This window comes from Galactobacillus timonensis (assembly GCF_900240265.1).
GTDB classification, from domain to species: Bacteria; Bacillota_I; Bacilli_A; order Erysipelotrichales; family Erysipelotrichaceae; genus Bulleidia; species Bulleidia timonensis.
In genome coordinates, this window is the sequence record NZ_LT964739.1 from 357,367 (window position 1) to 1,280,112 (window position 922,746).

The following is a 922,746-nucleotide window of genomic DNA, read 5'->3' on the forward strand; positions in this document are numbered from 1 at the left end:
CACATCCTCATAGGGCACTTTATGATCCAGCAGATCATAAAAATAATGATAAACCCCATCCATATTCTTGCCGATCACGCCATACAGACCACTGTCCCTCCCCGTATAGCCAAGCGACCGCAGAACCTTCAGATTTCCCTCCATATAGGCACGCTCACTATCAAAGAGAATGCCATCCATGTCAAACAAAACCGCCCTGATCATATGTCCCATTATTCTACCATGCCCCCGCCAGAGAATTCGCAGACCCAAACGAAAAGACGGAGCATCGTCACCCCGTCTTCCCACATAATTCTCTTTTTCTGACTGCTTACTCTGCGGCCGCCGTCGTACCGGCAATCCGTCCACAGGTACTGTAAAGACCAAGCGAACCACCCAACATATAGTTCTCGTTATAGAAGTAGCGGTTGCTCATTTCGCCAGCCGCATACAGGCCCTTGATTGGTGAACCATCCACCTTCAAAACGTGCTGCTGATCATCCGTCTTAACACCACCCGTAGACCCAAAGGTTGTCGGAACATATTCCAGCGCATAATACGGTCCCGTTTCCAGCGGGCTCAGGTATTCTGCCGCTTTGCCGAAATCCGTATCTTCGCCTGCCTTGCACAGGTCGTTGTAATGCAGAATCGTATCCGAAAGCACAGTTTTATCAACGCCGATCGCTGCCGCAAGATCCTCAACCGTCTCACCGCTCTTCACCGCATCCAGATCTGCACCGGCCTCAAGAATCGCCGCCGCATCCGCATCCTTCGAATCAAAGACAAAGTAGAAAGGCCCATTGCCGTTCTGAATCATATCCGAAGCCAGCGCATCCATATACGGAACCGTCGGAACCTCAGCCGCAAACCGCTTACCGCTGCCATCCACAAGCAGCGCCTTTGAAACATCGACACCCGCAAGATCACGATCCTTCTCCAGTGCCGACGGTTCTACCTGCGTCGCCCACAGGGAACCAAAGCCCGTGCCATCCTCGAAGAAGTCCGCACCGACTTTCTCTGCCATACGGAAGCCATCACCGGTAGCCGTCGCTGCCGCACCGGAAACCGTCTTAACTGCCGCAAGCTTCGGCGCATACTTTGCAAGCAGCTCAGGATCATTCGCATAGCCGCCGGTTGCCAGAATCACCGCCTTGGCAGAATAGGTAATCACCGCATCCTTTGTTTCCGCAACAGCTCCTGTCACCGCTCCATCTTCCGATGTCGTCAGTTCCGTCGCCTTCGTATTCAGTTCCACCTTGACGCCGGCAGTGTCCAAAGCGTCCGCAAGATCGCTCACTAAGCCAGGTCCATTATCAACATCGTGCGCACAAACATAGGTACCGCCATCAAAAGCAGTAAAGGGAGCCTCATCCCAGCGCACGCCTTTTTCCGCCAGCCAGTCAATCGTCTCACCTGTTTTGGAAAGAACCAGGTCCAGTCTGTCCCAATCCGGATATCCCGAATCAGCGCCGCTGTAAGACATATGATCCTTCCATGCCTTTTCCATCGACGCCAGCGACTGATCCGCACCACTGTCCTTATAAAGCTCGGAATCGACGCAAATCAAATAGCCGCCCGCGACTTTCACTGTACCGCCAAGATCGCCTGCCGCTTCCAGCAGCGTAACATCCGCTCCAGCGTCTTTCGCCGCAAGTGCCGCACTCATACCGGCCATACCGCCGCCGATGACAAGCACATCCGTCGCTTCCGACTTCTCCTCTTTGGCAGCCGTCGTTTTTTCCGCAGCCGCCGTCGGCACCGTGCCGCCAGCCTGAACGATACAGTCATTGACAGCCGCAATAATAGCATTGCTCGTTAATGTCGCACCCGAAATAACATCCACCTGCGTACTCTGAGCATCCACAATCTCCTGCGGAATCTGATCAAACGCCGGCTTTGCAATGGCTTCGGTCTCACTGTTATCTCCGATGGTGACACTCTTAATGGCATCGTCTGTAAACTCGACCGTCACCTGCACATCTCCGTTTTTACCGGCACCTGTTCCTGTATAGCTGCCAGCCTTATACAGCGGCGTCCCGGTCGAATTCTGCGAGCTGCCGCAGCCTGCTAAAGCAAGCATTGCCGCAAGGCCCAATGAGAAATACCTCTTCTTCATATAGTTTCCCTCCAATATTTACTATTTTAGTGAATTGCTTAACAACTTGAAGGACACAACACCGCCCATCTGTCTATTGCCGTAGGATAGCCATCGTGAACAAAGCGAAAAAAGCCCACAGATCAAAATGACCTGTGAGCATTTTGTAAAGAATAAGAATACTAATATTTCAGAGCCGATTACTCAGCCTTGCCATCGGAACCGTAAGCCTTGATCAGTTCCTCTGCCTTGGCAACAACTGCTTCGCAGCCCGGCTTCAGAAGCTTACGAGGATCGTAGCCCTTGCCCTCGTGATCCTTGCCTTCTTCGATATACTTGCGCGTAGCAGCAGCGAATACCAGCTGCAGTTCCGTGTTGATGTTAACCTTGGAAACACCAAGTGTAACAGCCTTATGAACCTGCTCGTAAGGAATGCCCGAGCCACCGTGCAGAACCAGCGGTTTGCCGTTGACAGCCTTGTTGATCTCATCCAGACGATCAAAGTTCAGACCAGCCCAGTTAGCCGGATAGATACCATGAATGTTACCGATACCGGCAGCCAGGAAGTCAACGCCAAGATCCGAAACCATCTTGCACTCAGCCGGATCAGCCAGCTCGCCCTGCGACGTAACACCGTCTTCGGTGCCGCCGATGCCGCCGACTTCGCACTCTACCGAGATTCCCTTGGAATGAGCCAGCGCAATGATTTCCTTCGACTTAGCGATGTTCTCCTCGATCGGATAATGAGAACCATCGAACATAACGGAAGTAAAACCAACCTCGATGCACTTCTTGGCGCCCTCATAGGTACCATGATCCAGATGCAGCGCAACCGGAACCGTAATGCCCATCGAATCGTACAGATCACGTACCATGTCAGCGACAACCTTGAAGCCGCCCATGTACTTGCCCGCACCTTCCGAGCACTGAATAATGACCGGAGACTTCATTTCCTGCGCAGCCGTCAGAATGCACTTTGTCCATTCCAGGTTGTTCGTATTGAAGGCCGGAATCGCATAATGGCCCTCATGAGCCTTGTTGATCATTTCCGTAGCAGATACTAATGCCATATTTAGAAACATCTCCTTTTCTTACGCTATTTTAGCATCTCTTCAATTCATGTGATACCATCAACGACCAAAAAGACGGCACACCGAAGCACACCGCCCTCTCAATCCTATTAATAAGATTCCTCGTCACTCGCAAGATCGACTGCTTCAGCCTCATCCGAATCCTCGGCATCATCATCCGAGTCATCCAGATCCTCATCCGCCGCATGAAGCTCCTCAAACTTACGACGGCTCCGCAAATCCCATTTATTGCCCTTAAGAGCCGCAAACCGGCTATCCATCATAAGTTCACTGTAAAACTGCCGCTTCTTACGCGCCAGCTGCTCCGGCGGAATGTCCATAGCCTTAGCGACATCATCCCAGAGCTTCGTAAACTCAATCTCTCTCTTGCGTTTTTCCATGCAGCTGTAGGCCGCATCTGTCATTGAAATCTTCGTGCTCATACGATTCTAGAACCTGTCTCCTAATCACTCAATGTTGAGATATATGTATATACCTCATTACTCGAAGAACTTTATCAACCTGCATGCAGAATGTCAAGGCACAAAAAGACACATATTTTGTACCCATTAATGGAACTCAATCTCAAACCGCAGACTGCTCACAGTTTCTTCACCCTCCACCATGGCATAGGATATTTTCCATACAGATTCTGAAACATCCCGTTCCAACAGACGCGCCTTCAACCCCATCACACCGTAGGCGGAACGTACCACCGCCGCACCATCCCTGTCCGCATAGAGATGCACCTTACTGTGCGTCTCACCATCATGTTCCAGAACGATCCGGTTCTCTTCCACCGCAATCGAAGACGTGCCATCCTCCATCACATAGGTAAGAACACCATCCACCAGCTCGCCCACCAGAGAAGGATAATATTCCTCCTCATTGAGCAGACGATCCGTACGCTTCAGACCAAACCGGACCTTCACTCGCCAAGCTCCTTCGGAAAATAGATCCGATCATCATAATGCTGCGGACCATGCACCAGCGAATAGACGATGTTGCTCGCATCTCCAAGCTCCAGAATCTCACCCGTATGCATACGGACCCAGATCGCATTGCCCTTGCTGCCCGCATAAGGCACATAAGGACTCTGACGCACATCATCCCGGCACAGATAGTATTTCGGATCCAGCCCCGCCTTCTTCAGCTGCGCACGCCGCCGGCGAAGATTGGCATCGCTGACCTCCTCATACTCAAAGAGATCACGATCCACCAAACGCCTTGCAAGATCCGCCGTCACCGCATCCTTCGACTTCGTCAACAGCTCAAAGGCATAGGTACACGCATCCTCATCCAGCGCATAGTACTCGCCAAGGCTCAGCTTCCCGTCCCGGATCAGACGATCCATCTCCGGAATCGAAGACGAAAGCCTGCCCGCCCTCGCCTCACTGCGCAAACGTGCAAACAGCCGGTGCATGATATTTTCATAGCTCCTTGCCGTCGGATGATAGTACACCTGCCAGTACATGTGGTAGCGGGCCATAATGTAGTTCTCAACGGCATAGATGCCGCTCTCCTTGACGACCAGCTTCCCGTCAGAGACCCGCAGCACACGCAGAATCCGCTCCAGATCAAATTCACCGTATGCCGTACCCGTAAAGTATGCATCCCTGCGCAGATAGTCCATTCGGTCCGCGTCCAGCTGACCCGACACCAGCTGCGGAAGCAGCGGATTGGCCGACTTATGACGGATCACATCCGCAACCTCGTGCGACAGTCCTTTGGCCGCCGATTCCAGAATCCCGCTGATTTCAGGATCCTCTTCAATGATCCGGCATGTCCACATCTCATGCGACTGCTTCAGAACGCCTTCAAACGCATGCGAATACGGCCCGTGACCAATATCATGGAGCAGCCCCGCCAGCATCACTGTCACCTTCTCACGCTCATTGAGCGCATTGGCAATGTCCGGCACCTCCGAAACCATGCGCCGCACAATCTCATACACCCCCAGCGAATGGCCGAATCTCGTGTGGTCCGCCGTATGGTAGACCATATAGGCGCCACCCAGCTGCCGGATTCTGCGCAGCCGCTGAAACCACCGGCTGTTGATACAGTCCCACACCACCTTGTAATCCACATGGATATAGCTGTGGACCGGATCCCGCAGCACCTTCTCTTCCGGCGTCTTCTCAAACATGTGCTTCCTCCAGTAGAACGACTGCCTGCGCCATCACGCCTTCACCACGACCCACAAAGCCCATGCCTTCCCCGCGTGTCGCCTTGATCGAAACCTGCGATATATCACACTCCAGCACCCGTGCAAAGTTCTCACGCATCGCCTGGATATGGGGAGCCATCTTCGGCTTCTCGATCAGAACGAGACAGTCAATATTGCCTACCCGGTAGCCCCTCTCCTTCATCATCCGCACCACTTCACCAAGAATGAGCAGCGAATTGACGCCTTCCCACTTCGGATCCGTGTCCGGAAACCAGTGGCCAAGATCACCTAACGCCAGCGCCCCCAGAATCGCCTCCGCCGCCGCATGCGTCAGAGCATCCGCATCACTGTGACCAATCAGCCCCTTTTCATACGGAATCTCCACACCGCCAAGAATCAGTTTCCTGCCTTCCCCAAGACGATGAATATCTGTCGACTGTCCGATCCTCATTCCAGAACCTCCTTCTCTATCTACCATTCGTAATGTATTATTGATTTTTAAGCCGCTTCCGTTCAACAGCGTTGATTCTTTCAAAATAATTCCACAAAGCAATAACTCATTGCGACTAAGCCGCAAATCGTAACACGTTTGAAAATCAAAGTTTATATACCACCATTATCTGCGAAATCACAGCAATATTAGCCGCTTAGCCAGTTTTTCACTTCGCTTCTATTAATTGAATGAACTCCCTCTTTGGCTTCTAACAGTTTCTGAACACTGCCCATTCTGCTATAAGGCAATTATATTTGTGCACCACATGATTTGTAAGATTCTACAGTTCCCTATGAATCGTTTACTCATATACTTTATATTGTGTCATTTGAAAAGACCTAAAAGCTTATAATAAAGCCATGACAGACATTCAGATGCCGCTTCCCGAAGAAGTTCTCACCGCCATCCATATTCTCAACAACGCCCATCAGGAGGCGTACGTTGTCGGCGGAGCCGTACGTAACTTTCTGCTGAACCGTCCCGTCCATGACTATGACATCACCACCAGCGCCAAACCCGAAACAACAATGGCACTATTCAAGGACTATCCCTTACTTCTCTCAGGTCTCAAGCACGGAACCGTAAGCGTCATCTTCGGCAAAGGCAAGGTGCTGGAAATCACCACCTACCGCACCGAATCCGCATACAAAGATCACCGCCACCCGGATCACGTCACCTTCACCAGCAGTCTGAAAGACGACTGTGCCCGCCGCGACTTCACGATCAACGCCCTGTGCTATCATCCGCAGCTCGGCCTCATGGACTTCTTCCATGGCCTCGATGATCTCAACAACCGCATCATCCGCACCGTCAACGATCCTACCGAGCGCTTTACAGAAGATGCCCTTCGCATCCTGCGTGCCGTTCGCTTCGCTGCCCAACTGGGTTTTACGATCGAAGAAAACACCGCCAGGAGCCTGCAGGAAACAGGCTACCTTCTGGACTACATCTCCTTTGAACGCATTCATGATGAACTGCAGGCGATCTGCAGCAGTCCGCACACTGCGGATATACTGCTGCAGTATCAAAGCATCTTTAAGATCATTCTTCCGGAAATTCAAGGTCTTGACGAACAGGAATGGAATCGGCGCTGTGCTGCGGTGAACCGCTGCCGGCAGATAAGTAATGTGGTTCTGGCTGTCATTCTCGGCTCCAAGGACAATGCAGATCAGGCAATGCGCCGCCTGAAATATTCCAACGACGACTGCCGCGAAGTAAAGTACATGCTTGCATATAAAGATGTGCCGTTAGAAACGGACAGTGATCTGCGCCATCTTTTGTGCTGGCTGCCGATTCCGGTGCATACGTATTTTGTCTACCGGAAAGCAATGGATCCCGATCTGAATACCGAAGCAGCGGAAGCACGCTGCCGGAAGATGATCAATGCCAATGTCTGTGTCTCGATCCGTCAGCTTGCCATCAATGGCAGCGATCTTGCGGAAATGGGTATTCCTGGCCGGATGCGGGGAACCATCCTTTATGACACACTGGAGCAGGTGTTAAACGAAACGCTGCCCAACGATCGTAAAGCTCTGCTTTCCTATGTTCAGTCGAAAACCCGCTGATACGCATAGCGATCGGTACCGTCCTGAATCTGAATGATGCCGCAGTATGTAAATCCTTCATGTTCCAGCGCATGCCGCATCCGCATGTTTTTTTCATGCGTATCGATGCGCAGATTATGGAAACCGTCACGGCGAATCTTTTCTACGCTCCAGGAAACCATCGCATGAAACAGATGCTGACCACGAAGTGACGTACGCACCGCACTGCGATGAATGACGGCGTAGGGCTCTTCATTGAGCCACCTGCCCGTAATCTTTCCATAATACGGATCCGCCTCCTCCTTCATGCAGAAGGTGCCGACGATGCGATCCTCTTCAACGACGACATGGGAATTTCCTCCAGCGATATCATCCTGTATCTGTTCCCTGCCCGGATAGCCGTTGATCCATTGCGGAATCCCTTCCCGATGCATCTCACACTGCGCATCGTGAATCACTTCCATAATCCCATCCAGATCACAAAGCTGTGCTTTACGTATTTCCATAGATTCCGCTTCCTTCATCTTACTCCGGTCTACTTTAGCAGGAACCACTGCGCATGGTACAGAAAAGAAACATAAAATCCCCGACCATTGCCGGGGATCCAATCATGATTAATCCACATTTTATTCTTGTTCAAGCGCCTTCTTCAGATCCTCCATACTTTCATATCCCACTGTGTTTGAATCACGGGATAGGCGCCTTGCCTCTTCGATAGCGTCCATCACTTCCTGCCGATAGGTGGCGGTATCCGTGTTCATATTGCAAGTAATATTTGCGTTACTCTTCTTCGTTTCAGACATACGCAAATCTCCCGATAATCATTTCATCGCATCAATTTCCGGATCCCAGTCAAACTGCGTTCCATCAGAGCTCACCAGGTATCCCTGGATCTTCCACGCAGGAATTAAAAAGCCCGTTTCCGGAATAAAAGCATAGTCCCTAGTTACACTCTTGACAACTGCTTTCCCAGGCCAGTGTCCCACCCCGACATCCTTTGCCACGGAAAGACTATTGGCGGACGAAATACAAGGCACACGATCAACACGCCTGCACCAAATCCGATGATCATCAATCTCCGTAACACTTCCATCCAGCATAAGTGTAACTTCAACTGCTCCGTTCACAATGATATCATCGCTGCTCTCTGTGCTCTCAAACACCAGATGAACATCCTCGTCCCCATAGGCACCACTGTCATCTTCAGCAAATGAAACTGTTGAATCGTCAATGCCAAAACGGCGCAGACCATCCCAGGCACGCTCTAACAGCTGCTGCTGTGTTAAAGTTTCGCTGACGCCTGCATGCCTTCCATACCTGACCGTCCACGTATGATAGGGATAGAGAAAGATACAGGCACCATCACTTCCATTTAACTGTGCAACGGCTTCTTCTCCATCATCACCTGTCCATATTCCCTGTATGCCGCTGTCTTTTTGAAGCTGTTTCTTCAATGTTTCAATATCTGTTTTCTCTTCATACTGGTAAACATTCCTGACTTCCTCATGATCGTCAGTATTGCACTGCACATCGATTGATGCGGGTATAAGGTGCCCATAATAGAGATTGCCATACTTCCTTGCACCATTCACCAGCTGAACACCAACAAAAAGAAGTACCGTCAAGCAGAGGACAAACACCGAAACCGCAATATTGCCGTTGGAAGATCTACGATTCCTGTCCCGGCCCAGCAACATCAAAAGCGCAAAGCCACACATACCGCCAACCGTATTGGCAATTACATCATCAATATCCGTTCCCCGAAAACTGATCAGCTGCAACAGCTCCGTCGCAAGACTCAGAACGAAGGACAATGAAATCATCTTTCTCCAGCTTCTGAACTTTGGAAACACAAGGGGGAACAAAATTCCTAAAGGAACAAACATCACAATATTCAACAAAAACTGCCACACTCCTGCCGCATTTGTTAAACCATAGCGACAGGCAATATAAAACATGCGCAGAGGCCGAAGATTATAGCGTTCCCCCATTCCGTTACCAAATGGCATCATCTGCGTCACATAGATGAACATCACAAACCAGCCTGTCAAAAGATACTCAACGATCATCTGACGTTTCGTAAGCTTTGAGAATCCGCCTTTTCTGAATCTGCATACTAACGCATAGATTCCTGCAGCCACCAAAGCCGCCAAAGGCAAAATAGGCAGAATTTTCAATATATCCCGCATCTTTGTCGCTCCCATCCACCGTACTCTTCCATCAGTACTACGAATCAAACCGACGATCGGATCCTGAAAATATAAGAAAAGGACCGCCTCCCTCTCGGGAAACGATCCTCTTTGTCTGCATTCCAGAAGAAACGAAGAAACGGATTACTTAGCCTTCTTCTTGGCAGCCGTCTTCTTAGCAGCCGGCTTCTTCGCAGCAGCCTTCTTGGCAGCCGGCTTCTTTGCAGCAGCCGGTTCATCCTGCGACAGAGCCTTGACGTTGTAGAACGCCTTCTTGCCACGATACTGAGCAACCGGGCCAAGCTCCTCTTCAATCCGCATCAGCTGATTGTACTTAGCGATACGGTCCGTACGGGACATAGAACCTGTCTTGATCTGACCAGCGTTGACGCCGACAACCAGATCCGCAATCGTCGTATCCTCGGACTCACCCGAACGATGCGAAACAACAGCAGTCCAGCCCGCTTCCTTAGCCATCTCAATAGCATCCAGAGTCTCGGTCAGTGTACCGATCTGGTTCAGCTTGATCAGAACTGCGTTAGCAGCCTTGAGCTCAATACCCTTCTTGATGAACGTCGTGTTCGTAACGAACAGGTCATCACCAACGAGCTGAATCTTGTCACCAAGACGCTCACGGAGCTTCTGCCAGCCTTCCCAGTCATTCTCAGCAAGACCGTCTTCCAGAGAGATCAGCGGATACTTCTCCGTCCACTTCTCATACATATCGATCATCTCTTCGGAAGTCTTCTCGCCTTCGCCGGAACGCTTCAGAACATAGACACCCTTCTTCTCATCATAGAATTCGGAAGAAGCCGGATCCATTGCGAAGCAGATATCCGTACCAAGCTTATAGCCAGCAGCTTCAACAGCCTCTGTCATCAGCTCCAGCGGACCTTCGTTGCCAAGCGTCTCCAGCGGGCCCTTGCCGTTCGGCAGAGAGGACGGAGCGTAGCCGCCTTCATCACCGACAGCCGTATTGTATCCATACTTCTTCAGAACCGTCTTCAGAGCGTGGAATACTTCCGCACCCATACGAACAGCCTCATGGATATTCTTAGCGCCAACCGGCATGATCATATATTCCTGGCAGTCAGCAGCCGAATCCGCATGCTTGCCGCCGTTGAGGACGTTCATCATCGGAACCGGCAGAACCTTTGCATTCGCACCGCCGATATACTTGTACAGCGGCTCTCCATAGTAGTCAGCAGCTGCACGTGCGCATGCCAGCGAAACAGCCAGCGTCGCATTCGCGCCCAGGTTGGACTTGAACGGCGTACCATCGAGGTCCAGCATAACCTTATCAATTGCGGACTGCTCCGTAACATCCATACCGATGATCTTCGGCGCAATCTTCTCATTGACATTGGCAACAGCAGTCAGAACGCCCTTGCCGCCGTAACGGGACTTGTCACCATCACGAAGCTCAAGAGCCTCGCGCTCACCAGTGGACGCACCGGACGGAACAATTGCACGACCGAATGCACCGGACTCCGTAGTTACTTCGCACTCAACCGTCGGGTTGCCGCGAGAATCGAGAACTTCACGAGCATAAACACTTACAATATAAGGCATCTAGATTTCTCCTCCTATTTCTGCCTGTACTGCCATTACTTTGTTGCGTCAACGAGCGCCTTGAAGGAATCAACCTTCAGCGAAGCGCCGCCGATCAGAGCACCGTCAATATCCGGGCATGCCATGTATTCCGCAATGTTGTTCGGCTTCACGGATCCACCATACTGAATGCGGACAGCCTCAGCCGTCGCCTCATCATACAGAGCCTTCACCGTGTCACGAACCAGCTTGCAGCAGGACTCAGCCGTATTGACATCTGCCGACTTGCCCGTACCGATCGCCCAGATCGGCTCATAGGCAATGACCATCTTTGCAACTTCCTCTGCCGTCAGCCCGGCAAGCGACTCTTCGAGCTCCTTCTTCAGAACCTCGGCAGTCTTGCCGGCATCATACTCGGCTTCCGTCTCACCAACGCACAGAATCGGCGTAATGTCTGCCGCAAACAGACGCTTAGCCTTCGCAGCGCAATGAGCCGAAGTCTCAGCATAGTATGTACGGCGCTCGGAATGACCGATGATGCAGTACGTAATGCCGACTTCCTTAAGCATCGGAACAGAAACTTCACCGGTGTAGGCACCGGAATCGATCTCGTTGCAGTTTTCCGCAGCGACCTTGACCGCACCTGCCTCAGCGACAGCAACGCCCAGATCTACATACGGAGCAGCGATACCGTAATCCGCCTTCTCCTTGCCAGTGACATAACCCTTGATGCCCTCGAAGAACTCCTTCGCCTCCGACGGCGTCTTGTTCATCTTCCAGTTACCGAAAATTACAGGCTTACGCGACATGGATTACTTCTCCTTGATGACTGCAATGCCCGGCAGTTCCTTGCCTTCCATGTATTCCAGGGAAGCGCCGCCGCCAGTGGAAATGTGGGAGAACTTATCCGCAAAGCCCAGGTTCTTCGCAGCCGAAGCCGAATCGCCGCCGCCGATAATTGTTGTCGCACCATCGAGGTTAGCGAGCGTCTCGCAGATTGCTTCGGTTCCCTTTGCATATTCCGGCTTCTCGAACACGCCCATCGGACCATTCCAGAATACGGTCTTGGCACCTTCGAGTTCCTTTTGGAACAGCTTCACAGTCTCCGGACCAATGTCCAGACCCTGATAGCCGTCATCGACTTCACCGGCCTTGACAACCTTCACATCCGTTGCATTGTCGAATGCGTTTGCTTCAACAGTATCAACCGGCAGGAACAGCTTGCCCTTGCCCTTTTCCAGGAACTCACGGGCCAGATCTTCCTTGTCAGCCTCAAGCAGAGAATCGCCGATCTTGCCGCCGACCGCAGCCGAGAATGTATAGGACATACCGCCGCCGATCAGAACCTTGTCGGCAATCTTCAGAAGGTTTTCAATGACGCCGATCTTGTCGCTGACCTTCGCACCGCCGAGAATCGCAACAAACGGACGCTGCGGATCATTCAGAGCCTTGCCCAGAACATTGACTTCCTTCTCAACGAGGAATCCAAGAGCCGAAGGCAGATAGGTCGGAATGCCGACCGTCGAAGCGTGTGCACGGTGTACAGAACCGAATGCATCTTCGACGAACAGATCGCCCAGAGAAGCCCAGTACTTGCCAAGCTCCGGATCGTTCTTCGTTTCGCCCTTCTCATAACGCGTATTCTGCATCAGAACGATGGAACCGTCCTTCTGCTCCTTTACTGCCTCTTCCAGTTCCGGACCGCGGGTCGCATTCACAAACTTGACCGGCGCACTCTGCAGCTCCGCAAGGCGGGTCGCAACGATGCTCATATCGTTCTTCGCCTTGTCCTCTTCCGTCTTGATCTTTCCAAGATGCGACAGAAGCAGAACCTTTGCACCATGCTCCGTCAGATAGTTGATGGTCGGCAGCGCTGCACGGATACGATTGTCGTCCGTAATCTTGCCGTCCTTGTGCGGAACGTTGAAGTCAACACGAACAATTACGTGTTTTCCCTTGACGTCCAGATCCTTGACAGTAACCTTTGCCATAGTCTAGTTATCCTCCTCTTATGTAAGTTACCGTGAGAATTATAGCATGCCATTTTTTCCTTTCTTAGTTTTCACCGAAACTTGACTTACATTTCACAAATCGTATTTTCTGCATAGCCAAGCCACATATTGCCATTATCAATCCGATCTCCAGTATGCTATAATCACTTAGGTTCCTAACTATCTGTAGAAAAACAAACCGTTTTATTGTCAACCACAGGAGAACTTATGGCCGATTCCACGATCCGATCCATCCAGATGCTGTCCCACGCAATGACCCGCCGCTCCATGACGACGGCCCCAAAAAACGTCTATTCCTCCGCCGAAGGAAGAGTACTGGCATACCTGTTCGAACACTATCGCCAGGAGATCTATCAGAAAGACATCGAAGCCGAATTCAACATCCGCCCCGCCACCGCAAGCGGACTTCTAAACAACATGGAGCACAAAGGCCTCATCACCCGCACCAAATCACGTCACGACGCCCGCCGCAAAGCGATCCACCTCTCCGACGGCGCCTCCCATTACCGTCCCACTGTCGCCAATGAAGAAAAAACGATGGAGCGCACCCTGACCAAAGGCATCTCTGACCAGGAACTCTCCATCTTCAATAACATTGTACGAAAAATGATCTCAAACCTCTCAGACCAGTGACCGCACCATCTCCCTGAACATTCCGCGGTACGCGGCCTGATCCAGCTTCATCGCAATTCTGCTGTTGAATGAATCCGTCTTTTCCGGATCGATGTGACACATCCCGTTGGTCTTCAGATCCGAAAACTCAATCTGGGTATATGCATCTTCCCACGATATGATTTCCGACACCAGCATCGCAGCCGCCGCAATCGGATCATGCAGAGCCTCGCCTGCCCGAAACACAATCAGATCCCTCATCACCGACGCAATCAGGGAATCACTGTGCCCCGACATCACGTCAAACTCCGCCGGCGTAATGATACAGTCCCGCGTCACATTGAGACCGACCATATCAATCGGAATCCCGCTTTCAAACACAATCCGCGACGCCAGCGCATCATGGCCCATGTTGGCTTCTGTATACGGACCGATATTGCCACGGTCCGTCGTACCGCCCATCATCACAATGCGCGACACATGAGCCTTCAGATCCGGATACTTGCAAAGCGCAACCGCAACATTGGTCAAAGGACCAACCGTCACTAACACAATCGACCCAGCTTCCTTCGCCTGCGTATAGATGAAATCCCAGGCTCTCTCCTTCACCAGTCCATGGTTCGAAACCGGAAGATCCACATTTCCCATCCCATTTGCACCATGGAACTTCGCAACTGGCGCACCAAAGGGACGCGTCAAATACTGATCCATTCCCCGTGCCACCGGAATATCACCACAGCCCAGTAACGACAGCACATTCAGCGCATTCTGCGCCGTTACTGCCGTTGTATTGTTGCCGCCTTCCGCAGTTACGCCGACGAAGTGAATCCGATTTCGGTTCGAACATAACATCGCAATCGCAAAGAAATCATCCACGCCGGGATCCGTATCCAGAATCACTGAAACCATATTCCCGTACTCCTGATCATACATGTTTCAAGACAAACTTTTTTCCACGCCCGATCCTGTCCAGCTGAACAATGTAATCCTGCTGCACATGGCCAATTACATTAACTTTTGGATCCGCGGGAAGATCCTTGCGCATCAGCTGCACCTCTCCGCAATAGCGAAGATACTTCTCATTGTCCATCGTAATGGAACCGCGCACACGTTTTCTAACATCAGGGTCCGGTGCTTCTTTCCTGCCCGAAACTCCGGCATAGGTTCTGGATTCTTCCGCTCTGACCAGCCACGAAGGCGAATCAATACGGCACGTAAACACGCGATCATAATAATCCTCATACCCACTGTTCAATTGACACGGAACTTCAATTATGTCTTCCATCGCAAAGGTACGCATCCGTTCCACTTCCGCTTCACTGACCCCCGGATCACCAACAAATACCGTATCAATCCCAAACCGGTCCAAAAGATCAATATAGCCCACCGAAGGAGGAAGATTACGATGCGCCTCCAGCGTCGGTAATCCCTCATACAAAGGTCCGCGCCGGATCAAATCCCCCGGAACAAAGGCGGCCGTCTGCAGCCCCAGCGCCTTGAGAGCCGCTGTCGACTCCTTCAGATATTCTTCATCCAGTCCCGTTTCCGGACGCGGATAAAAATTATGCATCGCCACCACCGGATATTCCGCACGGGCAAGAATGATCCGCGCCTCATCCGCCTGTAACGTGGACGCATTCACGATGACCGGCATCGCTCCGGCGGCTTCCGCAATCTCTTGTGCAGAAAAGCCGAAATCAATGCGCACACCATACAGATGCAGCTTCTCTTTCAACTGCAGAACAGAAGAGGTATGAAAGCGGCCCGGCGTATCTTTTTCAATATCCGCAACGATCTTCATGCCGGCATCATTCAGCCGCCGACAAAGCTCCACCATCTCCTGTTCATAGGTATCCGAATATTCTTCACGAATATGCAGAGACAGAAAAACAGGCGCACCGCCTGCAGAACATTCTGCAGACGGTATGCGCCCATTCCTGTATTCCGCAAGATAAACAGAATAGCCAGGAAGATTATGCATTCGCTACTTCCTCATCTTTTACCATGAGGTTGGTAATGACATAGCCCATGACATAGGAGATCACAAGACCAACGCCATAGCAGAGAACCGAATTCACAGCCCCGTGCGGACCAGCGGTCATAACAAACAGAGCCAGCAGTCCCGAAGGTCCCCATGTCGTAGCCGCAACTTCCGTTGCCATCGCAAAGGCACCACCGAAGCCTGCGCCAAGACCAGCAGTAATAAACGGCTTGCCCATCGGAAGCGTAACGCCATAGATCAACGGCTCACCAACACCAAGGAAGCCCGCCGGAAGAGCACCGCGAATAATATTGCGCATACGCTCGTTGCCAACCTTCTTTGCTTTTCTTGCAATGGCAATCGCGGCACCAACCTGTCCTGCACCAGCCATTGCCAGCGCCGGATACAGCATAACGTAGCCAAACTGCTCAAGCTGAACCGAGTACAGCGCAACCAGACCATGGTGCATACCCATCGCAACCATCGGCAGGAACAGAGCCGCACTGACATAGCCCGAAATGACGCGGACAACGATGTTATCACTCATGCAGAGAACCTGAACAATCCAGCACAGACCGCTCGAAATCAGACCGCAGACCGGCATCACAACGAAGATGTACGGAATCAGTGTAATGATCAGCGTCAGAATCGGCGTAAACACGATATCGAGCGAATCCGGCATCTTCCGACGAATTGCCTTCTCAATCTTCACCATGAAGTAAACGCCGATGACCGCCGCCAGAACGCCGCCGCGTCCGCTGCGCAGAATGGAATCCAGCGGAACATCCGCATTGAACCAGCCGATTGCCTGTGAAATCACATTGATGCCATCAAGACCGGTGATCATACCAAGCATACCGCCAAGGATCGGCGTACCACCGAAGCGCTCCGCAGCACGATAGCCTGCCCATGCCGTCAGATATGCAAGGAATGCAGAATTGATCAGACCCAGCAGGTTAACGAGAACATTCAGGAACGTATTATCCGCAAATCCCGGTACCAGCTGCTTGATGAGCGTCGCAATACCTGCACACAAACCAGCAGCGATAACACCCGGAATCAGCGGAACAAAGATCTCACCGAACACCTTCAGAAGATCGCGTACCTTATTCGGCTTCTGTCCCGCCTTGACATTCGACTTGTTCGTCTTCCAGTCATTGTTGGTGCTGACGGCATCGGCCGCGTTGCTCGGGATTCCCATATCATGGCAGATATCTGCACATTTGCGGCACTTGCCCGGTCCCACAACAACTTCAATGTACCCGGGGCGATCATGGACGATGCCCAGAACTCCTTCGATTGCCTTCAGTCCCGCTTCATCGATTTTGGCATCATCACTCACCTGTACCCGAAGACGGGTCTGACAGTTGGTAGCCGAGCGTACATTGTCCTTTCCACCCAGCTTTTCGAGCATTTGTTTCACAAGTTCTTCATTGGTCATACAACATTTCCCCTTTCCTATTATTGATGAAGAATTGCTTTTCTAACATGTCCGTCTGCCTGCGCAAGGCGCTGCTCCGCCTCTTCTTTGGTGCAGTCTGCCAGAATCATCGTGATCGCCGTCTTGCACCGGCCGCCGGCTGAGGCAATGGTCCGCTTCGCCGTTTCGCGATCGACCCCCGTCGCCTGCATCACAATGTTTTCCGCGCGCACCTGCAGCTTCTCGTTGGAGAGCACCACATCCACCATCAGGTTTCCATAGGACTTTCCAATCTGAACCATGGCCGCAGTCGAAATCATGTTCAGAATCATTTTTTCCGCCGTGCCGGCCTTCAGACGCGTTGAGCCTGTCAACACCTCCGGTCCCACAACGACATCGATTGCACAGTCGGAAGCTTTTCCGATCGCCGATCCTTCGTTGCATGTAATGGCCGCTGTCCGGCAGCCGATCGACTTTGCATATTCAATTCCGCCGATCACATAAGGCGTACGACCGCTTGCCGCAAGGCCGATCACAAGATCATTCTGAGCCAGGTTATGATCCTTCAGATCCTGTGCACCAAGCTCCCTGTTATCTTCCGCACCTTCGACCGCTTTCATGATGGCCGATGGTCCCCCGGCAATCAGACCAACAACCGTATCGGCAGAAACACCGAACGTCGGCGGGCACTCGGACGCATCCAGAACACCGAGTCTGCCGCTGGTTCCGGCTCCCATATAGAAGATACGGCCGCCCTGGGACAGTGATTCGGCACCCCATTGAGCCACCTTTGCGATTTCCGGAAGATGCGGCCGGATCGCAGCCGGAATTCCGGCATCTTCCCGGTTCATTTCCGTAACGATCTGCAGCGTCGTCATTTCATCCAGATTCATTGTGTCCGGATTCCGCTGCTCCGTCGTCATTTTTTCCAGGTTTAAAGCCAAAAGGATCTCCCCTTTCTTTTGATTATGATTCTGTGTCTCAAAGCTTTGATGCTTTCAATATAATGCAAACAAACATTATTTCAATAATGCATGTTTCGTTTGACACATTATTTCACATTTTGCATAATTTTCTCAGGAGTTGTACAAATTTATGAAAAATGTCCTTATCCTTCTGCGCGAAAATCTGCCGCAGATGAACACCGCCGAACGCGCAGCAGGCGACTATATTCTGAGCCACCCGCACGAGGCCGCCTCCCTGAGCATCCATGCGCTTGCGGACGAATCATTCACATCGGTGTCAGCCGTTGTCCGCATGTGCAAGAGCCTTGGCTTTCATGGCTATAAAGACTTCCGCAAAAGTCTGACTGTTGAACTTGCGCTCCAGGATGAGCACATGGTCCTTTCGCAGGATGAGATCCGCAAAGGCGATTCCACCGAAGAAATCATCCGCAAAATCACCTGGCAGAATATGCAGTCCCTGCAGGAGACGCAGCGCATCATGGACCCGGCCGTACTTCACAATTGCGCCGAACAGATGCAGAAAGCGGACCGCGTACTCCTGTTTGGCATGGGCGCCTCCTTTGTCATCGCCAGAGATGCCTATCTCAAGCTGCTTCGCATTAACAAGCCGTGCGTCATCAGTGAAGACTGGCATCTGCAGCTGGTTACGGCCCGCAGCAGCACGCCGAAGGACCTGGCCATCATCATCTCCTATTCCGGTCACACAACGGAAATGATCACCTGCGCCAAAGCGCTGCGCCAGAATAAGACGCCGATCCTTGCCATCACCCGTCCCGTCAAGTCAGAGATCAGCGACCTCGCTGATCTGAAGCTCTATACAACATCGAGCGAATCTCTCTTCCGCTCCGCCGCAATGGCAAGCCGGATCTCTTCACTGAATATCATCGATATTCTCTACACCGCTTACGCCAACATGGACTACGACCACAGTCTGCGCCAGCTGCGTAAAACCCATATTGAAAAAAACTCCTGACTGATCACGGTATTTTGGACAGCTCTGCCTGGATCGTAAGATGCGAAAAGACGCCGGCTCTATGACACGGCGTCTCTTGTTGTCTCTCTATTTTCTTAACGCAAGACCATCATGGAAAGCCCTGCCAACCACTTCACCAACCCGACGGTACACACCGGCATACTCATCGAAACAGATCAGTTCCATCTTTCCAAGATCCACTTTTCCATCCGTGAGAATACTTTCATCAGCGAAGACATGAACGATCTCGCCCACCAGGATCCCGTCCTCGAAGCTCTTTACCCGGCACTCCAGCGTCAGCGGATATTCCTCAATCACCGGCGCATTGACATATGCACTCTTATGCACATGGACACCGGCTTTTTCGATCTTGTTTACGTTCCTTCCGCTTTCGACACCGAAGTAATCCGAGATCACAAGCGTCTTCACCGTCGCAAAGGCAACCGTAAAGGCACCCGTCTTCATGAAGTTGTCCGTCGTCTTGTGCGCACCAAGCGAAATACTCAGTTCTGCCGTATCACTCTGCATGCACCAGGCCGCGTTCATGGCATTGGGAACACCATTTTCATCATACGTCCCAAGGATGGCAACCGTCTGTGGCGCAACAAAACCCTGGCTTCCTTTGAACTCCATCGCCTGCCTCATTCATCCGGCCAGCTGCACAGCTGATAGTACAGCGCCTCATAGCTGCCGGCGCTCTTCTCCCAGCTGACATCCGTGGTCATTGCCGATTTGACCAAACCTTTCCAGCCCGGACGATTGTCATAGTACTGGCTCACTGCCCAGCGCAGCGTATAGGCCATATCATCGGCATTGGCCGCATAGAAGCTGAAGCCGTTGCCTTCACCCGTATACTGGTTGAACGGCTGCACTGTATCCTTCAGACCGCCTGTCTCACGAACCAGCGGCAAAGCACCGTAATGCATCGCGATCAGCTGACCGATTCCGCACGGCTCATAGAGCGACGGCATCAGGAACAGGTCGCAGCCCGCATAGATCTGATGCGCCAGATCCTCGTTATAGCCGCAGTAGTAAACGGCCTTGCCCTTGTAGGTCGCTTCCATCCACTTGAACGCATCTTCCGCAGCCTTCTCGCCAGTGCCCAGAACGACAAACTGAACATCCATGCCCAGGATCTCCGCCAGCTTGTCCGTAATCAGATAGATCCCCTTCTGGTTCGTCAGACGCGAAACCAGTCCGATCATGCACACATCGTTGGTTTCCTTGAGCCCCAGCATCTGCTGCAGCGCAAGCTTGTTGGCCTTCTTGCCCGATACCCACGTACGAAGATCATAGTTCTTGGCAAGACGCGGATCCTTCTTCGGATTCCAGGTATTGGTATCGATGCCGTTGACAATACCGACAAGATCATCGCGGCGGTAACGCAAAATGCTGTCCATACGCTCGCCGAAGCTCGCCGTCAGAATCTCCTGCGCATAAGTCGGAGAAACAGTCGTCACCTTATCGGCATAGACGATGCCGGCCTTCATGAACGAAATGCCGGAATCGAACTTGATCGAACCATTGTCGAAATAGTAGTAATCCAGTCCCAGGCAGCTCGGCAACATATCAACTCCGAAATTTCCCTGGAATGCCAGATTGTGAATCGTAAAGATATGGCGAATGTTCTGATACCGCTGATCATCCGCATAGCACGCATGGCAAAGCAGCGGAATCATGCCGCACTGCCAGTCATTGGACTGAATGATGTTGGGCCACCAGTCAATGAAATAGATCATGTCCAGAACCGCACGCTGGAAGAACGCAAACCGCTCCCCGTCATCGTCATAGCCATAGAAGCCGTCACGCTCAAAGTAGCCCTGATGCTCAATGAAGTAGTAAACAACGCCATCGACCGTCGCCGTATAGTAGGTCGCCGGCTGATCGATCCAGCCCGAATGTACCTGAATCGTACCCAGACGCGTCAGCTCATCATAGTGCTTCTCAATGACACTCTTATACAGAGGCAGAACGACACGCACATCGTGGCCCCGTTTTGCCAGAGTTTTCGGAAGGGAGCCGATGACGTCCGCAAGGCCGCCGGTTTTGCAGAAGGGAAGCCCCTCCGAAGCCGCAAATAGAATGGATCTGCCCATAGCTATATCTCCTGTCGAATTGAATCAGATACGGTCCCGACGCCCGACATACACAGGCTTCTCATCGGTACCTTCCAGCTTTTTGATATGGTGAACCATCGCATACTTATCAACGATCACATGATCCAGCTTCACATTATCGTCGATGAACGAATGCGGAAGAATGATACTGTCAGTAACGACAGCGCCCTTGCCGACATGCACATCACGGCTGATGATCGAACCCGTCACCGTACCATCGATCTCCGCACCGTTTGCGATAAATGAATTGGAAACCGAACTGTCAGGCGAAAAACGCGTCGGACATGAGTCGTGCGTCTTCGTATACACCGGCCATCCTTTGCGGAACAGCTGCTGAGCCGTCTTGAGATCACGCAGCTCCATCGAAATACGATAGTACTCCGACAGCGAATTGATGCAGCCGACGAAGCCGCGGACACCGTAGCCCTTCATGTCAAGATCCTTCACCTTGTCATGCAGAATGTCCTTGAACCAGTACAGAGACGAAACTTCTGCCGCCTCCTTGACCAGCGAAATGAACAGATCCTTGCGCATCACATAAGCTTCCATCGAAATGGTCTCATTCTTGCGCGAGCCACGGTTCTTGCCGAACGCCGTGATGCTGTGCGTCTTATCCATTTCCAGCGTATCGCAGCCCAGGAACGCCCGCTTACCGTCATTAGTCGACGTATAAAGAATGGTCACATCCGCTTTGGATTCAACATGCTGCTTCAGCACATCATTGAAATCAATGGAATAAACAAAGTAGCTCGGCGCAATAACGACATAGGGATTTGGATCCAGCTCAATGTACTGCATATTGAGCAGATAGTTCGCCACATCATGGTTGTATACCTCCGACGAGAACGACTTCTCGCCATACAGAATCCGTAACATGCCGCGCTTCGAGTTGATGTTGTAATGACTGCCGTCACCGAGATGCTCAAACAGATTCCGCGGCTTCTCTTTGCAGTAGACCTGCACCGAGTCAATGCCGGAATTCGTCATATTGCTCAGGATGAAGTCGATGATCCGGTAACGTCCCATGAACGAAATTGCCGGTACCGGACGATAATCGCCGAGACCTTCAATCGTAGCTGTATTATCTTCAAAAGTAACGATTCCAAGTGCCTGCATATCCGTCTCCCTTACGCCTCCCTGTCACATGCGACCAGTTCGATGTGTTCGCTGTTCTTTGAGCCGACGGAGGAACCTGCCTTGACGACAACGTCATCCGCAACGATGCAGCGCGTAACCGTCGCATTGTCCTCAATGATTGCGTCCGGCATAATGACAGAATCAATGACCTTCGCGCCCTTGCCGATCCGGCAGTTGGTACCGATCACCGAATTCTCCACCGAACCCTCAATGACAGCACCCTGCGTAATGTAGCAGTTGCTCACCTTCGCATCCGGACCGATGTATTGCGGAAGGGCGTTCACATCCTCCGTATAGATGCGCCAGTTCTTGTCCGAAAGATCCAGATCACTGTCCTCCTTGATCAGATCCATGTTGGCTTCCCAGAGCGAATCAATCGTTCCGACATCCATCCAGTACCCCTTGAACTGGAAGGCCGCCAGACGGCGCTTATCATTCAGATATGCCGGAATGATATCCTTGCCGAAGTCATGATGACTCTCCGGATTCTTCATATCCGCAATCAGATACTTCCGCAGCAGCTTATAGGTGAAAATATAGACACCCATCGACGCAAGATTGCTCTTGGGATGTTCCGGCTTCTCCTCAAACTCCGTAATCATCCCGTTGGCATCCGTATTCATGATGCCGAAACGGCTCGCCTCACGCAGCGGAACCGGACGAACCGCAATCGTCAGATCCGCCTGCTTCTCCAGATGGAACTGCAGCATCTTCTCGTAGTTCATCTTGTAGATGTGATCGCCCGAAAGAATCAGCACATAATCCGGATTCATCGAATCCAGAAAATCAATGTTCTGACTGATCGCATCCGCCGTACCCCGGTATTCCTCCAGGCCGACTTCACTTCTCTCACGAGGCGTAAGCACGTAAACACCGCCATCATTCGTGTCAAGACCCCAGGAATGATCGCGGGCTACATAGGAGTTCAGAAGAACCGATTCATATTGTGTTAATACGCCAACACTTTTGATATTGGAATTGGCGCAGTTGCTGAGTGGAAAGTCAATGATCCGGTAACGACCGCCGAAGTGGACTGCCGGCTTAGCGATTTTCTTCGTCAGGTCGTGCAGACGAGAACCGCGGCCGCCCGCAAGGATCATAGCTACCATGTTATTCATAACAAGTCACTCTCCCCGGGTTGATTATCCCCTGATGTAAGATCATTATAACTTGAAAAGATAGGGCGAAACACAAAAAACACCGCCCATGCCCGTATATACATGCATACATCACGGCAGATCCGGAATCTGCCAGTCCATCGGTTCCTTCCCGTGCGTGCTCAGAAACTCATTTGTCCTCATAAAATGACCGCACCCGAAGAAGCCGTGATACGCACTCAGAGGTGAAGGATGGGCCGCCTCCAGCACCAGATGGCGCGAACGATCAATCATCCCCGCCTTATTGCGCGCATTGCGCCCCCACAGAAGAAACACGACCGGATCCTCTTTCTCATTGATCTTCATGATCGCATGATCCGTAAACGTCTCCCAGCCGTGTCCCGCATGCGAATTGGCTCTGCCCTCTTCCACGGTCATCACGGTGTTGAGCAGAAAGCATCCCTGCTTCGCCCACGGCATCAGATAGCCGTTGTTGGGCATCCGGCAGCCAAGCTCATTGTGCAGCTCCGTAAAGATATTGACCAGCGAAGGGGGAAGCGGGGTCCCGGGCAGCACGGAAAAGCACATCCCGTGGGCCTGATGAGGCTCATGATAAGGATCCTGACCCAGAATCACCACCTTGATATCCTTGTATTCACATGCCTCAAACGCCGAAAACACCTTTGCCTTCGGCGGATAGACAACCTTTGTCGCATACTGCTCATGCACAAAGGCCGAAAGCTCTCTGAAGTAGGGCTGCTGCCACTCCTGCTGCAGCCAGGGCCACCAGTCATTATGAACCATCAAGATTTCCTCCCGCCTATCGTAGTTGTACCGGAATCCTTTTTCTCTATCTGGCTTGGAAGATCCTCGCCATCGAGCCATGCCGCAATGTCAGCCGCCACAGTACTCATCGACCCGTCCTCATCCGTAAACGAATCATAGGAAGCCATCTCCGTATACCGCTTCGTCCCCTGATCCCACGCATCATAGATTGCTTCATCATCGCTCAGCACCAGCCGCCGATAGCTTCCCGATACCAATAATGAAGAACTCAGCAGCGAATTCCACTCGTTCCAATAGGACAGAGGATACTCCCCAACCAGAGCCTTCAGATCCGGTTCTTCCGCTTCCAGAGCCGCACGCGCCTCCAAAACCGTATCCTCATCCAGCCCGTAATAGGAGCCGAACAACGAAAGACCATCGTCCGCGTAGGGTACATCCATGAGCACCAGTCCCTTGGTCATCTCATAATGCTCATTCATCTCACCAAAGCCAAGTCCCCCGCTGACACCGCAGCCAACATAGAAGATATTCGTCGCATCCACCGCGTACTGATCCAGATGATGTATCGTCCAGGCAAGATCCTGATTCATCAGAAGATCCAGCGACCATCCGTCTTCTTCCGTCAATAACGGATCCTCATAGCTGCGCATATCATAGCGGATGGTCGCTACACCGGCCGACGCCAGCGCATGTGCCAGCTGCCGCCGGAAGGCAGGATCACTGCCCGACGCATCCATCCCGTCACTGAGGCCTGCGGGCATCAATATGCCAATATAGGGATAATCATGATTCTTCGGCAGGGTCAGAATCCCGTTAACCGCCGGATCACGGCCAGCCTTCACCGCCACTTCCGTATAATCATCCGTCTCTTCCACTTCAGGCACTGCCGGCAGTTTTTCAAAGTACAGCGACAGCACTTCACGATTCTCGTCCATGCGCACCCGCAGACGCACCTGCGTATCACCGGCACCGACCGTCGCAAAGCCCGTAATCAGATCGCCATCCATCCGTGCACAGTCATCAATGACCCGGTCTCCGTTCACGCCGTCAGACGCAGAGAGAAACGCATCCTGAAGCTGCGAAGGCGAATGGTTCTGCCAAGAGGATGACGCAAAGAAAGCACTGATCGCATCCCAGTCATTCTGCACGACATAGCGCGCAAGAGTCTCTGCCCGGGCAGCGACCGAGTGAAAATCCGTCACTACCGGTACGGGCGAAGAAGCAGGTGTCGCAGACGCGGATGTAGATGATGAAGCAGACGAATAATCACTTCCGCACCCCGACAGCAGCACCGCCGCCATCACAACAGAAGAAACAACTTTTTTTAAACGCAGTCCCATAAACACCAGTATACGCTAAAACCCGCAGGGCAATCCCCCGCGGGCATAATTAACAATGATTTCAAAGCGGCCGGCGCTCAATCACCGAACGGATCATCCCGATGATACGAACGCTGCGCAATGAACGCCAGAATCGCGATCGCAACAGCCACACCGATCAGAATATCAACGCCATACCGTTCCAGGAAGGAACTGCCGCCGGACGTACTGCTGTTACTGTTACCGCCATCAGCGGCACCTGCGGTGCTGGTGCCTGTGCTGCCTTTAATGTAGTTTTCCACATCCTTATCAAGCTGCTCGAATGTACGTGCACCGCCTGTTAACAGCACCGTATTGAACTCAACCGCATCGTAGGAAGAGCCAAGCGCATCCTCCGCCTCCTGCTGGTAGGTAAGGAACTTTGCCATCCCGTAGCCGTAGGGCAGAATGACTCCCGGCTGCGACACGACGAAGTCATAGAGCGACTGCGCCGAGTCACTGTTCAGCCCCAGCTGATCCAGCCAATCCGCAAGGTCTTCAACCGTATAGCCAAGACCGTTCACCGCCAGATCCGCCGCCGCATCCATCGTATAGCCAAGTGTCGTATTGATCTTCTGCATCTCGGCGACGTTGGCACTCAGAGAACTGTGCGCGAACTGGTTGACTTCCGCATACATCGCCCAGCCCTCGGTATAACCGATCTCGCTGATCGCCGCATGAATCGGATTCGGATTCGTGTTGAGGAACCACGTCGTCTGATACAGATGCCCCGGGAAGCCCTCATGCGCCAGCGTCCCGTACAGCTCATTGGTATCACTGATATTGCTTCCGTTGATCTTGATCACATTGTCGGTCGGATCATCGATCGGCGGATTCACATAGTAGGCCATGATCGAATCATTGGCCACACTCGGATCCAGATACGAAGCCGTATAGGTCACATCCGGACCGGCCGGATAATCCTGCAGATTGTTCTGAAGCTGATTGAGAATATCCTCCGGCGAAGTCACATCCACCGTCTCGGAATCAAACTCATCGTAGATATTGGGATCCTTGCGATAGAGATTGATCATCTCTGTCACCTGATCACTGATAAAGCTGTTCAGGAAATCAAACTGCTCCTGCACCGAAAGCGACGTCGAAGACTTTGACCGCGCCAGTGCCTCGTAGTATTCCTTGCCCCCGTTGGAATAATTGCAAAGTCCGCCCTCATAGTTCGCCGATCCCCGCAGCTTCTCCAGTTCTTCGCCCGCTTTCGCATAGGCCGGAATATAGGAATTCAGCACCAGATCACGGTTCTTCGCCTTGTAGTCCGCACGCTGCTCATCCGTAAGGAAATCGGCCGCATCCATCGCCTCATCGAAGATCACGATCAGCTGATTATCATCCGTCTTCTCCGTAAACTTCGAAATGTCGCTTTCCGTATCATCCAGCTGCGAATCACTCAGAAAGAACCCCTGGGCCGCCTGCTGCTTTGTCAGTTCCAGCGCCTGATCAATGTAATCCGGAACCGTTGCCAGAACCGCCAGATAATCATCCACATCCTCCTGCCGGTAGAACACGAACTCCGTAAAGTTCGTAAGCAGATTGTTGATGATGCCGCTGGACGAATTGAACAGAGAATCCAGCATCGGATAGCTGTTGAGATCAATGGTCTCCTGCAGCGAAGCCTTGTAGGTATCGTAGTCCGTCTTCTGCCTGTCACTGAGAGAATCGTAGTCAAAAGCCTTGAGCTTCTTCAGTGACTCCTCGGCGGACTGCTTCGCATCATCGTAGCTTTCTTTGCTTGCATCCCCGATCGTGAGATCCGGCTTCTCGATGCCATAGGATTCATAGTCCTTCACCGCAAAGTGCATGGACATATAATCCGATTCCATCGCCTCTACGAATTCCTGCGTCAGGAAATCATCAAAGTCCGCATTGTCCGCATTCTCTTCGCCATACACCGGCACAAGGCCACCCAGGCCAATGGCCCCGGCCATCAGGAACGCCGCAGATTTATACAGCAGTTTCTTCATCTTTTCTCTCCAACGGTTTCTTCAGCACCAGCACCGAACACATCGGCACCGTCACATCATTATACAGGTTTTCCCCCGATTCCCCGTTTTCATCCAGCAGGAACGCCATCGGCGCATCCAGATGATACGAATGCGCATTCCAGTCACCGTTGACGATCACCAGCACCTCGGCGGCACCGATTTCCTCATCCGGAACATCGATCTGATAGAAGACAACCGCACTGTCCGGGTTGCGGAACTGCACATGTTTCGCAATTTCCTCCGCCGTCCGCAGCCGGAACCCCTTGTAGCTTTTCCTGAGCGTAATGCACTTGCGCATATAGGCAATCAGCTCCCGGTCATAGAACGCACGGTCCCAGTTCATCTGATTCACCTTGTCACCGGCATTGTAGGAATTCGTATTGTCCATCTTCGTATCCGCAAACTCAAAGCCCGCATGGATAAACGGAACACCCTGCGCCGCACAGGTCACAGCCATCATCATCTTCATCCGCCGGATCCGCTGTTCCCGCGGCTCATCCCTGCAGCAGAAGTGCATCTTATCCCAGATCGTCGCATTGTCATGCGTCTCCATCGCATTGATGCTCTGATCCGGATTATCAAACCGCTGAAAGTAGGGCGCCGGCTGCGTATGAGCTGCCAGCACCGAGCACATATCGAAGCCCTGCGCCGTATTGCCCGTCAGAAAGCCGCGCTCATACTTGCGATCATCCGCCGCCGAGCCCCGGCTCACATCACGGAACGTATCATTGAAATGACCGATCGTCGGCATCTGACGCTGGTTGTAGATCTTCGCCTTATCCTGCTGCGGAAGCGCCGTCGGCAGATCCCACCCCTCGCCATAGATCATCGCATCCGGTTTGATCGCCCGGCACGCCTTTGCGAGCATGTTCATGGTTTCAACATCGAGAATGCCCATCAGATCAAACCGATACCCGTCCACATGATACAGCTTCATCCATGTCGTCAGAATATAGGTCAGATAGTTGCGCATCATCGGCCGCCGCGACTCCAGATCATTGCCGCACCCTGAACCGTTGCTCAGCCACCGGTTGTCCGAATAGCGGAAGAAATAATATGGACACGTCTTCTGCAGCGCACTGGCATAGGCATCGTAGAGATGATTCAGCACCACATCCACATTCACCTTGATGCCCCGCGCATGGAACGCCGTCACCATCTTCCGGAACTCAATCATCCGCGCATACGGATCCTCCGGTTGACAGGAATACGAACCCTCCAGCGTCAGAAGATTGTCCGGATCATAGCCCCAGTTATAGGAACGGTCCGGATGCAGCTCATCAACCGTCGCAAAATCACTGACCGGCTGCACCTGCACATGCGTCACGCCAAGGTTCTTGATATGGCTGAAACCCGTTGGAATGCCCTTCCACGTCGTACCGTCTTCCGTCAAAGCCATATACGTCCCGTGAACCGACGTCCCCGTTTCCAGAGAGCTCGTCATATCACGGATGTTGCACTCATAGACAATCGCGTCCACCATCGACTCCAGCCGCGGCAGAAGATAAAGATCCTTCACCTGCTCCAGAACCCGGGGATCAATGACTGCCGAACGCTTGCCGTTGGCCGTCGAACTCAACGCATAGGGATCAACCGTCGACACAACGGTCCCATCCCGCTCCAGCACATAGACATAGGTCGAATGCGAAAGATCACCTTCCGCATTGGCCCGCCACACACCCTGAATGCCCCGCTTCATCGGATACACCTTCAGATCACCCGAAGCCGAGCGCACATGGACCGCCGCCTCAACAGCCGTCGGCGCCCAGAGCACAAACTGCGTATGTTCAGGCGAATACTGGGGACCCAGCGGCCCATCATAGTCAAACTGCCGGTCAAACTCTTTGGTCTGCGTAATGAAGCGCATCTGCAGCGGCGTATGCACACCATGGTCCCCCCACAGCGTATACGAATGCCCAAACTCAAAATCCGCCGGAATCGTCAGCTGGTAATGCGTCTCACTGTCGTGCTGCTCAACGCCCGCAATCAGACATTCCATCGCCTTTCCACGCTCATCCAGCAGATAAAAATTATTCATTACACCGCCGTTATACGAACGGCTGACCGTCGCCGTCACCAGTCCATAATCATCGAGATACGCCTGCAGAACCCCCATCGTCGCCCTCCTACGTGTTTGCTACATTATACGCAAACATCCTTATTTTGCATCAAACAGCAGCCACACCGCCGCAAACCTGCCAAGCCGGATCGTAATCCGGTTCTTTTTCCCCGTTGAGAAAGCGCCGTCATTGACCATACCGCTGCCACCCCAGACCACCGCATCCGAGTTCAGAATTTCCTTTCCCCTGCCCGCAAACGGAAGATAGAGGTCATACACAGGAAATGACTGCGTCCCCGCATTCAGGGCGCATACAAGCCATTGTTTTCCAGCGTGGCGGGCAAATACGAACACCGCCGCATGCACATCCACCCACGTAAAGGAGGAAGAATCATATTCATTCTGATACAGAACCGGAACACTTCTTGCAAGCATGTTCAGATTCTGAAAATAATGATGCAGCGCATCATGGAGCGGATAGGAAAGAAGATTCCAGTCCAGCTGCCGCTTCTCATCGAATTCACGGAAGCTGCCGAGTTCATTGCCCATGAAGTTCAGCTTCTTGCCCGGATGCGCAAACATGTACGCATATAACAGACGCACCTGCGCAAACTTGTCCTCATAGCTGCCGTACATCCGGTCCAGAATCGTCTTCTTGCCATGCACATTTTCATCATGGCTCAACGGCAGAAGGAAGTGCTCTGAACTGAAGTAATTCATCGAAAACGTCAGAATCCCTTCCTGCGAAATGCGATACTGCGGCGCCATCGAAAAATACCGCAGCGTATCATTCATCCAGCCAAGATCCCACTTATAATCAAAGCCAAGACCACCATCCGCAGTCTTCTTCGTCACTCCGGGATAGGTCGTTGAATCTTCCGCTATTTTCATCACCGAGGGAAACTCTTCCGCAAGCGCACTATTGACCTGCTGAACCCATTCAATCGCTGCCGTATTCACGCCCCGCCGGCTGTCACCGTTCCAGTACACAAGGTTGCTGACGGCATCGAAGCGGATCCCGTCCATATGATAGGTACGGCACCAGAACAGTGCCGCCGATAACAGGAACGAACGCACCTCGCCCCTTGCAAAGTTGAAATTCAGCGTTCCCCAGGGGCTGTTGGCATCCTCATAGCGGCTGTACTCATACAGCGCCTGTCCGTCAAACGACGCCAGACCGTAGCTGTCGCGCGCAAAGTGGGCCGGCACAAAGTCAAGAATCACACCGATGCCGCGCTGATGACAGGCATCAATGAACTCGCAGAACTCATAGGGATTGCCATAGCGCGACGTAACCGAATAGTAGCCCGTCGTCTGATAGCCCCACGAGCCATCGTAAGGATACTCGGTCACAGGCATCAGCTCAATATGCGTAAAGCCCATGGAACTGACATACGGCAGAAGCTCATCCTTCAGCCGCGTATAGGTATAGGGATGGTCCTGGGGATCATGGCGCCAGCCGCCCGCATGTACCTCATAAATCGACACCGGCGCATCTTCATTATTGTTCCTCTTCAGCATCCAGCTCTGATCGTGCCACGCATAGTCGTGCAGATTGTAGACCTTGGACGCATTGGCAGGCGGCGTCTCACTGTAGAAGGCATAGGGATCCGCCTTGTCCATCGCCCATCCCCGATTGCTCAGAATGTGGTACTTATAGCTGTCCCATTCCTGAACGCCAGGCACAAAGAGAGAGAACACCTCCGGATCCTGTGTCCGCTCCATGACATATTCCCCATCATTCCAGTCATTGAAACTGCCGAATACCGTTACCTGCCGCGCATGCGGCGCAAAGACAGTGAAGCGAACCCCCTGCGAACCCTCATAGGAAAAATGAGCGCCGAAGAGATCCGACGCCTTCCGGCAGGTACCTTCATGAAACTCGCGCAGAAGTCTCTCATAGTTCCCGCCGCTCATAACAGCACTCCCAGCACGATCAGAAACTGACCGATGAGATAGGTTTCCATGATACCGTGTCCACTGTCACCGCCCCATTCCTCCAAGCCGATCAAGGAATCGGAATAAACAAAGAGGAGGCTCCCGATCCAGCTCAAAACCGATCCGCCCCCGCGCATCGCCATGCATGCAGCGACGCTCATCAGACACAGCACACCGCCATAGCCAAGGCAGACATTGCGAATGACGGGCAGCGGAAAACGAATCCGGTTCAAAACAGACCACCCATAGGCAGCCATCATGAACATGACCAGAACGACCACATCATCAAACACCAGCCCCTGCTGAACAAACAGAAGAATCCGCAGCACATGGCCGATGCCGAAGCTGATCACCCCCGCTAACAGCGCCCGGTGCCTGCGGCTCATCAGAAACACATCGCCAGCCCAGTCAAACGCCAGGGCTGCCGCCAGCAGCCATTGAACCGAGGAAGCCGAAGACAGATAGAAAACAATCAGCGCAGGCATCAGAAAAGGCTTCAGGCAGCGGCTGCCGCCGGACTTTTCCGACTGTATCGAATCATATACACCAAAGAGAATAAAACAAAGAAGCGAGAACAGGCGCACCATAGAGTCTCCAATCAAGAAAGAGAAGAGCAGAGAAATAAAAATCGGAGAACACCCGCGGGCATTCTCCGAATGATCAGTTACTGTAGTTCAGGCAATGACCTTCTGGGCGCGAAGAACTTCTTCAATCGTCTTGACTGCGATATCTTCATCGTCACCGTCGCATGTCACAGTAATCTCGGACTGCGTCGGAATGCCAAGCGACATAACACCCATAATGGACTTCATGTTTACGGTGCGGCCTTTATAGGACACCTTGACTTCACTCTTGAACTTGCTGGCTGCGTTTACTGCGACCGTTGCAGGACGAGCGTGCAGTCCAACCGGATCTACAACAGTTACGGAAATCTGCTTCATATCAAATTCTCCTCCTCAAGCACTAATAGGATTTTATCGCATCCATTTTCCCATTACAAGCGGTTACATCCCTTCATTTATTCACATCCCGGTTCTTTTCACTGATTGTCATGTGTTGTTTTCAAAAGCTCACTTGTGATAGGGCTCATGGGCAAGAATCCGGTGCGCCCGGTAAATCTGCTCCAGTACCAGGATCCGGCAAAGAGTATGCGGAAATGTATTGACCGACAGCTTCCAACGATAGTCTGCCCGATGGATCAGATCAGGACTGACGCCCAGCGAACCGCCGATCACAAAATCAATCCGGCTGCAGCCATGCGCATGCAGATCGGAAAGCATTCCGCTGAAGGCAATGGAATCCATCTCTTTTCCCGCAAGATCCAGCAGAATCACATACTCCTGCGGTTTAATCTGCCTCAGCAGCCGTTCCCCTTCAATCTTCTTTACCTGCTGGTTCTCGGCATCGGAGTTGGTCTGCGGCGCCGGCTCATCGTCGACTTCCACCATTTCGATCTTTTCATAGGGCATGATGCGTTTCATATACTCGGCAATGCCTTCACGCATCCACTTTTCCTTCAGCCTGCCGCAGGAAATAATCCGAATCATTGCAGCGTAACGCTCACTTCCACAACATCCTGACCACGCTGTACATTAAAGGTCACCATCTGCATCGGCACACAGGTATACAGGAAACGGCGAAGATCCTCGATATCCGAAAAGCTCGCATCCCCGCTGCTGAGAATCACATCGCCCGTACGCATTCCTGCTTCTTCCGCCGGCGACTGGGCTGCCACACTGGATACCATCACACCTTCCAACAGATCCAGCGCCACATTCAGTGAACTCTTCTCATAGGTTTCAAGATTCGCCACATTCTCAACAGCCGCCCCAAGATAGCCGCGTGTCACTGTTCCGTTGTTTTCCAGCTGCTCAAGAACATCCTGAAGCTCATTGACACCGACCGCTGATACGCTGGCCCCGTAGGTTCCGCTGATCATGCCGACCAGCTCGCCGGAAAGATTCACCAGCGCACCGCCCTGCATTGCCGTCTGATAGTCCATGTCCGTTTCCAGCATCTCGATCATGCCATAGCGTCCGTTGGACGAATGAACCTGCTGACCGGGCTGACCGCTGACACCGAAGCTGATCGGAAAACTGTTTGTCGCCGAGCTTGTAGCGCCAAGCGCAATGACGTATTCCCCCGCCTTGACCAGGGAAGAATCACCAAAGCTCAGCACCGGGCACTCAACCCCGGGTACCATGGTCACGACAGCCGCATCGCTGATCGAATCGTAGCCGACCACCGTCCCCTCGACGAGGGCACCACTGGCCAGACGCACCTCAATATCAGTCCCGTTGGTCACCAGACCGCTGCTGGTCAGCACATAGTACGTATCACCATCCTGCTTGTAGATGATACCGCTGCCGCTCTCCGTACCGTCGATGATCATTCGCACCATCGACCTGCGCACCGAAGCAGCTGCCGTCGTAATGTCCGACACATAGCCGTTGACCGTATGCGTCACGACTTCATTGGCCCCCGGGGTCGCATTCGGCATCGACGTCTCAACCGAAGACTGCTGACGCAGCGAATGAAGCTCAGTGCTCAGAATCACATTCCATACCAGCAGACCACACAACACTGCCCAGATCAACTTTTTCATCGCTGCCTCCCCGTATCATTTCGAACTGTCCCGCCGCCGCTAGCTGCAGGTGCGGATTCAGCGAATCCTTCACCTGCTGCAGCGCCTGTGCTGCCGCGGACAGTGCTTTCTGCCGCGTATTGGCTTCCTGGGAAATATGCGCCAGAACAATCTGTTTCGTCCGCGGCGTAACGATTTCCTGCAGCAAGGAAGCGCAGTCTTCGTTGCAAAGATGCCCGTCATCGCCCGCAATCCGTGCCTTCAGATAAGCCGGCCGGCTCGTGTGCATGAGCATCTCAACGTCGTGGTTGCTCTCAAGGATGATGTAATCCGCACCCTTGAGCAGCGGCACATAGCTGTACTTCACATAGCCTGTATCCGTAATGTAAACCAGCTTCTCCTGCCAGCTTTGAAAGATGTAGCCGACCGTATGCGGCGCATCATGGCTCAGCTCCACCGGCGTCACCGTCAGATGCCCGATCGTCAGCGGCTTCTCCGGCTCAATATGCTGCGTAGGAACTTTGAGATCGACTGGCGAATAGATCAGATGATCCGCAAACATGCCGACCTGCGCCACATGATCGGAATGATCATGCGTAATCAGCACCGCATCAATCTCTGATGGATCAAAGCCCAGCTGCTCAAAGCACTGGTTCAGATAGCGCTTCGTCGATCCGCAGTCCACCAGAATGCAGGTATGCTCATCCCGTAGAAGAAACGAATTGCCTTTTGAACCGGAGCACAATAGTGCAAATTTCATCATATCGTCGCGTCACAGTCGAGGAACTCGCAGGGATCATGAAGTTCCCGGTTCCCGTTCTCATCTTTCTGGAATATGAAGAAGTGTACATGCGGACCCGTCGCCCGGCCCGTCATACCGATCTGACCGATCACATCACCCTTATCAACAATCGTGCCGACGGCCAGGGGACTGGGCACATACATGTGACCGTAATACGAATACCAGCCGTCGTTGTGATTGATGATCACATAGTTGCCCGAAATCGGATCATAGCTGTTTTCCTCGATGACACCGCGGTCCGCCGCATAGATCGGACCGTAGCGATCGTAGAAGTTCTGAATATCATCCGCCTCATGGTTTGCGTAGCATCCCCAGGCGCAGCTGATATGTACATTGTCCACCGGCCACCGCCAGATGCCCGTACCATAGCCGGGAATCTCTAATGTACCAACCGTAATGATTTCATCCACCGGCTGCAGCGTCTCAACCGAACTGATCTTTTCACCGGAAATCAGGACGCCGTTGATCCACCGTTCCGAATACACGGTATTCTGCGAACCGTTGACGCCCGCCTGCTTCACAAACGACTCGCCCTCACGCACCGTATCATCTTCCTGGTAAATCGTGCTTGGATAGATCGTCTCCTGACGCATCGACTCCTGCGTCACCACGACATCGATCGGCGACGTAAAGTACGTAACGCACAGTACTTCGCCCTCATTGAGCACCTGGTTCACATTGGAAATCTTGTCCCGGTTCAGATTCATGACCTGTGTCGCCGAAAGACCGTTGTTCTTGGAGCCGACACCGGCAACTGTATCGTAGCGCTCCACCGTATAGTATTCCCGATCCTGATTGTCCCCATACTCCAGATAATCCAGAATCTCTTCCTTCGTCGTCTTGATATCCGAAGGACTTGCATAGTCATCGCGCGTCGTAATCGTCTGCGAAATCGAAATGCCCGTCGCCCGCGAACCATAGGCTGTCAGCTCCCCGGTACTTTGTCCCGCACTCAGAGCCGCAAGATCACTCTGCGAAATGAACATCGAAAGAAAATCCTGCATCGCCTGCTGGTAAAGATCCGCATTGGCTACCGCAATCTCCGCATACACACCGGAATCATCCGAAAAATCAACGACCGTCGCCGCCAGAGAAAACAGCTCATTGTCATGAAGATAGGAGAAGATGTCATCATCCACATTCTGATAGACAAAGTAGCTCTGCTCCTCTTCCACGTACACATCCTTGCCAAGTGCCACCGAAGAATCCGGAAATGTCTCGGCATAGTCATCGGCATACACCTGCTTCAGATAGGCATTCAGCCGGTTCTGCGAACTCAGCACACCGATCAGCTGACCAGCGTTGTAGATCTTCTGAACCGTATGCGGCTCACTGTCAATCCTGAGAATACTCTGGCTCACCGCCGACGTCTCACTGTCACGGCCGCTGTATACGGCAACGGAACGGTTCATTAACGCCGGCAGCCCCATCACAATAAACAGCGCCCCCAGAAACGAAGCAACCAGTACCAGAAACTTCTTCATCAGCGCTGCTCCTGACTGTATTCAATGTTCATCAGCGCATTCGTCGACGCCTCGAACATCAGATTGAACTTGCCCGTTGCACCGTTACGATGCTTGGCAATGTTGATTTCCAACGGCTCCGATCCGTTCTTATCCGCCTCATCCTTGGCCGCCGGATTGTAGTAGCTGTCACGATACAGCATCAGAACAATATCCGCATCCTGCTCAATGGCACCGGATTCACGCAGATCCGACAGCATCGGCCGCTTATTCTCACGCTGCTCAACGGCACGGGACAGCTGCGAAAGCGCAATGACCGGAACATTCAGTTCACGCGCCAAAGCCTTCAATGCACGCGAAATATCGGACACCTCCTGCTGACGCGACACATCGTTGGTCGCCCGCGATCCGGTGATCAGCTGAATATAGTCGATCAGCACAAGCGAAAGACCCTCCTGCTGCTGCAGACGCCGGCACTTTGAAAAGATCTGCGGCACCTTCGAACCCGGCGTATCATCAATAAAAATCTTCGAACGCTTCAGTTGCTGCGCCGCATCCGAAACCCGCTGCCAATCATCGTCCTTACCAAGATCGCCCGTCTTCAGCTTGTCGCCGGCTACCCGTGACTTTGCCGACAGAAGACGCATGCCCAGCTGATCCGCACTCATTTCCAGCGAAAAGATCGCAACCGCCTTCTGCGGCGCATAGGCTGCCGCATTCAGCGCAAAGTTCAGCATCACCGCCGTCTTTCCCATCGAAGGACGCGCCGCCAGAATATCGAGATCCCCGTTCTGCAGACCGTGTGTCATCTTGTCAAACTCACGGAAACCGGTCTTCAGACCCGTTACCACCGAATGGTTTTCACTGCGCAGCTTGATCTGTTCCAGAACGTTGTTCATGATCTCCGGCGCCGTCTTGAACTCACTGGTCCGCCGGTTGCGCGACACATCAAGAACCGCCTTCTCCGCCGCATCGAGGTAGGCATCAATATCCGGCTGCCCCTCTTCCAGACCCTTGCGCGCAATCTCCTCCGTCGCCGCAATCATCTTGCGGATCAGAGCCTTATCCTGAATCTGATGCACATACTCCCGCGTATTGCTCGAAGTTACGGACGCATCAGTCAGCTGCGTCAGATAGGCAAGGCCCCCAACACGGTCCAGCTCCCCCTGATCCTTCAAACGCGTCGCCGCCGACGTCAGATCAATGATCGTACCATCCTGATACAGCGAAAGAAGCGCATGAAAAATACGCCGGTTCGCCTCGACGAAAAAATCATCCTCATTCAGCCCCATTTCAATCGCCGTCTTGGCCGCATTGTCATAGAGCATCATCGTCCCAAGAAGACTCGCCTCAGCTTCTACAGCCGAAGGCAGCGCATGCACCGCCATTGCCTCAGCCCTCAGATCCGACAATATGAACGTTGACCGTACCGATCACACCCTTATACAGCTCCACGCGTACCCTGGATGTCCCCAGGCCGCTGATCGAATAGTTATCGATAAACTTCCGCTTATCCAGATGAATATCGTACTTATCACGCAGCTGTTCAACGATCGCCTTCGTCGAAACCGAACCGAACACGCGGCCGTTCTTCGAATTCACCTTGAACTCCAGCGTAATCGTCTCCAGACGCTTGGCAAGCTCCTGGGCCTTCTGCTTCTCAGCGGCATCTTCCGCCGCCTCCTCTTCCTTCTGCTTCGCCAGAATCTCCATCGAATGCTCCGTTGCCGGCACTGCCAGCCCGCGGGCAATCAGAAAGTTGCGGCCAAAGCCGTCCGCAACCTCCACCACTTCACCTCTCTTACCGACTTTCTTTACGTCCGTCTTCAGAATCACCTTCATCGCTCTGATCCTCCTTAAAATATGTATCAATCGTCTTCAACAGCTCCGCCTGCAGATCATCAATCGAACACTTGTCCCGCTGCAGAGCCGCCATCGTCATATGACCGCCGCCGTGCATCTTTTCCATGATCACCTGCACATTCACCTTACCGTTGGAACGTGCACTGACCGCCGTCTCATTGTCATTGTCATTTGCCAGCACAAAGGCCGCATCCACATTCTGAATCTCCATGATTGAATCCGCCACCTGCGACATCATCGACCTGCTCAACACCATATCCTTCACCGGACACAGCACAATGTTATTCGCATAGCGTTGACTCATCGAAATTGCCCGTGCCTTGATCGAGAACTCCTCATACGAATCCTTCAGCCAGTCATCCACCAGCTGCGGATCCGCACCTGCCTGACGCAGCTGGGCCGCCGCCTCATAGGTACGAGCACCGGTACGGTTATGGAACCGTCCCGTATCAATCGTCATACCCGCCAGCATCACGTTGGCATCCAGCTCACTCAACTCAATCTGATTCGAAATGTACGGCAGCAGCTCCACAATCAGCTCACTGGCCGACGAAGCACCCGCCTCAATATAGACCAGCACTGGCTTCACACCCATCTCCGTCGAACGGCGGTGATGATCAATCACAACCACCTGCTTCGCCTCTTCCAGAAGTTTCGAACCGTTCGACTGCTTGCTATTGTGATGATCCACCATCACCGTCAGCGTCTTGTCACCCAGCTGATTGATCGCCTCATTCTCTGTCACAAAGTGCACTTCCTGATCCAGCTGGGCAAGATGCGCCTGCACAACACTGTTGAGTTTCTCCTCAATGCCGCCGGTCTTGGCAATCAATACCACCGGCTTATGAAGTGCCGCCGCAACGCGTGCCACACCAAGAGCCGAACCCATACAGTCAAAGTCCATATTGCGATGACCGCAGATCACAACGTTGCTCGAACGCGAAATCAGCTCCCTCAGCGTATGCGCCATGACCCGCACACGGACACGGCTGCGCTTCTCGGTCGCCTCTGTACTGCCGCCGAAGTAGACAACATCTTCCCCGGCCTTCTGAACGACCACCTGATCGCCGCCGCGTGCCTGGGCCAGATCCATCAGCTTGTTGACCGTATCATCCATCTGCTCAAAGGTCATGGTTCCGCGCGCAAACGCCATCGAAAGCGTAATCGCCGCATCCTGTTTCTGCGCCGCCTTGCGCACCGTATTGAGAATCGAGAAATGATCCGCCGCAAGATCCGAAAAGATCTTCTCATCCAACAGAAGAAAATAGGAATCATTCGAAACCCGCTTCACCAGAATTCCATGATCCTTGCAGTACTGCGTAAACGGAGAACGGACCGCCAGCGAAATCGCCGCCACCGTATTGTCCTCCTCAAACTGCGTCGCCTCATCAAAGTTGTCCAGCGACGCCATGCCGATGACTGTACGGCCTTCTTCCAGTTCCGTCTGCGTCCGGCTCAGCTCCGTCACATCTTTGAAGAAAAGAACCGGCTCATCTTCCTTGCGCGTAATCTCATACAGCCGATCATCCAGCTGCACACTGACCTGATCCACCGTCCCGTTGATCAGCGGCTCCGCTTCCGGCAGCCACGAAAGGACACGCGTACCGATCCGGTTGATGCCCCGCTTCTCAAACAGTTCACTCATCCAGGTGATGACATGGGCCTCGTCATACATGACCATGCCTGTTTCCGCAAACAGGAACGCATCCGAAGCCGCCGAGCCGACCACTTCACTGATGCCACGCTGCGCCTCATCATTCATCGTATCGAAGCGGTCCATTGCCCAGAACAGGAACACCGCCTCAATGATCAGAATGATCGTAGCCGAGAAGATGCCCTTGTCCAGTCCCACGCGGAACAGAAACAGAAGCGCCGCCTCCACCACCAGAAGAATGATGACCATCCGTTTCATGTCACTGATTTTTTTCTGCATGCGAATTGCCTCCGTTGGCAAGAATCTGATCGTGCAGGCTTGCACTAATGTAGAGGAACCCGAGCACCATCGCCACATAGCTCAGACTGAGCGCCACGATGAATGCCAGAATCCCGTAAAGTACGCGACGCTTCGCATTGCCCCGCAGAGCAAGCATCCCCGCCACCGCAATCATACCGAAGAAGATCAAATAGAAATAACCGATCAGCCCGTATGCCTGCAGCACCGATAACAGCGTCGCATTTACGATTGTATGCGTATTGGTCCAGATATAGATTACAAAACCCGCCAGCGCCGCATAGCCTGTCCACTTTGGCGGATAGTACAGCAGCAGAGGCTGGGCCGCCTCCACAGGGAAACGCAGCCGCTTCAACATCAGCCGGCTCAGAACATGGGTCACATAGCCCTCCAGAACGCCGGAAAGAATTGCCGTCACAATGATCAGCTCCCGGATCATGCTCGAAAGATCCACATTCGACGGCATCGTTAATCCGCTCTGCTCAAATGCCTGGTTCATCATGTTCGTCATTTCCGCCGTCTGCTTCGTCAGATCATACCCGAGCATCGCCGAAATAATGACCGTATCGATCAGATTGACGATGACACCGATGACCATCGCCTCAATGACCAGCTGGTTCTGCGGACGCTTATTGTAAATGCCGCACCCGTACGCCATACCAAGAAATCCTTCCGCAGCCACATAGAAGATGTACTGCGGCGTCGTCACCACAAAGGCCACCAGGATCAGTGCCGCATACACCGCCCAGCTTCCCTTCCAGCCGTATTTGGCTCCATAGAACACCATCGGCAGCGGCATGATGAACATCAGATAGTATGTCAGCGTATTTGCCAGAGCACGGTCCAGCAGGAGGAAGACCGCCGTAATGGCAATCATCATCGCCCCGTCTGTCAGTCTGCGCACATTTTTGTTCACTAAAAAACCTCCGTTCCCGGTTTGGACTATTATAGCATCCGGTATGTTAAACTGTTGACAGCCAGGAGGCTGTAATGAAGATCCTATACGAGAATGACGCCGAAGCCTGCTCCTTTCCCTATCATTTTGAAATCGAACAGGACGAGACGACCGGTCAATCCATTTGCGTATGCATCAGCTACGTCTATAAAAATCTGAACATCGATGACAACAGCAGAGACTCCGTCAACGAAGAACTCGGAAACATCCCAACCATCAAAGGCAGCCACTACGAACTCGACAGCAACATGATTGTCTACTGCACCGAACGCAGCGTGCGCGAACACGGTGACGGCGTCGACAACGAAGTTGATACCCGCCGTTCCTTCATCGAAGACTACCTTGAAACAGCCGATGCGGTCCGCGCCATCGCCAGGCGCTATGGCGGAAAGACCTGCAAAACCGAATTCATCATCGACGACTGAACCACGAAAAAACTGCCTCGCGGCGAGGTTGCTGACAAAGTAGGGGTTGAAAACTTAATCACTGATGAAAATCCTGGCCAGTATCAGAACCGGCCAGGATTTTTCTGCCTTTCGGAAGAGTAAGTGAGAAAAAGAGAGGATTATTCCTTATCTGGTGCCCCCTTAACGCTTGTTTCCAGTGTTTTTATCCTCTTCAGGTTCACAAGAAAAATCGATACTGCTGCCTGTATCGTCATTCCGTTCATTCCGCACGCATGGGCATTTCCATAATCGAGGGTCTGCTTCAGTTCCGCATTTTTAGCCTCGATCTTGTATCGCTCAGCATATAGTTCTCTGAATTCATCTGACTTCATGTAATCCATCTGAGCAATATGCGTATCTGATTTGATCTTTACCGAGTAGGTTTTTGACTTCGCGCCTTCCTTGTAACAGCCGTTTCGCAAAGGACAGTTTCTGCATTTCTCTACATCGAAGAAATAGGTAACTACTTTTGTATCAGAACCATTCGCTGCTTTCTCCTGACCGCCTTTGCTTTTTCTGACTGCCATATGTCCTGCCGGGCATACATACATCCCGGCATCCTTGTTGAACTCAAACTCTTTCTCCCGGCTTCCATGTAGAACATTCTCACTCAGCTTTGATGCCAGCTTGATTCCTTTTTCTGAGGTGTATTCAATATTGTCTTTCTCGGAATATGCACCATCACCAATCAGAGCGTCCACGGTTACTCCTGCGTCTTCTGCTTTCTCAATCAGATCTGCAGCCTGCTTGCCGTCATGTTTCTCTCCGGTTGTCACTGCCGCACTCACAATGACTCTGTCCGTGGTCATGGCAATATGCGTCTTATACCCGAAGAAGGAAGTGTCTGCAGTTTTGTGCCCCACTTTCGCATCCGGATCTCTGGAGAATTCAAACTGTTCACTCGTGTCTTCCACTCCTTCTTTCAGGTAATTGAGACGTTCCTGGATATCCGGTATCTTCTGAAGCCGTTCATCTGAAGCGATCAGATCCAGCAATTCCTTGCAGTATTCGATTTCATCCTCCAGAAGACCGCTGCTTTCCCGCTTCTTCGGCATTCTGCCCTTCATGGTTTCATCCGCTGCATATACAGACTTTCTCAGTTCCTTTGCCCGCCTGATCAGTTCCTCACGCGGAGAAATATGCTGGTAGAGTGCATTGGTATGAGTGGAATCGACGATGATCTTTTCATGATCATGAATGACTCCTTTCTTCTTCCCGATTTCAACAGTCTTGCCAATCAGCACATCCAGCAGGTCGGTATCCTTGAGTCTGGTTCTGCGGAATTTGGTAAGCAGGCTCGGATCAATGAATTCAGTTTCCTCAGGCCTATAGCCCAGAAAGTATTTCATTTCCATATCATACCGGACTCTTTCAATCAGATCACGATCACTGAGCTTGCGTGCGGTCTTAAGAAGCAGATATTTGAACAGCAGTACCGGATCAGCTGCAGTTCTGCCCATACAGTCGCTGTAGTTCTTCTGAACTTCTTTTGCAACAAAAGAGAAGTCAATCGTTTCGTTCATCTGACGCCAGAAGTTATCTCTAGGGATCAGAATATCGTAGAGCCCGTTATAAGAGCCAAGATCCAACTGGGGCATATCAATCATTCTTAGCATAAAGACACCTCCGGAGTATAGTTATATTATACGCCATGCATGCATGCGTTTCAATCAAAACATGAAGAAAAAGCGCATAATCGACGCATTTCTGCAGATTACGCGCTTATCATTGTGAATCATAAATCCACACTCGGGTCATTCAGAGGTTAAATGTTAAAGCAAAATCGGTTATTCGATAACCGTACTTTTTCAGCAGTCTCCCTCGCGGCAGCTTTTCTTTTGATCTGATTCCTTAGTCAGCGACGTAAGGCAGAAGAGCCATCTGACGGGCACGCTTGATTGCGACCGCCAGCTTGCGCTGATACTTGGAGCTCGTACCCGTAACACGGCGCGGAAGAATCTTGCCGTTGGCGGAAATGAACTTCTTCAGCAGCTCAACATCCTTGTAATCGATGTACTTGATGTTATTCTTCGTGAAATAGCAGACCTTGCGTCCACCCATTCTCTGCTTCTTGAATGGCATTTCATTATCTCCTTTCAATTAGAAGGGCAGGTCATCACTGGAAATGTCCAGATCAGGACCCGTATCAAAATCCTCAGAGTTCGACGGCGAATTAGCCGAAGACGAAGCCACGCTCTCATAGCTTGGAGCCGGCGACGAATAGCTGCCGGTATTGCCATAGCTCTGATCCGCAGAACGATTCTGCGACGCGCTGCGGCTCTCCAGAAGCTGCACATTGTCTGCCACAACATCCGTAGTGTAGACTTTCTGCCCGCTCTGATTCGTATAGCTGCCCGTCTGAATGGAGCCCTCGACACCGATCAATGTACCCTTTCTCCCATAGGAGCCAAGGAAATCGGCACGCTGCCTCCAGGCAATGCAGCTGATGAAGTCAGCGGTCGGCTGCTGACCATTGCCCCCGTTTCCGTTATCGCGGCTGCTGGAAACACGGCGATCAACGGCAACGGTAAAACGAGCCATCGAGATTCCGCTTGCTGTCTTGCGAACCTCAACGTCGCGCGTCAGGCGCCCAACCAGAACAACACTGTTCAGGCTGCCTGCCATACTTACTTAGCCTCCGGAACCGGAGCATCATCCGTATTCACGATCATATGGCGAACAATGCTGCCATTGATGCGCATCAGACGGTCAAGTTCCTTTTCCGTATCTGCGTTCGACTCAAAGTCAACTACAACGTAGTAGCCCTTGGTCATATCGTCAATTTCATACGCAAAATCACGCATACCCCATTCATTGGTGCCGGTGACCTTGCCGCCGTTGCTGGTGATAATGTTAGCCATATCCGCAATCAGCTGCTTGCGCTTGTCCTCATCGACATTCGCATTGACGATGTACATTACTTCGTACTTGCTCATTTTGTACACCTCCTTCTGGTCTAAAGCGGGCATTTCTGCCAAGGAGAGAAAATCCTCCAGCGGGATTTCCACTCGCCGAACTATCTTAACAAATTCAAAGATGCCTGTAAACTGCTATTTTTCAGGCTTTTCCGCCAGCGGAACCCAGATTTCACTGTAATACTTTGACATATCTTCCACCGGCTCCGTATACATCTCCAGCGAATATCCCGGAATAATCGGATGATCCCCGTTATGCGCAGGAACCCACTCCTGCCACACTTTCGTATTCACCTTCTGCAGCGCATCCGGCAATGCCCCGTGCGCAGGAAACACAGCCCACCTGCCGCCCGGAATCTCTACCGCCTCCATATCAGCTTCCAGCTTCATCCAGGGCAGATACACGTCTCCAATCACATAATGCATACCCGTTTCGCCCATCTGACAAAGTCCGAACATTCCCTTTAACGCCAGCGGATTGCGGCGCTTGTTGAACGTATCCCAGAAGACAGGAATCTCTTCATAGCAGCGCTCATAGGGAACATCCATTCCGTAGCCGACAATGGTAAATGCCTTCTTCTCATCGAAATACTGTTCCATCACCATACCTCTCAGCGGTACATCCGGCTGCCATGGCTGCTCGAATAGCGATTCTCCCTGGCCGCAGCTTCCTTTTCCCTGGAGCGGCTGCGCCACCATAACATCCCGAGAAACGCCGTCAGAAGCCCCATCAGCAGCACCAGCAGCCAGTTCAGCGACACATACAGTGACCCGCCCGCAACCGTCTCAACCAGAATATTGCGCTTCTGCGCAAAGACATACATCTGCCGCTCACCGATCAATACCAGCACCAGCGACGCAAGGCTTAAAAGAAAACAATAGAACAACGGATCCGACTTTTTCATGATTGTGGGAACTCCTGCTGAACTCAGCCTAGCATTTGTATGATTTCTTCACAATACCCGCCACCGATTCTTCACCGAATTTTAATAAAAGACGGGTGATTGCTCACCCGCCTCAGTCTGCCGTCGCCGCAATGATCCGACGATAAATATCCTTCAGTTCCGCGACCTGCTCATCGTTCATCTGCGCATCTTCGCTGTCCAGCGAAAAGCTGTCAACGAGTGACAGATGATGGCCGACAATTTCACCGTTCTTTACGCCAATGACTTCCGGAATCTGGAACGCCGGCTTGCCGTCCTCGTCCTTTTCCAGAATCGGCGAAATGTAGCCCAGCAGCTCCTGATACACTTCCTGACTCTTTGTCGCATCGACCGAGCCGTCTGCCGCTGTTGCCAAAGGCTGTGACGCATCGATGTAATAGATTGTTACACCGGTTTCCTGCGCAACTTCATCCAGCACCGGCACAGCACGCTGGCACCAGGGACAGTTGGTGCGGCCATAGTACAGAATGCCGCTGCCCTTTTCCGTAAACATCCGGATCGACTCCTGGAATGTCGTCTCCACAAAGGGCGGATCCGTATCATACAGCCACTGGTACCCGGTCATATCCGCTTCACTCGTCACAAGATCAACGGAATTGGTAATCGTATATTCCGGCGCACTGCTCGCCTCAGCCGTCGCCGACGCATCAATGTTCAGATTCGGCTTGCATGCCGCCAGCGTCAGCGACATCACGCCCGCCAGGATCAGTTTCACTTTTCTCATTTCTGAACCACCTTCCGTGACTGATAGCCGCTTTCCACTTCTTCTCTCCCTCCGAAGTCATGTGAAAGTGCCGCCGCACGCGCCGCTGCGCAGCCATAGCGGAAGCTGTCCAGCGCATCCATCGAACGCAGCCAGTCCATCAGGAAGCCTGCCTGCATCGCGTCCCCAGCGCCAACCGTAATCACAGCCTTCTCACCATCATCCAGGACATCGCACACATACGTGCCCTGATCACACACCATCCATGCCCGCCGACTGTCATCGCCAAGCACCAGTACATGCTGGGCACCCGCTTCATGCAGAGCCTGTGCCGCCTGTTCAATGGCCGCATCATCACCATTACGCTGGCCAAGATCACGCACCCGCCGCTTCACCATAAACGGCCGGCGTGCCAGTGTCTTTTCAATGATTTCAATATTGGTATCGAGACAGATCTTCGCCCCGCATTCTTCCCCTGCCGCAAGCATCTGATCAACCGTATCAAACAAATATTCCTGACAATGTCCAGCAAGCACAAAGTAGTCGCCATCGTTGAGACGTTCCACCTTTTCCTTCAGTTTCTTCATGTCAGAATCCGTGATCGCCGGACCATCGACATTCAGCTCCGTCTCTTCCTTATTGTCCGCAACCTTCACATTGATCCGCGTCTGCTGCGGAATGTAGGTAAAGCTCGGCTCAATGTAGGGATACTGCTGCAGCAGCTGCACATAGAAATCACGCACAAAGCCGCCAAGGAATCCCGTAGCCCGCGAAGGAATCTGCAGATTGTTCAGAACAACCGACACATTGATGCCCTTGCCGGCCGGACGAAAGTACTGCATCGCAGCACGGTTCATCGCCCCGTTCTTTACCCGCTTGTCAAACTCAAGAAAATAATCCAGCGACGGATTCATCGTACATGTCACGATCATAACGAATCCTCCACAGTCCGCTGCGCAATCCTCCGGACCAGCTTCGAAGCCGTTTCCAGCTCCTCCACGACACAGTATTCATAGCGCCCGTGGAAATTGTTTCCGCCCGCGCCCAGGTTCGGACACGGAAGACCCTGATAACTCAGCGTCGCACCGTCCGTACCGCCGCGGATCGGCTCCTTGTACGGATCCAGGCCAAGATCGTTCATCGCCTCCCAGGCAATCCTGGAAACCTGGGGATGCTGATCAAGAATCTCCTTCATGTTTCTGTACTGCTTCGCAAAGGTAATTTCACAGGTACCTTCACCATAGAAGGCATTGATCCACTCCGCATCCTTCGCCATCAGATCCATCATTTTCTGCAGCTTACCGGCATCGTGATCACGCAGAATGTAGCTCAGCTGCGCATGCTCCACATCACCGCTCATCGAGCGCAGCGAAATGAAGCCCTCTTTGCCTTCTGTATGCTCTGGCGTAAGTGCCTCCGGCAGAAGGCTCTGGAACTTTGCCGCCGCCGCTGCCGCATTGATCAGCTTGTTCTTCGCATCGCCCGGATGAATCGCAAAGCCCGTGAACTTCACATCCGCACTGCCCGCATTGAAGTTTTCATCCGAGAAACCGCGCACCGAATCACCATCCACCGTATAGGCAAAGGCAGCACCGAACTCCTTCAGATCAAACAGATCCGCACCCTCGCCGATTTCCTCATCCGGCGTAAAGGCAACCGCAATCCGCCCGTGCTCCGCCTCCGGATGATCCTTCCAGTACTCCAGCGCATCCATGATCGCCGCAATACCGGCCTTATCATCCGCACCCAGCAGGGTCGTACCATCCGTCACAATCAGCGTCTTCCCCTTCAGATCCCGCATATAAGGAAACGAATCCATCTTCATCACGACGCCATTGCCAAGGTCAATATCCTTACCGTCAAAGTTCTCAATGATCCGTGGCTTCACATCTTTGCCCGAATAATCCGGCGCCGTATCCATATGGGCAATGAAGCCCACCGTCGGAACATCCTTCACAACATTGCTATCCAGATGCCCGTACACATAGCAGTGCTCATCCACGTGCGCATCCGCGATGCCAAGCGCCTTCAGCTCCTCAACAAGTATCTTTGCCAGATCAAATTCCCGCATCGAACTCGGATGTGTATGAGACTCCGGATCCGAAGTCGTCCACACCTTGCAATATCTGATCAAACGTTCCGCAACCGTCATTGGAATATCTCCTTCCTTACAGTTCTACCATCTTCATTGCGAAGAAGCGGCACTCGAACCACGTATCACCGGGCGAACACATGTAGATACCGGCCCTCGCACCAGCGAGATCAAAGGCCGTGTGCACCCTGCGCAGATCGCGCCACACATCTCCGTTGAAGCTATATTGTACACGAAGATTCCGATCCCCGTATAACACCCGCATCCAGACGCTGCTCACTTCCCCGGCAATCTCGCGGCTCGAACGGTCATCGTTGCCAAGCGCATGGATCTGACACGTCAGATCCGCCGCACCTTCGGTCTTCTCAATGCCCGCCTTGAACCAGAACTCATCCGACTGCCGGATCAGGATTCCGCACTCATTCCCAATCCCGCGAAACTGATACTGCAGATTGACGGAAAACGTAAAAAGCCGCATCTGCGGTCCCAGCAGCCCCAGCGCACCATTGGCAGATCCGCCGAGCCCGTCAAAAACCGTATGCGGCTCACTTTCCATGATCAAACCATCTTTTTCAGGCAGATAATAGGCCGGCTTGCGTACCCAGCTCATTTCTCTGTAACAGACAGTCCGTCTCATTCTTCAATATTAATACATTTCGATGTGAACGATGCGCCCCGTCTTCTTCAGATCCTCGCACATCTCACGAATCAGCGAAATCTTCGCATTCAGCGAGATCGGCGAATAGTTGATCGCATTATGTGCCGGATTATCGCTCGTACCGACCAGGAACCGGATCCAGCGCGACGTCAGAAGCGTCTTTGCCAGCAGCGCCGCCCCGTCCGTCTCCTTCGTCAGAAGGAAGAACTCCATATACGACGCATCACCGGCCGCCCGCGCAATATAGCGCGCCGCCTTCTGCAGCGTCAGCACACCTTCCGTCACCAGATCCACACCCTCAATGTAGCCTTTCGGGGGCACATGGGCATCCAGATTCATCAGATCCACCGGATCCGTTTTCACTTCCGTATGAAGCTGACGCGCCACGATCTCGGAAGTCGTCCCTCCGCAGCAGATCTTCTTTCCCGTCGCCGCCATGAGACGATTGACCACCAGCACATCTTCTTCCCTGTTTAAGGGCGGACCGACCATGACCCGTGTCTCGAGCGCCGCCTCCACATTGATGCAGGCAACCGTACTGTCATCCTGCGGCTTCCCTTCATAGAGATAGTTGACATTTGCCAGCAGAATGCGGCTGATCTCGGCCGGCGGATCAGTCGGGCGCACATGTTCCTCAAGGAACTTTTCCACATCCTTCTGATCCCAGCCGAAGTTGAGCATCATGCCGACGCCCGCATGCAGAACGCCATCCGAAAAGGCAACGAACCGGTCCCCTTCCACCGCATCCAGCGCCGAAAGAAATACCCGCCGCCCCTGAATGTCACGCTCCAGACGATCGGGATGAAACACCCGCCCATCATGCATACATATAACCGCCGGATTGTCGAACTCCGCAATGAAGGCACGCCCATCATAGTAGATCTGCAGAATCGTAAACGTACTGTAGGCAATGCCCCGCTCCCTGCACACGGGCAGCGTCTTGATGATCGTATCCACCGACTCCGTCAGTGACATCCCCTGAACGATCATCTCTGCAATGATGGTCGACGTCAGCGTCGAAAGAATGTTGGCCTTGACGCCTGAACCAAGACCGTCCGCCAGCACCAGCACAACGCAGTCATCACCGCGGCGCACCTGTACACGGTCTCCGCACAGTTCCTCACCCGTCTTGTTCAGTGAGCGCCAGTAGGTATCCACAAACAGCTGATTCCCGTTCATGAGCCCTTCTTGTCAATCGCTTCCTTGAGCTGTGTCAGAGCGACCTTGGAATGTGCCGTCGTCTCTCCCAGCAGCGAAGCGATCTCCTGTACCGTACGCATCTGTTCCTCAATGACCGAATCCGTAATCTTCAGCGTCCTCTCCCGCATTGCCTGCAGCTGACGCGCCTGATTTTCTTCACCGGTACGGTCCATGAGAATAATGACCGTATAGGACGGATCCTCCAGCTTCACGATCGCATGATCGATGACCTTCCTGTACTGCGGATATTCGACCCGCATGTTTTCCGTCTGGCCGGGCTTGGTCATTGAAACGAGCCTCAGCAGCGCATCATCCGGCAGAATGGCCGCCACCGGCATCCCGGTCGGATTCACCATGCCGAGATTTAACATCTCACGTCCCGAAGGATTCATCTCCTGCACCATCCCGTCCTTGTCGAGAACGATGATGCCGTTGGGCGTATTGTCAATGATCACACTGGAAAGGGAACGGGCCTGCTCCAGCGCCATCGGCAGACAGATTGCCGGGTCCGCCCGTCCTTCGAGCACCGCAATCGCCTTCAGCCGGCAGGTCGCATAGCCGCATGCGCCGCAATCATGAATCCGGTCCGGCGACGTTTTTCCTTCCGCAATGAGCTCCGCCTGAATCTCGTCCTCACTGAACGAAGGATGCCACACATATTCCGGCTTCCATTCAGCCGAAACATCCACATCCGCCCTGGCAGGCTGAATCTTCCTGGCAATATCGACATTCTTGCGGATCCTTGCCTGGCCCAGCCATTCATTATGTTTCAGATGCTGCAGAAGCGGACCGCCGAAGCACGAACCGGCACACGCATTCACTTCCACGAAGTACCCCTTCAGACTGCCTTCCTTCATCGCATCCAGCAGCTTCTTCACATTTTCCGTACCGTCCACGTTGACGTAGTTGTACTTCGTATTCTGCGGCAGTGTGGAAAGAATGCCGCCCGGCGTCGGATACAGACGCGCAATCGCATTGGTAAATGAATGCCACGTCTCCTCTTCCTGCGGCAGATGGGAAGACGCAATCCAGTCAATCAGTTCCTCCATTCCGATACACGCATCAACCGCACCCGCAAAGCGCGCATCCTGAATCTCCTTGTACTTGGCGATGCAGGGGCTCAAAAACACCACCTTCGCCTGTGGATGCGCCTTCTTGAGGGCACGTCCGTGCACGATCAAAGGCGAAGCGACAGGCGCCATATATTTCGTCAGCTCCCCGTACTCTTTCTCAATCAGTGTATTGATCGCCGGGCAGCAGGTTGTAATGATATTTTCCATTGTTCCCTGCTCGGCGAGCTGCGCAAAGGCCTGAGAAACCATTGCCGCCCCGACCGCTGTTTCCTCGACATAGGAAAAACCGCGTCCGCGCAGCAGATCTTCAAGCGCATCAAGGTTCGGCCAGATCGCCGCAAAGCTCGGTGCCAGCGACAGGATCACTTCCTGTTTCTCATCGAGCCAGCGCTTCACCTGATCAAGCTGGGAAATAACAGCCTTGGCATCATGGGGACATACGGCATAGCACCGTCCGCACAGAATGCACTCCTCTTCCAGAATTTCCGGCTGATGGTGCACATACGTCATCGCATTGGTCGGACAGGCCCTGACACAGCGCATGCAGTTATGGCACGATGCCTCCTGGAGCCGGATCCAATGAGAGTACGTCATACCATCAGTTCCTGAACTTTAGCTTCTACAAGTGAACGCGCATTTTCCAGCGTCACGCCATCGAGCAGTTCGCCATTGATCCGTACGCCCAGCCCCATGCCGGCCTGACATGCCTTCATGCAGAAGGCACCTTTCAGGGAAACCCTGTCTTCCCAATGATGGTCCGCAACCATCTCCTTCATGATTTCAACGATCCGGCTGCTGCCCTTCACATAGCAGGCACTGCCGATACAGATTTCTACATTGATCATGGCTTACTCCTTAGGATTGTTCCCTGTCTTGGAAACCGTAATGTCATAGGAATGGAACGAATAGTGATCCAGAGATTCTTCGATGGTCGTATCCTTGTTCGCAAGATTTTCCTTTGCCATACGACCCTGTGCCACTGCCGCATCCACGATGCATGCCGGTCCGCCAACGCAGCCGCCTTCGCAGCACATGCCTTCCAGGATGTCGCCCTGGAACTTGCCGAACTTCATCAGCGTCAGCTGCGTCTTGCATACCTTGCCGCCATTGGCTGCCACAACCTTGTAAGGCGTCGTATCACCATGTTCCTTGGCCGCCTGCAGGACCGCTGCCGCAACGCCGCCGGAATGCGAGAAGTTGCGTCCGTAGTTGGAAGGAATATCTTCAAAGTCCCCGTGAACATCGGACGGATGAATGTGCTTTGCCACCAGCATCGCCGCCAGCTCCTCAAAGGTCAGAACATAGTCGACCGGCGTCACCTCTTCCATGCCTTCCTGTTTCTTGGCCAGGCACGGTCCAATGAAGACGATGCCGTGATCCGGATGATCCTTCTTCAGCTTGTATGCCAGAGCCGCCATCGGCGACATCGTCGTCGACGTATTCTTCTGATATACCTCCGGGAAATGCATCTTGACCATATTGACGAAGCCCGGGCAGCACGACGTCGTAATCGGCGTACCCGCATCATGGTGCTCCTTCAATTCCTCATACTCATGGTCCGCTACCGCATCCGCACCTGCCGCAACCTCATAGCACTTCTCAAAGCCGAGCATCTCGATGGAGTGAATGATCTGCGGCAGCGACGCATTGTCAAACTGTCCCTGAATCGAGGGCGCCACGATCGCGTAGCACGGCGTATGCATATGCAGCAGCTGGGCCACCGGCACAACCCACGAAATATCCTCAATTGCGCCAAACGGGCACGCTGCCTCACAGGCGCCGCAGTTGATGCACTTTTTCTCATCGATCTGAGCAAGGTGATGCGAATCCCACGAAATCGCATTCACCGGGCAGTGCGCATAGCACGGCCGCTCCGTCATGACAATGGCATTGTACGGGCAGGCCTTGACGCAGGCACCGCACTCCTTGCACTTGGAATAGTCGATCTCACTGCGCTGCAGACCGATATGCATCGCATCAAAATGGCACGCCGCCACGCAGCTCTTCGCCATACAGTTGCGGCAGTTATCCGTCACCCGGATTTTGTAGATCGTGCAGCCGTCGCATGCCGCATCAATGACCTGAACGATCTGACGCGGATTGTACGGAGCCGTATCGCTTGCCATCTTTCCGCCCGCCAGTCTTACGCGCTGACGAAGAATTTCCCTCTCCTTGTATACGCAGCACCGTACACGCGGCGAATCCAGCGATACCAGATCATGCGCATACGCATTGATCTTCGCCTCATCAATCTTTCCCTCTTCAAATGCCTGCTTCGCATAGGCGACCAGAACGTCGAACTTGAACATTCTGGCCGTATTTGTAAACATGTTAGCCATCCGTCTTATCTCCCCTTCGAATACAACCCCGTCTCAATTCTGCTTCAGATCACGGAAGCGATGCTCATACTGAATCCCGTAATCCACATGATCCAGCGCCTCGGGCGCAATATTCTTTACGATCATCCGCGCAAACTCAATCGTCGCCCCCATACCGCGGCCCGTAATGACATTGCCATCCTGCACCGCAAGTTCCATCTGATAGCTGCCGCCGTAGCTTTCATCATCAAAGCCCGGGAAGCACGTATACTTCCGCCCCTTGAGCAGTCCCAGATGACCGAGAATCGACGGCGCCGCACAGATCGCGCACATCAGTTTTCTGCTTTCTACCTGCTTCGTTACCGCATCCTTCACCGCATCATTGGCTTCAAGGTTCTGGGTCCCAAGCTTTCCTCCCGGAAGAATCAGCACATCATACGACGACAGATCCGTATCCTTCAGAAGCTTCTCTGCCATCAGCTTCACGCCATGAGACGTAAGCACCTCAAGGCTCTCACCCTCTGCGACAAGATCGACAGAAACCTTCGCCCGACGCAGAATATCAATCGTAATCATGGCCTCGCAGTCTTCAAACCCCGCAGCCAGAACAATTGCACAGCGCATATTCAAACCCTCCGCTTGTTAAAATTATAGCATTTTGCATCTGTCGCTTCATCATAAAAGGAACCCGCATCTCTACTGCAGGTTCCTTTGACTCAACGTCTGCTTGCAATTCCGGGATTTTGTGTCCGCGCGTACACAGCTCAGCTGCAGCACCATATCCGAAATCGACTTATTGGAGATAAATTGTACATCCATACTGATCTATGAGAATACTTGTCCGGCACCATACCGTCCTCATTTCTTCTCATCACATTCTCTGCAGCTATGCAGTGTCTGGACCACCATGGTCCCATCAGCAGACGTACTGCTCCATTTTTTATGCAGGCTCGCCAGCAGATTTTAATTCAGGCGGCGCTGCCTCCTCGAATACCCGGTCTACGCATATTTCTATGGCCTCCCAGAGGGTAACGGTGATGCTGTGACCTTTCTCTTTTGATACCCTCTTCTTACACCCTTTTTATAATCGATAATCCGATAATTGTAACCCCTTACATTCAAGTTTTTTTATGCTATATTGATTAAGTTGGGAAAGGTACGGGCTCCGGGCAATAATGCACGGAGCCTTTATTCTGTGTCATTCGCAAGATTCAGAGATCTATGCAGGATATCCTCCTTCACATGTTTCAGACACGCCTTGCATACCGGAATCAGAAAGAGCGCCCCAAGCGTCCATGCTGCCTGATCCGCCCAGCAGATTGCCCGCAACCATGTTTTAATGCAAAGAACACTGAATACTGCCACAGTGCCAAGGATGCTTCGCAACCCATTCGCAATATCAAACATCTAATATTGATCGATATATATTGTTCGCTTTTTGACGATCGTTTATATTTTGGCCATAAAGAGGAGGTATATCATGAAGGTGACAGCCACAGAGTTTAAAACGAATATGGGCAAATATCTTGATTTGGTTTCCCAGACCGATATCTATATCACAATGAACGGCAAAGTAATCGCAACGCTGACATAGCCGAACCATGATCGTGCTGCACTCCTTGACAGCCTTGCAGGCAGTCTTCCGGAAGATTCTGCAGCAGATGAAACCTCCCTTAAAGAAGAAAGGTTATCAAAACAATGATTGTGATGGTCGACACAAATATCTCCATCAACATTTTCAGGCGGGGAAAGCCGCCTTTTCTTTTGGCAGGACGAAAATTGTGCCTGTGAAGAAGCCTAAAAAAAGAAGCCCGATTTCTCAGGCCTCTTCCTCTTCCTTGGCAAGCTTGCCAAGCGCACGCGCATGACGACGGCGGTCAATCTCCGTCAGATACCGCTTGCGCACACGGATGTCCGTCGGCGTAATCTCAACCAGCTCATCATCATTGATGAACTCGATCGCAGACTCGAGCGTCAGAATACGGGGCGGAACCAACTTCATCGCCTCATCTGCACCCGTGGAGCGGATGGACGTCATATGCTTGTTCTTGATGGGGTTGACACCCATATCCATATTCTTTGCCGAAACACCAATGATCATTCCCTCATAAACCGGCGTCTGCGGACCGATGAACAGCTGACCACGCTCCTGAATATTCCAGAGCGCATACGTCATGGCCGTACCCGTTTCCGTCGAAATCAGAGCACCGTTCTCACGCTGCGGAATATCCCCCTTCCACGGTTCATAATCCGCCAGACGCTGCACAATCGTACCCTCACCATGCGTCAGGTTAATGAACTGCGAACGATAGCCGATCAGGCCGCGCGTCGGAACCATGTACGTAATCTTCGTATAGGAACCTTCATTTTCCATATCTGTCAGAAGACCCTTGCGAAGGTTCAGCGACGAAATGACAGCGCCCGAATAGTTATCCGGAACATCGATCACAACCTCTTCGACCGGCTCACAGGTAACGCCGTCAATCTTACGCAGAATGACCTGCGGCTTCGAAACGGCGACCTCATAGCCCTCGCGGCGCATCTGCTCCAGAAGAATCGTCAGATGCAGCTCACCGCGGCCCGATACCTTGAACGTATCCGTCGAATCCGTCTCTTCAACACGCAGACCGACGTTGACTTCCAGTTCCTTCTGCAGACGTTCACGGATATTGCGCGACGTCACATATTTGCCGCTCTGTCCCGCAAACGGAGAATCGTTCACCATGAAGTTCATGGACAGCGTCGGCTCTTCGACCTTGATCATCGGCAGCGGATCAGGCTGACCGACCGGGCACAGCGTATCACCGATCGAGATGTCCGGAATACCCGAAATCATGCAGATTTCGCCGCACTGAATCTCCGGCACATCAATCCGCGACAGGCCCTTATATACAAAGATCTGATTCGTCCGTCCTTTTCCGGTCTTTCCTTCGGCATTGCATACTTCATAGTCCGTTGCCGCCTTCAGCGTACCCTTATAGATACGTCCAATGCCCAGACGACCAATATAGTCATCATAGGCAAGGGCGCATACCTGCATCTGTACCGGCTCATCACGCAGATCCGGATAAGCCTGCGTATGGGCAAGAATCGTCTCAAACAGCGGCACAATGTCATTGTTCGTATCCTTGTTCCAGTCATAGCGAACAATGCCCTCACGGGCGACGCCATAAAGAATCGGGAAATCCAGCTGATCATCCGTCGCATTCAGGTCCAGGAACAGATCATAGACCTCATCAACGACCTGGTCCGCCCGCTGATCCGGCTTATCCATCTTATTAATAAGAAGAATCGGACGCAGACCGATCTCCAGCGACTTCTGCAGAACGAAACGCGTCTGCGGCATCGGTCCCTCAGCGGAATCGACCAGCAGAATTACCGTATCAACCGTACGGATAATGCGTTCCACTTCCGAAGAGAAGTCCGCATGCCCCGGCGTATCAACGATATTGATCTTATAGTCCTTATACTGTACCGAGCAGTTCTTGGAATAGATCGTGATGCCTCTTTCACGCTCGAGTGCATTGGAATCCATGATGCAGTCCACAACCTTCTCGTTATCCTTAAAGACATGCGACTGCTTCAGAAATGCGTTAACAAGCGTCGACTTTCCGGCGTCTACGTGCGCAATCACAGCGATATTAATGACCTTCTGATAATCCATCATCCACCTCACTCGAAACGTTGTTAATTATAAATATCCTGATGCCAATTGACAACCGCGCCGCACATAAACAAGACGCCCCGAACACCATTCATCAGGGCGCCACATTTTCATTCACCGCTTCCGGTTACACCGGTCTGGGGACTGAGCTTCCTGCTCGAAACCGGCGGAGCACTCTCCAGAACACATGCTTGCGCAGCTTCATTCCAAACATAGCCGTCCCCATAGCCATCGTCCTGGCATGTGCGGCCAGCCTCCTTCGCCGCCAGCGCAAACACCGTCAGCGTACCAAGCGACTCACTCTCAATCTCATAGTTGGTAGCCAACGCACTGCCATAGTCAATGACATAGGTATTGTCCGACGATCCTGCCGATGTCTGGGAGCCGGTCATCACCAGACGCAGACCATCACTTTCCACCGCTCCGCTCAGACTGCCGCCAGCTGTCAGCGCCGTACCGTCATAGTCCTTTGATGCGCTGTATGTCACTACGCTCAGCTTTCTCGGAACGATCTTATACTCCTCGGAGACGGTCCCGGAATAGTTGCCGCCATCCACAGCCGTCACCGTCACCTGAATTACGGAGCCGGCATTCACAAAGTCACCCGACACAACCGAATAACTCAACGTATAATCCGTACCTTTCACAGGTACAGGTGCAGACGGATCCGCGCCGTTTTCAAATGACAAAGCCCTTACCAGGAAAGATATTCCGCCCAAAGATGAAGCCGCCCGTTTGGCGGAAGAAGCGTACTGTGACGTACCAACGTCATATGCAACGTTCGGTATCAGTTTCTGTTCCTGCCCGTTATAGACCGTATCTGCCACTGGTTCGACCGCCAGAGAAGCAGGCACAATCCGCAGCGTCCCGCTCACCGTCGTAATATTACTGAAGTTGCTCGTCACATCCTCACCATTGCGCAGAATCTTCACTGAAGACACTGTATGATTGCCTTCCGCATAATCCGTAACATTCGTCACCGAACCTGCCAGTTCGGCCTCTGTCGAAAATCCCTCCGGAAGACCCGACACCGAATACAGGCCCGACGTCAGCGGCTTACCATCATAGATCTTCACCTGTGACGCAGCCGTAACAACAATCGGCGACGTATTCTGTGTCACGCTCAATGTTCCCTCAATCGGAACAACACTGTAGTTGGACAGTTTGAAACCTGCCGGATATTTCTCCTTCAGCGTCGAAAGATCCGGGATCGTATTGGGCGAATCTCCGACCTCCGTCTGCGAGCCGCTTGCATAAATATCAAAGCTCTCACCCGGCGCAAATCCATCACCACCGACCGTTACCGTCGAATCCGCAAGAGGAGTTCCATCATATTCCTTTGTGTCACTGGCTGAAGTCAGAATCAACAACCGCGGATACACATTCAGCTCGCCATCGATTACCAGCGGATCCTCGAAGTTTTTTGTCACATCCTGCTTTGCCGCATCCAGCAGCTTATAGGATGTCACCATGACATAGGCCGATCCTGCATCCGTAATCGACTGCGCATCATCCGAAGAAACCGAGGATCCATGAAGCGTCAGCTTAGCCGTCGCCGAATATCCGTCAAATCCACTCGGAACAATCACGGAGTATGTCGCCGTCAGCGGCTCACCGTCATAATCCTTATAAGGAGAATCAGCGATGATCACGAATGTATTGGAAGCCTTCGTAATCTTCAAAGTACCCTCCTTTTTGTAGATCTCATAGTTATCCGCTTTAAAACTCTCCGCTGTTTTATAGCTGATCGCGTTGACCACACCGTTTTCATCGGTAACATTCGTAGCAGCTCCTGTAGCTGCGATTTCACTAACCTCACCGTCCACGAAACCATAGCCTTCTATCGTTACCGTCGGTGCTGTCAGCTCCTTGCCGTTATATTCCCGGGTTACACTCTGCGAAATCAAACCTACCGGGCGCTTTGTCACAGTCAGCGTCCCGTCATTGGTCTTAATATTTGTAAACTCTGTTGTTACTTCATTTCCGTTGCTGTCTTTGATGATGTACGAATCAACCGTATTCTTGACGCTTCCAACATCGGTAATACTGCCGGATGTCATAACGGAAATTGTAAAACCGGAAGGCAGACCCGCAACGTCCGCGCCGCTTTCCGTCAATGCTTTCCCATCATAAATCTTCGTCGCACTGCCGGCTGTAATGACAATTTCACCCCTGTTGGCAAGGACCGTCAACGTTCCCTGTTCCATCTCAATCGTATAATTATCAGGTTTGAATCCCTCTGCCGTCGTATATGTGATCGTATTGATTACGCTGCCAGACGTTGTAATCGTTCCCGTCGCCGTAATATTACTGACTTCACCCGCCGCAAAGCCATCGCCGCTCACCGTCACATCCGGCGCCGTCAACGCCTTACCGTCATACACTTTGCTCGCACTCTGGGATGTTAGTTTTACGCTGCGCTTCAGAATAGTCAACGTCCCATTTTTCAGCGTCACGCCTGAAAACTGATCCGTTACATCCTCGTTATTGTTGTTGGTATTGAAGATCTGATAGCCGGTGATTGTGTTAAAGGCCACTCCGACACTGGTTATCGAGCCGGCAGTTTCTGCCTCTACTTGAAAGCCATCCGGAAGATTGGACACCGTATACTGGTTCGACGTTAACGCCGTACCATCGTAAATCTTGCTGGCATTGTCAGCCTGAATCGTGATCACAGTCGTATTCGGAGTAACTGCCAGTATTCCCTCATTCATCTCGATTTCATAGTTGTCCGCAATAAAACCGGAATTAGGCATATAGGTGATCGTATTCGTAACTCTGCCGACTTTGGTAATGGTGCCGCTTGCCTTAATATCACTGACTTCACCCGGCACAAAGCCATCGCCTCCAACCGTCACACCCGATGATGTCAAAGGTGTACCGTCATAAGCTTTTTCAGCTCCCTGTGACGTCAGCGTTACGGAGCGCTTTGTAACCGTCAGCACACCCGGCACTGTTATGACATTTGAAAAATATTTCGTCACATCAGTACCGGCACTGTCCTTGATCGTATAGGAAGTGATGTTATTGGCAACGTAGCCCACATTAGTGATCGTACCGTCCGTTGTAGCGGAAACGGTCATTCCATCCGGCAGACCTTTGCTTGTTGTAATGGCAGTCGAAGTCAATGCTGTTCCGTCATAGACCTTCCCGGCGTCCTTCACCGTCAACGTGATTTCGGATGTATTTGACGTTATCGTCAGTTTTCCTGGCTTCATTGAAATCGAATAGTTATTTTCATTAAAACGATCCTTTGTCGTATAGCTGATCGAATTGTCGGCACTGCCTACTTTCGTAATCGAGCCCGTCGCCTTAACGCTGCTGACTTCACCATCCACGAAACCATCACCGCCGACCGTCACCTGATCATTCGTCAGCGCAGTTCCGTCATACTCTTTCGTATCGCCGGCTGATTCAAGGGTTACCTGACGCTTTTTGATAGTGAGAGTGCCCGGCGCAACGCTGATATGAAACCCAGTCGTAACATCCCTCCCCTGAGAGGTATTAACCTTGATTGCACCGTCAGGTGTGGAAACTGTATTGGTGTAGGTTCCGACCTTTGTGCCTTGAGCCATTTCATTGGTTACATTGCTCAAACCGGTAACCTGATACGTCGTACCATTGAGGGTCACATTTATTGAATTTGTACCTGCCTCGACCTCGGTTCCGTTCACGGTAAATCCAGAAAGACTGTGTTCCTTTCCATCATAAGTAACCGTATCATCCTTACCCTGAATCAGTATTGTCTGTGACTCAATCGGGACCGACACACTGGCGCTGCCGGTCTGTGCCACAGAAGTAGTAAATTTGGCGTCAGGGAAAGAATAGGAATACGTCAATCCGGAATAGATATTAAAGTTCACCGCCTGCTTCGCACAGTCTTCTGCAGTCACCGTATAGGAAAAGCTTCCGGTCCATGTACCACTTCCCGTCTTCGCAAGGCTCGAAATCTCAATCGACGTCCCATCGATCTCTGCATAGGTTGCACCACTGGTCAAAGAAACCGTGATCCCCTTCGTCTTCGTCTCAGTAGGCGTGATCGTTGCTGTAACAGTGATGGTGTCTCCCGGTAGAACCTTTTCCTTATCGCTCTTTGCCGAGACACTGATGCCGACCGGCTCCGTATCAACCTTGAACTCAATTCCAGCATTATTGTCAGCGGCACGGTAATAGCCGAACACGATCTGATATCCTTCTGCATTTGCCCGCTGAATCAGGTTTTTGAATCCCGCATAATTTGCAATGGAGCCATAGCCGCTGAAGTTTCCATTCAAACCTTCAATCGGATAGAAGTTGTTCAGCGAATTACTGGAGTTGAGACCCGTAATCAGATACCCGTCCTCCGCCTTGGCAAACACCAGCAGGTTACCCCGCACATTGTTGCCGCTGCGGAAACTCTTCAAAGTTACCGTTTCACCGCTGGTGATCGGCGTCAGAGGAACCAGATCCGCATTGCTCGTATCATCATAGACATTATTGCCGTTATAACCCTGGTTCCATGCCGCAATGGCCACCTGCGCATGGTCAAAGGTACCCTTTACCGTCGTATCATAGCCGCTGCTGATGGAGCCAACAACATAGTTTGAAAACGACGAAGCCGCAAACTCCGCTCCGGTATCATCAACTTTTGCGTCGGTGACTTCACTGACCTTCCCCGAATCATCCTGATGCAGCAGATAGAACTCATCACCATCTACCGTCGCATTGGAAGGAAACGAAATTGTCACGTGGACCGCATCCGTCTTAACCGGCTCCACTTCCGCGTTATCTGCATCATAGAACGTGATATTGACGCCTGTCGCATCCACGGTGCCGGCCCCAAGAACCTGCTGCGCAATCGCCATCGCATCCGCACTCTTAAGGTCACTCACCTTCATCGTCACATCCTGTGCAAAGGCGCCTGCATCGGCGACAGCCGTAACCTGAATATGTGACGCCGTTTCCGCGGTATAGGTCTGTGAGGCGGTTGTGACTTCTGTTTCCTCCGGCTCCGCATTTAAAGCAGCCGCATCATCCGCGGTCGCATTTGTGTCAGCAGAATCCGTCTGCGTCCCATCGGTATTTTCTACATCTCCCGACGCAGGTTCCTGATCGGATCCGGTTGTATCCGTTGTCCCGGTTTCCGTTGTTGCGCCGTCTGTCGTTCCGGTTGTTTCTGTGTCTGCGGCGTCTGTACCAGTATCTGTACCGTTATCGGAAGAATCCGTGGATGTTCCCGTATCGGCAGTATCTGTCGACTCCGTCGGCCCGGTCGTTTCCACGGTCGTCGTACCGCTTCCAGTATCTTCTGCATAAACCGCTGTATATGGGCTGACCAGATTCATCAGCAACAACGTTGATAATAACAATCCATTCAATCTCTTCATCGCCTGCCTCCTTCCCAAAAACCGAAGAATAATAAACGATCGCATCAGATACTAGGATCAATATTTGTCAATGTCAAATAAACAGATTTGTTAATTTTGTGTCATATATCTTTTATTAGATATTTGATGCAAAAATACATGTAACAAGTGGATTTAAGCTATATTGCATAATTCATTCCCCGCTTTTGCCAGATCCGTAGGAAAGCTTTCCACGCAAAAACCGGCTCCCGCGTTCAGCCAGAGCCGGCACAGCACCATTTCAGTAACTGTCTCATTTATTTCCTGCGCCGCGATTTTCGAACCAGCACAAGCAACATCACCGCAACACCCGCAAGCAGCGCAAGCGCACCGCCCTTTTCCTGCAGCAGCGTACGTACACTGCCGGCAAACGTCTTCGTCACCGTCGTATCCAGATACAGGTCACTCTCAGCATACAGACGATCATAGGCATAGATCTGCACCTTACCGATGACGGTACCTTCGCTCACCGGCGCATCGATAACTTCAGGCACATCCACATAAACATGCAGACTGGAATCTGATGGAAGAATGCCCGCAACCGTCTCTGCCGCCACCGCCTCAACCTGCGTCATATCGCCATTGCGCACCCGGAGAGATACCACCGGGTTTCCTGCAACGACCGGCTCCTCATACGCGTAATGCGCACCGTAATAGTTATAGATCGTGGCCGCATCCTCAATCGCCGCCGGATAATAATACGGCTCCTTGTAGGCATGGGCATTGATCAGCAGAAGGTGCAGACTGCCCGCATCACAAAGACTCGCCAGACAGTGACGCGCCTCAATCGTATAGCCGCCCTTGCCGCCGATAAAACCCGGGATCGAAAAATGCGTATCCCATGCCGGATCATATTCATCGAGATAGAACAGCACATAATTATCCATCGACAGCCCGTCAGGATACGTCTTCACCGGCGTCGACACATATTTCCGCGTATGGATCACTTCCATGAACGTTTCATTCTGCATACAGTACTTCAGCAGCTTCGCAAGATCCCGGCACGTCGAATAGTGGTTATCATCATGCAGGCCCGTCGTATTAACGAAGTGGGTATCAAGCATCCCAAGCTCCTGCGCCTTCTGATTCATCAGATCAACAAACGCCTCTTCACTGCCGCTGACATAGAGCGCCAGCGCCCGGCAGCAGTCCGCTCCACTCGGCAATAAGACACCATAAATCAGATCCAGCGCCGTCGGCGTATCACCATACCAGTAGCCTGCCCGATTGGCGCTTGCCTCAATCAACCCCGCCAGCGTCGTCCGCGTAATCTCAATCGTCACATTTTCCGGATCCGGAATGTTCTCGAGCGCAACAATCGCTGTCATCATCTTAGTGAGACTCGCCGGAAACATCCGCTGAATACTGCCCTCATCCAGCAGGACACTGCCCGTATCCAGATCCTCAAGATAGTAATATTCACTGCTCAGCGTCAATGTTTCTTCCGGCGCATACGTGGAAGGATCATCAACCACCGTCGCCGTCTGCGGCTTACCACAGCCCGCCAAAAGCAGCGATCCGCTCAGCACTGCTATAAAGAAACACTGCCCCATGTTCCTATACATCGTCATAGTCAAAGTATACAGGAACAGTCAAAAAAAGAAGCACGATCCGGCGGACACTGTGCCCAACAAATCGTGTTTCATCCCAAAAAAACACCTCCAGTTTCCAAGAAAATCGCCAAGGTTGTTTTGCCGGGTTTCGTAAACGATGCCGCCTGCGCCAGCACAAGCATGCTTATCCTGACGAATTCTTTAGAAAAAAACGGTTCCAGCAACCAGAAAGGCATACTATGACATCTGCGCATAGCGTCAGTCATAACATTGACACAGCATATCTACGCATTTTCCTTTGACGAACGAAACACAGCCTGTATATAATAATCAGGCACGCGGCAGTGGTGGAACGGTAGACACGCACGCTTGAGGGGCGTGTGGAGAGATCCGTGCGGGTTCAAATCCCGCTTGCCGCACCATAACAGATCAAAACCGCATTTCAACAGAAGTGCGGTTTTCTTGTCATCTGGTCGATATCGCGAGATTGTCAAAGCACAGAAGGCGACAGAAAGAAAGGCATTGCTATAATGATTAGCGCAACGAAAGTGAGGCAGATATGACAAAAGTAAACGTCATCTCAGGTTTTCTCGGAGCAGGGAAAACAACATTGATTCAGAAACTTCTCAAAGACGTATTCAAAAATGAAAAGGTTGTCCTCGTCGAAAATGAATTCGGCGAAATCGGCATCGACGGAGGATTCCTCAAAGATGCCGGCATCATCGTCAACGAAGTCAACGGCGGCTGCATCTGCTGCACGCTGCAGGGCGACTTCCAGACTGCACTTGCAAAGGTACGTGACACCTACCATCCCGATCACATTCTGATCGAGCCGTCCGGCGTCGGCAAACTGTCCGACATCCTCGGTATCGTCAAGTCGGTTGACGGCCTTGAGCTTGACAGCTACAGCACCGTCGTTGATGCCAAGCGCTGCAAGACCTATCACAAGAACTTCAAGGAGTTCTTCGACGATCAGATTGCGACCGCTTCCTGCGTCATCCTCTCCCGTACTCAGATGGTCGACGAAGCAAAGATCCAGGAAGATCTCGATATTATCCGCGAACTCAACCCGGATGCGCGTATCATCACGACGCCATGGGACGAGCTGACCGGCGCCGCCATCTTCGAAGCCATGACGGGCTCCTCCGACGGCTTCCCGGCAGGCATTGAAGCCATCGAGCCTGATGATGACGACGATGAGGATGATCACGAACATGAGCACGAGCATCACCATGATCATGACCATGAGGAACATGAACACCATCATCACCACGATGACGATGCCGAAGCAAAGGCAAATGAAGGCCTGAGCGAAGGCAACCGTATCCATCTCGGCGCCGACGAAGATGAACACGAGCATCATCACCACCATCACCATGACGGTCTGGATGCGGATGATGTCTTTGACTCCATCGGCATCGAAACCATCAACAAATATTCAAAAGAAGAAATTGAAGCTGCCCTCAAGCAGCTGCCCGACAACATTGTCCGCGCCAAGGGCATCGTACCGTCCAAAGACGGCGGCTGGCTCTTCTTCGACTATGTTCCGGGCGATACCGATATCCGTGAAGGAAGCGCCGCCTACACCGGCCTCATCACTGTCATCGGCGAACATGTCGATGTCGAGCAGATGAAGAACCTCTTCGGAGTCCATTGATGCCGACACCTGTCTACGTCTTTACCGGCTTTCTTGATTCCGGAAAAACAACGCTGATCCGCGACACTCTCAATGATCCTCAGTTCATGGAAGGTGCGGGACGCACGCTGATCCTGCGCTTCGAAGAAGGTGACACTGAATTCGATGAAGAATTTCTCACGTCGCACAACGCATTTCTTGAAACGTATGACGACGTTAACGTTCTGACAGCTGAAAAGTGCCGCGAACTCGACACCATTTATCACCCGTTTCAGGTCTTCATCGAATGGAACGGAAGCGAGCCGCTGACGGAAACCGTCCTCAAAGACATGCCCGACTTCTGGCCCCTCGTCGAAATACTGACGACGGTCGACGGAAGCACCTTCGCCTCCTACATCCAGAACATGCGCTCCATGATGTTTGAGCAGCTGCGCTACAGCGACGTCATCATCGTCAACCGCTGCACGCCCGACATGTCCGGCACCATGTTCCGCGGCAACATCAAGGCCATCAATAAACGTGCCCAGATCTTCTATGAAGGAAACTTTGGAGAGCCTTGCGAATTCAAGGGAGGAACTCTCCCCTTCGATTTCAACGCCCCCGTCATCGACATTCAGGACGATGACTACGGCCTCTGGTACATGGATGTCATGGATGATCCCGAAAAATACGAAGGCAAAGAAGTCATCCTCCGCGGCGCCTATGCCGAAGATATTCCCGGCTATCATCAGTCCTTCGTCCTCGGGCGGCGGGCTATGGTGTGCTGCCAGGCAGACACCAGCCTCTGCGGCATTACGGTTACCGGCGTCAAGATCAATGAAATGAAAAAGGACGACTGGTACAAGGTCAAAGGAAAGCTGAAAACCGTCGACCTCGAAGGCGGTGGAAAAACTGTCGTCCTCTACGCTGATGCTGTTCAGTACTACACTGCCCCGCAGGATCCATACGTTTATTTCAGTTAAGGAAAACGCAGCCGTTCCGCTGCGTTTTTTTATTTCCGTTTCAGATGATAGATATGTACACCTATCGTTCCAAGGCTGCCGTTATGGAATGTTTCTTCCGCGTCATAACCTTCATTCTTCAGCTCTTCCATCTCTTTTTTTGCCCGGATCCGATCCCCAGATCAGCCAGTAACCATCGTTCCCCATCCATCTGTTCCAAAGTAAAACCACGGGTTAATCTTATCACTGCCTCCAATCCTCCTGCACGCCTAACTGCTTAGCATTCAGGCAGATAGACGCAAGCACATCAAGCACCATTACAGACGTCGCTTCCGGTAAGCACCGCGAGACACCCTCGACAACTATCATCATTTTCGGTCCACCACAATATAAAAGCAGCGAGAATTATTTCTCACTGCAGTATACCCAAAACCATATCTCCCCGCTCGCTATCGTCACGTCAGAGAACCATCTGACGCATCGAAACGAAGGGAGGTTCAAACTCATTGTGTCACCTGAGCCGTTTTCAACAAAGCTGCCTCACAGCCGCAGGGTTCAACTTCATAAAACGTAATGAACCACAATGTAGATTACAACGCCAGTAATGAAGCCAAGAATACCAACAATCTTCAATTTCTTATCTGACTTCATCGGCAGTACTCCGGTTTCCATCCATACATCGGATATCCCATACAGACAGTTTCTTTCGGGATCGTGACTATCGAACTATACGGTTTATTCAACACAGACTGAATAGCTGCCGCTGCCCATTCTGCACCTGATTGTACGGTCGCCGCGATTACAATCCCGTCAACAACCGTTGATGTAATATATCCAACCAGTATTTTTCCAATGTAAATCGCAATTGTAGCAGTAACAGATCTGGCTTCGATCGGGGTTACAGACAAACGAACATAATTTCCATTTTCATCAATGCCGTACGTAATATACTGACCGGCATAGGGAGATTCAGGACCCAACTCATAGTTCATCTGCTCCTCAGTTACAACCTGAGGAACATCAAGCGTATCCTCCGCATGAACTATTCCATTAGGAAGGGTAAGCATTAGGGAAAATGCCATAACTGAAGATAGTATTTTTCTTAACATTAGTCTCCATCCTTTTTCATTAATTATTCAATTATCATAAGCTTTTCCTCCTCTTCGAGATCGCGGAGCAGAGCGGTTTTGTACAATTATTCAACCATACTTTCCTCACTGCTTCAATTTTTACAATTCTAAAAATTTCTTTAGGAAAGACACCGCAAGACCCACATCAGAACAGTAATCAACGATCCTGCGCAGCATCCCACTGTTCCCCTGAAAAATCACGATTGACAACCATAACCATGACGATTAATATCAAAAACAGAACGACGTTGATGAAGAAAGTCCTGCCGCAAACAGTGCAGAGAGAGTCCTACAAAGGTGGAAACGGACGATATGCGCAGCAGGGAAGTCACTTCAGAGTCTGCAGGCGAACGGAAACAAGTAACCTGTTACGCATGGCAGCGTTAAAGGCCTATGGCTTGTCGGAGCCGGAAGAGTGGCATGAAAATATTCATGCAAATTGAGTGGTACCGCGGTGTATATCCATCGTCTCAATGCAGTCTGAGACGATGGTTTTCTTTTCTCAGACTGAATATCCGATCAGAGAAAAGAAAGGACATCGATTATGAAACACAGACTTACCACACAGGACATTCTCCTCGTCGGCATCACCCTCTTTTCCATGTTCTTCGGATCCGGAAATCTCATATTTCCACCCTGGCTCGGCTTCCAGGCCGGAACCGCAACCGGAAAAGGTCTCGCCGGAATGGCGATCACTGCCGTCATCTTCCCGGTTCTTGGCATCATTGCCATCGCCCAATCCAAAGACCTGCGTACCCTTTCCTCAAAAGCTGGAACGACCTTTTCCACCATCTTTACCATTCTGATTTTCCTTGCTCTGGGGCCTGGGCTGGCCATTCCAAGAAATGCCGCAGTCTCCTTTGAAATGGCTATCGTCCCCTTTATGGATACGATACCCATGTGGGTACGTATCGCTTACTCCATCCTTTTCTTTGCCATAGCATTACGCATGTCGCTTCATCCAGACAGCCTCACGGATACACTTGGAAAGATTCTCGGACCGCTGCTTTTGGCAATGATTGCAATTCTTCTCATCGGCTGCTTCCACAATTACAGCGGAACCTATGCCGCTCCCCAGGCCGACTATGCCACTACTCCCATCACCCAAGGTTTCCTGGAAGGCTACAACACCATGGATACACTGGCCGCTCTCAACTTTGGTAACATCGTTGTCCTCAACCTGAAGAAGCGCAACATCAGCGAACAAAACGATCTGATTCGTGGAGCCTGCACAGCAGGTCTTATTGCCGGCTTCCTGCTGTTTATGATCTATGCAGCGATGGCAAATCTAGGCGCCCTGAGCGGATCCATCTTTCCCAATGCCACCAACGGCGCCAACGTATTAACCAATATTACATCTGCTCTTTTTGGCACCACCGGCATCCTTATCCTGGGTATCATTTATATTCTTGCATGCTTAACAACCTGCATCGGTCTGTTGTGCAGCTGTGCCGAATTCTTTGCCGAAATTTCCAGAATTTCCTATCGAACCTGGGTCATCCTCTTTACTGTCGCCAGCCTCGTCATGAGTATCTCTGGCCTCGATCAGATTCTAAAAGTAAGTGTACCGATTCTTGTTGCACTGTACCCCATTGCCATTGTCCTCGTCATCCTCGGACTGTTCAAAGATCGTTTGGCTTCATTTCCAAAAGTCTTCCCATGGGCCATTGGCACCACGACCATCGTCTCCATTGTTCTCGGTCTGCAGGCCGCCGGCATCGCCATTCCCTTCCTCACGAATCTTCTGACTTCCATCCCTCCTTCCGCTGATCTTTGCTGGATCATTCCCGCCCTCATCGGAACTCTGATTGGTTTCCTGCACTCGTTTCTGCTGAAAGACTAAAAATAATGGCTTTGATTTTGGCATTTCACCACTGCAATGTTCTAACTTTGCACGAATCCGCTGTTAACGAATCTGCGCAAACGCTTTATAAAATCTGGTGCTTTGCAAATACATGGCGAGAAACAGCTCCCCCAACCCCTAAAAACAGCAGTGCTGATGGAATTGCCCACACCGCATACAGCATACCATTGCCCATTTTCTCCACTGACAAAAGCGAAACAGCCTGGGCTTGATACAAGGGTAACAGCGCAATCAATCGGAACAATGGATTTTCTTCTGTGACCGGAAGAAAAACCGGGAAAAGAAATATTGCCTCAGATAACGCCAAAGCCTCAATCTGATTTTTACTAATTGCAGATATCAGCAGGGTAATTCCTGTTACGCTGAGAGCACAGGTAAACCCCAGCAGTATTTGATATCTTAGCAACGACCCGCAGGTGATATTAAAAGGAATGAGCCCCTCTATGTAATCGCCCGGAGCGAACAGAATACTGCAATCCAGTCCCTCCGTCCCGTAAAATGCAAGAGCAATAATCAGGTTAACAGCCGCAGCCAGTGCGGTAGTACTAATTGCGGTGAGAATGGCCGCAACAACCTTTGCACTCGCGCATTTAGTTTTTCCGTACCTGCTTGTCAGAATGATATTGTCAACGCCTTCATATTCGCCGGAGAAAACCGGTGCAAGCATGATGATTATCACTAGAGCAAGCGCAATAAAAACCCGCGCCATGTTTTTACTTGTTGAAAGCCAACCGTCTACATAGCCAATTTTGATTGTTTCATTGCCAAACACATCCGAAACACTTAATCCATTCCAATTACCGTCTTTATCAGAGAATCTGGAAAAGACCGCCGACTGTACAGCGTTTTGATACAGGTACATTGCATTGAGCCCGTGCAGATCATGCGTTGGCGCAAACTCATTCATCATTCTCTGTACTTTTTCATCGGTCAGTACTCCCTCGTATTTCGCGGCAATTTCCTTGTCGATTTCTACCGCCGTTCCCCCTGAACCTTCCCTTATACCGTCAAAGGCATATTTGTTTTGATAGGTCGAAAAAGAAATCAAGACAGAAAACAAAAGTAATCCCATCAGAGCAATCAAAGATAAGCGCTTTGAAAACATTTTCCGCAGTTCAAAAAGAATCAGTTTTTTCACTTTTCACACCCTCCGAAATAGAACAGATACAAATCTTCCAGCCTGGGCTGCACGCTTATCACATTTTCTATAGGCGGACGACTTCCAATAATCCGTAAAACCGTTTGGTTTCCACTGATGTTACGCAGATTGCTTGTATTGTAGGCAGCCGCATATTTTTCCGCATAGACAGTCGGAACTGTACATTCCCATACTTGACCGTCGATTTGTGAAGTAATCGCATGCGGATTTCCAAATTGAATAATTCGCCCGGATTTCATCATAATGATTTCCTCGGCGATAAACTCAACATCAGAAACAATATGCGTAGACAGGATCACAATGCGGTTTTGGGAAAAGGCGCTGATCAAATTGCGGAAACGGACGCGCTCTTTTGGGTCGAGCCCCGCCGTCGGTTCATCTAATATCAAAATCCGGGGATCATTGAGCATGGCTTGCGCAATACCTAAACGCTGCTTCATCCCCCCTGAAAAAGACTTTATTTTTTGCTTTCCTTCATTTGACAGGTCCACTGCTTCTAACAGCTCTTTCGACTTCTTTCGCGCCGCTATCTCGTCCAATCCTTTTAGGGCAGAAACATAGAGGAGGAAATCAAATGCCGAAAAATCCGGGTAATATGCGAAGTGCTGAGGTAAGTAGCCCAATAGAGTACGATAGTGTTCACCCAGCCCAACTATGTTTTTTCCGTTTAGCAAGATTTTCCCGGAAGTAGGATTTTGAATATTGCAGAGTAGACGCATAAGCGTTGTCTTCCCTGCTCCATTTGCCCCCAGAAGCCCGTAGACCCCATTTGTTAAGGTGATATTCAAATCGTCCACGGCGGTTTTCAAGCCGAACTTTTTTGTCAGTCTGATTGTTTCCAGTTCCATAAAAATACCCTCCATTTGTTTCACGGAGAGTATAAAGGGGAGATATCTACTTTTTATCTACAAGGCGAGTGATTTGAAATAAGCAGATACACTCGCTCCATCAGCGGTATTCCGAATGCGCAAATAGCCATTATGACGTTCACAAAGCAGTTTGCAAATATATAATCCAAGTCCAAAATGCTCAGAATGATTGCATTCCCGCGTGAAATACGGGTTTGCCGCTTTTTGCAGACTGTCTTGATCAAAGCCTTTACCATCGTCCGATACCGAAATCAGCAGCCCGTCATTATGAACAGCAAAGGATATTGTCACCAAAGTCCGAGCATACCGCACAGCGTTTGAAATCAGGTTATTGAAAACCCGTGAGATAAATGCACTGTCAAGAGACAGTTGTAAAACAGGAATGTTATTTTGTAGAACAAGTTCTTTTTCGCTTTTCTTACAAACGATTTTTGCACTGTCACACAAAGAAGATACCAGCTGCTGCAAGTTAATCAACCTGTACTCTGGCTGCGTATCTTCCATACGACTCAGGCTGCTCATGCTGCTTACATAGTTTTCCATACGGGAGATATGTTTCCCCATTGTGACGGCAGTATCCCTGGTTTGGGGATTTTCACTCGCCTGCAGTATTTCGCTGCAGCCTTTCAGCACCGTCAGAGGAGTACGCAATTCATGAGCAAAAACCGCGTTGAGTGCTTTTCGTTCCTCCGCCTGACGCCACATTGTAGAAAAATTATTGGCAAGGGTTGCCCGCATCAGTTCAAAAGACGTGCATAGCTGCCCCAGCTCATCTTTGCTGTCATAGTCTATCGAAAAGTTCAGGTCACTGTTCGATATTTTTTCTGAAGCCACCCGCAATTCAGCAAGCGGTTTTTTCAGCTTATTTCTATAAAATAACAGCGCAGAAGCAATCATACAAAGCGCAGAAAAGATCGGTGTAAAAAACTCTGGAAAAATCTCCAGTAAAGCAATGGTACGCTCGTCCGCTTTAGACATCCGGACAGGTTCTGTTCCAATGTAAGTTCCCTCGCCCAGCTGCTCTCCCTGTTCATTCGTCAAATAATACTTTTCACCGGACGCAGGATAAGATGATCTGATTTTTTCAGCAGCACCTTCACAAACTATAGAAACAACTGCAGAAAAAGCAACTGCGAGCACAGCAAATGTGATCACATAGAGAATAAGGCTTTTTCGAAGAGATAAGTCCTTCCTGTGGCTGTCTATTTTACCCATTTGTAACCGCACCCCCAAACCGTTTCAATATATACGTGGTCCGTATATGCAGCAATTGCCGACCGTATTCTGCGGATATGCTCAGCTACAACACTGCTGTCGCCCTCGCTGTCATAACCCCATACGCACTCATAAATCCGCTCTTTATCAAAGATCTGTCCCGGGTTTTGTGAGAGCAGTTCCAAAATATCAAACTCCTTCTTCGCAAGACTGATACGCTTATCGCCAAAGAACAGGCAGCATTCCGAATAGTCAATCGTCAGATCTCCGGAAAACCTGACTTGCGTTTCAAAATTATGTCGGGCTTCCCGCCGCAAATGAGCACGCACCCGAGCTTCCAGCTCAACAAGTGAAAAGGGCTTCAAAATGTAATCATCACCGCCCGCAGCAAAACCTTTCACCTTATCTGCATCCTCAATTCGAGCAGTCAGAAACAGGATCGGACAGGAAACATAATCGCGAATACGCTTGCAAACTTCCAACCCGTCCATTTCAGGCATATTGATATCAAGCAAAATAATATCCGGATTATGTTCCACTTGCTTTAGTGCGTCCGCGCCATTATAGGCGGGCAGGACAAAAAATCCCTTACCCTCAAAAAAACTTCCGAGCATAGAAACAATATCGCATTCATCGTCAGCGATTAATATTTTCGCCGCCATTTTACCTGCCTCCTGACACACAAGTGTAATGCTTAATTTTCAATTATTTATCAATTTTCCAACAGTCTGTTTACAAGCAAAAAAAGGAAGCACTCAATGAGCACTTCCACCATCCTGAATCACAAGAAAATCTTCCATCGAATTACTCATCAGATCCATAATCCGCGTCCGCATCTCATGCACACTGTCCGGTGTCTCTCTTTGAAACACAAACTCATGCAGATTATAGGAAAGGGCCGCCGCATAATATCCCGATAAATAACGGTTAGAGTACTTATCCAGATGCCCCGCCCGGCGGTACTTTTTAAAGTACGCTTCCAGCAAAAGCGCCAGATTATCATGAACCATGCCTTCAAAGCTGTTCTGACCCGTCACATTGTACGCAGCCCGATAAAAATCACGGTTCTCTGCCACCGTCTTCAGAATACTGTCAACGATCTGAGCCATCTGTTCCTGCGAAACATTGGTGATGTAGCTTTCGCATACATCCGCATAAACGATCGCATTCAGGCAATCATATTTATCCTCAAAATAATTGTAAAAGGTAGCTCGGATGACACCAGTCTGATCACAGATCTGCTTGATCGTAATCTTTTCAAACACATTTTTCCGCATCAGATCACGCAGATTTTCACAAAGAAAGCTGCGCATCATCCCCTTGTGATTTTCCATTCGCCCTCACTTCAAGAACACGTATACGACCTGCAGATACAGAGCCAGACAAACCATCAGGGCACCGCCGCTCATACCGACGACTCTGGTATAAGCACTTCCCCGCGTATAACCGATATACAATGCAACCACTATTGTAACAAACGAAACCACAAATGCCAGGCACACTCCTGTTACGAAGGAAATGCCGAACAGCGAAAAGGCAACCGCAAGGAACAGAAGATCAATGCTCGAAAACAAAGCCAGATGGAAACACTGACGCAGATCAAAGTCCTTATCCAGCCGCTCCTCCTGCCGCGTATAGTGCCACGCATGCATCATCAGATACATGCCGATCGCCAGCAGAATCAGACAGCCAAGTTCCACCCGGAACTTCTGCCCCATATCTCCTACAAACAGAAGCGAAAAACCATAGCCGAGCGCCACTGCCGCCGCACCTGTGCAGGCAAAGATCAGCGCATACAGAAGGCCCCGCCGCACTGTAAGATTGCGCACCGTAGCCCCTTTGTTCATCATCAGCACGAACCCGTCCAATGACAGGCCGATAAAGAACAGCAATACCTGAAACGTCCTCATGTTATCTCCCAAAACATTAAACATTGTAGAAGAAGCCTTCGATAACATGCCTATACAAATCCCACAGAATGTTGATTTTTACTCGTAGCGAAGCGCATCAATCGGGTTCATCTTCGCCGCCTTGTTGGCTGGATACCACCCGAAGAACACACCGATCCCCGTCGAGAACAAGGTCGATAACAGAATCGCGCCCGCATCCGGCGTCACCGCAAATCCAAGCATACCTGCACCGATCGCACCAAGAATCGTACCCAGAATGATTCCGATCAATCCGCCGATCAAACAGATAATGACCGCCTCCGTAATAAACTGCATACGAATTTCACTGCTGGTCGCACCCAGTGCTTTGCGTGTACCGATTTCCCGCGTACGCTCCGTGATGCTTACGAGCATAATATTCATCACGCCCACACCGCCAACAAGCAAAGAAATTGCCGCAATTGCCGAAATTGCAAGCGTCACCTGCGACATAATCTTCGTCATCTCCGTCAACATATCTTCCAGCGACGAGGCCTGCACCGTATAGGTATCGTTGGTCGCATAGTAGCTTGCAAAAAACTGCTGACCTTGGCTCATGAACGACTTGGTATCCACGCCGCCCGCCGCCTGCACAACAATGCTCGCATAGCCCTTCTTGTCACCACTCCAGCGCTTCAAAGAGGTAACCGGCACATAAAGCGTCGTCGTCACATCGCTCGTATCACTGTTTGTCGTCATATTCTCATAGGAATAGATGCCGACAATGTACATCTCACGTGTATAGCCCGAAATCTCTACATCGATCGTCTTACCGATCACATCTTCACTGCCGAACAGATTCTTCGCAAACACATCCGAAACAACACACACAGCCCGCTTCTTATCCAGATCCTGCGCATTAATGAAGCGGCCCGTATACATCTTTACCGATTCCATCGTTCCATAATCCGGATTTACGCCATAGATCATGACATCCGTCTTGTTTCCGTGGTCTTTGATCGTCGCCGTACCACCGTTTGCCGTTAGCTCAATACCCGCAATTGAATCCGAAAACTCCGTTTGAAATGCAGCGATCATATCATCTGAAATCAGGTCCGACTCCTGCATATCATCCCGCAGAAACATACGACCACTATCATCATAGACAGCCTCACCAGGATCCTGCTGCTGAGTGCCATCCCCTTCGCTTTTCTGACTCACCGAAAAGGTAATATTCGTAATTCCAAAGGAACTGAGCGAATCCGAAATCGATCCCTGCAGCGACGTACCGATCGTCATAATCGCAATTACACTGGCAATGCCAATGATAATGCCAAGCATCGTTAAAAAGCTGCGCATCTTGGCCGACTTCAAAGAGGCCAGTGCCATCGAAATATTATCGAACAGAGTCATCAGCACCGTCCCCTTTCTTTTCCCCAATAATGCGTCCATCCGCAATCTGTATGATCCGCTCACTTTCTTCCGCAAGACGCATATTGTGCGTAATCAGTACGATCGTCACGCCCTGCTTCTGATGAAGCTCATGAAACAGATCCATCACTTCCCGCGACGTTGCCGAATCCAGAGCTCCCGTCGGCTCATCCGCCAGCAGAATCGAAGGATTGTTGGCCATGGCCCGTGCAATCGCGACCCGCTGCTTCTGACCGCCCGAAAGCTCATTGGGCATATGCCTCATACGGTCTTCCATACCTACCAGCTTCAACAATTCCATCGCCCGCTGGGTACGCGCCTTGCTGTCCATTCCCGCATACAGCATCGGCAGCTCCACATTCTTTAACGCATTCATACGCCCGATCAGGTTGTAGGTCTGAAACACAAAACCGATCTCCTGGTTGCGGATGTGCGAAGCCTCCTTGTCCTTCACATGGATCATGTCCGTGCCATTGAGGACATAGCTTCCGCTCGTCGGCTGATCAAGCGCACCAATAATATTCATCAGCGTCGACTTGCCCGAACCCGATTCGCCAACGATCGAAACAAATTCACCCTTATAAATATCAAGGTCCATTCCATGCAGAATTTCAAGCTCATTGGGCTGACCAATATAGTAGGTCTTGACGATCCTGCGCATCGTGATGACGGCTTCTGCCTGACTCATTGTCCATCACCCTGCTGTCCTTCATCCCTACTGGGCGGCTCTCCTCCCTGCGGGCCGCCGTTGTCATTCATGGAAAAGGACATTCCGGAAGAATTCTCTGCCGCCGCCGTTTCTGTAACTTCTGCCTGGGACGCATCGGCACTGGCCCTGATGACGGTACCTTCCCCGATGCCATTTCCCGAAACCACAATGTAATAGTCCGAAGAATCGCCCGTTGTCACAGTTGCAGGTGAAAAGGTCCCGTCACTTTGCTGCACATAAACGACCTGGTTGCCCGCATCATCCGTTCCCACCGCATCAATCGGAACCAGAAGAACATCATTTTCTTCCGAAATGAGAATCGAAACCTTCGCATCCATACCGATCAAAAGCTGATCCGTCTCATCATCCAGAGCACAGACAACTTCATATCCCTTTCCCGTCGAAACCGGAGACTTGGAAATGACCGTTGCCGCAAACGTCGCCCCTTCTACAACGTCACTTGTCACCTCTGCCTTCATGCCCACGGCAATCTTCATAATGTCATACTGATCAATCATCACCGAAACCTGCAGATGATTAATATCAGAAATAACGGCAACCGTCCCATTGGTAATCCGCGCCCCGACCGTCGCATCCAGCTCCGTAATTGTTCCAGACGCCGTCGCCTTAATTGTGCAGTCAGCCAGCTGCTTCTGCAGATCACTGAGCGTATCATTATCAATCCCATTTGCCAGCGCATCATTGTAATCATCCAGCGCATCGAAATAAGCGCCATTGGCACTGGCAAACTGATGCGCCCAGCTCTTGTATATGTCGCTGTCCTGATCGACACTGTCATCCGGCTTCTGCCCCCAGACGTAGTTCTTTTCATCGAGCTTGTTCTGCACATCCTTGGCCATCTGCTCCAGCTTGTCACTGTTGGCCTTATTCTGCTTCGCGATGCTGTCCATGATGTCTGTCGTATCGAGCGTCGCAATCACATCACCTTCCTGCACCGTATCACCGACTTCGACATTGACTGAAGCGACCGTATTGGTCGACGATGTTGAAACGGTCGTCGTGGACTGTGATTCAACCGTTCCATTCGCAGTCACGGTATTTTTAAAACTCGACTTTTGAATGGTATACGTCCGCACCACGGTCTCCGGCGCAGCCGCCGCCTTTGATTGACCAGCACGATAAAAGGAATACAGAAGCACAACTGCCGCCGCAACCACAATCCAAATCCAGCGCTTCTTTTTTTTCGGGGTATTGAAAGCCATCATAGTTCTCCTAAAATCATTTATCAATTCTACCCGAAAAAACAAGCAGCGCAATGAATCACATGCATCCTTTCGCAGCATTTCCATGTAAAAGAAAAGCCAGCATCCGGAACACCGGACACTGGCAATAACTTCAATCAACGATTAATTCGCGGTAATCAACGAAGCCTTTGCATTGGCATAGGAACTTTCAACAGCCCCAACAATATCACCATGCCCATCCTGCAGCGACATCGTTGCACCACTCAGTGCATCTATCTGCGCCTTCTGTTCATCATTCAGCTTTTCCGCCTTGGCGACATCCTGTTCCTTATCACTTTTGCCATTGAGCGGCCGCCCATTTACATCCGAGAACAGAGCCGCAAAGTTTCCTTTCAGCTCATCTGCCGTCTGGCCAATAAACCAGTCTTCATAGGCATCCATTTCCTGAGTCCACGTGCCGGAATTCATTTTGTAGCTGCTGCCAGGCGGGTGCTTCGTCCTGAACCCGGAAAGATGCACCGTCCAGTTGTCTTCCGTTTCTTCAAGTGTCCCTTCCACACTTCCATCGCCATCCGCATCCAGGTTATAGGTCTGCCCTGGCCACATGCCAAGATAATTATCATCCTTACCATCATGATTCGGCTTGACACTCCCACGGCTAAAGCCTGTGGGATTCTTGCTTCGCTGAGAACTGCGGCATCAAGCCGTCTTACACTCTCTCCGCAAGCGTTACTTCCCGTGTGCCCCACGGTACGAATACTTATTTCAGACTACAGAAACTGCAGTCTGCGGTTCGTTGAGAATTCGAATCCCTTCGGCAAGAATATTCCGCGCAGCGTTCTGATCACGATCATGCACGGCTCCGCACTGCGGACAGTTCCATTTCCGCACTTTCAGATCTTTCACAGCCGGGTTCTTGTATCTGCACTCATGGCAGATCTGTGAACTTGGATAGAACGTATCGACTTTGATCAGAAAGCCGTTACGTTCTTTTACTTTGTATTCCAGCATCTGGAAGAACGCACTCCAGCTCACATCACTGATTGCCTTTGCCAGCTTGTGGTTTCTGACCATTCCGCGGATATTCAGATGCTCGGCATAGATGATTTGGTTTTCATCAGCCAATGCCGTGCTCTGCTTCTGCAGAAAGTCGGTTCTGGTGTTGACAATACGTTCATGGATCTTTGCGACCTTGATCCGCTGCTTCTGATAATTCATGCAACTATTTAACTGGCGACCAGCTTTCCGAGCTGACTCATACATTCTCGAAAGCTTCCTCTGTTCCCGGGCAAGCTTCTTGCTTAGCTTTGCAAGAATGCGTGGATTCTCGACAATGCGGCCTTGGGAATCTGTGTAGAACTCGGCAAGCCCTACGTCAATGGCAATCTCTCCGCCGGCGGATGTCTTCGGAACTGCAATTTCATCCACGCAGAAAGAAACTTCATATTTGCCCGTCGCGGTCCGCGAAATTGCTGCATTCTTGATTACGCCATGCGGAACCCTTGAAATGCGGGCCCGGACAACGCCAAGCTTCGGAAGTTTTACATGGTGCTTATCAATAATCTGAATGCAGTTTTTCTGATTGCGTGTGCGATATGCAGACTTATACGCATGCTTCTTTGTCTTGAACTTCGGATACTTTGCCCGTCCGGCAAAGAAATTCTGAAACGCTTCATCCAGATCTTTCAGCGCAGTCTGCAGTGCCATACTGTCAGCCTGCTTCAGCCACGGATATTCAGGGTCCTGCTTCAGATCCGTCAATAGTGAGCACATCATCACATACGAAAGATGGATGCCTTCTGTCTGATACGCATACTCGTTCAGATCCAGAAACCGATTGTATACAAAACGAGCAGAATCCAGCGTTTCCTGAATCTGCTTCTTCTGTGTTTCGTTTGGTTCTAATCTGAACTTGTAGCCTTTCATCTCAGCACTCCTTACTTATATGATACGAAGCAGAAAACGTACATGTGCTGTGCAGAGTCCGGCGTCTCATCCTCACCCGTCAGGACAAGATCCGTGATCTTTCCACTCTCATCGACGGTTACTTTTGCTGTAATCGTTCCGCCAAAGCCATCGGCAGTGCCCCAATGAAGGCGACTTGCGGGCCCCAATGCCCGACATCCATATTCGGATTATAAAGGAGCCTACTACTGTCCGTCTACAGTCATGCGTACAAACGAAAAGCAGGACCACGCATTGCAGCCCTGCCAAATAGAATAATCAGCTTTTACTCCAATTCAAACGCACCAGTGTACAGCTGATAGTACTGCCCCTTTGCCGCCAGCAGTTCCTCATGCGTCCCACGCTCAATAATGCGGCCATGATCCAGAACAATGATCACATTCGAATTCTTGACCGTCGACAAACGATGGGCAATGACGAACACCGTACGTCCCTGCATCAGATGATCCATGCCGGTCTGCACGATCTGCTCCGTACGCGTATCGATGGAGCTGGTCGCCTCATCCAGAATCATGACCGGCGGATCCGCAACAGCAGCACGCGCAATCGCAAGCAGCTGACACTGCCCCTGGGACAGGCTGGAACCATCTCCCTTGAGCATCGTATTGTACCCGTCCGGAAGATGGCGGATGAACGAATCAGCGCCGGCCAGCTTCGCCGCCGCAATGCACTCACCATCCGTCGCATCAAGACGCCCATAGCGAATATTTTCCATGACTGTTCCCGTAAAGAGAACCGTATCCTGCAGAACCATTCCCAGGGAACGTCTCAGGTCCGGCTTTTTGATCTTGTTAATATTGATGCCATCGTAGCGGATCTTACCATCCGCAATATCGTAGAAACGATTCAGCAGATTCGTAATCGTCGTCTTGCCCGCACCGGTTGCGCCAACAAAGGCGACCTTCTGTCCCGGCTTTGCGTACAGCGTAACATCATGCAGTATCTGCTTGTCTGGATTATAGGAGAAGTCAACGTCCACCAGCCGCACATCACCTTTCAATGGAACATATTCCACTTCACCGGTATCCTTGTGCGGATGTTTCCAGGCCCAAAGCTCCGTCTGCTCCTTCGTTTCTTCCAGCTTCCCGTGCTTCTCGGTCACATTGACCAGGGTAACGTAGCCCTCATCTTCTTCCGGCTTCTCATCCAGCAGCTGAAAGATGCGCTGAGCACCGGCAAGTCCCATGACAACCGAGTTAATCTGCGGCGAAACCTGCTGAATCGCGCCCGAAAACTGACGGCACATTCCAAGAAACGGAACAACGACAGCGATCGAAAATGGCAGACCGGAAACAGACACATTCAGCACACCCTTTTCAATGAAAATGCCACCCGCAACCGCAACCAGAACGTACACAATATAGTTCACGTTATTAAGCACCGGCATCAGCGTATTGGAATAGCGGTTGGCAATATTCGCCGCCTCATACAGGCGGTTATTTGCCGCATCGAATTCCGTCTGCGCTTCCTTCTGGTGGTTGAAAACTTTAATGACCTTCTGGCCGTTGATCATTTCTTCAATGACGCCTTCCGTCTCACCGACTGCTTTCTGCTGGGCCATGAAGAAGCGTGCCGATTTTCCGCCAAGTACCTTTGTCAGATACACCGTAACAACGGCACCCCCCACAATGACCAGCGTCATCCAGATACTGTAGTAGATCATGATGCAGAAGATAGCGACAATCGTAATTCCCGAGATGAGCAGCTGCGGGAAGGACTGCGAAATCATCTGCCGCATCGCATCGACATCGTTGGTATAGTACGACATCACATCGCCGCGCTTATGCGTATCAAAGTAACGGATCGGCAGGCTCTCCATGTGTGCAAACATCTGGTCGCGCATCTTGTCTAGAGCACCCTGTGTAAAGATCGCCATCAGCTGATTGTAGGTAAAGCTGGAAATAAGGGAAATGACATAAAAACCAGCCAGGATCAGTACATAATGCATAATATGCGGCTTCGCCTGTTCCCAGGTCATCTGTGTTTCCCAGGTTTCCTGAATCACAGCAACCACTTTCTGCTGAAACACTGCCGGAACCGCTGAAATTACCGCCGTCAAAACAATCAGGCACAAAATCAGCGGCATCATCTTCGGATAATACCCCCAAAGCATCTTCAGCAGACGCCGGGTTGTTCCGGCCTTTGGATTGAACACACGCTTCTGATTTTTTTCACTCATGCGATCACCTCCGCCGGCTTTTCCTCATAGCCCTGCTTATTCTGCGAATAGTACACTTCCTGATAAATCTTATTCGTCCTGAGAAGCTCTTCGCTCGTGCCGATCGCATCAATCTTTCCGTTGTTCATGACAATGATGCGGTCCGCGTCCTCTACAGAAGCCGTCCGCTGCGCAATAATAATCTTCGTTGTTTCCGGAATATATTCCCGCATGGATTTCCGAATGATCGCATCCGTCTTCGTGTCAACCGCCGACGTACTATCATCAAGGATCAAAATCTTCGGCTTCTTCAATAAGGCACGGGCAATGCAAAGGCGCTGCTTCTGACCGCCCGAAACATTGGTACCCCCCTGCTCAATCCAGGTATCGTAGCCCTTGGGCATCTGGTCAATAAACTCATCTGCACATGCCAGATGGCAGACATGTTTCACTTCTTCGAGCGAGGCATGTTCATCGCCCCAGCGAATGTTATCCGCAATCGTACCTGAGAAAAGCACATTCTTCTGCAGCACCATTGCGACCGCATCACGCAGCACCGTCAGATCATAGTTGCGTACATCTTCCTTGCCAACGCGCACCGTCCCTTCCGTCACATCATAAAGGCGCGGTATCAGCTGTACCAGCGAGCTCTTGGCCGAACCCGTTCCGCCGATGATGCCAATCGTCTCGCCGGACCGGATATGCAGATCGATATCATCCAGCACCGGCCGCTCCGAAACTGCGCTGTAGCGGAAGGACACATGATCAAAATCAATGGAGCCATTGGGAACTTCCATTACCGCATCCGGCTTCGAAACGATCGTACTCTCTTCGCGCAGCACCTCGCAGATACGCTGCGAACTCTCTTCCGAAAACGTAACCATAACGAAGATCATCGAGATCATCATCAACGAAACAAGGATCTGGAAACTGTAAGTCAACAGCGTTGAAAACTGACCGATGTCAAGTGCCTGTCCCCCCGTCGTAATAATTTCAAACGAACCGAAGGACAGCAGAAACAGCATCATCCCATAGATGCATATCTGCATCAAAGGGCTGTTGAAGGCCAGAATCCGCTCTGCCTTCGTAAAGGTATCCTTAATATCCTTCGACGCATGCTGGAACTTCTGGTTCTCATAGTCCTCACGGACATAGCTCTTAACGACCCGGATCCCCTTGATATTCTCTTCCACCGAATTGTTGAGCGCATCAAATTTCGGAAAGCCAACCCGGAAATACTTCATTGCCTTCTTCGCAATGATATACAGTCCAATACCGAGAACCGGAATAATCACCAGGAACGCCAGAGCGATTTTTCCACCCATGTAATACGCCATTGCAAATGAAAAAACCAGGTTCAGCGGCGCCCGGAAAGCGGTGCGTATAATCATCATAAAGGCCATCTGCACATTCTGAATATCTGTGGTCAGGCGGGTGACCAGAGAGGCATTGGAAAAGTGATCAATATTGCCAAACGAAAAACCCTGCACCTTTTCAAAAACATCGTGGCGCAGATTGCGGGCAAATCCCGTCGAAGCGCTGGCGCAGAAAATACCGGCGAGGTATCCAAACAGCAGCGACACCAGCGACATGGCGATCAGAATCCAGGCATAATGAAGGATCCTGTCAACCCCCGCCCCATCGCGGATCTCATTGATCAAAAGCGCTATCGTATACGGGATCAAAGCTTCCATCACAACTTCGCCAATTACCATTACCGGCGTCAGGATGGTATCACGCTTAAATTCACGGATAGACTGCATCAGCAGTCGGATTCGTTCGATCATCCTTTTTCTCCCTTCCTTATTAATTGAGTGGTTATTATTTACCGCTGTTTCATTCCTGAGTCAAGCATTGACAAATCCACGTTTTTGATAGCAGTCAGCCTGCATCCCACCATATAAAACACCCCTGCCTTTGCGTTTGGCAGGAGTGTGATCATTCGATGAACGATTATTCTGGCAGACGGCTCAGAGGAATATCCAGCGCATCCTGATATCCCGGCTGAGCAGCCACAATGGCAGGAATCATATTTACATTCGGCGAAGCAGAGGTAAGGAACGGATCATTGTGGTCAATAATACCATCAATATCCACCCGTACATGCGGCTCGCCAAATATCTCAATCGCCTTGTCCAACTTGTAATCATTCAGGATTTCATTCGATCCCTTATGGTTGAAATGGAAGCCGACTACTTCCTGTCCCTTGTAGTACGTTGCCATCACAAAGTGATGCGTACCAATGGTCCCGGGCAGAATGTGCGCATTCGGTGTTGTGACTTCTTGATCGGCAGGGATCTGCGTCACATCGCACCGGTATTCATCGTATGGCAATCCCAGACGCTCCGTGATCTCAATCGTCGTCGGACCATAATAGGTAAAGAACAGACTCTTCAGAAAAGCAAACTGGGCCGCTGGAATATCTTTCACCGTTTTTCCATAGCACAGGAAGTTTACCCATGGCGCCGTATTTGCTGAATCATCCTGGCCCCCGTAAACGATCAGTTTGTTGATTTTCCGCGTCAGCAGACCGAAAACAGTCGGCAGATAGGGTGTAAAGAAGCCCGGGAAAATACCCTGCTGCGTAAAGGTGACGCCGTTAGCTTTGGCAGCCGCGTCGATTTTCTTAAAATAATCCGGCTGGTTCTTTTCCGAGAAATAGATATTCACGGTCGTCGTAACGTTTTTCTGATGATTCAGAAGATCAACGATATCATTTACATTCGCGCTGCATGTTTCAAAATCCGGAAGCTTGCCTTTATCCCACATGGAAGCCGCATAGTACAGGCAGATATCCGCATCCGTATTGAGTACCTGTTCACGATCATTGCTGACAATGACGCCCGCCGGGGAAAAGCCGCATACTTCACCAGCATCCCTGCCCACTTTCTTTGGGTCCACATCATAGGCCGCTACAAGCTTCAGTGACTTCTTTTCATTGATAATCTGAAGAGCTGAGCGGCCAACGCTGCCCAGACCCCAGATGATGACTTTATATTCTTTTTTCAATTCGATCATAACCCTTTTCCTCCTTAGCGCGGCATGTATCCCATCGGGATATCCAGCGCATTCTTGTAGCCGCCTTCCGCATCAACGATCGACGGAATCAGATTAATCGAAGGTGCAGCCGATGTCAGGAACGGATCCTCATCCGGAATAATGTTTTCCAGACGAACCGTCACATCCGGTTCACCTTTGATCTCAATATATTTATCCAGCGGAAGCTCCTTCAGAATATTCGCACTTGCCTTGTGAATGAAATGGAATCCTGTCACTTCCTTCCCATCCTTCTTTGTACACATCGTAAATTTATGCGCACCAATCGTTCCAGGCAGCACATGAGCATAAGGGGTCGTTACTTCTTCCTGGGAAAGAATCGTCTCCTCTTCACAGGAGTACGTATCCCATTCCAGCCCCGCACGTTCCGCCATCTCGATCACGGTTGGGCCGTAGTACGTAAAGATGATGTTCTTTACAACCGCAAGCCGCTGGGCAGAGATGTCCTCCGGTTTTTTTCCATATCCAAACACAGCGATCCATGGTGCAGAATTCACCGAATCATCCTCACCGCCGTAAACAATTGCTGTATCGATCTTGCGCGAAAACATCGCTGTAATGGATGAAAAATAAGGTGTGAATAGTCCCGGGAAAATACCCTGCTGCGTATAGGTGGTCCCATGCGCCTTTCCGGCTTCATCAATTCTTTTAAAGTACTCCGGCGCATTCTTCTCTGAGAAGAACACCGGCAAAGTGGAGCTGACATTCTTCCCATGTTCCAGGAACATGACAATGTCATCCACATTCCCCGTCACCGAGGTTGGAGATGGCAGTTTGCCCTCATCCCACTTGGTCGATGGATAATAGAGAACAATATCAGCCTCCGTGTTCAAAAGCTTCTCCACATCGTCTGTAACATTGACGCCCGCATGGCCAAGGCCGTATATTTCACCGGCATCCTTTCCAACCTTGTTTGGATCAACATCATAGACGCCAACCAGCTGCAGCGATTTTCGTGCATTAATAATCTGCAGGGCCGAGCGTCCTACCTGACCAAATCCCCAGATAATAATTTTATAATTGTCCTTCATGGAATACCTCCTGTCTTGTGAATAACTTAGCATTGCCGGCATAGAAAAAGATGGAACGATTGTCCGTTTTCGTTCCATCAGTTTTCTTTCTGCAGGATTCGTTTTCTTATTTCTTCATTCAGCCTTACACGGTAGGACGCATTGATCATCTTCATAATTTCCTGCGCCGCCTGTCGGGAAGTGATGTCACCGTATTTGGTGCCGCGGCACCACTCCTCAATAATCTGCGATCCGCCAGCGCAGAAGTAGGCAATATGAAGATCTTCGACCTCATCGAGCGGCCGTCCCCAGCCGGCTTCAACGATTTCCTTTCCCATCTTATATGTATATCGATAGATAAAGCTGCGGAAAGAATTGTACCCGCTGGTCTGAAACATCGCATACTGCTCCGGATTATCGCGTGCCGACTGCAGCAGTATCGCAAAAAGATCCTCCAGCGAATCCACTTTTGCATCAGTCAAGGCCTGATCATAGATCATTTGAAAGTAGGCATCCATCAGGTCCGCCTTATCGCGGAAATACCGGTAGAAGGTTGTCTTGCCTACGTGTGCCTTACGAATGATCTCGGCTACGGATATTTCTTCATAACTTTTTTTCTTCAACAAATTGACAAACGCTTCAATCACTGCATTTCGAATCGGATTTTCCATACATGTATATTAGTCCGTGCGCCGGCCGTCTGAACAATTTCCGTCACCTGTCGTCCCTCTGTTCACCGCCACACTTTTTTGACTATATTAAAAGAAACAGGAGGTATCGCATGATTCATACAATTACATTGAACCCTGCTGTTGACTACTTCATGTCCATGGCAGACGGGATCAAACCCGGCGAACTCAATGCCGCCGAAGAAACACATATGGAAGCCGGCGGAAAAGGCATCAACTGCTCCATCGTTCTCAATAATATGGGTGTCGCTAGCCAGATGCACGCCCTGCTGGGCGGAGTGACCGGAGCCTACATCCTAGACCAGATTTCAGCCTATCCGCATATTCATAATTGCAGCGTCATAATCACCGGTGCCAGCCGCATCAATGTCAAAATCACCGGCAAAGAAGAATACATTCTCAACGCACCCGGACCGGAAGTAACCAAAGAAGAACTCGACAGCTTCCTCAAAACGTTCTCCGGACTCCAGGAAGACGACTATGTCATCCTCTCCGGAAAGGCGCCGCTGGGAACGCCTACCACCTTCCTCTATGATATTGCGGACATCGTCAACGATGCCGGCGCAAAGCTGATCCTTGATACCCGCGACATGCGCCTCGAGGACCTGACCTATTGTCATCCATGGCTCATCAAGCCGAACCTCGAGGAACTTGGCGACCTGCTTCACTGCCAGGCGGATCTGAACAATGCCATGGATCTGACCGCGGCCGCAATTGCCAAAGGCGCCCAGAATGTTCTTCTCACGATGGGTTCCGAAGGCTGCGTCTTCGCCGGAGGTCTGGGGCATGCCGTCGCCAAGTCTCCTCAGATCAAGGTCAAGAACACGACCGGTGCCGGCGATACGTCGCTGGCCGCCTTTGTCGGAACCTGGAGCGCGAGCCACCGACTCGAAGATGCGCTGCGCTGGTCGATGGCAGCCGGTACCGCAGCCGCGGCCGAAGGATCCCTTCCATCAATAGATGCGATCCAGTCCTATCTCAGCAGTATCCGCATCGAAGAAGCGCATTGACTTCGTTGCCAAACCGCATCAAATGCCGCTACACTTGAACATGTGCAGCGGCATTTCTGGCTCTGCACAGGAAAACGAGAACAAAGATAAGAAAAGAATAGAAGAGAAAGGAAAAAATTCCCATGAATATCCGCAGCACAAAAGTTGTCATCATTGGGGCCGGCAACGTCGGCGCCACCTGTGCCTATACCATCATCAACGAAGGTCTCTGCGATGAGCTGTGCCTCATTGACATGAACAAGGAGAAAGCCGTCGGCGAAGCAATGGATCTGACCCATGCCGTCCATTTCATGAACCGCAACATGAAAGTATCCGCTTCCGACTACTCTGCATGCAAAGATGCGGATGTCATCATTATCACCGCATCGGCTCCGATGGATACCTCCAACGACCGCCTCACCTGGCTCACTCCCAGCAAGAAGGTGATGAAGTCCATCGTCTCCTCCGTCATGGAGACAGGCTTCAACGGAACCTTCCTCGTCGTTTCCAATCCGGTTGATCTGATGGCCTATTATGTCTGGAAGCTCTCCGGCCTTCCGCGCAGCCAGGTCATCGGCTCCGGCACAACGCTTGATACGGCACGTCTGTGCTGTGAGGTTGGCAATCTATTCAATCTCGACTCCAGAAATGTGTCCGCCTATGTCATGGGTGAACACGGCGACTCGGAAATGGTCGCCTGGAGCACCGCAACCATCGGCGGCAAGCAGCTGACGGATGTCATGAACGACAACCGTTCCAGAGCCGGCAAAATTGATCTTGAACAGCTGCGCGTCATGACCACAAAGGCAGGCTGGGAAATCTTCAACCGCAAGCACAACACAACCTACGGCATCGCCGCGAGCACCTGTGCCATTCTGAAGTCGATCCTGCTCAACGAGAACCGCATTTATCCGGTATCTGTATGTCTCAACGGCCAGTACGGCCTCAAGGACATCTTCCTCTCCGTGCCGACCATTCTCGATCGTACCGGTGCCAAGGAAATCGTCGAAATCCGTCTCAACGAAGAAGAAGAGGCAGCCCTGCGTCACAGTGCCGACGTCGTCGGTTCCTACTACGATCTTCTGCAGGACTAATACCGGAACAGTGAACAGTTAACCTTTAAACTTTAACCTTCACAAAAAGGCGGATCCATCCCGAATCCGCCTTTTTGTGTCCTGGTCTTTTCTTCAGTCGGAATCTTTATCAAGATCCGACTTTTCAAACGGAATAACCGTTCCGTCCGGAAGCCTAAATTCCAGCGTGCATCGGCACAGGTCTGCCACCTTAATCAGATCCGCCGCCGTAAACGTATCACGGCTGAACTTTCCGCTGGTCGCCTGCTTACTGACGCCTAAATATTCAGCAAAATCCTGTTGCTTGCGGCTGCTGAGCGTTAAAACAGCGCGCACCTTCTTTGATACTGACATGAATTCCTTCCCTCTCCGCAAGTGAAAAAATATTATATTTGTTTTATATCACATGTCGATATGAAAAGTTTCCACAAAATAGTATATTTATTATATTTTCGTAATTTTCGCTCACAATAACCCGCCCGTTCACCGAACCGGAAAACTCTCAAGGAACGTAATCATCTGATCCAGATGTCCCGTAAACAGCAGAACCAGAATAATAATCGTCAGAAAAATGAACCATGCACGCGCAAATGCACGGACATTGACATTCCGCGGCACAAACGAGAAAAACAGCAGAAGCAGCGCATGCAGAAGAGGTCCGCTGATCGACAGCACCGTCTTCCAGATACCGCTGACAGCACCGCTGTAGAACTTCACCAGAAGCGCACCAATGACATACGGCAGAAAGCTTAATAACAGAAGATAAATCAGATAGCCCCACATGGAAATCGGACGATAGCGGCGCGGAAGATCCTTGATTTCCTTCTGGCGCTGCTCCTTTTCCGAAAGCTCCTGCGGCTGCGAAGAGATCTCTGCCTCCTGCGGCTCCTCTGGCGTCGTTGGCGGCACTGGCGCAGACTCACTCACCGGCGCCACATGAACCGTCACCTCTTTCGTCTCCACCGGCTCCGGGTCCTTGTGCAGCGCCATGATGGAAATACCATCATTTTCTTCCTTCACACCGGTATCCGAAGAAGCATCTTCCACAGCTTCCGGCACACGTTCCAGCTTCGCACCGCAGTTTGCACAATACAGTGCCGTCTCTTTATTTTCAAATCCACATTGCGGACATTTCATACAAAAAACCTGCCTTCAAGGTCTATGATAGTCCCTGCCTCAGTCAATTCCAATCGGTGCCGTAACTCCATCGGTAATTTTCAACAGATCATCCGGCGCCACTTCCACCTGCAGACCAACCCGGCCGCCCGAAACCAGCACCGTATCAAACAGCACAATCGTCTCATCATAGACCGTAACGAACTTCTTCTTCATTCCAATCGGCGAACAGCCGCCATGAATATATCCGGTCGTCTTCAGCAGTTCCTTCTGCGGAATCATTTCCACCGCCTTCACACCGACGGCACGTGCACACGCCTTCAGATCCAGATATTCCTCAGCCGGCACAACAAAGACATAGTGATTATGATCACTGCCCTGGGTCACCAGCGTCTTGAACACCTGTTCCGGATCTTCGCCGCACTTTTTCGCCACCGATACAGCATCAATGGCCCCGTCCTCTACCGGGTATGTATGAACCTGATACATGATGCCGGCAGTATCCAGCATCCGCATCGCATTGGTTTTATCTTCCTTCTTTGCCATAGAATCCTCTCACTCCGACAACAGTATACGATCATTATCGAGAGCGGTTGCGGATTCTTTAAACCTCTTCTGCAGATCCTCAATCGTCAGATGCGCCTTTTCTTCGCCCTTGACATCCAGTACGATCTTCCCCTGCCGCATCATCAGAATGCGGTTGCCGGTATCAATCGCCTGGTGCATGTTGTGGGTCACCATGAGACAGGTCGTATGCTGGGAAGCGACAATCTGCTTCGTCAGGTTCATGATCTTTTCGGCCGCCGCTGGATCAAGTGCCGCCGTATGTTCATCGAGCAGTAACAGCTTCGGCGGAACGATTGTCGCCATCAGAAGGGTCAGCGCCTGCCGCTGCCCGCCGGAGAGTGTACCAACCGGCGTATGCATACGGTCTTCCAGCCCCATGTTCAGAGCCGCCAGCTTTTCCTGAAACAGCTTTTCGTCCCTCTTTGTGATCCGTGAAAAGGCATGGGACTCACCTGCACGCAGGTAAGCCATCGCGAGATTCTCTTCAATCGTCATATGCGGAGCCGTTCCGCGCAAAGGGTCCTGGAACATCTGGCCCATGTACCTGGCACGCTTGTATTCAGGGACGAAGGTAATGTTCTGTCCATCGAGAATGATCCGCCCCGAATCAATCAGAAAGCGGCCCGCAATCGCATTGAACAATGTACTCTTGCCGGCCCCGTTATCGCCGACGATCGTAATGAAATCCCCGTCTTCCGCCGTCAGGGACAGATCATCGAGCGCCGTCCTTGCATTGAGCGTTCCGGGATTGAATGTCTTGGAAATATGTTCCAGCTTAAGCATCGTCACGCATCTCCTTCCGGATTCTCTGATGAAGCGCGGCCTTGCGCCGGATTTCCGGTGCCGCTATGGCAATGGCCACGATGATCGCCGTCATCAGTCTCAGACCCTCGATCGGAACGATGCGCGTCCGCAGCACAATCGCATAGATCATGCGGTAGACGACATTTCCCACAAAGCAGCCGATGATGCCGCGGGTAAGGCTCTTCTTTCCCTGCACCAGCACTTCGCCGATGATCAGCGTAGCCAGCGCAATCGTCACGATACCCGTACCGGCATTAATGTCACTGGAGCGCTGATACTGACCGATCAGGGCGCCGGAGAGCGCCGTAAAACCGTTGGCCATCATCAGTCCGATCGTGATCATAAACGCCGGATTGATTGAGGAAGCCGATACCATGGCGCTGTTATCGCCTGTCGCCCTTAAGGAAAGACCGAGCCGCGTCGACAGGAACCAGCGCACAAACACCATGCACACAACAAGCACAATCCCCGACAGTAACAGCGAAGAGAAATCGCCGCCAACCGTAAACAGGGTAAAGATCGTATCCGTCTTGAGCAGCGACAGATTGTTTCTCCAGCCCATGGCCATCAGGTTCACCGTGTAAAGGCCGGTATTGGTAACGATACCGGCCAGAATGGAAGGAACCGCTAGACGCGTCTGCAGAAAGGCTGTCACAAAGCCAACGGCCCAGCCCGAAATCAGGGCCAGAACAATGCCGAGCCACGGATGGCCCAGGGATGCGGCATGAACCGATACCGCCATCCCCAGAATGAAGCATCCATCGGTGCTGAGATCAGCGATATCCAGGATGCGATAGCTGATAAACAGGGCAAGTGCCGTCAGCGCATAGATACTGCCGAGCTGCAGAGCCGTTTCAAGAATTCCTGCCATGTGAGAACTTTACTCCTCTGTCGTTGTTACTTCGCTGAGTGTGCCGAGGGAATCGAAGATCGATCCATCGAGTCCAAGCGCCGCAGCCGTCTCACTGTTAACCGTAATGATTCCGCCTGGCATCACTTCATAGGTGCCTGCGTAGCCGGTCGATTCAATACCGCCGGTCAATGCCTTATAGGCAAGATCCGCCGTCTCTGTACCAAGATCCGTATAGTTGACACCGCAGGTAGCGAAGGCACCGTTGCGAACGAAGGAATCGGCACCTGTATAGTGAGGGATGCCCGCATCCGCAAACATCGGCGCAATCGCAAGTTCCGCAGCCATGATCACATTGTCCGTCGGCGTAAATACGGCATCGACACCATCCGAAATCAGTGTTGAAGCAGCCGTGATGACTTCGTCATTGGTATTCGCCGTCGCTTCGACATATTCAATGCCCTTGGCATCGAGATATTCCTTTGCCTGTTCAATCGGCTTAGCCGAGTTGGCTTCCGACTGGGAATACAGAAGGCCGATCTTCTTCGCATCCGGATTCGCCATGAAGATCATATCCATGATCTGTTCCGTATTGAGAGCGTCGGATGTCCCGGTCACATAGTCAAGGCCGGTCAGATCTGCGCTTTCCGGATCCGAGATTGCCGCAAACACAACCGGCGTCTGGGTATCCTGAGCCGCAACGGTCATTGTCTGGGCCGCCAGGGTTGCGATCGGAATGATGACATCGACATCATCCGCAATCACCTGGGAACCGATTTGCTGCAGGGTTGTCGCATCGTTCTGTCCCGAGTAAACTTCGCCATAATCAATCGTTACGCCGTTTTCAGCCGCGAGACGGTCAAGTTCCGCCGTAATGGCATTGGCGATTTCATCGAGTGACGCGTGATCGAGCTGCTTGACGATCGCCACCTTGTAGGAGGCTCCGGAAGAAGCTGCTGCAGCCGCAGTAGAAGAAGCCGAAGATGAAGAGGAAGAAGCGGTGGCAGCGGACGAAGATCCGCACGCCGCAAGAGAGAGAGTCAAAGCTGCTGCCGCAATACGATTGATCATAGATTTGTTAGACATAACCATTCTCCTTTGCAAGGCGGCAGATGTCAGAAGAGCTGCCCGACTCCTCTGAAATAAAAACGGCTTTCATCCCTCATAGGGACAAAAGCCGGTAAACTTCTGCGATACCACCCTGATTGACATGCCTTCTTGGGACATGTCCGCTCGCTTCGCGCACCATCATGCGTGTCCGACTGATAACAGGCCGGATCCCCGTCCGCCGTACTTGGATCACTCCGTTCAGGCAGCCCTGCTGAAGTCCATTCACGAATGTCTGCCGGCTCCCTTCGCACCACCCGGGAACTCTCTTGCGGCAAGCCGCATACGCTACTCGTCTTCGTCGTTGGTTTCTGTATGGCCTAATGTTAATCCGGTTTTGACATGGCGTCAACCATCCATTTTCTGAAAATGTTTTCATTACTGGCAGATTCGTACATTGTCAGCTTCCGATCCGCAATTTAAAATAGAACGGTACGAAAGAGGAACTATGCAATGAACGGTAAACAGCTCGATGTCATCCGGCTGGCCGACGATGCGATGAGTGTCGTCATCCTCGACCAGACGAAACTTCCAAATCATGAAGAATATCTCACCCTGAGCGAAGAGAAGCCGATGTGGGATGCGATCAAGCTTCTGCAGGTGCGCGGAGCTCCTGCGATCGGCGTCTTCGCCGGCTATGCGATGGCGGTCCTCGCCAAGCAAGAGACAGACCTGTCCTATGAAGCCTTCAAGGAAGCCTTCGACAGGCAGGCCGATTATCTCAACACCTCCCGTCCGACGGCAGTCAACCTGTCCTGGGCACTGAAGCGGATGAAAAAGTTTGTCGAAGATCATCCGGAAGATCCGAAGACGCTGGCCGACAGACTGGTGCAGGAAGCGAAGACCATTGACGAAGAAAATCTCGCCATGAACCGGAAGATTGCGGAATACGGCGTCACCCTTCTCCATGACGGTGACGGCATCCTTACCCACTGCAACGCCGGATATCTTGCCTGCCTGGGTTACGGTACGGCGACAGCGCCGATGTACATGGCACAGGAAAAGGGCATGCACATTCATGTCTATTCCGATGAGACACGTCCCCTTCTTCAGGGCGCCCGTCTCACGTCGTTTGAGCTATACAAAGCCGGTGTCCCGGTGACAAGCATCTGTGACAACATGGCAAGCCTCGTCATGAAGCAGGGCAAAGTTCAGTGCGTCATGGTCGGCTGCGACCGCATCGCGGCAAACGGCGATTTTGCCAACAAGATCGGAACAAGCGGCGTCGCCATTCTTGCAAAGTACTACGGCATCCCCTTCTATACCCTCGGTCCTTCGAGCACGATCGACTTCAATACGCCGACCGGTGCCGACATTCATATTGAGATGCGTGATCCGGAAGAAATCGGATCGATGTGGTACAAGGAGCCGATGATCCTGAAGGAGATCGACAAGTTCAATCCCTCCTTTGACGTAACGGATCACAGCCTGCTGTCCGGCATCGTGACGGAGCGCGGCATCGTCTATCCGCCGTTTGATGTGAATCTGAAGAAACTGTTCAACAGGTAACTGAAACTATAGAAAGAGGAAAAAGGAAATGACACCAAAAGAAAGTATCTCCGCTTCCATCGTCGTCAAGAATGAACTGAGCAAGGTTGTCCTGATGCCGGGTGATCCGCTGCGCGCAAAGGCGCTGGCTGACCGCTATCTGACTGACGTCGTGTGCTTCAACGACACCCGGAACATGCTGGGCTTCACCGGCACCTACAAGGGCAAGCGGATCTCGACCATGGGCCATGGCATGGGCATTCCTTCCATCGGCATCTATACGCATGAGCTGTTTACACAGTTCGGCGTCGAATGCGTCATTCGCATCGGCTCTGCCGGCGGCCTGGACATGGATGTGGATCCGATGGATGTCGTCATTGCGGAAGCAGCTTCGAGCAATTCCAACTATGGCAACGCCTATGGCGTACCGGGACAGCTGGCTGCCTGCGCCGACTATGACATGCTTGAAACAGCTGTCGAAGCCGCAAAGAAAAACGGTGTCAAGTACAAGGTCGGCAAGGTTTATTCATCAGACTTCTTCTACTATCCGCAGCCGGGCCTGAACGAAAAGCTGCGTGACTATGGCCATCTGTGCGTCGAAATGGAGACGGCGGGCCTGTATTGGGAAGCGGCTGTCAACCATAAGAAGGCGCTCTCGATTCTCTCCATTTCCGATCACCTCTTTAAACCGGAGGCACTGACCGCCGAGCAGCGCCAGAACGGTTTTACGGATATGATGGAAATCGCTCTGGAAACGGCGTGGAAATTTGCGGAATAAGATCCGTCAAAGGATACGTAAACAGGCACCAAAAAACAAAAAACGCGAAGGCTTTGGCACATTCACCAGAGCCTTCTTTTTTATCTTTATTAAATACCGGCTTTATGAATCCGCCGCGATGCTTACCGTTGAAAATACTCCTTCAGCCGGAACAGCTCATACAACGGCAAGGAATAGATATGTGTCCCGCTGGCAATATTTTCACCAACATTTTTTTGAGGGAAACAGAGTAAACACCAGGTGCTTTAGCCCTGGGCAGCTCACCAGTAATGGTTTACGGTTCGTTTCCATTTTCCAACGCAGCAGGTGTTGCATTATTCGCATGAATAATGCAATTATTTCTGCATTTTTCATAGGAAAAACGCAAATACTCCCAGGACGGCCTGCACCTTCATGTGTTTAACTGTCAAAAAACCAGCCTATTCTTTCATGAATCATCTTTCTTTTCTCCAAATTAAGGTGTTCTTAAGCTTTCCCAAAAGTTCCGTTAATAATCCCATGGTATTCTTTGGCAGAGAACGGAGAAAACGATGATGGTAACAAAGCGTCATTTTATAGAGACCGATTTACAGCAGAGGTACGGTGCATGAGCCGCTGTGCATTCCAAAGCATGATGCGCTGGCTGTCTCTGGCAGGACTGGCAGTATGTGTTGGAATTGCCATCTGGGGCTTTCGCTGTGGTGTCTTTACGTCACAGCAGGCGCTTGCGGCAATCGTTGCGAGAAACGCCATAGTCAGTGCGCTGTTATTCATTCTTCTTCAGATTGTTCAGGTTGTGATTCCCATTCTTCCCGGTGGTGTCAGCTGTCTTGCGGGGGTGATTCTCTTTGGGGCATTCAAAGGGTTTCTGTACAACTATATCGGCATCTGCATCGGCTCGATGCTTGCCTTTGCACTATCGAAAAGCTATGGCCGGCCTTTGTTACAGATGCTCTTCAGCCAGAAACTGTTAGATAAGTATGACGGCTGGACAACGGAGGCTTTGCGTTATGAACGTTTGTTTGCGCTGGCCATCTTTTCCCCAGTAGCTCCGGACGATTTCCTGTGTTATCTTGCGGGAACGACGACGATGTCATGGAGAAGCTTCACGACCATTATTCTGTTAGGCAAACCATTTGCCATTGCAATGTACAGTCTGCTGCTGAACAGTGCCTGGAAACATCTGCTGGTGCTGGCACGGTAGGAGGCACTATGTCGGTCTTTCTTTATCAGGGTGGTTTTCGTATTGTTCAAAAAAGCGGTGTCGGTCAGGCGATTGTGCATCAGAAACAGGCGCTGGAAGCGGCCCATATCCCTGTTACAACTCAGTTTTCAGCGGATACGCAGGTTATTCATATCAATACTGTCTTCCCCGACTCACTGTTAAAGGCGTTATGGGCCAAGCGCCATGGCATAAAAATCGTGTATTATGCCCATTCAACGATGGAGGATTTTCGTAACTCTTTTGCCTGCTCCAATGTTCTGGCACCCTTCTTCCGCCGGTGGCTGCTGCTGTGTTATGGACAGGGTGATGTCATTCTGACGCCTACGGAGTATTCAAAGCAGCTGCTATTAAGCTATGGTCTTCATAAGCCTGTCTACAGTATCTCCAATGGTGTTGCTGCGGATTACTTCCGCTTCCAAAAGCAGCGGCGCACCGCATTTCGCCAGGCATATCATCTTGGGGCAGAGGCGCCGGTAGTTATCTCCGTCGGCCATATGATTGAGCGCAAAGGGATCCTTGACTATATAGACCTCGCCAGGCGAATGCCGGATGTCACGTTCTTCTGGTTTGGATATACGAAGCCATGGCTTCTTCCAAAGAAAGTGAGGCATGCGATCCATTCGGTACCTGCCAATCTGATCTTTGCCGGCTATGTGAATCAGAATCAGCTTCTGGATGCGTATTGTGGAGCAGATGTATTCGCCTTCCTTAGCAAAGAGGAAACGGAAGGCATCGTTGTGCTGGAGGCGTTAGCTGCCGGTACCCCAACCGTTGTAAGGGATATCGCAGTCTATGATGGCTGGCTCAAGGATCACGAATCGGTTTATAAAGCCAATGATCTCGACAGCTTCGAAAGCACCATTCGTCAGATGCTAAATGGTACGCTGCCATCCTTAACCGGCAAAGGCAGAGCAGTAGCTCTGGAACGAAGCTTCCCAAAGATCGGTCAGCAGTTGGTAAGCATCTATGCGGCCGAAGGAATTGTGAACGAAACGATAACTCAATCCCACTATTCACTGAAAAGAGCTGCCCGGGCACTATCCTGAGCAGCTCCCTTTTTATTCTGTTGTTTGTGATATCAGGAATGCTTCGAGCCAAAGCGGGCGAGCAATGCGGCGGTCGCATCCTCCATCGTCACCTGTTTCTTCTGTGGCTTGCGGTTATTCCGGTTATTGCCGCGGTTGTTCTTACCGTTTTTACGGTAGTTTTCGCGCTGCTTCGCCCAGGCGGCGTCACGGGCATCAAGCTTGTCCTTCGGCAGGAGCGACAGGGCAATCCGCTGCTTCGCCTCATCGATTTCCAGCACATAGACATGCACAATATCACCGACGCTGACAACTTCACTCGGATCCGAGATACGGTTCATGGACATATGCGACACATGAACCAGGCCATCCTCATGCAGACCAATATCGACGAAGGCTCCGAAGGCCGTAACGTTGCGTACCGTACCATCCAGTTCATCGCCAACATGCAGATCCGAAAGCTCCAGAACATTGGACTTCAGAATCGGAGCCTTGAACTGATCACGATAGTCGCGCAGCGGCTGACGGATCGCATCCTCAATATCCTTCAGCGTATAGGGATCGATGCCGAGATCCTTTACCTTGTCGTCCGGGAAGAGGGCATCCGCCTCTCCGAGCTTTGTAATGTTGCATGCCTGCATCACTTCTCGTGCAGCCTTATAGGACTCCGGATGAATCGACGTCTCGTCCAGAGGCTCATCGCCGTCAATGATGCGCAGGAAACCGGCGCACTGCGTAAATGCCTTCGGCCCGAGCTTCTTCACATCCAGAAGCTGCTTACGGTTCGTGAAGCGGCCGTTGCTGTTGCGGTAGTTGACAATTTCCTTGGCAATACCGGTATTCAGGCCGGAAATATGCGACAAAAGATCCACCGAAGCCGTATTCAGATCTGCACCGACCCGGTTGACAACCTTCATGACCGCCTCATCCAGACGCTCACTCAGCGCCTTCTGCGGCAGATCGTGCTGATACTGGCCGACGCCGATCGACTTCGGATCGATCTTGATCAGCTCCGGAAGCGGGTCCAGAAGACGACGTGCAATGGAAACGGCACTGCGCTCCTCAATCGCAAGATCCGGGAACTCTTCCCGTGCCTCCTCCTGTGCCGACCATACGGAAGCGCCTGCCTCCGAGACAATCGCATACGTTGTATTCAGATGATTTTCCTGAATCAGCTCTGCACAGAAGCGCTCGCTTTCGCGGCTCGCCGTCCCGTTGCCGATGGCGATGGTCTGTACATGCCACTTATTGATGAGGGTCAGTACCTTGCGCTTGGACGCCTCGATGGCAGATGCATCAACCTTGCTCGAATTTTTGAACGGATAGATCTTATCCGCCTGCAGAAGCTTTCCGGTCGCATCGATGACTGCAAGCTTGCACCCGTTGTAGTAACCCGGATCAAAGCCAAGAACGACCCGGCCCTTCAGTGCCGGCTGCGAAAGCAGCTGTTCCAGATTCTTGGCAAAGATCTCGATCGACTTGTTATGAGCGCGCTCCGAAAGATCGGAGCGAACCTCATTTTCAATCGAAGGCATCAATAGACGCTCCATACCATCCTTGATTGCTGTCTCCAATTCCTTCTGGCATACAGAAGTGCCTTCCTTTGTATAGGTACGGATCGCTTCCTTTTCCATGCCTTCCAGATCATAGGTAAAGGAAACTGTAATAACCTTCTCTTTTTCGGCACGGTCAATCGCCATCACACGATGATCCGCAATCTGCGAAACACGCTCACTGCGGTCATAGTACATCTCATAGATCTTCTTCTCGTCGACCGCATCCTTCTTCAGCTTCGTCACGATGACGCCGTTCTTCACAATCGCATCCTTGAACGCCCAGCGCAGCTTCGCATTGTCACTCACATTCTCAGCGATAATATCCTGAGCTCCCTGCAACGCAGCGGCTGCGTCCGGCACATTTTCACCAACGTACTTCGCAGCTTCTACAAGAACATCACCTTCCGCGGGAAGCGCCAGCATCCAGTCAGCCAGCGGCTGTAAGCCATTCTTGATCGCGACGGCGGCCCGTGTCTTTTTCTTCTGCTTATAAGGCTTGTAAAGATCTTCAACCTGAGAAAGCTTCGTGCAGGCGCTGATGGCATTCTTGATCTCATCGGTCAGCTTTCCCTGCTGGGCGATCAGATCCAGGACAGCCGCCTTACGATCTGCCAGATTCACTTCATATTGATACTGCTTCTGGATGGCGAGGATCTGTTCCTCATCCAGATTCTTTGTCTGTTCCTTGCGGTAGCGGGCGATAAACGGCACAGTATTGCCCTCCTCCAGCATGCTTAATACAGACCTGACCTGATCCGGGGAAATCTTCAGATCTTTGGCCAGCGCCTGAATAATCTCTTCATTCATGTCCATACCTCCTGTGAAGCTGCCGCTCTATTCTATCACAGACGACAGGATGTTCCTTTTCCGCTCCAAACGCGCCAAAAATGAAAATTTCCATGAACAGAGGGCCATTTATCCGCTATAATTTGTGGCGTACGGAGGAAACATGGCAAAGATCGTTGTTCGTGAAAACGAATCTCTCGACGATGCACTGCGCCGGTTCAAGCGTGCTGTCTCCAGAGACGGTACACTCGCTGAGTGCAAGAAGAGAGAGTTCTATGTAAAGCCGGGTGTTAAAAAGAGACTCAAGTCCGAAGAGGCTCGCAAGAATGCCCGCATGCGTAACAAGAAGAGACGCTAAGAAAAACGGAGGCGAAAGCCTCCTTTTCTATTGTGCCTTACCATTTCCCGTCTTCATGACCAGCATGCATCCAATCATCGCAAACTCTAACATTTTTTATGAGTTTTATTTCATTTCCGTAACAGGACAACACACTGTCTGAAAACGGCAAAGGCCATGCCTTATGCATGGCCCTTAACCGATATAGAGGGAATGAATTTAGTTGGCTGAATCGCTTCCAACCTCGGATGTCTTAATCACAAACTTCACACTGTCATTCGAGTTTCCGCTTCCCGTAAAGCTTGTATAGTCTGCGCCTGCATCCACGATGGCATCGAGACGATCAATGACACTGGGCAGATCGTTTCCAAATACATCCGCCAGCTTCTGAATGCCTTCGCTGTCAAACTTCTGCATACCATCGAGAAGATCCTGCGCACCATTATCCAGCTCACCAGCACCATCACGCAGCTTCAGAATACCGTCATAGAGCTCATTGGTACCATTGGAAAGCGTCGTACCGCCAGCAATCATCTTCTGATAATCCGCATTGTTCAAAATGCTTTCCAGAGCCTTGACAGCACCAGCTTCACCAGCCGCCTGACCATAATCCGCAAGGAACTGCTTAATCAAATCCGTCAGCTGATTCACCTGATCCAGCGAGAAGGAAACTGAAGCCGTCGAAACTACATAATCACTTGCACTGCCAATAAATGCTGTATCCGTTGTTTCAACAGAACCCGCTGCCGGAGCCTGGGACGCTGCTGCTGCCGCCGCATCAGCCTGAGCGGCCGCATAGCCCTGATTATAAGCATCGTCCTTCGCACTGTTTGCACTATCCAGCTGTGTCTGCAGATCCGCATTCTTCGCATTCGCATCAGCCAGCTGTTTCTGAACATCAGCATTCTTTGCATTGGCATCGTCCAGCTGTTTCTGCACATCTGCGTTCTTCGCATTGGCATCATCCAGCTGCGTCTGAAGTTCCGTATTCTTCTTATTGGCTTCCTCAAGCTGACTCTGTGTATCCGCAAGCTGCTTCTTCAGCTCCTCAACCTCTGCGGAAGCATCCGTATTTTCCGATGCCTGTGTCGTATCTGCTGCAGCTGCATCGCTTGTCACCTGCGCATCCTGCTTTGTTTCGGAGGCAGCGTTATCGTTCTGTGCATCCTGTGCTGGCGCAGCAGAATCTTCTGTCGCAGCAGAATCTTCTGCCGCAGCAGTTTCTTCCCCTTCCGCTGCTTCGTTGTTATCCTGTACCGTTGGTTCTTCCGGTGCAGATTCGACCGTGGCGCTTTCTTCCGGAACCTCTTCCATGACTGCGAAGCTGTTTAAGCTCAGGCCGCGGTGATGTTTCAGGATCCACTTAGCCCAGTTACTCAGCTCACCGTTCTTGATAAACCCTACCTTTTCAAGAGTATCAAGCATCTTCAGCATCGCCTGCGCATTCTCGCTGTTATAGGTGCCACCCTTCATGATCCCGGCCTTGTTCATCAGCTGCTTTGCCGAATCTTCAAGATCACCATTGACAATAATTCCGGAATTTAGCATACTCTGCAAAGATTCCGACAACTGACCATCCGAAGTCAGAACACCCTGTGCCTCCAACTGCGAAGCAAGCTCAGCTTCCTTCTCAAGTTTTGCAAGCCCGTCCTTGTTAATGGCCAGCGCATCATTTCCCGCATCATCTTTCTTTGCTGTGATCAGGCCGACAGCCTCTGCCATCTGAAGCATATTCATCAGATTAGGATCCTGTGCCAGCGAAATCAACTGCTTCTTCTGCAGCAGCTGCGCATACGTCGGATTTAATGTCAGCGCACCATCCTGATCGTTCACCAGAACCTTCTGATCCTTCATGGCCGTGATCATCGCATCCATCTTCTGAATTCTCGCCGCCGCATCCTTAACAAGCTTTCCATTTTCATCCAGAAGACCCGCATCCTGCATCAGCTTCTGCGTCGCAGCCGCATAACCGCTCACGATCTGTGCCGCATTGTCCTTTACCGTACCATCCGCATTCAAAAGGCCAGCCGCCTGCAGCGCACCCGAGCCGTTCAACGTCTGCAGCAGAGTAATTAACTGTGTCGTACGCTGATCCGCATCCGCCGTCAGGTTTCCATTGGCATCCATGATACCCGCTACCTGCAGAAGACCCGAATTCATCAGTTTATCCGCCATATTTGCCAGCATCTTCAGCTGCGCCATCGTCTGTTGATTCACTCTTCCATCCGCATTCAGAATGCCCATCGAATTCAGCATCTTCACAATCGCATCCTTGTCCGCTTCCGCCTTCGCCGAATCCTTTGCAAACGAAGCTTTCGTCGACTGCAGATTGCTGCGAAGACTTGCATCAAACGTATTCAGGCCGCCTGCCAGCTCACCAGCACCATCCTTCAGCTTGCCGCCGCCGCTTGCCAGATCATTGGTTCCGGTCCGCAGCTTCGCCGTACCATCCTTCAGCTGCTGCGCGCCGTCCACGAGCTGCTGCGACGCATCGGTCAGCTCATTGATGCTGTCCGTGATGCTGGAAGTATCAATCTTGCCATCCTTCGCATCCTTGAGCTGCGAAATCACATCCGTGCTGGCAACCGTCAACGTCATGCCAAGCGAAAAGTCTGTCGCATCCGCCTCAATCTCCACATACTCCGGAATATTGTAGTCACCAACATTGTCCTTAAAGGAAGCGGAGTCCATATTCAGACTCTCCTTCAGACCGGGGAAAGCCATACCAACAACGATATTCGACTTGCCTTCCGACAGCACACGGCCATTGGTAACCGTAATGTTCTTGAAATTATCAACCGGCAGAACAACACCCGAAACCATCGCAAACGGAACCTTGATCTCCTCATTCTTACCGTTGATGGTCACGTTCTTTGTCGCATTGTTCTCGTAGTCAAAGCGGATCGTCACATGGCCGCTCTTGCCTGCCAGATCATCGGCCGATATATCCTTGCCGTCCAGCTGATAGCTCAGCTTCACGCTCACCGGCGCCTGCTTCGACGTCGTACCCTGATAGTAGATATCGTCGCCATCTGCCTGCCACGTCAGCTTATTGCCGGACTGCGTATAGGTCTCATCGCCCTCAACATTCGTAATATCACTGAGATCCGACGTATCTGTCAGCGTCTGAGAACCGTCCGGGTTCTTCAGCCAGTTGCTCACAAGCGTCTTCTCAGGATTACCGCTGGCATCGGTAAAGACATAGACTGTCTCCTCCTTGCCCGCATCCGACGAAGAATCATCACTCTCTTCCGCACGCACCGTCATGCCAGATGCGACCGGCAGAATTGCCGCCATGCTGAAGGCCAGCAGCTTCTTGACCACATGTCTTTCTTTCTTCATATCCATTCACCTCTTATTTCTCTGAGGCTTATGCCTCTGTCTCAACTTTCTTCGTGGACTTTGTCGTCTTCATGATCAGCTTGTCCAGCATCATCAACATGCTCGGCAGAACAAAGATGACACATCCCATCGATATGACAGCGCCCCGCGCCATCAGTACACACAGCGAACTGATCACATCAATGTCCGAATACATACCGACACCGAACGTTGCCGCAAAGAAGCTGATTGCCGAAACAACAATCGACTTCGCACTCCGCTGTACTGCATCTTCAACCGCCGCCTTCTTATCCATGCCGGCGCCCCGGTTGCGCAGATACCGCGTCGTCTCCAGAATCGCGTAGTCAACCGTCGATCCCAGCTGAATCGTACCGATGACGATGCCAGCAATAAACGGCACCGCCCGGTTCATATAGAACGGAATCGCCATGTTCACTGTAATGCCCAGGTAGATGACCAGGATCAGAATGAACGGCAGCGACGCACTCTTGAACACCAGTGCAATGATCACAAAGATGATGCCGATCGACCACATGGACACGGCATTGAAGTCATGCGATGTCACATCGATCAGATCCTTCGTTGCCGGCGCCTCACCGATCAGCAGCGACCCGGAATCATATTTCTTCGCAATCGACTTCAGCGAATCGACCTGCGCATTCACCTCATCACTGGCAACCGCATACTTCGAACCAATCAGAATCAGCTGCCAATTATCATTCTTCAGATTCTTCGTCAGTTTCGTAGGAAGAAGATCATCCGGAACCATGCCGCCCTTGATCGTATCCAGACCAAGGACCCACTTCACACCGTCCACATCCTTCATCTCACGCGCCATTTCCTGAACCTTCGCCTCGGAAAGATCAGCGTTCACCATCAGGATGTGCGTCGAATTCATATCGAACTCATCCTTCAGCTTCGTATTAGCCACAACACCCGGCAGATCCTTCGGCAGCGTCGCCCCAAGATCGTAGTACTGCGGAATATGCGTATATCCATAAAGACCCGGAATCAGAAGGCACACAGCCACCACCAGATACTTGTACGCATTCTTCGTCACATGATGACCGATTCCGTTGAAGTCCGGAAGAATCGCCTTATGATGCGTCTTCCGCAAAGGCTTATCAAACACAAGAATCATCGAAGGAAGAACCGTCACACAGGCAAGGACACCGAACAGAACACCTTTACTCATGACCAGGCCCAGATCCATGCCGAGCGTAAAGCTCATGAAACACAACGCAATGAAGCCCGCAATCGTCGTTATCGAAGATCCGATGATCGATGACAGCGTCTCACTGATTGCATTGGCCATCGCCTCATTACGCTCTTCCTTCAGAGTCAGATGATCCTCATAGCTGTGCCACAGGAAGATGCTGTAATCCATCGTCACGCCCAGCTGCAGCACCGCCGCCAGCGCCTTCGTAATGTACGAAATCTTGCCCAGAAACAGGTTGGTACCCAGGTTGTACATAATCGGAATACCGATCGAAGCCAGAAAGATGAACGGCACCAGCCACGAATCCATACAGAGACTCAGCGCAATCGCCGACAGCAGCACAGCCATCGCAACATAGATCGGCGCCTCACGGTTCGAAAGATCCTCTGTATCTACAAGCACCGCACTCATTCCCGAAAGATAGCACTGTTCACTACCTATGGCCCGGATCCTGCGTACGGCCGCCACCGTACCATCTTCAGAGGTTCCTTCATCAAACAGAATCAGCAGCACCGTACTGTCGCCGCTGTTGAATGCCTTGTACACCTGATCCGGCAGCAGCTCCACCGGCACATCAATGCTGGCAACATCATCCCACCAGATCACCGACTTCACATGATCCACGTCCGCAATCTTATCTTTCAGCTTAACGACATCCTTCGCGTCCATCCCCTGCACGATATACATGGAGAAGGCACCCGTCCCAAACTCATCTTTCAGAATATCCTGCCCCTGCATCGTCTCAATATCCTTCGGCAGATACGTGAGCATATCGTAGTTGACCTTCGTATGCGCATAGCCGATCGTTGCCGGTATCAACAGCAGCAGAGACGCTATCAGGATGGGTATGTGCAGCTTCACTACCCATTTGCCAAATTTTTTCGACATCAAACTCCCTCCAATGAAAATTGACCACTAGTCATTTTTCATACGTGTATATATTTATATGTTTTTCGACTGATGGTCAATTATTTTTTCTAGACAAAAAGCGCTTACAGTGGGCTACAGTATACAAAAGGGACAAAGTGTTGTTTATGGGCAAAGCAGAAGAAAACAAGCGGCAGAAAAAAGACGCCCTCATGCACGGCGCCTTCGATCTGTTCACAACAAAGGGAATAGCCAACACCTCCATCGCCGAAATAGCCGAAAAGGCAGGCGTCGGAAAAGGCACCTTTTATTCCTACTTCAAAGACAAAGGGGATATCCATGACCGCCTCGTCGTGCGCATCTCGTCTGAAGTCTTCGCCAAAGCCAAGACAGCCCTGGACCAGACCAGTCTCGACACACTTGAAGATCAGGTTCTCTTCATTGCCGATAACATCATCGACCAGCTGAAGAACGACCGCCTCACGACCCGCTTCATCTCAAAGAACCTTTCCTGGGGCGTCTTCCAGACCTTCATGAGCACGACTGCCGACACAGCCTCCGTCGACTTCAACCGCATCTTTCAGGATGCATTCAACCGCTCCCCCGTTAAATACAAGGACCCCTTCCTGCTCATCTATATGATCATTGAACTGGTCAACGGAACCTGCTACAGCGCCATCCTGTATCAGAAGCCCAAGCCCGTCGACGAACTGAAGCCCGACCTCTACGAAGCGATCCGTGCCATCATGCGCGTCAACGAAGTACATTCCGCCTGATTTCGTTTTTCTTTCATCCAAGAGTCCGCAAGAATGCGCTATTCTGAAGACATGAAAAAAATAGTTCTGTTCTATATCGAAGACTGCCCCTACTGCCTGTCTGCCCGCAAAGCGATCACCGAACTCAAGACAGAGTATCCACCTTATTCGAAGCTGCTGATTCAGCGCATCGATGAAACGGTGCACCCGGAAATTGCGGACCAGTATGACTACTACCACGTCCCGACTTTTTTCGTCGACGACAAAAAGATCTACGAATGCACGCCTTCAGACTCCTATAAGACAATCAAGGAGAACGTCAAAAAGGTACTGGATGCCGCACTATGAAGATGATCCATTCCGCCTCGGACATGGAAGAGATCATCCACGATTACGGCTTCCTCCCTTTTTTCGCCAATGCCATTAGCGGCTGGTCGATCGAAGATCATACGCCGCCTGAACTGTGGTTTGCGGCCGACAGGGACGGACCATGGGAATGGAAGGGACCAGTGACGGCCGATGCGACCATTGCCTATGGCAAATTCTTCAACAACCGTGCCGGCTTCATCTCAAAGGAATGGATCCCCGACTTTGCCAACTACCGCCGCGACGGCTACGACTATGACAGCCGCGTCGACGAAGGCATCGCCGACACCCAGGAAAACATTCTGATCAGCACGCTAACCAGAACCAATGCGATCAAGTCGAAGGAACTGAGGGCCCTGACCGGTCTCAACTCGAAACAGGGCGGCGCCAGGTTCGACAAACACATCACGAAGCTTCAGATGCTTGCCTACGTCACTACCGCCGGTTTTACCTATGAAACAACAAAGGCCGGCGTCCCCTATGGCTGGGGCATCGCCCTCTACGCCCTGATGGAACAGGTATTCCCCCGCAGCTTCGTCCGCAGCGCCTATAAACGCAAACCGGAAAAAAGCGAGGAACGCATCATGGAATATCTGATGCAGAAGCTTGGGCCGCAGTATGAAAAGGATATTCGAACATTGATCGAGAGGCGCTGAACCATTCGCGCCTTTTTTCTTGCGGTATACTTGGGAAAGAAAGAGGAATTTCATGCTTGATTTATGTCTGCTTGGCTGCGGCGGAACCCGCCCCATACCCGGCCGCTGGCTGACATCCCTGTATATTCAATACAACGGTCACGGTATTTTAATTGACTGCGGCGAAGGCACGCAGATTGCCATGGCCTCGGCCGGCATCTCCCCCCACAGCATTGATCTGATTCTGCTCACGCACTTTCACGGGGACCACATTCTTGGTCTGCCCGGCCTTTTGATGTCCATGGGCATGTCCGGACGCACCGCACCCGTTACCATTGCCGGCCCCAAAGGTCTGCAGCAGGTTGTAAGCAGCCTCTGCGTTACTGCCGGCTTTCCGTTTCAGCTCAACGGCATTGAATTGAGCGGTGCCCATGCGTCGTTCGACTTTGAAAAAGATTCGCCGCTGCACATTCATGCCTTCGAAGTCCACCACAGCGTTACCTGTTACGGTTATTCTCTGGTGCTGGATCGTGCCGGCCGCTTTGATCCCGTCAAAGCCGCTGCCCTGAACATTCCCAAAAAACTGTGGAATCTGCTTCAAAAGGGAAACACCGTAACCACAGACACCGCCGCCTTCACCCCGGATCAGGTAATGGGAAAGCCAAGAAAGGGAATCAAAGTCACCTACTGCACCGATACAACGGTCTGTGACTCCATTGTGCCAGCCGCAAAGGATTCGGATCTTTTCATATGCGAAGGAATGTATGCGGATCCCGCCCGTGCAGAAGCTGCCGAAGTGAAAAAGCATATGGTTTTCACGCAGGCAGCGCAGCTGGCAAAAGAAGCCGAAGTGAAAAAACTCTGGCTCACCCACTTCAGTCCGGCAGAAACTCATCCGGAAGAAGGAATCGATACCGCCAGAGCAGTCTTTCCAAACACCGAGCTTGGTGAAAACGGTAAGAAGATTACTCTGAACTTTCAGGATGATCCACACCAGCCCTGATCAGCATTCATATTTAGAATTTTCCTGAAAATAGTCGGATAATCAATTTAAATAGATTTAAATAACATTAAATAAGAATTGATATTTTAAATAAAATTAAATATAATTATGCCATGACCAAAGCAATAGAAAATCCTTTTGTTCTTGGATTCGGAAAGAAACCACAGGAGTACATTGATCGTACTGAGCAGGAAAATACCATCATTCATACATTTGCAATGCAGAATCCATCGGCACAGACATTCATGGTTGCCGGGATCCGCGGCTCCGGGAAAACAGTTCTTCTTTCCGAGCTTTCGCAGCATTACGCGGCAGACAGGAACTGGATCGTCCTGAACCTTGCCTCTGATATGGACATTCTGTCCGCATCCGTTGCCGAATTGCAAAGCCAGCCGGAATTGCGGCGCATTCATCTGAATTTTGGCGTTACGGTTGCAGGCGTCAGCATTTCCAACCGATCCAATGAAGCACTAACAGACAACGGAGTACTGTTGAAACAAATGATCCTGGAGCTGAAAAAGAAAGGGAAAAAAATTATTTTTCTCATCGATGAAATCATAAGCAACCCGTTCGTCCAAAACTTCTGCTCAATCTTTCAAATTCTGGTCCGCGAAAATATGCCCGTCTATCTTGTAATGGCCGGCCTGTATGAGAACATCATGAATCTTCAGAACAAAAAGACACTTACCTTTCTCTATCGGGCCCCGAAAATACTTCTGGAACCTCTCAGCCTGGGGGCAATCGCAAACAGATACTCTTCCGTTCTTCAGATCCCCATCGAAGAAGCCGTCGCCATGGCCAAAGAAACAAAAGGATACCCGTTTGCTTTTCAGATCCTTGGATACCTCTGTTATCAGCAAAAAGAAAACTACCAGAAGCTTCTGGACGAATACGATCAATATCTCGCTGAATATGCCTATGAAAAAATCTGGTCAGAGCTTTCAGAAATGGACCGTACCGTTATCCGCGTCATCGCCTCAGGAAAGACAGCAATCAAAGACATCCGGGAAAGCCTTGGTATTTCTCCCCAGATGTTGAATGTGTATCGAATGCGGCTGATACGACAGGGCATCGCCGATGGCAGCCACCGGGGCGAATTAACAATTACCCTGCCGCGTTTTGAAAAATTTATCGAGCTTTACGGTGTCTGATATTTACTGCTTCTGTTCCAGCATCCGGTTCATACTGCCGGAATGAAAGCCTTCCAGATCCAGCGTCACATAAACAAAGCCCGCCGCCTTCAGCGTCTCAACAACCTGCCGGCGCAGCGTTTCATCTTCAAAACGTGACAGATCCTTAGGAAGCACTTCGATACGGGCAAGTGAACCATGAACACGCACCCGCACCTGACGGAAGCCATGATTCAGCATAAATGTTTCCGCCGCCTCAACCCGTTTCAGCTTCTCTTCCGTGATTTCTTCGTCATACGAAATACGCGAAGCCAGGCAGGCAAAAGAAGGCTTATCCCAGGTAGGAAGATTCAGCTGCTTCGAAAGATCACGGATATCCTGCTTCGTCATCCCTGCTTCTTTTAGCGGACTGCGAATGCCAAGCTCCTTCAATGCGACAAGTCCTGGCCGATAGTCGCCCAGATCATCCAGGTTCGTGCCTTCCATAACGCAGGCAAGCCCATCCGCTTCCGCCTGCTTTTTTAATTCCGTAAACAGCGCATGCTTGCAAAGATAACAGCGGTTCGAAGGATTCTGCGCAACCCCGGGCTGACCAAGAACATCAAATGTCAGTTTCTTCTGAACAATCCCTTCCTCTTTGCAGAAAGCAGCCGCCTCACTGTTTTCCCACGAAGGGAAAAACACCGATCCGGCAGTATAGGCAATCACCTGATCCCCAAGGACCGCATGTGCCTCCTTCAGCAGATACGTCGAATCTACGCCGCCGGAAAAGGCAATCGCCGCACTGCCCGCTTCCCGCAGAATACGATGCAGATCTTCTCTTTTTTCTTCTAAGGTTTTCACTTACGATCCATCTCTTTCTTGACTTCCCAAAGCGTCTGACCGGTCTTTTTGGCGATGGCGGCGAGGTCATCATATTCAGCCTTGATACGGTCTGTACCATAGCCGGTCGACTTTTTTACACGCACCGTTCCATCCCCCACCGCAACTGTTTCCATTTCACGTTTCAATACCGCCCGGTTCATCCTCTGATAGCGCACACCAAGCGTTGTCGTATAGCGGAACAAACACCTCAGCATGGCTTCTTGATCCTGCGGTGCACACAGCACTGTTAACAACACTGCCGGCCGGTTCTTCTTCATCTGAATCGAAGATGTAAAGACATCCTTCGCACCGGCTTCAAACAGCCGTTCAACCGCAAAGCCGATTTCCTCTCCAGTCATATCATCCAGATTCGTTTCCAGTCGCTCAATCTCTTCCGGTATGTCTTTTTCTACGGTTTCACCCACGAAGGCCCGAACACAATTGGACGCTTCAAAGTCTTTTTCGCCCATACCATAGCCAGTACGTTCCACCGTCATGACTGGCCGCACCCCAAAACTGGTGCCAAACGTTTTAAGAAGTGCGGCTCCGGTTGGCGTACACAGTTCGCCACGGAAACGCTCCTTGGCATAGGAAGGAATTCCACGCAGCAGATATTCCGTTGCCGGCGCTGGTACCGGAACGAGGCCATGCATACAGCGAACCTCACCATATCCCGTATTGACCGGTGAAACGACAACCTGCTGCGCACCAATCGTATCCATCAGAACACAGACCGCAGTGATATCCATGATCGCATCTTTCATGCCAACTTCATGAAAGTGAACCTCACTGACCGGCATCTGATGGGCATGGCTTTCCGCTTCAGCGATCTCTCGATAAACATTCAGAATTTTGTCTGTAACTTCCTGTGGAAGCGGGAAGGATTCGATGGTTTGCTGAATGGATGCCATGGAAGCGTGATGATGGTGATGATGTTCCGCTTCCAGCGGATGCTCAGAATGATCACATGATTCATCGAGGCTCTTTTCCTCTTCCTTGTTGACGATGACGCGGAAATGCTTTCCGGCTATTCCGCATTTGGTGCTGTTTTCCAGTGTTACATGCACACCTTCCAGGCCGAGGTGATTGAGCTTGTCGATCACTTCGTTCTGCTTTGTTTCGTCCAAAAGGTCCAGCAGCGCACCTGCAAGCATATCGCCGGCAGCGCCCATATTGCATTCCAGATACAGTATCTTCATTTTCTGTTCTCCCTGTCATATTTGGGATGATTGATCATGCTTGCCTGATAAGCAGCGCCGAACCCATTGTCAATATTCACGACACTGACGCCGCTGGCGCATGAATTCAACATGGATAGCAGCGCCGAAACGCCATGAAAGGAAGCGCCATAACCAACGCTGGTCGGAACCGCAATGACCGGGCAGTCCACCAGACCTCCGACCACACTTGCCAAGGCTCCTTCCATGCCGGCAATCGCAATGACCACATTGGCGGACATCAGTACATCGAGGCTGCTTAACAGACGATGCAGACCGGCAACACCGACGTCGTACAGCCGGATTGTTTCATTGCCAAAGGCCTGTGCTGTTAGTACGGCCTCTTCGGCCACATTCTGATCGCTGGTTCCTCCCGTCGCAACGACAATCGTCCCCAGACCATCCGGTACAGGGACTTCCCCGAAAACAGCGGCCTGTGCCGTTTCGTTGTAATGAATCGCAAATGGGGGCTGATGGGATTCGATCTCCTGTTCCTTTTCTTTGTTCATGCGGGTTACAAGAATTGTCTTCTGGCCGCTGTTCCATGCGGCAAGCGCAATCGCTTCAATCTGCAGTGCCGTTTTACCGGCGCCATAGATTACTTCTGCCAGCCCCTGACGAAGTGCGCGATGCGTATCCAGCCTGGCAAAGCCAAGATCTTTATAGGGCGCTTCCTTGAGCTTCAGCAGAACGTCCTCTTCCTTCAGCTGCCCCTGTTTATACTGCTGCAGCAGCTGACGCAGTTCCTTCTGATCCATTCCAGTTCTCCTTAAGGCCATCATAAATGATGGTATGTTTCTCATTCAGTTCCAAAATCCGGTCCGGAATACTGTGCAAGAGCGTCTCATCGTGGCTTGATAACAGCAGCGTTCTGCCGGCCTGTTTCCATTGCTTTAAAAATGACAGCATCCATTGCCGCGACCTTCGGTCCAGTCCGTTCAGCGGCTCATCCAGAATCAGAACGATTGGATTCATTGCCAGAATACTGGCAAGTGCAGTCTTCTTCTGTTCTCCGCCGCTGAGATGATAGGGTGCCCGTTCTGCAAGATCCTGAAGATCCAGCATCGCCATGACATCGTCCGTGCGCTGATTCACTTCCATCGCAGAAAGTCCCAGCTGACGCGGTCCAAAGGATATTTCCTCCCTGACGCTGGCACAGAACAGCTGCACCTCCGGATTCTGGAAGACATAGCCGATGGCCGAATGAAGCGTTTTTGATGTCTGTGGATTTTTCATTGCGGCGGCATTGATTTCTTTGCCCTGAAAATACCAGCTGCCCTGCTGAGGGAATAGCAGACTGTTCAGCAGTTTCAATAACGTTGTTTTTCCACTGCCATTGTCACCGGCGATGCCGATACATTCGCCCTTTTGAATCGAAAAGGAAACATCGCACAGAGCCGGCACATCGCCATAGCTGTAGGAAACGTGTTCAAGCTGTATTAGTTCTTCGCTCATCCTTACCTCATTGAATATAGAAACAGAAGCACAAATGCACCAAGCACCGCGAGAAGTGCGATATCCCAGGCGTTTCTGCGGCTTCTTTGTTCCGTATGTATGGTTCCATCATACAGCCGGCATTCCATCGCATCTGCCGTTTGATGACCATATTCCGCCGCCTTCAGAAACAGGGTTCCGGCAATCCCGGAAAAGCTGCGCCGGTGATCTTCGCTTTTACCGATGCTGCGAAGGCGCAGTGCCGTTAACATTTCTTCAGCTTTGCGGCCAAGAATTGCTATATAGCGCAGTGTCAGATCCAGAATAAAGACAACAATCGAAGGAATATGGATGCGGTTCAAAGAAGCGGTCAGCCGGTTCCATGGGGAAGTCACGGACACATACGTTAACATCGCCACGGACAGAAACACTTTCACCGATATGGTGATAAACGTCATGGATCCGGAAAGGAAATAAGCCGGAACCAGAATCAGAAATGACAGCATAGCCGCTCCGGCAGCGCTGCGCATCACTTCCTGCAGCACTTCCAGCCGCTGCATGCTCAGAAACAAAAGAAACACTGCCGCTATGCACAAAGTAAATCCAAACGCCGGCGACAGTGCCATCATGAGTATCATCGAAAATGCCGCCAGCAGTTTGACGCCGGCATGGGCCTTTTCCGAATCAGCGCGTTTATTTAAATCGATCCGTTCAAACAGCCGGACAAACGCAAGAAGCGAACGCGTAATAAAACCATCCTGTCCCTTTCCAGGGACAGGACATGGTTCCTCTTCCATCCATGACGGAAGTAAGCTGCTCATCTGGAGTAGACTGGTCCTTTCTTAGCGCCACCCATCAGGCGGAACACAATGATTAACAGGGAAACACCTATCACGGCGCTGACAATATAGCCAAGAACATCCGGCATGCCGCTCACCGTATAATCAGGGAAAAGTGTACTTAATTCAAATCCGCCCGCCATTCCTGCAGGTGTATAGCCCAGAGCGCTTCCGGCGCTGGCATCCATGGCGATTTCATCCGCACCCCATTCGCCCCAGGCAGTTCCATCCGCAAGTAATCCCAGCGGCACCAGAACAACCAGGGCCGTCAATAGAAGGTACAGCGGCTTCCTTTCGCCTGTGTCTTTGGAAGTATTCAGGACCATGGAAGGTGACGTGCGCAGGATAAAGGCAAGTACACCAGCCGTAAAGATGACCTCGGCAAGGCCGAAAATTGTCAGATGACCGATCATCATGGCCGGAATCGAAATCGAAAGACCATAGGGGCAGTACAGTGCCTGACCAGCCGCATCATGGAATAGTGCCGGCTGAATGCCAAACTCAACGGCGGCACAGAAGGCTGCCGCATTAATTCCGGCAAACGACCCGAGCCCTGCCGCAAGTAATCTTCGCTTCGTACTGACTTCACCTTTGGTCAGTGCCTTGTAAATGGCATAGCCAAGGAATGGCAGTACAAATGCCATATTGAAGCAGTTTGCCCCAAAGGAAAGAATACCGCCATCCCCAAAGAGCAGTGCCTGCAGTAACAGTGCTACAGAAACAGCGATACACGCCGCTTCCGGTCCCAGCAGAATAGCAATCAGTGTACCTCCAACCGCATGACCCGTCGTTCCGCCGGGAAGTGGGACATTAAACATCATCGCAACGAAGGAAAAAGCGGCGCCGACGCCAATCATGGAAATTTTCTCTTTCGGAAGCTCATTTTTTACTTTGCGGATGGAATGAGCCCATACCGGAATCATCGCCGCAGTCATCACGGCGCACGTTGACGGACTCAGATAATTTTCTGGAATATGCATGATCGTTTCCCCTTTCCAATCTACAAAAAAGCATGCCCATTCGCTGTGCATACCTTCGTGATATACAAATCCACGGCTTCAGCCGTTTCTGTTTCTCCCTGATTGTTTCATCCTGTCTGCAGCCCGAGCCCTGCTTCAGCAGCGCCATCCTCCGGCATCTTCAGATACCGGTTCCGCAGTTTCTTCGAATGCTAATATTTTAACATTTCAAAATGGATCCGAGGCGGTTTTTCTTCCGTTTGCTTGCGATTTTACACTTCAGCGTAACATCCCCGGTCGGAGTGCTGCGCTCACCAAGAATCAGAAAAATCCGATCCCTCACCAGATTGCCAGGAAATGTACTTTGAATCAGGCAGCGCTTATCATCCCGTTTGATATATTCAACTACATTCAGCTACATTTTCTGCACTTGCGCGAATACGTTAGAAATACACCTGCAGTAATCTAACATTCTGATTCCAAAGTGCTAAGAAGTTCATCCATCGAGTCACAGAAGCGAATCATTTCCATGCTCTCCACAGGGAAGAAACCTTCCCGGGCCATATGCTGGTACTGCCTGCGCAGCGAATCATAAAAACCATCAGGGTTATAGATGAGCACATCACCTTTGAAAGTGCCAAGTTTCTTCGCAGATACTGCTTCCGCAAGCTCTTCCAGCGTCCCCGGACCGCCAGGCAGAGTGACCAGGACATCCGCTTTTCCAATGAGCAGTTTCTTTCGCTCATCCATATTTTCAACAACAATCTGCTCATCCAGACCATCATTGTTTGCTACACCGCGGTCCACCAGAAACTGCGGCATAATGCCAATCACATACGCTCCGGCTTCTTTCGCTGCTGAAGAAAGAATTCCCATGGTCCCAACGCTGGCGCCCCCATAGATCAGCGTATGATGATGCTCACCGATCCATGTACCAATCCTCTCAGCATCCGATGCATACTGTTTCTTTGATCCAAATGTCGAGCCAAGAAATACCGTGATGTTCATATCATTTCTCCTAAAAGAAAACTGCAGACATTCGCCGCAGTTAGAGATCTATTCCTTCGCCGATGATACATCGGCGCCTGTGTCTTTTGTTTTTCCCGTCTGACGGCTGCTGATCCAGGAAAGAAATTTGGCGCGATTTTTCGCAACCAGATAAATCAATATCACCTGCAGACCAAACACCGCAACGACAGCCGCAACATTCTTACGGATCAGATAATGTCCCGCGATGCAGTTGAGAAGAATCTGAACAATGCTTCCCGCCGCAACAGCCACTGTAAACGGCTTCAGTGCAATATTGATCTGCGAAGCAAAGTAAGGAATGAAACCGTTAGGGATGCCCGGAATCATATATGCCAATCCCAGCACAAACGCCGGTGAATAGTTATTGATTTTATCAACAAGTGAATTTTTCCGGTTGGTCATTTCCATCAGATCCTTGATAACTCCCGAGAACCTGCGGGCAACCGAAAACACCAGCACATTGCCAAAGATAAAGCCAAGATACGTCATCGCAAAGGCCTTCCACCAGCCATAAATCACGCCGGCAACGACCTGGACCGCAATCCCCGGAATAAAGATACTGATAACCTGCAGAGCGGACATCATAAATACGGAAAACAAACCCGATAGTTCACCTTCCGCATTCAGATAGGCACTGATTTCATTCTCGTCATTATCCTTCAGCAGCGTGAACAGCGTCGAAAGACGCGGCCCAAAAATCTTAACGATGATTAAAACCATCAACGTCACGACGCCGATGAGCAGAAGGATCGCCAGCAGTTTCTCTGCTTTTTTATTCCGTTTTGTTTCCTTTACCGACATAACCTGCTAATTTTCCCTATTATTATGGGAAATGTCAACTTATTTTCGCCGCACGCTTTTGACGGGAAGACCAGCATTTTTCGAAAGATAACGATGCACTTCCTTCATCTGATCCTCGTTGAAGTCAATATAGGCAGGCGCCGCCCCCTTGCTGAATTCAACGCGATGCCCCTCATCATCCACCTTAATGGACTTCAGCTTCTGATACGGATACAGCTTACCGATCATTACAATCCCATCCGGTGAAAGACCCGAGTTCAATCCCCAGTACAGAACTCCCATAATAACCAGCAAAGCTGTCTGAATCACCCGGAAAACGCCTGAATAATTAAAGAGCCCGATCGCCGCAATGCCCCAGAAAATACACGGAATCACCCAGCGCGGTCCAAGTTTCGTAGCCACTTCGATGCGTTTAGAATCTCTGCGCATCTTAAACAGCGTCGCCATCACGATCGCATCCAATACATAAAAAAGCAGATCATTCCAGTTCATAGTATTTACCTGGGAATATTCTAGCAAAGAAACTGCCGCACTTTTCCGTTTCTTCCATAAAACCGCGAGTCTTAACGCTCTTCCTTTACTTTGTCTGCCCAGACTATTTCCCAGGAAATCATTGAGCAGACGCATCATCGCTCCCAGGACATATAAACGCCCGGTCATCTGAAACCAGGCTGGAACCGGAAGCGTCCCTCCCCAATAATACCCAATATGGTCCAGTGTCATCAGCACTCGTGCCAGCACCATTTCCTCTATCAACAACAAAAAAGCCATCCGGGATAATGAGCCTGGACAGCCATTGTTCCTGGAAAGTCACACAGATCAGCGCATAGATTCCGCAAGAATCTGTTCCTTTAACATCACGATCTTTTGTCGAATCTCTTCCATCACCCGCAGATATGCGGCATCGTCTTTTCCCGTAGGATCTTCCAATCCCCAGTCAAACCGCTGCTGGCAGGGCAGCGAAGGACACTGCACGCCGCACCCCATCGTCACCACAATATCGACGCTGCCAATTTCTGCCAGGGGTTTTGTATACTGGCCTTCTTTGATCATATCGATGCCATAGTGCTCCTTCATGAGTCTGGCCGCGGCTGGATCAATCGCTTCTTTGATATTCGTTCCTGCGGAACAGCTTTCCAGCACATCTGCAGCCAAATGTCTTCCCATAGCTTCTGCAATCTGACTTCGGCACGCATTGTGCGTACAAATGAAACCAATCTTCAGTCTGGTCATACACGCATGTTCACCCGGGGAACCAGTTTTTCGTATGTTTCGCGATCTTCACCAGCGTCAACATCACCGGCACCTCTGTTAGTACACCAACCGTCGTTGCCAAAGCTGCAGGGCTTGTTGTCCCAAACAACGCTACTGCAACCGCGACCGCAAGCTCAAAGAAATTCGATGCCCCGATCATTCCTGCCGGAGCCGCGATATCAAACGGAAGCCGGACCAGCTTTGCCATTCCATAAGCCAGAAAGAAAATCAAAAACGTCTGAACAATCAGCGGTACCGCAATCAAAACAATATGCAGCGGATTGGCAAGGATCACCTGCGCCTGTGACGCAAAGATCAGCACCAGCGTCAGCAGAAGTCCAACCGTCGTCGCCCGATCGAAACGGTGCACAAACACCCTGTCCAGATACTCCTTTCCTTTGCGCCGCGTTACGATCACTCTGGTTAAAACACCTGCCGCCAGCGGAATCACAACAAACAGAAACACACTGACAAACAATGTCCCATACGGCACCGAAACATTCGACACTCCCAGAAGGAACTTCACAATCGGAACGAACGCTGCCAGAATAATCAGATCATTCGTCGCCACCTGCACCACCGTATAGGCAGGGTTTCCATCTACCAGCGTACTCCAGACAAATACCATTGCCGTGCATGGCGCCGCCCCAAGCAGCACCGCCCCGGCCAGATACTGTCTGGCAAGATCCGGTGAAATCCAGCGCCCAAACACAACAAACAAAAACAAGTACGCCAGCACGTACATTGAAAACGGTTTGATCAGCCAGTTCACGATCCAGGTCACAAACAATCCCTTCGGGTTCTTTCCAACTTCCCGCACACTCTGAAAATCAACCTTAACCATCATCGGATAGATCATGATCCAGATTAAAATGGCAATCGGAATCGAAATACCATCCACTTCCATCTGCCCAAGCAATTCTGGTACAGCAGGAATAAAATGACCGATCAGAATTCCAGTCCCCATGCAAAGCAATACCCACACCGACAAATAGCGCTGAAAACAGCTGATACCCCCTTGTTGTTTCTGCATAAAATCACTCCCCACACCGGCAGTCCTCTGCCCTCTTGCGGCAGCCATCGCCGCAGTTCAAATGCTCGATATAGTTACGAAACTCCATTAAAGTCTCGCAATCCAGTGAATAGAACGTATTCTTCCACTCTTTGCGGCAATGAACCAGGCCGCATTCCGCCAGAATCTTCATATGATGCGACAGCGTCGGCTGCGTAATCCGAAAATGTTCCAGCAGCCTGCATCCGCACAGCTCACCATTCATCAAAAGTTCCACAATCTGAATCCGGTGCAGATCTCCGAGCGCCCGGCAGATCTCAGCCGCCCGCATCGCATCCATCGTTTCTTTCTGGTCACAGTCCATATCACATAGACGCCTTTCTATGTGATATCTTATTCATCGCATAGACATTCGTCAATGTGACAGTGCAAAAAAAGAAACTGCACAGGGCAGCTCCTTAATGTACCGGATAATGCTGGGTCGATCCGTCTTTCTTGATCTGCAGAATGTCCACAAGCTCAAAGCCCGCATCCTCCAGAACCTTCTGCATCTTCTCAACGGAAACTTCACCGGTCGCCTTGATGACACATTCGACGCCACGCTCTTCATTATGATAGACCGCAATGCCTTCCAGGTTCGCATCCTCATCCGCAAACAGCTTGCAGATCTTGGCAAACTCACCCGGGCGATCCTCAACTTTAATTACGAAGCGGGTCCCTTGAATCGTATAGCCCATCAGATCGACAAAGGCCTTGAAGATATCCTTCTCCGTAATGATGCCGATCACCTTATTGTCTTGATCGACAACAGGAAGCGCCGCGATCTCGTTATTCTCCATCCGCAGCGCCGCCTCTTCCAGAAACTCATCCGGTCCGATCGACACCACATCCCGGATCATGATGTCGGACACCTTTGTGCGATTCAGAAGATAGTTCAGCTCATAGATTGAAAGCGACGTGTTGCGGGCACCGGACGACTCTTCCACAAGCCCGCCCGTAACCAGGCCAATCAGCTTTCCGTCCCCGTCCACAACCGGCAGACGATGGAACTTTCCCTGTCCCATGATTTCGGTTGCCTTTGACAGCGAAACGTCCCCCGTAACAGTCACCGGGTTCTTCGTCATGTGATCCTTAATATACATACATTATCCTCCCAGATATGCCTTCTGCACACGCGGATCCGACGCCAGCTGAGCGCCTGTACCCTCCAGCGTGATTTTTCCTGTTTCCAGAACATAGGCACGGTCCGCAATCGACAATGCCATGCGCGCATTCTGCTCCACCAGAAGCACCGTAACACCCTTCTCCTTATTGATCGTCTCAATAATGTGGAAGATTTCCTTTACAAGCAGCGGTGACAATCCCATCGACGGCTCATCGAGCAGAAGAATTTTCGGCGCCGACATCAGCGCACGCCCCATCGCCAGCATCTGCTGCTCACCGCCCGAAAGCGTACCAGCCGCCTGCGTGTAACGCTCCTTCAGACGCGGAAAGAGATCAAAGACCATTTCCTCATCCTTCTGGATGCCGTCCGCATCCTTACGATGAAAAGCACCGAGCAGAAGGTTTTCATGAACCGTCTGCTCCGCAAAGACGCGTCTGCCTTCCGGAACCTGCGCCAGACCAAGAGAAATAATCTTATCGGGCGCAATCTTTACCAGATCCTTATCATCCAGCTCAATGGAGCCCGAAGCCGGTTTCAAAAGCCCCGAAATTGCATGCATCGTCGTCGTTTTACCGGCGCCATTGGCACCGATCAGCGTAACGATCTCACCATCATCGACATGGAAGGAGATGCCCTTCACGGCTTCGATCATGCCGTAGCGAACAACCAGATTCTCTACCTTCAGCATTTCTCTCTCCCTTCCTTAATCGCCGAGATACGCCTTGATGACGTCCGGATTATTCTGAATATCCGCCGGCGTCCCCTGTGCCAGACGCATTCCAAAGTTCAGCACCGTAATCTTCTCGCAGATGCCCATCACGAGTTTCATATCATGCTCAATGAGCAGAATCGAAATATGGAAATGGTCCCGCACCTCACGGATCATTGCCATCAGCTCTTCCGTCTCCTGCGGATTCATGCCAGCCGCCGGCTCATCCAGCAGAAGAAGCTTAGGCTGCGTCGCCATGGCGCGGGCAATCTCAAGACGCCGCTGCATCCCATAAGGCAGGTTGCCCGCTTCACGGTCCGCCGCCTCATCAAGGTCAAAGATCTCCAGCAGCTCCATTGCCCTTTCATCGAGCAGACGTTCTTCGTTGCGGAATTTTCCGGTACGGAACACGGAATCCAGCATCGAATAGGAAATATGATTGTGCATCCCCGACTTAACATTATCCAGAACCGACATGTTCGAAAACAAACGAATATTCTGGAACGTACGGGCGATCCCGGCCTTGGACACATCAACCGGCGTCATATCTTTCGTATCCACACCGTTCAATAAAATCGTACCACGCGAAGGCTGATAAACCTTCGTCAACATATTGAAGACCGTCGTCTTCCCGGCGCCATTAGGGCCAATGAGACCGTCAATTTCATTGGGATAAATCGTCATATCCAGATTGTTGACAGCTGTCAGACCGCCGAAATCAATACCGAGATTCGTAACCTCAAGAACCGGCTGAACCACTTCATTCGACATGTTCCGCCTCCTTTCTGGACCGAGGCTTCAATGCACGCAGCTTCTCTTTCATCTTCGGATTATTCGAAACGATCATAATCACAATCAGCACAATCGCATAAATAAGCATACGATACGTGGACAGGAAACGCAGCGCCTCCGGCAGCACCACCAGTAACGTTGTCGCAATGATCGTACCGGTCATATTGCCAAGGCCGCCCAGCACCACATAAACCAGAATCAGAATCGAAAGGTTGAAGTCAAACTTGCTCGCGGCAAACGAAGAATAATTCAATGCATACAATGCGCCAGCCGCACCGGCCAGAGCTGCTGAAACAACGAAGGCAAGCGTCTTCGTCCTGGCAACCGGAATGCCGATCGTCTCGGCCGCAATACGATTGTCACGGCACGCTTCAATCGCGCGCCCGCTCTTACTGTAAATAAGGTTGTAGATAACAAGAAGCGCAATCACAATCAACAGAAAGCCAGCCGTAAAGTTGGATACCGTCTTGACACCGGTCGCTCCCATCGGTCCGCTGACGAGCATCTTGCCGCCATCGCCCAGTTGAACCGAATTCGTAATGAAGGAAAAATGAAGGCCGCTGCCATCCACACCGAGATACATATTGTTCAGCAGCGAGACAATGATCTGGTTGAAGGCCAGGGTCACAATCGCCAGATAGTCACCTTCCAGCTTTAATACCGGCACCGAAATCAGCCAGCCAAAGACACCTGCCGCCAGCGTACCCACAAGCATCGAAACAATGAGCACCACGATGCCATTCGCAGATCCGCCAAGGTTCATCATTCCCGAAACTATAACCGCCGTAAAAGCTCCAATCGACATGAAGCCGGCCTGTCCAAGGTTCAGCTCACCAGAGATACCAACATTCATGTTCAATCCCAGCGCCGCAACAATATAGCAGCACACCGGCACCAGCAGGCTCGAATACTTTCGGCCCAGAACACCGGAAGCCGAAAGAATCATCAACACCACATACAGCACGATCACCAGCGCAAAGGAAGCGGTACGATTGCCCTTCTTCCCGGAGAAAAGACCCTTCAAATTGAATTTCATCGTCGCTTCCTCCTTATACCTTGATCCGCTTCTTCTTGCCAAGCAGCCCGTTCGGCTTCAGAAGCAGAATCACAATCAGCACCGCAAAAACGATCGCATCGGAAAGCTGCTGCGAAATATAGGCCTTCGACAGATTTTCAATCACACCCAGCATCAGTCCGCCGACAAAGGCACCCGGAATCGATCCGATCCCGCCAAGGACCGCTGCCGTAAACGCCTTAATGCCAGGCATCGAGCCCATCGTCGGCGAAATAGAAGGATACGTCGACGCCAGCAGCACCGCCGCCACGCCGGCAAGGGCTGAGCCGATCGCAAATGTCAGGGAAATGATGTGATCGGTATTGATCCCCATCAATGTCGCTGCCCCGCGATCCTCGGCAACGGCACGCATCGCCCGCCCCGTCTTGGTGCGGTTAATAAACAGTGTCAGTACAAGCATAATCGCGACGCATACGCAGATCGTGATGAGGCTGACCCAGGTAATGGATACGCCGCCAAGATTCAGCCCGCCTTCTTTGATGAAATTGGCAGGAAAGAATTTGGAATCGGCGCCCCAAAGGATCTGCGCCGCGTTTTCAAGAAAATAAGAAACGCCGATGGCCGTAATCAAAACGGCAAGGCTCGGTGCCTGCCGCAGCGGCCGGTACGCAAGATATTCAATGACAACGCCCAGCACCATGCACAGCACGATCGCCAGAAACGTTGAAATGCCGGCGGATTGTGAAAATGACGTCGCCGCAAAGAATGCGACATAGGCGCCAACCATGATGATGTCACCATGCGCAAAGTTAAGCATTCGGGCAATGCCGTAAACCATGGAATACCCCAACGCAATGAGAGCGTACACGCTTCCCAGACTGAGCCCGCTGATCAGATATGTCAGAAAGGTCATTGTGCTCCTCCTTCCCCTTTCATGCACCAAACGTATTGTAATGCAGAAGAAGGGCCTTCAGCGAAAGTGCTGAAAAGCCCTTCTGTAAAACACTGGAAATCGCTGTACTTACTCTGCGCTTACGTAAGTGCCGTTCTGGATCACAATTGCACGCGGTCCCTTGGACACTTCACCATTTTCGTTCCATGTAATATCGCCAGTACCGGTGATGCCCTGGAACTTCATCGTTGTAAACTGCTTAACAAGAGCGTCGCAGATTGTCGCATTGTCATCATCCGCCGTTACGCCGGAAGCTTCCAGTGCCTGAGCAATCGCATAGACTGCATCATATGCGTCGGCCGCAAACTGGTTCGGAACATCACCAAACTTGTCTTCGTAAGCCTTGACAAATGCCTGCGTCTTTTCGTCCGTGGAATCTGCAGAGAACGGTGTAAGCATGTACAGACCTTCTGCCAGAGATGTATCGAAGTTCTCCTGCGTCAGGATACCATCCATACCATCGCATCCGAAGAATGTCGGCGTATAGCCTGCGGTCTTAGCAGCCTGCAGAATCAGAGAAGCCGGCTGATAGTAAATCGGAAGGAAAACGATGTCGGCGCCAGCGGCCTGTGCCTGCTGTACCTGAACCGAGAAGTCGGGCGCATCCTTTGTGAAGGTTCCCGTATAGACTACATCCAGTCCATCCTTGGCAGCCTGATCAACGAATGTGTTGTAAATGCCGGTGGAATAGTTATCGTCATTACGATAAATGACCGCAACCTTACTGCCGAGATCCGGATGCTCACTCAGATAGTCAGCGGAAGCGACTCCCTGGTTAGGATCGGTGAAGCACATCTGGAACACATTGCCATACGCTGTGCCTGAATCATCAAAGATCACAGCGGTCGAGGAGCCGGACGGTGTAATCGCAAATGTCTGATCCTCTTTATAAAGCGGCGAAACAGCCTGGCCGGCACCGGAAGTTGTCGTAGCCAGCGACACCTGCATGCCCCAGTCTGCCAGCGTGTTGTACGCATTTACAGCCGCCTCAGAATCTGCCTGATCGTCTTCAAACTTGAAATCAAACTGGACAGGACCGCCCTTGGCGTTGATCTCATCAACGGCAATCTGGGCAGCGTTCATAACCGCTGTACCATAAACAGCCGCATTTCCGGAAATCGGGCCGGAACCGCCAAGCTTAAACTTCTTTACTTCCGAAGTGGTAGACGCTGCTGCGTTATCGGATCCTGCTGTTGAAGCCGGGGTTGTCGAGCTTCCGGAACCGCATGCCGCCAGTGCCATGCACATAGCGACAGCCATACCCCCTTTAAATACGTTCTTCATGTTTTCCCTCCTGCTGGTTTTTAGTGAAGATATGCCTATTATACGGTGCCCGCTTTTTGTTTCAACCCGTTTTTTCAAAGTTCCATGAAAGTTTTTTGTAACTAAAGCATTTTCTTTCATTTGTTACATTCAGCCGAGCAGTGAAAGACCGATTGCAATCATCCAGACATAGGCCAGCGTCTTTGGCATCATCAAGGCACCAATCGCCGGATGTTTCTTGGCAAAAAGTGTCACTGGCAGATAGCAGCCGAAGCTGATCGCAATCGCAATGGCCATATGAACGCCATACGCGGTACCGGCAGACAGCTCCAAAGCAATCATCGCAACCCCGACAATCGCAAACGGAATATTCCGGTACAGGGACCAGCGCAGATTCCCCTCATGGTGAAACCAGTTGTTCTGCGGAAAGAAGCAGAGCACGATACGCGCGATACCAAATCCAAATACAACCACAGCAAAAACAGGCGAAGGCCAGCCATACAGCATTCCATAGATCGCATACAGCAGAAAATAAAACACCGTCATAGTCACCGATGATACGGCAAGTCCAAGTCCAAGCTTCCACTCAGTACGTTCATTTTCGCCCTTCAAATAACGTTCCACGCGGGGGACGAGATGAAATGCGTCGCCCGCCCCTAGCAGCAGGGCCAGAATCCCGTACAGGATCAACACTGGCCTGCCCTGCGCTTTAGCAAAAAAGATAATCCCGGCAATCAAATCAAAGGCAAGATATGTAATGTCAAATACCGGTTCGATGATGTTCATTGGTGATTTTTTATTCATAGGTTTTCCCCTTTCCTCCCCAAGCATGCAAATAAAAAGAACCGCCTGGGATGTGAGTGCGGTTCTCTTAAGAAAAAATACGTCTGCACACGATCCGATGTGCTCCATCATCATAACCCAGCGGGCAGATAAAACACAATGAAATCGAAGTGAAAAAAACATTCCTAATTATTAAATCAGTGAGGCAAACATTTGGACAGCGCGTTCCAGCAGATGATCATTGAAATCATACGCCTCGGAGTGGAGGACGGGCCACGTTTCGCCATTTCCGAGATAGAACATCGCGCCGGGGCACTGGTGAAGATAGCTGCCAAAGTCTTCGGAGGCGCGCCAAAGTTCCGGCATAGGAATCGTTGAATAGCCATTCTGCTTTGCGGCAGAAATGACCCGGTTCAGACAGGTTTCATCGTTTCTGGTCTCCGGAAAGAGATCAGAGATGGAAACAGACAGCTTCAGATGCTGTGCGGACGCTAGCTTCTGTGCTTCGCTGCAGAGAGCCTCTTTCAGCCGGTTCATCTCCGCTTCAGCTTCCGCCCGCAGAGTGACAGAGAGCGAGCCGCTTCCGGCCGAGATGCCGAAGTTTCTGCTGCCGGCTTCGATCTGTACGACGGTAGCGAGCAGAAGTCCTTTGCTTTGATCGCGGCATGCTTCTTTCAGAAACAATACGAGGCGTGCAATTGTTTCGGAGGGATTGATTCCCTGTTCAGGATCTGATGCATGGCTCTTCTTTCCGGCAAACGACAGCGTAAGCCCCATCGATGCCGGCTGGGTCAGGCCATGGCGATATACAACAGCTCCTTCCGGATAACCGCCGAGATTATGAAACGCATAGATTTCACGGATCCCCTTTTCCTTCAGAAGGGAGGCGCACATTTCTCCGCCCGTTCCAATTTCTTCCGCGGGCTGGAAAATAAGATACACATCGCGGCAAAGAGGCTTTCCAGTCAGTGCCATCGACAGTCCCGCCAGCGCAGCGCTGTGACCGTCATGGCCGCATTTATGGCTGACGCCAGGCACCGTCGAGGCATAAGGAAGATCCATCGTTTCCGCAATCGGCAGAGCATCCATATCTGCCCTGAAAGCGATCGGAGCCGCCTGCGGATGTTCCGTATGACGGCAGGCATAGAACCAGCCAGGGCAGGGAACCACTTCAAAGTCCGAGTGCTGCTGAACAAAATCCATCAACACCCTGCGTGTACGTTCTTCTTTTCCAGAAAGTTCCGGATGTGCATGCATGTCATGCCGCAAGGCAATCACCTGCGCAAGTTCTTCATCGTTCATATATACCTCAGGAAGCAGTTGTCTCTAAGCTCCCAGTGTCTGCCAAAATTATCGGATATAAGAACTGATTGTCAACACCGTCATTCGCATGCATGCAGCAGGTTAACAGTCCCCTGCAAGCATAAAAACCAGGTCCGCCATTTGATGCACAGACCTGGTATAAGAAATCAAATCCTCAGTTGTTATTTCCCCCGCCAGCACCGGTTGCAGGAATGAATTTCTGTGCCGATGTGATCGGGAAGAAGATACTGCCGTTTGATGTTTTTGAATGTGTGGATGCTGTTGCAGAAGGGGTTGCAGAAGGAGCTGCAGCAGCCTTCCAGCCTGCATAAAGTGTTAACGTAGTCTCTGTGCCGAAATAATCGTCCACTATTTCCTTATCTAATTGATCTCCAAACAATGTGAACTCCCGTGTACATTCAGGATCCAAGTACCATCCGGAGAATATTACTCCCTCATAATTTGCCATATTAGAAAGGTCCGGCTGTGGTATTGGGTTTCCAAACTGCACTGGCATATCGTCTGGAGCGCCACCAGCCTTATGATAATTAATGTCGAACTTAAAAAGATAAGTTTTAGCATCCCAATGGGCATAGAGTGTCGTGTCTCCCTTGCAAACGGTATCAGCTGTCGCTGGAATACCATCGCTTGCGGCTGAAGTAAACCAGCCGGTGAAGTTATGACCTGTAAATGTTGGCACCGGAAGCTCGCCATATGTATTATGGACCATAACAGACTTGCGCTTGCTCTCATCCGGCAGTGTACCACCATTTGAGTCAAAGGTGATGATAGCATCTCTTTGTGCATACCATGTACCCTTCAAGACGCTACTTGTCAGGCCGAGATGGCCAAGCCCGACAGCATCATAAGACTGAGATGCCATTTCGGAGTCACGTCCCCACTTACCATTGGATTTCACACCGGAAACGGTTGTTGAAGGGGTGGGAAATATGTTTTCTGCATCAAAAGAAGTATATTTAAAATTCGAGCCAAAGGTAATGGATTTCAGACCGCTGCAGTTCTCGAACATCCAACCCATCCACTGTGCTTTGGTATTCCAGTTTGAAACATCAATCGTAGTGAGACTCTTGCATCCTTTGAACATTTCAAACATGTCAGTTACATTGCTGGTATTCCATTTTGAAACGTCCAAAGAAGTGAGACTTTCGCAGGAGATGAACATTTGATTCATGTTTGTTACATTGCTGGTATTCCATTTTGTAACGTCCAAAGAAGTGAGGCTTTTGCAGGCGTCGAACATTAGTTTCATGTTTGTTACATTGCTGGTATTCCAGTTTGAAACGTCCAAAGAAGTGAGGCTTTCGCAGTGGTAGAACATACAATACATGTCAGTTACATTGCTGGTCTTCCAGTTTGAAACGTCCAAAGAAGTGAGACTTTCGCAGTAAGAGAACATATCGGACATACTTGTTACCTTGCTTGTATCAAAGTCCTTGGTATCAATGTTCTTGATAGCCTTCATACGATAAAACAACTGATCACTATTTGCATTCAGCATTATCTTATCCGCTTTCGAGTACCAGTAAACTGTTCCGGTTGAACTGTCAAACCATGCAACAATAGAGCCGTTCTGCGATGCGGAAATATCCGCCGTCGTAACGCCAGAAGCAGGTGCCGAAGAACGGGTAAAGGCTTGAATGCTGGTATCATAGCGCCATAAGTCATGAGGATTTGCGTCACTGTTGCCTGCCAGCTTCATGATGGCTACATTGAACGCAATTCCTTGTTCCAATGTCGCCGTGGAAGTTGCAGGTGCTTTAAATACCGGCGCGGAAGAAAGGGAAGCGGATGAATCTGCTGTCGCTTCCGGAGTTGGTTCAGCACTCGCTTCTGGTATTGCTGCCGCTTTGGGAGCAATTGTTTTCTCAGTATCAGCGGAAGATGTTGTTGCTGGCACATCCGTTGTCGCTGTTGGAGTTGCAGACGGATCTGCGGAAGCTTCTGCTGTGGCACCTGGGCTGGCAGGTGTGTCCTTGCTTGTTTCGTCTGTTGTCACTTTACTTTGGTCACTCTGCTGTTCAGTTGGTTCTGCTGTAGGAAGAATTACTGTACCCCCCCCCCCGATGATTCACCGGTATCTTCCGCATGAATCGGACTGGTGCTCAGAGTAAGGATCATTGCAACAGAAAAAAGACTGCAGATCAATTTCTTCATACCCTCTCCTCAATGACTTGATATAATCTTCAATATATTATCGGCCAGAACACATAAATATCAACACATTTCTTATATATGTTCCAATTTGTGTCTGCATGCATGAAAAAATGCAGGCGCTTTTTATGCCTGCACTGTTTCGTGTGATGATTCTCGTATCCTTATGATTCAACCAGCTCCGAATATCCCATCAGATACCGGTCCACCTCCTGTGCACACTGACGGCCCTCTGTAATCGCCCACACAACAAGGGATGAGCCCCGGTGCATATCACCTGCCGTGAATATTCCACGTTCACTGGCAGCGTAATGATCAAGCTCCGTCTCGATGCGGCCGCGGTTTGTGACACTGACGCCGAACGCGTCACTCACATAGCTCTCGCAGCCTGTGAATCCTGCCGCAATCAGAAGAAGCTCACACGGAAGAACCTCTTCACTGCCTTCTTCCTCGACCATCTTCCCATCCTTGAAACGGACTCTGACGGTCTCGATCTCGGCGATATTTCCCTTCGCATCCGTATGCACTTCCTTGACCGTCGTCGAATAGACACGCGGATCCTTCCCAAACACATGGATCGCTTCCTGGTGCCCATAGTCAACCTTCAGCACCTTCGGCCACTCGGGCCACGGATTGTTTTCTGCCCGCTCCTTCGGCGGCTGCGGCATCATCTCCAGCGCCGTCACGGACGCACAGCCATGACGGATACAGGTGCCGATACAGTCATTGCCCGTATCGCCGCCGCCCACAACGACGACATTCTTTCCTTTCGCCGAGATGTAGCCGCCGGCCTCCTCCAGATCCTTTATGCCATGTCCCTTTGCCTTTGCAAGCGCACGCGTCGTCGAGCCAAGAAAATCGACCGCATAATAGACGCCGCCGATCTTCTGCGGATCCACGCCCGGCAGCGTCCTTGCTCTTCTTGCTCCGCAGGCCAGCACGATCGCATCATATTCCTTCTTCAACAGTTCCGGGGTCACATCACCGTCTTTGCCAATGTTCGTATTGCACCGGAAGACAACGCCCTCCGCCTCCATCAGCTTCTGCCGCCGGTCAATCACACGCTTATCCAGCTTCATGTTTGGAATCCCAAAGCGTAACAATCCGCCAACCGCCTCATCGCGCTCAAACACCGTCACCTGATGTCCCCGGTGATTTAACGTATCCGCCACCGCAAGACCACTGGGACCGCTGCCGATCACAGCCACCCTTCTTCCTGATCGCACCCTTGGAACACGCGGCTTCACCGTACCGTTGACGAATGCCGTCTCAATCAGAAACAGCTCATTATCGTGAATTGTTACCGGATCCGAATCCTCCCCGTTGATGCACGCCTTCTCGCACAGCGCCGGACAAACTCTGCCCGTAAACTCCGGAAAATTACTCGTCTTCGCCAGCCGCGCATAACCATGATCAAAGTGGCCGCGATAGATCTGATCATTCCACTCCGGAACCAGGTTGTGCAGCGGACAGCCCGTCACCATCCCGTTCAGCACCATTGCCGACTGACAGAACGGAACCCCGCAGTTCATACACCGCGCACCCTGCTTCTGACGCTCCACCACATTCAGCGGGCGATGAAACTCCTCATAGTTGCAGATCCGTTCCTCGATCGGAACATCAGCGTTATCCATGCGCACGTATTCCAGAAAACCCGTCGCCTTGCCCATATCCATCGTCCTCCTTACGCCTTCGTCACTTCCCGGAACGCTTCCAGAACCGCATTGTCATGCGAAATGCCCTGTTCCTCGAAGCGGCTGATCGCCACCAGCATCCGCTGGTAGTCATGCGGAACGATCTTCTTGAAGTGCGGCAGATAGCTGTCGAAATCCTTCAAAACCTTATTGGCAAGCATGGAACCCGTCGCCGCCGCATAATTCTCCAGGATCTCCTTCAGCTCCGCAATATCGTACTTCTCCTTCACCTCTTCAAGATCCGCCATATCCTTATTCATCCGCAGATACAGCGTATGGTCCAGATCCAGCACATAGGCAATGCCACCCGACATGCCGGCCGCAAAGTTCTTGCCCGTCGGCCCCAGAATCACCGCCCGGCCGCCGGTCATATACTCCAGCCCATGGTCGCCGCATCCTTCCGCAACCGCAACCGCACCGGAATTTCTTACACAGAACCGCTCCCCGGCCACACCGCACACATAGGCCGTACCGCTGGTGGCACCATAGAGCGCAACGTTGCCGATGATGATGTTCTGATCCGCCGCAAACTTCGCCTCCTTCGGCGGCACAACAATCAACCGCCCACCGGACAGCCCCTTGCCGAAGCCATCATTGGCATCCCCGGTCAGCTTCAGCGTCAGACCTTTCGGAATGAAGGCACCGAACGACTGACCGCCGCCGCCCTCGCATTCCACCGTAAATGTATTGTCAGGAAGACTATTGCCAAAGCGACGCGTAATCTCCGACCCCAGAATCGTACCGAACGCACGGTCCGTCGAACTGACGGAAAGCGAAACCTTTGCCGGCTTCACCTTCTCCTTCTTCGCATTCAACTGCTTCTCAAACGCCGGCAGAAGCACCGACTCATCCAGCGTCTTCTCCAGATGGAAGTCATACACATGCGCCGCATCAAAATGCGAATGTTCCGCATGCGCATATTGCGTATTCAAAATCTGTGACAGATCCACCTTCTTTGCCCTTGCCGGCAGATCGCTGCGCATCTTCAGACAGTCGGTTCTTCCGATCATCTCCTCCACCGTACGGAAGCCGAGCTGCGCCATGATTTCCCGCAGTTCTCGCGCCGTAAACATCATGAAGTTGATCACATCCTCCGGCCGGCCGCGGAACCGCTTGCGCAGCGTCTCATCCTGCGTCGCAATGCCCGCCGGACACGTATCCTTCGAGCAAACGCGCATCATCATACAGCCAAGACATACCAGCGCCGCCGTACCGAAACCGTACTCATCCGCACCAAGCAATGCGGCCACCGCCACATCACGGCCCGTCATCAGCTTGCCATCCGTCTCCAGACATACACGCTGCCGCAGACCGTTGGCGATCAGACTCTGGTGCGCCTCCGCAATGCCCAGCTCCCATGGCATGCCCGCATGATGAATGGACGAGCCCGGTGCCGCCCCCGTACCGCCATCGTAACCCGAGATCAGAATCACCTGCGCACCCGCCTTGGCGACACCGCTGGCAATCGTACCGACACCAGCCTCCGAAACGAGCTTCACATTGATCCGCGCATCGCGGTTCGCATTTTTCAAATCATAGATCAGCTGCGCCAGATCCTCGATCGAATAAATATCATGATGCGGCGGCGGTGAAATCAAAGACACGCCCGGCGTCGAATAACGCGTAGCCGCAACCCATGGATACACTTTCTTTCCCGGCAGATTGCCGCCCTCACCGGGCTTGGCCCCCTGCGCCATCTTGATCTGAATCTCACTGGCACTGTTTAAATACGCCGACGTCACCCCGAAGCGGCCCGAAGCCACCTGCTTGATCGCCGAATTGCGCTCCGTACCATAGCGGGCCGGATCCTCGCCGCCTTCACCTGTATCCGACTTTCCGCCAATGCGATTCATGGCAATGGCAAGCGTCTCATGCGCTTCCCTGGAAAGGGCGCCGAACGACATTGCCGCAACCTTGAAGCGCCGCACGATCGATTCTTCGCTCTCCACTTCTTCCAGAGGAACCGGATCCTGCTGAGGATTGAACTCCATCAGGGACCTCAGCGTAAACTGACGCTTCGGATCCTCAACCTGATCCGCATACGCACGGTACAGCGCGTAGTCATTGCGGCGCACCGCCTGCTGCAGCGTCACAATCGTCTGCGGCCTGTAAAGGTGGTCTTCCTTGTCACGCCCGCTGCGAAGTTCATGGAAACCAACACTGTCCAGCGTCGTATCCACATCGAGACCCAGCGGATCAAAGGCATGATCATGGCGGCTCGACACATCGGCTTCGATTTCGCTGATCCCGATGCCGCCAACGCGGCTGACCGTTCCCGTAAAGTAATGATCAATCAGTTCCTGACTCAGGCCGATCGCCTCGAAGATATGCGCCGACTGGTAGGACTGCAGCGTCGAAATGCCCATCTTCGAGGCCGTCTTTACGACGCCGCTGAGCAGGGCTCTGTCATAGTCTTCGACAGCGGTATGCGGATCCTTGTCCAACAGGCCAAGATCAATCAGCTCCTCGATGCACTCATGGGCAAGATAGGGATTGATGGCACGGGCACCGAAGCCAAGCAGCGCCGCCGCCTGATGCACGTCCCGCGGCTCACCGGACTCAAGGATCAGTGAAACCGCCGTACGCTTCCGGGTACGCACCAGATGCTGCTCAACGGAAGAAACCGCCAGCAACGAAGGAATCGGCACATGGTTCTCATCCACCCCGCGATCCGAAAGAATGATGATGTTCTTGCCGGCCGCCGCAGCCCGGTCCACTGAAATGTTGAGCTGCTCCAGCGCCCTGGCCAGCGACGTATTCTTGTAATACAGCAGCGAAATAACTTCACTGTGGAAGCCCGGCTGATCCAGGTTCTTGATCTTGAGAATGTCGACGCCGCTCAAAATCGGGTTGTTTACCTCGAGCACCGTGCAGTTGTCGCCCTTTTCCTGCAGAAGGTCACCATCGGAGCCGATGTATACCGTCGTATCGGTCACGATCTTCTCACGCAGCGAATCGATCGGCGGATTGGTAACCTGCGCAAACTGCTGCTTGAAATAGTTAAAGAGACTCTGTGAATGCCGCGACTCCACCGCCAGCGGCACATCGTGTCCCATCGACATCGTCGGTTCACTGCCGCTTTCAGCCATCGGCAGAATCTCATCCATCACATCTTCATAGGAATAGCCGAATACCTTGTACAGCTTGTCCCGTACCGGCTGGCTGTGGGACTCTACCTTCCGGTTGGGAATCTTCAGCTGCTCCAGATGCAGCAGGGACCGGTCCAGCCACTCACCATAGGGCTGCCGGTGCGCATACGCCTGCTTGCATTCGGCATCGGAAATGATCCGCTTCTTCTGCGTATCGGCCAGCAGAATGCGGCCCGGCTCCAGCCGCGCCTTCTTCACGATATGCTGCGGCGGAATGTCGAGGACTCCTACCTCCGACGCAAGAATCAGACGATTATCATCCGTAATGTAGTAGCGGCTCGGGCGCAGGCCGTTGCGGTCCAGCGTCGCCCCGACCACATCGCCATCGGAAAACAGGACGGCTGCCGGCCCGTCCCACGGTTCCATCATCGTTGCATAGTAATGGTAGAAATCTTTGCGGTCCTGAGACATGAAGCGGTTGTGCTTCCACGGCTCCGGAATGAGTACCATCATCGCCAGCGCCAGATCCATGCCGTTCATGTACAGAAATTCCAGCGTATTGTCAAGAATCGCCGAATCGGATCCGCTGCGGCTGATGACCGGGAAAATCTTGTCGATGTCCTTCTCCATCAGCGGCGACGTCATCGTCTCTTCACGGGCAAGCATACGGTCAATATTGCCGCGGATCGTGTTGATCTCACCGTTATGGGCGATCATCCGGTACGGATGCGCACGCTGCCAGGACGGTGTCGTGTTGGTGGAGAAACGCGAATGAACGATTGCGATCGCCGTCTCATAGTCCGGATCCTGCAGATCGTCATAGAAGCGCCGCAGCTGATTCACCAGGAACATGCCTTTATACACAACCGTCCGCGAAGACAGGGAACAGATATAGGTATCATCCGACGACTGTTCAAATTCTCGCCGCACCACATAAAGACGCCGGTCAAAGTCGATGCCCCGTGCCACATTGGCCGGGCGCTCAATGAAACACTGCATAATGTACGGCATGCAGACGCGGGCAGGTTCGCCAAGAATTTCCGGATGCACCGGAACATTTCGCCAGCCAAGAAATTTCAGCCCGTTCTTCTGCGTAATGACTTCGAGCATCCGCATCGCAAAACGCCGCTTAAGGCTGTCCTGCGGCAGGAAAAACATGCCGATGCCGTAATCACGCGGCCCGCCGACCGTAATGCCGGCTTCCGACGCCGCTTTGCTGAAGAATTTATGTCCGATCTGCAGCAGGATGCCGACACCGTCACCGACCTTGCTCGTCGCATCCTTGCCTGCCCGGTGCTCAAGTTTCTCGACGATGTGCAGCGCATCATCCAGTACGCCATAGTCCGGATGTCCGTCAATATTTACAATCGTCCCGATTCCGCAGGAATCCTTCTCATTCTGAAGTCCCGCATACAGACTTCGGTAATCGGTTTCTTTTCTGTTCCCCATGTGCTGTCCTCCTGCCGAATAATGTAAAGATGTTTTTCATTCTAGCATCCGGCGACCGGATTTCTGCGGCAGTGCATCTATTGTTTCAAAGAAGATGTAAATATTTCTGAAATAACACACCGTACTTGTTTCATATCCTTATAAAAATAGGCCGGATGAGTGTCGCTCATCGGGCCTTCCTGATCTTTTCTAAATCCCGTCACTTTTCTACCGCATACCGCAGCCAGACACCTTCATCTTCATACCGTATGACGGACAGCAGTTTCCCGTTTGTATCGGTCACAATGTCGTAGCCTTCGGATACGCATTTTCTGGAGAAACCTTCCCGGCAGCGAATCTCCGGATGGGTGGGTGTAAATTTCCTGGGCTCTGCCATCTCCAACTGTGCCGTTACGCGTCCGCTCAGTGTCGTTGGTACGTTCAGTTCTTCCATCAGAGAATAATATTCATTGGCGCCATGGATCTGTCCCATCATGGCGCAATCGATACGTCCGTCGATGGACATCATCATGTGGCATATGATATATGGTTTTTTCATCGTCATTGTTTTTCCTCCTTTATCAATTTCAGTTTATCCAATCAGGTCACAGCGAAAAAATGCCTGAAACAAATATCCTCCGATACAGAAAGAGAATATCAGTTTCAGGCATAAAAAATGGCGCCTCAAACAGGGCTCGAACCTGTGACCTAGCGGTTAACAGCCGCTCGCTCTGCCGACTGAGCTATTGAGGCGTGCTCAAATAATATACCATCGTCCCCGTGGACGGTCAACGCGGATTTTGAAATTTTAAGCCCTACGCGTGACGATTTTTCAGTTCATAAATGAAAATGGAAGAAAATCATTCCCGCCAATGAACGTCGAACATCCACCCGGCGCCCATTTTCGGATCATGAATATTCCTTCCTGTAAAATATTGTTTCTTCTCAGAAGATACAGGACAACAGCGTCAGGATCGCCAGTCCGCCCTGCATCAGAATGATCTTCGGATTGCTTGTGACACTTCCATAAGCAGCGACCGCAACGATATATGCCATCAGGCACACAACGGCAGCCTTGCTGGAAAAAGCAAAAACCGCAAGCAGAATCAACACCGAAAGCAGCCCATTGTACACACCCTGATTCTTGAACAGAACGTTGACACTCTTCTGACTGAGCTCTTCTTTCGTCATGCCAAATACCTTTGATGTCTTTTCGGAAGTCGTCGCCACCGTCTCAAGATAAAAAATATAGAGAAACTCAATCGCCACCAGTACAGAAATAATCTTCGTTACGATATTCATATCATTCCCCCTACCGCCATGCTATGTAAAGCAATTGAGATTATATGCCCCAGCATAAAGCATTGGAAGCAATGTGACCTTGCGAAGCAAAAGGAATAAACCAGTTCCCTCTATGAAACCATGCTTTTTATATCAGATAATATCTTATGTTAAGATATAAATAATATGTTTAGATAAGGAAGCAAGTATGAATACAATGGAAAACACTATAGCAAACCTGCTGCACGTTCCGGTCCGCGAACAGCAATTCAACAAGGAATTAATTCCGCTAGCTTTCACGGGCATTTATGACATCAGGTCTTTTATGGTTGAAGATCAAATAATTTTTTTGGTTCACCCCAGGGAACACGTTCCTCTTCCGGATATAAAAAAGCATATGGCAAAGCTTCGAACTATCCTTGGAAAAAACTGCATTTTATACGGCGACGGTTATACACAGTATGGTATTTCCAGGCTGATTGAGATGGGGGTGCCCTTTATTTTCGGGGATAATAATATTTACCTTCCAAACCTTGGAATCCGTATTCATGCAAAGAGCGATACCCGCCTTCCGAACATCGAAAAATTTTCTCCATTCACCCAGAAGCTGATTCTAACGGCTTTGTACCAACAGTGGACCAATATCTCAGGTAAGGAAATATCTGAGCAAATGAAGGCTTCACGCATGACTGTCAACAGAGCTCTGATTGAGCTGGAAGCATTGAATCTGCCGCTGACGGAAATCCGCGGAAAATCCAGATATTTCCGAAACAGATTCAGCAGTGCCGGGCTACTGGAAACATGCAAAGCGTATTTTATCAATCCGGTCAAAAAAACATATCGCATGATGGCAATACCGAAATCAGTCCATGTAAAAAGCAGCACCTCAGCTCTGGCTGAATATTCCATGCTCAACGACGGCCCGATTCCAGTCTATGCTGTAACTCAGGAACAATACCGAAATCTGGAGATTCAGGACAAGGATATCGCACGGCGCGAAGATACCCCATCCTGCCTGCTCCAGATCCATAAATATCTGATCGCAAATAACGGTGTTATCGATCCAATCAGTGCAGTTCTTTCCATACCGGATGAGGAGCGGGACGATGCGAGAGTAGAGCAGGCAATCAATATAATCCAGGAGGAGGTTATGAATGGTATACGGATTGGAAAAGTTTAGAGAGTACTTTTCAAAGTATTCTGACCAGTATGTGCTGATCGGCGGAGCTGCCTGTGATTTGATTATGGAAAACTATGCAAGGCCTTTTCGCGCAACCAGAGACCTTGATCTGGTCCTGCTTGTCGAAGCATTAACACCTGACTTCGGGCAGACATTCTGGCAGTTTATTGAAGACGGGAAATATCGCAATAAAAGTATCAGCTCACAAAATCCACATCTTTTCCGGTTTGATAAACCGGAAATTTCCGGATATCCGTATATGCTGGAACTGTTCTCGAGGAGCGCTTTTGATCTGCGCATGCCTGATTCCAGTCTAACGCCGCTGCATTTTGATGATAGCATCTCCAGTTTATCTGCCATCCTGCTCAATGATGCATATTACGCGATGTTGATGAACGGCAGAGTAGAGATTGATGGAGTACGCATCCTGGCACCTGCGTATCTCATCCCATTTAAAGCAAAGGCCTGGCTGGATTTGACCAGTCACAAGCGAAGCGGATTCCACGTCGACGAAAAAGATATCAAAAAGCACAAAAATGATATAGTACGGCTTTCATCTGTTCTAAGCGGAAATGATACAGTTCAAATCCCAAGAGAGGTAATGGAAGACATGTCTGATTTTATTCGGGAATATGAACAGGCACCAGCAGACCTTAAGTCTCTAAAGATTCATGGAATCACAAATCAGCAGATTATCGACAGGTTGAAGAAAATCTATTGTCAATTCCCCGATCCGCCGCTGCAGCAATAATCAAGTCGAGCATCGTCCTTCCCTCATATACCAGGCACAACCGCCCGTTACCGCATGGAGCCGCAGGATACGGACACTGAATTCAACAATAGAGCAAACAAAAAGCCAGGAAACCGGGCAGATTCTTCCGCCTAATATTCCTGGCTCTATCTTTTTGAAACTCAGTCAACCTTCTGCAGATCGTTGTAACCGATGTCGGTCGGCGTCTCACGGCCAAACAGCATCGTCATGACGGATGCAACCTGCGTCTGATCGTTCATCGAAGAAATGCGGCCTTCCATTCCGGAGAACGGGCCCGTAAGAATACGGACCGTATCGCCAACCTTGAAATCCACATCCACCTTCTTGTCGCTCTGACCCATCCGGCGAAGAATCGAATCCATCTCAACCGGCGAAACAGGGAACGGCTTCGCACCGCCGCCTGACGAACCGATAAATCCCGTTACACCCGGCGTATTACGAACAACATACCATGCCTCATCGGTCATCTTCATTTCCACGAAGATATATCCCGGGAACATGTTGCGCATGGTCTCAACCTTCTTGCCGTCCTTCTTGATCTCGATGTCCGGCTCCTCGGCTACGACAATACGGAACAGACTGTCCTGAATACCCATCGACGCAACACGCTTCTCAAGGTTCTCCTTCACACGATTCTCATGACCGGCGTAGGTATTGACAACATACCAGCGCTTCTCATGTTCATCATCGATCGCCTTGCGGACCGCCGGATTTTTTTCAAAAAAGCTATCTTCTGCCATAATCAAGCTCCAATACCAATAAACTTAAGAACGTAGGTCACAAGGAAATCACACAGCACGAAGAACAGCGCAAAGAATGCCGTAAAAATCACAACCTCGCCAAATCTTCCAAACAGATCTTCCTTCTTCGGCCAGCGAATACGCTTGGCTTCCTTCTTGATACCGCTCCAGCTGAATGTCTTATCCATAGTGCCGTCTCCTTATTTCGTTTCTTTATGCAGCGTCTTCTTCCCGCACTTCGGGCAGAACTTCATCAATTCCAGACGCTTCGTACTGGTTTTTCGACGCGTCGTCGTATAGTTGTTCGACAGACAAACCGTACACGTCAATATTACCTTTTTCGAATCAGCCATAATTAAAAAACCTCGAAACGCGCTATTACTCTAGCATTCGCATCGAGGACGGTCAACCGCAAATTAGCTTCGCCCGCTGAATTCATGATGACACTGCGGACAGGTAATTGAAACACTTCCATGTCCCCGCGGCACCCGAACGATCTGTGCACACTTCGGACACAGAAAGTATCTGTACTTCCGATCCGTCACATTCTTCCACAGGATCTTCGTCCCGCGCACTACAACACGCTGCGCCTTCGTATACTTCTGATTCTCGATCGAACGCTTTACGATGTTCTTTGAGAAAAACCGGAACAGTTCATACACGAGAAGCGCATCCGTCACCAGCACAAGATAGGGCAAACTGACAGCCGCCCCGACAACCTCCACGACCAGCGAAGAACCCACCAGAAACAGACCGTACCGGTCCGTACCATAGCGCCCCTGCATCCAGCCGCTCATCCGCTGCACAAGTTTGTTCATCCTCTGCCTTCTTTCTTCCAGAGCACAAAATCCTGTGGCTTCTTCGGCAGACATAGAAGATCCCACTTCCCGTCCGTCCACGTAAATTCGAAGATACTGCCATTGGGAATCGGAAAGCCGCCGCCCTGGGCCCTGCGCAGCTCATCAATCGAAATACCGAACAGCTCCGCAATCAGATGCTCACCATAGCTCCCGTGGGAAACCGTCAGCACCGTCTCGCCGCTGTAGGCTTCTGCCGCAATACCATCGTAGGCACGATGAATCCGCTTCGCGATCCGCTCCCAGTTTTCTCCCCCAAGATCCGAAAAATCATAGTTATTCTTCACGTGGCTCGCAACCGTTTCGGCTACCTTCGGATCCAAAAGACACTGTCCCTCCAGCTCGCCGAAGTCAAATTCCTCAAGATCCTTTAACTCCACCAGCTGCACATTGTGACGCTCCACGATGATCTCTGCCGTCTGACGTGCGCGGCCGGCTGGCGAACAGTAGGCTCTGGTAAACGGAACATCTCTTAATGCCAGCGACGCCTTTTTCGCATCTTCGATCCCCTCTGCAAGCAGAGGTGAATCACAGCGCCCCTGCAGACGGCGCAGCGTATTGAATCGCGTCGTCCCATGGCGGACAAAGTAGAAGGTCACCTTCTTCATAATAGACGCAGCGCTTCCCGCAGCGAATGCACCGTGCGATAGCCGCTGTCACCCTTATCCTTATGCCTGTCCAGCAGAATGCAGTTCATACCCACGGAAGAAGCACCTTCCATGTCTCTGGTCGAATCGCCGATCATGATGCCGTCATTGCCTTCGACTGCTGCCGTTGCCAGTGCCTTTTCAAACAGCTCCCTGCGCGGCTTGTAGGCACGTACACTGTCTGCCGAAATGACGGCATTGGCGTGCAGGCCGTTGCGGCGCAGACAGATCTTCACATACTCCTCGCTGTTATTGGTGATGATATAGATCGGATTCGTGCACTGCTCAAAGAAGTAGCGCACATCCGAGTACAGCGGCGCATACATCCAGAAGCTGACGTTCAGCCGCTGCATCTGCAGCAGATCTTCCTTCAGTCCCTTTTCGCGCACCGCCTTCTCCAGAATCCGCATGCACAGTTCCTCTTCCGGAACAAAGTTCTCCTGATAAGCGTGCTCCTCCATCACGCCCAGCTCACTGAACCACCAGCGAACTGCCTCCTGCTGCGACGCAAAGCTCGCTCCCTTTGTGAAGCGCTCCATCATCTCTTCAATGTCCGGTCCGCTCGTCTGAAGAATCGTCCCCGTATAATCCAGAAATACTGCCTTTGCCATTACCTGTCCAACTCCTTCTCCTCAGCGGTTTTCTTCCTCGATTCCTTACCCTCAGCCGCCTTTTTCGTCTTGTCCTTCTTCGGAAGCTCCGGCTCCGTCTGAACCGCCCTGAGCATCTGCTTGAGATTGCTGTTGATCTCATGTACCGAAAACATCACATCCCTGCGGTGCTCCTCATCAAACCCCTTGAAACATATGTTTTCAAAGTCCTTCAGCGCAAAGCCGAGCTGCTTCAGCACAGGCTCCGCCTCAGGCGTCAAAGACACCGGAATGTTCTTGCCAAGATAGTCCACCTTGGCCAGCCCCTTCAGTGCCAGTTTCTCCACCGAAGCGACACAGCCCGTCGTCCCCTGATGCGTAAAGTCCGCAATTTCGCCCAGCGCCATCGCCTTTCCATGGAACATCAGCGCATTGAGCACCTTCACATCGTCGACCGCCAGTCCGCTCACCGTCGCAACGGTCCGCAACTGCTGATCGTAAACCTCATCCATGTAGTACATCATGGTCGCCATATTATCGACCAGCGACGTATTCACAACATCCACATCCTTCTCTTTGCCTACGCGCGTCCTTCCCTTGCCATTGGCAAGATCATCCGTCGCAAAGGCAAACATGAAGCGCACATGGTTCAAACGCTCCCCGATCGTATTGTCCACATCGTATAGATTTTGATAAAAGCTGTCGTAATACTCGACGATCCGCTCCTTCATCTGCCGCACCGTCTTCATATCACCGGCCGCGCTGGCAACGAGAGACCCTTCATTTTTCACATAGTAATAGACCGGCACCGGCGTCGCCGCAATCCGCTGACAGTGCAGCAGATACTCGAGATTGAACACCGTATCCTCACACCAGTTCAGCTGCTCATCCATGACCAGCTTCTGTTTCCGGATGATCGAGCGCCGGTACAGCTTGTTCCAAAGAACTCCATAGTAGAAATCCGCCGGCTTGTTCATCAGATACGACGCATATTCCTTCTGCGTCATCACATCCGTCGAATCAATGTCATATTTCACCGACAGATAGGTGCCAACCACCCGGTAGAAGGCGGCAACCACCAGATCCGCATCGTGTTCCTCAGCGACACGTACCAGCGTTTTCGTCGAATCAACCGGCAGATAGTCGTCCGAATCCACAAACTGCAGAAAATCACCCTTTGCCAGCGAAATACCATGGTTGCGCGCATTTGATACGCCGCCATTGGTCTGATGAACCGGATGTACGCGTCTGTCCTTTGCCGCATAGGCATCCAGGATGGATCCGCTGCCGTCCCTGGAACCATCGTCAACCGCAATCAGCTCAAAGTCCGAAAACTCCTGTGCAAGAATACTGTCGATACAGCGTTTCAGCCCCTTCTCCGCATTATATACAGGCATGATGATGCTTACTTTCGGCATTGCGGCCCCCCTTATCCTTTACAATGATACTATTATAGCGGAATCTTGAGCACAGCTTGGAGAGGTGAAAATCGTGAATCTCTTTGATATTATCGGGCCTGTCATGGTCGGCCCGTCCAGTTCCCATACCGCCGGAGCCTGCCGCATCGGCGAAGCCGCCCGCCGCCTCATGGCCGAACCCGTCGCTGAAGCCGGTCTGTATTTTCATGGCAGCTTTGCGACCACCGGCCGCGGACACGGCACCGACAGGGCACTGGTTGCCGGCCTGTTAGGCATGGACGTCGACGATCAGCGGATCCCCGATGCCTTCGACTACGCGAAGAAGGCAGGCATGAACGTAACCATCGGAACGATTGATCTGGGTCCGGATGCCCACCCCAACTCCGTACTGCTCAAGCTCACCGGGACATCGGGCCATCATCTTGAAATCATCGCCTGCTCCACGGGCGGCGGCCAAGTGGAAATCCGTGACATCGATGGCCTCAAGGCCCACTTCTCCTGCAACCATCCAACCCTCATCGTCCAAAACAACGACACGCCCGGCATCGTCGCCTTCGTCACCGGCCTGCTGTATGAGCGCCGCATCAACATTGCGACCATTCAGCTCGACCGTGACAGCCGCGGAGGCCATGCCGTAACGGTACTGGAACTGGACCAGGAAGTGCCGAAGGATATTCTTGACCGTCTCAACAATGAGCCGGCCATCGTCAAAGTCACCTACTATAGTCTGGAAGGAAATCAGTAACTATGTATACCTCATTTGCCACATTGCTCGAACAGTCGAAAACGACAGACAAACCCCTCTGGCAGCTGATCCAGGAAGAAGACTGCGGCGAAGAAGCCATTACCAAAGAGGCATCCTTCGTAAAGATGCGCGAAATGTATCGTGCCATGAAACGCTCCAGAGACAGCTACAACCCGAAGCAGATGTCTGCCTCAGGCCTGGTCGGTGATGAGGCCGCAAAGCTTCATGCCTATCACCAGAAGCACTCCCTGGTCGATGACTTCGTGGGCGAAGTCATGGAAAATGCCCTCAAGGTCGCTGCCTCAAACGCGTGCATGCACGTCATCGTCGCCGCCCCGACAGCCGGTGCCTGCGGCGTACTTCCTGCCGTACTGCTGGCAGCCCAGGATCATTTCAACTTCAATGAAGAAGACATGGTCAAGGCCCTCTACGTTGCCGGTGGTATCGGGGGCATCATTGCCAAGAGAGCATCCATCTCCGGCGCCGCTGGCGGCTGCCAGGCCGAAATCGGCTCGGCAAGCGCCATGGCTGCGGGAGCCTTAGTCTTCCTGCATGAAGGAACCAATGACATGATCGCAGATGCCTCTGCGATCGCATTGAAGGGACTGCTGGGACTTGTCTGTGATCCGGTCTGCGGCCTGGTCGAAGTGCCGTGCGTCAAGCGCAACGTCATCGGCGCCGTCAACGCTGTTACAAGTGCCGATATGGCGCTGGCCGGCATCACCTCCCGTATTCCTGCGGATCAGGTATTTGATGCGATGGGTATCATCGGCAGCCGCATGCCGATGGAAGTAAGGGAAACGGCACTGGGCGGACTTGCTGCAACCCCGGAGGCACATAAGATTGCCGAACGTCTGAAACAGCAGGAAACGAAAAAATAGAGAAAGAGAAAAAGAAACCGCAGGATTACACGGAAGAACGTTCCATGCAATTCTGCGGTTTTCACATGCTCTATTCTGCTCAGTCCTCTTTCATTGCGCAGAAAGCCTTCGCAATCTGAGAGGCAACCTTGGCATTGTTGTAAACCAGGTGGATGTTGGAGTTCAGCGAATCGCCGCCCGTAATGGAAGCGACCTTGGCGAGCAGGAACGGTGTGCACTCCTTGCCCTTAATGCCCTTCTCATCCATTTCCTTGATGGCTTCGTCAATGGCATTGTTGATGACCTTGTCATCCATGGCGAATTCCTGCGGGATCGGATTCGTCACTAGCATGCCGCCCTTCATGCCCAGATCATGCTGAACAAGGAAGGCCTTGGCGCACTCTTCCGGAGTGTCCAGTTCATAGTCAACCTTGAGTCCCGAGTGACGCGTATAGAATGCCGGCAGCTCCTTGGTGCCATAGCCGATGACCGGAACACCGTGCGTCTCCAGATACTCCATCGTCAGGCCGAGATCGAGAATTGCCTTTGCACCTGCGCAGACAACCATGACCGGCGTATTTGCCAGCTCTTCCAGGTCGGCGGAAATATCAAACGTCTGCTGCGCACCGCGGTGAACGCCGCCAATGCCGCCGGTTGCGAAGAACTTGATGCCTGCCATATGGGCAATCATCATCGTCGTCGTAACGGTTGTTGCACCATCCTGGCCCTCTGCACAGAGAACAGCGAGGTCGCGGCGGCTTGCCTTGGCAATTGCCGTACCCTTCTTGCCGAAATATTCAATCTCTTCCGGCGTCAGACCTGCCTTCAGACGGCCGCCGATAATGGCGATCGTAGCCGGAACGGCACCGTTTTCACGAATGATCTTTTCAACATTGAGCGCCGTCTCAACATTCTGCGGATACGGCATACCATGCGAAATGATCGTCGACTCCAGAGCCACGACCGGCTTACCGGCCTTCACGGCCTCTGCAACTTCAGGATTTACATCAAGATACTTGTTCAGCATAGGTTCTCCTCCTTATATAGTTACTGCTGACTCTCTAACAGTTTCTGCTTCATCGCTTCAACGGACAGCTCCGGATTGATCGTCTCCTCGCCTTCAACAGCGATCGCCGCTGCCGCGCTGGCAAATGCCGAAGCGTCCGCGAGGTTCGTCCCTTCCAGATACGCCCAGCCAAGCGCCGCCATGAATGCATCGCCGGCACCGGTCGCATTTTTGATATGGGCCCTGCAGCAGGGAACCAAAATCGCTTCCTTCTGATCCGCCGCATACACGCCTTCGCTTCCCAGCGAGATGAAGACGCGGTGCAGACCCGTATCCAGTAACGCCTTCGCCGCCTTTTTCAGATCGCGCCTGTTATGGATTTCGATGCCGCTGAGATGCTCCGCCTCCATCCGGTTGGGCTTCAGCGTATTCAGCTTCCCGAGCACCGGCTTCAGCTTGTCTGCCTTCACCGTCGACACCGGGTCCGCAAAGATCGGCGCCGTCACATGATCCGCAATGTAGGCAATCGTATCCGCAGGCAGATTCGTATCAATGATCACCACCTGCGCATTGTTCAGCAGCGTCAGATTCTGAGAAATGTAGCGCGGCGTAATCTCTTCGCAGATCGCCATATCATTGACGGCCAGCGCCATATCACCATCCGGCCCGCCCATAAAGAGATAGGTCGAGGTGCGGCCGCCCTTTACCTTGCGTGCATGGGAGATGTCAATGCCCAGATTAGCGCAGCTCGACTCAATGAGACGCGCATAATCATCGTCACCGAATGCCGTCAACATACGTACATCAACACCCAGCAGCGTCATATTATGGGCAATGTTTCTGCCAACGCCGCCAAGGCTCGTCGTCACCGTTCCCGGATTGGAATCCTTCGGAATCAAGGGAGCCGCCGAACGCCCGCCGATATCGATGTTCACACCGCCGACAACGGCCACATAGGTACCCGAGCGAAGAACATATCCCTTGCCGGCGATATATCCCTTCTTCATCAGATTGGAAATATGGACGGCTGCAGAGCTGCGGCTGATTCCCATCTTCTGCGCAAGTTCCTCCTGCGAAATCATCGGATTTTCTTCAATCAGCTGCAGAATCTGACGCTCTCTCTGTGTCATAGTTTCTCCTAAACTTTTGCTTAGCTGTAAGCGTTTGCTTAGAACAGTATAGATGCAATTCCACCGCTGTCAATACTCAGATCACGCCAATATGCCTGAACGCATTCCAGATCCCGTCATCCAGAATATCCGTCGTCACAAAATCAGCCTTTTCCTTCACATGTTCGAACGCGTTGCCCATTGCGATCCCCGTTCCGCAGGCCTCAATCATCGGAATATCGTTCTCACTGTCACCGATCGCGCAGGCATCGTTCCAGTCTGCGCCATAGAAGTCGAGTACTCTGCGGATGCCCGTCGCCTTCGTTATTTCCTTATAGTTCAGTTCGCAGCCCGTTCCGCTCTCACTTTTCAACGTGACCAGCAGCGAATACTTCGGATCGACCTTTGCCCGGATCGGCTCCATGTCGTCAATGATTTTGGTCGTAAAGCCGCAGATCTTGTAGATCTTTTCCTGCGGATCCATGTACCCTGCCGGGTACATGCCGTTGTCCATCATCTGCTGAACCATGACGGAACGCGGCTGCTTCCCCGCCGAAAAGTAAGGAAGAAGAAACTCGTACGCCTCCTCATTGACGTAGGCACCTGCCTGCCCCTCCAGAGACCATCCGAAGCCGTTTTCTTCCAGGAAGTGTTCAATCGCAAGTACATCCTCAGGATCCAGCGGCCGATCATAGATCCGCTTATGTTCCGCATACACCATCGCACCCGCGCCAAACACGAAGCCGTCCAGCGGATCATTCAGATATTTGCTGCACTCGGCCAGGGAACGTCCCGTGCAGAGAAACACCTTCGACCCGTTGGCCCGTGCCAGATCAATTGCCTTTCTTGCCGAAGCCGGAACTCCGGCAATCTGAGAACTGTAGAGCGTCCCATCCACATCCAGAAAGATATATTTCTTCTCCATCTTCATCACCATCCATCTTCCATTATGCAATTTTCGCCATCATTCTAGCGGCTCTATGTAAAATTCTTTCCTGAATCTCCATTATTTCTGCAGAATTCCAGATTGAAATACGCTGGCAGTACAAATAGAGGTTTTAACAGTTACCGACAAAGTTCTGTTCTCCAGAATATCTTTATTATTGATAAAAAGTTAACAATCGTCCAAATCTTGTTCACTTCCGGCGATTGCCTGAGTCATGAATGCATACTTATAATTTGCTCACAAGTAGCAAAGGAAAATCGAGTAATGAGGATAGGCTTCTGGGAACTGATCGTTATTTTAATTGTCGCCCTGCTCGTGATCGGGCCGGACAAACTGCCGGAAACGATGCGTGAACTGGGCAAAGGACTGCGGGCCATGCAGAATGCTGCAGGCAAGCTCAGCGACAGCATCTCTCTGGATGATGATGACGTTCAGCCGAAAAAGGAAACGATGGCAAAGAAAGACACCTGGATCTGCCCGAAATGCGGTGAAAGAAATACGGGACATTTCTGTGCCAACTGCGGAACCGCTAAGCCTGTTGCTGATGTGAAGGAGGAATCGCTATGAGAATCGGTGCACCTGAACTGTTAATTATTCTGCTTATTGTGTTGGTCCTTTTTGGTCCGCAGCAGCTTCCTAAGCTGTCGAAGATGTTTGGTAAGAGCGTCAAGAACTTCAAGGAAGGCATGAAGGAAGAGGACCAGGAGGAAGCTGAAAGCGTCAAGGTTGAAGCTGCAGCCGCAAAGAAAGCTGAAGCGGTCAATTCGGAAAACAAGGCTTGAACAATGTCTGACCTGTCATCTTCCGAAAATGGCACAATGACCCTTCGCGGCCACCTCAGAGAGCTTCGGAAGCGGATCATCATCTGTGCCATTGCTTTTATTGCTGGCTTTCTGATCTGTTTTTCGTTTGCCCGCCAGATCATCACAGTACTCACCGACATGGGTACAGGGTACGGCTACCACTTCATCTACCTGGCTCCTCAGGAGCTGCTGATGGTCTACTTCAATGTTGCAATGCTGGGTGGACTGATTATTGCGCTGCCGGTGATTGCTTCTGAGATCTACCAGTTTGCAAAACCCGGTCTTTCCAGCCAGGAGACGCGTTCCTTTTTTTGGTCTCTTGTGTTCGGTGCCATCTGCTTTGTGATCGGCATTCTCTTTGCCTACAAGATCTCTTTGCCCTTCATGCTGTATTTCCTGATTTCATTTGGTGCCGACGGAGTGATACACGCTTCCATCAGTATTCAGGAATATCTGAGTTTCGTCCTTACCGTTTTTATTATCTTCGGCTGTGTTTTTGAAATGCCGGTGATATCTGTTCTTCTCGCCCGCCTGGGGATCCTGAAACCAGAATGGATGCTTAAAGGAAGAAAAGTGGCTATTGTGATCATCTTCGTGGTCGCCGCCATTATTACCCCGCCGGATGTAGCGAGTCAGATCCTTGTCGCGGTGCCAATGATTGCCCTTTACGAGATCAGCATTGCACTGGTCCGCATGTTCTATCAAAAGCATGCTGCTGAAAAATCCGATGCCGCGGAAAGCGAATAAGCAGCTGCCCAATAATTCATTCGTGAGAGGAGAAGAAAAATAACATGGATGAGAAAATGATTTCCCGCAGAGACTTCCTGAAGGGACTGGGAGCCGGTGTCATCAGCGTTGCGGCTGTCGGAACCCTTGCAGGCTGCTCCACCGCTAATGCCAATGCGGCCGCTTCCGCAACCCCGGAATCCACTTCAGAAGCGGCGGCTCCTGCCGCCCCAACGCATCCCTTTGCCTGGCATGAGCTCGACAAAGACAAGGTTCAGGAGATCGGCTTCGATGGCTTCTACAACCTGAACGGCTGTGCCCGCGGAACATTCAATGCGATCGTCGGTCAGATGGCAGATCTGTATGGCTATCCATACAACCAGATCCCGACGCAGATGTTCTCGAATGGCCACGCTGGCTACACCACAGGTTCCCTGTGCGGATGCCTTGGTGGAGCATGTGCCGCGATCGGTCTCTTTGTTGATCCAAAAGATCAGGATGCGATCGTTAAGGAACTTGAGGACTGGTACAGCAACACAGAGTTCCCGATTTATCAGCCGAAGATGGAACTTATCACGACCGTTTCCCACAGCGTAAACTGCTCCGATTCCGTTGGAACCTGGATGGCTGCGGCTGGTGTCACGGACCGCAGCGATGAAAGACGCCAGGCACGCTGTGCAGGTCTCGTCGCCGATGTTGCAAAGAAGACAGTGTCTCTTCTGAATGTTTACTTCGGTCTCGAAGAGCCGGAAGCTACAGCCGCTCCTACCGAAGAAGCACTGGCAGATAACGAATATGTAGCGAGCGCCCAGGGCATGGATGGTGATGTCAAGGTTAAGGTCACCATGGATAATGGCGCAATCTCCAATGTCGAAGTTCTCGAACAGAATGAAACCGCCGGCATCGGCACCAAGGCTGTTGACGAACTTCCGTCCAAGTTTGTAGGCATGTCCACTGCCGAAGAAATCGACTCTGTTGATGCGGTCTCCGGTGCAACGATCACCAGCAACGCCATCAAGGAAGCTGTCAAGAGCTGCCTCCTGCAGGTGAAATAACGCATTCGTTTCATTTTCTTGATCCGGGTTCGTCCCGGATTTTTCTTCTGCAATCAGCCAGATCCTGATGCATAAAGCTCAGCGTTTATAAAATTTCTCTCCGATTCTCAATTTTTTCTGCAGAACCTTCAGAGCAATCTAAAATATAGGCAGAAAACAAGCAGAAGGGGAAAATCATATGCTCAGAATCGGAATGCTGACGAGCGGAGGCGACTGCCAGGCGCTCAATGCCGCGATGCGCGGTATCTTCAAGGGAATTACCCGGAACACAACAGAGCCTGTCGAATTCTACGGTTTCGAAGACGGCTACAAGGGACTGATGAATTCCCGCTTCCGCCTTCTGACCGAAGATGATTTTGCCAACATCCTCACCGTCGGCGGAACCATTCTCGGAACATCACGCGTCCCGTTCAAGACCATTCATGATCCGCTGCCGGACGGCCGCGACAAGGTCGCCAGCATGAAGCAGACCTACTACAAGCTGCAGCTCGACTGTCTCGTTGTCCTTGGCGGCAACGGTTCCGTCAAGACGGCGAACCTCCTTTCACAGGAAGGTCTCAACATCATCACGTTGCCGAAAACAATCGACAATGATCTGTGGGGAACGGATATGACCTTCGGCTTCCAGTCGGCGGTCGATATCGCTACCCGCTGCATCGATGAAATCCATACCACCGCATCCGCCCACGGCCGCGTCTTCATCGTCGAAGTGATGGGCCATAAGGTGGGCTGGCTGACGCTCAATGCCGGTATCGCCGGCGGCGCCGATATCATTCTTCTTCCTGAGATTCCGTATGATCTGAACAATATCGTCAACGTCATCGAAAACCGTGACCGCAACGGCAAGCGCTTCACGATCATTGCGGCGGCGGAAGGCGCCATCTCCAAGAGCGACGCCAAACTGAGCAAAAAGGACTATCAGAAGAAACTCGAAAAATATACGTTCCCGTCCGTTTCCTATGAGCTTGCGGATCAGATTACAAAAAAGACGGGCCGCGAAGTCCGGGTCACGGTCCCGGGTCATATTCAGCGCGGCGGCGCCCCGGTAGCCTATGACCGCGTCTTCGCTTCCCGGATCGGTGCCGAAGGCGCCAAGTTCATTCTCAAGAAGAAATTCGGCGTCATGGTCGGATATAAGAACCGCGAAATCATAACTGTCCCGCTCGATCAGGTTGCCGGAAGACTGAAGACGCTCGACCCCAACGCAGACATCATCAAGGAAGCCAAATTTATCGGAATCTCCTTCGGTGACGATTAAACATCGAGTAGGAGGCGGTGATTAACCGCCGTCCTCTCACACCACCGTACGTGCCGTTCGGCATACGGCGGTTTCAGTACTTAGAACACAAGTTGCAGTTGAACTGCAGAATATTTAGGATGAACAGACTCGAAGTATCNTTCCGCAACCGCTGCCTCTATGTGCTCAGGAAGAGCTCCCGGCCATTGTTGAACCCTGTCATTCCGCCAAAGAAGGTTAAGCAATGACAACAAACGGATTAACATACGACCAGGTGTGGATCACGGCAGAAGGAGCCCGTTTGTATGGCAAAGAAGCAGAACTATATCTGCAGCCCCGCATCCGTTCCCTGAACCGAATGTGCCGCTCAGCGCAGCGATTAATGCGCGGCATTGAAAGTGAGCTGAAGCAGCACGACCATACGAACAACAGGATCCTGTATGCCTTGAGTACAGACGAGATGCTTGCCCACATCGCCATCTGTTGCGAGATGTTTCTGGACGAATACGAAGAACTGCTGGAGACGCAGCCTTAACGGGCCCGTCTCCTTTTCGTTTCCATAAGAAAAACCGCCTGTTTTACCAGACGGCTTCATGGCGGATAAACCTTTTTGGGGTGCCCCGAGACCCCAGGTTATTTCACTTCGATTTCGAGGCCTCCCCAGAAAAATTTAGATCGCCTAAATTTCTTGATTCGCTCAGGAAGGTTTGATCTCCTTGATCGAATCAGGCATCTGCGTATTTTCAAACAGCTTCACGATCCAGGCCTCATTAACGACTGGAAACGACGCATTATCAACACGGTACAGATCACGGTCCGCATCAAACTCCTCCTGCAGACCGGCAAACGGAATCATGAATCCCATGCCCCTGCCTTCGGTAAAACGGACATTGACCTTTACAACATCGTCTGTCTTACTCTGGTATTCGACGGAGGTGATTTCTTCCACCTTCGCCTTTTTCTGCTCAATCACGTCAATGAAGCTGTCATACTTCGCCAGCTCCGCAAGGCGGTCATCGATACCGTCTTCCAGCTGCTGAATCTTCTCCGTAAACTCGCGTACCGTCGGACAGCGGCGCAGAATATAGTGCTTCGCATTGAGCTGGCTGCCAAGGTCAAGCATTTCCTTCGGCGGCTGCTCTTCGGACACATAGATCACGAATTTCCTCTCCCTGTCCACATACAGCAGCGGATTCATCAGAAGAAACTCTTTCTGACAGTGCGGACACGTATGATGGAAAATATCTCCCGAAATGCTCCGTTCACGAAGATCCGGATCCTTTGACGCCTCCACGACGTCATACACTTCAACCGGGAATTCCTTTCCGCAATACGGACATGTATAGGAAATGGTATGTGATGTACTCATTCCAGCACTCCTCTCAGCTGCCGGTGCGCTTCCGAAAAGCCGAACCCGGCCGCATTCCCCTCTTTGACAAGGGCATCTTTCTTTTTCTCATCCTCTTCCGAAAGGTGGTTGCTATGGAAGACCGTCAACAGACGCGTCATTTCACCGATCTCATATGGCAGCGTATACAGCAGCTCACCGATCGCATAACCGCCGCTCTTAGGCTCTTCCAGAAGCCGCCCGAGCAGAAACGGGCCCTCAAAGGATTCTGCCTGCATCGAATATTCGCAGATTCCCTTTTCTTCATTGATTCCCACAACAAGGATATCGGGGCAGAAATCATCCCGAAGATCATCGATCACCGTCTCCTGACGCGTCAGCCGCACGCCTTCCGGCGTATCCCTCTCCTGTGTCTCGATGAACACTTCATTTTTTATCTGCATCTGGTGACTTGGACGGATGCGGCGCGCATTGAGCGAACGCAGATGGCCCGGCGTAAACACTCCGAGCATCTCTTCCCTGTCCAGCCCCTTTGTACAATGATTCCAGGAATCCCCGATGGAGAGCACATTAAAAAGAAGAATCCCTTCCCGGCTGATGAACGAGGAACACAGCATATAGCAATCATCCTCACTCACATCGATCGATGGTTTCAGTTTTTCCGTAAAGGCATCTGCTTCCAGTACAACGTACTGATGAAAGTATTCCCGAAATCCCATTTCTTTCAGCAGAATCATCGCTAGACCCCATCCCTAGACTAGCACGTTTATGCATGTTTATTCAAACATGCACGCAAAAACATGCTTTCAATCAGGCGGCACGGTATCTATTGTCTCAAAAGAGGGATCACGTCTCTCAGATCCGTCACAATTGCGTCCGCAAAGCTTTGATCCGCAATCCCGTCCGGGTCCCGCAGCGCCGTCACGAATGTGCCCGAAGCTTTCGCCCCTTCGATGCCGGTCCGCGAATCTTCAATAACCATCGCCTGCGAAGGCAGACAGCCCGCATCCTCAATGCCAAGCGTATAGATATATGGATCCGGCTTGGGATGACCCGTCTCAAGACCACTGTAAATGGAACGAAAATACTTCGAAATCCCCAGCGTATTCAACGCATCAACAATCCGGTCACTCCCCGAATTGGTTGCCACACTCATCGGAATATGATGATCCCTGCAGAAGGAAAGAAGTTCTTCCAGATGCGGCGTCGCCAGCGCCTTCCAATCCGGATTTATTTTCGCAGGACGATACTTCACGATCTCATCGCGGTTTTTCCGGTATGCCTCCTGATCCGAGAAACAGCGGTCCATAGCCGCCGGCCGCGTCATATAGTTTGCGCCCATCAATGCCGCAAGATCCGCCTTTGTACACCGGATCCCCATCTGTTCCAGCGCCTGCGCCTGCTGACGCATATACCACGCCTCCGTCTGTACAATGACACCGTCAAAGTCAAATAGCAGCACCTTATACATCACCGCGTCCCCCCCTCATCGTTCAATTTTCGAGAATATTCTAACAGTAGATTGTCAAAAGTATAAAAGTGCCGCTTCCGGGTACTCTTTTTTACTTTTCTGCATTTTTAGTACCGTGAAGTTCAGATGCTGACTTTACCAAGAAACAGATCAATTGCATTGATATGATGCACGCCTTCCCGCTGGTCTCTGTATTTATCAAGGGAAATGATGTAGCGCGGATATCCATCGCGGATGAGCCGGAAAGGACGATACTCCCGTTCCTGAATTTTCTCGTCCGCCTCTCTGCTGCCGCCATGCAGGGAATAAGTCACCTGAATATACGCATAATTCTGTTCCTGATCGCGACAGATAAAGTCACATTCAAGATTCCCGACTTTGCCGAAACTGACCTGGTAATTATTGCTTACAAGATACAAATAGACCAAATTTTCCAGAGTCGGCCCATAATTCATCTGATTATCGGTATTCATAGAAAAGTAGAGCGACATGTCCGCAAGATAATATTTCTGATCCCTGCGTATCGCCTTCCTGCTCTTTAAGTCAAACCGATTACATTCATAAATTATCTTGGCCTTTTTCAAATCTTCGATATATCTGCGGACCGTCGATGCCTTTGTCCTCATCCCCTCTTTTTCCAGAGAACTCAGCAAATTTCCAAGTGAAACAGGTGACCCATAATTATTAATGAGATACGTCTGCACTCGTTCATAAACCGCAAGATTGGAAATGCGTCTCCTGGTCTTTACGTCTTTCTCGAATATTTCTGAGACGATGCCACGCGTGTAAGTACGCCTTGCATTTAAATCAGGAAACTCAAGGGACTTTGGAAAGCCGCCGTTCAGCACATACTCATTGAATTCCTGATCCATATCACCGCTCACATTGAGATTAAAAAATTTCTTCATTTCCAAAAACTCATGAAAATCCAGCGGAAATGTCTCAAAGGTCAAATATCTTCCCGTAAGTTTTGTCGTGATTTCATCGCTAAGAAGATAAGAGTTCGATCCTGTAAGGAAGATAGAGAATCCATCCTCTGCATATGCCTGCACAACACTTTCAAACCCCTCCACATTCTGGACCTCATCAATAAAGAGGTAAAATAATCCCCCGCCAGAAATCATTGACTCAATCCGCGCTTCCAACTGCTCAGGTTTCTTAATTTCCTTGAATCCACGTTTATCCAACGGAATATAGATGATATGTGCCGAATCCACACCGTTAGAGAGCAGTTCGTTTATTATCGCCTTCATAATGCAGGATTTCCCGCACCGGCGGATGCCGGTAATTACCTTGATAATATCCGAGCTGTAAAAAGGACGAAGTCTGGATAAGTATTTTTCCCTTGGATATATGTTCGTATACATGTTCCGTGCCCGTTTCTCTTTCATGACTATACTTCAAAACTGCTGTTTCCGGGTACTCATTTTTACTTTTTTGCATTTTTAGTACCCTGAATAGGCAAATAGCTATAAGACAAAGTCCAGCAAACGGACCGCAAAATGAAAAAGCCCCCCGAAAGGGAGCGAACATCAGAAGGAGAAAATGATTCCAATCACAGCCGCAATCACAATCAGAACGATCGGATGAATGTCCGGCTTCCATTTGTAAAACGCAAAGAGAGCCGCAAACAGAATGATTCCCTTCCAACGGAACAGATCCGCAACACTACCACTCACCTTGAACGCATCCACATTAAAGAGAGCCATCAGATAAATACTGATCACAGCCGATAGAATAAAGCCAACCACCGCCGGCCGCAGACCATTGAAGATCCCCTTCACAACTTTTGAATTCTGGAACTGAACCAGAATCCTCGCAATGATGCAGATGACAATAATGGACGGCGCAACCAGAGAAAGCGTAGCCGCAACACCACCCCAAACACCAAACATATGGTTACCGACATAGGTAGCCATATTGATGCCGATCGGACCCGGCGTCGACTCCGAAACCGCAATCATCGTCGTCAGATCGCTGAGCGAAAACCAACCGTATTTTGCCGAAATCTCTTCCAGGAACGGAACCGTCGCAAGACCACCGCCAACAGCGAACAGACCCGTCTTGAAGAATTCCCAGCACATCAGAAGAAAAGTATTCATGCCTTTTCTCCCTTCTTATTCCCCGTCACATACAGAACATAGCCGACCGCCCCTGCGACAATCACCAGAAGCACCGTCGAAATATTTGTAAAGTATGCAAGAATAAACGCCGCCGCAAAAATCACAAATGCCGGCGCATCCTTGACGCCCTTCTTATACATCTTGGAAATTGCAAAATACATCAGTACACAGACAGCGACCTGAATCCCCGCCAGCGCATGCTGAACGACCGCAAGCGAAGAAAAGTTCGAGATCAGCTTTGCAATCACGCTGATAATAATTAACGAAGGCGAAACAACCCCCAGTGTAGCAACGATGCCGCCCAGAACTCCTCGCATCTTATAGCCGACAAACGTCGCCGTATTTACCGCGATAATACCCGGCGTACACTGACCGATTGCATAATAATCCATGATTTCATCTTCCGTCGCCCAGTGATACTTATCGATCACTTCCTTCTGAATCATCGGCAGCATCGCATATCCGCCGCCAAACGTAAACAGTCCCATCCGGAACCAAGCACTGAATAACTGCCAGTAAATCACACCACTTCCCCATTTCTAATTAAGTTTTTTCCGCACAACATAGAGCAGGTCCTTAGAAGCATGCAATATTCGAATCCGTCCGCGACTCTGTACCGCCCACCAGCGTCCCATTGGCAAGACGCACAATCATCTGCCCCCTGCCGAAGGAAACACCATCCGTCGCAATCTGAATTTCATGTCCACGCCGCACCAGGTCCTGCGCAATCGCATTATTAAACGACGGCTCCAGCATCACCTGCTTTCCTCGAATCCATTGCCAGCGCGGCGCATCCAGCGCCATCTGCGGATTCAGATTGAAGTCCACAAAGTTGCTTACAACCTGCAGATGACCCTGCGGCTGCATATATCCGCCCATCACGCCAAAGGGGCCGACGGCCTTGCCGTCCTTCATGAGAAATCCCGGAATAATCGTATGATAGCTGCGCTTATGCGGAGCCAGCGCATTGGCATCCTGCGGATTCAAAGAAAAATCAGCACCCCGGTTCTGCAGCGAAACGCCATAGCCTTCCAGAACAATGCCCGAACCAAATCCCATATAGTTCGACTGAATGTAGGAAACCATATTGCCTTCCCCGTCCGCCGTACAAAGATACACCGTACCGCTCTTCGGAGGCTGTACAAAGGAAGGAAGATTCGCCTTCGCATTGATTTCCTTCGCCCGCATCGCTCCGTACTCCGGCTTCAGAAAGCAGGAATAATCAACGGTCATATCTTTCGGGTCCGTCACATAGTGCATCGTATCCGCAAAGGCCAGTTTCATCGCCTCAATCTGCTTATGAACCGTATCCGTACTTTCCATTGCCTGCAGAGAAAAGTTATTAAGAATATTCAGCGCCATCAGTGCCGCAATCCCCTGCCCGTTGGGAGGGATCTCGCACACCTCATAACCCCGGTAGTTCACCCGGATCGGTTCAACCCATTGTGAAGAATAATCCACAAGATCTTCTTTGCGGATATAGCCGCCATCCCTGCGGCTTTGCGCATCGAGTTGATCCGCAATCTCACCCTTATAGAAGGCGTCCGCATCCGTTTCCGCAATCAGACGCAGCGTCCGAGCATGATTCGGCAGACGCACAATCTCACCAAAGTGATACGACTCACCATCTTTCGTAAACGTTCGGAACCACTCATTAAAGACCGGATTCCCATCAAAGCGCTCATGAAAAATACGCGTTGAACGCTCCCACATTCTTGAAAGCATCGGCCCAAGAGGATATCCTTCCTCGGCATAGCGGATGGCCGGCGCCAGATCCTGAGCCAGCGTCAGCTTCCCAAAGCGCTGCACAAGCGTCGGCCACGCCTTCACCGCACCCGGCACCATCACTGGCGTCCAGCCGTACTTCGGCATCCCTTCCGGATTGTTTTTCTTCACTTCTTCCAGCGAAATATGCTTCGGCGAATAACCGCTCGAATTGAGACCATACAGATGATCTTTAACCCATACCAGCGCAAACGAATCCGAGCCAAGACCATTTGCCGTCGGCTCCACAACGGTCAACGCAGCCGCTGTCGCAACCGCCGCATCAATGGCATTGCCGCCATTCCGCATCACTTCCAGTCCCGCTGCCGCCGCCAGGTTCGAGCCCGTCGCAACCATTCCGTTTGCGGCAGTTACACAATACCGGTTGCCCGCATAGGGCTGATATAACGGATCAAACATCAATCCTCCTCCTTATCAAACAGATGGCATGCCACAAAGTGCCCGGGTTTCACTTCACGGGACACAGGTTTTTCCTTTGCACAGATCTCCATACATTTTTTGCACCGGGTATGGAACGGACATCCCGAAGGCGGATCAATCGGACTCGGCACCTCTCCCTGCAGAACATCCTCATCGCTTGTCTTACGGTCCGGATCCAGATGCGGAACCGCATCCAGAAGCGATTGCGTATACGGATGCAGCGGCTCATGAAACAGATCCGAGCACGGAGACAGCTCACACACATTTCCCAGATACATGACAAGTACCCGGTCACAGAAATGCTTCACTACACCAAGATCATGTGTAATAAACAGATAGGTCAGATTCTTTTCCTTCTGCAACTGCTCCAGCAATTGCAGAATCTGCGCCTGCACCGACACATCCAAAGCCGATACCGCCTCATCCAGAACAACCAGGCTCGGATCCAGCGCAATGGCCCGGGCAATGCCGGCCCGCTGCTTCATTCCGCCCGACAATGAATTCGGATACGAATAATAATGTTCCGGCTTCAGATCCACTTCCGTCAACAGCTTAATCGTACTCTGCTTTCGCGTCTCTGCCGACATCTTTGTGTGCAGACGGAACGGCTCTTCCACCGCACTTCCGATCGTCTGCCGCGGATCGAGGCTGGCCGCCGGATCCTGGAACACCATCTGCAGATCCGGGCGCAGACTGCGCAGTTCCTTCTTTGTCAGCTTGCTCAGGTTGATGCCAGTCTCATAGTTACGGTCAAGTTTCTCCTGATAGGCTTTATTCTGTGTCCGTTCCGTCAATGGAAGAATATCTCTGCCGCGATATTGATCAAAGGCCTGCTGATGGTACTGTTCTTCCTTTTGTATATGCGCCCTTGCTTCCGCCTGCAGCGCATTCATCTGCTGAAGCAGCTCCTCGTCTTTTTGAACAATGGCGCCGCGGTCCAGCTTCGCAACATGTTCCTTCTTTTTTTTCAGATCCTGAAGACGTGCCTCCTGGGCCTCTGTACGTCCATCCATCGCCTCCAAAACCCGGATACGCTCATCGGCATGGTCAATATCATCGATATCCGCAAGGTTACGGTCATACACAATCTTCAGCTGCTGATACTTCTGAAGATATGCATGGGCCTGTTTCACTTCATCTTCAGCCTTCGTAAACAGATCCACTACCGCATCAAGATCCTTGCAAAGGATCAACGAACCGACCGTGCGCGACCCTTCTCTCAGCTGCCGGCTCGCTTCCTTCTTCAGCTCTTTGGATTCAAATTCCAGCCGGGCGATTTCCTTCTGAAGCTTGTCATAGGCTTTTGCGTCCCTGGCATTTCCTTCCGCATCATAGCCCTGTGCCTTCTCTTTCAGCTCCTTGATCTTTGCATCAGTGCCAAGGCTCTTCTGATAATATTCGCCCGCTTTTTCCTGCTGCTTCTTCAGGTTATTAATGTACTTCTGTATATATTCCGGGTTCAGCTCCTGAATCGATTTCCCATAATACACGCATGACCCTGACGTCGGCTCATACAACTGCAGAATTGTTTTGCCAAGTGTCGATTTGCCGCAGCCGCTTTCGCCGACAATGCCGAACTTCTCACCCTCATAAACGACAAAGGAAACATCTTCCACTGCCTTCAGCTTCTTACCACCGCTGACCGGAAAGTACTTTTTGAGTTTCCTTAATTCCAGTATTTTCTTCGGCTCGCTCATACACTCTCCTTTGTTACCAGATGGCAGGCCACAAAATGACCGGGCTCCACTTCAACCATCTGCGGATTCTCCTTCGTGCACAGATCACATCCCTTCGCATGCGAACAGCGCGGGTTAAAGCGACAGCCCGGAATCACATCCTGCAGATTCGGGAACTGCCCCGGAATCGGCTTCGGTTCAAACTCATCTTTATCTATGTTGGGGACCGCATCCAGGAGCCCGATCGTATACGGGTGCAGCGGATGCTCAATGATCTGCTTCACAGATCCTTCCTCAACTTTTCTACCTGCATACAGCACAACGACACGGTCTGCTATCTCGGATACGACACCAAGATCGTGCGTAATAAACAGAATGCCCGCATTCATATCCTTCTTCAGATCATTCAGCAGCGTAAGCACCTGTTTCTGGATGGTCACATCCAGTGCTGTTGTAGGTTCATCGGCAATTAATAAGTCCGGCTGCGCCGAGAGCACCATCGCAATCAAAACTCTCTGGCGCAGACCTCCGGACAGCTGGAACGGATACTGTTTCATCCGGTCCGGCGCATTTGCGATACCAACGGTCTGCAGATATTTCACAGCAGCTTCATCGGCCTGTTTCTTGTTCATGCCGCGATGGTTCATCAGATTTTCACGCATCTGATATCCAATCGTCAGCAACGGGTTCAATGCCGTCATCGGCTCCTGGAAAATCATGCCCATCTTCTTGCCGCGGTACTTTCGGATTTCATTATCCGAAAGCCCAACAAGATTCTGCCCATCCAGTAAAATCTTCCCGGATGTGATCCTGCCGTTTTTTGGCAGAAGGCCCATGATGCACAGGGTTGTAACTGATTTTCCGCAGCCGGATTCACCAACAATGCAAACAGTTTCATTACGGTGAACGGTAAAGGAAATATCATGCAGCACCTCATACTCTTTCTTATCGATACGGAAAACTGCATGCAGCTTCTCTACTTCAAGCACCTTCTCCTGTTCCATGACGGTAAACCCCCTTCTTAATCAGATGAAATCAAAATGAAATTAAGCTAATGTGATGTCCTTGACATAGAACAAACCATCCATGCCAAACGGAACCTTTCCAAACTTATTGGAGTTGTAGCAGTACAGCGTATTCTGAACATAAATCGGCGTCACAACCGCATCGCCCTGAATCATCTTCACGGCTTCCAGCATATATTCCTGACGCTCGGCAAGATCGGTCGTTTCCGCACTGTTTTCAACAGCCGTATCAAATTCGGCGTTGTTGTACTTGACGCGGGTGCCATTGGTTGTGGAGAAGTTAGGATCCAGCATCTGCTGACCATCACCGGTCACATTGGACCATGTCAGGAAAATCATATCGGCCGCCTTGTCTTCCTTGGCATCGGAAAGGAATGTAGCCCATTCTTCCGAAACAACGTTCAGCGTAATGCCAACATCCGCCAGTTGTGCCTGGATATAAGCTGCCAACGTCTGCTGCGCTTCACGCGTCGACGTCAACATGGTGACCGTCTGTCCGCTCCAGCCGTTGGCATCAATCGTCGCCTTGGCAGCTTCCTTGTCATAGGCAATGTAGGAATCATCCATCGCCGACGTATAACCAACCAGAGAAGGCGCAACAATGGAACGGACCGTGGAGGCCGCACCATTCATGACACTGTTGACATAGGAATCAAAGTCAATTGCCTGCAGCAAAGCAGTACGGAACTCCTTATTTGCCATCAGCGGGTTGACCGACGTATCGGCATTGGACCGTAATGCAAGATAGCCCGTAGCACTGCTTGGCTGATTGACCAGCGTATAACCGGAAATCTGTTCTGCGGCGCTGACGGAATCAATCGCGACGGTCGGATAAAGGTCAGCTTCCCCGGTCTGCAGACGTGCAATCGCGGTTGCCTCATCGCCAACGACACTGTAATGAATATTCTTTACGGACGGTGCACCACCCCAGTAACCGTCATACGCCGTCAGATCATAGGAAGATCCGGAAACGGAGCTGACATACTGGTAAGGTCCGGTACCAGCGCCCGTCGGATCTACAAGAAGATCCTTCGACTGATCCAGAGTCGGATTGACAATTGCGCCATTGGTATGTGCCAGCTTTGCCACGAGAACGCCATCGTCATAAGCAAGATGCAGAACGATATGTGTATCATCCTGAATTTCATAGCTTTCAATCGAAGAGACAATGGAAGGACGCTGAGAGCCATAATCCGCATTCTTCAGGCAATCAATCATGTACCCGACGGCATCGGCTGTAAACGGTGTCCCATCCTGGAATGTGACGCCTTCACGCAGCGGAATCGTTACCGTCAAACGGTCTTCGGAATATTCCGGCATATCTGCTGCCAGCAGCGGTTCATAGGATGTGCCATCGTACGAGCGGCGATACAGCGTTTCAAAGATCTGCCCCGTCACAAATGTGGATGCAGCGTCGTTTGTCTTCAACGGGTGCATGCCAACGGGTGCCGTTGTCAATTCGATGTTAATGGTGTCGGTGGATGATGCGGCTGCGACTGCTGTAGCGCCCGCATCACTGCCTTGTGTGGCAGTTGCTGTTGAGGAACCAGCGGACCCGCAGCCAGCCAGGCCGACCGCAAGAACCAGAGCCGCAACAGACGAAAGTTTTCTGATGCTCATTTTTCTTCCTCCTTTTGTATTGAACCTGCCTTTTAAGGCAGGGGAATACCTGTTTAATCTTTCAGGTTTGGATCCAGAATGTCTCGCAGCTTATCGCCAAGAATGTTGAAACATACAACGGTAATTACGATGGCAATGCCCGGAATCACAATCAGATACGGTGCCTGATACATCTGCGTTTTGGCCGAGGAAATCATCGACCCCCACTCAGGATTCGGTACCGGAACGCCAACCCCAAGATAGGACAGCGTCGCAATCGACAGGATCGCGCCGGCAATCCGCATCGTCGAGATGACAATGATGGTCGACAGTGTATTCGGCAGAATATGGCGGAACAAGATGACAGGATCACTGGCGCCAAGCGACTGTATGGCCGCAATATAGTCTTCCTGCTTGATCTGGAGTACGCGGCCGCGTACCATGCGTGCAAAGCTCGGAATGGACCAGATGGAAATTGCGATTGTCGCATTGCGGACACTGACTCCGAGCATGGCAACAATCAGCAGTGCCAGCAGAATTCCCGGAAACGTAAACAGCACATCCATAAAGCGCATGATGATGTTGTCCAGTTTCTTGTAATACCCTGCCAGTAAACCGAAAAAGGTGCCAAATACCAGGCCGACGGCGGTTGCGGTAAAGCCAACGCGCAATGAGATTCTTCCGCCATACAGCAGGCGGGCCCAGATATCACGGCCAAGTTCATCGGTCCCAAGCCAGTGATCCGGTGAATACTTGGGATTGGAGGATGCCCAGAATCCCGGCACCAGACGGTTCACGATGTCCTGCGCATTCGGATCATTCTTTGCAAATACAGGTGCGAAGATAACAAGAATCAGCTCAAGCAGCAGAATAAAGAAGCACACCGCTGCAAGTTTGTTATGAAACAGCTTTTTGAAGGCTTTGCGGATCTGACCATCTTTTTTCATTCGCATCCCCTCCTTCATTCATACTTGATACGCGGATCGACAACGACATAGAGAAGGTCCACGATCAGATTAACGACGACAAACATGAAGGCAATCACAAGAACTGTCGACTGAACCACAACATAGTTGCGCTGTGAAATTGCATTCATCAGATAGGTTCCGATACCGTTGATAGCGAACACCTGTTCCGTCACAATGGCTCCACCCAGCAGGCCGCCGAAGCTGGTTCCCATCTGTGTCAATAGCGGAATCAGAGCATTGCGCAGGGCATGTACCCAAGTAATCTTGCGCTGGCTCAGGCCTTTTGATTTAGCGGTACGAATGTAGTCAGAGCCAAGCACATCGAGCATGCTGGAACGTCCGATCCGAACAAAAGATGCCATAACCTGCAGTGAGAGACTGAGACCAGGCAGAAACACCTGCCGTAACCCGATCGCTGTCCAGAAGGGATGGTCCATACCGCCGGTTGGAAACCAGCCAAGTTTGACGCAGAAACCGATAATCAACAGGGTGCCGAGCCAGAAGCTTGGTGTACTGATGCCGATCAAAGATAACGTTGTGAGCAGGTTATCGATCCAGGTATCTTTATGCAGAGCAGAGATAATTCCCAGCGGGATACCAACGATGCACGCCAGCAACATGCTGAAGACGGCAAGATTCAGCGTATTGGGAAGCCGGACTGCCAGCTCATCGACAATCGGCTGCCGCGTTAAGTAGGAGGTACCCAGATTTCCATGAAGAAGATTCCAAAGGTATCTTCCATACTGAACAAGGAACGGCTGATTGAGCCCGAGATAGCTGCGCATCGCCTCAACTTCTGCTGTTGTTGCGGAGGGACCGGCCGCAAGTTCTGCCGGATCTCCTGGCGCAATGTACAGGCTGGCAAAGACGATAAATGTCATTCCCAGTAAAAGAATGACCATTATCAGTAAACGATTTCGAATATACTTTCCCATCCCGTTCCCCCTTCGTTCAAGAAATGCACTGGGTTTATGATAATTCTTTCATGGGAACTTTCAAACAGTATTTTCATTAAATATTCACATTTTGAAATGGCAATCATCATTTCTTTCATTTTTTCATTCGTCAGCATTAAAAAGGTGCCCACGGTTGGGCACCTTAGAAAGCAGAATAATCGTATCGATTATTGTTCTTCTAATTCTCAGTTGCGGCGGCGATTGCCGAACACCGAGAGAATACGCAGGAAGAGGTTAATGAAGTCAAGGTACAGCTCAAAGGCGCCATAGATGGCAAGGTTGGCACCGGTCTGTCCATAGCCGCCGTTGGTCTGATAATACAAGCTCATAATTCTCTGCATGTCCCATGCTGTAATGCCGCAGAATAACAGAATGCCAACATACGACAGCAGCAGCGAATTACCGATGGCCGGAATAAACATGCCAAGGATGCTGACAAGAATCAGGGCAACCAGACCGCCCATCATGATTCCCGAAAAACGGCTCAGATCCACATTTGTAAAGCGCCCGATAATGGCGCAGCTGAAGAATACAACCGCTGTAAACAGGAAGGAAATCGCAATCGTTGAAGCATCATAGGCATAGAACAGTGTCGAGAAGGTCAGCCCCGTTACAACGGCATAGCCATAGAACAATCCGGTCGCCGTATTAGTTGACATGGTTGTCAAGCGGCTGCTGAGGTAGATGACAATGCCAAATTCAACCGCAATTGCCAGCATATACAGCATGCTCAGGATGCCAGGGCTGCTCATGGCCATGCGGCCAATCAGATTCGACGCATACAGGCCATATGCCGAAGCAGCTGTAATCAAAAGCGCAATACCCATTTTCGTAAAGACGCCAACAATGTAATCCTTTAATCCCGCCTGCTCATTGACGTAGACAGTTTGATCTCTGTTGAATTCACTCATATCAGGAATATCTCCTTTCCCGGATTCCTCCGGTAACTATCAGTATATCGACGGCGGCGGCCGGTTCAAGAACCGTACACAGCCGATCTCTATACATTTGGCCAATAATGTCCGGATTTCACAAAGCGATCACAATGACCACAATCAGTGCACCAATCAATGCCAGCAGATACCATGGCCGGATCAATTCTGCCGCATGTTTCTCCAACAGTGAAGCGCCGCAGGCGGAACAGAAGCGATCCTCTGCGCGATTAACGGTTCCACAGCTCGGACATACTCTCTGCACAGCCGGTGCCTCCGGTTCGGCCAGCCAGCGATCAATGGTCCTGGCCGTCTCTTCTTTTTCAATACCGTCATACTTCAGAAATAACGGTTTTTGCGAACCTTTGATCTGAAGAACCAGTTTCTTATGGGAAACGGGAGCCGCATCATTTTCCTGATATGCCATGGCCTGCGCAATCTCATCGCGGTGCCAAAGCTGCACCTTCCCGTTTCTTCGATAAACAAGCCAATGAGGTGAACAAAAGAACGAACCGCTGGAATCAACCGGCTCAAATGTCTCCTCATTGATCGATCCATGCGGATTCTGCATCTGCTTAAGGCGAATCCGATCCCGCAGCGCATTTGCCTGATGGCGGCCGATCAGCTCAAACACAATCAGCACAGCCAGAAAAAGCAGCGTCGCCCTTCGTAAATAAACGGGAAACAGAAAGATACGCCGAATGCCCGGCAGCGCCTGGCACAGCACATACAACGCCGCAAGAGCCGCAATCTGCAGACCGATCAGGCGGCATTCCACCAGGGGAATCCGCATCAGACGAATCATATTCGTTTTCTTCCTACGCATTGACTTCATCCTGTTTCTCCTTCCATCGGTCGATCTCTTCCAGTGTCTGCCGCAGGTCCTCTTCCGACAGCGGATTGAACCAGTGCACCGGCATCTGATGGCGCAGCCACGTATACTGCTTCTTGGCATAGTGGCGGCTGTCCATCTGAATCTTCGCCTCCACCTCGTCCAGCGTCATCTGTCCTTCATAATAACCCCGAAACTCCTGATAGCCGATGCCGCGCATCGCCGGCATCGAAAAGTCGACACCCCCGGCAAGAAGACGGTCCACTTCCTCTTTCAGTCCCGCCTCAAACATCGCATGGACCCGCGCATTGATCCGCGCATACAGAAGTTCACGCTCCATCGTACAGCCGACAATCATCGCGTCATAGATCATGCGGTGATCCTGTGACGCGACAAGATCGCTCTGTCTCTGCCCCGTGCGCTTCTGAATCGTCAATGACCTAAGGATCCGCCGCCGGTTATGGGGATGAATGATCTGTGCCTGCACCGGATCACTTTCCCGCAACATCTCATACAGCTCCTCGGTCGTTTTTTCCTCCAGCTGCGGATCGGCGGGTGGAAGATCATCCGTCCCCTCCGAAGAAAAATCATAGTCATAGAGACAGGCCTTCAGATAGAGGCCGGTTCCTCCGACAATGATCGGAAGATGCGACCGCGACGAAACGTCATCGATCGCCGCCCGCGCCTGTTTCTGAAAGTCATAGACGCTGTAGGGTTCATCGGGACTCAGAAAGGAAAGCAGATGATGCTCCACTCCCTGCATCTCAGCTTTCTGGATCTTTCCTGAACCGATATCGAAGCCGCGATACACCTGAATGCTGTCGCCGCTGATGATCTCACCGTCAAAGCGCCTGGCGCATTCGATGCCGAAGCCACTTTTGCCCGACGCCGTCGGCCCTGCAATGACCAGCACCTTTTTCACGATCCAAACTCCCGCGCCACATCACGCGCATCGAGAATAACCAGCACCGGTCTGCCCGCCGGATCGTTCCACGGATTGCGGCATTCGTTCAGCCCGCGAAGAAGCTCCTTCATCTCATCCATTGAAAGCTTCTTCCCGTTGTTCATCGCACCGCCATACGCAAGACGCCGGGCCAGCGAGTCACGCGCATCTGTGACCGAAAGTTTCTCATCCTGAAACGCATCGATCAGATCCGTACCGATCTGATTGATATTCATATCCTTCATCCATACCGGAACCTGACGGATCCGCAGCGTATCATGCCCGAACGCCTCAAACACGATGCCCATCGGCGCACTGAAATGATTCAGATCCTCCAGCCGCTGCACCATCGCATCCCCACACTGCACCGTCGCAGGAACCAGCAGCTCCATCATCGCCCCCGGAAGCGAGAGACGCTGACACGCCTGTTCATACAGAATGCGCGCCTGTGCACGCCGCGGATCAATCAGCGCAATGCCCTTTTCACAGGTACCGATCAGCCACCTGTCCCGCAGCTGACCAAGCAGCACAATATCGGGAAGAAGACTGCGTTCCTCCTCAGGTTCGGAAGGAGCAGCAGGAGTCTCTGTGTTCGATCCATCAGGAACAGCCGGATGTTCCATCCCGCTGTAGGTGTTTAAGGGTTGTGGTGCCGGTTCGTGTACAGGGCCAGCTTCCAACGTCTCCACACTTTTCTCACCCTGAACATCTACGGATGGTTCCTCAGGAACCGTCCGTTCCTGATTCTCCTCCACTGTCGTACCGCTCAGATCCATGGAAGTCTGTGCATAGTAGGACGGCATCTTTGCCGTACGCTGCGTATGAGCTGCCTTCTCAAGATGATTGTTCTCCAGCGTCGCACGGATGCTGTCCTGCAGCAGATACTCGAGCTGATTCTCCTTTGACAGCCGTACTTCCCACTTGCTTGGATGAACGTTCACATCAACCAGATGCGGATCCATCTCCACATCCAGCACCGCCATCGGGTATCGATCCGCAGGGAGATACCCGCCATAGCCTTCCTGGACGGCGGAGTAAAGACGGAACGTATGGACCATGCGGCCGTTCAGGAATATCTGCATGAAATTCCGGGACGCTCTTGTAACAGTCGGCTTAATGATATAGCCGCTGATGGTGTAGTCATAATCCGAAGCCTTGAGCTCCAGTGAATTTTCCGCCGGCTCTCTGCCCCAGCACTGAAACAGTACTTCCTGCAGATTGCCATCGCCGCTTGTACGGAACGTCTCACGTCCATCGCTCTGCATCACAAAGGAAATATCCGGATGTCCCATCGCAAAGCGCATGACAAGATCCTGAATCAATGATGTTTCGTAGGCCGCGCTGCGCAGATGCTTGAGACGCGCAGGCGTCCGGTAGAACAGACCTTCGACGCTGATCTCGGTCCCCTGATCGCAGGGGTACGGCTCCGCCTTGACCAGCTTTCCATATTCAATGACTGTCCTGGTACAGTCATTGCCATCGCTCGTGACAAGTGTCACCCTGGAAACCGAAGCGATCGAAGGCAGCGCCTCCCCGCGGAAGCCCATCGTATGAATGTTCCAGAGATCATTCTGCGAATGGATCTTGCTCGTAGCGTGGCGGCCGAAGCACGCCGTCGCATCCGAGGCATCCATTCCGCATCCGTTATCGCGGACCGTCAGCTTCTCGCAGCCGCCCTTGACAGCCGAAATGACAATCTGCGTACTGCCCGCATCGATCGCATTTTCAATGAGTTCCTTGGCAACGCCGCGCGGCCGCTCCACGACCTCGCCCGCAGCGATCATATTTGCCGTCTGTGCATCAAGCTGATGAATCCGTCCCATACCCGCGATTATACACCGGCCCGCTCTGCTAAAATGACGGTATGCGTCTGAAAGAAGAATATCGAACCGAAACCTCAATTGAAAAATCGCGTTTCATCGCCTGCCTTTCGCCCTGCAAAGACGAAGAGGAAGCGCGCCAGTATATCGCATCCATCCGCAGAGAATTTCCCGACGCCACCCATGTATGTTCCGCCTACCGCATCGGCCCCCTGGCCCACTCCAGCGACAATGGCGAACCGGCCGGAACCGCGGGACGTCCCATGCTCGAACGCCTCATCCACGCCGATCTCGATCAGGTATGCGCCTGCGTCGTACGGTACTTCGGCGGAATCAAGCTCGGTACCGGCGGACTGGTACGCGCCTATGGCGGCATCGTTCAAAAAGCCATTGGCGAAGCACCCATGGCCAGCGAACAAACCGTCGCCCTCTACACCGTTTCCTATCCCTATGAACTTTCCGGCAGCTTCGCCGCCTGGCTGCGTACAAACAGCGAGATTCTCGATACCGATTACAGCGACACGGTCAATGTCCTTGTGTCCGTTACCGATCCCGCCTTTGTAAATAACGCCCAGGCCGCCTCCAAAGGAAAAGCGCAGGTAACTTTCCTGCGCAATGAAACACGTCTCATCTCCATCCATTAATTTTTACTTACGGACAAACATCACATCGAGATCCACCAGCGTCGAGATTCCATCAATCGTACCGGTGTGAGAATACTGCCAGCAGGAATAGGCATACGCAAACCGCGGAAACTCCACATCATACGCAGCCAGCCAGAAATCCGCCTCATCCTGCAGAACAGCCATCGAAATATCCTGCTGAAGCCAGCTCTGCGAACCGTAGATTGTCACCTGGCAGCCATGCCGGCGCATCGCCTGCACAAACGCCGCCGCCAGCATCGTCTTCTGCCCACGGCTCAGCGTATTGATCCGATCACTTTCATCCGCCTGTTCCATGTCAAATACAACCGGGTACGAAAGATCATAGTCCTTGATCAGATCGTACAGATACTCCGCCTCCGCAATGACTTCCGGCACCGTAATGCCATGCGAAACCCAATAAACCCCAACCGGAATCCCGGCATCCACCGCCCCGGCCATATTCTTCGCAAAATAATCATCCGTATGCAGAAGACCTTCCGAATACCCACGGTACCCGGCACGAATATAGGCAAACTGCACACCGGCCGCCGCCACCTTCTGCCAGTCCACATCCTTCTGCACATAGGAAACATCAATGCCCTTCAAAGACGTATAGGCATCATCCTCATACGACCAGAGAACATCGCTCTTGTCAAAGCCGCTTTGATCATAGCTGTTCTTATAGACGGGGTCCGGCGTCGTGGCAGCGGTCTCTTCTGTACCGGTATCCGTACGCCGCGAATTCACCGCCTCCCCGATCACGACTAACGCAAGCACCACGAAAAACAGCACCTGCAAAAGATTCATCCATTTGATATGACGCCGCCGGCGCCTTCTTCGTTTTGCCATCAAGAGGGATTATAGCTGAGATCCTTCATCACCGCCTTACGAATCAGACGCCGCGCCTTCTGCACACAATAGTCGTACCTCTTCTTTTCCATGCCGAGCTTCTCTGCTCCCTGCGCATAGGTCAGATCATCCTGCATGCAGAAAAAGACATCGCGCTCCTGTGTGCTCAGACCGGAAATTTCATCCATCGCCTTTCGCAGCGCATCATCAAAGCGAACCCGAAAGTGCGGCTCACTAAGACGGTCTGTCTGCGGCAGATAATCGTAATAGCTCTCCTCCTCATTGACATACCATGCATCAATCGAACAGGTCAGCTTCTCATTGCGGATGTCAGCCGTCTCGCGGCGGAAGAATCTGAGCATCGAATTGCGCGTCACAACATGCATATAGCCCGCATAGCTGCCCCGCAGCTCCGAATACAGATCCACCGTCTGCACCTGCAGAATCATCGCCTCCTGCAGAAGATCGTCAAAGCTCGAATAAAACCGGCGGAAAATTCCCAGCAGCTGCCGAAGCGTCATCTTCAAGTGCGGACGCGACTGCTCCACCAGAATGTTCAGCGCCTCCTCATCCCTCATCCGGATCATGTACAGCAGCTCATACGCATTTCCCATCTCCACAAAAAAATCCCCCTCATCACTTGAGAGGGAAGCGGGCCGCATCAATCCCGTACATCAGGATTCCCGCACTCACCGACGCATTCAAGGACGAAATCCTTCCCCGCATCGGCAGCGACACCACATAGTCACATTGCTCACGGACCAGACGCGAAATCCCTTTGCCTTCGTTTCCGATGACGAGCACCGTATCAAAGTCATAGGACAGCGAACGATAATCCTGACCGTCCATGTCCGCCCCAACGATCCAGTAACCCTTCTTCTTCAGATCCTGCAGCGTCCGGGTCAGATTGGTCACAGCCGCACACTTCACCGTATCGATCGCCCCCGCCGATACCTTCGCAACGGTCGGCGTCAGACCGGCGTTATGCGTCTTCTTGAAGATCACGCCATCCGCCGCAACCGCATCCGCCGTCCTGAGTACCGCTCCCAGATTGTGCGGATCCTCCAGCTCATCCAGCGCAACCAGGAATCCATACTGCCCGTGTTTCTCAGCGACCAGGTCATCCACCGGCCATGTCCTGTAGGGCTGAATCTCAGCCGCCATCCCCTGATGGTGCTCACTGCCCGTCATCCGCGTCAGCCGCTTTCGATCCACGTACTCCAGAGGAACATTTGCCTTCCTCGCAAGTGTCTCAATCTCCGGATCCTGCACCGCCAGACAGATGCGCAGCGGCCGATGCCCGTCCTCACTCAGAATCTGACGCAGCACCTGCTTCCCATAAACCCATTGTGTCATTTCTTCTCCTTATGCAGCGCAACCGCCCTGTCCAGAATCTCTGTGATTCTGGCTCCATCGCCATTCAGTTCCAGCATCCCGACAATCGCCTCGAAGCCCGTCGCCTTCCGGTACGTCTGCACCGTCGTACTGTGCGGAACACTGCCCGAATGCGCATTGCGGGCCCGATGAAACACGGCCTCTTCCACATCCGTAAACCAGCTTTCCTCATGGAGCACATCGTACAGCTTTGCCTGTGCAACGGCACTGACATAGGATACTGTTTCATCCATCAGCACCTTGCCGTTAACGACGCCCGAACGCACCAGATACTCACGTACCGCCAAAGACCAGACCGCATCCCCGACATAGGCCAGCGTACGGCCATTGAGCTGGCTCAGATCGCTCATGAAAGCAGACCCTTTTCCGCCAGCGCCTTTCGGCACTCGTCCGCCGCCGCAAAATCCTTGTTCGCACGGGCCTCGTTCCAGCGGGCATACAGTGCACGGTCCTCGTCGCTGACTTCCGGCTTTTCCACAACGATTCCCAGAATATTCAACATTTTCTCAATCGCATTGCGTGTCAATGCGGCCTGATTCCAGTCCGGCTCCCTCACCCGTAACATCTGGTTCAGCTTCTTCGCCTGTTCGAAGATCACCGTATAGGCATTCGGCGTATTGAGATCATCGTCCAGCTGATCCAGGAACGAACGATACGCCGCCTCATCCCAGGCACACCCCAGTGTTACGCCGTTCAATGCGGCCTTGACATCGATGGAGCGCATCGGATTCATCACCTTGTCCAGCTCCTTGCGCGCCGTCTCCACCGTCTCATCGGAGAAGTTGAGCTCCTTGCGGTAATGGACCGAACTCATCAGCCACCGCGTCAGATTGGTACCGAGCCTGTCAACCACATCCTGTGCCCACAGCGTATTGCCCAGGGACTTCGACATCTTCTGCCCGTTGATGTTGATCATCGCATTATGAATCCAGTAGTTGGCCAGCGAATTGTGATGCGTGCATTCCTGCTGCGCCGCCTCGTTCTCATGGTGCGGGAAGCGCAGATCCATACCACCGCCATGGATATCAATGAGCGGTCCCAGATTCTTATTGATCATGACCACGCATTCGGTGTGCCAGCCCGGGCGTCCCTTGCCCCACGGGCTGTCCCACTGAATGCCCTTAGTTGTTTTCTTCCACAGCGCAAAGTCATACGGATTGCGCTTGCCTTCGTTGACGTCAATGCGTGCACCGGCCTCAAGTTCATTGAGACGCTGGTGCGAAATCTCGCCGTACTTGTGATCCGCATCGACAGAGAAGTACACGTCGCCGTTTGTCGATACATAGGCAGCCCCATCATTGACCAGTTCCTGAATGAAGGCAATGATGTCGTCCATCGTCTCCGTTACCCGCGGCGTAATATCGGGCAGCTCCGTATTCAGACTGCGGCGCACCTTCTGATAGGCGTCGATGTAGCGCTGGGCAATGACAGCCTCCGTCGTACCTTCTTCGATCGCCTTATTGATGATCTTGTCATCGACATCCGTGAAGTTTGAAACATAGGTGACGGTATAGCCTTCCGCCTCCAGCAGCCGCTTCAGCACATCGAACACGACCATCGGCCGCGCATTGCCGATATGGGCATAGTTGTAAACCGTCGGGCCGCAGACATACATATCCACATGTCCCTCGTGAATCGGCTTGAACTCCTCGATCTGCAGCGTCTTCGTATTGTAAATGCGAATCATACATTCCTCCCACAAAATAAAAAGCGGCGCATCCGAAAAGACGCTGCCGCGCGGTTCCACTTTTCTCTACTTCTCTCAGGCGATAACGCAGCCGGCGTCTCCGGTTAAGAGCCCCATGGCGGATGCACGCAGCCTCCCGCAGACAGCGCCTTTCACCATTTGCGCCTCGCTGATGTCCGCTTGAATGAAACTGTTCCTTCCGCTTCTTCAGGTTTGATTCAAGTATAGCACGATGCCTATCTGTTCTGATGACTGCCTGCCTGCGATTGATCGCTCTCATTCGCTGAGGCATCCGGCTTTTTCTCAGCATCCTTGTTTGCTGACTCTGCCTTCACGTCTTCATCACTCTTGTTCACTGCGGGATTATCGACCTTCAGCTGACGCTCCTGCAGCCAGTTCTTCTGACGCTTCATCGAAAAATATCCCGACAGAGAAATGATGCCGGCACCGAGCACATCGACGATGATGTCCTTCATCGTATCCGCCAGTGCCGCCTGACCGACCAGAGGCACACCCGCCTCCGTACGCCACTTCTGCATATTCATGCCCAGCAGCGAGTCACCCGTAAATTCATAGATTTCCCAGATGGCACCGGCCGCCACCGCAAAGCAGAAGGCAAACAGCGCCAGAAAGCCCGGAGACAGTGATACCGGCACCTGATCGCTGCGGTTCAGAATCGATACGATAGAGTACGCCAGCGTCGCCAGCATACCCGCAGAGAAGAAATGCAGCACCGTATCCCAGCCGACAAACCGGTAATAGTACGACCTCACCTCGCCCAGGAAGATGGCACAGTAAAGGAAAATCACAAACGGAATCATCATATGCGAAGGAATGTGGACATGAAACTTCTTCTCCACTCTTCCCGGAATCGTAATCACGATACAGCCAAGTATCGATTCCACATACATCAGCACGTAGTAGCTCTTCGGATGCACCTCCGGATGAGCGACCGCCATCTCATTGGAAACCTCGGAAGGCGCCGTGATGATCAGTACCGTTAGAATAACGACCGAAGCCCACAGCGTCAGATTTACAAAGTTGAACAGAAAGCGCTCCAGCTTCGGGTGACGATCCTCAAATGTCTTGATATCGTCATTCAGATCCTTGTCCCTGCGATTCATCTCTTTCCCTCTTTCCAAAGATAATAATAACAAATATCTTTACTTTCCACCCTCCTGCAAAACGGGAGTTTGACAGTTAAAAAGTGTGAATGAAATTACTTAATGTTTATTAACAAGCCGCATTAAAAACAATATTGAGAAAAGTTCATGTTTTAGCTAACCACAGATTGTGGAGATCGCGATGGAGGTGTTTGACTAAAGGCACTGATCACTGTTTCAGGTTTCACACCAGATTTCACTAGGAAATCTATTGCGGATTCTATTGTTAATTCTTTTGGCTTCTTGGGCTTGGGGTTCATCAACTCATCGTAGTCGGAAGGCTTAAATGATTCTCCGGTAAGAATCATATTGTAGATGCAGATTAACATCATGCGGGCAATGGCAATGATTGCTTTTTTGTGTCCTCTACGCTTCTTGATTCTGTTGTACTTGATTCCGAAATAGCTCTTTGGATTTTTGATGGCAGCGAGTGCACATTGTACAAGTAAAGGCTTAAGGTACTGACCTGCCTTGGTGATACGCGTTGACTTCTTCTTTCCTGCAGATTCATTATTGCAGGGAACCAGACCTGCCCATGAACAGAGCTGACGGGCATTTTTCCAGATTGTCATGTCCACACCGATTTCTGATACGATAAGGATAGCAGAGAGGAAACTGATTCCAGCCATCTCTGTGATATGCAGGAACTGGCTGAAGAAAGGTGCTGCTCGTTTGACTAACTCCAAGACACAGGCACTGATGTGTTGGTCCAGTTCCTCTTTGTGTTTTTGGATCTCAACCATCTTGAATCTTGAATCAGAGTTAATCCTGCAGCCATGGATGGCAGCGAGAAGCTGGTCTTTCTTCCTGCAACTCTTGTGGACCAGCTTCATTAGGTCTCCATCCGTAAGTATTTCGGGATCATCTGCCGCCAGAACGGCATCCATAACTTTTCTGGCGGATTTCCCATTAATATTCGAAAAGATTGATCCAATACCTATGTTTGAAACAGTAAGACAGTTCTGATAACGGTTGGATTCTGAGGAGTTCATTCCGGTAAGCTTGTGATAGTATCTGCTGATTTCACGCAGTTCACGAATCTCTTTTGGCGGAATAAAAGAACCTCTGATAAGGTCATGCTTGTAAAGGTCACAAATCCATTTGGAATCCTTTTTGTCAGTCTTCTTACCTTTAATTGCCTTGGTGTACTTCGGATGAGCAAGGCAAATTGTAAAGTGGCGCTCTTCAAGGATGTTGTGAATTGGTATCCAATATTTACCGGTGGATTCCATACAGACATCTACGCAATGATGATAAGAAAGCCAGTCACAGAGGCGATACAGATCGGAGTTCAGGGTGCTGAAGGTTTCCTGGAAGTACTCGGTTACCATTGTCTGCTTGTCAGTGATTCCAACTGTAGCGACAATGATATTCTTGTGTACATCCATACCGCAGCAGATAAAGCGAACAATCTTCAAAGCCATAAAAAGGACCTCTCTTTCTAAGAGATCAGGCTCTGAATACTGTCCAGCCCTTAAATCTTATAGTTACTGATTTTAATGATAAGTGTACAGACTCTATGGTCTACTCATTTGTGCTTGTAAGGACAGCGTCAACTGATAAAAATGCAGCTTCAGTTTATCTACTAAACCTCTCGTGCTCTAAACAGAGCCTTGTCTCTATCGTCAGAATAGCAGACAAAGTAGAGAGTTCAAATTCATAAAACATTTGTGACGGCGAAAAGCGCCGTTATGGGGAAAAAAATGATCAATTTCAATTCAGCGCTTAATGGCGCTGTTTTTTTGACTTTTTTGGTGTCAAATTTTGTGTTTTTATTTATCGTTACACATCGTTTTATGATATAATTGTTTAGGAGCTATCTATGAGAGTTGCTGTGCTGAATGCCAATACCCCTTCCGAAACCGTTTATATCCAGAAGGATTTCTACCTCGGCGATGTCCGCGGCAGAAAAACGAATACTAATTCCAACNGAGACTGCTGAAAAAGTACGGTTATCGAATAACCGATTTTGCTTTAACATTTAACCTCTGAATGACCCGAGTGTGGATTTATGATTCACAATGATAAGCGCGTAATCTGCAGAAATGCGTCGATTATGCGCTTTTTCTTCATGTTTTGATTGAAACGCATGCATGCATGGCGTATAATATAACTATACTCCGGAGGTGTCTTTATGCTAAGAATGATTGATATGCCCCAGTTGGATCTTGGCTCTTATAACGGGCTCTACGATATTCTGATCCCTAGAGATAACTTCTGGCGTCAGATGAACGAAACGATTGACTTCTCTTTTGTTGCAAAAGAAGTTCAGAAGAACTACAGCGACTGTATGGGCAGAACTGCAGCTGATCCGGTACTGCTGTTCAAATATCTGCTTCTTAAGACCGCACGCAAGCTCAGTGATCGTGATCTGATTGAAAGAGTCCGGTATGATATGGAAATGAAATACTTTCTGGGCTATAGGCCTGAGGAAACTGAATTCATTGATCCGAGCCTGCTTACCAAATTCCGCAGAACCAGACTCAAGGATACCGACCTGCTGGATGTGCTGATTGGCAAGACTGTTGAAATCGGGAAGAAGAAAGGAGTCATTCATGATCATGAAAAGATCATCGTCGATTCCACTCATACCAATGCACTCTACCAGCATATTTCTCCGCGTGAGGAACTGATCAGGCGGGCAAAGGAACTGAGAAAGTCTGTATATGCAGCGGATGAAACCATGAAGGGCAGAATGCCGAAGAAGCGGGAAAGCAGCGGTCTTCTGGAGGATGAAATCGAATACTGCAAGGAATTGCTGGATCTGATCGCTTCAGATGAACGGCTTCAGAAGATACCGGATATCCAGGAACGTCTCAATTACCTGAAAGAAGGAGTGGAAGACACGAGTGAACAGTTTGAATTCTCCAGAGATCCGGATGCGAAAGTGGGGCACAAAACTGCAGACACTTCCTTCTTCGGGTATAAGACGCATATTGCCATGACCACGGACAGAGTCATTGTGAGTGCGGCAGTGACAACCGGAGAGAAACATGACGGCAAGCAGGCTGCAGATCTGATTGAGAAAGCAGAAGACGCAGGAGTAACCGTGGACGCTCTGATTGGTGATGGTGCATATTCCGAGAAAGACAATATTGAATACACCTCAGAAAAAGGAATCAAGCTGGCATCAAAGCTGAGTGAGAATGTTCTACATGGAAGCCGGGAGAAAGAGTTTGAGTTCAACAAGGATGCCGGGATGTATGTATGCCCGGCAGGACATATGGCAGTCAGAAAAAGCAAAGGCGGTCAGGAGAAAGCAGCGAATGGTTCTGATACAAAAGTAGTTACCTATTTCTTCGATGTAGAGAAATGCAGAAACTGTCCTTTGCGAAACGGCTGTTACAAGGAAGGCGCGAAGTCAAAAACCTACTCGGTAAAGATCAAATCAGATACGCATATTGCTCAGATGGATTACATGAAGTCAGATGAATTCAGAGAACTATATGCTGAGCGATACAAGATCGAGGCTAAAAATGCGGAACTGAAGCAGACCCTCGATTATGGAAATGCCCATGCGTGCGGAATGAACGGAATGACGATACAGGCAGCAGTATCGATTTTTCTTGTGAACCTGAAGAGGATAAAAACACTGGAAACAAGCGTTAAGGGGGCACCAGATAAGGAATAATCCTCTCTTTTTCTCACTTACTCTTCCGAAAGGCAGAAAAATCCTGGCCGGTTCTGATACTGGCCAGGATTTTCATCAGTGATTAAGTTTTCAACCCCTACTTTGTCAGCAACCTCGTTTTAATGCGCTCTGATTATAATTTCCCGCTTATAATTTTGTAGTTAAGTTTCAGGGATAAGAAAAGACGTCAACCATATGTTCTTAGGTTGACGCCATTGGCCCCCTCACGGAGGCCTTTCTTCTATGCATGAATGATCTGAAAACTGCAGTGTATAAAACAGGGTTCCGTTTTCCAGAACCCTGTTTCCTTAGACTTATCGCAATTGCGCAGCAGTTGCGTCCTGATCCTTTTCTTCCTTATCTTTGTCTTTATCTTCCGGAAGATAAACGGAATAGATACTGTCACCGATCCTGATCCAGCTGTCAAAATCCACCATCCAGATCAGATCATCACTGCTCAAAATACCGTTGACGATCAGACGCTTCAACTCCTCATCGGTATAGGGCCCGTACTTCGCCCCGTCTTCCTTCTGGTAGTACCAGATTTTTTCCTGTCCTGCAGTGTCAAGATTTTCCATCATGCTAGTTCTCCAGTCTCATCCATTCGTGCCGGTATTGTCTGTCGTATTCTGATCCGTGGAAGTCTTTGCCGGATTGACATAGGAATAGTTCGTCATTGTCGATACTGAGCTTGTATAACCCGTCGCACTCGCCGTAACCGTAATTGTATAGGTATCATCCGTAAGACCGTCGTCGGAACTCGTGAAGGTAGCTGAAGTATCCGTCACATTCTTTGAGATCGTTGTACCGGAGCTCTTGGTCAGCGTCACCGTATAGCCCGCCGCATTCGTTACGGAACCCCAGCTGATCGTCAATGCACCCGTTGAACCATCAATCGACGTTCTGATGCTCGTAGCCGCCAGCGTAGGTGTCGGGGTTGGTGTAGGCGTTGCTGTAGGCGTAGGCGTCGGAGCGGTGTAGCTGATCGTACCGCTGGCATCATCGGAACGCGAATAGCGCGTCTGACCGGCTGCCGGCAGCGCCGCAACCGTCACCGTATAGCTGCCGTTTGAAGCATTGGACAGATCTACAGTCACCGAATTTGCCGTAACCGTCGAATCATAGTTGATACCGGAGACCTTCACCTCATAACTGCCCGCATTGGCCACCGCATTCCATGTCAGCGTCAGCTTCGTACCGGAACTGTCAAGCGACCCCTTGATATTACCCGGCGTCGAAAGCTTGATCGTATTCGCCGCATAGGTATAGGTCACTTCCGTCGCCTTCGAAGCCTCATACGTATCCTTGTTCGAATACGCCGTAATCGTAACCGTATAGGACGTACCGTCCGTCAGCTTATCCGACGAAACCGACGCACTGGCCTTCTGCGTACGAACCGTCGTCACCGGCGACGTATTCACGCTCAGCTCATAGTAGTCCGCATTGGCCACCGAATCCCAGGTAATGCTCAGGTTGGCTGCCGTCGTCGAGAACTTCACGTTCGTCACCGAAGCCAGCTGCGTCGAAGCAGTCGCCGAAGCCGAAGGAGAAGCACTCGCCCCCGCTTCACCATACACGTGATAGCTGTTATCACCCGCACCGTAGATGGTACCCGACGCATCGACCGCAATCAGCGTCGAACCATTGGCCGCAATGTACCGGATATTCGACCACGTATCAGCCGCCTTCGCAAAATCCTCGTCCGAAGACGCGATCGATACCTTGCCGCTGTCAAGGCCCGCCGCAAACGTATCACCGACTGCAACTGCATCCATGCCCGTCCAGGTTGCCGTATTCGAAGAACCCGAAGAGCCAAGCGCATAGCACGTCACATTGCCGCTGTTATTGACCAGAGCCACCTGACGATCACTCAGCGCCACCGACGCAATACCGGTCTGTTTCCACCATTGCGTCGAACCGGACACAGAACCGACCACCTCCAGAGAACCATCCGACTTCAGGCCCACCGTAACCTCATTTCCCGCATAGACCTTCTGAATATCCGTCCAATCATCCACCGCGCATGCCGTCGTAGAGCCCGTGCACACAACGGTGCCGTCTGACTTCAGACCGACACTGTGACCCTCACCTGCCGCAACCATGACAATGTCCTTCCACTTGGTAACTTTGCCCGCATCACCGTTCGCCGAGCTCAGCACCGTACCATCACTGTTCAGCACCAGCGCAAAGTTGCTGTAGGCACTGACCTGCACCGCATCGGATGTATCGATGGACGGAGCCGAATCGCCGCTCATCACAACATCGCCCTTGCCGCGCACATACATCGCAAAGCCATTGCCCAGCGCCAGACGGTTATCACTGCTCAGATCCACCGCCGTCTTCGATCTGCCGCCGCTGACCAGTATCACAATCAGAGCGACCACTGCCACCGCAGCTGCCGCAATGCCAATAATCACCGGCTTCTTCAGATGAAGCTTCTTCTTTTTGTTTGAGGACGGCTTCGCCTTTTCCACCTTCTTCGGCTTCGGCTGTTCTTCTTCATCGTCTTCCGGTGCCTCCTCTTCGTCCGCACCGTCGACGATCTCACTCATCTTCGTCTGGGCAAACGAAGCGCTGTCCATCACCTTCGTATCACCGAGATTCTCCGGCGCCTCGACATTCTTTGTCGCACCCGAGGCATCATTCTCATCCTGCGTTGCAGCCTCAACGCCGTCTTCCACAAAGCCATCGATCGGAAGAATCGTATTCTCAAAACCCTGATCACCAACATCGCCCGTCGTATTGTAGGGAACGCCGCCGACCTTGTTCATAAAGGGAATCTCAATACTGTCACCCATCGTATCCGCCTTGGGAAGCCCCAGCGAACGCGTATTGTCCACCAGCGTCTGCAGCGGAATATGATACAGCTCCGCCAGCTGCTTCAGCTGCCCGATGGGAGCGATCGCATTTCCATTTTCCCAGTTCAGATAGACGCCGAGGTCCACCTGAAGCTTCTCAGCAATATCAGCCTGCGCATAGCCATAGTGCTTACGCAGTTCCGTTAACTTTTCCGGCAACAGATTGGCCATATCTTTTTCTCCATTAACACCCATATTTTAGGGTTCTTTGCCCGTTCTAGCAACCTTCATTCCAGCCTTCCAGCGCCGCGTATCCAAAGATATGTTAAGAAAAAGATGCACAGCACCCGCCGCACATCTTTTCACTCATCAATCACTCACCATCAATACTGCGGATCGACTGCCTACGCTTGGTCTCGATGCCCATCCGGATCATCGTCGACGCCGCACCGAACGATATGGAGAAGCCAGCCCTGCTTTCGACAACGCGGATCGCTCCCGCCGCCCTGAGCTTGTTTACATCAATCTTCTGCGGCTCATAGAGACCGATCACCAGCCGGCTGAACGACGAATGAATCAGCTTAATGTTATTGATGCCGCCGACCGCCTCGATCGTCGCATTCACCATGCGCTCCTGGCCGCCCGTATGGAAGATATCAACCGCCATATGCCGGAAATACAGCTGCGTCATCGCATAGTAGACCACAAAATAGATCACACCGACAATCAACAGCCGCATCGACGGCTCACGCAGCGAAGACGACTGGAAATACGTAATGTACTCCAGCAGCGTCCCGGGCAATGCCGTCATCGTCAGGTTCGTTGAACACTGAAAGCCAAGGTAGATCTTCATCGCCGAAAGAACGCCGAACAGAATCGCTGTCATCCCCAGGTGCATCAGATAGAGCAGCGGCGCCAGAAACAGCAGCCCCAGCTCCAGCGGCAGTAACGTACCCGTAAACAGAGAAATCAGAATCATCAGAACGATCAGAGCACGGTGACGCCTGCGCTCCAGACGGTCCGTCTGAATCTGTCCTGCCGCCAACAACATGCCGGGTACCGCAAACAGATTCAGAACATAGTACGGCGTAATGAATCTGCCCGTCATACCGGAGATACTGTTGGCCTTCACCTGCGCCGTCCAGATATTGACATCACCCGCGATGCTGGTGCCGCCCATCGAAATCCATGAGCCGCCATTGGAACCGTACCAGAACGGACTGCGGATCAATGTCCCCAGATTCAACGTCGAAAGGAAACGATCCAGAACACCGTAAATGCCCAGGTTCACCGGATTCGCCGTATCCGACGCAATAAACGAGATGCACAAATTCAGACCGGCCAGCACATATGGCCATGCCTCCACCAGCAGCAGCGAAAGCAGCCCGCACCAGAAGATTGTCGTAATCACGCACCACACGTCACGGTCAATGAAACCGAAGAGACTGTACTCCGAATGGCCGCGGCTCCTCGAATAGCGCCACAGCGTCACAAAGCCCGTAATCAGGGCACCGATCAAACCCGTCTGCAGCGGATAATGCACCAAAGACGCCAGCGTCAGCGCATTTACCGTCGACATCGACAGCCCCAGAATCGAAGAATACGCCGAAGATGACAGCGTCGAAGGTGCCGCATACATCGTCACAACCAGAAACGTCACATAGCCGGCCAATGCCGAGAACACAGTCGCCGCACTGCCGCCCTTGCGCGCCACCAGCCTTAACATGAAGAAGAGCGGAAAATTAACAACCAGAAAGGAGCCCGTCCGCGTACATACGCCCGCAAACATCACCACAAAATCGCCGTTCACGCTGAACAGCGTCGCAAACACCGAATTGGTCAGAATGTTTCCGATCCCAAGCAGAAAGAAACCCAGAATCAGAATCCGGATCGGATACAGAAATATTTCAAACAGCGAATGCCAGTTTCGCATCGCCCGCCCCTTTCCTAACTAAAATCAGTGTCCCTATTGTACCATGCCGGCACCGTTAAAACAGCGAGTGAAGACGATCCAGATAGGATACGTTCATGCCCCGCAGCACCTTGATACCCCGATCACTGTAATAGATCCTGACGCTGTGCTCCTGTTCCAGATGCAGCACACGCGTATCCGCCCCGAGCAATGCACCGGAAAGATCCGGCGAACGCAGCGTAATTACGGAATCCGCCTTCAGAATCAACGGTGCCCCCAGAGAACGATAGCGGCTATGATGAATGCCCGCGATCTCCACCATTTCCATCACATTGAGACCATCCTGAACAACGGCACCGCCCAGGGAACGGGAATAGGCCGTCGAGCCAAGCTGTGTCGCCACCAGAATTCCGGTACCGCGGAAGCGCTCAAAGAAACTGCCGTCAATATCAATATCCAGTTCCTGCGTACGGACTGCATTTTCAATGCGCACCTCGTTGACGGCACAGAATTTCCGCGTCTCCGTCTCGGCAACCAGCAGCGGAAATTCCTCCACCGTACCGCGCCGGTTCAGAAAATGATCGATCCAGATGTCAAAATCCGCCGCCGTATAGTCGGAATAGAATCCGAGCGTCCCCGTATGAATCCCGTAGAACACCGCCGTATCCCGCTGCTTCTTGTACTGATGGACTGCGCGCAGAAAGGTACCGTCGCCGCCGATGACAAAGATCGTTGCCGGCGTGTTTTCATTCAATACGTAGCCTTCCTGATTCAGGCGGCTTTTCAGTTTTACTTCAATTGAGTGCGACAGATCGTCCGGCCGCACAACACAGGCAAATGTCTTTTCCATAGCTTCAGTATACCTGCAGCGTATTCTCCCGGTAATGTTTTCGCTTCCACACTTCCTTCCTTTTACACAAGAAAGGGAGACAGCAGATTGCCATCTCCCCTCACTTGTTTGTGTGTGTCTTTTTCTACGGGTTTTATTCAATCTTGGTACCCGGTTCAAGTCCGTTGACTTCGACGACAGCGGTCTCATTGTTGTTGCGGCCGGCCAGAATCATACCCTGGCTCTTTTCGCCGCGGATTTCGGCCGGCTTCAGGTTCGCTACGACGACCACGAGCTTGCCAATCATCTGGCCCGGCGTATAGCTGTCTGCGATGCCCGATACAATCTGACGCACATCACCATTGCCAAGATCGATATCTTCAATCAGAAGCTTCTCGGCATTCGGATGGCGGCGGCAGCTGAGAACCTTACCTACGCGCAGATCCAGTTTGCCAACATCGTTGATCGTAATCTCATGAGCCTTGGCATCGGCAGCCCTGCGCTCTTCAGCGACCTTCTTCTCGTTGGCCTCAACCTTTTCCATGACTTCCTTTTCGTTGAGTCTTGCGAAGAGGATCTCCGGCTTCGCGGTCACGTGGATGCCTGTCTCCAGCGCACCGAACGTATGAATGCTGTCATAGCTGCGCTGCTGCGTACCGATCTGATCCAGGATCTTTCCACTGGTTACCGGCATGTACGGCTCCAGGAGAATGGCCGCGATGCGGATCGTCTCCAGAAGATTGTAGAGCACTGTAGCCAGACGGCTGATCTGATCCGGATCCTTGGCGAGAGACCATGGCATCGTTTCATCGATGTACTTGTTGGCGCGATCGAGAAGCCGGAAGATATCCGATACGGCGTCCGCAACATGGAGCGTATCCATATGGGCATTAACGGCCGCAATCGTATCGGCGCATGCCTTGACCAGTTCATCGTCCAGCGGCGCCGAAGCCTTCGGATTGGCGACAACGCCGTTGAAGTACTTGTTCTGCATTGAAACTGTACGGTTGACGAGGTTGCCGAGATTGTTGGCCAGCGCACTGTTGATGCGATCGATCATCAGCGGATAGGTGATATGGCCATCCTGATCAAACGGCATCTCATGAATCATCAGATAACGCACCGCATCCTGACCGAAAAGCTTTACAAGATCATCGGTATAGATGACGTTGCCCTTGGACTTGGACATCTTGTCGTTGCCTGTGAGCAGCCACGGGTGACCGAATACCTGCTTGGGCAGCGGCTCTCCCAGTGCCATCAGCATGATCGGCCAGTAAATCGTATGGAAGCGGATGATGTCCTTGCCGATGAGGTGCAGATCCGCGGGCCAGTACTTCTTGTACAGCGGATCGCTGTTTCCGTCGACATCGTAGCCAAGACCCGTAATATAGTTGCTCAGAGCATCGATCCACACGTAGACGACATGGGTCGGATCGAAGTCAACCGGAATGCCCCACTTGAACGAGGTACGGGAAACGCACAGATCCTGCAGGCCCGGCTTCAGGAAGTTGTTGAGCATTTCATTGCGGCGGCTCTCCGGCTGAATGAATTCCGGATGATCCTCAATGTACTGGATCAGACGCGGCGCATACTTGCTCATGCGGAAGAAATACGCCTCCTCCTGCATCGGCTTCAGTTCACTGCCGCAGACTGGGCACTTTCCATCCGGCCCGATCTGGCTCGGTGTATAGAATGCTTCGCACTCCTGACAGTACATGCCATCGTAGTGTCCCTTGTAGATATCGCCCTGGTCATAGAGCTTCTTGAAGATCTTCTGTACCTGCCGCTCATGGTAGGGATCCGTCGTGCGGATGAACTTGTCATAGGAGATATTGACGCAGTCAAACTGTCCCTTGATTTCTGCAGATACCTTGTCAACGAATTCCTTCGGTGTCAGGCCGGCGGCCTTTGCCTTCTCCTCGACCTTCTGACCATGTTCATCCGTGCCGGTCTGGAAGCGGACATCGTAGCCGCGCTGACGCATGCTGCGGGCGATTGCATCCGCCAGCACAATCTCATAAACGTTACCGATATGCGGCTTGCCTGCCGCATAGGCGATTGCAGTTGTAATGTAATACGGTTTCTTTTCTGTCATAGGTATCCTCCTTAAAATAAAAACGTCCCGAATGAAAGGACGTTCTCCACGCGGTACCACCTTTGTCTTGCCCCTTGCAGGGCCGCTCATTGTACACATAACGCGTGCGAACGGGCTGCACTGTTGGCACAGCCGGCTCCCGGTCCATGTTCCTTTCATCTGCCTGCACAGGTTTTCACCATCCCTGCTCACTCTTCCAGGACCCTGAAAGTACTCTTCCGTTCACTGCCTTTACACCGAGTAATTATAGACGAATGACCGTGGTTTGAAAAGATAATGAACTGCGTACAGTCTGGCCGTTTTCAACATCCTGCAGCAAAACGAAAAAACACTTCTGTCACAAAGACACCTCATGAGGGCAAAACAGAAACCCGGAACCTTCTTTGCCGACATATTGACCTGGATCACGGCCGGCTGCGCATCGCATCCGAAAACGAAGAAGAGAAACAAGAATGGGGATGTTGAAAAACCTTGACCTCAAGGTTTAGGCAGCATCTCCTGTTTGGAATCACATGCAGAATCGCATCATTTTCATCTAATAGCGCAGCACCTTCTCGAGCGGTTTTCCTTTTGCCAGCTCATCAATCAGTTTATCCAGCTGCCGCATTCTGCGGGTTACTGGATCCTGAATCTCTTCCACCCGGGTGCCGCAGATTATTCCCGTGATGGATTCTGCCGCGGGATTGTAAGCAGGGGCATTCTGAAGAAAATCACCATAGCGCATATCCAGGTTGATCTGCGTCATATCCCAGCCCGTGAGCCAGAAGATGACCCGGTCCACGTCCTGGCGGGAGTGTCCTTTGCGAATTGCCTTGGCGACCAATAACGGATAAATCTTTGAAAGTTTCATATCCATAGCGTTCATTCCTGCCATAGATTCCTCCCCGATTAATTCAAATACCCCGAATTGCCGGCCGCAGCACCGGGGAAATAGCAGACCAATGTCCGGCCCCGATGTCAACGGCCTGCAACCGGAATTTGCAGCAAACAGATTGCGTATGAATAGACCCCCGACGCTCCAGAAGCTCGTTCAACCGCTTCCCCGGCATCCTGCTTGAATCACAATGCAACAAACACATCACTGCCCTGATGGCAAATCGGGCATTCCGCAGGCGGTGCAATGGCAAGAACCACTTCCTGGCACACGGTGCATCTCCAGGCAATGACCTGGGCAAAGTGGCTGCTGTCCTGATGACAGATCGGGCACTCGGCAGGAACCTCATCTGCCTCAATCATGTAATGACATACATCGCACTGCCAGATCTTATGGCCTGTGCCGTTCTTCAGCAGCGTAACCTGATCCGTGATATCCACAAAGACATCTTTCCCCTGATGACAGAACGGGCACTCGGCAGGCGGCTCCACACCGATATACACATCGCCGCAGACACTGCACTTCCATACCCTGACTTTCTCAAATACTTCCGGACGGAAATGGGCAATCACTTCGCCTGTTTTCCCGGATGGCTCCTCGTCGCTTTTCGTTTCCTGCGTTTGACTCAGATCGCGATACGTCTGGTACTTTCCAGCATCGCTTCCCAGCAATGCGCTGCGGTCCGTATACATCGTATGGAGCATCTTCTCGGCCAGATCGCTCAGAGGCTTCCCATAGAATTCTTTGTAAAGCTCCACAATCTCCGGATTTTCATGACTCGAGCGTCTTGCCTTTTCCATGGACGCATCCCGCTGATACAGACCGTTAATCCGCTTCTCAAGCAGCGCATTGCCTTTTTCCTGCGTTCCCTTCGGCTGACCGCCGCCGCCGATACAGCCGCCCGGGCACGTCATCACTTCGACAAACGCATAGTTTTTCGGTTCCTTTTTCTGCCGGTCGAGGAATTTACGGACATTTGCCGTTCCATAGATGACTGCCACATTAATATCTTTCCCGTTGATGTTCACTGCCGCATCACGGAACCCGTCCATTCCCCGGACCGGTTTCAGGTCATACAGCTTTTCCGGCGCAGGTTCATTCGTAAGATAGGTATATGCCGTGCGCAGTGCTGCCTCCATGACTCCGCCAGTATTGCCAAAGATCACTCCGGCACCGGAAGCCTGTGACATCAGCGGATCATAAGAACTGTCGCTCAGGGAACGGAAATCGATATTCTCTTCCCTTGCCCATTCTGCCAGTTCCCGCGTCGTGATGACATAATCCATATCCCGCATCCCATCGATGCCAAGATATCTGCCGGCCGCTTTCATCTCTTCCCGGCGGATTTCAAACTTCTTTGCCGTGCACGGCGTTACGGCAACATTGACAATCGACCGGGGATCAATGCCCATCTTCTTTGCAAAGTACGTCTTAATGGTCGGTCCCTGCATACCGATCGGGCTCTTGGCTGAAGAAATATGCGGAAGAAGTTCAGGATAATAGATTTCGGCAAACTTCACCCAGGCCGGGCAGCAGGACGTAAATTGTGGCAGCGGCTTCGACGCATCCGGATGCTGAAGACGCTCCACCAGCTCACTGGCCTCTTCAACAATGGTAAGATCCGCCGCAAAGTTCGTATCAAGAACATAGTCCGCACCGAGTCTGCGAAGCAGCGCAACCATTTTACCTTCCACAAAGCTGCCGTCGGCCATGCCGAATTCTTCGCCAAGCGAAACCCGCACCGATGGTGAAGTACTGAAAATGACAACCTTCGAAGGATCCTTGATCGCTGCCTTCACAAATCCGGCCTCCGGAATCTCCTGAATCGATCCGGTCGGGCATACATTTGCACACTGTCCGCAATGAATACATACGGCGGTGTCACCTGTCTTTTCCAGATCGTAATACCCCAGAACCGAGATATAATCACGGCACACGTCACGACAGTTTCCGCACTTGATGCATTTGTCTTCAATGCGTTCAATCGAAGGATTTCCCGGCTCAATCGGAACGCGAATCTCAGGCGATAAATGCTTACTCATACAACCACTCCTCTCAAGATCAAAGGCCCTGAACCAGCCTGTAAATCTGTTCCCATTATCGAAATACCATTCCCCAGATGCAAGAGCTTATACAGAAAAATTGACCTGCTGCGCATTTCTTCGTAACTGTCCACTGTCATGACGCCGGTCACTTCATCAAATGGTTCCAAAAAGACTACGGATTGACTACGCTGCGCCATGCCTGTTTCCAATCCCCCTTCAGGCACCTAGGAAAAATGATAGAAATCCGATCGTTGAGCCGTTTTCAGGCACAGGCATGCCAGATTGACACGGAAGTGTTTTTTCAATCTTTTCCCTTGTAAATTGATTCTGTCCACTTTATACTTGTGGATGTATTCAAGAACTAACAGATTTCATGCCGGAATCGGATCAGTTCGATGAAGCATGAAATTTTTGTTAAGCAGCTTGGTACATAGAATAGGAGATCCATTGGGATGGCTACAGGAAAGGTTAAATGGTTTAACGCAGAGAAAGGATACGGATTCATCACAACTGATGAAGGCAAGGATGTATTCGTTCATTATTCTGCAATTCAGGGCGAAGGCTTCAAGACCCTCGATGAAGGACAGGAAGTAGAGTTCGACATCACGGAGTCTGATCGCGGCCCTCAGGCAGCAAACGTTGTTAAGAAGTAATCAACTCCAAATAACGCAAGCCAGGGGATGTGCACATGCACATCCCCTTTTTCTATGTTCTGTAATTCGTCTTTGTTTTTTATCTTGTTTTTTTAGCCTTCCGCGTTGATCTGCGGATCATCGCGGCCTGTGTCATTTGTTTCAATTTCGCTCTGCACCAGAACCTGGCAGGGGACATCCCGCCAGATTTTCTCTGCCTCTTCGCCATAACCGGCGCAGATATCATCAGCGAACAGAAGATACTGCAGCAGTTCCTTCGTAGGTCCTCGCCGTGACAGCTCCGCCTGCTCCTGCACCGCCGCAAGAAATAAGGGCTGGCGGACATAAAGATGTGTCAGTTTCGCGGCCAGTACCATCTGATGCGCGCGCAGTGCCATCTTGTTCTGAAAGACTTTATCAAGGATGTCTTCCTGTGCTTTGATCCTTGCCTCAAGCCTCTTACGGCGATCATCCGTTTCAGCGGTCATGCCGGTACCGGTCGAAAGGCCCTCCACCTGACGCATGGCACTCGCCCTCTTCTCTTCAATGGACTGACGGTAATTGATACGTACCCGCCCACAGTGTTCCAGATCGGCTTTTACCCTGTCCAAGTGCTGCCGTGCCTTTTCCGCTTCACTGCGTGCATGTTCATATTCCACCTGACGACCATCGAAGGCGACGGATAACGCTGACACTTCACGACGCATCGCACGCAGCGCTTCGGGATGAAACAGCAGCTGGGGATTTCGCATCCTGGTCTGCGCCTCGCGCAGATTCTTGTCCGCCTCTTCCCTGGCCCACTTGGTGCGTGCAGCTTCTTTGTCGAGATCCATGATCTGGCGCTCGAGATTTGCCTGATCACTCAGCAGACGATTGTAGCGACGCTCATTGTCCACTTCTGCCGACTGCAGATCCGCAATCTGTTTCTCCAGATTCTCGTGCCTTCTGGAGCTTTCGGCATTTTCCTGATGGAGCCAGGCATTCTGTGCTTCCAGACTGCGCAGTGAGCGCTTCGCCATCTCCAGATTCTTGTCCGCCGCCTGCTGCCGCTCCTCTTCCAGCGCATAGAGCTTCTGAAGGTGCTGATAGGCCGCAACGCTCTCATTCAGTTCCTCCTGCGTCGATGGCCGGCATGATAAAAGATTCTGCACCGCCGCGGCAATCTGATTCACAGAGCCGACATATGTGCATCTGCCGCCAATCTCCCTTTCAAACTGTTCCAGATCCTCTTTGGCAGGAAACAGACACAGAACCCCGAGCGAATGTTTCAGAAGATCATCCGGTGCACAGATAAATTCCCCCTTGGCAAGATAAGCCGAAATAACATCATTCTTTAATTTTTCACTGACAGCTGACATTCTTTCCCCATTTTACAAGGACCCTGAGATAAAATCGACACTATGAATAAAATTCAAACCGCGTTCAAAGCAGCCCTTCCGCATACACTGCCCATCTTAACGGGCTACCTCTTCATCAGTATCGCCTATGGAATCTATATGAATGCCGCAGGTCTGCCAGGCTGGTATGCCATTGTCACATCCATCTGCATTTACGGCGGAAGTCTCGAATACCTCGTTGTCTGGTTCCTGAAATCTTCCTGGTCACCGGTGACCGTTCTTCTGACCGCCCTCATGGTGCAGGCACGTCACCTGTTTTACGGCATCTCCATGCTGCAGAAGTACAACGGAACCGGCAAAAAGAAGTGGTACCTCATCTATGCCATGTCTGACGAAACGTTTGCTATGAATTACAGCGCTGTCATTCCGGACAATGTCGATCGCGGCTGGTTCTACTTTTGGGTCACCTTTCTTGATCAGATGTACTGGGTCATCGGCTGTGCGATCGGCGGCCTTGCCGGCTCCCTTCTGACACTTAACACCAAGGGCATCGACTTTGTCATGAATGCTATGTTCCTGGTGATTGCCCTTAATAGTATTGAAAAGGTGCCGGCCCGCATCCCGGCTTTGCTGGGGCTGGGCTGCTCGCTTCTTGCCCTGGCACTGTTTGGGCCCAACCGTTTTCTGATACCGGCCATGATTCTGATTCTCATCGCTCTCATGATTTACCGGCCATTTGAACAAAGGAGCCAGCAATGACAAGTCAGCAGATACTTACGATACTCATGTGTGCCATCGGCACGATGGCGATGCGCTTTCTGCCCTTCCTGATTTTCCGCGAAGGAACGAAGGTGCCGCCGCTGATTGATTATCTTGGCCGCGTTCTGGCGCCGGCCGTCTTTATGATGCTTGTCGTCTACTGTTTCCGTAACACACCGGCAACTACAACCAGCTATGGCATCGCTGAAATTGCGGCGACGCTTGCGCTGATTCTGGTCCATCTCTGGAAGCACAATACACTGATCTCGATCGCCGTCGGCACTCTGCTGTACATGTTCCTGGTGCAGGTCGTCTTCTGAGTATTCCTTAAGGCTTCAGTCATTATTCACATACAGTTCAATCTCCTCCCTTATACTGTGGCTACATATTCCAGATGGATATGCGAAAGGAATGAACTATGAGAAAACTGACAACCGCACTTCTGACAGCCCTGTTGTGTATAACACTGAGCGCATGCACAGCGACCGCCGAAAACGCTGCAGTTTCCAGCACATCAACGCAAAGCACCAGCAGCGCATCAGCCACTGCACCGCAAGAAAGCACTGTAACCACAACGACAGCACCGTCCGGCAGCGCTCTTGACACATCGAGCATCTTTTCGGACCGTGACCTGCAGCAGAGCGTCGACACAACGACAGCCACAACGATTACGGTTCAGGACAACAATACGGTCAACATCGACGCGGAGGGGACCTATATTCTGACCGGAACCGCATCTAACGCAACCATACTGATCAACGCCGCCGATACGGACAAGGTGCAGCTTGTTCTCGACAATTTAAACGTCACGAACAACGGTACGCCGGTCATTGAGATTCTCTCCGGCGACAAAGTATTCATCAACCTGGCCGCAGGCTCAACGAATACGCTGAAAGTTACCGGCGACTTTGCGGATGACGACGAGGAATACGACGCCGTCATCTTCTCCAAGAGCGATCTTACGATCAACGGCAGCGGGACACTGAACATTGAATCTTCCGAAAACGGTATTTCCGGCCACGATGATCTGACGCTGACGGGCGGAGCCTATAACATTACCGCCGAAGAAGACGCGATCGAAGGCCACGACTCCATCGCCGTATATGATGGCACCTATACGATCAATGCCGGCAAAGACGCCTTCCATTCCGAAGACGACGATGACGACACAGTCGGATATCTGTACGTCTGCGGCGGAACGTTTGACATCACCGCCGGTGATGACAGCCTGCAGGCGACGACCATTGCCCAGTTTGACGGCGGAACGTTTACGATCAACGCCAACGAAGGCATCGAAGCCACTTCGCTCCAGTTCAATGACGGAATCTTCACTATTACAGCCAGTGACGACGGCATCAACGCCTCTGACAAGTCCAGGGCTTATGATATTGTGATCGAAATCAATGGCGGCACCTTTAACATCACGATGGGCAGCGGCGACACCGACGCCATCGACTCGAACGGATCACTGACCATTAACGGCGGAACCCTGAATATCACCGCCCAGTCTGCTTTCGACTATGAGACGACTGGCGTCATCAATGGCGGAGACATCACCGTTAACGGAGAAACTGTCACAACGATGACCAATTCCATGGGCGGCGGCATGGGAAAGGGCGGCGGACGAATGAACCCGCCCGCCGACCGTGATACAGATACAGATTCATCCGCAACAACAGACCGGGGAACGCCACCCCAGACATCAGAAAACCAGGATATCGATGCCAGCTCCTCGGCCACAACACAAAATTTCTGATTCTATACGGAACGGCAGACACAGGTCTGCTGTTTTCTTTTTTTTGCATGCATGTTTTGTACCGGGTTCAGCGAATTGTTTGTCACATTCACCCTGTCAATTGCACCTGAAACGAGATTACCGGATGCCTATGAGAAACAGCATTATGAAACAAACATGTTATCATCAGCGCATGGAAAACAAGCGTAAATACGCAATGCTCATTTTCATGGCCGTCATTGGAGCTTTCAGCATCCTGGGTGTGGTAATAGCGAATACGCAAAGCAGATCCTACTCATTCTTAGGTTATCTGTTAGGTTCTTTTTTTGGCTACTAGATAGCCGACGATCTTACCATGCACATCTGCAGTATAGATCCGGTCACCTTCAATAGCCGTACATACCTTCGGCCGGTATCCGAATCCGCGGGGACTGTCTGCGGCCTGGCTTCATTTCAGTTCTTCATTCATAAAAACGGTCCCTGCATCCAGAGGCCGTTTTTCGTACATTATTGTATTAGTGTTACTTGGTCTGCTCGTCCTGCTTCGTCACATCATTGGCAAGATCGTAGGAAACCAGCTTCTCGTTGAGCTGCTTCTCGATACGGTTGAGCTCTGCCTCGGCATTTGCACGCTTCTGGCGGCCTTCCTTCTGAATGGTCATCACTTCGTCGAGTGTCTTGATCAGCTCCTCATTGGTATGCTGGAGCGTTTCCAGATCGACAATGCCGCGCTCCGATTCCTTCGCCGTATCCACCGTTGCCTGATGCAGCGTCTCGGCATTCTTCTTCAGCAGCTCGTTGGTCATATTGGTGACTTCGCGCTGCGCTTCCATCGCTTCCTTCGAATGGCTGATACCAAGCGCCAGAACAATCTGGTTCTTCCACAGCGGAATCGTATTCACCAGCGTCGACTGGATCTTCTCCGTCATCAGCTGATCATTGTTCTGGATCAGGCGGATCTGCGGCGCCATCTGGATTGAAATCTGCCGCGTCAGTTCAAGATCGTACAGCTTCTTCTCAAAGCGGTCGCATGCCTGCGCCAGATCGTTGGCTGCCTGGGCATCTTCCGGCAGGCCGCTCTTTTTGGCTTTTTCCGTCAGTTCGGGCAGCTGCGTCGCACGCACTTCAGCGAGCTTCTTCTTGCCCGCAAGAATGTACATCGAAAGTTCCTTGGTATTGGTCGCATTCTTCGCATACAGCTGATCCAGCAACTGAATATCCTTCAGAAGAACAACCTGCTGCTGTTCGAGCATTTTGGCAATCTTATCGACATTGGTCGATGCCTTGTCATAGCGGATCTTGTAGTTTTCAACCTTGTCACCCTGCTTCTTGAACCAGCCCAGGATACCCTTCTTTTCCTGGGTATCCTTGTCATAGTCCTTCAGCTCCGTGACGAGGTTCGTCAACATGTCGCCGATCTCGCCGAGATCCTTCGTCGACACATTATTGAGCGCCGTATCCGAGAAGTCAGACACCTTCTTCTGGGCCGCACTGCCGTATTCCAGAACGGTCCCGGAATTGGTGATGTCGATCTTCTTAGCAAAGTCGTTGACTACCTTGCGCTCTTCCGGCGAAAGATGCGCATCATCCATCTGCTGCTCAAGCGTCTTTCCCTGCGCCGGCTGCTCTTCTTCCTTTACTTCCGGCTGCTTTTCCGCTTCCGCCTGTGCCTCTTCCTGCGGATTCAGCGTCAGCGTAATCTTCTGTTCCTGTGCCTGATTTTCACTCATGACCGTCTTTCCTTCCTAAATTTCTTTTTCTTCACTGAAAGTATACACCGCGCCCGTATTAAAGAACCAACTCCTTGCGGCCATCATCCAGAGCACGCTTCGGGCCGACGATGACATTGGACGCATGCTTGACGCCTTCTTCCAGCAGCGGCTTCAGTGCCAGCAGACTCTGTTTCGTCGTTGCGAGCATCGCGGCCCTGTTTGTGGCACGCTTTTCATCCGTCACATCCGCAAACCAGAGACTGTCGCCCGCACTCAGCTTCGAATAATCATCCAGCAGAGGGCTCGCCGATGAAATCGCACCGATGATGCTGTCGCTCAGATCGTCGCCAAGCTCATCGATCGAATCGAACATTGCCTTCACCTTTTCTAAGGACAGTAACGGAGTCGGGTCACGGAAGCTGTAAATGCTCACCATCCCGTTGCCGCGTACACCGCAGCCCGTCCCATAGGCGCCGCCCTTGACACGGATCTCCGTCCAAAGATAGCCATAGGAAACGATATGGCTCAATACACGCAGCGCACCCTTCTGTTCATCACTCAGATCATCCAGCGCAAAGGAAGTCGCCGAATAGGAAACCTGCGAAGGAATCACGATGCCGACGCAATCATCCTCAAACAGCGGATAGTGGACAACACTCCGATGGAAGTCTTCCTTCCCCAGTGCCCCGATCATCTTGCGCACACTGTCTTCCGCATAGTCCGGCGCATAGGATGCGTACATCCGGCTGCCGGAGAACAGAACCTGCTGGAATGTTTCAAAGAGACCGATCACATCATCGATCTTTTCATCGTAGTTCTTCAGAAGATCACTGATCCAGAGCGCCGAATCATAGCCGCTGAATGCCTCTCTTGCGGCACTTTCAGCGCTGAAGTGTCCTGCCGCCCTGAGCATCGCTTCGCTGGTTCCGGAATTGATGAGCATCTGCCGGCGCAGCTCAAGACCCTGCTCCAGCAGCGGTCGCAGCGTTTGCTTCGTAAATACCGTTTCCTGAAGAATCTCAAGAATCAGATCAACCGCCTCATCCCGCTTATCCTTGAGTACGGCGCAGCTGATGCCAAGCACCGGCAGAGCCGCATCACGGCGTCCATCCGGCGCAAACGCGTCGCAGCGGAAACTCAGAAGGCCGATCTTTGCCTTCACTTCTCTCTGCAGTTCCAGAAGCGTATGTTTCTTTGTCGCAAGATGACTCAGCGTCCCGGCAAAGAAACCGACCGCCGCCAGCTGATCCCTGCGGATGCCGGCCAGTGAGAAGTAGAAATTCATATAGGCAATGCCGCCAGAAATTGAAGAATCATAGCGCACAGGAACTCCATCGATCTCGCTGCGCACACCCTCCATCGGCTGCGGCTTCTTCTCCACATCAGAAAGCTTCAGATGCGGAAGCGTCGCCTTCGCTTCCGGAGTATCTGCACTCTTCTGCCATGCGTCCAGTGTATTGTTCAGCGCAATCTGACGCTCCACTTCATCCCTGCCCCAGGACGCAAACTTCGCCTTCAAACGTTCCGCTTCTTCCGCAGCGGTACGTTTGCCCTTGTCTTTTTCTCCCTCGGCAATGACGACCTTGGCATTGACGCGTTTCTCGATGGTTTCCTTCAACAGCTGCTCAAAGTATCCTTCTTCCACGTCCTTTCGCAGTTCGTCATAAAGATAGCCGGCATTCAGGTACATCGCCGGATCGCCGCCATACAACCAGCTGTTGTAGGAAACCGCCGCCAGCGATACGCCATACGGTTCCTGTTTCATACGGTACATGAATTCCTGATGGTTCAGGGACGCCTGCAGCTGAGCATGGTCGAGGCCATGTTCCGCAAGATTCCCCAGCGTGCCGTAGACTGCATCGAGGATTTCATCCTTCTTATCAGCGTCCGTATTGCGGACAAGGAAGGTCAGAACGAACTGTTCGATGCCGTCGAGCAGGCTGACTTCGACATCCTGTCCCAAACCCTTTTCAAGAATCGCCTTCTTGAGCGGCGCATCGTTGGAGCCGGCAAGCAGTGAGGTCAGAATGTTCCAGGCAATGTCTTCCTTCACATCACTGTAATCCGACAGCAGCGTGCTGATGGAAACAACGGTCTTGCCGGCGGGATCTTCTTCATCGCCGATCTCGTAGCCGATCGTATGTTCCTCATACGGCGTCTCCTTCTGCATCGGAATATCAAAGCTGACCTCCTGCTTCGTATAGTCGCGAAGATAGGAGTCGATCTCTTCCAGTGCTGCATCAATGTCGAGATCACCATCCAGGAAGATGCGGGCGTTGCTTGGATGATAGAAGGTGGAATGCGCCTTCTTGAACTGTTCATAGCTGAGATCCGGAATATGAACCGGATCACCTCCGGACACATACTGATAGCAGTTGTCTCCAAACAGCATCCGCGCCGTTTCATTGGAGATCAGTTCATCGACCGAGGCAAAGGCACCCTTCATCTCATTGAAGACGACGCCTTTATAGGTAGGAATCTCGTCTTCCTTATGAATTTCATAGTGCCAGCCTTCCTGATAGAAGATGTTGGGGTTGGTATAGATTGCGGGATGGAAAACCGCATCCAGATACACGTCCATCAGGTTGAGGAAATCCTTCGGATTCCTTGAAGAAACCGGATAGATCGTCTTGTCGGGATAGGTCATCGCATTGAGAAACGTCTGCATCGATCCGTTGAGCAGATCCACGAACGGTTCGCGCACCGGATATTTCCTTGAGCCGTTGAGTACGCTGTGTTCGCAGATATGGAATACGCCCGTATCATTTTCGGGAATGGTCTTGAAGCCGATGCAGAAAGTCTTGTTTTCATCGGCGCGTTTCATCCAGACCAGCTGTGCACCGGTCTTTACATGTTCAAATTCGTAGAGATCGCCCTGCTGGTCTTCAATATGACGCACTGCATTCAGTTGAAAACCGCTTTTGATTTCATGAAGATTCATAATATGGAAGCCTCCAGTACCTGCTAGAAGTCTATCATGAGTACAATATTCTTAGGAGTTTAAAACAATTATGCTGAGAATTGAAGTTCATACGTCACTCACAAGTCCCGAGGATCCCGTTGCCCATGCCGTCCGCATGGCACGGATCAAACCGGGCGATTATATTTCCGGATCCATCTACCGCCGCTCTCTCGATGCGCGGCCCGACCGTGCCGCCTGCTGGGTGGATCTGGTCGATCTCAAGGTCAATAACGAGGAACACTATCTTCACAAAGTGAAGAATGCCCGTCACGCCGACGAGTTCCATTACACGCTTCCAGACAATGGTGATGCGCCTCTAAAGCAGCGGCCGATCGTTGTCGGCTTCGGGCCTGCAGGCATGGCGGCCGGTCTTGCCCTGGCGGCGAAGGGATTGCGCCCCATCATCCTTGAGAGGGGCAGACAGATCAAAGAACGTCAGAAGGATGTCAGCACCTACTGGCACGGTGGAAACATCAACACGGAGTCAAACGTCCAGTATGGCGAAGGAGGAGCCGGCGCCTTTTCAGATGGCAAGCTGACAACGAGAGTCAAGGATCCGAGGGTTCATCTGATTCTTGATGAACTTGTAAAGGCAGGTGCGGATCCCACCATCGTCTGGACCAACCATCCACATGTTGGTACAGACGCCCTAGTTATGATCGATGAGAATATCCGGCACCGGATCGAGGAACTCGGCGGTGAGGTACGGTTCGATGCGCGCATGGATGACCTTCTCATCGATCATGGAAAGGTAACAGGCATACGTCTGCAAACCGGTGAAGAGATACCTTCGTCTGTTGTCATCCTGGCGCTGGGCCACAGTGCGCGTGACACGATGCGGATGTTAGCGACAAAGAAGGATCTGACGCTGGAGGCGAAGAATTTTGCGGTCGGTGTACGCGTGGAGCATCTGCAGTCGTTCATTGATCATCAGCAGTATCGCAACATTCCTGCAGGCGTAAAGATGCCGGCGGCGGAATATCATCTTTCGCATACATCTTCCATCGGCAAGGGCGTCTATTCCTTCTGCATGTGTCCGGGAGGCTTCGTGGTTGATGGTGCGTCGATGGCGGATTCCGTCGTGACCAACGGCATGTCCTATGCGGCCCGTGACGGTCAACTGGCCAACAGCGCAATTGTTGTGCAGGTGGATTCTTCCGATTTCGGGGACGGTCTGTTTGCGGGCATGGAGTTTCAGGAGAATCTTGAAACGATGGCATGGAAGCTTGGCGGCGGAAAGGCTCCGGCGCAGAAAATTGAGTCCTATCTGAAACATGATGTGGAGCCTCTTTCTTCCATTTCGCCGACATTTCCGCGCGGCGTTGAGGAGGCGGATCTGCATGCGCTGTTCAATGATCGCATCAATCAGTCGCTGGAAGAATTCTTCCACTATACAGAAGGCATCTGGCCCGGCTTCACGACAGGTGGGGCAACGATGACGGGTGTTGAGACACGTACCTCGTCGCCGATCCGGATTGTCAGAAACTTTACGACGCTGGAATCGACGGTGGAAGGCATGTGGCCGGCCGGAGAAGGTGCAGGCTTTGCCGGAGGCATCGTTTCGAGTGCCATTGACGGTCTCAAGTGTGCGGAAGAAGTCATTCGCCGTTACCATTACAGCGAGGAATTATGATGAAGCGGAAGATTCTGATCGTCCTCGGTATCCTTCTGTTTTTCTGGTGTTTTCTGCCGGTTTTTGCCGGCATTTTCAATATCGGTTCGCTTACGGGGATGGTGGTCGGTGCGCTGCTTGTGCTTTACGGAGCGGCGCCGCAGCTGTTCACGTCTCTACCATGGCAATTACAGACTGTTATAAAGTTGATCGTTCTTGTCATTGCGGCGCTGACCGTTTCAATTACTGCGGTGATGGTCTCTGCCATCCTTCAGCCGGCGGCAGAGGCAGATACGGTCATCGTTCTTGGCTGTAAGGTTGATCGTAACGGTCCAAGCAGAATGCTGCGTGAACGGCTCGATGCGGCATATGACTATCTTCAGGAAAATACGAATGCCATCGTCATCGTAACAGGAGGTCAGGGAAGTGATGAACCGGAACCCGAAGGCACCGCGATGCAGAAGTATCTCGTAAAAAAAGGCATAGACGCCGGCCGCATCTACGTCGAAGACAAGTCGGAAAGTACGCGGGAAAACCTCATCAATGCCGAATCCATCATGCAGGAAAACAGGCTCTCTGCACCGGTATTGATCGTCACAAACGAATTCCATGTGCTGCGTGCACGAATGATCGCAAATTCACTCAGCATCGAAGCTTCCACTCTTCCTGCTCCGACAGATTTATTCTTCTTCGGTGCCTACTATATCCGTGAACTGTACGGAGTCCTGTACCAGATTGTTTTCTAAAAACAGATAATGAAGGCTGTTTAGAAATGGGACATGAATGAATCCGGTTGTCAAGTACCGGTTTTTCCTTTTAACTATGATTTTCCGTACTATTATTAAAAACTCTCAGACTTCAAATCACAGATACAGCCCGAAAATCTTTTCCCGAATCGAACGAGCTGGAAAAGAAGAGAGGAAAACACGCTTTGCCGGATAAAGGGCAAAGACAATCCGAGCAAGCAGCGATACACAAGCGAAGAATTACAGAAAGAAATCCAGGGAGGACAATGTATGGGATTATTTGGTGGCAGCAAGACATGCTGTGAATGCGGGAAAAAAGCAGGGCTTCTCTCGAGAGTATCCCTGAAGGACGGCGGATATCTCTGCGACGACTGCAGAAGCAAGCTGAGCGATCAGCTTGACTCCGATGCCTTTAAGGCGATGACAAAGGAAGACTATGAACGGAACATTGAAGTCGCAAAGGAGAATGACCGGAAGTACCGGGAAGAGTTCCGTGAAACGTTCGCAGTATACCTGAGAGACAACAAGTGTTTTAGTGCAGATGAGACGCACGGCTGGTGGGTCAACCCGAAATATGAGAGACCGGTTCTTCTTCAGTTTGACCAGATCCAGCGCTGGAACGTCGATCTGAGAACAGAGTACGACTTTGACGATGATAAAGACGATTCACTTCTCGGTGAGATTATGAAGGATGCCATGCAGGCAAGGTACTACGAGTCCCTGCGGCAGAACCATCCGGAGCTCCCCGTCTGTCCTCCCAATTGCAAAATCATGGGCATGGATCTTCATATTTATGTGAATCACCCGATGATTCACGATGTTGTGATCGACTGCTTCGACATCGGCTTATTCACGATGGAAGAGGATGATATGCAGAGTGCCTACGGCACCGTGATCCAAATCATTGAATTCCTCCAAAAGGTGAAAGACGGGGCACAGGCGTCCGCATCCGGAACAGAATCGGACATCGCCGCACAGCTTCGCAAGTATAAGCAGCTCCTTGATGAGGGTGTCATCACGCAACAGGAGTTTAAAGCGAAGAAAAAACAGGTTCTCGGACTCTAAGATCTGCGTCTGTACCAGATAAATAGCTTTTTAATCTATAAATCCCTTTTTGCACAGTGTTGGTAAATCTGCGTCTAGAACCGCTTAGTCATGCGGTTCTACGGAATAGTAATCTCGATATCTTAGCGTTTCTGGGATATATAGTGAGCTCACCAGCAGTACTTTGACTTTTTCCAGCGGCTCTGCAGGCGGATTCATCAGAAATGCAAACAGATCCAGATATCCCTGCAGTTCATCGCGTTCAAACCCGGAATGTGATCTCAGGAAAGCTTTCAGCAGAGCACATGCGTGGTTCACTTCTCTGAGAGGATTGTCCTTATCATCCAGTCTGATCAGATCTCGTGAATTATATTTCTTTTCGGTAAGGTTCAGATCCGATACCAGAATTGAATGTGAACGCTCACTGTCATGGATCAGTATGGAGCCTTCCTGAATATGCTGGCTGAAGGCATTCCAGGTACTCTCTTTCGTAGGCTTTCCTTGATGGTTTTCGTAGATTGCAATTGTCTGCGTGCCATCAGTTCCAATTGCGATACACATCTTGTTTCTGGATATGCCTCTGTATTGTTTGCCGTCAATCAGCTGCCTGTGCTTTTTTCCCAGATCCCAGTATGTTTCATCGATCTGAACATTTCCGAACAGCACAATGTTCTCCTGATAGTTATCTAAGATTTTGAACAGCTTCGCATCCCAATATTTCGTTGTTGTGAAGGAATTACGGCCATTCTTTGAGGCAAGACTCATACTTTCATAACCGATAATTCTCAGGAGCTGCTCAACCCATTCTGTGTACGGTATTTTATGATCTTCAAAAATGGTCCCGGTTGTGATGGTGAATGTCCTTCCGCAATCTTTGCAGAGATACCTGTTTACGCCATTTGAAGTATGACCGTACTTGATGAAGTTTTCTGATCCGCAATGTCTGCATTGAAAGACCTGAAATGCATTCAGAAACTCTGCTTCTCCGGATTCTATCAGGCTTTGATGCCTGCGATCAAAGACTTCCACATACTGATCCTTAATGAACTGCTCGTACGGCGAAAGACTCTCCTTATAATCCCAGGGCGTACGGCGCCTGGAAGAGGTAAGCGATTGATTATACATTTGTGGTAGACCTCAATACTTAAGTAAGCAGTCATGAGGAGGCCTACCACAGCTAACTCAGAACCACTTACCAAAGCGTTTTAGCTTTCTAGCCCCGTCGGGCTATCCAAATTATAGATTCTTCACCAACACTGTGCAAAAGCGGATTATAATCTATTAATCCGTGAACCTTCCAGCTCACGGATTTTTTTCGTCTTTCATCGGCACTGGGCGTTCTTCACGTATACGTCCGCAACCGCAGGAATCAGATTGCAGTAATGTGTCCCCTGTGCAAAAATCACGGCGTCGTGATCTGAAGATGAATGCCGTCCTGCTTATTCGACCTTTGCACCGCTAATAATATGTTCGACCAGATCATCCAGTGACATTCCTTTCTTTTTGGATCTCAAAATATACGCCGGATGGTAGGTCCAGTAAACCGGTACTGACAGTTTCGTCAGTGACTCATCAATCCGGACACAATAGCCTTCTGCATTTGCCGTCGGCCTGATCGCAGCCAATTGCTTTTTCTCAATCCTCAATGCAATGCTGAGAGATTTGGTGTAGTTAGGGCCAACCAGAAAAACAATTACGTCAGGCTTTACAATTTCTATTTCCTTTTGTACCAGCGTCTTCTCATCCTTCCGTACGGGCGAATTGAAAATAACTTCATCATCGCCTGTTAATGGTATTGTCTTCCTGCTTTCAGGTTCAAACCGATGGAATTTATCCAGATTTGACCAAGCCGGATGCCAGCCCTGTTGAACTATTTTTCGAAAGAGAGACCAAAAAGGAGACTTATTCAATTTTTCGCGAGGCAAGTCCTGAGAGTCCTGGCCTGCCGAAATCATTCTCGTCTGATCGATCTGAGACATGGCATAACAAATCACCCAGTCCTGTATCCTCTCGAGAGAATTATCATTATCGAAATAAAAATTTCTCGCCTCCTGGCCGAACAGCAGAATGCGTCTGCCTACCGCTTCCGCATAATATTCGCTAATGCCCGGCACAAACACATCCGAATACAGTCCTTCTGTCGATTTCAGACGTTTCTGAACTGAGTCCGAGTTCAGCCAGTCCCGCGTCACGTTTCTCAACTGTTCATTTACTTGATCCCGATTCATTTTCAGCCCTCTTTTCTTCAATATATGCCTGTTGAATCCCGTCGATGAATTCAAGGAATTCGTTCTTTATTCTCTCCGGTTCTTCGATGACAATATTGCGCCCATATCCGGCAAGCCATTGATAGAAGCCTTCGGACGCAACTGCTTTCACATGGACCTTGAAGCTTCCGTCCGGCTGATTGATCATCACAATGTTCTTTCCGAACTTCCTCTGAATATTTCTTCGGACCCATTTGGAACAGTGCAACGCCAGAGCCTCGGGCACACCGTTGTACATATGCACCGATTCCTTCAGATATTTGTTGATGCTGAAGGAAGAGCCCTGGTCCTTGAATTCACTGATTTCGCTGACCGGTCGGACCGGAAGTTCCGTTTCCGTAATGTTCTCCATCAGATCGAGTTTAAAATGCGTCGCATGATCATGTTCCGACGGATTTGCGATGAGGTAATACTCATTCTCATAGAGCGGAAGATAATACGGACTTGCCGTATAGACCTTTCCGCCGCGATATGGTTCTTTCTTACCGTCCGGGCCGACAACCGTGTATTGAAAGGAAATCTGATGCCGGTCCATGATTGCATGGAGGACAGTGTCAAACTTGATCTTGTTCGCCGCATCTTCCGATTTCAAGGAAGAGTCAATATAAGTGGTGGACGAAATCAGATTTCTTCCATTTTCTGTAGCCGCTGAAGCCAGCTTCTGAATCAGCTTTTCCGAATCTTTTTCCGTCAACCACGCCGCCGAAGCAACCGCATCCGCAAGGATCTTGAGCTCATAATCTTCAAAGATCTGATCGGTCATATAGAACCCATCATTATGGTTCTCACATTTTTCGATGCTGAAGCCCGCTTCGCTGATAGTCTGAAGATCCCGGGCAACCGACTTCCGCTCCGCATGAATCCCCTTTGCCTGAAGATGTTGAATGATCTGCGAGATATTCAATGGATGATCCGCATCCGTATGCTGCATGATTTCCAGAGTATAGAGTAATTTCAGCTTATTATTTTCTGCCATCTCATTAAGCTCTTTATCAATGTCACTGTATCGTAGAGCTGCTTACGCAATCAATTATTGAACCCAAAGAAGGATTTTTCATCAGTCGAACTTTCAGACTTCCTTCTGCACTCCTGAATCTGATCATCCAGAACAATTCCTTCCTGCAGAAGCATATTCGCCAATGCATCTACAAACCGCTGATGTTTGATCAGAAGATACGACGCAATCCTCTCTGCGATGACCGCAAGTACCCGAATGTTGATATTGTTGTTCTCCTGATCCAGGCCGTTTTCATTTCCGCCCAAATCGAACCAGATACCGTCTTCACTGATTTCTTCAAGAAAATGATATACCTCTTCCAGTTGAACAACCGGTTCATTTTTCACGATTCCAAATTTCATGATATCAATCATTCTGGCCGCGGCATTTGCGATGATATCCCGCTCATAGATTGCTTCTTTTCCCGCAGAATATTCTCCATCCTCTCTCCGCTTGAGGATTGTACTGGCGGTTGTGCCACTGCTCATATAGATCGCCGCCACATCAACCGTACCCGGGGCCATCACTTCCAGTACGACTGTCTTCGCTGCCGTTTCATATGCTTCCTGCGGAAGGGACCTTTTTTCATTCTGCCTGTTGATTTCTTCCAGGCTGCAGCCTTGTCTGTCCTTAATAATACTTAGCCGCGCTAAGAAGAAGTCGAATGCAGTGATGCACGGGTGATTGTTGCTCGCAGCTTCCAGAACAGCCTGTTTCATAATGTTCTTAACTATTAACGGCGTTGTTTCCGGTGACGACAGAATCTTTGCAATCTTTTGCGGCGCAAGTTCCGTATTCATATTCCCGGCATTAAGGATCGGCTCGACGATCTCACGAATATCTTCCTGATCAATAGCTTCAAGATCCAGCGCAATATCAATTTTCCCAGGCCGGATCAGAGTCTCATAGTAATCGTATCGATCAGCAGTAAACACAATAAATACATTTTTACCTTCGATGGCATCCATGCATTCTTTCAGCTTGATTTCCAGGTGGGTTGATATTGTCGAATATTGATCCAGGTCATCCAGAAAAATGATCGAAGGTGTCTGATTTTCGGCCGCCGCAAAAACATCTGTGATCTGTCGATAGTTTGTTGTTAGCGGACTGATGTGATGAATCTGAAATGACGGCCGCCCCGATGCACGAATCAGGCAGTTTGCCAGTGTCGTTTTTCCGGCACCGTTTTTTCCAAACAGAATGATTCCGGAAGGATCACGGCTCCCCAGTGCCTTGAACTTTGGATTGCCCCGGAGAATTTCCGCAATCCGCATCAGGAAGCCGCGAACATAGCGGTACCCCTTCACCGATTCAAATGCCTCGATGACTTCCGGATCAAACTCTTCACAGTTTTCATCTCTCGTCATATGGATATCCTCTTATGGAAAACGGTCTGCTCAGATTGCGCACGCTTTTGTCGGCACTCCTGAATCTGTTCTTCCAGCAGAAATTCATTCTGTAAGAGTTCTTCGGCCAGCAGGTCGACAAATGATTCATTCTTCTTTAACAGGGATAAGGATGTTCTCTCTGCTTCTTTGATCAGGAGCCAGTACCAGTAATTCTTTAAACGTTCATTGGCATTTTCCACCGGAAAGAATCGTTCCGCATGGTCAAAGAAACCTTCCTGATCCATGTCCTCCAGCACAGAATTGACCGACTCATTCTCTGAAAAGGGTGCCGGCTCACTCCTTCCGAACTTCATCAGACTGATCATTCTTGGCGAAGCGTCGATGATGGAAAATTTCCTGTCTTCCTCAATCCTTTGTTCCAAAAATGATTTCTTGCATTGATCCGGAACAGATCCCCAGCGGATTCCCCTGGCACCATGGAACCAGAAGACCCCTGCGATATGGGTACTTCCCGGGAAATACAGTTCCCAGAGGGCCGTTTTGGCAGCGATCTCATACGCTTTCTTTTGCATGCATGTTCTGTTGATATCCCTTTGTTCCTGATGAAATGCATACACCGGCGCTTCTTCATCGGCAGAAAGAAGAGCGTGGTAATAATTCGATACATGAATGGATGAATAGCCTGACTGAACCGCCTCATCCGCAGCTTCCTGAACAAAATTGCGAAGCCTTGCAGGCTCAAGCGCCAGCGGCCAGCCGAACAGTTTCAGAATTTCCTCCGGCGCAAGATCGGAAGATATGTTCAGCTCCTTCAGGGAAGACCGCAGAAAATCTACGGTGCATTTTTGATCCATCTCCAGACAATCAATGTAGATTTGTAAATCGATTCGTTCGCGGCTTACCAGTTTGGGATCGTAGGCATACGTCGGGTTACAGGCCACAAGTACAAAAACGTGTTTCCCGTGAACCGAATCAATGCAGTTCATTAACTCTTTCTTTATCTTTTCCGCAGTTGACTCATCCTGAAAGACATATGTTTCCAGATCAGCCAGATAGACAATGGAAGGCGCATGAGCCAGGGCCTCTTCAAATACAGAATGAATGATTGTGTCCCAGTTTCGATCCGGCCGGTCGATGCATATGCGATAGGCCTTCCTTCCGCTTGCCTGAATCAGACACTTTGCCAGCAGCGTTTTTCCCATGGCATCGTATCCATAAAGAAGGAGACCGGAAGGTTCGTGATCTCCGCTTTCATCAACATTCGGCGGATCTTTCAGTATTTTTGCGATGGTCATCAGCCGTTTCTTTAAGTCAGAGAATCCCCATACAGGTTTAAAGGCCTTCATGATTTTGTCATCGAAGGATGGATTACTTTCTGCATTTTCCATCGCCTGTTATCTCCTTTCGGAATTAACAATAAAGCCTATGCTGTACCAAAAATGGGACAGCATAGGCATTCGGAAATAAAAAAAGATCTGCCGAAGCAGATCTCATGCATCAGTAAATCGGACGGTCCGTCCTTGCTTCGCGCTTAATCAAACGATAGATGACGAAGTACATGATCACAACGAAGATCAGGAACACACCTGTACCCATGTTGGAGTTCATTGAAGCCGTCGTATCATAGAAGGCATGCATCGCTACGGCAAGAAGGTATCCCAGCAGCATATTTGCAGTCTTACCTACGCCATCGCCACGGCTGTCGCAGAACTTTGCCCGTGCATACATGATGCCCATGATGACCGAGAATCCAAAGTGTGCCGGAATTGCGAAGATTGCCCGCGAGAAGGCAACACTCAGGCCATAGTTGAACACATAGAGAATGTTCTCAAACGCCGCAAAGCCAAGGGACACAAAGACCGAATACATCATCCCGTCGTAGGTATAGTTGAAGTTCAGGTTGTTCCAGGTACGCTTCTTGAGGAAGTAAAGCTTGCACCCTTCTTCAGTCAAACCTACAAACAGCATCTGTACGATGAGCAGCGTCATCTTATCCTGAATGTGGAAAGCCGGAATAATCAGGCCGTCCTCAATCCATTCCAGAACCATCGCCACCAGCGCCGCATAAACACCGCTCAGCGCCAGTCGCCATAACAGTGCGGCCGGCTCCCTGTCCTGAGGCAGATCATTCACGTAGACATAACGCATCAGGAAGATGGCAGGAATCACTGCCGCACCGACGTAGATCGCAATTTCCATCAATGACAGGCTAAGCAAACCATAGAACAGCATATTCAGTTCCTCTTTTCATGTACCAGATCATAGAGAAGATTCCGAGCAACGCCTGTCCGCGACGCGACTGCTTTCACGGCCGCATTCTTCGACAGTCCTTTTGCCGTCTCCTCATTAACCATGGCGATCAATACACCTTCATCCAGCTCCGGCTGAACCTGCTCAGCTCCCGCAATGACGACGACCATTTCTCCCTTGCGATCAGGAATCACTTCCAGAACTTCCGATATCGTACCACGCAGAAATTCCTCATGCACCTTGGTCAGTTCACGCGCAACACAGCACTTGCGATCACCGAACACGACCAGCGCATCCCGCAGCATCTTCTCAATCCGGTGCGGCGCCTCGTAGTACACCATCGTCATCGGAAGTGACGCATATTCCTTCATCTTCTCGACCCGCGCATGTTCGCTGGGCGGCAGAAAACCGATAAAGACAAACGGCTGGACCACCAGTCCCGAAGCGACTAAGGCATCCACGCCGGCATTGGGACCGCTGACCGGAATCACATTGAATCCGGCGTCGATGATGGCGGGCACAAGTGTCTGCCCCGGATCATTGATCAGGGGATAGCCCGCATCCGAGATCAGGGCAACATTTTTACCCTCTTCCAGCAGCGCCAGAATCCCCTTCGTACTCGGTTCTTCGTTGAACTTCTGATACGAGATCAGGCGCTTGGAAATATCAAAGCGCTTCAGCAGAACACCCGACGTACGCGTATCTTCACAGGCAATGACATCGACACTCTTCAGCACATCGACAGCCCGCGGCGTGAATTCATCCATATTGCCGATCGGCGTAGCCACCAGATACAGCGACGCCTTTCCGTTTTCAAAACTGCGCTGGTCGTTCATATTACTCCGACGTTTCTTCCTTGTGTCTGCTCTTGAAGCTGCGCACTTCTACATTTGCGCCCTGCGGACGATTGATTCTCCGGTTGTTGTTATTGTTGGAACTGCGGCGGTTACCACCACGGGTTCCTTCCGCCCTGTTATTATTTCTTGGCGCATCCGCCTTCCGCGGCTGCTTCCTGGCAGCGGCGGCCTTAGCCGGAGCAGCCTTGCGTGCACCTCCATCCGGTGTACGCTCCGGGCTTTTCTCCTGCTTTCTGCTTTCATCGCTGGTGGAGAAGTTCGTGCTGATCGGTCCGGAAGACATGTTGTTCTTATGGACGCCGGGGATCGTCGTTGCCGGCCGGGAGCGTCCGGGCCCCTTGCGGGCAACGGTGACGCCCTTGCGGACAATCGCCTTTTCGCGCAGATCCTCGAGCGTCACCTCCTGGAACGTTTCACTGTTTTCCAGACGTGCCGAATCATTCATGACATTCATGGAGGATACACGGTACATGGCGCCGTCATATTCGACATGGGCGCCGATCTTGGGCAGCCCCTCGGTCAGCTCCTTGTACGTATCATTTTCATATTTCAGGCAGCACATCAGCTTGCCGCACATACCGGAGAGTTTCTCCGTATTGAGAGCGAGCAGCTGCGTCTTCGCCATATTGATGGAGATGACATCCATATGGGTCTTAAACCTTGAGCAGCAGCACTCCATGCCGCACATGCCGATGCCGCCAACCATACGGGCCTTATCACGGTCACCGATCTGACGAAGTTCGATGCGGCACTGAAGACGAGCATTCAGACGATGCAGCAGCTCACGGAAATCGACGCGCTGATCCGCCTTGTACAGGAACAATATGTGCTGACGGTCGAGCATATATTCCGCCGACATCAGGTGCATGTTCAGTCCGAGATTCTTGATCTCATTCTCGCACACATGGAAAGCTTCCCTGGAATACTGCTTGTTTTCCTCGTACATCGTACGGTCACGGCTGGTGGCGATGCGCTTGATCGGCTTCATCGGCACATGGCTGTGGAAGAAATCCGTCTTCTTCGCGTCATCCGTTGCCTGCGCCAGTTCCAGACCCTTCTGCGTCTCAACGACGACCCAGTCGCCCTTGTGACACGCATCGTCATAGGCGCCGAACGAATAGCTGCGGTTCGAGCTTTCAAAGCGCACCGGAATCATATAGGGATAGGGAGAAACGGGCTTGTCTTCCGGTTTGGCTTCCGTATCCTTTACTTCCATTTCATCTGTATCATTCACTTTGATTGTTTCACTCATAAAATTTCAGGCGAGGAAACCCACGGATTCATTCGTGGGAGGAATCGCCTTTCTCCTTTCCAGCAACGCCCCTGCGTTGCAATGCTGAACTGAAAACTTTCTGAAGCTCAGCGATCCACCGCTCACTTTGGCACCGTCAAGTGTGCGAATATCCATCTGCCCAGATGTCCTGCGCCCGAATATGAAATACGTGTTTCTGGCGTACTTCACGGAGTCAAACAGCCGGCACCCTTTCACCACATGAGGGGCCTGATTGCGTTTGCGGATACCGCCTTTCAGGATCTTGTTTTTGTGAATCTGGCGGTTATGCCTCCGCACAGCTTTGGCAAAATACCAGACATCATCCGGCACGGCGGTGAAGTGCTTGCTGATGACGATGGCATCGTTGATGTGAGACTTTTCGATGCGATACAGATCACGGTACAGCTTCGTGATATAGCCGTATGTTCCATTCACCGGGATGCCTGGTTCTGCGCGCAGACGCTCCAGCATCGTTTTGCGCATAATGCCCATGAATGCCGCATCGCGCAGAGACTTTGTGCCGCGTTTAGCTTTACGAGCATGAAGCGTTTTTGTGCCGGCATGAATCGCTTTGTGGCAGTCTTCACACAGCGTGATCAGATTGCCGGGCGCATTGCCGCCGGTTTTGCGGCTTTCCAGATGATGCACATGGAACTTCACACCATCACCGTGCTTCCCGCAGCACTGACAGGTGTAGTTATCACGTTTCAAAACATACTGACGAACGTTATAACTGTCGTACATCTCGCCAAGCTGATAATCAGTGCCGACCGGAAGGGGCCTGCCTTCTTCCACCGCCTTCATGCGCTGTGTGTCAAACTCTGCAGTCTCTACATGAACTTCCGTAATCGGAAGAATCTGCTGTACGTGTTTGATCGCAGTGATGTGCTCCTGGATCTTTACCTCAACAGACGGTGCCAGCCAGCCTTTGCGCTTGGCATGCACACGATTGTCGAAACGCACTTTGCGGTAACGCGTCTTACGATTCCGGCGGGATCTTCTATTCTGCCGCCTAACAGACATCAGATTTACGACGTCATTGCGAGGCGTCAGTTCTTCTGCAAACAGCACCTCTTTTTCAGTTGTGGCGGCAATGCCGATATGCTTACTTCCGGCATCAACGCCAAGTGATACAGGCTGCTTATATCCCGAACTTCCATACAGAAGCCGGATCGTGAAAGGCATCTGCTTCGCAACAACTGCTTTCTGCTGTTTCAGCAGCAGCCTTGCTTTTTTCGGATTACACGGCATCAGCGGATTGCCGTGTTTGTTAAGCACAAAGACTTTCATAATGCCGTCCTTTCATTAAGTGCCAGATCAATGACGGAGAACAGATCTCCGTCCGGCATCTGGCTGCCGTAGTGAAGCAGAATGCCGGTCTGCTTCGATGCCTTCGCCAATGTTGTCAGTGCTTTTTACACCTGCCGCACCGCTCCTTTCCCTCAGAGCTTTTAACGACAGGTCCAAGAGCCGCAGATTAGGCATTACGTCCACGGGTTTGATGACAGAGACAACGTAGTACTGTTAGCGCACATGGCTTGTGCAACAGTACTCAGGCTATTCAGTTAGTGCTTGCGCACTACGGCATGAGGCGATGGGATCTTTTACAATCCCACGTGCTTCAACCGTGGGTTACTGAAGCTTTACTTACCTTCAGGCGATAGAACGCCTGATCCAGCAGAAGATTCAGATCATTGTTTGCGTTGACTCTGTCCCTTTCTTCGCTGGCAATCTTCAATACATTGATCCAGTCTTCACGACTGTTCTTCCCGATGGCAAGGGCATACCACGCCGGCATCTGCATACCGCTGGAGTCCGCTGCCTTCAAAGCGGTGCGCGCCGTCACCATCAACATCTCGAAGAAAAACCGCAGAAGACGCACATTCTGGTCCTTGGCCTGATCCGCGCTGATGCCCTCATCCTTCTTGGCACCGGCCTTGAGGCGATAGCGCACCTCATAGTCACATGCCAGCAGGTCACGGTCACCCTTTACGTTGAGCCACTGCTTGAGCATCGCCTTCGCATTCTGGTACGCAGGCGAAGCAGCCAGTTCCACCATATCGCTGATCGATACCTTCATATGGGCCAGCAGCCAAGCATCTTCCTGATCCAATCCCTGTTTCTGACCCTCCTCATAGAGGAAAATCTCCGGAAGCGGACGGAACGGAACCAGAACGCACCGCGAACGAATCGTCGGCAGCACGCGTTCCACATTGTCCGCCGTCAGAAATGCATACACACCCTCCGCCGGCTCCTCCAGAAACTTGAGCAGCGAATTCTGCGCACCGAGTGACGAATTCTCGCACCTCAGCATGAGCCAGATGCGGGCACCGTTTCCCGATGACGCAGTGCGGCTGAAGCGGCTCTGTACATCGTCGACATCTTCCTTGGCCAGGGCCTTTTTGCCATAACCGTCCAGCACGATGAGCGAGGCGCTGGCCCTGTTCGCCACCTGGCGAACAAGTGCCTCTTCCTCATCCGACAGGGACGATTCGTCAACCAGGCCTTTTGGATCTCTTGTAACCAGCGTCTCGGCACATAACATTGCCATTTCCGTCTTCAGGGCGTTGGTGGGACCATAGAAGAGATAGCCGTGCGAGACTGCACCTTTGGCAAAGGAACGCTCCAGCAGGGCAAATGCCTCCGGCTGCGCCTTCTGCAGAAGGGTCCGCATCTCGATACGCCGACGCTTCCGATCTGCCTCCTCTGCTTCATAGGAGTTGGCGGCAGCGATTTCTTCCTGTTCCTTTTTTGTAAGCTTAACGGCAGCCATCCAGAATATCCTTTACAGCCCGGTAGGCGTCTTCAATCACAGTGTCAACGTCCCGGCTGGCGTCGATGATGATCATCCGGTCCGCATACATACGGATCACTTTCTGATAACCGTCATAGACAGCCTTATGAAATGACAGCGCCTCCTGATCAAGACGATCAAGCGACGTGCGGTTCTTCTGAATGCGCGCAATGCCAAGCTCTGCCGGCACATTGAGGAAGATCGTTTTATCGGGCATATGGTTCTCGATGGCAAACTGGTTGATGGCATAGACAGCTTCGATGCCAAGCCCTCTGCCGCATCCCTGATAGGCAAGCGAACTGTCAACGAAACGGTCACTGATCACGCTGATGCCTTTGTAGAGATCCGGAAGAACAACATCCACCAGATGCTGGCGGCGGCTGGCCGCATACAGCAATGCCTCGGTGCGTGCATCCTCCGCCGTATTGGCCGGATCCAGAATGATATTGCGGATCTGTTCCGCAATGACACTTCCGCCGGGCTCACGTGTATAGCGAACCGCATAGCCTTCGCTCTCAAGACGTTTCGTGACAGCGGTGGAAACTGTCGTTTTCCCGCTTCCGTCCGGTCCTTCGAAGGTGATGAATTTTCCTTTTGCCATGCGCTTATTGTAGCACGAGACACCCCTCATCTTCGCAGGTATGCAAAGATGCACGCCGCCATGGGCACATTGCTGTAAATGCAGAGTCACTCACCCTATAATGCTGAAACAGAAATCAGGGAGAGAATACGATGCTTGCATTGATCAAACCGGAACGCGACGAACTGGACTACCGCGCCAAGCTGCTGACGAGGCCACATAATTTTGACTTCGGTGAAGAGCCGCAGACGTTTTCGGAAGAGGACTGGGACAGCTTCACAAAAACCTGGCTCTCTGACGATGCGAAACACATCTACCGCTACGGCTATTGCGAAGAGTGCGGCTTCTCTATCGGTGCAGCCAGCCTTTGTTCAACATCTTCCGATGCCTATCAGCTGCGGATTCTGATTGATTACAACATGCGCAAATGCGGATTTGGAGCTTCGCTGCTGGATCAGATGCTGGAACTGGCAAAGAAAAACGGCGCCTCCCGAGTGTATCTCACTCTGACGCCGGAAAATCCTTATTTACCGTTCTTTACAAAGCGCGGCTTTGAGCACGAGGCAGCCGATACCTACTGCCGCATTCTTTGAGCTCAACCGCTGCCCTCAGTGTCGGTTGAAGAAAAGGTGCAGAACCTTATCCCCGGTTCTGCACCTTTGTCGTATTCGTAGTTTCATTATCGGCGTAATCGCCGCCTTCCTGATGGAAGTATTCCTCGAAGGTTTCCGAAGGATCCGTCTCATAGATCTTCGTCGCATAGTCAACCCCGACATAGCGGAAGTGCCATGGCTCATAGGAATAGCCCGTAATGTCGTCCTTCCCCTGAGGATAGCGGAGAATGAAGCCATAGAGATGGGCATTCTTTGCCAGCCACTTTCCGGCGTCCGTATCCTCAAACGCCTGCTCAAAGTTATAGCCGTCAAAACTGCCATCACCCTCAACAAAGTCACAGGCAAGACCCGTCTGATGATCCGAATAGCCCGGACGCGAACTGATCGCATCCGCACGCTCCTTCCCGTACATATTCACATACTGCGAATACAGAGACTGCTGATAGGACTCCGAACGATAGGCACTCGAAACCTTCAGCTCCACACCATCCTCTTTCGCATCTGCGGCCATCTGCGTCAGAGCCTGGCTCGCCTCGCTGCGCATCGTTACGTCGGAGTTCGTCGTCGGTATCATCACCGCCACAAGATCATCCGGCTCATACCCCTCCGGAAGCTTGTGTTTCTTGTTTGCCAGTATCAGAAGAGAATCCGGATCCGTAAAGAGTGATGGATCAACGGTCGGCTCCGGCGTCACTGCCGGTGCAGCTGCCGCCGTCGGCGAAGCCGACGCCATAGTCTTTTCGGCGCGCTGAACACTGGCTTTGTGCACAGCGAAGCCGATGATGGCAATGGCAACCGCCGCCGCACAGACAACCGTCACCAGTCTCTTTTTGTTTATCCGTCTCTTCTTCATAAATACTTAGTTATTTTCAGGGAAAAGCTTCGTCTTCGCCAGCATCCGTACCAGGATCAGTCCCAGAATCACCGCCACCACTTCGCCGACCGCGACCCAGGCACCATTGATCAGTATGCTCGCAAACACATGGTCCGATACCGGGAACAAAACCCCGAGCTCCGTCCCGACAAGCACAAAGTTCCAGATCACCGGCATCGCCATGGATAATACCGGAACCCCTTTGATTTTCCTGTCTCTGAACTTCCAGGTAAAGTACGCCGCGCCAAGCGTTGCCAGCGTACCGACAACCGCATCGATCGCTCCTGTCGGATTGACGCCCGTCATGGCGCCGAGCAGATTCGTCAGAAAGCATCCAAGCGTCACGCCCCAGATCGAAGGCTCATAAATCAACGGCAGCATCGTGAGGGCTTCCGCGATGCGCACCTGCATCATGCCGAACGAGATCGGCGCAAGCGCAAGCGACACCGCCGTGTACACTGCCGCAATCATGGCAATGTACGCCATTTGTTTCGTTTTCATTTTCAAACATCTCCTTATTTTAGCTTTACGTCAGGTAGCCGCTACTGACGACGGGAAACGAACCCGCATCGCCTATTATAAGAAGGTTTGCCTTATTCCTCAATCTGAATCTGACAGCTGCGCATCGTCGTCAGCGCCGCTTCGTGCGACTCTGGCGTAACACCTGCACAGCACTTCGGATCCAGTGAAATGTTCACTTCCGGAAGATATGCCTTAATCAATAACGCATTTGAAATCACGCAGATGTCCGTACAGAGACCCACGATCTCAACCTCGATCGGACTTGCCGCATTCAGCTTCTTCAGATACTCCGCCAGTTTCACGGAACCAAAGGTCGGTTTATCGAAGATCACGCAGCCAGACAGAAGTTCATCGATGCCCGGATACAACTGCCAGCCATCCGTTCCCTCAATGCAGTGCTCCACCGGCAAGTGTCTACCCTCATAGGTTTTAAGATAGTTTTCCGGATGCGTGTCACGCGTCGCAACCACATTCTCCGGCTCATAGGTGCGGATTTTCTCCTTCACCGCCTCAACAATGCTCTGCGCCTCCTTTGTGCCAAGAGACCCGTCGATGAAATCCCTCTGCATATCGACGACAACCAGAATCTTACGCATCTTCCATTTCCTCCATCATGCGAAGCGTAATCTTTGCACAGTGCTTTGCCGCAATTGCCTCAAACTGATCGTACTGCATGATATCCGAACCATCAGCCTTGTCCGAAATCGCCCGCAGGATCACAAACGGCACATGGTTCAGCCAGCTCGCCTGCGCAATTGCCGTCCCCTCCATCTCGCAGCAGTCTGCCGCAAATGTATCACGGATCCACTTCTTCTTTTCCGGATCGCGGATGAACTGGTCCCCCGAAACAACACGACCCTCTTTCGCATTTACTTCAGGCGCCACGTTCCTCACCGCCTGAAGCGCCAGCCTCCGCAGCCGCTCATCGGCTTTGATCGGAAACACATCATGTCCCATCTGCGGCACTTCGCCCGGCGCATAGCCGAATACCGTCGCATCCACATCGTGATAGATCGCATCTCTCGATACAAGGACATCCAGAATGTTGAGATCATTGTTCAGCGAACCGGCGACACCCGTATTGATCACCTGATCCACACCGAAGCAGTCCACCAGAATCTGTACACAGATTCCCGCATTCACCTTGCCGATGCCGCTGCGCACCACGACGGCCTCACTCTTTCCGATCGTCCCCTCGTAGAACGTCATCTGCGCAATCGTCAATTCATTTGTCACGTGCATCGCATCCTTGAGCACATCCATCTCAACCTGCATCGCACCGATAATACCTGTCTTCATTTGCCTTCCCCTGTATGGGCATCAAACCACGCTGTCATCTCTGTTAAGCGCCGCAGGCGATGCTTCGGCAGACCAGAGCGCGACAACTCATGGTTCTCCCCATGGAACAATACCATCTTCGTCTCGACGCCCTGATAAGCCAGCGCCTGCATCATGGCCATCCCCTGCTCCAGAGGGCAGCGATGATCCTGATCACTGTGAATAAACAGAGTCGGCGTCGTTGCGCCTTCCACATACTTCAAAGGCGAATGATCCCATTGCTTCGCATAGTCAAACGGTGAATCTGCACCGCACTGATCACTGTCAAACCACGGCCCGATATCCGCAATGAACGTCATCGCCACCCAGTTTGAGATCGAACGCTGCGAAGCCGCACAGCAGAAACGGTCCGTATGCGTAATGACCCAGTTCGTCATAAAGCCGCCATAGCTGCCGCCCGTAATGCATACCCGATCCGGGTCAATCGAAGGATAGGCCGCTAAGGAAGCATCGACAAAGTCCATCAGATTCTTATAGTCCACATCCCCGTATTTGCCGCGAATATCCGCAAACGCGTCGCCGCGCCCATCGGAACCGCGGATATTGGTAAATAGAACAATGTAACCTTTGGCTGCCCAAACCTGCATCTCATGAAAGAATGTCTCGCCATAGACGCAGCGTGGTCCTCCATGCACATCCAGAATGGCCGCATACTTTTTCTGCGGATCATAATTCTCCGGCAGCAGCGCCCAGCCATGAAGCTGATCCGCACCGGAGACGTAATCGATCCGCTGCGGTTTTGCCACGTAGCAATCACGCATCACATCATCGCAGAAGCTGGAAACTTTCCTTAGTTCACCATTTTTCCGGTTCAGTGAATAAACTTCGGCCGGCGCCTTCCAATCCTGGTAAATGACAACGATTTCCTCTTCATTGATCGCAAAGCTGCCCAGCGTCCCGGCGCGCTCCCACAGCTTTTCACAATGGAACGACGCATCAAAGGCATACAGCACCGTATGATCCTCTTCTGTTGCGAATGTGTAGAAATGATCCTTAAAAACATCCTGACAACTGGAAATGTCCAGCGTATCTCCAATCACCGAATTATTGAGCGATACCGAAGGAACATATTTCTCCACAAGCATATCCTTCGTCACCAGATAGATATTGGCTGTCTGGTTGACGCCATACGTCTTGAGGTCCGAGGCCTGCGCATACAGCTGATGATTCAAAACAAACAGCGAAGCAAACTGATAATCACTCCTGCCATAGATCGTTTCGATCGTATCCGAATCTTGTTTCCAGCGGTAAACCTGGTTCATGAGCGGCTGACTGCCATCCCATTTCGTTCCAGCAAAGTAGATAGTATCTCCATCCACGCTCATGTCCGCAACATCAAAAAGCGGCTCCGTAATTCGCTTCAGCTTCAGTGGATCCAGTTCCATCAGAAATAAAGCCTGCCGCTTCTTATTGGTAAAGTGACGGCCGTTGATCCAGTAAGGGATCTCATCGAGCACCTCGTAGTCCTCTTCCCCCTTCACTGCTTCGATGTATTCTTTTTGTTCACGTTCAGTTTCCCGATAAAAATCAGGGTGCCCTGCATCAATGGTCGCGGTCACCGCCCATTTCCCGCAGGCCAGCTTCTTCATCTGCGAAACTAACAACGGCAGCTGCCCCACAAGGATCGCCTCCCCACCATGAATATCAATGACATATACATCGGTATAGCCGGGCTTTGTATCGCTGGAAGAGCGGCGCAGATACAGATGACAGTCATCATTCCATGCAAGTATGCCCGAGGAGAGGCCGGCGGTCAGCTGACGCACCTCTCCATTTTCATAAAGCCAGATATCCGTCTGATACTGGTTTTTGTCCAGCTGGCTGCGCGTCACTTCAAAGGCGGCAACCGTCCGGGACGGGTTCCAGGTCAGATTGCCGGGCACCGCATATTTCGTAACGTCTTCAATCGTAATCGCTCTCATCGTTTTTCTCCCATATATTCGCGAACCAGGAAAGCCATCACCATTGTTTTGGCGTCGGTGACTTTTCCTTCTTTAATCTCTTCAATCAGATCATCGATTTTCATCTTTGATACATTGAGCTGCTCATCCGGATCCAAATGCTGGCCAAGGAACTCTCCTTTTTCAGCATAGTACATGTCAATGACTTCTTCGTCATAGGCAGGCGTCGGTACCATCTGGCCAAGATAATGCCACTCCTTGCCTGCAAAACCGGTTTCTTCAACGATCTCGCGCTGCGCCGTTTGGAATGGTTCTTCACCAATCTCTTTCTTTCCGGCCGGGAATTCGAGCATCGGCTTACGCTGCGCATAGCGCCATTGCGTCACAAGAAAGAACGTATCATCCGTATCGTGCAGCGCAATCGCAACGCCGCCGCGATGTTCCACCACCTCACGCAAAACAATCGAGCCATCCGGCATCTGTGCCTCATCTTTACGTATCTGAAAGACAGCACCTTCATAGATGCGCTGGGAACGTATTGTTTTCTGTTCCAGATCTTCTTTTTTCATAACCCTCACCCAATGTCCTAATCTTAGCGCATATACTTGTATTATGAAAAACGTCTATTTTGCCGGCAGTATCCGCGGCGGCCGCGAAGATGCGGCACTGTATCACGAAATCATCTGTCACATCAATAAGACGGATCATGTTCTGACGGAACAGGTCGGTAACATGAACCGATCTACCAGAGAACAGGGCCGCAAAAAGGATGCCCTCATCTATGCTCAGGATACGGCATGGATTCAGGCCTGCGACATCGTCATCGCCGAGTGTACACACCCGTCTCTCGGTGTCGGCTATGAGATGGCATACGCCGAAAAATACAATAAGCCCGTCTTTATCTTCTATCGCAGCGCAGAAACACAGTTATCCGCCATGTTAACAGGGGATCCTTACTTCCACATAGCATCCTATTCATCCAAAGAAGAGCTGCTGCAGATGATCGATGAAGTATTACAAAAACCCTGCAGCGCATGAGGCTGCAGGCAGTAATCATTGTTCCAGATAATAATCCCTGATTTGGGAAACATCATGATCGCTGAGGCTGTACTCCTGACGAACATAGTTGTCGAGACTTCCGCAGCGTTTTTTCATTTCGGCAAGAACAGCTTCGCCGATCTCAGGCCGCACACCCTTCTGCATCAACAAAAGCTGCCTGGCCTCGGGATGGGATTCGATGCGCTGCGCCTCCTGTTCCATGCATGCGGAAATGCGGCGCTGAAAATAGACGTTGCTTAACAAATAATCTTTAAGGATCACTTCCTCAGTAACGCCCAGCAGCGCTTCTACAACCATCGCCGCGACGCCAGTGCGATCCTTTCCGGTTGCACAATGAAACACCAGCGGAACATTTCGTTCTTTGATCGCATTGACCAGAACATGGAAGGCTTCATTATGAAACGGCATCGCTACATAATAGCCTTCCAGCCGGTGCAGCTGATCGATGCCTTCTTTTCCGATCCGGTGCATGCCAGCAGGGGAAAAATCAATCTGTTCCCCGCCCGTGCTAACGACGCCAGAGTGTCTCAGCATCGTTATGTTTTCAAATTCCGGATCTGGTTTGGCAGCTTCTTCCTCCGCTGTTCTTAGATCCAGGATGCAGCGGATATTGAGGCTGCGAAAAAAGGCCTTCTCCTCATCATTCATCAGATAAAGGCCGCCGGATCTGTAGATCAGACCTTCCCGGATCTGGCGGCCGTCCGCTGTACGGATACCGCCAAGGTCACGGAAATTGATTTCATCATGCATCGCGGAAATGTTCATTTTTTCAAGGCCTGCTGCGTCAGATAATTGACGGCTGAAAGAGCAGCGATGTTTCCCTGTCCCGCCGACTTAATGTACTGATAAGGAAGTCCGGCGATGTCACCCGCCGCAAACAGTCCCGGCAGCGACGTGCTCATATCAATATTGACCTTCACGTGCGGCCCAACCGTTTCCAGTCCCGGAACAAGCTGGCCTGGCGCAATGGCTTCGCGCAGAATGAAAACGCCGTCCACCGTGTGGACCCCGGCATTGGTCTTTAAGCCGGTCACCTTCATTTCACCAAGAATTTCCTGCGGCATCTCGCGTACCACCTCATAGCCGCCTTGAGATACTTCATCTTTGTAGAGCGGGAAGTACAGTACCTTTGCGGCATAGTCGCACAGGAACTTTGCTTCGTCTTCTTCCTTCGGGCTGCCACCGATCACTGCAACCGTCTTTCCTTTATAGAAAGCGCCATCGCAGGTTGCGCAATAGCTGACGCCGCGGCCAAGATATTTTTCTTCGCCCGGATATGGCTTGCCATTGACGACACCCGTCGCAAGGATGACGCTGGAAGCTTCATAAGAATTCTTTGCGCCCTGCAGCACAAAGGAAGAGCCCATGCTGTAGACAGCCGTAATCTGATCTTCCGTAATGGAGACGCCCATGGAAGCCGCATGATCCAGGAAGCGCTTTGCCATTTCAGAGCCAGGAATTTCCGGCAGGCCAAGGTAGTTCAGCACCGTATGTGCCTTCTCAACCTTTACGCTTGAATTCTTGGATCCAATCAGGATGATGTTCTTTTTTCGTATGGTAGCGGTAATTGCCGCTTCAAGGCCCGCAGGCCCCGTTCCAATAATCGCAATATCGTAAGTCATAATTAACCTCCGTTTTGATAAAGAATACTATACGGATCCGGATTTTCCGTCATGAATGCTCAAAAAAAATCAAGGGTTGATTCATTCCTTAAGATTGTATAAAATTTAGGCTATCGATGAAAAAATTACTTGAAAAAATTCTGGCCGCTTTCATGGCCATGATCCTTGTATTCGGCGGGACCATTGGTTTTAAATCTATTGTTTCTGCTGAAGGGAACAACCCATATTCCGGCGGCTGGTCCAACTGTACATGGTCCGCATGGGCACTGGTCTATGAGTCAACCGGTACGGAACTGCCTCGCTGGGGCAATGCAACCAACTGGGCTTACAACGCTGCTTCCCAGGGCTGGTACGTATCTGCGATTCCGGCTGCCAATACGGTTGTTGTATGGGTTGGCCATGTCGGTTACGTTACCGCCGTATCGGAAGACGGTCAGTCCGTCTACATTCGTGAAGGCGGCATGAATGGCGGCTACAGCGAAGGATGGTATCCTGCTTACGGTCCCCGTTATGGTCAGACTTTGATTGGTTATATCTATGTGGGAGGTACTGAGCCATCCACTTACTATCGTCCGGAAGATCTTGCCAGCGGCTCTTACAGCTCCGCAGAAAATCAGCGTCTCGTTGAACAGGCGCGGATGATTCAGGAAGAGGAGCAGTCCGTTGTCCGTATCGAAGATGTTTCCGGTACAGATACCGTAAAGTCTGAGGTAGAGGAAGCGCAGAAGGAAATCGCGAAAGAGGACGCAGCTTCCGCAACCATTATCCCGATCAAGTAACAGGCAGAGTAAATCGCTCCGCCTGTTTTTTTTGTCATTTTGATACAGCCTGATAAAGCGCATTGCAGCCAAGCACAATATCATCCCATGCATCCTGGAAATTGCGCGTATACCAGGGATCCGCTACGCTGCGGTCCAGCCCAGCATAGGAAAGCAGAAGATGAATCTTATGATCCGGATCGTTCCACTTCGCACGCATCATTTCTATATTTTCTTCATCCATGCCGATGAGAAGATCATAGTCGCAGTAATCCTTGGCCTGTATCATGCGTGCGCCTTTGGCATGAACCCCAAGCTCATTGTCTTTCGTTCCGATCCCGTGAATCATCAGCTGGTCCAACGCCGGTGGATAGATCGGATTCCCGCGTCCCGCAGGTATCTCCTCCCGCGTCGTAGCACGAGATTCAATCACAAACCGGTCCGCATCACCGTTTCTATTCACAAGATCCTTCATGTAGAATTCTGCCATCGGGGAGCGGCAGATATTGCCATGGCATACAAACAGTATTTTCATCATCACGTATTTAACCTCATCAATAATAACGAATTGGGAACTTTCGATTTCGCCGTCTAAGTAATAAGTGTGGAGAGAAATCTCTACATCGGTCACTATACGGTGGCGGCTGTCCTTCCGGTGTGCAGTATAAGGCATCAGGGAGGTGAGAACATTGTACCGGGCCTCCCTTATTGAATTTCCGGTAAGGAGGTATCCAATGACAATTGAGGAAATGGGGCTGATTGTTTCACTGATTGGAATCGTTCTCTCTGCGTTCAGCCTTGGTTAACGGGTTGGACGTGGTTCAAAAAAATGACCGCCTAGCACTTGAAAGTTAGCGGTCATTTTTGCTAACCGGAAAGGGCAGCGGTCATTGGTGACCCTTTTCCAGTTTCAGTATAAAAGATATAAAGATAATTTCAATTGACGCTTAGATCAATTTGTTCCAATAGCTCACAGGACCTTTTTGGGAACTTTCGATTTCTCCGTCTAAGTAATTAGTGTGGAGAGAAATCTCTGCATCGGTCACTATACGGTGGCGGCTGTCCTTCCGGTGTGCAGTATAAGGCATCAGGGAGGTGAGAACATTGTACCGGGCCTCCCTTATTGAATTTCCGGTAAGGAGGTATCCAATGACAATTGAGGAAATGGGTCTGATTGTTTCACTGATTGGAATCGTTCTCTCTGCGTTCAGCCTTGGTTAACGGGTTGGACGTGGTTCAAAAAAATGACCGCCTAGCACTTGAAAGTTAGCGGTCATTTTTGCTAACCGGAAAGGGAAGCCGTCACTGGTGACCCTTTTTCCATCTTCAGTATAAGGGATACGTGGATAAATTCAATAGTATAGAATCGCTATTTTCCGGCCGCCGGAATGGAGTAGACACGGTTTCCTTTCCTTGCCGGTGCAGCCATCTTTTCACCCTCCGAGTATCCGACAATGACATTATCAATGCCAATATAGGTATCCGGATCGATGCCAGCACGCTTCAGAATACTCTTTCCTTCTTCTGTCTCAAACTGCTCTTTACCACGATGAATCCAGCAGGAGCCAAGACCCAGAGATTCTGCCTCATTCAGCATATTTGTAATAACGGCGCACCCATCATAAAGACCGGTTGGATTATCTCTCCTTGCCAGCACGCACAGCACTGCCGGAGCCCCATAGAATGCATCGTTTCCTGTCCCCATAATCGTCCCGTTGATGTGTCCAAGCTGACGCACCGTTGCCTGATCCGTAATCTTCAGGATGATGACAGCCTGGCGGTTCATCCCCGTCGGCGCATATAGTCCCGCTTCAACGATCCGATCCAGCAGATCTTCCGCCACCACCTGTGACGTATATTTCCGGACGGAACGGCGGCTTTTCAACACCCTCAAAATATCGTTTTCATTTGTCATGATCAGTTTCTCACTTTCTTTTTATTTCTGCGGCTTCACTACTCTGGCAACTTACCATCCCCATTATAGTCTTCAAACAAATCTGTCAAAACGAAACCGGCTTCCAACTGCCCATCGATCTGTTTCTCTGCATATGTGAAAACTGCATGCCGCTCTCGCTCATTTCCAGTCGTTTTCTTTGATCCGGGTTCTTTAACGAATCAAAGGCAGACGATGGATGCCAGGATCATAGTTTCCCAGGAAAAGACTGCCTTTACAAAGAATACAAAAACATTCCCGGAAGATCAGCTTCACTTCCCTGACCCAGCAGTTTGAAACAGGATGGAAACCAGCGGTCAATGGTCTCAGCATTCGTATCCTGATCATTCATCACTTTGAAAGAAACTGCTTCACCGTTTCTCCCTCCTCATATCCATGACAATACAGGTTATCAATCGCTGCATGATCCTTCTTCAGTGTCTGCATGCCTTCGATGGAGCTGGGAGCGACAATCAGTACCCTTCCCTCCTTCTCCAGCTGCATCGCCTTATCGAGCGCCGTATTATAGCGCTCGCTCTTTTCATGCATACCTTCCGCGGCCTTCGGATAGCCTTTGCGACGGAGCCACTTTTCACTGAGACGGTAGGCTGTGGACTGAGTAATATGTTCCTTCGGCTTCGTCAAAATCAGAATCACCTTGTCGCAGCCATCCGCAAGTGCCTTATCCAGCGGAATCGGATCCGCAAGACTGCCATCCACATAGGGAACACCATCAATGACAAACGGTTTCGACGCAATGGGTACGCAGCTGGACGCCTTCAGAGCATCATAATGATCCGCTGCCATCCCGTCATCGAGCGTAAAGTACTTCGGCGCGCCGGTAACGGCATTGCAGGCGACAATATAAAACTCTTTGTTTTCCGCTTTTGCCCTGGCAAAGTCCAGTGGATATTCACCGTTGGAATTTGACAGTGTCCCATAAATATAATCCAGATCCAGATAGCTTCTTCCATGAAGGATATTGGAAAAACTCATGTACTCTTTGCGGAAGGCAAAATCAGTATAAAACTGGCGGCAGCGTCCTTTCTGATGCGCAAAGTAAGTAACGAGATTTGCGCTTCCTGCCGATACGCCGATGCCATAATCCACCATGATTCCATCATCCAGGCACCGGTCCATGACGCCGCAGCCAAAGGCCCCGCGCATTCCGCCGCCAACATCGATCATTCCAATCTTCATCGTGTTCCCCCATCATCCTGTTTGTAATCGTGACCTGATCTTTATATCCCTTTTTTATTCTTTTGTTTGGCAACAATTTGTTGATTTTGAAGCTTTGTGCTTCTCGTAACTATTTCCAGTTCGAGGCACCGCCCTTTGTCATATTGTACGAATGCGTCGCATGATAAAGGTGAATCAGTTTTTTCTCCATCGTATTCAGCTCTTTGCGTTTGCAGGGAACGATGCGTACATAGGCATACATGCCATATTTCAGATCCCCATACACCTTCCCATTGCCGCGGCCGGCGAAATGGTTATACACCCGCTGATACACGGTCAGCGACTGGCCGACATAGACATTGTCATAATGCAGCAGATCATCGAAATCATTAAGCGGATCACGGTATGTCGCAATGACGTAACAACCCGGACCGTCATGGTACTTATAACCTTTATGTTTTCTGGCGTCGATAATCCAGTGGGAAAGAAACTCCTGACTGCTCTCCCATTTTCCATCCGCATTCATCGTTCGAATCAAAATGATGATGCCGCAAAGAAAGAAGACAACGGCGCCGGCCAGCACCATGATCCGTACCGCCAGCGGCACCGTTACACCAAATTTCAGTACCAAAAACACAACTGCCAGCACACCTGCAATTGAAAACAGAAATCTGACTGCTTTTCGTGAACTTCCTTCATGAAGATGATGCGGATCCGCATTTAAAACCGGCCGACTGTCCCAGCGAACCAGATTGCCGTCCTTATCAAACTCAATCGTATAGATGACGCCGCAGCGTTCCTCATCCTTCGCCTCAAAAGTCATGCCATGATTGTAGCAGGATGCTGAGGCTGCCACAGGTTTCAAAAAAAGGAACTGTCTCATCAACAGTCCCCTTTTGCAGGAGTATCCTGCGTCTTGCTTACTTAATGATCGATTCGAGCCACTGCTCAGGCACATCATCGAATCCCAGCAGCTTTGCCACCGTAGCGGCAACATTGGCGAGACCAAAGTCACCATCCTTGATCTCAACACCTTCCGGTCCATTGTAGATGGCAAACGGAACCCGGGCCAGCGAATGCGACGTCTTCGGGTTGCCCTTGCCATCCAGCATCTCATCCGAGTTGCCATGATCCGCCATCACCATCAGCGTATAGTCTGCTTTCTGGCAGGCATCCATCAAACGGCGCAGATTCAGGTCAACGCTTTCGACACCGATAATCGTTGCCTCATAGTTGCCCGTGTGGCCGACCATATCACCGTTCGGATAGTTGCAGCGCAGGAACTGATACTTTCCGCTCTCGATTGCAGAGATCATCTTCTCCGTAACTTCCGTCGCCTTCATCCACGGCTTCTGATCAAAGGGAATAATATCCGACGGAACCTCTTCCCAGTCCTCAAGCTCCTCCGAAAACTTTTCGGAACGGTTGCCGTTCCAGAAGTACGTCATATGACCGAACTTCTGCGTCTCCGAGCAGGCATAGCTCTTAACGCCCTTCTTAACCAGATACTCCGACAGCGTATGCTCAATATGCGGCGGCTCCACGAGGAAGTTTGCCGGCAGCTTCAGATCGCCGTCATACTGCAGCATGCCGCAGTAGAAGACCTTCGGCTTCTTCGGCATCGGGAACTTGTCAAAGCCCTTGTCCATATAATCGAAGGCCTTGGAAATCTCAACTGCACGGTCACCGCGGAAGTTGAAGAGGATGACAGAATCACCATCATCAATCGTACCGACCGGCTTACCGTCCTTGGCAATCACGAAGCCCGGCAGATACTGATCCGTATAGCCGCCTTCCTTACGCAGCGTCTCAATCGCCTCACGAGCAGAACCAAACTGACGACCGTCACCCATCACATGGATGTGCCAGCCCTTCTCTACCATTGACCAGTCAGCTTCATAGCGGTCCATGGTGATGACCATACGTCCGCCTCCCGAAGCGATGCATGCGTGGAACGCATCATCGTTGAGGCCCTTGATCGTGTCCTCAAGCTGATCGACATACTGAAGTGCACTCGTCTCCGGAACATCACGGCCATCGAGCAGCGCGTGGACACGGACTTCATGAATGCCTTCCTTCTTGGCTTCACCCATCATCGCAATCAGATGCGAAATGTTGGAATGAACGTTGCCATCCGACAGAAGACCCAGGAAATGCAGCTTCCCGTCGTGTTCCTTGGCATAGGCAACCGCCTTCTTCCACGCATCCGACTGATAAATCGCTCCGGACGCGATTGACTCATTCACGAGCTTTGCGCCCTGGGCATAGATCTGGCCGCAGCCAAGGGCATTGTGACCAACTTCCGAGTTACCCATATCCTTATCGCTCGGCAGACCTACCGCTGTGCCGCTTGCCTTGATTGTGGTATGCGGCCACTTCGTCATCAGTTCATCGATCTGCGGCTTATAGGAATGCATCACGGCGTTGCCATGATCCACATCCGTCCAGCCGACACCATCCATTACTACCAGTACTACAGGTTTTGACATGTTTGTTCTCCTCTTCAATTCGAACCTTTCCTACTATAGCATTCTCATGTGAAAAACGGCACAGGCAGCCGCAAATTCGCTCCTCATTTCCCGTTTCCACAGCCATCTCCTAAACGCGCTAGAATGGGACATATGCCGGGTTTAGGTACGATTGTAAATATGGCCGCCATCGTCCTGGGAGGTATCCTGGGGCGCCTGTGCGGTAAGCTTCTTTCGAAAAAGAGTCAGGAAGGCATCATGGGGACCTGCGGTGTCATGACGTTCTTCCTTGGCGTCGGCGGCGCATTGGCCCAGATGCTCAAGATCGACAGCGGCGTCCTTTCGACGCAGGGCTCCATGATGATGATCTTTTCCCTACTGATTGGAACCGTCGTAGGAGAGCTGCTTGATATTGAGGGAAAACTCGTTTCCTTTGGCGTATGGCTTCGCAACAGGACGGGCAACGCCAACAATTCCGGATTCGTCACCGCCTTCGTGACAGCTTCTCTGACCGTATGTATCGGGGCCATGGCAATTATCGGATCGATCGAGGATGGAATCTATGGCAACCATACCATCCTCTTTACCAAGGCCATTCTTGACTTCATCATCATCTTTGCCATGGCGGCAGCGCTTGGATCCGGTGCCATCTTCTCCGCCATTCCGGTCGGAATTCTGCAGGGAACCGTTACGATTCTCGCATCGATTGCGGCGCCTTTAATGACCGATGCCGCAATGGCCAATCTTTCCTATGTGGGCAATATTCTGATTGCCTGCGTCGGCGTCAATCTTCTGTTTCCCAATAAGATCTCGGTCGCAAATATGCTGCCGAGTCTGATCGTCGCAATCGTCTGGGCTTTTCTTCCCTTCTGAACCATTCTTCAATTTTCTTTTCACCCAGGAAATCTATTGTTCGCAAAATATTGGATTGCTAAAATATCCGTGAAAGAGCAGGCAGCTTCATTCATCATTACAGATCCAGTCAATGAACAGCCTGCTTTCCGTGAGGGGAAAAGAATATGATAGACAATCGCTTTTCAAAAGCCGCAGTTTCCGGCCTCTTTGCCATCGCTCTAGCCCTGTCCGGCTGCTCCACTGGCGACAAATCGTCTGGCGGCGTCTCCGGCACATTTACCGGCACTGCTGTGGGCATGGGTGGAAACTCCAACCCTGTCACCGTCACACTCACTCTGACGGACAGCGTCATCACCGATGTCAAGGCTGAAGGCCCGGGTGAAACCGAAGGCATCGGCTCCAAGGCCATCGATGCCCTGCCGCAGGAAATGATCGATTCCAACAGCGTCAATGTCGACACGGTATCCGGGGCAACGATCACTTCCAAGGCCATCATCGAAGCCGCGACCGCAGCTCTGAAGGAAGCGGGTTTGGAGCCTTCCGACCTGCAGGCAAAGGAAACATCATCCACCGCAGCCGCAGCGGAAGACGTTACCAAGGATACAGACATCGTCATCATCGGTGCCGGCGGCGCAGGAATGACAGCTGCGATCACCGCATCCGATGCCGGTAAGAGCGTCATCATCCTGGAAAGTCAGCCGATGGCAGGCGGAAACACCGTACGTTCCACCGGCGGACTGAACGCTGCCGGAACGCCAGAGCAGAAGAAGATGGAATTCAACGAAGCGGCTGGCGTCGAGAAGACACTTGAGACCGCTAAGAACGACTGGGCAGACAACGAAACCATCACGGCCCTGGCCGCTACCGTCCAGCAGCAGTGGGATGACTGGCAGGCCGGGGATCAGTCCGAATACTTCGATACCCCGGAGCTGATGGCCCTGGATACGATGATCGGCGGACACGGCATCAATAATCCCGATCTCGTCAAGACACTGACAGATAACAGCGCAGGCGCCATTGAATGGCTCCACGAACACGGCGCAGATCTGACCCTGGTCGGTGCGGCTGGAGGAGCGAGTGTCAAACGCATCCATTCACCGCAGGATGCCGATGGAAAGAAGCTGGCCGTCGGCGCCTACATCGTTCCGATTCTTGAGAAGAACGTCGAAGATCGCGGCATCGAAATCATGTACAGCACAACCGCGAAGAAGATACTGACAGATGACACAGGCGCCGCCATCGGCGTAGAAGCCGAAGGCGCCGAAGGAAATACTGTGACAATCAACGCAAAGGCAGTCATCGATGCGGCAGGAGGATTCGGTGCCAACATGGACATGGTCACCAAATACAAGCCTGAGCTTGCCGGCTTCTGCACAACCAACGCCGCCGGAGCACAGGGACAGGGCATCGTCATGGCCCAGGACATCGGTGCCGATACCGTTGACATGGATCAGATCCAGATCCATCCGACCGTACATCTTGACGACGATGGAAACGCACATCTGATTACCGAAGGACTCAGAGGCGACGGCGCCATCCTGGTCAATCAGGAAGGCAAGCGCTTCTATGACGAAGTGAGCACCCGTGACAAGGTATCCGCAGCCGAAATCGAACAGACCGATTCCAGCGCATGGCTCATCATCGATCAGAAGATGGTAGATGCGTCCGCTGTCATTCAGGGCTATATCGATGCCGGCTACACCTTCACAGGCAATACGCCGGAAGAACTGGCAAAGCAGATCGGCATCGACCCAACAGCCTTAGCTGATACACTGACAACCTGGAACGGATATGTCGCAGCCGGATCGGATCCTGACTTTGGCAGAACCAGCTTCGCCGAACCGCTCGACACCACTCCCTACTATGCCATCAAGGTAACCCCGGGCATCCACCACACCATGGGCGGCCTGCGCATCAACACAAGCGCCGAAGTACTGAACACCGATGGAAACGCCATCCCCGGCCTCTTCGCAGCAGGCGAAGTAACCGGCGGCGTCCATGGCGGCAACCGTCTTGGCGGAACAGCAGTCACTGACATCATCGTCTTCGGACAGATTGCCGGTAACAGTGCCGTCAGTTACATCAAGTAACAGACACAGTCACAACAGGATCATCAAAGGCCTGACAGCACATTCGCTGCCAGGCCATTATTTTTCAGGCCGGATTTGCACACGGGTGCTATCGCCCCCCTGATTTTGCCTTCTTTCCGGCAAACAATGTTCTGTATCTAAGCGTTTCAGGCGTTTCAAAACCTAGATTTAACAGAAGGTCGATCTTTTCGTAGATATCATTTGGTGCGTTGATGACGCTGGCTGTAATGGGTTATGACGTCATTCCGAATAAAGTCGTCGGAAGAAGTGCGGACAGGCAACAAATCCCAGGGCGTTTTACGCCGGGATTTGAATCGATTCGGCTTTGAGTTCATTGGGGTGGTGGCCCTAGACTTAGGCAGACAGCAGTGCAGGGCCACCACGCACCAAGTACACAGCTGCCTGCCTGAGCATACTTTCTAAGTTCCTGTCGGAACTGCCATAATCGTATGCCAATTAGCACCCGTGTGCAAATCCGGCCTTTTATTTTTACGTTGCCCATATATGTCAGTTACAAGAATGAATTCAAGCACATGAAAACCGGAATCGTAATCAATCCCGGTTTATCACGTTGTTATTAATCGAATCTGAAGAAAACATCTTGCTTAATTTTCTGCACTGGTCTTTGGAACAGTTTTTACAGAAACAGCTGGAGATACAGTAGCTGGAGCTGCTGTTGAAGTCGTTACAGGTGTAGAAGAAGCTGTTGCTGTAGGAGATGCTGTGGGAACTGCCGAAGGTATTGGTGTAGCAGTGGGCATTGGTGTAGGATCAGGAATTTTCGTATTGGTAAGTGTTTCCCCATCTTTCACTTCCTGAACATCACTGGAATAGCCTGCAATTTCTTTTTCCAGAACGCTATAGACAGCTTCGTTCCCATTCAGTGCCTTTGGAAGACCAGAATAGGTAACTGTATAAGTATTATCCCCGTTATCTGTTATTTCAGGATCGTAGTTAGTCAGTTCATTTCCACTTTCCTTCAGAGTCAGATAACCTGCATACGTCGAAACATCCGGGCGGGTGCCACTCGCGTTATTCGAATCTTCCCACTTCTTTGTGAATGAAATGCTTGTTGTCTCGCTTTCTTTCCTGATCGTTGTAGAGATATTCATCGTCTCTTTTTGGATCTTCAAACCGACCATGTTCTGATAATTACTAGTTGATGGTTTATATACGCGAAGGTCTCCATCAACCCAGGGAACATCAGAAGAAACCGATATTTCAACTGCCTCATCCGGCTCGCTTTCGCTGACCAAAGTAAATGTTTCTCCTGATTTAACTTCAGTTACACCGTTGGTTGTGTGAATATTTCCCGGAAGGTTTAAAGTAAACCACGTACTTATTCCAGTGGCCGTGAATGTTATTGGACTGGAAACCCATGTCTTGTCTTCCTTTTGGGTAAACACAGCATTCTGTGTTAAACCGAGCGCAGAAGCAGCAGGCGCGCTTGTTAAAACACTCTTGGTCGAAGCGTCAGCTTCCTTCAGCAATTCTTTTCCCAATCCAACCGCTGAAATACTTTTGGTGCCAGATATTCCGGCACTGTCCATCATCGACCATACAGCATAGCTTGTACTCCAGTAAGGTTTCATCGTTTCCGTTAACAGGGCAGTGGGCGTTGATGAATATCCTGGAGCATACACATAACTTGAAGCTGCAGAATAAAAAGGAAGTCTCTCAATATCAGCCGCGGTCATCCCCGATTTGGTAGTCCCCTTCAGGTTAATAACTGCAGTCACAAAAGCACCCAGGTCGGTCAATTCATCTTGATTTGGATAATTGTCCGCTTCATAAGTAAATTTTTTCTATTATGAAATCAGGAAGAATCCAGTCCTGATTGAGCTGTCATGAGCATATGAATCTACAATGGTAAGGTCAGGATTACCTGGATGTATTCCTGGCCTTTCCTGCGTATAGGCATATACCGGAAAGGTCTGGGTAAAAGTAAGGACGCCGCTTTTTTTAAGCTATCGAACGATAAGCCAGTAACAAAAAACGTCCTGCTTCCCTTTTGTGATATAGCCAGCTTAATCAAAATGTGCAGCCGGAAGTATTCAGGCATGCCGTATCTAATCCAGAAAAATCAGCTGTCGCAAAGGTTCAGGGAAGCTTTACCGCAGACATTTATGCCAGAGGAGGCTCTTTTATGGACGGACCAATTATCACGGTAGATGTCTCAAAAGGCAACTGCCACTATCAGCCGTGGCTGACAGCAGGCCATTCCCTGCGGAAGCCGAAAGTGCTGAACGATACGAAAGATGGCTTTGAAGCATTGTCTGAAACCATTGAGATGGTGAAGGAGAAGAGCGAAGCTGATACAGTCCCGGTAGTATTCGAGGCGACCGGCATCTACCATCGCTGTCTCCAGAAGTATCTTGATGATATAGGAAATCCTTACATTGTCGTTCCGCCACTGCTGTCTGCAGCTTATCGGAAGACGAACCTTCATGGCAATAAGACAGACAATGCGGATTGTGCCCATATCGCCAAAGTGTATTACCAGGAAGAACATCTCCAGTGCCACCAGAATGAATCGGATACATATGCACGTCTGCGGGCAAAGAATCGCATGTATGAGAGCGAATTGAAGATCCTGCGTCAGCGGAAATGCACGTTCCGGGCAATGCTGGATGTGATCTATCCGCGCATGGATAAGTGCTTCAAAGGGCATGCAAGCCTTTACGATTCGGTTCCGATGGAGGTGCTGAAGAAATATCCGCATCCATCATTACTTCTCAGGCACAGGGAGGAAACCATTGTGAAAGCGATCCGGAAGCCCGCAGGTCATAAGAAAGGCTTCACTGAAAATATCGTTCACAAGATGTATCAGTGTGCAGAGGAATGTTATTCCGGCGTGGATGCGGACAGTGTGGAAGTACAGCAGTTTCCTCAGATGATCAATGAACTCATGGAGCAGATGGAGCTCTGCAATACATACCTTGAGGAACTGATCGAAGATGCCAGTAAGCTTCCTTCCTTTGCGATTCTGCTCAGTATTCCTGGAATTGGCAGGAACATCGCGGCACGGATCATCGCGGAAATCGGCGATGTCACACGTTTCAGAAATGCACGGGGCATCGTAGCATATGCAGGACTGAATCCGAAGATCAATCAGTCAGGTGAGAAGGATGGAACCCACCTGGCTATATCCAAGAAAGGGAACAGACATCTGAGGTGTCTTCTTTATCTGGCAGTCACGTGCAACTACAGACTGAAAAAGGGAGATTCTATTTATCAGTTCAACCAAAAGAAAAGGCAGCAGGCTGCATCTCCATTAAAGCCCAAAGCTGCCAATATCGCTGCGGCGGATAAACTATTGGTAGTAATTTATTCGCTTATGAAGAACGGCTCAACTTTCCGTTCCTGAGCAGATTATAGAACAAATTTTCAAAACCGGGGAGCCTGTCTCCTCTTTTCGTGGTGCCCGATCAGAAAAATTCTGAAGCTTATGAATTTATCGAAGAAATCTCCAAAAAAGGCTTGATTTAAGTTATCAAATTTTTGTTCCAATGGTATCGGGAAAATCTGTACGCAGCGGATCATCATCCGATAAACTCAAAAGCTTGTTAAAATCATCATCCGTAATTGGCGTTGGGTTTTTTTCGGAAAACGCCCCAAAGCCATTGCTGTTATAACCCGCATAAATCACTCGCTTCAGCTGATCCGCAAGATTATCAATGTCTGCTTGCTGTGTTAATCCATTTGCAAGGCAGAAGTCCTGAAAGCTGATCTCCTGGTATGGCTCCGCCGAATCCGGCCACTTTAGGCCATTCTACAGACAATACAGGTAAATCGTGGTTTCACCTTCTGTAACTACATAAGATGATCCATCATATTCTATTGTCTTGTCCGGTCCATCTGCTTTAACAGGCTGTGCAGATAAAACCATGAATAGTGCCGTTGTTACAGTCAATATTTGTCTTAACCAGTGCTTCATTAAAGATACCTTTCCATCAATTTAATCCAAAGTATATCGAATTATTATTTACTTTGTCATCAGAAACACTTGCATTTTTGCGTATAGTTATTATATTTATTCACTTTTTTGTATTCGATATTTTACTTTTTGAACAGAAAAAGCAGTTTCTGCAGAGAGTTATTTCTCCATTGCAGAAACCGCTTTTTTATTATCGCTGATACCTGCTGCGGGAATCGTGAAGGTTCAGGCCTTTACAGGTTCCGGCTGTTTCTTAGCTTTGCGCTTCTGATCAAACTTTACAACCTGGGCAGTGAACCACGGCGTCAGGAAGGCAGTCACAATGATGGCTGCCGCAATCTGTGCCGTCGCTGTCGGAGCGATGGCTGCGTACCGTGGATCCGCATCTGCCAGCGCATTCGGATTTGCGATGTTGGCACCGGCACAGCTCGAGATCGCGGCCGCGGCAGTTCCTTCATGGAAGATCAGCTCCTCCACAAGGACTGTCACAATACCGATCACAATCGTCGTAATTACACCCAGCAGAATTCCTGAGAGGCCGCCTGCCAGAAGCTGCTACAGCGACATGCCGCAGCCAAGAGCGAAGCCAACCATGATGATGATTGGCGTTGTACCCTGCGAAAGTACCGGCTTCAGACCAGGGAATAATGCCACAATCACAATACCCAGAACTAACGGAAGGAATGAACCGATCAATGCGCCAGCCGAAATCGACGCAAGACCAGCCGAGCTCAGCGCAATCATCGTCACAATCGGTCCCACCGAAAGATCCGTGATCGCAACAGCACCCTTATCAGAATCATCGCCCATCGTCGCCACAATGCCGCTGTACAGCGCATTGTTTGCCGCACCGGCTGCACCGATGATGGCCAGCGACGAAAGTCCAAAGATATTGTCATTGAACAGGAACGCCGCCGCATAGCCCAGCAGCACTGCCAGCACGATCTTGGTCAGAATGATGACCGTACCCTTTGCCACAGCTCTGCCAGTTGAACGGATGTTCATCGACGCTCCAATGAAGAACAGGAACACACCAACTAACGGCGCCGTACCGTTCTTCGTCATTGCGGCCCAGAAGCTGCCGATTTCAAGGAACTGCGGCACAAACGAATTCAGCAGAACGCCGATCACCATCGGAACAACGATAGTGTCGCCCGGAAACCTTTTATAGTGAAACTTATGCATAACGACGATCAATCCAGAACGATACCGCCGTCGCAGTCACCGATCTCACCGTTGACAAAGCTCGCCGCATCACTTGCGAAGAACAGAATCATCTGTGCCGGCTCACTCGGATCTGCAGCACGTCCCAGCGGAATCATCGAGATGATCCGCTTCTGCATCTCTTCCGTCAAAGCAGAAGTCATCGGCGTCTTCGTCAGAGACGGGCAGACAGCGTTGCACGAAATATGATATTTGCCGCCTTCCTTTGCAATTGCCTTCGTCAGACCAATGACGCCAGCCTTCGAAGCAGCGTACGCACTCGTACCCATCAGACCGCCGCCGATCTTGCCCGCAACCGACGCAACGTTCACGATACGGCCGCCGCCATGTTCCATAAAGTAAGGATAGATAGCGGAGCACATCGTAAACACACCGGTCAGATTGATGCGGATTACCTTCTCCCATTCCGCATCCGTCACATCCTGGAACTGCGGACGGGAAATGATACCGGCAACGTTGATCTCAACATCCACCTTCGGATGATCCTTCAGAACCTGTACCATTACCGCACGGATATTCTGCGGATTGCCGCAGTCAATCTTATAGGCATCCGCATTGCCAAGCTGCTCCGCAGCCTTCTTTGCCTTCTCTTCATTGAGATTCAGAATCACCGCATGGCCGCCGCCTTCAACGACACCCTTGGCAACCTGATAGCCAATACCCTGTGCAGCACCTGTGATCACAACTGTCTTACCTTCAAAATCCCACTTCATAGTTCTTCTCCTTTGTGCATATATGACAAATATATGCGAACCTTTCACAAGCTTATTCACGCCTTTATTTTCCGGCTGTTCATGAGTTCTTTTCGGTTACACCAATCATGTTACTGAACTTATGAAGATTTTCACTATTATCGTTTCCTAATTTTTATGGGATGATTTGTGCATCATGAACAATGAAGATTATCAGCTGGTTGAAGTACTTCTGACGGACAAGGACATCGACCATAACACTGAAACCTGCGCCGCCTATCTTGGCTGTCCCATTGTGGTCATCGCACCATCCCTGGCCATCGTTTCCTGGTCAAGGAATCTCGAGTTACCCGATCCGATCTGGATCAACGCCGTCAAGCGCGGGTACATCACCATCGAATTCGGTGCCACTCTCAGCCACTGGCTCAACGATCCCAGTCACCCAAACCAGATGACCATCGACGAAATCCCGCCCTACCGCCGCCGCTTCTACCGTCTCGTCTTCCATGATCGTCTTGTCGGCTATCTCAATCTCGGCGAAAACCGCACTTCCTTTGAAGATATTCCTGAAGAAAAGAACCGCATCGTACGCCGCTTCTTTGAGCGCATCCTATCGGAGCGTTCCTATTCCTCACAGTCATCTACCACGACTGCCGAAGATATCGTCACAGGTCTGCTCAATGAGCAGTTCGTTGACCGCCTTCACTTCCTTGAAATGGTATCCGGCACCGGTCTCGATAACGTTGCCGCAAAGCAGTGCCTGAGCATCACTTCATCTGAAATCCAAAGCTACAACGCCGGCGAAGATACGTTCCGCGACGAGCTGCACAGTCTCTTTCCTTCCTGCATCACTGCCATTGCCCAGGACCATCTCCTCGTCCTGTTATTCCCGGATCAGGGCATGCCGGTTTCCAAAGTCACCGCGTGGCTCAGAAAGCACAGGGCAGCCGCTGGCCTCTCTGCCCCTTTCCACGACCTCTATCAGCTTCGACAGTATGATCATCAGGCATCCTTTGCCCGCATCCATGGCAGCGAAGAAGGACCATTGAAGACGTATCGAAGCTGCCAGCACCTCGACCTCCTCTATTCCCTGTCCAAAGAAGACATCGCCCCTTATATCAGTGAAGAGAGCCGCCGCCTCCATGTCCAGCGCAACACCATCGCCTACCGCCTCGATCACATCCGTACCACCCGCCTTGACCTCGACGACCCCTGGCTACAGCAGGAGTATTGCATCTCGTGCGAACTTCTGCAGATCGAAAGCGAAAAACAAAGCTGATTTTCATAAACCATCGCTATACTGAATAGGAACGTATCAAAGGAGAAACGCTATGTCAGAACAGATCGATCAGAGACATCTCAAAGAAATTCTCCAGATTATAGAGACCACCGAAAACCCGGAGCAGCTCCGCGACAAACTCGACGACTACCATGAATATGATATCGGTGCCGTACTGCCGCAGCTGACGAAGGAACAGCGCATCAAGCTTGTGCGCTCCCTCGATCTGCCCCGGCTCGCTGATATCTTTGAATATCTTGAAACCGAGGACGCCGAAGACTACCTCGAAGAACTGCCTGACGACCTGGCGGCACGCATCCTTTCCGCAATGGAAGTGGATGATGCCGTCGACTTTCTGAAGAACACCGTCAGCGAAAAGAAAGAGTCATGGCTCTCGCACATGAACATCGATGTCCGCGAAAACCTGACCAAACTCGCGGCATACGAAGAAGATACGATCGCATCCCGTATGACGACCAACTTCATCACCGTCCATACCGGATCCACCGTACCCGAAGCCATGAAACAGGTCGTAGCCCAGGCCGCGACCCACGACAACATCTCAACTATTTACGCCGTCAATGAAAAAGGCATCTTTGCCGGCGCCTTCTCATTGAAGGATCTGATCATCGCCCGCAAGGATACACCTTTGTCTGACATCATCGTCACCGCCTATCCTTCGGTCTATGCGACGGAAAAGATCTCTGATGTCCTCTCGTTGATTGAAAACTATTCCGAGGAATCGATCCCTGTCCTCTCCCGCGACAACAAAATTCTCGGCGTCGTCACCGCAAGCGACGTCGTCGAAGTCGTCGATGACGAAATGGGTGATGATTACGCAAAACTCGGCGGTCTCGGTGAAGAAGAAGATCTCAACGAACCGGTCAAGGAAAGCGTACGCAAACGTCTCCCGTGGCTCATCCTGCTGTTGTTCCTGGGGATGGTCGTGTCCTCGGTTGTCTCAGCTTATGAAACCGTCGTCGCACGGCTCACCATCATCATGGCCTTCCAGTCCATGATCCTCGACATGTCCGGCAACGTCGGCACCCAGTCGCTTGCCGTCACGATCCGTGTCCTCATGGATGAAAACCTCCAGTCCAGCGCCAAAGGAAAGCTGCTGCGCAAAGAGATGGAAACCGGCCTCATCAACGGCCTCATCCTCGGCGTCATCGCCTTCTTCGGCGCCGGCATCTATATTGTTCTGGCCAAGCACTATACCTTTGCCCAGGCCTTCCTGGTATCCGGCTGTATCGGTGCCAGCCTCATCCTCGCCATGTTCATATCGAGCATGGTAGGAACCGTCGTCCCGATGTTCTTTAAGAAGATCGGCGTCGACCCGGCGGTCGCCTCCGGGCCGCTCATCACAACCATCACCGACCTTGTCGGTGTCGTCAGCTATTATTCCCTCGCCTGGATTATGCTGGACCGCTTCACATCCATGTGAAGCTCTCAGCGATTATAAATTTTTGAAACCGCATTGCGGTGCAGCCCGATGAAAATGACGGCCGCACCCGCACATGCCAGCATATACAGCAGGATCACCAGCCGCGAACCGACCGTCTGTGACAATGCGCCGCCGCTCACTTCACCAATCAGTGCGCCGGCCGTATTAAGCATATTGAAGGCGCCGTTGAAGCGGCCCTTTTTTTCGTCCGGAACATAGGCCTGCGTCCCCGATACCCGGATCGTATAACTCGTAATGCCAAGTACACCGCTCACAAAGCACAGCACCGCCATCACCGGCACCGGGCAGAACAGATACAGACCCTCAATCAGATTCGTGGCCACATACACAAACAGCGCAATTTCATACTTCTTCTGCCGCCTCATCGTATGGCGGTAGTGATAGTTGCCGCCCAGCGCCCGTCCCAGAAGTGCCATACCCCAGACGACCATATATACATATTCCCCATTGGCATACGTCTCACGGAAATACGGCAGCGTCAGCGCCGTCGAACAGCCGCCGACAATTGAGGAAGCCGCAAAGTAGAGCGTCACATACCACAGCCCTCTTTCAGAATGCAGATACTGCATCCCCTCTTTCATATCTTTTATGACCTGCCGCGCCGCCTTTGTCTCGCTGCGCGTATTGCGCTGACGCGCAATGTATTTCTCATCGGCGCCAATCCGAGTCTCCATGCTCGCGGCAAGAAAGAAGCTGATCGCATCAATCACAAACACCGGCGCAATGCCCCATCGATTGTAGACAAACGCCGCCACCGGGACCATAACCGCACTGATCGTTTCCAGAATGGCCGCAATCGAATAGGCACGCTGATAGTTTTCTTCCGCCACCAGTAACGGATAAAAGCTGTCATAGGCAACAGCATAGATGCTCGAAATCGAGCCGATCAAAAATAGATAAATACCAAGAAGCAGCGGCGAAAAATGATTTGTTGCCACCAGCAGGGCCGCCAGCCCATAGAGACCCGCCGAAAGAAAATCAAGCATATAGATGGCACGCTTGCGCGAAAAGCGATCCAGAATCGCTCCCGAAATCAGGGGCATCACAATCTGGGGCACCGTGTAGATCGCCAGACAGATGGAATAGAGAAAGGTCGACCCCGTATAGTCCAGCACCATGAGACTGGCCGCAAAGCCCGTCAGCGCATTGCCAAACATCGAAATAACGGTGCCTACCGTTATGATCGCAAAATCGTGTGTCCACAGTTTCTTCGCTTCCATTAATCCATTATAGCGGCGCAGAATGTATGATTCCCAAGTCCTCTTCCACCTATTTTTCATTTTCAGAAAACTGTTTCGGCATTCTCTGAAACGAAACCCCCGATCATAGCAGGCACAACAAAAAATGGAGCCATTATCATATTTCACATTGTTTTCACATTTCAGATACACATATAATGAGCTTGCGTTTTCGAAAACGCTGGAGGAAAAATGAACTTTAAAAAGCTCTCAGTATCACTGCTCGCAATGGCAATGCTGGCAGGCTGCGGATCTTCTTCCGCATCTGCGACCGCTTCTGCAGCATCCGCAACAGACGGTTCCGCTTCCAAGGGTTCCATCGATGTTCTGAAGATGCAGTTTGTTCCGTCCCGTGACGCAGAAACCATTCTGCAGGGCACATCCAAGCTCCCGGAGCTGCTGAAGGAACAGATGGCCAAGCGCGGATATGACATCGGCGATATTGAAATCACTGTCGGTGCCGGATCTGACTACAACGTTACCGGCGAAGCTCTGGCTTCCGGTTCCGTTGACGTCGCATGGCTGCCTGCTTCGACCTATGCAAACTATTCCGATGATACGACGCTTGCCCTGACGGCTACCCGTGATGCTCTGAGCAATGACTCCGAGGATCCGAAGACCTGGAACGGCGAAGCCAACGCTACGACGCGTGTCGCCGGCCAGCCGGTTACCTACTACCGCGGCCTGATGTATGCAGGACCGTCCGAGAACGGACGCAAGATTGCTGCCAAGGTCGAGGCCGGTGAGGAAATCACCTGGGACGATCTCAACTCCTGCAGCTGGGCAGTCGCTTCCACAACGTCTTCCTCGGGCTATATCTTCCCGACACTGTGGCTCATGAAGAACTACGACGGCAAGACCCTGGCAGATCTTGCTCACACAACACAGCTCTCCTATCCGCAGGCATTCGCTCAGGCAGCTGCTGAGACGATCGATATCGTCCTCTGCTACGCTGACGGTCGTATGGACTATGAAGATGACTGGACCCGTCCGACAACCGAAACCGATGATTCCGGCAACCAAGGCTTCGGACGCTCCGCTTCCATCTATGATGAGATGTCCGTCTTCGCTGTTACGGATCCGATCTACAACGATACCGTCTGCCTGACCAAGAATCCGGCTGCCGGCCACGAAGTAGTCGCTACGGATGACTTCCTGTCCGCATTCCAGGATGCCATGATCGAGATCGCAGGCACCGATGAAGGCAAGGAGATCATCTCCGTCTACAGCCACACCGGCTATCTCAAGGGCGATCCTGCCAACTACGAAGATCTCAAGACGGGTCTTGAGACTGTCGCAGCAGCCAACGAGTAATTCGCATCACACAATAAATCAAACCATCGAGGCGGGTTGAACTTCAGCCCGCCTTCTTCATAGATTAAAATGGATCACAGCAGGAGATAGAACATGATTGAGTTTAAAGACGTATCCAAAACATATCCCAACGGAACCAAGGGTCTTCAGCACGTTAACCTCAAGATTGATCAGGGCGAGTTCGTTGCCATCATCGGCCTCTCCGGTGCCGGCAAATCGACACTGATCCGTACCATCAACCGTATGATTGATATTACGGACGGCCAGCTGATCGTTGACGGGACCGACGTCATGACCCTCAAGGGGAAGGATCTGCGCCGCTTCCGCCGCCACATCGGCATGATCTTCCAGTCCTTCAACCTGATCACCCGTTCCACCGTCATTAACAACGTTCTTACTTCCTATGTCCCGGACATGCCCTGGTATAAGGTGCTCTTCGGCATCTATTCCAAGGAACAGAAGATGAAGGCACTCGAAAACCTCGACAAGGTCCAGATCCTCGACAAGGCATATTCCCGCTGCGACGAACTGTCCGGCGGCCAGATGCAGCGTGTAGCGCTGGCCCGTACATTGACGCAGAATCCTTCGATCATCCTGGCCGATGAGCCGGTCGCATCGCTGGATCCGATCATGGCCGACGTCGTCATGAGCGACTTTGCCCGCATTAACAAGGATATGAATATCTCGATCCTGCTCAACATCCATCACGTCGATCTCGCCCTCAAGTATGCGACACGCGTCATCGGCATCCGTGCCGGCCACGTCGTCTATGACGGCCCCACCAGCAACGTAACAAAGGAAGTGCTCGACGAAGTCTACAACGGCAAGGAAGTCCCCAAGTCCACGGACCCTAATACGGCAGAGGTACACTGATGTCCGAAGTCGACGTTCGCAAAGCCCCTCTGTTTGACCGCATCTTCAAGCCGCAGCTCGTTACGCTGCCCAACGGTCATACGGTCAACCGGCCCCGCTCCCGCGGACCGCTGATCGCTGTCGTCCTGATCATTGTCGTCGCCGTATGTCTGAAGGTGACCGGCTTCAACTGGTCCACCCTCACATCGCGAATCTCCAAGATGGGCGAAATTCTTGCCCAGATCTTCCGCCCCGACTTCAACTATGCACACTCCGTCTGGCAGCCTCTGATCGATACGATTCAGATGTCGCTGCTCGGCACCTTTGTCGGATGCCTGCTGGCTCTGCCCCTTGCGATTATCGCTTCCAGCAACATCGTCCATAACAGAGTCGTTCTCTCGATTGTGCGTCTGTTCCTAGCGATTGTTCGCTCCGTTCCGACCCTGGTCATCGCCAATATCTGTGCATTAATCTTCGGCCTTGGTACCTTTGCCGGCTTCCTTGCGATTACGATCTTTACCATCGGCGTCGTCTCCAAGATGCTCTACGAGTCGATCGAGACGATTGACATGAAGCCGTATGAGGCGATGACAAGCTTCGGCGCCAGCACGATGGCAGCCTTCTGGGCAGCATGCATGCCCCAGATCCTGCCGACGTATCTTTCGCACTGCCTGTACTGCTTCGAGATGAATGTACGTGCCGCATCGATTCTTGGCTACGTCGGCGCCGGCGGTCTTGGCATCCTGATTTCGGAACGTGTCGGCTGGCGTGACTACAGCGGACTCGGCATGGTCCTGCTGGCACTGTTTGTTCTCGTCGTTGCGATTGACTTCTTCTCTGACTGGCTGCGTTCCAAGCTTTCCTGAGGTGACTCCATGAGTGAAAAGAAACTGACAGTTGAAGAAATGTATGAGGCACAGCCCCATCATCTTGTCCGCAACATTATCATCTTCGCCATTGTTCTGATCCTTGTAATCTGGAGCCGCAGCGGCATCGACTTCAACGGCGTGTCGCAGGGCGTCAAGATTGCACAGGGCACGATCTACGGTCTGGTGCATCCGGACTGGAAACAGTTCACCGACATGACGGAAACCGGTATTCTCTACCTGATGTTCCAGACGATCGCCATTGCCATTCTCGGCACACTGTTCGGCGGCATCCTTGCGATTCCGGTTTCCTTCCTGGCATCGAACAACATCGTTCCGCGTCCCGTCGCCGTCATCTTCCGTGTCCTGATTCTTCTGATCCGTACCATCCCGTCCCTTGTGTGGGCTCTGATGTGGATCCGTGTTACGGGACCGGGTGCCTTCTGCGGCGTCGTTACGCAGTCCATCTGCTCGATCGGCATGATTTCAAAGATGTACATCACCGCCATTGAAGATCTTGATACGGGCATCCTCGATGCCCTGGACGCAGCCGGCTGCTCCACGTTCCAGAAGATCCGCTGCGGCGTCCTGCCCCAGCTGTCCGCATCGTTCATTTCGACAGTGATCTACCGCTTCGATATCAACCTGAAGGATGCGACAATCCTGGGCCTCATCGGTGCCGGCGGCATCGGTTCCGCCCTTGTCATTGCGATCAATGCGATGCGCTGGACGCAGGTCGGTGCCTATTTGCTGGCACTGATCATTGCGGTCATCATCATCGAATACTTCTCGACCAAGATCCGCATGCGCCTGGCGGGCGGCCGTCAGTAAGCGGACGATAAGCAGCCGCTCTTGCACCAGTACATCAATACCAAAGAATCTCCAAACCCGGCCGGATGAAAAAATTCATCCGGCCGGGTTTCTTTCCTTCACTTGTTGTGAAGTTGCAGTGAAGTGGAATGAAGTTTTGAGTGAAGTGCAGTGAAGTTTTACTTCATTTACTTCACTGCTTCCTTATAATGGAACCAGAAGGGAGGCCGGCAATATGCAGATAGAAGAGCTTATTCCGGGCGTAAACCTCGAAACGAGGCAGACGGAATTTAAAGGAATCCTAAAAGAAGGCGTCAATAAAGGCGGGACACCGGAAGAGATCAGCTGGCTCAAAACAATTGCGGCTTTTGCCAACACGGATGGCGGCGATCTGTATGTCGGAGTCGAGGATCGGTCCCACAAAATTGTTGCGCTGGATCATACAGAGGCTGACAAAACAGTCCGCATGGTTCATCGGCAGATCCGCGAAAAAATCGAGCCAACAATCTCCTATTCCATGGAATCGATTCCTGTTCCCGAAACTTCACCGATCCGGTATATTCTGAAAATTTCCGTTTCTGCAAGCGAGGACCTGCCTGTGATTCTGCACAGTAAAGGTTTTCTCGGCATCTATGTGCGCAATTTCGGTCGGACTGAATCGGCTTCCCCCGAGCAGATCCGCGACCTTGTGCTTATGAGCGAGCATATCCCCTATGATCAGCCGTTTACAGAACTGACTTATCAGCCGCAGGATTTTTCCGTATTTCACCAGTTGCTAAAATCTGCGGGAATCAAAGTGACGGAGAAGGCTTTGATCTCAATCGGCTTCATGAATGAGAAACGCCGTCTTTCCAAAGGTGCACTGCTGTTTCAGGATTCCTGCCGGACTCCGGAAACCAGAATGGTGATGACTCTCTGGAAGGGGCTGGACAAGGGGAGTGATATCGTTCTGGCCCAGAAGGAATTTATCGGAAACCTCCTTACCGGAATCCAGGAAGGCATCGACTTTGTTATGGATCATTCAGCAAACGGATTTATCAAGCGCCCAGATACGCGTCAGAGTTATTTCGCCTACCCGCAGCGTTCCGTCATGGAAGGAATTGTAAACGCGGTGGGGCACCGCAACTATTTCATCCAGGGCAGTCAGATTGAAATCAACATTTTTCAGGATCGGCTTGAAATTACTTCACCCGGTTCTCTGCTGGGAGTGCGGCGGCTGAACAGGGAAACAGATATTGCATCAATTATCCCCCGACGGCGCAATGAAGTAATCTGCTCGATCCTGGAACTGTGCCGTCTTATGGAAGAAAAAGGCAGCGGCTTCGACAAGATTGAATCGGATTATCAAAATGCGGACGATGCACATAAGCCGTATGTTTCCTGTGACGCTTCCTCATTCACTCTCTGTCTGCCGGATCTGACGGTAACGTCAGCTATGGAAGCGACGAAAAATCAGGAATATGCCGATGTATATACTGCCGGCTTGACAACCGGAAAATATGATCTGAAGATTCTTGGCTACTGCTATTACAAAGAACGTTCAGTACGTGAGATAGCCGATTATATCGGTCTGAAGCCTTCCACTTACTTCAGAAAAAATACGATCCAGCGGCTTGTGGACGGGCATTATCTGACGGAATCGATGAGCAGCAGAACATCGTTCTACCGTGCAAACCATGCAAATGTTCTGCTCAATCACCTCGATGCTTGACATGGTCATTCGTAAATAGCTTCATCTATTGATTCCGTTTCTGGGTATAATAAAAACCGCTTAAAGGGAGATGTTCTATGAAAAACCGGATCCGCATTTTAGCTACCAGCGACGTGCATGGCCATATCACTCCGTATCTCTATACGAATGGTCAGGAATATGACGGCGGCTTTGCCAAGCTCAGCACACTGATCCAGCAGCTGCGTGATGAGAATACGCTGCTCATTGATAATGGTGACAGTATTGAAGGCAGTGCCCTGACCCGCTACCATGCGGTGGCGCATGAGCGAATGGTTTCGCCCGTGACGGCTGTCATGAACGCCATGGGCTATGACTATATCAACCTGGGCAACCATGACTTCAGCCTCGGTCAGCGTGCCCTTGCCATTCATCTCAAGGCCCTTAAGGCTCCCTGCATCACCAGCAATATCACGTTCCACGATGCGCCGCTCGGTCCGACCTATGTGATCCGTGACTTCGACGGCGTCAAGGTTGCGCTGATCGGTGTCAGTATCACCGACACAAGGCACACAGAGCCGGCCTCAAACATCGAAGGCTACAGTTTCCTTGATACGATCGAAACAGTGCAGAATGCCGTCGATGCCGTTCGCCATCTCGAAAATCCCGCCTATGTCATCGTCGTCTATCACGGCAGCTTTGAAATCAATCCGAAGACCGATTCCCGCTCCGGCTGTATGCAGGGCGACAACTGTGCCTATGCCATGCTGCAGCAGGTACGGGGCATCGATGTCCTGATTGCCGGCCACAGCCATCAGCATCTGCTCGGCACCTATAACAATACGGTATATGCCGAGACGGAAGCCGACGGCAGAGAACTCATCTGCATTGATCTGGCAACGGATTCCCATACCATTGAACCCGTCATCTACCGGGCCGATGGCGAAGCGGATGAAGCGATCATGAAGCTGATCGCACGCGAAGAAGCGGATTGTCAGGCGTGGCTCGATGAGCCCCTGGCCAAAACAAACATGGATCTTCGCATCGCCAATGAAAATGAAGCCAGACTCAAGGGCACTCCTTCCATTACCCTCTTCAATCATATTGCCATGGAAGAAACCGGAGCCATGCTCGCAGCCTGCTCACTATTCAAGGGCGCAACAGGCTTTGGCGCCTCAATTACACGCAGAGCCCTGTTTACCAACTATCCCTACATCAACCGTCTTGTCGTCAAGAAGCTGTCCGGCGTACAGCTGAAGGAATTCCTCGAAGAGGATGCGTCCTACTGGAGCGCCAACGCCGCAGCTCAGATTGTTGCCGGCGAAGATCCGGCTCATCCGGAAAACTACGACCTTGTCAGCGGCATCGACTACCGCATCAACGTTGCCAATCCAATCGGCGAACGTGTCGAAGAGATCCTGTACCAGGGTAACCCGATCACGGAGGACAGCACCTTTACCCTCTGTGTCAATTCGTACCATGCGGCAGGAGGCGGTGGCTTCCATGTACTGAAGCAGTGTGAGACGCTGAAGACGATCGACAGCAGCTTTACGGATCTTGCCGAGGCCTGGTTCAAGAACCACCCGGTCATTGAATTTGATCCGGAATTCAATATCCACGTTGTCAATGAGTGAGGTAACAAGCATGTCCAAAGTATTTCAGACCATTCTTCTGCAGGCGCTGCCGGCAAGCGGAAAGTCGGAAGTGCGCAACTTCCTGGCCAACGTCGAACCCAAACGTCTGGAAGAGGAGTTTCATATCGGCGCCAATCTGCAGCTGGATGATTATCCCTATGTCAACTTCATGCGTGAAATCGACACGGCTCTGGAAGCGGTCCATCAGCCCCGCATCTTCTATCCAAGCAACGACAAGCCGTTGATCGACGGCCGCGACTGGGCGACGTTCATCAATCTGCTGAATGAGGATTATCACAATCTCCATAACCGGGTTCATGTAAGCCCGGACAGCTATGCGCTGTATCTGTTTGACCGGATGGACAAGGCGGCGATGGGTGCGGGACTCGATGCCCGGATTGCCGGATTACCGGATGATGTAAGAGACGCTATCGCAAAGAAATTAGAGGCGCCGGCAAAGAAGATCATCACAGACCTTGAGGCACAGTATCCAGACAGCTTTGACAACAAGACGCTGATCATTGAATGTTCGCGGGGCGGAAAAGACGGCAGCACGATGCCGCTATCCGGTACGATGGGCTATCAGTTTTCGCTTCCGTATCTTGCCAATGATCTGCTGGAACATGCGGTCATTCTCTATATTCTTGTGACGCCTGAGCAAAGCCGCGCCAAGAACTTTGCCCGTTCCGAAGGCAATACGGATCAGTCGAGCAATCTGTTCCATGGTGTGCCGCTGGATGTGATGCTCGGCGATTACGGCTGCGACGATATGATGTGGCTGATTGACCACAGTGAAGTCAAAGGTACAGTCACAGTCAACGCACATGGCAAAACCTATCATCTGCCGGTCGGTGTGTTTGATAACCGCATCGACGCAACCAGCTTCTTGCGCCGTGATAAAGCGACGTGGACAAGCGAAGAGATTGCGACGGTCACCAACGGCATCCGCCAGGCGACGGATGCAATGTGGGAAAACCGCAATCGGTAATATTCCAAACCTTCTGTACTGCTTCACCACAAGTCAGCAAAAATCCATTCTTATCAACATCAGCCTGGTCGCACTGCGGTCAGGCTTTTATGTACTTCGCACATGAGCGAAAATCGGCGCTTTTGAAATGTGTGGGGTTAGAGTCAAACCGGAGCGATAAATCTCTGGGGTAACTGGCGCCCCATAATCATGAACTCAGCGCCCGAGTCATCTGAAGTAAGACATGACCTTACAACTGGTTTGAACAGCTGTGAGGCCAAGTTTTTATTTCGCCGTTTTTGTGACATTCGAGTGTATCGGGTTCAATGAGTAGGTCGCATCCTTGTCCAGAACGTACATGAGGCGGTTGCGGAATCTGTCCCAGTTGTGATAGCCGTTCGCATTCTTCTTGATGCACTTACAGATTGAGTTTCGGTTTTCAATGATCGCATTGGTCATCCGCTTATGATAGGCATTGGGTTTGCCGGTCTTGGAATCGACCTTGTAGATGTAGCCGTAGGTAGTAAGAGAATTGATGATTTCGGTCCGCCATTTGGTCAGTGTGCTGGCGAAGTGACGCATTTCCGGTACCTGAGACTTCCTGAACTCCGTAATCAGTTCGTTCAGTTTCTGCTCCCTATCGTTGGGCGTGGCGGTCTCATAGTAGTCGTATACTTTTTCTTTCAGATTCCATGACTCCATCAGCTCAGGGCTTATTTTCAGGAGCTTCTCGCGGAGATCATAGTAGTTAATCGGAAATTTGAAATGATTGTTATATCTTCTCTGTCCGTTTGGATCGAACAGCTTCTTACCATCTTTTGTGCTGCTGTCGGAATGCCTGTAGAGAATCCAGTTGAACTTCTTGAGAAGATAGTATTCATCGGAACCTTTTGTGGTTCCTTTCATGGCACGGATTCGAACACTGTCGGTCTGGCGTCCCAGTTCCTGGCAGAGATGGAATCTGTCCACGATACCGATACTGTTCGGGAAACACTTCTTCATGACCGTTCGATAGGTATCGTACATATCGAAGGAACAGGCTTTGACTTTCTTCCGCTCTTCCAGCGGGATCTTCATAAAGTAGCTGAGCAGCCGATCTTCCCGTCTGGAGTTCAGGAAATCAATGGGCGTCTGTCTCTGGAAATCCATAAGAACACAGACGAATTTCTCGCTGTAGTTGCGGAAGGCATAGACTTCATCAAAGCTGATCATCTCCGGCAGAGGTTTCCTGGGAAGACTGACGTGATCATCAAACAGATAGGCAGCTGTGGCAGGAGAGAGATGATACCTGCGCGCAACGGAAGAGAATGTCTCGTTATAGTTCTTCAGATCCGTGAGCACTCTCTGAACCGTGAATGCGGAGATACTCATACTGCCAAAGGAGAATGGATTCTTCTCTGCATAGGTTCGATGACATACCGGACAGACATATCGTCTGGCCCGGTAAAGCAGCGTACATTTACGATCAGAAAGAACACTGTGCGTAATCTTCTTCCAGTAATAATCTTTGATCCTTGGAGTTTTACAGCCGCATTCCGGGCAGGGCTCATAGTGCGGAACGAGCCGGACTGAGATCTGTGCATTTCCATTCAAGTTCTGATACTGGAAGTCCTCCACATCACTGTCTTCCAGGCCGAAGAGCTCCATGATGTCCTCTTTATTCGTGTTAAGAGACATACCGATGACCTCTGATTCTGCAGGGAATCGATTGAATACCGTATACCATGCATGAATTCCTTTCCGGAAAGCCGAATCAAAATGATGAACGAAGGGCTTTTCTTCAAAATGATGAGGTGAAACGTTCCTTCGTTCGGTATTGATCGGCTTTCATCCCTTCTGCCCTCAGAATAGGAACGCAGAGGCTTCTTTGATATTCCTGCTGTGAGAAAAAGAGGTCATGTGAAAACGAGCTGGCAGCGCAGCTTTCTGTTCTGCAGGAACTGCCTGCCAAGCAGGGTAATACAATTCGTGGTTATATCCGTATTGAGGTAAATGCGCCTGGTATTGAGAATACTCTGCCAGTACCGGTTGAACTTCCAGCGGATCAGCCGTACAGCGTCATAGTCAAAGGAATTACCGCTTTCTTCAACGGTAAAGGAACGATCCCCGCATGAAGTAAGAACAGCGGTAAAATCGTCCGCGGTGCGGCTGCTGTAGGGGATCATGAAAGACAGCAGAACTGCATCTGCAGACGAGCCTTTCCGGTAAACACGCTTAATGATCAGTGGCACAGTATGATCAAGAATGGTAAATCTTCTGCTGTACTTTGCGTAATACAGATAGCCATTATTCACAATCAGTTCGGAAACCGACTGATCATAAAAGACCTGAACAGCTCTTGTAATGATTTCCTGTGTGGAAGAATCGTTTGAGGAATGAATCAGGCGATTCTTAACAAACTCCACGAGCTTGTGCAAATGACAATGAATCATGATCATCAGACAGGTCTATAATGGAGTCGCTGGCATGTGCTGGACTGCGAAGGGTTTGGGGATGCCAGCTTTTATTATTGCCAGGAGCTCAACATTCCTCCTTTACCTGAAGGATAGTCTTTTTCATCCAATTCGAACAATACCTGTACAAAAAAAGCAAACCCCAGAGTCTTAAACTTTCACAGACATACATAAAAGATGGCAACCCCATCACCTTGAAATGCAGGTCACCATCCCCTCAAATTTTTAAATATCCCGAAAATCACACAGTACCCAGCATCCCTGAATTACCAGATAAAGTATGGCCATGGAATCCTTCTTCCCTGTGGGTACTGACAGATGTCCCTCCCGTAGTTAAACTGTTCCTGCAGAATCTGTTTTTCTGCAGGAAAATCCATCCCTTTCCCAGTTAAATATCTGCAGATTTCCGCTCAAGCTCAGCAGATTCAGAAGGAGGCCGTACATATGCCAGATGTATTATCAGTAAGTTCTGCTGAGTTACAGAACAACTTCGGCAGGTACTTAAGTATCGTAATGGAAGGAACGCAGATCATTATTACAAAGAATGGAAAACAGGTTGCGCGTCTCATCCCTGAAGATGCGGCTGTTTCTTACCTGACTGATTCTCTCACAGGGGTCTTAAAGGGCAATTTTAATCCGGATGAAGCAAAGGATAAAGAATTGAGAGAAAAGTATGAAGTTGCTGATTGATGCAACTATCCTGCTGGACGTTTTGCAGGCGAGGGAGCCTCATATGAAGAACTCGTCTCTTATCTGGAAACTGTGTGAAACAGGTGAAGTAGATGGATATGTTTCTGCGCTTACTCTCGCCAATCTTGTTTATGTGATGCGAAAAGAACTGGATCCTAAAGACATCCATAATGTTTTAAAAAACTACAATTGGTTTTTCATATTGCTGCGTTGTCTGAAGCTGATCTCCAACTTTCATCTGCGATGGAGTGGAAAGACTTTGAGGATGCAATACAGTGTGCAACCGCAGAGAGGATCAATGCAGATTTTATTATTACCCATAACGTTAAAGATTTTCTACAGAGCAGGAAAGCGTTAGCGTTTACCCCGGCCGAGTTTCTAGAGCGATATTATTAACCGAAACTGAAAGATGCTGGCTGCATTGATCCTCTCATCCCCCGTTTTATACATTCCCGCTTGATCAGCGGACCGCAACATCAAAAGAGGCATTATCACAATGCCTCTCCATTTTATTTTTGGCGCACCGAAGTATTATTCGTGATTCTCTTTTGCTGCCGTGGACGGAATAATTTTCCCAAAGATGCAGGTTGCGACTGCATTTCTTACAGGCTCACTGCTGTCAGCCGGGATGTAGGTATTGGTAATCGTTGTTCCCTGAACAGATGTAGTGTACCCGCTGACGGCTGTTTCTGAGGCTGTATAGATGTACGCATTGCCATCCGCATCCCTGACCGGAAGATCCTGATACGTGTAGCTCCAGCCCTGATCTGCACTCAGAACAACGGGATCCTTAAAGGCATTTCCGTTACACAGCAGCTGAACTGTAATCTGATTCGGCCTTGTGCCGTTACTGTTGTTCTGGTCATTCCAGATCTTGTTGATGGTGATGTCTCTTGTTTCCAGAATATTGATAAATGAATACTGCTTAATATTGCTTACATATCCCGGCACAGTATCCTCTGTAACCGAGTAGCTGAACGGGTTACCTTTCTTATCACAAACAGGCAGTGACGTGAATGTATTTATCCAACTGTTTTCTTCCGACAGTGTCTTAACTTCGGAACCGCGTACTTCTTTCTTTTTGCCTTCTCCATCCGACTGATACAGATGAACCGTGATACTGTCGGGGCGGAGTCCGTACCTGTTCTCCTGGTCTTCCCAGATCTTATTGACGGTAACATCTTCTGTCTGAAGCGTGTTTTTGATGATTGCGGATGTTTCGTTTTTGTCCTGAATGCTGGAACTATATCCAGGGACAGAATTTTCCTTCACAGAATAGGTAATCGGATTTCCGAATTCATCCTTATCCTTAAGCACCGGCCACGAATGCTCCCATTTGTTTTCTTCTGGCAGTGCCACATCATCAACAATCACGGGATCTTTATCTTTCACCGTAGCAACCAGTTGAACCTGTACAGAGTCTGGGCGCGTCTGATCCCTCCATTCTTCATCACCAGCCCAAATCTGAGAAACTGAAAATGATGTATGGGAATAATCAATCTCGAAGTTGACTGTATAATTCTCTGTCACCTCGAAGGAAATTGAATTACCTGAATCCAGCTTTTCTTCACTTATTGCTAATGCCGCTGTCCCTGCCCCGGCAGCTGATCCATTGACTTTTGTAACAACCGAATAATTGTCAACTGCATAGCCCGATTCCGTAAGATGAAGCACCGTTCCATAAGGAATATCCTTTATCTCCCAGGTATACTCCTTGCCATTCAAGGTTAATTGTTCGGGAACATCTTGAATCGCAGGTTTTTTCGCTATTGCTATCTTATACGCATCCGGCAGTTTATCGATACCAGAAAAAGAAGTGTTTACCGTCACTGTATATTTCTTTATCTCCCATTGCGCCTGAAGGACGGTATCCTGCAGTCCCATTATGAAGGATGAACTCTTGACCGGTGAATCGTTTCCTTCAGTCGCACTGGCCAGGCGCAGCACTTTTCGACCAGCGGCTGACGACGCAAACTTTGAGCCATAACCTCCGGACACTATTTTCCACCCAAGGAATTCATAACCAGTACGTGTCGGAGTAGCTAGCCTAGCAGTGTCGAGAGGATTCATTGTAGAAGATATCGTCGTACTTTCAGGATAATTTCCGCCATTAGGATCAATGCGTAAAGTAAATTTGGTTTCTGACTTTTGATCAATATCGATATCTCTGCCAGTGTACGTTCCGTTATTAAACGACTTACCGGTCAGCGTTGCGGTATTCGTGACTGTACCAGGTATTATTTTTTTATTATCAACCGCAGTAGTCGAAAAGCTATACGTCAGCCAATCACCGGGCTTTGTTACACCTCCTTCCCCGAAGGTTATCTGGACTTCATTTCCGGACACTTGCCAGTTTGATTTGTCGATCGTATTCCCGTTCAATGTTGCCTGAATGGAACTCGGATCAATCACATAGTTTTTGTTAACATCAATCGTAACTTTTCCTTCCCGGATCGTCGTATTCGACTCTTCACCGCTCTCCGGCTTCAGATTTCTGGCCTTACCGGTAACCTGAATTGTCCTCCCGCCATTATTGTCATTCTTTGTGTTTTGGATGGTAACATCGCCGGCAGAAACATCAACATCTACTGCAATGCCGAGCATGTTTGTAACAAGCCAGCATGGTCGCGGATTAAAACGAAGCGCCACCTCAGAAGCATTATGATCCAGGGTAATGTTATGAATATTTGTGGATCCATCGATATCCAAAAGTTCCACGTCACTGCCGACCAGCTGACGGTCCTGATAAGTGGCCGGAGACGAATAGTTCACTTCCTGGGCAATCGGTACCGTATTCCTTGTTTTCAGCATATTCAACGGGGAGGTTGCGGTACGGTTGCCATTAACCGCCACGACATCCTGAAACTTCTCATCACTGCCGTCCGATGAAATCTGCACTTTTCCACAATCATGTACATCGCTGTTCGAGATGTTATACAGAAACTGTCCCGTCACCGGCTTTGACGTATCCTGAAGCGTACGAATACCATCACCCGATACTGAAATCGTCGACCATTCATTTGCGGTATTCACCACTTTTCCAAATGTCAGCTTAACCAGCCGATTGTGGAGATTCTCATTTTTCTCTACAACAACAATCTTCCAGTCAGCAGACGCATCGCTGCTATTGCGGAACGGAACATTGCAGCAGTAGTACCATCCATATCCATACTTCTTCACGTAGTCCGTAATATCAACGTAGCCAAAGGAATTATTATTGAACCCCGAAGTAAAATACTCCGTCATCGAAAATTCCTGAACGGATTCCGGCTGCACGCTTCCGCCGGTTTCATTTCCTCCATACACAAGCGTCACAGGATACTGGGCAACAGGGTATCCATTTACTTTTTCGTTGCCCCAGTTGTATTCAATGGTCAGATAAGCCTTTTCGATTTTTTCCGGTTTCAGTCCACTGACATTTTCCAGCTTTGAGCCACCGGAGTTTTTCCAGCCCTCATTGTAACAATGAGCGTCTTCAATCTCTTTCAGATTTGGCAGATGTGAAAAACCAGTGCTGATCCGTTGTCCATGCGGATCCCCATCCTCCGAAAAGCCATTGGAAGTACCGCAGTAGTTGAGCTGATACTTTCCGACTGCTTTATAGACTTCTTTCATTCCTTTGTTGTCGATAATTGCCGGTGCCGGGTTTGTTATTTCGGGGAGTAAACGAAACTGGGTATGGCAATAGAGATGTATTACAATAGAAAAGCCAAATATAAGAACATTTGAGCTGCCACTCGGCCTTATGTTTGGCGACATTCCTCGTCGGATGGCAGCTCAAATGTGATGAGGNTCGGGGAGTAAACGAAACTGGGTATGGCAATAGAGATGTATTACAATAGAAAAGCCAAATATAAGAACATTTGAGCTGCCACTCGGCCTTATGTTTGGCGACATTCCTCGTCGGATGGCAGCTCAAATGTGATGAGGAATGTCGTATGCCGTCAAAAGCAGATCTTTTTGACTTTGTGTCGTCATTAAGCAGCGACGAGTTTCGTTATCTCCGGGATGTCGTTACATATAGGGTCAACCAGGAGAAGTATGGGTTTTCCACATTGGACGAAGCTGCCGAGTTCTATGGCAGACCTGCGCGATGCCCTGAATGTGGAAGTACTCACTGCATATCAATAGGGGCTTCTACTAGTGGAAATAAGCGATTTCAGTGTAAGAATGGTGGTCATAAGTTCAGCTATCTTTCGGGAACAGTATTCTATTCTGCCAAGAGAAAATTTGATGTATGGGAAAGATATATCAATTGTATGATTTACTGCCCAACGGAAATACTAGCCGAACATGTATGCGATATTTCACATCCTACTGCACATTTATGGAGGCATAAGATCTTTGCGACGGTTGATGGATACCAGGACCATCTGATTTTGTCAGATCGTATCTGGATTGATGAAACATATCTGAATGATGGCAGAATCATGCATGAATTCGGGGAGAAGAGGAAGAGAGGGCTTTCAAAAGACCAGATATGCATCATTGTGGCAGTTGATATCTACAAGAATGTGATAGCTATTGAATGCGGCAATGGCGCTCCGACAGCTCAGAGAGTAGAGGATGCGCTTATCAAACATATAAAATCAGGTTCAACGATTGTTCATGACGGGAATGCAGCTCATAATCAGTTAATTGCAAAAGCTGATTGTATTAGCGAAGTCTATATAGCAGACACTGACAATCCTGAGTATATAAAGCATATGCAGTTAGTTAATAACTTGTGCGGGTGGCTTCAGAGGTATCTATATAAAGTGATGGGAATGAAGATGGATAACCTTCAATCTTATTTAAATTGGTTCGTATATTTGTTTCGGATCAAGAGAGACGATGAAAAGTATCCTAAGGTTGAACGAGTCATACGCCATTTGCTGCTGACGGATACTTATTATGTTCGCCCGTACTGATTCAACTGCACCCAGTTTCGTTTACTCCCCGATTGTTATTTGTTTCATAGACGGCATCTGTGCCGGCGCATGTCTTACAGCAAACACAAGAAGCGGAGAAAACGAATCCACAGAAAAAGCAGCTTCCGTCGCATGATCATCCAGACTGACATCATCAATAACCTGGGGCTGCCCATCTTCCGGGACATGGACAACCTGAAGAGTAACATTCGGATCAGTATCTCCATTTTCATCCGCTTCCGATGTCAGGACTCCATCCTTTGTATTCATTGTGATATGAACCGGGTGACCGTCCGCAGGTTCTACCTCAGTCTTTATTCCCTGACCATCATAATTAAAGAAAGAAACATCCACCGCGACCGGTTCTATCGAATCATCAATCTGTTCCGTACCATTCTCAGCTTCAAGGGCATTTTCCAAAGCTTCCCTGCCTATTTCAACGACATCAGGATCCTCGATATCTTTTACTTCCATCCAGGTTCCATCAGGGAATGTGCTGTCTTCAAAAGCCGCCGAAATCCGGATACCCTTCGCAGTAGTCTGTGTATAAGCGATTTTTGCAAAGTTTGCGGTATACGTGGCGTCACCACGGATTGAGCCGGCATCCGGGAGGAAAACCGGCTCCTGCGAAACAACCGTGTCATCGATCGTCCAGTCCACAAAGTAATAACCATCATCCGCCTTAGCGGCAGAACCCTGCAGAGCAGGTGCTTCCCCGTTCTCAGACAATTCAACAGTTTCTTCATCCAGGGATACAGAGCCTCCTTCACCGGCTTTATACGTAATCGTTACCGTTGCGCTACCGTTTTCTTCCGGCTCCTGGGCAGCAGTATCTTCCGGCGGATTATTCTGAGTCTCATCTGCAGGTGCAGAAGAAGCTGTCCCATCAGGCGACGGTGCACTCGTTTCCTCAGCTTCCGCAGGATTTATTCCCCCAAAGAAAACTGTAGCCGTGAGAAGATATGCAAAGATTCTGGATCCATTTCCCCGTGTTTGTTTCATAAGCCCTCCTCTACGCATCATATTCATTATCAGGCAGCCTTGAAGAAGTTCCTCCGTTCTTCAAATGCAGACTCAGAATATGAGATATTTGCAATCGCCACTATAGCACATTAGGTTTGGAGGTTATTGTGCATTCATTGTAGAAATCAGCAATAAATAATATCCTAATACCAACGATATTATTAACTGGAAAGGAATACGATGAAGCAAATCTATCTGATGCGTCATGGTGAGACGCTCTTCAACAAAATGGATATCAATCAGGGACAGTGTGATTCTCCTCTTACCGAGGCCGGCATTGCACAGGCAATCGCTGCCCGTGACTGGTTCCAGTCCAATGGGATTACGTTTCAGGCCGTCTACTGCTCACCGCTGTTACGGGCATGTGATACGGCGGAATTAGTTACTGATCTTCCGTTGCGGCGCGATAAGGGGCTCAAGGAAATATTTCTCGGCTTCCGCGAAGCTTCAAGCAACGCTGAAAATCCTCATTTTCCCTATGGCGACTATTTTGTGCCGTATGGAGGCGAGGATCTGAACGAATTTTATAATCGCATCACTTCGACCATTACACGTATCGCAAATGTTGATGAAGAAGGACCGGTTCTGATTGTTTCTCATGGCACGGCAATGCGCTGCTTCCTGCAAACGATCGATCCCCAGCATCGTGATCCGGGCGTACCGGGCAACTGTGCCATTGCCGATCTCCACTATGAAAACGGCCGGTTCCATCTGCAGCAGATCATAGAACCGGCCAGTTAATATCAATTGCTTTCGCTTACTCCGCTGCTTTCTTTAAGGCATGCAGCAGAAGCAGCAGCCCGACAGCCACCAGAATGTGACCGATGCCGGCGATACCTGAAATGGCCGCAGAAGCCGCACTCGACAGTGCCATGCCCTTTACTTCGGTGATGCCGCGCACAAGCATCATAATGACTGTCAGCGGCAGGCCGATGTTGTAGACAGCCATAAAGCTGCGGAACGACTTCTGTCCTTCCAGATTCAGGCTCCTTGAAAACAGGGCAACCAGCAGATACACAATCATCCCGAGCATAAACAGATGGGCATGTACCTTGCCAAGCATCGTTACGCCTTCATATCCGTTCCACTTCGTAAATTCACGGTAGAATACGCCGCCGATCATGGCCGCAACCGCATATCCCTCTGCAATATTTAAATACTTCTTCATAGGTTTTCTTTCCCGCCTCCTGCTCACACCATAGCATTGCCCGAACGGGAGTCAATCAGCATGCCTCAGGAAAATGAACCTATGATAGTGTGGTATGAGTTTAAGAATAGCTATTGACAATATGTCGTTTTCAACATATTCTACCGATGTAGAGAGTAAATCAAAATGTATGAGGTTGAGTTTTATGGCACAGAAAACGGAAGATCACCGGCAGCAGAATTCATAGATGGCTTACAGCCAAAGATGAAGGCTAAGGTCCTGAGGACAATCGACTTACTTGAACAATATGGTCCATCTCTGAGAGAACCATACTCAAAATCTCTTAATGGCGGGATCTTCGAGCTTCGCATAAAGCTGGGGTCTGATATTTCCAGAGTTCTGTACTTCTTCTTTATTGAGAAAAAGGTTGTGCTCACAAATGGATTCATTAAGAAAACACAAAAAACTCCGTCCGAAGTGATAGAAACGGCAAAGAAATACAAAATTGATTATGAAAGGAGAAACGGAAAATGAGCAGCTATCGTGCATACAAAAGCAAAGTTCTTAGCGATCCAACCGTCAAAGCTGAATACGATGCGCTTCAACCGGAATACGATATCATCAGTGCAATGATTGAGGCGCGAAATAGTGAAGGCCTGACACAGAAGGAACTGTCACAGCGTACAGGCATCACGCAGGCAGATATCAGTCGCATCGAGAATGGCACAAGAAACCCTTCCCTGGAAATGCTCAAGCGGCTTGCAAAGGGCCTTGGCATGAGACTTAAGGTTGAGTTTGTCCCCGAAAGTAAGGTAAAGGTTGTGCAACATTGAAAAACCCGCAGCTATCGGCCACGGGTTTTTTTCGTTTTGCAGAACGTGCATTTGCAAATGCGGCGAACAGGCGACGGCGGAAATTCTGTCACACCCGCTTTTGATTACCGCGGATTCTTCAGCGCACCAACAATATCATGCGCATGATACGGCTCCTCAAGATATGCTGCATCCTCATCGCTCAGTTCAACATCCAGTGCCGCCACCGCATCATCGAAGTGATGCGCCTTAGTTGCGCCGACAATCGGCGCGCTGACCCCGCGCTTCCAGAGCCATGCAAGAGCGATCTGGGACATCGACACACCATACTTCTTCGCCACCTCATCGACGCGGTTGACAATCAAAAGGTCATTGTCCTTTTCCTTATCATACTTGGCCCGCAGCGTACGATCGGTCTCGCTGCGCTTCGAATCCGTTGTCCATCCGGCATGCGCCAGATGACCGCCGGCGAGTGGCGAATACGGAATCAAAGAAACGCCATACTGCTTCGCAACCGGAATCAGTTCCCGCTCATCTTCCCGGTACAGCAGATTGTAATGATTCTGCAGAGTGGAGAACTTCGTCCATCTGTGTTCCTCGGCCGTAAGCTGCAGATTATGAAACTGATAGCCGTACATCGCCGAAGCACCGATGGCACGCACCTTTCCCTGTTTCACCAGATCATTGAGCGCCTCCATCGTCTCTTCCATTGGCGTATCGTAATCAAAGCGGTGAATCTGGTACAGATCCACATAGTCCGTGCCAAGCCGCTTCAACGTACCATCGATTTCCCGGTGAATCGCTTCGGAAGAAAGATGACCGTCATTGAAGTACACCTTCGAGGCAATCACGACCTTATCTCTGGGGATGCCAAGATTACGCAGCGACTGCCCCAGATACTCTTCGCTCGTACCGAACGAGTAACTGTTCGCTGTATCAAAAAAGTTAATGCCCAGATCCAGTGCATGTTCCACAACCTTCTGCGTCTGCGGCTGCTCGAGCGTCCAAAGATGAAATTCTTCCGACGGATGGCCAAACGACATACAGCCGACGCAGATACGCGACACCTGAATGCCGGTGTTTCCCAGTTCTGTGTATTTCATTTTCATCGTCTCCTGTTTGTTTTACTGGTGCTTCTATCTTTATTGTAATCGTGCCCCGGTTCCTGTCATCTGCTAGGATAATGGCGATGACTAATACATGCCAAAACACTTCCTGTCCCTTTTATAAAAGCCATACGCTTTGCACATCTCAGATCGGCATCTTTGCCGACCTGCCGCTGCAGGCGCAGGAGAAACTCATATCCCATGCGGTCATGAGCACCCACCCAAAGGATCAGATCCTGATTCGGGAGGGGCAGCCCATCGACTCGATCATGATCATTCGGCGCGGCCGCATAAAGATCCGCCGCATCGAAGCCAGCGGCCAGGAGCACGTCCTCGACATCCTGCATGACGGTCAGGCCATCTGGCACGATATGTTCCTGGACAATCCGGTCTATCATTACTCCGTCGTCTGTCTGACCGATGTCGATCTTTGCGAAATAAGGAGAGAAGAGTTTCTCGCCCTCCTTAAGCAGCAACCGGAGACGGCCATGCGTCTGATTCAGATCCTCAGCAGCGAACTTGCCGAAGCCAAGGAAAAGATTGTACTTCTTTCAATCCGCGATCCAAAAGTACGTCTCGCCGGTTTTCTTCTGGATCGTGATACCCGCTGCATCGGTCCCTATATTCACATGCGTCTCGATGATATCGCCGCTTCGATCGGCCTTCGTCCTGAGACTGTTTCCCGCAGCCTTTCGAAGCTGGAAAAGGAAGGCATCATCAACCGCCTCGGTCAGGGGAAGCTTCAGGTCAAAGACCGCGCAGCTCTGCAGAAGCTTCTCGACGATAACGAAAAATAAAGAAAATACGCACTATTTGATTTCAATCAAGGAATGTTCTATCTGCTGATGATAGCCTCTCTTCTAGAAAGACAAATCCACAGCGGTTTTCTTTCGGAGGCAACACAAATGATTCAAGGAAGAATACACTCAACCGAAAGCTTCGGATCCGCCGACGGCCCCGGCGTCCGATTCCTCATATTCCTCAGCGGATGTAATCTGCGCTGCCGCTATTGCCACAACCCCGATACCTGGGCACGCCAAAGCAATGACCTGCGCACCGCCGACGAACTGCTCGATCAGGCGGAGCGCTACCGTCCCTATTGGGGAAAGGAAGGCGGAATCACGGTCAGCGGAGGCGAGCCGTTACTGCAGATCGACTTCCTGATCGATCTTTTCCGCAAAGCGAAGCAGCGCAATATCTCAACCTGCATCGATACGGCCGGCCAGCCCTTCACAAGAGAAGAGCCCTTCTTCTCCAGGTTTCAGGAGCTGATGCAGTATACCGACCTCCTGTTACTGGATATCAAGCACATTGATCCCTACCAGCACCGGCTTCTGACCGGAAAGTCGAACGAAAACATTCTCGACATGTTCCACTATCTCGATGAAATCAATAAGCCGGTCTGGGTACGCCATGTTCTGGTCCCCGGGATTACAGACGACGACACCTGGCTCTTTCAGACACGTGCCTTCCTGGCATCGCTCCATAACATAGAGCGCATCGACGTCCTTCCCTACCATACGCTCGGGCTCCACAAATATAAGGCGCTCGGCATCCCCTATACACTCGAAGGCGTCGATCCACCAACAAAAGAACGCATCGAACACGCAAAGAAGATACTCAGCGGAGAACTCACTTCGCCCATGATTCATACAGAACAAACAGAAAGAAGGCTGCACATATGAACACACAGAACGCATGGAGATCATTCAAAGGAACACACTGGCAGAACGACGTCAACGTCCGCGACTTTATCCAAAACAACTACACACCCTATGATGGCGACGAATCCTTTCTGAAAGGACCGACCGAGCGCACCAACAAACTCTGGGCAAAGGTACAGGAACTCCAGAAAGAGGAACGCGCCAAAGGCGGCGTCCTCGACTGCGAAACGGAAGTTGTTTCCGGACTCACCGCCTACGGACCCGGCTATATTGATCCGTCCCTCAAGGATCTGGAACAGGTCGTCGGCCTCCAGACAGACAAACCTCTGAAGCGCGCCTTCATGCCCTATGGCGGCATCAAGATGGCGGAAGAAGCCGCCGAAACCTACGGCTACCACGTCAATGACAAGTTCCACAAGATCTTTACCGAATATCACAAGACGCACAACCAGGCTGTGTTCGACGCTTATACGCCCGAAATGAAGGCAGCCCGCCACAGCCACATCATCACCGGCCTTCCCGACACCTACGGCCGCGGAAGAATTGTCGGCGACTACCGCCGCGTAGCCCTCTATGGCATCAACTATCTGATCAAAGAGAAGAAAAATGATCTTGTCAACTGCGGCGACGGCACCATGACCGACGACATCATCCGCCAGCGCGAAGAGATTGCGGAACAGATCCGTGCCCTTGAAGGCATGAAAAAGATGGCCGAAATCTACGGCTTCGACATCTCCAAGCCTGCCAATAACGCAAAGGAAGCGGTACAGTGGCTCTACTTCGGCTATCTGGCAGCGATCAAGACCCAGAACGGCGCCGCCATGTCCGTCGGACGCATCTCCACCTTCCTCGACATCTATCTGCAGCGCGACCTGCAGGAAGGTACGCTGACCGAGGAAGAGGCGCAGGAGCTGATTGATCATCTCGTTCTCAAGTTCCGTATGGTCAAGTTTGCCCGCATCCCCAGCTACAATGCACTCTTCTCTGGCGACCCGGTTTGGGCAACCCTGGAAGTTGCCGGCCTGGGCATGGACGGCCGCTCCATGGTCACAAAGAACGATTTCCGTTTCCTGCACACGCTGGAAAACATGGGACCGGCACCGGAGCCGAACCTCACCGTTCTTTACAGCTCCCGTCTGCCGAAAGCGTTCCGCGACTATGCGGCCCGCATCTCGATCCGCACATCGTCCATCCAGTATGAAAACGACGACGTAATGCGCCCGATCTGGGGCGACGACTACAGCATCTGCTGCTGCGTCAGCGCCACAGAAACCGGCAAAGAGATGCAGTTCTTCGGTGCCCGTGCCAACCTTGCCAAGGCCCTGCTCTATGCCATCAACGGTGGCAAAGACGAGAAGTTCCTCGACAAGAACGGCAACCACATGCAGGTAGGACCCGAATATGCACCGATCACCTCTGACTATCTTGATTACAACGAAGTGATGCATAAATACGATCAGATGCTCGACTGGCTTGCCGGCCTCTATGTCAACATCCTGAATCTGATTCAGTACATGCATGATAAGTACTACTATGAAGCAGCCGAAATGGCGCTGATTGATACCGATGTGCGCCGCACCTTCGCCACAGGCATCGCCGGCTTCTCCCACGTTGTCGACTCTCTCTCAGCGATCCGCTACGCAAAGGTACGTGTCATCCGTGATGACAGCGGACTGGCTACCGACTTCCAGGTCGAAGGCGACTTCCCCCGTTATGGAAATGATGATCCGCGTGCCGATGATATTGCCGTATGGCTGCTGAAGACCTTCATCACCAAGATCAAGAAGCACCACACATACCGCAACTCTGAAGCTACAACATCGATCCTCACCATCACGAGCAACGTCGTCTATGGCAAGGCTACGGGTGCACTGCCCGATGGAAGAAAGGCATATGAACCTTTCTCCCCGGGTGCCAATCCTGCCTATGGCGCCGAGAAGAACGGCCTGCTCGCATCGCTCAACAGCGTCGCCAAGCTTCCGTATGAATATGCCCTCGACGGCATCTCCAATACGCAGACGATCAGCCCTTCGGCACTTGGCAACGATGAAGATCAGCGTACCAGCAACCTCGTCAACGTTCTGGACGGTTACTTCGATCAGGGAGCCCACCATCTCAACGTCAACGTCTTCGGCATCGATAAGCTCAAGGATGCGATGGAACATCCTGAGAAGCCCGAATACGCCAACTTCACCATCCGCGTCTCCGGCTATGCCGTCAAGTTCATCGATCTCACCAGAGAACAGCAGCTCGACGTCATCGCAAGAAATGCGCATATGAATCTGTAAGTCGAACAAAAACGGAAACAGCTGCAGCGGAATTGTTCTGTTGCAGCTTTTTCATGCAAAAATAAAAGCCAAAGAAAAACGGTGCATCTTTGCAGAGACACCGTTTCTTTTGGTTTGATCGATTGTTTTTATTGCTTTCTTTGTTTACTCAGAAGGCCATCTTCTCCGCCGACCATTTGGCGAACTCTTCGTCCGTAGCCAGCACAGAGTGCGTCTTCGTCACCGCATGAATCGTACCCTTGCTGTAATCGACGCCTTCCTTGTCCTTATCGTAGGTCAGGGCTGTACGCGCCTTCTCTACGATTGGATTGGGATGGGGAATTGCCGACAGAAGGCTCTTTGTATAGGGATGAATCGGATTGGCAAAGATCTCATCCGTCGTCCCTGTTTCTACAATGTACCCCAAGTGCATAACGCCGATCCGGTCACTGATGTACTTGACCATCGCCAGATCATGGGCAATGAAGAGATACGTAATGCCCATCTCCTCCTGCAGATCGCGCATCAGGTTGACAACCTGTGCCTGAATCGACATGTCCAGCGCCGAGATCGCTTCATCCGCAATCACCAGCTTCGGGTTCATAACCAGCGCACGCGCAATGCCGATCCGCTGCCGCTGACCGCCGGAGAACTGCGACGGATAACGTGTCGCCTGTTCCCTGGAAAGTCCGACCTTGTCAAGAATGGCAAGAACCTTCTCGTTCAGATCTTCTCTGTTCTTGTAAAGATGATGAATCTCAAGACCCTCGGCAATGATCTCACTCACCTTTTTGCGCGGATTCAGCGAAGCCATCGGATCCTGGAAGATCATCTGCATATTGGTGCGCAGATATTCCTCATCCGCCTTCGACATCTTTCCACTGATGTCGCGGCCATCGAAGATTACTTTACCGGCCGTCGGCTGGTAAAGACGGATAATTGCACGTCCCGTCGTCGACTTTCCGGAACCGGACTCACCCACAAGGCCATACGTCTCGCCCTTCCAAATATCGAAACTGATGCCGTCGACGGCCTTGGTTGTATAGGTACGGGTAATGCGGAAGTGCTGCTTCAGATTCTCCACATGCAGCAAAGGCTGCGCACTATAATCAATTTCACTCATCGAGATGCGCCTCCTTCCTCATCTTCTTCAAGCGCTCAATCAGCTGCTCCGGCGGATCGACCTTCGGCGCCCGCGGATCGCACAGCCACGAAGCGACACGATGCTGGCCGCCAACATTGAACAGCGGCGGTTCCGCCTCATAGTCAATCTTCAGCGCATAAGGATTGCGCGGCGCAAACGCATCACCAACAATCGGCTCCAGCAGATTGGGCGGCGTCCCCGGGATCGCAAACAGACGCTTCGAATTCGTATCCGTATCCGGCATCGACGCCAACAGCCCCCACGTATACGGATGGCGCGGATCATAGAACACCTCGTTCACCAGACCCTTCTCAATGATACGGCCCGCATACATGACATCCACATAGTCCGCAACCTTCGCCACAACGCCAAGATCATGCGTAATATAGATGATCGACATTCCCTTCTTTTCCTGCAGGCTCTTGATCAGCTCCAGGATCTTTGCCTGAATCGTCACGTCGAGCGCCGTCGTCGGCTCATCACAGATCAGCACATCCGGATCACAGGCCAGCGCAATCGCAATGACAACACGCTGCCGCATACCGCCGGAAAGCTGATGCGGATATTCCGCAAATCGTTTCTGCGGGTTTTCGATGCCAACCTCTGAAATCAGTTCAATGGCCCGTTGCTTTGCCTCATCCCGGCTCAGATGATTATGAACAATCATCGGCTCCATAATCTGTTTCCCGATCGTCATCGTCGGATCCAGCGACGTCATCGGATCCTGGAACACCATCGCAATATGCTGACCATTGAAGCGCTCACGAATCTGACGCTGCGACAGCTTCGTCATATCCACCGTTTCACGTTCACCTTTTTCATTGGTAAACGTATAGTCGATACGGCCGCTTTCAATATGACCGTTGCTCGCAAGGATACCCATAATGGCTTTCACCGTAACAGACTTGCCCGATCCCGACTCACCAACAATCGCAATCGTCTCACCCTTGTACAGATCCATGCGCACACCGCGGATCGCATTCACCTTACCGCCCGCCGTATCAAACGAGATATTGAGGTCCCGGATACTCAGGACACGGTCTTCCTTTTTTCTTTTCTCACTCATATCCGGCCTCCTTAACGATGCTGCTGGTTGGGATCAAAGGCATCCCGCAGGCCATCCGCAAACAGGTTGAAGCTCAAAACGAGCAGCGTCAGCACAACGATCGGACATGCAATCATGTACGGATAAACCGTAAACGACTTGTAGCCCTCCGAAATCAGAGAGCCCAGCGAAGCCATCGGCGCCGGAATACCCAGACCAATGAAGCTCAGAAACGCCTCCGTAAAGATCGCATTCGGAATCGAGAACATCGACATAACGATAACCTGACCGAAGATATTCGGAAGAATCGACTTGAAGATGATCGCAAAATCCTTCGCACCCAGTGTCTTCGACGCCAGAATGAATTCACTCTCCTTCAGCTTCAGCACCTCGGCACGCGCAATCCGCGACATACCGATCCATCCCGTAATCATTAACGCAAAGATAATGGACCAGATACCGTTAGGCATCACCAGCTGCAGAAGCGTCACAACGACCAGCGTCGGAATACCATTGAGAATCTCCGCAATCCGCTGCATCACCATGTCAACCTTGCCGCCGAAGTAACCGGAAATCAAACCATAGGACAGACCGATCACAACATCGATCAGCACCGCACTCAGCGCAATAATCAGCGAAATACGGGTACCTTCCCACACACGCGTAAACAGGTCACGCCCCTGCGTATCCGTACCGAACCAGAAGTAGAGATCCTGGAACCCCTTCTCCACATACAGATCGCGCCCGTTCCACTTGCCGCCGAAGCCAAGCCACGAAAGCCCCTTGATCCGCGGCGGAAGATCCTGCCACTGAATCTGGATATCGTCAAAGGAATGACCCGAAATCATCGGCCCAATGATCGCCATCACAATGATGATCGTAATGATGATCATGCCCGCAACGGCGCCCTTGTTCTTTTTGAAGTTTGCCCACACATCGGCCAGATACGAGGTCGACGCATAGGTCTTATCCATCAGGCGCTCATTCTTCTGAACAAAGACGAAGTCACTTTCGTCATAGTCGTTCTCAATAATGGGAACGTGCTTCTCAAAGTCTTTCGAGATTTCACTCATCTTAAGCACCTTCCTTTGCGACACGGATCCGCGGATCAATGACACCGTACAGAATGTCAACCACCAGCATCACCGCAATATACATTGCCGAATACACAAAGGCACAGGCAATGACGACGTTATAGTCATTGTTCTGGATCGCATTCACCATTAACATGCCGATGCCCGGAATGCCGAACACCTTTTCCACAACCATGGAACCCGTCAGAAGATTGACCAGCAGCGGCCCCATAATGGTGACGATCGGAATCATGGTATTGCGCAGCGCATGGTGCATAATCACAATCCGCTGCGGCATACCCTTCGCCTGCACCAGCTGGATGTAGTCCGAATTCAGAACATCAATCATTTCCGAACGCGTAAAGCGCGAAATGTTTGCAATCGGAAACATGCTCAGCGAAATGACCGGCAGAATCAAAGAAGCCGCCTGCCGGTTCGCATTGTACAGAATCGGCGTCCACTGCAGCTTAAAGCCAATGAAATAGGCCAACAGCAGCGCAAACACATACGAAGGCACCGAAACACCGAGGATCGCAAGCACCGAACATAAGGTGTCGAGAAAACCGTTATGATGCAGTGCCGCCGCAATCCCAAGGAGGATTCCCAGAATCGACCCGATGAGCATCGCCAGCGCACCGATCTTGATCGACAGCAGCAGCGGCGAAGCAACAAGTACCGAAACACTCTGGTTCTTGTTCAGGACATAGGATACGCCCAGATCGCCCTTGAGCATGTTCTTGAGATAAAGACCGAAGCGAACCATGAACGGCTGATCAAGTCCGTACTTCGCATAAAGAAGTGCCCGCTGCGTTTCTGTCAGTTTTTCATCATTGAACGGAGACCCAGGCATCTTGTCCAGCATCAAAAACAGGACAAAGATAATGACGATCAGCGTCGCCAGCGCAATGAGGATCCGTTTCAGAATATATTTGGACATTGTTCTTCCTTTCTAAAAATGCCACATAAAGACGGTCTTTCGGCCGCCTTTATGTGTTAGAGGAGATAACTGTCAGAGTTATTGTTTAAGCTGCCTTCTTGATATGACGATAGGAGTCGACGGATGCGCTGTGGAACTCGATGCCCGTAACCTTCGGGTTGATCATCATAGCGCCGCCGTTCTGGTATACAGGGATCACGCCCGGATCATCCTGAACAATGATCTTCTCCGCATCCAGATAATCCTGCCAACGCTTCGCAGAATCTGTCGCATCCTCACCGGAACCAGCAGCCTTCACGAGCGCATCATAATCCGCATTGCTGTAGGAGCCGGAGTTGTTCGCCGTATTATCGGTTGTAAACAGATCGAAGTAAGTCTCCGGATCCGCATAGTCCGGACCCCAGCGGGTCAGCGCAACATTGTAATCCTTGTCATTCATCAGCTGCAGGCGTGTCTTCTTCGGCTTCGAGTTCAGTGTCACATCCATGCCGATTGCCTTCAGATTGGACTGAATATACTCTGCAACAGCCTTCGAAGCTTCGGAATCTTCATACAGCAGTTCGAACGAAACAGTATCCGTACCAAGCTCTTCCAGAGCCTTGGCATAGTATTCCTTTGCCTGATCCAGGTTGTACTCCGTCAGCTTGCCGTTTTCTTCGCGGAAGTCTTCTCCGCTCGGGCCCGTCGCAAGATCCTTCGGAATCAGTCCATCGGCACCGATCGAACCGTCCTTCAGAACATTTGTGGCGATCGTATCACGGTCAATTGCCAGGCTCATAGCCTTGCGCAGGTTGACATTTGCGAACTGCGAATTCTCCGGATGAACCGAAGTGTTGAAGTCAATCGAGAGGTACCACAGATAGCCGGTCATACGGTTCGTGAAGCCTTCCGTACCGGAGTACTGGTCAACCTGATCACCCTGCAGCTTCACAACGTCGAGGTTGCCGCTCTGGTAGTCAAGCATCGCAGACTGCGTATCCTGCAGATAACGGAACACAATCTTGTCCACATAATCCGTCATCTGATCAGCCTTGAAGTAGTCTGGGTTCTTCTCAAACGTATATTCCGATCCCTGCTGATAGCCGGTCATCGTATACGGTCCGCAATACAGCAGGTTGTCCGGAGACAGTGCAAACTGATCACCCTGAGACTCATAGAACTTCTGGTTCAGCGGGAAGAAGGACGGGAACGCAAGCAGCGACAGGAAGAAGTCGCACGGAAGCGTCAGCGTAACCTCGAGCGTCTTGTCGTCGACGGCCTTCACGCCCAGTTCGGACGGATCCGCTTCGCCAGCATTGACGGCTGCCGCATTAGCGATATGAACCGTATCAAGAATGAATGCATATTCGGAAGCAGTATCCGGATTATCGAGACGCTGCCATGCGTAGACGAAGTCGCTCGCCGTAACAGGATCGCCATTGGACCACTTCGCATCCGCAAGATGGAACGTATAAACCAGACCATCATCACTGACATCCCAGCTCTCCGCCAGTTCCGGAAGCGGGCTGCCGTCAGCCGCAAGTTCCGTAAGTCCGGACATGACAAGCGACTGCATGATGAAGGAGTTTCCATCGGTAGCGATTTCATAGTCCATTGTGTTCAGGTCCGCATCGATTGCGACTGTCACAGTCGACGCATCACCGGATGCCGAGCCGCCGGATGCAGCACCGTCGGTTGACGTAGCGCCGGAAGTAGAACCGCCGCCTCCGCATCCTGCCAGCATCGCAGCTGCCAGTGCGAGTGCCAGTGGCTTTTTTAGATCGGTTAGATCTGCCATTATTTATTCCCCCTTTCATTTGGAATAGAAAAAGTATAAGAGCCAATAAAAATATTTACAATAATAATTTTCACAAACATTACACTTTTTCACCACTATTTTTTCAGATATTATGAAACTTCTTACATTAGCTTTTCTTCATATTTCCTGGAGTATTTGTCAGAAATCAGCTTGTTTTTCGTCCAATTTCTAACTTTCTCTTAACTTTTCTGGAATTTTCCGATTTATTCACAGCGATTTTGTTTCATTGACGAGTTGATCAAAACTTGCCTTCCATATGAAAACCCCGGTCAGATTTACTCTGGCCGGGGCCTGATGTTTCAATTAGCTTTCGTGATGTAAGAATTACTTCACGTTAGCGAAGTACTTGATGGTACGAACCATCTGCGAAGTGTAGGAGTTCTCGTTGTCATACCAGGAAACAACCTGAACTTCTGCAGTGTTGTCGTCAATCTTCAGAACCATCGTCTGCGTAGCATCGAAGATGGAACCATGTGTCTCATCGATGATATCGGAAGAAACAATGTCCTCTTCGTTGTAAGCGAACGAATCAGATTCTGCAGCCTTCATCGCAGCGTTGATCTTGTCAGCCGTGATGTCCTGTCCCTTAACAACCGCGAACAGAAGCGTCGTGGATCCTGTAGGAGTCGGAACACGCTGAGCAGCACCGATCAGCTTACCATCGAGTTCCGGAAGAACCAGACCGATTGCCTTAGCAGCACCGGAGGAAGCCGGAACAATGTTGCAAGCCGCAGCACGGGAACGACGCAGGTTACCCTTTCTCTGCGGACCATCGAGGATCATCTGATCACCCGTGTATGCATGAACCGTGCACATAATGCCGGCCTGAATCGGATATGTATCATTCAGAACCTTAGCCATCGGAGCCAAGCAGTTCGTCGTGCAGGAAGCAGCGGAGATAATCTTGTCTTCCGGAGTCAGCGTCTTCTCGTTAACGCTGTAAACAATTGTCTTCAGATCCTTGCCGGCCGGAGCGGAAATAACAACCTTCTTGGCGCCGGCATTGATGTGAGCCATCGACTTCTCCTTGGAAGTATAGAAGCCTGTGCACTCGAGAACAACGTCAACATCCAGAGCTCCCCAAGGGCAGTTGTTAGCGTCCTTCTCCTTGTAAATCTTGATTTCCTTGCCGTCAACGGAAATTGTTCCCTTCTCGTCATCAGCGGAAATCGCATGATCCCACTTGCCATGAGTCGTATCGTGCTTGAGCAGATAAGCCAGCATCGAAGGCGTCGTCAGATCGTTGATCGCAACAACCTCATAGCCCTCGGAGACAAACATCTGCCGGAATGCGAGACGACCAATACGACCGAATCCGTTAATCGCAACTCTTACATCTGTCATGAAATTTATGACCTCCTCTATGTTGCACGATAATTATATCTCAGACCCACGCTTCGTCAATCGCCCAAAGCTTCACAAAATGCGCATTCTGCCGCATCATTGCCAATTTTCCAATGACGCGGCCGGCGCCTGCTGCTGCATAGCGGGGAAGGTGAAAAGACCATTGCATCCACAGCACCCTCCTTAAGAAAACATGCCGGGAAGATCGCTCTTCCGGGCATGCCTGATCCCTGTTCAATACCGCTCATTGAAGTTCAGTGGACGACTGCTGAGCTCAAACGCCTCTTTTGCCGACGAAACCTGTGCCCTAAACAGCCTTGAAAACAACTCCGGCTGATTGAGACGCACAACCGCCGAATCATAGGACATCCGTTGCGCCGAAGGGAAGAGGCGGCTCATGTTTTCCGCACTGCTCACATCGAGAATGACGCGCTGGCGCATCGTCAAGGCAGTATTGACCAGCTTCCAGATTGCCAGCGAATCCGTATAGACAAGCTCATCGATCCAACCGTCACGGCCCCGCATCGAAATTACCGCATAGCCATGAAGCTGGTTGTCTTCGCCATAGTAGCCGACAAGCCTGCCCCCGACCGCATTGACCTCCCGCTGCAGATTCTCAAAGTAGCGAAGGGTGCGCGCCTTGAAACCGTTAAAGCGGCGAATATAGGTACTGTATACCTTCAGAAGATCGCCTGCCGGCACATCATAGACAATGCCGTCCCGCGACAGCTCGCGGCAGTCCGGCCGCTGCAGAAGATAGCGCTGCCGCGTATAGACAGGCTCAAATCCCCATTGCGCATAGTTATCCACCGTATCGATGCCGTTGGGAACGATCAGGGTCACAAGCTCCTGATGACTGCAGGCATCAACGACCGTATCCATCAGCCGGTGCATCCGCCCATGGCCCCGGCAGTCAGGAACCGTACAGGCACCCGAAATGACACTTGCCTGCAGAATTCTGCCATTGAACAGAAGCGAATGACGGATCCGGAACACTTCCGCCGCAATCATTCCGTTTTCCACATCGACATAGGCATCCTGCGGACGAATGACATTGTCAAAAAACACATCCGCCCAGGCCCGGCTGCGGTTCGTCCAGCAGCGCTCATAGACCTCCTTCAGATCCTGCGTACGGAAATCAACGGCCAGCTGGATCATGTTCCGTGTCCTTTTCTTCTTCGCTCACTTTTTTCGTAAAGCTGGCATCGATGACGTTGATGCTTTCAGGCTCCGAGTCTGACAGTTCTTTCTTCTCTTCGTTGAGGACCTTTCTGCCAAGCTGCTCCGCCTGCGACACATCATGACGCGTACGCATAAAGCCGGCAAAGGCAATGACAACCGCAATTGTCGCCACCGGCGTATATTTTCTTGCCCCGATATAGAAAATGATGATGATCGCCACCGCCAGGGCAAATGCGATGAGGATTTTCTTCTTACTGCTGTTCATTGTGTTCCACCTGCCTTATCTTTTCCGCAAGCTCATGAATCCTGACGAAGCGGTGCTTCAGACCCGACTTGCTCACAGGGGAACCGGTCTTTTGAAGGAACAGTTCCGCCAGCTCATTGAGCGTCGCCTCCGGATTTTCCCTGCGCAGCTCCATCACTTCCTTGAGCTTCGGGTCCATACTGCGCATATCCATATGCTCTTCCAGCAGCTGAATGTCTTCCAGCTGCCGGCCCGCCGCCTGCATGCTTTTGACTTCATTTGCCACATCCACGTTATTGAGACGCTGAATGTTGTTGCTCATGTCGCGCGAGATGCGTTCATTCTCGAATGCCATCAGCTGCTGGTCCGCACCGATGACGCGCAGAAAGTCGCCGATCTTCTCCGCCGCCTTCACATAGACGATGCTGTGGCCGCGCCGCTCAATCTGCTTCGAAGGAATGTAGAAGCGCTCCAGCAGTTCCATCAGAAATGACGCATGTGCCGGGTTTGCCGCCTTGATCTCAAGATGGTAGGAACTTGTCGAAGGCGAATTGACCGAGCCGTCCGCCATAAACGCCCCCCGCAGATAGCAGCGTGCACAGTTGTCCTTGGCCACGATCGTCTTCAGCGGCCTGTCCAGAAGGCCTCTGGCACTGTAAATGCCGAGATCCTTGAGAATATCCGTCACCGGCCCGTAGACCCTGAGAATATAGACAAGATTCTTGTGCAGATTCATCTTGCGCCGCACCATCGGCTCGATGCGCACCTCCGCAAACCTCTCCCTTAGCAGCCGGTACACGCACCGCGAAACAGGCGCATTCTCCGTCTGCACCAGCAGTGTCATGCCCTCATGCGTAATCGAAAGCGAAGAAGTAAGCTGAATCAGAGCCGAAAGCTCCGCCCGCGCCTCATCGCCCTCCGCCTTGAGCAGAGAAGTTTCAAGTTTTACGTCCTGGGTAAATGACATCAGATCTCCTGCAGAAGGTCCCGCACCGCCGCCTCAATCCGCTGTGGATCATGGCGGATCAGATCATTGTCAAACGTCAGCAGATGCTTGGGATAAATAGCGTAATCATGCGACGCATCACGCACCATGACCGGCGTACTGTCCTGTGCCGCATAGCGTTCCACTGCCGATTGCGGCAGTGGATCATCCGCCACCACGACGCCATCGACACATGCGCCATGATCGATCAAAGCCCGGACATGATCTTCAACACTGTAGCCGTCGGTTTCCCCGGGCTGCGTCATGGCGTTGCAGAAATAAATGCGTCGTGCCCGTGTCTTTTGAATGGCATCACAGATATCGGGGATGATCACGTTTGGAAGAATGGATGTATAAACGGAACCGATGCCGTAGATGATCAGATCCGCATCCAGAATCGCTTCCACAGCCTCCGGTGTCGCCTTGACGTCGCAGTCATAGAACACCTTCTTGATATGGTTGTTCATGTTGGGAATGTTGGCTTCACCGCGTACGATAACGCCGTCATCCATGCGTGCATAAAGTTCAATGACCTGGGTCGTAGCCGGAATGATGCGGCCCTTGACGTTGAGGACGGCGCCGATCTTCTGAACGGCTTCAAAGAAGCTGCCGCACTGCTTCGTCATGGCGGTCAGAATCAGGTTGCCAAGGTTGTGTCCCTGCACATCCTGTTCCGTCCCGTCCGGATCTTCGAAGCGGAAGTTCATCAGGTCGCTCATCATCGACTCTTCCGCAGCCAGAGCAGTCATGACGTTGCGGATATCGCCCATGGCGGGGATATGAAACTGCCGCCGCAGACGGCCCGTCGATCCGCCGTCATCCGCGACGGTGACGATGGCTGTGATGTCGATGTTGTCAATATTCTTGATGCCGCGGCAGATGGTGCTCTGCCCATGGCCGCCGCCGATCACGACTACCTTCTTATTCATGCGTCAGCCACTCCTTCTCGTCACGGTGCGACTTGTATACGTGATATGTGGTCTTGTAGTGGTCATACAGGAAGTTGGTAATGGCCACGGAACGATGCTGACCGCCCGTACATCCGATGGCAACCGTAAAGTGATTCTTGCCTTCCTTTACATACTGGGCAAAGGAATAGTCAAGAAACGACAGAAGACGCTTCAGAAACTCCTGCGTCTCAGGTTTGTCCATGACGTAGTGATAGACGTTGTCATCGTTGCCGGAAAAGATGCGCAGCTTCGGCTCCCAGTACGGATTCGGCAGGAAACGGACATCGATCATCAGATCCGCATCCATCGGCACACCGTACTTGTATCCGAAGGAGACGAAGCTGATCGAAAACGAAGGCGCCGCATCCTTCGAAAAGTACTGCTCAATCATCTGCTTAATATCATGCGCAGATGTAAACGACGTATCAATGGTAACGAAGGAGGAGTTGTTGGTCTGCGACAGCATCTGCCGCTCCACTGCGATCGCCTCTTCCAGCGTATTTGCCGTATTGCTCAGAAGCAGCGGATGAATGCGCCGCGTCTGCTTGTAGCGGTGAATCAGGACGCTGTCTGCCGCATCCAGGAACATGACCCTGACTTCAATGCCCTGCCCCTTCAACGTCCGCAGGAAGACCGGAAAGTCCGCCGCACTCGTCGAAAGCGCAATATAGCTGTAGCGCGGATCGGTACTGGTCTCGATCATATCAACCAGCAGCGACAGCAGCTGAATCGGAAAATTCTCGATGACGTGGTATCCCATGTCTTCAAGAATACTCATCGCCGTCGACTTGCCGGCGCCGCTCATTCCACTGACAAGAACTACATGTTTCGTTTTTTCCATAGATCGGCCTCCGGATCATTTTAGCATGCACAGGCCGCAGAAAAACCAGGTCCCCGTTTAACAACGAAGACCCGGTTAATAATTCATGGGATTCCGTTACGATCCGCTCCCTCAGGCGTCTTCCTTCTCTTCGGCCTCATCCATCTTCAGATCAAAGTCAGAGAGACGCAGCTCATCGAGCTTCTGACCCGGATCCTTCATGACGCGTTCCGCCTGATGGAGAATCGCCTCCTCAATCGTATTTCTTGCGAAGCGCCCGTTGCCTGCTTCTTCGGCACGGGTACTCTGCACTTCCGTAAAGTAATCCAGCAGCGGCTTGCGCGCATCGTCAGCGATGACGTAGCCCTTGCCTTTGGCCTGCAGATCAGCAATCTGCAGCAATTCTTCGCCGGTATAGTCCGGGAAGTCGATCTGATTCGGGAAGCGTGACTTCAGACCGCTGTTAGCGTCAAGGAACTCCTTCATCTCCCGCTTATAGCCGGCAAGGATCACGATCAGATCGCCGCGATAGTCTTCCATTGCCTTCACGATTGTATCAATCGCTTCCAGGCCGAAGCTGTCGTTACTGCCGCGGTAGAGGGAATACGCCTCATCAATGAACAGGACGCCGCCCAGCGCCGACTTGATGACGCTCATCGTTAACGGTGCCGTCTGACCGACGTATTGCGCCACCAGGTCCGCCCGCGTCACTTCCACAAGCTGACCCTGACTCAGGGCTCCGATCGCCTTCATATACCGTGCCAGAAGACGTGCAATCGTCGTCTTTCCTGTACCCGGATTTCCGGTAAAGATCATGTGCCGCGACACTTCCGCAGCTTTCAGACCCTGGGCCCTGCGCAGCTGATTGAGAGCGATATGCGACTGCAGCGAGTGAATATAATCTTTGATCGGCTTCAGGCCGACGATTTCATCCAGTTCCGCATTCACCGCATCGATTTCCTCCTGCGACGTACGTGAACGAAGCAGCGAAACCTTCTGATCCCCAAACTGTGCACACGGCTTATCATCCACAAGCCTGACCGGCACCGGTTTGCTCAGGTCAACATCGTTATGGAGAACATATTCTGAAAGAACAACATAGAAGTCATTGAACAGCGAATTGATCGCATCCGCACCCGCCGACTTATCGTAGTTCTTCACGATCCAATCGCTAACCGCATCATCCAACCGGATATCGAGCTTCAGCTGCCCCTGCACACGTTCCATGAAGTTCTGCCGCTGCGCAGAAACATAGGCCGCCGCCGAAGAAGCATCAAACGCATCGAGCTTCACCGTATCAAGGACGTGATAGAGAAAATCGGCTCCGAAGGCATCCTGCACCGCCGACGTACCCTTCGACGTCAGAAACACAAGATAGAAGCCTTCCGCCGAAAAATGATCCACCGCATCCTTCACAAGACCCGTCTGATTTTCAACGAGTACGCCCTTGTTCAGAACATAGCGCTTTGACAGCGTCATCGTACCCTTGCATACGAGGTCATTGATCATCCGCAGAAACGGTGCAAAGCCGCTTTCGAAGTTTTCGAAGGTAATAATTCTGCCCTCTCCGGAAAGCGCCTGATACAGATCCTGAAGGAAGATGCCTTCCTGCGCCGCCGAAGAATACTGACTCAGATCCAGCGTATATACCTCGTCACTGCCGAGCAGCTGATGTGCGTTCATGCGCTGTGCCATCGTCTTGACGCTGACGTGGCGTCCGGATCCGTTGGGACCCGTGACGAGAATGACATTCTTTGCCTGACCCTTGCCCGTCCCCATGACATAGGGGCGCCGGAACGCAGCACACAGCGAATGGACCGCATCTTTCTGACCGATGATGCGTTCGTTCATTTCCTTTTCAATCTGCTGAAAAGCCTCAGCGTCATTGATCTCTTCTGTCTGCGGCTTTTCTTCCGTATCCTTTTCCGACAGTCCGTAATCTTCACGGATCTCTTCCTGCATACGTTCCATGTCCTGGCTGCTGAGACCGTTTTCTTTGGACATCTGTTCCAGATCTTTCTGCTGGCTGTTCAGGATCTTTTTGAGCTCATGAAAGGCATTGTCCGCCGACCTGAGCATACCGTTAGTTACGGAAGAAGACATTTCGCCGCCATCCTTCTTTGCGCTGCCGTCGTCGAGACTGGTCACGGTTGTGTCGCTGCCGCTCAATGTGCGGCGCTTGCCCATGACTTCGCGGTAGAGCCGCTGCTTTTCGTCATCGAGATCACTCATACAGACTCCTGTGACTTTTCTTCATTGTTCTGCTGCTTTTTTAGCATCGCAGCGATATCGTTTTCATCCGACATGCCGTCTCTTCTGAGCATGGCATCGAGGGTATTCATATCTGCCGCAAGATTGCTCGAGTCATATTCCGACATAGAAGGAATCAGACGTTCCCGCATCGCCGCATTGATGTGATTGATCGTCTTCTTGAGATTTTCCTCATTCTCTTTGTAGTTGGGATCCGTAGCCACATTCTGCATCTTCGTATACTGCCTGAGAATCTGAATCAGATACGGAAGATAGGTCTCATAAAGCTTTGTCAGCTTATCACTGCTCTTGGGAAACTTCTCTTCCAGTTCCCCAAGCTGCTTCAAAAGCGCCGACGTCTCATACAGAGAATTACTGATCGCCTCATCCGGAATATCATTGTTCAGTTCATTGATCGTTTCCCTGAATTTTTCTGCGCGTGAATGCGGCACATCCTTCGCCGCGTTCTGTGCGGCGCCCGTGTCTTTTGAGTGGACGCTGGTATCCGTGTCATCCGCAAACCGCTCGCCTGACTTTACAAACTCCGCATCCACGACCGGGCCGCTTGTATTAGTATTTGTTGAAGCGAAATCCATGCTGTAGGCAGCACTGCCCTCCGAAGCGTTTTTGGCAAGATCCAGCAGCGCATCGAACATGCAGTTGTAAAGATCGCCGTTGGCGGCACGGAAATTTTCCATGTTGGCATAGCGCTTTCTTCCCATGCTTACCTGCAGCTGTTCCATCGAGCGATAGTTGTCATTCGGATTTGTCAGAAGAATATGCGTACCGTTGACGACCAGTTCCACTGTCCGCGTCGTCCGATAGCGTTTCATAAGATAGACGTTGACACGTGCCTTCTTATCTGCAGAATGCAGGGTATCGCCGCTGGTGTAGCGTGTACGGGAGCGGCCGGAAAAGCGTGTACCGCGGTGCGTTTCGCTTTTGGCGGAGGAAGAATTCCGGATCAGTGCAATGACTGCCCAAAGGCCGAGAACGATGGCGAGCAGCGGCAGAAAACCCTCAATGATGCTGGGAAAAAATATTAATAGGAAGATAATCCAAAACCAGCTGCCGTTGTTTGATCTTCTGCCCATAATTACCTCTTCGTTGTGAATTATATCATAGGCTTTTTTCAGAAAAACAACAGGGTGAGGGGGGATCGATCAACGTTCTCTGAAATTACCCTAAACATTTTAGAAACGGCCGCCCGTGTTCTTCAGTCCCACCGGCGCAGTGGAAACAGAAAAGAAAAAACAAAACCCGGGAAAAGACTGTTGAAAGCAGTCGTTTCAGTTCTGCTCAACGTAGATCGTGTTGTTTTCCGTAGTCGACCGTTACAGTTGTGGCGGACTCGGAAGGATTCGGCCCTGTTACCTTGTCACGCTTCTGGGTCGCTTCGGCGACAGCCTGCGAATATGCGGAGCCGCTCGCTCCCAGCGCCGCATCCCGTTCCCTTGCGGCCAGCGCCTGACTCATCAGCTCGAGGCCGCCTTGCTGGAAGCGTAGAATCCGCTTGCCACGGAAGCTTCGCACCCTGCAATGAAAGAAACGTTGATGATCGCTCCGCTCTTCTTTGCACGCATGACGGCAAGCACCTTTTGAATCAGCGCAATGGGGCCGAAGAGACTGGTGCTGTACATCTACGATAACATCCACGGTATGAAAGCGGCCATGCATGCATCAAAGGTCTTCAGCATCGAAGCCGCATCTTTCAGATCCATCGGCAGAAATAAGCGAAGGAAGAGCGAAAGAAAAGAACAGACTCCTCTTTTGGAATCTGTTCCTTCATCACGCCTGTTGAACATGGATCTCTTATCTCTGCCGCGGCAGATGCCACATTTCAGAAAGGCTCAGAAATTCGATGCGGTCCGCATTGGCCTTGGCCTGACGGCGCTGCTCCTGCAGATTTCCATCGAAGCGTTCGCGGCGGATATCGCGGTTCATCATATAAAGAACATACGCCAGTTTCTTCATATAGAACCATAACACGATGTACTCCCGGATCAGCGGCTCCCGATCATCGGTGACGGCCAGCGACGCGGCAGCGGTTTCCTTCAGCTGTTTCGAGGAGGCAATCATTTCTTCCAGCAGCCGATCATAATTGCTGTAGCGCTGACCGTCCACCTGCCGCTGCAGACGTCCCGCCTTCTCAGTCGCAAACTGCTGCCAGACGGAGACGATCTGATCCGCATCCTTCGCCTCCATGACGACAATCTGGTTTCTGTAGGGATACAGCAGCGCACCCTGCTCCGTCAAACAGTAATAGAGACCGCGCGCCGTAATATAGCTGTAATCGTTGGCCGGAACCAGAATCAAAGCCCTGTCATCTTCGAACAGAAGATACGGCACACGGATCGGCCGCCCCTCGAGCTTGAAAATATCCTTATAGTGAATGATCCGGTTGGAGATGGCACCCTTCTGAACATCCGTCCCTTTGCCCGCAATCAGATATACATCCGGTGACACGGCAAGTATCTGTTGAAACGCGGAATCAATTTCCGCCTCCGGCGCACCGGAATAATCTTTTAAAGGACCCTTGTACTCACAAGTCTCTGCTCCTTCAATGATATCCTGTATTGTCATAGCGCTGCTTTCCTTCCCGTATTTTAACCGGGAATGCTTGGTTCATAAAATTATATCATTTATCTTATTATTGACTGGCATAAATTTACGACATTCTGCTGCTATATAATTTATCCATGAAAACGATCATCTGTTCCAGCTACATTCAGCCTGCTTTGTATCATCAGCTTGCCAACGGCTCCGGCGGCGTCAGCGACGTCCGTCTGATTCCGCTGGGCGCACTGTTTCCCCATGCCGAAGAAGGCGACGCAAATGCCCTGCTATTGAAGGCACGCCGTCTGCTTCTCGAGCATCAGTCGCAGTTTCCGATCTATCGCGACATGTTCTCCTATCCTGCCTTTGTCGAGGAACTGTTGACATTTGCCCGTTCGATCTGCCTCTATCAGATTGATCCCGCTGAACTGCCGGGGGATTCGGCAAGCGAAGCCGAACTTCGCACCATGCTCGCATTACTGGTGACGCTTGATCTCAGGGAGAAGGAAGTCGGCAAACAAAGAGAGGAAACCTATCAGGAAATCCGCTCCATCCCCGATCTTTCCATCCATACAACGTTTGAATCCTCGATCTTCGACTACCGCTTTGAGAAACAGCTGATCATTGACGGCATCCCTGCCACAACCGTACGGCAGAGTGAACCGGCCACTGTCAGCCTGCGCGAAGCGGATCTTCCCCGCGAAGAACTGGAGGCGATCGTTCAGGATATCTGCCTCCACAATAAGCCGGCCAACATCATTCTTGTCAGCTACAGTGCCCAGTATCCTGTCCTGCGCCAGATCCTCTCCCGCTATCAGGTACCCTATACCAGTTTCAAGGAACCGGAAACGATCCATGTCCCGCGGATCTACGGCTCTTTGGCTGAGCTTGCCCTGAAGAAGGATCTGACAAGCTTTCTTTATGCCCTGAAATCCGATGCCTTCCCGCAGCGCTGCCCTCTGGATCTGCAGACCTGGCTCGCCAGCTCCATGTCAGAGCTTTCCTGCCCCGAGCCTGTACTTTCCGATCGCTTCCATGATGCCAAAGCCGAAGAATTTTACGGCACACGGGCCAAAGACTATTTCGCCTCCATTCAGGATTCACTTGACCTGCTGTTGAACACAACTTCCCCAAAGGAGGCGTTGAGCGCCGCGTATCAGATCATCTGCCAGCATCCCATCATTCAAAACGCGGCAGATAGGGCGGCCGCCTTCGCTTTGTACAACACACTGCGCGAAGCCGGGCCGATGGCGGAAGACGAATCGTCTGCCCTCTTTCTCATCCACGCCATCGAACGCACCGGCGCACAATCATCCCACCGCCAGGGCAGCTTCGTAACCGTCACTGATCTTTCGCATCCTGTTGATGCGCAGGCACGCACCTACGTTGCCGGCTGCGCGGGATCTTCCTATCCGGGCTTTGAAGGCATGAAGGGTCTTTTCGATGAGGCGTATATTTCCAAGGTGTCCGGCTATCCGACGCTGAAGGAACGCCATGACGCCTACATCGACCAGCTCGACTGGATCAGACACAGCGCCAGCGAAGAACTGATCTGGTCCTATGCCTCGGAAGACTACGAAGGCCGCGAAGTGCAGCTCGCCTATGACGTTGAATCCATGTTTGAACGCGGCAGCGCAAAGAAGTGGAACGTTCTGCGTCTGGAACCGGTCAAAGAGCCGGAGCATCATCTGAGCAGCGAACTGATGCACAGTCTCATTCTGCGGGACGGTAAAATCTGCGGCTCCGTTTCCAGCATCGAGCGCTGGTTCAACTGCCCCTATTCCTGGTTCCTCGCCTACGGCATCCGCCTTGGCCAGAAGGAGCGCACTGCTCTTGACCCCCGCTCCATCGGCACAATCGCCCACGCCGTACTGGAGCAGAGCGTCCAAACGTACGGCAAACAGTATGCCGCCCTTGGCAAAGCCTCCATCCGCACCTGGATGGAACCGTTCTTCGATACCCTCAAGGCCATGTACCCGAATAGAAGCGGCATGATCTCTCTCACCATGGACCGGCTGACCCTGGCTCTGGAACAGGCGTTTCTGTTTCTGGAAGCCTATGAGCGCCACACATCGTTCCAGCCCGCATTTACGGAGCGTCACTTTGAAGAGGAGATCGTCGACGGTGTGAAGCTGAGGGGTATCTTTGATCGCATCGACACCAAGCCTCAAGGAGCCGAAGGCGAGGGATTAGTCCGCATCATCGACTACAAGAGCTCGATCAAGACACTGAGTGAAAACCAGTTCAAGGCCGGCCTGCAGCTGCAGCTGCCGACGTATCTTGTCGCCGTCGATGATGCGGGGTACGGCAGGCCTACCGCCACCTGGTACATGTCTCTCAAGAGCGCTCCCTTTACCATTCCGGCAGGTACCGTATCGCGCAATGTCTATACCGAAGTCATTCCGGACGAGGAATGGCTGAAGGCACAGTTCATCAAAAACCGCCGCCTCACGGGCTGGAACTGCGATGAAACCCACATCGTGGAACAGGACGATGACGGCTCGTTCATCAAGTCTCTCACCAAAGGACATGACTATTCCGCGCTGCGGGACGATACGCTTTCCCTTTATTCGCTGTTTAGGGATGAGGTGCTGAAGGGAACGATCGATCTGAAGCCGATCGCAACCTCTTCTACGTCCAGTGCCTGCACCTATTGTCTGTTCCGCAGCATCTGCCGCTTCCATGGCGCCATGGGTAAACCGGTGCCTCTTGTCGGCAATGATTCGAACAATGAAGAAACGGAGGAAGACGCATGAGCACACGCTTCGATAACGAACAGAAGGAAGCCATCAATGCGACCGGCACCAGCGTCCTGGTCAGCGCTTCCGCCGGTGCCGGCAAGACAGGTGTTCTTGTGGCACGTCTCATCAAGCGGTGTCTGGACGATAGGATTCCGATCAGCCGCATCCTTGCGATCACCTTTACCGAAGCCGCCGCTTCCGAGATGAAGAAGCGCCTCGCCGCCGGTCTCCATGATCGTGCCGCATCCGGCACTACGCAGGACGAGCTGAACTGGATCAATGACCAGCTCATCGCCCTCGATACAGCCAAGATCACAACGATCGACAGCTACTGCCTCTCGATCATTCAGAAATACTGCAACGTCATCGGCCTCGATCCGGCAACGGGTGAACACATTCTTTCCGGCGGCCAGGTGGAAGCCTACAAAAAGCAGGCCTTCGAAGATGCCGTCAACGCATATGAGAAGGACCATCACGATCTGTTGCTCGCGGTTCTTGAAACGATCTCCCCGCGTCCCGAAGACTACGACACCCTCTACGACGCCCTGGAGGAAATCGTCAGCCACGCTTCTGCCAGCGACGATGAAGCCGCCTGGTATGGCAAGGCCAAAGAAGCCGTAAAACCGGTCCGTACCTTCCGCCAACTTCCGGAAGGCATCAAAAAAGAGTATCTCGCCTCTTTTGATCTGCGCCTGCATACGATTGAAGATGCTCTGGTACAGATGAAGGAGCGCACCGCCGACAACAAAAAGCTTAAGACGGAACTGATTGATGCCAAGCTCGCCTGCACACGCAACTGCGAAGCACTGCTGGAAGAGAGCAGCTGGGAGCCGTTCCGTCAGGGACTGATTGCCCTGGCCGAACAGAAGACACCGCCCCTGACCAAGGACGAGGTCTACACCGCCATCCGCAAGAACATGGATGCGGCCCTCAAAGCCTGTGTCCAGGATGCCTACAGCGAAGATGTTCTGGTCCAGGATGCCAACGAAGTCGGCCCCCTCATCGCCGGTCTGATCGATCTGGCGCAGCTCTATGAAGAACGCTTCCAGCAGCTCAAGCGCCGGGATGCGTGCATGGATTTCAGGGACATGGAACACTATGCCCTCGCTATCCTGAGAGCCAATAACGGCGAAACGGCAGCCGCCATCCGCGACACTCTCGATGAAATCATGGTCGATGAGTTCCAGGACACCAGCGTCCTGCAGAACACGATCATCGAAGCCATCGCCAGACCGGACAATGTCTTCCGCGTCGGCGATGTGAAGCAGTCCATCTACCGCTTCCGCCAGGCAAAGCCCGATCTGATGCGCTCCCTGATGAAGGATCCGGCCAACCGGTGCATCACTCTGCGTCACAACTACCGTTCCATGGCTTCGATCATCGAATTTACCAACCGCCTCTTTGTACGGGCCATGAATGTGCCCGGCCTCAAGGACAGCTATGGTGCCCTTGACACCGTCACACCCAACAGCGACCGTCAGAAGGAAGATCCGGTTCCTGTCGAATTCATCAACGTCACTGATGATCCGGAAGATGAACTGACTTCCAAACAGCTCAAGAGCACCTGGATCGCCTCGCGCATCCTCGAAGAAAAGCAGAACGATCCTTCCCTGAAGTTCTCCGACTTCTGTATCCTGACGCGGGGACACGCCGACAAGACGTATCTTCGCTCCGCCTTCGATGCGGCATCGATTCCCTATGACATTGATGCCCGGGAAGGCTTCTTCCAGTCCCGCATGGTACTGACGGTGACGGCGTTCTGCCGCGCCCTGAGCAATCCCTCCGACGCCATCGCCCTGACTTCGGTTCTTACGTCTTCGTTCTATTCCTTTACGGATGAAGAGCTTGCAAGAATGGTCATTGACGGCGGCAGTCTTGTGGAAGGCCTCAAAATGGATCATCCCGAAGTCATCGAAGAGCTCAACGAATTGCGTACCATCGCCGCCCGGGAAGGCATCGACCGCTTTCTCAGCGAGCTGGCACGTAGACATGATTTCCTCGAACGTCAGAGCCGCCAGGAACAGGCAAACTTCGACGCCCTCTTTGACAAAGTCATTGCCGGCGGCTTTACAACTCTGGCCGATCTTGTGGAGTACATGAATTCCTCCGAAAACGAATCAAGCTCCCAGGCCATCTCCAAGGGCCGCGACGCCGACGTCGTAACGGTTACGACCATTCATCACTCCAAGGGACTGCAGTACAAGTTTGTATTCCTTTGGTCCACTTCACGCAACAGCTACCGCGACCGTTCGCAGCCGCTGATCGTGGATGATGAACTGTATGCCGGCATCAACCGGCTCGATACCAGATGGAGCGCACGCCGCCCCTCGGTCTACTTCACCGCCATCGCCAACAAGGGCAACCGCGAAGATCTCGAAGAATTTACGCGTCTTCTCTATGTCGCGATTACCCGTGCCGAAAAGCGTCTCATCATCGTCGATGCCGGTGTCAAAAAGCCGGATGCTTCGAGACCGGTTACGCTTTCGTTACTCAATCAGCGCGGCGGCATGTCCGCTCTTATCCTTTCATGCATGATTGACAACGACATGCTCCGGTATGAAGAGATCGCCCCCGCCGACATTACCAACCGCGATTTCAAGCCCGAAGTCTATGCAGAGACACTGCCCCGCTATCAGGGAGAGGCCATCGAAGAAACGATCGACGGCACACCAAGCGGCCTGGAATACACCGTTCTGCCGACGCTTGATCTTGCGAAGGAATACCATACAGGCACAAACTATGGAACCCTGCTTCATGAATCGGTGGAAAAGCTGCCCAACCGCATGTGGACTGAAGACGATCTCAAAGATCTTGAAATCCCTGAAGCCGGAAAGAAGGCGATTCTTGCCTTCGGCAACAGTGACCTCTACCGGCAGGCTCTGCAGATGGAGATCCACAAGGAGTTCCCGTTCTACTATGAAGAAGGAAACCGCACGATGCACGGTTCCATGGACTTTGTCGCCATCGGTGAAGACCATATTCTGCTGATTGACTTCAAGACGGATGCCAAGACTCCCGAAGCGATCCGCAAAGCCTACAGCGGCCAGCTCAACGCCTACCGCCACGCCCTGGAAGTTCTCTTCCACAGGCAGGTGGATGCCTATGCCTGGTCGTTTCATAACAACTGTTCCGTTATGATCGATCCCGAGCAGTGATGAAAACAGCCTCCTGAAACCGGGAGGCATTTTTTTAGAGAAGGCGGGCAATGATATTCAGAATCTGACCCGTCAGTTTTTCCAGATCGACACAGTCCACCAGGTTCGGATATATTTCCTTCAGATCCCCATACGTATCCCCATCATCCGAATCGTCGAGTGCGACGGCAATGATATCTGTGCCGCGCCGCGTAATCTTGCGGACCGCGTTGGCTGTATCCTTGGTTGAAACCGGATCATAATAGTCATCATAGCCATGCGAAGGAAGACCGTCCGACAGTACGATAATGAGCTTCCTCTCCGCCTGGGACTTCTGGATCAGATACCTCTCCGCCCAGAACAGGGCAAGCGCATCGCGGTTTTCCTCGTCGGCGGATATGTGCATCAAATTGTACTTTTCCTCAGGCCGCCCGTGGAAGTCGACGAGCACATTCGCCTCGATCGCCGCCTCATCATGCGGCGCACGATGCTCGACAATCGCATGTTCAATGCCGGTACGGCTCAGCACCTCATGAAGAATGACGCTGGACTTCATCGCTGACTCGATCCGCTCGCCATACATCGATCCCGATCCATCCACCAAGAGAAGCACCGCCATGTCCGGCACATCGATGCCTTCCACATTGCGATACCAGTAATGCCTGTGCGGATCGCCCAGACGGCTGGACGTAATTCCGTTTCCGAAGGCATAATTTTCTTCGCGCTCCGTTACCCGCGCCTTCAAAATCTGAACCAGACGCGACGCATAGGAACGGATATTGAGCTGATAGCGGTCAAAGATGTTCTGATACGCCCTGCGCATATCGAAATCGATCTTCGGATGTTTCTCTTTGATCTGAATGTTTTTATGGATGACGGCGCAGTCATATTCCGTACCCTTACGGACGAATACCTGATCCGGCCGCCCGACGATCTTCATTCCGTTTATATCGGCCGCAAACTGCTCTACCGCCTGATGCAGCTGGGCAAGGTTCTTCTCCCGATCATCCGGATCAAAGAGACGGCGGCTGACAGCCTGTTCCTTTCCCGTGCGTGAAGAGGAGAGCAGACTACCGGAAGAAGTGCTGTGCGTCTTTGTACCCCCGAGCATCCGTTCCGTTTCCCTGCCAATTGCAGTAACTGCCTTTTTCTCTTTCTCATCCGCAAGATCCGGAATCAGAGGCTCAATGACCGTAAACACCTGACCCGTATAGTCGTAGCGCAATGAAGGAGAAGGAGCCATCGATCCCTTCAGAAACAGCGGCTTTGTCGCTTCGACATAGGACGCAATCTCTGCCCCGGGATCCCCCTGATCCAGCATCGGATACAGCAGAAAGCCCACCATATAGTCCAGGTAAGATATCAATGTACTGATCTTTTTACCTGTTTCATCATCGCTGTCTTCCTTCATTTTGGAAAAGTTTCGCTGCATCGTACCTTCATCTTCATGGGAAAGAAACAGCCGCGAAACACGTCCGAACTCAAGGTAGAAGGCCGTATTGTCATAGACCGAACTGCCGACAGCTTCAATGTAGGCATCCTCGATAATATTACCGATGGATGCCATGACCTTCCGGCGGATTCTGGTATTGCACCGGGGGTCTCTTACAGCCGCAGACGGTATTTCGGTGTACAGAAGATGCAGACATTCATGAATGGTCTGTGCCCGCGTAATGATGCGCAGCGCATTCCACGTATCCGCAAGGATATATCCCGGCCAGCCAAGATATTCCGACGTCTTCTTCAGAGCCTGCGTATCGTAGTAAAGATTAGCCGCCGCCGGGTCCACCACGATGTTTCGTCCATCGGTAAAAGCCTGGTTCTCATTAATGAAAAAGAGACGAACCAGTTCATCTTCCGCAAATGTCTGAGCAAAGTTCTCCTCCAGACTCCGGTTGTAGTCGCACTGAAACTCCTTCAGTATTTTCGCCGCATCACAAGCGTTCATCCCGATCACTCTGTTCTTTCATTTTTTCTTCGATTTCCTTGATCATCGCTTCCGCCATCCCTGCGCGCATCTGACAAAAGCCAGGATGATCTCCCGTTTCCGATGCGGAAAGGTAATACTTCTCTGCCTGCGCAAAGTATTCCTTAGCGCGCTCGAGATCCTTTCCACAGCCGATTCCGTGCCTCAGCTCCACGCCAAGGCGGTAACAGGCATCAGCGTACATGAGCGGTTGAGTAACGGGATTCGTACAGCCTTCCACAATCTGAAGAAGATCAAAGGACGCCTCTGGATCATGATGAACAAAATTTGACCACCGGAACATATCGCTGCAGGAAATATAGCCGTCGATGTTTCCTAGAAGTGCCGCCTTAGAAAACCATAGATAGGCCTGTTCATGGTCCACCGGGATTTTCCTTTCTCCGGTCAGAAACCAGCTGCCAAGATAGTCTGCCGCTACCGGATCCCCTTCCTGCGCCGCCAGGCGTAGCAGCTGCACTGCTTTCGGATAATTTTTAGGGACACCGTTTCCATACCAGTACAGAAGGCCGCAATCCACCATTGCCCGATGATTTCCGGCCTGAATCGCCGTCTGATAATACCGCAGACCGCGTTCAACCAGCTCCGGTTCCACCTCTTCTGAACGGTCCGTAAAGAAGATGTAATCCGCAACCTGAACCATGGCCGGGATATCACCATCCTCTGCTTTATGAATCAGCGCTGGCGAGAAATTCTCATCCTCCGCCATCGCCGGCGCTGCCTGTATTCCCTTTTCCTCTAGGTCCCTGAGCCGCTGACGCACCGCCGTTTCAACAATATCGTCACGCACTTCTTTGACCATATCCAGCGCATACCTGTACAGGGCTAAGGCAGTCCTCGGATCTTCCGCAACATAAAGGCCGTCGCGGTAGAAATCACCGACACGGTACATCGCATGCGGATCCACCAGAATCGCAGCCTTGGAATAGTAGACATACGCGCCGCGCAGGTCCACGGCGCATCCCTCTCTTCCCTCCGCGAGCATGTCGGCATATTCAATCATCGCCTCTACATCATCATGATCCGCAGCCTGCTGAAGCAGTTCCATGGCTTTGTTGAAATCGCGGTGAATAAACCATCCATACCTGTAGAGACTGGAAAGAACCTCCATCGCCCAGGTGCTGCCTTTCATGACATCGAGCTGCAGATTCTTGACTGCTAAATAATGACTTTCCTGCCGTGCATGCCGATCACCGTTTCGAAGAAGGCAGATGATTTGAGCCAGATCCGGATCTTCTTCCGCACTGTCATCCTGCTCTGACAACAGATTCAGAAACTTCAGCCACGCCTGATCTTCGGCTGTGGTTTCAAGCATCGGCTTTCATCTCCCGAATTACTTCATCCAGTTCCGCTTCAGCACGGGAAAGGACGTTATCCGTGAAACGGTCTCCGTTTTCCCGACGCTGCTTGAACCCATCGACCGCCTTAGCGAGATACACGCGTGCATCTGCGAGGTTCTTTGGCGTCCCCGTCCCATAATGGAAACATGTCCCAAGGCGCCTGCACACATCGGGCCAGCCGTAGAGCGGCCGATCCTCTTCATCGAGAATCTGCATACAACTGCGGTAGAGGAGAAAGCCCGTGACCTGATCCTTCGGCACATAGAGGCCCTTCATAAAGAAGTCGCCGACTTTATACCAGGCCACATCATCCCCGAGCATAGCCGCCTTCGTAAAGTACATGTACGACTTTGCATAATCTACCGGCAGAGAGCCTCTGCCGTAGTAGTACATGTAGCCCATGTTGGAGATGGCCGGAACATTGCCCGCATCGGCAGCCTTCTTATAGCAGTAGACAGCTTTGTCAAAATCCTGATCCACATAAAGACCGTTGTAGTACACGGCACCAAGGTCCACCATCGCATCAGAATTCCCTGCCGCGGATGCCTTTTTCAGATAGTCGAGTCCACGCTGGAACCATTGAGGATCCATATCCGGATCGTAGGCTTCAAAAAACAGAAAATGTCCCAGTTCTGCCATGGCACCTATATCGCCGCTATCTGCTTTTCTCATTGTTTCCTTCAGACTGTTTGTATCGTCCGTCATGGTATTTCCCCTTCCTCAATCCCATTTATAAAGCATCAGGATGCCGCGAATTGTATCTTCCAGATTTCTGTCACACTTGGCAATCGGAATCAGCGTATCTTCCGCCGCCCTGATATAGCCGTCATACGTGGCGAGCCGTGCCCAGTTTTCCAGATTACGCGGCGAAATGACGACATCGAGTTCTTCCTTTTCAATCTTCTTCTTGAGCTTGTGGTAGACGCTGATCATCTTGTTTACAACAGGTTCACATTCCGGTACCCGCGTCACGAGCATCCGGTGGATCGCTTCATCACTCAGCTCTGCCACCTCGATGATGCCGTTGAAACGGTTGTAGAGCGCCTGGTTCAGTTCCTTCGTGCCGAAGTAGCCGGCGTTCATCGTCGCAAAAAAGCGGAAGTTGCGATGGCGTCGAACCGTTTCACCATTATCCAGGCGCACAAAACCATTGTCATCGAGCAGAGAATTGAGAAAGGCAAGATGCTGGGGCTTCGCGAAGTTGATCTCCTCAAAGACAACGGCTCCGCCTTCGCGGATCGCCTTCGTCACATAGCTTTCCCTGAAGATGATGCGATCATCCTGCGGAATATATTTGCCCAGAACGAATTCATCCAGATTCTCGGTACAGTTGATCGTATCCACGATCGGCAGACCGATCGTCTGACATATCAGCTTGCATGAGATCGTCTTGCCCGTACCGGCCGGCCCGTGCAGCAGCACTGCGAGCATGTCGCCGGAAGCGACGGCGCTGCAGACGCTGGCAAGATTGCCAGGAAGAACGAACTCACTGCCAAGATGCGGGATCAGACTCTTCTGTTCCTCAGAGAAGGCATCGGACGGGAAGGTGATGATCCTTGTCCGATCTTCCTCCTTCTTTGCCTCATTCCGATTCTGACGGATGACTGCCGTGCCGGCGACATAGGAATGGAGACCTTCGGTATCGAAGTCGGCCAGATCCATACAGGCAATTTCATACTGCTCATTCTTATGGTTCTGGTAGAAGTCTTCATGGATATTGACAAAGGTATCGGCCTCCGGATTTTCGGCAAAATTATCCATCAGTGAACGGAAGTCGGTGTTGGTCTCCATTTCCGCCGCCAGCAGTACCATGAACATCGGCAGCATTTTGTACTGCTCATCCAAATGGGTAATATCGCCTTCGATCCAGCGGCCGTTGATGTCATAGGCAGCGACCGTCACATTATGATCCTTGAACTGGGCCCGGTAGAAGGCAACGGAATGATCAATCACATCATTGTCGTGATAGTCCTGCGGAACAAGGAACTGCAGGCGGAAGAGACTTCTGTTTTCGTCATACCAGTAATCTCCAAAGGGATTTCCCACGGCCGCCGCCTGCATCATTGATGTAAAGAGAATGACAGATTCACCGATCGGCTGGCACAGCGATGTCGTACCCTTAAACGACTGGTTGTTGGGATGAACGTAATACTGCGTCGCATCCGAAAGATGATGAAATCCGAAGCCCCTGTATATTTCCTTCGAATTACTGCGGACACAATGATACGATGCCTTGAACAAAGAGACGGGTTCCGTCGCACTTCTGTTCATGATGATTTCTCCACTTCCTTTTCCACTATTCTAGCGCAGGCGGCGCATAAAAAAGGCACCTGTCCTGCGGCAGGCGCCTGAATAAATAACGAATGATACGGATGAATTACTTGACGGGCGACTCATCCGGTGTCGGATCATCATAGCGGTCATAGACACGGGATACGGATGTGTGATTCTGAATCGCATCGATCGTCTCCGCCAGAACATCGGCCATCGAGAGCACCGTCACCTTCGTCGTCAGCTTCTTCTTTTCTTCTGACAGCGGGATCGTATCGGTGATCGCAATCTCCTTGATCGGCGACGCCTCAATCTTCTGCAGCGCATCACGCGAGAAGACACCGTGCGTAATACCGACATAGATATCCTTCGCGCCGAAGTCCTTCAAAATACGTGAAGCTGCGCAAAGCGAACCGGCCGTATCACAGATATCATCCACGATGATACAGTTCTTGCCCTTCACATCACCGATGACGCTGTTGGCTTCCACTTCATTCGGACGCGGACGGCGCTTATCAATGATCGCAATCGGCGCATTGTGCATGATCGTAGCCATGCGGCGTGCACGGACAACTCCACCATGATCCGGCGAAACGACAACGAGATCGTCCAGCGGAATCTTCTTGTCCAGCATATAACGGCTCAGAATGGGAACTGCCGTCAGATCATCGATCGGAATATCGAAGTAGCCCTGAATCTGTGCCGCATGCAGATCGACCGTCACAACGCGGTCCGCACCCGCAATCTGCAGAAGATTCGCAACCAGCTTCGCCGTAATCGGCTGATGCGCATCCGCCTTACGATCCTGACGCGCATATCCGTAGTATGGCATGATGACGTTGATTTCACCGGCACTTGCACGCTTCAGCGCATCGATGCAGACAAGGACTTCCATCAGATGCTCGGTCACAGGCGGGCATGTACTCTGAATAATGAAGACCGAACGGCCACGCACCGTCTCCTGCGGCGTAACCATGATTTCGCCGTCTGCGAAGTGTTCTACCTTGATGCGGCCCAGCGTCAGACCCAGTTTCTTGGCAATGCTTGCCGCAAGATCCGTAGAGCTGGTGAGAGCGAAGAGGACTGTTTCCTTAACCATTTGACTTACCCCCGAGTTTTTGTGCAAAGGTCGTGTTATCTTCAATGTTGGTATCAACGATCGTTGAACCGCCTAGAATTGTAACATGATTTCCTATATAGGTGCTCCCGTAGATTTCAGTGCAGGGATGAATTACAACATCATGTCCAAATGTCACATACGGACCAATGTAGGTCGTATCCGGATCGATCATCGTTACGCCTGCCTTCATCCATTTTTCATTGATTCTGTGCTGCAGCCATTTGGAGGCACGGGCCAGTTCCACGTTGTCATTGACCCCTTCCACCTCTTCGCGGTTGCCTGCCGTTACGGCCTTCACCTTCCAGCCGTGTTCGCGGAAGATCGCGACAAGGTCCGTAATGTAATATTCCTTCTGGGCATTGTCATTGCGCAGCTCCTTTAATCCTGCGAAGAGCTTCTCGTTGTTAAAGGCATAGATGCCGGTATTGATCTCATTGATCTTCTTTTCTTCCGGCGTCGCATCCTTTGCTTCGACGATCCGTTCCACTTCTCCGTTGGCTCCGCGCACAATGCGCCCGTAGCTGCCCGCATCGTCCAGCTTCACTGTCAGCACGGACATATCCGCATCCGCAATCGACTCAAAGAGCCTTTGCAGCGTTTCCGGCTGAATCGTCGGCGCATCGCCGTTGATCACAAGAGTCACTCCGCGTTCCTCCGCCAGCTGGCGTGCCTGCATGACGGCATGCCCTGTTCCAAGCTGCGGCTCCTGCAGGGCAAATTCACACTGTCCCGCCAGCGCCTTTTCCACTTCCTCGTGCCGGTAGCCCGTGACCGTCACAATCCGGTCTGCTCCGGCTTCACGAAGCGAATGAACAATGAGCTCCGCCATCGGAACTCCGAGAATCTGATGCAGCACCTTCGGGGTATCGGACTTCATCCGCGTCCCCTTGCCGGCCGCCATAACAATCGCATTCTTCATATCCTGTTTTTCACCATCCGTAAGACAACAACCATTATAGAAGGTTCTCATTCCATCGCCACCCAAAGCATACTACTGTCAATTTTCCATTTCCTTTTTCTATAATCACATTGTAAGGAGACTATTATGCTCAATCCAGGTACCGAAGCACCCGATTTCACCCTCAACGACCAGAACGGAACACCGCGTTCCCTCCACGAATTCCGCGGAAAGAAAGTCGTTCTCTACTTCTATCCCAAGGATATGACATCCGGCTGCACCAAGCAGGCATGCGGCTTTGCCGAACTGTATCCCCACTTTCAGGAAAAGGATGCCGTCGTCATCGGCGTCAGTAAAGATTCTGTCGCCTCGCACCGCAAGTTTACGGACAAGTACGGACTTCCGTTCATTCTGCTGGCGGATCCCGACACCACTGTTCTGCAGCAGTACGGCGTCTGGCAGGAAAAACAAATGTACGGACGCAGCTATATGGGCGTCGTACGTACGACCTATCTTATTGATGAAAACGGCGTCATTGTAAAGGTGATGGCAAAGGTCAATGCCTCGAGCAATCCGGCCGACATGCTCGCATTGCTATGAAGGTGATCATTTCCCCCGCCAAGAAGATGAAGATCGAGGAAGACATCGAATGGAAAACCGTCCCTGTCTTCCTTTCTGATGCCCAAAAGCTCCAGAACACAATCAACGACCTCTCCAGCAGTGAAAAGAAAGCGATGTGGAACTGCAGCGACGCCATTGCCAAAGACAGTGAGCGGATCTTTGCGCACATGGATCTGAATGCAGGTCAAACACCAGCCTTATTTTCCTATAACGGCATCCAGTATCAGAACATGGCGCCGGAAGCCTTTACTACGGATGAACTGGACTGGCTCCAGGATCATCTGCGCATTCTCTCGGGATTCTATGGGGTACTGAAGCCGTTCGATGGCATCGTACCCTACCGCCTCGAGATGCAGGCAAAGCTGAACATTGACGGACACACCAGTCTCTACCACTTCTGGGGAAGAAAACTGTACCAGGAAGTGATGGACGACAGCCACGTCCTGATCAATCTTGCCTCGAAGGAGTACAGCGACGCCATCACACCATACATTGATCAGACAAATGGCGATCGCCTCATCAACATCATCTTCGGCGTCCAACATGATCAAAAAATTACGATGCCGAGTGTCTATGCCAAAATGGCAAGGGGAAGATTTGTCCGCTGGATGGCAGAGAATCAGATTGAAGATATCAGCGACTTTGCTAAGTTCAATGACGGTTATACCTTCAGCCCGGACCACTCAGATGAAATGACACTCGTATTTCTGCAGTAGCCGGAACCGGTACGCTGCAATTAATGGTTACAAGAAAGTGCACATTCCGCACTACCGCACGAAAGGCGGAAAGTATCTGCTGGTGTTGTCAACGAATGCGATCAACATCAGAAACGGCAATCTGATCGTTCCGATGAGTCGTACGTTTTCAAAGCAGCATCCGGATCTGGATTCCATACGCATTCCGGTACCTGAAAGAATTTCAGGCAGGCACATCGCTGAAGTACGCATCGTGCCCGTTCTGAACGGCAAGGCACTGAAGATTCAGTACTGCTACGAGCAGGAAGAGGAGCCGCAGAATCTGAATGCGGACAATGTATTAGCCATTGATGTCGGTCTCGATAATCTTGCGTCATGTGTAACAACCACGGGGACGTCCTTCATCGTTGACGGACGTAAGCTCAAATCAATGAACCAGTGGTACAACAAGCAGATTGCACACTACGCATCGATCAAAGACCATCAGAACATCAAAGGCTTTACAGCCCGTATGAGCCGCATCACAGACAAGCGTAACCGGCAGGTGACAGACTACATGCACAAGGCTGCACGCCATGTCGTTGATTATTGAATGCACACTTTTCGGCGCGCCTTTCCTTCAAAATTACACACTTTTTGTTACGAGTTTTAGACCATTAATTCCATTTTTCTGCACGAGTTTTTTGTGTATCATGAGGGTGCTGAAAAAGTGCGGTTATCGAATAGCCGATTATACATCACCCATTAACCTATGAGCTGCTTGGACACGGATATCCAATCCAAAATGATAAGCGCGTAATCTGAATCAATGCGATGATTATGCGCTTTTTCTTCACATTTTGGTTGAAAAACATGCATGCATGGTATACAATGTGTCTATACTCCGGAGGTGTCTTTATGTTAAGAATGATTGATTTGCCCCAGTTGGATCTTGGCTCTTATAACGGGCTCTACGATATTCTGATCCCTGGAGATAACTTCTGGCGTCAGATGAACGAAACGATTGACTTCTCTTTTGTTGCTAAAGAAGTTCAGAAGAACTACAGCGACTGTATGGGCAGAACTGCAGCTGATCCGGTACTGCTGTTCAAATATCTGCTTCTTAAGACCGCACGTAAGCTCAGTGATCGTGATCTGATTGAAAGAGTCCGATATGACATGGAAATGAAATACTTTCTGGGCTACAGGCCTGAGGAAACTGAATTCATTGATCCGAGCCTGCTTACCAAATTCCGCAGAACCAGACTCAAGGATACCGATCTGCTGGATGTGCTGATTGGCAAGACTGTTGAAATCGGGAAGAAGAAAGGAGTCATTCATGATCATGAAAAGATCATCGTCGATTCCACTCATACCAATGCACTATACCAGCATATTTCTCCGCGTGAGGAACTGATCAGGCGGGCAAAGGAACTGAGAAAGTCTGTATATGCAGCGGATGAAACCATGAAGGACAGAATGCCGAAGAAGCGGGAAAGCAGCGGTCTTCTGGAGGATGAAATCGAATACTGCAAGGAACTGCTGGATCTGATCGCTTCAGATGAGCGGCTTCAGAAGATACCGGATATCCAGGAACGTCTCAATTACCTGAAAGAAGGAGTTGAAGACACGAGAGAACAGCTGGAATTCTCCAGAGATCCGGATGCGAAAGTGGGACACAAGACTGCAGACACTTCCTTCTTCGGGTATAAGACGCATATTGCCATGACCACGGACAGAGTCATTGTGAGTGCAGCAGTGACAACCGGAGAGAAACATGACGGCAAGCAGGCGGCAGATCTGATTGAGAAAGCAGAAGACGCAGGAGTAACCGTAGACGCTCTGATTGGTGATGGCGCATATTCCGAGAAAGACAATATTGAATACACCTCAGAAAAAGGAATTAAGCTGGCATCAAAGCTGAGTGAGAATGTTCTGCATGGAAGCCGGGAGAAAAAGTTTGAGTTCAACAAGGATGCCGGGATGTATGTATGCCCGGCAGGACATATGGCAGTCAGAAAAAGCAAAGGCGGTCAGGAGAAAGCAGCGAATGGTTCTGATACAAAAGTAGTTACCTATTTCTTCGATGTAGAGAAATGCAGAAACTGTCCTTTGCGAAACGGCTGTTACAAGGAAGGTGCGAAGTCTAAAACCTACTCGGTAAAGATCAAATCAGATACGCATATTGCTCAGATGGATTACATGAAATCAGATGAATTCAGAGAACTATATGCTGAGCGATACAAGATCGAGGCTAAGAATGCGGAACTGAAGCAGACCCTCGATTATGGAAATGCCCATGCGTGTGGAATGAGCGGAATGACGATACAGGCAGCAGTATCGATTTTTTTTGTGAACCTGAAGAGGATAAAAACACTGGAAACCAGCGTTAAGGGAGCACCAGATAAGGAATAATCCTTTATGATCCTCACGATATTCCACTGAAAAAAAGAAAATCCTGGCCAGTATCAGAACCGGTCAGGATTCTCATCCAAAATTTTGTTTACAATCCCTACTTTGTCAGCAGACTCGTGTATCATCACACTTTTTGTAACGAGTTTTGCAAAAGAAAAGCCATACCCGCATAAATCATCAGGCACAGCTTCAGTAATCACGAACACGAAACATCTATATTTCTATACCGCTGATCGTGCCAAGATCCGCGTCATACGCGTAAAATAGCCGCGCTGGCGCATCGTATCACAGGCATCGTTCAACAGCCGGCGCGATTGCGTAATACCAAACACCGTTGAGCCGGAGCCTGACATCAGTACGCCATCAAAGCCAAAGTCCGTCAGTTCCTGCTTCACCTTTTTGATTTCCGGCACAAGGTCCATCGACACATCTTCCAGCGAATTGGCTAGACGCCTAACAACGCCAGCATAATCCCCCTCGATCAGCGCCTGCCGCATCCCGTCCACATCCGGATGCACCGGTGTCTCCAGCTCATCAAACTTCTGAAAGGCAAGAGCCGTCGAAACACCGCGCTTCGGCTTCACCAGCAGCACATGGAAGTCAGGGTGGCAGACAAACGGCTCAATCACCTCGCCCGTTCCTTCCACCAGTGCCGGCTGATTCAGTACGCAGAACGGTACGTCAGAGCCTACCGACCGTGCCGCTTTCACCATATCGTTACGTGTCATATGAAGATGTTCCATCCGGTTGAGCATGCGGATGGCGGCCGCTGCGTCGGCGCTTCCGCCTGCGAGGCCGGCCTGTGTCGGTATGTGCTTCTCTAATACACAGGCATATTCCGAATCAAAATGATACATGTCCCGCAATACGCTGATCGCCTTGATCACCGTATTTTTTTCATCCACCGGAAGATAGGAGCGGTTTAAGCGCAGGCTCGTCTCTTCGGCACGTGTCATCTCCAGTACATCATAGAAATCAATCGGTACCATGATCATCCTGAGATCGTGATAACCGTCCTTCCGCCCCTTGACAACATCCAGACAGAGATTGATTTTCGCATACGCACGCTCTTTCATAACGACTCCCGATAGATCTTCATCAGATCATCCACCGACAGCTCCTGCGCCCGGTGCGAAGGTTCGATGCCCGCCCGCCGCAACACATCCGACGCCCTCTGTGCATCATCAAAGTACGTACGCAGATTGTTGTAGATCGTCTTGCGCCGCTGCTGGAACGATGCCCGCACCAGCGCAAAGAAGTCAGCCGTGTTCACAGACGGATCCAGATTGTCACGCCGCGCAAACTGAAGAATAATCGAATCCACCGCTGGCGAAGGATTGAAGCTCCTTCCCGGTACCGTAAACAGCTTCCGGATCGAATAGAGATACTGTCCCTCGACGGAGAGTGCACTGTACTCTGCGCTGCCCGGTGCCGCCGCAAAACGGTCACCGACTTCTTTCTGTACCATCACCGTAATCCAGGGAATATCCCCTTCTTCAAAGATCTTGAACAGTACCGGTGTCGTTATATAGTACGGCAGGTTGGCACATACGCTGATGGAACCGTAGGCTTCCTTCAGCGCCTTAGTCTTTTCATGCAGATCAGCTTCCAGGAAGTCCTGCAGAATGACTTCGACATTGTCATAAGCGCTGAGTGTATCCTTCAGCACCTCGACCATATCTTCATCCACTTCATAACAGGTCACGTGCTTTGAGACGCGGGCAAGAGCCTCCGTCAATGCGCCCAGCCCAGGCCCGATCTCGATGACAGCACCTTCGCTGTGTGATTGTTCTGCGCAGCGTGTCACAATGACCGGATCCACAAGAAAATTCTGGCCGAAGCCTTTCTTCGCCCTGAGATCATACTTTTCCAGGATTTCCTTCGTCCTTGAGGGGACGGCGATCATTTTGCGTTCTTCCACTGTACTATCGTCTCTTTCAGCTGTTCTTTCGTGATGCCAAGACAGCGCAGGCGATGCGCCATGGTCCTGGCATTTCCGTTTCCTATATGATACACGGATCCGACATATTCCCGTAAAGCCGCGGCATCTTTTGCGCCGGTAAAGCCCATGAGATAGAGATCTGTCATCGTCAGATCGCCCGATGGATCTTCGTCGATGACAACGAGGTTGCCAAGTGCCTGATCCAGTGCCTCCTTCGAGGCATGTTCGACGCCGACCTTCTTGTCGGTACGGGCATCTTTCTTTTCTACAAAGGCATTGAGACAGCCGGGTACCGTCTGATTGATGCGGCTGCGGATCCGGTTGCCGGGTGAATCGGGGTCAGTGAACACAATGACGCCGCGCACCTTCTGAACTTTGGCAATGAACTTCAGCGTCGCGTCATCAAGAGAGCTGCCGCCCGTCTCAATCGTGTCGCAGTCATAGTATTTTTTGAGGGTATCGGTGTCGTGATGTCCTTCCACAACGATCACCTGCTTGATGCGCTGCTTCATTTTCCCTCCAGAAAGCGGGTCCAGTTGACATCGATCTGTGCCGCCATCTCTTCCACCGTAATACCGCGGCACTTTGCAAGCACATCCACAATATACGGAATGTTGGACGGATCATTGCGCGTTCCCCGTACCGGTTCCGGCGCCATATAGGGACAGTCCGTCTCCGAAAGCAGATAGTTCACATCAATATCTGCGGCCACTTCCTTTGCGTGACGGCTGTTTTTGAACGTTACCGCTCCGCCCAGGGCGATGTAATAGCCCTGCTTCACAAATTCCCGTGCCATCTCCTTCGTGCCCGAGTAGCAGTGAATAAGGCCATGGACCTTGTGTTCCCGGAGGATGTCAAAGGTATCCTGAATCGCATCGCGGCTGTGCACCAGAATGGGCTTGTTCAGCTTCTTTGCCGTCTCGATCTGACGGATAAAGAGCTGCCGCTGCTTTTCCTGAATGACGGGATCCTTTTCCCAGTGATAGTCGATACCGATCTCGCCGACCGCAGTGATCATCGGATCACCCGCCATCGCTTCAAACCGTTCATAGTCATCTTCGGTGTATGTGCCGGCTTCGTCGGGAAAAATGGCAGTCGCAATCCGGAAGTCGATTCCCTTTCCTTCCTGACTTTGTACAAACGCCTTCGCGCGGCGCGCTTCCTCTTCCTTGAGGGTAATGATCATGATGCGGTCGACGCGGTGCGCCTTAGTCTTTTCCAGTACCGTATCCAGATCATTTTGAAACTCTTCTCCCATGAGGTGGGCATGGGAATCTACATAATGAATGTTTTCCATCGTCATTTTCCAAGGCAGAAGCGGGAGAAGATCTCATCCATGAGCTGTTCCTTTCCGCCTTCGCCGGTAATCTCCTTCAGTGCTTCCCAGGCATTCTGCAGATCCACCGTTACAAGATCGGGGCTGGCGCCGTCCTTCAGTTCCTGTTCGGCGCTGCGCATCGCATCCGCCGCCTGACGGGCAAGGCCGATCTGACGCTCATTATTGAGTGTATCGGACTTTGCGGAAAGGATGCCGTTGTGATAAAGGCGCTCAATCTCGTCAATCAGGGGCTGAATGTCCTTGTTCAGTGCGCTGATCGACAAGGTGCCGGGCAGATCCTTCTCGTCTTTCTTGTTGTAGACAACGATATGGGTGCGGTCTTTGACGGCGTCAAGAATCTTCTGATCCTCTGCCGTAATGCCGGCCGTCGCATCGAGGACGACAATCGCAAGATCCGCCTTCTTTAAAGCGTCGAGAGACTTTTCGATGCCGATCTGTTCCACTTTGTCGCGGGCTTCACGGATACCGGCCGTATCAATCAGATTCAACGTCAGGGAACCGAGGCGTACCGAACCTTCCACAAGGTCACGGGTCGTTCCGGCAATATCGGTGACGATCGCCTTATCCTCTTCCAGCAGAGCATTGAGGAGTGATGACTTGCCGACGTTGGGACGGCCGAGGATAACGGTATTAATGCCGTTGCGCACGAAGACAGCCTGGTCCGCAGTCCTGATCAGATCGGCGCACTGCCGGATCCATGCCTGCACCTCCGGCAGCAGCGTCTCATTAACAAGCGTCGGGACATCGTCATATTCCGGATAGTCGATGTTTACTTCGATCTGGGCCACGATCTGGGTCAGCTGATCCAATAACGGCTCCAGAATATGTTTCACCGACCCCTTCACTGCATGCATGGCGCTGGCTGCGTTCACCTCATCTTTGGAACGGATCAGGTCATTGACGCCTTCCGCCTGCGAAAGGTCCATCTTCCCATTGAGGAAGGCACGTTCCGTAAATTCGCCGCGGCGTGCCATCCGGATCCCGGTTCCTAACACAAGTGAAAGGATGCGGCGCGTAATATAGACGCCGCCATGGCAGCTGATTTCGACACTGTCCTCGCCCGTATAACTATTCGGAGCACGATACACCGCAAACAGAACATCATCAACCGCCTCACCGGCATCGTTAACGGTCCCGTAGTGAAGCGTATATCCCTCTGCCTCCGTAAGGTCAACACTGGCGATTTTATTAATATCAGCGATCGCATCCGGACCGCTGACGCGGATCACGGAGATTGCCGCATCCATCGGCGCCGTCGCAATGGCCGCAATGGTATCTGTCATATCACTTTCCGCTCTCGATATGGTCAATCTTGCCGTCGCCTTCCGGAATGATTTCCGTAATCTGCAGCGACGGATTGCGTGTCAGAAGGAACTGCGCAAAGCGCCCAGCCTGTTCCTTGGAGCTGCAGACGTCGCTCACGGAGCCTTCCGGGATCTGGAAGGTGAGCTTGAATTTTCCCTTCTTCAGCTTTTCGCCGCGAACGCCGATCAGATCTGTATAGGAAAACTCCACCAGAGAACGGTCATACACCATCATCCTGTCCTTCAGAAGAAACGCCTGGCCGATGACGACCGCATTATCGTATGCGTTCCAGTCTTCAATCTTCTTCAGCTGATTGCCGACCGTATTGCGCTCATAAATATATTTGATCAGAAAGACAACCATGACCGCCGCAAAGCCAAGCGCCAGATAGCGGAACACTTCGATTCCCGAATTAATAAACACCATCATGCATATAAAGGACAGCACAATCAGAACCGGAAGAATCACGGTATATTTCAATGTCACAAACGATCTTAAATAAAGTTTTGTCATTCGAATATCAACTCCTGCAAGCATTGTACACGGGGAATGAAAGGATTTGCAGAGAACACAACCAGGCAGATAAAAGATAAAATCCGAGCAGCTTTTTTCTTTCCAGTCAGACTTTCCCCCGCATTCGCGAGAAGCACATAGAAAAAAAAAGAACTACTGCCAACCACAAGGGAACTTAATCCTGGCATGGGACAGTTGTTCTTTCATCCCTAATATAGCCAGGCAAAATGTGAATGCAAGAGACAAGTGCTCATAGACTCAGGCTCAGCATCGCATATTCGGGTACTAGCAGAAAATCCATTGTTGGAAACCACCCTCTTTTTTATCTGTGACTTTCGGAGAGATCCTGCTAGTATCTGATCATGAGGCACAGATTTCTTCTTCCTACACCATTGTTCTGGATGATTGTTGCGGGAATGATAATGATCATTTCACTGTTTGCCGGTACCCGTTCCATTGATCCGGCAATCTATGCCCGTTACAAGCGTCGTCTTCCTTATAAATCCATTCCGATCTGCGGCACCAGTGAACTGAAAACCTACATGGATTACCGCACCATTACCGATCCGACATCGACCCAGTACGGCTATATCCGCCAGCACATGCATATCGACCGGGGAACCGGATTACTTTACGACGGCGACGGCTTCATCGGCGTCGCTCTTGGCTACAGCTTTGGGAGCATTGGATCCCGTTACTACTTCGTCCTCGACAGCGGCATTACTCTCCCCGTTGTCAAGATCGAAGAAAAAGATCCGAAGGATGCGTCCAACGGATGTACCGTGGACATCAACGGATCTGTACTTGAATTTGTGATTGATGCTGATCGTGCCGACGACTATTTCGGCACCGCAACCAACGGCCTCGTTCTGCAGGGAAACTTTAATAATGACCCCAGGTTTGCAGGAGCGATCTCTGAGATTGACCGCGTACTTGATAACTAACAAAACAGGCCTCCTGCGGCAGTATGCTGTACCAATCGTACTGCTGCAGAGCCAATCTCTTACTACCAGGAGCGGTGGTACCCGTTGGCCAGCAGAAGCTGACAGATGAAACGGGCAGAGCCGCTGCAGCGGACAGGAACACGGACGCTGCGGTCCTTCTGGTTGACCAAAGCGATACCGGCGATGTCCGCCAGCACCTCAAGAGAAGAGCCGTCCGGCATCTCTGGCGCCCCGTAACACTGCTGAAACAGGTAGCGGATCACCGAAGGCGAAACATGGGACTGCGGAAAGCCGGCGTATGTACCGGCCACCATGCGCCCATCCGGAAGAACCAGCGCAACATCAGAAAGCGTTAGTGTGAAGGCGAGCCCGCAGCCGTGAGACCACTTCTCAAGAGCGGAAGAAGAAAACGTAAGCGACTTGTTTTTTGCCATAAGAAAAACCTCCCTGCCGTCTGTCGGGTACAATGACCCCGCGGCTTCAGGAGGTTTGATATTCGTATTGCAGAAAGATAGTAACATCACTTCTGCTCAGACACAAGATCCGGATCTCTACTTTTTGGAATAATCCTGAATGTTGGCAGTGCCAGCAACCTTGAGGCGTGTCAGTGCCTTTTCCAGCGCAGCCTGCGCACGCTTCATATCGATGTTGGGATCATTGGAAGACAGCCGCTTCTCCGCTCTTTCTTTTGCCCGGATCGCGCGCTCCACATCGATCTCATCTTTGCCTTCAATGGCATCCGTCAGAATCTCAGCCACATTATCCTTGAAGTAGAACAATGCGCCGGCGATCGCATAGCTTCTGCGCTGTCCGTCTTCGACAGTTGTCATTTCGCCGATCTTCAGCATCGTCACTAATGGCATGTGTTCCGGTAGAATGCCCTGTATCCCATCCGTCGTCGGAATGTTCAGAATACTCGCATCCATTTCCCGATACACACCATGCGGCGTAACAACCCGGCAATGGATCAGATTCATTTCAGCTGCTCAGCTTTCTTGACGACGTCTTCAATCGTGCCAACCGACAGGAAGGCCTGCTCCGGCAGATCATCGTACTTACCGGCAAGAATTTCACGGAACGAGCGAACCGTATCCTTCACCGGAACATAGACACCCTTCATGCCCGTAAACTGTTCCGCAACCGAGAAGGGCTGCGAAAGGAAGTTACGAATCCGGCGCGCACGCGCAACCGTCTTACGATCCTCTTCGCCAAGCTCATCCATACCAAGAATCGCAATGATATCCTGCAATTCCTTATAGCGCTGCAGAATTTCCTGTACCTGACGGGCCGTCTCATAGTGCTCCTCGCCAACGACCAGCGGATCCAGGGCGCGGGAACTCGATCCCAGCGGATCCACCGCCGGATAAATGCCAAGCGCCGCAATTGAACGATCCAGAACCAGACGCGCATCAAGATGCGAGAATGTCGTCGCCGGAGCCGGGTCCGTCAAGTCATCGGCCGGCACATAGATGCACTGAACCGAAGTAATGGAACCCTTATCCGTCGAAGTAATGCGTTCCTGCAGCTGGCCCATTTCCGTCGCCAGCGTCGGCTGATAACCGACGGCACTCGGCATACGGCCAAGCAGAGCCGAAACCTCAGAACCAGCCTGCGTAAAGCGGAAAATATTATCGATGAACAAAAGCACATCCTGATGTTCCTCATCACGGAAATACTCCGCCATCGTCAATGCCGAAAGCGCAACGCGCATACGTGCACCCGGCGACTCATTCATCTGACCATAGAGAAGAACTGTATTAGGAAGAACTCCCGAATTCTTCATCTCATAGTACATATCGTTGCCTTCACGGGTACGTTCACCGACACCGGCAACGACCGAGCGGCCATCATGCTCAATGGCGATGTTATGAATCAGCTCCTGCTCAAGCACCGTCTTACCGACGCCGGCGCCGCCGAACAGACCGATCTTGCCGCCCTTCGTATAAGGGCACAGAAGATCAATGACCTTGATACCCGTCTCCAAGATTTCGGAAGAACTGCGCTGCTCCGCAAAGCTCGGCGCCTCCCGGTGAATCGGCCGCTTCTGCGTCGCCTTCACATCGCCCAGACCATCAATCGGCTCACCCAGGACATTGAACATCCGTCCCAGGACTTCATTACCGACCGGAACCTCGATCGGCGCACCCGTATCGATACATTCCATACCGCGCACCAGACCATCGGTCGAACTCATCGCAATGCACCGGACAATATCGTCGCCGATATGCTGCGCAACCTCGGCAACCATCTTCCCGTCCGGCTTCACAATGTCAATCTCATTGAGAATCGTAGGCAGATGATCCGGATGGAAGCGGATATCTACCACAGGTCCAATGACCTGAACAATCTTTCCTGTATTTGTCATATGCACTTCCCTCTTTCTTTATACGGCATTTGAACCGTTGACCACTTCCGTAATTTCCTGCGTAATCGCTGCCTGCCGCGCCTTGTTGTACTCCAGCAGCAGCTCTTCACTGAGATTGTCGGCATTGTCGCTTGCCGTCTTCATGGCAACTCTGCGCGAACCCTGTTCCGCCGTCGTCGCCTCCATCCATTCGGCATAGGCAACATTTTGAATCATCATCGGAATCAGCTGATCCAGAATCGTCACCGGATCCGGCTCAAACAAAGTCAGAATCTTTGGCCCGCTCTGTTCATCTTCTTCCACCTTCAGCTTCGTCGTATCCGTTGGCAGAAGCACATCGATCGCCGGCGCAAACGTCATCGTATTAATGAAGCGCGTATAAAGAACCTGAACCTTTCCGGCCTCATTCTGTTCATAGAGATGCGTACCTTGTTCCACCCATCCCTTCAGCTCCATCAGCGTCAGCTTATCCGATGAGATTGGTTTCTCATTCAGAATATGAAACCCGTTCTCCTGAAACTGATGATACATCGACGTACCAATCAGAACGATCGGATCCGCCGGATTCAGATTTGCCAGCGCAAACTTCAGAACGTTCGCATTGTAAGCTCCGCAAAGCCCCAGGTCACTGGTAAATACGATGGTCATCGCCATTGTGCTTGTCTTAGGCTTCAGATACATCTCATCCAGATCCGGACTGTCCGCCGCGATCGAAGCTACGGTTGACTGAAGCCGCTGCGCATATTCACGATTCTGTTCCATCCGGTTACGCTGCTTGAAGAGCTTCGCATTGGCGATCATTTCCATCGCCTTTGTGATCTTGCGCGTACTTTTTACGGAACGGATGCGTGAACGCAGAGCCTGCTTCGACTGCGCCATATTACTCCGCCGCTCCCTGCATCAGCGTATAGGAATCGACGGCCTCCTTCATGCCGGCGTCAATCTTCTCCTTCAATTCTTTGGAGAGGACGCCTTTCTCCTCAATCTCCGACTTCACTTCCGGATACTTCGTCGCAAACAGGGTATGGAGCTTCTTCTCAAAGGAAGCCACATCCTCCACCTTGACCGCATCCAGATAACCGTACTTCGCCGCATACAGCGAAAGCACCTGATCCGCCATCGAAAGCGGACGATACTGCGGCTGCTTCAACAGAGCCGTCAACCGCGCACCATGCTCAATAATCTTGCGTGTCGACGCATCAAGATCCGATCCAAACTGCGCAAAGCTCAGCATCTCGTTGTACTGCGCAAGATCCAGCTTCAGTGACGAAGATACCTCTTTCATCGCCTTCGTCTGAGCCGCAGAACCAACACGGGAAACCGAAAGACCCGAATCAACCGCCGGCCGCTGACCGGACGCAAACAGATCCGCCTGCAGGAAGATCTGACCATCCGTAATCGAAATCACGTTCGTTGGAATATAAGCAGAAATATCACCGGCCTGCGTCTCAATGATCGGCAGCGCCGTCAACGAACCGCCGCCAAGCTCATCACTCAGCTTCGCAGCCCGTTCCAGAAGACGGCTGTGCAGATAGAATACATCGCCCGGATATGCTTCACGTCCAGGCGGACGCTTCAGCAGCAGCGACATCGTACGGTACGCAACCGCATGTTTCGAAAGATCGTCGTAGATGATCAGAACATCCTTGCCCTGTTCCATCCACTCTTCGCCGATCGCACACCCCGCATAGGGCGCAATGTACTGCAACGGCGCCGACTCGGATGCACTGGCATCAACGATCGTCGTATATTTCATCGCGTCCGCTTCTTCCAGACGCGCCGCAAGACGTGCCACCGTCGACTCTTTCTGGCCAATGGCAACGTAAATGCAGTATACGTTCTTACCCTTCTGGTTGATGATCGTATCAACGGCGATTGCCGTCTTACCCGTCTCACGGTCACCGATGATCAGCTCACGCTGACCCTTGCCGATCGGGATCATCGAGTCAATGACCTTCAGACCCGTCATCAGCGGCTGATAAACGGAACGGCGCGCCATGACACCCGGCGCAACACGCTCAATCGGACGCGTCTTCTGGGTCTTAATATCACCCTTGTCATCAATCGGCTGACCAAGCGCATTCACGACGCGGCCAAGCAGCGCATCCCCGACCGGAACCTCAACGATTCTTCCCGTGCGGCGGACTTCATCGCCCTCTTTGATCTGCGTATCGCTGCCAAGCAGAACAGCGCCAATGTGATCTTCCTCAAGGTTCATGACCATTCCCATGACACCATGCGGGAACATCAGCAGCTCCGAAGACATCGCCTGATCAATCCCCTGAACCATCGCAATGCCATCTCCGACACTGATGACATAGCCAACATCATCCGAATGAATCTTCTGATCGTAATTTTTTATCTGCTCCTTGATGAGGGAGCTGATCTCTTCCGGACGGATCTGTTTCATGCCTGTCCTCCCTTCAGCAATGCGTCACGCATCGCATCGATGCGCGCCTTCATCGTTACATCGGTCACTTTGCCGTCTATGATCACCTTGATGCCGGCAATAACCGATGGATCAATCCTGTTGCTTAAAACCACGTTTCTGCCATACTGCTTTTCCAGTGCTGCCCGGATCCGTTCCATATCCTGATCCGACAGCTTCCGTGCACTGACAACCTGGCCCCGCATAATACCGAGATGCTCATCAGCAAGCGCAATATACGCCTCCAGAATCTCGCGCAGATACCAGATCCGGTTCTTGTCAATCAGCAGCTCCAGCAGATGCAGAACATCCACATCCACAGCTTCGCCAAGCGACTTCTTCAGAACCTCTTTCTTCTCGTCATCGGTAACCTGCACCGCCTCCAGAAACGTAAGCAGCTGCGGCGTCTCATCAATGACCTTAAGAAGCTCTTCGGCCTGTTCCTTTTTGGATTCCACCGTATCGTTGTCACGGGCCACTAAAAACAAGCCCTGCCCGTACCGGTTCGCCAGTTCACTCGGCATGGCTGTCTGCTTCCTTCACAAATGCGTCGACGGCCTGGCGGTCCATTTCTGCCCCGCTCTGCTGACCGATCAGTTTGCCGGCCGCAGCCAGTGCGACATCGACCATTTCTTTCTGCATGCCCTTATACATGGCGGCACGCTCTGCTTCAATCTGTTCATGGGCACGCTGCTTTTCGCCTGCCGCTTCCTTCTTAGCCTGGGCTAGGATCGCTGCCCGCTCATTGTTTGCCTCACTGACAGCCGCCGAAACAATTTCTTTGGCACGTCCACTGGCCTCATTGAGCTGACCCATAGCCTTTTCGCGGTCCGCAAAAGCATCCTGCTTCGCTTTCTCGCTGTCCGAAAGGTCAGCCTGCATCTTGGCGGTGCGGGCATCCATCCAGTTTTTCACGGACTTCCATAAAAATTTCTTCGCGAGAAGAAACAGAACAGCTGTGCTGCAGAGCTGAACCACCATCGTCAGCGGATTCGGAATCAGCTGACCAATGATGTCTACATCCAGCATCGCTTACTCCCCAATCAATAAACGAAGATCAAAAGAATCGCAACCAGCAGACCATAAATAGCGCAGGTCTCCGAAAGAGCGATACCAAGAATCATCGTCGAACGAATCTTGCTTTCAGCTTCCGGATTCTTTCCAATTGCGTCACAGGCATGCGCCGCAACCTCACCTTCACCGCGTCCAGTCATAAAACCTGTCATGACCGCGATGCCGGCACCGATGGCAACCAATCCCTTTCCAATGCTTACCTCATCCATACTTTTTCCTCCTGCAGGTCCTATGCCTGAACTGTCTTAACTTCCGTCGGAATATCATTTCCGATCAGAACAACGGTTAACGTAACAAATACGAGCGTCTGAACGAAGCCCGAGAACAAATCAAAATACGCATGCAGCAGCGGCGCAAGAACCGGCCCCATAAAGTTGAATACCTCAACCGACGAATGCGCAATTGCCGAAGCAATCTTATTGGAAAGCAGCTGCGTACCAATGTACACCAGCTGCATCATGATGCCGCCGCACATAATATTGCCAAACAAACGCAGCGACATCGAAACCATCGTCGAAAATTTACCGATAATGTTCATCGGCAGCATCGGCGCAATCGGCTCAATGAACGCATGGAAATAAGCCTTCACACCGCCATACTTAAATTCAACAATCTGAATCAGCAGCCACGTAATAAATGCCAGCAGCAGCGTCACCGAAAGATTCGCTGTCGGCGAAGCCAGTCCGAAGAGCGAAATAATATTTGCCGAAAAAATATAGGTCCACAAAACACAAATATACGGCGTAATCGCATCCCCGTTCCGCTTCCCCATATTGTCGATGCATGTACGGTTCACTGCCTTGACGCCCATAATGACCATCGCAGCTAAACCGCGCGGCTCCTGCAGCGGATCCAGCTTATCTATTTTCTTTGAAACAGCGACGATCCCGATTCCAAGCAGAATCGTCAAGAGAATAATGACATACACATCACTCTGAACGGTCATGATCCTCCTCTTTCTTTCCTACCGTTTCACTCAGCACTATAGCTAGTTTAACGGAAATCAGCCCGAGTGCACACCCAAAAATGTTGATATAGCGCGGAAATAATGCGCCTGGAATCATTGCCAGCGCCATCAGCAGATAGTTGACCATAAAATGGCCCCCGCCGCCTACCGGAACCCGCGTATCCAGTACATCCGACCAGAACGTCTCATTGCGCCAGAACAGAAGCCAGCTCACTGCCGCACCGATCACATAACCAACCGCAAACTGCCACCGAAACAGCAGCGACACCGCAACAATCACAACACCCAGAACTGCCCAGATCTTACGATAACGTTCACTCATGGCTCACGATACTAATTGTGCAGAAAACAAAGAGTTGTTGCAACCGACAGTTTACTATTTCTGTCATCAGCTGCGAGGCATCTTCACTTTCTCCTTTTCCCATCTTCTCTGCAATCAACCCCTTCCCGGTGAGATACATCTTCCGTGTTTCCTGATCCCTTTCAATATTTAACTTGAACTCTGTTCTCGCTAATGCCATAAATTTGCGTTTCCGGAAGTTATCCGCCCTTGTCATATTCCAATCTTGCCCGTGAGAGCTCGATTGGAAGGACGGAGAACACTTCCATTTTTATTGCCAAAATATTCATCTCATTAGCTATCATTAAGCACCTATTGAACTAACAGTCCTTCAAACGGAAAGCATGTTTCCCGTTTTTTCTGCATTGCAAATCATACAGTTTAAAGCGCATTAAAATTATGATTCAAATTGAAAATCATTGCACTGAACATACATACAAACCGCCTAATATGAATCTATAGATCAATAAGCCGAGGGCACAATGACAGTCAAATATCTCTTTGCGTCGCACGGTACATTTGCCGATGGTACCGTGAGTTTTCTTAGCATCATGATGGGCAAAAACGAAAATATATATTCGATCTGCTGCTACCTGGATGATCGAAGCGCCGAACTTCAAATTGAAACTGAAATGAAGGCGATCGGCGACTTTGATCAGCTCATTGTCTTTTGTGACATGCATGGAAGCAGTGTTGAACAAAGTGTATTCCGACTCCTCCACGACGATCCGCGCATCCTTATTATTTCGGGATATAACATCCCGCTTGCGCTTAATATCATCGCCCAGGAGAAAGTTTTATCAAAGGTGGAAATCCGGAACATGATTCAGGAAGCACAGTCCGGAATGATGCTTCTTGAAGCACCGAAGATTCCATCACCAGAAGAGGAGGGGATTTTTTAGAAAGGAGGACCCATGATTAAACTACTGCGTATTGATGAACGCCTCATTCACGGCCAGGTAGCCAATCAGTGGGCACGACAACTTGCAGTTGATGCAATTGTCGTTGCCAACGATGAAGCTGCCGCCAACGAACTGATCCGCATGTCACTGCACATGGCAGCTCCTGATGGAATGAAGGTTGCTGTCAAAAGCGTACACGGAGCCATCGAACAGCTGAATGATCCAAGGGCAGCAGGAATGCAGATCTTTGTCGTTGTCAATTGTCCTAAGGATGCGCTGGAAATTGCCAAAAATGTAAAAGGAATTCCTTACATCAATGTCGGCAATTTTGGACGTGTAAACAAAGAAACAATGCACAGGCAGCGGTATGCTGATTCCCTTTATGCCAATGAAGAGGAGGTCAGACAGCTCCGCGAACTGATCGCAACCGGAATTGATTGCGAATACCGCATGCTCACAACTGATAAAAAGACAGAACTCGCCGATATCATCGGCAAATAATTTGAAACCAGAAAGGAAATTTCATTATGTCAATTCTTCAGGCAGCAATCGCACTAACCATAATGAACTATCTCATCTCCGTACTGGACAACATGATGGCATGGGACGCCACATGGAGACCGCTGTTTGTCGGATGGCTGACCGGTCTCGTCCTTGGAGACATGAAAACAGGCTTAATCATGGGCGCCCAGCTCGAAGCCATTTATATGGGCATCTCGGCAATCGGAGGCGTTATCCCATCAGACCCGGAATCCGGCACACTTATTCCGGTTGCCGCCGTAATTCTTACGAAAACTGATATGAGCGCCGCGATCGCACTAGCTATTCCTGTTGGAACGCTGATTCAGTACTGCAACACGCTGATGTCTCCGATTCAGCTCGCTTTCCTCGGCTTATACGATAAGTACGCCGCCGAAAACGACCAGCGTCACTACACAATCCTCCACTATCTCTATTGCTTCGTTATCACACCACTTCCTCGTACGCTTGTCATCTTCCTTGCTCTTTGGCTTGGCGTAGGAAATCTGGGCGCCATTAACGACCTCATGCCCCTCTGGCTGATCAACGGCCTTGATGTCGCCAGCGGCATGCTTGTTGCCATCGGATTTGGCATCCTCACCTCCATGGTCTGGTCCAAGAAACTTGGAATCTTCTTCTTTGTCGGTTTCGTTCTCGCCGAGATGATGCATCTGCAAACGATTGGAATTGCAATCATCGCACTTGCCATTGCAATGTCCATCTTCCTCATCGAGCAAAGTCTCAATAAGGTAAACCAAAAAATTGATGAAGCACCAGCAGCCACGCCCGGGACGTCCGGTTCTTCTCAGGAGGATAGTTTATTCTAATGGCCAACACTAAGACGAAAAAAGAATTAACCCCAACCGAAAAGAAAAACCTTAAGCACATCTTCTGGTGCTCGGGCCAGATGTGGGGCGACTTCACCATGGTTCGCATGGAAGGTAATACCTATGCCTACTGCATGTTACCGGTCCTTAATGAAGTTTATGGCAACAATAAGGAACTTCTAACAGAAGCATTTGTCCGCAACACTGAATTCTTCAATACACATGCCGCCGCTTCCGGTCTTGTCTTTGGTCTCTCATATGCACTCGAGAGGGAACGTGCCCAGGATCCGGAAAAAGTAACTGGCGAAATGATCACTAACATCAAGACATCACTCATGGGACCTCTGGCTGCCATTGGCGACTCCATCTTCTTTAACTGCATCCGCGTTCTTGCAGCCGGAATCGGAATTTCACTCGCTTCCCAGGGCAATCCCTTAGGTGTCTTCCTCTTCGTTGCCATTTACGGCGGTATCTTCCTCGGCGTGAAGTGGTATCTTCTCCACCTTGGCTATTCTGTTGGTACAGACGTAATCACGCGTGCGTTTAAATCCGGTGTCATTGAATCGCTGTCCGACGCCGCATGCGCCATGGGCCTGATCATGGTTGGCTCTCTGGTATCGAGCATGGTTTCCATTTCCAGCCCCGCAGTCATCCCAATGGGAGCTGGCACAGAAATGGTTCTTCAGGATATCTTTGATGGAATTATCCCTGGATTCTTAAAACTCGTCCTTCTCTTCTTTATCGTTTTCCTGATCCGCAAAAAGTGGAAGCCGATCTGGATTATCTTCCTGATCCTTGGCATCGGCATTCTTGGATCTGTTACGGGAATCCTGTAATCATGAAAGCACTTCATTCTTCCCGCATCTATTTTGAAGATGGGGTACGCGCCGGATTTCTTCTCATTGAGAATGATAAGATCGCAGGTTATTGCGGCGAAGGATCAAATCCTGACAATATCGAAGATTATGGTGATCTGCGCATTATTCCCGGCATTTTTGATACCCATAATCATGGCACCTATGGATATGGAAACTCTGACCTAGCCAAAACAGGCGACACTGACCTGATTAAAGATGATCTGCGGCATTATCTGCATGCGCTCACCTATGAGGGTGTAACCAATATTTTCCCAACCGAAACGGATACGCTGAAGCAGGTCGCAGAGGTGGCAGAAGAAGGATATCCAGATGGAGCATTCATTCAAGGCATCCATTCCGAAGGACCCTACCTGAACCGCGTCGGCGAAGGAGGCCGGCCAGAACCTCATCCGGATATCAGGATGGAAGATGTTTACCGCTACTGGGACGATTCCAAAGGAAGGCTGAAGCTCTTTGCCATGTCGCCCGAAATACCAGGTTCTTACGAAGCAGCACAGTTTCTTATTTCAAAAGGTGTAACAATCGCCTTTGCTCACTCCAATGCAAAGTCCGCCGAAGCACGTGAAGCGGTAGACCATGGCTGGCGCGTTTCAACGCATACAGCCAATGTGATGCAGGGGATTCATCACCGGGATATTGGCGGCCTTGGGGTTATGTTAATGGATGACAGAATTCAAAATGAAGTTATCTGTGACGGCCTTCATGTATGCATGGACTTTATTGATATGATGTTCCGCATCAAGGACCCTTCCCGCTTCATGATGATCTCAGATTCTGTAGCATTAGCAGGTATTGCACCTGGGCGCTATGAAATCGGCTGGGTAACGCCTTTGAATGTTTCAAAAGAAGGATTCGTTCGTGACGATGACGGCCGCCTGCTTGGCAGTTCTAAATCTGTTCTCTTTGGAATTGGAAATCTAGTCAACCAGCTCCATCTACCTCTGGAGCAGGTGCTGCGTCTTTCTTCTCTAAACGCTGCCCAGTATTATGGCTGCGCAGACACAACAGGTTCCATAGCAATTGGTAAATATGCTGACTTGGCTGTCATTTCCGATGACTACCAGGCGCAGGCAACCTATGTGCATGGGCGTAAAGTTTTTGATCGAAAAACTGAAACCCCTGTCTTCAATATGCACATGTTTGATGAGCTGCCGAAATGATCGAGTCAGGGGCCTTTATGGCCCCTTTCTTCAAGAGCATTCTTTTGAAAATGAATATAGTAATTATAGAAATCAATGCCTTTTCCACTCAGAATGATCTCATCTGTATCTATAATTGACGTAAGATTACGAGTCACTTTCTCCGCCGTCTTCAAACGAATCATGCTGCCATCGATGCAAATGCAGTGGATGAAAATGCGTTCGATACGCATCCCATCCACTTCCGCAGGATGACGTAATACAAGAAGGCGTGAAAATGTATTTTCCTGGCCTTTTACAAAGACCAGCAGATTCAGAGTCTCATTTGAAATGAAGCTTGGTTCTAACTGAATCTTTGAAATCTGTTCTTTTACACTGTCGCTGCCTGTCTGACTCTGAAGCCATGCAACCAACTGTTCCTGTGACTGATAAAGAAATCCATGAATGTAATCCTCCTGGTATAGAGGGCCAAATGCACGCTCATATTTCCGGGAAGGAACCGCAATGGTTTCATAGAAATTCGCAACATCTTCATTGGTAAAGAAGTAGCTGACCTTAAGCACCTTCTGCCCATGTGAAACAGATACAGGAAGCTCATCTTCAAAATAAAGAATGGCATGATACGCAGATAAGTCCCCTTTCACAGCCTGTGCATAGGTAAGAACATCGATCGATTCAATGATATTGCTGTAGCGGTCCAAAACACGGTGTTTTAAAGATTCACCGGTAATACGGGAATAAGGTGTCAGAATCGCAATGTGAATTTTCTTCTGCAGATTTCTCGTGCTTCTTATCCAGGCATAGGTCATAAAGGCAAAGTCCATCTCCACTTTTTCACCCATCGGACAGGAAGTCATTGCATTGATAGCCTGACTGCATAAAGCTCCAATCGTTGCACTGAGCGGTGTCTGATACACATCCTGGATCAGGCCGCTGTCAGTTCCATACTCAGTGATAGAAAACAAAGAACGGAAAGCACATTGCAAAAAAAGCGATCGAAAGTACGCCTTAAATCCTCCCGTATTTTTAAAGGACAGGATACCTGCGTTCGCCAAGCCATTGATCACTCCCTGCTCCAGTCGTAGCGCTTCGGATTTAATTGTGGCAGGAAGATGAGGATCTTCCGCAAATCCGCGATAGTCTACTGCCGAAGCAAGATATATTCTTGCCAGCAGGTAATCCTCTTGTCTCAGGACGTCAGCCACAATGCTTTGACCAAGGCATTTCCGCAGCTCATCATCAGCCAGGGGCATATCTGACATTGTATGAAGCAGTTGAAACTCGGCTGACGTAAACGAAAGAACGTGGCTTTGTTTCTGGCGAATGCAACTGATCCAAAGAAGGATGCCAAGTTTACTAAGGGCAGCTTTCGAAAGTGGAAGCTGCGTATCTTTTAAAAAGCTGATAAGTCTCTGTTCAAGATTATGATATTCATGGTCATCCAACAGTGTTTTAGCTTCTCTGGACGAAGAGATTGCGTCCATAAAACAATAGCGTATCTGCCGTTCATCGCCATGCATGCACATGCCGTAATGAGGTTTTCGAACGAGCGTAATTCGATATCGCTGCAGGATTATCTTTGCTTCATGGATACGTTGAGAGGCTGTTCTGCGACTGCAATGCAAATACTCAGCAATATCCTCTACCCGGTATGGTTCACTATTGGTCAGAAGATAGCACAAAACCTCCGAAGAATTTGCCTGCAAGGAGCGTGGATGATGAATGGTAGTATCGGTACATAAGTATTGATGCTGTAAATGTAATAAAACCGTTTCAGAGCATATGAGATGATAGCCATGGCTGCGGACCATAACAATAGCCGCATCAAACGCACGCAAGCGGTCATTCAAAGTCTGGATGTCATTAGAGACCGTACGAAAACTTACATGAAATAAAGAGCTCATGTACCGGTTAGTAAAATACCGGTCCGGGCTGTTCAAAAATTCATTCAGAAGTGCTAATTGTCTGCTTTCAAGCTCCATAATGACAAAATTATAGAATTCCACCAAAAAGTAAACAAGGAGACGTATGATGCAAACTTTTCTTTCCAAAGAGGTATATGAACAACTGATATCTGTCTATGGATCACCGCTCTACGTATACGACGAAACAATCCTACGGCAGCGCTGTCGTGAGATAAGACAACTGTGCAAAGACCCCGGCTTTCATCCCCAGTACTCGGTTAAGGCAAATGCCAATATCGAGCTCTTGAAGATTATTCGCAGCGAAGGCATTCATGCTGATGCCATGTCAATGGGTGAAGTCGTTCAGGAAGAGGCCGCCGGTTATACAAAAGATGAAATTGTTGTATGCTCCAACAACATGACGCCGCCCGAAATGAAATTTGCCGCTGAACATGCAAGAATTACAATCCTTGATTCTCTGGACCAGCTGGAGCAGTACCTGAAGACAACGGGCGTAAAACAAGCCGGTATCCGCGTGAATCCCGGCATCGGCGATGGACACTGCACAAAAGTAATCACCGGAGGCAATACAAAATTCGGGATTCCCCTCGCAGATATACCAAAGGCGCAGAAAATTGCGCATGATTTTAACGCATCCATTACGATCGCCCACATGCATGTCGGCTCACAGTATCTGGACCCTTCCAACTTCCTGCAGGCTGCGGAAGTACTGCTGCGGGTGGTTGAGCAGTGGCTGCCAGAGGTCACGGAAGTCGATTTTGGTGGAGGATTCGGAGTTCCGTATCACGACGAGAAACGGTTAGACATCAATGACATTGGAAAAGACCTCGACGATCTCATCATGGACTTTCAGAGGAGAACCGGACGAAAGCTGTCTTTCATCGTAGAGCCCGGACGGTATCTTGTAGCAGAGTGTGGAGAGCTGATCGGCACTGTCACCAGTATCAAGCAGAATAGCGGCACATTATACGCAGGTACAGATCTTGGCTTCAATATCATGATGCGTCATGTCCTTTATGGCTCAACACACCACATTGTTACTACCAGCAGCTCTGACCAAACCGCGGAGTATACCGTTGTTGGAAACATCTGTGAGACCGGCGACATCCTAGCTGAGCACATCAAGCTGCCAACTTTAAAACCCGGTGATCAAGTAATAGTCCTTACAACCGGAGCATATGGCTTCAGTATGGCTTCCCAGTACAATGGCCGTCTCAGACCGGCTGAAGTACTGCATCAGGAAGATGGAAGCTTTCGCCTAATTCGTCAGCGTGACACATTTGATTCATTAATTCATCAACTGCCAAGCCTACTATAAAATTATCAGGTATAGGAGAAGGCTCATGGACAAACAGACACAGAAAAGATACAGCCTCCTGGCAGGGTTGGTCGCAGGTGCAGCTGCCGACGGATATCTGCGCGCAGTCAGCGGAAACGAAGGTAACCTCCTGGTACATTCCGTCGTCTTTCTTGTGGCGGCGGCTGTAGTTTACGCCATCGCCAACCTGATCATCCGCACACATAACAAGATCAACTAAAAAAGATGCGTCCAGATAACGGAGCGCATCTTTTCTTTCCTGTTCAGTCAATCACACGATAAACCTTCTCAATCAGCGCAATGTTCAAAACCGCAAACACCAGCAGATAGAAGGGCATAATCCAGATTCCCGTCTTTTCCTGCAGAAGCCCGAATACCAGCGGCATAAACGTACTGCCGACATAGGCACTCGCCATCTGCAGACTGATGGCGGCCGCACTGTATCTCTTCCCAAAGTTTGCCGGCGCCATATGCTGAATCGCCGGATAAACCGGCCCCATCCCTGTACCAATGATCACAAAGCCAACGGCTGCCGGAACATAACTTTTGAACGGCAGAAGCACAATTCCGATACCAATCAACTCCACTGTAATTCCGATCCGGATCAGCCGCCGGTCACCCATCCGGTTCGAAACCAGACCCGACAACAGCCTCCCCAGCATCAGGCCACCGAAGATCAGGGAGCCGAACGACGCAATCGTCCCCTGCGACAATCCCTCTTTTACACCGGCAAAGTAGCTCGGCGTCCACAGAAAGCAGGTCGCCTCCCCTGCACAATACGCAAAAAACGAAGCCATCGTCAAAGCGACGCCCGGCCGCCGGATTGTTTCCCGGATCCCGCTTCCCTTCACCGCTTCCTCTTCCTCTTTCGCGTCATGATTCTTCCATAGCGGCAGCGAACAAACGCACACAAACAGAATGATCATCTGCAGATACGCCGTCCACCGGTAGCCCTCATTCCATCCCGCCTGCCGCAGCGCCAGAGCCATAATATTCGGACTGATCATCGCCCCAACACCATAGAAACAATGCAGAAAATTCATCACCGACGAAGGATAGTGCATCGCCACATACGAATTCACCGACGCATCAATCGCACCCGCACCAAGACCATACGGAACAACAAACAGAAATAACATCCCGTACGAACCGGAAAAGGAAAAGCCAAGCAGACCCACAATCGTCAACCCGATCGAACCAATCACGATCCACTGCGTACGAAAGCGCCGCATCAGCTTCGGACACGCCAGCGCCGAAAGAATCGTCATAAACGAAATAGACATCGACACATAGCCCGCATACGAAGACGGCACCCCGAATGCCGCCTGCATCGACGGCCAGCCCGACCCAAGCAGCGAATCCGGCAGGCCAAGACTCACAAATATCAGGAAAATTACAGCCAACAATAATGAATACATCCCATTCCCCAATTCCTATCGCTAATGTATCACTTCAGAAGCCCGTATTTACGATACTTCTCCATCATCATTTTATAAAACAGACGGTTGCCGAAATACTGCCGGTAAGTCGCTGTCTTCTCTTTGCCGCCCGCTTTCAGCTGCTCCATCACTGTCTGTTCCGCTTCTGCCTGTTTCTCAAGATCCGCCAACATCGTTTCAAACGCTTGCAGTCTCTCCTTTGGATCGGTAATCATTCTTCCAGCTCCATTTTCTTTTCGCTCAGAAAGTTTTCTACGCAGTCTTCAAAGCTGTATCCGCTCCGCTGTGCCAGTACCGCGAGCCACCAGACGCATTCACCGATCTTTGCTGGCAGCTGATCATGGCGAACCAGGGACGCTGGCCCAGCGATGCGCAGGATCAGCTGCCGGCAAAGATGATGAGACTATGCTGCGAAAACGGATTTCCTGTTCATTACTGCGGATACCGGAACGTTATTATCAATTGCCGCATAAGTATTCACCGGCACCTCACTTTCTGGATTCCGCGATTTCTGCATTGATCTTATCAAGAGTCATAGCAGATAAGCCATTTCTTCAGCTATCCGGCTGGCACGCCTCAAGAAATGAAACACTTAAACATCTACTGGACAGAAATGCGGAAATCCGCATTTTTGTAACATTGACGATTAATCATCACCGAAAAATATCCATCAAAAAAAAACGTCCGCCCCGGCAGTTGCCGAATAACGAACGTCTCTTTTCCTGATCGGATCAGGCCTGGGCTTCCGGCTTGGAAGCCTTGATCACTTTCATGCGCGAAAATTCTTCGCGCTCCTTTTCTTCCAGCTGATCCGAGATTTCACGGATCTCAGCCTCGTATCTTGGAATGACAATGTTCTTTAATGCATTGGCGCGCTTCTGCGTCTTCGAGATCGCATCCGCTAGCCGGTAAACACTGCTGTCCACCTCCGCCAGCACCATCGTCAGCTCCTTTACCTTCTGAAACTGAATGTATGCTTCATCGATGCGGGAATTGGTCGACTCAAGACCGTACGGAATTGTCACCTCATCCGGCTTCTGCCAGATCACATGCGGAACCTCAACACCCATCACTGAGCGATAGGTCACCTGAATGCCCGTCTCGATCGAAATCTCATCGAGAACGCTGCCCAGCTGACCCGTATACAGATTCGCCTGCTCCAGCAGATAATAGCCAAGCCGGTAGGCATCAGCGATCTGATCACGGACCAGCTTCACCTGATCCGCCTGCTTCATCATTTCACTGATCAGAATGTTCCGCTTGCGGTCCATCAGCTCATAGCCGCTCTGCGAAAGCTTCAGCGCCCTCTTCAAACGGATCAGATTTCCTTTGGTAGCCGCAATCTGCGTACTCATTTACGCTCTCCCTGCAGAACAAGCTGAATCGTTTCCTCCGCATGTTCCGGATGATAGTACTCCTTGATCAGCTGCGGATCCAGACGATCCAGAGCCGCCTCCGGCAGCGTCGAAAGTAACGCCCACCCAAGGTTCAGCGTCTCCTGCATCGAACGGTTCGTATGGAAGCCCTGACCGACAAAGATCTGCTCAAAGCGCCGACCGAACTTCATGTACTGCTGATCCATCTCAGACAGCTCATCCTCACCGATAACCGATGCCAGCGAACGCGCATCCTGCACCTTTGCATAGCAGGCGAACAGCTGGTTGGCAACATCCTGATGATCCTTGCGCGTATAGCCTTCACCGATACCGTCCTTCATCAGACGCGAAAGAGAGGACAGCACACCGATCGGAGGCTCAATCCCGTTCATGAAAAGATCACGATCCAGAACAATCTGGCCTTCCGTAATATAGCCCGTCAGGTCCGGAACCGGATGCGTAATATCATCATTCGGCATCGTCAGAATCGGCAGCTGCGTAACCGAACCCTTGCCGCCCTTCACAATACCGGCCCGCTCATACAGCGAAGCCAGATCCGAATACAGATAGCCCGGAAACCCTTTACGGGAAGGAATCTCACCATTGGACGAAGAGAACTCACGCACCGCTTCGCAGTACGCCGTCATATCCGTCAGAATCACAAGCACGTTCATGCCGCATTCATAGGCAAGATATTCAGCAGCCGTCAATGCGCAGCGCGGCGTCAGAATACGCTCAACGATCGGATCATCCGAAAGGTTGACATACATTGCAACCTTCTCCATGACGCCGGTTTCCTCAAAAGAGCGCCGGAACATGTCCGCAACATCGTTCTTCACGCCCATCGTACCGAAGACGATGCAGAAATTTCCCGCATCTTCACCGGTCAGCTTTGCCTGACGCACAATCTGCACCGCCAGCTGATCATGTGGCAGACCGGATCCCGAAAAGATCGGCAGCTTCTGTCCACGGATCAGCGTATTCAGACCATCGATCGCAGAGATGCCCGTCTGAATGTAGTTGCGCGGATATTCTCTCGATACCGGGTTGAGCGGACGCCCGTTGACATCCGCAAACTTGCTTGCATAGACAGGGCCCATACCGTCGATCGGCTCCCCGATGCCGTTGAATGTACGGCCCAGGATTTCCTTCGACAGCCCCAGTTCCATCGGATGACCAAGCAGCCGCGTCTTGGTATTGGTCAAAGAGAGTCCGTCCGTACCCTGGAACACCTGGATCACGGCCTTCTCACCTTCAATCATCGTGACTCTTCCGGTCCTGACGGACCCGTCTTCCAGAGTCAGCTCAACCATTTCCTCATTGGAAACACCTGTCACATGATCCAGGGCGACGAGTGAGCCCTCGATCCGATCGAGTCCAAGATATTTCAAGCTCATTTCAGGTCCTCCCTTTCTTACAGAATCGAACTCAGTGCCTCATCGATCTTCGCATCATACGAATCGAGAAGCGCAATATTGTTATTCGGAACATCGTATTTCATTTTGATGACTGTCTCAAAGATGCCGGTCTTGACAATCAGAGACACCGGAATCTTCTTCGCAACCTTGTCCTGGCACGCTCTTCTGAGATACGAAATCACCTTGAGCATCTTGTACTGTTTCGCCAGAGGAACCGACGCATCATCCGGATGGAACGCATTCTGCTGCAGGTAGCCGACACGTACAACCCGCGCGATCTCAAGCGTCAGCTTCTGATCCTCCGGAAGCACGTCGGAGCCGATCAGCTTCACGACTTCCATCAGCGTATCTTCCTCATGCAGAATTTCGCGCATCTCCGCCCTTAGACTCATAAAGTCACGCGCCACGTTCTGTCCATAGTAGTGGGCAAGATCATCCGCATAGTCCGAGGAGCTTTCATTCCAGTTGACGGCCGGATAATGACGCGCATAGGCAAGCGACTTGTCCAGCGCCCAGAAGCACCGCACAAAACGCCGCGTATTCTGCGTCACCGGCTCCGAGAAGTCACCGCCCTGCGGCGATACGGCACCGATCAGAGTGACACTGCCCTTCGTCCCGGACAGTGTGTCTACATAGCCCGCACGCTCATAGAACTGTGCGATACGGGAAGGCAGATAGGCCGGGAAGCCTTCTTCTGCCGGCATCTCTTCCAGACGTCCCGAGATTTCACGCAGGGCTTCAGCCCAGCGGGAAGTAGAGTCCGCCATCAGCGCAACATGGTAGCCCATGTCACGATAGTATTCAGCAATCGTTACGCCGGTATAGATGGATGCTTCACGGGCAGCCACCGGCATGTTGGATGTATTGGCAATCAGCACCGTACGATCCAGGAGGGAGTTGCCCGTCTTAGGATCCTTCAGGTCACTGAACTCTTCGAGAACCTGCGTCATCTCGTTGCCGCGCTCACCGCAGCCGACGTAGATGATGATGTCCGCATCACAGAACTTTGCGATCGAATGCTGCAGCATTGTCTTGCCGGCTCCGAATCCGCCAGGAATCGCAGCCGAACCGCCCTTGGCAATCGGGAACATCGTATCCAGAACACGCTGCCCCGTAATTAACGGAATCGAAAGCGGCTCCCGCGCCCTGATCGGACGGGGCACACGGACCGGCCACTTCTGAGCAAGCGTCACCGGAATCTCTTCCCCGGTCTCCTCGTTTCTGACCTTCAGAAGAACATCCGTAACCGTATAAGCGCCATCAGGCACCGCAGAAACAACCGTCCCGCTGACACGGACCGGAATCATGGAACGATGCTCAATGACCGGTGTCTCTCTGCAGGTGGCAAAGATTTCGCCGCCGCTGACCTTGTCTCCGGCCTTCAGCAGAATGTGAACATCCCGCTTCTTCTCTTCATCCAGCGAAGGTACCGACTTTCCTTCGGAAATGAAGGCACCCTGCTGCTCATGAATCTTTTCCAGCGGCCGCTCAATACCGTCATAGATATTCCTGAGCATGCCCGGTCCAAGCGTCGCATTGAGCAGGGAACCAGTGCCTGTAACGGCTTCGCCCGGCATCAGTCCTGTCGTCGACTCATAGACCTGAATCGTCGTAACCTGATCATTGATCCGGATCACTTCGCCAAGCAGCTGCTTCGTACCGACATATACCATTTCCCGCATCGAGAAGGAAGTGGTGTTACGGACCGTTACAACCGGTCCGTTGATGGAGTAGATGACATCGCTCATGCCTGTTCCTCGCTTTCTTCCAGGTTGAATCCGGAATGTTCGCGGAACCACTGCTGCGCATCCGCAAGACGGTCCTTGAGCATGCATGTGTATTCCATGCGGGCATGCTTGTCAACATACTGGAAGCCGCCGATCGGCATATATTCCGTCTTCATCGAATTGGTAAGACCCTCTTCCTTCAGAATCTTCTTCATCAGCATCTCATCCTGTACACGGACAATAAAATATCCGGACGGTGTCGTCTTCAGCTTCCTCACGTTGGTGCGAAGATATTCTTCGTAGGCGGGCGTCGTCGTGAACTTCTTCAGATCGCTGCGCACCTCATCAAACAATTCGGAAACCAGCTGCTGACGCAGCTCGAGAAGCTGCTTTTTCGTATTCAACCTGTCTGTCGAGCTTTTGGTCGCCGCATACTGCCTCAGATCCTGCAGCTCCCCTTCCAGATATGTCTCATTCTCTTTTTCAAGACCCTTCCGGAAGAACTCGATCTGGTCTTCCTGCATAGCTCTGGTCTCTTCATTGACACGTTCCTCGACCAGATCGGCGTTGGCACGTACATCTGCCTTGATGGCCTCCAGGATTTTCTTCTCTTCTTCTTCCATGAATAACTCTCCTACAACTTGATACCAATCGCGGCACTGATACTGCGGTTGATCGCTTCACCGATGCCGCCGTTGCCGTCGCGGTCCGGAATCTCTACAATCAGCGGCTTTGCGAGATTCATCTTGTAATCCGATACCACATCGCTGCATAAGGAGATCACTCCGGTCGTCATCAGAATCATCGCAATGTCCTGGTCCTGAATCAGCTCATTGAGCCGCTTCAAAACCGCATCCCGACTCGAAATGACTTCTCCCTCGAAACCGGCAAGCCGCATGCCGGTCACGGTATCTGCACTGTCACTGATGACGTAAGCCTTCATAAATCAGAGGTTGTTCAGAATCAGAATGGAAATCAGCAGACCGTAAATGGCAATACCTTCACCAAGAGCGACGAAGATGATCGCCTTACCAAAGTTGTCCGGATTCTCGGAAATGGCACCCAGCGCAGCCGGAGCAGCCTTCGCTACTGCCCATGCCGCACCAAGCGAAGAAGCTGCGACCGCAAGAGCAGCGGCCAGGAAGCCCATGGACTTGGAAGTATCAACTACAGCACCGTCTTCAGCGAAGACCGTGAACTGATGAAGCTGGAAAATCATCATGACAGCGAAGACGCCGGCAAAGATGGAAATCTGAGCAATCATCTTGGTCCTGGCATTCTTGGCGGAAACCTTGCCACTGAAGATCAGGGCAATCGGTCCAACAATCAGTACAACAGCAATAAGCGGCAGAATCATTTCTTTTAATGTAAGCATACGTTTTCTCCTTTTATCTTCCGGTCATTCCGGTATGTTTTTTTTTCTACTGTTCAGTCAGCCTGCAGAGCCTTGAAGCGGACACCGCCGCCGGTATAGTAGCGGCTGAACATTTCATAGTATTCCAGACGAAGCGTCTGAATTCCAACGATCAGTCCCTCGAGAATCATGACGAACGCGTTGCCGATGATCAGCACTACCGGTCCCGCGCCGCCGGTCATCTTCACCAGGGTCATTACCACGAGCATCATGCCGGCATGCGACAGAACAAAGCCGCCGACACGCAGGTACGACATCGAGTTGGTCACAAACGACAGCAGAATCTCGATCATCTCGAAGATTGACTGCGTCACATAACCGCCCCATCCTTCCTTCGGTTTCACAGTTCTGTGCTCCACCGCATTGGAGAACGGTTCCTTCATAATGAAGCACAGCACCGGCAGCACGAAGCAGATGGCGATGTAGAGCGGATTCTTCGCAATGTTCACGCCAACGAGCTTATCGTAAACGACCGCAAACATGATCGAACCGTAGAACACCAGTCCCGCGACACCGTTCTGCGAAAACAGAACTTCGCCGTATTTCTTTTTCTTCATGTTGTTGGTGATGTTGATGAGCTGCGTGATCATGATCAGCACAGCGCCGATCGCAATCGCACCGATCAGCAGGAACATCGTATTCGAGTTCGCCATGACATCAAACAGCTTTTCCCGCACATGGAACAGCTTCTGATGGATCGGATTCAGCGCATCCTCATAGCCGAACAGAGAACCGAACAGGAATCCGAAGACCGTCGAAGTAATGCCGACGCGGCCGATGATGCCGAACAGCTTGCCCTTCTTTTCGAAGGCGAAGCCGATGGCCATCAATACCAGACCCTGACCCATATCGCCGAACATGATGCCAAACAGCAGACAGTACGTCAGCGCCATGAAGAAGGTCGGATCAAAGTCACCATACTGCGGCAGCGAATACATCTCAACAAACAGCTCAAACGGTCTTGCGAACCAGTTGTTCTTCAATACCGTAGGACACTTGCACTGCGGCATTTCCGACGGCTCCTTGAAACGGAAGTCGACCGGAAGATCCACAAACACGTTCTTGAAGGCATCCGCCTCATCCGCCTGAATGAATCCGGAGAGGATCATCTTTTCATCCAGTACCGCCACATCCGGGTACATGGAGCAGATCTCATCCTCACGGTTGCAATAGGCATAGACATCGTTGATCCTGTCCCGGTAGTCTTCCATCAGACGATGCACATCCACCGACGGAATATCAATCGGCTCAAAGTACAGCTCCTGGAAGATCTTCTTTACCTTCTGCGCATAGGAATCGGAAGTTACGTACACCATCCAGATATACTGGTCCGTCGCATGGCAGCGGTGATGAACGAAGTACTCCTGGCCGTACATGGACAGCTTCTGGAAGCTGTCGACCGGCAGACGGCCGAAGCCGAAGTTCAGATAGCGGCAGGCGTGAATCCGCTCGAAGCCGCATTTGCTCAGTTCCTTGAGAGCCGCCTCATCATCCGGTGTCAGCAGCACTTCGTTTGAATCCGTCGTGATGCCGAACTTTTCAGTGATCTCGCTGATGAAGGCTTCAATCTCTTCCTTTGTATAGGTCTTTGAAGGGGTGCCCTTTTCTTTCAGGTCGCAGCCGATCGAATGCGCAAGATTGCGGATTGTCTGCCGGTAGCCGGAATAGGGATTGTCCTCGTTGAGCAGCTTGCCGCCATTGTCTTCCGTCACGATTTCTGACGCGCTGACCGGATGAAGAAGGCCGCAGCTTCTTGCCCTCAGCAGCATCTCATCGAGATGTTCCCGGTCCGTGCAGGCACTGACGAATTTCATAGGTACAATTGCCATTGTGCCGTACTCCTTTCCTAATAAACCAGCATCGGTTTCATATGATCGGCGCCGATGCCGTATGACACGCCTTCAATGATGTTCACCACATTCTGGATTTCAATCCGCGACAATAACAGATAGCTCAGCAGAACCAGCTTTGGCTCCGTGCTGTTTTCCAGAAAGTGATAATTCATGTGATAGCGGATCATGCCGGTATAGTGTTCGATGCTGGAAAACTTCACATTTTTCACATACCGGTGGTATTTCTTCTGCATTTTTTCAATGACCTGGTCAGCCGTGCTCGAACTGATCAGATCTTCCATTTCCCGATCATTGAACAGATAGGTCGTATGCGTAATCATCGGCCGAATCTGGTCCGGAGCCGCCCGGAAGTACTTCTTCAGACGGTAGATCATGGCAATGTTATCCAGTTCGACCCGTGCCTTGACGATCGCCATCATATCGATGCCCGCACGCCCATAACCGGAAACCACGTCCATGACCGTTTCGTAGTAGTTCTGCATCAGCTCATGTTCGAGGCCGATGTAGTTGATCTGGGAAAAATCTTTCGTCTCGTACTTCCGCACAATCCTCTCGTACCGGGTCCCCTTGAGAACCTTGATCAGATCATCGAAGTTTGTCACTTCGGGAAGTTTCTTTACATCGAAACAAAGGTAATGACTGATATAAATCGGCATGTCCGCAATCATCGCACTGCGCGCCTCCGCATCCTTCTGGGTGAACCAGCGGATACTGCTGAGAATCAGATCGATTTCTTCCGTCTCAACTGCGGCATAGATGAACTTTCCGTAATCACCCTCACTGTATCGCAGCAGTTTCTGCAGCCGGCGGTAGACATCCATCCGTATCAGGGCTTCCAGCTGTCCCGTATGGACCGCTTTCTCATTGACGCCCGAAAGTATTTCGGAAAAGACGGGACCGCGCTTGAGAGCAGCCGCAACTTCCGGCACACTCTTTTTCTGCATGAGAGCGTTATAATCCGCTTCCTTCATGCGTGCTCCGAACATTGCCCTGGCCTTGACGGCCATTGCCATATCTGAGCTCATTCATCCTCCCCTGACAAAATCCGGTCCACCAGTTCCTTTCTCCACTTTTCCTTGTTTTCCGCAAAGGAAGAGCGAAGCTTTTCCGATTCCCGGTCGAAGTAGGCCTTGCTGGCGGCTTCATCCTTCTGGATCTTTTCGTCCAGTTCCTTCCGAGTCGCTTCCACCTGCGCATTGACCGCAGCCCGGGATTCTTCCGTCAGCCGCTTCTTCTCCGCCTCGATTTCCTGCTTCATACGGAAACGCTTCTCATGAAGTTCGTCGATACGCTTTCGTGTTTCTTCATCATCACTGATCAGATCCTGGATAGCTTCAATTTCCATAAGTTCATACCTGTGCTTTTTTATCAAGCGTACACATTATAGGCGTTTTGGGCATCACTGTGGGATCAAATCAGGCAAACACGCTGAATACTTCCACAAAGCACCGGTTTCATTGTCTTTGCCGCATATCAAACGATCCCTGAACCCTGTGCAGGATTAAAAGCTGAGGTCAAGGATCTTTACAGCAGCCTGGAAATATCTGTGACCAAAGCCATCCATTTCCCCGGAAAATGAAAAGCCGCCCGTATTTCACAGAGCGGCTGGTGTATTGCTTTGTTTTTTCTGCCGGCTTACTCAGCACTTTACTCGTATTGCTGAGCCCGGGCTGTTTCATAGTTCAGCCAGCAAGCGTTGAACCATGAATACACTACAATTATTTTTGATGGTTTATTCGCACATTGTGAACGTATTGTATTCGTATGTTTCGCATTTGATGTACAATTCTGTTAGGAGATGACCAACATGTCTAAAACAGCTAACATTAATGTTCGAATTGATCCTGAATTTAAGACAGAAGTCGAGGATCTTTACAGCAGCTTTGGAATGTCTGTTACCGAAGCTATCAATATCTTTCTTCATATGTCCGTTATGGAAGGCGGCCTTCCTTTCGAAGTCCGCCAGCCAAGATTCAATGCGGAGACGGAATCCGCAATGAAAGAAGCCCGTGCCATCGCAAACGGCACCATCTCAGCAAAGAAATACTCCTCTGCCAAAGAAATGATCAATGATATCCTGGCGGAGGACTAAGCAAATGCTTAATCTCGTCGTAACGAATCAATTTAAGAGAGATCTGAAACGCATACGAAAACAAGGAAAAGATCTGAGCATGCTGCAGAATATACTGCAGATGCTGGTAGAAGAGAAAGATCTTGATGCCAAATACTGTGACCATGCATTAACAGGTAATTACATCGGCTTCCGTGAATGTCATATACAGCCTGACTGGCTTCTTATTTACATGATTAATCACCAGGAGCTCATACTTACCGCTTCCAGGACCGGAAGCCACTCCGATCTGTTTTAATTCTATTATTCCGGATCCGAAATCACCTTAGCAGCCGTATTTGGCACCTCATCTTTCAAGGATCGTGACTTGAGACAATCACAATTCCGGATCGATGGGGTGCTTCTTTCTATAAGATGCACCAGCCCTCCTCCCGCATCACGGGAGGTTTTATGTTTCGTACCTCATCGGTGCTTAACAGCGCTCTTACGCATAATGAAAAGCCGCCCGTATTTCAGAGCGGCTTGTGCATTGTCTTGTTTTATCTGACGGCTTACTCAGCACTTTCTTCCAGCATGTTGAGTGCCTCAAGGATACGGTTCAGATCATCGGTATCGTTGTAGGCAATCGAGATTGCTTTCTTCGAAACCTTCACTTCCGTCCCGAGCTTGCGGCTCATGCGCAGCTCAATATCCCTCACCAGAGGATCTTTCTCCTCTTCTTTTTTCTTCGGCTTCGGCTGGCTGTCCTGACCGTTGAGCGTCTTTACATACTGCTCCACTTCCCGCACGCTCATATGATGCGCCGCAATATACTCCGCCGCATCCAGCATCTGATCCTCATCCTTCAGCGACAGCAGCGGACGCACATGCCCCATGGTCAGCTTCTTGTTGGTGACCATTTCCTGAACCGGCTGGGGCAGCTTCAGCAGCCGCAGCATATTTGCGCAGTACTCACGGCTCTTGCCAACCCGCTCCGCCAGCTTCTCCTGCGTATAGCCAAGCCGCTGAATCAGCGACTCATAGGCGGCCGCCTCTTCAATCGGATTCAGGTCCTCACGCTGCACGTTTTCCAGAATGGAGATTTCCATCATCTCCTCATCCGTAAACTCAACGCTGATGCACGGCACCTTCTCCAGACCCGCGATCTTCGCCGCCCGCAGTCTGCGCTCACCGGCAATCAGCTCATAGCCCTGAACACTCTTGCGAACAAGCAGCGGCGTAAAAATACCATGAAGACGAATGGAATCTGCCAGCTCGTTCAAAGCCTTCGGATCAAATTCCTTCCGCGGCTGGTAGGGGTTGGGCCGGATTTCCTTCACCGGAAGTTCCACTTCCTTGCGACCGGGTACCTCCGTCGAATTGTTCTGAATATCATCCAGAAACTGTTCCACATTGGAGCCGAAGATACTGTCAAGGCCGCGGCCGAGACCGGTTTTCTTTTCTTTTGCCATCAATTGCCTCCCTTTTCGTTCTGCGTCAACACTTCTTTGACCAGTGCCGCATACGCCTTGGCACCTTCGGAGCGTGTATCGTATTCAAAAATGCTCTGGCCGCGGGAAGGCGCCTCGGAAAGACGGACATTCCGCGGAATAATGCAACGATATACCTTTTCCTTAAAGTACTTGCGCACTTCCTGCTGCACTTCGACCGACAGCTTCGTACGCACATCGAACATCGTCAACAGAACCCCCTCGATATTCAACTGCGGATTCCAGAGCTTCTGCACCAGACGGATCGTTGAAAGCAGCTGGGTCAGACCTTCCAGCGCAAAGTACTCACACTGCACCGGAATCATGACCGAATCCGCCGCCGTCAGTGCATTCGTATTGAGAAGCCCCAGCGAAGGCGGACAGTCAATGATGATGAAATCATACTGATCCCTGACGGCATCCAGCTTCTGCTTCAGAAGATGTTCACGGCCAACCTGATAATCCGAAGAAACCATCTCCACATCCGCCCCCGAAAGATCAATCGTCGCCGGCAGAACATCCAGCGGCGGCATATCGAGTGTCACTTTATCATTCTGTACCGAATCATCCCCCATCAGCACCTGGTACACCGTATGCTGCGGCGAATAGCCGCGTGCACCGGTGGCTCCGATGCCGTTGGACGCATTGCCCTGCGGATCGAAATCAACCAGCAGGACGTGCTTTCCGGCATAGGCCAGGCCGGCAGACAGATTGATGCTCGTAGTCGTTTTTCCAACGCCGCCCTTCTGGTTGGCAACAGCGATGATCTTGCCCATAGTCTTTTCCCCTCTTATTGTTTTGGAAAGCGGATCACGACCGTCACCTGGTCCGGAGCGTCTTCGGTTTCCATTGTGGGATTCATTCCCATCTTCTGAATCATCTTTACACACTGCGCAATTGAATTGATGCCGATCTGAATATTGCGCGCAAAGCCCTTCGTCTTCTGACGCTTATGCGTCTTCGGCGGCTGTGCTTCTCTGCTAATCATCTGGTCCACATACGCCTCGGTTTCCCGAACCGTATAGCCACATTTAACGACTTCTTCATAGGCCTTCTTCTGCTCGTTTTCCGGCAGCTTCAGCAGTGCACGGGCATGGCGCTCCGTAACCTTCTGTTCCCTGATACCATCCTGCACTTCTTCAGGAAGTGACAGAAGACGGATCTTGTTGGCAACCGAGGACTGGGAGCGGCCGATCTGAGCCGCCAGCTGTTCCTGACTCAGATGAGCCTGACGCATGATCTGCACATAGGCCTGCGCCTCTTCAACGGCGCTGAGATTTTCTCTCTGAATGTTTTCAACCAGTGCCATCTGCGCAGCTTCCGCCTCATCGGGCGACAGGATGTAGCACGGCATCTTTTCCATGCCCAGTGCCCTGCATGCCCGATAGCGCCGCTCACCGGCAATGATCTCATACCTCCCGTCGACCTGACGCACTGTAATCGGCGTAATCAGACCGTTGGCGCGGATGGATTCTTTCAGTTCCTCCAGCGAATCTTCGTCAAAGTTCTGCCGCGGCTGATAAGGAGAAGGAACGATCCTGTCCAAAGGAAGCTCCATAACCTTTCCTACCAGTGTTTTTTCCAGCAGTGATGTAAAGCGTGCCATGGTCTCCTCCTTTCCCCTTTCATCCGTTTCCGTTGTGTCTTTTACAATGGCTTTTTCTTGATCTGTCCATAATTGCGAGGATACTGCGCCGGCGTATGCGACACTTTCATAGCCGAAATGTTGTTGCGTATTTCGCCACCCGGCAGCGCTGCGGCGTGAATCTCTGCCGCATTCAGTCCCAGTACCTTGAAGGCATGTTCCGCAGCTTTTACTTCTTCGCTTCCCTGCGGACCCTTCATCGCCAGGAACATTCCTCCAACTCTGATGAAGGGGGCGCACAGTTCACTCAATACCGGAAGGCCGGCGACAGCTCTTGCGACAGCGACATCGAATGTTTCCCGCTCCGTTTTCACCACGTCTTCCGCTCTTCCCTGAATCACCGTAACGTTGTTCAGCTTCAGCTCACTGACCAGCTGCTGCAGATAGCGCACGCGCTTGCCGATCGGCTCCAGCAGCGTCACTCTGAGATCCGGCCGTGCGATCGCAAATACGACACCCGGAAAGCCGGCGCCGCTGCCTACATCGATCACCGAAGCGTTTTGTCCAATCAGCGCGATCGGCAGTAAACAGTCCAGAAAGTGCTTCTCATAGATATCATCCCGCGTCCTGAGAGCCGTGAGATTGATCTTTTCATTCCATTCCAGTAACAGTTCACAATCCCTTTCGAGCTGTACAAGCATCTGTTCGCTCAGGGGGACGGGACTGTACTCTGCAAGTTCCTTGATTTCCATAGCACCACAATTCTACATCAGTCTAGGAGGCCAGCGTCACGCTTTTAATGTGGACAATTTCGTTATCCACATTTTCCTTGATTTCATCGGATGGAACAAACAGTGTTCCGTAGTTGTAGAAAGCCGCTCCGACACAGTTCTGTGACAGTGCATACTGCACCTGACGGCCCAGAATGTCGCTGTTATCGACCCATTCGCTGCTCGCATCGCCAGCCCCGGCATCCACACTGCCAACCTTATAGGCCGCCAGCCCCGCCGACAGGCGGATTCCGCTGTCGCCGACGATGTTCTTCCACTCCTGCAGCGTTGATTCAAACGGCTTTACCGGATGATTGAAGCCCCAGTATATCTGGGGAATCAGCTCATCGACCGTCCTGTCCGCCACCCAGTCTTCCGGCCAGGCATACATCAGCTGATGGTTGTTATCGATATTTCCGGAAGGAGAGATCGAATACATCAGCGAAGGACCGTGTTTCTTGATCGTGTCGTAGATCTGCTTCACAAGGGCATTGACGTTGTTTCGGCGGAAGTCATCGAGCGTCAGACTGCTGTTTTCCCTGAGGCTGAGGGAATAGGCATAGGCATCAAACTTCTTCTCCACACCCGAGGGATAGAAATAGTCATCCATATGGATCCCGTCCACATCGTAGCTGTTGAGAATTTCATCGATGACCGAGCAGATCAGATTGCGGCAGTCTTCATAGGCCGGATTTAGATAGTAAAGATCACCGACCTGACGTATGCGTTCATTGTTTTCACTGATCCACTGCCGTATGGTCGAATCTTCCGGAAGACTGTCCACCTGATCAACAGGAATCGAACGCATCGGGTTGATCCAGGCATCGATATACATGCCCCGGGCATGCGCCTTCTTTACAAAGACGGCAAGCGGATCATAGTCACAGTTTCCCAGATACGAAGACTTCGGATAGATCGAACTGTTATAGAACGCATCCGTATACGCCACCGCATGCACGAACACACGGTTCACACCGATACTCTGCATGTTGTCGAGTGCCGTATCAACGACACTGTTGAACGTTTCTAGGCTGATATCCTTGCAGTCGCGCTCATAGTCGAGATAGGACCACCACATGCCGTACTCCGGCGCGGCTGCCCTTAGTTCTGCTGGCGATGCGGAGGGTGATGAGGTTTCCTTTGGCATCGCTGTACTTCCGCAGCCAGCCAGCAGGCAGCCCACGGACAAGGAGACGGCAAGAAGCTGTTTCATGAATTTTGATTTATTGATTGCCTTCATCGGCGGCTTCCCCGGTAATGAATTCCGCATGCGGAAGGGTCTCGATCCACTTGCAGAAAATGCGCCATTCGGGCAGACGATGATCCTTCCGCTGGCGGTAGATCGTCTTCAGCTGACGGTAGTTTGTCGTCATGCGTGCAGTAAGCCGGAAGCCGGCCGGATTGGAATACAGAATCTCGAGATACTTCTGCTCGAGCTGCGGACGCAAAGATGCGTCCGTCTTTGCCTGTTCCTGCAGGTCGTTGTAGGCCTTTACCTTTTCCTTCATGATCGCGATGATTCTTTGATCGGTGTAGGAAATATATGCCTGATCCAGATCGAATTTCGTGATCCTGTGCATCGTCGACTGACTTGAAACAAAGTCGAGGAAGTGATAGCGCTCCGCCTCGACCCATACCTTATTGGAAAATGTCACATCAAACTGAACAATGACACCGTTCAGAAAATTATCATGACCGCTGCCGATGGGTGAGCGGGCAAGCTTCTCCATTGTCGGCGTAATCTCTGTCGTTACCTGCGAAGGGTCGACAGCAAAGGAAAATTTCGCCCCCTGCACAGCCTCCTCCAGGCCGTAGACACGTACATTTGAAACAATATCCTGCCAATTCATGCGGTAGTCCTTCCCTTTCCCTGTTTCAGTGCAACTGCCAGCACCATCAGATCCGCCGGATTGACGCCGGAGATGCGTGACGCCTGTCCCATCGTCTCGGGACGATATTTCATCAGCTTCTGCCGGCCTTCGATCGAAAGATTTTCCACCTCGTCATAGTTGAAGTCCAAGCCGAGCTTCTGATCCTCCATCGCCTCCAGCTTCTTCGCCTCGCGACGTGCCTTGTCAATATAGCCGGCGTACTTGATCTCGATTTCCGCTTCATCAGCGATCCTGGCATCGGCTTCGATGCCAGCCGCGTTTAACAGCTTCACACATGAAATATTCGGGCGCCGGATCAGATCACTGGCATGCACACCCTTGTGCGGATGATCGCTGTAGCCTGCTTCATCGAGATATTCTGAAATCTTTGGATCGTCGAGTTCCAGCGTCGTCGCATCCAGCTTCTCTTCCAGATCATGAAGAGCCGCCATCTTCTTTTCATAGGCTTCATAGCGCTGATCATTGATCAGCCCGACTTCCCGGCCCACATCGATCAGACGCTGCTCGGCATTGTCATGCCTCAGAAGAAGACGGAACTCGGCCCGACTCGTCAATAGACGATACGGTTCCAGCGTCCCCTTGGTCGTCAGATCATCGAGCAGAACGCCGATATACGCCTGATCGCGGCGCAGGATGACGGGCGGCTTTCCTTCCAGCTTGCGGGCCGCATTGATGCCGGCGATGATACCCTGTCCCGCCGCCTCTTCATAGCCCGAAGTGCCGTTGACCTGACCGGCCGTAAACAGATTGCGAATGATCTTCGACTCTTCCGTTATCTGCATCTGGATCGGATCGATCGCATCATATTCAATTGCGTAGGCATACTTCTTGATGATGCAGTGCTCAAAGCCCGGCAGCGTATGCGTCATCCTCTCCTGCACATCGCGGGGAAGCGACGTGGAAAAGCCCTGCACATAGGTCGTATCCATGCGCAGTGACTCCGGCTCCAGGAACAGCAGATGCCTCGGCTTATCCTTGAAGCGCACCAGCTTGTCTTCAATGCTCGGACAGTAACGCGGACCGACACCCTTCACAACACCGGAATACATCGATGACCTGTTCAGATTGGAAAGAATGATTTCATGCGTCTCAGGTGTTGTCCAGGTCTGATAGCACGGTACCTGCTCAGCAAAGGGACGAATTTCTTTTGTCGTCTCACTGAAGGCAATGAAGGCATCGGTCCCTTCTTCCTTCACCGTCTTTGAAAAGTCGATCGACGCCGTCAGAACACGCGGCGGTGTCCCCGTTTTCAGACGCATCGTCGCAATGCCGTTATCACGCAGCGACTGCGAAAGTTCGTTGGTTGTCTTTTCACGGTCCGGGCCGCCCGGCGTCACTTCCGCACTGATCATGTTGAGACCGGCCATATAGGTACCGGTCGTAAGAATCACCGCATCCGCCGTAATTACCGAACCATCCGCCAGCGTAATGCCCGTAACGGTCTGATTGGTCACGTTGATCCGCGTCACCATCGCGGCCAGCACCGTCAGATTCTCCTGGTGCGTCACGACGTACTGCATCATTTCCTTATAGGCAAGCTTGTCCGACTGTACCCTTAGAGCCCGTACACCCGGTCCCTTGGCGCTGTTGAGCATCTTGAACTGCAGCGCCGTACGGTCCGCTGTGATCGGCATCTGTCCGCCCAGCGCATCGATTTCTCTCACAACAATGCCCTTGGCCGGTCCACCAACGCTCGGGTTGCACGGCATCTTGCCGATATTTTCCATACTCAGCGTCACCAGCATCGTCTTATGACCCATGCGCGCCGCCGCAAGCGCAGCTTCTATGCCTGCATGGCCGCCGCCGATGACGATAATTTCAAATTCACTCATAACTGCTTCAGCTCTTTGATCCAGGTTTCCACTTCCGGATCCTTCTGTTCTGTAACTACTTCAATCTGTACATGTTCCATGACGATGCCTTCCCGCTTCAGTTCCATCCGGTATGAAAGAAATCGGCCCATCAGCTGCTGGAACAGCGCATTCCTGGAACGGGCGCTGTAGACAAAGGGCAGCGCAATCGTCAACGTATCATTCCTGTATGTGTAGGCATCGGAACTGCCGGAGATCATCCGCAGCTCACTGTGCGCCTCTGTATATGCACGCATGATATGATCCGCCCTGGCGGCGGCGCTCTTCGACTGCATCATCGGCGCAACTCTGGCGGCGATTTCCGCCATCTGATAATCGAGCATATCTTCGCCGAACTGTGCCTCGCACTGCTCATTCAGAGAAGCGCTCCAGAAATCGTTGACACCGATCTCTTCCGCAAGCTTCAGAATGCGTACCGTGGCACCGGGGTTCCCCTGATCGATATAGGTAAAGCTTTCCAGGCTGTTCGACAGCCGGATGCCCGCATCTCTTGGATCTATGGGCGAGCGGAAGAAGATCGCACCGTCCAGATAGAGACAGCTCATCTTTGCCGGCACCCGGTGGTCACGTGCCGAACTTTCAATGGCACGCTTCATCTGTTCGATATTGTCGTAGCCGTTCTTCGTCTCGTAGCGTTCCCACATCTTCTTCAGCGTCAGAACGCTGGCGGAGCGGAAATGGGCATAGCCGACGAAGGAGCGCTTGCGGCTCTGGGGCGTACGGGCATAGAAAAACAGAAGATCTCCCGGCTTAAAATCCGTGAACTCCGTCTTCGGCGAAAGGCGCCAGAAGTTCATTTCACGGTTGCCGCAGAGGCGGTGGTACTCCATCATCTGTTCATCTGTTACGTACGCTATTGAACTCATACTCTACCTTAGAAAATTCCGTAGCTGGATCCATCCGGATTGATTCCCATATGAACCGCCGCCGGATCTTTCGGAAGTCCCGGCATCGTCAGCACACTTCCGGTATACACCACAACAAAGCCTGCGCCCGCCGAAACCGACAGTGAACGCACATGAATCGTCACATGTTGAGGACGGCCTTTGAGCTTGGGATCATCGCTCAGCGACAGCGGCGTCTTCGCCATGCATACGGGAAGACTGTCATAGCCCATGTCCGCAAACTGCTTCAGCTGTTTTTCGGCCTCTGGCGCATATTCAACGGCTTCCGCACCATAGATGGTTTTTGCGATGGCTTCGATCTTTTCCTTCAGTGTCGCTTCGAGCGGATACAGACAGTGGAAATCATTCGGCTCATCGCACAGTTCCACAACCTTTCTGGCAAGGTCGATGGTTCCCTTTCCGCCCTTTGCCCAGCCTTCACTGATCTCTGCGCTGCAGCCCTGATCTTCGCACCACTTCTTCAGGGCATTCAGTTCCGCTTCCGTATCACTCGAGAAGCGGTTAATGCAGATGGTAAAGGGAACGCCACAGGATTTGATCGACTCCATGTGCTTGGCAAGGTTCGCCGTCCCCTTCAGCATCGCTTCCACGTTTTCTTCATCGAGATGATCCAGTTCCACGCCGCCATGCAGCTTCAGTGCACGTACCGTCGCAACAATGACAACCGCATCCGGATGGATGCCGGCCGTGCGGCACTTGATGTCCATGAACTTCTCAGCACCCAGATCAGCCCCGAAGCCGGCTTCCGTAACGACATAGTCCGCAAGTTTCAGCGCCATCGTTGTCGCAATGATCGAGTTGCACCCGTGGGCGATGTTGGCAAACGGACCGCCATGCACGAATACAGGCGTATGTTCCAGAGTCTGCACAAGATTGGGCTTCAGTGCATCCTTCATGACGACAGCAGCGGCACCATCCACCTTCAGATCCCTGACCGTCACCGGCTTACCATCGTAAGTGTAGGCAACGATGCAGCGGCCGATGCGCTCTTGGAAATCATGCAGATCGCGGGACAGGCATAGAATCGCCATCACTTCCGTCGCAACGGTGATGACAAAGTGATCTTTGCGCTCGATGCCATTGGTCTTTTTGTCCTGGGCAATGGTAATGGAACGCAGCGTCCGGTCATTCATGTCCATGCACCGGGGCCAGACAACACGGGCCGGATCAATGTTCAGAGGATTGCCCTGATAGATGCTGTTATCAAGGACAGCTGCAATCAGATTGTTCGCCGTCGTAATTGCATGCATGTCACCGGTGAAATGGAGGTTGATCGATTCCATCGGCACAACCTGCGCATAGCCGCCGCCCGCAGCTCCGCCCTTGAGACCGAACACCGGTCCAAGTGACGGCTCTCTGAGGCATGCCATCGCCTTTTTGCCGATCTGCTGCAAACCATCGGCCAGACCGATCGTCGTCGTCGACTTTCCTTCGCCTGCTGGTGTCGGGTTGATGGCTGTGACAAGAATCAGCCTGCCATTGGGGTGCGTGTCAATCTCGGAATGAATCGCCGGGAGGATCTTTGCCTTATCGTTTCCATACGGTTCTACATATTCACGCCTGATGCCTGCTTTTTCAGCAATCGTATAGATGTCATCAAGCTTCGCTGCCTGAGCGATTTTTAGGTCATTGTTCATGGTTCATCCTCCTGCGTATCTATATCTGCTTCTAATTCGTTGTCTGTTCAGCCGATGCGGCGCCGGTCACTGAGGGCGTGAGACAGCGTCAGCTCGTCGGCGTAGTCGAGAGCACCGCCTGCCGGCAGGCCATGGGCGATCCGCGTCACCAGAAGAGAAGGGAACGATTCATGGATCTTTTTGCTCAGATACATCGCCGTCGTTTCCCCGTCCATCGTCGCATCCGTTGCAAGGATTACTTCTTCCGCCTCAGGCAGACGTTCCATCAGCGACGGAATGTTGAGGTCATCGGGAAGGGTGCCTTTGGATGCAGAGATCAGACCGTTGAGCACATGGTATACGCCATGGTACTGTCCCGTCTTTTCCATGACGAGAACATCTTTCGGCGACTGTACGACAAAAATCTGTTTGTGGTTGCGGGATGCATCTTTGCATATGGAGCATTCCTCATCTTCGCTGAAATTGCCGCAGATCCGGCAGTACTTCAGCTTTTCCTTCACATTGACCAGTGCCCTGGCAAAGGTGCGGACATCTTCTTCGTTTTCTGCTGCGATGGTCAAAGCGTAGCGCTCCGCCGTCTTTTCACCGACGCCCGGCAGTGTGCGGAAGGCTTCAATCAGCTGCTGAAGACTTTCAGGATACATCTCAGAAACCCGGTACCGAAATACCACCGGTTACGGCGCCCATTTTCTGAGCGCGGTCATCGGCAGCCTTCTTCACAGCGTCGTTGACGGAAATCAGAATCAGATCCTGCAGCATCTCCTGGTTGTCCTTCTCCAGAAGATCGGGATCAATCTCGACGGACTGTACCTCGTTTTTGCCGTTGATCACGACCTTGACGCCGTTATTGGATCCTTCATACTGCGTTGCGTCGAGCTCTTCTTCAATCTTCTTGAGCTGTTTCTGCATCGCATTTGCCTGCTTCATCAATGCCTTCATGTCCATAGTTCCATCTCTCCTTATTTATGTTCATCATCAATGACTTCGATATTTTCCGCACCGAAGCCATCGACCAGTTTTTCAAATACATCTTCTTCCTTGGAAGCTTCCGATTCTTTCTGCCAGCGGCTGACCTTGATCTTCTCAGGAAGATCCTTCTGACGCATCCGTGCTACAAATGCCGCGGTCGCTGCCTTGAATGCTTCGCCTGTCACAGCGTACGGCATCTTGTCGATGCCATGATCCTTCAGGAAGAAGTAGAAGCCCTTGTTGAACTTCTCCTCCATCACTGCATGCGCCACCGGTGCCGACTTGCATACCAGCAGAATGACATCGGGTCCGGAAGCACCAATCTCCGTCTGTATCAGCATGGACTTGTACTGATCCATACTTCCTTCATCAAGAATGGCAGATACTTTCTTCTGATCTTCCCCCTTGCATGACTTGTTCGCTGCAGCCATGATTTCAAGAATCTCATTCTGATCACATTCGTGAATGTGTACCGGTTCCATTTCCTGTACAGGTTCACTGTCACTCACTGTCTGATCATTTCCTGCAGGTTCCCTTTGCTCGGGCTGCGGCGTTAGCACTTCCGGTTCCGGTACAGCCTGTGCCGTCTTTTCGATCGTCGGATTCTCTTCCTTCTCTACCTTCTTCTGCTCCGTCATAGACGGTGCAGAAGCCCGTGTCTTTTCAACGCTTCTTTGTTCCGGTTCCTGCAACAGCTGCATCATCTCAAGACATGCCACTTCCAGACAGTCTCTTACCGAATAGGTATAGCGATACCTGTCCTCTGCTTCGGAAAGGACGCGGATCATGGCAAGCAGCTGATCCTTGCGGCAGTACTGCAGCAGTTTCTGACACTGCTCCATCGATGCGCTCTGCAGAAGTTTTTCGTCATCGGTGGAGGATGCGACAATCGCATCCTTGAGAATTACGATCAGATCATGGGTCAGACGCCTGAGATCATTGCCGTGCTGCTCAGCATTCTTCAGACGGTTCAAGATCGCCGCTGTATCATGCGTGCATATTGCCGTGAGCAGGTTCATCTTTTCGTCCATCGACGCAAGTCCGAAGATTTCGTTGATGGAAGCAGATGTGATGTGCTGCCCCGCATAGGCATATGCCTGATCAAGAATCGAAAGGGAGTCGCGCATTCCGCCATCAGCAAGTTCCGCAATTTCCTCAGCAGCGTCCGGATCAAGCTGGAAACCTTCCTTACTGCTGATATCCAGGAGATGTTCCTTGATCTGCTCCGTATCAATGCGCGTAAAGTCAAAGCGCTGGCATCTTGAAATAATCGTCGGCAGAAGCTTCTGCGGATCCGTCGTCGCCAGAATGAAGATAACGTGGGCGGGTGGTTCCTCCAGTGTCTTCAGCAAAGCCGATGCAGCACTGGATGAGAGCTGGTGAACCTCATCGATGATATAAATCTTGTACTTGCCAAGCATCGGAGCCAGCTGGGCACGGTCAATCAGATCACGGATATCATCGACATGCGTCTCATTGGCCGCGTTGATTTCAATGATATCGGGATGGGTACCGGCGATCGCCTCCCTGCAGTTTTCGCATTCTCCGCAGGGTGCCTTATCCGGATGTTCACAGTTGATTGCACGGGCAAGAAGCCGGGCCATTGTCGTCTTCCCGGTTCCCCGCGGACCGCAGAAAAGATAGGCATGGCCAACAGTTCCTGTACGTATCGCATTCTGAATGCTGCGGACAACGTACTGCTGACCGATGACCTCATCAAAGGTCTGTGAACGGTATTTTTGATACAAGGCTGGTCGTCCCATGGCTACAATTCTCCGATTGCATCCATTATATATCAAAACGGCCGCTCCCCCGCCCGCAGTGGGCAAAGTGTACGGCCGTTTACCTGTTTGTTCCGGTTTGTTTTCGTGGACGATTTCTGCGCTCAGCAAAGAATGTAGAAAGTATCTCAGAACATTCTTTCTGCAGAATTCCGGACCAGATCGTCTTCGGATAGCTGCCGATGTGTTTCAGCTGTTTCACCTGAACCAGCGTCTCAGTGCATCCGCCCTTTGGATCAGCGGTTCCATAGTACAGGTTGCGGATCCGGCTCAGTCCAATAACACCTGTGCACATCATGCACGGCTCCAGTGTCACATACAGATCGCAGTCATCCAGACTCCAGGTTCCAAGTACCTTCGAAGCTTCTTCAATTGCAAGCATCTCGGCATGGGCATTTGCCTGCTGGTAATGTTCCCGCATATTGTGGGCACGGGCAACGATCTCATTGTCGCGCACGATCACGGCGCCGACCGGTACCTCATCGATCTCTGCCGCCTTCTGTGCCTCTTTCAGAGCTTCCTGCATAAAATATTCGTCACTGTGCATGCCCTGATTTTTTCATAAAAAAACGGCACACGCAAGCAGAGGTTTGTATGGCTGCTTCCTTCCGGACCTGACCAAGTTCTATACATGCTTGCTGTACCGTGTTTATTATATGGGAATTTACTGTTTAGAGCAAATTTTAACTCTGAATTGTTTCACGTGAAACAATCAGAACATGTTCTTCTTCTTATCCTTCGGAACAAGGACCTTCTGGCCGCCCATGTACGGCTGCAGCGGCTCAGGAATCTTGACGGAGCCGTCTCTCTGCAGGTTGTTCTCGAAAAATGCAATCAGCATACGAGGCGGGGCGACAACGGTGTTGTTCAGTGTATGAGCGAAGTAATTGCCCTTCTCACCCTTGATGCGGATGCCAAGACGGCGTGCCTGTGCATCACCGAGGTTAGAGCAGCTGCCGACTTCGAAATACTTCTTCTGACGCGGAGACCAAGCCTCAACGTCGCAGGACTTCACCTTCAGATCTGCAAGGTCGCCCGAGCAGCACTCAATCGTACGCACCGGGATATCGAGAGAACGGAAGAACTTGACTGAAATATTCCAGAGACGGTCATACCACATGGCAGAATCCTCCGGCTCACAGACGACAACCATCTCCTGCTTCTCAAACTGATGGACACGATACAGGCCGCGCTCCTCAATGCCATGGGCGCCGACTTCCTTGCGGAAGCAGGGGCTGTAGGATGTCAAAGTATACGGAAGGTTCTCCTTCTTCAGTGTCTCGCCGATGAAGCGGCCGACCATCGAGTGCTCAGACGTACCGATCAGATACAGATCCTCGCCTTCGATCTTGTACATCATGTTCTGCATTTCCGTGAAGGACATGACACCGTTGACAACGTTGCCATGAATCATGAACGGCGGAACGAAATAGGTGAAGCCTTCATTGATCATGAAGTCACGGGCATAGCTCAGAATGGAAGAATGAAGGCGGGCAACATCTCCCATCAGGTAGTAGAAGCCGTTGCCTGTCGTCTCACGTGCACTGTCCAGATCCAGACCATCGAGAGACTCCATGATATCCGTGTGATACGGGATCTCAAAATCCGGAACAACCGGCTCACCGAATTTCTGCAGCTCAACATTCTCACTGTCGTCCTTGCCAATGGGAACAGACGGATCAATGATCTGCGGGATTACGAGCATCCGCTTGCGGATCTCCTCCTGCATATTGTTTTCTTCAACTTCAAGAGTTTCGAGTTCCTTGTCTACGTCCTTAACGCGCTGTTTGCACGATTCCGCATCTTCCTTCTTGCCCTCGCGCATCAGTGCGCCGATCTGCTTGGATACACGGTTGCGCTCTGCACGCAAATCATCGCCGTGCTGTTTGGCGGCGCGGTACTTTTCATCCAGGTCGCGCACCTCATCGACCAGCGGAAGTTTTTCGTCCTGGAACTTCTTCTTGATATTTTCTTTGACGAAGTCCGGATTCTCACGAATAAGCTTAATGTCAATCATCTTTCTTCTCCTTTATAGAAATAAAAAACATCGTCTCCATTGCTAGGGACGATGTGATCGCGGTGCCACCCTGATTGAAATTGTTTCACGTGAAACAATTTCCTCTCGACACGGATAACGGGCGCTGCCGGAAATGACTGGTTTCTCTCGGGAATGGATTTCTCTGTCCTCTGCAATGGTTCGCATCAACCACCATTTTTCTGCGCCAGAACGTACAGATACTAAGTTCCTTCAACGATTTACGAACACATTCTGTCATCGTAAACATGGTTTGTCAAGAAACTGTCCAGGGTATAAAATTGTGGAACCATGAAACGATTTCTAGCGTTTTTCCTCACATGTACGATGCTCGCTGCCTGCGGCACAAAACAAAGCACGCAGCAGAATACGAACAGTTCTACTAACGATTATAACGGTCCCGAAGTATCCGCCGACACCCGTACCGATGAAGAAAAGGAACTGGCGATGATCCAGGATGCCGTCTCTACCTACAATGATAATAAGGTCAGCGAGACCTCGGACTATTACGGAGTTACGATTCCGGATCTTCCGCTGGAAGTGGATTCCCTTCCCCAGGTCAATTCGCTGAGTGATCTGACAATTCTGGATACAGACCCGATGATGACCAATTCAGTACTGACGGCAGAGATGCCGATCGATTCCGCCTACACCATCATCTTTACGATTTACCATGCGACCGGTGAATCGTTCTGGCTGAATGGAACCGTGGAATTTCAGCAGAATCTCGATGCAGTCACAGTTGATGATCCGCAGTACGCAGATATACGTAATACATTGTCTTCTCTTCTTTCGCAGCAGAAAACCATTCTGAACTGGTTCTACGGGCTGAACGTAACCGTCGGCGATACACCGGTCGAAGGTACGGAATACTATCCGGTTGTTTCGGTGGAAGGTCTTTCTTCTCCTTCCATCGCCGCAATGAAGGAAGCGGCGGAAAAAATATTTACCGCCGACTATCTGAATGCATCATTCTATCCGTCCGCATTTGACGGAGAGGAACCGATGTATCAGGAGATCAACGGACAGCTTTGCAAGCGTGAATCCGATATGACAAGCATGCTGGATGGCGAAAGCTACGCAACGGATTATATTGCGACTGTTTCCAACCAGGATGATCGCATTCTGATTGATATTCATACCACAATTCTTGACCAGGTACAGCCCACAATACGCCGTATCGTTCTCTTGAATACTGACAGCGGCATCCGCCTTTCGGCCGCCTACGAATGATGCCCGCATGCATATTCATGCATGAGAATGCATGAATAGATGAAGAATGTAGATGAAATGTACAACATTCTTGTTGAAAAATCTGGTTTCACATGCTTGAAATGTGAGATTTATGTGTTAGTATCCGCTTTGGAGGAGCCACCCGGGAAAGGAGCCAGAAAATGGCAAAGAAATCCGAAGAGGTTTACAAGAAGAAGCTTGACTACAACAACAATTACAATCGTCTGAATTACCGCTCCTTCTCCATCCGCTACAACGTCACCTCAGAAAAGAGAATCATCAGTTGGCTCGAAAAGAAACCCAGTCTGAAGGTTTATCTGACTGAGCTGATTGCGGAAGATATGGAGAAGCACGGCCGCTCTGCTGCCAAGACTCCGGCAAAGAAAAAGGAAAAAGCGGAAGAGCCGTCAAAAAAAACTGCAGGAAAGAAGACTGCAGCCAAGCACAAATAAACAATTAAAATTCATTCGCTTCCTACGCTGCAGCAGCCAGTGGCCCTGCTGCAGCTTTTTTAATGCGAATGAGGAGGAATAAAATGTATTCGTAATATCTTCTATACTTTACGGGAGTATTGTTTCATCAGGAGAAGGAAACGTGGAACTGTCGCAGCTTATTACATACGCAAAAGACAAATATCAGATCAAGCCACAGTACAGGTTGAAGGACTTTCCCGGCTTTCCCGTTCTCTGTCATCCGGGGACAAAAAAAGATATCGCCTTTCTGATGCAGCAGTATGACAGCGAAACCGGAGAGTTCATTGAATGCTGCGATCTCAAGTGCAGTCCGAACGATAACATACCGCGAAATGTGTCGTGGATTTCCCGCCCCTTCCACAAGAAAGGCCCCAACTGGATCGGCATATCCTTCACCCAAGACACGGACGCTGATGCCGTATTCCATCTTTTTGATCAGGCCGTTCAGATGGAAAATCAGTCCGGCTGTACCATTGTTCTGGATGAAATATCAAATGCAGCAGACAAAAGTTATCATGATACGCCGCTGCCGTTTTCCGACAGTTCCTACCGTCCCGCAAAAGAAGTCATGCCGGACAGACTTCGCAGATTGATCCGGATGTTTTCCTACTTCCGCCATTCTCCTAACATACGTGCAAAGGAATTCTATGAACAGGCAAAGTTCATGGAAAACTACACGGATGACGTACCATGGACGGGCAGCTTCTTCACCTATTTTCCTACCTATCAGGATCTGACAACCACGCAGCTGCGCGGATATTTTTCCTGGCGCACCAGAGTAAGAAACGGTGAGTATACGCCGATCTCTTCTTCTGCAGCCCATATTTATATTTACGAACTGCTCAACGGCATCGGAACCAGCTCTGCGGAAGATGCGCTGCAGAAGATGAAGGATTTTGAGTCCGGCTTTATTGACTCCGGCATCGGCGACGAAAACCTACGTCCCGGCCTGGATGAATGGATGGTGAGCTTTGCCATTCTGCACGCTCTTCCCTCAGATCTGATCAAGGATCACATTGATAAAAAAATGATGCAGAAAGATGAAGCCCTTGCCGCACTGCGCAGCCCCGCGGAATCGAGAGATGAACAGATCTTCTCTGCATTGTGTTTGCTCGCTCCAGGGGCACTGTCCAACTCAGCCGTCGTATCCATGGACAGAACCCGCGCCGTCCACCTCTTCAGTGAAGCATGGCGTTCCGCGTCACATTACATCCATAATGGTATGGATCTTTTTACGCTGTGCTTTGGAAAGCCGATTGAGTGGCGGTGGCTGCCCCTCAATAACACAGTCTATTATCGTCCGGATTCATATCCTGACGCTGACTATATCCTGGATCCAGTCCGTTCCTATTATTGCCGTCACAACGTATGGAAAACCAGGTCTTACGATTCTCTGTATTTTGACAAAGATTTATTCAATGGCTTTCTTCATGAAACAGACCGCCTGCTGCGAAAATATCTGAAGACCGGAAGAAAACTGAAACAGCGAACGAGCGAAGAATGGGCAGATCCTTATGTCAACGCCGTCATTGAAGCAGACAGAAAAGCGGTTCTTGAAGCATCACGTCCAAAGATCAGCATCGACCTTTCCGAACTGGACCAGATCCGCAGCGACTCTCTGATTACGCGTAACAGCCTGCTTACCGAAGAGGATCTGCAGGAATTGAATGAAACACAGGTGGAAACAGTTCCAGAACCGGAAACGAAAAATACAGATGAAGCACAGAATACTGCGGCTGTACCATTAAATGCAGTCGAAGCCAAAATCCTGCGAAAGCTGTTACGTTACGAAGATCCTTCATCGCTGATACGGAAGAATCACCTCACTCCTGCTCTGACTGCAGACAAGATCAATGAAGCCATGTTTGATGAAATCGGTGATACCATTCTTGCCTGCGAAGATGATCAGTTATCCATCGTTGAAGATTACCGGGAGGATCTTGCCCGACTGCTTGGAGGCACACAATGAACAACAATAAGAAAGTACCGAAACGCATTTCACAGACCGTTCTGAATTCACTGAAAGGCGGCGTCGTTCCGCGCATCGGTCTGCCGTATATTACCGTCGGCCGTAAAAATGAGATCGCAGCACTGCTTCATGATGTCGACATTATTTCGGAAGGCGGCGCATCGTTCCGTTTCATCGTTGGACGCTATGGAAGCGGAAAGAGTTTCCTGCTGCAGACGATCCGCAACTATGCCATGGACCGCGGCTTTGTCGTCGCTGACGGGGATCTTTCGCCAGAGCGCCGCCTGCAGGGTACGCGCGGCCAGGGGCTTGCGACCTACCGTGAACTGATCTCCAACCTCTCAACAAAAACAAAGCCAGAAGGAGGTGCACTGACACTCCTGCTTGATCGCTGGATCAGCAGTGTACAGAATGAAGCCGTACAGGAAACCGGACTGCTGCCAGGTGATCCTGCCCTGACCACCGCAACGGACAGGAAGATCTACGCCGTCACGTCTTCACTCAGCGAGCTGGTGCACGGCTTTGAATTTGCCCGCCTGCTTTCCACCTACTACCATGCGACCATGGAAGGCGACGATGCCCTCAAGGCAAAGGTTGTCCGCTGGTTCCGTGGCGAATACAGTCTCAAAAGTGAAGCCAGGCAGGAACTCGGCGTCAATATCATCATTACCGACGAAGACTGGTACGACTATCTGAAGATCTTCGCATCCTTCTTCCGCATGGCCGGATATGCAGGCATGTTAATCATGATTGATGAACTCGTCAACATCTACAAGATTCCCAATGCCATCACCCGCCAGTACAACTATGAAAAGATCCTTACCATGTATAACGACACGCTGCAGGGCAAAGCACATTATCTCGGCATCCTCATGGGCGCAACTCCACAGGCCCTCGAAGACAGGCGCCGCGGCATCTACAGCTACGAAGCATTGCGTTCAAGACTTGCCGAAGGCCGCTTCTCAAGGCCGGGTGCACGCGATCTGCTCGCCCCTGTCATCCGTCTGGAGCCGCTAACGGCGGAAGAGATGCTCGTCCTGTGTGAAAAGCTGGCAGACATGCACGCAGGTCTTTACAGCTATGAACGGAAGATCACAACGGATGATCTCGCCGGCTTCATCAAGATTGAATACGGACGCATCGGTGCCGATCAGAACATCACGCCCCGCGAAGTGATCCGCGACTTCATTGAGCTTCTTGACCTTCTGTATCAAAATCCTGACATGACCCTCGCACAGCTGCTGCAGTCGGATGAATTTACCTACACAAAATCTGAAGCAGTTTCTGATGAGGCGGATCAGGGTTATACGGAGTTCACAGTATGAACGTATTTGATCGTTATGCCCCGTTTATTCAGGACTACATCTACCGCTCAGGGTGGAAGAGTCTTCGTGCCGTGCAGAATGCGGCAGGCGAAGCCATCTTCAATACCGATGACAATGTTCTGCTTACTGCTTCAACTGCCTCCGGAAAGACGGAAGCCGCTTTCTTTCCGATCCTGACTCTGCTGGATGAAAATCCCTCAAGTACCGTCGGCGTCCTTTATATCGCTCCCTTGAAGGCATTGATTAATGATCAGTTCGGCCGTCTCAATGAGCTTTGCATGGATGAAGGGATTGCCGTCACACGCTGGCACGGGGATGCCTCTCAGACACAGAAGCGCAGACTGCTGAAAAAGCCTTCCGGCATTCTTCAGATCACGCCCGAATCATTGGAATCACTTCTCATCAACAAGCATATGGAGATTCCGTCCCTGTTTGGCGATCTTCGCTTCATTGTGATTGACGAGATCCATTCCCTGCTGCGCGGTGACAGAGGTCTGCAGACGTTCTGTCTCATTGAACGTCTCTGCCGGATTGCGGGCTGTGATCCGCGAAGAATCGGCCTTTCCGCAACCATCGGAAATCCGGAAGATGCCGGCAGATTTCTGTCGGCCGGCAGTCAAAGAAAAACGATCATTCCAAAGTTTGAAGGCGGAAAGGAAGTATGGCGGCTTTCCATGGAACACTTCTATAACAGTGCACCGCAGGCCGATGAAGGAAAGACACTATCACAGAAGACGCCGCCGATGGAAGAAGTCAGCGACCCGGCACCGAAAAATGCCGATCCCGGCATTGGCTATATCTTTGAACACACCATGGGAAGAAAATGTCTCATCTTCACCAATTCCCGCGAAGAGTGTGAATCCGTCTGTCAGAGTCTTCGCCAGTACTGTGAAGCCAATCATGAACCGGACCGCTTCCTGATCCACCATGGCAACCTTTCCGCATCCTATCGGGAAAGCGCCGAAGAAGAGATGAAGGATGATGACTCACAGATGAGTGTCTGCGCCACGGCGACACTGGAGCTTGGCATTGATATCGGAAAGCTCGAGCGTGCCTTTCAGATTGATGCGCCGTTTACTGTCTCCGGCTTTCTGCAGCGGATGGGACGGACCGGAAGACGCGGACAGCCTTCCGAAATGTGGTTCGTCATGCGCGAAGATCATATGGAGGCCCGCGCCCTGTTGCCTGCAAGCATACCATGGTATCTCATCCAGGGCATCGCGCTGGTGCAGCTGTATATAGAAGAGCGCTTCGTGGAGCCGCCGCGCATGGATCGTCTCCCCTACAGTCTTCTCTACCATCAGACGATGAGTACTCTGGCTTCCCAGGGCGAGATGACGCCTGCCGAGCTTGCGTCACGGGTACTGACGCTGAGCTGTTTCAGTAAGATTACGCAGGATGATTACCGGCTGCTGTTAAGGCATCTAATTGAGATCGACCATATCAACCGCACGGAAAACGGTGGACTGATTGTCGGTCTGGCCGGTGAGCGGGTTGTAAACAATTACAAATTCTACGCCGTGTTTCAGCAAAACGTAGAATATACGGTCCGCTCCGGTTCCGAGCAGCTTGGCACCATTGTCAAACCCGCCCCTGTCGGGGACAAAATTGCGATTGCCGGCCGCGTGTGGGTCGTGGAGGAAGTTGATCATAAGCGCCGTGAAGTGTACTGTACGCTTGTCAAGGGCAATATTCCAGCATACTTCGGTGATGTGGCCGGCGATATTCATACACGCATTCTGGAACGCATGTATGGCGTACTGAGCGAAGATAAGGAATATCCCTACCTGATGCCCCATGCCGTCTGCCGACTGGCGGATGCGCGGGAAACATTTAGAAAATCACTGATGTCCCAGCGTCCCCTGGTACCGCTTGGCGGAAAGATGTGGGTACTGTTCCCGTGGCTTGGCAGCTATGCCTTCCTGGCACTGGAACGGTTTCTGAAGCTGCGCTGCGGCGAGAGGCTTGGTCTCAAGGGGCTGCAGTCGTCTCGTCCCTACTATATGCAGTTCACCATGCAGGTAAGTGAAGCAGAGTTCTATCAGATCGTCTGTGAAGAGGCTGCGAAGGACTTTGATGCACTTGAACTTGTCTATCCAAACGAAGTTCCGGTATTTGAGAAGTACGATGAATATGTTCCTGAAGAACTCGTGCGCAAAGGCTTTGCCCATGGCGTACTGGATATGAACGGTATGAAGAAGCGTGTTCTTTCCTGGAAGAAGTATACAGAATGAAAAATAAGAATTGATAACTGTAAAGAAGGCACTGCAGGATTCATGATCCGACAGTGCCTTTCCTGTTATGGAGATTTCTATTCTGTAATGAAGAATCAGTTGTTTTCTTCGGTGCTGATGGAATCATCTTTCCCTGTTTCCGGAGCAGACGGCGTCGCATCCTGCTCTGCCGATTCATCCTCTGGTTCCGGCTCCACAACAGCGACAGCGGAAACCTTGCGGTCATCTTCGACACGGATCAGGCGGACACCCTGTGTATTGCGGCTCATGGAACGTAGCGGATCCATGGAGATACGGATGATGATGCCATCATTGGACATGATCATCAGGTCTTCGCCACCGTTGACGATGCGCATGCACACGAGGCTGCCGGTCTTGTCGGTCACATTCATGGCCTTGACGCCCTTGCTGCCGCGGTGCGTGAGACGGAACTCGCTGAGCTTGGTCAACTTGCCGTAGCCCTTTTCAGAGACGGTCAGAACGTTTTCGCCTTCTTCGCTCGTTGCCATGCCGATGACCTCTCCGCCATCAATGTTCATGGCCTTTACACCCATCGAAGAACGTCCGGATGCGCGGACATCATTTTCATCGAAGAGAACGGCCTTGCCATTGGAGCAGCCGACGAGAATCTTCGCATGTCCATTGGTCGCTCTGACGAAGGAAAGCTCATCGCCTTCGCGCAGCGTCATCGCAATCTTGCCCTTGCGGTTGATATTTTCAAACTCCGAGATCTCGACACGCTTGATCATGCCAAGCTTCGATACAATCGCAAGTCCCCTTGCCTCATCATTTTCAGAATATGGAACGATGGCACGTACCTTTTCATCCTTGGCCAGGGAAAGCAGGTTGACAACCGGAATACCCTTCGATGTACGTGAATACTCCGGAACGTTGTAGCCCTTGAGACGATAGACCCGGCCCGTGTTTGTAAAGAACAGCACATGGTCATGCGTCGACATCGAGATGAACTGATTGATGACATCGTCCTCATTCAGCGTCATACCCTTGATGCCGCGGCCGCCGCGGTTCTGTACCTTGTAGGAATTGGAAGGAATCCGCTTGATATAGCCGTTCTGAGAAAGCGTAATGATGACATTCTCAACCGGAATCAGATCTTCATCATCCACGTCGCTGACCGCATCGAGAATCTCTGTCTTACGCGGATCATCATACTTGTCACGGATCACACTCAGCTCATCCTTAAGAATCTGATCGATCCGTGCCTCATGGGCAAGAATATCCTGCAGGTCAGCAATTTTAATCAATAGATCCTGATACTCTGTTTCGATCTTTTCTCGTTCCAAACCGGTCAGGCGGCGGAACTGCATATCAAGAATGGCCTTCGCCTGAATCTCATCCAAACCGAAGCCGTTCATCAAACGCGGCATAGCCTCATTGGCATCCTTCGAATCACGGATCGTATGAATGATCGCATCCAGATTGTCGACCGCAATCCGCAGACCTTCCAGAATATGGGCACGATCCTGTGCCTTCTTCAGATCAAATGCCGTTCTGCGACGGATCACTTCCTTCTGGAAACGGATATATTCCGTCAGGATATCCTTCAGACTGCACTGCTTCGGAGCACCATTGACAAGTACAACATTATTGACCGCAAACGTAGCCTGCAGCGGCGTCAGACGATACAGCTGATTCAGAAGAACTTCCGGCTGCACGTCCTTGCGCAGTTCCATGACAACACGGACACCGTCCATGTTCGATTCGTCGCGCAGATCTGTAATTCCTTCAATTACCTTGTCACGGGCAAGATCTGCAATCCGCGATACCATCGCGGCCTTGTTTACCTGATAGGGGATTTCATCGACAATGATGCGCTGCTTGCCGTTCGACATACTTTCAATATGCGTCCTGGCACGCATGACAATGGATCCGCGCCCCGTTTCAAAGGCCGAACGGATACCGCTGCGGCCAAGAATAAAGCCGCCGGTCGGAAAGTCCGGTCCCTTGATATACTGCATCAGCTCCGTCACAGAAATATCCGGATTCGCCATCACCTGCATAATGGCATCAATGACTTCGCCGAGATTGTGCGGCGCAACATTGGTCGCCATACCGACGGCGATACCCTGACCGCCATTGACCAGCAGATTCGGAAAGCGGGAAGGAAGAACAGTAGGCTCCTTTTCTTCGCCATCGTAGTTATCCTGCATGTCGACGGTATCCTTGTCCAGATCTCTGAGCATCTCGACGGCGATCTTGGACATACGTGCTTCCGTATAACGCATCGCGGCTGCACCATCTCCGTCCATGTCACCGAAGTTGCCATGGCCATCAACCAGTACCTTGCGCATGTTCCAGTTCTGGGCCATGTAAACAAGGGCGCCATAGATGGAACTGTCACCGTGAGGATGATATTTTCCCATCGTGTCGCCGACGATACGTGCACACTTCTTATAAGGCTTGTCAGGTCCGTTATTCATCTCGTTCATGGAGAAGAGAATACGGCGCTGTACAGGCTTCAGACCATCACGAACATCCGGCAGAGCACGCGCAACAATGACCGACATCGAATAATCAAGGAAGTCACGGCGGATTTCCTTGGACAGCTCGGTTTCCGTAATATTTCCCGGATCGAACTGTGACTCATCCCAATCTACAAAATCTTCGTTGTTTGCCATGTACACTCCTTAAATATCCAGTGAAGCGAAATTCGCATTCTCAATAATGAAGTTGCGGCGCGGTTCCACCTCTTCTCCCATTAACATGCTGAAATTGAGGTCCGCCTGCTCCGCATCATCAATCGTGACACGAATCAGGGTGCGGTTCTTCGGATCCATGGTTGTTTCCCAAAGCTGCTCCGGGTTCATTTCACCAAGTCCCTTGTAACGCTGAATGGCAAGATTCGCACCCATCTCGCTCTTGGCCACTTCCAGCTGATGATCCGTATAGGCATAGCGAACCGCCTGACCCTTTTGTACCTTGTACAGAGGCGGCTGAGCGATATAGACATGCCCCGTCTCAATGATCGGCTTCATGTAGCGGTAGAAGAACGTCAGCAGCAGCGTACGGATATGGGCACCATCAACATCGGCATCGGTCATGATGACGATCTTGTTGTAGCGCAGCTTGTCCGGGTTGCATTCATCCATGATGCCGCAGCCGAATGCCGTGATCATGGAGCGAATTTCGTTGTTTTCAAAGGCACGGGACTGACGCGCCTTCTCGACATTGAGAATCTTTCCTCGCAAAGGCAGAATTGCCTGGTAATGGGAATCTCTTCCCTGCTTCGCCGAGCCTCCTGCGGAGTCACCCTCGACGATATAGATTTCGCAGATGCTCGCATCCTTGCTCGAGCAATCCGCCAGCTTTCCCGGCAGAGAACTGATTTCAAGAGCGCTCTTGCGCCGCGTGGATTCGCGTGCCTTCTTGGCCGCAATCCGCGCCTGCGAAGCAATCATGACCTTTTCAATAATGGCCTTGGCCTGATCCGGATTTTCCATCAGGAAACGCTCCAGCTGCGTACCGAAGATATCGGAAACGATCTTGCGTACCTCGCTGTTGCCAAGCTTCGTCTTCGTCTGTCCCTCGTACTGCGGATCCGGATGCTTGACGGAGATGACTGCTGTCAAACCTTCCTTGCAGTCGTCGGTTGAAAGATTTTCGTCCTTTTCCTTGAGGAAGTTATTGGCCCGTGCATATTTGTTGATGACGCGGTTCAGAGCCAGATTGAAACCTTCCAGATGCGTTCCGCCATCACCGGTATTGATGTTGTTGCAGAAGGTATAAATGCTCGGCTGATAGCCTGTATTGTACTGGCACGCGACCTCAACCTGAATATGAGTCAGCTTCTCATAGCCTTCCGAATAAATGACATCCGGATGAACAACCGTCGCATTCTTGTTCAGGTATTCAACGTATTCACGTACGCCGCCTTCAAAGAGGAAGGAGACGTTTCGCTTATCTTCTTCTTCCTGACGAAGATCCGTAAGACTGAGGCGGATACCCTTGTTCAGAAAAGCCAGCTGACGCAGACGGTCACGCAGCGTCACATAGTCATAAACCGTCGTTTCGGTGAAGATTTCCGGATCAGCCTTGAACTTTACCGTTGACCCGTGTCTGTCAGGGTCACAGGTGCCAATCACCTTCAGCGGGGCGACGGCATGTCCGCCGTTTTCGAAGCGGACAAAGTAAACGGATCCCTGATGATAGACATAGACCTCCAGCCATTGACTGAGGGCGTTAACGACAGAGGCGCCGACACCGTGCAGACCGCCCGATACCTTATAGGCACCGCCGCCGAACTTGCCGCCGGCATGAAGAACGGTAAAGATGGTTTCGATCGTACTCTTGCCTGTCTTTGAATTGGTTCCGGTCGGCATGCCGCGGCCGTCATCTTCGACCGTGATAACGTTATCCTTATCAACCGTCACATGAACCTCGGAAGCGTAGCCGGCCATTGCTTCATCGATGCCGTTGTCGACGATCTCCCAGACAAGATGGTGCAGACCCTTGGAAGACGTCGTGCCGATGTACATGCCCGGCCGCTTGCGGACGGCTTCCAGTCCGTCGAGGACCTGAATGTCGTCGTCGCTGTACTCGGCCTTGGCTTTGGTATTCAGCTCCTTGCCCAGAATCTCATCGACCTGGTCGTCTTTCAGTTCGTTGTTTTCTTTGATTTCTTCTTTTTCACTCATCCTGCGCCTCCTGACATTTCCTTCACTGTTCCATGTTCGACATGGAACAGCTTCGGGTGATTCTCATTCATAAACGGCGGCAACGCTGTCGTCGTGATTACGCTCTGACACGATGCGGAAATCATGTTCATCAGTTTCCGCTGATGCGTACTGTCGAGTTCTGACAGAACATCGTCCAGTAGAAGTACTGCCTTTTCTGTAGATGCGGCCTCGATGTAGCGAAGAATGCTCATCTTGAATGCGAGCATCATCATCCGCTTCTGTCCCTGGCTGGCGGCTTCGATGACATTGACTCCATTCAGCTCGAAGACAAGATCTTCGCGATGGATGCCGAAGGAAGTAGCCTTGAGGAAGATATCCTTCTGCCGGCTGCTCTGATGCATCTGCTGCAGAGAATTTCTGTCCGTTTTTTCGCTGCAGCACAGATACCTGACACTGGCCTGATCGTTGTCGCCGCTGAGTTCCTGATAGAGGGATGCGATAATGGCATTGATCAAATCAATGAATGCCCTGCGAAAGGATATGATCTGTTCTTCTTCCGCTGCCATCTGTTCATCCAGTACGTCGAGATACTGTGAATCAGGGGTCATTGCCTTCAGGGCCGCGTTGCGGTCCTTCAGAAGGGAATGAAAGCGGTTCAGGCAATGGACATAGGAAGCCTGGATCTTGCCGATCTCCTGGTCCATGATCCGCCGCCTCTCCCGCGGTGCGTCAGCGAAAATGCTGAGATCGTCCGGCGCAAAGAGTACGACATTGAGCTGACCGATGAAGTCGCTGCTGCGCTTCAGAACCTGACGATTTAAAAAAAGCGTCTTGCCACGGCTGTGAATCACGGCCCGCAGAGTCTTGTCGCAGCCATCCTGAACCGTACACTCCAGATCCGCATATTCCTGTCCCCTACGGATCAGCAGACGGTCATCATTGACGCGATGCGACTTGGACAATGACAGATAGACAAGACTTTCGAGCAGGTTTGTTTTGCCCTGGGCATTCTGTCCCAGAAACACATTCATTCCCGGCGATAGAATCAGATCCACATCCTCATAGCTGCGAAAGTTTCGAATGTGCAGACGGGATACCTTCATTCGACGGTGTACGTTCTCCCATGAACTTCGACCTGATCGCCGGGATGAAGTTTCCTTCCACGGCGGGTTTCGACGGTGCCGTTGACTTTGACTTCTTCACTGTTGATCAGAAGCTTGGCTTCACCGCCGGTGGACACGACGTCGCAGAGCTTTAAAAAGGAATCAAGCTTAATGTATTCGCCGCGTATTTTTTTCATCGTTTTCAACCCTCGTTTCAGCCCGTTTTCAGGCATTGAAATTATAGCACAAAAAGTGCATAAAATCCGCTTTATAATCGCGTTTTTGAGCATTTTTGAAAGAAATTTTCAAAAGTAAAAAACAGATCAGAAATGACATCATTTTTTCATCAGAGAACGGTCCTTTTTCATGCGTAAAAGAACAGAAATCATCATGAATAAAACAAGACAATAAAACCGGCATTCATGCAAGAATGCCGGCATACTTCATATACTGCTGACAGTGAAAGATCAGTTATACGTACGAACCGGAAGAACGAGCTGGAGAAGCTTCTGATCATCTTCATCGTTCTTGAGAATGAACGGCTTCATTTCACTGGTGAAGAGAACTGTGACATTTTCATTGTTCAGGGAACGAACAGCGTCGCTCAGATAGTTTGCGGAGCAGCTGATATCCAGCGGATCGCCTTCATAGGACACGACGCCCTGCAGGTTCTCGTGGCTTTCGCCGATCTCCTGGCTGCGCGATGTGACGACAATGTCATCGGCAGAATTAATCTGCATACGGATGATCGTCATGTTGTCGGTCTTGATGAAGCCCGGGCGTGCCGTTGCCATTAACAGAGCTGAACGGTTGACTACCAGCTTGCGCGAGAATGAGGAAGGAATGAGACGCTCAATGTCCGGGAAGGCACCTTCCAGAAGATTGGACTGCAGTGTCACTCCGTTCTGTACAAAGACAATCTTGCGGGCCGATACCGAAATGGAAATATCTCCGTCGGCGAAAATCGACTTGACCTGACCAATCGTCTTGGAAGGAATCGTAATGTTGAACGGTTCCACTTCTGCCGAAAGTACATAGCGCGCCAGGCGGAAGGAATCGGTTGCCGTAAACGTGATCCTGCCGTTTTCCGACTTCAGGTTGATTCCCATCAGAACCGGCCTTGTTTCCTTATTTGCGGCAGCGAATGACGTCTTGGCTGCGGCGTCATTGAATTCAGATGCTTTGATCGTAAACGGCGTCGTATCGGCGTTGAAATCGATGGCCGGATAATCCGACGGATTGAAGCCGTTGATCTTGAAGTCAACGTTGTTTCCGGTGAACTGGGTCAGAGTTCCGTCGATGTTCTGGACCTGAACCTCGTCGCTGTCCAGGTTCTTTACCATGTCGAGGATGTAGTTATGGTCGACGACGATCGTTCCCGGTTCTTCAACGAAGAAGAGCTGATTGTCCTTATCGTTCTTGATGACGGAACGGATCGAGATATCGTTGTCGGATCCGGTCAGAACGATCATGTCCTGGTTTGCTTCGATTTCGATACCGCTCATGGTCGGAATCGGAGAACTGGATGCGACGGCTCCGTTAACGGTCTGAAGAGCTTTATAGAAGACGTCCTTGTTGATGCGGAAATTGAGATCACTCATGTTTGTTAGCCTCCTGCGTACGCGCACTGTGTATATATTCTTTTTAAGAAAACTATTGTTATTAGGGCTGTGGAAAATGTGGAAAACTTTCTGACGCCCTGTGAACATCCGTTATTCTACCATTTCAGGCATGTGGCTTAATTGTGAAGAGCCGGGGATAATCACTGACCCAGACTGGCCTCAATCTCGCTGATTGCCTTGTTGAAGTTCTTGTCGCTCTTGATCTGTTTCTCAACCTTGGTGCAGGCGGAGATGATCGTGCTGTGGTCGCGGCCCCCAAACTCTTCGCCAATCTTGATGTAGGGCAGATCCAGCAGCTTGCGGCACAGATAGATGCTGATGTGGCGGGCATTGGCAATGTTCTTGGTACGTGTCTTGCCCGTGATCTGCTGCTTGGTGAGACCGTAATAGTCGGCGACGGCCTTGATAATCTTGCTGGGGCTGAGGCCGGTCTTATCGGATACGACAGCCTGATTTTTAAGCGCATTGACGACGGTTTCGAACTTGATCGGACCATTATCCTTCTGAAAGACAATGGCATAGAAGAGGACACGGTTCCATGCCCCTTCCAGATCACGTACGTTGCCGGAGAAATTCGAGGCAATATAGGCAAGTCCCTCTTCATCGACGCCGTTGACATCGTTGCCGGAGTTCTGAATCTTCATACGAAGAATGGCGAGACTCGTTTCAAATTCCGGCGAATCGATACCGACCGAAAGGCCGCTGGAGAAACGGGAAATGAGACGGTCCTCCAGTCCCTTGATTTCCTTCGGCTGACGATCCGAGGCGAGACATACCTGCTTGCGGTTATTGACCAGTTCGTTATAGATGGAGAAGAATACTTCGTGGCTCTTTTCCTTTCCGGCAAGGAACTGAATATCATCGACCAGCAGAAGATCCATGCTCGACATGTACTGTTTGAAGGCTTCGATATTGCCGTTCTGAATGGCCTTCACGACCCGTTCCACGAACTTCAGGGACTCGATGTAGTAAATTTTTTTGTCCGGATAGTTCTTCTTGACGTAGTTTCCGATCGCCATCAGAAGATGGGTTTTGCCCAATCCGGAGTTGCCGTAGATAAAGAGAGGATTGAAATATCTGCCCGGATTATAGGCACAGGCAAGTGCCGCCGCCTGCGACTCGCGGTTGCAGTCGCCGACGACAAAGTTATCGAACGTACGGTCTGCCTGAATCGGCATCGAGGAAAATTCGGAGTCATCCATTTCCGCAATGGGTGTATTCTCCATGGCATTATGGAGAACAAGTTCACTCTTCTGCAGTACTTCAAGCTTAATGGGCTTTTCCAGATTTAAAAGGTCCGCGATCTGCAAAGCGAGCATCTCTTCGGACTGGGTGATGATCTGTTTGCTCATAATGTCTGGAACGAGAACGATACCTTTTTCATCGTTCAGTTCAATCAGCTGTGACTGGGAGTAGAACGTCTGATAGATATTCTGATCCAGCTTCCCATTCGCTGTTAAATAATCCAGTGTCCGGCGCCAGACATCTGCCAGGTACTGGTCTTTTTTCGTAGTCATAAAATCCTCGATTCAAAAGCGTGTGCAGAACTATTTTAGGACCGGAGAATTTTGTATTCCACAACAAAATTGTGGCAAAAAAAGTTTTCCACAATGGAAATTGTAAAAAACGCATAAAAACACATATATTTTGTGGTTTTCCACACTTTCCACAAAATTATTTGTGGATAAAATTGTGCATAAATTTATACACACGTGGAAAATTAACAAAAATGTGGATATTTTACGCAGATATGAAAATTTACCACGTTTTATCAACATCAAAAAACCGCATAACAAAGCCATTATCACGACAATCAACACTTTTCCACAATTGTGGAAAAACACTTTATCAAATCTGTGAAAAACAGGTGGAAAATCCACAACCAGACCACCAAACAAACCAAGGAAAAGCTTAATAATGTGGAAAAAATCCCCGGAAATCACATTCCGGGGATAACAATCATTGAATTACTGTTTCTTTGTCGTTTTCCGCGTAACTCTGCGCTTCTGCGGCTTGATCTTCGCTTTACGGTAGGCTTCCTGATAGAAGTATTCCTGACTGTTGACGGGCGGATCATTGTTTGTGATCCGGGAATAGCTTCCGTCCCAATTCAGGTTCCATGCCTGACAGTTGTCTTTCCACATCGTCTGGAACATCTTGATCAACCGTCTCTTGATCACCGGATCATAGACCGGTGCACCGACTTCGACCCGGTGCATCATGTTGCGGGTCATCCAGTCAGCGGAGGCAATATAGATCCGCTGCCTCTGCCTTAGACCAAAGATATAGATGCGCGAATGCTCTAGAAAACGTCCAACGATGGAATGAACATGAATATTGGCGGTTTCATTCGGTATGCCCGGCTTCAAGCAGCAGATGCCGCGTACAACCATATCAATTTCGACGCCTGCCTTCGATGCCTTGACGAGTTCATCAATCAGTTCCTTATCCGTCAAAGAGTTGATCTTGATGCCAATGTAGGCTTTGCGGCCTTTCTTTGCATAGGCGATCTCGTCTTCAATCATCTGAATAATCGGTTCATGCATGCACGCAGGTGCGACAAGCATGTGTTTCGCATCTAAGATGATATGTCCCATTGACAGGGCTTGGAAGATCTGGGCAGCTTCGAGACCGATATCCTTATCTGCCGTAAACAGAGCGAGATCCGTATACAGACGTGCCGTAATCTCGTTGTAGTTGCCGGTACCGATCTGCGTATAGTATTCGACGCCGGACTTGCTGCGGCGCGTCACGAGACACAGCTTCGAATGTACCTTATAGCCATCGAAGCCATAGATGACCTGTGCCCCGGCTTCTTCCAGCCGCCGCGACCATTCGATGTTGTTTTCCTCATCAAAGCGTGCCTTCAGTTCAACCAGAACCGTGACACTCTTGCCGTTTTCTGCCGCCTCAATCAGCGATTCGACAACCTTGCTGTGGCGAGCAACGCGGTAAAGCGTCATTTTGATCGACAGCACATCGCGATCATTCGCCGCTTCCTGCAGAAAATCCAGGAACGGCTTCATGCTTTCAAACGGATAGGAAAGCAGCTTATCCGATTCCTTGATCTGCGGAATCAGAGGGCGGCTCATGTCAAACATCGCCGACTGCTGCGGAAAGCGTTTCTCATAGAACAGATCCGTATGGTCACGAAGAATGTCCGAGAACTGCCGCAAAAACGAAATATCCAGCGGCGTCGGATCATAGAACACACACTTCAGCTTCATGCCGGAATACTGGCACAATGTCTTGACGATATTATCATCAAGCTGACGCGTCAGCTCGATGCGCACAGGCTCCAGCCGCTTGCGCTTGCGGATCATGTCCTCCATGAAGTCACGATAATCAACTTCTTCGTCATACATGGAGTCCGGATCGATATCCGCGCTGCGCGTCAGTCGAATGAGTGACTTGGAAACAATACTCTCCTTGAATACTTTGGGAAGAAAATGAAGAATCAGTTCCTCCGACAACATGTAGGTATTGGCAGTGCCCGGTACCTTGATCAGGCGCGGAATGATGCCGGTAGCGCAGGGAATGATGCCCATGCGCGTATGTTTGTTCTTGGTACGGAGAATGGCAACAGCGTAGATTTCCTTGTTTCTGAGGAAGGGGAACGGTTGACGCCGCGTAACGATTGTAGGTGACAGAAGCGGCGCAATTTCCTGATCAAACAGCAGTTCGAGCTGACTTCCTTCTTCTTTCTTTAACTTCTGAAAATTAACAATCGATATGCCGTAGCTGCCAAGCTCCTTCAGCAGTTCATTGTAGATGGCACCGTTTTCTTCCGAGAGACGCAATACTTCCTTCGTGATGGCTGCAATCTGTTCGGCGGCGGTCATGCCGGATTTATTGTCCTTGATGTGCGGTTCAATGCGGTCCTGATCCATCAGAGATCCGACCCGGACCATGAAGAATTCATCCAGATTGCTCTGATAGATCGCTGAAAAATTCAGACGCTCACACAGCGGAACATCACTGCGCCCGGCTTCCAGCAAGACCCGTTCATTGAATTTCAGCCATGAAAGTTCACGGTTTAAATAGTAATCCATATCGTTTGCACCTATCCTAAATATATTAAACAAGCTCTTTACCAACAATTGTAAAAAAAGCGTAAAGCCGCAAATGCGGGTAAAAATAAGTAACTGCGTTTACTATGCCTTAGAAAAAGAGTATCCTGAAGAATAACAGGAGTAAATATCATGAAACAATCATTTGGGACCATTAAAGGGGCACCGGTCACCCTTTATGAACTGGAAAATGAATTTCTGGTTCTCAAAGTCATGAATTACGGAGCGACAGTCGTATCCATTATCGATAAAGCGACCGGTATCGATATCGTTAAAGGCTATGATTCCGCCGAAGAATACTACAAGGGCACGGCCCATCTCGGCGCCTTCGTCGGCCGTACAGCAAACCGTACACGCAACGCGCAGTTCAAACTGAACGGGAGCACGTATCATATCACGGCCAATGAACACGGTGTAACCAACCTCCATGGCGGCGAAGGCTTCGATAAGAAGATGTACAGCGTCGAAGAAGGAGAAAACAGCGTACGATTCACCCGCATCTCACCGGATGGTGAAGAAGGCTATCCAGGCAATATGCATGTGGCCGTTACCTATACATTGAATGGCCGCACGATTGAGATGAAGGCGGAAGCTGTCAGTGACGAAGATACGCTCTTTGCGATCACGAACCACAACTACTACAACCTGGATGGCAGCGATTCGATTCTGGATCATACGCTCAAGATCAATGCCGGAACCTATTCACCCAATGATGATCTGAGCATTTCTCTGGATACATGTCTGCCGGTGGCGGGTACGCCTTTTGATTTCCGGACAGGAAAGAAGCTTGGCACCGATATCAACGCAGACGTGGAACAGATTCAGAAGTTCCGCGGTTACGACCATCACTTTGAGATTGAAGGAACAGGGATGCGCACCTTTGCCGAGTTAACGGGAAAGAAGCTGAAGCTTACGGTTGCCTCGGATCTGCCGGGCATGCACATGTATACAGCCAACTTCCTCGATATCATCGGCAAGAATGGCATTGAGAGCGGTCCGCATAGCGCCGTATGCATCGAGCCGGAATATTATCCCAATGCGATCAATTATCCCGGCATTGAACCGAAGCCGGTTCTTGAAGCCGGAATGCATGGGGAATCGAACATTACATGGACCATTGAAGAACTCTGAGGCGGAAGATCATTCCGCCTTTTCTTTTCCGGTTATGGAGAGGGAGATGAAATAAAAAGGACTGCCGCAGCAGTCCGGTGAATCATTGTTATTCCGCTTCGTCTGCCGTATCTTCCGGTTCCTCAGAATTCTGATCCGGAACATACTTGATGACAACGTGACGATCTGCGCCCTGACCTTCCGATTCGGTCGAAATGTTATGCCACTTGTTCAGAGCTCTGTGGATTGCCTTGCGCTCATCATTCGGCATCGGATCCAGCGCCGCATCTACATGGGAGCGCTGCACCTGCTTCGCCGTACGGCGAGCCATCGACGCAAGCTTGTGATACCGGTCTTCCTTGTAGTAGTTGACGTCGATCAGAACATCAATACGGGCATGGAAGTGGGAATTCACAGCGGCACGCACAACAGCGTTGAACGCATCCAGCGTCTTGCCCTGGCGGCCGATCAGAACCGCATTGTTATCGGCACCGAGATTGACAATATACTGACCGTCCTTCACTTCGATGGCCGCATCCGCATCCAGTTCAATGCCCTCAAAGAAATTTCCCAGATAATCAAACAGGAAATCCTTCACATCACTCTCGCTGTAGTTTCTTCTGGAAGAAGGTGTTTCCTCTTCTTCCGGTTCGATCACGGCTTCTTCTTCGATTTCTTCTTCAACTTCCGGAACATCCGCTTCAATCGTTACCGAAGCACCAAGGCCAAGGACACCTTTCTTTTCTTCAACGACGGTATAGGTGATGGTTTCCTTGTCGCAGCCCAGTTCCTGTGCCGCAAGCTCCAGTGCCTCATCCAGAGACTTAGCTGTAAATGAACTCATTTTCCTTCAGCCTCCTTTGCATTGCGAGAATCAATGACCTTCTGCACAATCAGCGTCTTAACGATCGTAACAGCAGAATAGATTGCCCAGTACACGGACATGGCTGCCGGCCACATCAGACCGAAGACAAGGATCAGCGCGAACATATACCACTGCATGATCTTGGTCTGCGTATTGGCTGTAGGCTCCTGCGGCTTGCGGTGATGCTTCGCAGCTTCCGCTTCCGCCTTCTTCTTGTTGATCCACATCGGCAGATTCATGGACAGATACTGCAGAACTGCCATGATCACGAAGAGGAAGATATATCCCCAGCGTCCGCTCGACTTGATGCCGGCCAAGATCGTCGTATCCAGCGACATCGAACCGACCGTTGCCGTACGTACGGAAGAGGCACGCTGTACCGCCTGATACATGGCAATGATGATCGGGAACTGAATGAACTGAACGACCATCGTTCCCATCGGGTTCACTTTGTATTTGCTGTAGAGATTCTGCATCTCCTGCGCCATCCGCATGCGGCTCGCATCATCGTCGCGTCCCTCATACTTGCGCTGAATCTTCTCCAGCTCCGGCTGCAGCATCTGCATCTTCTGCATACCGATCTGGGACGGAAGCGTAATGACAAGGAGAACTGCATTGACAAGAATCGTCGTAAGAGAGATTGCCGCAATAACACCCGTCTTCGTGGCAAGGTTGTTGATCAGCCAGGCAAGCGGCCAGACAAACAGAGCAGAGAACCAGTTCTCATCGCTCATAATCTGCGAGAACGTAGTTGATTCGGTAATCTGTTTGATCGCTCCGCTTTCATCGGTAGGTACACGGCATCCCGACAGCATCACGGCGCATACAAGCACCACGCTGACGAGGAGTAATTTCTTCATCCAAGGCTTATGGTTCATCATCTGGCTCCAATCGGTCATATCGACAACATTTTAGCTTTATACAGTAGTTTTTCCAAGCTGTTTTTATTGGCGGCATAGTCCAGGTCCTTATACCCGAAACGAAGGATAATGACTCCGTCCATCGGGCAGCTGGAAAAGTCGACCAGATCCTGGCACATCATCCGCACCTGGCGCTTATACAGGTTGCGGTCCACAGCGTGTCCGATCTTCTTCGGCAGAGAGATGCCGATGCGGGCCTCATCCTCTTTCTTCGACGTCGTATACAGCACAAAAGACGGGCAGACATATTTCTGACCCTTGTGGATGATTGTCTGAAATTCCTGTGCCTTGCGTACTCTGTTTTTCTTCTTCATACATTCAACAAAAGTAATGCTATAAAAAAAGCCGCCGACCGGCGGTTTTCCTTAAGCAGAGAGAACAGCTCTTCCCTTTGCTCTGCGTCTAGCTAAGACCTTGCGTCCGCCGGCTGTAGCCATACGTGCTCTGAAGCCGTGGGTCGCCTTGTTTTTTCTCTTAGACGGCTGGTATGTTCTTTTTGCGTTACGCTTCATTCATGCCACCTCCATTTTTATAGAACAATCGCGCATTAATGATATACGCCGCATAAGTAAAAGTCAAACCGCATTTTTCAACCTTACAAGTGACCGGCGAGAAAGCCCAAGTACTTCAGCTTTGGGATGAAAGCCGGCCATACCAACGGATGTACTGTTTCTGCTTCATATCTTATAATTGGAAGCGTAGAGATGCGGGGATTTAAGTTCAGATTAGAGCCAAATGAAACACAGAAGAAGCAGATTCAGGAAACACTTGATTCTGCTCGTTTTGTGTATAATCGGTTTCTGGATCTGAACGAGTATGCGTATCAGACTGAAGGCGTACATCTTTCGTATGCGATGATGTGCTCACTCTTGACGGATCTGAAGCAGGACCCGGAATGTCCGTGGCTGAAGCAGGCCGATAGTATGGCACTGCAGACAGCGCTGAAAGACTTGGATGAAGCGTTTCAGAATTTCTTTGCCGGCCGAGCAAAGTATCCGAAGTTCAAGAAAAAGAAGCGCGCTTATAAGTCTGCATATCATACACGCAATCAGAATGGCAGTATTCAGATCATCGACAAGCGTCATGTAAAACTCCCGAAGCTCGGCGTTGTCCGTGCCCGCATTTCGAGGTTTCCGCATGGAGTGATTAAGAATGCGTCGATCTCACTGACAGCAGCGGGTAAATACGAAGTCTCCTTCTGCGTAGATGAAATTGCAGTCCCGAAGAAATCCGCCGGCGGAGAGATCGCCATTGATATAGGGCTTGCAGAGTTTTATACCGACTCGAAAGGCCGTACGGTTGAGAATCCACACATTCTTGCAAAGTTCAGTAAAAAGCTTGCCAAAGAACAGCGCAGGCTTTCCCGCATGTATGAAGCAGCGAAGAAAGCGGGAAAGAAGCTGAGTGACTGCAAAAACTATCAGAAGCAGCGGATCAAAGTTGCGAAGATCCATGAACGCATTGCCAACACCAGAAACGACTTTCTGCAGAAGCAGAGCACAGCATTAGCTGATGAAAACCAAATCATCTATGCCGAGCATTTGAACATCTGCGGAATGGTCAAAAATCACAAGCTGGCAAAGGCAATTTCGGATGCGGGCTGGAGTGCGTTCTTTCAGATGCTGGAATACAAAGTGACAGAACGTAACGGCTTTTTGATCAAAGTCGATACGTTCTATCCAAGCTCGCAGAGCTGTCATACGTGCGGGTATAAGAACCCGGCAGTGAAAGATCTGAACGTGCGGAAATGGATCTGTCCACAGTGCGGAACAGCACATGATCGGGATCAGAATGCCGCACGAAATATCCTTGCCGAAGGGATCAGAATCTTCAATGAACCGCAGACTGCGATTTCTGTAGTCTGAAACATATCTGTACCGTGGGGCACACGGGAAGTAACGCTTGCAAAGAGAGCGTAAGACGACACAATGCCGTAGTTCTCAGCGAAGCAAGAATCCCACAGGCTTTAGTCGTGGGAGTGTCAAAATACATCGATATAATACTAGAGATATCGAAAGGAGGCATACCGATGCAGGGTGGATTCATGAGTTTTGTACTGCTGGTCGTATTGGTTTATATGATTTTCCGTACCGCTACACTGGGAATGCGGACAAAGAAAAATCAGGACATGATCAAGATTCTCAACCAGATGGATGAGCCGGAAGAGTTTTATAAAGAGGCTGATGCCTATATTGAGGCAAACAAGGATCCTGAATTTACCCAGAAAGTAGCCGTCCTGCGTCTGTTTGCGGATGCGGCCTATGACCACGACGATCTGTTTCTGAAACATCTTGAGGAACTGGACCTCAATCAGCTTCTCGACATTGGCAAAAAAAAGAAGGACGGCTTCTCGCAGAATGAGGATTCCTTCTTCTATCTCTATCTTGCCATCCCGAACATTCTTGAATCCAAAGGAAAGACAGGCCTCGACGCAAAACTTGTCGAAAAGATGGATGCCTACAAAGAGCGGCTTTCCAGAACCATGCTGGTGGCGATGAACAACTCGCTGCATGCTTACTATAACAAGGAAGGCGACCTTGGCCTTGCCTTCGATCAGTCTGTACTGGATGGCGATTATGCCCAGTACACCTACAGCAAGCAGCTGGTAGGTCTGTACAAGCAAATGATTGAAGCCAAGTACACTCGGCTGGCACGTGACCGCGGCGATACGGAAGCCGCCGCCACCTACGTCGACGATCTGAAGCACTTTTCTTCGTCCCGTCTTGGCAAGCGTTGGCTGAGTGAATTCCATCTCGACGATCTCATTGAAGTTGATGAGACGAAGGATGACGCTGACGAAGCCGCAACAGATGCCGCAGAAGAAACTGCCGATGAAGCAGCGACCGAAGAAACGAACGATGAAACCACTGCTGCCGCAGAAACAAAAACCGCTGACGACACAGATATTAATAAGGATACGGAACAGGATAACAAATGAAACTGATTGCAGGACTGGGAAATCCGGGGAAGGAATACGCCAAGACCCGCCACAATAGCGGCTGGATCGCCATCGACAGACTGGCAGAGACACTGAACGTCTCTATTTCGACAGAGAACTGGAATGCCCTTGTCACGAAGACTACGGTCCATGGGGAACAGGTCATTCTGATGAAGCCGCTGACCTACATGAATGAAAGCGGGATCGCCGTTCAGCAGGCGGTCCATTTCTACCACATTGATCCAAAGGACATTCTGATTCTTCATGACGACATGGACCTGCCCGTAGGTACGGTACGCATCCGTGAAAAAGGAAGCTCGGGCGGCCAGAAAGGGATGCAGTCCATCATTGATGCCCTCTCCACCAACGCCATACCCCGCGTACGCATTGGTGTCGGCCACAGTAAGGCCGGCGAACATGATCTCGTACCGAACTGGGTATTGTCCGGCGTACCGAAGGAATTGCAGAGCGAATATGATGCGGCCATTGCCGATGCCGCCAAAGCCGCAGAACTATGGGTTTATGAGCCGCTCGATAAAGTCATGAACCAGTGCAACCGCAAACCGAAACAGGAGAAGTAAACCAAAGGCATGGAAGATAAGAAAACAATGCCGCCGGTACTGCGCCGGATCCTGAAAAACAACGCAGCCGTCGACCAGCTCAACCACAACAAAGGACCTCTTCCCATGGTCTCCTACATGGAAGAAGCGATGGTCCTTGCGGAAAGCTGGATCGAACATCCCCGCAGTATCCTCGTAGTCAAGGAAAATCTCTATCACGCGCAGCGTCTCTACGAAAGACTAGCCACCCTCCTGCCGGAGAGTGCCTGCGCGCTTTTCAGCGCGGATGAATCTCTCCGGGTGGAGGCCATAGCTGTTTCTCCGGAGATGAGGGCCAATCAGATTGAGACACTCAGCAGCCTGCTGGAGAAACCGGATCAGATTGTTGTCACTTCACCAAGCGGGTTTCTGCGGCTGCTGTCGACGCCGGAAACCTTCCGTGATGCGTGCATCCATCTGAAGGCCGGTGATACCTGCGACATGGAAGAGCTGAAACGGAAACTGCGAGCCGGCGGTTATTTTCAGGCTTCGCACATCGATCAGCCGCTGAGCTTTGCCAGCCGTGGCGGCATTGTGGATGTTTATTCCATCAACTATGAAAATCCGGTCCGTATCGAATTCTTTGGTGATGAAATCGACTCTATCCGCTACTTCAGCGCCGATACGCAGAGTACCATTGCCCCTTTGCAGGAAGTACGGATTGTTCCGGCTTCTTCCTTTCTTCTGAGTGATGCCCAGGTCAAAGAGATTCTCACCAGAGCACGGGCAATGCTCGAAGATAAAAAGGAAGTAATCCATTCCGGATCGATTGAAAATGACCTCGAAATGATTGAGGAAGGAATGCGGGATCAGAGACTGTACCCCTATTCCGCCTTCCTGTCTTCGCCAGCCGGCATCTGGGACTATCTGGATCATCCCCAGATCGTGTACAGCGATGTTTCGCGCATCGAAACCAACGCCAAGCATCTGCTTGATGAGTCGGTCGCCTACATTCAGGAAATGGTCGAGGAAGAAAAGCTGCTGCCGAAGTTTTCCGTATGGCATGAACTGTCCCGGGCAGCGCAGGGATGTTCCTCGATTGAAGAAGATCCTTACGCGGAAAACACCTCGAATCTTGAACCGGTTCATCTGCCCAATGAGCCGCTTAGCGTCAAGCTGCGCATCCTTCTCAACGGCAGCACCGTCGTCTTCGCCCTCAATGAAAAAGAGGAAAACCGGCTCAGGGACCAGTGCAAAGAAGATGAAATCATCCTCTATGAAACCGACGGCACAAAGGATCTCGTCGAAGGCAGCTTCAACATCCTCCACGATCCGCTGGCCGAAGGCATCCATGACCCGGTTCATGACATTACGATTGTTACGAGTGAGGAGCTGTTTGAGATTCATCATCACTCGGGACGCTATGAGCGCAAGTTCCGCAGCGCCGAAGTCATTCACAGTTTTGAAGACCTCGAACCCGGTGATTATGTCGTCCATTCCCAGTACGGCGTCGGCCAGTATATGGGAATTGTTACCCGGGAAATACAGGGTACCAAGCGCGACTTCCTCCATATCATCTACCGCGGCAACGGGGAGCTGTATGTTCCACTGGAACAGTTCCGCCTCGTCCGTAAATTCGTATCCAGCGCCGGCGTCGTTCCGCGTCTCAACAAGCTCGGTACCAACGAGTGGGAAAAGACGAAGAAGCGCCTCGAAGAAAATGTCAACCAGGTCGCGGACCGTCTCGTCAATCTTTACGCCGTTCGTACGGAACATATCGGTCACGCGTTCCAGAAGGATTCGCCGCTCCAGGAACAGTTTGAAAACAACTTTGAATATGAACTGACGCCGGACCAGGCCGCTGCCGTCGCCGATGTAAAGGCAGACATGGAATCCAACAAGCCGATGGACCGCCTCGTCTGCGGCGATGTCGGTTTTGGAAAGACAGAGGTCGCAATCCGTGCCGCCTTCAAGGCCGTTGCGGAAAACAAGCAGGTCGCCGTCCTCTGCCCGACAACGATTCTTGCGGAGCAACATGTAAAAACCTTTTCCAAACGCTTTGAAGGTTTTCCGTTTACGATTCGGGCCCTCGACCGTTATGTGCCGGAAGAAAAGGTAAAGGAAACACTCAGAGGACTCAAAGACGGAACGGTTGACATTATTATCGGTACGCATCGTCTGCTTTCCAAAGACGTCCAGTTCCATGACCTAGGTCTTCTGGTCGTCGATGAGGAGCAGCGCTTCGGCGTAATGCAGAAGGAAAAGATCAAGGAAATCAAGGAGGGCGTCGACGTCCTCACCCTTTCTGCGACTCCGATTCCACGTACTCTGCAGATGTCTCTTGTCGGCATCCGCTCCATGTCCCAGCTCGAGACACCTCCCAACAACCGCTACAATGTACAGACCTATGTCGTTGAAAAGAATCAGTCACTGATCGTGGATGCGATTGAAAAGGAACTGGCACGCGACGGACAGGTGTTCTATCTCTATAACAATATCGATAACATTACAGCCGTTGCCCGCAATCTGCAGGTCGCAATTCCCGATGCCAGGATCGGCGTCGCCCATGGTCGCATGGACCGGGAAACAATCGAAGATGTCATGATGCAGTTTACGCGCCACGAAATCAATGTCCTCGTATGTACGACGATCATTGAAAACGGCATCGATATCCCGAATGCCAATACGATCATCATCGACAATGCCCAGAACTTCGGACTCGCCCAGATGTATCAGATCAAGGGCAGAGTCGGAAGAAGTGACCGCATCGCCTACGCCTACCTCATGACTCCGCCCCGTCGCCAGCTCAATGAAACAGCCGAAAAGCGTCTGCAGGCCGTAAAGGAATTTGCCCAGCTGGGAAGCGGCTACCGCATCGCGATGCGCGACCTGACGATCCGCGGCGCTGGCGATCTGCTTGGTGAAAATCAGTCCGGATTTATCGACACCGTAGGCATCGACATGTACATCGAAATGCTGGAGCAGGCCATCCAGAGACGTCAGGGCAAACAACCTGAAAAGCAGGAAACGATCCGCCACGCCATGACCTCAACGACAAGCTATATTCCGAAGGAATTTGCGCCGGATGACTACGATAAGATTTCGATGTACCAGAATATTGATGCGCTGCACTCGGTTCAGGAGCTGGAATCTTATAAGAAAGAAGTCACCGATCAGTACGGCCACCTGCCCAAAGAAGTCAATGAACTCTTCGAGAAACGGCGCCTCGACATTCTCGTCAACGATCCTGACGTCGAAAGCTACCGCGAAATTCAGGGCCATGGCCGCATAACGTTCAGCACCCTGTTTTCACAGAAGGTGGACGGCGTCAAGCTGTTCAAGATTATGACAGGCATATCGAAGGATCTGAATCTTCGCTATACGGGGGGACGGATTCTGATCGATCTGCCCAAGACAGACGACGCCATCACCCTGGCCTGCAATGTCATTCAGCAGTCGAAGAAAGCATACAAGGAGAAAACCGATGCGGATTGATAAGTATCTCAAAGTGTCGCGGATCATGAAGCGGCGCACCATATCAAGAGAGCTGGCCAAAAACCAGCGTGTCGAAATCAATGGAAGGCCAGTCAAGCCGAGTCACGAAGTCAACGTCGGCGACACGGTAGCCGTCACCTTTGGCCGTCGTAAGCTGACGGTCGTCGTAAAGTCACTGGACGAGGTGAAGAAGAAAGCCGATGCCGGCACAATGTATGAAGTGGTGTCGGAAGAACTGTTGCCTGAGACAGACGAAGACAGTGATATCTGAAAAAAAGCGGAACTGAGGGCTGCTGTATGCAGTTGTCAGATCCGCTTTTTCTGTCTGTAATGATTGGATTACTTAGCCCCGGAACGATCCGCAAGTACATGTTTGTACCGCAGTTGCGTATAGATGAACAGCGCCAGAACATAGATGCCGCAGGCAATCGCCGCCGGAACCGTAAGATCCGATAGATTGACGTAGGAAGTTCCGATCATCAGAATGCCGATCACAATCAGTAATGCATGGAGTGTCCCCTTCTTCATATAGAAGGCAGACTTTTTATATTCTTCTGGCAGAACATCCGGCAGTTTCCAGCATGCCAGCAGCACCATGAACTCCGTCAACATATCAGTTCCTACACCCATGTTTGAGATCAGCGTCAGGTCCATGCCCGTAACAATCGGAAGTGCACCCATCACAAAGAACACACCAAGGATAATGACCGGAACACCATTCTTGTTTTCCTTTGCCCAGCTCTCCGGCAGCCAGCCTTCCCTCGCCGCTGCTTCAAGGCCTCTTGTGACCCAGGAAAGTGTACCGTTCAATGTCGTAAGCAGAGCGAACATTGCGCCGCCGAACACGAAGAAGATGTAGAGCCACGTCGGAAAGATTTCCTGTGCCACCTGGGTCAGATTTTCATAGGCAACCGTCTCAATCGGCAGAACACCGGACGCCACAATGCCGATGAACGCATAGAATACGGCAACAAGCGACGTGGACGCAAAGATCGCCTTTGGAATAGTCGATGCAGGATTCTCAATATCATCGCCGTTTTCCGCGATGAACTTCGCACCGCCGCAGGCAAAGGACAGTAATGCCACACCGGTCAAAAAGCTCTTGGGACCATTGGGCATAATGTTTGCCGTCGACATCTTCAGCGTCGACCAGTCAACCTTCGGAAGACCGAAGACAATGAACAGCAGCAGGCTCAGCAAGAGACACCCAACCATGAGCTTCTGAACACGGGCCGTACTCTTGAGACCGACCATGTTTACAAGCGTACACAGAATCAGTGCCGCCATCGCAACCGCCGCCTCATTGAAGCCCTGGAAGATGGAACAGAAATAGCTTGCAAAGCCCTTGGCAAATGTCGCAATCAATACCTGACTCAGAACGAACATGCCGATGTACATGAAGCTCGCCTTATCGCCCAGTAGCCGCTTCACATAGGTATAGCCCGCTCCCGAAGCCGGAATGGTTGAAGTCAGAATGATGAACGGAATACAGGTCGTAATCGCCAGCAGAGCACCGAGAATATAGGCAAGCGGCGTACCGTGGCCGGTAAGACCGATGACGATGCCCGTCAGGACCATGACGCCGGATCCGATGATCTGTCCGATCGCCATGCCCATGCAGTCGCTGAAGTTCAGTTTCGCATGTTGAGATTGATTTTTCGTACTCATGATGATTCCCCTTTTCTGATTTGAAGATTCCACGGCGGTCAGCGGTCACCGCGGCGTTGTCAGTTTCTATCTTCGCACCATTCGCCAATGCTGTCTTTTGACATGCCTGTCTACATCATCGGCGCAAAGATCCGTATCACCAGATAGAAGAAGGTGCGTAAGAAACCGGACTGAAGATCTTCTTCCGTCATCGGATGACTTACTTTCTGAGCTTCCAGGAAGTCGTCGCGGATGGAGGCAATCTGACGGCTCTTAAACAGCGCTGTTCCATTTTCAAAATGAAGATAGAGTGAGCGGTAGTCGAGATTGATCGTGCCGACGGTCGCTACTTCGTCGTCGCTGACGAATACTTTGGCATGATCGAAGCCCGGCGTATATTCATAGATTTTGACGCCGCCGTTCAGCAGATTCGGATAGTAGCTGCGCGTAATGCGCCAGATGATCTTTTTATCCGGTATGCCCGGCGTCAGGATACGTACGTCGACGCCGCGCTGGGCCGCGAGAATCAAAGCATTCATCATATCCGTGTCAATGATCAGGTATGGCGTAAAAATATAGCAGTAGTTTTTCGCATGGTTCAGGATATTGAGATACACATCCTGACCGGTCAATTGTGTATCAAGCGGAGTCTCGCCATAAGGCACAATATAACCGTCTGCTTCGCCGGCAACTGCGTGGCGCTTCCAGCGCAGATAGTCGCTGTCTTCATGGGTGCAGGCGTTCCAGTTGGTCAGAAACAGAACACTGTAGCTCCAGACCGCTTCGCCTGTGATGCGGATGACATTGTCTTTCCAGTGGCCGTGAATCTTTTTGATGTTGATATATTCGTCGGCCAGGTTGATGCCGCCAGAGTAGGCGACTTTACCGTCGATGACCATGATTTTCCGGTGGTCGCGATGGTTCATGATGCCGTTGATAAAGGGATGGATCCGGTTGAAGGCGACGGCATCGATTCCTTCACTTTTCAGGGATTTCCAATAGTTTCCGGGCAGCGTATTTAAGGAGCCCATATCGTCATAAAGGACACGGACAACGACACCGTCAGCTGCCTTGTCTTTGAGGATGGCATGGATCGCGTCCCACATTGTACCCGGTTCAATAATGAAATATTCGAGGAAGATGAACTCCTTTGCCTGCCGCAGATCATCGAGCATCGCTTTCCAGCCAAGTTCACCAAGCCCATAGTATTGAAAGCCCGTATTAGGATAAACCGCAAAGCCGGCACTCTAATGGAGATAGCGGTACTGACCGGAAAGATCTGTATCCTTCAACGCGGCTTCATAGACAACGGGATCCTGTTTGAAATAAGTCTTTGCCGCATCTGTTTCCTTATGAATATCCTTGTAGATCTTTGAGTCGAAGCGGTCCATTACTTCGAGAAAGAGCCAGATCAAGATACCGCCGACCGGAGCTACCAGGATGACGACGATCCACATCATGTCGGAAGAAAGATGACGCGAATAGCTGATGATCAGTAACACAACGATGAGGCTGAAGATACGCAGCACGGCTTCGATATTCGTAAGCCATGCGGCTGGAACATATTTGATCAGACCATAGAGAAACGCAGCTTCCAGCAGAATGAGAATGATAAGAATGAACATCCGGCTGAATAACACATGAAGGATTTTTTTCATAACGGCTCCTGCAAATATTGTACGCGCCAAGTGCAGCCGCCGCCTGATAGAAAAAAATATTTTGGACGCAAGCGGTTACAAATTTGCAACGAAGTTAGTTACAGCTAAAATAGGCTGCGGACCCGAAAACCGGGAGCTGGGAGGCAGTCTATGGCAGAAAAATTCAAGAACTTCTGGGAACGCTATTTCGAGCGCTGCTATCAGAAAGCGCTGGAACATTTGAAGAACGGTGACGATTACGAGGCAATCCTCTGAGCGTCACCGTTTTTTCTAGATACAGCTCCTGCTCCCCTGCTTCTTTGTATACTGCCGCAACCAGACTGAGCATTTTGAAATCCCATTTGTTTTCTCTTCATAATCTGTAATTGAATCTCTGCATCCCTGAGCCTGCACCAGATTCCCTTATTTTATATAGGAAAATAAGGGAAACGCAATCTAGGTAAGGGAATGACTAAAATGCAGCCAATATCAATAAAAAGGCACAGGGAAGTGTACCCTGCGCCTAAGGAAAACAGATGCTGAATAAGATGTTTGACAGTTTCTTATGCCCAAACGAGCCACAGGAAGATATAGCCCGAGAGAACGGCAACCAGCGTAAACGGAATACCGATCCGCATAAAGTCACGCGTCTTTACTTCGTAACCTTCCTTGTTCAGGATACCGATGCCGGCAATGTTGGCACTGGCACCGACCGGCGTAATATTTCCGCCAAGCGTAGCTCCGATCAGCAGACCAAAATAGAACAGATACGGCTCCACGCCCATCAGCGTCGAAATCTCCGTCACCACCGGCAGCATCGTTGCGACATACGGAATGTTATCGATGAATGCCGACAGGATCACGGACACAAACACGATCATCGTATACATGCCGAACTGGGAAGTTCCGCCGATCTTTACAAACAGATTCGCAATCTCTTTGATGACGCCGGCTTCCGTAATGCCGCCGATCACAATGAAGAGACCAAACAGCAGAAGCAGCGTCTGATAATCAATGGAGTGAAGAACATCTTTCACAACCTGCGTGTTCTTTGTGCGGATCCATTCATAAATGACACCGACGATGGCATAGATGATGCAGATATAGCCATTGGTCAGTTCCGGCTTGTTTTCGAAGAATGAGGCGATGATCAGAGTGACTACGACACCGATCATCAGCACGGACGGAACATAGTCCGTAACGACCGTCTTCACTTCGGAATCAACCTTCTCACTGTCTTTGCGGAACAGGAAGAGAAGCACCGGAATTGTCATCAGGGCACCAAGCTCGACCGCAAAGGCAATGCCCGGCTTCCCGTGGAACCAGAAGAAGTCCGTGAAGCTCATATCTGCATAACTTCCCAGAAGAATGGAAGTCGTATCGCCGACCAGCGTCGCCGCACCCTGCAGGTTGCTTGATACAGCAATCGAAATAATGACCGGCACCGGATTAATATCCAACTGCCGCGCCACCGCAAGACCGACCGGCGCAACCATCAGAACCGTCGCAACATTATCGACAAAGGCGGAAATGACGCCGGCAAACAGCGACAGCGCAACGACGGCCCACTTCACATTCGGAACAATCCGCAATAGCCCCTCCGCCATCCTGGAAGGCATCCGGCTCTCGATGAACAGTTCTACGACACCCATCGTCCCCGCCAGCATCAATAGAACGTTCCAGTTCACGTATGACACGATTGTATTGGCCGGAAGAAGGCCCGTGACGACGAAGACTCCTGCCGTTACAAGCGCCACGATCCAGCGCTTTTCACTTTTTACCCGCAGCAGGAAGACATACATGATGATGAACAATACCAGTGCTACATACATTCGATTCATTCAAACCACTCCCGTATTTTTATGCAGTACCAAGAAAGTATAAAGGGACTCAGAATCAAATTCACAGAAAAATCCGCCCCCAGGACCTCAATATTGACAGAAAAGGATAATTGTTCCGGGAAGAGTCACCTACGCGGAATCATGCGCTGCACAAAATCTGAATGAAATTGCCGTAAACCCTTGACCCTGTACGGAATACAGGGTTTAGAGTATTTAAGCATTGATTGTGAAATCACATACAAATCAATGATGGAGGAAAAAAATGAAGGGAAAGAAGTTTACGGCAGCTTCTGTCAGTGCTTTCGTTGCGGCAGCGGCTGTCCTCAGCGGATGCGCTTCGTCGTCCAGCACGGCTTCCGGTAAGACGGGTACTTACCATGGAGAGGCACAGGGCTTCGGCGGCATCGTATCTGCTGACGTCACATTCGACAATGGCAAGATTACGGATGTTGTACTCACCGGGGACAAGGAAACACCAACGATCGGCGGTGCGGCTTTGGATGAGCTGAAGAAACAGGTACTGGATGCGGGCAGCGCAGAGATCGATGGCGTATCCGGTGCGACGCACACATCGGATGCAGTGAAAGAGGCGGTGCAGCAGGCGATTGATGCGACGGAAGAAGGCACCTCTTCGACGGGTAATACAGCAGTAACCTTTACCGCAGGCACCTATACCGGTACAGCAACCGGCTATAACGGACCGGTCGAGCTGGATGTCACATTCAGCGACAGCGGCATCGACGATATTCAGGTCAAGACAAGCTCCGAGACGGCACATGTCGGTGACGTTGCCTATGACATCATGTTTGCGGATGCCAAGGAAGCAGTCGGCTCGGGCATTGATTCCGTATCCGGCGCAACATTTACGTCCCGCGCCATCAAGGATGCGCTCGATGATGCGGCGCAGCAGGCAGGCGTTTCCGATCTGTCCGCATTCCAGAAGAATACGGTTGTTCATTCGGCAGGTGATCCGATCGACGAGACCTATGACGTTGTTGTCATCGGTGCCGGCGGCGCAGGTATGGCTGCGGCAGCACAGGCCGTACAGAACGGTGACTCTGTTGTCGTTGTAGAAGAAAATGCGGAAATCGGCGGAAATACGCTGGTATCCGGCGGTCAGTTCCAGTCCGTTATGAAGTACCTCGTCTGGGATGAGAATGATCCGGAGGCTACGGAAGCTGTCTGGGACTACAATGGCCAGACCTATACGAAGCTGAAGGCGACGCAGGGTCAGCTTGGCGTTCTGAAGACTATTCTCAACTGGTCCGAGAAGCCGTTTGATCCGACGTATTTCGATACGCATGACTATGTGGCAGGCGATATTGAGACACTGTCGCAGGCAGGCGTGCACCAGGAATACCTGCCGACGCTGCAAGCACTGAAGAAGGAGATCCAGGCGTATATCGACTATGCGCAGCCGAAGCTTGATGCCGGCGCGTCGGAGTCGGATCTGACGCTGTTCTCCACCGTCAATCTTCATATCTTCCAGACATATTACGGCGGTCTGCGCCGGTCGGCCGATGGCAAGGACTGGATCTATGGTGACTATGATCTTGTTTCACAGTTTATCGAAGACGGTCAGGGGCTGAAGGAGTGGCTCGAGGACCAGGGTTCCCTGTTTGCGGATGACAAGCAGCTGACGCTGATCGGGGCCCTCTGGTATCGTGAAAACATGAACCTTGGCTGCGATATTAATAAGGATGGCGAAAAGGAAGCGACCGGCAACTGGGGCACTTATTTCCTGCCGCTGCGCACGACGGTTGAAAGCGTCGATGGCAACGAGATCATGACCCGCACCAAGGCAGAGAACCTGATCATTGATAACGGTAAGGTTACGGGTGTTACGGGTACGCAGTATGATGGTACGCCGGTTACGCTGCACGCCAACAAGGGTGTGGTTCTTGCGACAGGCGGCTATGCGGCCAATATCCAGATGGTCATTGATAACAATGAATACTGGGATTCGCAGTATCTCACCTCCGGAATCAAGACGACGAACCGTTCCTCGCTGCAGGGCGACGGCATTGTGATGGGTGAAGCTGCCGGTGCCGCGACGACGGGCATGGGCTTCCCGCAGATGATGCCGATCTCCTGGATCGACAATGGCAACCTTGCTTTCGGCGGCGGCCAGTATGCGGTCTACATCAATCCGACAACGGGCAAGCGTTTCGTCGATGAGTCCGCGGAACGTGATGTTCTCTCGCTCGGAGAATTCGCTAACGGCATCGACTACAACGGTACGAAGGGTGTGTTCCTGGAGTTCACCAATGCCAATACGGCAATCGGTATCCCGTATCCGTATGACAAGTATGAAAACGGTCAGGTCACCGAGATTTCGCACGACGATGTCGAAAACCGTGTCTACTACGTTTCCAATGCAGAAGACATTCAGAAGGTTCTGGACCAGTATGGCATGACGGCAAAGCCGGAAGATATCTATGACACGATCCGTCAGTATGATGAAGCCTATCTGGCGGATGGTACGCCGTCCGACGGCATCAAGAAGAGCGCATGGAACGCAACGATCGGAACGGTCGATTCCAACGGTGATTATAAGCTGGAAGGCGAACTGCTCCGTATCCGTGTCATGGCTCCTTCGACGCACCACACGATGGGCGGCCTGGTTGTTGATACGAAGCGTCACGTAATGACGACGGACGGCGCATCGATCGACGGCCTCTATGCGGCAGGCGAAGTTACCGGCGGCATTCATGCTGGCAACCGTCTCGGCGGCAACGCAATCGTCGAAGTGCTGGTATCCGGACGTACCGCTGCCAACGCCATTGACGAAGACAACAAGTAATTAACGGAAAGAGAACCGTAAAAGGGCGGGCTGAGTGATCTGGCGATCTAAATTTTTCTGGGGAGGCCTCGAAATCGAAGTGAAATAACCTGGGGTCTCGGGGCACCCCAAAAAGGTTTATCCGCCATGAAGCCGTCTGGTAAAACAGGCGGTTTTTCTTATGGAAACGAAAAGGAGACGGGCCCGTTAAGGCTGCGTCTCCAGCAGTTCTTCGTATTCGTCCAGAAACATCTCGCAACAGATGGCGATGTGGGCAAGCATCTCGTCTGTACTCAAGGCATACAGGATCCTGTTGTTCGTATGGTCGTGCTGCTTCAGATCACTTTCAATGCCGCGCATTAATCGCTGCGCTGAGCGGCACATTCGGTTCAGGGAACGGATGCGGGGCTGCAGATATAGTTCTGCTTCTTTGCCATACAAACGGGCTCCTTCTGCCGTGATCCACACCTGGTCGTATGTTAATCCGTTTGTTGTCATTGCTTAACCTTCTTTGGCGGAATGACAGGGTTCAACAATGGCCGGGAGCTCTTCCTGAGCACATAGAGGCAGCGGTTGCGGAACCTGTCCCAGTTGGTATATCCGTTGGCTGCTTTCTTGATCGTCTTGATGATTGAGTTCCGGTTCTCCATCAATCCGTTATTCAGTTTTATGTCGGACACTACCACCTGGCCTGTGTCCTTATCGACTGTATGACGCTGCTTTACGACAATGAATGAGTTGATGATCTCCTCTCTCCAGCTGATCAGGGTGCGGGAGAACTCTTTCATTTCCGGAATACCACTGGCTGCGAAGGACTGAATCAGTTTGTTCAGCTCCTGGGGAGCAGTATCGTAAGTGCAGTTGTCATAGAAGTCCACAACGTCATCCTTGAGGTCCCATGCCTTTTTCAAATCGGGATGAACGGCTTCGATCATGGCTTTAATTTCGTAATAATTGAGGAACCGGTTCAGCTTGCGGTTCATTTTCCTTGGATGGCCGGGATCGAACAGCTTTTTACCATCTTTGTCTCTGGCGTCCAGCCGCTTGAATATCATCCAGTTGAATGTCTTCAGCAGATAATACTCGTTGGTTTGTGTTTTTGTGCCTTCAATATATTTTGGAGTCTGCTTCATTACTCTGATCCGGACGCTGTCAGCCTTTCTGGAGAGCTCCTGGCTGACATGATAATGGTCAACGGAATGATAGGCCTTAGGGAACAGCTGACGTATGATGGCGCGGTATTCACTATACATGTCCGTGGCAATCATTTTGACGCGCTTTCGCTCTTCCACTGGGATTTTGAGAAAGTAGCTGAGCAGATAATCTTTTCTTCTGCTTGGCAGGATATCCACCGGCTCCTGTGACTCAAAGTCGAGAATAACGAACACATATTTTGAGTTCTCTCCCGGATGATAAAATGCGTAGTTCTCATCCCAGCACATCAATGTGGGCAGAGGTCTTCGCGCCTCCTTTACGTGGGCATCGAAGACGGAGGCAGCGGTTGTGGGAGAGATGTGATACCGCTTAGCGACGGAAGCGAAGGTCTCGGTCTGAATCTTCAAATCGTTCAGAATGTTTTCAACCGTGAGGGCGGAGATGTGCTGCTTCCTGAAACAGAATGGATTGTTCTCATAGTACGTTCGATGACAGACAGGACAGATGTACCTGCGGGCATGATAGAAGATGGTGCACTCACGATCAGTAAAGACGCCGTGGCTTATCTTCTTGTCAATGTAGTCCTTAACCCTTGGCAGGGTACAGCCGCAATCGGGACAAGGCGGATGATCCGGCCGCAGTAAAACATGGACAGACGCACTGCCATTGTCATTATGGAAGATGACATTCTCCACACTGCCTGTATCGAGGTTAAAGAATTCAAGAATGGCCTGTTTATCAGATTGTTCGGACATAGATCTTCTCCTTTGAGCCCAGCATAGGGGAAGATCAGGAAAGGCCCAAGTCAAAGTCATTTGGCCTATTCAGGCAGAGATTGATTCCGGCCACCCAGCCACTGGAAGAATCATATTCTGGAGCCCGGCGGACATCACGCCGGAATAGAACACGAAGCTGTTGAAGCAGCGAATCAGGCGGATCAACCAGCTTCAGGAAAATCCGGAGCTGCACAATGAGCTTATCGAGCCATTTGTTCCAACGGTAAACGGAAGAATCGGAAGGAAGCGAATAACGATCAAGATCCAGATCATTGTCCAGAGCCGATTCGATGGTCTGCACCGAGTAGTGCTTGTAAGGGACAAGGAAATCAGGGAGGACACGGTGATGTCGTCCGTTGGAAGAGACGACGACAGGGATCCAGATCCAGTAAGAACCTTCTGGCGTTTTAACGCATCTTCTGGCTGTTCCACAGTGATTCATTGACAGGCCTGTTTCAGGATCCAAAACAGGATCGCTGCATTCCATCAAAAATCGCCCGGATGATTAGGATGTTTAACAATTTTGTATTGTGAATGTGTTACACTAACCATGGTTTTGGTTGTGGGTTCAGAGGTTGCTGGGAAGCTTGACTCTGAACCTTTTCCTTTCTGTTGATGTCTTACCGCATAATAATCGGCAAATACGAAAAAGAGAAGGCCTGAGTGCCTCCCCATGTAAGTTTGGAGCTGTTTTTCTTCTCCCGGATAGTCAACCCCAGGATTTCTTAGAGGCACCCCGAGACCCCATCTATTTTTAGATAGTCAGTGATCTCAGTCCGCCTTTTCACAGGCTGATAAAGCGTGTATATATAGAAAAGAAACGAAAGGTTGAGGAGGCAGCCCACATGAAAACGATTGAATACTATATGAGTCTTCCTTATCCATTGGAAATGATTCCGGATCCAGCGGAAGGCGGATATGTTGCCCGCTATCCGGATCTTCCGGGTTGTATCACAGTAGGCGAAACGCTGGAATCTGCCGCAAAGAATGCAGGCGACGCAAAGAAAGCGTGGCTGGAAGCGGCGCTGGCTGATGGAGTGGATATTGCTGAACCTTCATCGCTCTCTCGCTGAGCATTCTAAGCAGAAAGGTGTCAGTATGAACCAGTATTGTGTATATCTGTTATCGAAGAATGATGAACAGGAAATGAACTGCTATTCGCATTGCAAAGCGGAAGACAGTCTGCGGCAGCGATAGATAAATATTGGAAAAGGATAAGACAAATATTATAAGGATATATGGGAAAGGGTGCCCTGAATATTCGGCACCCTTTCTTTTATGCTGATCTCGCCCGTTTTTAATGCGTCTGTGAGGCTCTTTCCGCTTTTTCTGTGCGCGGATGGATTTCGATGCATGCACGAATACGGAAGTGATACAGGGGCTTACCGTCTCTGACTTCGACTCTTGCAATATAGCCGGTCGTGTCGGAGAGAAACGTAAGATGGTGGTCTTTGGCATACTGCATCATCGGCGCTATCTGCATCAGATTCATGTGTTCAAGATCCGTGACGGCAATCATCATGGAAAGATGCTTTCCGTTGGGGATGATGGCCGCATCCTTAGTGACGGGGATGTTTCTTTCTTCCAGCATGAAACGGTAGGTGCCGATGCCGGCCTTGATCGGAATAATCCTGTCTTCAATGGGACCGTTGAGGATTTCCCTGGAAATACAGATGACCGCCGTCTGTGACAGATAGAAGTCGGAAGATGGCTGAAGCTGCGCAACGTCGGAAAGATCATAGTAGTCAATTTTGTCATCGACGGATTCCATGACGCTTACCTTCTGCTGGAAGGCAACGGTGGATTCTTCTATATGGCTCTTTTCAAATTCAAGAAAGCGGAGGCGGTTGTTCAGACTCTTGATCTGAAGCTGAATGTCCCGGATTTCTTCATCAAGGACGTCATAGATCTGGGACACATCGGTCTCTTCATAAATTTTCTGAATCTTGTAGAGCGGAATCTCATACTCCCGCATCTTGCGGATATAGGTGAGCTCAATGAGACAGGCAACGGTGTAGTCATAATAGCCGTTGTCTTTCTGTACGGGATGGATCAGACCCTTGAGACGGTAGGAACGGATCGTTTCCGGGTTGATGCCTGTGAGCATAGACAGTTCATGTATCTGCATCGGAATTCTCCTGCCTAAAGTTTAATCCAATCTTTATCTCTGTGGGCTATTGACAAATGGCAGTACAGATAATACAGTTAAATCAGATAGTACAGATAGGACAGATGATTGAAAGGAGGACGCATGTTCTTATTGAATATCCAGAGCAAGGTCCCGATCTTTGAACAGATTGAGACACAGATGATGCGGTTCATTGAGACCGGTGTCCTGGCACCGGGCGATCGGCTTCCATCGGTCCGGCAGCTGGCCAAGGACAACGGAATCAATCCCAATACCGTTGCCAAAGCCTATGCCCGGCTGGAACAGGACGGCTACGTACACAACGTTCCAAAGAAAGGGGTCTACGTTGCCGAGGTGATTCATCCACAGACGATCGATGAGAGGATCGTGACAGTAATGAGGCAGTGGCGCGATGAAGGGGTCGCAAAAGAGATGGTTCTGGCATGTGCCGATGCCGCCTATGAGGAGAAGAACGATGCTGAAAATTGAAAATGTATATAAAAACTTCGGCTCCACGGAAGTGTTGAAGGGGCTGAATCTGGCGGTTGAGGAAGGCTCCATCTTCGGCCTGGTCGGTGTCAACGGGGCCGGAAAAAGTACGCTGCTGCGGCTGATCGCGGGCGTCTACGGGACGGATCAGGGGACCATTACCTTTGCGGACCATGATACGTTCAGGGACCCGGATATTCGCCGGTACATCGCCTTTGTCAGCGATGAGCCGTACTATCCCATCGGTTCCACGATCGGGTCGATGAAGAACTTTTATGCGTCGCTGTATGACTTTGATGATGCGGCCTTTAAGAAGTACTGCGGCATCTTTGAACTGAATCCTTCGATGCGGATGCTCAACCTTTCCAAAGGCATGAAGCGCAGGGCCGCATTGTTATTTGCGCTGAGCATCCATCCGAAGCTGCTGTTACTGGATGAGGCCTACGACGGCCTGGAGCCGATTGCGCGGCTGCACTTCAAGCAGGTGCTCGCGGACCTCGTGGAAGATGAGAAACTGACCGTGATCATTTCGTCACACAACCTGCGGGAGCTGGAAGATATCTGTGACAGCTACGGCATCCTGGAGGACGGCGTCATGTTAACGTACGGAGATCTGATCGCTTCCCGCGAAAATATCAACAAGTATCAGGCGGCCTTTACCCACAATATGACGGCGGACGCATTCAAGGATCTGGATGTGCTGCATCTTGAAATTGAGGGCCGCGTCGTCAAGGCAGTGATCCGCGGTCCGCAGGAAGAAGTCGAGGCCAGGATCCAGGAAATGAAGCCGGCACTCATCGATGTTCTGCCGGTAAGCTTCGAAGAGCTGTTCATCTATGAGGTGGAAACGAAGGGAGGATGCCATGAATAAGCAGTATTTTAGGTTTCTGATGCGGTATCACCGGGTACCGATCATCTTCTTCTTTGTCTTCTATATGATCATTGCGCTGTCAACGTTTATGACGGGATCGTCTTCCTATGAATCGGTATATGCAGGTGCTTCGACGCTGTCTAGTACCATCGAGACGTGCATGGTCATGAGCGTTCTGCTGTCGTTCGGTGTCCCGATTTATCTCTTCTCATGGATGCACACGAAGAAGAGCTGCGACGTCTATGGCGCCCTTCCCTATACACGCAAAGAAGAATTGATTACTTCGCTTGTGTCGGCGTTTCTGGTGTGCTTTGGCTTCTTTGTTCTGGGGACGATCATTCCGGCGGGTGTCGGCCTTGTGCACGGGCAGATGTATTTGTCAGGCTACCTTCTGACGCTGGTGATGATGGCATTGGGCAGCGCGGCGCTGTTACTGTTTAATGCGGGTCTGTACCTGATTGCGAACAATGCGCTGGACGGCGTCGTGATGCTCGGGGCCTACCATGTTCTGCCGTTTATGTTGATGGTGACGTGGGGCAATGTGTTTTCGAGCCTTGTTGCCGGCATCAACAGTCCGAATATGACGATGATCAGCTGGCTGTCGCCGGTATATTCGGCAGGCAGTCTGGTGACGGATGCCTTCTCGATGGCGCTGACGTCGAATATGAATATGCAGATGTATCCGGATCTGCTGGGACGCTCCTTATTCCTTGCCGGCTTCCTGGTGCTTTCCATCTTCCTGTTGAAGGCGAATTTCCTTGATCGCCGTCTGGAGCGTGCGGAGCAGCTGTCTGATCAGACGCTGGCCTATCCGCTGGTGATCCGGATCTATACGGCGCTGTGCCTATTGATTCTGGCTGCGGGCGCGATCCGTGGCAGTGTCGAGTTCCTGATGTTTATCCTGATCTTTGCGGCGTTTATGGTGTCGCAGTTTGTATACCGCCGCACGATCCGGCCCAACTGGAAGATGATTGTGCAGTTTCTGATTCTGCTGGCAGCTGCGTTTGTGATTGCCGGTATCGGCTGGTGGACCAGAGGATTCGGACTGTCAGAGCGTCCGGTGGATTATGCCCATGCACAATCCATTACCTATCGGGCCAGCAATGATGACAATGACACCAGCGTCGACCTGCAAATGGACCTGAAGGTGGACGACAGTGATACGCAGGCGATTGCGATGCTCGAACAGCTGCGGCAGAAGAGTATCGATGACTATTACAGCCACAGCGGTGAACCGGAAGAAATGTATCAGGATAACAGCCCTTACAGCTACGGCATCCTTTCCTTTGAAATAAACGGCGTCTACTATATCTATGATATCAAGGCGGCAGATGAATTATCGATCGATGATCTGCGCATGATGAAGAAGTACGGGACGCAGTCGATTTATCAGTATTCCTATTCCTCCGGAAACACCATTCAACTGACGCTGGATCAGTACAGTGACCTCTTCGGGAAGTAATATGAGCATTCGACTCAATGCGCAGGATCGTATCGTCTACGCAGACGGTGTTGCGACGCATCTGACGAAACATGAGTGCGGCATATTGTCAGTGCTGATGGCGCATCCGGACTGTGTCGTTTCAAGTGAGCAGATCTACCGTGAGGCATGGGATCAGGAACCTTATGCATGCCGGGGGACAATCTATGTCCATGTGCATCATCTGCGTACAAAGATAGAGCAGGACCCGGATTGCCCCAGACACATTCTTAGGGCATGGGGCCAGGGCTATGTGTATCATCCCTGATTCATCTATCCTTTATATATATAGAAAAGGCGCTCGCTGAGGAGCGCCTTTTCAGTAGTTTTCGGCGTGCGTGTGGGCGTAGATGTATTTGTTGAGACGTACCGTTCCCCAGGGACTGTAAATGCCCAAAGTCACGATCGTAAGCAGATAGACGATGAGGTATTGAACCAGGATGCCGGTAGCGGTGCCATCGTAATAGAGGCGGTCATTGCAGACGACTTCGTGGCTCGTTTCCCATTTCAGAATCATCGTATGGACCCATGGGTATGCCAGGCCGCACGTTACTGTCAGTAACAGGGTGGCGATAAAGGCGTAGCCGAAGTATTGGAAGCTGTCCCCATCAAAGAGGGAGATATCGCTGTATTCGCTGTAATCATCGGCGTAGAAGGTGTGTTTCATTTCCCACTTTTTCATTGCCACATGCATGAAGAAGCCGTAGATGCCGAAGGTAACGATGCATAGCAACGACCACAGCAGATAGTATCCGAAAAGAGAGCCGCCGGTACCGTCGAAGTCGAGGCGGCGTCCGCTGATGACGGTATGTGTCTTTCTCCACTTCATGATTTTGCAGATCATCCACGGTGTCGCAAGATTCAGAGTAACAACGGCGACGAGAATGGTGATCACTGTGTACCCAAAGAGAGTTGCCCCATCACCATCAAAGTAGGAGTCGTAGGGGTCGGTGTCATTAACCTGGGCAGCTTTGGGATGCGCTGCTCTGTAGTTGTCATAGATCTGCTTGTAGGCGGAAAAGTCAGCCGCCGGATCGGAGGGGCTTTCGATACCTTTCTTCTGTAACAGCAGGCGGGAAAGAAGATCGAGACCGTAGACGGTACAGAGAATGGGGGAAAGAACAGAGAAGGATGTGCTCCAATGGAAAATGACCCCAATCAGCGAAAGAAGACTAATGACAGAAAAGGCGGCGGAGAGCCATGCGCTGCGGGTCTGCTTTTCAGGATTGCAGCGGATCGTATGAAACATTGCCACGGTGCCAAGAACCGTAAAGATGAGGAAGATGATCTGATCAATGTGCAGGATCATCATCCTGAACCGGTAGCTATCAATCCAGGAATGGATGATCAGTCCCTGAACAATCAGCAGAAAGAAAGGAAAGAAGAGACTGACAGCCGCAAACAGTTCGATATTTTTCGGTGTCAGCCAGCTGCGCCAGCCGTTATTCTGGTCATTATTGGCGGCATCATTCTGGTGATCGACAGGTGTGCCGCAGTTGGGGCAGTACTTGCTTCCTTCGGGAATTTGGGTTCCGCAGTTTTTGCAATACATGAGTTATTCTCCTTTTGCATTTACCATTGCTCAAGCTTACCGGCGTGACGTACCGCCATATAGGCATCGAGCCATTGCTGCGTGGCAGGTGCATAGATCGTGTCCGGCTCATTGTGGCGGGCAACATAGACGGTGAGGTTTCCTTCCTCGTCCGGTGTGACGAAGGAAAAATTCTGGATCGTGGTTGAGGCACCGATATTACCGTGCATATCCATGGCGATGACGCTGAGGTCGTCGGTGGTGCCGCGGATTTTTTTCATGCGATGGTCGAGGTCGTGGACGGCTTCGTCACATGCCTGCTGGGGTGTGCGGCCATTTTTCATAAGAGAGACGATGGCGAAGCTGAGGCAGCCTTTCATGATCTCTTCCCCTACACCGGTAGCGGCAGCGGCGCCGATCGTGGCATCGGCATAGAAACCGCAGCCCGGCATCGGAGAGTCACCGACACGGCCCGGTGTCTTAAGGAAGAGGCCGCTGGTCGATGTGCCGACGACGATGTTGTTGTCATCATCGAGGGCGATGACGCAGACGGTGTCGTGACCTTTATAGACCTGGGGCGTGGATTGTTTTTCAAGCATGTTCTGCCAGAGCTTCATGGACTGGGGATCATGGAGGTTGACTCTCTCAAAGCCATGGGCCGATGCCCAGCGCTCTGCATCTGTTCCTGCGAGGCAGTTATTGAGATGAAGCTTTGAGAGGGCGCGGGAAATGGAAATGGGATGGGCAAAGTCCTGAATACTGCCAACGGAACCGATGGAAAGCGTCGCCCCGTCCATAAAGCCGGAATCCAGAGATACGCTGCCATCCCGTGCAGGTAACCCTGCCAGCCCCACGGATCGGTACAGTGGATTTCCTTCGACGTCACGGATCGCAGTTTCAACGGCATCAGCCGCGCAGCCGTGATTATTCAAAAGCTGCTGTGCTTTTGCGGCGCCTTCCAGAGACATGCGCCAGGTAGACAGGATGCGTGCCATATTCTCTCCTCTTTTTGTTTCCTATTCTAGCATTGATGATTCGAAGCTGCCGATGCAGAAAGCAGGAGCCATGGACCTGTCTCTCATCGTCTTCAGGAGGAATGATGCAGCTGTAAAAATATGCTTCTGCATGTGAAAAATTGTCACCATTTTACGATTTGAATGCGTGCGTGAGGTGTAGGAAGAATCATCGTGAAGCGAATAATTCGGCTATAAACAATGATTACGATAGTTGAGCTGGTCAAATTTAGAGAAGGACGCTATGGAAAACATGCCAGGAAAACCAGGAATTCAGTATCTGAAATGATTGCAACGGTTTTCGCGTCAGGCAGCTTCCCCAGGTGTGCGCCAGCTATGCAGGATACATGTCTCATTCTTCAACCATTGCCTGGACGTTGGCAGTTAGTCTTTGTTTATTCGTGAAATGAGTGACATTTAAACGTGAAATGTTCACCGAGTATAATGTGGTATCTACTATAATCTAGTTGACAAAGCCCATATTTATTGGTGCTTTTACGTCCACTCATCATTTTTTCATCAATAGCCTTGATTCAAAGGGAGGGAAAGGTTATGAAAAAGCATCATCGATCTATTCTTGATACGGCTTTTTGTTCTATTCTATCGGCCGCTATGTTTTTCTCGCTGGGTGTTACTTCTATGGCGGAGGAAGGAAATGCGGAAGAGCAGCCGGGCACAGAAGTAACGGAAACGGTAGAGGCACCTTTGCCGGAGCCGGAACCCCGTCTTTCGAAAATAGCACCATGAGTCTTTAGGTCAGAAAAAATCCCTAATCGCAGGATCCGGCTTCATTGTCGGATTTTTTTGATGCCGAAAAATCTTTTAACTTTTCTACATTACCGTTCTACATATGGTGCTATGGTGTTATAATATAGCTGCGCTTAGGAGGACCTGTTTATGGCTTACTTTCTTAAGAAAACCTTGAACAAGAAAGGTACCTATCTCCAGATCTATTCCAGTTTTTATGATCCTGTGCGGGGGCATACTGCTCACAGATCTTACAAGGCAATCGGATATGTCGATGAGCTTAAAAAGAATGGTATTGATGATCCGATCGCCTATTATTCGAAGGAAGTTGATGATTTAAACAGGGAGCGGAAAAAACAGCGTGATCTTGAAAAGACGGCCCAGATATCTGACACTATTCCCACACGCTATCTTGGGTACTTCCCAGTCAAAAGCGTCAACAGTGAGCTGAATGTCGCTGATGATATCCGGCTTCTTCAGGCTCCATACAATCTCCATTTTGACGCCGCAAATCTGTTGTTTTCTCTTGTGTATGCGCGCATAGTTTCGCCCTGTTCAAAACATAAAACTTACTTTAACGTATTACCATGCATGTACGATACTGCCGACTGCTCTCTGGACCAGCTTTACAACGGCGTTGATTTCTTTGGGAAGGAGTATCAGAAGATCATCGAGATTTATACTGCCGCTGTCCGTCAAAAGTATTCCTATGATGTTTCTCACGTCTATTTTGACTGTACAAATTTCTACTTTGAGATTGACCGTGAAAATGATCTGTGCCTGAAAGGGCCAAGCAAAGAAAACAAAACAGATCCGATTGTTGGAATGGGCCTTCTGCTGGATGCGAACAGGATTCCTGTCGGGATGGAGATTTTTCCCGGCAATGAAAGTGAGAAACCGGTTATCCGTTCTGTGGTTAACGAGCTGAAGACAAGACACAATATTGCCGGGCGTACAATCCGCATCGCTGACAAAGGGCTTAACTGCTCTGCCAACATTATTGATGAGATTGCGAATAATGACGGATATATCTTTTCAAAAAGCGTCAAACAGCTGCCGGAAACAGAAAAGACCTGGGTGCTTCTCGAGAAAGGCTGGGATGAAGTTCGGGACAAGAGGGGAAATCTTCTTTACAAATCCAAATCCTGTATCGATGAATTTTCTTACACAATCACGGATGCCAAGGGAAGAAAGAGGATCGTCAAACTGACAGAGAAGCGCGTTGCGACTTACAATCCAGGCCTTGCCGAGAAACAAACGCACGAGATCAACCGGCTGGTTGAAAAAGCCAAATACATGCGTGCAAGCGAAGCCAAAAAAAGTGAATATGGGGAAAGCTCCAAATATGTCATTTTTAAATCCACAGACAGCGAAGGAAATCTGACAAGTGGCAAGATACAAACAGAACTGAATACAGCCGCAATCGAGAAGGACAAAAAGCTGGCTGGGTACAATCTCCTGGTAACCTCAGAAGTGAAAATGAAGGATCAGGAGATTTACGAGGCGTATCACAATCTCTGGAGAATCGAAGAATCATTTCGGATCATGAAGTCAGAGTTGGATGCCAGACCTGTATTCCTCCAAAAAGCAGACAGGATCAAGGGACACTTTCTCATCTGTTATCTCGCCATCCTTCTGATGCGTATACTGCAGTTTAAGATTCTGGACAATGCGTACAGTTCACAGGACATCATGAATTTCATGAAATCATTTCAGGTTATTAAAATATCCGAGCATACGTATTTCAACAACACAAGATCCAGCGACTTCATCTGTGCACTCAGAGACATTACGTCACTGCCGCTGACAAACTGTTATCTAAAAAAGAGTGATGTTACAGCGATCCTGAACTACAAATTTCCTTCACCAATTAAGAAGAACTAAAAAAGCTGTCACCGGTCAGAGATGACTTATCTGTGACAGCAATTTTTTAACAACAATTATATGCGTGCATGAATATAGCACCATTTTTCTACCCTGTCAGCCAAAAGACAGGTTCTATCGGCCGCTATGTTTTTCTCGCTGGGTGTTACTTCTATGGCGGAGGAAGGAAATGCGGAAGAGCAGCCGGGCACAGAAGTAACGGAAACGGTAGAGGCACCTTTGCCGGAGCCGGAACCTGCGCCGGAAGTCACGGAAGAAGAAGCCACACCTGCAGAAGAAGCAGCACCGCAGGAAACAGTTGCGGCACCGGTAGAAAGCACGGAGCCGGAAGCACCGGCACCAACCGAAAGTAAAGAACCGGAAGGAACAGCTGCACCGGTGCCAACCGTAGAAGCAGAAGCACCGGCACAACCTGAAGAAACCGCAGTCCCGGAACCAACACCGGAAGTGAGCCCGGAGACTACGCCGGAATCGACCCCGGAGGTGACACCGGAGGCTGAAGCTACAGCGGAACCGACACCTGAAGCAGAGGAAGAGGAAACGGTTATCTACATGCCTGCAGGCACGTTCTCCGGTTCCACGAGCCAGATGACAGTCACCGTCGCGTATGATGATCACACGTTCCCCATCGGAACAACGATGCGGGTTACCGATGTCTCGAAGCACGAGGCTATCGCAGCCGCGGAACAGAGCACGGAAGGTGATGAAGAAGTCATCGACGCCGTAGCTGTGGATATCACATTCCTGAACGCAAATAACGAAGAGATACAGCCAGAGGGAGCGGTATCCGTTTCAATGGTTCCGTACACACCACTGGAAACAACAGAGACAAGTACAACCGAAGTCATCCATAAAGATGACAGCGGTAATACACAGGTCATTGACGCAGCCGCATCGGCACAGAATGCAACGTTTGATGCGGACAGCTTCTCGATCTATGTCATTTCAATTACGGATGGAAAACAGGTTCCTGCTATCGCCACTTATATATTTCACGGCGCAGATAATCAAAAAGTAATTTCCACGCAGAAGGTAAAAAATGGAGAGACTGTTTATGCGCCGAGCACGCCGGAGAAATCTGGTTACAAGTTCCTTGGCTGGTCCAAAAAGCCGGGCGTTTCTTCCCTTCAGGAAGGAGATCCAGGCTCGTTCTCGGAATTTAAGCCTTCGGTCACTGATACCACTGAGGTAAAGCTGTATCCAGTATTCCAGCAGGTTTACTATGTGTTCTTCCTGGATGGCCAGGGAAGAGTAAGCACCACGAAGGAAGGCGCAAGTGGAGATAAAATTTCAGTTGCTGATGTTACGATTCCGCTGGATTCTACGCATTCGGTCACTGGCTGGTACACGGAAGCTAAGCTGACCAACAAAGTCGAGTCTGTTACACTTTCTGATCATAACGTCACGCTATATCCAAACGTAGAAGAGGGGCATTATCTGTACTTCGCATCAGGAGAAGGTGCAAGTTATGTTGAGCCGGAGTTTGTTGCGGCAAATGAAGGAACGTCTGCACCAGCAGAACCAACCAGACCTGGATATACATTTAAATACTGGTCAACAAGTGAAGAAGGACCTGAATATAAATTCGGCAGAACTATATCCGAAAATATCACGCTCCATGCAGTATGGAATGCAAATAACCATACCAAATATACGGTGATCTATTGGTGGGAAAACGCCAACGATAATAATTATTCCTACCATGAAAGCAGCTTTGATTATGGTGTTTCAGGGAAAACAGTAAGGATTAACGATGTTTTAAAATCCTATGAAGGTTTTGAACTGAATAAAGAGAAGACAAACCAATCTGATGTAACCATTTCTGGTGATGGCTCTACAATCATCAATATCTACTACTCACGAAAGACATATGAAGTTACATTTTTCAAGTACACAAAACATGTGTCGGGTCTTTTTGGGCATATTGTATGGTATGAGTGGAATGAAATGGAAGATTTGCGCATTTCCGCCAAATACGGAGCAAATATTTCCGACCGTTGGCCAACCTCCACTTCTAAAATCTGGGGCACCCAAAAGGGAGACAATGGTCAGGGGGAAGAACCATATCAAAGCGGTATTTCCACAATGCCCCTGAACGGCGCTGCGTTCTACTATGTCAGCCGGGATGGCGAATATACGATGAACCTGAATTACTATTTGAAAGGCCTGGATGGAAAGTATTATTTGCACCACACGGATAGCTTTAAATCCAATGATGACGGGTGGAGTACAACAGCGGAAGATCATTATGATATTGAGGGCTTTACTTATACAAATAATGTAGAAGATGGAACTAAGTTCCAACAGTCTTCAAGAAATGTTTACGAGATCTCCTTCAAATATGAAAGAAATGAGTACTCTATTAAATTTGTAAACGGAGACTCAACAACATCAGTAACGTTCAAATATGGAGCGGATATCAGTAAAGTTGATTTAAAAACTGCTCCTAAGCACCCTGTGGGAATACCTTCTGATTATTTATTTGCGGGATGGTTTGATAATGAGCTTGGAGTAGGAGATCAGATAACATCTCTTTCGGGCACTATGCCTGCAAACAACATTACGCTATATGCAAAGTGGGTTGCTCCAACATATGATGGGACTATTCATTTGACGATCGAGGATAATGGAAAAACAATTCCATTTAATGTTGCCTATGGGCAGACTATCGATGAAAATGATATGCCGCAGATTGTTGATCATAATGGCAAACTGATCCAGGCAGGCGATGCTAATAAGGGAACTGTCACTGTACCCCAAGGATATACATGGGCTGGCTGGGCGACAAAGACCGGAGATGGTAGCTTTGTTCTCTTTAACTTCAACACAAAAGTTCATGGGAATATTACGTTCTATCCGTACTATATCAACGGGGAGAAATACACGGTTACGTATGAGCTGGGCAAAGGCACTGGAACGGCTCCGACTGACAGCAAGCTCTATGCAGAGAACTCGTATGCGGACATTCAGCTGGCAACGGGAGTTAAACCTCCAACAGGCAAGACGTTCCTTTACTGGAACGATGGTACTAACAATTTCTATCCGGGAGACAAGGTAAAGATCACAAAAAATCTTGAACTGATCGCTGTCTATGGAGATACATCAGCATTAACATCGATTACGTATCATTCCAACTATCCGGAAGGGTCCCAACTGGATGAAAAGACCACAACAGTTGATAAACAGGCGAATAACACAGCGATTAAGCTGGAAAAGGCAGGCTTTGCAGCTCCGACTGGGTACTATTTCTCATACTGGAAAGATGGCTCTGGAAAGCGATATGATGTTGGAACAAATATCGGTATCGACAATACATCTGACAATAATCTCTATGCGGTTTGGAAACAGAAGAAAGAGATCACATTAACGGCAAATTCCGAAACAATTACTTATGACGGAACTGAACATACTACTTCCGGCGTCAAGACAAATACGTTTACGATTGATAATGTTACTTATATCGTAAGCGGCTTTAGTACACAGAATCCAAAAGGAACGAATGCGGGAACTTATACAAATAACATTCTGAACACTGATTCCATTGTTGTTAAGAATGGAAATACTGATGTTACCTATCAATTCACTGTAAATACCGAAAACGGATCCTTGAACATAATGCCGAAGGCAGTAACCGTCACAGCGGACAGCAAGAGCAAGACCTATGGCGAAAAGGATCCTGAATTAACTGCACAAGTAAGCGGCACGCTGGGTAATGATACCGTTCGCTATACGCTAAGCCGTGAAAAAGGCGAAGTTGTTGGCTCATATACAATCACGCCGAGCGGCGAAGCAAGCCAGGGCAACTATACGGTGACGTATGAGACGGGAACCTTTACCATCAGCAAGTCTGGCTCATTGACACTTACAGCTAATGGATACGAGGGCGAATACGATGGCAAGTCTCACGCCGCAAGCGCAATCGCAATCGTAACGGAAGGCACAACGATTTCCTATCAGGTAGGGAATGGTGAATGGACGACAGAAGCTCCAAGCATCAAGGATGTTGGCGAACAGAAAGTCAATGTCAAAGCCGAGAATGCAAACTATGAAACAGCAAGTACAACGGTAACGCTGAAGGTAAAGCCGAAGGCAGTTATCGTCACGGCGGAGAACACGGGCAAGACCTATGGAGATCCTGATCCGGAGCTGACGGCAAAAGTAAGCGGCACGCTGGATAACGATACTGTCAGCTATTCGCTGAGCCGCGCTGAAGGCGAAGCTGTTGGCACCTATACAATCACGCCGAGCGGCGAAGCAAACCAGGGCAACTATACGGTGAGCTATGAGACAGGAACCTTTACCATCAGTGAGTCTGGCTCATTGACACTTACAGCTAATGGATTCGAAGGCGAATACGATGGCGAGGCTCACGCCGCAAGTGCAAGCGCAAGCGTAACCGAAGGTACAACGATTTCCTATCAGGTAGGAAATGGGGAATGGACGACCAAAGCCCCAAGCATCAAGGATGTTGGTGAGCAGACAGTCAATGTCAAAGCCGAGAATGCAAACTATAAAACGGCAAGTACAACCGTAACGCTGAAGGTAACACCGAAGCCAGTCACAGTCACAGCGGACAACAAGAGCAAGACCTATAACGAAAAGGATCCGGAACTCACAGCAACTGTCAGCAAAATGGTGGGTAAAGATTCAGTCGACTATACGCTGAGCCGTGAAAAAGGCGAAGCTGTTGGCACCTATAAGATCACGCCAAGCGGCGAAGCAAGCCAGGGCAACTATACGGTGACGTATGAGACGGGAACCTTTACCATCAGAAAGTCTGGCAAATTGACACTTACAGCTAACGGTTACGACGGCGAATACGATGGCAACTCTCACGCCGCAGGTGCAAGCGTAAGCGTAACGGAAGGCACAACGATTTCCTATCAGGTAGGAGGTGCATGGACGACAAAAGCTCCAAGCATCACGGATGTTGGCGAGAAGACAGTCAGCGTCAAAGCCGAGAATGCAAACTATGAAACGGCAAGTATAACCGTAACGCTGAAGGTAACACCGAAGGCAGTCACCGTTAAGGCGGAGAACAAGAGCAAGACCTATGGCGAAACGGATCCGAAGCTGACGGCAACAGTAAGCGAAACGTTGGGTACCGATACTGTCAGCTATACGCTGAGCCGCGCTGAAGGTGAAAATGTCGGAGAATATGCGATCACGCCGAAGGGTGATAAAGATCAGGGTAACTATACGGTGACTTATGTTCCGGGAAAACTGACCATCAGTAAAGCCGGAGCCGCAGGGTTGAATCTGTCCGCAACCGGATACAAAGGCGAATACGATGGCAACTCTCACGCTGTAAGTGCAAGCGCAAGCGAAGGCACAACGATCTCCTATCAGGTAGGAAATGAGGAATGGACGACAGAAGTTCCAAGCATCAAGAATGTTGGAGAGCAGACAGTCAACGTCAAAGCCGAGAAAGCAAACTTTGAAACGGCAGAGAAAACCGTAACGCTGAAGGTAACACCGAAGGCAGTCACAGTCACGGCGGAGAACAAGAGCAAGACCTATGGAGAAAAGGATCCGGAGCTGACGGCAACAATAAGCGGCACACTGGATAACGATACAGTGAGCTATAAGCTGAGCCGTGCTGAAGGCAAGAATGTTGGAACATATAAGATCACGCCGAGCGGCGAAGCAAGCCAGGGCAACTATGCGGTGACTTATGTGGCGGGAACCCTGACGATCAACAAGGCAGATATCTCTGACGAAACAATGTTTACTGTCAGCCAGCCGGGAGATGTTGTTTACAATGGTGCTGAACAGAAACAGCCGGTAACAGTTGCCAGAGTTACACCGAAGGCAAAGAATGCACTGGCAAAGTTCTTCTCCAGTCTTGCTTCGCTTGTGGATGTCAATGCTGACGAGGCATTGAAGTATGGAACAGATTACACTCTCACCTACAGCGAGAATCTGAAGGATGTAGGAACAGTTAGAGTTACTGTAAAGGGCCTGGGTAATTACACCGGAGAAGTAACAAAAACCTACGAGATTACTCCTGCACCTCTTAAGGTCACAACATCCAGTGCAGAGAAGGTTTATGACGGTAAACCGTTGACTGCTGGTGGAACACTTGAAGGCCTTGTAAATGAGACTGAGAAGAATGCAGTTAAGTTTACGGTGAAGGGTAGTCAGACTGAGGTTGGCTCCTCGGTCAACAGCTATGAGATTGTCTGGGGCAACATTAAAGAAAGCAACTACAGCCTGACGAAAGTACTAGGTACTCTGAAAGTAACTGCACGTCCTGAGCCGAGCAAACCAAAGCCTGCAGCTTCTTCATCAGCTTCAGCTCCGGTACCTGCGCCGGTATCGACACGTTTCATTCCACGTACGGCTGCGTATCCTGCAGAAGGAAAGGAAATGAAATAGATGTTTTGAAAGGGAGATGATAGTATTCTTCTAAGTACGGCACCAATGTGTGAAGGAAGAAATACAATCTGAAAATATCTTCCCCCCGCAATCGTCATCTGCCACACCCCTCTCGCTGGCAGGTGGCGATTGCTTTTGCATACATGTGAGGACAGGTTCAGCACATCTGGCTGCAACAGTCATGAAAAGACACAGGCGCCGCTGATCGCGGCGATTGAAGAAGCATCGTGAAAATGCTATAAAAGGAGTTGCTTGAACCGGAAAGGAGACTGTGATGACAGACACAAAAAAGAAGACAGGGAAGACTGGGAAAACAAAGAGAAAACGTCTTACACCTGTGATGAAGCTTCTTTGTCTTGGTTTGATCGCTGTTTCCTGCTGGATGTTTGTAGAAGTCGGACGTGAGGTATATACGACGATTACGCTTCAGCAGCAACTGAGTGAGGTTCAGGCTCAGCTTCAGAAGGTGCAGGACGAAAATTCTTATTTAACCAGTGAAAAGGAGAAGCTGCAGGATCCGGACTACGTCGCCAGTTATGCGCGCGGCAGCTATCTGCTGTCTAAGGACGATGAGCAGATCTTCTATTTACCGGAAAGCAGTGATTCAACAAGTACCAGCAACACTACTACAAGCAACTGAGGCATCGTCAAATCGGTGCCTTTTTATCGTAAGGGAGAGAGAAAATGATGAAGAAACATGTCGCGGCAAACGTCAGCTGGATCGGCTATCTCGATTATGAGCTGAAACAGTTCCATGGCAGCGAATATAGTCTGCACCATGGCAGCAGTCAGAATGCCTATCTGATCGAAGAGGGGAAGACGGTACTGATGGATACCGTATGGATGCCCCATGAATTTGATTTCCTTGCCAACCTCAAAGAGGTAATGCACGGCGATCTGCACAAGATCGACTACATCGTCGCCAACCATGGCGAAGTCGATCATTCCGGCAGCCTTCCGCTGTTGATGCAGGAGATTCCGGACACTCCGATCTACTGTACAGCGGCTGCCGTTCAGTCCCTGGAGGGACAGTACGGCAAGTTGGGCTGGAATTTCCACGTCGTAAAGACCGGTGATGAGCTCGATATCGGCAATGGGAAGAAGCTTGTGTTCATTGAGATGCGTATGCTCCATTGGCCGGACAGTATGGCTACCTTCCTGACGGGAGACAATATTCTATTTTCGATGGATGCCTTTGGTCAGCATTACTGCTGCCCGGAGATGTTCAATGACCGTGCGGATCAGAATGTGATGTGGGACGAGGCTCTGAAGTACTATGTCAACATTGTGAATCCGTTTGCGCCGGTTCTGAAGGCGAAGCTTGCGGAGCTGAAAAAGATGAATCTTCCGGTTTCGATGATCTGCCCGTCGCATGGTGTTATCTGGCGTGACAATCCGATGCAGATTGTGGAGGCATATGAGAAGTGGTGCTCCGCAGACAACCGTGAGGATCAGGTGGTTATCGCCTACGACACGATGTGGAACGGTACAGAGAAGATTGCCCATGCGATTGCGGAAGAGATTGGGCGCCAGTCTCCTTCGACCCGTATCCTTGTCTATAACATTGCGGACTCGGATAAGAATGATGTTGTGGCTGAAATCTTCAAGGCACGTGCCGTCGCCGTCGGATCGCCGACAGAGATCAACGATGTCCTTTCTTCGGTCAGCGGCTGGCTCACCTATGTGAAGTCGATGAAGTTCAAGAATAAGCGCGGCGGTGCCTTCGGCTGCTATGGCTGGGGCGGCGGCGCTTCGAAGGTGATTCAGAATCGTCTGACGGAGGCCGGCTTCACCGTGATTCCGGAAACGGTTGACGCCAACTGGAACCCGAAGGAAGAGGATCTGGCAAAGGTGCCTGCCTTTGTTCAGGACCTTCTCAACGATGGATACAAGGCATGAGTGACGACTATCAGGTCCATGTTGAGGCGGGCTGGAATCCTGAACCTCTTCCCGCAGACTGGAGCAGCTACACCTCGCTGCAGAAGATGGCATGGTTTCTGAAATACTATGGCGATTACGCCAAGGATGGCGAAATCGGCGGTATTCAGAGCTTTGCGTCCGATGAGATTAAGGCTGCCTATGAAGCTTTCCGCAAAGAGCCCGACTGCCCCATGCATTCCGTATACGATCGAAAATAAGAAAACGGTTCCCGTGTCTGTGCAATTATGCATAGCCACAGGAATCGCTTTTTCTATTATGAAATCAGGAAGAATCCAGTCCTGATTGAGCTGTCATGAGCATATGAATCTACAATGGTAAGGTCAGGATTACCTGGATGTATTCCTGGCCTTTCCTGCGTATAGGCATATACCGGAAAGGTCTGGGTAAAAGTAAGGACGCCGCTTTTTTTAAGCTATCGAACGATAAGCCAGTAACAAAAAACGTCCTGCTTCCCTTTTGTGATATAGCCAGCTTAATCAAAATGTGCAGCCGGAAGTATTCAGGCATGCCGTATCTAATCCAGAAAAATCAGCTGTCGCAAAGGTTCAGGGAAGCTTTACCGCAGACATTTATGCCAGAGGAGGCTCTTTTATGGACGGACCAATTATCACGGTAGATGTCTCAAAAGGCAACTGCCACTATCAGCCGTGGCTGACAGCAGGCCATTCCCTGCGGAAGCCGAAAGTGCTGAACGATACGAAAGATGGCTTTGAAGCATTGTCTGAAACCATTGAGATGGTGAAGGAGAAGAGCGAAGCTGATACAGTCCCGGTAGTATTCGAGGCGACCGGCGTCTACCATCGCTGTCTCCAGAAGTATCTTGATGATATAGGAAATCCTTACATTGTCGTTCCGCCACTGCTGTCTGCAGCTTATCGGAAGACAAACCTTCATGGCAATAAGACAGACAATGCGGATTGTGCCCATATCGACAAAGGGTATTACCAGGAAGAACATCTCCAGTGCCACCAGAATGAATCGGATACATATGCACGTCTGCGGGCAAAGAATCGCATGTATGAGAGCGAATTGAAGATCCTGCGTCAGCGGAAATGCACGTTCCGGGCAATGCTGGATGTGATCTATCCGCGCATGGATAAGTGCTTCAAAGGGCATGCAAGCCTTTACGATTCGGTTCCGATGGAGGTGCTGAAGAAATATCCGCATCCATCATTACTTCTCAGGCACAGGGAGGAAACCATTGTGAAAGCGATCCGGAAGCCCGCAGGTCATAAGAAAGGCTTCACTGAAAATATCGTTCACAAGATGTATCAGTGTGCAGAGGAATGTTATTCCGGCGTGGATGCGGACAGTGTGGAAGTACAGCAGTTTCCTCAGATGATCAATGAACTCATGGAGCAGATGGAGCTCTGCAATACATACCTTGAGGAACTGATTGAAGATGCCAGTAAGCTTCCTTCCTTTGCGATTCTGCTCAGTATTCCTGGAATTGGCAGGAACATCGCGGCACGGATCATCGCGGAAATCGGCGATGTCACCCGGTTCAGGAACGCGCGAGGCATCGTAGCATATGCAGGACTGAATCCGAAAATCAATCAGTCAGGTGAGAAGGATGGGACCCACCTGGCTATATCCAAGAAAGGAAACAGACATCTGAGGTGTCTTCTTTATCTGGCAGTCACGTGCAACTACAGGCTGAAAAAGGGAGATTCTATCTATCAGTTCAACCAAAAGAAAAGGCAGCAGGCTGCATCTCCATTGAAGCCCAAAGCTGCCAATATCGCTGCGGCGGATAAACTATTGGTAGTAATTTATTCGCTTATGAAGAACGGCTCAACTTTCCGTTCCTAAGCAGATTATAGAACAAATTTTCAAAACCGGGGAGCCTGTCTCCTCTTTTCGTGGTGGCCGATCAGAAAAATTCTGAAGCTTATGAATTTATCGAAGCAATCTCCAAAAAAGGGCTTGATTTAAGTTATCAAATTTTTGTTATTAGAAAACTCTCGGATAGTCCGGGAGTTCAGTAAAGGTTTACCGATGAGTCTCTATCGTATTTTCTATAATGAATTTGCGGTCCGCCAACTGCAAAAACGGAAAGGAAAATATGACAGAGACACATACATTATCTCACACAACATGGAATTGTAAGTACCATGTCATCTTCGCACCGAAATATAGAAGAAAAATATTCTACGGGGAGAAAAGAGAGGAAATAGAAGCAATTCTGCGGCAACTGTGCAAATGGAAAGGAGTGAATATATTGGAGGCAGAAGTTTGTCCTGACCATTTGCACATGCTTGTGGAAATACCACCAAAATACAGCGTTTCTCAATTCATGGGATACCTGAAAGGGAAAAGCAGTCTCAGGATATATGAGAAGTGACGGATTGCAAGTGGCGGATCGTACATGCGCTTCTGAGCGCAGCCAGTAATATGAGGGCTTAAGAGCCCGTATTGTGAAAAACAACCAGCTAAGCTGATGGATACTTATTCATTGCTTACTATGCCGCAAAATTATCCAGCACGTATTCTCCAAAGAAAGGAAGGCAGAAACGTAAATATCCGCGCCGGCTGCCATCGACAATTCCTTTTCGGATCAGGCGGATACGATAAGGTGAAAACTCATTGCTGGTCATGTTGGCGGCAGCTCTGATTCCTTCGATATTTCCATCTTCTATCTTTGCAATTGCGACTACAAGCTTCCTGTCTTTTTCAGATAATTCCGCCCATATTTTTTCATAAGACCTTTCTTCGAGATACTGGCGATACTGTGGGATCAAATCTGAATAGTCGCCTTCCATATTCCATAACAAATAGCCAAGAACCTGAAAAGCGAAGGAATATCCCATCGTCAGCTTTGCCATTTCACGGGCGGTATCGGCCGGCAGATTAAGATTGCTTTGATAGTTTGAGGCAATTGCACCCAAATTCAACGGAGAAAGAGAGACGCGCGGCGCACGATAAAGAAATGTAAGACTTTTATGATTCTGCAAATCATAAATATTCTGATACAAGCCGGTCATTAGAAGAAATACCGGGAGCTTTTTCCGCAGCATCTGCTGAAAACAGGATGCGAAAGTTATCATCGCTTCTGTTTTTGTGACTTCGTCGATAGAGAATACAATCTTCTTTCCTTTCCTTGCCAGATTTTCGATCATTTTCTCCAGCGCTGTCTGGATGTCCGCAATCGGGACCGAAGAAGAAACCTCAAGGCCAAAACCGAAAAGGGAGAAGTTTAATTTCGCACTTTGAAAAACTCTGGCAAACTTGTCGTTGCTACAAAGAATTGCCGCTGCCTGGCGGATCATATCGGGCGAGTTGACATTCAGATCGACAATTACCCATCCTTTTCGCTTTTGAAGCTCATTGCAGAGGTCGGTCATGAACACGGTTTTCCCACTGCCTCTGACTCCTGTGATGAGGCAAACCTGCTGAGATGGTCTTTCCGCCAGAAAATCATTCAAAATCTCTTTTCCGTCCAAGGCTCTTGAAATACGTTCTTCCGGATCTTTCCCGAACGTCAATGTATACGGATTATTCATTTGAAACTCCTTTCTGATTTACTATTTCATTTTACTGTTATTATTTACTTTTTTGTATATTTTTTATTCTTCTGATTTACTGTTACGTTTTACTGTTTGATTATAGTTTACAGGCTTTTGCTAAAAATACAGGGACACGCTTTTCAACATATGCATGCATGCCTAGCGCGAATGATAAGCGTTGTGGATTTGAGATAAAGCTTGGCGCAAATCAGGTTGATAGCGCGGCCGATGGACTATTAAAAGTACAAAAGGAAATCCTCAAAGAAAGACGGGAAACCGGCCAAAATACTGTGTGTACTTTGCGGCTTGTCCAATGCCGCATACCGAAGACCGGATGGTGTATTTGTCGTTCCGTTGACGGCATTAAAGCCATGATAAGAAGAAAGGAGCGGAATCACCTGATATTCCGCTCTCAATTGAAGAATTCAAATCGATCAACCGGCTTATGGTGACCTTACAGACATTATTCCCCGGTACAGGGTTTAAGCGTCCTGGCTGCGCAGCTCATTCTCTTTCTGCATCGAAAATGGATGAAATAACACGATCAGAAGGATGGCGATCAACGCACTGACAATATCTGCCGCAGCCTGGCTCATCAATATGCCCTGATAGCCAAACAGCTTTGCACAGATCACCATCGCTGCCACATAGACAACACCCTGGCGGCTGATGGAAAGAATGAATGCCGGAATCACGTTTCCTGCCGCCTGAAACAGGACCGTCATCAAAATGACAATCGCCGCAAACACCGTGGAAACCGCCTGCCACCTTAACATAGTCGCTCCATTGATAATCATGTCCGGATCCTTTACAAAGACCCGCATCAGCCCCGGCGCATTCAGAAGGATCAGCGCCGTCAGCCCAAGTGACAGTACCGTAAGGAAAACCAGACAAAACCGGATCAGCTTCTTTAACTGCGCCGCATGGTTCGCACCAAAGAGATAGCCGAATAACGGTACGCCGCCAAAGGCAAATCCAACGATCATCAGCTGCGCAATCATATTGACCTTTAGAACGATTCCCATCGCCGCAATCCGATCGTTGCCATAGGGTAACAGGAACTGATTCGCAATCAGCACACAAAGACTCTGCATCAGGTTGCTTAACGCCGCCGTAATGCCTACGCCAAGAATCTGCTGCAGATCACTGCCGCTTACACGAGCATCGCCTGGATGAATGGAAAGCGACGTCTTTTTTCTCCGCAATATATAAAGGAAGTAAAGGACACTTGCCAGATAGCCGATCACCGTAGCAGCCGCCGCTCCGAAGGATCCCATATGAAACGAAGAAATCAGGATCGGATCCAGGATGATGTTAATGACAGATCCCAGAATGTTCCCGATCATTGATTCCGCCGCCATACCTTCACAGCGCACCAGATTGGAATGAATAAAGCTCAAAACAATAATCGGAGCCCCCGCCGCAAGAACCGCGTAATACGCATAGGCAAACTCCATCGTTTCATCATCCGCCCCGAGTAGCTGCAGAAGCGGCTGATGAAAGACCGTCATCATGATGGCAAGAATGGCACCGACAATAATCGCAGCATAAAAGCAGAAAGAACTGACATGCCGCACACCGTCTCTGTCCTGCTTTCCAAGCATGCGTGATACCAGCGAACTGCCTCCCTGCCCGAAGATATTGCCAAATGCCATCAATGCCGTAAACACCGGCGCACAAAGCGATACACCCGCAATCAACGCCGTATTACCGGTCTGGGCAATGAAGTAGGTGTCCGCAAGATTGTAGACAAGCGTCACCACCATACTCAAAACAACCGGGATCGAAAGCCGGAAATAGGTACGATAAAGGTGCTCCTCATCGAAAACAGAATCCATAAAAAAACCTCCGCAATCCACTATTGTATGAATTTCGCCGTACAATAATGTGACATATGGCACAAAGCAGCTACATCGCAGAGAACGAACAGCTGGAAACCTGCTACCAGCCCTATCAATCCCATTTTCGTAAGCGCCCCGCTTCCATGCGCCTGGTCCGCTTTCCGGAGGGAAAGCTGTTTCTCAGTCCCCTGAACCAGTTCTATATCATTGTTGAAGGATCCGTTTCCATCTATGACGTCTCCGAGAAGGGACAGATCAACTACATCTCTGTTTCCGGCCAGGGAACCCTGCTGGGGGATCTGGAATTCAGCGGCATCGCATCACAGCCGTTTTTCATCAAAGCCGCTGAACCCCTCGTGTGTTTGACGTTTCCATTTGATGAAAATGCTGATCTGCAGGAGGATCCCGCCTTTCTTCGGTTTGTGCTGAACCAGGTGGCCCGTAAACTGTCCCTTTCCGTATCCATGGGACCATTATCGAAGTCTTTGGAAGACAATGTTCTGTTCTATCTTCGCACGATCAGCCCCGATCATCGGATCGCTTCCGTCAATCAGGTTCTTCCGCAGCTTCATTGCAGCAGAAGGCAGCTGCAGCGCGTATTAAAAAAACTGTGTAACGAGAACATCATTGAGCGATGCGGCCGGGGCACCTATATATTGAAACCTCAGGCGAAGGAGGGTGATGAATTTGCGCAGAGCCATTCGACGCCGACTGTTTTCATACCAAAGCGTCGCCTGGCGAAGTTATGAAAAACCTGCCGATTCCTTCCGGTTTCGGCAGGTGGTACTTAGAGCCTGTGCTTTTGAGCTCTCTTTTGCGCAATTTCATAGACTTCTTNGTGTAACGAGAACATCATTGAGCGATGCGGCCGGGGCACCTATATATTGAAACCTCAGGCGAAGGAGGGTGATGAATTTGCGCAGAGCCATTCGACGCCGACTGTTTTCATACCAAAGCGTCGCCTGGCGAAGTTATGAAAAACCTGCCGATTCCTTCCGGTTTCGGCAGGTGGTACTTAGAGCCTGTGCTTTTGAGCTCTCTTTTGCGCAATTTCATAGACTTCTTCGTCTTCATGAAGCCCAATAACTACCATAAGCATTTGAGATTCTGTTCGGATAAGGCTGTAAACCACACGGATTCCATCATTTTTCAGCTTGATCTTAAACAAACCGGTAAGGTTAATAGCACGCTTATGGCCGAGAGGCTTGCCGTAACCGCCTTCGCTTTGCGGAAGGGGATTCTGACATACCTTTTCGATCGCTTTCATTACACGAAGGATCTGCTGCCTTGAAAGCTGTTGAAAATCCTTTTCAGTTTCGGGAAGATAGAAAACGCTCCAACTCATTCAAATTCAGCCTCATCAAAGGAATCAAGATCCTGGGCAGTAATATTCATGCGTTTAGCCATATCCTTCTGGCTGATCAGCGTGTTTGGATTGTAGTTCGCCATTCGCTCAACAGCCAACGTAAGGAGACGGTAATCGTTAAGCTCATCCTGGATTTCTACATATTCAGCAGGTGAAACAATCACTGCCTCGGCTGAATTATTCTTGATTACAACTTTGGGACCGTTTTTTTTTACGTCGCTGAAGATTTTCCCTGCAAACCCCCGATTGAACTGTGAGATCGGAACAATATTTTCGATAGCACTAAGTACGGATGACATAAAAAGTAGCTCCTTTCACAACGGTAGAATTTCACATCAATATAAAAAATGATGTATTTATCAGTAAATTAATTGATAAGTTGGCAATACGGTTGAAGCAAAGCAGTGTGTTGTCGAACATAATCGACGACTATAGGGATATTGCCCCATAATCAGCCGCCTGCTATAATCCTGAATTTGACAGTTGAAGGGATTAAAAAAGTGCCAAAAATGCGATTGTTAAGGGCATTTCTGGCATTTTTTCTTATGTATCGATTATGCGTGTTAAACCTGTTTCTGCTTCGTTTGATGAATAATTTCTCGGATTTTATTTTTCTTCATGATTTCGTAATCCGTATAGAATCCAAAAGCTTCATGAAGGTCGTCGGTGATATCTGTTCTTGTGTAGGCTGGCTGGTATCCGATTCCTTCAACTGCCAGCAGCTTCATAGCGCGCAGCGTGCTTAAAATCTCGCATGTTGTGTATTTCTCGTTGAGCTTTTTCTCCAGAACACGGTATACAAGCAGGGCCAGATAGCAGATCAAAAAGTGGGCCTTGATGCGGTCTTCTCTTGATACGTGTACGGGTCTTGATTTGAAATCTGTTTTCATGATGCGGAACGATTCTTCGATTTCCCATCTGCCTTCGCTGACAGAAAGAATATCTTTTACCGGATCGTCAACCAGGTTGGTGCAGACGGCATAAAAACCGTCATACACCGCCTCGGCATCGACCTTGTCTTCATCCAGAGACAGAATCGTTTGGCTTGCAACTTCACCATCTTTGGTGACCGATTGTTTTTGGATGAATCTTGCGGGATCATTTGGGTTTCGCTTTCCTCTTTTCTTGACGCCGTCTTCAATCATTTTCTTCGCCCGTTCAACCTGTTTGTCACGAATTGATTTCTGGTAGAGGGCATACTTAGGCGAATAGGTGACGATCATCAGTTGACCCGGAACTTTTTTCGTCCCATAGGGTTCTTCTTTGTAATACAGCTCTCCTGTATAAGATTCCGGATCGTTAATGATGTCTTCGATGTTATGGACATCTGCGCCGTCCGACAGGCGTTTCCAGTTTTGACTGTTCATGGCGGATTCCCGCTCGTCTTTCTTCAGCTTTTTAAGTGATTGAGTGACGATAAAGGCGCGGCCATGAATATCGTTGAACTGGCGGTTGGCTTCGCTGCCAAGCCCTCCATCGGTGCAGATGACGAACTTATCGAAATTGCAGCTGCGGATAATCTTTTGTTCTAAAGGCTGTAAAGAAGGCTGTTCATTGGCTGAACCATTAAAGATTGACATTGCCATCGGAATGCCGTCAGCGTCCATCAACAGGCCCATCTGAACAATCGGATTCGGCCTGTTTTCTTTCCCCTTACCGTATTCTCTGAAACTGTCACCCTCTTCGATTTCAAAGAAGAAGTTAGTGCAGTCGTAGTAAAGAATGTGCTTGTTTCGATGAACGACAAAGTTACTGGATTTATAGACATCCGCCATGATGTAATCCATCTCTTCAGCCAGCACGGAGAGAGCGCGATAAACATCATGAGGCTCATATTTCGGAGCTTCAAGAAGTGATTGGCAATACTTGTAGGAAGCCTGTTTACTGCACGGCTGGAGTATGCGCGCATATATCAGATCCGAAAGGATTGCATTCAGATCGTATTGAAACTTGTGACGATTCCGGATCGTGCGGCAGGTGTTATCCAGACGCAGTGAATAGTAAAGAGTCTGCAGGAAAAGATAGCCAGAGCCAAAGAGACGGTCCGCACCTTTTTCAATGCGGAGATCAGGATGATAATCTACGGAGATCTTTTCGTTCTCCGCTTTTTCTTCCTCCGTCATCTTTTTTGCTTTATCTTTTGCCCAGGCAATGACTTCATCTCTGGACAGATTCATCTGTGCCATAAGCTCAGACATTTTCCCAAGTTTGGCGACAGTTTTGGTGGTTCTCTTTTTACCGTTGGGATTCGAACCGGCTTTTCTGCCACGGACATCACCGAGGTAGAAATCCTTCTGGATATAAACGGTTTCGGAAGGGGTATTGGCATTCAGTACAGCAACTCTCATAGATAGCTCCTAAACAATTATATCATAATACGATGTGTAACGATATATAAAAACACAAATTTTGACACAAAAAAGTCAAAAAAAGAGCGCCGTTAAGCGCTGATTTGAAATCAATCATTTTTTGGAACTGTCAAACTCCCGTGTAACGAGAACATCATTGAGCGATGCGGCCGGGGCACCTATATATTGAAACCTCAGGCGAAGGAGGGTGATGAATTTGCGCAGAGCCATTCGACGCCGACTGTTTTCATACCAAAGCGTCGCCTGGCGAAGTTATGAAAAACCTGCCGATTCCTTCCGGTTTCGGCAGGTGGTACTTAGAGCCTGTGCTTTTGAGCTCTCTTTTGCGCAATTTCATAGACTTCTTCGTCTTCATGAAGCTCAATAACTACCATAAGCATTTGAGATTCTGTTCGGATAAGGCTGTAAACCACACGGATTCCATCATTTTTCAGCTTGATCTTAAACAAACCGGTAAGGTTAATACCACGCTTATGGCCGAGAGGCTTGCCGTAACCGCCTTCGCTTTGCGGAAGGGGATTCTGACATACCTTTTCGATCGCTTTCATTACACGAAGGATCTGCTGCCTTGAAAGCTGTTGAAAATCCTTTTCAGTTTCGGGAAGATAGAAAACGCTCCAACTCATTCAAATTCAGCCTCATCAAAGGAATCAAGATCCTGGGCAGTAATATTCATGCGTTTAGCCATATCCTTCTGGCTGATCAGCGTGTTCGGATTGTAGTTCGCCATTCGCTCAACAGCCAACGTAAGGAGACGGTAATCGTTAAGCTCATCCTGGATTTCTACATATTCAGCAGGTGAAACAATCACTGCCTCGGCTGAATTATTCTTGATTACAACTTTGGGACCGTGTTTTTTTTACGTCGCTAAAGATTTTCCCTGCAAGCCCCCGATTGAACTGGGAGATCGAAACAATATTATCGATAGCATTAAGTACGGATGACATAAAACCAGCTCCTTTCACAACGGTAGAATTTCACATCAATATAAAAAATGATGTATTTATCAGTAAATTAATTGATAAGTTGGCAATACGGTTGAAGCAAAGCGGTGTGTTGTCGAACATAATCGACAAAGTACTGGCATTTCTGTCGACTATGATCGACAACTCTTCGCCGGTTGCCCCATAATCAGCCGCCTGCTATAATCGGGAACGTATGAATCACCGCAAATCAAGGAACATTGTGACAGTCTTAGGCGTATGTGCAGCTGTATTGTTCGGCAGCGGCTTTACCTATGCGGACGATGATCCAACGATGCGCACCGGCAACGATCTGGATCTTTCAACGCTCCATAATTATCAGCGTCAATACTTGTCACAATCGATCGGCGCCTGCTCCTCTTCTTCAACGAAGACCTATGAGAGCTATGCGCTGATTACACATCCTGATTCCAATCAGTACAAATACATTCACGAACATATGACCATCGATTCCAAAACCGGTCTTCTCTACAACGAAGACGGCTTCATCGGTGCGGCGCTCGGCTCCAGCTTCGGAGACATCGGTTCCGAATATTACTTTATTCTGGACAGCGGAGTCATTCTTCCGATCGTGAAAGTTGACTCCAAGGGCGGTGCCGTCAACGGCTGCTCCATGACCAGCGACTCGAGCGTCATCGAGTTTGTGATCGATACGGATATAGCCATGAACTATTTCGGATCCACCAACGGCTACGCATCCAACGGCAACTTCAATAACTGCATCGATCTTGCCGGATCCATCGCTGACGTCGAAAAAGTCTCCGACGAAAAACTCGAAGACGGCGTCATCTATGAGGAACATGTCCAGGATACATTCTTCGCCCTGGATCTGGCCCAGATCGGTGTACCATCGGTCGAGGAAACGTTCCTGATGAATAATCACTAAGGACCTGGGCTCAGGTCCTTTTTCAGCTTTGATTATCCTGGACTGGGAGGGACAGTATGAAGTTTTTTCATTTATCCGATCTCCATATCGGACTAAAGCTTATCAATTACGATCTGAGTGAAGATCAGAAATATGTCTTCGATCAGATCACAGCCTATGCCTGCAAAGAGCAGCCCGATGCCATCCTCATCGCCGGCGACATCTATGATAAAGCCGTCCCTTCCGCAGAGGCGGTCGAGCTTTTTGACAGCTTCGTATCCGCTCTGAATGAAGCTGCACCGCATGCGGAAATCATGATGATTTCCGGCAACCACGACTCCGGCCCCCGCGTCAACGTCTTTCGCTCCATCCTTCAGCGCCAGCACGTCCACATGATCGGCTTGCCCCCGACGAAGCCGGAAGAGCACATCGAAAAGATCACCCTTAACGACAGCTACGGCCCCGTCAACTTCTACCTTCTACCGTTTGTAAAACCATCGATGATCAAAGCCATTACCAGCAGCGAAGATGATGATTCGCCCCTGTCCTACAACGAGGCGGTTCACCGCCTGGCTGCCCGTGAAAATATCAATGAGTCCGAGCGCAACATCCTTGTCAGCCACCAGTTCTATCTGCCTTCCGGAGCCGACCCCGCCAGCGTCGAGCGCATGGATTCCGAAGTACTCACCGTCGGCAATATCGATGTAATCAACGCTGACGTCCTGCAGAAGTTTGATTATGCGGCTCTTGGCCATATTCATAAGCCCATGCGCGTCGGCAGCGAATTCTACCGCTACTGCGGAACACCGATGCCCTACTCCGTCAGCGAAGCTGGCCAGGACAAGGGCGTCATCGAAGTGACGATGAACGAAAAGGGAAATGTCTCCGTCTCGGTACTTCCTTTGACGCCGCTCCATGCCATCCGAAAGATTGAAGGAACACTCGACGAAGTGCTTGCCCAGGCAACCGACGACTACGCATACATCACCCTGACCGACGACTCGAACAATCGTCAGACGCAGGACCGCATCGACTACGCCTTTCCCCGCTGCCTGAAACTGAACTGGAACAACATCCGTACCAATAATGTTGTGTTTACGGGATCCGATCCCTCGTCGCTTTCGCCCTATGAATTCTGTCTCCGGTTTCTCAACGATCTCAATGATGATGAAAAGAGGATTCTCGAAAGCGCCGTCAACGCAGTAAAGGAAGAAGGTGAAGATCAATGAAGCCGCTCAAGCTTGTGATGCAGGCGTTTGAATCCTATGGCGCCAGAACCGAAATCGACTTTACCAAAGTCAATCAGAACCTGTTTCTGATCGCCGGCGAAACCGGTGCCGGCAAGACGACGATCTTCAATGCCATCACCTTCGCCCTCTATGGACAGACCGACTCGGCCCGGAATAAGACCCGCGGCATCGAGCTGCAGAGCCAGTGCGTCGATCACAGCGTCCTTCCCTATGTCGAACTGACCTTCGAGGAACATCTCAACGGAAAACCGGCGACCTATATCGTCCGCCGCTCCCCCGCCCACTATGAGCCCTCGAAGCGCAAAGGATCACCGGAACAGCTGAAAAACGAGAAGGTGACGCTCACGATGCCTGACGGTTCCGACTATCCTGAAAAGGAAGCCAACCGGAAGATCATTGAAATCATCGGCCTCGACAAGGATCAGTTCATGCAGGTGGCGATGATTGCCCAGGGCGAATTTGTCGACCTCGTACGCACCGATTCGAAAAACCGCAAGCAGATCTTCCGCAGCATCTTTCATACCGATATTTATCCAAGAATCGTCATCGAACTCAAAAACCGCGCCGACGCAAAGCGCGAAGATCTGAAGACGATTCGCGCCGAATGCGTCAGCCAGATCCAGCAGATCACGGTCCCCGACGATGAGCCCGACAAAGATGCGCTCCTCCAGCTGGTAAGTGACATCTCCTCCTCAGCAGCGCTGAACCCCGATCAGATCAATGCCCTCATGGACCTTCTGCAGCAGCTGATCCAGCATCTGAAAGAAGATGAGACCGGACTTCTCGAAAACCGGAACAGAGCTTCGCAGCAGCGCGACCTTGCCCGCGACGCCTATCAGGCTGCCCGTTCTCTTCAATCGGCCTATAACCAGCTCGAAAATGCTGTCAACCAGCTTCAGCAATTAGATTCCATGAAAGCATCCATCGAAGCGGACCGCCGTCTCATCGATGCCATCAATGATGCCTACGAAATCGAAGGCAGCTACGCCAGTTACTGTGACGCCGCCAGAACACTTGAGACGACTGAAAACTCCCTGAAGGCGCAGCAGAACCTTCTGCCCACCTACCGCCGCCGCGTTGAGTCACTGAACATCAAACGCCAGCAGACGCAGAAAGCCTACCGTGACCAGCAGGCAGCCTATGCCAAGGTGGAGGAACGTGTCCAGAAGGCCTATGAAGTGTTTCAGAACATTGCGGCCGCCGATCAGGAAGTACGCAAAACTTCCGATGCTTTAAACACGGCCAGAACAAACTGCGACGCCGCAAAAAATGCCCAGGCCGCCTTTGAAACCACCATCCGCCAATGGCAGAGCGACCAGCAGAGACTGCTGGGATCCGATGTAAAACTCGAAGAATGCCGCTCCAGATATTCGCTGTATCAACAGCTCAATAATAACGAACAGGATCTGAAGGCGATCGAATCCAGTATTGCCGCACAGAATGCCAAAGTACAGAAGGCAAAGTTGGAATTCCACTCCGCCAATGAGGCCTACGCAAAAGCGAAGGCCGACTATGACGAGAAAAATGATATCTTCCTGCATGAACAGGCCGGCTTTCTGGCCCGCACACTGGTTGAGGGTAAGCCGTGTCCCGTCTGCGGATCCACATCCCATCCCCGTCCCGCCATGGTTGCGATCGAACATTCCAGCCTGACCCGGGAGGTCATTGACCGTCTTGCCAAAAAGGCGGCCGATGCCAATCAGGTACAGACCGCGGCATCCGAGACAGCCGGCAAGGAGGCCGCAACATTAGCCTCCCTCAAACAGGATCATGAAGTTCGAACAAACCGCCTCAAGGACGCGGTCAATGAATTGATTTCCGTCATGGTAGAAGGCGGAATGCCCGCTGTACCTGTCGATCCTGTCCACATGGACGATACGTTGCAGAAGATCGAAATTATCCTCAAAGAGCGTGGCCTGCAGCTGCGGGCCGACACGGCTCAGCTGGCAGATGTACAGAAAAAGCTGGCAACGGCTGACGTACAGCGGCAGAAACTCGAAGCTGAAGCAGCGCAGGCGGTTGAACAGCTCAACGCCGCAACTGTCGCTGCCAACATCGCTCTCGAAAAACGCAAAGGTCTGCAGAATCAAACCTCCTACGCATCAAAGGCCGATGCCGAACAGGAGCTGGCGGAATCTTTAAGCATCCTTCAGGCTGCGGAGCACGATGACAAACGCACCGAACAGGATCTAAGCAGTGCCAGGACACAGGCCGATCAGTGCCAGGCGACGATTGTACAACTGCGTGACGTTCAACTGCCTGCCCAGCGTCAGACCACCGGCACAAGAAAAGAAGCCTATGAAGCTGCCTGCCGCGATAAGGCAATGGACGAAGCGAAGTGGAAGTCCGTTGTCGAGCAGCACAGGAAAAATGAGGTACGCACCCTGCAGGAAGCGATAGAACAGTACCAGAGCCAAAGAGGCAAGTATGAAGGCATGAAGGCGACTGCCGTCGAAACGATTGCCGGCAGGGAAAAGCCGGATGTCGGAATATTGCAGAACACAATGGCTGCGGCAGAAGAACAGCTGAAATCCGCCGATACCGCCTACAGCCGGTGCCAGCAGATGTGCATGGTGGATGAAAGGATTTATGAGGCACTGTCGCCGAAGATGGCACAGCACATTGATCTGGCCCGTCAGTTTGCGGAGATAGACGGCCTTTACCGCCGCCTGTCCGGCAATCAGTCGGGTGCCCATATGGATATCGAAACCTTTGTGCAGCGCCAGTATCTGCAGTCGATTCTCAATGCGGCAAACCAGCGCTTCCGCCAGATGAGCTCCAACGAATTTGAACTGCGCATGATCGACGACGAGCACGCCGGCGAAGGGCGTACGAACCAGGGGCTCGACCTCATGGTGTATTCCTATGCCACCTCCGAAACCCGACGCGTCGAAACACTGTCCGGCGGCGAGACATTCATGGCCGCTCTTTCTCTTGCCCTGGGCATGGCGGATCAGATTCAGGCCACCTCCGGCAGTATTCATTTGGACATGATGTTCATCGATGAAGGCTTCGGCTCCCTTGACGACCATTCCCGCGACAATGCGATCGACGTCCTCAAGAAGATGGCCGGCGGCTCCAAGCTCATCGGCATCATTTCCCATGTTTCGGAACTTCAGCAGCAGATCGAGGATCAGCTCGTCGTTACCCGTGACGTCCATACCGGTTCCCATGCAAGGTGGATCATCAGCTGATCTTCTCACAGGCAGGAGATGCCGGTGTTACGATGTGACCGTATGCACAACGGAAAAGATAAAAATCAGACACCGCAGCGGGCGGTGAATTACGAAGGATTCGGGACGGAGAAAATGGGGCCGCTTCTGTTTCGCATGGCAATGCCCATGGTTGCGGCCCAGATCGTCAACCTCCTTTACAGCATCGTTGATCGCATCTATATCGGCCACCTGCCCCAGGTCGGTACGACTGCCCTTGCCGGAGCGGGACTGTGCAATACGATCATCATTCTCGTTTCTTCCTTTGCCAATATTCCCGGGGGCGGCGGGGCACCGTTGTGTTCCATTGCGCTTGGAAAGGGAAAGAAGGAAGAAGCACAGGCCTATCTCAATAACGGCATCTTCCTGCTGGCATTGTTTTCGGCTGCCCTGATGCTGGTGTTTTACGGAACCATGGATCCGTTTTTGAAGGCGTGCGGGGCAAGTGCTGAGACACTGCCCTATGCGCGGCAGTATCTTCAGATTTATCTCATCGGTACATTTTTTGTCATGATTTCGCTTGGCCTCAATCCGTTTATTTCGTCGCAGGGCTATCCGCGTACCGCGATGCTTACGGTCGTTTTCGGCGCTGCAATCAATATTGTGCTGGATCCGATCCTGATGTTTACCTTCAACATGGGCATTGCCGGTGCTGCGGCTGCGACCGTGATCAGCCAGGCCGTCAGCGCTTTCTATGTCCTGCACTTTCTGAGCAGAAAGGATGTGCCTGTCCGCCTGGATCTGAGACACATGCATTTGGACGGGGCCGTCATCAGGGCCATGACGGCACTGGGCATTTCGCCCTTTGTCATGGGCAGCACCGAGGCTCTGATCGGATTCGTGCTCAATGGTCAGCTTTCGCGCTATGGCGGCGATATCGCTGTCAGTGCGCTTACGATCATGCAGTCGGGGATGCAGTTCATCAGTATCCCGTTGCAGGGATTTGGACAGGGATGTATCCCGGTAATCAGCTATAACTACGGCAACGGCAGTACGAAGAGAGTGTGGGAGGCGTTTCGGATCATGCTCATAGTGTCGTTTCTCTTCAATCTCGCCATGGTCATCTGGATGGTGTTCTTCCCGGGGATGGAAGCGGGACTGTTCAGCGACGATCCGGCGTTGATTGAAGCAGTCAGGAAGGCGATGCCGCTATTCATGAGCGGCTTCTGCATCTTCGGTCTCCAACGGGCTTGTCAGAATATGCTGGTGGCGCTGAACCAGCCGAAGGTGTCGCTGTTCATTGCCTTTCTGAGAAAGGTGTTCCTGCTCGTTCCGCTTGCCTATTTTCTTCCTCATTTCATTTCGCCGGCCTATAACGGCGTGTATCTCGCTGAGTCGGTGGCGGATTTTTCGGCGGCCGTCATCTGTGCATTAATCTGTCGCAGGCTTTTTCCAGGGATCCTGAAAACAGAATCGGGTGCGGACGTGGTCCAATAGCTGATCCTGCTATAATGTTCCTGCTTTTGAGCGAGGAAAATACCGCATGAGTGAGCCTAAATATTCGCCGATGATGGAGCACTATCTTTCGGTCAAGAAACAATACCCTGATGCCCTTCTCTTCTATCGCATCGGGGACTTTTATGAGATGTTCTTTGACGATGCCAGGACCGTGAGCCGTGAGCTGGATCTGGTGCTGACCGGAAAGAACGCCGGCGTGCCGGACCGGGTGCCGATGTGCGGCGTCCCGTTCCATGCCGTTAACAGCTATATTCAGCGTCTTGTGCAGCGCGGCTATAAGATCGCGATCTGCGAACAGATGCAGGATCCCAAAGAGGCGGTCGGTCTGGTGGAGCGGGATGTGATCCGCGTCATTACGCCGGGCACCGTCATGGACGAGATCAGCGACGAAAAGTCATCTGTGTATCTGGCGGCAGTGGAAGACTACGGCTACGGCTATTCGCTGGCGCTGTGCGAAGCGTCGACGGGTGAAAACTTCGTTCTCCATGTGGAGCACGGTCTTGCCCGTCTGGCCCAGGCTCTTTTGAGCAACAATGTGCGTGAAGCCGTCATCCGCAAGGACAGTGACGAGAAGCTCATCAAGATGCTCAGGGAGATGCGGATTGTCATCTCCTACGATGATGCGGAAGACATTAAGCCTGCGTATGAGCCGCTGTTTGAAAAGATTACGAAGGACTATGACCGCCGTGCCTGCGGACGGATGCTCGGTTATCTGGAAGAGACGCAGAAGCACATGATCGGCCACCTTTCTCCATGCCATGTGGAAAGTGCGGATGAGGTGCTGCGGATGGATTACAGTACGATGCTCAATCTGGAGCTGGTAGAGCCGCTGCACCGGGAAGGCAATGCGGAAACGCTGTGGTCGTTTCTTGATGTGTGCCGCAGTGCGATGGGTTCCCGTTTATTAAAGAAGTGGATCGAGCATCCGCTGGTTAAGATCGATGAAATTACAGAGCGGCAGAACCGCCTCGAATATCTGAAAAAGAACTTCATGGCGCGTACGAAGCTTCGTGATGCGCTTGGCGGTGTGTATGATCTGCAGCGTCTGATCGGGCGGGTGGCGATGAATTCGGCCAACCCCCAGGATCTATTGAGGCTGGGAAAGACGCTGGATCAGGTGCCGGCAATCCTGTCCTGCATCAATGATGAATCGTTCATCGAATATAAGAATCTGGATCCGCTTGCGGATCTAAATGCGAAGCTCAATGGAGCTTTTGTGGATACGCCACCGGCACTGATCAGTGATGGCGGTGTTTTCCGCGACGGGTACAATGCGGAACTTGACGAGGCACGCGACATTCAGCGCCATGGCCGCGACTTCATTTCGGCTCTTGAGGCAAAGTACCGGGAAGAGACGGGCATCAAGAACCTGAAGATCGGCTATAACAAGGTGTTCGGCTATTTCATTGAAGTATCGAAGGGGCAGCTTTCTCTGGTACAGGATTCCTGGGGCTGGGTACGCAAGCAGACGCTGGTGAACAATGAGCGCTTCGTATCTTCGGAACTCAAGGAGAAGGAGGATCAGATCCTTCATGCCGAAGAGACAGCGATCCGCATTGAGAAACAGCTGTTTCAGCAGCTGCTCGATGCCTGCAAAGATCACCTGGTGCAGCTTCAGAAGATTGCACTTGCCCTGGCGGAGATCGATGCGATCTGCGCCCTGTCGGAGACAAGTTCAAAATATGGATACGTGCGCCCGGAATTTACCGATGATGCGCTGGAGATCGAGGGTGGAAAACATCCGATCCTGGATCAGCGCATGAAGGATCCGCGCTATGTGAGCAATTCTCTGTCGATGGACAAAGACCATTCGATCCTTCTGATTACGGGTCCCAACATGGGCGGAAAAAGTACGTATATGCGGCAGACGGCGATCATTGTGATCATGGCCCAGATGGGGTGCTACGTTCCGGCGAAGCGGTGTCAGATGCCGGTCTTTGATCAGATCTTTACCCGTATCGGGGCAAGTGATGATATCCTGTCGGGGCAGTCAACCTTCATGGTCGAGATGACGGAAGCCAATCGTGCGCTGCAGGAGGCGACGGACCGTTCCCTGATTCTGTTCGATGAGATCGGGCGGGGCACTTCGACCTATGACGGTATGGCTCTGGCGCAGGCGATGATTGAATACATCGCTTCATGCATTCATGCCAAGACGCTGTTTTCGACGCATTACCACGAGCTGACGACGCTGGCCGATTCGATCGGCTGTGTCAGGAACGTGCACGTCGTTGTCCATGAGGACAATGAGAAGGTGACCTTCCTTTACAAGGTGAAGGATGGCAGTGCGGACCGTTCCTATGGTGTCAACGTGGCGCGGCTGGCCGGTCTTCCGGATGCGGTCATCAACCGGGCCCGCGATATTCAGAAGCAGCTGGAATCGAAGAAGCGTGTGGTGCAGCAGTCGTATCAGCTGGTCGAAATGGCCAAAGAGGATCCGGTTGCGGAAAACATCGTGAAGCAGCTGAAGAGCGTGAATGCCGATGATCTTTCGCCCCGCGAAGCATGGACAATGCTGGCGGATCTTTGTGAAGAGGCGAAGAAGGAGAAGTAATGGAACAGAAATGGATTGAAATCCGGGGAGCGAAGGAAAACAATCTGAAGAATATTTCCCTGAATATTCCCCGGAACAAGATGGTAGTCATGACGGGACTGTCCGGCTCGGGCAAGACGTCGCTTGCCTTCGATACCATTTATGCCGAAGGACAGCGGCGCTACGTTGAGTCGCTTTCTGCATATGCGCGGCAGTTTCTTGGCGGCGTTGACAAGCCGGATGTGGAGTCGATCACCGGCCTTTCGCCGGCCATTTCGATTGATCAGAAGACGACGTCCAACAACCCCCGTTCCACCGTCGGTACGGTGACGGAGATCTATGATTATCTGCGTCTTCTGTATGCGCGCTGCGGTACGCCGTACTGCCCGAATCACAACATCCCGATTCAGGGGCAGACGATTACGGAGATGGTCAACGCGGTCTGGAAGTATCCGGAGGGGACGAAGCTGACCATCATGGCGCCGATCATTCATGATCGTAAGGGTGCCTTCAAGGACCGTTTCCAGTCGCTGATCAAGGAAGGCTATGTCCGTGTCCGTGTCGATGGTGAAATGAAGATGCTCGAAGATGACATCGAGCTCGACAAGAACAAACGCCACAACATTGATGTCGTCGTGGACCGCATCGTGAAGAAGGAAGATGTGAGGTCGCGTCTGAGTGACTCGATGGAGACGGCGCTGAAGCTGACGGACGGCAAGGTGATTGTGCTGGCCAATGATGAGGAGAATCTCTATTCAAGCACCTATGCGTGCAAGATCTGCGGCTTCAGTGTGCCGAATCTGGAACCACGTCTTTTCTCGTTCAATGCGCCGCTGGGTGCGTGCGATGTGTGCCACGGCCTCGGCTTTACGGAGGAGGTGGATCTGAGCCTTCTGATTCCGGATGATTCCCTGAGCATCAACCAGGGCGGTATCCGCTACTTCAAGAACATGGTCAATACGGACGTCATCGAGTGGCAGACGTTCGAGATTCTGTGCAATGCCTACAAGATTCCGCTGGATCAGCCGATCAAGAAGCTGACCAAAAAACAGATGCAGATCATTCTGCACGGTTCGGACAAGCCGGTGCGCTATACGATCACGACGTCGAGCGGAAATGAATATAAGCGTTTTGATTATATTGAAGGCATTCAGGATCTGATTGAGCGGCGCTATGCCCAGAGTACGTCGCCGATGTTCCGGGACTGGTACCATTCGTTCATGGTTGAGAGTCCGTGTCCCAAGTGCCACGGGCAGCGTCTCAATGAGCAGGCGCTCAGTGTCCGTGTCGGAGACAAGAACATCATGCAGTTTACGGCCATGAGCGTGACGCAGGCGTTGACATGGCTCGATGGTCTGAAGCTGTCGGAAGAGAAGACGAAGATTGCGGAGATGGTGATCAAGGAGATCCGCAGCCGCCTCCAGTTTCTCAAGGATGTGGGTCTGGAATATCTGACGCTTGACCGTCTGGCCGGTACATTGTCGGGGGGCGAGGCGCAGCGGATCCGTCTTGCGACGCAGATCGGTTCGAAGCTGTCGGGTGTTCTCTATGTGCTTGATGAGCCATCCATCGGTCTTCATCAGCGTGACAATGCGAAGCTGATTCATACGCTGAAGGAGATGCGGGATCTAGGCAACTCTTTGATCATTGTTGAGCACGATGAAGAGACGATGCTGGCAAGTGACTGGATCGTTGACATTGGTCCCGGTGCCGGTATTCATGGCGGTCAGGTGATGTTCAACGGTACGCCGCAGGATCTGTTGAAGTGTGATCACTCCATCACCGGTGATTATCTTTCGGGAAGAAAGATGATCCCGGTGCCGAAGCTGAGGCGCAAGGGTAATGGGAAGTTTGTGGAGATCTTTGGCGCCTCGGAACATAACCTGAAGCATATTGATGTGAAGTTTCCGCTGGGTGAGCTTGTTCTGGTGACGGGTGTCTCGGGATCGGGCAAGTCGACGCTGGTCAATGAAATCTTTACGAAGGCGGTGCAGAAGAACATCGGTCTGATGAAGCGGGTGCGTCCGGGCAAATTCGACAAGATTACGGGTCTTAAGAACGTTGACAAGATTGTGCAGATTGATCAGTCGCCGATCGGCCGTACGCCGCGTTCCAATCCGGCGACCTATACCGGTGTGTTTGATGACATTCGTGCCGTGTTTGCGGAGACGCCAGAGGCGAAGCTGCGCGGCTATGACAAGGGCCGCTTCTCCTTCAATACGAAGGGCGGGCGCTGCGAAGCGTGCCAGGGCGATGGTGTGAAGGTCATTTCGATGAACTTTCTGCCGGATGTCTATGTGCCCTGTGAAGTGTGCCATGGCAAGCGTTATAACGAAGAGACGCTGCAGGTGACTTTCAAGGGCAAGAACATCTTCGATGTGCTGGATATGTCGATCGAGGAGGCGCTGAAGCTGTTCGAGAATCATCCCAAGATCAAGAACAAGCTGCAGACGCTGGTTGATGTCGGTCTGGGCTATCTGAAGGTTGGCCAGTCTTCGACGACGCTTTCGGGCGGTGAGGCGCAGCGCGTGAAGTTGGCCAGCGAGCTGCAAAAGAAGGCGACCGGCAAGACGGTATATGTCCTCGATGAGCCGACGACGGGTCTGCATACGGACGATGTGAACCGTCTGATTGCGATTCTGCAGCGGATCGTTGACAGCGGTAATACGGTACTTGTCATTGAACATAACCTTGATGTGATCAAGTGTGCGGACTGGATCATTGACCTTGGTCCGGAAGGCGGTGACGGCGGCGGTACGATCGTTGCCCAGGGTACGCCGGAGGAAGTGGCGGAAAACCCTGATTCATGGACCGGAAAGTATCTGAAGAAAGCTCTTGAATGGGCTAAGGAGCACGAAACGAAATGAAAAAGTTTTGGACAGGATTTCTGTGCGGGGCACTGATTCTTGCCGGCGTTCTCTTTGCGGGCAGGACGGCGATCAATAACTGGCTGAATCCAAAGCCGACCGTGGACATAGCTTTTGTGTCTTCGAAGATGGAAGATGCGGCGGAGCTGACGACGCAGAAGTTGTATTATTCGGGTCTTGTGACGGTAAAGGAGGGAAGCATCCCCTTCATTACGCAGAAAGGTTTTTCGATGACCTATACCGCCGTTGTGACAGCGGGAATCAAGGATCTTTCCCAGGCAAAGATCACGGTGGATGATGCGGCAAAGACGGTCAATGTCGTTCTTCCGGCTTCAGAGATTCTCGATGTGAATGTTGACGAAAGTACGATCGCCTTTTACGATGAGAAGCGTGCGCTCTTTAACTGGACCGATAAAACAGATGTGACGGATGCCATTCAGATGGCGAATGACGATGTGACGAAACATACGGATCTGATGAACAGTCTGAAGTCGAATGCAGATTCGCATGCGAAAGAAATCGTCAGCGGCCTTCTGGAGGGAGCCGTCGGCGATTATTCGGTTGCGGTGAGTGTGCAGTAATAAAAGTATCTGGGGAGGAAAAAAATAGCATGAACAAAGTAACAAAAGCCTTGCTGGCGGCAGGAGTCATTCTGCTGGCAGCCTGCGGCAGCACGTCTTCTTCGACGAGCTCTTCTGCCGCAAGTTCGGCGGCAACAGCCGCTGCGGATCCTGCAGTGGCAGCACTGGAGTCGGCAGATGCCTCGTCGGTGAAGTTCTCCTATGTGGATCCGTCGAAGTCGACGCATTCGATGACGGACTGGCAGTCGCCGGCGGATGCGGATGCGGCCATCGGTACGGATATCATTACGGCGGCACAGGATGTTTTCAGCAAGATCTCGCTGAATCCGCAGGAAGATGAACCGTCGGAAGAGAACCTGGTTTATTCCATTCAGGTGGCAGCGGGGACGACGGTCTACCTGTATTCGTCGCGGGAAGTGAAGTGCGTTGCACCGGGCAGCCGCAATCTCTACACAGTTGAGGATGTGGAGAACTCCTATGCGAAGCTGCTGGATCAGATTGATGCGGCGACGCAGGCACAGGCTTCTGCAGCTGAGTAAGCATCCGCTAAAAACGGAACAGAAACAAACGGTTTGTAACAGCCCTTCGGGGCTGTTTTTTCGTGTCTTAATGTGCTCTTAAGGATTGCAGGCATGGGAGGTTCTTTTTTGAAGCGGACTCATCGGGTATAATGGGGCCGCAAACAAAGAGGATAAAGCCATGGCAGACAATACGGAATATACAAAGCGCGTCATGATCGGTGATATCGTCGAATTCATGCATCTGAAGCAGGTGACCGGAGATGCGGCGTCGCTCAATCGCTGGGTCGTGATTCCGGATCTGAACCGCCCGGGCTTTGAGCTGTCAGGCTACTATAAGCCGACGGAGCCGCGGCGTATCGTTATCTTCGGACAGAAGGAATACAACTATATCCAGGATCTCAGCGAAGAGGAGCAGCGCAAACGCTATCAGTCCATTACCGACGGTCTGACGCCGATGATCATCGTGACGCATGGCAACGAGGTTCCGCCCGTCCTTGCCGAAGTTGGACGGGAGCGCAACTTCCCCATCTTTACGACACCGGTTGTGACGTATCAGGTGATGGTCGATCTGATCACCTACCTCGATGAGCATCTCGCCCAGGAACAAAGCATCTCCGGCGAACTTCTGCTGGTGTATGGCAAAGGCATCCTGATTACGGGCGAATCGGGCATGGGCAAATCGGAAGCCGCCCTCGAACTGATCCGCGACGGGCAGGTACTGGTTGCTGACGATCGCGTCGATGTGCAGAAGATTCATAACGTCCTCGTCGGTCATGCGCCGGATATTCTCAAGGGGATGATGGAGATCCGCGGCATCGGCATCGTCGATGTTGAACGCATGTATGGCGCCAACTGCCTCTCGGCCCGCGCCAACATTGATCTGCGCATCCATTTGACGCCGTTTGATCCCAAGAAGGAATACATGCGCATCGGCGACGAAGAGCGCCAGTTCACCAACATCCTCGATGTCCAGGTTCCGACCTTGGAGCTGCCCGTTTCCCCGGGCCGTTCCACGTCATCCGTCATTGAAGCGGCTGTCATGAACTTCCTGCTCGAAGAGGAAGGCTACCATTCCTCGGCCATGTTCAAGCAGCGCCTGCGCAATACGCTGATCAGAGAGGATCAGGAACAGGAAGAAGAGAAAAAGGAGAATGCTCAATGAAGACCCTGTTCCTCTTCGACTTTGACGGTACGGTGATGAACACGGAACCTGCCATTCTCGCAAGCTTCCGCCACCTCTTCGAAACCTATCGCACCGTTGATGAATTTACGCCGCAGCTTCAGGTTGAAGTGCTCGGACCATCGCTGCAGACCGAAATACCGAAGCTCTTCCCCGACGAAGATGCAAATAAACTGATTCCCGAATACATCGAATACCAGAAGACACAGGCGCGCCGCCTCATCCATCCATTCGACGGCGCGAAGGAATTACTGTCATATCTGCAGAAACATAACGTACCTACCGGCATCTTTACGACACGGCTCCATCAAAGCCTGGTCGAGATCCTGAAGGAACAGGGCATGGGAGACTGTTTCTCCATACTGATCGGACGCGATGATGTAGAGAAGGAGAAGCCAGATCCCGAAGGCATACGTAAGGCAATGGCGACGCTTGGCACAGAGAGATGCGTCTATACCGGCGACAGCGCTATGGACGTGCTGGCAGGCAGGGCTGCCGGTGCCTTCACCATCGGTATCGTGACCAATGAAGGCAAGCGTTCGGCCATCGTCAATGCCGGTCCTGACGCAGTTATTACGCATCTTGACGAGATATATGGACTCATCGATACCCATCCTCAGTGGATTGGGTAGTAAAATAAGCAGGAAGCTGTTTCAGTTTCACAAAAGGAGACACTATGGAACGTGAAGAGTTAAATCAGCTGGTTGAACAGGCACGCGGCGGCAACAGTGCCGCGATTACGTCGCTTGTCAAAGCATATCATCACCAGGTGAAGGATAAGATCCGCAGCGCAGGTGTACCGGAAGAGGATCAAAAGAATGCAGAGATCCATTCCTTCTCCAGCGCCTTTGCCCACATTTCCAATCTGCCGCAGGGCGGAGATTTCAATTCCTTCCTTGATGGCTATGTGACCAAGGAAATTCAGAAATATATGGTGGCTTCGGAACAGTCGATTTCCGATATTCTTTCGGGAACGGATGACGACCTGTCGTTCGGACCCTTCGGATCGTCTCCTTCGAGCCCCGATTCCCCCGTCAAGATCTCTGCTCCGCAGCCGCAGCAACCGGTCGAAGAACAGCCCGAGCCTGTTAAGCCTGCCAAAGTCTCCCGTCCCACGGTAACGGAAGAAGATGAGGACGACGAGGAAGAAGAGGAAGAAAAGCCGCGCCGCCTCTTTGGCTCAAAGAAGAAGAAAGTCGTCGAAGAAGAGGATGAAGATGACGAAGAGGATGAGGACGAGAAGCCCAGAGGCCTCTTCCATCGCCATAAGAAACAGGACGATGACGAAGATGACGAGGACGAAGAAGAGGAAGAAGAAAAACCCCGCCGCTCCGCACGCAGAAAGAAGGTCGTCGAAGAAGATGAAGACGACGATGATGAAGACTACGAAGAGGGTGGTGGAATACCGGGATGGCTGCTTGGCGTACTGATCGGCATCCTTGCCGTCGTAGCTCTTGCCCTGGTTCTGTATATCTTTGTTCCAAAGGCCTATAACGGCACGTTTGGAAAGATTCCGTTCCTGCCATCGGCTGATGTACAGGAAACGGCGACACCTTCCGCAACGCCGACGGCTACCATTGAAACAACGCCGACCGTTGAAGCGACCGCAACACCTGACGCATCTGCAGATGCCAGTGCGACAGCTTCGTCTTCCAGCGAAACGACGGCAACCGCTTCACCTGCCGCAACCGCAACTGCCACAGCAACTGCAAGCACAACGACAACGGGCAGCGCCATCGGTCGCGCCACGGTCAATGTCAGCGGCCTCAACATCCGCTCCTCTGCCTCTACCGGAGGATCGGTTGTCGGAACCGCAACCAGCGGGCAGACCTATGATGTCTACTCATCGACAACGTCCGGCGGCTATACGTGGTACCAGATCGGCAATAACCAGTGGATCGCCGATAATGGTTCCTGGGTTACCTACAAGGCGAATTAACAAATACGAATGAACCGGACTGCAGCAGAGAACGTGCCGCAGTCCTTTTCTTTCTGCAATTATGTGAAAGAATACACAAAATGTGCTATTTGGGTAAAACCAGGCTTGAAAATATTTTATACAACTCATAGTGGTGCTATAACACCTGCACACAACAACTGCATCCAAACAACAGCTGCTATAAGCAGACATGAAAACGATGCGTGTTTCAGATTGTTTCATGCCTGCAGGAGGGGCAAACATGAGTCGCAACAATCATTCACATCATTTTGATCATTCTCTTTTCATTATGCGGATTCTGTTATGCGGCGTCCTGGCACTGACGTATGCGCCGGTTTCTGTCCATGCGGAAGACGGCGATACAGTCAGCGACACGGAAACAGTTACGCAGCCCGATGACGGCAGCCAGGACACCGGCGACGAACAAAGTACGGAGCCAGATAAAGACAGTGAAGCTGTTCCCACGGTTGACGCCAGTGAAGATACACCGGCACCGCAGCCGACGATAACGCCTGCACCCGAAAGTACAGCGGCAGCGACCACTGCACCACAGCCAGAGGTCACTGCAGAAGCGGAAAGTACCGCAGCATCGCAGATGACGGCAGCTCCCTCAGAAACACCTGCGCCGGCACCATCGGCAGAGGCAGTAGAACCGACGATGGAAACGGATCCGATGCCTTCCATTGACGCATCGGTCACGGCAGATAATGGTGTAACAGCAATCATTCATGCGGATGAAGGCACTTTCCCCGCCGGCACTACCGTAACAGTAACAACCGTATCTGAAGAGGAGGCTGCGGCTGCCGCAGCGGATCTGTTAGGGAAAGACGTTATCGATGCGGCCGCTGTCGACATTACCTTCCATGATGGCAGTGGCAATGAAGTGGAACCCGCCGATGGCAGAAATGTGCAGGTTACGCTGCAGACAGCTGCATACGTTGCCGGAGATAATTATGAAGTTGTCCACATTAAAGAAGACGGATCGGCAGAGGCGGTGAATTCGGTTCAGCAGGTCACAGACAGTTCGGCACAGTTTTCTGCCGACAGCTTCTCCATCTATGCCATCGTCGGAACGGACGATATTCCTTTCGAAACCTATGAATTCTATGATGGCGAAACACTGATATCGTCGCAGACCGTTAAGAAAGGTGACACGCTGCTGGAGCCGGAGGCTCCTTCCCATGGCGATACGGCAGCGTTCCTTGGCTGGGCGGATGTTTCCGGAAATCTGTTCCATGACTTTGGAACAATTGACAATGTTTCACAGAACGATGCCGTAATCCGGCTTCATGCCCAATTTCAGGACAGCATCTATCTTTATTACTACGATCAGTATGACAATCTGATCGAGAGTCAGGCAGTTGCACCGGATTCAACAGTGAAAATTGAACCAGATGCGCCGCTCATTCAGGTGCAGCCCCTGACGCAGTGCCAGGATGGCTGGAGCACAGAAAAGAATGGTACCAAAGGTGTTTCGGGCGAATATCATGTTGGAAAAACGTCGGTGAACCTCTATCCGATTTTAAAAGAAGGATACTGGATCAGCTTTGAAACCAACAGCGACTCTTCTATTGCGCGTCAGTTCATCGCCAAAAATGCAACGAATGAAAACAGAAAAGCAGCGAAGCCGGATCCGGATCCGGTCAAGGAAGGTTATGTCTTTGATCAGTGGTACACCGATCAGGATCTGACAACGCCGTATGACTTTCATGCGGATGTGACACAGCCGATGACGCTCTATGCCGGCTATAAGCCTGCGACAGATACGGAATATACGGTCCGTTACTGGCTGGAATATCAGAAGGAACCCGGCGGCGGCGTTGGTGACGGTACATGGGACTATAAGATGATTGCCCAGGAAGTTCTCAAGGGAACGACCGGAGCCAAGGCCCAATTTGATGAGCAGCTTATCTATCATGAACCGTATGGTGAACCCGTCGATGGATATGAACTGAATACGGAGCGTACACCAAAAGATTCGAACGATCCGGCAAGGCCTGCGATCGCGGCTGACGGATCGACCATCTTCAATGTCTACTATCGCTGCAAGACCTATAATCTTTCGATTACGGTTCCAAAGGCGGATGGAACCAAGGAATCTCTGCAGTACGATCAGGTGAAATATTCTTCCGATTTGACGAACTTCTGGAAGGCAGTATTTGCCATTCGCCCGGAAGATGAGCTCTTTGATGGAACGCACCGGTTTGTATTTCCCTATAAGAGTGGGTCTGAATTTGTGGAAGTGCCGTCGAATCTCCTCTTAATGCCGTCGATGAATGTTTCGATGACACAGCAGGTATATGGCGGAGACAATTCCTTTTATGAATTATATTTGGAAACACTGCATGGCAAAGCACCGGCTGGGAAAGAAGCTGTAACGAATACTTCAATTCGTAAAGATGGTGACACAAGAACCTATTACCTCAAGAGCGTAGATCAGTTCAGCAGCGGCACGTATGGCGGATTTGATGCGACAACGACAGATTATCCTGGCTTCTCACCGAACATCGCCTACTCCGACGGTCATTATCATACCTTTGGCGCTGGTAATGCGCAGATCTGGTTCCGGTATCCGGAAGACTGGTTCCATAGCACGAATGGTGAAGGGAACTATCACGTGGCACGGAATTCAGATGGCAGTCAGCATATGTACAACGGTAAAGATGATCCGATCAGGGTCTATTACAAGCGCAACAGTTATCCGTTGAACTTCCATACAGATGGGGGTCCGGATGCAGCGTCACAATCCGTGCTGTATGAAGATGATCTGCATCAGTATCAGCCAGCTTCTTATGTCAAAGGAACGACAAAGAAGAAGGAGGGGAATGAGGAGTTTGTCTTCGCTGGATGGTATGTGGATCAGCAGCTGACAAAGCCGTTTGATTTCAATACGACGATGCCGCATAACGAAATTGATCTGTATGCAAAATGGGTGCCGGAATCCTATACCGTCACCTTCGATACGGGAGAAGGCACAGCGGTTGAGCCGGATACGAATGTAGAATACGGACATAGCATTTCCAAGCCTGCGGATCCTTCCTGTGTCGGCTATGTTTTCCTTGGCTGGACATTCAACGGGAAACCGTTTAACTTCGCATCCGGAATCACTGCCGATACGACATTGAAAGCCGAGTGGCGCAGCATCGACGCATGGCAGGTGAGGTATGACCTGAACGGCGGCACAGCCGGCCACGAGATAACGGATGATACCTGGTACTACGAGGATGCCGGTATTCCGGTCGCTTCCGCATCCGGTATCAAGGCCCCGGCAGGAAAGGTGTTCATCGGCTGGAAATCCAGCGGCGACGGAAAGATTTATTATCCAAATGCGACGGCGCCTATGAAGCACAGCGATGTGATGTCGGTTGATGCGCTGACGGCCACATTTACCCGCAGCAGCTTCGGCATGACGCTCACTGCACAATGGGGCGATATCCAGAAGACGACACAGCTGACCTATGACTTTAACTTTGGCCGCTTCGGTGTAAAAACGAGTGGCTCTGTTGATTCCTCGGTTACAGTTTCGCAGCTGCCGGAGAACAGCCAGATTACGCTGGCCGGCATCGGAGTCCTGATGGACCTGAGCAAAGTTCCTTCAAACTGGATGTTTACGGGCTGGTATAAAGATGCCGCTTGCACTGACGGGCCTTATACGGAGGTGCTTGTAGATTCGGCGGATCCTTCCGCAAACCGTCTCTATGCCGGCTGGAGGCAGAACGATTCCGGAAGTTCGGGTTCATCGACGTCTTCCACTGCTTCTTCGAAACCGGTCGCAGCCAAAAGAATGTTCTTCCCGCTGACGTCCGCTTCACCGCGCTTTGTGCCGAAGACCGGTGTTGAAGGGCCGGATGAAAGTGGAAATTAAGTCAAAGTGACAGATTTTACTTCCGCTTCCGCTATGATGAAGGCATGAAGACAGTAAGACTGAAAGATGGAACGGTAATACCTGCCCTTGGGCAGGGGACCTGGGAAATGGGCGAAGATCCTTCGAAACATGAGCAGGAGCTTGGAGCCCTGCGCTATGGCATCGAACATGGAATGACACTGATCGATACGGCCGAGATGTATGGAGAAGGAAAGTCGGAGCAGCTGGTCGGCGAAGCAGTCCGGGGATATGATCGCTCGAAACTGTATCTTGTTTCGAAGGTATATCCATGGAATGCGGGACGAGAGCACATCTTTAAGAGCTGCGAACAGTCGCTGAAGAGGCTTGGCACTGACTATCTGGATCTGTATCTTCTCCACTGGCGCGGCGAAGTGCCGCTGTCCGAGACAGTTGCGTGCATGAACGAACTGGTAAAGAAACGTATGATCCGCCACTGGGGCGTCAGTAACTTCGAAGTGAAGGACATGGAAGAACTGATGGCGGCGGGCGGCGAAGACTGCGTCACCGACCAGGTGCTGTATCATCTTGGCTCCCGTGGCGTGGAATATGATCTGGTACCGTGGCTGAAGAAGCACAATATGTTGACGATGTCGTATTCGCCGCTGGTGCGTACCGTTGAGCTGCGGAAGCGGATTGTGACACATCCGGCAGTGAAGAAGGTGGCTGCCGATCATCACGTCACGGAAACACAGGTGATGCTCGCATTTCTGATTCATGATCCGACGGTGTTTGCGGTACCGAAAGCTTCAACGATTGAACATGTGAAGATGAACTGCGCCGTCCTGGATGTGGAACTGGGTGAAAGTGAATATGCGATGTTGTCGGATGCGTTTCCGGTTCCGGATCATAAGGTTGAGCTGGATATGTTTTGAGAATATTCCATGGTAGAATCGGCTTAAACAGGAGACTTCATGTATATGGCACAATTCGGCCCTCTCGATGGTATTCTCTTTCTTCAGCTGATTCTGTTCCTGGTGCTTTGGAGCATCGATAATAAGGCTTTCGGGACGCTGGAAACAATCAACGGCGTTGCCTTTGTGGTACTGTTCTTTGCTAATCTGGTTAGGAAGGTTAAAAGGCGCCGGAAGGACGCTTAGGTCAGCAGCCGCGGGTCAGTGATTCTGATTTGCGACTGCTTTTTTTATGCCGTTTGAGGATGTGTGGCACGCTTGGATTCGTTGTTTTGTAAAAAATGATTAAAATGCGTTGACAACAGGGTTACGTGCGCTGTATTATGCATGAGCTTGGCTGAACCCGGGTGCGCTTTTGCGGACCCGTAAATATTGCTGAGAAGAGGAACCACACGGAAACGTGTGCATAGGAAAGGAGTAGGAGAAATGCCTACAATCAATCAGTTGGTACGTAAGGGACGTACTAATAAGGTCTACAAATCCAAGTCTCCGGCTCTCAACCGCGGATACAATTCGCTTGAGAACCGTCCGACCAAGCTGGCAAGCCCGCAGAAGCGCGGTGTCTGCACGCGTGTCGGCACGATGACGCCGAAGAAGCCGAACTCTGCTCTTCGTAAGTACGCTCGTGTTCGTCTGTCCAATGGTCTGGAAGTGACAGCCTATATCCCGGGTGTTGGTCACAACCTGCAGGAGCATTCCGTTGTCATGATCCGTGGCGGCCGTGTCAAGGATCTTCCGGGTGTTCGTTATCACATCATTCGCGGTACGCTGGACTGCGCAGGCGTCGATGGACGCAACCAGGGCCGTTCGCTGTACGGTGCCAAGAAGCCGAAGGCTTCCAAGTAATCAGAGAGGAGAAAGAAGATGCCTAGAAAGGGTTATGTAGCAAAGCGTGACGTACTTCCGGATCCGATCTATAACTCGAAGCTCGTTACAAAACTGATCAACCGTATCATGATCGATGGGAAGCGCGGAACGGCGCAGAACATTCTGTACAACGCATTCAACATCGTTGAAGAGAAGACACAGCAGAATCCGATGGAGGTCTTTGAGAAGGCTCTGGGAAATGTTATGCCGTCTCTGGAACTCAAGGTCCGTCGTGTCGGCGGCGCTAACTACCAGGTACCGGTTGAAGTATCTGCTGAGCGTAAGCTGACGCTGGGTCTGCGGTGGCTCGTAAGCTATGCGCGTCTGCGTCATGAACCGACGATGGAGCAGCGTCTTGCGGGCGAGATCATGGATGCCGCAAATGGAACAGGAGCTTCTGTAAAGAAGAAGGAAGATACTCACAAGATGGCCGAAGCGAACAAGGCCTTCGCACATTTCCGTTGGTAATTTCGTAAGGGAAAGGAAAATATATGCCTAGAGAATTTCCGATCGACAAGATTCGCAACATTGGTATCATGGCCCACATTGATGCCGGCAAGACAACCACAACGGAGCGTATCCTGTACTACACTGGAAAAATCTACAAGATCGGCGAGACCCATGATGGTGCTTCGCAGATGGACTGGATGGACCAGGAGCGTGAGCGAGGAATTACCATTACATCGGCAGCTACAACTTGCCACTGGAAGGACTGCCAGATCAACATCATCGATACACCGGGGCACGTTGACTTCACTGCTGAAGTTGAACGTTCGCTGCGTGTTCTCGATGGCGCGGTGACGGTTCTCGATTCCAAGGCCGGTGTTGAGCCGCAGACGGAAACCGTTTGGCGTCAGGCTACGGAATATCATGTTCCGCGTATCGTATTCTCCAACAAGATGGATGCGACGGGTGCTGACTTCGATATGTCGGTTGCTTCGATCGGTGATCGTCTTGGAGCCAAGGCGGCAGCGATTCAGATGCCGGTCGGCCGTGAGAACAGCTTCCGCGGCATCATCGACCTGGTCACCATGAAGCAGGAGATGTATGAGAACGATCTCGGTACCGAGATTCATACGGAAGAGATCGAGGATCAGTTCAAGGAAGAGGCACAGCGCCGTCACCAGATCATGCTCGAAGCCATCGCTGATTACGATGACGATGTCATGATGAAGGTTCTGGAAGGCGAGGAGCCGACGATTGAAGAAGTGAAGCGTGCAATCCGTAAGGGTGTTATTTCCGCTGAGTTCTTCCCGGTTCTGTGCGGTTCCGCATACAAGAACAAGGGTGTTCAGCTGCTGCTGGATGCGGTTGTTGATTATCTGCCGTCTCCGCTTGATATCGGTGCGACCAAGGGCCATCTGGCTGACGGTACGCCGGAGGAGCGTGAGCCTTCGGATGATGCTCCGTTCAGTGCACTGGCATTCAAGATTGCGACCGATCCGTTCGTTGGCCGTCTGACATATTTCCGTGTCTACTCAGGTCATGCGACGGCTGGCTCCTACGTTCTCAACGCTACCAAGGGCAAGCGTGAGCGTCTGGGCCGACTGGTTCGTATGCATGCAAACCACCGTGCCGATATCACGGATGTCTATACCGGTGATATTGCGGGTGCCGTTGGTCTGAAGTATACGACGACTTCCGATACGCTCTGCGATGAGGCTCATCCGATTGAGCTGATGCAGATGGTGTTCCCGGAGCCGGTTATCCAGATGTCCGTTGAGCCGAAGACAAAGGCTGACTCTCAGAAGATGGACAGCGCTCTGCAGAAGCTTGCAGAAGAGGATCCTACCTTCAAGTGCTTCACCGATGAGGAGACAGGTCAGACGATCATCGCCGGTGTCGGTGAGCTGCAGCTCGATATCATCATGGACCGTATGCGCCGTGAGTTTAAGGTAGAGGCTACGGCTGGTAAGCCGCAGGTTGCCTACCGTGAGACGATTACGAAGGAAGCTGAAGTTGAGGGCCGTTTCGTTCGTCAGTCCGGTGGTCATGGTCAGTATGGTGATGTCTGGATCCGCTTTATTCCGAATCCGGGCAAGGGCTTCGAGTTCGAGGATGTGACTGTTGGCGGCTCGGTTCCGAAGGAATTCATCAAGCCGACGCAGCAGGGTCTGGAAGAGGCTCTCAACAATGGTCTGACAGCCGGCTATCCGGTTGTTGATATCAAGGCTCAGCTGTTCGACGGTTCCTATCATGAAGTCGACTCTTCGGAGCAGGCTTATAAGATCGCTGCTGCTCTGGCGCTGCGTGAAGCTGCCAAGAAGTGCGATCCGGTCATTCTGGAACCGATCATGCGTGTCGATGTCACCGCTCCGGCGGAGTATCTTGGTTCCGTGATGGGCGACCTCGTTAAGAGAAGAGGTCAGATCCGCAACCAGGAAGAGACGGGCAACGCCATCAAGATCGAGAGCTTCGTTCCGCTGGCTGAGATGTTCGGTTACGTAACGGATCTGCGTTCCATTACGCAGGGCCGTGGAACCTACATCATGCAGACAGACCACTACGAGCAGGTGCCGGCATCCATTGCTAAGGAAATCCGCGAAAAAGTAAATGCGGATAAGGCTGCGTAACTGCTTCATTAGCGCTTAGAATAAGCGTTCAAACAGCATTGCAAACAAGGACCGGATATCTTAAAATGGTTACGGTCTGAATACAGAAAGAAATTCCAGGAGGAAAATAACTTATGGCTAAGGAACATTTCGACCGTTCGCTGGAACATGTTAACGTTGGTACCATTGGTCACGTTGACCACGGCAAGACGACACTGACAGCGGCAATTACGAAGTATCTCTCTGAGCATCCGGAAGATGGACATGCAGTATTCGAGGCATATGACCAGATCGACGGTGCTCCGGAAGAGAAGGCTCGTGGTATTACCATTAACACGGCGCATGTTGAGTACCAGACTCTGAAGCGTCACTATGCACACGTTGACTGCCCGGGGCATGCTGACTATGTCAAGAACATGATCACCGGTGCTGCTCAGATGGATGGTGCAATCCTCGTTGTTGCAGCTACTGATGGACCGATGCCTCAGACACGTGAGCACATCCTGCTCGCTCGTCAGGTAGGTGTTCCGAGCATCGTTGTCTTCCTGAACAAGTGCGACATGGTTGATGATCCTGAGCTGATCGATCTCGTTGAGATGGAGACTCGTGATCTTCTGACTGAGTACGGCTTCGATGGTGAGAACTGCCCGGTTATCCGTGGTTCCGCTCTGAAGGCTCTTGAAGGCGATCCGAAGTGGACACCGGCAATCAAGGAACTGCTCGATGCGATTGATACTTACATTCCGAGCCCGGTTCATGATAACGATAAGCCGTTCCTCATGGCTGTTGAGGATGTCTTCACGATTTCCGGCCGTGGTACGGTTGCGACGGGTCGTGTTGAGCGTGGTATGATCCACCCGAACGATGAAGTTGAAATCGTTGGTCTGCGTCCGACGCAGAAGACGGTTGTTACGTCTCTTGAGATGTTCCGTAAGACTCTCGACTTCGCTGAGGCCGGTGATAACGTCGGTGCTCTGCTCCGTGGTATCAACCGTGATCAGGTTGAGCGTGGACAGGTTCTCGCTAAGCCGGGAAGCGTTACGCCGCACAACGAGTTCAAGGCTCAGGTTTACGTTCTGACGAAGGAAGAAGGCGGTCGTCATACACCGTTCGTCTCCAACTATCGTCCGCAGTTCTACTTCCGTACGACTGACGTTACTGGCGTCATCACTCTGCCGGAAGGCACTGAGATGTGCATGCCGGGCGACAACGTCGTCATGGATGTTAAGCTGCTCTCCCCGATCGCTCTTGAGAACGGCACGAAGTTCTCGATCCGTGAAGGCGGCCGTACCGTTGGTTCCGGCTCCGTTACGGAAATCATCAAGTAATCGGAAACAAACATGTATTACATACTCTCTCAGAGTCATTTCTCTGGGAGAGTTTTTTTGTTCTGATGCGATAATAGGTATGGTTTTGTTGAGAAGGAGAACAACAATGAAACGTGGTTCTGCGTATTATCAGTATTATTCCTCCCCACTGGGAGACATTGTTCTTACTTCGGATGAGGAAGGATTAAACGGCCTTTGGTTTCGGGATGAAAAAGCCCCAAGGTTCATCAATCCCGAATGTCTTGAACTAAACGAAACCTCTGTGATCCTTTCTGCCAAGCGCTGGCTCGATCTGTACTTTACAGGAAAGGATCCCGGGGAGTTCACGGAACTTGCATCGCTGCATATGATCGGCACCGACTTTCAGATGATCGTCTGGAACCATCTGCTGCATATTCCATATGGTACTTCTGTTACTTATCAGCAGATTGCGCAGAAGGCGGCAAAGGACCGCGGCCAGCTGCGGATGTCTGCCCAGGCCGTCGGCGGTGCTGTCGGCCGTAATCCCATCAGTATCATTGTTCCCTGCCATCGTGTGATCGGTAGCCGCGGGGCACTGGTAGGCTATGGCGGGGGCTTGGATAGAAAAGAGTATCTGCTAAATCTCGAGGGAATCACCTATCAGAAGCCGGCAGCGAAGGCGAACTGAAGACCATGCTATAATCGGCAACATACAGGAAGGAGAAAGGAAACCACATGCCATTGCAGTCGCTGTTGTATCTTTCCATTTTTCTTCCCGTTAGCGTTATTGCGGCTCGATTATCTCATGGTGGTAGGAAGAAGTTTATTCTTCTGCTTTTGAGCATCGTATTCTGGTATTTTCTGGATCCAGAACATTTCCTTTGGGCAATGGGACTCTGCCTTCTCAATGTCCTTGTCGCAAAGAGCGTGCAGAAGAAAACTTCAGACGTAAGACAAATCATTGGCGTATTATGCTCTCTGCTGTCCATTGGAATTCTTCTGCTGTGTAAATTCAGCCTGCTGACGTCTCCGATCGGTTTCAGCTTCCTGGTCTTTTCGATCGTTTCCTTTCAAATGGACACGGAAAAAGAAATGGACTGGTCCTTTCTGGATGGATTCCTTTATCTTTCTTTTTTCCCAAAGATGACAATGGGGCCGATTGTGCGGTTTCGTGACTTTGTGGCGGAACTGACCAATGATCATGCAGTAACAGGAGAGGATATGGATGCCGGGGTGCGCCAGTGTATCCATGGCCTTGTTAAGAAGACGGTTCTGGCTGATATGCTGGGTGCTTATGCGGATCTTGCCTTTGAACGTACAGCGCAATTAACGCAAGCTGCCGCATGGATCGGTCTGTTACTGTATGTGCTGCAGCTCTACTATGATTTCAGCGGCTATTCGGATCTTGCGATCGGATCTGCGCGTCTTCTTGGCGTTCACTTTGATCAGAACTTTGATCACCCCTATGCGTCGCATAGTCTGACAGAGTTCTGGCGCCGCTGGCATATTTCCCTGGGGGCATGGTTTCGTAACTATCTCTATATTCCTCTGGGTGGCTCGCGTAAAGGAATGGCCCATACCTGCATCAATCTTCTGCTTGTCTTTGCGGCTACCGGATTGTGGCATGGGGCAAAGGGTACCTTTGTGCTTTGGGGACTGATGCACGGAATCATGATGATACTGGAACGGATCGGCCTGAAGCAGAAAATTGCCCATCTGCCGCTTTTTCTTCAGACAGCCTATTGTGACCTGCTCGTTATATTAGGCTGGGTGTTATTTCGCAGTGCGACACTGGCGGATGCAGGAATGTACTATGCGCATCTGTTTGGCGTGGGTACAGGCACGATGCTGGTGCGAGAAATTGTTCCGTGGCATGTACTGGTATTAATGGTTGCGGCAATGGCAGGGATCCATGGACTGGGCAGCTGGTACAGACGAGGTAAAGGGACACGGAATCTGATCGATATTCTTCTTCTGATTGCAGGAATAGCTGGATTATACCTTGGAACGGGGGCAACATTTATTTATGCACAGTTCTAAGAGACAGCCGGTACGAAATGTGTTTGTTATGGCAGTGCTTGCCATTCTGCTGGTTCCGCAGATTGTTTATCCATGTACGCATGAATATCCGGACTATGATGTGATGGAAAACCACAGTCTGCGTTCCTTTCCGGATGCTTCGACGGCATGGGATGCAATCCCGGCACAGATTACGAATTTTTACAATGACAGACTGCCGTATAAAACGGCGCTGCGGAGTTTTCTGGCAAGAGTGAATTATGCGCTGTTTCACGATTCTCTAAGCAGTGAAGTTGTGATTGGAAATGACGGTTATCTGTTCTATGACAATCCTGAGGATGGTGATCCGATTAAGGATGCGCAGGGAATTGCTCAATATTCAAACGAAGAAACCCAGGAGATGATGTCTGCGATCAAAGAAAATCAAACGATAGCAGATTCCATCGGCGCATCCCTGTATTACTTTACGATTCCAAATAAGGAGAATGTTTGTTTTCAGTATCTTCCGGACTATTACACAAAAGTGAATCATGTGACGCGCTTTGCAAAGCTGCAGAAACAAATGCAGGCAAATGATATCGCAAGTTATGACTGCATCAAGCAATTGATGACATCTGATCAGCAGGTGTATTTTAAGCAGGATACGCATTGGAATAAACGCGGCGCCTATGTAGGTACACTTGCCTATTTGAAGGCAGTGCACCCGCAGCTGGATGAGGCATGGCTGAGGAATGTTTCCTTTGACGACGGACAGGAAGATTATCAGATTACGGATCTGATCCGCCTCAGCATGTTGACGAATACGTTGAAAGACGTTAAGCCGGTGGAAACCTTTCATCCGGAGATGGATGTGAACTGGTATGCCCTATATGATTCGACGGTCATTGAGTCGGTCAACGATGATGCGCCTTTAAATGAGACGCTGCTGGTCGTTGGGGACAGCTTTCGCAACAGTATGATGCCCTTTCTTTCTAAAGCCTATCGTCGCTGCTTCTTTGTTCGGCGTGATAATTACTATTCCGCTTACCTCAGCTGGCTGGATCCGGATGAGATCATGATGGAAGGTGTGGAGCGTTATGCGTATGATAATTTCTCCTTTCTGTTAAAAGACGGAGGGGAGACATATCCTCTGTTTCAGGTGGAAAGTGTTGACTGGGGAGCAGATGTTCCGGAAACGGATCAGTAATATGAATCGGAAGTTGGTGGACATGGTCCTTGAATTCCGATTATATGTATGTTAGAGTTCAATCGGAATTAAGTGGATACCGCCCCTGAATTCCGGGAGAACAGGAATGATCATTCAACGTAAACGATATGTAGAAAAACTGATTAACAAAGAATGGAATGGCCGGATCAAGATTCTTACAGGGATTCGCAGGTGCGGAAAAAGTACAATCCTATTTGATCTTTTTCTGCAACATCTTCTTTCACAGAATGTGAATCGCGAGGACATCATTACACTTGCCTTGGATGATGATCAGAATGAACAGTTCCGGGATCCGGGAAAATTATCGGAATATGTCAGGGCGAAATGCAGTGATCCCAGGAAGAAGTATTATGTTTTTCTTGATGAGATCCAGTTTGCAATTTCGAAAGAGGAGCTGAGGAACCCGGATCAGCCTGTGAGGCTTTACAGCGTTTTGAATGGCTTCCTTCATATGAAAAACATCGATGTTTATGTTACTGGGAGTAATTCAAAAGTTCTTTCCAAGGATGTTTTGACGGAATTCCGGGGTAGAGGGGATGTGGTTCATATTTTCCCTTTATCGTTTGCGGAATACTATGCGGCATCCGGGAGGGATAAGATGGATGCCTATGATGAATTTGCAATGTATGGGGGAATGCCATACCTGCTAAATCTGCAGACGGATGAAGACAAATATGACTACCTGGATAACCTGTTCGAAGAAATCTATTTTAAAGATATCGAGGAAAGATATGCGATTCAGCTGCCGGGCGTTTTGCGAGATTTAACCAGTAGTCTCTGCTCATCAATAGGCTCCCTGACGAATGCCAGCAAGATTGCCAGAACTGTAAACAGTTCGAGATCTTCAAAAACAGACTCTGAAACAATCAGCCAGTATCTTTCCTACCTGATGGACAGTTTCCTGTTTTCCCGGGCAGAACGGTATGATGTGAAAGGCAAGCGGTATTTTGATTATCCTTCAAAATTCTACTGTACAGATATTGGCCTGAGAAATGTTCGTCTTGGTATGCGGCAGATGGAACCGACACATATCATGGAAAATATTCTTTATAATGAACTGCAAATCAGGGGATATGCCGTTGATGTAGGTGTTGTTGATGTACGGGAAAAAGATCCATCAGGAGAACGAACGAAGAAAAACCTGGAAATAGATTTCATCGCCACCAAGGGAAGAAAAAAATACTATATCCAGTCAGCCTACAACATGGATGAAGAGGAAAAGACGCGGACGGAGCTGAGGCCACTGCTTGCGGTTAACGATTCTTTCCGAAAGATTGTTGTTTCCAGAAGCTATGGAAAGAGCTGGATTGATGAGCAGGGTATCCTTCGCCTTGGCCTGTTTGATTTTCTATTGAATGAAAATAGTCTCGATCAGTAACAGATGAATCGGACCTTAGTGGACATGGACCCTAACTTCCGGAAATGATTGAAGGAAAGGGAGAATAAAAACAGCGTCGCTGAGCTGATTAAATTCGGTGAAACGGATTAAGTTTCATTACTGGTGTGTGTATCCTAGATGTTCATTTATGATGTAATTCTGCCCGTGGTGCAGCAGGCATTATAATTGCTGAAGAAAAGGAGACAACCTAGTGAATTTACTGCAGGAAAGCAGAGTCAAAATCAACGAAATCGATGATCAGCTGGTCAAACTGTTTGAAGAGCGCATGCACACGGTGGAGAATGTAGCCAGGTACAAGGCAGAGAATAATATGCCGGTGTTTGATGCTTCCAGAGAGAAGGACAATATTGAAAAGAACTCGGCGAAGCTTCAGGATCAGAATCTGAAGCCTTACTTCGTGAAGTGGTACCAGGACACAATGGATGTCTCCAAGGAATATCAGAAGGATATTCTGAAACGGGACTGACCTGAGAAAATTAATAAGCAGATCAGAAAAGCCGTCTTCCTAATCGAAAAGCGGCTTTTTCCTCAGGGAATGAATCACGCAGCCGATCAATGCAATGCACCGGCAAATACGGAGTAGATATACAGCAGCGGGTGTGAATTGACGGTTGCGACACACAGGCCCCCGTGCGGCGCAGGGCTTGCACAGCGGAAGGCGGCTGTCAGAGCTCCGGCAACTGCGGAACCGATGATGTAGTTGGCAAGGCCGGCGCTTCGATCCTTCTTACTCGAGAGATTGGGAAACAGTGTCGTTGAGGGGGCGATCACCAGCGGCGGAACCATTCCGCCTGCCATGACGGCAGCCATCATCATTGCGACGACGGCGCCGAAGATGATCAGGTTCAAGGATCCCATGGAACTGAGAATCTGAAGATGTGCCTTTGCCCCGTTTTCAGGTGCAGCGATCATGAACCAGAGATCAACCGGCATTCCATCTGCAGCACCGCAATGCCTTCCGGTCTAATCAGATCAGATATATGCATGAATATCTTCTTGCGTGTGCTGTTCAGTGCGGATCGAGATGCACGATCCACGGATCTTCAATATCGTTGATCAGTAATGGATATAGATTGAACCAGCTTTTGCATTGCTCAATGATTTCAGAATCGCCGCTGATGACATGGTCCAGCTTCTTCAGTTCCGTATCGGCGTTATGCACCATTTGCAGATCGACAGGAAATTGAAGCCTGTCGGCGCAGTCGGCGATGTGCTGCTTGAGGCGGCCGCTGTTGGAGACGGGGGAATCGATCCAGAACACCGCCTTGGAAGCACCGAGCTGCGTAAGTTTCTTCAGGATCCGCGTGATCGCTTCGTCGGTTACGGAAATGATGGCATAGGTTCCGGCAAGACCGGACAGATCACGTATACAGCCATCCATGCACTGAAGGATGACACTGTGCGAAAGAGCAGTCTCCATCAGGATGACGGCATTGAGTGCATCAATATGGACGGTACAGCCGGGATCGAGATGATCCATTTCCCGAGCCTTGCGCATCCGGAGACGCGATGGACATACCGTTATGCGTCCCATTGCAATGCGCTGGCGCTGCGAAAGGAGGCGATGGTTGGCCGTGAACGTTACCGCTGACTGCAGAGGATAGCCGCGTTCCAGAAGGAAGGCGCACTCATAGGCGGAAAGGGAGAGTTTCTCCATCTCCTCAGAACTGAAAAAACGTTCATCTTCTTCCTGCCATCCGCGCCTGACTGTTTTCATATCAACATTGTAGGCCCTTTTACGGATAGGGATGAAGATGAACGTTCAAGACAGAATTCAGCTTTGCGTGCTGTTACTTGGCCTGCGCAAGATCTGTTACTTCGTCACTGTTCAGCTCGCGCAGCGTCGTAAGGATCAGATGCGCTGCCACAAGGAAAGCGAAGAAGTCGCTTGCCGGCATCGAGTAGAGGACACCATCGAGACCGAAGAATACCGGCAGAAGGGTGGCAAGTCCGCAGCCAAGAACGATTTCCCGGAACAGGGAGAGTAAGGTGGATTCCTTTGCTTTGCCAATGGCCTGCATCGAGATGAAGGTGCCTTTATTTACCGTCGCCAGCGGTATCAGCATCAGATAGAGACGGAACGATTTGATGGCAAATTCCGTATAGATTTCCGCCTCGTTGGCGGCGCCGAAGATGCCGATCAGCTGCCGCGGCAGCAGTTCCACCACCAGCAGCGCAGCGATACCGAGAATCAGTTCACTTTTCAGTACGAGCTTGAACATTTTGGCGGCACGCTCTTTTAGAGCGGCTCCGATGTTGAAGCCAAGAACCGGAATCATACCTGCCGCAATGCCGACCGACACAGAGATCACGATCTGGAACACCTTCATTACAATGCCAAGGACAGCCATCGGAATCTGGGCATACTCCGGCTGCGAGAAGGTCGGATCCATCGCACCGTAGCGCATAACCATATTCTGCATCACCGCCATGGAGCAGACGATCGAGATCTGGGACAGGAAGGAAGTCATGCCAAGATACAGCGTCTGCCGCATGATTCTTGGAATGAGATGGAAGCTCTCCTTTCTCAGGTGCATCGTGCGCATATCCTTCAAATACCATAGCGAAACGACAGCTGTCAGAATCTGGCCGATGACGGTTGCGATTGCCGCACCTTTCATGCCCATGCCGAGCGGGAAGATGAAGATCGGATCAAGAATGATATTGACGACGCAGCCGATCAGCGTCGCAAACATGGCGAAGCGCGGCGAACCGTCGGAACGGATGATCGGATTGGCAGCCTGACCGAACATATAAAACGGAATGCCAAGCGTAATCCAGAAGAAATATTCCTGGGACAGCTCGAAGGTACGCTGTGATACGGCACCGCCGAAGAGGGTAATGATCTGATCCGCAAACACCAGATAGAGTGCTGTAATAACCAGAGACGATACGATGCACATGACGATGCCGTTGCCGACGGCGTGGTGCGTATCGTCGGTGCGGCCGGCGCCTGAGGCAATTGAAGAGAAGGCGCAGACACCATCACCGATCAGAACGGCAACGGAGAGCGCCGCAACTGTCAGCGGATAAACGACGGTATTTGCCGAATTTCCATAGGAACCAAGATAGGATGCGTTGGCGATAAAGATCTGGTCAACGATGTTGTAGAGAGCCGCAACCAGAAGTGAAATGATGCACGGAAGCGAGTAGTGGCTCATCACCGTACCCGGCTTTTCCTGCGTTAGAAATGTTTTGAGATCCTGCATTTTCTACCTCCCCTAACAAATAAAAAATGTGCTGCCTCAAGTCGGATTTACGCCTTTGGGCAACACACTTTTCTGCAGAAAACTATATTTTTGGGACCTCGATTATTTTAATCAGAGGAGTTCAAATTTCAAAGTGAAATTTGTAAGGTTTTGCGCAAAATGATTGGAAAATACCACACAGGGTGCCAAAGAAGATGGAGCGATTCCACGCCTCTCATCGCAGTTCGATGTTCGTGTCTCTTTTGGTTCGGTAAAATATATAAGGAAGACAACAGAAGGGGAAAGTTATATGGGACTTCGTTTTCGTAAAAGCATCACGATCGCCAAGGGCGTAAAAATCAATCTGAGCAAGTCCGGCGTCAGTCTGAGCGTCGGAAGAACAGGACTTCATGGAACGATCAATTCACACGGCCAGTTGACAACATCGGCCGGCCTCCCCGGGACCGGCGTTTCCTACGTCAAGACGACGAGCCTCAAGAAGCTGCTCGGCAAAGCCAAGAAGAGTGAAGATACTGAAACCATCTCACCAAAGAAGAAAAAGGCAGAGACGGAAGATACATCAGGAACTGCCGCGGCTGCCGCCTCAGCAGTAGATTCTTCTAAGGAAGATGCGGCTGAAGAAGTCGAAGCATACGAGCAGCAGCTGCAGATGATCCGGCGCGTCCACGAAACATGCAGCGAGACGATCGACTGGAAGAAGATCAGTGAACAGCCGGCACCGGCGTCGCGCAGCGTATCGTTCAATGCGTCGAATGACTCGTTCAGCGAAGATCTTCATGATGCCAACAACAGTAAATTCGATGACTATGGCGACTGGAAGAAACTCCATGACCTTTCGGAACAGATTCTTGCCGGCGATATCGACAGCTATCTTGAGGTGCTTGCCGAAGTGAAGCCCTTCGAAGATCTGACCGAGTACGGCAGCGACTTTGAAGTCGGAACCGATGATCCTTCCTCGATGACGGTCGAGTTCAACGTCAAGTCGGAAGAAGTTGTGCCGCAGGAAACGCTGGCCCTGACCAGTACCGGGAAACTTTCCCGGAAGGCGCTGGCAAAGAGTACGCGCAACGATATTGTGCAGGATTATGTTTGTTCGTGTGTGATCCGCATTGCCCGGGAAATGTTTGCCCTTCTGCCGGTCGACCGTGTACTGATCAATGCCAAAGATTCGATCCTGAATACGGCTACCGGCCACAATGAGGATGTGACGCTGGTATCGGTCATCTTCGACCGTGCCCGCTTCATGGATACGGACTTTACGCGCATCGATCCTTCGGATCTGATCGAAGCCTATCCGAACAATATGGCCTTCAGGAAGACGAGTGGTCTTTCAGCTGTGAAGGAACTGACTCTCTGAAGATATTCTTAAGATCCTGCTGCGCAGTGGAAGAAACGGGAAACTGCCAATTACAATAGACAGAGAAAGGCGGGGAAACAATGAATTTTTTGAATCGGGCGATCGCCTATGTAAAGCGGAGGCCGGCTAAGTCAGTTCTTTTAATGATCACCTTTTTCCTGATCGGAAATCTGGTGATCCTGGGCCTCGGTGTTTCGCAGGCCGCAACGAATGCGAAAACCCTGACCCGCAAATCGATGCGGGCAGCTGTCAGCTACGAAGTGGACTGGCAGGGCTACCAGAACTATGTGGATACACTGACGGATGAAGACGCCATTAACGACGCATATAACAACTATCCGAAGCTGAGCGCCGATGTCGCAAGGAAGCTGTCGGAAGATGACCGCGTACTTGCCTACAACTATCTGACAACGATGATCATGTACAGCCGCGGCTTCGACAATGTGCCGCTGGGCAATGAGAGTCAGAAGGGCGAGAGCGTCTTTATAGATGAAGATGGAAATCAGGTGACCTACCAGGAACCGAACATCATGGTCTACGGCACCAATTCGACCAACATGATCGAGATGCAGGAAGGCACCTATACGCTGGTGGACGGCCGCTGGTATACGCAGGATGATCTGGATTCTGCGGCCAATGTTGTGTGCATCACGCAGGATCTTGCGGATCAGAACGGGCTCAAGGTCGGCGACACGATCGAGCTGTTGTCATCGTCGGAAAGTGATCTGAAGTCGCAGATCGGTGACAATCCGGATGTGACGATCGATGATTTTGCCATGAGTCTGCAGATCATCGGTATTTATACGACGACGCAGGAAGTCGATTCGAGCAGCGACAATTTCCGCTGGGCTTCACCGTATGAGTCGCCGAAGAATGTTGTGCTGGTTCCGTTCAATACGGTGGTCAACTTCAATGTCAAACAGGCAACCATTAATATGAAGCTTCATCCCGACTGGTATTCGGACGCAGATTCTACAGACGAAGATACGCTGCGTGAAAGTTACAGCACACCGAGCACCGTCGTCTATCTGCTGGACGATCCGCTGAATACGGATGCCTTTGTGTCGGATCATCAGGCGGATCTGGCGGATTATACGATTCTGAATGCGAACGATGATGCGTTTAAGAAGATGGCGCGGCCGCTGGATACGCTGAGCTTCTTCTCAAATATTCTGGTGTGGATCGTTGTGATCAATGCGGTCGTCATCATTTCGCTGGTAACGGCACTGACACTGAAAACGCGTGAATATGAGATCGGCGTGCTATTGTCGATGGGCGTGTCGAAGGGCAAGGTTGTTCTGCAGCTGTTTGTGGAGCTGTTTATTATTGCGCTGATCGGTTTCTCGCTGGCGGTTGTGTCCGGATCCATGATCGCGGGCAGGGTCGGTGATGCGGTGCTGCAGTATCAGACAGCGACCGAGTCGCAGTATGCGGACAATACGGATGATAACAACTATTACTTCAGCGACACGACCAACTACTTTACGAATGTGACGCAGGATGAGATGCTGTCGCAGTATCATGTGAAGGTTTCGGCGGGCCTGATCGGTGAGATCTATGTGCTCGGGACGGCGGTCGTTCTGGTCGCGATTGTGATTCCTTCCTTTATGATTATGCGTCTGAATCCGAAGCAGATTCTTCTGGAGCAGAACTAAGGAGGCCGATGATGAGTACAGGTACAGATACAATTCTGCGTTTGGAAGATCTTCACTATGGCTATATTGACGGCCAGTTCAAGCGTGAGATTCTCAAGGGCCTTTCCTATGATTTCAAGGCTGGTATGTTCTATACGATTCTCGGTCCTTCCGGATCGGGTAAGACGACGCTGCTGTCGATTATGGCGGGTCTGGACAAGCAGGAGTCGGGAACCGTTTATTTACAGGGCGAAGATATTCAGAAGATCGGTCTCTATCAGTATCGCCGCAATAAGATTGGGATTGTCTTTCAGTCCTACAATCTGATCAGCTATCTGACCGGTGTCGAAAACATCATGATGGCGATGACGGAGACAGACAATACGCTGCCGAAGAATCACAAAGAACTTGCCTATGCCCTATTAAATATGGTAGGCATCGTTCAAAGTAAGGCGGATCGTCTGGTGACGCATCTTTCAGGCGGAGAGCAGCAGCGTATTGCGATTGCCCGCGCCATTGCGAAAAATGAGGATCTGATTTTTGCGGATGAGCCGACCGGAAACCTGGATTCGGAAACGGAGCAGGAAATCATCCGTCTCTTCCAGATGCTGGCTGAGAAGTATGGTAAAACGGTGATTGCTGTAACCCATTCCAATGAGGTTTCAAAATTGTCTGATCATCGTGTGTTCCTGCGCGGCGGGAAGCTGGTTGATCTGCAGTAGAAGAGCTGTATTTACAGCTTTGAAAAAAGAGGCTGCCTGAGCCTCCATCATGAGATGGATGTTGCCCCGGCAGCTTTTTTGTTGTCTTTTGGGTTGTTGATGGGATTGTTCTTGAGGTAGTTCATAACAGCAAGGTTCTTGACCTCCAGCAGTGTAAGCTGTTCTTTACTGTCGGCATTGTCGTTCCAACCGATCATGGCTTTTCCGATCAGGAAAACTTCGGCGGTAAGGTCCTTTTCATCCAGTTCGCCCCGGTAATAGGAGCGGATAAGGTTGTGGATGAGATCGGCGGTATCTTCGAGCAGCGGAATCAATGAAGCACGAACAAAGGTATCATCGGTCGGAATATCTGTCATGTTGGGCCCCCTCCTAATATGTTACTAGATGAGTCTACCCATTACGTAGCATAGTGCCTGAGCAATTTTTGCGCCAATGCTTGTAAAAAACAGTGAATTTTTGAATTTTCGACAGTACTTTGATGAGATCCGGTCCGTTTTTTAACTGTGAGGCATGAAAATTCCTGTCATTTGTTCTGTCGTGGCAGCGGCAGTGACCTGTTTTGAGACGGGAACAGGCGTTCGGTGGAAATTGGGAAAATATTGAAAAATGTGCTTGTAATGGGATTTTCAGGGTGATAGTATATCAAAGCACTCGCGTAGACATGGGAGATTGCCGGCACGCTGACAGGCGTTGTCATCAGTCACGTGATAACCGGGGAACTCACATCGAGCGATCCGCATGGCGGAGTGAAATAAAGGAGGAAAATTTCATGGCAAAGAATTCTGTAAGAATTCGCTTGAAGGCTTACGAAAACAGAAGCCTGGACGCTGCCAGCAAGAAGATTGTTGAGACAGCCAACAGCCACGGCGCGAAGAAGATCGTTGGACCTGTACCGCTGCCGACTGACAGAGAGGTCATTACCGTATTAAGATCTGTACATAAGGACAAGGATTCTCGTGAACAGTTCGAGATCCGTACACACAAGAGACTGATTGAGATCATCGGCCCGAGTGCTGAGACGATCGATGCGCTGAGCAGACTGGATCTGCCGAGCGGTGTCGACATCGAGATCAAGCTTTAAGGAAAGGAACCGGGTGATAAGACATGAAAGGTATCTTAGGACGTAAGCTCGGTATGACGCAGGTATTCACTGTTGATGGAACTCTGATTCCGGTCACGGTCATTGAAGTGAATCCGAACGTTGTACTGCAGAAGAAGACAAAGGAAACAGATGGCTACGAAGCTCTGCAGCTTGGCTATGAAGATGTCAAGGAGCAGCGCGCTACCAAGGCTGCCATCGGCCATGCCAAGAAGGCAAACACGGCTCCGAAGAAGTTTATCCGCGAAGTTCCGGCAGATGAAATGAATTTCAATGCCGGTGACGAGATCAAGGCTGACCTCTTCGAGGCAGGCGATGTCGTTGACATTCAGGGCACTTCCAAGGGACACGGCTACAAGGGTGTCATCGTCCGCAACAACGGAACGATGTCTCCGAAGAGCCATGGTGCTTCCCGCAACAAGCGCCATGTTGGTTCAATGGCTACCAACGGCCGTAACAACGGCGTCATCAACAAGGGCGCACCGATGCCTGGCCAGGAGGGCGGCTTCACAACAACAAATCAGAATCTGACGGTTGTGAAGGTCAGCACTGATGACAACTACATCATGGTCAAGGGCAATGTTCCGGGACCGCGCAAGGGTCTGGTTTACATTCACACGACTGTGAAGCCTGTCAAGAAGGTCAAGGTTGAGGAACTGATCAGCTATGCCGGCGTATCCGTTCAGGATGAGCTGAACAAGGTTGCTGAGGCCATTAACGAGGAGCAGGCTGAAAAGGCTGCTGCTGATGCGGCAATTGAGGAAGCTAAGAAGAAGGCTGCTTCTGCTGCTGCAAAGAAGAAGTGAGGAGGAGCTGAAAAATGGCAAAGTTTGATGTATACAGCCAGGACGCCAAGGTCGTCAGTTCGGTTGAACTGAGCGACTCCGTCTTCGGTATTGAGCCGAACCAGCAGGCGATGTATGACGCAGCTCTGTGCTATCTGGCAGGACTTCGTCAGGGCACGCACAGCACCAAGACGCGTCACTTCGTTTCCGGCACCGGCAAGAAGCCGTTCAAGCAGAAGGGAACCGGCCGCGCCCGTCAGGGTTCGACCCGTGCAACCCAGTGGAGACACGGTGCAATCGCCTTCGGACCGCATCCGCGTGACTACGGCTTCAAGATGAACCGCAAGGTTCGTCGCCTGGCTCTGCGCTCTGCGCTCAGCGAGAAGGCTCAGAACAACAGCCTGACGGTTGTTGAAAACCTCAGCTTCGATGAGGCCAAGACAAAGAAGGCCGTTGCAATGCTCAAGGCATTCAACTTCGACCGCAAGACGCTGCTCGTCGCAGATGCTTCGGAAGATTACGACAATGCATTCACGGCATTCCGCAACATTCCGAACGCTCTGGTCATTGATGTCAACGGTCTCAACACCTACGACGTCATGAATGCAGACCGTCTGATCTTCACACAGAAGGCTGCAGAAACAGCCGGGGAGGTTCTTGCATAATGCAGGCACGTGACATTATTATCCGCCCGATCGTTACTGAAAAGTCGATGCGTCTCAACAGCGAAGACAACAAGGTTACCTTCGAGGTTGCCAAGGGTGCTTCCAAGACTGAGGTTGCGCAGGCGATCAAGGAAATCTACGGATTCAATCCGGTCAAGATCAACATCGTCAACGTCCGTCCGAAGGACAAGCGGGTTGGCCGCTACGTTGGCAAGACCAATGCGGTCCGCAAGGCTATTGTCAAGCTTCCGGAAGGCAAGGAAATCAATCTTTACGGCGATCAGGACTAATTGAGTTTCACTTATCGGAGGAACATCGCTATCTCCGGATAACAAGCGAAAGGAAAGTTTAGAAAAATGGCAATCATTAAATACAAGCCGACTAGCAACGGACGCCGTAACATGAGCTCCCTTGATCTGTCGGACCGTGTAACAAAATCGACGCCGGAAAAGAGCCTTCTGGCTCCGAAGAAGAGCAAGGGCGGCCGCAACAACAATGGCCGCATCACTACCCGTCATCAGGGCGGCGGCGTCAAGCAGAAGTACAGAATCATCGATTTCAAGCGTGACAAGGACGATATTCCGGCAAAGGTTGCGGCGATCGAATACGATCCGAACCGTACCGCGAATATTGCACTGCTCCACTATGCAGACGGCGAGAAGCGCTACATTCTGGCGCCGGGCGATCTGCAGGTTGGCATGACGGTTGTCTCCGGCAAGGCTGCTGATATCAAGGTCGGCAATGCCATGGAGCTGAAGTCCATGCCTGAAGGTACATTCGTTCACTGTGTTGAGCTGTTCCCGGGCAAGGGCGGCCAGATGGCACGCTCCGCAGGCTGCAGCGCACAGATCCTGGGCTTCGACGGTCCGTATGCTACGCTGCGTCTGAGCTCCGGTGAAATCCGTAAGGTTCTCTCCAACTGCCGCGCTACGGTTGGTATCGTCGGCAATTCCGACTGGAACCTTGTCAACATTGGTAAGGCTGGCCGCAATCGCTGGAGAGGCATTCGTCCGACGGTTCGTGGTTCGGTTATGAACCCGGTTGACCATCCGCATGGTGGTGGTGAAGGTAAGGCACCGATCGGCCGCAAGAGCCCGATGACCCCTTGGGGCAAGAAGGCTATGGGTGTCAAGACCCGCAAGTCCAAGAAGGCAAGCAGCGCTCTGATCATGACGCGCCGCAATGGAAAGTAACTGAAAGGAGAGAAGAAAGATGTCCAGAAGCATTAAGAAGGGCCCGTTCTGTGATGCCAGCCTGATGAAGAAGGTTGAAGAACAGAACAAGGCAAACAAGCATGATGTCATCAAGACATGGTCCCGCCGTTCAGTAATTTTCCCGAGCTTCGTCGGTCATACGTTCGCGGTTCACAATGGCAAGGAACATGTTCCGATTTATGTGACTGAGGATATGGTCGGACACAAGCTGGGTGAGTTCGTTGCGACCCGTAAGTTCGGCGGACACGGTGATTCGAAGGTTGTTTCGGCTGCAGCTGCTTCTTCTGCACCGGCAGCTTCCAAGTAAGGCCAGGGAGGAAGATAGAACATGGAAGTAAAGGCAACAGCAAAGACGGTTCGTGTCACTCCCCGCAAGGCACGTCTCGTCCTGGATCTGATCCGCGGCAAGTCCGTGGATGAAGCACAGGCAATTCTGCAGTTCATGCCGAATCAGGCAGCTGCAGTTACATCCAAGGTTGTTAAGTCGGCTGTATCCAACGCTGTCAATAACAACCACGCAGATGCAAACAATCTGTATATCAAGGCCTGCTATGCGGATGAAGGCGTTGTAATGAAGCGCTGGATGCCGCGTGCCAGGGGCAATGCAAGCCAGATTCTCAAGAGAACGAGCCACATCACAGTTGTGGTTTCGGATGAAAGATAAGGAGGAAGGTCAGGAATATGGGACAGAAAGTTAGTCCGATCGGCATGCGTGTCGGTGTGATCCGGGACTGGGAGTCCAGATGGTACGCTGACAAGGCAGATTTCGGTGATCTTCTGAATGAGGATGTTCAGATCCGTAACGCTCTCTTCGAGAAGCTGAATGATGCATATATCAGCCGCATCGAGATTGAGCGTACAGGAAAGAAGGATTGCAAGATTTTCATCCGCTGCGCTCGTCCGGGTGCAATCATCGGCAAGGATGCCAATGGCAAGGACAAGATGGAGAGCATCAAGGCTCTTCTCAAGAAGCTGACACATGGCAAGAACGTCAAGGTTGAGGTAATCGCCGTCGCAAATCCGGATCTGGATGCGAATCTGGTGGCCCGCAAGATCTGCGAGCAGCTGGAAGCTCGTCAGTCCTTCCGTATTGCACAGAAGAAGGCGATTCAGCAGTCGATGCGTTCGGGCGCCAAGGGTGTCAAGACGCTGGTTTCCGGCCGTCTGGGCGGTGCGGAAATCGCCCGTAAGGAAGGCTATTCGCAGGGCAATGTTCCTCTGCACACGCTGCGCAGCGACATTGACTATGCATGCAAAGAGGCACACACAACCTATGGCAAGCTGGGCGTAAAGGTCTGGATCTGCCGTGGTGAAGTTCTGCCTGGAAAGATGGTTGAAGAGCCGAAGGCTCCGGAAAACCGTTTCAACAACCGTGACCGCAGAAACGGCCGCGGCAACAACAACCGTCGGTTTGACCGCCGTCCGGCTGGCAATCGTCCGGCTGCTGCAGCAGACAATGCTGGTGCAGCACAGACGGCTGAGGCGAAGGGAGGTAATGACTGATGTTAATGCCTAACAGAACCAAGTGGAGACGTAATCACCGTCTCTCTTATGAAGGCCACGCGAAGGCAGGTACCTACATCGCCTTCGGTCAGTATGGTCTGGTTGCGGATGAGGGTGGATACCTTTCGTCCAATGAGCTTGAGGCTGCCCGTGTTGCGATGACCCGTTATATGGATCGTGGCGGCAAGGTCTGGATCCGCGTATTCCCGCAGTTGAACAAGACTGCGAAGCCTCTGGAAGTTCGAATGGGTTCCGGTAAAGGTGCTCCGGATCACTGGGTTGCAGTTGCTCAGAAGGGCCGTATCCTCTTCGAGGTCGGCGACGTTGATGAGGCTACTGCCCGCGAAGCTCTGCGTCTTGGTGCGAACAAGCTGAGCGTCAAGACCCGCTTCGTCAAGAAAGGTGAGGCCAAGTAATCATGAACGTTAAAGAAATCAGAGATATGAGCAACGATGAGCTCAACCAGCAGATTGCTGACCTTAAGGATGAGCTCTACAAGCTGCGGTTCGCGCAGGCGACAGGATCCCTTGAGAATCCGGCCCGCATGAAGGATATCCGCAAGACGATCGCCCGCATCAAGACGGTCCAGACGGAACGTGCCAATGCGGCGCAGAAGGCATAAGGAGACTAGAGAGCTATGGCAGAGAGAAATAAGCGTAAGGTACTGCGCGGCGTGGTCGTTTCCGACAAGATGGACAAGACCATTGTCGTTGAGCTCGACACGACCCGTCGTCATCCGTTATACGGACGTCATGTCAAGTATTCTGTAAAGTTCAAGGCACACGATGAGAACAATGAGGCCAAGGTGGGCGATACGGTAGAGATTATGGAGACGCGTCCGCTCTCCAAGGATAAGCATTTCCGTCTTGTCCGTATTGTTGAGAAGGCTGTGATTCTGTAATTCACGGGAAAGGAGAAGGCAATGATCCAGAATGAATCTAGATTGAAGGTCGCTGACAATACCGGAGCCCGTGAGCTTCTCGTCATCCGCTGCCTGGGCGGATCGAAGCGCAAGTCGGCCAACATTGGTGATGTGGTTGTATGCGCAGTCAAGTCGGCCATTCCGAACGGAACAGTGAAGCAGGGCCAGGTAGTTAAGGCTGTAATCGTTCGTACGACATACGGCATCGAGCGTCCGAACGGAAGCTTCATCAAGTTCGACGACAATGCGGCAGTCATTATCAAGGATGATCAGACGCCGACCGGCACACGTATCTTTGGACCGGTTGCACGTGAACTCCGTGACAAGGGATATATGAAGATTGTCTCCCTTGCACCGGAAGTCTTATAAGGAGGACAGCTGTATGAAAATCAAGACAGGTGATAAGGTCAAGGTCATCAGCGGTCACTATAAGGGAACCGTTGCGGAGGTCAAGGCCGTAGACAAGAAGAACAACAAGGTCATCGTTGAAGGTGTCAACATGGTCAAGAAGTCGCTGAAGCCGACACAGGCGAATCCGGATGGCGGAATCATCGAGAAGGAAGCTCCGATCGATGCGTCCAACGTCATGTACTACGATGAGAAGTCGAAGACGGCTTCCCGTCTGGGCGTCAAGGTTGATGGCGACAAGAAAGTCCGCTTTATGAAGAAGGGCGGCAAGGAGATTAAGGAGGGCAAGAAGAAGTAATGAACCGTTTACAGGAAAAGTACAATGAGACGGTGCGTCCTGCTCTCATGAAGGAATACAACTACAGCACCGTAATGGCATGCCCGAAGCTTGAGAAGGTTGTTCTCAACATGGGTGTCGGCGATGCTGTGGTGACGCCGAAGGCTCTGGAAGAGGCGGTTGCAGAGATGACTCTGATCGCCGGTCAGAAGCCGGTCATCACCAAGGCCAAGAAGTCGATCGCAAACTTCAAGATCCGTGAAGGCATGCCGATCGGCTGCAAGGTTACGATCCGCGGGGAGCGTATGTATGAGTTCCTCGATAAGCTGATGAACATCGACCTGCCGCGTGTCCGTGACTTCCACGGTGTCAGCTCGACAGCATTCGATGGCCGCGGCAACTATACGCTGGGTGTTAAGGAACAGCTGATCTTCCCGGAAATCAACTTCGATAAGGTTTCGAAGGTCCGTGGACTTGATGTTGTTATCGTTACAACTGCGAAGACCAACAAGGAGGCTTATTCGCTGCTTGCCGGTCTGGGTATGCCGTTTGAGAGAAAGGGTGCGTAATTATGGCTAAGACATCTATGAAGATCAAGGCAGCTCGTCCGGCCAAGTATTCGACGAGAGCTTATACGCGCTGCCAGCGCTGCGGTCGTCCGCACTCTGTATTGAGCAAGTACAAGGTTTGCCGTATCTGCTTCCGTGAGCTCGCTTACAAGGGCGAGATCCCGGGCGTGAAGAAGGCTTCCTGGTAATAGAAAGGGGAACAAGAGACTATGAATATGACAGATCCTATTGCCGATATGCTCACTCGCATCCGCAATGGTGTGCAGGCGCGCATGGAGACAGTTGATATTGTTCCTGTTTCGAAAGTGAAGACGGAAATTGCCCGTATTCTCAAGGCGGAAGGCTATATCGAGAACTATTCCTTCAGCGGTGAAGGCGTTGACCGCAAGATGACGGTTACGCTGAAGTATGCGTCGGACAAGCGTTCGGCCATTACCGGTCTGAAGCGTATTTCCAAACCGGGACTGCGTGTCTATGCCAAGGGTGAGAATGTTCCCAAGGTATTGAACGGTCTCGGCATTGCGATCGTTTCCACGTCCGAAGGCATGATGACGGACAAGGAAGCACGCAAGAAGCACATTGGCGGTGAAGTCATCGCCTACATCTGGTAATTTAGGAAAGGATATTGAAGAATGTCACGTATCGGTAAAAAGGCGATTACCATTCCCGCTGGAACCGAAGTTACGGTCGCTGAAGGGAATGAGGTGACTGTCAAGGGTCCCAAGGGCACATTGACGCGTAAGTTCAGCCCGTTGATGAGCATCGAGGTCAAGGACGGCACCGTTACGGTTTCCCGTCCGAATGACGAGAAGCCTACCAAGCAGCTTCACGGCACGACGCGCGCTCTGATTGCGTCGATGATTGAAGGTGTAGACAAGGAATTCACCAAGACATTGAAGATTGTCGGTATTGGTTACCGTGCAGCTCTTCAGGGGAACAAGCTGACGATGGGTCTGGGATTCTCCCACCCGGTCGAGATGGAAGTTCCGGGCAACCTGAAGGTTACGGTTCCGGATGCCAACACAATCGTAATCACCGGCATTGATAAGCAGGAAGTCGGTGAGTTTGCGGCAGAAGTTCGTGCCAAGAAGAAGCCGGAGCCGTATGGAGGCAAGGGCATTATGTATGATGGCGAGCACATCATCCGTAAGGAAGGCAAGACTGCTGCGGCTAAGAAGTAACGGGAAGGAGAGAGTAAGATGCTGAAAAAGACAAAGAAGAATGAACTCCGTCTGCGCCGCCATCAGCGTGTGCGCAATACGGTCAGCGGGACTCCCGACTGCCCGCGTCTGAACGTTTTCCGTTCCAATGCGAACATCTATGCTCAGGTGATCGATGATACGACGGGAAAGACACTGGTTTCTTCCAGCTCGCTTGTTCTGAAGCTGGAGAACGGCGGAAATATCGAAGCTGCCAAGGCTGTCGGCAAGGATGTTGCTGAGAAGTGCCTGGCTGCGAACATTGAATCTGTGTGCTTTGACCGCGGTGGGTATGTTTACCATGGCCGGGTACAGGCTCTGGCAGATGCTGCCCGTGAAGCGGGCCTCAAGTTCTGATGGAGAGGGAGAACAGTAATATGGCAGAAGAGAACAAGCAGCAGCGTGAGCGGAAGCCGTTCCGCAAGCCGCGCGAGCAGAAAGAGTTCGATGATGTTGTTGTCTCCATCAACCGTGTATCGAAGACGGTTAAGGGCGGCCGCAGAATGCGGTTCGCTGCTCTGGTAGTCGTTGGTGACCACAAGGGCAGAATCGGCTTCGGCATGGGCAAGGCAGCAGAAGTTCCGGACGCAATCAAGAAGGCTAACGAAGCGGCGACAAAGAACGTGTTCCGTGTTCAGCTGGTTGAGAACAACCGCACGGTACCGTCCGATGCGATCGGCAAGAAGGGGTCAACAAGCGTTGTCCTGAAGCCGGCTGCTCCTGGTACCGGCGTTATCGCCGGCGGTGCTGTCCGTTCCATTCTGGAGCTGGCAGGTGTATCCGATGTCCTTTCGAAGGTAATCGGCAGCCGTACATCCGTTAACGTTGTATATGCAACTCTGGATGCACTTCAGAGCATGCGTACAGTTGAAGATGTTGCGAAGCTTCGTGATAAGAAGATCAGCGAGATCCGCTGAGCAGGAGGCACACAATGAAACTGAATGAAATGAAACCGGCGAATGGTGCGCGCTTCGTATCCAAGCGGATCGGGCGTGGACTTGGAACTGGAAACGGCAAGACGGCCGGTAAGGGCAACAAGGGTCAGAATGCACGCAGCGGCGGCGGTGTTGCAATCGGATTTGAAGGTGGACAGACGCCTGCCTTCAAGCGTTTCCCGAAGCGTGGTTTTACGAACTACGGCCGCAAGGAGTATGCAATTGTCAATGTCGAGGACCTGAATCGTTTCGATGAGGGTGTTACGGTTGACTTTGAGGCGTTGAAGGCGGCTGGCCTGGTTAAGAAGGAACTGGATGGTTTGAAGGTTCTTGGCGCTGGCAAGCTGGAGAAGAAGCTGACAGTGAAGGCAAACAAGTTCTCGCAGTCGGCACAGAAGGCAATCGAAGAAGCAGGCGGAACCGTCGAGGTGCTCTGAGATGATGCACACGTTCGCCAGTATGTTCAAGAATAAGGATATTCGGAAACGGATATTCTTTACTCTTGCGCTGCTGCTGATCTATCGCGTGGGTGCCGCAATTCCGGTGCCGGGTGTCGATTCTACGGCACTGGCGGGTTCGATCGCAGATAACTCGATTCTGAGCATGATGAACCTGCTCGGCGGCGGCGCGTTTGAGCGTATGTCAATCTTCGCTCTTGGCGTTACACCGTACATTACGGCGAGCATCATTATTCAGCTGCTGTCAATGGATGTTATTCCGGCGCTGACCGAGATGACCAAGGAAGGTCAGAAGGGACGGATGCGGCTGGACCAGATTACGCGGTATCTTGGTGTAGTTCTGGCGTTTGTGCAGTCGTTCTCGATGGTCTACGGCTTTGATCGTCAGTTCGGTATTCTGGAATCTTCCAATACGGCAACCTATCTGTTTACGGCAACAATTCTGACCGCCGGTACACAGTTCCTTGTGTGGCTGGGTGATCAGATCTCTCTCAAGGGTATCGGCAACGGTATTTCGATTATTATCTTCGGCGGTATCGTTGCGAATATTCCGGCACAGTTTGTTCAGGTTTACAACATTACGGTTGCTTCGGCTACGACAGGTGCGGAGTTCTCCGGAATACTGCAGTTCGTTCTGTATCTGATTCTGTATGTTGTAATCATTCTGGGCGTCGTTGTGATGGAGCTGGCGGTTCGTAAGATTCCGATCCAGTATTCTTCGAGCAATTCGATGCGTGGCAAGGATGTTACCTATCTGCCGCTGAAGATCAATTCGGCGTCGGTCATTCCTGTCATCTTCGCTTCCTCGATCATGACGGCTCCGCAGATCATCCTGAGCTTCGTGAACAGCGATGCGTATACGAAGGTTTCTTCGTTCCTGTCGCTAACAAGCTGGACCGGTCTTGTGATCTATGCGGTTCTGACATTCCTCTTCACATTCTTCTATACGGATCTTCAGGTGGATCCGGACAAGATTGCGGAGAATCTGGGTAAGTCGGGTGCCTATATTCCCGGTATTCGTCCGGGAACGGAGACGAAGACATACCTGCACAAAGTTCTGCACCGGATTACGGTGATCGGTGCTACGGCGCTGACAGTGATTGCTGTGCTGCCGTATGTGCTGCCGATGGTGAGTTCGCTGCCGTCCTCGATTTCGATCGGCGGTACGGGTATCATCATTGTTGTAGGTGTTGCTCTGGAAACAGTTGCGCAGCTGAAGGGTCAGCTGACGCAGAAGTCGTATCACGGATTCTTGGATTGATTAAGATCCTCGAATTCCCGTTTGTTTCAAAATTCATTGGGTAATAAGCAAGAGGCAGGAGACCAGACATGAATATTCTGATCATGGGGCCGGCCGGAGCAGGAAAAGGTACGATGTCTTCCCATATCTGTGCGGCGTTTACGGTTCCTCACATTTCGACCGGTGATATGCTGCGGGAAAACGTAGCGGAAGGTACGAAACTCGGCCTGCAGGCGAAAGCCTACATGGAGGGCGGACATCTGGTACCGGATGAAGTCATCAACGGTATGGTGGAAGAGCGTCTGGCAAAGGATGACTGCGCAGGCGGTTATCTTCTTGACGGCTTTCCACGCACATTAGTGCAGGCACAGGAGCTGACAAAGATCGGCGAGCGTACAGGTCGTCCGGTGCAGGTTGTTCTGGTGCTCAACGTTGAGCGCAAAATTCTGGAGGACCGTATTACGGGCCGCAGAATCTGTCCGAAGTGCGGCGCCATCTATCATGTGCGCAATCATCCGACAAAGAAGGAAGGAATCTGCGATGTATGCGGAAGCTCTTTGGTTCAGCGGAAGGATGATACGCTGGAGAAGCTGGACGCACGAATGGAAGAGTATGAGCGTCTGACGAAGCCTGTCATTGATTATTACCGGAATATGGGTCTCGTTTACGAGATCGATGCTTCAAAAAATCAGGATGTGACATTTGAACAGGTGAAAAAAGTTCTGTCAGATCTTGCATGAAATGGCCGAATGCGGGTAAAATAGGCGTTGCGCCTGCATTCGGCGCGTTTCTTCGTATGGGAATTTACGGTTCAGTGGCAGTACCATCCCACGTTGCTGTTAAAATCCATATGCAATAGGGCATATGCATCTTAACAGGCCGGGCTGCCGGTAGTTCTCATTCGCAATCATACGTGGGTTTACATTTGTCGGGAGGCAATAAGACATGAAAGTAAGACCGTCAGTTAAACCGATTTGCGACAAGTGCAGAGTCATCAAGCGTAAGGGCGTTGTGATGGTAATCTGCGAAAACCCGAAGCACAAGCAGAGACAGGGTTAATCAAGAAGGAGAAAGAGAACATCTATGGCACGTTTTGCAGGTGTAGACATTCCGGCCAACAAGAGAATTGAAGTTGCTCTGACCTATATCTATGGTATTGGTCTGACCACCTCCAGAAACATTCTTAAGGCTGCTAATGTCAGCGGAGATATCCGCACCAAGGATCTGACTGAGGCACAGGAGACTGCGATCCGTAATGAGGTCGATAAGATCAAGACGGAAGGCGATCTGCGTCGTGAGACCGCAATGAATATCAAGCGTTTGATGGAAATTGCGTGCTACAGAGGTGTCCGTCATCGTAGGGGACTGCCTGTTCGCGGACAGCGTACGAAGACGAATGCGCGTACTCGTAAGGGACCGCGCCGTACGGTTGCGAACAAGAAGAAGTAAGGAGTGAAGACACATGGCAGATAAGACAAAGGCTGTTGCTCGCAAGAAGAAGAGCAGAAGAAATGTGGCTAAGGGTGTTGCACACATCCACTCCACGTTTAACAATACGATTGTAACGATTGCCGATGAGGGTGGAAACGTTATTTCCTGGAGCTCTGCTGGTGCTCTTGGTTATAAGGGTTCCCGTAAGTCGACTCCGTATGTTGCCCAGCTGTGCGCTGAGGCGGCTGCGAAGGCTGCGATTCAGCAGGGTATGAAGACTGTCTCTGTTGATGTTAAGGGACCTGGTCCCGGACGTGAGTCTGCGATCCGTGCTCTTGCGGTTGCAGGGCTTTCCATTACGGCGATCAACGATGTTACACCGGTTCCGCACAATGGCTGCCGTCCTCCGAAGAGGCCGCGTGGTTAATTGTTAAAACAGGAGGATTGCAATGCAGAAATTTGAACGCGCTGATTTCGAGGTTAAAGAAGAGACCGTTGATGAAGAGGGTGAATACGGAAAATTCGTAATTTCGCCGCTTGAGCGCGGTTTCGGCACCACCATGGGCAACGCTCTGCGTCGGGTCCTGCTGTCCTCCCTGCCTGGAGCTGCGGTATTCTCCATCAAGATTGATGGTGTTTACCATGAGTTCACCAATATTCCGGGTGTCCGGGAAGACGTTACGATGATCATTCTCAATCTGAAGAAGCTAATTATGAAGATTGAGGATGATGAGGTTTATACGCTGCAGATCAGCGCCAAGGGTCCGTGTACCGTTACGGCACAGGACATTATCTGCCCGCCGCAGGTAAAGATTCTCAACGATGAGGATCATGATTATCTTGAGATTGCGCATCTGGAAAAGGATACGACGCTCGAGATTGAGATGCGGGCAAGAAACGGCCGCGGCTATGTCGGCAGCGATATTAACAAGCAGCTGAACCAGGGTACCAGCCAGGGAATCGGCACGGTATATACAGACTCGATTTATACGCCGGTCCGCAAGGTTGCGTACAATGTTGAACCGACGCGTGTCGGTCAGGATACGAAGTACGATAAGCTGACGATGGAAGTCTGGACGAATCGTTCAATTACGCCGCAGAAGGCGCTGGCTATGGCTGCCAAGATTCTGATTGACCATCTGGATATTGTTGCCGGAATCAATAATGATGTTGCCCACATGGACAATGTTCTGAAGGAAGGCGGCGTTGAACAGATTACAAAGGGACAGCAGATGATGATCGAGGATCTGGATCTCTCTGTTCGTTCCTACAACTGCCTGAAGCGTGCCGGCATTCAGACCGTCGACGAGCTGACGCAGAAGACCGAGGATGAAATGATGCGTGTTCGTAACCTCGGAAAGAAATCTCTAAAAGAGGTTAAGGACAAGCTGACCGAACTGGGTCTTGGCTTCAAGTCCTATGATTAACGGAGGATAGTAAGATGTGGAATCGTAGATTTGGCCGTACGGCAGATCATCGCAAGGCAATGCTTCGGAATCTTGCGACGTCTGTCATCATGTATGGCAGAGTAGAAACGACATATGCCAAGGCTATGGATATGCGTTCCGTTGTTGATGAGCTGATCACCCTCGGCAAGAAGAATACACTGGCTTCGCGCCGTCAGGCAGCTGCTTACATTCGTGATGTTGTTGCGGATGAGAAGACGCAGAAGACTGTTCTGCAGAAGCTGTTTGATGAAGTTGCTCCGGCCTACAAGGATCGTAATGGCGGTTATACCAAGGTTACGAAGACGGGTGTTCGCCGCGGCGACGCTGCTCCGATGGCTGTCATCGAGCTGGTTAAGTAATCACAGAACCGATCAGATCGATCTAGAGGCTCCCGTGTGGGAGCCTTTTCTGTATGGTGATGCGGCAACAATTTTCAGATGATTTATATGCAAGAATATTTCATTCCTGTAGGATTAATCCTATAATTCTCACGGCTATGGAAGCCAGAAAGAGTGGGACAATATGAAGAAGTTAATTATCAGTTTGCTTTCTGTCCTATCGATCGTGGTTCTTAGTACAGGATCGGTTTATGCAGAAACAGAACCAACAGCTTCACCGGATGCGGGGGGGGGGTACCGTTGAGAAACCTCAGTCAGAAGTAACAAGCAATGGCGCTGATGACGATCCAGATCCGACTGCATCAGCAAGCACAGATCCATTACCATCCCTCACAGCATCAAATGATGGAGCAGAATCGGAAGAAACTACCAACAATAATGCACCGGTATTAGAACCAGATACAACGCCTGAGCCATCAGCTGAGACGTCAACAAGCACAGATAATGCTCCGATCGTAAAGGCAATGGCACCGGCAATGAACGCTCCTATGAACGCACCAGCAAGTCAATCCCTTTTTATGATAGGATCGGATGGCTATGATACATTGGAAGAAGCATTAAAGGCTGCTGATAACATGCCTGGGGACATTACGATTACTCTTACCACGGATCTAAAAATCAATAAGGACCATACGATTGAGTACAGAGCCCCAAATGGCGCAATTTATACAAAAATAGAAAAGGTCAATGCTAGCTATACGATTAGCCAAAAGAAGGAAGGGACAGTCATACTTGACCTTGATGGACATAAGTTGCAAGGCTATTTTGATATTAACCTTTCTTCCCCTATACAAATGATCATTAAGAATGGACTGTTGCAGGGTGGACATTACTACGCTTATGATGATGGTTCAGATCAAATTAATTACGACTTTGATGTAACCTCCAGTGACGCTTCGATCGTTTTTCAGGATCTCGAGCTCGATAATATCTGGTCGGGTTATTCTGCAGAAGCTGATCCTACCGCGCCATATGTCTTTCAGCTTCTTCGCTGCCGGAACGATAAACTGGTAAATGATGATAGCTTTGCAGAAAATGCGCATTCTCTGACATTCGGAAGCCGTGTAAAAAAATGCAAGGTGCTGATAAAGGATAGTCGCCTGTATAAGCTGATGAGCGCTGAAATTTGGTGGCAACAAACCGGACCTTCTGAACAACATACGTCAGTTATATTGGATAATTCCGTCGTGAGTGGTGCAGGCGATGATAGTGACTACAATCCATCCCCGGTTTTCAACGTATCAACAGGCGGGTTGCTGGATCAATATAATGCGATGGCTTATGACAGCGATGACTCCAACCTTCACGAATTTCGAATGGCGCATGAAGATATGTGGTCTGACCTTATTAATGAGTTTAATCCGCCTGCTTATGTAGCTAATCAGACAGTTCGCTGGACAACGGCTGAACAGCTGGAGTCCGAAGAAGAAGCAAATCCTTATGACCTCGGTATGGAAGCAGTCATGATGGTTCCGACAACTACAGTCAAGGTCGGTGTAATCTTCGAAGATGGGCATGAACAGGATTATCCGGATCTTGGGTTGGCATGTACAGTAAAAACGAAACCAGTCCTTGTTTCAACGCCAGCCGAAGAACAGTCTAATAAGGATACTTATTATGAAGAAACCCGGAAGTTAGCAAGTATCAGGAACTATGATTACGATACTGGCACGGTCTCTTACTCGCCCTATGATCCTTATTTCTATGTCCCCTCGAAGTTCTACAACATGCAAGGTAATGATCCGGCGAATGATATGACCGTCGATGCTGGTGCTACAGTTGTGGAATATAAGTATCAAGATGGTACAATTGCAACCTCATCAGAAAATGGCATTTTCTCCCCGGCTGCATTATCGCCAACAGAAGGAAATGATGCATCAAGTTCTACAGATAAACCATCTTTTCAAGAAGTCTACGATCTGGAATGGAATGATCCCAACCACAGTTTGGTAACTTTGGATGATAGAACACAGTTCTATGACTACCGTTTGAAAGCGGTGCGTAAAAAGTATGAAGTCGTATTTAATGCGAATAAAGGAAATGATGCGCCTGCATCTGAGACACTGCGTTATTTTGAGGACTCGATAAAGAATCCTGAAATAACTGACATGAAACGTGATGGCTATACCTTCACTGGCTGGTATTTGGATTCGGCCGCAACGAAATAGTTTGAGAACTTTGGAAAAGTGTTGAATCGTGAGGTCATGGAGACATTGACTCAAGAGGGAGTGCTGGCGGAAGGATCCAATACCATTACTCTCTTTGCAGGTTGGAAGAAAAATAAAGTAGATGAAGAGCCCCCTGCACAGTCAGCACAACCGGCAGAGAAATCAAAACCGACGCAAACGACTAAAGAATCAAAAGAACGTTCCGCTGGTTCTGCCCGTATTTCCACGCCAGTGAGTTCTACGGGGAAACTCTTTATTCCAAAAACAGGAGTTATTTCTGGCCAAGAACCAGAAGATAATTGATATTCTTTGTCCTGATAGGATCCTTCCGGTAATTTTCTTTGATTCCGGAAGGATCCTTTTTTATTTTTTTGTTAATCGGTTTATCATAAAGGAACGGAGGTGCTTTAATGAAAATTGCATTGATTAATGAAGACAGCCAGGCATCAAAGAATGGACTCATTTACAAGACACTGAAAGAAGTGGCTGACGAAAAAGGATATACAGTTTATAACTACGGCATGTATGGCGTGGAAGGCGAAACGCGCCGCACGTATGTGATGAACGGTCTTCTGGCGGGGATTCTTCTGAACTCTAAGGCGGCTGATTTTGTCGTAACCGGCTGCGGTACAGGCATGGGAGCGATGCTTGCATGCAACAGCTTTCCAGGTGTGACGTGCGGTTTTGCGGTTGATCCGACGGATTCCTATCTGTTTTCGCAGATCAATGGCGGTAATGCGATTTCTCTTCCCTTTGCCAAGGGCTTTGGCTGGGGTGCGGAGCTTAATCTGAAGCTTCTGTTCCAGCGCCTGTTTGCGGAAGAAATGGGCGGCGGCTATCCGAAGGAGAGAGCGGTCTTTGAAAAGGAAAACGCCAGCATTCTTGCAGGTGTCAAGAAGATTTCCTATCGTCCGATGATCGATGTCTTGAAAGATATGGATCCGGACTTTGTGAAACGTGCAATCAGCAGTGAGAAGTTTGCGGAATACTTCTATTCTAACTGCCAGGATCAGGAGATTGCTGAGTATCTACGCTCGCTTTGAGGGTAATCACTGCAGGTCGAAGAGAGATGCTTATCTTTCTTCGATCTTTTTTTGTGCTGTCGTTTGAACTTTGCTTTTTATTTGGATCAGGCGCATAATCCTTTTATGCGAAAAATGAATGTATTGACTTGCGTATTATCCGTACTTTTGGTGGCTGGCTGTGGGGAATCTGCGGCTTCTGTTTCTGCATCAGCTTCGGCAGCAGCCCAATCCCCCTCAACAGCGTCATCCGATAGTGTGACAGTTGCTTTCAGTCGTTCTTATACGATGGATTATGGCGAAGGCACTGTGTCCAGTATTTATGACCTGGACGGTACACTGGAAGAGAGTGGAACCGATAGTGACAATCCCCAGGCACACGTGCAGGAATATATTCATTCCGGCGGGATTGAATCGTCCCTGGAAGGATGGTATGTCAACGGAAGGCTCTATAACACGTATAACAGTGTTAATTACTATGAAGATATGAGCTTTTCTTCCTTTGAGACGTCCCTGTTAGTTCCGGTACATCCATATACGGTTTCTTCGCAAGAGACACAATCGCAGCAGGAAACTGCATCTGTAGACGGACGGCAGATTATTTATACATTGACAAATGATGCGGCCAGGTCCGTGTTCCTGTCCCATTACGATGTGTATGGTCTGGATCAGTATGATGACTTTGCGGTTCAAAGCGGTACCATCACGCAGACGATCGATGCTGATCAGCGGATTACAAAGGAAGAGACATCCTTTGTCAGTACATTGATGAGCGGCGATGTGAAAGTGACGGTAACAGCGACCACATCCGTTTCCTGGCTGAATTTTCAAAGTACAGTTGTTGAAATATCGGACGATCAAATGAAGGCGTTATCTGCTTTTGTCAGCTATAAGGATATTGATACATCTTCCATTGCACCTGATGATGGCTACGACGATACACCGGAGGCAACGGTGACAGATACCTTCAAGAAACGGCTGGTGAACCGGCTTGGTTATACCGTCGATGAAAATGGTTATTATGTAACGAATTTCAATGATACCGAAAGCTATACGATTGACTTTGAACATGATCAGTTTATTTATAAAAACATGTCCAGTACCTATGTCTACAACTGGAATGGTGATACGGGTGGCTTCTCCAGCATCTGCAGCTATGACTTTGCCAACGGCAATCAGACGGACGGCTGCAGCGAAAGTGTCGTTGAAATGATTAAGAATGTGAAGAACTTCTTCATTATGGAGCTGTACTACTGCGGCTTATCCTTATCTGATCTGCAGGCAGAAGTGAAGTAACGACCAGAATGTTCTATAGTGGTACCAGAGGTGATGAATATGCTTGCAGGAGCGATCATGGTACCGCATCCGCCAGTGGCGCTGCCGGAAGTTGGTCACGGGCGCGAACAACAGATGCAACTAACCGAGGAAGGCTATCGGGCGGCGGCTGAATTTGCGGCCGCATGCCATCCGGATACGCTGATCATTCTTTCGCCGCACGCTGTTATGTACCGGGACTGGTTCAATGTATCATCTGGAAATCGTGCCTATGGCGATATGGGCCAGTTTCGGGCTGGAAATGTAGCCTTTGATGTGCCTTATGATACGGAGTTTATCAATCAGCTCGATCATTTGATGCATACGAATCATTTTCCGGCTGGAACCGATTATGATCGGGATCGCATGCTGGATCATGGGACAATGGTGCCTTTGTATTTTCTAAATAGGGAAATTGGCCATCAGCTTCCAATTGTACGTATCGGTTTGAGCGGCCTTTCCCTTGTGCAGCACTATCGTTTCGGAATGTATCTGCGGCAGGTGATCGATGCGTCAGAAAAACAGTATTTCATCGTTGCCAGTGGCGATCTTTCGCATTGCCAGAAGGAAGATGGTCCCTACGGTTATCGTCCCGAAGGGCCGCAATACGATGTGCGTATCATGCGCACCATGGCATCCGGAAACTTTGGCGAGCTATTATCGTATGAACCGGCTTTTCTTTCCCGTGCGCAGGAATGCGGGCATCGCAGCTTTACGATTCTTGCCGGTGCTCTGGATCGTACGGCTGTTGAATGTACACGGATTAGCCATGAGGCTCCCTTCGGCGTCGGCTATGGGATCTGCACCTATCGGCCTTTGTGTTATGATGCGTCCCGCAGCTTCCTGGAACAGTATGAAGCGCAAGAAGAGAAAAAGAATGCGAAGATAAGCAGTGATCCGTACGCTGCCTTGGCGAGGCAGACCATTTCTCTTTATGTAACGACGGGGAAGATACTGTCTCTTCCACAGTCATTACCGCAGGAACTGTATTCTGCGCGCCATGGGGTCTTTGTATCGATTCATGAGTTTGGCGAACTTCGCGGGTGCATAGGAACAATTCATCCGGTCCAGAAGAATGTTGGTCTTGAGATTATCCACAACGCCATCAGCGCCTGCGCACGTGATCCGCGCTTTGAACCGGTGACGGCGCAGGAGCTGCCATATCTCACGGTTTCGGTCGATGAGCTTTCTGAGCCCGAAACCGTGGCCTTGGATTACAGGTTCAATGTTAAAAAAGATGGCATTCTTGTGTCCAAGGATAGTCGGCGGGGTGTTCTTCTTCCGGATCTGGAGGGGGTTGATACGCCTCAGCAGCAATTTTCAATTGCCTGCAGAAAAGCCGGTATTTCGCCGTCGGAAGCGGGGATTGTGCGCCAGCGGTTTGAGGTGATCCGCCATGTCTGAAATTATCTGTCATGTTTGTCACCGGGGCTGTCATCTAAAAGAAGGCCAGATCGGGTTCTGCCGGGCGAGAAAAAATGAGAATGGCAGGAATGTATGTGCCAATTATGGACGGATTACATCGATGGCGATGGATCCAATTGAAAAAAAGCCGCTGCGGAAGTTTTATCCGGGGCGTTCCATTCTTTCCGTCGGATCCTATGGGTGTAATTTTGCCTGCCCTTTTTGCCAGAATTACAGGATCTCGATGAGCGATGCGGATGCGGTGCGCTGGATCTCTGTTTCGCCGCAGGAACTGGCGGTGCGGGCACGTTCGATCCTGGGAAATCTTGGCGTTGCCTTCACTTACAATGAACCTTTGATATCGTATGAATACATCATTGATACGGCGCGTCTGTTACGGCCGGAGTATAAGATCGTTCTCGTCAGTAATGGCTGTGTCTCAAAAGATGTTCTTGATCAGCTGCTTCCCTATATCGATGCCATCAACATTGATCTGAAAGGTGACGAGGCATTTTATCGGGAGCTTGGGGGAAGCTATGCGCTTGTGAAACAGACAATTGCGTCATGTGTACCGCGCATTCATACGGAAGTGACGATGCTGGTGATCCCGGGTAAAAATGATAATCCGGCCTGGATCGATGCGGAAAGTACGTGGCTTTCGCAGCTGTCGGAAGATGTGGTGCTGCATCTGTCGCGGTATTTTCCGCGCTATCATTATGCGATCGAAGCGACGCCGCGGGAAACGATTCTGCAGCTGCAGCAGGCGGCGCAGAAACATCTGCGAAATGTATATACTGGGAATATGTGATGCGTGTTGATCTGAAGAAGCTGGAAGACGAGGCGAGGCGGAAGGATATTCCGCTGATGTTTGACGATGGGATGAATTATCTTTGCGATTACCTGAACTTTCATCCGGAAGTGATGCGGATTCTGGAGGCGGGGACGGCTGTCGGCTGGTCGAGCATGAAGATGGCATCGGTGCGCGACAACATTACGATCGATACGATCGAGATTGATGAAGAGCGCTATCAGGCGGCGAAGAAAAACATCGCGGCGGCGGGGCTGGATGATCGCATCTTCTGCTGGAACATGGATGCGCTCGACTATGCGACGGTAAAGTACTATGATCTGTTCTTTATTGATGCGGCCAAGTCGCAGTATGCACGTATGGTTAGGCATTTTCTTGCCTTTTCCTATGTGGGGTCCGTCTTTGTGTTCGACAACCTCAATTTCCATGGCATCGTCGATGATCCTTCGCTTTCAAACAATCGCTCGACGCTGCAGATGACGCGCAAGATTGCAAAGTTTCGCGACTGGCTGGCTGGCAACGATGCGTTTGCGACAGAGTTTCATCCGGAAATTGGAGATGGGATTGCGTTTGCAAAAAGGGTGAAATAAAAGAGAAACTGGATTTTGAATGTCCAATTTCTCTTTTTTCTTAGAAATGATGGCCGCCGGAACTGTGCATTCCGCCTGAGGAATGATACGTGGCTCCGCTTCCTCCGTTTAGGCTGCCGGAATCCTGCGGTGGCTTTGGAACGTGGCGAACGGTGCGGTTTCGGAACATAAAGTAATCCTGATATACTTCCAGATCCAGCTTCTTGTTCTGGTAGATGCCAGCGTTTTTCTGTATGCCTGTGTTGTTCAGCGCCTGTCGGCGTACCAGATTGATGATGAATGCCAGGACTGCTGCTGCGATCGCTGCCCATGGCAGATAGCTGAAGAATTGTTCCTTGCGCTGCTGAGGCGTCGTTTCTACGAGATGCTGGCTGATGGGTGGATCGGTATAGACCGGTTCGTAGTAGGCGTAATCACTGTTTTCCAGGATGGAAGCCGCTTGATTAAGGAATGCCTGGGCGCCGCCGTTCCAGTCATCGTTACGGAAATAGTCCAGGACAATATCGTTGAGATTGTCGAGTTCACTGGTTGTAAAGACATCGGTCGCGGCACCATAGCTGAAGCTGTCAAAATAACGATCCTCGACGGCAACGGCGAGCAGGATGCCGCTTTTTCCATCGCCCCAGCCTAAGCCATGGTTGTAATAGGTGTATTCGGCAAACTCACTGTCACTGTAGCCGTGCATCGTATCGGTGAAGACGACATAGATGCCGATTTCGTTGGCAGTGCAGATTTCTTCGGCCGCCTGTTCGAGTGTTGAATACTCTTCCGTTGTTAATACACCAGCATCATCAATGATGCAGCTGCCTTCGCTATGTACCGGCAGAAGGGACCATGACATTGTCAGCATGCATGCCAGCAGGATGGTCAGGTGTTTTATCATGTTCCGCATCTTAGAAGCCTCCCGCCATCCCGTAGGCAATCAGAGAAAAAATGAAGAAGAAAATCAGAAACAGAAGGATCGTTGAGCGGATGAAGGCATTGGAGTCCGCCGGCAGCTCGCCGACGACCTTTCCGTTTTGACCGTTGATGGCAAACTGGTAGGTCTTGTTGTGCCACGTTGTGGCAAGCATCCAAACGGGGAGAAAGACATATTCCGCATTCTCTTTTGTTGGCTGGATACTTTGGGCGACGCGGATCACCTGTTGATAGCCGATCGTTGTTGCATCGAGCGCATTCTGCGTCGTGCGGATCATTCTCTCTTCGGCACGGGACCGGTTTTCTTCCGCCGTAATGTCATAGCTGTCAGCGATACATCCGGCCATGTAGGAGGATTGGAAGGAAACGAGCTTTGTATAATCAAAGGGCTCCAGAGAATCCATGTATTCATCCCTCATCTGCTTCGACGCATCGGCGGGAACATAATGAAAATCTGTATTGCCGCGGCGCACGAGGCGGAAATGATCCGTCTCAGTTACGATATCGTCTCCCTGAGGATATTCGTTGATCCGAATCGCGTCATACAAAGCATCGATCGAAATATTTGCATCATAGAGCCAGAAAGGGACATAGACGCTCTGTACTTTCTGAATCTGGTTTTCGGAAGAAAAATCGCGGGGAAGAAACGGCTTTCCATGATAGAAGCTTCGCAGCGCCTCCTCTGCCTGCTGTTTGGTGATCTGAAACGGAAGGATCGCGGCCGGTTTTTTTGCCTTGAACTGGGAAGCGATGATATTGGTATTGCCACAATAAGGACACAGGGTCACGGCCGTGTTCTCACTGGCGTAGAGATTTGCACCGCAGGAAGGGCAGGAATAGGCGCGCAGCTGTGCGGCCTCTGCCTGTGAATACTGATCATCCTGCTGCGTCAGAACTACGGTATTGGCCGCCTGCTCTTCTTTAGCGGCGAAATATGCCTGAACCTCAGCTTCCGTGAAGGTGCTGTCACAATAGGGGCAGGCCAGCTTCTGCTTTGCAGGATCAAACTTCAGCGGGCCGCCGCAGTTGGGACATTTGTATTCGAATGTATCAGAGGGCATGGATTACATCTGCGGCTTCTTTGTCCCGCAATGGGAGCAGAAGTTGCCTGTATTCTTTGTGCCGCACTTTGGGCAGTACCATTCCTGGGCACTGGAGGAATTATCTGCGGCCTGGGCATAGAGGTTATTGACATTGATTCCGCCGGCATTCTGAGCCATGTTTACGCCCATGAATCCGTTGACGGCGCCATTGGCGTTTTTGGCCGCATCCTGCATCGCCTGTGCCTGGGCGCCGACTAATGTTGCTGCCGCAAGGGCAGGGTTCGTGTAGGCGGCGTTGCGCTGCATCTGTTTGAGCATCGTTTCATCTTCTTCGTTGGCGCTGATCGATGAGATGCCGAAAGAGACGATGACGATTCCGCGCAGATCTTTCCACTTTTTCGAGAGCTGCTCATTTAATGCGTCCGCAAGTTCTGTTGTATGAGCAGGCACTTCGCTGTAGCGAACGCCTTTGGCGGAAACAGCCGCAAAGGCAGGCTGCAGGGCAGTGAGAAGTTCGCTGCGCAGCTGATCCTCCAGCTGATCAACGGTATAGGCATTAGAAACATTGCCGCAGACGTTGGTATAGAAGAGGATGGGGTCCTCTACCTTAATGCTGTATTCACCAAAACACCGGACACCGATATCAATATCGATGCCGGCACGGGCGTCGACAACGCGGAACGGGACCGCATTCGGTGTACCGTATTTGAGACCTGGAAGTTCTTTGGTATTGAAATAGTAGACGCGCTGATCCTGCGCCGCGCTGCCGCCGAAGGTGAAGCGTTTGCCAATCTCAGAGAATACACCCTTGACACTTGAGGCGAGATTGCCGGTAAAAAGAGACGGAGAAGCAGAGGAGTCCCAGGTATATTCCCCAGGCTGGGCACAGATATCGACGACCTGTCCCTGTTCCGTGATGATGGCACATTGGCCGTCTGCTACGGCAACGATGGAGCCGTCGGTGATGATGTTGTCTTTGGGATGGGATCCGAATCCTTTTGTTTTATGCGAAGCCTTGACGGCTATTGTGTTTGCGCCAAGTGCGTCGCAGTAGAAGTAATCTTTCCAGGAGTCGGAAAGGGTGGAACTGATGGCACTGATGCCTGCCTGAATGAATCCCATAGATATGTACCTTCCTTTCGGTTGATTCAAGAAAATTATAGTTGAGCAGTTGAATGTTTCATAGTCTGGAAACAATATTAGACAAGAATGCCGTTTGACCATGGGCCCGGTTCGACACATGTACCATGGGGATTTTGTGAACTACTCTGCTCATTAGAGACGAGTAGTTCACGTTACTTACATCGTTAAATGAGCCTTCGTGCATGAATCTGCCTGCGAGAAGACGAGAGCGATTTTCTGTACGCATGAGCTTCGTTGATACAGGTTGACGATTGCTCAGGCAGGTTCTATACTAATCAAGCGCACTTTTTGTGTGCGTATTCAGATGCGTGGGAGGACAGCAACTGTCCGCATACCACTGCATGTGAAACTTTCTATAGATAGGAGGAAAGCCACATGGCAAAGAAAGTTGCAAAGATCAGCAAACTTCAGTTCCCGGCCGGCGGTGCGAAACCGGGACCTGCTCTGGCAGCTGCAGGCATCAACATGCCGAAGTTCTGCACAGAGTTCAATGACAAGACCAAGGATCGCAAGGGCGACATTGTTCCTGTTATCATCACCGCTTATGAGGATAAGTCGTTTGACTTCGTTCTCAAGACGACTCCGGCAGCAGTTCTTCTGAAGAAGGCTGCAGGCGTTGAGACTGCATCCGGTACGCCGAACAAGACGACGGCCGGCAAGATTACGGCTGCTCAGCTCAAGGAGATCGCTGAGTACAAGATGCCGGATCTGAACGCAAACGATGTTGATGCGGCAATGAAGATCATTGCCGGCACGGCCAAGAATATGGGCATCGCAATTGAAGGCTGGGAGGCAAAGTAAGATGGCTGGAAAGAAGTATAAGGCTGCGCTCGCCCAGGTCGATCGCACAAAGACATACCCGTATGCAGAGGCAGTTGCCCTCGCTAAGAAGACGAGCACGACGAAGTTTGATTCTTCGATTGAGGCTTGCTTCAATCTGAACATTGATCCGCGTCAGGCAGATCAGAATATCCGTGGCGCTATGGTTCTTCCCAATGGCACCGGCCGTTCGCAGAAGGTTCTGGTTATTGCGGATGGTGCCAAGGCTGAGGAAGCCAAGGCTGCAGGTGCTGATTTCGTCGGTGCCGATGATATGCTCGAGCAGATCAAGAATGGCTGGCTGGGCTTCGATGTTATCGTTGCGACGCCGAACATGATGGGCAAGCTTGGCCGTTTCGGTAAGCTGCTTGGTCCGAAGGGCCTGATGCCGAACCCTAAGACGGGTACGGTTACGATGAACATTGCGCAGGCTGTTGAAGAGATCAAGAAGGGCAAGGTTGAGTATCGTACGGATAAGGATGGCAACGTCAACGTTATGATTGGCAAGGCTTCCTTCTCGGAAGAGGCTCTGGCTGAGAACTTCAAGGCTCTCTATGATCAGATTGCCAAGGTTCGTCCGGCTTCGGTCAAGGGCAACTACATGAACTCGGTTACTGTCGCTTCGACGATGGGCCCGGGCGTCAAGGTTACGATTGCGTAATTCATTTAACAATGAGGACATTCCAATGCGGAGTGTCCTTTTTTTCTAAGGCAATGTCATTACCCGGCCTGGATAGGGGCATTAGGCTATAATGGATGCACGTGAATATTAATCAGGAGGTAATATGGCCGATTGGCAGGTAAAGGTACTGGAGGTAAAAGAATCGGTGCTTGCGGATAATGATTCGGATGCGAATGTGCTGCGTCAGGAAAACCGTGAACGGGGCATCTGTTACTACAACCTCATGTCTTCGCCGGGGGCGGGTAAGACGACATTTCTGAAGGGGACGATCAGGCGTTTGAAGGATACGGTCCGCTTCGGTGTGATGGAAGCCGATATTGATTCGGATGTTGATGCGCAGACGATTGCGCGGCTCGGGGTTCCGGCGGTTCAGGTTCATACGGGAGGAATGTGCCATCTCGATGCGGATATGTCGCGGCAGGGTCTGCGCGAACTTCCGCTTTCTTCACTGGATCTTGTGATTCTGGAGAACGTTGGCAATCTTGTGTGCCCCGCCGAATTTGATACCGGTGCATGGAAGAATATCGTTCTGCTGTCGGTGCCGGAAGGTGACGATAAGCCGCTCAAATATCCGCTGATGTTTGAAAAGGCGGATGTCGTCGTGATTACGAAGATCGATGCGCTGGAGGCGTTTGACTTTGACTGTGAGCGTGTGAAGCATAATATTGCGCTGCGCAATCCCAGTGTTCCTGTCTTCTTTGTGTCGTCGGTGAGCGGCGAAGGCATGGACGCATGGTGCACATGGCTCAAAAACGATCTCAACGCATGGAAGGAGGCGGCACATGTCTGAAGTCAAAGTGATCAACGTCAACGTCGGCGTCTTTGAAGAAAACAACCGGATTGCCGACCGGGTACGTGAACTTAACAAAGAGAGCGGAACCTTCCTGGTCAATATCATGGCTTCGCCCGGTGCCGGTAAGACGTCGGTGCTGCTGCGGACGATTGCAGCATTAAAGGATGCGTACCGGATCGGTGTTATGGAAGCTGACATCGATGCGACCGTCGACGCCGAGAAGATGAAGCAGGCAGGCGTCCGCTCAATCCAGGTTCATACAGGCGGCGAATGTGCCATGGACGCGTCCATGACCATGCAGGCGATCAAAGAGTTTGACGCCGGCGGTCTGGATCTTCTGTTTCTTGAAAATGTGGGCAATCTCGTGTGCCCCGCAGAACAGGACACCGGCTCCAATATCAATGTCGAAATTCTCTCTGTACCTGAGGGCGATGATAAGCCGCTCAAGTATCCGCTGATGTTCCAGGTGTGTCAGTGCATTCTGGTCAACAAGACCGATACACGGAAATTCTTCGCGTTTGATGATGCGGCCTTTGTGCAGCGGATCCATGATTTAAATCCGGATGCGAAGATCATCTTCCTTTCGGCAAAAACCGGAGAAGGATTTGAGGAATGGATTTCCTGGCTCAAGGAACAGATCGAACGGCCAGGAACAAAATCAGGAGGCAAGGAATGAAGGCACCGTTTTCCAGTTATCTGGCAGGAATCGAACAGCCGCTGCAGCAGCTGATCGATATTCTTTCTAAGGAGTATGAATATGTCAGTGCCCTGGCAACCGATTCGCCAGCGCTGGCTGCTGTTGTCCGCCGCGGGACACAGAGTGTAACAACCAATTCTTTGACGGCGGAGAGGGGTATTGTGATCCGTGTCATGAACGATGGTCACTATCGTGAGTATGCGTTGAATACCTTTGATCCTTCAGATGTTGAAGGTACAGCGAAGCGGATCGCTTCTTCGCTGGCGGCGCAGGACGCAATCCTTTCAAAGACTGCTGCAAGCATCTATGCGACGGGGGCGATCCCGGATGAGCCGGATGAGATCTTTTATGAGTCCGAAGTGCAGCAGCTGCCTGAGGAGGCGGATCTGGACGGGCTTCTCGGGAAGCTGAACGGATTGTATGCGCAGGTGACGGAGGAGAATCCGGATCTGCTTAACTTCATGCTCAGTGTATCGTCGACGCATATCAATAAGATGTTTCTTTCGAAGCACAAGCATCTGAAGCAGAGCTATGTCATTGCGGAGGTGTATGCGATTTCGGTCGGTATGGCGGATGGACGCGTAATTCCGTCATACAGCGCGGACTCGGGTCTTTGCGGCCTGGAAATTGTGGACCGGCTCCCTCAGCTTGCGAAGCAGTCGCTGGCGAAGCTGGCGGATCTGAAGAAGGCGGAGCCGATTGCACCGGGTGAATATGATGTGATTGCCAACCCTGAGGTTGCCGGTGTCATTGCGCACGAAGCGTTCGGCCATGGCATGGAAATGGATATGTTCGTCAAGAACAGAGCACTCGCCAGGGAAAAGATGGGTGAGAAGATTGCGTCCAGCCTTGTTACGATGCATGAAGGTGCGCTGTGTGCACAGAATGTTACGTCGTATGCCTTCGATGATGAAGGTACCAGGGCCGGTGATGTGATCGAGATTGATCATGGAATTTTGAGAAACGGCATCTGCGATGCACTGAGCGCGGTTCGTCTTGGCATTCAGCCGACGGGTAACGGGAAGCGTCAAAACTTTGAACATAAAGTCTATACGCGGATGACGAATACGTTGTTTGATTCGGGAGACAGTACGCTGGCAGAGATGATTTCCTCCATTTCGTACGGTTATCTTCTGGAAGGGATCAGCTCGGGCATGGAGGATCCGAAGCACTGGGGCATTCAGTGCATCCTCACTCTGGGCAGAGAAATCAGGGACGGAAAGCTGACGGGGAAGGTCGTTTCTCCGATCATTATGACGGGCTATGTGCCGGATCTTTTGAACAGTATTTCGATGGTTTCCAATGACCGCGGCGTCTATGGATCCGGCTATTGCGGAAAGGGCTACAAGGAGTTTGTCAAGGTGTCCGATGGCGGACCGTATCTGAAGATGAAAGCGAGGCTGGGCTGATGAACAGTGAACTTCTGGAAACAGTAAAGCAGGCAGGCGCCGATGCCTGGGAGATCCATGAAAATAAAGAGACGGGATGGGAGTTTTACTTCATCCGCCACAATCTGGATCAGAACCGCGCGGTCAATGTGACGCATACCTTTGTGAAGCTGTACAAGCGCAGTGAAGACGGGAAAAGAATAGGATCGGCGCAGGCGGAGTTTGCCCCGACGTCTTCCAAGGAAGTGTGGGCTGCTGAGCTGCAGAAGCTGCTCAAGGCCGCATCGCTGGGAACGGCGGAAAACTATGAGCTGGTGAGCGGGGATGAGAATGCGCCGGCTTCGGCAGATTTTGTGCGGGAACCGATTGAGGGGATGGCATCCGATTTCATTACGATGATGAAAGAAATTCCCCAGACGGCGACAGAGGATATTAACAGCTATGAGATCTTTACGAAGGTGAGTGAGGTTTCGTACTGGAATTCGAACGGAGTTTCATTGACGCAGAAGGTACCTTCCTCATTTCTGGAAGTGATCGTGGATGCGCGCAATGAGAGCCATGAGATTGAGCTGTACCGCAGCTATCAGGGCGGCGGCTGCGATCGGGCGATGGTTGGTGATGACCTGCAGCGGGCGATGGTGATGGGAAGAGACCGTCTCCATACAGAACCGACACCGAAGCTGGGCACGTATCCAGTGGTATTTACGACGGGGGATGCGGTGGCGTTCTACAATTTCTTTCTGCAGCAGCTTTCGGCGGACGCGGTTTATGGAAAGATGTCGCAGTTTACGATCGGGAAAAACATCTGCGCAGATGATGCGGCGGGCGGTGACAGGCTGACAATAAGGGCCGTGAAGGAGCTTGCCAATTCTTCGGCCAATGCGCTGTTTGATGCGGATGGCGCTTTGATCCGTGACGAGACGCTGCTGGAGGACAATATTCCGGTGCATTTCTGGGGTTCGCGGCAGTTTGCGCAGTATCTTGGTTTACAGGATACGTTCCGGGTCGGCAATTTTGCGGCGGGCGGTGGTACGCATGAGGATGCGGATCTGGCGAAGGAAGACTATCTGGAGCCGGTTGAATTTTCGGATTTCCAGGTGGAGGGCAACGGTGATTTCTTCGGCGAGATCCGGCTCGCGTACTGGCACCATGGATCTGAGGTGACACCGGTATCGGGCGGCTCGGTGTCGGGCAACGTGCTGAAGCTGCTGGGGACGCTGACGATGTCCAAACATCAGAAGCAGTATGATCATGCACTGATTCCGGCGTGGACGCGGCTGGACGGAGTGACGGTGAGCGGCGTCGAAGATCGCTGAGCATGTTATTCGCTTCCGCTCTTTGTTCCTGTTAGGATCATGGCGGGGAGAGTGTTATGAAGAAAATTACATGGTTTTATCTGGAAGACTGCCCTTATTGCAAGAATGCAAAGAAGGCGCTGGCGGAGCTGAAGGAAGAAAATCCGGCATACAAGGATGTGGAGATTGATTTCATTGAAGAAAATGCGCATCCGGATATTGTGGACAAGTATGACTATCACGCTGTTCCGTGCCTGTGGATTGGCGATGAGAAGCTGTATGAGGCACATCTCTTTGAGAAGTATGATGAGACAAAGGCCAATGTGCAGCGTGTGCTGGATGCGGCATTAAAGTAAGTATGTATATGGGGGAACTGACACGGATCAGAGACAGAATCCGGTGCCGGTTCCTTTTTGTAGGATCCTGATTGAGGATTGAAAGCAACAGCAGCCAACAGCAAAAAAAGGTAAAAATAATGTGAAAAATCTGTCAAACAGGCTATACTACGAGTGCGAGTGGTAATAAACGCTATAAAAAACCGCTTTCCGGGGAAATTTTCACAGCGGCGGAAATTTTTGACGAAAAATTGCAAAAAATACTTGCACAGGAAAAAGAATAGCGATAGATTAGATGAGCACTCGCCGAGAAGCGATGCAGTGATCTTTGAAAACCGAACAGGAAATAAAGCACAGAACAAGAACGTCAATTCAAAAGGAATTGACTGACGAAAGTCAGTTAAAAGAGTCAAATCAAATGGAGAGTTTGATCCTGGCTCAGGATAAACGCTGGCGGCGTGCCTAATACATGCAAGTCGATCGGAGAGTTTCAAGCTTGCTTGAGACTTTCAGAGGCGAACGGGTGAGTAATACATAAGCAACCTGCCCACGAAGACCGGGATAACATCTGGAAACGGGTACTAAAACCGGATAGGTAATAGAACCGCATGGTTCGATTATTAAAGGAGAGAAACACTGGTGGATGGGCTTATGGCGCATTAGTTAGTTGGTGAGGTAACGGCCCACCAAGACGATGATGCGTAGCCGGACTGAGAGGTTGAACGGCCACATTGGGACTGAGAGACGGCCCAGACTCCTACGGGAGGCAGCAGTAGGGAATTTTCGGCAATGGGCGGAAGCCTGACCGAGCAACGCCGCGTGAGTGATGAAGTTTTTCGGAATGTAAAGCTCTGTTGCGCGGGACGAATGGAGAGGGAGGACCCTCTTGTGACGGTACCGCGCGAGGAAGCCACGGCTAACTACGTGCCAGCAGCCGCGGTAATACGTAGGTGGCGAGCGTTATCCGGAATTATTGGGCGTAAAGGGTGCGCAGGCGGCCTTTTAAGTTCAAGGTGAAAGCGTGGGGCTCAACCCCATAAAGCCTTGGATACTGGGAGGCTGGAGTACTGGAGAGGACAGCGGAATTCCATGTGTAGCGGTAAAATGCGTAGATATATGGAGGAACACCGGAGGCGAAGGCGGCTGTCTGGACAGTAACTGACGCTGAGGCACGAAAGCGTGGGGAGCAAATAGGATTAGATACCCTAGTAGTCCACGCTGTAAACGATGAATACTAAGTGTTGGGGAGACCCAGTGCTGCAACAAACGCAATAAGTATTCCGCCTGTGGAGTATGCACGCAAGTGTGAAACATAAAGGAATTGACGGGGGCCCGCACAAGCGGTGGAGTATGTGGTTTAATTCGACGCAACGCGAAGAACCTTACCAGGCCTTGACATCCCCTGCGAAACTGTAGAGATACAGCAGAGGTTATCAGGGAGACAGGTGGTGCATGGTTGTCGTCAGCTCGTGTCGTGAGATGTTGGGTTAAGTCCCGCAACGAGCGCAACCCTTGTCTTCAGTTACCAGCATCAAGTTGGGGACTCTGGAGAGACTGCCGGTGATAAACCGGAGGAAGGCGGGGATGACGTCAAATCATCATGCCCCTTATGGCCTGGGCTACACACGTACTACAATGGCAGATACAACGAGGAGCGACACTGCGAGGTGAAGCGAATCTCTTAAAGTCTGTCTCAGTTCGGATTGAAGTCTGCAACCCGACTTCATGAAGCTGGAATCGCTAGTAATCGCGGATCAGCATGCCGCGGTGAATACGTTCTCGGGCCTTGTACACACCGCCCGTCATACCATGAGAGTCGGCAATACCCGAAGCCGGCGGCCGAACCCCGCAAGGGGAAGGAACCGTCGAAGGCAGGGCCGATGATTGGGGTCAAGTCGTAACAAGGTATCCCTACGAGAACGTGGGGATGGATCACCTCCTTTCTAAGGAGCAAGATGTACAAGCAAGCACGTTCAAAGGGAGTGCAGTTTCCTGTTTGGTTTTCAGAGATCAAAAGATCTCTGAAGAGGAATGTTCTTTGAAAACTGAATAACAGAGAAAGACATAACAGAAAAGGAAAGTCTTTCTGAATAGTTGAAAAGATTTTAAAGAAGTCTGAACTGAAAAACAGTAAAAGACTTGGATAACAGTTCTCAGTAAGCCGTGTAAGAAGAGAATCTTACGCGAAGTGATTAAATGAAGAAGAGCGTACGGCGGATGTCTTGGCATATAGAGCAGAAGAAGGACGCAGCGAACGGCGAAACGCCGCGGGGAGCCGTAAACAGGCAACGATCCGCGGGTATCCGAATGGGGGAACCCGGCACCCGTAACGGGGTGTCATCATCAGTTGAATACATAGGCTGATGAGTAAAACCCGGCGAATTGAAACATCTTAGTAGCCGGAGGAGAAGAAAACAAACGTAATTCCGGGAGTAGTGGCGAGCGAAACCGGAGGAGCCCAAACCGATCTAAGGGTCGGGGTAGAAGGACCGCAATAAAGAGACTGATTGAGCCAGCCGAATGAGATTGAAAGCTCAGCCGCAGGAGGTGCAAGCCCTGTAGGCGAAGGCGAGAGAGGCTCGAGCGGGATCCTGAGTACGTCGGGGCACGTGGAATCCTGACGGAAGCAGCCGGAACCATCCGGCAAGGCTAAATACTCCTATATGACCGATAGTGCACCAGTACCATGAGGGAAAGATGAAAAGAACCGCGGGAGCGGAGTGAAACAGATCCTGAAACCGTATGCTTACAAAAAGTCAGAGCACATTGATGTGTGATGGCGTGCCTTTTGTAGAATGAACCGGCGAGTTATCCTTGCATGCGAGGTTAAGCAGACAATGCGGAGCCGCAGCGAAAGCGAATCTGAACAGGGTGAGCAGTATGCAGGGATAGACCCGAAGCTGTAGTGATCTAGTCATGAGCAGGTTGAAGGATGGGTGAAACCATCTGGAGGACCGAACCGACCCCCGTTGAAACGTTGGCGGATGACTTGTGATTAGCGGAGAAATTCCAATCGAACACAGCGATAGCTGGTTCTCCCCGAAATAGCTTTAGGGCTAGCGTGGGGTGAAGAGATGCGGAGGTAGAGCACTGAAATCACGCGGGTGGCACCTAGCCATACCAACTGATATCAAACTCCGAATGCCGTATTTTAGTACCCTGCAGTCAGACTGCGAGTGATAAGGTCCGTGGTCAAAAGGGAAACAGCCCGTAATCAACAGATAAGGTCCCAAAATCTGCGCTAAGTGGAAAAGGATGTGGAGACGCGTAAACAGCTAGGAGGTTAGCTCAGAAGCAGCGACCCTTGAAAGAGTGCGTAACAGCTCACTAGTCGAGTATCTCTGCGCCGAAAATTAACCGGGGCTAAGCGCAGTACCGAATCTTTGGATTCGTACTGAAAAGTATGAGTGGTAGGGGAGCGTTCCATGGAGCGTTGAAGCCATACCGTAAGGAGTGGTGGAGCGCATGGAAGTGAGAATGCCGGTGTGAGTAGCGAGAAATCAGTGAGAATCTGATTCAGCGTAAGTCCAAGGTTTCCAGGGGAAGGTTCGTCCTCCCTGGGTAAGCCGGGAACTAAGGCGAGGCCGAAAGGCGTAGTCGATGAACAGCAGGTTGATATTCCTGCGCACGGTTGATGAGTGAAGGAGTGACAGAGAAGGGAAGCGTGAGCCCTGAATGGATTGGGCAGGACGTGCATATAGAAGGCTGGCAGGGAAATCCGTCAGCGGAATTCAAAGCACGGACCGAGTGAACGGGGAGACCCAAGTAGCGAAGAGCGTGGACCCAGCTCTCAAGAAAAGCTTCTGGCGTTAATCATCAATTGTCCCGTACCAAAACCGACACAGGTGGACGAGGCGAATAGCCTAAGCTGAGCGAGAGAACTGTTGCCAAGGAACTCGGCAAATTGACCCCGTACGTTAGCTAGAAGGGGTACTCGAAAGAGTCGCAGAAAAAAGGCCCTAGCAACTGTTTAACTAAAACACAGCTCTCTGCCAAGCCGCAAGGCGAAGTATAGGGGGTGACACCTGCCCGGTGCTGGAAGGTCAAAAGGAAGTGTCCGGAGCAATCCAAAGCACAGAATTGAAGCCCCAGTGAACGGCGGCCGTAACTATAACGGTCCTAAGGTAGCGAAATTCCTTGTCAGGTAAGTTCTGACCCGCACGAAAGGTGTAATGATTTGGGCACTGTCTCGGCAGCAGACTCGGTGAAATCTTAGTACCTGTGAAGATGCAGGTTACCCGCAACTAGACGGAGAGACCCCATGGAGCTTTACTGCAGTCTGCTATTGAGTTTCGGTTAAATATGCACAGGATAGGTGGGAGACTAAGAGGCTGGATCTTTGGATTCATCGGAGTCAATGTTGGGATACCACTCTTATTTAATTGAAATTCTAACCGTATGCCGTAAACCGGGTACGGGACCGTGGCAGATGGGCAGTTTGACTGGGGCGGTCGCCTCCCAAAGAGTAACGGAGGCGCTCAAAGGTACTCTCAGAATGGTTGGAAATCATTCATCGAGCGTAAATGCAGAAGAGTGCTTGACTGCGAGACAAACAGGTCGAGCAGGGACGAAAGTCGGAATTAGTGATCCGGCGGTGCAGAATGGAATGGCCGTCGCTTAACGGATAAAAGCTACCCTGGGGATAACAGGCTGATCTCCCCCAAGAGTTCACATCGACGGGGAGGTTTGGCACCTCGATGTCGGCTCATCGCATCCTGGAGGTGAATTCGCTTCCAAGGGTTGGGCTGTCCGCCCATTAAAGCGGTACGCGAGCTGGGTTCAAAACGTCGTGAGACAGTTTGGTCCCTATCTGTTGTGGGCGTTGGAAGTTTGAGGAGAGCTGTCCCTAGTACGAGAGGACCAGGATGGACATTCCTACGGTGTACCGGTTGTCGCGCCAGCGGCATGGCCGGGTAGCTGAGAATGGATCGGATAAACGCTGAAGGCATCTAAGCGTGAAACCGGCTCCAAGATGAGACTTCCCCTTCCTTGAGAAGATAAGATCCCTCGAAGACGACGAGGTTGATAGGTCAGGGGTGTAAGTGCCGTGAGGCATTGAGCTGACTGATACTAATTGATCGAAGATTTATTCACACGAGACTATTATCCAAAGAAGAAATCGAAACGCCATTTAGAAAGACCAACATTCTATTACGTCTGTACTGTTATTCAGTTTTCAGGGAGCAATCCCCTGATATGATCCGGTGACGATACCGCAGTGGTCACACCTGTTCCCATCCCGAACACAGAAGTTAAGCACTGCAGGGGCGGACATAGCCTTTGGCAAAGTATGCACGCCGCCGGGTTCTCTCGAGAAGATCGAAGCGATCTTCTCTTTTTTAATGTGTTTTGGAGGCAGGATATATGGAACGTACCCGGAATCTTACGGAAGGTGATCCGCTGCGGCTGATTGTTTCGTTTACAGTTCCTCTTCTTTTCGGTAATCTGTTTCAACAGATCTACAGTCTTGCGGATGCGTCGATCGTCGGCCAGACACTCGGTGATAATGCGCTGGCAGCTGTCGGCGTCTCTTCTTCGGTGCAGTTTCTGATTCTTGGTTTCTGCTTCGGAATAGCGACCGGTTTTTCGATTCCATGTGCCTCTGCCTTCGGTGGTAACCGTCTGTCCCAGATGAGGCGCTATCTTTATAACGGCAGTATTCTTACGGCGCTGTTTGCGGCGATTCTCGCCGTAGTTTCGGGGCTGCTGTGTCACGGCATTCTGATTCTTCTGCGTACGCCTGGCGAGATTTATGCGGATGCCTATGCCTATCTTCTGACGATTCTGATCGGTATTCCCTGTACACTTCTCTACAATTACATATCTTCGATTCTTCGCGCCGTCGGTGACAGCCGTACGCCGTTTCTGTTTCTGGCCCTTTCTTCGGGTCTGAATATCGGTCTTGATTTCTTCTGCATTCTGGTGCTGCATATGGGTGTCTTCGGCGCTGCACTGGCGACGGTTGTGTCGCAGGGGATCAGCGGCCTTCTCTGTCTCTTTGTTATTCTTCGCAAATATGATGTGCTGCACTTTCGCAAGGAAGACAGGGTCATCGATGCGGCCATGATGCGTACTCTTTTGAACATGGGTGTTCCGATGGGACTTCAGTTTTCGATCACTGCGATCGGATCCATGGTCATGCAGAGTGCAAATAACAGCCTCGGTACCGTGTATGTGGCAGGTTACGCCGCCGGCCATAAGATCAATACACTGATGATGTGTCCGTTTGATGCGCTGTCGGCAGCGCTCTGTACCTTTCTTTCCCAGAATTACGGTGGACGTAAGGAGCAGCGGCTTTCTGAAGGAATGAAGGCCGGCGTGAAGCTTGCCGTCGGCTGGGGCATCGTCGGCGGTCTCATCATGATTGTGTTTGGATCCGCGTTGTCGGGTCTTTTGGCAAATGAGGGGAATGTGATTGCGGCATCTGCGCAGTATCTTCGTACCGATGGTTCGTTCTACATTATTCTTGGTTTTGTCTATATCTTCCGTATGGCAACCCAGGGTCTTGGCTGGAGTAATCGAGCGGTGTTTTCTGGCGTGTTTGAGATGGGTGCGCGTACGGTCGTCGCCTTATTCCTGGTGCCCAGGATCGGCTATACCGGCATCTGCTTTGCGGATGCGGCCGCATGGGCTGCGGCGGACTGCTATATAATTCCTACGTGTCTGGCGGCGATCCGTCATGCGAAGCGCGAAATTCAAAGTCAGGCGGGGGATGGGAAATGAACAGAACGAATGCGAAAAATCTGACGGAAGGGGATCCGGTGCGGCTGATTCTGAATTTTACGTTTCCGCTATTGCTGGGGAATCTGTTTCAGCAGACCTACAATATCGTTGATTCGGCCATTGTCGGGCAGACGCTCGGTGCCAATGCGCTGGGGTCGGTCGGTGTCTCTTCTTCGGTTCAGTTTCTGGTTCTTGGCTTTGTGCAGGGATCCATGGCTGGTTTTGCGATTCCGGCTGCCGCCTCGTTCGGGGCCCGCAGGGAAAGCGAGATGCGCAGGTATGTGTTCAACGGGGCCGTATGGGCGGCGATCATTGCGGTGGTTCTTACGGCAGCTACGGCGCTGCTTACGCCGGAGATTCTACATCTGCTTCAGACGCCGGCGGAGCTGTACAGCGATGCCTATGCCTATCTTGTGACGATCTTTCTGGGGCTTCCGGCGACAATTCTCTATAACTACATGGCTTCTATTCTCAGAGCAGTGGGAGACAGTCGTACGCCGTTTCTGTTTCTGGCTCTTTCGGCAGTCCTGAATATTGGCCTGGATCTCTTCTGCATCGTGAATCTTGGCATGGGAGTGTTCGGCGCGGCGTTTGCGACGGTGATTTCGCAGGCGTTGAGCGGCATTCTGTGTGTGATCCTGGTGATCCGGAGATTTCCGGTTTTGCACATTGGGAAGGAAGAGCGGATTTACAGTGGCCGGATGTGCCGGCGGCTGCTGAACAACGGTCTTACGATGGGTCTGCAGTTTTCGATTACAGCCATCGGATCCATGGTGATGCAGACGGCGAACAATACGCTTGGAACCGTGCATGTGACGGGCTTTGCGGCAGGCCTGAAGATCAAGCAGTTTACGATGTGTCCCTTTGATGCTCTGGGCGCGGCGATGTCGACGTACATTTCGCAGAACTTCGGTGCGGGGAAGCTGGATCGGATCAAAAAGGGCATTCATATCGGCGAGAAGATTGCAGTCGTCTATGGCATTGCCATCGGTGTGGTGCTGATCTTCTTCGGTCGGCCGCTGTCGAAGATTTTCCTGAGCGGGGATGCGGGCGATGTGCTGGATGCTTCGGCACAGTATCTGCGTGCGCTCGGCTTCTTCTATTGGGTGCTGGGTATCCTCATTGTGACACGCAGCTCGGTGCAGGGCATCGGCTGGAGTCAGAAGGCTGTGCTTGCCGGTGTCATTGAGATGGCGGCGCGTACGGCGGTGAGCAGTCTTCTGGTTGGAAAGCTAGGCTATGGGGCCATCTGTATGGCGGATCAGACGGCCTGGATTTCGGCATCGATCTATCTGATGTTTACGGTGTCGGCCGCCTTGAAGTGGGCGGAAATCGAAATCCGTCATTCAGCCAACAGTTGAAAATATTTTCAGAAAATAATTCTTTTCATTTCTGTAAAGCTGTGATATAAAACACGCATGACAACGATGACTTTCGTACATCAGCACCATTCGCATTCGGCGATGATCCATCATCATCACCATTTTTCGCTGTATGAAGATGTGCGGAAGGAGACGCATGAGGCTTAGGCGTTTCTAAATCACAGGATTTTGCTGGTAAGCGCATCTTCAGAGGAAACTCAGAGGATGCGCTTTTTCGTTGAAAGGGAGAAGAAATATGAAAAAGGCAATGGCTACGGTTTTGGCGGCAGTGACATTGATGGGATGCGGTTCGGCTTCAGCTTCGGCTACGGCTTCTTCGACATCCTCGATTCCGGCGGATGCGGGTTCGGGTATTGCGGATACAGCAACCGGACGTCTGGCAGAGATCAAGGAGCGCGGCGTACTGACGGTTGCGACGGAACCGTACTGGGTACCGTGCGAATTCATCGATCCGTCGAAGAGCGGCGATGATCAGTATGTTGGTGCGGACATTGAGCTGGCAAAATATATCGCCAATAAGATGAACGTTGCGCTTGAGATTGTGCCGCTGGAGTTCTCGGCCGTTCTCAGTTCCGTTCCGGAAGGAAAGTATGATCTGGCGATTTCGGCGCTTGCCTATACACCGGAACGCGCGGAGGCAATGGAACTTTCGAAGGGCTATTACTTTACGGAGGATGATGCGGGCTACGGCATTCTGACGACAGAGGAGCTGGCGTCCAAAATTACGTCGGCGGAAGATCTTGCGGACTATACGATTGTGACGCAGTCGGGTTCTCTGCAGGAGCTGCTGGTGAATCAGGATGTGCCGACCTACAAGGAATTCAAGCGGGTCAGCTCGATGACGGACGCATACCTTGCGGTTCAGGAAGGCAAGGCGGATGCGGCAATCGTTGCCCGCAGCAGTGCGCAGCTCTACATTGATAACAATCCTGGCTGCGGTCTGGTTGTGCAGGACTACAAGTTCGAGCTTGGCGAAGAATACGATGGTATGCGTGTCGGCGCAATGAAGGGTGAAACGGATCTGATCAACTTTGTCAACGACTGCATCGATGAGCTGCTGGAGAGCGGACAGTATTCAAAATGGTATGACGAATATACCGAGTATGCGAAGAATCTCGGTATCAGTGAGAACTGATTGAATTCATAGAATCGGGAAGTGGAGCTGACATATGCTGGAACAGATTTCACGCATTTGGTCCCGTTATTCGGGCGTATATCTGGATGGACTTCTGGGGACTTTATGGCTGTCGCTGGTTACGGCAGTGTTTGCGGTACTGATCGGAATTGCCGTTTCGATGCTCAAGAGGTCGAAGATCAGGATTGTTAAGGTTATTGTTGATTTCTACATTGAGATTCTGCGTGGTACGCCGATTCTTCTGCAGCTGTATTTCTTCTGGCTGTTACTGCCGAAGATTGTTCCGTTCGAGATGTCGGATACGGCCTGCATCGTGAGTGCTCTTGTCGTCAATTCGAGTGCCTATGTGGCGGAAGATATCCGTTCCGGAATCCAGGCGGTCGATGATGGGCAGCGGGAAGCGGGAGTGAGTCTTGGCATGTCGATGCGTCACGTGATGCAGAAGATCATTCTTCCGCAGGCGATCCGCAACATCATGCCGGCACTTGGCAATGAGTTCATTTCGATCGTCAAGGCAACGTCACTGGCAAGTGTCTTCTTTGTGTCGGAGCTGACGACAGCCTACCGTACGGTGCAGTCGGCGACGTTCCTGGCGATTCCTTCACTGCTGATATCAGGTTTGATCTACCTGGTTCTGACGTTTTCAATGTCCCGCGTTGTCGGTGTCGTTGAGAAGCGGATGAAAGCCTATGATCGATGAAAAGATGCTGCGGTCGATATTGGCCGCAGCGTTTTAAAAATGATTCGGGAAATCCCGGATCTTTCGTCTCATAAAAAGTGCAGGGGAATCACTCTGCTTCGGTCACTATACGGTGGCGGCTGTCCTTCCGGTGCGAAGTATAAGGCATCAGGGAGGAGAGAACATTGTACCGGGCCTCCCTTATTGAATTTCCGGTAAGGAGGTGTCCCATGACAATTGAAGGAATGACTCTGATTGTTTCATTGATTGGACTTGTTCTCTCCGCGTTCAGCCTTGGTTACAAGGTCGGACGTGGTTCAAAAAAATGACCGCCTAGCTCTCAAACGTTAGCGGTCATTTCGTCTAACCGGAAAGGGCAGCCGTCACTGGTGACCCTTTTTCCACTTTCAGTATAAAGGAAACAGAAACAAATTCAATCAGTCAAACATATAAACCTGTGTAGATTCGAGTTCATTGATCTTGAAAGTTACAGTATATTCCGCTGCCTGGTGGTCGGCGCCAGAGTAATCTGTGTTGAATTCGCCGTTTTGGTAGGACTCATCGCTGTATGTCAGTGTCTTTACATTTTCTGTTTCTACATGGAGCAGGTAGTAGGCGGAGCCGTGGATCAGGATTGTTCCGCGATCCCCTGTGTTGATCAGGTTGGAAATCGTGCGGCCATCGGTCATAACGACTGTGATTTTGTCACCATCCACTTTCCATGCATGAATCGTAGACATGGAAGGGTAACCGTCTGAGCTGACGCTGATAACCTGGGCTATCGTCGTAGATTCTGGAGCAGTGTAGCCTTCAGCGGAAGACTCTGCCTTCGTAGCAAGGTCATTTGAAAGGGATTCAAGTTCTGTGATAGCAGTCGTGTAATCGCTGCCGGTCAATGTGGTGCGGGTGAGCGAGGCGGAAGATACTGTATCGGCTGAAACTGTCGAACCGGCGGTCTGCGCAGAGGCAGATGCCGCAGACGCTTTTGAGGAAGATCCGCAGCCGGCAAGGGTAATCAACGCGAGCAGTGTAAGCAATGTCTTTTTCATATGGGTTCATCTCCTTTGCTAGACAGGTTGCCAATTGATAATAGTACAAATGTACTAATTGTCAATTTCGTGAAAAATTCTGCGGTGCTATCATGTTGGTATGTCTAACAGGCGCGAGGAAATATTGAATACAGCTCAGGATCTGTTTAACAAATATGGGTATGAAAAGGTAACGATGCGTGAGATCGCGGAGGCATTGGCAATCAGCCCCGGTAATCTGACGTATTACTTTCCAAAAAAGATCGATATTCTTACAGCATTATTAAGAGAAAATTGGACGACGCCACAGGAAGAAAAGGCAGAGTCGCTGGATGATCTTCGGCGATACATTCGCCGGATGGCAGAAGGCGTGCGGCAGGAGCGGTTTTTCTTTTCTGTATCGGATCTGCAGCGGCTGGAACCGGCATTCTTTGAAGACAATCGAGAGGCAGTGAACCATTTTAAAGATGTATTGTTCCATATGCTGGGAAGCCTTCAGCGGTGTGGTGTCCTTTCAGAGAAAATGAGTGATCAATGGAAGAAGGATTACATTGAAGTCATCATGCTCAGTCATATCTCCTGGGCAAGAGAAGCAGGAAAGGAAAGTACCTATACTGCTCTTTCGCTGGATGATTTCGTTGACAGCCAGATGCGGCTTCTGGAGCCCTTTGTGATAAATGAAAGGATGACCAAGAAAAATGTTTGAACGGATGCAGTTAGCAGTGTTTGATATGGATGGTCTTACGCTCGATACGGAGCGAGTCTATTATCAGGCACAGATCGATGCCTGTGTTGCTCATCATTTTCAATTCAATAAGAACAAATTGATTGAAGCAATTGGATCACGAACGTTTGACCTGTCTGGTTTTTATTTCGGCAATATTCCGGAACATGGAGAAGAAGTTCTGGATGATGCTTATGAAGCGTGTGTTCAAGGTCTTATTCACAATGGCGTAAAGACAAAAGAAGGAATTCTGGAGACATTTTCATTTCTTCAGAAAAAGAAGATTCCCATCTGCATTGCTACTTCAAATTATCGGGATATGGCAGAGCAACTTCTGCATTCGGCAGGAGTAGATTCCTATGTCTCTGATGTTGTTACATATAATGACGTGAAGCATTCCAAACCGGAGCCAGATATATTTCTCGAAGCGCTACGCAGATTTGCTGTCCTTCCGGATCGGGCAGTTGTTTTTGAAGACTCTGAGAACGGAGCTATTGCGGCAAACAGAGCTAAAATACCGTATGTGATTGTTCCTGATTTGAAGACACCAGACGAAGAATGCATAAAAAAAGCACTGCTTGAAGTGCCATCGATGAAGATCGTTCTTGAGAAGATGAAAGAGGATCTTAGCGAGGACTAAAGCAGCACTGAATAGTGCATAGCGTTATCTGTTTTCTGTCTTGTCTTCCGCAAACTTTTCTTTATCGTATTTTGATTTGTCGTCCTTGGAATATGGAGCATATTTTTTGCCCCAGACCAACAACTGTTCCAAAATTGGGATCAATTCGTTTCCCGCGTCTGTTAAAGAATAGCTGACACGGTTGATATTGCCATCTTCAAATACTTTCCGGGCAATCACGCCCTTTGATTCAAGCTTATGAAGGTTCGTTGAAAGGACTTTTTTACTGAGGCCCTGATGATAGCTGAGTATTTCACCAAAACACTTGGGACTGCTGGATAAGCAAACGATGATTGAGAGCTGCCATTTCCTGGCAAAAATAGCTGTGCATGCAAAGAACAAATCATCAAAGTTATCTTTGCTTAATGTCGTCGCTTTTTCTTCCATTCTTACATCCTCCAGATCCTGATTGACAGCAATTACACAATTGGTAACTTCCAAGAAACCGGTTACATGAAAGTGCCTAATTGAACATTAAAACGTCAAAACTAAAATAATCGTATAGAAACAAAAGCTCTTGGTTCTACAGTATCGATGAATCACCCGGTTTCCTAATCAATAGAATAGCATATAGCTATTTTAATGCGGCCTTTTCAAAATGATGAAAGCATGTTTTATTATCATATTATGTTCATTGTCTTGCAAAACCGGAATTCATAACGATGGAGGTATTCATGAGAAATATAGTCTTAGCACGCATTGATGAACGTCTTATTCATGGTCAGATCGCAACTTCCTGGCTCAAAATCAAGTCGAATCCGAATTACATTCTGATTGTCGATAACAAGCTTGTAAACGATGCTATGCAGAAACGTCTGCTGAACATTGTGGCTGGGCAGCTTGGCGTTACTGTTGACATTAAGAATGAAGAGGATGCTTCGAAATGGCTTCTTGAAGATAGTGAGCCCGATCAGAACATCATTGTCATGACTAAGGTTCCTGGTCCGATGCTTGCAATGATCCGCAACGGCGTTAAATTCAACGAGATCATTTTAGGAAATATGGGAATGGCAGCCGGAAGAAAACGGTTCAATAGAAATATTTCCGCAAGCGATGAGGAGGTTCAGCAGTTCAGGGACATCATTGCGTCTGGGACCGAAATCTATTATCAAATGGTACCGACTGATTCGAAAAAGAGTATAGATAGCCTTCTTTAAGGTTAAAAAAGGGGATAAAAGAAAATGACAGTATTACAAGCAGTACTGGTTGCCCTGTACTACGTCCTCGCCGAGAGCCCTTGGCCTTTCGGCAGTATGGGCACTTGGGCGACAATCGATCGTCCACTGGTTTCAGGCTTGTTCGTTGGTATTATCATGGGCGACCCTGTAAAGGGCTGCATCATTGGCGCAACGATAAACATTATGTATCTCGGCGTCATTTCCGCTGGAGGTACACTGCCAGAAGATTCTTCGATGGCTGGCATCATGGGTACGGCATTCGCTTTGGCTGGCGGCCTTGATACAAACGCTGCATTGGCTCTGGCGGTACCGCTGGGCGTCATTGGTTCCGTTGTCTGGATTCTGACGATGACTGCACAGTGCTTCGTAGTACAGCTTGCTCAGAAGTGGATCAATGAAGGTAAGTCCAAGCGAATGATGTTTGCCAACGTATGGCTGCCTCAGGGTGTGAAGGCAATCATTCGTTTCATTCTTGCCTTTGTCATTGTTTACTTTGGATCCAAGGGCGTCGTTGCGGCGGCAGATGCGATGAATGGCAGTGCGGTTCTGCAGGCTCTGAGTGTTATGGGCGGAGTGCTTCCTGCTGTAGGTATTGGCGTAATGCTGACAACGATCTTCAAGGGGAAGGCAAAGATCTTCCTGTTCCTTGGCTTCTTCGCAGCAAGCTTCCTCGGCCTGAATACGATTGCAATTGCACTGATCTTTGCTTGCGTTGCTATTCTGGTTGTTGGCTTTGATAAAGAAGATTTCGCAGCGTTCTCAAATACCAAGGATGCGCAGGAGACTTCCTACAAGCTGATTGATAAGAAGATGCTTCGTAAGATGTGGCTGCGCTGGGAGATGTATTGCGAATCCTGCTACAACTACGAAATTATGCAGGGCTTAGGCTTCTGCAACGCTATGGTTCCAGTTCTTGAAAGATTGTATGGCGATGATAAAGAAGAACTGACTAAGGCTATGCAGAGACAGTCCGTGTTCTTCAATACCGATCATAACTTTGGCGGCATGATTATGGGTGTCTGCGCATCGATGGAAGAGCAGAGAAAGCTTGGTAAAGAGATTGATGACGACGCATTTACTTCTCTGAAGTCCGGTCTGATGGGACCGTGTGCAGGTATTGGTGATACGCTTTCACAGGTCGTTTTGATTCCGGTCCTTGCAGTTATCTTCATTAACCTCGCTCAGCAGGGACAGGTCTGGGCTCCTATTGCTTACACAGTAATCTTTATGGTCATTTGGTGGGGTGCAGGCTGGTGGATGTGCCGTACCGGCTATGAACAGGGTGGCGAAGCTGTTCTGCGTCTGATGGAATCTGGTCTGTTCAAGAAGGCAATTGAAGTTGCGAACATTCTTGGCTGCGCAGTATCCGGTGCTCTAATCGTTAATTATGTAACGCTGAACTGGACGGTTTCAGTTGTTCAGGAAGGTGTAACAATCTTTGATCTGCAAACTGGGGTGTTTGATGCTATCTGCCCGAACATTATGCCGCTGGTAGCAACGATGCTGATCTATAAAGCAATCAAAGATGGCAAGAAGATGGGGTGGGTGATGCTTGTGACGATGGGCATCAGCTTCCTGCTTGCATTGTTAGGTCTGATCGGCTGATTTTACTAGATAGAAAGGATGATTGATGCAGAGTCCGCCTAGGATTCTGCATCAATACTTAGTAGGGAAAATGATTGGAATTTTGCTCGCAAGCCATGGCAGATTTGCAGAAGGAATGCTTGATTCAAGCCATCTGTTTTTTGGAGAGGACATTCCTGCACTAGAGGCACTGTGCCTGATGCCTGAAGATTCTCCGGATGAATATGCAGAAAAACTGGAGAAAAAGGTTCTGAAATTAAATGATGGAGATGGTGTCATCGTTCTGTGTGATTTGCTTTTTGGAACACCATGCAACATGTGCGCTTCACTGATGAGCGACGATGTAAAGGTGCTTTGTGGGGCAAATATGTCATTGCTACTGGAACTTTTGGGAAAGAGAAACGCCCAGGCAGAAGATGGGGAATACCCGTCAGTCAAAGAGATCGACATCAAGGAACTTGTAAAGACGGGTTCCGATGGTGTGTGTGACCTTGAAGAAAAAATAGGAGAATAGATATGAGGATCAGTAATGTAGGCATGTTTGTGAAGGACCTTGAAGGCTGCAAGAAATTTTTCGAAGATTATTTTGGTGCTGAAACAGTAACGGAGTATCACGAAGACAACGGCTTCAAAGAATATATTCTCAAAGTCGGAGAGGGACCAAAGCTTGAGATCATGACAAAGCCGGAGATCGTTGATACGCCGAAAGATCCTAACAGAACCGGATTTGCCCATATTTGCATCAAGCTTGACAGCAAGGAGGCTCTGGATGTAGTAATCGATAAGATTCATGCTGCAGGATATAAAGTTTTCTATGAACCTGCCACTAATGGCGGTAAGGAAATTCGCGCTGTAACATTTGAAGACAACGTTCTCGAAGTCTGCTACTGAAAATGACACTGTTCAAAAAAGTATTTGGAGATACCAAGCCGGTCATCGGCATGGTTCATTTGAAGCCGCTACCTGGCGCACCAGGTTATGGTGGCAATCTTGAGGATGTTTACCAGGTTGCCCTGAAAGACCTGAAGGCTCTTGAAGCTGGCGGAGCAAACGCATTCATCGTCGAAAACTTTGGGGATATTCCCTACGACAGTGCCAATGAACTGATCTCAGTGACTTCCTTTACGGAAATTGCAACGCGTTTGCGCCAGGAAACATCTTTGCCGATGGGAATCAATGTTCAGTTCAATGACGTCGATTCAGAATGGGCTGTTGCGTATGCATGCAATGCGGATTTTATCCGTGTTGAAGTCTTTGCTGAGACGCGAGTTGGACCGAATGGAACATTTAAGGCTGCAGGACCTCATTTAATGCGCCTCAAGCAGAGGTATCCGAAAGACATTGCATTGCTGTGCGATCTGAATGTGAAGCATACATTTGCTTTGGCTGAACAACCACTGGATTTTACGATTGAATCAATCATCGAAGGCGGCGGAGATGCAGTCATCGAGACTGGTCTTGTTACGGGGAAGAGCCCGTCCATTGAAGAGGTAAAGCAGACCAAACGTATCGCAGGAGATTTCCCGGTCATCGTTGGATCGGGTGTAAAGGCAGAAACGGCCAAAGATTATTTTGATGTCTGCGATGGGGCGATTGTTGGATCGAGTTTCAAAGTTGATGGAAATGTGATGAACGGGATTGATGAAGACCGTGTAAAAAAATTTGTTGAAGCGCTGAAACGCTAAAGAATGGAGAAGAGAAATGAAGCACGAGGAATTGTTCAAGAACAAGATGATTATGGGCATGGTTCATCTGGACCCGATGCCGGGTAACCCTGCATATAAGGGAAACAATGCTGAGATTGAAGAAAAGGCACTTCGTGATGCGCATACACTGATCGATTGCGGATGCGATGCGATCATGCTTGAAAACTTCAGCGACTGGCCCCAGTACAGCACAGAGGTTCCTCTGGCTGGGTATTCGCTGCAACTGAAAATTGCAACAGAAATCCGTGAATTCTGCAAGATCCCGTTTGGTGTAAATATTGAAATGAACGCATGGAAACAGGAATGGATCATGGCCTATGCAGTAGGCGCTGATTTCATTCGTGTAGAGGCGTTTGTAGATAACCGCGCTGGTTCCTTTGGATATATCGAAGGATGCTCGACGCCGCTTGCACAGCTTCAGAAGGAATATCCTTCAAAGACCATGCTGTTTACGGATGTACATACTGCTGAGACATATGGTGTCCCTGATGTTGCAATCAATGAGCTGGCTGGAAATGCGATCGGACATGACTCTGACGCCATCATTGTGACAGAGAATGATCACTGCAAGCATGTGACGCCTGAAGATGTCAAGAGTATGCGTGAAGCTATCGGTGATTTCCCGATTATTGTTGGCAACGGTGTTCATGAGGACAATGTTCTCGACTATCTGAAATATGCAGATGGAATTATTGTCGGCCGTGGTTTTAAGAAGGATGGGAAGGTTGATCCGGAGCTTGTAAAGAGCTTTATGGGTCTCGTTCGCGGAGTATACTCAAAGTAACGCTTTATTGAATCATAGATGTGGCCGGAGTGAAAATGTTTATTTTTGCTCCGGCTGAATCTTTATGAATGACTATGAAGAATATAGAGACATGTGAGCTGTGTGGAAAAAATCTGCCGGTATATACAACAGCGGATGGAAAATATGTCTGTAAAGACTGCTTGATAAAAGCAGGCTACCTTCCAGGAAAAAACCTAAGCTATTTTCCGTTTTCAATGTTCAAGAATTCTTTCGACAGGATGGAACAGTTTTCTGAGACAGACCGTGTTGGCAATATGCTTTCGATTGACAGTGTTCATCATCTTTGGCGATGTCCAATAAATCATGACGGATGCCATGATTTCAAGGAGATTATCAGCTGGAAGATCATTGAAAATACAGATGTCCAGAAAAATGGACCGACACGCTGGATTGGTAAAATTCCGGGCATGGGCGGAGAAGTCTGTAATTCATTGCGCCTACAGATTACGTTATCTGGAAAAGAAGAGATCACGGAGTATCTGAACTTTGTTGTTGCCACAGTGAACAAGAGCAGCAGACTATATAAAGATTCGTATGATCTGATGCATCAGTGTATCGCAAAACTTGAAGGGATGAAGAAAGTCGGCTGATTCACCTAACAATTTTTAACACATACAAAAAAACACGGACCGTTTTGGCCCGCGCCTGTACAGCCGACTATTTAAGCATTTCATCCAGAATTTCGCAGGAAGCAGCACAGTAGGTTTTACATCTAGAATATAAGCCGCGTTCTTCGATCAGCTTGCTCTGCTCAGGATCGGCATTGCTTAAGCCGTCAAGCAGTCCGCGGCATGTAAGCGATCCGCAGCGATCGACAAATTTCTTTTCGAATTCATGGATCTTGTTTTTGAGAATCTGATCCTGTTCCTTAGAGTTTGGTGCACTGAATCCATATTTCAGACCAAGAAGGATAATAGCACCTGAGACGGCGCCGCATGTTTCTCCGGCGAAGCATCCGCCGCCAAGTCCGGATGCCAGTTTCATTGCTTCTTCTTTCTCGAGTCCAAATTGTTCGGAAGCATGACTTATGACAACCTGGCTGCAATGATATCCTTGCTCATCGAGCATCTTCCCTGCTAATTCTTCCGTCATTTTTTCCATCGTATTGTTCTCCCCTGCAGGCATGTTACCTGCTCCTCCAAGTTTTATTTATCATACTACAGTCGATAGATGAAGAGATGATAAACAGTAAGCAATATTAGCTGTTAAATAGATATAGGAATTTCATAAATATATAGAAAGGAATTGAATACGTATGACAAAAGTTGTGGTTGTTGGCGGTGTTGCAGGAGGCGGTTCCGCTGCGGCAAGAATCCGGCGGCTGGATGAGTCCGCTGAGATTGTGATCTATGAGCGTGGCTCCTTTGTTTCGTTCTCTAACTGCTGTCTTCCTTATTATCTAAGCCGCACGGTTGAGAACATAGATGATCTGGTAATGATGTCTGTGGATCAGTATCGGAATCAGTACAACATTAATGTTCATACAAATACGGAGGTGACATCCATTGACAGAGAGAAAAGAACCGTCACAATCCATGACCTCGTAACAAATGAGATGAGGGAAGATAACTATGACGTTCTGATTCTTTCTACTGGTGCTGCTCCGATCCTTCCGGCGAGTATAAAAGGGATTGATCGTCTGAATGTATTTACGATCAGGAATGTGGATGACATTGGACGGCTGGATCACTATGTCATGGAAACAAAGTCTCATAACATTGCGATTGTTGGTGGAGGATTCATTGGCTGCGAAGTGGCTGAAAATCTGAAGAAAGGTGATCGCTGTGTTTCAATCATCGAGGCACAGAATCAGATCATGTCGAATTTCGATTTTGACATGGTTCAGATCCTTCACAAGGAGATGCTGGACAATGGTGTACGTCTTGTACTGGGAGATGGGCTCAAGGAAATCACGGACGGGTATTGCGTAACTCAAAGTGGCAAACAAGTTCCTGCAGATGTTGTTGTCATGGCAATCGGTGTACGTCCTGAAACGACGCTGGCAAAGAATGCTGGTCTTGAAATTGGCGAGACGGGCGGTATTAAGGTGAATCACAATTTCCAGACCAGTGATCCTTCCATCTATGCTGTTGGTGATGCGATTGAAGAATTTAATGAATTAACAGGAAAGCCGGGAAGAATCGCACTTGCTTGGCCGGCACAGATGGAAGCTCGTAAGGCTGCCGATGCAATTTATGGTAAGCCGGATCATCGCACTGGCTTTATTGGATCTTCGGTAGTGCGTATCTTTACGAAGTATGCGGCAAGCACGGGATTGAATGAAACCAACGCGAAAAAGGCAGGCATTTCCTATGACTTTGTTTATGTGATTCCGCAGGACAAGGTCGGAATTATGCCTGATAGTGAGCCGATTCATCTGAAGCTTCTGTTCGAGGTTCCTACGGGCAGAATCCTTGGGGCGCAAGCAATTGGTGATCATGACGCAGATCGTAGAATTGATGTCATTGCAACGCTGATTCATATGGGCGGTACGCTTGAAGATCTGCGTGATGTAGAGCTTTGCTATGCACCGGTTGTTTCAACAGCTAAGGATGCGGTTCATATGGCAGCGCTGGTTGGATTGAATGTGCTGAACGGGGTGTTCCGTCAGGTGAAGGTTTCGGATGTCCGTGGCCTAGTTGAAAACAATGCGTACATTATCGATGTACGCGAGAAGGGTGAATATGCAAGGGGGCACATCATTGGAAGTCATAATATTCCGCTCAGTGAACTTCGGAGTCGAGTCAATGAAATTCCGAAGGAACGGCCGGTGTATCTCCATTGCCGCTCGAGCCAAAGAAGTTACAACGCTCTGATGGCTTTGCAGAATCTTGGATTTGATAATGTATACAACATTTCGGGTTCGTTCCTTGGACTCTCGCTGTATGAGTATGGCCAGACTGAGATCTATGGAAAAGAGCCGATTCTGACGGAGTATAACTTCAACTGATATTACGGCAAGCGTAAGTTTTTACAAAGGTTTTACTACTTTGTGAAAGTTCTAACTAGACGTATAAATAATCTTGTGATAATTTTAATAAAATGGAAAGAGGGATAATAATATGCAGGATAATTCTAAAGATCAGAAGGTAACACTGACACGGAAAATTACGCTTGCAGGAATGATCGCAATGGGTGTTGGATCAACGGTTGGCTCAGGCATTTTTACTTCCGTTGGAGAGGTCGCTGGTGCTGCTGGAACTGCTGTCCTTGCCGTGCTTTCGTTCTTGATCGGTGGCTTGCTGATGATTCCGCAAAATCTGCTGTATACGGAATTGTCAACTGCCTATCCAGAAGATGGAGGCATGGTTGTCTTCTTCCGGGAAGCTGGATGGAAGTTCTGGAGCTTCTTCTATTCGTGGTCATGCTTCTTCTCTTCAGATCCGATTGGTGAAGCGATCATGGCTCTTTCAATCGGCGGATACCTTGCCTATTTCACGCATTGGCCGGATTTGGTAGTGAAGCTGATTGCAGTCGGCCTGATTATTTTCTTTGGATGGATACATATCACGCGTGCAAAAACGGGTGAGAAAATCATTAACGTATTAACGGCGGTCAAGATCATTCCATTCTTCATCCTGATTGTCATTGGTCTGCTGTTTGTGCATGGCTCCAGCGTTGGAGGGGCTGATGCCGCGACACAGAGCGGAGGTATTATTGCTCTGCTTGCAGGCATCTCAGCAACAACATGGTCGTATGATGGCATGTACGCTTCATCTGTCATTGGAGGTGAAATTGAAAATCCGGAAAAGAATCTTCCAAAGGCATTGATCAGCACGGTGATTATTTGCACGTTGCTTTATACAGGTCTAACGCTGGTCGCTGTTCGGCTGGTTGATATTCCGACGCTTGCAGCATCGGATGCGCCGATCGCTGAAGCATTTTCCAAAATTCCGGGGATTGGCTCTTCTGCAGCAAACCTTGCGGCAATTCTGGCAATTCTTGTCGTTACTGGATCGCTCTGCGGCCTTCTGATGTGGCAGCCGCGAATCACCTATAAAGCTGCTTCGGAAGGCTACTGGTGGAGAAGCTGGGGAAAGGTTCATCCTGTTTACAATACGCCGTATGTTGCTATGCTGTGGGAAATCGGCGTTGCATGTGTACTCGTCTTCTTCTCTTCCATTAATGATCTTCTTGGATATTTCACTCTGATTTCTTTGTTCCGCAATGCACTAGGTTTCTTGACCTGGTTCCGTATCCGCAAGAATAAAGACTATCATCCGACCTACCGGATGCCTTGCGGTCCTCTGATGTGTATTCTTGCAGTTGTTCCGTCTGTGATTCTTATGGTTTCGACGTTTGTATGGGCTCCGCGTGCAGGCATCATTGCTTCGATCATTGCCCTGGCAACAGCATTACCTGCTTACATGTATTTCAAGAAAGCCAATGCAGACATTATCGCTGAAAAGGCAAAAGAGAGAGGTGAATAATAATGTCTTTTAAAGATGAAGTTGTCATTGTGACTGGAAGTGGCATCAATCCTAAGGCGTTTGAAAAGTTCCACAAGATCGGCATGGGTGCCGTCATTGCGAACATGTTTTATCAGGAAGGCGCAAAAGTTGCGATCCTAGATATTAACGAAGAGTTCGGCAATGAGACCTTAAGGCACTTTGGCATGGATCCGCAACGGATACTGGTTCACAAGTGCAACGTTGCTGATGAGGATGATGTAAAGGCTTCTGTACAGGCGGTTCTGGATCGCTGGGGAACGGTTGATCATCTTGTGAATACTGCTGGATGGGGCGGACCTCAAAAACGTACAGAGGACTATACGACGGAAGCGTTCAAGCGTGTTTACGATATCAATGCCCTTGGAACCTATATGATGATGGAACATGTTCTGCCAGTGATGCAGAAAAACAAGAAGGGATCAATCGTAAATTTTGGCTCAGTGTCGGGAATGTTCGGATATTCGCTGGAGATTGGCTATGGTTCTTCTAAGTGGGCAATTATTGGTATGTCGAAGAACGCAGCTGTAGAAAATGGAAAGAACGGTGTGCGTGTCAATTCCATCTCTCCAGGCTGGGTAGATACGCCGATGTTTGCTTCGATTCTCAATGGATATAAGGAGGACGGAATTGGCCACGATGGCTGGGACAATGTTACGGTCGGGCCGATGGGAAGAATTGCGGAGCCGGAAGAAATTGGTAATGTCGTTCTGTTCCTGTGCAGTGACAAGGCTTCCTATATCAATGGTGCAAATATTCTAGTTGATGGTGGAATGACGGCAGGGAACTGAAGAAATTATTAAATTGGAAACATAGCGGATGTCAAAGGTAAGATAGACCTCTTGATATCTGCTTTCTTTTTGTCTGTGCTTATCTTTACAAGCGTGATGATAATAAGCCAAAATAGGAAATAACAAACATTACATTTCATGAGGAAAAATCATGAAATGACTAGTAAGCTTTATAATTTTCAGTGTTCTGTTTTTTAGGCGACTGTGGATAAAACCAACTGCCTTTTTGAACCTGAAACAATAGTTGTTTCGTTTTCATTTTTCACATATATGCATACACAAAATAGGCGGTTCATGCTACAGGTATTAATCTTTCGGCAATATTATTTTGGTATTGGGGGATAACAAAGTATGGAAAGGGTTATGGATCATCATACCTGGCTGCACAAGCTGCTGACATATGGCGTCGGCATTGTGCTGGTTTGTGTATGCTTTGCGGTTTCTGCAATGTCGAAAGAAGTAAATCCGGCGATTGGGACTCTCATCGTCATTTTTCTTCTGTATTATGCTCTGCTGTCGAGACGCATTCTTGAGACGCTGATCTTTGGAGCGTTCATGGGTCTTGCACTGATCTATGGCAAGGGCGGTTTCTCTGGCTTTGTGGATGGACTTGTGGAACGTACCTATTCCAACATGGAGCTTGATGACTTCGTTTGGATGATCGTGAACTGCGACCTCCTGAATGTGTTTGTCCGCCTGCTTGGAAGAGCCGGATCTACGGCCTCCTTCTCAAAAATCGTCCAGAAACACGCGAAGACCGGAAAATCGCTGAACTTTTGGACGTGGCTAATGCAGTTTCCGCTGTTCTTCGATGACTATATGCATATTACAGTAAATGGCGGCATCATGACACCGATCTACGATGAAAAGAAAGTGCCTCGGGAAGACTGTGCCTTCATTATTCAGACGCTTGGCGAGCCGATCCGTGTCTTATTTCCGATCAGTTCTTGGACCGCATTCATGGCAGGCATTTTCGTAGTCGATGGCTTTGCTTCGACATATGCAGAAGGGTTCCGCGCATTTCTAAAAACAATTCCATTCAGTTTTTATGCATGGGTGGCAATGATTGGCTCTTTGCTGTTTGCTTTAGGAAAGCTGCCGCGCTTCCGCGGAATGAAGACGCCGCATCCAGAATTATATAAACCGCTGGATGAGATCGAAAATGATACGGAGACGGAACGATCTGGGCGCCGGGGAAATCTGTTCGACTTTTTCATGCCTATCCTGGTAATGATTCTTCTTTCGTATTTCTTTGACTGGGATCTGGTACCTGCGATGCTGGTGGTGACGCCGTTGACATTTGTCTATTATCTGCTGCGTGGGATCATCGACACAGATGATGTGGAAGAATGTCTGATTGAAGGCTGTAAGGAATTTACGTACCTGAATCTTCTGATCCTCTTCAGTTATGTCCTTGGTGACTGCATCTCTGCAATCGGTTATACGGATTATCTCGTTGGCCTGGCTCAGCAGTTTGCGGATCCGCGTCTTCTGCCGCTGGCATTATTTGTAATCTTCAGCTGCTCTGAGGCCGCAATGTCATTGAACTGGAACCTGTTGCTGATCGCATTTCCAGTGATTCTTCCGATGGCTATTCAGATCGGGGCAAATCCGTACCTTTGCGCGGCGGCAATGATATCTGCCGGAGCATTTGGAAATAACTTCTGCTATATCTGTGACTTTTCAACTTTGACGGCATCGGTGACCGGACTTCCAACAGCCTACCATGCAAGCAACTGTGTTCCTTATTCACTGATGTTTGGGGCAGTGACTGCTGTGCTGTATCTTGTGGCTGGTTTTATTTTCTAAGGAGGGAGATATGCTTACACTGAGAAAATTCATCTATGACTTTTGCAAGGACAATGCGCCGGAGGCAAATTGTGACCCCGGTACGATTGTTCATTTTGTGACCCAGGACTGCTTCGGGGGACAGATTAAAACGGAAGCGGACCACGAAGAAAACATCGACTTTACCCACACTAATCCAGCAACGGGACCGCTGTATGTCAACGGTGCCGAACCGGGCGATGTACTGGCTGTTGATATTCTAGATATTCAGACCGCTAGTCACGGTGTGATCGCAACGATTGAAGGGTTTGGGGCGCTTTGGAAGACATGTGAACTGCGCACGAAGATTGTTCAGGTCAGGGATGGTGTCGTTTATTTCAACGACGTCACGTGGCCGGCGGATCCGATGATCGGCGTCATTGGTACGGCACCGGCCAAAGATCCTGTACCTTCCGGCTACAGCTTCTGCTGCGGGGGAAATATGGACAGCCGGAAGATCCGCAAGGGAGCGACTGTTTATTTCCCGGTACAGGTGGAAGGTGCTCTGCTGGCAATGGGCGATGTACATGCAAGTATGGGCGATGGCGAAGTGTGTGAGACAGGCATCGAGATCGCGGCAGACATTGTTGTACGTGTGCGGCTGATCAAGCAGTTTCATTTGAACTGGCCTGTGACGGAGACGGCGGACGCATGGTATGTCAATACAAACGGCCGTACCTGTGATACGGCCATTCAGCGGGGCTATGAGGAACTGCAGCGGCTGGTGATGAACGCCTATGGCTGGGATGCGACGGATACGACAATGTATATCAGTGTGCAGGGAATCCTCGAAGCCAATCAGGCCGTTCTCGACCAAAATGAAACCGACGAAGAAGGAGATACCTTCCGCGTCGGTGTACCGAAACTTGCAGGCAAGCCGCGTCTGATTCCCTGATCAGGCCTTGATGGCGATGGTTTCTACTTCAGCCAGCGCGCCTTTGGGCAGCTGTTTGACAGCGACGCAGGAGCGGGCAGGCTTCGATGTAAAGAAATCGGCGTAGACTTCATTGAACCTGGTAAAATCATTCATATCCGCAAGGAAGCAGGTTGTCTTGACAACATCGTCAACGGAATAACCTGCTTCTTTCAGTACGGCGTCGATATTGCGCATGATCTGGGAAGCCTGTTCTTCGATGGTGGATCCGGCCATGGCGTTGGTGGCGGGATCAACGGGAATCATGCCGGAGATGTAGAGAATATTTCCGGCCTGAACTGCCTGGGAATAGGGGCCGATGGCTGCCGGTGCCTTGTCTGTATATATCTTGTTATTCATGAAATTGTCTTCCTTTCATTTAACTTGTACAGAATAATATTGAGTAATGAGTCATTGGTCAATGATTGTGTTGATCGGGAGGAAGTGCTATGGCAGATGTTACGCCGGAAATGATACGTTCAAAAGCATGTGATCCGCGCATGTTCAAGGAGGGGGCGCTGCCTGCCCACGCGGCGTTTTCCTACTATCGGAATGAAGAGGAGTATGCGGATGGACACAGCAGCTTTATCCGTTCACTGAACGGGGAATGGAAGTTCTTCTATGCCCGGAATTTTGACGGTGTGCCCTCGGATTTTGCGGATGAGGAATTTGATGCGTCTGCCTGGCAGGATATTCCGGTGCCGGCGCATTTTCAGATGGAAGGCTATGGGATCCCGATGTATGTCAATGAGCAGTATCCATGGGATGGCTGGGAAGATGTGGCGATCGGAGACATTCCTGAAAAATACAACCCCATCGGCTGTTACTGGAGGACATTCGACCTGAGAAAGGAAGATGTCTCTTTTGAGGCCGGATCTCTCTGCCTTTCCTTTCAGGGCGCGGAGTCCGGTTTTGCGCTGTGGATCAATGGCAGCTATGTCGGTTACAGCGAAGATTCCTTTACGCCGACGGACTTCGATATCTCTTCTTTCGTGCATGAAGGAAGAAACGTGATGGCGGTGGAGGTGATTCACTGGACCTCCTCCTCGTGGCTGGAGGATCAGGATTTCTATCGCTTCTCCGGCATCTTCCGCGACGTATATCTGTACTGGAAGCCGGCGGTATGTATCGAAGACTTCAAGGTGCGTACGTTATTGGATGATGTGTATCATGACGGGCAGCTGGAAGTAGAGATGAAGGCGGGCGGAAGCGGCCAGGTGATCATTTCCCTGGAGAGGAACGGGGAAGCTGTTTCTTCGATGGCGAAGGAAATTCATGGCGGCAGCCTGCAGTTTTCGGTGCGTCTGTTCGTGTCGTTTCCCAGGCTTTGGAGTGCCGAGGATCCGCAGCTTTATGATCTGCACCTGCAGGTGATCGATGTGGATGGCACTCTGCAGGAGGTCATTCATCAACAGGTCGGTTTCCGGAGATTTGAGATGAAGGATGGCCTTATGTGCATCAACGGGAAACGCATCGTGTTCAACGGCGTCAACCGGCACGAGTTCAACTGCGACAGCGGCAGAGCTGTCAATCGCACGGATGTGCTTCATGACATTGTTCTGATGAAGCAGAACAACATCAATGCGATCCGTACGTCGCATTACCCCAACGATGAATATATCTATGATCTCTGTGACCGCTATGGTCTCTATCTGATTGCGGAAACAAACATGGAAACCAACGGCGTCTTCGCCCAGGTCATGAACGGGACTCTGCGGCAGGATGAGGCGCTGCCCGGAGATCGTGAGGAATATGTGCCGATGTTACTGGACAGGGTAAACAGCACATATCAAAGGGACAAGAATCATCCTTCGATTCTGATCTGGTCGGCTGGCAATGAATCCTATGGCGGCAGGGACATCTATCTGATGTCGGAGAAGTTCCGGGCACTGGATCCGGACCGTCTCGTCCATTACGAAGGCATCAAGCATGACCGGCGCTACAACGGTACGTCGGACATGGAGTCGCAGATGTATACGCCGGCAAAGGATGTGGAGCAGTTCATTCAGGAACATCCTGAGAAGCCGTTCATCATGTGCGAATATATGCACTCGATGGGCAACAGTACAGGTGACATGCGCTCCTATACCGATATGACGGATCGCATTCCGAAATATCAGGGCGGCTTCATCTGGGACTTTGTCGATCAGAGCATCCGCCTGAAGACGCGTTATGGCGAAGAATATCAGGGCTATGGCGGCGATTGCGGCGAGCGGCCGACAGACTATGACTTCTCGGCCGACGGACTGTTAACGGGGGCTCATCGTCCCTATGCAAAGCTCGATGAAGTGAAGTATTGCTATGCACCGGTCAGGATCACACTGACCAAAGACGAAGCAGCGCTGTATAACCGCAGCCTGTTTACGGATACGGATCACTATGACTCTGTGGTGATGGTTGAAAGGGAAGGAAAGGTTCTGCAGAAGGAAACGGTTTCCTGGTCCGTAGCGCCATGTGGGCAGGACACCTTTTCTCTGCCGGTGAAAACGGAAACGAAGGCGGGGGAATATGTCATCACCGTATCGATGCGGCTGAAGGAGGATACAGAGTGGGCGAAGGCGGGCTATGAGATTGCCTTTGGTCAATATGCCTATTCCATAGAAGAACAGAATCCTGCCCCGCTGACACAACATGAGGATGGCGATCACACGGCTTTGCAGGTTACTTATGGCTGGTACAACGTCGGCGTCGGTGGAGAGCACTGGCATGCGCTGCTGGATCATGCCGGCCTTGTATCGTACCGCTGGTGCGGCAGGGAACTGATCGAGTCCCTTCCGCGCATGAACTTCTGGCGCGCACCGACGCAGAACGATGCCGGCAGTCAGCATATGCTGGAATGTGCGATATGGAAGACGGCTTCACTGTATCAGACGTCTGTGCCGCGAAATGTTAAGGATCCTGCGGTCGGCGAAGCGCTGGCGGGATATCCGAAGTTCATCGAAGAGGATAACTGCTTCAAGGCTGTTTACCGTATCTATCTTCCGACGGTGCCGGAGACCTATGGCGATGTGACCTATACATTTACGCAGGACGGTACGGTGACCGTGCGCATGGATTATGAAGGGGAAGCCGGCATGCCTGTTCTTCCGGAATATGGCTTTCTGATGAAGTTCAGTGCCGACTACTCGCATCTCACCTGGTACGGCCGGGGGCCGAAGGAAAGCTACAGCGACCGTCAGGATGGTGAAAAGATCGGCGTCTATGCATGCAATGTCAAGGATACGATGGAACCGTACGTCGTTCCCCAGGAGACAGGCAATCATACGGATGTCCGCTGGGCAGAGATTACCGATGAACAGGGCCATGGCATCCGGTTCTCTGCTGTAGATCATACGATGAATTTCAGCGCCGTTCCCTATACGCCGGAGCAGCTGGAAGCTGCGATGCACTGGTATGATCTGCCGAAGCCGTACTATACCGTTGTTCGCTGCAGTCTTGCACAGGAGGGTGTGGGCGGCGATAACTCGTGGGGCGCAAAGACGCATTCACAGTTCATGATCGATCCTTCGCAGCATCTTCATTTCTCCTTCTCTTTCAAGGGGAAGTAAGATGAGCGAATGAATGCGGCGGGTATGAGTCTGACGCTGTGATTCCGGCGGCTCAAAAATGATGGGCAGGAAAAATGGTTTCGAACGTAAATGATTACGCCCGAAACCATTTTATTTTTCTAAGGATGATGTTTTGATGTTTTAGTCATTGCTGAACTCAAACAGATCACGCGGAAAGTGAGTAAGGAACTCGGCACCCGTATCCGTAACCAGCACCATGTCTTCGACACGCATATAGCACTCGCCGGGGAAAGCCATCTTCGGCTCACTGCAGAAGATCATGCCGGGCTTGAGGATGGCGTCGGTCTGTGCGTTGACCATCGGATGTTCGTGGCACTCGGTACCGATCTGGTGGCCGAGCATGCGTTCATCCTTATAGCGCAGATAATCGAGGTAACCGTCTTTTTCCACATCGTCGCGGATCATGTCGAAGCAGTCTTTGACATTGGTTTTGTAGGGAACGATCTGCTCAACAAGATGGACGCAGGCATGGTTCAAAACGTCGTAGCCGTGTTTCACGAGCTCCGGAGCCTTTCCATAGTACACGGTGCGCCCCCAGTCGCTGCAGTAGCCATGGTCTATATAGCCGACATCGAAGGCGATGGCGGTACCGGGCACCAGGACAGAGTCACGTGAGAAGTCAAACATCTCATCCGGCCCGAAGGTGCCCCGCGTCTTGAAGCCGGCGGTCGGCGGAAAGGAAAAATCCTGAATACCGTGATCGAAGCCGTACTGCATCAGAAGATTTTCCGCATCCCACTGGGTCATGCCTTCATGAAGATGTTTGACGCAATGCATGACCGCATCATCGGTAAACTGTGCCATCCTGCGCATCTGGGCAATCTCGTTTTGATCCTTGATGGAACGCATCTCATCAAAGAGACGTTCGGCAGGTACGGTTTGAATATTGGGATTTACTTCATGGAGCGTATCCTTCAGAAACTGTTCGCAGTCGTTGCCGATGCCGATGACGGTGCCGGTAATGACTCTGGCCAGCGTATCTTCGAACTGATCCATATAGGAAGGAATGACCTTCTGATTGGGAAACTGATCCTTATACTGCGGAATCGTGATGATCGTGCAGTCACCGTCCCTGGATAAGAACAGCAGCGTCTCAGGATTGATCTTCGACTGATGGAGACCTTCGATGTTATCCATGCATGCGCGCTGCCAAAAATACTGCGTACATTCCGATAGATACTGAAAAACAGGGCCGGTGGCGAAGAGAACACCATCGAGACGGGCGTTATTGATTACTTCACATGCCTTTGTTCTGCGGGCAGATATCATAGTTATCCTTCTTTCTTCTGTTCATCATAGATGGAAATTGATGACGTGAAATGAAAATCGGGAATGAAAACGGTTAATGAAAATGGTTTTCCGAAAATTTTCAATAATATTTGAAATTTTCTTCACTTTATTTACATAATTTTGCACGCTTTTCACAATCTGCGCTACCTTAAAGATGTTCCTATCAAAGAATTCATCTTCGGGGTGTGAATTCTCGATTCAAGTCAGAAGGAGGACGGGATGCTTAAATACATTATCAAACGACTGCTTGTAGGCGTTCTGACACTGTTCATCCTGGCGACGATCACGTTCTTCGGCGTCCATGCGATGCCGGGTGATCCGTTTTCACAGGAAGGCAGAGGACTCTCACCTGAGGTCTACGCGGCACTGGAAGAGAAATACGGACTCGATAAGCCGATCTCGGAGCAGTATGTCATTTACATGAATAACGCACTGCACAGAGACTTCGGCGAATCCATCTCCAAGCGCGGCCAGCAGGTCAGCGACATCATCGTTCAGCGTGCTCCGGTTACCGCTGAGATCGGTTTGATCGCCTTTGTCTTCTCCATGGGCATCGGACTGCTGCTGGGAATCATTTCGGCACTGACCAAACACGGGGCCGTCAACGGAGCGATCACGGTATTTGCGACGCTCGGCGTCTCAATACCATCGTTCCTGTTTGCCCTGTTAATGATGATTGTCTTCGGCGTCTGGCTCGGATGGCTGCCGGTTGTCGGCCTCAAGAGCTGGAAACACTTCATCATGCCGTGTCTGGCACTGTCCCTGGGACCGATTTCCAACGTCACCCGTCTGCAGCGTTCCAGCATGCGTGATGTCATGAATGATGACTACATCATTCTTGCCCGCTCCACCGGTGACAGTGAATCCAAGGTCATCCGCAAGCATGCGCTGAAGAATTCGCTGCTTCCGGTCATCACCTATGCCGGACCGATGTTCTCGGGCCTGGTTACCGGCTCCCTGGTCATCGAGACGCTGTTCTCGATCCCGGGCATCGGACGTGAGTTTACCAACTCCATCACGAACCGTGACTATACGCTGGTCATGGGCCTGACGATGTTTCTGGGAGCGATCGTCATCGTAATGAACCTGGCTTCGGATGTCGCGGCAGCTGTCGTCGATCCTCGGATCAAGCTGGAAAAGTGAGGCGAGAGACATGAGCGAAATCAATATGAACATTCCTGACGGCCTGTTTACTCCGCTGCCGGAAAATGAGAAGAATTCCGAATTCATTGCCATGAAGTCGAAGACCTTCGCAAGAGATGCGTGGGACAGGTTCCGCAAGAACAAGCTCGCCCTCTTCGGTCTGATCTTCCTTGCCTTCATGGTTGTAATGGCAATCGCTGTGCCGGCACTTTCTCCCTATACCTATGAGTCACAGGATATTTCGGTGCGTAATGCACTGCCGTCCATGGCCCATCCGTTCGGTACCGACAAGCTTGGACGTGACATCTTTGTACGTATCTTCTACGGTGCCCGCATCTCGCTGTCGATCGGCTTCATCTCGGCGGCCATCAACCTGGTTGTCGGCATCGTCTATGGCGGCATCTCGGGCTATGTCGGCGGCAAGACGGACATGATCATGATGCGTATCATCGATATCATCTACTCCGTTCCGACGCTGCTGTATGTCATTTTGATCCTGATGGTATTCGGCAACTCGGTCAACTCCATGATCCTTGCCATCTGCCTCACTTCCTGGATCGGCATGGCACGTCAGGTCCGTACCCAGGTCATGTCGCTGAAGGAAAAGGAATTCTCGCTGGCGGCCAAGGTCATCGGCTGCAGCGATGCCCGCATTCTTCTGAAGCATCTGGTTATCAACTCCCTGGGACCGATCATCGTCGAACTGACCCTCATGGTTCCTTCCGCAATCTTTACGGAATCCTTCCTTTCCTTCGTCGGTATCGGACTTTCGCCGACGACGCCGAGCTGGGGCATTCTGGCAAATGACTGCCGGCAACTGGTATTCACCAATCCGGTTCAGATCATCTGGCCGATCAGTGCGATCTGCCTGACGATTCTGTCGCTGAACTTTGTCGGTGACGGCATTGGTGAAGCGTTCCAGATGAAGACAAGATAAGGAGGTGTCGGAATGGCATTGCTGGAAGTAGAACACTTGAATACACAGTTCCACACCGACTCAGGAACCGTACAGGCGGTCCGCGACGTTACGCTGCATGTTGACAAGGGTGAGGCCCTTGGCATTGTTGGCGAATCGGGATCCGGAAAGTCACAGACCATGTACTCGATCATCGGTCTTCTGGCCGAGAATGGGAACGTTGCCAGCGGAAAGGTGACGTTTGACGGCGAAGATATTTCACCTTCAAGCTTTCCCAGCAGGAAGGCCTATGAGGCGAAGATGCGTGAGATCCGCGGCAACACGATGGGCATGATCTTCCAGGATCCGATGACGTTCCTGGATCCGATCACCAAGGTCGGGGATCAGCTCATGGAGCCGCTGCTGAATCATACGAAGATGACGAAGGCACAGGCACGTCAGCGTGCGCTGGAGCTGATGGTTCAGGTCGGTATTCCTTCGCCTGAGAAGCGTATTGATCAGTATCCGTTTGAGTTTTCTGGCGGCATGCGGCAGAGAATTGTCATCGCGATTGCGCTGGCCAATTCGCCGAAGCTGATCATCGCCGATGAGCCGACAACGGCGCTCGACGTTACGATTCAGGCCCAGGTGCTGGAGCTGATTGATGATCTGAAGCAGAAATCGAATTCGGCTGTCATCATGATTTCCCACGACCTTGGCGTTGTGGCGAAGCTGTGCGACCGCATCTGCATCATGTATGGCGGCAAGGTTGTGGAAGAAGGGACGGTGCAGGATATCTTCTATCGTCCTGCGCATGAATATACGAAGGGCCTGCTGAGCTGCGTCGCCAACCCGGAGGATGATGACGATAAGCCGCTGCAGCCGATCCCCGGTTCGCCGCCTGATCTTCTCAATCCGCCGAAGGGCTGTCCGTTCGTGGACCGCTGTGCGAAGGGGATGCGTGTATGCAAGGACTATATGCCGGATCAGACGGTGCTGAGTGAGTCGCATACGTGCCGCTGCTGGCTGCTGGACAGGAGGGCGAAGAATGGCGGAAACAAGTAACAAAACCCCGGTCCTGAAGGTAAGAAACCTGAAGACCTACTTCGATGTAACGAAGGGCGTCTTCAGCAAGAAGCAGATCGTCAAGGCTGTCGATGATGTTTCGTTCGATGTCTATAAGAATGAGACGTTTGGACTCGTCGGTGAATCGGGCTGCGGCAAGACTACGCTGGGCAGAACGATCGTAAAGATCTATGAGCCGACGGGCGGCACCATTGAATACGAGGGCGAAGACATTTCGCACCTGAAGGGAAAACAGCTGAAGGCCTACCGCAAGAAGATGCAGATGATCTTCCAGGATCCGTATGCGTCGCTCGATCCGCGGATGACGGTCGGTGAAATCATCAAGGAGCCGATGATCGTCCATAACATCTACAACACGGATGAGGAACGGGAGGCACGGGTTGTTGAACTCTTAAAGATCGTAGGTCTGAAGCCGGACCACATTCGCCGCTATCCGGCGGAGTTCTCCGGCGGTCAACGTCAGCGTATCGGCATTGCAAGAGCTCTGGCAGTGAATCCGGAGTTCATCGTGTGCGATGAGCCGATTTCGGCGCTGGATGTTTCGATTCAGGCGCAGGTTGTAAACCTGCTGGAACAGATTCAGAAGGAACTGGGCATTTCCTATATCTTCATTGCCCATGATCTGTCGATGGTCAAGCATATCTCGGATCGTATCGGAGTTATGTATCTTGGTCATCTTGTGGAACTGGGACCAAGCGCCGATGTATATCATCGGCCGCTGCATCCATATACGGCAGCACTGCTGTCTGCGATTCCGATTCCGGATCCCGATGTTGCAAAGGCAAAGGGACGCATCGTGCTGGAGGGCGAGATTCCCAGCCCAATCAACCCTCCGAAGGGATGCCCGTTCTGTACCCGCTGCCCCAAGGCGACGGAACGCTGCAGAACTGAGGCACCGAAGCCGATCCGGATCGGGGAACGCATGGTCTGCTGTCATCTTTACGAGAAGTAAGAAAAAGGAGGAATGAAATTCTATGAAGTACAGATTTACAAAGTCTGCGCTGGCTGGACTGATGGCTGTTTCACTGGCTGCCTGCGGATCCGGCTCCACGACTTCCGGTACTTCGGCTGCTGGTGCGTCGGCAGGCGCTGACAGCGGTACGACTGATGTTGCGTACAAGGATACATTTACGTACGCAATCGGCGGTGAGCCGAGCTACCTGGATCCGGGCTATGCGGACGACTCCGTTACATCCTATGTTTTGAACCAGATCTACTATCCGATGTACTACATTGCTGAGGATGGTTCGATGGTTGCGGCAGCTGTCAAGGATGAGACCTATGATGAAGATACGATGACGTATACCTTCACGCTGCGTGATGACCTGATGTGGTCTGATGGTCAGCCGTGCGTCGCCGGCGATTACGTCTACGGCATGAAGCATGCGCTGTCTCTTGGCGCTGCCGATTCCTATTATTCGTACTTCATGACGGACTATGTGCTTAACGCTGCTGAGTACATTGGTCAGCCGGTTGATACGATGACGGATCTCGGCATTACGGCACCGGATGATACGACAATTGTCATTCAGCTTGCCAACAAGTGCCCGTACTTCCTGTCGCTGCTGTCGGCAGGTGTCTTCTACCCGATGCGTGAGGATCTGGCAAAGTCCGGTGACTATACATGGGCAGATGATGCGAGCATCCCGACCAATGGTCCGTTCCATCCGACGTCCATCGACCGTGCTTCTGAGATCGTCATGGAGAAGAATGAGTACTTCCCGGATGCGGATCAGATCACTGTAAATACGATGACCTGCGAAGTCATGGCTGATATGGATGCGCAGCTGCTTGCATATCAGACGGGTGAAATCGACTATGCGACGTCGCTGGATCCGTCGGTTGCCAAGACCTATGCTGATTCGGATGAGCTGATTCTGGCCAGCTCCGTTATCAACTACTTCGTTTTGATTAACTCCTTTGGTGATGTTGAGGCCCTCCATGATGCGAACGTTCGCCGCGCTCTGTCGCTTGGCGTAGACCGTTCTGCAATCGTTACGGCTCTCGATGTTCCGGGTGTGTACTATGAGCTCGATGGTCTTGTTCCGGTTGGCATTCCGGGTGATACCGGTGACTTCCGTGAGGAGGCTGATGCTGAAGAGAAGTATACATACACAGACAAGGACGAGGCTCGTTCTCTGATGGAAGCTGCAGGCTATTCTGCAGACAACCCTCTGAAGCTGACATACTACTACAACCAGAACTCGATGCATGATACAGTTGCGGCTGTCCTGAAGGAACAGTGGGCTGATATCTACGTTGATCTGACACTGCAGACAGGCGAAATCCGTACCTTCTTCCAGGATCGTTCGGATGGCAACTTCGAGCTGGCTCGTCATGCGTTCTCCGCAGACTACATGGATCCGTCGACGTTCCTTGATATGCCGCTGCAGTCCAATCAGCCGAGTGCTCACGTCTGGGGCGATGATACCTATGATCAGATGATCATGGATTCACGTGAGCTTGAAGGCTCTGAGCGTTATGCGAAGCTGCACGAAGCTGAGAAGTACCTCGTTGAGGAACAGAGCTACATTGTTCCGCTGTTCGGCTACAAGTCTGTAATGCTGGCTAAGCCCGGCACAACCGGATATATCCCGAACCCGCAGGGCAACGTTGTCTTCTGGTACGTCAAGGTTCCGCAGGACTAAGCAGAGTCATTTGATGAAACAGTAAGGAGTAGGCTGGCTTCTTACTGTTTCTTTTGTCTTTATTTGCAGTTGAAACGAACTATTCAGGAAAGAGGAAGTGCATGATGGAACCGATGAAGCTGGAAGATTTTACGAAGTTTCATTTTCTGAGCGATCTGCGCCCGTCCGTCAACGGGGACGCATTGTATTTTGTAGAAACAATCAGTGATCTTGAAAATAACGATTACAGACAGCGTCTGGATCGAATTGATATAAGCAGTGGAAAACGTACCGCCCTCAGCGAGTGGCGGAAGCGTACGCCGTATTATGTTCTGAAGGACGGCATTCTTCTGCAGGATGTTAATGACAAGGAGCAGGACGGCGTCAGTTCGACATTCCTGTATGTTACAGGGCAGGGCATGGAGCCGGCATTTTCCGTGCCGCTGGCGGTCGATGATGTGCGTGACTTTGATGATGATCACTATCTGCTTGCGGCGACAATCAACCGCCGCTGCCCCGAGTATCATCAGCTGAGTGAACAGCAGAGAAAGGATCAGGACCAGAAGGAACGTGACAATGATGATTACGTTGTCCTGAATGAATATCCGTTTGTGTTCAACGGCGAAGGCGTCGTCAACGGCAACCGCCATTCACTGTTTCTGTACGATAAGAAGTCGGAGACGATTACGGATCTGATCCCGTTGACGATCGATGTGGAATCCTACGATATCAAAGGTACGAAAATCCTGTTCAGCGGCATCGACTTTCAGCAGGTGAAGCTGAAGTGGTCGTGGGTTTATGAAGTTGACGGCCTTTCGAAGCAGCTGAAGACGCTCTATAACGGAAAGATGCAGATAACCAGAGCCTTCTATGAAGGGGACCGGGTGATTGTGGCCGGCACCTTTGCGAAGGACTGGGGTGCGATGGAGTCGAGCAGATTCTACGAGCTGAAGAATGGTGAAATGAATCTGGACGCGGAGAATGAGCTGTCGCTCTACAACACGATCGGTACGGACTGTCACTTCGGCCGTACGCGTCAGTTTGCAAAATTCGACGGCGATGCATATTTCCTTTCCGCTGCTGGTGATGATGGTGTTCTGTTCAGGAAGACGGGTGATCATCTGACGGAATTTGTCCACATTGCCGGATCGGTCGATGACTTCTGCGTCATCAACGGCAGAGCCTATGTCATTGCGATGGTGGATCAGAAGCTGCAGGAGGTGTATGCGGCAGACAACGACGTCCTGACTGCAGTTACCGATCTGAATGGACAATATCAGAAGGACAGATACGTAGCGTACCCGGAGCCGGTTGTTGTAGACAAGGCGATGCCGGTTCATGGCTGGGTTCTGAAGCCGATGAACTATGATCCCGGGAAGAAGTATCCGGTGATCTTCGATATCCATGGCGGTCCGAAGTGTGCCTACGGTACGGTGTACTACCATGAGATGCAGGTATGGGCCGGGATGGGCTGCTTTGTGATCTTCTGCAATCCGAGAGGATCCGATGGCCGGGGCAATGCGTTTGCGGATCTCAGACAGAAGTACGGGACTGTGGACTATGAGGATCTGATGGATTTCGTTGACGCATGTCTTGCGAAGTATCCGCAGATGGACAGGGATCATATGGGCGTTACCGGCGGCAGCTATGGCGGCTATATGACGAACTGGATCATCGGTCATACGCACCGCTTCAAGGCGGCGGCGACGCAGCGTTCGATCTCGAACTGGATCACGGAAGTGACGGCGTCGGACTATGGTCTCGACTTCCCGATTGAGCAGGAGTTCAAGGATATCTATCATGCCGAGAAGGAACTGTGGCAGATGTCACCGCTCAAGTATGCCAACGAAGTGACGACGCCGACCCTGTTCATTCATTCGCTGGAAGATTACCGCTGCCCGGTATGGGAAGGTCTGCAGCTGTACATGGTGCTGAAGGTGCGCGGTGTTGAGACGAAGATGGTGCTGTTCAAGGGTGAGAACCATGAGCTTTCCCGCAGCGGGAAGCCGAAGCACAGGATCCGCAGACTGGAAGAGATTACAAACTGGATGGAAAGCCATCTGAAGGAGGCTGAATAATGGCAGTTATGGAATTTGATACGTCGAAGCGCTGGTGCTGCTGGTTCAGGCGGATCAGCGATATTCCCCGCGGCTCACGCAATGAGAAGGCGGTCAGTGACATGGTTGTTCAGTTTGCGAAGGACCATGGCTTTGCCTGCCATCAGGATGATGTATGGAATGTGACGGTAGACAAGCCGGCGTCGCCCGGCTACGAAGATGCGGCTCCGCTGATTCTGCAGGCACATATGGACATGGTCAATGCCAGGGCAAATGACAGCAGCCATGACTTTGAAAAGGATCCGCTGGATCTGTATGTCGATGAAGACGGAAACCTTCGTGCCAGAGGCACGACACTAGGGGCCGACGATGGCGTCGGCGTGGCGTACATGCTCGCAATACTGGAGGACGACAGTCTGGCGCATCCGGCACTCGAGTGCATCTTTACAACGATGGAGGAGATCGGTCTTGTCGGTGCGCAGCAGATGAAGCCTTCGGATGTGCACGGGGATCGTCTGATCTGTCTTGATGGCGGCGGTGAGACGAAGACGGGGTTGTCTTCGGCCGGCGGTGCGGATGTGAATCTTGATCTGGACCTGGTTTTAGAGAAGAATCAGGACGCCGCCTATGAGCTTAAGGTCGGTGGCTTAAGCGGTGGACACAGCGGCGGCGAGATCCATAAGGAAAAGGGCAATGCCGATGTGCTTGCGGTACGTATTCTGCAAGAGGCTAGGGAGCGTGGCGTAGATGTGCGCGTCGTTTCGATCAGTGGCGGCTCGAAGGACAATGCGATCCCGACGGATGCGAGCATCGTGTTTACCAGCAGCGCCGATGAGGCATTGATTCAGAAGAGTCTGGTATTAAGTGTGGATGCGATTCATAAGGAACTGGAGTTTTCGGATCTGGGCTTCAAGGCGAATATTGGGCCGGTTGAAGGTGTGCGTGACCATGCGGACGAGAAGACATCCAATGCCCTTCTGGACTATATCTACCTGATGCCCAACGGCTTCCAGCATCGCTCGATGGCAATCGAGGGTCTGACCCTGACGTCGTTGAACCTTGGCATTGCAAAGACGACGGGAAATCATGTCCATCTGCAGACACTGACGCGTTCGGCTCTGAATACGGGTGTGGATGATCTGCTTGGGAAACTGAAGAAACTGGCGGAGATTCTTGGCGTGAACTATTCGGTGTCGGGACGCTATCCGGGCTGGAACTTCAAGAAGGAATCTCCGATGCGTGACAAGTTTGCGGCCGTACTTGCAAAGCGCAATGAAAAACTGGAAGTGGAAGCTGCCCATGGTGGCAATGAATGCGGTGTGTGGAGCGGCTTGCGTCCGGGCATCGATATCATTACCTTCGGCCCGATCGCTTCAGGCTGTCATACGGTGCAGGAGAAACTGGACCTGGCTTCGTTTGATCGCAGCTATGCGATTCTCTGTGAAATCATGGCTTTGTGCAAGGATTGATCTTGGGAGGGATAAATCATATGACAAGAGGTCTTGCAGTAATTCTGACCGGTGCATCGTCGGTCGGCAAGTCGAATATCCGGGAGCGTCTTCTGAAGGATCCGGATCTGGATCTGTTCTATTCGACATCGGTGACAACGCGCCCCAAGCGTCCGGATGAAGTGGACGGAAAGGACTACTACTTCATTACGTTCAAGGAGTTTGCGGAGTCCGTCAAGAAACATGAGCTTCTGGAGTATACGGAGTTCAATGGCTGGTACTACGGCACGCCGAAGGCACAGGTCGAATTCCTTCTCGAGAAGGGAAAGAATGTGTTGCTGGAAGTGGAGGCGCAGGGCGTCGGTCCTTTGAAGCTGAATCTGCCGGATGCGCTGGCTGTCTTCGTGATGCCCAAGAGCTATGAGGATCTGGCGGCGCAGGTTGAGAAGACCTATGGCGATGATGAGGCTTCGGCGAAGCGCCGTCTGAACAAGGCGAAGATGGAGATGGAACTGGCTCCGCTGTTCAAGCATGTTGTGACCAATGAGGATCCGGACAGGGCGGCGGCTGAAATCAAGAAGGCAATTCTTGAGGAACTGAAGAAGCGCAAGGATGCGTCGGATCAGGAAGAAACCGAGGTGCCGGAGATATGAGAATCTCGGATCGTGATTTTCTGACGGACATTCCGGCGGCGGATGATCTGAAGGAGAAGCTTGTTTCGTACCGGAAGCAGGGAGAGATCGTTGACGGGTGGCTGAAGATCCGCCTCGAGAAAGTTCTGCCGATGGTGATGAAGCGGGAGGGCATCGATACATGGGTTGTGTGCAATCATGAGCACAATGAGGACCCGGTGTTCCGTACGCTGTCGCCATGGGGCATGTTAAGTGCAAGGAGACTTACGATTCTGGTGTTCCATCTCAATGAAAACGGGACGGTGAGCCGCTATTCTCTGACCCATCCGGTGCCGGACATTGGGAGCTACTATACGGCGGCGTGGCTGAACCCGAAGGGACAGGCGTGGGGTCATGATCGCAATCTTCCGAAGAATGTGAACGGTGTGAAGGTGTCGGAGGTTCCGGAGACACAGATGGAGTGCCTTGGGCGCTTTGTGCATGAGCTTCATCCCACCAGAATCGGTCTGGACTATTCAACGGTGACGGCGTATGGTGATGGCCTTTCCTATTCGCTGTATCAGGAAATCATGAAGGTGCTGCCTGAAGAGGATCGTGCGAAGGTCGTGTCGGCGGCTCCACTGTGCGTGGGGTGGCTTGAAACAAGAATCGATGAGGAGCTGGATGCGTATACGGGCATTGTTCAGATTGCGCATGCGCTGATCAAGGAGGCCTTCTCTTCGCGGGTTGTTCATCCGGGTGTGACGACACAGGATGATGTACGTTTCTGGATGATGCAGAAGTCGGTGGACATGGGTCTTTCGCCATGGTTTGAATATGACTGCGAGATTACGCGGGAAGGCTTGGGTGAACTGTCCGGGGAGCATGTGATTCTTCCCGGTGACCTCCTGCATTGTGATATCGGTTTCCGGTATCTTGGTCTTTGCACGGATACGCAGGAGATGGCGTATGTGCTGAAGAATGATGAAACGGATGCGCCGAAGGAGCTGAAGGATGCGATGGCGGCGACCAATCGTCTGCAGGAGATTACGCTGAATGAGTTTGCGGCGGGACGTACGGGCAATGAGATTCTTGCCAGCGCCAGAGCACGGGCAGAGGCCCAAGGTCTTGAGCCGTGCATCTATTGTCATCCGCTGGGCTTTGACGGTCATGCGGCGGGACCGACGATCGGCCTGTGGGATATGCAGGGCGGTGTACCCGGGGAAGGCGACTATGTGATGCATGATCATACGTGCTATTCTCTGGAACTGAATGCGGCGGTGCCTCTGTGGGGCCAGAAGGTTCCCTTCAGCATGGAGACCGATGTGATGCTCAGGGATGGGAAGAAGTATTACATGGCCGGGCGTCAGACGCAGTTCCATCTGATTGGATGAGAAGTGATGCGTAGGCGTTCCGTTCTGTATCTGCAGGTCAGTGTGGCGCTGTATTCGCTGGCGGCGAACTTTGCGCATCCGATTGAGCCTGCGTTCTTTCAGGAATTGAACCTTCCGGATTATACGTTCGGCGTTGCCTTTGCGTGCATGGCATTTGCGTGCTTTCTGTTTTCACCCTTCTGGGGAAAGATTGCGGAGCGGATCGGCATAGCGAAGGTGATGGCGATCGGCTATGGTGGTTATGCGCTGGGGCAGTTCTTCTTTCTGCAGTCAGGCAATGCATGGGAAGTGGCTCTGGCACGGTTGTTTGCGGGGTTTTTCATCGCGGCGGTGATGGACGGTCAGATCATGTACATCCTGACAGTTGAGAAGGCGGAGAAGACAGGGGCATCGCTGGCGGTGATGGCATCGGTGTCGGCAGTGTTCAGTGCGTTCGGCTATCTGATCGGGGGCCTGATCGGCAGCCGGTCGGTGCGGTTGGCAATCGTTGCGCAGATCGTGGGGCTGGCACTGATCGGAATACTGGTTCTGGTCTTCCTGGAGGATCAGGAACGTAAAACGGCGGGCGGCAGGCTTTCACTGAAGACGATGAATCCGTTCTCTTCCTTTGTGGAGATGAGTGGGATCATGAGCCGGATGGTGGTGCTGTTTCTTGCGGTGGCATTGATTACGTCGCTGGCTTCGAACTGCTATGATCAGTGCTTCAACTACTTCATCCGTGATCAGTATGGCTTTGAGCCGTCGATGAACGGAATCCTGAAGGGGATTTCGGGTGTCATTACGCTGGCTGCCAATGCGACGGTTTCGGTGTGGCTGTTGAAGAAGACGGATATTTTCCGCAGTATTGTTCCAGTGTTTCTGGTCTGTGCACTGATGCTGGTGGGTATTGTGGTCTCTGATGCGATTGTGCCGTTTGTTGTGCTGAATGTGGTGCTGTTTGGATTCAATGCCATCTACAAGCCGCTGCTGCAGGCAATGATCGGGCGGCTGGACAGTGGTGAGCAGGGCATCCTGGTCGGCGCTTATAATGGTTTCAACAGCGTTGGCAGCGTGATCGGTTCGCTTGTGGCGGGATTTACGTATGTGGCGTCGCCGCGCGGTTCATTTGTGGCTGCGGCCGTGTGCTTCGCTGCGGCTGCGATATTCGCGGTCGGTTTAAGGAAAGAATACGAGAGGCAGGAGTAAGGTATGGAGTTTCGCAATGAAGATATTGATCTTTCGGTATTGAAGCAGCGGGCATTCAATTACCGGTGGGCTGAGGTGCCGGAGGGTGTTCTTCCTTTGACGGCTGCAGACCCGGATTTCAAGCCGGCGCCGGAAATCAGTGAGGCGCTGAAGAAGTATATCGACGGGGGCTATTTCAGCTATACGCCGGCCCGGGGCTTTGATTCGTTCAAGAAGAGTATTGTCCGGGCAATGAAGGAACGAAAGGGAGAAGACATTAATCCTGCCCAGGTTCTGCCGGTTGATTCGGCTGCCCGGGGCATGTTCATTACGGCGGAGGCGATCCTGAAGCCGGGTGATGAGGCGATTGTCTTTGATCCGGTAGACTTTCTGTTCAAGGCAAGCGTGGATCACGCAGGTGCGACAGCCGTGCGCTATCCGACGCATGTGGAGAACGGGTACATCGATCTTTCGGACATTGAGGATTATGTGACGGAACATACGAAGATGATCTGTTTCTGCAATCCTCATAATCCGCTGGGAATGTGCTATCGGAAAGATCAGCTGGAACATCTGCTGGATGTGGCGAACCGCCATGGTCTTTACATTATGAATGATGAGATCTGGTCGGATATTGTATATGCGGATGCGCAGTACATTTCGTTATTGAACCTTGGCAATGAGAAGAATACGCGGACGGTGACGGTATATGGCTTCTCCAAGTCGTTCGGCATTGCGGGTCTGCGGGTCGGCTGTATCTATACGGTGAATAATCCGGAATTGTTTGCAAAGCTTGTGGATGCGTCCACCGTTGATACGACGGCGGGCGGTGTATCTTCGCTGTCGCAGGTTGCGGGTCAGGCGTGCCTGGATTCGTGCTTCTACTGGACGGACAGCTTCGTGAAGTATCTGCAGCAGAACCGGGATACGATTGTGGACTATGTGAATTCGACAGGTGTGCTTTCTGCCCGTAAGCCGCAGGCAACCTACGTTGTGTTTGTGAACATTGAGAAGACGGGCCTGACGTCGCAGCAGTTCGTTGATTTCATGCGTGATCATGCGAAGCTGGCTCTGGTTGCGGGCGGTGAGAAGTTTTTCGGTCCGCGTTCCAACGGCTATATCCGTATCTGTTATGCGACGAGTCATGAGATGGTTGCGGAAGGTCTGAAGCGGCTCGACAGCGGCCTGAAAGAGCTGATGCGGGATCGGAAATGAGTGTGGAAACCAACAGTATTCTGATCCGCGAAGAGGATCGCGCTGTCCTTGTGGGCGGTGTGACGATTGCGGTGTTTGGCGTTCTATTGGTGCTGTCACTGGCTGCGGAGGATGAGGTGCGTGCCGGCCTGAGTGATCTGATCTGGGTGCTGATCGCGGTGATTGCGCTTGGAGTGTTTCTGATTGTGCTGCATTACCGGGTGACGCTGACATTCGACGAGGAAGGTATGACCTACCAGGGGCTGTTCAGAAAGAAGAGATGTACCTATCATGATCTGATGACGGTGCACTGCTCGAAGAAGCTGATCAACATCTACGCAAGAGACGGCTGGAAAAAGAAGAACTTCCAGGCGGATATTCATAACTATCCGGAGGTGATGTACCTGCTCAAGCGGAACAAGGTTGAACTGATCATGGGCTAGCGGACTGAATACTCATGTGTTGGTTCGCGTTATTATGGAAAGCAATATATCTTCCATTTTGGGTGTAGTTGATGGGACAATCAGAACCTGTTGCCGATCGAAAAAAAGCATTCATCAATTGAATGATTGATGAGTGCTTTTTCGCCGGTGAATAAATAAGAGGCATTGTCAAAGTGCTTTGGCAGGAAGCGAACTTCCCTGCGCTTATTTATATAGTATGGATTACTTCAGGTCATATCCAGTGGTCCAGCGTGCCATTTTCAGAAGATCTGAAACCAAAGGGTTAATGGAAGTTCCACAACTGGTTGAGATAAACAAAAGCCGCATCATTATGCGGCTTTCTTAACTATGGTCGGAAATACGGGATTCGAACCCATGACCTCTTCGTCCCGAACGAAGCGCGCTACCAAACTGCGCTAATTTCCGAGCTTTGACGCAAACGATATGTTAACACAAGAGGAGGAAAAAAACTATAGAATATTTGGCTTTTTGGAAAAAATCAGGATCAAATTTGGGAACCATATATGTTCTGTCTAAGAAAAAGTGCAGGGGGTAAAACCTCAGCATCGGTCACTATACGGTGGCGGCTGTCCTTCCGGTGCGAAGTATAAGGCATCAGGGAGGTAAGAACATTGTACCGGGCCTCCCTTATTGAATTCCGGTAAGGAGGGTTCCTATGACAGTAGGAGAAATGACTCTGATTGTTTCATTAATTGGAATTGTTCTCTCTGCGTTCAGCCTTGGTTACAAGGTCGGACGTGGTTCAAAAAAATGACCGCCTAGCTCTCAAACGTTAGCGGTCATTTCGTCTAACCGGAAAGGGCAGCCGTCACTGGTGACCCTTTTTTCACTTTCAGTATAAGGAAAAAAAAGATAATTGCAATCAGTGAAAATTTCTTGTTGAGATGTTGGGGAAGCGCCGGTGTTCCGCCTAAGAAAAAGTGCAGGGGGTAAAACCTCAGCATCGGTCACTATACGGTGGCGGCTGTCCTTCCGGTGTGCAGTATAAGGCATCAGGGAGGTGAGAATATTGTACCGGGCCTCCCTTATTGAATTTCCGGTAAGGAGGTATCCAATGACAATTGAGGAAATGGGTCTGATTGTTTCACTGATTGGAATCGTTCTCTCTGCGCTCAGTCTTGGCTACAAGATTGGACGTGGTTCTAAAAAATGACCGCCTCGCTCTCTAACGTTAGCGGTCAACTTAGCTAAACGGAAAGGGCAGCCGTCACTGGTGACCCTTTTTCCAGCTTCAGTATAGAAGAAATAGAGATAATTTCAAATGGAAATGCTACAGGTTGCGGTTGATGAATAATTATGGGACATCTAATGAGTTCGATAAAACATGGAATGATGAAGCTCAATTTTCGATTATAGTACGAGTGACGGTGCTGCATATACACGGCCGAGCAGCTCCTGATTGAGGGCATAGAGTCCCTTGGGATCGGATCCATAGAGCTTGTACTTCTTAATCAGATCATCGGCATTCTTTTCCTCTTCGCCTTGTTCTTTAACAAACCAGTCAAGAAACTGCATTGTGCGATAATCATTTACTGCTTTAGCCGCATCATATAATCCATTAATCAGGGATGTAACGTAGGCTTCATGCTTTAAGCCGGCCTGCAGCGCATCCATTGGTTCTTTAATTTCTTCCATCGGTTTTTCAATCGCTTCAAAGGTGACGCGTGCACCGTTATTGAACAGGTAGGTGCGCATTAACATTGCATGGTCGCGTTCCTCCTGTGCCTGAATCGTGTACCAGTTGGCAAACCCATCCAGTCCAATATCTTCAAAATGGTTCGCAAAATAGAGATAAAGATAAGCTGAATAAAATTCCTTGTTGACCTGGGTGTTGATCAGTTCGGCAACTTTTTTATCTAACATATTCTTATTCTCCTTTGTTAGCTTCCGCTTACTTTATAGTATGCACTGCCGTGATAATCAAGCAGATACGATGAAGATTACCATCCGTATCGTCACCATTTCATGCGAAAATAAGATCATGAAATTACAGAAGGTTGTCTCACTTGTTCTGATTATCGCACTTCTTGGCGGCTGCGGTGCACCGGCTGCTGTAACTTCTTCTTCTGCTCCTTCAGCTTCATCGGTTTCGACGCCGGTACCAACACCTTCTGTCTACAGCGCTGATCTTTTTATGGTCGGTGACTGTTTAATGCATCTGTCGGTAACAAATGATGGGCGTCAGGAAGATGGAACGTACGACTATTCAAAACAGTTTGCGCAGATTGCTGCAATGGCAAAGAACTATGATCTTCGCTACTACAATCAGGAAAGCATCCTGGGTGGAGAGGAGCTTGGCTATTCCGGATATCCGCAGTTCAATACATCGGATGGGGTCGGTGAGACATTGATCCGTGATGGCTTCAATATGGTGTCTCTCGCCAATAATCATGCACTGGATATGGGGGTAGCAGGAATTGAGCATAGCATGGCTTTCTGGAGATCACATCCCGAAGTATGTGTTTCCGGCACGAACCTGTCAGAGGAAGAACGAAAGAAAATTCCCGTGATATGCGTAAATGGAATTACGGCGGCGTTTCTTTCCTGGACCTATGGCACCAACGGATTGAATCCGCCGGCTGGTAGGGAATATCTTGTCAACGTTTATGCCGGCCATGAGGATGAGATGCTCGAGCAGGTAAAAGCCGCCGATGAACTGGCCGATCTCGTCGTCATTGCGATGCACTGGGGAGTGGAATATACGCTGAAGCAGACAAGTGAGCAGGAACGTCTGGCGCAGGAACTGTCGGATGCCGGCGCGGATCTGATCATCGGCTGTCATCCCCATGTGATTGAGCCGGTGACCTGGATCAACGGAAAGACGCTGTGCTTCTATTCTCTGGGAAATATGATCAGTGCCCAGACGAAAGAGGCGACGCATATCGGCATGGCCGGCGGCGTCACGATTACAAAGACCGTACAGCCGGATGGCTCTTCTTCGACGGTATTGTCGAATCCGCGGGCAGATCTTTTCTACAACTCCTACAAAGAAGGGGCGAACGGTTTCTATGATTTCCGGGAGATTCCGTTTACGGAACTGGAAGACGCAAACATGCAGGCGATGTATCAGAAATATCTTCCTGTCATCACGTCGCTGGACAGTACCATTTCGATCGGTGTCTGAGCAGGATGGAAACGGTTTAGTGATATTTTCCGGAGGCGGGACAGTTCCATTTCGGCCCGATTGTGAGTATCATAACAATTACAACAAGAACCAAAAAAAAGGAGAATTCTATGGCAGAACCGAACACTACCGTACCGGCAGTGGAGGAAAAGGGCCCCATCACTGATTCACTTCTTTCGAAGATGAATGAATACTGGATGGCGGCCAACTATCTCTCTGCTGCTCAGCTCTACCTCCTCGACAATCCTCTGCTGAAAAAGCCGCTGACCCGTGACATGATCAAGCACAAGATTGTCGGACACTGGGGCACCGTCCCGGGACAGAACTTTGTCTTCGTTCATTGCAATCGGGTGATCAAGCGGTATGACCTCGACATGATCCTTCTGTCCGGACCGGGCCATGGCGGTAACTTCTTCATCGCCAACGACTGGCTCGACGGATCCTATACCGACGTCTATCCTGAAATTTCGCAGGATGAAAAGGGTCTGCAGCGGATGTTCAAGCGCTTCAGCTTCCCGGGCGGAGTGCCGTCGCATTGTGCGCCAGAGACGCCTGGTTCCATTAACGAGGGTGGGGAGCTTGGTTATTCGCTGGCTCACGGCTTTGGCGCTGTTCTGGATAATCCGGATCTGATTGCGACTGTCATTGTCGGCGATGGTGAAGCCGAGACGGGGCCCTTAGCTACGTCGTGGCACAGCAACAAGTTCCTGAATCCGATTACGGATGGAGCTGTTCTTCCGGTTCTTCATCTCAATGGATATAAGATCTCGAACCCGACTGTCCTTTCCCGCATCTCTCACGAGGAGCTGGAAGATCTGATGAAGGGCTACGGCTGGGAGCCGCACTTCGTCGAAGGCAGCGATCCGATGACGATGCACCGGCTGATGGCCGAGACGATGGATACCTGCATCGAAGAGATCAAGGCGATCCAGAAGCACGCTCGTGAAACGGGTGATGCGACACGTCCGCGCTGGCCGATGATTGTGCTGCGTACGCCGAAGGGCTGGACGGGGCCGAAGGAAGTGGAAGGCAAGCCTGTTGAGGGCTGTTTCCGTGCCCATCAGGTTCCGGTCGACATGTCAAAGCCGGAACATGTAGGCATGGTCGAGGCCTGGCTCAGGAGCTATCATCCGGAGAAGCTGTTCAATGAAGACGGTTCGCTGCGCGCAGATCTGAAGGAGCTGGCACCGAAGGGGGATCGCCGGATCGGCGCCAATCCGCACGCTAACGGCGGCAAGTTGCTGCGTGACCTTGTGGTTCCTGACTTCCGCAATTATGGCGTCAAGATGGAGGGACACGGCACTGTTACGGCACAGGATATGACGGAGCTCGGCAGGTTTGTGGCCGATGTGTTCCGTGCCAATCAGAAGAGCCGCAACTTCCGTTCCTTTTCGCCGGATGAGGCACTTTCCAATCGTCTGAACTATGCCTTTGAAGCGACCAACCGGCAATGGGAGGCTCCGATTGAGCCGAATGATGAACTGCTGTCAAGTGATGGACGTTTCCTGGATTCGTTCCTTTCGGAACATATGTGCGAAGGATGGCTGGAAGGGTATCTGTTGACGGGGCGCCATGGCTTCTTTGATTCCTATGAGGCATTTGCGCGTATCATTGACTCGATGGCTGCGCAGCACGCCAAGTGGCTCAAGGTGTGCAATCAGCTGTCGTGGCGCGAGGAGATTGCTTCGCTGAACATCATTCTGACGTCGCATATCTGGCAGCAGGATCACAACGGCTTTACGCATCAGGATCCGGGTTTCCTGGATCATATTGCCAACAAGAAGGCAGACGTTGTTCGTCTCTATCTTCCGCCTGATGCCAACTGTCTGCTGTCGTGCTTCGATCACTGCATCAAGTCGAAGAACTATGTCAATGTCATCGTGGCATCCAAGCATCCTCGTCCCCAGTGGCTGAGCATGGATGAGGCGGTGAAGCACTGCACCCAGGGCATCGGCATCTGGAGCTGGGCTTCAACCGATATCGGCGAGGAGCCGGATGTTGTCATGGCATGTGCCGGCGATACGCCGACGCTGGAAGCTCTTGCGGCGACATCGATTCTGCATGAATATCTGCCGGAGGTGAAGGTTCGCTTCATCAACGTTGTGGATCTCTTCAAGCTGCAGCCGGCAAGCGAGCATCCGCACGGTCTGACAGATGCGGAATATGACATGTTATTTACGAAGGACAAGCCGATCGTGTTTGCGTTCCACGGCTATCCGACGCTGATTCATGAGCTGACCTACCGCCGCCATAACCGCGATCTCCATGTGCGCGGCTATAAGGAAGAGGGAACGATTACGACGCCGTTCGACATGCGTGTGCAGAACGACATTGACCGCTTCCATCTGGTTCAGGATGTTCTGCTGCGGCTGCCGAAGCTTGGCAATCGCGGAGCGTATCTGTATCAGCTGATGAATGATAAGCTGGTGGCTCATAAGCAGTACATTCAGGAGTACGGCCGCGATATGCCGGAGATTGAAGACTGGCAGTGGAAGCCGCTCCACGACTGATCGCATTAATGAATGGTTCCATGCCCGCAGGCGTAATGTTTGCGGGCATGATTTGTTTCTGAGACAAACAGGATGTTCCATCGTAAAATAGAGGAATGTATAAAGGGTTCAAAATTACGGCAGGCGTCCTGTTCATGGTTCAGTCTGCGCTCTATTTGATTGTTGTCATTCTTTCTTTTGGCACCTATGCCTTTCTTCCGGTGAATATTCTGCGCTTCCCGGATCTGCTTACGGCCTTTGCGCTGCTGATCTTCGGCATCGTATTACTGCGGACAGAAAAGAGAAAAACAATATCGAACTTCCTGCTTGTGATGGCGGTGCTGACGGCGTGGTATGCGTTTGCGGAATGGGCTGTTTACAGCCCTCTTTTGTGCGTTTTGTATCTGTTCAACAGTGCCGGCTACGTGCTTCTGAGTCTGCTGGTGCGGCGGCGCCGTCTTCAGCATCTGTGGCCGGTGGCACCGTTTCTGTTTCTGAATCAGCTGTATGATGTGCTGACGACGGGCTTTTTCGGGTGGCGGAATGCATGTTATTCGGTGGCGAGCATCTGCCTGCTGCTGGCGGTGGTTTTTCTGGCCGCATCCTGTGAATTCTACTGGTACGACCGCATGATGAGGTAATGACATGGACGAGATGAAGGAGTTGTTTTACCGCGATCCGTATGCGAAAGAGTTTGATGCGGAAGTTGTCCGCTGCGTGGAAAAGGACGGAAAATATCTTCTGCAGTTAAGTGACACCGCATTTTATCCGGAGGGCGGCGGTCAGCCATGCGACCATGGTACGATCGACGGCCTTTTTGTCAGTGATGTGCAGCGTGACAGGGATGGTGTGATCTGGCATACGGTCAGCGAGCCGGTTGCGGAGGGAAGCACTGTTCACGGGATCATTGACTGGAAACGGCGCTTCGACTTCATGCAGCAGCACTCCGGGGAACATCTGTTTTCCGGTTTTGTTCATCAGAAGTTCGGCTATGACAATGTCGGCTTCCATATGAACGAGAAACTGGTGATGATTGACTTTGACGGCCCGATGACGCTCGAGGAAGCAGAAGAGATTGAACAGCGGGTCAATGAGGCGGTCTGGGCAGATCTTCCCTCCCTGATTACCTTTCCTTCCAGGGAAGAACTGGATTCTCTTTCCTATCGCTCGAAGAAGGAGCTGACGGGGACGGTGCGGATCGTTACGTATCCGGGTGTCGATGTGTGTGCGTGCTGCGGTACGCATGTAGCACATACGGGTGAGATCGGCCCGGTACTGATGACGGGCTTTGAAAACTATAAGGGCGGTGTACGCATCTCTCTTTTGGCAGGAAATCGGGCGATTGCCTATATGCGTCAGCTGCGTCACAATGCGGCAATGATTTCGCGGCTGCTGTCGGTTCCGCCGCTTGAGACAGCGGAAGCTGCAGATAAGCTGCAGGCAGAGAATACGGCTCTTCACAACACGATCAGAGAGCTGTATCGTCTGCAGCTGGATGAGAAATACAGCAGAGTCGAAGAAAATGCGCCGCTGGTCCTCGACTTTGAGGAAGAAGGGGATCCGGTGGAGCTGCGGCGTTTCTGCAACCGTGCCGTCGAAGAGAAACGTGTCGGCGTCTGCGGCGCCTTTCTGAAGGAAGCCGACGGCTGGCGCTACATCCTGATCAGTCAGAGTGTCGATCTGCGTGCGAAGGCAAAGCAGCTAAACAGCGCTCTGAATGGCCGGGGCGGCGGAAGTGTGGATATGATCCAGGGCCGCTTCATGGCACAAGAGACGGAAATCGAGGACACTTTGAAGGCTTTGTTTACCAGTTTCAAGTGATTTATTCCCTGTTTGTGGTTTAATAGTTGCGTTTAGGTGGGGAGAACAGGGTGAAACAGGGAAGCGGCAGGGAAACAAAGCGTCTTTTGACCATTATTTTGGTGCTTTTATGTCTGCTGGTTTTGTGTCTGCTTGGAGCGAGATTTCTGCCCGGAGAAGAAAAGACAAAGCAGGATGCGGAAGCGTCTGTTTCCGGTTCCGCAACTATGGCGCCATCGCCGTCAGCGCTGAGCGAAGAGGAACCTGCAGCCACACCGACGGCGACGCCGAAGGCGGTAGATCTTTCATCGCTGGAAGGCACCGAAGAGATGCTGGATGCGATTCCGGAAGATACGGATACGATTACGGCTGTGGGCTATCAGGCGAATGCGTCGGTGCTTGCGGATCTTCAGAAGGCGGTTGATACGGTCGAGGACAATGGCTATGACGCGGGCTTTGTGCTCTATGATCTGCAGACGGGAAGGTCGCTGTCCTACAATGCGGATGAATATTTCTATTCGGCGTCTTCAATCAAGGCGTTCTATATCGCTTCGACGGCGGATACGGTTGAAGGTGCACTTGCCAGTGATGGTTCGAGCATGGAACAGGCGGTACGCAACAGTGACAATGATGCGTACCAGTATCTGATTGACAAGTATTCGTTTCCTCCGATCCGGGAATGGGTTGAACAGGCCGGGGCGGATCCGGCGATTGCAACAAAGATGTATCCGTACTATGGGGCGCGCCAGGTGGCGAAGCTCTGGGCGGTGAACTACTTCTGGTTCCTGAATGATCCCGAGGGAAGAAGCTGTGCCTCGTGGTATGAGACGCCGAATGCTTCGTCGCTGCGTCAGCTGGTGGCTGAAGGAACAATGACACGCACGAAGGCGGGCTGGATCTATTACGTCGGTGATACGGCGGAGGATACGTTCATTTCGACCAATGAGGGCGGCATCGTGTATGAGGATCATCCATTCATCATCGTTGCGATGACCAATGCGCCGGCGGACTTTACGCAGCTCACAACTTTGTTTACGCCGCTGCTTACGGCGCACGATGATATGATTTCGGATCTGAACTGAGGATAAACATAACAATGAAATTTACTGAAAACAGGAAAGTTGAAAATACGTACCGGGAAAATCCGGATCTTGATAAGGCTCTGCGCTATCGCGGCATGAATCTCTATGCGGATCAGAAGCCCTATGCACTGGTGCTGACGAAGGAAGACGGCAGTGTGTTCGGCGAGATTCCGGTGGACTTCTATTTTGATGCGGTTGCGATCCATGAGGATGTGCTCTATGTCGGTCTGCGGGATGGTGAGGTGCTGAAATGCAGTCTCGATCCGTGCAGGGTAGAGTCAAAGTTCTTCCTTTCGCTCGAAGTGTGGCAGTCGTTATTCGATCATGAGTCGATTATCGAAGGTACGCGCCAGGTCGTGAAGCGTCATGAGCTGGGACGCAAGGAGAATATGGCGATGGCCAACATTCTCAATGACCATTGTTTTGAAAGTGCGGTGACGCGGATCGCCGGCAATGGAGATCTGCTTGCGATCGGTGATGTGTTTGGAAGGGTCGCTGTATTTTCGATCGACGATCTGAAACAGACGGTTGATTTCGGCAGTGTTGGCGGAGCGGTCATTGATCTTTCCTGGAAGGACGATCATTCGCTGTCCGTTACATGGGTGGCTCAGAAAGGCGCGGCCGATCCGTTTGTGCTGACACAGGTTCCGGATGCGTATACAGATGATTGTTCACTTGCGATGGTGAAGAACTGAGGCGGAGGAGACTCCGCTTTTTCATTACAATGAATGGAGACAGCAGAAAGGAACATGCATATGATCATTCAAAGCAGAAATGTATGGCTTCATGAGCAGCTCGTTCCGGCAGAAATTGAACTGGAAGATGGAACGGTCAAGGGGATCCATGACTATGGATCCGCTTCGGCAGATGTAGATTACGAAGACAAATGGATCCTGCCGGGATTCATCGATATTCACACGCACGGTTGGAACAAGGCGGATGCGGGGCATCCGGATAAGGCAGCGATGAATCGCTGGCGGCGGCACATGCCGGCAGAAGGTGTAACGTCGTTTCTGGCGACGACGGCGACACAGAGCCGTACAGAAAATGAGGCGGCGTTTGCGGTGCTTGGCGATGTGATCGATACGCAGAAGAAGGGGGAAGGTGCAGAGATTCTCGGCATCCATGTGGAGGGCAACTACATTTCCTTTACGTGCCGCGGGGCGCAGGATCCCTACAACATTGTGAAGCCGGATCCGGATGAGCTGCTTCATTACGATGAGCTGTCGCATCATCATATCTGTACCGTAATCTGTGCGCCTGAGTGTGAAGGTGCGGAACACTTTATCCCGGAAGTGACGGGTCACGGGATCCGGGTGGGTCTGGGTCACAGTGCAGCAGACTATGATACGGGCATGAAAGGTGTCGAATGGGGCGCGACATCGACGGTACATACAGGCAACGGGATGCTGCCGTTTCATCATCGCAGACCCGGCCTGTTCGGGGCGGCACTGTGCAATCCAGATCTGTATTGCGAAATCATCGGGGACGGTCACCATGTGGCGTTTCCGACGGCGCATATCATTGGAACGATGAAAGGGAAGGACCGGCTGATGCTGGTGACGGATTCATTGCCGCTGAAGGATGATCCTGCCTATGACTATATGTGCCATGATGGAGCCTACATGCTGGCAGACGGTACGCTGTGCGGTTCGCATCTCTATGTGAATCAGGGTGTCTATAATCTTCACCGCAGAGCGGATCTGCCGCTGGTTACGGCGATCAATGCGGCGACGATCAATCCGGCGCGCTATCTTGGCTTTGATAACCGTAAGGGGTCGATCGAGGAAGGCAAAGATGCGGATCTGGTGGTGACGGATCCGGATCTGAAAGTGTGTGCAACCTATTGTGCAGGTGTCCTGCAGGAGGATCAATGATGAAACTGCTGGTGCAGGGAGATGATTTTGGATTTACGCGGGGAACGACGTTCGGCGGCGTTGATTGCATTGATTTCGGTGTGCTGCGCAATACGGGACTGTTTGCCAACATGCCTTCGGCGAAGCTTGCGGTCAGCTATATGGCGGATCGTCCGCAGGTGTGCTTCGGTATCGATTTCAACATTGTGACCGGTCCTTCGGTCTCGGATCCTTCCAGTGTTCCGGACTTGGTGGATGAGAGCGGAGAGTTCATTCGCTCCAATGTGCGCATTCATGATCCCAGATGGCAGAGTGAAGCGGGACGCAGAGAAATGTTTCCTCTCGAACAGGTGCGGCGCGAACTGTGGGCGCAATACAACCGCTTCGTGGAGCTGACGGGAAAGAAGCCGGGCTATCTTCATGCGCATTCGATTTCGAGTGAGCCGTATGAGGAGACGATTCATGAGATCAGTGCGGCGACGGGTATTCCGTACAGCTTCGATGTGATTCAGAAGTTTCATATTGTCAGTGCCTGGGACAAGGTCGATCCGATGGCGGACAAGGCGTCGGGAAAGAAGGTGTTTGATCCGACGGCACAGTTGTCCAAGGATTCGTTCAGCATAAATGTGGCCGATGTGTCTGACTATCTGCTGAGCCATGAATATGCGATGGTGCTCGGGCATCCGGGTTATGTGGATGCGGATCTGATGGGACGTACGTCATTGTCGCTTGAACGTATGCGGGATGCGGAGATGATGATGTCGCAGCAGTTCAAGGACTGGATCCGGGATCATCATGTACAGCTGATTACGTACCGTGATCTAGTGGAGGAAGAATGATTCTGTATTTCAGTGCACAACAGCAAATACGTTGCCAAACGCATTGCGCAGGCGTGCTCGGAAGAATCTCTTTCGATCGTTGACTGCATGCGACAGAAGAATGCATCGGGTGGGGACTGTGTGCACGGAAATGCCCGGTTCAGGCCATTGCGATGCAGGACGGTCACCGGGTATGGGGCAAGGAGAAATGTGCGATGTGTCTCGGTTGTCTGCAGCGGTGTCCGAAGGCTGCCATTCAGTATGGAAACGGAGTTGCGACCGGAAAGCACGGGCAGTACCGCAATCCGCATGTGACGGTATAGGAGCAGCTGTTCCTGCCGCATTCAGGGAATAAAAAAACTTCTGCACGCAGGTGCGGAAGTACATGTTTCATAACTGGTGCCGACAATAGGAGTCGAACCTACGACCTACTCATTACGAATGAGTTGCTCTACCAACTGAGCTATGTCGGCGTTGACAGCGAATAAAGTATATACCAAACTCGTAGAAAAGGGAAACGAAATTTATGCACATGCGTTGGTGGAAGAAGACAGGTGCCATGCTGGGGCTTGGATTGTGCTATGCGGCGGCGGAGGCTTTTGGAAAGATTCCGGCGCCGTACTGGGAAATCAACCTTGGCATCTGCTATGGATTTTCTGCGGCAGGGGCGGCGTTGTTCGGCATTCCCGGGGGCTGCGTTTCGGCGCTGATTGGAGAGATCGCTGGTGAGCTGTTTGGAAACGGTTCGCTGGAGCCGGCATTGATTCTTGCGTCCATGTGTTCGGGCCTGGCTGCCGGGGGAATGTACAGGAAGACCTCAGAGCCTGGTCCCTTCGGGAAAGAGAAGTGGAAGGCATTTATTCTTTGGACCTTGCTGGGACAAGCAGTCGGCTTTCTGGGGGTTTATGCGATCATTTCATCGGCGTCATTTGCGGAGTGTTTCTGGCGCTTTTTCTACAACAGTGTGTGTGCGTTGTTTGCGGGCGGTCTGATTCTGATGGCGCTGCAGGAGGGTCAGTCTTCTTCGTCCTCTTCCTCTTCTTCGAAGGCGCTTTGATAGAGGGAATAGATCAGGAAGCCGGATATCAGAAATGAGACTCCGGCCGCAATCAGAAGCGTATTCCCTTCGAGAAAGAGACTTGCAAAGGCCATGAGCAGGCCGCCATGGAAGGAAATATGGGTAAGGATGTTGAGGGCTGTGCTGTGCCAGCTTTCTTCAATGAACGTAAGCAGGGAGCCGAGAAAGACAGATAGGAGTGCTGCCTCACTGCCGGAGCGAAGATAGCAGTAAACGGAAAACGGAATGACGGAAAGCAGGATGCGGGTGAGGCTGTTTTTCCCGTTGCGTTCCAGTGATGAGCGGAAGATCAGTTCTTCTGCGATCGGCAGGGCGGCATAGATAATGATTGCTTCGAGAGGGTGGATGCCGTCAATGATGGTGAGAAAGGGATCTTCGAGGGTGACCTTCCATGTGGCAGGGACGCTGTCGATGCCCTCCAGCGCCATGGCAAGAGCTGCGGCATACGAAAAGGCTGCCGCAAAGGCCATAAGATAGATGCGGAACGTCGGCGGTTTGATGCCATGGTTTTTGAAGATGCTCCGGTCAAACAAGAGAAACAGGAAGATGACGGCCAGGGAACTGATCCCCGGGGCATAGGGGATGGATATGTGATGGGCAGCCAGCAGTAAGACGGTGGATGCGGCCGGCAGGATCCAGGATAGCCAATTCTTCATGGGTTTCATGATACTACAGACTGTTGCATATCAGTTCCCATTATCTTTACGTTTCTTGTAGAATAGTGGGGACTCGGGGAAGATAGGATAGAATCTATGAGCGAGACAGAAAACAAAAAGAAAAAAGCCGGTTTTGCACAGTGTTGCACTGATTGTATAATCTGAATGATCCGTGAGGATCTAGAAAGATTATTTTCAGGCAGGCAGCTGTGCAATCGTGCGTGGTGGCCAGGCATGGCTGTCTGCCTGAAAACATGGCCNAAAGCCGGTTTTGCACAGTGTTGCACTGATTGTATAATCTGAATGATCCGTGAGGATCTAGAAAGATTATTTTCAGGCAGGCAGCTGTGCAATCGTGCGTGGTGGCCAGGCATGGCTGTCTGCCTGAAAACATGGCCACCACCCATGAATAACAAATACCATACAAAATCTCGGAGGCAGACGCCCTGGGACGATTTTGACGATCGTTCAGCTACTGAGAATTTTATTCGTGATCAAGTAAATATCCTGTATGAACAAAGACATGCCTCTTTGAAAGGTTCATCGGAGATCGATCTCTTGAATTCCATAGAAGTCACTAACTGCCATTTGTGCGGATCAGGCTCGATAAGAAGAGCCGGACATACTAGCAATGGTATTCAGCGCTATTACTGCAATCATTGTCACCATTCCTATACGGTGACCACAGGAACCTTGCTGGAAAACCATAAAATTCAGATTGCGGAATTGATAGATTACTGGCGTAATCTTTTCCGGTTTGAAAGCTTGTCCTCTGATTCATGGAATAACAAAAATGCCGCGACAACTGCGAAATACTGGTTCCTCAAAACTGGTATTCTTCTTAAAGACTGCCAGAAGAACATCGTATTAAGCGGCCGCATCTACTATGATGAAACATATCTTCCCGTACGCAGTGAAGACATTATCCGAAAGGAAAACGGTCAACGCTTGAGAGGACACTCAATAAATCAGATCTGCATCGCTGTAGCTACCACCGGCGTGGAAACCTACGTCACATACATTGGACGAGGTCAGCCAAAAGCAGAAACGATTTATGATGCTTTGAAAGATCATATCAAACCTGGTTCACAACTTGTCACAGATAAAGATCCAGGGCATAGAATGCTGGTCAGAAAATTGGGCTTGAAGAATGAAGAACACGATTCCAAAAAGATCAAGCGGCTTCCGGATAATGAGAATCCTCTGAACACAGTAAACCAGATGCACAATCTTCTGCAGAAATTTCTGCGTGCCCACAGTGGGTTCAAAAGAGATGATCTGAATGATTATCTGAACATATTTGCTTTCATTGTGAATCCACCGGAAGACCAACTGGAAAAGATCAAAAAGTTGCTGGAGCTCGAGATCAATACACGAGAAACTCTGAAATACAGAGATGTATTTGCGAAGAAATAGCCGTTATTCAAGTGTTAAGTGCAACACTGTGCAAAACCGGCTTTAAAAGAAAAAGACAAAGAAGAAGCTTCGGCCGCAGGCGCTGATTCTGCTGGTGCTGATCGCTGCGGTTGCGGTTCTGGCAGTTTTTGCCCAGATCAAGAATAAAAACGGGACGCAGGCAGCTGCTTCGTCTTCGGCTTCGACGACGACCATCTTTTCCGATACGCGTGAAGCATATGAGCTTTCGGATGATGAGATCGCCAAGATTCGTCAGGAGCTTTCGGATGATGAGAACATCAATGGGGATGTGCAGGCTGTTCTTGTGTTTCCGAGCGGTCTGATTCATCAGCCGGTTCTGCAGGGTACGGATAATGATCATTATCTGTATACGGACTGGCAGACGGGGGATTCTCTGGCATACGGCTCGATCATGATGGATTATCAGAACAACATTCATCAGGATGAAATGAATACGATCATCTACGGCCATTACTGCTATACGGGATATTACGAGGACCGTACGCTTGCGTTTACGCCGCTTTCGTAGCTTCTTGAGGAAGCGAACTATGAGGCGAACAAGTATGTGGTTCTGGTGACGGATGATAATATCCGCTACTATGAGATCGCTTCGGTTTATGGCTGCCCGATGGTTGATGTGGAGGGCGGTCAGGTTGCGGCAGATGATTATCAGTTCAATCTGGTCGACTACAGCGAGGATTATTTCAATACCTACGTCAATGCCATCAAGCAGCAGGAATACTACGATACGGGCGTGGAACTGACGTATGGCGACCGTCTTCTGTCGCTGCAGACATGCATCGAGAATCACAATGAGCTGCGTGAAATCGTTGTGTGCAAGGAGCTGAAGCGGGTTTCGTTCTGAAATTTGAATTTGTATTGATTGCGTGCTATATTCTCTCTGCGCTGAGAAGGCGCAGAGATCTTCATGGGGCTGTCATGGTTTCGACAGGTTTATGTTTGATTCAGGCTGCAGTGGAGCGGTGACCATATCACCAAATAAATTTAGACGCTAACAACAATAGCAATTTTGCTTTCGCTGCCTAAGGACGCTTGACGCGTTGCAGCGACCCGATCGCGGTAGATGCCTAACGGCCGCGGTTGTGTAACTAAAATCGGCTAGGGTGAGGCGGATGGCTGTACGCGGATCCCGAAAACCTACAGCCAGATTCAGCAGTGCGTTTCTGATCGCTGTACATACTGCTGTCTTATCAACAGCGACCTAAACTGTAGATGCCTGAATGTGGGACTACTCTTGGACACGGGTTCGACTCCCGTCAGCTCCACTATCGAAAAAGAGGCTTAGAATCGCCATTGTCTGAGCCTTTTTTGTTGGTTTTTGCTAAAGTAATGGAGTATTTAACGCTCAATATTTAACGCTCAACGATTACGCCAGGGGGTGACTGAATCGCATGTCGTTGCACTGTCGTTTGCAGGTTGTTAGGGCGGCAGCCCTGACCCCTCGGAGAGCCCGCATCAGTTTTTTGCAGAAAAAATGATATAGCGGGCTATACCAATTTCTTATTTTTTGACGTTATCTTGACGCCTAATTGACGCCAAGCCTTCTGGACCATATCTGCATGGGTATCATGCAGGATTCTATCAGGATGCCTGCATTCCGGATTAACGCTCAATATATAACGCTCAACGATCAACAATGGCTTGTTTATGCAGGAATCTAAACGTTTACGTAGCTTCCCGTCAGCTCTACCATTGTAAAAAAAGCCTTTTCAGGCTAGAATAAAAGTGTCAAAGGTGAGTGTATTCACCGGAAAGTGTCGGTTTCCGGCAGACGGATGCTGGATGTGCAGATTGATGCGGGCCCTCACTTTTTTTTACTCTTTCTATGAAGTATTTGTATATAGATGAATCTATTGGTGAACAATTGTTTGTGGTAGGCGGGATCCTTGCGGACAGTGAAGAGGATCTTCTTTTTGCATATCGGCAGCTAAAGAAACAGATTTCCAGAATTCCTATGACAAGAAAGCAGAAAGAGTCAGTCATGAATGAGTTCAAGTCGGTGATACTGGAAAGAACATATCCGCAGATCAAACGGAGATTACTTTACAAGATCAATTCTTTTCGATGCACGGTTGTATATGCATCAAGACACTATGAGGGAACACTATATCAGGAAGAAAAAGAAAAACTCTATATATCCATGCTTGCACAGATTGTCTCCTCAATCGAGGAACCGGTAATCATCGTGACTTTTGATTCATTTGGCAACGTGGGATTCGAAACCAGAATCGTTGATATAGTAGGAAGTCTTCCGAATGTACACTCGATCAAATCGGAATTCTCCTATAACAGCAAAGGGCTGCAGTTCGCTGATAACGTCTGCGGTGTTATCCGTAAGCATATTACCGGAAATGATAACGACGGTTTCTTTGAAATTATCAGAAAGAAAACATGGGAGATCAAATGAGAACAACGTCGATCATGGTACAGAATCTTTGTGTTCCGTGCAGCTGCAGGTGCAGATACTGTCTTTTATCATGGGATGGAAGACCGGTTGGCATCTCCTGGGACAAAGGTGCATCTTTTGCGCAAAGATTCATTAACGAAGTGAGACATTCACATCCTGAAATAAACATCTCGTTTACATTTGGCTATTCCATGGACCATCCTCGTCTTCGTGAAGCAATCACCTTCCTGAAAGAGATTGGCAGTCCTCAGGCACAGTTCCTGCAGTGTGACGGAATGCGGATGAGAAACGAAGCAGAATGTGATGGTCTAATGAGGGTGCTGAAGGAAGAGGGAGTGCAGGATCTGAATTTTACTTTCTATGGTCAGAAAGAATACCATGACCGTTTTGCTTCAAGAAAAGGAGACTATGATCTGCTGATGCGTATGATCCGGGCTGGGTTAAGTCATGGACTGCAGGTTTCAGCAGGAATTCCTCTTACTGCGGAGAATATATCTCAGGCTGATGTTCTAACAGAAGATCTGAAAAAGCGTGGTGTTGAGAAGATCACCATGTTTGTGCCGCATGAAGAGGGAAGAGGTATCACGCTTTCGGATATCCGGCTGGATGAAACAGACCTTGCAGGATTATCCGAAGAATCTTTAAAGCTGCTGAACCGCAGTGTGTACCGTAGTGAACGCGACTGGATCACCGGCATGGATATTCCGGAAGAAAAAGGGAGAATGCTGCTGATCTCGCTGAGACCGGACAATATTGAACGGTATGAACGGATGCATGCAGAGGAGATCATTCAGGAGATCGAGGAACTGGATGACTGGTACTATGACTCCTTTCCGGACTTTCTTGATCTTGCAAGGATGTACGGAGATCTCCAAAGCGGCAGAATGTATCGATTCCGTGATTTGTTTTACCACTATCGGAAGCTGTATGAGAAAGATCACGGTATACAGGCATACGATGTGACAGATGAACGTCAGTCCGGCAGCAGAAGGTATTAACCGTTTTTCAGGCAATACATCAGGACAAAATAATCTGCCGCCGCAAACAGGAGGTTCTGCTGAACTCCCGCCAGGCCCACTAACGAAAAATAGGCTTAGAATCGCCATTGTCTAAGCCTTTTTTGTTGGCTTCTGCAAAAAATACAGGGCGTTTCATGCTCAGAATTTGACGCTCAGAAGTGAGCTCTGCTTTATGAAAACGGGCACGAATGTATACCGTCCTATCAGGAGGTAAAATTCATGAACCTTTATTCAGTTTGCGATTTTTCGTGTTTTGATGCGATACAATGCGCATATTACAGAAAGGCGGAACTGTGATGGAAGCGAACCTGAAGGAAAGAGTGAATGAAGCGGTTGAGGCGGTGCAGCAGGCCGCAATCGATGCGACGCATGCGATTTACTTACATCCGGAGCCGGGTGATCATGAGACTTTTGCTGTTTCTTATTTGACGGATATTCTGCGTACGGCCGGCTTTACAATCAAGGAAAACCTTGCCGGGCTTCCAACGGCCTTTGAGGCAGATTATGGAAGCGGTCATCCGCGAATCGCATTGCTGGCTGAATATGATGCGCTGCCCGGATATGGGCCCAATAAGGATCAGTGGGGGCATGCCTGTGGGCATAACTGGATTGCGGGGAACTGCCTTGGAACGGCACTTGCGATGAAGAAACTGATCGATGAAAAGATGATCTCCGGAACGATCTGCTTTATGGGCTGTCCGGCGGAAGAGTCAACGGGCGGAAAGGTTACCATGACGGAACAGGGCTGCTTCGACGATATGGATCTTGCGATGCAGATACATATTACCAATGGCAATGAAGCCATGGTTGGCGGCGGGGCATTGGCGTTCAATGGGATTGAATTTACGTTCCATGGCGTTGCCAGTCATGCGGCAGCGGCACCGGAGAAGGGAATCAATGCGCTGGACGCATGTTATCTGATGTTTAATGGCGTCAATGCGCTTCGTCAGCATGTTCCTTCGGATGTGAAGCTTCATGGCATCATCGTCAACGGCGGAGCGGCGCCGAATATTGTTCCGGCAGAGGCCGCCAGCCGCTGGGAGATCCGGGCCGAAAAACGTTCGACGGTAGATGCACTGGAAAAGCGGTTCTTTGATATTGCCCAGGGCGCGTGCCTGATGACGGGTGCCACCTATTCCTGGCGCTATTTTGAAAATAAATTTGATAACTGCATTAACTTTGATTCTCTGGATCGTTTGATGGTGGACGCGATTCATACCTCAGGTTACACGAATGTGAAAGTATCAACAGATGCAGGGGCAGGCTCAACGGATGTCGGCAACGTGTCACAGGTATGTCCGACGGTGCATGTCAATATGGGTGTCGGAAATATGGATGGCTATACGTGTCATGAGGAGCCGTTTCTTCAGTATACTGACGGAAAAGGCGCATATGAAATCTTGAGAAATGCCATCTATGCACAGACGTATCTTTCGGTTGAGGCCTGTACGGATGCGGCCGTGAGGCAGATGCTCGCTGAGGCAAAGGGACAATTGAAACAGGATGCGTAAGTAATAGGAAGGGACGGGAAACCATCATGGAAACAGGCACCTATGCAATTAAGAATGCAAATGTGTTTCTGACATACCGGCAGAAATTTGAGCCGCGGACGATTGTTGTGCGGGACGGTCGGATTGCGGCAGTACTGGATCCGGATGCGGATGCAGCGATCAATAGCATCGATGCGCAGGGAATGTATGTGATTCCGGGCATGACGGATGTGCATATGCATATTGAATCGTCGATGACGCATCCTAAGGAGTTCAGCCGCTGGGCACTGCGATATGGGACCACAGGGATCGTTGCGGATGCGCATGAGATTGTGAACGTTTTTGGAATGGATGGCCAGTTTGCCTTCATGAATCAGGAGACGGATCTCGATATTTTCTGGGCAATCCCAAGTTCGGTCCCGGCGACGAATCCGTCCCTGGAAACATCCGGGGCAGAAATGACTGTCGAGGATGTGAAGCGGATGCTTGCGGATCCAAGGGTCGTATCCCTTGGCGAAGTCATGAATATGAAGGATCTGCTGTCAGAGGAGCCGACGAAGATTCAGGAATTCATTCGCGCATGCAAGGAGATCCGGGGCCGCGACATCCGGATTGAGGGACATTGTCCAAAGATTTCGGGAGAGGATCTGAATGCCTTTATTGCGGCAGGCGTGGATGCGGACCATACGCTGCAGACGCCGGCCTCGATTATGGAGAAGTGTGATCTTGGCATGTTCCTGGAGATTCAGTATAAGAGTGTGACGCCCGATACGGTTCGTACCATTGTGGAAAACAATCTGTATGAGAATGTGGCTCTGGTGACGGATGATGTGGTGCCGGACAAACTGGCGCAGGGACAGCTCAATACAGTGGTGCGCTATGCAGTGGAATGCGGCATGCCGCTGGAGAAGGCAATTTATTGTGCGACATTTACGGGCGCACGGCGTATGCACTTGGATGAGCGGGGCATGATCGCCCCGGGCAAGGTGGCGGACCTCGTGTTTTATCGCGATATCTCTACTCTGGTGCCGGATGTGGTGATCAAGTCGGGCAGGAAAGTGTTCGATGCGGCAGAAGGTATGATGCCGAAGGCAGAGAAGGTGGAGTTTCCGGAGCGTTTCTATCATTCGGTGAAGTGTCGAATGGCAAAGGATTCCGACTTCGTTCTGCATACAAAGGATCCGGCGGCGAAGAAAGTGATCGTTAACGTTATTTCCGTTAATGCGGATAATACGGCGACGCAGAAGGTTGAAAGGGAGCTGGCTGTTCAGGATGGTGTGATTCAGTGGGAGGATTCGGATCTTTCGCTGGTGACAATCTTTGAGCGGTATGGAAAAAACGGAAACGTTGCCTATGGCTTTTTGGAACATGCCTTTGCAAAGAAGGGGGCGGCAGCGACGACCTGGTCCCATGATTCGCACAATCTGATTGTTGTGGGACGCGATGGCCGTGACATGGCGGCGGCACAGAACCGGGTTGTTGAGGAGCAGGGTGCTTATGTGGTGGCGATCGATGGAAAGGTTGCGGCGGATGCGCCGCTGACGATTGCGGGTATTGTTTCTTCGGAACCGATGGAGGAGCTGGGAAAGCAGATTGGTGAAGTGAGGCAGGCAATGGAAGGTCTTGGGTGGCATAATTCCAACGTTCTCATGAGCATGTCAACGCTGGCTCTGCCAGTGTCTCCGGCACTCAAGATGACGGATTATGGGTATCTGGATACGCGTACTCAACAGTCTGTTCCTCTTATCGTACAAGAAATTGTGGAATGAAATGGCTTTAGCGGGAGGAACTCCCGCTTTTCTTTACTGGTAATGGAATGATCCATGTGCCGGATGCATAGGCAGATTGGAATGGAACAGAGTAAAAACAGGATATGATGGTAGCGGAAAAGGAAGGTAAAGATATGTCCTGTACAACAATTCTGGTTGGTAAAGGGGCCAGCTATGATGGCTCGACGATGATTGCGCGCAATGATGATGGTGCCTATACGCTGAAGCATTTGAAGGTGTTTGAACCGAAGGATCTTCCGAAGATGTATCGCTCCGTTGGATCGAAGGTTTCAATTCCTCTGCCGGAAGGGGCGATGCGGTTTACGGCGATGCCAAATGCGTCCAAAGAGGATTTGAAGAAGGAAGGACTCTGGGCTGCCAGCGGCGTCAATGCGGCCAATGTAGGCATCACGGCGACCGAGACGATTACGAGTAATCCGCGTGTGCTTGGGGCGGATCCTTATGTTGTCTATCAGCCGGCAAAAGGCAGTAAGAAGGAAGTCGCCGGCGGCATTGGTGAGGAAGATATTGTGATGCTGGTGCTGCCGTACATTCATTCGGCGCGGGAAGGCGTACTTCGCTTAGGTTCTTTACTGGAGCAGTATGGTACCTATGAGCCGAATGGCATCTGCTTCAACGATGTAAATGAGGCATGGTATATGGAGACGATCGGTGGTCATCACTGGATCGCTTCAAGGGTTCCGGATGATCGGGTCATTATTATGCCGAATCAGTTTGGAACCGATACATTTGATCTTGGGGATGCGTTAGGTGAGGGAAAGAATTATCTTTGTTCGCATGATCTGAAGGAGTTTATTGCGGATAATTTTCTGGATCTTTCGCAGGATGGTGTGTTGAATCCGCGGGATGCCTTTGGCAGCCATTCGGATGCGGATCATGTGTACAATACGCCGCGTGCCTGGTTTATGGGCAGATATCTGTGTCCGCATACGTATCGCTGGGATGGTGCGGATGCGCGCTTTACGCCGGAGTCGGATGATATTCCGTTTGCGCTGGTTCCGGAAAAGAAGGTGACGCCGGAAGATGTGAAGTATCTTCTTTCTTCGCACTACCAGGGTACGGCCTATGATCCGTATGGAAGCTATGGGGATCCTTCTCTGCGTGGGAAGTATCGTTCCATTGGTATTGCGCGGACCGACTTTATGTCGCTGATTCAGATCCGTCCTTATATGCCGGAAAGCTATCGGGCGCTGGAATGGGTGTGCTACGGGGCAAATGTGTTCAATGTGATGGCTCCGCTCTATGCCAATATTGATCATGTGCCGAACTACTTCGGGAAGGCGGATGACCGTGTTTCGACGGATAACTTTCATTGGACGAGCCGCCTGATTGCGGCGCTGGCGGATGCGTCTTATGACAAGTCGATCCAAGAGATTGAGCGTTATCAGGAAAAGGCAAATGCGAAGACACGGTCATTGATTCATAGCTATGATGCGTCATTTGCCAGGGAATCCACCATTCAGCAGCGGGAAGAGGCAAATGAGACAATTGCCAAAGCTGTTCAGAAGGAAGCCGATGATGCACTGGCAAAGATTCTGAAGATCCGTACAGCGGATATGAAGAATAACTACTCACGTGCAGATAACTAAAGAGAAATGATCCAATAAAAACTGTTGAAAGAAAGCGGACTGTGCATGCATGTGCAGCCCGCTTTCCGGTTGACAGGATATAACGATGAATGATAAAAGTATTAGGCAGATTCAAAACGAAGTACGGGGTTGTAGCTCACCTGGGAGAGCGCATCCATGGCATGGATGAGGTAGAGGGTTCGAGTCCCTTCAGCTCCACCATAGAATGACAAGGCTTGCCTTTGTAATATACGGCTTGCCTTTTTATTTTCGTCTCTTTATCGGCATCAGCAGTTTCCAGCCGATGCATGCGCCGAAATAATCACTTCATAGGGAAGGATATAGGGAGGGAATATTCACGATTTATTACGATAGTGTTAAGCCTTCGGATGGGCAGATTGATGATGGCCCTTACTTTTTCCTTGTGCTTTCAGCAGGTAAAGCCTGCTGTTATCATTGATAAAAAACTGATAATAATTAATCGACGGGAGGCAAAAATGATCATTAAAGGTTCATCTGCTTTAAGAAACAATTATCCTGAAATTTCAAGACTTGCTAAAGATAGTCAGGAACCGATATACATTACAAACAACGGTGAAGGGGAAGGAGTATATATGAGCCTGGACGCCTTTGAAAAACGTGAGGAAATGCTTAATATGAGAGCAAGAATACTTCAGGCAGAAGAAGAGAGACTTTCCGGTGCAGAAACAATTTCCGTATTTGAAGCAAGAGAAGCGTTGAGGAAGCGCCTGAATGGAGAATAAAGCAGTAATCAGGACTCTTCCCTCTGCAAAAAATGATGATCGAGACGAGTCGGTAAAGGTTTTCTTCTGCTCCATTATAAAAAACGGCCGAGAAAACCCATGTGCTTCAGCCATGGAATGAAAGGCCGCTGTTACCGTATAATTTAAGCGGAAAGGAGGTGAAGTCATGTATCTGACGCAGACAAACTACATTCGGCATCTGCCGAAGGACCAGTACGAAGCGATCCTTGAGATGTGCTCGTATGCCAACAATCTGTACAACGTTGGACTGTATCAAATCCGTCAGTATTTCTTTGCGACGAACAAGTATCTGCGGTATGAAAAGAACTACCATCTTTGCAAAGATAATGAAAATTACAAGCTGCTGCAGGCCGGCATTTCTCAGCAGATCCTGCGGACGTGCGACCATGCCTTCAGGTCGTTCTTTGCGCTGCTGAGCAAAAAGAAGTCCGGCAGCTACGACAAGAAAGTGCGCATTCCACACTACCGCACGAAAGGCGGAAAGTATCTGCTGGTGCTGTCAACGAACGCGATCAACATCAGAAACGACAATCTGATCGTTCCGATGAGTCGTACGTTTTCAAAGCAGCATCCGGATCTGGATTCCATACGTATTCCGGTACCTGAAAGAATTTCAGGCAGGCACATCGCTGAAGTACGCATCGTGCCCGTTCTGAACGGCAAGGCACTGAAGATTCAGTACTGCTACGAACAGGAAGAAGAGCCGCAGAATCTGAATGCGGACAATGTATTAGCCATTGATGTCGGTCTCGATAATCTTGCGTCGTGTGTAACAACCACGGGGACGTCCTTCATCGTTGACGGACGTAAGCTCAAATCAATCAACCAGTGGTACAACAGGCAGATTGCACACTACGCATCGATCAAAGACCATCAGAACATCAAAGGCTTTACAGCCCGTATGAGCCGCATCACAGACAAGCGTAACCGGCAGGTGACAGACTACATGCACAAGGCTGCACGCCATATCGTTGATTACTGCATTGCCAATGATATCGGCACGCTCATTGTCGGACACAGCGTTGACCAGAAACAGTCGGTCAACATGGGTAAAGCGAACAATCAGAAGTTTGTTCAGATCCCGTTTGACCAGCTTCGCACGTATCTGAAAACGCTGTGCGAACGATATGGCATTGCATACATCGAAACGGAAGAATCGTACACGTCAAAGGCATCGTTCTTAGACGGTGACGCGATTCCGGTGTACGACACAAAACATCCGTATGCCGGTACATTCTCAGGCAAACGCATCAAACGGGGATTGTACAGTACCAAAGAAAACACGCTCGTTAACGCAGACATCAACGGAGCGTGCAACATTGCAAAGAAAGGTAAACAGAACCTCAGCTTTGAGGGACTGTGTAGAGGGCTGTTGGCAAGCCCTTTGAGAATAAGGATTGCGTAAGCAATCAGACTTCTCAAGAATCCCACGTGCTTTAGCTGTGGGAGTGTCAATTTTAGAAGTTTTACAGAAGGCTTTGAAATCATTCACTGAATCAAAAATGCGGAGCCATGGCATTTCAGCTTCGCATTTTTCGATGGGTTAATGCAGCGTAAGGGCTACTCGAGTCCGCGGACACGGATGACGTCATCGAGATCAGAGATCTCCTGAAGGATGGTATCATCGATGGCGGAATTGATGTCGAAGACAGAGTAGGCAATGGCGCCGACAGATTTGTTCGACATGTTTTCGATGTTGATCCGGTCCTTGGCAAAGACGGGCATGATCCTGCTCAGCATGCCGGGGACGTTGCGGTGGATGACGCAGATCCGTGCTTTGCCAGAGCGTTCCAGATAGACATTGGGCATGTTCACGGAGTTGCGGATGTTGCCGTTGCGCAGATATTCGTCCATTTCCATGGCGGCCATGCGTGCGCAGTTGCTTTCGGCTTCGATGGTTGTGCCGCCAAGATGCGGTGTCAGAATGACGTTCTTTGTATGAATCAGACGCTCCGTCGGAAAGTCGGCGACGTAGCGTGCCACTTTACCGGTATTTAATGCATGGATGATGGCATCTTCATCGACCACGGGTCCGCGTGCGTAGTTAATGATGCGGACACCGTTCTTCATGACAGCGATCGTTTTGTCATTGATCATGCCGCGGGTTTCTTCATTCAGCGGAACGTGGAGCGTGAGATAGTCGCACTGCTTCAGAAGTTCATAGAGGCTTGCGACGCGCTGTACGTGGCGGCTGATTTTCCATGCCGCATCGACGGAGAGGTAGGGGTCATAGGCCAGTACCTCCATGTTGAGCTCGAGAGCGATGTTGGCAACCAGGGAACCGACGTTGCCCGTTCCGATGACGCCCAGTACCTTGCCTGCATATTCGGGTCCGGCGAACTGTTTTTTGATCTTTTCCATCCGCTCTTCGATGGGGCCGTCGCTGCCGTCATAGGAGTAGACCCACTTCATGCCGTCGAATATGTCGCGGCTCGCCATCCCCAGGGCAAAGACAAACAGTTCTTTAACGCCGTTGGCATTTCCGCCAGGCGTGTTGAAGACGACGATGCCCTTTTCGGTGCACTCGTCGAGAGGAATGGTGTTGACGCCGATGCCGGCGCGGCCGATGCACTTGAGCTCGGGATTGAACGCGTAGTCATGCAGGTCGCTGGCCCGCACGAAGAGGGCATCGGGGTTCGACTCGCTGTCACTGATTTCGTAGTACGGTTCCTTCAGGATTTCGCGGCACGATGGTGAAATGTTGTTGAGTGTTCGAATGCGATACATAGGTTTTCCTTTCCGGCAGAGATTCTATGATCCCACCTTCCTGTATGTATGCGGCCATGGATCCGGTGAATCCAGCCGCTCAGTGTTCTTTATCAAACTGCGTAATGAAGTCGGCGAGACGTTCCACACCTTCCAGCGGCATGGCGTTGTAGATGGATGCACGCATGCCCTTGACGAGGCGGTGGCCCTTGAGATTGACGAGGCCCTGCTGCGCTGCTTCTTCGACAAACTCTGCATCTAGATCTGCGTCGCCGGTACGGAATGTTACGTTCATGGCGGAACGGGATCCCGGCCTTGCGTGGCAATGGAACAGACGCGAATCATCCAGGACGCGGTAGAGAATTTCGGATTTCTCTTTCCTGCGCTGTTCCATCGTTTCAATTCCGCCCGCGTTTTCAATCCATTCGAGAACCAGACCGACCATGTAGATGCACCAGCAGGGCGGTGTATTGTACATGCTGTCCTTGTCGATGAGCGTCTGATAGTTGAGCATCAGCGGTGTTTTGGGAAGTTCAGTGCCGGCCAGATCTTTGCGGATGATGACGATCGTTACTCCGGCCGGTCCCAGATTCTTCTGGGCGCCGGCATAGATGATGCCGTACCTTGAAACATCGACGCGGCGGCTGGCAAAGTCCGATGACATGTCACAGACAACGGGTACGCTGCCCGTATCCGGTGTATAGGACCATTCGGTTCCGTAAATCGTATTGTTAGCACAGTAATGGAAATAGGAGGCTCCCTGATCGATGTTCAGCTCACTCTGCGAAGGAATATGGTCATGGTCACTGTCAGCAGTGGAGCAGGCAATGGAAACTTCGCCATACTTCTTCGCCTCCTTCGCCGCTACTTCTGAGAAGTGGCCGGTAATGGCATAATCGGCTTTCCCGGTGCGGGAAATGAGGTTGAGCGGAACCATCGAAAACTGTGTCGATCCGCCGCCCTGCAGAAAGAGTATTTCATAGTTGTCCGGCACCTGCATCAGGCTGCGCAGACGGTTCTTTGTATCAAGGAAAATCTGCTGGAACATTGTTGAGCGGTGACTCATTTCCATTACCGACATGCCGGTGCCGTGGTAGTCCGTGATTTCATTTCCGGCCTTCTGCAAAACTTCGAGAGGCAGCTGCGACGGTCCCGCCGCAAAGTTGAATACGCGATTGCCCATAAGCTTCTCCATCTTTGTGTGCCATTATTTGACACTCCTACAGCTAAAGCACGTGGGATTCTTGAGAAGTCTGATTGCTTACGCAATCCTTATTCTCAAAGGGCTTGCCAACAGCCCTCTACACAGTCCCTCAAAGCTGAGGTTCTGTTTACCTTTCCTTGCGATGTTGCACGCTCCGTTGATGTCTGCGTTAACGAGCGTGTTTTCTTTGGTACTGTACAATCCCCGTTTGATGCGTTTGCCTGAGAATGTACCGGCATACGGATGTTTTGTGTCGTACACCGGAATCGCGTCACCGTCTAAGAACGATGCCTTTGACGTGTAAGATTCTTCCGTTTCGATGTATGCAATGCCGTATCGCTCGCACAGCGTTTTTAAGTACGTGCGAAGCTGATTAAACGGGATCTGAGTAAACTTCTGATTATTCGCTTTACCCATGTTGACCGACTGTTTCTGGTCAACGTTGTGTCCGACAATGAGCGTGCCGATATCATTGGCAATGCAGTAATCAACGATATGGCGTGCAGCCTTGTGCATGTAGTCTGTCACCTGCCGGTTACGCTTGTCTGTGATGCGGCTCATACGGGCTGTAAAGCCTTTGATGTTCTGATGGTCTTTGATCGATGCGTAGTGTGCAATCTGCCTGTTGTACCACTGGTTGATTGATTTGAGCTTACGTCCGTCAACGATGAAGGACGTCCCCGTGGTTGTTACACACGACGCAAGATTATCGAGCCCGACATCAATGGCTAATACATTGTCCGCATTCAGATTCTGCGGCTCTTCTTCCTGTTCGTAGCAGTACTGAATCTTCAGTGCCTTGCCGTTCAGAACGGGCACGATGCGTACTTCAGCGATGTGCCTGCCTGAAATTCTTTCAGGTACCGGAATACGTATGGAATCCAGATCCGGATGCTGCTTTGAGAACGTACGACTCATCGGAACGATCAAATTGCTGTTTTTGATGTTGATCGCGTTCGTTGACAGCACCAGCAGATACTTTCCGCCTTTCGTGCGGTAGTGTGGAATGCGCACTTTCTTGTCGTAGCTGCCGGACTTCTTTTTGCTCAGCAGCGCAAAGAACGACCGGAAGGCATGATCGCACGTCCGCAGGATCTGCTGAGAAATGCCGGCCTGCAGCAGCTTGTAATTTTCATTATCTTTGCAAAGATGGTAGTTCTCTTTATACCGCAGATACTTGTTCGTCGCAAAGAAATACTGACGGATCTGATACAGTCCAACGTTGTACAGATTGTTGGCATACGAGCACATCTCAAGGACCGCTTCGTACTGGTCCTTCGGCAGATGCCGAATGTAGTTTGTCTGCGTCAGATACATGACTTCACCTCCTTTCCACTTAAATTATACGGTAACAGCGGCCTTTCATTCCATGGCTAAAGCTCATGGGTTTTCCCGGCCGTTTTTTATAAGATCGCGGTTTGGCGGCTTTCGTTTACCGGCTTCAAATTCGAAAATCCACAGACAGATGAAAATAATGACGGAAAAAATGAAAAAAGCCTCCGGAGCGATTCTCCGGAAGCCTTTGCGCAAACGGTCAGCGGGCGTGCTTCATTGCCTTTTCGACGGCACGCTTGGCGTCGCGGTCCTTACTGGTCTGACGCTTGTCGTAGAGGTCTTTGCCCTTGGCAAGGGCGATCTCCATCTTTGCCAGCCCATTCTTCAGATACATGCGGACCGGAATCAGAGTATATCCCTTGAGGCGTACCTTGTCATAGAGCTTGCGGATCTCTGACTTATGCAGAAGAAGCTTGCGGTCACGCGTCTCATCGACGTTGAACACGTTGCCATAGCGGTAAGGCGAAATGTGCATCCCCTTGATCCACGCTTCGCCGTTGCGGATTGAGATGTAGGCATCCTTGAACTGCACCTTGCCGTCGCGGATCGATTTAATTTCGGTACCGGTCAGTACGATGCCGGTTTCGATCCGTTCTTCAAGGAAGTATTCATGCCTTGCCTTTCGGTTTTCTGCGACGATTTTCACCTTTTCCTTTTGTTCCATATCCTGATGCCTTTACAGATCCGTGGAAGGATCCTTTCTTTCCTGTTGCGTGTTTCCGTGATGCTGCAGAACGATTATACGGCTTCCTGTCACGGGAAGGATAACCGTCCCTTGTCTTCTCAGACTTCGGCGCAGCCGAGCGACGACGGTCACGGGATGACCGACGGTCGATGGATGGTTTCTTTGCCTGCCGCTTGTCAGTGTGTGTCTGATGCTCACCTTGACGTTTGGCGGCCGGTTTTCTGTCTTTGTTTGCACTGGAAGGCTGAACGAGTTCGAACGTTATCTGACCTTTCTCTTTATCGGCTTCCGCGACGGTGACGGTTACCTTCATGCCGACATGGTATTCGGCCTTGGGATACCAGGATACCAGGGCGAGACGGTCCGCATCATAGTCGAAGTCACCGGGCAGGCTGTAGATACTGACGAGGCCTTCGATGGTGTTGGGCAGCTGGACGAAGAAGCCGAACGAGGTGACGGAACTGATGATGCCTTCGACAACCTCGCCGACATGATCCTGCATATACTCGGCCTTCTTCATGTCTTCGCAGGCAAATTCGGCGTCGGCAGAGGCGCGTTCACGGATGCTCGACTGTTCTGCGTCATCGTCCATGCGCTTGTTGTCGGCGAACCTGTCGCCTTCCGCATTTTCATACATATACTTCCGCAGCATGCGGTGGACGATTAAATCCGGATAGCGGCGGATCGGTGACGTGAAATGGAGATAGTACTGCTCCGCCAGGCCGAAGTGTCCAAGGCAGCTCCTATCGTATCTTGCCTTCTGCATGCACCGGAGCATGGCCATGGAGAGAATCGGGTACTCGGGTGTATCTTCCAGACTGCCGAGATAGCTCTGAATGGCTTTCGGCGTAATGTCGCCCTTATAGGTGAAGGGATGATTGAGTACGTAGCCGATGCGCTGGAAGTCCTTGAGCTTGCGCGGCTTCGGTGTTTCATGGATACGGTAGACGCAGGGGATGTCCTTTGCGTTCATCAGTTCGGCAATCGCTACGTTGGCTGCGATCATGCAGTCTTCGATCATGCGTTCCGCGTGGCCGCGCTGGCGCATGCGGATATCGGTCGGGTGGCCGTTTTCGTCGACGATGATTTCGGCTTCCGGTGTATCGAAGTCGATGGCGCCTTTGCGGGTGCGCTCACTGCGGATTGCATCGGCGCAGTCGCGAAGATCAAAGAACAGTGAGCCCAGGAAGCTGTATTCCTTCTGCTTCTCTGCGTCACCGTCCAGAATCAGGTTGACGTTGTGATACGTCATGCGGGCAAAGGAACGGATATAGGAGGCATACACCATCTTTGAGGTGACGGTGCCGTCTTTGGCAACGTGCATTTCGCAGGTGTTGGTGAGGCGGACTACATGCGGATTCAGGGAACAGATGCCGTTGCTCAATTCTTCCGGCAGCATCGGTACGACGCGGTCGGTGACATAGGTGCTGCAGCCGCGCTTGTAGGCTTCCTTGTCGAGTGGAGAATCCTGGGTTACATAGTGCGAAACATCGGCAATCGAGACGCGCAGACGCCATCCGTCGCCGTCCTTTGCGACACTGACAGCGTCGTCGAAGTCCTTCGAATCGTCTCCGTCAATGGTGACGGTAGGATCTTCGGTGAGATTGACGCGCCCCTCAAGTTCTCCAGGCTGTACTTCCATGGGGATAGTTTTGACCTGTTCCTTTACATCGTCGGGGAAGACGGGATCGATTCCGCTTTCCAGAAGAACGGAAAGGATATCGACACCCGGCTCCTTGATATTTCCGATGGTTGCTTCATATGCGAGAACCAGCGGCTGGCCGTACTTTTCGATGGTGCAGATGATCTTGAGACCTTCCTGGGGCAGAAAGCCCTTCGGCAGGCGCAGATCGATGGATTTGTCCTGGAGCTGTTCATCGTCTGGGACGAAGTGAAGATGACGGTAATCCATGCGGAAGGTTCCGACAACGGTCGTCGTGGCATGCTTGACGACCTTGACAAGGCTGCCCTGAAGTTTTTCGCCGTAATCATCGTAATGGACATGGTTGACCAGAACGGTGTCGCCGTTCATGGCCGCGGTGAGCTCATCTGCCGGCACCATGATGGAGAGGTCGTTGTCGCGGTCGATGAAGCCGGTGCCGCGGCGGTTGATGTGGATGATGCCCTGAACATAGCCGGCCTGTTCGATGGTGGCGTAGGTACCGCCCTTCCTGCGGACGATCTGATCGTTTTCCTCCATGGTATCAAGGGTGTCGGCAAGCTCGATGAGTTCGCTGCTGCGCTTGAGGCCGAGGGCTTCAGCGATCATTTCCTTTGTATATGTATAAGGGCGCACACTGCTGAGCAGCTTCAGAATTGAGTCTTCCATGGTTTCATCTCCCTTTCTCTTCTTCGTTTTCTTTTATTATCGCAAAAAAAACAGCCGGGTGAATCATCACCCGGCCAGTGCTTCAGGATCTTAACGCAGACGAATCAGAATAACCAGAACAAAGAAGAGGATGCCCAGAATCATCGTCAGGTACGAGATGACTTTTTCGGGGCCGCGCTCTTTGACGTTGGCAAACAGATTCAGACCGCCGTTGCCTGTGAAGGCTCCGGAGATACCGTCAGATTTTCCGCTCTGCAGCAGTGTGATGATGATCATCAGCGCGCTGACAACCATTAACATTCCGTTCAGCATAGGATTGATACACTCCTTTCCACGTATGCTGTCACATTATAGCAGAGGGTCATTTTCAAGTAAACGCGCGATTTCAAGGCTGTCACTTTGCCGGTACGAAGGCGTAAAAAGCGTAGAAAACAGCTTTATAAAGGCACAATCGGGACAGGGTAAGGAAAATCGTAACTGCCGAAATAGGTACATAGAGACTTTCAGGCTTTGCCACTTTGCAGAAAGGAAAATCGCAGAATATACCGTAGTGAAGGCAAATTCAGAGGTTCTGCTTCATAATTGCATTACGGATATAGGTATATAGGTACTCTCTGACTTTGCCAGTAAGGAGATGGGAAAAGTTAGGCTTAATTTGCAGGTTGGTGATCTAGCCTAATAGGCAAATAGGTCAGTAGTCTTCATATCGCAGATCCTGAAGAAGTCAGAAACGTCATTGAGCACTGTTTTGACCTTCAGCAGTACCTCATCGGCATGCATTCNTAGGCTTAATTTGCAGGTTGGTGATCTAGCCTAATAGGCAAATAGGTCAGTAGTCTTCATATCGCAGATCCTGAAGAAGTCAGAAACGTCATTGAGCACTGTTTTGACCTTCAGCAGTACCTCATCGGCATGCATTCCTGCATACTTCCTTACCATTACCAATAGTGCAGCATATCTGTTGATGTACTTCGTTGCCACTCCTCTGTACCCACGGTTCCATTCATCAATCTTGGAATGGAAGGAGTTAACATTGTTCAGGTGGTCGATGGAAGTATAGGACTTGTGATCACCGAGAACTCGGAATTCGCAGTTCTTCCAAGCAAGTACTTTCTGATAGGCAGTCTTGCCATCAATCCATACAAAGCTATGCTCTGCAAAGTTTGGGCCGATCTTGGCAATGTCTTCTTCCTTCGGAGTAGCCATGTTGGTAGCTCTCAGTACTGCATCTCCTTCTCTCTGGACAGCAGTGACGAGGCATACCTGTTCATCGGAAAGGCCACGCTTTGAGGCTTTCTCTCCTCTGTGGCGCGGCTTAACATCTTCTCGTTTCTCGCCTTTATGGCTGTTCAGAATGTACTTCTCGTCCATCTCTATCTCGTTTGAAACCACTGTTTCGCTGGCAATGGATTCCAGAGCGTGCAGGAACTTCATCCGCATTCTCCAGACAGTATAGGTACTGATGCCAAGATTCTGAGCAGTCGTATGAACCGGAACCTGCTGAAGAGTATCCTTGATCAGCTGATCCCATTTGGAACGATCCTGCTGGGAATAGTAGGTAAGCTGTCCATAGTCGACTACAGTTCTGTGATTGCAGGAATGACATAGAAGCATCTGCTTTCCGGAATTGGCTCTGCCTCCTCTGGTCCAGTTCGGAGTCTCAGAACCGCACTTAGGGCATACCTTGATGCAGTAACTCTGAGAAGTTTTATTCAGGATGGCACAGTTTTCCAGATCAGACAGGAGCTTATCCTTCTGATACTGGTACAGACTTGAGTACATGCTGGTTATTTTCTGAAGATCTTCGGTATCTGACATGGTTTTCTGCCTCTCTCTAAGAGTAGTCTAAGCCGATACCCCATAAGCACTGTACTTATTCTGGTACAGTGCTCAAGAAAATCACCAAGTCGCTAATTAAGCCAAAAGTTAAGAAAAAGGCTTTGTAAAGGCACCATCCGGACGTTTGCAGAAAAATTGGAATCGCAGATATAGGTATATAGATACTTTGCCAGTACGAGAATGGAGAAAAGTGCTTGAAATGCTTTTGTACGGCCGTTTTCTTTGTGATGTTCGGTAAATCGGATTTGGTTTGTAGGTACATAATACGAAAGAGAACTCCCGGGGAAGGAGTTCTTTTCTAATGTAAACTATCAATTTCTTTGATTGGAGGGGGAAAGAAATTAATTGTTGTCTTCTTTTGGAAGACACTAATATCCTAGGAAGGAAATGTGAACTTAATGTGAACTCCTGGTGGAAAAATGACAAAATTGTGCGTAAATAAAGGAAACATTGAATGATATTGCGGCCGCTGGAACCTCTTTGTTCCATATACATTCCTTCGCTGGCGGTCTCATTGCGTTTTTCTTTCGTATAAAATGATGGGAAGGATTTCTGGACGGGGAGGGGGAACGATGCGCAGATCATACTATTCCGGATATGAACATGACGATGATACGCTGGATTTCGGCAGTTTCCGCGGAACGGGGAAGATGGAAGAACTGACGAAGGAATCCGGTGAAAAGGCTGTCGGCCCCAAGGTATGGAAATTTGCGCAGAACCATCCGCAGAAGATCCGTGTAATCGGGGGCGTTGAGCTTCCCGGGGAACATATGATTCATGTGACGGCATCCGTCGAAGACAGTATGTACTATTCGAGCGGCTATACGTCGGACTGCTATATCGACTTTGATCCGGATACGAGGAAGATCCTGAAGGGCGGCTGCACCTGTTATCAGGGCGTCAGCGGAAGGTGCTGCGATCATCAGGTCATTACGGCTGCCTGGCTTCTGGACCAATACGAAAAGAAAGGGGACTGGAGCTTTCTCCCGGAGCCTGAGACGGATCGGGGAATTGAAAGCGTCTTGACGGAGGCGGAGCCTGTATCCGTTTCGCCGGAGTCGCCGGTGCATTTGGAGCCGCTGATTGCGGAAAGCTGGCACAGCGGCATGCAGTTCCTGTTTCAGATCGGCTATCGCGGCAAGCACATGTACCAGGTGCGCAATGTCGGGGAGCTGGTCAGGGGCTGTGAGAACCATGACTTTCTGAGCTTTGGAAAGAACCTTGCCTTTACGGGATCACTGGATGTATTCGATGAGGAGTCGCGGCAGCTGATGGATCTGCTGCGGCTCGTGGACGGTACCTATTACGAGGACAGGAATGCGTCGATGCCGTTCAATCCGCTCGATGGCAGGGCCGTTACGTTGCAGGGAGAAATACTGGACCGTTTCTTTGATCTGGAAGAAGGAAAGCAGCTGCGGGCGATGAGGGGCAATTCGGTTCGTGCAGCCGTTGCGGTGCAGGTTGTAAAGGACGTATATAAACTTCCACTGATCTTTACGAAGACCAATGGCGGCTGGTATATCTGCAACGGCTCTGTGGATAATGTGCAGGGTGCTTCGTGGTGGTACATGGTGGTCTCTCAGGGAGATGAGGGCACTGTTCTGTATCGCGTTCCCCGCTCGAATAAAGAGTATGGGAAGGCGCTGAAGTTCATCGATACTCTTGAGGGGAAAATGAATTACGTTTCGACAAAGGATCTCGGGACGCTGTCGATCTTTCTGACGCCGCTGATGGAGGCGGGCTGCTTTGATCTGCAGGGCGATACGTATGTGCCGGAAAATGCAAACAAGGCGAGGCCGGTGTTCCGCATCTATCTCGATGCGCCGGACAGGAATATGATCATTGGGCGCTGCGATGCGGTATATCCGGATGAGAGCAGTTACAGCATCTGCGGCGGGGATGATCGTGATCTTGAAAGACGCAACCGGACGGCGGAACAGATTTTCCTGAACAGGCTGAAGCCGTGGTTCAACATCTATACGCCCCAGGAGCTGCGGGCGGATGAGGAGGCGTCGATGTACAACCTTCTCAAGACGGGGATTCCTGCTCTGCAGGATGTGGCGGAAGTGTATGTGAGCGATGCGCTGAAGCGGATGAATCTGGTGACGAACCGGCCGCGGTTCAAGGTCGGTGTCAGTGTGAAACACGACCTTCTGCAGCTGGATCTGGTGCCGGAAAATGTGTCGCTGGACCAGCTGGCAGATATTCTGAATCACTATGATCCAAAAAAGAAGTTCTACCGTCTCAGAAACGGTGCCTTCATTGAGCCTGACAAGGATCTGGGGGATCTGGAACAGCTGCGGGCGCAGCTCGGTCTGAGTGCGGCACAGCTGAAGAAGGGGACGGTGCAGCTGCCGAAGTACCGTGCCTACCACCTGTCACGTGAGCAGGAAGAAGATCCGGAGGCTCAGAAGTTTGACTTTGATGAAAGCTTCGGCTCCCTGGTCCGGGACATGAAGGATACGAGTGAGAAAAACTATCCACTGCCCGATATTCATGCGCAGCTTCGCCCGTATCAGATCGAAGGCTACCGGTGGTTATGTGCGTTGAGGGACAATGGCTTCGGCGGGCTTTTGGCAGATGAGATGGGTCTTGGCAAGACGCTGGAGACGATTGCCTTCCTTGCGGCCCGCAGCAGGGATGGTCGGACGCTGATTGTGTGTCCGGCATCGGTGGTGTACAACTGGGGCTCCGAGGTGCGCCGCTTTGCGCCGCAGCTGGAATGTCGCCTGATTACGGGGACGATGGAAATGCGCCATGAAAAGATTAAAGAAGCGGGGCCGAACGATATTCTGATCACGTCCTATGACAGTATGAAGCGGGACATGGAAGTGTATGATGCGATGGACTTTGCCTTTGAAGTGATCGATGAGGCGCAGTACATCAAGAATCCGGATACGCAGGCCGCTCAGGCGGTAAAGAGTATTCATGCAGGGTTCCGCATCGCTCTGACGGGTACGCCGATTGAGAACAGGCTTTCGGAGCTTTGGAGTATTTTTGACTATCTTCTGCCGGGGTATCTTTATAACTACACGCGGTTCCGTGATGAATATGAAAACCCGGTGGTGCGCGACGGGGATGAGGGTGCGGAGCTTCGTCTGAAGCAGATGATTGAGCCCTTTGTGCTGCGGCGTCTGAAGAGCAATGTGCTGAAGGATCTTCCGCCGAAGATTGAGGAAGTCAAGTATGCGGCACTGGAAGAAACGCAGAAGCAGCTCTATGATGCGACAGTTGCGCAGCTGAAGCTGATACTGGAGCGTCAGAGTGATGAGGAGTTCAGGGAAAATAAGATTGCGGTTCTGGCGCAGTTGACGAAGCTGCGGCAGATCTGCTGTGATCCGAGCCTGGTGTTTGATCATTATGATGGCAATAGTGCGAAAAAGGACCTTGCCATCGACATGGTGCAGGAAGCGATTGAAGGGGGACATAAGGTTCTGCTGTTTTCACAGTTTACAAGCATGCTCGACCTCTTGATGCGGAAGCTGAAGGAGAACGGCATCAATTACTATCTCTTGGAAGGAAAGACGCCGAAAGAGGAGCGGGCGCAGCTTGTGTCGCAGTTCCAGGACCTCAAAAACAAGGATGTTCCGGTGTTCTGCATTTCGCTCAAGGCCGGCGGTACGGGATTGAATCTAACGGCGGCGGACATTGTGATTCACTATGATCCGTGGTGGAATGTTTCGGTAGAAAACCAGGCATCGGACCGTGTGCATCGCATCGGTCAGAAGAACGTTGTGACGATTGAGAAACTGATCATGAAGGATACGGTTGAGGAGCGGATTCTGCAGCTGCAGACAGAAAAATCCGATCTTGCGGACCGGATTTTGTCGGGCGACGGATTCTCGAGCGCCAAACTGACGCGCCAGGATCTGCTGGGTCTTCTTTAACGGATGCGATAGGGTGCTCTGGGCATGGGTTCAAGCCCGGGGCGCTCATTTGTTAAGGAGGCGGCGGCCCACATTAAATTGACAGCGGCAGTACGCAGACGAATCGCATCTTCCTCGTTCATCACCGTGGTAATAACCATGCCATAGGGGCCAAAGATGCGGATCATCGAGGCACAGTTCAGAAGGTTATCGATTTCCGAGAGATCCATGCCGGATGCCTGACTGCGCGTGATGCCGATGACAGATACCGGCTTATGACGAAGAACGTCGGGACGGGATGTACAGAGACGTTTGATGAGATTGATGAATGTGATGTCTGGGCAGCCATAAAGCAGTGATGTCAGAAACAGTATGCCGTCACTGTCAGAGACGGCGTTGACTATATCCCCAAGCGCGTCATCAAATGTGCAGGAATGCGTACGCGCGCATTTGCCGCAGCCGGTGCATGGGTGCAGAGCAGAAGGAACAGAAATAAACTGAAGCTCTGCACCAGATGCGTCGGCCATGGGCTGGATAATATGATCCGGCCCATCGTCTTTTCGATCTTCCGTTTTCAGTACCAGGATCTTCATAGGTGGCCTAATTTCGCTCTTTCCATTTTACTGTCACCATGGTATTATTAACAAGCTATGAGTGCTTAGCTCAGTTGGGAGAGCACTTCCTTGACGTGGAAGGGGTCATGGGTTCGAGTCCCTTAGCGCTCACCATTTATAGTCTGGAATGCCGCATAACAGTGCGGTTTTTCTTTACTCTTGCGAAATTCGTATAGTAATTCGTAGAAATTAACGATGGAAAGCAATGCTGATTAAAGAGCATCATACGAATGAAACGCATTGTCTGGTTAATTACGGGCTGATTAGCTCAAGCTATTTTTCCTTCTCTTGAATACCGCTTTTCAAACCTGGGAAAAGCTTTATCAATTCTTGCTCGAAAGTTCCATTTTTTGAATATTTCAAAGCATCACACTTGCGAATAATATTCTTTTCAATCGTTATATTGTTGCTGAATCCAAGAATGTAGGAAAGGCAGATCCGATAGATAATTTCAGTTGGTGTAAGTCCATAAACCTGCTTTGCAAAGATATGATTCAGTCTCTTTACAGGGTCGGGATAGAGTTCCTGAAGCCTTGGGCTGTTATACAGACGTTTAACAATTTCTGTGATATACATTCCCGACTTCATATAGAGATCTGCAAAGGTAACATCATCGCGATCAAAACAGCCAGGATTCTCTTTCTCGAGCAGGTCAACCATTTCCTTGACAACCTTGCGGGGAGTGAAGATCTGGTTGGTCTTCTGGGGCGGAATATAATCGAAAATATCTTTCTGGTTCGTTTCATCAAAATAGTTGGAAAGCTTATTCTTCAGATTCATGAATTCGGTCACTGAATCGTTGAATACAACTCCATCGAACAGATGCCCGGGATAGTGTTTCGTCGTGCCATCATTTGCTTGGTAATCACCACCATCGCGAAGGAATCGGAATTGCTCCAGACTAATGCTCGTAACTTCAATGAACACGTTATCAGGGACAATTGCATCGAAGTTCTCAAGCGTAATCTTGGCATCACTCCCATATGCCATAAGAAATGATGGAATGGTCCTCGCAAATCCACGAAGAGGGCCGCGAACTTCATCCTCTACAGAATCGTTTTTTCGCTGCTGAATAGCCGTTTCCACATGTCTGACTGCATCTGTTTGAGCAGTGGAAACGATTGTGTTGATGACGCTAACCAGGTCTTGACTGAAGCTTTCTTCTGCCTGCTTCTGCATCGCGTCAAACTTTTCATTGATTACGGCATCCTGTTCCGCAGTATCGCTTTTATTGAGCTCTTGCTTTCGCTCTGCCTCCCGATTGCTCTGTTGAACATTGAAATCGGTAAATTTGTGTTCAACTTCAGCATCCACTGTGTTGGTGATTGTGCTATTCAGATTCTTCAAGTCCGGTCAGTCATTGATGATTCCTATATCAGGAAATTTCAGTAATTGCAGCAGAGATTACTCAGAATGCGTGATTTCAATATATCATGCATGCATATCCGTGACCAGTGGGTTTATTTCCATTGATTCAGTCCCTCAAAGCTATCAGCAGAAATGCATGCAGACAAAAGGGCTGACAGATTGCCAGCCCGACGTTAATTGTCGGGTCTCCAAAATCCTTGGGGGAGTGAAGTTTGGGGGACCACTTTGGGGGACCTCCTGAATTCAACTTTGGGGGACCGGGATTCATTTGAATTTTATTGACATATTTCAAGAATAAAAGGAAAGAGTGACCAGCGGGGATATACCTTGCCAGCCACTCTTTTTCGCTCCTATCATGGTGATTGCTGAGTCAACGACGAAGGAGCGATGATTAACAAAGAAAGTATAACAAGGATTTTGAGACTTGGTGATGATTCTGCAGACGTCACCGATGTTCAGATAAGCAGCGACACTATTGAGGTCACTCTGCAGAAGAAAGATCAGGTGATGTTCTGCCCTGAATGCGGATGCCGGATGGAATCTAAAGGTATTCGTGTGCGAAAGGTAAACCACCCTGTCATGCAGGACGGCTATAAGCTGATTCTGCACGTCAAAGAACGCAAGTGGCACTGCCGAAACTGTAATTTCTATACGCACGACCGATTCAATTTTCTGGAGGACTACAAGCAGAACACCTCGCTGGTCCCGATCATGATCGTAAATGAGATGAAAGACCTGCATGTCACGGCCAGGCAGGTTGCTGTACGCTTCAATGTATCAGATACCTATGTTATGACAACATTTATGCAGTACGTGAATATGCCCCGCCTGAAATTCACGGAGGCGATCTGTGTGGATGAGGTTCACATGGTATATGACCGTAGAGATCTGTACAGCCTGGTAATCATGGATTTCAAGAGCGGTCAGGTGATTGATATGCTGCCAAACAGCTATGAGAGCACTTCACAGGAATACTTCCTCAATATCCCGAGGGAAGAGCGTGCAGGCGTCAAGTATCTGATCTGCGATATGTACAAGCCATATATCAATTACGTGCAGAGATACTTCTACAATGCCATTGCGATCGTTGATAGTTTTCATGTGATTCAGCTGATCATCAACCGGATCAGGCAGTATATTCGCATGGTCATGAAGAAATATCAGGAGCTCGACAGAAAGGAACTGAAAGAAAAGAATTACAGAAATAACGCAAGCCATAAGACGATGCGTGAATCACGCGAGGTCACTTATCTGAGACGTTATGACTACTTCCTTCTGAAAAATCATGATGACATCGACTTCACGGCTGGCTGGCGTACTTCAAAACGCGGAAATGAATATTACTTTGATCCCTACGTTTATGAGAAGAATTTCTTGGGACTGGACAAGAACTTTTCGAAGATTCGTGACCTCAAAGAATTGTATGTCCAATTCAATAAGAGACACGTCAACGATCCCGAAGGAGCTTCGGAAGATCTGAATAAGATCATTGATACTTATCAGAACAGTGATCTCTCCATGTTCAGGGAGATTGCTGTCACTCTGAAGACGTATCATGACAACATCGTCAACTCTTTTACCTACATCTCCGGAGCTGACAGAAAGAACTCTAACGAGATGATGACACGACTGTCCAACGGCCCCATGGAGGGATTTAACGTCCTGCCAAAGGATCTCAAAAGACAATCCAGAGGCGTCAGTAATTTCGAATACACCCGCAACAGAATCCTTTGGGCAACACGTGAGCAGAAACCAATGCTTGCGATACCTCGCAGCCGCGAAGACGTTCATACTTCTACCGGAAAGAAGCGCGGCCCATACAGTAAACAAAGCGGCAAGCAGGATACCTCATTAGATAAATAATACGGAGGAAAGTCGTTGACGCAGCACTCCTGCCAGATCGATGACAGAGGATCATCTCTTCTGTCATACTGCCCCACAAGAAAATCCGGAAGCCAAAGGTCACATCACTGTGAACCCGGCAGCTTCCGGACCTTTTTCATTTCAGAGTCATTTCAGGGCCTCTCCCCCAAAGTCTCCCCCAAACTCAACACGCTTTCTCCCCCAAAGTCTCCCCCAAGGTTTTGGGCTTCTCCCCCAACCTTTTTGGAGAGCCTAATTGTCTCAATTAATCAGTTCTGCATGAATTGTTATACGGAAGCACTGATTCTGTTTTCTCAGCGGAATACCACAAATGTATTAGCTACCGACATCACTGTAATCAGAATTCCGTTCAGGAATGCCGCAGTCCAGACATTGCCTGTCTTCTTATAGAGTGCTCTTGAGATCACAGCAGCAACTGCCAGTGTAGGAACCATAGCGATAATCATGATTCCGGATAATGCAGCATCCGGATAAAAAGCAGTTCCGGTCGCAAATAGCGTCCCATATTGAATGACCACCCATAATGCAGGTCCGCCAGCATTCATCAGCACAGCGGTCACATAGCCTTTCCATCCTTGAAGATTCTCTTTATTCGTATTCACGGTAATGCTGATGGTAGACATCAGGTAGTACAGCAGGAAGCTTGGAATATACCGGATCATTGCCGGCAGATACGATGCATCAAATGTCTTGAACGCAAATGTCCAGATTCGGAAGTCTGTCTTGAAGACTGCATCTACCAGGAACAGTACTGCATAGCCTGCAACCACCGCCAGCAATCCAGCACACAATCCAGCAAGAATGGTCTTCGGTTTCCATACGATACCATAGTCTTTCCAAGTATAACCCTGCTTTGCCAGCATGAACGTATATACCAGACTCAGAACCACTGCACAGATCAGTCCGCTTGCCACAGTCCAGTAGACAATGGAATTCAGACCGACCGCTGTCCAGAACTGATTATTGCTGTACATCGTAGTTCTGCATACGACTGCAAGCAGGCAGCTGAATAGAACTGCGCATCCTGCGCCGATTCGAGTATTCTTTTCCTTATTCCGGAATAATGCAATCACTCCAGCAGCAGCCGACGCAATGGCCAGCCAGAAGAGCACCAGCACACTTCCAGTACCAGGCTGCCCGTTCACAAGGCCATAGAAGAAGATGGACGGAAGCAGTGATGCAATGATCAGAACGATGACTGACGCCGCTCTGGAACTTCCTTTCTCAGCAGGCGACACTGCAAGTTCGCCAGTAGCAGCTGCTGAGAATACCGGAACCTCCGTAAACAGTTCTCCGAAAGCGATCAGCAGAATCACAAACCCGATCAGTGCGATGCACTCACATGCTTCTTTCCACTGCCAGATCTGACTGTCAGCTGAAATATCCTTCAGCTGGCTGCTGTAGTCTGCAAATGCAGTCATGAAGAAGCTGATCGCATCTGCTGTTGTTGTCTTGGAAAAGTGGTTCCATGGATGCGTCTGTGCAGGTTCATAAACTATCCGATTCCCGCCATCTGCCGTTTCATACCAGGTTCCCGGAGTTCCTGGCTTTGTAAGCTCCAGGAATGTCTCACCATCAGAAGTTGAAACGAAGTCTTTCTTTCTGACCGTTCCTTCCTCTTCCCCTGCATTGAAGAAGAACTCATCATACTGCGCAGCAACCTTTCCCATATATCTGCCGCCGCCCAGTGCGTCTGCAGTCGCCGCATCAATATTCAGAATCGAACTGTAGCTGAAGTCAGAGCCTTCTGTAAGACCCGCAAAAACTTTTCGAATTCCTGTCTCTGCATACTGACTTTCATCCATTGCAAGCGCCATCGTCGTAGAGAAACCGCCCATGGAATGACCTTCAATGCCGATGATTCCATTTCCATCGGAATCTTTCAGCACATACGGCTGCTCATACATATACTGCACTGCGTCATTCATGGAATTCAGCCAGAAAGGCAGCCATACTCCGAAGAACGAGGCATCGCTGTAATTCTCTTCTGACAGATTTGAATGACCATGATCATACTGGTCCAGCGCCAGGACAACAAAGCCTCTTCTGGACAGTTCAATTGCATTGGCATCCTGCATTTCACAGGAATTCAGATAGCCATGCGTGACAATGATCGTAGGTGCCGGATTGTCTTCAGATACATCCTTCGGCATGTACAGAAGTCCGCTCAGTTCTCCATGTCCGCCATCAAAGCGGATCCGGCTCACCTTTACGGAGCCCATTCCGGAGTTGAACAGACTTGCAAAAATACTACCGACCAGCGTTAAAACAATTCCGATGCAGAAAAGCTTCTTCAGGTGCTGTTTGGTTTTCATGAATTTTCCCCTTCTAGAAATTATTAGAAACCTGCAGGCATGAATCTCTGAACTCATTATAGTCTAATCCCGTATACATGGAATAGGGGATGGACTAGTTTTTTTCTTCACAACGTTTTCTCTTTTAAGAGACCCTCAGAAATCATCAGGCCGGAAGGTATCATCGCATGATGAAATCGATATTTAACAAGAAACCAGGAAATGAATAGAGTAGACGTTATCGTCTGAAAGGGGAATCTCCTGAAGAAAGCAATGACAGAAGGAAACATCTGGAAGCAGCTATTGGCATTCACGCTTCCGCTGTTATTAGGAAACCTATTCCAGCAGACTTACAACCCGGCAGATTCTGCTATTGTCGGTCAGACATTAGGGGCCGATGCTTTGGCAGCAGTAGGGTCTTCCTCTTCGGTTCAGTTCATGGCTCTCGGCTTCTGCCAGGGCTGTACTGCCGGCTTTGCGATACCGGTCGCATCGTCCTTCGGAGCTGGCAATGAAAAGAAAATGCGCCAGTATGTATTTCTTGGCGCAATTCTGGCTGCTGTCATTGCTCTGATCCTGACTCTGACTACCTGTCTTCTGAATACGGAGATTGTTCATCTTCTGCAGACACCTGCAGAGATTGCTGAAGATGCAGAAACCTATCTCTTCATCATCTTCCTCGGAATTCCCTGCACACTTCTCTACAATTATCTTTCTGCAATCCTGAGAGCGATCGCCACAATCTTCTCCCGGGGAGTCAGCGGAATCCTCTGCCTTCTTCTGATCAGAAAGAAGTTCAGGATCCTGGTTCCTTCGAAAGAAGAAAAAGCATTTTATCAAGAGATGACCAGAGGACTGCTGAACCAGGGACTGCCCATGGGCTTGCAGTTTTCGATTACTGCCATCGGATCCATGGTGATGCAGACGGCGAACAACGGTCTTGGAACCATTTATGTTTCCGGCTTCGCTGCCGGCGTCAAGATCAAGCAGTTCACGCTCTGCCCGTTTGATGCGCTTGGCGTTGCTATTTCCACCTTCATCTCGCAAAATCGCGGAGCCTGCAAGCCAGACCGCATCCGGCAGGGTGAACATGCCGCAATCACAATCGGGGTCACTTATGGAATCCTTGCCGGTCTGATTCTGGTCTTCTTCGGCAGAGATCTATGCATGCTGTTTGTATCTGCAGAGAATGCGGAAGTCCTTGATGCTGGAGGCAGATATCTGAGTTCGCTCGGAAAGTTCTACTGGGTGCTTGGTTTCCTGATCACGAAGCGCATGAGTGTTCAGGGTCTAGGCTGGAGCAGACAGGCCATGATCGGCGGAATCATAGAGATGATTGCACGCTGTGCAGTTTCTTCAATCTTTGTTCCGCTGTACGGTTATACAGCAATCTGCTTCACCGATCAGTCTGCCTGGATCTCTGCATCCATCTACCTGTTCTTCATCTGGAAGAATGCACTGCATCATGCAGAGATGGAAATGAAACAGGAACTTGCCTTTGAGAAGAAATAGCTATTCCAGGTCATTGCCGTTTGAAGCAATTACTTTTTTCATCCAGAAGAAGGAGTCTTTCTTTTTTCGTTGATAAGTTCCGTTTCCTGAATTGTCCAGATCTACAAAGACAAAGCCATAGCGCTTTTCTGCTTCTCTGCTGCTCAGAGAGATGAGATCAATCGGAGCCCACATGGTATAACCTATCAGAGGAACACGATCTGTATTTACCGCTTTCAGAATTTCTCTGAAATGGTCCCGCAAATAATCTACTCGATACGGATCATGAATCTTTCCATCTTCTGATACCTTACCAGATTTCGACAATCCGTTTTCTACGATAAATGATTCAACCATTAATCCCCCACTTGAAGTGGGGCGAACGGAATAAGCAGTAGCTTTGACAGGAGCACCAAAAGAAAAACCTTGCTTTATCATGAAAGTGGGTCTAGTCAACCACAATCATAGAAAGGCAAGGTAGTCCAATGGACAATGAAAGTCTAGCACATACCAAATATAACTGTACTTATCACGTAGTATTTATTCCGAAGTATCGGCGCAAGAAAGAAAATGTACGGAGAGCTGAGGAGGGATGTTGTCGAAATCTTACGCAGAGTATGTGAAATAGAAGGAATCAAGTTGATCAAAGGGGCAGTATGCAGCGATCATGTTCACATGTATATATCAGTTCCGCCCAAGATCAGTATATCGACGGCGATGTCACGAATTAAAGGAAAGAGTTCACTGATGATCTTCGATCGGCATCCGGAAAAGCGTGACAAATATGGACGACATTTCTGGGCAAGAGGATACTATTGCGAAACCGTTGGAAACGTGAACGAAGAGACAATAAAGAAGTATATAACGGAACAGGAAAATTCAGATCGAATTGAGGGATAAGCTTCCTTTAGGAAGTAGCCTATAAAAAATGGTCGACTAGACCTCGCCTTTAGGCGATGGAAGAAATGAATCCCGGAGGGATATGCGCAAACCACCAGCAGAGCTGGTGGTCATGACTTAGTACCTTGAAGTATCGTAGCTTATGGGCTGTTCAAGCATAAACAGCAGATGAATCCCTGTTTTTGAGGGAGAATACTCTGCATATGTCTGCATTGTGCTGACGATCTCATTTGCCAGATCTGAAAGCTTGCCATCTGACACAACATGGTCCAGATCAATTCCAGCAATTCCATTGCCGATCCTGAAACCAATCCCATCAGCAAGTCCATGTTCTTCCAGTTCCTTTGCTTCAGAGAACGTCGAATAGGTGGCGTCATCCCTGACGCTTACCATGCGTCCATCTTTCAGCGGAACCTTTTTTACCTTCCCCTGCAACTGCTGGAGAATATATGTACACCAGATCTGCCTTTCCTGCAGATCCTGAATGGTTGTTGTTTCCTTCATAGGAATATCTCCTTCCATAAAAAAGAACCGATATTTGCTATCGGTTCAGTTGATTCACAGAATATGAGATTGCGGGGGCCATTCGGGGGCCAATCATCTCCTATCACTTGAATTCAGATGCACTGAGATGCATATTCTTTTTTCTTCTAAGAGCGGAATATGCCATGAAATGCGCTGTTTTACATCTTGGTGCGTGGTAAAGCAAAGTGGTTAAGACTGTTAGCGCTCACCATTTATAGTTTGGAATGCCGCATAACAGTGCGGTTTTTCTTTACTCTTGCGAAATTCGTAGAGTAATTCGTAGAAATAAACGATGAAAAGCAATGTTGATTAGAGAGCATCATACGAATGAGACGCATTGTCTGGTTAATTATGGGCTGATTAGCACTAGCTGACGCCTCTTCCATATCAGCCGGCAAGAACATGGGACAGCCGCTTTTGGGCTACCGTTATTTAACGCTATTCCGACAGATTCTAAAAGAGCAGGCCATCAAAATGATCGCTATGCGGTTTATTCCAAATGCTTCATGTGGACGCATTTCCCCTTGTTGAAAAGTTCATTTATCAGCTTTCTTGTTTTGGAGGGATTCAATACGAGAAATTCCCCCATCTCTCTCGCACTGTATTGAGCGACATGTTCCATTATGGACAGGGCTTATTTCTGGCGCCGGGTTAATTGAATGGGAATCCGCCGGCCTTCTCTTAGAATTCGCCGGTCTTTTTATTTTTGGTTTGATACTCTGACATACCTGCGTTTTTTAGTTTCTGCGGTAATTCTGACCAGTTTATTTGATATCAGCGTTCTTAGTATTTCACGGGTCCTTGTTTCCTTCAGCCCTAGTGCATTTGCAATTTCAGAAGCACTGTATTCTCTGCCAATTTCCATCATCTGCAGAGCTTCTCGTTCACGCCTGGTGAGAGTCCCGATGGAATCCAGCGGTTTTTCTAGCGGTTCTAGCGGTTTTTCTAGCGGTTTGTTTGCCTGCTCATCGTTCGGGTAATTCAGATTTGGTAAGGTTACCAGAAACATTGTGCTATCAGAATAGAACTCTGGTTCTTTACTGTTGACAAAGTTGTTAGATGTCTCGTATCCATCAAGGATTTTTCCAAAGCCGCTGCCAGAGCGTTCCATATACCCGAGACGATCAAAAATGTCTGCAAGCACCGGATTCCTTCTTCTCGATGGGATTCGGCGAATGTTCCTGTCCTGAACCCTGGTCCCGTCAAACATTCCTCCCGGTGAATAGATTTCGAGACGATCATCAAACATGTCCACATGCACTTCGCTGCCATAGTCCAGATAATCCCTGTGGACAAATGCATTTACCAGTGCCTCAAAATAACTTCTGTGTACATATTCCGGGAATTCTAATCGTGAATTATCCGTTTTCTTCCAAATTGTTTTTGAATTCACCTTGATGAACGTTTCAGCATTATTCAGCAGGGAGATTAAACTGCCACTGTATTCCTGATGATCTAGGGCATCAACAACACCACCGCTCTTGGTGAGCCCGTTCCACCTGGTGCAGAACACTCTTGAATATCTGATCGGAGATTCATCCGCAAGCAGTGCGCCGGCATTTGTTAGCTTTCCGTTCTCGTCCTGCATTCCCCATGAGATGAGCGATTCTTCCGGAAGACTTTTCCCTGTCCATGTCTTATACCGCTCCCGAACCTTGGAAAAAGAATAATCCGCCGCATTATAAGAGGAAACCAGCGAGTCATAACTACTGTTTCTCCCCCGAAGCACCAATCGTTTTAAATCTGTTGCAGAGGCAGGTATGCTTTCGTTTCCTACGCGCATATAAGCTTCTGTCGTACCATCCGCTGAGTAGTAATAGGGAGTTTCTTCACCCTTGTGGACTTCCAGAATAATCAGTTTCCTGTTATCAGAAGTTTTGTAAAAGCGAAGCAGAAAATCAGGAGTAGGAATAATCCGGTTTTTGATGATCTCACTGATATTTTCCGCATCTTTTTCGGCATGTTCCAGGCCGATAATGTCACCTGTATCGGAAATGCCGAAAATCAAAATTCCACCGGCAGTATTGGCAAATGCACTGATACTTTTGCACCAGCTTTTTGGCCGCTTGATTTCCACTGCCTTCTTCTTATCGTATTCTGTTGCTTCACCAATGAGCTCTTCTATCTTCATATGCCTCCATTATCTTTGATGATACTGTGAATATTCTTGTGAGATTCAATTGGAAATAATTGATTTGATATTTTCCACTTTCAATCTATCAGCTTCCTATATTTTCATAGCCGATATCAGGACGATTCCATTCATAATTTTGGAAAATATGGTCAGTACCCCGTGCCTGTTTCCGTATTCCTTGCATGGAACCACCGCCTGTGCCGGATCTGGCTGCAGATTGATTTGTTTTTCCAGGATGACGCTCCGCTTGCGATTAACATCATGATACTTGAATTTTAGAGCTGTTTAAGCATAGGTTAGGGGATCAGAACACGCCGATTGTACTCATGTGTGTACATCTTTTCAGGGAATGTACATTTGCGCCGCTTTACCTGCGGGAACGGTCTAAAATATGGAAAACAGGAGTTTTTATTATGATCATTCAGGAAGAGGCGATGCAGATCATTGAGACTGCACTGCATGATGCTAAGCCCGACGAAGCGGTGAAACGCGCCCTGGCAGATCTGCCGGAAGTTTCCGGAAAGATTGTGCTCGTTTCCTTCGGTAAAGCCGCCTGGTCCATGTCAGCGGCCGCAGAACATGTACTTGGCGATAAGATCAGCGAAGGCATCTGCATCACAAAATACGGACACGTTCAGGGGAAAATACCCCATGTCACATGTTATGAAGCAGGACATCCCGTACCGGATGAAAACAGCTTTTCCGCAACCCGGAAAGCAGAGGCACTTGTCCATAATCTGAGTTCCGATGACCTGGTACTATTACTTGTTTCCGGCGGCGGCAGCGCCCTCTTTGAAGATCCGCTGATTGCGCCACAGGAGCTGCAGGACATAACGAAGCAGCTGCTTGCCTGCGGCGCCGATATCACAGAGATCAACATCATCCGCAAACGTCTGTCCGATGTGAAGGGTGGAAAGTTCGCTGAAAAGTGCAGACCCGCCAGAGTATTTTCAATTGTGCTGTCTGATATCATTGGCGACCCGCTGGACTCCATTGCTTCAGGACCTGCCTATCCCGATTCCCACACCTGCCAGGAAGCACTGGCGATAGCGGACAAGTATGCATTGAAGCTGTCGGACCGCGCACGCAGCCTGTTGAGTGTTGAAACTCCCAAGCAGCTCGATCACGTCGAAACCCGGATCACAGGCAGCGTTCGCCAGCTGTGCAGAAGCGCCGAAAACGAATGTCTCCGGCTCGGCTATCAGCCCGTGTTTCTGACTTCATCTCTGAATTGTGAAGCGAAAGAAGCCGGCAGCTTCCTCGCCTCCATCGCCCGCGACCATCAGAATATTGAAACTTCAATGGCTTGGATCCTGGGCGGCGAAACGATCGTCTACCTCCATGGCTCTGGCCTTGGCGGGCGCAACCAGGAACTTGTATTATCGGCAGCCGCAGGAATCGGCGACTGTCACGACACCTGTATCTTTTCCATTGGCAGCGACGGAACCGACGGACCGACCGATGCGGCCGGCGGCATCGTCGATGAACACACCTGCGATAACCTGAAATCCCAGGGGATTTCTATATCTTCCGTCCTCGCCGACAACGACAGCTACCATGCCCTCAAGCGTGCCGGTGCGCTTGTCGTCACCGGTCCTACCGGGACGAATGTCAATGATCTGACCGTACTTCTGATTAAGAGGAAAGCGAAATGATCGGCACCGTCGGGAATTATCGTATCTTCCGTGTCAGCCGGGGTACGCGCCTCGCCGATGATCTCAGGAAGGATCTTGGCACGAGTGGAGAATTATGTGCAGCTGCACTTGCCAATCGTCAGCCCGTCTATGCCGTCTATCGAAAAAGCCGGCTCATGGCATGTTATATATTTCAAAAAGAGAATCATCAGCTGGTGTGCAGAGACGAATGGGAAGTGGAACGGCTGCCGGCAACGATCATAAACGAAACAGATCTCTGCATCTGCAGAGATCTGATCAGTATACTTGCATGGAAAAACGGGTGGACCGCCCAGTTTCATGGCCATCTGGTAAAGGCTGATCATGGTGCCCTGCTCCTGCAGATCCTGGAAGGAATCGGGTTCGGAGCCATCATGGGCCTTGTCGTCTGGCTGGCGCGCCGGCACCTGGTGGTTTCCATTTTGATTGGATGTGCCTGGGCAGCAGCCAGTTCAATTCTGTTTATCAATCATGAAATTGAAAAGCAGAAGAGCCGGTATCAGTTTATGAATCTATGAAGCGAACTATTGTTCGATCGGATGCGTACGGAGATAATCAATGACCTGGTCTCTGGCCAGAGAAAGATGCCTGGAATTCACGTTGCAGGCTTCTTTTTTTCGGCCGTTCAGAAGGTATTCAAGAATCTGGGAGTGCTCCTGTTCCGATTCATCAAACCTGTTTTTGCTTGTGAGGGAAATGATACGGAACTGATGGTTCTGATTCTCCGCCTTCTCATAAAGAGAAGTCATCAGATCATTGGAATTCATGGCCACAATCTGATGATGAAACTGCGCATCAAGACGGATATATGCTTCAAGATCATCCGATGTGTGCAGCTGATGGAACCGGCTGATTTCATCTTCCAGCTCCTCTTTGTGCTGCTGAATGACTTCGGGACTGGTATGCATCATCGCATAATTCTCGATTGCTTCGCGGACCTCGAAGATGTTTTCAATGTCCTTCGGCGTATAGGTTCTTACAAAGATACCTTTATTTGGGATGACGGTAGCGATCCCGTCTGCTACCAGCATGCGCAGCGCCTCCCGTACAGGGGATCGGCTGATGCCTAGTTCGGCCGCTATTGTTTTTTCCTGAAGCCAGCTTCCGGGACCATAGCGGCCCGAGAAAATGTCTTCCTTAATGATTTCATAAGCCTGCTGGCTGATCGTTGTGATCTGCTTCATAAATTTACCATCGCTATGATACAACAAAGGAAATGAAAACTGCATGGACGCCCCCTGAGAAAAGCATCCATGCAGCCGAAAGAGAGCCTAGTGAATAAACAGACTCAGGATAATCAGAAGAACGGAACCAAACAGCGGAACCAGAATCGTACTGATTGTCCATGTCTTCAGCGATGTGTTAATGTCCAGTCCTGAGAAATTAGTTACGACATGGAAATAGGAATCGTTCAGGAACGACGGGCACATCGTTGTCAGACACAGTGCCATGCCGGCAAGATACGGATTAATGCTCAGCGTAGACAGCATCGGCGCAATAATCGCGGACCCCGTAATCATTGCAGTGGTACCGGAACCCTGCGGGAAACGCATAATTGTTCCAATCAGCAGCGGAACCAGAATCGGTAGAACGCCGGCATTGACAATGCCCTGTGCCATGATCTGGGCAGCACCCGTTGCCTTAACAACAGCACCAAGCGCACCACCGGCAGCGGTAATGAATACGATCGGACCAGCATCTTTGAGAGCATCGCCCATCATGGCCTGGATTTCCTTATCCGTCTTTCCTTCGGTCAGGCAGAAGGCGCCAAGGCACACAGAGATAAACAATGCAATGATCGGATGACCAAGGAACGTTACGATCTGACCAAACATTGTAGCTTTCACAGCCGTTTGCGAAACAATCGTATTGGCAAGAATGAGGAATACCGGCAGCAGCAGAATCAGGAACGAGATTCCTGCACCCGGAAGCTTCTCCGTCGTGAGCAGCTCTTCAAAGTCGCTGTTTTCCAGCTCTTTGCCGCTGTCCAGTTTCTTCGAGATCTTCTGGAGAACCGCATACTGCGCAGGTGTATATTTGCTCGGATCAATCTCTTCCGGAACCACGAACTTACCTTCATACTTCTTCCCGTAATAACGGAACAGATAGACGGAGAAGATAAACAGCGGAACCGAGAACGCCAGACCATACAGAATGAACATACCAAGATCAATATTGATTCCCTCATTCTGGAATGTCGATACGACAGCGAGAGGACCCGGGGTCGGAGGAACCATAAAGTGCGTAATATAGAGGCCCATTCCCAGGATGCCGCCCAGCTGAACCATCGACTTCTTGGTCAGGCGGGAGAATTCCTTAGCCAGAGACGACAGAATGACGAAGCCGCTGTCACAGAAGACCGGGATCGAAACAACAAATCCCGTAAGTCCAAGGACAACGTCAGCGCGCTTGACACCGACAACCTTGAGGATGCTCAGGGCCATGCGCTTGGCGGCGCCGCTCTTTTCAAGGAAGATGCCCATGATGCAGCCAAGGCCGATGACGATGCCGATGCTGGTCATTGTTCCGCCAAAGCCTGCTGTAACGGTGGATACGGCGACGGCAAGAAGGCCCTTACCTTCATTGCCAGTTCCGACTAAGAGTGCGTTTCCGGAGAGGATGGCAATCAGAATTGCCGAAATGATCATTGCCGGGAACGGGTGAAGTCTTGTCTTGATGATCAGGAACATCATTACGATGATGCCGATAATCATCGCTAATACTGGATTCATATTGAATTCTATCCTCCTGTTTTTTGATCAGATGACCGGACCAAGACAGTGAATATCAATGGCGGAAAAATACTGGATTGCTTCGTTCTTTGTCATTTCACCGTTTAATACGCGGATGAGCTTGGCAATTGCTTCTTCTCCCACCTGTTCAATGGTCTTTTCGCCGGTGATGATCAGTCCCGCATTCAGATCCATATCGTTCTGCATGCGTTCGTAAGTATTTGGATTTCCGCAGATCTTGATGACGGGCATGCTCGGGAAGCCCTGAGGGGCGCCTCTGCCGGTAGAGAAGCACATGAACTGTGCTCCGGTCGCTGCCATTCCGGTCAGGATCTCAGGCTCCCGCCCCGGTGTATCTTTGATCCACAGCCCTTTCTGAGTTGTGACATGCTCCGGATATTCCAATACGCCCTGAATTGGTCGTGTCCCGCTCTTCACAATGGCGCCAAGGCTCTTTTCCTCGATCGAAGACAGGCCGCCGGCAATATTGCCAGGCGTCGGCTGACCTCTGCGCATATCGCATCCCACGCTCTTGGCGCGGGTTTCCATGTTGTTGACGATTTCATAAATCTTATCGGCGACTTCTTTATTGACGGCACGACGCGCAAGCAGATGTTCGCCGCCCAGGAATTCGGTCGTCTCACCGAAAATGACAGTTGCGCCTAAATCGACCAGATGGTCCGCAACATAGCCGATGACGCAGTTGCTTGCCATGCCGCTGGTGGTGTCGGAGGCTCCGCACTTGATGGCCATGACGATTTCGCTCATGTCTGCTTCCGTACGCTGGAGGCCGGAAATTTCAATGACGAGTTTTCTTGCCAGATCGGTACCAGCCTGGATCGCTTTTGATACGCCGCCAAGTTCCTGAATATGAATGATTTCCACCGGCTTGCCGGTTGCTTTGAGCTCCTTATACATACGCTCATGGTCCGTTCCTTCGCAGCCAAGAGAAACAATCAGGACGGCGCCAACATTGGGGCTCTTGCCAAGGGAGATCAGCGTCTCTGTCACCCGGTCCAGATCCGGCGGCAGCTGGCAGCATCCCTGATGATGCAGATAGACGACAGTTCCCTGTACTTCATGGGCAATGGCATTTGCCACATCATTTGCACATGTGACCGAAGGGATGATGGCCACATAGTTTCTGGAACCTACGGACCCGTCCGGTCTGCGATAGCCATACCATTTCATTCGTGTCTGCCTCCTTTTTCCCAGTCGCCGCGTCCGCGCATACTTTCAAGATTGTGGACGTGGACATATTCGCCTTTTGCGATTTCGGCACTTGCCATTCCGATTTCTTCGCCATACTTAATGATCAGTTCCCCTTTATGAATCGGTTTTATGGCAATCTTATGACCATAGGGAACGTCGCCGATCACTTTGATCTCTTCCATGTTTCCTTTCGGGTCACGGACCTCGACAAGGGTTCCATCAATGATGCCGTTGGCGAAGATCGTTGCGACATTGTCTTTGTCATTGACCTTGAGGGCAATTTTCTTTTCTTCTGCCATAGTTACTTTTCCTCCGGGGCAACGGCCAGTACGCTGACGCCATCCGGAATGACGACGACGCTGGCATCGGCTCCCTTCATCTCCAGCGCGATCTGCAGCGCATCATCCACCGACTTTGCCGGAATCATGTTGCAGGCTCTGACGGTTTCATCATCCAGCTGGGAGACGAGAATCATTCTGTGCTTATGGAGTATGCGTGCATAAATCTGCGGGCACCACTGCTCCGGTATCGTTTCCTTGGAAGGAATCTTCGACAGGTAGGCATCAATTTCTTCCGGCGTACCCATGCGGATCAGTTTCGCAAAATGCGTTCCCCCCATACCGTCGACGCAGCTGCAGCACATGATGATGACGCCGTCTTCGCCGGCGCATGCCTCGGCGGTTGCGACGGCTTTCGGGCTCTGGTACAGATTCTGATCCAGCGGATAGCCGCCGTTGGACGTTATGACAATGTCGCCGGTGATGCTTTCGCACTGGCTCCATTGCCGGATGAAGGCGACGCCTTCGGCATGGGCCTTCTCCAGATCACCTGCCCATGCGGCAATGACTTTCTTTTCCGCATTGAGGGCAACGTTAAGAATGTACTGGACATTAACCATACGGGCTGCTTTAACCATGTCTTCGTGAATCGGATTATGTTCCAGGACACCGGTCTTGGCATAGGGGCTGGCAATGGCTTTATAAGAATGGTTTTCATTGACGGTTTCTGCGGAGCATACGCCTGGGAGAATGCTCTTTCTTCCACCCGAGAAGCCGGCAAAGAAATGGGGCTCAATGAAGCCTTCCGTAATGAGAAGGTCCGCTTCGGCAGCCACTTTATTGACATGAAACTCTGCTCCAGAAGGAAGGGTGCCCATCATGACGAATTGATCCGGTTCAAACGCTTTGTTTACAACGATCTTTTCATGGTCGACGATTTCGTCGCCAAACATTCTGCGCTGTTCTTCTTCCGTTGTGGGACGATGCAGGCCAGTCGCAATGAGAATGGTAATTTCGGCATCGGGGTTACCTTTTCGTATCGCAGCGAGTTCTAACGGAAGCGTGATCTTGCTGGGTACGGCCCGGGTATGGTCGCTGGTTACGATGACGACGTTCTTCTTGCCTTTGGCCAGCTCTTCGAGCTTCGGGGTTCCGATCGGGTTGTCCATCGCTTCCTTTACGATTTCGGCTTCGGACTTCTCGGTTTTAAATTCATGCATCTTGGCGCGAATCACGGCTTTCAGATTCTTCTCGTCAATATGCAGCTCCTGGTGGGAGGTGTAATACGGGATTTCAATGGTCTTCATGATTCCTCCTGATTATGTATGGTGTATACATCCTACAGACAGTCAAGCATTCGGAAGAACCCGGTTCAAGATGTAAGGGGTTACATGAATGGCAAATATGCAAACATGGTGTCAATGTTATTGCATGAAAAAAACCATGTCTCTGATTTGCAGAGCCATGGTTTTTACTGCGGTATTGCGATATACCTTTCTCATTTCGGAGGAAGACTCTTGTACCCGCTGACGATAAAGGTGTCGATGTTCTTCTTGTTCGCGTCCCATTCTTCGTCGCTGCGGCTGATGGTGTGACGGATTGCATGCATACAGCCGTTGAGCTGGAAGTACAGAAGACCGATCAGCTCATCATCACTCGACGATACTCTCCGGTGCATGACGTCGAGATATTCTTTCCGGTTCATGGAAACAAATTTACGGATGACGGTATGAATGATGGTGTCGTCCGTAAACAGGTTGCGCAGCTGTGGATGGGTGCGGACAAACACGCAGAGAGGGACACCTTCCGCTTTCCCGTAACCGAGCAGCTCTGTCTGAACACCGTCTACGTTCAGAAAGAGTGTCCGGAGCGCTTCATCCAGGACCTCTGCCGTGTTGCTGAAGTGCTTGTAGAAGCTGGTGCGGCTGATGCCCGCTTCCTGACACAGCATGGTTACGGTGATCTCTGAAAAACGGTATTTGCGGATCAACTGCAGGAATGCGTTCTGTATTTTCTGCTCTGCGTTCATTATCTACATTATAAGCTATAAACCATTGTTCTTTTGATTCAGATACTACCGGCGCTGGAATATGCAGGAAAATTACGGGATATTTGTGAATTAATTGTCAGAAAGTTGTTGACAAGCATGGATTATGTCAACTTTAACTGTGTTAGCAGTTTCGCAACACCGTGTCGAATGAATGAAAGGGGAAATTCATGGACGACGAAACGTGATTTTGCGCGGGAAAATGCGAGAAACTGCATCATCTGCTCGATTACATGCTTCAGCTCAACAGACATCACAATGAAGAATTAAACGAACTGGCTGACTCTTTGAAAGAAGCGTATCCGGATCTTTCGTCGTTGATTCATGAGGCGTGCATGCAGTTTGAGGCGGGATGCGGTCTTCTGGACCAGGCGCTCAGCAGGCTGGACGGTGAATAGCCATGTGCCTGTCAACGGTATACCGGAATCAACGTGTGCCTGAGACCATTGTCATGAAGAATGTGATGCGCATGGAGGTATGCGGTGAAAAGCTGATTTTCACGGATCTGATGGAGCGGAAGCTGGAGGTGAACGGGAATCTTGATTCCTGTGGCCTTACCGACAACTGGATTTTGATCCGTACGGCCCAAGAGCACACGAAGGAGACATGTGACGATGTCGGAGAAGAAGCCGGGGCAGAAGATTCTGGCCATTGATGCGGATCCGGCGTTGGGGATCATTGAGAAAAGATCAGGAAAAGCACCGGGCTGTCGGGCCCGGCGCTTTCATTCCATAAGGGTAAGAGTGTATCTGGATATTGTGACTGGATAATGGACTGTCTCTTAGATCTTGCCAACCAGATCGATGCCCGGCTTCAGGGTCTTGGCCCCCGGTTTCCACTTTGCAGGGCAGACTTCGTTGCCGTTCTTGCGGACAAACTGGCATGCTTCGACTTTGCGGAGCAGCTCTTCTGCATTTCTTCCGACGGAACCGGAGCTGACTTCGTAGGAAACGATCTTTCCATCCGGGTCGATGATGAAGGTGCCGCGCTCAGCGACGCCGTCAGCTTCAATCAGGACATCGAAGTCTCTTGCCAGTGCGTGCGTCGGATCCGCAAGCATCGGGTAGGTGAGCTTGGAGATTGCCTCGGAGTGATCGTGCCATGCCTTGTGGACATAGTGCGTATCACAGGATACGGAATAGATCTCGCAGCCGATCTTCTTGAAGCTGTCATAGTTATCCTGTAGATCTTCGAGCTCTGTCGGGCAGACGAAGGTGAAATCTGCGGGATAGAAGAAGAATACGCTCCACTTTCCCATCAGATCATTCTTCGTCACGGTTTTGAACGAGTTGTCAACGTAAGCCTGTACGCTGAACGGCGCTACTTCCTTGTTAATGAGTGACATTTACTGTTTTCCCTTTCTGTTGTTGTATTTGATTCTTTATGATGACTCAGTCCATCAGAGACTGAGAGATCATCCATACTGCCTTGCTTGCGGACTCGATGACATCATCCATCTTTGCCGAAACAAGTGCGCTGCCTTCACGGTCAGCCGTCGCTTTGACGCCTTCCGCCAGCTTGGCGATCAGTGCGAAGTCATCACGAACCACCGGCAGAAGCTCGCTGGCACGTACATAGACGTCGCCGCCTTCCGTTACCTTGGAGAGTTCCATGAACTCCTTTAGCGTCGAAACGGGCTTGCCGCCGATCATCAGCAGCGCCTCCGCTACTTCATCGATCTCTTCCTTGACTTCGTCATAGTAGGATTCCAACTGTGCATGAACCGTGAAGAAGGCATGTCCCTTCACGTACCAGTGGTAGGACTGCAGCTTGTGGTAGAAAACCTCAAGTGTGCTGAGCAGCTCGTTCATCGAAGCATTTAATGTATTTGTGTTAGTCATGTATCTATATCTCCTTTCAGGAACTTTCGTTCCTTCTCTTTCTTTTGATAGTTACATAATATTGTGAAAAACGGGCTCATAATAGCAAGATAACACTCATAATTTGCATTATCTGCCAGCACCTGTTTTTAAAGCTTGGCTATTAACACAATTTATTAGATGATGATCTGTTTCTTTCGGTATTTATCGCTATAAATTAATAAAAAATTGCATTTTCTTCCCTGAAATATTGTTTTTGTGCAAAAATAAATGTATGACAAATACAAATGAAGAAAACCTCTCCTTCGGCAATCTGCCGGTATATCTGGAGAATAAGGAAATATGTTCCGTCGATCCGCATCCGGAGCTGGCACACTGGCACGATATGCTGGAGCTGATCCAGGTCGAAAGCGGAGAGATGCACTGTCATGTGAATGAATCGGATTTCCTGTTAAAGAAGGGAGATATCTGTATCATCAACCAGGATCAGGTTCATCACGTTTACAGTACGGAAGAAAAGCCGTGCAGCGCTCATACGCTGACGGTGAATCCGATGATGCTCGCATCCATTCACGATATGTACAATGAGCTGATTGTGCCGGTGATCAGTGACGGAGATTTTACGCATATACGCATGAACGGGCGCAACAGTCATGCCAGAATGATTTCCAATCTGATGGATGAACTGAAGCAGCTGGGCGAAGAAAAGCCGGCAGGCTATGAGCTGCAGGCGCTGGCATATGTATCGATGATTCTGCGGCAGGTGTATCTGGTGCATCAGAACGAGCCGCTGGAACAGGAACATGATGACGATCTTCGTCTGCAGAAGAAGATGACGACCTATATCTATGAACATTATGCGGACCATATTGGTCTCGATGACATTGCGGCTTCGGCGGGGATCAGCCGTTCCAAGTGCGGCTCTGTCTTCAGTAAATATGCGTCGACGTCGCCGATTGATTTTCTGAACTCCTATCGTCTGGAGATGGCGGCGGCGATGCTAAGAAATACAAAGGATCCGATTGCGTCGGTGGCCTTTGCCTGCGGCTTTTCGCAGCAGAGTTATTTCAACCGTATGTTTTTAAGAGAATATGGCGTGACTCCCAAAACGTACCGCACTTCCGGCATGCAGGCATAACAGGTTAGCAATATCCGCCTGCGCCGTTAGAAACCGCTGCCCGAAAGCATGGCTGCCTGAAAAAAATATAGAAAAAACAGAAGCAGACAACGGAGCGGGCGATGAAAAAGATAATGACTGTACTGATGCTGGGGGCGCTGATCCTGCCCCTGAAGGAAGCGGAACCTGACGATTCACTGAAGAAACGGAAGGGTCTCCAAAATCCTTGGGGGAGTGAAGTTTGGGGGAGCACTTTGGGGGACCGTCTGAATTCAACTTTGGGGGACCTGGTTTTTACTGCATTCAACGTCCTACCGAAGGATCTCAAAAGACAATCCAGAGGTGTCANGGGTCTCCAAAATCCTTGGGGGAGTGAAGTTTGGGGGAGCACTTTGGGGGACCGTCTGAATTCAACTTTGGGGGACCTGGTTTTTACTGCATTCAACGTCCTACCGAAGGATCTCAAAAGACAATCCAGAGGTGTCAGTAACTTCGAATACACCCGCAACAGAATCCTTTGGGCAACACGTGAGCAGACATCCATGCTTGCCGTGCCTCGCATCCGTGAAGACGTTCATACGTTCACAGGAAAGAAGCGCGGACCATACAGAAAGCAGAACCGCGAGCAGGAAAACTCATTAGATAAATAAAACGTAGGAACGTCGTTGAAACAGTACGCCTGCCAGTTCGCTGACAGAGGAATCATTTCTACTGTCACGCTGCCCCACAAGAAAATCCGGAAGCCCAAAGTCATATTACTGTAACTCTGGTAAATTCCGGATTTTTCATTGCAGGGTCATTTCAGGGCTTCTCCCCCAAAGTGTCCCCCAAAGTTAACAGGCCATCTCCCCCAAAGTCTCCCCCAGAGTTTTTGGCTTCTCCCCCAACTTTTTTGGAGAGCCAACGGAATTGATCAGCAGACAGAAAAGAAGGGTCGTGAGAAACGGCCTTTCTTTTGTAAAGGGATGAATGCGATAGTGTATTTGTCAATTATTTTTGCTGATCCAATACTGATTTTCTGATCTTATATTTTGCACTTGTTCTAACTGTTCTGTCACCGGGACTCTTTCAGGTTCAGCCGCTCAATCAAAGCATCCTGAAGGACTCTTGAAAAATTGATTCCGGCTGCTTCTGCTTCATCATTCAACCAGGATGGAATGGTGCAGTTTTTCTTGACGGCTCTTGTATCGTGCTTCTTTCTGTAATCCTCGGTATCTATATCAACCGGAACGATAGTCCCGGTTGAAAACTTAAAGTCGGAGTCATCGGCTTTTTCTTCGGTAATTCTTCGCGCAGCCTCAACATTTGAAGGATTAGGAAGCTTACGTTCAAGACTGATTGTGCCGAGCAGATCACGAGCCATATAGATCGCCTCATAAAAGGATGATCCCTCGGTGTAATGATCGATATCAGGAATGTAAACGAGATACTTTGAACCATGCGGCTGAATAAATACTGGATAAACTGATTTCATAAACTGAAAATGATAAGCGTACAGGAAAGCGAGTCTTATTTTAACCCCCACTTTCTTAGGATCTTTCTTGCAAGCAATTCATCTATTTCGCTATGTCCTGGAATGGTTTCTGAGAAGGATAAAACCCGCTTGCTCAAGTTTCCTGATTAAGTCTTTGCGCTTCATCTTTCCTCTTTGGTTATATTATACGTATAAAATACGCATCGCAAACAATTAATGCGTATTTAATGCGCAATTTGGTACTGATTTATATTTTTCTATCCGCTGATGCGGAGCGTGTCAGCCGGCGCCGGTGTTTCTTTCCAATGAAAAAGCAGGCTTCTTCCGCCTGCGGATCCGTATCAGAATCATGGGGGATAAGGGACTCGAACCCTTACCCTTGCGGATCAGTTCCTAAGACTGACGTGTCTGCCAATTCCACCAATCCCCCGCTGTCAAATGCCAATGAATTATAGCATGCAAAGGTTTATGATAAAGGCATGAGTGAAAATTCAATCGTACATGAACAATTAAAAGAAGCTGCGGCTGCCTTTCTGAAGGATGGTGGGCAGGTGCAGTACCGTCTTCTGCAGGAAGAGGTGTTTCGTCTGATTCAAAGGAATGCGCCGGTACTGATCAATGGCATTCCGCTGCCGAAGGAGGATCAGGTGGATCCGATGGGGGTTACGGGGCCGGATGGATTATTCTATGCCATTATCTTCACGTCGCTGGATGATCTTGAGGCGTCGAAGCAGGATGAGAATCCTTCGGCGGTCTATATCCGTGATCTGATCAAGAGTATGTTTCTGAATCAGAAGTGCGGCGGCATCGCTATTAACTATGTTCCCAATGAGCGTACGCCTCTGATTGCGAAGCAGGTTCTGCTGAAGCTGTTTGATGAATCGCTGCGGCAGGAAAAGGCGGAACAGGACAGCGGCCGTCAGGATACGAAAAAATAACAGGAGAGAAAGAAAATGGCGGATCCATGGATGATCCGCCTGAATTTTTAATTGTTATTTTTTGATGTTGTGCTTGTTCATCTTTTCGTCGAAGATGGCGGTGATGATCTTCCGAAGCTCTTCCCGCTCCTTTTCCGGGATTTCGCCCGGCTTTTTTGCGGCGGCGTAAAGTTCGGGATACTGCGCTGCGATGCGCTCGACTGTCTTGGTTGTCGCATGTTTGCGGACAAAGACGGGGATCTTCTTGATCCAGCCTTCCGGCACGAGGGCAAGTATCTTTTCGGCTGCTTCCCGGTCGCTGATTTCAGCAGTGGAAAGGCCGCTGTTGATCTGTTTCTGTTCCTTTTCTGTAAAGTCGTTCAGTTCCATATGTGATCTGTATTCTCCTTAAAATGCTCAGCAGACGTAGGCCATGAAATATGGCAGCTGCTTTCTCCACCATGGCCAGTCGTGGGCGACGTCATAGCCCCAGAAGTCAACCCATGCCGGAATGTTCTTATAGGAGAACAGTTCCTTCATGCGGGCTGCGTCCTCCTGCATCGGATGTTCCCAGGCACCTCTTCCGCAGCAGAGAATGATATCTCTGTCTCTGTACATATTGACATAGGGATGATCCATCGGCATGCCGTCGATATAGTCTACCGGCGAATTGGCATAGACCAGATCATCGAAGTAGTCCGGGAAGAAGAAGCGGGCATTGTATGCCCCGGAAAGTGCGATGCATCCGGAGAAAAGATCAGGCCTGCGAAGCAGAAAATTCAAGGCGTGGGTTCCGCCCATGGAACAGCCGGTTGTCAGCGGCATACGTCCATCGGGACTGATCTCCATGATGCGGGGCACAAGCTCCTCTGTTATGTAGCGGACATAGGCTTCCTGGGCCTCGATGCGTGCACGCTGGTCCGGGTTCATGGAGCTCCATGAATTGTCGTCATTGCAGTCGCAGCAGAAGACCTGGATGCGGCCGGCTTCGATGTAATCCTTGATGCAGTCGATCATGCCGTTGTTTTCGAAGTCATAGAAGCGGCCGGACTGACTTGGGAAGGCGAGGACGGGTTTGCCGTCGCTTCCGTAGACCTTGAATTCCATGTCACGGCTAAGATTATGGCTGTATTCCTTAAAGTACTGCGTATTCACTTCTTTGTTCCTGTGCTTTCCTTTTTCTGAGGTTCCGGCTGCTTCGGCTTATCGACATGTTTCTCATAGACGAAACGGACGAAATCCTTCATTTCTTTCTCGTCTGCGAATCTTGCGATGTAGAACTCGTCGCCCAGATCGTTGCGCAGAATGAACGGCATCGTATCATGCATGCAGATGTTCTGACCGTAGCGGCGGTACACATCCGCCATCGAATGCTCATAGCGAAGCTCACTGCGCTTACCAACGTAGACGCAGAAGTAGGGGCGGTTTGTTTTGACCGGCTCCGTGTCGCCCATGGCCATGGATGCGTATGCGCCGTAGATGTTGATATCGTTGGCGAAGTTCATCATGTCGGTGGTATAGCCTCCGGGTGGACGCATATTGACTTCGAGGCCGACGAGGCCTCCTTTTTTGCCAAGGCCGGGTTTGTCTTCGCTGAGGCGGAAGTATTCGGTATGGAAGAAGCGGCCCTTGATGCCGAAGGCGTGGATGACCTTTTCGCCGATCTCTTTCAGATCCTGGGGGACCTGGCGTACGCTGTAGTACCAGCTTTCGCCGCTTGCCAGGACGACATCCATGATTGGTACCGGGAAGATGTGGCTCGTTTCGAAGATGATATCTCCGTTCTGGTCCGTGATGCCGTCAAAGGACTGAATGTAGCCGGGGACATATTCTTCCATAATGTACTGGATGCTGCGCGGTACGCTGTAGAATTCTTCCAGCTCTTTGTTGTTGGAGATTTTCCAGGTGGCACTGGCGCCGACGCCGCTGTCCGGTTTTACGATGACAGGGAAGCCGACTTCTTTAATAAAGGCGCGGCCCTTTTCGAGCGTTGAGACAAGGTGCCAGCGCGCCGTCGGGCAGCCGGCTTCCTCGTAGTACTTCTTCATGCCAGACTTGGTCTTGAAGCGCATGACGGTATCCGACTTGTCGCCGGTCGTGATGTTGAAGTCGGTTCTGAGCCGCGCATCCTGCACGAGCCAGTATTCATTATTGCTTTCGAGCCAGTCGATTTTGCCGTGTTTATGCGCAAACCAGGCGACGGCGCGGTACATCTGATCATAGTCCTCCATGTTGGTGACCTGATAGTACTCACTCAGTGCATCCTTCATCTGGCTGGACAGGTTGTCCCACGGCTCGTCGCCGATACCCAGTGCCGTCTGCCCCATCCGCTTCCATGCGAGAGGGAACTGATAATACGTTTCCGGGAAATTCGGAGAGATAAATACAAAATTAGCCATAAGCATCCCCCTTTTGATCCTTCTAAAATCGTATTGATTCTAGCATATAGAATGATTGTTGACGTTTGGATCGGGGACTGAAACCGTTTACGTGTGGAAAAAGAAGCGGCGCCTCCGGTTTCGCTGCATGATTCGTGAGATTCTTGAAATATGCATTTTAACGATTGAATTGAAAAAACAGATCTGTATAATAAAGACGTTCCTAATATCGTATATGCTTTCAGAAATGGTGAAGGCGTTTCTACCCCGCGGCCTATCTGCGGGACTACGGTCATCCCAAATATAGTTGACCAGAAGCTTCTATGTCTTGTGATTCTGAATCGATTCCTGTGACATCAGAAGCTTTTGCGTTTTTACTGTTTTTCGGGCATGCGATATCTGGGGAAAGAAAAGGGGACATTACATGTTTGAAAAGCTGTTCCACCTGGAAGCGAATCACACTACGGTAAAGACCGAACTGATGGCCGGCCTTACCACCTTCATGACGATGGTTTACATTCTGGCAGTCAACCCGTCCATCCTGAGTGCTTCCGGAATGGATGCCGGTGCCATCCTTACGGCTACGGCGCTGTCTTCTGCGATCGCCTGCTTCTGTATGGCTCTGTTTTCCAATAAGCCGTTCGCTCTGTCTGCGGGACTTGGTCTGAACGCATACTTCGCTTATACCGTATGCGGTGCTATGGGCTATCCCTGGCAGGTGGCGCTGGCGGCCGTTTTTGTTGAAGGTATTGTCTTCATCATTCTGACGTTGACCAATGTCCGTGAGGCGATCTTCAATGCGATTCCGGCGCAGCTCAAGATTGCGGTATCGGTTGGTATCGGTCTGTTCATTACATTCATCGGTCTTCAGAACGGTCATGTGATCGTTGACGGTTCGACGCTGGTTACGCTGTTTTCCTTCAGCTCTTCGCTGGCGAACGGTACGTTCAATACGGAAGGCATCACCGTTATTCTGACGCTTGTCGGTACACTGATTACGTTTACGATGCTGGTAAGAGGCAGAAAGGGCTACATGCTCTATGGCATTCTGATTACCTGGGTTCTTGGTATCCTGTGCCAGCTCACCGGTATCTATGTTCCGGATCCGGCCAATGGTTTCTATTCCGTTATTCCGACGGCATTCGTTTCGGCTCCGGCTTCGCTGGCTCCGACATTTATGCAGATGGACTTCAGCTACATTGCTTCGCATACGCTGGACTTCCTGGTCGTTGTCTTCGCGTTCGGCTTCGTTGATATCTTCGATACGCTGGGAACGGTCATCGGCTGCGCAAGCAGAGCGAACATGCTTGACAAGGATGGCAAGCTCGAGGGCATGAAGGGTGTTCTGCTCGCTGACGCCGTTGGTACGACGGTTGGTGCGTGCCTTGGTACTTCGACGGTTACGACGTTCGTTGAGTCTTCTTCCGGTATCAATGAGGGTGGCCGCACGGGTCTGACTTCCTGCACGGTCGGTGTTCTGTTCCTTGCGTCGCTGTTCCTGTCGCCGCTGTTCCTGACGATTCCGAGCTTCGCTACGGCGCCGGCTCTGATTGTTGTCGGCTTCCTGATGGTTGAGCAGGTTGCGAAGATTGACTGGACCGATTATTCTACGGCTGTTCCGTGCCTGATCTGCTTCACGATGATGGCATTCTCCTACAGCATTTCGGATGGTATTGCATATGGCATCATGAGCTATACGCTGCTCAATCTGATCCTTGGCAAGGGCAAGAATATTTCCGGTCTCATGTATGTGCTGACGGTTCTCTTTGTTCTGAAGTATTTCCTGATCTGATCGGCATCAACAATTAAATATAAAAGGCAGCCCCACAGAAGCGGAATCTCTTCGCCCCCCTGTGAGGCTGTTTTTCTAAGGTTTCTCTCCGGTTATTCAGTTTCTTACAGCTTCGAGATCTCGTAAATATTTCGGTTCTCTAGTTTGATATAAGATATAGCTCAAGTTTTGTAGTAAAAATGGCGCATCCCGCATAATGATGGGACTTGCGCCATTTTTTCTGTGTGGTGATATGGATTATATTTTGGGTCAGAGAATTAACACAAATGCGCCAATTATACCTTACCTATGCGCATGACCAGATTGGTCAGACACTGTCTGACCAATTCAAGGATCTCCCTGCAGTGAGTACAGGACAGAAGTTTGTACTTAGCTGGTCGCATTACCTGAAGCTAATGAGAATTGACAATGTGAATGAACGTCACTTCTATGAAATTGAGGCTGCAAAAAACAACTGGAGTTTGCGCGAGCTGAACCGGCAGTACGACAGTGGTTTGTATGAGAGACGAGCGCTAAGCACAGACATAGAAGGAATGCGCAAACTGGCCGAAAAAGGTCAGATAATCGAAAGATCGTCGGATGCAGTTAAAGATCTATATGTGCTTGAATTTTTAGAAATGGAAGAAAAGGCGTCTTATTCTGAAAGTGATCTTGAATCGCATTTAATTGATAATCTGGAGAAATTTCTACTTGGTGCTGGTTATACGTTTGTTGCACGCCAGAAGCGGTCCACATTTCATGAAGACCATTTCCGAGTAGATCTGGTTTTTTACAATCGCTTGATACAATGCTTTGTGCTTTCGGCATCAACAATTAGATATAAAAGGCAGCCCCACAGAAGCGGATCTCTCCGCCCCCTGTGAGGCTGTTTTTCTAGGGTTTTGTTTGTTGTTCGTGTTCTATGTTTCGCCCGTCAGTGCACCTGCTCAAACTGTGCATGATAGAGCTGGGCGTAGAAACCGTTTCTGGCAAGCAGCTCTTTGTGTGTGCCCTGCTCCATGATCTGACCGTGATTCATGACGATGATCTGATCCGCATTCTGAATGGTTGACAGACGGTGGGCGACGATGAAGCTTGTACGGCCCGACATGAGACGGTCAAAGGCTTCCTGCACCTGCAGCTCCGTGCGTGTATCGATGCTGGAGGTTGCTTCGTCGAGAATGAGCATCCGCGGCTTTGCCAGCATGACGCGGCTGATGCACAGCAGCTGCTTCTGTCCCTGAGAGAGGTCATCGTCACGTACCGGCGCATCCAGGCCGTTGGACATCTTTTTAATGAACTCCCAGCTGTGCGACTCTTTGGCGGCAGCGATGATTTCTTCTTCCGTCGCATCGGGACAGCCGAAGGCGATGTTTTCACGCACTGTCGCTTCCTTGAGCCACGTGTCCTGCAGCACCATGCCGAAGTTCTGACGCAGCGAGGCGCGGGAAGCAGCTTTGGTATCCTGTCCGTCGATGGAGATCGTACCGCCGTTGACATCGTAGAAGCGCATCAGCAGATTGATCAGCGTCGTCTTGCCGCAGCCGGTGGGCCCGACAATAGCCGTCAGCGTACCGGGCTTGGCATGGACCGTAAAATCTTGAATCAGCGGCACATCCGGCCGGTATGAGAAGTTCACATGCGACAGATCAACAGCACCCTGTGTCACCGTCAGAGCGTTGGCGGAATCCGGCGTCTCATCCTCCTCATCCAGAAGCGTGAAGATGCGGTCGGCGCAGGCCAGCGAATTCTGCAGTTCCGTAATCACGGAACTGATGTCATTGAACGGCTTCATATACTGATTGGCGTAGGAAAGCAGAACCGTCAGACCGCCAACCGTCAGCGTACCCTTCAGAATATGCGAAGCACCGATCCAGGCAACGGCCGCATAGATCACATTATTGACGGCGCGTGTCGACGGGTTGGTCAAAGAGCTGAAGAAGATGGCTTTGATGGAGTCTTCGCGCAGCTCCTTGTTCAAAGAAGAGAAGCGCTGCGAAGCCCTCTCCTGATACTGGAAGGCCTGCACCGTTTTTTCTGCCGAGATCATTTCGTTGATCAGCGCCGTCTGCCGGCCGCGTACCTCTGTCTGTTTGTGGAACATCGTATAGGAGCGGGAGGCGATGAACCTTGCGACAAAGAAGCTCAGCGGCGTCAGAGCGACGACCAGCAGCGAAATCATTACATCTGTCTGGAACATGAAGATCAACGTCACCGCAATTGTCACGATGCCGGAGAACAGCTGCGAAAATCCCAGCAGCAGACCGTCCGACATCTGATCGGTATCGGCAATGATGCGCTGCACCAGGTCTCCGCTGCTCTGAGCGTCCAGCGTCGAAAGCGGAAGGTGCTGAATCTTGCGGATCGCCTTTGCCCGGATATCCTGAATGGTCCTATAGCAGAGACGGTTGTTTACAAGATTCATGATCCAGGTAATGGCAGCCGTAATTAACAGAAGAATCAGAATCCGGATCAGAATCGTACCGATCGCCGTAAAGTCAACGTTCTTCGGCCCGATGATGTAATCAATCGCCCGCCCGAAGAGAATCGGAATATACAGCTGCAGAATCGCAGAGATACCGGCCGACAGGAAACTAACAACGACCCAGAGCCTGTACTTTGCGATGACTTTGAGCAGACGTGTCAGTGTGCTTGCATGTTTCTTCTGCTTCATGCGGCGGCCTCCTTTCCGTTTGCCGTATCCGGCGTCTGGGAACGATAAATCTCCTGATAGACGGAACAGCTTTTCAGCAGCTGCTCATGGGTTCCGATCCCCGCGAGCATGCCATCGTTGAGCACCAGAATCTTATCGGCGCTGCGAACGCTGGACACACGCTGCGAAACGATGAAGACGGTACGCTGACCAGCCAGGGAGCGGATCGCCTGACGCAGATGCAGATCCGTCGCAAAGTCGAGGGCACTTGCCGAATCATCGAGAATCAGAATCGAAGGATTCTTTACCAGGGCACGGGCAATGGTGAGCCGCTGCTTCTGGCCGCCCGAGAGGTTGCGTCCGTTCTGCTCGAGCATCGCATCCAGGCCGCCCTTCTTGCCGTCGACGACTTCCTTTGCCTGCGCCGTGATCAGTGCCTGGTTGATCTCTTCGTCTGTTGCGCCGGGGTTGCCAAGCTTGAGATTGTCGCGGATCGTTCCTTCAAAGAGCGTTGCTTTCTGGGGAACGATGCCGATCTTCTGCAGAAGATCATTTTGAGGCCAGTCTTTGACGTTGACGCCCTGGACCGATACGGTGCCGCTGCCGGCGTCATAGAAGCGGGGAATGAGATTGACCAGCGTACTTTTCCCCGATCCGGTAGGACCGATGATGCCGATCGTCTCGCTGGCGGCGGCAGTGAAGCTGATGTCACTCAGCACATTGGCGGCGCCGGCGGAATATGTGAAGCTGACGTGATCGAAGGATACTGCCGGAGCATTCGGGTCCGGTGCTTCTTTCATGGCCTCTGCCCAGGTCTGGGAAGGTTTCAGTTCCAGCGTATGCTCGACGCGGTCGGCGCAGGCGATGGAACGGTTCAGCGTAATAATGAGAGACGACAGCTTCAGCAGCTCCACAATCATCTGCGCCATATAGTTGTAAAGGGCGACGACATCACCCTGGGCCATGGAACCCAGATTTACCTGAACGGCACCCTGGCGGATCAGGAAGATGGCCGCAATGTTGATCATGGCATAGGAAGCCGGATTCAGCAGCGCCGCAATTTTGCCCACAAACTCATTGAGCTTCGTCAGCGCTTCGCTCTTGTCGTCGAATTCTTTGACTTCCCTTTCTTCGGCCCGGAAGGCGCGGATAACACGGACACCGGTCAGGTTTTCGCGGGTCGTGGTCGTAAGGGAATCGAGTGCGCGCTGCGCCTTTTCATAGAGCGGGATGCAGGTCCGCATAATCCAATAGAAAACAATCCCCAGCAGCGGCACCGCAATCAGGAAGATAAGGGCACACTGCACATTGAGCGTAAACGCCATAATGACGGAGCCGAACACAATGAACGGGCTGCGCAGCAGCAGGCGCAGGCCCATGTTGAGACCGGTCTGAACCTGGTTGATATCGCTGGTCATGCGGGTGATCAGCGTGTCACTGCCCTGTTTGTCCAGATCCGCATAAGAAAGATGCTGAATATGGTCAAAGAGCGCCTGACGCACGTCACTTGCGAAGCTGACGCTGGCATTGGCCGCAAACCACTGCGCAACGAAGGAAAAGCCCATGCCTGCCGCCGCAAGAATGATCAGGATCCAGAACTGCTTCACAAATACCGAAGGATTGTTTCCGGCGACGCCATCGTTGATAATGGCGGCGACAGCGATCGGAACCATCAGATCCATCAGCGCTTCCAGCAGTTTGAACAATGGCGCCAGTACCGCCTGTCTGCGGTAGGGCCGCAAATATGGTTTCAGCAGGGGAAACCGCCCGTTTTTTCGATTACTCATATCATCTATATCCCGGCCCTCATCTTAGCATCGCCACTATAGTGAAGGAATCACAAATTCCGCCATTTCGCACCCTTTTCGAAAACGAAAGATGGGGAAAATGCTATGCTGTAGATAGGGATTTTCATTGCAGGAAGGAATAAATCGTATGGTTTCCAAGAAAACAAAGGATTCTGTATTTCTGACGCAGTATGATCGCTATCTTTTTAATGAAGGGCGCAACTATAAAATCTATAAGAAAATGGGTGCACATCCGGCCGTCGTGGACGGCGTCAGAGGGATGCACTTTGCGGTCTGGGCCCCGCATGCCCAGCGGGTATGCATCGTCAGTGACCGCAATGGCTGGAACAGCGACGAAGATAATATGAAGCTGCTGGAGACCAGCGGTATCTGGGAAGGCTTTGTCCCGGATATGGGGCTGGATGAGAATTACAAGTTCGCCATTCATACGCGGGATGGCCGTGTTTTTCTGAAGGCGGATCCGTATGCGTTCCATGCGCAGCTGCGTCCGGATACGGCCAGTGTGACAGCGGACATTGACGATTATCCGTGGCAGGATGGCCGGTGGATGAAGACACGGGCGGCGCAGAATACATATTCCGCGCCGATGGCGATCTACGAATGCCACCTCGGCTCCTGGAAGAAGCGGGGCGAGGGTGAGAGTGATTTTCTGACATATCCTGAGCTTGCCCGTGAGCTGGCGGATTACTGCAATTACATGGGTTATACGCATGTGGAGCTGATGGGAATTGCGGAGCATCCGTTTGACGGATCCTGGGGCTATCAGGTGACGGGCTACTATGCGCCGACGAGCCGCTATGGTTCGCCGCGTGAGTTTATGTATATGGTGGATTATCTTCACCAGCACGGGATCGGTGTGATTCTGGACTGGGTGCCGGCACACTTCCCGAAGGATGCGTTCGGTCTCGCTGATTTTGACGGTGAGCCGCTGTATGAGTATCCGGACAAGCGGATGGGTGAGCATCCGGACTGGGGAACGAAGATCTTCAACTATGGAAAGAATGAGGTGAAGAATTTCCTCATCGGCAATGCCCTGTACTGGTATGACGAATATCACATTGACGGTCTGCGCGTGGATGCGGTCGCTTCGATGCTGTATCTGGATTACGGGCGCAAGGCCGGGGAATGGGTGCCGAACAAATACGGCGGCAACGGCAATCTGGATGCGGTCGAGTTCTTCAAGCATCTCAATTCCGTGATCCGCGGCCGCAACGACGGCACCATCATCATCGCCGAGGAGTCCACAGCCTGGCCAAAGGTGACGGAGAAGCCTGAGAACGATGGCCTTGGCTTTACGTATAAGTGGAATATGGGCTGGATGCACGATTTCCTGGACTACATGAAGCTGGACCCGTATTTCCGCAAAGACAATCACAATAAGATGACCTTCGGCATGAGCTATGCGACCAGTGAGAAGTTCATTCTCGTTCTGTCGCACGATGAGGTTGTGCATCTGAAGTGTTCGATGATCAACAAGATGCCCGGCTACGAAGCGGACAAGTTTGCGAATCTGAAGTGCGGCTATCTGTTCATGTTCGGTCATGCGGGCAAGAAGCTGCTGTTCATGGGCCAGGACTTTGGTCAGTCGCATGAATGGGATGAAAAGAAGGAGCTGGACTGGTGGGAGTGCGATAAGCCTCTGAACCATGATCTGCAGAATTATTTCCGTGATCTTCTGCATCTGTACCGGAAGTATCCGGCGTTCTATGATCTGGATGATTCGTGGGACGGTTTCCAGTGGATCAATGCGGATGATAATACGCGGTCGATCTTCTCCTTTGTGCGCCGCGATCGTACGAAGGAAAATTCGCTGCTGTTCGTAATCAACTTTACGCCGGTTGCGCGTGATGACTATATGGTCGGCGTTCCTGAGAAGGGAACGTATGATCTGCTGTTCAATGAACACGGTCTTCTTGAAAAGCCGCAGCACTTCAAGGCTGCTGCCGGAGAGTGCGATGGGCAGCCGCTGCACGTGAGCTATCCTCTGCCTGCCTATGGCTGTGCGGTGTTCCGTTTCCATAAGCCGGTACACAAGAGTACAAAGAAGGAAACAACACCGAAGAAAAACGGATAAAATAGGCGGCATAAGCCGCAGGAATGCGGATAGAAACGAGGGGGAACGATGAATCAGGAAGCGATGCGGTGTCTTCTGTGTCCGGTTCCGATGTGCAGCACGAAAGGATGTCCGATCCATACACCGGTGCCGCAGGCAATGAAGCTGTACCGGGAAGGAAAGCCGGATGAGGCGGGAAAGCTGGTGTTTGATAACAATCCTCTTTCGGCGGTGACGTCGCGGATCTGTGACTGGCAGCGCTTCTGTTACGGGCATTGCGTTTTGAATGCGAAAAAGCAGCCGGTGCGCTGGTATGAAATTGAGCAGGAGATTTCGGCCGCTTACCTGAAGAATCATCATGAGACAAAGTCTCCGGAAACAATCGGTACGGCTGCCATCATCGGCGGCGGGCCGGCCGGTATTGCGGCGGCGATCCGTCTGGCAAGGCAGGGCGTCGCAGTGACGATCTACGATCAGATGGAGCGGGTCGGCGGGGTGCTGCGTTACGGCATTCCTGAGTTCCGTCTGGAGCGTACCTATGTGGACAGTCTGGAGCGGATTCTTCTAGAGCTCGGCGTCCACTTCGTGGGTCATACGAAGCTTGGCAGCGACTGTTCGCTGGACAGTCTGATGAAGCATTATGATGCGGTTCTGCTGGCGGCGGGCGCTGAGAAGGCGCGGACGCTGCGGATTCCGGGCGAGACGCGGCCGCATGTGTTCTATGCGGTGGAGTGGCTGAAGAAGCCGGATGCGTCGGTGCTTGGGGATCATGTGATCGTCATCGGCGGTGGCAATGTGGCAATGGACGCATGCCGTACGGCAAAGCGGATGGGACGCGACGTTCAGGTGTTCTACCGCAAGACATTCGAGAATATGCCGGCCAATCCGCTGGAGGTTGCGGAGGCGCAGAAGGAAGGTATTCCGTTCCATGTGTTCCAGGCGCCCGTCGAGGTGCGGGGACACAGCGTCGTTTTCCGTGATTGTGAAAATGATCAGGACGAACATGGCAAGACCGTGACCCGGATCCTCGATGGTACGGATCATGAGGTGAAGTGCGATACGCTGCTGGTTGCGGCGGGAGAAAGCGTGGACTACAGTCTCTTCGGCGATGTGAAGCCGCAGATGGATGAAAGAGGCTGGCTGAAGACAGGCGAACACGGAAAGATCGAAGGTCTTGCCAATGTGTTTGCGGCCGGGGATTTCCTGCTGGGTGCCAGGACGGTCGTTGAGGCTGCCGCAACCGGCAATCAGGCGGCCGACGGCATGCTTGAAGTAATCAGGAATAAGGCAAAGGAGGCATAACGATGGGTGAACTTTTGACTCAGCTTCGCAAGGAAAACATGCAGGCAATGAAGGATCACGATACGGTGAAGAAAGGTGTTCTGAGCCTGGTGATCAGTTCCATTGCGCTGGCGGAAAAGGAAGGCGGAAAGGTACTGACCAAAGACGAGGAACTGACCTATGTTCAGCGTGAACTGAAGCAGACGCGTGAGGCGCTGGCTGAGACGCCGGCAAGCCGCCAGGATCTGATCGATGAGACAAACAGGAAGATCGCGATTCTGGAAAGCTATCTTCCGAAGCAGATGAGTGAGGATGAGATCCGTGCTGCGATCGAAAAGATCATAGCTGAGAATAATCTGGAACCGGTCAAGAAGAGCCAGGGTGTGATCATGAAGTCGATGATGGCCCAGTACAAGGGAAAGATCGACGGAAAAATGGTGAGTAAGATCCTTGGCACGATTCTGAAGTGACATATTAATCGACAATTGACGCTGCGATTCATGGGGGATGCGAAGGCATTCCCTTTTTCATCCGATGTGTCTCGGACTTTACGATGCCTTCAGAAAAAGTGCATATAATAAGTAGGTTCTTATAAGGGGGAGTAGTTATGCAGTTGTTGATTTACATTACAAACCATGAAGATACGGTTCGCCCGATCATGGAAAAAATCGCCGCAAACGGAATCAAAGGTGCGACGGTCGTTGACTGTGAAGGGATGCTCAAGTCGCTGAACGAGGACAGTGTAGATGCGCCGGCGATTTTCGGTGGTCTGCGTCAGTTTGTCAATCCGGGCCAGGCAAAGAATAAGATGATGTTCATTCTGCTGAAGGATGAACAGATCCAGACGGTTGTGGATGCGATTCACGGGGTTGCCGGTTCTCTGCAGAAGCCGAATACGGGCATCGTGTTTACGGTTCCTGTCACGAGATGGGAAGTGACCAAGGCATGAATACGCTGTTCTATGTAGCAGTCGCCATGGTCGCCGGCCTGCTCATGACGCGGCTGACGCGTCTTGTGAAGCTGCCGAACGTGACGGCCTATCTGATTGCGGGCGTTGTGATCGGCCCCTATGTTCTGAAGCTCATGGATGCGGATACGGTTTCTTCGCTGAGCATCATCACGGAGGCGGCGCTCGGTTTCATCGCCTTCTCGATCGGTGATCAGTTCAAGAAGTCGACTCTGGTCGCCATTGGCAAGCCGGCTTTGATCATTACGGTTCTTGAGTCGGCAGGTGCTGTTGTTGTGACACTGGCGGTGACGCTGCTGCTTGGCTTTGATCCGGTTGTCTGCGTGATGCTGGCGGCACTGTCTGCTTCGACGGCACCGGCGGCGACGCTGCTGGTTGTGCGTCAGTACAAGGCGGCAGGACCTCTCACGAACATGCTGCTGCCGGTGGTTGCGGCGGATGATGGGACGGGTCTGATTGCGTATTCGATCTGCGTCAACGTTGCCCTTGGCATGATCAATCACAATCCGTTCTCGGTAACGAATACGATTCTGCTGCCGCTGCTGCAGATCGTTTTGGCGCTGGCGATCGGTGCGGGCCTTGGCGTTCTGCTGGCTTTGACGCACCGTTTCTTCCGTTCGCATACGAACCGGATGTCCTTTGTGATTGCGATGGTGTTCATTGCGCTTGGCATTGCGGATCGTCTGAGCCTTTCCAATCTTCTGATGTGTATGGCAATGGGCGCCGCCTATGTCAATCTAAGCAATGATGCGGAGCGGGTCCTTGGTTGCATCGATGACTGGACCTATCCCCTGTTCATGCTGTTCTTCGTACTGTCGGGTGCGTCGCTGAATGTGACGATCATTACGAAGGTTGGCCTGATTGGTGTGACGTATATTCTGACCCGTTTCGGGGGCAAGTTCCTGGGCTCCTGGCTGGGCGGTACGATTACGCATCAGCCGGCGGTGGTCAAGGACAATATCGGCTGGGCACTGATGCCGCAGGCCGGTGTCGCCATCGGTATGGCTACGATGGCTCTGCAGCAGCTGCCGCTTCAGTACGGGCAGCAGATTCAGACCGTTGTCCTGGCGGCGACGCTGGTGTATGAAATCATCGGTCCGCTGGCTACCAAGAGTGCTTTGAAGCGGGCTGGCGAAATTCACGCTGAGTAAGACCTGTCTGATGGAGGAATTGCGACGGAATGATCTTCTGCCGCAGTTCCTTTTTTCGTGGCGTAAGCCGGAAGGATACGATAGAGTGATAACTGTTGGGAGAATCTGTATGAGTGAAATGGAAATCAGTCAGGAACAGCAGCAGTTTCTGGAACGCTTCTTCACTGCCGCTGTAAATGTCTATGGAATGATCGATTTACGTACCCTTTGGAACGTATACATGTCCATTAAGATGAGTGGAAATACGGAGATCGTTCCACTGCACCGTTCGACGATGCTGGCGTACATCGATGAGGCATCCTCCTCTTCCCATCCCTGGAGAGTGATGGAAATCAATGAACTGGAGCCGGAAGAGACTCCGGAGGAAATGAAGCGGGTGCTGGTTGAAAGCGGCATCGGCAATCATACGGCGAAGGATCTTGATCTCTACCATTCGGTGATTGCGGCCCGCAGGGGAAAGAAAGTATCGGTGCCGGAGGATTTCTTCAGCTATGCACAGTTTCTGCGCAATCGTCAACAGGAGGATCTGATTCTGTTTCTGATGAACCTGAAGGTAAGTGCTGTGGAAATCAGTGACGTCAGGGATCCGGATCATAAGATCGCGACCGAAAATCGCGGCAGCCGTCTGCAGGATCTGACCTTTGCTACGGTGGAGGTGAAGAACTGGTTCGGTGATCATGGGCCTGGCGCTGTGGAGGAACGTCCGGGTGGGCCGGCTGTGCTTCTGTTCAATACGGTGGACTGGTCGATGCGCTCGGGCTACCTTACGCCGGAAAAGAGTCTGAACTATCTTGCGGATGCGCTGCAGCTGATGGGAATTGTTCTTTCGAAGAAGGATGCGCGTGAACTGCACCGGCTCTTCAGTGACTTTGCCCGTGTGACGCCTCTGTGGAGGGAATGGGGCGCTTCTGCAAAGGATCTGCAGGAAACAGGAAACTGAGCAGTGGAAAAATAACGAGTGAAAGAAAAATCCGTCAGGAACCGCAGCAGTTTCTGGAAACATTGTTAACGGCCGCTGCCAATGTCTATGGAGACATTGATCTTTCTTCGCTGTGGGATATTCAGGTCAATACTCCTGGTAAATATGCCTGCATATACAATCCGGACTACAGGCAGTTATGACAAATACAGAAGTACAGTTGGGAAGCGGAAGAGATGGTACGCAGCCCGACTTTTTCTATGCTCTGGCCAGCGTTGCAAAAGACGAGGGAAAATATGATCAAGATCAAAAAAATCCATGAGCTTTGGAGGACGCGTATGGAACTGCCAAGGAAACAATATTTAGAGAAACTGATTCGAAAGAAAGACAACGGCCGGATTAAAGTGATCACCGGTATCCGCAGGTGTGGGAAGTCATATCTGTTGTTGAATCTGTACCGCACTTACCTGCTGGAAACCGGGGTGAAAGAAGACCAGATTATTTCACTTGCATTGGATGAACTTCAAAATGCGAGATACAGAAATCCTTTTGAGCTGGATCGATATATCAGGGAAAAGATCCGGAATTCCTCCATCAGATACTATGTGTTTATTGATGAAATTCAGTTTGTTGGGGAGGTGGCAAACCCGTATCTGAATGATCCGGATGAAAAAATCACATTCGTTGATACACTGCTTGGCCTGATGAAACTGGCGAACGTGGACATATATGTTACAGGCAGTAATTCAAAGATGCTTTCTACCGATATTTTGACCCAGTTCCGGGACAGGGCAGATGATATTCGTGTATATCCTCTTTCTTATGCGGAGTTTTATGATGCCTATGAAGGAGACAAGCGCAGGGCATGGCCCGATTACTATAGCTATGGCGGTATGCCGTATGTGCTGGCACTTACTTCACATGAAGAAAAAAGTGCGTATTTAAAAAGTCTCTTTGAGCGGACATATATTCGGGACATTCTTGAGCGGAATCATATCCAGAATGATACCAGCGTGCTGGAGGATCTTCTGAATATCCTTTCTTCCGGGATCGGATCGCTGAAAAATCCAACCAAGATCTCAAAAACATTCGCCTCTGAGAAACATTTGCAGATCAGCGAGCAGACGATTGAGAAATATATCGGTTATTTTATGAATGCGTTTCTGATTGATAAAGCAGAACGGTACGATGTAAAAGGAAGAAAGTATATTCATTCACCGATCAAATATTACTTTACAGACGTCGGACTTCGTAATGCGAGACTTGGGTTTTGGCAGATGGAAGAGACCCACCTGATGAAAAATGTCATTTTTAATGATTTGAAGCGCCGCGGCTTTGAGGTTGATGTGGGCGTTGTCCCATACAACACCCGGGACGAAAATAATAAGCATGTCGTGAACTACTCGGCTACAAGTAACCGAGCTTCAAAGTGGCACAAGCCACTTTTCTTTTTTCCTGTGTTTCCAGACTGTTAGGAATGTTTACGTATCTCACAGTCACCCATGAGGCGCGATGCATTCTGCTGTAGGTATTCTGCATGGTCTTGTGTTCTCCATGCAGTGATTTCAGGCTATCCCCGCTGTCCCAGCGGTTGTTATTACTCATATTTTCAGCATGTGCAGTAGATCCGCACCGCTTCATCTCTGATATTCAGTGCTGCATTTTCATCACGGTCATGAGGATGTCCGCAGTTAGGGCATGTCCACTCACGTACAGATAAATCTTTTGTGAGTTTGTGCAATGTCCCGCATTCATGGCACATCTGGCTGCTGGGAAAGAACTTTCCAACTTTGATGACGCGCTTTCCAGCCCTCTGTGCTTTATAAGCAAGCATGTTAGCAAACATTCCCCAACCTTTATCCCCAACAGATTTGCCGAAGTTCAACGACTGTGACATTGCCTTCATGTTCAGATCCTCTATTCCAACAATGTCGTAGGTATCCACCAACTGTCTTGACAGCTTATGCAATGCATCGCTGCGCTGATGCTTGGCTTTCGCACACAGCTTTGCGACTTTTACCCGCTGCTTATGATAGTTGGAAGATCCTTTCTTCATATGAGACAGTTTTCTCTGCTCTTTGGCAATTCTGTCCTGCATATCATGATATGGTTTGCCATAATCGATATGCTTACCGTTGGAATCGACATAAAAGTTGTGCATGGACATATCCAGCCCGATTGCATTGTCTGGATCAATGTCATGGTGTATCTCTTCATGCGGCACTTCGTACAGGAGCGAAAAATAGTATTTGCCATCAGGCTCATGCGTGACGGTAACAGACTTCAGTATACCGTCTGCTGGCACCGCACGATGTGCTCTGACTTTAATTTCTCCGCCAATCTTGGGAAGGGTGAGAAAGCCGGCTTTTCTTTTGCCCATCCGAAAACGCAGATTGGTTGCGCCTTTGGAGGCAATATTTGTTGTGTATGAATCGTAATGATCCGCTTTTCTTTTGAACTTTGGATAGGCAGATTTGCCATTGAAGAAGTTGTCGAATGCTCTATTAAGATGTAGATGCACGTTTGCAAGCGCAAGGGAATCGGCCTCCTTCAGCCATGGGCAGCACGACAGACGTTTATACCATGCAGGCGTCAGATTTAATGACTCGCCTGTCTGCTTATAACATGCAGATCGATCATCTAGCATGCGATTATACAGCCATCTGCAGGCGCCAAGTGTCTGGTTCAACGAATCCTTTTGAGCGGATGTCGGCATGCCGCAAAAGCGCAGTGCAATGCGATCAACATTTGCAGAGGCACACTGTCCAGGCTTTCTTTTCTTTGCATTTGTGCCATTCGACATACCTGCCGCTCCTTTCCAGTTAGCGTTGAACGTTCTGCTGATGGGCAATATAGCGTTTTACGTTTTCTTCGCTTGTAGATCCTATCGTTTCAATGAAATAAGATCCGTTCCACAGCTGGCCTCTCCATAATTGGTTTCTGAGCTCAGGATACAATTTGAACAGGCGCAGACCTGATGTCCCCTTCAGGTGCTTGACAATAAATGTAATTGACAGCTTTGGAGGAGCGGTCACAAAGCAATGCACATGATCTGCTTCACCAACCTCACACTGGTCGAGTGAGAAGCCATTCTCCACAGCCACATCGTGTAAGATCTGCCGCAATGACTTCTCAATATCAGGCGTCAGTACCTTACGCCGGTATTTGACACACCAGACAATGTGATAGTGGATGTTGTATACACAGGTACGCGCATGTATATACTTGTCGTCGTTCATACATATAGCATAGCGTAAAAGCTCATAAATGCCAATATGTCTGGTTACTATTTGACATTACATATAGTATTAAAAATGCCCGATTCATCTCCCATACAAGTAAGGGAGAATTCTCGGGCTATTTCTTAAAACAACTGGAGGTTGATTTCGCAGTCAATCGCGGAAATACGCGTTGTTATATTCAGTCTGCACTTTCTGCAGCGGATCCTGAAAAGAAAGCTCAGGAAACTGCTTCGCTTTTGCGCATTCCTGATTCGTTTCAGAAAATTGTTGTGGTCGGTAGTTATATAAATCCGTGGAAAGATGAGAATGGAATTTATTATATCGGTATAGAAGATTTTCTCTTGAATGAATTTTTGATTCATTCCTGATCTTTCTCCATTTTGCAAAGGGCAGAAGTATGCAGCGGGTACATTGTGTGAAGTGATGTGATTTGACCATTGGTCAGGCAAACCGACTATAGTAGTAGCAGGAGGTTCACAGAGATGAGTGATCTTGGAACAAAAGGTTTTGTTACGGAGAAGGTTTATCCGGCCAATGGCCAGAATGTACAGGATGTCGCCTATGAGCTGGCGAAGTATCTGGATAATGATAAGCATCTGATTACGCAGACGATGCGTACGTCGGACGGCTATCTTGTTCAGTGCAAGGGAGATGCGTCCATGGAATGGACCAAGTACCTTGGCATGGATGCGGCTGTCAGCACACGTCTCAGCGTTGAAGGAAACAATCTGCGCGTCACGGTCCGGGCGGAGAAGTGGATTGAGAAGGCAGGAATCGCGGCACTGGGTGTGTTCTTTGCGCCGCTGTTGGTTACAAGTGGCGTTGGTGCGGTGCGTCAATATGGATTGTTTGCGGATATCTTCAACTTTATCGGCAGCTATCTGGGGAGTGATCCGGTCGAAAGTTCGAGTACGACGCCGTTCTCGGATGTGTTTGCGGATCATGGCGGGGAGGATGGTTCCGGTTCTTCCGGTCGTATCGTATGTCCCCATTGTGGTGCAGAGAACCGGGCCGATGCCCGCTTCTGCCGTAAGTGCGGACGGCCGCTGGAGGAGAAAGTCAGGAAGGTCTGCCCGAGCTGTGGAAGTGAAGTGGATCCGGATGATGCGTTCTGCCCGCATTGTGGTACAAAGCTGAACTGAGCATAGTGCAATATATTGGGTGCATGCCCCCTGAGGTGTGCACTCTTTTTCTTTGGTCTTTGACTTTGTCGGTGTCAGTGTTTACATTGTGCTTATGCGAATTGAGACGACAAGGGATCTGAAAATTTTTAAATCATTGCTTGGTGCGACACAGCCTGTCACTTCCCAGGAGCTTGCCAGCCTGAGTGGCGCATCGAGCCGGACCATAAAATCGGAGATTGCGCTGCTCAATGTGCAGCTGCAGAAGGAAAACATCGGTGTCATTGAATCCGTCAAGGGACAGGGTTATGTTCTTCATCCGTTGAGTGAGGATCTTTTTCATCAGTTTTGTGAGCAGGTTCGTTCCATGGATTCGATATATTTTGACCGCTCTGTGGAACATATGAATGCGCAGCTGTTCATCATGCAGATGCTGCTGGCGCATGAGTATATCAAGGCAGAAGATCTCTGCGATGCAATGTTTGTGTCGAAATCGTCGCTGGCGGAGGATTTGAATGCGGCGCGCAGCTTCATTGAGTCCTATCATCTTTCAGTTGTTTCTGTGCCAGGAAAGGGAATGCATATTCAGGGTCTCGAGCAGGATTATCGTTCCTGTTTCAGTGAAGTCAGCTGTGGCATGTACCGCGACTTTCTTCCGGATCTTCATGTGAAGGAAATGGATGCATTGATTTACAGTCACCGGCAGGATTATGAAGATATTCGCCATGCGATGCTCAAGATTGTGCGGGAATCGAAGATGCGTCTGCGCGACATCTATACGAAAAAGATTGCGGTGCAGCTGTGTCTGGCAGGATCGCGTATGGCGAGCGGCCATTCCCCTCATATTGCTGGCCCGATGCGGCAGGAACTTGCGCAGACCTATGAATATCAGCTTGCGCAGCAAATTGCCAAGACACCGGAAGTGATGCGCTGCGAGCGATTGAATGAGACGGAGATTCTGAATCTGGCGCGTCTATTGATTGTTGGCCGTGATTTTGATTTGAGCTGTGAGAATGATCTGGAAACGACGAAGGCTGCCTATATCAATGCAAGTCGTCAGAATCTGAACCGGGCGCTGCAGAAGATGCAGGAAGCGGATGGGCAGCAGATCATGAATATGGATCTGTTTCGTATCTTCATGAAGGAGCTGGAATCGATCTGTCTCCATATTTATCTGGAGGACCGCTTTGATCACTTGTCCTGTCAGCGGATTACTTCGTATAACGATACGACTAAGTATGATATTTCGCCGATGATGATGAATCTTACTCGTATTCTGATCCAGAATCTGGAGGAGATCTATGGAGACAGGATTCGGGGCGGAGTGATCGTGATCATTGCCCAGTTATTCAACTATCTGCTGCGGCAGACGGGCTATTCGTATCAGAAGCGGCGGTTTGCCGTCGTTTCCTGGGACTCCATCGTGATCGCCAGACAGATGCGGCAAAGTCTTCTGGAACATTATGGAAGCTATATTGAGCGTGCAGATATTTTTGAACAATATGAAATGCGCCGCATCAAATTCGCAGACTATGACGGGATGATTGCTCCTGATGCGCGCTATACGATTAATCGGTATCCGCTTCCTGCACTGAGCTACAATCCGCTGGGTGTGGCACCGCAGCCGCAGAAGATTTTTGAGCAGCTGATTCTGCCTGGCTTTGTGCGTACCTGTCTTGAGGAGTTAATTCAGATGACGCAGTTGTTTCCTGACATGCAGGTCAATGATTATGAGGATCTGGTGCGCCTGGTCTGTTATCGTCATCTTTCCGGTGCGGCGGCAGAACAGGTGATGACGAAATGGAAGGTGCGAGGAAAGATCTTTCCCTATTTGAATCCACTCAGTGGTATTACGGTACTGTTTTTCGACTATATTGATACGAAGAAGGAATTTGTTGAGGTCTATCAGCCTGCTGCGTCGCTGCCCTATCATTCCGTGGAAGTAAATTATGTGATTGCAGTCTCATGCCGGGCGGATAGGAAGGTGCAGGATTTGAAGCTGATGGACCGGATGTTGCAGAAGCTGGCAGGCTCGATCAAGGCAGTGGAGAGTTTGTTGCAGGATCCTGTCAAGGGATGGAATGACCTCTTTTATCAGGTGACCTATAATCATTTCCTTTATTCGGGTCATTGATTCAATTGAAATGCAATATGGTGTTTGGGAATCGTTTCACCTGTATGGGTGAAACTTTTCTTTTCTGCACCTTCGGGGCGAAAATCTGCGTATTCAGGTACGGTTGCGCTTTTGCTATGTTTTTGGCAGGGAGAAACAGAAATGCTCAGATTATTTCTATCATCACATGGTCATTTAGCCAGCGGTATGAAGAGTTCGGTGGAGATTCTCAGCGGCGCCAATGATCGGCTGACTGTATTCGATGCCTATGTTAACGAAGAGAATGTCAAGGATGTTCTGGATCATTACTTTGCGACTGTTGTGAAGCCTGAGGATCAGGTGATTCTGTTATCGGATCTTTATGGCGGCAGTGTCAATCAGGTCATGTATCTGTATTTGGATCGGCCGAATGTGTCGCTTGTGGCAGGTGTCAATCTGGCACTGGTTCTGGAGCTGGCGGTTCGTGAAAGTGTCACGAAGGATGAGCTTTCGCAGCTTGTGGAACAAAGCCGGACAATGCTTCGAGTCGTAGAACAGGAAACGGACAACACCGCAGATACACAGGACGATTTCTTCTGAAATAGGAAGATCAAAGATAAAGGAGACAGGAAATCATGATTACTCTGGTACGTTTGGATGAGCGTTTGATTCATGGTCAGATTGCCATCAAGTGGTCGCGCCACACGGGTGTGGACCGCATCATGGTAGCCAACGATGCGGCGGCAGCCAATGAGACGGTGAAGCGGTCGCTGATGATGGCGGCGCCGGCAACCTGCAAAACGGCGATTCACAGTGTCGACGATACGCTGAAGATGCTGGAAAATCCGAAGGCTGCGGATCATAAGATTTTGCTGATCGTAAATAATCCGAAGGATCTTCTGAAGGTTCTGGACACACGCAAGGATATTGAAAAGATCAATATCGGCAACTATGGCCGTATCGCTGCGAAGCGCAATGGTGAGGAGCGTAAGACCTATGGTGCGAATCTGTATCTTTACGAGGATGAGGCCGAGGATCTGAAGAAGGTTTGTGAATACGGGATTGAAGCCGTTTATCAGACGACGCCGGAGGATGTTCCGGAGCCGCTGGATAAGGTGCTTTCCAAATAATAAAGAAAGGGGAATAATTTCATGATTCATGCAGCAATTATCTGTGCTTTTACCTACATATTAATTACGTATGTAGATACAAGCATGCTGTCGTGGCAGTGCTTGACGCGGCCGATCGTTGTGGCTCCGCTGGTTGGAGCGATGCTGGGGGATTTCCGTACAGGCATTATTATGGGTGCTTCGCTGGAGTCCATCTTTATGGGAATCTCGGCAATCGGCGGCGCCGTTCCTGCAGATGCGACGACGGCGAGCATCATTGCGGTTGCCTATACAATTTTGACAGGTGCTTCAGCGGAAGAGGGGCTTGCTATCGCGATGCCGATTGGTACGGTTATGGCGAGCTTCAATTCACTGATCATGTCTGCGATCGGGACACCGATGTCTGCCTATTGGGAAAAGTGTGCGACAACAAACATTAAGCGGTTTAACTGGCAGGTGTGCCTGTTCCAGCTTGCCTGCACAGCAATTACCGGGATCGTTATGTTTGTTGCGGTAGCCTATGGTGTTGAAGGTTTGAATGCGTTTTTGAATGCTCTGCCTGGCTGGGTGATGCGTGGATTGTCAGCTTCGAGCTCCATGATGGTTGCAGTTGGCTTTGCGATTTTGACTTCGATGATCTGGGATCGTGAGGTTGCGGCATTCTTCTTTGTCGGTTATGTTCTGGCTGCTTATCTGAATCTGGGTACGCTGCCGATTGCGATTCTTGGCTTTGCTGCTGCAGCAGCGCTGTTCTATTCCAATAAGCGCGTGATCGATATGAAGCAGGAGCTGAAGAACGAGGGCGTCAAGAGTGATACAGCAAACAATTCGAACGATGAGGAGGATTTCTTCTGATGGCTAAGAATGAATTGACAGTGGAAGAAAAATCCACATTGAAAAAGATGTTCTTTGCGTCACATCTGGTCTTTATGAGCTTCAATATGGCCAAGATGGAGGCTAACGGCTTTACAATGACTATGGAGCCGGCGATTGAGACGATCTACAAGGATAAGCCGGAAGAGAAGAAGGCTGCCTATGAGCGTCATCAGCAGTTCTTCAATACGCATGCGGTTGCGTTCAACTTCATTGCCGGCCTTGCCTATGCAATGGAAAAGCAGCACGCGAAGGGCGAAGTGGACGCCGACACCATTAACAATATTAAAGCTGCGCTCATGGGCCCGACGGCCGGTATGTTTGACTCGTTGTTCTTTAATACGCTGCGTGTCATTGCGGCTGGCATCGGTATCGGACTATGTTCGCAGGGCAACTTTGCGGGTACGATCATCTTCATTCTGCTGTATGGTGTGACGCAGTCGATTCTGAAGTGGCTTCTGCTGCGGGTTGGCTATACGACAGGTACCTCCTTCATTGACAATATCTTCTCTACCGGTATGATGTCGGTTCTTTCCAAGAGTGCTTCGCTGCTTGGTCTGATGATGGTTGGCGCCATGACGGCGACAATGGTCAATGTTCCGCTGAACTGGACGATCGTAACGGGTGATACGTCGGTTGTTGTTCTGGATATTATCAATGGCATTTTCCCGGGGCTGCTCGGTGTGATTCTGCTGTTTGTGATGGTCAACCTGATTAAGAAGGGCTGGCGTCCGACGCGTCTCATTCTTTTGATCTTCATTATTTCGTTTGTTGGTGCGATTCTTGGTATCTTCTGATTATTTGCAGTATACGAAAGGAGCTGAGCATGAAGCTGTTGGTTCGGGGAGATGATTTCGGATTTACCAAGGCTGTTACCTATGGCATTGTGGATGCGATTGACAACGGTGTTCTGAGGAATACTGGTCTCTTTACAAATATGCCATCGTCTGCGCTGGCAGCTTCCATGATGGATGGGCGTGATGAAGTCTGCTTCGGCATCGATTTCAACATCGTTGCCGGAAAGCCCGTATCGGATCCGAAGGATGTTCCGCATCTGGTGGATGAAAACGGGAACTTCATCCGTTCTGGCAGGCGGGTGAGTGATCCGCGCTATCAGAGTGAGGAGGGGCAGAATGAGCTGTTCCCCTATGATGAAGTCTACCGGGAGCTGAAGGCACAGTATGATCGGTTTCTGGAGCTGCGCCATGGTGTGAAGCCGGGTTATCTGCATCCGCATTCGATCATGCCTGCAAACTATATTCGTGCGATCCGTCAGCTGAGCCAGGAGACGGGCATTCCGTTCTCGATGGATATTCAGAAAAAATACGGCTTCGTTTCTGTGTTTACGTTCAGGAAACAGGATTTTACGAAGACCATGAATACGAAGGTCTTTGATCCGATGGCTCAGCTGAACAAGAATCCTCTCAAAGATGTTCAGGATTACAGTGACCAGCTTCTCGCCAGTCCGTATGTTGAGATCGGGGGGCATCCCGGCTTCGTTGATGCCGATCTGCTCGATCATACGACATTGTCATTGGAGCGTGTACGCGACCATGCGATGATGACAAGTGACTGGATCAAGAACTGGGTCAGGGACAATTCCATTGAACTGATCACTTACCATGATCTTTGATCTGTAAAGCGAAGGAAAACGGTGCTGGGTGATGCGGCACCGTTTTCTTGTGCTCGATTCGAAAGTGATTGTCAGATATGGACGTACCGGAACGGATCACCGGAGGCGACGAAGTGAACCGGGATCTCTGGAAGGATCTGCGGGAGCCAGCTTTCGGCCATGTATTTCATGCCGGGTTCCTCGGCGTTGAAGTGGCCGAGCATGATAATGGCCTTGGGCAGGTTCAACTGGGCAGAATCACGAATGTACTCGTTAAACGTATAGTCTGTGCATTCCAGGGTGATGGCGCAGTCGATGCTGTCGCCCTCAAACTGCTTGAGAATTTCATTGTCCGCCCGGCCGTCAACATGACCGACGATGCGCAGGCGCTGTACCCTGGTTTCGGGGTCGCCGACGATCCGGGTGCCGTTGAGATTAAATGTTTTTACCAGATGCTGGGCCAGCTGCAGTGCTGTTTCGCCATGGAAACTGTAATTGCTTGCGCGTACTGCATCGTCATGGACGATGTTTCCGTCCCATCCGGCTTCTTTGGCAAAACCATAGAAGATGCCGTCCACATACTGATGCGGCAGCAGCGGGACGCCGTTGTGGATATGATCATGGCAGCGCCAGACAGTAATGCCGTTGTCATTCAGCAGCTTCGCCTTTGCCTGGTAGGTGCGATTGTTCTGCAGCCAGTCCTGATGGTCGCCATGGTTCCAGAACAGGGCTTCGTGGGGAATGATCAGATTACATCCGAGTTGGGCAGCCTTGCGGATAATATCTGCCGAGGCAAAGCAGGTGGTGACGACGCCGGTGCATTCTTCATCGGTATTGCCGAAAAGTACCTTGTCGCGGGTGGTAGCTTCGTCGATAACACCGTAGAAATTGCCGGCGCAGTAATCTTTAATGATCTGAATGACTTCACTCATCTTCATAAGAAACCTCTTTCCAAAGCCGGTTATCTCGGCGGATGATTTACGCATGCACGCAGGCATATGGATATTTGATGCGAATCGTTTCTGCCTGTGTTTATTTTACAGGGTGGGATTCACCTGTTTCGCATAGGCATGTATTTGTTGCGGGGAGAAAATTGTCTGCAATATGAAAGGCCATAAATATATAGGCTTCTTTGCAGGAATGGTGCGAATGAATTTGGAAAGCCAAAGAAGCTGCTTTTAGCGAAGAAATGATTATTCATTGGCTGTTTTCTTCGCCTTCTTCGTGCAGTGTTATCCTGTCGCCTGTGATCCAATAGTCGCAGATGCCGTCACGCAAGCATCCGTAGCAGTGCTTCCCCGGAAAAAGAAGAATGACAGGATTATTCATGTCTTCGAAGGAACAGGGTCGGTTCCGGCCTGTGTTACTCGAAAGAAGAAATACACAGTATTGATTCATACTGCCGTCTTCATCTTTTGCGTCACTATACCCGCCGCCGTACAATAAGGGGAGAATCGAGGGTAATTCATCATGAATAACTTTGAATACTATGCACCGACAAGGGTTGTGTTCGGAAAGGGAACGGAAAGCGAAACCGGAAAACAGATCGCTGCCTATGGCGGTCATCATGTGCTGATTGTCTATGGCGGCGGCCATGCGGTACGCAGCGGTCTGCTGGATCGGGTGGAGGCATCTTTAAAGGAAGCGGGTCTGACGTTTGATGTGCTGGGCGGCGTGGTGCCGAATCCCCATCTTTCCAAGGTATATGAAGGCATCGAACTTGGAAAGAAGACGGGCGTTGATTTCCTGCTTGGCGTCGGTGGAGGAAGTGTCATTGATACGGCAAAGGCCATTGCCTATGGACTGGCGGAGCCGGAATATGACGTATGGGATCTGTATGACCGTAAGCGGAAGGCAAAAGCATGCCTGCCGGTTGGATGTGTACTGACCATCGCGGCCGCTGGAAGTGAGATGAGCGACAGCTCCGTTATTACCAATGAAAAGACAGGTGAGAAGCGCGGGACGAACAGCGATCTGTGCCGCTGCCGCTTTGCCATCGAAAATCCCCAGCTGACAATGACACTGCCGGATTATCAGACGATGGCCGGATGCGCCGACATGCAGATGCATACGATGGAGCGCTATTTCACGGGCAAGGGCAATATGGAGATTACCGATTCCATTGCTGAAGCCCTGATGCGCACTGTAAAGACCGAGACATTGATTCTTCACAAGGATCCGCAGAACTATGATGCCCGCGCCGAAGTGATGTGGGCCGGATCCCTGGCCCATAACAACATTACGGGCTGCGGAAACGGGGGCTTCGACTTCGCTTCCCATCGTCTGGAACATGAGCTTTCAGGCATGTTCGATGTGACGCACGGCGCTGGCCTCTGCGCAATCTGGGGGAGCTGGGCACGCTACGTATATAAGAACTGCATGCACCGGTTCGTAAAGTTTGCTGAGACGGTCCATGGCATCGCTCCGCAGGCAACGGATGAGGATACGGCTCTTCTTGGCATTGAGGCACAGGAAGACTTCTATCGCGCCATCGGGATGCCGACAAGTCTTCATGAGCTCGGCATCGATCCAACGGATGCACAGATGAAGGAAATGGCCCGCCGCTGCGCCATTGCGGTCGGCGGCCAGATTGGATCTGCGATGGTTCTTCATGAGCCGGACATGTACAGAATCTACTGCATGGCCGCTGGAACAAAGCCGCAGCCCTGATTTGATGATGATTGACACTCCCACAGCTAAAGCACGTGGGATTCTTGAGAAGTCTGATTGCTTACGCAATCCTTATTCTCAAAGGGCTTGCCAACAGCCCTCTACACAGTCCCTCAAAGCTGAGGTTCTGTTTACCTTTCTTTGCAATGTTGCACGCTCCGTTGATGTCTGCGTTAACGAGCGTGTTTTCTTTGGTACTGTACAATCCCCGTTTGATGCGTTTGCCTGAGAATGTACCGGCATACGGATGTTTTGTGTCGTACACCGGAATCGCGTCACCGTCTAAGAACGATGCCTTTGACGTGTAAGATTCTTCCGTTTCGATGTATGCAATGCCATATCGTTCGCACAGCGTTTTCAGATACGTGCGAAGCTGGTTAAACGGGATCTGAACAAACTTCTGATTATTCGCTTTGCCCATATTGACCGACTGTTTCTGGTCAACGCTGTGTCCGACAATGAGCGTGCCGATATCATTGGCAATGCAGTAATCAACGATATGGCGTGCAGCCTTGTGCATGTAGTCTGTCACCTGCCGGTTACGCTTGTCTGTGATGCGGCTCATACGGGCTGTAAAGCCTTTGATATTCTGATGGTCTTTGATCGATGCGTAGTGTGCAATCTGCCTGTTGTACCACTGGTTGATTGATTTGAGCTTACGTCCGTCAACGATGAAGGACGTCCCTGTGGTTGTTACACACGACGCAAGATTATCGAGCCCGACATCAATGGCTAATACATTGTCCGCATTCAGATTCTGCGGCTCTTCTTCCTGTTCGTAGCAGTACTGAATCTTCAGTGCCTTGCCGTTCAGAACGGGCACGATGCGTACTTCAGCGATGTGCCTGCCTGAAATTCTTTCAGGTACCGGAATACGTATGGAATCCAGATCCGGATGCTGCTTTGAAAACGTACGACTCATCGGAACGATCAGATTGCCGTTTCTGATGTTGATTGCGTTCGTTGACAATACCAGCAGATACTTTCCGCCTTTCGTGCGGTAGTGTGGAATGCGCACTTTCTTGTCGTAGCTGCCGGACTTCTTCTTATTAAGCAGCGCAAAGAAAGACCGGAAGGCATGATCGCACGTCCGCAGGATCTGCTGAGAAATGCCGGCCTGCAGCAGCTTGTAATTATCATTATCTTTGCAAAGATGGTAGTTCTCTTCATACCGCAGATACTTGTTCGTCGCAAAGAAATACTGACGGATCTGATACAGTCCAACGTTGTACAGATTGTTGGCATACGAGCACATCTCAAGGATCGCTTCGTACTGGTCCTTCGGCAGATGCCGAATGTAGTTTGTCTGCGTCAGATACATGACTTCACCTCCTTTCCGCTTAAATTATACGGTAACAGTGGCCTTTCATTCCAATGCTGAAGCACATGGGTTTTTCCGGCCGTTTTTTATAAAGAAAACGGCCCTTCCTGCTGTCAGGAAGGGTCGTTTTGGTCCGGATCATCTTCGATGTCATGCTGTAACATGTACTCATTGATTCGGGAGTTGTAGTATTCGCTCTTCTTCTTGCGAATGATGCGGTCGCGGTCCTCCAGAATTGCCAGCGCCTCATCGACGATGTCTTCGATGGAGGGGTTCTTTGCCTGATAGAGATAGCCGTTGAGGCGGTGGATGGTGTAGTCGGTCTGCAGCAGTTTAATGAGCTCTGCTGCAAACTGTTCCGGATAGCCCATGCGTGCAAGGCTGCGGATGAGTCGCTCACGTTCATTCATAGGAAGTCCGTTTCCCTGAGCTTTTCTACGACCGCTCTGTCTGCCGGCAGCCAGTCGACGCTGTCGATATTCTCTCTGTTCAGCCAGCGTGCATCTTCCGCTTCCAGCAGCTTCAGATGGCCGTCGATGAGACGGCAGATCCAGCACTCCATCGATAGATGAAAGCCGGGATAGTCCATCTCAACTGTTGTCAGAAGCCGGAGGGGTTCCACGGTTGATGCGAGCTCCTCTTTGATTTCGCGAACCACAGCAGTATCTCCGGTTTCGTTTTTCTCAATCTTTCCGCCCGGAAATTCCCAGCCGTCCTTGAAGTCGCCATAGCCGCGCTGCGTCGCAAATACCTGCCGGTCATGGATGATGATGGCGGTTGCTACGCGGACTGTCTTTCTGTTTTCGCTCATAGGGCTATCATAGCATTGCGTCTGCTGCATCGTTGTTCAGCATGAGCAGGAACGCAATCACAAGCAATCCGCTGCAGATCCAGATCATCGCATGATTTAAAGATGCCGCAAGACAGCTTCCAAGTCCCGCACCAAGCGCAAAGGTAACGATGACGCCGAAGTAGTGTCCGCACTGGATCAGCTTTTCATGTTCATGGGTGCGCAGATAGATGGACAGCGCCTCCATGCCTGCACGCAGATTGCCGATGCACATGGTGCTGGCATAGCCGTAGCCGGATATTTTCCGGAAAGCTTCCACCTGCATCGCACAGCAGAAGGAAGTCAGGGCATTTGCCGCAAGATCTGCCCCCGAGGACATGAAACCGACAAGGACAAGGACCAGTGCCTCCAGTATCACCACAACCTGTCGCCAATGGATCCGCCCGGTCCCTGCAAATGAGGCATGGATCCGCTCCGCTGCGACAATTCCTGCCGCAAAGGCAAGAAGCGGGATGAGGTAGCGCAGGCCTCCGGCCGGGTCTTTTGAAAAGAAATGCTGACTCATCAGCACGATGTTTCCCGTCTGCGCATTGGCAAAGACCTTGCCGCGCACAAAATAGGAGTAGGCATCCTGCATCCCGCCGGACAGGGTAAGAAAGAACACGGTAATCGGCGCTTCCGACATCTGCACCGACGGATTGAACAAACGTTTTTTCATTGTGAGCTCTCGTTTCCGAAGACCAACTATAGATGACTGCCGCAATTGACGCAAGAAGAATGTGCGGCGGTGCCGACAATTGTTTATTCATAATTTACATTTCCAGTCTGTCCATCGCTTCGGCTGAAATGTACTATGAAAAGAGTTAAAAGGGGTAAACATATGCGCGCAGCGATTATTGAAGATATGAATGGTTACGGCATCGTGAACTATATTCAGGCAATCAGCCAGGAGGGACTCGATGTCGTACTGACCATGGACCCGGAAGAAGTAAGAAAATGCGACGCCGTCCTGATTCCGGGCGGCCTGGACGTCGATCCTTCGCTGTATCACGAAGAGATGAACGGCACTCAGAAGACGGATCCCGAGCGGGACAAGGCTGATTTTGCGGCCCTGAAGGTGGCTGTTGAAAAGAGGATGCCCGTCTTTGGGATCTGCCGCGGCATCCAGAGTATCAACGTCTATTTCGGCGGTTCTCTGATTCAGGATGTGCCGACGCAGGTACAGCATCCATTGATGCACCATGGACCGGAGGAGCCGGTGGAGATCGAGGCTGTTCACCCCATCCGGGTGGAGCGTGACAGTTTCCTGTACCGTGCCTATGGGCAGGATACGTTGACAGTAAATTCCTATCATCATCAGGCAGTAAAGACTATGGCCGACGACTTCCGCCTTGCGGCATCGACGTCGGATGGTGTTATTGAAGCGATGGAGCATAAGGAGCTTCCGATCATTGCGGTACAGTTCCATCCTGAAAAGGCTGCGTTTGCCAACCGCCACGAAGGATGTGTATCCGGCGACGAGCTGTTTCACTACTTTGCTCGAATGGTACAGGGGAAATGAAAGCGAAGAAGAAATATACGGAAGCGGATCTGTTCTTCTATATCCGCAAGGAGAAGAAACTTCTCGTCTACATTACGATTTCCGGCATCCTCTACAACGTCGGCATGGGAGCGGGACCCTGGTTTGAGGGACAGCTTGCCCAGGCACTGGCCGATATCCTGCAGGGAAACAGGATGGCAATGTTCATGGTTCGGCTGGCCATCGTGTATGCGGTGGTGATTTTCATTGTGCAGCTGTGCCGGTACTGGAAGCGTCTGTATGTACGCCGCTTTGCCAATGACATGAACCGGGACATGAAGGCGGTTCTCTACCGCTCGCTTCTGCAGCAGGAGACGTCGGACCATCCGGATGAAGGAACGGGACAGCTGCTGACCAAGGCGGTTGCCGATGTGGATGCATGCGTCGAAGGCGTACGCAAATTTGTGACTGAAATCTTTGATACGGGCGTTGCGATGGCTGTATATATCGTGATGCTGGTGGGCTATGACTGGCGGCTGGCGCTTCTTTCGCTTCTCTTTCCGCCCCTTGCCTATTTTCTTGCCGCAAAGCTCAGAACTGTTGTGACCAGAGCGAGTGCCGCGGCGAAGGAAAGTGAAGGAACCCTCAACGGCCATACGCTGGACCGTCTCACCAATGCGGTCACCTACCGTGTCTACGGTCAGGAAACCAATCAGAATGCCCGCTACGAAGAGGCGCTGAACGACTATGAGAAGAAGTCGGCTGTCGCCAACATTCTTTCCACATCCATGGAGCCGCTGTATTACAGCGTATCGATGCTCAGCGTCATCTTCATCCTTTACTTCGGTGCGAAGAATGTGATGGGGACCGGCTGGTCCCCCTGGAACATTGCGTCCTTCACGACCTTTCTTGCATGCTTTACGAAGCTGGCAAAGAAATCATCGACAGCGGCGAAGCTGTTCAACTCCGTGCAGAAGGCGCAGGTATCCTGGGTCCGCATTCATCCGCTGATGAAGCCGACGCAGCTGCCGGAGCCGGGAATTCCGACGGATTCCGCCGATCTCAAGGTGTCCCATGTTACATTTCATTATCCCGATGGACCGGTGCTGCTGTCGGATGTGAGCTTCACAGCTCATCCGGGCCAGATCATCGGCGTCACCGGCGCTGTCGCTTCGGGCAAGTCGACGCTCGGCAGGCTGTTTCTGGAAGAATCCCCCTATGAAGGTTCGATCACCTTTGACGGCGTTGAGCTGCGTACTTTGAAAGAGGATGCGTCGAAGTTCGTCATCGGCTATATGGGCCATGATCCCCAACTGTTCAGTGCCACGATCGAGGAGAATATCCGTCTTGGCAAAGAGGGGCCTTTGGATGAGGTGCTTTCCGACGTGTGCATGGATGAAGATCTCAAGACGTTCCAGAACGGACTTCAGACGCGGCTGGGAACCGGCGGTGTCCGTCTGTCCGGCGGCCAGCAGTCACGGGTCGCTCTAGCACGGGCGCTGTTCCATGATTCACCGGTCCTGGTGCTGGATGATCCGCTTTCGGCCGTCGATCCAAAGACGGAGGAGACGGTATTCCGCAATCTGCGGAACCACTGCCGGGGTAGAATCATCCTTCTGATTTCTCATCGCCTGTCTCTGTTTCCAAAGATGGATCAGGTTCTGTTTGTCAAAGACGGCAGGGTGGAAGTATCAACCCATGAGCGGCTGATGGAGCAGGAGCCGCAGTATCGTCATCTGGTGGAGATGCAGTCGAAGGGCGGTGATCTCGATGCGTAAGGATACAGGAAAGAATTCACAGAAAAATCCGGCCGTTTCCGCCTTTACAGAAAGCGTCCGCAAGGATCCCAGACTTGCCATCCTCCTTGCGGCAATGATTGCCGGCAGCGTCTATTCCGCTCTTCTTCCGCCGATTCTTCTGGGCCGGATGGTGGATGCGCTGGTAAGCAGGGAAATGCTCAGCGGCGGCCAGATTACGCTCTATATCGTTCTTCTGATTGTGGCCGGCGTCTTTTCGGCAGGCAAGAATGCGCTGATTTCAATCTTCGGTCAGCGGGTGACGCATCAGCTGCGCAGCAACATGACGGAAAAGCTGAACCGGCTGCCGGCGGATTACTTTACCCGCAACGACAGCGGGGCTCTTACGTCATTGTTTGTCAACGACGTGGATACGATTCAGACGCTGTTTGATGATGGCATCATCAGTATGATTACGGACCTTTGTACGCTGGCCGGCATTCTGGTGGTTGTGTTCCGTTTTTCGAAGGGACTGGGTCTGCTTCTGCTGATTGCGCTGCCGGTGCTGTTTCTGTTTACGCGGCATTGTCAAAAGCGGATGCGGAAGGCGCAGCTGGATTATCGTCAGACGGTGGCGGATCTTTCGGATCAGATCCCGCAGACGATTAAAAACCGGCGCACGATCCGTGTCTATCAGGCGTCCACCTATATGGAGACGCTGTACGATGCGACGATCCGGCGCAGCTTCGATGCGATGGAACAGTCGAATTTCTATGACTCCATCTATTCGCCTGTCATTATTACGACGAGCTCCATCGTGATTGCGATCATGATGACGCTGGCGGCCATGGGCGGCCGCTGGACCGCGTTCTTCGGCATGGGAGCCGGTACGGCAGTGACGGCGATTGCCTATGTGAACAACGTGTTTGGTCCGCTGGCGGATATCGGCATGGAAATTCAGAATATTCAGGCGGCGGCCGCCGGCATTGCCCGGATCGGAACCTTCATGGCGCATGTGGAAGAGGAGCATGGAACCGGAGCGGGTGGAGAAAATGCGCCGGCAGCCGTGGATCTGGAACATGTGTCGTTTTCGTATGATCCTAAGGAGCCTTTGATTCATGACTTTTCGCTGCGTGTCAACACCGGTGAGATGGTGACGCTGGTTGGCAGAACCGGCAGCGGAAAGAGTACGATCTTTAAGCTGGTGCTCGGCCTCTATGCGCCAGATGCGGGAGAGGTACGTGTCCTTGGTCAGCGTCCGCAGGATATTACGGAAGAGGAGCGGCGCCATGTATTCGGTTACGTGGAGCAGCAGTTCCATCCCGTCGAAGGCACGCTGAAGGATCAGGTTTCAATCAATGATCCCCATGTGGACGAGGATCAGGTGCGCAGGGCATTGAAGACGGTAGGTCTGCTGGATGTTCTGGAGCATCTTCCCGCTGGTCTGGATACGCCCTATTCGCCGGGTGTCCTTTCGCAGGGACAGTTTCAGCTGCTGTCCATTGCCAGGGCGATCGTCTGTGATCCGAAGGTTCTTCTGCTGGATGAAATTACAGCCAATCTTGATTCCAACACCGAAAAGCAGGTGATGGATGCGATCTTCCACGCCTGCAGCGGCCGTACGGTGCTTTCCATTTCGCATCGTCTGTATGAACATACGGGCGGCCGGACGGTCTTCATCGGCAAAGATGCCGAAAAGAAATAAAAAAGGTATTGACCTGCACGCGGCGTATACGTTTAGACTGCCATCGAAGGGAGGCAGTTGAAATGTTGCTCAGGGAAGCTGCAGGCGAAGCCGGGATGACGAAGCGCGCCGTAAAGTATTATGAGGAAGAAGGGCTGCTGTCCGTAGAAAAAGACAGCAGCGGGTACCGTAATTACTCGAAAGAGGATGTGGAACGCCTGAAAAAGATCTCTGTCTACAGGAAACTTGGAATTGGTATCCGGGATATCCGACGGCTTCTGGAAACCGATGATCGCAGCATCCTTTTGCAGATCTACCGGGAAAAGATACAGGAAAAGAATTTCCAGGAGGCAGAGATCAATGCCCTGAAGCAGCTGATCGATGACGGTGATGCGGATCCAGCGAATGAGCTGCTCGACTATGAGACGGTAGGTGATGCCATTGCGTCTCTGTTTCCGGGAAAGGAATGGAGTGATTTTATCCGATTCCATTTCGAACCGTTTCTGAACATCCGGGTCAGGACGCCACAGCAGAAACAGGCTTTGCAGAATATTCTTCAATACTGTGATGAAACGACGCTGAAGGTTCCCTGGATCGTAAAGCTTGGTATGAAGATGGCGGGCGGAATACCTCACGAGTCGAAAACTGCGGATGAGATGATTTCTTATTACCGGGATATGAGTGAGAGTGAATACCAGCGATTGAAGGCGTCGGTACGGGCAGGCGCAAAACTGAAGTCCGGAATTCTCAAGTATCATCCCGTCTTCGCTGCTCAGCGGAAAATGCAGAAAGAGCTGCAGAAAAAAGGGTACAACGATATCTTCATTCCGAACCTGATGGAACTGTCTCCGCAATACGCGGAATATAAGAAGTACCTCGATCTGATTAACAGCAGAATATGCCGGGACCTTGGTATGTACTATGATGCAGAGTATAACATCGTGATTCGCAGGGAATCGAAAGAAGCGTGATTGTATCTTTTGCAGTAGAAACGGCGCATCCCGCAAAACAATGGGACCTGCGCCGATTTTTCTTTGGAGTGATACGCATTGGAGCGGCTAAGGTGATCCGGCATTCCGGTTGCTGGATGAAGTTGTTGTTGTTGTCTGCTATGATGAGTGTGGCATCGGAATCACTCAAAATCACAGGGCATCAGTATCGATCATTATGATATGCAGACATACTGCAGATCATGGTTTCCTACAGGAGAAAAGTCTATGAAAACCACGGTTCGAAAAGGGATTGCATTGTTTGCGGTTGCTTTGCTTGTGGCCGGGTGCACGAAAGCAGTATCCGCTGATGTGAACATCATTGACGTGAATACATCGCTTGCAAAGGGAAATGGCGCAACAGGAGAATATCCGGTTGAGGCGTTGACCTTGAACGATCTTATTGAGAAATACCCTTCTGCTGTGTTTGTGAATGTGGAAGGTTCGATTGTTACTGGGGAAGAGGATCTTCCATATTCTGCTGGAGAGTCCGAATATTTTATCGGGCCGGTGCGCATCAGTGCCTATTACAAAGGGGCATCGTCTGTTAAGGGATTCTCGAATGAGGATATGTATGTGAAGGGCGCTAAGCTTTCATGGCTGAAGTCGCTGCGGCATGGTACAAAAGAGATCTTGCAGTATCCGGCGGTGCAGCCGGAGATAGAAATCAAGCTGGCTTCGGATCAGACAGTTGCGGTGTACATTCTGCCGCTTGCTTACCTGGATGATGAAACAAATCGGTATGCGGTTATAAAGGATGATCATGGATATGCCAAAGGGCTTTGGGCAGTGATTCCGGAGTCATAAACAAATCTCAGGCAGAAACGGGAAAAGAAAAATAAGAAAGAGCCGGCGAGATCAGAACCACTGTTCCGATTCTACCGGCTTGATTTTTACAGGTGTAGATGTTGATGAGTTAAAGAAGCGGAATATGATGAGCGGCACATTCCTCTTCCATGTCTTCGGGCCAGATGGAAGCCTGAACTTCGCCGATATGTGCTTTATTCAATAACAACATACACAGGCGGCTCTGGCCGATGCCTCCGCCGATGGTGAGAGGCAGCTCATTGCTGAGAATGGCTTTGTGATAGGGCAGAGTGAGACGCTCTTCGGTATGGGCGGCTTTGCACTGGGTCTCGATCGTTGTTTCGTCGACGCGGATGCCCATGGAAGAGATCTCGATGGCCTGGTTGAGACTCGGCAGCCAGAACAGCAGGTCGCCATTCAGCTTCCAGTCATCATAGTCCGGTGCGCGGCCGTCATGGGGCTGCTTGCTGCGAGACAGCGGCCAGCCGATTTCTTCGATGAAGACACAGCCGTGTTCGCGGGTGATGGCATTTTCGCGATCCTTGACGGAGAGGTCCGGATACAGATCTTCGAGCTGCTGCGACGTGATGAAGTAGACGTCATCCGCAAGATGGCAGACGGCCTGCGGATACTTGTACCAGACTTCGTGTTCCATATGCTTGATGACTTTGAAGATGTGGCGCACCGTATCTTCGAGATAGTCGATGGTCCGCTCCTGACGTGTGATGACGCGCTCCCAGTCCCACTGATCAACGTAGGCGCTGTGCAGATTGTCCAGTGTCTCGTCGCGGCGGATGGCGTTCATGTTGGTATAGAGACCTTCATGGACGGCGAACCCGTACTTTTTGAGGGCGTAGCGTTTCCACTTGGCGAGGGACTGGACGATTTCCATCTCTTCGCCAGGCAGATCTTTCAGATCGAAGCCGACCGGACGTTCGACGCCGTTAAGATTGTCGTTGAGGCCGCTGCTCTTTGTGACAAACAATGGAGCTGAGATGCGGCTCAGGTTCATTTCCTTTCCGAATTCTTTCTGAAAGGTGTCACGGATATACTTGATCGCTTCTTCGGTATCACGCACAGAAAGCGTGGGCTGGTAATGTTTTGGAAATATGAGTGTCATGGGGTGATTTTCCTCCGGATATTCTGCTATGTATTGTACCAGTTGTGCCTTGGAAATGATTACCGGTGCTATGATGACAATATGAGTAATGAAGATTACAGCAAAGCGAGAAAAAAGGGTGAAAAAGCGTTCCGCCAGGCGGTAGCGGCGGGAAAATATCCGTATCTTCCGGTGCTGGATGAGGTGCTTGGTCCCCAGGGCGGTACGCTGTCGGTGTCGCATGTCGGCATCTATGATGTGCCGCTTTCAAAGATTGTTGGTACGCGTACGGCAGGCCGTCAGAATGCGTTTGCGGGCAATTATATGCCTCTGCTGGATGAGGATACGGAGTTTGCCTTCAAGTGGATGAAGGTATTCGACTACCAGATGGACAACGGCATTGCGGATCCGATTGAGGCATATGAATTCATGCATAAATTCTATGTCCAGGAGGGCAATAAGCGCGTATCTGTTCTGAAGTATCTCGATGTGCCGTCGATTGAATGCGATGTGTACCGTGTCCTTCCGCAGCGCAGCGACGATGAGGCGGTACGGGTCTACTATGAGTTTCTTGAGTTCTTCAAGGTGTGTCCGACTTATGAGATCACCTTTACAAAGCCCGGTTCCTATGCGGCATTTGCGGCGCATCTGGGAAGAGATCTGAAGACGCCATGGCCAAGTGATGCGGTCCATGCGACGGAGGCCGGCTATTACCGCTTCTATACGGTGTATCGCTCCTTGGGCGGTACGGGTGAAGCCGGGGATGCGCTGCTTGTATATCTGAATGTGTATTCGTTTTCTTCGCTGCTTGATACGCAGCGTATGACGCTGACACGCCGTGTCCAGAGCATGCTGGGTGAAATTTCACTTCATCAGCAGGCGGATCCGGTAGCTTTGATGCGGGCACCGCGGGAGGCGGCCCGTCCTTCGGGCATTTCGCTGTTGACCAATCTTCTGCGCCGTCCTCCTTCCTATACGGAAAGCAGCCCGCTGAAGGCGGCGTTCATCTATCCTTCGGATCCGGATCATGATGGCCGTGTCAACGATGAGGAAGTGGGGCGGATCTATCTGAGTCACGCCTTTGAGGGGATCGTTGAGACGAAGCCCTACTTTAATGCGTCGGATTCGAAGTCGCTTGCCAAGGCACTGTTTGAGGCAGTGGATCTTGGACAGGCGTCCGCTGTATTTACGACGGATGCGTCAATGTTGAACGGGACGCTGCAGAAGGCGGTGGCCTGTCCCGGTGTTGATTTTCTGAACTGCTCGATTCATTCGGTTCAGCAGGCGGTACGTACGTATCAGTGCCGGTTGTATGAGGTGAAGTTTCTGATGGGGGCGCTGGCGGCGTTAAGCTGCACCGATGATCAGATCGGCTATGTTGCGGACCGGCCCGTGTATGGCGAGGCGGCGAACATCAATGCCTTTGCGATCGGTGCTTCCATGATCCGTCCGAAGGCGAGAATCTATCTTGTCTGGGGCGGCCGGAAGAACAGTGACTGGAAAAAGGAGTTTGCGGACAGGAAGATATCCATCATCAGCGGTCCTGACTTTGCGGCGGAATCCGGGGAGCCGGACTATGGCCTTTTCCAGGTGGATGAGACAGGGGCGGCCACGTCGCTGGCGGTGCCGATCTTCAACTGGGGAAGATATTATGAGCTGATCGTGAAGACGATGCTGGATCATTCCTATGACGATGATCCTTCGGCGGCGGCCGGAAAGTCGCTGAGCTACTGGTACGGTCTTTCGGAAGGTGTCATTGATCTGCATGTGGCGGACAGTCTGGATCCAAGTATGCGAAAGATGATCCGTCTGCTCAGAAAAGGGGTGGCCGATGGTGCTGTGCATCCGTTCCAGGGCATCCTCAAAAGTCAGAACGGCATCGTGCAGGACCGTGAAGATGCGCTGCTCAGTGATGAGAAGGTCATCACGATGGACTGGCTCAATGAAAACGTGGTCGGCCGGATGCCGGAGGTGGTTTCGGCATGAAAATTCTGGTGGTCGCAGACGAGGAAGAAAGCGTTCTGTATGAAAACTATCAGCCGCGGATGATGGCGGACGTGAATCTGATTATTGCGTGCGGCGATCTTCATGCGGCGTATCTTGATTTTCTCACGAGTGCTTCCAATAAGCCGCTCTACTATGTGCCGGGCAACCATGATCAAAGCTACGTTTCTCATCCGCCGGCAGGCTGTATTTCGCTCGATGAGCAGGTGGTATCGTTTCACGGGCTGAGGATCGGGGGACTTGGCGGATCGTGCCGGTACAAGCCGGGCAGCTTCATGTATACGGAAGAAGAGATGGCAAAGCGCCTGAAGAAGCTTGAGAAGCAGGTGCGCAGGGCGGGCGGAATTGATGTGTTTGTGACGCATGCGCCGGCGGCCGGCTATGGGGATCTGGAGGATCTGGCACACCGGGGCTTTGCCTGTTTCAACACGTTCATGGAGGAGTATCATCCGCGCTATCTTGTGCACGGGCATGTGCATCCTTCGTATGACATTCATTTGCAGCGGCAGATGGTGCATCCTTCGGGGACAGTGATGCTCAACTGTGTCGGGCATATGATGCTTGAAATTGATGACGCGAGCATACAAAAAGAGCCGCCGAAGGAGAGGAGTCTTCTTGAGCGGCTGTGGAAGCGTTAATGATCAGCGGATCTTCCAGTCGATGGTTAACAGGGAAAGAATGAGGCCGATCGTGCTGATGATCGTCATCGCAAGCAGATTGGTGGATACATCCAGCGTGCTGTAGAGCGACGCCATTACGGCGCCCAGAACGTTGGCAAGTACCTGGACCGTGGTGAAGCAGGTCTGAGCTTTGACGATATCTTTGCGGTCGACGAGGCGGGATGCGTATTCCACGGTCGCCGGCAGAAAGAGGGCGAGTGAGAGGCTTTCCAGTACGGTGGCGGCATAGAGCTGGGGAATGGATTTGGCCTGCCAGTAGAAAAACTGTTTTACGGTAAATGCCAGCAGCGAGAGGATGAGAATCTTTGCGCAGCCGGCTTTTTTGATGATCTTTTTGGCCAGAATCATGCCGGGCAGCTCGACCAGTGCCTGGAAGCTGAGGATGGCACCCATCGTCGCATCGTTGCCGCCGACGTTGCGGGTGACATAGATAAAGAAGTTGACGACGGCGTTATGACACAGCACAACCAGTGTGCAGCCGATCAGAAAGAGAAGAAACTTGGGATGGGCGGCGAAGAGTTCGCGATAGGTTCCGACGCTGGCCGCCTTTTCCTGGGGCTGAAGAGTGTCGTCAGGCGCGTAGTGGAGGATCAGCCGCGTCGCCAGACACATGCCGATGGCACTGATGATGGCAGCGATCGGAATAGAGCGGACGGACCAGGAAGAGATGAGCCTTCCCAGAACCAGGGAAAGGATGGCGAAGCTGAGGGAGCCGGCGGCGCGGCCGAAGCCGAAGTTCATTTCGGACGCATCGACCGGCGCCATATAGAGCATCGAGTTGACCATGGGCAAAGCCGCATTGACCAGCATCAGCGCAGCCAATAGAAGCAGGCTGACCGCCATGCCAGAAAGTCCCGGAATTAACTGGAGCAGGGCAAGAACGGCCATGGCAATGCTCATGACATTGAGGATGGCGCCCGGATTCCAGCGCGAAGAGCGATCGGCCAGCGATGCCAGAGGCGGCTCCAGCAGAAAGGCGAGCAGGGTTCCGGCAGCTGTCACCATTCCAATCTGGCCGCTGGTACAGTGATAGGCCGTCAACAGATTTGCCGCAAAGGAGGAGACGGCTCCCATTTCTGTCCAGAAGAATACATTCAGCAAGGCAAAGCGAAGATTCGCGCTGCGCACCTTAGCATCCATGGTTCAAACTCTCCAGGGATACCGTCTTTTCGATGAAGGAAAGAAACGATGGTGAAGACGGGTTGAAGACTGTCTGCGGTGTAAGCCGCACCGAATCCAGTGACCAGAGCGGATGGTTGCGCGGCAGCGGCATTACCTGGGTCTGATCGATGCAGGCATGAAGATAATGGCCATCATGAAGCACAGAAACAAGATCGTCTTCATTGACCGCCGCGCCGCATCCGCAGTTAATCAGCAGAGCACCGTTCTTCATCTTCTTCAGCATTTCCGCTGAAAGTGCACAGTAGGAAGGATCATTGGCCAACACATGCAGGCAGAGAACATCGGCGGAGCGAAGGGAGTTGTCATCGATTCCGGGAACGATCCGAACTTCGCATCCGAACACCTTCAGCCGATCCGCAAGCGTATGCGATATTTGATCGTCGGCGGCACTGATGACCACCATATTCCTTAAGGAGCTGTCAAGAAGCGGCGCCCAGTCGCACTGCTTCTGGGCAGCGATGTATTCCGGGAACCGGAATACATGTTCCAGGATGCTGGCAAGCATCCAGTCAGAGGCACGCTCTATCAGATGATCATAGAAGGAGAATGCAGGAATGCGGTAGTTTTCCTTCCGGTCCAGCGTGATGAGAGTGATATTCTGTTTCGTTTCGTCAAGCTCACCGGCAGAAGGTTCACCGATTATTACATCGGCTGACTGCAGTTCATTCTTCGCTGGACGGGTATGGAAGGTAAAGGTGCCAGGGACATTTGCGGTCAGATGTTCTCTGGCACCCCGGGTCATATCATAGGTTACAAGAATATTTTTCATGGAAATTTCCTCATGCAAGGCCTTACAATTCTAACATTTCCTTTACTGGAGAAAACATAGTGTTAAAACCAGCCGCGAATTCAGGAAAGGAGCTTTTTATGAATGTAACAGTACGTGAATATATGTCGGCAGACGCAATGGCTGCCATGAAAATATGGAATGAAGTCGTAGAAGAAGGCGATGCGTTTCCGCAGCTCAAGGGATTGACGGAAGACAATGCGGACGCGTTTTTCAAGCATCAGAGCTATACCGGCATCGCCGTTGATGCGGATGGCCGGATCGTCGGTCTTTCTATTCTGCATCCCATTGACACTCCCACAGCTAAAGCACGTGGGATTCTTGAGAAGTCTGATTGCTTACGCAATCCTTATTCTCAAAGGGCTTGCCAACAGCCCTCTACACAGTCCCTCAAAGCTGAGGTTCTGTTTACCTTTCTTTGCAATGTTGCACGCTCCGTTGATGTCTGCGTTAACGAGCGTGTTTTCTTTGGTACTGTACAATCCCCGTTTGATGCGTTTGCCTGAGAATGTACCGGCATACGGATGTTTTGTGTCGTACACCGGAATCTCATCGCCGTCCAAGAACGATGCCTTTGACGTGTACGATTCTTCCGTTTCGATGTACGCAATGCCATATCGTTCGCACAGCGTTTTCAGATACGTGCGAAGCTGGTCAAACGGGATCTGAACAAACTTCTGATTATTCGCTTTGCCCATATTGACCGACTGTTTCTGGTCAACGCTGTGTCCGACAATGAGCGTGCCGATATCATTGGCAATGCAGTAATCAACGATATGGCGTGCAGCCTTGTGCATGTAGTCTGTCACCTGCCGGTTACGCTTGTCTGTGATGCGGCTCATACGGGCTGTAAAGCCTTTGATGTTCTGATGGTCTTTGATCGATGCGTAGTGTGCAATCTGCCTGTTGTACCACTGGTTGATTGATTTGAGCTTACGTCCGTCAACGATGAAGGACGTCCCCGTGGTTGTTACACACGACGCAAGATTATCGAGACCGACATCAATGGCTAATACATTGTCCGCATTCAGATTCTGCGGCTCTTCTTCCTGTTCGTAGCAGTACTGAATCTTCAGTGCCTTGCCGTTCAGAACGGGCACGATGCGTACTTCAGCGATGTGCCTGCCTGAAATTCTTTCAGGTACCGGAATACGTATGGAATCCAGATCCGGATGCTGCTTTGAGAACGTACGACTCATCGGAACGCTCAAATTGCCGTTCTTGATATTGATTGCGTTCGTTGACAGCACCAGCAGATACTTTCCGCCTTTCGTGCGGTAGTGCGGAATGCGCACTTTCTTGTCGTAGCTGCCGGACTTCTTCTTATTAAGCAGCGCAAAGAAAGACCGGAAGGCATGATCGCACGTCCGCAGGATCTGCTGGGAAATGCCTGCCTGCAGCAGCTTGTAATTTTCATTATCTTTGCAAAGATGGTAGTTTTCTTCATACCGCAGATACTTGTTCGTCGCAAAGAAATACTGACGGATCTGATACAGTCCAACGTTGTACAGATTGTTGGCATACGAGCACATCTCAAGGATCGCTTCGTACTGGTCCTTCGGGAGATGCCGAATGTAGTTTGTCTGCGTCAGATACATGACTTCACCTCCTTTCCGCTTAAATTATACGGTAACAGCGGCCTTTCATTCCATGGCTGAAGCTCATGGGTTTTTCCGGCCGTTTTTAATAACGTCGGGCGCTGCGGCCATATTGCCAACGCGAGCTATGCGGTCGCTGCCGATGAGCGCGGCAATCATATTGGCGAAACGCTGGTACAGGACTGCCTGAAGCAGGGGAAGCGGCTTGGCTTCCGGATTCTGCAGTTCAATGCGGTGGTTGTCACGAATGCGGCGGCGATCCATCTGTATGAGAAGCTTGGTTTTGAGAAGCTTGGTACGATACCGGGCGGCTTCCATGCGAAGGATGATACCTATCGCGATATCAATCTCTACTACCACACACTTTGACGACACTTTGGGGGACTTTGTAGCTTTTCAGTCGAAATGCGGGTGCTATACTTGCCCTTGTAAAGGAGTCTTTTATGAAGAACCTGAAATGGGCCTCGATTATCAAATCTCTGATCTATATCGCTGCGGGTCTGCTGCTGTTGTTTTTTCCGGGACAGGCGGCGGATCTGGCCTGCTATGTGATCGGTATTGCGCTGATCATCTTCGGCGTTGTCAATGTAATTTCGTATTTTATGCTGGATCTGAAGGATTCGCTGTTCCGGAATGACTTTGCAATGGGGATTGTCTGGATTCTCATCGGCTTCATGGTGATCCATGAGAAGGAAGCTGTTCAGAAAATCGTTCCCTTCATGTTAGCCATCGTCATTTTCGCGTCCGGCATCAGTAAGCTGCAGGATGCGCTGGACATTAAGCGGATTACCGGCAAAGCATCCAATGCCTCCATTGTGATGGCGTGCATTTCGATTGTCTTTGGCCTGGTTGTTATGCTTGGCAAGATCAACGGTATGAATCTGCTGTTTCAGATCATCGGCGCCGGCCTTCTGTACAGCGGCGTGACAGATCTGTATATGGCACTTTATATTTCGGGCAAGATCAAGTCGTTCAAGAAAAAGGTGGATGACATGGTTGTGGATGCCCGCATCGAAGAAGCGAAGGAAGCGGAGCACGCTTCCGATACGGACGAAAGAAACTGAAAATCCGTCTGCCGGTGGGAGCGTCTTTGCGGCGCTGCGCCGGCTTTTTATGTGTCTGGCGGCGTGTGACTGTTCATTTTGGCTGTTCAAAGCTAAAATAAGAGCTCTGGAGGAACATTCATGTACAACGACTGGTTTACAATCGGGCCATTGACGATTCATGGTTATGGCGTCATGATCGCGGTCGGCATTCTGATGGCGTTCTTTGTCGGTGAACGGATGGCAAAGAAAACCGGCATGGACCCGAATCATGTGGATACGCTGATTATTGTCTGCCTGCTGACGGGATATCTGGGGTCGAAAATCACCTATGTTTTTACGGTCTGGGATCAGTTTCTGGCAAATCCGAAGGCGGTTCTGGGAGCCGATGGCTGGGTTGTCTACGGCGGTATTCTGGGCGGCATTCTGGGGGCATGGATCTATTGCCGCATAAAGAAGATATCTTTCTTTCATTATGCGAATCTGCTGTTTCCTTCGGTCGCTCTGGCGCAGGGGTTCGGAAGGATCGGGTGCTTCTTTGCCGGGTGCTGTTATGGTAAAGAGACACATGGGGCTCTGGGCATCACCTTTACCCACAGCGACTATGCGCCCAACAATGTGAAACTGATTCCGACGCAGCTGATCTCTTCGGCCGGTGACTTTATTCTTTTCTATATTCTTTATAAGATCTATATGGATGAGTCGACGCGCGACGAGACGATGGGCTGGTATCTTCTGCTGTATTCAGCGGGCCGCTTCGTGATTGAGTTTCTGCGCGGAGATTCGGCGCGCGGCTTTATCGGCGCTCTGAGTACGTCGCAGTTCATTGGTCTGTTCCTGATTGCGGCGGGCATCATTGTATTGATTCAGGTGAAGAAAAACGGGAAAGCAAAGAAGGAGGCTGTCTTATGAAGGTAGGCATTGCGAACGATCATTCTGCCATTGAAATGAAGAAGGAGCTGATTCCTTATCTGGAATCGGAAGGCTACGAGATTGTTAACTTCGGCACCGATACGACGGATGCCGTCGATTATCCGGACTATGGTGAGAAGCTTGCCAATGCAGTGGCTGCTCACGAGGTGGATCTTGGCATTGCCATCTGCGGTACGGGCGTCGGCATTTCTCTTTCCTGCAACAAGGTCGCCGGCATCCGCGCATGCTGCTGCAGCGAGCCGTACAGCGCAAAGTATTCGCGTCTTCATAACAATGCGAACATTATCTGCTTCGGTGCCCGCGTCATCGGTGTGGAGACGGCGAAGATGATCCTTGATAATTTTCTGCCGGTACCCTTTGAGGGTGATACGCCGGAAGGCGCACGTCATCTGCGGCGTGTGAACAAAATCATGGATATTGAGAAGCGGAACCGGGAGAAACAATGAAGCATCTGAAACGTGCTGCCGTTATTGTGATCCTGGTGGTGGCGGTCTACTTTCTGCCGTTAGTCGTGGTTGATGTAAAAGGGGCTGACGGCTCCGTATGGAAGGGGCCGGTGTTCAGCTCCCTTTCATCTGTGGGCAACGATTCGGTTACCTTTTCCAGTATCCGTTCCGCCTACGCGCTTGATAAAGACGGCGAAAATGCGATGCACTACCATACGGAAAATACGTGCCGCGGCATCAGCTATTACTACGATGAAGGCAATGACGTGTCCTATTATGAGGTAGACAGCGACGCCTCCTTTCCACTTAACAGCGTTACGCTGAAGTATGAGCAGGGAGATGCCTGCGAAGGGTGGACGACCAACGATGAAGTCGCCTGGCCCTTCGGTGATATCCGTGATGTGGACTGGAACATTACGCCGCAGGAAGCGATGGACAAGGACTGGCTCGTCATCGTCGATGGCAAGGCACAGAATCCGGGCGTATACAACGACTTCTCCAACATGGTGAAGCAGGGTGTCTACTGCCTGATCCGTACCGTCATCTATGAAGGTGACAGTGTTTCTTCCGTTGTCGACATTCAGATGATGGAGATTGAGGTGGAGGGCCAGGATACCGATGCGACCATGGCCGGGGTCCAGAAGAATACGGGCAACTCCTTCCATGTCTCGATCCGTACAGCCGACGATGTCAGTGAAGATGATTACATCCGCCTCAGTGACAATGAGGAAAACGGAAAGAAACCGGTACTTGTCTATAAGGAAAACGATGCCGGTGCCGAAGGTACGCTTCTCTATACAGTTCAATAATTGTTATTTGATTTCGCAGCCGGGGTCCCTGAAGAAAGGAGCTTCGGCTTTTTTACTGTGCTTCCCGCCGAAAATGAAAGCGATTACAGAAAAAATATGAAAAAAGAGTAGAAATGTATTGTGAAACAAATAATATATATAGAAGAGAGGGGGAATCTTATATGGGTAAGGTTCATCATTATCTTTCGGGTACATTCTCTGTCATTCTTGCGGCGGCGCTGGCCGGCTGCGGATCATCTGCAGTGACTGCTTCTGCACCAGCTGCATCAACAGCCGGTTCATCCGCATACAAAGCGGGTACGTACACCGCGTCTGCAGACGGGCATAATGGCCCTGTTGAAGTTTCAGTTACCTTTACAGATGATGCGATTCAGTCGATTGAAGTAACGTCACAGTCCGAGACGCCGCATCTGAGTGACAAGGCGCTGAATGATCTGCCGAAGGAGATCGTTGAGGCGCAATCGTTGGGCGTAGATAACGTCTCGGGTGCAACTTTCACTTCGATGGCGATCAAGAATGCGGTTGCGGATGCCGTTGACCAGGCTGGCGGCGATTCTTCCGCTCTGAGCAAGGTTCCGGTTGAACAGGAAACGATGGCAACGGATGACCTTTCCACCGATGTTCTTGTCATCGGTGCAGGTACTGCAGGACTGATGGCATCTTACGAGGCTGCGAAAAACGGTGTCAATGTCACTCTGATTGAGAAACTGGACGAGTGCGGCGGAACGCTGAATGAGGCGGCAGGACTTCTTCTTACTGTTGATTCGCAGGCAAATGATGCGTCGATTGACGATTCTCTTGAGCGGGTCATGGAATTCTACAAGGGACAGAACGCCGACAGTAAGCTGCAGCCGGATTATGACTTCACTTCCAATCTGATGAGCCAGACCGGTGCGACGGTTGATGAGCTGATCAATGATCTTGGTCTTGCGCATACCGATGTCGATATGGGCGGTTATGCAGGTACGATCTTCACGGTCGGTTATCAGCTGGCTTCGGATCTTGAAAAAGCATGCACCGACGAGGGTGTCACAATTCTGACCGGTACGAAGGCAGATAAACTGATTGTTGATGATACGGGGGCAGTCACTGGAGCAGAGGTAGAAAACCGGTCCGGTTCCTATACGATTACTGCTAAAAAGACGATTGTATGTGCAGGCGGCGCTTCCTGGAATCTGGATATGGTTCCGGAGAAGAGCACAGGCATTGATGTCCATGAAAAGACCCAGATCGGTTCGACCGGCGATGGCATGAAGATGCTCGAAGCGGTTGGTGCACAGATGTCTTCGAAGGATCCGTACATCAAGTCTTCGCAGCCTGATTTTGCGCCGGTGTTCGGCAATGATTGGTCCAATACGCCGGCAACCGGTATGGCGATCATGATCGATGCGGACGGCAATCGTTTCTGTAACGAAGGCGCAGCCGCAACGGTTGTAAACAAGCATATGATTGATCACGCATCTTCCGGCTACTGGGATCTGATTGATGCGGAGAATACGATTGGATACGATGCGGATTATTTCGCCAAGATCAAGGAGTACAGCGCCGATGGCAATAAGAATGTTGCGGTCTATGCGGATTCGCTGTCGGATCTTGCCGGGAAACTTGGTATGGATGCGGATACGCTGAAGAAGACCGTGGATGACTACAATGCGGCATGCGCGGCCGGCAGCGATGCGGAATATGGCAAAGATGCGGACAATCTGAAGGCATATCCGACGGATGGAGGTTTCTATGCGGTGTATCGCCGGATTGGTTCGTGGGGAACAATCGGCGGCGCCATCGTCGATCGTCAGCAGCGTGTTCTGAATACGGATGGTGAGCCGATTGAAAATCTGTTTGCGGCAGGCGAAACGGCGACGGCACAGCTGTTCGGTGACTATTACTTTGGCGGCTATTCGCTGGGCATGTATACGACCGCCGGTCGTATCGCTGCAACTGAAGCGGCGGCCGAGCTGAAGTAGGCTATCAGTATCTAACGGATCGAAAGAGGATGAAGGGGATAGTTCATTTCTGACATCCTCTTTTCTGATGACCGGATCAATGTACACATGCATGTAAAGATCAAAATGCAGAGTTTTCGCTTTTTACGCAGGTGCGGATATGCTAATGTGGTCAGCAGTAGGAACAGACACTGAGACAACAGGGAGGAAGACAGCAATGAGAGCAGTAATATCCGTCGTAGGAAAGGATCGTACCGGCATCCTGGCCTATGTGAGCAATGTTTGTTTCGAGCATGGCATGAATATTGAAGATGTGACACAGAAGGTTATGGACGAGTTCTTTGTAATGATCATGATCGTTACCGTCCCGGATGAGAACCATGAGAACTTTGTAAACCTCGTCAACGAAATTGAAGCGGATGGGCAGAAGCACGCGCTTTCCATTCATGTGATGCATGAAGCGATCTTCAATGCGATGCATACGATCTGAGGGATACAGCTATGGCAATCTTTAATTCCAATGCAGATTCTATCCTGGAAACGATCCGGATGATCGAACAGGAACATCTCGATATCCGTACCGTGACCATGGGCATTTCTCTGCTTGACTGTGCAGACAGCGACATTGACGTCAGCTGCCGCAAGGTATACGAAAAGATTACGACGAAGGCAAAGAACCTGGTCCGTACGGCGGACGCTATTTCCAGAGAGTACGGTATCCCCATCGTCAATAAACGTATTTCGGTGACGCCGGTTTCGCTGCTGGTTTCCGTCAGCGGCGGTGACCCGGTGAAATATGCGCTGACGCTGGATCGGGCGGCAAAAGATCTTGGCATCAATTTTATCGGCGGCTACAGTGCCCTTGTCCAGAAGGGCATGACGCCGGGTGATGAGGCTTTGATTGCCTCCATTCCCGAAGCACTGGCACAGACGGAATATGTATGTTCCAGCGTCAATATTGGTTCGACCCGCGCCGGCATCAATATGGATGCAGTAAAGCAGATGGGGCAGGTTGTAAAAAAAAGCGCCGAATTAACGGCAGACAAAAACTGCAGCGGTCCGGCGAAGCTTGTCGTCTTCTGCAATGCGGTGGAAGATAATCCGTTTATGGCCGGTGCATTCCATGGTATATCGGAGACGGACTGCGTTATTCATACGGGTGTTTCGGGGCCGGGTGTGATTCTGCAGGCGATTCAACAGGCCGGTCCTCATTGCTCGATGAATGAGATTGCGGAAGTCATTAAGAAGACTGCCTTCAAGATTACCCGGATGGGGCAGCTGGTCGGTACTGAGGCGGCACGCCGCCTTGGGGTTCCGTTCGGTATTGTGGATCTTTCGCTGGCGCCGACGCCTGCGCAGGGGGATTCGATTGCCCAGGTGCTGGAAGCGATGGGACTGGAAGAAGTTGGTGGGCCGGGAACGACGGCGTGCCTTGCGATGCTCAATGATGCCGTAAAAAAAGGCGGCGTCATGGCAAGTTCCTCCGTCGGCGGGCTGTCCGGCGCATTCATTCCGGTGTCGGAGGATGCCGGCATGATTGCGGCCGCAAAGAGTGGTGGCTTATGCATTGAGAAGCTGGAGGCGATGACTGCCGTCTGCTCCGTTGGCCTTGATATGATCGTGGTTCCGGGAGATACGACTGCTGAAACTATTTCCGGCATTATCGCGGATGAAGCAGCCATCGGCATGATCAATACGAAGACGACAGCGGTCCGTGTCATCCCTGCCATCGGTAAGAAGGTGGGTGAGGAACTGGAATTCGGAGGTCTGCTTGGAACAGGACCGGTGATGGCGGTAAAGAAGTCGTCGCCGAAGGTCATGATTGATCGCGGAGGCCACATTCCTTCACCAATCAACAGCCTGAAGAATTAAACAAAAAAGCCGTGCTTTGAAAGAGGTTGCTGACAAAGTAGGGGTTGAAAACTTAATCACTGATGAAAATCCTGGCCAGTATCAGAACCGGCCAGGATTTTTCTGCCTTTCGGAAGAGTAAGTGAGAAAAAGAGAGGATTATTCCTTATCTGGTGCCCCCTTAACGCTTGTTTCCAGTGTTTTTATCCTCTTCAGGTTCACAAGAAAAATCGATACTGCTGCCTGTATCGTCATTCCGTTCATTCCGCACGCATGGGCATTTCCATAATCGAGGGTCTGCTTCAGTTCCGCATTTTTAGCCTCGATCTTGTATCGCTCAGCATATAGTTCTCTGAATTCATCTGACTTCATGTAATCCATCTGAGCAATATGCGTATCTGATTTGATCTTTACCGAGTAGGTTTTTGACTTCGCGCCTTCCTTGTAACAGCCGTTTCGCAAAGGACAGTTTCTGCATTTCTCTACATCGAAGAAATAGGTAACTACTTTTGTATCAGAACCATTCGCTGCTTTCTCCTGACCGCCTTTGCTTTTTCTGACTGCCATATGTCCTGCCGGGCATACATACATCCCGGCATCCTTGTTGAACTCAAACTCTTTCTCCCGGCTTCCATGTAGAACATTCTCACTCAGCTTTGATGCCAGCTTGATTCCTTTTTCTGAGGTGTATTCAATATTGTCTTTCTCGGAATATGCACCATCACCAATCAGAGCGTCCACGGTTACTCCTGCGTCTTCTGCTTTCTCAATCAGATCTGCAGCCTGCTTGCCGTCATGTTTCTCTCCGGTTGTCACTGCCGCACTCACAATGACTCTGTCCGTGGTCATGGCAATATGCGTCTTATACCCGAAGAAGGAAGTGTCTGCAGTTTTGTGCCCCACTTTCGCATCCGGATCTCTGGAGAATTCAAACTGTTCACTCGTGTCTTCCACTCCTTCTTTCAGGTAATTGAGACGTTCCTGGATATCCGGTATCTTCTGAAGCCGTTCATCTGAAGCGATCAGATCCAGCAATTCCTTGCAGTATTCGATTTCATCCTCCAGAAGACCGCTGCTTTCCCGCTTCTTCGGCATTCTGCCCTTCATGGTTTCATCCGCTGCATATACAGACTTTCTCAGTTCCTTTGCCCGCCTGATCAGTTCCTCACGCGGAGAAATATGCTGGTAGAGTGCATTGGTATGAGTGGAATCGACGATGATCTTTTCATGATCATGAATGACTCCTTTCTTCTTCCCGATTTCAACAGTCTTGCCAATCAGCACATCCAGCAGGTCGGTATCCTTGAGTCTGGTTCTGCGGAATTTGGTAAGCAGGCTCGGATCAATGAATTCAGTTTCCTCAGGCCTATAGCCCAGAAAGTATTTCATTTCCATATCATACCGGACTCTTTCAATCAGATCACGATCACTGAGCTTGCGTGCGGTCTTAAGAAGCAGATATTTGAACAGCAGTACCGGATCAGCTGCAGTTCTGCCCATACAGTCGCTGTAGTTCTTCTGAACTTCTTTTGCAACAAAAGAGAAGTCAATCGTTTCGTTCATCTGACGCCAGAAGTTATCTCTAGGGATCAGAATATCGTAGAGCCCGTTATAAGAGCCAAGATCCAACTGGGGCATATCAATCATTCTTAGCATAAAGACACCTCCGGAGTATAGTTATATTATACGCCATGCATGCATGCGTTTCAATCAAAACATGAAGAAAAAGCGCATAATCGACGCATTTCTGCAGATTACGCGCTTATCATTGTGAATCATAAATCCACACTCGGGTCATTCAGAGGTTAAATGTTAAAGCAAAATCGGTTATTCGATAACCGTACTTTTTCAGCAGTCTCGCTTTGAAACGGCTTTTTCAATAGGATCGAGGAATCGGAGTTAATTGCTGAACAAATCGCTGTGCGATCCTGTACGTGACAATGTCAACACAAGTACATTATTGTCGATACAGTAAATCAGAAGCCAGTCTGGAAGAATGTGACATTCCCGATAGCCTGTCCAATTTCCGGTCAGCTCATGATCATAATTATTTTCCGGTAAAGGCTCGCCCATAGCGAGCAGGGCTACGACATCCTCAAGCATTTCAATTTTCAAACCACAACAGATTAGACGCGGGAGCCCCTGACTTCAGTCAAGGGGAGGAAGCGGCACAAAGCGCATAATGAAGCTATTTTTCATGCCTTGCGGTTTGTTTTCATACGACGTTTCTTTTATAATTTAGTTATGAAACGAACTAAAGATGAAGATACCTATATTCGGAAGGATGGTTTGGTTTACAAAAACCAGTTTCATATCATTTTCTGCCCGAAATACCGCAGACCTGTATTAACTCCTCCCATTGATGCCAGGCTTAAAGAGCTGCTGTATGAAAAGGCAGAAGATCTTGGCGTTGAGATTCTGGCCCTGGAAGTTATGCCGGACCATGTGCATATGTTCCTTTCCATGGATCCGCGCATTCTTCCTCATTACGTGATCAAGCACATGAAGGGATATTCTTCCCATGTATTAAGAGAAGAGTTTCCAAAACTGAAGACGTGCCTTCCATGTTTATGGACCAGAAACTACTTTTTATGTACTGTCGGACACATTAACGAAGCTACCGTACGCAAATATATTGAAGATCAGAAGAGTCATTAAGGAGCGCAATGAAGAAATGCAAAACTCCCTCTTACATTGCAGAATATGAACTCAAGCCTGCAAAAACAGGTGGTTTTGCCGTACTTCATCATGCGGAAAATGCGGCTGTCTCCGTTTATAATCTTTGCCTGAAAGAGGGCTTGAAGCGCATGCATAAAGTGATCAATGATCCGGAATATACAGCGCTCTGCAGAGAATACAAATACAGGAAACAGAGGACTGAGAAGACAGATGATCGCAGAAAGCAGTTCGCTGCCGTTTATGACTGGCACTCCTATTCTGAGTACAGCATGCATGCGTATGTCGCATCTCTGCATCCGAAGTACTGCACGCTCGGGATTGATGAATGTCAGAAACTGGCAACCCGTGCATTCCGCGCCATTGAAAAAGTGCGTACCCATCAGGCAGGAAAAGTGAGATTTCTCTCTCACGCAAAAGGCACTTCTTTTGAGGGAAAGTCCTATAAATCCGTGCTGCATTTCAATCGTTCCAAAATGGTGGTATGCCTTGGCAGGGGGAATGAATACGAAATCATTATTCCCCGGGATGATCCGTATCGAATGCAGTGCCTTAAGGATCGGGTGAAATATGTTCGCATTCTGAAGCGCATCATCCGTGGGAAAGAACGCTGGTATGCACAGCTTGTGATGGAAGGAACTCCGCCCATGAAAAATCTGAAGTTCGGGGAAGGAACCCAGGGACTGGATGAAGGCACTTCAACCATTGCCTCAGTAACAGACGATTCCGCTCTGCTGGTGGAGCTGGCGCCGGAATGTAAGCCAAATGAAGCGAAGATGAAACGAATGCAGAGAGCGATGGACCGCTCCCGAAGAGCCATGAACCCGGAGAACTACAATCCCTGCGGAACGATCAAAAAAGGCCGGCACGAATGGAAGGCTTCCCGCCGTTACAGAAAACTGAAACAGAAGTATGCAGAACTCAGCCGTAAGCAGCAGGTATATCGGAAGCAGAGTCATTGCATACTGGCAAAGCTGCTGATTGCCAGGGGATCCGATATTCGGGTGGAAAGGATGAGCGTGAAAGGTCTTGCCAGACGTTCAAAGAAACAGGCCATAAACTCAAAGAACGGGCGCATTCGCAGTAAAAAGCGATACGGGAAAACAATTCAACGCCGGGCGCCTGCCCTGCTCATCAGCATCATTGATCAAAAACTTCATCAGACAGGAAAATCCATTCTGTATGTGGATACCTGGAAGGTGAAGGCATCGCAATACAACCCGCTGGACGGGACATATAAACAGAAGGACTTAAAAGACCGGATGATCCTTCTTGGCAAAGACGCATCCGGTCAGGATATTATTGTGCAGAGAGATCTGCTCAGCGCATATCTGATTCAGCATACGAACGCAGACGGCATGCATATCAATGAAAGGTCTGCATATGACGATTTTCAGAATTTCAAATCAAATCAGGATGCGGAAGTTGACCGCCTTCATAAGACTGGACAGCTGTCCTGGTATATCAATTGATATAAGATTCAAGCGCCGTAGTGACTACGCCGGCGTAACAGCGCAAGGCACAAGTGCATGACAGGTCATCTCCTTTCAGGAGACGGCCGGGTCAGAGCAGCACATTCCATACGGAACAGCCTGCGCAATGTTTGGGAATGATCTATCTGAAGCGTGTGCATTACCCTTGGTAATGTGAACATACTGGACCATAGTGTTTTCCAGAACCCCCTGGGTTCAGCCATGGGGAGTAGTCAGGTTTGATCGAACGCTTGTAGTCTTTCTTAAAAGATGTCGTGTATTTGACGATATACTTTGTCTTCCTCATTTTTTTAAATCGGTAAACAATTCGTCAAGGTCATTGTATCCTTTTACGGACGTATCCTTTGCGATCTTTTTGGCTTCGAGCATAGCCGCAATCGTTTCCTTGTTGGGATTGTCGATTTTTACTGCAAATGGGATACCGCCTTCACGAAGTGACTCGCGAATAAAGATGTTAATCGCAGTCGTCAGGCTCATACCCAGTTCGTTAAATAGAGCATCAGCTTCTGCTTTTACGTCTGAATCCATTCGGATACTGATGTTTGTTGTATTTGCACTCATTTCATCGCCCTCCCTATTTCGCTTATAAAATATATGAATTGCACATGAAATGCAATTAAATGCACGAAAATATAATTATTATTGCTCATATTTCGTTACTTTTTAGCGATAGAATCGGTTTCACCAATTTTCCTCAAGCCGGTGAATCTAGAAACATGCAAAATGTTTTCCACAACTTTTCTGAATGAATCGACTCAATACAGCCCGCATAACGTGTTCCATTTCTGTGGAGTGTTTATTATCACTTCATTGGGTGTGGAATCGTCTCATACAGGCTGTTTTCTGTGCTTCTTCAATCAAAATAGCAGGACAAAAGTTACGCAGTCGTTAGATTACCTCACTGTTTCTGACCACCGATCGTGCTTGTGAGATAGATGGTCCAGAAGGAGTCCGGTGCATATGTTACCCATAGCTGATAGGCGGGATCATCCTTGTTAAGTGTCATCTGTTTTCCAGAGAAATATTCTTCATTGGCGGTGACGGCAAGGTCCTCCATCGCCTTTTTTTCATCTTCACTGAGATTCAAGCGTTTCAGAACCTCGTCTACCTGAGAAAGGGTATTGGCATCGAAGCGCTGCTTGCTTTCTTCTTTGCGAATACCCAGCTCCCTGTTTTCATAATGCCAGTTATTTCCGGAGACGGTGAGTATGCCGTACTGCAGCGGATAGACGCTGAGCGACTCTGTAATGATCTGGGTCATACCGTCTTCTTCACTGGTGTGCTGTAAGTGGGCGTGCCCGCTCAGACAGAGCGAAAGGTTATATTTCTTGAACAGCTTTTTCACTTCGTCGCTGTTATTGATGACAAAGCCTCTGGAAAAAAGATCACTGGGAGGAAGAACATTCTGATGTGTGACAGGAATGACTGTGGCACCTCCTTCCGCCGCCTGTTTTAGAACATCTTCTGCAAATGCCAGTGTTTCTTTCGAAAGTTCTCCGGGATCTGCCTCTGTATTCGCATCCAGGAACAAGAGCCACAGATTGTCTGTCACATGCGTGCAGTAGCTGAAGGAAGAAGGATCGCGTGCGGGCGCATCGTCATAGCCGAAGGCTCCCATCAGGGAGGTAAACTCGGATTGTGAGATGTCTTCTACCGGATAATAGTCGGCCCCATCATATCCATAGGCATAGGGGTAATCGATATCGTGATTGCCCGGGATAACCAGAACAGGAATGCCGTTTTCTTCCAGCGCAGTGAACTTGTCCTTCAGCTCGTTGAGTGAAATCAACTCTCCATTGAAGGTCAGATCGCCGCTGATAATAAGGGCATCGGGCTTCTCTTCCTTCGCCTTTTTCATCAGCGTGTCGACGATTTCTTCACTGTATTCTGTAACCTTACTGTCGCCGGCGGCCATGACAGCCTGGAAACGTTCCCCATTGTCCGTTAACGAAGGAGAAAGATAATGAAGATCGGTTGCGACCATCAGTTTTACGGGCGAAGATTCAGGCTCATTTGTCTCGCCGGACGATACGGCGGATGTAGAGGAACATCCTGTTAACAGGGACAGGATGAGGAGGGATGCAATGAACTTCTTATTCATGCTGGTATCCTAGCATATCTCAACAGAAAACACCGGCCCTCGTGCAAGGCCGGTGCTTAGAAGAAAGATTGGAATCAATGCATCACATTAATCCAATCAGGGAAGAGATCAGGGCAATGGCGATCGTAACCAGAATCAGAACGACCGGACTGACCTGTTTCTTCTTAAGGAAGTAGAGCATCAGAAGCGTATATGCCATCGGCAGAAGGTTCGGGAAAATCGTATCGAGGAACGCCTCCTGAACCGAGACCGAAATGTTGTCACCAATCGAGATGACCGGTTTCAGATTGATGCTCACGTAGTTCGCGATCAGGGCGCCAACGACCGTGACACCGAGAATCGTAGCAGAGTTCGAAATGATTTCCGATTCTTCCTGGAGCTTTGTAAAGGACTTGAGACCCAGATTATAGCCGAGGTGTGTCCAGTTAATCCGAAGCAGCCAGATGACCAGATAGCAGGCAAAGAAGATGATCGGACCAAGGACGGATCCCTGCGCGGCGAAGCTGCAGGAAATACCGGCGATAATCGGCAGCAGCGTAAACCAGAAGATGGCGTCACCGATACCGGCAATCGGACCGAAGAGAGCGACCTTCAGACCTTTGATGACGGAGCGGTCCTCGTGTTTCTCTTCCAGAGAGATGAGAAGACCCATTAAGAAGCCGACAAGGTTCGGATGCGTATTGATGAACTCCATGTTGTCGGTCATTGCGGCCTTCAGACCTTCCGGATCATCTTTGTAGATCTTTTCGAGGGCCGGCAGCTGGGCATCAAGGAAGCCGCCGGCCTGCATACGCTCATAGTTGAAGGAAGCCTGAAGAAGCGAAGAACGGATACCAAGCTTCGTAATATCCTTATCGGTTAAGACACGATTGGTTTCTTTAGATTCCGACATTTTCGTCTCCTCCATTTCCGGTTCCGGCCGCGTGTTTCACGGCATCTTCAACTTCGATCTTGCGCTGCTTTGCACTGTAGAAGTCATACAGAGCGAAGGCAGTACCCATCAGAGCGACCGGCAGCAGGTTGTTCATATCGATGAAGCATGCGGCAAGGAAGCCGGCGATAAAGTAAGGAATATACTTCGTCTTCATCATGACATTCAGCAGCATCGCAAATCCGATTGCCGGTAACATGCCTCCGGCTACCGTCAGACCGTTGACGACCCAGGCAGGCATCGCATTGACGAATGCGCTCATAGCTTCCTGCGCCACAAAGACGCAGAGGAACACGATGATACCGTAGGCGATGGCAACGCCGCCGGTCATCAGGAAGTTCATGCGCTTAACCTTTGCTGTATCACCGGTTTCGCAGGCCTTGTCCATCGGTGCCATGAGGAAGGAATAGCCCGAATAGAAGGCGAGAATCACATACTGCATCAGGAACGAGAACGGCAGACACAGACCCAGCGCCGCCTCCGGCGTAACGTTTGTCGTATAGGCAATGACCGTACACATAACGCCGGCAAGAATCGGGTTAGGAGGCTGGGTGCCGCCTGCAGGCGTAAGACCTGCAAACGCAAGCTCCGTGATCGCACCGGTTGCCAACCCGAGTGGTAAGTTGCCAAGGATTGCGCCGGTAATGGTAGAAACGATCAGCGGACGGAAAATGAAGAATGCTTCGAGCCAGAAGTCGATGCCGAAGATCATTGCCGCAATGGCAATCAGCAGGCCCTGACCAAGTGTGATGGACATAGTCTGTCCCCCTTTCTAACAATTAACAAGTCGTATTCGCATCAACGAATACTTTTTCAGTGCCAGGCACATCCTGGCAGTAAACAGTAGAGCCGTGCGACGCCAGAAATTTCAGATTCTCAAGATCCTGATCGTCGACGTAAACCTTCTTTGTCAGCTCCCGTTTTCCCTGGGAAAAATGCATGTTTCCGACATTGACTTCCTTCAGATGGACGCCGATTTCGGCCAGTCGGCGTGCATCTGCCGGTGTCTTTACGACGACGAAGATCCGCTGACTGGGTGCGGCCTTCTCGATGATGTCGGCCGTATGCTGAAGTGTCCAGAAACGGATTCCGGCACCACTGGCTTTGGCAGTGACGGCCATTAGCGACTGCTGCAGTTCGTTGGAAGCGACCGCATCGTCGGCGACGATGATCAGATTGGCATTCAGTGTCTTCGTCCATGTGACACCAACCTGTCCATGCACAAGACGATTGTCAATTCTGGTGAGTAGGATGTTATCCCCTTTCATTGTGATTACTTCCTTTCACCCTGAATTCTAGCAAAAAGTGTGCCTGAAAAAACATGAAATAAAAAAATCCGCATATTTCAGCGGATATTTTCGATGTAATTATAAATGTAGACAATTTCCGAATCGGGGATTTCGACACTGTAAGCATATTTTGCGACAGTAAATGCTCTTCGCACCACATTCACAAAATCCGCATGGTCCTTCAGAAACTGTGTCGGCGGCTGCACTGGCTCTGCCTGCTGGCGCAAGATCAGACGCTCAATGAGGCAGGCAATATGGACATAGAGACCGATCCGGTTTTCCACCGGCAGACTGATGTGCATTCCCTGCTCAATTTCGCTGACAATATCTTCGACGTCTTTCAGCACCTTTTCGGCATTGAGAATGGTGAGATTGGTCACCAGATTGTTCAACGTAAAGTTATTGACAATGGTGCTGGAGAACCGGGCAATTTCCTGCTCACTCAGCAGCGGTTTCATCAGCTGCGACAGGCGGCTCAGATTGTGCTCCAGGGCCAGATCCTCAATGGAAACAAACTGAATCCCCGGCAGCCTGGCGTCCAGCGTCCCCAGCACAAAGAGCACATTGTACTTTTGAAACAGAGGGTCCCCGGTACCGTTGATGCGCAGCGAATTGTAATCGCAAGGTATGATTTTTGCCTCGATCGGCTTAGGAAGACTGCTTTCAAAAAGGGCAATGATCTTGTTGGTCGCACCCTGTCCCGTAGAGCATACGGTCAGAATGGCCATCTCTTTCTGGCGGCCGGAAATATATCTGTACTGAACAGTTGATTTCGGGGCTGTCTCAGAGAGGATCGTATCAATGGCATCACCGTTCATGAGACGTGAGCCGATCTCAAGTGCCAGCTTCGTATTCACATTGTTGATGACGCCGACATTGATCGACGGCTCCAGATGCAGGCCGGTATAAAGCTCTTCGAGCGACCCCATATCCACCAGCAGAAGCAGATTCCGGAAATGTTTTTTACGCAGCAGGGACCGGTTCAGAATCTCCGCCGTCTTCAGGGAACTTTGATTCAGCTCCAGATCAATTGCGCTGAAGACCGGCTTACCAAGCATACGGTTCACGGTATTAGCGATGGAAGAAGCCGTCGAAAAGCCGTGACACAGAATGTAGGCGGCGGTCTCGCTGCTGTCTTCCTCGGGGTATTCGCTGATCACCATCATAAACAGGAGGATGCACATCGTATCCAGCTGAATATCCAGGTTCATGGAAACGTTCTGGGCGATTTCGCGCGCCATCCTGTATTCCAGAGGGTACCGCGAAGCCAGCGTATCACTCAGCTGCTGAATGGAGTCGCGGTGCGCCGCATCCCATTGATGAACCGATGCCTGGCAGCGGAAGTATTCGGCCAGAATACCGGACAAAAGATAAATGCCGTTGTTGGAAATCTTCAGTACAGTACGGTTCATGGCGATGGATGCAATCTTATCCATCATCTTAGTCAGAAAGTCCTCGGAAATAGAGACATCAGGCCGATTGGTTAAAAACTCCTCACAGGCCCGGTCAATCTGATCCTGAAACTCCTGGGTAATGTAATCGGACGGCGCCTTTTCAAAGTGGTCCAGCAGAAGCCGGTATACATTGAGCAGCGGCTCCGGGCGCTGCTGCGTCAGGCGCGGCATCGTCATCGGCAGAAGAGTATCTTTCTGATTGGGCCGGATATTCAGCGAAGCCGGACTTGCCAGACGCATCACATCGTCAGGCAGATGATATTCAAAGACCTGCAGCGGCTGATTATGGTCCTGACTCTGCAGAAAGGCATTGGCACAGGATACTTTGACCGTATTGATGAGCCCGCCGATATTGCCGGGGATGTCAACATTCATCAGGATCTGAAACGCTGGGTAGGAAAGCTCAATCTCCTGCCCGATTTCTTTCGCCTCATTCTGGAACAGATAGCAAAGCAGCGCGTTTTTCTCATCCTGGCCGCGCTCGGCCAGGGAGGGTAGAACAATCAGTACCGGAATTCTTCGCAGCAGCGTCTTGAGCAGCACATGTTCCGGGGCCTCGGTAGTCGCAAAGACGAGGCGGCACTGGGAATGGTACCAGTGCTCATTATCACCCAGCCGGTGATAGACGCCTTTGTCCATGAAAAGAAACAGCTTCTCCTGGCATTCTGCTTTGAGGGCGTGCACCTCATCCAGGAACAACATCCCCCCATCGGCCAGATCCAACAGCCCCGGCCGGTCTTTGTCAGCCCCGGTAAAGGCTCCTTTACAATAACCGAAGAGATTCGCAGTCAGCAGCTCCGGATTATTGGCATATTCGCTGCAGTTGACGGTAACCATGTGACGGTCTTTGGCAATTAGATTTTTGCGGACCGCATAGTCAAACATTGTCCTTGCCAGCAGCGACTTTCCGGTCCCGGTCGGACCGGTCAATAGAACCGGCAGACCGTTGGGAGGATAGGAAACAGCGGCCTTACACTGTTCGATCGCATGATACAAGGATCCATTGGCACCGATCAGCGACTGAAAATCGAATCCGCGCCGGTTCAGCTGCTCAAAGGAATCGTAAGCGACACGGTCAATGTCATAGCCCTTCGTACGCAGAGCAGCGACACTCAGATAATAGACGGGACGCGTATTGATTTTGACTGCCTGACGCTGCTGACACAGTTGATTGAGATATTCGGAGGCGGCGTTGCGGCTGAGGGAAGTCTGCTGCGCCAGCCATGCGGTTGTAAACTCGCTGCGCGGTCCCGGCTCATACTGCGCCGTCATTCTGGTAAGCAGATCTTTGATTTTATCTTTCATAAGATTCTCCAACCCCACTATATCGGATTTTTCGATCGAGTAGAATAAGGTCAATGCCGGTCACAATAAAACCAGTCCCAATGCCGAAGCCTGAACTGCGTCAGAAACTGCAGCTGTCACCAGCTTTTTTCAATGCGCTCAAAATACTGGAAATGAACGGGGAACAGATGCAGACCATGCTTGAGCAGCAGGCTGCCAGTAACCCGTTCATCTGCCTGCGTGACAGCAGGAACCTGTCAGTTGATGCCGAGCGCATGGTACAGGAAGAGGATCCGCGGCAGGATCTTCTCCGCCAGGTTCATGAGGCGGATTGTGACCAGAGGATCGGTACCTGGATCATTGACAGTCTGGACAGTCATGGCTGGTTTACAATACCGGTCAAAAAAGCAGCCAAAGATCTCCGTGTATCCATGAAAGAAGTGAAAGCGGTACTGCAGATCATCCAGACGTTTGAGCCGGCAGGCGTAGGCGCTGTTTCGCTGGAAGACTGCCTTCTTCTGCAGATTCAACGTAATCACGGTTCAAAGAATCTATGCAAAGCGGCTGGCTGCCTGGATCTCTTTGCCAGAGGCCAGTTTCAAAAAGCGGCCTCTGTCATCAGCTGCTCAAAGCAGGAGGCGGTCGCCTTGTTCCATCAGATCCAGAAGCTGAATCCGTATCCGGTGCATCTTGGCAATCCTGATGCGATGACGCTCTTTCCCGATGTGACCGTCCATATGGAACATGGGGAACTGACCTATTCTCTTTATGCCTGGGAAGAAAGCTTTACGGTATCCGACGGTGCATTGCCACAGGAAAGCGCTGCCCGTCAGCTACAGAAACTGTGCCGGGCAAGGACGGTCATGTTACAGCGGATTGTTGATGTTGTGCTGAATCATCAGCAGGAATACTTTGCCCACGGAGCTTTAAGGCCATTGACCTGCAGCACCATTGCCAAAGAATTAAACGTCAGCGTATCGACCGTGACCCGGGCACTGGCCCATAAAGCATTCGAATTTGATGACCAGCTACACCCGTTCAGCGATCTGCTTTCGCCGGACGCAGGAGGAGATACGGCCCAGAAGGAAATCATGAACGAGATCCGCCAGCTCATTCAGCAGGAAGATCCGGCGCATCCTTACAGTGACCAGAAACTGTGCGATTTACTTCAGGAGCGCGGTATTCATATTTCCAAACGCACCGTGACCAAGTATCGTATGACGATGCATATTCTTTCCTATTCGAAGCGGCGGAAATACTGAGCATCGAGGTCGTTGATTTCTTCGCGTGCTGTACCGGGAATATCCTGGGCATAGAAGCGGATGCCCTGCGCCATCAGATGCTGCAGAAGACGGGCATCGCTGTCGTTGATATAAACTTTTCGGGTCAACGGTTTTTTGCCGCGCTCATAATGCAGGTTGCCAAGATTCACTTCCCGCAGCGCAACGCCCTGATCTACAATGCGGGCAAGTTCTTCGATATTGCGCACAACGAGAAAGACGCGCCGCTCATCCGCCGTATGACGCAGAGCGTCCGGAAATGCGCCGATCGAAAATACTTTCAGCTGAATGTTCATCGGATCAATAATGGCCCGCATCAGGCGCTGCTGCAGCGTATCTTCTGCCGCCGCATCGTCGGCCACGACAATAACCTCAGGTCGGATAAACGCCGCCCAGGTGACGCCCACCTGACCGTGCACCAGGCGGTTATCGATGCGTACGGCAAGAATGTTTCTTCCATCCATAGTCAATAACATTGTACTGCTGGAGGATCATCAGGAACGCACAAGAAAACCGGAGACATGCTCCGGCTTCTTCTGCGTATGTGTCTAAGGATGGTGATGCCTGTGCCTGATCAGGCATTGGCTCCCTGAGGATGATCCTCAGGCTTTACGGCCTGGGCAGAGGCTAACAAAGCTGCTGCACTCTCCGGTGACGGAGCATCGGGGAGTTTGACCGCATCTTCCGGATCCATGTCTTTGTGCTCCAGGATCTTCATGAACTCGTCGCCGGTAATCGTTTCCTTCTTGTAGAGATAGGTGGCGATCCGATCGAGGTCGCTGCGATGATCTTCGAGCAGCTTCCTGGCCTTGGCGTGTTCCTTCTTCACCAGTTCAACAACCTTCTGGTCGATACCGGCAGCGGTCGTCTCGGAGCAGGAGAGACTCGTGTCCTGACCAAGATACTGGTTGTTCACGGTTTCCATCGCTACCATGTCGAACTCATCCGACATACCGTAGCGGGTAATCATGGAGCGGGCCAGCTGCGTCGCCTTTTCGATATCGTTGGATGCGCCGGTGGAGATGGTGCCGAAGACAACCTCCTCCGCCGCCCGGCCGCCGGTCAGGGTCGCAATCTGATTCTGCAGCTCTTCCTTTGTGTAGAGATAGTGATTTCCTTCTTCAACCTGCATCGTGTAGCCCAGGGCTCCGGAGGTGCGGGGAATGATTGTAATCTTCTGAACAGGTGCACTGTGACTCTGCAGCGCAGCGACCAGCGCATGTCCAACTTCATGGTAGGCGACCGTCTTCTTCTCTTCGTCGGTCAGAATTGCATTCTTCTTCTGATAGCCGGCAATGACGGTTTCAATCGACTCTTCCAGATCCGCCTGCGTCACCGTGTCACGGCCCTCGCGGACAGCCTTCAGAGCACCTTCGTTGATGATGTTGGCCAGCTCAGCGCCGGAGGCACCGGAAGCCATTCTTGCGATAACGCTGTAGTCAATGTTCGGATCCGTCTTGACCTTCTTGGCATGAACCTTGAGGATTGCCTCACGGCCCTGCAGATCCGGCAGTTCCACTGGAATACGGCGGTCAAACCGTCCCGGACGCAGCAGCGCCGGATCCAGAGATTCCGGACGGTTCGTTGCCGCGAGAATAATGACGCCGCTGTTGGATTCGAAACCATCCATCTCGGTCAACAGCTGGTTGAGAGTCTGTTCACGCTCATCGTTGCCGCCATAGTTGCCGGAGATACGCTTTCCGCCGATGGCATCGATTTCATCGATGAAGACAATGCACGGCGCCTTTTCCTTGGCCTGCTTGAAGAGGTCACGGACCTTGGAGGCCCCCATGCCGACGAACATTTCAACAAATTCCGAACCGCTCATGGAGAAGAACGGAACATTCGCCTCACCGGCGACAGCCTTCGCAAGCATCGTCTTGCCGGTTCCAGGAGGACCTACCAGCAGAATGCCCTTCGGCATCGAGGCACCGATCTTCTTGTAGGCACTTGGATCATGCAGGTACTTGACGATTTCCTGCAGCGATTCCTTCGCCTCATCTTCGCCCGCAACATCCGAGAAACGGATCCCGTTCTGTGACTTGACATAGACGCGGGCATTGGATTTGCCGACGTTGAAGATCATGGAGTCGGCACCTTTTCCACCGCCCATCATTCGGCGCAGCAGGAACTGCCACAGCCAGTAGAACAGGACCAGCGGCAGCACCCATGTCAGAAGGAACTCGACGAACGGAGACTGCTGCTCAACAATCTCAGACGAGAAGGTGGCACCGGAATCCGTCAGACGCTGCACCAGATCCGGATCGTTCATGACGCCGGTCCGGTACACCTGCTCATCGTTTCCTTTGAGGGTGAACAGAATCTGGTTGTCTTCCACTTTCACTTCACTGATCTTCTGATCGTTGGTTTCCTGAATGAAGGTGCTGTAATCCACTTCCTGGATCGTCCTCTCATTCATCGCCGGCACCGCGATCAGGTTCAGCAGAGCCAGAACAAGAAGAACAACCGCATAGTAGTAGAGAGTGGGCTTTTTCCTCTTGTTCGGATCTTCGATATCATTCATATAAAACACCGCCTTTCTGGTGTGCCACTAGTTTAGCACACTGGCCATCAGAGTGCTAAAACAATTGAATTTCACATGAAAATTCCATAATTAATGATTCTGAAGCACTTCGACAGATTTGCGAAGCGTGTCCGCCTCACCGACATTTCCCGGGAAAATGATATAGGGAATGCCCGGGAAACGGCTGTCAGGATCCGTCTGCCACACCGGAATGCCCGGCTGAATCTGGCCAAGAACCAGAGCCCGCTTCACGCCAAGCGCCTTCACACCGACATCGGCAGAGGTGATGCCGCCCTTGGCGATCACAAAGGCCGGCGTAATGGAGAGATCACGGACCAGGCGCTGGACACCGTCACTGATTTTGACGGAGCGGATGAGAGCCGACTCCTTCGTATCATCCGGCAGGGACAGCAGGGCACGCTCCGTATAGGCGACGGCCGTTTTTCCGCCGGCAATGATCGCCTCCTCTTCTTTGAGGCAGCGTTCCACTTCCTTGTTGAAAGCATCTTCACCGGCAAGTACGGTGCTCGATTTGAATTCTACCGGAACAATATTGGGCAGCTTCAGAAGCTCCTTCAACTGCGACGTGGTTTTCTCTGTATGACTGCCGACAACAATGATGCCGCCGTTAGTGGAAGAAGAGTGAATCATGTCATCGCGGCTCAACAGAGGCTTGTCGCTGATGCCGCCGATCACTTTGACAAAACTTGCAGCGGTGCGGTACAGGAAATGTTTTCCCTGTTTCAAAGCATGACACAGGGCGATGCAGAACACTTCGAGATCACAATAATCCACCGCATTGACGACGACCTTGTTGAAGGAATGGACATGCATCAGCTGCTGCTCGATTGTTCCGATTCTCCATGTACGAAGATCATCGAGAGAGATACAGACAACATCCTTTGCCGGATATCTTCCGCCCGTCTTTTCTTCGATATAGGCAGGAAGATCGGAATGCGTATAGCCGAAGGTCGGATCCTTTGCAAACTCTGTCTCTGCCGATGGAACAAGTTTGTCGCCGTATTTAATGTAATGCGTATTGCGAATTGTGAAGCGGCCGCCCTCCTTGAAGAAGGGAATCAGAATTTCGCCGTCAACGCGGATGCCGTTTTTCTCCATTCCTTCCCTGAGAATTTCGGTTTCCAGAGGAAAGTGTCCGCGCAGCGTCGAATCGCTGCGGGAGATGAAAGAATAGGACGGGTGATTGGGTATTTCATTTGCAGCCGTTTGGGCATTGGCGAGGATCTCACGATGAATACGCGTCGTCTCATCCTCTGTCATGCCGCGGCTGTTGGTCAGAATATAGAAAATGCGGCTGTCTTCTTCGAGTCCCTGACGGATCGAGTCAACGTCCCAGTGCGTATAGACATGGACGTCATGAACCGTCTGAACGCCGGTGGGATCATCGTCGAGGACGATGAACTTTTCATGATCGGATGATAATGCCGCCTGCAGAAGGACGTCGAGCTTTCGCTCATCCGCGAAAGGAAAGGAAGAGAGAACAGAAGCAGATATGGTTTCTTCGGACATTGTTTGCCTCCTGGCTCCATTTTAGCAAAGCCCGCCGAGGGGAGAACGGCGCACGGTATAATATCGAGAAGACAGGGAAGGATGAGGAGGGAAGATGGCACGGGACGAAGATGAGAAGCTGAAATGGAAGCTGCTGGAAACGAAGCATCCAGTCCATAATCAGTGGCTGGATCTGAGGGAAGAAACCTACCGGATGCCGGATGGAAGTACGGCCGGCCCCTTCTTTACATTTTCAAAGAAGAGCTACGTCGTCATCGTGGCATTGAATGAAGCGGGGCAGTACATCTGTGTCCGCCAGTACCGCCAGGGCATTGGCAAGGTGACGGTCGAATTTCCGGCCGGAGCCATTGAAACGACGGTGCGTCATCCGGATCGTGAAACGGCGTTTGCGGCCGCAAAACGTGAGCTGCAGGAGGAGACGGGCTGCGTCAGTGAGCGGTGGCAGTTTCTGGAGGAGATCGCTTCGCTGCCGACATCGAACGATGACTATGCCTATCTGTATCTGGCAAGGGATTGTCACCACGTCAGTGATCAGAAGCTTGATGCGACGGAATTTCTGGATTACGAGACACATACGGCGGAAGAGATCCGGGCAATGATTACAGACGGAACTTTTCCGCAGCCTGTGCATGCCCTTGCCTGGTACATGGCAAAGGAAGCACTCAACAGAACAAAGGAATAAACAGGAGAAGGAATATGCTGGAAGATCTGAAGAGACGGGTCATGAACGTTGCCAAAAGGGCACAGGCAGACGGTCTGTGCAAGCATAAGTCGGGCAACTTTTCGGCCCGCGACAAACAGAGCGGACTCATCGTCATGACACCGAGCGGAGTTGATCGCGATGAGCTGCAGGTGCGGGACATGGTGGTGATGAATATGGATGCGGAGGTGATCGAGAATCCGACGGGCCTCAAACCGACAAGCGAAGCATTGATGCACCTGAAGATCTATGCTGCGCGTCCCGATGTGATGGCAATCGCCCATACGCATTCGATGTATGCGACGGTATTTGCGGTGTTGAACAAACCTGTGCCCGCCATTGTGTATGAGCTGTTCAACCTCAACTGCAAAAACGGCTATATTCCGGTGGCACCGTATGGACGTCCCGGGACACAGGCCCTTGCCGACTCGGTCCTTGAGCCGTTGAAGGATGCGGATGCGGCTCTGATGAAGGCTCACGGCTGTGTCGCCGTCGATGAGAATTCCATTGAAGGCGCCTATCTGAAAGTCAGCTATGTCGAAGAGATCGCGGAACTTTACTACCATACGCTGACGGTGAATGGTGGAAAGGAACCGGAAGTCCTGGGAGCGGAAGAGCTGCAGAAGTGGGCCTACCCGGATGAAATCAGGTTTCCGAAGACGGAGAAACAGTCATGATCCGTGCTGTTCTCTTTGATCTGGACGGACTTTTGTTTGATACGGAGACGCTGTTTCTTAAGACTGTTGAGCAGCTGATGCAGCAGCGCGGCATGACAGTATCGGAAGATGTGCTCAAGACAATGATCGGCACCGATGAGAAACAGGTACTGAAGCTGGAACAGCAGTATCCGGGCATTCAGGAAGTGATGAAGCAGTACATGGACAATCGCCTCTTCTACTTTGATCAGATGTTCAAGGAAAAGGGCAGCGCGGACAAGAAGGGTCTTGCGGAGGCGGTTTCCTATCTTGAGAAACATCATCTTCCCTATGCCATTGCGACCGGCTCCTATTATCAGGACATCCGTCATTTTATGGCTCATTCAGGATGTGAGCTGCATCCGGAAGTGCTGGTATCGTCGCGTGACGAACATCTGCCGGGCAAGCCGAGCCATGCGGTATTTGACGTCGCCGCCAGTAAGCTGAACGTACGCAATCGTGATGCGCTGGTTGTGGAGGATGGAAAGTACGGCATCGTGGCGGCGAAGCGGGGCGGCTTCCCTTCGGCGTTCATTCAGGATCACATTGTTCCGGATGAAGAGATGAGGGCGTCTCTGCAGTATCGGATATCGGATCTTTCGCAGCTTGGAACGTTGATTGACGACATTAACAAGCGTCACAATGGTGAAAAGTATCTGGGCTGAACAGGATTCCGTAACCTCAGTGTGCGGCCAAAGGCACTGGCGGCAGAGTTCTGAAAAATCTATACTGATTGCATGGCGGATCTTACAAAACGGGCGCTGGAACAGGCGCTGAAGGACGAGCTGAAGAAGAAGCCCTTCGATGATATTACAGTGACGGATCTGGCGCGTGACTGCGGCATCAACCGTATGACGTTTTACTACCATTTTCACGATATCTATGATCTCGTGGAGTGGGCGCTGGTGGAGGATGCCCGCAAGGCACTCGGCAATAACCGTACCTATGAGACATGGGAACAGGGCTTTCGTGAAATATTCCGCTACTGTCTTCGCAATAAGGAGTTCATCTGCAACGTCTACCATTCCGTGAACCATGAGCCGATCTACCGCTATCTGACGGAAGTTGCCTATGAGCTGGTCGAAGGAGTTGTCAAGGAAGAGGCGGCAGGCATGGATGTCAGCTGCCAGGATCAGAAGTTCATCGCGGACTTCTACAAATATGCCTTTGTCGGCATCGTTCTGGACTGGGTCGAGCATGACATGGTGGAGGATCCGCAGCAGATCATGACGCGTCTGGTCATATTGACGAAAAACAATATTCCGACGGCGCTGAAGAATTTCGCTTCTACTTCAAAACCGGCGAAGTGATAAAAATTTGTACAAACAATGGCGCGTGCAGTTTGTGCGCCTTTTTTCTATTATGAAATCAGGAAGAATCCAGTCCTGATTGAGCTGTCATGAGCATATGAATCTACAATTGTAAGGTCAGGATTACCTGGGTGTATTCCTGGCCTTTCCTGCGTATAGGCATATACCGGAAAGGTCTGGGTAAAAGTAAGGACGCCGGTTTTTTTAAGCTATCGAACGATAAGCCAGTTACTTAAAACGTCCTGCTTCCCTTTTGTGATATAGCCAGCTTAATCAAAATGTGCAGCCGGAAGTATTCAGGCATGCCGTATCTAATCCAGAAAAATCAGCTGTCGCAAAGGTTCAGGGAAGCTTTACCGCAGACATTTATGNAAAACGTCCTGCTTCCCTTTTGTGATATAGCCAGCTTAATCAAAATGTGCAGCCGGAAGTATTCAGGCATGCCGTATCTAATCCAGAAAAATCAGCTGTCGCAAAGGTTCAGGGAAGCTTTACCGCAGACATTTATGCCAGAGGAGGCTCTTTTATGGACGGACCAATTATCACGGTAGATGTCTCAAAAGGCAACTGCCACTATCAGCCGTGGCTGACAGCAGGCCATTCCCTGCGGAAGCCGAAAGTGCTGAACGATACGAAAGATGGCTTTGAAGCATTGTCTGAAACCATTGAGATGGTGAAGGAGAAGAGCGAAGCTGATACAGTCCCGGTAGTATTCGAGGCGACCGGCGTCTACCATCGCTGTCTCCAGAAGTATCTTGATGATATAGGAAATCCTTACATTGTCGTTCCGCCACTGCTGTCTGCAGCTTATCGGAAGACGAACCTTCATGGCAATAAGACAGACAATGCGGATTGTGCTCATATCGCCAAAGTGTATTACCAGGAAGAACATATGCAGTGCCACCAGAATGAATCGGATACATATGCACGTCTGCGGGCAAAGAATCGCATGTATGAGAGCGAATTGAAGATCCTGCGTCAGCGGAAATGCACGTTCCGGGCAATGCTGGATGTGATCTATCCGCGCATGGATAAGTGCTTCAAAGGGCATGCAAGCCTTTACGATTCGGTTCCGATGGAAGTGCTGAAGAAATATCCGCATCCATCATTACTTCTCAGGCACAGGGAGGAAACCATTGTGAAAGCGATCCAGAAGCCCGCAGGTCATAAGAAAGGCTTCACTGAAAATATCGTTCACAAGATGTATCAGTGTGCAGAGAAATGTTATTCCGGCGTGGATGCGGACAGTGTGGAAGTACAGCAGTTTCCTCAGATGATCAATGAACTCATGGAGCAGATGGAGCTCTGCAATACATACCTTGAGGAACTGATCGAAGATGCCAGTAAGCTTCCTTCTTTTGCGATTCTGCTCAGTATTCCTGGAATTGGCAGGAACATCGCGGCACGGATCATCGCGGAAATCGGCGATGTCACCCGGTTCAGGAACGCGCGAGGCATCGTAGCATATGCAGGACTGAATCCGAAAATCAATCAGTCAGGTGAGAAGGATGGGACCCACCTGGCTATATCCAAGAAAGGAAACAGACATCTGAGGTGTCTTCTTTATCTGGCAGTCACGTGCAACTACAGGCTGAAAAAGGGAGATTCTATCTATCAGTTCAACCAAAAGAAAAGGCAGCAGGCTACCTCACCATTGAAGCCCAAAGCTGCCAATATCGCTGCGGCGGATAAACTATTGGTAGTAATTTATTCGCTTATGAAGAACGGCTCAACTTTCCGTTCCTAAGCAGATTATAGAACGAATTTTCAAAACCGGGGAGACTGTCTCCTCTTTTCGTGGTGGCCGATCAGAAAAATTCTGAAGCTTATGAATTTATCGAAGCAATCTCCAAAAAAGGGCTTGATTTAAGTTATCAAATTTCTGTTGGCTAAGTTAATGGGTAGAGGCGCCTGATCAAACAAATGAAGAAGAGGAGACAACAGAGATATGTACTATTCCAGCGGTAATTATGAAGCGTTTGCGCCGGCAGTGAAGCCGGAAGGCATTGACAATAAGCGGGCATGGATCGTCGGCACCGGTCTTGGCGGACTTTCGGCGGCGTGCTTCCTGGTCCGCGACGCCCAGATGCCGGGCGATCATATTACGCTCTTTGAACATCTGCCGAGAGCCGGCGGATCGTGCGATGGCTTCTATGATCAGAGCCGCGGCTATATCATGCGCGGCGGCAGAGAGATGGACAACCACTTCGAATGTATGTGGGATCTGTTCCGCTCGATTCCTTCGATCGACAATCCGGGAGAGACGATCTTCTCGGAATACTACAAGCTCAATAAGGCGGATCCTAACTATTCCCTGTGCCGCGTCACGGAAAAGCAGGGCCAGGATGCGCATACCGACAAGAAATACGGTATGAACCAGAAGGCGACGATGGAGCTGCTGAAGCTGTTCATGAGCACCGATGAAGAACTGGCGGACAAGACGATTGACGATGTGTTCGACGAGGACTTCTACAAGACCAACTTCTGGATCTACTGGCAGACGATGTTTGCCTTTGAGAAGTGGCACAGCGCCCTTGAGATGAAGCTGTATCTGCAGCGTTACATTCATCATATCGATGGTCTGCCGGATCTGAGTGCACTCCGTTTCACGCGCTACAACCAGTATGAGTCGATGATTAAGCCGATGCTCAAGTATCTGACGGATCACGGCGTCAAGATTGAATACGATACGACGGTCACCGATATCAAGGTTGACTGCGGCCCGGATCGCAAGGTCGCCAAGAAGATCGTTTATACGCAGGGCGGCGAAGAGAAGACAATCGACCTGACGGAAGATGATCTGGTGTTTGTGACCAACGGCTGCCAGGGCGATAATACGGCTTATGGCGATCAGACCCATGCGCCGGTTGTCACCTGCAAGAACGGAGAGGGCCCGTCCATTCAGCTTTGGAAGAAGCTGGCGGCACAGGATGACGCCTTCGGTCATCCGGACAAGTTCTTCCCGAGCATCGAGGAGACAAGCTGGGAGTCGTGGACCGTTGATACGGCGGATCCTGAGGTCCTTGCGGCAATCGAGAAGATCTGCCACCGCGATCCGCTTTCCGGAAAGGTTGTTACGGGCGGCATCGTGACGGCAAAGGATTCCAGCTGGCTGTTGAGCTGGACGATCAACCGTCAGGGTCAGTTCACGGATCAGAAGAAGGATCACTGCCTCATCTGGGTCTATGGTCTGAATTGCTGGCATGACAATGGTGACTTTGTGAAGAAGCCGATGTATCAGTGCACGGGCGAAGAGCTGTGCGCCGAGTGGCTGTACCACATCGGCATCCCTGAAAACAGGATCATGGAACTGGCGGGCAGCGCATGCAACACCACTGCATGCATGATGCCGTATGTGACGTCGTTCTTTGAGCCGCGCAAGGCCGGAGACCGTCCGCTGGTTGTTCCGAAGGGATCGGTAAATCTTGCGTTCCTGGGCCAGTATGCAGAAACGCCGCGTGACACGGTATTTACGACGGAGTATTCGATCCGTACAGGCATGGAGGCGGTCTATACGCTGTGCAACGTGGACCGCGGTGTACCTGAGGTATGGGGATCGGTTTACGATGTCCGTGACCTGATCAAGGCGACGGTGAAGCTTGGCGATGGCAAGAAGCTGACCGAGATGGAACTCGGCTTCAAACAGCGCATAGCACTGAATGAAGCTCTGAAGAAGATCAGAGGTACCGAAGTCGAGAAGCTGCTCAAGGACTGCGGCGCAATCTGAAACAATCTGAAAAAAGCAGAATAAGAATAACAAACCCTTTCGCTGAAATACGGCGGAAGGGTTTTTCGATGAAGGAAGGCCGCAGTAAAATCAGAAAAGAGAATGGGAGAACACTATGGATTATTATCTGTACGGTGATGCGAAGAATGCGTGGTGCAGCGGGTTCGGGAAGCTTGGCTTTGGTTTGATGCGTCTTCCCCGGAAGGATGAAAACACCATTGACGTCGAAGAGACAAAGAAAATGGTGGATCACTTCATGGCGGCAGGGATGCACTATTTTGACACGGCGTGGGCCTATGATGGCTCCGAGGACGCGATTCGTCAGGCACTGGTGGAACGCTATCCGCGCGACCGCTTCTTCCTGGTCGATAAACTGAACGCAAGAATGGCCAAAGATGAGGCTGAGGCAAAGGATGAGATCAACGTGAGCCTGAAGCGGGCAGGTGTATCGTACTTTGATCTTTACTTCCTGCATGCGATCCAAGATGGTAATATCGATTTTTATAACAGATACGGTCTGTGGGATTATGTGAAGCAGCTGAAGGCGGAGGGGAAGATCCGCCATATCGGCTTCTCGTTCCACGGGTCGCCAGAGCTGCTGGAAAATCTTCTCGATGCGCATCCGGAAGTTGAACTTGTTCAGCTGCAGATCAACTATGCGGACTGGGAGAATCCGAAGGTGCAGTCGCGGGCAAACCTCGCTGTCTGCCAGAAGCACCATATTCCGGTCACCATCATGGAGCCGGTGAAGGGTGGTTTGCTGGCAAGTCCTCCGGAAGCGATCCGGGATCTGTTCAGAAAATCGGATCCTGCCATGTCCTGTGCGTCGTGGGCAATCCGCTTTTCGGCGTCGCAGGAGGGTGTGCTGACGGTGCTGTCAGGCATGAGTTCCGTTGCGCAGATGGAAGACAATCTTTCGTATATGAAAGATTTCCAGCCACTCAAGGAGAAGGAGATGCAGGTGATTCAGGAGGCCCGCGATATTCTTGCGAAGGCGGATCAGATTGCCTGTACGGGGTGTCATTACTGTATGCCGGGCTGTCCGGTCGGGATGCGGATTCCGGATATCTTTACGGCGATGAACCTGTATAAGATGTACGGGAATCTGGAGCAGGCGAAGAAGCGGTATCAGCATGCGGTCAAGGATGCGTCGCCCGCTTCGGCATGCCTGCATTGCGGTCAGTGTGAAGGGGCATGTCCACAGAGTCTTCCGATCATCTCGTATCTGGAAGAAGCGGCGCAGACTCTGGAATAAGAGAAGAGGGACTGATGATGAGAAAAATGAGAAGGTTTAAGCAGCAGCTGGAGGACAGCGATGCGTTGAATGTGCTTAAAAACGGGCATCGAGGTGTCCTTTCTCTGCTGGGCGATGAGGGTTATCCGTATGGGGTCCCGGTGGATTATCTGGTTGGGGATGATGGTCACATTTATATCCATTGTGCCGGCGCCGGTCATAAGATCGATGCGCTGAAGAAGTGCGACAAGGTGTGTTTCACGGTGATCGAGGATCAGCTGCGGCAGCCGGATGATTTTGCGCTGTACGTGAAAAGTGTCATCGTCTTCGGCCGTATCCGTATGGTTGAGGACCGCAGCGTGATTTTGAAGAATGTCATGGCGCTGGCGGAACACATCTATCCGGAGCAGATTGAGAGCTATTACAGGGCGGATCTTGCAAGAAGCGGAAATATTGTTCAGATGCTTGAGATTACGCCGGAATATGTGACGGGCAAGAAGGTTCACGAGCAGTAATTCCGTTATTTCTGTCATCAAATACGCAGAAAAAAGGTCACAACCGTAAATTCATACTATTTTCGTCAGGAAAGATAATCAAATTCTGTTCAATACGGCCTCACAAGCCCATAAAGAAATGTCAGGTATGCAGGAAGAATCATATGGAGAGGCGCATGTTTCAAGGGCTTTGGATGTACAGGAATCTGAATTTCTCCGCTTCATCTTCAACAGTCTGCAGCTGCATTTGTTTCCCACATAATCTGAATATGATCTTCAGCGAATTTGACCAGGCACTTAAATCAGACAAATCTCAACTGCAAACAATTTGACTTTGGAGCTTCAAATAATTTGCCGTTCCACAGGATGGAATAATCCGTCAGGAAGAGCGAAAGGGGGAATGGGAAAAGCCAACAGCAGCAGAGATTGAAGCGGCAGAATGGTTGCATGATTATCTCGGTGGAGACATCACCATTCTTACGCCACGAGGGAATGTGGCACAGGGTCAGAAGACAGCGGATTATTCATTCAGAGGTCTTCTGTTCGATAGGAAGACGGGAACCGTATCACTTAAAACAAGCCTTGAAGAAGGATTAGAGCAGACATTTACACCTACATGGGTGCTAGAGGGAGAAAAGCCGGTCAGGCAAAAAGTAGGCGGTTTGCTGATTGAATTTAATCCCGCGCCGGAGGCGGAAATGAAAAAGACAGCAAAGCTTCTAGATGATATATCGTCGAAGATTCACCAGAACCAAAACACTGCTCCGATCACAGTCATTATCAAAACAGGGAACCGCAAGTTAGCAATTTATCGCGTAGAGAAAATAAAAAAATGAGAAGTATTATCACGTCCTCCTAGTCAAGCTCTCACGGGCAAGACCGGAATATGGCAAGGGCGAATAACTTCTCGACACTCACTATATAGCATCACCAACCAAAAAGTTCAAGCAGCAGATGAGCTCGCCAGCAGGCGGGCTTTTTACGTCCCGGGCATGACGTTAAAAGGCTCATGACACGGAAGCAGCAGGATCGAGGCCAGTGAAAAACCTGTACTCGCTCGTGCCCATACAGAAGAGCTGCGGATGGCCAGTGCAAAACCTGTACAGACGGAGCCAGAAAAAGGAGGAAATATGGATAACGACGACAACGTAACAAACACCGAAGAAACAACCGCGAATCAGACCACTGTGGCCACAGAAACCGGCAACGGTACAAATGACCAAGGGAATCCGGAAGTAAGCAAGAACGGGCAGGATGGGGGGGGCAATAACGAGGAAGCTGGAGAGCAGCACTACACACTCGATGAAATCCTGAAGGCAGATCCTGCAATCAAGGCCGAGTACGACCGGAAGATGCAGGCGGCAATCGCTAAACACGATGCGCGACTGGCACGCGGAAACAGCAACGGTGTCCAGCAGGAAGTCGGGTGGAAACAGGAAGGAAAAAAGTCATGATCAGCGACAGCGACTTCCAGAAAATGCTGGATTCAGTAAAAAAATAAGAAATACGTCAATAACCTGCTCGCATGCCACGGGATCATGAGCATACACGGGTACATTCGGTAAGGGAGCGAAAGCTCCTTTTTCCGATTGGATTCGCAGTTTTACGCACTAAAATAGTGCCATTATAGTGCCACAAAATAAGAAAACCGCATTGGTATGCGGTTTCTCATACTATGGTCGGAATAACGGGATTCGAACCCGTGACCTCATCGTCCCTAACGATGCGCGCTACCAAGCTGCGCTATATTCCGAGTGCCGTTCCATCTTATCGCAGGGAAAGATAAAATTCAAACAATGGCGCCCCCGGCGGGAATCGAACCCACAACTAACCCTTAGGAGGGGTTTGTAATATCCGTTTTACTACGGGGGCACTGCCCTGCCATTATACCGTCATTTTGAATGAGAGGCGGAAGGAAACGATCCGGACACAAATTCCGTTCCTGTTATTAACCCGATACTTTCGAAAAAAGTGGTGTGAGAAAGATTTTACAAATTTAAAGAAACGTCGATTGAAAAGGATTTTTGATTGATTCCGGCCTTTTCTGTTCCGTAGAATGGGAATGGTAACTGAAAGGGAGATCACGAATGGAGAACTACAAGATTGTGACCGACGCTTGCTCGGACATTATCCCGGAATATGCGGACAAGGAAGGGATCCTTGTCATCCCGATGGAAGTCGCCATGACGGATGGCTATAAATTTAAGGCTACCTATGACAATTCGGAATTTCCGCTGGATGACTTTTATAAAAAGGTCGAGAGCGGTGTGATGTCTTCTACTACCGCAATTACGCCGCAGACTTATCTGGATTTTTTCCGCCCGCTTCTGAAGGAAGGGTTTGATATTCTCTACAACTGCTTCACATCCGGCATGTCTTCGACCTACAACAATTCGCTGCTTGCGCAGCAGCAGCTCCAGGAAGAGTTCCCGGATCACAAGCTGATCATCGTTGATTCGCGCGGTGCGACCGGAGGAATGGGCTATCAGAGCTATTTCGCTGCCCTGAACCGTGATGAGGGTATGTCGATTGAAGACAACGCTCAGTGGCTTGAAGATACGAAGCTCCATATCAACTATACGTGGACTGTTTCGGATCTTAACCATCTGCGCCGGGGCGGACGTCTTTCCAACATTGCGGCCTTTGCCGGTACGCTGCTGCAGCTGAAGCCGGTCGGCGATATCGATAACGAGGGACGTCTCGTTGGTATGGGTACGGCCCGCGGGCGCAAGTCTTCCTTGAAGCGGCTTGCGGATATTATGGCGGCGCGCATCGATACGTCGGTGGATAAACCGGTTCTGATCTGCCATTGCGCATGCCCGGAAGATGCCGAGGAACTGAAGCAGAGAGTACTGGAAACCGGCAAGACGAAGAACGTCATCATCGGCCGTGTGGGACCGGTCGTTGGTACACATCTTGGCCCCAGCGGCATTACGCTCTACTATTTCTGCGATCATCGCGGCGGCCTCAAATAACAGAAGTCATCCATGCAGGCAGATACGTTCTGCCTGTTTTGACAAAATGAAATGCAATCTCGAATAATGAATTGCAATCTCAAACAGGTCAAATATTTGGCAAAAATGTGAATTGCAATCTCAAATGGATTTTGCACTTAAAAACTGTTCAGCCTAATCAGCCGAACAGTTTTTTCTTACTTGATTTTATGAAACGATTATGACTCGTTGCTTCCTTGGCCGTTGAATATCTTTTTTAGACGGCTTTTCTGTATGACTGTCAGCGATACCGCGCATTGAACAAAAGTATCAATACCCCATTCTTTCTGCGCAGCAAACCTTCTGAGAACGGGAATATCTTCTTTTTTGTATGATCTCCCATTGATGTAATGCAGGAACGCAGCCATGTCAGCGTCAATAGCATTCAGATCATATGGTGTGTATGTGTAGGAAACTACTGTTCCCATAACGTTCATCAGATGAACGTGCGTGTCTTTCTTCCGGTATATGGTTGCAATTTCCACCGTCTCCGGCTGAATATTGGAAGCACCTATATGGTATCTGTAGCTGTCATTGATGTAATATCCGGATGCCGTTCCTTTTCTGTGAAGAAAGATCTGGTCTATTGCATCATCCGGCAGAATGACAGCATCGCGCAGAAAATAATATCCATTTGTGATTCGCACAAGATATCCGGTTGTTTCAAACTTTCTCATACTGCAATTCATTGTTCTGCGGGAGACGCCGATATTCTTGTGGTCAATGTCACTTACAATAATGACTTTATTCTGACAATTCTTTTTGAGATATTGCAGTATACGATCCTGTATCAGAATGGAATCTACGGAAATTGTTCCATATGCTGTATCATAAACGCCCAGGAGAGCTTTCAGACGCTGCACACAGGTTTCTGAAATCCTTGCGGCCGTACCAAGCAGATCTGCTGGGTTCCATTTTCTTCCGTGAATGTATTGCGCAAGGAAAGGATAATCAGCTGCTCGCTCATCGTTGTTTGTACAGATGTAATTCAGCAGGGCAATCTGCTCATAGTTCTCATCATTTACAGGGAGAATCGTTCCCTTATAAAACACAGCTGTATCACGGATGTCTGCCTTATACAGGCCGCCCGGGTAACTTCTTCGATTTGTGGCAATTGTAGTCGCTGCCGGCATAGTATCTGACATGCCCATTGTGTAGCGGTACGATTCTCCTGTGTAATACCCGATATGATGGCCATCTTTTTCCAGAAACAACTTTCTGATGATAGTTTCGGTAGAAATATCGTTGTAATGCTCGCTGAACAGATAGGCACCCTCTGTAATGCGGACAAGCGTGTGATTCGTACAGAGCTGCCTGAATGCGGCATAGAACTGCAGATTCACAAAAGGAAGACCCTTTTGATCGACATCCTTGACAATAATTACGTCATCCGGGGCATACTGTCTTCTTAATGCCGCAAGAAGTATATCAGTGTTTTCTGGCCGCTTTTCTTTCTTCGGTCTGCTGCGGGGCTGCCGAACTTTGTTTTTATAACATGGTTTGTGTTTTTCATAGCCATGATCATCGATGAACCTTGCAATTACCGCTTTCTGCTCAGCACTCAGCATGTTAAGAACGGTATTGATTTCTGTTTGGTTAATATTCTTTTCCATATAGCTATACAGGCTGTCCCAGTATTTATGTCGGACAACAGAAAGTACCGCATCAAGGAATGCAATAACAGAAAGATGTTCTGATGGCAGAGGAATCAGAGGCATATGGAGGCGCACATTCCTGTTATCAATACGCCTTACTTTGCCATGGCTTCTCTCTGTTGCAATTGTATAGATTGTCGGTTTTTCATTGACGATGCCGGTAATATACAAATAACTGTCACCTCGATAATAACCAATGGTTTCACCATTTCTGCTGAAGTAGAAGCCGCCGATAATCATTTCAGGCGTCGGAGATTTTCCTGCAAATGTGTACACGCCCTTAAAAAGCTCTGTGATCATTCCTTTTTTCAACAGATGCTTCATGCCACTGGCAAATGAACTATCAGACAAGCCGAGTTCTCTCCATGAAATATCCTCACGAACGATGATGCCTGTAGTTCCGAAAAGTTCAATCATGAGGTTATACATCATCTGTGTTGTGCAGTATTTTGCAGGTTTTACGCGGATATGGATGATGCCATCACCTATAGCCGGCACTTCAGGCGGGATCATATGGAGCGCTGCAAGAAGAAAGGCTCCGCTGAATATGGCAAGCAGTTTATCAAGCTGTCTCCGGCAGGAACTGCTGATCAGATGCAAGTATTCCGAAAATGTATTACGATTCCATCCTTTGCCATAAAGATATGCGGCAAGAAAACCATAATTTTTCTGACGGCCATTATCCTGCCTGGCAATGTAGTTAAGCAATGCTGCTATCTCGTAATTGGTATCATTGACAGTAAAAGGGACTCCGCAAGCAAACAGGGTGGTGTTTAGTACAGTGGTTTTGTGCAGACTCGTGCAGCTTTCAAACACATTACTGGCAAGCTTTGAAATTTCCGGTGCTTTTTTTGATAGACCTATCTGGAATTCATAGCTTTCGTCAATCAGATAGCCAATATGATGACCTGCGCGTACTATAAAAATTTCACGTATTGCTTCGCTGTCATCCCATTGCTCGTCCCCATAGCAGTAAACACGATAGGCAACAGCTCGAATGAATCCGCAGCGTGTCAATGCTCTGATCGCATCCTGAAATTGCTTGGTTTCCTTTTCTTTGAATAATTCGCGGCTGAAGATCAGACGGCCTCTGGGATAAGTCTTTATGATCAGCGTTTTCAATTTACTTGGATTTGTTGCTATTTCAATATCAAGTCTCTTTTTCCTGCCGTCCATTGGAAGCAGTTCCGATTTTGTTGGCCTGCGGATCTCTTGAAGAATCATCGCGGATGCCAGTTCCTTTTCATCTCCCGTGATGTTATTCCTGATGCGATAGACATCTCTTCGATGACCAGGAACACATGTATAAATACCAGAAGTCATTTTTGCAACAAGGCTGGGAAATTGATTATCCGCAGTGACTTTGATGCAATATGGGCATCTGTGTCCATGGGTAAATGAATCCGGAGCCATCATAAATGTCCGGCCACAGGTATTATGTGTAAATTCAACCCTTGTTTTGCCATTAACGAATGTACCAGTCATGGAATATTCATCTCCGGTCAATTCACGGATTCTTCGCACATAGATTTCCCTGTTCGAATTTTCGTCAGATGAAAAGCGGAGCGCTTTATATGGATGGCAAATCGGGCAGTATGGGCTCCGAAGAAATACATATGCACTATCAATATTGAATGTATGTCCGCATTCAACGCCATGAACCCTTGCGGGTTCCCTGAATCCATTGTATGTCACAAGAGAAAAACCCGCATTCTTGAAACGCTTCACTGCTTCCTTCTCCAGCACCCGTGTTTCGCATTTACAACGGCTGCCATTATACAGAAAGTTCACTGGCGTGATTTTTACATCGTTTCCGCATGCTTTGTGATGAAAAATCACGGGACTTGACAAGCGTTGAAAATCGCTTTTCAAAACATAATCAGGAGAAACCTTTGCACAAAGAAAACGGAACATTTCCTGCTCAGATTTCTTTGAGCAGGCGGGACATCTCCAGCCTGCAAGGAAAGCATGCGGAGTTGTCTGGAATACGGTTCCACATTTTTGATGACGAAGGGTAATGCCATTACTATGATAATCACCCAGCAGCTCATATCCATGCACTTTATCAAAAAACATATTTTTAGTGATATCATCTGTGACAAGTGCAGTAGGAATATCGCTTCCAAAGAGAAAAGAATACAGGGCAATGCATTCCACAATGTTATAGGATTGATAAACTGCTCTTTTGACGGCACTTGATACACTGCTTTTGAAATACCGGTTGTATTCAGCGGGAATTGCTTCTGATACGCGATTGTATCCGTCTTTCATCGATACGTTTTGATAATATTGTGCCAGCATCTTTGATTTCATGAGAGAAGCAATCTGCTCGGCAGAACAATCAGGTGCTTTACGGAAAAAGGCATTTACTGTATCGGCATATTGAATATCGGCATCCGTTATTTCATCTGTTCCGGTGAAATCACTGATTGAAAGGTCTCTTTTCCGGGGCATAAATTTTTCTGCTTCAAGAAGCCGCCGGTGATGCTTCGTACATGCACAGACGCCGGGAACCTGGTGCTCTCTGTGCAGCCACCAGAATCCATACCGTTTTGTTTCTTCCCGAGCACACTCCGGACAGACGCGAAGTGTTGTTTCTTCTGAATGAATATCTCCGATCAAAGCCTGATACTGCGGATAGGCTCCAAATGCATTTTGAATAATCCTGTCCTGCTCGGATTTTCTGGAAAAAGCTGCTATGACAGGGTAGGTTGTATGGTCTTTGAAATATGACAATTGATCTGTGCTTTTTTCGGAAACATTGTTGTAAAGAACAGGAAGAGGCTCATATCCGTCAAATCCAATCTGTTTATTCGGAAGATTAGGACACAGAACATTCAAATAGAACTCATTAATACCCATGCCATTTGCCTGTGCTAGCCGCATTACATAGGAGAAAAGTGTTTCACCAGGCATAATCGGTATGATGACAGGTATCAGCATTACATCTTCCTCCGGGCGATTTCCTCGATCTGACGTTTTCTTTCTTCCATGGTGATCTTGCTGCCGACGATAATGTGGCTGGATGTATTTCCCTTTGCAGAATCAGGCGATGCGTTCTGCTCCGGCACAATTGGAACGGACGCATCTTTGGCAAGAGAGTGCTCAACGGAAATTGCCTCTTTTTCTTCGCTGCGGGCAGGAACCATATCCTTTGTATTGTTGGTGATCCCTTCATGCCGGGATGCTGCACTATCAACGATTGATTCTACTGTTCTGTTCAGGGCGATCTTGTGTTCCTGACGGTATGCTTCGTTCTGCTTGTCCATGATTTTTCCGGCTTTTCTGAGGTATTCGTATCTCTTCCATGTCATGTCACGGTAGCTGTTGTTCTCTGGAATGCTGGCAATGAGTTTCTCACGAACCGGGTGATTATCGTCATCAAGAATGTAGATATAGGATGTGTTCCTTGGGTCAATTCTGATGGCATAATACTGTCGTGTTCTCTGATGCCTGTAGCGGTCTGCATTGACCTGATACAGGTCACATTCATAGTAAAGACCGTTGACACAGAATCCTGGCATATCAGAGGAAATGACTGCTTTTGCAGGTACGCACAGTGTGTATCTGAGCGATTCATCATCCGGAAGCATCCGGGGATAGTTGAAATTATCACAGTAGTATGTCCAGAGTTCTGCCGGAATAGGCCGGACTCCTGCTTCAATCTGTCCTTCAGACTTCAGTTTGCTGACCATGTATTTGGAATTGTGAGAAAGCACGAAGGACAGGACGATCTTTGTATAATCCTCAATGGTCATGACTGCCTGCTTATGGTGTTTGGAATCATAGCGCTTTGTGATTTTTCCGTGCATAATCAGCGGGATTCCTGTTTCCTGATTGATCATATGAAAGATGTGTTCCACTGTACCTTTCATGGAACCGTTCATGACAGGAACCGTATCAATATCAACATTCAGCTCTTCAGCAATCCGGTTGAAATCCTTTGAAATGAAATCAGAACCGTGGTCGACACGGAATTTCAGAGGCTTGTAACCTGTCGGCCACAAACGATCATCTTCAAACGTAATATCATACCTGCTGCACAGTTCATGCTTATTCAGAGCCAGGCTGTAAATGGCGTTTGTCAGACCGACAACAGAGTTGTTATCAAAAGCTATGGAAACGCCCATGATCATGGAAGTCCATACATCAATGATGATATAGACGATAGCACGTCCAACTGCCTGCGATGGATTGGTTCTTGAAACAAGTGCGGCATCGACTTCGCATGCATCGATTTCAAAACAATCACCAGGGCCAATCAGATTCGTCTTTGCTGATCCGGTATGCAGTCTGTGCTGGTTATTCTCTTCAAATGCACTGGTATCAGCAACAGTAAGTGCCTTTTTGGGAGCGTGCTGCCGTACATAATGGTAGAACTGGTTGTAAGTCGGTCTTTGATTGGCTGGAAGAAGAATTCTAACTACAGATCCATCATCAGCGGTAATATCGCTGGAATAGTATTTGTCCAGCATGTAGTGGTAAAGATAATCCCATGTCTGTCCATGAGCGGATCCATCCGGCTTCGTTCTCATGGCAACCATCTGATCAAACAGTTTCAGATCTGTCTCAGTCAATAATTTTCCCTGATCTAAGCCATATGCTGATTTCCGCCCGGGCTTTCTGACTCTTGTCTTTACTGCTGGTGCGGCTTTCTTGTAGCGTCCATCGATCAGAGCGGCATCTGACAATCCGCCCTGAAGATACAGACGTGTGATTTTCCATACAGTTGACTTGGCAGCATCGTGCTGTTCGGCAATTTTTACAAATTCATCTTTCTTTTGCTTGCCAACCAGATTGAGAAAGGTTGGCCCGTAAGCTTTTGATATATCTTCAGCAATGGATTTATCGGATAGAAACTTTTCTCGTGTACGTGGCGAAAGTTTGCGAGGTGAAATGATTGTTATATCATCAGCACTTACCTCAAGTGTTTTATCTGACAGCCGATCCATGATGGTTTTTACTGTGATGGATTTGATCTGCAGAGAGGAGACGTTCATCTTCACGATGACTGCAATATCCCCGTTATGAAAGATCACCCGCCACTGTTCTCCTGTTTTCGGGTCTGTCAGAATATCTCTGACCATAATTTTCTCGTTCATACAAGCTCCTCCTTCCTCAGCTTTTCAAATGCTTCTCCATTCGGCACGAATGCCGATTCCAGTTCTTTTATTGGGAGCTGACAGACATTCATATCCGTCAGAATCCGTTTATGTGCAATCAGATGCAGCACCATGTCCCTGCGGGAATGCACATCATCCAGACTGTAATATTTCATGACAAGCCGCAGATTCTTTGCAGTATTCGCAGGAATGTCTGTTTTGAAGACAACATAGTAGGGAATTTTCTGTGACTCGTAGTATTTCTTCTCAATAAACAGCTTTTCATCTGTTCTTCTGTCGTCAATTTCCGACTGATCCGGCTTCACCGATACAGCAAACTGACGTCCGTCATTCAGATCGACCAGGAAGTCTGTTGTCATCACGATGTTCTTTCCTGCGTGTGCCGGATGCCGCAAACCATAGTATTCTGCAATAGCTTCTGTGTCCGTCAGCGGCAGGGGATACTGTTCACGGATATCCGCAACGTTGTCCTGCCATTGAAGGCAGAGATAGATATTCAGCTCTCCCTGTGACAGCAGACTGACAGTTCTGCCGGCTTTTGCGTCGTGATAATTAACGGTAGTTGACAGGCCGTGGATCTCTCTTGGCAGAATCCATGGCTTGTACGTTCTGCCATGTCCTTCGCCACGATGCTGTTTCCGCCGTGTTTCATCAGAGATCTGTCTCATGCGTCAGCCTTTCCAAGAATGCTCCCGATGTTGTCTCTTGTCGCAAGAATCTCGTCCTGCATGGCGTCGGAATCAGGACGTCGTTTCTTTCCTTCCTGCTTTGCGGCTGCCTTTGCGTCATTATGCTCAAGCCTCTGCTGTACGGCTGTCACAGCTTCATCTTCTGTGATTGATGCATTTTCGGGAAGCATGACAATATCGTTGAATACCTTTTCTACTTTGGCAGCAGTGTATTTATCGGAAAGCTTCTTTACGACATTCCGCTTCATTTCGATGAGCTGAATATTCCGGCTGTCCTTTGATGCTTCAGACATCCGCTTCTTTGTCTCGTCCTGCTTTTCGTTTTGTTCCACGGAATTCAGCAACGGGAAGTTTGCCTGAATAGCCTTTTCAGTTTTTGCATCCTTGTACTTTTCCTTTGCCCGGGCTTCTTTGAATACATCCACATGACGGTTCTTTGCTGTATTCCTGATGAAGTCAGCGTTGATCATCTGAACGCCACTGCCTGCATTGATCGCATCCAGCTGGACATACTTTGCCAGCTTTACCATGGTTCCAAGCCTTCCGCCTGTAATTTCATAGGAGGCATCCAGTGCTTCCTGCGAGATATCAATCGGAATGTCAGTCCAGCTGTAGGAAAACAGATTTGCCATGAACAGATCAAACAGTTCACGGTCATTGCAATATCCATTGGCGTTGATGTAGGTAGAGAACCGGCGGGCGGTATGACGCTCGCTGAACAGGTCGTAGAAGGCATCATCTGTGCCAATGACAGACATGGCCACATTCGTATTGTTTTCCAGGGTGAGAAGAGAAGTAACGGAAGATGAAGAGGTGGAATGCCTGCTCATCTGCTGGATTTCATCGAAGATGATCATGCCGATGCCGAACAGATCAATCAGCTGTGCACAGTAGGCGACCTTGTCTCCGATCATCTTCTTCTTGGCCATCTTTGCCTGATATACAGGGTTGATGTTGCCGAGCGCCAGGTCGATCTGTGCAGCAATCGCATCATAGATGTTCTTGAAACTCGATTCGTGAGGGCAGACAACAACGAGATAGACAATCTGAGGAAAATGGTAATCCGATGATGGATGATGCATGATTACCTGCGGGTAGTGGCTGAGCGTCATATTTACACAGGAAGTCTTGCCGCAGCCGGAAGTGCCGAGCATAGAAATTCCTTCGATGGAATCTGACATGTTCCTGGCGGTCATCTTGTGATGCATGATCTGATCCTGATTCCCCATGACGTAGTGCACGTCAATTCCTTCATCGTAGATCAGCTTTCTGCGGCGATAGGAAGTCACAATCGCATTATGGAATTCCCGCTCGAAGTCGCCATGGAAGGAAAGAGGAAAGCGGATATCTGAAAGCTGTTCCACTGCTTCTTCCTTGTCGTACTTGTCCATGGCCGCAATCTGCTCATCCGTCGGCAGAGGAATTGCCCTATTGTTAGCGACCACAAGCTGTTCCGGTGTCAGGAAGCGGGGAAGCGCCTCCACATAGGGATTGCCTGGTGCAATGTTTGACCGGATATATTTGGCATCCACAATTGTATCGGCATCAAGGCTGCCGCCTATAAGGTACTGATTGCCGCCTTTGGGTACATCCGTGGCATATTGATATTTGAAATCAAATTTCATATTCCTCCTTCATAAGCACTTATTGCATTCCGCCATCCAGTTTCTGATAATTAGCACATTATGTGCTACTTATGTGTGCTTACATAATAGAGTATAAATTGTGATTGTCAAACATATCAACATGATATTTTTAATAAAACATGCAAATTGCAACTAAAGTGTTTATGTTCATAAACTTATGGGGTATGATATACACATGGAAACTGTACGATTGATCTGGATATATTCCGGAGGTCAACTCGTGCCGTTCAAAGTCGATCAAGCACGCACTGATCTGCTTGGACAGCCCGATTTAGACGTTCTGGCGGATAAAGGCGATGATTCTGTTTACTATACAAAACTGCGCAATGATGTAAGGAGAAACTGTCCTGTCTGCGGCTCTGAGCGGGTAATCCTTCACGCCACAGATACAAGAAAAGTTCTGGACGTTTTGCAACTTTCGGATGGTCAGAAGCAGTTTGTTACCGTCTATGTATACTTTTCGAGGTATATGTGCAGGAACAGCGCCTGCAAGACAACATTTACAGCTCCGATGAACTTTGTCTGGTACAACACACTGGTTTCCAAAAGGCTCGCTGCATATGCCCTGGACTGTGCCATGCACATGCCGATGCTGAATGCTTCGGAAGCTGTCAAGGGAACAATCACCCGTGAGGGAATCAACAAGCTGCTCAAACGCTGGATTGCAGCAAATGATGAAGCCAGATCCAGAGTGCTTCCTGAATTTCTCGGTATTCATGTCATTGGCATCAAAGGCATTGCAAGAACGCTGATTACTGATGCTGCGCACAACGCCGTGCTTACCATTCTGCCGGATACCTATGATGAAACACTGCGTGAATACTTTGCGGATAAAGACGCCCGGCTAGTGAAGAAGGTTATGACGGATTACCACAGCTCCTTCCGGATCATAGCAGAATCAATGTTCCCGGATGCGGTTAAGATGCTGTATCTGCCGGATATTCCCGATAAGCTGAAGGACATTGCCCACATACAGGATAAAGATACTGATATATACAAGCTGCAGAGAAGCAGCACAGCGGATGAACTGATGAACCGCTGCTCGGATATTGACTCCTTCGACCGCTGGGTATCCAGCCTTAAAGGCGATACTGATTCCGAAAAAATGGTTAAAGCAGATGCCTACTATATCAGAGCTTATATAGGAAACAGACGTTTTCTTGGAGAAGGTTATGTCAACTTACTGGCAAGATTTACAGCCCAGGGAGAACGCACGTACAAGTGTCAGTATCCGGCAATCCGGGCACGGCTGTTGTATGGAAGACTGACAGAACCGCTGTCACGCAACAAGGATGTAACGGAATCAGCAACACCGCTGAAGGCTGCTGTGGAATATCTTGAAAATTACGATAAGGAAAACGAGGGTAAAGTATGACGACATCAGATGAAAAGATTCAGGAAGTTGGCAAAAATATACAGGAAAAGTCAACGGTAATATGGAACGCCGCAAACAGTCTTTACGGTGCATTCAAGCCGCATGAATACGGCCTTGTGATTCTCCCAATGGCCGTGATCAAGCGTTTCCATGACTGTCTGCTGCTGACACATGATGCGGTAGTGGAGCTCAGCAGGAAACTGGATGCGCAGGGCATCGTCGTAAAGGACGGCTTCCTGAAGAAGGCTTCCGGGTATCAGTTCTACAACACCAGTAAGTTCACCTTCCAGACGCTGATCGCTGATCCGGAAAATATCGAAGCCAACTTCAAGGATTATCTGAACGGTTTCTCTGACAATGTCTCGGACATTCTCTCCCGCATGAACTTCTATCAGCAGATTGATCGTATGGTAGAGGCAGGACTTCTCTTCCAGGTCATTTCTGATTTCTCTTCCGAAAAGGCAGACATGGATCCCCGGAAAATCAGCGCTGTTGACTTCGGCTATATTTTTGAGGATCTCGTACGTAGATTTTCCGAGTCCTACGATGAGGAAGCAGGAGCCCACTTCACTTCCCGTGACATCGTGTATCTGATGTGCGACCTGCTCGTTGATGGTGAAGATTTTAAAGATGGCATCAAGAAGACGATCTATGACCAGACGATGGGCACCTCCCAGATGCTTACCTGCATGGAGGAACGGTTGAAGCAGCTCGACAGCAATGCTGATGTTACGGTATTCGGTCAGGAGCTGAATCCGTTTACCTTCGGCGTAGCCAAAGCAGACATGCTGATCAGAGGCGGTGATCCGGACAACATGCAGTTTGGCGATACACTCAGTGATGACAAATTCAAGGGCTATCAGTTCGACTACTGCATCTCCAATCCGCCCTTCGGCATTGACTGGAAGCGTGAAGCAAAGTCCGTTGAAGCCGAAGCAAAGATGGGAGATGCAGGAAGGTTTGGAGCCGGTCTTCCTTCCAAAAGCGACGGTCAGATGTTGTTCCTGCAGAATGGCATTGCAAAGCTGAAGGAAGATGGGCGCATGGCCATCATTCAGAACGGCTCTTCCCTGTTTACGGGCGATGCCGGAAGCGGCCCGTCTGAGATCAGACGCAGAATCATTGAGAATGACTGGCTGGATGCAATCGTCCAGCTGCCGAACGATGCCTTCATGAACACTGGTATTGCAACCTATATCTGGCTGATTTCAAAGGAAAAGCCGATGAACAGACGTGGAAAGGTTCAACTGATTGATGCCAGCAAGTGCTATGAGCCGCGCCGCAAGAGCATTGGTTCCAAGCGTGTTGACATCACGGATGCATGCCGCGACATGATTGTGGAAGCTTACGGTGCATTTGAGAACAGGGATTACAAGGCAGTGACCGAGTCAGGGAATGAGATTGTATGCAAGTCGAAGATCATGGATTCTGTGGATCTTGGCTACTACAAAGTCACGGTGGAGAGCCCGATGCTGAACGGAGACGGCAAGCCGATCCTGAAGAAGGGAAAGATGGTTCCAGATACTGACAAGCGGGATACAGAGACAATTCCGCTGGATGAAGATATTGATGCTTACATTGCCAGAGAAGTGAAGCCGTACAATCCTGACTGCTGGGTGGATGAGAGCAAGACAAAGATCGGGTATGAGATTCCCTTTACCCGTGTCTTCTACGAATATAAGCAGCTGGAGCCTGCGGATCAGATTGCAGAGCGGATTAAACAGCGTGAGAAAGTGCAGATGGAAAAGCTGCAGAAGCTGTTTGGAGATGAGTGACATGACAGAAATGAAGGACAGCGGATTTGCTTGGACAGGCAGCATACCAAAGAACTGGAAAATGGAACGCCTTCAATGGCATCTAGATGAGATAAATGAGAAGAATGATCCAGTTAAAACAGAAAGAATATTATCGCTCACTAATAAACTTGGCGTAATTCCATATGAAGATAAGGGCGATCAAGGAAATAAAGCTAAAACAGACGTGAGTCAGTACAAAATTGCTTATTCAAATACTATTGTTGCCAATAGTATGAATATTTTGATTGGGTCTGTAGGAATTTCAAAATATTACGGATGTGTAAGCCCTGTTTATTATGTTTTTAGAGCAAAAAAAGGCTCAAATCTCAAATTTGTAAACTATATACTGCAATGCCCGCAATTTCAAAAGGAACTGAGAAAATATGCAAATGGAATCCTTGAAATAAGGTTGAGATTATCTTCAGCTGATATCCTTAAGCGCCCGGTTCCTTTTCCTGATTTAGAAACACAGAATCAAATTGTTGACTATTTGGATTATAAATGTGCAGATATTGATTCTGCTGTTTCTGAAGCAAAAGCCAGCATTGAAGACTATAAGGTTCTGAGGCAGTCAATCATCACGCATGCTGTGACAAAGGGACTGAATCCAGACGCAATTATGGCAGAATATAACAATCTTTTTTATAGAAATATTCCTAGCAATTGGCATATTGTTAAAATTTCCAATGTGCTTGCTGGAATTAAAGATGGTGAACATGGAACGGTAGAGAGAGTTGAAAATGGGGAACTGTATCTTAGCGCTAAGAATATGTCAGACGCAGGTGTAACCATTGGTAATAACGAAAGTAAAATATCACATGCAGATTATAAAAAAATAACAGCACACGGTTTTCCTCAAAAAGGAGATGTGCTGCTTTGCTGCGTTGGTGCGACGATCGGCAAGTGCTGTATTTATCCGTTCGATAACACGTATGCCTTTCAAAGAAGTGTTGCTTTTCTCAGAGTGAACGACAGCATGACTAATGGTTATCTGAGATACTGTCTTCAGTCCACACCAATAAAAGAGCAAGAATCATTACTGATAAATAAATCAGCTATAGGCGGACTATACATCGGATCAATATTGAAAATGATGATACCGTATCCGCCAATTGACGAACAAAAAAAGATCACGGATTACTTGGATAAAAAATGTAAAGAAATCAATGAAATAATAAGCAACAAACAACTTATCATTTCAGACCTTGAATCTTATAAGAGGTCTCTCATCTATGAGTGCGTCACTGGAAAGCGGGAGGTGCCAAATGCCTGATACAGAAAAACAGTTTGAATCTGATATTGAATCTTTTCTCATCTCCCCGCAAGGCGGATGGCAGAAAGCAGATGATTCTGGCTATAAGAAGTCCATTGATATGGCTCTTGATCTGGATACGCTCATTGATTTCGTATCGAAGTCTCAGCCAGTGGAATGGTCTCGCTTCGTCAAAAGCGCAGGCCGTGATCCGAAGCAGAAGTTCTATGAAATTTTTGAAGATGCAGTCCGTACAGACGGCCTGATTGCCGTTCTGAGGCATGGTTTCAAGTACCGTGGAATTCTCTTCCGCGTCTGCTATTTCAAGCCGGAATCAACGCTTAATGAGCTTGCTGCAAAGCATTACAAACAGAATATTTGCCAGTGCATCAGGCAGTGGCATTACTCTGCCGAGAACAGCAACAGTGTCGACATGATGCTTGCTGTCAATGGTATTCCTGTAGTTGCCATTGAGCTGAAGAATCAGCTTACCGGCCAGTCTGTGGATAACGCCAAGCAGCAGTGGATGACTGACCGTGACCCAAGAGAGAAGTGCTTCAAGCTGAATCACCGCATCCTGGCCTTCTTCTGTGCTGATCTCTACCAGGTATGGATGACCACAGAGCTGAAGAAGGAAGCAACTTTCTTCATGCCGTTCAACCAGGGATCCAATGGCCCGGGTGTTGACGGTGGTGCTGGCAATCCTCCGAGTAAGGACAGCGATTATGCCACTTCCTACTTCTGGAAGAATGTTCTGCAGAAGGATTCCATGCTGGATATCCTGCAGAAGTTCATCTCCTATGATGTGAAGCGTGAAGAAGTCATGAACCATGACACCGGGGAGATAAAGGAAAAGGTCTCAAAGCGTGTCATTTTCCCGAGGTATCATCAGCTGGATGTGGTCAGGAAGCTGATTGCGGACGTGAAGGAGAACGGCACCGGAAAGAGCTATCTGATTCAGCACAGTGCCGGTTCCGGCAAGTCCAATTCCATTGCATGGACTGCATACCGCCTGGCATCTCTGCATAACAATCAGAATGAGCCGGTATTCACGTCTGTCATTATCGTCACCGACAGACGGCTTCTGGATGCTCAGTTGCAAGATACGATCCGCGGTTTTGATCATACACTCGGCTCTGTTGTAACCATTGATGAGAAGAAGAACTCTCAGGATCTGCTGCAGGCTGTCAATGACGGAAGAAGAATCATTGTAACTACTCTCCAGAAGTTCCCTGTCATCTATAAGGAAGTAAAAGAAACATCAGGCAAGACATTTGCCGTCATCATTGACGAAGCTCATTCCTCTCAGACCGGCAAGGCTGCTGCCAAACTGAAATATGCTCTGGCAGACAAGGAAGACGCTCTGAAGGAATATGCTGAGATTGAAGGAGAAGCAGAAGCATCTGAGGAAGATCGTGATGACCGTATGGTACAGGAACTGATCTCACAGGGCAAACATAAGAACATTTCTTACTTTGCCTTCACTGCTACACCGAAGGCTTCAACGCTTGAACTTTTCGGTACACCAACACCGGATGGCAGATATGTCCCGTTCCATGTATATTCCATGCGTCAGGCAATTGAAGAGCATTTCATCATGGATGTTCTGCAGAACTACATGACTTATAAGATGTGCTATGAGATTGCAAAGAACATTCCGGATAATCCGAATGTTCCCACCAGTAAGGCGCTGAAGGTAATCCGCCGCTTTGAAGAGCTGCACCCTCACAACCTGCAGCAGAAAGCGCAGATCATCGTTGAAACATATCGTACTGTGACAAAACCTTCCATTGGCGGCAAGGGCAAGATGATGGTGGTTACAGAATCCCGCCTGGCAGCAGTCCGCTACTACCATGAAATCAAGGCATACATTGATGCCAAGGGATATGATGACAAGATTTTCGTTGCTTTCTCCGGCTCTCTGAAGGATCCGGATGAAGTCAATGGGCCTGAATACACGGAATCCGGCATGAATGTTGATTCCCAGGGACATCATGTAACAGAGTCTCAGACCCGCAGTGTATTCCATGATGAAGGAAATATCCTGATCGTAGCTGAAAAGTATCAGACCGGATTCGATGAGCCTCTGCTGCACACTATGATCGTTGACAAGAAACTGAGAGATGTGAAGGCTGTGCAGACTTTGTCTCGCCTGAACCGCATTTATCCTGGAAAGACGGATACCTTCATCCTGGACTTCAAGAACACTGTAGAAGATATCAAGGAAGCCTTCGAACCGTTCTATAAGACCACAGAGCTTGAGAAGGAAACAGATGTTAACAAGATCTACCAGGTTCAGAAGGAACTGAGAGCATTCAATCTTTATGATGATATTGATGTAAAGAAAGTCACGGATATCTATCTTGGTGAAAAACGTATCAGCAGCATCCAGGGCAAGATTACCAACGCATTGCTGCCAGTCGCACAGAGATACAACGCCATTGATGATGTTACAAAGCGGATTACGTTCCGCAAGACCGTTAAGGCATTTGTACGGTATTATAACTTCATTACGCAGTTGAGCCGCATGTTTGACAAGGATCTGCACAAGGAATACATCTTCTGCAGCTACCTGTACAGGCTGCTTCCACCGGAGCCAACAACACCATTTGACCTCGGTGAGAAGGTAAAGCTGGAATACTATCACCTGGAGAAGACATTCGAAGGCGCCATTATGCTGGATGGAACAGCACCAATGATTGCACCGCCGACATTGAATCCAACTGGCGGAGAAGCTGAAAAGAAGTCCCCGCTGGATGATGTCATTGATGAGATCAACAAGGAATATAAGGGCAACTTCACGGATGCAGACAAAGTTATTGTCAAATCTCTGCATGACAAGCTGGTGAAGGATCCTAAGGTTCAGGCTTCTGCTCGTCAGGATGGAGAGAAGATGTTTACCAACAGCATCTTCCCGAAGGCATTTGAGGATACGGCACAGGCCGCATATATCGAGTCCATGGATTCCTATTCCAGCCTGTTCCAGGATAAGGATAAGTACAATGCCATCATGATGGCACTGGCTGGTGAACTGTTCAGGGAACTTGCCAATGCGCCAAGAACATAAGAAACAGAGTTATAAAACAGCAGGAAGGCCGCATGGAATGTGCGGTCTTTCATTTTGAGCTCCGCACAATCATAATGCCCAATAAAAAAGCTATTTTTAATAAAGAATGTGGCATTCACTAAACGGCATCTGATGACAGATGGTACAGCCGCAAGCAATAAATGAGGTACGCCAGTATGAAGAAAGTACGAAGAATATTGATATCACTGATGCTTGCTGTCAGCATGAATGGTACTGCAGAATCCTGGACATTAGCAGAAGAAACATCAGCACCGACAGAAGCAACTGCAGAGGCAGCGGCAACGGATGATGCAGAAAGCAGCACGGCAGATACCAAAGATACCATCGTTTCTGACACTGATGCCGTCTCGACTGGTACAGATGACGTAAACTCTGAAAATACCGTTAATGACGGTGAAACATCCAATTCTGACGATTCCGTAGATGCGCCCTCTGACGTGAACGGAGGTAATACTGACTCTGAAACTGGATCTTTGAGTGATAATGTCGCTGAGATAGACGGTGCTGTTTCTGCTAGCCAGGCTCAAAAGGCGCAAGCCTCTTTTTCTTCTGTCTCTCTAATGGGTAAAACCGCAACTGCATCAAATACTGTAACATATCGTGACTATGGCAATGTGGTGATAAACGGCTTCCATGGAGAAACCGGAACCCGCACTGATGGTTATGATTTTGAACTGATACTGTCTCAGCGCGATTGGAATCTTTCAAGGACTGCAGGAGTGTCTTTTGCTGTTCCAACAGCAGAAGAAAACGTTCCTGCCGAGTGTCTTCCAAATGGTTATTACTGGGATGGAAGAATCTGGGGACAACAATACCATACAATGATCAACGGGCAAACCAAAACACAGCCAGAATATCGTCTTTGGATGAATTACTATGCCTCGGTAAAAACATATACAATCACATATAACCTTAACGGCGGAACGAATAATGACGAAAATCCGGACACATACAATATTCTATATGGTGTATCACTCAAGCCTGCCACAAAGGATGGCTACTACTTTGTCGGCTGGACAACTGACGAAGCAGGAACAGACTTTGTAACAGGAATCAATGAAGGAAAGGACGCTGTGTTTACCGACGGCAGCGAAAATTTCTCGGAATCTGTTCTTTTTAGCGAACTCGCATCAAGAGAGACAGGAAATGTTGCATTGTACGCCCAATGGGCAGCGCCCGGAACGATGTATACACTGGCACTTGATCCTAATGGCGGAAAGTTCTCGGGCACGCAGGGAACACCTTGCGTAATTTCGCCATACGATAAAGAACATTCACTGGCGCTTGGTGAATCATATTATTGGTCAGTTGATTTTCTGGATGCCATTAAAGCGGGGTATACGTTTGACGGATGGTATTCAGAGCCAGATGGCGGTGAGAAAGTCTACGATCAGGAAGGCCATTGCATAGAAGGAACATATTGGGATATTAATAATAGATATCAATATCCTCATGATCTTACGGTTTATGCGCATTATGTGCCAAATGATTACACAATATTATTTGATCCCAATGGCGGTACTGGAGCAATGAGCAATGAAACCATCACGTATGATACTGAGCAGGCATTAACAGGAAACACTTATACACGGACGAGATATACATTCAAAGGCTGGAATACTGCAGCTGATGGAAGCGGTGTAGCTTATGCTGATGGCGAAGTTATTAAGAATCTTGCTGAGAGTGGAACAGTGACACTGTATGCTCAATGGACTGCAAACCGTTACACCATTACATGGGATGCAAATGGTGGTACTGGCGGCGGAGAAAGCGGATATTCCTACCCCTATTTTGACAGTGTTGATTTTTGGATTCAGAGTTATCCATCAAGGAAGTATTATTCGTTACTCGGCATGTATGACTCTGATGGGAATCAGGTTTATGCATACAGTTATATGTCCGCCGAATCATTGGCAAAATGGAAACAATCAAATGCAGCAGGATGGTATTGCACCGCAGTGAAAGGCAAATACTGGTCAGACAATGACGGTAATGCTACATGGATATATCCCGGCGATGTAACAGCTATTGCAAAGTGGCAGCGCAACACGGGCAATCTGACTATCAGTGAAACTACAACAGGCAATTTTGGTTCCAAGGATAAGTCATTCCCTGTTACCATCACCCTTACCGATCCTGTTGATTCCACTGGTTCTGACCTATCAGCATGGGCATCAGCAAACGGTGCAACGTATTCCAACGGCACCGCCACCCTTACTCTTAACCTTTCCGGCAGCAACTCCAAAACTCTAACTATTCCTTCCGGCTGCACCTATACCGTTTCTCAAGCCGAAGCGCAATACTATACAACCTCCATCGAGAACGCCTCCGGAACCATTCCGGATAACAGCGGCGCTGTGACCGCAACCGTTACAAATACACTCGGCAAGGCTGATCTCACCGTTTCCAAATCTGTTTCCGGCAACTTTGGCTCCAAAGACAGATACTTCAAATTCATCGTTGATCTGAAGAACCTCGGAGTAGACGAAACCTATAGCCTTGATCTGAGCAATGCCTCAGAAAAAACGACGACCAATAACGGCACAAATACTGTCCAGACCAATCCGGCGACATTCACAACGGATGCAAACGGCAACGCCACGGTCACTGTCTGGCTGAAACATGGGGAATCCATCGTATTCAAGGATCTCTACGAAAGCTGTACCTATAACATTACGGAAGATCCGGAGAATTACACGGCAAGCAGCAAAATAACAGCAAACTGAAGAGGCACATTATGAAATTCAGAAGTGTGAACAATACTAAGCGATGGCGACGACATAAGCCGCAATAAAACAACAGCACCGTGGCGAGTGCTAACGTAACCTTAAAAGGTTACATACCTTCGCCAGAAGCTTTATTTGGAATTTCAGGCACCCGCATCCGGTGAACCGGAAGCGAGTACTTGGCTGTGCAGATCCTTTGTTCTTTGAATGGTTGATACGTCGTATCCGGATGATTGGAGAAAGGTAATCGCTGATTCGATTGTGATCTTGTAACCTGGCTTTGGCTTCGGGTTCATAAGTTCGTCGTAATCGGACGGTTTGAATTCTTCACCTGTCTCGATCATGTGGTAGATACAGATAAGCATCATGCGGGCAATCGCGATGATGGCTTTCTTGTGACCTCTGCGCTTCTTGATGCGGGCATACTTGATTCCAAAGTATCCGTCTTTATCTTTAATCGACGCAAGGGCACACTGAACAAGCAGCGGTTTCAGATACTGACCGGCTTTTGTGATACGGGTTGACTTCTTCTTATTCGCAGATTCATTGTTTCCGGGAGTAAGTCCGGCCCAACAGGTAAGTTGTCTTGCATTCTCCCATACTGACATATCCACACCGATTTCTGAGATAATAAGTATGGAAGATAAGAGGCCGATTCCTTTTATCTCCGCGATCTGAAGGAACTGGGGAAAGTACTTGGATGCTCGTTTGGTCATTTCAAGGTAGCAGGCGTTTATGTGCTCATCCAGTTCTTTTATATGAGCACTTGTGGTTTGCATTTTGAATTTCGCATCGGATTCAATCCTGCACCCATTGACGACCTCCATGATCTTGTCTTTGTTCCTGCAGTTCCCATGAATCAATTTTCTGAGCTTCTCTTCATCGACTTTGTCTGAATTCAAGACTTCTTCTGCGACAGCCATAGCGCTCTTACCCATTGGGTCGGAGAAGATATTCTGGAGAGAAAAATTGGAAACGGTGAGACAGTTCTGGTATCTGAGGCTTTCTGAGGACTGCATTGCAATGAGCTTGCGGTAATAGCGTGCGAGCTCCCTCAGTTCCCGGATGTCTTTCGGAGGAATAAAAGAACCCCGGACAAGATCGTGCTTATATAAGTCACAGATCCATTTGGAGTCCTTCTTATCTGTCTTCTTCCCCTTGATTGCCTTTGTGTATTTAGGGTGCGCGAGACAGATAGTCATCTTGTGCTCTTCCAGAACGTTCCATATCGGTATCCAGTATTTGCCAGTGGATTCCATACAGACATCGAGACAGCCAAAAGATTCAAGCCATTTTGCCAAAGATTCAAGATCAGGATTGTTTGTGCCGAACGAATTCTGATGATATTCGGTAAGCATTGTACTTCGATCGGTAATACCGACCGTGGCGACTATCAGCTTACTGTGAACATCAAGTCCGGCGCAGTTGAAGCGAACCACCTGAATAACATCACGTGATGCCATATTCAAAGCCTCCTTTCTTCAGTGGTGGAAAGGAAGGCCTTGACTGTCATCCAAGCGTATCGACTATTGATTGATCAATTATAAGTGTCCAGAGTCTGAGCTCGTACTTATTTGTGCTTGTAAGGATGACAGCTACTTATAAACATGCAGGATCTCTGCAGAAAACGGAGTACCTACTCGCCTCCACGTGCTCTGTAGTGTGCCATTCCTTTACCACTTAAAGAATAGCAGGAAGAAACAGAAAACGTGAAGCATAGTATTGTTAACAACGTATTTGAGACGGCAGCCGAAGGCGTGCCGTCATGGAGGAAAACATGATTATCAGCATTCTTACCGCTGTCTGCCTGGCAGTACTTCCCGTGCTTGCAGAAGGCCGCACAACTGGCACACAGACACTCGGCGGTAATACAACAGCAGCATTCACCAATGAGCTGGATACAGGCACGGTAACGATCAATGTAGCCTGCACCAGTGAACTTGCCGATATATCACAGCTTGGCGATTACGCCGCTATTGTGACGCTTAAGACGCTGGATGGCAGAAGCCTGCATGCGGCCGATACACTCAATGTGAATGGCACAGTCAGCTTCGTATTCACGGATGTTCCTGTCGGAAACTGCACTGCGGAACTCCTGCCAGTATCCAGATACAAGGCGGATTCCTACAGCAAGACATTCACTCTGAGCAAGGACAGCACAGGCAATGCATCTGCCTCAGTCACATTTACCGGAAGCATAACCGACTACAGCCTGGCATCAGATGCAGTGCTGAAACAGCATTAAAGCTTCAGACAGAAAAGGAGGCAGAAATGAATGAGAATCAGAAATCTTGTTATTGGGCTCATGGCAGCATTCAGCATGTACATCATGCCTGTGCTTGCAGAAGGTGAAACAACGGGTACACAGACGCTCGGCGGAAACACCACGGCTGCGTTTACGAATACACTTGAAGGCTCAGTACCAACCGGAATCAACATGGGTCATGCCGGTGCGCTGGTTATAGCATTCATTACGGCAGGGCTTGCAGTTATGCTGCTCAGCCACAGAAAATAAGATTGCAGGCTTCATATTCAAAGCATGCGCATAGCGCGGATTCGGTTCCGGCTGTGCGCTTTTATTGTCCTGGCAGATATGCACTGGCATTTACTGAACAGCAAATATTCCTTTTGGTTTATACTCAAGGTAACAGGCAGCGGTTTGTCAATCATTCTGAATGAGGGAAAAGAATATGGGCGGCAAAGATAAGAAATATGAAGTGAACATAGACATCAGCGTCAATTCCATGCCGGATAATATAAAGAAAGAGATTCAGGACAACATCAATACGGTTGGCAGAGAAGAAACCGATCAGATTCTTCGGGATATCTTCAGCCAGGCAGATATTGCCAAGGATGCTGTTGACATGATCAACCCGGAGACCGTCTATGTTGCAAAGATACCAAAGAACCTGCGGAGGGACTGGCAGAAAGGTGCTCTGCACTGGATGACCAAGAAGGATACGGGTGAATCTGTAGCAGAAATCATGGGACAGGAGCCTGGTGTCAGGGCGCATGCAATAATAGAAGAAGTTGACAAGGCAAAGGCCGCAAGAAGTATGCTTCCGACGCATCTTGCTGCTTATGCACAGCATCAGGAAATCAAACAGATGGCTGAAGTGGTCAACGATGTGCGTGACCGCGTTATCGCTCTGCAAGGTATGTATTATGACAGCATGTATGGTGATTTGATAGGTGCAAGGGACACCCTGGCACAGGTTGAAGTTTCGAGCGATGCTACCCGCCATGGAATCATCAATAATCTGATTCCGAGTCTGAATGGAACCCGCGGAAGGATCATTGAAGCCCTGACCCGGCTATTGAACAACTTCCCGGAAGTGAAGGATTCGGCATTTGGCATTTCAGGCCAGATCGTCAAAGACAAGAATTTCCTGACAGAGACCTTTGAAAATTACAACAGGATTCAGGAGCTGTTCAAATGCTATCTCCTGGCAACACAGCTGCTCGGCTATGCATATGCCATGATTGAAGAGAAAGCATCCTATAAAAAGGTATTCATACCGAATGAGCAGCTTGTGCATCATCCTGCCCTAAAGAATCTGGCAAACTTCGAGATTGCACTCAATGGGAACTTCGACCAGATGTGGTATAAGAATCCGGAGAACTTTCTGGACGGCATCAGGGTCAAAGTCGATATGATTGCTTCGAAGAATGCGGTGGAAATTGAATACACCGGCAAGCAGCTCATTAATGCAATTCATCTGACAAAGGAGAAGGAACCGGAAATTGCAGCAAAGAGGAATGATCAGGAGGAAGATCATGGCGAAGAATAACGAGGAGAAAATTTCCATCAAGAAACAGTTTGTTGCTCTTGATAAAAGCATGAAAGGCGTTAAAAAAGTCGGGCCATATGCAGCGGCGGCAGGAGTCGTTGTACTGACGGCAATAGGCAACAAGGATAATACGGACGGAGGATCGAACGCCTGAAGCAAAGCAAAGCCCATCACTTGGATGGGTTTTATTGTGCCAGTTCTGGAAACTCTTTTTCCGGATTACGGTAACTTGTTTCAGATTGAGTTACAGATTCTGAACAAGAAAACTGCCTGAAAAATTGAATCTGTTTCAGATTGAATTACAGATTTCAGGCAGTTTTTCGCGTTTTGGAGTATTTTCTGTTTCAGCTTGAATTTCAGATTGTCATGTTTTTTCATGGCTGAATGGCGGTGTACAATAGCAGGCAGAGGAACAGTATGACAGACATCGAAAAGACAATCCGCCTCATTGCGGCAGACGTCGACGGTACGCTGGTCCGCGACGACCGCCTCATGACCCGTTTCACGCGCGACACGATCTGCGACCTTCACAGGCACGGCATCCTGTTCGGCATCGCTTCGGGAAGGGACTATCACCAGCTGCTGGAAGACAACCGTCTCTGGAACTTTGATTTTCCCTTTGACTTCGTCATCGGAATGAACGGCGGCCAGGTATATATTGAACGCGAAAAGAAGGCGTACGAATACTATCTTCTTTCCACCTCGACGCTGCAGAAGCTTTTGACGATGATGGCGCCGCTGGACCTCAATCCGAGCATGTACATAGATCCGCCCGATTTCATGGCCCTGCGCGTCGATGAAGGTGAAATGCAAAGCGCCGAGCGCAACCATTCCAATCTGATCATTGCAAAGGATCTCTCCGACTTCTGGCAGAAACCGCATGCCAAAGTGATGTACCGGATCAATGATCCGGAAAAGATGAATCAAGCTGTCGCCTGGGCCGATGCCCATCCATCAGATCTCTGGCATAGCGTCAAAACCCAGACGACGATGCTGGAATTCATGGATCCACATGTCAATAAAGGCATGGGCCTGCAGAAAGTATCCGAGTTGCTCAACGTCCCGCTCACCGGTATTCTTGCTGCAGGAGACATGGATAATGACGTTCCCATGTTAAAGACGGCAGGTTACAGCGTCTGTATGTGCAATGGCTGTGACGAGGGGAAAGAATCTGCCGATGCCGTTACCCGGAGGTCAAATAACGATGATGGTCTTGCGCTGTGGCTTCGAACCGCATTTCCAGATTATCTGAAATCAGACGAATAAACTAAGGCGGCGCAGACATCGGAGTGTTGATTTTCCGGTGTCCGCGCCGTCGGCTTTTTTATTCTCTTTCTATGTTTGATTACTTCTCATCGTCAGGATGCTTGGCGTTGAGATAGGCTTTGACAAAGGAATTAAGAACGACAGAGACAGGTTCATTGCGGTCGAGACAGATGCGGATCACTTCCTTGAAGCGATCGAGACTCATGACTTCGAAGCCGAGACTGCGTTTCGTGTCCGGCTTTTTATGAAAGCGTTCGACGTACTGGAAGTAAAGGTCACTCAGCTCATTGTCGATATCGCCCTCATAGAGAACCAGATCCTCGCGCTGCAGCAGTGGCTCGGGCTCCTGTTTTCCTTCTACCCTGGACGGATCGGCGTTACGATAGCCGTCCTTGAGGCCGACGACAGGGATTGAAATCGTTTCGTCCCGCGCCGAAGGGTCGACGCTCACGATGTCTTCCAGCCTGACGGATTCACGGAAGAAGCCATTGATCAGCTCCAGATTCGTGACACTGTCCACGTCCTTGCGGAAGGCGTCGTTGTTGGCCACGTAGCCTGAACGCTGACTGCCGTCTTTCAGTGTCACCGTAATGAATTCATTAATGAAGGGAAAGATATCTCGGCTGGTCATAGCTCAATCGTGCGGCTCGCCCTGATGGTCCACATGCACAATCGAAGCGTCGAGAAGTTCCCTGACTTTGGCAGCAGCCTGCTCGACTGTCAGGTCTTCGCTGGTGTCGCTTCCGCGCACCTTGAATTCAACCAGATCGTCCGCAGCCTTCTTTCCGACCGTGATGCGGTAAGGAATGCCGATCAGATCCATATCCTTGAACTTGAAGCCTGGACGCGCGTCACGATCATCGAGAATCGTATCGATGCCGTTCTTCTGCAGCGCCTGATACATCGTCTCAGCCAAAGCCGACTGCGTCTCATCCTTCGGTGCAATCAGAACGATCGCTGCCTGGTACGGTGCCATGTCAGCCGGCCATGCGATGCCGTTTTCGTCATTGTACTGTTCGACGATGGCGGCCATTGCCCGGGCCACGCCGACGCCATAGCTTCCCATCCAGACGTCCTGCAGCTGGTTGTTCTGATCCAGATACTGCAGGTTCATGGCCTTCGAATACTTGGTGCCCAGCTTGAATGTATTGCCAACCTCAATGCCATGGGCGAAGCTGATCTTTCCGCCGCACTTCGGGCAGGTATCGCCCTCCATGATATTGCGAAGATCTCCGTGCCCATCGAGCTTGAAATCCTTCAGGTTTACATTCTGATAGTGATAGTCCGTCTTGTTGGCGCCGACGACGAAGTTCTGCATATAGAGCACTTCCTCATCCGCGATGACTTCGCACTTGATGCCGATCGGGCCCGCAAAGCCGACCTTGGCACCGGTCACTTCTTCGACAGTCGCGGCATCAGCCAGCTCGACGCTCTGGGCGCCATAGAACTTCTGCAGCTTTGTTTCGTTGACTTCACGATCGCCGCGGACCATGACCGCTACCGGCCGACCGTCAATGTTATAGATCAGTGTCTTGACGAACTTCTTTGCCGGCTCATGCAGGAAATCCGTAACTTCTTCGATCGTTCCGCTGTTGGGCGTATGGACCAGGGTCAGCTCCTTTTCCTCTTCCCTGTGATCCGGCTTTTCAGGGACGCAGGGGCATACCTCGATGTTGGAAGAAAGATCATTGTTGCTGCAGAGGACGATCGTATCTTCGCCACGCGGCGAAATGGCCTGGAACTCTTCAGAAAGAAGTCCGCCCATGATGCCGGTATCGGCCTTGACGATGCGGTAGTTGAGATGCAGACGCTCCATGATGTTCTTGTAGGCGTTGTACTGTTTCAGATAGGAGGCGTCGCAGCTCTTTTCATCCACGTCGAAGGTGTACGCATCCTTCATAATGAACTCACGCGTACGGATCAGACCGAAGCGCGGACGCGGCTCATCACGGAACTTCGTCTCCAGCTGATACAGAGAGAAGGGCATGTCCTTGTAGGACTTGATCTTCATCTTGGCGGCCTGGGCGAACAGTTCCTCGTGCGTCGGACCAAGGACATAGCTCTGCTTCTTACGGTCCTTCAGAGAGAACATACTGTCACCAAAGCCTGCCCGGCGGCCCGAAGCTACGTAGATGTCTTCCGGAATGAGGGCCGGCATCAACAGTTCCTGACAGTCGGTGCGGTCCATTTCTTCGCGAAGGATTTCCTCAATGTGCTTCATGACCTTCCATCCCAGCGGCAGCATCATGTAGACGCCGGCGGAACTCTTCTTGATGTAGCCGGCACGTACGAGAAGGTTGGAAGAGACGGAATCTTCGTCCTTCGCATTCTCTTTCAGCGTATAGAAATAACTGTTTTTCAGTCTCATAAAAATTCCCCGTTTTCTGCTCGCAACAAGTATAGCATGATCGTCGCGCGGTTCTTTACTTTGCTTTGGTTTGACTTTAGAATGATGAGAAATTGAAAGAGGAGGGAGATGTTTCATGGCTACTTATTATGAGGAACCGTCGCATACATTCAGCGAATATCTGCTGGTTCCGGGCTTGACCGAAGAAGTGAATACGCCGGCAAATGTTTCACTGAAGACGCCGCTTGTCCGTTTCCGCAAGGGAGAGAAACCTTCGCTGGAACTGAATATTCCGATGGTTTCTGCGGTTATGCAGTCGGTATCTGACGATAAGCTTGCAATTGCGCTGGCAAAAGAAGGCGGCGTATCCTTCATCTACGGATCGCAGTCGATTGCGACCCAGGCAGCCATGGTCGCCCGTGTCAAGAATTATAAGGCAGGCTTCGTTCCGAGCGATTCCAATGTCCGTCCCGATACGACGATTGCCGAGATGCTCGATCTGCTTGCTAAAACAGGTCACAGCACGATGGCGGTTACCGATGATGGTACGGCAAACGGCAGGCTGCTGGGCATGCTGACGAGCCGCGACTATCGCATCGGCCATGTAAATCCGGATCAGACGGTCAGCGAATTCATGACGCCGCGCGAAAAGTTGGTTGTCGGCCATCTGGGCGATGATCTGACGGCATGCAATGACATCATCTGGGAGCACAAGCTGAATCAGCTACCAATCGTGGATGAAAACGATCATCTGCTCTATCTCGTGTTCCGTAAAGACTACGACTCTCACAAGGAATATCCGGACGAGATCCTCGACGATGAGAAGCGCTATGTCGTCGGTGCCGGCATCAATACGCGTGACTATGAGGAACGTGTACCGGCTCTGATCAAGGCGGGCGTCGATATTCTGGTCATCGACTCTTCGGACGGCTATACGGTCTGGCAGAAGAAAACGATTGACTGGATCCGTGCCAAGTACGGCAACTCGGTCAAGATCGGTGCCGGCAACGTCATCGATGAAGACGGCTTCAACTATCTGGCGGAGGCCGGTGCAGACTTCATCAAGATCGGTATCGGCGGCGGTTCCATCTGCATCACCCGTGAAACCAAGGGCATCGGCCGCGGACAGGCGACGGCTGTGCAGGCCGTAGCGAAGGCAAGAGATGAATGGTTCCGCAAGACCGGTGTCTATATTCCGATCTGCTCCGATGGCGGCATCGTCTATGACTATCACATCGTTCTGGCCCTTGCGATGGGCGCGGATTTTGTGATGCTGGGCCGCTACTTTGCACGCTTTGAAGAGGCGCCGGGCCAGAAGCTGATGGTCAACGGTTCCTATGTCAAGGAGTATTGGGGCGAAGGATCGAACCGTGCCCGCAACTGGGGCCGCTATGATCTGGGCCAGGGAAAGAAGCTGACCTTCGAAGAAGGCGTCGATTCCTATGTACCGTATGCCGGCTTCCTCAAGGACAACGTTGACATGACGACGGCCAAGATCAAGTCCACCATGTGCAACTGCGGTGCACTCACCATTCCTCAGCTGCAGCAGAAGGCGCGTCTGACGCTGGTATCGCCGACTTCGATCGTTGAAGGCGGAGCTCACGATGTCATCGTCAAGCATCATGATGAGTACAACTACAACAGCCACTGAACCCTGAAAAAAATAAAGGCGGACGGGAGGGCATCGATGATTCGATGCGCTCCGTTCGCCTTTTCCTGATCTTTTCCCGATACAGCTTCAGTGATGTCCGTAAATATTGACGATGGTTCCGTCCTTCTTCTCAACTTCGACGCAGCACTTGGTTCCAACCGCAGCGATCGCCGCAACGACGAGCGCCCATGGCGCAGCAGCTGCCATCAGAACGCCGCCGATCAGACCGGCATTGACCGGGAAGGATGCCTTCTTTTCTCCGTTGTGCCAGATATTGATCTTGGCAACGTTGCCTTCTTTTACAAGCGCCTTGATTTTCTCAACGATTTCATTTGCGAACTCATTGTTGGTTTCCATCAAAATCACCTTCCTTTTCTATGGAAATTATAGCAGTCCGGTGCAGGCAATGCGCTATACTGAGGCTGGAGACAGATTGTACACCTCATCATTAGTATTTCTTAATCGGAGGTGAATTATGGAACAAAACCTGCTTCGTATCAGCAGCCCTCTGGCTATCATTTACCGGTACCTGGTCGATCATTCCATTTCCAGCGATGATCGGCGCCGGGCCATGGGACTGTTCTCTTCGCACGCGGATGTGGCTGCCGATTTTGCCAATGAGATCGTCATGGACAGAAACCGCACCGGCATCCTGCATTCGTATCTCGACAGGATCTTCCACAAAACAGCACAGTAATCATCAGGGATCAGGCAAAACGGCGGCAGAGGATTCTCTCTCTCGCCGCTTTGATTTTCCAAGGATGTTGTTTTTGTTGTTATTGTTCTTGTTACTGTTACTGCCTGCCGCCGCTTGAAGGATCAACACTGCGCTTTGAACGCTCGTGGATGCGGAACTCATAGGAACCCGTCACTTCCAGCAGAGATCCCTCATCGAGATCAAGCTCTCCGTCCGCTACCGTCCGGATGCGGCCCTGCGCGTCACGGACCTGCAGGGTCGCAGGGCTGGAAGCGGGGCTGACAAAGTAGGTGCCGGGTCTCACATTTTTCGGCACCATATAGATGCCGGGCATCAGCGTCATCGTGTTGTCACTTGAAAGATAGATCAGGCTTGCGTGTGCCGTCTTTTCCTTCGCCACCATCAGTCTGTGCAGCGTATCCCTCATGAAGAACAGATCCGTGTGCGGCGTTTTGTAGGTATAGGAGTGTCCGCGCTCAAGAATGTGGATCGCATTGAGATCCTCGATCGAATGAACGATGTTGGTTCTTCTGTGGACGTTGATGAAATTCTTCGAAAGGAAGTAGAACGCCGCATCGGTCTCATAGATGGTTCCCTTGACTTCGGTGCCGTTTGGAACATCATAGAGATTCGACACATCCTTCTTGGTGATGCCGGCAATCCGCTGTATCACTTCGCGCTGGGGAATCATGGCCGCATCGATGGCGATCGAGGCAGGTACCTGGTTGATCAGGTGTTCTCCGGCGTGAAGAGGAATCGGAGAATCCGGAAAGAACGCCGCCCTGGTTTCATCGACCGAGTGACTTTCCAGATAATCGCTCATGATGACTTCGCGCATCTTCGGGTCCGCAGTCACCAGCAGCTGAAACAGATCGTACTTCACACGCATCCCGTAGGATTCAATCTTCTGACGGCAGCTGCGGCAGATAATATGGCCGTCCGGCAGCGTCTCTGTGTGCGTAAACAATCCCTTATATTCGTTGAAGCAGAAATCGCAGACTTTAGTTGACATGCTGAACTCCTCGCCTTTCCATATTATAATCGCCCTTGTTGAAATGCATCAGAAGGAGAAGAATCATGACTGTTCGCGCTTATCTGTTTGATCTGGACGATACGCTGGGCAACCGGCGCGTCTATGCCTATAAAACCTATGCCCGCCGCCTCGATGATCTGTATCCGGATCTTGATCCCCTGATGCGTGAAGTGATCCTGCAGCACTGTATGATTCTCGATCAGCATGGTGATGTCAATAAAGGCTATGTACGTGACGGCATCCTGAAGAAGTGGAAGATCGACCTGGGTGCTGACTTCAATGACTGGTGGGAATCCGTCCTCTGGCAGCAGATGGTTCTCTTTGATGATGCCATGGATGTCATCCGGGAACTGAAGAGGCGGGGGTATCTGGTCGGCGTCGTCACCAACGGCTCTGCATCCGGACAGAATCATAAGCTTGAAAAGGCCGGTCTCAAGGAGATTCTTGACGACTGGGTCGTCAGCGGCGACATTGGCATCCATAAACCCGATCCCGCCATCTACCGTCTTGCGGCAGACCGCCTTCACGTTGCCTGCGACGAGTGCGTCTTCATTGGCGACCTCTGGCAGACGGATCTTTATGGTGCCTGTCTTGCGGGCATGAAGCCGGTATGGATGAATACCGAAGGCAGCCCCGTCCAGGAATATAAAAAAATACCGCAGATTCGTCGTCTGCGGGAATTGCTGGAACTGAACTTCTGAAGGGTTATTCAGCTTTCTTGGGCATGAATGTAAGGGACAGCTGAAGATCCATTCCCTCCGCCAGACGTGCCAGCGTTTTCAGAGAAGGATTGCCAATGCCGCGCTCAAGCTTACTGATGTCGCTTTGGGCAATGCCGGTCCGGCTGGAGAGTTCCTTCTGTGTCAAACCTGCCGTGCGGCGTGCTCTGAGAAGTTCCCGAATGATGTTGTCTATAATTCCTTTCGTCGATTCCTGTTGTTCTTTCAAGTTCATTTTTGTCTCACCGTTAGATCATAAATACCATAAAGTAAAATCTTTTAAGTACCAGATAAATCTATTTATTTATATCATATCCCAGTGAAAAATCAAGACAATTCGGGGTGCTTGCATGGTCTTCCACAAAGAACGTGAAGTGAAAAATTAAATTCCACTTCAGGGAGTGCTAAGTGGAAGTATGTCTTTCACTAACTTCCAGTTGAATTTACTCTTTCATTCCTCTTGTATCATATTGGTAGGATCGGCGGCTTCTTCTTGAAAGGAGGTTCCTATATGGAAGCCGCCAAAAAACAGTCGCATCTTACGTTCGGTGATCGTCAGATCATTCAGAAAGGCATTGAGAACGGATCAAGCAAGAAAGCTATAGCGGATCTTCTCGGCAAGGATAAGTCTACAATCGGCAAAGAGATTGAGCGGCACAGAGAGCTTGCATACAAGTTCAAGCTGCCTCTGGAATGTGCCGCCTACCCTCACTGCAGATTCAACAGGATCTGTACAACTGACTGTACGGATTTTGTTCAAAAATCCTCATTTGCACCAAGGTGGTGGAAGAACGGGTTGCAGTTCTGATCCAGGGCTATAATGATCGTGTCCTGGAAAGGGGACAGATCAGGAAGTCTCCAGGAGTTGATTAGCGCTGACTTGGCGGTTTCGTTAGTCAACTCCTGGAAACTTCAAACCGCCAAACAAATGAATAATCTCAAGAAGAACCGTCACTTCTGGGGACGGTCTTTGAGAAAGCTTGAATGGGACAAGTACCATGACATTTCAGATTCTCAAAAGCTCATTTCCCATACCATTCACGAATGGTATGATGCCAAACACCCAGAGTTTTCGGCAGATGAAATCAAATTTCTGAATAACAGAAATATTGAATCCTGCCCGCATTGCGGCAGCACGAATTTCATCAAGTATGGTTTTTATAAGAATGGCATGCGCTGTTACCTCTGCCATGATTGCGGGCATAAGTTTTCACCTATTACCAACACAATATTTGATGATCGGAAGATTCCAATCTCCGAATGGATTGAATATCTTCTGTATCTGTTTGAATTTCATTCTGTTAATTCATCTGCCAGGGATAATCGAAACGCCGAAAGCACAGGCAGATACTGGCTGAAAAAGGTATTTTTTGTTCTGAATGGAATTCAGGATAACATTGTGCTCAAAGGGAAAATATACCTTGATGAAATGTTCTTCCCTGTCATAAAGAGAAGAACGATTACGAAAGACGGAAAGAAACTTCGCGGCATATCAAAGAATAAGATTTGTGTTGTCGCAGCACACGACGGGCACGGGACAAACCTCATCATAGTTGAACATGTCTCCAAGCCCTCCCGCAAAAGCACATGGGCGGCGCTCGGGAATCATATACAGCCAGGCTCTGAACTGATTCATGATGGTGACAATTCTCATTCTGTTCTGATCGAGAAACTGGGTCTGTCAGAAGAGATCCATCTCACAAAAGAAACGAAGGGATTGCCTGACGAAAAGAATCCGTTAGACAAGATCAACAACCTTCATGCTCTGGTAAAGCAATACATGCGCATGCATGGAGGATACAACAGAGAAGATCTACAAGACTGGATGAATTTGATCTGGTTCATCCTTTCCAAGCCGGACAACAGGTATGAAAAGATCGACTTATTTCTCAACATGGCGCTAAACGCACCAGGAAAAGTGCGATATCGGGACCGGATGGCTAAAAATGTCAATAAATAAGCATATGAATACCACCCTGGTGCAAATGAGGATTTTTGTTCAATTTACCTGTGCGAGAAGAGACCGCTCTCCCGGGGCTTGCAACGGCTGCGGGAAGTATAGCAGCTGCCGGTTTAACAAGTTCAAATACTATGCCGATCATGCCCACTCTGCTTACCGGGATACTCTCGTGGAATCTCGTTCAGGAGTTAACGCTACAGTCAGTACGATAAGGAAACTTGGTGAACTGATTAAACCCCTGCTTGAGAAAGGACAGTCCGTCTACGCCATTCTGGAAGCACATCCGGAGATTGGCCTGAGCGAAAAGACCGTTTACACCTATATCGAAACCGGTGTGTTTAGAGAAGCCGGCATTACCATCAACTGCCTGGACCTGAAGAAGCAGGTTCGCAGATCACCGCCCAAAAAGCTGAAGTTTAAGCCTCGTCGGGACCTTTCCTATACCAAAGGCCGGACCAGTAAGGAATACGACGAATACATGGCCGCAAACCCCAATGCCAGAGTCGTACAAATGGACACTGTATATAACGATTCCACGAATGGTCCCTTTATTCAGACATTCAAGTTCCTCCGGTACGATCTTCTGCTCTGCCTGTATCATGAAGAGAAAACCGCACTTGATATGCTTGCAGGCATCAATCTCCTTGATGAGATTCTCGGGCATGACTTGTTCAACAGGGAAGTAGAAGTCATTAAGACAGACAGAGGCTCAGAATTTACATGTGCGGACCAGGCCGAAGTCAGATCCGATGGAACACGCAGGACAAGGATGTTCTTCTGTGATCCGATGGCTTCATGGCAGAAAGGATCGATCGAAAACGTTCATCTCCTTCTTCGGGAAATCTGTCCCAAAGGCTGCGATCTTAAGGCAATCGGTCTCATTGACCAGCATGCATGCAATATCATCTCTGAAAACATCAACTCGTACCCAAAAGAAAAGCTGAACGGCAAGTCATCCTTTCAGCTTCTTGAATTTCTCAGCCACCCAACGGCAAAGAAATTCTATGAATTCGGGCTCCATAACATTTCAAATTCGGATGAAGTGATTCTGAAGCCATACGTTCTAAAGAAACGATAATCCAGCGAAAGCCGTCGATCCGCAAGTTGAAATAACCCTTTCACGGCAATGAACTGCTAAAAGTTCATTGACTTTCAACGCGTCTCTTTAGATCTCTTGATACTTTTATTCTGAGGTCCACAAGGCAGAAACGCAAGCAAAAAGCGATGACCGAGAGCGAAATTATGCCCTGTTCATCGCTTCTGTACGACTTATTTCCACTTGCTTTCTAAAGTGGAATTTAACTTTTCACTTGAGCCTTCCACAAAGAATAAAAGAAAAATTTTCATGGAATGTAACAAATTCCATCATGCCCGTCTTTTCGCCTTTATAAAAGGAAGAGAAGCAGGCATGCTATAATCATGCCGATGAGCCAGAATGTACACACGGTAAAAATCAAACGGAACAGCTTTTTGGATACTCTGTCCATTGTTGCAGGTACATTTCTTCTCTGCCTCTCGGTAGAGATGTTCCTGCTCCCGTACAATATTCTTTCAGGCGGTGTCGCCGGCATCAGTGTCGTCCTCTATCCTTTGACGCATATTGATACAACCATGATGGCCAACACCCTGACGATCATTCTGCTGTTTGTCGGCCGGATTTTTCTTGGCCGCGACTTTTTTCTGAAAACGGTTTTGTCCTCATTTCTCTATCCGGTCTTCAACATTTTGCTGCAGCGGATCGTTCCCGTTCCCGAAGTATCCATGACCCTGGCATCGTTCTATGGCGGCTTACTTGGCGGAGCGGGCGTCGGCCTGGTCATGCGGACCGGTGCCTCAACCGGCGGAATGGATGTTCCACCGCTGGTTATCCACCGCTATACCGATATTCCGGTCAGTACGCTTGTCTTTCTGTTTGACGGTCTGACCGTTCTGCTGGGCTGCTTCATCTATAGTCTGGAAGCTGTTCTGATCGGGTTGATCTCGGTCATGGCAAGTTCCGTGGCTCTCAATAAGATTTTGACGATGGGATCGGGCGCCGATGCGCGGCAGGTACAGATCATTTCGGAAAAGTGGGATGCCATTACCAATGTCATTACGCGTGACCTCAACCGCAGTTCCACAATCCTCGACGGGGTCGGAGGCTATACGCGGGAAGAGCGCAAAGTCGTCATGGTGATTGTATCAAAGACGGAGTATTATCAATTGATCGCTACTGTGAAGCAGCTGGATCCGATGGCATTCATTATTACCAGCGAAGTCGCCGATATGCAGGGCGAAGGCTGGACCTATACACTGATTTAACAGAAGCTGCAGGAGGAACCATGCATGATTGAATGCACCCACGTATTTAAAAAGTACAAGAACGGTGTCAATGCGCTTTACGACATCAATATGAATATCGCCCAGGGCGAATTCGTCTACATTATCGGTCCCACGGGATCGGGCAAGTCGACGCTGATCAAGCTGCTCGACGGAGAAGAGATCCCGACCAAGGGCAAGGTGAATGTCGTCGGCATCAATGTCGGCAAACTGCGCCACTCCAAGGTTCCCATTTACCGCCGCAACATCGGCGTCGTCTTTCAGGATTTCCGGCTTCTGCCGACCAAGACGGTGTTCGAGAACATTTCCTATGCCCTCGAAGTGATCGGGATGCGCAAGGATCTGATCCGCCGCCGCGTACGTGAAGTCATGAACCTCGTCGGTCTCGACGATAAGGGCAGCTCGTTCCCCAATCAGCTTTCGGGCGGCCAGCAGCAGCGTGTCGCCATTGCCAGAGCCATTGCCAACCGGCCCAAGGTGCTGATCGCCGATGAGCCTACCGGCAACCTGGATCCGCAGATGTCGGATGAAATCATGGCACTGCTTGAGAAGATCAATGAAGAATACGGTACGACGATCCTCATGGTTACCCATGACATGACCATCGTCAACAAGCACCGGAAGCGTACCATCGTGCTGGAGCACGGACATATTACGGCAGATCTTGCCCAGGGAGGTTATGCGCAGCATGAGTAGCTTTTTCAGACCCCTGAAGGAGGGATTCCACGGCGTCTTCCGCCATGGTGCAATGAGTTTTTCCGCCGCCGTCACGGTGACGATCGCTCTTTCCATCGTTTCCATCTTCCTGATGTTCACCTTCAACATGCAGCAGTTTACGGAAGGCCTGGAACAGTCGGTGCAGATTGCGGTCATGGTCGACTACAACTATGAGTCGGCGGAGCAGGAGGATGCCATTCAGATGGCGATCTCCGAGATCCCCGGCGTCACGAGCATTACCTACCATACGAAGAAGGAAGAGTTCAACTACCTCCTCGATCTGTTCGATGAAAATACCCGGAAGCTGTACGAGACGATGGATTCGGACAACCCGATGCACGATGCTTTCTATGTCGAGATCTCGGACGGCTCGCAGCTGGAAAGCGTCGCCGATCAGATTTCGCAGATTGAAGGCGTCAAGTCCGTCAACTTCGGCGGCAGCTCGGCAACGACGCTGGTACGTGTTCTGCGTACCATCCGCTATGGCGGCGCGGTACTTGCGATTGCGCTGTCATTGCTGGCGGTGGCCCTTATTTCCAATACGATCAAGCTAACGATTTCGGCCCGTGCCGATGAGATCGCGATCATGCGCAATGTCGGCGCAAAGAACAGCTTCATCCGCTCCCCGTTCCTTGTGGAGGGCGTCATTATCGGAGCTATGGGTTCAATCATTCCGATGCTTGGAACCTATTTCGGCTACCGCTATCTGTATCAGTTTACGGGCGGCTATGTGATTTCGCAGATGTTTTCGCTGCTGAATCCGGTGCCCTTTGTGCGTCAGATCAATGTAGCCCTGCTGCTGATCGGTATGGCGGTCGGCTTCCTTGGCTCGTTCTTCTCAGTGACACGCTACCTGCGCTGGAAGCGCTGATGGCCGGAGGATATTGAAGATGAATCTATGGAAAAGAAGCGCAGAAGGAATACTGGCTGGAGTGCTTCTTTTCAGTATGTCAGCTCCGGTCCATGCCGAGGGCGAAGACTTTTCCGATACGAGCTACTGGATGAATCTATGCACCGGCGGCAGCGACCTTTCGCCGGACGACAAGACGTCGTGCCGCGAATTTCTGCAGTATCAGTCGGAGAGCTCCACGTCGCTGCAGAATCAGGTGAGCCAGCTGGAAGATGACATCGCCCAGGCTTCCGAGGATATTGAAGCCTATGCGGCCAAGGCTCAGTACTATCAGGAACAGGCCGCGACGCTCAACGACGACATCGCGGATCTCAATGGTCAGATCGCAGTCAAGGAGAAGCAGATCGAGGCGCTGCAGGCCGATATTGACAAGAATCAGGCGGAAGTTGATGCCGGCGAAGAGAAGATGAAGCAGCGGCTGGAAACGATCCAGCAGACGATGCGTCTCAATCAGTATTTTGACATTCTGATGGGTGCGCGTACCTTTGAGCAGCTGATCCGTCTGATCAACGGTCTCAATGACATCACGGAACATGACAATACGGTCATGGAACAATTGTCCGATCAGATTACCCAGCTCAACAGTGACAAGGCCGAACTGGAGACGCAGAAGGCGTCGCTGGATGCGGACCGTCAGGAACTGGTGGATAAGCAGAATGAACTGCTGGCCTACATGGTGCAGGCGCAGCAGGCGGAGACGGCGATGGAGCAGCAGCTCTCCCTCCTGCAGGAGCAGCGGACGCAGACGCTTGCCAACATTTCCCAGATTCAGGAACAGATGAGCCAGCTGCAGAATGCCCTGAATTCAGTAGCTGCTTCGGCGGGCTGGACCTATCCGATTCCCGGCGCCCATATCAATGCCTATGCGCATACGTGGCACTACGCTTCGGGGGGCATTCATCTGGGTGCAGACTTCGTGGCACCGTTGGGAACGACGGTCGTGGCTCCGGCCAATGGCGTTGTGCTGGCTTCGGCGGATGGCTGTGATTATGGTTATCTTGGCAACGGCTGCGGCGTATCCAACGGCGGCGTCTGGGGCGGCGGCAACCAGATCTATATTCTCTGCGTTGTGAACGGTTCGCTGTACTGTGTGCTGTTTGCGCATCTTCTGAAGGGGACGCCGCTTGCTTCAGGAACGATCGTGACGGCGGGACAGGCGATTGCCCAGGTCGGCTCTTCGGGCAACAGTACCGGTCCTCACAGTCATGTGGAAGTATTCTATCTTGGCAGCGGATCGCTGTTCTCGACGTTCGGTACGACCTGGAACGGCAATCTTTCGTTCGGATGCGGCTGGCATACAAAAGGACTTTCCAATACCTGTGATAATACGGGCGGGAAGGCGCCGTGCCGTGTGCGGCCGGAAGATGTATTCGGAGGTTGAGCATGCCGGAAAAGAAGAAACAGAAGAAAAGCAGAGATTCTATCCGTCTTCCGCTGCTGGTGGCGATTGCGGCGGCGGTTGCGCTTGGCTGGTGTGTCGGATCGATCGTGCCGATCGGTCTGTTTGATCATCTGCGCGAGGATCTGAACGTTTCGACGACCGGATCTTCTTCGACCAAATACGAACAGGTGCTCGACATCATGACGAATGACTGGTTCTTCGCGGATCAGATCGACGATGTTCAGGATCGTCTGGTGGATCAGGCGCTCAGCGGCATGACGACCAATTCCGAAGATCCCCATACTGAATACATGACGAAACAGGAGATCACGGACTTTACGCAGATGATCAACCGTAATCTTGTCGGGATCGGTGTTGAGTTCCGCACGCTGGACAGCGGCATTCATATCATTACGCGTGTTCTTCCCGATTCGCCGGCGGAAAGGGCGGGCGTCGAGGTCAATGACATCATTCATGCGGTCGACGGCAAGGTGGTTGACGGATTGACCTCAACCGAGATTCAGGATCTGGTGCGTGGCGAAGAAGGTACGGATGTTACGATCGACTTCCTGCGCGATGGAAAGACCGTGACATTTACCATGACGCGGGCCGAAGTGTCGTCGACGACGAGCTATACGGTACGTGACGATGGCATCGGCTATCTGCATATTCTGCAGTTCGGCAATACGACGGCCAAGGAAGTACAGGATGCGCTGGATCATTTTCAGGATGCGGGTGTGACCAGAATTCTTATTGATCTGCGTGATAACGGCGGCGGCTATCTGGAGGCGCTGCAGGGGGTGGTTGACTGTTTTCTGGCGAAGGATCAGGTGTTCCTGGTACGTGAGTACAGCGATGGTACGAAACAGGAGATGAAGACCGATGGCGGGACGTATGAAGGTCTTGGCCCGATCGTTCTTCTTGTCAATGAGAATACGGCAAGTGCAGCCGAGGCATTTACGCTGGCGATGAAAGAGGGCCGCGACGATGTGACGATCGTTGGGACAACGACCTATGGCAAGGGTACGGTGCAGGTGACGAAGTATTTTGACGACGGTTCGGCGATCAAGTATACGAATTCGAAGTGGATGAGCCCGTCCGGCGTGTGGGTGAACAACACGGGCATTGCGCCGGATGTGGAAGTGAAGCTGCCGGACATTCTGACATCGACCTATACGGATTTCGGTGAGGATGAAAGCTATGCGCCGGATTCGGTATCGGACCGGGTTGCAGAGATGGAAAAGTGTCTGCAGTATCTTGGCTACGATGTGGATCGTACGGACGGCTATTTCAGTGATGCGGCGGAAGCGGCGCTGCTCCAGTTTGCCAGTGATCATGAGCTGGAGAGTGACGGTACGCTGAATCAGACGATGTACAATGCGCTTTTGACGGATGTGGTGTCGCTGTGGCTGAGTGATGAGACGCGGGATACGCAGCTGATGAAGGGCATTGAACTGCTCAATGGAAGTGAAGATACGGCTGCTGTGAGGCAGAGAAGTGCGAGGTGCTGAATGGATGCGAGTCACCCGTTTGAATTAGTTTCACCGTTTCATCCGACGGGAGATCAGCCGCAGGCGATTGATGCGCTGGTCGAGGGTCTTTCCCAAGGGAAGAAGGAACAGGTACTGGAGGGCGCGACCGGTACGGGCAAGACGTTTACGATGGCCAATGTAATTGCGCGCGTGCAGCGGCCGACGCTGGTGTTTTCCCATAACAAGACGCTGGCTGGTCAGCTGTATTCGGAGTTCAAGGAGCTGTTTCCCCATAATCGGGTGGAGTACTTCGTTTCCAACTTTGACTACTATCAGCCGGAAGCCTACATGCCCAAGACGGATCAGTATATTGAAAAGACGGCGGCGATCAATGAGGAGCTGGACATGTTCCGTGAGTCGGCGCTGAATTCGCTTCTGGAGCGGCGGGACACGATCGTGGTGGCTTCGGTTGCGTGCATCTATGCGGCCAGTGATCCGAAGCAGTACAAGGACATGTTCTTTACGATCCGGGTCGGGGAAGAAATTGAGCGCAATGCGCTGTTAAGAAAATTCATAGATCTGCAATACCGGCGCAATGACGTGGATCAGACGCGCGGTACGCTGCGTGTGCGTGGCGATGTGATTGAGGTGACGCCGAGCTATACCAACGAGTTCAATATCCGGATCGAAATGTTCGGCGATGAAGTGGATAGGATTACGGAAGTGGATCCGACGACGGGGAAGACGCTGCAGGGCTATCAGTTCTACAACATCTTTCCAGCCAGCGGCTATGCGCGCAGTAAGGAGTCGATGAACCGGGCCTGCGATGATATTGAAGCGGAGCTGGAACAGCGGCTGAAGTACTTTCATGACAACGGGAAGGAACTGGAGGCGGAGCGTCTGGAACAGCGGACGCGCTTTGATCTAGAAGCGTTAAGAGAAAACGGCTACTGTGCGGGCATTGAAAACTATTCGATGCACATTGATGGCCGTAAGCCGGGTCAGCGTCCGTGGAATCTGTTCGATTATTTTCCGAAGGATTTTCTGCTGTTTGTGGATGAGTCGCATGTGTCGCTGCCGCAGATCCGCGGCATGTACAACGGTGATCGTCAGCGCAAGGAGGTGCTGGTGAAGTACGGCTTCCGTCTTCCCAGTGCGCTTGACAACCGTCCGATGCGCTTTGAAGAGTTTGAGGGGATGCTGAATCAGGTCATCTACTGTTCGGCGACGCCGGGCGATTATGAGCTGGATCACGTGCATCATCAGGTGGTTGAGCAGATCATTCGTCCTACGGGGCTGCTGGATCCGAAGATTACCGTCAAGCCGACCCATGGGCAGGTGGATGATATCTGTGAGGCAATTGAGAAGCGGATCCAGCGCAATGAGCGGGTTCTCATTACGACGCTGACGGTACGGATGGCAGAAGATCTGACGGAGTATCTGAAGGAGCGTGGATTCAGGGTTTCCTATCTGCACCATGAGACGAAGACGCTGGAGCGTTCGCAGGTGATTCATGATCTGCGGGCGGGCAAGATCGATGTGATCGTGGGCATCAACCTGCTGCGTGAAGGTCTCGATATTCCGGAAGTGTCTCTGGTGTGCATTCTGGATGCGGACAAGGAAGGCTTCCTTCGTTCCGAGCGTTCCCTGGTACAGACGATCGGTCGTGCGGCGCGCAATGCGAACGGTGAAGTTTACATGTACGCGGATGTGATGACGGATTCGATGAAGGCTGCGATCTCGGAGACGAACCGTCGGCGCCGGATTCAGGAGGCGTACAATACGGAGCACGGCATCGTTCCGAAGACCATTTCGAAGCCGATTGAAGAGGCGATCCGTGGCAAGGAGACGCAGGCGATGGCCGCCAGGTACGTGGCCAAGAAGGCGAAGCTTTCGAAGAAGGATCGTGCGACGCTTTTGAACAATATGGAGGCTGAGATGAAGGAGGCTGCTAAGCAGCTGGACTTCGAAAGAGCTGCGGAACTCAGGGATATGCTGTTTGAGCTGCGCGCGGAAGACTAATATCACTTATAAATGGGAAATTTCCGATTTATAATGTAAAAAAGAAGTGGCAGTGACAGGGGGAATGAATGGAAGACGGGAAGAAAGTGGTTCATGCGTACTGGATTCATCATACGAAGCAGGATCCAGCTTCTGTTTCAGGGTTACTCTATCTGCCGGAATGTGATTGTTCTAACTGTCATGGGACGGTAGGTGTTGAGAAACCGGTCTGTCCGTTCTGCGGTGCGATCATGGATGGTGAGGCACAGGGCGATACGGAAGGCGTAGAGGTTGAATCGGTCGGTGAAGGGGAGAACTGATCCCCGGATCCCAGGATTCGCTGAACAGGAATCGGGCAGCCGTGAGGCTGCCTTTTGCGTTACAATAGGCGTCATATACAGATTGAAGGAGAGAACATTATGGATACGCTGCAGCTGCTGAAGGCTCTGGAACAGAATCCGCGTATTTCGACGGCGGATCTGGCGGATGTGTTGAACGCATCCGTGGAACAGGTGGAGGCCGAGAAGGATCATCTTGAGAAGACGCATGTGATCTGCGGCTATCATACGGTGATCAACTGGGACAGGACGAATACGGACCGGGTCAGTGCCATCATCGAAGTCAGCGGGAAGCCGGAGCGGGATGTCGGCTACGATAAGATTGCGCAGCGCATTGCGCGTTTTGATGAAGTTACGTCGCTGTATCTGATGAGTGGGAACAGTGAATTCATGGTGTTCGTTGAAGGTCAGACGATGCGTGAGATTGCGGACTTCGTGGGTCAGAAGCTGGCGCCGATTGACGGTGTCACTTCGACAGTGACGTGCTTTCTGCTGAAGAAGTACAAGGTGGAAGGCGTAATGATGGAGTCGGAGGAGCTGAAGGATGAGCGTCAGCTGATAACGGCATGAGTGATCTTCTGAGTAAATATGCACAGAGTCTGGAGCCTTCGCTGCTCTGGAAGTTCTTTGATCTGGCGCGCAGTACGCCGGATGTTGTTTCACTTTCGGTTGGTGAGCCGGACTTCCCGACGCCATGGCACATCCGCGAGGAAGGCATCTATGCGCTGGAGAAGGGTAGAACCTACTATCCGCCGACGCTTGGCCTGACACAGCTGAGGGAAGGAATTGCGGAGTATTATGCGCGCAGGTTTGGCATTGATGGCTATACGGCGGACAATGTGCTGGTGACAGTCGGTGCCAGTGAGGCAATTGATCTGGCGCTGCGGGTGACGATGGATGCGGGCGACGAGTGCATCGTTCTGGATCCGGGCTATGTGGCGTATGAGCCTCTGGTCAAGATGGTCGGCGGTGTGCCGGTGTATCTGAAGCTGGAGGAGAGCGATGGCTTCAAGGTGAAGCCGCAGCAGCTGGAGGCGCTGATTACTCCGCGTACGAAGGCGATCATTCTCAACTATCCGTCCAATCCGACGGGCGGCGTGATGAGTGAAGAGGATTATGCGGCGATTGTGCCGATCCTTTCGAAGCATCACATTGTGGCAATCTGTGATGAGATCTATCTGGAGCTGACCTACGAAGGTGAGAAGGCTTCGATCGCAAAGTTCCGCGACGTATTGAAGGACCATCTGATCGTGGTCAACGGTTTTTCGAAGGCGTGGTCGATGACGGGCTGGCGGCTTGGCTATGCGCTGGCGGAGCCGGTGATCATCGATGCCATGAACAAGGTTCATCAGTTTTCGGCGATGGGTCCGGCGACGCCATGTCAGTTTGCGGCGATTGAAGCCGTCAACCCGAGATCGGACAAGGACATTGAGACACACTTCGAGTCGTTCAGGGGTAGACGCAACTTTCTGGTGAATCAGCTGAACCGGATGGGGCTGCCGACCGCGATGCCCAAGGGTGCCTTCTATGTGTTCCCCAACATTTCTTCGACGGGGCTTTCAAGCTATGACTTCGCTTCGCGTCTATTGACGGAGGCGCATGTAGTAGTGATTCCGGGCAATGCGTTCGGGCCGGCGGGTGAGGGCTTTGTGCGTATTTCCTACGCCTATTCGCTGGATTCGCTGAAAGAGGCGTGTGTGCGCATTGCAAAATTTCTGGAGCAGTTTCATTAAGTATGGCGGATGAGGAACTGGTAGAAGAGGAAGCGGCGCCGGCGTTAATCGTTTCCAGGGCGGTGCTGCATGTGCTGGATGCGGCCGACAATCAGATTCTTTGCTCGGAGGATACGCTGAATCTGGAGGATCCGTTTCTTGAGGGCTATGTGATGCGTCAGGTGCGCCGGATTCATGGTGGCACCACAGCTTCGAAGGGATATTTTGAAGAAGACAGTCCGGCATTGAAACTGCTGAAGGACTACTTTGAGAAGAAGCGCAACTTTCTCGATGTTTCCTGGGAAATACTGGCACCGCTGAGGGAGTATGCCAGTGCGCATAGCCGCTGTATCGATGTGCTGGTGGCGGACTATCAGAAGGATGGTGTTCCTTACTTCAGCTTCGTTCTGCTGGAGGGTCAGGAAGCATTGATGCATACGGTGCAGGTGAATGAGGCGGGGAAGTCCGTCAATTCGCTGGCGGCGTGCCGTACGATGCCGGCGGTATCGAAGCGGCCGAAGAGTTTTGCGGCAGTCAACCTTCTGAACATGGAAATCCGCTTTGCGGATGAGGGTGACTGGGATGGAACTGCCATGCTCGCAGATAATATTCTTCACTGCACAAAGGAAAAGAGTACGAAGGAGATTCTGCAGAATGTGCAGGAGATTGCCAGTGAAGTTGCCCTGAGCCATGATGAGAATCCGAGCCTGTTACTGTCAAGGGTAAAGCAGGCGGTGAAGGACAACGTGGAAGAGGAAGGCAGCTTTTCTCTGGAGGATGTGGCGGAAGAAGTGTTCGAGAAGCCGGAGATGAAGCAGCAGTTTCTGAAGCGTACGGTCGAGGCCGAGCTGCCGAAGGAAACGCAGACGACAGCCGCTGCCGTCAATCGCTGGATCCGCAATCAGAAGCTGATGACGGATACGGGCATTGAGATCGTGTTTCCGACGGACTACTATCAGAAAACGGATCTGATCGAGTTCCGCAACAACGAGGATGGTACCATTTCGATCGTGATCAAGAATGTTGGTAAGATCACGAATCGTAAATAAGCGTTAAAGAAAACAGAAGGAGGCGCCGGGGCACAAAGCAGTGTCCCGGTTTTCTGTATATCATGCAGAGTATGATGCTTGGTATTTCCGGATGGAAAGGGTAAACTTCCTCTTGTGTTCTGGAAAGGCGGTGGGCTTTTATGAAAACAAATGGAATTCTGGTTCTGCAGAGTGATTTCGGTCTTGTGGATGGTGCGGTTGCGGCAATGACAGGTGTGGCGCTGTCGGTGGATCCTTCGCTGCGTGTGTACAATCTGACGCATGAGATTCCGCCCTATGATACGTTTGAAGCTTCCTATCGTCTGCTGCAGGCGGTGCCATACTGGCCAGAGGGTACGGTCTTTGTGTCGGTCGTTGATCCGGGTGTCGGCTCGAAGCGCAAGTCTGTTGTTGCCCGCACGGGCCGTGGTCAGCTGATCGTGAGCCCGGATAACGGTACCTTGACGCATATCGACCGCGTCATCGGCATTGAAGAGGTACGCGAGATTGAGGAGTCGGTCGGACGTCGGCGTGACAGTGAGCACAGCTGGACCTTCCATGGTCGTGATGTGTATGCCTATACGGGTGCGCTGCTGGCGTCGGGAAAACTTCAGTTGGAAAACATCGGTCCTTCGTTTGATCCGAAGGATATCATCCGTCTGGAAGGAAAGAAGGCTGTTCTTGAGGGCAATGCCATTACCGGTACGATCGAGACGCTGGATGTACGCTTCGGTTCGCTGTGGACGGATATCAGCCGCAAGCTGTTTGAAAAGCTGAATGTGAAGGTTCATGAGCAGGTGGATGTCAGTATCTACCGCGGAAAGACGCGGGTCTATCATTCGTTTGTGACATATGGTCATACGTTTGCGGAGGTTGAGATCGGTGAGCCGCTGCTGTATGTGAACTCGATGGATCATATTGGTCTGGCGATCAATCAGGGAAACTTTGCGAAGGCCTACAACATCGGTACACGGGATCCGTGGGTCATTCGCCTTGAAAAGCGTTGAATAATGAAATACGCCCGGCAGAGAATCAGTCTGCCGGGCATCGTTGTATCTAAATTAAGAGTTGTCGGTACGATCTTCCAGTGGAATGTAGGGGCGTTTACTGTCTCCGACGTATTTATAGGCGGGACGAATGAGGCGGTCGGCGAAGGCGACTTCCTCCATGCGGTGTGCACACCAGCCGCCGCAGCGGGCAATGGCAAAAAGAGGGGTATAGAGATCCTCCGCGATGCCGAGCATCCGGTAAATGAGGCCGGAGAAGAGGTCGACATTGGCACAGATGGGCTTGGAACTGTGCTTTTCAAGATAGAAAGCTTCGGGGGCGAGGCGCTCGATGGCCGTGAGCATGTTCCATTCCTTTTCGAAGCCCTTCTGGCAGGCCAGCTGGCGGGAGCTGTTTTTTAAGATCTGGGCACGTGGATCGGAAAGGGTATAGACGGCGTGGCCGACGCCATAGATGAGACCGGATCCGTCACTTCCCTCTTTGCGCAGAATGGCGCGCAGAGCGTCCAGTACCTGCTGATCGTTGGTGGGGTCGCTGACGTTATTCATGAGCCAGTCCAGCTGGTGCATGCACTTGTGGTTGGCGCCGCCGTGCTTGGGACCTTTCAGGGAACAGATGGCAGAAGCGATGGCGGAGTAGGTATCGGTGCCGGTTGAGGAGACGACGCGGTCGGTGAAGGTTGAATTGTTTCCGCCGCCGTGATCGGCATGCACAACCATGCACAGGTCCAGAAGTTTCGCCTCGTCGTGCGTAAACTGCTGATCGGGACGGTAGATGGAAAGAATATGTTCCGCCGTCGAGAGGCCATGGCGCGGATAGTGGAAGTAGAGTGACTTGTGCTCATAGACGTGGAGCTTTGTCTCGTAGGCATAGATCATCATCGTAGGCAGACCGGCAATGAGATTGACCGACTGGCGGATGATATTTTCCAGCGACGTATCCTCCGCATGCTCGTCGTAGCTGTACATGGCCAGAACGGAGCGGGCCAGCTTGTTCATGATGTTGGGAGAGGGTGCGTTCATGATCATGGTTTCCGGGAAGCCGTTGGGCAGTTCACGGTGGCTTTCGAGGATTTCCGAGAAGCGCTTCAGATTCTTCTCGGTCGGCAGGGAACCAAACAGCAGCAGCCACTCCACTTCTTCAAAGAGGAAGCGGTCCTTTTTGATGCCTTCTTCAACAATCTCGTCGAGATCAATGCCGCGGTAAATGAGTTTTCCTTTGATCGGGGCCGGAGTGCCGTCCTTCTGCCGTTGGTAGCCGATGACGTCGCAGATGTTGGTGAGACCGGCCAGTACGCCGGTTCCATCGGCGTTGCGAAGGCCGCGCTTGACGCCGTATTTGTCGCTGATATCGGGGTTGATGTAGTTGTTGCGACGGAACTCTGTGCACAGCAGTTTGAGATCTTCCGGTGCCAGCTGGGCAACATCGGGATAGAAATCGGTCATACCTCTGCCTCCGTTCATTTTTTAATCTTGATTATATTCTAAGAAGGAACCAGAGGGTAAAATAGTGAAAATTGAACAGGAGGATGTGCCATGGACGCAGTATTGATTGCCGGCGACGGCATTGGACCTGAAATTGCAGAAAGTGTTGGAAAGGTATCGGAAGCCCTGAATACAGGAATTCACTGGCGGAAGTTCGCCGCCGGTGCCGGATATTATGAAAAGAGCGGAGCTCTGTTTGAAGAAGGAATGACGGATGCGATCAAGGAAACGGGAATCGCCCTCAAGGGACCGACCGCGACGCCGATCGGAACCGGTTTCCGTTCCATCAATGTGCAGCTGCGCCAGATGTTTCATACGTATGCCAATCTGCGGCCAGTGCATTCGATCCCCGGTGTCAAGAGCCGCTATGAAAATGTGGATCTTGTCATTGTCCGTGAAAATACGGAGGATCTGTACAAGGGTCTGGAATACAGGGTCGATGACAATACGGCCCATGGCATCAAGCTGATTACGCGGCCGGCCAGCGAGCGCATTGTCCGCTTCGCCTTTGACTACGCAAGCAGGAATGGTCGTCATAAGGTGACAGCGGTACATAAGGCAAACATCATGAAGGAAACGGACGGCCTGTTTCTTGAGGCAGCCAGAAACGTCGCGAAAGAGTATCCGGACATTGCCTTTGACAGCGTCATCATTGATGCCCTGTGCATGAAGCTGGTCACGGATCCGACACAGTTTGATGTGCTGGTGGCGCCGAATCTGTATGGCGATATTATCAGTGATCTGTGTGCGGGACTTGTCGGGGGCCTTGGCTTTGCGCCGAGTGCCAACATCGGCGACGCGACCGTTATCTATGAAGCTGTGCATGGATCGGCACCGGATATTGCCGGCAAGGGCATCGCAAATCCAACAGCGCTGTTAATGGCATTTGAGATGCTGCTGAGAGATCACGGCATGGAAGATAAGGCAGACTGCCTCAAAGCAGCACTGGAAAAAGCACTCGCCGATCCTCAGGCGGCGACGCCTGATATCGGCGGCACGGGCACGACATCCGTGTTTACGGATGCCGTGATTGCCGGGATTTTGGAGAATAAGAGATGAAGCTGATTGATCAGAAGGTGAAATATGCGGGCGGAAAGCTAGTTCCGCTGGCGGAAGGTGAGGCGTTTGATCGCTCAAAGACGCTGAGCAGCCGTATTCTTTCGGCGCACAGCACGGGCAGTGACGGAATGTACCACATCCGCTTTGATTCCTTGACGTCGCATGACATTACGTATGTGAACATCATTCAGACGGCGCGTGCTTCGGGTCTGACGAAGTTTCCGGTGCCGTATGTTCTGACCAACTGCCACAATACGCTGTGTGCGGTCGGTGGGACGATCAATGAGGATGATCATCGCTTTGCGCTGAGTGCGGCGCATAAGTACGGCGGCATCTATGTTCCGCCATGCCTGGCCGTCATTCACAGCTACAACCGTGAGATGATGACGGGCTGCGGGAAGATGATCCTGGGCTCGGATTCGCATACGCGCTATGGTGCCCTTGGAACGATGGGCATCGGCGAAGGCGGCGGCGAGCTGGTGAAGCAGCTGATCAATCAGACCTATGACCTGGCTGAGCCGAAGGCGATTCTCATTCATGTGACGGGAAAGGTGAAGCCCGGCGTCGGTCCCCATGATGTGGCGCTTGCCCTGGTCGGTGCGGTATATCACAGCGGCTTTGTCCGCAACAAGGTTCTTGAGTTTGCGGGGGAGGGCATCCATGGCCTTTCGCAGGATTTCCGCAACGGCATCGATGTGATGACGACGGAGACGGCATGCCTTTCTTCGATCTGGGAGACGGATGCGGTGACGGAAGAATACTACCGGATCCATGGCCGCCCGGGGGACTATCGGCAGCTGAGCGTCAGTGACGGTGCCTGCTACGATGGTGCGATTGAGCTGGATCTTTCCGAGATCTCCAGCATGATTGCGCTGCCGATGCATCCGAGCTATGCGGTGAGAATCAGTGATCTCAAGGAACATCCCTATGAGCTTCTGAAAGAGGCGCAGGATCGTTCGAACAGGCAGCTGAACGGTGTGACGATGGATCTGGTGTCGAAGATCGATGACCGCGGCCGGATCCATGTGGATCAGGGCATCATTGCCGGCTGCAGCGGCGGCATCTATGAAAACATTTGTGCGGCGTCGCACATTTTGAAAAACGGTGACTGCGGCAATGGCGAGTTCCGTCTCAGTGTCTATCCGGATTCGCTGCCGGTATATTTTGCGCTGGCGCGCAACGGGGTGCTGGCCGATGTGACGGCGAGCGGTGCGATTGTGCGGGAAGCCTTCTGCGGCCCGTGCTTCGGTGCCGGAGAGACGCCGGCCAATGGTGAATTCTCGATTCGTCATACGACGCGCAACTTCCCGAACCGTGAAGGTTCGAAGCCTGCGGAGGGACAGATTGCGGCGGTCGGTCTGATGGATGCCCGCTCGATTGCGGCCACGGCCCGTAACCAGGGCATTCTGACGGGGGCGGACGAGCTTGGCGAAGAAGCGGTATATGAGGTTCCTTCCTTTACCTTTGATCAGGGGATTTATGAGAAGCGTGTGTACAACGGCTGGGGTAAGGCAGAGCCGGAAACGGAGCTTGTCTTTGGGCCGAACATCAAGGACTGGCCTGAGATTCCTGCGCTGAGTGATGATCTTCTTCTGAAGGTTGTGACCTATATTGATGATCCGGTGACGACGACCGATGAGCTGATCCCTTCGGGTGAGACATCAAGCTTCCGCTCCAATCCGCTGCGTCTGGCGCAGTTTGCGCTGGGCCGCAGGGATCCACAGTATGTGTCCAAGGCGGAAGCCGTTGCGAAGCTGGATGCGATGCGCAGAGCTTCAGAGACTGAGGCGGAATCTTTGAAGGTGTATGCGGCACTGAACAGCAGCGGCGTAACGACATCGGCCGCAGATACGCTGATTGAATCCTGCATCTATGCCAATAAGCCGGGCGATGGCAGTGCCCGTGAACAGGCCGCATCGTGCCAGCGTGTGCTTGGCGGCGGTGCCAACATTGCGCAGGAATATGCGACAAAGCGCTACCGCACCAACTGCATTAACTGGGGCATCGTGCCCTTTGAGACAAAGACGCCGGATGCCTTCAAGGAAGGCGACTGGATCTTTGTGAAGGACATCCGTGAAAGCCTTGAAAAAAATACGCCTGTAAAGGCGTATGTGGTAGGAAGCGATGGCAGTGTATCGCCGCTCGCATTAACCTATGGGACTCTTGACGAGCAGGAGAAGGAAACGCTGCTCGCCGGCTGCCTCATCAATTACAACCGGGACCGGATTAAGCATTAGCGGTGAAGTGACGCTTCAATGTCTATTGCCATCTGCGTAATGTCAGGCATTTTCAGTAAGGAGACTTCCTGCAGCAGGGCATTGTCACGGAAGCGGTCATGGCTCAGAATGACCCGGTACGACTCGTACAGCAGCTCCATGGATAGATCCAGATCGAGCCGTGCCGTTCCGATGCCCATGCGCTGAACGGCGGTGGCGGTGCGGCTGCGCTGCCAGCCGTTGTTGGCAATGATGCACTGGGGAATGGCCAGGGTACTTGCCAGATTGTAGATCCATAAATTTCCATCACTGACACAGGCGCGCGCGCCGTCCATGAAATGTTCATCTACGTGGTCCACGAAGATGAGATTTCCCTCGGTGTGCGTTTTTATGTTGGGCAGATAGATCTTTACGTTATAGCCGGCGCCCGCGAAGGCTTTTCGTGTCATGGTGAGAAGGCGGTGAGGGTGGATCGATGTTTCGGCCAGGAAGATGCAGAGATCCTTGCCGGCGGTCGGTGTGAGTTCATGGAACATGGAGCCGTAGCGGCGCAGGCCGGGATGGTCCGTGAAGGGCTGGGAGGCCGCGGTTCCAAAGGTGAACAGTGTGCTGCAGTGATGATAGAGATCGGTGAGCCGCAGGATCTGTTCCACCTTGACTTCGGTCAACAGGCGGTTGACGCCGGAAAGACATTTGGCATCGAAGCGGCGGTTTTTGAAGCTGGCGGCGGTGATGAAGCTCCAGCAGGGGACATTCGTCAATGCGGCAGCGATTGGAGCTGCGATCCGGCCGCAGTCGATGATCAGATCCGGTTCAAAGCTGTGGACGGCATTGGCGATGGCGGTGAGATCTTCCTTGAGGAAGCGGTATTTCGTTGCGCCCAGGTTCCAGTAGTCTTCTTCGATGGTCGGCTTCTGTTCATAGGTTTTAGAAAAGAGGTGTACTGGCTGTGACGGGGAAGGGAAGCGGGTGCAGTCGGAAAAGGCCTGCTTTTGGGGAAGGCAGCAGGCAACGGTATGATGGCGGAGGGACAGCGTCTTTGCGATGGATTCGGCAAGCAGGAGGCAGCTGTCTTCCGCGGGATGTGAAGTGTCGGGAAGAATCAGGATTTTCATCGTGTTCAGTATAGCATCTGCGTTTGGGCGCTTCGGTGGTGGGTGAATCCAATATTTTTCGTTGCGTTTCCATTTTGAGCCTATTAAGATAAGGGACAGGAAAAAAGGAGGATTTCATTCCATGCTGGAAGTACTGAATCATCCGCTGATTACACACAAACTGACCCAGATGCGCCGCAAGGAGACGGGTACGAAGGATTTCCGTGAGAATCTCGATGAGATTGCGGAGCTGATGGCGTATGAGGTATGCCGTGATCTTCCGGTGGAGCCGGTTGACATTGAGACGCCGGTTGCGCCGTGCACGGGCTATCAGCTGAGCAAGGAAGTTGTCATTGTTCCGATTCTGCGTGCTGGCATCGGTCTTTTGGATGGTATTCGCCGGCTGGTTCCGACGGCCAAGGTTGGCTTCATTGGTCTGTACCGTGATGAGAAGACGCTGCAGCCGCATGAGTATTTTGCCAAGTTCCCGAAGGATCTGGACAAGGCGGTTGTCATGATCGTTGATCCGATGCTGGCGACTGGCGGCAGTGCTCTGGCAGCGATTCATTCGGTCAAGGAGCGCGGGGCAAAGAATATCAAGCTGGTTTGCCTGGTCGGTGTTCCGGAAGGTGTGCGTGCGGTTCAGAAGGAATATCCGGATGTGGATATCTATCTGGCGGCGTTGGATGATCATCTGAATGAGAATGGTTACATTGTGCCGGGTCTTGGTGATGCGGGCGACCGTATCTTCGGGACGAAGTAATTGATGTCCTCTGACTATATCGTTTCGATAACGATTCGGATTGTGTGCTTCGCCATCAGTTTCTGGGCTCTGGATGCGCTGGACTTTCAGCGGTTTCTGAAGAAGGGCCGGGTGGCGAAGGCGCAGGTGCTGTACTGGATCCTGGCGGCTTCCCTGGGGTGGATGCTGGCAGAGTTCATTCTCGGCCTGATGTCAATCGCATGAGTAACACGGGGCAGCGTGGGATGCACGCTGCCCTTCATGGTATAATTGGAGAACTTGCAGAAAGAAGGGAAGAGCGGATGAATCTTGTGCTTGGTGCGTTGCCGTATTTCATTCTTCCTTTTGTCATTTCTGTGTGTCTGGTTCCGGTGTGCAAGCGGATTGGCTGGAAGCTCGGCATCTATGCTGAAGAAAATGCGCGGACCGTGCATCATGGCAAGATCGTGCGCATCGGCGGTACGGCGATTGTGTCGGCGTTCTATGTGTCGCTGGCGGTGCTGTGGCGGACGGATGCGAAGCTGAACGGTATCCTGATCGGTGCGGCAATTATCTTCTTCGGTGGCCTTCTGGATGATATCTATGATCTTCCTCCGAAGGTGAAGCTGCTGTTTCAGGTGGCCGGGGCTGCGGCGGCGCTGTCGATCGGTTCGCTGGCGCTGGATGAGATTCATATTCTGTCGCTGCATATTACCAACAGAGTCATTGTCTGGCTCTTCTCGTTTCTGTGGCTGATCGGCGTGACGAATGCGATCAATCTGATTGATGGTCTCGATGGCCTGTCGTCGGGCATCTGTACGATTGTGGCGGCATCCATCGGCCTGATCGGTTATTTCATGGGACGCCGTGACGTGTGCATCATTACGCTGACGCTGTGCGGCGCAATTCTGGGCTTTCTTCCGTATAACTTTCATCCGGCGTCGATCTTCGTGGGCGATTGCGGTGCGCAGTTCATGGGCTTTACGATTGCGGCGCTTTCGCTGCTTGGTTTCAAGACGACGGCGTTCATTTCGCTGGGTCTTCCGATTCTGACACTGTTCATTCCGATCTCGGATACGCTGGTTGCGATTCTTCGGCGCAAACTGCGTGGGCAGAAGATTATGGAGGCGGACCGTGGTCATCTGCATCATATTCTGATGTTCAAGCTGAAGCTTGGCCATAAGAAGACGGTGCTGATTCTGTACCTGGTGACGGCTCTGTTTGCGTCGGCTTCAATTCTGACGTACTTCAATCCGGGGGCGGGCATCATCGTGATTCTGATTCTTCTTCTGCTGTCGGATCTCTTCATTGAGTATACGGGCATGATCAATCCGCACTGGCATCCGATCCTGTCCTTGAGCAACCGCCTCTTCGGGGTGCCGAAGATGGAGAAGGGCGAGGATCCTGTCGATACGGAATACCTTGAAACCGAACATCGTGAATATAACGAAAAAACCGGTGACTGATCCGGTTTTTCTGTGCTCCGGAATGCGCGCTATGCGGAAAAAAGGTAAAATAATAGATAGATCTTTGAATGATCAATCCGCAGGAGGACACTATGGAAGAAGAACCCATCAACACTGTCATTGCGATGCTCAAGGATGCGAGGGAGGAGATCGGTGGACTGATTTCCGACTATGAGTCCGGCCGGATTCCGCCGCAGGAACTTGTGGCGGAGACCTTCGAAATCGGAAAAATGTTCATTGGCTGGTCGGATGAAATGAGCGATGAAGAGGCTCTGAAGCTGATCATGAATGAGAACAGGCAGATCCAGAAGTATCTGAAAAAGCGGAGGATGCAGTCATAATCTGAGAGAAACCGGTGATTGTGCCGGTTTTCTTTTTGCCTTCAGGGCGAAAATAAATTGACACGCAATATACCTTGACACATGAGGTATATCTGACTATATTGTCTCTGTAAGACAAGGAGGCAATCCTATGAAGCGGAACGTAATGACTGATCATCGCAACAGAAATCATAAGGATCTGCGTGAGGCGGTGCGCCGTCCGCACTACCCGGAGTGGAAGGCGGCGGAGTTTGAGATGCATGGTGTGAGCGATCCGTTCGCAAGAAGGAGTGATCTGAATGGCAATCGCGGCTGATCTTCTCAGGGGAAGTACGGATGCGATCATTCTGCGCTTTCTGATGGAACAGGATTCGTACGGCTACCAGATCAACAAGGATATTGAGCAGCTTTCCAGTGGGCAGTATCAGCTTTCGGAAGCGACGCTGTATACGGCATTTCGAAGGCTGGAGAAGGAGGGGCTGATCACCTCCTACTGGGGCAGTGAAAACAGCGGTGCGCGCCGCCGCTACTATAAAATCACCGATGAGGGAAGAACGGTGTATCTCTCGAGTGTCGCGGAGTGGGATGCGGCAATGGATCTGATCCGGAAGCTGATTCATCTTTCGGACGTGAATGAGAAAGGAAAAAGGGGCTGAACGGTATGGACCGCATTAAGAACTACATTGAAGAGGTTTTTTCCAAGTATGAAGAGACGGCTGAGAGCCGTGATCTGAAGGAAGAAATTCTGCAGAACTGCCAGGACCGCTATAACGAGTGCCTTGCCAAAGGCATGAGCGAAGAGAAGGCGGAGCAGAAGGTCATCGACAGTATCGGCAATCTGGACAGCCTCCTGGCTTCCATTGCGAAGGAAGAAGGCGGCAGTTCGCTGCGCAGCGTGCTGGCTCAGCGCGCGGTAAAGGCGGAACAGAGCAGCGGTGACAGCACGTCGTCCCCTTATTCTTCGGAAGTTCATCATCTTGAAATCAATGTCGGATCGCGGGATGTGTCACTGATCGGGACGGATGAGGATGAACTCGTGGTGGATTGCGACAATACGGTCCGTCAGCAGGTATTCGGTGACAAGCTCGTGATCGATGAAAATACGAAGCGTCACGGCGGCTTTGCGGGCTTCATGGGGATCCTTGAGGATCTGCAGGATCTGGTGGTCTATGTGCCGCGGGGCTTTTCGTCCATTGATGTGAAAACGATGTCAGGTGACGTGAGGCTGGAGAATCTGGATGCGGAAGCGTTGAAGTTCCACACCTTCTCGGGTGATGTCGATGGAGATTTGAAGTATTGCGGTACGCTGAACATCGACACGACTTCGGGAGATGCGGATTTGCAGGGTACGGTTGAAAATGTGTCGGCTTCGGCGGTATCAGGCGATTTTTCCCTGGACCTGAGCGGAATGAAGAAGGCTTCCTTTCATACGACATCGGGCAATCTGGACCTGACGCTGCATGATCCGTTTGATCGTCTTGATATTGCGACGGTCAGCGGTGATGCGGACCTCGATGTGGGTGATCTTGATGGCGTTGATCTTGTGTCGAGCGCTTCGGTATCCGGAGATATTGAAGTGAATGTGGATACGGTGCACGGGCGCAATCCGATCAGGATCAGCACGGTCAGCGGCGACGTAACAATTGATGGTTAGTGTTCTTCAAAGAGATTCTGTGTGCTGCGCATGAACCTGTGAACCCATGGAATCTCAACCACTAACATGGCGAGCCAGCCGATGGCATAGGCAATCGGAAGGGCGCCGAAATCCATGTGCATATATTCCAGCAGAACGGCGCAGGCAATGACGCGGGTAATGATGTTGATGAGGCTGCAGGCGAGCGTGATCTTCAGGTCGCCGATGCCGCGGAAGTAGCCCTGCAGACTGTTGGTCACGGCTGGAAGGGTATAGAACCAGGACATGGTACGTATGTAGGATACGCCGAGTTCAATGACCTCTGGGTCATTGGAGAACAGGCGTACAAAGGGCCGGGCCGTAAACCAGGTCAGTACACCGATCGCGATTCCGTAGATGATCTGAATCAGAAGCGAGAGGCGGAACGTCTTTACGACCCGGTCGTTTTTCTTTGCGCCGACGTTCTGGGCGAGGATGCTTGTGGTGCCGTGGGCCATGTTCTGTTCCGGGACGATGGCATAGTCATCGAGGCGGTTGGTCGCATTGAAGGAGGCGGTGGCAGCGATGCCGAGGCGGTTGACCATGGCCTGGGTCGCAATTTTTCCGATCTGAACCGCGGACTGCTGGAGGGCGGAAACGATGCCGAAGGAGAGGATGCGCTTGAGCTGCTTGGTGTCGACGATGAGCCATTGTCTGCCAAGTCGCAGGATCGGTATCTTCTTCTGGGTATAGATCCAGCAGAGAAGGGCACTGATTCCTTCGCAGAGAATGGTGCTCAGGGCGGCTCCGAAAATGCCCATATCAAGAACTGCGACAAAGAAGAGGTCGCCGACGATGTTGAGGCTTGCGCTGATCGCCAGAAAATAGAGCGGGGAGCGGCTGTCACCCATCGCCCTTAGCAGCGAGGCGAGATAGTTGTAGATATAGCTGAAGACCATGCCGATCATAACCATGCGCAGATAGAGGACGGAGTCACTTAGAATTTCGTCATCCACCTGCAGAAGACGCAGGATCGGGGCGGCAAGCACAATGAAGACAAGGGCGCACAGAATCGAAAAGACGGCGCCGGCGACGAAGCCGGAAGAAGCCTGGCGTTTCAGGGTGTCGAGATGTTTGGCTCCGTATTCGTAGCTGATCAGGATGCCTGCTCCAAGGCAGATCCCGTTGTTGAAAAGAAGGATCAGCGTCATCAGCGGGTTGCTTGTACCGACGGCGGCGAGCGCATTGGTGCCGACAAAGCGGCCGATGATCATACTGTCAACAGCGTTGTAGGTCAGCTCCAACAGATTGCCCAGCACCAGCGGGATCGTAAACCTGATCAGCAGCGGAAGGATCGGGCCGGTGGTAAGATCCTGTGTCCTTGTATTTGTCATACGGGTGATATTGTATTCTTCCTCAGCAGAGGGTGTTATGTTTTTACCCGGAACATGTTCCATTTTCGGCCCAGCCTGCCCACAATCAGAATTCAAAAAACGTAGAATTCTACGTTTTTTGGGATTACTGATTTATGGACGCAACCCAGCCTGGATGATTTATGGACAGAAAAACGGGCAGAGACCGGTTCAGTCTTTGCCCGCTGTTTATAGGTGAAGGTTACTGGGCTGCGGCAGTGGAAGCTGCGGCGGATGCGTCTGCCGAAGCCTCTGCGCTGCTGGATGAAGAGGTGGAGTCAAGGGCATTCAGGATGGCGTCACTCGGCTTGTTGGCCTCATTGTCCCATGGCTTGAGATAGAGGCACCAGTATTCGTCATACGTCATGCCGGAGGCGGCAACCTTGGTGGCGAGGTCGACACCGAGATAGCGATAGTGCCACGGCTCATATTCGTAGCCGGTGATGGTTTCCTTTCCTTCGGGGAAGCGCAGGATCCAGCCGTAGGTGTAGCAGTTGCTCGAGACCCAGATGAAGGCGTTGGTGTCCTTGAATTCGGCGTGATCGTCTTCGTTCGATGCGGCAAGGTCAACGGCCAGGCCCGTCTGATGTTCCGAATAGCCGGGCCGGGCGCTTGCGGCATCGGCCGCCTCCTGTCCCATGCTGGAAATGTAGCTGTTATAGATCGTGGACTGGGACTGGTAGTCGCGGTAGGCGCTTGCGGCATAGAAGGTGACACCGACCGCACGGCCCGCGTCACATAAAGCTGCCAGCGCATCCGCCGCTTCCTGCTGCAGCTGGCGGCCGGTGGCGGCGTACCAGGTGCTCAGATCCACCAGAGGATCCGGCGTATAGGTGTCGGAGAGGTAGTAGGTCTTGTTTACGAGCATCGTCGCATCCGTGACCGGTACCGGGATCGGATCCTGGTACGGCGTATAGTAGGAGTTGCTCAGCTCGAAGTGACTCTGGCTGTTGACATCTTCATGGGCCAGACAGTCATCAATATAATTCTGCTCGATCGGCTGATAGTCGAAGACAAGCAGCGGCGTAATCTCCCAGTAGTGAAGACTCGAGAGAAGATTCTGGATCTGATCCTGCTCGTAGCCCTTATCCAATAGACGTCCGATCAGCAGGAAGTCGGCATTGGAGAGGCCGCGGTCCGTACTGACCGAGGTGTAGTAGGGAAGGTAATCCAGATTCAGTGTCCCGTCGTTGATACTCTGGGCAAGGTAGGCGGAATAGTACTGATTATCCAGCAGCGTATCGGTCAGCTTCTGGGCGCGGATATTCTTGATGGTGGCATTGTCGTAGCCAAGATCGCGCAGCGCCTTGTTGGTGCGATAGCGCGGAATCGTGATGACAAGGATCAGGGCGACGATTGCCGCCATGACATAGATCAGTTCCTTGCGCAGATGACGCTTGACCTTTTTCTTACGCCTGACAGGCTGTGAGGAGGTGTTTCCGTTGTCCTTTGTGCTCTTATTCTGAAGCTGCGGAAGACGGATCCGAAAACGAAGTCTCCTCTTTTTCTTCTTCTTCGTCATAGAGTTCCTCCTTGAACAGATCCCATGGCACCGTGCATGGCGGCAGCGATTCGACGGCTACCGTCTCTTTGCGTACGGGATGCGGAAATTCCAGATGCCACGCCCAAAGGGCGATCTGCCCTTTTTCAGCGTGCGGGTTGTAGCGCTGATCATTGACGAGCGGCCAGCCGCGGCTGGAAAACTGGACCCGGATCTGATGGGGACGACCGGTGCCGAGTTCGATCATGACCAGCGACTTTCCGTTTCGTGTGCCCAGGACGCGGTAGGAAAGAAACGACTTCTTTCCGTGTTTGGCATCGGTGACGGATACGCGGTTGGTGCGGGGATCCTTCACCAGATAGTCAATCAGCGTGTCTTCTTCTTTGTCAGGTACGCCTTCGATGACGGCCATGTAGGCTTTGATCATCTTGTGGGTACGGATTGTTTCGGACAGGCGGGAAGCGGCCTTGGATGTTTTGGCAAAGACCATCGCTCCCCCGACCGGACGGTCCAGACGGTGCACGAGGCCGCAGAACACGTTGCCCGGCTTGTTGTAGGCGGTTTTCAGATAGTCTTTGCAAAGATCAAGCATACTGACATCGCCGCTGCCGTCCGGCTGCACCGGCACATTGACCGGCTTCTCGACGCACAGCAGATGATTGTCTTCGTACAGTACCTTAATCATGGCGCTGCCATCTTCCATAGACGCCGCATGGCAGGATCATGTCACGATCCTGCATGCGGATGCCGATCTCGCCTGAAGTCAGAATACCTTCCGGATGGCTCACACCGATCGTCGTTGCGAGCATATTATGAACCGTCGTCTGCGATACGCCGGCGGAGTAGCTGTTCAGAAGAAAGAACAGCGGATGATCCGGATCCAAAAGTTCAAGAGCAGCCTCCAGCAGCGGCTGTATGTCCTTTTCAAACTTCCACATTTCGCCGTTGGGCCCGCGGCCATAGCTTGGCGGATCCATCAGGATGCCCTGGTACACATGCCCGCGGCGCTTTTCCCGTTCCACAAATTTAAGGCAGTCGTCCACGATGAAGCGGATCGTATGATCCTCGAGATGACTCAGATGCATATTGTCCTTCGCCCACTGCACCATTCCTTTGGCCGCATCGACGTGGACGACTTCACAGGCACCCGCTGCGGCACACGCCATCGTGGCCGCGCCGGTGTAGGCGAATAGATTGAGAATGTGGAGGTTTTCGCTGCTGTGGCTGGCGATGAGCTCACTCATCCAGTCCCAGTTGACGGCCTGTTCGGGGAAAATGCCGGTGTGCTTGAAGCCGGTCGGTGAGACGCGGAACGTCAGGTTTTTGTAGCTGATGTTCCAGGACTCGGGAAGCTTTGTTCTGTATTCCCAGCTGCCTCCGCCCTTGTCCGAACGATGATAGACGGCATCACAGGTATTCCAGCGCTTCTCCTTCGTATCTTTCGGCCAGATGGCGGTCGGGTCGGGGCGGCGCAGGACAATCCTGTCCCACTGCTCCAGTTTCTCTCCGTCTCCGGCATCGAGGAGGCGGTAATTCTTCCATTGATCGGCAACTAATACCATTGTTCAGCCTCCTTTTCTCATGGCCCTCATTATAGCATGCGGCCTAGGTGCCGATGGTATAATGGGCGGGTTACAGGAGTACGCCATGATTGATGTCAGCAGCCTTAACGGGGACCAGAAAAAAGCGGTTCTCGATGACCATAAATATATCCGTGTCGTTGCCGGCGCCGGCTCGGGAAAGACCCGGGTTCTGACAATGCGGATTGCGCATCTGATCGAAGATGAGCACGTGCCGGGAAGAAAGATTCTTGCGATCACCTTTACCAACAAGGCGGCCAACGAAATGAAGGAACGTGTCCGCAAGCTCGTTCCGGAAGATACCAGTGCACCGTGGATCAGCACGATCCACAGCTTCTGCGTCCGTGTGCTGCGTGAAGATATCGCCGCCATGGGCTGGCCGCGCAACTTTACGGTGCTCGATGCGGAAGACCAGAAGGCGATTCTCAAGGAAGCCTACAAGGCACTGGAAACGTCCGCGCAGGACATCTCGTATGCTTCGGCGCTCGACTACATTTCCAACTGCAAATACGGTGACATTACGCCTGAAAGGGCAGCGGATCTTGCCAACGGGTACAACGGCGATGAAAAGAAGGCGAAGATCTATGCCTTCTACGTCCACCGGCAGGAAGAGCTGTATGGCCTTGACTTTGATGACCTCATTCTCTGGGTGGTGCGGATGTTCAAGCAGTTCTCCGATATCGCTGCCAAGTGGCAGCGCCGTTTTTCGTATGTTCTCGTTGATGAGTTTCAGGACATCGACGCCAAACAGTATGAGCTGATCCGTCAGCTGACGGGACCGGACAACAGCCTGTACGTTGTCGGTGATCCGGACCAGACGATCTATACGTGGCGCGGAGCGGATGTGAACATCATTCTGAACTTTGCGAAGGATTTTCCCAATGCCGTTACGATCATGCTCAATCAGAACTACCGCTCGACCTCCTGCATTCTGAATGGTGCCAACTCCGTGATCCGCAACAACCGCAACCGTCTCAAGAAGGAGCTGTTTACCGAGCGGCAGTCGGATCAGAAGATTATTCACCATGCCAGCACAGACGATGAGATGGAGGCGGCCTACGTCGCTTCCGAGATCGTACGTCTCCATGATGCGGGCAAGGCCTACAAGGACATTGCGATTCTGTATCGTTCCAATTATCTGTCCCGTTCGCTTGAAAAGGGACTGCTCGATGCACGGATTCCGTACATCATCTACGGCGGCATCCGCTTCTATGAGCGTCAGGAAGTAAAAGACGCCCTCTGCTATATGCGCATGGTAACCCGGGGCGATGATCTTGCCTTCCGGCGGATCATCAACGTGCCACGCCGCGGCATCGGTGCCAAGACAATTGACCGCATTGAAGAGGAGGCCCGCCGCAGCGGCATGACCATGTATGAGGTTGCTGCTTCTCAGCAGCTGTTTTCGGGGCGTACGCAGAAGACGCTGAACGAGTTTACGGCGATGGTCGAAAAGTGGCGCAAGCAGGAGACGGAAAACAGTCTGGAGCCGGCGAAGCTGTTTCAGATGATCATGGAAGATACGGGCTATCAGAAGATGCTCGAAGAAGATCATGAAACGGACAGGATCGAGAACCTGAAGGAACTCATTGACGATATCCAGGAGTATACGGACAACAATCCGGACAGCAGCCTCGACGAATATCTGCAGGTTGTTTCGCTGTACGGAGACAGGGATGAGACGCTGGCCAGCGACTATGTACAGATGATGACGGTCCATGCGGCAAAGGGACTGGAGTTTGATACGGTATTCGTGACGGATATGAACGAGGGCATCTTCCCCAATGAACGCGCCCTTTCCGATTCCAGCAAGGGCATCGAGGAGGAGCGGCGGCTTGCCTATGTCGCCTTTACGCGGGCAAGAAACCGTCTCTATATCTGCGAGGCCGGTGGCTTCAGCTTCATTCTGCAGCGGGTCCGTACGCCTTCGCGCTTCATTAAGGAAATCGATGATGACTATATCATCCATGAAGGTGCGGTGGATGCGCGGCTGAAATCGCCATGGGGAAACGATGACGATGACGAAGACCGTCAGCCCCAGAGCTTTGCAGGGCGGCATGTGGATACTGTTCATGCCCGTCCTGTATACAAGGTCGATCATTTTACGGCATCGGGCAGGAATGCGAATCTTGCCAAGGGAGATGTCGTAGTGCATGTGAAGTTCGGTGAAGGTGTTGTCATCAAGGTGCAGGGCGGCATTGCGACGATTGCGTTCCCGATGCCATGGGGCGTGAAGCAGATTGCCTGCGCCTTCCCGGGTCTCAAGCGCAAGGAAGAGGTGAACTGAGCCATGGACGTTAAACAGCAGATGCAGGATTTGATTGATCGTCTGAATGCGGCTTCCGATGCCTACTACAATGGGCGCGAAGAGATTCTGACGGACTTTGAGTGGGATGCGCTCTTCGATCAGCTCAAGAAGCTTGAAAGTGACAGCGGCATCGTTCTTCCCGGATCGCCAACCGCCAAAGTCAGTGCTGATACGACGCCGGGCGAGAAGGAGGCGCATGAGTTTGCGACCCTTTCCCTTGCCAAGACAAAGAAGCCGGAAGAACTGGTCCACTGGGCTGATGGACGTCCCATCTGGATGAGCTGGAAGCTCGATGGGCTGACGCTGGTCGTGACCTATGACAACGGAAAGCTGACGAAGGTTGTGACGCGCGGCGATGGTCATATCGGGACGAACATTACGCATCTGGCGCCGGCGATTCACGGCATCCTGCCGGAGGTTTCCTATACGGGCCATATGGTGATCCGCGGGGAGGCGGTGATCTCCTATGCGGACTTTGAACGCTTCCGTATCGAGAGCGGAGAAGATTACGCCAATCCGCGCAACCTGGCCAGTGGTTCTTTGACGCTGAAGGATGTTAATGAAGTTGCGGGCCGCAACATTCACTGGATTCCCTTTACGCTGGTCTATACGGAAGAAAACATCGTGTCCTGGGGAGCGAGGATGGACTGGCTGCAGAACCTTGGCTTCAAGGTTGTGGATCATGTGCTGATCTCTGAGCCGACTCTGGAACATGTGCAGGCGGACATCGATGCCTTCAGTGAGAAGGTCACCTCCGGTACCAATCCGTATCCGGTGGACGGCCTTGTGATTGTGTACGATGATACACAATACGCTTCAACCGGATCGGTGACGGGTCATCATGCGACGCGGGCGGGCTTTGCCTTCAAGTGGCAGGATGAATCGGTAGAGACGCAGCTGGACCATGTGGAGTGGTCCTGTGCGGCGGGGGCGATTACGCCGGTGGCGGTGTTTGATCCGGTGCAGCTGGAAGGTACGACGGTGAAGCGGGCGTCGCTGTGCAACATTTCGGAGTGTGAGCGGCTCGGGATCGGTGGCAAGGGTACGATTCTTTCGGTGATCAAGGCAAACAAGATCATTCCGAAGGTCATTCATGTGCGCAAAACCGAGGGGAGTCTTGAAATTCCTGCCGAATGTCCGGTATGTCATCAGCCGACGGAGGTTGAAGTTTCTCCGTTATCCGGTACCAAAACGCTGCACTGCACGAATCCGGACTGTACGGCGAAGCAGCTGAAGAAGTTTGCGCGCTTTGTGTCGAAGGCGGGCATGGACATTGACGGTATTTCGGAGGCGACGATTGCGCGCTTCATCAATGCGGGCTGGATCCGCAGCTGCGGCGACTTCTACCGTCTGAATGAACATCAGGACGGGATTGCGCAGCTCGACGGCTTTGGCGAAAAGAGTGCGCAGAACATTGTGGACGCCGTGGAAAAGGCGCGCCGGGTGACGGATCGTCGTTTCATCTATGCGCTTTCGATTCCGCTGGTGGGACCGGATGTGGCGAAGAAGCTGCTGTCTGTCTATTCGCTGTCCGATCTGATTGCGATGGCTGAAAATGCCCCGCAGGACGATGTGTTTGCGTCGATCGACGGCATCGGTCCGGAAAAGAGCGGTGCCTTCGTGCGCTGGTTCAGGGATGAAAAGAATCAGGCGATGGTGCGCGATGTGCTTGATCAGGTCACCATCGAGGAAAGTGAGAAGGCGGCCGCCGGAAACAGGTGTGCCGGTTTGACGTTTGTGATTACGGGTGATGTGCATCACTACCACAACCGCAACGAGCTGAAGGCATACATTGAGTCGCAGGGCGGCAAGGTGACGGGTTCGGTATCAAAGAATACGTCGTTTCTCATCAATAATGATGTGAATTCGACGTCGTCGAAGAACCAGAAGGCGCATCAGCTGAATGTGCCGATCCTTTCGGAAGATGATTTCGTGGAACGCTATGGGCAGTGAGGAGCCGTGCGGTTGAAGAAACAGGGTGTCGCGGGTAGAATTGTACGGTACATACGGGGAAATAGAGGCATTTTATGGAAGAAAAAATCGATGCGGAATATTTGAAGAAGCTGGCGCATCAGCTGATGTTTGATCTTTCCGACGATGAGGCGACGGCGCTGGAGCAGGAGTTTCATACGCTGCTCAAGCAGATGTCGTTTCTGGACAAAGTGAATACGGACGGCGTCGAGGAGATGGTCTATCCCTTCGAGGAGCCGACCGCGTTTCTGCGTGACGACGTTGTGACAAACGTGATTTCGCAGGACGATGCGCTTGCCAATGTGGACAAGAAGATTGAGGGACATTTTGTTCTTCCGAAGGTGGTGAAGTAATGTCGATTGCAGAGATGGTAAGGGACCGGGAAGGCGCTGAGGCCCGGGTCAATGAGGCTTATGCGAAGGCGCAGCAGCTGCAGGAGAAGTTGAACGATGTCATTACGTTCGTTGATCCAAAGCAGCAGCTGGAACATCTGCCTCAAGAGGGCCTGATGCGCGGGGTTCCGATTGCGCTCAAGGATAATGTGAATACGAAAGGGATCCGTACGACGGCGGGATCCCGTATTTTGAGCAATTATGTTCCGATCTATGATGCGGAAGTATGGACGAAGCTGAAGAAGGCCGGTGCCGTGTGCATTGCCAAGAGTTCGATGGATGAGCTGGCGATGGGCGGTACCAATAAGACGTGCTTTACGGGCTATGCCTATAATCCATGGGATCGTAGACGTATGACCGGCGGTTCTTCGGGCGGTTCGGCGGCGATGGTCGCTTCGGGTGTTGTTCCCTTTGCGATCGGCTCCGATACCGGTGACTCGGTGCGCAAGCCGGCGAGCCATTGCGGCGTGGTCGGTGTGAAGCCGACGTACGGCCGCATCAGCCGGTATGGAATTATTCCGTATTCTTCTTCGATGGATCATGTCGGCTACTTTACGGGCAACGTTGAAGATGCGTGCCTGGCATTAAAAGTTCTGGCGGGTCGTGATGAGCGTGATATGACGAGTTCGCTGCGCCCGGTGGAGGACTACAGTGCGCTTTTGAACAGCGATATGCACGGGAAGAAGATTGCGGTGTTCAAGAATGTTCTGGACGGCATTGAGAACAAGGAGACGCTGAGGATCTTCAATGATCTGTGCGAGAAGCTGCGGGCGCGCGGGGCGGTTGTTGAGGAGTATACGTTTGATCAGGATCTGATGAATGCGATTCTGCCGACGTACTTCATTATTGCCAATTGTGAGGCGGCGTCGAATCATTCGAATCTGGACGGGATCCGCTTCGGTGTGCGTGAGGACGGTGCAGACATGGCGGAAATCATGACGAATTCGCGGACGAAGGGCTTTGGGCCTTTGATCCGTCGGCGGTTTGTCATTGGTTCGTACGGTCTGTTTGAGGAGAATCAGGAGCGTCTGTTCCGCAAGGCACAGAAGGTGCGCCGGAAGATCGTTGAGGCGATGAACGAGTGCTACAAGGAGTACGATGCGATCATGGCGCCGGCGTCCGGAAACATTGCGCCTTTGCTGGATGATTCGCAGGATCAGGATCAGCTGGGTGATGCGCAGGTCATTGCGGAGAATTATATGGCGATTGGCAACTTCTCCGGGGATCCGTCGATGACGGTTCCGATGGGCTTTGAAGAAGGCTGCCCGATCGGTGTGAACATTACATGCCGGCCATGGGAAGAAGTGACGATGTTCGACATTGCCAAGGCGATCGAGGAAGTGACGGGTCTCAAGGATCTTAGAGCGGAGGTGAAGTGAGATGGAATACGATGTGACCATTGGTATTGAAATTCACGTTCAGCTCAAGACGGTGACCAAGATGTTTTCGGGGGCGCCGACTTCGTTCGGCCGTCAGGCAAATACCTGTGTGAACGAGATCGATCTAGGTATGCCGGGGGCGATGCCGGAAGTGAACCGTGAGGCGGTTGCCAAGGCGATTCAGGCGTGCACGGCGCTGCATCTGACGATTGATCCGCTGGTGAAGTTTGATCGTAAGAACTACTATTATTCGGATCTGCCGAAGGGGTTCCAGATTACGCAGCAGTTTCATCCGATTGGCCGGGATGGCTATGTGGAGATTGATACGCCCAATGGTAAGCGGAAGATTCGGATTGAGCGGATCCATATGGAAGAGGATACGGCGAAGCAGTTTCATTTGACGAAGGTTTCGCTGCTGGATTTCAACCGGGCGGGGACGCCGCTCATTGAGATCGTTTCGAAGCCGGATATGCATAATGGTCAGGAAGCAGAAGCCTATGTAGAGGCTCTGCGTCAGACGCTGTACTATATCGGTGTCTCCGACTGCAAGATGGAAGAAGGCTCGATGCGCTGCGATGTCAACGTGTCCATTGCGCCCAAGGGTGCCAGCCACCTCGGTACGAAGAACGAGATCAAGAACCTGAACTCGATTTCGCATATCGGCAAGGCCGTGGACTATGAAGTGGAGCGGCAGAAGAAGGTGCTGGAAAGCGGCGGTACCGTGTTCCAGGAGACGCGCCGTTTCGATGAGAAGACCGGTACGACGGTCATGATGCGGCGCAAGGAAGGCAACGTGGATTACAAGTTCTTCCCGGAGCCGAACATTTTCCCGATTCTGCTGGATCCGGAATGGATCAAATCGATTCAGGCGGCGATGCCTGAGCTGCCCCAGGCGCGCCGTGAGCGCTATGAGAAGAGCTATGGCCTTTCACAGCGGGATATTGACATCCTGATTGCGAACAAGGAGATGGCTGAGTTCTTCGAGTCGTGCATGAAGTATTCGAAGAATGCGAAGAGTGTGTGCAACTGGCTGCTGGCGGATGTAAGTGCGTGGCTGAATGCGCATGAGACGACGATCTCGGCGTCGACGCTGAAGCCGGAGCATCTTGCGAAGCTGGTGGCGATGATCGATGAGGGCCGTATTTCGAGCAAGCAGGCGAAGGAGCTTGTGGATGATCTGATGGCCGGCAGGGATCCGGAAGTGTCCGCAAAGGAAAAAGGTCTGGAACAGATGTCGGATACCGGAGCTCTGGAGGCGATGGTCAAGGAGGTTCTTGACGCGAATCCGCAGGCGATCGTTGACTTCAAGAACGGCAAGGACCGTGCGGTCGGCTTCCTGGTCGGCCAGGTGATGAAGAAGTCGCGTGGCAAGGCAAATCCGGGCATGGCTTCGAAGCTTGTGCAGCAGGAGCTTTCGAAACGTTGAGCTGCAGTAGTATTTTGGCGCAGTTTCGGATAGAATCGTGTAACGGGTAGGATATGGCAGAAACAGAAAAAAGTGTAAAGAAAAACAGGAAAAAGAAGAATAGTGTGAAGGGCTGGGGGCCGTTTATTCTGGCTCTGGTGCTGTTCATTCTTCCGTTTGCGGTGCTTGGCTGGATTCTGCTGGGGGCTGCGATGGATACGGGTTCGCCGATTCTCGGTGATCGCTATGCGAACGATCTGGATCCGGCGATTACGAAGGCGCAGCTGGATACGATCAAGGATGCGGTGAAGCAGATGTCGGGCGTTGAAAGCGCAGACGTGGAACTGGCAACCGGTACGCTGCGTGTGTATGCGGATATCAGTGACGATGCGACGGTGGATACGGCCAACAGTGTGGCGGATCAGATCTACAGTTCGGTGACTTCGACGCTGGATCCGGCGGTCTATTTTTCGCAGCATGACAATGAGAAGATGTACGATCTTGAGATTCATGTGTATAACTACGCTGATTCGAAGGATCGTGACAGTGATTCCTTCGTCTATGTGATTGATACGAAGACGAGTTCGATGGATGCGCCTGCGAAGCAGACGATGTCCGAGCCGCTGAACGCGGAACTGGCGCAGCAGCTGCGGCAGGCGGTTGAGGACCGGAATAATCCGCAACCGAGTGCTTCGGCGAATGCGGCGGACCTGAGCGGCGGCAGTTCGGATCTTGACGGTGCCGCGGATGAAGGAACAACCAACAGTAACGAAGGCAATCAGGGATAACCGTGATGTGATCAGAGACCGTGCGATGCGGTCTCTTTCTGTAAGAAGGCAGTGGGGAAACGGAATGAAGAAGAATGAGCAGTGGACAGGAACCTGTACGGGTTATACCTACGATGGGCTGGGCGTGGTGCGTTTTGATGATCTGGTGTTCTTTGTGCCGGGGTTACTCGAAGGGGAAGAGGCTGAGCTGGCCATTACGGCGATGAAGAAGAACTACGGCTATGCGCGGATCGTGAAGCTGCTCAAAAAGAGTCCGCACCGTCGTGAGCCGGTGTGCGGTGTTTACCGGCTCTGCGGCGGCTGTCAGCTGATGCACATGGACGATGAGACACAGCAGAGCTTCAAGGAAGACAAGGTAAGAAACCTCTTCCTTCAGAATGCCGGCATGGAAGTGGATGTGCCGCAGATTCTTGAAGGTGAGATGCGTCTCAACTACCGGAACAAGGTCCAGGTGCCGGTGCAGGTGAATCAGGGAAAGGTGGAGATGGGCTTCTATCAGAACCACTCGAACCGGATCATTCCCTTTGAGACATGCTATGTGCAGACCGAGGAGTCAAACCGGATCGTTCAGAAGATCAGGGAACTGCTGGAGCAGTATCGCTGCGGCAGTGTGTTCCGCCATGTCCTCATCAAGCATGCCCATGTGCGGGATGAGGTGATGGTGTGTCTGATTGTGCGGGAGTATCCGTTCAGTCACAGTGAGCAGTTCATTCAGGAACTGACGCGGCAGTTTCCCAACATCCGCTCCATGAGTGCGATCATCAATCGCCGTGAGGACAATGTGATCCTCGACGGGAAGGAAGTGCTGCTGTATGGGAATCCGTACATTGAGGAGGATCTTCTGGGCTGCAGGTTCCGGATCAGTGCGCGTTCGTTTTTCCAGATCAATCCCTATGCGACAAAGCTTCTCTACAGTAAGGCGCTGGAATTTGCCGGGCTGAGCGGCAATGAGACGGTGATCGATCTTTACTGCGGTACCGGAACCATTGGCATCCTTGCCTCAAAGCATGCGAAGCAGGTGTACGGCATCGAGGTCGTTGTGGATGCGATCAGAGACGCCAAAGTGAATGCAGAAATCAATAACGTTAACAATATTCAGTTCTTCTGTGCCGATGCAAAGGACGGTGCGAAGAAGCTGATCGCGGCAAAGATTCGTCCGGATGTTGTGATCGTTGATCCTCCGCGCAAGGGCTGCTCGATTGAGACGCTCAACGCCATCGAGACCATGTCGCCCAGGCGGCTGGTCTATGTGAGCTGTGATCCGGCAACACTCACAAGAGACTGTGCGATCATGAAGGAGAAGGGATACGAGACGGTAAAGGTGCAGCCCGTGGACATGTTCCCGCAGACAGTGGCGGTCGAGACAGTCGCTCTGCTAATTCGGAAGAACTAAAAAGGGACCGGAAAAGCCCGTGTTCAAGCCATTTCTGCGGCACCCGTCTTTCTGAAAAGAGAGGCCGGTGCCGCTTTTTCTGTCTGGAAAAAGGAGAAAGTCTATCTGGCGCGACTGTGGGAAGGCTATTTAAGGTTTTGGTAAGATCATCATCACGAAGACATAAAAAGAGGGCGGTACGGCAGTGATACTGTATCGTCCTCGAAGACATTACAATTATCGATGAGAATAGTTTATTCCGCCTCGGGATGCCGGGTGGAAGAAAAACAACACCTAATGTTATCATGTTACATAAACATTATGCGGAAATGAGGCTGTGGATAAAAAACAGATGTATCTACTTAAACTTTCCGCAAGAGTTGACCCGCAGAAAAAATCAGAATTTGTACAAGCATGCTTACACAATTAAAGACAGAACTTGAGAAGCCAAATTGGCATCTCAAGATACATGAGGAACGTTATGGATACTGAAATCACAACAGTTGAATCGGCAGAGGTACAGACTGATACAAGGCCGATAAGGGATCTCATCTATATTGTCCGTGGGCAACAGGTCCTGCTGGATAGTGATTTGGCGTCTCTATATAAAGTGGATACGAAAGTTTTTAACCAGGCGGTCAAGAGAAATTTAGCAAGATTCCCTGCGGAATTCCGATTCCAGTTAACGCAGGAAGAATATGATTCTTTGAGGTCACAATTTGTGACCTCAAAGAAGGGGCGAGGCGGAAGGCGATATATGCCATATGTCTTTACGGAGCAGGGAGTAGCTATGCTATCTGCGGTTTTAAGGAGCGATACCGCCATTCAGGTCAGTATTCAGATCATCAATGCATTTGTCGAGATGCGCCGTTTCATTGCGAATAATGCGGCCTTGTTTGAGCGTATTAGCTCTGTAGAATTAAAGCAGTTGGAATACCAGAAACAGACAGATGAGAAGTTCGATAAAGTTTTTGCGTATATTAATGATCATGCGGAGCCAGAGCAGAAAATATTCTTTGATGGGCAGATTTATGATGCATTTGAGCTGCTGATAGCGTTAGTGCAGAAGGCGACCAAGAAAATTGTTCTGATAGATGGATATGTGGATATTGGGACGCTTAATATTCTGGCAAAGAAGAATCCCGGTGTTGATGTGACAATTTATACCTTCAATAATACGCGGCTTAGTAATAGAGATATTTACACGTTTAATTCGCAATATCCAAATCTTACGGTAAAGCACATGACTGCTTTTCATGATCGCTTCCTGATTCTGGATGACACAGTCGGTTACCATGTCGGTGCCTCATTAAAAGATGCTGGGAAAAAGTGTTTCGGAATCTCACAGATTCAGGATGAGCAAACAATACAGGGCATACTGAACCGGTTGTAAATCTGAACCTGTTAGGAGAATAGCTATGACGGGATTCTGGTTTTTTATGTTGATCATGTGCCTTTTGACACCAGCTATGATGATTGGATTTGGAAAATTTTTCATGAAAGGCGGACCAAAACAGATTAATGATGCGTTTGGATATCGAACAACGAGATCTATGAAAAATCAGGAAACCTGGAGATTTGCTCATCAATACAGCGGTAAAAATGGATTTGTTTCCACAGACAGTGGTACCCATTGATTTGTTCCCATGAACTATCAAAACACAAAAAATGAGCAGTTAAGAGGTTTCAAGGCACATGGAAAACGTGTGCCTTCTGGAAAAACGTATATGAGCAGTCTTCTGGAGAAACGGAATCGCGGGGTTGTCATACTGTTTTTTCTTTGTGCTGCGAGCATTCTGGTGAAGATTCATATTGGCTTTGATGTGGATGAGCAGTATGCGTTTTCGATGATGTTCCGCTTTTCACAGGGGCAGATGTATCTGGTTGATCTCTTTGATCCGTATCAGTTTTCGGCGCTGCTGATGACGCCGTTGTTTGCGTTGTGCCGTCTGCTGTCAGAAGTGAATGCGGTTTTTCTGTTCCGGCTGTTCAGCGGGATTCTCTATTTTGCGGGTACGGTTCCGGTGTATCGCTTCGTCTACAGGGAGACCAATGATCAGAAGATTGCGATACTGAGCGGCCTCTTTGTGTTTACGTTCAGTGCGAAAAGCATCATTTCTCTGGAACATTCCAATCTGACGGCGCTGTTTCTTCTGTATGTGCTGATGGATCTGTATGACTATCTGCGCTATGGTAGATTGTCGGCTGCGCTGTTTGCGCTGAAGTCGTTTCTGCTGGCAGTGTGCTATCCGACGATGGTTCTGCTGGTGATGCCGGTACTTGTGCTGTTTTTTTGGGAGAAGGATTACCGGCGTGCGGGAAGGTATCTTCTGTGGTGTGCGCTGTTCGGGATGGTACTGATTGTTCCGGCATTGGTCGGCAATGGTGGATTTCATGGTCTGACTGAGGCGGTTCATATGATTCTTCTGGATGAGTCGCATCAGTATTCGCTGGGGGACAGGATGGATGCCTTTCGCAGTGAGCTGCGTTATGCCTTCAGGTACCTTGCGGGATGTGCGGTGTGTTTCATCGTTCTGCTTGGATGGAGAAGAATCGATAGAAAACCGGTCTTTGGCGGGATGTCGAAGGCGGTCCTGTTCTGCACTGGATGTTTTCTTTTTGCGATGGTTCAGGTGTGGTTCAAGACGGTGATCCCCTTTTACGGCTATTATCGTTATTTCTTCCTGGTGGTGATTGCACTGTACGCTGCATACAGGCGGCGCAGGCGGCCGTTGATTGTATGTCTCTGGGTGCTGATGGCGGCCTTGTTGATTGTGTTTCAGACGACCAACAACGGTGCGCTTTCGGTATGCGGGTTCTGCGGCTTTGCGATGGTAGCTTTGGTTCTTCTGATGCAGGAGGATCCTAAGGGAATAAAGGTGCTGCTGGCATCTGCGATTGTGTGTCAGTGTTCGTATGATGTGCTTTCCTATCGTGTGAGCGGCGGATCTCCGGCTTCGACGCTGCATTCGGATCTTGTGCAGAGTAAAGCTGTGGGGCAGATCTGGATTGAGCCGGCGGATGAGGCATTCTTTGAGCAGTGTTCCAGTGAAACATTGAAGTCGAAATCACAGGACGTCATGATCGGCAGTAACAATTCCTATGCCTATGTTCTGGTGGGCGGCAGCGTATTTGCGCCGACGACCACGGGGACGCCATTCTACGGGGCACAATGGGAAACCTATATTGAGAATGCGGACACGGAAGATTTTGATCTTCTGATTCAGGCCTCCTTTGATGAGGCGGAAAATCTGGTGACGATGGTCAGAAAATACTATGATCTTCAGACTGTTTCATCGGATGGTGATCTGATCCATTACGTGGCGGTAAAAAAGGATTCATCTGATTCGTTTTCATAATGCATCATCGGCAGGCGGCAGACACGGGACTTTGGACGAAATGGCGAAAACGTTCAAAGTCTCGTTTTATGTGCATGAATGTATGGATGAATAGGTCAGAATAGATAGGCGTTTCAAACTACCTCGTCTTTAAAACCTCAATGGTTTCGACAGGATTTGTGATGAAAGGAGGGGCGTCTGCCGCCATTGCAAGGCGCGGTATGTGGATTCAGGAAAAAGTGCCGCTTCTCATCAAAGTCATTGATCCCAGCATTCATTGGAATCAGCCCCGCAGACAGCAATGGTCTGATGCATTTAAGATCACAAAACAGCTCCTTGCGTCAGAAATGTACGCACTCACGATATAAACCGCATCACCGCAGCAGGATAACCGCTTCGGCATCAGTGGAACCAGAGGAAGAAACGGGACAGAAGTTCTTTGTGCTGCGTACATGTGCGGATCAGTGAAAAGCAGCATAATTCGGCCTTGCGAATAGTCTCATCCCATGCACAAGCACGATGGGACCAGCAGAAACAAACAATTATCAACAATCCATCAACAAACTACCCCCAATCAGTCATCAACTGTCATTTCATCTCTTCTATAGCTGATGGCTGTTTTTCTGTTTTCTCGACAGAAATTGTTATATTTCATTTCCATATCTGTACGTGCCTTAACTGGTGGATGAAATTGGCCTTCGTTGTCCATTAATACAGGGTACAATATATTCAACAGGAATAGCGGCTGCATTCATAAAGGCTGACTATCCACTTCGGGGAATTTCGAATCATTTAAGGTTAGGGGGACCGTTTTCTTTATGACAGATGAAACGAAGGACGATGAAGTAATAGAGAAGAGGCAAAACAACAAGAAGCCAAAATTACCAAAGACAGTGAAGATGTCGACTTTTATCATGGTGCTGCTTATTATTGGGCTCGTGATTACGAATGCCATTCTTTTTATAAACAGGCCTTCACCCAACCCTGAGCCGGTTCCGACATCCATTCCACAGCCGACATCAACGCCAATTATAATATCGTCACCATCTCCTTTTTATGTTACTCCTTCAACGATAAGGGAGGTTATTGTGCCAGCAGCTGAGCTGGTTTCGTATAAATATTTTTATACAGACGCTGATGTGTATGAAAAATCTGCTTATGTTTTTAAAAAAGTCAAGGTCCCGTTCTCTACTGATAAGACAGTCTTTACTTATTCTGGTGTAATCAGTGTCGGTGTTAATCTGGACGATACTGAGATTGAAGTTGATGACGATAAGAAGACGATTCAGATTACGCTAAATGAGCCGTATATTATGTCAAACCAGATTGATAACGATACCTTTCAGGCATATGACGTGAAGAATTCCATTTTTACTTCTGTAAACATCAGCGAGTTTGTGGCATTAAAGGACGCGCTTGAAAAAAATCAGGAAGAAAAGTTGATGAAAAATGATGAATTCTGGAAACAGACAAAGATAAGCACAACAAACACTATTTCCAGTCTAATAAACGCTTCCAAAGAGGCGGAAGATTACACAATTTCATACGTCTGGAAAGACAGTGACTGATCATCACAATAATATTCGGGATCAGAGAGGGAATTTCTTTTGATCCCACAAAAGCCGGATTGCGGAATTGTGATCCGGTTTCATATTTTCCGTCGTCTGAATGAGGAAAGGTGAAAATTAATCGCTGAAGAAAGCCGACGCCTCATTACTGGATGAATCTGGGGACGTACATCAAGGACAGCGGAATGATTCTTGCGCAGGTAAATCCGGCTGCGGTCAAAAAGTTAAAGGAACTCGATGACAACGATCCTTCTAAGAATGACCGCAAAGACCCGAAGGTGATAGCAGGACTGGCAAGCGACGGGCGTTATTGCCTCCCTTATATTCCTGAAGGAGTTTATGCGGAAATCAGGGAACTTTCGAATCAGAGAGCCCGTGCAGTGGAAGAACTGGCAAGGATCAAGAACAGAGTAGCCAGATGGTTTTCCATCTACTTCCCGGAATACCTTGACGTGTATGGCAACGTCGACAATGTGACAGGGACGATGATTCTGAAGAAATACCCGCTTCCACAGGACATTGTAGAGGCAGGAATTGATGGAATTCTGAAGGTGTGGAGCGATAACAAAGTGAAAGGAGCAGGCAGAAGAAGAGCAGAGAAATTGTACGAAGCCGCGAAGAACAGCATTGGCCGGAAAGAGGCTCCAAAATCCGCAAGAATGGAACTGATGGATCTTCTGAATGATCTGGAGACGTACAGATCAAGAGAGGATCGAATCATGGAAGAAGTAACTGATCTGCTGTGGCAGGTCCCGAACACCAAAGAGCTGCTCAATATTTCCGGTGTAGGGACGATCTCAGTACTGACGTTTGTGGCTGAGGTCGGAGATATCAGCAGAATCAAGGATGCCAAGGCTCTTCAGAAGCTGGCTGGACTTGCGATCGTAGCAGACAGCTCCGGCAAGCATAACGGAGAGAGCGGGATCAGCTATCGGGGGCGCAAGAGATTAAGGTGGTGCGTATATCAGCTGGCAATATCACTCATTAGCCGCAACAGAGATTTTGCGGCAATCCATGCATACTACACGACGCGTGCAGAGAACCCGTTAAAGAAGATGCAGTCTCTGATTGCAGTAGGCTGTAAAGCAATGAGGGTCTTCTACAAGATTCTGACAACAGGGACCCCGTACGATGGTCGGAAGATGACGTCAGACATTATTCGCCCGGCTGCAGCGTAAGCATCAAAGAAATATGTCACAGGCAGATCTGAGTGCCTGAAGTTCAGACATTGAGATCTGCCTTGTGATCGACGGATGATAAGGCAGTTCAGCATTACCGATAAGCCATGACAGGCTAACGTCCGCTGCGCAAGCAGTGCTGTCGTGGCAAGTCGGCAGATATATTAACCTTGGGACATGATCCCGTAAAAAAGCTTGGCCGACGCCCAGGTTATGGACAAGCGGAACGAAGGAAGTTGGGACCTGCGCAGTATGCAGTGATCCTGGTAGACACGGGAGGTTCGCCGCCATAGAAGCGATGGGAGAACAAGAGCTGTTTATTGAAGAAATAAGACGTTCTTGTTTTCAACGAACCCGTTCTTCTATGATTTCGCATTCAATGTAAGAAATGATCGATTCATAACTATGGCAAGTACTTCGAGGTACATTCAAAAAAGCTTTATTTCAAGCCGAAATGGTCTTGACTTAATAGGGAGGATTTTATACTCACAGAAATGCTTGAAATGACAGATACTGCGAGTATTGTGGAAAGCCAACAATGCTGTTTAAGGAGAAATACCTGAAGGCTTTTAACAAAGTAAACCTAGTGGTACCAGCAGAGGAAGAGGTTTTTCGTTTGAATCAGATGATGAGATGCCGTTTTAATATAGGGATGAGGTGAACCGGAATGTCGAAAAAGAATGATGACTTCTTTGTAGAAAAAAAGCCGTGGTCAAAGGTAAAGGATGAGCTGCTTGGATGCTATCTCAAACCTTATATGTCTAAAGTTCTATACACTGGAAGACCAATCGCATATGTCGATTGCTTTGCCGGTAAGGGTATGTTTGATGACGGCCAGCCCGGCTCTCCTCTCATTGCGCTGGATGTCATGCAGCAGGCACTTGCTTCCACCAAGAAGGATGGTCATCTCAATATTGCTCCGGCTTTTATTGATCTGAATTACGCGGATGACTTGAAAAAGAATCTCGTAATGTATCCTGGAGTCGAGATTGTTTCGGGTGCTTATGAAGACCAGATCGACGATCTGTTAAAAAGCAAAAAAGGCTACAATGTGTTCCTTTACATTGATCCTTATGGCATTAAGGCGCTGGATTGCTCAAAGTTCGATAAATTTGCAAATGGTCAGTTCAGCTCAATAGAATTGCTTATTAATATGAACTCGTTTGGCTTTATTCGCGAAGGTTGTAGAGTAATGGGAAGCTCACTGAAAATGGAGGACTCCTTCTTTGATGACCTTGTAGAATATGAGCCGACTGTTCTTGATGCCTCGGATAAATCCATGCAGGCATTAAATGATATTGCCGGTGGCGATTACTGGGTAGATATCATTCAGCAGTATACGAGTGGGAAAATAAATGGCTACGAGGCAGAGGAATTCTTTTCTGAGCAATACTGTTTAAGGCTGAGGCAAAGTTACAAATATGTGCTGAATATGCCCATTCGGATACATCAAAATCAGCACCCAAAGTACCGAATGATCCACGCCACAAATCATCCGGCGGGGTGTGTATTGATGGCTGAAAACATCTGCAATCGCTGGGAACTTTTGAAGCAGATTCAGGACAGCGGACAGATGTCACTGTTTCAAGAGGATTTCAACAACAATATTATTGACGCAGATCAGATAAGAAGCAGTGTGATTGATCATTTCTCCCAGTGCAGCAATTGGACGTCTCTTACTGAAGCACTTGCTGTATATTTTGTAAAGTATGGAGCAATTTGCAAACCAGGTGAGATTGAAAAAGTTTTAAAGAAACTTGAAAAAGAAGGACGACTTGCAGTAGACCGCCATCCTGCTTATACAAAAAAAGGCCAGCCCTCTTTCTTTATGACAGATGGACATGGAAAAACGGTAAAAGTCAGGTGGGTGAACTAAATGAAGGTAGCTGGATACATAGAAAGAAAGAGTATGCTCTACCAGACGGGCGTCGAGTACGGTGATTATACAATGAATCACGTGCTCGGCTGTTCGCATGGCTGTAAGTACCCTTGCTACGCCTTCCTGCAGAAAAAGCGTTTCGGCCAGATTAAGGATTACGATGAATGGCGCAGGCCCTTCCTTGTATCGAATACAATCGAACTCCTTGATAAGGAAATACCGAAACTAAAGGACAAGATACAGTCTGTGCAGCTCTGCTTCACAACAGATCCGTTCATGGTAGATTATCCTGAAATACAGGAAATGAGCCTCGCAGCTATCAGAAGGCTCAATAGAGACAGCATCAAATGCTGTGTTTTGACAAAGGGGATCCTCCCTATTGAGCTTAAAGATCTTTACAGCGAGAACGAATACGGCATTACGCTAATCTCGCTTGACGAGAAATACCGAGAGAAAGTGGAGCCGGGGTCAGCGCCTTATGCAGATCGACTTGCTGCTTTGAAGGCACTTCATGATGCTAGCTCTAAAACATGGGTAAGCATTGAGCCCTACCCAACACCGAATCTGATCGAACAAAACTTGGAGAAAATCCTTGAGGCAGTGAGCTTCACAGATAGGATTATCTTCGGGCGTACAAACTATAACAAGACAGTCACGGCTTACGCCGAACATATGCATTTCTATAATGAATGCGCGAAAACTGTGATTGACTTTTGTGAGAGCAGAGGAATTGCGTATCACATAAAGAATAAGACGATAACGGAGGAATGAGGAAGGAGGGACGCTGTCTTAGTGGAAAAGTTAATAGACATTGGAAGTGCTCCTGTAGCGCCGCTCCTCGATATTCTTCTTCAGGATAAATCAACAAAGAAGAACATCATCTGGGCGACGGGCACCTAAGAGGAGTACGGCAACGGGTTTACAGATAAAGAGCAGAACGACAGGGATCTGCTCCTGCAGCACGCGGACATCATCAAGCCGCGTATTCAGAAATCGCTGGAAGCGCAGGCTGCGCGAACTCGGAAAAAAGCAGAGGTCTTCACTCCGGCGTGGCTCTGCAATTTGATGAATAACTACAGCGACCAGGAGTGGTTCCGCAGGAAAAATGTTTTTAACATAGAAAAGTACGATCTGAAGTGTGGGTCGGAAAGAAAGGGCCATTCAAGCTTTCATTTCCTGCATGGTAGAAAATCCAGTCGAAACTGATGGAACTAATTCCAATCGGCTCTCCAAAAAGGTTGGGGGAGAAGCCCAAAACCTTGGGGGAGACTTTGGGGGAGAGGCCCTGAAATGACTCTGAAATGAAAAAGGTCCGGAAGCTGCCGGGTTCACAGTGATGTGACCTTTGGCTTCCGGATTTTCGGCGCTTTTGAAATGTGTGGGGTTAGAGTCAAACCGGAGCGATAAATCTCTGGGGTAACTGGCGCCCCATAATCATGAACTCAGCGCCCGAGTCATCTGAAGTAAGACATGACCTTACAACTGGTTTGAACAGCTGTGAGGCCAAGTTTTTATTTCGCCGTTTTTGTGACATTCGAGTGTATCGGGTTCAATGAGTAGGTCGCATCCTTGTCCAGAACGTACATGAGGCGGTTGCGGAATCTGTCCCAGTTGTGATAGCCGTTCGCATTCTTCTTGATGCACTTACAGATTGAGTTTCGGTTTTCAATGATCGCATTGGTCATCCGCTTATGATAGGCATTGGGTTTGCCGGTCTTGGAATCGACCTTGTAGATGTAGCCGTAGGTAGTAAGAGAATTGATGATTTCGGTCCGCCATTTGGTCAGTGTGCTGGCGAAGTGACGCATTTCCGGTACCTGAGACTTCCTGAACTCCGTAATCAGTTCGTTCAGTTTCTGCTCCCTATCGTTGGGCGTGGCGGTCTCATAGTAGTCGTATACTTTTTCTTTCAGATTCCATGACTCCATCAGCTCAGGGCTTATTTTCAGGAGCTTCTCGCGGAGATCATAGTAGTTAATCGGAAATTTGAAATGATTGTTATATCTTCTCTGTCCGTTTGGATCGAACAGCTTCTTACCATCTTTTGTGCTGCTGTCGGAATGCCTGTAGAGAATCCAGTTGAACTTCTTGAGAAGATAGTATTCATCGGAACCTTTTGTGGTTCCTTTCATGGCACGGATTCGAACACTGTCGGTCTGGCGTCCCAGTTCCTGGCAGAGATGGAATCTGTCCACGATACCGATACTGTTCGGGAAACACTTCTTCATGACCGTTCGATAGGTATCGTACATATCGAAGGAACAGGCTTTGACTTTCTTCCGCTCTTCCAGCGGGATCTTCATAAAGTAGCTGAGCAGCCGATCTTCCCGTCTGGAGTTCAGGAAATCAATGGGCGTCTGTCTCTGGAAATCCATAAGAACACAGACGAATTTCTCGCTGTAGTTGCGGAAGGCATAGACTTCATCAAAGCTGATCATCTCCGGCAGAGGTTTCCTGGGAAGACTGACGTGATCATCAAACAGATAGGCAGCTGTGGCAGGAGAGAGATGATACCTGCGCGCAACGGAAGAGAATGTCTCGTTATAGTTCTTCAGATCCGTGAGCACTCTCTGAACCGTGAATGCGGAGATACTCATACTGCCAAAGGAGAATGGATTCTTCTCTGCATAGGTTCGATGACATACCGGACAGACATATCGTCTGGCCCGGTAAAGCAGCGTACATTTACGATCAGAAAGAACACTGTGCGTAATCTTCTTCCAGTAATAATCTTTGATCCTTGGAGTTTTACAGCCGCATTCCGGGCAGGGCTCATAGTGCGGAACGAGCCGGACTGAGATCTGTGCATTTCCATTCAAGTTCTGATACTGGAAGTCCTCCACATCACTGTCTTCCAGGCCGAAGAGCTCCATGATGTCCTCTTTATTCGTGTTAAGAGACATACCGATGACCTCTGATTCTGCAGGGAATCGATTGAATACCGTATACCATGCATGAATTCCTTTCCGGAAAGCCGAATCAAAATGATGAACGAAGGGCTTTTCTTCAAAATGATGAGGTGAAACGTTCCTTCGTTCGGTATTGATCGGCTTTCATCCCTTCTGCCCTCAGAATAGGAACGCAGAGGCTTCTTTGATATTCCTGCTGTGAGAAAAAGAGGTCATGTGAAAACGAGCTGGCAGCGCAGCTTTCTGTTCTGCAGGAACTGCCTGCCAAGCAGGGTAATACAATTCGTGGTTATATCCGTATTGAGGTAAATGCGCCTGGTATTGAGAATACTCTGCCAGTACCGGTTGAACTTCCAGCGGATCAGCCGTACAGCGTCATAGTCAAAGGAATTACCGCTTTCTTCAACGGTAAAGGAACGATCCCCGCATGAAGTAAGAACAGCGGTAAAATCGTCCGCGGTGCGGCTGCTGTAGGGGATCATGAAAGACAGCAGAACTGCATCTGCAGACGAGCCTTTCCGGTAAACACGCTTAATGATCAGTGGCACAGTATGATCAAGAATGGTAAATCTTCTGCTGTACTTTGCGTAATACAGATAGCCATTATTCACAATCAGTTCGGAAACCGACTGATCATAAAAGACCTGAACAGCTCTTGTAATGATTTCCTGTGTGGAAGAATCGTTTGAGGAATGAATCAGGCGATTCTTAACAAACTCCACGAGCTTGTGCAAATGACAATGAATCATGATCATCAGACAGGTCTATAATGGAGTCGCTGGCATGTGCTGGACTGCGAAGGGTTTGGGGATGCCAGCTTTTATTATTGCCAGGAGCTCAACATTCCTCCTTTACCTGAAGGATAGTCTTTTTCATCCAATTCGAACAATACCTGTACAAAAAAAGCAAACCCCAGAGTCTTAAACTTTCACAGACATACATAAAAGATGGCAACCCCATCACCTTGAAATGCAGGTCACCATCCCCTCAAATTTTTAAATATCCGGATTTTCTTGTGGGGCAGTATGACAGAAGAGATGATCCTCTGTCATCGATCTGGCAGGAGTGCTGCGTCAACGACTTTCCTCCGTATTATTTATCTAATGAGGTATCCTGCTTGCCGCTTTGTTTACTGTATGGGCCGCGCTTCTTTCCGGTAGAAGTATGAACGTCTTCGCGGCTGCGAGGTATCGCAAGCATTGGTTTCTGCTCACGTGTTGCCCAAAGGATTCTGTTGCGGGTGTATTCGAAATTACTGACGCCTCTGGATTGTCTTTTGAGATCCTTTGGCAGGACGTTAAATCCCTCCATGGGGCCGTTGGACAGTCGTGTCATCATCTCGTTAGAGTTCTTTCTGTCAGCTCCGGAGATGTAGGTAAAAGAGTTGACGATGTTGTCATGATACGTCTTCAGAGTGACAGCAATCTCCCTGAACATGGAGAGATCACTGTTCTGATAAGTATCAATGATCTTATTCAGATCTTCCGAAGCTCCTTCGGGATCGTTGACGTGTCTCTTATTGAATTGGACATACAATTCTTTGAGGTCACGAATCTTCGAAAAGTTCTTGTCCAGTCCCAAGAAATTCTTCTCATAAACGTAGGGATCAAAGTAATATTCATTTCCGCGTTTTGAAGTACGCCAGCCAGCCGTGAAGTCGATGTCATCATGATTTTTCAGAAGGAAGTAGTCATAACGTCTCAGATAAGTGACCTCGCGTGATTCACGCATCGTCTTATGGCTTGCGTTATTTCTGTAATTCTTTTCTTTCAGTTCCTTTCTGTCGAGCTCCTGATATTTCTTCATGACCATGCGAATATACTGCCTGATCCGGTTGATGATCAGCTGAATCACATGAAAACTATCAACGATCGCAATGGCATTGTAGAAGTATCTCTGCACGTAATTGATATATGGCTTGTACATATCGCAGATCAGATACTTGACGCCTGCACGCTCTTCCCTCGGGATATTGAGGAAGTATTCCTGTGAAGTGCTCTCATAGCGGTTTGGCAGCATATCAATCACCTGACCGCTCTTGAAATCCATGATTACCAGGCTGTACAGATCTCTACGGTCATATACCATGTGAACCTCATCCACACAGATCGCCTCCGTGAATTTCAGGCGGGGCATATTCACGTACTGCATAAATGTTGTCATAACATAGGTATCTGATACATTGAAGCGTTCAGCAACCTGCCTGGCCGTGACATGCAGGTCTTTCATTTCATTTACGATCATGATCGGGACCAGGGAGGTGTTCTGCTTGTAGTCCTCCAGGAAATTGAATCGGTCGTGCGTATAGAAATTACAGTTTCGGCAGTGCCACTTGCGTTCTTTGACGTGCAGAATCAGCTTATAGCCGTCCTGCATGACAGGGTGGTTTACCTTTCGCGCACGAATACCTTTAGATTCCATCCGGCATCCTCATTCAGTGCAGAACATCACCTGATCTTTCTTCTGCAGAGTGACCTCAATAGTGTCGCTGCTTATCTGAACATCGGTGACGTCTGCAGAATCATCACCAAGTCTCAAAATCCTTGTTATACTTTCTTTGTTAATCATCGCTCCTTCGTCGTTGACACAGCAATCACCATGATAGGAGCGAAAAAGAGTGGCTGGCAAGGTATATCCCCGCTGGTCACTCTTTCCTTTTATTCTTGAAATATGTCAATAAAATTCAAAAGAATCCCGGTCCCCCAAAGTTGAATTCAGGAGGTCCCCCAAAGTGGTCCCCCAAACTTCACTCCCCCAAGGATTTTGGAGACCCTGTGTCTTTTGGCTTCCGGATTTTCTTATGGGGCAGTGTGAAAGAAGAAATCATTCCTTTGTCATCGACCCGGCAGGTTTACCATATTGTTGCGCCTCATATGAAATGGCCCTTGGCAGATCAGATTGAATGTCACTGATCTGTTTTTTATAGTGTCACATGCAAGAAAGGAAAAAACCTCAGATGAAGTCCTTTCTATCCTTGCCGATAAACCCTCTGAGGCTGGTCAAAAACCTTGATTAATATCAGCCCATCAGAGTGTTGCGCTGGATAAGTCCGATACTCTTTTTGATTAGGAGTAATGAAACTGTTCCGTGCCCTTTGTGCGGCCATGAGCTTGCCTATCGTGATTCTGTAAAGCGCATTGGCCTTTCCTACGATAGAGATCGAAGAATATATATCATCCGTAGAATGCAATGCACCAATCCCTCCTGTCACAAGTTTCACAGGGAGCTTCCGGATATCCTGGCTCCTTTTAAACATTATGAGTCCATCGTTATTGAAGAAGGTGTAGACGGTACCGTATGTGCTGATGATCCCGTATTCGGCTGCTAACCTAGCGAGAAGACTTTCCGCAGGTGCCAGGAATGGCTGAAAGAAACATTCTCATCATGGTGTTGCTGTCAATAGAAGATCGCTTCGTTTACCACTTATGTGGGCAATGGTGTATGCGATCTTTTATTGTTGTTCTTATTGGTTTTCTATCTGAGGTCAAATTGCTGGAACAGGTATGTTTATTGACGATATTCACCATATCCCGTCTCGTTGTTGGAAAATCACAATCGATGTTGCATGTCATCCCATTAAACCTTTCATGAATGAAATTAACTAGCAGAACAATCAGTGGCAAAGATTGAGATTATTGCATTGACAAGTAAACTTGGCATAACCTAATATGTAAATGCAAACAAAACTTGGCAAAAGGGGGCTGAAATGAAAAACGAAGAAATCTTGAAAAAAGCTCAGGAAGATAATTCTAACGATGAGTATGAACGCACAACAATGGATGCGGGAGATCAGCTCTCATTTGGAATCACATTATTAGCTTGCGTTGTTGTAATGTTCATTAAGTTTATTGCGAACCATCAGTGGGACTTAGGGATAATCTTTATCCTTGCCGCATCATTATCTACAAATTATTTGCTTGAAGGAAAAATTTATGGGAAGAAGTGGAAGAAAATAGTTGGAATCATCTTTGCAATTACTGCGTTGGTAAGTCTGGTTTTCTTTCTTGTGGAGACGATTTGATTACTATGAAATCACATCTTTTATTGAAGAACAGGGTCCATGAGTTCAGAGTCAAAAAGGGATTGTCACAATCTGATCTGGCAAAACTTGTTGGCTCATCAAGAAATACCATTTCGAGTATTGAAACAGGACAGTTTTCTCCATCGGCGTATCTCGCGGCTATTCTTTGTGCAGCTTTAGATTGTAAGTTCGAAGATCTCTTCTATCTTGACGAGGATAAATAATGCAGTTCGCCGTTGACAAAGATGATAAGAGAGTCTGGATTGAAAATACGCATAGTAACCAAGCTTATTTCTGCCCGTATTGTGGAACAGAATTGATCACGAAGAAAGGTGATATTAGAAGGCATCATTTTGCACATCATTCAATTCAATACTGTAAAGATTCATGGATAAGAAGTAACAAGTATGATGAATCCAGCTGGCATTATGAATGGCAGAACGCATTTCCAGAAGAAAATAGGGAAATTAAAATCGAACTGGGCCAGGTAAATCTGTTGATAGTGTTCGGGTCGGGTGAAAAAGGCCATTTGAGTCGGGCGAAAAGGGCTCTTTCTGCCCGCCGCTAACAGCTTGTTTGAAAATAGTAGCGGTTTCAACAGGAATAGATGATATAATATCTTTATCTGAAAGCGCTTTGTTTTAATTGTGAAAGTGAAGAAGACTATGGGTCAGTTTATAAACGGCGAATGCCTGGCAGAGATGAAGAAGCTGCCTGACAATAGCATTGATTTCATATTTACATCCCCGCCGTATGCGGATCAGATTAAGGACTATGGTGCAACTGGTATTAAGATCAAACCGGATAAGTTTGATGCGTGGTTCCTTCCACGAGCAAAGGAAATGTATCGGATTCTTAAGCCGACTGGCAGTTTTGTGCTAAATATCAGCGATAAGCTGGATGGTAAATATCAGAGCATTTATGTATTCAAGCTGGTTGTCATGATGGTAGAACAGGTGGGCTTCCATCTGGTCCGTGATTACATCTGGTATAATCCGGCAACACCGCCGAATATCTTTTCACACGGAACAATGGGACGTACAAAGAAGTCTCATGAATATTGTTTCTGGTTCAGCGAATCTGATGCCTGGACATTCAACATGGATCCAATCAGAAAGCCGTACAGCAACCGTATGGAAGAATTGTTTGCTGCTGGGCCGCAGGGAGACAGAGGAGAGAACAGCCGTCCTTCCCGTCATAGCTTTGATCTGAGCCATCCATGGAAGAACAATGGCGGCGCAGATCCGGGCAGTGTACTTACGATCAGTAACACATCCAGTAATGATACATTCCATCGTCTTTGCAAGCAGTTCGGTGTCAGTCATCCTGCTCGGTTTCCGATGAAGCTTGCTGAATTCTTCATTAAGGCAGGCACCAATGAAGGCGATGTCGTTCTTGATCCATTTGGCGGATCGGGGACTACTGCTATTGCTGCTGAAAAACTTGGCCGGGATTTTGTTTATATCGAGATCAATCCTGATTATTGCAACATGGCCCAGAAATGGCGTGAAGTAGAGTTCCATACGGAAGATGTTTATCAGAAGAATCTTGATGCTTTCTTCTCGCAGATGATACCGCGCTGCCGCTGGAGCTTGCTGCCTTTTGCATTTGTATATGATCTTTATCAGGCGTGGTTTCCGACTGTCGGTCTGTATGAGAAGCCGCAGACGAAAACGGTGTTCTATCAGCATCTGACAGACTATCTGAATGATGATCATAACTGGAAAGTGACGGACGGATACGTATCGGTTAATGAAGACAATATGCCTTTGCCCGAACCGCTGATTGCTGATTATCATCTGAAGAACTGGATGAATAAAGAGTATCAGGGTGATGACGTGAACATGATCTGCAGTCCGAAACTCAAGGATAAGTACAAAGGGATTGAGAGGCGCGTATGAGTATCAGATTACCTCAGAGAGAACTGCACAGGATGTTCATAGAAGATATTGGTGATTACGCAAAAGGTATCGAGAATGATAATCGCAAGCCAATGAAGATGTATCTTCAGTTTCCATTTAATCGTGAAGTGAAGCTTTATATCTGGAACTGTACGGCTCCGCCGGGCGGCAGATCGGAAGATGAATATAAGGTTCAACTGATTATTGATGGTCAGAAACGAGGAGAACGGGCTCATTTTGATGAATCCGACGGTTCAACCGTTTTGATTATCGGCTATGCGACACCGTTTGATGATCCTGAAGACGGCCTCTGGGTTCTGTTCGAACTTGATAAACATCGGGAGTTCGCATATTCGGCAAATATTCAGATTTATCTGCGGCAGCTTCTGAAAGGCTTTGAAAACGATGTATATGTTCATAAGAAGCATAACAAAGAAACCGTTGTGATATGCCGCCGGAAGTTTCTTGTACAGGGTTTGAAGAAACGATTTGACATTGATTATCAGATCATGATGGAGAAAGCGGATCATGGGACTGCGTGATTATAAGTTTAAGCCTGCGTATAACAAGTCAGATGATGATATAGCTGAAGAGTTCTATCTTCCGGCGATGCGCAGCTCTGTAAGATATGACAGAATATCAGGATATTTTGGCAGTACGATCTATATCATTGCCTGGAATGCTTTGAAACAATTTGTTGAGAATGGTGGAAAGATGAGAATCATCTGCTCTCCTGTTCTGTCTGATAAAGATAAAGCTGCTATGAGCGAAGGATATTCGGCTCGGAATGATGAGATTGTGCAGCATTCCCTTGCACAGGAACTGGATGGTTTGTTTGATTCACCGCAGACGGATAAGCCATATCGGGTTCTGGCATGCCTTGTGGCCGAAGGAATTCTGGAGGTGAAAATCGCTGTTCCTCAGACAGGAATGGAACCTGATCTTCAGAGACTGTTTCATGACAAGGTGGGGATCTTTACAGATGCAGACAATAATTCTGTCGGCTTCCGAGGATCTATGAACGAGACTTTTCAGGGATTGTCTGATGATGGGAATTCAGAATCCATTGATGTATTTCCAAGCTGGGAAGATCCACGCGATTCTTTGCGTGCATACAGTGCCGCAATCTATTTTGATAAATTGTGGTGTGGCGAAGAATCTGATGTTCTGGTCTATCAGTTCCCGGATGCATTGAAAAAGAAACTGATTGAAAAGAGCAATGGTTATGACTGGAAACAGCTTACCCAGGAGATCTCTACAGAAATCAATCTGTCGCGGAAATGGCGGTCAGATAAGAAAAATTCAGGTAAAACTCCGAGACCACATCAGGTGCAGGCTCTTGAAAACTGGGTTAAGAACGGACGAAGAGGTATTCTGGAACATGCCACCGGCAGCGGGAAGACATATACAGCTATCTGTGCAATAAGAGATGCATTGAACAGGCATCAGTCTGTACTTGTTCTTGTGCCGTCGAAGGAATTGTTGTACCAATGGCGAGATGAGATTAAAGCAAATATAAAAAACATCGATATTTATTTTCTTCTGTGTGGTGATGGAAACAATCGATGGAAAAGTAACAGGACTTTGTCTTTATGGACGCATTCGGATGTCGATATGAATCGTATCACGATAGCAATCATGGATACTGCCTGTACTGATGCTTTTATTAAAGATGTTGTCCAGGGACCTCATCTTCTGCTTGTGGCTGATGAGGTACACCGCATCGGAAGTCCGGAACATAGAAAGCTTTTTCAGCTTAATGCAGGTGAACGGCTTGGTCTATCAGCAACTCCAAAACGATATGGCGATCCGGAAGGTACTGCTGAGATGCTGGAATATTTTGGAGGTATTATCCAACCTGTCTTTACATTGCAGGATGCAATTAAATCAGGTGTGTTAACAAAGTATTTCTACTTTCCACAGATTGTACATCTGGACGCAGAGGAACAGGACGAATGGAATGAATTGACAAAGAAAATAAATCGGCTGATTGCAATCAGTATGTCTGGAAAATTATCCGATGGTGCTATGCCGGATGATCCGCATTTACAGAATCTGATGATTCAACGATCCAGAATTGTGAAACAGGCACATGAAAAGGTGCCATTGGCTCTTTCTGTTCTGCAAAAGAATTATCAGAATGGGCAGAAATGGATTGTTTATTGTGATGATCAGAATCAACTGACAGAGGTATTGAACCTTCTGCTTGAGAATCATTTCGATGCACATGAATATCATTCAAATATGCTTGGTGACCGTACTTCAACGCTGGAGTATTTCAATAAGGTTGGAGGCATTCTTGTGTCAATCCGCTGTCTTGATGAAGGTGTAGATATACCATCAGTCACGGATGCATTGATTCTTGCGTCTTCCAAGAATCCACGTGAGTTTATTCAACGAAGAGGACGAATTCTGCGTAAGGCACCAGGGAAAGCCATTGCGCGACTATATGATGCAATAGCAGTGCCGGAAGAATCATTTGATCAGAATGACAAAAGCACATCAATTATCGAAGGAGAATTGTCACGTGCGATTGAGTTCGGAGGCAGTGCCGAGAATCCATCATGTGTATTTGATCTGAAGATGATTGCGAGAAGATATGGAATAGATTTTGCTAAAGTCAGCGAAGGAGGATATGAAGATGACGGAGACGAGACAGAATCTTGATGAACTTCTGCAGGCACTTGAATCTGTCAGAGCATCAAAATATCCATATGTTCCTAAGGAACTTGTGGAAAAGGTTGCACTGGCAGAATATACCAATCAGGATGATCGGGCTAAGGCAAGAACAGAAACAATGAAAATCATAGCTGATTATATCAATAACCGGCAGACTGGAGGTGATGGCAGTGCTGCATTTTGATCGGATGAAACTCCAGAATTTTGGACCATACAAGGGTGAGCAAGTCATCGACTTCACGGATCAGTCAGGAGTCACTATTTTCTGGGGAAATAATGGTCGCGGAAAGACAACATTGTTAAATGCTTTCCGGTATGCCCTGTTTGGGGTTATTGAAAGACGGAATGGTGAATTAAAGCATCTGAGTGAGATGGAGAATCAGGAAGCAGCTAAGGAAGGGCATCATGGTTACAGTGTTGTGCTTGTGATGACGAATGACGGAGACCATTATGAACTAACCCGTCAGTTCAAGCCGCGTGCTGGGGTTGTGAATCTGTCCAGTGATGAAGACTATGAACGGGAAACGTTTTTAAGTAAGAATGGCAGCGTTCTTTCTCATGAACAGGGGCAGCATGAACTGAATATGATCATGCCTGAACAGGTGTCTCGTTTCTTCCTATTTGATGCGGAGCTTCTCCAGGAATATGAAGAGCTTGTTGAAGATAACAATGCTGAAGGTGATCAGATTAAGAAAGCTATTGAGAAAATTCTTGGGATGCCAGTGTTACAGAATGGTGTCGGTGATATTCGCGATAGTCTGAACATGTATGAAAGGGATCAGACACGTGCTGCGCGCGCAGACCATAATACCCAGAAGTACAGTGATGAACTGGAACGTCTGAATACAATTATCGATCAGCATCAGGCTGTGATTGATGATAAAGAAGATCAACTTGCTGAGTTAAATAAGCAGAAGGCTTCTCTGGAAACTCAGATGAAGGAAACCGTTCTGCTTCGTAAATGGCTTGAAGAGAAAAAGAGTGCCGAGAAAGATCTGAAGGATGTAACAGAAGAGCTGGAATCCGTCAATGTCGATATTCGTACTGCTTTGAGCACAGCTTGGAAAGGTATGCTGCTGACTACTATCCGAGATGTTCGTGAAAATCTGGAAACTGAGCAGAAATCACTGGAAGACAAGAAACAGAAACGCCAGGTTGCAAATCAGTTCATTGATGCCATGCGCAGAGCTGTAGCCGAAAGGGAATGCCCTGTATGCGGCCAGTCTATTGGTCCGGATATTATTCAGCATTTGCAGGATGAGATTGATGAATCTTCTTCTGATTATAAAGGTCTGAGTGAAACTGAGCGGGATCGTCTTGATGAATTGAATGATGCTCTGAAAGACGCAAGGAGTCTTTCGATGAATGTCACTGACCAGCGGCAGGAAGTTAAGATTCTGGAAGAACGTAAAGCAAAACTTGAGATCAAGGTTACTGAATGCCATAATCGTATTGATGAACTGCAGGGCGATATCAAACGTCATGGAATGCAGGATGATGAGGAAGCCGTTTTAGGACTTTCCAGAAAATATAATCTGGTTGATGCTGATGTAAGGGACGTTCGTGATGCCATTCGCGCTGAGAAGCAGAGAATGGAAGAAGATTCAAACAAGAAGCAGAGCATCATGAAGATGATTGAAAAGAGTTCTGGTGGTGCGGATCTGAACAGAGCTAAGGAAAATTATCATCTTTGCGAAGGTCTGTATATGGTTTTTTCAGAAAGCATGGATCTTTATCGGGATCAGTTGAAGAAGAATGTTGAAAGAGATGCATCTGATCTGTTTGTAAGACTGACAGGCGATCCTGATTATGTGGCACTCAGAATCAATGATAACTATGGTTTACAGATCATTAACAGTAATGGTGATGTCGTACCTGGAAGATCTTCCGGTTACGAGCATCTTGTTGCACTCTCTTTGATCGGCGCACTTCATAAGAATGCTCCTTTGAGAGGACCTATCATTATTGACTCTCCATTTGGTCGTCTGGATCCGACAAACAAAGCCAATATTATACGGGCTCTTCCTACTATGGCAGAACAGTCAATGCTTCTTGCATATAACGGTGAAATTGATCCTCAGGTTGCAAGAAAAGAGCTCGGTTCACATCTGATTAATGAATTTAATCTGGAGCGTGTTACATCGCTTCATACGGAAATTAAGTGAGGTGATTGTATATGGCTGAAGATATTAGAGATCTTGCACTTGCCAAGCACTCATCCAGAGTGGCAACGCATTTGAAAGATGATGGTATATTTGTAGATGCTCTGTCAGCAGCGCGATTCGCAATGGCATATGCAATTAAGTTTTACCAGCGTGATTTTGATACGCTGGATAAACTGGACCAGCTTGGTGCAGCTTATGATACGTCAGGTAATAATTACAGTGTCGGTTCAGTTGACCCGGATGGTTATATCCTGAAACTGATGAACCTTCTGTATCCCGGCATCGAAACACCATATAGGTATGTACGGATTATCATGTGCTATGGACTGAATAAGATCGGAGATCTATATGAGGCTCATCAGTTCCCACCGGTAAATAAGAATATGTGAAGGGAGGAATATCGTGGCAGAGATAAACTGGGCATTACGTGAAGATCCTGCGACGATATGCCTTTTGGAAGATGCAGGAAATAAGATTCATGATTGTTGTCAGATAACTACATTCGGACGCAATCTTATTCATCCTGAACACATTGGAGAATATCTGTATTTTTTCCCTTATGCTGATTCTCCGGGAAAATATTACGGTGAAAAAACAATTGTTCGAGAAAAAGTTCAAGAAAAAAACATACAACCTGATTATAGCTATGCTGTGATGATTGATTCTCAGGTTGAGTTTCAAGTGAATAGGTCTGCCTTAAGGATGCTTTCACAGAAGTATATGCCTGTTTGGCATAGTAGTTCTTACGCGCGCTTTCTATCGGGTAAGACAAGTGCGGTGCTGCAGTTCGTTCGGATTTATAAAACTGATGGTCAACCGCCTGATTCCATATCATCTGAAAAAGGACGCTTGGGAAGCTATCAAGTATTCAAACTTTACGATGCTGAGAAAACTGATGCAAATATTCCAGTTAATGTAACAGAGCCTTTGATTTTGGATAATAGATTTAATTATTTGAAAGATGAAATCATTCATGATCTGAAGGTGGATGGAAGTTTTATTGCAGAATATGACAGCACAGAATCGGGAAAGAAGGCTCTTCGTGACAGAATTTCAGTAGAGCGGGCTTTGAGTGGACGGTACAAAGGCTTACATCAATTATGGACAGATAAGCGCGAGCAGTGGAATGAAGGTAACTTCGATGAATTTCCGGAAGACTTCGATATGGCTCAGCTTGATTATGATGCTATTTATGATGAAGTCATCCGGGTCTGTCCGTCAATGAAGTCAATGATAGAGTATGTTCGAAATATCAAGGCTGCCAGAAAAGGTGAATATGATTATCTTCTTAAAGATGTGCATGAAAATAATGAAAAAGCACAGGAATCAGTTGAACGTATCTTTGATATGTCGTTGAGAAATGCTGTTAAAGCCGCGTTGCAGGCATATAAGCAAGATGGTTTGGATCTTGAAGATGCATTCCAGGAAGCCTGCATTGGGATCTGGACTGCTATCTGGAAGCATCATGATGACGTACAGGTGTTGTTTCCAACATATTGTTCCCGGTGGATCATGCAGGATATGCAGCGGTATCTTCCATATTTTCAACCAAACTGTAAAATGCCGGCGCATTATGTTGAATACACTCGAGGAATTGTAAAAGAGTTGAAAGCAACGGTAAAAAATATTGATTTTAACAGTTTACAGCCGGAACAGTTAAAGGAGATGTTGCTGAAATACACTTCATGTGATGAAGAGAATGCAGAGCGGTTAAGCTGCCTGCTTATACCGCCATTGAACTTTGAAGATGTAGTGAGCCACGGCAATGATGAAGTATTTTCTGATCATGGTCAGCAACTGAAGATTATGGAAGAAAAGGATTTCATGAATTACCGTCTGCCAAAGTTGTTATCAGCTTTATCGGAACGCCAGGAAGAGATTCTGAGAATGCGTTGGGGGCTGAATGACGGTCACGAGTATACATTAGAAGAAGTTGGTAGAAAATTCGGTATTACCAGAGAACGGGTTCGGCAGATTGAAGCAAAGGCTATTAGACGCTTACGATATCGTATCCCGGCAGAGGTATATGATGTTTATGGATTGGAAAAATCGACTGAACCTAAACAGAAGAGAGGCAGGCCTAGAAAGAGAGGAATAGAAAATGCCGAGGAAAAAGCGTGATGCAAGATACATGAATCTCTATATTGCGTCGGATGCTGCAAACATGGTCGATGCATTTTCTAAAGAAACCGGCATTCCGAAGTCACGGATTGTTGAAAATGCGGTCCGGGAATATATGAAGAATCATGTGGTCAGTGATCCGGATGGTGAGCGTTATGTAGTCGAAGCCGCTGCCTCGGATAGATCTGACATTATTAACAGATAAGAGATAGGCTTCTGTCTAATATGGCAGGCTCTCCAAAAAGGTTGGGGGAGACTTTGGGGGAGAGGCCCTGAAATGACCCTGAAATGAAAAAGGTCCGGAAGCTGCCGGGTTCACAGTGATGTGGCCTTTGGCTTCCGGATTATTACGATAGAAGATTTTGCTGCTGGAAATTATTCACTTTGAAAATAAGCATCAAAAACCAACAGGTTGTTAAATTTACCGAAAACTTGATTGACTGAAACATCACATGAGAACCTTTGGGAGTCGGATGGGGGAAGGCAACATGATCGTATTAGCTATTATTCTTGTTGGATTAGTTATAGCTGTCATATTGGCATATTTTCATTCAAAGCATTACTGGAAAATGGTGCAAAGCTATCGGTGGAGACAATTGCAGCCACAGATTGAAATAATAGACAATATCTACAGTAGAACTTCTGGTGAGGGCGGGAAGATTGGATTGTTTGAAAAAGGATCAGTAAAAAAACAATTGTATGAATGTGAAGAAGCGTTTGATAATTTTCTGGATTTTTGCAAGTCCAAAGATCTAGAACTCCCGGATGAGTGTCAACAGATTCGTGAAGAAATTGACTCATCTACAGAAGTGCTTGACCCACAGAAAGCACTTCATAAAAAACTGGAACAAGAAAAAAAGAAATACGATGAAACATATGAAATGGTGGATTCAGCTGGTAACAGATTACTGGAGGAAAGAAAGAAAAATATTGAGCTGATTGATAGGGCAGAGAAAATCATAAATAGCATAGCATCGCATCCTAAATCATTTGACGATAATATCGGTAAATCAGTTATTGAAAAGAAAAATTTCAATGGCAGTGAGGAATATCAGAAACAAATTGAGATGGATCTAAAGAAAACAGGGGGTGGAGTTGCGGCAGGAATTGCAGCAGGTGTGGGAGTGGCAGGTTTGGCACCTACAGCGGCGATGTGGATTGCAACAACCTTTGGAACCGCATCGACGGGTACTGCAATATCTGCACTGAGCGGCGCCGTCGCTCAAAATGCAGCTTTGGCGTGGCTTGGCGGAGGAACTCTAGCAGCAGGAGGCGGAGGAATTGCTGCTGGACAAGCATTCCTGGCATTAGCCGGTCCGGTTGGATGGGGAATTGCTGGAACCTCGATCTTAGCCAGTGTGCTTATCACTTTAAACAAGAAGAACAACACTATTGAGCAGGAAAAACAGGAAATATCTCAGATACAAAAATGCACAGAAGCACTTGAAGAACTCCATGCAAAAATTGATTCGCTTTATTCTGAAACTTGTACACTGAGAATGAAACTTGAGGCGCAGATTCAAAAGTGTGAGGCATTATGCGGAAGTGACTATACTTCGCTTTCAGATGAAGAACAAAGATGCCTTGGCGCATTGGTAAATAATGTACTGGCGTTGTCTACTCTTTTGAATAAGACAGTTAGTGAGTGATATGAAGTTTTCGAAAATTTCAGAGAGCAACCAGGAACAGGCGGTTGCGGCATGGATTAATTATCTCAACCAGGTTCGCCTGGATCATCTGATGGAATCTCTTAATAATCAAAATGTTAATCTTCAAAATGCCATGGATTCCGTTGATGAGGCGATGGATGAGATTGACAAATATATAATTGGGCGTAATCGTGGCGGTGCGAAGGGAATGCACGGTTTCATTGCTGAAGTGGCTGAATGCGGAGTAGGAAATGCCCGCAGGCAAATACTCGGTAAAATGCCGAATTATCAATGGATAAATGATAATGGTCCGGTAGATTTAGTGAGAGACGGTGTAAATATTCAGCAAAAATTTGTTCAGTTTGGAAATCATCTGTCACTGGAGGCGATTGCACAGCATTACAAAGAGTACCCATGGTTTCTCACAAAAGGCGGAAAGTACCAGATTCCAAAAGATCACTATGAGAAAATTTTGCGTTTACTTTCCATGTCTGAGAAGGAAGCAAATAAACTTCCAAAAACTGATGGTGATGTTACGTTGAAACAATGGAAAGAAGTTCATGAATTTTTTGCACGTGGAGATATCAAGGTTCAAGACTTGGAGCCTTCAGAATTTGATTACAATGATGTTCAGGCTGGCAAAATTCACGATACTCTACAGTGTGAAAAAAATGAATTAAAAAAGCAGGATAAGGAAATACGTAGCAAAGCATATGATGCAAGCAAACCAAACTTAAACCAGGCTGTTAATGCAACTGTAGTTGCGGCAGTGGCTGAAGGTGGAATGACTTTTATCAGTGAGATAGTTCGAAATATTCGATCCGGCAAGAAAGTCAATGACTTTTCAAATGATGATTGGAGTGAAATATTAAGACGGTCAGGAATCAGCTCAGTAAAAGGTGGAATACGCGGTGTGACTATTTATGCATTAACTAACTATACGGCCACACCGGCAGCGGTTGCCAGTGCGCTGTGTACAGCATCATTTGCAATCGCAGAGCAAGCTCACTTGTTGAGGACCGGGAAAATCAATGAGACAGAATTTCTGGAAAATTCACAAATAATAAGTCTTGATAGCAGTGTCAGTGCATTGTCTTCGTTTATTGGCCAAGCGGTTATACCTGTGCCGGTATTAGGAGCAGTGATTGGAAATTCCGTTGGGATGTTCGTATATCAAATTGCAAAGGATAACTTGTCGAAGAAAGAGATGCTGCTTGTAGATAAATATCTTAAAGAACTTGATTCCGTTAATGCCGAACTTGAGGAAAGGTATCGAATTTATATAAACAAGTTAAACTGCGCAATGACAAAGTACTATGAAATCCTCAATACAGCATTTTCTCCAAATTATGCTGAGGCTTTCGACGGATCAATCATGCTAGCAGAATTCGTTGGGGTTCCGACTGAAAAGATCCTTAAAAACAAGCAGGAAATAGATCAGTACTTTTTAGAATATTGAAATGTCTTATATCTGCTGCTGATGAATGATCCAACCATTAATCCCCCACTTGAAGTGGGGCGAACGGAATAAGCAGTAGCTTTGACAGGAGCACCAAAAGAAAAACCTTGCTTTATCATGAAAGTGGGTCTAGTCAACCACAATCATAGAAAGGCAAGGTAGTCCAATNCAACCATTAATCCCCCACTTGAAGTGGGGCGAACGGAATAAGCAGTAGCTTTGACAGGAGCACCAAAAGAAAAACCTTGCTTTATCATGAAAGTGGGTCTAGTCAACCACAATCATAGAAAGGCAAGGTAGTCCAATGGACAATGAAAGTCTAGCACATACCAAATATAACTGTACTTATCACGTAGTATTTATTCCGAAGTATCGGCGCAAGAAAATGTACGGAGAGCTGAGGAGGGATGTTGTCGAAATCTTACGCAGGGTATGTGAAATAGAAGGAATCAAGTCGATCAAAGGGGCAGTATGCAGCGATCATGTTCACATGTATATATCAGTTCCGCCCAAGATCAATATATCGACGGCGATGTCACGAATTAAAGGAAAGAGTTCACTGATGATCTTCGATCGGCATCCGGAAAAGCGTGACAAATACGGACGACATTTCTGGGCAAGAGGATACTATTGCGAAACCGTTGGAAACGTGAACGAAGAGACAATAAAGAAGTATATAACGGAACAGGAAAATTCAGATCGAATTGAGGGATAAGCTTCCTTTAGGAAGCAGTCTATAAAAAAATGGTCGACTAGACCTCGCCTTTAGGCGATGGAAGAAATGAATCCCGGAGGGATATGCGCAAACCACCAGCAGAGCTGGTGGTCATGACTTTGAGTTTGAGAAGAGCAATCAGAATCATAAAAAAGAGAGGAAGACCTAGAAAGAACGACGAGGAAAATGTCAAGACTGAAGCACATAAGGATAAGTATCATGGCCTACGTCGGTTATGAGAGAAGGTTTATTCCTGATGTGTCTGGCTTTGACGATAACTGAGGGTGAAAGACCACTACGAAACTGGCAGTGGTGATCATTAATCGAAGGCAACATTCTTATCGCAAGGATAGGGAATTTCAAAGGAAAAGAGAAAAGGTCTTCGCCTATTCATGCCGATTGACTGCTTGATTTTTTGCAATATTTCCGCATCTGTTTAAGTGGTCGGTTTCATGTGGGAACTATGTGTTTTCAGTTGCACTTAGCATTCACCTGGATACTGAGCAGAACCGAAATGGTGAGGCATAGAGTTTAATCCGGCAAGGACAGTAAGCGTCTTCCTGATCTTGAGAGCGATCAGTTCGCCATCTGTACTGTTTTCTTAGCTGTTCCAAATACCTTGAACAGATAGATTGTGCAGATTATGGTCTGGATGATGGAGGCACTTGGTGTTGCCAGTGCAATGCGGAACAGAGACACCGGCTGAATGCGGGCAAAGAGGTAGGCAAGCGGCAGACGTACACAGATGCCGCCGATGATGTTTTCGATCATGACGATCTTTGTATGTCCGCAGCCGTTGAAGAAGCCAGCCATATTGAAGAAGAACGGCGTAATCAGGCAGTCAATGGCATAGGCCTTCAGATAATCGGCACCGGCGGTGACAACCTTCGGATCGGCGGAGAAGAGGCGGCACAGCACCTCGCCATGGAAGAAGGAGAACCATGCCATTACGGCTCCGATCCCGAGAGATACGAAGATGCCGTAGCGCATCGCTTTGCGGGCACGGTACATTCGTCCGGCACCATAATTCTGGGCAACGAAGGCCGCCATCGCCTGTGAGAATGCGGACGGCACCAGCATAATGAATCCACATACCTTCTCCGCGACGCCGACACCGGCACTGGCGGTTACACCAAGCGTATTGACGATGGCAATGATGACAAGGAATGAGATGCCGACCAGAAAGTCGGAGAGCGCAATCGGGATGCCGAGAGAAACGATTTCCTTAATCCGCTGCCAGTCGAGGCGGACCATTTTCATATGAAACGTGAACGGCATCTCGGTTTTGCGGATGATCAGGAAAGAGATCAGTACCGAAATGGCCTGGGAAGCGATGGTTGCCCAGGCGGCTCCGGCAGCTCCCATATGGAACACATTGACGAGCAGAAGGTCGCCGAAAATGTTAATGACGGCCGCAATCGCTACGGTCATCAGCGGTACGTGGGAATTACCGATGCCCCGGAATAGGGACCCGATCAGGTTATAGAGAATAATAAAGATCAGACCGAAGCCACAGATGCGGATATAGTCACAGGTCGCTGAGAACGCTTCCTGCGGCGCCTGCATGATGCGGGCAAGATGCTCAACATTGAGCATGATCAAAGCAGCCAGAACGACCGCCAGAAACAGGAAGAAGGCAATGGATACGCCCATGGTTCTGCCGGCGTTTTCTTTTTCGCCCTTGCCGATCTGCTGGCCGATGAGTACCGTCGTACCCATTGCCAGGCCCGCAATCGTGTTGGTGATGACACTCATCAGCTGTGAACCCGTCGAGACAGCTGAAACATCGGCACTGGTCGCAAACTGACCGACAACCAGAAGGTCAACCGCACCATACAGTGACTGCAGGAACAGGGCAGCGAGAACCGGCAGCGTAAACTTAAGCAGCGGACTGAGAATCTTTCCTTGCGTGAAATTGCCGTTTGCCATGTGACTTTCCTCCCAAAATAACAGAAAGCCGGATAAGGACAGGCATCTCAGCCTGCGGCTTATCCGGCTGCTGTTTCAGATGAACAGCGCGCCTCCGCGCATTGCAAAGGCTATTATAGCGGGAAGATAAATGATGTCAACGCCCGTATTCGGCTTATGCAAGCATACCGGCATAGCCGGCGACGATGCCGATGAGGGCACCGATCAGAATGACCGGAATCGGACTCATCTTTTTCCTGCGGATCAGATAGACACTTAATACGAAGATGGCATCCGACAGGAGGAACCTGATCCAGTGCATGTCTGCATCAGGGAAGAAGACACTCTTTCCTACCGAGACCAGCGCCGTACCGATTAAACCGACCACCGTCGGACGCAGTCCTGACATCACGCCCTGAACCGCCCTGCTTCTGCGGAAGGCTTCATAGGATTTGGCAACGATCAGAATAATAAGAAACGAAGGAGTAATGACGCCGAGCGTAGCGGCGACGGCACCAGCCAGTCCTCCGGTCACCGTACCGATATAGGTCGAAACATTGACCGCAAAGGAGCCGGGCGTCGACTCACTGACGGCGATGAAGTTGATTAATTCGTTCATTGTCATCCAGCCGTGGGCCATCACTGCCTGCTCCACCATCGGTAACATCGCGTAACCGCCGCCGAACGTAAAGGCACCGATCTTGAAGAAAGTCAGAAAGAGATCCAGATCCAGATTCATTTTCCTGCCTCCTTCGCGTCTTTACGGATCAGACGGCTGCAGGCGACACCGACGATGGCGGCACAAACGATCACAAGCAGAACGCTGCAGTCAAAGACCGCAACGGCGACGAATGCCGCTGCCATCAGAATGTATTCCATCTTTCCCTTGGGGCAGGCATGGTACATCGAAAGCAGCGCCTGCAGAATCAATGCAAGAACCGCCGCCCGGATGCCGAAGAAGGCATAGCGCACACCGGAAAAGGTCTCAAACTGACGCAGAATGAATGAGATCGCATAGATGATGATAAACGACGGCAGCACCACACCGGTTGTCGCGGCCAGACTTCCCTGGAGGCCGGCGATCTTATAGCCGATGAATGTTGCGCTGTTGATCGCAATGGGGCCCGGTGTCGATTCCGCGATCGCAACGACATCGAGAATATCTTCCTCAGAGATCCAGTGATGTTTGCGGACCGTTTCCTCCTTGATCAGCTCGATCATCGCATAGCCTCCCCCGAAAGTGAAGGCACCGATCTTGAAGAAGGTCCTAAACAGTGCTGCGGTTTCAGATTTTTTCTTTGTACACATACGTGCGCATTGTAACACCTGCACCGTAAAGATATAAAAAAGCGGCTGATCCGCCTGTCTGGCCAATCAGCCGCTTAATGCTTCGGATCCTGCCTGGTTCCTACTTATTGAAGGCATGCAGAGTGCTGCGCACAGCGCCCGGGCCTTCGTTGAGCTTTGCAAAGTCGTCCACAACCCTGTCCGCCAGTCCCGCTTCTTCAAGATCCACTCCGAAGATCGAGGTGTCCTTGAGCACCGGCAGAATGGCCTTGCGGATCCTGTCCCTGTCCGTCTCTTTGAAGCTGATGGATGCCAGTTCCTTTTGGACCTTGTCCTTCAGTGGATCATCGGACAGCGTCATCGAATTGCCATTGTCATCAATCGCTAAGAGATACCTCAGCCATCCTGCATAGACCAGCGGAATGGCATTGAGCTCATCGACTTTTCCAAGTTTCACATAGGCCTTGACCGTTTCTCCAAAGCGCACCGACAGCTTCTGCGACGTATCGGTTACGATGCGCTGCGGTGTATCCGGCATGAACGGATTGGGAAGACGTTTGTATACGACGGCGTCAATGAATTCCTTCGGATTGAGAATCTTAGGGTCGGTTGCGACCGGTAATCCCTCAACATAGCCGACGGTCTTGATCAGATGAACCAGATCCGCATCCTTCATTTCATCGCAGATCCGTGTATAGCCAAGCAGACAGCCGTAGATGGCAAGGCTTGTATGCAGAGGGTTGAGACACGTGCCAACCTTCATGCGTTCAGCCTTTTCGACCGTGGCACGATCCGTAAAGATCAGACCCGCCTCTTCGAGAGCCGGTCTTCCGGAAGGAAACTGATCCTCGATCACCAGATACTCACACTCCTCCGCATTGACGAACGGCGCACAGTACGTACCCTTCGAGGTGACGACGGTGTTCAGTTCCAGGCCGTCCTCTTCGAGCATCTTCTGAATGTCCGGATGCGGGCGGGGCGTGATCTTGTCGATCATCGACCACGGGAAGGAGACGGTAGAAGGTGATTCGATATAGTCAATGAAGCCATTGTCCACGAAGCCGTTGTCTACCCAGGCGTGGGCGAAGGCATCCATGGCGGCGTACAGCTTCTCGCCATTGCGGCTGCAATTATCCATCGATACCATGGCGACCGGTTTCTTACCGTTTTGATAGCGCCATACCAGCAGAGATGCGACCTTGCCAAGATAGCCCGAAGCCTTTTCAGGGCCGGCGTTAAAGTCTGCTGTGATGGCGGGGAGCTCGCTGCCGCTGCGGTCTTTGAGTGCATAGCCTTTTTCTGTAATCGTAAACGAGCAGACCTGCAGAGAGTCGCTGGCGAAGATTTCCTTGAGGCGGCTGAACTCCTTCTCCTTGTCACGGTCCAGGATGCAGGATTCACCGATCGAGGCGATGACCTTCTTCTCCACGGAGCCGTCGGCCTTCAGTGTGACGAGGACAGACAGATTATCGTGCGGGCGGTATTGTTTCTGGATGATTTCGTAGTCAAAGCCATCGACGGCAACGATTCCGGATTCCATTTCACCGGCATCGAGCATCTTCTGAGCTGCATTGGCCATAAAGGCACGGAAGATGTTGCCGGCGCCGAAGTGGACCCACACCGGATGGTCGTGGGTCGCCTTGATCATGGGCTCGATGGCAAACTTTGGGAGAATATATCCCTTATCTTCCCATTCTTTGGTGTTTTGAATTCCTTCGCGTGTCAGTTTCATTTTAGATCCCTCTTTCTTCTGCTTTGGAGATCGCTTCCCAGAGGCCGTTGATATAGGCGGCGCCGAGAGCTCTGTCATAGAGTCCGTAGCCGGGCATTGCCTTTTCGCCCCAGATCATGCGTCCGTGGTCGGGACGGATCGGTCCATTGAAGCCGGTGTCATACAGCGCCTTGACAATTTCATACATATCGAAGCTGCCGTCGCTGGAAAGATGTGCTGCTTCTTCAAAGTCATCGGGGCTGTTGAACTTGAGGTTGCGTACATGGGCGAAGTGGATACGGCCCTTGAGGGAGCGGATCATATCCGGAAGATCATTATCGAGGCTCGTTCCATAGGAACCGGAGCAGAACGTAACGCCGTTATGGACATCATCCACTGCATGCATGACCTTGAGGATGTTTGCCTTGTTGTTGATGATGCGGGCAAGACCGAAGACGGGCCATGCCGGATCATCCGGATGGATTGCCATTTTAATATCGTACTTGTTGCATACAGGCATGATTGCCTTCAGGAAGTAGACAAGATTATTGAACAGAGCCTCAGAGTCCACATCCTTGTAGAGAGCGAACAGTTCCTTCACATGGGCAAGACGCTCCGGCTCCCAGCCCGGCATCACGGTGCCGTTCATATCACCTGCGATGGAATCAAACATCTTCTCTGGATTGATGGCATCCACGGCTGCCTGCATATAAGCAAGTACCGTGGAGCCGTCCGGACGCTTGCGGGCAAGCTCGGTACGCGTCCAGTCGAAGACCGGCATAAAGTTGTAGCACACCAGATGAATATCCTCTTTGCCGAGGTTCTCGAGGGTCTGGATGTAGTTTTCAATATCGGCGTCTCGGCCCGGTGCAGCGGCCTTGATGGCGTCGGAGACGTTGACGCTCTCGATGCCGCTGATGTGCAGGCCCGAAGCCTCCACTTCCTGCTTGAGGGCGTGGATCTCTTCCTGGGTCCACAGCTGTCCCGGCTGCTTGTCGTAGAGCGTCGTGATGACGCCTTTGACGCCCGGGATCTGGCGGATCTGTTCCAGCGTAACGGTGTCGAAGCGGCTGCCGTACCAGCGAAGTGTCATTTCCATATGGTAAATCTCCTTTCACATTTGGTTTGTGCCCTTATTGTGTTCGATCCGGTGCTTTCTTCCCATTGACGAAGTTGCTGGCAATATTGCAAAAGTTGCGGTTCCGTGAAAAAATGACGCTATGAAACAGCGCTATCGCTCCGCCTTTCAGACGCGGCAGTACATGTTATCGAAGGACTTCGAGCTCTATTACTACAGCGACACGGACTTTCATACGGTCGATGTGCATTCCCATGATTACTATGAATTTTATTTTCCGATGGAAGGTGATATTGAGATGGAGATTCGGGGCAGACGCTATCCCATGTCGCCATCCAATGTCATCCTTATTCCGCCCGGTGTCGCGCATCGCGCCATCGTTCACTCTGCCGCATCGTACAGGCGCTTCGTCTTCTGGATCTCGAAGCCCTACGTTGAAAAGCTGATGGCAGAAGCCGTCGAATATGGATATATCCTGCAGCGCGCTGTACGTGGCGAGCAGTATATCTACAGCTTCTCCGGGGATGCGATGATTGAGATGCACCAGTTGCTGTTACGGATCCTGGAGGAGATTCATTCCTCCTCCTATGCACGCGATTCCTATATTGCCGTACTGATCCAACAGCTCTTGCTTGATATCAACCGCGGCGCCTATGCAGAGACGCATGTCGATGAAAACGAAAGGGAAGCGGACCTGCTGGAACGCCTGCTTGCCTATATTGATTCCCATCTCGATGAGGATCTGACCCTGGATCAGATCGCGGATGATCTCTATGTTTCGAAATACTACGCTTCCCATGTCGTCAAGCAGCAGCTTGGTCTCTCACTTCATCAGTACATTCTGCAGAAGCGTCTGCGCCAGTGTGCCCTGGAACTTGCCCAGGGAAGGCCGGTAACGAAGGTCTATCTTGCCCATGGATTTCATGACTATTCCAGCTTCTTCCGCGCCTTCAAGAAGATGTATTCCCTGCCACCCAAAGATTATCAGGACGTGTACCAAAAAGACCCGGCACGGCTCGATGCCGTGGATTAATAAGGAGGAATGTTATGGAAAAGGATTTCAGAGAAGAAGAGTTCAAAGCCTTCAATCTATTTGACAGACAGTGGGCCATCGTAACCGCCGGAAACATCAAACACTTCAACAGCTGCACCGTCAGCTGGGGAAGCCTGGGAGATATCTGGGGCAAAGATGGCCGCAGTATCCCGATCGTAACGGTCTATGTCCATCCCGCCCGCTATACCAGTGAATTTCTGAAGGACAACGACACCTTTACCGTCAGCTTCTATCCCCAAAGCTGCCAGAAGGCACTGGCCTATATCGGATCCCATTCCGGAAGAGACGAAGACAAGGTAAAGGCATCCGGACTCACACCGATTGCTGTTGAAAATACAGTTGCCTACAAGGAGGCGGAACTGACCTTTGTCTGTAAGAAGCTGTATCAGCACCAGTTTTCAAGAGACGATCTGGCACCGGAGGTTCAGCAGTATTACGCATCCAGCCCGGCCATCTACCCGGATTTCAACGGCGGCTGGCAGCCCCATATCATGTTCATTGGCGGCATCACGTCCGTCATTGATCACCGTTCCCCGTCCAAATAATCCATAATTCTCAGGAGGGCAGAAAGATGTCATCAACCAGCGCAATCATCGTTACATTCATCTTCAGCATCGTCTTTCCCATCGGCCTCATGATCTGGTGGAAGAAGAAAACAGGGGAAGGAATCTGGTCCTTCGCCGCCGGTGCCATCTGCTTTACTGTCTTTGCCATGATTCTGGAACGTCTGCTTCATCAGGCTGTCCTTGGCGGCACCAGTTCCCTGGCCCGGAAGATCACCGCATCACCTGTATTAACCATGGTCTATGCCGCATTGATGGCAGGCATCTTTGAAGAAACCGGAAGACTGTTCGGCTTCAAGGTACTTCTCAAAGATAAGAAGGAACCCTCCACCGCCATCGCCTATGGCATCGGACACGGCGGGATTGAGGTGATCCTGTTACTGGGCATGACGTATCTTTCTCTCTTATTGGCCGTGCTTGGTGTCGATTTCGGCAATACGGCAGTGAACACTGCTCTCTTGGACTCTGCCAGGAGTATTACGTTTGCCACAGCAGCGGTTGCAATGCTGGAGCGTATTTCGGCCATGATGATTCATATTGGTCTTTCCATGGTTGTATTTGTTGCGGCAAGAGAAAGGAAGAAGCTGTGGCTCTATCCCGTCGCCATCTTATTACGGCGATCTAAATTTTTCTGGGGAGGCCTCGAAATCGAAGTGAAATAACCTGGGGTCTCGGGGCACCCCAAAAAGGTTTATCCGCCATGAAGCCGTCTGGTAAAACAGGCGGTTTTTCTTATGGAAACGAAAAGGAGACGGGCCCGTTAAGGCTGCGTCTCCAGCAGTTCTTCGTATTCGTCCAGAAACATCTCGCAACAGATGGCGATGTGGGCAAGCATCTCGTCTGTACTCAAGGCATACAGGATCCTGTTGTTCGTATGGTCGTGCTGCTTCAGCTCACTTTCAATGCCGCGCATTAATCGCTGTGCTGAGCGGCACATTCGGTTCAGGGAACGGATGCGGGGCTGCAGATATAGTTCTGCTTCTTTGCCATACAAACGGGCTTCTTCTGCCGTGATCCACACCTGGTCGTATGTTAATCCGTTTGTTGTCATTGCTTAACCTTCTTTGGCGGAATGACAGGGTTCAACAATGGCCGGGAGCTCTTCCTGAGCACATAGAGGCAGCGGTTGCGGAATCTGTCCCAGTTGGTATATCCGTTGGCTGCTTTTTTGATCGTCTTGATGATTGAGTTCCGGTTCTCCATCAATCCGTTATTCAGTTTTATGTCGGACACTACCACCTGGCCTGTGTCCTTATCGACTGTATGACGCTGCTTTACGACAATGAATGAGTTGATGATCTCCTCTCTCCAGCTGATCAGGGTGCGGGAGAACTCTTTCATTTCCGGAATACCACTGGCTGCGAAGGACTGAATCAGTTTGTTCAGCTCCTGGGGAGCAGTATCGTAAGTGCAGTTGTCATAGAAGTCCACAACGTCATCCTTGAGGTCCCATGCCTTTTTCAAATCGGGATGAACGGCTTCGATCATGGCTTTAATTTCGTAATAATTGAGGAACCGGTTCAGCTTGCGGTTCATTTTCCTTGGATGGCCGGGATCGAACAGCTTTTTACCATCTTTGTCTCTGGCGTCCAGCCGCTTGAATATCATCCAGTTGAATGTCTTCAGCAGATAATACTCGTTGGTTTGTGTTTTTGTGCCTTCAATATATTTTGGAGTCTGCTTCATTACTCTGATCCGGACGCTGTCAGCCTTTCTGGAGAGCTCCTGGCTGACATGATAATGGTCAACGGAATGATAGGCCTTAGGGAACAGCTGACGTATGATGGCGCGGTATTCACTATACATGTCCGTGGCAATCATTTTGACGCGCTTTCGCTCTTCCACTGGGATTTTGAGAAAGTAGCTGAGCAGATAATCTTTTCTTCTGCTTGGCAGGATATCCACCGGCTCCTGTGACTCAAAGTCGAGAATAACGAACACATATTTTGAGTTCTCTCCCGGATGATAAAATGCGTAGTTCTCATCCCAGCACATCAATGTGGGCAGAGGTCTTCGCGCCTCCTTTACGTGGGCATCGAAGACGGAGGCAGCGGTTGTGGGAGAGATGTGATACCGCTTAGCGACGGAAGCGAAGGTCTCGGTCTGAATCTTCAAATCGTTCAGAATGTTTTCAACCGTGAGGGCGGAGATGTGCTGCTTCCTGAAACAGAATGGATTGTTCTCATAGTACGTTCGATGACAGACAGGACAGATGTACCTGCGGGCATGATAGAAGATGGTGCACTCACGATCAGTAAAGACGCCGTGGCTTATCTTCTTGTCAATGTAGTCCTTAACCCTTGGCAGGGTACAGCCGCAATCGGGACAAGGCGGATGATCCGGCCGCAGTAAAACATGGACAGACGCACTGCCATTGTCATTATGGAAGATGACATTCTCCACACTGCCTGTATCGAGGTTAAAGAATTCAAGAATGGCCTGTTTATCAGATTGTTCGGACATAGATCTTCTCCTTTGAGCCCAGCATAGGGGAAGATCAGGAAAGGCCCAAGTCAAAGTCATTTGGCCTATTCAGGCAGAGATTGATTCCGGCCACCCAGCCACTGGAAGAATCATATTCTGGAGCCCGGCGGACATCACGCCGGAATAGAACACGAAGCTGTTGAAGCAGCGAATCAGGCGGATCAACCAGCTTCAGGAAAATCCGGAGCTGCACAATGAGCTTATCGAGCCATTTGTTCCAACGGTAAACGGAAGAATCGGAAGGAAGCGAATAACGATCAAGATCCAGATCATTGTCCAGAGCCGATTCGATGGTCTGCACCGAGTAGTGCTTGTAAGGGACAAGGAAATCAGGGAGGACACGGTGATGTCGTCCGTTGGAAGAGACGACGACAGGGATCCAGATCCAGTAAGAACCTTCTGGCGTTTTAACGCATCTTCTGGCTGTTCCACAGTGATTCATTGACAGGCCTGTTTCAGGATCCAAAACAGGATCGCTGCATTCCATCAAAAATCGCCCGGATGATTAGGATGTTTAACAATTTTGTATTGTGAATGTGTTACACTAACCATGGTTTTGGTTGTGGGTTCAGAGGTTGCTGGGAAGCTTGACTCTGAACCTTTTCCTTTCTGTTGATGTCTTACCGCATAATAATCGGCAAATACGAAAAAGAGAAGGCCTGAGTGCCTCCCCATGTAAGTTTGGAGCTGTTTTTCTTCTCCCGGATAGTCAACCCCAGGATTTCTTAGAGGCACCCCGAGACCCCATCTATTTTTAGATAGTCCTTATTACATGCCCTGGCAGACTCGGCAGCTGCGCTGTATCAATATGGTTTACTTACTTCGCTAGTTACCGTTGAAGGTTTTACCTTTGTGATGGCACTGATCTGTATGGCAATTGGTATGCTGGTGCTCAGTAAGATGGAACAGCCGCAGCCGCCTGCACAGGAATAAACCTAAAAGAACTATTTACTGCTGGAGCGAAGACCTTTTTCAAGATCGTCGAACACTTCATTCATCGGTCTGCCTTCACCAGCAATTGCCTGCTCATAGCTGTGGGAAAGCTTCGCGTCTAACTGATCCAAAGACATATTGTCAATCTTTACACTGGTTTCTACACGAGTGCTAACGGTGGGATCTTTCATTGGAAATTTCTCCTTCAGCCTGATTGTAATTCATCGTTTCGCACAGACAATACATTGCCTGCCAATCTTTACTTTCCGATGAAATAATATAGGAAAAAGTAAAGATGAGAACTGCCCATGATCGACTACACCAAACTGGAGAACAGATTAAGAAAGCAGGGAATTACCAGGTCGCAGCTTGGCAAGCGCCTTGGTATTTCATCGCGGACAATTGCCAAGATCGCAAAGGGGCAGAAGCTTTCCAAGAATGTTCTTGAAAGAATCGGTGCCTTTCTGCAATGCTTTCCACAGGATCTCTATGAAGAGAAGTCAGACAATCGTTTGCTTCAGACTCTCAGAGAAGAGAAAGCTGCGGGAATCTCTGGCGGCATCTATCATGAGCTGCAGGTAAAGATGACCTACAATTCCTGCCACATGGAAGGAATCCGGCTGAGTGAAGAACAGACGCGGATGATCTTTGAAACCAACATGATCGATGCAGGGGACGGGATCCGGGTGGATGATATTCTTGAAACCGTTCATCATTTCCGGGCGATTGATTACTGCATCGATCACGCAGAGGAGCCGCTGTCGGAAGACATCATCAAACAGTTACATTACATTCTGAAGCACGATATCAAGGACTCGACGCTTCCCTGGTTTGCCGTTGGTGATTATAAGAAGCGGGCGAATGTCGTCGGCGGAACAGAAACAACCGCCCCAGAAAAAGTTACCGGCGCAGTCCAAGAACTTCTGGCTTCATATCTTAGGAAGGATACAGTGACCATTGAAGATATCATCGCTTTCCATGCGGAGTTCGAGATGATTCATCCATTTCAGGATGGAAACGGAAGAGTGGGAAGACTGATTGCGTTCAAGGAATGCCTGAAGAACAATATCGTTCCCTTTATTATTAAAGACAGCAAGAAGAGCTTCTATTATCGCGGTCTGTCCAAGTGGAACAGTGAAAAAGGATATCTGATCGGTACCTGTCTTGATGGTCAGGATACAATTAGCGCCCTGCTTGATATGTTCAGAGTTCCAACCGAAAGCTCACAGAAGTAAGCACAAGCGGAGACAAAAATATCATCAGCCTCTTTGAATCAGAATCATAATTCAGATTGATATTCCGCGGATTCCGGTCTTCTGTTTGATGGATATCCAAAGCAATCGTTGCTTATTATCAAGAATTTATAGTTTTCATTACTAAAAATTTAGGGTTTTCATTACCAAAAATTTGTCATTTTAATTACTATAAATTTATTGCTGTGAGAACCAAATATTTTTCTGTGTTATTATTTGCTTAGAAATAGAGGAAATCCAATGAATAATGACAGATACCGCCGGCGTCTGATTGACGATAAAATCGATACTTATCTTAAGGCGTTTGGCGCCGTATGCATCGAAGGACCAAAGTGGTGTGGAAAGACATGGACTTCCGAACATCACGCCTCAAGTGAGATCAAACTCCAGGAACCATCCGATAATTACCAGAACCGCAGACTCGCCGAACTCTCGCCTTTGATGGTCTTACAAGGTGAGAGCCCCAGACTGATCGACGAGTGGCAGGAAGTTCCTCCGATCTGGGATGCTGTTCGCTCCGAAGTGGACAAGACTGGTGTGAAGGGACAGTTTATTCTGACAGGTTCAGCAACTCCAAACCGAAAAAATATCAGGCACAGCGGAGCTGGCAGAATTGCAAGGATTCATATGATGCCGATGTCTCTCTATGAGGCTGGTTATTCCGATGGAAAAATTTCTCTGAAAGACATCTGCTATGGAAAAACGGATAATGTTATGACTGGCGAAGTGGACCTTAAAGATCTGATTGATTTTATTCTGCGAGGCGGCTGGCCGGACAATATTGGCATTCCTCTCAATATTGCCTCACTGGTTCCATGGCAATATGTTGAAGCAATCATCGCAGACGATGCCTCCCGCATAGATGGCGTTCAACGCGACACATTAAAAATGCGCCGCCTGCTCAAATCTCTTGCAAGAAACGAGAGCACGACAGCGACAAATCAGACCCTGATTCGTGACATCAAAGATCAGGATGGTGCCGAAATAACGGCCAAGACTGTTAACGATTATCTGAATGTATTCGATCGGCTTTTTCTTCTGAATGATCAGCCTGCATACGCTTCATCAATGCGCTCCTCTGTTCGCGTCAAACAGCAGGCAAAGCGCCATTTCTGCGACCCATCCATTGCAGCATCATTAATGAACTGCACCCCTGACAACCTGATGAATGATCTGAACACTCTGGGGTTTCTTTTCGAAGGCCTTGTCGAACGCGACCTTGGAATTTACGCCGATACTTTCGACGGCAAACTGTACCATTACCAGGATTACAAGGGACGTGAGATCGATGCAGTGATCGAGCTGCCGGATGGAAACTGGTGCGGATTTGAAATCAAGCTTGGCGCAGGTGAAATTGACGCCGGCGCTTCAAATCTTTTAAGAATCAGTAATGAATTTGCAGAAGATCCAAAAGCCAAAAAGCCGCAGGCACTCTGTGTCGTCTGTGGCATGTCAAATGCGGCCTATCGCCGGCCGGACGGAGTGTATGTGGTTCCAATCACTTCACTGAAGGATTGACGCATATCACTGTCCCTGGCTGTAAGTGGCAGGGATAAATTCTTACATTGCGGCTGGTCAAATGTGCATTCGGCCAGCCTTTTATCGTCTCTTAACAGCTTTGTCCTTCCGAGGCATGATCGCTTCAGAAAGAGGATCAGAAGATGCTTGTCCAAAGTGCAGAGAACGGCATGACCAGGATCATCGCCGGTAACATATCCGCAATGGGGAAATCGAGCAGCTTCACCATACGGAAGCCTGTCGCTAACATAATGAAGCCTCCGCAGGCCTTGAAATCATTGATCATCGAAGGTGTTGTTAAAGGTACGATCACACCGGCAAGAAGATACAGAGCTTCAAGAATAATGAACTGCGGAATCGCGATCAGAGAAACACTTCTGCCAAGCGTACAGGCAAAGATCATCGCCGTAAAGAGATCAAGCATACTCTTGGCAATAAGGATGCTCGAATCGCCGCTCATACCGGCCGTCAATGCGCCATAGATACCGGTGCCGCTGGCACAGAAGAGAACCACAGCTGTAACCATCATCTCGCTTCGGTCAGTGTCTGTTTCACTTTTACTGACAAGGTTATTTATCATAACGGCACCGGAATTGATCAGCTTACCAAGATGAATGATCAAGCCGATCGAAGTACCGATAATCAAAGCGAAGATAACGGCAGGCATATGTTCCATCAGCACAATGGCCGCAACACCCATGCCCATCGAAGAAAGACCGAGAACCTTCGTCAGCTGTGTCTTGAAGGAATCGGAGAGATGATCCTTGATTACGGATCCAATCAGACCGCCCAAAAGTACCGAGCAGCAGTCAATAACAATACCAATGTTCATGGATCAGTCATTCCTTTCCGAACGGATACGGGTAATCGCAGAATCAAGCAACTCAACAAACATGTCAAACAGCACCGGCGAAACGGAGCACAGCTCCGGATCCGGCGGCAGGAAGGGAAGCACAACGGTACGGCTCACACTGTTCTGATAGTTATGCGCAGCGTTGCAGGTAATCAGAAGAATATTGGCAGAGGTACCCTTGATCCGATCCATGATTTCCTTCTGCGCCGAAACGGAGAAGATGACAAAGAGATCATTGGCACCGGCATGGTCCGCCAGCTCACTCAGCGAATCTAAGAGGCACGGCGTTACGAAGCAGTCATTCTTACGGAACAGTGCCTGCATCAACCAGGCAGGATTTATACTTTTCCCGATGCCGGAGGCGAAGATGCGGTCCGCCTTCAGGATGTAATTTGCCGTATCAGTAATGAGATCGTCCGTCAGAACGTTCTCTGCCTCTTTGATCAGATGTTCCATCCGCTCAAAGTAGGAGAGACGCTCCGAAGTACCGGTCACTTCGCGCCTTGCCAGCCAGCCTGTGATATCGGAACGGAAGTCCTGGTACTTCTGATAGCCGAGCATCTTGATGAAGCGCGTCAGAGCCGGCTGCGAGACGCCGAGCTTCTCCGCCAGCTTATTGGTCGAAAGATAGGTGACCTGCTGGGGATTGGCGGTAATGGCCTCATAAATGCGCTGATCGTTCTGGGTAAATGACGATTTGTGCATCTCCATGTTTGTAAAGGGATCCATAGGAACCTCCTGTATGCTCCAATATTATAAAATCACGGATTTATGAATTGAATATTCAATTCTATATAGCGTATGGATATCTGAAAACGAATTGAGTATGATTTTGCACGAATCATGAATATATTTTCACAGTTTTTGCGAATAATAAATTCAAAAATTATAAAAACTATTGAATTAGATATTTACAAGTGCTTACAAATGTGAATATATTATTCATATGAAAAGAAGGTTCTTGGATCCGGAACCTTCTCACTAAAGGGAGATATTAAACATGGCTGGAAAATATGATGCCACAGCCGCCAAGATCACGGAACTGGTCGGCGGAAAAGACAACATTACATCTTTGACACACTGCATTACACGTCTGAGATTCATTCTCAAGGATTCATCCAAGGTAGATAAGGAAGGCCTCGAAAAGACGCAGTATGTCCTCAAGGTCGTTGAAGCCGGCGGACAGATTCAGGTCGTCGTCGGCAACAAGGTTGACGGCATCTACGACGCCATCATCGAGACACAGGGGATTAGCGGCGGCGGACTCGTCGACGCCGATGGCAAGGATACAGGCGAAAAGAAGGGCTGGCTCAACAGCCTCATGGACACGATCTCCGGCATCCTGGTACCGACACTCGCCGTTCTTACCGCTGCCGGTATCATCAAGGGTGTTGTATCGTTCCTGGCGCTCGATAACATCGGTGTCCTCGATCCTAATGGCGGCGTATATATGCTGCTGTATGCGATCGGTGACGGCTTCTATTACTTTATGCCGATTCTGCTTGGCTTCTCGGCAGCCCGCAAGTTCCACTGCAACGAGTATATGGGCGCAACCATCGGTGCCGCCCTCGTTTATCCGGCAATGGTCAACATCGCTTCAACGCTGCAACCGGCAGGTACACTGTTTGCTAACAGTTCCTTCGCAATGACCTATTACAATACCTTCTTTGGTATTCCGATTGTCATGCCGGGAGCAGGATATACTTCCAGCGTCTTCCCGGTCATCGTCGCTGTCTATGTCGCATCGAAGATCGAGAAGTGGTGCAAGGCACACCTCAATGAAAATATTCGCGGCATCTTTACGCCAATCATCACAATGATCGTCACGGTCGCTCTTGCCTATATCGTGATTGGACCGGTTCTGAATGTCGTTTCCGTATGCATCGAGCTGCTCATTGAAGCTCTCTTCAACATTCCGGTTGTCGGTGGCATCATTGCCGGTGCTGTGATCGGCGGCGGCTTCGGTGTCCTGGTTCTCTTCGGTATGCACTGGGTCATCATCGGCCTTGCCCTTGGTCTCATTGCCCAGAACGGCTATGACTACATCATGGCCTGCGGCGGTATCGGACCGATGATCGGTATGTTCCAGGGTCTCGCCATCTGCTGGGCATGCCGCAAGAACAAGAAGGTCAGAGACCTTGCCATTCCTGCTACGATCTCCCAGATTTGCGGCGTCGGTGAGCCTCTGATGTATTCCATCCTGATTCCGATCAAGAAGCTCTTCCTTGTCAACATCCTCGGCGGCTGTGTCGGCGGCGCAGTGATCGGCGCCCTCAAGACGAAGATGTACATGTTCGGCGGCAGCGGCCTCTTCGGTATCTTCAATTACGCCGGCGGCGGAGGTATGCAGGATATCATCAAGTACCTCATCGGTATCGCAGTAGGCGGAATCTTCGCTATCGTAGCGACCCTGATGGTGTATGACGATGACGAAGCCACAAGAGTTCTTGGCTGAGGAATAAGTAAATTAGAATACAAACCAGGCATGGCAGGGCGAAGATCCGCTCTGCCATGTATTCTTAACAAGGAGGAGTTCACATGAGCGATCCGCTAACATTTCCCAAAGAAACGTATGAGGTCCGTACATTGACACTGGACAATCGGACCATCACATACCGCGCCTATATGGGACTGAGCTACTGCACACATCCCCTGGATCCGATTCAGAAGCTGAATCTCTTTGTCCCGGAGGCCTATTACCATAACGGAACGATCGGAAACTATCAGGCAGATAATGCCCCGATTTTTCTTCCAAACACGGTCGGCGGCTATCTGCCCGGACCCGCGGATGAACCGGGGATTGACACTCACTTCAAGCAGATCAATTCCATCTTCCGCGCCCTCGAGCATGGCTATGTCGTGGCCAGCGGCGGCGTCCGCGGACGTACATCCGGGAAAAAGACAGATGAATTCTTCGAAGGAAGTAAGGCTGGTTCTTTAGGAGAACAGACTGGTCGCATGGTCGGCCGCGCCCCCGCCTTCATCGTCGACTACAAGGCAATCATCCGTTATCTGCGTCATAATCGCGGCGCTTTCCCGGGCAATACGGACCGCATCATCACCAACGGCACCAGTGCCGGAGGCGCACTGTCCGCCCTTGCCGGTGCCTCCGGGAACAGCCCCGACTATGAACCATATCTCAAAGAGATCGGCGCCGCGGAAGAAAGAGATGATATCTTCGCCGCCAGCTGCTACTGCCCGATCCATAATCTTGAACATGCGGACATGGCCTACGAGTGGCAGTTCTGCGGCATCAACGACTGGCACCGTACCAGGCACATGCGCACGGAGAACGGCATCATCCGCGTCCCCGATGATGGTGTGATGACAGCGGAACAGACATCTGTGTCGAAGCCTCTGAAACAGCTGTTTACTGGCTATGTCAATTCCATCGGCCTGAAGGACGGGGATGGAACTGTACTCACTCTTGATGAAGCAGGTGAAGGTTCCTTCAAGGAGTATGTCAAGCAGGCCGTCATTCATTCTGCGGATAGGGAACTGATGACCCATGACACAAAAGAAAAGCGCACTTCCTTCATGACCAAGGGCAGCGAGGTTGAGGCACAGGACTATCTCATCATTGAGAACCGTCATGTCGTTGATCTTGACTGGGATACCTATATCCATACGATTACGCGGATGAAGGCGGCACCTGCCTTTGATGCATTGGATCTCAAGAGTCCGGAGAATGAAGAGTTCGGTGATGAAAATGTCGATGCCCGTCATTTCACCGCATTCTCCCAAGAGCACAGCACCGTAAAGGACGCACAGCTTGCAAGCCCGGACATCATCAAAGAAATGAATCCCCTCAGCTATATCGCAAAAGCAGATACCGCAAAGTACTGGCGCATTCGGCACGGATCGTTTGACCGCGATACGTCGCTGGCGATCCCGGTGATTCTTGCGACCACGCTGAAGAACGCTGGCTGTGACGTAGACTTCCGCCTGCCGTGGGGTCTTCCCCACAGTGGGGACTATGATCTGGAGCAGCTGTTTGAGTGGATTGATTCGATCGTAACGAAGGAAGAAAAGAAGTAATCAGGCATTGATATATCTATAGATACATTTACTCGGCACCGGTACAGAAATGAATTTCCGTATCGGTGTTTTTCTTTGCTGTTTCTCTTTTCTTCTTCATTTTCTTCATTCCTTGTGACCAATCTCTCCTTCTTCCTGTCATACAGGGTGTAAGGAGATCAGTAATATGAACGAAACAGTAAAGGAAGTTATTCTCGCATTAGGTATCATCGGTGTTATTGCGCTTGGAGGCTGCACGAAGGCGGGGGAGACGACGACATCTGAACAGATGCCGGCTCCGTTTCATGAAGTGGAAACAGAAGATGCGGCGGCGAAGGAGACGGGCATTACATTCAATGTCCCGGATTCGATCGATGGCATGACGTCTCCGGTCATCCTTGTCTTTAACGACAATACGATGGTGGAGGCGTCCTATGTCAATGACAGCCAGGATGCTTCGGCGATGATCCGCAAGGCGACAAAGGAAAATTATGACTCCGGCGACTACAGCAGCTACGCAACGGTCGAGGAGATTACGACCGCTGGCGGAATTGTGTACACCGCCTATGAAAACGATGGAAAGGTATACCGCGGCGAGTGGAGTGACGGCACGTATGTGACTGGTCTCATGGTGGATCAGGGAATGGAAATCTCCGATTTCTCTGCGGCAGTAGACGAGATCGGCTAAGCTTTAGATATGGAAGATCAGGATATTGTCAACCTCTACTGGCAGCGCAATGAACAGGCAATCACGGAGACGGACCGCAAGTACGGCCGTCTTTGTCATGGCATTGCGGGAAAGATCGTGTCACCTTCGGATGCGGATGAGTGCGTCAATGATACGTGGCTCAAGACATGGAACGCCCTGCCCCCGGAGAAGCCGACGCTGTTAGGTGCGTATGTGGCAAAGATCGTACGCCGCCTGGCATTGAATATCTATGCCGCGTCACATGCACAGAAGCGCGGAAACGGTGAGGCGGATCTTGCGATGGAGGAGCTGGAGGAAGTGCTTTCCGATGGTTCAAGTACGGAGCAGGAAGCCGATGCGGCATTATTGCGGGATGCGATTCAAACGTTTCTTGAACAGCAGTCCGAAGAAAACCGGAAGATATTTCTGCAGCGCTACTGGTATATGCGGACCGTTAATGAGATTGCCAGGGACACGCATCGCAGCGTGAGTGCGGTGAAGATGATACTGATGCGGATGCGCAATGGGCTGAAAGATGAACTTGTGAAGGGTGGCTTTTATGAAGAAGACTAAGGGCCTGCAGGTTCTGCAGGCATTGAATGATATCGATGACAAGATGGTAGAGGAAGCGATGCCGGGTGCGTATCGGCGTCGGCGTACGTTTGTCTTTACGCGGCGGATGACGGCAGGGCTACTGGCTGCTGCTGCTGCGGTGGTGCTTGCGGTTGCGCTGCCCCGGATAAACGTAAATAATCCTTCATCGGACAGCGGTACGCTTGCGATCAGCGGAATGACTGACTATGGTTCACTTGCGGAAGCGGAGAGTGCGGCAGGATTTGAGGTTATGGTGCCAGAGAAAATCTCCGGCGTCTCTCAGAGTTCCTGGATTGTCATGGGAGCCGGGACGAATGAAGTCATCCTGCAGGTTTATTACGGAGACGATGTGATTGTTCGTAAGGGAGCTGGGTCCGAGGATATCAGCGGCGACTATAACAGTTATTCGTGGGAGGAGATCGTTTCCGGTGTTCGCTTTGCCGGTGCGGATGAGCAGTCGGTGTCGCTGGTTACCTGGACAAGTGACTCCTATTCCTACAGCATTTCCTACAGAACGCTTGTTTCTCTTGAGCAGGCACAGGCAGACGCAGACTTGATTTCCTGATCTGAACTTTACGAAAGATTAGCACTTGGTTTTCGCAAAAAAGTGCTAATTTTTTATTTCACAAGTACTAAACCGGTTAATAATGTCCGAAACGTTGCCATTTATGTGCTAAAAGCTCTCAGACCCTCGATGCTAATATGAGTCCGTAAGAATTGTAAGCGCTACCGTATCACAGTTCTAATTGCACAAGGGGAAAGGAAATATGGAGATTTTTCTACAGGCAATTGTTAATGGCCTTCTCATGGGAGGCTTCTACTCCTTGATGGGCATGGGACAGAACATTATCTTCGGCGTCATGAAGATCGTTAACTTCTGCCATGGCGAAATGCTCATGGTGGGAATGTACCTGACGTATGTGCTGTACACTTACGCCGGCATCGATCCGTATGCGGCCGTTCCACTGGTTGCCGTGATCATGTTCTTCCTTGGCGCCGTGATCGAGATCCTTCTCATCAAGCCGTCGCTGGGAACCCACAGCTTCACGAACCTGCTGTTCCTTACCGTCGGTATCGGACTGCTGCTGTCGAATCTGGCACTCGTCATCTTCGGATCCGGCTACCTCTCGATCAAGACCGACTACTCGTCGCGGGTCATCAACCTCGGCATGGTCAATATCTCACTGCCGCGTCTGATCAGCTTCATCGTTCTGATCTGCATCACGATCTTCCTCTTCTGGCTGCTGAAATATACAACCGTCGGAAAGCAGATCCGTGCCGTATCACAGAACGCGGTCGGCGCTGAAGTTGTCGGTATCGATGTTCCGAAGATCTACATTCTGACCTACGGTCTTGGGACCGCTCTGGCCGGTGTCGCCGGTGCACTGCTCACGCAGTTCTACACCATCTTCCCGACCGCGGGTGCAAGCTTCGGCTTCCGTGCTCTGATCGTCGTCGTTGTCGGCGGCCTTGGTTCGATTCCCGGTGCATTCTTCGCCGGCATCTTCCTGGGCCTTCTGGAAACGATGGTCGCTCTGTTCATCAGTCCTTCCTATTCGGATCTGATCGTATTCGTTACATTCATCGTCATTCTTGTCATTCGTCAGACGATCATCCTGAGGAGGAAGTAAGCCATGACCACAGCCAGAAAAACAAGCAGCGCCGAACAGGTCAAGACCTATCACAGGCGCATGATGCTGGTCATCGGCATCATCCTTGCAATCTTCGTTATTCTTCCGCTCTTTGTAAAGTCACCGTATGCCATCAACATCTTCGTCCTTGTCTTCTACATGACGACGCTGTCCATGGCATGGAACCTGCTTGGCGGCATGACGGGCCAGAACTCCCTGGGCTATGCGGCCTACATGGGACTTGGCGCCTACATCTGCTGCACATTCGTAAACAAGGCGGGTACCAACCCGTGGCTCGCCGCAATCCTGGGCATGATCTTCGTCGGCCTGGTTGCAGGTGTCGTCTTCTATCCCTGCTTCATGTTAAAGGGACCGTATTTCACCCTCGTCTCGATTGCCTTCGGTGAAGCGCTGCGTCAGTTCATCATCAACTCCGAATTCTTCGGAAGAGCTTCGGGCATCGGCCTGCCGTTCGGCGGCGATTCCTGGGCCCAGTTCCGCTTCACATCCAAGGTTCCGTATTACTACGTCGGACTTGTGATGGTAATCGGCATCTACCTTCTGATGAAGAAGATCGATCGCTCCAAGATGGGTTACGCCCTCAAGACGATCCGTGAAGATGAGGATGCGGCTGCCGCAATGGGTATCAACCCCACCAAGTACAAGGTCATCGCCTGCGTCATCTCGGCAATGATCGCTGCCATGGTCGGATTCTTCTACGTCAGCTATGTCCGTTACATTGACCCGGACATGATGGTTCAGGCCAAGTCGACCGAAGCCGTTCTGCCGGCTGTTGTCGGCGGCGCCGCCTATGTCGAGGGCCCGCTGATCGGCGGACTCATCATGATCCCGCTGTCGCAGCTGCTGCGTGCAAAGTTTTCGGCGATTCTTCCGGGCATCGATATGCTCATGTATGCAATCGTCCTGATTCTGATCATCCGCGTACGTCCTTCGGGAATCCTTGGCTGGTATCACAGCTCCAGATTCAAGAAATGGGTTGATACGGTTGTGCTTCACAAGCCGGATGCGACCGTGCTCGAAGAGGTGGCCGTCGCAGACTACGAAGCTTCAAAGAAAGGCGGTGCACACTGATGTCCGATACCCCGATCATTGAGGTTCAGCACCTCACAAAGCGATTCAAAGGTCTGACGGCCGTCAACGATGTGTCCTTCTCCATCCGGGAAGGCGGCATCACCGGCATGATCGGCCCCAACGGCGCCGGAAAGTCAACGACCTTCAACATGATCTGCGGCTACTATCCCCCGACGGAAGGCAAGATCTATTACCGCGGACAGGATATTACCGGCAAGCGGGCCTATGAATATACGGACATGAAGATTGCCCGCACCTTCCAGATCATGAAGCCGCTCAAGAACCTGAGCGTCCTTGACAACGTCATCGCCGCCTCCTACTTCGGCTATGCTGGAGCCAAGAGCGAAGGCGAGGCACGTGAACGTGCACTCGACATCCTCGAGTTCACGGGTCTCTACGATAAGCGCCATGTCCTGTCCAAGGATATGGGTACCCCGGATCAGAAGCGCCTCGAAATGGCGCGCGCCCTGGCTACGAAGCCGGAGCTGCTGTTCCTGGACGAAAATATGGCCGGCCTCAACCCGGCAGAAACGGAAGATGCCATCGCCCTGATCCGCAAGATCAACGATTCCGGTGTCACGATCTTCCTGATTGAACACATCATGCAGGCGGTAGTCAGTCTCTGTGAAAAGGTCATCGTCCTGCACCATGGCGAAAAGATTGCCGAAGGTACGCCGCAGCAGGTCATGAACGACCCGTATGTCATGGAAGTCTACCTGGGCAAGAAGAAGGAGTCGGACAATGCTTAAAGTTGAAGGTTTGCGCGCAGGATACGGCAGCGTCAACATCCTGTGGGACGAGGCATTCACCATCGGTGAAGGCGAGGTTGTCGCATTTCTGGGCTCCAATGGCGCCGGCAAAACGACAACGGTCCGTGCCATCACCGGCATGATCCGGCCCAAGGCAGGCAGCGTCGTCTTCAATGGCGAGGAGCTGGCCGGCAAGAGCAGCCGCGAAATTCTGCATCACCGCATCGTCCAGGTTCCGGAGGGTCGTCAGCTGTTTACGGAAATGACGGTTCTGGAAAACCTGCAGATGGGTGCCTATGACAAGCAGACAGAAGCGGATTTCGAAAAGAATCTGAAGCGGTGCTACGAATGGTTCCCGAAGCTTGAGGAACGCGCGAAGCAGGCGGCAGGAACATTGTCCGGCGGCGAACAGCAGATGGTCGCCGTAGCGCGGGCAATGATCGGCGAGCCGAAGCTGCTGATCATGGATGAGCCTTCGCTGGGTCTGGCGCCGAATATTGTGGACCAGATTCTGAACGTTGCCAAGCAGCTGTCAAAGGAAGAGGGCCTCGCCGTCATGCTCGTGGAGCAGGACATTACGAAGGCGCTCGCTGTAGCTGATCGCGGCTATGTTGTTGAGAACGGACATATTTCACTGGAAGGTACGGCTGCTGAGCTGGAAGCCAATGAACATGTCAAGAAGGCGTATCTCGGTATTTAACTAACCATGGGAGCAATACTGCCGGTGCGCAGTATTCCATAAGAAGGGAGAAAGAAAATGAGCTTCAAACGTATTTCTGCATTACTCTGCTCGGCCGCAATGGCAATGACATTGCTGGCAGGATGCGGAGGCAGCTCCTCTGCAGCCGCATCTTCGGACGCTACGTCCACGGATGCGACGACGACAACCGCTTCGTCCGGTTCCGAACTGAGCGGCGATCCGATCAAGATCGGCACGATCTATGCGATGTCGGGCGGTTCCGCTGCCATCGGCACGAACATTCTTCGCGGCATTGATTTCGCAGTCGAAGAGATCAACGCCAACGGCGGCATCCTTGGACGTCCGGTTGAAGTTGTCCGCGGCGACCATGCGGGTGACGTTGCGACAGGTAAGTCGGAGGCTGAACGTCTCATTACCCAGGAACATGTTGATGTAATGCTCGGCTGCCATATGTCCGTTGTTACGGAAGTTGTTGCACAGGTCTGCCAGCAGTACAACGTTCCGATGATTACAGCTATTTCGACACTTGACAGACTGTCCGATGAGGACCACAAGGATATGGACTGCTTCTTCCGTCTGTGCCCGCTCAACAGCGTCTATGTACGTGATATGCTGCAGTATCTCAAGGATTCTGAGCAGCAGACCGGTCAGGAAATCAAGAACATCGCGATCTTCACGGACCGTGCTGCCATTGGTCAGGAACTGATCCGCTGCGTCGAACTCTATGCGCCTGAATTCGGTTTCAATCTGGTTGATGAAGTTGACTACTCCTCCAACGCTACGGACCTCAATGCGCAGGTTCTGAAGCTGAAGTCGGATGATCCGGATGCAATCCTGTGCGATTCGTACATCGGCGATGCTACGCTGTTCATTCAGACTCTGAAGGAGCAGAACTACAAGCCGAAGATGATCGTTGCCAAGGCGAACGGTTACACGGATCCTTCGTTCCTTGAGAACCTGGGTAAGGCTGCGGATGGTGTCGCTTCCGTCGTTGAATTCAACCCGGATATGACCAACGGTGCCGAGATCAACGAAGAGTTCAAGAAGGAATACGGCGTCGATATGAACGGACACTCTGCTGAGTCCTACACTGCAGTCTGGTGCTTCAAGCAGGCCATTGAGGCTGCCGGCAGCACGGATGGCGACGCAGTCAAGCAGGCTCTTGCGGATCTGGATGTAAAGGGCTCCTTCGATGGCGGCCGCGACATCATCCTGCCGTACAATGAGATCAACTTCGAGGACTATGACCTTGACGGTGCTCCGCACTACAGAGACAACACTTCTGCATCTGTCGCTATTGCGCAGGTTCAGGATGGTACGTGGAAGACCGTTTGGCCGTTTGACTACACGGATAACAAGATTCAGTATCCGGTTACCCTTGAGTAATTCTGAATTTCATTGCTGAAACCGGAGCCTCGGTTCCGATTCACGGCGAAAAGAAGGCAGTCTGCCGTGTGAATTTCTCCATGGCAGGCTGTATTGTTATATAGAGGACACCTGATGTTTGCAAAGATCGCAAAACTGACCATCGCCTTCGCCCTGACAGCTGCGCTTTCCGGATGCGGGCGGGCGGCTGCTGCAGAAGCAGAGCCGAGTGCTGCCGTATCCCTGTCAACGACGTCGCAGCTTTCGCCGATCAGGATCGGCGCCGTTTATGCGTTGAGCGGTGACAGTGCAGCCATCGGTACAAACATTCTGCGCGGCATTGACTACGCTGTGCAGGAAATCAACAAGACCGGCGGCGTCAACGGGCATCCGCTGGAAGTGGTGCGGGCCGATACGCGCGGCGATGCGGATCGTGCCGCCAGTGAGGCGAAGCGTCTCATTGAGGAAGAGAATGTGAAGGCGATCCTGGGCTGCCATCAGTCGACGGCAACCAAGGCTGTCTTCGATGTGTGCCGTCAGGAGGAGATTCCGGCCCTGACCGCAATATCGACCGTCGACTCTCTGACGGAAGAGGAGAATGACTACTGCTTCCGTCTGTGTCCGATGAATTCGCTGTACTTTGACGAAATGTTCCGCTATCTCAGTGAACAGAAGAAGGCGGATGGAAGTCCGGTGGCGACGGTGGCAGTGTTTGCGGATCAGTCGCTGATCGGGCAGGAAGCGATCCGGGATGTGGATGTGATTGCGCCACAGTATGGGATGAGCGTCGTCGCTGAGATTACCTATCCTCACGGTTCCTTTGATCTGAGTCAGCAGGTGGAGCAGCTGAAGGATGCGGGTGCGGACGCAGTCATTGCGGAAAGCTATGTGTCGGATGCGATTCTCTTTGTTAAGACGCTGCGTGAGGAAAACGTGTGGCCCGGCTTCCTGCTGGCGAAGGCCAACGGCTTTACGGATCCCAGTTTTCTTGAGGCTGGCATTGATGCGGACGGCCTGACGTCGGCTGTGGAGTGGAATGCGGACATGGTGAAGGGATCGGATCTGAATCAGAAGTTCCGTACCATCTTCGGCGTCGATATGAACGGTCATTCGGCCGAGTCCTATACGGCTGTATGGGTGCTGAAGACGGCGCTTGAAAATGCCGAGGATCTGACGGGTCCTTCCATTGCGGCAGCGATGAAGGCACTGGATATCAAGGGGTCGTTTCCCAATGGCCCCGAGATTCCATTGCCGTATGATGAAATCCGCTTTGACGATGTCGAGGTCAATGGTGTGAAGCATTACAACGAGAATGTGTGTGCCTCCATTGCGATCGCAAGGATCGAAAACGGTTCCTATGTGACCGTATGGCCCGGGGCACAGACAGGAGAAGAGAATGAGTAGGAACGTACCTTTTGCCGAAGTGAAAGAGACGATCAAGAAGGCTTTGATCAATGCCGGACTGAGCGAGGAACAGGCTGAGATCTGCGCCGAGATCCACGCGGAGTCGAGTGCGGATGGCGTTGAGAGCCATGGTCTGAACCGTGTTCCGCGCTTTGTGGAGTATGTACAAAAGGGCTGGGTTGATCCCGGCGCGAAGCCGGAACTGATCCGCCAGCGGGGCGGCGTTGAAATCTATGATGGTCATCTTGGCATCGGCATTACCAATGCCCTGTTTGCCGAGGAACGTGCCGTCGCACTTGCCAGGGAACATGGCATCGGCATGTGTGCGCTGCGCAATACGACGCACTGGATGCGGGGCGGAACGTATGCGTGGAAGATGGCGGAGGCTGGTTTTGTCGGCATTTCGTGGATCAACACCGAAAGCTGCATGCCGCTATGGGGAAGCGATGAAAAGAGCGTCGGAAACAACCCGTTCTGTATGGCGGTTCCGCGGGATGAGGGTCCGATCGTTCTGGATATGGCGATGAGTCAGTATGCCTATGGAAAGCTTGGCGTCTATCGTCTGGCCGGCAAGCAGCTGCCGTTCCCGGGTGGCTATGACAGGGATGGCAATCTGACGAGCGATCCGGGTGCGATTGAGGACTCGATGCGGATCCTTCCGATGGGCTACTGGAAGGGATCGGGGATGGCGATCGTTCTCGATCTTGCGGCGGCGATTCTCTCCGACGGCAGAAGCGGCAGTGACATGGATGCGGAAGGCAGGGGAAGCTGCACCGGGTGCAGTCAGATCTTCATTGCCATGGATCCGGGCATTTCCGAGTCGAAGGAAGAGATGGAGGCGATTGTCAACCGGCGGATTGAGGCGGCGGACAATGCGCATCCGATCAAGGAAGGCAGCCGCGTCCGGGTTCCGGGTGAAGGTACGCTGGCGCGCAGAAAGCGCAGTATGGCTGAAGGGGTAACGGTCGATGAAACGATCTGGGCGCAGGTGCAGTCGCTTGCGGCCGGAAATATGAAGACGACCGATATCGCCAGCCGCTGAATCAGGCAGTTCATGTTGAATAAACATGCTGTATAGAAGTGAAACAACAAAAGAAAATGGAGGTAATAAGGAAATGAGTATTCTCGATGAGTTCCGTGTTGATGGCAAGGTTGCCTGGATCACGGGCGGTTCCTATGGTCTTGGTTTTGCGTATGCGACGGCTCTGGCCCAGGCAGGTGCCAAGATCGTCTTCAATGATCGTAAGCAGGAGCTGGTAGAGCGCGGCATTGAGGCTTACAAGGCTGAGGGCATTGACGCTTATGGCGGCGTTTGCGATGTGACGAAGGAAGATGAGGTTCAGAAGTTTGTTGCGGATGTGAAGGAGAAGCTTGGTCCGATTGACATCCTCATCAACAACGCCGGTATCATCAAGCGGATTCCGATGATTGATATGACGGTTGATCAGTGGGATCAGGTCATCAATGTCGATCTGACGGGTCCGTTCATCTGCTCGAAGGCGGTTCTGCCGGATATGATCAAGATGGGCCACGGCAAGATTATCAACGCCTGCTCGATGATGTCGGAGCTTGGTCGTGAGACGGTTTCCGCCTATGCGGCAGCCAAGGGCGGCCTGAAGATGCTCACGAAGAACATCTGCTCCGAATATGGTCAGTACAACATTCAGTGCAACGCGATCGGTCCGGGCTACATCGCTACGCCGCAGACCGCTGCTCTGCGTGAGAAGCAGCCGGACGGCTCCATGAATCCGTTCGACCGTTTCATCCGTTCCAAGACACCGGCACAGCGCTGGGGTACGACGGACGATCTGAAGGGTCTGGCTCTCTTCCTGGCTTCGCCTGCTTCCGACTTCATCAATGGTCAGGTTATCTATATCGATGGTGGCATTCTTGCCTACATCGGCCAGGATCCGTCCCAGCTCGACGAAAGCAAGTTTGCTGAAGTCAAGGAACAGGATAAGGACATCAAGGTCAAGGTTGACTGAGCAGTAAAAAAACAGCACATTGTCCAGTGAAAGAACAATCTTCTTCCGGCGCAATGCGCTGTTTTTTCTTTTTTTCTCTCGTCTGTTGGCAACGGGAAGGCCTCTTTATCGCATGTTCAGCTGCGCAGACGGAAACTGTTATTTTGAATTCCGGTATTCCGTCGGCGTCATTCCGACGGTTTTCTTGAAGATGCGGCTGAAGTAGTTCTGATCGGCATAGCCGCAGCGTACACATACTTCCTTGATGCTCAGATTCTGGTGGGCCAGGAGGTCTCTTGCCTTCTCCATGCGCAGGTCGGTCAGATAGTCAATAAAGTTGACGCCCGCCTGTTCCTTGAACAGTTTCGAGAAGTAATAGGGCGAGATTCCGACGCTGCGGGCCGCATCATCAAGCTGAATGTTTTCCTGGAAGTGTTCCTGCATCCATTTCCTTGCCTGATCAATGATGCCGGTTTCCGGATCCCGCTGGATTACGACACATCTGGAGAGGTTGGACATGCTTGTGCGGAACGCTTCCCGCAGAGCTTTTTCATCCGTGGCATTGATAATGGAACGGATATCGTCCGTTTCATTGATTTTTTCGCTGTCCATGGAACGGATGTGGCGCACCGCCAGCAGATACAGCTCCAGCAGATCCACCTTCGTCTTTGTCAGGTCTTTGGACTGATGCGCCAGCCACGAGGCATAGGCGCCGGCTTCCTGCAGCGCTTTGGCTTCAATTCCGCTGGAGACGGCATCCAGCACAACCTGCTCCATCGATTCCCTCTGACTGTCCGAATGATTCACCGGCGCATTGAGATCTTCAATCTGCGTCACGCTGCGGCGTCCGTGCCGGATGGCGTTCAGTGCCTCTTCATACGACCGGCTGCATTCGCTCCATGGATGAATGGTGCCGATGCCGACGCGGAAACCCGTCTGAAACGCATCTTCCAGAGAATGGTGCAGCGCCCGCGCCTTCTCAATCAGACGGACACGTTCCTCGTAGGAAAGGCTGCTTTTATCCGACGGCAGCGCACAGATGATCTGAGAGCCGATGAAGTCGCTGACAAAGGCACGGAAACAGACGCGGATCTCTTCACGGATACGGGCAATGGAATCGTGAATGCGAACCGCATCATCCATGCCCTCCGTTGTCTGATCCGCTTCATTCCAGGTACCGATGCCCAGCACCAGGATCAGGCCGTTTTCTTCCGGAATGTTCAGCAGCCGGCGGTACTGATCCAGATCGCTGCTCTGGTTTTTCTGATAGATCAGTGACAGTACGAAGCCGTTTTCAACAATCGGGCTGATCGTTTCGATGCGCTCGCGCATCTCAAGATCGCTTTCCCGCTTGGCCCGCTCCGCATCGATTTCATGCATGAGGGCATCGATGCGCTGTGTAAACTGGGTGCGGTTCAAGGGCTTGGTCATATATTCGATGGCGCCCAGGTGAATCGCCTCCTTGGCGTAGTCAAAGTTGCTGTAGGCAGTGAGGATGATGGCCCGGACATTGGGATTGGTTGTGTGAATCTCACGCAGAGCGTCGAGGCCGTTGATGCCGGGCATCTGAATGTCGATGATCAGAATGTCGGGACGGAAGGTCTCGGCCAGATGGATGGCCTGGCGGCCGTTCTTGGCAATTTCCACCTCACAGTGATCGCCATAGGTTTTATCCAGTATGAATTTGACGGCATCCGTCACGATGCCTTCATCATCTGCCACCAGAATCTTGTACATTGCTTTCTCCTTCCCCGGGGAGCGGAATATGAATCGTTACGGTTGTGCCTTTGGGACTGCTTGTCACAAAGAGCACATTGTCACACTGATAGAAGAGCTTCAGACGCTCCCGCACATTCATTAGTCCCACACCGTTGCCGCCGCTATTCTTGCGCATGTCTTCCGGAAGACTGCCGGCATTGATCTGATCCACGATGCTCTGGGGCATGCCCACGCCGTTGTCGCGCACTTCGATGTCGGCACCGTTTCCATTTCGTTTCGCACTGAGCCAGATATGTTTCTCATAGTCCACTTCCCGAAGACCGTGGTTCAGCGCATTCTCCACCAGGGGCTGCAGCGTCATGCCGGGAAACGGCAGCGAAAGCAGGTCGTTATCTACATCCTTCTCCAGATGAATTTCGCCGCCAAAGCGCACGTTCATGATGTACATATAGTGATCCACAAGCTCAATCTCCTGGCTGAGCATCGATGTTTCACCGGTCTTCTGCAGACGGTAGCGGAAGAAGGCGGATGTATTGTCAAGAAATTCGTAGGTGCGGTCCGCTCCCTCCATCATGGCCAGCTGCTGGCCGGCATTCAGCGTATTGAACAGGAAGTGGGGATTGATCTGCGCCTGGTAGTATTTGAGCTGCGCATCCTTGAGCAGCGACTCACTCCTGAGCTCCTGTTCCTTCATGCGTATCTCGGTTTCCATCGCCCTGCGCTGACGTTCGATGTAGTTCTGAATACTGCGGATCATCTGATTGAAGGCACTGGCCACGGTACCGACTTCATCATTGGAAATGACTTCCTCCTCAGGGACGTTGAAGTCGCCGTCACTGATGCGCTTCGCCTTTGCGGCAAGACGCTCAAGAGGACGGGTGATCGACTGAATGTTCCGGTAGAGGATGAAGATCAGAAACAGCGTCACCGCTGCCAGAACCGCCGTCAGATACCATTCCAGATATTTCAGATACTGATAGAGAGTGTCGTAGTTTTCGGAGTTGGCCTTGAAACGCAGGGAATCAAGGGCACGGATGTTGTCGATCAGATAGCGGTACACATCCTCCATCGCACTGTAGCTTTGCCGGTAGAGATCGACATTATGTGCCGTTTTGGCATCGAGGGCCTGCTGCGTCAGGGTCAGATAGGATGACGCAAGCTGATAGATGTTGTGCTCCAGAAGGCTCGCTTCCTGATTGGTAATCGCATGATTGAAGGGTGCGATGGCGTTCTGGAAATTCTCCATTTCCTCACCGGCGGCGCTCAGGGAGTCTTCGTTCTGGACGTTGAGGTACTGGAACGTGTTCTGCTGGATGCTGGTAAGCAGGGACTGTACCTCATTGAGACTGACGTTGGTCGCATAGACCTGGTTCAGATTGTTGGTAGCGGCGTTGATGCGCAGAAAAAAGAACATCAACAGGGCCAGCAGAATGGCCATGACCAGCGTCACCGGCAGGATGAGCTTGGTACGGATGGAGCGGTAGCGTTCACTTTTCGCTGTCATCGTAGAACTCCTTCCGGTACTGCTGCACATTGGAGGCGTCGATCAAGACCGGCGTAATCTCCGTATAGTAGCTGACCATGTGATATTTCTGATAGGTCATCAGCTGGCGGACGCTTTCTTCGCCGAGCTGCACCGGGTCGGTCGAGATGACCGCTTTGATGCCGCCGTTTTCAATTTCATCCAGAATGTCGGACGAAATGCCGGTACCGATCAATGTCACTCTGCTCACCATGGAACGGCTCGTAAGCAGCTGAAAGGCTGACTGCGTACTCATGGAATCAAGCGTCACCAGAATGTCCGGCACATTGTCTTTGCTGAGAAGCTTCTGGATGATGTCTTCCGAATTGTTCAGTGATGATCCGTTGGATTCCACGGTTTCGTAGCGGAAGGTAATCTTTTCAGAAGGGACGGCGCTGGCAAGACCCTGCAGGAACCACTGGCGGCTGCTTTCGTCGAAACGATCGGCAGGAAACAGGATTGTCGCTGTGCTGGCATCGCTGCCGGAGCGCTTCAGAATTTCGCGGCCGAACTGCTGGCCAAGGAAATAGGCATTGATGCCGACGAAGCCGGAGCGCCTTGAATCCGGCAGGTCGCGTTCCATGGAGATGACCGGGATGCCGGCATCTTCGGCCTGATCAATCAGAGGCTCCAGCGCTTCATCCGAACCCGGTAACAGCAGGATACCGTCGGCGTCCTCATAGATTGCCATCTTGATGGCATCTTCGGTAGTGACCCGCTGCGAAAGGCCGGCCCCGGTTTCTTCGGCAATGGCTCCATATTCGCCCGCCGCCTTGTTTACGCCACGGTACAGCAGGTTCCAGAACGAGTCGTCCGTATTTTCGCCGATGATGGCGATGTGGTACGGATACGTTTCAGGTTCCGTGCCGCTTTGTTCCTTCAGTGGCAGAAGCGAGGCACCGATCACTAAAAGTACCGCAAAAACGGGTATAAAAATCTGAAAGATGCGATTGTTCGCAGATTGCGTCGGTTCGTGTTTCATGGGCGGATCTTCCGCCTCTTATTATCCCACGCCGCCAGGGAGGAAAGCGTAAAAAAAGCGCACAGTATGAGCTGTGTGCTTTGCACTCAGTACCAGAAGGTGAGAACGACATTTTCACCGGTCGAGTCGGTGCAGGTATACATGACCACGTCACCGTCCCAGATACTGGAAATGTCGGTCCAGTCCGTCGTGTACAGGGCTTCTGTCGTATTGTATCCGTAATAGCGGGATGCCAGCGTCAGTGTGCGGGTTGTTCCGTTGAGGGTGAGATAGGCTGTCGACCCGATCGGCAGTGAAGTCAGGCCGCTGAAACCCTGGTAGGCGTGATCGCCGATGACCGTATGCCCGTCATAGTCGCCGATCCAGGCGGAGCCGGCGGTATTGACGATGGCCTGTGCCGTTGTTGGATCGGTCGAGTAGCGGACGGAGGCCGTATAGCCGATGCTCGGGATAGAAAGATTATCGTAACTGGTCGGGACGGAATAGGTTTCCGGTGCGGCTTCAGTGGTTGAAGTGTCCGCTGATGAACTGTCTGCCGGCTGCGTTTCCTGCGGCTCGGGCGTTGATGTCGCTTCCGGTGCCGGCTCCGTTGTTGACGTCACTTCCGGTGTCGGCTCTGGCCTTGATGTCGCTTCTGGCGTCGGTTCCGTTGTAACCTCTGGTGCTGCGGTCGGCGTCGCCGTGGGTGTCGGCTCGGCGGTAATTACCGTAGAGGGCTCATCGCTGTTATCGCTGTCAGCAGACGCGGCAGCGGTTTCTTCAGCTGCCTGCTGCGCTTCCAGGTTCTCCGCCTGGATGTCGATGGCATTTAATGCTTTACTTCCGAAGAAGGCCCCCACAGCGACGATGCTGGAAAGCAGAGGTATATAGTAAGAATGATTTGACATATACATCCTCCTGTTCAATGATTGCCGGTGACATGTACATAAGAGTTTGCGTGCATGTCAGCGTTAGTTAAATTAATACCTTTTTGAACAAATGCAAGAGGGTTTTACGAAAAATCAATCATACCTTTTCGATACATATGAAAATATTTCGAGAAGTTTACAAAAGTTTTCAAACATATAGGATATGCGATATTTATGCGGTTTTGTGAACATTTTGTCATTCGCTGGAGGGGCATGACTTTGCCTTTTACCTGCAGGCATGGAACAGCTTTTCGCAAACTTCACCAATCCTGATTACAATGGTGGCAGGAGAAACCGATATGGAAAAAATAGCGAGCTTTACCGTGAATCATCTGAAGCTGGAACCGGGCATCTATGTTTCGCGCCGCGATGTGTTTCACGGCACGGTCATTACGACCTTTGATCTGCGCATGACGACGCCGAACAGGGAGCCGGTCATGAATACGGCCGAGGTGCATACGATTGAGCATCTGGGCGCTACCTATCTGCGCAACGATCCGGACTGGAAGGAGAGGGTCGTGTACTTTGGGCCGATGGGCTGCAGGACCGGTTTCTATATGATTCTGGAAGGAGATCTTTCTTCTCAGGAAGTTGTGCCGCTTGTGACCGGGATGTTTGAGTTCATTCGTGATTATTCGGGTGCAGTTCCGGGTGCTGCGCCGGCGGAGTGCGGCAACTATCTGGATCAGAATCTGCCGATGGCGAACTGGCTGGCAAAGCGGTATCTGGACAATACGCTGTACCACATCGATGAAGCCCATATGGTATATCCGCAATAGCAGGGAAGCCGGCTGAGGAAAAACTGTTCTCAGCCGGTTTTTTCGTAGATAATCAGAAGGTAGAGAGTCACCGTGAACGGAAACGGAGATATCAATATGGAAGACAAGAAAAAGGCGGCCGCTCTGGAGAGGGTTGTTTCACTTGGCAGCGGCGCCGATTACTGGATGACGAAGGAAGATTCGGAGAATCATATTCCTTCGCTGCGGATGACGGACGGGCCCCATGGTCTGCGCAATCAGACGAATGATGCAGATACGGAGGGTGTCAATCGCAGCCGGCCGGCTGTCTGTTTTCCGACAGCTTCTTTGACGGCGTGCTCGTTTGATGAAGATCTGCTCGCGGAAGAAGGCAGGGCAATTGCCCAGGAGGCACGGGATCAGAACGTAGGCATGGTTCTGGGACCCGGTGCCAACATCAAGCGGAATCCCCTGTGTGGAAGAAACTTTGAATATTTTTCGGAGGATCCGCTGGTATCCGGTACGCTGGCGGCAGGATGGATCCGGGGCTGTCAGAGTGAGGGCATCTCCTGCTGTCTCAAGCATTTCGCCTGCAATAACCAGGAGTATGACCGCTTCATCTCCAATTCCATGGTTGATGAGCGTACGGCGCGGGAGATCTATCTGCGTCCCTTTGAGATTGCGGTGAAGAAGGCGCATCCATGGGCCATGATGTGTTCCTACAACAAGATCAACGGTGTCTACAGCTCCGTCAACCGGAAACTTCTGACTGACATCCTGCGGAAGGAATGGGGCTTTGACGGCATGGTCGTGACGGACTGGGGTGCGATGCATAACCGCATCGATGCCTATCGGGCGGGATGCGATCTCAGCATGCCCGGCGGGATGGCCTACATGGAAAAGGAATGTGCGCAGCTGGCCGAAAGGGATGAAGACTTCCGCCGTATTGTTGAAGAAAGTGCGGAGCGTGTAAGGGATTCGATGCGCCGCGGGGCCAGGGCTCTGTCGGTTCCGTATTCGGCCGACTATGAGGCGCACCATGATCTTGCTGGAAAAGTGGCCGCCGAAAGCATTGTTCTCTTGAAGAACGAGGACAGTATTCTTCCGTTAAGTTACGGTGAGTCTGTGTGTCTCATCGGAGATCTCGGGGATCATATGCGCTATCAGGGGTCGGGCAGCTCCCATGTCAATGCGATCCGGGTCGAGACGCTGAGGAATGAACTGGCAGATCTTCCCTATGCGGCCGGCTACGATGTCAATGGAAATGCGACGGAGCAGTCGATTGACGGGGCGGTGGAACTTGCGAAGAAGGCAGACAAGGTCATTGTCGTCGCCGGTCTGCCGGTCAGCGCGGAGTCGGAGGGCTTTGATCGTACGACGCTGGCAATGCCGGAAGGCATTGTGAAGACGGTGGAAGCGGTGGCGAAGGTGAATCCGAATGTCATTGTCATCCTGCTGGCGGGAGGCGTTCTGGAGGTGCCGTTTGCGGATGATGTGAAGGCGGTTCTGTATGCGGGTCTTCCCGGGGAAGCCGGCGCTTCGGCACTGAAGAAGATTCTCTATGGAGAGGTGAATCCTTCGGGACGGCTTGCGGAAAGCTGGCCGATGAAATATGAGGACGTCGTCAATGCGGAGTACTATGGGGAACCTCGCAGCGATGCGGAGTACCGGGAAGGGATCTACGTCGGCAGCCGCTACTATGAGAAGGCACATGTGCCGGTGCGCTTTGCGTTTGGACAGGGATTAAGCTATACGACGTTTGCATGTACGGATCTGAAGGTTGATGGCCGTACGGCTGCGGTGTCGGTTGAAAATACGGGGACGCGGGCCGGGAAACATACGGTGCTTCTGTATGTAAGAAATCCGGAAGGCGGCTATCGGGAGGTGCGGAAGCTTGCCGGATTCCGCAAGATCGAACTTTCGCCCGGTGAACGCAGAACGGTAATGTTTACGCTCGATGACCGTGATTTCTCCGTTTATGAAAAAGATCACTGGGAAGTGATCGGCGGTACGTATGAGATTGAGGCGGATGGTAAGCGGGTGGCGCTAAGCGTTGAAGGAAGCGAGCTTCCGGACAGCCCGTCGTGGTATTCGTCTCTGGAGGGAAAGCCCGGCCGTGATGATTTTGAGGAGCTGCTTGGCAGTATTCCTGCGGTGCAGCCGATCGGGCGCGGCCACTATTCGATGGACAGTACGCTGCGGCAGATGAGCAGCGATTCGAAGGTGGCACAGGTGATCGTAGGTCAGGTGTGCAGGCATGTGAAGAAGGCATGCGACGGGGATGACAGCAGTCCCGAATACCGCATGCTGCTGTCGACGGCGATTGACATTCCGCTGAGTTCGATCGAAGTGTTCGGGCGGGCGAAGCAGCGGCAGCTGGAAGGTCTTGTGGATATTGCCAACGGCAGTTACGGGCGGGGAATCTGGAAGGAGATTTCGGCACTGTTTGGCAAGTAAAAAAGTTTGTTTATAATAGAAACAAATATGGCAAATCAGCCGGTACGGATTACAAAGCGGCAGGCGAAGCGTCAGATCAACTGTCTGGGCGTTTCACTGATCCTTTATATTGTTTATTATGCGCTGCTCCATTACGGGATCCCTCTTCTGGAAAAGAGCGTTCCCGGTCTCTGGGTGAGCTATGTGAAGCTTCCCGCCTGGATGGATGGCGACCTTTTGGTGATGGCTGCCGGGATTGCGGGACTATTGATCAGTGTGTTCGTGTGCTTTGCGATCAGTTCGCGGAAGCTGGATCTCAACATTCATAACTATCTTGGTAAGCGGAAGATCAAGCCGCTGCGCCGCTTCGGACTGTCCTGCGTTGCGGCATCGATCTGTCTGATCGTGATGTCGGTGCTGACGCTGTTTACCTTTTTCATGCGGACGCAGAATCAGCGGTTTACCTTTATCGGGGATTATTCGACGGCGCTGAATATTGAGAAGAACATTGTCTACTTTGTGCTGTATGTGGTTGTGGTTCCGCTGTGTGATGAGGTGATTTTCCGGGGCGTGATTCAGCGGCAGCTGGGACACTACGGGCGCTACTTCGGGGTGCTCGGATCGGCGTTTCTGTATATGCTGGCGCAGGTGAATCCGATGAATGCGATGATGGCGTTTTTCCTGGGATGGTTTCTTTCGCTGGTGACGCTGAAGTATCATTCGATCCGGCCGGCGATGGGGATCCATATGTTTGCGGCAATGTTCATTGAGGCATTGAACATGATTCCTGGAAAGTATCTGTGGCTGATGTCGATCCTGATGGTGATTGTCTACATTACGGCAGCCGTTACGATCACTTCATTGAAGAATGAAAAGGTGCAGGTGCGCTGGGGTGCGACCGAAGGAAAGCTTTGGGGCATTCTGCTGAGTTCATGGTCGATCATTGTGTGCATCCTGCTGTTTGCGGCAAACATGGTGCTGGCATTTGTGACTGTCTAAAAAAAGGGCTGGCGGCCGGATTACGGGATCCGGCTGTCAGCCTGTTTCTTTTTCTTTTCTTTTTCTTCTTTGGGTGTGCGCGCTGGTTTCAGCCTTTGAGGCCTTCTTCCTGGCGCTGCATGTTTTCGACGACGACGTCATAGATGTCGCCGATGGACTGGCCGTATTCGAGGATCTTCCACGGTTCGTTGGTATGGAAGTGAATCTTGATCAGCGTATCGTCGCCGACAACAAGCAGGCAATCGCCCTTGAAGTGCGAAAGAATGTAGTCATGAATGTCATCTTCGGACAGGTTCTTGCCGTCGATGAGAAGCTGGGTATCAAACTTGAATTCAAGCTGTTCCATAAATCAGGATCTCCTCTGCTTTTGTTGATTATAGCATTTCGCCGGTTTTAAGGCGGTACACGGATACGCACTTCTGTACTGCGTGATGGTGGGACATTGTTAATGGCATGCGAACCTTCAGATCGCTTGAAGCACTGCGATGCAGAGTCTCAGTGCTTTCTGTAAGGAGTTTTTCCCCCAGTCACGCTCATTGTGCTCCTGAATATTTGCAAGAGAATCTGCTGTATAAAGAATCTGTCCGAAAGAAGCACCTCGTTTCCTGGCACAGGCAGCCAATGCGGCACACTCCATCTCGACAGTTGTGCATCCTTCTGCTTTGCGATACTTTACCATGTCCTGCGTTTCCCGGAAGAATCCGTCCGTTGTCCATGTGATGCACTCCTGGAACGGGATCTTATGCGCAAGAAGAGTAGTCTCAATGGTGTCCCGGATATCTTTGTCAAGTTCGATATAGCGGGATGCCGGAAGATAATGATATGAGGTTCCCTCGTCCCGTAATGCTTTTACTGGAATGAGAAATTCGTTTTCGGGCAGATCAGTCAGGACGCCGCAGGAGCCGGTTGAAATGATTTTTCTGCAGCCGCAGGCGATGAGAAAGTCCATCAGCTGTGCTGCCGCAGGCGCGCCCAAAGGGGCGGCACAAAGACAAATTTCCATACCATCCTGCTGAATGATATAAACAGGATAATCCCGGGTTATGGTTTCGAATGTTTCTGCAACAGCGGCGTTTGCCTGCAGAGCGTAATCATCAACTGTATGGCCGAGAAAGGCATAGATGCATTTTTCGGGAAGCTTCAGTTGTTGGGTACCAAGGTTTGGTTTTATGACTTCTTCCGAACTGGAATCGTATTCCAAAATCGGCAGCTCGTGTTTTTGGATCATCCTGATTTCTTAAACTCCTTTCGGGAAGCAATGAAAATAAAAAGTATCCGGACCCTCTTCCATAGAGAATCGGGCCCGGGTACGAACGATATGGTGGCCCAGGCCGGACTCGAACCGGCACGGCATCGCTGCCGGGGGATTTTGAGTCCCCTACGTCTACCAGTTCCATCACTGGGCCGTGCATTTATTCTATGCCAGGAAGGCTGTTTGGGCAAGGTTAGCAGTTTAATAAACAAAGTGCTAGCACTCGTTTGACATGAGTGCTAGATTATATGCGTAGCAAATTTTTTCAAGCCGAAAGGAGGCTTTCTATGGCACAGATCGTTCCTGTATATAACACACTGGTTCTTCCGGGAACCGTGTTCTACATGACAAGTGATAACTATAAGACGTTGACAGGGCAGGATCCGGTCAGCGGCGACCGTCTGATTTTTCTGATCAAGAAGAACCAGGTTGAGCCGAAGGATTATGCGGCAGAAACGTTTTATCCGCTGGGCGTTACGGCAAGTATCGGTGAGGTCAGTTCGAACGGATACATTGAGATCAAGGCCGATGCCCGTGTGAAGGTGGAGTCGCTTACCTTCAATGAGGATCATTCCATCAACGTGGAGTCCATGATCCGCAAGCCCTACAAAGAGGATCTTCCGCTCGAGGATGAGCAGCGCCGCCTGGAACAGATGAAGAGTGCGCTGGTCCGTTCCCTTTCTGCTTCGCCATGGGCACAGATGGCCCGGGGCTGGGTCAATCAGTTTGACTCCATCAGTGAACTGGCCGTGATGACGAGTCAGTGGCTGTCGCTCAATGCGGAAGGCCGCTATGCGATTCTTGCGGCAGACTCCCGTTCCCAGCAGACGGACCTGATCGAAAAGGCCGTCTATCAGTTTACGGAGCCGGCGGTCGTTACCAATGAAGCGGAACAGGCGCAGGAGAACGATAACCAGAAGGCGTATCGTGAACAGGCAATCCGCAAGCAGATGGAATATCTGCAGCAGGAGCTCGATGAGATGCACCCGGAGAATATTACCGATGTCCGTAAGCTGCAGAAGAAGATTGAAGATTCGGGAATGAACGAGACGGCGCGCCGGGAAGCGGACAAGGTGCTGTCGCGCATGAAGCAGGAGGGGCAGAATTCGCCAGAGTATGGTAATCTGTACAACTACCTGGACTTCATTACGTCGCTTTCCTGGAAGAAGGCGGAGATGAAGCCGATCGATCTGAACAAGGCCGAGGCAATTCTCAACGAGGATCATTACGGATTGAAGAAGGTGAAGGAGCGTGTTCTGCAGCAGATTGCGGTCATGGATCTGAACAAGAAGCAGTCGGGTTCGATTCTTCTCTTCGTCGGTGCGCCGGGTACGGGCAAGACGAGTATCGGCAAGTCGATTGCCAAGGCGCTCGATCGTCCGTATGTACGTGTCGCTTTGGGCGGTGCGCGTGATGAGGCCGATATCCGCGGCCATCGGAGAACCTATATCGGCGCTATGCCGGGCCGTATTATGGATGGAATTGCGAAGGCCGGTGCAAGCAATCCGGTGATGGTGCTGGATGAGATTGATAAGCTTGGCGTTTCCTATGAGGGGGATCCGAGCAGCGCGCTGCTGGAGGTGCTGGATCCGGAGCAGAACAATACGTTTACGGATCATTATCTGAATGTTCCGTATGATCTGAGTGATGTGCTGTTTATCTGCACGGCGAATACGCTGGATTCGATTCCGGCGCCGTTACTGGACCGTATGGAGATCATTGAGTTCAACGGTTATACGGCGGCGGACAAGTTCCAGATTGCCAAGCGTCATCTGCTTCCGAAGGCACGGGCGAAGATGGGCATCAAGGCAAAGGATATGACGGTGACCGATTCCGCGATCCGCTCCATCATCAGTAATTACACGATGGAGGGCGGTGTCCGTGGTCTGCAGAAGCGCCTTGAGACGCTGTGCCGTTCGGCGGCGGTGGAAATCGCCAAGGGCCGCAAGACGACGCTGCGCATTACGAATTCCAATCTGCAGCACTACATGGATATGCACCCGATTCACCATGAACATGTGCTGGCGCAGAAGAAGCCCGGCGTTGTGACAGGTCTTGCCTGGACGCAGGCGGGCGGCGAAATTCTGTTTATTGAGTCGCTGCTTACGGTGGGCAGTGGTCGTCTGATCGTTACGGGGCAGCTGGGCGATGTGATGAAGGAGTCGGTTCAGATTGCGCTTTCGCTGGTGAAGGCGATGTTCCCGAAGGAGGCGGAGCAGCTCAAGGATCATGATCTTCATGTTCATGTGCCGGAGGGTGCTGTGAAGAAGGATGGGCCTTCGGCCGGCATTACGCTGACGACGGCGCTGGCGTCGTTACTGACGGGAAAGCGTGTGTCGAGTGAATATGCAATGACCGGTGAAGTATCGCTGCGGGGCAATGTGATGCCGATCGGTGGTCTGCCGGAGAAGCTGATGGCGGCGCAGAGAGCCGGTGTCAAGACGGTATTCATTCCGAAGGATAATGTCGATGATCTCGACGAGGTTCCGGAGGAAGTGAAGAAGAAGCTGAACATTGTTCCGGTCAGCGAGGTGAAGGATGTTCTGAAGGCGGTCGGCATTCTGGATCGCTGATATAATGTCTGCGTGAGCACATTGTTTGATTACGCAGGTGAAACGGATAAGAAAAGGAGCGAACCTTTAGCGGCGCGCATGCGCCCCGAGACGCTGGACGATGTTGTCGGTCAGCAGGAAGTGATCGGAAAAGGGTCGCTCCTTTATCGTGCCATCAAGGCGGATCGTCTGAGTTCGATCATTCTCTACGGCCCTCCTGGAACCGGAAAGACGACGCTGGCACATGTGATTGCCAATTCGACGAAGGCTGCGTTTCTGCAGGTCAATGCGACCAATGCGGGAAAGAAAGATCTGGAGGATGTGGTCCGTGCTGCGAAGGAAAACCTCGGTGCATACGGGCGGCGGACAATCCTCTTCATCGATGAGATTCATCGCTTCAACAAGGCGCAGCAGGACTATCTTCTTCCCTATGTTGAAGACGGTACGCTGATTCTGATCGGGGCGACGACGGAGAATCCGTACTTTGAGGTGAACGGCGCTCTGCTTTCGCGGTCGCGGATTTTTGAGCTGAAGCCGTTGACGCAGGAAGACATTGAGACAATCATCCGGCGGGCACTGGCGGATCCGATCAAAGGTGTGGCGGCTGACAATGTGGTGATGGATGAGGATGCGATTCACTTTCTGGCGGATGTGGCGGACGGTGATGCGCGGGCGGCGCTCAATGCGGTGGAGCTGGCCGATCTGACGACGGACCGCAGTGATGACGGCAGTGTTCATGTGACGTTGGTGGTGGCGCAGCAGTGCATTCAGAAGAAGGCGATCCACTACGATAAGAACGGGGATAATCATTATGATACGATCTCGGCGTTCATTAAGTCGATGCGGGGATCGGATCCGGATGCGGCACTGTATTATCTTGCCCGTATGCTTGAGGCGGGGGAGGATGTGCGCTTCATTTCGCGCCGGATCATGATTGCGGCAAGTGAAGAGTGCGGGACGGCGGATCCAAGGGCTCTGGAAGTTGCGGCGGCTGCGGCAGTTGCGGTGGAAAGAGTCGGGATGCCGGAGAGTGCGATCATTCTGGCCAATGCGGCCTGCTATGTGGCGACGGCGCCGAAGTCAAATGCCTGCTCGAAGGGCATTGAACTGGCGATGGATGAGGTACATAAGAGCGGTAATCTTCCGATTCCTCCGTATCTGCAGGATGCGCACTATAACAGTGCTTCGAAGCTGAACCGCGGCGTCGGCTACAAGTATGCGCATGACTATGATCATCACTGGGTACAGCAGCAGTATCTGCCGGACGCGATTAAAGACAAGAAGTTCTATCTGTTCTCGGATGTTGCGTACGAAGAGCGTCTGAAGAAGTACTTCGATGCGATCGGCAAGAAAGACTACGGAAAAGAAAAGAAGGGGCAATAACTGATGACGAAGGATATCCAGGATATTCCTTCGTTTTTTTACCTGAAGCAGAACAGAGCAGAGAATTCGGATTTTCAATATTCTGCCTGATGAGATCGGAACAGGAGACACAGGTAACATGCATATATTTTCCAAATTTAAAGCTGATGTAATGATGTTGTGTTGAAAAAAGCAGAATTATTTTGTATATAGAAATTGAACAGAGGTGCTATTTATGACAACAACAAATTTGAATGTTCGAATGGATAAGGACGTCAAAGATCAGGCCGAAGAAATCTTTAATGAGCTTGGCATGAGTATGACTACTGCTGTAAACATTTTTATGAGGGCAACGATCCGTGAACATGGAATACCTTTTGAGTTGAAACTGGATGTGCCGAATGAAACAACTGCAGATGCAATTGAAGAAGGAAGAAAAATGGTATCTGACCCCTCTGCGCCGAGATATTCCAGTATGGATGAACTAAAATCGGCACTCGACGTATGAAATATGATGTGCAGTTTACTTCGCAGTTTAAAAAGGACTTGAAACTTGCAAAGAAGCAGAACAAGAGTCTTGACAAGCTGTTTGACGTAATCGAAATTCTGGCGAATGGCGGGACACTGGACCCAAAATACAGAGACCATGATCTCGCCGGTAACTACAAAGGGACACGAGAATGCCATATCGAACCGGATTGGCTTCTGATTTATGAAATCTGTGGAGATGTGCTTGTTCTAATGCTTTATCGTCTTGGCTCACATTCTGAATTGTTTAAGAAATGAGCGGAGGGCAGAAAGTTTGGAAATTAAACCTGTTTTCGGATGTTGCCCATGAATTCGGCTAAAGAAGTATTTCGATATCATTGGCAAGAAAGACTACGGAAAATAAGCATAATTGAAAATGGAGGAACGGGTGATGCTGTTCCTCCATTTTTTCGTCTGTTTGGTGAATGAATTGTGTATCAGTATCCGTGCTTGGCAAAAAGGATATCCATCAGCTGCGGATAGCGGGTGATGTCGAAGTTCTGCAGAGAATGCACGGAATCTGCGGTTCCGATCTCTGCAAGATATCCGTGCAGCCAGACCGCCATGCGGATGGCGAGACTGACGTCACTTGTCATTGACAGTAATGCCGTCAGGATGCCGGTCAGTACGTCGCCGCTGCCTGCCTGGGCAAGGGCGGCACTGCCGGACTGGTTGACATAGACATCGCCGCAGGGCGATACGGCAATGGTGTTGGGCGCCTTGAGAACGACATAGACATGGTAATCGGCCGCAAACTTCTGGGCGGCGGCGAGACGGTTGTCTTCGACGACATTTTTTGCCATGCCGCAGAAGTCTTCGAATTCTCCGATGTGCGGAGTTAGTATGACCGGCGCTTTTGCGAAGCGGAGAATGAATGTATTGTGCTTGAGCATGCGCAGCGCTTCGCCATCCAGAACAACGGGGCACGCCGCATTCTGCAGCAAAAGATCCAGAATTTCGAGCTTGTGCTCCATATAGACGGCTCCGGACCCGAAGCCGATGGCGCGTACCTGGGAAATCAGCGGTTCCAGTACCTCATACCATGTTTCTCTGGTAAAGGGATGATAGACCGGTGTCAGAAAATGTGAAGCGACAATCGGATAGATGCTTTCCGGAAGAGCATCGAGGATATACGAGGCGCCGACAGTCCTGGCTCCGATGAGATTGAGACAGGCGGCTCCGGCCATGCCGGTGCAGCCGTTGATGAAGAGAATCTTTCCGTGGCTTCCTTTCCAGGAAACCGGCGTTTTGCGGGGGAAGTTATGGAAAAACAGATCTTCATTCATCTGAGGGTATGGTGACTGGATACTGGTCAATGCAGTTAGTGGAGCACACAGTTCAACATGCTTGAAGACAGGATGATCCTTTCCGAAGCAATGGGTGAGACGATAGCCGCTGATCGCAAAGGTAACATCCGAGTGAATGGCCTCCGGTTCGATGTGATCGCTGTCAGCGTCGGCGCCGCTGTTGATTTCGATGCTGTAGACGGTAGCGTCTGCGTCATTGATCTTCTGGAACAGTATTTTCTCTGCTGCGGCAAGTGTGCAGTCTTCATCGGCACCTTTGACGGCATCGACCAGAACACATTCGCTGTCTAGGTTTATGGAAGAAACGATATCGCTGTGTTCGAGCGGTTGTAAAAGCTGAGGCGCTTTTCCTTCGACGGGCAGAACCTGGACGGTGCGTCCGGCTCTTTTTAATTCGGCGGCGATGCGAAGACCGATCCGGCCATTATTTCCGGATCCGGTCAGAATGAGGAAGGGGCGTGCATTGTCTTCGTGCATGAGGAGAGCATCGGCACAGGCGCGTCCGGCGCGGCTGCGGTATGCGGCCATTGAAATTCCTTCATGCATGAGTACGTTCTCCAGCACGGATTTGTCCAGGATCATAGGTACCACGCTTTCTAAATACCTTTGCAGTGTAGCATAGCAATATTCTTTGATTTGCAAAATATTTCCGGAACCTGGCTTTCTTCATGGGGCTGGATATGATGGGAAAGCTGATCGGTGAGTCTGGTGGACGTGTTCTACAGAGAACAAGCAGGAGATTGTTGCAGTTGCAATTCACAGTAAAAGCGACTAATCTAAAATCGGAATTTGAAACAGACGGAGAAAAAAATATGTCATATATAGAAAGAGCAATTTCTGATGTTCTCAAGTCCAGGGTAAAAAGCAGTAAATGCACTTTAGTAGTTGGTGCCAGACAAGTGGGAAAATCTACGCTCCTAAAGCATGAATTTTCTGAATACAACTGGACCAGCTTTGATGATTCGCTGACCCGTCTGCAGGCAAGAGATGAGCCGAAGCTTTTCTTCCTTAATAATCCTTGTCCTCTCATCATTGATGAAGTGCAGAAAGAAGGGGCAATCCTCGAGGAAATCAAGCAGGTCGTAGATAATTCACAGAAAAGGGGGCAGTTCATCCTTACTGGTTCGGCCAAGCTTGAATTAATGAAAGGCATCAGCGAATCATTGGCGGGAAGAGTCTCAATCTGCGAGCTGGGCGGGTTGTCTATGCGGGAAATATACCGTGTTCCTTTTTTCAGGCATTTTGTCCCGACAGAGAAGTATATCAGTGAACGTGAGAAGGAATTGAAGCCTTATCAAGACATCTGGGAGATTATTCATAAAGGATCATATCCTGAACTGTATGATGTTGATCGTGACTGGCAGGATTTCTATTCTTCCTATGTTTCCACCTATCTTGAGAGGGATATCCATGAGCTGATTTCTGCTGACAGTATTACATTTACAAAATTTTTGACTGCTGTGGCGGCAAGAACCGGGGAAATTCTGAATTATGCCAATATTGCATCTGAAGTCGGCGTAACTGAGCCGACAATCAAAAGATGGGTTTCCGTACTGGAGAGGACTGGGATTGTATATATTCTTCAACCTTATAGTGCAAGCGCACTGAACAGAGCAATCAAAACTCCCAAGATCTATTTCCGGGATACTGGACTGGCCTGCTATCTTACAAAATGGCTCACAGCGGATGCCTTAAAGAATTCGGCTGTCGCCGGCAGTATGTTTGAAACATTTGTTGTTTCAGAGATTTTAAAATCTTATTCAAATGAGGGCCTCGATTATCATTTCCAGATTTATTACTACCGGGGAAAAGACAAGAGAGACACCGGGGAAAATGAAATTGATCTGATCATTGAAGAAAACGGTGTGTTATACCCGGTCGAAATAAAGATGACCGGTAATCCCAAAGCCTCCATGGGATCAGCCAATACAATTCTGGACAAGATACCAGAAAAAAAGAGAGGCACGGGCGTGGTTCTCTGCATGATTGAGCGGAAGACATATCTTAGGGATAACCTTATTGCACTTCCCGTAGAATATATTTAGGAAGTACGTAACCACAGACTAATACATGCGGCTTCTGCGCTCTTTTTCCCCTGTCCTGCAGGAATGGAAAGAGTGTATGTGTTTCTTTCGGGTCCTTTTTCCTGCTGTTGGATCATTTGCGTTCCTGCTTTGCCCTGGAACTGCATAGTTATGGGAAAAATATGGTTTCTATGTGCTAAAATAGCGGTATCTTCAAGGAGGATTGAGGGTATGCCTGCAAAGAAAGCTACAAAGACAACAGTAACAGACAAAGTGGAAAAAGCTGCAGTCGCCAAGGCCGATGAAGTGAAGAAAGAGGAAAAGACGGCAGTCAGCGAAAAGAAGCCGGCTGTTAAGAAAGCCGCTGTGAAGAAGACAGCTGCCAAGAAGCCGGCCGCAAAAAAGACCGCTGCCAAGAAGCCTGCCGCAAAGAAGGCTGCACCGGTCGAAGAGCCGAAGCGTGAATATAAGAGCTTCCAGACTTACAAGGACATCATCAACTGGAAGAAGTGGGAAGCACACAACAAGGACTGGCTGTATATTGAAGTCAATGCCGGTGATCTTCTGACAGAGGTTGAGGCAGGCGCTGACAACATGGAAACATGCGTGAATGCCATCCTTGACTGCATGCTGGAAGGTGACTGCTTCATCAACCGTCCGGCGGAAAAGGTTTCCAAAGATCTGACAGTCCGTTACTATTGCGACAACCTGGCTGAGAGCCGCCGCAAGTATTTCGACGTCAATCCGCAGTAACACAGAAAGAACCAGACAATAATTGTTACAGAGAATCAGGCAGGGCTGCATATATGCAGCCCTGTTTTCATAGGGATGCTACGGATTCGCGCAGCTTTCTCTCCTATGCGTGTCATGATTATTATCGCCGTATTTTGTGCAATCTTGTCGGTACCTGGGTGGAAGACGGTGAGTATCCGCAGGATGAGAAGCGTCTGAAAAAGATCATTCAGGACATCTGCTATAACAATGCCATGGCCTACTTCGGTTTTTGATCAGCGGCGGGCGATGCACAGTTCGGTGAGTGAGATCGAAAGTCCGATGACAAAGATGATTTCGGCAAGACCGTTGATGCTGGAATAGGTGAGGGAGACAAACCATGCCAGAAGCAGTGCTCCGATGTAGAAGGTGCGCAGCTTTGTTTCGAGCCACATGATCTTTACCAGTAACATCTGCAGCAGGATGAATCCGATGAAGCCGAGGAATACATGCATGCCGCTCCAGAAGTCTTCTTTGGTGTGATAGGGGACTTTGACGACGATGATAGTCAGGATGGCCAGCAGCACGGTCCAGGGGATCCAGTCTTTGGCGGGATAGAGCTGCAGGCCAAGATGAACAAGGAGGGCGAGGATCCAAACGGCTGCCGGAATCATGCAAAGATCAAAGCGCAGGCGGTAGCCGTTATTGATAAGCGCCGTATAGTTCCATACGCGGCAGTCGCAGGTGCGAAACGGCAGAATGGCCAGGAGAGAGATGAGGCCGTAGCCGATGATTCTCAGGACGCTGTCAGGAAGCTTACGTATCAGATTGCGCATGCTAAGATTATAGCATTCGGGAGGATGACGCTATGGCGGTGAGAGTCGGCTATCAGGGGAATCACGGGACGTTCAGTGAGATTGCGGTCCTTGAGTATTTCAAGGATGCCGCGAAGGAGCTGTGCGGGTGTCCCGACTTTCCGACGATTCTGGAACGCTGTGCTTCGGGGGATCTGGATTACGGTGTGCTGCCGGTAGAGAATACGACGACGGGTCTGATTGCGCGTTCCTATGATCTCTTCAAGCTGTATCCGGTCCATGCGGTGGGTGAGATTGTTGTCCCGATCCGGGAGGACTGCATCGGTCTTGCGGGAGCGGATCTTTCGCAGGTGGTGGAAGTGTATTCCCATCCTGAGGCGCTGTCGCAATGCCAGTCCTTTTTCCGATCACATCCGAAGATGAAGGCAATTGCGGCCCAGGATACGGCGGCGGCCGTGGAGGCGGTGAAGAAGTCGGGCGATCCGAAGAAGGCGGCGCTGGCATCGAAGCAGGCAGGTGCCTACTACGGGATGATGACGCTGGCCGCCTCGGTGCAGGACAGCAATACGAACATGACACGGTTTCTCGTTGTGACTTCACATGATGAGGAGGCAGGGGACGCAGATAAGATCTCCATCATGTTGACGGTGGACCATACGCCGGGTTCGCTCTATCATGCGCTTGGAATTCTTGCCTACAATGACATTAACATTCTGAAGCTGGAGAGCCGGCCGATTCCCGATGAGCCGTTTCATTATTCGTTCTATATTGACTTTGCGGGCAATCTGAAGGATCCGGTGGTGCAGACGGCGCTGTCCAAGCTGAGGGAGCACAGTCTTGATCTGCGGATCTTCGGTGCCTATAAGGCCTTCAGGGGATCTTTTTGAAACAAAATGATTTCTTTTCATTCGATCCCTGATTTCCGTTTCATTACGAAGCGATTTTTCCGGCATTTGAGCCGGAGGGTGTTATAGTTGAGCCATGAATCAGTCGTACACGATGTTTTACTTTTATTACTTTACAAAGTAGGCAGGAAGTTTGGATCCTGCCTGTTCATCGTGTCCGGCATGATCCTGAAGCGTTCGAATGAATGAGCCATACGGATGATGCCGTGTGGCTTTTTTCGATTCAGGGGAGGAATGTTATGGAAATGGATGTAGCGGTGTCGGATGGCAGCTACAGGATTACGCTGGAACATGGTCTGCTGGCAAAGGTGTCGGACTATGTTCCTCAAGGGAAGCGGGTGTTTGTGATCAGTGATGACGGTGTTCCTGCAAAGTGGCGCGATATTCTGCAGGCGCAGTTTCCGGATCAGCCGTTGTATGTAATTCCGCATGGTGAAGATTCAAAGTGCTTCGATCAGCTTCAGAAGGTGCTTGCTGCGATGCTGGAAGCGCATCTATCCCGGAAAGATCTGGTGATTGCACTGGGCGGCGGGGTTGTCGGAGACCTCTCCGGTTTTGCGGCATCCATCTATATGCGCGGCATCGAGTGGATCAACGTTCCCACTACGATGCTGGCGATGGTCGATTCTTCGATCGGCGGAAAGACGGCAATTGACTTCAACAGTGTCAAGAACAGTGTCGGCGCCTTCTGGCAGCCGAAGGCGGTGCTGATCGATCCCGATGTTCTTTCGACATTGAGTCCGCGTCTTCTTTCGGAAGGCTGTGCGGAGGCGATCAAGACGGGATTGATCCGTGATCCGGAGCTCTTTGAAAGCTTTGAACAGGATGACTGGCAGACTCATCTCGATACGATCATTGAACGTTCCCTTGCGGTCAAGAAGGCAGTGGTTGAGGCGGATGAGAGGGAGAGCGGTGAGAGGAAGCTGCTCAACTTCGGGCATACCTTCGGACACGCCTATGAGAGTCTGAGCGACGGTGCACTCCTGCATGGAGAGGCTGTAAGTATCGGTATGATGACGATCCTTGAAAATGAAGAAATCAAGAGAAGGCTGAAGAAGGTTCTGGACCGGCTCAACCTTCCGTGTGAATATGAAGCGGATCCATCCGCAGTCTATGAGCGGATTCGCAACGATAAGAAGGCGTCGCATGACAGTATCTCAATCGTCCAGGTACCAGAGATTGGCAAAGGAACGATTGAGACATGGACGATGGCGCAGGTAAAGGAGAAGCTTGGTATATGAAGAATACGATCGGCCATGAAATTACGCTGACGCTGTTTGGAGAGTCGCACGGGGCAGCGATCGGTGCGGTGCTTGACGGCCTTCCTTCCGGTTTCCGGATTGATCGCGAAAAGCTGGCGCAAGCGATGGATAAGAGGCGCGCTGTTGGAACAATATCGACCGGACGTCATGAGGCGGATGCGGTTGAGTTTCTCAGCGGCATCAAGGATGATGTGACGGAAGGTACGCCGGTTGCCATCCTGATCCGCAACACCAATATGCGCAGTACCGATTATCAGAATATTGCCGATACGCCGCGGCCGGGACATGCGGACTACGCGGCTGAGAAACGGTACCTTGGCTATCAGGACAGGGCAGGCGGCGGCCACTTCTCCGGACGGCTTACGGCACCGATGGTGGCGGCAGGAGCGATCCTGGCACAGATGCTGGAACAGCGCGGCATCGTCATCGGTACGCACATTGCCAGCCTGCATGGTGTCAGGGATGATGCCTGGGATGAGAGCAGTCTTGAAAAGCAGATTGCAATGATAAATGAAGCTTCCTTCCCCGTCCTGAACCAACAGAAGGGGGAACAGATGATCCGGGAAATTGAACTGGCGCGCCAGCAGCTTGATTCCGTTGGCGGCGTACTTGAGACGCGCGTCATCGGTATGGAGGCAGGCATTGGGGAACCGGAGTTTGAATCTGTCGAGTCAAGGCTTGCGGAAGCGATGTTCTCGATTCCGGCGGTGAAGGGGGTGTCGTTTGGCGAAGGCTTCGGCTTTGCGGACATGACGGGAAGTCAGGCCAACGATGCCTTTGAGATCAAGGATGGCAGAATTGACACAGTAACGAATCATAACGGTGGCATTAACGGCGGTATTACCAACGGCATGCCGATCAGGATGTCGGTTGTCATCAAGCCGACGCCTTCGATTGCACAGCCCCAGCATACGGTCAAACTCAGTACGAAGGAGAACGTTACGATTGAAATTCACGGCCGCCATGATCCGGCGATCATTCACCGGGCAAGGGCGGTTGTCGATGCTATGACGGCATTCACGCTCGCTGACATGCTCGCAAGTGCGCATAGCCGCCAGTGGCTGAAGGGAGAATGATATGGAATATGGACTGATCGGAAATCCGCTGGGCCATTCCATATCGCCGGCGATTCATGCCTGCTTTCATAACGGTATCGACTATCAGCTTCATCCGGTTGAAACGGAAGAAGCACTGAAGCAGTTTCTCGAAGAGAGAAACTTCAAGGCCGTAAACGTCACGATTCCCTGGAAACAGAAGGTGATCCCCTATCTCGATGAACTCGATCCCGCCGCAAGGGCGATCGGCGCAGTGAACTGTATCGTCAACGACCACGGCCGTCTTACCGGCCATAACACGGATGTGTCCGGTTTCAGGCAGATGATGGAACGCAATCATGTATCGCTTTCCGGAAAGACCGCCGTACTTGGCACCGGAGGTGCCAGCCACGCGGTCTGCCAGGCTGTGGTGGATCTTGGCGGATCGGTTGTCCTTGTCAGCCGGCATCCGCGGGAAGGAAGTCGATTTTCGATGCTCAGCTATCCGGAACTGATGGCTTCTTCCTTCGATGTCCTCATCAATACGACGCCGGTCGGTATGAGTCCCGACTGTGACGCTGCTCCTGTAGAAATCGGGAAGCTCAGTTCGGTTCATACCGTGGCTGATATCATTGCCAATCCATTGCGTACAAAACTTCAGTTTGAGGCTCAGCTGGCCGGGAAGAAGGCGTACGGGGGACTGGAGATGCTCGTGCGTCAGGCGGCACGGGCACAGGAGCTGTTTTTTGGAACAGCCGTTGATGAGAAAACTGTGATGAGCTGCCTCTGGCAGATGAAGATGATGCAGTCGAATGTTGTTCTCATCGGCATGCCTTCATCCGGCAAAACGGTTGTTGGACGGATGCTCGCGCAGCAGCTTGGCTGGGACTTTGTGGAGATGGATGCGGAACTTGTGAAGCGCTTCGGAACCAGCATCCGCAATGTGTTTGAAACGAAAGGTGAGACATGGTTCCGTGACCAGGAAACGAAGCTGATTGAGGATCTTCGCTCGAAGAAGCGTACCGTAATTTCGACGGGCGGCGGCGTGATCAAGCGCGTAGAGAATATGCGGATGCTCGCAGAAAACGGAGTTGTCATCTGGCTGGACCGCAGTCCCATGCTTCTGCACGGGACAAGTGAGCGGCCCCTGAGTCCGGATGATGATGCGATCCGCAGGCTGTATGAGGAGCGTCTTCCGCTCTATCGGCTGTACAGTGATCGATGTGTAGAGAATAACGGGCAGCTGAATGAAACTGTCCGTGCGATTGAAGAAATTGTAAGGGGAGAAAACTGAAATGATTATCACATTAAAGAAAGATGCACCGAAAGAGGAAGTCGATGCGCTGATTCAGCGGTTCAACGAAATGAACCTGCAGGTTCATATGATTTACGGAGACAGCTTCAATGTCTTCGGCCTTGTCGGTGATACGACGCGCCTGGATGAGCGCGATATTCTCGCTAATGAGTGGGTTGAGAATGTGCAGCGTGTACAGGCTCCCTACAAGCTTGTCAATCGCATGTTCCATCCGCAGGATACGATCGTCGATGTCGGCGGAATCAAGATCGGTGCCGGGCAGAAGGTTGTTCTGATGGCCGGTCCGTGCGCCGTTGAAAGTGAAGAAGGCGTCTGCGAAATCGCGAGGGAAGTCAAGGCGGAAGGTGCCGAGATTCTGCGCGGTGGTGCGTATAAGCCGCGTACGTCGCCCTACAGCTTCCAGGGCCTTGGCTCCGAGGGAATCAAGGATCTTGTCGAGGCGCGCCGTGAGACGGGGATGCCCATCGTGACGGAGCTGATGAGTGCTGATCACCTCGATGAGTTTGTTGAAAATGTTGATCTGATTCAGATCGGTGCCCGCAACATGCAGAACTTTGATCTTCTTAAGGCCGTGGGCCGTACGAAGAAGCCGGTCCTTCTCAAGCGCGGCATGTCGGCGACAATCGAGGAGTGGATCATGAGTGCGGAGTACATTATGTCGGAAGGCAATCCGAACGTCATCTTCTGTGAGCGCGGCATCCGCACCTTCGAGAAATATACGCGCAATACGATGGATCTGGCCGTGGTTCCGATCATCCATGAAAAGACGCATCTGCCGATTGTGATCGATCCTTCCCATGCGACGGGCGACTGGAAGCTGGTCAAGCCGGTATCGCTGGCGGCGATTGCGGCAGGTGCCGACGGTCTGATCATTGAGTGCCACAATCATCCGGAATGTGCGCTTTCCGACGGTATGCAGTCGCTGAAGCCGAATCATTTCGGCGATCTGGTGCGTGAAGGAAGAGCGGTAGCCCGCGCCATCGGAAGGGATCTGTGAGATGGATGTAAAGGTGTCGGGACGTCCCCGTGCCCGGGCCATCGTTACTGTCCCTGCCAGCAAGTCAATCTCACACCGTGCCTTGATTGCGGCGTCACTTGCCGAAGGAACTTCAACGATCCGGCGGCTGGTTGATAATGCGGATACGCAGGCAACGATCCGGTGTCTGCGCCATCTGGGAGCGGATGTTGAAAACGCCGGTGACACGATCCTCGTTTATGGGAAGGGAATCAGCTATGATGGCGAAGTTCTTGACTGCTCAGAGTCGGGATCGACGCTTCGCTTTCTGATTCCGATTGCGGTGGTGCAGCAGCGTCCGGTTGTCTTTACGGGACATGGCCGGCTGATGCACAGGCCGCTTGATGTATATGCGGATCTCTTTGCAAGGGAGAATCTTCCGTTTGCCCAGGCTGGTGAATATCTGCGGGTGCAGGGGCCGCTTTCTGCTGGAACCTTTGATATTGATGGCTCCATCAGTTCGCAGTTTATTACGGGGCTGCTGTTTGCGCTGCCGTTACTGTCAGGTGATTCTTTGATCCGGATCCGCCCTCCGTATGAGTCACGCTCCTATGTGGGACTGACGGAGCAGGTCCTTGTCAGATCCGGCCTGGAGATTCAGGATGATGGACTCACGATTTTCATCAAAGGCAGTCAGCACTACCAGCCGATCAACGTGAGCGTGGAAGGCGATGCGTCGCAGGCCGCCTTTTTCGGTGTCCTTGCCGGCATCACGGATACTTCCATCACGCTGCAGGGCCTGAACCCTGCAAGCAGACAGGGAGACATGGCATTTGTGTCAGCCCTGGAGCGTGCCGGTGTCATTGTCGAAACGAGTGCTTCAGGTGATGGCTTTGGCATTTCGGGTGCAGGAAAATTGCATTCCGGAACGATCGATCTTGCGGACTGTCCGGACCTTGGGCCGGTGCTGTTTGCGCTGGCGTCGCAGTGTGAAGGAACGACGGTATTTACCAATGCCGGAAGGCTGCGCGTTAAGGAAAGCGATCGCATTGCGTGCATGGAAGAAGAAATGGGTAAGATGGGCTGCGATATTTCATCGACCCGGGATACCGTAACGGTACGCGGCAGGACGGCGGTCCGTGGTAATGTGGAAGTAGACGGGCATAATGATCATCGCATTGTGATGGCGCTTGCGGTACTAGCCGGATGTGCGGATGGTCCTGTGACGATTCACGGGGCCGAAGCCATCAACAAGAGCTATCCCGGTTTCTTCGATGATCTGAGGCTGACAGGCATGGAGGTTCAATGATGCTGGATACGGACACAAGGATTGCGGTCGTTGGTCTTGGTGTACTTGGCGGCAGCTATGTGCAGGCGCTGCACTCTGCGGGCTTTTACCATGTGATCGGCATTGATATTGATGCGTCGACGATCGAAAAGGCGAAGGAGCGCCACTGGATTGAAGAGGGCGGGAATGATCCTTCGCTTGTAAAGGATGCGGACCTGGTGATCTTTGCGCTGTATCCTCATACACTGATCCACTGGCTTGAGGAGAATGGGCACTGGATTCATTGCGGGGCACTGGTCAGCGATGTGACCGGTGTGAAGCGGCAGATCATTGCGCAGGTCAATGCCCTTCTTCCGGACGGTGTGGAGTTTATCGCCTGCCATCCGATGGCGGGACGTGAGAGCCGCGGCATTGATTATGCGGACGCATCGCGCTTTGAAGGAGCCAATTTCATCATTGTGCCGACGGCTGAGAATACAAGAGCAGCCATTGATACGGCGCATTCGCTGGCCGAAGCACTCGGCTTTACGCGCATCAGCGTACTGTCTCCGGAAGATCATGACCGGATGGTCGGCTTTCTGTCGCAGCTTACGCATGTGATTGCGATTTCGCTGATGAATGCAAGCGACAATACGCACCTTGCGCAGTATACGGGTGACTCGTTCCGCGATCTGACGCGGATTGCGAATATCAATGAGGATCTTTGGCCGGAGCTCTTCGTCATGAACAAGGACAATCTTCTGCGGGAGATTGATGAGTTCGATGCGGAAATGAAGCGGTTCCGCAGCCTTCTGAAACAGGATGACTATGCGGGCATGAAGGAAAAGATGCGGACGGCGACAGAGCGTCGGCGGCTGTTTGACAAGCCGAAGAAGGAAGTGAAGGCGGCAGATATGAAGCGGATTATGTTCATTAACGGGGCAAATCTCAACCTGCTCGGCATCCGTGAGAAAAACCTGTATGGAAGCGAGTCCTATGAGGATCTGATTCATCTGATTGAGACGGAAGCGAAAAAGCGGCAGGTGGCGGCGGATTGCCGGCAGTCGAATCATGAAGGGGATCTGGTGGACTGGATTCAGGAAGCCTATTTCAAGCACTATGACGGGGTTGTGATCAATCCCGGTGCCTATACGCATACCAGCCTGGCTTTGGGGGATGCAGTTCATGGGGTCGCGCCGCTGCCTGTCGTAGAGGTGCATATTACGGATATTGATGAGCGTGAAGCGTATCGTCACATTTCCTATGAGGCGCCCTACTGTCTGGCACAGATCAAGGGCCATGGCTTTGCGGGCTATATTGAGGCGATGGATCTGATCCTGAAGCAGCCTGAAAAAGCGGGAGAGTAAAAAAACAGGCGGCGGCATGTTACAATACTCGCGCTATGAAAAAGAAAGAAATATGGATTCTGGTCCTTGTGGCGGTTGGTGCGCTGGTTGGTCTGCTGGTGCTGAATCATGTGAATACGCTGTATACCGGTTCTTCGACCAGCGGCGATTTCAAGTCGGAAAGCGGTGTGACGGTGGCTGTTCAGCATGCCAGTGACATTGTGCTGGAGTTCGATCCGGCGGTTGATGCGATCTATACGGTGGATGGTGATTATGGCGGACTGCAGATCGAGGTGAAGGACAACCAGTGGCGGGTCATCAATGAAAAGTGCCCGAACCACATCTGCGCTTCGATGGGCTGGGCAAACAAGGACAGCCTGATTCCGATCACGTGTCTGCCGAACAATATTATGATTTTTGTGGAGTCATCGAACGATGCGAATTGAACGGACGCGGCGGTTTACGTATCTTGCGATGCTGTCGGCGATGGCGATTACGCTGAATCTTCTGGAGACAGCGATTCTGCCGCCGGTTTTCGGCTTTTTCAGAGTCGGCCTCGCCAATATCATTGCGCTGGTAACGATCCGGATCCTTGGCGTAAAGGATATGATCATTGTCAATGTGATGCGGGTCGTGATCGGTTCGCTGCTGAGCGGAACATTCCTTGGCAGTATGTTCTGGATCAGCTGCGGGGGAATTGTTCTTTCTTCGCTGGTTCTGATTCTGCTGGACCATCTGCATTCGTCGCTGCTGTTTACTTCGGTGTTCAGCTCGATTGCGCATTCGGTGGGGCAGACACTGGTGGTGATGGTGTTTTATATGCAGCCGGGGATTCTGGCGATTCTGCCGTACTTCCTGCTGATTTCCATTCCGACGGGATTGTTGACAGGAACGATTGCGAAGCTGGTGCTGAAAAGGATCAAGCCGCTGCGCAAAGATGCCTGGAAAGAAGAATGATGGTAAGAAACAGCCTTTCGGGGCTGTTTTTTTGCGGCGTTATTTCTCCGCCAGGAACTTTGCGGCCTGTACAAGCAGATCACGGTCATTGGGGTAGGTGATCATGGCCATGGCTTCGTCGTAGGTGAACCAGTCCATGCCCTGCAGTTCCTCTTTCTGTGCCTTTTCCTTTCCGCTTTCATATGCGGCAAGAAAGTAGACAACATCCTTCGAGACACCCGAGGAAGGAGAATAGCTGAGCGTATGGCGGAAGCCGTCGAGGAAGGTGACCTTGAGGCCGGTCTCCTCCTTGATTTCACGCTTCGCTGTTTCATGCTCCGTCTCATTTTCTTCGACATGACCTTTCGGGAAGCACCAGTGGCCCTGCACCTGATGGATCAGCAGATACTGTACTGTTTCATTGTTGCGGCGGATAATGACGGCGCCGCAGGATTTTTCTTTCTTTGTCATATGGTCATCGTATCCTTTGTTGCGCGCTTCAGTGTCCACATGCGCAGAAAGACGTCGCCGTGGATCTGGAAGCTGTTTTCGTTTTCATCTGGAAAGACGCGGCTGGTAAAGACGGCGTCTCCATCATTGACGAAGATTTCGACGCTGCTGTGATCGATGAAGATGCGCAGATGCGTCAGACCGTTCGGCAGGCTGCGGGTACGTGCTTCACCCTGATCTTCGTTGAAGCGGCGATCCATGTGGGAGCGATCGACGGTGATCTGGCACTTTGCCTGGTTGAAACTGATCTTGAGGCCGTCTTCCCCGTTTTCTTTGGCGAATAATATCAGATCTACATCCCCAGGCCGGCAGTAGAATTCCATCTCACAGCTTTGCGGCAGCGGACACAGTTCACCACGATCTGCTTTGGTGACGTCGAGCTCCTGATCGCGCAGCTCCTTTAACTGCGGAAGCGGCTGCTGAACCAGACGGCGTCCGCGGATGCGGAGTTCGCGCGGCAGAGTGAGGCATCCGGACCAGTTTTCTTCATCGGTCGGATAGCTGCTGTCAGGAAGTCCCATCCAGGCAATCAGAATGCCCTTGGACTCATCCTGCACATTATTGGCAAAGGCGGCGGCGTAGGAATCAAAGCCGAAGTCCAGGACATGGAACTGGGTCTTTGGTGTAAAGGTCAATGTGTCCCAGCTCATATCGCCGATGATATAGCCGTTGTGGTTGGTGGAGCTGCCGCGGCCCGCAATTCTGAGATGCTGGGGGCAGAAGAGGAGGATGTCCTTTCCGCCGATCTTTTCGATGGTGGGGCACTCCCACATGTCGCCGAAGGATTCGAAGCCGGGCACTTTCAGTTCGCCGGCGAAGTTCCAGCCATGAAGCAGATCGTCGCTTTTATAGACGAGGACGCAGCCGGTCAGATTCTTTTTCCTTTGGGCGCCGAGAAGGATGTAATAGGCGTTCTGCTCAGGATTATAGAGAATTTTCGGATCCCGCTGATGTTCCGTGTAATCCGGATGGGCGCCGAACAGTGGGAGGGGATACTTTTCGGTCCAGCCATCGTCACGCAGACGGGCAAGGCAGGTGTACGGGTGGCGGACCCAGTTTTCGTCGCGGCTGTTGCCCGTATAGTAGAGATAGAGCGAGTCGCCGATCGGCATCGCGGAACCGGAGTAGACGCCTTTATTGTCATATTCCCGATCCGGCATCAGGCAGACGCCGAGGTTCTTCCATGTCACAAGGTCATCGGATACGACATGGTACCAGTACTTGAGGCCGTGGACAGCTCCCCAGGGGAACCATTGGTAGAACAGGTGCCACTGGTTGTTGTGCCACACAAAGCCGTTCGGGTCATTCATCAGGCCCGTGATGGATTGGACGTGATAGGTTTGCCGATAGTTGGAGCGGCTGGTTTCCTGGTGCAGGGTCCAAAGCTCCTGCGGATCCTTGAGCGGGCGGTATCGTTCTTCGCGTGTCCAGTTTTTCATAAATGTTCCTCTTCGCTGATAGTATACTTTCGCCGGTCTGAATTTTGGGGGTTTGTCGAGAATTCTGTTTCATTTGGCTGTTGCCCTGTTTTTTTGTTTGTGCTAGTATAGCTAAGCAATCCTCGATGGCGAGTTGGTGAAGTGGCTTAACACACCGCCCTTTCACGGCGGCATTCACGGGTCCGAATCCCGTACTCGTCACCATTAGGGGTGTCGTACAATGGTAGTACAACGGTCTCCAAAACCGTTGATGGGAGTTCGATTCTCTCCACCCCTGCCATTGATTTATAACAAGGCCATTATGCAGAAATGCATCTGCGTAATGGCCTCCCTATTGTGTCAAGAAATTTTTGGCTTGAAATAAAGCTTTTTTGAATGTACCTCGAAGTACTTGCCGCGGTTATGGAGTAATCATTTCCTGCATTGGATGCGAAATCATAGAAAAGTGTGTACGACGAAAACAAGAACGTCTGACTTTTTCAATAAACAGCACTTGTTCTCCCATCACTTCTATGGCGGCGAACCTCCCGTGTCTACCAGGATCACTGCGTACTGCACAGGTCCCAACTTCCTTCGTTCCGCTTGTCCATAACCTGGGCGTCGGCTAAGCTTTTTTACGGGATTAAATCCCAAGGTCAATATATCTGCCAACTGCTGGCTTGTACTTTGTCTTTTGAATCTGCTGACTTACCACGACAGCGCTGCTTGCGCAGCGGACGTTAGCCTGTCATGGCTTGCCGGTAATGCTGAACTGCCTTATCATCCGTCGATCACAAGGCAGATCTCAATGTCTGAGCTTCAGGCACTCAGATCTGCCTGTGACATATTTCTTTGATTCTTACGCTGCAGCCGGGCGAATAATGTCTGACGTCATCTTCCGACCATCGTACGGAGTTCCTGTTGTCAGAATCTTGTAGAAGACTCTCATTGCTTTACAACCGACCGCAATCAGAGACTGCATCTTCTTTAACGGGTTCTCCGCACGCGTTGTGTAGTACGCATGGATTGCCGCAAAATCTCTGTTTCGACTAATCAGTGATATTGCCAGCTGATATACGCACCACCTTAATCTCTTGCGCCCCCGATAGCTGATCCCGCTCTCTCCGTTATGCTTGCCGGAGCTGTCTGCTACGATCGCAAGTCCAGCCAGCTTCTGAAGAGCCTTGGCATCCTTGATTCTGCTGATATCTCCGACCTCAGCCACAAACGTCAGTACCGAGATCGTCCCAACACCGGAAATATTGAGCAGTTCTCTGGTGTTTGGGATCTGCCACAGCAGATCAGTTACTTCTTCCATGATTCGATCCACTCTTGATTCGTACGTCTCCAGATCATTCAGAAGATCCATCAATTCCATCCTTGCGGATTTTGAGGCTTCTTTCCTGCCAATACTGTTCTTCGCTGCTTCGTACAATTTCTCTGCTCTTCGTCTGCCTGTCCCCCGGACTTTGTTATCGCTCCACACCTTCAGGATGCCGTCAATCCCTGCTGCCACAATATCCTGCGGAAGCGGATATTTCTTCAGAATCATCGTTCCTGTCACATTGTAGACGTTGCCATACACATCAAGGTATTCCGGAAAGTAGATGGAAAACCATCTGGCAACTCTGTTTTTGGTTCTTGTCAGTTCTTCTACTGCACGGATCCTCTGATTCGAAAGTTCCCTGATTTCCGCATAAACTCCTTCAGGAATATAGGGAAGACAATAACGTCCGTCACTTGCCAGCCCCGCTATTACCTTCGGATCTTTGCGGTCATTCTTAGAAGGATCGTTATCATCCAGTTCCTTTGACTTTTTGACTGCAGCCGGATTAACCTGCGCAAGAATCATTCCGCTGTCCTTGATGTACGTCCCCAAATTCATCCAGTAATGACCCGTCGGCTCCAGCGCAACGATGATGAATTTCATTCCATTCCTTTTTGCCAGATCCTCTGCCCAGGCTTTGAATGCCTCAAAGCCATCTTTAGTGTTGGTAAACTTGAACGGCTTGCTGGAAAGCTCAATTTTCCGGTTGGTGAACGCTCTTGCATAATGATTCTCGCTGCCTACGTCTACACCGATCACCATCATGTCATCCGTTATGAATGCGATTTTAGAATTCTGATCCCTAAGTTCTTCCGTACCAACTTTTGTATTTGCGGATTTATTCTGCTTTTCTGTGTTATTCTTCATATGTACCTCCGTCAATTGTTTCAGCTAACCGTCAGTCAGCAGATTCAATTGTACCCGAGGTACTTTCTTTTTCTTTACTTTACTCAGCCTCCGTGCCTGTGATTGGCAGCTTCCTGTCACACTTAAATGTTACAGGAAGCTTTTTTTACGCCCGGGTTTGTTTCCGGGCTTTGGGTGATTCGTGGAAGGCGCCCCGGAGAGGGGCGAAAGATATTCGTTGAAGAATACTTCCTTTCGGATCAGAATTCCCGGAATCACGATATCCGTCATTGGACTGCTGCGAAGGGCGTAGCCGCTGAAGGACTGGCTGATGCTGCAGTCGCCTTCGGGGCCGGTCCATCGGTAGATGAGATCCCTTCTTGCCGGGGAAGAGGTACGGCGGAAGCCTCGGTTGAGATGATCGGATTCTGTACCCGGCTGATCGATGGCGAGCAATACCTTTTCCTGATTTATGTCCGTCTCCTCTCGATCTTAAGAACTGATAGTAAATGTTTTAACATTCGGGGAGATGCCAGATTCTCTACGTGTCAGAGAAAACTTGGCAGTGCGGCAGGTATTCTTTCGGGGATCTTAAGGAAATGAGGTGTGTCAGTATGGGGCCTGCGTTTTATAATATTTAGGACTATTGGGAGACATTGTATGGGGAAAAAGAAAAGAAAGCAGAAGGGCATGCCCCTGTGGCTGCTGATTCTTCTGTGCGCCATTGGCGTTGTGGGCGCGGGGCTCTATGAGCTGCGGGCTTATTATAAGGAGAAATTCCGCGGTTCGGCGGCAGCCTACAGTCGTCAGCAGATCCGTGGTCTGGAAGAGGGCAGCACGGAATACAAGATTGCCCGCTGGTTCTATACGGATGAGGAAATCGCCAGTATCCGGGACAATACGGTGACGGTGGATGAGAGTCAGGAAACATCGACGCTGGCAAATGATGACGATGGCATTGAGATCGTTCCAGTGTACGGTTCGACGTATGAGGGCTATCTTATGCTCATTAAGAATGCGGAAGATCTTTCGGTTGCGGTCAACCCGTATCTTTCGACGGGACAGGCGGCGCCGGATCTTGATACGTATGTCAGCATGTACAATGCGGCAGGCGGCACGAATGCGGGCGGCTTCCAGGATGCGGGCGGTACGGGCAACGGCTCGATTCCGCAGGGCATCGTGATCCATGACGGCAAGCTGGTGTATGGAAACGGTGACACGTATATGGATCTGATCGGCATTACGGAGGATCATCATCTGATCTGCACGCAGGCGACGGGAAATGAATTCCTGTCCTGGGGTGTCAAGGAGGCAGTGACCTTCGGACCGACGCTCATTAACAATTACAAGGTCGCATGGACGGGCGGTACGGACAGTCTCAACATTCTGAATCCGCGTACGGCCATTGCGCAGGCGGGCGATGGAACGTTCATGCTGCTGGTGGTCGATGGCAGAGGTCCCAGTTCCTTCGGCGCCAAGTATGAGGATGTGATTGAAATTTTCCAGAAGTATGATGCGGTGATGGCTGCCAACCTTGATGGCGGCAACTCGACGGCGATGATCTGGAAGGGCAAGTATGTCAATACGCCGGTATCGATGTACGGTTCGCGCAATCTGCCGACCGTATTCCTTGTGAAGGGAGACAACTGATGACGAAAGTAAAATATCCGGTTGCGATCGCCATCATTGCGGCGCTGACTGCCGGTACGGCGGTATTTGGTTCGATCCGCGTACGTCAGGCGAAGGAAGAATTTGCGGCAGAGGAAAGGAAGCTGCCGGAATCGGCAATTACAAACTATCTTCAGCAGCTGAAGGATCAGGATTATCACGCGGTGTATGAGGATGCGCAGCAGGTGGATCCCAACTTCAATTCGGAAGCCGACTATACGGCAAAGCTGCAGGAAGTATATGACGGCGTAGATCTCGATGCGCTGCAGTATACGGGTCTCGACAATTCCGACGGCTCAAAGGACTACAAGCTGTACAGCGACGGAAAGTTCCTGGCAACGCTGCGTCTGAGAAAGAATGCGGACGATACGTGGCTGGCGGGAACGATCTTTGTCGGCGACCAGAATTATACGATCGAGGTTCCGACAGGACTTTCGATTCTTGCCAATGGCATTGCCGTTTCGAAGGATTACTGCAAGCAGACCGGTGTTGCCGCAAGCAACTTCTCCGGTCTTGGTGATCAGAGTCTCGCGCCGCTGGTGGATGTTTATGAGCTGGACAATCTGCTTGGCGAGCCGACGATTGAAGTCGACGGGGACAGCAGCTATGGCGTATTGAAGGATGTTCTGACCAATAACCTCCTCATTGGCAAAACGAGCAATGATGCGGATCTTGCGCAGACGATGATCGATGATATTGTGACCTGTGCGAAGTTTACGGCGCAGGAAGCGACCGTGGCACAGGTTGGTGCAATATCGGTCCGCAATTCTGACTGGTGGGACAGAATCTCCACGATGCCCAACACCTGGTTTACGTCACACAGCACTTCGAACTTCTCGAACGAGCAGGCCTTCAACATCATTCAGCAGAGCGATGATACGATGGTCGGCTATGTCACCTTCGACTACTATGCAAGCAACGGTACGGTGGATCGGACATGGAATGCCGGCTATCAGGTGACGTTCCTCAAGGAGGGCGGGACCTGGAAGATTGCATGCATGGCTGTTGATGCGGAACTCAATCCGGCACGTACCAGCTACTTTGAAGATCTGAACAGCTGACAATTGAGAAAAGATCAGGAACTGCCGCGGCCTTTCCGGTCCGCGGCAGTAGTTTTTATAAGGATGATGGTTACGGTTCGACGCTGCGTGCTGAGCCGCTGGCAATGGCCGCATCAGCGACGGCTTTGGCGACGGCGGGACATACACGCTTATCAAAGAGAGAGGGGATGATGTTTTCTCTGTTCAGTTCATCGTCCCTGATCAGGGAGGCGATGGCACGGGCGGCGGCAATCTTCATGTCATAGTTGATGTCGCGGGCATGAACGTCAAGGGCGCCGCGGAAGATCCCCGGGAAGACGAGGACATTGTTGATTTGGTTGGGCATGTCGGAGCGGCCGGTGGCCATGATGGTGACGCCTGCTTTGATTGCTTCGTCGTACATGATTTCCGGCGTCGGGTTGGCCATGGCGAAGACGATGGGGTCCGGATTCATTTCTCTGATCCACTCTGGTTTCAGGGCGTGGGCGACGGAGACGCCGATAAAGACATCGGCACCTCTAAGTGCCTCCTGCAGGTGTCCGCTTCTTCCTTCGGGGTTCGTGATTTCAGCGAGGCGTATCTTGTGATCTTTCAGTCCTTCGGGACGCGACTTGTTCAGGATTCCGTGTTCGTCGCAGGCGATGATGTTTTTTACTCCCAGGTGCATGAGCATTTCGATGATGGCGGTACCGGCGGCACCGGGACCGTTGAGGACGACATGGATGTCTTCCATCTTCTTGTGCACGATCTTAAGGGCATTGATCAATGCGGCTGAGACGGCGATCGCCGTTCCGTGCTGATCGTCGTGGAAGACGGGGATGTCCAGCTCCTTTTCCAGGCGCTGTTCGATTTCGAAGCACCGGGGACTGGAAATGTCCTCCAGGTTGATCGCTCCGAAGGTCGGGGCAAGATATTTGACGGTCTTGATGATTTCTTCGGTATCGGTCGTATCGAGGCAGATCGGGAAGGCATCAACATTGCCGAACTGCTTGAAGAGGATGGCCTTTCCTTCCATGACCGGCATGGCGGCTTGTGGACCGATATTGCCAAGACCAAGCACGGCTGTACCATCGGAGACGACGGCTACCAGATTTCCCTTGGCGGTATATTTATATACGTCTTCGGGAGAGGCGTGAATGGCCAGACACGGGGCGGCGACACCGGGCGTATAGGCGGTGGAAAGTTCGTCGCGGTTGGTGACGGGGACCTTGGATACGATGGCAACCTTGCCATGGTGCCGGGCGTGCATTTCAAGTGATTTTTCGCTGTAGTCCATAGTTGTTTTCCTCTTGTTTTCCATCTCAGTTTAGCAGTTCGGCAGGAAACTGGTACGATTGCTGTAGGAGGAAGAAGGATGCGGGACGATGAATACCGGATCGAGCGCGATTCGCTGGGAGAAGTGAAGGTGCCGGCCGACTGTCTCTGGGGTGCGCAGACGGAGCGGTCGCGACAGAATTTCCCGATCGGCGTGGGACATGAACAGATGCCGCAGGAGATCATTCATGCCTTCGGATATCTCAAAAAGGCATGTGCGTTGGCAAACGGCGATCTTTCGCCTAAGATGACGAAAGAGAAGATGGATGCCATTGTCGAGGCATCGGAAGAGATCCTGTCCGGCATGCTGGATGATCAGTTTCCGCTCGTCGTGTTTCAGACGGGCAGCGGTACGCAAACCAACATGAACGTCAATGAGGTCATTGCCCATGTCGCAAACGCCAGGGCGCATCGTTCCCTGTTACATCCCAATGATGATGTAAACCTGTCGCAGTCAAGCAATGACACCTTTCCAAGTGCGATGCACATAGCGATCGTGCTGGAAGTGGAACGCAGTCTTCTGCCGGCGATGGATGAAGTGATCCGCGTTCTGAAGGAGAAGGAAGCAGAAAACGCCGGCATCATGAAGTCGGGGCGGACACATCTGATGGATGCGGTGCCGGTCGCCTTTTCGCAGGAAATATCAGGCTGGCGGGCGGCGCTGGAAGAGGATCGGGCCATGCTCGTAGAGACGCTGGATCATGTGCGGCAGCTGCCTGTCGGCGGGACGGCGGTCGGTACGGGTCTCAATGCGCCAGAGGGCTTTGACAAAGCGGTCTGCCGCTATATCAGCACCTTCACGGGGACGAGGTTCATTCCGGCTGAAAACAAGTTTCGGGCCTTAACGATGCTGGATGATGTTGTTGCGGTGCACGGTGTAATCAAGGCGAGTGCCATGGATATGATGAAGATGGCCAATGATGTGCGCTGGATGGCAAGTGGTCCGCGCAACGGGCTTAGGGAGATCCGGATCGCGGCCAATGAGCCTGGCTCTTCGATCATGCCGGGAAAGGTCAATCCGACGCAGTGTGAGCAGGTGACGATGGTTGCGGTGCAGATTCTCGGCAATGATGCGGCCGTATCCTTTGCGTCAAGTCAGGGAAACTTTGAGCTGAATACCTATCTTCCTGTGAGTGCCTATAATGTGCTGCAGTCGATTCGTCTTCTGGCAGATTCGATGCGCACCTTCGCTGCACGGTGTCTTGCAGGAATGGAAGCGCGGAAAGAGACGATGGAAAACAATCTGCGGCGCAGTCTGATGCTCAGTACGCTGCTGTCACCGGTCATCGGCTATGCCAGGGCCGCCGAGGCTGCACAGAAAGCCGACAGGGAGAACTGTACGCTGAAAGAAGCGTGTCTATCGCTCGGGTATCTCGACGGGGAAACCTTCGATGCCCTGTTTGCGCCGTTTTTGAAGCCGGAAAATGAATCGCCGGAAGGCGAAAAGTGAGCCGTTGGCCTTGTGCTACAATGGGCTCTTGGAAAAAGGAGTTTGAAGATAAATGATAAAACAGCCGGTCAGAACAAATGTTTCTGATCTGATTAAGACAACGATGGGATCGCAGTTTGTGATCCCGGTGTATCAACGAAGCTATACGTGGCGGCCGGAGGCGGAGACGGCACGTCTGATGGGAGATATTCAGGATCTTCTTAAGGATCGCAGTGCGACCCATTTTCTCGGCATCATCATTTCGATGGAGACGGATGTGTCGGCGATGTTCAAGGAGATCCAGATCGTGGACGGTCAGCAGCGTCTGACGACGTCGTTCATCTTTCTTCTGGCGCTGAAGCGGGTGGCTCTGGAACACAATAATGAAAATATTGCGGGAATGATCGATGATTACTACCTCTATAATCGTCACAGTTCCCAGGAGGCATTACTGCGGCTGAAGCCTGCCGTCGGCAATGATGATACGTTTGCGCATCTCTATTACGGTTCCTACAAGGATCTGGATCATAACCAGAAGGAGACGCCGGTCTATCGCAACTTTGATTATATTTACCGGCGGGTTGAGGAGTTTTCGAAGTCATGGTCGCTGGCGGAAATCCTCGATACGCTGGGACGGCTCGATGTTCTGTCATTTCCGCTGAGCGAGGATGATAATGCGCAGCAGATCTTTGAGTCGATCAATTCGACGGGTGCTCCGCTGACGTCTTCGGATCTGATCCGCAATTACATTCTGATGAATGATTCGAGCGGCGTTCAGGAGCGCAACTACGAGCTGTACTGGCAGCCGCTGGAAAAGAGAATTCCGGATCCGGCGCGGCTGGAAGAGTTTTTCCGTTTCTATCTTGCAGAGAAGATGTATTCGCTGCCTGCGCGGCGTGATACATATGCGGCATTTAAGAGCTGGTGGAATCTCTCGGAAGCCTCGAAAGAAGATAAGCTGCGTGACATTGCGGCAAACTGCCGCTACTATGATGCGATTTACCATGGGCCCTGTGAGGATGGGGACGTGGAGATGGCGCTCTCAGATTTCCGCTATACGGACAGTCGGACGCCGGCACCGTTCCTTCTTGGGATGTTTGATCTGAAGGAAAAGGGAACGATTTCGGGCAAGGATCTGGCGAAGGTGATCCGTCTGGTCGATACCTATTTGACACGGCGTGCACTGCTGGGGCTGGATACGTCGATGATGGGGCGGTATTTTCCGCAGCTGCTGCAGTCGGTGCTGCGTACATTCCAGCCGGGAAATAACAGTATCTATGAGGTGACGAAGCTGTGTCTTGTGAACTATAACCGGGGCAGGGCTCTGGCGATGCCGACGGATAAGCAGATTCGTTCGGCTTTGAAAGAAACCAATGCCTATAGTCTTCTCTGCATTCGTCCGGTATTGGAGAGGATTGAGCACTATGGTGCGACGGCAAAGGTGGATACGTCGGATCTGAATATTGAGCACATTATGCCGCAGCATCCCAATGCGTGGTGGAAGAAAAATTCCGGCGCAAAGGATGAGGATGAATATTCGTTCTATGCGAATCTGATCGGGAATCTGACGCTGTGTGCGCAATATGATAATACGCGGATCGGCAATGAGGATTTTGACTATAAGAAGAAGGTTCTTTCCAGGACGCTTCATATTCGTATGAATTCCGGGATTCTGAACTCACCTTCCTGGGGAATCAAAGAGATCCGCCAGCGCTGCGAGACGATGGCGAATGAGATCATTGCCATTTATCCGTATGAAAGTGCCCGTGAACAGGCGAAACCGAAACGGCAGACAAATCCAGTAATTCTGCTGAATACGCCTTCCGTGAATGCAAGGGCGATGGATCGGGGGACGCAGGGCGTTGAGGTGTTGTCCGGGTCTTCGATGCGGCCGTATGGTCAAAAGGAGATGCGCTCGATGCAGGGCATATATCGTTCCCTGATGGAGAAGGGCGTCATCTATGAGGATGAAAACGGTACGGTTCAGTTTGCGCGCAGCTGGCGTTTTACGGACCGGAATCAGGCGGCGCAGTTTCTGATGCACCGGGGTGGAGATAATACGGACGCATGGACGTATGAGGATGGTTCGCCTCTAAAAGAAACCCAGGCGGCGAAAGCAGGAAAAGAAATCAGGGAGCCAAAGGGAGATCCTACGGTAGTGAAGCAGAAGAATACGGGGGGCAAAGCTGTGTCTTCGTCGCAGGCTGCCGAGAATTCAAAGTCGAGGAAGCCGCATCAGGAAGCCTCTGTGACGAAAGGTCATAAATCATCACATTCGCATCCGGCCAGTGAGAAAAAAACGATGTCTGATCCGGCCCCTCAGCAGAAGAAGAAAGAAAATCCGGGGCGGAACGATCATGCGAAGAAAGCCTCTTCGCATCGTCCTCCATTGAAAAAGACGCATCCGGAACAAAATAAATCTGTGCCGAAGACAACGCAGCCGCTGCCCCAGGCGTCAGAGAAAAAAATGAGCGAGCCGCGGCGCCATAGTGGGAACGGTTCTTCTCACAGTTCGCGACGGCCGAAGACGATGGCTGAAAAGATGGGGATGAAGCCGCAGGTTGACTCGAAGGAGATAAAAAAAGAGGAAGAGACGGTCCGCAAGAGCGGCGGTGCGTCCTTCCTGTTACAGCTGCTGGGGCGGAAGAAGAATCATTCTTCCAATTCGTAATAGTGGATATATGCTTTGAAGGCACTGGGAACTGCGTATTTCTGCAGTTCCTTTTTTGTGAGAAAGAGGAGGTCGTTTTCCGCCTCAAGATCGGCCGCCCGCAGCTCATATGCGTGCATATGCCATTCGACGTGGGAAAAGATGTGAACGGCATCGGGGAGGGGGCGGACATGGAGAATCTGGACCTGGAAGCGGCGTTCGGCTTCATGGACAGCTTCCTGCTCGCTCAGCCACTGGTCGATGCCGGGAAATTCATAGAGGCCGGCAAGCAGACCGTGATCCGGTCGTTTTTGGAGAAGGAAGGTATCTGCGCAGCGGATGATCAGCAGGGTGCGGTTTACGATCTTTCTTTGTTTCAGTGCGCTGCGGAAAGGGATTGTATCCGTCTGGTTGTGAAGATGTGCGAGGCATGTTTTCTGGAAGGGGCAGTGATCGCAATGGGGTGGCTCGTTGGGGCCGCAGATGGTTGCGCCCAGCTCCATCAGTGCCTGATTGAAGTGGGAGACGAAGCGGGGGTGGGCATCCATTCCCTCTGCGATACAGGCATCAAGGGTTTCCTGAAGGATGGCTGTAATCTGTTTTTTGACGGTATCTTTGCGGATATCGTCGGTGATGGCAAGGCGTCGTGTCATGACGCGTAATACATTTCCATCGACGGCAGGTACAGGGATGCCATATGCCTGGGATGCGATGGCACCAGCGGTATAGGGACCGATGCCGGGCAGCGTTACGAGGATTCTGGGGTCGGATGGAAGTTTACCGGCATAGTCTTTCTGCAGGAGGATGGCGCATTTTTTAAGGCTGCGGGCACGGCTGTAGTAGCCCATGCCTTCCCATAGTTTCATGAGTTGATCGTCATCGGCTGCGGCAAGGGAAGCAATGTCGGGCAGCTGCTTTTTGAAGGCGATAAAGCGGTCGCGGACAGCTTCGACCCTGGTTTGCTGGAGCATAATTTCGCTGATCCATGTGTCATAGGGATTGTTGGTATCGCGCCATGGCAATTTGCGGTGGTGTTGTTCGAACCATTGGACAAGTGCATCAGTTTCTTCTTTGTTTAGTCTCATGTGTCTCATTTTATCCGATGCAGGAAAATAGTAAAAAACGAGGTTTCGCAGCAGTTTCGCTGATTGGCTCAAGTAATCCGTCTCTATTGATTTCGGGGCAAGACAAATGAGGCACGATGGTGTATTATAAGTCTTATCAGTCATGCATCTGTAATTCAATGGTAGAATGCGACCTTCCCAAGGTTGATACGCGGGTCCGATTCCCGTCAGGTGCTCCATAGCGCTTTCCATGCGGGGCTGCGCGGTGTTGTGGCGGAAATTGTGGCGGTTTTGATTCAGATTTCCGTTTTTGCGACCTGTTCGCGCTGGTTATGGTACTTCCCGCTTATGCCGTTCGTGCGTGTGCGCTTACGGCTTTTATTTTTCGTTTTTGAGTTTTGTTCACCTCCGTCAGCGCAAAATAAAAAGCCCTCGCGTTTTGCCGCGGGGGCGCTTTCGCTTTCATTTGCTGCTGTCAGCGCGGGTGTGGTTTGCGTATGTCGCCCAGTCCGGCTCATAATCCGCCTGCGCCTGATTGCCCCACGTGTCCCATCCCTCGCGCGTACCGCGGGCGAACAGTTCAATGCGCGGCGCGTCAGAACATGCCTCGATAAGCGGTATGAACTCATCCGGCTTTCTGCTATGCTCGCGTTTTTCGGCGCGTATGAGGTTGACCTGCGACCGCGCGGGCGCTAATGTCCGATACGTCTCACTGCGGCGCGGTGTGCGCACTCCGAACAGCAGCGGTTCAACCACGTTGCGATAATAGAACCCGACCCCGCGCCCGTCCGGTAACCCATCTTTGCGCGTCTTCTCCCAGAACAGCGTCGTCTTGTATGTGAACCCCCATGCGCGCAACACCTCCAGCCCGTCGGGTATCAGCGCAACCGGAACCCACAAATAGCAATGGCAATAATCGTCTGATATTTGCGAAACCGGCAGGCGCGCAATGTCGTCCGTCGTCATCGTACCGTAGCGCTGCAGCCGGCTATGCTCGGGCGCCACTTTTCCCGTACGGTTTGCAAATCGCCATGGCGGATCGGCGTATATCGTCCTGTAGTGCTTGCCCGCCGCCGTCTTCAGCAGGTCCGCGGCCGTTTCCTCGAATGTTGGTTCAATCATCTGCGCGTGCGTTGCCGTATTATCCATGCACTCACCGTCCTCGCCGTTTAGTCTATCACGCAGCCGGGCCCTATGCCTATAGCCAGAATAGGGCACCCGCCCTGTCGGCGCGAATCCAGACGATACGTCAATTTGCCCATCCATGTTGTGCTCGCGCCGAATTTTCCCATGACTCCGAGCCCGCGAAACAGATCATTCAGTTTCTCCGAGCGCGTCAGTATCACTCCGCAATCTATAACGCCGCAATCAAAATACGTGCGCATAGCTAATAAATCGCGGTCAAACGTCTGATCTTTGCTGTTCCATTCCAGATCCAGCGCAACCGTTCCGTTTATGAAATCTATGTTGTGGCCGTCAATGTAATGTTCCAGCGTCATATCCTCGCTTTGCGCATTCACCCTCTGCGCGCGCTGTCGGACATATTTGTGCACAATCAGATCGCCCTCAATACGGATCTCGCGCCATCCGCGGGGATATAGTTCAGCGTCGATCCGTTTCGGTATGCGCGACTCGTTACCGCCGGATGCGCGGATATCATCCCGCGATATGTGGAACGCCCGCAGGCAATCGCATATGTCCCGCCATTCGTCGATATGCGCACTCGTTAGAATTTCAAGCGCGTGCCCGTAATTATAAAACTCGTATCGCGCGTCTAACTCGTTATCGCCAATTGTTACTCGCATTGTTTCGCCCTCGCCCTCAGTTGAGATCTAATCACCGCCAGCGCCGCTTTGCAACAAGATCCGCGCGTTCCCCGTATGCGCATTTTGCGTTCAGCGTCATATTGCTCGCCTCTCCGTCGTATCGCGCAGCTCACGTTCCATCGCGCCGGCCCCGCTCGCCCGCGTCCGATATGCACTGCGCTGTTCCGGCTCCATGCGCCGTTCATAGCTCCGCGCTGTCGGCCGCACTGCTCGCGTCTGCGCCCATTCGCGCTCATCACTCGGCGCTGTTGCCGGCACCGTACGCCGTCAATATGCGCCCTCGCATTCGCGCGCTATGCGGTTTCCGCGCATTCGCCCGTTACCGCATAGCCAATGCCATAAAATGCAAAAAACAGGCAATTTTACGCGATTTCGGCGCTGATTTTTAATCCCTTTCGCCTTAATGCCCGTTATTTTTCGCGAATGGGCTTATTTTGCATGGTGTGCTTACGCCACGTTACCGGCCGTTTTTCGGGTCATTCAGGCACGAAAAAAGGGCGGGGCGCAACCGGGTCAGTTTTCTGTCCCGATAGCGTATCCCGCCATTTGTTAGTTCAGCGCGCCTGTTTTCGTCAGATCGTCATACGCTGATTTAATGTGCGCAGTCGCCGTACGCGCGCGGCTGTTGTGATACTCCGGGTGGCTGTCGCAGTACGTTTCATATGCGTCCAGCACGCGCATAATCTCGATAAATTCCTCTGTTGTGTGCTGAATTTTTCTCTGCAATTCGCCGTCGAACGTTAGAATTTTCCAGCGCATTTCGTTCACAGAATCAACCTTACGCGCGTTTTCTGCCGCGTCTGTTTTTGCGTCCAGCGCGTCAATTTTTTCTGAAAGACGGTTGATTTCCGCCATAATTTTTGCGCCATTCGGCTGAGTTTTCGCCGCGTGTTTTGCCATAATAAACTGCCCGACCCATTGCGATCCAAGCGCGGCAATCGCAACACTCGCAATGAGATCCCACGGAATTTCGTGCATAGAAAAGCCCCTTTCTGCATAAAAAAAGCCCCGGGGCCTGCAATGCATTCCGCGGGGTTAGCTTTCGCTAATAGTTACTCGCCGTCGTCAGCGCTTGCGTCGGTTTCGTCGTCGTTTCCGCCGTCGCCGCCGATGCCGTTGTTTGCCTTGTAGCTCGCATTCGATACAACAACCAGCGCGCCGATAAGAACGCCGGCCGCGTTGATCGTCTTCACGATTGCGTCAACATTCGGCCAATCCCAGAGCGGGCCAACCGCGCCAACAAATGTGGCGATTGCCGGGCAGGCAACAAGGCCGGCATATTTCAGAACGTCATAAATTTTGTTGCTGATCATAGTGTGTTATCCTCCTTATTTCACTTCAACAACCGCGTTTGCAAACCCCGCGGCGGTCAGCTTTTTGCTGAGTGCGTCTGCGTTTTCTTTGCTTGAAAATACGCCGCACTGAACGCGATATTTCGCGCTGGCGCTTGCTGTTTCCTTTGCCGTTGCGGTGTTGTTTGCATTCGCTAACTTTGCATTTACTTCAGCGCAAATGTACGCCGTCCGTGCCTTAATATACGGGCCGGGGCAGGCTGTTGCGCTGTAATCGCAATGCCGCAGCAGCGTTCCGTTTTTGCCGTTGTAGTACAGCCGCGTGATGCCGTACCGCTTGCAGATGTCAGCGCAAAGGCTGATTGTTGCGTTGAGCGCCGCGTCCGATACGGTCCAGTTCGGCGCAAATGAATTGTTAGCAACCTCGATTGTGATTGCGTGGTTGTCAGGGTTTGCGCCGCTCGTTGTCCACGGGCGATCCGCTTCAGAAACATGCTGCGTAATCGTGCCGTCGGTTGCGATGGAATACGTTGCGGAACTGCGGCGTGACCTGAATACCTGTGCGATCTGTTTTCCCGCCAGATTGCTTGCCTGATGATGGATTACGATTGCGCGTACTTTCTGTCCGGCGCGGCCGTTGCTGTGTGTTGGTACGATGAGCGTGCTATGCGGTAATGATGTGCCGATGATTGCCATACTTGCTATGCCTCCTATTGCGATCTCTATGCAAAAGAAAAGGGCGCTTATTGCGTCCTTATTCGGTGATTCCGTATTTCGCTTTCAGCGCTGCGAGCGCAGCCTCATATTCGGCGTTGCCTGCGCTGTCAGTGTCCGTATCCGTTGCGCTTTTGTCTGAATCCTGCGCAATTTTCGTTTCTGTTTCCGTGTAAGTTCTGCCGGCGTCGGCAGGGTCAATTGCCTCAACATAATCCCCCGCCGGGCTTCCTCCGTGAATGTAATATCCGGCGTCTGAGTACGTACGAATGAGTCCGCTTTCAAGTGTTTCAGTTACGATTGCCATATTGATTCCTCCAATTTATGATGCCGAATATTCTGACAGCGGCTTGATGTAGTCTGCGTATGTGCTCCAGTTGGTAGCTGTTTTGTAGCTGTCAACGAGTGCGTCAGGAACATAGATTGCGCCCGTTCCATTGCTAATTGCAGTGGCACTTAACGCGTTTTGCGCGCCGAGAGCACATACGCTATCGGATTGGCTTATGACTATGGTGCTAAGTGCCGAGCAATATTCAAACGCCTCCTGCCCTATAGTTGTGGCAATTGGGATTTTTACTGATACGAGCGATGTGCAGTGACGGAATGTGGCATATGGAACTACAGCGAGCTTCGGTAGGTCAATCTCTTTTATTTTGGGGCAATTCTCAAACACTCCCGGACCACAGGTTGCTAGCTTCGGAACGCTTATTGCTGATGCTGCGCAATATGACAGCGCGTAGTCTCCCATATATTCAACGTTTGGCATCTCTATTGATGTCATGTTCCGATTGAGCCCTAGTCCATTGCTGTATATTCTCGTTGCGGCAGGTAAACTAAGCGATTTCAATCCGGTATTATAAATTCCATAACTATTCACTGTTGTGACAGCGGGCAGGCTCAGCGATGTCATGTATGAGCAGCCATAGAACGCGTAGCCGTATACGTTAACAGCCGCCGTGAATGATGCTGATTTGAGAGCTGTAAATTCCCTAAACGCAGATCCGCCTATTGCAGTTACCCTGCTATTTTCATATGCGGTAATTTCTCTAGTAACCAAGCCGTCTTCTGCTGTAGTATCGCCTCCGCTGATTCCCTCCACGGCGGTTTTTGCTGTTTCGGCTGTCAGTGTATCAGGGCTCCCGGCTTTCGCTCTGATTGCGTCCAGCAGTGATACCCATGCGGATTTTGCCATGTATACAATATCTGCCATGCTATAACGCCTCCGTTTCCGCGTTCGTCATTTGCGCGAGCACTGCTGTTACAATTGCCGTTTTGTCGTCGTCTGTGAGCGTGTAGGCCGGGCCTGCAGCGCCTGTTTCACCGGTTGCGCCGTTCATGATATCGGCCGTATGCGCGCCGTTTTTGTCCGTGATTGTGATGCGTTTTCCGCCGTCAATTTCGGCGATTTCTACCGTCGGCGAGTATCCGTCCGCGCCCGCAGATCCCGTCGCGCCTGTGGCTCCCTGCGGGCCTGTAGCGCCATTCTGAATGTCCGCCGTATGCGCGCCTGATGCGTCGGTGATGGTAATGCGCGTGCCTCCGTCAATAGCGGTAAACGATACAATAGGCGATACGCCGTCTTTTCCGTCTGTGCCTGCGGATCCGTTCGCGCCGTCCTTACCGTTCGAGAGCGCGATAGTGTGTGCGCCGTCTCTGTCCGTAATCGTGATGGTCGCGCCGGTGTCCGTCTGCGCAGCGGTAACAGTAGGGGAGATTCCGTCTGCACCGGTTGCTCCGGTTTCGCCCTGAGGCCCCTGTGCTCCGGTGTCGCCCTTTGCGCCGTTCATAATGTCGGCAGTATGCGCGCCGTCTTTATCGGTGATTGTCAGGCGCGTGCCCCCGTCAATAGCGCTGAATTCAACCGTAGGCGATACGCCGGATGCGCCTCCACCGCTCCCGGATGCGGCCTTTTCAGCGCGCTCTGCGGCCGCCTCTGCGCGTTCTGCGTTGGCGCGCGCGGCGTCCTCAATTGCCGGAATTTCCGTTGTGCTGATGTCCGTATCGTCCGCCAATCCTGCCGGTTCCACGCGCAGAATAAAGTTTGCGGATCCAACAATTTCATCATTATCAGCGCCGGTAGTGATGCGCAGTTCGCACCACGTATCGCCCGGAACCGCTGTCATATTGCGCGTGAGAATGACCATTGCCACGGATCCGTAATGCTGACAGGTATGCGCGAATCCGTGGCGGTCCGGCTTAGTTCCGCGCACTGTGACGGTTGCGCCGTCGGGGATTGTGTAGGTGTTCGCGCCTGCTGTGAGGCAGAGAATAAGCTCGCGCGCCCCGTTGTCATACTGCGATACAGGAATTATTAATGTGCGCCCACCCTGTATCATATCGAGCACGTATGTCTGTTTGATTGCCATAAATTAGCCTCCTTTATCCGACGTTGATATATTCGACATTCTTTCTCACTGAAACGCCACCCGCTTCTTCTGCGCGTTTTGCGGCCGCTTCTGCGCGTTCTGCCTGCGTGCGTGCAGCGTCCTCGATTGCAGGTATCTCCGTTGCGCTGATGTCTGTTTCGTCTGCTAATCCGGCGGGTTCCACGCGCAGAATAAAATTAGCGGAACCGACAATATCTGCGCTGTTTTCGCCGGTTGCAATGCGCAATTCGCACCAAACGTCGCCCGGAACTGCTGTCATATTTTTGCGTACCGTGACCGATACTGCTGATCCGGCATATTCGCAAGCGTACGCAAACCCGCGACCGTCCCGCTTCGTACCCCGCACTGTTACGGCGGCACCGTCCGGAATGGTGTATGGGTCTGCGCCCGCTGTCAGCGATATCAATAATCCGCGTGCCCCATTGTCATACTGCGATACCGGAATGATCAATGTACGCCCACCCGGTATCATATTGAGGCTATAAATCTGCTGAATTGCCATGTGTACCCCCTTACTTCACTTCGCTGTGATGACTCCTGCTACAGAATAGGCAATCTGTTTTGTTTTGATCTTGTCGATCGTTTTTGCTACTGTAGGCATAGGTGTGCCAATTTCAACACTGTCGTATTTGTCCTGCAGTACGTTCCATACAGTTTTCGTTACGATTGATGAAACTGAAATTCCGAGCCTCGTATGCTGAACGAGTACGGTGTCGCAGAGTCCGATCGTTTCAGCCTGCAGTGACGGGATAAATGAAACCTTGCAGGACATTGATACATGGCCGACGCCCGGATGCTGTTTAACCCACATTGCTCCGGCCGCATCTATCTCTGCTGTTGTTGGATCCACCCCGCTTGATGTGTCAATGTATTCTGATACGTCGGCAGCCTTGATGTATTTGTCAAACGGTGGATCTGTCAGGCCTGTTTGAATGGATCTACCTGTCAGAAAGACGCTTTTCCCAGAGACCGGCTTGCAGAACGGTTCAATTTTACCGTATGCGTCGCCAATCGACCACGTGAACGTTCCATCCGTCATGTTGCTGCCATAAATCACTCGCGCGCCACGATCGGTTCCGCGGTTTTTGTATAGAGTGACGGTTTTTCCATCGAACAGCAGTTCTCCGCCGTATGCGTCAGTGATATCAGTCAATGAATCGCGCGGCGTTCCGTAGTCTGTTCCTATGGTTGTCGTGTATCCGCCGTCCCCCATTCCGGATGATGAAAATACAACTGATGTCGTGCCCCCATAAACTCTGCCAGACAGTTGTCCAATTGCGTCCTGCCCGCTCGTAGCCGTTATTTCTACGGTCCATGCGTGCGATAGATCTACGAGGATGATGTGGCGTGCTGTAACATGTGCGGTTCCGTTTGCGCCGTACCGAATCTGTTCAATACGAAACGGCTGCACGCCATTGATCTGATTGGCTTTTGCTGCAATTACTGCGCCCAACTGCAATTCGGAAAACATTGTTCCAGACGCAGGATAATCCAGCTCCAGAATGTAGTTTTCATTGCGCGTTTCCGTGACAATCGCACTCGTCGCCTCCCATAGTGCACCGATCCCGACAGAATTGTGCAGTTCGCATTCACCGGCAGCCTCGGACAGAACGCGCGATTTTGTTATCCATGGTGTCATAAATTACAGCCTCCAATAGCGCGGATATACGGTAATTGTTCCTGCCGTATTGTTTGAAATTTCGCTATACCCTGGTTCCAATACCGGCCATGCCCCGTTATCCAATTTCAGGTTCTTGCTATAGTTAACGCGCCCGGTTACGCCGTCATAATAGGCGTACATCTCATCGCAATCCACGGCAATTTTATATGATCCAGATACAGTGATTCCTCGTCCGGCGATCACTATGCTGCCGGGGTTATTGAACTGTATCAGCGGGTATGCCGTGTGACGCGTCGTGTTTCTAATACTCAATTTACTGTTAGCAGGAATCTTAACACCCGTAGAGCCATCCGTTAGGAACCGGCGCGGGTCGCAGTCAAAATGGATCTCAAATATTGCTGTTCCGCGGCGCCTGTCAACGGTCGGTTCGAATGCCTCAGATACGCGTGCCATGCGATATTCTCCGGCATTGTACGTGTCGGTTAGTTTGTAATATGCATCTGAATGTGCCATCAGCCAGTCACGTGCGTCATACGCAGTGCCGAGCGTTTTCGTCATACAGTTGTATACAATCGTTGCATTTTTATAACGGCCGTGATCGATCACGATGTCTCCGTTGCGGCCTGGAATTGATACCGTTTCAATGTCACGCACAGCGCCGCCGTACGTGTTCTCGCCGGAAACAATAATTCCCATTGATTGACTGCTGGTTCCGTCATATGTGAATGTTCGCATCATATTAAAATCTCCCGCTCTGAATAGCTAACTGCTGCGTCAGCCTGTCAATCGTGTAATCTGCAATAGCCCGCTCATCCATACCCTGTGACGGGTACACGTTGACGGTAATGCTGCCCGGATTTGCCGAGCGTACAGCGCTGCTGATTGTGTTCAGTAATGCGTTTTGACCGATAACGAGCTCTGCGCCGTTGCCGTCGCCGAATCCCTTATACCCGTTAGGCGTTGCTAACACTGTCGGCGATGTGAACGCTACGGCGTTTGTATATGCCGATTTGTACCAGTCAACCGACAGATGCGGAACGCTAGGCGGCGTCAAAGAAAAGCTCCCAGAGATTGAGAAGTGCGGCAGCTTGATGATCGACCGAATACTGTCCCACACGCTTGCAATCTTGCCGGGGATGTCACGCACCCAGTCAATCGCTTCGCTGATTCTGTCCTTGACTCCGCCCACTAAACTAGCTCCGAGGTCAATCCAGAACTGATAGTACGGCTTGATTACACTGTCCCAGAGCCATGTGATCCCGTCCTTGATGGCGTTCCATGCGTCAGAAAATGCGCCCTTAATACCGTCAAGAACCGCAGAAACCGCGGGCCCGATAGTATCCCAGTTCGCGATAACTAACGCAACACCTGCAGCAATTGCGGCGACGATCCAGCCTGCTGGTCCGATAGCTGCAAGCACGGGAGCTGCCGCCGTCACGAGGTTTCCGATTCCTGCTGTGATGCTGCCGACAGCCGTGACAACGCCGCCGATTCCAGTGACAACAGGACCGACAGCCGCCGCAATCAGTGCCGCTTTCACAATCGTTTCCTGCATTTCCGGCGTCAGGCCGTCCCATGCTTCTTTGAGCCGTGTGATTGCATCGCGGGCAACTGTAAGCGCCTCTGTGATCATAGGCCCGGCCGTTGTAACAAGCTCTGCCGCCGTGCTTTTCAGCGAGTTCAGAGTCGGTATCATTTGGTCTATCGGATCCTGCGTCTCTGCAAACGTGTCCGATACAGATCCCGCATAATCGGCTAATGATCCGCTGAGCGCGTCAAGTGAAAGGGATCCACTAGATACGGCGTTATAGATAGCGGCGCCGGCTTTTGATCCAAATGTGTCATAGGCGGCCTGCAATTTTTCTGTATCTGACGCATTGCTGTTCATTACTCCGCTGAAATCCGCTAATGATTGTGACAGCGTTTTTCCGCCTTCGGTAGCGTTCTTCTGCGCCTTTGTGAGGCCAGCCAGCATTACCGATGCATCCAGTCCGGCCATATCAGCGGCACCAACTACGGCGGCTGCTTCCTCTGCGCTCATGCCCATAGCCGTGAATTGTGCAGCCGATTTGGTCACATCCTGCGCAAGAGTATCAACAGAAACGCCGGTTGCCTGCCCGACAGAATTCAATGCGTCTAGCAGGTTTGATGCGTCCTCTGCACCCTGCCCGTATGCGGCTAGTGCTGCGGAAACGCTATCGATTGATGCGGAAACCTCTGTGTTGTTAAGAGATGAAAACTTTACAAACTGTGTAGATAACTGTTCCAGATCATCGCCAGTTAGACCGAATCTCGTGCTCACTTCACCAACCGCATCAGCCGCAGTTTGAAAAGATGTCGGTATCGTCTCGGCAATCGATTTCGCACGGTTTTGCATGTCTTCCAGTGCTTCACCGCTTGCGCCAGTCTTAGTTGTGATCGTGTCCATCGCTTCATCGACAGACTTCCACGCAGCGACTGAAGCCGCCGCAACGCCAGCGATAGGGGCAGTCACCGTCTTTGTGAGGGTGGTGCCTACGCCCGTGATGGACCCACCAGCTTTGCTGATCTTGTCACCGACAGACGAGATAGATTCTCCCGCCGTTGCGATCTGCTGCTGTGCGACACTTCCGAACTGCTTGTACTGATCTTCGAGGCTGCTCAGCTGCTGCGTAGTCTTCTCGATCTCGCGTGTTAGCGCAGCCTGCTGTTCTGCCGTTTCGCCCGCGCTGTCGCTGTTTTTCAGCTGCTCAAGCGCGGTTTTTTCCGTCTCCAGCTTCTGCTTTGTTTCGTCGATGGCATCGCTGAGATACTTCTGCTTCTGCTCCAGTAATTCTGTGTTAGATGGGTCTAACCTGAGCAGCTTGTTGACCTCTTTTAAGCTGCTTTGTGTATCTCTTAGCTGCGCATCGACATCCTTTAGGGCAGACTGCAGCTTCGTAGTGTTTCCGCCGATCTCGACAGTAATGCCCTTAATTCGTTTGTCAGCCATGTGTATGCCTCCCTTGCGTTTTGGCGCGTTTTCAGCCCGTTTGCGACGTTTTATTGTATTTGCGGTAATTTATACGTATGCGCTAATAAAACGCGAAATAGGGGCTATTCTTTGCGAAATACGCTATGTTTATGGTGTTGGTACGTGCGTCAGCGGATGTCCGCCTCTGCTCGTATGAAAAAAGCGCCCAGATATCCCGTGAGCGGGTGTCCGGGCGCAATTGTTAGAACGCATCAAAATCGTCCTGTGTTGCCAGTTCGTCGTATTCGGTGTCGTCGTTGCTGCGCTCAATAAGCATATCCATTACGTCGCCTTCGGTCAGTTCGTCCATGTCCGCAATGGTCAGCCCGCATTGTTTCGCCCGTAGCAGATAAAGCGCCGTAGTCAGCGTTCTATCTACTGGGCGACTGCGTTTTTTGGTGCAACCGTCGTAGCACGCGAGGACAGATAAGCGCCGATGATCTCGGGCGCTGCTGTCAGAATTGCGTCGCCGTCCAGCGTATCCAGCCAATTCATAAATGTATCGTCTGAAAGTGCGGACATATCGGCGTGCGCAGCCTGCATCGCCATGACATACGCAAGGCGCGCAACGGTTGCGTAGTCAAGTGTGCCGGATTTATCCATTGCGCCAATATCCGTCAGCAGATCACGGCGGAAAACGGATTTATAGCGGATTGCGGTTGTGCCGGTGGCCAGCATTGGCGTAGATACCGGCGCGCCGTCAACCGTCAGATTTACTTTCTTCAGCATTGTAGACCAATTACCCCTTAGCAGTCGGCACCGGAACTTCGTTGAACCATGCATCATATCCTGCGGATCCAGCGGCGCACTTCGCCTTTACGATATTAGCTTTCAGCGTTTTGTCGTAGATTGTTCCTGCGGTGATATCAATGGAATCCGTCTGCGGCTCGCGGCTGCCCTGCGTCGTTTTTCCGGATACTTCCGGGCGTGCGGCAACGCAGTTATACATGACGTGGCGGGTAGAGCTTACGTCGCCTGCAAACTCAAACAGCAACGCAAAATGTGTTGTAAGCGCATCGGCGCTCTCAACGACCATGCCGTTTCCGTCGGTGATTGCGCCGAGTACGTCAGTCTCGAAATCCGCCGGGATCTGAGCACACTCCAGCGTTCCACTATACCCGTCGTTTGCGTAAGAAACGTAATATTTGATATTGTCGGCGTAGAACACCTGCGAATCGCCCTCAGCCTTCATGCTCAGAGATACTGCGCCCGGCCACGGCTTTTCGGTTCCGTATGTGGCGCTGCCGTCCTCTGCGATTGTGGCCACGGCATAATGAACGTTGCTGAGGCCGTATTTTACGCGGTTTTTGGTTTCAGTCATAAGTTAGATCCTCCTAGATCAAATTCATATGTGACAGCATAAACAGCGGCATTTTCGTCATAGTCCGCCGCTTTGGTCGCATAATAATCTGAAAGCGCGGCCTCAACCGCGCCTTCTGTGCTGATATCGCGCTCCGCCTCGTACAGCGTCAGCGCAATTGTGTAGTAACGGTAATAAATGGAATTGTCGGCGTAGAAATCATGCTCGGTGTAGCTCCATACGATATACGGCAGCATCGGCGCATAATCCGCATAATCAGGAAAATGATCGTACGCGTGCTCGATATCAATATTTTTCAGGATGCTATCAACCTGATCATGCATACGCCGAACCGCGCTAGCTATGTCGATTTCTCGTGTGATCATTTTGTCTCCTCTATGATGCGCTCAACGCGCTCTGACAGATCTTCTGCCGCGGCTTCTGCTGCCGGCGCAATATGCACGCGGCCGCCAAACCCGTTAGCAGGATCTGTACGTCCGCCGTTGCGCAGCTTGTGCGAATTTTCCAGCAGATGCGTCAACCGATACAGCCGGTTCTGCACGCCGCAAACCATGTATGCGGGTGTTTCCTTGCGCACAACGACGCTCCATCCACGCCGATAGCGTGTGCCGGGCGATGTTTTGCGCAATTGCGTTTTCGTGTCCTCTGCGGTCGCTTTGACGGCTTGTTTCACCTTCGCGGCAACGGCGTCAGTGTATGCGGACAGCTGCTTCGTCAATTCGCGTTCAATGTCGTTCTGCGCCATACTGCTACCTCATAATGCGTGTCTGCCGATCACCGGCCCGGCGCTCCAAATACAGCTCAATTCCGCCTGATTTCGTCTCAAACGTGCGGTAGATGTGATAGCGCTCCCCATTGATAACCGCATATGGTTCGCCGTTGTAATCATCCGCGCATGCCAGCGTCAGAACCATAGTAGGCGTGATGCCAATTAATCCTGCGCTGGTAAATTCTGCGCGTGTGATAGGTCCGCGCGTGGCTGTCACAACGTTAGGCGCTCCGTGACTCTCCGTGATTTGGTCGCCGTCTGCGCGAATAGGCGTGACAGGCTGTAATACAACGTCAATCACCCGATCCATCGTCAGCCGCGCCTCCTGCGCATGTATACGCCGCCGCGAGGGATAGCGAGCCTTTCAGCGCCTCATACGCCGCTGCCCATTCGGCTCTGCGCTCATCGTTGCCGTAGCTCGCTTTGAGGTAAAGTTTCAGTGCCTGTCGGATTAGCGAATCATTCAGATCCACCCGTACGCCGGCGGCCTGTAGATCCAGCGCGCCTGCCTCGAGTGTCTGTGTGATTTCGTCATCCTGTGACGCGGCGGAAATGCGCAGCCAGCTTTTCGCGTATGCGAGCATGTCCTTTGCTGTAGTATCCGCCATGGTCAATCACCTCAGCCGCCGATAGTCAGCGTTGCAAAACTCTTGCTGTCAACCAGACCGGCCTCTGCGCGTGCATAGCCGCTGTAGATGAACGTATGCGATTTGATGTCCTTATCGGATTCAATCAGCACGTCCGTGACAACATTGTTTACAACTCTCTGCGGGTCGCCTACGAGAATAACGCCATCTGCAACCGCGTCTTCAATGCGAACCTTTGCGCCCAGCAGTGCGCCATCGGCTGCGTCATCGTTGACAGACGGAACAAACAGCGGGCGTCCGGTCGTGTCGGTCAGATTTGCGAGCTGGTTGTAAAGCGTAGAACTCGAAACGTATGCAACCTTCTGCGAGCAGCGCTTCAGTGTGCCGAACAGCTTCGTGATGTCGGTATATGCAAGCTTTGTGCTAGTCAGCTTGTTGCCGGAATCGATAGCGCCCTCAACCGTCGCAACGACGTCAGCCGCCATAGCGTCTGCGAGCTGTGCGCCGATTTCCTGCACCAGATAATTTTCCAGCGCGTCAATTGCCATGTTGCGTGCAGCATAAGAAAGCACTACGTCCTTAGAGTAGTCATTGCCGGCGAGTTTAATCGTTGCAAGCGTGTTCTGTTCGTCATCGTTTGCTGCGCCCTCAGCGGTCTTCTTTGCCTTGCCGGCCTTGACCTCGGTGTGAACCGGCAGTTCCATAACTACGCCAGTTCCGCGCAGTGTCTGAATGTCGTCCAGAATGCTGTGGGTTTCGTCAATCGTGTTCCAAATGCGGTCTGCAATCTGTGTCGGGATTACGCCGGCCAGCGTTTCGGTCGTGTGCGTAAAGTCCGCATTGACCATTTCATAAGCCTGCTTTTCGGCGTCGTTGAGATCGCGGCCGCTGATGCGCTTCAGGAACGCATTGCGATATTCGGGTGTTGCTGCAAGATTCATGTTTTCAGTCATCGTTCTATCCTCCATATTGACTTTTGTATTAGCGGCCATAGCCATAAACGGCGCCGCGGGTTTTGTGTTTGCCATTGCGGCTTTTTCGGCGGCCGCTGCCTTTTCTGCTTCAAACGCCTTCCGGGTCGCCTCAGCCTCCGCCTTGATGGCGTCAGCTTCGTCTAACCGTCCGGCCTGTGCGGCGTCCTTACCGCGCGCCGCGAGATCCTTCATCTTGTCCTGGTACTCATTGAGTGTCATTTTTTTAATCCTCCGTGTTCAGGTTGTCGAAATACTCAATCAGCGCTTCACGCTTTGCTCTCAGACGCGTTTTAACGGCCTCTGGAAGCGTTTCTGCGGTGCTGTTGGTAAACTGTCCGTCTCCGCCCGTTTTGTCGCTCTGCGGGGCTGAAATCGCGTCAATCAGGCCGTAGTCTAGCGCGTCCTGCGCGGTCAGCCACGTTTCGTGATCCATAAGCGATAAAGCGTCCTTTTCCGTCATGCCGGTCTTTGCGACATACGCGGCGGCGATTGCGCGGTTTGCGGTCTTCAGTGCTTCACTAGCGGCGTCCATATCGCGGTAATCGCCAGATGCGGTCGTTGATACGTTGTGGACCATCATGCGCGCCGTCGGTTCCATGTCGCACCACCCGGCCATAGCAATGACTGAAGCGGCCGATGCCGCCTCGCCGGTGATGTGGATGTGCACACGGTCGCCTGCGCGCTTCAGTGCGGAATAAATCTCGCTGCCTGCGTTGATCTCGCCGCCAGGGCTATTGATGTATACGTCCAGCGGTTCGTTTGCGTCTGCGCTCGCGATTGCGTCGGATACGGCGCTCGGGTGCGTTTGTGTCATGCCCATGTAGTCGTAAATCCATGCGTCGTCATCGGATACAATCACGCCGCGCACGTTAATATCACTCATTGGGTGCTACCTCCTTAGGTTTGATATTTGCGTCCGGAAATGTCAGATCGTCAGCGCTCGCCGTAATCCGGCGCGCGTCGGTGTCTGCGCTTTCCGTATCGGTTCCAGTAACGGCAGCTGTATCGAGACGCCGAATCGGTTCATCTCCGCCCGGAACAGGTGCCAAATTAAATGCGCGCCGCCATTCGTTAGGCGTAAGCGCTCCACGGTCAACCATTGCGCTAAGCGCGAGTTTTGTGTTCAGTGATGCACTGTCCCACGCGCTCGCCTCGAATACGATACGATTGCCGAACGCGCGCTCGCGTCTGCTGAAAAGTTTTCGCGTAAATTCAGCGCTTAACTGCCGCTCAATCGGTTCAATCTGTGCGTCGAAATATGCCGTTGTCTGCGCTTCGTTTGCCTTGTTTGATACGATATCCGGCGATACGCCAAACAGCGCGTAAATGCGCGCCGTCGTACGGTCAATGACGTCAGCGTTCGGTACGTAATCGTGCGTTGATACCTGCTGCGCGTCGGCCATACTGTTAACGCCCGCCACGCCGGATGTGTTTGCTGTAGATAGCCACGTACGCGCGAATTCATCCGTCTGCCTTTTCATGTCGCTAGGCGGCAGCACCGACTTAAATTTCAACAGCCACCGGATAGCGCCGCCGTTTTTGATCGCGTTGATAATGCCCTGATCGGTGGTTGTTACAACGTCCAGAAGCGGGGCAAGCGCCGGCGCGATAGGTGAGCCGAACAGCTCGTTATCGTGGTAATCGCGGCGGATGTGGATAACGTCGTCGTAATCGAAACTGAACCGTTTGCCGTTTGTCAGCGTGAATGTCAGATAAAGCGCCCCCGCTGGCGTATATGCGGCGTCTACGCTTGTTGCGGCGATAGGGTATATAGCAATAGCGTTTCCGTAATCGTCGCGCTGAATCACCGCGAATGCGTTGCCGTTTAGCATTAGCTGCGAGGCAAGTTTTTCAAGCATTGCCTGCATCGTCATATATTGGTTTGGCTCTTCAAGCAGAAACCGAATACTGTTTGACGGATTGACGCGGATGTCGCGCCCGCCATCGTCTCGCGTCGTTTCGATAATATGTTTCGGCGTCAATTTGCCCACGGCCGAAACTGCGGGGCGTGTGCATGCGCGTACGATATCGCTGCGATAAACCGAACCGCTCCATGCGTATACGCCGCGCGTATCGGATGTCATTAGCTCAACGCCGGAAACGCGGCGCGGGTTAATAAGTGCTCTGAATCGTGAAAAAATGCTCATCAATGCGCCTCCGTTTCGCTTTCATATTGCGCCCACGAACTGTATTCATCCGCGTGCTGGTCATATACCGTGTACGCGTCAAGCAGGGCGGCAAATGCGTCAATGCGCCCGCTTTGCTTGCCCTTCACCGGCTGTATGTTCCCGTTTGTGTCGGTCCGTACGTATGTGTTGCCCAGACACCATTTCATAACGGGGTTGTTGTCGTAGTTAATGCGGTGCGCCTCCAAATCAGCGCGCAAGTTCTTCATCGGCCCGGATAGCGTGATAACGCCCTGTCGGACCGGAACCATTGTCTGCTCGCCAAATTCAGCGCTGAACTGCGCCAATAGCGAATCGTCAATGTGCCACGGGTCATAGCCAATCCATATCGGCCAGATTCCTTGCGTATCGCGCTGATCGCGGAACCAATCCAAAAATACGCGCTTGTTAACGCGTACGTCGTCCACAATTGTTATCATCCCGCGCTGCGCCCATAGCTCATAAGGCGCCCCGTCGGTGTTTGTGCGCGTTGCGTCGCTGGTTGCGCTCAGTTTTGTGCGCGGTATCCAGCAGTGTGTGCGCACGAGGATCTCATTGCTGTCCGCTCTCCTGCCGATCAGTACGGCGGCGTTCATATCCACGCTGTCGGCGGCGTCCATACCGCCAATCGCATAGCGCGGGAACGGACCAGTAATGCGCGCCTCGTTGTTCAATACGTCCCACGGCAACCATGCCTGCGATGCATTTGCGATAATATTGAAATCTTTCACAAGCACCGTTGCCATATCAGGCGGGGATGCTTTTGCTTTTTCGACATTAGCTCGCAATTCGCCAATCTTCTTGATCGCACCCAAACCCGGGTTGCTTTTCACCCATAGGCGCTCATCGTCGATCTCACGGCGGTCATCCTGCTCATAAATTAGTGGCAGGAATCGTTCGTCCTCTACCGTGCCGTCCAGCACTTTGCTTGCGTACTCGTACTGTGCGTCATATACGCTATTACGGATAAAGCCAGCTGTGGTGATCTCGAATAGCAGGGGCTGTCTGCGTGCGCTCATCGACTGCCGCATGAGGTCATACAAATCACGGTCACGTATTGCAGCCAGCTCGTCGATGATTGCGCAATGTGCGTTCAGGCCATCCATGCCGTTGGTGTTACTTGCAAGAGCCCGGATGTATCCAAAATTGGCGGTACAGTAAATATCATTTTGCCGCTTGCGGGCGACTGACTTTAGTGCTCCGCTGTGCTGCAACATGTGTGCACACTCCAGATATGTATGCTGTGCCTGCTCGCGCTTTGTCGCTAGGCAGTAAATCTCGGGTGCGCCCTCACGGTCAGCGATCAGCATGTAAAGTGCGACCGCTGCGACCAATGTGCTCTTTCCGTTCTTGCGTGCCATGATGATCACGCACTCATGGAACCGGCGCATTCCGTTATCATCTACAAAGCCAAACAAAGCGTTCAATGCGGCTTTCTGGTATAGCTCCAGTCGGATCGGCGCACCAAAATTTCCTTGCGATTGACGGCAAAACCGCTCGATAAACTCAATAGGGCGGTTAGCGCGTACGGGGTCATAGTGATATTTGCCGGGGCGCTCGTAGTCGTATAGCAGGCGCCTGTACTCTGTGATCAGCTTCGTGCATGCGGGGATCTCGCCATTGATGATCTTGTGCGCATACTCAAGCATGTAAACGGTCTCCGCCATCGTACGCACCTCCGTTTCATTCGTCTTCTTCGTCGTCCTCGCCGTTGATAAAGCGCATTAGCTCAGCGGCTCCGTCTTCGTCTTTGCCAAAACTGTCGGTGATCTTGATTAGCGTTTTGACGGTCGCGTTTGCCGAGTTTGATGTGTTTGTGAACTCTTTGACACACGGGTTTGCATACGTGTTGCGCTCACCTTTGACGTATGACTTCTCAGTGGTCACGCCGTCTCTTTCGATTGACTTGCGCAATTCATCGAGGATCTTCAGCTGCGTCAAATAGCGCTCAAAAGTGGTGCAAAAAAAGAAATTATTCTGCACGCCACGCTTTTTGGCGATCTCAAGAATCTTTTCTGCCTGTTCTGTCAGTTCACGGTCCTTTTTCGTTTTTCCAGCCATGTAGCACCTCCAGATTGCAAGCAAAAGAAAAACATCGGCGCTTCACGGCATCCGATATCTTGATATCTATGTAAATTCTTTCAGCAAATCAATGAAACTTTCATGAAATGGACTGAAAGATAGCGAAAAAAGTGTAAAATCGCCGCTCGGCAGTGCAAAGCCCCATGGCTCGGCTTCCCGCGGCATCATGATTCTTTGTGAAAAGGGGGGATGCCCTTCACAAATTTTTCTTCATCTGTTTCGCGGATTCCGATTGGATCGCCGTTCTCGCCAAACATTACGCGCCGGCTGCGTTGTTTTGCCAGTGCCTCGTTGTGTCCCCATGCGTGACCCGGTAATGCATTGTGGCATTGCCAGCATACAAGCTGAAGATTTGCGAACGATAACGTCACATTCGGATCGCTGATGTTCGCCGGCGTGATCATCGTTTTGTGATGGACAATCTCGCCCAGACGTTCGTGGCATATCTCGCAGATACCGCCGTCAATGCCGCGCCGGTAGTCGATATATGCCTGTCTGGTTTGTCGCCATCGTTTAGACGTGTAAAACCAGCGTGCGTAGTCGTGCGCCATTTGTGCCTCCGTGCGTTCACATACAGATACCGCCGGCGGAAGGTTGCCGGCAGGAAAGAAATCATTCAGATATTTGTCGAGGGAGAGGAAATTTTGCACCGGCCCGGCGATATCTGTATGCAAACGCGCCAGCGGATAAATGCATACAAAAAGGGCAGGCCCGTTTAGAACCTGTCCTTTGCCTATTCATCCACTATAAGAATATTAGCACAAATTCAGTATCAATGCAAACTTTTTAGCGCAATTCGTCAACATTTCTGCAGTAATTTTCAACGGCTGTAAGGATTTTTTTGCGAATGCCGCTGCGCGTCATATCGTAGCGCTGCTCCATAATCAGATCAAATTCGGCATGCTGGTATTTGTCTATAGCCATTGCGCGCGTTGTATCGTCCAGTCCTGACAGCATACGATTCACCGCCGCCATACGCTCCTGCGCGTCAATCATCCGTTGCCGGATTTCGTCGCGCCTGACGATTTCCCGTTCATGGTCAATCGTCGGACGCTCCCCGCCGATATTCCGGCCCGCAACGATTTTGTCATAGCGGATCGCGTTACACCCGCATTCGCGCGTATACGATTCCTGCAAGCGATCATTACACCGCGCAACCTCTGCAGCATAGAACTCGTAATCGGCGAGGTCACGTAACAACCGCCGCGCCTGCCATTCGTAATACCGCGCGTCATCCGTATGCGCGCCTGCTGCTGCCGGCGCCGTCACAATTTCTCTCTCACTCATGTGCGCCTCCCTCAGAACGGCAGATCCGCCCAGTCGTCATCGCTAGCGCTGAATAGAACGGTATCGTCAACAGCTGTTTTTTCCGCCGTCGTGCTTCCGCTCATAGCGTCAGCGCGCCGTTCGATCTCAGCCGTGTTTCCGTAGCTGTTGCCTGACGCGTTATCTGCAGCCGGACCGCCCATATCAGCAACCGCCTGTGCCATATGTTCAGCGCGGTCACTCGCCTCTGCGGCGCGCTTTGCACTGCCCGTCGTATCAATTTCCGCGTAGCCGTTAGCTGTGCGCATAATCGGATGTCCCTCACGCCCATACAGCTCAGCAGGTTTTTTCTGTAGCGGCGAATAGCCCGCAACCCTCAACCAGCCCCGAACGGTCGTTGCTGTCGGTTTGTAGCCGATACGGTTTGCAAATTCTGTAATGAATGTGTTTACATCGATTCCGCACACCGTCGGATCTTTTTCCGTAGCCGTAACGTTTGCGTTTTCGATCATGTAGCGGATGATGCTGTCGGCGGCATAGCCAAACACCTTATCGCGGACCTCTTTTGTATGGCCCATTTTCAGCGTGTCGGCATCGTCCTGCCCCTCGAGCAGTACGCCGTCTGTGCTTCCATCCGTAATCCGTGTGAACGTCGGATATTGCCACCACACGTCAATCGGGTCTGATTCCGGAAACGACCGCGCGATTGTCTCGAGTCTGAACGCTGTCGCTCCATCCGGTGCGTTCTGAATGGCGCCATTGTCCAATCGGCTGAGCGTCATAATGCAGTCCGGCGCGCGGCTGAATACGCCTGCGCCAACGCCGCGGTCGAGTACAGATTTCAGTGCGCTGTTGCCCTTTGCGTAATGGTGAACAATCATCACCGATGCCCCTGTCTGTTCGTTCAGTGCGCTGACCTGCGCATATGCGGCGGTTACGTCAGCATTGCTGTTTTCGTCACCGTCGATAATGCGATACAGCGGGTCAATGATAATCAGGCCGATCTGCACGCCCTCTGTTGCGCGGATCTGATCCACCATCGCGGTGAGAACGGTTACGAGGTCGGTGATTTTAATTGCGCGCCCGCGGAGGGTTAATACGCGCAGATTCGGCAGCGGGTAATCGATACCGCGAGCCGATTTAATGCGCTCGATTCTGTTGCGCACCTCAGTGTCCTTCAGTTCCAGATTTACATACAGTACCGGCGTCTGCGCGACATGCAGCCCCAGCCACTGCGCATGGTTTTCACCGGCAGTGCAAGCGATAGCGAGTTCCAGAACCAGCCATGATTTGCCGGCTTTCGGCGGTGCGCTGATAATGCCGATCGAGTTATTGCGCATATGGCCCTCGATCAGCTCTGCATCAAGCGCCGGGCAATCGGACATACTGCGCGTGTAAATTCCCTGCGGACCGGCGATATGGTGCTGCGCCATCAACCGGCGCGCAGATACCGCACGCGTGCGCTCGCCGTCTTCATCGGTAATTGCATATGTCGGCACCCACGTATCCGTCTTCCCGTCATATGCGCGTCCGACAATGCGGGCGCCCTTAGTTTTCGCGATCAGCGCCGGAACGGCCGCCGGGCTTAATGCCTGCCCCGCCTGCTGTTCAAACGCCCACGCGATCTCGCGCGCTGTCATACCGCTCTGCCCGCGCAGAATTTCTGCAAAGATCCGGGCATTGCGTTCTGCTTTTTCGGCCCGCTTTGCGGCGGCTTCGGCTTTTGCGTCTGTTTCCTGCGCTTCGGCTTCGACCGTCGCGGCGTCGTTTTCCTCTGCCGCTTCGGTCATCGCCTCATTCGTTACTGCGTCATTGATTTCGTTTTTGATTTCATCCATAATTTCCATGTTCCTCTCTCTCGTTTGTGGTTATTCGTCTGCGAGGACATTGCGCTCGCCATTGCGTGCCGGCTCGGCGGGTGCTTTTTCTGGTGCTTTTTCTGTTGTCCTTGCGTTTTGATCACGGGCTTCCGTTCCCGCATATGTGCTGTCGATCCATTCATCCTCGTCATCGGCCTGCGCCATTTCGTCTGCAAGCTCCTGAAGATCCCGTTCCTCTTGTTCCTGTGCAGCGATAATTGCTTCACGTGCGCTAGGCGTTATGTACGCGAGTTCGTCGGGGTCATACGCTGACGCCGGTGTGCGGTTCTGGTAATACGGCACCGTTGCCGGTTTCGGCTGTTTCGCTTCTTCAGCTTCCCGCCGTTCCCGTTCAGCGGCGTCATGCGCGACTGTTACGCGGCGATACAGTTCATCCGCGCCCAGCATTTCATTGACGGCGTTCATCACGGCGTCGCATACGCGGTCATACGTGCTAGCGCCTGTCACGTGCATGTAGTAGTCACCAATCTCTGCAAGCGCCGGACAATCGCGGGCCAACTTGCACCCCACACAATGCGCGCCGACCTCCCGCGGGCAATCGTGGCCGGCCGTCATAAGTTTCAGCGTCCGGTTCCATTCGTTGCGGCGATCCTCCATCCCGGCGGCGGTATGCGGTGCCGTGTGCATTGCCCGTGTGTCGCCGTTCATCACGATCATCACAAGCCCAACCGGCCGCGGGTTGTAATTGCGTGCGTAGTTCCAGATTGCGTTTGCCGTCATGCGGGATTTCCCGTCATCCGCCCATACGTGAGCGCTCACGCCGAATTTCAGGTCAATGGCGATAATCACCGGTTCGCCGTTTTTGCCGTAGCCCTCGCCGTACAGGTCTGGTTTCACATAGCCGGATGCATTGCCGTTGCCGTCATATGTGGTGAATCGCCGTTCGGCGGCAATCGTTTCAGATCTCACACGGTAGCTATCAAGAACGGCCCGTACAGCGGATGCCGTCCAATCAACGGCGGCCCAGTCGCTCGCGTCCAGCAGTTCACTGTCAGCGGGGTCAATCGCGGCGCCGGTAATCGTGCGCTCAACAATTGCGTGAAGCGTCGATCCCCGTGCGTGTCCACCTGCAGCGTCGCTCATCCATCCGGCGCGCGGGCAGTCAATAGCGCGGGCGTTCGACGCGGCAGACGTGGCCGGCGCCGTGTTGCTGACGTAGCGCGCGTACTGCGTTGTGGAACGTGGTGCTGTTTGGTTCATGTTTGTATTCAATCCTCTCTTTCTCACCGCCCCTTCGTTCAGCGGTTCTAAACGTAGGATAAAACGATAAAAAATTTTCCGGTTTGCGAAATGTTCGCAAAATGGCTTAATCATGCGGTTTAGCACTCATTGAGTCATAGCTGTTTGTAAGCGTGTTTCATGGCTATTTCAGTAAATGTTTTCATAAAAATTCAAACAAATTGCACAATTAGTGCTGTAATCCCGCTAAAATGAGCGCGGAAAGTTGAGGACGTGTTAGTGAGCGTAACAAAAAAGGCGGATATGACCGTCAAAAGCGCGATGTCTGTTATTTCTGACAACATCAAAAATGGATTGATTCTTGCAAATTGTTCGCAAGCGAATTTCGCAAAAAATTTATCTGTTTCGCCCGGTTCCGTATCCGGATGGCTGCGCGGAACAACGGAACCGCCTCTGCACATGCTGGATCGGATCGCCAGCGCGCTGGGCGTAACGGTCGCGGATCTCGTAACGCCGGACGGGGTAGGGCGTGCGCCTGACGGCGTGATCGTCTGCCCCGTAATATCAGCGCGCGCGCCGTATGCCGTGATCGGTCAGATGCCGGCGCCCCGTGAATATTCCGCATATCACGGTCTGGTTGCCGTATGCGGTGCGTCCGATTTGTGGCTGTGCGTTCCTGCTGATAGCACGGGGCTGGGACTCCATTGCGTGCTGCGCGATGAACGCGCCGGCGGTGAACTGCGCCCCGGCTATGCGTTTCGCGGCGCGGGCGGATGGTCCTGCGAGTCGGATGCGTATGGGCGCCCGCTGTATGGCGCTGATATCGCGTATGCGGTAGTCGGACGTATGGCGCCCGTGTCGCCGTCCGCGTATCGCTGACGCTCCGCGGCCGTCTCACTAACGCTGTTGTTGCAGAAGGGGTTTTTACTCAGTAGGCGCTCCGGCCGGCGCTGGTGGGATATACGGCCCCCCTTAAGGGGGCCGTAATTCCCCTGCGCTTTGCCGGCCTCTGCGGGAATGATAGTTTTAGCGCATACGATATCCCCCGGCCGGCTATGCCGTCCACCCCCTCCGGGGGTTTATCTGCGGATGATGTGTGCGTGCGGGATTGATCGTATGGCGCTATTCGCTGTATGTGGCACAATACCCTGCAGGGGATGGTTTTTTATTACGTAAGCGCTCGGGTTGCGCCGTAGGGGATATATGGCCCCCCTTAAGGGGGCCATAATTCCCCGGTGGCGCTTCCCGCCTCTGCGCCGTATGAACAATTAGCGCTTCAGATTTGCACTGCGCGTGCTATGCTGTGGCGGGGAGGTGGCGGATATGGCAGTTAGTAAGCGCGGTGATTCGTGGCAGGCGCGCGTTGAGTACCGTGACGCGGCCGGTCGTATTCACAAACTGACGGGCACCGCGCCAACGAAATCAGAGGCCCGTGTGATTGAATCCGAGTTATTGCGCAAGCGTGACATGATGCGCCGTGGCGGCGATGGTACTGCGGACGCCGCTCATGTTCCGACATTCGCCGATATGCTCGCAGCGTATGCGGATTGGCGCGGGTGCGGTGAACGAGTGCGCGAAAAGCAGGCATCGCACATACAGTACCGATTGCAGGATATCGCCGGCATGCGCATGGATCAGATTACGCGGGCAACGCTTTCGGATTTGCAGCGCTCAATTGCCGGATCCGATTATTCTTCCGCCGTGCGCAATGAGACTATTCAGCTCGTGCGGGCGGTGTGCCGCTATTATGCGGCCGTGTATGGTGCGCCGGATCCGTCTGTGCTGATGCACGCCGTCCCGCAGACGCCGGATGAGGTGCTGCGCGTGTCAGAGCATCCAGTGCTTACGCCAGATCAGTTTGCACGTGTTGTGCCGTATGCGCCTTCGCCATATCGTGAATTTTTTATCATTCTCTTTTGGACCGGGATGCGCCGGGGTGAACTGATTGCGCTGTACCGTGATGACGTTGATGTCAGCGGGCAGCGGCTGCATGTTGCGCATAGCCAACGCAACGCAACGCAGGTACGCGGGACAACGAAAACGCGGGCTGTGCGCTGGATTGGCATTGACGATACAACATGGCAGGTTGTTTTGCAGGTTTATCACAACAGCGCCGGCCCGTATCTGTTCGGCGGTGATCGCCCGCTGTCGCCAACTACGCTTGATCGCCAATGGCACGCCGCTATGTCCGCTGCAACTGCCGATGATCCGCTGCTCCCGCAGATCACAATTCACGGGCTGCGCCATTCGCACGCAACGTGGCTGATTAATTCCGGTGTAAACATTGTCGCCGTATCGCGCCGGCTCGGTCACGCCTCGGTGGAACAGACGCTCAGAACGTATACGCATCTGCTGGATAATACAGGCGCACAATGCGTGCAATACATCACCGATTACCGGGGCGCTCATAACTCCGGCAGCTAGCACAAACGCACAGAATGCGATTTTTGGCCTCTCCCGGGCCCGTATAGCGCTTTTATGCGTCTGCCCGATAAAATATGCGTCCGGGTGCTGTTTGCGCCGCTAGGGCCCTTAAAACGCGGAATAGCACATATGCCGTTTTCTGCTAGCAGGCTCCGCAGCTGTTGTGGCGGTTTGTGTGGCGGCGTAAACTCGCAAGATGCGATTCTAGGCCTCTCCCGTGCCCGTAGAGCGATTTTATGCGCTTGCCCGATAAAATATCCATCCGCGCCGTGTTGGCGCTCCTATGGCCCTTAAAACGCAAAATACAGCGTGCCCATTTTTAACGCTTACGGGGCGGGGGTATGAGCGATAATTAAACATACCCCCATGGGGTATACTGAGGCGCTGATCCTCGTTTGTGCGCGGCCGATGCGCAGCATAACATGTGGCGGTGTGTGGCGGCGCTCGGACTGCCTGTGCGCGTGTGGCGGTGATGTGGCGGAACCGGATGCGCCTCTTCCGAACAACTATGAAAATGCGCCAGGAAAACAGTCTGTAATTCAATGGTAGAATGCGACCTTCCCAAGGTTGATACGCGGGTCCGATTCCCGTCAGGTGCTCCATATATGAAAATCCGCATGGCAATGCGGTTTTTCTTTATGCACCAAGCGTAAGCGACAGCCAGGTGATGATAGACCAGAAGCTGATCAAAGGATCATCAACAGGCAAATCGATCACGGGTAACTTGATGCGTGTTTCAGGCATCGAACGAAGCTCGCTGAACGGAAGGTGAATTGCAATGCTAGAATTCACTCATGGATGAAGTGAATATATTCTCTCAGCGGGCACCGCGTTTTCCTGCCCACGACGGGGTGATCGATATCGGCACCCTGTTTCATGAAGATGTCTATGCGGCGTTTTATTACGCTTACAACATGGAGGAGTGCGACGGTGCCGTTCCGCTGCATTGTCACATTGATTTTGAATTGTTCTCTGTGGAACAGGGAGTGGTTCAGCTTCAGGTTAACGAAAAGATCATGACTCTTCGCGAACATGAAGGTGTCTTCATCAACAGTAAAGTCATCCATCGCTTTGAAGCGATCGGGACACAACCCTGCCGTATCGCGGGGCTGCACTTTTCTTCCCGCTACGTCAATGGCGGCAATATGCGCCTGTATAACCGATATATGGAAGGGATTGTTAACAGTGCGGCGTTTGACTGCATCCTTCTGTCCGGTAAAGAGAGTGCCCCCGTTCTGCGCCGGCTTCAAACCATCATTTCCGATTTTTTGGAGAATAAGGATGGCAGCGACCTCTTTGCCCGCAGCCGGTTTGCGGAAGCGTGGTACTACCTGTGGAAGCTGTGCGAAAAAGATACTGCCGGTGGTGATCATTGTATCCCCGCCCGTCGCAGCCGAACCATGGTAATGCTCCAGTATATGGACCGGCATATCAGTGACAGGATCCGGCTTGCGGATCTTGCCCGTGCCGCCTCCGTATCCGTTCCGGAAGTGATTCGCTGCTTTCAGGAAACGTTTCAGACGTCGCCGATGCAGTATCTTTACTCGTTCCGCATGAAGGATGCTTCGCGCCGCCTGCGGGAAACATCCTGTACCATTCAGGAGATTGCCCGCCAGGTAGGCTACAGCAGTCCGAGCTACTTTACGAGGGATTTTCGGCGGGAATTTGGAGTTACTCCTTCACAGTACCGGCAAAGGATCAATAATTCACAAGGATCAGATTTTTCTATTTTCTGACAAGATAATGATATTGTGAAATTCCTCTCTTCTATAGAATGAAAGGGCTTTACATTCCAGGGAGGAAAGAAAATGAAACGATTCAGTACACTTCTTCTTTCCACGCTGATGCTTCTTTCTATGGCCGGATGTGCTTCCAGCACCTCCGATGCCAAGTATAAGGCGGGGACTTATACAGGAACAGCAGCGGGGAAAAACGGAGACGTTACGGTGGAGGTTGTTCTCAGTGACAACGCCATTGACAGCGTAACCGTCAAAGATCAGAAGGAAACGGCGGGCATTGCCGATCCGGCTCTTGAGCAGATTCCGGCCGCTATTGTTGAGGCACAAAGCACGGCAGTCGATACTGTATCCGGCGCAACGATCACCTCGCAGGCAATCATCGATGCGACCAATGCCGCTCTTACATCGGCAGGCGTCGATGTGTCAGACATGGCAGCACCGGCTTCTTCTGAAAACAAGCCGGTAACTTATACCGCCGGAACCTATACTGGCAAAGCTTCCGGTTATAACGGACCGGTGGAGCTGGATGTCACCTTCAGTGCCGATGGCATTGAAGATATCGCGGTCAAGACAAGCAGCGAAACGGCTCATGTCGGCGATGTTGCATATGACATTATGTTTGCGGATGCCAAGGAAGCTAACGGGTCTGGTATCGATACGGTATCGGGCGCAACGTTTACCTCGGCCGCTGTTCGTGAAGCACTCAATGATGCGGCACAGCAGGCAAAGGCTTCCGATCTTGCGGCATTCAAATCCAATACGGTTCATCATGAAGCCAAGGATCCGATCGAAGATACATGGGATGTTGTCATTGTTGGCGGCGGCGGTGCCGGCATGATGGCAGCTGCCCAGGCAGCCCAGGATGGCAGCACCGTTCTTGTCATTGAAAAGAATGCGGAGATTGGTGGCAACACACTGGTTTCCGGCGGCGCCTTCCAGTCGGTGATGCCTTATCTTGTCTGGGATCCGGAAAACCCGGATGCGACCACAGGTATCAATCCGCTCGATGGCAAAGAGTATGCGAAGGTTCTCAATGATGCTGGCCGCATTGATACGCTGCGCACCATTTACAACTGGTCCGAAGAACCGTTTGACGGAACTCTGGATAAAGATCATCCGTTTGTTGCAGGTGACATTTCGCTGAATGCGGCACGCGGCGTCCATGCCGAGTATCTGCCGGTTCTCAAGGATCTCAAGGCAGAGATCAAGAAGTACCTTGACTGGGCAGACGCACAGATGGCGGCTGGCAAACAGGAGACGGAGCTTCCGCTCTTCTCGACGCTGAATCTGCATGTTTTCCAGACCTACTATGGCGGCCTGCGTCCCAATGAGGAAGGCACCGACTGGATCTATGGCGACGTTGATCTTGTGAAGCAGGTGATTGAAGGCGGCCAGGAAATCAAGCCATGGCTCGTGGAACAGGGTGCACAGTTCGACTATGAAAAACAGTCGACACTCATCGGCTGCCTGTGGCAGAGAGAAAACGCTGTCGTTGGCGGAACGGTTGACGGAGAATTCTATGAATCCAAGTGGGGCGCCTACTTTGCTGTTCCAAAGAATACCGTTCTGAAGGCAAACGACCATAACGAGGTTCTGACCCGCACTACGGCACAATCCCTGATTACGGAAGATGGAAGAGTGACCGGTGTCAATGCCGTCATGTACGATGGCACCACGGTAACCGCTCATGCGACCAAGGGTGTCATTCTTGCGACCGGCGGCTATGGTGCCAATATTCCGATGGTCCAGTCGACCAATGATTATTGGCAGTCAGATTTCATTGCCGACAACATTGGCACAACAAACCGTTCCTCGCTGCAGGGCGATGGTATCACAATGGCAGAAAGCCTGAATGCCGCAACCGAAGGCGAAGGATGGACACAGATGATGCCCCTGGGATGGGTTGACAATGGCAACCTCGCAGGCGGCGCCGGAGAAAATGTTATCTTCATCGATGCGGCAACCGGCAAGCGTTATGTCGATGAGTCCGCAGAACGTGATGTTCTCTCGGAAGGTGCCTTCGAACACGGCATGTCGCAGGATGCGGCAGAGAAGCTCGGCCTCAAGTATGTTCCGGGCATCTATGTCGAAATTTCTAACGTTAACACTGTTGCCGGCCCGGGCGGCTTCAACAATGCCCAGACCGATATTGAAGGCAGAATGTATTTCCGCACCGTGAAAGAAACTGCCGAAATGATCGGCTGTGACGCAGAGACGCTGCGCAAAACCATCGAAGATTATGATGCCTATGTCATGGGCACCGCTGATTCACTCGACGTTGATAAGCTTTCGGTACGCGGAACAATCGGCGAAGTGGAAAAAGATGAAAATGGCCATTATCTGCCGGATACTTACAAGCTGGACAAGGTACGTGTCCGTTTCATGGCTCCTTCGACGCACCATACAATGGGCGGACTGAAGGTGGATCTGGACCGCCATGTTCTGGATAATAATGGCAGCGCCATTGCCGGCCTCTATGCGGCAGGCGAAGTTACCGGCGGCATCCATGCGGGCAACCGTCTCGGCGGAAACGCTATTACAGAAATCATTGTTTCCGGACGCGCAGCCGCAAAGGCAGTTGACGCAGACAATCAGTAATTCGATTCAATTTCTTATCCTGCATTCCTTTTCCGGGGCCTTGTGCCCCGGTTTTTCTGTATTTGGGCCCTGAAAAATCAGCGCTCCAGCTGCTGCAGAATCGCTGGAGCCTGTTTCCTGATAAACGAAATAAAGGTCTTCGCCGCCAAAGGCAAAGCTTCATAACTGCGCCAGCCCATGGCGATGGTACGCTCAAACGGTTCCTCAATCGGCACAACTGCAACTCCCTTCGAGTAACCGGCAAGGGTCAGACGAAACAGAATAGAATATCCCATATCTTTCTGTACCATTGTCAGAATGGAGTAGTCATCTGTAATCTTGTAGCGGATATCGGGATGAAGATGATGGGTTTCAAACGCCCGCAGAGCGACACTGTGCTCTCCCTCATCGAGAAGAATATAGGGCAGCTGTTCCAGCTGCGCCAGGGAAACGGAAGAACGATTCGCAAGCGGTGAAGACAGCGGCAGCACTGCCATCATCGTGTCACTGTAGATCGCTTCCGTCGCAATGCCGCTTACAAACTCCGGGACCACGAAGCCAAAATCCAGCCGCCCGCTGCGAATATCTGACGCGATGGAATCATATTCCCCCTGGCGCAGCTCAAAACGCACCGCAGGATAAATCTGCTCAAAGTCATGCATCAGGGGAGGAAGAAGATTACGGCTCACACTGGTAAAGGTGCCGATACGGATGATGGCACGGCTGAATCCCGCCATTTCCTTCTTCTTTTCTTCCAGCGCTTTCTCGGCTGTAACGACGGCCTGAAAATAGGGAAGATAGTCTTCCCCGTCCCTGGTCAGCGTGATCCCGTTTTTTCCCCGCAGAAGAAGGGTGGTACCCGTTTCCTCTTCCAGTGAACGGATGGCCTGCGAAATGGCGGACTGCGAATAGCCGAGAGCTTCCGCAGCTTTCGTAAACGAATGGCTTTGTATCACCTGAAGAAAGATCTGATAGCGGTTATCCATAAGTACTCCTTATGAAACCATTATAAAGATTTGTTTTACTGATTGTATTTCAAACTCAATAATTAGAGAAGAAAAAATAGGAAAGGGAATCGTATCCGATTGAATTTTTATGACAACAGCAGCTGCCGACATCAAACTGACGAATCACTCCGATAACCGCATCGAATTTGCCCGGGGAATCAAGGATGGTATCCCCATCATGACAGGTTACTTCGCCGTCTCCTTTGCACTGGGTATTGCCATGCGCAATGCCGGTCTCACACCGGGTGAAGGCCTGATGATGAGTGTATTGAACACGGCTTCGGCAGGCGAATATGCCGGTATCACGATGATTGCTTCCAATGCCTCTCTGTTTGAGACGGCGCTGATGACGCTGATCGTCAATGCGCGCTACTTCCTGATGAGCTGCGCATTGTCCCAGAAATTATCGGAGCATACGTTTTTCGGCCATCGTCTTGGCATCAGCTTTGTGATTACGGATGAACTGTTTGCCATTGCGGCTTCCCGAAAGGGACACCTCAATCCCTTCTATTACTATGGCGCCGCCCTTGTCGCGATCCCAGGATGGGCGGCAGGTACGGTGCTTGGCGTCATTGCCGGATCTGCGCTGCCATCCATCCTAGTCAGCAGCCTGAGCGTGGCGCTCTACGGCATGTTCCTGGCGGTCATCATTCCGCCCTGCAAAGGAGATCGTATCCTGCGGCGGATCGTTGTCTGCAGCTTCGTGCTTTCGTATCTTGCAAGTGTTCTGCCGGGCATCTCTTCGATCAGCTCCGGTACGCAGATCATCGTGCTGACGGTTGCGATTGCGGCCTTTGCGGCCTGGAAATATCCGATTCCGGAGGAACAGCAATGAAAAGTGTCTGGACCTATATCATTGTGATGGCGGCGGTGACGTATACGATTCGCGCTCTGCCGATGACGCTGCTGCGCAGACCGATCAAGAGCCGCTTCATTCGTTCGTTTCTTTATTATGTTCCTTATGTGACGCTGGCGGTAATGACGTTTCCGGCAATTATCAGCTCTTCCGGCAATATGTGGGCAGGACTTGCGGCATTTGCGGTAGGGCTGTTTCTGAGCTGGCGCAATGCAGGATTGTTTGCGACGGCGGCCGGCTGCTGCGCCGCTGTGCTGGTCGCCGGACTTTGGTAAGTTTGCAAAATTGGAAATATGTATACCGGCACAATCACGTTGACTGATTACACTGTACATGGAGTAAAGCGAATCTATGCTGCAGGTGGTCGATCTCTGTAAACAGTACAAAACCGGTACGCTGGTGCAGCAGGCTTTGGACCATGTCAGTCTCAGCCTGCGTGACAACGAATTCGTCGCCATTCTTGGGCCTTCCGGTTCCGGAAAGACGACGCTTTTAAATGTAATTGGCGGCCTGGATCGGTATGATTCCGGTGATTTAATCATCAATGGCGTATCGACGAAAAAATACAGGGACCGTGACTGGGACTTCTATCGCAACCACACGATCGGCTTCGTGGCGCTTTCGCTCGTCGTTTCGTCGATCATGATCGGTCTGCTGTCGGGAGTGATGGGAATCGGCCTGACGATTGCGCTGAATCCGCTGGTTTCGCATATTCTGCATATTCGTACGCAGTTGCCGGACATTGAGGCCAGCCTTCCGGTCGGATTTGCCGGTGAGCTGGTGCTTTTGAGCATTGGGCTTACGCTTCTGGGCGGATTCCTGCCATCCCGCAAGGCGGCCGGGAGCGATCCGGTTGCGGCCCTTCGTACAGAGTGAAGGAGTCTGATATAATTTGGAAACTATGAATAGTTTTCTGTGTGTTGCGGCAGCTGTGGCTGCGGTGGGAATTCTGGTGTGCAAGTGGCTGGACAGGCTGTCCGGCATGGGCATCTTTCTGGGGATGCTGGTGTGCTTTTCGGTGCTTGCCTTTGTGAACGTTTCTTCTGCTGGGATACGGGTTGCGCTTGCGGCGGCGGTCGCTGCGGGGGCGTGGATCGTGATTTCTTCGCTGCGGCAGAATGTGAATGATGAGCTGTTCAGCTTTGAGAAGAATACGAATGAGGATCAGGGCGATATTCAGGATGATCTTTCCATTGATCTTCTCGATGCCTGTGCTGAGCGTGAAAATGAGCGTTTCAATAATGGCTGGAAGGTTCATATTGAGCGCTGCGGACAGATTCTGGAGCGGTTTCACGATAAGCCGAATCTTCTATCATTTGCCAGACAGCGCAAGTGCGGCGGTCTGATTTTTCAGGGACCGGAAAATTCGCGGATTTCGATTCTTGTCGAGTCGCGGCCGACGTCGCGCTCGCTTCCGCTTCTGACGCGTCTGCGCAGGCCGGATGAGGGCAGTGACCTGGTGACGCTGATGACGATCGGTGAAGTGGTCGGTCCGATTGATTTTGCGACGATGATTTCGCTGCTGCAGGGGGCTGTTAACATCCTTCTGCACGGCGGTGCGGGATATTTGTATGTCTTTGCGGCGAAGCAGGATTCGACGATCCTGGAGGCGGCCGGTCTGATGCGGACAAAGAGCGGGACCAATCACAAGGATGAGGTGCTGTTTCTTGGCATTTCGCCGCGTCTCTATCTTTCGGAAATGGACGATCAGGACGAATGAGAAGGCTGTTGCGTTTCCTGCTGGCTGCGGCAGTGGCTATGATATGCGGCGGATTTGTTCCGGTGCAGGCGGAGGGCTCAGAAACGGAGGCCTCCTTTTCTGCGTATACGGATCCGGATGTGCCCTCGGCGCAGTCGGAATATGTGTATCTGATGGATGCGGACAGCGGGCAGGTGCTTGTCAATAAGAACGGGGATGAGAAGATGTTCCCGGCGAGCCTGACCAAGATCATGACGGAGATCCTTGCGATCGAGAATCTGCCGGATCTGGATGCTCAGGTAACGATCACTTCCCAGATGCTTTCCGGACTGGCGGAAGCCAACGCTTCGGTTGCCGGTTTTTCTGCCGGCGATCAGCCGACGGTGCGTGACCTTCTGTATGGATGTGCACTGCCCAGTGGAGCGGACGCCGTCAATGCGCTTTGTTATACCGTTGCCGGATCGGTTTCTGATTTTGTGGCGATGATGAACGAAAAGGCCGCTGAACTTGGCATGAATGCGACGCACTTTGTCAATGCGACCGGGCTTCACGATGAGAATCACTACAGCAGTGCCCGTGATATTGCCATCCTGTTTTCCTACTGTCTGAAGAATGATGTGTTTCAGCAGCTGATTTCGACGCCGTCCTATACGACAACGACGGGCCTGACATTGACTAGTACGGTCTGGGGCAGTGCATCTTCCTTCGGTCTGGATGCGGTTGGCTTTGAAGGTGGAAAGACCGGATGGACGCCGCAGGCTGGCCGCTGCCTGGCAAGTTCTGCTCGCATCGGAGACATGCACCTGGTTCTGGTGAGCGGGCAGGCAGAAGGATCCGGAAATTTTGCGGACGCTTCGCTTCTTTACAGCTGGTTTCAGGACCATTATGAAAAGAAGACGCTTCTGAGCGCGGGACAGGAAGCCGGCCGCGTGGAGGTGCTGGATTCGTTCGATGGTTCTGAAATTGTTTTGACGAACGTGTCTGATGTTGTGATGGATCTGCCGAAGGATGCAGTGATTGATACGCAGCTTTCTCTGCCGGAAACCAATGCAGTCTATGCGCCGGTAGCAGCCGGGGATACTTTGGGTACCCTGAGCGTTACGGTCAATGGACAGACAGTATATGAGACGGATCTTGTGTCGGATGTATCCTTGTCGCGCAGTACGCTTGCCTATATTCTGCGGCGGGTACGTGAAAATCCGGTGGCGGCCGGTGGTGCTGCGGCATGCGTTGTGATGATCGCGGCTTTGATGCCTCGTCGGCGTTGAGCGTCTGCGGCATTTCTTTAATCTGTAAATTTCCGGCGATGATGCGATTGCCTCAGCAAGCCGCGCTATAGTATCCTCATAGGAAGAGAAAGAAACATTCTTCATCTGTAACTTGATCTTTCATTGGAGGAATGATCATGAGTGATTTTCTTCGTCAGGCGAATTCAGTTCCCATGTATCTGATTGCGGCGGTGCTGGTGGTCGCAGTTCTTTTTCAGTCTGTGCTCTTTCTGAGGCGGGCATGGAAGCGTGGAAGGGAACTTGGCATGGATCCGGCGGTGCTGAAACAGACGGCAGTATCTTCGGCTGCCTTTACGGTGGTTCCTTCGATCGGAATCCTGATCGGTGTCCTTGCCCTGGCGCCGGCGCTGGGTGTTCCGGTGCCGTGGCTGCGTCTTTCGGTGCTGGGTGCGCTGCATTATGAGAGCAGTACGGCGTCAAATCTTGCCAAGGGTCTTGGCCTTGGGGAGCTGCCCAGTTCGATGATGACAGGCGGCGATCTTGCGTCGATTGTTCTGGGAATGACGGTGTGCATTCTTTCGGGTGCGGTGTTTGTGCTGTTTTTCTTCCGGAAATATCAGAAATCAATCATGACGAAGGCAAAGGGCAATCCGAAGATGGCGGATATTCTGTTTTCGTCGATGTTTCTGGGAATGATTGCGGCGTATCTTGGGGATGCGGTTTCCTATCTTCGTACCGTGACCGTTTCGGGACAGACGCGGCCGGTGAACATTCTGCCGCTGATTGCGTTTGTGACGGCGTTTTTTGCCAATGCATTCTTTCAGCATCTGATCCATAAGAAAAACATCCACTGGCTGGAAAACTATGCGCTTTCGTTTTCGATGCTGGTTGGCATGGCATGTGCGGTGATCGGGCAGTTCATCTTCCCGTCGATGAGCACGTTTCTTAACTGATGGGGGTGAAGGATCATGAAGAAGACTGGAAGCTATGAGGAACAGATGCACGCAATCGGCCGCTTTTCGATGGCGGTGATGCTTGTATTGATGCTGGCGGTGCCGTTTCTGATCTGTGCCGTGTTTCATTCGACTTTCCGCTTTACGTCGGGCTACTGGCTGGCGTTTGTGTCACTGCTGGTGCAGATGGTGCCTTCGGGAATCATTGAGGTCATTACCTATGCGCCGATGCTTGGTACGGGCGGAACCTACATTGCCTTCATTACGGGCAATCTGATCAACCTGAAGATTCCGTGTGTCATGAATGCGCGTCAGCTTGCCAAAACCGAAATCGGGACGGAAGAGAATGAAGTTGTTTCGACGATTGCGGTATCGGTGTCGGCGATCGTGACGGATGTGGTACTCGCCATCGGCGTGATGCTCATTGTGCCTCTGACGCCGCTGCTGGAGAATCCGGTTCTTGTGCCGGCATTTAAAACGGTGGTTGTGGCGCTGTTTGGAGCGATGGGCTATACGTATCTGAAGAAGTATCCGAAGCTTGCGATTGTGCCATGGTCACTTGGCGTGATTGTGTTTCTTCTGATGCCTTCGTTAACAAACCTTGTGAGTACGATGGTTGTGGTGCTGGCGGTGATTGCGATGGGTGTTGCGGTTGCGCTAGCCAGGAAAGGCAGGGTATGACGATGCTGGCAATGATTGGAAAGATTGTGCTTTGGATATTGATTGTTCTTGCGGTTCTGCTGGTGATTGCGATCATTCGGGCGCTGCTGTTGAGGGCGCCGGCGAAGGGACAGCGGATGGCGGTGAGCCGCAATGAGAAAGAGCTGCAGGAAATGGGTGAGCGCTTTGCGCGCATGATCCGTGTCGAAACGATTTCAAAGAACGGGGATGAGGATCTTTCGGCTTTTGATCAGCTGCATGATGTGATTGATGATCTGTTCCCGCTGTGTACAAAGACGATGGAGAAGAACGTGGTGCACGGGGTTCTGATCTATCGCTGGAAGGGAAAGGATTCTTCTGCTCTGCCGATTCTGATGATGGGACATCAGGATGTGGTGCCGGTGGATCCTTCGGGCTGGAAATATCCTCCGTTTGGCGGGGAGATTCATGATGGCGCTCTGTATGGCCGGGGAACGATGGATGACAAGTGCAACATCTTCTGTCAGATGTCGGCAATTGAAGGACTGCTTGCGAAGGGCTTTGTGCCGCCGTGCGATGTGTATCTGTCCTATTCGATCAATGAAGAGACGTCTGGCAACGGGGCAAAGGAAGCGATCGACTGGTTGAAGGCACATGGCGTCAACCGTCTGGCGCTGGCTCTGGATGAAGGCGGCGCGGTCGTTGATAAGGCGATGGCAGGCATGGACCGTCCGTATGCGGTGATCGGCATTACGGAGAAGGGCTATGTCAATCTGAAGGTGACCGCGAGCGGAGAAGGTGGACATGCCAGTGCGCCGAAGGCCGAGACGCCGGTGACGCGGCTGTGTGAATTTGTGTCGGATGTGAACCGGAAAAAGCCGTTTGAGCGCCTGATGACGCCGCATGTGCAGTCGATGTTTGAAGGGATGGCTCCTTCCTTTGATTTTGGGATGAAGCTTTTGATGGGCAATCTGTGGCTGTTCAGGCCGCTCCTGGTCAAATTGATGCCGAAGGTGAACAATCAGGCAGGTGCGCTGCTTGGGACGACCTGTGCCTTTACAATGATGAAGGGATCGGATGCGGCAAACGTCATTCCGTCGCATGCGTCGATGGTCGCCAATCTGCGGACGGGATTTACGCAGAATGTCGAGGAATCGGTCAATGTGCTGAAGAAGATCGGTGCGAAGTATGATCTTGAGTTTGAAGTTCTCTACAGCCGCGAAGCTTCGCCGGTGACGCCGACGGACAGTGCTGCCTACAAATATCTGGAAGGCTGCATTCGTCATCAGTTTCCGGACTGCGGCGTGGCGCCCTATGTAATGACAGGCGGCACGGACAATCGCTGGTATGCGGAGCTGACCGAAAACTGCCTGCGCTTCTATCCGGTACGTCTTACGTCCGAAGAACTGTCCTGCATGCATGGAAACAATGAGCGGATCAGTCTTGATGCATGCAGCGATGCGATTGATTTCTATGCCTATTTCCTGGAACACTATCGGCCCGGAAAATAAGACATTGGATTCTGGATCCTGTTTGGAAAAATGGAACTCCTGCGCATGCCTGCTTATGCGGCTGCCTGGAGTTTTTTTCTGCGGCTTTGAGATGGACGAGCATGAAAAAAGGCACGCTTCATTGTGTCTGAAGCGTGCCCCGCTTTTGTGTACTGCAGGTCAATCGTTGTTATCAGCATCCGGCTGCTTCTTCGACAGCATCAGGTTGACGACGATGCCGAGAATCAGCGCGCAGGCGACAGCGGTGATCGTTACACTTCCGAACGTCAGCGACAGTCCGCCGATGCCGGCGATGAGAATCGTGGAGACGACGAAGAGGTTGCGGTTCTGATCAAGATCGACGTTCTGTACCATCTTGAGGCCGGATACGGCGATGAATCCGTAGAGAGCCATGCACACGCCGCCCATGACGCAGGAAGGAATCGTGGCAATGAAGCCGACGACCGGCGACAGGAAGGAGAGGCAGATGCACTCGATGGCAGCCGTAATGATGGTTGCGACGGAAGCGTTGCGGGTAATGGCGACGCAGCCGATCGATTCACCGTACGTTGTGTTCGGGCAGCCGCCGAAGAAGGCACCGACGATGGATCCGATTCCATCGCCCAGCAGAGTGTGATCCAGTCCCGGATCCTTCAGCAGGTCGCGGCCGATGATGCTCGAGATGTTCTTGTGGTCTGCGATGTGCTCTGCGAAGACAACGAAGGCAACCGGTACATAGGCCGCAAAGATCGTTCCAACGTAGGCACCGGTAATCTCGGAGAAGCCGGCGAATGCATGCGTGAATGTGAAGTCAGGAACCGAGAAGAACGAAGACAGCTGGACGCCATCCGCAAACAGACTTGTCAAGGCGCTGAAGTTCGTAATCTGCAGAGCTGTGTTTCCTGTTGCGATTCCGATGAAGGTGAAGATCGCTGCCAGAACATATCCCGAAAGAATGCCGATGATGAACGGGATCATACGTGCGTGCTTCCTGCCGTAGGTGCTGGCAAGCATTGTGGCAAACAGTGCAACAAGTCCGCAGAGGACGGCAATCTTGGTTGTTTCACCGGTTGCGGAGCTGACCTGCAGATCACTGATCGCATTTCCGGCCAGGCTCAGACCGATGATGGAAACGGTCGGGCCGATGACGACGGCCGGCATCAGGCGGTCAATCCAGCCGACGCCGACAGCCTTTGTGATCGCGGCAATGATGACATAGACAAGGCCCGCGAAGATTGCGCCGAGTAACAGTCCCGCAAAGCCTGCCTGCACACTGACGGCACCGGCGAAGGCGGCAACCATCGATCCGATAAAGGCGAAGGAGCTGCCCAGGAATACCGGACTCTTGCGTTTCGTAAAGAAGGTATAGACCAGGGTGCCGCAGCCTGCTCCGAAGATCGCTGCACCGGTAGACATGCCGTTGCCTACAATCATCGGTACGGCAATGGTGGCGGCCATGATCGCCAGCACCTGCTGGAAGCCGTAAGTGATCAATGCGCCAAGTTTCGGTTTGTCTTCTACATCGTAAATGAGTTTCATACAATCTCCCTTTCCCGGTGCCTGATCAGAATCTGTTTACAAAAAAGCGCAGATTCCCGTCAAGGAGAATCTGCGCATACTCTTTCCTCGCAGTGTACTGATCTCGTCCTTGGCGGCCTCACTGGACCTGCCTTAAAGCACCGTCGATATATTAGCGGACAATCGGTGATTGTGCAATCGGAATTCGGAAAATTCCGGATATTTAAAAATTTGAGGGGATGGTGACCTGCATTTCAAGGTGATGGGGTTGCCATCTTTTATGTATGTCTGTGAAAGTTTAAGACTCTGGGGTTTGCTTTTTTTGTACAGGTATTGTTCGAATTGGATGAAAAAGACTATCCTTCAGGTAAAGGAGGAATGTTGAGCTCCTGGCAATAATAAAAGCTGGCATCCCCAAACCCTTCGCAGTCCAGCATATGCCAGCGACTCCATTATAGACCTGTCTGATGATCATGATTCATTGTCATTTGCACAAGCTCGTGGAGTTTGTTAAGAATCGCCTGATTCATTCCTCAAACGATTCTTCCACACAGGAAATCATTACAAGAGCTGTTCAGGTCTTTTATGATCAGTCGGTTTCCGAACTGATTGTGAATAATGGCTATCTGTATTACGCAAAGTACAGCAGAAGATTTACCATTCTTGATCATACTGTGCCACTGATCATTAAGCGTGTTTACCGGAAAGGCTCGTCTGCAGATGCAGTTCTGCTGTCTTTCATGATCCCCTACAGCAGCCGCACCGCGGACGATTTTACCGCTGTTCTTACTTCATGCGGGGATCGTTCCTTTACCGTTGAAGAAAGCGGTAATTCCTTTGACTATGACGCTGTACGGCTGATCCGCTGGAAGTTCAACCGGTACTGGCAGAGTATGCTCAATACCAGGCGCATTTACCTCAATACGGATATAACCACGAATTGTATTACCCTGCTTGGCAGGCAGTTCCTGCAGAACAGAAAGCTGCGCTGCCAGCTCGTTTTCACATGACCTCTTTTTCTCACAGCAGGAATATCAAAGAAGCCTCTGCGTTCCTATTCTGAGGGCAGAAGGGATGAAAGCCGATCAATACCGAACGAAGGAACGTTTCACCTCATCATTTTGAAGAAAAGCCCTTCGTTCATCATTTTGATTCGGCTTTCCGGAAAGGAATTCATGCATGGTATACGGTATTCAATCGATTCCCTGCAGAATCAGAGGTCATCGGTATGTCTCTTAACACGAATAAAGAGGACATCATGGAGCTCTTCGGCCTGGAAGACAGTGATGTGGAGGACTTCCAGTATCAGAACTTGAATGGAAATGCACAGATCTCAGTCCGGCTCGTTCCGCACTATGAGCCCTGCCCGGAATGCGGCTGTAAAACTCCAAGGATCAAAGATTATTACTGGAAGAAGATTACGCACAGTGTTCTTTCTGATCGTAAATGTACGCTGCTTTACCGGGCCAGACGATATGTCTGTCCGGTATGTCATCGAACCTATGCAGAGAAGAATCCATTCTCCTTTGGCAGTATGAGTATCTCCGCATTCACGGTTCAGAGAGTGCTCACGGATCTGAAGAACTATAACGAGACATTCTCTTCCGTTGCGCGCAGGTATCATCTCTCTCCTGCCACAGCTGCCTATCTGTTTGATGATCACGTCAGTCTTCCCAGGAAACCTCTGCCGGAGATGATCAGCTTTGATGAAGTCTATGCCTTCCGCAACTACAGCGAGAAATTCGTCTGTGTTCTTATGGATTTCCAGAGACAGACGCCCATTGATTTCCTGAACTCCAGACGGGAAGATCGGCTGCTCAGCTACTTTATGAAGATCCCGCTGGAAGAGCGGAAGAAAGTCAAAGCCTGTTCCTTCGATATGTACGATACCTATCGAACGGTCATGAAGAAGTGTTTCCCGAACAGTATCGGTATCGTGGACAGATTCCATCTCTGCCAGGAACTGGGACGCCAGACCGACAGTGTTCGAATCCGTGCCATGAAAGGAACCACAAAAGGTTCCGATGAATACTATCTTCTCAAGAAGTTCAACTGGATTCTCTACAGGCATTCCGACAGCAGCACAAAAGATGGTAAGAAGCTGTTCGATCCAAACGGACAGAGAAGATATAACAATCATTTCAAATTTCCGATTAACTACTATGATCTCCGCGAGAAGCTCCTGAAAATAAGCCCTGAGCTGATGGAGTCATGGAATCTGAAAGAAAAAGTATACGACTACTATGAGACCGCCACGCCCAACGATAGGGAGCAGAAACTGAACGAACTGATTACGGAGTTCAGGAAGTCTCAGGTACCGGAAATGCGTCACTTCGCCAGCACACTGACCAAATGGCGGACCGAAATCATCAATTCTCTTACTACCTACGGCTACATCTACAAGGTCGATTCCAAGACCGGCAAACCCAATGCCTATCATAAGCGGATGACCAATGCGATCATTGAAAACCGAAACTCAATCTGTAAGTGCATCAAGAAGAATGCGAACGGCTATCACAACTGGGACAGATTCCGCAACCGCCTCATGTACGTTCTGGACAAGGATGCGACCTACTCATTGAACCCGATACACTCGAATGTCACAAAAACGGCGAAATAAAAACTTGGCCTCACAGCTGTTCAAACCAGTTGTAAGGTCATGTCTTACTTCAGATGACTCGGGCGCTGAGTTCATGATTATGGGGCGCCAGTTACCCCAGAGATTTATCGCTCCGGTTTGACTCTAACCCCACACATTTCAAAAGCGCCAAAATTCCTCAAGAATGAGTGAACAAAAAAACTTTCATCACACTGTTGGCAATGGTGAAGATGAAGAAGGCAATATGCGAGATGTCGTCAAAGTTGATCGCTGCGTTGAGATTTCTTGCAAGGATGGAGTCTTCGGCCGGCGTATCGTTGGATGAAAACATGATGTCACTGCCCTGAAAGCCGAGCCTCGCAGCCATTTCAAGTTCTGTATAGGAAGAACAGTCGAGGCCGCTGCCAAGGTTCTTCATGATGTTCAGGATTGCCGGGGTTCCAGGAAAATGCCTGCTTGATCCTTGCGTCATTGGCACGGATGTCTGCCTCATCCTAGAGATAGAAGGGTGTTGGATACCGGCTGGCAATCCATCGTATCTTTTCCTCCGTAACAAACGGTCGTTTCATCGCGATACTTCCATTACTTTGGATACAAGTCTACATGATCCAAGGCGGCTTATGGTACTGTGAAAGCATGGAACGCTATCGCATGTTTTCGCACTGGTGCATGGAAACCTACGGCCATAAGCTGTACCGCATCGCTCTCGATGCGGGGATGACCTGTCCCAACCGGGACGGGACACTTGACAGCCGGGGCTGTATTTTCTGCGACGCGGGAGGCAGCGGTGACTTTGCGACAAAGTACGACGGCCAGAAGATCGATATGTCTTCGGTTTCTTATGTCCATCATCCGGAACTGGGGAACGGATATTTCATTGCCTATTTTCAGGCCTACACCAATACCTATGCGCCCCTGAAGCGGCTTCGGTTTCTGTTTTCATCGGCGCTTTCAGATCCCTTGTTTGCCGGTATCTCCATCGCTACGCGGTCGGACTGTCTGGGGCCGGACGTCATTTCTCTGCTGGATGAGCTGAAGAAGGAATATCCTTCAAAGTTTATCTGGATCGAACTTGGCCTGCAGACGATGCACGAAGATACGGCACGCTGGATGCGGCGGGGTTATCCGCTGTCTGTCTTTGAACAGGCGGTGAACGTGCTTCAAATACACGGCTTTCCGGTCATTGTGCATGTGATTCTCGGTCTGCCCGGGGAAGACAAACAACGGGTGCTGGAAACGGTGCGCTATCTCAATCGCTTTCATCTTTTCGGTGTGAAGTATCAGCTGCTGCATGTGCTGAAGAATACGGATCTTGAAACCCTGTATGAGGAGGGAAAGGTTCATGCTTTGACACTTGATGCGTATGTGGATCTAGTCGCTGCGTGCATAGCAAGTACCGATCCGTCTGTGATTCTGATGCGGCTGAGCGGAGACGGGGATCCTGAGGAACTGATTGCGCCGTTATGGTCACTTGCAAAGAGGCAGGTGCTCAACCGGATTCAGCACGAACTCAAGACGCGAAATATTACGCAGGGGTGCTGGCTTCCGCTATAATTTCTCTTGCGTGAGACTATGGAAGAGCTGACATTTATTTTTGAGATCATTGGGACGGTTGCCTTTGCGATCAGCGGCGCCATCTGCGGGCTGCGTTTTCGAAACGATCTTTTCGGTGTGATCAGTCTTGCCGTCATTACAGCGACGGGAGGAGGCGTGATCCGCGATGTGATTCTCGGTGTGACGCCGCCTTCGGCATTTACCAATCCGGTGTATGTTTCGGTTGCGGCAGTGACGGGTGTGATCGTGTTCATCGTTTCCTATGTGTCGTTAAAGAAACATCAGGAGTTCAATCCGACTTCCTATCGCCGTGTTCTCTTCTATATGGATTCCATCGGTCTGGGCATTTTTACGGTGCTTGGCTGTCAGACTGCATTTTCGATGTACGGGGGAGACAATCTCTTTCTCTGCGTCTTTTCGGGAATGATCACCGGTGTCGGCGGCGGTCTGTTACGGGATATGATCGTGGATCAGCTGCCGGATATCTTCCGGAAGTATGTGTATGCGGTGGCTTCGATTCTTGGCGGCCTTGTGTCGGCGCTTCTGCTGCGGGCCGGGTGCCGGTCGCTGGCCATCTATCTGCCGGCCGCAATGATTGTGGCGGTGCGGATTCTGGCGTCGCATTACAACTGGTCGCTTCCAAAGGTTGAGGAGTTTCCGGAGCACTGGAAAAAATAAACCGGTTCACATAATTTCCCATAATTTTGACATAATCCTGCGAGAAGGAATGTCTACTATAAAAGTGCAGACGAAATGATGAAACGTCTGCGATACTTGGTTGGTCAACCCCCTTTCCCAGCCATAATAAAAAGAAGTTGTAAATCCCCGAAAAAGAGCCCGCGCAAGCGGCCCTTTTTCGTAGGGGGTGGAATCTGTCGCGCTCTGAGAGGTTCTGCTTAATCCTTCTTATTGCGCGAAATCAGCGCGAGCATCGCAAAGATGCACACGAAGCCGATCAGATCATAGACGGTAAAGGAGGAGCCGAAGATGGCGACGGTGACGATGGCTGCGGTAGCCGGCTCCGAGAAGCCGTAGAGGATGCCCTTTTCGGGACCGATCAGATGGACGCCGGCCATGTAAAGAGGGAAGGCCATCACGTTGCCGACCAGGACGACGAAGCAGATACCAAGGATGCCGACAAAGTCCGGTGTATAGCTGTAGGTCCAGATATGGAAGACGATGGCAAAGAAGACGGAGCCCATCAGAAAGGCCCATCCCTGAAGCATCGTTACGGGGTATTTCTGCAGAAGCTTCTCCGGAACGACGTTGTAGATCATGACGGTAACCGCGCAGCAGACGCCGGTGATCAGGGCATTGATAGGTACCGCATCACCCTTGGTTCCATGGGTTGTCAGCAGATAGACGCCCGTCAGCGCCAGCACGATGGCACTGATTTCATTGAAGGAGGGCGGGCGGTGAAAACGGATGCACTCGACAAGGAGAATGAAGATCGGCGAAAGGTCCTGCAGGATCGTTCCGACAGCGGCAGAAGAAAGCTGAATCGTACGGAAGTACAGATACTGGCACAGGCTGACGCCCAGAAGTCCGTAGACAATCAGCTGGAGGCGGTCATCCTTTCCCTTCCAGACTTCCAGTGTCTGCCGGCGGTTATGAAGGAAGCTGTACAAAAGGAGAATGATGCCCGCAGCTCCGAGACGAATCGGCACGAGCCAGTGGGCATCCATGCCTTTGACATCAAACAGGTACTGTCCCATACTCCCGGAAAGACCCCAGCAGACGCCGCCCATCAGCGTCAGAAATGCTCCCTTTACGTTTTTGCTCATGTGGGCAATTATATCCTTCTGTATACGAGAATTGCCGTAAATTCTTCGTATACTGATACAGGCGGGCTTTTCTTTTGAAAAAGACAGCCGTGCGCTTTAAAATACTGAGGTTTTAACAGTGGAGGTTTTCATGCGAGTAGGACTGGATATCGGGTCGACTACGATCAAGTGCGTCGTTCTGGATGATGCGCAGCACATCGTTTATTCCACATATGAACGGCATATGAGCCATATTCTTGAAAAAGGAGAAGAGATCCTGTCCCGTATCCTTCGCGACTATATTCCGGATGGCAAGGCTTATCTTGCAATCTCCGGATCGGCAGGCATGGGCCTGGCGGAACGCAGCGGCATTCCCTTTGTTCAGGAGGTGTTCGCTACCCGCGTTGCCGCAAAGCGGCTGGCACCGGGCACCGACTGCATCATTGAGCTGGGCGGCGAAGATGCCAAGATCCTGTTTCTGACCAATGGTGTTGAAGTACGTATGAACGGCTCCTGTGCCGGCGGTACGGGTGCGTTCATCGATCAGATGGCGACACTGCTGAAGATGGCACCGGATGAGATGGACAAGGCGGCCCTCAAGGCGGAGCGTACCTATACGATCGCTTCACGCTGCGGCGTCTTTGCAAAGTCAGACGTGCAGCCTTTGATCAATCAGGGTGCCAAGGCCGGTGATATTGCGGCCTCCATTTATCAGGCGGTTGTCAACCAGACAATTGCGGGACTTGCCCAGGGGCGTCCGATTCAGGGAAACGTTCTGTATCTTGGCGGACCGCTGACCTTCTCGGCATGTCTGCGCAAGTGCTTTGATGATACGCTCCATGTGCAGGGGAAGTGCCCTGAGAATTCGCTGCTGTATGTAGCAATGGGGGCGGCTTTCTATGCGGACCATGAGGTTGATATCCATGCGGCGATCGATTCTCTGCATGCCTACAGTTCGACGGCAACCTACAACTCTCTGCCGCCGCTGTTCAAGAATAAAGAGGAATACTGGGAGTTCCATAACCGCCATGCCAGGGCATCAGTGCCAACGCGCAAGTGGACGGATGATGTTGGGCCGGTGCATATCGGCATTGACTCGGGATCGACGACCATCAAGATGGTTGTCATCGACAATGACGGCAGGATTCTGTACCAGTGGTATCAGCCCAATAACGGCAATCCGATCATTCCGATGCGAGAGACGCTGATGAAGCTTTACCAGCTCCATCCCAATATGCAGGTGGCTTCCGCGACGACGACAGGCTATGGCGAAGAACTGATGAAACATGCGTTCCACTGCGACTTCGGTCTGGTTGAGACAGTGGCTCACTTTACTGCTGCCCGCAACTTCATGCCGGACGTGGACTTCATCATCGATATCGGCGGCCAGGACATGAAGTGCTTCAAGATCGAGGACGGCGCAATTTCGAGCATCTTCCTCAATGAGGCATGTTCGTCGGGCTGCGGATCGTTCCTGCAGACGTTTGCCAAGGCACTTGGCTATGATGTGCAGGAGTTTGCGCGCATGGGTCTCTATGGGGATCGGCCGGTGGATCTTGGTTCGCGCTGCACGGTCTTCATGAATTCGCAGGTGAAGCAGGCGCAGAAGGACGGGGCGTCGCTGGAAAACATCAGTGCCGGCCTTTCGATTTCGGTCGTCAAGAATGCGCTGTACAAGGTCATCCGCTGCGCGAGCCCGGAAGAGCTTGGGCGCAAGATCGTCGTGCAGGGCGGTACGTTCTACAATGAGTCGGTTCTGCGCGCGTTCGAGAAGGAGATGGGCGTCAACGTCATCCGTCCCGACATTGCGGGACTGATGGGCGCCTATGGTGCGGCATTATACGGAAAGAAACATGCGGGTGCCGACGGGCACAGTACGCTGTTGAATCTTGCGGAGCTTGAAGGCTTCCAGCAGGATGTGAAGGCATTTACATGCCAGCTGTGCGGCAATCACTGCCAGCTGACGATCAATACGTTTGCGGATGGGAAGAAGTTCATCTCGGGTAACCGCTGCGATCGTCCGGTGACCGGCAAGAGCAACGATGAGTCGCTGAACATGTACGCATGGAAGCAGAAGAAGCTCCATGACTATGCGGCGGATCAGGGCGATGGCAATAGAGGCACGATCGGCATTCCGCTGACGCTGAACATGTATGAACTTCTGCCGTTCTGGCATGCGTTCTGGAAGACGCTCGGCTTCCGGGTGCTGGTGTCGCCGCCTTCGACGCGCAAGATGTACCAGGATGGTCAGGGTACGATTCCAAGTGATACGGTGTGCTATCCGGCGAAGCTGACGCACGGGCACATTCACTGGCTGGCTGAGAAGCATCCGGATGCGATCTTCTATCCGTGCATGAGCTACAACATGGATGAGCATCTGGGTGACAATCACTATAACTGTCCGGTTGTGGCCTATTATCCGGAGGTTCTGGAGGACAATTGCAGGGAGCTGGAGGGTGAGACCTTCCTGCGCCCGTTCATTGATCTTTCGCATCCGGATGAGTTCCGCAAACGGTTCCCGGCGTTCATTCATGAGCACTGGCCGAAGATTGAGGATGAAGAGATCGATGCGGCGATCACGGCAGCGTACCGGGAATACTACAAATATATGGCTGAGACGCGTGCCAAGGGCGATGAAGTAATCGCCGAAGCAAGAAAACAGGGCCGGCATATTCTGGTACTGTCCGGTCGTCCGTATCATGTGGATCCGGAGGTGAATCACGGCATTGACCGTCTGATTACGAAGATGGGTGCGGCTGTCATTACGGAGGACTCCATTTCGGAAAAGACGGGACACATGAAGACGGCGGTCCTGAATCAGTGGAGCTATCATTCGCGGCTGTATGCGGCGGCGAAGTACTGTACGACGCAGCCGGACATGGATCTGGTGCAGCTGGTTTCGTTCGGATGCGGTCTGGATGCGATTACAACCGATGAGACGAAGGAGATTCTGCAGGAGGGCGGCAAGCTGTATACGCAGTTGAAGATTGATGAGATCACCAACCTTGGTACGGTAAACATTCGTCTGCGTTCGCTGCTGGCGGCATTGGAAGAGCGGAAGGAAGATGCGAGGGAGGAAGCGTAAATGGAATATCTGACCCCGAATTTTACGAAGGATATGCTCAAGGACTATACGGTTCTTGTGCCGAATATGTGTCCGGTACAGTTCCGTCTGGTCAAGGCGGCGATGGAGTCGGAAGGCTATCATCGCATTGAACTGATCGGAACGGGCTCCAGCGAGGTGACACAGCTGGGCCTGAAGTATGTGCACAATGATACGTGCTATCCGGCGCTGATCATCATTGGTCAGTTTCTCGATGCGCTGAACTCGGGAAAGTACGACGTTCATAAGACGGCGCTGCTGATTACCCAGTCGGGCGGCGGCTGCCGGGCGAGCAACTACATCAAGCTTCTGCGCAAGGCGCTGGTCCGGGCGGGCTATGACTATGTTCCGGTGGCGAGTGCCAACGTGTCCGGTCTTGAGAAGGGATCCATTCTTCCCTGGACGCCGCGAATGTTGATGAAGATTCTGGCGGCGGTTGAGTATGGGGACATGCTGGTGGCAGTGCGCAATCAGGTGCAGGCCTATGAAATTCATAAGGGCGATGCCGATGCGCTGCAACAGAAATGGCTGGAGCAGCTGGATCAGGATATCCGCCGCAACAAGCACTACCTGATTCCGAGCTTTGGCCATGTGTTCCACCAGATTGCCAGTTCCTTTGCCGGGATTCCTGTCAAGAAGGAGCCGAAGGTGAAGGTCGGCGTTGTCGGTGAGATCTATGTCAAGTTCTCTCCGACCGGCAATAACAATCTGCAGAAGATGCTGGAAAATGAGGGCTGTGAAGTCAACCTGCCGTCGCTGATGGGATATGCGAAGTACTGCATGGCCAACTGGGCGCTGGATACGGAATACTATGGCATTTCCAAGACGATGGGGAAGTGGTGCAGCTTCGGCCTGAAGTTTGTGGAATCCATTTCGAAGAAGATGGCGAAGGCGCTGAAGCAGTTCGGCTTTTATGCGGAAGGTTCGTTCTATGATCTGATGAAGAAGCCGGAAGGGATTCTGGGCCTTGGTACGAAGATGGGTGAAGGATGGCTGCTGACCGGAGAAATGTGTGAGCTGATCGAAAACGGTTATGCCAACATCGTGTGTGCGCAGCCGTTTGGATGTCTGCCGAACCATATTGCAGGCAAAGGTGCCATCAGCAAGCTTCGTCAGCGTTATCCGGAAGCCAACATTACGCCGGTGGACTATGATCCCAGTGCAACGATGGTCAACCAGGAGAACCGGATCAAGCTGATGCTGGCAGTGGCGCGTGAGAATCTGCAGAATGCGACGGAAGCGTCGCGGAAGACAGCAGAGGCTGCGGCCTGAGCACAGAATATAAAGTCAGCACAACGACAAAACCGGAGACGTGTATAGCGCTCCGGTTTTTTTGCGCCGCTACAATAATGGCATGGCAACGACACAGAAATTTCTTGATGTTTACAGCGGTGTTTCCAAACTTCCGGCCGGTCATGCGCGGGATGTGATTGTCCCCGGGTGTATGGTGCTGGAAGGCGGCGCATGGCGTGGCATCTATACGCAGGGCGCGCTTGATTTCTATATGCAGAACGACATCAACATGGCGGCAACCATCGGCGTTTCGGCCGGCGCGATGAGCGGGCTCAGCTATGTTTCGGGACAGATCGGCCGCAGTGCGCGGATCAATCTTTCCTACCGCCATGATCCGAACTACTACGGTGTTCCGGCTGTGCTGCAGAATCACGGGATTACGGGCTTCCAGTTTGTGTTTGAAAATGTGAACAGGGAGGATCCGCTGGACAAAGCTGCATTCAATGATCCGCGCCGCCGCTTCATTGCCCCGGCGACGAATATTGAAACCGGTGAAGCAGAATACTTTGAAAACGGGAAATGCAGCGACATATTTCAGGGGATCCGGGCAAGCGCAACGGTTCCGTTCCTTTCGGAGCCGGTCGAAATCGACGGGAAGAAATATCTGGATGGCGGCATTGCCTGCAAGATTCCAGTGGAGTGGGCGCTGCAGGAAGGCTATGAGAAGATCATCGTCATCAAGACGCAGGATTCTTCCTACCGCAAGACGTCGAATATGCCGGAAGGGCTCATCCGCTCCTTCTATCACAGGTATCCCCGTCTGATGGAGGACATGCTGAGGGAGATGGAGAGCTACAATGCGCTGTGCGATCGGATCGATGCGCTGGCGGAAGAAGGGCGGATCTTTGTTCTGGCACCTTCAAGGCCGATCCGGATTGACCGCTTTGAAAAGAACATGGAACGCCTGGGAGAACTGTACTGGCGCGGTTATCACGATGCAAGTGCCTCCTTCACAAAACTGCAGGAGTATCTGAAGAAGTAAATGAATATGCCGCAGCATTCAGACATAAAGATCGTGCCTGACTGCTGCAGCTTTTTTTGTCCCCCCCCCTGAATTTCAAAAACAGTGAATCTGCGGAAATCAGCCGATTTAAAATATGCAAATCTGCGGAAAAACATCATTTTAAAAACTGCAAATCTGCGGAAAAATGGGATTTGAAAACTTGCAAATCTGCATGTGCATATGTAATTGAATGGTGCAGGGGCTTATTCGTACTGTGGGGAGTAATGAACATGATATTTCAGCGGAAAATATATGATCGTCTTCTGGAATGGAAGAAAGAGACGGAAAAACCGCCCTGCTTGTGGAAGGCGCGCGGCGTGTAGGCAAGTCGACAATCGTTGAGGAATTTGCCAGGAATGAGTAAAAGATCAGAATCTGATCTGCCTTCCAATATACATGGCTCAATTTATTCGTTAAAAAAGCTTCCGTCAGCGGAAGCTCTTCCTGTCAAAAAAATTGTAGTCGGGATTGGGAATATCAACAGCTTCGCAGGCGGCGTGTGTAATCGGATTTTCCCAGGTGATACGGTCGGCCCATAAGCCCATGTGTGCAAACTGGCTGCTCGGGATGCCATAGAGCGGATCGTTGACAATCGGATGACGGTTGCCGGAGAGATGGACGCGGATCTGATGGGTGCGCCCTGTTTCCAGCTGGCAGCGGATCAGTTCATAGCTTCCCTTGCGGGCGATGATCTCTGCCTTCGTTTCGGCATCCTTGCCGGTTTCAGAAAAGCGGTATTTTCCCGCAACATGGCGGTCGCGGCCGATTTTCTGCTTATAGGTGAAGTGCTGGCCGACGCGGCTTCTGCCCGCCGTGATGGCGAGATATTCGCGGTGGATCTTTCGCTCCTCGAGCATGGCATCAAACCAGGGCTGAAAGAACGGAATCTTTACAAATAGAACAAGACCGGTCGTATCCCCGTCGAGGCGGTGAATGAAACGGACCGGCGACTGGATGCCATGGTCGTTCTGCCATGCGGCAGCCTGGCAGGCAAGACAGTCCGGATCGTTGGGATCGTGGACAATGGTTCCCGGATCCTTATGGGCGACATAGACGAAGTCGTCTTCATAAACGACGGTGCAGGGTGTCTCTGCAGGGGTGTAGTCGATCTCCTCCTTCGGCAGAAGAATGGTGACGATGTCCCTTGCCTTGAGGGGCTGATCTTCATTGTTGACCTTTGCCCGGTTGACGAGGATCTGGCCGTTCTGGATGGCGAGGTAGCGGTTCTTCTTTCCGACATGGAAGTAGTCGAGGAAGTCGCGGATCGTCTTTCCGTCAAATTCCTGCTGTGTATTGATATCGATGCGGCCGTATTTCAGTTCATACTGCATGATCGTTTCTCCTTTGAAAACTCGTATTTTCCATCGGGCATTTTACTCTTTTGCGGATGAGTATGCCATGAAATACGTATAAACTGATAGAAAGACAGAGGAAAAGGGAATACCAATGAACCTGAGAGAGACAATTGAAGCCTATCAACCGTATAACGAGCAGGAGGAGCGGGATCGTCAACAGATGCTGTATCTGCTGGATCATGAGAAGGACCTTCTGTTGAGGAAGAATACGTCCGCCCATTTTTCGGCAAGCGCATGGGTCGTGTCCCACGATCGGGAACATGTGCTTCTGTGCTGGCACAACATTTACCGCTCATGGTCCTGGCTTGGCGGACATGCGGACGGGGAGGAAGATCTTCTTTCTGTCGCGGTGCGGGAGGTCAGGGAGGAAAGCGGTCTGGTACATGTTGTTCCGGTTGTTCCGAATGTGTTTTCTCTGGAGACCCTGACGGTCGATGGTCATATCAAAAACGGAGCGTATGTGAGTTCGCATCTGCATCTGAATCTGACATATCTGCTGGAGGCGGATATGAAGGAGCCGGTTCATGGCAAGCCTGATGAAAACAGCGGGGTTCGCTGGTTTACGACTGAGGAGGCGCTGGCTGCCTGCAGTGAGCCGTGGATGGTGGAACGCGTTTACCGGAAGCTTGTTTCGAAAGTGAATGATCTTGAAAGAAATGAAAAACTTTCGTAAATTTTGGAAATTAATTACCATTTCCTGAACTTTTATGATTGCTTTTGAAATAGACCTCGATATACTGATTTCATAAGCGAAGAAGAGAAGAGTAGCTTGCGTCAGGCATTTCGAGAGAGTTCCAGTCTGGTGAAATGGAACAGTGATGATGTGAGTGAAGATGGTCTTGGAGCTTCAGTGCTGAACGTACAGTAGGCGCTGACGGGAGTTCCCGTTACTGGACTGGAGTATGATGGTACTCCGTGAGTCAGCTGCAGTGATGCATCTGAGAAACAAGGTGGTAACACGAGATTTCAGTCCCGTCCTTGGTGGAAGATATGCTTCCCGGGGGAAGGGACTTTTATTTGATTGGAGGAAAGGAGGACAAGCATGATTGAACTGAAGAATATTGTCAAGATATTCCCTACCAAGAAAGACGATATCCACGCTGTCAACGGCGTCAGCCTGCAGATTCAGGATGGCGAGATCTATGGCATCATCGGTTATTCCGGCGCGGGCAAGTCGACTCTGGTACGAATTATCAATCAGCTTGAAACGCAGAGTGCCGGCGATGTGATCATCGACGGCCGCACGATGCAGACGCTGAGTAAAAAGGAGCTGCGCCAGGAGCGGCAGAAGATCGGCATGATCTTCCAGCACTTCAACCTGCTGTGGTCACGGACAGTTCAGAAAAACATCGAACTGCCGCTGGAGTTCGCAGGGGTACCGAAAGAAGAGCGTGAGAAGAAGGCAAAGGAACTGATCCATCTGGTTGGCCTGGACGGGCGTGAAAACAGCTATCCAAGTGAGCTGTCCGGTGGCCAGAAGCAGCGTGTCGGCATTGCAAGAGCGCTGGCCAACGATCCTAAGATCCTGCTGTCGGATGAAGCGACATCGGCGCTGGATCCGGATACGACGGAACAGATTCTCGAGCTGCTGCGAAAGATCAATCAGGAGATGGGTATCACGATCGTCATGATTACCCATCAGATGGAAGTGGTGCAGAAGATCTGTTCCCGCATGGCCGTGATGAGCGATGGCGTCATCGTCGAAGAAGGAACGGTCAAGGAAATCTTCGAACATCCGCGTCATGAAGTGACCAAGCGCTTCGTACAGAACGTCAATGCGACGGAAAACATCGAGGAGCTGGCTGAGACGCTGAAGAAAAAGTATCCGGATGGATGCCTGCTGCGACTGATCTTCACTTCCGGAACGGATGAGCCGGTGATTGCGGATGCGATTCGTCAGGTATCCTTCCCGATCTCGATCGTGCAGTCGGATATCTCCGCGAGCAAGGATGGTTCCTTCGGTACAACCTATCTGCATCTGTTCCATGCCAAGGATGCGGAATACAACCGGTTCGTGGATTATCTGGTGGCCAGCGGCGTAAAGGTGGAGGTGCTGTAAATGATTGAGTCGACACTGAATGTGGAACAGCTTCTGCAGGCCGTATGGGAAACCGTATTCATGACCTTCGTGTCGCTGTTCTTTGCGACGATCTTCGGTCTTCTGATCGGCATTCTTCTCTACTGCACCCAGACGGGCGGACTGCTTCAGAACAAGATTCTCAACCGCATCGTTGATGTGATCGTCAACGTGCTGCGGGCGATTCCGTTTCTGATTCTATTGATCCTGCTGATTCCGCTGACACGGGCACTGGTCGGAACGATGCTGGGAGCCAGGGCTGCTCTTCCGCCGCTGATCTTTGCAAGTACACCGTTTTTTGCACGAATGTGTGTCATCGCGTTTCAGGATGTGGACAAGGGTACGATTGAGGCGGCCAAAGCGATGGGTGCTTCCAACAGCCAGATCATCTTCAAGGTTCTTCTGCCGGAATCGATGCCAGCCATCGTGTCTGGTGTTGCAGTAACAGGCATTTCCCTGGTCGGCTATACGGCAATGGCCGGTGCGATCGGGGCAGGCGGACTTGGCAACCTTGCGTACATGTATGGCTTTGCAAGGCGCAATGATGCCATTCTCTACTCGTCGACCGTCATTATTGTGCTGATCGTCTTCGTGATCCAGTGGATCGGCGATGCGATCGTCAAGAAGATCGACAAGCGTTAAACAGAACAACTGATTCCCGAAGAACGAACGGGAAAGAAAAAGGAAAGAGGAAAGAAAAATGAACATCAAGAAAATATCAAGTGTAGTAACATCCGGTATTCTGGCACTGTCTCTCGCCGCATGCGGCAGCTCTTCGTCCGCAGCCGCAACGGCAGCTGCCAGCACAGAAGCAGCGGCAGCCGCAGAGCCGCAGACACTGTCCGTCATTGCGACAGCCAATCCACATGAAGTCATTCTGAATGCGGCGGCACCGATTCTGCTTGAGAAGTACAACATTAAGCTCGACATCATTGAGACGGAAGATTATTACACACCGAACCGCGCCGTCAATGATGGTGATGCGGATGCCAACTTCTTCCAGCATGTTCCGTTCTTTGACAATGAAGTTGCGGAAAACGGCTACGATCTGGTCAATGTCTGCGGCGTAGAAATTGAGCCGTTTGGATTCTATTCCAAGAAGTACAAGTCCCTCGATGAGCTGCCGGATGGTGCGCATATCGTTACGTCCAACTCGGTTGCGGACCATGGCCGTATCCTTTCGATCCTTGCCAAGGCCGGTCTGATCACGCTGAAAGACGGCGTTGATGAACTGACCGCTACGAAGGAAGACATCGTTGACAATCCTCATAACTATGATTTCTCGATCGAAGTCAACCCGGAACAGCTGACCAACACGCTCGATGACGATCAGGCGGACCTCGTTGCGATCAACGGAAACTATGCAATCGCTGCCGGACTCAAGCCTTCCACCGATGCGCTGCTTCTGGAGCAGGCTGATTCCACGAACCCGTATGTCAACATTCTCGTTACCCGTTCGGATCTCAAGGATGATCCCCGCATCCAGGCTCTGGCAGAAGTGCTGAAGTCCGATGAAATCAAGAACTTCATTACCTCCACATGGTCTGATGGTTCCGTTATCCCGGCAGAATAATGGTGATACAAAAGGGGCTGTAACAGTTGAATGACTGTTATGGCTCCTTTTTCGGCGGTCTGATGTTAAAGAAGTTCAAGAAAGTTGAAATCCATGTTGATTAAATACATGCTTGCATGTATAATTAAGGTATGAAAAATGCTGATCTTGTTTTCGAAGGACCCGATCAGCGCACTTATTATAACGCTGTTCAGCTGGCCCTGCCTCTTAATCTCTTTATCAAAGTGCCTCAGGATGACACCCTTTATTCGTTTCTCGGTGCGGTGAAAGGAGTGAACTTCAGCCGTTATGTGAAACCAATCCGTTCGAATAACTCCCGCAGTCATGACAGAGGTATGCTCGTTAAAGTCATTCTCTTTGCCTACATGAATCGCATTTATTCCCTGGAAGATATCGTCCAGCACTGTCGGACCGATATCCGGTTCATCTATCTCTCTAATCAGGAAATGCCCAGTAAAATGGCCTTTTCGCGTGTGATGAATCAGCTCACTGAATCCATTGACAGCCTCATGAAGGATCTCAACCTGGATATTATCAACGAGACTGGAATTGATCCGAACACTCAGTTCGTAGATGGCACGAAGATCGAGGCGAATGCGTACAAGAATTCCTTTGTTTATAAGAAACGAATTCTGAATGCACGTGCAGATCTCTTCCGCGATATTACCAAAGCGGTCACCTCACTGAATCTCGCTTATGGGTACTATTACGAAACCAAAGTGAGATACTCTGCTTTGGAAATATGGTTCATCGTTCAGTATCTGATGGATGTCATGGTTCATGAAAACATTCAAATTCAGTACGGAAAAGGAAAGCGCAAGTCAGACATTCAGAAGCGGTATGATCTTCTGCTTGGCTACGCAATACGGCTCAGCGGCTATGAGACCTGGCTTTCTATCATTGGTGACAGGAACAGCTGCTCAAAGACGGATCATGATGCGACCTTCATGGCTACCAAATGGGATTATTACAACCGTTCCGGTGTAACACGCCCCTGCTATAACTGCCAGATCGCCGTTTCAGAGGGATTCATTGTAAACAGCGATATCTATCAGACGCCTGGAGATACGGTCACCTGGGAACCATTTATGGAGCGATTCCACAGCTTATACGGTTATTATCCCAGGGATCCGACGGCTGATGCCGGATATGGAGGTTATGACAATTATCTGTATAACATCCGGCATGGAATAAATCTGGTTCAGAAGTTCCCGATGTACGGCAAGGAACACGACAGAATGTTCAGGAAGAATCACCCATTTAATACATTCAACTGGGGTGTTGATAAAGATGGCTATCGGATCTGTCCGAATGGAAGAAAGTTCGCTCATTATGCCGGAGACAGCAGTTCAATTTCACGGGCAGGACATCTGACCATTCCGCAGCATTATTCAGAGCCAAAACATTGCGAAGGCTGTCCACTGAGAGACAAATGTATACCGAAGTACAACAAGCGTGGATATCGTCAGAACAGCGTGAATGTTGTGGGTGAAGAGCTGAAAGCGGAAGCCAGAAAACAGCTGGATTCAGAGAAAGGAATCGAACTGAAAACCAAGCGCAGCGAGCAGGCGGAAGGTGCCTTCGGAGTGATTAAGGAAGACATGAGATTTACCCGATTCCATAGAAGAGGAATGAAAAACGTAAAAATGGAATTTCTTCTGGTAATCATGGGATACAATCTCCGCAAATATCACCACTGGCGTCTGACTGTGAAGAAGCCAGAGCAGAATTCACTGATGAACTAAAGCGAAAGACAGTAAGAAATTTTCATGGAACTAACAAAGATGTTTTTAATGCGTGCTGATTTGATACCGTCAGCCGCTTTTTCATATTGCCGGAGAATGAATGCTCGAGCACTATCATTCACCATGCAAGAAAAGGGGCCGTAGCAGCCTGAGCAGATTCTAAATATGCTCAAACTGTTACAGTCCCTTTTTGAATGGGAATGTTTTTGCCTTTTTTCGTTACCGGTTCTTTTCGTCCCTGAGCAGCTGCTTCATGCCCTCAATCTGTTCATCCGTTGTTGCCCAGCTGGTGCAGATGCGGACGATAGTGTGGTCGGCATCGGGCTTTTCCATGAAGCCGAGGCGGGCATGTTCGCAAAGACGGTGATACATGTCATCAGGGATGGTGAAGAATACCTGGTTAGTAGGATTGGGAAGATAAAGCGTATAGCCGTCGTCCTGCAGTTCCTTGCGGATTGCGTCAGCCGCTCTGACGCCTGCCCTGCCGCAGCTGAGATACAGCAGTTCTCCGTTTTCGTCTGTATTAAAGAGTGTATCGAACTGAATGGCGGCGATCCATCCCTTGGCAAGCAGAGCACCGTGCTGCTTGATGTGTGTCACAAGATGCGTGATCGTATCGTGTCTCGGGATGACTACTGCTTCGCCGATCATGGCGCCGCATTTCGTTCCGCCGATGTAGAAGACATCGCTTAGGCGGGCAAGGTCGGCCAGAGTAACGTCATTCGGCTTTGCGGCAAGGGCATACGCAAGACGGGCACCGTCTACGTAGAGATAGATGTGATGCGATCTGCATGTGCTGTGGATCGCTTCGAGCTCGGCTCTGGAATAGAGGGTGCCGTACTCCGTCGGCTGCGAGATATAGACCATGCCGGGACGGACCATGTGGGTATTGTTTTCGTCACTCTCAAACATCTGCATGAAGCCGTCAATCTGTCCGGCGGTAATCTTGCCGTTGTTCATGGGCAGGGGCATGACCTTATGGCCGGTGAATTCGATGGCGCCGGCCTCATGTACATTGACGTGACCGGTGGAGGCACAGATGACGCCTTCAAAGCTTTCAAGCAGGGTATCGATCACAAAGGCATTTGCCTGTGTACCGCCGGCAAGAAAGCAGATGTCGGCTTCCGGTGCATTGCAGAGGCGGCGGATCTTTTCCTTGGCGCTCTCACTGATTTCATCGCTGCCATAGCCTGTATATTCTTTGCCCTGGGTGCTGGCAAGGGCGGTTAGAATTTCGGGGCGGCAGGTATCCATATAGTCTGATGCGAAATTGAGTAATTCCTTCATCGTCTTCCTTCTCCTGTTTGTATTCCCCCTATCCTAGCATGCGGTGCTAGAATGGGGCAGAAAAATGAGGAACGAATATGAAACGTTACAGGGAAACAGAAACCGCTGAACTGGCGGAGATATTGAAAAAGGATGGCGTCATTGCGGTACCGACGGATACGGTGTACGGCGTGTGTGCACGCATGTCAACGAGGGAGGCGCAGGAACATCTCAGAGATGTGAAGCACCGTCCGCTTACAAAGGCGTTTCCAGTCATGTGCAGCGACGAGGATCAGATCCGTACGATCGCTGTTGTGGATGAGAGGGCAGAGAAGCTGATCCGTGCCTTCATGCCGGGACCCGTAACCCTGATTCTGGAGAAGAAGGCTGATGTTCCGGAGTATGTCAATGGCGGAATGGCTACGCTTGCCATCCGGATGGCTACCAGCGCTGCGCTGAAGAAGCTGATTGAAGAGACGGGCTGCCCTGTCTTCATGACGAGTGCCAACCAGTCGGGTCAGCCGACCTGCAGGACGCTTGATGAGATCGAAGCCGCGTGCCCGACACTCGATGGAATGATGGAAGGCAATGTGACATTCGGCGAAGCTTCGACGATCATTGACTGTACGAAGGATGAAGTGGCGATTCTTCGTCAGGGTCCGGTGACGATGGATCAGATTCAGAAAGCACTTGCCTGAAGAAGCGGAATCGACTAGTATTCTTCTGGAAAGAAAGAGAGGGACGCGATGAAGATTGACTGAACAAAATCTATGGCTTGATGCCTTCATTTGTCCAGTGGTCGGAATACGTTTTTCTTTGATTGATATTCTTTGTCTGTATTGTTGAGTTGAGTTTCTTCTGAATTGAAGTCTGTTCCTGGGTAAATGGGGGACAGACTTTTTTGATGAAAGGAGGAACAGATCTATGTTACAGATTGATCATTTGACGATGAGGGCGATTGGCAGCGGCCGCGTCTTTCTCGATGATTTCAGCTATACCGTACGCGGCAATGAGCGTACCGTCATCATTGGCGAAGAGGGCAACGGCAAATCGTCGCTGCTCAAATACATGTATGACCCTTCCCTGGTGGAAGGCTTCATGGATTGTGAAGGGAGACGTACCGTTTCGCGCGAGATTCTGGGCTACCTTCCCCAGAGCATCAATGAGGAGGACAAGGATATTCCTGTCTATGCATGGTTCGGGGCACAGGATGGTTTCTATGATATGGACGCTTCGTCACTCGGCTCCTTGGCGGCAGAGATGGGACTTTCCGCAGACTTCTGGTATCAGGACCGTGCCTTTGGAACACTGTCCGGCGGCGAGCAGATCAAGGCGGAGCTGGCGGCGCTAAAAATGAAGAAGCCGACGGTTTATCTTCTGGATGAGCCGTCGAACAACCTCGATCTTGATATTCTTGCATGGCTTGAAAAGGAGATTGTACGTCTTCCGGGTGCGGTGCTGTTTGTGTCGCATGATGTGCATCTGATCGATGCCTGTGCGACGGGCGTCATTCATATGGAACAACTTCACCGTAAAAACAAGCCGCGGATCACGGTGGCGGATGTGGATTATGAAACCTATCGACAGCAGCGTTATGCGGCGATGGAAAATCAGCGGGAAAAGGCGGTCAGCGACCAGAAGAAGGAGAAGCTGCGTCAGCAGAAGCTGCAGCGGCAGTATTCTGCCGTTGACTATGCGCTGAATCATATTTCGCGCCAGGATCCGCACGGAGCCAAGCTGCTGAAAAAGAAGATGAAGTCAGTGAAATCGGCGGAAAAACGCTATGCGCGCGAAAAGGAAGATATGGCGACGCTGCCGGAAGAGGAGGAGTCGATTGCCATCGAATTATCGGGAACCGTCATTGCGCCAGGTCGCAGGGTGCTGGAGCTGAAGGACTACTGCCTGGAGACGGCGGACGGCAGGGTACTCTGTGCGGCTTTGAACTTCTCTGTATACGGGCCAAAGAAGGTCGCCATCATCGGCTCCAACGGTGCGGGAAAGTCGACACTGCTGCGGCAGCTGCTTGTATTGCTGCGTCAGGCAGGCTTCCGGGTTGGCTATATGCCGCAGAACTATGCAGAGGTGCTGAAGCCGGATATGACGCCGATTGACTTTCTGGCGCCGCACGGGGATCGTGAGAGTGTGACCGTGGCACGCAGCTGGCTTGGGTCTCTTCGTTATACGAGCGAAGAGATGACGCATACGGTAAAGGAACTGTCCGGCGGTCAGCAGGGGAAGCTGCTGTTTCTGAAGATGGCACTCGAGAATGAGGAAGTGCTGGTGCTGGATGAGCCGACGCGCAACTTTTCGCCGCTGTCGCAGCCGGTGATCGATGCGGCAATCAGGAACTTTCCAGGTGTTGTGATCAGTGTTTCACATGACCGGGAATATTTGAGCATTGTTCCGGATGTGATTTATCAGCTGGATGAAACGGGACTGGTGGAGTACAGTGGTTTCATTGAAGAAGAGAGATAAACATGCTTGATGTGCTGAAAAGGCAGAAACATAAGTTTCTGTATTACATTCTTGTGCTTGGCGTTCTGATCGGCGTGGTGGTGATCGCTACTTTGATCCGGAATGATACGCTGGCGGTGGTCGGGGCGATTGTGCTTCTGATTGATCTCTATGTGTTCATCAATGCGCTGGATCATTATCTGAAGAATGCCGGTTCGCTGCGCCTGATTGAGAAAGCCGGGGCACAGGCATCTCTGGATGATCTTGGCGACCATGCGTTGAGTGATTATGACTTTCAGAATGCGCCGGCGGGACTGAAAGGTTTCTCGACGTCGCGGATCATCTGCGGCAGGAAAGCCTTTGTCAGTGATACGCGCGGTCTGACCGTTCTTCCGTATCAGCTGATCGGCTGGGTCTATCCGCAGCACAGCCGTGTTTATGGCAGTAGGAAGCTTGCGAATCTTCTGATGATACGGACGGTGGACGGTCAGAGCTTTGACATCGGCATCGACAGTAAGGAAGAGGGGGAGTTCCTTGAGGTCCTGCGTGCGAACAATCCGGATCTTCTGGATGGCTATTCCAAAGAAAACCGGCAGAGGTACAGAGACATCTGCCGGCAATGGAAAACCAGACGGAAATGATCAGAAGTGATGGTCCGGATTTCTGGCGCCGTAATAGATCAGTATGCACAGGAAGGCAAAGATGCCTCCGGCAAGGAAGCCGCTGGCGTCAATGACCATGTCGCTGAACTGGCTGGAGCGGCCGGCATAGAAGCGCTGGATCGTTTCATCTGCGAACGGCACCGCAAACAGAAAGAGCAGGAATGTAATCGTCTTATTTCGAAGCAGCGGAGCCATGTGACAGGCGATGGCAACCAGGATGCCGAGGCCGGCAAACTCACTGAAGTGGGCGAGCTTGCGGATGTAGTGATGAAACAGAGGAAAGCTGGTGGCTCCGATGCCGAAATGTTCCAGGTGGCGGGCAATAAAGAGGGCGACCTTGTAGCTGAGGGCGCTGGAAGCGGTGGCGATCATCGCCGAGTTATGGAAAATGAATACGATATAGGCGCCGACGAGGATCCAGATCCAGTAGCGGCGCTTTTTCTTTGGCTGTTTGTCAGTTCTAAGGGTCATGGTTCGTATTGTAGTGGCCAGAGTGGTTTTCGACAACTTCTGAATCATTCGGTTTCCTTCTTATGTCAGTCAAACTTCAGATGGTATTCACATTGCATAGCTATAACATCTGTGTCAGTCGGGAGGGACTGTGATTATGAAAATGATGAAGAAGATAGCAGCAGTTGTACTTGGATCGGCGATGTCGTTTGCGATTGTTGAATCGAATGCGGCTGTATTTGCAGAAGGAAATGATGGCGGTATCCCACCGTCACCACCTTCCTCAGGAAATGACAGCAGCGGTGGAACGCCGCCCGAGATGCCGGACGGCAGTGCCCCCTCCGGAAATGCCCCGGACAGGGCACTGGGCGGAGGCGGAAGCGGATCCTCTGCTGTAACATCCTGGGATGCGGCGACAGAATTCTCTTCCGATACGGAAGAGAGTGACGGTACCTATTCCTCGGCGGGTACGGATGAGAATGCTGTCCATGTGTCCGGAGGTTCCGTTGTATTGAATAATCCGACGGTGACGCGCAGCTCCAGTGAATCGTCGGGCGGCGATAATTCGAGCTTCTATGGAGTCGGTGCAGCCGTATTGACAACCGGTGGCACGAGCTATATCAATGGCGGCACGATTACGACGGACGCGGATGGTGCGGCAGGTGCCTTCTCCTATGGCGATGGCGTTACCTATATTGCCAATACCGTAATCAATACGTCGGGCAATACGGCCGGCGGCATCCATGTGGCAGGCGGCGGAACACTGTACGCCTACAATGTGATGGCAACGACGCAGGGTGAATCTTCGGCAGCGATTCGTTCGGACCGCGGCGGCGGTACGATGGTCGTTGACGGGGGCACCTATACGTCGAACGGTACCGGTTCACCGGCCGTGTATGTGACGGCAGACATTTCGATCAATGATGCGGATCTGGTTGCGAACGGTTCGGAGGCACTGTGCCTGGAAGGTCTCAATACGGTGCGACTGTTCAATTCGAATCTTACGGGCAATATGGCGGATCTGGATCAGAATGGTACGACGTGGACCGTGATTCTGTATCAGTCGATGTCCGGTGACTCCGAGGTAGGTGAAGGTTCGTTCTACATGGTCGATGGTACATTGACCTCGAAGAACGGCGGCATCTTCTATACGACCAATACCGATTCTGTCTTCTATCTTGAAAATGTAGATATTACAGAGGCGGATGACTGTGACTACTTCCTGCGGGTGACGGGCAACTCGAACCAGCGCGGCTGGGGTACGTCGGGTGCCAATGGCGCCAATGCGACGTTTACCGCAAACCAGCAGGAGATGAAGGGCGACATCATCTGGGATTCGATTTCGACGCTGAAGTTCTATATGGAGAGCGGTTCGGTACTGACCGGTGCTGTTGTCGATGATGAAAGCGACGCAGGCAGCGGCGGCAGCGGCTATGCGGATCTCTACATTGATTCTTCGTCGAAGTGGGTTGTGACCGGTGATTCGACAGTAACCAATCTCTACAATGCCGGCACGATCGTTGATGCGGACGGCAAGACGGTTTCGATCGTCGGCAGCGATGGTACGGTGTATGTGAGCGGTGACAGTGACTATACGATCACGGTCAGCGGGACCTACAGCACGGAAGCGGACTTTTCTGGGGCAGTAAACGGTGTTTCCTGGACTGATTACGCAGTCGCTGCACCGGAACAACTGGATGTGACGACGACAACTGCAGAAGTAAGCACGTCGACTGCAGAAGCTGAAACCACAGCATCTGCTGAAACAACGACAGAGACGCAAGACAGCAATTCTTCGACAGGCGTCGTGATTGCGATCGTTGCGATCGTGGCAGCGTGTGCAGTGATTCTCATGTCGCGGCGCAGGAAGTCATCTAACAGTGCAAAGAATGGAAACAACCCCGCAGCGAAAAAGTGAATAAGGAAGACAGGCGCTATCGGACATTCAATCCGGGCGCCTGCTTTCGTAATGATTCATAGATAATGTTTCATTGATTTGCATTAACATTGTGGTAAATTCGGATTTGTATATGATTGGAAAAATAAAGCTGATCGCAATGGATCTTGATGGTACCACTCTGCAGAAGGATCATGAATCTTTTTCTCCTCGTCTTCTGCATGTTCTGGATGAAGCTGAGAGGGAAGGCATTCATATTCTTCCTGTCACGGGCAGACCCTGGGAAATGAGGCCGAAGGTTCTGCAAAACAGATATCCATGGAGTGAGCGGATCGTATGTGCCAATGGCGCAGAGGAAAGAGATCTTCGTGACGGGACCGTGCTGCGGCAGTATGCAATCGATGCGGCAACGGTAGAAAGATTGATTCAGTCTGCCAGAGACATTGGTGCCCTTGAGATTCATCAGAACGGGCATCAATATATCTCTGCCGGTGATTATCAGAAGGAAGCTGCTGCTCATCCAGGGCCCTGGTATCATGGGGACCGGGTTTTGAAGGACTTCGGCATCATTGTTCAGGATCTTGAAGAACAGATTCGGAAAGACCCTGCCGGTATCGTCAAGGCGAGCTGGTTCTGTTTCGATGACAATTCATGCCGGCGGGCGCGAGAGATTCTTGCTCCGCTTCCTGTTTCCGCTGCCGAAACGGCTCCGGGAGGCTTTGAAATCGGATGTCCTGAGGCGAATAAGTATCTTGGCATTCAGCGTGTGTGCAGAGAACTAGGCCTGGATCCGGCAGAGGCCGCATATCTAGGCGACAGTGAAAACGATCGCTCCGTATTCGGCCGCGTGGGAATCAGCGTCGCTATGGGCAATGCGCCTCAAGGGCTGAAGAAGATTGCGGATCTCGTGGCTGATAACTATGACGATGACGGGGCTGCAAAGGCCATCGAACAGCTGATGAAGCAGTAACATGCATTTATATCTGCCCGAAAAAAAGAGCTGCAGATGTACAGCCTGGCCGGCACTGCAATTCTAACTGTGTGCCCGGCATGGGCGATAGCTAGGTGGTGAAAGACCATTACGAACTTGGCATTCCTGAGAAGCACGCATTCATGGCGGCGAACACCCGAAAAGGTACATGCAGGGCAGTGCATTTAACGACTGTCAAGCGCGCGCTGTCAAATAGAAAACTCGAAGAATGGGGATGCCCATCTGCATCCAGATACTTCGAGTCTGTTCATCCTAAATATTCTGCAGTTCAACTGCAACTTGTGTTCTAAGTACTGAAACCGCCGTATGCCGAACGGCACGTACGGTGGTGTGAGAGGACGGCGGTTAATCACCGCTTCCTACTCGATTCTTTCTTTGGTCAGTGATTTTGTTCATGCAGCGGAATCAGGTGTGTATCCAGATAGTCGCCGACACCGTTGTGATAGACGTCGAGGCGTGTGACATCGTCGGTCGCCTGCTTGACGGCGTCCATGGCATTGGCCATGGCGACGGACCAACCTGCCTCCCGTAACATGGGCATGTCGTTTTCGGAGTCACCGAAGGCGATGACCTGATCAAGCGGGATGCTGTGGGCGTCGCAATATGCCTTGAGACCGGTGCCCTTGTTTACCAGCGGAGACTGGAACTCAAGATTTTCAGGCGTCGTCATGAAGCTGGAAATGGTTTCATCATTGATGTGTGCCCTGGCGTATGTTTCCATTTCTTTCATGCGTGCAGGATCAGCCTGGCGGTAGAGAACTTTTGCCGTGGGATTCTGCCATAGGTCAGAGAGTTCTTTCGCCTCAACGAGTTTCGTATGGTGCTTAGCGGCGCGGCTGATCATGACCTCATCCGGTTTATATGCCAGTTCGTACCCGCTGCAGTAGATCATCGGTGCATCGGACAGCGGCTCCATGCCGGTGATGATCCTTTTGATCTGGTCCGTTGTCAGCTGGTGGAAGTGCTTCGTTGTGCCGTCGGCATTGTCATACATTTCGCCGCCGTTGAGGCCGATGATGGCATCGAACTGGAAGGGAAGATTCCAGTCAATATGGTGATGGCTCAGCTCCTGCCACAGCGGGCGTCCGCTAGCAATAGCGAGCAGAATGCCGTGATTATGGAGCTCGATGAATGTTTTTGTCAGTGCGGGGGCAATGGTCATTGAATTCTGTCCTTTGACGAAGAATTCTTCATGGATTCCCCGCAGTGTATTGTCCACGTCCGTGACGAAGAGACGGATCTGTTTATTCTTCATAAATATATTCCTCTGCCTTGATCATACCGCCATTGGCTTCGTTACTTGTAGAGACTGTTGATATTTTCAATTCCCTTGATCCATGTGAAGCGGTAGCTTCCATCGTCGTATATGAAGTCGGCAGCGTAGCCGTTGGCGATCGGATTGCCTTTATAACCGGAGGGGACAGTGATACGGCTGAGCAGTTTCTCTTTTGGTATATGGAATAGGTCCACACTCATCTGCAGAAAGAAGGTACCGTGCGAAACAATCAGAATACTGTCACCATCCTTGCATGTGCTGAGAATCTGATCGAAGGTGGTGAGGATACGTTCACGTACCTGTGCCCGGCTTTCGCCATGGACATCCGAGAAATCACCAGTCTGGCGATGAATTTTCAGACTGTCGAGGATGAGGCATTCCTTCTCGCCTTCCCAGTCGCCGAAGAAAGTTTCCTTGAGACTTTTAGCGGTTGTCAGGGGAACATTGCGATCCTTCAGGATGATGTTTGCCGTATCGACGCAGCGCTCGCTAGTGGAGCTGAAGGCACGGTTCAGCGGAACTGACAGCAGGCTGTCATGTGCCATTTCAGCCTGGCGGATGCCGCGTTCTGTCAGGGGACTGTCGCACCAGCCCTGCATGCGTCCAAGGACATTGAACAGCGTTTCGCCGTGGCGGACGTAGTGGAATGTGATTTTCATCAATCCAGGTCTCCGCCGTTGCTGGCGATGACCTTCTTGTACCAGTAGAAACTGTCCTTGCGGATGTGGGCACAGTTCTTCGGATCATTGTCGGTCCGATCAACATAGATAAGGCCATACCGCTTCTTAACGCCGTTGGAAGTGGAAAGAAGATCGACGGCAGACCAGGGATTGTAGGAAATGACTTTGACACCCTGGTCAATCGCTCGTCCCACCGCTGCGATGTGACTGCGTAGATAGTCAATGCGGTAAGAATCATGAACCCTGCCGTCATCGTTTAATGTGTCGTAAGCACCTAAGCCGTTTTCCGTGATCATCAGAGGCTTGTTATAGCGGTTGTACAGATCCCGCAGCATGTATTCCATGCCTATGGGGTCGATTGCCCAGTCCCAGTCCGTTGTATCAAGATTCGGGTTTCTGCACATCTGATAGAAGCCGGGATGCGTCTCGAAGCCGGAAATGTCGCCTTTCTTTCCGGACCGGTTGACGCCGGACCACTGGATCACGGTTTTGCCATCATCGGGACAGGCTTTTGCACATTCGCTTGCATAGTAGTTGAGGGCAAGGAAATCGGATTTCCCTGAGGCGATCAGATCCATGTCACCGTCTTCAATAACCGGGGCGAGACCGTGCTGTTCAAGATACGTTTTGGCAGCCTTGTTGTAGATGCCCTTGAAGTAGATATCGGTGTAATAGTCGTTGCGCAGGGCCTGTGCATTCTGCATTGCCATACAGTCTTCAGGCTTGCCGGTCAGGGGATAGATACATGAATATCCAAGGGCGGAACCGACGATTCCGTTGGGTACCAGTTTATGCACCAGATTGCAGGCAATGGCATGGCAGATGTTCATATAGTGATTGATCTGGTAGCGCAGCTGGTTGTGCTTTCCGTCAAGCAGTTCTTCTGGAATGTAGCATTTCTGTGTCCAGTACTGAACGATGATGGACTGTTCATTGATCGTCGTCCAGATCCGCACTTCGCTGCCATATTCGCGGACAATGAACTCAGCATAATGGGTGAAGTCATCAATGATCTGCCGGCTCAGCCATCCGCCGTACTTTTCGACCAGTGCCCAGGGGCAGTCGTAGTGATACATGGTCACAATCGGTTCGATACCTGCCTGTTTCAGGGCGTGGATCAGGTTGTGATAGTACTGGACACCTTTCGGGTTGGGCTCTCCGTTACCATCCGGGAATATGCGGGACCATGCAATGGAGAAGCGATAGGAGGAGAAGCCCATCTCCTTCATGAGGGCGACATCTTCCTTGTAGTGATGGTATTCGTCGCTGGCAATTTCGGCAGTGGCGAAGCCGAATTTCCTATAGCTGTCCTGGTTGATGATGTCCTGCTGCGAGGCTTTCTTGCCGTCTTCAAATGCGGCTCCCTCTACCTGGTAGGCGGAAGTGGATGCGCCCCAGAGAAATCCTTTTGGAAACATAGTTATTCTCCTGTCTGTTTATTCAGTTTTACGCGGAAAATGCAAAGAAGGAGCAGCCGTATGACTGCTCCCCTGTGAGAATGAATGGAAATTCAGTTGCCCTGCTTGGAGAGTTCACGCTTGCCAAGGAGATAGGTAGCTGCGAAGGCGACCACGACGGCAATCACCATGACAACGATCATACCGATCATATTGGTCATCGTTCCATCCGGGTTGATGTAGGCAGGAATTGAAATGAAGCCAGGCGTCGAAATAACATACTGCGTGAAGCCGAAGGCACCGGCAATTGCGCCGCCGATACCGCCGCCGATCATGGCACCAACCAGCGGGAACTTCTTGGTAAACAGGACACCGTAGACACCCGGCTCCGTAATACCGCAGAGAGCCGTGATGCCGGCGCCGATCGCAACCGACTCGTCTTCCGCCTTCTTTTCAATCAGGGCAGCCGCAAGGCAGGCGCCGCCGACAGCTACGTTTGCCGGAGCCATGCCGGTGCAGATCAGCGGGTCCGAGTTAACTTCTGCAAGCAGTTCGAAGACGATCGGATAGGTAGCATTGTTCATGCCGAAGAATACAAGCCATGGTGTGAAAGCACCAATGATCGCAACGGCAAGAGCAGGAACGGCGCGGTAGATTGCAAGGACACCATTGGCGAGCCATGTGCCGACTGTGTTGCCGATCGGGCCGAGAACAATGAGCGTAACCGGAACCGTAATCAGCATCGTGATGAGCGGGACGAAGATCGTGCGCAGATAAACAGGCATGACCTTCTGCAGCCAGCGGTAGATGAGGCTCATGAACAGGACTCCGAGGATGATCGGGAATACGGTGGAGTTATAGGTTACACTGGCGACCGGAATGCCGATGAAGGTAAGTGAAACGGGCTCAGCAGCTCCGGAGAAGTTCATGGTATAGAACAACAGAACTGCGCCGAGGAACGCTCCGAGATAGCCGTTGGACTTGAGGCGGTTTGCGGCCGAGAAACCAATGAAGATCGGCAGGAACCAGAAGGTTGCCTGATTCAGGCAGTAGAACACCTGATAGACGCCGTCGGAAGACGATACTCCGAAGAAGGCCGTGAGCACTGTCAGAACGGCACCGGTAAGACCTCCGGCAACGAGAACAGGAATGACCGGCGAGAAGGTGCCGCCAATGAAGCTCATGACAGCTTCCATCTTTGAGCCCTTCTGGGGCTGGGTATCCTGCTTGGCTGCCTCGGCATCTTCGACCGAGCCGCCAGCCTTGATGCCGTCGATCTTGGTGATTTCTTCATAGACGGACGGAACATCCTGGCCGATGACGAACTGGTATTCGCCATTCTGGATGACAAGGTTCAGGACGCCTGGAATCTTCTTTGCCTCATCCTTGTTGAGTTTGGATCCGTCTTTCAGCTGAAGACGGAGACGTGTCATGCAGTGGGTGGCGTTTGCGATGTTTTCGGCGCCGCCGCTGACCTTGACAATGTCGGATGCGATTGCTGCGTAGTCTTTCTTTGCCATAATTCTCCCCTTAATTGTTTGGCTGTTATTCCTTTACTTTGTCCTTCATGTCGGAAGCGACAGGACTTGTCTTGGTGAAATCTCTCCATGCGGACATGTCCTTGCCCCATTCGCGGCCGTTGGACTTGATGAGTTTGCTGTACCAGTAGAAGCTGTCCTTCTTGTAGCGCTTCAGATCGCGGACATCGTCATCGGTCGTGTTGACAAAGACGAGACCGTAACGCTTAGCCATGCCGTTGCCGGTTGAGAGAAGGTCGGTGAAGCTCCAGGGATTGAAGCCCCACACTTCGGCACCGTCTTCGATGGCAAGACCAACGTTATAGATATAGTCGCGCAGATAGTCGATGCGGTAGTCGTCGTGGATCTTCCCATCGGGGCCGAGATCTTCATGAGCGCCATAGCCGGCTTCCGTAATCAGCATCGGCAGATGGTAGTGGTCCCACATGTAACGCAGTGAGTAGCGCATGCAGACGGGGTCGATGTGCCAGTCCCAGTCGGTTGTTTCTACATACGGATTGCGGTCCAGTGCATATTCGCCGGGCAGGTTGGTGTAGATGAATTCGCCCTTGCGGCCGTACTTGTTGAGGCCGATCTCCTGTGTATAGGAGGGATCCGGATATTTGCCGACATCGGAACGGTAGCAGTTGACGGCGAAGAAGTCGATCTTTGCCCGTGCAATCAGCTCCATGTCACCCGGTTGAATCAACGGGTCAATGTTGTGCTCTTTCCAGTAGTTTTTGATGAAGGTGTTGTATTCACGATATGCATAGAGGTCGTCCCAGATCTTCTGGGTCAGTTCTTCTGCGTTCATTGCCGCAATCTGATCTTCGGGACGGCAGGACTTCGGGTAAATCGGAACGTAGCCCGGAACCGGACCGATCTTTCCGCCTTCTACCAGCTCGTGGCAGGCGATGACAGCCTTGGCGTGGCACAGGTTCATGATGTGGTTGATCTGCCACTTCTGAACTTCCCATTCTTCGTCGCTCAGGCCCTTGGCGACACCGAGCCACTTGCCATACACAATCTGCATATTCTGCTCGTTGATGGAGAGCCAGTATTTGACTCGGTCCCCAAACTCTTTGAAGCAGGTTCTGACATAGAAATCGAATTCGTCGATGATGCCGCGATCATGCCAGCCGCCGAACTTTTCGTCAACCCATACAGGCATGTCATAGTGATAAAGGGTGATGATCGGAGTGATGCCTGCCGCAATCAGCTCGTTGATCAGGTTGTTATAGAAGGCGATGCCTTCCGGATTGACCTTGCGGTCAGCAGCCGGAATGATTCTGCTCCAGGAGATGGAGAAGCGGTAGGATGTGAAGCCGCATTCCTTCATGAGGGCGACATCTTCCTTGTAGTGGTGATAGTGATCTGCCGTGATGCTGTTATCGGCAAACGGCTTCTTTGTCTTCGAGTTCAGATCGATGATGGAAGGTGTTCTGCCTCCCTCGGCAACGGCTCCTTCTACCTGCCAGGCGGCGGAAGAAGCGCCCCAGAAAAAGTTCTTTGGAAATACGGGATCTGCAATATGTCTCATCGTTTTCTTCCTTTCTTTGTTCTCTCTTTTCAGATTACTGAATGAATCCGCTTTCATGGTTTCGTGGTTTGATACCAGATGGCCTGCGTGGTATCAGATCCTGATACCGGTCACATAACCGGTTGAAGATATTTGTTAAGCGCATGGAAGGAAACATTGTGACGTATATCGGCAAAAAATAAGATGATTGCCGAAGTGCTCTTACATATGAAAGGAGCCCGCCATGCGCTGGTATGATCGTGTTGAAGAAAAGCTTGAATCTGGCGAACGATGCTCGCACAAAGATCAGATTGATGTGGTGAAAACAATCGCACCGGCGGTGGACAGTACCTGTCACCGGACGATCAGCCGGCTTGTCAAAGAAGGGAAAATTGTGAGGACCGGCTATGATTCTTCTGCGTTTCCTGATGATTCTGTGAAACCGGAATACCGGCCGATGTATTCTGATCTGCGGAAGGGCTGAAGCGGACACTTAATAAACAGTAGCCTCTTGTTTCATTTACGGATCTGATTTCCGAAGCTCCTTTAAGAGGGGATGATCCATATAGCATTACGCTTGAAAAAATGCTGGTAGATATGATTGCGGAAAAATAAATTTCAACTACCTATAGTAGAGCAGAGCTGCCGGAGGTGATTACACTTATGCAGAAGTGGTACAGTCTTGATATGGTCCGTCTTTTCAGGTATGCAGGAAGACGCAACCGGAAAAATGAATTGGAGCAATATCTTAATTCATAATCGTTCGATGAGTGTTCATTCCGGCAGGATTCCGTTGTTTTCTTCTATAATGGAACGGGGTAAGATAATGTCTTCTCACAGCATTGTTAAGTTCAATATTATGACGTCGCTGCTTACGGTTGTGAACCGGAACGATACGAGGTCGACAGACTATGTAATTGCAGAATATCTGCTTCGGCATCTGCGGGATCTTGGAAAGCTTTCGATCTATAAGGTGGCGGATGACTGCTTTGTGTCGCGCAGCAGTGTTCAGCGCTTTATCAAGGCGCTTGGCTATGACAGCTTTACGGAGTTCAAGGATGGCGCCAGAGAGCTGGAAGTCCATAAGAAAGCGTTCATTGATTATACGGATCATCCGGATTATGCAGCATATCTGGAAGAGCAGCTTAATCACATGGCCCGCAGTATTTCGCAGGCGGCGAGTCAGCAGAAGCTGACGATGCTTGCCCGGAAGATTCATGATAGCCAAACGGTTGTGATGATGGCATCGGAAAGTTCGGCGGGGCCGTTGAATACGTTTCAGGAGTCGCTGGCGGTATTTGGGAAGGTGATCCGTATTCTGACCAGTTCCTCATCTTCGGTGCAGTTTCTCGAGGATCTGGGCGATAAGGATCTGGTGATCAACTGTTCCGTTTCGGGAAACTATGCTCTTGCGATCAATGATGATATTCAGAAGATCCATTGTGAGAAGGTACTTGTTACGCTGAACCGTACGGTGCTGCTGGCGAACAACTATGACTGCGTTTTTTATCTGAGCTCGGAAGTGACGCCGAGCGTGCGGAATATCAGTGCGAGCCGCAATGTGTATACGCGCTATAGTCTGACATTCTTCCTTGATCTTCTCTACCATACGTACTATTCGATGTATGCGACGGAACTGTCGTGAAATTATGCTTGACACGGATTGCGCGAAAGGGCTATCATCACGGTGTCAACTGAATCGGACTGTTACTCTTCGGAGGCATTTCCAAAACTGTGTTTGAGCAGTTTTTAATGTTTCCGGAGAGTTTTTATTTGGAAAGGGGGCCGAATGAAAGTCATACGGAAGATTAACAATAATGCCGTCATCTGCATCGACGGAAACGGCAACGAGGTTGTCGCCTTCGGCAAGGGCATCGGTTTTCCCAGTGTTCCTTATGATCTGAAGGATCTTGGAAAGATTGAGCGTACGTTCTATGGCATCGATCCGCGGTATCTCGGTCTGCTGAAGGAGATCCCGTCCGATGTGTTTGACACGGCAGTGAAGATTGTTGACTATGCGGTGAATCATCTGGATCACGAGATGAATCCGAACATTGTGTTTACGATTGCGGATCATATTAACTTTGCGATCACGCGTTATCGCCAGGGCATCAATGTGCGTCCGCCCTACCTTGGTGATCTTGCCTACCTTCATGCAAAGGAGTATGCGGTCGGGGAAAAGGCGGTTGCCTATATCAACATGCACTTTCACGTTCATCTGATCAAGGAGGAGGCTTCGTCCATTGCACTTCACTTCATCAATGCGGAAGTGGTGACGGCCGGCGATACATCAAAGAACCCGGACACTGTCATCTATGAGGTGACGAAACTGATTGAAAAGGATCTGAACGTAACGATTCAGAAAAACGGCTTCAATTACAACCGCTTCGTGACGCATTTGCAGTATTTGATGAAGCGCCTCGAGAATCACGAGGCGGTGGATAGCGGCAATGCGGAATTGATGCCGCAACTGAAGGAAAACTATCCGGCGGTCTATGCATGTGCAGAAAAGATCGCCACCTATATGAAGGCTCGTTATGGACAGCAGCTTTCGGAAGAAGAGATCGTCTATCTGATGATCCATATCAACCGGCTGATGTCACGGGAAGAGAAACACTAAGGCTGGAACATGGATGCGCACCATGTGAAGCATACAGGAACAGAAAAGTAAGTGGAAAGGAAAAAACATGGCTCAGAAATATGAACAGCTTGCCAGTGAAATCGTTGATGATATTGGTGGCAGGGACAACATTACATTCTTTACGCACTGCGTTACACGTCTTCGCTTCAATGTGAAGGATCAGTCGAAGGTTAATATGGACGCTGTCAAGAAGCTGCCGGGAGCTCTTGGTGCTCAGTGGCAAAACGGGCAGCTGCAGGTCATCATCGGTCAGGATGTGGCTGATGCCTATGAACTTGTATGCAGGAAGAATGATCTCAAGATGGAGGAAGCGGTCAAGGAAAACCTCGATGCAAAGCCGGAAGGAAAGAAAGGCTTCAAGGGTGTTCTCGACACGTTCTTTGATGGAATTTCCGGCTCTCTGACGCCGCTGATTCCGGCTCTGATCGGCTGCGGCATGATCAAGGTCATTCTGATTTTTATGGATATGGCCGGTGTATCTGCAGACAGCGGAACCTATCAGCTGCTTACCTTTGCAGGTGATGCGGGCTTCTATTTTCTGCCGATCATGGTCGGTGCCTTTGCGGCCAAGAAGTTCGGCATGAACATGGCTGTAGGAATGGTCCTTGGAGGAATGCTCATCTATCCTGCGTTTGCCTCGGGTGTCAGTGCCGGTACTGCCTATGATTTTCTTGGCATTCCGGTGTATGGCGTCAGCTATTCGAGCACGATCTTCCCGGTTATTCTTGCATGTGCTGTTGCGGCTCCGATTGAGCGTTTCTTCGGAAAGCATTCGCCGGCGATTCTTCGTTCGGTTCTTGAACCGCTGCTGACGATTCTTGTCATGATTCCGCTGACGTATTGCGCTCTGGGTCCGATCGGTTCGTTCCTTGGCCAGTATCTGAGTGCATTCATTCTGTGGCTGTACAACACAATCGGATTCATCGGTGTCGCAATTCTCGCTGCCTTTATGCCGTTCATCATTATGACTGGCATGCATGGCGCCTTTGTTCCGTATCTCATGCAGATGCTGACGGTGAGCCCGCTTTATGAGCCGATCTTCTTCCCGGCGCTGATCATCTCCAACATTGATCAGGGTATCGCGGCTCTTGCAGTTGCACTCAAGACAAAGAATGAAGACATCAAGTCGACTGGTTTCTCTACGGCTGTGACGGCAGTTGTTGCAGGTGTTACGGAGCCGGCTATGTATGGTATCAACCTGAAGTACAAGACGCCGATGTACGGTGCCATGATTGGTTCGGCAATCGGCGGTGCTGTTGCCGGTATTCTGAAGACGGCGATCTATGCGTTTGCCGGTGCTTCTTCCGTTATTGCTCTGCCGCTGTTTGTCAGTGCCGATAAGCCGAATAACCTTGTGTTTATGCTGATTGCGGTTGCAGTCGGTGCTGTGGCTACGTTTGTGGCTACGTGGTTCCTTTATAAGGACGAGCAGAGATAATCATGCCGTTTCCGAAGGACTTTCTCTGGGGAGGAGCGACGGCTGCCAATCAGTTTGAGGGCGGCTATGACTGTGATGGCAAGGGATTGAGCGATGCCGATATGCTGACCAACGGCACGCATCTCAGCCCGCGGCGAATCACGAAGACGACGGAAGAGAACTGCTACTATCCGAATCGTACAGCTTCTGACTTCTATCATCATTACAAGGAAGATATTGCATTGATGGCGGAGATGGGCTTCAAGGTGTACCGGATGTCGATTGCCTGGAGCCGCATCTTCCCGACCGGGGAAGAAAGTGAACCTAATGAGGCGGGGCTGGCTTTCTATGATGCGGTGTTTGATGAGCTGCATAAGTACGGGATTGAGCCTCTGGTGACGCTGTCCCATTATGAGATGCCGCTGCATCTGACGGAAAAATATAATGGCTGGGCCGATCGTCATGTGATTGATCTGTTTGGGAAGTATGTCCGTACGGTTGTTACCCGTTACAGGGGCAAGGTAAAGTACTGGCTCACATTCAATGAGATCAACTGCGGGACACTGCCGCTTGGCAACTATATGTCGCTTGGTATTCGCAATGCCGGAACCAGCAATTTTCTGAAGCAGGTGGATGATCCGCAACTTCGCTATCAGGCGCTGCATCATCAGCTGGTTGCCAGCGCCAAAGCGGTGCTGGCGGCGCATGAAATTGATCCAAAGTGCAGCGTCGGAAACATGATTGCAATGATGCCGGTCTATGCATTGACACCGGATCCTAAGGACCAGTTGAAGGCACAGAATGACTGGCGCATGCATCAATGGTATTGTTCCGATGTGCAGTGTCGCGGCACTTATGGTAGTTATTGTGTACCGTTCTGGAAAAAGCAGGGCATTCAACTGAATATTACCGATGAGGATCGTAAAGTGCTGAAAGCGGGGACAGTTGATTTCTTCTCTCTTTCGTACTATCAGACCAACTGTGTGACGGTTCATGATGAGGCACAGGTTTCCGGCAATCTTCTTGGCGGAGCGAAAAACCCGTATCTTGAAACTTCCCAGTGGGGCTGGCAGATTGATCCGGAAGGGCTGCGGTTTACGCTGAATGAGGTGTATGACCGCTACCAGCTGCCGATCATCATTGTTGAAAACGGGCTTGGAGCGAAGGACCATCTGGAAGCGGATGGAACGGTACATGATCCGTATCGGATCGACTATCTGCGCCGGCATGTTCAGGCGATGCGCGATACGATCGAGCAGGACAATGTTCCTTTATTTGGCTATACATGGTGGGGCTGCATCGATCTGGTATCGGCTTCGACCGGTGAGATGGCAAAGCGTTATGGCTTTGTATACGTAGATTGCGATGATTATGGTAAAGGCAGCTTCCGGCGGTACCGGAAGGACTCTTTCTACTGGTACCAGAAGGCAATCCAGTCCAATGGGGAGGATCTTGACTGATGGGACTGTTTGGAAATCTTTTTAAGAAGCAGCCGGAACTGGAGCCGGTGAATGTTGGTGATGATGCAATTGTGGCAATCGCAGACGGGAAGCTGATCGATATTACGACGGTTCCGGATCCTGTGTTTGCCCAGAAGATGATGGGGGATGGAGTTGCCTTCAAATTTGATGCGGATTCGATGACGATCTGTGCACCGGCCAATGGGAACCTGACGGTACTGTTTCCGACGGGACATGCGTTCGGTGTGACGATGAAGAACGGTGTAGAGCNGCCGGTGAATGTTGGTGATGATGCAATTGTGGCAATCGCAGACGGGAAGCTGATCGATATTACGACGGTTCCGGATCCTGTGTTTGCCCAGAAGATGATGGGGGATGGAGTTGCCTTCAAATTTGATGCGGATTCGATGACGATCTGTGCACCGGCCAATGGGAACCTGACGGTACTGTTTCCGACGGGACATGCGTTCGGTGTGACGATGAAGAACGGTGTAGAGCTGCTGGTGCATATCGGTATCAATACGGTGGAAGCCAATGGCGACGGCTTCAAGGTTCTGAACTTTAAGCAGGGCGATGAAGTTAAGGCCGGTGATCCGATTGTGACGGTTGACTTCAAGAAGCTCGGGGCGAAGTACGATATGTCCACGATGCTGATTGTGACCAATGCTAATGGACAGACGATTACGTTCCGCAAACCGTGCGATGTAAAGCGCGGCGACTCGGTTGTCGCCTGATTTGATGGCTGTCGATCTGCCGCTTTTGGTATTCCGGTCAACTATTTTTTGTGAAAACGCTTGCATCTGAATAGAATATCGGGTATAAATACTCTCGGAAGTGTTACTGTTCAATCAGGCAAGTCCGGCGGCTGCGAATCTTTTTGCGTTTCGCACAGTTGGGCCTGCCTTTTATTTCTCCCGAAGGCTTTGGGGTGGATCATGAAGATTGAGAAGATTTTGAATACGAATGCGGTCATTGCGCAAAATGAACATCATGAATCAATTCTCCTCCTTGGCAGTGGTCTGGGATTTAAAAAGAAGCCGAAAGAGAATGTGGATGAGGACCGGGTTGAGAAGTGGTTTGTGCTGAAGGAAAAGAGTTCGGTTGCTCAGTTTGAGAAGATTGTCGAGTCGATCCCTGAGGATTACATTATGGCGGCCGAGGAAATTATCGAGTTCGGCAAGCGGCTGAATCCTGATTTGAAATTCAGCGAGCATATCCATCTTTCTCTGGTGGACCATCTGTACAATGCGGCGGAAAATCTGAAGGAAGGCATCGTCATTCCGAATACGATGCTGGAGGACATTGCCAATTTTTATCCAAGGGAGTATTCCATCGGTATTGAGGGATTGAAGATCGCAAAGCTTCGGCTGGGTGTTGAGTTTCCGGAGGATGAAGCCGGCTTTGTTGCGATGCACTTTGTGATGGCGCAGCAGGGAAATGAGCATACAAATATACGGAAAATGCTGCAGCTGGTTCATGAGCTGGATCAAATGATTCGCGAAGATCTGGATGTGGACACCAACCCGGAGTCATTGGCTTACTTCCGGTATATGACGCATCTCAAGTTCTTTGCCCAAAGAGTGGTACAAAATGTGCACTACAATGAGCAGAACTTAAGCGACTCGGTGGTAAACGTGCTGGCGATGCAGTATCCAGAAGAATACCGCGTCAGCAAAAAGGTACTCAGATTCGTGGAACAAAAATACGGATACAGCGGCGGTAAGGAAGAGAATCTCTACCTGGCCGTGCATCTGGCAAGGATTCGTAAACACTGAAGTGAAGCAGGCAATGTTATGATCAGGTTCAGCAAGGCCCGGATTTCAGGAAGAAACGTTTTACGCGTGAACGTTTTTTCAGGAAAACCGGGCTTTCTATATATCTGCCTGAAAAGGGGCAGGCTGAAAGAAAAGGGAAAACGATTATGAAGGATTACAAGAATTTAGCTAAGGCCATTATGGCTAACATCGGCGGCGAAGCAAACGTTGAATCACTGACGCATTGCGTAACAAGACTTCGCTTTAAGCTGAAGGACACAAACAAGGTGAACGAGGCGGAACTGAAGAAGGTTCCCGGCGTCTTAAAGACCATGGTTTCCGGCGGACAGTATCAGGTTGTTATCGGCCAGGATGTTGCGGATGTGTATGATGCAATTCTCGCCGATTACCATGTAAATGCCGAAGGAGAAGTGGCTGCAGATCCGGCCGAAACAGAAGCGGATAAAAAGACTGGAAAGCACGATATCGTTGGAATCATTGCGGATCTTGTTTCCGCGATCTTCATGCCGTTCATGGGCGCTTTCATGGGCGCAGGACTGTTAAAGGGTTTCCTGGTGCTATTCACAACGCTGGGCCTGATCGATAAAACAGGAACAACTTATACCATTCTTTATGCGGCTGCGGACGGTGTCTTCTTCTTCCTGCCGATCTTCCTTGCGTATACAGCGGGAAAGAAATTCGGTGCCAAGCCGTTTCTTACGATGGCAATTGCGGCAGCGATGCTGTATCCGAATTTCCTTGCACTGAAGGGTGCAGAAAATCCAGTGACCTTCTTCGGACTTCCGGTTACGATGATTTCGTATTCTTCGACGGTGTTCCCGATTATTATTGCGGCATGGGTACAGGCGAAGCTGGAGAAATTCTTTGACCGCGTACTTCCGACGGTGATCAAGAACGTGTTTGGACCGGTTCTGGTGATGCTCATCTGCTTCCCGCTGATCGTTCTGGTTGTTGGTCCGGTGACGGATGTTCTGGGCAGATGGATCGCTGCAGGCATTGCCTGGTTCCTGAATACGATGCCGCTGGTTGGCGGCTTCCTGCTGGCTTCCCTGTGGCCGGTCATGATCATCTTTGGCCTGCACTGGGGTCTGGTTCCCATCGTTATGAACAATCTTGCGGTGACGGGCGTCGATTCCATTCTGCCGCTGACGGTTGGTACAAACTTCGGTATCTCTGCTGCCTGCCTTGCAATTTCTCTGAAGTCAAAGAATAAGCCGTTCAAGGAACTGGCTGGTGCCGCGGGTGTCACAGGTCTGGTTGGCGGTGTAACGGAACCGGCGATCTATGGTGTTTTGATGAAGTGCAAGAAGATTTTTGCGGCTGTTATTCTGATCAACGGTATTGGCGGCGCTGTTGCCGGTTTCTTCCATGTGACCCGTGACACGATGATTTCGGTCAATGCCCTGACGCTGCCGGCGATCGCTGCGATCTATGGTAAGTGGGGTATTGTGGCAATCGTCATTTCTGTGGTCGGCGCATTCGCGGCTGCGTATGTCATGTACAGTGACAAGATGATTGAGGAAAATAACTAAGTTGCCTGGTTTTGTTCTTGATTGAAACGGAGGTTGATCACATGGGTGTTTCTGAGCTGTATCCAGTCGTTAATTCGACACGTAGTTTCTTTGCGCTGGACGGAATGTGGGATTTCCGTTTTGATCCTGAATCAATTGGGAAGAAGGAGGGATGGGCAGTTGCCCTTCCTTCCCCGATCCCGATGCCTGTGCCCGCAAGCTTTGCGGATTTTTTCACGGATGCGGTGGATCGTGATTATTGCGGCGACTTCTGGTACGCAAAGGATTTCTTCCTGAATCAATATGAGGAAGGTAAACGTATCATTCTGCGCTTTGGCAGTGTGACGCACCGGTGCACCGTCTATGTTAACGGTGTGGAAGCCGGCAGCCATGAAGGTGGATTTTTGCCCGTTGTTCTGGATGTGACGGATTTGGTGAAGTATGGCGAACGTAATCATATTGCGGTATGGGCGAACAATGAATTGTCCGAAACAACACTTCCCTGCGGTACGGTGAAAGTACGCAAGGATGGCCGTAAGATTGCGAAACCGTACTTTGATTTCTTTAACTATTCCGGTATCCACCGGAGTGTGCATGTACTCTCAATTCCGAAGGAATCGATCCTCGATTTTGATACGCGTTATGAGCTGAAAGGGGACGATGCCGTTGTCCACTATTCGATCCGGACCAACGGAACGAATCCGGTGACGGTGAAGCTGTTGGATCGTGAAGGGAACCAGGTGGCTTACTCGGAAGGAAATGAGGGCAGCTTATTTGTTGCCAATGCACATCTTTGGAAGGTGCGCAACGCCTATCTTTATCGTCTGGTGATGACCATCCATGGGGATGCAGGAATCATTGACAGCTATGAAAGCCGGATCGGGATCCGTACCGTAAGGATTGAAGGAACTCAGATTCTGATCAATGAGGAACCTGTCTATCTGAAGGGGTATGGGAAACATGAGGATTTTGACATCCTTGGCCGTGGCTTCAGCTGGGCGGTTGCGAAGCGTGACTTTGAATGTATGAAGTGGACGAACGCTAACTGTTTCCGAACCAGCCATTATCCGTATGCTGAAGAGTGGTATCAGATGGCTGACGAAGAGGGTTTTTTGATCATCGACGAAGTTCCCGCCGTAGGCATGATGCGCTCGACGCACAACTTTATTGCGGCAGGCATGGGCGGCTATACAAGCTTCTTTGAGACGCCGACGGTGCCTCAGCTGCTTGCCAACCATAAGGCACAGGTTGAAGAGATGATTATACGAGACAAGAATCATCCTTCGGTTATTACGTTCAGTCTGTTCAATGAACCGGAAACGATCAGTGAATATGCCTACAACTATTTTAAGGAAGTGTTTGAGTGGGCAAGGACTCTGGATCCGCAGCATCGCCCTTTGACGGGTGCGTTTGAAAAGAATTCGAAGCCGGAGCTTTGCCAGGTATATCCGCTGGTGGATATTGTTTGTATGAACCGCTATTACGGATGGTATATCAATGGCGGGGCATCGGAAATGGATGAAGCCGAAGAACTGTTCCGTGATGAGATGGACCGCTGGGCAGCCAAGGGGCTGAATAAACCATTTGTCTTTACGGAGTTTGGCACCGATACGCTGGGGAGTGAGCATAAGCTTCCAAGCGTCATGTGGACCCAGGAGTATCAGAACGAGTACTATGCGATGAACTTCCGGGTATTTGACAGCTATCCCTTTGTTCAGGGGGAATTGACGTGGAATTTCGCCGACTTCCAGACATCGGAAGGCGTTTTCCGTGTTAATGGAAATAAGAAAGGTGTCTTTACGCGTCAGCGTCAGCCAAAGGATGCGGCCTTCACTCTGAAAAAGAGATGGGAAACAAAGTGAAATCTAAAGTGGGACAGAAAGGAGCAGTGCGGTAATGGCTGAATTCAGAAAGGGTTTTCTTTGGGGAGGCGCAGTCGCGGCAAACCAGCTTGAAGGCGCATGGAATGTGGATGGGAAAGGACCTTCTGTTCCGGATATGTGCACCGGGGGCAGTTTTAAGGAGCCGCGGCGCATAACCTTATCGATTGAGCAGAAGACGTATTATCCTTCGCATGAGGCAATTGACTTTTATCATCACTACAAGGAAGATATTGCTCTGTTTGCCGAGATGGGCTTTAAGGTGTTTCGTACATCCATCAACTGGACACGTATTTTCCCAACAGGTGAAGAAGATGAGCCTAACGAGAAGGGACTGCAGTTCTATGAGGATGTATTTAAGGAGTGCCATAAGTACAACATTGAGCCGTTAGTGACACTGTCACACTATGAGATGCCCTATGCGCTTGTTGAAAAATACAATGGATGGGCATCCAGAGAACTGATTGGACTGTTTGAAAAGTATTGCCATGTTGTGTTTGAGCGGTACAAAGATCTGGTCAAGTACTGGCTGACATTCAATGAAATCAATACGGGTACGCTGCCGATGGGAACCTTTTTGTCTCTGGGGACGATTCAGGGATTCCATGGGCCGGTTACCCGGCTGCCGGATGATCCGCAGGTGCGGTTTCAGGCGCTTCATCATCAGTTTGTGGCTAGTGCGAAGGTTGTCAGCTATGCGCATGCGAACTATCCGCAGTTTCAGCTTGGCAATATGATTTGTTTTATCACTTCGTATCCGCTGACCTGCAACCCGTCAGATATTCTCGCTAACCAGGCGGCGATGCGGCGAATGAACTGGTACTGCTCCGATGTGATGGTGCGTGGAGAGTATCCTTCCTATGCAAAGGCATTATGGGAGAAGGAAGGCATCAAAATAAATATGGAGCCTGGTGATCTGGATATATTGAAGGAAGGCACGGTTGATTTCTATACGCTGTCCTACTATATGTCAACCTGTGTCGGCCTGGATCCGCATGCAGAATCCACAGCGGGAAATATGTCGATGGGATTAAAAAATCCGTACCTGAAGGCGAGCGACTGGGGGTGGCAGATTGATCCGCAGGGGCTGCACTGGACACTGAATGAGATTTATGATCGATATGGTCTGCCGATCATGGTTGTTGAAAACGGACTGGGGGCACGTGACAGGCTTGAGGATGGTACGGTTCATGATACATACCGGATTGACTATCTTCGCCAGCACATCATCGAAATGGGCAAAGCGGTTGAGGATGGTGTTGATCTGCTTGGCTATACGCCCTGGGGCTGCATTGATCTGGTATCGGCTTCAACCGGGGAGATGGCGAAGCGGTATGGCTTTATCTATGTCGATAAATACGATGATGGTACAGGGACGCTGCAGCGGTTTCGCAAGGATTCCTTCTACTGGTATAAGAAGGTCATTGCGTCCAACGGAAGTGATTTAAGTGATTGATAGGCGAATATTCCATCAAGCGCAGTGAGGCGATGCGTGTTAGGATTGATCAGGTGATCGAAGGTGACTTACTTCGCCAAGGAGGAAATAGAGAGATGGGACTGTTTGGAAATCTTTTTAAGAAGCAGCCGGAACTGGAACCGGTGAATGTTGGTGATGATGCAATTGTGGCAATCGCAGACGGGAAGCTGATCGATATTACGACGGTTCCGGATCCTGTCTTTGCCCAGAAGATGATGGGGGATGGCGTTGCCTTCAAATTTGATGCAGATTCGATGACGATCTGTGCACCTGCAAATGGCAATCTGACGGTACTGTTTCCGACAGGACATGCTTTTGGTGTGACGATGAAGAATGGTGTAGAGCTGCTGGTGCATATCGGTATCAATACGGTGGAAGCCAATGGCGACGGCTTCAAGGTTCTGAACTTTAAGCAGGGCGATGAAGTTAAGGCCGGTGATCCGATTGTGACGGTTGACTTCAAGAAGCTCGGGGCGAAGTACGATATGTCCACGATGCTGATTGTGACCAATGCCAACGGTCAGACAATCACATTCCGTCAGCCGGGCGATGTGAAGCGCGGCGAGTCGGTGCTTGCCTGATCAGGGCAGCTTTCGTTGATTGTTTCAGAAACCGGGGATGAGAGTCTCCGGTTTTTATGGTTTCACAGGGGAATGCCGCTAGAATAGTGAATAGAGACGATAGCGGTATCTGACAATTATTTACCGGGGAGAGAATGAATGTTTGCGGACGATCATGTACATACCACCTTCAGCGATGATGGAAAAGCGGAGATGGAACAGCAGATTCTTCAGGCACTTCAGCTTGGGCTGAGTGAGATCTGCTTCACGGAACATGTTGACTATGGCGTGAAGAAAGACTGGAGTGAGGGGAACATTGAATGGCGTGTGGAGAACGGTATCCGTGAGCCTCTTGCCAACGTGGATTATCCCGCCTATTTTGCCAGAATCGATGAGATGCGTGAAAAGTACAGTGATCGGATTGCGATTCATGCAGGTCTGGAATTCGGCGTACAGACGCATACGATTGGAAAATATGAAGATCTGCTGAAACGGTGGAAGGACTCGATGGACGGTGCTCTTTTGAGCATCCATGAAATCGATGATCAGGAGTTCTGGACCCAGGACTTTCAGAGCGGAAAGAGTCAGCTGGAATATAACCGCGCCTACTATGAAGCGATGAAAAAGGTCATGGAGGGTTTTGACGGTTATTCTGTTCTGGCGCATTTGGATTTGATTGTTCGCTATGATCTGGCCGGTGTTCTTCCGTTTGAGCAGGTCGAAGACCTGGTGGCAGAGATTCTGAAGCTTGCCATCAGGAATGGAAAGGGAATCGAGCTCAATACTTCTTCATGGCGCTATGGTCTGAGTGATACGCAGCCTTCCCGTGCCATTCTGAAGTTGTACCATGACCTTGGAGGAAGGATTCTGACAATCGGTTCGGATGCTCACTCGACGGTGCAGCTCGCTGCCCATCTTGATGATGCGCACGAAATCCTGAAGAGCTTTGGCTACAGCGAGTTCTGCACCATCGAACACTGGCAGCCCGTGTTCCACCGGCTGTAGGCTGGGATTTGTATTGATCAAAGATCAGGCTTCCCTGTCATGTACTGCAGTAAATGACGGGGAGGCTTCCTAAGGATATTCGTTACAATCAGAAGTGTTATTTATCTGCTGGGAGGCACACATGATCAGAGAAGTATATCTTGCCGGGGGATGCTATTGGGGGACGCAGAAGTTTCTGGACAATATTCAGGGAGTTGTGCATACGGAAGTCGGCTTTGCGAATGGAAATACGCCATCGCCGACCTATGATCAGGTGAAACATTCGGATACGGGCTACACAGAAACCGTGCATGTGCAGTATGACAATGCGGTGATTTCTCTGAAGACGCTGCTGGAGCTGTTCTTCAACATCATTGACCCGACTTCGCTGAACAGGCAGGGTGGTGATATCGGAACAAACTATCGGACCGGCATCTATACCGTGAGTGAAGAAGACCGTGCCATCGCGCGCGAATGTCTGTCTACGCTGCAGATTCGTTATACGCGTCCCATCGTTGTGGAATGTGAGCCGCTGCAGTGTTTCTATACGGCTCATGAGGCACACCAGAAGTATCTGGATAAGAATCCGGGCGGCTATTGCCATGTGTCGCTGGGAATGATTCAAAAGGCGAAAAACTGGAAACCGGGAGAACCCACACAACTATAATAAGCGTAGAGGAAAGAGGCGCTTGCTATGAAACAATACACAATTGCCGTGATCCCTGGAGATGGGATCGGCCCGGAAGTAATCAATGAAAGTTTAAAGGTGTTGAACCGTATTTCGCAGCTGGATGGTACATTCTCCTTCCGCTTCGATACGTATCCATGGGGATGCGAATACTATCAGAAGACGGGGGAGATGATGCCTGCCAACGGTATTGATATTCTGCGGCCGTATGATGCGATTCTGCTCGGCGCGATCGGCGCGCCGGGCGTCCCGGATCATATTTCGCTGCGGGATCTGCTGCTGAAGATCCGCCATGATTTTGACGAGTATGTCAACCTCAGGCCGGTGAAGCTGCTGAGCGGTGCACCGTGCCCGCTGAAGAACGCAAAGCCAGGCGATATCGATATGGTGTTCATCCGTGAAAACAGCGAAGGTGAGTACAGCGGCCAGGGAGCCTGGCTCTATCCGGATTCGCCCCAGGAAGTAGTGATTCAGGACAGCGTCTTTTCCCGCAAGGGAACGGAGCGTATCATTCGCTATGCCTATGAAATGGCACGCTCACAGCATAAGACGCTGACCAGCATTTCCAAGGGAAATGCGCTCAATTATTCCATGGTGTTCTGGGATCAGATCTTCAAGGAAGTCGGAAAGGAATATCCGGATGTGGAGACCCATTCATTGCTCGTGGATGCGGCGGCGATGTTCATGGTACGCAATCCGTCGCGCTTCCAGATTGTTGTGACGTCGAACCTGTTCGGTGACATTCTGACGGACCTTGGCGCAGCCATCTCTGGCGGTATGGGCCTTGCGGCAGGAGCAAATCTGAATCCGGAACGGAAGTACCCATCGATGTTTGAACCGATCCACGGGTCTGCACCGGATATTGCGGGGAAGGGAATTTCCAATCCACTGGCGGCTGTCTGGTCCGCGGCGCAGCTGCTGGAGTTCCTCGGCTATCCACAATGGAGTGCTCGGATTCTCAATGTGATCGAAACGATGCTCGTAGAGAAGAAGGGACTGACCGCAGATCTTGGCGGCAGTGCATCAACGGTCGAATGCGGTGATATGGTGGTATCGCTGCTTGGCTGATCGCATTTCTCTTTTGCAATGGCATACAATGGTGCCGGGAGTACTTCGGCGATGAAAACACTGACAGATTTCTTTCAGGAAGACTGTGAAGCCTTTTCTTCACAGCTTTTGGCGTGTGAAAGTGAACGGGAAGCAGAGACAATATGCGAAGAGGAGCTGAGCCGCCTGCTTTCTGCATACAATGATCAGAATCTTTCAGAACCGATGCGGCGCAGTGCGAATGAACAGATCAGTGCGCTGCGGGCTGCGCTTCCTTTAATGTGTGCCCATGGTGATGTGCGGATCATTCAGGAACCTTCCTCTGGTCATAAGAGGAACGGCAATGCGCTCTTTCGTATTCTTGCTTGGATCTTCGCTGCAGCGGCACTTGTTCTTTCTCTTTTGGAAATGCAATCCCTCACCCGCGCATCTCTTCTTGCCTTCGCCTGCGCAGCAGGCGCCTGTGTCTTTTTCTGGCTTTATGGAAAAAGCTTCCATGAAGTTCATTCGTCAGAGGATCTTGTGCATGGAGAAGTGGCCATTGATCCGGAGGCAATTGTCCATGCGATCAAAGGGATGCTCGCGGTTGTGGATCATGCGCTGCAGGATCTGGCTGCCGAAGAAAAGTCGCAGCAGCGTATTCTTCTGAAAAAAGAATCCGGCAGCTCAGAAGACAGCAGCCTGGATGTTTACCAGAGGCTGCTGGAGTGTGCCTTTGCGGAGCGGGACAGCGATCTTTCAAAGGAGGTCGTTTCCGAGATCCATTATGCACTGCATATGAAGGGTATTTCGATTGTGGAAGATGATCGGAGACATCCGGAATACTTTGACCATATCCCCGGCTCTGGCGGTATTGTGCGTCCTGCTCTGGTAAAGGACGGCTATGTGATGCGCCACGGCCTTGCGGCAGGAGGCGGTCGATGACGGTATTTTTCGGCTTTGACCTGGGCGATGCGGAAAGTGCAGTTGCAACGATAGATCCGGTTTCCTCGTCAGCGCCGCAGATTCAGGAGCTTGCCGGCACCAAGAGCATCGTGACAGCGTATGCCTATACAAAGGACGGGCAGCTGCT

Annotated in this window: 858 protein-coding genes, 13 tRNA genes, 3 rRNA genes, 2 other RNA genes, 7 pseudogenes, 1 riboswitch and 4 other annotated features (2 of these 888 cut by a window edge); of the genes and pseudogenes, 444 read left to right on the forward strand and 439 right to left on the reverse strand. The window is 50.8% G+C overall.

Annotation, left to right across the window (positions count from 1 at the left end):
- The 7 genes from C1714_RS01645 to ispF all read right to left on the reverse strand — a co-directional run.
- Window positions 1-204, reverse strand: partial view of an HAD family hydrolase gene (locus C1714_RS01645; RefSeq protein ID WP_167849886.1) — the beginning only. The gene continues 468 nt to the left of window position 1, outside the view; the window shows 204 of its 672 coding nt (coding positions 1-204); it begins with the start codon at window positions 202-204; its stop codon lies off the left edge, out of view.
- Window positions 205-310: 106 nt separating this feature from the next.
- The gene (locus C1714_RS01650) at window positions 311-2,095 is read right to left on the reverse strand and encodes an FAD-dependent oxidoreductase (protein WP_102341553.1); all 1,785 of its coding nucleotides are present in this window, start codon (window positions 2,093-2,095) and stop codon (window positions 311-313) included.
- Between the two features lie 179 nt (window positions 2,096-2,274).
- Window positions 2,275-3,144 (reverse strand): class II fructose-1,6-bisphosphate aldolase, encoded by an 870-nt coding sequence (fba, locus tag C1714_RS01655; protein ID WP_102341554.1) that lies wholly within the window; start codon window positions 3,142-3,144, stop codon window positions 2,275-2,277.
- 110 nt (window positions 3,145-3,254) lie between these two features.
- Window positions 3,255-3,587 (reverse strand): DNA-directed RNA polymerase subunit delta, encoded by a 333-nt coding sequence (gene rpoE / locus C1714_RS01660; RefSeq protein ID WP_102341555.1) that lies wholly within the window; start codon window positions 3,585-3,587, stop codon window positions 3,255-3,257.
- A gap of 126 nt (window positions 3,588-3,713) precedes the next feature.
- On the reverse strand, window positions 3,714-4,076 hold the full coding sequence (locus tag C1714_RS01665) for a hypothetical protein (RefSeq protein WP_102341556.1): 363 nt from the start codon (window positions 4,074-4,076) through the stop codon (window positions 3,714-3,716).
- Window positions 4,073-5,290, reverse strand: coding sequence for an HD domain-containing protein (locus C1714_RS01670; protein WP_102341557.1), 1,218 nt, complete (start codon window positions 5,288-5,290; stop codon window positions 4,073-4,075). Before C1714_RS01670 ends, C1714_RS01665 begins: the two co-directional genes overlap by 4 nt.
- Window positions 5,283-5,762 carry a 2-C-methyl-D-erythritol 2,4-cyclodiphosphate synthase gene (ispF, locus tag C1714_RS01675; RefSeq protein WP_102341558.1) on the reverse strand — a complete coding sequence of 160 codons (480 nt, stop codon included), beginning with the start codon at window positions 5,760-5,762 and terminating at the stop codon, window positions 5,283-5,285. Before ispF ends, C1714_RS01670 begins: the two co-directional genes overlap by 8 nt.
- A 401-nt stretch (window positions 5,763-6,163) precedes the next feature.
- Here ispF and C1714_RS01680 point away from each other — a divergent pair, with 401 nt between their 5' ends.
- The gene (locus C1714_RS01680) at window positions 6,164-7,369 is read left to right on the forward strand and encodes a CCA tRNA nucleotidyltransferase (protein WP_102341559.1); all 1,206 of its coding nucleotides are present in this window, start codon (window positions 6,164-6,166) and stop codon (window positions 7,367-7,369) included.
- Here the strand turns inward: C1714_RS01680 and C1714_RS01685 are convergent.
- From C1714_RS01685 to C1714_RS14370, 6 genes are all read right to left on the reverse strand, one after another.
- Complete coding sequence (locus tag C1714_RS01685) at window positions 7,351-7,854, reverse strand: GNAT family N-acetyltransferase (RefSeq protein WP_167849887.1); 504 nt, start codon at window positions 7,852-7,854, stop codon at window positions 7,351-7,353. The two genes, C1714_RS01680 and C1714_RS01685, sit on opposite strands and share 19 nt — an antisense overlap.
- 120 nt (window positions 7,855-7,974) lie before the next feature.
- A complete protein-coding gene (locus tag C1714_RS13920; RefSeq protein ID WP_167849888.1) occupies window positions 7,975-8,151 on the reverse strand; it encodes a hypothetical protein in 177 nt (58 codons plus the stop codon).
- Window positions 8,152-8,169: 18 nt separating this feature from the next.
- Window positions 8,170-9,489 carry a VanZ family protein gene (locus C1714_RS01690; RefSeq protein ID WP_167849889.1) on the reverse strand — a complete coding sequence of 440 codons (1,320 nt, stop codon included), beginning with the start codon at window positions 9,487-9,489 and terminating at the stop codon, window positions 8,170-8,172.
- 192 nt (window positions 9,490-9,681) lie between these two features.
- Window positions 9,682-11,109, reverse strand: a complete 1,428-nt coding sequence (gene eno, locus C1714_RS01695) for a phosphopyruvate hydratase (protein WP_102341562.1) — start codon at window positions 11,107-11,109, stop codon at window positions 9,682-9,684.
- 35 nt (window positions 11,110-11,144) lie between these two features.
- Window positions 11,145-11,897, reverse strand: coding sequence for a triose-phosphate isomerase (tpiA, locus tag C1714_RS14365; protein ID WP_102341563.1), 753 nt, complete (start codon window positions 11,895-11,897; stop codon window positions 11,145-11,147).
- 3 nt (window positions 11,898-11,900) lie between these two features.
- Window positions 11,901-13,079, reverse strand: a complete 1,179-nt coding sequence (locus tag C1714_RS14370; protein ID WP_102341564.1) for a phosphoglycerate kinase — start codon at window positions 13,077-13,079, stop codon at window positions 11,901-11,903.
- 228 nt (window positions 13,080-13,307) lie between these two features.
- Here C1714_RS14370 and C1714_RS01710 point away from each other — a divergent pair, with 228 nt between their 5' ends.
- The gene (locus C1714_RS01710) at window positions 13,308-13,733 is read left to right on the forward strand and encodes a MarR family winged helix-turn-helix transcriptional regulator (RefSeq protein ID WP_102341565.1); all 426 of its coding nucleotides are present in this window, start codon (window positions 13,308-13,310) and stop codon (window positions 13,731-13,733) included.
- Here C1714_RS01710 and C1714_RS01715 read toward each other — a convergent pair.
- Genes C1714_RS01715 through murQ form a run of 4 tightly spaced genes read right to left on the reverse strand, consistent with a single transcriptional unit; the run spans window position 13,722 to window position 18,057 of the window.
- Window positions 13,722-14,621 (reverse strand): nucleoside hydrolase, encoded by a 900-nt coding sequence (locus C1714_RS01715; RefSeq protein ID WP_167849890.1) that lies wholly within the window; start codon window positions 14,619-14,621, stop codon window positions 13,722-13,724. The two genes, C1714_RS01710 and C1714_RS01715, sit on opposite strands and share 12 nt — an antisense overlap.
- A 16-nt stretch (window positions 14,622-14,637) precedes the next feature.
- Entirely contained in the window at window positions 14,638-15,693 is a 1,056-nt protein-coding gene (locus C1714_RS01720; RefSeq protein ID WP_102341567.1) for a MupG family TIM beta-alpha barrel fold protein, read from the reverse strand.
- A complete protein-coding gene (locus C1714_RS01725; protein ID WP_102341568.1) occupies window positions 15,686-17,134 on the reverse strand; it encodes a PTS transporter subunit EIIC in 1,449 nt (482 codons plus the stop codon). The genes C1714_RS01720 and C1714_RS01725 overlap by 8 nt, the downstream gene beginning before the upstream one ends.
- 20 nt (window positions 17,135-17,154) lie before the next feature.
- Window positions 17,155-18,057 carry an N-acetylmuramic acid 6-phosphate etherase gene (murQ, locus tag C1714_RS01730; protein ID WP_102341569.1) on the reverse strand — a complete coding sequence of 301 codons (903 nt, stop codon included), beginning with the start codon at window positions 18,055-18,057 and terminating at the stop codon, window positions 17,155-17,157.
- Between the two features lie 151 nt (window positions 18,058-18,208).
- On the opposite strand from murQ, the gene C1714_RS01735 reads away from it, so the two are divergent.
- Window positions 18,209-19,051 (forward strand): MurR/RpiR family transcriptional regulator, encoded by an 843-nt coding sequence (locus C1714_RS01735; protein ID WP_102341570.1) that lies wholly within the window; start codon window positions 18,209-18,211, stop codon window positions 19,049-19,051.
- Window positions 19,052-19,138: 87 nt separating this feature from the next.
- On the opposite strand, the gene C1714_RS01740 is transcribed toward C1714_RS01735, so the two are convergent.
- The 19 genes from C1714_RS01740 to C1714_RS01830 all read right to left on the reverse strand — a co-directional run bounded on the left by C1714_RS01740 (window position 19,139) and on the right by C1714_RS01830 (window position 41,122).
- Window positions 19,139-19,684, reverse strand: coding sequence for a flavin reductase family protein (locus tag C1714_RS01740; RefSeq protein ID WP_210115230.1), 546 nt, complete (start codon window positions 19,682-19,684; stop codon window positions 19,139-19,141).
- Between the two features lie 8 nt (window positions 19,685-19,692).
- Window positions 19,693-21,147: a glycogen synthase GlgA gene (glgA, locus tag C1714_RS01745; RefSeq protein ID WP_102341572.1), complete on the reverse strand. Its 1,455-nt coding sequence runs from the start codon at window positions 21,145-21,147 to the stop codon at window positions 19,693-19,695.
- A 24-nt stretch (window positions 21,148-21,171) separates the two neighbouring features.
- Window positions 21,172-22,284, reverse strand: coding sequence for a glucose-1-phosphate adenylyltransferase subunit GlgD (glgD, locus tag C1714_RS01750; RefSeq protein WP_102341573.1), 1,113 nt, complete (start codon window positions 22,282-22,284; stop codon window positions 21,172-21,174).
- An 11-nt stretch (window positions 22,285-22,295) separates the two neighbouring features.
- Complete coding sequence (locus C1714_RS01755) at window positions 22,296-23,423, reverse strand: glucose-1-phosphate adenylyltransferase (protein WP_210115231.1); 1,128 nt, start codon at window positions 23,421-23,423, stop codon at window positions 22,296-22,298.
- 111 nt (window positions 23,424-23,534) lie between these two features.
- The gene (gene ung, locus C1714_RS01760) at window positions 23,535-24,206 is read right to left on the reverse strand and encodes a uracil-DNA glycosylase (protein WP_210115303.1); all 672 of its coding nucleotides are present in this window, start codon (window positions 24,204-24,206) and stop codon (window positions 23,535-23,537) included.
- Entirely contained in the window at window positions 24,206-25,528 is a 1,323-nt protein-coding gene (locus C1714_RS01765) for a hypothetical protein (protein WP_102341574.1), read from the reverse strand. Before C1714_RS01765 ends, ung begins: the two co-directional genes overlap by 1 nt.
- A gap of 77 nt (window positions 25,529-25,605) precedes the next feature.
- Window positions 25,606-27,525, reverse strand: coding sequence for a DUF885 family protein (locus tag C1714_RS01770; RefSeq protein ID WP_102341575.1), 1,920 nt, complete (start codon window positions 27,523-27,525; stop codon window positions 25,606-25,608).
- Window positions 27,506-29,662 carry a type I pullulanase gene (gene pulA, locus C1714_RS01775; RefSeq protein ID WP_102341576.1) on the reverse strand — a complete coding sequence of 719 codons (2,157 nt, stop codon included), beginning with the start codon at window positions 29,660-29,662 and terminating at the stop codon, window positions 27,506-27,508. Before pulA ends, C1714_RS01770 begins: the two co-directional genes overlap by 20 nt.
- Before the next feature lie 42 nt (window positions 29,663-29,704).
- On the reverse strand, window positions 29,705-31,522 hold the full coding sequence (glgB, locus tag C1714_RS01780) for a 1,4-alpha-glucan branching protein GlgB (RefSeq protein ID WP_102341577.1): 1,818 nt from the start codon (window positions 31,520-31,522) through the stop codon (window positions 29,705-29,707).
- Complete coding sequence (locus C1714_RS01785; protein ID WP_102341578.1) at window positions 31,519-32,130, reverse strand: lysoplasmalogenase family protein; 612 nt, start codon at window positions 32,128-32,130, stop codon at window positions 31,519-31,521. Before C1714_RS01785 ends, glgB (C1714_RS01780) begins: the two co-directional genes overlap by 4 nt.
- Before the next feature lie 87 nt (window positions 32,131-32,217).
- Window positions 32,218-32,484, reverse strand: a complete 267-nt coding sequence (locus tag C1714_RS01790; protein ID WP_102341579.1) for a phosphocarrier protein HPr — start codon at window positions 32,482-32,484, stop codon at window positions 32,218-32,220.
- 129 nt (window positions 32,485-32,613) lie between these two features.
- Window positions 32,614-33,090 (reverse strand): 23S rRNA (pseudouridine(1915)-N(3))-methyltransferase RlmH, encoded by a 477-nt coding sequence (gene rlmH, locus C1714_RS01795; protein ID WP_102341580.1) that lies wholly within the window; start codon window positions 33,088-33,090, stop codon window positions 32,614-32,616.
- Window positions 33,087-34,148, reverse strand: coding sequence for a S1C family serine protease (locus C1714_RS01800; RefSeq protein ID WP_102341581.1), 1,062 nt, complete (start codon window positions 34,146-34,148; stop codon window positions 33,087-33,089). Before C1714_RS01800 ends, rlmH begins: the two co-directional genes overlap by 4 nt.
- Window positions 34,084-34,890, reverse strand: a complete 807-nt coding sequence (locus C1714_RS01805; protein ID WP_102341582.1) for an MBL fold metallo-hydrolase — start codon at window positions 34,888-34,890, stop codon at window positions 34,084-34,086. Before C1714_RS01805 ends, C1714_RS01800 begins: the two co-directional genes overlap by 65 nt.
- The gene (locus tag C1714_RS01810) at window positions 34,887-36,413 is read right to left on the reverse strand and encodes a M23 family metallopeptidase (RefSeq protein WP_102341583.1); all 1,527 of its coding nucleotides are present in this window, start codon (window positions 36,411-36,413) and stop codon (window positions 34,887-34,889) included. Before C1714_RS01810 ends, C1714_RS01805 begins: the two co-directional genes overlap by 4 nt.
- On the reverse strand, window positions 36,413-37,780 hold the full coding sequence (gene dnaB / locus C1714_RS01815; RefSeq protein ID WP_102341584.1) for a replicative DNA helicase: 1,368 nt from the start codon (window positions 37,778-37,780) through the stop codon (window positions 36,413-36,415). The genes C1714_RS01810 and dnaB overlap by 1 nt, the downstream gene beginning before the upstream one ends.
- 4 nt (window positions 37,781-37,784) lie before the next feature.
- Window positions 37,785-38,234 (reverse strand): 50S ribosomal protein L9, encoded by a 450-nt coding sequence (rplI, locus tag C1714_RS01820; RefSeq protein WP_102341585.1) that lies wholly within the window; start codon window positions 38,232-38,234, stop codon window positions 37,785-37,787.
- A complete protein-coding gene (locus C1714_RS01825; protein WP_102341586.1) occupies window positions 38,194-40,188 on the reverse strand; it encodes a GGDEF domain-containing protein in 1,995 nt (664 codons plus the stop codon). Before C1714_RS01825 ends, rplI begins: the two co-directional genes overlap by 41 nt.
- Window positions 40,169-41,122 carry a DUF2232 domain-containing protein gene (locus C1714_RS01830; RefSeq protein WP_102341587.1) on the reverse strand — a complete coding sequence of 318 codons (954 nt, stop codon included), beginning with the start codon at window positions 41,120-41,122 and terminating at the stop codon, window positions 40,169-40,171. Before C1714_RS01830 ends, C1714_RS01825 begins: the two co-directional genes overlap by 20 nt.
- Window positions 41,123-41,196: 74 nt before the next feature.
- Between C1714_RS01830 and C1714_RS01835 the strand changes: the two genes are divergently transcribed.
- A complete protein-coding gene (locus C1714_RS01835; protein ID WP_102341588.1) occupies window positions 41,197-41,586 on the forward strand; it encodes a hypothetical protein in 390 nt (129 codons plus the stop codon).
- A gap of 140 nt (window positions 41,587-41,726) precedes the next feature.
- Here C1714_RS01835 and C1714_RS01840 read toward each other — a convergent pair whose 3' ends face one another.
- From C1714_RS01840 to C1714_RS13925, 16 genes are all read right to left on the reverse strand, one after another.
- A complete protein-coding gene (locus tag C1714_RS01840) occupies window positions 41,727-43,214 on the reverse strand; it encodes an IS1182 family transposase (RefSeq protein WP_102341589.1) in 1,488 nt (495 codons plus the stop codon).
- Between the two features lie 244 nt (window positions 43,215-43,458).
- Window positions 43,459-43,689 carry a 30S ribosomal protein S18 gene (rpsR, locus tag C1714_RS01845; RefSeq protein ID WP_102341590.1) on the reverse strand — a complete coding sequence of 77 codons (231 nt, stop codon included), beginning with the start codon at window positions 43,687-43,689 and terminating at the stop codon, window positions 43,459-43,461.
- Between the two features lie 18 nt (window positions 43,690-43,707).
- A complete protein-coding gene (gene ssb / locus C1714_RS01850; protein WP_102341591.1) occupies window positions 43,708-44,232 on the reverse strand; it encodes a single-stranded DNA-binding protein in 525 nt (174 codons plus the stop codon).
- A gap of 2 nt (window positions 44,233-44,234) precedes the next feature.
- A complete protein-coding gene (gene rpsF / locus C1714_RS01855; protein WP_102341592.1) occupies window positions 44,235-44,543 on the reverse strand; it encodes a 30S ribosomal protein S6 in 309 nt (102 codons plus the stop codon).
- Window positions 44,544-44,657: 114 nt separating this feature from the next.
- Window positions 44,658-45,122, reverse strand: a complete 465-nt coding sequence (locus C1714_RS01860; protein ID WP_167849891.1) for a GyrI-like domain-containing protein — start codon at window positions 45,120-45,122, stop codon at window positions 44,658-44,660.
- A gap of 11 nt (window positions 45,123-45,133) precedes the next feature.
- Window positions 45,134-45,427, reverse strand: a complete 294-nt coding sequence (locus C1714_RS01865; protein WP_102341594.1) for a hypothetical protein — start codon at window positions 45,425-45,427, stop codon at window positions 45,134-45,136.
- 112 nt (window positions 45,428-45,539) lie between these two features.
- A complete protein-coding gene (locus C1714_RS01870) occupies window positions 45,540-46,190 on the reverse strand; it encodes a TlpA family protein disulfide reductase (protein ID WP_102341595.1) in 651 nt (216 codons plus the stop codon).
- On the reverse strand, window positions 46,187-47,101 hold the full coding sequence (locus tag C1714_RS01875; RefSeq protein WP_102341596.1) for a 1-phosphofructokinase family hexose kinase: 915 nt from the start codon (window positions 47,099-47,101) through the stop codon (window positions 46,187-46,189). The genes C1714_RS01870 and C1714_RS01875 overlap by 4 nt, the downstream gene beginning before the upstream one ends.
- A complete protein-coding gene (pepT, locus tag C1714_RS01880) occupies window positions 47,098-48,321 on the reverse strand; it encodes a peptidase T (RefSeq protein WP_102341597.1) in 1,224 nt (407 codons plus the stop codon). The genes C1714_RS01875 and pepT overlap by 4 nt, the downstream gene beginning before the upstream one ends.
- Window positions 48,322-48,337: 16 nt before the next feature.
- Window positions 48,338-48,898, reverse strand: a complete 561-nt coding sequence (locus C1714_RS01885) for a DUF1349 domain-containing protein (protein WP_102341598.1) — start codon at window positions 48,896-48,898, stop codon at window positions 48,338-48,340.
- Window positions 48,899-48,907: 9 nt separating this feature from the next.
- Entirely contained in the window at window positions 48,908-50,098 is a 1,191-nt protein-coding gene (locus C1714_RS01890) for a SpoIIE family protein phosphatase (RefSeq protein ID WP_102341599.1), read from the reverse strand.
- The gene (locus C1714_RS01895; protein WP_102341600.1) at window positions 50,095-51,786 is read right to left on the reverse strand and encodes a [Fe-Fe] hydrogenase large subunit C-terminal domain-containing protein; all 1,692 of its coding nucleotides are present in this window, start codon (window positions 51,784-51,786) and stop codon (window positions 50,095-50,097) included. The genes C1714_RS01890 and C1714_RS01895 overlap by 4 nt, the downstream gene beginning before the upstream one ends.
- Window positions 51,783-52,037: a (2Fe-2S) ferredoxin domain-containing protein gene (locus C1714_RS01900; protein WP_102341601.1), complete on the reverse strand. Its 255-nt coding sequence runs from the start codon at window positions 52,035-52,037 to the stop codon at window positions 51,783-51,785. The genes C1714_RS01895 and C1714_RS01900 overlap by 4 nt, the downstream gene beginning before the upstream one ends.
- Window positions 52,038-52,040: 3 nt before the next feature.
- Window positions 52,041-53,531 (reverse strand): monomeric [FeFe] hydrogenase, encoded by a 1,491-nt coding sequence (locus tag C1714_RS01905; protein WP_102341602.1) that lies wholly within the window; start codon window positions 53,529-53,531, stop codon window positions 52,041-52,043.
- 33 nt (window positions 53,532-53,564) lie between these two features.
- Complete coding sequence (locus C1714_RS01910) at window positions 53,565-54,134, reverse strand: DJ-1 family glyoxalase III (RefSeq protein ID WP_102341603.1); 570 nt, start codon at window positions 54,132-54,134, stop codon at window positions 53,565-53,567.
- 564 nt (window positions 54,135-54,698) lie between these two features.
- Window positions 54,699-54,875, reverse strand: a complete 177-nt coding sequence (locus tag C1714_RS13925; RefSeq protein ID WP_167849892.1) for a hypothetical protein — start codon at window positions 54,873-54,875, stop codon at window positions 54,699-54,701.
- Window positions 54,876-54,990: 115 nt separating this feature from the next.
- On the opposite strand from C1714_RS13925, the gene C1714_RS14195 reads away from it, so the two are divergent.
- The gene (locus C1714_RS14195) at window positions 54,991-55,104 is read left to right on the forward strand and encodes a type II toxin-antitoxin system prevent-host-death family antitoxin (RefSeq protein ID WP_210115232.1); all 114 of its coding nucleotides are present in this window, start codon (window positions 54,991-54,993) and stop codon (window positions 55,102-55,104) included.
- A gap of 225 nt (window positions 55,105-55,329) precedes the next feature.
- Here the strand turns inward: C1714_RS14195 and typA are convergent, their stop codons facing one another.
- From typA to C1714_RS13930, 4 genes are all read right to left on the reverse strand, one after another.
- On the reverse strand, window positions 55,330-57,177 hold the full coding sequence (typA, locus tag C1714_RS01925) for a translational GTPase TypA (RefSeq protein WP_102341605.1): 1,848 nt from the start codon (window positions 57,175-57,177) through the stop codon (window positions 55,330-55,332).
- A 107-nt stretch (window positions 57,178-57,284) separates the two neighbouring features.
- A complete protein-coding gene (locus tag C1714_RS01930) occupies window positions 57,285-62,540 on the reverse strand; it encodes a beta strand repeat-containing protein (RefSeq protein WP_135567865.1) in 5,256 nt (1,751 codons plus the stop codon).
- 275 nt (window positions 62,541-62,815) lie between these two features.
- Window positions 62,816-64,129: a D-alanyl-D-alanine carboxypeptidase family protein gene (locus C1714_RS01935; RefSeq protein ID WP_102341607.1), complete on the reverse strand. Its 1,314-nt coding sequence runs from the start codon at window positions 64,127-64,129 to the stop codon at window positions 62,816-62,818.
- 71 nt (window positions 64,130-64,200) lie between these two features.
- Window positions 64,201-64,377, reverse strand: a complete 177-nt coding sequence (locus tag C1714_RS13930) for a hypothetical protein (RefSeq protein ID WP_167849893.1) — start codon at window positions 64,375-64,377, stop codon at window positions 64,201-64,203.
- A gap of 72 nt (window positions 64,378-64,449) precedes the next feature.
- Here C1714_RS13930 and C1714_RS01940 point away from each other — a divergent pair.
- The 3 genes from C1714_RS01940 to C1714_RS01950 all read left to right on the forward strand — a co-directional run bounded on the left by C1714_RS01940 (window position 64,450) and on the right by C1714_RS01950 (window position 66,709).
- Window positions 64,450-64,533, forward strand: a tRNA-Leu gene (locus C1714_RS01940).
- 137 nt (window positions 64,534-64,670) lie between these two features.
- Window positions 64,671-65,768 carry a CobW family GTP-binding protein gene (locus tag C1714_RS01945; protein ID WP_102341608.1) on the forward strand — a complete coding sequence of 366 codons (1,098 nt, stop codon included), beginning with the start codon at window positions 64,671-64,673 and terminating at the stop codon, window positions 65,766-65,768.
- Complete coding sequence (locus C1714_RS01950; RefSeq protein ID WP_102341609.1) at window positions 65,768-66,709, forward strand: TIGR03943 family putative permease subunit; 942 nt, start codon at window positions 65,768-65,770, stop codon at window positions 66,707-66,709. The genes C1714_RS01945 and C1714_RS01950 overlap by 1 nt, the downstream gene beginning before the upstream one ends.
- A 626-nt stretch (window positions 66,710-67,335) precedes the next feature.
- On the opposite strand, the gene C1714_RS01955 is transcribed toward C1714_RS01950, so the two are convergent.
- A complete protein-coding gene (locus C1714_RS01955) occupies window positions 67,336-67,797 on the reverse strand; it encodes a hypothetical protein (protein ID WP_102341610.1) in 462 nt (153 codons plus the stop codon).
- A 260-nt stretch (window positions 67,798-68,057) separates the two neighbouring features.
- Window positions 68,058-68,294 (forward strand) — a binding site (T-box leader).
- Between the two features lie 68 nt (window positions 68,295-68,362).
- Between C1714_RS01955 and brnQ the strand changes: the two genes are divergently transcribed.
- A complete protein-coding gene (brnQ, locus tag C1714_RS01965) occupies window positions 68,363-69,661 on the forward strand; it encodes a branched-chain amino acid transport system II carrier protein (protein WP_102341612.1) in 1,299 nt (432 codons plus the stop codon).
- A gap of 85 nt (window positions 69,662-69,746) precedes the next feature.
- Here the strand turns inward: brnQ and C1714_RS01970 are convergent, their stop codons facing one another.
- From C1714_RS01970 to C1714_RS02050, 17 genes are all read right to left on the reverse strand, one after another.
- Window positions 69,747-70,820: an ABC transporter permease gene (locus C1714_RS01970; RefSeq protein WP_102341613.1), complete on the reverse strand. Its 1,074-nt coding sequence runs from the start codon at window positions 70,818-70,820 to the stop codon at window positions 69,747-69,749.
- Window positions 70,817-71,689, reverse strand: coding sequence for an ABC transporter ATP-binding protein (locus tag C1714_RS01975; RefSeq protein ID WP_102341614.1), 873 nt, complete (start codon window positions 71,687-71,689; stop codon window positions 70,817-70,819). Before C1714_RS01975 ends, C1714_RS01970 begins: the two co-directional genes overlap by 4 nt.
- Window positions 71,690-71,746: 57 nt before the next feature.
- Entirely contained in the window at window positions 71,747-72,925 is a 1,179-nt protein-coding gene (locus tag C1714_RS01980; protein WP_102341615.1) for a HAMP domain-containing sensor histidine kinase, read from the reverse strand.
- Window positions 72,913-73,587 carry a response regulator transcription factor gene (locus C1714_RS01985; protein WP_102341616.1) on the reverse strand — a complete coding sequence of 225 codons (675 nt, stop codon included), beginning with the start codon at window positions 73,585-73,587 and terminating at the stop codon, window positions 72,913-72,915. The genes C1714_RS01980 and C1714_RS01985 overlap by 13 nt, the downstream gene beginning before the upstream one ends.
- A gap of 93 nt (window positions 73,588-73,680) precedes the next feature.
- Window positions 73,681-74,259: a TetR/AcrR family transcriptional regulator C-terminal domain-containing protein gene (locus C1714_RS01990; protein ID WP_102341617.1), complete on the reverse strand. Its 579-nt coding sequence runs from the start codon at window positions 74,257-74,259 to the stop codon at window positions 73,681-73,683.
- Window positions 74,260-74,265: 6 nt separating this feature from the next.
- The gene (locus C1714_RS01995; protein WP_167849894.1) at window positions 74,266-74,835 is read right to left on the reverse strand and encodes a manganese efflux pump MntP; all 570 of its coding nucleotides are present in this window, start codon (window positions 74,833-74,835) and stop codon (window positions 74,266-74,268) included.
- 78 nt (window positions 74,836-74,913) lie between these two features.
- Entirely contained in the window at window positions 74,914-76,206 is a 1,293-nt protein-coding gene (locus C1714_RS02000; protein WP_102341619.1) for an ABC transporter permease, read from the reverse strand.
- Entirely contained in the window at window positions 76,190-76,912 is a 723-nt protein-coding gene (locus C1714_RS02005; protein WP_102341620.1) for an ABC transporter ATP-binding protein, read from the reverse strand. Before C1714_RS02005 ends, C1714_RS02000 begins: the two co-directional genes overlap by 17 nt.
- Window positions 76,909-78,156 carry an efflux RND transporter periplasmic adaptor subunit gene (locus C1714_RS02010; protein ID WP_167849895.1) on the reverse strand — a complete coding sequence of 416 codons (1,248 nt, stop codon included), beginning with the start codon at window positions 78,154-78,156 and terminating at the stop codon, window positions 76,909-76,911. The genes C1714_RS02005 and C1714_RS02010 overlap by 4 nt, the downstream gene beginning before the upstream one ends.
- A 144-nt stretch (window positions 78,157-78,300) precedes the next feature.
- Window positions 78,301-78,744: a hypothetical protein gene (locus tag C1714_RS02015; RefSeq protein ID WP_102341622.1), complete on the reverse strand. Its 444-nt coding sequence runs from the start codon at window positions 78,742-78,744 to the stop codon at window positions 78,301-78,303.
- A 159-nt stretch (window positions 78,745-78,903) separates the two neighbouring features.
- A complete protein-coding gene (tnpB, locus tag C1714_RS02020; protein WP_102341623.1) occupies window positions 78,904-80,064 on the reverse strand; it encodes an IS200/IS605 family element RNA-guided endonuclease TnpB in 1,161 nt (386 codons plus the stop codon).
- An 11-nt stretch (window positions 80,065-80,075) separates the two neighbouring features.
- Window positions 80,076-80,252: an FMN-binding protein gene (locus C1714_RS02025; protein ID WP_102341624.1), complete on the reverse strand. Its 177-nt coding sequence runs from the start codon at window positions 80,250-80,252 to the stop codon at window positions 80,076-80,078.
- A 116-nt stretch (window positions 80,253-80,368) separates the two neighbouring features.
- Entirely contained in the window at window positions 80,369-82,282 is a 1,914-nt protein-coding gene (locus C1714_RS02030) for an ABC transporter ATP-binding protein (protein ID WP_102341625.1), read from the reverse strand.
- A complete protein-coding gene (locus tag C1714_RS02035; RefSeq protein WP_102341626.1) occupies window positions 82,279-84,048 on the reverse strand; it encodes an ABC transporter ATP-binding protein in 1,770 nt (589 codons plus the stop codon). Before C1714_RS02035 ends, C1714_RS02030 begins: the two co-directional genes overlap by 4 nt.
- A 166-nt stretch (window positions 84,049-84,214) precedes the next feature.
- The gene (locus tag C1714_RS02040; protein ID WP_102341627.1) at window positions 84,215-85,279 is read right to left on the reverse strand and encodes a hypothetical protein; all 1,065 of its coding nucleotides are present in this window, start codon (window positions 85,277-85,279) and stop codon (window positions 84,215-84,217) included.
- Between the two features lie 14 nt (window positions 85,280-85,293).
- Window positions 85,294-86,349: a hypothetical protein gene (locus C1714_RS02045; RefSeq protein WP_167849896.1), complete on the reverse strand. Its 1,056-nt coding sequence runs from the start codon at window positions 86,347-86,349 to the stop codon at window positions 85,294-85,296.
- A gap of 77 nt (window positions 86,350-86,426) precedes the next feature.
- Window positions 86,427-86,999 carry a TetR/AcrR family transcriptional regulator gene (locus C1714_RS02050; RefSeq protein WP_102341629.1) on the reverse strand — a complete coding sequence of 191 codons (573 nt, stop codon included), beginning with the start codon at window positions 86,997-86,999 and terminating at the stop codon, window positions 86,427-86,429.
- A gap of 110 nt (window positions 87,000-87,109) precedes the next feature.
- Here C1714_RS02050 and C1714_RS02055 point away from each other — a divergent pair, with 110 nt between their 5' ends.
- Window positions 87,110-88,027 carry a 1-phosphofructokinase family hexose kinase gene (locus C1714_RS02055; protein ID WP_167849897.1) on the forward strand — a complete coding sequence of 306 codons (918 nt, stop codon included), beginning with the start codon at window positions 87,110-87,112 and terminating at the stop codon, window positions 88,025-88,027.
- Between the two features lie 122 nt (window positions 88,028-88,149).
- Complete coding sequence (locus C1714_RS02060; RefSeq protein WP_102341631.1) at window positions 88,150-89,100, forward strand: L-lactate dehydrogenase; 951 nt, start codon at window positions 88,150-88,152, stop codon at window positions 89,098-89,100.
- Between the two features lie 93 nt (window positions 89,101-89,193).
- Here C1714_RS02060 and C1714_RS02065 read toward each other — a convergent pair whose 3' ends face one another.
- The 6 genes from C1714_RS02065 to C1714_RS02090 all read right to left on the reverse strand — a co-directional run bounded on the left by C1714_RS02065 (window position 89,194) and on the right by C1714_RS02090 (window position 93,502).
- Window positions 89,194-89,433, reverse strand: coding sequence for a hypothetical protein (locus C1714_RS02065; protein ID WP_102341632.1), 240 nt, complete (start codon window positions 89,431-89,433; stop codon window positions 89,194-89,196).
- Window positions 89,434-89,562: 129 nt separating this feature from the next.
- Entirely contained in the window at window positions 89,563-90,216 is a 654-nt protein-coding gene (locus tag C1714_RS02070) for a zinc ribbon domain-containing protein (protein WP_102341633.1), read from the reverse strand.
- Between the two features lie 39 nt (window positions 90,217-90,255).
- Window positions 90,256-90,741: a Cys-tRNA(Pro) deacylase gene (gene ybaK / locus C1714_RS02075; protein ID WP_102341634.1), complete on the reverse strand. Its 486-nt coding sequence runs from the start codon at window positions 90,739-90,741 to the stop codon at window positions 90,256-90,258.
- Between the two features lie 9 nt (window positions 90,742-90,750).
- Entirely contained in the window at window positions 90,751-91,545 is a 795-nt protein-coding gene (locus tag C1714_RS02080) for an ABC transporter ATP-binding protein (RefSeq protein ID WP_102341635.1), read from the reverse strand.
- Window positions 91,538-92,437 carry an ABC transporter permease gene (locus tag C1714_RS02085; RefSeq protein ID WP_102341636.1) on the reverse strand — a complete coding sequence of 300 codons (900 nt, stop codon included), beginning with the start codon at window positions 92,435-92,437 and terminating at the stop codon, window positions 91,538-91,540. Before C1714_RS02085 ends, C1714_RS02080 begins: the two co-directional genes overlap by 8 nt.
- 9 nt (window positions 92,438-92,446) lie before the next feature.
- Window positions 92,447-93,502: an ABC transporter substrate-binding protein gene (locus C1714_RS02090; protein ID WP_210115233.1), complete on the reverse strand. Its 1,056-nt coding sequence runs from the start codon at window positions 93,500-93,502 to the stop codon at window positions 92,447-92,449.
- Window positions 93,503-93,976: 474 nt separating this feature from the next.
- On the opposite strand from C1714_RS02090, the gene mtnA reads away from it, so the two are divergent.
- The 4 genes from mtnA to C1714_RS02110 all read left to right on the forward strand — a co-directional run bounded on the left by mtnA (window position 93,977) and on the right by C1714_RS02110 (window position 98,039).
- The gene (mtnA, locus tag C1714_RS02095) at window positions 93,977-95,032 is read left to right on the forward strand and encodes an S-methyl-5-thioribose-1-phosphate isomerase (RefSeq protein ID WP_102341638.1); all 1,056 of its coding nucleotides are present in this window, start codon (window positions 93,977-93,979) and stop codon (window positions 95,030-95,032) included.
- A gap of 28 nt (window positions 95,033-95,060) precedes the next feature.
- Window positions 95,061-95,789, forward strand: coding sequence for a purine-nucleoside phosphorylase (gene deoD / locus C1714_RS02100; RefSeq protein WP_102341639.1), 729 nt, complete (start codon window positions 95,061-95,063; stop codon window positions 95,787-95,789).
- Between the two features lie 586 nt (window positions 95,790-96,375).
- Entirely contained in the window at window positions 96,376-96,972 is a 597-nt protein-coding gene (locus C1714_RS02105; RefSeq protein ID WP_102341640.1) for a TVP38/TMEM64 family protein, read from the forward strand.
- Between the two features lie 8 nt (window positions 96,973-96,980).
- Window positions 96,981-98,039 (forward strand): glycosyltransferase, encoded by a 1,059-nt coding sequence (locus C1714_RS02110; RefSeq protein ID WP_102341641.1) that lies wholly within the window; start codon window positions 96,981-96,983, stop codon window positions 98,037-98,039.
- Between the two features lie 32 nt (window positions 98,040-98,071).
- Here the strand turns inward: C1714_RS02110 and C1714_RS02115 are convergent, their stop codons facing one another.
- Complete coding sequence (locus C1714_RS02115; RefSeq protein ID WP_102341642.1) at window positions 98,072-100,381, reverse strand: Tex family protein; 2,310 nt, start codon at window positions 100,379-100,381, stop codon at window positions 98,072-98,074.
- A gap of 142 nt (window positions 100,382-100,523) precedes the next feature.
- On the opposite strand from C1714_RS02115, the gene rpsU reads away from it, so the two are divergent.
- Window positions 100,524-100,718 carry a 30S ribosomal protein S21 gene (gene rpsU, locus C1714_RS02120; RefSeq protein ID WP_102341643.1) on the forward strand — a complete coding sequence of 65 codons (195 nt, stop codon included), beginning with the start codon at window positions 100,524-100,526 and terminating at the stop codon, window positions 100,716-100,718.
- A 198-nt stretch (window positions 100,719-100,916) separates the two neighbouring features.
- Here rpsU and C1714_RS02125 read toward each other — a convergent pair whose 3' ends face one another.
- Together C1714_RS02125 and C1714_RS02130 are read right to left on the reverse strand one after the other, a co-directional pair.
- The gene (locus C1714_RS02125; protein ID WP_167849898.1) at window positions 100,917-104,039 is read right to left on the reverse strand and encodes a hypothetical protein; all 3,123 of its coding nucleotides are present in this window, start codon (window positions 104,037-104,039) and stop codon (window positions 100,917-100,919) included.
- A 28-nt stretch (window positions 104,040-104,067) separates the two neighbouring features.
- The gene (locus C1714_RS02130; RefSeq protein WP_102341645.1) at window positions 104,068-106,146 is read right to left on the reverse strand and encodes an efflux RND transporter permease subunit; all 2,079 of its coding nucleotides are present in this window, start codon (window positions 106,144-106,146) and stop codon (window positions 104,068-104,070) included.
- Window positions 106,147-106,292: 146 nt separating this feature from the next.
- On the opposite strand from C1714_RS02130, the gene C1714_RS02135 reads away from it, so the two are divergent.
- The 5 genes from C1714_RS02135 to C1714_RS02155 all read left to right on the forward strand — a co-directional run bounded on the left by C1714_RS02135 (window position 106,293) and on the right by C1714_RS02155 (window position 110,035).
- A complete protein-coding gene (locus C1714_RS02135) occupies window positions 106,293-106,901 on the forward strand; it encodes a TetR/AcrR family transcriptional regulator (RefSeq protein WP_102341646.1) in 609 nt (202 codons plus the stop codon).
- Window positions 106,902-106,952: 51 nt separating this feature from the next.
- Window positions 106,953-107,228: a glutaredoxin family protein gene (locus tag C1714_RS02140; RefSeq protein ID WP_102343123.1), complete on the forward strand. Its 276-nt coding sequence runs from the start codon at window positions 106,953-106,955 to the stop codon at window positions 107,226-107,228.
- Window positions 107,225-107,902, forward strand: coding sequence for an AlkZ-related protein (locus C1714_RS02145; protein WP_102341647.1), 678 nt, complete (start codon window positions 107,225-107,227; stop codon window positions 107,900-107,902). Before C1714_RS02140 ends, C1714_RS02145 begins: the two co-directional genes overlap by 4 nt.
- A gap of 52 nt (window positions 107,903-107,954) precedes the next feature.
- Window positions 107,955-108,884 carry a ribonuclease Z gene (locus C1714_RS02150; protein ID WP_102341648.1) on the forward strand — a complete coding sequence of 310 codons (930 nt, stop codon included), beginning with the start codon at window positions 107,955-107,957 and terminating at the stop codon, window positions 108,882-108,884.
- 113 nt (window positions 108,885-108,997) lie between these two features.
- Entirely contained in the window at window positions 108,998-110,035 is a 1,038-nt protein-coding gene (locus C1714_RS02155; RefSeq protein WP_210115234.1) for an ATP-binding protein, read from the forward strand.
- A 3-nt stretch (window positions 110,036-110,038) separates the two neighbouring features.
- On the opposite strand, the gene larE is transcribed toward C1714_RS02155, so the two are convergent.
- From larE to C1714_RS02290, 26 genes are all read right to left on the reverse strand, one after another.
- The gene (gene larE / locus C1714_RS02160) at window positions 110,039-110,857 is read right to left on the reverse strand and encodes an ATP-dependent sacrificial sulfur transferase LarE (RefSeq protein WP_210115235.1); all 819 of its coding nucleotides are present in this window, start codon (window positions 110,855-110,857) and stop codon (window positions 110,039-110,041) included.
- Window positions 110,854-112,077 carry a nickel pincer cofactor biosynthesis protein LarC gene (gene larC / locus C1714_RS02165; RefSeq protein WP_102341649.1) on the reverse strand — a complete coding sequence of 408 codons (1,224 nt, stop codon included), beginning with the start codon at window positions 112,075-112,077 and terminating at the stop codon, window positions 110,854-110,856. The genes larE and larC overlap by 4 nt, the downstream gene beginning before the upstream one ends.
- A complete protein-coding gene (gene larB / locus C1714_RS02170; protein WP_102341650.1) occupies window positions 112,074-112,853 on the reverse strand; it encodes a nickel pincer cofactor biosynthesis protein LarB in 780 nt (259 codons plus the stop codon). Before larB ends, larC begins: the two co-directional genes overlap by 4 nt.
- Window positions 112,813-113,550, reverse strand: coding sequence for an energy-coupling factor ABC transporter ATP-binding protein (locus C1714_RS02175; RefSeq protein WP_102341651.1), 738 nt, complete (start codon window positions 113,548-113,550; stop codon window positions 112,813-112,815). The genes larB and C1714_RS02175 overlap by 41 nt, the downstream gene beginning before the upstream one ends.
- Window positions 113,551-113,552: 2 nt before the next feature.
- Window positions 113,553-114,350, reverse strand: coding sequence for an energy-coupling factor transporter transmembrane component T (locus C1714_RS02180; RefSeq protein WP_102341652.1), 798 nt, complete (start codon window positions 114,348-114,350; stop codon window positions 113,553-113,555).
- Window positions 114,347-115,348 (reverse strand): cobalt transporter CbiM, encoded by a 1,002-nt coding sequence (gene cbiM, locus C1714_RS02185; protein WP_102341653.1) that lies wholly within the window; start codon window positions 115,346-115,348, stop codon window positions 114,347-114,349. Before cbiM ends, C1714_RS02180 begins: the two co-directional genes overlap by 4 nt.
- 444 nt (window positions 115,349-115,792) lie before the next feature.
- A complete protein-coding gene (locus C1714_RS02190) occupies window positions 115,793-116,335 on the reverse strand; it encodes an LOG family protein (RefSeq protein ID WP_102341654.1) in 543 nt (180 codons plus the stop codon).
- A gap of 48 nt (window positions 116,336-116,383) precedes the next feature.
- Entirely contained in the window at window positions 116,384-117,157 is a 774-nt protein-coding gene (locus C1714_RS02195) for a TVP38/TMEM64 family protein (protein ID WP_102341655.1), read from the reverse strand.
- A 39-nt stretch (window positions 117,158-117,196) separates the two neighbouring features.
- Window positions 117,197-117,649, reverse strand: coding sequence for a hypothetical protein (locus tag C1714_RS02200; protein WP_102341656.1), 453 nt, complete (start codon window positions 117,647-117,649; stop codon window positions 117,197-117,199).
- Between the two features lie 327 nt (window positions 117,650-117,976).
- Window positions 117,977-118,390 (reverse strand): arsenate reductase ArsC, encoded by a 414-nt coding sequence (locus C1714_RS02205; RefSeq protein ID WP_102341657.1) that lies wholly within the window; start codon window positions 118,388-118,390, stop codon window positions 117,977-117,979.
- A gap of 10 nt (window positions 118,391-118,400) precedes the next feature.
- Window positions 118,401-119,444 (reverse strand): ACR3 family arsenite efflux transporter, encoded by a 1,044-nt coding sequence (gene arsB, locus C1714_RS02210; protein WP_102341658.1) that lies wholly within the window; start codon window positions 119,442-119,444, stop codon window positions 118,401-118,403.
- A 4-nt stretch (window positions 119,445-119,448) separates the two neighbouring features.
- Window positions 119,449-119,787, reverse strand: coding sequence for an ArsR/SmtB family transcription factor (locus C1714_RS14535; protein ID WP_277662254.1), 339 nt, complete (start codon window positions 119,785-119,787; stop codon window positions 119,449-119,451).
- Between the two features lie 94 nt (window positions 119,788-119,881).
- A complete protein-coding gene (locus C1714_RS02220) occupies window positions 119,882-120,565 on the reverse strand; it encodes a CBS and ACT domain-containing protein (protein ID WP_102341659.1) in 684 nt (227 codons plus the stop codon).
- A 3-nt stretch (window positions 120,566-120,568) separates the two neighbouring features.
- Entirely contained in the window at window positions 120,569-121,276 is a 708-nt protein-coding gene (locus tag C1714_RS02225; RefSeq protein ID WP_102341660.1) for an ABC transporter ATP-binding protein, read from the reverse strand.
- A 15-nt stretch (window positions 121,277-121,291) separates the two neighbouring features.
- Window positions 121,292-122,068: an ABC transporter ATP-binding protein gene (locus C1714_RS02230; protein ID WP_102341661.1), complete on the reverse strand. Its 777-nt coding sequence runs from the start codon at window positions 122,066-122,068 to the stop codon at window positions 121,292-121,294.
- Window positions 122,058-123,125, reverse strand: a complete 1,068-nt coding sequence (locus tag C1714_RS02235; RefSeq protein ID WP_102341662.1) for a branched-chain amino acid ABC transporter permease — start codon at window positions 123,123-123,125, stop codon at window positions 122,058-122,060. Before C1714_RS02235 ends, C1714_RS02230 begins: the two co-directional genes overlap by 11 nt.
- A gap of 13 nt (window positions 123,126-123,138) precedes the next feature.
- Window positions 123,139-124,017, reverse strand: coding sequence for a branched-chain amino acid ABC transporter permease (locus C1714_RS02240; protein ID WP_102341663.1), 879 nt, complete (start codon window positions 124,015-124,017; stop codon window positions 123,139-123,141).
- Between the two features lie 108 nt (window positions 124,018-124,125).
- The gene (locus tag C1714_RS02245; protein WP_102341664.1) at window positions 124,126-125,340 is read right to left on the reverse strand and encodes an ABC transporter substrate-binding protein; all 1,215 of its coding nucleotides are present in this window, start codon (window positions 125,338-125,340) and stop codon (window positions 124,126-124,128) included.
- Between the two features lie 129 nt (window positions 125,341-125,469).
- The gene (locus C1714_RS02250) at window positions 125,470-126,123 is read right to left on the reverse strand and encodes a hypothetical protein (RefSeq protein WP_102341665.1); all 654 of its coding nucleotides are present in this window, start codon (window positions 126,121-126,123) and stop codon (window positions 125,470-125,472) included.
- A gap of 171 nt (window positions 126,124-126,294) precedes the next feature.
- Window positions 126,295-127,404: a M20 metallopeptidase family protein gene (locus tag C1714_RS02255; protein ID WP_102341666.1), complete on the reverse strand. Its 1,110-nt coding sequence runs from the start codon at window positions 127,402-127,404 to the stop codon at window positions 126,295-126,297.
- 175 nt (window positions 127,405-127,579) lie between these two features.
- Window positions 127,580-129,421 carry a BspA family leucine-rich repeat surface protein gene (locus tag C1714_RS02260; protein WP_135567866.1) on the reverse strand — a complete coding sequence of 614 codons (1,842 nt, stop codon included), beginning with the start codon at window positions 129,419-129,421 and terminating at the stop codon, window positions 127,580-127,582.
- Window positions 129,422-129,740: 319 nt separating this feature from the next.
- A complete protein-coding gene (locus tag C1714_RS02270; protein ID WP_102341669.1) occupies window positions 129,741-131,246 on the reverse strand; it encodes a glutamate synthase subunit beta in 1,506 nt (501 codons plus the stop codon).
- Between the two features lie 14 nt (window positions 131,247-131,260).
- Window positions 131,261-135,808: a glutamate synthase large subunit gene (gene gltB / locus C1714_RS02275; RefSeq protein WP_102341670.1), complete on the reverse strand. Its 4,548-nt coding sequence runs from the start codon at window positions 135,806-135,808 to the stop codon at window positions 131,261-131,263.
- 199 nt (window positions 135,809-136,007) lie between these two features.
- Window positions 136,008-136,352, reverse strand: a complete 345-nt coding sequence (locus C1714_RS02280) for a hypothetical protein (protein ID WP_102341671.1) — start codon at window positions 136,350-136,352, stop codon at window positions 136,008-136,010.
- Between the two features lie 112 nt (window positions 136,353-136,464).
- A tRNA-Asn gene (locus C1714_RS02285) sits at window positions 136,465-136,540 on the reverse strand.
- 192 nt (window positions 136,541-136,732) lie between these two features.
- The gene (locus tag C1714_RS02290; protein WP_102341672.1) at window positions 136,733-137,089 is read right to left on the reverse strand and encodes a DUF1304 domain-containing protein; all 357 of its coding nucleotides are present in this window, start codon (window positions 137,087-137,089) and stop codon (window positions 136,733-136,735) included.
- 187 nt (window positions 137,090-137,276) lie between these two features.
- Between C1714_RS02290 and C1714_RS02295 the strand changes: the two genes are divergently transcribed.
- Both C1714_RS02295 and C1714_RS02300 read left to right on the forward strand, forming a co-directional pair.
- On the forward strand, window positions 137,277-138,248 hold the full coding sequence (locus tag C1714_RS02295) for a helix-turn-helix domain-containing protein (protein ID WP_102341673.1): 972 nt from the start codon (window positions 137,277-137,279) through the stop codon (window positions 138,246-138,248).
- Complete coding sequence (locus C1714_RS02300; RefSeq protein ID WP_102341674.1) at window positions 138,223-138,999, forward strand: hypothetical protein; 777 nt, start codon at window positions 138,223-138,225, stop codon at window positions 138,997-138,999. The genes C1714_RS02295 and C1714_RS02300 overlap by 26 nt, the downstream gene beginning before the upstream one ends.
- Before the next feature lie 161 nt (window positions 139,000-139,160).
- Here the strand turns inward: C1714_RS02300 and nusG are convergent, their stop codons facing one another.
- From nusG to C1714_RS02335, 7 genes are all read right to left on the reverse strand, one after another.
- A complete protein-coding gene (nusG, locus tag C1714_RS02305; protein WP_167850017.1) occupies window positions 139,161-139,712 on the reverse strand; it encodes a transcription termination/antitermination protein NusG in 552 nt (183 codons plus the stop codon).
- A gap of 50 nt (window positions 139,713-139,762) precedes the next feature.
- Window positions 139,763-139,948 carry a preprotein translocase subunit SecE gene (secE, locus tag C1714_RS02310; RefSeq protein ID WP_102341676.1) on the reverse strand — a complete coding sequence of 62 codons (186 nt, stop codon included), beginning with the start codon at window positions 139,946-139,948 and terminating at the stop codon, window positions 139,763-139,765.
- A 12-nt stretch (window positions 139,949-139,960) separates the two neighbouring features.
- Window positions 139,961-140,113 carry a 50S ribosomal protein L33 gene (gene rpmG, locus C1714_RS02315; RefSeq protein WP_102341677.1) on the reverse strand — a complete coding sequence of 51 codons (153 nt, stop codon included), beginning with the start codon at window positions 140,111-140,113 and terminating at the stop codon, window positions 139,961-139,963.
- A gap of 63 nt (window positions 140,114-140,176) precedes the next feature.
- Entirely contained in the window at window positions 140,177-140,578 is a 402-nt protein-coding gene (locus tag C1714_RS02320; RefSeq protein WP_102341678.1) for a hypothetical protein, read from the reverse strand.
- Complete coding sequence (locus C1714_RS02325) at window positions 140,575-141,225, reverse strand: histidine phosphatase family protein (protein WP_102341679.1); 651 nt, start codon at window positions 141,223-141,225, stop codon at window positions 140,575-140,577. Before C1714_RS02325 ends, C1714_RS02320 begins: the two co-directional genes overlap by 4 nt.
- Window positions 141,222-141,875, reverse strand: a complete 654-nt coding sequence (locus C1714_RS02330) for an HAD family hydrolase (RefSeq protein WP_102341680.1) — start codon at window positions 141,873-141,875, stop codon at window positions 141,222-141,224. The genes C1714_RS02325 and C1714_RS02330 overlap by 4 nt, the downstream gene beginning before the upstream one ends.
- Window positions 141,875-143,272, reverse strand: a complete 1,398-nt coding sequence (locus C1714_RS02335) for a glycosyltransferase family 2 protein (RefSeq protein WP_102341681.1) — start codon at window positions 143,270-143,272, stop codon at window positions 141,875-141,877. Before C1714_RS02335 ends, C1714_RS02330 begins: the two co-directional genes overlap by 1 nt.
- A gap of 73 nt (window positions 143,273-143,345) precedes the next feature.
- Here C1714_RS02335 and sdaAB point away from each other — a divergent pair, with 73 nt between their 5' ends.
- Together sdaAB and sdaAA are read left to right on the forward strand one after the other, a co-directional pair.
- Window positions 143,346-144,017: an L-serine ammonia-lyase, iron-sulfur-dependent subunit beta gene (gene sdaAB, locus C1714_RS02340; RefSeq protein ID WP_102341682.1), complete on the forward strand. Its 672-nt coding sequence runs from the start codon at window positions 143,346-143,348 to the stop codon at window positions 144,015-144,017.
- Window positions 144,018-144,019: 2 nt separating this feature from the next.
- Window positions 144,020-144,898: an L-serine ammonia-lyase, iron-sulfur-dependent, subunit alpha gene (gene sdaAA / locus C1714_RS02345; protein WP_102341683.1), complete on the forward strand. Its 879-nt coding sequence runs from the start codon at window positions 144,020-144,022 to the stop codon at window positions 144,896-144,898.
- A 79-nt stretch (window positions 144,899-144,977) separates the two neighbouring features.
- On the opposite strand, the gene C1714_RS02350 is transcribed toward sdaAA, so the two are convergent.
- From C1714_RS02350 to C1714_RS02360, 3 genes are all read right to left on the reverse strand, one after another.
- On the reverse strand, window positions 144,978-145,904 hold the full coding sequence (locus C1714_RS02350; protein ID WP_102341684.1) for a pseudouridine-5'-phosphate glycosidase: 927 nt from the start codon (window positions 145,902-145,904) through the stop codon (window positions 144,978-144,980).
- A gap of 20 nt (window positions 145,905-145,924) precedes the next feature.
- On the reverse strand, window positions 145,925-147,013 hold the full coding sequence (locus C1714_RS02355; RefSeq protein ID WP_102341685.1) for a PfkB family carbohydrate kinase: 1,089 nt from the start codon (window positions 147,011-147,013) through the stop codon (window positions 145,925-145,927).
- Between the two features lie 76 nt (window positions 147,014-147,089).
- The gene (locus C1714_RS02360) at window positions 147,090-147,929 is read right to left on the reverse strand and encodes a Cof-type HAD-IIB family hydrolase (RefSeq protein ID WP_102341686.1); all 840 of its coding nucleotides are present in this window, start codon (window positions 147,927-147,929) and stop codon (window positions 147,090-147,092) included.
- A gap of 273 nt (window positions 147,930-148,202) precedes the next feature.
- Here C1714_RS02360 and C1714_RS02365 point away from each other — a divergent pair, with 273 nt between their 5' ends.
- The 6 genes from C1714_RS02365 (at window position 148,203) to C1714_RS02395 (ending at window position 152,294) form a co-directional block, all read left to right on the forward strand.
- The gene (locus C1714_RS02365) at window positions 148,203-148,505 is read left to right on the forward strand and encodes a Sec-independent protein translocase subunit TatA/TatB (RefSeq protein WP_102341687.1); all 303 of its coding nucleotides are present in this window, start codon (window positions 148,203-148,205) and stop codon (window positions 148,503-148,505) included.
- A complete protein-coding gene (gene tatA, locus C1714_RS02370) occupies window positions 148,502-148,720 on the forward strand; it encodes a twin-arginine translocase TatA/TatE family subunit (protein WP_102341688.1) in 219 nt (72 codons plus the stop codon). Before C1714_RS02365 ends, tatA begins: the two co-directional genes overlap by 4 nt.
- 3 nt (window positions 148,721-148,723) lie before the next feature.
- Window positions 148,724-149,488, forward strand: a complete 765-nt coding sequence (gene tatC, locus C1714_RS02375; RefSeq protein WP_102341689.1) for a twin-arginine translocase subunit TatC — start codon at window positions 148,724-148,726, stop codon at window positions 149,486-149,488.
- Between the two features lie 44 nt (window positions 149,489-149,532).
- The gene (locus C1714_RS02380; protein WP_102341690.1) at window positions 149,533-150,522 is read left to right on the forward strand and encodes a C-GCAxxG-C-C family (seleno)protein; all 990 of its coding nucleotides are present in this window, start codon (window positions 149,533-149,535) and stop codon (window positions 150,520-150,522) included.
- Between the two features lie 178 nt (window positions 150,523-150,700).
- Window positions 150,701-151,780, forward strand: coding sequence for a 6-phosphofructokinase (locus C1714_RS02385; protein ID WP_102341691.1), 1,080 nt, complete (start codon window positions 150,701-150,703; stop codon window positions 151,778-151,780).
- A 223-nt stretch (window positions 151,781-152,003) separates the two neighbouring features.
- Window positions 152,004-152,294 (forward strand): hypothetical protein, encoded by a 291-nt coding sequence (locus C1714_RS02395; RefSeq protein ID WP_102341339.1) that lies wholly within the window; start codon window positions 152,004-152,006, stop codon window positions 152,292-152,294.
- A gap of 162 nt (window positions 152,295-152,456) precedes the next feature.
- Here the strand turns inward: C1714_RS02395 and C1714_RS02400 are convergent, their stop codons facing one another.
- The 16 genes from C1714_RS02400 to mutL all read right to left on the reverse strand — a co-directional run bounded on the left by C1714_RS02400 (window position 152,457) and on the right by mutL (window position 169,660).
- Window positions 152,457-153,128, reverse strand: a complete 672-nt coding sequence (locus tag C1714_RS02400) for a CpXC domain-containing protein (protein WP_102341692.1) — start codon at window positions 153,126-153,128, stop codon at window positions 152,457-152,459.
- Entirely contained in the window at window positions 153,125-153,844 is a 720-nt protein-coding gene (locus C1714_RS02405; protein ID WP_102341693.1) for a hypothetical protein, read from the reverse strand. The genes C1714_RS02400 and C1714_RS02405 overlap by 4 nt, the downstream gene beginning before the upstream one ends.
- Before the next feature lie 89 nt (window positions 153,845-153,933).
- Entirely contained in the window at window positions 153,934-154,578 is a 645-nt protein-coding gene (locus tag C1714_RS02410) for an HAD family hydrolase (RefSeq protein ID WP_102341694.1), read from the reverse strand.
- Between the two features lie 122 nt (window positions 154,579-154,700).
- The gene (locus tag C1714_RS02415; protein ID WP_342587462.1) at window positions 154,701-155,969 is read right to left on the reverse strand and encodes an ATP-binding protein; all 1,269 of its coding nucleotides are present in this window, start codon (window positions 155,967-155,969) and stop codon (window positions 154,701-154,703) included.
- 141 nt (window positions 155,970-156,110) lie between these two features.
- The gene (locus C1714_RS02420) at window positions 156,111-156,680 is read right to left on the reverse strand and encodes a chromate transporter (RefSeq protein WP_102341695.1); all 570 of its coding nucleotides are present in this window, start codon (window positions 156,678-156,680) and stop codon (window positions 156,111-156,113) included.
- On the reverse strand, window positions 156,677-157,225 hold the full coding sequence (locus C1714_RS02425; protein WP_280951988.1) for a chromate transporter: 549 nt from the start codon (window positions 157,223-157,225) through the stop codon (window positions 156,677-156,679). The genes C1714_RS02420 and C1714_RS02425 overlap by 4 nt, the downstream gene beginning before the upstream one ends.
- A 52-nt stretch (window positions 157,226-157,277) precedes the next feature.
- Window positions 157,278-158,885: a gamma-glutamyltransferase family protein gene (locus tag C1714_RS02430; RefSeq protein ID WP_102341697.1), complete on the reverse strand. Its 1,608-nt coding sequence runs from the start codon at window positions 158,883-158,885 to the stop codon at window positions 157,278-157,280.
- Entirely contained in the window at window positions 158,885-160,603 is a 1,719-nt protein-coding gene (locus C1714_RS14540; protein ID WP_102341698.1) for an oligopeptide/dipeptide ABC transporter ATP-binding protein, read from the reverse strand. The genes C1714_RS02430 and C1714_RS14540 overlap by 1 nt, the downstream gene beginning before the upstream one ends.
- On the reverse strand, window positions 160,600-161,586 hold the full coding sequence (locus tag C1714_RS02440) for an ABC transporter ATP-binding protein (protein WP_102341699.1): 987 nt from the start codon (window positions 161,584-161,586) through the stop codon (window positions 160,600-160,602). The genes C1714_RS14540 and C1714_RS02440 overlap by 4 nt, the downstream gene beginning before the upstream one ends.
- 42 nt (window positions 161,587-161,628) lie before the next feature.
- Window positions 161,629-163,227: an ABC transporter substrate-binding protein gene (locus C1714_RS02445; protein ID WP_102341700.1), complete on the reverse strand. Its 1,599-nt coding sequence runs from the start codon at window positions 163,225-163,227 to the stop codon at window positions 161,629-161,631.
- A 53-nt stretch (window positions 163,228-163,280) separates the two neighbouring features.
- Window positions 163,281-164,153, reverse strand: a complete 873-nt coding sequence (locus C1714_RS02450) for an ABC transporter permease (RefSeq protein ID WP_210115237.1) — start codon at window positions 164,151-164,153, stop codon at window positions 163,281-163,283.
- A 14-nt stretch (window positions 164,154-164,167) separates the two neighbouring features.
- The gene (locus C1714_RS02455) at window positions 164,168-165,109 is read right to left on the reverse strand and encodes an ABC transporter permease (RefSeq protein ID WP_102341702.1); all 942 of its coding nucleotides are present in this window, start codon (window positions 165,107-165,109) and stop codon (window positions 164,168-164,170) included.
- A 206-nt stretch (window positions 165,110-165,315) separates the two neighbouring features.
- Entirely contained in the window at window positions 165,316-166,041 is a 726-nt protein-coding gene (locus C1714_RS02460; RefSeq protein ID WP_102341703.1) for a Bax inhibitor-1/YccA family protein, read from the reverse strand.
- Window positions 166,042-166,159: 118 nt separating this feature from the next.
- Entirely contained in the window at window positions 166,160-166,888 is a 729-nt protein-coding gene (locus C1714_RS02465; RefSeq protein ID WP_167849899.1) for a zinc ribbon domain-containing protein, read from the reverse strand.
- Window positions 166,881-167,816: a tRNA (adenosine(37)-N6)-dimethylallyltransferase MiaA gene (miaA, locus tag C1714_RS02470; protein WP_102341705.1), complete on the reverse strand. Its 936-nt coding sequence runs from the start codon at window positions 167,814-167,816 to the stop codon at window positions 166,881-166,883. Before miaA ends, C1714_RS02465 begins: the two co-directional genes overlap by 8 nt.
- Window positions 167,813-169,660 carry a DNA mismatch repair endonuclease MutL gene (mutL, locus tag C1714_RS02475; RefSeq protein ID WP_102341706.1) on the reverse strand — a complete coding sequence of 616 codons (1,848 nt, stop codon included), beginning with the start codon at window positions 169,658-169,660 and terminating at the stop codon, window positions 167,813-167,815. The genes miaA and mutL overlap by 4 nt, the downstream gene beginning before the upstream one ends.
- A 41-nt stretch (window positions 169,661-169,701) precedes the next feature.
- On the opposite strand from mutL, the gene C1714_RS02480 reads away from it, so the two are divergent.
- Window positions 169,702-170,301, forward strand: coding sequence for an IMPACT family protein (locus tag C1714_RS02480; RefSeq protein ID WP_102341707.1), 600 nt, complete (start codon window positions 169,702-169,704; stop codon window positions 170,299-170,301).
- Between the two features lie 3 nt (window positions 170,302-170,304).
- On the opposite strand, the gene C1714_RS02485 is transcribed toward C1714_RS02480, so the two are convergent.
- From C1714_RS02485 to C1714_RS02515, 7 genes are all read right to left on the reverse strand, one after another.
- The gene (locus tag C1714_RS02485; RefSeq protein WP_102341708.1) at window positions 170,305-171,150 is read right to left on the reverse strand and encodes a GH25 family lysozyme; all 846 of its coding nucleotides are present in this window, start codon (window positions 171,148-171,150) and stop codon (window positions 170,305-170,307) included.
- Window positions 171,150-171,764: an RNA polymerase sigma factor gene (locus C1714_RS02490; protein ID WP_245305103.1), complete on the reverse strand. Its 615-nt coding sequence runs from the start codon at window positions 171,762-171,764 to the stop codon at window positions 171,150-171,152. Before C1714_RS02490 ends, C1714_RS02485 begins: the two co-directional genes overlap by 1 nt.
- A 22-nt stretch (window positions 171,765-171,786) precedes the next feature.
- A complete protein-coding gene (rlmB, locus tag C1714_RS02495; protein WP_102341710.1) occupies window positions 171,787-172,506 on the reverse strand; it encodes a 23S rRNA (guanosine(2251)-2'-O)-methyltransferase RlmB in 720 nt (239 codons plus the stop codon).
- Window positions 172,503-172,895, reverse strand: a complete 393-nt coding sequence (locus C1714_RS02500) for a Mini-ribonuclease 3 (RefSeq protein WP_102341711.1) — start codon at window positions 172,893-172,895, stop codon at window positions 172,503-172,505. The genes rlmB and C1714_RS02500 overlap by 4 nt, the downstream gene beginning before the upstream one ends.
- The gene (cysS, locus tag C1714_RS02505) at window positions 172,892-174,232 is read right to left on the reverse strand and encodes a cysteine--tRNA ligase (RefSeq protein ID WP_425349044.1); all 1,341 of its coding nucleotides are present in this window, start codon (window positions 174,230-174,232) and stop codon (window positions 172,892-172,894) included. Before cysS ends, C1714_RS02500 begins: the two co-directional genes overlap by 4 nt.
- A gap of 236 nt (window positions 174,233-174,468) precedes the next feature.
- Entirely contained in the window at window positions 174,469-175,356 is an 888-nt protein-coding gene (locus C1714_RS02510; protein ID WP_210115238.1) for a DUF2238 domain-containing protein, read from the reverse strand.
- 152 nt (window positions 175,357-175,508) lie between these two features.
- A complete protein-coding gene (locus tag C1714_RS02515; protein WP_210115239.1) occupies window positions 175,509-176,819 on the reverse strand; it encodes an IS110 family RNA-guided transposase in 1,311 nt (436 codons plus the stop codon).
- Window positions 176,820-177,538: 719 nt separating this feature from the next.
- Between C1714_RS02515 and C1714_RS02520 the strand changes: the two genes are divergently transcribed.
- On the forward strand, window positions 177,539-179,026 hold the full coding sequence (locus C1714_RS02520; RefSeq protein ID WP_102341589.1) for an IS1182 family transposase: 1,488 nt from the start codon (window positions 177,539-177,541) through the stop codon (window positions 179,024-179,026).
- 314 nt (window positions 179,027-179,340) lie between these two features.
- Here the strand turns inward: C1714_RS02520 and C1714_RS02525 are convergent, their stop codons facing one another.
- The 8 genes from C1714_RS02525 to C1714_RS02560 form a co-directional block, all read right to left on the reverse strand.
- The gene (locus tag C1714_RS02525; protein ID WP_245304979.1) at window positions 179,341-179,607 is read right to left on the reverse strand and encodes a DUF4339 domain-containing protein; all 267 of its coding nucleotides are present in this window, start codon (window positions 179,605-179,607) and stop codon (window positions 179,341-179,343) included.
- Window positions 179,608-179,622: 15 nt separating this feature from the next.
- Entirely contained in the window at window positions 179,623-182,055 is a 2,433-nt protein-coding gene (locus C1714_RS02530; RefSeq protein ID WP_167849901.1) for a helix-turn-helix domain-containing protein, read from the reverse strand.
- A gap of 142 nt (window positions 182,056-182,197) precedes the next feature.
- Window positions 182,198-183,757, reverse strand: coding sequence for a PTS sugar transporter subunit IIABC family protein (locus C1714_RS02535; RefSeq protein WP_102341713.1), 1,560 nt, complete (start codon window positions 183,755-183,757; stop codon window positions 182,198-182,200).
- Window positions 183,758-183,812: 55 nt separating this feature from the next.
- Window positions 183,813-184,586, reverse strand: a complete 774-nt coding sequence (locus C1714_RS02540; protein ID WP_167849902.1) for an NAD(+)/NADH kinase — start codon at window positions 184,584-184,586, stop codon at window positions 183,813-183,815.
- A 133-nt stretch (window positions 184,587-184,719) separates the two neighbouring features.
- A complete protein-coding gene (gene metG, locus C1714_RS02545) occupies window positions 184,720-186,660 on the reverse strand; it encodes a methionine--tRNA ligase (protein ID WP_102341715.1) in 1,941 nt (646 codons plus the stop codon).
- 32 nt (window positions 186,661-186,692) lie between these two features.
- Window positions 186,693-186,895 (reverse strand) — a binding site (T-box leader).
- A 300-nt stretch (window positions 186,896-187,195) separates the two neighbouring features.
- Entirely contained in the window at window positions 187,196-187,534 is a 339-nt protein-coding gene (locus C1714_RS02550) for a DUF2200 family protein (protein WP_102341716.1), read from the reverse strand.
- Window positions 187,535-187,719: 185 nt separating this feature from the next.
- Window positions 187,720-189,576 carry a [FeFe] hydrogenase, group A gene (locus C1714_RS02555; protein ID WP_102341717.1) on the reverse strand — a complete coding sequence of 619 codons (1,857 nt, stop codon included), beginning with the start codon at window positions 189,574-189,576 and terminating at the stop codon, window positions 187,720-187,722.
- Window positions 189,573-189,803 carry a hypothetical protein gene (locus tag C1714_RS02560; RefSeq protein WP_135567867.1) on the reverse strand — a complete coding sequence of 77 codons (231 nt, stop codon included), beginning with the start codon at window positions 189,801-189,803 and terminating at the stop codon, window positions 189,573-189,575. The genes C1714_RS02555 and C1714_RS02560 overlap by 4 nt, the downstream gene beginning before the upstream one ends.
- A gap of 228 nt (window positions 189,804-190,031) precedes the next feature.
- On the opposite strand from C1714_RS02560, the gene C1714_RS02565 reads away from it, so the two are divergent.
- A complete protein-coding gene (locus C1714_RS02565) occupies window positions 190,032-190,232 on the forward strand; it encodes a cold-shock protein (protein WP_102341719.1) in 201 nt (66 codons plus the stop codon).
- 92 nt (window positions 190,233-190,324) lie between these two features.
- Here C1714_RS02565 and C1714_RS02570 read toward each other — a convergent pair whose 3' ends face one another.
- Window positions 190,325-191,569 carry a coiled-coil domain-containing protein gene (locus C1714_RS02570; RefSeq protein WP_102341720.1) on the reverse strand — a complete coding sequence of 415 codons (1,245 nt, stop codon included), beginning with the start codon at window positions 191,567-191,569 and terminating at the stop codon, window positions 190,325-190,327.
- A gap of 42 nt (window positions 191,570-191,611) precedes the next feature.
- Between C1714_RS02570 and C1714_RS02575 the strand changes: the two genes are divergently transcribed.
- From C1714_RS02575 to C1714_RS02585, 3 genes are all read left to right on the forward strand, one after another.
- On the forward strand, window positions 191,612-192,307 hold the full coding sequence (locus C1714_RS02575; RefSeq protein ID WP_102341721.1) for an AzlC family ABC transporter permease: 696 nt from the start codon (window positions 191,612-191,614) through the stop codon (window positions 192,305-192,307).
- A complete protein-coding gene (locus C1714_RS02580) occupies window positions 192,304-192,627 on the forward strand; it encodes a branched-chain amino acid transporter permease (RefSeq protein WP_102341722.1) in 324 nt (107 codons plus the stop codon). The genes C1714_RS02575 and C1714_RS02580 overlap by 4 nt, the downstream gene beginning before the upstream one ends.
- 98 nt (window positions 192,628-192,725) lie before the next feature.
- On the forward strand, window positions 192,726-194,063 hold the full coding sequence (locus C1714_RS02585; RefSeq protein ID WP_102341723.1) for a carbohydrate-binding domain-containing protein: 1,338 nt from the start codon (window positions 192,726-192,728) through the stop codon (window positions 194,061-194,063).
- A gap of 500 nt (window positions 194,064-194,563) precedes the next feature.
- Here C1714_RS02585 and C1714_RS02590 read toward each other — a convergent pair whose 3' ends face one another.
- Both C1714_RS02590 and C1714_RS02595 read right to left on the reverse strand, forming a co-directional pair.
- Window positions 194,564-195,772 carry a toxic anion resistance protein gene (locus C1714_RS02590; protein WP_102341724.1) on the reverse strand — a complete coding sequence of 403 codons (1,209 nt, stop codon included), beginning with the start codon at window positions 195,770-195,772 and terminating at the stop codon, window positions 194,564-194,566.
- A 58-nt stretch (window positions 195,773-195,830) separates the two neighbouring features.
- On the reverse strand, window positions 195,831-198,695 hold the full coding sequence (locus tag C1714_RS02595) for an insulinase family protein (protein ID WP_102341725.1): 2,865 nt from the start codon (window positions 198,693-198,695) through the stop codon (window positions 195,831-195,833).
- Window positions 198,696-198,765: 70 nt separating this feature from the next.
- On the opposite strand from C1714_RS02595, the gene C1714_RS02600 reads away from it, so the two are divergent.
- The 3 genes from C1714_RS02600 to C1714_RS14390 all read left to right on the forward strand — a co-directional run bounded on the left by C1714_RS02600 (window position 198,766) and on the right by C1714_RS14390 (window position 202,139).
- Entirely contained in the window at window positions 198,766-200,349 is a 1,584-nt protein-coding gene (locus C1714_RS02600; RefSeq protein ID WP_102341726.1) for an NAD(P)/FAD-dependent oxidoreductase, read from the forward strand.
- Entirely contained in the window at window positions 200,346-201,074 is a 729-nt protein-coding gene (locus C1714_RS02605; RefSeq protein ID WP_102341727.1) for a YdcF family protein, read from the forward strand. The genes C1714_RS02600 and C1714_RS02605 overlap by 4 nt, the downstream gene beginning before the upstream one ends.
- A gap of 270 nt (window positions 201,075-201,344) precedes the next feature.
- On the forward strand, window positions 201,345-202,139 hold the full coding sequence (locus C1714_RS14390) for a DUF4428 domain-containing protein (protein WP_245304989.1): 795 nt from the start codon (window positions 201,345-201,347) through the stop codon (window positions 202,137-202,139).
- A gap of 84 nt (window positions 202,140-202,223) precedes the next feature.
- Here the strand turns inward: C1714_RS14390 and C1714_RS02615 are convergent, their stop codons facing one another.
- The 11 genes from C1714_RS02615 to tmk form a co-directional block, all read right to left on the reverse strand.
- Entirely contained in the window at window positions 202,224-203,243 is a 1,020-nt protein-coding gene (locus C1714_RS02615) for an IS1/IS1595 family N-terminal zinc-binding domain-containing protein (RefSeq protein WP_102341728.1), read from the reverse strand.
- 314 nt (window positions 203,244-203,557) lie between these two features.
- A complete protein-coding gene (locus tag C1714_RS02620; protein ID WP_135567868.1) occupies window positions 203,558-204,367 on the reverse strand; it encodes a uracil-DNA glycosylase family protein in 810 nt (269 codons plus the stop codon).
- Window positions 204,324-205,361 carry a helix-turn-helix transcriptional regulator gene (locus C1714_RS02625; RefSeq protein WP_102341730.1) on the reverse strand — a complete coding sequence of 346 codons (1,038 nt, stop codon included), beginning with the start codon at window positions 205,359-205,361 and terminating at the stop codon, window positions 204,324-204,326. Before C1714_RS02625 ends, C1714_RS02620 begins: the two co-directional genes overlap by 44 nt.
- A 50-nt stretch (window positions 205,362-205,411) precedes the next feature.
- Entirely contained in the window at window positions 205,412-206,749 is a 1,338-nt protein-coding gene (locus C1714_RS02630) for an AAA family ATPase (protein WP_102341731.1), read from the reverse strand.
- Window positions 206,746-208,119, reverse strand: coding sequence for an AAA family ATPase (locus tag C1714_RS02635; RefSeq protein WP_102341732.1), 1,374 nt, complete (start codon window positions 208,117-208,119; stop codon window positions 206,746-206,748). The genes C1714_RS02630 and C1714_RS02635 overlap by 4 nt, the downstream gene beginning before the upstream one ends.
- Window positions 208,120-208,228: 109 nt before the next feature.
- Window positions 208,229-208,930 carry a PrsW family intramembrane metalloprotease gene (locus C1714_RS02640; RefSeq protein ID WP_167849903.1) on the reverse strand — a complete coding sequence of 234 codons (702 nt, stop codon included), beginning with the start codon at window positions 208,928-208,930 and terminating at the stop codon, window positions 208,229-208,231.
- A 35-nt stretch (window positions 208,931-208,965) separates the two neighbouring features.
- A complete protein-coding gene (rsmI, locus tag C1714_RS02645; RefSeq protein ID WP_102341734.1) occupies window positions 208,966-209,817 on the reverse strand; it encodes a 16S rRNA (cytidine(1402)-2'-O)-methyltransferase in 852 nt (283 codons plus the stop codon).
- Between the two features lies 1 nt (window position 209,818).
- A complete protein-coding gene (ricT, locus tag C1714_RS02650; RefSeq protein WP_245304991.1) occupies window positions 209,819-211,090 on the reverse strand; it encodes a regulatory iron-sulfur-containing complex subunit RicT in 1,272 nt (423 codons plus the stop codon).
- A 6-nt stretch (window positions 211,091-211,096) separates the two neighbouring features.
- On the reverse strand, window positions 211,097-212,401 hold the full coding sequence (iscB, locus tag C1714_RS02655) for an RNA-guided endonuclease IscB (RefSeq protein WP_102341735.1): 1,305 nt from the start codon (window positions 212,399-212,401) through the stop codon (window positions 211,097-211,099).
- A 331-nt stretch (window positions 212,402-212,732) separates the two neighbouring features.
- On the reverse strand, window positions 212,733-213,884 hold the full coding sequence (locus tag C1714_RS02660) for a hypothetical protein (protein ID WP_102341736.1): 1,152 nt from the start codon (window positions 213,882-213,884) through the stop codon (window positions 212,733-212,735).
- Window positions 213,871-214,506, reverse strand: coding sequence for a dTMP kinase (gene tmk / locus C1714_RS02665; protein ID WP_102341737.1), 636 nt, complete (start codon window positions 214,504-214,506; stop codon window positions 213,871-213,873). Before tmk ends, C1714_RS02660 begins: the two co-directional genes overlap by 14 nt.
- A 131-nt stretch (window positions 214,507-214,637) precedes the next feature.
- Between tmk and C1714_RS02670 the strand changes: the two genes are divergently transcribed.
- Complete coding sequence (locus C1714_RS02670) at window positions 214,638-215,078, forward strand: GNAT family N-acetyltransferase (protein ID WP_102341738.1); 441 nt, start codon at window positions 214,638-214,640, stop codon at window positions 215,076-215,078.
- A 46-nt stretch (window positions 215,079-215,124) separates the two neighbouring features.
- On the opposite strand, the gene C1714_RS02675 is transcribed toward C1714_RS02670, so the two are convergent.
- From C1714_RS02675 to C1714_RS02700, 6 genes are all read right to left on the reverse strand, one after another.
- Complete coding sequence (locus tag C1714_RS02675; protein WP_102341739.1) at window positions 215,125-215,952, reverse strand: M15 family metallopeptidase; 828 nt, start codon at window positions 215,950-215,952, stop codon at window positions 215,125-215,127.
- Window positions 215,953-215,958: 6 nt separating this feature from the next.
- On the reverse strand, window positions 215,959-216,474 hold the full coding sequence (locus C1714_RS02680; RefSeq protein ID WP_102341740.1) for a QueT transporter family protein: 516 nt from the start codon (window positions 216,472-216,474) through the stop codon (window positions 215,959-215,961).
- 92 nt (window positions 216,475-216,566) lie between these two features.
- Complete coding sequence (locus tag C1714_RS02685) at window positions 216,567-217,091, reverse strand: cysteine hydrolase family protein (protein WP_102341741.1); 525 nt, start codon at window positions 217,089-217,091, stop codon at window positions 216,567-216,569.
- Window positions 217,084-217,794, reverse strand: coding sequence for a 5'-methylthioadenosine/adenosylhomocysteine nucleosidase (locus C1714_RS02690; protein ID WP_102341742.1), 711 nt, complete (start codon window positions 217,792-217,794; stop codon window positions 217,084-217,086). The genes C1714_RS02685 and C1714_RS02690 overlap by 8 nt, the downstream gene beginning before the upstream one ends.
- Window positions 217,791-219,755: an alpha/beta hydrolase family protein gene (locus C1714_RS02695; RefSeq protein ID WP_102341743.1), complete on the reverse strand. Its 1,965-nt coding sequence runs from the start codon at window positions 219,753-219,755 to the stop codon at window positions 217,791-217,793. The genes C1714_RS02690 and C1714_RS02695 overlap by 4 nt, the downstream gene beginning before the upstream one ends.
- A complete protein-coding gene (locus C1714_RS02700; protein ID WP_102341744.1) occupies window positions 219,752-220,303 on the reverse strand; it encodes an NUDIX domain-containing protein in 552 nt (183 codons plus the stop codon). Before C1714_RS02700 ends, C1714_RS02695 begins: the two co-directional genes overlap by 4 nt.
- 43 nt (window positions 220,304-220,346) lie before the next feature.
- On the opposite strand from C1714_RS02700, the gene C1714_RS02705 reads away from it, so the two are divergent.
- On the forward strand, window positions 220,347-220,772 hold the full coding sequence (locus tag C1714_RS02705) for a nucleoside 2-deoxyribosyltransferase (RefSeq protein WP_210115240.1): 426 nt from the start codon (window positions 220,347-220,349) through the stop codon (window positions 220,770-220,772).
- Window positions 220,773-220,787: 15 nt separating this feature from the next.
- On the opposite strand, the gene C1714_RS02710 is transcribed toward C1714_RS02705, so the two are convergent.
- Both C1714_RS02710 and C1714_RS02715 read right to left on the reverse strand, forming a co-directional pair.
- Window positions 220,788-221,558 carry a tyrosine-protein phosphatase gene (locus tag C1714_RS02710; RefSeq protein WP_102341745.1) on the reverse strand — a complete coding sequence of 257 codons (771 nt, stop codon included), beginning with the start codon at window positions 221,556-221,558 and terminating at the stop codon, window positions 220,788-220,790.
- Window positions 221,555-222,415 (reverse strand): NAD(P)/FAD-dependent oxidoreductase, encoded by an 861-nt coding sequence (locus C1714_RS02715; RefSeq protein ID WP_102341746.1) that lies wholly within the window; start codon window positions 222,413-222,415, stop codon window positions 221,555-221,557. The genes C1714_RS02710 and C1714_RS02715 overlap by 4 nt, the downstream gene beginning before the upstream one ends.
- A gap of 116 nt (window positions 222,416-222,531) precedes the next feature.
- Here C1714_RS02715 and C1714_RS02720 point away from each other — a divergent pair, with 116 nt between their 5' ends.
- Window positions 222,532-223,194 carry a CHAP domain-containing protein gene (locus C1714_RS02720; protein ID WP_102341747.1) on the forward strand — a complete coding sequence of 221 codons (663 nt, stop codon included), beginning with the start codon at window positions 222,532-222,534 and terminating at the stop codon, window positions 223,192-223,194.
- Window positions 223,195-223,228: 34 nt separating this feature from the next.
- Here C1714_RS02720 and C1714_RS02725 read toward each other — a convergent pair whose 3' ends face one another.
- The 5 genes from C1714_RS02725 to gpmI all read right to left on the reverse strand — a co-directional run bounded on the left by C1714_RS02725 (window position 223,229) and on the right by gpmI (window position 228,774).
- Window positions 223,229-223,711, reverse strand: a complete 483-nt coding sequence (locus C1714_RS02725; protein WP_102341748.1) for a low molecular weight protein-tyrosine-phosphatase — start codon at window positions 223,709-223,711, stop codon at window positions 223,229-223,231.
- An 831-nt stretch (window positions 223,712-224,542) separates the two neighbouring features.
- Window positions 224,543-225,088 carry a nitroreductase family protein gene (locus C1714_RS02730; RefSeq protein WP_102341749.1) on the reverse strand — a complete coding sequence of 182 codons (546 nt, stop codon included), beginning with the start codon at window positions 225,086-225,088 and terminating at the stop codon, window positions 224,543-224,545.
- A gap of 369 nt (window positions 225,089-225,457) precedes the next feature.
- A complete protein-coding gene (locus C1714_RS02735) occupies window positions 225,458-226,306 on the reverse strand; it encodes a patatin-like phospholipase family protein (protein ID WP_102341750.1) in 849 nt (282 codons plus the stop codon).
- A gap of 109 nt (window positions 226,307-226,415) precedes the next feature.
- A complete protein-coding gene (locus C1714_RS02740) occupies window positions 226,416-227,108 on the reverse strand; it encodes a GIY-YIG nuclease family protein (protein ID WP_167849904.1) in 693 nt (230 codons plus the stop codon).
- Between the two features lie 97 nt (window positions 227,109-227,205).
- A complete protein-coding gene (gpmI, locus tag C1714_RS02745) occupies window positions 227,206-228,774 on the reverse strand; it encodes a 2,3-bisphosphoglycerate-independent phosphoglycerate mutase (protein ID WP_102341752.1) in 1,569 nt (522 codons plus the stop codon).
- A 132-nt stretch (window positions 228,775-228,906) separates the two neighbouring features.
- Between gpmI and C1714_RS02750 the strand changes: the two genes are divergently transcribed.
- Window positions 228,907-229,626 carry a DUF554 domain-containing protein gene (locus tag C1714_RS02750; RefSeq protein ID WP_102341753.1) on the forward strand — a complete coding sequence of 240 codons (720 nt, stop codon included), beginning with the start codon at window positions 228,907-228,909 and terminating at the stop codon, window positions 229,624-229,626.
- Window positions 229,627-229,772: 146 nt separating this feature from the next.
- Entirely contained in the window at window positions 229,773-231,698 is a 1,926-nt protein-coding gene (locus tag C1714_RS02755) for a flavocytochrome c (protein WP_102341754.1), read from the forward strand.
- A 605-nt stretch (window positions 231,699-232,303) separates the two neighbouring features.
- On the opposite strand, the gene C1714_RS02760 is transcribed toward C1714_RS02755, so the two are convergent.
- Complete coding sequence (locus C1714_RS02760; RefSeq protein WP_135567870.1) at window positions 232,304-233,458, reverse strand: Cna B-type domain-containing protein; 1,155 nt, start codon at window positions 233,456-233,458, stop codon at window positions 232,304-232,306.
- Between the two features lie 386 nt (window positions 233,459-233,844).
- Between C1714_RS02760 and C1714_RS02770 the strand changes: the two genes are divergently transcribed.
- Window positions 233,845-235,065, forward strand: a complete 1,221-nt coding sequence (locus tag C1714_RS02770; RefSeq protein ID WP_102341757.1) for an IS110 family RNA-guided transposase — start codon at window positions 233,845-233,847, stop codon at window positions 235,063-235,065.
- Window positions 235,066-235,860: 795 nt separating this feature from the next.
- Here the strand turns inward: C1714_RS02770 and C1714_RS02775 are convergent.
- Both C1714_RS02775 and C1714_RS02780 read right to left on the reverse strand, forming a co-directional pair.
- A pseudogene (locus tag C1714_RS02775) lies at window positions 235,861-236,820 on the reverse strand (2-keto-3-deoxygluconate permease).
- Window positions 236,821-236,828: 8 nt separating this feature from the next.
- The gene (locus tag C1714_RS02780) at window positions 236,829-237,572 is read right to left on the reverse strand and encodes an SDR family NAD(P)-dependent oxidoreductase (protein ID WP_102341758.1); all 744 of its coding nucleotides are present in this window, start codon (window positions 237,570-237,572) and stop codon (window positions 236,829-236,831) included.
- A 175-nt stretch (window positions 237,573-237,747) separates the two neighbouring features.
- On the opposite strand from C1714_RS02780, the gene C1714_RS02785 reads away from it, so the two are divergent.
- Together C1714_RS02785 and mgtE are read left to right on the forward strand one after the other, a co-directional pair.
- Window positions 237,748-238,830 carry a CdaR family protein gene (locus C1714_RS02785; protein WP_102341759.1) on the forward strand — a complete coding sequence of 361 codons (1,083 nt, stop codon included), beginning with the start codon at window positions 237,748-237,750 and terminating at the stop codon, window positions 238,828-238,830.
- A gap of 52 nt (window positions 238,831-238,882) precedes the next feature.
- Window positions 238,883-240,274, forward strand: a complete 1,392-nt coding sequence (mgtE, locus tag C1714_RS02790) for a magnesium transporter (RefSeq protein WP_102341760.1) — start codon at window positions 238,883-238,885, stop codon at window positions 240,272-240,274.
- A 5-nt stretch (window positions 240,275-240,279) separates the two neighbouring features.
- On the opposite strand, the gene C1714_RS02795 is transcribed toward mgtE, so the two are convergent.
- On the reverse strand, window positions 240,280-241,515 hold the full coding sequence (locus C1714_RS02795; protein ID WP_167849906.1) for an MFS transporter: 1,236 nt from the start codon (window positions 241,513-241,515) through the stop codon (window positions 240,280-240,282).
- A gap of 210 nt (window positions 241,516-241,725) precedes the next feature.
- On the opposite strand from C1714_RS02795, the gene C1714_RS02800 reads away from it, so the two are divergent.
- The 7 genes from C1714_RS02800 to C1714_RS02830 all read left to right on the forward strand — a co-directional run bounded on the left by C1714_RS02800 (window position 241,726) and on the right by C1714_RS02830 (window position 249,666).
- Window positions 241,726-242,847: a PhnD/SsuA/transferrin family substrate-binding protein gene (locus C1714_RS02800; RefSeq protein WP_102341762.1), complete on the forward strand. Its 1,122-nt coding sequence runs from the start codon at window positions 241,726-241,728 to the stop codon at window positions 242,845-242,847.
- 93 nt (window positions 242,848-242,940) lie between these two features.
- Entirely contained in the window at window positions 242,941-243,720 is a 780-nt protein-coding gene (gene phnC, locus C1714_RS02805; protein WP_102341763.1) for a phosphonate ABC transporter ATP-binding protein, read from the forward strand.
- Window positions 243,720-244,565, forward strand: a complete 846-nt coding sequence (gene phnE, locus C1714_RS02810) for a phosphonate ABC transporter, permease protein PhnE (protein ID WP_102341764.1) — start codon at window positions 243,720-243,722, stop codon at window positions 244,563-244,565. Before phnC ends, phnE (C1714_RS02810) begins: the two co-directional genes overlap by 1 nt.
- Before the next feature lie 9 nt (window positions 244,566-244,574).
- Window positions 244,575-245,396 carry a phosphonate ABC transporter, permease protein PhnE gene (gene phnE / locus C1714_RS02815; protein ID WP_102341765.1) on the forward strand — a complete coding sequence of 274 codons (822 nt, stop codon included), beginning with the start codon at window positions 244,575-244,577 and terminating at the stop codon, window positions 245,394-245,396.
- A 214-nt stretch (window positions 245,397-245,610) separates the two neighbouring features.
- Window positions 245,611-247,086: an RNA-binding domain-containing protein gene (locus C1714_RS02820; protein WP_102341766.1), complete on the forward strand. Its 1,476-nt coding sequence runs from the start codon at window positions 245,611-245,613 to the stop codon at window positions 247,084-247,086.
- 77 nt (window positions 247,087-247,163) lie between these two features.
- Window positions 247,164-248,678 carry a bifunctional metallophosphatase/5'-nucleotidase gene (locus C1714_RS02825; RefSeq protein ID WP_102341767.1) on the forward strand — a complete coding sequence of 505 codons (1,515 nt, stop codon included), beginning with the start codon at window positions 247,164-247,166 and terminating at the stop codon, window positions 248,676-248,678.
- Between the two features lie 10 nt (window positions 248,679-248,688).
- The gene (locus tag C1714_RS02830; protein WP_102341768.1) at window positions 248,689-249,666 is read left to right on the forward strand and encodes a hypothetical protein; all 978 of its coding nucleotides are present in this window, start codon (window positions 248,689-248,691) and stop codon (window positions 249,664-249,666) included.
- A 264-nt stretch (window positions 249,667-249,930) separates the two neighbouring features.
- Here C1714_RS02830 and C1714_RS02835 read toward each other — a convergent pair whose 3' ends face one another.
- Window positions 249,931-251,322, reverse strand: a complete 1,392-nt coding sequence (locus C1714_RS02835; RefSeq protein WP_102341307.1) for an ISL3 family transposase — start codon at window positions 251,320-251,322, stop codon at window positions 249,931-249,933.
- A 218-nt stretch (window positions 251,323-251,540) separates the two neighbouring features.
- Window positions 251,541-252,083: a hypothetical protein gene (locus C1714_RS02840; RefSeq protein WP_102341306.1), complete on the reverse strand. Its 543-nt coding sequence runs from the start codon at window positions 252,081-252,083 to the stop codon at window positions 251,541-251,543.
- A 459-nt stretch (window positions 252,084-252,542) separates the two neighbouring features.
- Here C1714_RS02840 and C1714_RS02845 point away from each other — a divergent pair, with 459 nt between their 5' ends.
- Window positions 252,543-252,788: a type II toxin-antitoxin system Phd/YefM family antitoxin gene (locus C1714_RS02845; RefSeq protein ID WP_102341769.1), complete on the forward strand. Its 246-nt coding sequence runs from the start codon at window positions 252,543-252,545 to the stop codon at window positions 252,786-252,788.
- 43 nt (window positions 252,789-252,831) lie between these two features.
- A pseudogene (locus tag C1714_RS02850) lies at window positions 252,832-253,184 on the forward strand (type II toxin-antitoxin system VapC family toxin).
- A gap of 135 nt (window positions 253,185-253,319) precedes the next feature.
- Here the strand turns inward: C1714_RS02850 and C1714_RS02855 are convergent.
- A complete protein-coding gene (locus C1714_RS02855) occupies window positions 253,320-256,403 on the reverse strand; it encodes a Cna B-type domain-containing protein (protein ID WP_167849907.1) in 3,084 nt (1,027 codons plus the stop codon).
- A gap of 323 nt (window positions 256,404-256,726) precedes the next feature.
- On the opposite strand from C1714_RS02855, the gene C1714_RS02860 reads away from it, so the two are divergent.
- The gene (locus C1714_RS02860; protein WP_102341771.1) at window positions 256,727-257,698 is read left to right on the forward strand and encodes an IS1595 family transposase; all 972 of its coding nucleotides are present in this window, start codon (window positions 256,727-256,729) and stop codon (window positions 257,696-257,698) included.
- 21 nt (window positions 257,699-257,719) lie between these two features.
- Here C1714_RS02860 and C1714_RS02865 read toward each other — a convergent pair whose 3' ends face one another.
- Complete coding sequence (locus C1714_RS02865; RefSeq protein WP_102341772.1) at window positions 257,720-258,700, reverse strand: InlB B-repeat-containing protein; 981 nt, start codon at window positions 258,698-258,700, stop codon at window positions 257,720-257,722.
- A gap of 201 nt (window positions 258,701-258,901) precedes the next feature.
- Here C1714_RS02865 and C1714_RS02870 point away from each other — a divergent pair, with 201 nt between their 5' ends.
- Window positions 258,902-259,462: a histidine phosphatase family protein gene (locus C1714_RS02870; RefSeq protein WP_102341773.1), complete on the forward strand. Its 561-nt coding sequence runs from the start codon at window positions 258,902-258,904 to the stop codon at window positions 259,460-259,462.
- Window positions 259,463-259,478: 16 nt separating this feature from the next.
- Here C1714_RS02870 and C1714_RS02875 read toward each other — a convergent pair whose 3' ends face one another.
- Entirely contained in the window at window positions 259,479-259,889 is a 411-nt protein-coding gene (locus C1714_RS02875; protein ID WP_102341774.1) for a DUF2871 domain-containing protein, read from the reverse strand.
- Between the two features lie 165 nt (window positions 259,890-260,054).
- Here C1714_RS02875 and C1714_RS02880 point away from each other — a divergent pair, with 165 nt between their 5' ends.
- Together C1714_RS02880 and C1714_RS02885 are read left to right on the forward strand one after the other, a co-directional pair.
- Entirely contained in the window at window positions 260,055-260,402 is a 348-nt protein-coding gene (locus tag C1714_RS02880) for a type II toxin-antitoxin system RelE/ParE family toxin (protein WP_102341775.1), read from the forward strand.
- A complete protein-coding gene (locus C1714_RS02885) occupies window positions 260,399-260,701 on the forward strand; it encodes a helix-turn-helix domain-containing protein (RefSeq protein ID WP_102341776.1) in 303 nt (100 codons plus the stop codon). The genes C1714_RS02880 and C1714_RS02885 overlap by 4 nt, the downstream gene beginning before the upstream one ends.
- Window positions 260,702-260,805: 104 nt before the next feature.
- Here C1714_RS02885 and C1714_RS02890 read toward each other — a convergent pair whose 3' ends face one another.
- Window positions 260,806-261,783 carry an aldo/keto reductase gene (locus tag C1714_RS02890; RefSeq protein ID WP_102341777.1) on the reverse strand — a complete coding sequence of 326 codons (978 nt, stop codon included), beginning with the start codon at window positions 261,781-261,783 and terminating at the stop codon, window positions 260,806-260,808.
- Between the two features lie 86 nt (window positions 261,784-261,869).
- Here C1714_RS02890 and C1714_RS02895 point away from each other — a divergent pair, with 86 nt between their 5' ends.
- The 3 genes from C1714_RS02895 to pflB all read left to right on the forward strand — a co-directional run bounded on the left by C1714_RS02895 (window position 261,870) and on the right by pflB (window position 265,738).
- Window positions 261,870-262,583 carry a Crp/Fnr family transcriptional regulator gene (locus C1714_RS02895; RefSeq protein WP_210115242.1) on the forward strand — a complete coding sequence of 238 codons (714 nt, stop codon included), beginning with the start codon at window positions 261,870-261,872 and terminating at the stop codon, window positions 262,581-262,583.
- Window positions 262,584-262,691: 108 nt separating this feature from the next.
- On the forward strand, window positions 262,692-263,471 hold the full coding sequence (gene pflA / locus C1714_RS02900; protein ID WP_102341779.1) for a pyruvate formate-lyase-activating protein: 780 nt from the start codon (window positions 262,692-262,694) through the stop codon (window positions 263,469-263,471).
- A complete protein-coding gene (pflB, locus tag C1714_RS02905) occupies window positions 263,468-265,738 on the forward strand; it encodes a formate C-acetyltransferase (RefSeq protein WP_102341780.1) in 2,271 nt (756 codons plus the stop codon). The genes pflA and pflB overlap by 4 nt, the downstream gene beginning before the upstream one ends.
- Before the next feature lie 148 nt (window positions 265,739-265,886).
- Here pflB and C1714_RS02910 read toward each other — a convergent pair whose 3' ends face one another.
- The 17 genes from C1714_RS02910 to C1714_RS02980 all read right to left on the reverse strand — a co-directional run bounded on the left by C1714_RS02910 (window position 265,887) and on the right by C1714_RS02980 (window position 282,072).
- Window positions 265,887-266,840 carry an ABC transporter ATP-binding protein gene (locus tag C1714_RS02910; RefSeq protein WP_102341781.1) on the reverse strand — a complete coding sequence of 318 codons (954 nt, stop codon included), beginning with the start codon at window positions 266,838-266,840 and terminating at the stop codon, window positions 265,887-265,889.
- A complete protein-coding gene (locus C1714_RS02915; RefSeq protein WP_102341782.1) occupies window positions 266,833-267,927 on the reverse strand; it encodes an ABC transporter ATP-binding protein in 1,095 nt (364 codons plus the stop codon). Before C1714_RS02915 ends, C1714_RS02910 begins: the two co-directional genes overlap by 8 nt.
- A gap of 11 nt (window positions 267,928-267,938) precedes the next feature.
- On the reverse strand, window positions 267,939-268,979 hold the full coding sequence (locus C1714_RS02920) for an ABC transporter permease (RefSeq protein ID WP_102341783.1): 1,041 nt from the start codon (window positions 268,977-268,979) through the stop codon (window positions 267,939-267,941).
- Between the two features lies 1 nt (window position 268,980).
- Entirely contained in the window at window positions 268,981-269,916 is a 936-nt protein-coding gene (locus C1714_RS02925) for an ABC transporter permease (protein ID WP_102341784.1), read from the reverse strand.
- 85 nt (window positions 269,917-270,001) lie between these two features.
- Window positions 270,002-271,693: a peptide ABC transporter substrate-binding protein gene (locus C1714_RS02930; RefSeq protein ID WP_102341785.1), complete on the reverse strand. Its 1,692-nt coding sequence runs from the start codon at window positions 271,691-271,693 to the stop codon at window positions 270,002-270,004.
- A gap of 345 nt (window positions 271,694-272,038) precedes the next feature.
- Entirely contained in the window at window positions 272,039-273,058 is a 1,020-nt protein-coding gene (gene gap, locus C1714_RS02935; protein ID WP_102341786.1) for a type I glyceraldehyde-3-phosphate dehydrogenase, read from the reverse strand.
- 40 nt (window positions 273,059-273,098) lie between these two features.
- Window positions 273,099-273,227, reverse strand: coding sequence for a hypothetical protein (locus C1714_RS14545; protein WP_280951989.1), 129 nt, complete (start codon window positions 273,225-273,227; stop codon window positions 273,099-273,101).
- Window positions 273,228-273,292: 65 nt separating this feature from the next.
- Entirely contained in the window at window positions 273,293-274,216 is a 924-nt protein-coding gene (locus C1714_RS02940) for a GNAT family N-acetyltransferase (RefSeq protein ID WP_102341787.1), read from the reverse strand.
- Window positions 274,197-274,505 carry a signal peptidase II gene (locus tag C1714_RS02945; protein ID WP_102341788.1) on the reverse strand — a complete coding sequence of 103 codons (309 nt, stop codon included), beginning with the start codon at window positions 274,503-274,505 and terminating at the stop codon, window positions 274,197-274,199. Before C1714_RS02945 ends, C1714_RS02940 begins: the two co-directional genes overlap by 20 nt.
- Entirely contained in the window at window positions 274,492-275,451 is a 960-nt protein-coding gene (gene whiA, locus C1714_RS02950; RefSeq protein WP_102341789.1) for a DNA-binding protein WhiA, read from the reverse strand. The genes C1714_RS02945 and whiA overlap by 14 nt, the downstream gene beginning before the upstream one ends.
- Complete coding sequence (locus C1714_RS02955; protein ID WP_102341790.1) at window positions 275,451-276,398, reverse strand: gluconeogenesis factor YvcK family protein; 948 nt, start codon at window positions 276,396-276,398, stop codon at window positions 275,451-275,453. Before C1714_RS02955 ends, whiA begins: the two co-directional genes overlap by 1 nt.
- Complete coding sequence (rapZ, locus tag C1714_RS02960; protein ID WP_102341791.1) at window positions 276,391-277,260, reverse strand: RNase adapter RapZ; 870 nt, start codon at window positions 277,258-277,260, stop codon at window positions 276,391-276,393. Before rapZ ends, C1714_RS02955 begins: the two co-directional genes overlap by 8 nt.
- Before the next feature lie 111 nt (window positions 277,261-277,371).
- Entirely contained in the window at window positions 277,372-279,471 is a 2,100-nt protein-coding gene (locus C1714_RS02965; protein ID WP_102341792.1) for an AAA family ATPase, read from the reverse strand.
- The gene (locus C1714_RS02970) at window positions 279,468-280,583 is read right to left on the reverse strand and encodes a hypothetical protein (RefSeq protein WP_102341793.1); all 1,116 of its coding nucleotides are present in this window, start codon (window positions 280,581-280,583) and stop codon (window positions 279,468-279,470) included. The genes C1714_RS02965 and C1714_RS02970 overlap by 4 nt, the downstream gene beginning before the upstream one ends.
- A gap of 205 nt (window positions 280,584-280,788) precedes the next feature.
- Window positions 280,789-280,965, reverse strand: coding sequence for a hypothetical protein (locus C1714_RS13940; RefSeq protein ID WP_167849908.1), 177 nt, complete (start codon window positions 280,963-280,965; stop codon window positions 280,789-280,791).
- Window positions 280,965-281,129 carry an SDR family NAD(P)-dependent oxidoreductase gene (locus C1714_RS02975; protein ID WP_102341794.1) on the reverse strand — a complete coding sequence of 55 codons (165 nt, stop codon included), beginning with the start codon at window positions 281,127-281,129 and terminating at the stop codon, window positions 280,965-280,967. The genes C1714_RS13940 and C1714_RS02975 overlap by 1 nt, the downstream gene beginning before the upstream one ends.
- A 172-nt stretch (window positions 281,130-281,301) precedes the next feature.
- Entirely contained in the window at window positions 281,302-282,072 is a 771-nt protein-coding gene (locus C1714_RS02980) for a hypothetical protein (protein ID WP_102341795.1), read from the reverse strand.
- 116 nt (window positions 282,073-282,188) lie between these two features.
- Here C1714_RS02980 and C1714_RS02985 point away from each other — a divergent pair, with 116 nt between their 5' ends.
- Entirely contained in the window at window positions 282,189-284,801 is a 2,613-nt protein-coding gene (locus C1714_RS02985) for a PD-(D/E)XK nuclease family protein (protein ID WP_102341796.1), read from the forward strand.
- Window positions 284,798-287,941, forward strand: coding sequence for a UvrD-helicase domain-containing protein (locus C1714_RS02990; RefSeq protein WP_102341797.1), 3,144 nt, complete (start codon window positions 284,798-284,800; stop codon window positions 287,939-287,941). The genes C1714_RS02985 and C1714_RS02990 overlap by 4 nt, the downstream gene beginning before the upstream one ends.
- A 34-nt stretch (window positions 287,942-287,975) precedes the next feature.
- Here the strand turns inward: C1714_RS02990 and C1714_RS02995 are convergent, their stop codons facing one another.
- The 6 genes from C1714_RS02995 to C1714_RS03020 form a co-directional block, all read right to left on the reverse strand.
- A complete protein-coding gene (locus tag C1714_RS02995) occupies window positions 287,976-289,868 on the reverse strand; it encodes a vWA domain-containing protein (RefSeq protein ID WP_102341798.1) in 1,893 nt (630 codons plus the stop codon).
- On the reverse strand, window positions 289,855-291,219 hold the full coding sequence (locus tag C1714_RS03000; protein ID WP_102341799.1) for an SEL1-like repeat protein: 1,365 nt from the start codon (window positions 291,217-291,219) through the stop codon (window positions 289,855-289,857). Before C1714_RS03000 ends, C1714_RS02995 begins: the two co-directional genes overlap by 14 nt.
- Window positions 291,212-291,949, reverse strand: coding sequence for a tetratricopeptide repeat protein (locus C1714_RS03005; RefSeq protein ID WP_102341800.1), 738 nt, complete (start codon window positions 291,947-291,949; stop codon window positions 291,212-291,214). The genes C1714_RS03000 and C1714_RS03005 overlap by 8 nt, the downstream gene beginning before the upstream one ends.
- Window positions 291,950-291,964: 15 nt before the next feature.
- Window positions 291,965-293,515 carry an AAA family ATPase gene (locus C1714_RS03010; RefSeq protein ID WP_102341801.1) on the reverse strand — a complete coding sequence of 517 codons (1,551 nt, stop codon included), beginning with the start codon at window positions 293,513-293,515 and terminating at the stop codon, window positions 291,965-291,967.
- A 106-nt stretch (window positions 293,516-293,621) separates the two neighbouring features.
- Window positions 293,622-294,614 (reverse strand): ribose-phosphate pyrophosphokinase, encoded by a 993-nt coding sequence (locus C1714_RS03015; RefSeq protein ID WP_102341802.1) that lies wholly within the window; start codon window positions 294,612-294,614, stop codon window positions 293,622-293,624.
- Window positions 294,607-295,605 carry a bifunctional UDP-N-acetylglucosamine diphosphorylase/glucosamine-1-phosphate N-acetyltransferase GlmU gene (locus C1714_RS03020; protein ID WP_245304992.1) on the reverse strand — a complete coding sequence of 333 codons (999 nt, stop codon included), beginning with the start codon at window positions 295,603-295,605 and terminating at the stop codon, window positions 294,607-294,609. Before C1714_RS03020 ends, C1714_RS03015 begins: the two co-directional genes overlap by 8 nt.
- A 75-nt stretch (window positions 295,606-295,680) precedes the next feature.
- On the opposite strand from C1714_RS03020, the gene bcp reads away from it, so the two are divergent.
- From bcp to C1714_RS03040, 4 genes are all read left to right on the forward strand, one after another.
- Entirely contained in the window at window positions 295,681-296,133 is a 453-nt protein-coding gene (bcp, locus tag C1714_RS03025) for a thioredoxin-dependent thiol peroxidase (RefSeq protein WP_102341803.1), read from the forward strand.
- A complete protein-coding gene (gene yaaA / locus C1714_RS03030; protein WP_102341804.1) occupies window positions 296,130-296,870 on the forward strand; it encodes a peroxide stress protein YaaA in 741 nt (246 codons plus the stop codon). Before bcp ends, yaaA (C1714_RS03030) begins: the two co-directional genes overlap by 4 nt.
- Before the next feature lie 37 nt (window positions 296,871-296,907).
- Window positions 296,908-297,441 carry a transposase gene (locus C1714_RS03035; RefSeq protein ID WP_102341805.1) on the forward strand — a complete coding sequence of 178 codons (534 nt, stop codon included), beginning with the start codon at window positions 296,908-296,910 and terminating at the stop codon, window positions 297,439-297,441.
- 314 nt (window positions 297,442-297,755) lie between these two features.
- Window positions 297,756-299,243, forward strand: a complete 1,488-nt coding sequence (locus C1714_RS03040) for an IS1182 family transposase (RefSeq protein WP_102343134.1) — start codon at window positions 297,756-297,758, stop codon at window positions 299,241-299,243.
- A gap of 221 nt (window positions 299,244-299,464) precedes the next feature.
- On the opposite strand, the gene ispE is transcribed toward C1714_RS03040, so the two are convergent.
- The 6 genes from ispE to C1714_RS03070 are packed head-to-tail and all read right to left on the reverse strand — an operon-like array spanning window position 299,465 to window position 304,342.
- The gene (gene ispE, locus C1714_RS03045; protein WP_102341806.1) at window positions 299,465-300,319 is read right to left on the reverse strand and encodes a 4-(cytidine 5'-diphospho)-2-C-methyl-D-erythritol kinase; all 855 of its coding nucleotides are present in this window, start codon (window positions 300,317-300,319) and stop codon (window positions 299,465-299,467) included.
- Window positions 300,316-301,164, reverse strand: coding sequence for a 16S rRNA (adenine(1518)-N(6)/adenine(1519)-N(6))-dimethyltransferase RsmA (gene rsmA, locus C1714_RS03050; RefSeq protein ID WP_245305000.1), 849 nt, complete (start codon window positions 301,162-301,164; stop codon window positions 300,316-300,318). Before rsmA ends, ispE begins: the two co-directional genes overlap by 4 nt.
- Window positions 301,146-301,697, reverse strand: a complete 552-nt coding sequence (gene rnmV, locus C1714_RS03055; RefSeq protein WP_102341808.1) for a ribonuclease M5 — start codon at window positions 301,695-301,697, stop codon at window positions 301,146-301,148. The genes rsmA and rnmV overlap by 19 nt, the downstream gene beginning before the upstream one ends.
- The gene (locus tag C1714_RS03060; protein ID WP_102341809.1) at window positions 301,694-302,482 is read right to left on the reverse strand and encodes a TatD family hydrolase; all 789 of its coding nucleotides are present in this window, start codon (window positions 302,480-302,482) and stop codon (window positions 301,694-301,696) included. Before C1714_RS03060 ends, rnmV begins: the two co-directional genes overlap by 4 nt.
- Window positions 302,483-302,484: 2 nt before the next feature.
- Window positions 302,485-303,807: a tRNA uridine-5-carboxymethylaminomethyl(34) synthesis GTPase MnmE gene (mnmE, locus tag C1714_RS03065; protein WP_102341810.1), complete on the reverse strand. Its 1,323-nt coding sequence runs from the start codon at window positions 303,805-303,807 to the stop codon at window positions 302,485-302,487.
- 1 nt (window position 303,808) lies between these two features.
- Complete coding sequence (locus tag C1714_RS03070; protein ID WP_102341811.1) at window positions 303,809-304,342, reverse strand: hypothetical protein; 534 nt, start codon at window positions 304,340-304,342, stop codon at window positions 303,809-303,811.
- Window positions 304,343-304,704: 362 nt separating this feature from the next.
- Here C1714_RS03070 and C1714_RS03075 point away from each other — a divergent pair, with 362 nt between their 5' ends.
- Window positions 304,705-305,286, forward strand: coding sequence for a hypothetical protein (locus tag C1714_RS03075; protein WP_135567871.1), 582 nt, complete (start codon window positions 304,705-304,707; stop codon window positions 305,284-305,286).
- A 62-nt stretch (window positions 305,287-305,348) separates the two neighbouring features.
- Here the strand turns inward: C1714_RS03075 and C1714_RS03080 are convergent, their stop codons facing one another.
- From C1714_RS03080 to C1714_RS03130, 11 genes are all read right to left on the reverse strand, one after another.
- Window positions 305,349-305,720, reverse strand: coding sequence for a hypothetical protein (locus C1714_RS03080; RefSeq protein WP_102341813.1), 372 nt, complete (start codon window positions 305,718-305,720; stop codon window positions 305,349-305,351).
- Window positions 305,721-305,837: 117 nt separating this feature from the next.
- Entirely contained in the window at window positions 305,838-306,263 is a 426-nt protein-coding gene (gene atpC / locus C1714_RS03085) for an ATP synthase F1 subunit epsilon (RefSeq protein WP_102341814.1), read from the reverse strand.
- Window positions 306,260-307,651 carry a F0F1 ATP synthase subunit beta gene (atpD, locus tag C1714_RS03090; RefSeq protein WP_102341815.1) on the reverse strand — a complete coding sequence of 464 codons (1,392 nt, stop codon included), beginning with the start codon at window positions 307,649-307,651 and terminating at the stop codon, window positions 306,260-306,262. Before atpD ends, atpC begins: the two co-directional genes overlap by 4 nt.
- An 18-nt stretch (window positions 307,652-307,669) precedes the next feature.
- A complete protein-coding gene (gene atpG / locus C1714_RS03095; protein WP_102341816.1) occupies window positions 307,670-308,530 on the reverse strand; it encodes an ATP synthase F1 subunit gamma in 861 nt (286 codons plus the stop codon).
- Window position 308,531: 1 nt separating this feature from the next.
- Complete coding sequence (gene atpA, locus C1714_RS03100; protein ID WP_102341817.1) at window positions 308,532-310,061, reverse strand: F0F1 ATP synthase subunit alpha; 1,530 nt, start codon at window positions 310,059-310,061, stop codon at window positions 308,532-308,534.
- Complete coding sequence (gene atpH / locus C1714_RS03105) at window positions 310,058-310,603, reverse strand: ATP synthase F1 subunit delta (RefSeq protein WP_102341818.1); 546 nt, start codon at window positions 310,601-310,603, stop codon at window positions 310,058-310,060. The genes atpA and atpH overlap by 4 nt, the downstream gene beginning before the upstream one ends.
- Window positions 310,593-311,108, reverse strand: coding sequence for a F0F1 ATP synthase subunit B (gene atpF, locus C1714_RS03110; protein ID WP_102341819.1), 516 nt, complete (start codon window positions 311,106-311,108; stop codon window positions 310,593-310,595). Before atpF ends, atpH begins: the two co-directional genes overlap by 11 nt.
- Window positions 311,109-311,122: 14 nt before the next feature.
- Window positions 311,123-311,362 (reverse strand): F0F1 ATP synthase subunit C, encoded by a 240-nt coding sequence (locus C1714_RS03115; RefSeq protein WP_102341820.1) that lies wholly within the window; start codon window positions 311,360-311,362, stop codon window positions 311,123-311,125.
- 20 nt (window positions 311,363-311,382) lie between these two features.
- Window positions 311,383-312,099: a F0F1 ATP synthase subunit A gene (locus C1714_RS03120; RefSeq protein ID WP_102341821.1), complete on the reverse strand. Its 717-nt coding sequence runs from the start codon at window positions 312,097-312,099 to the stop codon at window positions 311,383-311,385.
- Entirely contained in the window at window positions 312,083-312,442 is a 360-nt protein-coding gene (locus C1714_RS03125) for a hypothetical protein (protein WP_102341822.1), read from the reverse strand. The genes C1714_RS03120 and C1714_RS03125 overlap by 17 nt, the downstream gene beginning before the upstream one ends.
- Window positions 312,435-312,677 (reverse strand): hypothetical protein, encoded by a 243-nt coding sequence (locus C1714_RS03130; RefSeq protein WP_102341823.1) that lies wholly within the window; start codon window positions 312,675-312,677, stop codon window positions 312,435-312,437. Before C1714_RS03130 ends, C1714_RS03125 begins: the two co-directional genes overlap by 8 nt.
- A gap of 265 nt (window positions 312,678-312,942) precedes the next feature.
- Here C1714_RS03130 and C1714_RS03135 point away from each other — a divergent pair, with 265 nt between their 5' ends.
- Genes C1714_RS03135 through C1714_RS03155 form a run of 5 tightly spaced genes read left to right on the forward strand, consistent with a single transcriptional unit; the run spans window position 312,943 to window position 316,746 of the window.
- Window positions 312,943-313,362: a PTS sugar transporter subunit IIA domain-containing protein gene (locus C1714_RS03135; protein WP_102341824.1), complete on the forward strand. Its 420-nt coding sequence runs from the start codon at window positions 312,943-312,945 to the stop codon at window positions 313,360-313,362.
- Between the two features lie 12 nt (window positions 313,363-313,374).
- On the forward strand, window positions 313,375-313,863 hold the full coding sequence (locus C1714_RS03140) for a PTS sugar transporter subunit IIB (protein ID WP_102341825.1): 489 nt from the start codon (window positions 313,375-313,377) through the stop codon (window positions 313,861-313,863).
- 26 nt (window positions 313,864-313,889) lie between these two features.
- Window positions 313,890-314,708: a PTS mannose/fructose/sorbose/N-acetylgalactosamine transporter subunit IIC gene (locus C1714_RS03145; RefSeq protein ID WP_102341826.1), complete on the forward strand. Its 819-nt coding sequence runs from the start codon at window positions 313,890-313,892 to the stop codon at window positions 314,706-314,708.
- Window positions 314,708-315,544 carry a PTS system mannose/fructose/sorbose family transporter subunit IID gene (locus tag C1714_RS03150; protein WP_102341827.1) on the forward strand — a complete coding sequence of 279 codons (837 nt, stop codon included), beginning with the start codon at window positions 314,708-314,710 and terminating at the stop codon, window positions 315,542-315,544. The genes C1714_RS03145 and C1714_RS03150 overlap by 1 nt, the downstream gene beginning before the upstream one ends.
- Window positions 315,472-316,746 carry an N-acetylglucosamine-6-phosphate deacetylase gene (locus C1714_RS03155; RefSeq protein WP_210115243.1) on the forward strand — a complete coding sequence of 425 codons (1,275 nt, stop codon included), beginning with the start codon at window positions 315,472-315,474 and terminating at the stop codon, window positions 316,744-316,746. The genes C1714_RS03150 and C1714_RS03155 overlap by 73 nt, the downstream gene beginning before the upstream one ends.
- A 5-nt stretch (window positions 316,747-316,751) precedes the next feature.
- Here C1714_RS03155 and C1714_RS03160 read toward each other — a convergent pair whose 3' ends face one another.
- Window positions 316,752-318,707 carry a helix-turn-helix domain-containing protein gene (locus C1714_RS03160; RefSeq protein WP_135567873.1) on the reverse strand — a complete coding sequence of 652 codons (1,956 nt, stop codon included), beginning with the start codon at window positions 318,705-318,707 and terminating at the stop codon, window positions 316,752-316,754.
- Between the two features lie 49 nt (window positions 318,708-318,756).
- Here C1714_RS03160 and lysA point away from each other — a divergent pair, with 49 nt between their 5' ends.
- Both lysA and C1714_RS03170 read left to right on the forward strand, forming a co-directional pair.
- The gene (gene lysA, locus C1714_RS03165; RefSeq protein ID WP_167849909.1) at window positions 318,757-319,968 is read left to right on the forward strand and encodes a diaminopimelate decarboxylase; all 1,212 of its coding nucleotides are present in this window, start codon (window positions 318,757-318,759) and stop codon (window positions 319,966-319,968) included.
- A 25-nt stretch (window positions 319,969-319,993) separates the two neighbouring features.
- On the forward strand, window positions 319,994-320,188 hold the full coding sequence (locus C1714_RS03170; protein ID WP_102341831.1) for a hypothetical protein: 195 nt from the start codon (window positions 319,994-319,996) through the stop codon (window positions 320,186-320,188).
- A 43-nt stretch (window positions 320,189-320,231) separates the two neighbouring features.
- Here C1714_RS03170 and C1714_RS03175 read toward each other — a convergent pair whose 3' ends face one another.
- Both C1714_RS03175 and C1714_RS03180 read right to left on the reverse strand, forming a co-directional pair.
- A complete protein-coding gene (locus tag C1714_RS03175) occupies window positions 320,232-321,386 on the reverse strand; it encodes an MFS transporter (RefSeq protein ID WP_102341832.1) in 1,155 nt (384 codons plus the stop codon).
- 29 nt (window positions 321,387-321,415) lie between these two features.
- Window positions 321,416-321,622, reverse strand: coding sequence for a hypothetical protein (locus tag C1714_RS03180; RefSeq protein WP_102341833.1), 207 nt, complete (start codon window positions 321,620-321,622; stop codon window positions 321,416-321,418).
- Window positions 321,623-321,731: 109 nt separating this feature from the next.
- Here C1714_RS03180 and C1714_RS13815 point away from each other — a divergent pair, with 109 nt between their 5' ends.
- Window positions 321,732-322,133 (forward strand): hypothetical protein, encoded by a 402-nt coding sequence (locus C1714_RS13815; protein ID WP_135567874.1) that lies wholly within the window; start codon window positions 321,732-321,734, stop codon window positions 322,131-322,133.
- A 5-nt stretch (window positions 322,134-322,138) separates the two neighbouring features.
- Here C1714_RS13815 and C1714_RS03190 read toward each other — a convergent pair whose 3' ends face one another.
- From C1714_RS03190 to C1714_RS03230, 9 genes are read right to left on the reverse strand one after another with little or no spacing between them, the layout of a single operon-like run.
- Entirely contained in the window at window positions 322,139-322,762 is a 624-nt protein-coding gene (locus C1714_RS03190) for a V-type ATP synthase subunit D (protein ID WP_102341834.1), read from the reverse strand.
- The gene (locus C1714_RS03195) at window positions 322,759-324,180 is read right to left on the reverse strand and encodes a V-type ATP synthase subunit B (protein WP_102341835.1); all 1,422 of its coding nucleotides are present in this window, start codon (window positions 324,178-324,180) and stop codon (window positions 322,759-322,761) included. Before C1714_RS03195 ends, C1714_RS03190 begins: the two co-directional genes overlap by 4 nt.
- Before the next feature lie 17 nt (window positions 324,181-324,197).
- Window positions 324,198-325,949, reverse strand: coding sequence for a V-type ATP synthase subunit A (locus C1714_RS03200; protein ID WP_102341836.1), 1,752 nt, complete (start codon window positions 325,947-325,949; stop codon window positions 324,198-324,200).
- Entirely contained in the window at window positions 325,946-326,551 is a 606-nt protein-coding gene (locus C1714_RS03205) for a hypothetical protein (protein ID WP_102341837.1), read from the reverse strand. The genes C1714_RS03200 and C1714_RS03205 overlap by 4 nt, the downstream gene beginning before the upstream one ends.
- Before the next feature lie 11 nt (window positions 326,552-326,562).
- Complete coding sequence (locus tag C1714_RS03210; protein WP_102341838.1) at window positions 326,563-326,871, reverse strand: V-type ATP synthase subunit F; 309 nt, start codon at window positions 326,869-326,871, stop codon at window positions 326,563-326,565.
- A gap of 3 nt (window positions 326,872-326,874) precedes the next feature.
- Complete coding sequence (locus tag C1714_RS03215) at window positions 326,875-327,303, reverse strand: ATP synthase subunit C (protein WP_102341839.1); 429 nt, start codon at window positions 327,301-327,303, stop codon at window positions 326,875-326,877.
- A gap of 53 nt (window positions 327,304-327,356) precedes the next feature.
- Window positions 327,357-329,171 carry a V-type ATP synthase subunit I gene (locus C1714_RS03220; RefSeq protein ID WP_102341840.1) on the reverse strand — a complete coding sequence of 605 codons (1,815 nt, stop codon included), beginning with the start codon at window positions 329,169-329,171 and terminating at the stop codon, window positions 327,357-327,359.
- 17 nt (window positions 329,172-329,188) lie between these two features.
- Window positions 329,189-330,220, reverse strand: a complete 1,032-nt coding sequence (locus C1714_RS03225; RefSeq protein ID WP_102341841.1) for a V0D/AC39 family V-type ATPase subunit — start codon at window positions 330,218-330,220, stop codon at window positions 329,189-329,191.
- Window positions 330,217-330,540: a type 2 periplasmic-binding domain-containing protein gene (locus C1714_RS03230; protein ID WP_102341842.1), complete on the reverse strand. Its 324-nt coding sequence runs from the start codon at window positions 330,538-330,540 to the stop codon at window positions 330,217-330,219. The genes C1714_RS03225 and C1714_RS03230 overlap by 4 nt, the downstream gene beginning before the upstream one ends.
- A 462-nt stretch (window positions 330,541-331,002) precedes the next feature.
- On the opposite strand from C1714_RS03230, the gene C1714_RS03235 reads away from it, so the two are divergent.
- The gene (locus C1714_RS03235; protein WP_102341843.1) at window positions 331,003-331,287 is read left to right on the forward strand and encodes a type II toxin-antitoxin system RelB/DinJ family antitoxin; all 285 of its coding nucleotides are present in this window, start codon (window positions 331,003-331,005) and stop codon (window positions 331,285-331,287) included.
- Window positions 331,288-331,291: 4 nt separating this feature from the next.
- Window positions 331,292-331,564, forward strand: coding sequence for a type II toxin-antitoxin system YafQ family toxin (locus tag C1714_RS03240; RefSeq protein WP_102341844.1), 273 nt, complete (start codon window positions 331,292-331,294; stop codon window positions 331,562-331,564).
- 253 nt (window positions 331,565-331,817) lie between these two features.
- Here the strand turns inward: C1714_RS03240 and C1714_RS03245 are convergent, their stop codons facing one another.
- From C1714_RS03245 to serS, 15 genes are all read right to left on the reverse strand, one after another.
- Complete coding sequence (locus C1714_RS03245) at window positions 331,818-332,717, reverse strand: ParB/RepB/Spo0J family partition protein (protein WP_102341845.1); 900 nt, start codon at window positions 332,715-332,717, stop codon at window positions 331,818-331,820.
- Window positions 332,717-333,511 (reverse strand): ParA family protein, encoded by a 795-nt coding sequence (locus tag C1714_RS03250; RefSeq protein ID WP_102341846.1) that lies wholly within the window; start codon window positions 333,509-333,511, stop codon window positions 332,717-332,719. Before C1714_RS03250 ends, C1714_RS03245 begins: the two co-directional genes overlap by 1 nt.
- A gap of 14 nt (window positions 333,512-333,525) precedes the next feature.
- Window positions 333,526-334,341, reverse strand: a complete 816-nt coding sequence (locus C1714_RS03255) for a ParB/RepB/Spo0J family partition protein (RefSeq protein ID WP_245305004.1) — start codon at window positions 334,339-334,341, stop codon at window positions 333,526-333,528.
- A gap of 41 nt (window positions 334,342-334,382) precedes the next feature.
- On the reverse strand, window positions 334,383-335,072 hold the full coding sequence (gene rsmG / locus C1714_RS03260) for a 16S rRNA (guanine(527)-N(7))-methyltransferase RsmG (RefSeq protein ID WP_102341847.1): 690 nt from the start codon (window positions 335,070-335,072) through the stop codon (window positions 334,383-334,385).
- A gap of 22 nt (window positions 335,073-335,094) precedes the next feature.
- On the reverse strand, window positions 335,095-336,330 hold the full coding sequence (locus C1714_RS03265) for a glycoside hydrolase family 10-like protein (RefSeq protein WP_167849910.1): 1,236 nt from the start codon (window positions 336,328-336,330) through the stop codon (window positions 335,095-335,097).
- Complete coding sequence (locus C1714_RS03270) at window positions 336,314-336,940, reverse strand: FAD-dependent thymidylate synthase (protein ID WP_102341849.1); 627 nt, start codon at window positions 336,938-336,940, stop codon at window positions 336,314-336,316. Before C1714_RS03270 ends, C1714_RS03265 begins: the two co-directional genes overlap by 17 nt.
- The gene (mnmG, locus tag C1714_RS03275) at window positions 336,937-338,814 is read right to left on the reverse strand and encodes a tRNA uridine-5-carboxymethylaminomethyl(34) synthesis enzyme MnmG (protein ID WP_102341850.1); all 1,878 of its coding nucleotides are present in this window, start codon (window positions 338,812-338,814) and stop codon (window positions 336,937-336,939) included. The genes C1714_RS03270 and mnmG overlap by 4 nt, the downstream gene beginning before the upstream one ends.
- Window positions 338,811-339,719 (reverse strand): hypothetical protein, encoded by a 909-nt coding sequence (locus tag C1714_RS03280; RefSeq protein WP_135567875.1) that lies wholly within the window; start codon window positions 339,717-339,719, stop codon window positions 338,811-338,813. The genes mnmG and C1714_RS03280 overlap by 4 nt, the downstream gene beginning before the upstream one ends.
- An 8-nt stretch (window positions 339,720-339,727) precedes the next feature.
- Window positions 339,728-341,395: a formate--tetrahydrofolate ligase gene (locus C1714_RS03285; RefSeq protein ID WP_102341852.1), complete on the reverse strand. Its 1,668-nt coding sequence runs from the start codon at window positions 341,393-341,395 to the stop codon at window positions 339,728-339,730.
- A gap of 47 nt (window positions 341,396-341,442) precedes the next feature.
- On the reverse strand, window positions 341,443-342,039 hold the full coding sequence (gene recR, locus C1714_RS03290) for a recombination mediator RecR (protein ID WP_102341853.1): 597 nt from the start codon (window positions 342,037-342,039) through the stop codon (window positions 341,443-341,445).
- A 1-nt stretch (window position 342,040) separates the two neighbouring features.
- Entirely contained in the window at window positions 342,041-342,340 is a 300-nt protein-coding gene (locus C1714_RS03295) for a YbaB/EbfC family nucleoid-associated protein (RefSeq protein WP_102341854.1), read from the reverse strand.
- Window positions 342,341-342,354: 14 nt separating this feature from the next.
- Window positions 342,355-344,127 (reverse strand): DNA polymerase III subunit gamma/tau, encoded by a 1,773-nt coding sequence (dnaX, locus tag C1714_RS03300; RefSeq protein WP_102341855.1) that lies wholly within the window; start codon window positions 344,125-344,127, stop codon window positions 342,355-342,357.
- Window positions 344,128-344,206: 79 nt separating this feature from the next.
- Window positions 344,207-344,692 carry a nucleoside deaminase gene (locus C1714_RS03305; protein WP_102341856.1) on the reverse strand — a complete coding sequence of 162 codons (486 nt, stop codon included), beginning with the start codon at window positions 344,690-344,692 and terminating at the stop codon, window positions 344,207-344,209.
- Window positions 344,693-344,701: 9 nt separating this feature from the next.
- An RNA gene (gene ffs / locus C1714_RS03310) (signal recognition particle sRNA small type) lies at window positions 344,702-344,800 on the reverse strand.
- Between the two features lie 57 nt (window positions 344,801-344,857).
- Window positions 344,858-346,162 (reverse strand): serine--tRNA ligase, encoded by a 1,305-nt coding sequence (gene serS, locus C1714_RS03315; RefSeq protein WP_102341857.1) that lies wholly within the window; start codon window positions 346,160-346,162, stop codon window positions 344,858-344,860.
- Between the two features lie 41 nt (window positions 346,163-346,203).
- Window positions 346,204-346,406 (reverse strand) — a binding site (T-box leader).
- Between the two features lie 65 nt (window positions 346,407-346,471).
- Between serS and C1714_RS03320 the strand changes: the two genes are divergently transcribed.
- The 5 genes from C1714_RS03320 to C1714_RS03340 all read left to right on the forward strand — a co-directional run bounded on the left by C1714_RS03320 (window position 346,472) and on the right by C1714_RS03340 (window position 353,414).
- The gene (locus C1714_RS03320) at window positions 346,472-347,413 is read left to right on the forward strand and encodes a hypothetical protein (RefSeq protein ID WP_135567876.1); all 942 of its coding nucleotides are present in this window, start codon (window positions 346,472-346,474) and stop codon (window positions 347,411-347,413) included.
- Between the two features lie 161 nt (window positions 347,414-347,574).
- The gene (locus C1714_RS03325; protein ID WP_102341859.1) at window positions 347,575-347,865 is read left to right on the forward strand and encodes a hypothetical protein; all 291 of its coding nucleotides are present in this window, start codon (window positions 347,575-347,577) and stop codon (window positions 347,863-347,865) included.
- 142 nt (window positions 347,866-348,007) lie between these two features.
- Window positions 348,008-349,855: a TerB N-terminal domain-containing protein gene (locus tag C1714_RS03330; protein WP_102341860.1), complete on the forward strand. Its 1,848-nt coding sequence runs from the start codon at window positions 348,008-348,010 to the stop codon at window positions 349,853-349,855.
- Window positions 349,852-351,180 (forward strand): ATP-binding protein, encoded by a 1,329-nt coding sequence (locus tag C1714_RS03335; protein WP_102341861.1) that lies wholly within the window; start codon window positions 349,852-349,854, stop codon window positions 351,178-351,180. The genes C1714_RS03330 and C1714_RS03335 overlap by 4 nt, the downstream gene beginning before the upstream one ends.
- Window positions 351,177-353,414, forward strand: coding sequence for a DEAD/DEAH box helicase (locus C1714_RS03340; protein ID WP_102341862.1), 2,238 nt, complete (start codon window positions 351,177-351,179; stop codon window positions 353,412-353,414). Before C1714_RS03335 ends, C1714_RS03340 begins: the two co-directional genes overlap by 4 nt.
- 95 nt (window positions 353,415-353,509) lie before the next feature.
- Here the strand turns inward: C1714_RS03340 and gyrA are convergent, their stop codons facing one another.
- From gyrA to ppk1, 7 genes are all read right to left on the reverse strand, one after another.
- On the reverse strand, window positions 353,510-356,053 hold the full coding sequence (gene gyrA / locus C1714_RS03345) for a DNA gyrase subunit A (RefSeq protein WP_102341863.1): 2,544 nt from the start codon (window positions 356,051-356,053) through the stop codon (window positions 353,510-353,512).
- Between the two features lie 9 nt (window positions 356,054-356,062).
- Window positions 356,063-358,069: a DNA topoisomerase (ATP-hydrolyzing) subunit B gene (gyrB, locus tag C1714_RS03350; protein WP_102341864.1), complete on the reverse strand. Its 2,007-nt coding sequence runs from the start codon at window positions 358,067-358,069 to the stop codon at window positions 356,063-356,065.
- A complete protein-coding gene (recF, locus tag C1714_RS03355; RefSeq protein WP_102341865.1) occupies window positions 358,066-359,154 on the reverse strand; it encodes a DNA replication/repair protein RecF in 1,089 nt (362 codons plus the stop codon). The genes gyrB and recF overlap by 4 nt, the downstream gene beginning before the upstream one ends.
- Entirely contained in the window at window positions 359,151-359,351 is a 201-nt protein-coding gene (yaaA, locus tag C1714_RS03360) for a S4 domain-containing protein YaaA (RefSeq protein WP_102341866.1), read from the reverse strand. Before yaaA (C1714_RS03360) ends, recF begins: the two co-directional genes overlap by 4 nt.
- A gap of 270 nt (window positions 359,352-359,621) precedes the next feature.
- On the reverse strand, window positions 359,622-360,755 hold the full coding sequence (gene dnaN, locus C1714_RS03365; protein ID WP_167849911.1) for a DNA polymerase III subunit beta: 1,134 nt from the start codon (window positions 360,753-360,755) through the stop codon (window positions 359,622-359,624).
- A 161-nt stretch (window positions 360,756-360,916) separates the two neighbouring features.
- Entirely contained in the window at window positions 360,917-362,293 is a 1,377-nt protein-coding gene (dnaA, locus tag C1714_RS03370) for a chromosomal replication initiator protein DnaA (RefSeq protein ID WP_102341868.1), read from the reverse strand.
- A 450-nt stretch (window positions 362,294-362,743) separates the two neighbouring features.
- Window positions 362,744-364,828 (reverse strand): polyphosphate kinase 1, encoded by a 2,085-nt coding sequence (gene ppk1 / locus C1714_RS03375; RefSeq protein WP_102341869.1) that lies wholly within the window; start codon window positions 364,826-364,828, stop codon window positions 362,744-362,746.
- A 150-nt stretch (window positions 364,829-364,978) separates the two neighbouring features.
- Between ppk1 and C1714_RS03380 the strand changes: the two genes are divergently transcribed.
- Window positions 364,979-365,977 carry an aldose epimerase family protein gene (locus C1714_RS03380; protein ID WP_102341870.1) on the forward strand — a complete coding sequence of 333 codons (999 nt, stop codon included), beginning with the start codon at window positions 364,979-364,981 and terminating at the stop codon, window positions 365,975-365,977.
- 88 nt (window positions 365,978-366,065) lie between these two features.
- Here C1714_RS03380 and C1714_RS03385 read toward each other — a convergent pair whose 3' ends face one another.
- From C1714_RS03385 to rpmH, 4 genes are read right to left on the reverse strand one after another with little or no spacing between them, the layout of a single operon-like run.
- Window positions 366,066-366,800, reverse strand: a complete 735-nt coding sequence (locus C1714_RS03385) for a Jag family protein (RefSeq protein ID WP_102341871.1) — start codon at window positions 366,798-366,800, stop codon at window positions 366,066-366,068.
- Window positions 366,797-367,681, reverse strand: coding sequence for a YidC/Oxa1 family membrane protein insertase (locus C1714_RS03390; protein WP_245305009.1), 885 nt, complete (start codon window positions 367,679-367,681; stop codon window positions 366,797-366,799). The genes C1714_RS03385 and C1714_RS03390 overlap by 4 nt, the downstream gene beginning before the upstream one ends.
- A 35-nt stretch (window positions 367,682-367,716) precedes the next feature.
- Window positions 367,717-368,055, reverse strand: coding sequence for a ribonuclease P protein component (rnpA, locus tag C1714_RS03395; RefSeq protein WP_102341872.1), 339 nt, complete (start codon window positions 368,053-368,055; stop codon window positions 367,717-367,719).
- 51 nt (window positions 368,056-368,106) lie between these two features.
- The gene (rpmH, locus tag C1714_RS03400; RefSeq protein WP_102341873.1) at window positions 368,107-368,253 is read right to left on the reverse strand and encodes a 50S ribosomal protein L34; all 147 of its coding nucleotides are present in this window, start codon (window positions 368,251-368,253) and stop codon (window positions 368,107-368,109) included.
- Between the two features lie 192 nt (window positions 368,254-368,445).
- Between rpmH and tnpB (C1714_RS03405) the strand changes: the two genes are divergently transcribed.
- From tnpB (C1714_RS03405) to C1714_RS03425, 5 genes are all read left to right on the forward strand, one after another.
- On the forward strand, window positions 368,446-369,606 hold the full coding sequence (tnpB, locus tag C1714_RS03405) for an IS200/IS605 family element RNA-guided endonuclease TnpB (RefSeq protein ID WP_102341874.1): 1,161 nt from the start codon (window positions 368,446-368,448) through the stop codon (window positions 369,604-369,606).
- 179 nt (window positions 369,607-369,785) lie between these two features.
- The gene (locus C1714_RS03410; RefSeq protein ID WP_167849912.1) at window positions 369,786-370,679 is read left to right on the forward strand and encodes a hypothetical protein; all 894 of its coding nucleotides are present in this window, start codon (window positions 369,786-369,788) and stop codon (window positions 370,677-370,679) included.
- The gene (gene pth / locus C1714_RS03415) at window positions 370,676-371,260 is read left to right on the forward strand and encodes an aminoacyl-tRNA hydrolase (protein ID WP_102341876.1); all 585 of its coding nucleotides are present in this window, start codon (window positions 370,676-370,678) and stop codon (window positions 371,258-371,260) included. Before C1714_RS03410 ends, pth begins: the two co-directional genes overlap by 4 nt.
- A 9-nt stretch (window positions 371,261-371,269) precedes the next feature.
- Complete coding sequence (gene mfd / locus C1714_RS03420) at window positions 371,270-374,713, forward strand: transcription-repair coupling factor (RefSeq protein ID WP_245305022.1); 3,444 nt, start codon at window positions 371,270-371,272, stop codon at window positions 374,711-374,713.
- Window positions 374,703-374,984, forward strand: a complete 282-nt coding sequence (locus C1714_RS03425; protein ID WP_102341877.1) for an RNA-binding S4 domain-containing protein — start codon at window positions 374,703-374,705, stop codon at window positions 374,982-374,984. Before mfd ends, C1714_RS03425 begins: the two co-directional genes overlap by 11 nt.
- 68 nt (window positions 374,985-375,052) lie before the next feature.
- Here the strand turns inward: C1714_RS03425 and C1714_RS03430 are convergent, their stop codons facing one another.
- The 4 genes from C1714_RS03430 to C1714_RS03440 form a co-directional block, all read right to left on the reverse strand.
- On the reverse strand, window positions 375,053-376,381 hold the full coding sequence (locus C1714_RS03430; protein WP_102341878.1) for an APC family permease: 1,329 nt from the start codon (window positions 376,379-376,381) through the stop codon (window positions 375,053-375,055).
- A 110-nt stretch (window positions 376,382-376,491) separates the two neighbouring features.
- On the reverse strand, window positions 376,492-377,535 hold the full coding sequence (locus tag C1714_RS03435; protein WP_210115244.1) for a phospholipase D-like domain-containing protein: 1,044 nt from the start codon (window positions 377,533-377,535) through the stop codon (window positions 376,492-376,494).
- 72 nt (window positions 377,536-377,607) lie between these two features.
- Complete coding sequence (locus C1714_RS14200) at window positions 377,608-378,018, reverse strand: PLD nuclease N-terminal domain-containing protein (protein WP_210115245.1); 411 nt, start codon at window positions 378,016-378,018, stop codon at window positions 377,608-377,610.
- Window positions 378,019-378,560: 542 nt separating this feature from the next.
- Window positions 378,561-379,838, reverse strand: a complete 1,278-nt coding sequence (locus C1714_RS03440; RefSeq protein ID WP_102341879.1) for an ArsB/NhaD family transporter — start codon at window positions 379,836-379,838, stop codon at window positions 378,561-378,563.
- 262 nt (window positions 379,839-380,100) lie between these two features.
- On the opposite strand from C1714_RS03440, the gene C1714_RS03445 reads away from it, so the two are divergent.
- Window positions 380,101-382,641 (forward strand): FAD-dependent oxidoreductase, encoded by a 2,541-nt coding sequence (locus tag C1714_RS03445; RefSeq protein WP_102341880.1) that lies wholly within the window; start codon window positions 380,101-380,103, stop codon window positions 382,639-382,641.
- Between the two features lie 186 nt (window positions 382,642-382,827).
- On the opposite strand, the gene C1714_RS03450 is transcribed toward C1714_RS03445, so the two are convergent.
- From C1714_RS03450 to C1714_RS03460, 3 genes are read right to left on the reverse strand one after another with little or no spacing between them, the layout of a single operon-like run.
- Entirely contained in the window at window positions 382,828-383,118 is a 291-nt protein-coding gene (locus C1714_RS03450; protein ID WP_102341881.1) for a hypothetical protein, read from the reverse strand.
- A complete protein-coding gene (locus C1714_RS03455; RefSeq protein WP_167849913.1) occupies window positions 383,115-384,530 on the reverse strand; it encodes an ISL3 family transposase in 1,416 nt (471 codons plus the stop codon). Before C1714_RS03455 ends, C1714_RS03450 begins: the two co-directional genes overlap by 4 nt.
- Window positions 384,531-384,564: 34 nt before the next feature.
- On the reverse strand, window positions 384,565-385,038 hold the full coding sequence (locus C1714_RS03460; RefSeq protein ID WP_102341883.1) for a DUF6431 domain-containing protein: 474 nt from the start codon (window positions 385,036-385,038) through the stop codon (window positions 384,565-384,567).
- A 358-nt stretch (window positions 385,039-385,396) separates the two neighbouring features.
- Between C1714_RS03460 and C1714_RS14395 the strand changes: the two genes are divergently transcribed.
- Window positions 385,397-385,624 (forward strand): type II toxin-antitoxin system HicB family antitoxin, encoded by a 228-nt coding sequence (locus tag C1714_RS14395; protein WP_245305027.1) that lies wholly within the window; start codon window positions 385,397-385,399, stop codon window positions 385,622-385,624.
- Window positions 385,625-385,848: 224 nt separating this feature from the next.
- On the opposite strand, the gene C1714_RS03470 is transcribed toward C1714_RS14395, so the two are convergent.
- A complete protein-coding gene (locus tag C1714_RS03470; protein ID WP_102341884.1) occupies window positions 385,849-386,679 on the reverse strand; it encodes a MerR family transcriptional regulator in 831 nt (276 codons plus the stop codon).
- A 123-nt stretch (window positions 386,680-386,802) separates the two neighbouring features.
- Between C1714_RS03470 and C1714_RS03475 the strand changes: the two genes are divergently transcribed.
- From C1714_RS03475 to C1714_RS03490, 4 genes are read left to right on the forward strand one after another with little or no spacing between them, the layout of a single operon-like run.
- Complete coding sequence (locus C1714_RS03475; RefSeq protein WP_102341885.1) at window positions 386,803-387,168, forward strand: GntR family transcriptional regulator; 366 nt, start codon at window positions 386,803-386,805, stop codon at window positions 387,166-387,168.
- Entirely contained in the window at window positions 387,155-388,039 is an 885-nt protein-coding gene (locus C1714_RS03480) for an ABC transporter ATP-binding protein (protein ID WP_167849914.1), read from the forward strand. Before C1714_RS03475 ends, C1714_RS03480 begins: the two co-directional genes overlap by 14 nt.
- Window positions 388,032-389,501, forward strand: a complete 1,470-nt coding sequence (locus tag C1714_RS03485; RefSeq protein ID WP_102341887.1) for a hypothetical protein — start codon at window positions 388,032-388,034, stop codon at window positions 389,499-389,501. Before C1714_RS03480 ends, C1714_RS03485 begins: the two co-directional genes overlap by 8 nt.
- 1 nt (window position 389,502) lies before the next feature.
- On the forward strand, window positions 389,503-389,787 hold the full coding sequence (locus tag C1714_RS03490; protein WP_102341888.1) for a winged helix-turn-helix domain-containing protein: 285 nt from the start codon (window positions 389,503-389,505) through the stop codon (window positions 389,785-389,787).
- A gap of 51 nt (window positions 389,788-389,838) precedes the next feature.
- Here the strand turns inward: C1714_RS03490 and C1714_RS14205 are convergent, their stop codons facing one another.
- Window positions 389,839-391,071 (reverse strand): DUF6693 family protein, encoded by a 1,233-nt coding sequence (locus C1714_RS14205; RefSeq protein ID WP_102341889.1) that lies wholly within the window; start codon window positions 391,069-391,071, stop codon window positions 389,839-389,841.
- A 20-nt stretch (window positions 391,072-391,091) separates the two neighbouring features.
- Window positions 391,092-392,045, reverse strand: coding sequence for an isoaspartyl peptidase/L-asparaginase (locus C1714_RS03500; protein WP_102341890.1), 954 nt, complete (start codon window positions 392,043-392,045; stop codon window positions 391,092-391,094).
- 570 nt (window positions 392,046-392,615) lie between these two features.
- Between C1714_RS03500 and C1714_RS03505 the strand changes: the two genes are divergently transcribed.
- The 8 genes and pseudogenes from C1714_RS03505 to tnpA (C1714_RS03545) form a co-directional block, all read left to right on the forward strand.
- A complete protein-coding gene (locus tag C1714_RS03505) occupies window positions 392,616-392,810 on the forward strand; it encodes a hypothetical protein (RefSeq protein WP_102341891.1) in 195 nt (64 codons plus the stop codon).
- A 150-nt stretch (window positions 392,811-392,960) separates the two neighbouring features.
- A complete protein-coding gene (locus tag C1714_RS03510) occupies window positions 392,961-394,694 on the forward strand; it encodes an IS1634 family transposase (RefSeq protein ID WP_102341892.1) in 1,734 nt (577 codons plus the stop codon).
- A 153-nt stretch (window positions 394,695-394,847) separates the two neighbouring features.
- Window positions 394,848-401,072, forward strand: coding sequence for an MBG domain-containing protein (locus C1714_RS03515; RefSeq protein WP_102341893.1), 6,225 nt, complete (start codon window positions 394,848-394,850; stop codon window positions 401,070-401,072).
- A gap of 274 nt (window positions 401,073-401,346) precedes the next feature.
- The gene (locus C1714_RS03520) at window positions 401,347-401,712 is read left to right on the forward strand and encodes an FtsB family cell division protein (protein ID WP_102341894.1); all 366 of its coding nucleotides are present in this window, start codon (window positions 401,347-401,349) and stop codon (window positions 401,710-401,712) included.
- 44 nt (window positions 401,713-401,756) lie between these two features.
- A complete protein-coding gene (locus C1714_RS03525; protein ID WP_210115246.1) occupies window positions 401,757-402,971 on the forward strand; it encodes an oxygen-binding di-iron domain-containing protein in 1,215 nt (404 codons plus the stop codon).
- Window positions 402,968-403,210 carry a hypothetical protein gene (locus C1714_RS03530; protein ID WP_102341895.1) on the forward strand — a complete coding sequence of 81 codons (243 nt, stop codon included), beginning with the start codon at window positions 402,968-402,970 and terminating at the stop codon, window positions 403,208-403,210. The genes C1714_RS03525 and C1714_RS03530 overlap by 4 nt, the downstream gene beginning before the upstream one ends.
- A gap of 394 nt (window positions 403,211-403,604) precedes the next feature.
- On the forward strand, window positions 403,605-404,825 hold the full coding sequence (locus C1714_RS03540) for an IS110 family RNA-guided transposase (protein WP_102341896.1): 1,221 nt from the start codon (window positions 403,605-403,607) through the stop codon (window positions 404,823-404,825).
- A gap of 253 nt (window positions 404,826-405,078) precedes the next feature.
- Window positions 405,079-405,354: pseudogene (gene tnpA, locus C1714_RS03545) on the forward strand (IS200/IS605 family transposase); the annotation flags it as partial.
- A 121-nt stretch (window positions 405,355-405,475) separates the two neighbouring features.
- On the opposite strand, the gene C1714_RS03550 reads toward tnpA (C1714_RS03545), so the two are convergent.
- Entirely contained in the window at window positions 405,476-406,516 is a 1,041-nt protein-coding gene (locus C1714_RS03550; RefSeq protein ID WP_102341897.1) for a P-loop NTPase family protein, read from the reverse strand.
- Window positions 406,517-407,001: 485 nt separating this feature from the next.
- A complete protein-coding gene (locus tag C1714_RS03555; RefSeq protein ID WP_102341898.1) occupies window positions 407,002-408,357 on the reverse strand; it encodes an MATE family efflux transporter in 1,356 nt (451 codons plus the stop codon).
- Between the two features lie 56 nt (window positions 408,358-408,413).
- On the opposite strand from C1714_RS03555, the gene C1714_RS03560 reads away from it, so the two are divergent.
- Entirely contained in the window at window positions 408,414-409,109 is a 696-nt protein-coding gene (locus tag C1714_RS03560; protein WP_102341899.1) for a Crp/Fnr family transcriptional regulator, read from the forward strand.
- Between the two features lie 266 nt (window positions 409,110-409,375).
- Here the strand turns inward: C1714_RS03560 and C1714_RS03565 are convergent, their stop codons facing one another.
- From C1714_RS03565 to C1714_RS03585, 5 genes are all read right to left on the reverse strand, one after another.
- Entirely contained in the window at window positions 409,376-409,705 is a 330-nt protein-coding gene (locus tag C1714_RS03565; protein WP_102341900.1) for a type II toxin-antitoxin system RelE family toxin, read from the reverse strand.
- Entirely contained in the window at window positions 409,702-410,025 is a 324-nt protein-coding gene (locus C1714_RS03570) for a type II toxin-antitoxin system Phd/YefM family antitoxin (protein WP_102341901.1), read from the reverse strand. The genes C1714_RS03565 and C1714_RS03570 overlap by 4 nt, the downstream gene beginning before the upstream one ends.
- Window positions 410,026-410,289: 264 nt before the next feature.
- Window positions 410,290-412,074, reverse strand: a complete 1,785-nt coding sequence (locus C1714_RS03575) for an IS1634 family transposase (protein WP_245305031.1) — start codon at window positions 412,072-412,074, stop codon at window positions 410,290-410,292.
- Window positions 412,075-412,391: 317 nt separating this feature from the next.
- Window positions 412,392-412,721, reverse strand: a complete 330-nt coding sequence (locus C1714_RS03580) for a type II toxin-antitoxin system RelE family toxin (RefSeq protein WP_102341902.1) — start codon at window positions 412,719-412,721, stop codon at window positions 412,392-412,394.
- A complete protein-coding gene (locus C1714_RS03585; RefSeq protein ID WP_102341903.1) occupies window positions 412,718-412,906 on the reverse strand; it encodes a hypothetical protein in 189 nt (62 codons plus the stop codon). The genes C1714_RS03580 and C1714_RS03585 overlap by 4 nt, the downstream gene beginning before the upstream one ends.
- Before the next feature lie 347 nt (window positions 412,907-413,253).
- Here C1714_RS03585 and C1714_RS03595 point away from each other — a divergent pair, with 347 nt between their 5' ends.
- From C1714_RS03595 to C1714_RS03705, 23 genes are all read left to right on the forward strand, one after another.
- Window positions 413,254-413,964 (forward strand): hypothetical protein, encoded by a 711-nt coding sequence (locus C1714_RS03595; RefSeq protein ID WP_135567877.1) that lies wholly within the window; start codon window positions 413,254-413,256, stop codon window positions 413,962-413,964.
- A 56-nt stretch (window positions 413,965-414,020) separates the two neighbouring features.
- A complete protein-coding gene (locus C1714_RS03600; protein WP_102341906.1) occupies window positions 414,021-415,172 on the forward strand; it encodes an exonuclease SbcCD subunit D in 1,152 nt (383 codons plus the stop codon).
- Window positions 415,169-418,387: an AAA family ATPase gene (locus tag C1714_RS03605; RefSeq protein WP_102341907.1), complete on the forward strand. Its 3,219-nt coding sequence runs from the start codon at window positions 415,169-415,171 to the stop codon at window positions 418,385-418,387. The genes C1714_RS03600 and C1714_RS03605 overlap by 4 nt, the downstream gene beginning before the upstream one ends.
- A 24-nt stretch (window positions 418,388-418,411) precedes the next feature.
- The gene (locus C1714_RS03610) at window positions 418,412-419,842 is read left to right on the forward strand and encodes an MATE family efflux transporter (protein ID WP_210115247.1); all 1,431 of its coding nucleotides are present in this window, start codon (window positions 418,412-418,414) and stop codon (window positions 419,840-419,842) included.
- Between the two features lie 46 nt (window positions 419,843-419,888).
- Window positions 419,889-422,417 (forward strand): DNA mismatch repair protein MutS, encoded by a 2,529-nt coding sequence (mutS, locus tag C1714_RS03615; protein WP_102341909.1) that lies wholly within the window; start codon window positions 419,889-419,891, stop codon window positions 422,415-422,417.
- Entirely contained in the window at window positions 422,417-425,263 is a 2,847-nt protein-coding gene (gene uvrA, locus C1714_RS03620; RefSeq protein ID WP_102341910.1) for an excinuclease ABC subunit UvrA, read from the forward strand. Before mutS ends, uvrA begins: the two co-directional genes overlap by 1 nt.
- Window positions 425,260-425,844: a DUF4230 domain-containing protein gene (locus tag C1714_RS03625; RefSeq protein WP_102341911.1), complete on the forward strand. Its 585-nt coding sequence runs from the start codon at window positions 425,260-425,262 to the stop codon at window positions 425,842-425,844. Before uvrA ends, C1714_RS03625 begins: the two co-directional genes overlap by 4 nt.
- A 29-nt stretch (window positions 425,845-425,873) precedes the next feature.
- On the forward strand, window positions 425,874-426,383 hold the full coding sequence (locus C1714_RS03630; RefSeq protein WP_102341912.1) for a hypothetical protein: 510 nt from the start codon (window positions 425,874-425,876) through the stop codon (window positions 426,381-426,383).
- A 160-nt stretch (window positions 426,384-426,543) separates the two neighbouring features.
- Window positions 426,544-427,527, forward strand: a complete 984-nt coding sequence (gene hprK, locus C1714_RS03635; RefSeq protein WP_102341913.1) for an HPr(Ser) kinase/phosphatase — start codon at window positions 426,544-426,546, stop codon at window positions 427,525-427,527.
- Window positions 427,524-428,177, forward strand: coding sequence for an HAD family hydrolase (locus C1714_RS03640; RefSeq protein ID WP_102341914.1), 654 nt, complete (start codon window positions 427,524-427,526; stop codon window positions 428,175-428,177). Before hprK ends, C1714_RS03640 begins: the two co-directional genes overlap by 4 nt.
- Before the next feature lie 44 nt (window positions 428,178-428,221).
- Window positions 428,222-429,484: an SH3 domain-containing protein gene (locus C1714_RS14210; protein WP_102341915.1), complete on the forward strand. Its 1,263-nt coding sequence runs from the start codon at window positions 428,222-428,224 to the stop codon at window positions 429,482-429,484.
- 241 nt (window positions 429,485-429,725) lie between these two features.
- Window positions 429,726-433,349 carry an InlB B-repeat-containing protein gene (locus C1714_RS03650; protein ID WP_167849915.1) on the forward strand — a complete coding sequence of 1,208 codons (3,624 nt, stop codon included), beginning with the start codon at window positions 429,726-429,728 and terminating at the stop codon, window positions 433,347-433,349.
- Window positions 433,350-433,393: 44 nt separating this feature from the next.
- Entirely contained in the window at window positions 433,394-434,242 is an 849-nt protein-coding gene (locus C1714_RS03655; protein ID WP_102341917.1) for an aldo/keto reductase, read from the forward strand.
- A gap of 45 nt (window positions 434,243-434,287) precedes the next feature.
- Window positions 434,288-434,467 (forward strand): hypothetical protein, encoded by a 180-nt coding sequence (locus tag C1714_RS03660; RefSeq protein ID WP_135567878.1) that lies wholly within the window; start codon window positions 434,288-434,290, stop codon window positions 434,465-434,467.
- Between the two features lie 240 nt (window positions 434,468-434,707).
- Window positions 434,708-435,127, forward strand: a complete 420-nt coding sequence (gene rpsL / locus C1714_RS03665; protein WP_102341919.1) for a 30S ribosomal protein S12 — start codon at window positions 434,708-434,710, stop codon at window positions 435,125-435,127.
- Between the two features lie 18 nt (window positions 435,128-435,145).
- A complete protein-coding gene (gene rpsG, locus C1714_RS03670; protein WP_102341920.1) occupies window positions 435,146-435,616 on the forward strand; it encodes a 30S ribosomal protein S7 in 471 nt (156 codons plus the stop codon).
- Window positions 435,617-435,639: 23 nt separating this feature from the next.
- Window positions 435,640-437,721, forward strand: a complete 2,082-nt coding sequence (gene fusA / locus C1714_RS03675; RefSeq protein WP_102341921.1) for an elongation factor G — start codon at window positions 435,640-435,642, stop codon at window positions 437,719-437,721.
- A gap of 113 nt (window positions 437,722-437,834) precedes the next feature.
- Entirely contained in the window at window positions 437,835-439,028 is a 1,194-nt protein-coding gene (gene tuf, locus C1714_RS03680; protein WP_102341922.1) for an elongation factor Tu, read from the forward strand.
- Between the two features lie 106 nt (window positions 439,029-439,134).
- Entirely contained in the window at window positions 439,135-439,677 is a 543-nt protein-coding gene (locus C1714_RS03685) for a methylated-DNA--[protein]-cysteine S-methyltransferase (protein WP_102341923.1), read from the forward strand.
- Between the two features lie 149 nt (window positions 439,678-439,826).
- Complete coding sequence (locus C1714_RS03690; RefSeq protein ID WP_167849916.1) at window positions 439,827-441,029, forward strand: MBOAT family O-acyltransferase; 1,203 nt, start codon at window positions 439,827-439,829, stop codon at window positions 441,027-441,029.
- Window positions 441,016-442,194: an alginate O-acetyltransferase AlgX-related protein gene (locus tag C1714_RS03695; RefSeq protein ID WP_102341925.1), complete on the forward strand. Its 1,179-nt coding sequence runs from the start codon at window positions 441,016-441,018 to the stop codon at window positions 442,192-442,194. The genes C1714_RS03690 and C1714_RS03695 overlap by 14 nt, the downstream gene beginning before the upstream one ends.
- Before the next feature lie 106 nt (window positions 442,195-442,300).
- Window positions 442,301-443,593 carry an ATP-binding protein gene (locus tag C1714_RS03700; protein WP_102341926.1) on the forward strand — a complete coding sequence of 431 codons (1,293 nt, stop codon included), beginning with the start codon at window positions 442,301-442,303 and terminating at the stop codon, window positions 443,591-443,593.
- Window positions 443,594-443,804: 211 nt separating this feature from the next.
- Entirely contained in the window at window positions 443,805-444,080 is a 276-nt protein-coding gene (locus tag C1714_RS03705; protein WP_102341927.1) for a chorismate mutase, read from the forward strand.
- A gap of 86 nt (window positions 444,081-444,166) precedes the next feature.
- Here the strand turns inward: C1714_RS03705 and C1714_RS03710 are convergent, their stop codons facing one another.
- The 3 genes from C1714_RS03710 to C1714_RS03720 all read right to left on the reverse strand — a co-directional run bounded on the left by C1714_RS03710 (window position 444,167) and on the right by C1714_RS03720 (window position 446,823).
- Window positions 444,167-444,547 carry a hypothetical protein gene (locus C1714_RS03710; RefSeq protein WP_102341928.1) on the reverse strand — a complete coding sequence of 127 codons (381 nt, stop codon included), beginning with the start codon at window positions 444,545-444,547 and terminating at the stop codon, window positions 444,167-444,169.
- Between the two features lie 76 nt (window positions 444,548-444,623).
- On the reverse strand, window positions 444,624-445,331 hold the full coding sequence (locus C1714_RS03715; RefSeq protein ID WP_102341929.1) for a DUF434 domain-containing protein: 708 nt from the start codon (window positions 445,329-445,331) through the stop codon (window positions 444,624-444,626).
- A 73-nt stretch (window positions 445,332-445,404) separates the two neighbouring features.
- Complete coding sequence (locus C1714_RS03720; protein WP_102341930.1) at window positions 445,405-446,823, reverse strand: MATE family efflux transporter; 1,419 nt, start codon at window positions 446,821-446,823, stop codon at window positions 445,405-445,407.
- Between the two features lie 289 nt (window positions 446,824-447,112).
- On the opposite strand from C1714_RS03720, the gene C1714_RS03725 reads away from it, so the two are divergent.
- From C1714_RS03725 to C1714_RS03735, 3 genes are all read left to right on the forward strand, one after another.
- Window positions 447,113-448,180 (forward strand): DUF4236 domain-containing protein, encoded by a 1,068-nt coding sequence (locus C1714_RS03725; RefSeq protein ID WP_102341931.1) that lies wholly within the window; start codon window positions 447,113-447,115, stop codon window positions 448,178-448,180.
- Window positions 448,181-448,260: 80 nt separating this feature from the next.
- Window positions 448,261-449,835: an ABC transporter permease gene (locus C1714_RS03730; protein WP_102341932.1), complete on the forward strand. Its 1,575-nt coding sequence runs from the start codon at window positions 448,261-448,263 to the stop codon at window positions 449,833-449,835.
- Between the two features lie 11 nt (window positions 449,836-449,846).
- A complete protein-coding gene (locus C1714_RS03735) occupies window positions 449,847-450,536 on the forward strand; it encodes an ABC transporter ATP-binding protein (RefSeq protein WP_102341933.1) in 690 nt (229 codons plus the stop codon).
- A 47-nt stretch (window positions 450,537-450,583) separates the two neighbouring features.
- Here C1714_RS03735 and C1714_RS03740 read toward each other — a convergent pair whose 3' ends face one another.
- Window positions 450,584-450,892, reverse strand: coding sequence for a hypothetical protein (locus C1714_RS03740; RefSeq protein WP_102341934.1), 309 nt, complete (start codon window positions 450,890-450,892; stop codon window positions 450,584-450,586).
- Window positions 450,893-451,305: 413 nt separating this feature from the next.
- Here C1714_RS03740 and rpsJ point away from each other — a divergent pair, with 413 nt between their 5' ends.
- The 34 genes from rpsJ to C1714_RS03910 all read left to right on the forward strand — a co-directional run bounded on the left by rpsJ (window position 451,306) and on the right by C1714_RS03910 (window position 472,393).
- Window positions 451,306-451,617: a 30S ribosomal protein S10 gene (gene rpsJ / locus C1714_RS03745; RefSeq protein ID WP_102341935.1), complete on the forward strand. Its 312-nt coding sequence runs from the start codon at window positions 451,306-451,308 to the stop codon at window positions 451,615-451,617.
- A 23-nt stretch (window positions 451,618-451,640) separates the two neighbouring features.
- Complete coding sequence (gene rplC, locus C1714_RS03750; RefSeq protein WP_102341936.1) at window positions 451,641-452,441, forward strand: 50S ribosomal protein L3; 801 nt, start codon at window positions 451,641-451,643, stop codon at window positions 452,439-452,441.
- A gap of 14 nt (window positions 452,442-452,455) precedes the next feature.
- Window positions 452,456-453,085 (forward strand): 50S ribosomal protein L4, encoded by a 630-nt coding sequence (gene rplD, locus C1714_RS03755; RefSeq protein WP_102341937.1) that lies wholly within the window; start codon window positions 452,456-452,458, stop codon window positions 453,083-453,085.
- A complete protein-coding gene (rplW, locus tag C1714_RS03760) occupies window positions 453,085-453,375 on the forward strand; it encodes a 50S ribosomal protein L23 (protein ID WP_425349045.1) in 291 nt (96 codons plus the stop codon). The genes rplD and rplW overlap by 1 nt, the downstream gene beginning before the upstream one ends.
- A 66-nt stretch (window positions 453,376-453,441) precedes the next feature.
- Window positions 453,442-454,278, forward strand: a complete 837-nt coding sequence (rplB, locus tag C1714_RS03765) for a 50S ribosomal protein L2 (RefSeq protein WP_102341939.1) — start codon at window positions 453,442-453,444, stop codon at window positions 454,276-454,278.
- Between the two features lie 19 nt (window positions 454,279-454,297).
- The gene (gene rpsS, locus C1714_RS03770; RefSeq protein WP_102341940.1) at window positions 454,298-454,606 is read left to right on the forward strand and encodes a 30S ribosomal protein S19; all 309 of its coding nucleotides are present in this window, start codon (window positions 454,298-454,300) and stop codon (window positions 454,604-454,606) included.
- 21 nt (window positions 454,607-454,627) lie between these two features.
- Window positions 454,628-454,963: a 50S ribosomal protein L22 gene (gene rplV / locus C1714_RS03775; protein WP_102341941.1), complete on the forward strand. Its 336-nt coding sequence runs from the start codon at window positions 454,628-454,630 to the stop codon at window positions 454,961-454,963.
- Between the two features lie 17 nt (window positions 454,964-454,980).
- Window positions 454,981-455,802, forward strand: coding sequence for a 30S ribosomal protein S3 (gene rpsC, locus C1714_RS03780; protein ID WP_102341942.1), 822 nt, complete (start codon window positions 454,981-454,983; stop codon window positions 455,800-455,802).
- Complete coding sequence (gene rplP / locus C1714_RS03785; protein WP_102341943.1) at window positions 455,802-456,218, forward strand: 50S ribosomal protein L16; 417 nt, start codon at window positions 455,802-455,804, stop codon at window positions 456,216-456,218. The genes rpsC and rplP overlap by 1 nt, the downstream gene beginning before the upstream one ends.
- A 2-nt stretch (window positions 456,219-456,220) precedes the next feature.
- A complete protein-coding gene (rpmC, locus tag C1714_RS03790; RefSeq protein ID WP_102341944.1) occupies window positions 456,221-456,424 on the forward strand; it encodes a 50S ribosomal protein L29 in 204 nt (67 codons plus the stop codon).
- A 15-nt stretch (window positions 456,425-456,439) separates the two neighbouring features.
- Window positions 456,440-456,703: a 30S ribosomal protein S17 gene (gene rpsQ / locus C1714_RS03795; RefSeq protein WP_102341945.1), complete on the forward strand. Its 264-nt coding sequence runs from the start codon at window positions 456,440-456,442 to the stop codon at window positions 456,701-456,703.
- 21 nt (window positions 456,704-456,724) lie between these two features.
- On the forward strand, window positions 456,725-457,093 hold the full coding sequence (gene rplN, locus C1714_RS03800) for a 50S ribosomal protein L14 (RefSeq protein WP_102341946.1): 369 nt from the start codon (window positions 456,725-456,727) through the stop codon (window positions 457,091-457,093).
- A 13-nt stretch (window positions 457,094-457,106) separates the two neighbouring features.
- A complete protein-coding gene (gene rplX / locus C1714_RS03805; protein WP_102341947.1) occupies window positions 457,107-457,430 on the forward strand; it encodes a 50S ribosomal protein L24 in 324 nt (107 codons plus the stop codon).
- The gene (gene rplE / locus C1714_RS03810; protein ID WP_102341948.1) at window positions 457,430-457,978 is read left to right on the forward strand and encodes a 50S ribosomal protein L5; all 549 of its coding nucleotides are present in this window, start codon (window positions 457,430-457,432) and stop codon (window positions 457,976-457,978) included. The genes rplX and rplE overlap by 1 nt, the downstream gene beginning before the upstream one ends.
- A gap of 2 nt (window positions 457,979-457,980) precedes the next feature.
- On the forward strand, window positions 457,981-458,166 hold the full coding sequence (locus C1714_RS03815) for a type Z 30S ribosomal protein S14 (RefSeq protein ID WP_102341949.1): 186 nt from the start codon (window positions 457,981-457,983) through the stop codon (window positions 458,164-458,166).
- A gap of 21 nt (window positions 458,167-458,187) precedes the next feature.
- Window positions 458,188-458,589 (forward strand): 30S ribosomal protein S8, encoded by a 402-nt coding sequence (gene rpsH, locus C1714_RS03820; protein ID WP_102341950.1) that lies wholly within the window; start codon window positions 458,188-458,190, stop codon window positions 458,587-458,589.
- 21 nt (window positions 458,590-458,610) lie between these two features.
- On the forward strand, window positions 458,611-459,159 hold the full coding sequence (gene rplF / locus C1714_RS03825; protein ID WP_102341951.1) for a 50S ribosomal protein L6: 549 nt from the start codon (window positions 458,611-458,613) through the stop codon (window positions 459,157-459,159).
- Between the two features lie 18 nt (window positions 459,160-459,177).
- Window positions 459,178-459,534 (forward strand): 50S ribosomal protein L18, encoded by a 357-nt coding sequence (gene rplR, locus C1714_RS03830; RefSeq protein ID WP_102341952.1) that lies wholly within the window; start codon window positions 459,178-459,180, stop codon window positions 459,532-459,534.
- 20 nt (window positions 459,535-459,554) lie between these two features.
- Window positions 459,555-460,094: a 30S ribosomal protein S5 gene (gene rpsE, locus C1714_RS03835; protein ID WP_102341953.1), complete on the forward strand. Its 540-nt coding sequence runs from the start codon at window positions 459,555-459,557 to the stop codon at window positions 460,092-460,094.
- 14 nt (window positions 460,095-460,108) lie between these two features.
- Entirely contained in the window at window positions 460,109-460,549 is a 441-nt protein-coding gene (gene rplO / locus C1714_RS03840; RefSeq protein ID WP_102341954.1) for a 50S ribosomal protein L15, read from the forward strand.
- A gap of 1 nt (window position 460,550) precedes the next feature.
- Window positions 460,551-461,831 carry a preprotein translocase subunit SecY gene (gene secY, locus C1714_RS03845; RefSeq protein ID WP_102341955.1) on the forward strand — a complete coding sequence of 427 codons (1,281 nt, stop codon included), beginning with the start codon at window positions 460,551-460,553 and terminating at the stop codon, window positions 461,829-461,831.
- 68 nt (window positions 461,832-461,899) lie between these two features.
- Window positions 461,900-462,550 (forward strand): adenylate kinase, encoded by a 651-nt coding sequence (locus C1714_RS03850; RefSeq protein WP_102341956.1) that lies wholly within the window; start codon window positions 461,900-461,902, stop codon window positions 462,548-462,550.
- Window positions 462,551-462,755: 205 nt separating this feature from the next.
- Window positions 462,756-462,869 (forward strand): 50S ribosomal protein L36, encoded by a 114-nt coding sequence (gene rpmJ, locus C1714_RS03855; RefSeq protein WP_006525027.1) that lies wholly within the window; start codon window positions 462,756-462,758, stop codon window positions 462,867-462,869.
- 24 nt (window positions 462,870-462,893) lie between these two features.
- Window positions 462,894-463,259, forward strand: coding sequence for a 30S ribosomal protein S13 (rpsM, locus tag C1714_RS03860; RefSeq protein WP_102341957.1), 366 nt, complete (start codon window positions 462,894-462,896; stop codon window positions 463,257-463,259).
- Between the two features lie 13 nt (window positions 463,260-463,272).
- Window positions 463,273-463,668 (forward strand): 30S ribosomal protein S11, encoded by a 396-nt coding sequence (rpsK, locus tag C1714_RS03865; RefSeq protein ID WP_102341958.1) that lies wholly within the window; start codon window positions 463,273-463,275, stop codon window positions 463,666-463,668.
- A 22-nt stretch (window positions 463,669-463,690) separates the two neighbouring features.
- On the forward strand, window positions 463,691-464,668 hold the full coding sequence (locus C1714_RS03870) for a DNA-directed RNA polymerase subunit alpha (RefSeq protein WP_102341959.1): 978 nt from the start codon (window positions 463,691-463,693) through the stop codon (window positions 464,666-464,668).
- Between the two features lie 14 nt (window positions 464,669-464,682).
- The gene (rplQ, locus tag C1714_RS03875) at window positions 464,683-465,048 is read left to right on the forward strand and encodes a 50S ribosomal protein L17 (protein WP_102341960.1); all 366 of its coding nucleotides are present in this window, start codon (window positions 464,683-464,685) and stop codon (window positions 465,046-465,048) included.
- Window positions 465,049-465,278: 230 nt separating this feature from the next.
- Entirely contained in the window at window positions 465,279-467,255 is a 1,977-nt protein-coding gene (locus C1714_RS03880; RefSeq protein ID WP_102341961.1) for an InlB B-repeat-containing protein, read from the forward strand.
- Window positions 467,256-467,291: 36 nt separating this feature from the next.
- Entirely contained in the window at window positions 467,292-467,558 is a 267-nt protein-coding gene (locus C1714_RS03885; RefSeq protein ID WP_102341962.1) for a hypothetical protein, read from the forward strand.
- A gap of 107 nt (window positions 467,559-467,665) precedes the next feature.
- Entirely contained in the window at window positions 467,666-468,298 is a 633-nt protein-coding gene (locus tag C1714_RS03890; RefSeq protein ID WP_102341963.1) for an RpiB/LacA/LacB family sugar-phosphate isomerase, read from the forward strand.
- A 237-nt stretch (window positions 468,299-468,535) separates the two neighbouring features.
- Window positions 468,536-469,573, forward strand: a complete 1,038-nt coding sequence (locus C1714_RS03895) for a hypothetical protein (RefSeq protein WP_102341964.1) — start codon at window positions 468,536-468,538, stop codon at window positions 469,571-469,573.
- A 39-nt stretch (window positions 469,574-469,612) separates the two neighbouring features.
- Window positions 469,613-470,995, forward strand: coding sequence for an AmmeMemoRadiSam system protein A (gene amrA / locus C1714_RS03900; RefSeq protein ID WP_102341965.1), 1,383 nt, complete (start codon window positions 469,613-469,615; stop codon window positions 470,993-470,995).
- Window positions 470,988-471,803, forward strand: coding sequence for a radical SAM protein (locus C1714_RS03905; RefSeq protein ID WP_102341966.1), 816 nt, complete (start codon window positions 470,988-470,990; stop codon window positions 471,801-471,803). The genes amrA and C1714_RS03905 overlap by 8 nt, the downstream gene beginning before the upstream one ends.
- Window positions 471,803-472,393, forward strand: coding sequence for an O-methyltransferase (locus C1714_RS03910; protein ID WP_245305034.1), 591 nt, complete (start codon window positions 471,803-471,805; stop codon window positions 472,391-472,393). The genes C1714_RS03905 and C1714_RS03910 overlap by 1 nt, the downstream gene beginning before the upstream one ends.
- 40 nt (window positions 472,394-472,433) lie before the next feature.
- Here C1714_RS03910 and C1714_RS03915 read toward each other — a convergent pair whose 3' ends face one another.
- From C1714_RS03915 to C1714_RS03925, 3 genes are read right to left on the reverse strand one after another with little or no spacing between them, the layout of a single operon-like run.
- Window positions 472,434-473,285, reverse strand: coding sequence for a TPM domain-containing protein (locus C1714_RS03915; protein WP_102341968.1), 852 nt, complete (start codon window positions 473,283-473,285; stop codon window positions 472,434-472,436).
- 1 nt (window position 473,286) lies between these two features.
- Window positions 473,287-474,372: a TFIIB-type zinc ribbon-containing protein gene (locus C1714_RS03920; protein ID WP_102341969.1), complete on the reverse strand. Its 1,086-nt coding sequence runs from the start codon at window positions 474,370-474,372 to the stop codon at window positions 473,287-473,289.
- Window positions 474,373-474,375: 3 nt separating this feature from the next.
- Window positions 474,376-475,476 carry an SPFH domain-containing protein gene (locus tag C1714_RS03925; protein ID WP_102341970.1) on the reverse strand — a complete coding sequence of 367 codons (1,101 nt, stop codon included), beginning with the start codon at window positions 475,474-475,476 and terminating at the stop codon, window positions 474,376-474,378.
- Window positions 475,477-475,872: 396 nt separating this feature from the next.
- On the opposite strand from C1714_RS03925, the gene rplK reads away from it, so the two are divergent.
- The 14 genes from rplK to C1714_RS03995 all read left to right on the forward strand — a co-directional run bounded on the left by rplK (window position 475,873) and on the right by C1714_RS03995 (window position 491,446).
- Window positions 475,873-476,298 (forward strand): 50S ribosomal protein L11, encoded by a 426-nt coding sequence (gene rplK / locus C1714_RS03930; RefSeq protein WP_102341971.1) that lies wholly within the window; start codon window positions 475,873-475,875, stop codon window positions 476,296-476,298.
- Window position 476,299: 1 nt separating this feature from the next.
- Window positions 476,300-476,977 carry a 50S ribosomal protein L1 gene (gene rplA, locus C1714_RS03935; RefSeq protein WP_102341972.1) on the forward strand — a complete coding sequence of 226 codons (678 nt, stop codon included), beginning with the start codon at window positions 476,300-476,302 and terminating at the stop codon, window positions 476,975-476,977.
- Window positions 476,978-477,101: 124 nt separating this feature from the next.
- Window positions 477,102-477,788, forward strand: a complete 687-nt coding sequence (gene hypB, locus C1714_RS03940) for a hydrogenase nickel incorporation protein HypB (RefSeq protein ID WP_102341973.1) — start codon at window positions 477,102-477,104, stop codon at window positions 477,786-477,788.
- Window positions 477,781-478,467 (forward strand): hydrogenase nickel incorporation protein HypB, encoded by a 687-nt coding sequence (gene hypB, locus C1714_RS03945; protein WP_102341974.1) that lies wholly within the window; start codon window positions 477,781-477,783, stop codon window positions 478,465-478,467. The genes hypB (C1714_RS03940) and hypB (C1714_RS03945) overlap by 8 nt, the downstream gene beginning before the upstream one ends.
- Window positions 478,464-479,897, forward strand: coding sequence for a TldD/PmbA family protein (locus C1714_RS03950; RefSeq protein WP_102341975.1), 1,434 nt, complete (start codon window positions 478,464-478,466; stop codon window positions 479,895-479,897). Before hypB (C1714_RS03945) ends, C1714_RS03950 begins: the two co-directional genes overlap by 4 nt.
- Entirely contained in the window at window positions 479,897-481,192 is a 1,296-nt protein-coding gene (locus C1714_RS03955; protein WP_102341976.1) for a metallopeptidase TldD-related protein, read from the forward strand. The genes C1714_RS03950 and C1714_RS03955 overlap by 1 nt, the downstream gene beginning before the upstream one ends.
- A 56-nt stretch (window positions 481,193-481,248) precedes the next feature.
- A complete protein-coding gene (locus C1714_RS03960) occupies window positions 481,249-481,527 on the forward strand; it encodes a glutaredoxin family protein (protein WP_102341977.1) in 279 nt (92 codons plus the stop codon).
- A gap of 394 nt (window positions 481,528-481,921) precedes the next feature.
- Window positions 481,922-483,449 (forward strand): 16S ribosomal RNA (locus tag C1714_RS03965).
- A gap of 247 nt (window positions 483,450-483,696) precedes the next feature.
- Window positions 483,697-486,600: ribosomal RNA gene (locus tag C1714_RS03970) — 23S ribosomal RNA — on the forward strand.
- A 106-nt stretch (window positions 486,601-486,706) separates the two neighbouring features.
- Window positions 486,707-486,812 (forward strand): 5S ribosomal RNA (gene rrf, locus C1714_RS03975).
- Together the 16S, 23S and 5S rRNA genes form the textbook arrangement of a ribosomal RNA operon.
- A 58-nt stretch (window positions 486,813-486,870) precedes the next feature.
- A complete protein-coding gene (locus C1714_RS03980; protein ID WP_102341978.1) occupies window positions 486,871-488,229 on the forward strand; it encodes an MATE family efflux transporter in 1,359 nt (452 codons plus the stop codon).
- Window positions 488,226-489,590 (forward strand): MATE family efflux transporter, encoded by a 1,365-nt coding sequence (locus C1714_RS03985; RefSeq protein WP_102341979.1) that lies wholly within the window; start codon window positions 488,226-488,228, stop codon window positions 489,588-489,590. Before C1714_RS03980 ends, C1714_RS03985 begins: the two co-directional genes overlap by 4 nt.
- A gap of 256 nt (window positions 489,591-489,846) precedes the next feature.
- Window positions 489,847-490,746 carry an ABC transporter substrate-binding protein gene (locus C1714_RS03990; RefSeq protein WP_102341980.1) on the forward strand — a complete coding sequence of 300 codons (900 nt, stop codon included), beginning with the start codon at window positions 489,847-489,849 and terminating at the stop codon, window positions 490,744-490,746.
- 34 nt (window positions 490,747-490,780) lie between these two features.
- Complete coding sequence (locus tag C1714_RS03995) at window positions 490,781-491,446, forward strand: amino acid ABC transporter permease (protein ID WP_102341981.1); 666 nt, start codon at window positions 490,781-490,783, stop codon at window positions 491,444-491,446.
- 416 nt (window positions 491,447-491,862) lie between these two features.
- Here C1714_RS03995 and C1714_RS04000 read toward each other — a convergent pair whose 3' ends face one another.
- Entirely contained in the window at window positions 491,863-492,474 is a 612-nt protein-coding gene (locus tag C1714_RS04000) for a hypothetical protein (protein WP_102341982.1), read from the reverse strand.
- Window positions 492,475-492,574: 100 nt separating this feature from the next.
- Between C1714_RS04000 and C1714_RS04005 the strand changes: the two genes are divergently transcribed.
- The gene (locus C1714_RS04005) at window positions 492,575-493,159 is read left to right on the forward strand and encodes a TetR/AcrR family transcriptional regulator (RefSeq protein ID WP_102341983.1); all 585 of its coding nucleotides are present in this window, start codon (window positions 492,575-492,577) and stop codon (window positions 493,157-493,159) included.
- On the forward strand, window positions 493,152-493,817 hold the full coding sequence (locus C1714_RS04010; RefSeq protein ID WP_102341984.1) for an HAD family hydrolase: 666 nt from the start codon (window positions 493,152-493,154) through the stop codon (window positions 493,815-493,817). Before C1714_RS04005 ends, C1714_RS04010 begins: the two co-directional genes overlap by 8 nt.
- A gap of 24 nt (window positions 493,818-493,841) precedes the next feature.
- Here the strand turns inward: C1714_RS04010 and C1714_RS04015 are convergent, their stop codons facing one another.
- Complete coding sequence (locus C1714_RS04015; protein ID WP_102341985.1) at window positions 493,842-494,243, reverse strand: winged helix-turn-helix transcriptional regulator; 402 nt, start codon at window positions 494,241-494,243, stop codon at window positions 493,842-493,844.
- A 287-nt stretch (window positions 494,244-494,530) separates the two neighbouring features.
- Between C1714_RS04015 and C1714_RS04020 the strand changes: the two genes are divergently transcribed.
- From C1714_RS04020 to C1714_RS04050, 7 genes are all read left to right on the forward strand, one after another.
- Window positions 494,531-495,013 carry a PTS sugar transporter subunit IIB gene (locus C1714_RS04020; protein ID WP_102341986.1) on the forward strand — a complete coding sequence of 161 codons (483 nt, stop codon included), beginning with the start codon at window positions 494,531-494,533 and terminating at the stop codon, window positions 495,011-495,013.
- Between the two features lie 24 nt (window positions 495,014-495,037).
- Entirely contained in the window at window positions 495,038-496,639 is a 1,602-nt protein-coding gene (locus C1714_RS04025) for a PTS system mannose/fructose/sorbose family transporter subunit IID (RefSeq protein ID WP_102341987.1), read from the forward strand.
- Between the two features lie 70 nt (window positions 496,640-496,709).
- Window positions 496,710-497,132, forward strand: coding sequence for a PTS sugar transporter subunit IIA (locus tag C1714_RS04030; RefSeq protein WP_167849917.1), 423 nt, complete (start codon window positions 496,710-496,712; stop codon window positions 497,130-497,132).
- 2 nt (window positions 497,133-497,134) lie between these two features.
- Window positions 497,135-497,509, forward strand: coding sequence for a VOC family protein (locus tag C1714_RS04035; protein WP_102341989.1), 375 nt, complete (start codon window positions 497,135-497,137; stop codon window positions 497,507-497,509).
- Between the two features lie 2 nt (window positions 497,510-497,511).
- A complete protein-coding gene (locus tag C1714_RS04040; protein WP_102341990.1) occupies window positions 497,512-498,303 on the forward strand; it encodes a BtpA/SgcQ family protein in 792 nt (263 codons plus the stop codon).
- Between the two features lie 16 nt (window positions 498,304-498,319).
- Window positions 498,320-499,108, forward strand: a complete 789-nt coding sequence (locus C1714_RS04045) for a BtpA/SgcQ family protein (RefSeq protein WP_102341991.1) — start codon at window positions 498,320-498,322, stop codon at window positions 499,106-499,108.
- Window positions 499,109-499,347: 239 nt separating this feature from the next.
- Window positions 499,348-499,719 (forward strand): hypothetical protein, encoded by a 372-nt coding sequence (locus C1714_RS04050; RefSeq protein WP_245305035.1) that lies wholly within the window; start codon window positions 499,348-499,350, stop codon window positions 499,717-499,719.
- 67 nt (window positions 499,720-499,786) lie between these two features.
- Here C1714_RS04050 and C1714_RS04055 read toward each other — a convergent pair whose 3' ends face one another.
- Window positions 499,787-500,230: a C-GCAxxG-C-C family protein gene (locus C1714_RS04055; protein ID WP_167849920.1), complete on the reverse strand. Its 444-nt coding sequence runs from the start codon at window positions 500,228-500,230 to the stop codon at window positions 499,787-499,789.
- 154 nt (window positions 500,231-500,384) lie between these two features.
- Between C1714_RS04055 and C1714_RS04060 the strand changes: the two genes are divergently transcribed.
- The 5 genes from C1714_RS04060 (at window position 500,385) to C1714_RS04080 (ending at window position 507,090) form a co-directional block, all read left to right on the forward strand.
- Window positions 500,385-502,079 (forward strand): FAD-dependent oxidoreductase, encoded by a 1,695-nt coding sequence (locus tag C1714_RS04060; protein ID WP_102341994.1) that lies wholly within the window; start codon window positions 500,385-500,387, stop codon window positions 502,077-502,079.
- Window positions 502,080-502,191: 112 nt separating this feature from the next.
- Complete coding sequence (locus C1714_RS04065) at window positions 502,192-503,559, forward strand: amino acid permease (protein WP_102341995.1); 1,368 nt, start codon at window positions 502,192-502,194, stop codon at window positions 503,557-503,559.
- Window positions 503,560-503,561: 2 nt separating this feature from the next.
- Window positions 503,562-504,368, forward strand: a complete 807-nt coding sequence (locus C1714_RS04070) for an SDR family NAD(P)-dependent oxidoreductase (protein WP_102341996.1) — start codon at window positions 503,562-503,564, stop codon at window positions 504,366-504,368.
- 351 nt (window positions 504,369-504,719) lie between these two features.
- On the forward strand, window positions 504,720-506,177 hold the full coding sequence (locus C1714_RS04075; RefSeq protein WP_102341997.1) for a Na+/H+ antiporter NhaC family protein: 1,458 nt from the start codon (window positions 504,720-504,722) through the stop codon (window positions 506,175-506,177).
- Window positions 506,178-506,187: 10 nt separating this feature from the next.
- Window positions 506,188-507,090 carry an acetamidase/formamidase family protein gene (locus tag C1714_RS04080; protein ID WP_102341998.1) on the forward strand — a complete coding sequence of 301 codons (903 nt, stop codon included), beginning with the start codon at window positions 506,188-506,190 and terminating at the stop codon, window positions 507,088-507,090.
- Here C1714_RS04080 and C1714_RS04085 read toward each other — a convergent pair whose 3' ends face one another.
- Window positions 507,091-507,468, reverse strand: coding sequence for a RidA family protein (locus C1714_RS04085; protein ID WP_102341999.1), 378 nt, complete (start codon window positions 507,466-507,468; stop codon window positions 507,091-507,093). It abuts the gene before it with no gap.
- Between the two features lie 89 nt (window positions 507,469-507,557).
- On the opposite strand from C1714_RS04085, the gene lacZ reads away from it, so the two are divergent.
- Window positions 507,558-510,656 (forward strand): beta-galactosidase, LacZ type, encoded by a 3,099-nt coding sequence (gene lacZ, locus C1714_RS04090; protein WP_210115248.1) that lies wholly within the window; start codon window positions 507,558-507,560, stop codon window positions 510,654-510,656.
- A 141-nt stretch (window positions 510,657-510,797) separates the two neighbouring features.
- On the opposite strand, the gene C1714_RS04095 is transcribed toward lacZ, so the two are convergent.
- Window positions 510,798-511,946 (reverse strand): M24 family metallopeptidase, encoded by a 1,149-nt coding sequence (locus C1714_RS04095; protein ID WP_102342000.1) that lies wholly within the window; start codon window positions 511,944-511,946, stop codon window positions 510,798-510,800.
- Window positions 511,947-512,186: 240 nt separating this feature from the next.
- On the opposite strand from C1714_RS04095, the gene C1714_RS04100 reads away from it, so the two are divergent.
- The 12 genes from C1714_RS04100 (at window position 512,187) to C1714_RS04155 (ending at window position 526,029) form a co-directional block, all read left to right on the forward strand.
- Window positions 512,187-513,110 carry an ABC transporter permease gene (locus C1714_RS04100; protein ID WP_102342001.1) on the forward strand — a complete coding sequence of 308 codons (924 nt, stop codon included), beginning with the start codon at window positions 512,187-512,189 and terminating at the stop codon, window positions 513,108-513,110.
- A 10-nt stretch (window positions 513,111-513,120) separates the two neighbouring features.
- Window positions 513,121-514,047: an ABC transporter permease gene (locus C1714_RS04105; protein WP_102342002.1), complete on the forward strand. Its 927-nt coding sequence runs from the start codon at window positions 513,121-513,123 to the stop codon at window positions 514,045-514,047.
- Window positions 514,048-514,059: 12 nt separating this feature from the next.
- Window positions 514,060-515,070 (forward strand): ABC transporter ATP-binding protein, encoded by a 1,011-nt coding sequence (locus tag C1714_RS04110; protein ID WP_102342003.1) that lies wholly within the window; start codon window positions 514,060-514,062, stop codon window positions 515,068-515,070.
- Window positions 515,054-516,043 (forward strand): ABC transporter ATP-binding protein, encoded by a 990-nt coding sequence (locus C1714_RS04115; protein ID WP_102342004.1) that lies wholly within the window; start codon window positions 515,054-515,056, stop codon window positions 516,041-516,043. Before C1714_RS04110 ends, C1714_RS04115 begins: the two co-directional genes overlap by 17 nt.
- Before the next feature lie 22 nt (window positions 516,044-516,065).
- Window positions 516,066-517,739: a peptide ABC transporter substrate-binding protein gene (locus tag C1714_RS04120; RefSeq protein WP_102342005.1), complete on the forward strand. Its 1,674-nt coding sequence runs from the start codon at window positions 516,066-516,068 to the stop codon at window positions 517,737-517,739.
- A gap of 101 nt (window positions 517,740-517,840) precedes the next feature.
- On the forward strand, window positions 517,841-519,796 hold the full coding sequence (locus C1714_RS04125; RefSeq protein ID WP_102342006.1) for an alpha/beta hydrolase family protein: 1,956 nt from the start codon (window positions 517,841-517,843) through the stop codon (window positions 519,794-519,796).
- Window positions 519,796-521,244: a beta-Ala-His dipeptidase gene (pepD, locus tag C1714_RS04130; protein WP_102342007.1), complete on the forward strand. Its 1,449-nt coding sequence runs from the start codon at window positions 519,796-519,798 to the stop codon at window positions 521,242-521,244. The genes C1714_RS04125 and pepD overlap by 1 nt, the downstream gene beginning before the upstream one ends.
- 20 nt (window positions 521,245-521,264) lie before the next feature.
- A complete protein-coding gene (gene gmk / locus C1714_RS04135; RefSeq protein WP_102342008.1) occupies window positions 521,265-521,876 on the forward strand; it encodes a guanylate kinase in 612 nt (203 codons plus the stop codon).
- On the forward strand, window positions 521,873-523,228 hold the full coding sequence (locus C1714_RS04140) for a M24 family metallopeptidase (protein ID WP_102342009.1): 1,356 nt from the start codon (window positions 521,873-521,875) through the stop codon (window positions 523,226-523,228). Before gmk ends, C1714_RS04140 begins: the two co-directional genes overlap by 4 nt.
- A gap of 6 nt (window positions 523,229-523,234) precedes the next feature.
- Complete coding sequence (locus tag C1714_RS04145; protein ID WP_102342010.1) at window positions 523,235-524,413, forward strand: MFS transporter; 1,179 nt, start codon at window positions 523,235-523,237, stop codon at window positions 524,411-524,413.
- 3 nt (window positions 524,414-524,416) lie between these two features.
- On the forward strand, window positions 524,417-525,607 hold the full coding sequence (locus C1714_RS04150) for a pyridoxal phosphate-dependent aminotransferase (protein ID WP_102342011.1): 1,191 nt from the start codon (window positions 524,417-524,419) through the stop codon (window positions 525,605-525,607).
- A gap of 2 nt (window positions 525,608-525,609) precedes the next feature.
- The gene (locus C1714_RS04155) at window positions 525,610-526,029 is read left to right on the forward strand and encodes a hypothetical protein (RefSeq protein ID WP_135567879.1); all 420 of its coding nucleotides are present in this window, start codon (window positions 525,610-525,612) and stop codon (window positions 526,027-526,029) included.
- 349 nt (window positions 526,030-526,378) lie between these two features.
- On the opposite strand, the gene C1714_RS04160 is transcribed toward C1714_RS04155, so the two are convergent.
- Window positions 526,379-526,455: transfer RNA gene (locus C1714_RS04160), tRNA-Pro, on the reverse strand.
- 945 nt (window positions 526,456-527,400) lie between these two features.
- A complete protein-coding gene (locus tag C1714_RS04165) occupies window positions 527,401-527,913 on the reverse strand; it encodes a ferritin (RefSeq protein WP_102342013.1) in 513 nt (170 codons plus the stop codon).
- Between the two features lie 118 nt (window positions 527,914-528,031).
- Between C1714_RS04165 and C1714_RS04170 the strand changes: the two genes are divergently transcribed.
- The 9 genes from C1714_RS04170 to C1714_RS14215 all read left to right on the forward strand — a co-directional run bounded on the left by C1714_RS04170 (window position 528,032) and on the right by C1714_RS14215 (window position 537,542).
- Window positions 528,032-529,174: a CapA family protein gene (locus C1714_RS04170; RefSeq protein WP_167849921.1), complete on the forward strand. Its 1,143-nt coding sequence runs from the start codon at window positions 528,032-528,034 to the stop codon at window positions 529,172-529,174.
- A gap of 110 nt (window positions 529,175-529,284) precedes the next feature.
- Window positions 529,285-531,684: a phosphoketolase family protein gene (locus tag C1714_RS04175; protein ID WP_102342015.1), complete on the forward strand. Its 2,400-nt coding sequence runs from the start codon at window positions 529,285-529,287 to the stop codon at window positions 531,682-531,684.
- Between the two features lie 95 nt (window positions 531,685-531,779).
- Window positions 531,780-532,304, forward strand: a complete 525-nt coding sequence (locus tag C1714_RS04180; RefSeq protein ID WP_102342016.1) for a hypothetical protein — start codon at window positions 531,780-531,782, stop codon at window positions 532,302-532,304.
- A gap of 4 nt (window positions 532,305-532,308) precedes the next feature.
- Window positions 532,309-533,484 carry an alanyl-tRNA editing protein gene (locus tag C1714_RS04185; RefSeq protein ID WP_102342017.1) on the forward strand — a complete coding sequence of 392 codons (1,176 nt, stop codon included), beginning with the start codon at window positions 532,309-532,311 and terminating at the stop codon, window positions 533,482-533,484.
- A gap of 50 nt (window positions 533,485-533,534) precedes the next feature.
- Window positions 533,535-534,545 (forward strand): serine hydrolase family protein, encoded by a 1,011-nt coding sequence (locus tag C1714_RS04190; RefSeq protein WP_102342018.1) that lies wholly within the window; start codon window positions 533,535-533,537, stop codon window positions 534,543-534,545.
- 14 nt (window positions 534,546-534,559) lie between these two features.
- The gene (locus tag C1714_RS04195) at window positions 534,560-535,240 is read left to right on the forward strand and encodes a hypothetical protein (protein ID WP_102342019.1); all 681 of its coding nucleotides are present in this window, start codon (window positions 534,560-534,562) and stop codon (window positions 535,238-535,240) included.
- 60 nt (window positions 535,241-535,300) lie between these two features.
- A complete protein-coding gene (gene nagA, locus C1714_RS04200) occupies window positions 535,301-536,422 on the forward strand; it encodes an N-acetylglucosamine-6-phosphate deacetylase (protein WP_167849922.1) in 1,122 nt (373 codons plus the stop codon).
- Window positions 536,419-537,240, forward strand: coding sequence for a ChbG/HpnK family deacetylase (locus C1714_RS04205; RefSeq protein ID WP_102342021.1), 822 nt, complete (start codon window positions 536,419-536,421; stop codon window positions 537,238-537,240). The genes nagA and C1714_RS04205 overlap by 4 nt, the downstream gene beginning before the upstream one ends.
- Before the next feature lie 83 nt (window positions 537,241-537,323).
- On the forward strand, window positions 537,324-537,542 hold the full coding sequence (locus C1714_RS14215) for an EFR1 family ferrodoxin (RefSeq protein WP_210115311.1): 219 nt from the start codon (window positions 537,324-537,326) through the stop codon (window positions 537,540-537,542).
- 74 nt (window positions 537,543-537,616) lie between these two features.
- Here the strand turns inward: C1714_RS14215 and C1714_RS04210 are convergent.
- A tRNA-Thr gene (locus C1714_RS04210) sits at window positions 537,617-537,692 on the reverse strand.
- 53 nt (window positions 537,693-537,745) lie between these two features.
- Between C1714_RS04210 and C1714_RS04215 the strand changes: the two genes are divergently transcribed.
- Window positions 537,746-538,276, forward strand: a complete 531-nt coding sequence (locus C1714_RS04215; protein WP_102342022.1) for an ECF transporter S component — start codon at window positions 537,746-537,748, stop codon at window positions 538,274-538,276.
- Here C1714_RS04215 and C1714_RS04220 read toward each other — a convergent pair.
- Window positions 538,234-538,953, reverse strand: coding sequence for a CPBP family intramembrane metalloprotease (locus C1714_RS04220; protein WP_102342023.1), 720 nt, complete (start codon window positions 538,951-538,953; stop codon window positions 538,234-538,236). The genes C1714_RS04215 and C1714_RS04220 overlap by 43 nt on opposite strands.
- 303 nt (window positions 538,954-539,256) lie before the next feature.
- Here C1714_RS04220 and C1714_RS04225 point away from each other — a divergent pair, with 303 nt between their 5' ends.
- The 12 genes from C1714_RS04225 (at window position 539,257) to C1714_RS04280 (ending at window position 550,854) form a co-directional block, all read left to right on the forward strand.
- A complete protein-coding gene (locus C1714_RS04225) occupies window positions 539,257-540,369 on the forward strand; it encodes a transposase (protein WP_102341502.1) in 1,113 nt (370 codons plus the stop codon).
- A 94-nt stretch (window positions 540,370-540,463) separates the two neighbouring features.
- Window positions 540,464-540,898, forward strand: a complete 435-nt coding sequence (locus C1714_RS04230; protein ID WP_102342024.1) for a sortase family protein — start codon at window positions 540,464-540,466, stop codon at window positions 540,896-540,898.
- A gap of 45 nt (window positions 540,899-540,943) precedes the next feature.
- Window positions 540,944-541,234, forward strand: a complete 291-nt coding sequence (locus C1714_RS04235; RefSeq protein ID WP_167849923.1) for a sortase family protein — start codon at window positions 540,944-540,946, stop codon at window positions 541,232-541,234.
- A gap of 65 nt (window positions 541,235-541,299) precedes the next feature.
- Window positions 541,300-541,658, forward strand: a transfer-messenger RNA (tmRNA) gene (gene ssrA / locus C1714_RS04240).
- A 557-nt stretch (window positions 541,659-542,215) separates the two neighbouring features.
- Window positions 542,216-542,797: a DUF3800 domain-containing protein gene (locus C1714_RS04245; RefSeq protein ID WP_135567881.1), complete on the forward strand. Its 582-nt coding sequence runs from the start codon at window positions 542,216-542,218 to the stop codon at window positions 542,795-542,797.
- Complete coding sequence (locus C1714_RS04250) at window positions 542,794-543,795, forward strand: hypothetical protein (protein WP_102342027.1); 1,002 nt, start codon at window positions 542,794-542,796, stop codon at window positions 543,793-543,795. Before C1714_RS04245 ends, C1714_RS04250 begins: the two co-directional genes overlap by 4 nt.
- A gap of 317 nt (window positions 543,796-544,112) precedes the next feature.
- Window positions 544,113-545,327 (forward strand): M20 family metallopeptidase, encoded by a 1,215-nt coding sequence (locus C1714_RS04255; RefSeq protein WP_167849924.1) that lies wholly within the window; start codon window positions 544,113-544,115, stop codon window positions 545,325-545,327.
- A gap of 26 nt (window positions 545,328-545,353) precedes the next feature.
- Complete coding sequence (locus C1714_RS04260; RefSeq protein WP_102342029.1) at window positions 545,354-547,075, forward strand: adenine deaminase C-terminal domain-containing protein; 1,722 nt, start codon at window positions 545,354-545,356, stop codon at window positions 547,073-547,075.
- A 134-nt stretch (window positions 547,076-547,209) separates the two neighbouring features.
- The gene (locus C1714_RS04265) at window positions 547,210-548,685 is read left to right on the forward strand and encodes a C69 family dipeptidase (protein WP_102343141.1); all 1,476 of its coding nucleotides are present in this window, start codon (window positions 547,210-547,212) and stop codon (window positions 548,683-548,685) included.
- 125 nt (window positions 548,686-548,810) lie between these two features.
- Window positions 548,811-548,886 (forward strand) — tRNA-Ala (locus tag C1714_RS04270).
- Between the two features lie 167 nt (window positions 548,887-549,053).
- Window positions 549,054-549,428 carry a type II toxin-antitoxin system Phd/YefM family antitoxin gene (locus C1714_RS04275; RefSeq protein WP_210115249.1) on the forward strand — a complete coding sequence of 125 codons (375 nt, stop codon included), beginning with the start codon at window positions 549,054-549,056 and terminating at the stop codon, window positions 549,426-549,428.
- Window positions 549,429-549,594: 166 nt separating this feature from the next.
- Window positions 549,595-550,854, forward strand: coding sequence for an RNA-guided endonuclease InsQ/TnpB family protein (locus C1714_RS04280; protein WP_102342030.1), 1,260 nt, complete (start codon window positions 549,595-549,597; stop codon window positions 550,852-550,854).
- A gap of 155 nt (window positions 550,855-551,009) precedes the next feature.
- On the opposite strand, the gene C1714_RS04285 is transcribed toward C1714_RS04280, so the two are convergent.
- From C1714_RS04285 to C1714_RS04315, 7 genes are all read right to left on the reverse strand, one after another.
- Window positions 551,010-552,176 (reverse strand): phosphoglycerate dehydrogenase, encoded by a 1,167-nt coding sequence (locus C1714_RS04285; RefSeq protein WP_102342031.1) that lies wholly within the window; start codon window positions 552,174-552,176, stop codon window positions 551,010-551,012.
- Window positions 552,177-552,255: 79 nt separating this feature from the next.
- Window positions 552,256-553,338 (reverse strand): 3-phosphoserine/phosphohydroxythreonine transaminase, encoded by a 1,083-nt coding sequence (gene serC, locus C1714_RS04290; protein WP_102342032.1) that lies wholly within the window; start codon window positions 553,336-553,338, stop codon window positions 552,256-552,258.
- A gap of 78 nt (window positions 553,339-553,416) precedes the next feature.
- On the reverse strand, window positions 553,417-554,676 hold the full coding sequence (locus C1714_RS04295; RefSeq protein WP_102342033.1) for an RNA-guided endonuclease InsQ/TnpB family protein: 1,260 nt from the start codon (window positions 554,674-554,676) through the stop codon (window positions 553,417-553,419).
- A gap of 217 nt (window positions 554,677-554,893) precedes the next feature.
- Complete coding sequence (smpB, locus tag C1714_RS04300) at window positions 554,894-555,358, reverse strand: SsrA-binding protein SmpB (protein WP_102342034.1); 465 nt, start codon at window positions 555,356-555,358, stop codon at window positions 554,894-554,896.
- Window positions 555,303-557,708, reverse strand: a complete 2,406-nt coding sequence (gene rnr / locus C1714_RS04305; RefSeq protein ID WP_102342035.1) for a ribonuclease R — start codon at window positions 557,706-557,708, stop codon at window positions 555,303-555,305. Before rnr ends, smpB begins: the two co-directional genes overlap by 56 nt.
- Before the next feature lie 90 nt (window positions 557,709-557,798).
- Window positions 557,799-558,020, reverse strand: a complete 222-nt coding sequence (secG, locus tag C1714_RS04310) for a preprotein translocase subunit SecG (RefSeq protein ID WP_102342036.1) — start codon at window positions 558,018-558,020, stop codon at window positions 557,799-557,801.
- A 501-nt stretch (window positions 558,021-558,521) separates the two neighbouring features.
- Window positions 558,522-559,526 (reverse strand): IS1595 family transposase, encoded by a 1,005-nt coding sequence (locus C1714_RS04315; RefSeq protein WP_102342037.1) that lies wholly within the window; start codon window positions 559,524-559,526, stop codon window positions 558,522-558,524.
- A gap of 593 nt (window positions 559,527-560,119) precedes the next feature.
- Here C1714_RS04315 and C1714_RS04320 point away from each other — a divergent pair.
- On the forward strand, window positions 560,120-563,434 hold the full coding sequence (locus tag C1714_RS04320; protein WP_167849925.1) for a DEAD/DEAH box helicase: 3,315 nt from the start codon (window positions 560,120-560,122) through the stop codon (window positions 563,432-563,434).
- Here the strand turns inward: C1714_RS04320 and C1714_RS04325 are convergent.
- Entirely contained in the window at window positions 563,431-564,006 is a 576-nt protein-coding gene (locus C1714_RS04325; protein ID WP_102342039.1) for an NAD(P)H-dependent oxidoreductase, read from the reverse strand. The genes C1714_RS04320 and C1714_RS04325 overlap by 4 nt on opposite strands.
- 59 nt (window positions 564,007-564,065) lie before the next feature.
- On the opposite strand from C1714_RS04325, the gene C1714_RS04330 reads away from it, so the two are divergent.
- Window positions 564,066-564,141: transfer RNA gene (locus tag C1714_RS04330), tRNA-Val, on the forward strand.
- A gap of 159 nt (window positions 564,142-564,300) precedes the next feature.
- Here C1714_RS04330 and C1714_RS04335 read toward each other — a convergent pair.
- Window positions 564,301-565,374, reverse strand: a complete 1,074-nt coding sequence (locus tag C1714_RS04335) for a hypothetical protein (protein ID WP_210115251.1) — start codon at window positions 565,372-565,374, stop codon at window positions 564,301-564,303.
- Window positions 565,375-565,782: 408 nt separating this feature from the next.
- Between C1714_RS04335 and C1714_RS04340 the strand changes: the two genes are divergently transcribed.
- The gene (locus tag C1714_RS04340) at window positions 565,783-567,258 is read left to right on the forward strand and encodes an ISL3 family transposase (protein WP_102341451.1); all 1,476 of its coding nucleotides are present in this window, start codon (window positions 565,783-565,785) and stop codon (window positions 567,256-567,258) included.
- A 314-nt stretch (window positions 567,259-567,572) separates the two neighbouring features.
- Here the strand turns inward: C1714_RS04340 and C1714_RS04345 are convergent, their stop codons facing one another.
- Complete coding sequence (locus C1714_RS04345; RefSeq protein WP_102342040.1) at window positions 567,573-569,594, reverse strand: alpha/beta hydrolase family protein; 2,022 nt, start codon at window positions 569,592-569,594, stop codon at window positions 567,573-567,575.
- A gap of 252 nt (window positions 569,595-569,846) precedes the next feature.
- Between C1714_RS04345 and C1714_RS04350 the strand changes: the two genes are divergently transcribed.
- On the forward strand, window positions 569,847-571,085 hold the full coding sequence (locus tag C1714_RS04350) for an MATE family efflux transporter (protein ID WP_245305037.1): 1,239 nt from the start codon (window positions 569,847-569,849) through the stop codon (window positions 571,083-571,085).
- On the opposite strand, the gene C1714_RS04355 is transcribed toward C1714_RS04350, so the two are convergent.
- Window positions 571,086-571,502 (reverse strand): family 1 glycosylhydrolase, encoded by a 417-nt coding sequence (locus C1714_RS04355; RefSeq protein WP_102342042.1) that lies wholly within the window; start codon window positions 571,500-571,502, stop codon window positions 571,086-571,088. It abuts the gene before it with no gap.
- Between the two features lie 47 nt (window positions 571,503-571,549).
- Between C1714_RS04355 and tnpA (C1714_RS04360) the strand changes: the two are divergent.
- Window positions 571,550-571,964 (forward strand): annotated as a pseudogene (gene tnpA, locus C1714_RS04360) (IS200/IS605 family transposase).
- 117 nt (window positions 571,965-572,081) lie between these two features.
- Here tnpA (C1714_RS04360) and C1714_RS04365 read toward each other — a convergent pair.
- On the reverse strand, window positions 572,082-572,468 hold the full coding sequence (locus C1714_RS04365; RefSeq protein WP_102342043.1) for a hypothetical protein: 387 nt from the start codon (window positions 572,466-572,468) through the stop codon (window positions 572,082-572,084).
- 721 nt (window positions 572,469-573,189) lie between these two features.
- The gene (locus tag C1714_RS04370) at window positions 573,190-574,620 is read right to left on the reverse strand and encodes an ATP-binding protein (RefSeq protein ID WP_102342044.1); all 1,431 of its coding nucleotides are present in this window, start codon (window positions 574,618-574,620) and stop codon (window positions 573,190-573,192) included.
- Window positions 574,621-575,036: 416 nt separating this feature from the next.
- Between C1714_RS04370 and C1714_RS04375 the strand changes: the two genes are divergently transcribed.
- Entirely contained in the window at window positions 575,037-576,278 is a 1,242-nt protein-coding gene (locus C1714_RS04375) for a glycerate kinase type-2 family protein (protein ID WP_102342045.1), read from the forward strand.
- On the forward strand, window positions 576,275-576,814 hold the full coding sequence (locus C1714_RS04380; protein WP_102342046.1) for a hypothetical protein: 540 nt from the start codon (window positions 576,275-576,277) through the stop codon (window positions 576,812-576,814). Before C1714_RS04375 ends, C1714_RS04380 begins: the two co-directional genes overlap by 4 nt.
- 6 nt (window positions 576,815-576,820) lie before the next feature.
- Here C1714_RS04380 and C1714_RS04385 read toward each other — a convergent pair whose 3' ends face one another.
- The 6 genes from C1714_RS04385 to C1714_RS04410 all read right to left on the reverse strand — a co-directional run bounded on the left by C1714_RS04385 (window position 576,821) and on the right by C1714_RS04410 (window position 582,547).
- A complete protein-coding gene (locus C1714_RS04385) occupies window positions 576,821-577,480 on the reverse strand; it encodes a GntR family transcriptional regulator (RefSeq protein ID WP_167849926.1) in 660 nt (219 codons plus the stop codon).
- 87 nt (window positions 577,481-577,567) lie between these two features.
- A complete protein-coding gene (locus tag C1714_RS04390; protein WP_102342048.1) occupies window positions 577,568-579,028 on the reverse strand; it encodes a GntP family permease in 1,461 nt (486 codons plus the stop codon).
- Between the two features lie 27 nt (window positions 579,029-579,055).
- Complete coding sequence (locus tag C1714_RS04395) at window positions 579,056-580,219, reverse strand: UxaA family hydrolase (protein ID WP_102342049.1); 1,164 nt, start codon at window positions 580,217-580,219, stop codon at window positions 579,056-579,058.
- On the reverse strand, window positions 580,216-580,539 hold the full coding sequence (locus C1714_RS04400) for a UxaA family hydrolase (RefSeq protein WP_102342050.1): 324 nt from the start codon (window positions 580,537-580,539) through the stop codon (window positions 580,216-580,218). The genes C1714_RS04395 and C1714_RS04400 overlap by 4 nt, the downstream gene beginning before the upstream one ends.
- 2 nt (window positions 580,540-580,541) lie before the next feature.
- Window positions 580,542-581,825: a nickel-dependent lactate racemase gene (gene larA, locus C1714_RS04405; protein ID WP_102342051.1), complete on the reverse strand. Its 1,284-nt coding sequence runs from the start codon at window positions 581,823-581,825 to the stop codon at window positions 580,542-580,544.
- Between the two features lie 191 nt (window positions 581,826-582,016).
- Window positions 582,017-582,547: a TetR/AcrR family transcriptional regulator gene (locus C1714_RS04410; protein WP_102342052.1), complete on the reverse strand. Its 531-nt coding sequence runs from the start codon at window positions 582,545-582,547 to the stop codon at window positions 582,017-582,019.
- Window positions 582,548-582,786: 239 nt separating this feature from the next.
- On the opposite strand from C1714_RS04410, the gene C1714_RS13955 reads away from it, so the two are divergent.
- On the forward strand, window positions 582,787-582,963 hold the full coding sequence (locus C1714_RS13955; protein ID WP_483423418.1) for a DUF8180 domain-containing protein: 177 nt from the start codon (window positions 582,787-582,789) through the stop codon (window positions 582,961-582,963).
- Window positions 582,964-582,965: 2 nt separating this feature from the next.
- Window positions 582,966-583,220, forward strand: coding sequence for a CooT family nickel-binding protein (locus C1714_RS04415; RefSeq protein ID WP_102342053.1), 255 nt, complete (start codon window positions 582,966-582,968; stop codon window positions 583,218-583,220).
- Between the two features lie 126 nt (window positions 583,221-583,346).
- Here the strand turns inward: C1714_RS04415 and ahpC are convergent, their stop codons facing one another.
- Window positions 583,347-583,910 (reverse strand): alkyl hydroperoxide reductase subunit C, encoded by a 564-nt coding sequence (gene ahpC / locus C1714_RS04420; RefSeq protein WP_102342054.1) that lies wholly within the window; start codon window positions 583,908-583,910, stop codon window positions 583,347-583,349.
- Between the two features lie 46 nt (window positions 583,911-583,956).
- A complete protein-coding gene (locus C1714_RS04425; protein WP_102342055.1) occupies window positions 583,957-584,406 on the reverse strand; it encodes a Dps family protein in 450 nt (149 codons plus the stop codon).
- A gap of 253 nt (window positions 584,407-584,659) precedes the next feature.
- On the opposite strand from C1714_RS04425, the gene C1714_RS04430 reads away from it, so the two are divergent.
- Window positions 584,660-585,523: an AraC family transcriptional regulator gene (locus C1714_RS04430; RefSeq protein ID WP_102342056.1), complete on the forward strand. Its 864-nt coding sequence runs from the start codon at window positions 584,660-584,662 to the stop codon at window positions 585,521-585,523.
- Window positions 585,524-586,556: 1,033 nt separating this feature from the next.
- On the opposite strand, the gene C1714_RS04440 is transcribed toward C1714_RS04430, so the two are convergent.
- Window positions 586,557-586,976 carry a type II toxin-antitoxin system HicB family antitoxin gene (locus C1714_RS04440; RefSeq protein WP_102342058.1) on the reverse strand — a complete coding sequence of 140 codons (420 nt, stop codon included), beginning with the start codon at window positions 586,974-586,976 and terminating at the stop codon, window positions 586,557-586,559.
- A 350-nt stretch (window positions 586,977-587,326) separates the two neighbouring features.
- A tRNA-Leu gene (locus tag C1714_RS04450) sits at window positions 587,327-587,406 on the reverse strand.
- A 49-nt stretch (window positions 587,407-587,455) separates the two neighbouring features.
- On the opposite strand from C1714_RS04450, the gene C1714_RS04455 reads away from it, so the two are divergent.
- Window positions 587,456-587,914, forward strand: coding sequence for an SseB family protein (locus tag C1714_RS04455; RefSeq protein WP_102342059.1), 459 nt, complete (start codon window positions 587,456-587,458; stop codon window positions 587,912-587,914).
- A gap of 54 nt (window positions 587,915-587,968) precedes the next feature.
- Here C1714_RS04455 and C1714_RS04460 read toward each other — a convergent pair whose 3' ends face one another.
- From C1714_RS04460 to C1714_RS04470, 3 genes are read right to left on the reverse strand one after another with little or no spacing between them, the layout of a single operon-like run.
- Window positions 587,969-588,283, reverse strand: a complete 315-nt coding sequence (locus C1714_RS04460) for a hypothetical protein (protein ID WP_102342060.1) — start codon at window positions 588,281-588,283, stop codon at window positions 587,969-587,971.
- A 27-nt stretch (window positions 588,284-588,310) separates the two neighbouring features.
- On the reverse strand, window positions 588,311-589,000 hold the full coding sequence (locus tag C1714_RS04465; RefSeq protein ID WP_425349046.1) for an esterase family protein: 690 nt from the start codon (window positions 588,998-589,000) through the stop codon (window positions 588,311-588,313).
- A 44-nt stretch (window positions 589,001-589,044) separates the two neighbouring features.
- A complete protein-coding gene (locus tag C1714_RS04470) occupies window positions 589,045-590,292 on the reverse strand; it encodes an ATP-grasp domain-containing protein (protein ID WP_135567883.1) in 1,248 nt (415 codons plus the stop codon).
- A 188-nt stretch (window positions 590,293-590,480) separates the two neighbouring features.
- A riboswitch (purine riboswitch) is annotated at window positions 590,481-590,580 on the forward strand.
- 115 nt (window positions 590,581-590,695) lie between these two features.
- Here C1714_RS04470 and C1714_RS04475 point away from each other — a divergent pair.
- Window positions 590,696-592,063, forward strand: coding sequence for an NCS2 family permease (locus C1714_RS04475; RefSeq protein ID WP_102342063.1), 1,368 nt, complete (start codon window positions 590,696-590,698; stop codon window positions 592,061-592,063).
- Window positions 592,064-592,290: 227 nt separating this feature from the next.
- The gene (locus C1714_RS04480; RefSeq protein ID WP_280952008.1) at window positions 592,291-592,926 is read left to right on the forward strand and encodes a PDDEXK nuclease domain-containing protein; all 636 of its coding nucleotides are present in this window, start codon (window positions 592,291-592,293) and stop codon (window positions 592,924-592,926) included.
- A 50-nt stretch (window positions 592,927-592,976) separates the two neighbouring features.
- Here the strand turns inward: C1714_RS04480 and C1714_RS04485 are convergent, their stop codons facing one another.
- On the reverse strand, window positions 592,977-594,716 hold the full coding sequence (locus C1714_RS04485) for an ABC transporter ATP-binding protein (RefSeq protein ID WP_102342065.1): 1,740 nt from the start codon (window positions 594,714-594,716) through the stop codon (window positions 592,977-592,979).
- Window positions 594,713-596,482 (reverse strand): ABC transporter ATP-binding protein, encoded by a 1,770-nt coding sequence (locus C1714_RS04490; protein WP_102342066.1) that lies wholly within the window; start codon window positions 596,480-596,482, stop codon window positions 594,713-594,715. Before C1714_RS04490 ends, C1714_RS04485 begins: the two co-directional genes overlap by 4 nt.
- Window positions 596,483-596,630: 148 nt before the next feature.
- Here C1714_RS04490 and glgB (C1714_RS04495) point away from each other — a divergent pair, with 148 nt between their 5' ends.
- From glgB (C1714_RS04495) to C1714_RS04530, 9 genes are all read left to right on the forward strand, one after another.
- Entirely contained in the window at window positions 596,631-598,577 is a 1,947-nt protein-coding gene (glgB, locus tag C1714_RS04495; protein WP_102342067.1) for a 1,4-alpha-glucan branching protein GlgB, read from the forward strand.
- Between the two features lie 48 nt (window positions 598,578-598,625).
- Window positions 598,626-599,858 carry an FAD-dependent oxidoreductase gene (locus tag C1714_RS04500; RefSeq protein WP_102342068.1) on the forward strand — a complete coding sequence of 411 codons (1,233 nt, stop codon included), beginning with the start codon at window positions 598,626-598,628 and terminating at the stop codon, window positions 599,856-599,858.
- Between the two features lie 2 nt (window positions 599,859-599,860).
- Window positions 599,861-600,307, forward strand: coding sequence for a GatB/YqeY domain-containing protein (locus C1714_RS04505; RefSeq protein ID WP_102342069.1), 447 nt, complete (start codon window positions 599,861-599,863; stop codon window positions 600,305-600,307).
- Window positions 600,308-600,444: 137 nt separating this feature from the next.
- Entirely contained in the window at window positions 600,445-600,786 is a 342-nt protein-coding gene (locus tag C1714_RS04510) for a P-II family nitrogen regulator (protein ID WP_102342070.1), read from the forward strand.
- Window positions 600,783-601,955 (forward strand): cation:proton antiporter, encoded by a 1,173-nt coding sequence (locus C1714_RS04515; protein ID WP_102342071.1) that lies wholly within the window; start codon window positions 600,783-600,785, stop codon window positions 601,953-601,955. Before C1714_RS04510 ends, C1714_RS04515 begins: the two co-directional genes overlap by 4 nt.
- A 109-nt stretch (window positions 601,956-602,064) precedes the next feature.
- Complete coding sequence (locus tag C1714_RS04520) at window positions 602,065-602,895, forward strand: hypothetical protein (protein ID WP_102342072.1); 831 nt, start codon at window positions 602,065-602,067, stop codon at window positions 602,893-602,895.
- On the forward strand, window positions 602,853-603,077 hold the full coding sequence (locus tag C1714_RS04525; protein WP_102342073.1) for a hypothetical protein: 225 nt from the start codon (window positions 602,853-602,855) through the stop codon (window positions 603,075-603,077). Before C1714_RS04520 ends, C1714_RS04525 begins: the two co-directional genes overlap by 43 nt.
- Entirely contained in the window at window positions 603,074-603,196 is a 123-nt protein-coding gene (locus C1714_RS14550) for a hypothetical protein (protein ID WP_280951991.1), read from the forward strand. Before C1714_RS04525 ends, C1714_RS14550 begins: the two co-directional genes overlap by 4 nt.
- Before the next feature lie 16 nt (window positions 603,197-603,212).
- The gene (locus tag C1714_RS04530; protein WP_102342074.1) at window positions 603,213-604,349 is read left to right on the forward strand and encodes an ATP-binding protein; all 1,137 of its coding nucleotides are present in this window, start codon (window positions 603,213-603,215) and stop codon (window positions 604,347-604,349) included.
- Between the two features lie 134 nt (window positions 604,350-604,483).
- On the opposite strand, the gene C1714_RS04535 is transcribed toward C1714_RS04530, so the two are convergent.
- Entirely contained in the window at window positions 604,484-605,677 is a 1,194-nt protein-coding gene (locus C1714_RS04535; protein WP_210115252.1) for an RNA-guided endonuclease TnpB family protein, read from the reverse strand.
- Between the two features lie 19 nt (window positions 605,678-605,696).
- Complete coding sequence (tnpA, locus tag C1714_RS04540) at window positions 605,697-606,113, reverse strand: IS200/IS605 family transposase (protein WP_102342075.1); 417 nt, start codon at window positions 606,111-606,113, stop codon at window positions 605,697-605,699.
- 485 nt (window positions 606,114-606,598) lie between these two features.
- On the opposite strand from tnpA (C1714_RS04540), the gene C1714_RS04550 reads away from it, so the two are divergent.
- The 7 genes from C1714_RS04550 (at window position 606,599) to C1714_RS04580 (ending at window position 612,944) form a co-directional block, all read left to right on the forward strand.
- Window positions 606,599-607,258 carry a zinc ribbon domain-containing protein gene (locus C1714_RS04550; protein ID WP_102342076.1) on the forward strand — a complete coding sequence of 220 codons (660 nt, stop codon included), beginning with the start codon at window positions 606,599-606,601 and terminating at the stop codon, window positions 607,256-607,258.
- 94 nt (window positions 607,259-607,352) lie between these two features.
- On the forward strand, window positions 607,353-609,371 hold the full coding sequence (locus tag C1714_RS04555; protein ID WP_135567884.1) for a BglG family transcription antiterminator: 2,019 nt from the start codon (window positions 607,353-607,355) through the stop codon (window positions 609,369-609,371).
- Between the two features lie 141 nt (window positions 609,372-609,512).
- Entirely contained in the window at window positions 609,513-609,929 is a 417-nt protein-coding gene (locus C1714_RS04560; protein ID WP_102342078.1) for a PTS sugar transporter subunit IIA, read from the forward strand.
- A 35-nt stretch (window positions 609,930-609,964) separates the two neighbouring features.
- Window positions 609,965-610,459 carry a PTS sugar transporter subunit IIB gene (locus C1714_RS04565; RefSeq protein ID WP_102342079.1) on the forward strand — a complete coding sequence of 165 codons (495 nt, stop codon included), beginning with the start codon at window positions 609,965-609,967 and terminating at the stop codon, window positions 610,457-610,459.
- Window positions 610,460-610,480: 21 nt separating this feature from the next.
- Window positions 610,481-611,293, forward strand: coding sequence for a PTS mannose/fructose/sorbose/N-acetylgalactosamine transporter subunit IIC (locus C1714_RS04570; RefSeq protein WP_102342080.1), 813 nt, complete (start codon window positions 610,481-610,483; stop codon window positions 611,291-611,293).
- Window positions 611,293-612,108, forward strand: coding sequence for a PTS system mannose/fructose/sorbose family transporter subunit IID (locus C1714_RS04575; RefSeq protein ID WP_102342081.1), 816 nt, complete (start codon window positions 611,293-611,295; stop codon window positions 612,106-612,108). Before C1714_RS04570 ends, C1714_RS04575 begins: the two co-directional genes overlap by 1 nt.
- A gap of 29 nt (window positions 612,109-612,137) precedes the next feature.
- The gene (locus tag C1714_RS04580) at window positions 612,138-612,944 is read left to right on the forward strand and encodes a ChbG/HpnK family deacetylase (RefSeq protein ID WP_102342082.1); all 807 of its coding nucleotides are present in this window, start codon (window positions 612,138-612,140) and stop codon (window positions 612,942-612,944) included.
- Window positions 612,945-613,015: 71 nt separating this feature from the next.
- Here C1714_RS04580 and C1714_RS04585 read toward each other — a convergent pair whose 3' ends face one another.
- The gene (locus C1714_RS04585) at window positions 613,016-613,861 is read right to left on the reverse strand and encodes a Nif3-like dinuclear metal center hexameric protein (RefSeq protein WP_167849929.1); all 846 of its coding nucleotides are present in this window, start codon (window positions 613,859-613,861) and stop codon (window positions 613,016-613,018) included.
- A gap of 532 nt (window positions 613,862-614,393) precedes the next feature.
- Between C1714_RS04585 and C1714_RS04595 the strand changes: the two genes are divergently transcribed.
- Window positions 614,394-615,593 (forward strand): iron-containing alcohol dehydrogenase, encoded by a 1,200-nt coding sequence (locus tag C1714_RS04595; protein ID WP_102342085.1) that lies wholly within the window; start codon window positions 614,394-614,396, stop codon window positions 615,591-615,593.
- Window positions 615,594-615,654: 61 nt separating this feature from the next.
- Here the strand turns inward: C1714_RS04595 and C1714_RS04600 are convergent, their stop codons facing one another.
- The 4 genes from C1714_RS04600 to C1714_RS04615 form a co-directional block, all read right to left on the reverse strand.
- Entirely contained in the window at window positions 615,655-616,914 is a 1,260-nt protein-coding gene (locus C1714_RS04600) for an RNA-guided endonuclease InsQ/TnpB family protein (protein WP_102342086.1), read from the reverse strand.
- A 113-nt stretch (window positions 616,915-617,027) separates the two neighbouring features.
- The gene (locus C1714_RS04605) at window positions 617,028-617,324 is read right to left on the reverse strand and encodes a hypothetical protein (protein WP_102342087.1); all 297 of its coding nucleotides are present in this window, start codon (window positions 617,322-617,324) and stop codon (window positions 617,028-617,030) included.
- Window positions 617,321-617,725 carry a (deoxy)nucleoside triphosphate pyrophosphohydrolase gene (locus C1714_RS04610; protein WP_102342088.1) on the reverse strand — a complete coding sequence of 135 codons (405 nt, stop codon included), beginning with the start codon at window positions 617,723-617,725 and terminating at the stop codon, window positions 617,321-617,323. The genes C1714_RS04605 and C1714_RS04610 overlap by 4 nt, the downstream gene beginning before the upstream one ends.
- Before the next feature lie 7 nt (window positions 617,726-617,732).
- Window positions 617,733-618,422, reverse strand: a complete 690-nt coding sequence (locus C1714_RS04615; RefSeq protein ID WP_210115253.1) for a YoaK family protein — start codon at window positions 618,420-618,422, stop codon at window positions 617,733-617,735.
- Between the two features lie 162 nt (window positions 618,423-618,584).
- Between C1714_RS04615 and C1714_RS04620 the strand changes: the two genes are divergently transcribed.
- The 5 genes from C1714_RS04620 to C1714_RS04640 all read left to right on the forward strand — a co-directional run bounded on the left by C1714_RS04620 (window position 618,585) and on the right by C1714_RS04640 (window position 624,439).
- Window positions 618,585-619,265 (forward strand): gamma-glutamyl-gamma-aminobutyrate hydrolase family protein, encoded by a 681-nt coding sequence (locus tag C1714_RS04620; protein ID WP_167849930.1) that lies wholly within the window; start codon window positions 618,585-618,587, stop codon window positions 619,263-619,265.
- Window positions 619,262-621,001 carry an ABC transporter ATP-binding protein gene (locus C1714_RS04625; RefSeq protein WP_102342090.1) on the forward strand — a complete coding sequence of 580 codons (1,740 nt, stop codon included), beginning with the start codon at window positions 619,262-619,264 and terminating at the stop codon, window positions 620,999-621,001. The genes C1714_RS04620 and C1714_RS04625 overlap by 4 nt, the downstream gene beginning before the upstream one ends.
- Entirely contained in the window at window positions 620,994-622,664 is a 1,671-nt protein-coding gene (locus tag C1714_RS04630) for an ABC transporter ATP-binding protein (RefSeq protein ID WP_102342091.1), read from the forward strand. Before C1714_RS04625 ends, C1714_RS04630 begins: the two co-directional genes overlap by 8 nt.
- A gap of 62 nt (window positions 622,665-622,726) precedes the next feature.
- Window positions 622,727-623,614 (forward strand): MerR family transcriptional regulator, encoded by an 888-nt coding sequence (locus C1714_RS04635; protein WP_102342092.1) that lies wholly within the window; start codon window positions 622,727-622,729, stop codon window positions 623,612-623,614.
- Between the two features lie 246 nt (window positions 623,615-623,860).
- Entirely contained in the window at window positions 623,861-624,439 is a 579-nt protein-coding gene (locus C1714_RS04640) for a hypothetical protein (RefSeq protein ID WP_102342093.1), read from the forward strand.
- Window positions 624,440-624,548: 109 nt separating this feature from the next.
- Here C1714_RS04640 and asnA read toward each other — a convergent pair whose 3' ends face one another.
- Window positions 624,549-625,559 (reverse strand): aspartate--ammonia ligase, encoded by a 1,011-nt coding sequence (asnA, locus tag C1714_RS04645; RefSeq protein ID WP_102342094.1) that lies wholly within the window; start codon window positions 625,557-625,559, stop codon window positions 624,549-624,551.
- 81 nt (window positions 625,560-625,640) lie between these two features.
- Between asnA and C1714_RS04650 the strand changes: the two genes are divergently transcribed.
- Together C1714_RS04650 and C1714_RS04655 are read left to right on the forward strand one after the other, a co-directional pair.
- Window positions 625,641-627,524, forward strand: coding sequence for a type 1 periplasmic-binding domain-containing protein (locus C1714_RS04650; RefSeq protein ID WP_102342095.1), 1,884 nt, complete (start codon window positions 625,641-625,643; stop codon window positions 627,522-627,524).
- A complete protein-coding gene (locus tag C1714_RS04655) occupies window positions 627,521-628,180 on the forward strand; it encodes a metallophosphoesterase family protein (protein WP_102342096.1) in 660 nt (219 codons plus the stop codon). The genes C1714_RS04650 and C1714_RS04655 overlap by 4 nt, the downstream gene beginning before the upstream one ends.
- 3 nt (window positions 628,181-628,183) lie before the next feature.
- Here the strand turns inward: C1714_RS04655 and C1714_RS04660 are convergent, their stop codons facing one another.
- The 4 genes from C1714_RS04660 to C1714_RS04675 all read right to left on the reverse strand — a co-directional run bounded on the left by C1714_RS04660 (window position 628,184) and on the right by C1714_RS04675 (window position 631,789).
- Window positions 628,184-629,362: an MFS transporter gene (locus tag C1714_RS04660; RefSeq protein ID WP_102342097.1), complete on the reverse strand. Its 1,179-nt coding sequence runs from the start codon at window positions 629,360-629,362 to the stop codon at window positions 628,184-628,186.
- A complete protein-coding gene (locus tag C1714_RS04665) occupies window positions 629,352-630,173 on the reverse strand; it encodes an NAD(P)-dependent oxidoreductase (protein WP_102342098.1) in 822 nt (273 codons plus the stop codon). The genes C1714_RS04660 and C1714_RS04665 overlap by 11 nt, the downstream gene beginning before the upstream one ends.
- An 80-nt stretch (window positions 630,174-630,253) precedes the next feature.
- On the reverse strand, window positions 630,254-630,475 hold the full coding sequence (locus C1714_RS04670) for a hypothetical protein (protein WP_102342099.1): 222 nt from the start codon (window positions 630,473-630,475) through the stop codon (window positions 630,254-630,256).
- A gap of 54 nt (window positions 630,476-630,529) precedes the next feature.
- Entirely contained in the window at window positions 630,530-631,789 is a 1,260-nt protein-coding gene (locus C1714_RS04675; RefSeq protein ID WP_102342100.1) for an RNA-guided endonuclease InsQ/TnpB family protein, read from the reverse strand.
- A gap of 159 nt (window positions 631,790-631,948) precedes the next feature.
- Here C1714_RS04675 and C1714_RS04680 point away from each other — a divergent pair, with 159 nt between their 5' ends.
- From C1714_RS04680 to C1714_RS04715, 8 genes are all read left to right on the forward strand, one after another.
- Entirely contained in the window at window positions 631,949-632,158 is a 210-nt protein-coding gene (locus C1714_RS04680) for a GNAT family N-acetyltransferase (protein WP_342587473.1), read from the forward strand.
- Between the two features lie 74 nt (window positions 632,159-632,232).
- Window positions 632,233-632,853, forward strand: a complete 621-nt coding sequence (locus tag C1714_RS04685; RefSeq protein ID WP_102342102.1) for an HdeD family acid-resistance protein — start codon at window positions 632,233-632,235, stop codon at window positions 632,851-632,853.
- A gap of 120 nt (window positions 632,854-632,973) precedes the next feature.
- Window positions 632,974-633,744: a prolipoprotein diacylglyceryl transferase gene (gene lgt, locus C1714_RS04690; protein ID WP_102342103.1), complete on the forward strand. Its 771-nt coding sequence runs from the start codon at window positions 632,974-632,976 to the stop codon at window positions 633,742-633,744.
- On the forward strand, window positions 633,741-634,211 hold the full coding sequence (gene rpiB / locus C1714_RS04695; RefSeq protein WP_102342104.1) for a ribose 5-phosphate isomerase B: 471 nt from the start codon (window positions 633,741-633,743) through the stop codon (window positions 634,209-634,211). The genes lgt and rpiB overlap by 4 nt, the downstream gene beginning before the upstream one ends.
- A complete protein-coding gene (locus C1714_RS04700) occupies window positions 634,208-635,020 on the forward strand; it encodes a hypothetical protein (RefSeq protein ID WP_102342105.1) in 813 nt (270 codons plus the stop codon). The genes rpiB and C1714_RS04700 overlap by 4 nt, the downstream gene beginning before the upstream one ends.
- Window positions 635,021-635,181: 161 nt before the next feature.
- A complete protein-coding gene (locus C1714_RS04705; protein WP_167849931.1) occupies window positions 635,182-636,984 on the forward strand; it encodes an FAD-dependent oxidoreductase in 1,803 nt (600 codons plus the stop codon).
- A gap of 196 nt (window positions 636,985-637,180) precedes the next feature.
- On the forward strand, window positions 637,181-637,453 hold the full coding sequence (locus C1714_RS04710) for an ACT domain-containing protein (RefSeq protein ID WP_102342107.1): 273 nt from the start codon (window positions 637,181-637,183) through the stop codon (window positions 637,451-637,453).
- A gap of 11 nt (window positions 637,454-637,464) precedes the next feature.
- Window positions 637,465-638,835 carry a PFL family protein gene (locus C1714_RS04715; RefSeq protein ID WP_102342108.1) on the forward strand — a complete coding sequence of 457 codons (1,371 nt, stop codon included), beginning with the start codon at window positions 637,465-637,467 and terminating at the stop codon, window positions 638,833-638,835.
- A 138-nt stretch (window positions 638,836-638,973) separates the two neighbouring features.
- Here C1714_RS04715 and C1714_RS04720 read toward each other — a convergent pair whose 3' ends face one another.
- Window positions 638,974-640,461, reverse strand: coding sequence for an IS1182 family transposase (locus tag C1714_RS04720; protein WP_102341589.1), 1,488 nt, complete (start codon window positions 640,459-640,461; stop codon window positions 638,974-638,976).
- Between the two features lie 252 nt (window positions 640,462-640,713).
- Window positions 640,714-640,929: a type II toxin-antitoxin system YafQ family toxin gene (locus C1714_RS04725; protein WP_425349047.1), complete on the reverse strand. Its 216-nt coding sequence runs from the start codon at window positions 640,927-640,929 to the stop codon at window positions 640,714-640,716.
- Between the two features lie 129 nt (window positions 640,930-641,058).
- Here C1714_RS04725 and tnpA (C1714_RS04730) point away from each other — a divergent pair, with 129 nt between their 5' ends.
- Together tnpA (C1714_RS04730) and C1714_RS04735 are read left to right on the forward strand one after the other, a co-directional pair.
- Window positions 641,059-641,472 (forward strand): IS200/IS605 family transposase, encoded by a 414-nt coding sequence (gene tnpA, locus C1714_RS04730; protein ID WP_210115254.1) that lies wholly within the window; start codon window positions 641,059-641,061, stop codon window positions 641,470-641,472.
- 8 nt (window positions 641,473-641,480) lie between these two features.
- Window positions 641,481-642,962 (forward strand): hypothetical protein, encoded by a 1,482-nt coding sequence (locus C1714_RS04735; protein WP_102342110.1) that lies wholly within the window; start codon window positions 641,481-641,483, stop codon window positions 642,960-642,962.
- Window positions 642,963-643,265: 303 nt separating this feature from the next.
- Here C1714_RS04735 and C1714_RS04745 read toward each other — a convergent pair whose 3' ends face one another.
- From C1714_RS04745 to C1714_RS04770, 6 genes are all read right to left on the reverse strand, one after another.
- Window positions 643,266-643,544, reverse strand: coding sequence for a type II toxin-antitoxin system RelB/DinJ family antitoxin (locus C1714_RS04745; protein WP_102342111.1), 279 nt, complete (start codon window positions 643,542-643,544; stop codon window positions 643,266-643,268).
- A gap of 337 nt (window positions 643,545-643,881) precedes the next feature.
- Window positions 643,882-645,084, reverse strand: coding sequence for a metallophosphoesterase (locus C1714_RS04750; protein ID WP_102342112.1), 1,203 nt, complete (start codon window positions 645,082-645,084; stop codon window positions 643,882-643,884).
- A gap of 82 nt (window positions 645,085-645,166) precedes the next feature.
- Window positions 645,167-645,976 carry a PTS galactosamine transporter subunit IID gene (gene agaD, locus C1714_RS04755; RefSeq protein WP_102342113.1) on the reverse strand — a complete coding sequence of 270 codons (810 nt, stop codon included), beginning with the start codon at window positions 645,974-645,976 and terminating at the stop codon, window positions 645,167-645,169.
- Window positions 645,963-646,772, reverse strand: a complete 810-nt coding sequence (gene agaC, locus C1714_RS04760) for a PTS galactosamine transporter subunit IIC (RefSeq protein WP_102342114.1) — start codon at window positions 646,770-646,772, stop codon at window positions 645,963-645,965. Before agaC ends, agaD begins: the two co-directional genes overlap by 14 nt.
- 22 nt (window positions 646,773-646,794) lie before the next feature.
- Complete coding sequence (gene agaB, locus C1714_RS04765) at window positions 646,795-647,283, reverse strand: PTS galactosamine transporter subunit IIB (protein WP_102342115.1); 489 nt, start codon at window positions 647,281-647,283, stop codon at window positions 646,795-646,797.
- A 77-nt stretch (window positions 647,284-647,360) separates the two neighbouring features.
- Complete coding sequence (locus C1714_RS04770; RefSeq protein ID WP_102342116.1) at window positions 647,361-650,063, reverse strand: sigma 54-interacting transcriptional regulator; 2,703 nt, start codon at window positions 650,061-650,063, stop codon at window positions 647,361-647,363.
- Window positions 650,064-650,143: 80 nt separating this feature from the next.
- Between C1714_RS04770 and C1714_RS04775 the strand changes: the two genes are divergently transcribed.
- Entirely contained in the window at window positions 650,144-651,304 is a 1,161-nt protein-coding gene (locus C1714_RS04775) for an RNA polymerase factor sigma-54 (protein WP_167849932.1), read from the forward strand.
- Here the strand turns inward: C1714_RS04775 and C1714_RS04780 are convergent.
- From C1714_RS04780 to C1714_RS04790, 3 genes are all read right to left on the reverse strand, one after another.
- Window positions 651,280-651,798, reverse strand: a complete 519-nt coding sequence (locus C1714_RS04780; RefSeq protein ID WP_102342118.1) for a PTS sugar transporter subunit IIB — start codon at window positions 651,796-651,798, stop codon at window positions 651,280-651,282. The genes C1714_RS04775 and C1714_RS04780 overlap by 25 nt on opposite strands.
- Window positions 651,799-651,896: 98 nt before the next feature.
- Window positions 651,897-653,846, reverse strand: a complete 1,950-nt coding sequence (gene ftsH, locus C1714_RS04785) for an ATP-dependent zinc metalloprotease FtsH (RefSeq protein WP_102342119.1) — start codon at window positions 653,844-653,846, stop codon at window positions 651,897-651,899.
- A gap of 90 nt (window positions 653,847-653,936) precedes the next feature.
- Window positions 653,937-655,376 (reverse strand): four-carbon acid sugar kinase family protein, encoded by a 1,440-nt coding sequence (locus C1714_RS04790; protein WP_102342120.1) that lies wholly within the window; start codon window positions 655,374-655,376, stop codon window positions 653,937-653,939.
- Window positions 655,377-655,470: 94 nt separating this feature from the next.
- Here C1714_RS04790 and C1714_RS04795 point away from each other — a divergent pair, with 94 nt between their 5' ends.
- From C1714_RS04795 to C1714_RS04845, 10 genes are all read left to right on the forward strand, one after another.
- Complete coding sequence (locus C1714_RS04795) at window positions 655,471-656,058, forward strand: NUDIX hydrolase (RefSeq protein ID WP_102342121.1); 588 nt, start codon at window positions 655,471-655,473, stop codon at window positions 656,056-656,058.
- A gap of 14 nt (window positions 656,059-656,072) precedes the next feature.
- Window positions 656,073-656,753 carry a class II aldolase/adducin family protein gene (locus tag C1714_RS04800; RefSeq protein ID WP_102342122.1) on the forward strand — a complete coding sequence of 227 codons (681 nt, stop codon included), beginning with the start codon at window positions 656,073-656,075 and terminating at the stop codon, window positions 656,751-656,753.
- Window positions 656,750-657,436 (forward strand): HAD family hydrolase, encoded by a 687-nt coding sequence (locus C1714_RS04805; RefSeq protein ID WP_102342123.1) that lies wholly within the window; start codon window positions 656,750-656,752, stop codon window positions 657,434-657,436. Before C1714_RS04800 ends, C1714_RS04805 begins: the two co-directional genes overlap by 4 nt.
- A 72-nt stretch (window positions 657,437-657,508) precedes the next feature.
- A complete protein-coding gene (locus C1714_RS04810; protein ID WP_102342124.1) occupies window positions 657,509-658,081 on the forward strand; it encodes a TetR/AcrR family transcriptional regulator in 573 nt (190 codons plus the stop codon).
- 526 nt (window positions 658,082-658,607) lie between these two features.
- Window positions 658,608-659,828, forward strand: coding sequence for an IS110 family RNA-guided transposase (locus C1714_RS04820; RefSeq protein WP_102342126.1), 1,221 nt, complete (start codon window positions 658,608-658,610; stop codon window positions 659,826-659,828).
- A 201-nt stretch (window positions 659,829-660,029) separates the two neighbouring features.
- Window positions 660,030-661,808, forward strand: coding sequence for an oleate hydratase (locus C1714_RS04825; RefSeq protein ID WP_102342127.1), 1,779 nt, complete (start codon window positions 660,030-660,032; stop codon window positions 661,806-661,808).
- Window positions 661,809-661,923: 115 nt separating this feature from the next.
- Window positions 661,924-663,063, forward strand: coding sequence for an aldo/keto reductase (locus C1714_RS04830; protein ID WP_102342128.1), 1,140 nt, complete (start codon window positions 661,924-661,926; stop codon window positions 663,061-663,063).
- 14 nt (window positions 663,064-663,077) lie between these two features.
- Entirely contained in the window at window positions 663,078-663,557 is a 480-nt protein-coding gene (locus C1714_RS04835) for a pyridoxamine 5'-phosphate oxidase family protein (RefSeq protein WP_167849933.1), read from the forward strand.
- Between the two features lie 473 nt (window positions 663,558-664,030).
- Complete coding sequence (locus C1714_RS04840; RefSeq protein WP_135567885.1) at window positions 664,031-664,372, forward strand: hypothetical protein; 342 nt, start codon at window positions 664,031-664,033, stop codon at window positions 664,370-664,372.
- A 294-nt stretch (window positions 664,373-664,666) separates the two neighbouring features.
- A complete protein-coding gene (locus C1714_RS04845; RefSeq protein ID WP_102342131.1) occupies window positions 664,667-664,990 on the forward strand; it encodes a hypothetical protein in 324 nt (107 codons plus the stop codon).
- 222 nt (window positions 664,991-665,212) lie between these two features.
- Here C1714_RS04845 and C1714_RS04850 read toward each other — a convergent pair.
- A tRNA-Pro gene (locus C1714_RS04850) sits at window positions 665,213-665,289 on the reverse strand.
- A gap of 44 nt (window positions 665,290-665,333) precedes the next feature.
- Window positions 665,334-665,408 (reverse strand) — tRNA-Arg (locus C1714_RS04855).
- Between the two features lie 215 nt (window positions 665,409-665,623).
- Between C1714_RS04855 and C1714_RS04860 the strand changes: the two genes are divergently transcribed.
- Window positions 665,624-666,511, forward strand: coding sequence for a DegV family protein (locus C1714_RS04860; protein ID WP_102342132.1), 888 nt, complete (start codon window positions 665,624-665,626; stop codon window positions 666,509-666,511).
- A gap of 197 nt (window positions 666,512-666,708) precedes the next feature.
- Here the strand turns inward: C1714_RS04860 and C1714_RS04865 are convergent, their stop codons facing one another.
- The 5 genes and pseudogenes from C1714_RS04865 to C1714_RS04880 all read right to left on the reverse strand — a co-directional run bounded on the left by C1714_RS04865 (window position 666,709) and on the right by C1714_RS04880 (window position 675,621).
- Window positions 666,709-670,638 (reverse strand): hypothetical protein, encoded by a 3,930-nt coding sequence (locus C1714_RS04865; protein ID WP_245305049.1) that lies wholly within the window; start codon window positions 670,636-670,638, stop codon window positions 666,709-666,711.
- Between the two features lie 30 nt (window positions 670,639-670,668).
- A pseudogene (locus C1714_RS14645) lies at window positions 670,669-671,127 on the reverse strand (TniQ family protein); the annotation flags it as partial.
- Window positions 671,127-673,286, reverse strand: a complete 2,160-nt coding sequence (locus C1714_RS04870; protein ID WP_102342134.1) for a DDE-type integrase/transposase/recombinase — start codon at window positions 673,284-673,286, stop codon at window positions 671,127-671,129. The pseudogene C1714_RS14645 and the gene C1714_RS04870, both read right to left, overlap by 1 nt.
- Complete coding sequence (locus C1714_RS04875; protein WP_102342135.1) at window positions 673,283-673,975, reverse strand: TnsA endonuclease N-terminal domain-containing protein; 693 nt, start codon at window positions 673,973-673,975, stop codon at window positions 673,283-673,285. Before C1714_RS04875 ends, C1714_RS04870 begins: the two co-directional genes overlap by 4 nt.
- Window positions 673,972-675,621, reverse strand: a complete 1,650-nt coding sequence (locus C1714_RS04880; protein WP_102342136.1) for an AAA family ATPase — start codon at window positions 675,619-675,621, stop codon at window positions 673,972-673,974. The genes C1714_RS04875 and C1714_RS04880 overlap by 4 nt, the downstream gene beginning before the upstream one ends.
- Before the next feature lie 241 nt (window positions 675,622-675,862).
- On the opposite strand from C1714_RS04880, the gene C1714_RS04885 reads away from it, so the two are divergent.
- From C1714_RS04885 to C1714_RS04905, 5 genes are all read left to right on the forward strand, one after another.
- Window positions 675,863-677,017: a hypothetical protein gene (locus C1714_RS04885; RefSeq protein ID WP_102342137.1), complete on the forward strand. Its 1,155-nt coding sequence runs from the start codon at window positions 675,863-675,865 to the stop codon at window positions 677,015-677,017.
- A complete protein-coding gene (locus C1714_RS04890) occupies window positions 677,014-678,792 on the forward strand; it encodes a type I restriction-modification system subunit M (protein WP_102342138.1) in 1,779 nt (592 codons plus the stop codon). Before C1714_RS04885 ends, C1714_RS04890 begins: the two co-directional genes overlap by 4 nt.
- A 1-nt stretch (window position 678,793) precedes the next feature.
- Window positions 678,794-680,086 carry a restriction endonuclease subunit S gene (locus C1714_RS04895; protein WP_210115256.1) on the forward strand — a complete coding sequence of 431 codons (1,293 nt, stop codon included), beginning with the start codon at window positions 678,794-678,796 and terminating at the stop codon, window positions 680,084-680,086.
- Window positions 680,079-683,132 (forward strand): type I restriction endonuclease subunit R, encoded by a 3,054-nt coding sequence (locus tag C1714_RS04900; RefSeq protein WP_102342140.1) that lies wholly within the window; start codon window positions 680,079-680,081, stop codon window positions 683,130-683,132. The genes C1714_RS04895 and C1714_RS04900 overlap by 8 nt, the downstream gene beginning before the upstream one ends.
- A 176-nt stretch (window positions 683,133-683,308) precedes the next feature.
- Entirely contained in the window at window positions 683,309-685,879 is a 2,571-nt protein-coding gene (locus C1714_RS04905) for a DUF7601 domain-containing protein (protein ID WP_167849934.1), read from the forward strand.
- Window positions 685,880-686,022: 143 nt separating this feature from the next.
- Here C1714_RS04905 and C1714_RS04910 read toward each other — a convergent pair whose 3' ends face one another.
- Window positions 686,023-687,342: an IS110 family RNA-guided transposase gene (locus C1714_RS04910; RefSeq protein ID WP_102342142.1), complete on the reverse strand. Its 1,320-nt coding sequence runs from the start codon at window positions 687,340-687,342 to the stop codon at window positions 686,023-686,025.
- Between the two features lie 314 nt (window positions 687,343-687,656).
- Here C1714_RS04910 and C1714_RS04915 point away from each other — a divergent pair, with 314 nt between their 5' ends.
- The 5 genes from C1714_RS04915 to C1714_RS04930 all read left to right on the forward strand — a co-directional run bounded on the left by C1714_RS04915 (window position 687,657) and on the right by C1714_RS04930 (window position 690,936).
- Entirely contained in the window at window positions 687,657-688,124 is a 468-nt protein-coding gene (locus C1714_RS04915) for a hypothetical protein (RefSeq protein WP_102342143.1), read from the forward strand.
- Between the two features lie 30 nt (window positions 688,125-688,154).
- Complete coding sequence (locus C1714_RS04920; RefSeq protein WP_102342144.1) at window positions 688,155-688,394, forward strand: hypothetical protein; 240 nt, start codon at window positions 688,155-688,157, stop codon at window positions 688,392-688,394.
- A gap of 175 nt (window positions 688,395-688,569) precedes the next feature.
- Complete coding sequence (locus C1714_RS04925) at window positions 688,570-689,670, forward strand: hypothetical protein (protein ID WP_102342145.1); 1,101 nt, start codon at window positions 688,570-688,572, stop codon at window positions 689,668-689,670.
- Window positions 689,657-689,824: a hypothetical protein gene (locus C1714_RS13960; protein ID WP_167849935.1), complete on the forward strand. Its 168-nt coding sequence runs from the start codon at window positions 689,657-689,659 to the stop codon at window positions 689,822-689,824. Before C1714_RS04925 ends, C1714_RS13960 begins: the two co-directional genes overlap by 14 nt.
- Before the next feature lie 263 nt (window positions 689,825-690,087).
- Window positions 690,088-690,936, forward strand: coding sequence for an HAD family hydrolase (locus C1714_RS04930; protein WP_167849936.1), 849 nt, complete (start codon window positions 690,088-690,090; stop codon window positions 690,934-690,936).
- Window positions 690,937-691,015: 79 nt separating this feature from the next.
- Here the strand turns inward: C1714_RS04930 and C1714_RS04935 are convergent, their stop codons facing one another.
- Entirely contained in the window at window positions 691,016-691,567 is a 552-nt protein-coding gene (locus C1714_RS04935) for a hypothetical protein (protein ID WP_102342147.1), read from the reverse strand.
- A gap of 3 nt (window positions 691,568-691,570) precedes the next feature.
- On the reverse strand, window positions 691,571-693,304 hold the full coding sequence (locus tag C1714_RS04940) for a proline--tRNA ligase (RefSeq protein ID WP_102342148.1): 1,734 nt from the start codon (window positions 693,302-693,304) through the stop codon (window positions 691,571-691,573).
- Between the two features lie 115 nt (window positions 693,305-693,419).
- Here C1714_RS04940 and C1714_RS04945 point away from each other — a divergent pair, with 115 nt between their 5' ends.
- Window positions 693,420-694,934 carry an IMP dehydrogenase gene (locus tag C1714_RS04945; protein ID WP_102342149.1) on the forward strand — a complete coding sequence of 505 codons (1,515 nt, stop codon included), beginning with the start codon at window positions 693,420-693,422 and terminating at the stop codon, window positions 694,932-694,934.
- A gap of 87 nt (window positions 694,935-695,021) precedes the next feature.
- Here C1714_RS04945 and C1714_RS04950 read toward each other — a convergent pair whose 3' ends face one another.
- On the reverse strand, window positions 695,022-695,291 hold the full coding sequence (locus C1714_RS04950; RefSeq protein ID WP_102342150.1) for a DUF4342 domain-containing protein: 270 nt from the start codon (window positions 695,289-695,291) through the stop codon (window positions 695,022-695,024).
- Between the two features lie 118 nt (window positions 695,292-695,409).
- Between C1714_RS04950 and C1714_RS04955 the strand changes: the two genes are divergently transcribed.
- Window positions 695,410-695,631, forward strand: a complete 222-nt coding sequence (locus C1714_RS04955) for a hypothetical protein (protein ID WP_102342151.1) — start codon at window positions 695,410-695,412, stop codon at window positions 695,629-695,631.
- Between the two features lie 97 nt (window positions 695,632-695,728).
- Here the strand turns inward: C1714_RS04955 and C1714_RS04960 are convergent, their stop codons facing one another.
- Window positions 695,729-696,643, reverse strand: a complete 915-nt coding sequence (locus tag C1714_RS04960) for a hypothetical protein (RefSeq protein WP_102342152.1) — start codon at window positions 696,641-696,643, stop codon at window positions 695,729-695,731.
- A 65-nt stretch (window positions 696,644-696,708) separates the two neighbouring features.
- On the opposite strand from C1714_RS04960, the gene C1714_RS04965 reads away from it, so the two are divergent.
- Window positions 696,709-697,365 carry an HAD family hydrolase gene (locus C1714_RS04965; RefSeq protein WP_102342153.1) on the forward strand — a complete coding sequence of 219 codons (657 nt, stop codon included), beginning with the start codon at window positions 696,709-696,711 and terminating at the stop codon, window positions 697,363-697,365.
- A gap of 4 nt (window positions 697,366-697,369) precedes the next feature.
- Here the strand turns inward: C1714_RS04965 and C1714_RS04970 are convergent, their stop codons facing one another.
- Complete coding sequence (locus C1714_RS04970) at window positions 697,370-697,618, reverse strand: helix-turn-helix domain-containing protein (protein ID WP_102342154.1); 249 nt, start codon at window positions 697,616-697,618, stop codon at window positions 697,370-697,372.
- A gap of 276 nt (window positions 697,619-697,894) precedes the next feature.
- On the opposite strand from C1714_RS04970, the gene C1714_RS14220 reads away from it, so the two are divergent.
- The 14 genes from C1714_RS14220 to C1714_RS05040 all read left to right on the forward strand — a co-directional run bounded on the left by C1714_RS14220 (window position 697,895) and on the right by C1714_RS05040 (window position 712,228).
- A complete protein-coding gene (locus tag C1714_RS14220) occupies window positions 697,895-698,191 on the forward strand; it encodes a helix-turn-helix domain-containing protein (RefSeq protein WP_210115257.1) in 297 nt (98 codons plus the stop codon).
- A 120-nt stretch (window positions 698,192-698,311) separates the two neighbouring features.
- Entirely contained in the window at window positions 698,312-699,343 is a 1,032-nt protein-coding gene (locus C1714_RS04980) for an IS1/IS1595 family N-terminal zinc-binding domain-containing protein (RefSeq protein ID WP_102342155.1), read from the forward strand.
- Between the two features lie 25 nt (window positions 699,344-699,368).
- A complete protein-coding gene (locus C1714_RS14400) occupies window positions 699,369-700,421 on the forward strand; it encodes an IS30 family transposase (protein WP_245305050.1) in 1,053 nt (350 codons plus the stop codon).
- A gap of 347 nt (window positions 700,422-700,768) precedes the next feature.
- Window positions 700,769-701,644 carry a YitT family protein gene (locus C1714_RS04990; RefSeq protein ID WP_102343148.1) on the forward strand — a complete coding sequence of 292 codons (876 nt, stop codon included), beginning with the start codon at window positions 700,769-700,771 and terminating at the stop codon, window positions 701,642-701,644.
- A 24-nt stretch (window positions 701,645-701,668) separates the two neighbouring features.
- Window positions 701,669-702,358: a cell division ATP-binding protein FtsE gene (ftsE, locus tag C1714_RS04995; protein WP_102342156.1), complete on the forward strand. Its 690-nt coding sequence runs from the start codon at window positions 701,669-701,671 to the stop codon at window positions 702,356-702,358.
- Window positions 702,351-703,250 (forward strand): permease-like cell division protein FtsX, encoded by a 900-nt coding sequence (ftsX, locus tag C1714_RS05000; protein WP_102342157.1) that lies wholly within the window; start codon window positions 702,351-702,353, stop codon window positions 703,248-703,250. Before ftsE ends, ftsX begins: the two co-directional genes overlap by 8 nt.
- A 19-nt stretch (window positions 703,251-703,269) precedes the next feature.
- Window positions 703,270-704,670, forward strand: coding sequence for a murein hydrolase activator EnvC family protein (locus C1714_RS05005; protein WP_102342158.1), 1,401 nt, complete (start codon window positions 703,270-703,272; stop codon window positions 704,668-704,670).
- A gap of 2 nt (window positions 704,671-704,672) precedes the next feature.
- Complete coding sequence (locus C1714_RS05010; RefSeq protein WP_102342159.1) at window positions 704,673-706,181, forward strand: S41 family peptidase; 1,509 nt, start codon at window positions 704,673-704,675, stop codon at window positions 706,179-706,181.
- Window positions 706,182-708,164: an excinuclease ABC subunit UvrB gene (gene uvrB, locus C1714_RS05015; RefSeq protein ID WP_102342160.1), complete on the forward strand. Its 1,983-nt coding sequence runs from the start codon at window positions 706,182-706,184 to the stop codon at window positions 708,162-708,164.
- Between the two features lie 68 nt (window positions 708,165-708,232).
- On the forward strand, window positions 708,233-708,463 hold the full coding sequence (locus C1714_RS05020) for a hypothetical protein (RefSeq protein WP_102342161.1): 231 nt from the start codon (window positions 708,233-708,235) through the stop codon (window positions 708,461-708,463).
- 99 nt (window positions 708,464-708,562) lie between these two features.
- On the forward strand, window positions 708,563-709,051 hold the full coding sequence (locus C1714_RS05025; RefSeq protein ID WP_102342162.1) for an Lrp/AsnC family transcriptional regulator: 489 nt from the start codon (window positions 708,563-708,565) through the stop codon (window positions 709,049-709,051).
- On the forward strand, window positions 709,048-710,214 hold the full coding sequence (locus tag C1714_RS05030; protein ID WP_102342163.1) for a pyridoxal phosphate-dependent aminotransferase: 1,167 nt from the start codon (window positions 709,048-709,050) through the stop codon (window positions 710,212-710,214). The genes C1714_RS05025 and C1714_RS05030 overlap by 4 nt, the downstream gene beginning before the upstream one ends.
- A 2-nt stretch (window positions 710,215-710,216) precedes the next feature.
- Window positions 710,217-711,242, forward strand: coding sequence for a nucleoid-associated protein (locus C1714_RS05035; protein ID WP_102342164.1), 1,026 nt, complete (start codon window positions 710,217-710,219; stop codon window positions 711,240-711,242).
- A gap of 140 nt (window positions 711,243-711,382) precedes the next feature.
- Window positions 711,383-712,228, forward strand: coding sequence for an SAM hydrolase/SAM-dependent halogenase family protein (locus C1714_RS05040; protein ID WP_102342165.1), 846 nt, complete (start codon window positions 711,383-711,385; stop codon window positions 712,226-712,228).
- 54 nt (window positions 712,229-712,282) lie between these two features.
- On the opposite strand, the gene C1714_RS05045 is transcribed toward C1714_RS05040, so the two are convergent.
- Window positions 712,283-713,674 (reverse strand): citrate synthase, encoded by a 1,392-nt coding sequence (locus tag C1714_RS05045; RefSeq protein WP_102342166.1) that lies wholly within the window; start codon window positions 713,672-713,674, stop codon window positions 712,283-712,285.
- A gap of 90 nt (window positions 713,675-713,764) precedes the next feature.
- Between C1714_RS05045 and C1714_RS05050 the strand changes: the two genes are divergently transcribed.
- On the forward strand, window positions 713,765-714,772 hold the full coding sequence (locus tag C1714_RS05050) for an isocitrate/isopropylmalate dehydrogenase family protein (protein ID WP_102342167.1): 1,008 nt from the start codon (window positions 713,765-713,767) through the stop codon (window positions 714,770-714,772).
- Window positions 714,769-717,009 (forward strand): hydratase, encoded by a 2,241-nt coding sequence (locus C1714_RS05055; protein ID WP_102342168.1) that lies wholly within the window; start codon window positions 714,769-714,771, stop codon window positions 717,007-717,009. Before C1714_RS05050 ends, C1714_RS05055 begins: the two co-directional genes overlap by 4 nt.
- Here the strand turns inward: C1714_RS05055 and C1714_RS05060 are convergent.
- Entirely contained in the window at window positions 717,006-718,103 is a 1,098-nt protein-coding gene (locus C1714_RS05060) for a hypothetical protein (RefSeq protein WP_102342169.1), read from the reverse strand. The genes C1714_RS05055 and C1714_RS05060 overlap by 4 nt on opposite strands.
- Before the next feature lie 121 nt (window positions 718,104-718,224).
- Between C1714_RS05060 and upp the strand changes: the two genes are divergently transcribed.
- From upp to C1714_RS05090, 7 genes are all read left to right on the forward strand, one after another.
- Window positions 718,225-718,845 (forward strand): uracil phosphoribosyltransferase, encoded by a 621-nt coding sequence (gene upp / locus C1714_RS05065; RefSeq protein ID WP_102342170.1) that lies wholly within the window; start codon window positions 718,225-718,227, stop codon window positions 718,843-718,845.
- A 3-nt stretch (window positions 718,846-718,848) separates the two neighbouring features.
- Window positions 718,849-719,049: a DUF1146 family protein gene (locus C1714_RS05070; RefSeq protein WP_102342171.1), complete on the forward strand. Its 201-nt coding sequence runs from the start codon at window positions 718,849-718,851 to the stop codon at window positions 719,047-719,049.
- Between the two features lie 77 nt (window positions 719,050-719,126).
- A complete protein-coding gene (locus C1714_RS05075; protein WP_167849937.1) occupies window positions 719,127-720,269 on the forward strand; it encodes an MraY family glycosyltransferase in 1,143 nt (380 codons plus the stop codon).
- Between the two features lie 92 nt (window positions 720,270-720,361).
- Window positions 720,362-720,610, forward strand: a complete 249-nt coding sequence (locus tag C1714_RS05080) for a hypothetical protein (RefSeq protein ID WP_102342173.1) — start codon at window positions 720,362-720,364, stop codon at window positions 720,608-720,610.
- Window positions 720,611-720,740: 130 nt separating this feature from the next.
- Complete coding sequence (locus tag C1714_RS13965; protein WP_167849938.1) at window positions 720,741-720,905, forward strand: hypothetical protein; 165 nt, start codon at window positions 720,741-720,743, stop codon at window positions 720,903-720,905.
- Window positions 720,889-721,245, forward strand: a complete 357-nt coding sequence (locus C1714_RS05085) for a PadR family transcriptional regulator (protein WP_102342174.1) — start codon at window positions 720,889-720,891, stop codon at window positions 721,243-721,245. Before C1714_RS13965 ends, C1714_RS05085 begins: the two co-directional genes overlap by 17 nt.
- 5 nt (window positions 721,246-721,250) lie before the next feature.
- A complete protein-coding gene (locus C1714_RS05090; RefSeq protein WP_102342175.1) occupies window positions 721,251-722,243 on the forward strand; it encodes a DUF4097 family beta strand repeat-containing protein in 993 nt (330 codons plus the stop codon).
- Here C1714_RS05090 and C1714_RS05095 read toward each other — a convergent pair.
- The 4 genes from C1714_RS05095 to C1714_RS05110 form a co-directional block, all read right to left on the reverse strand.
- Window positions 722,240-723,595, reverse strand: coding sequence for an MATE family efflux transporter (locus C1714_RS05095; RefSeq protein ID WP_102343149.1), 1,356 nt, complete (start codon window positions 723,593-723,595; stop codon window positions 722,240-722,242). The two genes, C1714_RS05090 and C1714_RS05095, sit on opposite strands and share 4 nt — an antisense overlap.
- Before the next feature lie 220 nt (window positions 723,596-723,815).
- Complete coding sequence (locus C1714_RS05100; protein WP_102342176.1) at window positions 723,816-725,135, reverse strand: M15 family metallopeptidase; 1,320 nt, start codon at window positions 725,133-725,135, stop codon at window positions 723,816-723,818.
- The gene (locus tag C1714_RS05105) at window positions 725,071-725,817 is read right to left on the reverse strand and encodes an RluA family pseudouridine synthase (RefSeq protein ID WP_245305052.1); all 747 of its coding nucleotides are present in this window, start codon (window positions 725,815-725,817) and stop codon (window positions 725,071-725,073) included. The genes C1714_RS05100 and C1714_RS05105 overlap by 65 nt, the downstream gene beginning before the upstream one ends.
- Entirely contained in the window at window positions 725,792-726,676 is an 885-nt protein-coding gene (locus tag C1714_RS05110; protein ID WP_102342177.1) for a class I SAM-dependent methyltransferase, read from the reverse strand. Before C1714_RS05110 ends, C1714_RS05105 begins: the two co-directional genes overlap by 26 nt.
- 85 nt (window positions 726,677-726,761) lie before the next feature.
- Here C1714_RS05110 and C1714_RS05115 point away from each other — a divergent pair, with 85 nt between their 5' ends.
- The 10 genes from C1714_RS05115 (at window position 726,762) to C1714_RS05160 (ending at window position 739,665) form a co-directional block, all read left to right on the forward strand.
- A complete protein-coding gene (locus tag C1714_RS05115; RefSeq protein WP_102342178.1) occupies window positions 726,762-728,978 on the forward strand; it encodes an ATP-dependent helicase in 2,217 nt (738 codons plus the stop codon).
- A gap of 3 nt (window positions 728,979-728,981) precedes the next feature.
- Window positions 728,982-730,952: an NAD-dependent DNA ligase LigA gene (gene ligA, locus C1714_RS05120; protein ID WP_102342179.1), complete on the forward strand. Its 1,971-nt coding sequence runs from the start codon at window positions 728,982-728,984 to the stop codon at window positions 730,950-730,952.
- 74 nt (window positions 730,953-731,026) lie between these two features.
- Window positions 731,027-731,323 carry an Asp-tRNA(Asn)/Glu-tRNA(Gln) amidotransferase subunit GatC gene (gene gatC / locus C1714_RS05125; RefSeq protein ID WP_102342180.1) on the forward strand — a complete coding sequence of 99 codons (297 nt, stop codon included), beginning with the start codon at window positions 731,027-731,029 and terminating at the stop codon, window positions 731,321-731,323.
- Window positions 731,323-732,741: an amidase family protein gene (locus C1714_RS05130; RefSeq protein WP_245305057.1), complete on the forward strand. Its 1,419-nt coding sequence runs from the start codon at window positions 731,323-731,325 to the stop codon at window positions 732,739-732,741. Before gatC ends, C1714_RS05130 begins: the two co-directional genes overlap by 1 nt.
- A gap of 1 nt (window position 732,742) precedes the next feature.
- Window positions 732,743-734,167 (forward strand): Asp-tRNA(Asn)/Glu-tRNA(Gln) amidotransferase subunit GatB, encoded by a 1,425-nt coding sequence (gatB, locus tag C1714_RS05135; RefSeq protein ID WP_102342181.1) that lies wholly within the window; start codon window positions 732,743-732,745, stop codon window positions 734,165-734,167.
- Between the two features lie 53 nt (window positions 734,168-734,220).
- Window positions 734,221-734,934 carry a heavy-metal-associated domain-containing protein gene (locus tag C1714_RS05140; protein ID WP_102342182.1) on the forward strand — a complete coding sequence of 238 codons (714 nt, stop codon included), beginning with the start codon at window positions 734,221-734,223 and terminating at the stop codon, window positions 734,932-734,934.
- Complete coding sequence (gene rlmD, locus C1714_RS05145; protein ID WP_245305058.1) at window positions 734,894-736,327, forward strand: 23S rRNA (uracil(1939)-C(5))-methyltransferase RlmD; 1,434 nt, start codon at window positions 734,894-734,896, stop codon at window positions 736,325-736,327. The genes C1714_RS05140 and rlmD overlap by 41 nt, the downstream gene beginning before the upstream one ends.
- Window positions 736,328-736,787: 460 nt before the next feature.
- Complete coding sequence (locus C1714_RS05150; protein WP_210115258.1) at window positions 736,788-737,699, forward strand: ORF6N domain-containing protein; 912 nt, start codon at window positions 736,788-736,790, stop codon at window positions 737,697-737,699.
- 25 nt (window positions 737,700-737,724) lie between these two features.
- Window positions 737,725-737,943: an SdpI family protein gene (locus C1714_RS05155; protein WP_102342185.1), complete on the forward strand. Its 219-nt coding sequence runs from the start codon at window positions 737,725-737,727 to the stop codon at window positions 737,941-737,943.
- 90 nt (window positions 737,944-738,033) lie between these two features.
- Entirely contained in the window at window positions 738,034-739,665 is a 1,632-nt protein-coding gene (locus tag C1714_RS05160; RefSeq protein WP_102342186.1) for a hypothetical protein, read from the forward strand.
- A gap of 553 nt (window positions 739,666-740,218) precedes the next feature.
- On the opposite strand, the gene C1714_RS14555 is transcribed toward C1714_RS05160, so the two are convergent.
- The gene (locus tag C1714_RS14555; protein ID WP_280951993.1) at window positions 740,219-740,353 is read right to left on the reverse strand and encodes a hypothetical protein; all 135 of its coding nucleotides are present in this window, start codon (window positions 740,351-740,353) and stop codon (window positions 740,219-740,221) included.
- 109 nt (window positions 740,354-740,462) lie between these two features.
- On the opposite strand from C1714_RS14555, the gene C1714_RS05165 reads away from it, so the two are divergent.
- The 4 genes and pseudogenes from C1714_RS05165 (at window position 740,463) to C1714_RS05180 (ending at window position 745,040) form a co-directional block, all read left to right on the forward strand.
- Entirely contained in the window at window positions 740,463-741,212 is a 750-nt protein-coding gene (locus tag C1714_RS05165; protein WP_102342187.1) for a DUF4230 domain-containing protein, read from the forward strand.
- Window positions 741,213-741,361: 149 nt separating this feature from the next.
- A pseudogene (locus tag C1714_RS05170) lies at window positions 741,362-742,390 on the forward strand (IS110 family RNA-guided transposase); the annotation flags it as partial.
- 667 nt (window positions 742,391-743,057) lie between these two features.
- A complete protein-coding gene (gene tcmP / locus C1714_RS05175; RefSeq protein WP_102342189.1) occupies window positions 743,058-744,266 on the forward strand; it encodes a three-Cys-motif partner protein TcmP in 1,209 nt (402 codons plus the stop codon).
- Window positions 744,267-745,040: a radical SAM protein gene (locus C1714_RS05180; protein ID WP_102342190.1), complete on the forward strand. Its 774-nt coding sequence runs from the start codon at window positions 744,267-744,269 to the stop codon at window positions 745,038-745,040.
- 740 nt (window positions 745,041-745,780) lie between these two features.
- On the opposite strand, the gene C1714_RS05190 is transcribed toward C1714_RS05180, so the two are convergent.
- From C1714_RS05190 to C1714_RS13970, 4 genes are all read right to left on the reverse strand, one after another.
- Window positions 745,781-747,172 carry an ISL3 family transposase gene (locus tag C1714_RS05190; RefSeq protein ID WP_102341307.1) on the reverse strand — a complete coding sequence of 464 codons (1,392 nt, stop codon included), beginning with the start codon at window positions 747,170-747,172 and terminating at the stop codon, window positions 745,781-745,783.
- 218 nt (window positions 747,173-747,390) lie between these two features.
- Window positions 747,391-747,933: a hypothetical protein gene (locus C1714_RS05195; RefSeq protein ID WP_102341306.1), complete on the reverse strand. Its 543-nt coding sequence runs from the start codon at window positions 747,931-747,933 to the stop codon at window positions 747,391-747,393.
- A 337-nt stretch (window positions 747,934-748,270) separates the two neighbouring features.
- Entirely contained in the window at window positions 748,271-749,599 is a 1,329-nt protein-coding gene (locus tag C1714_RS05200; protein WP_102342191.1) for an ISL3 family transposase, read from the reverse strand.
- Between the two features lie 9 nt (window positions 749,600-749,608).
- Window positions 749,609-749,746, reverse strand: a complete 138-nt coding sequence (locus C1714_RS13970) for a hypothetical protein (RefSeq protein WP_167849939.1) — start codon at window positions 749,744-749,746, stop codon at window positions 749,609-749,611.
- Between the two features lie 463 nt (window positions 749,747-750,209).
- On the opposite strand from C1714_RS13970, the gene C1714_RS14650 reads away from it, so the two are divergent.
- From C1714_RS14650 to tnpA (C1714_RS05275), 15 genes are all read left to right on the forward strand, one after another.
- Complete coding sequence (locus C1714_RS14650) at window positions 750,210-750,506, forward strand: DUF6431 domain-containing protein (RefSeq protein ID WP_425349048.1); 297 nt, start codon at window positions 750,210-750,212, stop codon at window positions 750,504-750,506.
- Between the two features lie 378 nt (window positions 750,507-750,884).
- Entirely contained in the window at window positions 750,885-751,199 is a 315-nt protein-coding gene (locus C1714_RS05210) for a DUF6442 family protein (RefSeq protein ID WP_102342193.1), read from the forward strand.
- Between the two features lie 5 nt (window positions 751,200-751,204).
- On the forward strand, window positions 751,205-751,423 hold the full coding sequence (locus tag C1714_RS05215; RefSeq protein WP_102342194.1) for a helix-turn-helix transcriptional regulator: 219 nt from the start codon (window positions 751,205-751,207) through the stop codon (window positions 751,421-751,423).
- Window positions 751,423-751,767 carry a competence protein CoiA family protein gene (locus C1714_RS05220; protein WP_102342195.1) on the forward strand — a complete coding sequence of 115 codons (345 nt, stop codon included), beginning with the start codon at window positions 751,423-751,425 and terminating at the stop codon, window positions 751,765-751,767. Before C1714_RS05215 ends, C1714_RS05220 begins: the two co-directional genes overlap by 1 nt.
- A gap of 85 nt (window positions 751,768-751,852) precedes the next feature.
- Window positions 751,853-753,100, forward strand: coding sequence for a DNA-methyltransferase (locus C1714_RS05225; RefSeq protein WP_135567887.1), 1,248 nt, complete (start codon window positions 751,853-751,855; stop codon window positions 753,098-753,100).
- On the forward strand, window positions 753,097-753,642 hold the full coding sequence (locus tag C1714_RS05230) for a hypothetical protein (RefSeq protein WP_135567888.1): 546 nt from the start codon (window positions 753,097-753,099) through the stop codon (window positions 753,640-753,642). Before C1714_RS05225 ends, C1714_RS05230 begins: the two co-directional genes overlap by 4 nt.
- On the forward strand, window positions 753,629-755,767 hold the full coding sequence (locus C1714_RS05235) for a DEAD/DEAH box helicase family protein (protein WP_102342198.1): 2,139 nt from the start codon (window positions 753,629-753,631) through the stop codon (window positions 755,765-755,767). The genes C1714_RS05230 and C1714_RS05235 overlap by 14 nt, the downstream gene beginning before the upstream one ends.
- Window positions 755,742-755,963, forward strand: coding sequence for a hypothetical protein (locus C1714_RS05240; protein ID WP_102342199.1), 222 nt, complete (start codon window positions 755,742-755,744; stop codon window positions 755,961-755,963). Before C1714_RS05235 ends, C1714_RS05240 begins: the two co-directional genes overlap by 26 nt.
- Window positions 755,944-757,944 carry an AAA family ATPase gene (locus tag C1714_RS05245; protein WP_102342200.1) on the forward strand — a complete coding sequence of 667 codons (2,001 nt, stop codon included), beginning with the start codon at window positions 755,944-755,946 and terminating at the stop codon, window positions 757,942-757,944. The genes C1714_RS05240 and C1714_RS05245 overlap by 20 nt, the downstream gene beginning before the upstream one ends.
- Window positions 757,945-757,955: 11 nt before the next feature.
- On the forward strand, window positions 757,956-758,333 hold the full coding sequence (locus C1714_RS05250; protein WP_102342201.1) for a hypothetical protein: 378 nt from the start codon (window positions 757,956-757,958) through the stop codon (window positions 758,331-758,333).
- Between the two features lie 13 nt (window positions 758,334-758,346).
- Window positions 758,347-760,065 (forward strand): sigma-70 family RNA polymerase sigma factor, encoded by a 1,719-nt coding sequence (locus C1714_RS05255; protein ID WP_102342202.1) that lies wholly within the window; start codon window positions 758,347-758,349, stop codon window positions 760,063-760,065.
- The gene (locus tag C1714_RS05260; protein WP_102342203.1) at window positions 760,046-760,270 is read left to right on the forward strand and encodes a ribbon-helix-helix domain-containing protein; all 225 of its coding nucleotides are present in this window, start codon (window positions 760,046-760,048) and stop codon (window positions 760,268-760,270) included. Before C1714_RS05255 ends, C1714_RS05260 begins: the two co-directional genes overlap by 20 nt.
- 283 nt (window positions 760,271-760,553) lie before the next feature.
- A complete protein-coding gene (locus C1714_RS05265) occupies window positions 760,554-761,714 on the forward strand; it encodes a hypothetical protein (RefSeq protein WP_135567889.1) in 1,161 nt (386 codons plus the stop codon).
- Between the two features lies 1 nt (window position 761,715).
- On the forward strand, window positions 761,716-763,173 hold the full coding sequence (locus C1714_RS05270) for a hypothetical protein (protein ID WP_102342205.1): 1,458 nt from the start codon (window positions 761,716-761,718) through the stop codon (window positions 763,171-763,173).
- Window positions 763,174-763,477: 304 nt separating this feature from the next.
- A complete protein-coding gene (gene tnpA / locus C1714_RS05275) occupies window positions 763,478-763,888 on the forward strand; it encodes an IS200/IS605 family transposase (protein WP_102342206.1) in 411 nt (136 codons plus the stop codon).
- Window positions 763,889-764,464: 576 nt separating this feature from the next.
- On the opposite strand, the gene C1714_RS05280 is transcribed toward tnpA (C1714_RS05275), so the two are convergent.
- The 5 genes from C1714_RS05280 to uxuA form a co-directional block, all read right to left on the reverse strand.
- The gene (locus C1714_RS05280) at window positions 764,465-765,817 is read right to left on the reverse strand and encodes an MATE family efflux transporter (protein WP_102342207.1); all 1,353 of its coding nucleotides are present in this window, start codon (window positions 765,815-765,817) and stop codon (window positions 764,465-764,467) included.
- Between the two features lie 154 nt (window positions 765,818-765,971).
- A complete protein-coding gene (locus C1714_RS05285) occupies window positions 765,972-766,535 on the reverse strand; it encodes a chromate transporter (RefSeq protein ID WP_102342208.1) in 564 nt (187 codons plus the stop codon).
- Entirely contained in the window at window positions 766,532-767,104 is a 573-nt protein-coding gene (locus C1714_RS05290) for a chromate transporter (protein ID WP_102342209.1), read from the reverse strand. The genes C1714_RS05285 and C1714_RS05290 overlap by 4 nt, the downstream gene beginning before the upstream one ends.
- A gap of 100 nt (window positions 767,105-767,204) precedes the next feature.
- Complete coding sequence (locus C1714_RS05295) at window positions 767,205-768,815, reverse strand: mannitol dehydrogenase family protein (protein WP_102342210.1); 1,611 nt, start codon at window positions 768,813-768,815, stop codon at window positions 767,205-767,207.
- Window position 768,816: 1 nt separating this feature from the next.
- A complete protein-coding gene (gene uxuA, locus C1714_RS05300; protein WP_102342211.1) occupies window positions 768,817-769,893 on the reverse strand; it encodes a mannonate dehydratase in 1,077 nt (358 codons plus the stop codon).
- A gap of 121 nt (window positions 769,894-770,014) precedes the next feature.
- Here uxuA and C1714_RS05305 point away from each other — a divergent pair, with 121 nt between their 5' ends.
- The 3 genes from C1714_RS05305 to C1714_RS05315 are packed head-to-tail and all read left to right on the forward strand — an operon-like array spanning window position 770,015 to window position 772,151.
- Entirely contained in the window at window positions 770,015-770,905 is an 891-nt protein-coding gene (locus C1714_RS05305; RefSeq protein ID WP_102342212.1) for an AraC family transcriptional regulator, read from the forward strand.
- A 14-nt stretch (window positions 770,906-770,919) separates the two neighbouring features.
- Window positions 770,920-771,471: a flavin reductase gene (locus tag C1714_RS05310; protein ID WP_102342213.1), complete on the forward strand. Its 552-nt coding sequence runs from the start codon at window positions 770,920-770,922 to the stop codon at window positions 771,469-771,471.
- 26 nt (window positions 771,472-771,497) lie between these two features.
- Window positions 771,498-772,151 carry a YhfC family glutamic-type intramembrane protease gene (locus C1714_RS05315; protein WP_102342214.1) on the forward strand — a complete coding sequence of 218 codons (654 nt, stop codon included), beginning with the start codon at window positions 771,498-771,500 and terminating at the stop codon, window positions 772,149-772,151.
- 98 nt (window positions 772,152-772,249) lie between these two features.
- On the opposite strand, the gene C1714_RS05320 is transcribed toward C1714_RS05315, so the two are convergent.
- The 4 genes from C1714_RS05320 to C1714_RS05335 form a co-directional block, all read right to left on the reverse strand.
- Window positions 772,250-772,540, reverse strand: a complete 291-nt coding sequence (locus C1714_RS05320; protein ID WP_102342215.1) for a hypothetical protein — start codon at window positions 772,538-772,540, stop codon at window positions 772,250-772,252.
- Window positions 772,537-773,952: an ISL3 family transposase gene (locus tag C1714_RS05325; RefSeq protein ID WP_167849913.1), complete on the reverse strand. Its 1,416-nt coding sequence runs from the start codon at window positions 773,950-773,952 to the stop codon at window positions 772,537-772,539. Before C1714_RS05325 ends, C1714_RS05320 begins: the two co-directional genes overlap by 4 nt.
- A 34-nt stretch (window positions 773,953-773,986) precedes the next feature.
- A complete protein-coding gene (locus C1714_RS05330; protein WP_102341883.1) occupies window positions 773,987-774,460 on the reverse strand; it encodes a DUF6431 domain-containing protein in 474 nt (157 codons plus the stop codon).
- A 457-nt stretch (window positions 774,461-774,917) separates the two neighbouring features.
- Window positions 774,918-775,097 (reverse strand): hypothetical protein, encoded by a 180-nt coding sequence (locus C1714_RS05335; RefSeq protein ID WP_102342216.1) that lies wholly within the window; start codon window positions 775,095-775,097, stop codon window positions 774,918-774,920.
- 117 nt (window positions 775,098-775,214) lie between these two features.
- On the opposite strand from C1714_RS05335, the gene C1714_RS05340 reads away from it, so the two are divergent.
- Window positions 775,215-776,141 carry a Fic family protein gene (locus tag C1714_RS05340; RefSeq protein ID WP_102342217.1) on the forward strand — a complete coding sequence of 309 codons (927 nt, stop codon included), beginning with the start codon at window positions 775,215-775,217 and terminating at the stop codon, window positions 776,139-776,141.
- Between the two features lie 258 nt (window positions 776,142-776,399).
- Window positions 776,400-777,677 (forward strand): ATP-binding protein, encoded by a 1,278-nt coding sequence (locus C1714_RS05345; RefSeq protein WP_102342218.1) that lies wholly within the window; start codon window positions 776,400-776,402, stop codon window positions 777,675-777,677.
- Window positions 777,678-777,813: 136 nt separating this feature from the next.
- Here the strand turns inward: C1714_RS05345 and C1714_RS05350 are convergent, their stop codons facing one another.
- Entirely contained in the window at window positions 777,814-778,509 is a 696-nt protein-coding gene (locus C1714_RS05350) for a DUF554 domain-containing protein (RefSeq protein ID WP_102342219.1), read from the reverse strand.
- A gap of 3 nt (window positions 778,510-778,512) precedes the next feature.
- The gene (locus tag C1714_RS05355) at window positions 778,513-779,259 is read right to left on the reverse strand and encodes a MurR/RpiR family transcriptional regulator (protein ID WP_102342220.1); all 747 of its coding nucleotides are present in this window, start codon (window positions 779,257-779,259) and stop codon (window positions 778,513-778,515) included.
- Window positions 779,260-779,530: 271 nt separating this feature from the next.
- Between C1714_RS05355 and C1714_RS05360 the strand changes: the two genes are divergently transcribed.
- The 13 genes from C1714_RS05360 (at window position 779,531) to C1714_RS05420 (ending at window position 792,755) form a co-directional block, all read left to right on the forward strand.
- Window positions 779,531-780,985, forward strand: coding sequence for a PTS transporter subunit EIIC (locus tag C1714_RS05360; protein ID WP_102342221.1), 1,455 nt, complete (start codon window positions 779,531-779,533; stop codon window positions 780,983-780,985).
- 83 nt (window positions 780,986-781,068) lie between these two features.
- Window positions 781,069-782,568, forward strand: coding sequence for a subtype B tannase (locus C1714_RS05365; RefSeq protein WP_102342222.1), 1,500 nt, complete (start codon window positions 781,069-781,071; stop codon window positions 782,566-782,568).
- Window positions 782,569-782,734: 166 nt separating this feature from the next.
- A complete protein-coding gene (locus C1714_RS05370) occupies window positions 782,735-783,235 on the forward strand; it encodes a hypothetical protein (RefSeq protein ID WP_102342223.1) in 501 nt (166 codons plus the stop codon).
- A 9-nt stretch (window positions 783,236-783,244) separates the two neighbouring features.
- Window positions 783,245-783,808, forward strand: coding sequence for an RNA polymerase sigma factor (locus C1714_RS05375; protein WP_102342224.1), 564 nt, complete (start codon window positions 783,245-783,247; stop codon window positions 783,806-783,808).
- Window positions 783,795-784,394, forward strand: a complete 600-nt coding sequence (locus C1714_RS05380; RefSeq protein ID WP_102342225.1) for a hypothetical protein — start codon at window positions 783,795-783,797, stop codon at window positions 784,392-784,394. Before C1714_RS05375 ends, C1714_RS05380 begins: the two co-directional genes overlap by 14 nt.
- Before the next feature lie 202 nt (window positions 784,395-784,596).
- Window positions 784,597-785,460, forward strand: coding sequence for a branched-chain amino acid ABC transporter permease (locus tag C1714_RS05385; RefSeq protein ID WP_102342226.1), 864 nt, complete (start codon window positions 784,597-784,599; stop codon window positions 785,458-785,460).
- A gap of 3 nt (window positions 785,461-785,463) precedes the next feature.
- Window positions 785,464-786,552, forward strand: a complete 1,089-nt coding sequence (locus C1714_RS05390; protein WP_102342227.1) for a branched-chain amino acid ABC transporter permease — start codon at window positions 785,464-785,466, stop codon at window positions 786,550-786,552.
- Window positions 786,552-787,301, forward strand: a complete 750-nt coding sequence (locus C1714_RS05395; RefSeq protein ID WP_102342228.1) for an ABC transporter ATP-binding protein — start codon at window positions 786,552-786,554, stop codon at window positions 787,299-787,301. Before C1714_RS05390 ends, C1714_RS05395 begins: the two co-directional genes overlap by 1 nt.
- A complete protein-coding gene (locus tag C1714_RS05400; RefSeq protein ID WP_102342229.1) occupies window positions 787,294-788,001 on the forward strand; it encodes an ABC transporter ATP-binding protein in 708 nt (235 codons plus the stop codon). The genes C1714_RS05395 and C1714_RS05400 overlap by 8 nt, the downstream gene beginning before the upstream one ends.
- A gap of 57 nt (window positions 788,002-788,058) precedes the next feature.
- Window positions 788,059-789,387, forward strand: coding sequence for an ABC transporter substrate-binding protein (locus C1714_RS05405; RefSeq protein ID WP_102342230.1), 1,329 nt, complete (start codon window positions 788,059-788,061; stop codon window positions 789,385-789,387).
- Between the two features lie 114 nt (window positions 789,388-789,501).
- Entirely contained in the window at window positions 789,502-790,770 is a 1,269-nt protein-coding gene (locus C1714_RS05410) for an ABC transporter substrate-binding protein (protein WP_102342231.1), read from the forward strand.
- Window positions 790,763-791,812 carry a 3-dehydro-L-gulonate 2-dehydrogenase gene (gene yiaK / locus C1714_RS05415; protein ID WP_102342232.1) on the forward strand — a complete coding sequence of 350 codons (1,050 nt, stop codon included), beginning with the start codon at window positions 790,763-790,765 and terminating at the stop codon, window positions 791,810-791,812. The genes C1714_RS05410 and yiaK overlap by 8 nt, the downstream gene beginning before the upstream one ends.
- A gap of 73 nt (window positions 791,813-791,885) precedes the next feature.
- Complete coding sequence (locus C1714_RS05420; RefSeq protein ID WP_102342233.1) at window positions 791,886-792,755, forward strand: gluconate 5-dehydrogenase; 870 nt, start codon at window positions 791,886-791,888, stop codon at window positions 792,753-792,755.
- Window positions 792,756-792,893: 138 nt separating this feature from the next.
- Here the strand turns inward: C1714_RS05420 and C1714_RS05425 are convergent, their stop codons facing one another.
- The 4 genes from C1714_RS05425 to C1714_RS05440 form a co-directional block, all read right to left on the reverse strand.
- A complete protein-coding gene (locus C1714_RS05425; protein ID WP_102342234.1) occupies window positions 792,894-794,471 on the reverse strand; it encodes a response regulator transcription factor in 1,578 nt (525 codons plus the stop codon).
- On the reverse strand, window positions 794,446-795,957 hold the full coding sequence (locus tag C1714_RS05430; protein ID WP_167849940.1) for a sensor histidine kinase: 1,512 nt from the start codon (window positions 795,955-795,957) through the stop codon (window positions 794,446-794,448). Before C1714_RS05430 ends, C1714_RS05425 begins: the two co-directional genes overlap by 26 nt.
- Entirely contained in the window at window positions 795,941-796,957 is a 1,017-nt protein-coding gene (locus C1714_RS05435; RefSeq protein WP_102342236.1) for a sugar ABC transporter substrate-binding protein, read from the reverse strand. Before C1714_RS05435 ends, C1714_RS05430 begins: the two co-directional genes overlap by 17 nt.
- An 86-nt stretch (window positions 796,958-797,043) precedes the next feature.
- Window positions 797,044-797,844, reverse strand: a complete 801-nt coding sequence (locus C1714_RS05440; RefSeq protein ID WP_102342237.1) for a hypothetical protein — start codon at window positions 797,842-797,844, stop codon at window positions 797,044-797,046.
- Between the two features lie 320 nt (window positions 797,845-798,164).
- Between C1714_RS05440 and C1714_RS05445 the strand changes: the two genes are divergently transcribed.
- The 3 genes from C1714_RS05445 (at window position 798,165) to C1714_RS05455 (ending at window position 802,037) form a co-directional block, all read left to right on the forward strand.
- A complete protein-coding gene (locus C1714_RS05445) occupies window positions 798,165-798,644 on the forward strand; it encodes an S-ribosylhomocysteine lyase (protein WP_102342238.1) in 480 nt (159 codons plus the stop codon).
- A gap of 96 nt (window positions 798,645-798,740) precedes the next feature.
- The gene (locus tag C1714_RS05450) at window positions 798,741-801,059 is read left to right on the forward strand and encodes a glycoside hydrolase family 3 C-terminal domain-containing protein (RefSeq protein WP_102342239.1); all 2,319 of its coding nucleotides are present in this window, start codon (window positions 798,741-798,743) and stop codon (window positions 801,057-801,059) included.
- Between the two features lie 27 nt (window positions 801,060-801,086).
- Window positions 801,087-802,037, forward strand: coding sequence for a CPBP family glutamic-type intramembrane protease (locus C1714_RS05455; protein ID WP_102342240.1), 951 nt, complete (start codon window positions 801,087-801,089; stop codon window positions 802,035-802,037).
- Between the two features lie 88 nt (window positions 802,038-802,125).
- On the opposite strand, the gene C1714_RS05460 is transcribed toward C1714_RS05455, so the two are convergent.
- From C1714_RS05460 to C1714_RS05470, 3 genes are all read right to left on the reverse strand, one after another.
- A complete protein-coding gene (locus C1714_RS05460; protein WP_102342241.1) occupies window positions 802,126-802,383 on the reverse strand; it encodes a kinase to dihydroxyacetone kinase in 258 nt (85 codons plus the stop codon).
- Between the two features lie 117 nt (window positions 802,384-802,500).
- On the reverse strand, window positions 802,501-803,265 hold the full coding sequence (locus C1714_RS05465; RefSeq protein ID WP_102342242.1) for a nucleoside phosphorylase: 765 nt from the start codon (window positions 803,263-803,265) through the stop codon (window positions 802,501-802,503).
- Between the two features lie 91 nt (window positions 803,266-803,356).
- Window positions 803,357-803,443, reverse strand: a tRNA-Leu gene (locus C1714_RS05470).
- Between the two features lie 133 nt (window positions 803,444-803,576).
- Here C1714_RS05470 and lon point away from each other — a divergent pair.
- The 4 genes from lon (at window position 803,577) to C1714_RS05490 (ending at window position 807,989) form a co-directional block, all read left to right on the forward strand.
- Window positions 803,577-805,862 carry an endopeptidase La gene (gene lon / locus C1714_RS05475; protein ID WP_102342243.1) on the forward strand — a complete coding sequence of 762 codons (2,286 nt, stop codon included), beginning with the start codon at window positions 803,577-803,579 and terminating at the stop codon, window positions 805,860-805,862.
- Between the two features lie 12 nt (window positions 805,863-805,874).
- Window positions 805,875-807,224 carry a replication-associated recombination protein A gene (locus C1714_RS05480; RefSeq protein WP_245305059.1) on the forward strand — a complete coding sequence of 450 codons (1,350 nt, stop codon included), beginning with the start codon at window positions 805,875-805,877 and terminating at the stop codon, window positions 807,222-807,224.
- A gap of 214 nt (window positions 807,225-807,438) precedes the next feature.
- Entirely contained in the window at window positions 807,439-807,711 is a 273-nt protein-coding gene (locus C1714_RS05485) for a type II toxin-antitoxin system RelB/DinJ family antitoxin (protein ID WP_102342245.1), read from the forward strand.
- A complete protein-coding gene (locus tag C1714_RS05490) occupies window positions 807,708-807,989 on the forward strand; it encodes a type II toxin-antitoxin system YafQ family toxin (RefSeq protein WP_102342246.1) in 282 nt (93 codons plus the stop codon). The genes C1714_RS05485 and C1714_RS05490 overlap by 4 nt, the downstream gene beginning before the upstream one ends.
- A 179-nt stretch (window positions 807,990-808,168) precedes the next feature.
- Here the strand turns inward: C1714_RS05490 and C1714_RS05495 are convergent, their stop codons facing one another.
- The gene (locus C1714_RS05495; protein ID WP_167849941.1) at window positions 808,169-809,584 is read right to left on the reverse strand and encodes an NAD(P)H-hydrate dehydratase; all 1,416 of its coding nucleotides are present in this window, start codon (window positions 809,582-809,584) and stop codon (window positions 808,169-808,171) included.
- 137 nt (window positions 809,585-809,721) lie between these two features.
- Between C1714_RS05495 and C1714_RS05500 the strand changes: the two genes are divergently transcribed.
- From C1714_RS05500 to C1714_RS05515, 3 genes are all read left to right on the forward strand, one after another.
- Entirely contained in the window at window positions 809,722-811,083 is a 1,362-nt protein-coding gene (locus C1714_RS05500) for an ATP-binding protein (RefSeq protein WP_210115259.1), read from the forward strand.
- A gap of 210 nt (window positions 811,084-811,293) precedes the next feature.
- Window positions 811,294-811,815, forward strand: a complete 522-nt coding sequence (locus C1714_RS14625) for a hypothetical protein (protein ID WP_342587466.1) — start codon at window positions 811,294-811,296, stop codon at window positions 811,813-811,815.
- 53 nt (window positions 811,816-811,868) lie between these two features.
- Window positions 811,869-812,069, forward strand: coding sequence for a glucuronate isomerase (locus C1714_RS05515; RefSeq protein ID WP_102342249.1), 201 nt, complete (start codon window positions 811,869-811,871; stop codon window positions 812,067-812,069).
- Here C1714_RS05515 and C1714_RS13835 read toward each other — a convergent pair whose 3' ends face one another.
- A complete protein-coding gene (locus C1714_RS13835; protein ID WP_135567891.1) occupies window positions 812,070-812,609 on the reverse strand; it encodes a hypothetical protein in 540 nt (179 codons plus the stop codon).
- Window positions 812,610-812,641: 32 nt separating this feature from the next.
- Here C1714_RS13835 and C1714_RS05530 point away from each other — a divergent pair, with 32 nt between their 5' ends.
- The 9 genes from C1714_RS05530 to C1714_RS05570 all read left to right on the forward strand — a co-directional run bounded on the left by C1714_RS05530 (window position 812,642) and on the right by C1714_RS05570 (window position 821,629).
- Complete coding sequence (locus C1714_RS05530; RefSeq protein WP_102342252.1) at window positions 812,642-813,475, forward strand: prephenate dehydratase; 834 nt, start codon at window positions 812,642-812,644, stop codon at window positions 813,473-813,475.
- A 257-nt stretch (window positions 813,476-813,732) separates the two neighbouring features.
- A complete protein-coding gene (gene aroB, locus C1714_RS05535) occupies window positions 813,733-814,734 on the forward strand; it encodes a 3-dehydroquinate synthase (protein ID WP_102342253.1) in 1,002 nt (333 codons plus the stop codon).
- Window positions 814,731-815,831, forward strand: coding sequence for a chorismate synthase (gene aroC / locus C1714_RS05540; protein WP_102342254.1), 1,101 nt, complete (start codon window positions 814,731-814,733; stop codon window positions 815,829-815,831). Before aroB ends, aroC begins: the two co-directional genes overlap by 4 nt.
- A 1-nt stretch (window position 815,832) precedes the next feature.
- Window positions 815,833-817,083, forward strand: a complete 1,251-nt coding sequence (locus tag C1714_RS05545) for a shikimate kinase (RefSeq protein WP_102342255.1) — start codon at window positions 815,833-815,835, stop codon at window positions 817,081-817,083.
- Between the two features lies 1 nt (window position 817,084).
- Window positions 817,085-818,101: a 3-deoxy-7-phosphoheptulonate synthase gene (aroF, locus tag C1714_RS05550; RefSeq protein WP_102342256.1), complete on the forward strand. Its 1,017-nt coding sequence runs from the start codon at window positions 817,085-817,087 to the stop codon at window positions 818,099-818,101.
- Between the two features lies 1 nt (window position 818,102).
- Complete coding sequence (aroA, locus tag C1714_RS05555) at window positions 818,103-819,368, forward strand: 3-phosphoshikimate 1-carboxyvinyltransferase (protein WP_102342257.1); 1,266 nt, start codon at window positions 818,103-818,105, stop codon at window positions 819,366-819,368.
- On the forward strand, window positions 819,365-820,693 hold the full coding sequence (locus C1714_RS14405) for a type II 3-dehydroquinate dehydratase (protein ID WP_245305060.1): 1,329 nt from the start codon (window positions 819,365-819,367) through the stop codon (window positions 820,691-820,693). The genes aroA and C1714_RS14405 overlap by 4 nt, the downstream gene beginning before the upstream one ends.
- Window positions 820,694-820,728: 35 nt before the next feature.
- Window positions 820,729-821,118, forward strand: a complete 390-nt coding sequence (locus tag C1714_RS05565) for a NusG domain II-containing protein (RefSeq protein ID WP_102342258.1) — start codon at window positions 820,729-820,731, stop codon at window positions 821,116-821,118.
- Entirely contained in the window at window positions 821,108-821,629 is a 522-nt protein-coding gene (locus C1714_RS05570; RefSeq protein WP_102342259.1) for a Gx transporter family protein, read from the forward strand. Before C1714_RS05565 ends, C1714_RS05570 begins: the two co-directional genes overlap by 11 nt.
- Before the next feature lie 39 nt (window positions 821,630-821,668).
- Here C1714_RS05570 and C1714_RS05575 read toward each other — a convergent pair whose 3' ends face one another.
- Together C1714_RS05575 and C1714_RS05580 are read right to left on the reverse strand one after the other, a co-directional pair.
- The gene (locus C1714_RS05575; protein WP_102342260.1) at window positions 821,669-822,079 is read right to left on the reverse strand and encodes a bis(5'-nucleosyl)-tetraphosphatase; all 411 of its coding nucleotides are present in this window, start codon (window positions 822,077-822,079) and stop codon (window positions 821,669-821,671) included.
- The gene (locus C1714_RS05580) at window positions 822,076-823,557 is read right to left on the reverse strand and encodes a sucrose-6-phosphate hydrolase (RefSeq protein ID WP_102342261.1); all 1,482 of its coding nucleotides are present in this window, start codon (window positions 823,555-823,557) and stop codon (window positions 822,076-822,078) included. Before C1714_RS05580 ends, C1714_RS05575 begins: the two co-directional genes overlap by 4 nt.
- Before the next feature lie 127 nt (window positions 823,558-823,684).
- Between C1714_RS05580 and C1714_RS05585 the strand changes: the two genes are divergently transcribed.
- Both C1714_RS05585 and C1714_RS05590 read left to right on the forward strand, forming a co-directional pair.
- Window positions 823,685-823,761 (forward strand) — tRNA-Glu (locus C1714_RS05585).
- 2 nt (window positions 823,762-823,763) lie between these two features.
- Window positions 823,764-823,837 (forward strand) — tRNA-Trp (locus tag C1714_RS05590).
- A gap of 558 nt (window positions 823,838-824,395) precedes the next feature.
- Here the strand turns inward: C1714_RS05590 and C1714_RS05595 are convergent.
- The gene (locus C1714_RS05595; RefSeq protein ID WP_210115260.1) at window positions 824,396-825,730 is read right to left on the reverse strand and encodes an IS110 family RNA-guided transposase; all 1,335 of its coding nucleotides are present in this window, start codon (window positions 825,728-825,730) and stop codon (window positions 824,396-824,398) included.
- Between the two features lie 129 nt (window positions 825,731-825,859).
- A complete protein-coding gene (locus C1714_RS05600) occupies window positions 825,860-826,165 on the reverse strand; it encodes a hypothetical protein (RefSeq protein WP_102342262.1) in 306 nt (101 codons plus the stop codon).
- A 204-nt stretch (window positions 826,166-826,369) separates the two neighbouring features.
- Here C1714_RS05600 and C1714_RS05605 point away from each other — a divergent pair, with 204 nt between their 5' ends.
- Window positions 826,370-827,359, forward strand: a complete 990-nt coding sequence (locus C1714_RS05605) for a phosphodiester glycosidase family protein (RefSeq protein WP_102342263.1) — start codon at window positions 826,370-826,372, stop codon at window positions 827,357-827,359.
- A complete protein-coding gene (locus C1714_RS05610) occupies window positions 827,359-828,438 on the forward strand; it encodes an NTF2-like N-terminal transpeptidase domain-containing protein (RefSeq protein WP_102342264.1) in 1,080 nt (359 codons plus the stop codon). Before C1714_RS05605 ends, C1714_RS05610 begins: the two co-directional genes overlap by 1 nt.
- A gap of 70 nt (window positions 828,439-828,508) precedes the next feature.
- Here C1714_RS05610 and C1714_RS05615 read toward each other — a convergent pair whose 3' ends face one another.
- Complete coding sequence (locus C1714_RS05615; protein ID WP_102342265.1) at window positions 828,509-829,693, reverse strand: NAD(P)-dependent malic enzyme; 1,185 nt, start codon at window positions 829,691-829,693, stop codon at window positions 828,509-828,511.
- A 78-nt stretch (window positions 829,694-829,771) separates the two neighbouring features.
- On the opposite strand from C1714_RS05615, the gene C1714_RS05620 reads away from it, so the two are divergent.
- Both C1714_RS05620 and C1714_RS05625 read left to right on the forward strand, forming a co-directional pair.
- On the forward strand, window positions 829,772-831,181 hold the full coding sequence (locus C1714_RS05620) for a class II fumarate hydratase (RefSeq protein WP_102342266.1): 1,410 nt from the start codon (window positions 829,772-829,774) through the stop codon (window positions 831,179-831,181).
- Between the two features lie 52 nt (window positions 831,182-831,233).
- The gene (locus C1714_RS05625) at window positions 831,234-833,831 is read left to right on the forward strand and encodes a GmrSD restriction endonuclease domain-containing protein (RefSeq protein ID WP_102342267.1); all 2,598 of its coding nucleotides are present in this window, start codon (window positions 831,234-831,236) and stop codon (window positions 833,829-833,831) included.
- Here C1714_RS05625 and C1714_RS05630 read toward each other — a convergent pair.
- Entirely contained in the window at window positions 833,813-835,039 is a 1,227-nt protein-coding gene (locus C1714_RS05630; RefSeq protein ID WP_245305061.1) for an A/G-specific adenine glycosylase, read from the reverse strand. The genes C1714_RS05625 and C1714_RS05630 overlap by 19 nt on opposite strands.
- Between C1714_RS05630 and C1714_RS05635 the strand changes: the two genes are divergently transcribed.
- Window positions 835,040-835,113: transfer RNA gene (locus C1714_RS05635), tRNA-Gly, on the forward strand.
- Window positions 835,114-835,336: 223 nt separating this feature from the next.
- Here the strand turns inward: C1714_RS05635 and C1714_RS05640 are convergent.
- The 28 genes from C1714_RS05640 to C1714_RS05770 form a co-directional block, all read right to left on the reverse strand.
- Window positions 835,337-836,023 (reverse strand): MT-A70 family methyltransferase, encoded by a 687-nt coding sequence (locus tag C1714_RS05640; protein ID WP_210115261.1) that lies wholly within the window; start codon window positions 836,021-836,023, stop codon window positions 835,337-835,339.
- Between the two features lie 20 nt (window positions 836,024-836,043).
- Complete coding sequence (locus C1714_RS05645) at window positions 836,044-836,679, reverse strand: BglII/BstYI family type II restriction endonuclease (protein WP_102342269.1); 636 nt, start codon at window positions 836,677-836,679, stop codon at window positions 836,044-836,046.
- A gap of 96 nt (window positions 836,680-836,775) precedes the next feature.
- Window positions 836,776-836,958: a hypothetical protein gene (locus C1714_RS13840; RefSeq protein WP_135567892.1), complete on the reverse strand. Its 183-nt coding sequence runs from the start codon at window positions 836,956-836,958 to the stop codon at window positions 836,776-836,778.
- A 291-nt stretch (window positions 836,959-837,249) separates the two neighbouring features.
- Window positions 837,250-837,678: a hypothetical protein gene (locus C1714_RS05650; protein WP_102342270.1), complete on the reverse strand. Its 429-nt coding sequence runs from the start codon at window positions 837,676-837,678 to the stop codon at window positions 837,250-837,252.
- Window positions 837,679-837,752: 74 nt separating this feature from the next.
- The gene (locus C1714_RS05655) at window positions 837,753-838,013 is read right to left on the reverse strand and encodes a phage holin (RefSeq protein ID WP_102342271.1); all 261 of its coding nucleotides are present in this window, start codon (window positions 838,011-838,013) and stop codon (window positions 837,753-837,755) included.
- 15 nt (window positions 838,014-838,028) lie between these two features.
- On the reverse strand, window positions 838,029-838,688 hold the full coding sequence (locus C1714_RS05660) for an N-acetylmuramoyl-L-alanine amidase (RefSeq protein WP_102343155.1): 660 nt from the start codon (window positions 838,686-838,688) through the stop codon (window positions 838,029-838,031).
- Between the two features lie 58 nt (window positions 838,689-838,746).
- The gene (locus C1714_RS05665; RefSeq protein ID WP_102342272.1) at window positions 838,747-839,013 is read right to left on the reverse strand and encodes a hypothetical protein; all 267 of its coding nucleotides are present in this window, start codon (window positions 839,011-839,013) and stop codon (window positions 838,747-838,749) included.
- Window positions 839,014-839,028: 15 nt separating this feature from the next.
- The gene (locus C1714_RS05670) at window positions 839,029-839,916 is read right to left on the reverse strand and encodes a leucine-rich repeat domain-containing protein (protein ID WP_102342273.1); all 888 of its coding nucleotides are present in this window, start codon (window positions 839,914-839,916) and stop codon (window positions 839,029-839,031) included.
- 1 nt (window position 839,917) lies between these two features.
- Window positions 839,918-841,072, reverse strand: coding sequence for a hypothetical protein (locus C1714_RS05675; RefSeq protein ID WP_102342274.1), 1,155 nt, complete (start codon window positions 841,070-841,072; stop codon window positions 839,918-839,920).
- Between the two features lie 13 nt (window positions 841,073-841,085).
- Complete coding sequence (locus tag C1714_RS05680) at window positions 841,086-841,595, reverse strand: BppU family phage baseplate upper protein (protein ID WP_102342275.1); 510 nt, start codon at window positions 841,593-841,595, stop codon at window positions 841,086-841,088.
- 15 nt (window positions 841,596-841,610) lie between these two features.
- Entirely contained in the window at window positions 841,611-842,732 is a 1,122-nt protein-coding gene (locus C1714_RS05685; protein WP_102342276.1) for a phage tail spike protein, read from the reverse strand.
- A 3-nt stretch (window positions 842,733-842,735) separates the two neighbouring features.
- Complete coding sequence (locus C1714_RS05690) at window positions 842,736-843,452, reverse strand: hypothetical protein (protein ID WP_102342277.1); 717 nt, start codon at window positions 843,450-843,452, stop codon at window positions 842,736-842,738.
- 1 nt (window position 843,453) lies between these two features.
- The gene (locus C1714_RS05695; protein WP_102342278.1) at window positions 843,454-845,685 is read right to left on the reverse strand and encodes a phage tail tape measure protein; all 2,232 of its coding nucleotides are present in this window, start codon (window positions 845,683-845,685) and stop codon (window positions 843,454-843,456) included.
- A gap of 396 nt (window positions 845,686-846,081) precedes the next feature.
- On the reverse strand, window positions 846,082-846,435 hold the full coding sequence (locus tag C1714_RS13845; RefSeq protein ID WP_135567893.1) for a hypothetical protein: 354 nt from the start codon (window positions 846,433-846,435) through the stop codon (window positions 846,082-846,084).
- Between the two features lie 10 nt (window positions 846,436-846,445).
- On the reverse strand, window positions 846,446-847,027 hold the full coding sequence (locus tag C1714_RS05705; protein WP_102342280.1) for a major tail protein: 582 nt from the start codon (window positions 847,025-847,027) through the stop codon (window positions 846,446-846,448).
- On the reverse strand, window positions 847,024-847,392 hold the full coding sequence (locus C1714_RS05710) for a hypothetical protein (protein ID WP_102342281.1): 369 nt from the start codon (window positions 847,390-847,392) through the stop codon (window positions 847,024-847,026). Before C1714_RS05710 ends, C1714_RS05705 begins: the two co-directional genes overlap by 4 nt.
- A complete protein-coding gene (locus C1714_RS05715) occupies window positions 847,389-847,772 on the reverse strand; it encodes an HK97 gp10 family phage protein (protein ID WP_102342282.1) in 384 nt (127 codons plus the stop codon). The genes C1714_RS05710 and C1714_RS05715 overlap by 4 nt, the downstream gene beginning before the upstream one ends.
- 4 nt (window positions 847,773-847,776) lie before the next feature.
- Window positions 847,777-847,941, reverse strand: a complete 165-nt coding sequence (locus C1714_RS13985; RefSeq protein WP_167849942.1) for a hypothetical protein — start codon at window positions 847,939-847,941, stop codon at window positions 847,777-847,779.
- Between the two features lie 148 nt (window positions 847,942-848,089).
- On the reverse strand, window positions 848,090-848,404 hold the full coding sequence (locus tag C1714_RS05725; protein ID WP_102342284.1) for a hypothetical protein: 315 nt from the start codon (window positions 848,402-848,404) through the stop codon (window positions 848,090-848,092).
- A gap of 11 nt (window positions 848,405-848,415) precedes the next feature.
- Window positions 848,416-849,576, reverse strand: coding sequence for a phage major capsid protein (locus C1714_RS05730; protein ID WP_102342285.1), 1,161 nt, complete (start codon window positions 849,574-849,576; stop codon window positions 848,416-848,418).
- Between the two features lie 4 nt (window positions 849,577-849,580).
- A complete protein-coding gene (locus tag C1714_RS05735; protein ID WP_102342286.1) occupies window positions 849,581-850,240 on the reverse strand; it encodes a head maturation protease, ClpP-related in 660 nt (219 codons plus the stop codon).
- A complete protein-coding gene (locus C1714_RS05740) occupies window positions 850,233-851,504 on the reverse strand; it encodes a phage portal protein (protein ID WP_102342287.1) in 1,272 nt (423 codons plus the stop codon). Before C1714_RS05740 ends, C1714_RS05735 begins: the two co-directional genes overlap by 8 nt.
- Window positions 851,504-853,189 carry a terminase large subunit gene (locus C1714_RS05745; protein ID WP_102342288.1) on the reverse strand — a complete coding sequence of 562 codons (1,686 nt, stop codon included), beginning with the start codon at window positions 853,187-853,189 and terminating at the stop codon, window positions 851,504-851,506. The genes C1714_RS05740 and C1714_RS05745 overlap by 1 nt, the downstream gene beginning before the upstream one ends.
- Window positions 853,190-853,205: 16 nt before the next feature.
- Entirely contained in the window at window positions 853,206-853,583 is a 378-nt protein-coding gene (locus C1714_RS05750; RefSeq protein WP_102342289.1) for a hypothetical protein, read from the reverse strand.
- Between the two features lie 185 nt (window positions 853,584-853,768).
- The gene (locus tag C1714_RS05755; protein ID WP_135567894.1) at window positions 853,769-854,278 is read right to left on the reverse strand and encodes an HNH endonuclease; all 510 of its coding nucleotides are present in this window, start codon (window positions 854,276-854,278) and stop codon (window positions 853,769-853,771) included.
- Window positions 854,279-854,390: 112 nt separating this feature from the next.
- The gene (locus tag C1714_RS05760) at window positions 854,391-854,891 is read right to left on the reverse strand and encodes a hypothetical protein (RefSeq protein ID WP_102342291.1); all 501 of its coding nucleotides are present in this window, start codon (window positions 854,889-854,891) and stop codon (window positions 854,391-854,393) included.
- An 11-nt stretch (window positions 854,892-854,902) separates the two neighbouring features.
- Window positions 854,903-856,717, reverse strand: a complete 1,815-nt coding sequence (locus tag C1714_RS05765) for an AAA family ATPase (protein WP_102342292.1) — start codon at window positions 856,715-856,717, stop codon at window positions 854,903-854,905.
- A gap of 21 nt (window positions 856,718-856,738) precedes the next feature.
- Entirely contained in the window at window positions 856,739-858,064 is a 1,326-nt protein-coding gene (locus tag C1714_RS05770; protein WP_135567895.1) for a hypothetical protein, read from the reverse strand.
- 144 nt (window positions 858,065-858,208) lie between these two features.
- Between C1714_RS05770 and C1714_RS05775 the strand changes: the two genes are divergently transcribed.
- From C1714_RS05775 to C1714_RS05795, 4 genes are all read left to right on the forward strand, one after another.
- The gene (locus C1714_RS05775; protein ID WP_102342294.1) at window positions 858,209-858,808 is read left to right on the forward strand and encodes a helix-turn-helix domain-containing protein; all 600 of its coding nucleotides are present in this window, start codon (window positions 858,209-858,211) and stop codon (window positions 858,806-858,808) included.
- Between the two features lie 414 nt (window positions 858,809-859,222).
- Window positions 859,223-860,353 (forward strand): tyrosine-type recombinase/integrase, encoded by a 1,131-nt coding sequence (locus C1714_RS05780; protein WP_135567896.1) that lies wholly within the window; start codon window positions 859,223-859,225, stop codon window positions 860,351-860,353.
- A gap of 794 nt (window positions 860,354-861,147) precedes the next feature.
- Window positions 861,148-862,089: an AraC family transcriptional regulator gene (locus tag C1714_RS05790; protein ID WP_102342296.1), complete on the forward strand. Its 942-nt coding sequence runs from the start codon at window positions 861,148-861,150 to the stop codon at window positions 862,087-862,089.
- Between the two features lie 72 nt (window positions 862,090-862,161).
- Window positions 862,162-864,690, forward strand: a complete 2,529-nt coding sequence (locus C1714_RS05795; protein WP_102342297.1) for an FAD-dependent oxidoreductase — start codon at window positions 862,162-862,164, stop codon at window positions 864,688-864,690.
- A 77-nt stretch (window positions 864,691-864,767) separates the two neighbouring features.
- Here C1714_RS05795 and C1714_RS05800 read toward each other — a convergent pair whose 3' ends face one another.
- Window positions 864,768-865,655 carry a LysR family transcriptional regulator gene (locus tag C1714_RS05800; RefSeq protein WP_102342298.1) on the reverse strand — a complete coding sequence of 296 codons (888 nt, stop codon included), beginning with the start codon at window positions 865,653-865,655 and terminating at the stop codon, window positions 864,768-864,770.
- A 109-nt stretch (window positions 865,656-865,764) separates the two neighbouring features.
- On the opposite strand from C1714_RS05800, the gene C1714_RS05805 reads away from it, so the two are divergent.
- The 8 genes and pseudogenes from C1714_RS05805 to C1714_RS05835 all read left to right on the forward strand — a co-directional run bounded on the left by C1714_RS05805 (window position 865,765) and on the right by C1714_RS05835 (window position 872,563).
- A complete protein-coding gene (locus C1714_RS05805; RefSeq protein ID WP_102342299.1) occupies window positions 865,765-866,511 on the forward strand; it encodes an AzlC family ABC transporter permease in 747 nt (248 codons plus the stop codon).
- Window positions 866,508-866,807: an AzlD domain-containing protein gene (locus C1714_RS05810; protein WP_102342300.1), complete on the forward strand. Its 300-nt coding sequence runs from the start codon at window positions 866,508-866,510 to the stop codon at window positions 866,805-866,807. The genes C1714_RS05805 and C1714_RS05810 overlap by 4 nt, the downstream gene beginning before the upstream one ends.
- Before the next feature lie 76 nt (window positions 866,808-866,883).
- A pseudogene (locus C1714_RS14230) lies at window positions 866,884-867,147 on the forward strand (ATP-binding cassette domain-containing protein); the annotation flags it as partial.
- 286 nt (window positions 867,148-867,433) lie between these two features.
- Window positions 867,434-868,252 carry a hypothetical protein gene (locus C1714_RS05820; RefSeq protein ID WP_102342302.1) on the forward strand — a complete coding sequence of 273 codons (819 nt, stop codon included), beginning with the start codon at window positions 867,434-867,436 and terminating at the stop codon, window positions 868,250-868,252.
- Window positions 868,249-869,499 (forward strand): D-alanyl-D-alanine carboxypeptidase family protein, encoded by a 1,251-nt coding sequence (locus C1714_RS05825; RefSeq protein ID WP_102342303.1) that lies wholly within the window; start codon window positions 868,249-868,251, stop codon window positions 869,497-869,499. The genes C1714_RS05820 and C1714_RS05825 overlap by 4 nt, the downstream gene beginning before the upstream one ends.
- Window positions 869,500-869,636: 137 nt before the next feature.
- Entirely contained in the window at window positions 869,637-870,413 is a 777-nt protein-coding gene (locus C1714_RS05830) for a DUF5058 family protein (RefSeq protein WP_167849943.1), read from the forward strand.
- Window positions 870,414-870,428: 15 nt separating this feature from the next.
- Window positions 870,429-871,094 carry a hypothetical protein gene (locus C1714_RS13990; protein WP_167849944.1) on the forward strand — a complete coding sequence of 222 codons (666 nt, stop codon included), beginning with the start codon at window positions 870,429-870,431 and terminating at the stop codon, window positions 871,092-871,094.
- Window positions 871,091-872,563 carry a M20/M25/M40 family metallo-hydrolase gene (locus C1714_RS05835; protein WP_167849945.1) on the forward strand — a complete coding sequence of 491 codons (1,473 nt, stop codon included), beginning with the start codon at window positions 871,091-871,093 and terminating at the stop codon, window positions 872,561-872,563. The genes C1714_RS13990 and C1714_RS05835 overlap by 4 nt, the downstream gene beginning before the upstream one ends.
- A gap of 159 nt (window positions 872,564-872,722) precedes the next feature.
- Here C1714_RS05835 and C1714_RS05840 read toward each other — a convergent pair whose 3' ends face one another.
- On the reverse strand, window positions 872,723-874,081 hold the full coding sequence (locus tag C1714_RS05840; RefSeq protein ID WP_102342306.1) for a uracil-xanthine permease family protein: 1,359 nt from the start codon (window positions 874,079-874,081) through the stop codon (window positions 872,723-872,725).
- A gap of 446 nt (window positions 874,082-874,527) precedes the next feature.
- On the opposite strand from C1714_RS05840, the gene C1714_RS05845 reads away from it, so the two are divergent.
- The gene (locus tag C1714_RS05845) at window positions 874,528-875,070 is read left to right on the forward strand and encodes a hypothetical protein (protein ID WP_102342307.1); all 543 of its coding nucleotides are present in this window, start codon (window positions 874,528-874,530) and stop codon (window positions 875,068-875,070) included.
- Window positions 875,071-875,288: 218 nt separating this feature from the next.
- The gene (locus C1714_RS05850) at window positions 875,289-876,680 is read left to right on the forward strand and encodes an ISL3 family transposase (protein WP_102341307.1); all 1,392 of its coding nucleotides are present in this window, start codon (window positions 875,289-875,291) and stop codon (window positions 876,678-876,680) included.
- Window positions 876,681-876,837: 157 nt separating this feature from the next.
- On the opposite strand, the gene C1714_RS14235 is transcribed toward C1714_RS05850, so the two are convergent.
- Window positions 876,838-877,152, reverse strand: a complete 315-nt coding sequence (locus C1714_RS14235; protein ID WP_342587467.1) for a hypothetical protein — start codon at window positions 877,150-877,152, stop codon at window positions 876,838-876,840.
- Window positions 877,153-877,295: 143 nt separating this feature from the next.
- On the opposite strand from C1714_RS14235, the gene mnmL reads away from it, so the two are divergent.
- Window positions 877,296-878,213, forward strand: coding sequence for a tRNA modification radical SAM protein MnmL/YtqA (gene mnmL, locus C1714_RS05860; protein ID WP_102343156.1), 918 nt, complete (start codon window positions 877,296-877,298; stop codon window positions 878,211-878,213).
- 18 nt (window positions 878,214-878,231) lie between these two features.
- Window positions 878,232-878,891 (forward strand): trimeric intracellular cation channel family protein, encoded by a 660-nt coding sequence (locus C1714_RS05865; RefSeq protein WP_102342308.1) that lies wholly within the window; start codon window positions 878,232-878,234, stop codon window positions 878,889-878,891.
- Between the two features lie 218 nt (window positions 878,892-879,109).
- Here the strand turns inward: C1714_RS05865 and C1714_RS05870 are convergent, their stop codons facing one another.
- Window positions 879,110-879,997: a DMT family transporter gene (locus C1714_RS05870; protein WP_102342309.1), complete on the reverse strand. Its 888-nt coding sequence runs from the start codon at window positions 879,995-879,997 to the stop codon at window positions 879,110-879,112.
- Window positions 879,998-880,127: 130 nt separating this feature from the next.
- On the opposite strand from C1714_RS05870, the gene C1714_RS05875 reads away from it, so the two are divergent.
- From C1714_RS05875 to C1714_RS05885, 3 genes are all read left to right on the forward strand, one after another.
- Window positions 880,128-883,061: an acyl-CoA dehydratase activase gene (locus tag C1714_RS05875; protein WP_102342310.1), complete on the forward strand. Its 2,934-nt coding sequence runs from the start codon at window positions 880,128-880,130 to the stop codon at window positions 883,059-883,061.
- Window positions 883,062-884,351 (forward strand): 2-hydroxyacyl-CoA dehydratase, encoded by a 1,290-nt coding sequence (locus tag C1714_RS05880; RefSeq protein ID WP_102342311.1) that lies wholly within the window; start codon window positions 883,062-883,064, stop codon window positions 884,349-884,351.
- Between the two features lie 82 nt (window positions 884,352-884,433).
- On the forward strand, window positions 884,434-885,354 hold the full coding sequence (locus tag C1714_RS05885) for a patatin-like phospholipase family protein (RefSeq protein ID WP_102343157.1): 921 nt from the start codon (window positions 884,434-884,436) through the stop codon (window positions 885,352-885,354).
- 449 nt (window positions 885,355-885,803) lie between these two features.
- On the opposite strand, the gene C1714_RS05890 is transcribed toward C1714_RS05885, so the two are convergent.
- Entirely contained in the window at window positions 885,804-886,706 is a 903-nt protein-coding gene (locus C1714_RS05890; protein WP_102342312.1) for an RluA family pseudouridine synthase, read from the reverse strand.
- Between the two features lie 115 nt (window positions 886,707-886,821).
- On the opposite strand from C1714_RS05890, the gene C1714_RS05895 reads away from it, so the two are divergent.
- The 5 genes from C1714_RS05895 to C1714_RS05915 all read left to right on the forward strand — a co-directional run bounded on the left by C1714_RS05895 (window position 886,822) and on the right by C1714_RS05915 (window position 892,125).
- Window positions 886,822-887,403: an NUDIX hydrolase gene (locus C1714_RS05895; RefSeq protein ID WP_102342313.1), complete on the forward strand. Its 582-nt coding sequence runs from the start codon at window positions 886,822-886,824 to the stop codon at window positions 887,401-887,403.
- A 70-nt stretch (window positions 887,404-887,473) separates the two neighbouring features.
- Window positions 887,474-887,713: a binding site (T-box leader), on the forward strand.
- 59 nt (window positions 887,714-887,772) lie between these two features.
- A complete protein-coding gene (locus tag C1714_RS05900) occupies window positions 887,773-888,789 on the forward strand; it encodes a methionine ABC transporter ATP-binding protein (protein WP_102342314.1) in 1,017 nt (338 codons plus the stop codon).
- A complete protein-coding gene (locus tag C1714_RS05905) occupies window positions 888,790-889,449 on the forward strand; it encodes a methionine ABC transporter permease (protein WP_102342315.1) in 660 nt (219 codons plus the stop codon). It begins immediately after the preceding gene.
- Window positions 889,450-889,507: 58 nt separating this feature from the next.
- The gene (locus C1714_RS05910) at window positions 889,508-890,380 is read left to right on the forward strand and encodes a MetQ/NlpA family ABC transporter substrate-binding protein (protein WP_245305062.1); all 873 of its coding nucleotides are present in this window, start codon (window positions 889,508-889,510) and stop codon (window positions 890,378-890,380) included.
- A gap of 131 nt (window positions 890,381-890,511) precedes the next feature.
- The gene (locus tag C1714_RS05915; protein ID WP_102342316.1) at window positions 890,512-892,125 is read left to right on the forward strand and encodes a transposase; all 1,614 of its coding nucleotides are present in this window, start codon (window positions 890,512-890,514) and stop codon (window positions 892,123-892,125) included.
- A gap of 219 nt (window positions 892,126-892,344) precedes the next feature.
- Here C1714_RS05915 and C1714_RS05920 read toward each other — a convergent pair whose 3' ends face one another.
- Complete coding sequence (locus tag C1714_RS05920) at window positions 892,345-893,412, reverse strand: threonine aldolase family protein (protein WP_102342317.1); 1,068 nt, start codon at window positions 893,410-893,412, stop codon at window positions 892,345-892,347.
- Between the two features lie 77 nt (window positions 893,413-893,489).
- Between C1714_RS05920 and C1714_RS05925 the strand changes: the two genes are divergently transcribed.
- From C1714_RS05925 to C1714_RS05935, 3 genes are all read left to right on the forward strand, one after another.
- A complete protein-coding gene (locus C1714_RS05925; protein ID WP_102342318.1) occupies window positions 893,490-894,089 on the forward strand; it encodes an L-threonylcarbamoyladenylate synthase in 600 nt (199 codons plus the stop codon).
- Between the two features lie 226 nt (window positions 894,090-894,315).
- Window positions 894,316-895,866, forward strand: coding sequence for an ATP-binding cassette domain-containing protein (locus C1714_RS05930; protein WP_102342319.1), 1,551 nt, complete (start codon window positions 894,316-894,318; stop codon window positions 895,864-895,866).
- 2 nt (window positions 895,867-895,868) lie between these two features.
- Window positions 895,869-896,486, forward strand: coding sequence for a hypothetical protein (locus C1714_RS05935; protein WP_102342320.1), 618 nt, complete (start codon window positions 895,869-895,871; stop codon window positions 896,484-896,486).
- Here the strand turns inward: C1714_RS05935 and C1714_RS05940 are convergent, their stop codons facing one another.
- The gene (locus C1714_RS05940; protein WP_167849946.1) at window positions 896,487-896,978 is read right to left on the reverse strand and encodes a VanZ family protein; all 492 of its coding nucleotides are present in this window, start codon (window positions 896,976-896,978) and stop codon (window positions 896,487-896,489) included.
- A gap of 136 nt (window positions 896,979-897,114) precedes the next feature.
- Between C1714_RS05940 and C1714_RS05945 the strand changes: the two genes are divergently transcribed.
- Both C1714_RS05945 and C1714_RS05950 read left to right on the forward strand, forming a co-directional pair.
- Window positions 897,115-898,875, forward strand: a complete 1,761-nt coding sequence (locus C1714_RS05945) for an autotransporter outer membrane beta-barrel domain-containing protein (RefSeq protein WP_102342322.1) — start codon at window positions 897,115-897,117, stop codon at window positions 898,873-898,875.
- A gap of 112 nt (window positions 898,876-898,987) precedes the next feature.
- Window positions 898,988-899,824: an HAD family hydrolase gene (locus C1714_RS05950; RefSeq protein ID WP_102342323.1), complete on the forward strand. Its 837-nt coding sequence runs from the start codon at window positions 898,988-898,990 to the stop codon at window positions 899,822-899,824.
- Between the two features lie 400 nt (window positions 899,825-900,224).
- Here C1714_RS05950 and C1714_RS05955 read toward each other — a convergent pair whose 3' ends face one another.
- The 5 genes from C1714_RS05955 to C1714_RS05975 all read right to left on the reverse strand — a co-directional run bounded on the left by C1714_RS05955 (window position 900,225) and on the right by C1714_RS05975 (window position 906,255).
- Complete coding sequence (locus tag C1714_RS05955; RefSeq protein WP_102342324.1) at window positions 900,225-901,100, reverse strand: HAD family hydrolase; 876 nt, start codon at window positions 901,098-901,100, stop codon at window positions 900,225-900,227.
- A gap of 41 nt (window positions 901,101-901,141) precedes the next feature.
- Complete coding sequence (locus tag C1714_RS05960; RefSeq protein WP_102342325.1) at window positions 901,142-901,780, reverse strand: histidine phosphatase family protein; 639 nt, start codon at window positions 901,778-901,780, stop codon at window positions 901,142-901,144.
- A complete protein-coding gene (locus C1714_RS05965) occupies window positions 901,780-903,219 on the reverse strand; it encodes a glycoside hydrolase family 1 protein (protein ID WP_102342326.1) in 1,440 nt (479 codons plus the stop codon). Before C1714_RS05965 ends, C1714_RS05960 begins: the two co-directional genes overlap by 1 nt.
- Window positions 903,220-903,311: 92 nt before the next feature.
- Window positions 903,312-904,718 (reverse strand): PTS transporter subunit EIIC, encoded by a 1,407-nt coding sequence (locus tag C1714_RS05970; RefSeq protein ID WP_102342327.1) that lies wholly within the window; start codon window positions 904,716-904,718, stop codon window positions 903,312-903,314.
- A gap of 25 nt (window positions 904,719-904,743) precedes the next feature.
- Window positions 904,744-906,255, reverse strand: coding sequence for a glycoside hydrolase family 1 protein (locus C1714_RS05975; protein WP_102343159.1), 1,512 nt, complete (start codon window positions 906,253-906,255; stop codon window positions 904,744-904,746).
- A 223-nt stretch (window positions 906,256-906,478) separates the two neighbouring features.
- Here C1714_RS05975 and C1714_RS05980 point away from each other — a divergent pair, with 223 nt between their 5' ends.
- The 17 genes from C1714_RS05980 to C1714_RS06055 all read left to right on the forward strand — a co-directional run.
- Window positions 906,479-906,718 (forward strand): hypothetical protein, encoded by a 240-nt coding sequence (locus tag C1714_RS05980; RefSeq protein WP_102342328.1) that lies wholly within the window; start codon window positions 906,479-906,481, stop codon window positions 906,716-906,718.
- 131 nt (window positions 906,719-906,849) lie between these two features.
- Window positions 906,850-906,993, forward strand: coding sequence for a DUF6577 family protein (locus C1714_RS14655; RefSeq protein ID WP_425349055.1), 144 nt, complete (start codon window positions 906,850-906,852; stop codon window positions 906,991-906,993).
- Between the two features lie 67 nt (window positions 906,994-907,060).
- Entirely contained in the window at window positions 907,061-907,879 is an 819-nt protein-coding gene (locus C1714_RS05985) for a MurR/RpiR family transcriptional regulator (protein ID WP_167849947.1), read from the forward strand.
- 144 nt (window positions 907,880-908,023) lie between these two features.
- Window positions 908,024-908,854 carry a PRD domain-containing protein gene (locus C1714_RS05990; protein WP_102342330.1) on the forward strand — a complete coding sequence of 277 codons (831 nt, stop codon included), beginning with the start codon at window positions 908,024-908,026 and terminating at the stop codon, window positions 908,852-908,854.
- Window positions 908,855-908,921: 67 nt separating this feature from the next.
- Window positions 908,922-910,313 (forward strand): PTS transporter subunit EIIC, encoded by a 1,392-nt coding sequence (locus tag C1714_RS05995; protein WP_102342331.1) that lies wholly within the window; start codon window positions 908,922-908,924, stop codon window positions 910,311-910,313.
- Window positions 910,314-910,315: 2 nt separating this feature from the next.
- Window positions 910,316-911,752 (forward strand): glycoside hydrolase family 1 protein, encoded by a 1,437-nt coding sequence (locus C1714_RS06000; protein ID WP_102342332.1) that lies wholly within the window; start codon window positions 910,316-910,318, stop codon window positions 911,750-911,752.
- On the forward strand, window positions 911,752-912,486 hold the full coding sequence (locus C1714_RS06005; RefSeq protein ID WP_102342333.1) for a PTS sugar transporter subunit IIA: 735 nt from the start codon (window positions 911,752-911,754) through the stop codon (window positions 912,484-912,486). Before C1714_RS06000 ends, C1714_RS06005 begins: the two co-directional genes overlap by 1 nt.
- Before the next feature lie 201 nt (window positions 912,487-912,687).
- On the forward strand, window positions 912,688-913,527 hold the full coding sequence (locus tag C1714_RS06010; protein WP_102342334.1) for a PRD domain-containing protein: 840 nt from the start codon (window positions 912,688-912,690) through the stop codon (window positions 913,525-913,527).
- A gap of 146 nt (window positions 913,528-913,673) precedes the next feature.
- The gene (locus C1714_RS06015) at window positions 913,674-915,059 is read left to right on the forward strand and encodes a PTS transporter subunit EIIC (protein WP_102342335.1); all 1,386 of its coding nucleotides are present in this window, start codon (window positions 913,674-913,676) and stop codon (window positions 915,057-915,059) included.
- A 41-nt stretch (window positions 915,060-915,100) separates the two neighbouring features.
- On the forward strand, window positions 915,101-916,900 hold the full coding sequence (gene uidA / locus C1714_RS06020) for a beta-glucuronidase (protein WP_102342336.1): 1,800 nt from the start codon (window positions 915,101-915,103) through the stop codon (window positions 916,898-916,900).
- 34 nt (window positions 916,901-916,934) lie between these two features.
- Window positions 916,935-918,374: a glycoside hydrolase family 1 protein gene (locus C1714_RS06025; RefSeq protein ID WP_102342337.1), complete on the forward strand. Its 1,440-nt coding sequence runs from the start codon at window positions 916,935-916,937 to the stop codon at window positions 918,372-918,374.
- A gap of 95 nt (window positions 918,375-918,469) precedes the next feature.
- Window positions 918,470-918,976 (forward strand): PTS sugar transporter subunit IIA, encoded by a 507-nt coding sequence (locus tag C1714_RS06030; RefSeq protein ID WP_102342338.1) that lies wholly within the window; start codon window positions 918,470-918,472, stop codon window positions 918,974-918,976.
- Window positions 918,977-919,114: 138 nt separating this feature from the next.
- Complete coding sequence (locus tag C1714_RS06035) at window positions 919,115-919,960, forward strand: histidinol-phosphatase HisJ family protein (protein ID WP_102342339.1); 846 nt, start codon at window positions 919,115-919,117, stop codon at window positions 919,958-919,960.
- A gap of 121 nt (window positions 919,961-920,081) precedes the next feature.
- Window positions 920,082-920,606 (forward strand): peptide-methionine (S)-S-oxide reductase MsrA, encoded by a 525-nt coding sequence (gene msrA, locus C1714_RS06040; RefSeq protein ID WP_102342340.1) that lies wholly within the window; start codon window positions 920,082-920,084, stop codon window positions 920,604-920,606.
- 27 nt (window positions 920,607-920,633) lie between these two features.
- Entirely contained in the window at window positions 920,634-921,695 is a 1,062-nt protein-coding gene (locus tag C1714_RS06045) for a tartrate dehydrogenase (RefSeq protein ID WP_102342341.1), read from the forward strand.
- 51 nt (window positions 921,696-921,746) lie between these two features.
- Window positions 921,747-922,598, forward strand: coding sequence for a hypothetical protein (locus C1714_RS06050; RefSeq protein ID WP_102342342.1), 852 nt, complete (start codon window positions 921,747-921,749; stop codon window positions 922,596-922,598).
- Window positions 922,595-922,746 carry the 5' portion of an Hsp70 family protein gene (locus C1714_RS06055; protein ID WP_102342343.1) on the forward strand. The gene runs 1,765 nt beyond the window's last position, so the window shows 152 of its 1,917 coding nt (coding positions 1-152); it begins with the start codon at window positions 922,595-922,597; its stop codon lies beyond the right edge, outside the window. The genes C1714_RS06050 and C1714_RS06055 overlap by 4 nt, the downstream gene beginning before the upstream one ends.

Excerpts from the sequence above, each read along its gene's own strand:
- C1714_RS01650 (WP_102341553.1), bottom strand. The coding sequence starts at position 2,095 with ATGAAGAAGAGGTATTTCTCATTGGGCCTTGCGGCAATGCTTGCTTTA.
- fba (WP_102341554.1), bottom strand. The coding sequence starts at position 3,144 with ATGGCATTAGTATCTGCTACGGAAATGATCAACAAGGCTCATGAGGGC.
- rpoE (WP_102341555.1), bottom strand. The coding sequence starts at position 3,587 with ATGAGCACGAAGATTTCAATGACAGATGCGGCCTACAGCTGCATGGAA.
- C1714_RS01670 (WP_102341557.1), bottom strand. The coding sequence starts at position 5,290 with ATGTTTGAGAAGACGCCGGAAGAGAAGGTGCTGCGGGATCCGGTCCAC.
- ispF (WP_102341558.1), bottom strand. The coding sequence starts at position 5,762 with ATGAGGATCGGACAGTCGACAGATATTCATCGTCTTGGGGAAGGCAGG.
- C1714_RS01680 (WP_102341559.1), top strand. The coding sequence starts at position 6,164 with ATGACAGACATTCAGATGCCGCTTCCCGAAGAAGTTCTCACCGCCATC.
- C1714_RS01685 (WP_167849887.1), bottom strand. The coding sequence starts at position 7,854 with ATGGAAATACGTAAAGCACAGCTTTGTGATCTGGATGGGATTATGGAA.
- C1714_RS13920 (WP_167849888.1), bottom strand. The coding sequence starts at position 8,151 with ATGTCTGAAACGAAGAAGAGTAACGCAAATATTACTTGCAATATGAAC.
- eno (WP_102341562.1), bottom strand. The coding sequence starts at position 11,109 with ATGCCTTATATTGTAAGTGTTTATGCTCGTGAAGTTCTCGATTCTCGC.
- tpiA (WP_102341563.1), bottom strand. The coding sequence starts at position 11,897 with ATGTCGCGTAAGCCTGTAATTTTCGGTAACTGGAAGATGAACAAGACG.
- C1714_RS14370 (WP_102341564.1), bottom strand. The coding sequence starts at position 13,079 with ATGGCAAAGGTTACTGTCAAGGATCTGGACGTCAAGGGAAAACACGTA.
- C1714_RS01710 (WP_102341565.1), top strand. The coding sequence starts at position 13,308 with ATGGCCGATTCCACGATCCGATCCATCCAGATGCTGTCCCACGCAATG.
- C1714_RS01715 (WP_167849890.1), bottom strand. The coding sequence starts at position 14,621 with ATGGTTTCAGTGATTCTGGATACGGATCCCGGCGTGGATGATTTCTTT.
- C1714_RS01720 (WP_102341567.1), bottom strand. The coding sequence starts at position 15,693 with ATGCATAATCTTCCTGGCTATTCTGTTTATCTTGCGGAATACAGGAAT.
- C1714_RS01725 (WP_102341568.1), bottom strand. The coding sequence starts at position 17,134 with ATGACCAATGAAGAACTTGTGAAACAAATGCTCGAAAAGCTGGGTGGA.
- C1714_RS01735 (WP_102341570.1), top strand. The coding sequence starts at position 18,209 with ATGAAAAATGTCCTTATCCTTCTGCGCGAAAATCTGCCGCAGATGAAC.
- C1714_RS01740 (WP_210115230.1), bottom strand. The coding sequence starts at position 19,684 with ATGGAGTTCAAAGGAAGCCAGGGTTTTGTTGCGCCACAGACGGTTGCC.
- glgA (WP_102341572.1), bottom strand. The coding sequence starts at position 21,147 with ATGGGCAGATCCATTCTATTTGCGGCTTCGGAGGGGCTTCCCTTCTGC.
- glgD (WP_102341573.1), bottom strand. The coding sequence starts at position 22,284 with ATGCAGGCACTTGGAATCGTTACTTTTGAAGATAATACAGCTACGATT.
- C1714_RS01755 (WP_210115231.1), bottom strand. The coding sequence starts at position 23,423 with ATGAATAACATGGTAGCTATGATCCTTGCGGGCGGCCGCGGTTCTCGT.
- ung (WP_210115303.1), bottom strand. The coding sequence starts at position 24,206 with ATGGTTCATAATGACTGGTGGCCCTGGCTGCAGCAGGAGTGGCAGCAG.
- C1714_RS01765 (WP_102341574.1), bottom strand. The coding sequence starts at position 25,528 with ATGGGACTGCGTTTAAAAAAAGTTGTTTCTTCTGTTGTGATGGCGGCG.
- C1714_RS01770 (WP_102341575.1), bottom strand. The coding sequence starts at position 27,525 with ATGAAGAAACTGCTGTATAAATCTGCGGCGTTCCTGATGGCCGGGGCC.
- pulA (WP_102341576.1), bottom strand. The coding sequence starts at position 29,662 with ATGGGGGTTCTGCAGGCGTATCTCGATGATTATGGACTGGTGACGGCG.
- glgB (WP_102341577.1), bottom strand. The coding sequence starts at position 31,522 with ATGAGCGGCGGGAACTATGAGAGACTTCTGCGCGAGTTTCATGAAGGT.
- C1714_RS01785 (WP_102341578.1), bottom strand. The coding sequence starts at position 32,130 with ATGGTGCGCCTGTTCTCGCTTCTTTGTTTTATTCTCTTTGGTGTATAT.
- C1714_RS01790 (WP_102341579.1), bottom strand. The coding sequence starts at position 32,484 with ATGAAGCAGATTTCCGTAACTGTTGTAGATCCGGTTGGACTGCACGCT.
- rlmH (WP_102341580.1), bottom strand. The coding sequence starts at position 33,090 with ATGATTCGGATTATTTCCTGCGGCAGGCTGAAGGAAAAGTGGATGCGT.
- C1714_RS01800 (WP_102341581.1), bottom strand. The coding sequence starts at position 34,148 with ATGAAAAAGTTGATCTGGGCAGTGTTGTGTGGTCTGCTGGTATGGAAT.
- C1714_RS01805 (WP_102341582.1), bottom strand. The coding sequence starts at position 34,890 with ATGATGAAATTTGCACTATTGTGCTCCGGTTCAAAAGGCAATTCGTTT.
- C1714_RS01810 (WP_102341583.1), bottom strand. The coding sequence starts at position 36,413 with ATGAAGAAGTTTCTGGTACTGGTTGCTTCGTTTCTGGGGGCGCTGTTT.
- dnaB (WP_102341584.1), bottom strand. The coding sequence starts at position 37,780 with ATGGCGGTGCATGCGCTGCCTTCGGCTGTAGAAGCTGAGGCGAGTCTT.
- rplI (WP_102341585.1), bottom strand. The coding sequence starts at position 38,234 with ATGAAGGTGATTCTGAAGACGGACGTAAAGAAAGTCGGTAAGAGAGGT.
- C1714_RS01825 (WP_102341586.1), bottom strand. The coding sequence starts at position 40,188 with ATGCAGAAAAAAATCAGTGACATGAAACGGATGGTCATCATTCTTCTG.
- C1714_RS01835 (WP_102341588.1), top strand. The coding sequence starts at position 41,197 with ATGAAGATCCTATACGAGAATGACGCCGAAGCCTGCTCCTTTCCCTAT.
- C1714_RS01840 (WP_102341589.1), bottom strand. The coding sequence starts at position 43,214 with ATGATTGATATGCCCCAGTTGGATCTTGGCTCTTATAACGGGCTCTAC.
- rpsR (WP_102341590.1), bottom strand. The coding sequence starts at position 43,689 with ATGCCATTCAAGAAGCAGAGAATGGGTGGACGCAAGGTCTGCTATTTC.
- ssb (WP_102341591.1), bottom strand. The coding sequence starts at position 44,232 with ATGGCAGGCAGCCTGAACAGTGTTGTTCTGGTTGGGCGCCTGACGCGC.
- rpsF (WP_102341592.1), bottom strand. The coding sequence starts at position 44,543 with ATGAGCAAGTACGAAGTAATGTACATCGTCAATGCGAATGTCGATGAG.
- C1714_RS01860 (WP_167849891.1), bottom strand. The coding sequence starts at position 45,122 with ATGGAACAGTATTTCGATGAGAAGAAGGCATTTACCATTGTCGGCTAC.
- C1714_RS01865 (WP_102341594.1), bottom strand. The coding sequence starts at position 45,427 with ATGAAAAAGTCGGATCCGTTGTTCTATTGTTTTCTTTTAAGCCTTGCG.
- C1714_RS01870 (WP_102341595.1), bottom strand. The coding sequence starts at position 46,190 with ATGAGAAAAGTGAAACTGATCCTGGCGGGCGTGATGTCGCTGACGCTG.
- C1714_RS01875 (WP_102341596.1), bottom strand. The coding sequence starts at position 47,101 with ATGATCGTGACATGTACGATGAATCCGTCGCTGGATTATTTTCTTGAG.
- pepT (WP_102341597.1), bottom strand. The coding sequence starts at position 48,321 with ATGACGGTTGCGGAACGTTTGATCAGATATTGCAAGGTGTGGACGACT.
- C1714_RS01885 (WP_102341598.1), bottom strand. The coding sequence starts at position 48,898 with ATGAGACGGACTGTCTGTTACAGAGAAATGAGCTGGGTACGCAAGCCG.
- C1714_RS01890 (WP_102341599.1), bottom strand. The coding sequence starts at position 50,098 with ATGAACGGGAATCAGCTGTTTGTGGATACCTACTGGCGCTCACTGAAC.
- C1714_RS01895 (WP_102341600.1), bottom strand. The coding sequence starts at position 51,786 with ATGACGTACTCTCATTGGATCCGGCTCCAGGAGGCATCGTGCCATAAC.
- C1714_RS01900 (WP_102341601.1), bottom strand. The coding sequence starts at position 52,037 with ATGATCAATGTAGAAATCTGTATCGGCAGTGCCTGCTATGTGAAGGGC.
- C1714_RS01905 (WP_102341602.1), bottom strand. The coding sequence starts at position 53,531 with ATGGCTAACATGTTTACAAATACGGCCAGAATGTTCAAGTTCGACGTT.
- C1714_RS01910 (WP_102341603.1), bottom strand. The coding sequence starts at position 54,134 with ATGCGCTGTGCAATTGTTCTGGCTGCGGGGTTTGAAGACTGCGAGGCC.
- C1714_RS14195 (WP_210115232.1), top strand. The coding sequence starts at position 54,991 with ATGAAGGTGACAGCCACAGAGTTTAAAACGAATATGGGCAAATATCTT.
- typA (WP_102341605.1), bottom strand. The coding sequence starts at position 57,177 with ATGATGGATTATCAGAAGGTCATTAATATCGCTGTGATTGCGCACGTA.
- C1714_RS01930 (WP_135567865.1), bottom strand. The coding sequence starts at position 62,540 with ATGAAGAGATTGAATGGATTGTTATTATCAACGTTGTTGCTGATGAAT.
- C1714_RS01935 (WP_102341607.1), bottom strand. The coding sequence starts at position 64,129 with ATGACGATGTATAGGAACATGGGGCAGTGTTTCTTTATAGCAGTGCTG.
- C1714_RS13930 (WP_167849893.1), bottom strand. The coding sequence starts at position 64,377 with ATGACTGACGCTATGCGCAGATGTCATAGTATGCCTTTCTGGTTGCTG.
- C1714_RS01945 (WP_102341608.1), top strand. The coding sequence starts at position 64,671 with ATGACAAAAGTAAACGTCATCTCAGGTTTTCTCGGAGCAGGGAAAACA.
- C1714_RS01950 (WP_102341609.1), top strand. The coding sequence starts at position 65,768 with ATGCCGACACCTGTCTACGTCTTTACCGGCTTTCTTGATTCCGGAAAA.
- C1714_RS01955 (WP_102341610.1), bottom strand. The coding sequence starts at position 67,797 with ATGTTAAGAAAAATACTATCTTCAGTTATGGCATTTTCCCTAATGCTT.
- brnQ (WP_102341612.1), top strand. The coding sequence starts at position 68,363 with ATGAAACACAGACTTACCACACAGGACATTCTCCTCGTCGGCATCACC.
- C1714_RS01975 (WP_102341614.1), bottom strand. The coding sequence starts at position 71,689 with ATGGAACTGGAAACAATCAGACTGACAAAAAAGTTCGGCTTGAAAACC.
- C1714_RS01980 (WP_102341615.1), bottom strand. The coding sequence starts at position 72,925 with ATGGGTAAAATAGACAGCCACAGGAAGGACTTATCTCTTCGAAAAAGC.
- C1714_RS01985 (WP_102341616.1), bottom strand. The coding sequence starts at position 73,587 with ATGGCGGCGAAAATATTAATCGCTGACGATGAATGCGATATTGTTTCT.
- C1714_RS01990 (WP_102341617.1), bottom strand. The coding sequence starts at position 74,259 with ATGGAAAATCACAAGGGGATGATGCGCAGCTTTCTTTGTGAAAATCTG.
- C1714_RS01995 (WP_167849894.1), bottom strand. The coding sequence starts at position 74,835 with ATGAGGACGTTTCAGGTATTGCTGTTCTTTATCGGCCTGTCATTGGAC.
- C1714_RS02000 (WP_102341619.1), bottom strand. The coding sequence starts at position 76,206 with ATGACTCTGTTCGATAATATTTCGATGGCACTGGCCTCTTTGAAGTCG.
- C1714_RS02005 (WP_102341620.1), bottom strand. The coding sequence starts at position 76,912 with ATGAGTCAGGCAGAAGCCGTCATCACGATGCGCAGGATCGTCAAGACC.
- C1714_RS02010 (WP_167849895.1), bottom strand. The coding sequence starts at position 78,156 with ATGGCTTTCAATACCCCGAAAAAAAAGAAGCGCTGGATTTGGATTGTG.
- C1714_RS02015 (WP_102341622.1), bottom strand. The coding sequence starts at position 78,744 with ATGTGGCCAGGGCAGACCTATAACCTGGATGCGGATGGCGATGGAAGT.
- tnpB (WP_102341623.1), bottom strand. The coding sequence starts at position 80,064 with ATGAAAGGCTACAAGTTCAGATTAGAACCAAACGAAACACAGAAGAAG.
- C1714_RS02030 (WP_102341625.1), bottom strand. The coding sequence starts at position 82,282 with ATGAGTGAAAAAAATCAGAAGCGTGTGTTCAATCCAAAGGCCGGAACA.
- C1714_RS02035 (WP_102341626.1), bottom strand. The coding sequence starts at position 84,048 with ATGATCGAACGAATCCGACTGCTGATGCAGTCTATCCGTGAATTTAAG.
- C1714_RS02040 (WP_102341627.1), bottom strand. The coding sequence starts at position 85,279 with ATGATCGAATTGAAAAAAGAATATAAAGTCATCATCTGGGGTCTGGGC.
- C1714_RS02045 (WP_167849896.1), bottom strand. The coding sequence starts at position 86,349 with ATGAAGGACAATTATAAAATTATTATCTGGGGATTTGGTCAGGTAGGA.
- C1714_RS02050 (WP_102341629.1), bottom strand. The coding sequence starts at position 86,999 with ATGGAAAATCCGATTCGAAATGCAGTGATTGAAGCGTTTGTCAATTTG.
- C1714_RS02055 (WP_167849897.1), top strand. The coding sequence starts at position 87,110 with ATGATTCATACAATTACATTGAACCCTGCTGTTGACTACTTCATGTCC.
- C1714_RS02060 (WP_102341631.1), top strand. The coding sequence starts at position 88,150 with ATGAATATCCGCAGCACAAAAGTTGTCATCATTGGGGCCGGCAACGTC.
- C1714_RS02065 (WP_102341632.1), bottom strand. The coding sequence starts at position 89,433 with ATGTCAGTATCAAAGAAGGTGCGCGCTGTTTTAACGCTCAGCAGCCGC.
- C1714_RS02070 (WP_102341633.1), bottom strand. The coding sequence starts at position 90,216 with ATGAAATGTCCGCAATGTGGATTTGAAAATAAAGAGACGGCACTGTAT.
- ybaK (WP_102341634.1), bottom strand. The coding sequence starts at position 90,741 with ATGGCAAAGAAGGAAGATAAAACCAATGCGATGCGGATGCTGGATACT.
- C1714_RS02080 (WP_102341635.1), bottom strand. The coding sequence starts at position 91,545 with ATGCTTAAGCTGGAACATATTTCCAAGACATTCAATCCCGGAACGCTC.
- C1714_RS02085 (WP_102341636.1), bottom strand. The coding sequence starts at position 92,437 with ATGGCAGGAATTCTTGAAACGGCTCTGCAGCTCGGCAGTATCTATGCG.
- C1714_RS02090 (WP_210115233.1), bottom strand. The coding sequence starts at position 93,502 with ATGTCTAACAAATCTATGATCAATCGTATTGCGGCAGCAGCTTTGACT.
- mtnA (WP_102341638.1), top strand. The coding sequence starts at position 93,977 with ATGAACGGTAAACAGCTCGATGTCATCCGGCTGGCCGACGATGCGATG.
- deoD (WP_102341639.1), top strand. The coding sequence starts at position 95,061 with ATGACACCAAAAGAAAGTATCTCCGCTTCCATCGTCGTCAAGAATGAA.
- C1714_RS02105 (WP_102341640.1), top strand. The coding sequence starts at position 96,376 with ATGAGCCGCTGTGCATTCCAAAGCATGATGCGCTGGCTGTCTCTGGCA.
- C1714_RS02110 (WP_102341641.1), top strand. The coding sequence starts at position 96,981 with ATGTCGGTCTTTCTTTATCAGGGTGGTTTTCGTATTGTTCAAAAAAGC.
- C1714_RS02115 (WP_102341642.1), bottom strand. The coding sequence starts at position 100,381 with ATGAATGAAGAGATTATTCAGGCGCTGGCCAAAGATCTGAAGATTTCC.
- rpsU (WP_102341643.1), top strand. The coding sequence starts at position 100,524 with ATGGCAAAGATCGTTGTTCGTGAAAACGAATCTCTCGACGATGCACTG.
- C1714_RS02125 (WP_167849898.1), bottom strand. The coding sequence starts at position 104,039 with ATGAAGAAAGAAAGACATGTGGTCAAGAAGCTGCTGGCCTTCAGCATG.
- C1714_RS02130 (WP_102341645.1), bottom strand. The coding sequence starts at position 106,146 with ATGTCGAAAAAATTTGGCAAATGGGTAGTGAAGCTGCACATACCCATC.
- C1714_RS02135 (WP_102341646.1), top strand. The coding sequence starts at position 106,293 with ATGGGCAAAGCAGAAGAAAACAAGCGGCAGAAAAAAGACGCCCTCATG.
- C1714_RS02140 (WP_102343123.1), top strand. The coding sequence starts at position 106,953 with ATGAAAAAAATAGTTCTGTTCTATATCGAAGACTGCCCCTACTGCCTG.
- C1714_RS02145 (WP_102341647.1), top strand. The coding sequence starts at position 107,225 with ATGAAGATGATCCATTCCGCCTCGGACATGGAAGAGATCATCCACGAT.
- C1714_RS02150 (WP_102341648.1), top strand. The coding sequence starts at position 107,955 with ATGCTTGATTTATGTCTGCTTGGCTGCGGCGGAACCCGCCCCATACCC.
- C1714_RS02155 (WP_210115234.1), top strand. The coding sequence starts at position 108,998 with ATGACCAAAGCAATAGAAAATCCTTTTGTTCTTGGATTCGGAAAGAAA.
- larC (WP_102341649.1), bottom strand. The coding sequence starts at position 112,077 with ATGAAGATACTGTATCTGGAATGCAATATGGGCGCTGCCGGCGATATG.
- larB (WP_102341650.1), bottom strand. The coding sequence starts at position 112,853 with ATGGATCAGAAGGAACTGCGTCAGCTGCTGCAGCAGTATAAACAGGGG.
- C1714_RS02175 (WP_102341651.1), bottom strand. The coding sequence starts at position 113,550 with ATGAGCGAAGAACTAATACAGCTTGAACACGTTTCCTACAGCTATGGC.
- C1714_RS02180 (WP_102341652.1), bottom strand. The coding sequence starts at position 114,350 with ATGAGCAGCTTACTTCCGTCATGGATGGAAGAGGAACCATGTCCTGTC.
- cbiM (WP_102341653.1), bottom strand. The coding sequence starts at position 115,348 with ATGCATATTCCAGAAAATTATCTGAGTCCGTCAACGTGCGCCGTGATG.
- C1714_RS02190 (WP_102341654.1), bottom strand. The coding sequence starts at position 116,335 with ATGAACATCACGGTATTTCTTGGCTCGACATTTGGATCAAAGAAACAG.
- C1714_RS02195 (WP_102341655.1), bottom strand. The coding sequence starts at position 117,157 with ATGTCGGTAAAGGAAACAAAACGGAATAAAAAAGCAGAGAAACTGCTG.
- C1714_RS02200 (WP_102341656.1), bottom strand. The coding sequence starts at position 117,649 with ATGAACTGGAATGATCTGCTTTTTTATGTATTGGATGCGATCGTGATG.
- C1714_RS02205 (WP_102341657.1), bottom strand. The coding sequence starts at position 118,390 with ATGACCAGACTGAAGATTGGTTTCATTTGTACGCACAATGCGTGCCGA.
- arsB (WP_102341658.1), bottom strand. The coding sequence starts at position 119,444 with ATGCAGAAACAACAAGGGGGTATCAGCTGTTTTCAGCGCTATTTGTCG.
- C1714_RS14535 (WP_277662254.1), bottom strand. The coding sequence starts at position 119,787 with ATGGACTGTGACCAGAAAGAAACGATGGATGCGATGCGGGCGGCTGAG.
- C1714_RS02220 (WP_102341659.1), bottom strand. The coding sequence starts at position 120,565 with ATGTATATTAAGGATCACATGACGAAGAACCCGGTGACTGTTACGGGG.
- C1714_RS02225 (WP_102341660.1), bottom strand. The coding sequence starts at position 121,276 with ATGCTGAAGGTAGAGAATCTGGTTGTTCGCTACGGCATGATCGAAGCC.
- C1714_RS02230 (WP_102341661.1), bottom strand. The coding sequence starts at position 122,068 with ATGTCGAATGAAGTGGTTCAGCCGGTTCTTGAGGTTACGAATCTCGGT.
- C1714_RS02235 (WP_102341662.1), bottom strand. The coding sequence starts at position 123,125 with ATGAAATTCAATTTGAAGGGTCTTTTCTCCGGGAAGAAGGGCAATCGT.
- C1714_RS02240 (WP_102341663.1), bottom strand. The coding sequence starts at position 124,017 with ATGACCTTTCTGACATATCTGATCAGCGGGCTCAGTCTGGGAAGCGTG.
- C1714_RS02245 (WP_102341664.1), bottom strand. The coding sequence starts at position 125,340 with ATGAAGAACGTATTTAAAGGGGGTATGGCTGTCGCTATGTGCATGGCA.
- C1714_RS02250 (WP_102341665.1), bottom strand. The coding sequence starts at position 126,123 with ATGAATAAAAAATCACCAATGAACATCATCGAACCGGTATTTGACATT.
- C1714_RS02255 (WP_102341666.1), bottom strand. The coding sequence starts at position 127,404 with ATGAACGATGAAGAACTTGCGCAGGTGATTGCCTTGCGGCATGACATG.
- C1714_RS02270 (WP_102341669.1), bottom strand. The coding sequence starts at position 131,246 with ATGGGCAAGGCGACGGGTTTTCTGGAATACGTGCGCATGGATAACGCT.
- gltB (WP_102341670.1), bottom strand. The coding sequence starts at position 135,808 with ATGGGGAACAGAAAAGAAACCGATTACCGAAGTCTGTATGCGGGACTT.
- C1714_RS02280 (WP_102341671.1), bottom strand. The coding sequence starts at position 136,352 with ATGACGATGAAAAAACCATATATCATATGCCACATGATGATGTCCATC.
- C1714_RS02290 (WP_102341672.1), bottom strand. The coding sequence starts at position 137,089 with ATGAATATCGTAACGAAGATTATTTCTGTACTGGTGGCGATTGAGTTT.
- C1714_RS02295 (WP_102341673.1), top strand. The coding sequence starts at position 137,277 with ATGAATACAATGGAAAACACTATAGCAAACCTGCTGCACGTTCCGGTC.
- C1714_RS02300 (WP_102341674.1), top strand. The coding sequence starts at position 138,223 with ATGGTATACGGATTGGAAAAGTTTAGAGAGTACTTTTCAAAGTATTCT.
- secE (WP_102341676.1), bottom strand. The coding sequence starts at position 139,948 with ATGGATAAGACATTCAGCTGGAGCGGTATCAAGAAGGAAGCCAAGCGT.
- rpmG (WP_102341677.1), bottom strand. The coding sequence starts at position 140,113 with ATGGCTGATTCGAAAAAGGTAATATTGACGTGTACGGTTTGTCTGTCG.
- C1714_RS02320 (WP_102341678.1), bottom strand. The coding sequence starts at position 140,578 with ATGAACAAACTTGTGCAGCGGATGAGCGGCTGGATGCAGGGGCGCTAT.
- C1714_RS02325 (WP_102341679.1), bottom strand. The coding sequence starts at position 141,225 with ATGAAGAAGGTGACCTTCTACTTTGTCCGCCATGGGACGACGCGATTC.
- C1714_RS02330 (WP_102341680.1), bottom strand. The coding sequence starts at position 141,875 with ATGGCAAAGGCAGTATTTCTGGATTATACGGGGACGATTCTTCAGACG.
- C1714_RS02335 (WP_102341681.1), bottom strand. The coding sequence starts at position 143,272 with ATGCCGAAAGTAAGCATCATCATGCCTGTATATAATGCGGAGAAGGGG.
- sdaAA (WP_102341683.1), top strand. The coding sequence starts at position 144,020 with ATGTATACCTCATTTGCCACATTGCTCGAACAGTCGAAAACGACAGAC.
- C1714_RS02350 (WP_102341684.1), bottom strand. The coding sequence starts at position 145,904 with ATGCTGAACAAGTATCTTGATGTAAATCCTGAAGTTGCAGAGGCCGTG.
- C1714_RS02355 (WP_102341685.1), bottom strand. The coding sequence starts at position 147,013 with ATGACACAGAGAGAGCGTCAGATTCTGCAGCTGATTGAAGAAAATCCG.
- C1714_RS02360 (WP_102341686.1), bottom strand. The coding sequence starts at position 147,929 with ATGGTGATGAAGATGGAGAAGAAATATATCTTTCTGGATGTGGATGGG.
- C1714_RS02365 (WP_102341687.1), top strand. The coding sequence starts at position 148,203 with ATGAGGATAGGCTTCTGGGAACTGATCGTTATTTTAATTGTCGCCCTG.
- tatA (WP_102341688.1), top strand. The coding sequence starts at position 148,502 with ATGAGAATCGGTGCACCTGAACTGTTAATTATTCTGCTTATTGTGTTG.
- tatC (WP_102341689.1), top strand. The coding sequence starts at position 148,724 with ATGTCTGACCTGTCATCTTCCGAAAATGGCACAATGACCCTTCGCGGC.
- C1714_RS02380 (WP_102341690.1), top strand. The coding sequence starts at position 149,533 with ATGGATGAGAAAATGATTTCCCGCAGAGACTTCCTGAAGGGACTGGGA.
- C1714_RS02385 (WP_102341691.1), top strand. The coding sequence starts at position 150,701 with ATGCTCAGAATCGGAATGCTGACGAGCGGAGGCGACTGCCAGGCGCTC.
- C1714_RS02395 (WP_102341339.1), top strand. The coding sequence starts at position 152,004 with ATGACAACAAACGGATTAACATACGACCAGGTGTGGATCACGGCAGAA.
- C1714_RS02400 (WP_102341692.1), bottom strand. The coding sequence starts at position 153,128 with ATGAGTACATCACATACCATTTCCTATACATGTCCGTATTGCGGAAAG.
- C1714_RS02405 (WP_102341693.1), bottom strand. The coding sequence starts at position 153,844 with ATGATTCTGCTGAAAGAAATGGGATTTCGGGAATACTTTCATCAGTAC.
- C1714_RS02410 (WP_102341694.1), bottom strand. The coding sequence starts at position 154,578 with ATGTATAAGGTGCTGCTATTTGACTTTGACGGTGTCATTGTACAGACG.
- C1714_RS02415 (WP_342587462.1), bottom strand. The coding sequence starts at position 155,969 with ATGAAAGAGAAACGGGCACGGAACATGTATACGAACATATATCCAAGG.
- C1714_RS02420 (WP_102341695.1), bottom strand. The coding sequence starts at position 156,680 with ATGAATACTTTTCTTCTGATGTGCTGGGAATTCTTCAAGACGGGTCTG.
- C1714_RS02430 (WP_102341697.1), bottom strand. The coding sequence starts at position 158,885 with ATGTTTGATCCGTTATATCAGCCCTATGCGGGCAACCGGTATTGTGTA.
- C1714_RS14540 (WP_102341698.1), bottom strand. The coding sequence starts at position 160,603 with ATGAGCGAGCCGAAGAAAATACTGGAATTAAGGAAACTCAAAAAGTAC.
- C1714_RS02440 (WP_102341699.1), bottom strand. The coding sequence starts at position 161,586 with ATGGAACAGGAGAAGGTGCTTGAAGTAGAGAAGCTGCATGCAGTTTTC.
- C1714_RS02445 (WP_102341700.1), bottom strand. The coding sequence starts at position 163,227 with ATGAGCATCAGAAAACTTTCGTCTGTTGCGGCTCTGGTTCTTGCGGTC.
- C1714_RS02450 (WP_210115237.1), bottom strand. The coding sequence starts at position 164,153 with ATGAAAAAAGATGGTCAGATCCGCAAAGCCTTCAAAAAGCTGTTTCAT.
- C1714_RS02455 (WP_102341702.1), bottom strand. The coding sequence starts at position 165,109 with ATGGGAAAGTATATTCGAAATCGTTTACTGATAATGGTCATTCTTTTA.
- C1714_RS02460 (WP_102341703.1), bottom strand. The coding sequence starts at position 166,041 with ATGAGTGAATTCAACAGAGATCAAACTGTCTACGTCAATGAGCAGGCG.
- C1714_RS02465 (WP_167849899.1), bottom strand. The coding sequence starts at position 166,888 with ATGCGTAGGAAGAAAACGAATATGATTCGTCTGATGCGGATTCCCCTG.
- mutL (WP_102341706.1), bottom strand. The coding sequence starts at position 169,660 with ATGGGACGGATTCATCAGCTTGATGCACAGACGGCAAATATGATCGCT.
- C1714_RS02480 (WP_102341707.1), top strand. The coding sequence starts at position 169,702 with ATGCGTCTGAAAGAAGAATATCGAACCGAAACCTCAATTGAAAAATCG.
- C1714_RS02485 (WP_102341708.1), bottom strand. The coding sequence starts at position 171,150 with ATGGCAAAACGAAGAAGGCGCCGGCGGCGTCATATCAAATGGATGAAT.
- C1714_RS02490 (WP_245305103.1), bottom strand. The coding sequence starts at position 171,764 with ATGGGAAATGCGTATGAGCTGCTGTACATGATCCGGATGAGGGATGAG.
- rlmB (WP_102341710.1), bottom strand. The coding sequence starts at position 172,506 with ATGACACAATGGGTTTATGGGAAGCAGGTGCTGCGTCAGATTCTGAGT.
- C1714_RS02500 (WP_102341711.1), bottom strand. The coding sequence starts at position 172,895 with ATGAGCGATCTGAGCCAGCTCAATGGCCGTACGCTGGCCTATGTCGGG.
- cysS (WP_425349044.1), bottom strand. The coding sequence starts at position 174,232 with ATGATTCGCATTTACAATACGAAGACGCTGCAGATCGAGGAGTTCAAG.
- C1714_RS02510 (WP_210115238.1), bottom strand. The coding sequence starts at position 175,356 with ATGAATCGCAGGGACAAGGATCTGAATGACGATATCAAGACATTTGAG.
- C1714_RS02515 (WP_210115239.1), bottom strand. The coding sequence starts at position 176,819 with ATGGCTTTGAAGATTGTTCGCTTTATCTGCTGCGGTATGGATGTACAC.
- C1714_RS02520 (WP_102341589.1), top strand. The coding sequence starts at position 177,539 with ATGATTGATATGCCCCAGTTGGATCTTGGCTCTTATAACGGGCTCTAC.
- C1714_RS02525 (WP_245304979.1), bottom strand. The coding sequence starts at position 179,607 with ATGATGGAAAATCTTGACACTGCAGGACAGGAAAAAATCTGGTACTAC.
- C1714_RS02530 (WP_167849901.1), bottom strand. The coding sequence starts at position 182,055 with ATGGCCAATCTGTTGCCGGAAAAGTTAACGGAACTGCGTAAGCACTAT.
- C1714_RS02535 (WP_102341713.1), bottom strand. The coding sequence starts at position 183,757 with ATGCGAAACTGGCATTCGCTGTTTGAAATATTTCTGTATCCGATCCGG.
- C1714_RS02540 (WP_167849902.1), bottom strand. The coding sequence starts at position 184,586 with ATGGAAAAGACATTTGCCTGTGTTGTGCGGCCGGACGATCTGTCGCAC.
- metG (WP_102341715.1), bottom strand. The coding sequence starts at position 186,660 with ATGACAGAAAAGAAACCGTATTACATTACAACTGCAATCGCCTATGCG.
- C1714_RS02550 (WP_102341716.1), bottom strand. The coding sequence starts at position 187,534 with ATGGCAGGAATGAACGCTATGGATATGAAACTTTCAAAGATTTATCCG.
- C1714_RS02555 (WP_102341717.1), bottom strand. The coding sequence starts at position 189,576 with ATGAGTAAGCATTTATCGCCTGAGATTCGCGTTCCGATTGAGCCGGGA.
- C1714_RS02565 (WP_102341719.1), top strand. The coding sequence starts at position 190,032 with ATGGCTACAGGAAAGGTTAAATGGTTTAACGCAGAGAAAGGATACGGA.
- C1714_RS02570 (WP_102341720.1), bottom strand. The coding sequence starts at position 191,569 with ATGTCAGCTGTCAGTGAAAAATTAAAGAATGATGTTATTTCGGCTTAT.
- C1714_RS02575 (WP_102341721.1), top strand. The coding sequence starts at position 191,612 with ATGAATAAAATTCAAACCGCGTTCAAAGCAGCCCTTCCGCATACACTG.
- C1714_RS02580 (WP_102341722.1), top strand. The coding sequence starts at position 192,304 with ATGACAAGTCAGCAGATACTTACGATACTCATGTGTGCCATCGGCACG.
- C1714_RS02585 (WP_102341723.1), top strand. The coding sequence starts at position 192,726 with ATGAGAAAACTGACAACCGCACTTCTGACAGCCCTGTTGTGTATAACA.
- C1714_RS02590 (WP_102341724.1), bottom strand. The coding sequence starts at position 195,772 with ATGAGTGAAAATCAGGCACAGGAACAGAAGATTACGCTGACGCTGAAT.
- C1714_RS02595 (WP_102341725.1), bottom strand. The coding sequence starts at position 198,695 with ATGAATCTTCATGAAATCAAAAGCGGTTTTCAACTGAATGCAGTGCGT.
- C1714_RS02600 (WP_102341726.1), top strand. The coding sequence starts at position 198,766 with ATGCTGAGAATTGAAGTTCATACGTCACTCACAAGTCCCGAGGATCCC.
- C1714_RS02605 (WP_102341727.1), top strand. The coding sequence starts at position 200,346 with ATGATGAAGCGGAAGATTCTGATCGTCCTCGGTATCCTTCTGTTTTTC.
- C1714_RS14390 (WP_245304989.1), top strand. The coding sequence starts at position 201,345 with ATGGGATTATTTGGTGGCAGCAAGACATGCTGTGAATGCGGGAAAAAA.
- C1714_RS02615 (WP_102341728.1), bottom strand. The coding sequence starts at position 203,243 with ATGTATAATCAATCGCTTACCTCTTCCAGGCGCCGTACGCCCTGGGAT.
- C1714_RS02625 (WP_102341730.1), bottom strand. The coding sequence starts at position 205,361 with ATGGCAGAAAATAATAAGCTGAAATTACTCTATACTCTGGAAATCATG.
- C1714_RS02630 (WP_102341731.1), bottom strand. The coding sequence starts at position 206,749 with ATGACGAGAGATGAAAACTGTGAAGAGTTTGATCCGGAAGTCATCGAG.
- C1714_RS02635 (WP_102341732.1), bottom strand. The coding sequence starts at position 208,119 with ATGGAAAATGCAGAAAGTAATCCATCCTTCGATGACAAAATCATGAAG.
- C1714_RS02640 (WP_167849903.1), bottom strand. The coding sequence starts at position 208,930 with ATGGAAATTGCGATCTACGTCGGTGCGGCAGTGATTCCTGCCATCTTC.
- rsmI (WP_102341734.1), bottom strand. The coding sequence starts at position 209,817 with ATGAACGACCAGCGCAGTTTTGAAAACGGAAAGGCGTCGCTGTATCTG.
- ricT (WP_245304991.1), bottom strand. The coding sequence starts at position 211,090 with ATGAGTGAAACAATCAAAGTGAATGATACAGATGAAATGGAAGTAAAG.
- iscB (WP_102341735.1), bottom strand. The coding sequence starts at position 212,401 with ATGAAAGTCTTTGTGCTTAACAAACACGGCAATCCGCTGATGCCGTGT.
- C1714_RS02660 (WP_102341736.1), bottom strand. The coding sequence starts at position 213,884 with ATGGCTGCCGTTAAGCTTACAAAAAAGGAACAGGAAGAAATCGCTGCC.
- tmk (WP_102341737.1), bottom strand. The coding sequence starts at position 214,506 with ATGGCAAAAGGAAAATTCATCACCTTCGAAGGACCGGACGGAAGCGGG.
- C1714_RS02670 (WP_102341738.1), top strand. The coding sequence starts at position 214,638 with ATGCTTGCATTGATCAAACCGGAACGCGACGAACTGGACTACCGCGCC.
- C1714_RS02675 (WP_102341739.1), bottom strand. The coding sequence starts at position 215,952 with ATGAAGAAGAGACGGATAAACAAAAAGAGACTGGTGACGGTTGTCTGT.
- C1714_RS02680 (WP_102341740.1), bottom strand. The coding sequence starts at position 216,474 with ATGAAAACGAAACAAATGGCGTACATTGCCATGATTGCGGCAGTGTAC.
- C1714_RS02685 (WP_102341741.1), bottom strand. The coding sequence starts at position 217,091 with ATGCGTAAGATTCTGGTTGTCGTCGATATGCAGAGGGATTTCATCGAC.
- C1714_RS02690 (WP_102341742.1), bottom strand. The coding sequence starts at position 217,794 with ATGAAGACAGGTATTATCGGTGCGATGCAGGTTGAGATGGATGTGCTC.
- C1714_RS02695 (WP_102341743.1), bottom strand. The coding sequence starts at position 219,755 with ATGAGAGCGATTACGATTGAAGACGTTACGAAATATGCGGTGCCCGGC.
- C1714_RS02700 (WP_102341744.1), bottom strand. The coding sequence starts at position 220,303 with ATGAAAAAAGAAGATCTGGAACAGAAAACAATACGTTCCCAGCGCATC.
- C1714_RS02705 (WP_210115240.1), top strand. The coding sequence starts at position 220,347 with ATGAAAAACGTCTATTTTGCCGGCAGTATCCGCGGCGGCCGCGAAGAT.
- C1714_RS02710 (WP_102341745.1), bottom strand. The coding sequence starts at position 221,558 with ATGAACATTTCCGCGATGCATGATGAAATCAATTTCCGTGACCTTGGC.
- C1714_RS02715 (WP_102341746.1), bottom strand. The coding sequence starts at position 222,415 with ATGACTTACGATATTGCGATTATTGGAACGGGGCCTGCGGGCCTTGAA.
- C1714_RS02720 (WP_102341747.1), top strand. The coding sequence starts at position 222,532 with ATGAAAAAATTACTTGAAAAAATTCTGGCCGCTTTCATGGCCATGATC.
- C1714_RS02725 (WP_102341748.1), bottom strand. The coding sequence starts at position 223,711 with ATGATGAAAATACTGTTTGTATGCCATGGCAATATCTGCCGCTCCCCG.
- C1714_RS02730 (WP_102341749.1), bottom strand. The coding sequence starts at position 225,088 with ATGACAAATGAAAACGATATTTTGAGGGTGTTGAAAAGCCGCCGTTCC.
- C1714_RS02735 (WP_102341750.1), bottom strand. The coding sequence starts at position 226,306 with ATGAAGATTGGAATGATCGATGTTGGCGGCGGAATGCGCGGGGCCTTT.
- C1714_RS02740 (WP_167849904.1), bottom strand. The coding sequence starts at position 227,108 with ATGACTTTTGAGGCGAAGGATGAGGAACGCTGCGGCGTCATCTATACG.
- gpmI (WP_102341752.1), bottom strand. The coding sequence starts at position 228,774 with ATGTCAAAACCTGTAGTACTGGTAGTAATGGATGGTGTCGGCTGGACG.
- C1714_RS02750 (WP_102341753.1), top strand. The coding sequence starts at position 228,907 with ATGCCGGGTTTAGGTACGATTGTAAATATGGCCGCCATCGTCCTGGGA.
- C1714_RS02755 (WP_102341754.1), top strand. The coding sequence starts at position 229,773 with ATGATAGACAATCGCTTTTCAAAAGCCGCAGTTTCCGGCCTCTTTGCC.
- C1714_RS02770 (WP_102341757.1), top strand. The coding sequence starts at position 233,845 with ATGGACGGACCAATTATCACGGTAGATGTCTCAAAAGGCAACTGCCAC.
- C1714_RS02780 (WP_102341758.1), bottom strand. The coding sequence starts at position 237,572 with ATGAAGTGGGATTTTGAAGGTAAGACAGTTGTGATCACAGGTGCTGCA.
- C1714_RS02785 (WP_102341759.1), top strand. The coding sequence starts at position 237,748 with ATGAACAATGAAGATTATCAGCTGGTTGAAGTACTTCTGACGGACAAG.
- mgtE (WP_102341760.1), top strand. The coding sequence starts at position 238,883 with ATGTCAGAACAGATCGATCAGAGACATCTCAAAGAAATTCTCCAGATT.
- C1714_RS02795 (WP_167849906.1), bottom strand. The coding sequence starts at position 241,515 with ATGGAAGCGAAGAAACTGTGGACACACGATTTTGCGATCATAACGGTA.
- C1714_RS02800 (WP_102341762.1), top strand. The coding sequence starts at position 241,726 with ATGAACTTTAAAAAGCTCTCAGTATCACTGCTCGCAATGGCAATGCTG.
- phnC (WP_102341763.1), top strand. The coding sequence starts at position 242,941 with ATGATTGAGTTTAAAGACGTATCCAAAACATATCCCAACGGAACCAAG.
- phnE (WP_102341764.1), top strand. The coding sequence starts at position 243,720 with ATGTCCGAAGTCGACGTTCGCAAAGCCCCTCTGTTTGACCGCATCTTC.
- phnE (WP_102341765.1), top strand. The coding sequence starts at position 244,575 with ATGAGTGAAAAGAAACTGACAGTTGAAGAAATGTATGAGGCACAGCCC.
- C1714_RS02820 (WP_102341766.1), top strand. The coding sequence starts at position 245,611 with ATGCAGATAGAAGAGCTTATTCCGGGCGTAAACCTCGAAACGAGGCAG.
- C1714_RS02825 (WP_102341767.1), top strand. The coding sequence starts at position 247,164 with ATGAAAAACCGGATCCGCATTTTAGCTACCAGCGACGTGCATGGCCAT.
- C1714_RS02830 (WP_102341768.1), top strand. The coding sequence starts at position 248,689 with ATGTCCAAAGTATTTCAGACCATTCTTCTGCAGGCGCTGCCGGCAAGC.
- C1714_RS02835 (WP_102341307.1), bottom strand. The coding sequence starts at position 251,322 with ATGTCTCTTAACACGAATAAAGAGGACATCATGGAGCTCTTCGGCCTG.
- C1714_RS02840 (WP_102341306.1), bottom strand. The coding sequence starts at position 252,083 with ATGATCATGATTCATTGTCATTTGCACAAGCTCGTGGAGTTTGTTAAG.
- C1714_RS02845 (WP_102341769.1), top strand. The coding sequence starts at position 252,543 with ATGCCAGATGTATTATCAGTAAGTTCTGCTGAGTTACAGAACAACTTC.
- C1714_RS02855 (WP_167849907.1), bottom strand. The coding sequence starts at position 256,403 with ATGAAAGAAGTCTATAAAGCAGTCGGAAAGTATCAGCTCAACTACTGC.
- C1714_RS02860 (WP_102341771.1), top strand. The coding sequence starts at position 256,727 with ATGCCGTCAAAAGCAGATCTTTTTGACTTTGTGTCGTCATTAAGCAGC.
- C1714_RS02865 (WP_102341772.1), bottom strand. The coding sequence starts at position 258,700 with ATGAAACAAACACGGGGAAATGGATCCAGAATCTTTGCATATCTTCTC.
- C1714_RS02870 (WP_102341773.1), top strand. The coding sequence starts at position 258,902 with ATGAAGCAAATCTATCTGATGCGTCATGGTGAGACGCTCTTCAACAAA.
- C1714_RS02875 (WP_102341774.1), bottom strand. The coding sequence starts at position 259,889 with ATGAAGAAGTATTTAAATATTGCAGAGGGATATGCGGTTGCGGCCATG.
- C1714_RS02880 (WP_102341775.1), top strand. The coding sequence starts at position 260,055 with ATGTATGAGGTTGAGTTTTATGGCACAGAAAACGGAAGATCACCGGCA.
- C1714_RS02885 (WP_102341776.1), top strand. The coding sequence starts at position 260,399 with ATGAGCAGCTATCGTGCATACAAAAGCAAAGTTCTTAGCGATCCAACC.
- C1714_RS02890 (WP_102341777.1), bottom strand. The coding sequence starts at position 261,783 with ATGAAATACACAGAACTGGGAAACACCGGCATTCAGGTGTCGCGTATC.
- C1714_RS02895 (WP_210115242.1), top strand. The coding sequence starts at position 261,870 with ATGACTAATACATGCCAAAACACTTCCTGTCCCTTTTATAAAAGCCAT.
- pflA (WP_102341779.1), top strand. The coding sequence starts at position 262,692 with ATGATTCAAGGAAGAATACACTCAACCGAAAGCTTCGGATCCGCCGAC.
- pflB (WP_102341780.1), top strand. The coding sequence starts at position 263,468 with ATGAACACACAGAACGCATGGAGATCATTCAAAGGAACACACTGGCAG.
- C1714_RS02910 (WP_102341781.1), bottom strand. The coding sequence starts at position 266,840 with ATGAGTGAAATTGATTATAGTGCGCAGCCTTTGCTGCATGTGGAGAAT.
- C1714_RS02915 (WP_102341782.1), bottom strand. The coding sequence starts at position 267,927 with ATGAGTGAGAAAAGAAAAAAGGAAGACCGTGTCCTGAGTATCCGGGAC.
- C1714_RS02920 (WP_102341783.1), bottom strand. The coding sequence starts at position 268,979 with ATGAGTGAAATCTCGAAAGACTTTGAGAAGCACGTTCCCATTATTGAG.
- C1714_RS02925 (WP_102341784.1), bottom strand. The coding sequence starts at position 269,916 with ATGTCCAAATATATTCTGAAACGGATCCTCATTGCGCTGGCGACGCTG.
- C1714_RS02930 (WP_102341785.1), bottom strand. The coding sequence starts at position 271,693 with ATGGCAGATCTAACCGATCTAAAAAAGCCACTGGCACTCGCACTGGCA.
- gap (WP_102341786.1), bottom strand. The coding sequence starts at position 273,058 with ATGACAGATGTAAGAGTTGCGATTAACGGATTCGGTCGTATTGGTCGT.
- C1714_RS14545 (WP_280951989.1), bottom strand. The coding sequence starts at position 273,227 with ATGCAATGGTCTTTTCACCTTCCCCGCTATGCAGCAGCAGGCGCCGGC.
- C1714_RS02940 (WP_102341787.1), bottom strand. The coding sequence starts at position 274,216 with ATGATCCAGCTGGCCGTTGATTTCCGTACGCAGGATCTGAAGGAGGTC.
- C1714_RS02945 (WP_102341788.1), bottom strand. The coding sequence starts at position 274,505 with ATGAACAGCAGTAAGAAGAAAATCCTCATCGCATTTGCCCTGGCGGTG.
- whiA (WP_102341789.1), bottom strand. The coding sequence starts at position 275,451 with ATGTCATTTACCCAGGACGTAAAACTTGAAACTTCTCTGCTCAAGGCG.
- C1714_RS02955 (WP_102341790.1), bottom strand. The coding sequence starts at position 276,398 with ATGAATAAGAAGGTAGTCGTGATCGGCGGCGGCCATGGGCAGAGCACC.
- rapZ (WP_102341791.1), bottom strand. The coding sequence starts at position 277,260 with ATGGAAAAAACGAAACATGTAGTTCTTGTCAGTGGAATGAGCGGCGCC.
- C1714_RS02965 (WP_102341792.1), bottom strand. The coding sequence starts at position 279,471 with ATGAGTGATCTCGATGACGAAAAGCAGCGGCTCTACCGCGAAGTCATG.
- C1714_RS02970 (WP_102341793.1), bottom strand. The coding sequence starts at position 280,583 with ATGGGCAGAAGATCAAACAACGGCAGCTGGTTTTGGATTATCTTCCTA.
- C1714_RS13940 (WP_167849908.1), bottom strand. The coding sequence starts at position 280,965 with ATGAGTCAGGCGCTGGCCGCAAGGGAACGGGATGCGGCGCTGGGAGCG.
- C1714_RS02975 (WP_102341794.1), bottom strand. The coding sequence starts at position 281,129 with ATGTACAGCACCAGTCTCTTCGGCCCCATTGCGCTGATTCAAAAGGTG.
- C1714_RS02980 (WP_102341795.1), bottom strand. The coding sequence starts at position 282,072 with ATGACAATACAGGATATCATTGAAGGAGCAGAGACTTGTGAGTACAAG.
- C1714_RS02985 (WP_102341796.1), top strand. The coding sequence starts at position 282,189 with ATGAAAACGATCATCTGTTCCAGCTACATTCAGCCTGCTTTGTATCAT.
- C1714_RS02990 (WP_102341797.1), top strand. The coding sequence starts at position 284,798 with ATGAGCACACGCTTCGATAACGAACAGAAGGAAGCCATCAATGCGACC.
- C1714_RS02995 (WP_102341798.1), bottom strand. The coding sequence starts at position 289,868 with ATGAACGCTTGTGATGCGGCGAAAATACTGAAGGAGTTTCAGTGCGAC.
- C1714_RS03000 (WP_102341799.1), bottom strand. The coding sequence starts at position 291,219 with ATGCTTGAAACCACAGCCGAAGATCAGGCGTGGCTGAAGTTTCTGAAT.
- C1714_RS03005 (WP_102341800.1), bottom strand. The coding sequence starts at position 291,949 with ATGACGGACGATACAAACAGTCTGAAGGAAACAATGAGAAAAGCAGAT.
- C1714_RS03010 (WP_102341801.1), bottom strand. The coding sequence starts at position 293,515 with ATGAACAGAAGTGCGACGGAACCCGTCTCTTTGTTCAAGGCATCGTAT.
- C1714_RS03015 (WP_102341802.1), bottom strand. The coding sequence starts at position 294,614 with ATGGTTAAGGAAACAGTCCTCTTCGCTCTCACCAGCTCTACGGATCTT.
- C1714_RS03020 (WP_245304992.1), bottom strand. The coding sequence starts at position 295,605 with ATGAGAACCTTCTATAATGGTTGTTGTCTTACGGATGGTGAAAAACAG.
- bcp (WP_102341803.1), top strand. The coding sequence starts at position 295,681 with ATGCTCAATCCAGGTACCGAAGCACCCGATTTCACCCTCAACGACCAG.
- yaaA (WP_102341804.1), top strand. The coding sequence starts at position 296,130 with ATGAAGGTGATCATTTCCCCCGCCAAGAAGATGAAGATCGAGGAAGAC.
- C1714_RS03040 (WP_102343134.1), top strand. The coding sequence starts at position 297,756 with ATGATTGATTTGCCCCAGTTGGATCTTGGCTCTTATAACGGGCTCTAC.
- ispE (WP_102341806.1), bottom strand. The coding sequence starts at position 300,319 with ATGAAAGAGCGTGCGTATGCGAAAATCAATCTCTGTCTGGATGTTGTC.
- rnmV (WP_102341808.1), bottom strand. The coding sequence starts at position 301,697 with ATGAAGCAGCGCATCAAGCAGGTGATCGTTGTGGAAGGACATCACGAC.
- C1714_RS03060 (WP_102341809.1), bottom strand. The coding sequence starts at position 302,482 with ATGGAAAACATTCATTATGTAGATTCCCATGCCCACCTCATGGGAGAA.
- mnmE (WP_102341810.1), bottom strand. The coding sequence starts at position 303,807 with ATGACAGATACCATTGCGGCCATTGCGACGGCGCCGATGGATGCGGCA.
- C1714_RS03070 (WP_102341811.1), bottom strand. The coding sequence starts at position 304,342 with ATGACAAAACTTTATTTAAGATCGTTTGTGACATTGAAATATACCGTG.
- C1714_RS03075 (WP_135567871.1), top strand. The coding sequence starts at position 304,705 with ATGAGGCACAGATTTCTTCTTCCTACACCATTGTTCTGGATGATTGTT.
- C1714_RS03080 (WP_102341813.1), bottom strand. The coding sequence starts at position 305,720 with ATGGCAAAAAACAAGTCGCTTACGTTTTCTTCTTCCGCTCTTGAGAAG.
- atpC (WP_102341814.1), bottom strand. The coding sequence starts at position 306,263 with ATGAATCTGATCCATTGCCGGGTTGTTACGCCGCATGGTGTGTATCGG.
- atpD (WP_102341815.1), bottom strand. The coding sequence starts at position 307,651 with ATGACAAATACAGGAAAGATTGTTCAGGTCATTGGACCTGTGGTAGAT.
- atpG (WP_102341816.1), bottom strand. The coding sequence starts at position 308,530 with ATGGCGCAGTCGAAGCAGGCTCTGCGTTCACGCATCCGTTCCGTAAAA.
- atpA (WP_102341817.1), bottom strand. The coding sequence starts at position 310,061 with ATGAAACAGATCCGTCCGGAAGAGATCAGCTCCCTCATCAAGGAGCAG.
- atpH (WP_102341818.1), bottom strand. The coding sequence starts at position 310,603 with ATGCCGAGTGAACTGGCGAACCGGTACGGGCAGGGCTTGTTTTTAGTG.
- atpF (WP_102341819.1), bottom strand. The coding sequence starts at position 311,108 with ATGCTGGATGTAGACATCATTGGTCAGCTGATTCCGAATCCGCTGACG.
- C1714_RS03115 (WP_102341820.1), bottom strand. The coding sequence starts at position 311,362 with ATGGATGAGGTAAGCATTGGAAAGGGATTGGTTGCCATCGGTGCCGGC.
- C1714_RS03120 (WP_102341821.1), bottom strand. The coding sequence starts at position 312,099 with ATGACCGTTCAGAGTGATGTGTATGTCATTATTCTCTTGACGATTCTG.
- C1714_RS03125 (WP_102341822.1), bottom strand. The coding sequence starts at position 312,442 with ATGAGTGAACGTTATCGTAAGATCTGGGCAGTTCTGGGTGTTGTGATT.
- C1714_RS03130 (WP_102341823.1), bottom strand. The coding sequence starts at position 312,677 with ATGACAAGGGCGGATAACTTCCGGAAACGCAAATTTATGGCATTAGCG.
- C1714_RS03135 (WP_102341824.1), top strand. The coding sequence starts at position 312,943 with ATGACAGTCAAATATCTCTTTGCGTCGCACGGTACATTTGCCGATGGT.
- C1714_RS03140 (WP_102341825.1), top strand. The coding sequence starts at position 313,375 with ATGATTAAACTACTGCGTATTGATGAACGCCTCATTCACGGCCAGGTA.
- C1714_RS03145 (WP_102341826.1), top strand. The coding sequence starts at position 313,890 with ATGTCAATTCTTCAGGCAGCAATCGCACTAACCATAATGAACTATCTC.
- C1714_RS03150 (WP_102341827.1), top strand. The coding sequence starts at position 314,708 with ATGGCCAACACTAAGACGAAAAAAGAATTAACCCCAACCGAAAAGAAA.
- C1714_RS03160 (WP_135567873.1), bottom strand. The coding sequence starts at position 318,707 with ATGGAGCTTGAAAGCAGACAATTAGCACTTCTGAATGAATTTTTGAAC.
- lysA (WP_167849909.1), top strand. The coding sequence starts at position 318,757 with ATGCAAACTTTTCTTTCCAAAGAGGTATATGAACAACTGATATCTGTC.
- C1714_RS03170 (WP_102341831.1), top strand. The coding sequence starts at position 319,994 with ATGGACAAACAGACACAGAAAAGATACAGCCTCCTGGCAGGGTTGGTC.
- C1714_RS03175 (WP_102341832.1), bottom strand. The coding sequence starts at position 321,386 with ATGTATTCATTATTGTTGGCTGTAATTTTCCTGATATTTGTGAGTCTT.
- C1714_RS03180 (WP_102341833.1), bottom strand. The coding sequence starts at position 321,622 with ATGATTACCGATCCAAAGGAGAGACTGCAAGCGTTTGAAACGATGTTG.
- C1714_RS03190 (WP_102341834.1), bottom strand. The coding sequence starts at position 322,762 with ATGAGTACGCAGATTGCGGCTACCAAAGGAAATCTGATCCGTTTGAAG.
- C1714_RS03195 (WP_102341835.1), bottom strand. The coding sequence starts at position 324,180 with ATGAGCTTGAAATATCTTGGACTCGATCGGATCGAGGGCTCACTCGTC.
- C1714_RS03200 (WP_102341836.1), bottom strand. The coding sequence starts at position 325,949 with ATGAGCGATGTCATCTACTCCATCAACGGACCGGTTGTAACGGTCCGT.
- C1714_RS03205 (WP_102341837.1), bottom strand. The coding sequence starts at position 326,551 with ATGGAAGAAGAAGAGAAGAAAATCCTGGAGGCCATCAAGGCAGATGTA.
- C1714_RS03210 (WP_102341838.1), bottom strand. The coding sequence starts at position 326,871 with ATGAAGGCTTACGTCATCAGTGACAGTGCAGATACCGTGACCGGCATG.
- C1714_RS03215 (WP_102341839.1), bottom strand. The coding sequence starts at position 327,303 with ATGCTTACATTAAAAGAAATGATTCTGCCGCTTATTGCTGTTGTACTG.
- C1714_RS03220 (WP_102341840.1), bottom strand. The coding sequence starts at position 329,171 with ATGGCAATTGTACCTATGAAATTCGTCAGTGCCTGCACGGACCGGGAA.
- C1714_RS03225 (WP_102341841.1), bottom strand. The coding sequence starts at position 330,220 with ATGAGCTCAGATATGGCAATGGCCGTCAAGGCCAGGGCAATGTTCGGA.
- C1714_RS03230 (WP_102341842.1), bottom strand. The coding sequence starts at position 330,540 with ATGGAAATTGAAGCTATCCAGGATCTGATCAGTGATGATGAAGAAACA.
- C1714_RS03235 (WP_102341843.1), top strand. The coding sequence starts at position 331,003 with ATGTCTAAAACAGCTAACATTAATGTTCGAATTGATCCTGAATTTAAG.
- C1714_RS03240 (WP_102341844.1), top strand. The coding sequence starts at position 331,292 with ATGCTTAATCTCGTCGTAACGAATCAATTTAAGAGAGATCTGAAACGC.
- C1714_RS03245 (WP_102341845.1), bottom strand. The coding sequence starts at position 332,717 with ATGGCAAAAGAAAAGAAAACCGGTCTCGGCCGCGGCCTTGACAGTATC.
- C1714_RS03250 (WP_102341846.1), bottom strand. The coding sequence starts at position 333,511 with ATGGGCAAGATCATCGCTGTTGCCAACCAGAAGGGCGGCGTTGGAAAA.
- C1714_RS03255 (WP_245305004.1), bottom strand. The coding sequence starts at position 334,341 with ATGGCACGCTTTACATCACTGCTGGAAAAAACACTGGTAGGAAAGGTT.
- rsmG (WP_102341847.1), bottom strand. The coding sequence starts at position 335,072 with ATGGAAATCAAGGAACTTGCAGAGTACAGTCCCGTCCCCCTGAGCGAA.
- C1714_RS03265 (WP_167849910.1), bottom strand. The coding sequence starts at position 336,330 with ATGAAGGCAATCAATAAATCAAAATTCATGAAACAGCTTCTTGCCGTC.
- C1714_RS03270 (WP_102341849.1), bottom strand. The coding sequence starts at position 336,940 with ATGAATTGGCAGGATATTGTTTCAAATGTACGTGTCTACGGCCTGGAG.
- mnmG (WP_102341850.1), bottom strand. The coding sequence starts at position 338,814 with ATGAGTGAATTTGAAATTATCGTCATCGGCGGCGGCCATGCAGGCATA.
- C1714_RS03280 (WP_135567875.1), bottom strand. The coding sequence starts at position 339,719 with ATGAGTTCAATAGCGTACGTAACAGATGAACAGATGATGGAGTACCAC.
- C1714_RS03285 (WP_102341852.1), bottom strand. The coding sequence starts at position 341,395 with ATGAACAATGACCTAAAAATCGCTCAGGCAGCGAAGCTTGATGACATC.
- recR (WP_102341853.1), bottom strand. The coding sequence starts at position 342,039 with ATGTATCCTGAAAGTCTTCAGCAGCTGATTGAAGCCTTCCGCACACTG.
- C1714_RS03295 (WP_102341854.1), bottom strand. The coding sequence starts at position 342,340 with ATGGACATGAAGGCATTGATGAAGCAGGCAAATGCGATGCAGAAACAG.
- dnaX (WP_102341855.1), bottom strand. The coding sequence starts at position 344,127 with ATGGGACGACCAGCCTTGTATCAAAAATACCGTTCACAGACCTTTGAT.
- C1714_RS03305 (WP_102341856.1), bottom strand. The coding sequence starts at position 344,692 with ATGCACAGTGACGAATATTTTATGCAGGAAGCTCTGAAAGAGGCACAG.
- serS (WP_102341857.1), bottom strand. The coding sequence starts at position 346,162 with ATGATTGACATTAAGCTTATTCGTGAGAATCCGGACTTCGTCAAAGAA.
- C1714_RS03320 (WP_135567876.1), top strand. The coding sequence starts at position 346,472 with ATGAAACGATTTCTAGCGTTTTTCCTCACATGTACGATGCTCGCTGCC.
- C1714_RS03325 (WP_102341859.1), top strand. The coding sequence starts at position 347,575 with ATGGCAAAGAAATCCGAAGAGGTTTACAAGAAGAAGCTTGACTACAAC.
- C1714_RS03335 (WP_102341861.1), top strand. The coding sequence starts at position 349,852 with ATGAACAACAATAAGAAAGTACCGAAACGCATTTCACAGACCGTTCTG.
- C1714_RS03340 (WP_102341862.1), top strand. The coding sequence starts at position 351,177 with ATGAACGTATTTGATCGTTATGCCCCGTTTATTCAGGACTACATCTAC.
- gyrA (WP_102341863.1), bottom strand. The coding sequence starts at position 356,053 with ATGGCAAACAACGAAGATTTTGTAGATTGGGATGAGTCACAGTTCGAT.
- gyrB (WP_102341864.1), bottom strand. The coding sequence starts at position 358,069 with ATGAGTGAAAAAGAAGAAATCAAAGAAAACAACGAACTGAAAGACGAC.
- recF (WP_102341865.1), bottom strand. The coding sequence starts at position 359,154 with ATGAAGGTATCCCGTCTGCACATTCGAAACTTTCGCAGCTATGAGGAT.
- yaaA (WP_102341866.1), bottom strand. The coding sequence starts at position 359,351 with ATGAAAAAAATACGCGGCGAATACATTAAGCTTGATTCCTTTTTAAAG.
- dnaN (WP_167849911.1), bottom strand. The coding sequence starts at position 360,755 with ATGAGTGATCTCAATTTCCGCATCAACAAGGACGTCTTCTATAAAGCT.
- dnaA (WP_102341868.1), bottom strand. The coding sequence starts at position 362,293 with ATGACTACGAAAAAAGACCAGTACCTGGCAGATGTCTGGCGCCGGACA.
- ppk1 (WP_102341869.1), bottom strand. The coding sequence starts at position 364,828 with ATGGATTACTATTTAAACCGTGAACTTTCATGGCTGAAATTCAATGAA.
- C1714_RS03380 (WP_102341870.1), top strand. The coding sequence starts at position 364,979 with ATGAAACAATCATTTGGGACCATTAAAGGGGCACCGGTCACCCTTTAT.
- C1714_RS03385 (WP_102341871.1), bottom strand. The coding sequence starts at position 366,800 with ATGAGTTCATTTACAGCTAAGTCTCTGGATGAGGCACTGGAGCTTGCG.
- C1714_RS03390 (WP_245305009.1), bottom strand. The coding sequence starts at position 367,681 with ATGAAGAAATTACTCCTCGTCAGCGTGGTGCTTGTATGCGCCGTGATG.
- rnpA (WP_102341872.1), bottom strand. The coding sequence starts at position 368,055 with ATGAAGAAGAAAAACAGAGTACGCAAGGCACAGGAATTTCAGACAATC.
- rpmH (WP_102341873.1), bottom strand. The coding sequence starts at position 368,253 with ATGAAGCGTAACGCAAAAAGAACATACCAGCCGTCTAAGAGAAAAAAC.
- tnpB (WP_102341874.1), top strand. The coding sequence starts at position 368,446 with ATGCGGGGATTTAAGTTCAGATTAGAGCCAAATGAAACACAGAAGAAG.
- C1714_RS03410 (WP_167849912.1), top strand. The coding sequence starts at position 369,786 with ATGAGTTTTGTACTGCTGGTCGTATTGGTTTATATGATTTTCCGTACC.
- pth (WP_102341876.1), top strand. The coding sequence starts at position 370,676 with ATGAAACTGATTGCAGGACTGGGAAATCCGGGGAAGGAATACGCCAAG.
- mfd (WP_245305022.1), top strand. The coding sequence starts at position 371,270 with ATGGAAGATAAGAAAACAATGCCGCCGGTACTGCGCCGGATCCTGAAA.
- C1714_RS03425 (WP_102341877.1), top strand. The coding sequence starts at position 374,703 with ATGCGGATTGATAAGTATCTCAAAGTGTCGCGGATCATGAAGCGGCGC.
- C1714_RS03430 (WP_102341878.1), bottom strand. The coding sequence starts at position 376,381 with ATGAGTACGAAAAATCAATCTCAACATGCGAAACTGAACTTCAGCGAC.
- C1714_RS03435 (WP_210115244.1), bottom strand. The coding sequence starts at position 377,535 with ATGCTCGATGATCTGCGGCAGGCAAAGGAGTTCATCTTCCTCGAATAT.
- C1714_RS14200 (WP_210115245.1), bottom strand. The coding sequence starts at position 378,018 with ATGAAAAAAATCCTTCATGTGTTATTCAGCCGGATGTTCATTCTTATC.
- C1714_RS03440 (WP_102341879.1), bottom strand. The coding sequence starts at position 379,838 with ATGAATCGAATGTATGTAGCACTGGTATTGTTCATCATCATGTATGTC.
- C1714_RS03445 (WP_102341880.1), top strand. The coding sequence starts at position 380,101 with ATGAAGGGAAAGAAGTTTACGGCAGCTTCTGTCAGTGCTTTCGTTGCG.
- C1714_RS03450 (WP_102341881.1), bottom strand. The coding sequence starts at position 383,118 with ATGACAACAAACGGATTAACATACGACCAGGTGTGGATCACGGCAGAA.
- C1714_RS03455 (WP_167849913.1), bottom strand. The coding sequence starts at position 384,530 with ATGTCCGAACAATCTGATAAACAGGCCATTCTTGAATTCTTTAACCTC.
- C1714_RS03460 (WP_102341883.1), bottom strand. The coding sequence starts at position 385,038 with ATGGAATGCAGCGATCCTGTTTTGGATCCTGAAACAGGCCTGTCAATG.
- C1714_RS14395 (WP_245305027.1), top strand. The coding sequence starts at position 385,397 with ATGAAAACGATTGAATACTATATGAGTCTTCCTTATCCATTGGAAATG.
- C1714_RS03470 (WP_102341884.1), bottom strand. The coding sequence starts at position 386,679 with ATGCAGATACATGAACTGTCTATGCTCACAGGCATCAACCCGGAAACG.
- C1714_RS03475 (WP_102341885.1), top strand. The coding sequence starts at position 386,803 with ATGTTCTTATTGAATATCCAGAGCAAGGTCCCGATCTTTGAACAGATT.
- C1714_RS03480 (WP_167849914.1), top strand. The coding sequence starts at position 387,155 with ATGCTGAAAATTGAAAATGTATATAAAAACTTCGGCTCCACGGAAGTG.
- C1714_RS03485 (WP_102341887.1), top strand. The coding sequence starts at position 388,032 with ATGAATAAGCAGTATTTTAGGTTTCTGATGCGGTATCACCGGGTACCG.
- C1714_RS03490 (WP_102341888.1), top strand. The coding sequence starts at position 389,503 with ATGAGCATTCGACTCAATGCGCAGGATCGTATCGTCTACGCAGACGGT.
- C1714_RS14205 (WP_102341889.1), bottom strand. The coding sequence starts at position 391,071 with ATGTATTGCAAAAACTGCGGAACCCAAATTCCCGAAGGAAGCAAGTAC.
- C1714_RS03500 (WP_102341890.1), bottom strand. The coding sequence starts at position 392,045 with ATGGCACGCATCCTGTCTACCTGGCGCATGTCTCTGGAAGGCGCCGCA.
- C1714_RS03505 (WP_102341891.1), top strand. The coding sequence starts at position 392,616 with ATGAAAAAGCATCATCGATCTATTCTTGATACGGCTTTTTGTTCTATT.
- C1714_RS03510 (WP_102341892.1), top strand. The coding sequence starts at position 392,961 with ATGGCTTACTTTCTTAAGAAAACCTTGAACAAGAAAGGTACCTATCTC.
- C1714_RS03515 (WP_102341893.1), top strand. The coding sequence starts at position 394,848 with ATGGCGGAGGAAGGAAATGCGGAAGAGCAGCCGGGCACAGAAGTAACG.
- C1714_RS03520 (WP_102341894.1), top strand. The coding sequence starts at position 401,347 with ATGACAGACACAAAAAAGAAGACAGGGAAGACTGGGAAAACAAAGAGA.
- C1714_RS03525 (WP_210115246.1), top strand. The coding sequence starts at position 401,757 with ATGATGAAGAAACATGTCGCGGCAAACGTCAGCTGGATCGGCTATCTC.
- C1714_RS03530 (WP_102341895.1), top strand. The coding sequence starts at position 402,968 with ATGAGTGACGACTATCAGGTCCATGTTGAGGCGGGCTGGAATCCTGAA.
- C1714_RS03540 (WP_102341896.1), top strand. The coding sequence starts at position 403,605 with ATGGACGGACCAATTATCACGGTAGATGTCTCAAAAGGCAACTGCCAC.
- C1714_RS03550 (WP_102341897.1), bottom strand. The coding sequence starts at position 406,516 with ATGAATAATCCGTATACATTGACGTTCGGGAAAGATCCGGAAGAACGT.
- C1714_RS03555 (WP_102341898.1), bottom strand. The coding sequence starts at position 408,357 with ATGGATTCTGTTTTCGATGAGGAGCACCTTTATCGTACCTATTTCCGG.
- C1714_RS03560 (WP_102341899.1), top strand. The coding sequence starts at position 408,414 with ATGGCACAAAGCAGCTACATCGCAGAGAACGAACAGCTGGAAACCTGC.
- C1714_RS03565 (WP_102341900.1), bottom strand. The coding sequence starts at position 409,705 with ATGAGTTGGAGCGTTTTCTATCTTCCCGAAACTGAAAAGGATTTTCAA.
- C1714_RS03570 (WP_102341901.1), bottom strand. The coding sequence starts at position 410,025 with ATGTCATCCGTACTTAGTGCTATCGAAAATATTGTTCCGATCTCACAG.
- C1714_RS03575 (WP_245305031.1), bottom strand. The coding sequence starts at position 412,074 with ATGAGAGTTGCTGTACTGAATGCCAATACCCCTTCCGAAACCGTTTAT.
- C1714_RS03580 (WP_102341902.1), bottom strand. The coding sequence starts at position 412,721 with ATGAGTTGGAGCGTTTTCTATCTTCCCGAAACTGAAAAGGATTTTCAA.
- C1714_RS03595 (WP_135567877.1), top strand. The coding sequence starts at position 413,254 with ATGAATCACCGCAAATCAAGGAACATTGTGACAGTCTTAGGCGTATGT.
- C1714_RS03600 (WP_102341906.1), top strand. The coding sequence starts at position 414,021 with ATGAAGTTTTTTCATTTATCCGATCTCCATATCGGACTAAAGCTTATC.
- C1714_RS03605 (WP_102341907.1), top strand. The coding sequence starts at position 415,169 with ATGAAGCCGCTCAAGCTTGTGATGCAGGCGTTTGAATCCTATGGCGCC.
- mutS (WP_102341909.1), top strand. The coding sequence starts at position 419,889 with ATGAGTGAGCCTAAATATTCGCCGATGATGGAGCACTATCTTTCGGTC.
- uvrA (WP_102341910.1), top strand. The coding sequence starts at position 422,417 with ATGGAACAGAAATGGATTGAAATCCGGGGAGCGAAGGAAAACAATCTG.
- C1714_RS03625 (WP_102341911.1), top strand. The coding sequence starts at position 425,260 with ATGAAAAAGTTTTGGACAGGATTTCTGTGCGGGGCACTGATTCTTGCC.
- C1714_RS03630 (WP_102341912.1), top strand. The coding sequence starts at position 425,874 with ATGAACAAAGTAACAAAAGCCTTGCTGGCGGCAGGAGTCATTCTGCTG.
- hprK (WP_102341913.1), top strand. The coding sequence starts at position 426,544 with ATGGCAGACAATACGGAATATACAAAGCGCGTCATGATCGGTGATATC.
- C1714_RS03640 (WP_102341914.1), top strand. The coding sequence starts at position 427,524 with ATGAAGACCCTGTTCCTCTTCGACTTTGACGGTACGGTGATGAACACG.
- C1714_RS14210 (WP_102341915.1), top strand. The coding sequence starts at position 428,222 with ATGGAACGTGAAGAGTTAAATCAGCTGGTTGAACAGGCACGCGGCGGC.
- C1714_RS03650 (WP_167849915.1), top strand. The coding sequence starts at position 429,726 with ATGAGTCGCAACAATCATTCACATCATTTTGATCATTCTCTTTTCATT.
- C1714_RS03655 (WP_102341917.1), top strand. The coding sequence starts at position 433,394 with ATGAAGACAGTAAGACTGAAAGATGGAACGGTAATACCTGCCCTTGGG.
- C1714_RS03660 (WP_135567878.1), top strand. The coding sequence starts at position 434,288 with ATGGCACAATTCGGCCCTCTCGATGGTATTCTCTTTCTTCAGCTGATT.
- rpsL (WP_102341919.1), top strand. The coding sequence starts at position 434,708 with ATGCCTACAATCAATCAGTTGGTACGTAAGGGACGTACTAATAAGGTC.
- rpsG (WP_102341920.1), top strand. The coding sequence starts at position 435,146 with ATGCCTAGAAAGGGTTATGTAGCAAAGCGTGACGTACTTCCGGATCCG.
- fusA (WP_102341921.1), top strand. The coding sequence starts at position 435,640 with ATGCCTAGAGAATTTCCGATCGACAAGATTCGCAACATTGGTATCATG.
- tuf (WP_102341922.1), top strand. The coding sequence starts at position 437,835 with ATGGCTAAGGAACATTTCGACCGTTCGCTGGAACATGTTAACGTTGGT.
- C1714_RS03685 (WP_102341923.1), top strand. The coding sequence starts at position 439,135 with ATGAAACGTGGTTCTGCGTATTATCAGTATTATTCCTCCCCACTGGGA.
- C1714_RS03695 (WP_102341925.1), top strand. The coding sequence starts at position 441,016 with ATGCACAGTTCTAAGAGACAGCCGGTACGAAATGTGTTTGTTATGGCA.
- C1714_RS03700 (WP_102341926.1), top strand. The coding sequence starts at position 442,301 with ATGATCATTCAACGTAAACGATATGTAGAAAAACTGATTAACAAAGAA.
- C1714_RS03710 (WP_102341928.1), bottom strand. The coding sequence starts at position 444,547 with ATGCCGGTTGATCTCTGGTTCATGATCGCTGCACCTGAAAACGGGGCA.
- C1714_RS03715 (WP_102341929.1), bottom strand. The coding sequence starts at position 445,331 with ATGAAAACAGTCAGGCGCGGATGGCAGGAAGAAGATGAACGTTTTTTC.
- C1714_RS03720 (WP_102341930.1), bottom strand. The coding sequence starts at position 446,823 with ATGCAGGATCTCAAAACATTTCTAACGCAGGAAAAGCCGGGTACGGTG.
- C1714_RS03725 (WP_102341931.1), top strand. The coding sequence starts at position 447,113 with ATGGGACTTCGTTTTCGTAAAAGCATCACGATCGCCAAGGGCGTAAAA.
- C1714_RS03730 (WP_102341932.1), top strand. The coding sequence starts at position 448,261 with ATGAATTTTTTGAATCGGGCGATCGCCTATGTAAAGCGGAGGCCGGCT.
- C1714_RS03735 (WP_102341933.1), top strand. The coding sequence starts at position 449,847 with ATGAGTACAGGTACAGATACAATTCTGCGTTTGGAAGATCTTCACTAT.
- C1714_RS03740 (WP_102341934.1), bottom strand. The coding sequence starts at position 450,892 with ATGACAGATATTCCGACCGATGATACCTTTGTTCGTGCTTCATTGATT.
- rpsJ (WP_102341935.1), top strand. The coding sequence starts at position 451,306 with ATGGCAAAGAATTCTGTAAGAATTCGCTTGAAGGCTTACGAAAACAGA.
- rplC (WP_102341936.1), top strand. The coding sequence starts at position 451,641 with ATGAAAGGTATCTTAGGACGTAAGCTCGGTATGACGCAGGTATTCACT.
- rplD (WP_102341937.1), top strand. The coding sequence starts at position 452,456 with ATGGCAAAGTTTGATGTATACAGCCAGGACGCCAAGGTCGTCAGTTCG.
- rplW (WP_425349045.1), top strand. The coding sequence starts at position 453,085 with ATGCAGGCACGTGACATTATTATCCGCCCGATCGTTACTGAAAAGTCG.
- rplB (WP_102341939.1), top strand. The coding sequence starts at position 453,442 with ATGGCAATCATTAAATACAAGCCGACTAGCAACGGACGCCGTAACATG.
- rpsS (WP_102341940.1), top strand. The coding sequence starts at position 454,298 with ATGTCCAGAAGCATTAAGAAGGGCCCGTTCTGTGATGCCAGCCTGATG.
- rplV (WP_102341941.1), top strand. The coding sequence starts at position 454,628 with ATGGAAGTAAAGGCAACAGCAAAGACGGTTCGTGTCACTCCCCGCAAG.
- rpsC (WP_102341942.1), top strand. The coding sequence starts at position 454,981 with ATGGGACAGAAAGTTAGTCCGATCGGCATGCGTGTCGGTGTGATCCGG.
- rplP (WP_102341943.1), top strand. The coding sequence starts at position 455,802 with ATGTTAATGCCTAACAGAACCAAGTGGAGACGTAATCACCGTCTCTCT.
- rpmC (WP_102341944.1), top strand. The coding sequence starts at position 456,221 with ATGAACGTTAAAGAAATCAGAGATATGAGCAACGATGAGCTCAACCAG.
- rpsQ (WP_102341945.1), top strand. The coding sequence starts at position 456,440 with ATGGCAGAGAGAAATAAGCGTAAGGTACTGCGCGGCGTGGTCGTTTCC.
- rplN (WP_102341946.1), top strand. The coding sequence starts at position 456,725 with ATGATCCAGAATGAATCTAGATTGAAGGTCGCTGACAATACCGGAGCC.
- rplX (WP_102341947.1), top strand. The coding sequence starts at position 457,107 with ATGAAAATCAAGACAGGTGATAAGGTCAAGGTCATCAGCGGTCACTAT.
- rplE (WP_102341948.1), top strand. The coding sequence starts at position 457,430 with ATGAACCGTTTACAGGAAAAGTACAATGAGACGGTGCGTCCTGCTCTC.
- C1714_RS03815 (WP_102341949.1), top strand. The coding sequence starts at position 457,981 with ATGGCTAAGACATCTATGAAGATCAAGGCAGCTCGTCCGGCCAAGTAT.
- rpsH (WP_102341950.1), top strand. The coding sequence starts at position 458,188 with ATGAATATGACAGATCCTATTGCCGATATGCTCACTCGCATCCGCAAT.
- rplF (WP_102341951.1), top strand. The coding sequence starts at position 458,611 with ATGTCACGTATCGGTAAAAAGGCGATTACCATTCCCGCTGGAACCGAA.
- rplR (WP_102341952.1), top strand. The coding sequence starts at position 459,178 with ATGCTGAAAAAGACAAAGAAGAATGAACTCCGTCTGCGCCGCCATCAG.
- rpsE (WP_102341953.1), top strand. The coding sequence starts at position 459,555 with ATGGCAGAAGAGAACAAGCAGCAGCGTGAGCGGAAGCCGTTCCGCAAG.
- rplO (WP_102341954.1), top strand. The coding sequence starts at position 460,109 with ATGAAACTGAATGAAATGAAACCGGCGAATGGTGCGCGCTTCGTATCC.
- secY (WP_102341955.1), top strand. The coding sequence starts at position 460,551 with ATGATGCACACGTTCGCCAGTATGTTCAAGAATAAGGATATTCGGAAA.
- C1714_RS03850 (WP_102341956.1), top strand. The coding sequence starts at position 461,900 with ATGAATATTCTGATCATGGGGCCGGCCGGAGCAGGAAAAGGTACGATG.
- rpmJ (WP_006525027.1), top strand. The coding sequence starts at position 462,756 with ATGAAAGTAAGACCGTCAGTTAAACCGATTTGCGACAAGTGCAGAGTC.
- rpsM (WP_102341957.1), top strand. The coding sequence starts at position 462,894 with ATGGCACGTTTTGCAGGTGTAGACATTCCGGCCAACAAGAGAATTGAA.
- rpsK (WP_102341958.1), top strand. The coding sequence starts at position 463,273 with ATGGCAGATAAGACAAAGGCTGTTGCTCGCAAGAAGAAGAGCAGAAGA.
- C1714_RS03870 (WP_102341959.1), top strand. The coding sequence starts at position 463,691 with ATGCAGAAATTTGAACGCGCTGATTTCGAGGTTAAAGAAGAGACCGTT.
- rplQ (WP_102341960.1), top strand. The coding sequence starts at position 464,683 with ATGTGGAATCGTAGATTTGGCCGTACGGCAGATCATCGCAAGGCAATG.
- C1714_RS03880 (WP_102341961.1), top strand. The coding sequence starts at position 465,279 with ATGCAGAAACAGAACCAACAGCTTCACCGGATGCGGGGGGGGGGTACC.
- C1714_RS03885 (WP_102341962.1), top strand. The coding sequence starts at position 467,292 with ATGGAGACATTGACTCAAGAGGGAGTGCTGGCGGAAGGATCCAATACC.
- C1714_RS03890 (WP_102341963.1), top strand. The coding sequence starts at position 467,666 with ATGAAAATTGCATTGATTAATGAAGACAGCCAGGCATCAAAGAATGGA.
- amrA (WP_102341965.1), top strand. The coding sequence starts at position 469,613 with ATGCTTGCAGGAGCGATCATGGTACCGCATCCGCCAGTGGCGCTGCCG.
- C1714_RS03905 (WP_102341966.1), top strand. The coding sequence starts at position 470,988 with ATGTCTGAAATTATCTGTCATGTTTGTCACCGGGGCTGTCATCTAAAA.
- C1714_RS03910 (WP_245305034.1), top strand. The coding sequence starts at position 471,803 with ATGCGTGTTGATCTGAAGAAGCTGGAAGACGAGGCGAGGCGGAAGGAT.
- C1714_RS03915 (WP_102341968.1), bottom strand. The coding sequence starts at position 473,285 with ATGCGGAACATGATAAAACACCTGACCATCCTGCTGGCATGCATGCTG.
- C1714_RS03920 (WP_102341969.1), bottom strand. The coding sequence starts at position 474,372 with ATGCCCTCTGATACATTCGAATACAAATGTCCCAACTGCGGCGGCCCG.
- C1714_RS03925 (WP_102341970.1), bottom strand. The coding sequence starts at position 475,476 with ATGGGATTCATTCAGGCAGGCATCAGTGCCATCAGTTCCACCCTTTCC.
- rplK (WP_102341971.1), top strand. The coding sequence starts at position 475,873 with ATGGCAAAGAAAGTTGCAAAGATCAGCAAACTTCAGTTCCCGGCCGGC.
- rplA (WP_102341972.1), top strand. The coding sequence starts at position 476,300 with ATGGCTGGAAAGAAGTATAAGGCTGCGCTCGCCCAGGTCGATCGCACA.
- hypB (WP_102341973.1), top strand. The coding sequence starts at position 477,102 with ATGGCCGATTGGCAGGTAAAGGTACTGGAGGTAAAAGAATCGGTGCTT.
- hypB (WP_102341974.1), top strand. The coding sequence starts at position 477,781 with ATGTCTGAAGTCAAAGTGATCAACGTCAACGTCGGCGTCTTTGAAGAA.
- C1714_RS03950 (WP_102341975.1), top strand. The coding sequence starts at position 478,464 with ATGAAGGCACCGTTTTCCAGTTATCTGGCAGGAATCGAACAGCCGCTG.
- C1714_RS03955 (WP_102341976.1), top strand. The coding sequence starts at position 479,897 with ATGAACAGTGAACTTCTGGAAACAGTAAAGCAGGCAGGCGCCGATGCC.
- C1714_RS03960 (WP_102341977.1), top strand. The coding sequence starts at position 481,249 with ATGAAGAAAATTACATGGTTTTATCTGGAAGACTGCCCTTATTGCAAG.
- C1714_RS03980 (WP_102341978.1), top strand. The coding sequence starts at position 486,871 with ATGGAACGTACCCGGAATCTTACGGAAGGTGATCCGCTGCGGCTGATT.
- C1714_RS03985 (WP_102341979.1), top strand. The coding sequence starts at position 488,226 with ATGAACAGAACGAATGCGAAAAATCTGACGGAAGGGGATCCGGTGCGG.
- C1714_RS03990 (WP_102341980.1), top strand. The coding sequence starts at position 489,847 with ATGAAAAAGGCAATGGCTACGGTTTTGGCGGCAGTGACATTGATGGGA.
- C1714_RS03995 (WP_102341981.1), top strand. The coding sequence starts at position 490,781 with ATGCTGGAACAGATTTCACGCATTTGGTCCCGTTATTCGGGCGTATAT.
- C1714_RS04000 (WP_102341982.1), bottom strand. The coding sequence starts at position 492,474 with ATGAAAAAGACATTGCTTACACTGCTCGCGTTGATTACCCTTGCCGGC.
- C1714_RS04005 (WP_102341983.1), top strand. The coding sequence starts at position 492,575 with ATGTCTAACAGGCGCGAGGAAATATTGAATACAGCTCAGGATCTGTTT.
- C1714_RS04010 (WP_102341984.1), top strand. The coding sequence starts at position 493,152 with ATGTTTGAACGGATGCAGTTAGCAGTGTTTGATATGGATGGTCTTACG.
- C1714_RS04015 (WP_102341985.1), bottom strand. The coding sequence starts at position 494,243 with ATGGAAGAAAAAGCGACGACATTAAGCAAAGATAACTTTGATGATTTG.
- C1714_RS04020 (WP_102341986.1), top strand. The coding sequence starts at position 494,531 with ATGAGAAATATAGTCTTAGCACGCATTGATGAACGTCTTATTCATGGT.
- C1714_RS04025 (WP_102341987.1), top strand. The coding sequence starts at position 495,038 with ATGACAGTATTACAAGCAGTACTGGTTGCCCTGTACTACGTCCTCGCC.
- C1714_RS04030 (WP_167849917.1), top strand. The coding sequence starts at position 496,710 with ATGATTGGAATTTTGCTCGCAAGCCATGGCAGATTTGCAGAAGGAATG.
- C1714_RS04035 (WP_102341989.1), top strand. The coding sequence starts at position 497,135 with ATGAGGATCAGTAATGTAGGCATGTTTGTGAAGGACCTTGAAGGCTGC.
- C1714_RS04040 (WP_102341990.1), top strand. The coding sequence starts at position 497,512 with ATGACACTGTTCAAAAAAGTATTTGGAGATACCAAGCCGGTCATCGGC.
- C1714_RS04045 (WP_102341991.1), top strand. The coding sequence starts at position 498,320 with ATGAAGCACGAGGAATTGTTCAAGAACAAGATGATTATGGGCATGGTT.
- C1714_RS04050 (WP_245305035.1), top strand. The coding sequence starts at position 499,348 with ATGGAACAGTTTTCTGAGACAGACCGTGTTGGCAATATGCTTTCGATT.
- C1714_RS04055 (WP_167849920.1), bottom strand. The coding sequence starts at position 500,230 with ATGGAAAAAATGACGGAAGAATTAGCAGGGAAGATGCTCGATGAGCAA.
- C1714_RS04060 (WP_102341994.1), top strand. The coding sequence starts at position 500,385 with ATGACAAAAGTTGTGGTTGTTGGCGGTGTTGCAGGAGGCGGTTCCGCT.
- C1714_RS04065 (WP_102341995.1), top strand. The coding sequence starts at position 502,192 with ATGCAGGATAATTCTAAAGATCAGAAGGTAACACTGACACGGAAAATT.
- C1714_RS04070 (WP_102341996.1), top strand. The coding sequence starts at position 503,562 with ATGTCTTTTAAAGATGAAGTTGTCATTGTGACTGGAAGTGGCATCAAT.
- C1714_RS04075 (WP_102341997.1), top strand. The coding sequence starts at position 504,720 with ATGGAAAGGGTTATGGATCATCATACCTGGCTGCACAAGCTGCTGACA.
- C1714_RS04080 (WP_102341998.1), top strand. The coding sequence starts at position 506,188 with ATGCTTACACTGAGAAAATTCATCTATGACTTTTGCAAGGACAATGCG.
- C1714_RS04085 (WP_102341999.1), bottom strand. The coding sequence starts at position 507,468 with ATGAATAACAAGATATATACAGACAAGGCACCGGCAGCCATCGGCCCC.
- lacZ (WP_210115248.1), top strand. The coding sequence starts at position 507,558 with ATGGCAGATGTTACGCCGGAAATGATACGTTCAAAAGCATGTGATCCG.
- C1714_RS04095 (WP_102342000.1), bottom strand. The coding sequence starts at position 511,946 with ATGATATCTGCCCGCAGAACAAAGGCATGTGAAGTAATCAATAACGCC.
- C1714_RS04100 (WP_102342001.1), top strand. The coding sequence starts at position 512,187 with ATGCTTAAATACATTATCAAACGACTGCTTGTAGGCGTTCTGACACTG.
- C1714_RS04105 (WP_102342002.1), top strand. The coding sequence starts at position 513,121 with ATGAGCGAAATCAATATGAACATTCCTGACGGCCTGTTTACTCCGCTG.
- C1714_RS04110 (WP_102342003.1), top strand. The coding sequence starts at position 514,060 with ATGGCATTGCTGGAAGTAGAACACTTGAATACACAGTTCCACACCGAC.
- C1714_RS04115 (WP_102342004.1), top strand. The coding sequence starts at position 515,054 with ATGGCGGAAACAAGTAACAAAACCCCGGTCCTGAAGGTAAGAAACCTG.
- C1714_RS04120 (WP_102342005.1), top strand. The coding sequence starts at position 516,066 with ATGAAGTACAGATTTACAAAGTCTGCGCTGGCTGGACTGATGGCTGTT.
- C1714_RS04125 (WP_102342006.1), top strand. The coding sequence starts at position 517,841 with ATGATGGAACCGATGAAGCTGGAAGATTTTACGAAGTTTCATTTTCTG.
- pepD (WP_102342007.1), top strand. The coding sequence starts at position 519,796 with ATGGCAGTTATGGAATTTGATACGTCGAAGCGCTGGTGCTGCTGGTTC.
- gmk (WP_102342008.1), top strand. The coding sequence starts at position 521,265 with ATGACAAGAGGTCTTGCAGTAATTCTGACCGGTGCATCGTCGGTCGGC.
- C1714_RS04140 (WP_102342009.1), top strand. The coding sequence starts at position 521,873 with ATGAGAATCTCGGATCGTGATTTTCTGACGGACATTCCGGCGGCGGAT.
- C1714_RS04145 (WP_102342010.1), top strand. The coding sequence starts at position 523,235 with ATGCGTAGGCGTTCCGTTCTGTATCTGCAGGTCAGTGTGGCGCTGTAT.
- C1714_RS04150 (WP_102342011.1), top strand. The coding sequence starts at position 524,417 with ATGGAGTTTCGCAATGAAGATATTGATCTTTCGGTATTGAAGCAGCGG.
- C1714_RS04165 (WP_102342013.1), bottom strand. The coding sequence starts at position 527,913 with ATGTTAGATAAAAAAGTTGCCGAACTGATCAACACCCAGGTCAACAAG.
- C1714_RS04170 (WP_167849921.1), top strand. The coding sequence starts at position 528,032 with ATGAAATTACAGAAGGTTGTCTCACTTGTTCTGATTATCGCACTTCTT.
- C1714_RS04175 (WP_102342015.1), top strand. The coding sequence starts at position 529,285 with ATGGCAGAACCGAACACTACCGTACCGGCAGTGGAGGAAAAGGGCCCC.
- C1714_RS04180 (WP_102342016.1), top strand. The coding sequence starts at position 531,780 with ATGTATAAAGGGTTCAAAATTACGGCAGGCGTCCTGTTCATGGTTCAG.
- C1714_RS04185 (WP_102342017.1), top strand. The coding sequence starts at position 532,309 with ATGGACGAGATGAAGGAGTTGTTTTACCGCGATCCGTATGCGAAAGAG.
- C1714_RS04195 (WP_102342019.1), top strand. The coding sequence starts at position 534,560 with ATGAAATTTACTGAAAACAGGAAAGTTGAAAATACGTACCGGGAAAAT.
- nagA (WP_167849922.1), top strand. The coding sequence starts at position 535,301 with ATGATCATTCAAAGCAGAAATGTATGGCTTCATGAGCAGCTCGTTCCG.
- C1714_RS04205 (WP_102342021.1), top strand. The coding sequence starts at position 536,419 with ATGATGAAACTGCTGGTGCAGGGAGATGATTTTGGATTTACGCGGGGA.
- C1714_RS04215 (WP_102342022.1), top strand. The coding sequence starts at position 537,746 with ATGCACATGCGTTGGTGGAAGAAGACAGGTGCCATGCTGGGGCTTGGA.
- C1714_RS04220 (WP_102342023.1), bottom strand. The coding sequence starts at position 538,953 with ATGAAGAATTGGCTATCCTGGATCCTGCCGGCCGCATCCACCGTCTTA.
- C1714_RS04225 (WP_102341502.1), top strand. The coding sequence starts at position 539,257 with ATGATCCGTGAGGATCTAGAAAGATTATTTTCAGGCAGGCAGCTGTGC.
- C1714_RS04245 (WP_135567881.1), top strand. The coding sequence starts at position 542,216 with ATGAAGTATTTGTATATAGATGAATCTATTGGTGAACAATTGTTTGTG.
- C1714_RS04250 (WP_102342027.1), top strand. The coding sequence starts at position 542,794 with ATGAGAACAACGTCGATCATGGTACAGAATCTTTGTGTTCCGTGCAGC.
- C1714_RS04255 (WP_167849924.1), top strand. The coding sequence starts at position 544,113 with ATGGAAGCGAACCTGAAGGAAAGAGTGAATGAAGCGGTTGAGGCGGTG.
- C1714_RS04260 (WP_102342029.1), top strand. The coding sequence starts at position 545,354 with ATGGAAACAGGCACCTATGCAATTAAGAATGCAAATGTGTTTCTGACA.
- C1714_RS04265 (WP_102343141.1), top strand. The coding sequence starts at position 547,210 with ATGTCCTGTACAACAATTCTGGTTGGTAAAGGGGCCAGCTATGATGGC.
- C1714_RS04275 (WP_210115249.1), top strand. The coding sequence starts at position 549,054 with ATGGGCAGATTGATGATGGCCCTTACTTTTTCCTTGTGCTTTCAGCAG.
- C1714_RS04280 (WP_102342030.1), top strand. The coding sequence starts at position 549,595 with ATGTATCTGACGCAGACAAACTACATTCGGCATCTGCCGAAGGACCAG.
- C1714_RS04285 (WP_102342031.1), bottom strand. The coding sequence starts at position 552,176 with ATGTATCGCATTCGAACACTCAACAACATTTCACCATCGTGCCGCGAA.
- serC (WP_102342032.1), bottom strand. The coding sequence starts at position 553,338 with ATGGGCAATCGCGTATTCAACTTTGCGGCGGGACCGTCGCAGCTGCCT.
- C1714_RS04295 (WP_102342033.1), bottom strand. The coding sequence starts at position 554,676 with ATGTATCTGACGCAGACAAACTACATTCGGCATCTGCCGAAGGACCAG.
- smpB (WP_102342034.1), bottom strand. The coding sequence starts at position 555,358 with ATGGAACAAAAGGAAAAGGTGAAAATCGTCGCAGAAAACCGAAAGGCA.
- rnr (WP_102342035.1), bottom strand. The coding sequence starts at position 557,708 with ATGGAAGACTCAATTCTGAAGCTGCTCAGCAGTGTGCGCCCTTATACA.
- secG (WP_102342036.1), bottom strand. The coding sequence starts at position 558,020 with ATGCTGAACGGAATGTTAATGGTTGTCAGCGCGCTGATGATCATCATC.
- C1714_RS04315 (WP_102342037.1), bottom strand. The coding sequence starts at position 559,526 with ATGTCAGATACCGAAGATCTTCAGAAAATAACCAGCATGTACTCAAGT.
- C1714_RS04320 (WP_167849925.1), top strand. The coding sequence starts at position 560,120 with ATGCGCAGATCATACTATTCCGGATATGAACATGACGATGATACGCTG.
- C1714_RS04325 (WP_102342039.1), bottom strand. The coding sequence starts at position 564,006 with ATGAAGATCCTGGTACTGAAAACGGAAGATCGAAAAGACGATGGGCCG.
- C1714_RS04340 (WP_102341451.1), top strand. The coding sequence starts at position 565,783 with ATGATTAACAAAGAAAGTATAACAAGGATTTTGAGACTTGGTGATGAT.
- C1714_RS04345 (WP_102342040.1), bottom strand. The coding sequence starts at position 569,594 with ATGAAAACCAAACAGCACCTGAAGAAGCTTTTCTGCATCGGAATTGTT.
- C1714_RS04350 (WP_245305037.1), top strand. The coding sequence starts at position 569,847 with ATGACAGAAGGAAACATCTGGAAGCAGCTATTGGCATTCACGCTTCCG.
- C1714_RS04355 (WP_102342042.1), bottom strand. The coding sequence starts at position 571,502 with ATGATAAAGCAAGGTTTTTCTTTTGGTGCTCCTGTCAAAGCTACTGCT.
- C1714_RS04365 (WP_102342043.1), bottom strand. The coding sequence starts at position 572,468 with ATGAAGGAAACAACAACCATTCAGGATCTGCAGGAAAGGCAGATCTGG.
- C1714_RS04370 (WP_102342044.1), bottom strand. The coding sequence starts at position 574,620 with ATGAAGATAGAAGAGCTCATTGGTGAAGCAACAGAATACGATAAGAAG.
- C1714_RS04375 (WP_102342045.1), top strand. The coding sequence starts at position 575,037 with ATGATCATTCAGGAAGAGGCGATGCAGATCATTGAGACTGCACTGCAT.
- C1714_RS04380 (WP_102342046.1), top strand. The coding sequence starts at position 576,275 with ATGATCGGCACCGTCGGGAATTATCGTATCTTCCGTGTCAGCCGGGGT.
- C1714_RS04385 (WP_167849926.1), bottom strand. The coding sequence starts at position 577,480 with ATGAAGCAGATCACAACGATCAGCCAGCAGGCTTATGAAATCATTAAG.
- C1714_RS04390 (WP_102342048.1), bottom strand. The coding sequence starts at position 579,028 with ATGAATCCAGTATTAGCGATGATTATCGGCATCATCGTAATGATGTTC.
- C1714_RS04395 (WP_102342049.1), bottom strand. The coding sequence starts at position 580,219 with ATGAAATGGTATGGCTATCGCAGACCGGACGGGTCCGTAGGTTCCAGA.
- C1714_RS04400 (WP_102342050.1), bottom strand. The coding sequence starts at position 580,539 with ATGGCAGAAGAAAAGAAAATTGCCCTCAAGGTCAATGACAAAGACAAT.
- larA (WP_102342051.1), bottom strand. The coding sequence starts at position 581,825 with ATGAAGACCATTGAAATCCCGTATTACACCTCCCACCAGGAGCTGCAT.
- C1714_RS04410 (WP_102342052.1), bottom strand. The coding sequence starts at position 582,547 with ATGAACGCAGAGCAGAAAATACAGAACGCATTCCTGCAGTTGATCCGC.
- C1714_RS04415 (WP_102342053.1), top strand. The coding sequence starts at position 582,966 with ATGTGCCTGTCAACGGTATACCGGAATCAACGTGTGCCTGAGACCATT.
- ahpC (WP_102342054.1), bottom strand. The coding sequence starts at position 583,910 with ATGTCACTCATTAACAAGGAAGTAGCGCCGTTCAGCGTACAGGCTTAC.
- C1714_RS04425 (WP_102342055.1), bottom strand. The coding sequence starts at position 584,406 with ATGACTAACACAAATACATTAAATGCTTCGATGAACGAGCTGCTCAGC.
- C1714_RS04430 (WP_102342056.1), top strand. The coding sequence starts at position 584,660 with ATGACAAATACAAATGAAGAAAACCTCTCCTTCGGCAATCTGCCGGTA.
- C1714_RS04440 (WP_102342058.1), bottom strand. The coding sequence starts at position 586,976 with ATGAAATCAGTTTATCCAGTATTTATTCAGCCGCATGGTTCAAAGTAT.
- C1714_RS04455 (WP_102342059.1), top strand. The coding sequence starts at position 587,456 with ATGAGTGAAAATTCAATCGTACATGAACAATTAAAAGAAGCTGCGGCT.
- C1714_RS04460 (WP_102342060.1), bottom strand. The coding sequence starts at position 588,283 with ATGGAACTGAACGACTTTACAGAAAAGGAACAGAAACAGATCAACAGC.
- C1714_RS04465 (WP_425349046.1), bottom strand. The coding sequence starts at position 589,000 with ATGGAATTCAAGGTCTACGGAAGCGACGGCAAACCCGTCCTCGCCTTC.
- C1714_RS04470 (WP_135567883.1), bottom strand. The coding sequence starts at position 590,292 with ATGGCTAATTTTGTATTTATCTCTCCGAATTTCCCGGAAACGTATTAT.
- C1714_RS04475 (WP_102342063.1), top strand. The coding sequence starts at position 590,696 with ATGTTTGAAAAGCTGTTCCACCTGGAAGCGAATCACACTACGGTAAAG.
- C1714_RS04485 (WP_102342065.1), bottom strand. The coding sequence starts at position 594,716 with ATGAAGCAGAAGAAACATGCAAGCACACTGACACGTCTGCTCAAAGTC.
- C1714_RS04490 (WP_102342066.1), bottom strand. The coding sequence starts at position 596,482 with ATGAGTAATCGAAAAAACGGGCGGTTTCCCCTGCTGAAACCATATTTG.
- glgB (WP_102342067.1), top strand. The coding sequence starts at position 596,631 with ATGGTTTCCAAGAAAACAAAGGATTCTGTATTTCTGACGCAGTATGAT.
- C1714_RS04500 (WP_102342068.1), top strand. The coding sequence starts at position 598,626 with ATGAATCAGGAAGCGATGCGGTGTCTTCTGTGTCCGGTTCCGATGTGC.
- C1714_RS04505 (WP_102342069.1), top strand. The coding sequence starts at position 599,861 with ATGGGTGAACTTTTGACTCAGCTTCGCAAGGAAAACATGCAGGCAATG.
- C1714_RS04510 (WP_102342070.1), top strand. The coding sequence starts at position 600,445 with ATGCAGTTGTTGATTTACATTACAAACCATGAAGATACGGTTCGCCCG.
- C1714_RS04515 (WP_102342071.1), top strand. The coding sequence starts at position 600,783 with ATGAATACGCTGTTCTATGTAGCAGTCGCCATGGTCGCCGGCCTGCTC.
- C1714_RS04520 (WP_102342072.1), top strand. The coding sequence starts at position 602,065 with ATGAGTGAAATGGAAATCAGTCAGGAACAGCAGCAGTTTCTGGAACGC.
- C1714_RS04525 (WP_102342073.1), top strand. The coding sequence starts at position 602,853 with ATGGGGCGCTTCTGCAAAGGATCTGCAGGAAACAGGAAACTGAGCAGT.
- C1714_RS14550 (WP_280951991.1), top strand. The coding sequence starts at position 603,074 with ATGACAAATACAGAAGTACAGTTGGGAAGCGGAAGAGATGGTACGCAG.
- C1714_RS04530 (WP_102342074.1), top strand. The coding sequence starts at position 603,213 with ATGGAACTGCCAAGGAAACAATATTTAGAGAAACTGATTCGAAAGAAA.
- C1714_RS04535 (WP_210115252.1), bottom strand. The coding sequence starts at position 605,677 with ATGTCGAATGGCACAAATGCAAAGAAAAGAAAGCCTGGACAGTGTGCC.
- tnpA (WP_102342075.1), bottom strand. The coding sequence starts at position 606,113 with ATGAACGACGACAAGTATATACATGCGCGTACCTGTGTATACAACATC.
- C1714_RS04550 (WP_102342076.1), top strand. The coding sequence starts at position 606,599 with ATGAGTGATCTTGGAACAAAAGGTTTTGTTACGGAGAAGGTTTATCCG.
- C1714_RS04555 (WP_135567884.1), top strand. The coding sequence starts at position 607,353 with ATGCGAATTGAGACGACAAGGGATCTGAAAATTTTTAAATCATTGCTT.
- C1714_RS04560 (WP_102342078.1), top strand. The coding sequence starts at position 609,513 with ATGCTCAGATTATTTCTATCATCACATGGTCATTTAGCCAGCGGTATG.
- C1714_RS04565 (WP_102342079.1), top strand. The coding sequence starts at position 609,965 with ATGATTACTCTGGTACGTTTGGATGAGCGTTTGATTCATGGTCAGATT.
- C1714_RS04570 (WP_102342080.1), top strand. The coding sequence starts at position 610,481 with ATGATTCATGCAGCAATTATCTGTGCTTTTACCTACATATTAATTACG.
- C1714_RS04575 (WP_102342081.1), top strand. The coding sequence starts at position 611,293 with ATGGCTAAGAATGAATTGACAGTGGAAGAAAAATCCACATTGAAAAAG.
- C1714_RS04580 (WP_102342082.1), top strand. The coding sequence starts at position 612,138 with ATGAAGCTGTTGGTTCGGGGAGATGATTTCGGATTTACCAAGGCTGTT.
- C1714_RS04585 (WP_167849929.1), bottom strand. The coding sequence starts at position 613,861 with ATGAAGATGAGTGAAGTCATTCAGATCATTAAAGATTACTGCGCCGGC.
- C1714_RS04595 (WP_102342085.1), top strand. The coding sequence starts at position 614,394 with ATGAATAACTTTGAATACTATGCACCGACAAGGGTTGTGTTCGGAAAG.
- C1714_RS04600 (WP_102342086.1), bottom strand. The coding sequence starts at position 616,914 with ATGTATCTGACGCAGACAAACTACATTCGGCATCTGCCGAAGGACCAG.
- C1714_RS04605 (WP_102342087.1), bottom strand. The coding sequence starts at position 617,324 with ATGAATGAACGTGAGCGACTCATCCGCAGCCTTGCACGCATGGGCTAT.
- C1714_RS04610 (WP_102342088.1), bottom strand. The coding sequence starts at position 617,725 with ATGAGCGAAAACAGAAAGACAGTCCGCGTAGCAACCGCCATCATCATC.
- C1714_RS04615 (WP_210115253.1), bottom strand. The coding sequence starts at position 618,422 with ATGAAAAAACGTTTGTTCAATCCGTCGGTGCAGATGTCGGAAGCGCCG.
- C1714_RS04620 (WP_167849930.1), top strand. The coding sequence starts at position 618,585 with ATGCGCGCAGCGATTATTGAAGATATGAATGGTTACGGCATCGTGAAC.
- C1714_RS04625 (WP_102342090.1), top strand. The coding sequence starts at position 619,262 with ATGAAAGCGAAGAAGAAATATACGGAAGCGGATCTGTTCTTCTATATC.
- C1714_RS04630 (WP_102342091.1), top strand. The coding sequence starts at position 620,994 with ATGCGTAAGGATACAGGAAAGAATTCACAGAAAAATCCGGCCGTTTCC.
- C1714_RS04635 (WP_102342092.1), top strand. The coding sequence starts at position 622,727 with ATGTTGCTCAGGGAAGCTGCAGGCGAAGCCGGGATGACGAAGCGCGCC.
- C1714_RS04640 (WP_102342093.1), top strand. The coding sequence starts at position 623,861 with ATGAAAACCACGGTTCGAAAAGGGATTGCATTGTTTGCGGTTGCTTTG.
- asnA (WP_102342094.1), bottom strand. The coding sequence starts at position 625,559 with ATGACACTCATATTTCCAAAACATTACCAGCCCACGCTTTCTGTGCGT.
- C1714_RS04650 (WP_102342095.1), top strand. The coding sequence starts at position 625,641 with ATGAGTAATGAAGATTACAGCAAAGCGAGAAAAAAGGGTGAAAAAGCG.
- C1714_RS04655 (WP_102342096.1), top strand. The coding sequence starts at position 627,521 with ATGAAAATTCTGGTGGTCGCAGACGAGGAAGAAAGCGTTCTGTATGAA.
- C1714_RS04660 (WP_102342097.1), bottom strand. The coding sequence starts at position 629,362 with ATGGATGCTAAGGTGCGCAGCGCGAATCTTCGCTTTGCCTTGCTGAAT.
- C1714_RS04665 (WP_102342098.1), bottom strand. The coding sequence starts at position 630,173 with ATGAAAAATATTCTTGTAACCTATGATATGACCCGGGGTGCCAGAGAA.
- C1714_RS04670 (WP_102342099.1), bottom strand. The coding sequence starts at position 630,475 with ATGCAGAATAGAAAGACCGACGATCCGGCCATCCGCATCAACGGCGAT.
- C1714_RS04675 (WP_102342100.1), bottom strand. The coding sequence starts at position 631,789 with ATGTATCTGACGCAGACAAACTACATTCGGCATCTCCCGAAGGACCAG.
- C1714_RS04685 (WP_102342102.1), top strand. The coding sequence starts at position 632,233 with ATGAAGAACCTGAAATGGGCCTCGATTATCAAATCTCTGATCTATATC.
- lgt (WP_102342103.1), top strand. The coding sequence starts at position 632,974 with ATGTACAACGACTGGTTTACAATCGGGCCATTGACGATTCATGGTTAT.
- rpiB (WP_102342104.1), top strand. The coding sequence starts at position 633,741 with ATGAAGGTAGGCATTGCGAACGATCATTCTGCCATTGAAATGAAGAAG.
- C1714_RS04700 (WP_102342105.1), top strand. The coding sequence starts at position 634,208 with ATGAAGCATCTGAAACGTGCTGCCGTTATTGTGATCCTGGTGGTGGCG.
- C1714_RS04705 (WP_167849931.1), top strand. The coding sequence starts at position 635,182 with ATGGGTAAGGTTCATCATTATCTTTCGGGTACATTCTCTGTCATTCTT.
- C1714_RS04710 (WP_102342107.1), top strand. The coding sequence starts at position 637,181 with ATGAGAGCAGTAATATCCGTCGTAGGAAAGGATCGTACCGGCATCCTG.
- C1714_RS04715 (WP_102342108.1), top strand. The coding sequence starts at position 637,465 with ATGGCAATCTTTAATTCCAATGCAGATTCTATCCTGGAAACGATCCGG.
- C1714_RS04720 (WP_102341589.1), bottom strand. The coding sequence starts at position 640,461 with ATGATTGATATGCCCCAGTTGGATCTTGGCTCTTATAACGGGCTCTAC.
- tnpA (WP_210115254.1), top strand. The coding sequence starts at position 641,059 with ATGAAACGAACTAAAGATGAAGATACCTATATTCGGAAGGATGGTTTG.
- C1714_RS04735 (WP_102342110.1), top strand. The coding sequence starts at position 641,481 with ATGAAGAAATGCAAAACTCCCTCTTACATTGCAGAATATGAACTCAAG.
- C1714_RS04745 (WP_102342111.1), bottom strand. The coding sequence starts at position 643,544 with ATGAGTGCAAATACAACAAACATCAGTATCCGAATGGATTCAGACGTA.
- C1714_RS04750 (WP_102342112.1), bottom strand. The coding sequence starts at position 645,084 with ATGAATAAGAAGTTCATTGCATCCCTCCTCATCCTGTCCCTGTTAACA.
- agaD (WP_102342113.1), bottom strand. The coding sequence starts at position 645,976 with ATGTCGGAATCTAAAGAAACCAATCGTGTCTTAACCGATAAGGATATT.
- agaC (WP_102342114.1), bottom strand. The coding sequence starts at position 646,772 with ATGTCCATCACACTTGGTCAGGGCCTGCTGATTGCCATTGCGGCAATG.
- agaB (WP_102342115.1), bottom strand. The coding sequence starts at position 647,283 with ATGAAAGGGGATAACATCCTACTCACCAGAATTGACAATCGTCTTGTG.
- C1714_RS04770 (WP_102342116.1), bottom strand. The coding sequence starts at position 650,063 with ATGAAAGATAAAATCAAAGATCTGCTTACCAGAATGACGGCGCAGTAT.
- C1714_RS04775 (WP_167849932.1), top strand. The coding sequence starts at position 650,144 with ATGCCGAAGCCTGAACTGCGTCAGAAACTGCAGCTGTCACCAGCTTTT.
- C1714_RS04780 (WP_102342118.1), bottom strand. The coding sequence starts at position 651,798 with ATGTTATTGACTATGGATGGAAGAAACATTCTTGCCGTACGCATCGAT.
- ftsH (WP_102342119.1), bottom strand. The coding sequence starts at position 653,846 with ATGAATGATATCGAAGATCCGAACAAGAGGAAAAAGCCCACTCTCTAC.
- C1714_RS04790 (WP_102342120.1), bottom strand. The coding sequence starts at position 655,376 with ATGTCCGAAGAAACCATATCTGCTTCTGTTCTCTCTTCCTTTCCTTTC.
- C1714_RS04795 (WP_102342121.1), top strand. The coding sequence starts at position 655,471 with ATGGCACGGGACGAAGATGAGAAGCTGAAATGGAAGCTGCTGGAAACG.
- C1714_RS04800 (WP_102342122.1), top strand. The coding sequence starts at position 656,073 with ATGCTGGAAGATCTGAAGAGACGGGTCATGAACGTTGCCAAAAGGGCA.
- C1714_RS04805 (WP_102342123.1), top strand. The coding sequence starts at position 656,750 with ATGATCCGTGCTGTTCTCTTTGATCTGGACGGACTTTTGTTTGATACG.
- C1714_RS04810 (WP_102342124.1), top strand. The coding sequence starts at position 657,509 with ATGGCGGATCTTACAAAACGGGCGCTGGAACAGGCGCTGAAGGACGAG.
- C1714_RS04820 (WP_102342126.1), top strand. The coding sequence starts at position 658,608 with ATGGACGGACCAATTATCACGGTAGATGTCTCAAAAGGCAACTGCCAC.
- C1714_RS04825 (WP_102342127.1), top strand. The coding sequence starts at position 660,030 with ATGTACTATTCCAGCGGTAATTATGAAGCGTTTGCGCCGGCAGTGAAG.
- C1714_RS04830 (WP_102342128.1), top strand. The coding sequence starts at position 661,924 with ATGGATTATTATCTGTACGGTGATGCGAAGAATGCGTGGTGCAGCGGG.
- C1714_RS04835 (WP_167849933.1), top strand. The coding sequence starts at position 663,078 with ATGATGAGAAAAATGAGAAGGTTTAAGCAGCAGCTGGAGGACAGCGAT.
- C1714_RS04845 (WP_102342131.1), top strand. The coding sequence starts at position 664,667 with ATGGATAACGACGACAACGTAACAAACACCGAAGAAACAACCGCGAAT.
- C1714_RS04860 (WP_102342132.1), top strand. The coding sequence starts at position 665,624 with ATGGAGAACTACAAGATTGTGACCGACGCTTGCTCGGACATTATCCCG.
- C1714_RS04865 (WP_245305049.1), bottom strand. The coding sequence starts at position 670,638 with ATGCCCCGGAAAAGAGACCTTTCAATCAGTGATTTCACCGGAACAGAT.
- C1714_RS04870 (WP_102342134.1), bottom strand. The coding sequence starts at position 673,286 with ATGAACGAGAAAATTATGGTCAGAGATATTCTGACAGACCCGAAAACA.
- C1714_RS04875 (WP_102342135.1), bottom strand. The coding sequence starts at position 673,975 with ATGAGACAGATCTCTGATGAAACACGGCGGAAACAGCATCGTGGCGAA.
- C1714_RS04880 (WP_102342136.1), bottom strand. The coding sequence starts at position 675,621 with ATGAAATTTGATTTCAAATATCAATATGCCACGGATGTACCCAAAGGC.
- C1714_RS04890 (WP_102342138.1), top strand. The coding sequence starts at position 677,014 with ATGACGACATCAGATGAAAAGATTCAGGAAGTTGGCAAAAATATACAG.
- C1714_RS04895 (WP_210115256.1), top strand. The coding sequence starts at position 678,794 with ATGACAGAAATGAAGGACAGCGGATTTGCTTGGACAGGCAGCATACCA.
- C1714_RS04900 (WP_102342140.1), top strand. The coding sequence starts at position 680,079 with ATGCCTGATACAGAAAAACAGTTTGAATCTGATATTGAATCTTTTCTC.
- C1714_RS04905 (WP_167849934.1), top strand. The coding sequence starts at position 683,309 with ATGAAGAAAGTACGAAGAATATTGATATCACTGATGCTTGCTGTCAGC.
- C1714_RS04910 (WP_102342142.1), bottom strand. The coding sequence starts at position 687,342 with ATGGCATCACGTGATGTTATTCAGGTGGTTCGCTTCAACTGCGCCGGA.
- C1714_RS04915 (WP_102342143.1), top strand. The coding sequence starts at position 687,657 with ATGATTATCAGCATTCTTACCGCTGTCTGCCTGGCAGTACTTCCCGTG.
- C1714_RS04920 (WP_102342144.1), top strand. The coding sequence starts at position 688,155 with ATGAGAATCAGAAATCTTGTTATTGGGCTCATGGCAGCATTCAGCATG.
- C1714_RS04925 (WP_102342145.1), top strand. The coding sequence starts at position 688,570 with ATGGGCGGCAAAGATAAGAAATATGAAGTGAACATAGACATCAGCGTC.
- C1714_RS13960 (WP_167849935.1), top strand. The coding sequence starts at position 689,657 with ATGGCGAAGAATAACGAGGAGAAAATTTCCATCAAGAAACAGTTTGTT.
- C1714_RS04930 (WP_167849936.1), top strand. The coding sequence starts at position 690,088 with ATGACAGACATCGAAAAGACAATCCGCCTCATTGCGGCAGACGTCGAC.
- C1714_RS04935 (WP_102342147.1), bottom strand. The coding sequence starts at position 691,567 with ATGACCAGCCGAGATATCTTTCCCTTCATTAATGAATTCATTACGGTG.
- C1714_RS04940 (WP_102342148.1), bottom strand. The coding sequence starts at position 693,304 with ATGAGACTGAAAAACAGTTATTTCTATACGCTGAAAGAGAATGCGAAG.
- C1714_RS04945 (WP_102342149.1), top strand. The coding sequence starts at position 693,420 with ATGGCTACTTATTATGAGGAACCGTCGCATACATTCAGCGAATATCTG.
- C1714_RS04950 (WP_102342150.1), bottom strand. The coding sequence starts at position 695,291 with ATGGAAACCAACAATGAGTTCGCAAATGAAATCGTTGAGAAAATCAAG.
- C1714_RS04955 (WP_102342151.1), top strand. The coding sequence starts at position 695,410 with ATGGAACAAAACCTGCTTCGTATCAGCAGCCCTCTGGCTATCATTTAC.
- C1714_RS04960 (WP_102342152.1), bottom strand. The coding sequence starts at position 696,643 with ATGTCAACTAAAGTCTGCGATTTCTGCTTCAACGAATATAAGGGATTG.
- C1714_RS04965 (WP_102342153.1), top strand. The coding sequence starts at position 696,709 with ATGACTGTTCGCGCTTATCTGTTTGATCTGGACGATACGCTGGGCAAC.
- C1714_RS04970 (WP_102342154.1), bottom strand. The coding sequence starts at position 697,618 with ATGAACTTGAAAGAACAACAGGAATCGACGAAAGGAATTATAGACAAC.
- C1714_RS14220 (WP_210115257.1), top strand. The coding sequence starts at position 697,895 with ATGGAAGCCGCCAAAAAACAGTCGCATCTTACGTTCGGTGATCGTCAG.
- C1714_RS04980 (WP_102342155.1), top strand. The coding sequence starts at position 698,312 with ATGAATAATCTCAAGAAGAACCGTCACTTCTGGGGACGGTCTTTGAGA.
- C1714_RS14400 (WP_245305050.1), top strand. The coding sequence starts at position 699,369 with ATGAGGATTTTTGTTCAATTTACCTGTGCGAGAAGAGACCGCTCTCCC.
- C1714_RS04990 (WP_102343148.1), top strand. The coding sequence starts at position 700,769 with ATGAGCCAGAATGTACACACGGTAAAAATCAAACGGAACAGCTTTTTG.
- ftsE (WP_102342156.1), top strand. The coding sequence starts at position 701,669 with ATGATTGAATGCACCCACGTATTTAAAAAGTACAAGAACGGTGTCAAT.
- ftsX (WP_102342157.1), top strand. The coding sequence starts at position 702,351 with ATGAGTAGCTTTTTCAGACCCCTGAAGGAGGGATTCCACGGCGTCTTC.
- C1714_RS05005 (WP_102342158.1), top strand. The coding sequence starts at position 703,270 with ATGAATCTATGGAAAAGAAGCGCAGAAGGAATACTGGCTGGAGTGCTT.
- C1714_RS05010 (WP_102342159.1), top strand. The coding sequence starts at position 704,673 with ATGCCGGAAAAGAAGAAACAGAAGAAAAGCAGAGATTCTATCCGTCTT.
- uvrB (WP_102342160.1), top strand. The coding sequence starts at position 706,182 with ATGGATGCGAGTCACCCGTTTGAATTAGTTTCACCGTTTCATCCGACG.
- C1714_RS05020 (WP_102342161.1), top strand. The coding sequence starts at position 708,233 with ATGGAAGACGGGAAGAAAGTGGTTCATGCGTACTGGATTCATCATACG.
- C1714_RS05025 (WP_102342162.1), top strand. The coding sequence starts at position 708,563 with ATGGATACGCTGCAGCTGCTGAAGGCTCTGGAACAGAATCCGCGTATT.
- C1714_RS05030 (WP_102342163.1), top strand. The coding sequence starts at position 709,048 with ATGAGTGATCTTCTGAGTAAATATGCACAGAGTCTGGAGCCTTCGCTG.
- C1714_RS05035 (WP_102342164.1), top strand. The coding sequence starts at position 710,217 with ATGGCGGATGAGGAACTGGTAGAAGAGGAAGCGGCGCCGGCGTTAATC.
- C1714_RS05040 (WP_102342165.1), top strand. The coding sequence starts at position 711,383 with ATGAAAACAAATGGAATTCTGGTTCTGCAGAGTGATTTCGGTCTTGTG.
- C1714_RS05045 (WP_102342166.1), bottom strand. The coding sequence starts at position 713,674 with ATGACCGATTTCTATCCCGATGTTGCCCAGCTGGCACCGGAAGATCTC.
- C1714_RS05050 (WP_102342167.1), top strand. The coding sequence starts at position 713,765 with ATGGACGCAGTATTGATTGCCGGCGACGGCATTGGACCTGAAATTGCA.
- C1714_RS05055 (WP_102342168.1), top strand. The coding sequence starts at position 714,769 with ATGAAGCTGATTGATCAGAAGGTGAAATATGCGGGCGGAAAGCTAGTT.
- C1714_RS05060 (WP_102342169.1), bottom strand. The coding sequence starts at position 718,103 with ATGAAAATCCTGATTCTTCCCGACACTTCACATCCCGCGGAAGACAGC.
- upp (WP_102342170.1), top strand. The coding sequence starts at position 718,225 with ATGCTGGAAGTACTGAATCATCCGCTGATTACACACAAACTGACCCAG.
- C1714_RS05070 (WP_102342171.1), top strand. The coding sequence starts at position 718,849 with ATGTCCTCTGACTATATCGTTTCGATAACGATTCGGATTGTGTGCTTC.
- C1714_RS05075 (WP_167849937.1), top strand. The coding sequence starts at position 719,127 with ATGAATCTTGTGCTTGGTGCGTTGCCGTATTTCATTCTTCCTTTTGTC.
- C1714_RS05080 (WP_102342173.1), top strand. The coding sequence starts at position 720,362 with ATGGAAGAAGAACCCATCAACACTGTCATTGCGATGCTCAAGGATGCG.
- C1714_RS13965 (WP_167849938.1), top strand. The coding sequence starts at position 720,741 with ATGAAGCGGAACGTAATGACTGATCATCGCAACAGAAATCATAAGGAT.
- C1714_RS05085 (WP_102342174.1), top strand. The coding sequence starts at position 720,889 with ATGGCAATCGCGGCTGATCTTCTCAGGGGAAGTACGGATGCGATCATT.
- C1714_RS05090 (WP_102342175.1), top strand. The coding sequence starts at position 721,251 with ATGGACCGCATTAAGAACTACATTGAAGAGGTTTTTTCCAAGTATGAA.
- C1714_RS05095 (WP_102343149.1), bottom strand. The coding sequence starts at position 723,595 with ATGACAAATACAAGGACACAGGATCTTACCACCGGCCCGATCCTTCCG.
- C1714_RS05100 (WP_102342176.1), bottom strand. The coding sequence starts at position 725,135 with ATGACGAAGAAGAAGAAAAAGAGGAGACTTCGTTTTCGGATCCGTCTT.
- C1714_RS05105 (WP_245305052.1), bottom strand. The coding sequence starts at position 725,817 with ATGGAAGATGGCAGCGCCATGATTAAGGTACTGTACGAAGACAATCAT.
- C1714_RS05110 (WP_102342177.1), bottom strand. The coding sequence starts at position 726,676 with ATGGTATTAGTTGCCGATCAATGGAAGAATTACCGCCTCCTCGATGCC.
- C1714_RS05115 (WP_102342178.1), top strand. The coding sequence starts at position 726,762 with ATGATTGATGTCAGCAGCCTTAACGGGGACCAGAAAAAAGCGGTTCTC.
- ligA (WP_102342179.1), top strand. The coding sequence starts at position 728,982 with ATGGACGTTAAACAGCAGATGCAGGATTTGATTGATCGTCTGAATGCG.
- gatC (WP_102342180.1), top strand. The coding sequence starts at position 731,027 with ATGGAAGAAAAAATCGATGCGGAATATTTGAAGAAGCTGGCGCATCAG.
- C1714_RS05130 (WP_245305057.1), top strand. The coding sequence starts at position 731,323 with ATGTCGATTGCAGAGATGGTAAGGGACCGGGAAGGCGCTGAGGCCCGG.
- gatB (WP_102342181.1), top strand. The coding sequence starts at position 732,743 with ATGGAATACGATGTGACCATTGGTATTGAAATTCACGTTCAGCTCAAG.
- C1714_RS05140 (WP_102342182.1), top strand. The coding sequence starts at position 734,221 with ATGGCAGAAACAGAAAAAAGTGTAAAGAAAAACAGGAAAAAGAAGAAT.
- rlmD (WP_245305058.1), top strand. The coding sequence starts at position 734,894 with ATGAAGGAACAACCAACAGTAACGAAGGCAATCAGGGATAACCGTGAT.
- C1714_RS05150 (WP_210115258.1), top strand. The coding sequence starts at position 736,788 with ATGGATACTGAAATCACAACAGTTGAATCGGCAGAGGTACAGACTGAT.
- C1714_RS05155 (WP_102342185.1), top strand. The coding sequence starts at position 737,725 with ATGACGGGATTCTGGTTTTTTATGTTGATCATGTGCCTTTTGACACCA.
- C1714_RS05160 (WP_102342186.1), top strand. The coding sequence starts at position 738,034 with ATGAGCAGTCTTCTGGAGAAACGGAATCGCGGGGTTGTCATACTGTTT.
- C1714_RS14555 (WP_280951993.1), bottom strand. The coding sequence starts at position 740,353 with ATGGACAACGAAGGCCAATTTCATCCACCAGTTAAGGCACGTACAGAT.
- C1714_RS05165 (WP_102342187.1), top strand. The coding sequence starts at position 740,463 with ATGACAGATGAAACGAAGGACGATGAAGTAATAGAGAAGAGGCAAAAC.
- tcmP (WP_102342189.1), top strand. The coding sequence starts at position 743,058 with ATGTCGAAAAAGAATGATGACTTCTTTGTAGAAAAAAAGCCGTGGTCA.
- C1714_RS05180 (WP_102342190.1), top strand. The coding sequence starts at position 744,267 with ATGAAGGTAGCTGGATACATAGAAAGAAAGAGTATGCTCTACCAGACG.
- C1714_RS05190 (WP_102341307.1), bottom strand. The coding sequence starts at position 747,172 with ATGTCTCTTAACACGAATAAAGAGGACATCATGGAGCTCTTCGGCCTG.
- C1714_RS05195 (WP_102341306.1), bottom strand. The coding sequence starts at position 747,933 with ATGATCATGATTCATTGTCATTTGCACAAGCTCGTGGAGTTTGTTAAG.
- C1714_RS05200 (WP_102342191.1), bottom strand. The coding sequence starts at position 749,599 with ATGGAATCTAAAGGTATTCGTGCGCGAAAGGTAAACCACCCTGTCATG.
- C1714_RS13970 (WP_167849939.1), bottom strand. The coding sequence starts at position 749,746 with ATGATTAACAAAGAAAGTATAACAAGGATTTTGAGACTTGGTGATGAT.
- C1714_RS05210 (WP_102342193.1), top strand. The coding sequence starts at position 750,885 with ATGAAAAACGAAGAAATCTTGAAAAAAGCTCAGGAAGATAATTCTAAC.
- C1714_RS05215 (WP_102342194.1), top strand. The coding sequence starts at position 751,205 with ATGAAATCACATCTTTTATTGAAGAACAGGGTCCATGAGTTCAGAGTC.
- C1714_RS05220 (WP_102342195.1), top strand. The coding sequence starts at position 751,423 with ATGCAGTTCGCCGTTGACAAAGATGATAAGAGAGTCTGGATTGAAAAT.
- C1714_RS05230 (WP_135567888.1), top strand. The coding sequence starts at position 753,097 with ATGAGTATCAGATTACCTCAGAGAGAACTGCACAGGATGTTCATAGAA.
- C1714_RS05235 (WP_102342198.1), top strand. The coding sequence starts at position 753,629 with ATGGGACTGCGTGATTATAAGTTTAAGCCTGCGTATAACAAGTCAGAT.
- C1714_RS05240 (WP_102342199.1), top strand. The coding sequence starts at position 755,742 with ATGACGGAGACGAGACAGAATCTTGATGAACTTCTGCAGGCACTTGAA.
- C1714_RS05245 (WP_102342200.1), top strand. The coding sequence starts at position 755,944 with ATGGCAGTGCTGCATTTTGATCGGATGAAACTCCAGAATTTTGGACCA.
- C1714_RS05250 (WP_102342201.1), top strand. The coding sequence starts at position 757,956 with ATGGCTGAAGATATTAGAGATCTTGCACTTGCCAAGCACTCATCCAGA.
- C1714_RS05260 (WP_102342203.1), top strand. The coding sequence starts at position 760,046 with ATGCCGAGGAAAAAGCGTGATGCAAGATACATGAATCTCTATATTGCG.
- C1714_RS05265 (WP_135567889.1), top strand. The coding sequence starts at position 760,554 with ATGATCGTATTAGCTATTATTCTTGTTGGATTAGTTATAGCTGTCATA.
- C1714_RS05270 (WP_102342205.1), top strand. The coding sequence starts at position 761,716 with ATGAAGTTTTCGAAAATTTCAGAGAGCAACCAGGAACAGGCGGTTGCG.
- tnpA (WP_102342206.1), top strand. The coding sequence starts at position 763,478 with ATGGACAATGAAAGTCTAGCACATACCAAATATAACTGTACTTATCAC.
- C1714_RS05280 (WP_102342207.1), bottom strand. The coding sequence starts at position 765,817 with ATGGCAAACGGCAATTTCACGCAAGGAAAGATTCTCAGTCCGCTGCTT.
- C1714_RS05285 (WP_102342208.1), bottom strand. The coding sequence starts at position 766,535 with ATGAATCTGGATCTGGATCTCTTTCTGACTTTCTTCAAGATCGGTGCC.
- C1714_RS05290 (WP_102342209.1), bottom strand. The coding sequence starts at position 767,104 with ATGTGTACAAAGAAAAAATCTGAAACCGCAGCACTGTTTAGGACCTTC.
- C1714_RS05295 (WP_102342210.1), bottom strand. The coding sequence starts at position 768,815 with ATGAAACTGACACGCGAAGGAATTCAAAACACCAAAGAATGGGAAGAT.
- uxuA (WP_102342211.1), bottom strand. The coding sequence starts at position 769,893 with ATGGAAATGACACTTCGCTGGTACGGCAGCCGCTTCGACACCGTTACG.
- C1714_RS05305 (WP_102342212.1), top strand. The coding sequence starts at position 770,015 with ATGAAACAGCGCTATCGCTCCGCCTTTCAGACGCGGCAGTACATGTTA.
- C1714_RS05310 (WP_102342213.1), top strand. The coding sequence starts at position 770,920 with ATGGAAAAGGATTTCAGAGAAGAAGAGTTCAAAGCCTTCAATCTATTT.
- C1714_RS05315 (WP_102342214.1), top strand. The coding sequence starts at position 771,498 with ATGTCATCAACCAGCGCAATCATCGTTACATTCATCTTCAGCATCGTC.
- C1714_RS05320 (WP_102342215.1), bottom strand. The coding sequence starts at position 772,540 with ATGACAACAAACGGATTAACATACGACCAGGTGTGGATCACGGCAGAA.
- C1714_RS05325 (WP_167849913.1), bottom strand. The coding sequence starts at position 773,952 with ATGTCCGAACAATCTGATAAACAGGCCATTCTTGAATTCTTTAACCTC.
- C1714_RS05330 (WP_102341883.1), bottom strand. The coding sequence starts at position 774,460 with ATGGAATGCAGCGATCCTGTTTTGGATCCTGAAACAGGCCTGTCAATG.
- C1714_RS05335 (WP_102342216.1), bottom strand. The coding sequence starts at position 775,097 with ATGAAAGATCCCACCGTTAGCACTCGTGTAGAAACCAGTGTAAAGATT.
- C1714_RS05340 (WP_102342217.1), top strand. The coding sequence starts at position 775,215 with ATGATCGACTACACCAAACTGGAGAACAGATTAAGAAAGCAGGGAATT.
- C1714_RS05345 (WP_102342218.1), top strand. The coding sequence starts at position 776,400 with ATGAATAATGACAGATACCGCCGGCGTCTGATTGACGATAAAATCGAT.
- C1714_RS05350 (WP_102342219.1), bottom strand. The coding sequence starts at position 778,509 with ATGAACATTGGTATTGTTATTGACTGCTGCTCGGTACTTTTGGGCGGT.
- C1714_RS05355 (WP_102342220.1), bottom strand. The coding sequence starts at position 779,259 with ATGGATCCCTTTACAAACATGGAGATGCACAAATCGTCATTTACCCAG.
- C1714_RS05360 (WP_102342221.1), top strand. The coding sequence starts at position 779,531 with ATGGCTGGAAAATATGATGCCACAGCCGCCAAGATCACGGAACTGGTC.
- C1714_RS05365 (WP_102342222.1), top strand. The coding sequence starts at position 781,069 with ATGAGCGATCCGCTAACATTTCCCAAAGAAACGTATGAGGTCCGTACA.
- C1714_RS05370 (WP_102342223.1), top strand. The coding sequence starts at position 782,735 with ATGAACGAAACAGTAAAGGAAGTTATTCTCGCATTAGGTATCATCGGT.
- C1714_RS05375 (WP_102342224.1), top strand. The coding sequence starts at position 783,245 with ATGGAAGATCAGGATATTGTCAACCTCTACTGGCAGCGCAATGAACAG.
- C1714_RS05380 (WP_102342225.1), top strand. The coding sequence starts at position 783,795 with ATGAAGAAGACTAAGGGCCTGCAGGTTCTGCAGGCATTGAATGATATC.
- C1714_RS05385 (WP_102342226.1), top strand. The coding sequence starts at position 784,597 with ATGGAGATTTTTCTACAGGCAATTGTTAATGGCCTTCTCATGGGAGGC.
- C1714_RS05390 (WP_102342227.1), top strand. The coding sequence starts at position 785,464 with ATGACCACAGCCAGAAAAACAAGCAGCGCCGAACAGGTCAAGACCTAT.
- C1714_RS05395 (WP_102342228.1), top strand. The coding sequence starts at position 786,552 with ATGTCCGATACCCCGATCATTGAGGTTCAGCACCTCACAAAGCGATTC.
- C1714_RS05400 (WP_102342229.1), top strand. The coding sequence starts at position 787,294 with ATGCTTAAAGTTGAAGGTTTGCGCGCAGGATACGGCAGCGTCAACATC.
- C1714_RS05405 (WP_102342230.1), top strand. The coding sequence starts at position 788,059 with ATGAGCTTCAAACGTATTTCTGCATTACTCTGCTCGGCCGCAATGGCA.
- C1714_RS05410 (WP_102342231.1), top strand. The coding sequence starts at position 789,502 with ATGTTTGCAAAGATCGCAAAACTGACCATCGCCTTCGCCCTGACAGCT.
- yiaK (WP_102342232.1), top strand. The coding sequence starts at position 790,763 with ATGAGTAGGAACGTACCTTTTGCCGAAGTGAAAGAGACGATCAAGAAG.
- C1714_RS05420 (WP_102342233.1), top strand. The coding sequence starts at position 791,886 with ATGAGTATTCTCGATGAGTTCCGTGTTGATGGCAAGGTTGCCTGGATC.
- C1714_RS05425 (WP_102342234.1), bottom strand. The coding sequence starts at position 794,471 with ATGTACAAGATTCTGGTGGCAGATGATGAAGGCATCGTGACGGATGCC.
- C1714_RS05430 (WP_167849940.1), bottom strand. The coding sequence starts at position 795,957 with ATGACAGCGAAAAGTGAACGCTACCGCTCCATCCGTACCAAGCTCATC.
- C1714_RS05435 (WP_102342236.1), bottom strand. The coding sequence starts at position 796,957 with ATGAAACACGAACCGACGCAATCTGCGAACAATCGCATCTTTCAGATT.
- C1714_RS05440 (WP_102342237.1), bottom strand. The coding sequence starts at position 797,844 with ATGTCAAATCATTCTTACTATATACCTCTGCTTTCCAGCATCGTCGCT.
- C1714_RS05445 (WP_102342238.1), top strand. The coding sequence starts at position 798,165 with ATGGAAAAAATAGCGAGCTTTACCGTGAATCATCTGAAGCTGGAACCG.
- C1714_RS05450 (WP_102342239.1), top strand. The coding sequence starts at position 798,741 with ATGGAAGACAAGAAAAAGGCGGCCGCTCTGGAGAGGGTTGTTTCACTT.
- C1714_RS05455 (WP_102342240.1), top strand. The coding sequence starts at position 801,087 with ATGGCAAATCAGCCGGTACGGATTACAAAGCGGCAGGCGAAGCGTCAG.
- C1714_RS05460 (WP_102342241.1), bottom strand. The coding sequence starts at position 802,383 with ATGGAACAGCTTGAATTCAAGTTTGATACCCAGCTTCTCATCGACGGC.
- C1714_RS05465 (WP_102342242.1), bottom strand. The coding sequence starts at position 803,265 with ATGATCCAAAAACACGAGCTGCCGATTTTGGAATACGATTCCAGTTCG.
- lon (WP_102342243.1), top strand. The coding sequence starts at position 803,577 with ATGGCACAGATCGTTCCTGTATATAACACACTGGTTCTTCCGGGAACC.
- C1714_RS05485 (WP_102342245.1), top strand. The coding sequence starts at position 807,439 with ATGACAACAACAAATTTGAATGTTCGAATGGATAAGGACGTCAAAGAT.
- C1714_RS05490 (WP_102342246.1), top strand. The coding sequence starts at position 807,708 with ATGAAATATGATGTGCAGTTTACTTCGCAGTTTAAAAAGGACTTGAAA.
- C1714_RS05495 (WP_167849941.1), bottom strand. The coding sequence starts at position 809,584 with ATGCATGAAGGAATTTCAATGGCCGCATACCGCAGCCGCGCCGGACGC.
- C1714_RS05500 (WP_210115259.1), top strand. The coding sequence starts at position 809,722 with ATGGGAAAGCTGATCGGTGAGTCTGGTGGACGTGTTCTACAGAGAACA.
- C1714_RS14625 (WP_342587466.1), top strand. The coding sequence starts at position 811,294 with ATGCCTGCAAAGAAAGCTACAAAGACAACAGTAACAGACAAAGTGGAA.
- C1714_RS05515 (WP_102342249.1), top strand. The coding sequence starts at position 811,869 with ATGCAGCCCTGTTTTCATAGGGATGCTACGGATTCGCGCAGCTTTCTC.
- C1714_RS13835 (WP_135567891.1), bottom strand. The coding sequence starts at position 812,609 with ATGCGCAATCTGATACGTAAGCTTCCTGACAGCGTCCTGAGAATCATC.
- C1714_RS05530 (WP_102342252.1), top strand. The coding sequence starts at position 812,642 with ATGGCGGTGAGAGTCGGCTATCAGGGGAATCACGGGACGTTCAGTGAG.
- aroB (WP_102342253.1), top strand. The coding sequence starts at position 813,733 with ATGGAAATGGATGTAGCGGTGTCGGATGGCAGCTACAGGATTACGCTG.
- aroC (WP_102342254.1), top strand. The coding sequence starts at position 814,731 with ATGAAGAATACGATCGGCCATGAAATTACGCTGACGCTGTTTGGAGAG.
- C1714_RS05545 (WP_102342255.1), top strand. The coding sequence starts at position 815,833 with ATGGAATATGGACTGATCGGAAATCCGCTGGGCCATTCCATATCGCCG.
- aroF (WP_102342256.1), top strand. The coding sequence starts at position 817,085 with ATGATTATCACATTAAAGAAAGATGCACCGAAAGAGGAAGTCGATGCG.
- aroA (WP_102342257.1), top strand. The coding sequence starts at position 818,103 with ATGGATGTAAAGGTGTCGGGACGTCCCCGTGCCCGGGCCATCGTTACT.
- C1714_RS14405 (WP_245305060.1), top strand. The coding sequence starts at position 819,365 with ATGATGCTGGATACGGACACAAGGATTGCGGTCGTTGGTCTTGGTGTA.
- C1714_RS05565 (WP_102342258.1), top strand. The coding sequence starts at position 820,729 with ATGAAAAAGAAAGAAATATGGATTCTGGTCCTTGTGGCGGTTGGTGCG.
- C1714_RS05570 (WP_102342259.1), top strand. The coding sequence starts at position 821,108 with ATGCGAATTGAACGGACGCGGCGGTTTACGTATCTTGCGATGCTGTCG.
- C1714_RS05575 (WP_102342260.1), bottom strand. The coding sequence starts at position 822,079 with ATGACAAAGAAAGAAAAATCCTGCGGCGCCGTCATTATCCGCCGCAAC.
- C1714_RS05580 (WP_102342261.1), bottom strand. The coding sequence starts at position 823,557 with ATGAAAAACTGGACACGCGAAGAACGATACCGCCCGCTCAAGGATCCG.
- C1714_RS05595 (WP_210115260.1), bottom strand. The coding sequence starts at position 825,730 with ATGAAGAATAACACAGAAAAGCAGAATAAATCCGCAAATACAAAAGTT.
- C1714_RS05605 (WP_102342263.1), top strand. The coding sequence starts at position 826,370 with ATGGGGAAAAAGAAAAGAAAGCAGAAGGGCATGCCCCTGTGGCTGCTG.
- C1714_RS05610 (WP_102342264.1), top strand. The coding sequence starts at position 827,359 with ATGACGAAAGTAAAATATCCGGTTGCGATCGCCATCATTGCGGCGCTG.
- C1714_RS05615 (WP_102342265.1), bottom strand. The coding sequence starts at position 829,693 with ATGGACTACAGCGAAAAATCACTTGAAATGCACGCCCGGCACCATGGC.
- C1714_RS05620 (WP_102342266.1), top strand. The coding sequence starts at position 829,772 with ATGCGGGACGATGAATACCGGATCGAGCGCGATTCGCTGGGAGAAGTG.
- C1714_RS05625 (WP_102342267.1), top strand. The coding sequence starts at position 831,234 with ATGATAAAACAGCCGGTCAGAACAAATGTTTCTGATCTGATTAAGACA.
- C1714_RS05630 (WP_245305061.1), bottom strand. The coding sequence starts at position 835,039 with ATGACTGATAAGACTTATAATACACCATCGTGCCTCATTTGTCTTGCC.
- C1714_RS05640 (WP_210115261.1), bottom strand. The coding sequence starts at position 836,023 with ATGGATAATACGGCAACGCACGCGCAGATGATTGAACCAACATTCGAG.
- C1714_RS05645 (WP_102342269.1), bottom strand. The coding sequence starts at position 836,679 with ATGCGAGTAACAATTGGCGATAACGAGTTAGACGCGCGATACGAGTTT.
- C1714_RS05650 (WP_102342270.1), bottom strand. The coding sequence starts at position 837,678 with ATGCACGAAATTCCGTGGGATCTCATTGCGAGTGTTGCGATTGCCGCG.
- C1714_RS05655 (WP_102342271.1), bottom strand. The coding sequence starts at position 838,013 with ATGATCAGCAACAAAATTTATGACGTTCTGAAATATGCCGGCCTTGTT.
- C1714_RS05660 (WP_102343155.1), bottom strand. The coding sequence starts at position 838,688 with ATGGCAATCATCGGCACATCATTACCGCATAGCACGCTCATCGTACCA.
- C1714_RS05665 (WP_102342272.1), bottom strand. The coding sequence starts at position 839,013 with ATGGCAATCGTAACTGAAACACTTGAAAGCGGACTCATTCGTACGTAC.
- C1714_RS05670 (WP_102342273.1), bottom strand. The coding sequence starts at position 839,916 with ATGGCAGATATTGTATACATGGCAAAATCCGCATGGGTATCACTGCTG.
- C1714_RS05675 (WP_102342274.1), bottom strand. The coding sequence starts at position 841,072 with ATGGCAATCAAACAGACATACGTGCTCGATATGATACAGGGTGGGCGC.
- C1714_RS05680 (WP_102342275.1), bottom strand. The coding sequence starts at position 841,595 with ATGGCAATTCAGCAGATTTATAGCCTCAATATGATACCGGGTGGGCGT.
- C1714_RS05685 (WP_102342276.1), bottom strand. The coding sequence starts at position 842,732 with ATGACACCATGGATAACAAAATCGCGCGTTCTGTCCGAGGCTGCCGGT.
- C1714_RS05690 (WP_102342277.1), bottom strand. The coding sequence starts at position 843,452 with ATGATGCGAACATTCACATATGACGGAACCAGCAGTCAATCAATGGGA.
- C1714_RS05695 (WP_102342278.1), bottom strand. The coding sequence starts at position 845,685 with ATGGCTGACAAACGAATTAAGGGCATTACTGTCGAGATCGGCGGAAAC.
- C1714_RS13845 (WP_135567893.1), bottom strand. The coding sequence starts at position 846,435 with ATGCTGAAGAAAGTAAATCTGACGGTTGACGGCGCGCCGGTATCTACG.
- C1714_RS05705 (WP_102342280.1), bottom strand. The coding sequence starts at position 847,027 with ATGACTGAAACCAAAAACCGCGTAAAATACGGCCTCAGCAACGTTCAT.
- C1714_RS05710 (WP_102342281.1), bottom strand. The coding sequence starts at position 847,392 with ATGATCACACGAGAAATCGACATAGCTAGCGCGGTTCGGCGTATGCAT.
- C1714_RS05715 (WP_102342282.1), bottom strand. The coding sequence starts at position 847,772 with ATGGCGCAGAACGACATTGAACGCGAATTGACGAAGCAGCTGTCCGCA.
- C1714_RS13985 (WP_167849942.1), bottom strand. The coding sequence starts at position 847,941 with ATGGTTCTGACGCTGGCATGCGCGGATGATTACAACGGCGAACCATAT.
- C1714_RS05725 (WP_102342284.1), bottom strand. The coding sequence starts at position 848,404 with ATGGCGGATACTACAGCAAAGGACATGCTCGCATACGCGAAAAGCTGG.
- C1714_RS05730 (WP_102342285.1), bottom strand. The coding sequence starts at position 849,576 with ATGACACTCAATGAGTACCAGGACAAGATGAAGGATCTCGCGGCGCGC.
- C1714_RS05735 (WP_102342286.1), bottom strand. The coding sequence starts at position 850,240 with ATGAGTGATATTAACGTGCGCGGCGTGATTGTATCCGATGACGACGCA.
- C1714_RS05740 (WP_102342287.1), bottom strand. The coding sequence starts at position 851,504 with ATGAGCATTTTTTCACGATTCAGAGCACTTATTAACCCGCGCCGCGTT.
- C1714_RS05745 (WP_102342288.1), bottom strand. The coding sequence starts at position 853,189 with ATGGCGGAGACCGTTTACATGCTTGAGTATGCGCACAAGATCATCAAT.
- C1714_RS05750 (WP_102342289.1), bottom strand. The coding sequence starts at position 853,583 with ATGGCTGGAAAAACGAAAAAGGACCGTGAACTGACAGAACAGGCAGAA.
- C1714_RS05760 (WP_102342291.1), bottom strand. The coding sequence starts at position 854,891 with ATGAGTGAGAGAGAAATTGTGACGGCGCCGGCAGCAGCAGGCGCGCAT.
- C1714_RS05765 (WP_102342292.1), bottom strand. The coding sequence starts at position 856,717 with ATGGAAATTATGGATGAAATCAAAAACGAAATCAATGACGCAGTAACG.
- C1714_RS05770 (WP_135567895.1), bottom strand. The coding sequence starts at position 858,064 with ATGATTAAGCCATTTTGCGAACATTTCGCAAACCGGAAAATTTTTTAT.
- C1714_RS05790 (WP_102342296.1), top strand. The coding sequence starts at position 861,148 with ATGGATGAAGTGAATATATTCTCTCAGCGGGCACCGCGTTTTCCTGCC.
- C1714_RS05795 (WP_102342297.1), top strand. The coding sequence starts at position 862,162 with ATGAAACGATTCAGTACACTTCTTCTTTCCACGCTGATGCTTCTTTCT.
- C1714_RS05800 (WP_102342298.1), bottom strand. The coding sequence starts at position 865,655 with ATGGATAACCGCTATCAGATCTTTCTTCAGGTGATACAAAGCCATTCG.
- C1714_RS05805 (WP_102342299.1), top strand. The coding sequence starts at position 865,765 with ATGACAACAGCAGCTGCCGACATCAAACTGACGAATCACTCCGATAAC.
- C1714_RS05810 (WP_102342300.1), top strand. The coding sequence starts at position 866,508 with ATGAAAAGTGTCTGGACCTATATCATTGTGATGGCGGCGGTGACGTAT.
- C1714_RS05820 (WP_102342302.1), top strand. The coding sequence starts at position 867,434 with ATGAATAGTTTTCTGTGTGTTGCGGCAGCTGTGGCTGCGGTGGGAATT.
- C1714_RS05825 (WP_102342303.1), top strand. The coding sequence starts at position 868,249 with ATGAGAAGGCTGTTGCGTTTCCTGCTGGCTGCGGCAGTGGCTATGATA.
- C1714_RS05830 (WP_167849943.1), top strand. The coding sequence starts at position 869,637 with ATGAGTGATTTTCTTCGTCAGGCGAATTCAGTTCCCATGTATCTGATT.
- C1714_RS13990 (WP_167849944.1), top strand. The coding sequence starts at position 870,429 with ATGAAGAAGACTGGAAGCTATGAGGAACAGATGCACGCAATCGGCCGC.
- C1714_RS05835 (WP_167849945.1), top strand. The coding sequence starts at position 871,091 with ATGACGATGCTGGCAATGATTGGAAAGATTGTGCTTTGGATATTGATT.
- C1714_RS05840 (WP_102342306.1), bottom strand. The coding sequence starts at position 874,081 with ATGAAACTCATTTACGATGTAGAAGACAAACCGAAACTTGGCGCATTG.
- C1714_RS05845 (WP_102342307.1), top strand. The coding sequence starts at position 874,528 with ATGATCATGATTCATTGTCATTTGCACAAGCTCGTGGAGTTTGTTAAG.
- C1714_RS05850 (WP_102341307.1), top strand. The coding sequence starts at position 875,289 with ATGTCTCTTAACACGAATAAAGAGGACATCATGGAGCTCTTCGGCCTG.
- C1714_RS14235 (WP_342587467.1), bottom strand. The coding sequence starts at position 877,152 with ATGAGGCAGACATCCGTGCCAATGACGCAAGGATCAAGCAGGCATTTT.
- mnmL (WP_102343156.1), top strand. The coding sequence starts at position 877,296 with ATGGAACGCTATCGCATGTTTTCGCACTGGTGCATGGAAACCTACGGC.
- C1714_RS05865 (WP_102342308.1), top strand. The coding sequence starts at position 878,232 with ATGGAAGAGCTGACATTTATTTTTGAGATCATTGGGACGGTTGCCTTT.
- C1714_RS05870 (WP_102342309.1), bottom strand. The coding sequence starts at position 879,997 with ATGAGCAAAAACGTAAAGGGAGCATTTCTGACGCTGATGGGCGGCGTC.
- C1714_RS05875 (WP_102342310.1), top strand. The coding sequence starts at position 880,128 with ATGCGAGTAGGACTGGATATCGGGTCGACTACGATCAAGTGCGTCGTT.
- C1714_RS05880 (WP_102342311.1), top strand. The coding sequence starts at position 883,062 with ATGGAATATCTGACCCCGAATTTTACGAAGGATATGCTCAAGGACTAT.
- C1714_RS05885 (WP_102343157.1), top strand. The coding sequence starts at position 884,434 with ATGGCAACGACACAGAAATTTCTTGATGTTTACAGCGGTGTTTCCAAA.
- C1714_RS05890 (WP_102342312.1), bottom strand. The coding sequence starts at position 886,706 with ATGCAGTATGAACTGAAATACGGCCGCATCGATATCAATACACAGCAG.
- C1714_RS05895 (WP_102342313.1), top strand. The coding sequence starts at position 886,822 with ATGAACCTGAGAGAGACAATTGAAGCCTATCAACCGTATAACGAGCAG.
- C1714_RS05900 (WP_102342314.1), top strand. The coding sequence starts at position 887,773 with ATGATTGAACTGAAGAATATTGTCAAGATATTCCCTACCAAGAAAGAC.
- C1714_RS05905 (WP_102342315.1), top strand. The coding sequence starts at position 888,790 with ATGATTGAGTCGACACTGAATGTGGAACAGCTTCTGCAGGCCGTATGG.
- C1714_RS05910 (WP_245305062.1), top strand. The coding sequence starts at position 889,508 with ATGAACATCAAGAAAATATCAAGTGTAGTAACATCCGGTATTCTGGCA.
- C1714_RS05915 (WP_102342316.1), top strand. The coding sequence starts at position 890,512 with ATGAAAAATGCTGATCTTGTTTTCGAAGGACCCGATCAGCGCACTTAT.
- C1714_RS05920 (WP_102342317.1), bottom strand. The coding sequence starts at position 893,412 with ATGAAGGAATTACTCAATTTCGCATCAGACTATATGGATACCTGCCGC.
- C1714_RS05925 (WP_102342318.1), top strand. The coding sequence starts at position 893,490 with ATGAAACGTTACAGGGAAACAGAAACCGCTGAACTGGCGGAGATATTG.
- C1714_RS05930 (WP_102342319.1), top strand. The coding sequence starts at position 894,316 with ATGTTACAGATTGATCATTTGACGATGAGGGCGATTGGCAGCGGCCGC.
- C1714_RS05935 (WP_102342320.1), top strand. The coding sequence starts at position 895,869 with ATGCTTGATGTGCTGAAAAGGCAGAAACATAAGTTTCTGTATTACATT.
- C1714_RS05940 (WP_167849946.1), bottom strand. The coding sequence starts at position 896,978 with ATGACCCTTAGAACTGACAAACAGCCAAAGAAAAAGCGCCGCTACTGG.
- C1714_RS05945 (WP_102342322.1), top strand. The coding sequence starts at position 897,115 with ATGAAAATGATGAAGAAGATAGCAGCAGTTGTACTTGGATCGGCGATG.
- C1714_RS05950 (WP_102342323.1), top strand. The coding sequence starts at position 898,988 with ATGATTGGAAAAATAAAGCTGATCGCAATGGATCTTGATGGTACCACT.
- C1714_RS05955 (WP_102342324.1), bottom strand. The coding sequence starts at position 901,100 with ATGAAGAATAAACAGATCCGTCTCTTCGTCACGGACGTGGACAATACA.
- C1714_RS05960 (WP_102342325.1), bottom strand. The coding sequence starts at position 901,780 with ATGAAAATCACATTCCACTACGTCCGCCACGGCGAAACGCTGTTCAAT.
- C1714_RS05965 (WP_102342326.1), bottom strand. The coding sequence starts at position 903,219 with ATGTTTCCAAAAGGATTTCTCTGGGGCGCATCCACTTCCGCCTACCAG.
- C1714_RS05970 (WP_102342327.1), bottom strand. The coding sequence starts at position 904,718 with ATGGCAAAGAAAGACTACGCAGCAATCGCATCCGACATTGTCAAGGTC.
- C1714_RS05975 (WP_102343159.1), bottom strand. The coding sequence starts at position 906,255 with ATGAGACATATTGCAGATCCCGTATTTCCAAAGAACTTTTTCTGGGGC.
- C1714_RS05980 (WP_102342328.1), top strand. The coding sequence starts at position 906,479 with ATGCGCTGGTATGATCGTGTTGAAGAAAAGCTTGAATCTGGCGAACGA.
- C1714_RS05985 (WP_167849947.1), top strand. The coding sequence starts at position 907,061 with ATGTCTTCTCACAGCATTGTTAAGTTCAATATTATGACGTCGCTGCTT.
- C1714_RS05990 (WP_102342330.1), top strand. The coding sequence starts at position 908,024 with ATGAAAGTCATACGGAAGATTAACAATAATGCCGTCATCTGCATCGAC.
- C1714_RS05995 (WP_102342331.1), top strand. The coding sequence starts at position 908,922 with ATGGCTCAGAAATATGAACAGCTTGCCAGTGAAATCGTTGATGATATT.
- C1714_RS06000 (WP_102342332.1), top strand. The coding sequence starts at position 910,316 with ATGCCGTTTCCGAAGGACTTTCTCTGGGGAGGAGCGACGGCTGCCAAT.
- C1714_RS06010 (WP_102342334.1), top strand. The coding sequence starts at position 912,688 with ATGAAGATTGAGAAGATTTTGAATACGAATGCGGTCATTGCGCAAAAT.
- C1714_RS06015 (WP_102342335.1), top strand. The coding sequence starts at position 913,674 with ATGAAGGATTACAAGAATTTAGCTAAGGCCATTATGGCTAACATCGGC.
- uidA (WP_102342336.1), top strand. The coding sequence starts at position 915,101 with ATGGGTGTTTCTGAGCTGTATCCAGTCGTTAATTCGACACGTAGTTTC.
- C1714_RS06025 (WP_102342337.1), top strand. The coding sequence starts at position 916,935 with ATGGCTGAATTCAGAAAGGGTTTTCTTTGGGGAGGCGCAGTCGCGGCA.
- C1714_RS06030 (WP_102342338.1), top strand. The coding sequence starts at position 918,470 with ATGGGACTGTTTGGAAATCTTTTTAAGAAGCAGCCGGAACTGGAACCG.
- C1714_RS06035 (WP_102342339.1), top strand. The coding sequence starts at position 919,115 with ATGTTTGCGGACGATCATGTACATACCACCTTCAGCGATGATGGAAAA.
- msrA (WP_102342340.1), top strand. The coding sequence starts at position 920,082 with ATGATCAGAGAAGTATATCTTGCCGGGGGATGCTATTGGGGGACGCAG.
- C1714_RS06045 (WP_102342341.1), top strand. The coding sequence starts at position 920,634 with ATGAAACAATACACAATTGCCGTGATCCCTGGAGATGGGATCGGCCCG.
- C1714_RS06050 (WP_102342342.1), top strand. The coding sequence starts at position 921,747 with ATGAAAACACTGACAGATTTCTTTCAGGAAGACTGTGAAGCCTTTTCT.